This is a genomic window from Anatilimnocola floriformis (assembly GCF_024256385.1).
Lineage (GTDB): Bacteria > Planctomycetota > Planctomycetia > Pirellulales > Pirellulaceae > Anatilimnocola > Anatilimnocola floriformis.
In genome coordinates, this window is record NZ_JAMLFW010000001.1 from 864,227 (window position 1) to 1,786,972 (window position 922,746).

Here is a 922,746-nt window from a genome sequence, read left to right on the forward strand (position 1 = left end):
ATCGAGGAACACGACCCGGGCGACAGGAATCTCGCTGAGGAGTTCGCTCAGTTGCAGTTGGCTCGGGTCGAAGCGTTTGAACATCGACTCGACTTCAGCGGAGATCAGCGAACAAGGATCGAGATGGTCACGCGTGTTTCCCTTTCGGCCTGACAGTATTCGCTCACTCAAGATACGCCAATTGGCGGCATTAGTTCGGCAAACGGATCTGTCGAATCGAACTGCGATCCGGTCGCGCTATCCCAATATTCAAACTCCAAACCCGTTTGCCGAATAGTTGCTGTCCTCTGGGCGACGCATAGCCCGGAGAAGTCATGCCCGCAATCGCCAAGTGGCACTACTCTCCCGCTAGGATTTCCGCCAACGGCGGAAACGTCGTGACCAGCCCGCGGTGCATGGCAACGTGGTGTTCGTCAACCAACTTTCGCTGGGCGTCGATTTTGGCGAGCCCGTCCTTCAGTATGCCTGCGAGAATTTCCGGCGGGATCGTTTTGATGTCCGCAGCTTGCCGCGGCTTGGCGCTCGTCCCATTCTTATAGGAGTAAACAGCTACTTTGCCGTCTGCGAGTTTCTTGCGGAGGTTCGCTTCCCATTGATCGAACTCTGTCCGGGCCATGGTGCGGAAAGATTCTGGCGAAGCCCAGTACGCGCGGATCTCCTTCCGTAATAGACGCCTTGGCGTTGTGTCCGTCGGAGACCAACTGTTGACATTGAATTCGTAACCCAGGTCACCGTCGTCTTTCCGGTCGCCGTTGAAATAGCAACGTCCCACTCCCAAGTGCAGTCGCCCATCCGGCCCTCTATAACCGGGCTCAACGCGAGGCGCGTGCTGGGGATGTTCCAGAGTGAACTCGAACCGTTCATAGAGCCCGTTCAAGCCGTCATGCGTGCTGAAATTGATCGTCGCTCCCCAGTCGTCCCTTTGGCGGCGATATGCAGACAGTTCCAAGCTGTAGGCTTTGCCGCTGTTTTTGAAGATGTGAGTCGAGAGGCTGATCGTGTGATTTGGCGTGGTAAACGGCTTGTTGGGCGCGGCGGGCGGGAATTGTTCCCAGATGCCAACGTAATATTGCCAGTAGCCATCGGTGCCGGCATTCCACGTCAAATAGGGATAAGACTCGCCAGCTTGTTCGTACCAACTTGGCTCAGAAATCTTGCGGGCCGCGGCATCAAGCCGTAGGAACGCATTTGCATTCGCCACCGTTGCGAAATTAACAGCCGCTGGCGTGACAGACTCGGGCATGCCGTATTTCGTGGGCTGATCCGCCTTTCTTAGAGGCGCTTTCGCGGGAACTACCGCCGGTTCTGGAACTGACGGCGGAACAGCGACGACGAGAAAAGCGAGCCAGAACATACTAAAACCTCCGTTGATAGAGGTAATCGAAAGGCGGTTCTATGCCGCAAAATGCGACTCGCCCCGGAGGTCCCAGGGCGAGAGAGGTAGGAGAATGTCGAGCGAAAGGCGAGTTTAGTAACCCGCGTCCATGCCGAGCCGCATCCGGAGTTGTTCGAACTCGTCGAAGTACTTGTCGCTGCTGCTGTGGACGTGTTCGGCTTCAGTGATGAACTTGATGTCTTCCTTCAAGCCGATCCCGAACCGCTTGAAGATTCGTTCGTATTCGGCGAGCGGGTTGCCATAGATGATGAGCAGCTTGTGCTCGTCAAATTGCACTTCTTGCGGAATGCCCGGGTTCAACACGGCCAGGCCGGTGCAGCCGTCATTCATGATCAGGTCTTCGAAGTCCCAGAGCGTGCTCTTCAGCACCGGGACATCAATGTGTTCGCGGTACAGGTCTTCGTGACCGCCTTGGTCGCGGTGATGGCTCGTTTCGAGCACCACGTCGACTTCGTGGCCCAGCGGATCGATCAGTTCCATGAACAAATCGAAGACGATTTCCTTCGAAGCGGCGGCCATAATGACCGGCACCTTCGACTTGGCTTCTTCGTCGATGTATTGATCATGACGAAAGCCGGCCTGGGGCACGACCTTCAGGTCGTAGCTGGGCCGCACCGCGTCGGTGAGCATGAATTTGCCGTAGCGCTGTACGCCCAGGTGAGCTTCGAGTTCTTCTTCCGACAAGCGTTCAAAACTGCTGTGGGTCGGTACAGCAGGAGCGCCCTCGTGGAAGACACCTCGAAAAAACCGCTTCAGGAAGCCCATCGTAATCCTCAGTCAATAACGCGGCGGGTAATGGCTCTTGGATCGGCGTCCAAGAGCTTGGTCTCACCAATGTTAGGTTACGGAAACTGCCAGTCGGGGATCGTCTTTCCGCTGCGTGCGAACAATGCGGTCGACCGTCATCACAGGTGTTGCAATCGTCACAGGTGGACTACTCCGGAGGGCGAACATCGGCAATTTTTGCTGCGTCAGGGGTGCCAGGGGGCGAACTTGCGGATTACTCCGCGTGTCTGTCCCAACCATGGCGGGGGTGAAACTTCGCTGCAGTAGAAACAATTTTTTTCAAACCATCTCGAACGCAGGCTGAATAGCACAAACCGCGACTCGCAGTGGAGGAGCCCGCAACTCTACCCGTCGCTTGGCGGCAGGCCAGTCTTACGATGCTGGAAGGTAAGGAATTTCCGCCCCTGCGCGAGCAACGTAACAGTCGGCGAAAACAGGCCTTATAGGCAAAGTCTGCCGTGGGGCCGACGAGGCCTGACCTCGTGCGAGTCTCTTCTCGATATACTGATTTCACGCTGCCATGGTTCGCAGCGTGGCCAAATTTTGGTGATTCCCTCATGCGTCGAAAACTGCTGAACATCGCCGGTCTTTTATTGGTTCTGGCAGCAGTCGTTGGCTGCCAGAATTCGCCGCAGTCGGAACTGCCGGCAGCGACTACCGCCAGGCAGCCAGCGGTCCAACCGGTGGCGGGGCCTGTTGCCGGTCCGGTTGCGCCAGTGATCGCTGGCCCGGCGATTCGCGACGAGTGGTCGGCCATCAAGATGAAGGACCGCAAGATTGGCTGGTCCCACCTCGTCGTGCGGAAAGTGAAAGAGAACGGCCAGGAACTGCTGCACTCCGAAAACATTTCGGAACTCGCCATTCGCCGCGAAAAAGACTCGTTGCTGCAGCGCTTGCAACTGCAGACCTGGGAAACGCTCGCAGGGCAGGTTGTTCGCTTCGAATCGCGGATGTCGAGCGGCACGGGCGAAATCACCGCCGAAGGGCAAACCGCCAATGGCGGACTGATTGTGACGACCAACACGCACGGCAAGACCGTGAAGAACTTTACTGCCCTGCCGGAAAACTGCGGTGGCTTCTTTGCTGCCGAGCAATCGCTCTTGAAGAAACCACTCGTCGCGGGTGAAAAGCGAGTTGTGCATGGAATTGTGCCGATTTTCAGTCAGCCGGGCGAAGCTCAACTCACGGCAGGCGACGAAGAGGAAGTTTCGATCGATGGCTTGAAGCAGAAGCTCCTCAAAGTGACCAGCGAAGTGAAGATCGCCGGGCAGGCGGTGACGACGTTCAACTGGGCCAACGACAAAGGAGAAATTCTGCGAAGTTTTGATCCAACTTTTCAGCAAGAGACTTTTCTCACTTCGCGCGAGATCGCTCAATCGCGCGAAGACGTCGGCAAGATCGATCTCCTCGCCGAAACCACGGCTAAGCTGAAAGGCGAGCTTCCCGCAGTACGGCCGTTGCAGCAGGCCGTTTATTCCTTGCGACTAAAGGAATCGGCTGGACCGAAACAGAACATCGCCGATCAATTTGCCACCGATGAATTTCAGCAGTTCGCAGCCAAAGACGACGCCAGCGGCGAGCTGACGATCGCGCTGCTCGATCGGAGCAAACCCGTTGATGAGAAACTCCGCGGCCAAAAGCCGGGTGCGGAAGACTCGGCGGCGAACAGTTTGATTCAAAGCGATGATCGCGAAGTGATCCGCCTGGCGACCTCGATCGCACCCGAGGAAACCGATCCTTGGAAAGTTGCTGTCGCCCTCGAGCAAGGTGTCCGGCAGCACATCAACAAGCGTGGTTATGCGCAGGCCTTTGCGACGGCTGCCGAGGTGGTGCGTTCGCATGAAGGGGACTGCACTGAACACGCGGTTTTGCTGGCTGCGGTCTGCCGGGCGCGGCGAATTCCGGCACGCGTGGTTCTCGGCCTCGTTTATTACCCACCGCAGCAGGGCTTTGCGTATCATATGTGGAACGAAGTTTGGATCGGCGCGCGGTGGGTGCCGCTCGACGCGACGGTGGCCCAGGGCGCCGTTGGGGCCGATCACATCAAGCTGCGGCACTCGAACCTCCACGGCGAAAGTGCCTACGCGGTGATGCTGCCGCTCCTCGCGGTCGTTGGTCGATTGGAATTGGAAGTTGTTTCGGCTAAATAATCCGCAGCGCAGCGAGGAATAGGTGGCTCGCCGCGTGAGCGAGGGATGAAGCGGGTACCAACTACACATTGAAAACACGCCAGTGAATCAAGCAACTCTGTCGCAATACGTCGCTCCTCCCAAGCTCCAGCTTCCCGCGGTGCAGCCGTCGCTTCGCTCGAAGCGACTCCGCTTGCGGCCGTTCGATATGTCCGATTCGCTCGTCGTGCAACTTCTCGCCGGCGACAAAGAAGTCGCTTACAACACGCGGCTCATCCCGCACCCTTATCCCGACGGACTCGCCGCTGTTTGGATCAGCTCGCTGCCAACGCTCTATCAAGAAAGTCGCGGCGTATCTTTCGCCATTACCCTGCCCGCCGGCGACATCATCGGCAGCATCGGTCTATCGCTCTTTCCGGTCGATAACCACGCCGAGCTCGGCTACTGGGTCGGCCGGCCCTATTGGAATCAAGGCTTCTGCACCGAAGCCGCGGCCATCGTCCTCAGGTGGGGCTTTGAAAAACTGAAGCTCGAACGGGTCTATGCCCACTACCTGGCCCGCAACCCCGCCAGCGGCCGCGTACTCACCAAGCTGGGCATGCAGCAAGAAGGCTGCCTCCGCAGTCACCGCTACAAAGCGGGCGAATACGAAGACCTGATCGTCTGCGGCGTGCTGCGTGGGGAGTTTGGGAAGAAGTAGCCTGATTTCCATTCGCGACTTTGTCCGGCCAAGGTATTGCCGAACTACGTGAGGGTTGTTTACGGCAAGTTCCGCTCGCTTGCCCCGCCATGGACCGAACCTGGGGGGAGAACGTACACTCACTAGCTTATCGAAAGGCCATCGGACGAGCGGTCCGATCGAGTCGAGTTTAAGGGCCGTGCTAACTGCCCAGGCGTTTTTTCGGGAATGCGATTTACCATGGATATGGAAAAGCTGGTTTCGCTGTGCAAGAGGCGGGGGTTTCTCTTTCAATCGAGCGAAATCTACGGCGGGCTCAACGGCTTTTGGGATTACGGGCCTCTCGGCGTAGAGCTGAAGCGGAACATCAAGGAAGCCTGGTGGCGCGACATGGTCAGCGGCCATGATGACCTCGTCACGCTCGAAGGCGCTCCCGATGCCTATGAAATGGTCGGCCTCGACTGCTCGATCATCATGCACCCGCAGGTCTGGAAGGTGAGCGGCCACTACGATCTGTTCGTCGACAAAATGGTCGATTGCAAAGAATCGAAAGGTCGTTACCGCGCCGATCACATTCGTTGCTACCCCGTGGCCGTTGCTGAGCAAGTCGTCGGCTGGGTGGCTTCGACGAAGGAACCCGAAGAGTTCGAAAAGGGAATGTCGAACACCTTTGAGAAGAAGGTGACCAAACTGTTCGGTGGCAAAGAGATTGCCATTCAATATCAGAACCAGGTTTCTTATCTGACGATTCCATTGGCGGATCGCGTTAAGGTTCTCGCGCCCGATGCCAGCGAACTGAACACGCTGACCGATCCGCGCGACTTCAACCTGATGTTCAAGACCATCGTCGGTGCGCTCGGCACTGAGGAAGATGCTGCCTTCCTGCGGCCTGAGACGGCGCAGGGGATCTTTGTGAACTTTAAGAACGTTTGCGACAGCACTCGTGTCCGCGTGCCGTTCGGCATCGCGCAGATGGGGAAGAGCTTTCGCAACGAGATCACGCCGAAGAACTTCACCTTCCGATCGCGTGAGTTCGAGCAGATGGAAATTGAGTTCTTCTGCCATCCGAAGGAATCGCGCAAGTGGTACGAATACTGGCGCGATCGCCGCATGAAGTGGTACACCGACCTCGGGCTATCGAGCGAACGGTTGCAGTTGCGCGAGCATCACGAAGACGAACTGAGCCATTATTCGACCGGCACGGCTGACATCGAATACGCATTCCCCTTCCTGCCGCCAGGTGAGTTCGGCGAACTTGAAGGCATCGCCCACCGCGGCGACTTCGACCTCCGCAGTCACATGGAAGGCAAGCTCGATCCCAACTCCAAGCCGGAGCTGAAGGTCGAACTCAACGCCGAAGGCAAGCCGAAATGGCGCGGGTCGGGTAAGGATCTTTCCTACCGCGACGAACTCACGAACGAGCGGTTCACACCGCACGTCATCGAACCGTCGGCAGGCGCCGATCGCGGCACGCTCGCGTTCCTGTGCGAAGCGTACACCGAAGACGAAGCCCCCGATGAAAACGGCAAGATGCAGACCCGCGTCGTGATGAAGTTCCATCCCCGCATTGCACCGATCAAAGCGGCGATCTTCCCGCTCGTGAAGAAGGAAGGGATGCCGGAGCTCGCGCAGGACATCTATCGCAAGTTGAAGAAGCGCTGGAACGTATTTTACGACGAGAAGGGTGCCGTCGGCCGTCGTTATCGTCGCCAGGACGAAATCGGCACGCCGTTCTGCATCACCGTCGACGGCCAGACGCTGCAGGATGGCACCGTGACCGTTCGCGATCGGGATACGCTCGAACAGAAACGCGTTTATCAAGATCAGCTGATTGCTGAGTTAGAAACGCGGTTGTCGTAAAGAGGCGTAGGGTGGGTTGAGCGGTACTCCGCGAGGCCCACCATGTACCGCGGTTTTGGTGGGCCTCGCGGAGTACCGCTCGACCCACCCTACTTAAAACATTGCAATGCTCGCCACCATCAGCCAGGTTTGCTCCCTCAACAGTCCCTTCCTGCAGGATCTAGAGGACTACGCAGCCGGTCATTGCGGCAGCGTCGAACTCTGGCTGACGAAGTTCGAGACTTGGCTGCAGACGCATTCGCTCGACGACTTTCGTCGGCTGCGCGACAAGCTCGAGCTGCAAACGCCGGTCGCCAGTTTTCAAGGTGGTTTGCTCGCGACGCAAGGTGAACGACGCAAGGAAGCCTGGGATCTGCTCGATCGCCGTTTGGCCCTCTGTCAGCAAGCGGGCATCGGCACAATCATCGTTGCCTGCGATGTGCCACGAGTTGGCTTCGATCAAGAAATGCTCGAGCGTGTGGTTGTTTCGCTGCAAGACCTCGGCCAGCGTTGTGAACGGCACAACGTTCGCGCGGCGATCGAGTTCCAAGCCAATTCTGCCTTCGGCAACAATGTGAAGTCGCTGGCAATGCTGCTCGCCGACATCGGCCTGCCGAGCCTCGGCATTTGCTTCGATGCGTTTCACTACCACACCGGCTGCAGCAAGCCGGAGGATCTTGCGGTTCTCACGCCGCAGAATCTCTTTCACGTGCAGTTGTGCGACATCGCCGATCTACCGCGCGAGCTGGCCACCGACAGCGGTCGCATTTTGCCGGGCGAAGGCGACATTCATCTCGCGCCGCTTCTCGCGCAACTTCGCCGAATTAACTATCTGGGCTGCGTCTCGCTCGAGATCCTCAACCCGCAACTCTGGCTCGTCCCGCCGCTGCAAATGGGCGAGATCGGCATTACCTGTTTGCGAAAGTTGCTCGGCCAGGCGTCGATGTAACGCCGGCTGATTCGCTGCCGATTATGCGCTCACCGGGCTCACAAAGTCATCGGGCTTGATCGCTAGAATCGAGCCTTGCAACTGCGGCAGCACTTCCTCCGCTGTGTTGCCGAGCAGCGCGCCGGAAATGCCGGAGCGAGCGACCGTTCCCATCACGACCAGGTCGAACTGATTTGCATTTGCGAAGGCCGGGATCTCGCCATTCGGCAAGCCGCGGAGCAATTGCAGATTCAGTTCGTTGGGCTTTTCGGCCAGCCCTGCAGATAAAGCCTGCAGGCCCTTTTCGCCAAGTTCGCGCGTCGCCTTCTCGATGTCCTTGAATTCCGCCGCCGACATGTAATCGCGCACCAGCGTCTCGCCATAAATGGCCCAGCAGTGGATGGCCGTCAAGCTTGCGCCGACCTTCACGGCAATCTGTGCGGCCGCGGCAAAGATCTTTTTGTTGAGCGCGATATGCCGCGCGTCTTCAGCCGCGGCATCGAGCGAGACGAGAATCTTCTTCGGCACGGCGCCGCCCGGTTGCTGACCGAGCAGCAGCACATTGCTCGGGCATTTGCGAACGAGTTCCCACCCCGTATCGCCAATGCCGCCGGTCCGCCGGCTGTGCGGGCCCTTGGCTTGCAGCACGACGAGGTCGTGCTTGCCGGCGAGCACTTGCTTGATGACGGCGTGGCCGGTTTTGCCGCCAGCGACGACTGACTTAATCCGCAGTCCGCTCTTCTGAGCTTCCTCCAGCGCGAGCTTGTCGATCGCTAAGAGCTTTTCGCTCTGCAGCTTGTTCCGAATGTGCTCCGCCGTCTTGCCGAGCAAGTTCCACGTCCAACCCTGATCGGGCACGACGTCGATCAAAGTCAGCTCAGCAGATTTGTCGGAGAGAGCCTCGACGAGCTGCAACTCGGCAGGAGCAGGATGAAGAGCATCGACGAGGGCGAGCGGACGGACGTAGGCAGCCATGATGGATTTCAGCGAGAGGAAGAGTTGTCAGCGATCGCAACTATCATATCAAATCTGGCCAGTGCGGAACTCACGCTGCTTGCGCGATAGAATACGTCTATGCAAATCTGGATTGATGGCGATGCGTGTCCGGTCGATGTGAAGGAACTTCTCTTTCGAACGGCAGAGCGGCGGCAGGTGAAAATGACCGTCGTCGCCAATTCGTCGATCCGCATTCCGCGCTCGGAGTATCTTTCGTCGCTGTTGGTGCCCGATGGCGCCAACGTCGCCGATCGCAAAATCGTCGAGCTCCTCGCGCCTGGCGATTTGGTGGTGACGGCCGACGTGCCGCTAGCCGCCGATGTCATCGCCAAAGGTGGCACCGCGCTCGACCCGCGCGGCGAGCTCCACACCGAAGCCAACATCGGCCAACGTCTGGCGATGCGGAACCTGCTCGATCAGATGCGCGGGAGTGGCGAAATCCTCCGTGGCCCGCGTGGCTACTCCAGCAACGATCGACAAGCGTTTGCCAACTCGCTCGATCGCTGGCTGACGAAGGCGATTGCTGCGAATAAGGAAGCTGAGAAAGACGCGGAGTAAGAATCGCGAAGTTTACTTACCCGCTTGATCCAGCAGCAGTTTGTGGACGCGCGATCGCTTGGCGAACGCCTGTTGTTCCCGCGCGGATCCAATCAAAGTGACCTTGAGGTCGTTCGAGCCCGTTCCAAGCTGAGCCAGTTCGGGCGGCAAATTGCGATAGACGCTGGCGCGAAACACGTGGGGAAAGTCGGCAATGGCAGCTTGCAAGTCTGCCAGTTTGACTCTTGGCTTCGGCGGACGACCCGTTAACTCTGCCCTTGGATTGGGCATGGCAAAGCCGCACAACACATCCTCTTCCTCGATCAGCGATTCGCCGTCGCAACCGCAGATTGAGCTCCAGCTCCCTTTTTCTTTCTTCACCAAGATGATCAGCCGCTGATCGACTGCGTAATTAAATTGGCGCGCGGAACAGACGGGGCGGCTGTGCGGGATTTCGATCGCTTGACCAACTTTCAATTCAGCGGCAATGCCGTCGGCCAGCGGTCCTTTCGTGCCGAGCAACTGCACCTGTTCCAGTTTGAGTACGAAGGTGCCTTTGCGCAGCTCAGCGATCTGCCCGGTCACTGCCGCATCGGCGCCGGCGATCAGTTGTAGAAGGTTAGGCCGAGGGAACTTTTCCTCGGCCATTGCGGAGATTGCGAGCAGCACGCTGCAGGCGAAACCCAAAGTCAGCTTCCACCCATTGGTGATCATCGTTGCTCTCCAGCCCAGGAACTTGCGATCAACCATTCGTCGATCAGGGGCATTTTGATTCCCCAATCGTGAAACTTTTGGTTAGTCCGCTGCATCATCGGGCCATACACCCCGTTCGACGACGTCGGCGATGGCTTCTAAGAGAGCGTCAAACTCATATTCCTCGTTGAAGACATAATCTCCCGGCGGGTAGCTCTCGATCTGCACATCGAACCGACCGCTCGGCAACGTGCCATCAATTGTGAGCGCGCTGAAGACCGCGGGAACGCCCTGGAGACGGAAGCCGGTTCCATCTTCTTCCAGCGGCGACGTGCCATAAGAAATGAGGCGGTCGGCGTAGCGGCGTCGCAACTCAGTCAGCAGAGTCTCTATGGAAGGATCTGCCATGGCGGGAACGTTACCCCTTCGCCAACCGCTGCAGAACTTCCACCCCGCGCGCGAGCGTCGCATCGCTCGCCGCGTAGCTGATGCGGAAGTGGCTGTCGCGGCCGCTGAAGATGTTGCCCGGGATAATCAACAACTGGTTTTCGATGGCCTTGGCGACGAACTGCGCGCCACTGGCGATCGGGGCTTTTGGGAAGACGTAGAACGCGCCGCCGGGGGTGGTCAGTTCGTACTGATCCTTCAGGCCGTTGACGACGAAGTCCCGTTTCTTTTTGTAGGCGACGACGTGTTCGCTCATGTCGACGTCCATTGCCACCGCGCCGGCCCACTGGACGGGCTGCGGGGCGCAGACGAACGTGTATTGCTGCAACTTGATCATCGTATCGATGACTTCGGCGGGGCCGTGGACGTAACCGAGTCGCCAGCCGGTCATGCCGTGACTCTTGCTAAAGCCGTCGATCACCAGCGTGTTGGGGTTGTACTTGGCCGGGCTGACGAACGGCTGGTCGTAGCAGAAGCTGCGATAGATTTCGTCGCTCAGCAGGCAGATGTTGCGTTCGGCGGCGAGTTCGGCCAGGCCGCGGACTTCTTCTTCGCTGGCGATGACGCCGGTGGGATTGGCCGGGCTGTTGAGCAGGATCATCTTGGTGCGCGGCGTGATTGCGGCTTTCACCTTTTCCAGATCGATGCGGAAATCGGGATAGGTGTCGATGATCACTGGCTTGCCGCCGGCGAGTTGCGTGAGCGAGGTGTACATCACGAAGTAGGGATCGAAGACGATCACTTCGTCGCCCGGATTGATGAGCGACCACATGGCCAGGGCCAGGCCGCCGCTGGTACCGCTGGCGACAAAGACCTTGCGGTCGGCGTGGCCATATTCGGCGTCGATGCGGCCCTGCAGTTTGTCACGCAGGACAGGCATGCCCTGGGTCAACGCATAAGCATTCTTTCCCTTTTTGATCGCATCGATGCAGGCGTCTTTGATCGGCTCGGGGACATCGAAGTCGGGTTGGCCGATCGAGAGGTTGATCGGGTCCTTCATCTTGGCGGCGAGTTCAAAGACTTTGCGAATGCCGCTGCTATCGAAAGCGCGGGTGCGATCGGCGATCCAGGTCATGGTTGGTTGCTTGTCCAAGATTGGGGGGCGAGGCTCCCGCCGAGCCGCCGTGGATGGGCGGCCCAAGGCCAGCGGCTCGGCGGGAGCCTCGCCCTCCCGACATCCGCCGTCCCGAGCAAGTTCGGGACTCGAAAATTAGAACCGCGTAGTATCTCGCGCCAACGGAATACGGCAAGCGGGGGAGGAAAAATCCGGAAATTGGTTGTTGCGACTGGTTTTGGAAAGGCATTTGCATCGGTACAATCCACCCATCTTCCGCCTCTTAACAAGGAGAAGACCATGACACACACCATGAAGATGAATGCTTGTTTTATCGCTGTTTCGCTGCTGCTAGCGGCTTCCACTTCGGCCTCGTGGGCTCAAGAGGAAGATCCGTTTGCACCACAGCCCGCAAAGCCAACGCAGCCTGCGCCAGTTAAACCCGCCGCACCGCCCGCTGAGGTTGATCCTTTCGCTCCGATGCCAACGCCGACGCCGGCTCCCATGCCGAAGCCGGTTGTCCCACCAGCGGAAGTTGATCCTTTTGCACCCATGCCGACTCCCCAACCGCCAGTCGTCCCCGTGCCGACTCCGCCGGTTGGCCCGCCCGCCGTTCAACCCGTTCCCACGCCGCCGGTCGTTCCGCGCCAGCCGATTCCCGTTCCGGTGAATCCTGCGCCCGTGAACCCAGCCGCCGATGGCGACTACTTTGGCGTGCCGGCCGGCACGTCGGTGATCGTGGTCGCTTCGCCAGGAAGCCGGTATCCCTGGGGCAACACCAAGGGACAGTGGGTTCCGTTTTATTACAACAAACAGTGGCACCTCTACCGCAGCTGGTGCCCGTAACCGACCTGCCGGCCATCTTGGTGATGGCTGGAGTTTGCTTGAGGAGGCCAGGCAAGGTGCCTGGTCTGCATTTTTCCGTGGAGGGATTGGTAATGTCGAAGTTTGTGAAGTTTTTGGTCGTGGCCGCTGGTGTGGTTCTGCTGAGCTCGTCGTCGGCGATGGCTTTCGGTCATCGCAAGTGCTGCGCTCCGTCGTGCGCCCCAGCCTGCAACACCTGCGCGGTTCCGGCTCCTGCCCCGGCTCCGGTTTGCGCCGCTCCGACCTGTGACACTGGCTGCTGCAAGCAGAAGTGCAAGAAGTGCCGTCGCTGCCGCAAGTGCTGCGCTCCCGCTTGCTGCGGCTAGTTCCAGCGATGGAATTGGTTGGAAACTTAGGGAGCCGCGAGCAAGATGCTGGCGGCTTTCTTTATTTCTTGGCGGAGTTTTTTGCAGGTATTTCCGCTGAACTATGCCGGCAGGAAGGTCGACTTCGCCACAATCACCTCGGCTCCCTTGGGAAGAATCAACTCGTCCGTAGAGCGAGTAACGAAATTGATGCCGCGATAGGGCATCAGGTAGTTGTGGGGGCCGTAGCTGGTAAAGAGTACCCACTGCTTCGAGTAGACGAGGAGTGGATTTTCGACGCGATAGAGGAGCGATTGAAACTCATCGGCGTCGAGTCGAATCAAGCCGCCCGCAGCCGCCATCGCGCTCCTTACGGCGTCTGACCTATCGGCTAATGGTGCGACTTCGCTTGCCAGTTTCATGAAATACGCTGCATCTTCTGCGTACATAAGACACCCTGTGAGAGGCAGCGGGAATCTACACTGGCAGGTATAACGACTTCGCCACAATCACCTCGGCTCCCTTGGGAAGAATCAGCTCTTCAACGGAACGCGTCACGAAATTGACGCCGCGATACGGCATCAGATAATTGTGAGCTCCGTAGGTAAAAAGAACCCACTGATTCGAGTAGACCACGAGCGGGTCTTCGGCGCGATAGAGGAGCGACTGGAACTCTTCTGGCGCCAGTCGAATCAAGCCGCCCGCTGCGGCCACTGCGTTCATCACGGCAGCTGCCGCAGCGGCTGCTCCTGCACCTGCTCCGGCGGCCATGCAATCACCCTTTGCGTAGAAGAAGCGTCATTGAGATCAGCGTGTATTTCGCTGGCCGCTCGCCAATCTTGGCCGCTACTTGATCTTCATCCGCTGCGGCGGTGAGGAATCGGCTTCGCCGTCGGCTTCCTTGATCCGACCGTGCAGATTCTGCAAGGTCTTGTTGATGTCATCGCCGAAGTTCTGAAAGTCCTGTAGGATCCTCGCGGTCATGGCCTGGTTAGCCGGTTCCTTGATCGCGGCTGGATCGAACGAGGCAAACATGCCAATGGCAGTTTTCCCTTCGACGTCGTCATTGCTGAACGCGCGGTACGCGATGATCAACGCCACGGCCGGCGGAAACTCTTTGGGAGCGTAGGAATCACGTTTGCCGTCGAGCCGATATTCCATCTCGCCGTTTTCGAAGCTCGAGTATTCAAAAACAACGCCGCGGAAACGATAGCGCTCGCCGGGAACCATCCCTTTGGAAGCGGTCTCAGTTACGGCATCCCAAAAGATCTTGAGAAACTTGGCGATCTCTTTGAGTTGCTCGCCTTGTTGAGTGATCTGCGCCGCGTTGGCCCCTTTGTATTCGGCGAGCAGTGCATCGAGCTTTTCGGACTGCACTTTGAAGCCATCGTTATCGCGCTCTTGCAGCGCCTTGCGCGCTGCGTTCAGTACGGCGATGGGCTCTTCTTTCTTCGCAGGTGGTTGCGGCGCGACGGGGATGGTCGGTGGACTTCCGGGCGTTGCATTTCCCGGCACGGCGGGCGGTGTTTCGCCCATCGGCATCGGAGTTGTTGCCGGCGTTTCTGCTGGTGTGGTAGCCATGGGATCAGCAGCCGCCGGCGCGACCGGCATCGGCGGTGGCGCGACAGGTTCGACGGCAGGTTCGACGGCAGGTTCTTCCACCGGCGCGGCAGGCTTCTTGGCGATCTTCGGTTTTTCGGGCTCTTGGTTGAAAGAGTAGAGGACAGCACCGATGGCGACGACGCACAGCAGGGCCATGCCGCCTAACACCAAGACGAGCGGATTTTGTTTGCCCCCTTTGCCACCACCGCCGCGACGAGCCGGCGCAGCGCCGCGGCGCGAGCCGGCTGCCGGTGTGTGGACGGCGGCAGGAAACTGTCCGGTCTGCGCGGGAAACTGTCCGGCCATCTCTGGAAATTGACCAGCAGTTTCCGGAAACTGTCCGACGGGCGCGGATGCACCGAAATCGGGCCCGGGAACCGGAGCCGCAACGGAAATCGGCGCGTTCTTCTTCGCGCCAGGCGGTGGTGGCGGCTGAATCGGCTGCGTTTGCCGCGGCGTTGCCGATGGTGGCGGTGGAGGTGGAGGAGTGACCTGCTTCGCAGCGGGTTTGCCGGGCTGCACTGCTTTGCTGACGGGCACGCGTTTGCTGCCGCTGCCGGCGGGTGGCGGCGGTGGAGGAGTGGCCGGCTGCGCAAAGGGCTGCTGCGGGTAGTACTCGGGTTCTGGCGCGTAGGCTTGCGGAAAAATCGGCTGCTGCGGCGGATAGGGCCCCGGCTGTTGCGGCCAAGTTGGTTGCTGCGGCCACTCGGGTTGTTGTGGATAAGCCTGCGGCCAAGCGGGCTGTTGCTGTGGGAACGCGGGTTGTTGCGGGTACGCAGGCTCGGGCTGTGCGTATGGTGGCTCGGGCTGCGGAACTGCGGGGGCGGCCGCGGCGGCTGCAGCTTTTTTGGCGGCAACTTGGGCGGCCATTTTCTGCTGCAGCTGCTCGTCATAGACCTTTTTCTTGTCTCGCTGCAGCAACGTTACGCGGGCTGCATTCAGCTCGCCGAGTACCTTCTTCGAATAGGGGGCATACTCGCCCGAGTTGAAGGTCCGCACATAGGCGATCTGCCGCGCAGCCGAGTCTTCTATGACCTGCAGATCGTCTTCGAAGGTCGAAACCCCCAGCAGCCGATAGTAATTGGCTGGTTGGTCTTTGGGAGGAATGCCAAGCCACTTGCGATAGGGGTCAAATCCTGTCGACATTGTCGATCGCCTGATTTTTCGTGCGTGCCTGCTGATTGTCGAAAACGGATCTGGCTCAGCTCTATTGTAACTCAAGTTTACTGGGGGCTCACTCCCCTTTTTTCTCGGCTTTGGCGGGTGGTAACTGCCGGAACTGCAACTGCTTAGCGTCCCACTTCTGCTGTTCGGCCACTTGCTTCGGCCAGTCAAAGCCCGCGGCGTTTTGATAAATGGCGACGCGGGATTTTTCTGCCGCCAATGCGACGGCTTGTGGCAGGTCGAGCTTGCGTTGCACATTCAAGTAGTAAGGGCCGTCGCGATGCGACTTTGGCAACTCGTGCAGATCAAGTCGCGTGACGCCGGGTTGCATGATCGCGGCATAGAGCGCGTTGCCTGCCATCGTGCGATTTGCTTGCAACCAGAGATTGGCTTTGTCGAGCGGTTTGAGTGACTGGCAAGCTCGCATTGCCGCCGTGATATCGAACGTTTGCATGCCGTCGAGCGTTTGGCCGAGCAGATAAAATCGGCGGCGATTTTGAATCTGCTTCTTCTCACTTTGATCGAAGGCCATCGGCCCCACACCGCGCGGCGCGAAGTAGGTCATTGCCCATGGAAACTTCGTGAGCATCTGCTGCGTTGATTTCCAGGTCACTTCATCGTCGGCATTTGGCGGCGGCAGATCAAACTCCTTGGCAAAGCCGCCGCGCAGCAGCGACTGAAATTCCTCCCAGGCTTGGTCATCGAGCGCATTGAGGACATTCAACTCCGGCTGCGCGAGCTCGGCGCGCTTGATGACAAACAGATTCAGGCGAATCTGCTCTTGGCTCGTGAATTCGTACGTCGTCAACCGAACGCCATCTCGATCTGCTGTGGCGATCTCTTTCAGATCGAGCTCCGGCGGGGCATCAGGCCAGGCACGAAACGACCGGCTCTTGAGGAAGTCGATCGTCTCGCGCTTCCACGTGGTCCACTCCTCAGCGCTATTCGGCACCGGGATATTCTTCGCCTCTGGCACGAACGTTTCATGAATCGTCGTGTTCAACTGATCGGCAGGGAGCGTGGCAAAAACCTTCAGTTGTTCGGGCTCGAAGAATTTCTGCACAGTCTTATCAACTTGAATGTCGACGCCCTTGAGATGTTTCGCCAGCCAGCGGAACGCGTGCACCTGCAAGTCCTGCGTATCGTTATGGCCACCGAAGGTAATGTTCAAGCCGACATTGTCCTTCGCGCCGATCTTGGCATAGAGCGGGCGAACGTCGGCGAAGGTTCGATACACGCCGTCGAGCGGAAAGATCGGGTCGCGATCAGTATTGGCAATCAGCAGCGGTCGCGGCGCGACAAGCATGGCCACCTGCGGATAATCCCAGCGATAAGTGTTCACCATGAACATGCAATCGCAGTGGCCTTCGACAACACCATCGACCACGTGATTCTGCAGATCGGTGATTCCCGCCGTCGGCACTGCGGCTTTGATTCGTTCATCGAGCGCGGCGATCCACCAGCTGTAAGCACCGCCGCCACTGCGACCAGTCACGCCGAGCTTGTCGCTGTCGACTTCCTTGCGTGACTGCAAATAATCGAGCGCGCGAATGCAATTCCACGCCTCGACGCCGGCCGGCGTATAGCCGCGATTGAGCCACCACCAATAACCAAATTTGTAAGTGCCGTGGTGAATTCCTTCGATCTCGCCTAGCTGCAGCGTATCGATAGTTAGGCACACAAAACCGTTCCTCGCAAACCAAGCACCATGATGCTGATAGTGGGCCTTCGCGCCATACGCGATCCCATCCTTCTTCACCTGCCCATGGCCGCAAACATAGAGCACGGCCGGCAACGGCTTGTCGATTTTCTTCGGCAGATAGAGATTGCCGGTCACGTACAAACCGGGCCGCGATTGAAAGTGAATCTTCTCAACGGTGAACTCATCATGCTCAACCTTGCCGGTAATCACTGGCTTGAGATCCGTCCGCTCTGGCAACGGATCGAGCCCGAGCATCTCGTGCAACTGCTTGCTGAGCTCGATTCTTCGGTCATCCCAATCGGCGGCGTTCTGCAAGCAGTCGACACACTCTTTTTCCATCAACTTCGTCTCGCGACGGAAGTAATCGGTGAGCATCTTGTCGCCACGACTGGTGTCGAGCTTGCGCTTCGCCGCGTCTTGGCCGAAGAGCAGGGCAGGGAAGAGGAGTACCACGCTGACGAGAATCAATAGTCGTGAATTCATGGTTCGTCTCGAATGAATCGGCACCTTAAGAACCCTTCTTTGCCGCAGGCACCGGCGCTTCGATCGCTTCGGTCGAAACTTCGCCCTCTTTGCCGAGGAGATGCTTAGCAAAAAACTCCTGCACGCGCTCTTCCACCTTCGGCCCGCCGATGCCGTGGCCGCCGCCGGTGACTTTAACGAACAACGTTTTGGCGCCTGCCTTCTTTTGTGCTTCATGCAGCAACTCAGCCTGCCGTATGTCAACAGTTCGATCAGCAGTGCCGTGGACGATAAGAAACGGCGGATCATCGGCTGAGACAAACGTCACCGGCGACGCCGACTTGGCAACATCGAGCTTCTCCTTGATCGGCCCACCAAACAATTTATAAACCGAACCGGTCGACTCATTCATTTTCGGATGTTCGGTTCCCATCGCGAGAAAATCGCTCGGGCCGCAGAAATCGACCACGCAATTGACGCGGCTCGATACTCCCGGCGAACCATTCTTCCCTTCGAGTTCCGCCACGTCGCCACTCGTGCCGAGCATGCTCACCAGATGCCCACCCGCCGACGAACCCCACACCCCGATCTTTTCAGGATCGATGCCCAGCGTCTTTGCATTCGCGCGAATCCAGCGAATGGCCGCTTTGCAATCATGAATCTGCCCCGGCCAAGCTGCTTCGTCGGTCAAGCGATAGCCAACTGACACGCCGACATAATTGCCGGTTGCCACCAGATACGAAAGTCGCTGCGTGCCGCTACTCTTATTCCCATTCTGCCAACCGCCGCCATGAATCCATACGACACACGGTCGCGGCTTCTCACTCTTTTCCTTCGGCTGAATGACATCGAGCTTCAAGCTCCGCTCGCCAGCCTTGCCGTACTCGACATCGGATTGAACTTCGACCTTATCGCGCAGGGCTGTGCGCTGAGCGAAAAGAGGTGAGGTAACTAGAAGCAGCAGAGTCAAACAAACGCACAGGCGCATGATCATCCCCCAAACGCGATGTTGAATTCACCGCGATTATGGCCGGTGGAGATATCAGAAGAAAGTGCGTAGCACTTCGTGCTACGCTGCGGCCTTGATCGGCCCCTTTGGCGTGCGGAGGTTGAAGAGCCCGAAGATCTCGTTCTGATTCAAACCCGCGCTCGACGCGCCGCCGGTTTGGTCGATCACGGCAGAAAAGAGGTCGCGCTTGTGCTGCAGCACTTCGTTGATTCGCTCCTCGATCGTGTTTGTCGCGAGCATGCGCGTGACGGTCACAGCGCCCTTCGCGCCGATGCGGTGGGCGCGGTTGATGGCTTGGTCTTCGATGGCTGGGTTCCACCAGCGATCGAAGAGGAAGACGTACTCGCAGAACTGCAGGTTGAGCCCGACGCTGCCGGCGCCGTAGCTCATGATAATCATGTGGCGGTCTTTGTTCTCTTTGAATTCCTTGAGAATGCCATCACGCTTCGGCGAAGGAATCTTGCCGTGGTATTCCAGCGGATTGAAACGCGCGAGGGCCGGCTTCATCTGGTCGATCGTCTTCGTCCATTGGCTGAAGACGATGGCCTTCTTGCCGCTGGCCGCGACTTCTTCCATGTCGGCTTCAAGGCGTTCGAGTTTCGCACTGGCGCCAGTGAGGGGATCGAAGTTGCAGATCTGTTTGAGTCTGAGCACGAGCTCAAAGACGTTTTGCACGGTGATCTGATCACCCATGTTGTTTAGATTGATGATCCCTTCGTCCTCGGCCATTTTGTACGTGGCCCATTGCTCGGGTGTGAGATCGAGTTCCGCATCGCGAAACATCTTCGGCGGCATGTCGGTGAGGACCATGTCCTTCGTCCGCCGCAGGATGTGGTCTTTGACCAGCTCAGCGAGCTTCTTCGCGCTCAGACCGGTTTGCAGATAGCCGGGCGAGAGAAATTCGAAAATGCCGACGAGATCATCGGGCCGATTTTCGATCGGTGTGCCGGTGAGGGCCCAGCTGCGCGTGCGGCTGATCGAGCGGACGATTTCGCTCGTCGTGGCGCTGGTATTTTTGATCCGCTGCGCTTCGTCGAGCACTACCAGATCGAAGTGAATGCCGCTGTCGAGGATTTCGCGATCGCGCATCAGCAGTTCGTAATTGGCGATCGTCACGGGCGCGGTCGCTTCGGTCCACTGCCAGCGCCGTTTGTTCGAATCTCCTTCGACAATGTTGATGGGGATTTCCGGGGCCCAAGTGTTGAACTCCCGCCGCCAATTGGTAACGAGCGGCTTCGGGCATACGAGCAGGCAGTTGCGAATTTCGCCCGAACGGACCAGCATGCGAATCGTAGAGATGGCCTGCATCGTTTTGCCGAGGCCCATTTCGTCGGCGAGGACGCAGGTGTATCGCGGATACATGAACGCGATTCCCTGAAACTGATAGGGAAACGGCTCGAAGGGAAACGTCATGTCGCCGTTGGCGAGCAGGCTTTCGAGTGGCGGCTGAAGAACGTAGTAGAGCCGGTCCTCGAGCTTGACGATGTCGCCCGGCGGTTTGATGCGGGTCAGTTTCTTGGCCGGTTGTTCGCCCGCTTCACTGGAAGCCGTTTCTTCGTTGGCTACTTCAGCTTCCGCTGCGATTTTTGGAGGAGCAGGCTCCTTCGGCGGCGGCGTTTGAAAATACGACGGGCATTCTGGAAACGTGAAGCTGTAGACGCGCGGCAGCATGCGCGGCACTTTCAGCGAGATGGCTTTGGGAGCCGTGCCGCTGAAATCGAGCGTGGTGGTATCAATCTTCGGCGGCCGAGTGATCGCTCCCTGCCAGCCGAGGGCGAAGGTATCGACAGGGAGAGCCAGGTCGTTACCAGAGACCGTTTCAATTCTTTCGGGCGAAGCATCCATGCATCACACCGTTTCTTCTTTAGTCAGCTAACTATTGGCAACTGCTAGGCGGCGGCTGCCGGTCTCACACTCTTCTGGGCTTCTTCGAGCGCTTCCCGAATCCGTGCGAAGGGTTCGAGCAAATCAATTCCATCACTGAGCTGGGCATGAATCTCGCGAATCGAAGATTCATCACTTTCAAACTTTGCTGCCGTGGCGACTTCATTCTTGCCGAGCTTGAACCGCGACCCCAGCGCAAATTCGCTGTCCGCATCCTTCCCCAGAATAACCAGCAGCGGCCGTTCGCTGAACTCCCGAGCGGCCAGGCAGGCGGCAAGATCGGTGCAGACCATGGCCACTTCATTCTTGGCTTTGCTGATCAGCGTCTGGCCGATCTGCTCGCCAAAAAGATAAGGCCGCAGCGTCGGGCCGTACAAAATCTCCTGAGCTCGGTTGGGTTTGACCGGTGAGGTGCAGTGAAATTCCAGCGGTCGGCCGGCAGTATTTAAAACGAGGTAGCCGCCGAACAGGCCGAGCTCGGCATGTTCGGTGACGGTCAAAAAACCCAGGGCGGCAGGTGTCCGGCTCTTGGCGTCGGGCATCGCGTAATTGACTCGGGGTGGTTCAGCAGGTTGCTGTAATTTGGTGGCGGGTACGCAGGCGAGGCGGGACAGTCGACAAGTGCGTGACGACTGCTGTCATCGCTATTTATCGTCACGGGCAGGTGACACAGGTGACAGATTCACCATCGGCGTGCCCCGCAAACGTCTTGAACTTAACGCCGGCCAACTGTCAACTCGGTGGATTCCTGCGGTTTTTCCTAAAGTTTTCCATTTGCTCGACAGACAGCGCGAGCCGTGTATACTGAAATGACTCTCGCCAAGGAACTACTCCGCATGTCGCTCGATCCCCGCCAGTTTTCGGCCATGTTCAGCATCGACGTTTCCGCCGATCCCCGGACCGAAGCTGCCAATCAATCCAAGATTGATGCGAATGAGCTGATCGTCCAACTGCTGCGGCAAATGGTCGAAACGCAAAAGCGAGAAGTCACGCTGCTGGAAGAAATTTCGAACCATCTGAGCCAAGGCCAGAAGCAGCGCGTCGCCGAACTCAACCAGTGGAAAGAAGCCAACCCAAAGCTGGCCGAAGCTTGCCGGTACGCGACCGAGACACTGAGCAAGGTGCAAACGCAGTTCCTGCAAAACATCACGACCGAAGTCTTCGAAAACGAAGAATCGCTCAACGACAGCGACTTCATGCTCAACGAATTCGTCGATCGCTTCGGCCCTCGCTTGGCCCATCTCAATGGCGTGCTGCAAGTTCTCTCGCAGCTCAGCGCCGCTCCGCCGCAACAGCCGGCGAATACCAACCCGCAGTAGCCATAAACTTGCGGAGCGCCGCGAGTCGCTTGCGAGTTTCCCAGCAGAAGATGGCATTCACTAGCGGTTCGATCAGCCAGCGCAGCACTCTCGGCCACGCGGTGAACTGCCAAGCGTAGGTAATTCGCGAGCGCCCATCGCCCAGATCTGCATGCTTGATCGAAGCGGCCCAGCGCTCGAAGAGCCATGGCCCGCGTGTCATCTTCACGGCTGCGAGGCGGCCGGGCGAGAATGACACATACTTGGTCGTAAGCGCAACCTTTCCCAAGGCGGCTCGGCCGATGCAGGTGGAAATTGCGCCCCGATCGGCCGCGGAAAAACCTTCGTGCAGATAAGCAGCCGAGAGCAACGTATCCCACTCCAGTCGCCGGCCGTAGTCGTGCAGCACGGCAAACACGGCAGCGCTCGTGGCAGGAATAATCTCGCTAACAATGCCGTGGGCCATAACGGCTTACCCGCAGTTCGTGCGGTGAGTTAACCCCAAACCGCCGAACTCCTGCGAGGTTGATGACTACGCTTGCTCTTCGGCCGTTTCGACTCGCACTACGCGCGGCGGCTGCATTGCGCGGATAGCGCCATAGATGGCAGCCACGAGTGCGATGACGAGCGCGATTACAACCGCGACGAAGAGGGTTAGCAACCTCAGGTTGTTGCGGCGAAGTATTTGATTGTGGTCAAGGCTGCCTTCTTTGCGAGTCTGTATCACCGCAGGATCGGAGCTGTAGAGTTTCGCGAACTCAGCATCAACGTCGACGCCAGCCTTAATCCAGCCGAGTTCGCGCTCTCTTAATTTCGCGTACCATTCACTAGCATCGGCTAGCTCGCGGCGCAATTCGCCTTCCGCCATTTCGAGAGGCACATCGGTCTGTCGATGGATCGTTTTCTCGGCCAGCTCTCGCCATTTGCGGGCTTGCTCTTCATCTTTCGTAAGAGAAGCGGCTTTCAGATAGGCGCGAGTCGCCAGTGCTTTAGCGTCGTTTTCGGGCAGCTCGTATCTTCCATAATCCAGTAGACTTGCCAGCGCTGCGAGCACTTTGGGATTGTCGTGGTTGCCAAACCGCATGATTCCCAGCACGCCTTTAACGGCTGCCTGTTGATCGGCGAGCGCGAGGTAGTCTGGAGTTTTCTGCACGAGAAAATCAGCAAAGCCCAGGTCGGCAGGGTTTTCGAGCGAGTACTCGATGAGCAGGATTTGATACTTCTCGCGGCCGAAGTGAGCATCGGGATTGATCTCAATGGCCTTCCGTAAATACGGAAGTGCTTCCTCCAATCGACCCGCGTGCGCGTGGAACGTGCCATGATTGGCCGCTGTTTCATACAGGCCTGGCTTGATCTTTTCTTTCCGCTCCATCAACTCGATGGCCAGGTCCTGCTGACCAAGCTTGTCGTAGGCAACGGCCAGATCATCGAGCCAGGCGAGATTTTCTGGATCTTTCTCCAGCTTCTTCAGGCGATCTTGAACGCGCCACTCATAAAACTCGGGGCTATGCCGGATGAATTTTCCGGTAATGAGTTCGAGCGTCGTCGGAAAACGAGCTCGCTCGGCGAGCAAGGTGTCTTGATCCCACAAGCAAGCGATGGCCAGCGTGGGTAGCAGCAGAAAGAGGGCCGCGATCAGCAACGAGGAGAGTGTGCGTCGCATAGTGCAGTTCGCGAGAGATGAGAACCGATGAGATGTTCTTCAGTCTCACTCCGCGGATTGGCAAAAGCAACCGCCAAGAAAAGCGTTAGGCCGGCTGCTTTCGTAGGAAAGCGACCGGCCTTTCTCGTTGTGATCAGAAGTGCGTTGCGATTAGGTTCGTTCTTTTAGCGCCTCTAGTGCTAAAGGAACTCACCAGGAAGCAACTCGTGCGGGTGTACTCGCAAGGCGAGTACAGCGGACTACTTCTTGCCCACAGCCTTCTTCGGCGACTTCTTAGCAACGGCCTTCTTGGTGGCCGGCTTCTTGGTCGACTTGGCGGGGGTCTTCTTGGTGGTGGTCTTTTTGGCAGCTGCCATGGTAAGGCTCCTTCCGTGGGTGTCCTCGTATGAAGCGAGACGATCCCCTGGGGACACCCTGAGGGAACGCCGCGTGATGCGTGCATTTGCAACGCGCACCAGTCAGACAAACCGATTACACAATCGCTTCATCTTTCCTGACACGCGTATTCAACCAACATGCGTGCTATTTCGTCAAGGCGAATTGGTGAACTTCAGTAAAATTTGCCGACGCGGGACAATGAACCGAAAAAAACGGTTCCGTAATCCAGGCGGGCCGCAGCGAAGGCGCGGAGCAAAGACGACTACACTACAATCGCGAGGAACGGAGATTTTGCGATGAATCATTTTCTCTCTCGGCGCGATTGGCTGATCGCTGCGAGCTCAACAGCACTCGTTACTGCCGTGCGTTGCGCCCGCGCCGACGCCAAGAAACGACGATTGCCGCTGCCGGGCTTCAGTCTGTACGGCATGAAGACGCTCACACTCAGCGAAGGTCTGGTGCAGTGCGCCGAGATCGGTTATCGCTGCGTGGAGCTTCCCGTACTGGCCGATTGGCCGGGTGATAGCGCGAAGTTTTCTGCCGTGGACCAAAAAGAATTTCGCGACGGACTGGCGAAAAATAATCTGCGTCTGACCGCGCTGATGGATAACTTACCGATTCTCGGCGACGAGGCGAAGCATCGTGGCAATCTGGAGCGGTTGCAAGCAGCGGCCGAAATCTCGCGCTCGATGAGCGAAAAAGATCCGCCGCTGGTCGAAACCGTCCTCGGCGGCAAGCCCACCGAGTGGGAAGCGGTGAAGCAGCAGTTTGTCGACCGCCTGGGCGAATGGGCCCGCGTCATGCAACAAGCCGAGGTGCCGCTAGCGATCAAGGCGCACATCGCCAATGCCATTCAGCGGCCCGAGCAACTCGCCTGGGTGCTGCGGCAGGTGAACAATCCCTGGCTGACGGCTGCTTATGACTTCAGCCATTTCGAACTGCAAAAAATGGACTGCCGCGACACCATCAAAGTGCTCGCTGAGCACACCAGGTTTGTCCATGTGAAAGATGCTCAAGGTGAGCCGGGCAAATTTCAATTCCTGCTCCCCGGTGAAGGAACGATCGACTACGCGCAGCTGTTTCAAGCACTTAACCAAAGCGGTTACAGCGGCGATATTGTCGTCGAGGTCAGCGGCCAGGTTTTCTCGAAGGCCGGTTACGATCCCATCGCCGCGGCGAAGAAGTCGTACGCGGCCCTCGCTCCGGCGATGAAGCATTTTGGCGGTGAAACGCCATGAAAGCGCGAGTATTTGTCCTCTGGTTGCTGGCTGGACTGCTCGTCGGCGGCATTGTGACGCTGATGGTTATGCGCAATCGAGTCGCCGATCCATTGCCGGAACTCAAACCGGCCGATTTCTACGCCGCCCGCGCGAAGTGGGAAAAGAACGAACTGCCGAACTACGACATTGAAGTGCAGGTCACCGGCACTCAAGGCGCGACGTATCGCGTGCAAGTTCGCGAAGGAAAAGCGATCGCGGCCTGGCGAAATGACAAGCCGCTGCTGCAAGAACGAACCTTCAGCACCTGGAGCGTCCGCGGCATGTTCGGCACGATTAGCCGCGACATCGATCACCTCGAACGCCGCGCGGCGGGGAAGTCCGAGCAATCGACGCCGCGGCTTACACTGCGCGGCGAGTTTGACGCGAAAACCGGTTATCCCGCTCGTTATCGTCGCATCGAATGGGGCTCGTCCGTCGAGGTTTCGTGGAAAGTTACCCAGTTCGAAACCGCTAAATCTGCCAAGGCTGCCGCCGAACAATCACCGCCGCAGACTTCGCCCGAGTAGCGCATTCGCCAACGCAGTCCATTTTCTAACGGGGCAGGGCAGGGGCCGCCGATACGCGCTCTTGCTAGCAGTTGGTTTCGCCCTTGCTGGCGGATAGAGCAATCGCTACGATCCCGCCCGCTGACCGAACCCCTCGGTTTATTTAGATCACACATGCAACTTCGCTTCACTCAGCCGCGACGTCTCGCTGCCGCACTCTTTCTGTGCGGATCGGCTGCGTGCGCGCTGACGGGTTGCAAACAGGGCGCCTTCTCGGCGGCTCCTACCGCGCCAGGAGCGCAAGGCATTGCCGCGACTCCCAATCAGCAGATGGTTGCCCAGCAGCAGGCATCGCAGCAGCTGGAGGCGATGAAAAACGTCTGGACTCAGCAACAGCAAACGCTGACTTCGACGGTGCAAGATCTGACCAAGCGGACCTCGCAACTCGATCTGAACAACAGCAATCTGACTCGCGAACTGGCTCAAGCCCAGCAACAGCAGCAGAAGTATCTCGAGCAGATCGATCTGCTGAAGAAGCAACTCGGAGATACGGCCGGCATGCTGAAGAATGAACAGCTGGCCAGCCAGGATGCTTCGAAAAAGCTGCAAGCCCTGCAAGCCTCGACGACTTTCCGTGGCGGCGCGAGCATCACGGCGAACAACAGCGTGAAGCAGTCGCTGCAAACGATCACCCTCCCCGGCCTGGAAGTGAAGCAGGACGGCGAAATGGTGCGGATCGAAATCCCCGCCGACAAACTGTTCACGCCCGGCAGCGCGCAGCTGACGCCCGAAGCCAGCCGCATCATGGACGAAGTCGCTTCCGCGATCGCTCGTTCCTACCCACGGCAACGCGTGATCGTCGAAGGTCACGCCGACAACACGCCCGGCACGGCGGTTAATGCGCACCTGCTGACGAACGCCCAGGCCCAACTCGTCTATCAGCACTTCGTGACGAAGAACAATCTCCCGTCACGGCAACTCTCGATTCTCGCCATGGGCGAAAATCATCCGCTCGCTTCCAACGCGACGCCGCAAGGCCAGTCCAAGAACCGCCGCATCGAAGTGGTGGTCTATCCGGATACGATTGACTGAGGAAGGGACGGGAGATCAGGCGCGAGAGTCGAGATTAGTACAATCGCCTCGAACTAAGCGGTTTCTGCATCCGCGACGGTACAAACCTTCCCGCAGAGGCATTTGGCTGATGCGAAGAATGATCCGTAGCTGTCAGCCCACTGAACTTTCGTCAGTTCCAGGCCGTCTTCGGAATCATATATCGCCGAAGCGATGACAGCGAACCGCTGTCCGCCGCAGTCGCACACGACCGGCTGTAATACGGTCCGATTTTGAGCTACATATTCGGCGGGGAGGTACGAGCGTTCGTTGCAGACGACCGCGTTGTAGCCGTGAAGGCCATCATCGAAGAGCACAAACTCGAATCCGCAACTGTCACAATGCGCATCGCAGCGTTGTGTGCCGCCATAGGGAGTTCCAGAGATCCAGCCAGACGATCGCTTGCTGCCTGTGCGAAGCGCAAAGCTATCTGTCTGGCCGCAGCGACAGCGAATCAAACCTCTCCATTCCGTCGATCCGGGTTCGTCAGTTCGAGACAACCAATCGGCCCCGGCGGAAATCCAAACTTGCCGCAAGTCCGCGGTTAGTTCCGCTAAAAGCCCCCACAACTGCGGAGGACCATCATCACCAGGGCGATTGTTGGTTGGCATGGAACACATTTGCGCGGCTTATCCCGTATTGCCCTCGTCCCTCGCCTCCCGTCCCTCGCCCCTCTCCTACTCATGCCGTAGCGCTTCGATCGGATCCATCTTCGCCGCGCGGATCGCGGGGTAGATGCCGAAGACCACGCCTACCAGCACCGAGATGCCGAAGGCCAGTGGCAGTGAGAGCAGCACGATCTGTGGCTGCAGACGTTGCACCACTTCTGGTACGTCCGCCATCACGCTGGGGGCGTAGGCCAGGAGTAGATCGCGCGTCCCGGTAATCACGATCGGACAGAGCAAGCCGACCAGAATGCCGGTGATGCCGCCGACGACCGAGAGGGACGTTGTTTCGACCAGAAACTGCGTAACGATGTGCGCCTGCGTGGCACCGAGGGCTCGGCGGATGCCGATCTCGCGCGTTCGTTCGGTGACTGTCGCGAGCATGATGTTCATGATGCCGATGCCGCCGACGAGGAGCGAGATCGCCGCGATCAGGCCCATGAAGAGCATGAACATGAGTCGCGTGACGCGGGCTTGCTCGAGCAGCTCTTCCGGCACGATCACCGCCACATCGCGGCGGATTGGCGCTGCGTTTTCCTCTTCGGTGACGATTTTCTTCAGGCCGTTTTTGGCGGCTCGCGAATCATCCTTCACGTGCAGAATTGAACGGACCAGGTCGGCTGTCTCCGGCACATTCTCCACTGAGTCGATGCGCAGCGTGATTTGATTGAGTTCGACGATTTCCGTCGTCATCGAGCTGCCGCGCCGAGTCGTCACGAAATCTCCTACCCGCTGCCGGAGCGTCGAGATCGGCACGTAAATGTCGGCGCCAAAATCCTGAGCGTCGAGCGAACCGCCGATTGCCGCTGTCGGTGTGCGATACTTGAGCACGCCCACCACCTGGTAGTAGTCCTTGCTCTCGGCAAAATAGACGCGCCGGCCGATCGGATCCTCGTAGGGAAACAATTCCTCGGCCATCGTCGAGGCCAGCACGCACAGATTGGCGGTATTGTTCAGATCGGCTTCGGTCAGCAAGCGGCCGCGCTCAAGTTCGAGCCGTGTCACATCGAAATATTCTGGCGTGCAGCCCACCAGGCGGCCGTCGACGTCGCGGCCGTTGAAACTCGCCGTGCGCCGAACCTCGCGAATCGGCAGCGCCGATTTCAGCGTCGGGATCGTCATTTGCAGCTTATCGAATTCGTCCCGTTTCAAACCGTATGGCACGGGCCCCGAAAACCCCGCCGTCGCTTCGGCGGGCGGTTTCACGCTACGGACGATGATGTTGTCGGCGCCGAGACCTTCGATCTGCCGCTGCGCTTCCTGACTGATTCCTTCACCAATCGCGAGGAGCCAAATGACGCTCACCACGCCGATGAAAATGCCCAGCACGGTCAACAGCGACCGCATCGGATGCAGCAGCAGGCTCTTGAGACCGAGTTGGAAAGTGCGAAGGAAAAACATGGCTTCATCTGTAGCTGAATCCGCCAGAATTCAGAGGGAGTCGCGATTGATCGTCGATTTCTGAATTCTGGCGAATTCAGCTACTTGGTTCATTTTGAGTTCAATGACTCACTACCGTGGCCGCATTGGCATCGACTCCGCCGACCGCAACGGGCGCGGTGCGCGGCCGAGCGAGGACCCGGTTAGTGTTTTGCTTATCGACTTGCACGACTCCGTCTTTCAGCCGGATGATCCGTTTCGCGTGCTGCGACACATCGTCTTCGTGGGTCACGAGGATGATCGTCTTGCCGGCATCGTTTAGTTGTTGAAAGAGAAACAGGATCTCTTCTGTCGTCACGCTGTCGAGGTTACCGGTCGCTTCGTCGGCGAGGATGAAGTACGGATCGTTCACCAGGCTGCGAGCAATCGCCACACGCTGCTGTTGACCACCCGATAATTGCGACGGCCGATGGCCGAGGCGTTCGCCGAGGCCCACCATATCGGCGAGTTCGCGACAACGCTTACGCGAGGCTGCGTTCACTCGGCCTTGGTAGTACAACGGCACTTCGATGTTTTCGACGACCGTCAGCTGTTGAATCAGGTTGTACGACTGAAAGACGAAGCCGATGCGCGAAGCCCGCGTGTGCGACAATTGGTTGTCGTTCATCTTGGCGACATCGTCTTCGCCGAGGAAAAAGTTGCCTGCCGAAGGCTTGTCGAGGCAGCCGAGCAAGTTGAGCAGGGTACTCTTGCCTGAGCCCGAAGGGCCCATGATCGCGACGTAATCCCCTTCGGGAACGTCGAACGTCACACCTCGCAAGGCTCGTACGGTTTCGCTTTTCAGGACATAGTCTTTGCGAACGTCGATCAGCCTCGCCGCATAACTCACTGGCCGCCTCCCGTGCCCGAGATGCCGCCTTGCTTCGATTGAGCTTTAATCGCCGCAACTCGCGCTGCCATCACGGGCAACAACTCATCGCGATCGAGAAAGCCATCGCCATTCTTGTCGGCGCCGGCCAGGAAGGGACGCATCCGCTCACTCACATTTTCGACTTCGCCCGCAGAGAGCTTGCCGTCTTTGTCTTGGTCCGATTCAAGAGTCCGTTCGAGCATGCTGGCGACAGTTGGTGCACCACCACCGAACCCACCAGGGCCTTTCTTCTTGGACTCTCCATCGCCGCCGGGGCCTTTCGCATTCACTGGCGCCGCGGCAATTGCGACAACTTTGACCGGCGAAGCATCGGGCAGATTTGGCAAGTCGAGTGCTGCTTCGCGGCGGGGATTCAGGACCACCGTATCGCTTACGGCCAGCCCCTTTTCGATCACGGCGACTTTGTCGTTCGTGGAACCGACCGTCACTTCGCGAGTCTCGAGCTTCTCACCGTTCTGCACGAGCACAAAGAAATGGCCTTTGTGATCGACCAGCGCCTGCACGGGAACTTGGAGTGCATCGGGCCGGCGTTCAATGTGAATGCGGGCTTCGGCGTTCATGCCGGTGCGAAGGGCAGGGGGTGGACTCAAAATCTTGATGTATGCAGCGTATTTCTTCACGCTGCCGCTCGACCAACTGCTGGGCTCGGCGTATTGATTGACTTTGATGACTTCGCCCTGCATCAATTCATCCTTGAGCGCGTCGACGCGGATCGTCACCGGCAGGCCGGGCCGCACCTTGGTCACGCGGGCTTCATTGATGAGCGCTTTGACCTGCATGTTGTGCGGATCGGGCAACCGGATAATGGGCTGCTGTTCACGCACCATCGAGCCGGCTTCGACGACGAACTCTGCGCTGCTGCCGCTGCGGCCGCCGGAGTTATATTTGTTGGCATAAACCACTTGGCCAGGCTGCGTGGCTTTAATCACGCACTTTGCGATCTGTTCTTCAATGTCTTTGAGCTTATCTCGTTCCAACTGATTGCTGCTCTCTTCGGCTCGCACCTTGGCATCGGCAGTCGCAATGTCGCTGTCGAACTGCTTGAGCATCTTCTCGCGGGTGTATTTGCGGAGAACTTCGACCTTGGTCTGAGCCCCGTCGAGCTGATTGCGGGCGTTATCGACGCCGTACTTGGCCCCTTCGAGTTGCAGTGGGCTGAGGATGCCTTTGCCGGCCAAGCGCTGAGCCGAGTCGAACGATAGTTGCGCGCTTCGCAAGTTCTGCTCGGCGACAAAGACCTCACCGAGGTACAGTTTCTCTTCCTGCTTGAACGTCCCTTCGAGATACTCTTTGCGCGAGATCAGGGCCGCGTCGAGCGTGTTCTTGGCTTGCACAACCAGAGCTTCGCTGGTGTTGACAACAATCTTTTGCTGCAGCCGTTCTTGTTCCAGCGCGCTTGAATCGAGGCGAACGAGCAGGTCACCTTCCTTGACTTGTGCCCCTTCGGGCATCACTTCGAGAATGGTGATGCCGCCGCCGTTGCGGCCTTTCACTTCGCAGCGGATTTCGATGTTGCTGCTGCTCTCGATTTCGCCCTGCTCGAGCACGACCGATTCGTAGGCCCCTTGCGAGACCTGCTTGACCATCGGGCCGGGGCCTTTGTCCTCTTTGCCGCGGAACATCGTCCAGTACACCGCGCCACCCACGCCCACGCCGATAACGACCAAGGCGAGGATCGTTACGATGGCATTGCCACGGCGGGAACGGCGGACGAGCAGGTCGCGCGTGCGACACTTCGCCGGAGCCAAAACGAAACCAACTGCTGGGAGAGTCATTTTCATACGTGGGCCCTCATCCGAGGTTGTTTGGGGCCAATCTGGCGGCTGCAATGGCGGGAATCTAACCAGGCGTCCCAGTCAAAACCGGCGGTCAAAACGCCCACAAGGCAGGTCCCCTGATAGACCATCGAGTCTTCAGAGGATCCATCTGTATCGATTCTATACCGCCTCGCAACCGCTGTCACTCAGTTTTCGCGCCCAAATCCAGTCCAATCCTGCGTTTACGTGCGCGAGCCCGCAGCGGTTGCCGGCGACGATACTTCCTATTAAACCTGTTCGAACAGCATTTGTTTCGCATGCTGTCGATGATGTCACACCACCGCCCGGGAATAATCCGCGGCCGCCGTGGCTCCCAGATCTAATCCTCCTCCGGCCCTCTCTTCAGGAGCCCTCAGATGTCTCCGTTTTCTTTCCGGCGGTACTCGGCCGCCTGTTTGTTCCTGCTCGCCATGATCTATCCCGCCTGGGCCTGCTGCCCAGCGCCGCGCTACGGCAACTGGGCGGTCAACGCCGACCAGACCGTCATCATGCTCTGGGATCCTGTCGCCAAGATGCAGCACTTCATTCGCAAGGCGTCGTTCCAAGCCGATGACAAGGATTTTGGCTTTATCATTCCCAGTCCTGCCCAACCCGAGCTGGCTGAGTCGGGCAACGCGGCCTTCGACGTGCTGAAGAATGCCACCAAGCCAGCCGAGATTCATCAGCCGCGCAATCAGGGCGGTGGAGGTTGCGGCTGCAGCAGTGACATGGCAAACGTCAAATTTGCCGCCAAGGCCACTGGCGAAGCTCGCGTGCTCGAGGAAAAGCTCGTCGCCGGTTTCAACGCCACCGTCCTCGAAGCCGACGACGCCGAAGCGCTCACCGCTTGGCTCAAGGACCACGACTACGCTTACTCACCTGCCGTGGCTGAATGGGCCAAGCCTTATATCGAAAAAGGTTGGAAGTTCACTGCGCTCAAGGTCGCTCCCGAAAAACCTGCAGAAGGCGCGCCGCCAGAATCGGCAGCTCTGAAGACCGTGAACGCCAGCGCCTTGCGCTTGTCGTTTGCCACCGACAAGCCTCTATTTCCCTACCGCGAACCCGACTACGAAAAAGTCGCCGGCGCAAACGCGGATCAAAAACAACAATTGACGGCAGCGCAGCGTCTCTTGCGGATCTACTTCATTTCGAATGCCCGCTACCAGGGCGACCTCACCTTCGAACAGCCTTGGACAGGCAAAGTCGCTTGGTCGGGCAAAGTGGAATCAGCCCTCCGCACGCAGTTGCTCGCGGAATTGAATCTGCCGGAAACAACCGGCCCGGCCGAGTTTCATCTCACCGAATTCGAAGACGCCTGGCCGTACAAAGTTGCACCGGCCGATGTCTACTTCGCAGAGGCGAAAACGCAGGACGATGTTCGTCGTCCGCCCGTTTATGTGAGCTACGAGCGCGGCGGCGATCTTTCGCTGGCCCTGCTCATTGCCGCGGCGTGTGGATTACTCGTGATTCGCCGCAAAAGTGGTGCATAACGCGAGCAGTGACTAGTTCGGATACTTCGCCCGCACCATCGCGCGATCGGCTGCCGAAAGCTTATCGAGCGGCATGGTCACGATCTTTCCATCAGGCCGTTGCAGCCTGACCTGCCCATTTTCGAGCGCGATGAATGTCGCTTCGAGTTTGTGCGCGCCCGTTGAATCCACCCATGTCCGCATGGTCTTCAAAGGATCTGCCGTGGCGGATACCGGTGGAGGAGTTGGCCTCGGCGGTTCCATGACCGGCGGAGGATTGAACGTCGGCGGCGAAATGGGAGGCGGCGTGAAGCTTGGTGGCGTGCGAGTCTCGGATCCAGCCGACAGGACTGCATCGGGCGACAACTCGGGGAAGAGCTTGACGTAAGCCTGGTCTTCGTCCGAAAGCGAGGACAGCGGAAATGAGTTCGACACATGATTTCCGCCTCCGCCACTCATCAAGCGGACGCCGCGGCCGAAGTTTCCATAGAGATATCCGCGAAAGATGACGTTACCTGACCGATCGCGCCAATTTCGAGTCACGGTGTCTTGCGCAGGAACAGCACTGTTGAAGGGAGCCCTGAAATCTCCGCCTGGCTCGGCTGATCTCGGCGTGCTCGATTGCGCGACGGAGTTATTTCGATATTTGGGGTCAGTGACCGACATCCGCCGCAAACGATCGACACCCACGAACTCATCATCTGAGTCGGAATAGTTGTCGTAATGCACCTTGGCCTGGGTATCCGTCTTACTGATCACCGTAGCTGGATACCACGCGCCACCCCAAAGCACATGCACGCGCGCGTTGACATTCACTGCCGAGAGACTCGTAAACGACGTGCCCGGCTTCTTCGAAAACTCGCTGGGCGAACTACTGCTGCGCGGCGGCGATGGAATGGTGGCCGGAGGCATCGGCGGCCAGGCTGGCGGTTGCTGCTGGCGGGCCAGGTCTTCGCGCTGCATTTGTGCCGCCCGCTCGACGAGCGCACGGCGGTTCATTTCGTTCGAGTATCGCGAAAATAACGCCCCATAACCCATCGCGAGATAGCCGACCACGACAACCACGAGCTCTACCAGGCTCAGCGCGCAGACGCCCATCGTGACCAAAACCACGGTTCCACTAGAACCACCGGCAGCGGGTTGAGGAGCGTAACTCATGGCTCCCATCTTATTCGGATTTGGCGTGAAACGTCAATTTTTCTGCGAACGCGGCGAGAGAACACTTATCTGAATTCCCCCGCCTCTCGTCTCTCGCCTCCCGCCCCCGAATTTAGTACGTTCGCGGCGTCGTTCGGCCCTGTACCCGTCCCGGCAGACCTTGAATGCGCAAGAACCCTTCTGCATCGGTTTGGTTGTACGAGCCGCCACCTTCCATCGTGGCGATACCTTCGTCGTACAGATTGTTCGGGCTGCTGCGTCCCGCAACTTGGATGTTCCCCTTGTAGAGGTTGAGCGTCACTTCGCCAGTCACGTGCTTTTGGGCGTCCTTGATGAAGGCGAGGAGCGCGTCCATCTTGGCGTGATACCAAAAGCCGTAGTACACCATTTCGGCGACCTGCGGGGCGAGCGAATCGCGGAGGTGCATCAGGTCGCGGTCCATCGTGAGTTGTTCGATCACGCGATGGCCCGTGTAGAGAATCGTCATGCCAGGAGCTTCGTACACGCCGCGGCTCTTCATACCGACGAAGCGGTTTTCGACCATGTCGATCTGACCGATGCCGTTGCGGCCGCCGATTTCGTTTAGCGTCTTCACGACTTGCAGCGGGCTGAGCGTCTTGCCGTTCACGCTGGTCGGCACACCCTTGTCGAAGGTGATTTTCACTTGCTCGACTTTGTCCGGCGCTTTTTGAGGCGTGATGCTCATGCCGAACTCGACGGTCTCGACGCCGTTGACGTTCAGGTCTTCGAGCTTGCCCGCTTCGTAGCTGATGTGCAGACAGTTCTCATCGCTGCTGTAAGGCTTGCTGACGCTGGCCTTCACCGGAATGTTGTGCTTCTCACAGTACGCGATCATTTCGGTCCGGCCGGGGAACGCTTTGCGGAACTTCTCGATCCGCCAAGGGGCGATGATCTTCACTGCGGGATTGAGGGCTTCGGCTGCGAGTTGGAAACGGCACTGATCGTTCCCCTTGCCCGTTGCGCCGTGAGCATAGGCGTCGGCGCCGACTTCGCGGGCCACTTCGAGGCACACTTTGCTGATGAGCGGCCGAGCGATCGACGTGCCGAGCAGATACCAACCTTCGTATTTGGCTTGCCATTGCAGCACCGGAAACGCGAAGTCGCGGCAGAGTTCTTCCTGCACGTCGACGATGCGGCTGCTCTTCGCGCCGCAATCGAGGGCCTTCTTTTTGGTGGCCGCGCGGTCTTCGCAGGGCTGGCCAAGATCGACGTACACGGCATGCACGTCGTAGCCTTCTTCCATCAGCCAACCGAGAATGACCGAAGTATCGAGACCGCCGGAATAAGCCAACACGCAACTAGGCATGACGAGCAACTCACATCAAGATTGGATTCAGGGAAGCCACGTATTTTCGTCACTCCGCGTACCCCTGACAAGGCCGTCATTGGCGTTAATCAGTCCTCCAACTTCAGCTGCACCCCGATCGGCAGTTCGGTTTTCCGCTCGCTCCGGGATGCGTAGTAAATGAGGAACGGCGGCCAAAACACTTGCTTGAAGCGAAAAGTGCCAAAGTTGCCGTAGCTCGCGAACTCGGACAGCTTCACCTTCAATCGCTTGGCCCGCTCATATACCTTGCCGTACTCCCAACTCTCGAGCGCAGGATGGATGATCGCTGGGGGCGGCATTTCAAAAGCCTTCTTCGGCATTCTCACGGCACCATTACGAGTGATCCGCGCAATCCCCTTGGCGGCAAGTAACCCAGCCGCCCAGAGCACTTGCAGACTATGTTCGTCGTCGTCGCTCAGGTGAAGATCATGCACAAACAGGCCGTTGCCCATCGAATACAAATTCGAACTGACTTCCTCTATCGCAAAGGGGAATTTACTCAGGGGAGTGCTGCGTTTGAGCCGGCGGAGCTTCCGCCAAACCTCTTCGACAGACTTCGCTTTCATGATCCTACCTTGCATCGTTTCTAATCGTAGCGGCGCAGCACGACCGCTAATCTTCATTACCCATCGAATCGCAAGCAAGGCCGAGATAAACTCGCTGTTCTATGAACCAAGACGAACTAAAACTGATGACGGCCCGGCTGCTGGCGGGGGAACTGGCTCACGAAGACTTCCTGGCCGGCATGTCGGCTGCACTCGAAGCTGCCGCCAATCCTCCGGCAGTGACACTCGATTTCGACCGCCAGCGCCGTTGCGGGTTTCCCGAGGTGGTCTACGGCGAGGGCAAATCGGCCACGACCATCGCAGCCATCATCGACAAGCTGCTGGCGAGTGGGGTTCGCGCCTACGCCACGCGGATTTCGCCAGAGAAGGGAGAATTTCTGCTGAAGCATCTCTCCTCGCGAAATGACACCGCGCGCTACAACGAACTGGCTCAGGTTTTTCGGGCCGATCCGCCTTCGCTGAAAGCAGCCGAACCGAAAGGCAAAGTGGCAATCATCACGGCGGGCACTAGCGACTTGCCGGTCGCCGAGGAAGCTCGCGAAACGGTCGAATGGATGGGCGTCGGCTGCGTGATGATCCACGACGTCGGCGTCGCCGGTCCCCATCGCCTGCCACTGCGGCTGCCAGAGTTCATCGACAGCGACGCGGTCGTCTGCGTGGCCGGAATGGAAGCTGCGCTGCCGAGCATCGTCGGCGGCTATGTTCCCTGCCCGGTCATCGGCGTCCCCACCAGCGTCGGCTATGGCGCCAACTTCGGCGGGGTTGCGGCGCTGCTTTCGATGCTCAACAGCTGCGCGGCGAACGTGACGGTGGTGAATATCAACGCGGGATTTAAGGGTGGTTACCTGGCCGGATTGATTGCGAGCAGGGCAGGGGAGAAGCTTGCTGCTCGAGAAGCTGGTGACGATAATTGAGTTGGAAACATTCATTTAGCGAGCACTTTATGTCCACCGATTTTGCTTCCAGCTCTCTACCAGTCGACGTGAAGACCGCCGCTCACCAACTTATCGATTCGCTCCCTGCTGACGCGAATTGGGATGACGTGATCTATCACGCTTACGTGCGAAAGTGCATCGAAGCCGGGCTCGCTGACGCTGATGTTGGTCGCGGAAGAGACGTGAATGATGTGAGAAAAGAATTCGGGCTCGGCCCATGCGAGTAATCTGGACTCCCGCTGCTAAACGCCAATTGGCGGAAATTCACAATGTTGCCGCCAATCTAGCTTCGGCAATGATGGCGATTTCACCGCCAGCCCTTCAGCCAACCCAGTCCATCCTCTGTACGCCCTTTCGGTCGGTACTCACAGCCAACCCAGCCGTCGTATTTCAGTTCGTCGAGCAGCTTGAATAAATACTCGTAGCGAATCTCACCGACGTCGGGTTCGTGGCGTCCCGGCACTCCGGCGATCTGTACGTGGCCGATGCCCGCTTGGTATTTGCGAAAGTTCATCGCCAAATCGCCGTCGACGATTTGAGTGTGATAGACGTCGAAGAGGACTTTCAAGTTTTGCAGGCCCAGTTGCTCGCGAATTGCGTGGGCTTCGTGCTGCGAGTTGAGAAAGAAGCCAGGGATGTCGCGCGGGTTGATCGGTTCGATGAGCAACGTCAAGCCGCGCTCGGCGAGCAACTTGGAGGCGACTTCCAGATTGCGCAGATAGACATCGAGATGACGGCTGCGCTCGGCGTCGGCAGGCAAAATTCCAGCGAGCACATGCATCCGCGGCGTGCCGAGAACCAGTGCGTACTCCATGGCCAACTGCACGCTGTCGCGAAACTCGGCTTCACGCCCGGGAAGCGACGCCAAGCCCCGCTCGCCAGCGGCAAAGTCACCCGGCGGCATGTTGAAGAGGACGCATTCCAGCGCCTGATCATCCAGCCAACGCTTGATGTCTTGCGGCGCGTGATCGTAACCGAACTGAAACTCGACGGCTTGGAATCCCGCGCGGGCCGCGGCTGCGAACCGCTGAGGGAACGGCACCTCGGTGAACATCAGACTCAAGTTGGCAGCAAATCGCATATCGGCAACGCAGGCAGGTGATCGCAGAATGAATAGCAGATCCAGATTCTACTGCACCCGCAGCCAGCAAAGTGATGAGCCTCACTCGCTAACGAGAACCTGCCACATTTGCTCCGCGTCACGATAGTCCGCAAACACCGCTAAGGCTCCGGCATCGACAAGTCGCTGGCGTTTCGCATCGTCACGAGCGATGCCGATGAAACGATAGCCGAGCTGCCGCGCAGCGCGAGCGTCCCAAATGCCGTCGCCGATGTAGGTGCAGCGCGTGAAATGCGGGACACCGAACTGGCTTTTCGCTCGCGCGAGCGCCGACTGCATGATCGCCTCCCGGCTATGACCATCGTCGGCGAAAGCAGCGGGAATCTCTCGGCAATCGAGTTTCGCACTTGCCAGCTTCAATCGCGCCGAGCGCTCCCAACCGCCACTCGCTAGAGCCACGCGATAGCCAGGCTCTGCGGCCAGTTTCGCCATAAACTCTGCAGCCCCAGCGATCATTCGAAGCGGCGCAGCTTCCGCTGACCTACCAATCAGCTCGACAAAGCAATTCCGCACCGCAGCGATTTCTTCTGTTCGCGGCGGCCGCTGCAGTCGAGTTTGAAACAAGTGCGCGAGAATTCCTTCGTCGGTGCAATGCGGGTATTGCGACCAATCGCCATCGACGTCGGTGAAGCCCAAAACTTCGGCGAGCGCCTGCAGATAGCTGGCGTCATCGACAGTATTTGATTCCGTGAGCGTGCCGTCGATATCGAACATCACCAGTTGCACCGCGTCGCAACTCACTTGATGTCATCGATCAGCGATGTTCCGTGGCGATATTCCTTCACCACCATTTGAATGAAGTGCATCTTTTTCAGAACCGGCCGCGACATCACGAAGGGATAAAAGTCGTGCTGTCCCATGCTGCGGGCGAGTTCGTTGAGCACCGTTGTCAGTTGAATCCAGGAGTTGACTAGCTTGACGACACGATCGGCATCGGGCGCATTCGGGTCGTACAAATCTTCGACCGTAAACGGCTCGACTTCGGCTTCGACATCTTCGCCGCGCAAGCCAAAGCCCAGCGCCGTGTCGAGGCTGTCGACGACGTGCAGATAGTGAGCCCAGGTTTCGGCCCAATCTTCCCAAGGGTGTACCGAAGCGTAAGAGCTGATGTGCTGATCGCGCCAATCCGGCGGCGGCCCCTGATCGTAGTTCTTGCGAAGAGCGGCGGCGTAGTCGGCACGCTCATCGCCAAAGAGTTTGCGGAATTTATCGAGCCAAGGCGTGTCCCAAATCAGCCGATCCCAATAGTAATGTCCGACTTCGTGGCGAAAATGGCCGAGCAAGGTGCGATAGGGCTCGCGCATTTCGTGGCGGGCTTTTTCGCGGATCGAATCGTTGGCTTCTTCGACATTGAGCGTGATCAGGCCGCTGGCGTGGCCTGTCAACACCCGCGGTCCTTTTTCGGGCGAGCGGAGAAAATCAAACATCAAGCCGTTCGTGGTGTCCTCACTCACCTTCGACTGCACCGGCAGGCCCAGGCTGAGAAGCTGGGCCACGAGCCGCCGCTTGGCATTTTCGATTAGCCGCCAGTAACGGGCATTGTCGGCATTGTTCAGGTCGGGAATGGTGTTGTTCAACCGGCACGAACGACAGAGCGGCTCTTCTTCGAGCGCGGGGACCAGCCAATTGCAACCAGCGGGCGAATCGAAATTGCCACACCGCTTCCAGAGCGGCTTGTCTTCTTTTTGGCCGAAAGCTTTGAACGTCCGAGCCGTAGGGCCTGGCTCCAGCGGAATGATCTTCAACTCTTCCGGATCGAATCCGAGCGGCGTCTTGCAGGCGAGACAAATGCTGTTGCGAAAGAAAACCGGCCGCCCACATTGGCAGCGATACGCCTGCCCGCGGCCTGAAGGCTCCTGAGTTCGCCAGGCATCCGCCAGTCGTTTGCTGATCGATTCAAAAATACTGAGCATGGAGTTTTGTTGAAAGTGAATTGGTCGGAGAGGCAGCGAGGTAAAGATCATTGGAATCCGCCCCAGACACAGCGCACGGAAGTTGGCTGAGAAACTTCGCGTGGGCGTGGTTGCAAGTCGCGTACCTTGCCGAATTCCTTTTCGGCGAGACCGTTTTCTTGCAGGGGTTCGTGGCCGGCTCGTTTCTTGGGGAGGTTGTTGCGCCGCCACGATGAACGATCGGCTTCCAGTTACCGCAGCCAGTATCGGGTGCTGCGGAAAATTGGTCAATGATTCGCCGCCGCAGACAGGAGTCGGCTCTAAGAAAATGAGGTGAACCTCGCTGACGGCGTGTATGATCAGCCGAGCCTCGCGGCGCGTTTCGACGAATCATCCCCTCCCTGGTGAAGTCCGATGTTACCTGCCAATCTACTCGCCGAGCACGGCTTTAGCGGCTTGGATGGGCTCTACGCCATGGTGGTCATGGTCGTCCTGTTTGTGATCTTGCTGATTGCCGGAATCGCTGTTTTCTCGCTGGTTGGAACCTGGTGGTTGGCCCGAATGAATGCTGGCGGTTACGACAGCAAGCTCACCAGCTCGCGCCTGCGCCGCGTCGCTCTCGCCTTGGCCATTTTCAGCCAGGCCCTGGGGGCTTTCGGCGTCATCTCGCTGCTGTCGACCAAGTACGAACCGGGCGGCATTGCCAACTTGGTGCTGCCAATCCGCGATCCCGAGGAAAAAAACATCGAGGTCGCGACCAATGACGCCATCTCGACTGCCAGCGGTGCAGCCGAACTGTTCTTCGCGGTGGTTCTGCTGGCCTGTGCGGCCTTCGCCTTTTCTCGATCGCTGCGAGATCGGATCGAAAATCACAGGAGGTAAGCCGCACGTGCTGGAGACGCGAGCGCAGGCTCCGTTCAGCTACCGCGGCTTGACCTTGCCCGGCGCAATTTCCGCCTGCCATTCGCTGAGCAGTTTAAGCGCTGCCATCGGCGAGAGCTCGTTGGTATCGAGCTGGCGGATCTTTTCGATCAGCGGGTGTTCTTCGGGCGCGAAAAGCGTCAGCTGCAAATCGCCTTTGCGTTTGGTTTTTGGTTTGACGAGCTTCGATTGACCGTTGCTGCCGACGTGATCTTGCTCGAGCTGCGCGAGAATCTGCTTGGCTCGTTCGTTCACACTCCGCGGCACACCGGCCAGGCGGGCGACGTGAATGCCGTAGCTCTTGTCGGCGGCGCCAGGAAGGATCTTGTGTAGGAAGATGACCTGCTCTTCCCATTCTTTCACGGCGACGTTGAGGTTCCGCACACCCGCCATCGTGCCGGCGAGGTCGGTCAGCTCGTGGTAGTGCGTGGCGAAGAATGTGCGACAACCGACCGTATCGTGCAGGTGTTCGACGATCGCCCAGGCCAGCGAAATGCCGTCGTACGTGCTCGTGCCGCGACCGATTTCGTCGAGCACGACCAGACTGCGCGTTGTCGCCGTGTTCAAGATGCGGGCCGTCTCGGTCATCTCAACCATGAACGTGCTCTGCCCGCGCGATAGCTCATCACTGGCCCCGACCCGTGCGAAAACGCGATCGGCGATCCCAATCGTCGCCATCTTCGCGGGCACGAAGCTGCCGATCTGAGCCATCACTGTTAGGAGTGCGACCTGGCGAATGTACGTGCTCTTACCGGCCATGTTCGGGCCGGTGATGAGCAGCACAAAACCGTCGTCGCCACCGCAGTGAGCATCGTTGGGAACGAACGAGCCTTGCGTTTCGATCACATCGAGCACCGGATGCCGACCATCGACGATTCGCAGCTCCGGTTCATTCGTCATCGCCGGCCGACAGTAATTTCGCTGACAGGCGAGTTGTGCGAGCGAGGTGAGCACATCGAGTTGCGCGAGGGCTGCCGCTGTCGCTTGCAGCCGCCGCGTCATCGCCTGCACTGCATCGCGGAGCTTCAGAAAAATCTCGTACTCGAGTTCCTTGGCTTTGTCGTCGGCGCTCAGGACCTGCTCTTCGTATTCCTTCAGCTCGGGCGTGACGTAGCGTTCGCTATTGGTCGTCGTTTGTTTGCGATGATAATTGGGCGGCGTTTTGTCTTTGTGGCTGTTGGTGATCTCGATGTAGTAGCCGAAAACTTTGTTGAAGGCGACCTTGAGATTTGGAATGCCGGTGCGGGCCGCTTCGTCGGCCTGGTACTTGGCGATCCATTGCTTGCCGCCGGCGGCCAGGTCGCGGAGCTTGTCGAGATTGCTGTGATAACCACCGCGAATGATCCCGCCGTCGCGCGGTTGCAACGGGCAATCGTCGACAAGGGCCGATTCGAGCTGTGCACGAATCTCAGGGCAGAGATCAATGGCTTGTTCGAGTTCACCGAGCAGCTTTGCCGTTCGCGCGGTTAGTTTTGCTTTCAGCTTCGGCAGCGCGGCGAGCGTTCTACCGACAAACGACAGGTCTCGCGGGCTGGCGCGACCCGTGGCGACACGCGCGAGCAATCGCTGCAAATCGTACACGCCGCGGAGTTGCTCTCGGAGTTCATCGCGCAGTGCGGAGTCTTTTGCCAGTTCCGCGACGGCATTGAGGCGGCCTTCGATTTGCTCGAGATCGGTGAGCGGACTCGCCAGCCAATCGGCGAGCAAACGGCCACCCATGGGCGTGCAGGTTTTATCGATCGCGGCGAGGAGTGAACCAGCGCGGGAACCAGTTCGCAGCGTGCGCGTCAGTTCCAAGCTGCGGCGAGTCGCTTCGTCGATCTCGAGCGACTGACCGCTGCGGTAAGGGAGCAGACGATCGATGTGCTGCAGATTGGTCTTCTGCGTTTCCTGGAGATAGTCGAGCACCGCGCCGGCCGCTCGCAGGGCAGGGGTGTCTTCGTCGGTGAACCCAAAGCCATCGAGGCTGAATGTTTGAAAATGCCGCGCGAGCGAATTCACGCCCGTGTCGTGTGCAAACGCCCAGGTTGGGCGCTTGGTCAGGATGCTTTTGGCCGGCAGATGCAACTTGAACTCCGCATCGTCGGCGAGCAGGCACTCGACCGGACCAATCCGTGCGATCTCATCATTCAAGCGAGCCAGCGGCACCACGGCGGCGAAGAATCGGCCCGTCGACAGATCGCACCAGGCAACACCGGCCGCGTCACTATCACCCACGGGCAGCGCGATAATTGCTCTCCAGCGGATCGAGCAGCGCATCGTCGGTGAGCGTGCCCGAACTGACGACGCGAGTGATTTCGCGCTTGACGATTCCCTTGGCTTGCTTGGGATCCTCAACCTGTTCGCAGACCGCGGCTCGCAGGCCGGTGGCGATTAACTTGGCGAGATAACTCTCGAGCTGATGGTACGGAAAGCCCGCCATCGGAATCGGGTTCTCGCCCTTGTCGCGACTGGTGAGCGTGAGCCCCAGAATCCGCGATGCCGTCTTCGCATCCTCGAAAAACAGCTCGTAAAAATCTCCCATCCGAAACAACAACAGCGCATCGCCGCACGCCTGCTTGGCGTCGTGATATTGCTGCATCATGGGAGTGGGGGCGGCGGCCATCGGCGGATTTTACGCGAGTGGAAAAAATCCGCGAGGGGAGGGTGGAGGGAATGCAGAAGGAAGAAGGCGGAATGCAGGAGTGGAGACGAACGGTTGGGCAGTTTATTCGGTCACTTGATCGAGCACCGGCGTGTTGTTGGATCGTTGTTTGACCACGTAGTTCACAGCCTTCGTCACCGGCTTCGTAGGATCGCTATTGTCGGTGATCAACTGGCCATCGGCGGTGAACTCTTCTTTTTTGTCGCCGCGGGTTCGCGTCCAGCCGACGAGCTTGTCCCCTTCGTAGTGATATTCGTCTTTCCAGCTCTTCGGAATATCGAAGGCCGGATCGACGTAGTTTCCTTTCTCATTCGCGCCAGTGTAAGTCACGCTCTTGATGCGGCCCTGGTCATCGTATTCGCGGGCTTCGTTGTCGAGCGTGTTCACACAGAAGAACGCTGGCGGCGAATAGTGTTCGCCGTTGAAGGCAAACAAGCCGATATCAATGCGGTTCGATTCCATCTTCGAATCGGGCGCGATCGGCGCACGGGGTTGCCAGGTGAGGGTAATTTCGGCAGTCACGCCGGCCGGCGAAGGTTTGATTTCAATCTTGCTGGCGTCGCCGCGGAGAACCTTCCAGTGATAGGTGAGCGGCTTGCCGTTGAACTCCATTCCTTTTGCTGAGAGCGTGTAAGTTCGCTTTTGCTGCGTGCTCCGCCAGATGCGTGCGGCGACGAACGGCGTATCGAAGAGATTTTCGCGTTCGCCGCTGTCGAAGTAGTCTACGCCTAGCTTCGGCTTGTCTTCCTTGTCAACTTTGAGCAACGCGAGCGGCGGCAGCGACTTAGGGGTGAACGAATGGGCCAGTTCGATCATTCGCATGACGTCGAGATTCGCGCTGTCGAACACCGTAGGATGCGCCACGCCACTCAAGTAATCTTCGTCGGTCTTCACCGGTTTGTTCGAACGGCGAAAGACGTACTGCACAGCCGGCATGAGCATCTTTTTCTCGACAAGCTTGGCCTTCACCTCCGGATGAAACGCTGCGAGCGTGCAAGCAATGGCATCCATGAACGCCCGATCGCTGCCAGAGGAACCTTGACTGGTGATGACGTACGGCAGGTTGGCAGCGTAGACATCGCCATAACCGTCACCTTCGCCGTTGTGGCCGGGGTCGTGATCGCGATGCTCGGGATAGAAGTAGAGGTGATTGTTGACGTACTGCGCGAGTAGCGACTCGATGCCGCCAGGCCGTGTGTAGGCGATGCGCGGGTTGCTCCGCCAGCCTGGGCCAGCGGTTTGGGCCGTTGACGAATTACCGATGACGCAGGTCATTCCTGAGGCGTGAAACAAGTTGGTTAGCTGCACGCCATAGCCAGTTTCCTTGCTCACGGATTCGTCGTATTCGATCCGTGTCATTTGTAAGAAACTGCCGTAATCCATATTGGAATGGTCGCGGTCGCAGTTGTCGTAGATGTCACCCAAGTTTCCGGCTGCAGTGCCTTCGTCGATCCACTGATTCAAAAGTTTGCCGACTTCACCGTGCGCCTTCACACGCAGATCGGCGGAGTTCCAAGCACTGATCACAGGACCACCGAGCAAGACACGCACCTGATTGAGCTGAGGATCGTAGATTGCACTCCCGCTTTTCACTTTCACAACGCCATCTACAAAGTCGCCTGGGCTGATTCTGAAATGCATTGGATTCGCAACGAGTTTACTAGCCGTTTCTACGAGTTTGGCAAACTTCGGATCGTCACGCAGGCTTGCCAGGTCTTCGTCTTGCTGCATGTGCGCCACGTTGCCGAAGCCCGCCAGGATCGCTTTCTCGAGATTTGCGAGGGCATCTTGCTTCTTTCCCTGCAACGCTTGAAAACAAGCGAGGTTGTAAGACGTCAACGGAAAGAACGGCGCGATCTGCTGGGCTCGCGCGGTGATTGCTTCCCCTTCGGCATATTTCTTCTGCTGGCCTGCCTGGGCTCCTGCGGCCATCAGGTTGCCGGCCGCGATCACTCGCTGTGGTTTTTGAAAGACGGAAATCTCGTCCACAGGTTCTTGCGCCAATACCTGACAGCAAAAAACGAAAGAAATAACAGCGGTAATGATCTTCATTTTATCTCTTGCGCCAAATTCCGTAGGCGGACTTGCAGTTTGTCGAAAAGAACCGTTCTTGATCTTTGGCCGGGCGATTCGCCAGGTATTGTCGCACAATATCCAGCACGGTTTCGTAGGAAGCTGCTCGAGTGCTGACCGGCCAATTGCTACCGTACAACAGTCGGTCCGATCCCCAGATCGACCACAAGGCATCGAGAACTGGGCGATAAAAATCCACATTGCGCGGAGCATCGCCCTCGCGTTTGCCGGTCGACTCGACGAGCGCGGAGACCTTGCAGTAAACGTTGGGGTACTCCGCCGCGGCCTTCATCCCTTCCAGCCATTTCGCCGGTGGCGGGCCGCCGTCGATCTTCAGATTGCCGCAGTGGTTGATGCAAAAGCGAGGGCGATTCATCGGCCGCAGAGCTTTGTTCAGCGCGGCAACTTCGCCGGGCGTTTCGGGGCCGCCGTTGACCTCCACGATGCGATCGGCCTGATGAACCGCGAACATGTGATTCAAAAATTGGCCGTCGGAAATTCCTTCGACCACGGCCCCAGTATTGATCCGGAATCCGCAAAAGAGTTGGCTTTGACAGAAGCGTTTTAAGTCGTTCGCAAAACGATCCGTCCCAGGCTTCAGGTTGCCGATGACGCCGAGGATGCTTTTGTTTTCCTGGGCAAGATCAAGCAGCCACTGATTATCTTCGACCCACGGACTCGCTTCGACGACGATGGTGCCCAGCACACCGAGCGGCTGCGTGAGCTTTTCAAACTCCGCCGGCAGCACGGGGCGATAGAGAACCTTGTCGTCCTTCCCCGGCCACGGCACTCCTTCTTTCCGCTCGGGATCGTAGAAGTGCGTATGCGTGTCGACGATCGAGAGGTCCTTTGCCGGATCTGCATGGACTTCATTAGCGAACGACAAAGCAGCCACGGCTGCTGTTGATTGCAGCAAGATGCGTCGCGAGAGAGGGCAGGGGAAAGGAGACATGGCTTGGGGCTTTCACGGATCTTTTTCAGCCTCGAATTTACGCACGGAAGCGATCACCCGAAGCGCGGTTTGCGTGTTCACTTTGTCTACGATTTCATCCTTCAGGAATTCTGCCATCGTGACTTCTTTTTCGAGCGGGAGCGCGACGCTCGTAGTAAAACTGGTCTCGTCAGTGGGCGAGTTAACTGCTGGCGGATCAAGTGGTGGGGCGGGCTGTGAATGAAAATAGCGAATCTTGAGATAAAAATCACCTTTTTCATTCCGTCGCAATTCGCCGGAAATCTTTTGCGTCTCGGTCGCCGCCTTATCGTGATAGAAGAACGGAGTATCGAGCCGAGCCAGAATTTCGAAGCGATGGGTTCGCTTTTCGATCGGCTTATCCGTTTTGGGGCTGTCGATGGAGACGACGGTATCGAGGCGGAGCAAGAAATCTTCGGCGTGGGCTGTTAAGGAACAAAGACAACAAGCCAATCCAGCCAGCCAAGCAAATTGATTCACAGCGAGTCTCCTTTCTCACTCTTCCAAGTAGATCGCCGCGAGCTTCGGCAAACGGGCATGCACTTCTTCGGTGTTATCGTAGTCCCAATTTTCGCCCTTCGGCCGTTTGGGCCACTTTAACTTGGAGCGAGGAATCTCTTTGCCGACTGCCTCTTCATAGAGTCGTGGTGCAAGATAACCGAGTTCTTCCAACTCGTACTCATCGTTATCGGGGTCTGCCAGACGCGACAATGAATCGGGCTGGGCGACCGCGGCTTCGAACTTTTTCTGCCCGCGAGAAATCAGCCAGAGACAAAAATAATGAAACCCGTCGTCCGAGCAGCCGCCGTTGAGCAGATAGGCGGCCCCCCACAAATCGACCGTGTAGGCCTCGACCATCCGCTCGTCGAGCAGCGTCTGAAAGGATACGAGATCTTCCGGCGAGCACTTGGCGAGTTTTTCTTCAATCGCCTGCAGCTTCTCATCCGGATCGTCTTGGGCTTCTCTGCCGCCGGCAGCGATAATTTTCCAGAACTTGGAGAGGTCCACGATTACTCCCTGTAGTCTTTGTGTTCGTCGCGTTCTTTTACTTCATTCCGAGTTCGTTCGCCAAAAACGCCAATACATCCGCCGAAGCATCGATCAACTTGCTCGTCGGCGTTCCTGCGCCGTGGCCGGCGCGAGTTTCGATGCGGATGAGGGCCGGTTTGTCGCCAGCGTTGGCAGCTTGCAGCGCGGCGGCAAATTTGAAACTATGGGCCGGCACAACGCGGTCGTCGTGATCGCCGGTAGTTACGAGCGTGGCCGGATATTTCGTCCCCGGCTTCAAGTTGTGCAGCGGCGAATAAGCATGCAGCACTTTGAAAAGGTCCGCGTCATCGGCAGAACCGTATTCTGGCGCCCAGGCCCAACCGATGGTGAACTTGTGGTAACGGAGCATATCCATCACACCGACGGCGGGAACCGCGGCGGCAAACAGATCGGGCCGTTGCGTCATCGCGGCACCGACGAGCAAGCCGCCGTTACTGCCGCCGCGGATGGCGAGCTTTTGCGACGACGTATACTTGTTATCGATCAACCACTGGGCCGCGGCGAGGTAGTCGTCGAAGACGTTCTGCTTCTTTTCCTTCATCCCCGCTTCATGCCAGGCTCGGCCATACTCGCCGCCGCCGCGCAAGTTCGGCACGGCATACACGCCGCCTTGCTCCAGCCAGGCGATGTTGCTCACCGAGAAGCCGGGCGTGAGCGAAACGTTGAAGCCGCCGTATGCATACAGGATCGTCGGATTCGAGCCGTCGAGCTTCAGCCCCTTTTGGTAGACGAGGATCATCGGCACCTGCGTGCCATCTTTGCTCTTGTAGAAAACCTGCTTCGACTCAAAGCGATTTTCATCGAACTTCACCTTCGGCTCGCGGAAGACTTCGCTCTTGCCGGTTGCGACGTCGTAGCGATAGATCGCGCCGGGAACCGTGTAGCTCGTGAAAGTGTAGAACGTTTCGTTCTCAGCGAACCGGCCCCCAAAACCGCCGGCTGAACCGAGGCCAGGGAAGTTGATGTCACGCACAAATTTGCCGCTAGGATCAAAGATCTTCACGGCGGAGCAGGCATCGTGCAAATACTCGGCGATCAGATGGCCACCGACCGCGCCGACGCCCTGCAACGTGTCCTTCGATTCGGGAATCAGCGTCTTCCAGTTGGCGCGCTCTGGCTTCGTAATGTCGATCTCGACGACGCGCTTGCACGGCGCATCGAGATCGGTCTTGAACCAGAACCGCGTGCCGATGTTGCCGATGAAATCGTAGTCGGCTTCCCACTCGCTGATTAACTCGTGCGTCGTATTTTTCGAATCAGGGCCATCGCTGGCTTGCAGGTCTTGATAGAAGATCAGATTCTTCTGCTCGGTGCCACGCCAGACGGTGATGATCACGTAGCGGCCGTCTTCGGTCACGCTACCGCTGAAGCCCCACTCCTTTTGATCGGCGCGCTCATAGATGAGCTTGTCCTTCGACTGCTCATCGCCCACTTTGTGGTAGTAGAGCTTTTGATAGTAGTTCGCGCCGGTGTACTTCTCGCCCGCTTTGGGTTCGTCGTATCGGCTGTAGAAAAAGCCGGCGTTGTCGTTGGTCCACGATGCGCCGCTGAACTTGACCCACTTCAGCACATCGCTGTTGTTCTCGCCGGTGGCGACATTCAGCACTCGCCAGTCGTTCCAATCAGAACCTGCCGAGGCCAGGCTGTAGGCGATCCATTTGCCGTCGTCGCTTACTACCCAGCTATTGAGGGCAACGGTGCCATCTTGCGACAGCTTGTTGGGATCGAGCAGCACCCGCGGCTCGCCGTGCAATCCATCGGCGACGTACAGTACGCTCTGATTCTGCAAGCCATCGTTGCGGCTGTAAAAGTACTTTCCATTCCGCGCCCGCGGCAGGCCGAAGCGTTCGTAGTTCCAAAGTTCCTCGAGACGATCGCGAAACTTCTTTCGCAGCGGCAGGTTTTCCAGATAGCCGAATGTCACTTTGTTCTGCGCGGCGACCCATTCCTTGGTCGCATCGCTATCGAGTTCTTCCAGCCAGCGATAAGGATCGGCGATCGACGTGCCGTGATAGTCATCCACTTGAGAACCGCGTGCGGTGGCTGGGTATGCAAACTTCATCGGGGCTCTTTTGCTAACGGACGATGCCTCGCCTTCGCCGGCGCAGACAACGGAAGGTGCGGACATTGCGCACAATGCCGACAAGGCGAACAAACTGGCAAGTTTCACGGCGGTTGTGCTCCCAAAAACGGAAAAGTCCAACGGGACCCTTGCAATATCGCCATCCATGATCCGAGTGGCAATGGCCTGTTGGTGGAGCGAATAGATGTCTTACCACGCTGCTAGCGCGACGTTACCGGCGCGGGAGAAATGCAAGTAGCGCTCGCTGGAGAATTTACGCTTGCTGCAATCGCTCGCGCTACTCGTCAGTTCGAAACGTCAGCGCCGGCAAACCTGCTTTGTTATAAAGATTCACCAGCGGATTCCACGCCCAGCCGTAGCGCACAATTTTCGGCTCGGGAATGTCAGGCGATGAAACAACGATCGTATCGCCATCGATCGTTGCCGTTCCCCACACGAATTGCTTGTCTTCACCAGCGATCGCAAAGCCGGTCAGCTTTTCCTCGCCCGCTTTGATTGCGAGGCCGCCGTGCAAATGCTTGAACGTCAGGCGGATCTTGTTTCCTTCGATTTTCATGCTTTCGTATTGTGGGCCGGAGTAAACAAGTTCCTTTTCGCCATAGAGTAAATGTCGTGCCGAGAGGGCTAAACGCCGGCCGACTTCTTGTTTGTTCGGCGGATGAATGTTGCCGTCGCCGGTGTCGATGGTGTTGGCCAGTCCGGTGCGCGGATCATTGCGCACGGTTCGCCACTGCGACTCGCGGATCTCGGCCCAACCGGGCTCGACCGGCTTGACTTGCTTCGGGTTGTAGTTGGGAAGCGAAACGATGAAGAACGGCAGTTCGTCGTTGCGAAAATGCTCGCGCCAGTCCGCGATCAAAGTTGGCAGCAAGCGGCGATACTGCAACCATCGCGGGCCGTTGGCTTCGCCTTGATACCACAGCGCGCCTTTCAGCGCGAACGGCTCGAGCGGCGCGATCATGCCGTTGTACATACCGGTGATCGTCTTGTAGTGTCCAACTTTCGGCTCCGGAAAAGGTTCGCTAATCTCACTCGCCGCTTTCGATTTCTTGGCTCGCCATTTTCCTGCTGGGCGAACTGGCTTTTCACCCTGCTTGCTGACCGGCCGCAGGGCCATGTTACTTGCCGCCGAGCAGAAACCGCCGGGGCCGGTTTGATTGAAGATCGCGGCTGACAACAAGTTTTTCCCTGGCTTCACACGCGAAGCTTCGATGGTGTAGTTACGCGTCGCACCTTTGATTTGGCTCGAGCCCAACAGTTGCCCATTGAACCACACGACGTCGCAGTCGTTCACAATCGAAAGTTGCAGCAGCAGATTCTCACCTTGCCACTCGGCGGGAATCTCGAGCTCGTGCCGGTACCAAACCAAGCCGTCGAAATCGCCGATCGTCGTTTCTTCCCACGGCTTGGGAACATCCACTTCGAGCCAATCGCTCGTGTCTAGGTCGGCCGCGGTTGCGTATTTCAGGCGGGCACTCTCGGGATCGACTTTGGCCAGCCACTTTTCGAGTTCGGCAAAGTGATCGTAGTCCGCCGTGGTCGCGCCGACTTGCTCCTTGAGTTCGGCGAGTTCTTTCGGAAAGTCTTCCGGCATGAGCTTCGCGAGCGACGGTCCGCTGACCCAGGCTTCGGCAGCCGTCGCACCAACGGAACTGTGGATGATGCCGACGGGTACTTTTTGCGTTTGATTGATCTCGCGAGCAAAGAAGTAGCCGACGCCCGAAAAGTTCTTCGCAAACTCCGGCGTGCATTGTTCCCAGCGGGCCGCGGGCGGCAAACGGAGCGGTACGAGCGACGGATAGAAGTTGACGGTGAACGAGCGAATCTGCGGGTGGTTCGCTTGCTTGATTTCCTCTTCGGCATTCGTCGATAGTCGCACCGGCCAGTTCATGTTCGACTGACCCGAGCAGAGAAAGACATCGCCGCAGAGGACATTCGTCAGCACTACTTCCTGCTCACCGGCGGTGATTTTCAGCGTGTGTGGTCCGCCGGCCGGGTAAGGGCCGATTTTGGTTTCCCACTTGCCAGTCGCATCGGCGGTCGCCTTGCCCGCGGCTTGGTCATCGAACCGGATCGCAATCTCTTCGCCCGGTTTGCTCCAGCCCCAGATCGGCGCCTTCACATCACGCTGCAGAACCATGTCGGTCGAGAAGAGCGGATGTACCAACGGCAACGCCCGCGGCTGCGTCGGCCACCACGGCTGCGGCCCTTTTGGTTGGGCAATCGCAGTGCTGCAAGAGATCAGTAAGAACGCAAAGAGCAGGGTAGGGGAGAGTAATCTCATCGGCGGGCTCACAAGGCAGGAAGCGAGATGATGAAATACCGCAGAAGCGCGACTTAATTCTCATCCCCGCCGCTGATCAACTTCTCCTCGACCCGATCGGCTTGCCAGGCGATGGAAGTGACGATGCGTGAGACGTCGAGCGGTGTGACCGTGCTCGCGAGTTGGCTGTGGCGAACAACGACGACTTCACCGGAAGCGGTCTCTTCGATCGCGAACGCGCCGTCGACCATTTGCGTGTTGTACTTCAGCAGCGCCATCGCGTTTTCGGGCGAGCAGGGGCCGCAGGTTGATGAATAGGCAATCACCGAATTGCCGCCACGATCTTTTTCGAATTTGATCGCCACCGATTGCTTGCGCAACGCGCCGACAGGAATGGTAACTTGCCACGGCTCGGCAGTTTCATTGAGTTGCCAGCCAGCCGATTGAGCGACGTTGCGGATGATCGTCTTTGGATCGACCGAGCCAGCCGCAGGGCGCATGGGCGTGATGGTGCTCAAGTCGGGACCAACCGGCATGCCGCCAGGAATGGCTTGCTGTGGAGCCGATGTCGCTGCCGCTGGCGGTTGGAATTGATTGGGGTTCACTTGCGGCCGATTGGCCATCGCGTTTTGAATCATACCAGGCAACATCACGCCGTAACCGGCGCCCATGCCCATGCCGACCACGCTGCCGGCCTGGCCGTTCGGGTTGTCGGCGATTTTGCCGAGGCTGTTGGCCGCTTGATAAACGGTGTAGGCCTGCAAGTCGCCAAGCACACCCATGCTGCTGCGTGCGTCGATGGCTTTCTGTACTTCTTCGGGGGGCGTGATGGCATTGATAAAGAACTCGGTGAGTTCCAAGCCGTAACGCGTAAAGTCTTGGCCGATCTTCGAAGTGGCTCCCGCGCCGATTTCGTCGAACTGCGCTGGCAGATCGAGCAGGCTCGTTTGCGAAGTGGCGAGCAGATCGGTCAAGCGCGAAACAATCAGGTCCTTCAGATACGACTGAATTTCGTCCGTCGTGTATTTCCCCTGCGTGCCGACCAGGTCATCGAGAAACTTCGTCGAGTCGATGACGCGAAACGCAAACTTGCCGTTGGCCCGCAGCCGCACGATGCCGAAATCTTTGTCGCGAACCGTGATCGGCTGGCGCGTGCCCCATTTTTGATCGAGGAAGATCTGTTTGCCGACGAAATAAACCTGGGCTTGAAACGGCGACTTCTCCCACGGAATGGTCAGCAACCGCGTGAGGATCGGCACGTTGAAGGTATACAACGTGTGCTGGCCCGGGCCGAATTTATCGAGCGCTTTGCCGCTGCGAACAAAAACCGCTTCCTGGTTCGGCTGGACGATCAACTGCGCGCCGAGCTTGATGTCGGCGGATCCCTCCTGCGGCTCGCGATGCACGATGGTGCGATTGGTTTGATCGAAAAACTGAATGACTTCAAGTTGCAGACCCATCGCAGACTCCAGCGACGAAAGAAAACGGAGGAGATGCACTCCGTTGTATCGAGCGGCTTGGGCGATTGAAAGAAGGCTGTACTGTTCGCACAAGAATGCAGCAACTGGGTGGCATGGGTTCTAGCCATGAACTGCAGATCGAACTCAAACCATTCTGAGGTAACTCCGCGCGTCACTGGCTAGGTGAGGCTCGAGCAGTAATCCGCGAGAGTTCGCAAAGAAAATTGATCCGGCGCCGCGGCTTTACGAAAAACGGCTGCATCGGTCGATGCAGCCGCAACGTGAGATCAGAATGGCCGAGGGTTGCGAGTCACGGAGTGACTTCGCCTACGATTTACTCTTCGACGGCTTCCTTGACCTTGGCCACGAAGTGCGGGTTCTTGCCGCCGGTCGAGAGTTCGGCAGCCTTGGCTTCGGCTTGCTTCTTTTGGGTGAAGTCGTACTTGGCGATCCGCTTCGAGGCTTGGTTGAACACACCCCAGAAGAGCTTCAAGCGGGCCGGCTCGGTGCTCTTCGCGCGGCTCTTACGCTTGGTGGCGGCTTTCTTCTTTTTTTTGCCACCAGTGGCTTCGCCTTCTTCACCGGCTTCAACTTCGGCTTCTTCTCCAGCGCCACGGGCTTCGGCGGCGTCCGATTGTTCACGCAACTCGCGACGATTGATAACTTTACGTGCCATGATGAGTTCTAGCTTGGAGAGCGGTGGAATGTTGCGAAACGGAGATTTTAGCGAGTTTTGTGGGGAGACGGAAGAAGGCAGGAGAAGGCCTTTCCTGCTGCATTTTGCCTGCTTACTCCTCTTCCACCGGCGTGGCCCCCGGCGGAGGTTTGCCGCCGCCGGCGTTCACGTAGCGGGATCGCATTTTGGCGTATTCGCCAGCATCCGGAAAATCGATTGCCGTCTCGCCGCGAAGAACGGCTTGCTCAAAGAGCCGCTCCAGATACGGCCGACACCAACCGCAGCCGGTCCCTGCGCCAAAGCAATCGGCCAGTTGGGCGGGACGCTTCGGTTTCTCGACGCGGATGTAATTGACCACCTTCCGCCGTGTGACGTGAAAGCAAAGGCAGAGTTCTTCGTCGAGGTTCATTTTGTTTGCCCCCACTGTCGCCTTTCGCTCCGCGAAAGGACGCGTGTTCAAACGGTGAAGTTTTCCTGATCGCCGGTTTCCGCTGCTCATCTAGTACCGACGCAGCGTGCGGAAAACGCGTGCTTTCACGGAGTGAAAGCCGACTAAGCCGTTGCCAGGTGCAGCGCTATCCGGCACGCATCGCGATACATCTTCAAATCCAACATCTCACTCGTCATGTGAACATTCATCTGCCCGCAACCAAGCGTGACCGTGGGGATGCCGTGCAGGTTCGTCCAATTCGCATCGACTCCGCCATTGCTGATCGCCTGCAATGGTTCGCGGCCGACAGCGCGAACTGCCTCTTCGGCCAGTTGTACGCAGGGGGAATCCGATTCGAGCTTGAACGACTCATAATCGAGCCGGCCGTCGATCGTCACGCTGCCTCGTTTCCCTTCGCTGTTCTTGATTTCCTTGGCCGCGCTTTTGAAGGCCTTTTCAATTTCGCCGATCAGTTTGGCGCGGAACTTCGGATCGTGACTACGGGCTTCAGCTTTGATCGTTACGGCGTCCGTCACAACGTTGGTCGCTTCGCCGCCGTGGATGAAACCGACGTTGCTCGTGCCGCGGCTCTTGCCTTTCTCGACCAGACCATGCCAACCGCCGCGCTGCAGATCGGCGATGGCAAGCGCAGCAATGCCAATCGCGCTGATGCCGCGTTCCGGCGCCACGCCCGCATGACTCGCCTGGCCGGCGATCTTGATATCCATCCGATAACCGCCCGTCGCGCCGACGGTCAGTTTGTTCGCAGCACCGCCGTCCCAATTGAACGCCATCGCTGGCTTGCCCAGCAGCGGCACCTGCAGGTTGCGAGCGCCCTGCAAACCGATCTCTTCTTGAGTGAACCAGCAGAACGTCAGCGGCGGATGCGGCAGCTTATTGCGGAGAATCTCGAGAGCGGCCGTGAGGATGGTCGCCGCGCCGGCTCGGTCGTCGCCACCGAGGCCCGTCGCGGGATTAGCCGAGCGAATAAACTCGCCGTCGCGCTTCGGCTCGCACCCAACGCAGATCGGCACGGTATCCATGTGGGCCGACAACATCCGCCGCGGCGCCTTCTTCGTTCCCGGCAATTTGAAAATCAGATTGCCGACTTCCCCCTTGAGAATCGACTTGGTGTGGGCGTTGTCGGTAATAATCGCCTCGGCGGGCGCGCCTGCGGCGAGCAACTGCTCCTTGATAAACGCGACGACCTTACCTTCCTCGCCGCTCTTGCCGGGAATCGGCAGCAAATCGAGGATCAGCTGCTCGGCCTTCTTCAGGTCAGGCTCATGTTGCAGGGAGGGGACGGCGTTTTTTTTGGCCATTGTCTTAGGTAGCCCGTAGCGTTAGCGAGGGCGATTCTCTTGTTCAAGTGCGAAGCGAAGCGGGCATCGTCGATTCCCATGGACTCCCTCGCTTAACGCTCAGGGCTTTCTTGGAAAGGCGACTGTAGCGGCTATTATAGACATCCCGTTCTTCTTTGGTCACAGGAGTCCTTCGTGCGTATCTTTCTCGCGGGCATCATGCAGGGTTCGCATCTCGGCGCGGTGATGCACTACCAGGGCTATCGAGAGCAATTGCGCGAACTGCTGCAGCAACATTTGCCCGAGGTTGAGGTCTACGATCCGCTGGCCGATCATCAGTTGTCGCTCGATTACACCGATGAAATGGCGCGCGAAGTCTTTCTAAACCACAACCGGATGTGCGGCCAGGTCGACGTGCTGATCGCCTTTGTGCCGGAAGCATCGATGGGCACGGCCATTGAAATGTGGGAAGCCTGGCGAGCAAACCGCGTGGTCATCGCTATCAGCCCGCTGACACTCAATTGGACGATTAAGTACTGCAGCCATCTGGTCTACGTCGATCTCGTGAGTTTTCAAGCCGACCTCGCCAGTGGAGATCTGGCTGCGAAAATTGCGGCGATTCAAGCCCGTTTTGGCACTGGGACAAATTGAGGCGGCATGGCAGAATGGAGCGATGAATTCACTCCTCGATCCGAACCCCGCCCCACTCAAAGATTGGCTGACCGCTCACGGTTATCCGGCGTACCGCACTGCGCAAATTCGCAAATGGCTGTACGAGCGGCGGGCGAAAGACATCGGCGAGATGAACGATCTGCCGAAGAAGCTCCGCGAGGAGTTGGCCGCGGAATGGCAACTGTGGACGGCGAACGTCGTCAAACATCAGAAGTCTACCGACGGCACCGAGAAGTTGCTCCTCGAACTCCCCGGTGGTGGACGCATCGAATGTGTGTTGCTGCGCGATGGCGACCGCCGCAGCATTTGTATCAGCAGCCAGGTCGGGTGCGCGATGGGCTGCGTTTTCTGCGCAAGCGGACTCGACGGCGTCGATCGCAACCTGACGTCGGCTGAGATCATCGAGCAGATGTTGCTGCTGCAACGGCTGCTCCCTGCCGAAGAGCGGTTGAGCCATATCGTCGTCATGGGGATGGGCGAACCGCTGGCCAATCTCGATAACGTCCTCGCCGCGCTCGATGTGGCTTCGGATGACAACGGCCTGGGAATCAGCCACCGGCGGATCACGATTTCGACGGTCGGTTTGCCGAAGCAACTCGATCAACTGAGCGAACGGAATGCCCGCTATCACCTGGCCGTGTCGCTGCACGCGCCGAACGACGAACTCCGGAACCAGATCGTTCCCGTCAACAAGAGCATCGGCCTAGCCGACATCATCGCCGCGGCCGATCGCTATTTCGAAGTTTCTGGCCGCCGTTTGACATTCGAATATGTTCTCCTCGCCGGCGTGAACGATCAGCCGCAACACGCGAAGCAACTCGTATCGCTGCTCGCGAAGCGAACTGCGCTGCTGAACGTCATTCCGTATAACCCAGTCGCTGGACTGCCGTATCAAACACCTTCGGCCTCAGCCGTCAATCGCTTTCGTGATATTTTGCTCGAAGGCGGCATCAATATTAAGTTCCGCCAGCGCAAAGGCGCCGAAATTGACGCGGCCTGCGGACAATTGCGGCGCTCGACGCCGCCACTGCTCTCGCTCGGCAATTAATCAGTGTAGTCCTCACGCTCCGCGTGGGGCTATTCCGGTGACTTACTCGCAGGCCCCCCACGCGGAGTGTGAGGACTACACTAGGAAAACCCGCAAGCAAGTTGCGGGGAATTCTTCCCGAATTACGATGGAGTCATGCACGAACGGTATCTCAACACGCGGACTTTCGGCTCGCTCGATGGCCTGCGTTGCTTGAGCATTCTCGCCGTTGTCTTTCATCATTCGACCGAAGGCTTCGAGAGCAGTCTCTTTGCTCCGTTCACCCGCGGCGATTTGGGTGTGCAGCTGTTCTTTGTGATCAGCGGCTTCTTAATCACGACGCTGCTGCTCCGCGAACGGCGGAAGTGTGGCGATGTCGACCTGACGAAGTTCTACATTCGTCGGTCGCTGCGGATTTTTCCGCTCTACTACGTGGTGCTACTGCTGTATCTCGCCCTCGTGCTAGTCATGGGGCAGTTGAGGCCGGAGAAGTTCGCCGCCACTCGCGACCTCTTCCTGAGTAACCTACCTGCGTTCGTGACGTACACCAGCGACTGGTTTGTGCTGCCGTACGCCGATTTGTATCGTGCACGCGGCGTGGGCGTGGTGTTTGTGTTGTCGTGGTCGCTGGCGGTTGAAGAGCAGTTTTATCTGGTTTGGCCGTCGATCGAGCGCATCGGTTGGCGGTGGTTGTCAATCGTCGTAGCGGGCCTGCTGATCGCCACTGATATCACGGTCACCTGGCTACGGCCGGCAGGAGTCGATCCGGGGCCGCTGGTGTGGATCATCCTGCGGAGCATTTCGACCGCCATCATCTGCGGCGTGCTGCTCGCCCATTTGCTCGATTCGCCGAAGACCTATGCCTTCGCCTATCGCTGGCTGGGCAATCCTTTCGCACTGATTGCTGCGGCTGCTGCCGCGCTAGCGGTGCCGACTTTCCTGAATCCCGACACGGCTTGGTACGAGCCGGCGGCCGCAGTGGCGTTTACGCTGTTGCTGGGAACGTGTGTGGTGCGCGAAGACAACCTCGTCGCGCCGTTTTTACGATGGAAGCCCGTGGCTGCCATCGGCACGGTGAGCTACTCAATGTACCTACTCAACTTGTTGGTGCTGGATGTGGTATCGCCAGTCTTGCGGAAAGTCGGGCTCGATTATTTGATGATCCGCTTCGTGGTCGCTTCGGCTGCAACCGTGGCCGCAGCCTTCGTCACGTATTACACCATCGAGGCTCCGTTCCTGCGTTGGAAGGAGCGTTTCTCGCGACTCGGACCCAGCAAGCCGGAAACTGCAGCGGCCGAGAAGAAACCTGCCGAGCAATTACTCCCGGCAGATTAGCAATTGCTGATCTCCACCAATTCGGCCGTGGCCGATGGCGTCGAGCAGCAGGCGATAGTCGGCGGGAATCGCTGGCATGCGGAACGTAATCGTCAGCAAACCATCCTCGCCAACCGAGGAGAGCGGTCGCCAATAGAGCGAATCGGGGGGCACGCCATTGTCACCAGCTGGCAGGCTGTCCTGTTCTCCTGCGAGCTTCGACATTTTTTCCTGGGGTGCACTGGCCGCGAGCGCCGCCGATGGTTTGTCGGCAGCCGCAAAGCCACCCGGCTTCGCGGGCATGACCGCCGGCTGCCGCGAGGAACCACTGCCATCGGAGCCAGATGCTTCGGCGCCATACACGCGCTTGAGATTCTCCCCTTCGGCAGTTGGCGCTGCAGGTGAAGCGGGGAGCCGGTTGAGCTGAGTCTCCTGCGGCGCGGGAGCTTCCAGTGCAGGATCAATCGGCGTTACCACAGGCGGCGCTGCAGGTGCATTTTCCACGACAGGCTCGTTGGCTGTTTTGAGCGCCGGCAGGGCGCCGGTGGTCGTCACCCTCGCGAGATCCCATCCGGCGGGTTGCGCGGGGACGAACCAGGCGAGGCCGAGCGCCAAAGTAATTGTCGCCAAGCCAACGGCGGGAACCCACGCGATTGGTTTGATCGGCAGACGGGTGATGAGGAGCAGACCGACGAGCAACATCAGCCCGGCGCCGCCCCAGACGAGAATGCGACCGATGGCTTGCACTCGCTCGATCTGCTGCGATCGGCTCGCGGCCACGGCGGTTTGATATTCCTGCTCGACGAGCACGCGATTGTCGGCCATCACGGTTTGATTGGCTGCCGACACTTCGGCGGAGTCGAAAGTGGCGATGGGTTGCTGGCCGGCTGATGACTCCAGATTTTCCTTTTCAGAAGTCGGGGCTGCAGCTGCCTGCGGCGCGACGTTGCCAGGACCGGCCGCGGCGTTGATTGCTGGAGCGGGCATCTCACCGGGCTTCGCATTCACAGCGGCTGCATTCGCTGCCCTGCTCTTGGCAGACTCTTGTTCCGCCTTGCGCAGCGGCGCGGCGGCCAACTCTTCGATTCGTGAACTCAAATGACGTGCCTGGCCGGCTTCGGCTTGTTCGCTCCGGGCGAACGAATCGACCAGCAGGAGCGGTGAGCTCGTCGACTTGGCCGCGACGTCATTCCACACCCGCACACCAACGGCGGCAGGGACGGGTCGGCCTTGTTCATCGCGAACGCGAACTTGTAACGTTACCGTTTCGCCGGGTTTGTATTGATCCTTGATTCCTTCGACATCGAACCGCAGCGAACGAGCCGCGGCTCGCACAATTTGCTGACTGTAGGCCGGTTTTTGAAGTTCGTCCGCGCGATAGAGCTCGATGTCGACGAGGCCATCGACTTCCGGCGGCAGATCGAGCAAATCCGCTTCGCGGAAAGGAGAAAACTCACGACGCGAGAGAAGTCGGCCGTCGCGGCGAGCCAGCACAACCAGGTCCTTCCCCAGCAACTCCTCGGGTACGCTCAATTTGGCAACGTCCTTCAGCGCTGCACCTTTGGCCGAGGGCGATTGTGCGCCGGCTTTCACATCAGGTGCGGCGGGGGCGTTTTCAGGAACCGCTCGCGCCAGGCGATAACCAGCGTCACCTTCGCCAGCTTTGTTCTCAGCAGTCTTGAGATCGGCGGGTCCACCTTGGGCCTTCATCCGCAAATCTTTGCGCTCGGCAGCCGACGGAGGACTGCTGACGCCAGGGGCCGCGCCGGGTTGGCGCGCGGGATGTTTCTCCTCCAGCAGTTTGTCGTGAACCTCTTGGCGCTGCTGATCAGGAAGTTGCTTGGGAAGCTGGCTGCGATTCAACTGCGCACCGAGCGGTGCATCGCTGGGTTCGATCACCGCGCCAGGAGCTGGTTGAATAGGGGCGGGAACTGGATCCACAGCGGCAGGGGACGGATCAACCGGGGTCGGAGCAGTCGGCGCGGCTGCAATTCCTTGAGGAGCTCGCACCACAGGAGCCGGTGGAACCGGAGATGGCGCGAGAGGAGCGGGCGGAGCAGGAGCGACTTGAATCGCATCGGCTCCTACTGCTGGCGAACCTTTCTTCGCAGCCCCGCCAAAAGCGCGGCCGTCGCCGGCTTCGCGCTTCGCGCTGCTGTCTCCGCCACCCGGCGAGCCGCCGCGCTGCAATTGATTCACAATGCCGCCGCCACCGGCACCGCCGCCAGCCATCGAGCCGTTGGAGCTGCGCGGCTCCGTCGACCGATCGAGCATCAGAGCCTGACGCTGAACCTGCTCGCCAGTTGGGCGGGCTTCGTCGGCAGCCGGGAGCTGACGTTCGACTTGATCTTGTTTTCTGGCGTCCTGTTGTTTGGCGGGAGCTTCTTTTGCCATCGCCCGGCGACGCATCTTGAGCTGCTCGACTTCGACCTCAGGATCGCGTGGCAACGAGAACTGGCCCGTGATGACGCCTGTCTGCGGATCGGTTTGCCACATGGGCTCGACAACATCTCCGCCTCGGCGATTTTCAACCATCAGCTCGCTCGTCGGCGGCGTGGTCGTTTGCTTCGAGAACTGCTTCAAGTCGACCATCGAAAAACCGACTTGATCGCCGGGCTTCGCCGTCGGCTTTTCCAGGAGCATGAGCGTGCGCGATTGTTCGGACGCGACTTGCAACTTCGTCGAGACCACGCCTCGCTCGCCGGCGGGAACTGCTTCCACTCGCAGCCCGCTGCGAACCAGCTCGCCGGGCAGCTGAGCTTCGCCGCGGCCGTTGCTGTTTGTCTTCACCTGTTGGCGGAAGATTTCGCGGCCCGCTTCATCGACCAGGCGAACCGCAACTTCCGCAGCCCGGCCGTTGTTGTCGATTCCCGTGGTCTCGATCCCGACAGTTTGCGAAACACCTTCGGGCGTATTTGCCGGTGCGGTGATGGTTGTGAAGTAGTAGTCCACCTGCGCGACGGACGTCGTCAGGCCTTGCGGTTGATACAAACCAAACGCCACGAGCAGGAGCAGCGCAACCGTGCCGGCGATGGCCAACCAGTTGCCACTCGCGCCGCGACGTTCTTTTTGTTTCCAGGACTTGTCGCTCTTGGCAGGAGAAGAGCGCGTGGCGCCTTTGCCAACCTTCGCCTCGGGACCAGCAGAAATCTGCAGCGAGGTATCTTCGACGCGGGCGGCCCGGCCAACCAGCTCGGCTTGCAGGCGAACCTCGGAATACAAACGAGCGATGGCGGGATCCGACTTGATCCGCGTGCGCAGCGCCGCTTCTTCGTCGGCGTCGAGCAGACCGTAGGACAACTCCCACAACTGCTGCCGCAGCAGTGCTTGTTGCTCTTCAGCGTAGTTCGGTTTGTCGGGTTGGTTCTTCATCGGACGATCATCGCTCATCAGTCTTCGTTCCCGCCGCCTGAGCACTCTTCCGTGAGCTACCCGGCAGGCTTGCAGTTTCCCTTGCTAGTTCTTCGGCAATCCTCTGGTCGTCTATCCCTCTCCCAATACTTCGCGCAGCCGCGTCAGTGCCAGCCGCATCCGCGTCTTCACCGTCCCCGAGGGAATCGCCAAGGTCTCGGCGATTTCTTCGTAGGTCAATTCGCCGTTCTGCCGCAGCAGAAAGACTTCCTTTTCTTCGTCGCGCAATTGCCCCAGCGCACCGCGCAGCCGTTGCAATCGCTCGTCGTGTTCCACAATTTCATCCGGTCGTTGTTCGTTGCCCGCCAGCGAGGTTTCGTCCTCGGGCAAGCCTTGTCGCTTCCGTCGCCACGCGGTCTCCCGCAGGTCGCGACCTGTGTTCAGAGCAATTCGAAAAATCCAAGCCTTTAGGTTTTGAACCCCGGCGACCTGGTCCTGATGCTTCCAACACTTCAGGAAGGCTTCTTGCAAGGCATCGCGGGCATCCTCCAAATTCCCCACCAGGTAGTACAGCGTGCCGAGCAATTCGGACTGGTGAAGCGCAAACGCGTCCTCCAACGACCGAGCCGGGCGCGTAGCCGGCTGGACCGCGGTATCGCTGACTGCTTTGCGGGAGGGGGATGCCACACTCATGCCTTCTTAACAGTAGACGACGCGCTCACCGGTTTTGATTTGTCGCTGCTGGCATTCAGAAGGTTTTCTAGCAGAAACCGGGCGGGGGGAGGAATGCAGAAGGGAGAAGGCAGAACGCAGAAGTAGGCCAGCCGACGGCTGGTCGTCGACGTAAGTCGCCATAATTCCATGGCTTACGTCAATTGGCAAAGGGGCCGCTACGATCGTAGGGCGGACCATTGGTCCGCCCTGGATGTGGGTACGACGCCAAGAAACGCAACTCGCCGCACCGAGATGGACCAATGGTCCGTCCTACGGATTCCGAATTACCGCCACTTCTTCTCGCGGCTCAGCACTTCATCGAGGGCCGCCAGTTGCATCGCGTCGGCGGTCGCGCCGGTGCTTGGCGTGGCCGACGAACTCCGCAGCGATTGCAAGGTGCTGGTTCGCTTCGACAGGGTCGAAGCAATCGTCGACTTCACGGCAGAACTCGTCGACGTTGTTGACTTCGTTGTGGTGGATTTTGCCGCAGAAGTTTTCGATGTTGATGTCTTTGCCGTGCTCGTGCTGGTGTTAGCTGCGGCTGCCTGTTGCTGAGTCGCAACGACCGGCGAATCATCTTCGATGGCCTCGCCCGCCGCGCTCGTGTTCGTAGCCGCGAGTGGAGCAACGTCTTCGCCTGCCGAAGAAGAATCATCGGCGACGAATTCCGCCGCGGCGGCGTTGTTGTTCGCAGCGGCTGCGGCAGCATTGGCGTTGTTGCCGGCCGACACCACCGACGGCACTGTGGCATTGAAGATCGAATCGGCCAGAGTTTGGTTGCCCGCGAGTTCGGCGGCCCGGCCGTTGATCACTCGCAGCGTTTGCGCGAAGGCTGGTGTGGAAGCGAGGAACAACCGCTTGGTGACGAACTGCGGCAGCAAGCCGAGCTCGCCAAAGTTGTTGCCCGTGCCGGCCTCGGCAGCGTCGAGAGTGATGGCGCTGATTTTGTCGTTCGCCAGCGTGCCGCCTTGAGTGCCGACGACGTCGGTGCCGTCGAACATCGTCGTCGGCTGCGTCTCGGTGATCGCATAAGTCCCGCTGAGTAAGTTCGTGAACGAGTAACTGCCGTCGTCAGCCGACATCGCGGTGAGCGTGATCGCGCTGCCGCCGGTCGGTGTGCCCGTGAGGGTGATCGTCACGCCCGGGATGCCCACTTCGCCGGCATCCTTCACACCGTTGTTGTTGCCATCGACATAAGCGAAGCCGCTGAGCGTAGCCGTGCCTGGATCTTCGGTGATTGTGCCCGTGCCAACTGAGCTGGCGGCGGGAATCGTCACGTTCCGCGCACCACCGCCAGTGAAGGTCGGGTTGCTGAGCGTAACGGTGAACGTTTCATTTGGTTCATCGATCGCGTCAGAAGCGACATTGAAGCTGAGCGGCGTATCGGGAGAGGTCTTGCCGGCGGGAATGACGACCGTGCCGGTCTTCGTGAGTGTGCCAAAGTCGGGATCGGTCGTCGAGCCGTTAGTGAAGGTATAGGTCACCGTCACATCGACATCGGCAGGCTGCGTCATCGTGATCGGCAGCGTGATCGTCTTGGTTCCCGACGACGGCTCGATCACCGTCGCGTTGCCAATGCTGATCGTCGCCGAGTCATCGTTGGTCACGGTTCCCGTCGCGATTTTTTCCGTTGCCGACAGCACCACGCTGCTGCGATCGGGCGTGCCGAGCGTCACGGTGAACGTCTCATCGGCTTCGACCGTGGTATCGCCGAGCACAAGGAAGGCGGGAATCTTGACCGATGTCGAACCGGCGGGAATCGTCACGTTGCCGGACTTGGTCAACGTGCCGCTGAAGTCGTTGTCCTTTGTGGTGACGTTGGCAAAGGTCCAAGGAATGGTGACGTCGACCGCAGCCGCTTTGTCGATGGTGACCGTGAACTCGAAGTTCGTATTGCCGCTATTCCCTTCGGCTTGCGTGACCGCCTTGATGCTGGCCGTCGCCGTGTCGTCGTTCTGCACGGTGCCGGTGCCGATCTTGGCGGTGGAGGAGAGGACCACTCCCGCCGTTTCCGGCGTGCCGAGCGTCACCGTGAAGGTTTCGTCAAGCTCGACCAGTGTGTCGCCGTTGACGAGGAATGAGGGAATGGTGGCCTTGGTTTGACCGGCGGGGATTGTGACCTTGCCGCTCTTCGTCAGGCTGGCGGCGAAGTCGCTATCAGCCGTAGTGACGTTGGTGAAGGTCCAGGGAATGACAACATCGACAGAGGAAACCTGATCGATCGATACTTCGAAATCGAAGTTCGTCGTGCCACTATTTCCTTCGGCTTTCGTCACGGCGTTGATGCTCGCCGTGATCGTGTCATCATTCTGAATCGTGCCGGTGCCGACCTTGGCGGTGGCACTCAGTGTCGCACCAGCAGTCTCGGGCGTACTGAGCGTGACGGTGAACGTTTCGTCGGCTTCAAAGGCGGTGTCGCCGACCACGGCAAACGTTGGCGAGATCTTCACCGAGGTCTGGCCTGCGGGAATCGTCACCTTGCCAGTTTTCGTCAAGTTTGAAAAATCAGCATCGCTGGTCGTGACGTTAGCGAATGTGTAGGGCACCACCACATCGACGCCGGCAGCTTTGTCGATCGAAACAGTGAAGTCAAAATTCTTCGTGCCGCTGTTCCCTTCGGTTTGCTGCACCTTGTCAGTGATGCTCACGACTACCGCGTCGTCGTTGGTGATCGTCCCCGTGCCCACCTTTGCATTGTCGTTGACAATCGCAGTTGCTGTCTCCGGCGTGCCGAGCGTGACCGTGAATGTCTCGTTCGCTTCAAGCGTAGTGTCGCCATTGACCGGGAAAGAGGGCGTGATCTTGGCCGAGAGTTGGCCAGCAGGAATGGTGACCTTACCGCTCTTCGTCAGCCCAGCGCCAAAGTCGGCGTCGTTGGTCGTGACGTTGGTGAAGGTCCACGGAATGACCACGTCGACTGACGAAACCTTATCGAGCGTGACGGTGAAATCGAAATTGGTCGTGCCGCTATTACCTTCGTTCAGCGTCTTGCTGTCGATGCTTGCGACGACCGTGGTCACATCGTTGATGGTGCCCGTGCCGACAGTGTTGGCGGCGGCGAGCACTGCACCCGTTGTTTCCGGCGCTGCGAGCGTGACCGTAAACGTCTCCGGCGTTTCGCTGATCAAATCCCCCGCGACCGGAAACGCGCCGGTGATCTTGGCCGAAGTCGCACCGGCTGGAATCGTGACCTTGCCGCTCTTTGTCAGCCCTGCGCCGAAGTCGGCATCGCTGGAAGTGACGTTCGTGAACGTCCACGGCACGACGACATCGATATCAGCGGCAGCGCTCAGCGTGACGGTGAAATCAAAGTTCTTCGTGTTGCCGTTGGCTGGCTCGACGTCATTCACACTGTTAATCGTGACGGTCACCTGGTCGTCGTTGTTGATCGTGCCGGTGCCCGTCTTCGCATTCGCATTCACGCTGGCATTGGCTGTTTCGGGCGTGCCGAGCGTGACGGTGAAGTTCTCGTTCGCTTCGAGCACCGTGTCGCCCACGACATTGAAGCTGATTTTGCCAGTGGTCGCGCCGGCGAGAATCGTCACCTTGCCGGTGGTCGCCAAGCCGCTGAAATCGGTATTTGCCGTCGTGCCGTTGGCAAAAGTCCACGGAATGACAACGTCGACGGGGGAAGCCTTGTCGAGCGTGACGGTGAAGTCGAACGCCGTCGTGCCAGAATTTCCTTCGGCTTGCGCTTTGTCTGTGATACTCGCAACGACCGCAGCCGCTTGATCGATGATCGTTCCCGTGCCGATCTTTTCCGCGTTAGCCAACACCGCGCCGGATGTTTCCGGCGTGCCGAGCGTGACCGTGAACGTCTCGTTGTTTTCAGCAAGCAAGTCGCCAGCCACTGGAAACGCGCCGGCGATCTTCGCCGATGTCGAACCGGCTGGAATCGTAACCTTGCCGCTCTTCGTCAAGCCAGCGCCGAAGTCCGCATCCACCGTGGTGATGTTAGTGAACGTCCACGGCACGACGACATCGATATCAGCGGCTGCACTGAGCGTGACGGTGAAATCAAAGTTCTTCGTATTGCCGTTCGTCGGCTCGGTGTCGGTGACGTTATTGATGCTGACAATTACAGAATCGTCGTTGCTGATCGTCCCCGTGGCTGTCTTGGCGTTGCCATTCACACTGGCGTTGGGAGTTTCGGGCGTGCCGAGCGTGACAGTGAAGGTCTCATCCCCTTCGAGCACCGTATCGCCGATGACATTGAAGCTGATCTTGCCGGTGGTCGCGCCGGCTGCGATCGTCACTTTGCCGGTGGTCGCCAGGCCGCTGAAATCGGTATTTGCCGTCGTGCCGTTGGCGAAGGTCCATGGAATGACCACATCGACGGGCGAAGCCTTGTCGAGCGTAACGGTGAAGTCGAACGCGGTGTTTCCCGAGTTGCCTTCGGCCAGCGTTTTGTTGGCGATGCTCGCGACTACCGCAGTGCTGGCATCGAGAACGGTGCCCGTGCCAACCTTCGAGGCGTCATTCAACACCGCGCCAGTCGTCTCCGGCGTGCCGAGCGTCACCGAGAAGGTCTCGTTGGTTTCGGTCAACAAATCGCCGGCGACCGGAAAGACGCCGGTAATTTGTGCCGACGTCGCACCGGCTGGAATTGTGACCTTGCCGCTCTTCGTCAGCCCGGCGCCGAAATCCGCATCGACGGTCGTGACATTGGTGAAGGTCCACGGCACGACGACATCGACCTCGGCGGCAGCACTCAGCGTGACCGTGAAATCGAAGTTCTTCGTATTGCCGTTGGCCGGTTCGGTATCGGTGACATTGTTGATGCTGACCGTCACCTGGTCGTCGTTGGTGATCGTGCCGGTGCCGACCTTGCTCTGGGCGAGTGTGACTTCGGTTTGCTCGGGCGTGCCGAGGGTTACCGAGAACGTTTCGTTCTTCTCGAGCGTGGTGTCGCCATTCACTGGAAAGCTGGGAGTGATCTTGGCAGAAGTCGAGCCGGCAGGAATCGTGACCTTGCCGGTCTTTGTTAACGCCGCGCCAAAATCAGCGTCGTTCGTATCGATATGGCTGAACGACCAGGGAATGACCACGTCGAATGCAGCCGGGTGATCGATCGTCACTGTGAAATCGAAGTTCGTCGTGCCAGCGTTCCCTTCGACCTGCGTGACCGAATCGATGCTGGCCAGCGCAGTGTCGTCGTTGGTGATCGTGCCAATGGCTTCGCCATCGCGAATGATCGCGTTGCCATCGATCTTGGTGATCGAGAGCTTGAAGGTCTCGTCTTTCTCGACGAGCGTGTCGCCGTTGAGCTTCACGGTAACGGTCTGCGACGTCGTGTCCTTAGCAATCGTCACCACCTGGTTCGTGAACGCCGTGTAATCAACACCTGCGAGCGCAGTGACGTCTTGCGTCGAAACTTCGAGTACTACGTCGGCCAGCGGATTGGACTTGTCGAGCGTGATCGTAAAGACCAGCAGCGTTTCGCCAGCGTTCCCTTCGAGAATCGCGACGTCGCCGATGCTCGCCGCTGGCAGGTCGTTGTCGTCATCGAGAATCGTGCCGACGACGGGATTTCCCGCCGTCACATTGCGGCCAGCGGCTTGCACGTTACTCAGCGCAGCCGTGAACGATTCATCGGGCTCGACCGTTGTATCGCCAACAATCGGCACGCTGATGGTCTGCGTCAGCGGCCCACCGGCGGTGAAGGTGATAATTTGATTGTTGGTCGCCGTGTAATCGTTGTTGGCCACCGTCGCGGTGCCATCAGCTGTATCGAAGACGACCGTCACGTTCACATCGACCGGATTGCTCAGCGTCGCCGTGAAGACCATGTTCGAAGTGCCGGCGTCACCTTCGTTTTGCGAGACCGGCGCGAGCGTGATCGTCGCCGAATCGTCGTTGGTGATCGTTCCGGTGATGGGACCGGCCGGAAGCGTGACGGTGAACGGCCCCGAATTCAAATTGCTGAGGAGGACGTTGAAGACTTCATCGAGTTCAACGGTATTGTCGCCGTTGATTGGCACTTCGAAATCGATCGGGCCGACGCTGTTGGCGGTGAAGGTAATCGTCTTGCTGGTCGCCGTGTAGTCGCTCCCCGCCGTGGCCGTGCCATCCTGCGTGTCGACTTGCAGCGAAACTTCGCCGGGTACCGGATTCGTCAGACCGATGCTGAACTTCAGATTCTTGGTGCCGGCGTTGCCTTCTTCGATCGAGACCGACGTGATCGTGATGGCCGATGTATCGTCATCGTCGATGGTGGCGAGAGCGCTGTTTGTTTCGATCGTCACGTTGCGCGCAGGTGCACCGGCAACCAAGCCATCGATCTGCACGACGAAAGACTCGTCCCCTTCGATGTTAGTGTCGCCAAGAATATTGACCGGAATCTTGATGGCGCTCGTGCTGCCCGCGTTGAACGTGATCGTGCCAGAGGTCGGGGTATAGTCGTTGCCCGCCACCGTCGCCGTGTCGTCTTTGGTTTGATAGTTGACCGACACCGGCACATCGACCGGCGCCGAGAGCGTGACGGTGAACTCCACCGGCGTGTTGCCGGCGTTCCCTTCCGCCGTCGAAGCTGGGCCCGTGATGACGATGATCGCCGAGTCGTCGTTGGTGATCGTGCCCGTGCCGACGTTCTCGACCGACAGTCCCACGCCGGCAGTTTCTGGCGTGCCGAGCGTGACCGTGAAGGTTTCATCGCGTTCGACCGTCAGATCACCCAGCACGGCAAACGCCGGAATCACTGCCGAGAGTTGCCCGGCAGGGATGGTAACTTTGCCAGCCTTCGTCAGCCCCGCATCAAAATCGGCGTCGGTAGTTTCGCCGTGGGCAAAGGTCCAGGGAATGACAACATCGGTGGCGGCTGCGGCGTCGAGCGTGACGGTGAAGCTGTAGTTCGTTGTCCCCGCGTTCCCTTCGGCTTGCGTCACATCTTCGGTGATGCTGGCCTGAATGCCATCGGTAACCGTGATCGTTTGCTGCTCGATCGTCGCGCTATCGAGACTCGAGCCATCGGCAAACGCGGCGCTGCCGGTACCGATGGTGATATTCAGCGGGCTGTTGACGACGGCCGATTCGGCGTTGAACTTCAGCAGGGCGAAACGCTCAAAACCAGCGACGCCGATTTCCTTGCCGTTGCCGTTGTTCGGCAAGGCCGCGCCACTCAGTTCATCAATGGTTCCCGCCGTGTTGTCGAGCGTGCCGTCGCGGAAAATCGGGAAATCGGCCGTGATGATCGTCGGCGAGTTGACCGGATCAAAGGGATTATCGATCTCTTCGAAATTGGCTGCGCTGAAACCGATATCTAAGGACAGGTCGATCAGCCCCGAGGGAACTGCCGAAGTATCTTGCGCTTTGATCTCGACCCAAAAGTCCTGTCCGGCCGTGACCGTGTCATTGGCAATCAGTGCGCCCGGCACGCCGCCGTTGTCGGCATACAGATTGACTTGCAGCGCGAGGGTCGCGAGCAGGCTGCGGTTCTCGAGCGACTCGAGCAGGAGCTTCCGCCGCGCGAGTTTTTGGCGGCGCTCACGCTCGGCAACAGCAACAGGCAAACGGTGGCGGGACGAAGAGGAACGACGGTCCGCAAACTTCACGGCAAACCTCAATTCAGGAAATCATCAGTACCACCGCGGCCAACAATGACGCGGCGCGTTTCATCCCTGAAAGCAGGTCGTTCGCCCCCGCAGTTCATTGCAGGGGAGCGGCCGGCGAGTTCTTCCCGCCGGCGATTCCCGGTCTGGAACCGGGTAAAAGTTCTTATCGTAGTTGGAACGGCCCGAATTGTTATCCCGCTAGGTCACCATTTGGCCTCGCAAAGACGCTTCGAGCAGCAACTATTCCAGCCATGCCGACAGTGGCGAATAAACCGCCGCGACCTCCCGTCGCGCTGGATATTTTGCACGTTTTGGCATGTTTCAAGGCCCCAAACCCATCAACGGCAACCGTTCGCACGGGAACAGTCTGCCGGTTCGACGCGGCCGGCAGCCTGCGCGTTCCCGCCGGCTGGAAATTGGTGAGCACTTCTTCAGAATGTTCAGAAATCTTAACAACCGCCGGCCTCGTTGAAAGATTGGGCGGAGTTCGCCCATCTGGATGGTGGGGATCGCGAAGGAAAAAGAGTACCCACAAACCTGGGAGCCATCTAGACTGACGGCAGTTTGAACCGCGGCAGGGCAGGGGAGGGGAGTGATGCATCGCCGGATTTGGATTTGGGGACTCGGTTGCCTGGCGCTGTTCGCTGCGCGCGTCACCGCCGCCGAGCTCGATGCTCCCACCACTGCGTTTCTCAAGCAGCACTGCGTGCGCTGCCACAACGACAAGAAGACCGAAGGCGAACTGCGGCTCGATCAACTCGGCGATGACCTGGCCGATGGCCGAACCTTTGAACAATGGCAAGCCGTTGTCGCGCGATTGCGCGCGGGAGACATGCCGCCCAAGGATCAGCCGAAACCGCCGGCTGCCGATGTCGCCACGGTCTTGCGGCGAGTTTCCAGTCGGCTCGATGCTGCCGCCCTCGCGCGGCGGGCCGAAGGGCGGACCACGTTGCGACGTTTGAATCGCACCGAGTATGAAAACACGGTCCGCGATCTGTTCGCTGTCGAAGTTGCCGTGAAAGAACTCTTGCCCGAAGACACCATCGCCTTCGGCTTCGATAACGTTGGCTCGGCCCTTTCGGTTTCCCCGGTGCTCATCGAGCAATATCTGGAAGCTGCCGACGCGGTCATCACGGCTGCCCTCGCGCCGCTGGCCAAAGGCGCCTCCACGCAGGAGACGCATCTGCTGAAAGATACGATCCCCGAATACTTCAAGGGATGTCATTTCATCGGCGACGAAACGTATCTCTTCCGCTCCGATGCCAATCCCACCCACCTCAGCAAGTGGCGAGCGAAAGAACCCGGGCTGTATCGCTTCAAGGTTCACACGCGGGCGCATCAGTCAACGGTGCCCCTCACGCTCGCTGTGCTCGCGGGCAATTTCAACGGTGCTGCCGGCAGTGCCCGGCGGGTTGGTTACTACGATGTGCTCCCCGGCAAGCCCGAGCCAATTGAAATCGTCATTCGCCTGGCAACGCGGGAAACATTCAAAGTCGAACCTACTGCGTTACCCAAGATCTATCTAAAGACCGAGGCTTTCGACGAGTACCCGGGGCCGATGGTTGTTGTCGGCGCGATCGATATCGAAGGACCGCTGCCGGAAGTCTGGCCGACCGAAAGCTACCTGCGCGTGATGGGCGAAGCCGATCCCAAGAAAGGGACTCTGGAAGATGCCAAGACCATCCTCGGCAAGCTCCTGCCGAAAGCCTTTCGCCGGCCAACGACCGAAGAAGATCTGCAGCCGTATTTGAAACTCGTAAGCGACTCGCTGGAGAACAAGAAGCCGTTCGATGAATCGCTGCGTGTCGGCTTGAAGGCGATTCTCTGTTCGCCGCGGTTTCTGTATCTGAAAGAACCGGCCGGCGCGCTCGATGATTTCGCGCTTGCCTCGCGACTCTCCTATTTCCTCTGGAGCAGCATGCCGGACCGGCAGTTGTTTCAAGCGGCATTCAAAGGTGAATTGAAACAGCCCGCTGTGCTCCGTGCGCAGACCGAACGGATGTTGCAGGATCCCAAAGCGCAACGCTTCGTCGAGAACTTCACCGGCCAATGGCTCGGCTTGCGCGACATCGATTTCACCACGCCCGACCCGCAGTTGTATCCCGAGTTCGACGACTCGCTGAAGTGGTCGATGGTCCGCGAGACGCAACTCTTTTTCGAAGAACTGCTGAAGAACGATCTCTCGACGCATAACTTCGTCGATTCCGATTTCACGATCGTCAACGACCGTCTGGCCAAGCACTACGGCATTCCCAATATCACCGGCATCACACATCGCAAAGTACAACTGCTGCCCGAGTATCATCGTGGCGGCGTGCTCGCCCACGGCAGCGTTTTGAAAGTGACCGCCAACGGCACGACGACCTCACCAGTGCTCCGCGGCGTGTGGGTGCTCGACCGCATCATGGGCGCCGCAGCCAAACCACCGCCGGCAAGCGTCCCTGCGATCGAACCCGACATTCGCGGCGCGGTGACAATCCGCGATCAACTGGCCAAGCACCGGCAAATCGAAAGTTGCGCGGCCTGCCATGCCGACATCGACCCGCCCGGCTTTGCGCTCGAAAGCTACGACGTGATCGGCGGCTATCGCGAAAAATACCGTGCCGTCGGCACCCGTGAGAAAGTCCGCGTCCCTGACAGCAATATCCTGAAATACCTGGCCCGCCCCAACTACGGCTGGGGACCCACTGTCGAAGCCGGCGATCAACTAAAGGACGGCCGCAAATTTGCGGACCTCGCCGAGTTCAAAAAACTCCTGCTCACCGATGCCGATCAGGTGCCACGCTGCGTAGCGCAAAAACTAATGGTCTACGCCACCGGCAGTCCGATACAATACGGCGACACGGCAGAGATCGAGAAGATTGTTTCGCAAATCAAAAACAAAAACTACGGCCTACGTTCGACCGTGCATGCGGTGGTGGCGAGTCCGTTGTTTCAGAGCAAGTAGTGTCCGTCATAGCCCGTGGCGTCAGCCAGGGGGAAGCTGTACCGATGAAGACATCTCAATCACGTCGACTCTTTCTTCGCGGCACTGGTGTCGCGCTCGCGCTGCCGCTGCTCGAGCAGTTTGCCTTCCGCAAGCCGTTGTTGTCGGCGGAGGAGAAGAAAGCCGAACCGCCGCGGCGGATGCTCTGCATTAACACCACGCTCGGCATTCACACCGAAAACCTGTTTCCAAAACAGACCGGCAAGGATTACGAAAACTCGCCATACCTCGAAGTCATCAAGCAGTTCCGCGACGACTTCACGGTCTTCTCGGGGCTGTCGCATCCCGATGTCGATGGTGGCCACTCAGCCGAGGCTTCGTATCTAACCGCCGCACCGCATCCGCGGGCCGATAGTTTTAAGAACACAATTTCGCTCGATCAATTTGCCGTCGAGCGGCTCGCGCCGGATACGCGGTTTGCCTCGCTCTGTTTGTCTTCCTCGTCGAGTCGCGGTTTGTCTTACACGCGCAGCGGCGTGGCGATTCCCGCGCAAGAACGGCCGTCGGCGGTCTTCAAAAAGATGTTCGTCGAAGGCACACCGGCTCAAGTTCGCACGCAAGTCGAGCGGCTTTCGCAGGGCGAGAGCATCATGGACACAATCCACTCCGAAGCGAAATCGCTCGAGCGCGACCTGGGCAAGCGCGACCGCGAAAAGCTCGCCGAATATTTCTCCGCCGTGCGCGAAGTCGAACAGCGACTGCAGAAAGCGCAGAGCTGGGCGAAGTTGCCCAAGCCCGTGGTCAATGCCAAGGTCCCCGCCGACATCGCCGACGGCAAGGAAGTCGCCGCTCGCGTGCGACTCATGACCGACTTGATGCACCTCGCATTTCAGACCGACTCGACGCGATTCATCACCTTTGCTTTTTCAGGCATGAACGCGGTGCCGAAGATCGAAGGTGTGTCGCAGGATTGGCACAACCTGTCGCACCACGGTCAGGATCCGGCGAAGCTCGCTGAGCTGAAAATCATCGAGCTTGAGCAGTTTAAGCTCTTCGGCGAACTGCTGGCGAAATTGAAGAGCACCAATGAAAACGGTCGCAGCTTGCTCGATCAAACGATCGTGATGTTTGGCAGCAACCTGGGCAACGCGAGCAGCCACAGCAACAGCAACATGCCGATCGTGGTCGCCGGCGGTGGTTTCCGCCACGGCCAGCATCTGGCGTTCGATCCGAAGAAGAATCCGCCGCTGAGCAACCTTTACGTGCAGTTCCTGCAGCGACTCGGCCTCGACATCGACACCTTCGGCAGCAGCACCGGCACGATGCCAGGATTTTCGCTCGCCTAGCTCACGCCGCGCGCGTACGAACTGGTTTTTCTGCGAACGACGCTTCGATTCGTTCGCGCTCGGCAGGCGTGATTTCATACAGCTGATAAATCAGTTCGTCGAGCTGTTGATCGAGCGCAGCCGAGTGGCGTTGATGCAACTGCTGCGCGAGGTCGCTGATCGTTCGCTGCAATTTCTCGTTCCGATCACCAGCCATCGCAATCGGCAATTGCGCGAGCTGCCCTTTGTTGATCGCGAGATACCCACTGGCTAGTCGCTTGGCAGCAAACCGTTCGCGGAAGAGATAACTCAGCAATTTCGAATTGAGCGCGCCGAGCAGATAAAACGGATCGCACTTCATTTCCGCCGCGGCATACACTTGCACGCCCAGTGCGCAGCCTTGTTCGTCGTAAGCCGCTTCGAGTCGCTGGCACATGCCGCTGAGGACGACCTTGGGTTCGCGATAGAGTTTTCGTTTGAGCGCGTTGAGTTGTGGAGAATCGAAGGTGAGAACCGGTCGCTGCCAGCTGCGATTTAAAAAGCGAACATTCCCAACCTGAATCTTATAGCGGTCGATGTTGCCACTCACGATGAAATCGGCAGCTTCGCAGGGCGTCGCACGAGCTTCTTGTAAAGCATCGCTCAGCTTCGTTGCGGAGTAGCCGGACGCGCCACTGTGTAGCTTAGCGACAGCGTCGAAGGGAACCGTTGCGACGCGGTTTTCGACGTCGATCTCTTCTCCGAAAACGAAGGCACCGGGTTGCAGGTCAGCTTGCTGCACTTCGCGGCGAATCGAAGTCGTGTCGATTCCTTGCGCAATCCAAAACCGCTGATTGTTTGCTGCGGCCTTGCGTTGTAGCACGATGATTTGCGGATAAGTTCCCGCCTGCGGAAACACCCGCAGCGCCGACAGATCGACGACTTGCTCGACCGACGTTTCCGCAAGCAACAGTTCGCGTAGCGCACGGGCGTAGTCAAGCGTTGCCCATTTATTCGGCACGATGAAACCCAGACGCCCGCCAGGCTGCAGCCATTGCAAGGCGCGCTCGATGAACAACACGTACAAATCAAAATTACCTCGAGCAGTACGAAAGCGTTGCCGCAGTTCGGCGACTTGCTCCGGTGTGTGACTCTTGGCCAGTTCGCGAATGCTCACGTATGGCGGATTGCCGACGACGACGGCGAATTCGTTTGCGGCAGCGACTGTCAAAGAATTGGCGCAAGTAATGTTTGCCGAGGATAGCTGCGTGTGTTCGCGCGCGATCAGCACCGACGCCGGATCGATATCGATGCCGTGAATGCCATGCTCGACCGCGGCCACAGGATCAATTTGCAATTCGTGGCAACGAGCCTCGAGCGCTCGTCGCGCGGCGAGCAAGAATACTCCCGCGCCACAGGCGGGGTCGAGCAACCGCGGCGGCGGAGCGTGGCCATTCCACTCGGCCAGCGCTGGGCCGTAGGTTTGCGCGACGATCCACTCCGCAATTTCCACCGGCGTATAGAACACGCCCCGCGCGCGGCGCTGTTCGCGCGCGAGGGCCGGTTCGTGCAGTGGATCGGAAAAAGGTCGCGGCATGGTGCGACTTGTAGGGGTTTGCTGGCAACGACAGCAAGACAAACTGGGCAAACTGGCGGCAAAGAATCGGCGAGTTCTCGGTTTTTCTTCACTCCCTCTGCCAGCAACGTCGATATTTTTGGCATGACGTCTCCTCTCTATTTCTTGCCTGTCGCGACGGCCGCTGTAACTGCGGGCGCGAGCATCTTGCAAGAAGCGGTCGGCAGCGCTGCGTCGGCTGGCTCCGCGTTTGCCGACATGCTCGCCGGCAAAACCGAGGAAGAGGACGACGACAAGAAGAAGATTGACGACAACGTCGACAAGCCGGGCGATCCTTCGGCGATTCTCAATCTCGTCGATCAAATCCAGAACGGCATCCAAGCCAAGTTGCAGTCGATGGGCCTCAACCTCGACAGCGATCTCACCCTGTCGATCGACAACGACGGCAAAGTGCAAATCGCCGGCGACTCCGACTCGGCTGCAATGCTCGAGCAGATCATCAATTCCGATCCGAAGCTCCAAAGCAAAATGGCTTCGCTCAAACGGGCCGCCAAAGGTTCCGGCCAGGCCGATCAGCTCGAAGCGAAACTCAAATACGAGCAAGGCCGCGTTCAGTTGCAGGTGCAACAGCCGGCCGATGACAACGCAGCGGCGGGCGCGAATGCAGCGAGCGCTGCAGGATCAGCCGGTGCTTTGCTCGCCGCCTAACAAAGAGCCACGCACGTAGTAATTGAGCTGCTCTCGACCGCTTTTTCTCAGGTCAACACACAGCCCTACGGCTGCTTCTTCTGTTCGACCTTCTCACCCGCCACGTTGATTTCGTAGAAACCTGTTTCGGCTCCATTTCGTTCAATGATCCGCGTTCCCGCAATCAGCGGAAGCTTGAACTTCTCGGCAGGAATCGTCTCGGCATACCTCACCGTTCCAAATTGGTGAGTGGTGTTATAGCTGAGACTCCCTTCGCCGTTGAATTGATCGCAGCTCCAGCTCTTGGGAAATCGCGGATGTGTGGGATGGCCATACTCGGCGACAATCCGTTCTCCGAGAATCATTCCCTCGCTATAGGTTTCCATTTGCAAGACATCTGCCGTCTTCGAATCGATCCAGATGATGCGGCAATTCCGCCGCTTCAACTCCGGGGGTGGTGACTCCGTGAGCTTGAGGCACTTTGTCTTCAGGCGGGGCAGCACTTCTTCCACGATTTTGACTTGCACTGCCTCGCCAGTTGTCAGCACGCACGAGTTCGGTCGTAGTGCCCAGGCGAGCGGCAAGTCGTCGGACATGATTGGTTGAGAAGGTAGCGGCGCCGTAATGACCGCGATGAAAACTTCGGCCGGATCTGCAGTTCGGTCGATGGTGACATAACGCGTGCCATCGAAAAACCTTGTGGCGTCTTTCCCTAGGGGAATTAGGATCGACTTCAAATATTCGCCCGTTTCGTATCGCCACATTTTCTCTCCATCCAATAACAGCGTACGCGTGCGCGGCAACGCTTTTGGCTTGAACGCCGCGTCGAGCAATTCGATGTCGGGATCGCAAAGTGTGCTTGTCCCTTTCCACTGAATTTCTACTTGCTGGCCAGCCTTTTCACGCTCGTCCCACAGTTTGCGGATGTGGGGCGGCAATTCGTCAGCGCAGAGATTGGCAGACAAGAGCATCACAACAAGAAAGCTGTTCCAACGGACCATCGCACTACCCTTGAGAAAAGGCTGGAGAGAAGTAGGGCCGATGTTTGGAACATAAAACCTGCGCTGGGCAATTGCAATCAACTGAATTGCAGCATTTCGTTGAAACTTGCTGATGCACTCCGTAGAATCGACCCGCGTTGCCTCACACATCTTCGCGGAGTCTCGCCCTCATGTCCCGCCGCTGGTTTCTCTTGTTGTTGGCTGTTGTTTCACCCTCGTTCGCGCAGGAGTTGCCCGATCCGGCCGCGACCAAGACGGTCGAGCTATTCAAGGTGCCGAAGTATTGCGAAGGCGTGTGCTTTGATCACGACGGCAAGGGTTACATCAGCTGGGGCGAGACGATCACGCAATTCACGCTCGACGGCAAACATCAGCCGTGGGCCAAGACCGGTGCGCCGAATGGTCACAAGATTCTCGCCGATGGCACGCACTTGGTTTGTGATGCCAGCCAGCACGCGGTGCTGCATCTGGCCGCCGATGGCAAGTTGCTGCCGCACGCTTCGAAGGAGTGCGACGGCAAGACACTGCGTGGGCCAAATGATCTGACGCTCGACACGGCGAATGGCGGCTTTTATTTCAGCGATCCCGGCGGCAGCAGCGTCGATAAGCCGATCGGCACGATTCATTACGTCGACAAGGCCGGCAAGACAACGCTGCTCGACGACGGCTTGGCCTTTCCCAATGGCATCGTCCTCGCACACGACGGCAAGCATCTCTATCTCGCCGAGAGCCAGAAGAATTGCGTTCACATTTACGAAGTGACCGGCCCGGGCAAACTAAGCAAACGCAAACTCTTCGCCGAACTGCCCCGCAAAAAAGAAGGGACGCCGCAGATCGACAACCAGCCCGACGGCATGTGCCTCGACGCAGCAGGCAATCTCTACGTCGCGCACTACGGCATGAAGCAAGTGCAAGTCCTCAGCCCCGAAGGCAAACTCATTCGCCAATTTGACGGCGGCAACGTCACCACCAGCAACGTCGCCTTCAGCGGTCCGAAGATGGACCAGCTCTTCATCACCGGCGGCATCGGCGCCGAGGCAGGGGAGGGAGGATTGTTTCGAATTGATTTGGGTGTGAAAGGGCTGGTGATATTGCCGGCGAAGAAGTAGTTCGTTAGTTCCACGACGCACTTAGGTAGCGATCCATGATCACTCGACTCACTTTCTGGGTATTGATCGGCCTCGGGCATGTCGCACTGTTCTGCGCGGCTGCCTCAGCCCAAGAGGAAGCAGCCGATTATCAAAAAGTCTTCGATAAAGTTGCGCAGCACAACGCGCAGATCAAGACCGGCGTATTTCATGCGCACGGTGAATTGAAAGGGAATCCCGCCTCGCCTTATCCACCGATTGCAAAGCTGGAGTTCTTTTGCGCGTTCGACTTCCACGCAAATAAGCTGCGGTTTGATCGACGGCTCGAAAGCGGCGAGACGCTTAAGATCGCGGAGTACGGTGGTGGCCAATATGTGCGAACGCCCGGACAGACCATCACTTTTCCCAGCTATTTGAGCGACATTCGGCTTGATCTCGCCAGCCGCAAGCCGCCAAGTTGGATCAAGATCATCGATATCCGCGCGCTGGGGCTTTGCGGGGAAGGCGATATCATGCAATCCGCATCGTTCGATGATGTACTAATCAATTATCGCAAGATGGAGCGGCACTCGATCCGCGAACTGGGCGACGGACTTCTACAACTCGAGTGGATTCACGGCCGTTCAGTTCGTGTCGCGACGCTGGACAAGAACAAGTCGTACGCGGTGGTCCGCCACACACTCATGGAAGGGAAGAAGGTAGAAGAAGACCACCGCATCACTGTGGAAAAGAGGAACGATACGTGGGTTCCGGTTGGCTGGCACTCAGTCGATTCCACGGGTGAACACAGCGCGAAAATCGATTGGAAATCACTCAATGAAGAGGTCGATTCCAAGCATTTCACCTGGGAGGATTTTGAGATCAAGCGCGCTCATCGCGTGATTGATTCGAGTCTTCCTCAACCAGTCGTTGTGAAGGAGTTCGCAACGGAGACGAAGTGATGGTGGGCGACGTTTGTAGGCAGGGGCCAAGCTAGTCACTTGTTGCAACTGCGAAGGTACTCCCAATAGGCCCGCTGCTGCTCTTCCATTTCCACTCCAGCCTTCTGCTGCGCAGTTTGAATTCGCCGTTCCCAGAGTGATCGTTCACTCGGCGTAAAATCGGAACTAGCGGCCAGCAAGCTTGCGAGGGAACGCAGACGGTTGTCTCGCATAATTAGAGACTCTCGTTCAGTCCGGCGCAATTCGGCTTCCAAGTAGCGGTGTGGTCTCGTCCGTTGCCATTCATTTCGCCAACGCATGGCCATGCCCGTTCCAGCGCCGAGCATGGCAACGAGGATGAGGCATCTCGCCAACGAGATTCGCAACGATGAGCGCAGCATGTTGGTGTTCATTTCCACTAAAGGAAACGGCTGATGCGGGTGTACCTTCCAGCTTCACCTACTACGAACCTGTTACCAAGGTAGGTGTGCTCAGGTTGGCGATGCAATTCCACTGACCTATTGTGATCCGACGATCAACGCAATCTAGCCGGGCGATGCGAAGGCTCGCAAGCGACGCTGGATTGCTGTGCAACCGTCTTAAAAGCCAGGAACGAATAAGGGGAAAAGATTGCCAACTGCGTACCCGCTTCTCCCTCGCTGACGCGTCGGGCTACCTTTTTGTCGCTGCGCTCTGCCTATTCTGGCGGTTTTGTTGCTGTGGAAGTGGCTTTAATCGCTGCGATTTGTCCTTGGCGGGCCAAGTCTGCCGCCTCAGCGAGAACGCGGGCCGCTTCTTGTGGGGCATGAAAGCCCATACTGTTTTCGGCAGCGATGAAGTCGAGACGCCATTGGGCCTGGCGTTGGAGTTCGAGGGAGTCTTTTAGTTGCTCCGCCGTCGCGCCGTTCTTTTTGGCAGCGGTGATGGCATCGAGTTGGTCCATGAGGGCGGCGGCGCCGCGTTGCAGCAGATCGAAGTTGCGTTGCTGGATGGCGTCGACGCGCGACTTCATTTCTTCTTCGGGGAAGTGATGGCAGGTTTGGCAGGCGCGGTTGATGTTCAGCAGCGGACTGCGGACCCAGTGATCGGAGACCTTGGTCGCGCCGTCGCGCTGGTAGGGCATGTGGCAGTCGGCACACGAGACACCGGACCGGGCGTGAATGCCCTGGCTCCAGAGTTCGAACTCAGGGTGCTGAGCCTTCAAGATTTCTGCGCCGGTTTCGGCGTGTTTGTAATCGTAGAAACGCTCGCCTTCGGGGAACTTCGTGTTGTTCCAGTGCTCTTCTATTTGCTGGACCTTCAGGCCTTTGCTCCAAGGGAACTCGAGCGGCATTTTGCTCGAGCAGTAGTACTCGACGTGGCATTGGCCGCAGACGAACGAACCCATCTCGGTGCGCGAGGCGAGTTGGTTCGGTTGATAGTCTTCCTTTTTGTCGGTCTTCCGCCAACGTTCGACGGACGGTAGGTGCGGTGTCGGCTCTTCACTTTTTGCCAAGGCTTGAATGCCTTTGATGAAACCGGGGCGCGTCACGCGCAGGGCCATCGTCGCGGGCTCGTGGCAATCGACGCACGAGACCGGATGAGCGTGTCCCATGTCGTGTACCATTTTGTCGAGTTCCTGATACGACATCTGGTGCGTCTTTTCGAAGCCGGCCATGGCGTTGCCGTCGCCGAGCTTGCGATAGACGGGCATGATCGAAGCGTGGCAATGGAGGCACGAACCGGATTGCGGTTTCGTGAGTCGCTTGGTCATCTCCTGATCGTCGAGCATGTAGGCATGGCCGCGGCGGTCACGATAGTCGATCGAAAAGGCATAGCCGGCGAACATTCGCTTCAGCCAAGGATCGCGCTCGATCTTCTCCTCGGGCAAAGCTTCGCTGCCGCCGTGTCCGCCGAAGCGGGTGCGCGTGGTTTGCGCGGTGAGCTTGTACGAATCGAATTGGCGCGGCCAATTGGTGCCCCATTTCGCGGGATCGGTGTCGTCTTCGCCGACCTCGACGAGGCGGATGAACGGTTTGCGGGCCTCGTCTTTGCGTTCGAAGATATTCACCAGCAACGCCGTGGCGAGCACCGCTACGGCTGCCGAGGCCAAGGCGACGAGCACATAGCCCCAGTTCAGTTTCCAGCGGTTATTCATGTGGTCCCCACGTTTTTTGGAGTTGCACGGAGAGAGGTTCGTAGCGGCCCATGCCCACCGAATCGCCATGGCCGACGGTGCGATGGCAGTGCGTGCAATTCAGTTCGCCTTGCTGATCGGGCACGCTCAAAATGTCGTGCACAAAATCGGCGTGGCAATGCAAACAGCTGTGATGCAAGATTCGGCGACTCACGTCGCGCATCACGATGGGCTCAGGAAAATCCTGCAGCGTGAAACCCTTGGAGTGCCAAAAGCCGTTCTCGGCTTTGGTGTAGTACTTGCCGATCAGGTCATGCGGCAGATGGCAATCGATGCACTTGGCCACATTGTGATGGCTCCCCTTTTGCCAGCCGTCGTACTGCGGCTGCATGATGTGACAGTTGATGCAAGCCTTGGGATCGGAACTCAGATAGGACAGGCCTTCGGCATAGCGAAACGTGTAGGCCGATTGGCCGAGTGCGACACCGACGAGTGCAGCGAGCAACATGCCGGCGACGGACATTCCGCGCCAGCGATGTTGCCACCAGCGGGGCAGGGGAGTTGCGGATTGTGCAGGATCCGATGTCATGATTTGTTGGCAAGTGGGAAGTGGAGTAATGACACTTTGATCCCAGTTTCGCTGCGCTGATTAGAGAGGTTTTTGTGAGCACGGGATAGCTGTGACAAGAAACGCCAAAGCCCACGAGTTTGAGCTCGTGGGCTGAGGGTTGTCGGTGGGGACGTTTGTTGCTTGCTTACCGCCGGATGGTGCCTTCTTCGGCATCGGGCATAGGCGAGGGAATGTTGGCGACCTTGGCAGAGTTCAAGTTTGACTTCTGCGCGACTTTGCCGTCTTCCTTCCACCACTGCCATTTGCCAACAGCGACGCCGTCGTGATAGTCGCCGCTGATCTGCTTGATGCCGTTCTGGTGCCACCAGGTCCAGTTGCCTTCTTGCTTGCCGTCGACGTAAGTGCCTTCCATCTGCTTTTGGCCGTTGGCATAGAACCAGCTGGCTTTGCCGACGGGCAGGTTGTAGCGGAATTCGCCTTGGCGGGCGAGTTGGCCGTTGGCGTGCCAGACGCGGAAGGCGCCGAACTTTTCGTCCTGGCCCCGCTGTTCAAACGTGGCCAGCGTGGCGGCGTGGAAGTTATCCGGAGTCTTCACCACCATCGGGGCGTGGAGGTAGAAGATTTCCGAACGCTTGTGCTCGGCATCGTAGAAGTCGACCTTCGGCGCGAGCTTGCGGCCGTGTGTGTACGACTCCTTGCCGAGCAGCGAGGCGTCGGGGCCCCACTTCATCACGTCGCCGTGCACACGGCCACGATCGTACGTAGCTTGCGACAACAGCGTGCCGTTGGGATAGAACCAGGCAGCTTTGCCGTGGCGCTGTCCGTTGACGAATTCGATCTCGCTGATCTTCCGATTCTTGGCGTCGAAGATCGTCCACTTGCCGTCGATCTGGCCGTCGGAGAAATTCGCCTGGCTGATGTAGGGGCCTTGGAAATCCTTGTAAGGAGCCGTGCCGAACAGCGGGGCCGAGGTGGCGCTGTAGTAGCGCTTCCAAATGCCGTCGGGCTGACCTTGTTCGTTTACGCCTTCGCAAATCAGCGCGCCACGTTCATCGAACTGGCGATACACGCCGTGCAACACAAAGTTGCCGTCGCGGTCCTGGGCCACTTCGCGTTCGACCTTGATCGTGCCGTTGGGGTAGCGCTCCTTGACGAGCTCGGTCACCACGTCGGTGGCCTTCGGTTCCGACGTAGCCGTTTGTTCCTTGGGCTCTTCGGCCGCTTCGTCGGTGATCCGCACTTTCGAGAGGCGGCTGGAGGTCGACGGCGGCGCGGCCAGCGGCGGTGCTAGTTCCACGGCTTGCAGAGGTTCAGCTGCAGTTGGCTCCGCCGCAGTTGGATCCGCCACCGGAATGACGGCTTCCACGGCGGGAACCGGCACGGGTACGACAATCGGCTCTTCGGCCGACAAGTGCTGCGCGAGGGAACCGGCAGCGAGGCAAGACAGCAGCGCGTAACGCCGCCAAGGTGAGGTGACTTTCATGAGGCACTCCTTTGCCAAACGTGTATGGCGGGAATAGCGGTGGCCGGACCGACAGGTGACCGGCAACTGGCTTCGCAAATCGGCGGGATCAACCAAGCGAGCAGGTGGGCTTTGACAGCATTCTCGGAACAGACAGCACTTCAGGTGCAGCCCCGAGAATCCATACTCCCGTATTCGACGGTCGCCGTAGAACAATCAAGACTTTTGCGACTTACCGGCAGGAGCGGAACGAGCGGCACAGTTTGCCACGCTAGCGGGGAACTTTGAGAAGTTTGGCGCGAGGTCGCCGGAGAAAAACTGGGGCGGGAGGTGAGAGACGAGGGTGGGAGAAAAACTGTAGGCCGGAACAAGCTGTACTCAGCGCAGTTCCCGCGGGATTGGCGAACCAACGTCGCGCTGCCAATCCTGCCGGAACGGCGCAGGGCTTGTTCCGGCCTACATCAAGATCGTGATTAGCTGCTTACCAGCCCATGACCATGTTCGACTCGATCACCTTGCGGGCATGTTCCAGGTCGGTGCCCGTTTCGTGCATGTAGAGGCGAATGGCGTGAACCTTGTCGCCCGAGCTCTTCGAGAGGCAATCGCGGGCCGTGGCGCAGACGTCGACCTTCTTGGCCGACAAGCCGAGCGCGCCCTTGCTGATGACCCACGTATCGCGAGGCCGCTTGGTCATGCGAATGACCCGATCACCTGGGTAGGCCTCGCGTACGACGTTCCCAGCGGAACTCTCGTCAGCAGCCCAAGTGATGATGATGTGTGCGTCCGTCTCAATCTCAAACAGTGGCATGACAATCTCCTTCCCTTCACAAAGAACGCCGGGAAGTGTCGCCCCGTTGGCCCACGTCATTTTGGAAACGCGCGAGCCAATCAGAGTCAGGCACCCAAATGCAGGCCTTTTCGAATCGGTTGCAACTGCTGAACGTCGGCAGGCAACAACCGGGATTCTACCACATTCAACCGGTTGGGCGGCAAGACAGTGTCGCGTTGCTCGCCCATCATTCGCCAAGATTGGCTGATAAAGAGTTCGTTTTCAAGACCCTGTGCGAAAATAGGAAATGGCCGTCCTCCGCGAACGAGCTGTTTGCTTTTGCTAACTGCAAGGTGCAAAATCCAACATTCGTTGCTACAACCGCCGGGGAAAGTTTTCATGACCGCGCAGCCAGTAAGTCATCCACAGGCTTGGCGGTGGTGGTTGCAATTCAACTTGCGGACGTTGTTGCTGTTGACGACGGCAATCGCCGTTGGTCTGGCTTGGTGGTACCGAATTCGGGAACGCATGCAGGTCCGCGAAGCCGCAGTCGCACAGCTTGTGTCGCTCGGATTTCGCTTTGAATATGACCCGAAGCAACGTCCTTCTGATTTGGTCCGCATACTGACTGGCGATCGACTGCGCGGTGAGCCAGTGGCCACCGTGAGAGTTAGGGGCGAGCGAGCGGTCAATAATGAGCACCTGGCCCTGCTCGCTAACTTTCCAAAACTGCAACACTTGCATCTTGATTCTGCCCAGCTACCCAATGACTTGCGCATTCCCACTGTGCAACTCCGCTGGCTAGTTCTGAATTGCGACGGATTGAACGATGAAGGACTACGTTGCTTGCAGCAGATGCCGGAATTGGAAACGCTGGTGCTCATAAGCCGCCAGCTGAACGGCGATGGGCTGCGGTATGTGTCGGAGTGCAAAAAACTGCGCAGTCTGCAGTTGCATTTTCCCATTGGGAACGGTCCGCTCAAACATTTACAGTCGCTCCCCGCTCTGGAGCATCTCAGTCTCTACCTCAGCAATGTTGATGACGATGGCTTGTCGCAAGTCGCGAAAATGACGAATCTTCGCGAGTTGTATTTGAATGGATTGGATATCAGCAACGAGGGGATTGCCCAACTCCTGCCGCTGGGAAAGCTCACCGTGCTATCGATTACCGAGTGCCCACGAATCACAGATGAGGTGATGCCGCATCTCGAGCAATTTGAGCGCCTGGAGCATTTGGGACTTGCTCCCTATATCACGGACGACTCAATCCTTGCATTGAGCCGAATCAGCACACTGCAAAGTCTGCATCTACCGAATTCGGCCATTACACCGAAAGGACGCGCTGAACTCAAATCACTACGGCCCAAGCTTTTTTTCACGCGGTAGCAGGAATACAGGAGCCGCATGGCATTTTCCGCTCGGTTACGTTTCTCGGATGTGCCGTAACAATGGTGGTCAGATCACGGTGGGGTCGGACTATTGGTTTCTGCATCCCATCTTTGATGACAGCGACCGTGCGCGACTGAAGCGAACTTGCAACGATATCGTCCGCGAGACCGCTGCGGCCCGCGACCGGCCAGACTTCCCTGCCGCGGCGCTCACCATTGGCAATAACGGCTGCGGTGACGAATTGATTCTGCTGCCCGACGATGACTCCGGCCGCTATGCCGAAGTGGTGTATTGGTGGGATCACGAAACGGGCGAGCTTGAGAAAGTCGCCGATGCTTTCGATGAGCTAACGCAGTAGCCTGCGAGTCGCGGAGTGACTTGGCGCGTAGGACGGACCACTGGTCCGTTCAGGGCGGCGAGTTTCGCCAACCGAGCTTGATACCCGCTTCGAGACGGACCATTGGTCCGTCCTACGACCTGCTGCCTTTCCCCCCCGCCCCAGATCCCAACTCCTAGTTCCCAGCCCCCACCCCAAATTCCTCCCAATGCAATACAGCGCCTCATTCGACCTGAGCAACATCTTGCCATCCGCCACGGCGGGGCTGCCGTTGCTGGTGGTGCGATCGAGCGGCGGATTGTGCGCAACCAGCTGAAACTGCGGCTTGGCGGCGACGACATACGTGCCGTTGTTGCGGCTCACGTAATAGATGTTGCCGCCGGCGAGAACAGGCGAGGCATAGATCGTGTCGGGGCGCGGCTCGAGGCGTTGCTCGTAAACGATTTCGCCAGTCTTGGCATCGGCGCAATAGGCCACGCCGCGGCTCTCATGGGTCCAGTACAAATAGCCTTCGTGAAAAACGGGCGAGCAAACGTTCGAGCCCTTTTTCATTTCCCAGATTGGTTGCACCTCGCCGCGGCCGCCGGCTTTAACTGCCACACCCATTCCGGAGCGAGCGCCGATGGCATACACAATTCCATCGTGAGCAATCACGCTGGGGCACACATAATCTTGAATCCCCGGCGCTCGCCACAGCGGCTTGCCGGTGTCGGGATCGTAGCCTTGCAGTTCACCCTGGCTGCTCAGCACCAGCTCGACTTTATTCCCCGGCGCCTTCACCAGGATCGGCGAGTTCCACGCCTCGCGCACGCCGCGCTGCGACCAGGCCTTGCTGCCGTTCCGTTTGTTGAGCGCGACGAGTTCGCCACTCTCGACGCTGGCATTCACGATCACGGTGTTCTTGTAGAGGACCGGCGAGGTCGCCGAGCCCCAGCTGTGCGTCTTGTCGCCGACTTTTTGTCCCCAGCGCGGCTTCCCCTTCAAATCCATGCAGCCGACGCCCGACTTGCCGAAGAAAACGTACACCGAGTCGTTGTCGAGGCAGGGCGTGCTCGATGCGTAACCGTGCAAGGCTTGAAAACCCTGGAACCGCTCCTCGGGAACGAGGGCTTTGGCCGGAAACGACCACTGCTGCTTGCCGGTTTTCAAATCGAAACACAGAACATGCCGCGACAACTCGCTTTGCTCGGCGTTGTCACCCTCGCGCAGGCCGTAGCCCGAGTAACACGTGAGATAAACCTTGCCAGCCGCAATCACCGGGCTGCTGCCGCCAGGCCCGGGCAAGTCGACCTTCCACAGCAGGTTCTCACTCGCGCTCCAGCGCGTCGGCAGCGCCGTCGCTGGCGAGCTGCCATCCTGAGCAATGCCGCGAAATTGCGGCCAGTCCTCGGCCTGCAGAGCAGGGCAGGGGAGGGCGGTAAGGATCAAGACCAGCGACAGTTTTCCGAGACGATTCATAGAAGCTACCCGCGGCGAACAAACTCAGTGCGCAATCTCACCCCATATTGAATGGACGTGAAGCGGCAATATCTTTCAAGCTTTTGTCAGATTTTTGGCGCCGACCGGTTTCGAGCTTGATCGGCGACCGAGTTCCGCTCCCAATCACTGCCGGGCGCGAATGATGAACACCGGAACTTTCATCACCTCCGACGATTCGGCATCTTCTACAACCTCAACACCCTCGCCGAACAACTGCTCATAGGCCTCCTTGGCAGTGTCAGCTTGGATCGACTTGGTGACTTTGGTCCCGCTGTTGAGCCCCAGCGGCTTCAGGCTCGGCCAATCGACTTTCGCTTGTGCGCCGTATCGGAAATAAGTAAAGAAACTCGCTTCGTCCAGGTTGGCGTTGAGGAAGTGGAGCGGTTGCTCAACCCCAGCCAGCTCGCGGATTTCACCGGCCAGCAAACTTTGCAGCCGCCATTCCCAGCCGAGCCAGCCCAACAGAAATAGAGCGATGATCAGCCACAGGGCATCGCGTATATCGAGCTTCTTTTTCATGGCTGCTCCTTTTGAGCGGCTCGCTTCTGGCGATCTGCTTCCTGCATCTTCAGAAAGTGTGGACTTCGCCGATAATCCCAGGGCTGGTTGGCGGGACCATCGCGTTCGATGTTGCGGGCCCGGACGCGAATTCCCCGGTCGGTCCCTTCGGCAATCGCCATGTTGAAAAACAGACGCTCGACCGCATGGACGAGCGAACCATCGACCAGATTTTGAGTCACGGGCATGCGCGGAGTCAGCTCAGTCACCTTGGTGACGCTGGGCCAATCGACCTCGATTTTCACGCCATGAGCCTGTTCGAGCGTGGCGATCGCGTCCTCCAGCGGCATGTCGATCAGCGCAATGGGCGGAGCGATAGAGTGATAATAGCGAGCTTCGCTGGCCAACCGCTGCGTGCGCGTCCGTTCCCGCCACAGCAGGCACGCGAGCCCGACGATCAAGATCAACCAAAAGACGTCGCGCAGTCGAAACGTCATGCGCCTTTCTCCCAGCCCCGCGGCACATCTTGGCATGCAGCGATTGGAATCTCAATCAGTGATTTTTGCCGTGACGTCCTGAATGAAACTCATTTGACGAAATAGTGTTCAATTGTACAATTCACGTTCGCGACGACGCAAGCCTTGATCCTTGGCAAACTGGTGGACATTGAACGACGGCAAGGGAGTCGTGCGCGCTTCGCCGTGGGTGAAATGACTCGGCAGCGAGTCATTGCGAGGTTATATGGTGTTATACGGGAGTTATCGGGCTGTTATATCCGACTGGGAGCGAATTAAGGGTTTGCGGTGCGGCCGGCTGCGGCAAGGTGTTAGCCTTGAGTGTCTTGCGGCGACGGAGAGTTGCGCAACATCTGAAAACGACACGGTGAGTCAGTGGTTATAAAGTGTTATATTGGTTTGTCGTGTGTTTTTCGTAAGTGCTGACGTAGTTGGCGTTTTCAGTCGATTCGCAAATCACGCGCGCTGTTATAAACCTCGTGAGCGAAGCGTTTCCAAGGGAAGATCACCGCGAACTTGCGGCGGAGAATAGCTCACCGAATGAGCTACGAAGAAGATGCCATCCGCTTCAGCTGATCCGGCAAAGTGTCGAGTGGATGCAGCACGAAGCTGAATTCGCGGCTGCCGAGGATCTTGGCCGTGTGCAGATCGCGCTCGCGATCCTTCAGTTCGTCACGGAGACGGATTTCGACATCGGTGAGAAGCAGTTGCAACTGGCGGTTGAGATCGTCAAGCGCCCGGAACTGTTCGGGCGCCGCGCCGCGAAAATGGAATTGATGCTGCCGGAGGAGTTCGGCTTTTTTGCTCGCAAACTCGGTAGCCGCGGTCCGCAGGGCAGGGGAGGCATCGCCGGCGAACTTCTCTGGGTGGAATCGGATCTCGCGAATCAGTTGCTTCGCATTCAGCACATCGGCGGCAGAAACATCGGGCCGAGGAATCGGTAACTTCACGGTGCCCGTGACGGTCATGTACGTCGGCGGCTCGCTGTCAAAGTAGCGCCGAATGATCGCATCGGTCAGCTCATCGTACTTGGCCCCGCCGATGCCGTGGATGAAGAGATCGCTGAGGTAGAGGCGGGCGTACATCGTGGTGATGAGGGCCCGCGGGCGGATCTTGATGCCGCGAGATTCCAAGTCTTGCAGTTGCTCGACCAGTGTTTCTGGATCGTACAAGCTGCAGTGCAAATCGAAATTCGTCGCAGCCCGATCCGTGAACTGCAAAAAGAGGTCGCCACTCGCTACGAAGACGTTGCGCACGAACAGACGTCTGCGAAACGGACCCTCTTTCGTCCAGATCCAAAATGGCGCCTCGAGCCAATCTCCTTCGGCAACTAGTTCGGGTACGGGATGGCTAGCACTCCGGATTTTATTGACCGCGCGATACTCGGCGAGCGAGCGGTTGTAGATTTCCTGAAAGTGAGGCAGCTGCGAAAAGATATCGAGGGCGAACTTGCGAAAGCTTTCGGTCTGAGCAACATGACTGAGTGGCAACTCCAGCGTCTGCAGCCCGAGCTCTGCTTCGAGACGATGCCGGGTTTGAGCCAGCAGCAATCCCAGCGGCAGCGACTTGTGGAGGATCTTCTCTGCCTCGTGGTTGTGCCAAAGCTTCTCAACCAGGAGCGAGGTATCGCGCTGAAACCATTTGCGGGAGTCGAATGCCTTGCGCAGGCGACTGTCGAAAGAGTTCAGCACATCCGGCGAAGCGATTTGTCGTTCTTCGAAGGGAATTGCTGGCGCCGGCGCATCAATGGCTAATTCTTCGGTGAGTGGCCGATGCAAATCTCCGGTGGGAATACGAATCGACGTATGGAGCGCAACGTCGTTGTCGATTACCAAGTTGATAGTGGTAGCTTGGTGCTCGGTTTGATTAGGAATCTCTCGGCAGCGGTCCAGCACAAAGTTCTTCAACCAGACACCTGGGTGAAACAGCTCTGGCTGATGGCCTGCCAAGACGATCGGAGTCTCACTGGAAAAGTCGAGCGAGCTCGGGGAGAAATCGCGGTAGCTTCGCGAATATTCGTTGGCCGCTTTGAGGAATTCGTAACGAGTGAAGTTGTAGGCAGCCCCGCGGCGGTTGCGGTTGGCTTCAAGCGTTGGGTGGGCGCTGGCCAGCGGTGGCGTGATTAGAGTTTCGCCATCGCCGCGCGGTGCGCGGATGTGATGGCGGCGGATGGGGACTTCGGCGGGAAGCGGATTCGATGGCTGAGTCATTTTGCGGGGTTGGCCCCTCACCCCAACCCTCTCCCCGGTGTTGCTACTCGGAGAGTACCGGGGCGAGGGAGTTGTCATCTCGCTGAAGCAAGATCTGCAGAAGAAGCAGACTACATCAAGCACTCACCCGACAGCATCTGATCGCGGGCCAGTTCCAGTGCTTCGGCAGCGGCGATGGCGCGGTTCATGGTCAGGTGGTAATACTGCAGCCGCACGTCGCCGTCGTCGAGGTTGCCGCCGAACGAGCGTTTTTCGTCGAGATAGATCAGCGGCACCGGCATCTCTTTGATCCGCAGTCGAGCGTAGGCCGCTTGCACCCAAAACTCGAGCGGCATCGAGTAGCCGGTTTCGGTGATGGCTAGTTTCTTCAGGGCGCTCACGCGGTAGCACTTGAAGCCGCAGAAAGCGTCGGTCAGTTCCAGACCGAGCCGTTGATTCACTTCAGCGGTAATCGTTTCATTAATCCGGCGGCGGGTTTCCGGCGGCAGGCTGTCGCCCGAAAACTGCCGCAGGTAACGGCTGCCCGAGACGATGTCGATGTCGGGCGTACACTGCTCGAAGAAGAGCGGAATCCGCTTCGGCTCGTGCTGGCCATCGCAATCGATGGTCACCAGCTTGTCGAAGTGATGAACGCGGGCGTAATTGAATGCCGAGATCAAGCCGCCGCCGTAACCCCGGTTTTGCGGATGGGTCAGGACGCGGACATCTTTGCGGCGGGCGAGGACCTCGGCAGTGCCGTCGCTCGAACCATCGTCGACGACGAGTACCTCTTTACAGTACTTCAGCACTTCATCGAGGACCCCATCGACGTGTTTCACCTCGTTAAAAACGGGCAAGGCAACCAACCAACGTTCCGACATGTGAGGGCCTTTGGCGTAAGGGGTGAAGCAGCCGCCTGTTGCATTCTAAGTACACACGTACAGCAGTCAATGTTCCGCAGCCGCCAGGTGTCCGCAACCCGCCAATCTGTCGCCAGTTGTGACGATAGGGCGGAGATTGTGAACTAGGTTTGATTGCAGGCTGCTCGGGCGAGCAGAATCGGGACATCAGGAAATACCGGCGACAATCGGCGGTCTTACAGCTTTTTTGCGAAATGCTTTGGGCAAGCTGCGTAAGCCCGCAGAAGTAGCATTTTGCTGAACCTGTTTGTTCCGTTTGTATCCTTTTCAACCAGAGTGCTTGTTGGCGCGATTTGGACGGATGAGTCCGCCCAACCTGCGTATCATTCCAGAAGTTGGCCCCTCAAGAAAAGCCGCTGAAAAGCGACTTACTCGCTGGGCTGTGAAGAGTTACGGCAATTCCCAAAGGACTTTGGCCCAAATATTGCAAAGACGTCAGCTCACCGCCGAGGAATGATCGAGGCTAGCAAATATGCTGGCGACGACTTTCCTCGAACAGCGATGGGCAACCAAGGAAACAGAGAAGAGGAGAGTTCACATGCCGAAGCAATTTCACGTGCAGCTGATCGAAACCCCGGTCGACGGCGACAACTATACGGCTAATGAGCTCCTTCCCTGGGCCGATCCCTACATCGCCCAGCTGATGGGTCAGCTCGAGCACGAAGACGAGACTTGGGATTTCGAAGGAAAAGACGACGAAGCCGAGGACGGCTTCCTCAACGACGAGCTGCCGGAAGACTGGCACCTCGATCGCGAAGCCCGTTTTCCGCCGGTGTATGGCGGTTGGCCGCTACTGAACGACTTGACCCCGGAGGGTCGTCATGAAGTCGCCTAACGCTGCTGTTCTGTCGCAAACTGCCGTTGTTCGCGCTCGCCATGCGGGCGCTGCCGCGAAGAGGGACTGCCGGCCGGTTGATTTTCATATCACGGCCGAAGAAATCCAAAACCGCCAAACCGTCGACTACGCGGCGGGCGGCGTGGTGGTGATGTTCAAGTCGCATCATCCCATTAGCGTGCAACAAGCCGTGACCAAGTCGTAGTTCTTACCAGAACTTCCACCACGGCTTTTTTGGTTTACGCGCCGCACGAGACTCTTCGATCATCTTATTGAGGACTTCCCACGCAGCGTCCATCGTCTGCTGGCCGGTCTCGCGGTCTGGAATGATCAGTGGGAATAACTGCAACCGACTTAGGTCGACCTGATCTCCTTCTTTTTCCAGCACCTGCGCCAGCGCATGCGATTCTGCGTTGTAGAGCGCCAAGGCTTGAAAATCTTCGAGCGGCATCGCGCTACCAATCTGCGGAATGAGAGCCCGCGCTCGAGTGTAAGCCGGGATCGTCATCAACGGCACATCGGTCTCCACGCGGCCATCACGGCGAGCACGGATCACGGTTGCGGGATAGGCTGCACCCAACGGTCCGAACAGCGCGCGACCGAAGGCGATGGTGGAAAATGATTCGACCTCGTGTAACAGATCAGGATCAAAGCCGGCTTGTTCCAGGGCGACTATCATTTCGTCGACTTGGTCATACTTCCCATAGTTTGCGGCGAAGTGCAGGATCGTCCGCTCGAGTTCTTTCCTGCGCGCGATCTCGCGCGAGTTGCGGGGAAATTCAAATACAGCGAACCGCGTGATGTAGCCAACATCCGGAGGCGCGATTCCCGCCGGCCAGTTGGAATCGCTGTACGAAACGTCGTGGCCATCGACCTCCATTTCGCGACGCCAGCCTTGCCCTGGCTCATGCAGGATGATCACTTTCACAAGGTGGACATGTCGCGGTGCCGCCGATTCAGCCGCATAACGAAACCACGGCTTGTGATCGTTGAGCGCCGCCATGAAACAACTGTCGTCAAAGCCGCGGACAATCGCCGGCCCGACAAAAGCTCGCAATCCCGGCAAGCCGTAGTCCCCCTCGGAATATCCTTGCGATTGATCGCCGCCCATCACGCCGGCCTGACAACTCATGCAGACGGGCCTGTTGTCAAGAAACGAACGGATCGGCCCGGCGACGCTGGTCATCCAAATCACCGCGGCCTGCTGCAAGCCCTCGTCGCGGTTGTTTCCCAAACCGAACAGACAAGCGTCGAGCACTTCATCGTCGTGCTCATGCAGTGTGGTCAGCACATGGGCATGCACAAATCCGGGCTGCGCGTTCGAACCGGCTTCGTTCTCGGTAATGCTCGCGCGCAGCGTCACCCGGCCATCGAACAACTGCAGCGTGTCGCCGTCGCGCCGCGTCCAGCCGCCAAGATCACCACCGTGCTCGGCGATGCCGTCTTCAATCAGTTCGAGTAGATGTTCGGCTTCCGCTTCGGACATGGCAGGACCTGCGGCAGGCTAGGGCTTGGTCGGAAAGTAAGGCTGCAGTTCTGGCTCGGCTTTAAGCAACTCGGCGACAACCAGCGGCGCGATGGCTGCGGCGCCTTCGTCGTTCAAGTGCGTGCCGTCGAACTTACCGGCCTGCGTTGGATGCGGAGGGCCAAACCGTTGCGATTTCTCGACGCCCAGTTTCTCCGCGAGCTCCTTACTGCGTTCGTGCAGATCAATGACGGGCGTTTTCGTTTCGGCGGCAACGGCTTTCACAGCTTCGGCGTACGGAGTAAGACTGGAGTTGATCTTGCCGTCGGCAGTGAAGATTCTGCGCACCAGCGAAGTGACCAAGATCGGTTTAGCGCCGGCAGCACGGGCTTCGCTGATGTACTTCTTCAGTTGATCGCGATACGTGTTGGCCGGATCGGTTTCGCGCTCCGGCCCTTTGCCAGGCTGATCGTTGTGGCCGAACTGAATCAGCACGTACGTCGGCTTCGCAGCGAGTGCACGCTTCCACAATCCGCTGTCGTAATAACTCTTCGAACTCGCGCCGCCCTTCGCATGGTTCACGCACTCCGCATTCGGGCCGACGAGTTTTATGAACGCCGCGCCCCAGCCTGCTTTGTCGGTGACCGTCGAATCGCCAACGAGGGTGATCTTCACCGTCGCTGGTTTGGGCTCTTCGGCGATGGAAGTGATTGTGCTGCAGCAAACGAGCGCAACACAGAAGACGAAACGAAGCAACGTTGACATGGAGATGGTCCCTGCAAAGAGTTCATTGCAGGAACTATCTTATCACCGCCGTTTACTCATTTGCTCGCTGAGCAAATCAAGTTGCCCCTTGAGATCGGCGAGGAGCAGATTCGGACTGGCTCCTTCGGCGAGGTGCAGATAGAAAGACTGCGCCGGGTTGCTGCGGCTGTTGGTGAGGAGCGTTGTGGAATGCCGGAGCTCGTGGATTTCGCCGTCGAGGTTTTGCAGCGTTTGCGAAGTGGCTCGGTTGGTTTGCCAGAGCGTTTCGAGTTGCAGTACGAGACCGACGATCAAGCCGGCCTGGCCCGCGAGAGTGAGCGGCAAACCGAGCGACCACAGATCCTGGCGACCGGCGAGTGCGGACCAGCCTAAGAGAACACCGCCGCAGACAAACGCCATCACACCCAGCGACAACGACGCCCAAGCCAGTCCGGCGAAGCGCGGTTTATTGGCGATCTGCTCAGTGCTTGGCGTTTCACGAACTCGGTCGTTCGCGGTGACTTCGTGCGATTCCTCACCAGCTGACAGCGCGAACGAATCTTTCAGAGGTGGCGCTTCTCGCCAGGCCGCCGCGAGTCGTTCGACATACCGCAGTTCGGCTTCGAGTTGCCAGTCTTCCTGCGGCATGGGCGGCAGCTGAGTGGCAACCGGCTGCGATTTCAACGCCTCCAGCAATTCGCTATCGGCCGGTGCGGTGGGTTCCGCTGGTTCGGGCTTTGGCTCTTCGCCGCGCGCCAGCACATGCTGACAGCGAACGCACTGCAGCATCGCGGGCCGATCGCCCGGTACGGCAGGAACATCTTGCTGGCAGCGCGAGCACCACATGAAGGCGATTTACCAAGAAGGCCGGGGGAATGGAGTTCTCTCCGTTCATCGGCGTTCTGGCTGTGAAACTCTAACGATTTTGCGGCTCAAGTAGGATAGGCTTCCAGCCTGTCCGTCAAAAGTGATTGTTCTATCTCGCATGGTTTCGCATACTGCTACCAACCATTTTCTCCTGTGAGAAGTCGCCATGAACGGTTTCTTTCGTCGCCGGCATCTGCCTCATTGGGACGTTGAGGATGCCCCTTACTTCATTACCTTCTGTCTTGATGGCAGCATTCCGGCAAATGGCATGCGTGAGTTGGTCAAGTACGGCGATCACTTAAAGTTAAGACCTAAGCCGCAAGGAATCTCGCTGGCCGAATGGGAACGCAGGCTACATAAACTTTGGTTTGCGCGAATGGATGAAATGCTCGACTTCCAGCCAGCCGTCCGTCATTTTGAGCAAGCAGACATCGCCAAAATTGTGATGGATTCGCTCTCTCATTTCGCTGACGTGCGATACCTATCGATCGCGTGGGTCGTGATGCCCAGCCACGTGCACTGGCTCTTTCAGCCTTTGCCTGAATTTAGCGCAACCGTTCCCCAAGGAAAGTCGCCGTGTGAAGTGATCATGCACAGCTTGAAGAGCTTTACGGCCAATGAATGCAACAAGGCTCTTGAACTCGAAGGACAATTCTGGCAGCAGGAGTCCTACGACCATTGGATTCGCGATGACGACGAATTGGAACGCGTGATCGCGTATATCTTGCACAACCCCGTTCGTGCAGGACTCGCCGCCGCCCCGGAGAAATACCGTTATTCATCTGCTTACGCAGGATAGGCTTCCAGCCTGTCCATGCTTGCTCCCGAAATAAGATGACGGACAGGCTGGAAGCCTATCCTACGAAAAGCTCCGTACGTGCTTTCCCCTTGCCGTCTTCCGTCGCATAGAACGGTCGATTTTCAACGTCGAATGCTGTCGCAGGGCTGATGCCCATCGCGTTGAAGATCGTGGCGTGGAGGTCCATCACGCTGAGCGGATCTTTGGTCGCGAGGAACGGTCGAGCCTTCGCGGTCTCACCGTAGAGTTGCCCTTTCCGCACGCCGCCGCCCCACAGCATGACGCACGAGCCGCCGGTGAAGTGCCGATGCTGGCCGTAGTGCTTCAGCTCTTTCATCACGTCGACTTTTTCGGTGGCTTGGTCACCGGCGTTGCTGCCGGGGCGGCCTTCCATGAGCATGTCGCGGCTGAACTCACTGGCGAGAATCACCAGAGTGCGGTCGAGCAAACCGCGCGACTCCAGATCGAGAATCAGCTGCGCGATTGGTAGATCGATCTGCTTCTTCATGTCGCGCAGCGTCGTGTGACCATTCGCGTGCGTATCCCAATTGAGAAATGGCACGTACTCGGTCGTGACTTCAACGAACCGCGCGCCGGATTCCACAAGCCGCCGAGCGAGCAAACAGCCACGGCCAAATCGGCCCGTGTCGTACTTCTCGTAACTCTCTTTTGGCTCGAGCGAAATATCAAACGCCGAACGCTCTTTCGCGCTGAGCAGACGATGAGCGTTGTCGAGCGAACGAAGCATCGACTGCTGCTGATAATCGGAAACGAAATCCTTTCGCGGCGATTCCTTGATCAATTTTTGCAGCAGTCGATTGCGACTTTCAAACCGATCGCCGGCCATTCCTTTCGGCGGCCGCACCGATTGCGCGGCGTCTTCGGGATGCGGCAAGTTCATCGGGCCGAATTCGCTACCGAAGAACCCTGCCGTGGTGAAGGCTTTCAGCTCTTCCTGCTCGCCGACCCCTTCAAGACGCTGGCCGATGTTGATGAAGGCGGGGATGACCGGATTCTTCGGGCCCAGGACCTTGGCGATCCACGCGCCGATATGAGGGCAAGCGACCGTCTGCGGCGGCACGTAACCGGTGTGCCAATGATATTGATGCCGCGAATGCAGAATGTGGCCGAGGTCAGGCAGCACATGCGAACGCACGAGTGTGCCGCGATCCATCACCCGAGCGATGTTCTCCAGGCCCTGCGTGATCTTGATGTTGTCGACGACTGTGTCGATGGCTGGAAAGGTGCTCTCGATATCGGCAACCTTCACGCCCGGCTCGAACGCGACGTACTTCTTCGGATCAAACGTATCCGGCGCCGCCATGCCGCCACCCATCCACAGCAGGATGACAGAATCGGCCGTGGCCTTCGGCTGCACGATTTTCTTTTCGTCAGCCCACAACCGGCGCGGTTCACCGCTGAGCATGGCAGCGGTAGACATCGCAGCGAGGGACTGAAGGAAACGCCGGCGTTCGAGTTGTTCGTTTTGCATTTGTTTGTTCCTGTGCCCTCTCCTCGGTACTCCAGGGAGAGGGTTCTCTTCGTACTGTCCTACCGTACCAACTGAAACTCCGGCAACATCAACACGCTCCACAACGCATCTTCAATCCCTTGGGGTGTGATCTTTGCTCCCAGTTCTTCTTTCATCGTAGCCAGTTCCGCCGGCGAAGGCTCGCGCGCGAGAGTGCTGCGGAATAACCATTGCGAAAATGTATCGGGAGTCCACCCGCGAGCCGCCAGTTTCACACTGCCGCGCTGTAAGCTATCAGCGAGTGACTGACCGTTGGCGAGATCAATCGCTTCGAGCGTGGTCAGGCTATCGGGACGCACCGTCACGATTTGATCGCGATTCGGCCGGCCGAGAGCCCGCATCAGGAAGTCGCTCTTCACGAGCGAGGCCCGCACTTTCAGCCCCACCGATTGCCCGCCGGCACTGAGTGCCGCCAGCAACTGCGGATGCACACCTTGCCACACGGCGGCGCCTTTGACTGCGGCGGCTGCTTGCCAATCGGTGGGTTCGGTTTTGAATTTGCCTTTGCCGTCGGGCAGAGTCTTGGTCCATTGCCACGATTCGTCTGTGGCGATCGTGGTCGCGCTCTTGTCCGCCTGCCAGGCAACAATCTCGCAGAAGAGGCCAGCCGGGTTCGGACCGCTGCCGCCGTTCTTGGCGACGATTACGATTTCATTTTCGCCGGCCTTCAACTTGCCTGTGAGAATGACCGCGTCGGGGGCTTCCCAATTTTCACCAGACTGCAACTTCTGGCCGTTGGCGTAGAGCGAGTAGCTGTTGTCGCAAGTAATCGCAGCGATGGCTTGGACCGGCGTGGCTTTTAGATCGAATTTCTTCCGCACGACAACCGTTTCACCGGCGGCAGCATTTGACGAATCGGCACTCGACCAGATCCACTTGCCGGTGAGTTCTTTCGGTCCAGTCGCGGGAGATTTTGCTGACGAAGAGCCGGCGCGAATCACCGGCGCGTCGAACTTGCCCGGCGCGGTGTCGGTCAGTTGCCAAACGGCATCGATGAACTGTTCCGCCGTCAGTCGCCGAGCACGCGGGCCGCGATAGGTATAGCCCGCGTCATCGGTGTTCTTGTCGACGACTTCCATCTGGCTCTGATAAGCGGCCGAAGTCGTGATGAGCGACAGAGTGCGTTTCAGATCGAAGCCATGCTGAGCAAAATCTTCGGCGAGGAAGTCGAGCAGGTCGGCGTTCCACGGCTCGGTTTGCATTGCATCGGGCGGATGAACGATGCCGCGGCCCATGGTGCGATGCCACAGCCGGTTGACAATCGTTCGCGTGAAGCGGCCGTTGTCGCGATGCGTGACGAGCGCGGCGAGTTGCTTCAATCGCTCCGGCTGAGCGGCCTTGGCGTCGACTTGGCCGAGTTCAGGAAAGAGCCACGACGCCGCGGCTTGCTGATTGATCGGCTTGTCGCAGCGATGGATCTCGAGAGGCCGCTTGGAGTAGATCGCTGCCAGGCCGTACGACTCTTGCAGCGTCCAGCGATCGATGAAACTATCGTGGCACGACGCACACTTCAGATTGATGCCTAGCAGCGCCTGACCAACACTCTGCGCAAACTGAATTTCGACGGTTTGCCCTGCGCTCACATCGCCGCGCCACAGAATGCCGTCGATGAAACCCGCGCTGTCTTGATTCGGCGGCGAGATCAACTCGCGGGCCATCACGTCATAAGGCTTGTTCGTCGCTAGCGATTGATACAACCATTTTGAAATCTGCTTGCGACCACCAGTGATGAAACCGGTGCCACTGTAATCGTTCCGCAGCAGATCATTCCAAAACGTCAGCCAGTGTTCGGCGTAGTCAACATCGCGGGCGAGGAGCTTTTCGACGTAGCGCTGCCGCTTGTCGCTGCTCTTGTCGTTCAACAGCGAGTCGAGTTCTTCGACCGTCGGCAGCAGACCGATGAGATCGAGCGACGCGCGGCGGGCGAAGGTGGCATCATCAACGGCTGCCGGCGTGGCGAGCTTTTTCTGCGCGAGATACTCATCCAGAATGCGATCGACCGGATTCTCGCGACCGTTGCGCGGAGAGGGCAGGGCAGGGGAGCGCGGTTTCAGCGGTGGTTCGTAACTGCTCTTGGCGAATTGAAAGCCTTCTTCCCACCTTGCCCCTTCGTCGATCCAGCGCGCGAGCTTCGCGATTTGCTCGGCTGGCACGCGCGGTCCCTCGGGTGGCATGCGCAATTCTTTGTCAGTCGATTTCAAGCGTTCGATGAGATCGCTAGCCGCCGACTTGCCGGGCGAGACTACTTTGCCGGAGTCGCCGCCGACGAACAGAGCTTCGCGGGTGTTCAGCGACAGCCCCCCTTTTTTCTGCTCACCGAGGTGGCACTTGCCGCAGTGCTGCTTGAGCAGCGGCGCGACCTCGTGGGCGAAATCGATCTCGGCGGCCAGGGCAGGGGAAGCGCAGAGGAGTAGCAGTGAGAAGGAGAGAAACTTCATCGCGCATGAGACCTGTGAGAGCGGGGAATCCTGGGCAGGTCACCTTATTCTAATGCGCCGCCGCGGCAATTACTTCCAAATGCCTATTTCCCAATGCAAAAGCGGCTGAACACTCGATCGAGAATATCATCGGTGTAGACCGCGCCGATCACCTGGCCGAGCTCGTCGAGGGCGAGGCGAAGTTCAGCGGCAATCCATTCGTCGCTGGCACCATTGGTCGTCAGATCGGCGGCCGAGGCGAGAGCGGTGGCGGCGGCTTGTAGGCTGGCTGTGCAACGCAAGGCTGTCGTGGCGACGACGGGGATTTCGCCAGTCGACTTGCGCAAGGCAGTGATGATTGCGCCGCGGAGTTCGTCGAGACCATGGCCGGTGACAACGCTGGTGAGCAGGGCAGGGGAGGGGAGGTCAAATGAATGGCCGCCCGTTTGATCGAACTTTGTTCCGATGATGAGTCGGGGAGTCAGCGAATTTCGTTGCAGCTCGGCGTGCGACCACGGCGACATCGGCTGCGAGGAATCAATGCAGAGGAGTTGCAGGTCAGCTTGTTGGTGTTGCGATTGACCAAGTGACTGCGCATCGGCAGCGATCGCGTTGGTACTCGAAACTTCTTCCACGCCGGCCGTGTCGATCAGTTGCAGCTGTTGATTGTCGATGGTCACGAGTCGCACCAGATAGTCACGCGTGGTGCCGGCAACGGGCGAAACAATCGCGGCAGCCGTTCCGGCGAGGGCATTCAAGAGACTGCTCTTTCCCGCGTTAGGTTCGCCGTAAAGAACAACTCGCGGTGCTGACGTGCTGGTTTCGCTGCGCGAGTTCAACTGATCGGCGATCGATTGCACTTTCGTCGCCGCGGCGGTTACTTGCTGCTGTAGTTCGGCTCGGCTGATGAACTCAATGTCTTCGTCAACGAAGTCGAGCCCTGCCTCGAGATGGGCGAGAAGATCGAGCAACTGATTCCGCAAGCTGGCTAGCGGATGCGACAAACCGCCCGAGAGCTGCGTGAGCGCCGACTGCAGCGACGCGGCGTCTTGCGCATCGATCACCCCCAGAACTGCTTCGGCCTGCGTTAGATCGAGTCGCCCGGCCAGAAACGCCCGCAACGTGAATTCCCCCGGCCCGGCCAATCTTGCACCGCATTTGCACAGGGAGCGAATCGCCAAATCGAGCAGCGGCGGCGAACCGGGAAGATAGATTTCCGCCAGTGGTTGCCGCGTGTAACTGCGCGAGGTCGGCCAAAGATAGACCAGCGCTGGAAGGTGAACTTCCTGAGCTCGCGTGTCGCTCGCGAGACGCAAGCGACCGTTCAAAACGAGCGGGCGTTTGGATTGCAAATCGCCTGAACCAGTCTCGCCGTCGAAGATCTTTTTCAAGACTTCGACAACCGCCGGCCCACTGACACGAATGATCCCTTCGTAGCTGCCGCCGGCAGCCGACGCGAGGGCGACGATCGTGTCGTCGATGGCCAGCGACATTGCTTAGCGCTTCTTCTTTTCGCGCCGCGCGGTGCGAGCGGACATTTTCTCTTTGTTCTCGGCCACGACCTTACTGTCAATCGTGTTCGGATCGACAGGCTTCGACTTCGGCAGCAAGGTCCGTTCGGCGACGCTCCACAGGCTCGACGTGATGAAGTACAAGCAGAGGCCGGCGGGCACCTTGTAGAAGAAGACGCCCATCATAAGGCTCATCATGAACATCATTTGCTGCTGCATTTCTTGCTGCTCATCGGTCGGTGGCGGCGTGAAGAGCTTTTGCTGCAGAATGAAGAGCGCGATGGTGATCAGCGGGAAGACGTTGAAGAACGGTCCCAGCCAACCATCGGCAGGATCGGCGATGAACGACGGCATGCTGTTCTGCCAATAGAACAACTTGTCAGGGCCGGCGAGGTTCGAAGCCCACTCCCACGTCGAGAAGAGGTTCGCATCGCGGAGGTTGATATCGACGCTCAAGCAGCGATACAAACCGACGAACACTGGCAGCTGAAAGAAGACCAGCAAGCAACCCGCCATGGGGTTCGGCATGCCGTGCTTCTTCATCAGCTCGCTGGTGGCTTGATGTTGCTTGAGGGGATCGTCTTTGTATTTTTCCTTCAGAGCGTTGAGCTCTGGCTTGAGCTTTGCTGAAATCTCTTGCATCAGCTTGGCAGAGCGAGCCTGGCGGATGCTGAATGGCAACATGCAGGTTCGCACGAGAACCGTCAGCAGCACAATCGACACGCCGTAGTTGCCGGTGATGGCATACAGCCAATGCAACAGACCGGCGAGCATCTTGGCGGGATAGGCGGCGTATTGCCAGCCGTACTCGATGATCGACTCGAGGCCGTAGGGCTTGAGAATCTCTGGATCTTTCGGCCCGAGAAAAACCTGATAGTGATGTTTGAGCGATTGGCCGGCATCGACGCTTTCGCGCGCTGTCACGAGCCGGACGCTGGTGTTCGTGGTGCGGATCCGCGTCTTGGTGAGTTGCTCGACATTGTGCATCGGCAGTGCGGCAGCACGAGCAAAATGGATCGGCTTGTCGCTGGGCGCTTCACCGGTTCCCTTGGGAATGATCATGGCCGCGAAGAACTGTGCATCGACGCCGGTGAAGGTCATCGGCTCGGTGTTGGCTTGATCGATCAGCGGATACTCGATCGACGTTTTGCCTTTGATCGCTTTCTTGGCGTGATCGTAAATCAACGGCGTGCCGACGAGGTGATGTGGTTGCTTGCCGAGCTGAAAGAGCACGTCGCGGGCACCAGCGCCCTTGAACATGTCGCGGTGCATCTTCGTGCTGTACCACCAACCTTCGAGCGGAATGCCGTTTGGTCCGTCGAGGCGATAGGCCACGGCGAGTTGCTCGTCGCCGGTGTTTTCCACGCCGACCGCAAGGTCGAGGTGATACTTCTGCGCCGGCGTCTTCGTGCCTTCAGCTGCTTGCGGCACGGAATAACGCTTGGTCACTTTCAGCGAACCGGTGCGGCCGATCTTTTTCAGGTCGTCTGCCGTCAGTGTCTTGGTAAAGACGACGCTGCTCTCGCTTTGTTCGCCGAGTTCCCAGTTGCTTTCGTGGAACGACGGCAGGCCGCGAATTTCGTCCTGATTGCCCTTCACCGTCACTCCCTGCAGCGTCTCGAGCGAGAGCAGGAACGACAGTGGGTCGGTGACTTGCGATTTGTTGACCGTGGTCCGTGTTTCGGGGCGGATCATTTCGAGCGGGCGGCGGATCAGCGAGAGCTTGTAAACCAGCGACTCCACTTTGCCGGCGTTGACGCGGTCGACCGTCACTTCGACGGATTGGCCCGGCTTGGTTTTGTCGTGCAGCCATTTTTCAAACTGCTCGCCGCGCTCGATCGGCGTGCCGTTGGCATCGCGAATGACATCGCCGGGCTTCAAGCCGACCGGCTTGGTGCTATCGACCGGCACCGCGCTAGCCGCCGGTGTGCCCGGGCCGACGGTTTGAATGACGTTGTCCTTGGTGCTGCGGCCGATCACTTCAAAGCCGAGATGACCGCAATAACCGCCGAGGTCTTCGATGTCTTTGTAGCGGGGGTCGGTCAGTTCGACCCGTTCGACCGCGGCACCCTGGCTATCGAGCGTGACGAGCATGCCGTACGGGCTCTTGGGATCGAGCGAACCGATCATCACGCGCTGGCGTGGAATGATGGCGGGGCGCGGCTCGGTATCGGCGGGGGCGACCTTAGGATCGCTCGGATTCTCGGTCGCTGGCGGATCGGTGGGCGTTTTCTCCGGCGCAGTTTTCTCTGGATCGCCAATTTTGGCGTCAGGATCGGCGGGTTTCTCGGCCGGATCATCGGCTGGCTGGACGGCTTTGGGCTGATTTTTGGCGATGGGCTTAGGCGGGGCAAACATTTGTTTGCCGGCCAAAAACGCCGTCCAAATCAGGAAGGTGACGACCAGAAAAGTAACAAAACGTCGATCCACAGGGAAAAACCCTCTCGCGGCGGGCAACAACGGGCGAATCGCCCCCGCCCCGAAAGGGGAGGCCGGCGGCTAATTATAAGGCACAACCGCCAAGACAGTATTCTCGGTTTGGGGGCGTTTCTTGCAAGGGGAAACGGGGGAGGGGAGGCGGGAGGCGGGAGACGGGATGCGAGGGAGGCAGTTCTGAGTTCTGAGTATTTAGTTCCGAGACAGCAGGGCAAACTCCTTATCAGTGGGCTCTATCGTGCTCGTCTGCCAAAAAATTCGCTAGGACTTCGGAGGCTTCTTCGGCAATCAGGGGCGACCACATCTCGAAGGTTCTGTTTTCCCAGTCTGCGGCGAGACTTTCGATACGATTCAAATTTGCAAACGACATGAGGCCCTCAACTTCCACTCACGACTCCAAGCTACTTCTTCACATCCCTGTCTCAGAACTCAAAACTCAGAACTCAAAACTTCTTCCTCCCGCCTCTCGTCCCTCGCCTCCCGCCTCCGTCTCACTTCCTTCCCGCATACGTCCGCCCCAAGTAATCCACCACCGCCCGTTTCACCGTCAGCGGTTCCAGCGGGCCCGCTTTGCGGTAAATCACTTTGCCGCCGGGGGCGATCAGCAGCGTGAAGGGCACCGGGCCTTGCCATTCTTTGTCGAGGAGGTCGGCGAATTTGTCTTTGCTGCCGACGGCGGAGATGTAGTTGGTCGTGGCGACCTTTTTCTCGGTGAGAACTTTTTGGGCCGCGGCTTTGTTCTCGGGCTCGTCGAGGCTGATGGTGATCATTTGAAAATCGCGTTTGCGATACATGCGATTGATGGTGACCAGCTCGGGCAACTCAGCGACGCACGGGCCGCACCAAGTGGCCCAGACGTTGACGACGAGTAATTTGTCGGTGTCGTTCTTGGCGAGTTTGGTGAGAGCCGCTTCGTCGAGTTCGGTGAGCTTCACTTCTTCGGCTTCGGCTTTTTCGAGCCACTTGCGGGCTTCTTCGCGCTTGTCGGACCATTTGGTCGAGCAGCCGAAGACCCGCGTCGTCTCAACCGGTACCGGTTTGCCAGCGAGCAGAGCATCGAGCGCGTTGCGCGTGTCGTGGCTGGTCACGGTCTTCACATCGGAGTCATCGATTCGCCCGACGTACCGCAGCTTGCGCTCGGCATCAAAGATCAACACCTGCGGCGTAGCGAGCACGCCATAGGCTCGCGACACATCCTGCTTCTCGCCGTCGTAGAGATAGGGAAATTGAAAGTCGCGTTCCTTGGCCCGTAACTTCATATCGGCGAGTGAATCGCTGACATCGGTGTAGCCCAGCTCGTCGAGGCGCACGGCGGCGTCGTCGTTGGGCGAGATGGCGACCAGCGTCACGCCTTTGTCTTTGTAGTCCTTGTGCAGATCGATAATTCGCTGCTCATAAGCCTGCGCAGTAGGGCAGTGATTGCAGGTGAACACCACCAGCAACCACTTCGCCGATTTGAAATCGGCCAGCGTGTGCGTCTTGCCATCGACGCCGGGCAACGCAAAATCCGGCGCGGGCGTGCCGATGGCGAGGAGCTTGGTGGGATTGTCGGCGGCTGGCGAGAGAGCGACCAGCGACGAACTCACTAGAGCCAAGCCAACTGCTTGCAATAAATAGGAACGAATCATGTCTCACCCGGAGAGGTGTTCGTGGAAAATACAACTCGCCGCCAGTGTAGGCCTGCCAGGCAAGCGGCCACAACAGCCAGTGCCGGAAACTACAGTTGTTGTCTCGATGTTCACAACAGTTGTTTTCGTTTTTTAAATCTAGTTAACTCATTTATCCGCATTGCTTTAGGTTAATTCGTCTGCAGTTTATCACAACATTTCACAACAGATTACAACGATTTCACAATAGTCTGACCACGATTCGCACACCACTTGATCACCGATGGGTCACAACAAACAACGGAATCAGCCCTTTGCATTTCTACTTGCTGGCGAACTTCGTCGGGGGACCGCGAAGCAGCGACCGGCTCCCGATGAGAAGCCATCGAAGGGGTGCGAACATTATTAGTGTTCAATTGTATATTATGTGCTTCTGTCTGTCAAGCACCGCGATTTCTGATAGGCCCCTGCGTAGGTCGGACCACTGGTCCGCCCAGACAGCGCGAGTTGAGTTGGTTGGCTCGTTCACGCTTGCAGGAGCGGACCAATGGTCCGTCCTACGTGTTGAGGATGGCAGATTGCAGATTGGAAGACAGGTAGAATGTTGTAGGTACGTGGGACTGCCGTAGCGAGCGAGAGACTACTTTCACTTCGCCCTCGTACGCATCAACCGTGGTACTGGCGCGTAAATCTAATGGCCGAGAAAGCCGGAAAGACTCACAGGGGCGAACGCTGAAGAAAATTCAAGAATCACAAGCGAGTGGATAATTTACTCGCCGCGACGGCCCCTCACCCCGACCCTCTCCCCTGAGTACAGGGGCGAGGGAGCAAGACTTCCAAATTCAAGCTTCCAATCCCTAACCTCTAACCTCTTCCTCTCTTCATCCTTTGCTTACCGCACCCGGCAGCGGAAGCGAATAATGCCGCCTTGGCCGACTTCGAGCGGGTCGGTGATTTCCCAGCGGAGGACCAAGGTCTCGGGGTTTTCTTGGATCTTGAATTCGGCTTTCACAGTCGAGGACTGGCTTTCCTTCACGTATTCGAGGCGGGGCGTGAGGTGGTCGATGACGGTCACGTTGCCGATCTTTTGATCGCCTGTGTTGTCGAAGCGGAGCGTGAACTCGACGATGTCGCCAGGCACTGCGTCGCAGTTGCTTGCCACCTTGCAGATGCGGAGGCGCGGCTTGCCTTGCAGTTCGTACGTGTAGATCATCTCTGGCTTGTCGGTCCCCTTCGACTCGTGAGCCATTTGGCCGTCGATGATCGCTTGAACCATTTGATTGCTCTGCCAGATCACAGCAGCTTGCGTCCGTTCGGCGAGGACGGCCTTTTCGCGGGCGTCGTATTCGCCGCGCTGAATCATCTTCAGATTCTCATGCAGCATCGTGCCGCGGCGGGCCAGCACCATTTGATTGACGTTGTCGACACCGATGCCGCGAGTCTGTTCGCGGAATGTCGAAGCCGGATCGAGATGGAGTTCCGACGCGACCTTCTCAGGCTGAATGGCTGCCGTGGGCAAACCGAGATCGAGGTGCTGATTGACGCGCGTCGGCTTTTCAACGCCGGCCATCCGTTCATGACCTTCGTACAAAATCGGGTTGATCACTTTCCGCACGGCAGCGAACCGCGGAGCGTAGATGCAGACTTTGTTGCTTTCAGTGACTTCGGTTTTGCCATCGAGCGTATCGAAGTGAGCGACGGTATCTTCGGGGTCGAGACCGACAACGTCCCAGTTGGCTTTCACGCGCACGTTGCCGTCGAGATCGCCGCCGTCGCAAATGTATTCATCCGCGGGCCAAGGCTTCTTGATGCCGTCGGGCATCCAGCCGCCGTAGGGATCGGGATTCACGGCCGTGCCGTCCTGCGTGAAGCGAAAGGCTTCGCGATTGCCGCCGCAGCAAGGGCAACCAGTGCCGTGGCCTGGTTGATGACCTATCGGCTGACCGGTGTAAGCGTTATCGGGCAACGTCATCGCCGGCGAGTTTACGCCGGGATAGTAACCGACTGGCTGCACAAGTCGCGGCGGTTTGTAGGCAGCTGGCCCACGAACAGCGATTTCAGCTTCTTGGATTTTGGTCGGCGCGAGCGGCGCGCTCGTCACCGGGGCAGGGGAGGGGGCCGACTTCGCCGTCGTATTCGACGCGGCAGTGGCCGGCGTCTCGCCTGCCGGCAAGAGCGAGCGGAACGGCACGTGCATGGATTTGCACGAGCAGAATGTCAGCAGCGGCAGCGCGAGGAGCGACAGGAGTGCGCGATGGATGTTGGTTTTCATGAGGACCTCTGTCGGGCGCTGACTCTGATTTGGTGGTGACCGCGAAGACGAGGCCTTTCGCGGAGCGAAAGGCGACAATGGAGTTAATCGCGGATTTGATTCGCTGGCAGACGCGGGATGATGTAGTTCTTTTTCGGAGCTTCATCTTTCTTGGCCGGCAGCGGATGCCATTCGATTGGCGGCTCGAGGCCGTCGCGACGATGAACGCGCGGCGGCGGTTCTTCGTATTTCACATACGGCGGATTCAAGTAGACGAACTTGCCATCGACCACTTCCGGCGTCGCGGTGCGCGAGCCCATGCGGAGAATCGCCACCGGCCGGCCGAGGCGATCGGCTTCGTGCAGCGGATCATCGCCTGGAGCCACTTCGTAGTAACGCTGCGCCGGTTCTTCGCGGCGGGGCAGGGCGGTCTTCGGCTCTTCGATATAGATGACGCGCGTGACGTATTTCCCGGTGAGCGCCATTTCGAGTTCTTCGGCCGTCAGTTCGACGGGAATGGGAAATCGCGGCGCTTGTCCCGGCGGTGGATAGAGGCGATCGATGACTTCCACCGAGGGGAAGACTTCTTCACCCTGATGAAACTCAATGCCCGTCACTTTCAGGCGATAGACCTGGCCGATCAGCATACCGGCCATCGCGACGTTCTTGGTGGTGACCGGAAAGCCGCCGTCTTCGGCGAGCGCGACCGAACTTCCCTTCGGCCCCATGACTTTCACCGGCTGATAGTAGCCAGGCCGAGGACCGCCGCGTTGCAATTGCATCTGCCCGATCCACCCGGGCGGCGCATCGCCGTTGTCCATGAAGTGCGGCGTGTTATTGAGCGGCTGATTCTGTGCCAACGAATGGCTACAGATCAGCAGCGTCGCGACAAGCGCGAGGACGGTGGAAGTACTTCGCATGGTTGAGCAGCCGATGCTAGGTGATTGTGTTGATTCGCAAAAATGCCGGAACATCGCGAAGGATGTTCCGGCTGTTTTTTTTGATCTGAGTCTTTTTAAGTGTCAGCCCCTCACCCCAACCCTCTCCCCTGAATACAGGGGCGAGGGAGTGAGGAAGAGAACTTACTGGCCAGGAGTGGCACCAGGCGGGCAGTAGGCGCCACCACCGTACGGTGTGCTGGCGTCGTTGTAGTAAGCACCGCTGCCAGGGCCGCCACCAGGAATCCGTTCGTGCTTGTCGTAGTGCGGTTGGCCGAACTGATAAGCAGCGTGGATGTTCTGTTCGCGGATGTTCACCCGATTGACCGGCTTCGGATAGCTGAAGCCAGGTTGCTGGCGAACGTTAATCTTGAAGTGTTCGGTCGGACCAGGGATCGCGTAGTGCGTGTGGTTCTTGATGGTGTGCGTTTGCAAACCAGCCGGACCACCCAGCGGAATGTGCGGCGGGCCAGGCAAGCCAATCGGCGTGCCGCTCGTCGTCATGCCGTACTGCGGAGCAGTCACGCCAGCGACATAGTTCGGCGGCAAGCTGCCAGGGAAACCACCCATGCCCGGCGGGCAATAAGCACCCATGTCGCCACCACCCATGCCGTAACCGAATTCCGGACCAGCGATGCTGCCCGGCATTTCGATGTCCTTGTTACCGACGCGGATCACGGCGAGGATCGCACCACGGCGATCGGCTTCGACGATGGGATCCACACCCGGATCAAGCCGCGTGCTGACGAGGGTTTCGACACCCGCGAGAGCCAGCTCTTGGAACTCCGGATCCGGCAGGTAGATGACCTTGGTCACAAAGTTGCCGGCGAGGACTTGATCGAAGTCTTCTTCGGTGAACTGAATCGGAATCGCGTTGTGGGCGAGGAAGGCTTCGCTCCGTGGCGTGGTCGGAGCGAGCTCGACCGACGGATAAAGTTCCACACCTTCGCGACCACCGATGTTGGTGATCTTCAAACGGTAGATGCCGTCCTGCGGAAAGTTCTGGCGGCCCGGCACCGTGAGAGGTGTCGAGTCGAAGGCATTCTGACCGCTCACATCCCACCGCACTTGCATCCCCTCGGGTTTAGCGAAGAGAAGCTGCACGGTCGGCATGGTGACGGGAATCATCGCCGGCGGCAACGAGGGAGGCAGCACGCCTGGCCCTGGTCCACCGACACCCGGCCCCGGTTCGAGCAATGTCGAAGCCGGCGGCAAGTTATGCGCCTTGGGGAATACACACCCCGTAGCCGTGATCGCCACGGCCAGCGACATGATGCAAAGCAACAGACGGATTTTCATGGTGTCCCCCCTGACATTCGCTACTGGCAGCAGACGTCCTCGTCTGTCCCGGCGGCGTTCTCATCCGTGATTCGTTAGTGCTAGCAACGGCTTAGCCCAAGCCATTGCCAGCGAAACTGGGTGCTCCCAGCTGAAACACTGCCGTGGACCCGGACGAAGCATTCGGCCTATCATCCGTGCAGAAAACTCCGACCAATCTTCGGAGCCTTCTCTGAATCGCACGTATAAACCGAGGCAACGTCCGCACGCGGCGTGTCCCTAGGTAGTTGTTCGGCGCGGCACAGAACGAATCTTTGGCAAAATCCGCACGACTCTCCAATGACGTATAAATTGCCCCGCTTACTAAGTGGCCTGTTGCTGATGCTGGCAGTCGCCGGCATCGGTTATTTCAGCGGCAGCCGCGGCGCGGGAATGTTCGCGCGAGCGCTGGCCCAAGCTGGGTACGGCCAGCCGGGCTATGGCCAAAACGTTTCGGGCCCGCCTGGCAATGGTCAGCCTGGTTATCGCGAGGTCGTGCCGTTTAGCGGGGCAGGGCAGGGGAGAGGCGCGCCGGCGCCGTATGCTCCGCCGCTCAATCCAGCTCAGTTGCCGCAGCCTCAAGCCCAATTGCCGCAAACGCCGCTGAACTATCGCGAGGATCGCGTTGCCAGCAATCCGCCCAGCCAGCCTCTTGCGAGCGTCGACGGCAATGCGCTCGTCGCGCAAGCCGCCCGGCGCGTGCAGACAGAGTCCTCGGTTCAAGCCGCGATTCGTTTTCGCATTGATGTCGCCGGCCAGAATCTCGTCGGCAATGGCCAGTACGTACAGCTCGGCGATGGCCCGGAGAAATTGCTCCGTTTCGATCTCAAACTACAAGTCGGCCAACGCGTCGCCGCGCTGCAGCAGATCAGCGGACAGCAGTACTATTGGATTCGGCGCGATCTGCCGCCGGCGAATTTCAAAGTCTCGCGCGTCAACTTACTCTCCATCCGCAACGCCGTCGCGAAGCGCCACCTTGCTGCTGACCGCGACTCCGATATGCACGGCGTGACTTCCCCCGCCGACGACGCCTGGCTGTTGCTTGGTGGTTTGCCGGCGCTGCTCGAATCGCTGTCGCAAGATTTTGAATTTGGCGAAGCTCGCCAAGGAGAAATCGAACTCCCCGGCGGCAACTCGCTTCCCACGCGTGTGCCCGTGTGGGCCGTGAGCGGCACTTGGAAAAAAGAACGTTGGAAAGAGCTGACGACCGTCACTGGCAAAAAGAAAAAAGATGCCCCGCCGCCGCTGCTGCCCAAGCGGGTCGATCTCGTGCTCAATCGCTCGGAGCGCGCCTTCGGACTCTTCCCTTATCGCGTGCTGTACTACGCCGCCGCCGATGACGGCAGGGGAGGGCAGGGGACCTCGATCAGCATGCGCCCCGTCGTGAGCATGGAACTCTTCAACCTTGCCACGGCAGCCAACCTCGACCCGCGCGACTTCGACTACAACCCGGGTGAACAAGAAGTCGAAGATCTAACCGCCGTGTATCTGCAGCGACTGGGCTTGGGAAAGTAACTCGCCATTCGCTCCGACTCTGAAAGCTTTCACTTGATGTGCCAGGTCGAATTAATCGTCCGCACATTCATCACGCCGTCTTGCCACACGAGCACATTCACGCAGCAGTTGTCTTGCGCCAGACCGCGATAGTCTCGCAGCGGAATGCCGAGCAACCGCGCGAAATAAGATCGCAGCAAAATATTGTGCGCGACGACGATGATCGTCTTTCCCAAATTCTGCTCCGCCAAGGATTCAAAAATCGGCTGCACGCGATTGGCAACAGCGGTGATGGTCTCACCCTCGGGATAACCATAGGTTGCCGCATCGTCGATGAACTGCTGATGCGCTTCCACGTCGTTGAAGCGAACGTCGTCGTAGTCGCGACCTTCCCAGCGACCCACATCGACCTCGTGCAGCCCGGCGATCTGCGTTACCTCATCGTCGCCGTTCGCTCCATGAGCGGCTGATGGTCGGCGGAGTAAAAGGCGACTCCGAATCTTCTCCGCCGTTTCGACAGCGCGCTTCAACTGACTGCTGAACAGGGCAGGGGAGGGGCGGTCGACAAACAACTCACCCAAAAACTCCGCCACTTGCTCGGCTTGCTTCACGCCGATCTCGCACAGGCTCAAATCCAAACCGCAACCTTGCAACACATGTGGCACGGCGAGGTTCGCCGCCGTAGCGCCATGTCGCACGAGCACCAGCACACAAGTATTCGGGGCAGGGGAGGGGAGCATGGTTGAGCGAATGAGAGGCTGGGGCGGCAGCAGTACATTAGTGGAGTGTGTCGACGATCGCCGATCATAAGCGAATGGCCGCAATTCACGAAGATGGCACTCATGCACCCTTGTCTCCCGCCTCCCGTCCCGCGCCTCCTCGTCCTAAACTACTCCCTAGCCTCGAATCCCTCGCCCCTGGCCCCTTACCTCCCGTGGTTCGCATCTTCATCGTTCTCGCTTGTCTCGCCTGGCTGTCCCTCGTCGCCAATTTCGCAGCCGGTCTGTGGATCGGAGATTTCAACGCCGTCGCGAAGACGTATCGCGAAGCCTACAACAAAGACCTGATCGCAGGCCGTGACCATTCGCTGAGCGATGAACAAAAGCAAACAGCGCGAGCCGAATACACCCAAGCGTCAAAAGATCTCGTCGCGCCGCGCAAGCGGATGACCATCCACTTTTATCTCGGCGTGGCCGCCTGCATCCTGGTAATTCTCGTCAACAGCATCACCGTGACCTACTTCGTCGGCACGAGTCGCTGGTGCAAAGAAGTTGGCGAGACCTACGATCTCTCGAATGAGTTGCAGTTGCGCAGCACGGCGATCAAGCGTCGCACATTCCCCTGGGCGTTCGCGGGCATGCTCGCGATGGTCGGCCTCGCGCTCCTCGGCGGTCTGTCTGATCCTTCGATCCCCATCAACCAGGCCCAGCCCGAACGCAGCGCTGGCATGGTCATGTGGCACTACATGGCCGCGATGACAGCGCTCGCCTTCATCGCGCTGACGTTCACCATTCAAGCCATCCGCATGTCGGAGAATTTTCAAGCGATCCAAGACATCCTCGCCGAGGTCCATCGCATCCGCGTCGAGAAGGGTTTGCCGACGAAAGAGGAAGTGGTCTAACGAGAGGGCAGGGGAGGGGAGTCGCTATGAGAGCCGTCCTGCAACGAGTCACTCGCGCGCAAGTTTCCGTCGCTGGCGAAATCGTCGGCCAAATCGGCGCGGGACTGCTCGTGCTACTGGGCGTGGAAAACGACGACACCGAACAAGATGCTCGCACACTCGCCGAGCGCACGATTGGCCTCCGCATCTTCGACGATCCCGACGGCAAGATGAACCTCAGCGTCCGCGACATCGGCGGCAGCGTGCTGGTCGTCAGCCAGTTCACGCTCCTGGGCGATTGTCGCAAAGGTCGCCGCCCCAGCTTCATCGACGCGGCGCCGCCCGAGCACGCCGATGAACTCTACAAACTTTACGTCGCCGCGATCGCCGCCGAGAACATTCCAACCGCGACCGGTCGCTTTCGCACGACGATGGCCGTCGAACTCGTCAACGATGGACCTGTGACGTTACTACTGGATAGTCGAAAGCGTTTTTAGCTCGGAAAGATTTGCATGCCTCCCTATTGGAAGTCGTTCATCGAGAAGCACAGCCTGGTTGGTCGCGAGTTCTCCATCCCCGATGATCGCGATGCGTCCGGCGTCGGCGCGGTTCTCGAGATCCTCGATGAGCAAAGTAGCGAGTCGGAGGAGACGGACGTTTATCCGGGCATCGCGGTCCGCAAGGATGGCTTCGTTCCGGTTGGCAGCTGTTGCTTGGGGAGTGGCGATCCCTACTTCATCTGTGAGCGCGACGGTGAAGGCGGGCCACTCTACCGCATCTACCACGACCAGGTCAGCGAAGCCGGCTACGAAGCCAGTCGCGCCATTGCGATCGTCTTGAATGACTATCGAGACCTGCTAAGGTTCGCCGACTGACAGGGCAGGGCAGGGGTTTAGGTCGCCACGTTGCTGCCAGACAGTCCGTTACCAATAGTTCGTATTCGTATAGAGCTGAAAATCTACGAGCGAGTCGGTGAGAGAATAAATCTCAGTGGTCTTCATGCGTTCGATCCAGCCATCTTGAAATGCAAAGTTAAATATTGCCAGGTGATAGTCGAGATCTTGCGGATCAAGAGAATCGACGGAACTTGTCACGACAAACCAGAGATACCGATAAGCGGGCACCTTAAGTTCGGAGGGCGTCGCGTGAAGCAGGCGCTCAAAGCCTCGTTCAACATTCATCACGTGACATGCAGTGGCGCAGCGATGCCAAAGGTCATTTGCTGCGGGGCTTTGTTGGAGTGCGGCAACCGCTGATCGATAGGCAATGTAGTGATCGAAATAAGTTTCAGACTTGATCGGCTCGAACCTTCCCATGTAGGTCAGGCCAAACCACACCCCGAATATCGACAGAACGATATTCGCTTCCTCGGAGTCTCGAATCTTATCGACGTAGTCAATCGCTCGTTGTGAAATGTTTCCGCCGAATGATGTATTGGCCATCGACTTAGAATAACCGCAATTCACCGCTGATACGGATACACCGGTTGCTGTTGCTGCGGCGCGTAGCCGGGATTGGCATAGTTGTTCGGATCGCCGTACCCCTGCTGCGGATACGCCGGTTGCTGATAGCCGGGCGGCGGCTGTGTGTTGTTGTAACCCGGCTGGTTATACGTGGGGTTGCCACCATCGAGATGCGATTGCCCCAGACGTCGCGCTTCTTCTTCGATCGCTCGTTCCGTGATTTGTTCGGCTTGGATCACGCGCTGGTTGGTGTTGCGAATCACGCCTTGCACAACCTGGTTGCCGAAGTAGGTATCCTGGCCGAAGAATCGCATCAGCATCGGATCGCCGACGGCGAAGAGCGACAGGATGACGAGCTTGCCGTAGACGCTGAAGTTGCCCCAGCTATCCTTGCCGAAGAATTTGATCGCCGTACCGGACGACTTCTTCACGTTCAGCCGGCCGGAGCGAACGCTGAGACTCCAGACCTCGTCGAGAAACAGGTGTGAGAAGAAACCCAGCATCACGGCGGCCGCTTTGAAGAATCGCACTTCCAGATGGTTGTCGGCCACGATCAAGAACGTGATGAGCCCGCAGACCACGCACGCGGGAATGCTGTGCCACATGCCGCGGTGCACGGTGTAACGTTTGAAAACCTCGACCACGCCAAAGCGGATGATGCAGTACATGACCGCCGCCATCAGCACCATCATCTCGTGGCAGCACGCAAAGGCTTCGAACCGCGGCAGCATGAGCATCGGAATGACCGATGCCGCAAACGTCGACATTTCGCGGACGGGTGTTCCCGAGTCGCTATCGAGATCGGGCAACATGCCGCTGACGCTGCACAAACCGAAACCGAGCAAGCTCGTTTCGATCGGCATGTTGAAATAGAAATGACCAGCCACGCCGTAGACAACACCGAGTCCGGTGCTGAAGGTGATGTGAGTTTTGAAATCCGCCATGATTTCCTCTCGACTACGCTAGCAGCGCGCGCACCGCCCTACCCTTGCCTGCCGCGCGCGAACTCTACCGAGTTCATGCAATCACTCCAAGATCAAATCAGCTGGAACTGCTCTTCGGGTTTCTCGCGGGCCTCCGCTATACTCTCGCGGCGATAATTTTTTCGCCGAATCGAAGACGCGTGCTTTCGCGGAGCGAAAGACGCACTGCCGGACTGAGGTGCAAGGATGCAAGGCTACGACTTTGTGATGATCGGTGTGCTGATCGGCGCCGTGGCTTGGGGCGCGTGGAAAGGCTTTGCCTGGCAAGTCGCTTCGACGGCTTCGATGGTCCTCAGCTACTTCGTGGCTCTCAACTTTCGCACGCCGCTGTCGCAAGCGATCAAGACCGATCCACCATGGAATGTCTTCGTCGCCATGCTCATTCTCTTTCTGGGCACGTCGCTCGTCGTGTGGCTCTGCTTCAACTTCGTCAGCCAAGCCATCGAGCGGATGAAGCTCAAGGAGTTCGATCGTCAGGTCGGCGCGCTCCTCGGCCTCGCCAAGGGCGTGATCCTGTGCGTCATCATCACGCTCTTTGCGATGAGCTTGCTCGATCAAGCGCGTCGCCAGGCCATCATCAACAGCCGCAGCGGCTACTACATCTCGCAGCTCCTCGCCAAAGCCGACGCCATCATGCCGCGCGAGCTCCGACAAGTGCTGGCGCCGTATGTCGACGGCCTGGAACAAAACATGCAGACCAGCGGCTACTACGCGCCGCCGCCTGGTTACCAGAACAACCGCTTGCCCGGTTTGATCAACAACGCCATCAACGCCGTGGAGCAACAGTTCGAAAACATGCAGGGGCAAAACCCGAACCAAGGGAGCTACTACGGTGGCCAGGCCGGTTACAACAACCAGCCCAACAACGGCTACAACACTCAGCCGAACAACGGTGGCTACAACCAGCCCGCCATGAATCCTGGTTACAACAACGGCCAGCAACCGTACATCGATCCGCAGATGGCCGACCGCTATCGTCAGCCAACACAACCTCAGCGGCCGCTGAACAACGGCAACTACTAAGAGGTCAGGCGATGAGGTTCATGAGCACCTTAGTCCGCAGTTGCCTGACGATGCTAGTGACCGTCTTTTGTCTGGTCTGTCTTTGTCAATTCGCGGGAATGGCTATGTGGTGGTACGCCCCTCCATTTGGCAACCGTGTGGTCCCAGGCCAGGCCAACATGCGAGCAGGCAACCCCAATCTGGGACCGTACGAGCATTGGGCTTGGGAGATGGAAAACTCGGATCGTGACGAGCCGCGTCCAGTTCCCCAGATCCACTTCGTCGAGCAGGATCCCAACCGTTCATCGCCATTCGCGCGAGTCTTGGAACTGGCGGAACCACCGCAACCGAAACGCTAAGCAACAGAGGCTGCAGGTCCACATGCGCTGCCTGTTCTGGTTGATCCAAGAGACCGTATTTTGCCTCCAGGTCAGCTCGAAAAATGAGCCCGAATGAGCCGGTCGAACAGCCGGGTAATTAGGCTGGCTTAGAGCAACTTTGGACGCGATTTTTTGGCGCCAAATTCGGTCGCCAAATCAGACGCTGAAAAACCAGAAATGAACCTCCGAAACGCAGCTCGTTTTTTTGTTCGGTAGAGCAGGGGAGAACGGCAGGTTTTTCGATCGAAATTCGGCGTCGTTTTTTTTCACGCGACGGCGACGAATCGGCAAGAGATCGAAGGCAAAGCGGCACCAGAATCAGCCGTGCCAAAAGGGGCCAAAACGCAACGTCCAAACCCGCCGCAGCGAAAACGCGAATATGCGTATTTCTAGCGGAAAACGACCATCTCAACCGAACATAACAAACATTATCGGACGTTGGGCACAGGGTAAAACGATAGGATAAACGGACCTCGTTGGCCCTGCTTGGCGGCTGGTTGTTCCAGCATTTCGGCACGCTCGATTTGCCTCAGAAATCGCTGGCGATTCGAGCTGCTGCGAAGCTCAGAAATCAGTCGCTGTTGCGACCGAGAATCGGGCTGAAAATCAGCGCCAAAAATCGCGCTGATTCTGACTCAGAATTGGGCGGTCCAAACTCCTTGTTTTGAACACGCCCTGCCCTCACGCTCCGGGCAATCTTTAGGCTGCTTTGGCCGGCGACGAATCGCCTTGCGGCAAGTCATCGTCGATGACCGTTTTGGTCGCGCTGCTAGTCGCTCCGACGACCGCTTCGGCCTTCGCGCCGTCGGCCTTGGTCCAGGCCCGCGGTAAGACCACGTCCTTGGCCAAACCGAGTCGCACCAGGATCCTGATCACGGCGTACGTGGCATCGAATTCCCACCACTTGTGACCGTGGGCGGCCGACCGCTGATCGGCGTGATGGTTGTTGTGCCAACCCTCGCCGTGAGCCCAGATGGCGACCGGCCAGTAGTTGCGACTCTTGTCCTTGGTGTCGTAATTGCGATAGCCGAAGACATGGGTCAGCGAGTTCACGCTCCAGCTGCCATTCCACACAATGATGGTCCGGACGAAGACACCCCAGACGACGATGCTGGAACCAAACTGCACAGCGCCCATCACGTCGCGAGTCATCACATAGCCAGCCGCGAAGCCGACCAGGTAATAGGCAACCACGTGCGCGGCATAGACCCAGAACCAGGCCAGCTTGCGTTCGAGCCAAAGGTAGTAGGGGTCTCGCAGAATGTCGCGAGCATATTTCTCATAGAAGAAGATCGTGCTGTGCTCGCGATGTTCGATCAGCAACCAGCCGATGTGCGACCACCAGAAGTTGACCAGTGGCGTGTGGGGATCGTCGCGCTCATCAGAATGCTTGTGATGCATCCGGTGAATGGCGACCCAACGGGCCGGGGTGTCTTCAAGGCACAGCACCCCCAACGTGGCGAAGATTCGCTCGAGCCACTTGGGCACGACGAGACCTTGGTGCGTGAGCAACCGATGGTAGCCCAGCGTGATGCCAAACAGCCCGTAGGTGAGAACGCCAACAAAGCCGACGACAACGCCGGTCCAGCTGAAGTACCACGGGTTGAAAGCAAGGAGGCTGAGCAGATGAATCGATGTAATGCTGATCAGATAGCCCCAGGCAATTCTGACTGGCAACACCGGCTCGGGTACGGCGAGGCGCGCATCAGCGCGTCGACCAAAAAGTCGTTGAAAAATTGTCATACAACCTCGCTTCCGTGCGCAGGATGCAGTGGCCTGGCAAAGTGATTAAGCAGTGGATTCTTCCAAGAACATGCCCATCCGTCGGAATTTATCATACCGTGCATCGGTAAGCTGTGCGCCGTTCTTGCTAGCGAGTTCGCGTAACGAACGGAGCAAATATTGTTTCACTCGGGCTGCGGTCTGCACGTGATCGCGATGCGCGCCACCGAGTGGTTCCTCGATCACATGATCGATGACACCCAGGCGATGCAGATCGCTCGACGTGAACTTCAGCGCGGTCGCGGCCTTCTCGGCGAACTGGTGGCTCTTCCAGAGAATGCCGGCGCAACCTTCAGGACTGATGACAGAGTAATAGGAGTACTGCAGCATTGCTACTCGATCGCCCACCCCAATACCAAGGGCGCCGCCGCTGCCGCCTTCGCCGATCACGATGCAGACGATCGGGGTGTTGAGACGGCTCATCTCATACATGTTTTCGGCGATGGCTTGCGATTGGCCCCGTTCTTCGGCGCCGATGCCCGGATAAGCCCCGGGAGTATCGATCAAGCAAACGATCGGAATGCCGTATTTCTCGGCCATCTTCATCTTCAGCAGGGCTTTGCGATAACCCTCGGGATGGGCGCAGCCGAAGTAGCATGCGCTGCGTTCTTTGTAGGTGCGGCCTTTCTGATGGCCGACGACGAGCACTTTGTGTTGATCGAGCCGGGCGAAACCGGTCAGCAGCGCGCGGTCGTCGCCAAAGCGGCGGTCGCCGTGGAGCTCTACGAAATCTTCGAAAACGAGCGACACATAATCGGCCGTGTACGGGCGATCTTTGTGGCGCGACACTTGGACAATCTGCCAGGGAGTGAGCGTGCTGTAGATCTGCCGGGTGACATCGTTCACCTCGCGGCGGACCCGGCGGAGTTCTTCTTCTTGCTCGGGAGTGCGCGCCGGCGTTTGCTCGAGCGAGCGCAGTTGCGCCTCGAGCGTCAGGATCGGTTGTTCAAAGTCGAGGCCGGCCGGCGTGGCGCTGCTGGCGCCATTGGTGGAACCATTCGCTGCGCCGTTGCTCGAGCCATTGGCTGCCGTGGTTGTCGTATCGCTCATTGTCTATCACTCATCATTCAAAAACGAAGTCAGAAATCAGCCAGCTGATGGCAGCAGCAGCTGGCGGTAGCAACACCAGCACTACACAAATCCCTTGCGGTCATCACTTAGCTTGGGCGGGACCGTTGGCGGTTTGGGCACAACCTTGAACGCCCGCATCGCCTTGTACTCTTTCAAAAAATCCCACAGGGTTGGCGGACGATCTTCCTTGCGTTTCGCCATCATCCGTCGAATAAGATCACTGAATTCTTGCGAGACGTTCTGATTGAATACCAGCACTGATGGCACGGCGGCATTCAAATGCTTGTTGAGCAGATCGTCGGCGTTGTCGCCGGTGTAGGGAGGTTTGCCGCTGATCAGTTCGAACAGCACGCACCCGAAGCTATAGATATCGGCTCGCGCGTCGAGGTTTTGTTTGCGAATCTGCTCGGGCGACATGTAGCTGCGAGTGCCAGCAACGGTTCGGCCGCCGCCAAACATGCCACCGAGCAGGGCCGAGAAGCCGGATTTCATCTTTTCGGAGATGGCGAAGTCGATCAGTTTGACGTGAGCTTCGTTGCTGATCAAAAAGTTGTCGGGCTTTACGTCGCGATGCACCCAGCCCTTGGTGTGCAAGTGAAACAGTGCGTTGGCGCCTTGCTCGACGAAGTTCGGAGCAAAGTAGGCAATTTGCTGAGGACCGCCGCGGAGCCACAGCTTGAGGTTGGGGTGCTCGAAATATTCCATCACCAGAAACGGCGTTTCACCCTCGGTGGTGAATTCGTGGATCTGAATGATGTTGCGGTGACCTTTGCAATCGGCGCCGACCTCCTGCTCCCGCTTGAGTTCGTTGATGATCGAACGGTCCTTGCGCTTCTCCGGAACCGGCACTTTTAGCGCATAGCGCGTGGTGTCGTCCGATTTGGCGGCTTCCCAGATCTGGCAGGTCTGGCCGACGCGAATCAGCCGCACCAGGCGGTAAGGACCAAGAAAATCGCGGGCGCGTGTCAAAGGGGGAGCTCGCTTGCAAGGAGGGGCTGCGTATTCGCAGACGCTAGACTGTAGCTATTGTAACGGTTTTGCCGGTTTTGCGGCTAAACCTTGCCTTAGTGTAATTGGCCCCCCCAAACGGCAAAAGCCCAGCCGGACGGCATCTGCGACGTGTTCCCCTCCCCTGCCCCGCCTTTCCCGTAGATCGGACCATGGTCCGGCTGGCACTGTTAAGTGACTCTCTTGGCTCGGTACCCCGCTTCTTGCCCGGACCAATGGTCCGGTCCTACGCAAAAGACGACTACTGTCCTTGCCCACGCGACAGATAGCCGACCAGGTCGCGTACTTCTTCGTCGCTCAGCCGTTGAAAAATCCCTTCGGGCATCATCGAGAGCTTCGACTGTTTGCGCTCGTCGATGGTGGCCAGCGGAATGGTGAGGAGTTCGTTCGGCGTTTGCACGTTCACGGCTTGGGCCGTTTCGCGAAGGATGATGCCTTGCACCACGCGGCCGTTGTCGAGGAGGAACGTAGTCACTTGATATTCGCGGGGGACAACAGCGGAGGGGTCGAGCGCGTTCTCGAGGATGTAGTCGAGATTGGCTCGCTGCGAGCCAGTGAGATCGGGGCCCATCTTGCCACCTTCGCCGAAGAGGCGATGGCAACTCGCGCAGTTTTTCGTGAACACTCCCCTGCCCTTCCCTAGATCGGCTTTGGCGAGCGTGTCGGCCGTCAGCATCGCTTTGTATTTGGCGGCGAGCTCCTTCTTGTCTTCGGCGGCAGGACGAATGGTGCCCCAGATCGCATCGAGCTGTTTGGCGACTTGCGGATTGCTGAGCGCTTGCAACTGTCGCAGCATGCCGGCTGAGATGTCGCTGCGAGGGACGGTTTTTGCTTCCACTGCGTTCAGCAACGAAACGGCGTAGCTGACGCGCGAGGCCAGAGTCTGAATGACATCGGCCCGCTCTTCCGGTGAGAGTTTGTCATAGATATGCAGCAAGGCGGCCGGCGTTTCGTGGTGCTGATACGCGGCAAGCGCTTTGATCGCGACGGCTCGCATCTTGGGTTCATTCAAAAGCGGAAACAACGCCGGCGGCAAATCGGCGGGTTGCTTGGTGAGAAGCAATTGCAGTGCTCGCTCGCGCGTCGGCACATCCTGGCCGACGTTGCCGAGTTGCTCGCGCAGCCTGGCGATGATTTTTGCATCGTCAAATTTCACCGCAAGCGCGATGGCTTGGTCCTGCACATCCAAGCTGCGACTGGCGCTGAGTGTTTTGAAGATCGCGTTCCAGTTTGCCGGCGGTGGAACACTTCGGCGACCTTCGAGCGCGAGGAGAATGCCGCGGCAGAGATCGAGTTGCACTTCGGCATCGCGGGCGGCGCCGAGCGAGTCGAGTACGGTCGTTAGTTTCTTCTCGCCAGGGTCAGACTCGAGGTAGCAGCGCACCAGATGCTGGCGAACTAGAGGGATGCGGCAGTCTGTCAGCAACTTGGCCGCATCGGCTGGTTGCTGATCGACGAGCGGCTCGATGCCGTACCAAATCATCAGCGGAATGTGATGATCTTCGGCATCTTCCTCGTGCGCGACCAGCCGCTGCGCGACCGCGAGTCGTTCCTTCAGCGATAACCGCTGCAGCGCACAGGCGAGCGCCAGCCGAACTTGCGGCGCGCGATCTTCCGCGGCGAGTCGCAACAGTGCATCGAGGTGAACGTTCTTCGGTTTGATCGAATCGACGGTGAGTGTTACTCCCCACGCGCGGACATGCTCGCTCGGATCACGAAGCGCGGCCCGCAGATCGGTGTCGGTGATCATCTTGGCGGCTTGCAGTGTCCAGAGTGCTCGCAGGCGAGCGTGTTCTGCTTCACCCGTCACCAACGTCGTGACCAGCGTTTCGCGGGCAGCGACGGCGTCGAGTTTTTCGGTGAAGGCCAGCTCTTGGATCTTCCGCCGAGCATGGCGCGACAGCCATTCGTTGTTGCTGCCGACGAGCTTGAGGAGTTCTGGTTGCGAGAGCTTCACCAGATCAACGGCTGGCGACTTTTTTTCGCCATGAGTCACTTTGAAGATGCGGCCGTTGTCGCGCTCGACGTCGACGTAGTCATGGCATTCACCGGTGTCGCACCAATCGGTGACGTAGACACTCCCGTCGGGACCTTGCTTCACGGCAAGACCGCGGAACCAGCTGTCATTGGCAAACAGAAAGTCCGGCTCGTGCTTGGCGACGTAACCGCTGCCGTGCGGTTCGAGGCGATCTTGATTCACGCGACCGCCGTGAATGTTGCAGGCATAGACGCGGTTGCGAAACTGCTCTGGCAGGCCTTCGCCTTGATAAATCAGGCAGCCGCTGTGAGCATGACCGCCGCCGGCTTCGCTGTGGACCCCCTGCCCTCCCCTGCTGTTCGTCCAGTGACCGCCGCCCCAGTGAAGATGGTCCGCACAACTTTGAATAAGACCATACGACCGCGGCATGAGATCCTGGCCGAACATCCGCTCGTAGTGGCCGCCGGGGACAACGTGGAAGAGATGCTTGATCACGCAGTTGGTGATGAACAGCTGGCCGTGTTCGTTCCAATCGATGCCCCACGGATTTGTCGTGCCGTAAGCGAACGGCTCGAACTCATGCGTTTGCGGATGCACGCGCCACACGCCGCAGTTGATTGGCTTGCGGTCTTCGGGTTTGCAGCCCGGCTTGCCGACCTTGCTGTTCGAGAGAATGCCGTTCAGGCCGTAGAGGTAACCGTCGGGGCCCCAAGCGAGACCGTTGACGACGTTGTGCTTCGCGGCCAGATCCCAACCGTCGAGAATGACAACCGGTTCGCCGTCGGGTTGGTCATCACCATCGCGATCGGGAATGAAAATGAGATTCGGTACAGCCGTGAGCCACACGCCGCCATGGCCCCATTCAATGCCGGAGAGATTCACGCCCTTGTTGTAGAAAACCTTCTTCTCATCGAACTTACCGTCGCCGTCGCGATCCTCCAGGATCGTCACGCGGTCACTCCCCTGCCCTGCCTTGTTCCACTCGGGATACGACAAACATTCGACCACCCACAGTCGGCCGCGATCGTCGAAGGTGAACGCGATCGGTTGCACGATATCGGGTTCGCCGGCGAAGAGCGAGACTTTGAAACCCTTAGGGAGTTTCATCGCCGCTGGTGCGTCCTTCGGCGGGATCGGCGCAGGGGCATCGGCGGCGAAGATGGTTGTGGATAGAAGAGCGAGGAAGAGGAAGTATCGTTTCATGATTGGATTCTCGTTTGATTCTGGTTCCCTCGCCTCGGTACCTCGGGGAGAGGATTAGGTAGAGAGGCTGAAGCGGAATGAAAGATCCGCTCGCAGATCGCCCACTCACTCCCCTGCCCTGCCCTGCTTAGTTGTGTCTCGATGCCATCAAGTGCTCGATCTCATCTGCTTCTACCGGCGTGCCTGCCATTAAGTCGATCGGTCCGCTCTCAGTGACGACGATATCGTTTTCGAGTCGCACGCCAAAGCCTTCGTCGGGAATGTAAATGCCCGGCTCGACAGTCAGCACCCAACCCGGCGCAAAGGCTTCGCTCAAATGGCCGACGTCGTGCACGTCGAGCCCGAGTGGATGGCCCAAGCCGTGCATGAAGTACTTGCGGCAGGCGAGCTCGTCGTCGGTTTGCTTGTCGATATCTTCCTGCTTGATCAAGCCGAGCTTCAGTAATTCTTCATTCATGTGCAGCTGCGATTCCTTGGTCCAGTCGCGGTGCTTCTTGCCGACGACGGCACCCTTGATGCTCGCGCGCATGACGCGGAGCACGGCGTCGTAGACATCGCGCTGTCGCGGCGTGAAGCGGCCGCTGATCGGAATGGTTCGTGTCAGATCGGCGTTGTAATTGGCGTACGACGCGGCGACGTCGAGCAGCAGCAGGTCGCCGTCGTTGCAGGGCAAGTCGTTGGAGTTGTAATGCAGAATGCAACTGTTCTTGCCGGCTGCAATGATTGGGTTGTACGCAAACTTTCCGCGCTGACGAATGAACTCGTGCGCGAACTCGGCTTCCACTTCGTTTTCGTAAACACCCGGCTTGGTGAATGACAACACGCGCAGAAAGCCGGCCTTGGTGATCTCGACCGCCTTCTTCAGCAGCTCGATTTCGGTCGGTGTCTTGATCACGCGCAAGTGATGCAGCAGTGGCGCCAGGCGGCGATAGTCGTGCAGCGGATATTTATCGCGAGTCGATTTCACGAATCGTTCATCGCGTGAAGGAACGGCCAACGACGCGGCTCGGTGTTCGTTCGTATTCAAATAGACATGCTCTACCTCAACCATCAGCCGATGGAAGATGCCGCGAAATTCGCTCAGCCATTTGATGGTCTTCACGCCGCTGATTTCGGTCCCCTGCTCTTTCGTGTGTTTGTGCCCCTCCCACACTTTCAAATGGTCGTTGGGCTCGCGCAGAAACAGGATCTCGCGTTGCTTCTCGTCATCGGCATCGGGAAAGATCAGCAGGATGCTCTCTTCCTGTTCGATGCCGCTGAGGAAGAAGAGGTCGGAGTTGGGATGAATTAGAAACGAGCCGTCGGCGTTCGTCGGCAGTACGTCGTTGGCCTGTACGATGGCCAGCGATTTTGGCGGCAGCAGCGCGCGGAGCCGATCGCGGTTTTCGGTGAAGAGTTTCGAGTCGATCGCTTCGTGACGCATTCCTGTTCCCTTGCAGCCATTCAATCCTGAAATGAATGGCTGTATGGTAGCGGGTGAAGCAGTGGGCCGGAACACGCGACGGGGCGTGACTCCGGCAAGTCGCAGCGAGGAGGACAACATGGGCGCTTGGGGAGCGGGTTTGTATGCCAATGATCTCGCTATGGATTTGAAGGCGACGATCGCGTCGGTGGTCCGTCTGCCGTTGGGAACCGATGAGCTCATCAAACTACTAGAGGACACGTACAGCGAGGTCATTGAGGACGAAGACGACGACTCCTATACGTCATTCTGGCTGGTCACTGCCGATCAGTTTCACAAACGAGGTATTCCCTCCGCGCGGCTCTTTCAACGAGCGTTCGAGATTGTCGACAGCGGCCTGGATTTAAAGATTCTTGAAGAGCTGGAGATGTCGCCAGGCGATCTCCGCAAGCGGGGTAAAGTGTTGCAGGAATTGCGGACGAGGCTGGCTGAGCCCGTGGCTGAGAAGAAACGCAAGACGCTGAAGAAGCCAGAGTCATTCGTGGTGCAAGCCGGCGACGTGTTCTTGATTCCGCTGTTTGCCCACAATAACTGCATCAATCCCTACTTTGCTGAGTGGAGCGAACCGCAAGAGCAATGGGGAGCGGCCTGCATTGTGAAGAGCACGCACATCTTTGATTACCTCGCTGTCTATCAACCGCTGCTGCTCACCACGAACTTCCCCTTGAAGAAGAAACCCGGGTTCGACGAAGTTCTGCAGGCGACCCCGTGGGGGCTGCAGCGGCCGGGGACTTGCTCGAAGACTCACTTCGCGCGCATGAAGTTTGAGAAGATCGGGCAAATCAAAGTGGACGAGGTAAAACTTGCCAAGGCCTTTCCGGAGATGGACGACGGGCGTAGCGAAGCCATTAGCGATGTCTCGATCGCCAATGCGTTTGGCCACAGCACGAATCGAGGGACGCTGAACGAACTGACGAACATTGTGGCGAAGACGAAGTGAAGATGGCGGAACGTCCCCGCGCAGTCTCGGCCTACGATTTCAGCTTCGTCATCTCAAACAAGTTTGTCGCCTGCGGTCCGAGGAAACCTTCAAAGCGAACTCGCTTGCCAGTTGCGGCGTCGGTGATTTCATTGCGCTCGGCGAGTTCGAAATAGGCGTACGACCAAGGCATGGTCGAGTCTTGTTCGCCGTCGCGCACGTTGACGTCGATCTTCACCGCTTCGGTGGCACTTTGGCGAAGCTTGCTGCCGCGCTCTCCTTCGATCTCGGGTTTGATCGGCACGCCCGCGGCTGTGAGGGCGGTCATCGTCTTTTCGAGATCGTTCAGCTGGGGCACGCCGTGTGAGTTCACCAGCGAGGTGAAGTGGTTGACGTTATAGCCATGCACGAGCGTCCACGCGCCGTATTGGCTGGTCTTGTTGAGTTCAAGCACGTCATGTTTCTGCGGTGGTTGCCAGGGCAGCGTTTGAAAATGAGCCACGACTTCGGCGAGCAGTTCGGTCGTGTTCAAAGCGGGATTCGAATCGAGCCCGGCGAGTGTGGCGAGTGGCTCTGCGCGAAACGCGGGCCGGTGATTGACCAACGTTTGCTCGATCATTCGTCGGGCGCTCGTGGGGAGTTCCCAGGTTTTTAGTTCCGAGACAAATAGCTTGGGGAACTGCGGATTGGTGTGCTGAAAGTGAATCGCGCTCAGCTGCTTGTCTTCGAAGTGGTAACTGCCGGCGGCCCGGTAACCGAGGGCTTCGAAGACTCGCGAGACGCTAGCAATGCCGGCCTGCGGCTGCTGCACCGCGAGCGTGCGGAAGGCGATATGATCGTTGAAAAACGTCGCTCCCGCGGCGGCTACCATTTTTTCGTAGTCCCGCACGTACGACACGCGCGAGCGATAGCCATCCCAGAGAGCATCGAAAACGGCGGCCAAAAACTGCTCGCGACGAGAGTCGGTCGCCAACCGCTGGTGCGGACCCAAAATGGCAGTCATGGTAAGATCCGGAGAGAAGGCAGAACGAAGAAGGCAGAAGTAATGCCTCTTCAATTATACGTCGTGCACCGATTTGGAAATCCGTGTATTTTCCCCTCGCTCCCAGTTCTTAGCCCCTAGCCCCCTGCTCCTCCCATGAAAATTGCCATGATCGGCGCTGGTTACGTTGGCCTTGTCTCCGGCACTTGCCTGGCGGACAGCGGCAACGACGTGGTGTGCGTCGACATCGATCAAGCCAAAGTCGAACGCCTCGAACAGGGGCAGATTCCGATCTACGAGCCCGGACTCTCGGAACTGGTGGTGCGAAACGCCGCGAACGGCCGATTGCGGTTCACCACCGACACTGCCGAGGCGGTGCGCAATGCTCACTTGGTCTTCATCGCGGTCGGCACGCCGAGCTCAGAAGATGGCTCAGCCAACCTGTCGTACATCTGGCAGGCTGTGGAGAAGTTTGCCCAGCACCTGCGGCCCGATGCCGTCGTGGTCGTGAAGAGCACCGCGCCGGTGGGCACCAACAAAGCGATCGCCGAGATGCTGAAGAAGCTGACGCACCGCGACTGCGATGTCGCCAGCAATCCGGAGTTCCTCAAAGAGGGCGCCGCGCTCAACGACTTCCAATATCCCGATCGAGTTGTCGTCGGCGTGCGTTCGCAGTATGCCGAAGAACGGCTGCGCGAACTGTACGGTCCTTACCTGCGCACCGACAAGCCGTTCCTATCGATGACACCGGAAAGTGCCGAGCTGACGAAGTACGTAGCCAACGCACTTCTCTCGACGAAGATCAGCTTCATCAATGAGATGGCCAATCTATGTGAGCGTCTCGGCGGCGACATCAACGACGTTCGCCGCGGCATCGGCCATGATCGGCGGATCGGTTTTCAGTTTCTCTTTCCCGGTGTCGGTTACGGCGGCAGTTGCTTTCCGAAAGACGTGCGGGCTCTTGCCGAAATGGCGCGCAAGGTGGGTGTCGAACCGCGTATGCTCGACGCCGTCGATGAAGTGAACAATCAGCAGAAGCACGTGCTGATCAATAAGCTGCAGCAGCAATTCGGCGATAAGCTCTCGGGCCTGACGCTGGCCGTGTGGGGACTCGCCTTCAAGCCGCGGACCGACGACATTCGCGAGGCCCCTGCCCTGGTGCTGATCGATCACATGCTCGCGGCGGGTTGCCAGCTGCAGGTGCACGATCCTGAAGCGATGAAAAACGTGCAAGCCATTTATGGCGACAAGCTCCGCTATGCCAACACGCCCGTCGACGCACTCGAAGGGGCCGATGCTCTCTGCATCAACACCGAGTGGGGCGACTTCCGGAATCCCGATTTCGACGAAATGAAGGGCCGTATGCGGCTGCCGATTATTTTCGACGGCCGGAATCTCTACGAACCCGAAACGCTGCGGAGCTACGGTTTTGTCTATCACAGCATCGGCCGGGTGCCAGTGACGTAGTCAAATCGAACGCCGCTGTGTTTCCGCCAGGTAAACTCTGCCCGAAAATGCGATTTTCGCGTGATCGCAGCCATTTACCCGCCGGTTGAATCGGAGATACTTCTAGGAAGCCCCTTCTTTTCAGCCGCGGATTGTCATGCGTTATCAGCACGTTTGTCTGGAAGCCTTCGGTTACTCGTTGCCCGACGAAGTGCTGTCCAGCGAAGAGATCGAAGCCCGTCTTGCCCCCCTCTATCAGCGGCTGCGCTTGCCCGAGGGACGGCTGGAATTGATCAGCGGCATTCGTGAGCGCCGGCTGTGGCCGCGCGGCATGCGACCGAGCGAACAAAGCATCGTCAGTGGTCGCCGAGCCATCGAAACGGCTGGGATCGATCCGGAACGAATCGGCGCGCTGATCCACGCCAGCGTTTGCCGTGATTATCTCGAGCCGGCGACAGCTTGCCGAGTGCATCATCACTTGGGATTGCCCGAACGGTGTCAGACCTACGATGTGTCGAACGCTTGTCTCGGTTTGCTCAGCGGCGTGGTGCAGATCGCGAATCTGATCGAGCTCGGTCAGATCGAGGCCGGCCTGGTCGTTGGCACCGAAGACAGCCGGCATCTGCTCGAAAGCACCATCGCGGCGCTGAATGCGGATCTGTCGCTGACGCGCGAAACCGTGAAGTCGGCGATCGCTTCGCTGACGATCGGTTCGGCCAGCGCTGCCATTCTTCTTACGCACAAAAAAATCAGCCGGACGCAAAATCGTTTGACGGCTGCTTCGGTCCGTTCGCACTCGCAACACTATCAGTTGTGCGAAGGTGGTATTCAGGACCAAGGTGGTAGCTCAGCGCTGTTGATGCAAACCGATTCCGAAAAGCTGCTTGCCGGTGGTCTCGAGACCGGCAAGGCGACGTATCTCGACTTCATGGCCGAGAGTGGTTGGACCAGCGACGACATTCAACGTTCGATTTGCCATCAGGTCGGCGGCACGCATCGCAAATTGATGCTCCAATCGCTCGAGCTCTCGCCCGAGCGCGACTTCTTCACTTTCCCTTGGCTCGGCAACACCGGCAGCGTGGCGCTTCCCATCACGACGGCCCTCGCCGTCGAACGTGGTTTCATTCAACCGCGCGATCACGTCGCTATGCTCGGCATCGGCAGCGGCATCAACTGCGTGATGTTGGCCGTCGATTGGCAGAAATCACTCGTGGCGAACGACGTCGCGCAGCCGACCAGCGAAGCCCTCGCGGCAACAGTCTAATCGCCAGGATTTTCTTAGCCGTTCTGCAGCAAGAACAAAACCTGCTTCTTCAGCTGATCGCCCGTGATCGACACATGGCGGAGCATGTCGGGAACCTTACCGCCTCCGGTGAAGGCCAGGCCGAGCACTAGATGCTCGGTGCAGATGTAGTTGCGATTGAGCGGTGCTCTTTCTTGATCGCCGCGATCGACGGCGGCATCGGTGGCGGGGCTCCATGGCAGCGGCGTGGTGGGCAAGGTTGGCAACGGTTGCGGCGGAGGAGGCAGGACCGACAACAACGCTTCGTGCGTCGCACCCAAGCGGCGCAAAGCCACACCGCCGACGCCGGCTTCTTCGCTGATCGCGCCGAGCAGAACGTGTTCGGGTTCGACCGTCGCCGAGCCGAACTGGCGGGCTCGTTTTTCGGCGAGGCGAAAGACCAGCTTCGCGCGGTCGGTCATGTTTTCAGTGCGCATCGTCGTACTCTTTCGTTCCCTCGTTCGCGGCTCGGTCTCGAGCCACGCCATCGTCCGCCATCGCCTGATTGGCTTGGGCGAACAACCATTCCGGTAAGCATACCGTTACGATGGGCGGTTCGCCGATCTCTGCTTCGAAGAATTTCCAGTACCAGAGGACCGTCTTCTGCCGTGGCCGGTAAAACTCGCTCCACGGTATGAGGAGCGGCGGATGCCCAGGCCGAAAAGCCGGAAAAATCGCTATACCCAGCCCCTGCTCGGCCACAATCATCGTCAAGCAGTTGCCGTAATTGCAAGGCAGCCCGCCCTTGGAAAAGGCCGCTGACTGCAGGTGGTACTTCTTGCCCGGCGGTAGTTGTCGCACGCCAAAGCGCTTGGCCAGCGCCCGCCAGCCGCCGATGAAGGAGATCACCCAAATGATGAAGCACCACCAGAGGGCGAAGGCCAGGAAGACCGCAGGGATGAGCAGGTTCTGCACGGCAGTTGTCTCAGCAGTAGCCACGCACGCAGGAAGTGGAACAGACGCGGCCATTCTACTCCCCATGGCCGCGCACCGAATCTAGCAGGCCATCCCCCAAAATCGCCGCTTCAGGCTACAATCCAAGCCATTCCTCTCTCCATCATTCCAGCGAAAATGCGGTTGCAGGGCGACATCATGCTGATTAACTTTCATCGATTCGCGGTGCTTGGTTTTGCGGGCTCGCTGTTGGTCGCGGCGGCCTGTGGATTTGCAGCGACCGGCTGTTCGGGTCAGGAGAACACCAAGGCTCCACCGCCAGGGAAGGTGATTCAGGATCAGATTGCTCAAGCCAAAGACGGTGCAACGCCGAAATCGACATCTGCTGCCACGAAGGACTCCCCTGCCCTGCTGACGGCTGACGAACTGAAAGATGGCTGGATCTCGCTCTTCGATGGCGAGACCCTCTTTGGCTGGAAGCCACACAGCAAAGCGGATTGGAAAGTTCACAACGGCGCGATCGTGGTGGCCGGTGGCGAGAAAGGGTTGCTCTGCACGCACGTGCAATTTTCGGACTTTGAACTAAAGGTCGATTTTCGCGCGGCGCTAGGCACGAACAGCGGCGTGTTTCTCCGAACGTCGCCGGTCGTCGGCATGGAGGATGTCACCACGAAGTGCTACGAACTCAACATCGCTCCTCCTGACAATCCATTTCCCACCGGCGGCTTCGTTGGTCGTAAGAAGGGCGTTGAGGTTCCCGATAGCCGCGAATGGCAATCGTTTCATGTGACGCTCGTTGGCGGTCAGGCCAAGGTCGAACTCAACGGCAAGACCGTGCTCGAATACACAGACGAAAAACCAATTGGCCGCGGCTACATCGGCTTGCAGTATCGCGAGGGACAAGTCGAATTCAAAAACATCAAGCTCAAGCCGCTCGGTCTGACGCCGCTGAACAACGGCAAGGACCTTGCCGGCTGGAAAGATACCGAAGGCTCGAAGAGCAAGTTCGTCGCCGAGAACGGCGAGATCAATGTGAAGGACGGCCGCGGCAGCCTCGAGAGCGAAGCAAAGTTCGGCGACTTCGTGCTGCAATGGGAATGCATCAGCCATGCCAAGGAACTGAACAGCGGCATTTTCTTCCGCTGCATTCCGGGCGAGATCACCAACGGTTATGAGTGTCAGATTCACAACGGTTACAAGGATGGCGACCGTTCGAAGCCCAAAGACTTCGGCACGGGCGGCATCTACCGGCGGATCGCAGCTCGCAAGGTGATGGCCGATGACCTGGTGTGGTTTAATCAAACGCTGGTTGCCGATGGCGCTAATATCGAATGCTGGGTGAATGGATACCCCGTGACTGCCTGGACTGACGAACGCAAACCGAACAACAATCCGCGTGAAGGTCTGCGCGTGGAAGCCGGTACGCTGCAGTTGCAGGGGCATGATCCAACGACGAATCTGTCGTTTCGGAACTTGCAGGCAGTGGAACTGGCGAAGTAGTTTCCCGCGAGGGCAAGGCTCCTGCCGAGCCGAGGGCCGCAGCTCGAATAGGATAGTAGAAAGTAGTGAGCGGAAAGTAGATTGATCGATGCCGAAGGATTTTCTCAAAGGGGCGAATGACGAGTACGACGTAGTCGTCATTGGCAGCGGTCTGGCCGGAATGACGGCGGCGAATATTCTCGGCCGCGCGGGTTATCGCGTGCTGCTCGCCGAACAGCACTACAAACTGGGCGGCATGGCCACCTGGTTCAAGCGGCCCGGCGGGCACATCTTCGACGTTTCGCTGCACGGCTTTCCGTTCGGCATGATCAAGAGTTGCCGGCGCTACTGGACGGCAGAGATCGCCGATTCGATCGTGCCGCTGCAAGCAGTGCGTTTCGACAACCCGATGTTTTCGTTGACGACGACCTACAACCGCGAGGATTTCACGAAGCTGCTGACCGACAAGTTCGGCATCGCACCGGAGACGATCAAGGCGTTCTTCGATACCGCTCGCGGTATGAACTTCTACGACGATCAAAAGCTGACGACCGGTGAACTCTTCGAAAAGTTCTTCCCCGGCCGGCAAGATGTCGTGCGGCTGCTGATGGAGCCAATCGTCTACGCCAACGGCAGCACGCTCGAAGACCCGGCGATCACTTACGGTATTGTGTTTTCGAACTTCATGTCGAAAGGCGTGTACACCTTCGAAGGCGGCACCGATCGCCTGGTGCAATTGATGCACGACGACCTGAAGGCCAGCGGCGTCGATGTGCGGATCAATTGCGATGTGGAAAAAATCCAGATCGAGCAAGAGCGCGTCACCGGCGTAACGATCAACGGTCGGCAGATTCGCTGTCGCGCGGTGGTGAGCAACGCCAATCTAAAGTTCACGATCTTGAAGCTCGCTGGCCGCGAACATTTTGATGCCAAGTTCGTCGAAGATACTGAAGGCGTGCGACTGAACAACAGCAGCACGCAGGTATACATCGGGCTCAAGCCTGAAGAACGTGTTGACGAGAGCATGGGAGATTTGTTCTTCACCAGTACATCGCGCGAGTTCCGCACCGATCTGCTGCTGAGCAAAAACGTCACCAGCCGAACTTACTCGTTCTACTATCCGCGCACGCGACCGCAGGGCCGGCCACGATGCTTGATAGTTTCGAGCACGAATGCTCATTTCGAAGACTGGGCGAATCTGCCGCCGGAAGAGTACGAGGCCAGCAAGCAGGAACTGATCGAGGGAACGCTCGATCATCTCGATGGTTACTTGCCAAACATTCGCGAGCGGATCGATCACATCGAAGCGGCCACGCCGAAGACTTTTCAGCACTACACGCAGCACGTCGCCGGCGCGAGCTTCGGCACGAAGTTCGAGGGGCTGGGCGTGAGTCGAGCGCTGCCGGAGCAAGTGAAGGGGCTGTATCACGCCGGCAGCGTCGGCATCATCATGTCGGGCTGGCTCGGCGCGATTAACTATGGCGTGATCGTGGCGAACGATGTCGATGCGTTGCTGATGAAAGCGCCGCCGCCAGTCGCTGATTTAGAGTAGGGACACTACGACTTTTCGTTCCGAAAAAACTTCTGCAGTACCGGCGCCATATTGCGCGGAATATTATCGTCCCACGCGCCGCCGTCGACCCAGCGGCCCGTCGGCTTTCCTGCGTCGTCCAGTTCATGAAAGGCGGGAATGCCTTGCAGAGCAAAGCCGGCCGCCTTGAGTTGCTGCTCGTTGTAGTCGTCGGTGTTGATTTGGATGATGGAAGTGTTCGCAAAGGCTTCGACCATGAGCGGATCGTTCATGCTCGCCTTCAGTTCGCGGCAGGGACCACACCAGGCCGCGGTGAACTGCACAAACGGTTTGCGATTTTCGAGCTTCGCCGCCGCGGCAAACGCTTGCAACTGTGCGTTCAATTCGCTGGCTATCTTCAGTGTCTTCGCCGAATTGTCGCGATCCGGCGTTGGCGCGTTGGCGACGGGAGTAGGCGTCGACGGCGATGTTCCGCAGCCTCCCAGACCGGCCATGAGTCCGGCAACGATGCAGACAAATTTGAGCTCTATGTTCATAGCTTCCCCCGATGATTAAACAAAGGTCGTCCGGGCCACCGCTGCAGCATACACGCTCGCGGCACCGGCGCGTTTAAGCTCGCGGGCAATCGCGCTGCACGTCGCGCCGGTGGTGATCACATCGTCGACGAGTAGTACATTTGCACCTTTGATGTCAAATCCCCAGCCGATTGCATAAGCGTTTCGCACGTTGTCCCACCGCTGACCAGCCGGCAGGTGAGATTGCTTGGCGTTAAATCGTTTGCAGCGGATGAGGTCCGATATACAAGGCAAACGCAATTCGCGGGCAATCGTTTGCGCCAAATTCTCCGCCGGGCTCGTTCCGCGCCACAGTCGCTTGATCCAATGCATGGGGACCGGCGCGATAATATCCGGCGCTGGGTCGAACGATTCACTGCGCAGCTTTTCGGCCAGCAGCTTGCCGAGTTGCATCGTCAGCGGCTCGAACGCTGCATGCTTGATCTGCAGCACGGCCTGGCGAGTTCCAAATTGATACAGCCCAAGCGTCTTCGCCGCATCGAAGTGCGGCTTGTTCGCGCGGCACTCGGCGCAGTCGCCTGTCGGGTTCGGTAAATCAGGATAAGGGAGTGCGCACTTCGGACAAAACGACGCCTGTCGCGGCTTGAGTTGATCGCAGCAGGTCGGACAAATCAGCGGGCCGCGAATCTCCGCCACCTCAGCCCCGCACAACAAACACGCCGGCGGAAATAGCAACCCGCCCGCAGTAATTGCGGCATCGGTCAGGCGAGTTTGCAGCCAAGCGAAGGTGTTCATCGTTCCTCACGTTTCGACACATCGTAGCGAACCGCCGTGAAATTTGCGAAACTCACCCCTCTCTCGACCATTTCCTTCAAGGAGACTCACCCATGTTTCGCCTTCCATCAACCTTCCTCGCCGGCCTCGTTCTGCTGGGGCTCGGTGTCGTTTCGACTCTTTCCGCAACTGCCCAGGAGAAAGCCGTGGCTGCTCGAGTTTATGAACTTCGTACTTACACTACGCATCCCGGCCGGTTGCCTGCGCTGAACAAGCGTTTCGCCGATCACACAATGAAGCTGTTTGAAAAGCACGGCATGAAGAACGAAATGTACTGGGTGCCGACCGATCCGAAGCTGGCCGACAACACGCTGATCTACATCATCTCGCACGAGAGCGAAGAAGCCGCGAAGAAATCTTGGGATGCCTTCCGCGCCGATCCCGACTGGGTGAAGGCCCGCGACGCCTCGGAAGCCGACGGCAAGATCGTGCTGAAGGTCGAGTCGGTGTTTATGAAGAAGACGGATTACTCGAAGTAGTTGATTCCCGCGGTTCCCTCTCCTCGGTACTCCGGGGAGAGGTTTAGGGTGAGGGGGGTGAAGCTCAATTGACTCTCCTCTTCGGTTGGCCTACTTCGCAAGAACTCGCCAATACAACTCGCGTATCTGCCGCGTCATCGTTTCATGCCGGAACTGATCGGCGAACCTCCCCTGCCCTGCCCTGCCGAGCTTGGTTCGCAACTCGGCGTCGCCCGCGAGCGCGATGATCGATTGCGCTAAGCCCGCAACGTCGCGCGGCTTCACAAGGAAGCCTGTTTCCGGCAACGTCACTTCGCGAGCACCGTCGACGTCGTAGCTAACAACTGGCTTGCCGGCGATGAGTGCCTGCGGAAGCGCACGGGCCAAGCCTTCACGCAGGCTGGCGTGGACCAGCAGGTCCATCGCGCCGACGTACCGCGGAATCGTCGTCGGTGGCACGAGACCGGTGAACACGAAATGCCGCTGCAGATTTGCGGCGGTGATTTGCTCTTCGAGTGACTTGCGCAAAACGCCGTCGCCGATGAAGACAAACTTCACGCGCGGGTTAGCAGCGACGACTGTTTTGGCAGCGGCGATGACATCGTTGTGACCTTTGAGTTCAAACAGGCGGGCAATCTTGCCGACGACGATGTCTTCGTCAGCGAATCCCAACTCGTGACGAACTTGTGGGCGAGTTTCATTCGCCTTGAGAAACGGCTCCACGTCCATGCCGCTGCTGATTGTGGTGAATTTCTCCCGCGGCGCGACACCCGCGGCGACGAGTTGATCGGTCATGGCATCAGCAACACTAATCAGCGCGTGACAACGCGCGGCCGCAAATTTTTCGCAAGCGCGATAGAACGTTCGCGTTAGCCACGGCTGATAAGGGTAGAACGGCGCGCCGTGAACAGTGTGAACGATCGCCGGTACCTTGAGGGACCAGGCAGCGAGGCGACCGAGGATGCCGGCCTTCGCGCTGTGCGTGTGGACGACGTCGGGTTGAAATTCTGCGAGCACACGGCGAATGGAAAAGTAACTGGCCCAATCTCGCCGTGGATCAATCGCGCGGCAGAGCGAAGGGATCTCCTTCACGGGAACATTGCTGTGCTGTTGTTGCAGCAAATCTCCTTCCGGCCCCAGCGACGGCCCGGTGATCAGCAGCACGTCGTCGCCGTAAAGTTCGATCAGATCGCGGCAGTTGAAGAGCGTGTTCTCTTGTGCGCCGCCGACGATCATGCGGGTGATGATGTGTGCGACTCGCATTTATTCGTCCAGCTGTTCAGCCGCCGCGAGTTCTTCCGGCGTGTGTGTGGGATGAACGACATTCGGATCATCGGCGCCGTCGTATTCGACACCGATAAGAAACAGTCCTTGCGGCGGCGCGGTCATGCCGGCTGCTCGCCGATCTCGGGCTGCGAGGGCCTCGGCAGTGAAACTGATCGGCGCCAGGCCTTTGCCGATCTGCACGAGCGTGCCGACGATATTGCGGACCATGTTGTAGAGAAAACCGTTGGCTTCGACCTCGATCACCACGCGGCTGGTGAGTTCGGCTTCGCGGCGTTCAACGAGCAGATCATAAATGGTTCGCTCGGTCGTCAACCGCATCGAGCCCGTCGACTGGTAGCTTTTGAAATCATGCGTGCCGACAAGTGACTTGGCAGCTTCGGCCATCACGGCGTCATCGAGCGCTTGCCGCACGTGCCAGACAAAGCCGCGAGCGAAAATATCGCGCAGCCGACCATCTTGCACGACATAGCGATAACGCTTGCGGGCCGCATCGCGAATCGCGTGAAAGTCATCCGGAGCGTGTTGCATTTGGCAGACGATAATATCGTCGGGCAATTCCGCGTTGATTCCCTTCCGCAGCACTTCGCACGACAGCTGCGTGTCGATCTTCACACTCACGACCTGGCCGAGCGCATGCACGCCAGCATCGGTTCGGCCGCTCGCAGTGCAGCGAACTTTTTGCTGCGTGATCCTCTCGATCGCTTTCTCGAGCTCGGCTTGGATCGTGCGTGAGTTGGGTTGCCACTGCCAACCACCAAAGTCCGTGCCGTCGTAGGCGATGGTGAGTTTGAAGTTGGGCATCGTGGAAGGAGTCGGGAGCTTAGGGGACAGGATTCAGGCCAAGCAGTGCTATTCTATCGTGGAAAATCAAAATTATGATCGACGCATTACAATCTTTCGCCGCGGCGAGCGAATACCGAGCGAACTGACACTTCTTTTTTGCGAGGACTGCCATGGGCTGGTGGAAAATCGACGCCCGAACCGGTCAGCCGCTTGGCAGTGGATCGCAACTGAGCACGCCCGAGGTGACGTTGCTCAACGCTGTCCCTGGCGTTGACGCTGGAACCGATGTTTCTTACTTGGGCGACGTGTCGGGAGATTTTGCCCTCGAAATGGCCCGGCAGTTGTCGGGAATCGTGAAGGGGCAGACCCTGACTGCGGCAGAGATTCGCGAGCTATTTCTGCTGGCGATTGCTCCGGCTACTTGGTCAGACGCACTTGCCGGTGAAGTCTTCCAGGCCGTTGACTTATTTTGGCGCGATGTCGACAGCGCTTACGACGACGACTGGTCGCGGCCTGCGAATGCTGCGGAGAAGCATTGGACGACGGAATACGTGGTGATGCATTGGGAGCGGTTGTCGCAATCTGCAGTTGCGAAAGAGAAGCCGAAGGCCGCGGCCAAGGTTCCGCCAATCAAATTTCCGATCGGCTCGCGAGTTTGGGCCTGGTGGAATGCGCCGCAAGATGACTATTACATCGGCACGGTGCTTGAACCCGGTTGGATCTTGCGCGACGCGGATGGCAAGTTGCAGGAAGAAGTTTTCTACATCGTGCAGTTCGACGATGGCGACGAAATGGATGTGCCGCCGGAGCGGTTATTTGCTTTGGCGTTGCCGGCAGGGTTGCAAGTGGAATTTCGGTCGGCGAGTGAGAACCGATACCTGCCGGCGAGTGTGGCTGGTGCATCCGCCGATTCGGTGACAGTGCGGACGTCGGATGGCAGAGACGTAAGTGTGCCGTTGTCGGCGCTGAGGATTGAGGGACGCTTACTCCCGAAGTAGCAAGCGAGCACTAGCCCATCTTCAAGAATTGTCCGGCGCGTGCTCGAATTGAATCGTCCGCATGATTCTGCAGTTCTAAGAGAACTGCAGTGCGTTTGGTCGCATCGTCGGCAAGACCCCGCCAAACGAAATTTAGAACTTCTCCGGATGTGATTAACCCGAATTCGTAGAGTTCCAAATATCCAGCAGGAGAAGCTTCGATCTGCAATTGAACTTCAGCAGCTTTTACGGCTGCTCGAAATTGTGATCGAAGCTCGGCCTCGCGCGGATGCATGCACTCCCCTGGTGATTACTTCCCGACGATGATCCGCAGCATGCGGCGCAGCGGTTCGGCAGCACCCCAGAGGAGCTGATCGCCGCAGGTGAAGGCCGAGAGGTAACGGCCCTTTGCGCCGGGTTCGAGTTCCAGCTTGCGGAGGCGGCCAACCGGCACATTCAGCGTGCCGCTGATCGTGGCGGGAGTCAGTTCGCGAATCGAGCGTTCGCGTTCGTTCGGCACGACCTTGGCCCATTGGTTGGCCGCGGCGAGCATTCCTTCGATTTCGTTCACCGGTGCGTCTTTGGTGAGCTTGATCGTGAGGGCCTGGCTGTGGCAACGCATCGCGCTGATGCGAACGCACAGGCCTTCGACAGGAATCACCTTCTCGCCAGTCAAACCAAGGATCTTGTTCGTTTCGGCTTGGCCCTTCCATTCTTCTTTGCTTTGACCGTTGCCGAGATCTTTGTCGATCCAAGGAATGAGGCTGCCAGCGAGCGGCACGCCGAAGTTCTTCGTGGGGTATTCGCCACTGCGGATCACTTCGCTCACTCGGCGATCAATTTCCAGAATGCTCGAAGCCGGATCGGCGAGGAGTTCTTTCACGCTGCCGCTGGCAACGGCCATTTGATTGAGGAGCTCGCGCATGTTCTGCGCACCAGCGCCCGATGCGGCTTGATACGTCATGCTGGTGATCCACTCGACCAGCCCGGCTTTGAACAAGCCCTGCAAACCCATCAGCATCAGGCTGACGGTGCAGTTGCCACCGACGTAGTTCTTCACGCCCTTCGCCATCGCGTCTTTGATGACGTGATCGTTGACGGGATCGAGAATGATGACTGCATCGTCCTTCATGCGGAGGGCCGAGGCGGCATCGATCCAGTAGCCGTTCCAGCCGGCGGCTTTTAGTTGCGGATAGATTTCGTTCGTCCAGTCGCCACCCTGGCAGGTGATGATGACGTCCATTTTCTTGAGAGCGTCGATGCTGCTGGCGCTCTGCAGCGGGCCCGTCTCTTTGCCGCCCACCTTCGGACCCGCTCCGCCCGCTGCCGACGTGCTGAAAAACACCGGCTCAACTTCGGCAAAATCCTTTTCGTCCTGCATCCGCTGCATCAGGACCGAACCTACCATACCCCGCCAACCGACCATCCCGACAACGCGTTTCACGACTGCAAACTCACTATAAAAGCGACATCTTCTCAAGGGAAAGGCAAACCATCAGCCTAGTTCACCGCAGGGAGGCTGACAATTGCAAATAGGTTCGCGCGGTTTGCCGCTTAAAGCTGGCTCGCTATCAGAATCCAACCCTGCGCCCTGGCAATCTTGCCCAACTCAGTCAAACTTTTCACAAAGCCAGTCGTTTGCCGGCGAGTGTGACTGTCGGTGGGGTAGCCGGTCGTCTCTCGCTATTGGTCGGCCAATTTCGCCGCATCGTTGGCTCTTAGCGACGCGAATCCGAGCACGAAATTCGCGGGCAGCGGAATCAGTTTCACCGGATCCATTCCGGCGGGTTCGATTTCGCCAACGACCTTCAACTTCTTAGCCGCTGCGGCTGCCGTTGTGTCCGTGACAATTGCGCATAGCTCTGCGAACAATGGCACGCCGATTTCCGGTAGTTCAACGAAATCTTCGGCTTCGAGCGGGTTCTCGCCGTTGTCGATGGCATCTTTGGGCACCGCGGAGACAACCAGGAAATCCTTTTCCACCAACTCCATGCGTTCCCAGCGAAAGAGCTTCAGCCACTTGCTGTCACCGGCAGCGTAAGCAACAAAGGCGGCAATCACGGTGGCGAGCTCATGAGGTGAGTCGGCCGCATCGTAGTGCTCGTCGGTCGAGTTGACTTGATACTCAACAATCCAACCCTGCTTCGGATCATTCAGCGTCTGGATGTAATTCAACTCGTCAGCGAACAGGATCGCGAATTGATCAGCTTCGAGCGCCGCAAGTTCCTTTCGGATCACCTCGCCGATGGGTTGCGAATCGTTCGTTCGTGGCAGATGTTTAGGTCCATGCTTCCCGCCTGCAGCTAGTGGGAAAAATTTGCTTGGTCGACACCTTACAATATTTCTGCTGCGACGGCGAATTGACTGTTTAGTGTTTTTCACCCCTTCAACCGAAAGACTCTTGCCCGCATGAACCAAGTCTCTGCCAAGCCCACTCCGATCTACATCGGCCCCAGCAACACGCACTCCGTCGCCGTCGGCTATCTTTGCTGGCTGTTTGGTTTTCTCGGCATGCACCGCTTCTATTACGGCAAGCGGTGGACGGGCACGCTCTGGTTTTTCACGCTAGGGTTGCTCGGGGTCGGTTGGCTCATCGACCTGTTTCTGATTCCTTCGATGGATCGTCAGGCCGACCGCAAATACGTCGAAGGGCCGCTCGATTACAACGTGGCCTGGTTGCTGCTGGTATTTTTCGGCGCGCTGGGCATTCATCGCTTCTACATGGGCAAATGGCTGACGGGCCTGCTGTGGATGTGCACCGGCGGCTTGCTCCTCGTCGGCTGGCTGTACGACCTGTGGACGCTGAATGAGCAAGTGAGTAAGCGGAATGGGGAGATGGTGCGATAGCGCGCAATTTCCTCGTTGTCGAAAATTAAATGTCGATTTCATCGTGTGACAACAGCGGTTGGCCCGGCCTCGAATACGGAGTAGGCGGACCTCGTCTTCGGCAAGCATGAACGCTGTCGAGGCCAGTGACGGAATGGGCCAACAATTTGGAGCAACCTGCCCCCTTTCATACCCCCAGAATATAACAGGTGATGCAAAAAGTTATTTCATTCACAAGTCATTATCAGGCCAGACTTAAGAACAAAAACTGGCTGCAATATCGGGTCTCCAATATCACACTTTATCACCATCAAACGGCGCGGTCGCAACGGAGTTTGAACAGGTGGACCTACCGGCCAGCCAGATAAAGACACACCAGCGCGGACAACTTAGGTCCGGCATCAATCGCTGTAAATCGCAACGAACGAGTTCGCTTTCGGGAGCTAACGCGTAGCGAGTTGGGTTGTCCAGGACGTTGTTAGCTGCATTCTGAAACACGTCGAACCAAGGGTCTGCGCCACTCGGCCATTTGATTGCTCGCTGGGTGACGCAACCGATTTTTAGCATCCAGATCGCTTCTGGGGCAAAGAAGTTTGGCCGGCCGATCTACCTCCCCGTGATTCGCCATGTCTGCAAATCCAACTCCGCTACCAAGTCGAACTTGTCAATTTGCGCTGCGAGGTCGATGTCGTTTTCGTGGCCAATCTCGATCAGGTTGCGGCCGCCGCGCGAGGCGCGAAGGGCCTGGCTGAGGATGGAAGAGCCGGTCATTTGACCGATGGCGGAACGCCAGGCATCGGCGGCGATGTCGGCCTGATCGTTGGTTTTCAACGGAAGATCGGTTGCGCGGGAGAGGTCGTCGACAATCGCACCGGCGAGCAGGGTATCTTCGCGCGTCACGTGGCCGTCGGTTCCGGCGCAGACGATTTCAATTTCGTGTTCGCTCGCCAATTCTCGGCAAACGGCAGAGAGATTGACGAAGGCCGCGACCAGCACGCGCTTCGCTAGTTTGCAACGCATCATCGCCCGCGTGCCGTTGGTGGTGGTGAAAATCACCGAGCGATCGCGCACGGTGCGGGCGTCATACTCGGCAGGCGAATTGCCGAGCTGAAACCCTTCGATCTTCAACCCGCTCCTTTCACCACCGAGGAGCGGGTTTTCGGCGGCGGCCGCTTTTGCGCGGGCGTCGGCGATTTCCAGACACGGCAGAACTTCGCGCGCGCCGGAATCAAGCGCGGTTACGATCGTCGTTGTCGCACGGAGCACATCAATGACGACGGCTGTTTTGCCGGCCAGTTGCTGCGGCTCGACGAGATCAGGAAGTAGATGGACAGAAACGGAGCGAACGTTGACAGGCATAAGTGCTACGCTTGGGCGGTGACAGCTGGGTTGGTCGGCCCCACAATGACAGGGAGCCGTGCTGGATGAATCGTAGCCGTTAACTCGCTCGCGCTAAACTCCTGTCCGTCGACAGCCCAGGCCATTGTTTTCTCCGAGCGGACTGTCAGTCGTCGGACGCGGCGTGCGACGATCAGCTCGTGCTCGCGCGGATCACCGACCACGTAAGTGAGCGCCAGCTGTGCAAGTTGCACTGCGGTTCCCTCGAGAACCACCACTACATCGAGCCAGCCGTCGTTGAGAAGTGCATTGGGCGCGACGGGCAAGCCTGCACCGGCACAGCGGCCATTGGCTACGAAAAGATTGAGCGCGTTGACCTGGAGCGGCGGCCCGTCATCGAACTGCAATTCAAGCGGAAAGACCTCGAGGTTCTGAAGTACTCCGAAGGCACCGCGAAGAAAGCAGAAGGCGCCCCACTGCTGCTTCACTTCGTCGGTGAGTTGCCGGGTGTATTCACCTGTGTTGCCGCCAGCGAGCATGTTCACGCCGAACCGCGACAGGTCTGGATTTCCTTGCAGCTCAAAAACGTCGAGCGTCGCCGGTGAATCTGTAATCGCGCTGCTCATGACTTCGACAGGCGACAACGGCAGACCGAGCGAGCGCGCGTAATCGTTGCCGGTTCCGGATGGCAGAACGGCCAGCGTTACATCAGGACGATTCGCCCGGAGGATCGCATCGGCAACGACGTTGATCACGCCATCGCCGCCGGCTGCAGCGATTCGGCGGGCGCCTTGCTCAATCAACTGCTTCGTGAGTTGCGCCGAATGCTCTTCTGAATCGGTGACATGCACGCACACTTGCTCGCCGTGCTCACTCTTGATTTGTGCAAGCGAGGCGGCGTTGCGTTCTTGGGGGCCGGCTTTAGGGTTCCACAGGATCTGCAGTTTGTCGACGGATTGAGTCATCTGCTTCCGTGCTCCGGGATTGACGAAATCAGCGCCCGCATCCTGCAAAGGCCGTGCCGCTTACATGCCAGTGGCGTTGACCAGCGGTCGGGCTTCGGCGGCAGGTTCCTTCGCATCAAGGAAAATGTCCATCTGCTGACCGACGAACAGCGTTTGCTCCGACTTGCCGATTTCGTAGATCACTTGCAACACGCGCGTATCGACTCGCTCGGTGTTATCGCCAGTGAGTGACCGCTTGGGAACCACGTAGGGTTCGACGCGAACAAACTGCAGCGGGATGGCTTTCGCGTTGTTGCCGCGGGCATAAGCTTGGGCCGGCATGCCCGAGGAGAAACGCGGGATATCCTGTTCATCGATCTCGACTCGCACACGCAGTCGCGTGAGATCGCCGAGGACGATCAACGATTTATCGGGCGGGGCAGAAACGTATTCGCCGGGACGAATGCTGACCTGCAGAATCTGGCCATCGACCGGAGCTCGCACGAGGCAGCGATCGATTTCGGTCTGCGTGATCGCGAGCTGAGCCTTGGCTTGTTCGATGGCAGCGCGCGCGATTTGCTTGTCGGGTTCCCAGGCGCCGGCTTTGAGCTCGGCCAGTTCGGCGGCGGCAGTCATCGCTTGAGCTTGCGCTTCGTCGTACTGGCTGACCTTTGTGCGATACTCCTCTTCTTGCACGGCGTTCGCGGCATAGAGCTTCTTCGCGCGGTTCGCCTGGTCAAGCCACAGCCGCGCCTTGGCTTCAGCAGCTTGCACGCGAGCTTCGGCGGGTGGCAGATCTTCTTTGCGCGGCATGGCCGCGAGCTTGGCAAGTTGCGACTCGGCTGCTTGCAGACTGGCCTGTTGCCAGGCGTATTGTGCCTTGAGCTGACGATCGTCAACGCGGAAGAGAGGAGTTCCCTTCGTCACTTGCTGACCGACTTTATCGGACGGAATGAAGACATCAAGCAATACGCCGGACAGTGGCGAACCGATCGAAATGTTTTCCGACTGCGGCTCGACCAGGCCCGAGGCGGCAATCGAATTGCCGTACGGATTGCGGGCCGGTGTGTGCGGCGGTTTGGTTTTCGGCAGTTGCTGCTCGGCGCTGATGATATGAATCATGCCGAAGACCAGCATCGACAGCGCAATGACGGGAACGATGATCAGGATGAATTTGCGAGTCATGATTTTCTCCCTTGTCGCCTTTCGGTCCGCGAAAGGCGGCTATCTAGCCACTAACGCCGGCGGTTTCGAGCCGGCCTTCGGGTTGTTTGCCAACTTCAATTTTCTCGACGCGGCCATCCACCATTTGCACAATGCGATCGCCGTAGCGATAGACGCGGCTGTCGTGTGTGACGACCACCACCGCGCGATCGGGCTGCACGGCTACTCGTGTGATCAGTTGCATGACGGTTTGCCCCGATTGTGCATCGAGAGCCGCCGTTGGTTCATCGCACACAAGCAAGCGAGGCTGATGAATCAGCGCTCGCGCGATGGCGACACGCTGTTGCTGCCCGCCGGAGAGTTGCGAAGGAAGGGCCGCTGCGCGGCTCGCCAGGCCGACTTCATCGAGCACCTCGTTCGCTCGCTTGATTGCCGTGTGACGATATTCGCCGTTGATGATCAACGGCACGGCGGCGTTCTCCGCGGCGCTTAGCGCCGGGAGCAAATTGTATTGCTGAAACACAAAGCCGATGTTCTTCGCGCGGAAGTTCACCAATCGACCACCGCGCAGGTCTTTCAGATTCTGGCCCAGCAGCGAAACTTCGCCGTCGCTTGGGTTGAGCAAGCCGGCGATGATCGAAATCAACGTCGTTTTGCCGCAGCCCGACGGCCCGACGAGCAGCGTCATCTCGCCGTAGTTCACCTGCAGGTCAACTCCGCGGAGCGCGAACACGCGAGTATCTCCGGTGCCGAATTCCTTCGTCACGCGGCGGCAGTTTACAGCGACGTTGTCTGCGTTCGACATACTAACCTCGAAACACCACAGCAGGTTCCAGTACGAGCACCTTCGTCATCGCCACGAGGCTCGTCAGCACAATGATCAGCAGCACGGCCACACCGCAGCCGCCGGCGGCGAGCGGCGTGAGATTCAAGCCGGCGAGATGCGTAACGCCGCTCGTCGATACAAAAAATGCCGCCGTCAAACCAATTCCAATGCCATAACCGAGCAGGCCGACGACAATCGCTTGTAGCAGGATCATGCCGATCAAACGAAAGTTGCTCACGCCCATGGCTTTGAGTGCGCCGAACTGCCGGAGATTTTCAATCGTGAACAGATAAAACGTCTGGCCGGTGATCGCAGCGCCGACAATAAAACCGAGCGTGATCGTGATGCCGAAGTTCACCGGAATGCCGGTGGAACCGAGGAAGTAAAACACGGTCTTCCAAAAGAACTGATCCTGCGTCAAAGCCATCAAGCCGGTTTGGCGTTCGATCCGCTTACAGACTTCCTCCGGATTCTGCGACGGCTCGTGCTGCACCAGCACAAAGCTCATCAAGTTGCGCCGATGTGGCACGAACTCCACGGCCTGGCTGTAGCGCGAGTAAAGCACCGGCAACGTCACAAACGGCGGCGAGGCCTTGCACACACCAACGAGGACTGCGCGGCGGTCGTTCAGTTCAAACGACCGGCCGATTTTGTATTCCTCGCCGGGCCACATGTATTCGTAGCCAGCTTTGTCGATGATCACGGCATCGGGCTGCCGCAGGTCATCGAGCTTGCCGACAATCATCTGCTGCGGCGCGGCCACCATCGTTTCATCATCAACACCGTAAAGCAGCAAGTTGCGAAAATTGCCGTCTTCGAGTCGGGCCCGATTCTGACCGTAGTACAACCGCACGGCCCACTCGACCCCTTCGACGCCGCGCACGCGATAGACATCGGTATCCGGAAGCGCCGGCACTTCGTCGATGTAGCGAGCCTTCTCATCCATGACCCAAATGCTGCAGTCGCGCACGTCGGTGATCTGACTCGCCGTGCGGCGAATGATCCCCATGAAAATGCTTACCTGCTGCGACATCAGCAGTGTGGCAAAGGCCACGCCGAAGATCAGACCAAAATACTTGGCCCGATCCCCCATCAACATCCGGAGCGCGATCCAATTCATGCCAGTTTCTCCGAGGTGTTTTTGGCGTCGGAATTTTTTGCGTCGAGAATCGTGATCCCACGAATCAGGGCATCGATCATCTGCCTCGCTGTTTCATTCACCGGCTTCCACGGCACCCACGGATCCTTGCCGCGGGCGAGATGCAGCGAGACAACTCCATGCGTGCTCGAAAAGAACAGCTGCGCGATTTGATCGGGATCGTTCAGTTCCGGGCGAAAACGGCCCGCGGCCAATCCTTCCACCACGGTTGCTCGCAGATAGGCATAGCAGTCTTGCGCGGGATTGCCGTGCTCGATCAAGCCGATCTTGGGGAAACACTCGATCTGTGTGTTCATAAACAGAAACTTGTACGCCGCCGGCTGTTCCAGGCCGAAGTCGACGTAGATCATCCCCATCTGCCGCAGTCGCTCGATGGGATCGGTGCCGGGTTGCCCGGCCTGGTCAAAGCCGCGGCGGAACTTGATGAACTCGCGCTCGACGAGTTCGCCAAGCAGAGCCTCTTTGTCCGGGAAGTGAAAATAAATCGCCGTGGCCGAGAAGCCGATTTTCGCGGCGAGCTTGCGCATACTCAAACCGTGAAAGCCTTCACTGAGCAGCAGTTCTCGCAGGGCTTCGAGAATCTTCTCGCGCGTTTCCTGTTTCTGTTGTGTCCGCCGTTTGGTTGCCGTCATGTTCGCACGTGGCGTGGAGGTGCCAGGGAGAGGTACTTAACGCTGTTATGTTACCTAACGGCGTTAAGTCGGCAAGCCCGATTTTTCGTAATGAACTCTAAGTGGCTGTCATTAATAGACTTGAGAACGGCCGGCTACGGGACATTCCAGCCCAGATCACGCAGTACTTTGGCGACCAATGCTAGCGGCAGGCCGGTTATCGCTGTGTGGTCGGCCGAAGTGATCGACTCGAACAAGCTAATTCCGAGACACTCCAGCTTGTAACTGCCGGCACAATCGAGCGGCTGATCGGCGGCCACGTAACGCTCGATTTCGCCCTGCGTAAGCGGCCTCATTTTCAACTCGGTCACGTCGCGCAGCTGCTCTATCTCATTACCGCTGATAACGCACACGGCTGTGATCAACCGATGCGTCTTGCCAGCTAGGAATTGCAACTGCTCGATCGCTAGTTCCGCGGTCCCTGGCTTACCTAGGATCTGCCCATCGCAGGTGCAAACCTGATCGCTGCCAATCACCGCCGCGCTGGGATATCGCGCAGCAACCTCTTCAGCCTTCGCTCGCGCCAACTCGCGCGCGATTTGTTCCGGTTCGGCGCTTGGCAACTTCGCCTGCAACGCACGCTCGTCGACATTCGGTGCCACACACTCAAACGGCACGCGCAGCCGCTCGAGCAGTTGGCGCCGATACTTCGAAGTGCTGGCCAGGATGAGTTGAGTTGTCATCGGCCCGATGCTACTCCATTTGGCGACGGCCGGGTGCCTGCCTTTCGCCCTCAGCGGGCAATTGTTACGTTTGGGAGCTAGTCCAGAATGTTCCGTAACTTCGTTTTGATTGTCGCACAGCCATGAATAAAGTTCTGCGTCTTCCCGATCGTAAAAGCGTCAAGACTGCTGATACCTGGGATTTGTCGACTCTGTGCAAGGACGAACAAGACTGGGAAGTGCAGTTCAAGAAGCTCGAGAAGCTGATCAGCGGCTTTGAGAAATTCCGCGGCAAGCTGGGCGATGGCCCAAAAGTGCTCGCGGCGTGTTTGAAGTTCGACGCCGATTTCGATCGTATCGCTGAGAATGTTGGCGGGTATGCTTCGCTGCGCTCGACAGAGGATCAAACCGAAAACTCTGCTCAGGCAATGATAGCGCGGTTTCACAACCTGGCCACGAAGGCTTCACAGGCAGCGGCTTACATTCGGCCTGAGTTGCTGGGATTGCCGGAAGCGAAGTTGCAGGAATATCTCGCCGCGAAAGAGCTGAAGGCCTGGAAACTGGTGCTGGAGCGGATCATTCGCTACAAGCCACACACGCTCACGCCGCACGAGGAAGAGATTCTGGCTATGCAGGGCGAAATGGCCGGCGCTGCGAACGCGGCGTTTCGTCAGTTGCTCGATGCCGATCTCAAGTTCGGCACGCTGAAGGATGAGAAGGGACAGGAAGTCGAACTGTCGAATTCGACGTTTAGCAAGTTCCTCGTCTCGCCCGATCGCAAAGTTCGCAAAGCGGCCTTTCATCAATACTACGAGCAGTTCAAAGGCCACGAGAATACCCTCGCTGCGACGCTTAACGGCTCGATCCAAAAGGACGTTTACTACGCCAAGGTCCGCGGCTATTCGAGCGCTCGCACCGGCGCAATGTTTCCCGACAATGTGCCCGCGAGCGTCTACGATAATCTGATCTCTTCCGTCCGCAAGAACCTGCCGGCCGTGCATCATTACTACGATGTGCGCCGTCGCAAGATGAAGCTCAAGGACATTCATCACTACGACACCTACGTGCCGATCCTCAGCGATCTGGAAGTAAAACGCACCTGGAACCAGGCCGTCAAACTGGTGATGGAATCGCTGCGGCCCCTCGGCAGCGAATACTGCAGCGTGCTGGAGGAGGGATTGCTCGGCCGCTGGTGTGATCGCTATCCGAACAAGGGCAAGAACAGCGGCGCGTTCAGCAGCGGCAGCTACGAAGGCTGGCCGTACATTTTGATGAACTACAAGGAAGATGTCTTCAACGACGTCTTCACCCTGACGCACGAAGCCGGCCACTCGATGCACACTTGGCACTCGGCCAAGCATCAGCCCTATCAGTACTACGGCTACGTGATCTTCGTTGCCGAAGTCGCGAGCACGTTTAACGAAATGCTGCTGAGTCATCACCTCATTCAACAAGCCAAGGACGATCGGCAACGAGCCTACTTGATCAATCGCGAGATCGACGACATTCGCGGCACGGTGATTCGCCAGACGATGTTCGCCGAGTTCGAAAAGATCACGCACGAAATGGCCGAAGCGGGCGAACCCCTCACGGTGAAATCATTCCGCGCGACCTATCGCGAACTGCTCGATGCCTACTTCGGACCGAACTTTGCGATCGACGAAGAATTGTCGCTCGAATGCTTCCGCATTCCGCACTTCTACCGCGCGTTCTATGTCTACAAATACGCCACCGGCCTCAGCGCCGCGGTCGCCCTCAGCCGCAAAGTCCTCAACGGTGGCCCTGCCGATCTGGCCGCGTATTTGAACTTCCTCAAGGGAGGTTGCTCGAAGGATCCGCTCGATTTGCTGCGCGATGCGGGCGTCGATATGGAGAAGCCAGAGCCGGTTGCGACGACGCTGGCGCACTTCAACAAGTTGGTCGAGGAGTTGGATGAGTTGCTCTAAGAAACTCCCTCTCCCCGGTATTCCGGGGGGAGGGTTGGGGTAAGGGGCCAGAAGCCGGTACAAACTCGATGCAGCAAAACTCCATCGCCCTCAAAGAATGGGCCGTCATTTGTCGAGCCCTGGAAACTGGTCGGCAGACGCTGTTGCTCCGCAAAGGGGGCATCGCCGAAGGGCCGGGTGGCTTTCGCGCGGAGCATGAGCGGTTCTGGCTGTATCCGACTCAGTTTCATCAAGGGGCTGAACAGTTACAGCCTGAGTTCGCACCACTGCTCGGCGATGTGGGGCAACTGCAAGGGGCGAACGGGCAGATTGTAGTGCGGGCTTTTGCGGAGGTGAAACGAGTTGAGTATTTGACTTCACTCAAGCAAGTCCTCGCGCTGAGTGGTTTGCATGGCTGGACCGATGATGTGGTGCGACAGCGATTCGATTACAAGCGGCCTGGGTTGTATCTGTTCGTGCTGCGGATTTTTCTTGCGCGCCAGGCAACTCTGGTGACCGAATCGGTGACGATGGCAGGTTGCAAGTCGTGGGTGGAGTTGCCGCAGCCGATCGCAACGAGCGATTTGCAGCCGGTGCTTGATGAGGTGGAGTTTCAGGTCGCGACGGCGAACATCGACGCCGCCTCGCGACTTAGCTAGAGCCAGCGCGCGGCAGCGTTTATAGTGAGTGCTCGCTAGTTCGCTCTCTCCGCCGCCACGCAAGGATCGCCTGCATGCGAGCCTGGTTGCTACTGACTCTCGTTTTCTCGCTCGGCGTTTCGCGCGCCCACGCTGCAGAGCCAGCCATCGATTTCGATCGCCAGATCGCGACGCTCCTCGCCAGCCGTTGCCTCGATTGTCACAGCGGTGCGGAGCCGAAAGGAAAGCTCGATCTTTCGACCGCTGCCGGCGCACTGCGTGGCGGCGAGTCGGGGCCGGCCATTGTTCCTGGCAAACTGACCGACAGTCAACTTTGGGAACGAATCGCTGCCGGCGATATGCCGCCGAAGAAGCCGTTGCCGGAGAAAGAAAAAGAACTGCTGAAGGCCTGGCTCACGGCTGGCGGAAAATGGGGTAGCGATCCGATCGATCCGTATCGCTTCAGCACGACAGCCCGCGCCGGACAGGATTGGTGGTCGCTGCAACCCCTGCGAGTTGCTCGCGAACTGTCTCGCGAAAGTGCGATCGATGCAATGTTGCAACAAAAGCTGAAGGAACAGCAACTCGATTTTTCTTCCGCCGCCGACCGTCGTACTCTCATTCGCCGATTGAGTTTTGATCTCGCTGGTTTGCCACCGACGCCTGAGGAAATCGAATCGTTCACCAAAGATGATTCGCCGCAGGCCTACGAAAAACTCGTGCAGCGATTACTCGATTCGCCACATTATGGCGAACGCTGGGCTCGTCACTGGCTCGACGTGGCGCACTTCGGCGAGAGCGATGGATTTGAGTTCGACAAGATGCGGCCGAATGCCTGGCGGTATCGCGATTGGGTGATCGACTCGCTGAACCGCGATATGCCCTACGACGAGTTTGCGAAGCTGCAGATTGCTGGCGATGTACTGCGGCCGAGCGATCCGCAGGCGGTCATCGCGACGGGCTTTCTCGTCGGCGGTGCGTTCGATAGTTTGCTGCCGGCCGGTGATGCGATGCGGCAGATCATGCGGCAGGATGAACTCGAGGATATCGTTGGTCTCGTGGGGCAATCGTTCCTCGGCCTGACGGTGCACTGCGCTCGCTGTCACGATCATAAGTTTGATCCCATTCGCGCCGCCGATTACTACAACCTAGCCGCCTCGCTGGCCGGCGTTCGTCGCGGCGAACGGAGTTTGCCGGCGAATCCACCGCCGAGCGAATTGCTCGAACGGCAGCAGAAACTCGTCAAGCAATTGAAGGGATTAGAAGAGCCTGCCCGCACGACGATCCTGGCGAAACGTAAGCAGGCAATCGAAAGCAACAACGCGAAACTCCCTGAACCCTTCGCGGCTTGGGAATTTGATGAGGATGTGAAAGACTCGCAGGGGCAACTGCATGGCCAGTTGCAAGGCAAAGCTCGCGTTGAAAACGGCGCGCTCGTGCTCGATGGCGCCTCGTACGTGACGACCTCCCCCCTGCCCCGCCGCATCAAGGAAAAGACGTTTGAAGTCTGGGTGAAGCTCGCCAATTTGCAGCAACGTGGCGGCGGTGTGATGACGCTGCAGACGCTCGATGGCAGTATTTTCGACTCGCTCGTTTATGCCGAACGCAATGCCGGGCATTGGCTGGCCGGCAGTAACTTTTTTCAGCGGACCAAAGACCTGCAAGGCACGGCAGAGACCGAAGCCGACAAACAGTTCGTGCACATCGCCCTGGTCTACCACGGCGATGGCCGCATCGCCGCCTATCGCAACGGCCAGCCGTACGGCAGCGAGTATCCGTCGGGCGCCGCGGTCTCTTTCGATGCTGACAAATCGCAAATCGTCTTCGGCCTGCGGCATGGGCCAGCCGGTGAAGGCAAGCTGCTGAAGGGGCTGATCGATCGCGCTCGGCTGTATGCTCGCGCCCTCACGCCGGACGAGATCGCTGCTTCAGCGGGCGTTGCTTCGTCGTATGTCGCCGAAGCAGAACTGGTTGCACAGCTCAGCGCTGACCAGCAGAAACAACGCGAGACGATTAAGGGTGAATTGGCCGCGCTGACGAATCAAGTCGATTCGGTACGTGAGCCGAAAACGTTCGCCGTCACGCCGCAACAGCCCGATGTTTCTTACTTGCTGATTCGCGGCAATCCAACGCAGAAAGGTCCCGAGGCAAAGCCAGCCGGCATTCGTTCGCTCACGCCGAACCATTTTGATTTTGAATTGGCCGCTAACGCTCCTGAGCCGGATCGCCGCCGCAAGCTGGCCGAGTGGATTGCCAGCGAAAAGAATCCTCTCTTCGCGCGCACGCTCGTCAACCGCGTCTGGCAGTATCACTTCGGTCAGGGACTGGTCCTCACGCCGAACGACTTGGGCTATAGCGGCGGTCAACCGTCGCATCCCGAGTTGCTCGACTGCCTCGCCGCAAAGTTCATTGAGAACAAGTGGAGCCTGAAAGAACTGCATCGGCTCATCGTTACCAGTCGCGCCTATCAGCAGTCGTCGTTGCCGCGCGAAGCAGCGATGAAGGTCGACAGCCAGAACCGCCTGCTGTGGCGGTTCTCACCGCGGCGACTCGAAGCGGAGTCGGTGCGCGATGCGATGCTGATGGCCGCTGGTGAACTGAACCCCGCCCGCGGAGGCGTGAGCTTCAAGGACTTCGAGCCGTTCAATCGCGGCGGCACGCAGTTCTACAGACCCATCGACGTGAGCGGACCGGAATTCAATCGCCGCAGCATTTATCGCATGTGGGCCCGTGGCGGCAAGAATCCGCTGCTCGATACCTTCGACTGTCCCGATCCTTCGACCACCACGCCAACCCGCGGCAGTACGACCACACCGCTGCAGGCTCTGTCGCTTCTCAATCATTCCTTCACGTTGCGAATGGCCGATAGTTTTGCCGAGCGACTCAAGCGTGAAGAAAAAGAAAACGAAGCCGAGCAGATCCGTCTGGCCTTTGTGCTTACCACCGGTTCAACTCCCGCCGATGAGCAGCTGGCCGCGAGCCGGGCGTTTGTGCAGAAGCATGGCTTGTCGCCGTTCTGCCGCGTGTTGTTGAACTCGAACGCGTTCCTGTATGTCGATTAGTCCGGACCTTGCTGAGCAAAGTGCTATGACCACTAACCGCCGCGATTTTTTGTCGTTTGCCGCTCAAGGCATCGGCGCGACTGCGCTCACGTCGCTGCTGATGAACGAGCGGACCGCGCGGGCGGAAAAGATTCCCGGCCAGGCCAACGATCCGCCGCCACATCATCCGGCCAAGGCCAAGCGGGTTATTCATATCTGCTGCTGCGGCGCTTTTAGCCAGCTCGATACGTTCGACTACAAACCAGAACTCGCGAAGCGCCACGGCCAGCCGCTCGGCGGCAGCGAGAAACCCGATGTTTTCTTCGGCAAGGTCGGCTTGCTGCGGCAGAACGATTTTGAGTTTCAGCAGCGCGGCAAGAACGGCTTGTGGGTTTCCGATTTACTGCCGAACATCGCCGGTGTCGCCGATGAGCTGACGGTCATTCGCTCGATGGTCGCCGAGTCGTCGAGTCACACGCCGGCCACGCTGCACGAGAACAGCGGGTTTCGGTTGAATGGTTTTCCCACACTCGGTTCGTGGCTGTCGTATGGCCTCGGCTGCGAAACCGATGAGTTGCCGACGTACGTCGTGCTCCCCGATGCTCGCGGCCTGCCGGCCGGCGGCACCAGCAATTGGTCGCAAGGCTTTTTGCCGGCGCAGCATCAAGGGGTAATGTTTCAAAGCAAAGGAGCCGTCATCAACGACTTGTTCCCCGCTCGCGAGTTTGCGGATGAACTCGAGCGCGACAGTCGCGAGCTACATAGCTTTCTAAATAAGACCGACCGCGACCGCCGAGGCAATAGCGATGAACTGCTCGCGCGGATGCGGGCCTATGAACTCGCCGCGAAGATGCAACTCGCCGTGCCGCGCGTGACAGATCTTTCGCAGGAGACGGCCGCGACGAAAACGGATTACGGATTTGATCGCGAAGAGACACGCGACTTCGGCCGGAGTTGCTTGCTGGCCCGGCGGCTCATCGAACAAGGCGTGCGGTTTGTGCAACTGTTTTCGGGCGGCTCGTTTGGCAATCCACGCATCAACTGGGATGGCCATGAAGACACCAAGGCTAATCACACCCAAGAAGCGGTCCGCATCGACCAACCGGTGGCCGCGCTGGTCAAGGATCTGCGGCAGCGTGGATTGTTCGACGATACGCTGCTCCTCTTCACCACCGAATTTGGCCGCACGCCGTTCGCGCAGGCCGATGCAGGTGTGCTAGGCAAAGGTCGCGATCACAACCAGTACGGCTTTTCGATCTGGGCCGCCGGCGCGGGACTAAAACCGGGCATGGCTTACGGCGCGACGGACGACATCGGTTGGAAGGCCGTCGAGAATCCCGTCGCCTGGCATGATTTTCACGCGACGGTGTTGCATCTGCTCGGCATTGATCACGAGCGGCTGACGATTTATCACAACGGCATTCAGCGTCGCCTGACCAACGTGCATGGGCACGTGGTCAAGGGAATTCTCGCGTGATGCCTGCCTGACGATTACTTCCGCAGCGACTTCACAGGCCGCTGCATCCCTTCGATATTGAACGAAGCGGGCGTGGCCGGCGACTTATCTGAGTAATAAGCTGCAGGATCAAGCTGTGGACCGATGACCGGCAGCGGCGTGGCCGGATCGATGACTTTGGTTTCCTGCGGAACGGGTTGAGGCTCCGCCTTCGGCCGAACTGACCGCGGTGCGGGAGTCGGCTGCGGTGTTGGCAACTGTGGCGCGTCGTTTTTCGGCGTGGCGTGATGCGGAGCCGCTTTCGCGGGCTGAGGGGACGGTGTTGGGATCTGTTCATTTGGCACGAGATACGGCTCGCCCATGAACTCGCCGTTTTGCGATTCAAATTGCGGATAGGGAGCTACCGGAATCTCGGTCGCGCCGTCGTAGCAAGCCTGCGGTTGTTCGGGGCAACGCCACAGCCACGGATCGTAAGTGCCGTAGTCTTCTTTGATGGCGCCCGGATCCATCCACAGCCCTTCGCTATCGAGTTGCAACGTGCCGAGATCGAAATCGAGTGAACGGCGGAGAGCTTCGTAGTTGACCCACACGCTCATGAAGTTGTTCTGAGCATCGAGCAAGTCCGACAACGCCGAGACCGAGTCGCGGGCCGCAGTGGCCCCCGAGGCCTGGTTCGTCAATTCCTGATCGATGCGAATGTCTTCGTTACGATCGATCTGCCGGGCTGCTTCGAGCACGGCGAGGCGCTGCAGTTCGAAGTTAATCTGATTCGTAAGAACGGTTCGCATCGTGGTTCGCAAACCGCGAGCGACGGTGTCTTCGAAGTTGTAGTAATTGCGGCGAGCCTGTTGATATTCGATCAGGGCCTGGCGGTAGACGTTGCGTTCCGACAACCGCGTCAACGGCGCGTCGAAGGCGATGCCAAGTCGCAACCGGCCGGTGGCGCTGCGCAGGCGGAACGGATTGTCAGTGACGTTTTGCACGTCGCCGCTGAAGAAGACGTCGAGCGAGCCTTCGAGGTTGTCGGCGTTGAACTCGATAAGTCGCCAGGCATCGACGAGGCCGGCACGAGCGTTCATCCAGTCGCGGCGATACTTGCGGGCGACTTCCACGGCTTGCTCCCACTTGAGGTCGATCGGCGTCAGCTCGATTCCCTCGGCGCGGGCTCGGGCCTGCACCAATTGTAGCGCCAGAATGTCGGCTGGCAGCACAACGAGGATGTCGGTGACGTCTTCGCCGGCCGGCACGGCTCGCATCGGCTGCTGTTCGCCTTGCTTGGGATACAAAATGCCGTGGTACAGCGAGGCGAAGAGCTGATCGGGCTTGAGTGTTTCGCCCGTTTCGAGCAGATTTTTTAGGCGCGAGTCTCGTTCGTCGAGGTGAGCGAGATAATCATTTTGAACTTTATTCTTGAGCGATTCAAATTGCACCATCACTTCGCGGCGCGAATCCTCAAGCCGTTGCAGCCGAAAGATTTCTTCGTTGAGCGTGGGAATCGGCAGAATCGCACAACCCTCAGCCCGCAGTTCTTCGATGGTCTTCTTGAGCTTGGTGAGCCATTCGCGGCGATGCTTCAGTGAAGTCTGAAACGCGGCCAGATCGGTGGCGGTTCGCGGCAAGTAATCGGTCAGCAGCCGTTCGCGCACTTCACGCACCGGTTTGAGTGTTTGCTGCAGCTCACGCAGATGATCCGGCAGTTCGGGGTACCAGTTCAGAGTGTTCACGACGATCGTCCGCGTTGCGTCGTTCGGATCGGGCGCGGGACGACTTTCGATGTGAGCCGTGATCTTGGAACGAACCGTGCTGAACTCCTCCACAAGGTTCTCGATCGTGTCTTGTTCTTGCAACGTGGCCCGATCAATCAGCTGAAACTGATCGAGCGTGTTGTCGTTCACTTCCATGCAAATCGTCGGCGGCAACCCCAAAGTTCCTTTGAAGTTATCCAAGGTCGCCTGATAGTCATTGCGCGAGTTGATCAACCGGCTTTCCGAATTGAAGAGCGCCTGGCGAGCCTGGGCGACTTGCAAATCCTGCCGAAGGATGTTGTTGACGAGGCCCACTTCGCCGGAACGCGTCTTGAGCTCGTCGAGAAATTCTTCCAAGCGATACAGGTTGTTGCGGAGGCGTTTGACGTTGTCTTCTTGGTTGCGAATGTTTTGCTGAGTTTGCAGCAATCCCAGGTAACCGCCAACCGCGCCGGCACCGGCGCCTTGGCCGCCACCGCCGGCCTGTACAGTCGTCGCACCAGTGGTGCTCACGCGGCCGAAGCCGCCGCCGCCGACACCGGTGAAGCCTTCAAAACCAGAGCCGCCGAACACACCACCGCGACGTTGCGGGCCCTGACCTGGATCGCGGCCAGTCATCACCTGCACGTAGAAGCCCTGGCGGTATTGTTCCATCGAACGGACGTTGTAGAGCAGCGAGCGCTCGGCCACCGTCAAGCGTTCCATGATGCGATCTCGGCCTGCATTGCGCAAGAGCGGTTGCACCAAGGCGAAGTCGATAAGCGTATTGCCGCGGTAATCGTCTGGTCCCGAAAACTGCCACATCAGGGAGTTTGCCAGGCCCACGACCAGCGTGCTGCCGGTTGTAAATGCCTTGCGCACCGCGATCGGCCGAGGACCATTCGACGAAGTAGCGAGCAGAAAATCGCTGCGCGAATTGCCGCCGGCGTTGAGCAGCCGCGCGGGATCGTTGCGCAACCGACCATCGGCCGTGTATTGTCCTGAATAGCCAGCGAAGTATTGCGAATCGAAGAGGAAGCGTTCGAAACTAACGTCTAGCGCCGAAAGATACAGTTCTTCGAGCTCTTGCTGATAAGCACGCGAGTGAAGCAACCCGAGCCGCACTGCATCGTCGGCGCGCACCTTCATCACACCTTCGGGCGTGAACTCGAGATACTCAGGCCAGGCCGGATTCTCGACGTAGGGAGTTTCGCCGTTGTCGTGCCAGCCGGGATAACCGCGCTTGTGATCGACGCAATGCATCAGTTCGTGCGCATACGGATCGTCTGGTGGCAGCGGCGGACAGTCAGGGCAACTCGGATCGAATAGACGCGAACGCGGATCAGGCGAGATGCTGATGTTCGGCAAAGCCCAGTGCGGATGGTCACCCTTCTGGCGAATCAAGTCATAGGCTTCATTGTCGGCTTGCCGGCGATAATACGAGCGATGACAGCCCGTCGCGGCAAACAGCATTGCAATCAACACAACAAAAGTTAGGCGGCGCATGACGAAGGGCCTCCTTGGTCAGGCGTGCTCTGAGCGGTGGGCAACCATTGATCGAGCAGTTGGCGGAGTTGCTCGAGTTCGGCGGTGTTCAGGCTGCCGTGCAACTTGCCACCGGGGCTGGCGAGTAATTGGCAGACATCGGCGAGCAGCGATTCGCCGGCGCTCGTCAGCTGCCAGACCTGACGGCGGCGATCGTTGCCGCAGCGTTCAAACTTCAGCAGATCGCGAGTGCGGAGTCGTTCGACCAGGCCGCTCATCTGCGCGGGAGAAACTCCGACCGCTTCGGCCAGTTCGCCTTGCCCGCGATGCGCGACACCTGCGTCGTCGCACAGCCAGAGAACGAGAAATTCCTGCTCGCTCAGTTCGCTCGAGGCGATTTGTCCGGCGAGTTGGCGGCGGACCGTGCGAGCCGTTGCGCCCACTTGCAGGACCAACTGTAGCCAGGCCTGGAGTGCGGCGCTTTCGCCCACGTTGTGCTCGGTAGTCGCAACGCGCGGAGCGTGACGACCTGCGTCCATTGCTGCAACTATGCAGTCAGGCGAATTGTCTCTGGCAGCCATGCCGTCTCCCGGTCGTTCAGTCCTGAACGATTAAAGAAAAAACGGTTTCGCCCACCAACGATTCGAAACGAAACATTTCCGGGCAGAACGTTTTCCCAGGACAAAGATTCGGGAATAAACCGTTCAGACTTGAACGAATGCGCCAGAAGTGCCGGTTGCAGCGGCAGAAGTTGCGGGCTGTACGGCCGTAAGATGCGGCGGGGATTCGGTTTGCGTCATGGCAGTCGCAGACCGCAAAACTTGACACCCCAAACTACCCCATTTATTATCGACCTATGGCTTTTCCGTCCGCCGGGCGGGCTCCATTCAGCCCGTTCTTTTCCGCAGGCGAATTCAATGTCTGATAACGCGATTGTTTTTCAGGTCGTCGGCGTCGTGCTGGTCCTGTTTTTTGGGTTCATTACCTACATGAACACCAAGACTTGGCGCTGGCTGCACGTCACGATCCTGTTCTTCGTCTTCGCGATGGTACCCACGTTCTGGGTCTACGCTGCCATGGTGATGAAGACGCGCGCTGCCTGGATGACGCTGCACGATAAGCTAGATGCCGCCGTCAAGGAAAATGCGGCTCGAGTCAAGTTGCTGCAGCGTGGTGAAGAAAACGACATTAAGAATGAGAAAGATTCGGTCTATGCCGTTAAGGAACAGCTGACCCGCATGATCATGGACCGCGGCCGTGTTTGGCGTGGCTGCGTTCCTGGGCAAGTTGCTGGTGGCGCCATCACCTTGACCATGCAGATTGCCGCGCCTCCGCCGCCACCGCCCATGGCACCCATGCCGATGCCTGCCGATCCTGCAGCGCCAATGCCGGCTGATCCTGCGGCCCAACCCATGCCGATGCCAATGCCCATGCCGGAACCACCAGCGGCTCCGGTGAGCGGGCACAACATCGTCGAGAAGATGGTGGTGTACGCCTTCCAGGAAGCGGAAGACGCTCAGCGCGGTTTCAAGGTCCCCAACTTTTATCTCGGCGAATTCCTGGTGACTGCCGTCACCCCGACGACCGTTTCGCTGGCCCCTACCCTGCAGCTCTCGCCTGAACAGCTTTCACAGGTCAACAACGGCCAGCAAACGTGGATGCTGTTCGAAACTTGCCCGATCGACACTTACGAAATCTTCGCCGGCCTCAACGCCGCCGCCATGTCGCAATTGATTCCGCAGGCCGATACCGGTCTCGATCAGCAGGCCTACGCCGATCTCATCAACACCTATGTGATGGACGGCCAAACTGCTCCCGAAAACACACCACCCGACAACCTGTGGGTGGAAGTTGAATTCACGAAGGTTCACAAGGAAGAGGTCGACGCTAATATGGCGAACGACGCTCCCGATCAAATCCCCTTCGACAACACTGGTCTCGCCCAGCCCGGTCGGTTGCGCCGCCGCGAGTCGGATATTTCCGAATTCAAGCCAGGCGATATTGCAGTCCTGCCCAAAGAAAAAGCCGACGAGTTGGTCGCAGCCGATGTCGCCAAGATCATCAAAAATGTTTACCGCCGCAGCCTGATCGAATTTTCGGCCCGGCTCCGCACGATTCAGCGCCGCCGTTTGGAAATCGACCTGCTGACGGTCGAAATTCGCCGCGACATTGCCACGCTCGACGCCACCACGGCCAAAGCCAACGAGCAAATTGAACTCGAAACCGAGCACAAGCGAATGCTCGACGAAGATCTTGCCAAGGTCACCTACGAGCGCGACAGCGTAGCGAAGTACGGCAGCGCCCTATTCGCCGAACTGACGAAGACTAACAACGACATCCGCAACTTCTACGCCTCGAACCGCGCCCTCAATCTGGAACTGCGGCAACTGACGGCCAAGCTGACCGAAGAAGCTGATAAGCGGACCCGCGAAGCCACGGCAGGCAAGTAGTTGTACTGAAGCGTGATCAAGGAGGAGGGGCAGATGGTTTTGCAGCAAACACTCGCGGTCACGCACGCCGCGAAGGAAATCTACAACACCCGCTTGCGAGCGCAGCTCGAGGCCGCTCACCCGAATGCTTTTGTAGCAATCGAACCAACCTCGGGTGATTATTTTGTCGGCACAACACTATCACAGGCCGTGCAAGCAGCGCGGACGGCACATCCTGATCGGATTTCTTTCGCGTTGCGAGTCGGCCACGAAACGGCGATCCATCTGGGAGTGCTGTCGACGTGAATGGTGAAGTAGATGAGGCGGGCCGCGCTCTTCTGAAATTGCAGGTGCGGCACAAAGATCAGGGCGTTCGCGAACTCCTCGTTTGGATTGATACGGCGTTTGATGGCGAGCTGGTGATTTCTCGCCAAATGATTCGGGAATTGGGGCTCGCACGCACAGTCAGCGGCGGTCGAAGCAACGTTGGCGGATGGCACCAAGGTCGTTCTGGAAACGTTTGAGTGCGCCTTGGAGTGGTTCGGAAAGACACAACTTGTAGAAGTCGTCGCAAACGAAGGACGATTGCCCTTGCTTGGTATTGGGCTTTTGAAAGATCGCAAGTTGACAGTCGACTACCGACGTCGCAAGTTGGATTTGGACTAGAGTATTTGAAGCTGGCTGCTGACGGCGAGTTTCCAGCTCGCACTGCTGTTTTTTCAGTGCAGGCCGCCATTCCGATTGCTATCCTTGGCAGATCGTCTTTCCCCGCCAAGATCTCTCCCCAGGCCCTGCCATGAAACTTCGCGCGCACCACCAGTTTCTTTTCGGTTTGCTCCTCACACTCTTCACCGCTACCGGTTCGCTGGCCGCGGAGCCTTTGACGCCGGGCGTGTGGAAGAACATCACGCCGCCGGCAGCGCAAACAAGTTTTGCAGATCATATTTTCTGCCAGGGGATGACGGTCGACCCACAAAATCCGCGTACGATTTACGTCTGCATTTGCGCGTATGATGCGGCCAAGGGAGGCCTCTTCAAGTCGAACGATTCGGGCGGCACTTGGCAGAAATGTGGTGATCTCGATGAGCCGTTGCACGTCGCGGTGAATCCTCGCGATTCCAAACACTTGTATTGCGTCGATGGTGTACGCGGCAAGACGTTGGGCTTTTGGACGTCGCGCGATGGCGGCGACACTTGGACGATGCCCGAGGGATTTAAGAAAGCGACTGAGAAGCCTGTCGGCACGCGCGATTTGTATTCGATCGCCGTTGACCCGACCGATTTCAAACACCTCTTGGTCAGCTTTCATTCTCCTTGGGCCGGGAAGAATTGCGGCGTGCTTGAGAGCAATGATGGCGGCGAATCATGGGTCGCCCACGACCCGCCGTCGACACTCAAGGGTGGCTATGGCATGGCCATTTTCTTTTTGTTCGATCCCGCTAAGAAGATCGGCGACCGCGACACTTGGCTCTTCACCGCGCAGGAAGGAGGCTTCTTTAAGACGACCGATGGCGGCAAGAGTTGGAGCAACGTCTACAAGTTTTCGATGACCCACGGCGGCAATCAACTGTATCGCGCAGCCGATGGCACGCTCTACAGCGGCGGCTATCAATATCCAGCCCGCAGCACTGACAACGGCAGCAGTTGGGAACAAATCAAGACTGGCCTGCCATACAGTTGGTATATGGGCATCATCGGTGACGGCGAGCGGATCTACACCGCCAGCACTAGCAAGAATCAACCGTTCTTTGTGTCATCCGAAAAAGATGGTTTGAAATGGCAAGCATTAAATGAGCAGAAATTTTCAGCCGTGCCTTTTACGATGGGTTTTGATCCCATCAACAAGATCTTGTACTCAGCGAGTTGGGAAGAAGGGCTATTGGCGCTGAAGTTGAAAGACTAGCCAAAACAGACAATGACAAGTTCTGTCACTGACTTGAACTTTGGCATGGATTGCTATTCCCAGTAGGTGCGCCATTTCCTACCTAATGCGGCAGTGGAGAATCGACAAGTTGGAGGACGATGCACTGCAATGTTAAGAGAACCAGATCAGGAGGCTGACATGGTTGACATCCTAGGCCGTTACCGCTGGGAACGGTCTGACTTCGCCGACCGAGTCGAACTAATCGACCGGGCCACTTCTCTCCGCGTAGGCTTCGCCGTCCGCGATCTACTGGGCCAGTGTTACTGGCGTGTCGATAGCGTTCTCGGTTCGTGCGAAAATCTAGACGAAGCCAAGCATTGTGTGGAACTGGCGGTCGAAGATGCAAATGACAAGCGTCTGCAGGCAGCCTTGGATTCGTTTGCGATTAACTAGCGCGTTCAGGTTTTTGCGGCAAAGCAAACTGAACGCGAAGATCTTTTCAAAGCCCGCAATGTCGGCAGCGACATCTTGTCAGGATTCGCTTTCAGGAATTGCGGGCAGAAGGCTTCAGATCGACGTTGAGTCGACGGCCTTTGGGGCTTGGCTTTGCGATGCCAGACGCCATTGGTATCAGGCCCGCACTTGCCGAACGATTCTTAGAACGCTCGTTCCAAGCCAAACGTCACGCCTTGAGCCCAGAAGCTCGTTTGGCGGTCGTGGAACTTCGGCACGCCGGCGCCGGTCAGCGGGCCAGGCGGCAGTTGCGAGGTGTTGACGTTGAGGTCGATCAAGTCGCCGCCGCGGCCAACCGAACTCCACAGCAACACGCTGTAGCCGACCGAGGCTCGCCAGGGACCAAAGTCGCGGTTGATCTTGCCGCCGAGTTCGATAAGCGTCGAGAACTCGTCGAGCTTCCGTTGTCCTTCGTTCGTCGGCAACGCGAGGAAGCCGTCATTCGTCGTGGCCGTCTGGCCGTTGGCCGTGGTGGTCGTGCTGCCGCTGATGTTCGATTTCGTCCGCGTGTTGCCGAGCGAAGTCTTCAGCCAAAAATCTGCCAGGCCGAGGAACGTATCGCGTTGACCGGCGATGCCGATCTCCACGCCGTTGAAATAATTCGCGGCGTCGAAGTCGTCATGCACGACGATGGTCGTTCCCGGAACAACTCCACTCTGCTGGCTGATCGAGGTGAGCTTCTCGCGAATGTTGATTTTGTCGCGCAGGTAAGCGAAGCGATAACCGGCCATCAGATCGACGCGCCGATTGTTGTCGCGGCCCACGTTCCATCGCACCGCGAGATCGCCGGTGCTGAAGAACGATTCGGCATTGATCGACAGGTTGCCAGTGAGCAATCCCGGATAAGCTACGAGTTCAGCGTCGTTCAAGCCGGTCTCGGCATTGAAGAAGGGCCGGGCGATAACCGGCAGCTGATTGCTATTGACCGAGAAATTTGTGTCGTCGCCGGGCAGAAAGGTGTAGCTCGCTTCCAAGCCCCAGTTCTGCATCGGATCGAACCACATGTTGCCAAAGAACCGACCACCGGCGCGAGCGTTGTCATTCAACTGCGTGCCGAGGAGCGCGTTGGTGCCAGGCTCGCCGAGCACACCGGCTTCACCCACGGCCACATTGGCCGGCGATGAAGTGGCAAGAACCGGCGTATTCATGGCGCTGGTCCACCAATAAAGAACTTCGCCACGGATCGACAGGCTCATGCCACCGAGCATCGGCATCATCGGCCGGGCCCACATGTTTGGATACATGCCGCCATCGAAACCGCCGCCGTACCCTTCGTCGAACATCATGCCGTCGTCGTACATCACAGGCGGACCGGCCGACGGATTATTGAGCGACGGGCTGATGTTCGCGGGTGCCGCTGCGCCATCGCCTTGCAGAATGGCGGCGGGCGGCGTTCGCAGCGCGGGATCGCCAGGAGGAAGTGTTTCTTGTCGCACCACGCGGGCCATGGCCGTCGGTGGCTGACTGATCGAACGGGCTGCCACGGGCATGGGCCGCTGAATGTTCGGATTGCTGCGGACGGCCACGCGCTGCTGCTGAGCATTCGCAGGGACCGCGAAAGCGACGAGCGCGAGAAGAGTGCAGGCCGACGTGAGCTTGCTGAGGTTCGCAAACATGCGGGGGCTTCCGTGAAGTGGCCAGCAGGTGCTAGCCGAACATCGCGCGCCCCCCAGCGCAAAGATGAACCGTTACGCAGCCTATTTTCGGCTGCTGAAACGGAAAGGATGAATCCTTTTCCCAATCGGCAGAAGTTTTCTGATCAGAAAATCTTCGCACAGGGTGCTAGCTACGACGCATCTCGCGCGGTGCGAACCCATTGCTGTTGTCGCTTCCACAGAAACGCTACGTACAGCGGCACTTTCCACAGAGCATACAGCGGCGCGAGGAGCAACGCTCGCAGCGGAATCTGCTGGCGGCAATAAGCAGCCCAGCCAAGCAACACGCAGCCAGCGATCGACAGCAGGGCGCTGCCAGCGATGATGGCAGGAACTGCACTGCTGCCGCATAGCCATGCGATGAGCGCGAGTAAACAGAACGCCACGTTCCCCATCACCAGTAGCGACAGCGGCGGAATGGCGAGGTCGAGCGCGAGGATCAGCAGAAACGGTCGTCGAGTGGCGAACGCGCGTAGAGCGAGCTTTGGCACTTGCGTGAGCAGCGTGCGGAGATGGCCATGCTCCCAGCGAGTCCGCTGCGTCGTTGCCGCCGAGCGTTGTTGTGGCAGCGGACTGTTGACGTGAGCTGCTGGAATGAACTTTGTGCGATAGCCGCTCAAGGCCAGATCGATGCCGAGCTGCATGTCTTCGACGACGTTGCTGCTGGCGACCTGCGCCCGGTTCACGAGAGCCCACGGCAATGCCATGCCCGTGCCGGTGAGATGTGTCATGCCGACCAGGCGTGTGAGTCCCAGTGGACGCACTAGATTTTTGAAACGAAACGCTAGGCCGGAAATCATCTGCAGCACGCCGCCGCGCGGATCGGGATCGCACAGGTTTAAGCCTTGCACCGGACAACCCGATTGATGAGCCGTCGCTGCCAGGGTCGACGCAGTTTGCTCATCGACCCGGCAATCAGCGTCGAGAAACACCACTACATCCGGCGGATTATCAGCAAGGTAGCTGATGCCGAAGTCGAGCGCGAAACCTTTGCCGCGGCGCGAAGTGTCGGTTCTCTCGATGGCAGTAGCGCCGCACCGCTGCGCAATCTCAGCTGTGTTGTCTGAGCAATTGTCGGCGACAACGATCACGCGGTTACCTGCCGAAATCGTCGGCAGCAAAATCTGCAGCGTTTTTTGGATCACCGCTTGCTCGTTGTGCGCTGGAATCAGCACTGCGTACGACAGCGATGTGGTTTGCTCGGGCGACTTCTGCTTTCGCTCTCCCCAGACCACGGCCAGCAGCACTTCGCCGCAGAACATCGCCGCGGGAATCGCGATCACGACGGCCGTGCTGATCAGGAGCAGATTGAGGATGAACATCGGAGCCTCCGCGCTTCGCCAGCGATGGGTTTACTTGTAGGCCAGCCACTGCCGGATCGGTTGCAGCAACTTGCCCGAGACTGGCGACTTGTCGAGCCAGGCCCGCGTCGTCCGCCAACCGCTACGCAGCCAGGTGGCCATCGTCGGTCGCGAGACGCTTCCTTCCATTAGCTCTTGGCTGTCGGTAGCCAGGTTCCACTTGAAGCGTTCGTCTCCCTTGCCGAGTTCGAACCGCGTGATGCCGACCTGCGGCCAGGCTTCGGTCATCTGCAAAAACATCACGAGGCCCGGCGAATAGGCGGACAGCTCGCGATCGTAGGCGGTGAACCAGGCGTGCATCACATGCCGGCTACGAATCGAATAGCAAATGGCAACGATCTTTTGTCCTGCTCGCAGCACCGACATCCAGCCGCCGAACTCGCCACCAGTCGGAGCTTGCAGCTGTTCGATCAGCGAGCGAGTCCAAGGAAACGAGAACACATCGGCCAGGCCGGTGAGCTGATATTGAGCCGATTTCCAAGCGAGCAATGTTTCGAACACTTCGGCCGAAGTGCTTTGTAGTTCCAGCGACAGTTCACCCTGTTCGCGGGCCAGTTTGCGAACTTTTTGCATCGTTTTGCTGACGACTTGCGAACCTTGTTCGCGACGTTGCTCGCACCAACCGGCATAGCCATTCTTTAGCTCAAGGCCTGGAGCTTGATCGCGCTTGCCAGCAAACGGAGCAAAGCTGGTTTGTGCGGCCGGCACGTGTTCGAAGTCCCACGTTGCGAGGCGAGCGCCGGCTAGCACTTGGCGAGGATCGAATTGAAGATCCGCCGGTCCAATGCAACCGTGGAAGTCGCACAACTTGCCGCCGACTGGTTTGCCGATGTTCAGCTGACCGCGCTGGAACGGCAAAAATCCCGTTGTCTGGCCGGCGCGCTGCAGCACGGCGATTTCGACGTCTTCTCGCACGCGGCTGACAGCCTGCGTGAACTCGGGTCGAAAGTACGGGCTCGAGAGCGCTGGGTTTTCCTGTTGCCAAGTATTCCACAACGCCCAATCCGTCGTGGTCAGTTGCGCAGGACGCAGCACTTTCACATCGACAGCAGCGATCTTCGCTTCGGCAGGATTTTCAACAGTCATCGGTGTTCTCAAAACAGTTCTACTGAAACTTGAACCAATCGCGCACCCGCTTTAGCAGGCGATAAGGAATGCGAGCTCCGGCGCGGAGCGGCGAATTGCGAACCCACTCGCGGGCAGCACGCCAACCGCGGCGGAGCATCAAGCGCGTGCGCACCACATCGACGCATCCTTCAGCGACCTGATCGACGCCGGTGGAGATGCGAAATTTGTATTCTTCGTCGCCTTTGCCGAGTTCGATTCGGTTGATGCCGAATTGATTGGCTTGCTGGGCCATCGTGTACAGTAGCGCGAGGCCCGGTGAATAACGGCCCATCTCGCGGTCGTACGCCGGGAACCACCAGTGGAGCACGTTGCGAGATGCCATGCCCAGGTGACCGGCCACCAGGCGATCGCCGGCATAGAGACAAGTCAGCTTGCCGTTTAGCTCGGGCGAAGTCTGCTGAAGCAAGTTGTCGAACAGCTTGCGGATCCAATCGAAAGAAAACAGATCGACGTTGCCGGTGCGAATGTACTGCTCGCCCTTCCATTGCTGGAGCGTTCGCAAGGCTGTCTCGTCTTTGCAGTCCCAATCGAGTCGCAGTGGTCCCACTTCGCGGGCCAACTTGCCGACCTTGCGTTTGGTGGTGGCGAGTTCGGAATTTGCCGCGCGACGATCGGCTTCGTAATGCGCGAAGCCCTGCGACAGATCGAGATACGGCGACGGCGAGCACTTGAAGATGTACGGCTGAAAACAGTCGCTGGCCGCGAGCAAGTGATCGAACCGCCAGGAACGAAGTCCGCACTGCTTCAGCAATTGCTGCGGATCCATCTGAAAATCAGGCGAAGCAATCCAGTTGTGAAAATCGGACAAGCGTCCGGCGACGGGCTGTGCTGCTCCCATCGAACCACGTTGAAACGGCAAGAATGCCTGCGGCACGTCGTGCTCTTCGACGACGGCGACTTCGACATCATCGCGCACGGCGGCGACGGTTTGGGTGAATTCCGGCGTGAAATAGGGGCTTTGCAGCGCAGGATTGCCTCGCTGCAAATCTCGCCAGCGCTGCGCGAGCTCAGCGGTGAGTTGCTTGGCTGGTAACGCGCGCACGCGTGTCGAAGTCGTCATGGGAACGCCTGACTCGCGAGTGGGGGCGGCATCGAAATCGGATTTCAGTTCAATCGATGTCATCAAGGGAACAGTACTCAACTTCTAGGCGAGAGGACGACTGGCGAGCGCTGCTTTGCGAGGCTGACGAAATGCCGCCAGCGATTGCGTGAGCCGCGACCAGCCTTGCAGGAAATGTCCGGTGGAGAGCGACAGCTTGCAGCGCGCGCCGAGTTCGGCTTCGCTGCGGCCCAGCACACTAGCCAGCAATTTCTGCGGCCAATAGATGCCGGCTGCACGGCCTGCCTTGGCGACCCAGGTCGCTGCGGCGACGATGGTGCTGCGGGTGTTCCATTCATGAATGGCCAGCAGTTCACCCATGTTGCGCGAGAGCTTCAGCACATAGGAATCTTCCAACCGCTCGTTCGGCGTCATGTGATGAATGATCGCGGCCGGCAGATACCAGGCAACCAATCCAGCAGCGCGCGTGCGGCGATAGAGATCGGTGTCTTCGCCACGGCGGAGAGCTTCGTTGAACAGGCCGACCTCGTCGAAGATCGATTTTTCAACCATCAAGTTCCCGGCGCCGGGATTGAGTTTGTGGTTGTACGGAATCGGCTCATCGGCCAATTTCGATTCGCCGAGAAGCATGCGGCAGAACGGATCGAGATTGCGTTCGCAGTGTTCCGGCAGCAGCAGGTGTACTGCCCCACCGACGATGCGGCAATCTTTTTCGAGCACGCCGCGGCGCAGTTCATATAGCCAATCGGCATCGGCGATTTGATCGTCGTCGAAGAAGGCGATCCATTCGCCATGGGCTTCACGCACGCCGCGGTTGCGAGCAGCGGCGACGCCCGGTTTTGTTTCGCGCACGCCGCGCAAAGTGGCGCGCGATTCGCGCCGGCATTCCTCGATCACCGCCGGTGTATCGTCGGGAGAGTTGTTGTCGACGACGAGAATTTCGTAGCTGAATTCGCCGGCCGTGCGCAGATCATACAAGCTGCGGAGCGCATCGCGCAACATCGACGAGCGATTGTACGTGCAGACGACGATGGTGATGTTCGCGACGTTCATCAGGATACTTTCGGCGTTGCTGGTTGGTTGCTCGCGTCCTCTTCGGCGCCTCCAAAGGCGAGGTGCGCGACGCCTGCCCACGCCACCAGCGTGACGAAGAACAGGCCAAACATCGTCGATTCGAAACACGCGCTCAGCAGCGAATAGATGAGCACCGAAGTGATCAATCCGCAGCTGGCGTCGCCTCGTTGCCACAACGCGCGAGCCGCAGCTGCAATGCCGGCAAACACGGCCAGCAAATGCAAACCGAGGCCGATCCGACCGGTGCTGAGTTGCACCTCCAGATAGCCGTTGTGCGCTTCCATGACAGGAAACTGTAGCTCGTCGGCGACGTACTGCACGTGATCGGCCGTCCAAAAGGATTCAAAGCCATAACCGAACCACGGCCTTTGGTCGATGAAGTGCTGTGCCAGTGGCCAAATGAAATTTCGTCCGCTGAGCGTGTCGGAAGCTTCCTTACGACCCATCAATGCGGCCTCGCCCAACTCGCGCAACGCGTCGATCTGGAGCAACCAGACCGCGAGCACCACAATTCCCATCAGCCAGCTGCCGCTCAAACCAGCAAACAGTTTGAACCGCAAGGTCGTTTGCAACAGCAGAACCGCGCCAAACGTAATGACCAGAGCAGCCGTTGCACTGCGCGACTTCGTCAGCACGAGCAGCATGACCGCAGCGAGCGCGATGCCGATGAGAATCGCGCGATATTTCTTTTCGCCCCAAGCCAGCGAGACCGCGGCGAAGCAACAGGCGGCGAGATACATGCCTTCGGGATTTGGATGCTGCGTACCGCTGAAGCGGTAATCGCCCGACCACGGTCGGAAACGACGGAGGCCAAGTTCGGCGAGCACGCCGATGCCGATGGAACCACCGAGAATAAACAGGGCCAGCCAGCAAATCTGTTTGAGCGTGAACAGACGGCCGATGCCGACGCAGGCCAGCGCAGAGCAAGTGCGGACGGTCAAACGGCGGATGCAGAGACTGCTCTCGGTCGACCAGAGCAAACTGATCCAGCCCCAAGCGAGCGGCGCTATGAAAGTAAGTGCGAGGAGCGGCTTGATCTTCCACTCGATTTTGTTCGCAACGAACAGAAGCGTGAGGCCGACGCCACCCATCCAGAAAAATGTCAAACGGCGAATGATGTTGCCACCGCCGGTGCTCGATACGATGCTGGCTTCGCCGTGAGCGAAGTCTTCGTAAGTCGAATACCACAGGTCGTGCTCGCTGAAGAACACGCCGAGGAAGAGGGCGATCGCCGCATACCAAAAATGCCGCGGAAAACCGCCGATCAGTGCCGATGCTTCCGTTCGGCAAGTATCGGCCGGCAGAAAGTTTGCGAGTTGCGAATGGGTTAGCGTGGGAGAACTCATGCGTTGCTCCCGCTGATCGGTTTCGGTGTGAATTCCGCCAAAGTCCGCCGCAACGTGAAGCCGCGAATGACGGCATCGCTGGCGGTGCCCGTGAATTGAGCGAGCGCAGCGCCGATCGGCCCAAAAGTTGGCACCAATGTGGCGGTGGCAATGATCACGACGAACATCGAACACATGTCAGCAAAGAAGCTAGCGCTCGGCCGTTCGAGAGCCCACAAGCCATTGCCAGCCGTTACTCCGAGACTGTTGGCGAGAACGGCGAGAGACAAGATGCCGATGATCCAGCGAGTTTCGATGAACTCAGGCCCGTACACCGCGGCGGCCACATGATGACCGGCGAGAAAGGCGAAAACCGAAATCGAGCCAAGGCCGACAACGAACATCGTCGCCGTTTGCCAGAGAACTCGTTTTAGTTCGCCGATACCATGTTCGGCATAGGCCCGCGCAGCCTTGGGGCTTAAGTAATTAGCCAGACCGATGAGGAGCATGTTCGACAGACCAACGAGTGTCGCGCAAGCGCCGAGTGTGCCGGTTTCGCGTTCACCATGCGTGGCAGCCACGACCCACGGCAGAATGTAAGGCGACGAACAAGCGAGCACATGGCTGGCGAGCGCCCAACGGCTGAAAGTCCAGTTGCGGCACCAGTCATTCCAGGCCGCGGACCATTGCAAGTTGAATTTCTGCCGGCCGCTCGCGAGCCACGCCACACTGGCCAGACCGCAGCAAATGCCCATGACGCCGAGCGTCGAGAGCACGTTCAGTTCACCGAGCCAGGCGAGGTAAGCGAGCGAACCGAGCTGCGTCAGCGTGATGGTGAAGTCAGTGACAATCGCGGCCCGTACATCCAGATGAGCAAACGACATTTGCCGCACGAATTCCCGCATCCATAGCAATGGCGCCGCACACAAGAGCAACAGTAGCGAACTACGAATTCCAGCCGGTCCCCAGCCAAGCCAGGCAACCACGGCCAAACCAATGACGGCGACGATCGATAGCAGGCATTGATGCAGCAGCGCGCTGGCTGCGTAGCGAGATTGTTCGCTCTTCACCTGCCGACCGCAGTAGATCATGTAAGGAGCAGAAACGAGTTGTTCCTGCAATCCGCGAACGAACAGCACGATACTCAGCGCGAGATAGTAGAGCCCGAGATCTTCGCGACCCGTGCAACGGCCGAGGATGACGCTGGTGACGAAACTCGTTCCGCTAACGAGGGCTTGGTCGATGATCGACAGGCCGCTGCTGTGCAATAAGCGACTGGTGGCGAGCTTTTTTCCCAAGGAGAAAATGCGCGCAACAAGTCCTGTGGAGGCATGAGTGGTCGCGGTTGGAATATTCGTCGGGCTCATGCGTGTGGCGTTGAGCGCGTTGGGCAACGCGGCTAACGTTTTTGTCTCATCAGGAAGTGTTTGAGTTTCTTCGCGATACTGATCCAGCCGCCAAGTTTCGCGGCGAGCGTCGTCGACGTATCGATGTCTTCTGCGACGAGACGACCCCAATCAAAGGGATCAGTCGTCGTCGTCACCAGTTCGGCTTCGGTCGTCAGGCTGCAACGCAAATCGGAATGGCGAGCAGCTTCCACGAGATCGGCGCCGGCAAACCCGTTGCGTTTGGTTCCATAGGGAAACGCAAACGTCGGCCGCTCGATATTGAACTTGTCTCGTAAGACCGCACAGCACTGCTGCAAATCGGTCCGCAGATAGTCTGGTTTGCCGCGATAGTCGTCGTGCGAATGCGTATGCGCGCCGAGCTCGATCAAGCCCGACTGCAGCAGCTGATGGCATTCGTCGGTCGTTAGCGGTTGCCAGGCTTCGGGCGAAACACCTGCAGTGCCGGAAGCCAACCAATCGTCGCTGGGAAACGGTTCGTTTGAATCGAGATAACGCGTGGCGAGAAAAATCGTCGCCGGCACGCGAAGTTTTTGCAGGATGGGCAGCGCGCGAGTGAAGTTGTTCTGATAGCCGTCGTCGAAGGTGACGACAAAGACGCGGCGCGGAATGGTCCAGCCTTTTTCGTGATGCTCGAGCACGCGCTGCAATGGCCAAGGATCGAAGCCGCGCTTCAGCAAGCCGCTGAGTTGCTCTTCGAATTGCGCGGGCGAGACGTTCCACGTCGGCTGCGGCTGACCAGGGATGGGATCGATCACGCGGTGATACATCAAGATGCCAAAGGCAGTGCGGTTGTACGGCCCCCAGATTTCATTGAGCGCCACGGCCACCCCGCGGGCTGCTTGCTCTTTGAAGTCCGCCTTGCGCGCGGGCTTTCGCTCCACCGGCACGATGGGCGCGGGATTGAACGATCGAAAACTGTCGTTGGCAGACATCGCAATAGAGGGAACAGCACTCACACGGCACCTCGAGGAACGGCCGTAGGAAAAACCTACATCGGCACGGTAAAAGATAGGTCACAACTAATCCGACAGCGGTTCGCCGTAGGCGAACTGCTCCTATCGATTATGCACGTTGTGTCGATCTTCTCCAGGACTCCATTACCGCACACGCGTTACCTGACAGCGACCACACCCATCACCGGCAACTGCAACTGCCGCTGAATCAAATCGGCGTTGATCAGCACTGGATTGAACCAGGCCAGGCCCAAGGCCAGAATCAGGCCCGCTCCCACAGCAACGAAGGCGCCGAGCGCCACGATCATCAACTTCCGCGGCCCTTGCGGATTTGTTGCATACGACGCCGGCTGCACGATGCTCAAGCTGCTGATCCGCTCTTCGTCGAGCGAGCGGTTGATGCGGGCTTGTTCGAGCTTCTCGGCATAGCTCTTGTAGCGAACTTCGGCCAGGTCGACGTCGCGCTGCAAATTTGCCAGCCGCACTTCGGCCGAGTTGAGCGACGCCAACGCGACGTAGTGCTCGGCTTGTTGCGAACGCAACGACTTGATGCGACCTTGCAGCGAATCGACCGTCGATTGTTCCTTCAGCAGGTCGAGTTCCAGCGTCTGCCGCGCAGGATTGATGACGTGCGTTTGAGCAACGCTGTCGACTTCTTGGCCTTCGAGGATTTCACGCAGGTCTTCCACTTGATGCTTCACGGCGAGGACCATCGGATGATCATCGGTCATTTTGGCGAGCAATTCCTGCTCTTTGCCTTGCAGCTGAAACAGTGTTTGCTTCATCCCTTCCATGGCCACGCTAGGCTGCTTCACTTTTTGCGAGGCGATGAATTCCGGCAACAGGCGAATCGATTCCTTCAGCGAAATGATGCGGGCTTCGGACGAAGTCACTTCCGATTCCGCGGCGAACAGTCGTTGTTCCAAATCGCTGATCAGGGCCTGCAGTTGCGTACGTTTGCCATCTACAGTCACGATCTTGTTCTTCGTCTTGAACAGTTGCAACTGATCCGCGGCCGCGTGCCATTGCGATTGGAAGGCCGTTGTCTGGCTTTCGAAAAATTCGAACGAGCCCGGTGTGCGGTGAACGCGGACGTGCTCATCGAGATAAACTTCAACCAACTTGGAAACAATTAGCTGAGCCAGTTCAGGACGTTTGGCCCGAGCGCGAATGTCGATGATCGTGGTCTTACGCGGCGAGGCAACTTCCAAGTCCTTTTCCAGTTTGCGCACCGCCAATTGATGGAGCTGCGAAGGAATGCCGGCGTTGGTTGCGGTCGACGAAACCGAAGTGGTTAGCACTTCAGGGCCGTGGTCGGTTCCGTCAAGGATGTACGACGGACCAAGCAGCGTGACGACCCGATCGAGCATCGCCCGGCTGCGAAGAATTTCCTGCAGCGAGTTGATTTCGCTTTCGCGGGTTTCGCTGATCGAAATCGACTGGCCGTTCGAAGCGGTTGGATCGAGCTGATTTTCGCGGCCGAAACGCACGAAGACCTTGGCTTCCGAAATATACGACTTGGGCATGAACCACACGCCGGCCGTGATGGCGAGCGAGAGGAGGACTGTGACGCTCGCGGCGACGACGCGGTGCCGCCAAAGGGCGCTCTTCACAAAATCCAGGGTCTGCCAGATTACCTGAGGTTCGATCATCGGCGGGTTCGCTTGCGGAGGGAAGGGGCGGGACCGGCGTGAACGAATCGCGCGTTGCGATTTCGCCACAGCTTTGCCGGCTACAATGCCTAGGTCATAAACCGTAGCCGAGCAAATGAAGTCGCCAGCCCCAGCCGCTACAACCTGATCGCGCGGTATAATCCGACTTTTTGGCCATTTCCACCGCCGCGTTATGCCCCTGATTACGGTTCGAGATCTGAAGATTGGTTTCCGCGGCCCCCTGCTGCTCGATGGCGTGTCGTGCCAGATCGACCCCGGCGAGCGGATCGGTTTGCTCGGCCGAAATGGCGCCGGCAAAACGACGTTCATGCGGATTATCAGCGGCGAAGTGCAGCCCGACGCGGGCGATGTCACGTTCGCCCCCGGCTCGAAGATGTCGCTCCTGCCGCAAGATGTACCGCCCGAAATTAGTGGGTTGGTTCATGATGTCATTGCTGGCGGCGTGTCGCACACGAGCGACGATCACGAGCCGTCGTGGCAAATCGAGCAGCGAATCGAACAACTGATCGCCGAAATGGATTTGCCGGCGAAAGCGGAGTTTTTAACTCTTTCGACTGGGCTGAAACGCCGCGTGTTGCTCGCGCGGGCATTGGCCAGCAAGCCCGATCTGCTCTTGCTCGACGAACCGACGAACCACCTCGACGTGACGTCTATCACCTGGCTCGAAGAGTTTCTGCTCCGCTGGAATGCCACGCTGATTTTCGTAACGCACGATCGGATGTTTCTCCGCAAGCTGGCCACGCGCATTCTCGAAGTCGACCGAGGCCGGCTGTTCGACTGGACGTGCGATTACGACACGTTTTTGAAACGCAAAGAACTGGCGCTCGCGGCCGAGGAAAAACAGAACGCGCTGTTTGATAAAAAACTCGCTGAAGAAGAAGTCTGGATTCGGACGGGCATTAAGGCGCGGCGAACTCGCAATGAAGGCCGTGTGCGGGCCCTGAAGGCACTACGGTTGGTTCGCAGCGAACGGCAAGAAGTGACCGGTAAGGTGCAACTCGTCATTCAAGAATCCGAACGGAGCGGCGCGCTGGTCTGCGACACCGAGGACGTCACCTTTTCCTATGGCGACAAGTCGGTCTTTCGCGATTTCTCCACGACCATCATGCGGGGCGACAAAATCGGCGTGATCGGTCCGAACGGCGCTGGCAAGACGACCTTGCTTCGCGTGCTGCTCGGCCAATTGCAGCCACAATCGGGCAGCGTGCGACTTGGCACGAACCTGCAGATTGCCTATTTCGATCAGTTGCGGAATCAGCTGCGCGAAGACGAGACCGTGCAGGAAGCCGTCGGCGACGGCAACGATACAATTCGCTTTCAAGGTGGTAGCCGGCACATCATCGGCTACTTGCAGGATTTTCTCTTCAGCCCCGATCGCTCGCGCACGCTCGTAAAATTCCTTTCCGGCGGTGAGCGCAATCGTGTGCTGCTGGCCAAGCTATTCACGAAGCCGGCGAATGTGATCGTGCTCGACGAACCGACGAATGATCTCGACGCCGAGACGCTGGAACTGCTCGAGGAGCGACTGGTCGAATTCAACGGGACGGTTTTGCTCGTGAGCCACGATCGTGAATTTCTAAACAATGTCGTCGGCAGCAGCATCGTGTTCGAAGATGGCGGCGTGAAGGAATACGTCGGCGGTTACGATGATTGGCAACGGCAGCGTGCGACTCGATTGGCTGCTGAAGCGGCGAAGGCAGCGCCGAAAGTGGTGCAAGAAACGAAGTCGGCCGCAGTAGCGCCTGCGAAGAAAAAGCTCAGCTACAAAGAGCAGAAGGAACTCGACGGGCTGCCCGCGCTGATTGAATCGCTCGAAGCGCAGATCGCGGAATTGCACACGGTCATGGCGGCGCCGGAGTTTTATCGGCAGGGCGGTGACAGGATCGCCGCGGAGCAAGCGAAGTTGACCGCGCTTGAAACTTCGCTGACGACGGCCTACTCGCGGTGGGAAGAACTCGAAGCCAAGTAACTCACATCTCGCGCCGCGGCTTGATGCGGATGTTGCGGAACCACACCTCTTCGCTGTGGTTCTGCAAGCCGAGGTACCCGGTGCTCAGCCGTTCGGCCAAGCCGGGAAATTCTGTTACGCCTGCATCGACGATCAGCACGCCGTTGTGGGTGATGCGGTAACGTCGCGCCGAACATTCAATCTGCAGCGAGTTCCACTCACCCACTTCACGGCCGACATGCTCTTTGGCGGGAGCGAAGTCATACACGCTGCCCGTGTATTGCCAATCCTTCAGTGTTTTGTACTTCGGCGAGAAGTCGTCGAGGATCTGAATCTCCACGCCTGCATCCTTGCCGTGGTGATTGCCGTTTTCGGGAACGTGCACGTAGACGCCTGAATTTCCTGCAGCACGGATCTTATATTCGAGTCGCAAATCGAAATCGGAGTATTGCTGTTTGCTCCGCAGCCAAGGGCCTTTTTTGCCCGTGCACAGCAGCACGCCATCTTCCACTTGCCAACAAGCGCTGGCCTCCTCCCCTGCCCCTTGCCAGCCGGCTAAGTCTTTGCCATTGAACAGACTTTCGTAGCCGACTTCCGTGACCTGGATATTCTTGAATTCAAATTGGCCACCCGCGGGCACCTCTACCTGAATGCCGAGGTAGCCCTCTTCGGCTTCGATGCCGTCGGTGGCCCAGGCTTCTTTGCCGTTGATCTCGCAGGCAGCCCGGTCGCCGATGACGGTCAGCTTCACATGGTTCCAATCGCCGGCCTTCACGAGTCCCGTGCTGCGTGCCTGCGGATACTTGATCAGGTTGAGTTCGTCCCCCTGCTTTAGATTGACCTGATAGCGACTAGGAGACGCCTTGCCCGCCGCGGGCTCTTCGCAGCGAAAGTAAATGCCACTGTCGTACATCGCTTCTTTGCGCGGCTTGTAGTCGAGATCGAGCACGAAGTTGCGGTAGCGACTTTCCGAACGCAACAAGCCATCGCCGCCCGTGATCACCAGCTTGCCATCCTCCACGGTGGCTTCGCACTTGAGAGCCTTCCAGCCTTGCAAGTTCTTGCCGTTGAAAAGCGGGTACGTCACACCTTTGGCATTCGACCGCAGCGTGGAGTGAAGAGTTGCCGCGTCTTGGCCTACAGCTGTAAAGCAGTAACCGACAAAAAGCAGGCCGATGCAGCAGGTAAGTAGTCGTCGGCAAAGCATGGCGAAACTCCGAACGGCGGAAGTTGGTGAGCGGGTCATCATCGAGCGAGGCGGGTCGGGATGCAAGAACGCGGGAAGCTCGACAAAGCGGAAACCCGCCGGGATTATATTGCGGGCACGAAGAATCCCTGCTTTCGGGTTGTTGTTGCCCGTTTATGTGAAGTAATCCGCGAAGGCGTACGCGGACATGCGGAACTAGAGCCGCTTAAAATCTCAGCAGTACCTTGACGAAATCAACAAGCGACCCTCTAATCGAAAACGCAATTGAGACTCAGTCTTATTAAGTTGCGGTCGCGTAACTAAATTCGACCCGCCAGGCTCTAACCAGCATCGGGCCAATTACTTCGTTTGCGAAGTTCTTGCGCCACTCGCCAGCGATGTGCCTCCATCCACCGGCCTTGTCTCTGCCGGTTCATTTCTGCACCGCGCCGCGCTTCGAGTGAAGCCGGCCCCGCAAATTGGAGGATTCTTCATGTCCGCACGGAATCGAATTTCTCGCCCTTCTCGCCCTGCTTTTACGCTGGTCGAACTGCTCGTCGTCATCGCCATCATTGGCGTGCTCGTGGCTCTCTTGTTGCCCGCAGTTCAGGCTGCTCGCGAAGCAGCTCGCCGGATGTCGTGCAGCAACAAGCTGAAGCAGATTGCTTTGGCCACGCACAATTTTCATGACACCTATCAAGTGCTGCCATACGCGACGCGTTCGCGCTTGGCCGGCGAAGGTGTTGATTCCTATGTGACCGGCTTCATTCAAATCCTGCCGTTCATGGAAGGCGACGCCATTGCCCGCCGGTGGGATCCAAAGCTGCCGCGCAACAGCACCGTCGACAGTGATGGCGACGGCTACACCAATGCCCAATTGCAGCAGATGAAGATCCCCACCTTCACCTGCCCCACGATGACGCCGCCCAGCGCTCAGTTGTCGGAGAATCGCGGTCCGTGCAGCTATTTGTTCTCCAGCGGTTCGGTTGACGTGCAATCGTTCCACTATGTTTCGCCCGATCCCGAATACGATGGCGTGATTGTTCCTTACAAGGACATTGCCACCATGGGAGGTGACGTTTCGCCCAACAAGCTCGAAACCAAGCTGCGTGACATCATCGACGGCACGAGCAATACGCTGCTCGCCGGCGAAACCGATTTCGCTCCCCGCGGTCAGCCGTCGGCGATGTACGGCGGCGTGTGGGCCTACGGTTACATTGGCTATTCGTGGGGTTCGACCTTCATCAAGTTCAACCGCCACGATAACACTACGACCGTTTATGGTGCTTATCGCAGCCAACACCCTGCCGGCGCCAACTTCGCAATCAGCGATGGTTCGGTGCGCTTCGTCAACACCAGCATTGACGATGTGATCTACAAAGCTTCGTCGACTCGCAACGGCGGTGAGATCTCGCAGCTGCCGTAGTGCGATCGGCTGAACCTGCCGCCAAGTAACGCTGCTCTTCTCCACTTCGATGGGAGAAGAGCACTTCTTCCACCCGAAACACTTTCGATTCCAATGCGTACTTTCCTGCTCATTTCGCTCCTGTCGCTTTCGGCTGCTCTGCTGACTGGCTGCGGCGGCACTCCTCCACCACCTCCGCTCCCGGACGCGCCGACTCCTCTCAAGTTGGAAGAGTGGCGTGTGTTGCCGATCGAAGTCAAATACGACGGCGCAACGTTCGAACGGCTGCGAATGGCCGAACCGCAGTTGCAAAACGATCGGGCCTGGCAGGTGTGGTTTAATCAAAACGTGATCCCCGAGCGGAAGAAAGACATTCCGACTCCCCCTGGTCAACAACCTCCATAGTGATGTTGGCAACGTCGTCGATCATCGCGGCGGGCGCGCTTCCAGCATGGCCCGCCGCCATTCTTTTTCAAAATCTGGCAGTCGCTTGCCGGTGAATTTTTCAAAGCGTTCGATCGGTGATAGTTCGGCCGCAGCCGGCGCGACGAACTGATCGAGCGCCGCGCCGCTTAGCTTTTGCTCGTGAAATGCGAGATACCAGGCTAGACCCCAAGCGTAGGCATAGGTTCGCTCCGCGGCTTTGCTGTCGCGGGCATGGCCTTCGAGAAACGGCGCGTTTTCGTTGTTTAGCAGTTCGGCCAGCGGCCACGGTTCGCGCTTCAAATCGGCTTGCAGCGTGGCTAATCGCGTCGGCGATGGTGCGTCGAGTCGCAGCGACTGCCCATCAAGCCGGCCACTTTCAAAAACCTGTGCCAGCCCTTCGTTAAGCCACCGTGGCACGTTCTTGCGCGACTTGGCATACACAAAATTGTCGAGCCAGGCGTGAAAGGCTTCGTGATACAACTGCGCGAACATCTGCGCCGTGACTTCTGCAAACTTGCCGTCGTTGCGGCGATCGATTTCGACTAGCTGCGCATATTTGGCCGCGAGTTGCTCCCGCCAGCGCGCCTTGCGCAAGTTCATTTCGTCGTTGATCTCATTTTGTGTAAAGCCGGCCGCCTTCAACTTCGCCACTTCCTCGGGCAGATGCTTGTGGAACTCCGTATCGCGCTGTTCCCATTCTTTGCGGGCTTGCTCGTGATCGTGACGAATCTCGGTGAGGTGCCGCGAATAGGTATCGAGATCGGTGCCGGCGAGAATCGTCCGCTCGCGTGAGGAATAAAACGCCGGGTTCGAAATATTCAGCTTGAGTCGCCGGAGTTCATCGCGGTATTGATCGAGCGAGCCATACAGCCGAATCCGAAGCAGTTCCTGCGGCCGCCCCTTCGGCGGCAAGATCATACGATAGGCTTGAAAGATCTGCTCGATCCGCACCACGCACCGCCGTGTCGTCTCCTCATCGGTCGTGCTGTCGACGCGAAACCAAGGGCCGTCGTACAAATGATGCGTCTGCGCGCCATGCTCTTCGGTTCGCAGCAGCAAGTCTTCCATCTTGCCGGCTTCGATCACCGTACGCAGCCGAAACTGCTCGAACCGTTTGAGGAGTTGCTCATGCTCTTCATCGGGCAGCTTCGTCAGTGTGAGGATCTCCCGCTTCCGCACCCAGCGCAGCACCGCATACATGGGCTTCCCCATCGGCTGCACGATCTCGGCGAAATCGAGGTCATGCTCGCGCTCGTCCTGCACCAGCCCTTTGAAAAACTTTCCCTCTTTGGTGCGCAGCTCCTCAAGCTTCCAAGTACCGAGCGAGTCGGTCAGCGGCTGAGCGAGCACTTGGCTGCTGCCGAACAGTGCGATCAAACAACCAAGCCACGCGGCAGTTCGTGCGCACGACTGCCCAGCGGCGTTCGCCAGCCCGGCTGTGTCCATTCCACTTCCTGCGTGCGTGGCTCTGTTCATGAAAACCACCTTCCCACGGCGACATGGCGGCGTCAATTCATTGCCGTTATTGCAATTTCGACGGAGTCGCAACCACTCGCGTTATAGGATGTGAACTAATGTTCATATTCAAAATTGAGTGGCGGTTTGTCAAGAGAAAGGCCGCTGGCTATGGTGCGTACCGAGGCCGAGCCATTGGGTCGAAATCGAACTCGCTCGCACGAGCATGTGGGTTCGTGCGAGCGATCCAGCAGAGCGAGTGAACGGAATAGCGAATGAACCCTTACGATTCACCTCAAGAGCCACCCGAGAAGCCGCCGCAATCGTCGCTTCGCACCGTAGAGATAGCTGTGGTGTTGGTGGTGATTGCGGTCCTGGTTTTGCTGCTCATCCCTACGTTCATGTACGTTCACAGGTAAACGAAAAAGGCCCGATCGACTGATCGGACCTTTGTTTGGTTCTCTTACCAATCGCAGGACACGCTCACACGAACCTAGAGGTTCGTGCTACGCGATCCTTTTACTTACCGCTCCCAGTAAAGCGAAAGTGTGCGTGCGGGAAATGCTCGTTGTCGTCGATTTCGGGTTCGCTGAAATCCTGCAAGTCGAAGAAGGCAGCCGCGCGGCGTTTGGCCTCGGTTGCGGTGATTGATTTTTCGCCCACGACGGCCAACTCAGTGAAAGGGATTTCGGCGAAGACCCAAACTGGGCTATGTTCGTCCTCGGATTCTCCCGCGTCGCAATGCCAGTCGATCAAAAAACGATTGCCGTTGCGCTTCACGAATTTGATGCGGTGGTCGTTGGGAGCCGCGTGCCAGCCGACGTAAATATTGCTGGGATTGTCCGGCAAGATTGGATGCAGCGCTTCAGGGTCGAACTTGATCTTCAGCGTTTCGCCCGCCAGATCCTTCCACGATTTCTGCGACTGGATTGGCGGGCCTTCCAAGTGCGCGGGTTGCATGTGATCGGGGACGTACTTGTCCGTGCACTGGATGTCTAGTTGCCAGTAAAGCTTCTTGCCACTGGGATCGATGAGCGCCATCAGTTTGGAATCGTCCGTATCCACTTCGAAATCCATGCCGGAATAGCGGAGCAGGTTTTCGGTCCGCACTACATTCAGCAGTTGGCCGTGACGGACGTTCACTCCCGCGGCTTGCAAGCGTTCCAGCGTGGCGACGGAAATCTGCTCCGATCCAAAGTTCACTTCTTTAAGAGCCGGAAGCTTCAGCAAGTCGGCGAGGCAATTGTCGGTTGCCTTCGTTTCGCCCAACTGCAAATCATTTAGCGCCGGCAGGGTAGCTAAAGCTTTTACTCCCGTGTCTGTGACCTGCGTGCGATAGAGCGACAGTCGCTCGAGTTTGTGGCAGGCTTGCAAGTGCTTCAGACCGGCATCGCTGATCGCCGTACCCCACAGGTCGAGCGATTTAACCTGCGTGCAGCGGGCAATGCGTTTCAGCCCTTCGTCGTCAATCGGCGAGTCCGTGAAGTCGAGCCAAGTTAGTCGCTCGGGATGAGGTAGATCGAGTCCTCGGCCTGTGACTTGCGATTTGCTGAGGTGCAAAATGGTCAGATTGGGAACATGCTGCAAATGACGCAGGCAGCCGTCAGTCAGGCTCTTCGAACCGAGCATCAGGCTGGTGAGTTGCGGCATTTTCTCAAGAGCCGCGAGGCCGTCATCCGTGAGCTTCACATCGCACAGATAAATTCCATCTAGCGTCGGAATCTGCGCGAGGAGCGCGAAGTCGGCATCGCTGAACTTGCCGTCGAACTTAGCGTAGATAACACGCGTGATTCGCTGTTGCTCGTCGAGTTCCACTTCGAGTCCGATGGACTCCAGCGCCTTAGCAAAATCTCCGGCATGCTGTTTCAGTGCAGCAGCCAGGCCCATTGGGCGTTTCATGGCAGAGTCTTCCTCGTTGGTAGATGCCCGCAGCGGTGGTGGCGATGGGCTTGGCGTGGGAGCTCGATCGCAGGCAGCAATTACTGCTAAGAAAAGGATGGTCGCGTGATGAAGTGGCTTCATGGGTGCAGGATATCGCTGCCGAAGCCGGATTCCTACCGGGATGCGCTTTGCAACGAAAAAGGCCCGATCGAGCGATCGGGCCTTTTGTTTGGTTCTCTTGCCAATCGCAGGACACGCTCACACGAACCTAGAGGTTCGTGCTACGCGGCTTGCAATTCGTGCTGGAAGACTAAACTTCCTTGGCGTTGATCCAAGCCATCAGCTTGCGGAGACGGCGGCCCACGTCTTCCAGTTGGCTGGTCTTTTCGCGGCGGCGGGTGGCTTTGAAGCCAGGGGCACCGGCTTTGTTTTCGAGGATCCATTCGCGGGCGAATTGGCCGGTTTGGATTTCGGTGAGGATCTTCTTCATTTCCTTGCGGGTCTCGTCGGTGATGATCCGCGGGCCGCGGGTGTAATCGCCGTACTCGGCCGTGTTGCTGATGCTGTAACGCATGTAGCTGAGGCCACCCTGATAGAGCAGGTCGACGATCAACTTCAGTTCGTGCATGCATTCGAAGTAAGCCATTTCCGGTTGGTAGCCGGCTTCGACCAGCGTTTGGAAACCGGCCTTCACCAGCTCGCTCACGCCGCCGCAGAGGACGACTTGTTCGCCGAAGAGATCCGTTTCGGTTTCTTCTGCGATGGTCGTTTGAATCACGCCACCACGGGTGCCACCAATGCCCTTGGCATAGGCGAGGCCGACCTTGGTGGTTTCCGGCTTGGCGCCAGGACCAACGGCGATCAAGCAAGGCACGCCGCCGCCCTTTTCGAATTCGCTGCGGACGAGATGGCCCGGGCCCTTCGGCGCGACGAGCAACGTGTCGACGCCCGGCGGCGGTTCGACCTGGCCGAAGTGCAGGTTGAAGCCGTGCGAGCACATCAGGATGGCGCCGGGCTTCAGGTTCGGCTTGATCTCTTGGCGATAGACATCGCCTTGCAGTTCATCGGGCAGCAGGATGTTGACGACGTCGGCTTGCTTGGTGGCGTCGGCAGCGCTCATCGGCTTGAAGCCGTGCTTGATAGCGAGGTCGTAGTTCGGGCCGCCCGGGCGTTGGCCGATGATGACGTTCACGCCGCTGTCGCGCAGGTTCTGAGCCTGAGCATGGCCTTGCGAACCGTAGCCGATGATGGCGACGGTCTTACCCTTGAGTGTGCTGAGGTCGGCGTCGTTGTCGTAGAAGATGGTGGCGGGCATTTGGGTTTCCTGTGAACGAGAGGTGTATGAGTTTTAAAGTCGTCTTTCGCTCCGCGAAAGAACGCGTCTGCGAAAGGTGGAGTTTGATTTGAAAACGGCGGAGGCAAAAGACGCGGCCTTTCACGGAGTGAAAGGCGACTTTTACAGATTGTCGTGCGTGGCGACTTCCCGGTTCGGGATGTCTTCGGGCAGCGAGATGTCTTCTTCCTTGGGCGTGGTCTTCGGCAAGCCGCGGACCATGGCAATGCGGCCCGTGCGGACGAGCTCGACGATGCCGTACGGACGCATGCGATCGATGAAGGCCATGATCTTTTGTTCGCGGCCCGAGATTTCGATCATCACTTCTTCGGGACCAACATCGACGATGCGGCCGCGGAAGATTTCGACCAGCTCGCGAACTTCGGTGCGCTTTGATCCCGGCGGGGCCGTGACCTTGAGGAGCATCAGGTCGCGCTCGACATAGTCGGTGGCGCTGATGTCGTCGACATGCACGACGGTGACGACCTTGCTCAGCTGCTTGCGGACCTGCTCGAGAACTCGGTCGTCACCCATGACGACAAAAGTCATCCGCGACAGAGATTTGTCTTCGGTCTCGCCGACGGCGAGCGAATCGATGTTGTAGCCGCGCGAAGCGAGCATGCCGGAAATGTGTGCGAGCACACCCGGAACGTTTTGCACGACGGCAGAAAGAACGTGACGCATGAGCGAGACTCGTTTGTTGCCGGGTGGTACCCGGGGCGGAAATTTGGCCCTGCGCGGGCCGATTTTGAGAAAACCAGTATGTTAGTTGCGACGATGCAAACCAACAAGGTGCCGGAACAACCGGCACTAAAACGACAAACGCGAGACACTAGTCTCGCGTTCGAGGTTCAGACGGTAATTACCGCAAGCGGTAAGTGTCGTAGTGGCTTAGGCTTTGGTGTCGGCCGGATCGGCCGGGCCGGGAGCCGGCGGGGCCAGTGGATCGGCCGAGGGAGCCTCGTTCGGATCCGGAATCGGCGGGCCATTGAGCGGGCCCTGGAAGGCCGGCTTTTGCTGCAGCGAAGGCTTCTTATCGGCCGGAGTCACTGGTTCAGCGGCTTGGGCCGGACGTTGCACTTGGCCTTGAGCACCAGCGGCGGCAGCTGGGGCCCCCGCTTCCACTCGACGCGGCGTGCCGTAGCGAACCGTCGGTGGCAAGGTCGGAGCGGCAGCGGCCGGGGCTGCGGGAGCGTAGTAGGTCGAGGTGCCGCCGAGCGAGGCATCGTCGTAGCTGCCGACTGGCACGCGCATCACCACGGTCTTCGGCACCATGCGATAGGCTTGGTACGGAACCCACTTGCTTTCGGTCTTCGGCACCTGAATCTTGCGGACTTCGGTGCGGTACTGCTGCACTTGCACCTGGTAGTCTTCGACGACTTCCTCGGTGACCATCTTCTGCGTCGTGTAGGTCACCGGGCGGACGTATTCTTCCCGCTCGTAGCGGATCGATTCGACCGGAATCTTCTTCACCATCCGCGTGACAACCGGCTTTTGCACGGTCACCGGCGTTTGGCGAATTTCTTCCTGCTGTTCCATGCGGGTGTATTGCACCGGCACTTGCTGCGTGATGAGCTCATCGACGTAACGAGTGACGTTCACGGGAATCTTTTGCGTCACGACCTGCGGCTGATAGCTGGTGACCGGCACTTGCTGGGTCACGTAGTTCGGCATGTAAGTCGTGGTCGGCTGCAACACGCCGGGGGCCTGATAAGGAACCCAGCGGAGACCGGCGCGGTTGTAGGTGGCCGCGCCGTAAGGATTCACGCTGTAGCCGCCCGGCACCCAAGTGAGGCGGTTGCGGACGTTGCCTGGCTGATAGGCCAGTTGATTGACGTAGCCGCCGGCATCGACGGTTTGGTTGTAATAGCTGGTGACCGGCGAATAAGTGGTGTAAGCCTGGTCTTGGTAGACCGTTTCTTGCACTGGCCGGCGGACTGTGTATTGCTGCTGCTGCATCGAGGTCTCGACCACGGGCCGATTGACGACGATGCGGTCTTCACGCATCTGCGTTTCGGTCTCGTAGGTGACCTGATCGTATTCCTCTTCGCGGAACGAAGTCTCGCGCACGGGCTTGAGCACTGTGTAGCGTTCTTCCCGCGTCGCGGTTTCTTGAACGGGCTTGGCCACCGTGTACCGGCGCTGGCGGGTTTCGCTGACCCATTCCGGCACTTGGACGGTAACTTCCTGCTCTTCCAGGATTTGCGAAGTCTCGAGCTTATAGGCCTGAACCGGCTGTTGCTCGTAAATCGTCTTGTAAACGACTCGCTGGGTCACCACGGGGGTGCCACAGCAATTGCCCTGGGCAAAGAGTGATTGGCCTGCGAGCAGCAAGGGCCCGCCGACGGCAATCAGGCTGAAAAATCGAATGGTGCGCTTCATGGTCGCTGTTTCCCGCGCCCCTAACCGTTCCAAGCGGAAAAGCAGGGATAAAAGTCGTCAAGCACCGAGTCTGGCAGTTCCTCCCTATTGCCACTCTGGAGCTAGAAAATTCGCGCAATCTGTTACGCGAACCGCTGTATCGCAAGTGTGGGGGATGCTGGGTCTAAAGGCAAATGGAATTTTTTCAAGCTGTAACGCGCAGGCTTGTTAAGTTTCTTGAACACAAGGCTTTACGATTTCGAAATTTGCCTGAAGTTTTTTCAAGTCGCAGCCGACGACGATAACTGCTTGCATGCCAGTGCTTTACGAATACTTTTCCCAGCCAGCACAAGCCGCGTAATCGGCATAAGTTGCGGTGGATCTGCCTGCCCTCGTTCGTGTCAGCCACTTCTCCACTGGCCGATCGCGTTGCTGCTGGTCGCTCGATACTTTGAACACCCCTCTTTCGTACCCCCAGGATATTGCAGGTGATATGAAATTCGTTTTGCGACGCAAGTCATTCTATGGATGGGCTTAATGACAGAAAATCGCAGCAATATTGCCCTTGGAATATCGCACTTTATTGCCACTAAAACGGGTGGTTTGAATTGGCGGTGAGCAGGTATCGAATCTGTTGCCGTCGACGCTTTATAAGGCACGCCAGCGCGGACAACTCAGGTCACGGGAGGGCGAGGCTCCCGCCGAGCCGCGCCGGTCAAAAGCAGTCGCCGGCAGCCTTCGCAATTCCACCGCCGGCGGCTCGGCAGGAGCTTCGCCCTTCCGACGTTCGCCGCGTCATCCAATTTCCCCGTCCCCTTCGCCTTGCAAGCAATTGTAAAATTGCTATCTTGAGTCGTTTCCACCAAAAGGTTCCCGCGGACGGATTACGGCGACGCAGGCTGAGAAATAGGATCTGAGCGATGGCTTACAAGTGCGAATATTGCGACAAGGGCAAGTCCAAGGGAAATCAGATCGAGACCCGCGGTAAGGCCAAGTACCTGGGCGGCGTCGGTACCAAGATCACCGGCATCACCCGCCGCGAATTCAAGCCGAACTTGCAACAGGTCCGCATCACCACCCCAGGCGGCACGAACCTGACCGTTCGCGTTTGCACCCGCTGCCTCAAGAAGGGCGTGGTTCGCAAGGCCGTCAAGCAAGCTCCATTCAAGCTGCCCGTGTCGGCCGTGAAGGCTGCGGTTCCTGCCGCTGCTGCACCGGCTGCCAAGCCAGCCGCGCCGGCGAAGCCCGCCGCGCCCGCCAAGAAGAAGTAAGTCCTGTAGAAAAGGGCTTGGAACATCATGTCGCTCTCGCGCGAAGATGTCGAAAAAGTGTCGCTCCTCGGCCGGTTGCGTTTGACCGATGCCGAGTTGGATACGATGACTTCTCAGCTCGGCCGCATCGTCGGCTACATCGAGACGCTCAGCCCGCTGAAGACCGACGACGTGCAGCCAATGGCCCACGCGTTCGACCTGAACAACGTCTTCGCGGAAGACATCCAAGGCGAACATCTGCCGCGACCCGCGGCGCTCGCGAATGCACCGAAGCGCGATGACGAATGCTATCGCGTGCCGGCTGTGCTGGGCGACTAGCTGCTATTTGGTTTCGTAACTTCGCACGACTTGCCCAGTCTGTTCGTCAATGACGAAGGCGACGTCACGATTGTTCATGATGAACACCGCTGTCAGCTCGCTGCCGACGTAGTAAGCGTCGTAGAAGCCCACTCCTGTCGCATACTCGGGAGGAATCTCAATCGTGCAGCGTATCTTTCCATTCGAATCAACGATTCTCGCATTCGAACGAGCGGGTTGATTCATCGGCATCACGACCAGCGCCCCGCTCCCATCGGCGAGCTTGGTAAAGATGAACTCTCGTCCGCCCGCTTCCGCGTGAAGCGCTTCGCGCAACTGATGCTCCCAGTTGTTAGCGGCCGGCAATAGTGGCGTTTGGTCCGGTTGCATTGCGCTGCAAAAAGTTGCTTCGTAAATCGCCCCCGCATTGTCAGTTTGCGGCGATTCCGTCATTCTAGCGAGTGCTCTGCGCTTTACTTGAAGACGCAGCTCGAAGATTGTCGCTCGAAGACTGAAGATAGCCATGTCATTGTCCAACAACTCCATTCTCAATTCCACTGCGGCCGATCTGATTGAGTCGCTGCGGTCCAAGAAGGTCTCGTCGGTCGAACTGACGACGGCCTATCTCGACCAGATCAAATCGCACGACGGCCAGATTCAAGCGTTCTTGCATGTCGATCGCGACGCTGCTCTCGCCGCGGCGAAAGCCATCGATGACAAGCGGGCCGCGGGCAAGCCGGTGGGCAAACTCGCTGGCCTGCCGGTCGCGATCAAAGATGTGATTTGCACCGAAGGTGTGCGGACGACTTGTGCGAGCAAGATGCTGGAGAATTTTGTCCCGCCGTACGACGCGACGGTGACGAAAAAACTCAAGCAAGCCGATGCCGTGCTGATCGGCAAAACGAACATGGATGAGTTCGCGATGGGCGGCTCGACCGAGAACAGCGCGTTTCATCCGACGCGCAATCCCTGGGATGTCGCTCGCGTGCCCGGCGGTAGCAGCGGCGGCGCGGCCGCGTGTCTGGCAGCTTCGATGGCGCCGCTGTCGATCGGCACCGATACCGGCGGTTCCATCCGTCAGCCGGCGGCCTTTTGCGGCGTGAGCGGATTGAAGCCGACCTACGGCCGGGTGAGTCGCTACGGCTTGGTGGCGTTTGCCAGTTCGCTCGATCAGATCGGGCCGATGGGACACACCGCGCAAGACTGCGCGATCCTTTTGGAAGTTCTCGCCGGCCATTGCAAGAACGATTCGACCAGCGCCGACCTTCCCGCGCCGGCCTACAGCGACGAAATCAACAAGCCGCTCGCCGGCTTGAAAATCGGCATCGTGAAAGAACATTTCGGCAGCGGCTTGAACAGCGAAATCGGTGCCGCCGTGCAAGCCGCCGTAAAGGTCTACGAATCGCTCGGCGCGAAGACGAAAGAAGTCTCGCTGCCACACAGCCAGTTCGGCATCGCGACTTATTACATCATTGCCCCTTGCGAAGCGAGCAGTAATCTCGCCCGCTACGACGGCGTGCATTACGGCTATCGTTGCGATGAGAAGTCGATGCTCGCCGAGCTCGCCGCCGAGAAAGCGGCGCTCGAAAAGAAGAACGACAAGGAAGGACTGCGTAAGCTCGACAATGCCTTGATCCGCCTTTATCGCCAGAGTCGCTCGGAAGGTTTCGGCCCGGAAGTGAAACGCCGCATCATGCTCGGCACGTTTGCCCTGAGCGCGGGCTACAGCGACAAGTTCTACGTGAAGGCTTTGCAGGTCCGCCGCCTGATCCGCGGCGACTACGACGCCGCCTTCAAAGACGTCGACTTCATCCTCGGCCCAACCACGCCCTCGCCCGCCTTCAAGCTCGGCGAAAAGACCGACGATCCGCTGGCCATGTACCTGGAAGACCTGTACACGGTCACCACCAACCTCGCCGGCATCCCCGGCATGAGCATCCCCTGCGGCTTCACCAGCGCCGGTCTGCCGATCGGCCTGCAACTGCAAGGACGGCCCTTCGAGGAAGAATGCCTGCTCCGCGCCGCGCACGGTTTTCAACAAGCCACCGATTGGCACAACCGGCGACCAGCTTTGGTTAAGTAATGGAGTTTCAGCAATGACCAAAATCGAAGTCGAGCTCCCTGACGAACTATACCGGTCGGTATTAACACTCGCCGCTCAAACCGGCCGAGATCCTTCTGATGTGGTTCGTGCTGCCATTCAAAATTATGAAGAAGTTAGTCAGCCAAAAGCTAAGCGGATGAGCATCAAAGACATTCCGCCGGGCCGGTCCTTGGGCAAAATTCTGAAGCCCTCCACGACACGCGAGGAGTTGCTGGAGGATTTTTTTGATGATCGGCATTGATACGAATATCCTGATCGCCTGCGAAGTTCCGGAGCATCCAGCCTTTCACCAAGTCCATGCTTTCTTTGATCGAGAGATCGACGCTGGAATTGGCTTCGCGATCGCACCGCAGGTGATTGCAGAGTTTATTCACGCCGTGACCGACCCGAAACGATTCGCACAGCCCTTGTCGGTTTTGGAGGCTGTGGAACGAGCCGAGATTTGGCAGAACTCATTAGAAACAACGATTGTCGGAGTTGATGTACGCGCGTTCGAGCTGTTTTTTGAATGGATGCGAGTCCACCGGTTAGGGCGGAAACGAGTTCTCGATACCATGCTCGCAGCGACTTATTCCGCCCACGGTATTGCCCGAATCGCGACCCTCAACTGTAGCGACTTTCAAGTATTCGATGCATTTGAATTTGCTCTTTGAGTAGAAGTTTTAGAGAAATGTCTGAATACAAATACGATTTGATCATCGGCCTCGAAACGCACGTTCAGCTGCAGACGAAGACCAAGCTCTTCTGCCGCTGCAGCACGAAGTTTGGCGCCGATCCGAATACGCAGACTTGCCCCGTGTGCATCGGTATGCCGGGGAGTTTGCCGGTGATGAATCGCGAAGCCTTTCAGCTTGCGCTGAAGACTGCGATCGCACTGAACTGCGAGATCCCCGAGTTCACCAAGTGGGACCGCAAGAACTATTACTATCCCGACTTGCCGAAGGGTTATCAGATCAGTCAGTTCGATCTGCCGATGTCGCAAAACGGTTGGCTGGATATTCAGGACTCGAAGGGCGAGTTCGAGCCGAAGCGAGTCGGCATCATTCGCGCTCACTTGGAAGAAGACGCCGGCAAGAGCTTGCATGACGAAGCTCACGGCAAGAGCGACACGCGCATCGATCTCAACCGCACCGGTACGCCGCTGCTCGAGATCGTCAGCCATCCTGACATGCGCAGCCCCAAGGAAGCGCGGGCTTATCTGACGGAATTGAAGCTGATGCTCACGTATCTCGGCACGAGTGACTGCAACATGCAGGAAGGCTCGCTGCGCGTCGATGCCAACGTGAACATTCACATTCACCTGCCCGACGGCTCGAAGATCGCCACGCCGATCGTCGAGATCAAGAATCTCAACAGCTTCCGCTTCATCGAACGGGCGCTGGCTTACGAAGGACAACGGCAGTACAAGGCGTGGCAAGAAACGAAGCAGACGATCAAAGACGCGCCAAAGCGAACCGTCGGTTGGGATGATGCTCGCGGCATCACACTCTCACAGCGCGAAAAAGAAGACTCGGCCGACTATCGCTACTTCCCCGATCCCGACTTGGCTCCCGTCATCACGCCGAAGGCCGAGACGGAAAAGGTCCGCTCGTCGCTGTGCGAGCTCCCCGCCGCGATCCGCAAACGGCTCGAAGGAACCTACGGCGTGACGGCCTACGACAGCGACGTCATCGTCATTCAAGGCCGACCGCTGGTCGATTACTTCGAAGAGGTCGCCAAGGCATCGGCTGACGGCAAGAAGTCGGCCAACTGGGTCACGCAAGAAGTCCTCCGCGTGCTGAACGAACAAGGCGGCGACATCCAGTCGTTCCGCCTCCGCCCCCCTGCCCTGGCCGAACTCGTGAAGCTCGTCATCAGCGGCGACATCGAAATCACCCGCGCGAAAGAAGTCTTCAACGACATGGTCGCCAACGACCGCACCGCGCCGCAATCGATGCAGGTCCTCGGCATTCAAAAGGTTGACCTCAGCGAACTCGAAGCCATCTGCAAAGAACTCGTTGCCGCGAATCCCAAGATCGTCGCCGACGTAAAGGGGGGCAAAGCCCAAGCCGTCGGTTCCCTCCTCGGCCAGGCGAAGAAACGGAATCCGAACGCGAACCCGAACGACGTGCGGCGAATTTGCCTGGAGATCATTGAGAAGATGTAGTTGCTGAGTGGTAGAATGGCGCTGAGTCGGAGAGTAGAAAATGTCCAGCGCACCGCAGCGAAAATTTACCATCGCCGAGTATCTCGCCCGCGAAGAGCGGTCGGAGATCAAGCATGAATATTCTCGCGGCGAAATCTTCGCGATGTCCGGCGGCAGTCATGAGCACGCGGTGATTGCGGGGAATATCTTCTTTCATTTACGACAAGCACTTGCAGGCAAGGGTTGCCGCCCATTTTCTAGCGAGCAAAGAGTTTTTGTTTCTGCCGATGACCTCGACACCTACCCCGACACATCGGTGGTCTGCGGCGAAATACAGTTCGCTGAACTAGACCCGAATGCGATTATCAATCCACTCGCGATTGTTGAAGTTCTGTCACCTTCAACGGCAAACTACGATCGCGGCCAAAAATTCGAATCCTATCGACGGCTGGAAAGCTTACGAGAGTATCTCACTGTTGATCAATTCGCGGCGCGGGTGGAATGTTTCTCGCGAGACTCCGCAGGCAATTGGAAGTTCAATCCCGTTTCCGGGATCGACGGCGAGATCGCGCTTCCCGCTTTAGGCTGCTCGCTCAAGCTCAAAGATATCTACGAAAACATCAAATTCCCGCAGAAACAAATTCGCGGTAGCATCACATCCGAATGACTGACACTCCTTTGAACGAACGACTCACCGCTCTCCTCTCCGATCTGCGCAGCGGCGCGGAGCTTTCGCCGCAGGATGCTGCGCGCAGCATGAAACGCGCCGGTTGGCTCGCTGAAGAACCGCGCGAGCAGTGGCCTGCTTTTTTTCAAGCGGTTTGCGAACTGGAACTGCCGCTGCCAGCACACACCGATCGGTTGCTGAGCGGCGCGATTGCGGCGCTCGTGCAACAGCGGCGGCAGGCCCTTTCGAGCGGCACCAAGTTGGAATGTCTCGATGCCGATCCGATTTTGCTAAAAGTGCTGCAGCAACTTTATTTGCAGTTGCCGAATCGGAGCGGGGCGAAGGCGCCAATCCTCACCTGGCTGGCGGCGAGCGGCGAGGAGAACCAGCTGGAGTTACTTGTCACGTTGCTCTTGGACGATCCGCCGGATGACGAACAGCAGGTTGCCCTCGCGCTCAGTCCGTTGTTTTTGAAACGGGCGTTGCCGGCGAATGCGATCTTTCCACGGCTGTTTGCAGCCATCGACAAGCCGCAACTCGCGGCCGCGGTGATTGACCTGGCGAACTTTTTGTTCCGCGAGCAACTCGTTGACGAGCATCCAGGTAAGGCGATGGCGGGGTTGCTCATTCAACTGCTCGGTTCGCTCACGCATTCGCTCGGAGTGCTCGAAGAACGTCCCGAAGAATTCGCCGAAACGCCGCAGCAACTCGGCAAGCGTGTGGCGCACAGTGTTTCGCTCGCTGTTTCGCTCTGCGATGCGCTGGCGCTGATCGGCGACACAGATGCGATTCCCAAATTGCATCAAGCGCTCAGTCTGTCGCATCGTCGCGTGCGAACCGAAGCCGCCGCAGCGCTCGTGCGCTTCGGCGAGAAAGCCGGTGAAGATGCGCTGATCGAACTCGCCGCCGAACCTGTCGCGCGATTGCGGGTGCTCGCCTATGGCGACGAATTGAAACTTACCGCCAAGATTCCACCGCAGCATCGCACGCCCGCCGCGCGGGCGGAGTCGGAACTTGTGGTATGGCTGGCCGAGCCGACGCAGTTCGGTGTGCCGCCGACTCAACTCGAGCTCGTCGATCACCGCCGACAACATTGGCCTGGATATACGGGCGAGATCGACTGTTATCTCTTTCGCTTCTCCTACCATCTCACGCTTGAGGACGGCAAGCAGCGATCGTACAGCAACGTCGGCATCGCCGGCCCGCTCGCGCATGCCTTCACGGCCGATCTGGCCGATTTGCCGCCGGACGACATTTACGCAGCCTTCGCCGGTTGGCAAGCGGAGCACGAAGACATCAAGCAATACGACGTGGCCCGTTTGAGCAAAGCCGAGCAACTCGAAGTCGTCCGTCTGCAGCGACGATTGCATGATGCGGGATACACCGATATCGAGCCCCAGCAGATGGGCTATTTCTTCGGCGAGAAGGCGTTGCTGGCCACGGCTACGCGCGACGGCGCTGCGGGTGTTGCCGTCGCCGACTTTGAGGACATTTCGTTTTATCCCGCCCGCCAGCCGCGCCGTTCGCTCGGCATCGAAGAGGCTTATGCCATTTATAAGGGGCGCAAACTACTGCGGGCGTTTAATCAGCCGCCGCACCCTGCCCCGCCGGTTTGACGGACCTGAAATCGTGTCCTGCGGTTACGTGGGCTTGTAATGCGCCCACACGCTCCTGCGTCTTTCGCTCCGCGAAAGAACGTCTCCGCGGCCAAGGAACTCGTCATGTCGATCGGCACCTCACTCGAAGCACCTCCGGCTCCGGCAGCACCGTTCATCGATCGCCGCCAGAACAACGGCGACTCAGCGGTGGCAGGCCGCGAACGTCGCCAGTTCACTAACAGCCACGATGAACTTTCGCCCGACGCTCGTGACCTGGCCAATGCAATCGACGGCTACAAGCTGATGCATCGCCGCCGGTTCATCACGTTCGAAGAAATGCTGAACGTGGTGAAATCGTTGGGCTATCACAAATAAGTGTAGTCAGTGTAGTCGCCACACTCCGTGTGGCGTTCCCACGCGGCGCGTGAAGACTACACTTCGCGCAGCATCTGCCGAATCGCACCCAGGTGATATGCCGTGTGCGCCGCGCTGGCGAAGGTTCCCGTCAGCATCATCTCGTTCCACTCGGTATATCGCGGCGCTCGCTCCAAAATCTCGGCCGCATTCTTCTCGAGTTTGCCGAGCAACTCTTGCCACTCCGCATCATTGACGCGTTCTAGTTTCCACGCCGCGTTCCAATCGGCGCCGGCAAACGAGTTTTCCCCCTGCAGCGCTCGATTCAGCAATTCCCAGCCGAACAGCACGTGATTGGCGTGCGACACAATCGGCTTGCGCCCAGGCCCGGGCGGTTTCGAAGCTTGTTCCGCGCTCAATTCCTGCAGCGTAGCCACCATCCCCGGCTCACCGCCATTCAGCAGAAAGCCGCCATGCTTTTCTGCGTGGAACATCGTCTCCTTGAGGAGTGTCCGTAGGCTTTGCGATACCAGAGTTGCTAATTCCACGGTCTCTCCTCAGGATCAATCCAGGATCGAAGGCTTTGTCAGTCGCCTGATTTTTTGAGCGATAGGCGCAGATGTCAACTTGAGGGGCGGCGCTTCCACTTGCATTTCGCGCAGCGCGAACAACACGCCTTCTTGCAGGAGGCTCGCCGGCTCAATTTTTAGATTGAGGTTCTGCTGCTTGCGAGCCTGCTGCAACGCGATTTCTTCGGGAGTTGCCCGCCGTTCGCGCAAGATGTAATCAAACCGTTGTTCAGCCGGCCAATTTCCCGGATTGGTTACGGGTTGCATCACCGAAAAATCTTGGCGCAGGTAAGTGATGTCGGCCCGCACCAAGAGGCCGGCAGAATTGTCGTAATAGACGAACTCGGGAATTTTCTTGCCGGGAGTCGGCACCGACCTGCGGAACGGGTCGTTGTGCGAATAAGAAGGAGCATGACAAAGGACGCAGTTGCGGAAGTGATTGACTTTGACGAGTTCCTTGACGAAATGTCCACTCGATCCGCCCTCAACCTTCTCGATCGGGAGCGAGGGGTCGGGTTCGCGTAACAGTGCGGTGAGTTCCGGCCCCAATTCTTTCAGTTTCAAGGCTGCGATCGCTTCCGCAGCATGATCTACGACGGGCTTCCACGGCCATTGCAGTCCCCCCAGCAAAACGTCTTGATACTCGTTTGCCGGGCGAGTCGCGAGCGCGGCCAGAGCGTTTTCGCGGACTTGCGGAGCGAGATCAAAAACCGCACGTTTCGCGAGCGCCTGGCTGGACTCCTTGCCTGGGATCTCCGCCAGTTTCTCCACAAGCAACAAGCGGATCGGAGTGGCTTCTACCTGCAACATCTGTACGAGCGCAGGAACGCAGTCAGGTTGCTGCCAGTCGGCCTCGGTCTGCCGGATTTTCGATTTGGCGTTGAGTCGGTCCCTGACAAACTTAACGTCAACAACTCCGTCTCGTTTCTGGTTCAAATAACTTCGCAACTCGATTGAAGCGGCCGCCATCAAGACCGCTTGTGGCTTCTCCAGGTACACATTCAAACCGTGCTGCCAGGGTAAGGCAGTCAACTGCGGCTTGTTCAGACGCACTGCAGTTTGTTGCAGAATCTGGAAGCCGACGTCATTCGATACCTGAATGCCGGCGACCTGGTCGACACTTTCCAGCTTCCCCTTGATCCGCAAGGCTTCGCTGCGATCGAAGCCCAATTCGGGAACCAGCTGCAATTCTGTGCGCAGATCCTCTTCCGAGGATGTGTCTCGCCGCTTGATGGATGGCGCTGCCGCAGGAGCGGCCTGAGCTGCGCTATCGGCTTTGTTTTGTGCCCTCAACGACGAACGAAACGTAGGTGCGTAAAAGGCAACTACCAAAGCCATGCTGAAGCGAAAGACACTGCGTACCCGAAGCAAAAAGTTCGGCATCGTACCGCTCCTCTGTCGTAGCCCCTTCGGCAATGATAAGGCTCGCAACCGACTCGCACCAGTTTTTTTCGCTTGGCCCGATCGGTTGTTATGAGACGCCGATCGCTCACCATTCATCAATCCAGAAGCGAAGACTTGGTGAACCGCTTGAATTTTTGACCCGCGGGACGAGCTACAGCCAAGCTCGGCATATCGGAGCCAAGCTCGCGGATCGCGAACAGCACCGCCTCGCGCTGATCGTTCGCCGGCTCAGAAGTATTCTGCAGCGTTTCATGCAATTTGACTTCTTCCGGCGTCGCCAGTCGTTCGCGCAGGATGTAGTCAAATCGTTGCTTGACCGGCCAACGATCTGGACTCTGGACGTTTTGCATCACGGAAAAATCTTGCCGCAGGTAGGTCGTGTCGGCCCGAATGAATTGCACCTTTCTCACCCCGTTGTAGTAGGCGTTATCCAGTGGGATCGTCCGACCGGGAACTGCAATCGCTCCGCGCACATGATCGTTGAGCTCGAAGGAGGGAGCATGACAGAGCAGGCAATTGCGAAAGTGATTGACTTTGACTAGCTCCTTCACGAAGTAGCCCTCAATACCCCCCTGCTCTTTTTTGACGAGCGATGCGGGATCAGGTTGTTGCAAGAGTGCACCAAGATTGGCCCCCAGATCCTTCAGTTGCAGCGCTGCAATGGCCTCGGCTGCGTGATCGACTACGGGCTGCCATGGCCATTGCATTCCCGCCAGCAAAACTCCTTGAAACTCTGTGGCCGGGCGAACTGCGAGCGCTCCGACTGCTTGTTCGCGCACTTGTGGCGAGAGATCAAAAATTGCTCGCTGAGCTAACGCCTGGCTGGCCTCTTTGCCGGGAATTCTGCTGAGCGTTTCCACGAGGACCGCTCGCACCGGTGTGCGCTCGACTTGCAACAACTGGGTCAACGCGCGAACACTATACGGCTGACGCCAATCAAGTCTGCTCGGCGACGACTCTACTTTTTCCTCGAGCAACTGCCGCAGCTTGGCTGCATCGGCATCGCCCTTAATTTTTGTGACGGTCAGATTATTTCGCAACTCGATCGAAGTCCGTTGCAACCAAGTCGCCACCGGGTCGTCCAAACGATTCACCGTGTTACTCTGCCACGGGAGCGCGGTTGCCTGCGATTTGTTGAGACGCTGCGCATGCTGAAAATACACCTGCATGCCGATGTCTGGCGCAACCTGCTTCGCTGCTTCCGCATCCAACTTCTCGAGGCTGGCGTCAAGCTTTAACGTAGCGGCCCGATCGAAGCCCAGTTCGGGCACTTCCTGCAACTCCCGCTGCAAATCCTCTTCCGAGGAAAGATCGAGCCGTTTGAAAGACGTCTCTTCAGCTTGCGATGAAGCAACGTGAACTGCGGGAATGAAGAGAACCGCCCAAGCCGCACAGAATCGAAAGACATTCGCCATTGTGCCTCTCCCTGTAACTGCCCCACGCAGAAGATGTAAGGATAAAGCTTCCAGACGCAATGCACCAGATTTTTTTCCTCAAGCCAGATTCAATTGCCAGGACACGCCGAAGCGGTCGCTCACCCAGGCAAATTTGCGACTAAAGCCGTAATTATTCGGCGGCATGAGCACGCCGCCGTCGCTCGAAATTTTTGCAAAGGCGGCATCGAGCTCCGCTTCGCTTTCGCATTCCACAAACAGCGACATGCTGGGCGTGAACGTGAACGCATGCACCGGTGGGCTGTCGAAGCACATCAGATCGAAGCCGGCAACCTGAATCAGCCCGCGCTTGATGGTCCCTTCGGCGCCGTGCTCGCCGGCCCCAAAGCGTTCGAGTTGCTTGATCGAAGAATTGGGAAACAGCGAAACATAAAAGTTCATCGCCTCTTCGCAGCGGCCGGTGAACATCAGAAAAGTAGTGAGTTTATTTGCCATGCCGACGTTATAGCTTGGCCTGCGCGCCGCGTTCAACGGGCCTCATCACTCTTGGCCAACCACGGCCGCGACCCAGTACATCTGCTTATGCCCGCGAGCTTCGTACATGGCAACTTGGCATCGCGCGTCGCGCTCGCTCGTCGGTTCGCCGACGGTGAAGACGTTGCCGTTGTCGTCGATTCGCCAGACTTGAAAGGCGTGGAGGTTGGCGATCTCGGCCAGGCGATGAGGATAATACTTGGCGATAAGACTGAAATCATCATGGCCATCCGGGTTGTGAGGCCGAATTAAGTCCTGCTCGTGAAACGGCAGATGCCTGCGCGTATGTTCCCACTCCGGTGAATCAGGCGAGATGAGCGAAGCAACTCGCAGATGACCCGGATGCCAAGCCCGGATCAAAATTTGCAAACCACAGGGATACTCCCAAGCCCAAACGTCTACGTCTCCGATGCCGTCGTCCCAGCAGGTCAGCATTGGCGGTCCAACGATTTCCGCAATCTCCAGTCGTGAAAGCTTGCAACCGATCGGGGGACAAACATCTGCATCGAATGAGACTGGGAGCTTCAACTGCTTGGCCCCCCTCAGTTCACTGAATCCCGGCTCGCGAGGTCGATAGGCCATGGAAATGTTCCCTGTCGTGAATTGGAATCACGGGTAAATGTTTCCCGGCCGTTTCAGAGTGACCGACCTCGGCTGAAAGCCAAACCTCGCATAAAACCGCACGGCGTCTTCGTTACATGCGAGGGCCTCGATCGCAATGTCATCCACCGCGCGCTCGGCAAACCACGCGAGCGAAGATTGCATCAGCGCGTCGCCGATGCCTTGCTTGCGAAATTCCGCTTCGACAAAGAGCGAATCGATCTCACCACGGCCATTGGCTTCGATCGTGCAGATGCTGTAGCCCACGTCGCGATCGTCGACACTTGCCAAGGCGATGAAGTGGCCGTGCGTTCCTTTGGCAATCAGCGCTACCCGCCGATCAGTAAATTCCCAAGTCAGTCCCTTGCGCCACTGCGGCGCCAGTTGAAAATGAAAATCCCGCGTCTGATTCCACAGTGGTTCGACGCGATCGAGCAATTCCCAGCCACCTTGAATGAGTGTGGCATCGCTTCGAACCGTTCGGATGGTTTGCTCTTCGGCAGGCATGCTCGTCGGTCCTCCGCGATGCTACTCAGTGCTCGTCTATAAGCATGACATTTCGTAGCCACGTTGGTTCGCGGCAATCCACAGGCAATACCAGACCCAGCCGCTGAAAACCAACATGAGGAGGCCGGCGAAAATAAATCCACGCGGCGATTGCGAGCCCTTTTCCATCGAACTCAGGGCAAGGTCTGGCCGCAAAAAACAAACGCAAGCTTTGAGAATGAGCAGCCAGCCAAACGTCGTGACGATGGATCCTGGCCAACTCCACGAACCGTGCCCAGCGATGATCGCGCCGGGAATCAAGCTCAGTCCGCCATTAATGAACGCGCCCGACCGACCACAGCGATGCAACTGTCGGAATGTTTCACACCAATCATGCGGCCGGAGCAAATGCGACAAGCCAATGACGAGAGAGGTGATGGCCAGGAATGACTCGATGGCGTGTTCGAGCGATGGAGTCATGCTCGATCGGCCGCCTGCGCGAGTTGTCCAGAGACCGGAGGGACCATGATGTAAACGATCCATTCGACGAGTTCGGCCTTGATGTGCTTCGGCGCGAGATGATACCGCTGCTCGAATTCATCACGACTCAAGCGATCGCCCGATTGCAGTGGCGGCATCGGAGGCGAATCTGGAGTGAACAGCACGGAAGTTTGTGGAGATGTGACGGACATGACAGCACTCGACTGTATGGTGGCCTTAGGTGAACTCGGCGACGAGCCAAATTCAGACTGAGTACGTCGTTTTTGATCTGCGAGATTCAGGAGCTATTTCCTAGGTTATCTATTCGATTGCCTTGATCGCATCTCTCGCCGCAGTCCGCACACCTTCAGACGAATGATTCAACATTCCTTCCAGAGCGGTCTTCGCGGATCTGGAATTCTGTCCCAGTGCCCCAAGGATATTCGCACAGGACTCAGCAATCGATGGCGTTTCTGTCAGTCCGCCAATAAGCAACGAAACCACGGACGTCGCATTGCTAATTCCGAGCGTAATAAGTTTTCGCTCGCCCATCCACGCTAGTTTATCTTCTGAGTGCATTGCAATTCGATAAACCGTCACCGCATTGCTACTGTTCAAGCCTTCGATGAACTCAATCGCCGCTCGGGCATCGGATTCTCTCGACGCAACGGCTCCCAACGCTGTTGTCGAACCCAACGCCCACAGTGCAAGGTATTTCAATGCGCGACAAATCTTGCCACGCACGTGAACGTCTTCTTCAATCGTGAGTCGACTTGCCAGGGCATCTACTGCAATTGGCGCTGTATTATTCAATTCTCGTTCAAGAATCGCATAGGCCTCGCGGTCCTTGCGTATCTTTGCTTTGAAAATGGCAACGATTGCCAAGTCGCCAAGGTGAAATGCTACGTTGCCGCGAAAGTTCGCATCCGATTCATCAAGAAGCCGACTAACCGCTTCCATCGCGGCGGGTATTTGCCGCGCTATCGTCAGACCACGTTTGAGGGCAAGTTTACGAACTTCGGTACTCGTGCTTTCCAACAGCAATTTTAGAAGCCCGGCGCCCGCAGTCCCATTTTCCAAGAGCTTGTCGAGTGCCGAATCTATTACGAATTCCTGCGTCGCGAAATTGCCTTCTTCCTGCGGAAGCTGTGCGAACAATTGGGAGTCATTTGCCGCCAACTGTTCAATTATGAGGAGCACATGCTCCGGAACAGCGGACTGCTCCAAGTGAACGCATGCCATCGCAGCCGTGAGGCGAACGAGCGCCGTTGGTTCGTGTACCGACAATTCGGCGAAAAATGCCTTGTCTTCAATTCGATTGAGAACCGCCAGTAACAGCGCCATAGCAGCGCGGTCATGTGCAACTGGCTCAGCGGCAATTTGATTTCGCAGCACCGACGCCACTTGATCGCGGCGACTGAAGCACAAAGTCAAAAGTCGCGCTGCTCTGCGTCGTACGACGCTATCGGGATCGTTTAGGAGCGGCAGGTAAACATCAAATCCATCGTCCATGGATTGCCGTGTTGGAATCTCGAACGGCGGCGCTCGCTTTGGATGCGATGAGTAGTACGGCATCCAATTTTCAAAGTCTGGTGAGTACCGGAATAGCTGTTTCAGAAACTCCGCTTTGTCGGGCAGAGAATCGCATTTCAGCAACTCAATAAGAAACGGTACGACTTCGGGAGTTGCGTCGTAGATCGTTCCCTGATGTCGAACGCTATTGAATAAATTCTCCCATGCCTGATTGCGAATCGTGGCTTGTGGTGAAGCCAGTGCGCGAATCATATCCGGCACGTCAGACGCATCTCCATACGCATGGCTGAGGCTTTGCCAATCGACTTCCGCTAACCGTTCGAGCATCGGGACGAGCCTATTTCGAATTTACGTTCCTTCCGGCGTCGCGATGCGAATCCACAACTCCCGCAGCTGCTTTGTATCGACTTCATTAGGCGTTCCCGTCATCAATTCCGCGGCCATCTGCGTTTTCGGGAACGCGATCTCGTCGCAGACTACCTTCGCTATTTGCGGGTTAGCGTAGCTACAAATTCCTGATGTTCAGCAGCGGCCAGTCCTTGTTGCAGAATTTGCAGGACGCGCGCTTGATTGCCACTCAACAAGGCCGTGGGGTCGAGCCAAAGTCCGGGAAAGGTACTGCTTTTCAGCAGGCCTTCAGAATCTGGCGACTGCCGCACAAATTGGCCGTCTTTCAATTGAAACCAATCGATCATCCGATCCCAGGTTCTCCACACGACATACTCCCGCACGCCGCAGCGGCGGTAGGCGTCGAGCTTGTCGTGCAAATCGTAGCTCGCACTGGAGGCCGCGATTTCGGCCACGAATTCCGGCGCACCTTCGACGAAGTCGTCCTGGCTGGTTCGAGACTGACCTCCATGCTGCGGCAGGATGCGGAGGAGAGCGTCAGGTTGTGGTTCGCTATCGGCGTCAAGCCGAACCGTGCCGTTGTCTCCAGCGACGACGCCGGGCGTATAGGCTGCATACACGCCGAGCCACGTGACGAAGCGGACATGTGGCTGTGAATGCCCTTCATCCGAAACCGGTGGCGGCGTCACGTAGACGACTCCCTTAATCAGTTCGCATTTGACCTTGGCTGACATCGCCTTGTAACGCCGTTCGAACTCATCGCGCGAGAGTCGGTCTCCGGACTGTAAGGGTGGAACCCGCGCTGCGGCGGGTACCAGTCCCGACAAATTTACTGAGGTACCGGTAACGGTCGACATGACGTTAACTTTGTCGGGGAAGGGAGTGTCCAACAAGTGCATTCTAAGCTGGCCTGGAATGAATGGCCAACTTCACACGATCGCCAGTCAACAATGTCGCGCAATTGCGATTGCTACTTCACCTCGCTCGTCGCAATGCGAATTCCCAACTCCCGCAGCTGCTTCAGATCCACTTCATTCGGCGCTTCGGTCATCATGTCCGCGGCTTTTTGCGTTTTGGGGAATGCAATCACTTCGCGGATGTTGTCGAGGCCGCCGAAGAGCATGATGCAGCGGTCGATGCCCAGCGCGATACCGCCGTGGGGCGGTGCGCCCATTTGCAGGGCGTCGAGGAGGAAGCCAAAACGGTTCTTGGCCGTTTCGGCGTCGATGCCGAGCAGGCCGAAAACTTTGCTCTGCGTGGCGCTGTCGTGGATTCGGATCGTGCCGCCGCCGGCTTCGCTGCCGTTGATGACCAGGTCGTAGGCCACCGCGCGGGCTTTGCCGGGATCGGTTTCCAGCATCGGAATGTCCTGCGGCCGCGGCGCGGTGAAGGGATGGTGCATGCTGTTCCAGCGCTTCTCTTCGTTGTCGAATTCGAACATCGGAAACTCGACGATCCACGAAAAGCTGTAGCTCTTCGGGTCGTAGAGCTTCAGATCGACCCCCACCTTCTTGCGAATGTTGTGCAGGGCCTTGCAGCTGACGGCCCAGGTGTCGGCGACGAAGAACATAATGTCGCCCGGCTTGGCGCCCATGCGTTCCTTGATCGCGGTCAGTTGCTCTTCCGTAAAATTCTTGGCGATCGGCGAGAAGAGCTTGCCGTCTGGTTCGACGCGGAACCAAGCGAGCCCCTTGGCTTCGAACTGCTTGACGAACTCTGTCAGTTCATCGATCAGCTTGCGCGAATAAAACGCAGCGCCGCCGGGAGCGTTAATGCCTCGGACCTTCTTGCCGGCATCGGCAGTTTCTTTGAAGACGCGGAAATCGCACTTGGCGGCGATGTCGGTGCAGTCGATCAGTTCGCAGCCGTAGCGAAGGTCGGGCGCATCATGGCCGAAGCGTTCCATGGCTTCGTCCCAAGTCATGTGCGGCAACGGCAATTTCAGATCCATGCCAAGGAATTTCTTGGCCAGCCGCAACATGAGGCCGTCGATCATGTTGATGACGTCGTGATGCGTGACGAACGACATTTCGAGGTCGAGCTGCGTGAACTCCGGTTGGCGGTCGGCGCGCAGGTCTTCGTCGCGGAAGCAGCGGGCTACTTGCACGTAGCGGTCGTAACCAGCGACCATCAAGATCTGCTTGTAGAGCTGCGGTGATTGCGGCAGCGCATAGAACATGCCGTTGTGGACGCGACTCGGCACGAGATAATCGCGAGCGCCTTCGGGGGTGCTGCGGCCGAGGATCGGCGTTTCCACATCCAGAAAATCGTTCTCGGCGAAATAGTTCCGCATCTCGAGAATGATGTCGTTACGGAGTTTCAAAGCCGTTTGCATCTCTGGCCGGCGGAGATCGAGATAGCGATACTTCAGCCGCAGGTCTTCACCCGGCAAATCTTTTTGCGTCGGGCTGAACGGTGCGTTGTTCGATTTATTCAGCAATTCGAACTTCGTCACGCGGAGTTCGATTTCGCCAGTGCCGATCTTGGCATTGATCGTTCCCTCGGGCCGCTTGGCAACTTTGCCGGTGACCTTGATCACGTCCTCGCCGCGGATCTTGCGCGATTCCTCGAGCTGGGCCGCGCCACCTTCGGGAGCGAACACCACCTGGGTCTTGCCGTAGCGGTCGCGGAGATCGATGAAGAGCGTGCCGCCGTGGTCGCGATTGGTATCGACCCAACCGCAGAGGGTAACTTCCTGCCCCACCTGTTCCGCCCGCAACTGCCCGCAAGTATGAGTCCGCAACAAAGGAACCTCCGTCCGTAAAACGAATATCGCCGTGCTTTTAAGTGCTGTACTTTTGCTGAAAAGTGAACCCGACAGTTTAAACGGAATGGCAGCGGGCGCAAAGGTTCACTTCACGCGGCCAAAATAGCCCATTTTGAACCAAACTGGGCGCTTTGATCGACCGAAACGGCCGGCCGCCACCAACGATTCACTCCGGATCGATGTGGCACGGCCGGTAGCGGCGTAGCCGTTCTCGAAAGGCTTTCAGCAGGCGGCTTTGAAAGCGATACGGATTCCAGACGACCGCGATCGTCCGCTTCGGCTTGCGGCCAGCGATCGAACGATAAACCCGGCGATCGCTGTGATCGAGCTGCCGGGTCATGGCCGGGATCATCGACACGCCGTGTGACAACGAAACAAGCTCCTGCACCATCGCAAGCTGACTGGTTCGCTCCACCGCCACCGGCTGGAAGGAACGCTGGCGGCAGAACGACACAATGTTGTCCGACAGGCAATGGGCTTCATCGAGCAGCACAAAAGGAAACTGCTCCAAATCGCCTAGGCGAATTTTCTCTTGGCTGACGAGCGGATGATCGGTGGGGAGAACAAGGAGCAATTCTTCCTCGAACAGTTCCTCGACGTGCAGATATTTGGAAGGCACCGGCAGCGCCAGGATGGCGAGATCGACCTCGCCCTGCGCACAACTCTTCACCAACGCGTCGGTCGTGTTTTCCTGCACGATCAAGCTCGCGCGAGGAAACTCGCGCGAGAACGAACGGAGGACTTCCGGTAAAAAGTAAGGGGCGATGGTCGGGATCGCGCCGACCCGCAGCCGACCGCTTTGACCGTCGTCGGTGATCTCGGCTTTGGTCTCTTCCAGAATGGTCAGCACTTGCTGGGCTCGGCCTTGCAACAAAGTTCCCGCGTCGGTCAATGAAACGGAACGCGTTTTGCGTTCAAAGACGGGCTGGCCAAGTTCCTCTTCCAGTTTTTGAATGGACCTACTGAGTGCAGGCTGCGAGATGCCGAGTTCCTCGGCGGCTCGGGTGAAGTTTTGCCGCTCGGCCACGCGGAGGAAATAACGCAACTGATCAAGGTCCATCAGGGGACTCGCGGTGAGGCAAATACAGTCATGCAAAAAATGCATGGATCCTAGAATTGGAATGCATTGGAAATATACTTCCCGCCCTGCAAAAATGCAGGCTCACTTTGAAACCTCTCTTGAAAGGAAACCACGATGCTTTGGAAACTCGTTGGAGGCTGCCTGTGCGCGGCGGCGCTCTGTGCGTCGGCGGGATGCACGGTCCAGGATGTTGCCGTGGCGGCAGAGCCCGAACAAGTGGCTCAGAAAGCGAACACGGAAACAGCCGCTGCCGCCAAGCCAGGCGAAGTGCCGGCCAAGTGTCCGGTCATGGGCGATGTAGCGCCGCCGTCGGCACGAAACACGGCAGCGGGTGCGCTCTCGAATCGCGACTGGTGGCCGAATCAGCTGAACCTCGCAGTTCTGCACCAGAACTCGCGCAAGAGTAATCCGATGCCGGAGGATTTCGATTACGCCACAGAGTTCAAGAAGCTCGACCTCGAGGCGGTGAAGAAGGATCTGCGGGCGCTCATGACCGACTCACAGGACTGGTGGCCTGCCGACTACGGCCACTACGGTCCGTTCTTCATTCGCATGGCCTGGCACAGTGCGGGGACCTATCGCGTGACCGATGGTCGCGGCGGCGCCGGTTACGGCACGCAACGTTTCGCGCCGCTCAACAGTTGGCCGGATAACGCAAACCTCGACAAGGCCCGCCGCCTGTTGTGGCCCATCAAGCAAAAGTACGGCAACAAGATTTCTTGGGCCGATCTGATGGTCCTCACCGGCAATGTCTCGCTGGAATCGATGGGAGTGAAAACGTTTGGTTTCGCGGGCGGCCGCGAAGATGTGTGGGAACCGCAGGAAGATATTTTCTGGGGACCGGAAACCGAATGGCTCGGCGACAAGCGTTACCACAGTGATCGAAAATTGGAGAATCCGCTCGCCGCCGTGCAAATGGGTTTGATCTACGTCAATCCGGAAGGGCCCAACGGCAAGGCCGATCCTCTCGCCGCGGCGAAGGACATTCGCGAGACCTTCAGCCGCATGGCGATGAACGATGAAGAGACCGTCGCACTGATTGCTGGTGGTCACACCTTCGGCAAGGCCCACGGCGCTGCGCCGGCGAGCAATGTTGGCAAAGATCCCGAAGCCGCCACCATCGAGGAACAAGGCTTGGGTTGGAAGAATAAGTTCGGCAAGGGGAAAGGTGGCGACACCATCACCAGCGGCTTGGAAGGAGCCTGGACATCGACCCCGACGAAGTGGTCGAACACTTACTTCGACAATCTCTTCGGCTACGAGTGGGAGGAGACGAAGAGTCCCGCCGGCGCGAAGCAATGGGTTCCCAAGGATCCGAAGGCCAAGGGAACGGTGCCTGACGCGCACGATCCCAAAAAGTCGCACGCACCGATCATGTTCACGACCGACCTCGCGCTGCGTATGGATCCGGCCTATCACAAAATCTCCAAGCGGTTCCACGAGAACCCGAAGGAGTTCGAAGCCGCGTTCTCGAAGACCTGGTACAAGCTGACGCATCGCGACATGGGCCCGATCGATCGATTGCTCGGCCCAGAAGTCGCCAAGCCGCAGCTGTGGCAGGACCCAGTTCCAAAGGCCGATTACGCAACTGTTGATGCGAAGGACATCGCGGCCCTGAAGAAAAAGTTGCTCGAGTCCGACCTGTCGATCGGCGAACTCGTGAAGACCGCTTGGGCGTCGGCCGCAACCTTCCGCGGCAGCGATAAACGTGGCGGCGCGAACGGCGCTCGCATTCGCTTGGCGCCGCAAAAGGATTGGGCCGTGAATGAACCGGCGCAACTCGCCAAGGCTTTGACGGTCTACGAGAAGATTCAGAAAGAATTCAACGCCGGGGCTGGCGCGAAGAAAATTTCCTTGGCCGATCTGATCGTGCTGGGTGGATGCGCTGGCGTCGAGTCGGCTGCGAAGAAGGCCGGTCAGGACGTGACAGTTCCGTTCTCGCCAGGCCGGACCGATGCCTCACCCGAAATGACTGACGTCGAGTCGTTCTCGTACTTGGAGCCGAAGTCGGATGGCTTTCGCAACTACCAGGCGCGCGAAATCGATCGGCCTGCGGAGGAGTTGCTTGTCGATCGGGCTCAACTGCTGACGCTCACCGCGCCGGAGATGACCGTGCTCATCGGTGGTTTGCGGGTGCTCGACACCAACGCCGGCGAAGGGCCGATGGCACAGCTGGGAGTCTTCACGAAGAACCCGGAAACGTTGACGAATGATTTCTTCGTTCAACTGCTCGACATGAACACCGTGTGGAGCAAGTCGCCGATCTGCGAGCATTTCTTCGAGGGGCGCGATCGGGCGACCAACAAAGTGAAGTGGACCGCGACGCGCGTGGATCTGGTGTTCGGTTCCAACTCGCAACTGCGGGCGATTGCCGAGGTCTACGCCAGCGACGATGCCAAGGCCAAGTTCGTGAACGACTTTGTGTCGGCTTGGACCAAGGTGATGAACTTGGACCGCTTCGACCTCGATCGAGCGACTCGCAGCGGCTCGCAGGCGGTTGCGGCTGCAAGACCGTAGGCCACTTCGGATCTGATTGGCGAAACGTCACAGGCCCTGCGGAAGTAAAACTCCGCAGGGCATTTTTGTTGGAGGACTTAAAGCCAACCGAAACGATCGAAAACGGCTTGTTTCTGCTCGGCTGGGAGCCGAAAATGGTGACATGGCACCGACGCAGGAATTGATCGACGATATCTACAGGGAGCGCGTCGAACGCGCGCGGAGTGCGACTTTCGACGAAAAGTTGCTGGGTGGACTAGAACTCTTTGATGCTGCCTGCGAATGGAGTCGAATGGGACTGAGGGCACGATTTCCTGATGACTCGGACGAGCAAATCGAGAATCGTCTCAGCGAACAATTGGCACGCTTGGAGTCACTAGAGCCGCAAGCATGGACTATTATCCCATCGTCCGAAGCGTCTTGGATGCTATAGACGCTGCGCAGGTTACGTACATGATCGTTGGGGCATTGTCTGCCAATATTCATGGCGTGATGCGCGCAACCAACGACGCCGATATCGTTGTTGAACTAGCGGATCGGCGCGTTTCCGAAATCACCCGACATCTCGGGCCAGAGTTTGTTCTGGATCCTCAGATTGCGTTCGATTCTGTTACCGGAAGCTACCGGCACATCCTCACGCTCAGGAATTCGCATTTCAAGGTTGAATTGTTTAGGTTGAGCAAAGATGCTCACGACCTTGAACGGTTCGAGCGGCGAAAGACGCAATTTAATGGGCCTTTGGGGCGGCTGGCTTCTTATCCGACGGCTGAGGACGTAATCATCATGAAATTGCGGTGGGCCGAATGCTTGAATCGCAACAAGGACAAGGAAGACGTGCGAGACATCATTGCAATCCAGCAAGAGTCACTCGACTGGAGCTACATTGAGGGTTGGGTGGGCAAGCATGGAACGCAAAAGTTGCTGAACGAGATTCGGGCCACGATTCCGAGGCAGTAACTCAACATTTCCCGCAGCATTTTCCCGCGCCGCCTGCTACCATAAAAGTCTCCCCCCTACCCTTCCCTCCCGTCCTCAGGACTGAGGATTTTCGCCGATGCATTGGCTGCGATGGATCACTGTTGGCTGCGCTTGGCTCGTGGTTTGCGCAGCCGTTGCGGCGGGCGAAGAGAGTGGCCGGTTTTCGCTGGCGTTTCGGGGCAGCGATAAGCTCGCTGTTGACGACTTGCCGGGCTGGCCGATTCCGTCGGCGGCGGAGGTCGAACCGATCAATGGCCGCGATGTTTTTAAGAACGACACTCCGGTTCGGTTGATTCACGATCGGTTGGTCAAAGTCGAACGCAAAGTTCCCCTAGTGGTGCTCGCTAACGGTGATGTGCTGAATGGGTTGCCGCGACAACTGGCCGCCAGCGACGGTCGTCAGGGACAAGCCCAGCGGGTGCGCGTGCAACTCGAAACGCCGCTCATGCCCGTCGATGGCGTGGGTGTGAATGTGCGAACCGACCGCGTGCAGCGGATCATCGGCTTGGACTCTCGGTTGCGAAAGCCCGCGCCAGAACCAGGCACGGTGCTGTTGCTCGACGGCCGCGAGCTGAAAGGCTCGAGCATTCGTTGGAGGGAATATGGACTGTCAATTTTGACTAACGACGGCATCGTGCAAGCCGCGTTCACTGAACTTGCCGATGTTGTTTTTCCGCAGGTCGATCAGCTGGCTGCCGCCGTCGAAGATAGCTTTGCCGCAGGGAGTCTCACGGGACCGGCCATCATGCGGCTTGCCTTGCGCAGTGGCGCGGTGTTGACGACGTCGCGGGCTTCGCGCGAGGTCGAGCGTTCGCGCTCGCGCGGCCGTGCCGTGGTCGAGGTGATGTATTACGTTCAGCCGGCCTGGTGTTCGAATCCGATTGCGATCCCCGAAGGAGAAATTGCCTGGGTTGGTTATCGCCGCACCGACGAAGTGCCGCTGTCGTTGCTGCCGGCTGAGACGCACATGAATTCGCGTCTGATCGGCGAGCCGCTCGCCTGGCTGCGAAATCGCTCGCAAGGAAGTTCGCTGGTGGCGACCAGCCGCGAAGAGAGCGACCTGGGCCTCGCCACGCACGCCGATAGTCAGATTGTTTTTCAACTTCCGGCGGGCACTGTTTCCTTTTCCACCGTTGTGGGACTCGACCGCGTAGCCGGTGACGGTGGCTGTGTACGCTGTCGCATTGCCGAGTGGAATCCAACCACGAAGCAAGCTGGCAAAACTCTGTGGGACAGCGGCGTGTTGCTCGGCAGCATGCCACCGAAAGCGAGTGGCGCCGTGGAAGTGCGGTCTCTGAAACACGTCGTGCTGATCACTGACAACGCTCACGAAGGCAGGCCGAGCGGCGCTGATCCGCTCGATATTCGCGACGATGTTTGTTGGCTGTCGCCGCTGGTCGTCATCAATGCCAACGGTACCGAGCAATCCGGCCCGGCCCAGGCGCTGCCGGGGCTCGACAAGTGGGACCGCGTTGGCGACGGCTGGAAACAAGCGCGCGTCGGCCATCGCTGGAATGAAGCCGCCGATCGCTGGGAGTCTGTGCTGACGATTGCCGCCAATTCCAATTTGCAACTTCGCCGCGCCGCGACCATCGACGCAACTTGCGATGTGCTCGAACTCGTGACGGCGATCTCGCAGAACTACAGCGAGCAGCAACTCGAGCTGAAGGTCAACGGTCAGCCGCTTGGCTGGAACACCAGCGAAGATCGCGCCAACATGGCCACGCGACACCAGAAATACATTGAACCTCTCATGCGCCGCAACAGCCGAGTGAGCGAAGGCCGCGAGGATTTGCTTTCCGACATGCTCGCTTATTGGTGGGATCTGCAGCGCTTTCGCGGACAGGAAGTGCAGCTCGAACTGACCATCACCGGCGGCAATGGCTACAGCCTCGTGTGGGCCGATACCTCGCTCCGTTCCGCCATCGGCAATCTGCCGTCGGCAGGACTGCCGAAAGTCGACGTGCGACTCACCGACCTGCCGATTGTCGATGCCAGCGATGTGCGCGGCCGCGGCGAAGCGGTGAAAGATATGCTGCCGTACACCGCGAAGTATCGCGAGCCGATCCGCTTCCTCGGCCAGGTGCACACCGGTGGTTACGGCATGATCCGCAACACGTTTTACTCGGTCGAACTCAAACCGGAGTACAAGAAGTTCGTCGCCGTCGTCGGCGGCGTGAAGCTCAGCGCTGGGCCCATGCGAGTCCTCGTCGACGACCAAGTGATTTGGGAAAAGGCGAAGGTCAGCGCGCTCGCGCCTGCCGAACTCATCGAACTCGCGCTCCCATCTGGCGGCAAACGCCTCACGCTGCAATGCGGCAGCGAAGCGAGTTATGACAGCGCTGCGGCATGGAGCGATGCGGGGTTTGTGAAGTGATTTTGAGGCCTCTGCCGTTCCGCGTAGAATGAAAGCACCGTCCATCAATCTCACGGATTCGTGAAATGTCGACAGCTTCAGCGCATTCCTCAGTCGCCTCGCTGCTCCCACAGCTCGAGTTCATTCCGCCGCTGCAAACCGGCGATCGTTTGTCGCGCGATGAGTTCGAACGTCGTTATCACGCGATGCCGCAGAAGTACAAAGCCGAACTCATCGAAGGAATCGTGTACGTCATAGGACCACCGGTTTCCGATCCAGGCCATTCTCATCCCCATTTTCGTTTCATCGGTTGGCTCGGTCAGTACGAAGCCCAGACGCCCGGCACTGCTGGCGGCGACAATGGCACGATTCGATTAGATCTCGACAATGAACCGCAGCCGGATACTTTTCTGCGCATCCTGCCGGCTTGTGGCGGACAAACTCGCGACACTGCCGACCGCTACGTCGAAGGTGCGCCGGAACTGGTCGCGGAGATCGCGGCTTCGAGCGTGAGCTACGACCTGCACGAAAAGCTCAAGGCCTATCGCCGCAATGGCGTGAAGGAATACATCGTCTGGCGCGTGCTGGACAAGTCGCTCGATTGGTTCAAGTTGCAAAGCGGCGAATTCGTGCTGCAACAGCCCAACGCGCAAGGCATTTACAAGAGCACGACGTTTCCCGGATTGTGGCTCGATGCTGCGGCGTTGCTCGGTGGCCAACCGGCGCGAGTGCTCGCGGTTGCCCAGCAAGGAATCGCGACACCGGAGCATGCGGCGTTTGTGGAGAAACTGCGGGCGGCGGAACACGGCCAAGCCTGAGCGAAAGTTGCTGCCGCGATGAAATTGCAGATGCTCAAGTTCGGCTGTGCAGCTTCGCTCGCCGCGATTGTGCTCGTGCTGCTCATTCCCGCCATCGGCTTGTGGGCATTCAGCTATTGGCGGACCGATGATGTGATGTTTCATCAGTCGCAGCGTTTCTCGCGGTTCAAATCCAGCGGCGGCGGCGTGTGGCTCGAAAATCGCTCCCCGCCGCTCGACCCAAACCCGCACATCGACTGGCAGCGGTTCGACGTCGCGCGCTACCCGTTTGCTAGAGGCGAAAATGCCTCGATATTCGAACGCTGCGGATTTCTGTTTTCCGCGCAGGGTTCCAACTTCACGCTCGTCGTTCCTTACTGGTTCGTCGTCGTCGGCTTGACCGGACTGTTGTTCTTGTGCGTGGTGGTGATCTGCAAACTGCCGACTCGCGGCGAGGATCCTTGAGTGGTCAATCCGTATGAATCGCCGAGCGTACCCCCGGAGACAGGGCAATCGTCTTATACCCGCGATCGGGTCATGCGAGTGGCGTTTTGCTTGTTTAATTTTGTCGCCGCGGTGTTGATTGTTCTTTCGGGAATAGACGCAATTACGGCCGATGTCGAACGAGGTTCTTTCGCCGCACTGCTGACGATTGCCTTTTTCATGCCCTACGCGGGCTTCGAATTATTGGCGTTATTTATGCTAGTGGTCGAAAGAGTTCTCGGCTTTGGGAATCTTATCGGGGGCGCCCTGATGTTCATTGGCGCGATGGTGGGGATTTGCGAGGCAATCGCGCACCAGCCGGTCGATCTCTCCTTCTTTGTTGTTTTGTTTGTCCTCTGCAGCATTGCCGTTTATTTGCTGTTTTGCGGATGGGTTCGCGTGCGCGAAAAACTACCAATCGGTGAGAGGAACTGAGTGCTCAATCCGTACGAATCACCGACCGTGGAGTCGGAGGCGGACAGCGAACGTCCGCGCTCGCCGTGGCGTGGCTTGCGGTTGGCGTTTTGCGTGATCAATTTTGCCGTGGCCACGCTCTTCACGCTTTCGACCGCATCGCAATTGCTCGCTTTCACCGAAGCTGCCGACATAGTGTCGGTCCTGGTCTCGCTGCTGCTGGCATCGCCGTTTGCAATCTATGCAGCTCTAGAACTGGTCGCAGTCTTTATGCCCGCCGTCGAATGGATTCTGGGCTATGCCAATCTGATTTGTGCGAGCTTGCTGTGTATCGGCGTCTTGCTCGCCACACTGGCTGCATCCACTCATCCGCGCGGCGAGTGGAACTTCATCACGATCGTCCTGCCGATCTGGGTCGCGGTGCTGAGCTATTTGTTTACTTGCGGTGTGATGCGGTTGAGACACTCGCGGCAGAAAACGGTTGTGGAGCGAGTGGAAGTAGAGCCTGATTTGCCAACAAAAAAGCCAGGCTGAAAATAGCCTGGCTCAAAGACTCGCACGGTTTTAACAAGCCGAGTTCGCTTGTGGTTCGGCCCCTCACCCCGACCCTCTCCCCGGAGTACCGGGGAGAGGGAGTTTTCGATTGATGTGATGTTGCGGCTTACTTATTCTTCTTGCCGACCAAGTTGGCTTTTTCTTTTTGTTCGGCGGTCAGCACTTCATTGACGGCCTTGGTGAAGGCTGTCGTGCAATCCTTCAGTTCCGTTTCGGCTTCGGTGAGAGCCTTCTCTTGTTCGGGCGTGAGCTTCAGCGCTTCCTTGACCGAGGCTGCTAGTTCCTTCCCCTTCTTGCCGTCAGCCTTGGCGGCTGCCGTGGCTTCGCGGCGGGCTTTCATTTGTTCGGGAGTGAGGGCCTTGGCGACCTTTTCGGTGGCGGCCTTCAGCTTTGGACCGTGCTCGGCTTTGATGGCGTCGATCTTGGTCTTTTGTTCGGCAGTCAGTTCGATGGCTTCGAGCTTCTTGCTGACGGCGGCGGTCGGATCAGGAGCCTTCTTGCCTTTCTTCTCTTCGTTTTGAGCGCTGGCAGTGAGCGCGAGCAACGCGAAGCAAGTGAGACCGAGAGCGATGACGCATTTGGCGGCGAACGATTTCATGGGAACTCCAGGGGAAGAGAAAAGTGAGTAGGCCGGAACGAGCGGTACTCCGCGCTGTTCCGGCATGACATGCAAGTGAAAGACCGAATCAATACCGCTTCGGCCCCTCAACCCTGCCCTCTCCCCTGAGTACAGGGGCGAGGGAGTAATCTAATTCAATGCTACGACAACGCTTTGCGAATGACATGGCCGTCGCGCACGATCATGATCGGGCGGCCGGTGTTGGTGTGGTATTCGCGCGTGTGGTCGATGCCCAGCGTGTGGTAGAAGGTCGCGGCCACGTCGTCGGGCGTGATCGCTTCGTTCTTCGGCATGGCGGCTTTTTCGTCGCTTTCGCCGATGACCTGGCCACCTTTCACGCCGCCGCCAGCGAGCAGCATGAACATGCAGCGCGGGTAGTGGTCGCGACCGCCTTCTTCGCTGCGGCTGTTGATTTTTGGCGTGCGGCCGAATTCGCCGGTCACAAAGACCGCGGTTGAATCGAGCAGACCTTTCTGATGCAAGCCGTTGAGCAGCGCGGCGACGCCGGTGTCGAGCTGCGGCAACTGCTTGGTCTTCAGATTGGTGAAGTTGTTCTGGTGCGTATCCCAACCGCCGAGCGTGAGCGTGACGAAGCGGACGCCCGATTCGATCAGCCGCGTCGCAAGCAAGCAGCTCATACCAAAGGTATCGCCACCGAACGGTTCGGCAAACTTCGGCGATTCCTTGCTCACGTCAAACGCATCGCGGGCTCGCTTCGAGGTGATGATTGAGTGAGCTTGTTCCGAGAAGCGATCGAGGCCGGTCAGCAACTGGCTGTCCTTCTCGACCTTGGCAAACGTGCGATCGAGATCCGAAAGCAAATTCTGGCGGCGTTCAACTTCTTCAATGGTCAAACCATTGCCCAGCGAAATGCCGCGCACGCCGTATTGCTGACCCGGCTTAGGAGCGGCCGTGGTGTTTAGCGGGGCGTATTGCACGCCGAGGAAGCCGGTCCGCTGGTTGCTGTTGGGAATGGCGACGAACGGCGGCAGATCTTTTGGTCCGCCGAGTTCCTTGGTCACGACCGCGCCGTAGCCGGGATACTCGAGCGACTGAATCGGCCGGTTGCCGGTGTTCACGTATTCGGTGCCTAATTGGTGAGCGCCCAATGTGTGCGACACGCCGCGGAGCACGCAGAACTTATCGGCCTGGGCGGCGAGCTTCGGCAGGTGTTCCGAAATCTCCACGCCAGAAGCAACCGTCTTAATCGGGTTGAACGTGCCGCGATATTCGGCCGGCGCATCGGGCTTGAGATCGAAGGTGTCCATGTGCGACGGACCACCGGTGAGATTGATGAAGATCGCACTCTTGGCGGTTGCCTTGGCAACTTCGCCGGCGGCAGACAGGCGGAGAAAGCCGGAAAGATTCAGGCCGAGCGCTCCCATGCCGAGAGCACCGACGCGGAGAAAGTCGCGACGCTGAACGCCATCACAGGTTCGAGAAGCAGCCATGGGGACATTCCTTGATTGGGAGGTTGGTGGTTCGATGTTCTTAGTTCGTGGTTCTTAGTTCTTTGTCTTCAATCTGCGATCCGCAATCGCTTAATGATTGACAATAAATTCCTTGGTGTTGATCAGCGTCCAAAGCAAACCCTTGGCGCCTTCGAGGGGTGAGGTCGAGTCGGCGAGGAATTGCTGGCAGCGGGTCATTTCGTCGTCGGTGGGATAACGGCTGACGGTTCGCAGATAGATTTGCTTTACCAGCGTGGCCGGATCGACATTCACTCCCTCGGGCGTGGCAGCGACGGCGGCTTTTTCTTTTTCTGATCGCTTCAGCTCGGCGAGACGTTCTTCGATTCGCTTGGCTTGCTCTTCGTCTTTTTCCTTCTTGGCCCGTTGCAGGCGAACCGTCAACTTGGCGAGTTCTTTATTGAGATCTTCGCTCCGTACGTCCTTGCCATCCTTCGGCTTTTTCGCGCTGAGTTTGATCTGATCGATCCAAGTGTCGCGACCGCCGCTGACGGCTTGCAGCACTTGGCTGTCGTTCTGCAGGAAGACGGTTTGCAGCAGGCTGGCGTCCATCGAGCGATCGCAATCGCAATTGCTCTCGCGAGTCGAACGGCCAAAGACTTGCAGGCCGAATGCGGCGTTACCGGCCGAGTTGCCTTGGGCGCGAGCGCTCGAGCTGGCGATGGCAATCGCGCGGCCCTTAAGTTCGTTGCGCGACTGAGCGGCCTTGGCGTCGGAAGCCGTCGCGACGGTGATCGCATCGTAAGCGACTTCGGCGGGCAAGCGGCGAGGAATGGCGCGGGCGAAGTTGCGTTCGTCCTTGCCGTTGGTTTCGTTCGGCTGCCAGCTGCGCTGGTAGGTGGCACTGGCGATGATCTCGCGATGGAGCCACTTCATGTCGAACTCGTGGTCGAGGAAGCCTTGCGCGAGATAGTCGAGCAACGGCCGATTGCTCGGCGGGTTCGCCAGGCTCATATCATCTGGCGGTTCGACAATGCCGACGTTGAAGTAGTTGGCCCAGACGCGATTGACAAAAGCCTTGGCGAAGAACGGGTTGTCCTTGCTCCGCATCCAGTCCATCAGCGGCACGCGGGCATCGGCCACGCCGTTGAGATCGATCGTTTCACCGCCAAGGACGCGGGCAGAAGCGCCAGCGGCTGGCGCCCGATTCTTGCCGTTGTCTTTGTCCTTGTTATTGTTGCGAGCCGGAGCGGTCGGCTTGACCACAAAGACTTCGCCAAAGGGAATGGTCTTCCCTTCCTTGAGGATGTCAGGCAACTTGCGGCGGAGGTCGTTCCCCTTCAGCGTTTTGTCGTCGAGGCCGGTACCGGCCATGATTTCTTTGTATTGTTCCTGGGTTTCTTTATCGCGGGCACCGGCCTGATTGAACTGCACGCGGGTGAAGAACGTCTTGAAGGCGTCGAAGTCGGCTTTCGACCATTGATCGAACGGGTGCTTGTGGCACTGGGCACATTGAATGCGAATGCCGAGGAAGGTGTAAGCCATGCCGATGGCCCGCTCCTCCGGTTGGCGGTAGTTGTTGCGAGCCCAGTAGTAGGGCATGGTGGGGCGTTCGGCAAAGGTCTCTTTCGAGTCACCCTTGTACATCACGCTCAGCTCTTCGCAGTAGGTCTTGTAGTCTTGACCCGGCTTGCGACTCTGGCCGAGGACGATCCCTTCGGCGATTTGATCGTAGGGGGTGTTCTCGACCACTCGCTTGTAAATCCAGTCGTACCATTCTTGCGATGGAGCGGCGCGAACGGGCGAGACGTTGTTGAGTTGCGTTTCGTTGTTGCCGGTGAAGTCGCAGAGCTTGGTCGTCCACCAGGCCGCATAGGCCGGCGAGGCGAGGAGCTCTTCGACTTTTTCGGCACGCTTGTTGGGCGATTTGTCGCCGAGGAAAGCTTCTACTTCGGCAGCCGTGGGCAGCGTGCCGGTCAGATCGAGGCTCACGCGGCGGAGATATTCGGCATCGCCGGCTACTTCCGAGGGAACAACGCCGAGCTTCTGCAGTTTTTCGACAACGAGCTTGTCGATCTGCGTAGGCGTCGAAACTTTCGGATAGTGCTTGCCAGCCAGCGGCGAAACGGGGCGGATCACGGGAATCGGCACCACGGCGTTGTCGTAGCTGATGACGACGTGGGTGTCGCCGGCTTCGGTCGCCGTGACTTTGCCGTTTTCGTTGATCTTCGCGACTTGCTCGTTGTTCGTCACAAAGCGGCACAGCGGCGTGACGTCTTCGCGAACGCCATTTGGCCACACGGCGACAGCTCGCAGCTGGGCGACATCGCCGGCTTTGGTGAATTGAATCTCTTTCGGCGAGACTTCGAGCTGAACGAGCTTCTGCACATCCTTGGCGCTGTACTTCGCGCCGCCGGCGATCCAGCGACGAAGGACGTGATGTTGCCAACTTCCCTTTTTGTACCGCTCGCCACCTTCGTGGAAATCGGCGTCGGTTGGCTTGGCGAGGATCAGGCTCTCGTCGATCTTCTCGGTGTTCACGCGTGGGCGTTTGGCATCGAGCAGCGCGTCGTGATCGGCTTTGAAGTCGTAGCCGAAGAGGGAAAGGCGGAAATCACCGCGCCCCTGGAACGAGCCGTGGCACGAGCGGCCGTTGCAGCCGAGGCGGCCGAAGAGCGGGCTGACGTGCTTTTGGAAATCGGGGACCTCATCGCCATCTGCTTCAGCAGTTGCGGCTTTTTGAAAGCGCTCGCTGATCGGCTGTTGCACTTCTTCGGCAGCAGTGGCCAATGAGGCGCCGAACAGCATTGCGCTGATCGCGAGCGGCCGAGCTGTGGTGAGCCAGCTGACGAATCGCATGGGGAGTCTCCGTTCCAAGGTGGGGAGGAATGTTCGGGGAGTGCCGCTCGTTCGAAGCATGGCTTCGAACTACGCGACCTTGCTAACTGGTTGGCTTGGGTTTTTTGTCGGCCGGAGCTTTATCGCTTGGCGCTCGTTCGGCTGGCTTCTTCTCGAGCGGTTTGTTCTTCGGCCGGTTGGCGTTGACCTGATTCATCAGGGTTTGCACGTGGCCGTCGATTACCTTTTCGCGATCTTGTTCAAACTTGCCGATGTCTTGATTCAGCCGGTCGAGGCGAGCGGTGGTTCGTTCGCGCTCGAGCTTCATCACTTCGATTCGGGCGGCTAGTTGTTCGCTGAGAATCTCGCGGAGCTGCGACTTCATCTCTTCGGTGTTCGCCGATTCGGGGTCAGTCATTTTCAAGCGAGCGACCAGCAACTGCGCTCGCGACTGCGCCTTCCAAGCCTTGAGTTCGAGATTGTATTGGCCGTCTTCGCGATCCTTCACCATCGCGAGCTTCTCGGTCACGCGGAACAAATCGCGAACAGCCCGTTCGTATTCCTTGGGCTGGCTCGTTTTCAAATGCGTGAGGAGCGCGGCGAGCTCGGCGTGGTTCTTTTCGACGAACTCCATTACTGCGGCTTCGCGCTCGGGAGTGATCGGGATGAGCTTGGCTTTGGGCTGCTCTTTTGGATTGGGCGTTTCCTTAACCGGTTCCTTCGGCGAGTCCTTCTTCACTGACTCTTTGACTTCGGGCTTGGCTGCGACCTTCTCGGGCCGCTGCGCAGCGGCAGTCAGCGACCAGGCCGAGCCGAGAGTCAACAGAGTTAGGAGGAGCCGTGAAGTCATGGAATTAATTCTCCTGCGACACCGCTTCTTGGGAATCGAGCGTCTGTTTGCCGGCGAGGCTCAGCACGGCAGCCGTCATCCACGAGGGAGCTTCGGTCGACATCACGAGGTCATCTTCAGCCAGGGCCAAATCGGCTTCGGTGAGAGCAGCACTTGTCGAGACCGACGGCGTTGGCTGTTCGTCGCTGGCAAAATCGGCCCGCACGGCCGACCAGGCGTTGGCCAGGGCAGCATCCTGCGAGCGATTGGTGGCGGAGTTCAAATTCAAAGTGACGACCAAGAGAACTGCCGCGGCGAGTGCGATGACAGCGCGCCAGACGATGGCTGAGGACCATGCCGGTTTGGTTGCCATGGCAGGCTGCAGCGTCTCGGCCGCACAAACGGTATGAAACAGCGCGACGGCTTCGGCGACTGCTTCGCGGGCCCCTTGATCGGTGGCCAAGCGGAGTTCGAACTCTTCCGTGGCAGCGACAGAAAGATCGCCCGCGACGTATTGAAACGCCAGCCAGGCGAGTTCTTCGTTTTGGTCAGGCTTATTCATCGATCTACCTCGGCTCATTCCCGTCCGTACTATTCTTATCCAGCTGAGTGTCACTCAATCGCGCTCGCAACTTGATGAGCGCCGACCGCATTCTTCCCAAAGCTGTGCCTAGCGGAATCTGCAGCTCTTGCGAAATCACCGCGAACGTTTTCTCTTCGTAAATTCTCATCCGTACAATTTGTCGCTGGTCCGCGGGCAACTGCTCGAGTGCCTCGCGAACCTGTTCGACCGACTCGTGCCGGACGAGTGAATCTTCTGTCTCGCTTCGCCCCGAACCGCCATCGGGACCAGCGTCCTCGGCGATTCGCTTGACGATCTTGTCCCCCACCTTGTCCCGGCGGCGGATGGCCATGGCTTCGTGATAAGCCACCCGGAAGAGCCACGCCTTGCGGGTTTCTTCCTGGGTATCGCCACCTCGCTGGACCGCTTTGACAAAGGTCGCTTGGAGGACGTCGGCCGCCAACTGTGGATCCCGCAGCAGGCCCACCAAAAAACACCGAAGCTCTTCGCTGTGCTGGAGATACAGCGCAGCGACCTGCTCGGGGTTGAGTGGGGAGGGCGGGTTCACGGGTTGCGGCTTTCCAGTAAGATGCTTGCCAGCCAGCATTTATTGTCCGTGCACGAAAAAAATCGAGCCCCCTGCCCTGCAGAATCGGCAGTTATAATCTCACGCACGCCAGCGTTGCCTTTCCCCAGCCCTTAGTTCCTCAGCCCCAGCCCCACACGTGCTCCTCGGTCCGATCTTCTCCCGCGAACTTGCCCTCACGCCTCGGCGGTGGCAGCACTACGTTTATCGCGTGCTCTACCCCGCCGCGCTCGCAGTGCTGATGTCGACGGCTTGGTTCATCGTGGTTGGCACGCAAGAGATTCGCAACACCGGCGACATGGCCCGCTTCGGCAGCATCTTGTTGCAGGTCCTCGCGCCGCTGCAACTCGCCGTGATGACGTTCCTCGCCGCGCTGGCTTGCGTCAGCAGCATCGCGCAGGAAAAAGATCGTAAGACGATGGTGCTGCTCCTCCTCACGCGCCTCTCCGATCACGAAGTGGTCCTCGGCAAACTCGTGAGTAGTTTGCTGCCGGTCTTTTCGATGCTGCTCGCCTCGTTTCCGATCGTGGGACTCATCACGCTCTTCGGCGGCGCATCGTGGCCACAGATTCTGGTGATGTATGCGATCGCCTTTGCGGCGATCTTCGCGGCGGGAAGTCTTGGCACGCTGTTCGCGCTCTGGCGGGAGAAAACTTTTCAAGCGCTGACGATGACGGCGATTGTGATCAGCCTGTGGGTCGGATTGTGGGAAGCCGCGGCGCTGGTGGCAGGTGAAACTCAAGTTGTCAGCGGAACGACCATCAGCGAAATCACGACTGCAGTCAGTCCGTTTCGCGCGACTTGGTCGACGCTCGTAAATCCTTCGGTCACCGGAGTGTTGCCGCAGCAACTTCTCTTCGTTGCCGTGGCGCTTGGCATTTCACTGGTGCTCAATGCCATTTCGACGTTGCGTCTGCGGGCCTGGAACACGGGCCGCGATGCAATGCCGCGGAATGAAAACGCCGAGGACGAAGCTAAGACCGAAGAGCAAGCCCGCGCGGGACACGTCGATGCTCGCGTGCGCAAGGTCGATCAAAACAGCCGGCCGGTGTGGGACAATCCGGTGCTGTGGCGGGAAATGTGCACTTGGGCCTACGGCCGAAAAGTGCTGGTCATGCGCGTCGCGTATGTCCTGCTCTTCGCCGCTGCCGCGGCGGGCATGTGGTTTACTCCGCGGCAAGTTCATGGCGCGGAGCAGGCCATCGTACCGTCCGCTGCCCGCACACTCGCGCCGTTTCTCGTCGTGAGCCTCGTGATCGTCAATGCACTCGCAGTCACCTCGATCACCAACGAGCGCGACGGCGGTGCGCTCGACTTGCTACTGGTCACCGATCTCACGCCGAAGGAATTTGTCTTCGGCAAACTCGGCGGCGTGGCTTACGTTGCCAAGGAAATGATCGCGTTGCCGATTGTGCTGGCGATTCTCGCCTTCGCCCTCGGCGATATGACCTTCATCAACCTCGCGATGCTGTTGCTCGGCTTGGGGGTGATGAATGTTTTCGTCATCATGCTCGGTCTGCACTGCGGCTTGCATTACGCCAACTCGCGGCATGCGATTGGCGTGAGCATGGGGAATGTCTTTTTCCTCTGCCTCGGTGTCGTCACGCTTATGCTGCTGATGATTTCGTTCAGCGGCAAATTCCAAGGCCAGATCGGCCCGTTCCTGGCCTTCATCGTCGGCGGTGGCGTGGGGATCTTCGTGTCACTCGGCATTCGCAATCCGTCGTCGGCCATCGGCGTCACGGCAACGGTGTTGCCCTTCGCCACGTTCTTTGCCGTGACATCGTTCCTCATCGGTCACTGGTCAGATGTCTTCCTGGTCACTTGCGGCGCTTATGGCTTCGCGATCGCCGCCATGCTCATCCCCGCGATCAGCGGCTTCGATGTCGCGCTTGGGCGCTCACGCGGTGCGAACGAGGAATAGGTGGCAGTTTGCCGCGCCGGATTGGCCGCAGGGTTTCGTGTTCGGCAAGTTCGATATTTCCAGTAACGGCCGAATCTCAATCGTGCCGAATCTGGCCCCCGGTTGCTGCGCAGCGACGGCGATGGCTTCGTCCAGGTTATCGACGTCGATTAAATAAAAGCCGCCGAGCACTTCTCTCGTCTCCGCAAACGGCCCATCCGTAACGAACTGCTGGCCCTCACGAACTCGCACGCTGGTGGCCGCCGAGACCGGCGGAAGTGGCGAGGAAAGGATGTACTGCCCTTTGGCGTGCAGTTTTTGCATCGATTCGACCGATTCCTGTATCGCCCGATCAATCGCATCCTGCCCGATCTCGGCGAACGACTTCTCTTCGTGGTAGCAAAGCAGCATGTATTTCATGGGTCGCTCGGGTGCAAAGTGTAAGGATGATTTTAGGAGTAGCGCGCGCCGTTCCTAATATCGTTTAGTCGAATGACTGACGGAAGAATCGACTGGGAACGAGAAATTCTTTGGTACCCGACAGAAAGCGTCCCTGCCGAAAATGGCGCACTTGACATTAGTGGTCAAATGTATACAATCGGTTTTGGCAGGTTCAGCTTCGACTCTTTGGCATTCTGGTAGACCGAGAGATATGGCAGCGATCCGCGGGATCGGGCTGCCTGATGGCGTTTCTTGCCGACCGAATCAGCGAGAGCGCCGGTGTTAAAGACGGCGCGAGATGTTGTTGGGCCCGCGGCGACCTGTTGTGAAACTGTTGTAAATCGCTGTTATTTGTTGTGCGATTTACGGGGTTGTTTTCCGTAAGTCGATTAGCAACAACGAATTAACTGGTTTCAGAAAACTGAAACAAGTGTTGTGCAAATCCGGTGGCGTTGATGGGTCAACTCCGCTGAATTCGTCGCGTTAGCGGTTCCACATCAGGCCCACGAACGGACCGTGGTAGACCACTTCGCCGTTGTCGACGAGTTGGCCCGGGCCGAGGCGGAGCTGGTTGTTGTCGCTTTGGATGTTGTCGGCGGCGAGTGCGACGCCGTTGATGAAGACGGCCTGGTAGCCCAGCCGCAGGACGAGGCCCGGGTGGAACTGAATGTTGTAGGCGGCAGACAGGTCGCCCATCCAAGCGGTCCGTTGGCCGGCAGCGTTGGTATTGAAGGGAGTCGGCACACCGCCAACGGTTTGCGTGTAGAGCGAGTTTTGGCTGGCATCGTTGCTGAACATGGCGCCCTTGGCATCGAACTCGAGCCAAGTGTGAGCGCTTTGCAGCCAGGAGACTTGGAAGCCGAGCTGACCGCCCCACATATCGTTGTTGGCACGAACGGCTAGATCGTTGTTGGCCACGAGCGGCGCACCCGATTCGGTGTGGAGGGCAAGTTGTTCCCGTGTGATGACGTGACGGGCACCGAACGTGAGCGAGACATCGAAGGGACCGGGCGGCATGTCGAGCCAGTAGCGAATGTTCGCTTCGGCGCTGTTGAAGGCGCTAAACTGACCGAGGCTGACAAAGTTGTTACGGGCGAGCCCGGGAGTATCGGCGAAGTTGGACAGGATGTTTGTGATATTACCGAGACCGCCGCCCAGGTTGAGCGTCTGATCGCGAACGGCGTCGGTGTTCTGGAAGCTATAAGTGCCGAAGTAAGTGCCTTCGATGCGGACGCACGGTGAATAGACGTAGCCGATGGTCAGCTTCGAGCCGGCATCGAACTGATTCCCAAAATCTCCAGCATTCAGCAAGGTTGCTCCGCCTGTTCCCAGGCGGGCAATTTCGGTGCTGTGATTGATGTCATAGGTCAGCGGCGCGAAATCGGCGATCGCATACACGCCGTTGGGCCGGTGCGCGACAAAGGCCGAGACGCAGCTGTTGTTGCCAGGTGCGCAGCTGTCGCAATCGGCACACGGATCTTCGCCTTGCGCGTACGGGACGAACGGATCGAACTGCCAGGCCAACGGATGCGGCCGGCAGTTGGACCAGCGGGCCCAGTTGGGAAAGTCGAAGTAAGGCTGCGCGATGGGGCGACCTTCGAGCTGCGCCGAGGCGACGCTATTCAGCAGCAGAGGCAGCGCGAGGGCAGCCAGGCCGAACAGGAATCGCAGGACGTTTTTTCGGGATGCAAGCATGATGGCTTTCACAATGCTAATCGCGCTTCAATTCGCGTTTTGGAGCGTGGACCGTCGTCGCCGACGGCACAACCCGCAAGGGCGCTCCCACACCATTGCTTCGACCAATACAGGCGGAATCCACAGCAACATTGGCAGATCGAGCAGAGTCGACCGAGGTTCGCCAGATTAACGGGGCGAGTTGCTAGCGAAGAGAACGGAAAAGTTATTCGGCGTCGAAAGAGACGGGACGGTGAATGTGGCAGAGAGGCAAACGCTGAGAAGGGAAACCCAGGGGCTATTTTTTCTTCCCGACCATCAGCAGAGACATCCCTGGAACCGGCAGAATCCAGTCCAGTATTTTGGCGAGCGGAAGCAGACGATCAAACCAAATCATCTGCCCGGGCCGAATGTCCCGGCGGCGCAACACTCTTCCAGAAAACAGCCAGCCGAGCGAGCCGAGTTTATTGAACTGCTCCGTGTGCACGACTTCGAAACCGGCCGCTTCCATCTTCTCTCGAAGTTCCTGCTGGGAATAGCGGCGATAATGACCGAGTGCAGCATCCACACCGGTAAAAAGCCCCTGGCAGGCCGGTACCACAATCACGCAATGGCCGCCTGGCTCCAGTGTTTCGTGAAACTGGTCGAGGACGTGTTGATCGTCACGAATATGCTCTAGCACGTTCGAACTAAAGATCGTGTCGAGCGAGTCCCCGGCAAAATCATCGGCGAAGTCGTCGCTCGTGAGATCAGCCGGCTCGATGCGCACGTGGTCCAGATGTCCAAAACGCTGTTGCAGCCGGGCGACGTACAGCGGCTCGTAGTCGATGAGCGTCAGATGTTCTCGCTGCAGGAGCAGATTGCTGATGTTGCCGATACCCGCGCCGGCTTCGAGCAGGCGTTCGCCCAGGTAGGGCGCGGCTTTTTTCAGAATCCACTTGTTGTATTTATTGGCCTTGGCGACCGAGGTCAGAATGTAGAAGCCGCTATGGTTCGTAAACTTACGGTCCCACAATCCCGACCGCAGAATTTCCCAGACTGCGCTGATTCCATCCCGCGCTTTGATCTTCTTCCCCTCGGCGTAGGTTCGTCCCGAATAACTGATGGGAACTTCGAAAATGGGGCCGCCCCATTGGGCCAGTCGCGCGGTCAACTCGGGTTCGATATCAAACGAGTTACACGAGAGACGGAGGTTTTTTAACGTGTCTGCGCGGACAACCTTATAACAGGTTTCCATATCGGTCAGGTTCAGATCGTTCACCGCGTTCGATAGTCCCGTGAGCAACCAGTTGGCCAGACTGTGCCAGAAGAACAGCACGCGACGGGTCTCGCCACTGAACCGCGACCCGTACACGGCGTCGGCCTGGCCCGACAAAATTGGTTCCAGCAACCGCGGATATTCGCGCGGGTCATATTCGAGGTCGGCATCTTGAAAGATAACCACGTCCCCGGTCATCTGCGAAATTGCAGTGCGGATCGCGGCGCCTTTGCCGCGATTGCGCTCATGCCGGATGGCGATCACTCGCGAGTCCCAATCGGCCAGATCGCTAAGTATGTCCCACGAGCCATCCTGCGAACCGTCATCAACGGCAATGATTTCCAAATCCAGATCAACGGGCGCCTTGAGCACGCGCTCGACCAGGCGGCGCAGCGTGTATCGCTCGTTGTATACCGGAATCAGGACCGACAGCTTCTTCAGCTGGGTGGTCGCTTTGTGGCCGATCTGGAAGGTTGGCTCAAAATCAACTTCCACAGTCATAGCGAGCGTCTCGACTAGGTGGTTTGAAGAATGACAGGAGACTGGACACTGCGGGTTGCCGGCGCTTCGGCCATGACTTCTGCAGGCGATTTGACAGCCAGGGCAAACGCCAATAAGGCTAATGGCCAAAGCTGCAGGGCCAGTCGATCGACTGAATTGATGACGTGCCACCGCAGGTCATACGGAGTCACGATGTAGGCGGCATAATAAAAGCCAGACATCAGCAGCAAGACCGCCAGCACCCAGCGAACGGCGAGTGTTTGCGATTTGGATTTGCCCCAGAAGATGAATGCCAGAGGCATGACCAGCAGCAGCAGGAAGGCGTGGCTGATGATCTGCTGCCAGATTCCGGCGACGACGATTTGATGTCGGCTCCAGTCGCTCAACTTCTGCAATGTGCTCAGATCTTGCTCCGCCAGCAAATGCGTCGATGGCGCGAGGCTGAGCTTGAACCAGGCCAGTACCGATAAGCCAGCCGCGGCGCCTAACAGGGCAATCGAGATTTTGCTGGCCGCGGTTCGCAGTCCAGCCTGCTGCAATAAGATCACGCCGCTGGTGATGAAGTAGACAGCGACAAAGACTAGCCCCTCATTTTTCAGGCAGGCCGACAAGCTGGCAAAAGTGCCGCTTAGAAAGATCCACCCAAATTCAATTTCCCGATGAGGCGTTTCTCGCCAGCTGAAGAGCAGGCAGATGACAGCTGCCAGCATGCAACCGGCCAGAGGCAAATCGGCGTACTGCGATGAACTCCAAAACGAAAGATTGTCCCAGCCAAGGAAGAGAAGCAGAGCCAGCAGACCTTGGTTGGCGCTGCGCACGATGCCCACGGCGCCGGTGAGTGTTGTAGCAATCCCGACCGTGAAAATGATGCTCGTCAGACACGACACCCAGCGTTGATCGCTGCCTTGCCAGGTCCAAATGCGCGCATTTGCCATGGGGAGCAAGGGCGGATAGTCGGGCAGTTCAAAGTGATCGGAGGTTACCTTTTCCCAGTTCGCCGGATCGCGATAAATGTACCGAGCTTTACTGTTCCAATTGTCCCACGCATCCCAGCCGCCATCAGGATTGGCCGCGCAGAAATTATAGACCGTGAGCCCAACCACGACGGCGAGAATGGCCGTGCAGCCTGCGAGCAGTAACGAAGGTTTCGAGGCTGCGGTGATTGTTGTCGCAGCAGGCAGTCCGGTTCGCCATGAATAGATGGCTAAGCTCGCTGCGAGGAGGAGATTGATGCCGACCTCGGTGATGAAATAGGCCGTCGTTGGTGCGCCGAAAACCGTCAGCCAGCCCCAAAAGAAGGCGGCCGAAACTCCCAGCGACAACAGGCAGGAAAGACCAATCTGCAACAACCGCCGTTGAAGCGTGGCGACTTCGCCGCGCAGCAACCAACCAGTCGTCGCATAAGCGACCAGGAACGGCGGCAGGATGGCAAACAGATACAGAATCATGGGCCTGCGGCCTCTCGGCGACGAAAAACTTTCAGGCCATCTTGCAGATCGGCCACCAGAAGCAAATTTTCAGCGAGTGGCCCCTCCGGCGCGGCCGACGGTCGATCGCTGTCAAAGATGATGTACGGAGCCTCGACTGACTGCGTTAGCAGACGAGGAACTAATGCATAACGAAGCAGCCCAAAACGTGCTTCCGGATGGATGCTCTTACCCGGGGCTTTCGCGTCGGGCAAGTAACCGATGGTCCCAGTGGCTGGCAAGACAGCGGCTAAATTGTCGTACCGCTGTAGCAGAGCTTCCTTGGCGTTCGGGACGCGCGCGGCCTTTTGACTGGCGATAAGTTGCTGACCGGCCGCGTAGAAACTACCACCAATCGCCAGCACGAATACCAGCAGCACAGAGGTCTGCAGTGACGACACTGGACTTTGCGGCGGAAGGCTGGTTTCAGTGCGAGTATTCAAGGTGTTACGGATTGAAACCGGAGGTAACGAAGACAGCCCGATGCGACTCCCCGAAGTGCGGGTTATTTGCAACCGTACTGCAAGCTCTACGAGCTTCAAGCGTTCTCCCGGACCTGGGAACAACAAACTACCACCCAGAGTCCACGTGCACCGTCTATGCGGTCTTTGCGGCCTCGGTGTTTTCCTGGAGGGAATGGAGACAGCACCGCGTCTTGTCGCAATAGCGAGGCGTTTCACTAGCCCAACGAGGAGAACGCGGGTAACCGTTCAGCGATTGCAAAGGTGCATTACTTGCGAAGCTCCCTCGCTTACGCGCTCTGAAGTTGCACATGTGACTAGCGATTCGATCTCACCGTCGAGATCTGCGATTGATGAAATGAAATCGCGGGCTTTCATTCCCACAGCCTGTTCTTCCTATTAGCACTCGCCAGTTCGCGCTACTCCGTCAGCAAGATCCGCGTTTCCCCTTCATCGCGCCGTTCCCATTCGCGGCGGACTTCGCCGAGGCCGAAGGCGCACATTTCGAAGCGATCGCTGAGGAGTTGTAGCACTTCGTCGGGCGTGTCGTCCTGGCGATCGGTCTTGATGGTGCTGGCGATGTGGTAGGCCTTTTTGCCCTGAGCGAGATAGTCGACGAAGTGATCCTTCTTGTTGGTCGACTGCATTTCGCGGAGCGATTCGGGGTAGATGCCTGTCCAGAAGAGCGTGACGTCGCCGATGTGGCGGTGGACTTCGCGCTTGGCGAGGCCGATGCGGTTGTCGGCTTCGGCGAGCATGTCGACGACTTCGACCGCGGGGCGACCCGACAGGTTGCGGATCCGTTGCATGGTTTCGGTGCGGACAAAGCGAATCAAAAGTTCGCTGAGATAGTCGATCAGCGGCGGATCGGCGACACCGAGCCGCGTTTGAAACGTCGACTCACAAATACCAGCGAAGTAACGCGAGATGGTCGAACGAGGAGCGAACGCCGTCATGGAGAAACACCCTTTCCGGTCGGCATTGCTGCCGCTGAGGATCCGCATCAGCCGAAGCTGAACGGCCACTCGCATGGCGGAGAGGGTGGAACGATCGCCCGGTTTCGTTCCAGACGCCACGTGGGGTCGCCCGCAGCCGCGGCTGTCGCGACTGATGAAACCTATCTTCCTGACTCTAATTTCGGCAGCTTCGAGACGTCAAGGTTGAAAAATCGGGCAGCATTGCTCGAAATTGCCGGAGTTTAGAGCCGGGCCAGCACCAGAGTAAGCAAGACTCGTGCCGCAGATTTATTCTAGCGCGGACAAGAGAGAAGTCACGTATTGGCCAACGTCTTTGAGAACCTCGGCGCGATCACGCGTAGCCGCTTCGGCCACGCGGCGGACGATTGCCGAGCCCACGATCAAGCCATCGGCGACGGGCTTCAGGAGGTTCACATGCTCCGGCTGACTAATGCCGAAGCCGATGCAGATCGGCAGTTTGGTCTGCGATTTGAGCCAGCTGACGTTGTCAACCAGATCGGCGGGGAGCTGCGTTCGTTCGCCAGTGATGCCGGCGATCGACACGTAATAAAGAAACCCGCTGCTGGAATTGGCAATGCGAATGGCCCGTTCGCGCGGCGTGGTGGGTGTGACGAGCTGAATCAGATTGAAATCGGCTGCCTTGCAGATGGCCGAAAATTTTTCGGCTTCTTCGACCAGCAAGTCCGGCACGATGGCGCCGCTCACGCCGGCAGCTTTCGCATCTTGAACAAAACGTTCCAAACCGTAACGGTGGATGATTGCAAAACTGATCATCGTGACCAGCGGCATCTTCACCTCGCCGCTGACCTTGGCGAGCATGGCCAGGATCTCTTTGACCTTGATCTTGTGCTCAAGCGCCCGCGTGTAAGACGCCTGAATCACTGGGCCATCGGCGATCGGGTCGCTATAGGGAATGCCCACTTCGCACATCGTGCAGCCGCGGCGATCGAGCTCGCGAATCACTTCGGCAGTGAATTGCAGATCGGGATCCCCCGCCGTCACAAACGGCATGAGGGCCTTCTTCTTGGAAGTGGCGAGTTGAGCGAAGAGAGTATCGATGTTGGTCATGTGCAGGCAGAATCAAGATGGAGTGCCACTGGGCTCTGCCAGTGCGGAACTGAAGCGAAACACTAACCACGCAGCCGAGTAATCTCCGCCGCGTCTTTATCGCCGCGGCCGGAAAGGCAAACGACGAGCGTTTGTTCCTTCTTCATCGTGGCCGCGACTTTCATCGCATGAGCAACCGCGTGCGAACTTTCGAGCGCGGGCAGAATCCCTTCGCACTGCGCCAGTGCATCGAAGCCGCGGAGGGCATCGTCGTCTTCGCAAGCGGTGTAGCTCACTCGGCCGGCGTCTTTCCAATAGCTGTGCTCGGGGCCAACGCCCGGATAATCGAGCCCTGCCGAGATCGAATGGACGTCGCAAGTCTGGCCATCTTCATCCTGCATGACGTAGCTGAAGCTGCCGTGCAGAATTCCGGGTGTGCCGTAACTCAACGGCGACGCGTGATCGCCAGGGCGGCTGCTGCGGCCGCCGGCTTCGACGCCGATCAGTTTGACGCTGGTGTCGCCAACGAACGGATAGAACATGCCGGCTGCATTGCTGCCGCCGCCAACGCAGGCGACCACGCAATCGGGCAACCGGCCGATACGTGTGAGCGATTGGGCCCGCGTCTCACGGCCGATGACAGATTGGAAGTCACGGACGATCCGAGGGAAAGGATGCGGGCCGACGACGGAACCAAGGATGTAATGAGTCGTTTCGACCGACGACATCCAGTCGCGCATGGCTTCGTTGATCGCATCACGGAGCGTCCGCGAGCCGCTCGTCACGGGCCGCACCTCTGCGCCGAGCAGCTTCATGCTGTTCACATTCGGAGCCTGGCGGCGAATGTCTTCTTCGCCCATGTACACAACGCAGGGAATGCCGAAGTGTGCACACGCGGTTGCCGTGGCCACGCCGTGCTGGCCGGCGCCCGTTTCGGCGATCACCCGCTTCTTCTTCATTCGCAGCGTGAGCAGGGCTTGGCCGAGGGTGTTGTTGATCTTGTGCGCGCCGGTGTGGTTCAGGTCTTCGCGTTTCAGCCAGATCTGAGCTCCGCCGCAACGTTCCGTCAGCCGTCGGGCGAAATACAGCGGCGAAGGCCGGCCGACGAAGTTCTGAAACAGGTCGTCGAGTTCGGCTTGGAACTGCGGATCCTGCTGGGCCTTGGCATATTCGGCCGTCAACTCATCGAGCGCGCGGGTCAGCGTCTCGGGCACATACCGGCCGCCAAACGAACCAAACCGCCCGGCAGCATCGGGGACGGATTGCGAAGCAGAAGCATTGCTCATGTGGAAAGTCGAGAACGCGGAATCTTATCGGGGAAACCACTCATTGTCATTGCGAGGGGCAATGGTGACAAGGTGAGGAAACGGCTGCAATCAGCTATTGCCTCGACTGATAGAATAACGACATCTATTCGCCTGCACCCCTTCTTGATTCATTCCATGCCTGAATTGCCTGAAGTTGAAACGATGCGCCGCGGCATACTCGGGATCGTTGGCGGCAAGGTGAAAACCGCCACTCCCCTGCCCTCCCCTCGCAAGCCGATTCGGTTGGAGCCGGCCACCGAGGCGATGAATGCGGCGATTGTGGGCAAGAAGATTTTGGCCGTTGACCGCTTGGGCAAGCGAGTTGTCGTGCGAATTGCGGGGGATCAATCGCTGGTCTTTGAACCGCGGATGACTGGCCTGGTTTTGCTCGCCGATCCGCCGTCGGAGGAGCATTTGCGGTTCAGGCTTGATCTCACCGGCTGCGCAGTGAAGTCGATCTTCTATTGGGATCGCCGCGGCCTTGGCAGCGTACGGTTGCTCAGCAACGAACGACTCGCCGCTGAGTTGAACAACAACAAGCTTGGTCCCGATGCACTGGTCATCTCAGCCGTCGAACTGCAAGAGCGTTTGGGCACCAGCCAACGAGCCATCAAAGTTGCGCTGCTCGATCAAAAAGCCGTCGCCGGCGTGGGCAACTTATATGCGTCCGAAATCCTGCATCTCGCCGGCATTCATCCCGCGAAAGCCTGTAAAAAGCTCAAAGCCGCCGATTGGCAGGAGATTCATCGGCGACTGTTGGAAGTGCTCCACCTCGCGATCGAGCACGAGGGCTCGACCCTTTCCGACGGCACCTATCGCAACGCCCTCAACCAGGAGGGCGGCTATCAAAATCAGCATCGCGTGTACGATCGCGCGGGGGAAGTCTGTCGTCTTTGTGCGAAGCACGAGATTGTCCGCATTGTGCAAGCACAGCGAGCAACGTTTTTCTGCCCGAATTGTCAGCGTGGCCGAGTGCCTAAGAAAAACGCGTAGGTCGCGAACCAGCCTCGCACTCCCCTCCCCTGCCCTTTCGCTTCAGCACGATCTCCCGGAGAATTACCTCATACCCGCGCTGAATCCCTAACCCAACTTCTCCATGTCGCTCGCCGAAATCCTCGCTGCCATTCCACATCGCCCGCCGATGCTGTTGCTCGACGAAATCGTGTCGCGATCGGAGAAGACCATCACCTGCCGCAAAACTTTTCGGCCGGATGAGTTCTTCTTCCAAGGGCACTACCCCGAGTTCGCACTCGTGCCGGGTGTGATCTTGTGCGAAGCAGCCATGCAAGCCGGCGCGATCATCCTGAGCGGTGTCGCCAAGGGCGACTCGTTGCCAGTGGTGGGCCGCTTGAGCGATGTGAAGTTCAAATCGATGATTCGCCCCGGCGATATGATCGATATCGAAGCCACTCTCGATGAACGCGTCAGCGCCGCGTATTTCCTTTCCGGCAAGATCACACACCAAGGCAAAGTAGCCTGCACACTGAAGTTCGTGGTCACCCTCGCTCCCAAACAATAGTCGTCGATTTTTCAATGCCCAAATCTCACTCATCCAGGCCCCCGGCGAAGAAGCATCTTTACCTGAAGAAGGCCAACAACGATCTGGTTAGTCATTGCACGTGCGAAGATGCGCCGATTACGTTTCCGCCGCAAATGGACTGTCCGTGGTGCGGTTGCGGCTGGCTCTTTTGCTGCGCGAACTGCCGCAAGGCGTTTACGTTTGCGGTGGCCGTTGAAGTGAATGAAACGTGGGAAGCGACCGCGCGGCGCGACCTCTCCAATCGCTCGCCTGATTTCAAAGCAACCGATGAAGACATCGCGGCTTGGATCGAAGCGATGCAGGAACTCTGCGGCGAACTCGAAGTCGGCCAGGACTACGTTTACCTCGACGGCTGGTTTATTCCTTGCGATACCGAAGAAATCTCGATCGAAGGGATGCACTCCTATCACGAACTCGCTTGCGTGCCGCAGGTGGTGGCTCTGCAGGACAAAACCATTCTCGAGGAAGTGCTCGGCAACCAAGATTATTGGACCGAAAACGAAGTCCCCCAGGACGAAGACGAAGAGCACGATGAGTTTGCAGACGACGATGAAGAAGACGAAGAGGATGAGGATCGCTGATGCCTGCAGGATCGAACGACTATCTGGGATTAGCCGGCAAACGCTTTGTCGTTTTGGGCGTCGCGAATAAAAAGAGCGTGGCCTGGCATGTGGCTTCGGGCTTAGAAAGCTGCGGCGCGACGGTTGTTTATGTCGTCCGGAGCGAAGAACGCAAGGCGAGCCTCGCGAAGTTGCTCGCCGGCCGGACGATCTTTGTGTGCGATGTCGAGTTCGAAGAGCAGATCCAAAAGCTGCGGGACGATTTGACCGCCACGGGCGAGAAGTTCGACGGGCTGCTGCATTCCATCGCCTTCGCCGATTACAGCGACGGGATGAAGCCGTTTCACGAAACGCCGAAGCGGGCGTTTTTGCGAGCGATGGATATTTCCTGCTATTCGCTGATGGCCGTCAGCAACGCGCTGAAGGATCTACTCACGCCCACCGCGAGCGTGGTCGCAGTCTCAATCTCGACGACCCGCATGGCCAGCGAAAACTACGGCTACATGGCGCCGATCAAGGCGGCCCTCGAATCATCGCTGGCGTTTCTCGCGAAGTCGTTCAGCCGATTTTCGCAGATCCGCTTCAATGCCGTCGGGCCGTCGCTGCTGAAGACGAGCGCCTCGGCGGGCATTCCGGGCTACATCGATTCGTACCTCTACGCCGAGCAAGTCATTCCGCGCAAAGAAGCCTTGCAGACCGAAGAAGCTGCGAGCGCCATCGTGTTTTTGCTCAGTCCGCGTTCGTCGGGCATTCAGGCTCAAAATCTGATCGTCGATGCCGGCATGAGCATCAATTATTTCGACGCCGAGATCGTTCAGCGCGCGATGAAACCCGCATAACCAAAAATCATCGAGAAGACACACCATGAAGATTCAGCCTTTTCTCGAACACCACGGCATCGCCCGCAATCCGTTTGCCGAGGAAGATGCTCAGACCGATCCGGTCTTCAAAGAGCATTGCATCGACAGTACCTACCATCCCACTTGGGACAAGGTGTATGGCGATCCGCACGAACCGGCCAGTTCGATCGTCTTCGGCGAAAAGGGCTCCGGCAAAACGGCGATGCGTTTGCAACTCGCTCGGCACCTGGAAGCCTTCAACGATCAATCGCCTGCGCGGCGGTTGTTTGTCGTTCACTACGACGACTTCAATCCCTTCCTCGATCGCTTTCGCGATCGCCTCGGCAGCCGCAATCGCCGGCCCGACAAAGTGCTGCAGAATTGGAAGCTGTGGGATCACATGGATGCGATCCTCACCCTCAGCATCACCGGCCTCGTCGATCGCATTTTGGAAGTTCGTCAGCCAACGACAAGCGTCATCTGCAAGATCGAGCAGAGCAAAGTCGATGACCTCGACCGACATCAAGCTCGCGACTTGCTCGTTCTCACGGCTTGCTACGACCAGGCCACGGGCGAGAATTTTAAAGATCGCTGGAATCGCCTGCGGAAGCGGCTGAAGTTCAATACGTGGAAGAGTTACTGGCAACTCGCGGCTGGTATCACCACGATGGTTGCGATGATCGCGCTTTGGATCACGATTTATGTGAACGGCGGATTCGGCTGGTTACCGCCGTGGTGGATCTGTTTGCCGTTGGTCTTTGTCGGTTGGATTCCGTGGCTGGTGAAGGCTTGGAAGAATTTCTGGCTGGCCCGCGGCATTCTCAGCCGCATGCGGGTCGGCATTCGTCAGACGAACGATCTGCGCAAGGTCTTTATGCAGTTCACGCCGGCCGAGCTCGCCTCGCAGCCGCTGCCGAACAAAGACAGCACCGACGACCGTTACGAGCTGCTGATGAAGCTGCAGGCAATTCTGCAAACGCTCGGTTATCCCGGCATCGTTGTGCTGGTCGATCGCGTCGATGAACCACACCTGATCAACGGCCAAGCCGAGCTGATGAAGGCCCTCGTTTGGCCGGTGCTCGACAACAAATTCCTCAAGCACCCGGGCCTGGGCATCAAACTGATGTTGCCCGTCGAATTGTGGCGGTTTACGGAGCGGGAAGAACGCGATTTCTATCAGCGCGCTCGCCTCGACAAACAGAACGTCATCCCGTCTTTCGAATGGACCGGCGAAGCACTCTACGACGTTGCCAACGCCCGCGTGAAGGCTTGCGCTGTCGATGGCGGGAAGACTCCTAATCTAAAATCTCTCTTCGAGCCAGCGATCTCCGAGCAACGCTTGATCGAGGCCTTTCGCAACCTCCGCGTGCCGCGGCGGCTCTTCAAATTCCTCTACAAACTGCTTGTCTCGCATTGCAACGCTCACACCGACGAAACGCCGGTCTGGCAAGTGAGCAGCTCGCGGTTTGAATCGGAACTGGCACTGAGCATGCGCGATCAGGATGCCTTCGATCGCGGCGTGGGAGCCGGTTAAGATTGCGTAGCACGAACCCTTAGGTTCGTGCGAGCAGCCGTGCGCGAAATTAGCTGGCGCCAACTTCCGAAAACATCGACGCGATGACTTCCTCAAGCGGTGGATCTTCAACCACAACGTCTTCGATGGTCCGCTGAGCCAGGATCGCAGCGAGAGCGCGAGGGACTTCGGCGCGAGGGATGCGGATTTTGACTTTCGGCAGATCGACACTCACAATCTGACCGAATTGCTCGAGTCCCTTTTCGGATTCTTCGCCAGCAAGTTGCAGCGTGATCAGTTTCTGCCCGCTGAAGCGATCGACGATGCCGCTGAGGCTGCCGTCGTATTTGATTTCACCCTGAGCGATGATCACGACGCGCTTGCAAAGTGCAGCGACGTCCTTCATGTAATGGCTGGTGAGGAGAACGGTGATTTGACGCTCTTCCTGATACGTTTTCAGGAACTGCTGAATGCGATGTTGGGCGACGACGTCGAGGCCGATCGTCGGTTCGTCCAGAAAGAGAACTTCCGGCGAGTGAAGGAGCGCAGCGGTTAGCTCCATTTTCATCCGCTCGCCGAGCGAGAGTTCGCGGACGGGCTGTTTGAGGAGTCGGCCGATGTCGAGCAGTTCGCAAAGTTCGTCGAGCGTCTTTTGATACTCGGTGGGTTCGATGCGATAGATCTGCTGATGCAGGCGGAACGACTCGCCGGCAGGTAGATCCCACCAGAGCTGATTTTTTTGCCCCATGACCAACGCAAAACGGCGACGGTATTCCAGCTTTCTTTCCCACGGCACGAAGCCCATCACCTGGGCTTCGCCCGCCGATGGATAGATCACGCCGGACAGCAATTTGAGCGTAGTGGTTTTGCCAGCGCCATTGGGCCCGAGGAAGGCGACGAACTCGCCGCGCTCGACTTGCAGGCTGACGTCTTTCACGGCTTGTACTTCGCGGTACTCGCGATGAAACAGCCCCTTTACCGACGCCATCAGCCCTTCGGCTTTTTGATAAACGCGATAGGACTTGGCGAGGGACTTAACAGAGATGACGGGCATGGGGAAATGCAGAAATCAGAATGCAGAACGCAGAAGTAAGGAGTGATTTTAGAGGAACCTGCCCGGCAAGTGTGGCCGAATCGCTGATTTTTCATTCTGCATTCTGCGTTCTACATTCTGCATTTGCGACTCGTTAGAATAAGCGTCTCGTCAATTGGCGGAAGCGGAAACAGTTCATGTACGTCATCGAAAATCCTGTCTTGCAGCGCGAGTTGCTCGTCAACTTGCGCATGGTGCGGGCGTTCGTACTGTTGTTTGTTTATCAGGCGCTGCTGGGACTGGTGGTATATTTCGCCTGGCCGCAGGATACGCACCTCGATCTGACCGCCAACAGCGAAAACGCCCGGCAGACGCGGGCACTCGTCGATTTGTTTTTCATCGGCCAATACGTGATTGCCTCGATGATGGCGCCGACCTTTGCCGCCGAATCGATCGCGGGCGAAAAAGAACGGCATACGTATGAAATGCTGCTGGCCAGTCCGCTGCGTCCCGCGGCGATCGTGCTCGGCAAGTTGATAGCGGCCCTCACGCACCTGGCCGTGCTGATCTTTTCATCGCTGCCGATCGTCATGCTCTGCCTGCCGCTCGGCGGCGTGCATATTTCGGAATTGCTCGCTGCTTATCTCGGTTTGATTCTGTCGGTCATTACCTTCGGTATGCTGAGCGTGGCTTGCAGCGCGTTTTTTCAGCGGACTAGTGCAGCCCTCGTCGTTTCTTATCTGCTTATTCTCCCGCTCGTGATTCTCGGCGCGCTCTTCTGGCTGAAGATGGCTCCGTATGGCGAGTTTCGGTTGTGGCTGATTGTCTTCGTGCTGCCGGCCGTTGCGGCTGCGGCTTGCCTGGCGCTGTTCTTTAATACGAGCGCACTGCTGTTGCATCCGCCGGACGTCGGCAGCGAAGGGAAAGACGTCGTCGATCTCGAACAAGAGGCCCAGCAAGCGGTCGGCCTCGTCATTCAGCGCGATCAGTTCCCCGACAAGCTATTTGCGCCGCCGAAGCGCGATGACTTGATGGAGGACGACGCTAATCCGGTTTATGAGAAGGAAATCCGCAGCGAAATTTTCAGCCAAGGTACGCTGATGCTGCGCCTGGTCATTCAGGTGAGCATGGTGCTGGCGATTCCGTTTATGGCATTTTGTTTGTACATCTATCCCCGCTACGCCGCTTGGTACATCAGTTACGTGGTGGTGTTCAACATGCTGGTCGGGCCGGTGTTCTCGGCGGGGAGCGTAACGAGCGAGCGCGAACGCGAAACGCTCGATCTGTTGCTGACGACCATCATCACGCCGTGGCAGATTTTGTGGGGCAAGTTGATCGCGGGGCTGCGCGTGTCGAGCGTGCTCACGCTGTTTCTGGTTTGGCCCGTGCTGCTCGCCTGTGCGATGGTCAAGGATTACTGGACCAACCTTCCCGCCGTCGGCGCGTTCCTGTCGATCATTCTGCTGACCTGTTTGACGACCGCGATGATTGCCCTGTTTTGCTCGGTGATGTTTCGGACGACGTCGATGAGCCTGATGACCACTTACATCATCATCATCGTGTTGTTCTGTGCGCCGCTGGCGATCAACTACTTTGCCCAAACCTTTTTTGCCACGCATCCCAACACCCTGCGGATCGCCTGGCTGGGAGTGACGAGCCCCTTTGCCGCGGCCCACGAGATCCCGCTCGATATCACACTGGGCACCGATACGTCGCCGGCTTTGGTCGGCAATTGGCCGATGTACGCGCTGTACGTCATCTTCACGCTCGGGCTGAACGGCTTTCTGTTGCTCGTCATGATGTGGCAGTTCAGCACGCGCTGGCGGGTCGCTTCGGCGTAGATTACGACTGGCAGCTGTGGCTGTAAGAAGTTCTCCAAGGGCCGGTATTCCTCTTCAACAGGCAGCTCTGCCTGCGAAAAGATGCTGAAATTTCGTACAAAGGGTTGCTGCCATGGCTGGAAAACTTGCTGGTAAAGTCGCGGTTGTTACAGGGGCTTCCAAGGGAATCGGCGCTGCTATCGCCTTGGATCTGGCGAAAGCTGGCGCTGCGGTGGTGGTGAATTATTCGTCTAGCAAAGCCGGGGCCGACCGGGTTGTGGCAGACATCGTCAAAGCCGGTGGCAAGGCAGTTGCCGTGCAAGCCAATCTGGCGAAGCAGGCCGATGTGCAACGTTTATTCGCCGAGACCAAGCAGCAGTTCGACCGGCTCGACATTCTGGTCAACAACGCCGGCATTTATGATTTTCAGCCGTTGGAAAACATCACGGCAGAACATTTTCACAAGCAGTTTGATCTGAACGTGCTGGGTTTGCTGTTCGCAACGCAAGAAGCCGCGAAGCTCTTCGGCAACAACGGCGGCGCGGTTATCAATATCAGTTCCGTGGCGGCGACGAACGCCCCGCCCGGCGGCTCGGTTTACAGCGCGACGAAAGGCGCCGTGAATACGATCACTCGGTCGCTGGCTCAGGAACTCGGGCCTCGCAAGATTCGCGTGAACGCTATTAACCCCGGTATGGTAGAGACCGAGGGTTTTCACGCCACTGGTCTGGCTGAGAGCGACTTCCGTAAGCAGATCGAAGCGCAAACGCCCCTCGGCCGCATCGGCCAGCCGCAAGACATTGGGCCAGCCGCAGTGTTTCTCGCCTCAGACGATGCGTCGTGGATCACCGGCGAAACGCTCTACATCAGCGGCGGCATGCGGTGATTACGGCAAGCGGAACACATGCAGCGCGCTGCGTCCGGCAGCCGCGGCATGCTTGTTGTCGGGCGAAGTCGCGAGCGATTGAATGTAACCGCTGTTGGGAATGGCTTGCACGTGAACTCGCTTTTGTTGCTTCACGTTCCAGATGTTGACCTTGTCGCTGCCGCCGCTGAGCAACCGAATGCCATCGGGCATAAATTGCATGGTCCACTGGATTTCGTCACTCTCAAGCACATCGAGTTCCTTGCCGGTCGCCAAGTTGAACAGCCGAATCTTGTAGCTGTCGCCGACGGCTGCCGTTTGGCCATCAGGCGAAAATGCAGCGGCCTGCCCAGACGCCCAAGACCGTGTGAACTCGCGCTCGCGCTTCACCTTCATGTTGGGAGCCAGATCAAACTCGATCCACTTAGCGCCGTCCGTCGCCATGCCGACGCGGCCTGATTTCGAAATGTGGACGGCTTTGATTTTTCCTTCGAAGCCGCTGATCAGGCCAATCTCTTGTCCCTTTTCAACGTCCCACAGACGGGCCTTTTTCTCGGTGCTGTCCGACAAGGCCAGCTTGCCATCGGGCGAGACGGTGATGCAGGTAATCTCCTTGGAATGGCCAGCAAACTGGCCAACGTCGGCCAATTGTCCTTCTTTGGATGCCGAGAAAATGCTGATGTGCCCGCGTTGACCGCCGGCGAGCAGCCGCGAACCGTTGGGAGTGAAGATCACTTGTTCGACGGAGCTGAGGAGATCGAGCTTGCCGAGCGTGGAGCTTTGCGCTTGGTTGAAAACGTCGAAGACTCTGATTTCGCGATCTGGTTTGCCGGCAACCAGCATCGTGCCGTTGGGATGAAACGCCAGGGACTTCACGCCCCAGGTGAGGTCGTTAAAGCGAGCCACTTCGGCCGGCTTGTCGCCAGGGCGTCCGGGCGTCGACGGCGTGATCGGGCGCGCCGGCGACGGACTGGTTGCCGCTACGCTGGGCGAGCCGCCGATGTTGACGCGGGCTTCGATCGTGATCTTCAGTTCGACGGTGGCTTCACCAAAGCCGACGGCGAAGACATCGCGCTTGAGCACACCGCCGGGTGTGCGCAGCGCCGCAAACCGTCGCGACATGAGGGGCGACTCATCCAGCCGCTTGAAAAAGTCGTCCTGCTTCAAGCCGAACTCCGCTGCGGCCAACTGCGGATCGAGCTCGAGTTCGAAGCGAGCTGCCATCGCCGAAATTGGTTCACCGCTGCGGCTCAAACTGCTAACGCCGAGCTTTTGCATAGCGCCAGCGAAGCGCTTGGCATCTTCCGTCAGCACGCGATTCAGGTCGGCTGGTTCACGATAAAGGGCGAGAATGTCCTTCGAGTTTTCATAAGCCTTGGCGTTGGCGCGCACAGCGGGGCCGACTTCGTCGACCTTCGGAATCACGCCCGTGTAATGGCACGACATGCACGATACGCCGTTGGTAACTGCCTTGTCGGGCCGCTTCGGATCGCTGACGATCGCGGTGGGGCCCTGATCGATCCGTTTGCCATTTTCGTCAACCAGCAGATAACCCTGCAATCCGTTGGGGAGCGTGAAAATCAGCTCGCCACCGTCGTGCTTAAACATGCCTTCCGTCGTGCCTGGGCCGAGCGGATATTCAAACAGGTTCTGCCTGCCGGTGTTGCGGCCAAAGTCGTAGCTCTTCCAGTAGCTGCCGTATGGCGACTTGTGCCATTCGATAAGGCGGTTGTTTTGCGACACCCCCGAACGATTGAAGGCGGCGCGAATCGCTTGTTCCTGATCGATGTTGGCTTGCACGTTCACGCGTAGCAGATTCTCGAGTTCCGCGTCCGTTTCGGGCAAGCCAAGCAGCACGTGATACAGCGGCGGTTTGCTGGCGGCGAAGACGAACCAGTCGATGCGGACGTAGGGCATTTCGCACTGCGTCAATTCGCAAGCGAGTTTGGCGTCCGGAGTTTGCAGATTCAGGAAGTATGGATTGGCCTGCTGAATTCGCTCCCACATCGCGACATTCCAATGCAGCTCGCGCATGTCGATGCGATACACGGTGCGGGCGGGATCGAGTGCATGCGGCACCAGCAGACTGGTGTTCCACGACAGGCTGTTGATCAGCTTGGAAAACGCATTGCGATAGGTTTGCAGTTCGTCTTCGGAAACGCCGGCGTTGTACAAATGCGTCAGCGTGAAGTAACGCAGGAAGCGGCGCGAACGCTCGCTGTAGGCTTGCGCGTCGGCGGCGATCAGTTTCACTACCGATTCATTGGTGACGAACTCGCGCGGCTTCTCGGTGCTGATGGCCGGTGAGCCGGCTTCAATCCAAGCCTTGATCACGGCGATGTCTTGCGGCGACGGCCGCGGCGATTCGCCGACCGGCGGCATCACGCTGTCGTCGGTTGTCGTCAAGCGTTGATACAGCACCGACGCCGATGCATTCTTGCCGTTGACCAAGGTCTTGGCGACTTTGGCGAGGTTGAGCGCGAAGTTGAAACCACCTTCGCTGGCCCCGTCTTCGCCGTGGCAGCGGTAGCATGTCGACTTCAAAACGGCGTGAGCTTTTTCGGCGAGCTCCTTGCCCTGGGCAGTGACCGGTGTGGGTGCCACTGGTTGCGGCCCAACCCCTGGCGGCATGGGCGTCGGAATCGCCGGCGCAGGCGAGGGTGCGGGGTTTTTCAGGTCGGCGAGATACTTCTGATCGGCGGCGCTTAGTTTCTCGAGCGGCACGCTAATGATCGCGCCGTCGGCCTTCTCCAAAACCACCTTGCCGCCGCGGACCGCGACCAGCTCGGCTTCGATTTTGAAGGAGCCGGTCGCATCGGACCATTCACGAGCGAGAGCGACGGAATTCCATCCCGAAACAATGATCGCCAGTAGGCAGAAAGCCCAACGCATGAGCAGATCCCTCAGCAGTAGACAACTCACCAACAAGGCTTCACATATTACGCCAAATGTGGGGAAGATACCAGAAAAGAAATGTTGAAGCCCGTTGGCGAGAAATGGCTATCCGCTGCTGTCCACCAAGTTAAAACCGTGGCGTAGCCCCGCCATCATCCCGAACAGCCAGTTTTTGCAGCACGTCCAGCGCGGTATCCGAAGTCAGCAAAACGACATGGCCGTCGACAAAGCCGACCATCGCGCCGTTGCCATGTGCCGAACTCAGTGGGTTGTTGAAACCACAACGTCCCACGCCGCCGCTGCCCCAATTTGGTGCCTGGTCGGCAGCAGCGCCACGGTTATTGGCATTTACCGGATGAGCCAAAGAAATCAGATTCAAGCATTGATCTGCGGCGATGCTCTTGGGCATGACTTCCTTCAGGTTCGTGCCTGCCAGCCAACCTGCTTCGGGCTTCGCTCCATCACCTGCATCCGAGATGCTCAGTGCCGTGTGCCGCTTGGTGCCTTTGTCGTCGTAATACCAATTCGAAACTTCACCCACAATAATCGTGTTGGCCGTGCCGTCGGTGCAAGCGGCAAACGTCAGGCTGTCATTGGGTATGAGCATGCCGTTGAGGCCCGCGGTGCCGCCGTAGGGGCCGTCCACGATGCGTTGGTCCATCGGCAGGTTCGCCCCCATAATGCCGGCGTAACTGGGTACATCCAGTTTGGCTTGGCCCATCGTTTGCGATTTTGGCATCGGCGTATTGGGGCAGATGAAATAGGTCGTGGGCTTGTGCGGGACGGCGGCGGCGAGCATGGTCGGGCTGATGTAGTCGTTCGCCGGATCGGCAATGTCGGTGCCATACAATTTGTCGAACATCGGTCGTTGTTCACAAAATCCAAGCGTGGCGACCAGCCAGGAACTTCCCCAGCTCACGTTCTTCGGGTCATTGGCAGGCGTGCGATTGCGGGCGCCGTAAGGCAAATACAGAAACGTGTCATGATAGTTCTGCAGGCCCAGCGCCAGCTGCTTGAGGTTGTTACCGCATTGCTGGCGATTGTCGGCCAGTTTCCCACAACCGGTGGCGAGCACGACGAGCGTAAAGAGGACTGTCAGGCACGTCAGCGTGACCAGCAATTCAGAGACAGTAATGCCGCGACGAGACATAGCGGGGCTCCTAACAAGAGTAGTACGCAACAATGCGCCGCATTGTAACTACTGCTTTGTGCGAGCTGCCACTAGTCAATATGAGGGAAAAAAGACCAAGGATAAATTCGTAGCTATTGCTACTAAATCATATTCATCCGGCTGCGACTCCGCCGTTTCGCCTGGGCGCATTCCTGGCACACGCCGGTGATGATAAAGCGGTGGCTGGCGACGCGGAACTGATGTTGTTTGCCGAGCTCGTCACGTAGCTGGATCAGTTCGGGGCAGGTGAATTCCAACAGCTTGTTGCATTCGGTGCAGTGGAAGTGGTCGTGCTGCGGATAGCCATAGTCGTGCTCATACACGGCCCGGCCGTTGAGCGTGAACCGCCGCAGCAGCCCCGCATCGACGAATTCGTTCAGTGTGCGATAGACGGTCGGCCGGCTTACGTGGTTCGCGTCGCCCGATGCCGGCAGTTGTTCCATGAGCTGATCGGCGTCGAAGTGCTCATGCCGGCTGAAAACGTGGTCGACCAGGCTCAGCCGTTGCTGGGTTACACGCATCCCCTTGCTCTGCAGGAATTCGACAAAACGGTCGCGCGGCGAAAGGGCGACGGGAACGCGTTCTAATGGGTCGTGGTCGGGCATGACTTGGGCTGGCTGCGGCTGGCAAAGATGAGGGAAGAATTTATCTATTGAGACTCGCGAAAGAGGCGTTCCTGCGAAATTCGCAGATCGAGGCCGCCCGTAGTCTCAATAAGTAATCTTAGGCCGAACCTGTCCGCAGGGGAAGCCGTGTCCCCCAAGCCTGACGCGCCAGCGAAGGAACGCAGTCGGCCACCAAGTTGCAGGCTGCGTTCCTTCGCTGGCGCGTCAGGCTTGTGATCGCGTGTGACTCACCAACCAAACCAACCCTTTTTCTTGGGCGGCGCATCGTATTCGAGCCGCATGACCTGTCCCTCGTGGCCGAAGGCGGATTTGGCATAGACGACGCGGATTCGTTCGTTCGCATCCTCGCCGATGGTGTCGCCGTTGCGGATGACCGGGCCGTTTTCGACGACGTAATTGGCCAGGCCGAAGAGTCGTTCTTTCAATTCACCGGGCGATTCCGATGAGCTTTCGGTTTCGAACTCCATGTGACCGAGCGCCGTCAGTCCTGTAGTGAAGCCGCTGGACTTGCCGTTACCAGAAGGGCCGACGCGGAAGTCGACCCAGAGGTACAGGGGCGGAGCATCGGGCAGGAACTTGACCGCGAAATCGCGGAAGATGTCACCGCGAATCAATTGAGTGGCGTTCGACCAGAATACGCCCGGCGCCTGTGGGCAACTGCCGACGATCGCGGCACACACTTGGGTCAACAGGCCGGCCTGGGCCACTGGTCCTTCTTTGCTGAGCAAGGTGATGATCAGATGGCCGACATGACTTCGCAGCACCGGTTCGGCGTCTGGCCAAAGGAAGGCAGTTTGGCACGGTCCGTCCAGATCGGTCCACGGAATCGGCGCCCGCATGAACGCAATGATCACGTCGCTGGAGCCGATGCGAAAAGAGATTTGATCAGTTTCGCCTTTGACCGGTTCGGGCTTCGGCAACTGCGGCCAATTGGCGACGAGATCGGCGCGAATGGCAGAGGACGAAAGCTGCGCCTTGGGCAACAGCGGAATGAATGCCAGTGAAAGTGACATCAGTTGCTCCTCCATCGTCGGTCGCAGCGCGGCAGAAAATCTAGCTGCGAACGCGATGATCTGTGGAGGATTGTAATCGCTGGTTCAGACGAATACTTAGTAGGAGGACAGTTCGATCGCTGGCTAAAGCCGAGAACTGTTGAGAACCTGAGTCCACCAACTGAAGCTGGTTGCTGATGCAGAAAATTCGCGATCGACTCAGCGAATAATCCACAGCGCCGAAATTCTCGGCGCGAGGAAGATGCGTCCTTTCGCGGAGCGAAAGGCGACCGTCACTAGCCAATTTCATCGAGCAGGCGGCTCAACGCCATGTCGAGCTTTTCGTCGGTGTCGTACGTGCCGTTCTTAATCTGGGCACGAATGTCGGCTACGCGATCCTGGCGGACGTCGGGCAGGTTATGCACCTGGCTGAGCATTTCGGCTTCGGGCGAAATGTCCAATTGATCGACTCCCGACGCACCACGAGACTGCGAGCCCTGGGCCTGTTGCACGCCGCCGAACTTGTGCGGGGCGCTGATGGGCTGGGCGGAATGAACGTTCGAGCTACCGTAAATATACATTGTGTTTTCTCCCTCAAGCGGCCGGCTGGATCCCGAGCGGGGTTGACGAGGTTTTCCGGCCACAAAATGTTCCTGCGCTGGTTTTAAACGGAAGGGGAAAACGGGCTGCTCCTCATTGAGCAGGCGGCCGATCAGCGCGGGCTGAACAGGCGGCAGAAATCCCCAACACGTCACTTCAATCAGCAGGCGTCGCGCTTTCCGTGTCGGGGAGACGAATCCGTGTCAGGCGAGAAGACTTGGCGAACGCTAGCACGTTTTTGACACCCCAACTTTATCGGCGAAGGTACGACAGCCCTTCGATCTTTGTTTCGCAAACCTCCTGTAGCGAATGCAAGCTTCCTGAACGGCTGGGCGACCTGTGTAGGTCGGCCTGATTGCGGGACGGTTCGTGAAAGAACTCGCCGGCAAGTGCCGTTTCATCAGTTACTACGGCGGTGGGACCTGACGGGTTCGGTGGAGAATAACGAAATCTCCGCCGGGTGCGCGTACGGTTCCACAGCCGGTGGGAAGTTTAGCCAGATGCGAAAAACTCAACAAGATCGATCAAACTGGCGACCTGGCGAAATTGGGCGGATATACTGCGGCGCGGAACCGAACCGCCAGCATCGTGTTTAGAGCGAGTGGATGAAACGGGCAACTTTCAGCGGAGACAGGCAGATGCGCAAGTACTTGTGGAGTCTTTTGGTCGCGGGTGTGGCTGGCGGAATCTCGCCGGCCTGGGGACAAGAGGGCGAGCTGTTCGACCGGCTCGATGCCAACAAGGACGGCGTGGTGACGGCCGACGAAGTGCCCGATGACAAGCAATCGCTCTTCGAACGCTTAGTTCGGACCGGCGATGCGAACGGTGACAAGAAGCTCAGCAAAGAAGAGTTCATCGCCGGTTTGAAGAAGACCAGCACTGCGGCCGAAGGAGCGCCTGCTGCCCGGCCTGATGGTCCACCCGCTGGCGGTCTGGGAAATATCTCGGCCAAGGACATCTTCAATCGGCTCGATAAGGATGGCAACGGAAAGATCGAGAAAGACGAAATTCCCGAGCGGATGAAAGAGAACATGGGCCGCGTCGATAGCAATAGCGACGGCGCCGTGGACCTCGCTGAGTTTGAAAAGGTCGCGCAGTTCTTCGCCGGCATGGCCGGTCGTCGTCCCGATGCTGCACCCGCGGGCGCACCCGAAGGCCGCCCCGCTGGTGGCCCGCCGCCGATGGGGCCGATTCTGCGTGCTCTCGACACCGACGGCGATGGCGAACTCTCGGCGAGTGAAATCGCCGATGCTGCGAAGTCCCTCGCCAAGCTCGACCGCAATGGCGATGGCAAATTGACTCGCGACGAGATCGGTCCGCCGCCGAGCGCAGCAGGCCGTCCTGATCGCCCTGCGGATCGACCCGCGAGTGAGCGCCCGGCCGTCTTGGGCGGAGAGTTCATGAAGCGGATCATCGCCGCGGATACGAACGGCGACAAGAAGCTGAGCAAGGAAGAAGCTCCCGATCGGCTCAAGGAAAACTTCGAGCGCCTCGACACGAACAAAGACGGTCAGCTTGATGAAGCCGAACTCCGCGCCGCGTTTCAATCTCTCCGCGAAGGAGTCGAGCGGAAGAAGGAATAAGACTTTTCCCAGTAGGCCGGAACAGCGCTGAATACAGCTAGTTCCGGCCTACGTGGCTACTTTCGCCTATCTCGCATCAGCCGGCTGTATTGTTCCAGCGTCTTGCGTTCTTTGGCGGTGAGGCTGGCATCTCCGTGCGTAGAGATTTTCGCCAAGATGCGATCTCCTTCCGCTTCAAGTTGATCGTCTTCGTCCTGATACACCTGCTCGGAATGCACTCGTAAATTCGGGCGCGACCTGAACAGGTTTTTTAGGCTCCGCAGCCAACCGCCGGAAAAGCTCAGCCAAGTCATGCGGCCGAAATCGATCTTCAGCGCCCAGACTGCCAGCGCAAATGCTGCTCCGACCAAGTGCACGTCGAAGGCCGTTCGCGGCACGCCTGGCTCGGCAGGTCCAAAGTCCATGCCGGCAACGTTGCTCGCGATGATGATTAATCCTGCTACCCAGGCGGGCATGGGAAAGATCAGCAAGAACACGCGGGCCTGCGGATAGAGCAGGCAGAACATGATGATGCACGCAGTCACGCCGCCCGACGCGCCGATCAGCGCTCCGTTAGTCGCACCCATGGCGAAATTGCGAATCCACCAAACCAGCCCGCAAATCACAATCGAAACCAGATAAAATCGGAGCAACCCAAGGCCGCCCCAGCGCTGTTCCAGATTCTGGCCAAAGAACCAGAGGCCAACCATGTTGAACAGGATGTGGTTGATTTTCAGCGGATCGTGAGTGAAGCCGTAGGTCAACAGCTGATAGATCTGCCATGGCGATTTCCACCAATCGACATGCAGCATTAGATGGCCGGTGACCGTGTGCTTGTCGCCACCGAAGAACATGTCGACGAGATAGACAATCACCGTCACGATGATGATCTTCGTCGTCATCGACAGCGACCGGAGCCCCAGCGGGTCATCCGTTCCCTCTTCCCGATAGTAATCGCGTTCCTGGTATCCCATGGGCGTATTTTAGCAGGCTGCCGACATCAGCGTAGCCCAGCGTTGATCATCCGGGCTCATCACCGTCACAACCGGCCCGTTCAGCAGCATCGGTGCTTGCTGTCTTCTCGGCAGATTGACCCTTCGTATTGGCGGGAGTGACCTAGACTTGGGCAACGCATGCATTGTTCCCCGAGTTGAAAGTTCTCCCATGACGGCTGTCGCTACTCCTCCTCCCCAGGGCAATTTGCTGGCTTCGATTCTTTCAGAAGACAGCTTTCGCCCCGCCGAGCCTCGCAAGATCGAGGAGACCGGGCTGACGGCCGCGCTGGTGGAAACCCTGATTCTCAAGTACCTGACGTTGCTCGGCTCGGCCAGCGGCCGGCAGATTGCCGATCAGGTATGCATCAATTATCTGATCCTCGAACCGATCTTCAATTCGCTGCGGCAACGTCAGCTGGTGATTCACGGCGGTGCGGCTCAGTTGAATGACTACGTCTACACACTGACCGATCAAGGTCGCGCGCGAGCCAAGGCAGCCATGGAGCAGAACGCCTACATCGGCGCTGCGCCAGTGCCGCTCGAGGACTACATCGTTTCGGTGGAAGCTCAGACCATTCGCGCCGAAGCACCGCAAAAGCGGCAACTGCAAAAAGCCTTCTCCGATATCACCGTCGAACAGCAGATGCTCGACATGCTCGGCCCTGCAGTGAATAGCGGCGCCGGCTTGTTCCTTTACGGCGCACCCGGCAACGGCAAAACGACGCTCGCCAAGCGGATCACGGCTTGCTACGGACAGACGATTTGGATTCCCAAAGCGATCACCGAGGATGGTCAGTACATCAAGCTCTACGATGCGGCCTTTCATGAGCCGATCGAGCAAGCCGGGAACACGCTCCTCAAGACCGCCGACTATGATCGTCGGTGGATCAAGATTCGCCGGCCGACGGTGGTGGTCGGTGGTGAGTTGACGATGGACGCCCTCGAAATCCGCCACGATCCCCGGAGCAACGTCAGCGAAGCCTCGCTGCAAATGAAGAGCAACTGTGGCAGCCTGCTGATCGACGACTTCGGCCGGCAGCGCATGGCGCCGATCGAATTGCTCAATCGCTGGATCGTGCCGCTCGAAAATCGCATCGACTTTCTCACGCTCGCGACCGGCAAGAAGATCCAAGTGCCGTTTGAACAGCTGATCATCTTCAGCACCAACCTGCAGCCGAAGGATCTTGCCGACGAAGCGTTCCTCCGCCGTATTCCGTACAAGATCGAAGTGAAGGACCCGGGCCGCGAAGAGTTCCACCTCCTCTTCAAGATCGGCTGCAAGGGTGCCAGCTGCGAATTCAAGCCGGAAGTAGTCGATCACCTGATCGAAAAGCACTACAAGCCAGCCCGTCGCCCGCTGCGTCGCTGCCAGCCGCGCGACTTGCTCAACCAGGTCCGCAACTACTGCGTCTACAACGGCATTCCGGTGGAAATGAGGCCGGAGTATTTCGATCGCGTCGTGCCGAGCTACTTCACGGTGGTTTCGGGCGGTTAGAGCGGGGTGATAGAATCGCCGCCATGCTCACTCGCACTCTTATCTGCTCGTTGCTATTCGCTGCCGTCATCTTTAGCGGCTGCTCTGCGCAAAATCAAAAAATCACGGCGCTGACAGACGCAGATCAAACGCGTTTGAAGGAGCAGCGCGCCGTTGTGGAGCAACACCTCCGCGATGAAGAAGCCCAAGAGAAATACAAAACCTCAGCCGGTAAGTTGGAGGCCATTCGCACGATTGTGCAGGACAAAATCTATAAGCCTGATCAGACGTACGAACTGCAGTGTTTAGGCATCGTGCTCGGGGATGCGTTCGTGCAGGATTTCGGGTTGGAATGGGTGATGGTCGAGGATGAATACGGCCGCGATCCTGCAGTGCGAAAGCCCGATACCACATTGGTACTTTATCCCCTGACGATGATTTCAAAGCGAATCGAGCGTGGTGAACAAGTTGACGTGTTCGACCTGCACCGCCGCACGGCGGCGCAAGTTGCGAAGTTTAAAGAAAAAGCGAAGTAGCTGAGCCCAGGCAGCTACATTCGACGCTGCGCGGCGCGATACACTAAGTATCGCCGCCACACACTTTCTTTAGGGCGCGAGCAAACCACGCGGAGCGTGATGACTGCACTGGAGCTGAACGATGCAACGTATTTTCTGCGCATCTCTGGTCGTTCTAGTTAGCTTGGTCGCGAATTCATTCGCACAAGAATTCACACCGCCACCCAAAGCCGAGCGCGATTATCTCGCGGCCCTCTCCAAAGTCGGTGGCCGAGCGCAGGTTGATAGCGATTATCGAATCACGGAGGTCAATCTCGGCGCGGATTGCACCAACGAACAGCTGAAGACCATCGCCGCTTGCGAGCGGCTGACGACGCTGAGCATCAACAGCCGTCTGATCACCGACGAAGGTTTGGCTCATCTGCACAAGTTGAACAAACTGACCACGGTGACGATCATCGGCTCGAGCGCGACCAGCGAAGGCGTGGCGGCGTTGCGAGCCTCGCTGCCCGACGCAACTATTACGAGTCCTCGCAACGCCACCACTCGTCCTGCTGCACAGGCTGGCGGCGGAGCGCGGGATTCGGTTGCGCGTAGTTCTGGTTTCAACGGAGCGGGCGGCTTTGGTGGCATGGTCAGTCGAGCCACAATCCTGCTGCGCAATCCTGCCATTCAAGACGATCTGAAACTGACGCCCGAGCAGAGGACGCAGATCGGCGAAGCGACGAACTCCAATGCCTTTAATGCAGTCATCAAGCTGATCGAAGACAAGGCGCAGGCCCTGCTGACAGCGGAGCAAAGAGCGCGATTACAGCAGCTGGAGTTGCAACAAGGTGGCGCGCTCGCGGTCATTCGGGCCGAAATTATTCCACAGCTGAAGATCACGGAAGATCAGGTCGCCGCCATTCAAAAACTGAATGACGAGCTCGGCGAAGAATCTCGCGAGATCATGCGGCAAGCACTTACGCAGCGCGGCGCGGAGGAGAGCTCCGATGAGCTCGCGAAGAGACTGCGCGATAAGATTGCCGAGTTCAATAAGAAGCGAGAAGAGAAGATTCTCGCCTTGCTCAGTGACGATCAACGCAAGGCTTGGTCAGCGCTCATTGGTCCCAAAGGACCGGAAGTGAGTGCATCGGCCAGCTTCTTTAGCAACGGCCCAGGAACGGCGGGAGGTCGCGAGCGGCGTGGTATGGAACCAACGGCGTTTGCGAAAGGCCTGTTCACACAACTCGATGCCGACAAGGATGGCATGCTGACCGAGGTCGAGTTCCCTGCGACGAATCGAACGCGCGTGGGAATGACGAACGCTGGCATCACGCTCGTCTATCCAGTGAACAGAGAAGTCTTTGTGGAGAACTATCTCAAGTACATGCGCAGCCGCTGAGCGCTGCTTACGCTGCGAAGCGTTCTTTACGCTTTGCCGACCAAGTCACTTTTGGTGACTTGGGTGATCGAACGCGCCGGCGGATCGCTAGCTGGGAATGATTCTTCGAGTGCTTCTTGTACGACGTCCTTGGTGCCTGAGGCATCGGGCACGGCTCGTTGCTGCAAAAATTCTCGTTCGGCATCGAGCCAGAAATCATGTCCGTCGCCGATGGGGCTCCCAGCAGCTTCCCATTTGTAATAGGCCGCGTCACGGATGTGGGCCAGAGCTTCCTGTTCGATGACAGCGGTGTTCGCGTCGAAGCAAGGAGGGGTTGGTGTTTCAGCGGGCAGGACGGTTGGTTTTTGACTGGTCTGCGGGCCGTGATCGGCCTGAGTGTTCCGTTTCATTGGTATCACCCTCCCCAATTTGCCGCGAATTTACGCGGCAATTGAGCATTAGAGCTAGAATTGCGTAGCGGCAGGCCGCCAAATTGTTCGCAGCAGTCGCTCGGCCGGCAAGGAGGAAAACAGACGAGCGAATTTCTAGCAGCGAATGTTAAAATCAGGATGGTGCTGCGGTACAAAACGTGCAACAGCCCAACGTGCATCCTTGACGACCTCTTCTCGTTTCAGTCAGGAGATTTTCATGCTCGTTCAGATCAAGACCGACAATCACATCGAAGGAAGTGCCCGCTTGCAGGATTGGGTTCGTGACGAAGTGACCGACTCGCTCGAGCGGTTCACGCCTCAGTTAACTCGGGCCGAAGTTTTTCTGTCTGATCTCAATAGTCACAAGAACGGCGCGATCGATAAACAGTGCACGGTAGAAGTGCATGTCGCCCGGCTCGATCCAATCGCCGTGACCAAAGACGCCGGTTCGCTCGAAGCAGCGCTCAATGCCGCCCTGAGTGCGATCACGATCACACTCGATAGCCGTGTGGAAAAAATGCACGCCAAGAAGGGCCGCACGCCGATGGGCGGCGTGCCGGAATAGACTTGCTTTTCGCTGCTGCGAAAGAATGCATCTCTCGGTAAGACGGACCATTGGTCCGTCTCGTGGCGTGAGACAAGTAATTCAAATCAAACCGCTTCGCAGACGGACCAATGGTCCGCCCTAGGTGGAAGTCGGCAGTAGTTTCTCCTTGCGCACCGGCCTATATTGAACTCGCCAGAGTTACATAGGTAGAGCTGGAGCGTTCAGCTCGACTCAAAATGCTGCAAGGAGTTTGTCATGACTGCTGACTCTCGTACCTCCCTCCCCTGCCCTGACTGCGACCCACAGCCTGCGGCGCAAACTGCGGCTCCCGGTCTGGCCCGGCGTGACTTCCTCCGTGTGACCAGCGCTGGTGTGGCTGCTGTCGCGCTCGGCGGCGGTCGTCTGTTTGCTGACGACAAACCGGCGAGCACTTCTTCGTCGGGCAAGGAAACGCCCGAAACGCTGACCAAGAAACTCTATGACTCGATGAACAAGGACCAGCGGAAGGAAGTTTGCTTCCCTTGGGATTACAAAGATCCGCAGCTTGGTCTGCTCCGCACGCGCATCTCGAACAACTGGCACATTACGTCGCCCGCGATCCTCAGCGATTACTACACCAGCGATCAAAAGGAAATCGTGCGCGCGATTTACGAAGGTATCATCAGCCCCGAGTGGAAAGACCGCGTCGACAAGCAGCTGAAGGACGACAACAACGGCAAAACGTGGGGCAACGATCAGAACATCGCGATCTTCGGCACGCCGGGCGACGGCAAGTTTGAACTCGTGATGACCGGCCGGCACATGACCATTCGCTGCGACGGCAATAGCACCGACCACATGGCCTTCGGCGGTCCGATTTTCTACGGTCACGCAGCCAGTGGCTTCACCGAAAAGGAAGGGCATCCCGGCAACGTGTATTGGGAACAAGCACTCGAAGCCAACAAGGTCTACGAGATGCTCGATGGCAAACAGCGCGGCAAAGCCGAAGTCTCGAAGACATGGCCTGAGAGCCAGGTGCAGTTCCAGGGTGAAAAGGGAACGTTCGCCGGCATTCCGATCGCCGATCTGACGTCCGATCAGAAAGAACAGATGCAGAAAGTGCTGCAGAAGCTGATCGAACCTTATCGCCAGAGCGATCGCGACGAAGTGCTCGCCTGCCTCAAGACGCAGGGTGGTCTCGACAAGTGCTCGCTGGCGTTCTTCACCGATGCCGACTTGGGCAAAGACAAGGTGTGGGACAACTGGCGTTTGGAAGGCCCGTCGTTCGTTTGGAATTTCCGCAGCGTGCCGCACGTACACTGCTGGGTCAACATCGCCGATAGCGCCGATGTGAAACTCAACTCCTGATTTTTTCGGCAAAGTCGTAGGCCCACCCCATCGCCCGTTTTTTGGTGGGCCTCTCGAGTACGTTCGATCCACCCTACATGTAATAAAAATGCTCTCTCGCCGCGCCTATCTAAAAACTCTCACCGCGGCGGGAGGTCTCGCTGCCTGCGGTCTGCCTGTCATGGCTGCTGATCCAAATCGCCTGTGGGAGAAAGGTGTCGTCGCCTCGGTCCAACCGGTGGCTACGCAGGCCGGCGTTGCTGCGCTCGCGCGCGGTGGTAATGCGGTCGACGCCGCGATTGCAGCCGCAGTCACGCTCGGCATTGTCGATCAGCACAACAGCGGCATTGGCGGTGGTTGTTTCATTTTGATTCGCCGAGCGAACGGCCAATTGCTCGCCATCGATGGCCGCGAAACAGCACCGGCCCGCGCTTCGCGCGATATGTATCTGCGCGATGGCAAACCCCAGCCCGAATTGAGCCAGACCGGGGCGCTCGCCGTCGGCACGCCGGGAGCGATCGCCGCTTACGATCTCGCGCTGCAGCACGCGGGCAAGCTCATGCTCGCCGACATCTTTCGTCCCGCCGCGGAAGTCGCTGAGAAGGGTTTCGCGGTCGATACGAATTTCGCGCGCAAGTTGAAAAGCACAGCGGCAAAGCTCGCGCAGTTTCTTGGCTCCGCCAAAGCACTGCTCAAGCCCGATGGTTCGGCCTACGATGCCGGCGAAGTGCTGAAGCAGCCTGATCTCGCGGCGACGTATCGCAATATTGCCGAGCGCGGGCCCGATTGGTTCTATCGCGGCGAGTTCGCGGAAAAAGTCGCGGCCTGGATGAAGGACAACGGCGGTTTGCTCACGGCGGAGGACTTTGCCGCATACAAACCGATTCGTCGCGAACCGCTGCAGACGAAGTACCGGCAGTGTCAGATCATCGGCTTTCCGCCGCCGAGTTCCGGTGGCGTGCATGTGGCACAGATGCTCAACATGTTGGAGAGTTTCGATCTTACTCTGCTGGCCAGCAAAAAAGATGGAACCTTCGAGCATCTTCTCGCCGAGGTGATGAACTTGGCCTTCGCCGATCGGGCTTATTGGCTGGGGGATCCGAGCTTTGCTCAAGTGCCGCGCGGGCTGATCGATGCCGAGTATGCTCGCACGCTGGCGGCCAAGATCGATTTGAGCAAGGCGACCGCCGTGCCGAGCTACGGGCGTCCGCCGCGGGCGACGGAAAATATCTTTTCCGGGAAGGAATACGATCCCGCCGAGAGCAAGCACACCACGCACATTGCCGCCGCCGACGCCGAAGGAAATTGGGTGGCGATTACACAAACCGTCAATACAACGTTTGGTTCCAAAGTGATCGTGCCGGGAACCGGCGTGGTGCTGAACAACGAGATGGACGATTTCTCGATCAGCCCTGGTCAGCCGAATGCCTTTGGACTGATCGGTGCCGAGGCCAACGCCGTAGCGCCGGGCAAACGGCCGTTGTCGAGCATGAGTCCGACGATTGTCCTCCGCGATGGCCAGCCGATACTTGCCGTGGGGGCGGCAGGTGGTCCGACGATCATCACGCAGGTGCTGCAGGTGCTGTTGCGCGTGCTCGATCTGCAGCAACCATTAGATACCGCTGTCGCCGCTCCGCGAGTTCATCATCAATGGCGGCCTGATGAATTGCGGGTCGAGAAGTCGCTCGCTCCGGCGATTTGTAAATCACTGGAAGAGCGGGGACACAAACTGGCCCAGACCGATGGCATTGGCGTCTGTCAGGCGGTCGGCCTCGAGCCTGGATCGAAGAAGCTCATTGGCGTGCATGACCCGCGCGTGCCCGGTTCGGCCGCGGGGTTGTAGTTTTCCAATCCCCGCAGCCTCTGTAGCGTCCAAAATTCCTAGGCGCCTGGATCAACCGGCGCTAGGATGCTTTCGAACTGCAGTTCCAGTTCCGACAGCGCATCGACACCTGTAACCAAACGGCCGTCGGTTCCAGCGCCACCCCAGAAGAAGGCGATGACCGAATCGACGCCATCCACCCGCAGCTGGTCGTCGCCCGCATCGAGATAGATGTAGATCGCGAGGGTCGAAGTGAGATTGGTCGCGGTCACCACATCAGCGCCGTCGCCGGTCGAGATCGTGGTGTAACCAGGGAGATCCGGCAAGTATTGAATCAGGTCGGCCAGGTCGAACGGCAGAATCGAAAGATCGATGCCGAAGCTCGAAACGACCAGGTTCAGCAGGTTCTGATAATCGGCCTGCGTCAGACCGGATTGTACGTTGTTGAGTCCCACCACATCGGCGCCGCCGTACGTCGACAGCGTCAGCGACAACCCCGCCAGTGTGTCGTCGATCTCGACGTCGTCCACGCCGTTGCTGCCATCGATTTTCAGCAAACCGAATAGCCCGGTGTCCAGCGTCAGGTTGTTGCCACTGTTGTTCTTACCCAAATCGATCTTGGCCGTGGCAGCCGTGACCGTGGTGAGATCGACAATATCGAGATCCGAAACTCCGGTGGGCAACGTGGCCGGACCAGCTTCGACCGTCAGCGTGACTGCGATCACATTGTTCAAATCGACGACGTCGTCACCCACGCCAGTTTTCACCGATACCGAAGCGGCCGAGCTGTTCAGGACGACGACGCTGTCGCGCTGCGTCGATTCGTTGTTGGTAATTGCTTCACCGCCGTCGATCTTGATCGACAGTGCCGGCAGCACGAACGTGCCGGCTTGCATGCCGACGATGCTCACCACGATGTCATCGCTGCCATCACCGGCATTGATGGTCGTATTGCCGAGCACTTCTGCCGGCAGCACGGTTTCGGCGCCTTCGATCGGCTGCGCGGCGATCGTGAGCGAATCGTCACCCGCGCCAAGATTGACGACAATATTGCGGGCAAGGATGTCTTCGGTAGGCCCGGTAAAGACTTCTTCGTTGAGACCGGCAATCGTGAACCGGCCGTCGGCCTGTTGATAGATCGTGATCTCATTCGAGCCGGCGTCGCCGGTTACCGTCAGCGTGCCGTCGTTGAGCGAGACCAGCACATTGCCGGCGAGGAGTTCGCGGCGTTCGAGAGATTCAAACAAAAAGCGGCGGCGAGCGGCGAGAGCAGAACTTCGTTTCATGGGTGCAAAGCCTTAGAGCGGATTGAGACGCCGGTTCATCCGGAAAAATCCACGAACTTCCCTGCTGATGTCGCCATTAGTGTGTCCGCCCAATAAGACGTCGTCAACTGGCAATTAATGTTGAGAAATTCACCCCACGACTACGGCAGGACCGCCGGCGCTAGCGGGGGAAGTGCTGACTCGAAGAGTATGGACCAGGTCAGCCCATCAATCCCCGAGCTGTACTCGCCGTCGTTCCCCAGGCCGCCATTGAAGAGCGAATAGAACGCGTCGATATCGGTGGCATACAGCTTGTCGTTGCCGCCGTCGAGCGACACCGAAATGCTTAACGTCGAATGCAGGTCGGCAAGTTCGACGACGTCGTCTCCATCGCCCGTCGAGACTGTTAAAAGTCCTGGCAGGCTCGGCAAGTACTGAGTCAACTGAAACAGATTGAACGGCAACTGCGGCAGGGTGATTCCATACTGCGCAAAAATAGCCGGTGCGTCGCTGGTCAGGCCGATTTGCAGATCATGCAAGTTAACCGTGTCTGCTCCCGCGCCGGTATTCAACAACAAGCTGGTTCCGATCACGCTGTTGTTGATTCGCACGTTGTCTGCGCCGGCTCCCGTCGTAGCCGAGAGGTTGCCAAACAGGCTGCGTGTACCGCTCACCGAGTTATTGCCGCCGCCGCCCGACAACGAAGCATTGAGTGCCACCACGTCGCCGAACTCAATTAGATCATTATCCGCAATGCCCGCCGCCGTCTTGGCTGGCCCTGTATCAACATTCAGGTTCAATGTCTGCGTATTGTAGATTTCGGCAACATCATTGCCGCCGCCGGTTTTCATCGATATCGACAGCGCCGAGCTGAACCCGACTAGCACATCGTCGTCACGGATGTTGCTCGCACCATCTGCCGCCACGGTGGGCGAGGTATCGACATTGATAGCGCGTGCCGGCAACACATAACCGCCAGCTTCGCCGCCGTTGACCAACACGACGACCAGTTTGCCACCGGCGCCGCTGTTCACCGTCGTTGTTCCCAGAATCTGCGCGGGAAGCCCCGGCAACGACACAACCGATTGCTTGCCAATTCCCAGCGTATCCTGGCCGGCGCCCAAATTGACGGTCAGGTTGCGAATCAGCAGGTTTGTCGTCGGTCCTGTAAATACTTCCCCATTAAAGCCGACGACGTTGAATCGACCGTTGGGTTGCTGAAAGATCGAGATATTATTAGCCGCGTCGTCAGCCGTCACCTGTGACGTTGCCGCGATCGTATTGAATGGTCACGTTGCCAGCGAGCAACTCGCGCCGCTCGAGATTTTCAACCGTCAGCCGCCTTGAACGTGTCATGAGCAAATACCTTGAGAGGTGCCTTTATCAACCCGGTGCCAGTCTGCTTAGAGCAACAGGCGACGTCAAATTGAATCTACCAATGTCCCTGCACACCATTTGCGTGTGCAGGGAATACCTTGTGATTAATTGGCAAGGCAAAGAACTTCCTTAGAACAAGGGCGGCAGTACCGTTTCGAACTGCAATTCCAGCAGCAACAGCGAATCGACATTCTGTACCCAACGTCCATCGGTCCCTGAGCCACCCAGCAGCGTCGCGATCGTGATATCGCTGTCGTAGGCATACAAGGTGTCGTCGCCACCGCCGAGGTTGACATGCAGCAGACCGGCTTCGACGCGGGCGATTTCCACCGTGTCGTCCGAGCCACCGGTGGAGATCGTGATCGCGTCGACGGTGTTATCGTGGACGTTCATCGAATCAACCGCGTCGCCGCCCTGGATGTTTAGCACTCCGATGGAGGAATTGTAGACATTCGCAAAATTGAAGCTGTTAGCCTCGGGGTCGGGCGATTGATTGCCCGTGCCAAGGCGAACATTGATTGTTTGTGCAGTGAGGGAACCCAACTGCACAGCGTCGTTGTCTGTTTCTCCCTCGCCGAGCGTATTGACGCCCGTGTCGATGTCGATATTGCGGATCGATGAATTGGAAACAACGACGGCATCGTCTCCGACCCCCGCTTCGATACTGACTGACTTGACCGCAGAAAAGAGCACGAGCGACGTGTCGTTGCCATCGCCTCCCTTGACGCTGATCGACTGCGATTCTTCTCCGTTGGCGCCCGCTGCCACCGCCATGAAGGCGTTGTCATTGCCCGCACCCAAGTCGATTTTGACTTTCCCCGGAATGAACGCGGGATTATTAAGCCCTGTGCTTACATCACCGGCCACAATCAGAAAGTCGTTGCCGCCGAGCAGGTTCACGGTCAGATTGCGAATTTCCAGATCGGTCGTCGGCCCGGTGAACACGTCGTCGCCGACCTGCGAAGTGATGTTGAACCGGCCATTCAGTTGCATCGCGATGATAAGGCCGTTGTTATCACCATCGCCAGTAATCTTCACATTGCCGTTGTGACTTTCCACCAGCACATTGCCCGCGAGTAACTCGCGGCGTTCCAAGCCTTCTACCAACAGAGGACGCGGGAGAGGTTGCTTCTTCATCACTGGTTCCTTATGTGTCTGTTCCTATCGAAACCGAAAGCGAGCAAAAGCTTGAGGATCCTAACAATCAACGTCAATAAAATCTGGTATGTCTCCTGCAAGAATTAACAGTAGAGTTGTCGTACTCGGTCAAATTGTCGGAGGCTGTTTCGGTTGCTCCCGACGAACAGCGGGTACTCCCAAGGAAAAAACAGATTCTGTACATTCGCAGCTACCGATCCTTGGTTCACCTCGTCCCTGGTTAACTCGTCACGACAAGAGCAACTCTCCGGATATTCTCATGAAAGCCGCCTTCTTCACGCAAACCGGTGCCCCCGAAGTCATTCAGTACGGCGACTTGCCCGATCCGCAGATCGGCCCCGGCCAGGCACTCGTCAAGATCCGTGCGGTGTCGGTCAATCCGATCGATACCTACATCCGCAACGGCGCCCCCTATTGGCCGCTGCCGAATCCTTTCATCATCGGCGCCGACTTCGCTGGCGAAGTGGTGCAGGTCGGCGCTGATGTGACAGATGTGAAGCCCGGCGATCGCGTTTGGGGCAGCAACCAAGGGTTGCTCGGCCGGCAAGGAAGTTTTGCCGAACTGGCCGCGATCGATGCTCATTGGCTCTATCCCACACCGAAGGACGTGACCGACGAAGCGGCAGCTGCGAGCGCGCTCGTCGGTATCACGGCGCATCTCGGCCTGTTTCAACGAGCCCAACTCAAAGCGGGCGAAACGATCTTCGTCAACGGCGGTAGTGGCGGCGTGGGTTCGGTTGTCGTGCAAATGGCGAAGGCCAGTGGTGCGAAAGTGATCGCGACTGCCGGCTGCGCCGAAAAAGTTGCTGCGGTGAAAGCGCTCGGAGCCGACCTGGTTCTCAACTACAAGACCGACGACATCGCTGCCGCCGTGAAAGCGTTCGCGCCGGAAGGTGTGAACGTCTATTGGGAAACGGTCCGCGAGCCGGAGTTCGAAAAGATCGTGCCACTCCTCGCCGAGCGTGGCCGCATCATTCTCATGGCCGGTCGCGACGCGAAACCCACCTTCCCGGTCGGTCCGTTCTACGTCAAAGGGTGTTCGCTCCTCGGCGTGGTGATGTTCAAAGCCACTCCGGAAGAACAACGCATCTGCGCCGGCGACATCAGCCGCTGGCTGTCGAACGGCATGCTGAAACCCCACATCGGCAAAGTCCTGCCCCTCTCGCAAGCCGCGGAGGCACACAAGCTGCAAGAGGAAAACACGCTGCGAAAGAGCAACACACTCTGCGGCAAGATCGTCTTGAAGCCATAGACGTCGCCAACTTCCCAACTCCCCTGCCCTCTCCTCGGCGCGCCGGGGCGAGGGCCGCTGCTGCGAAAACCCACAGGGGGTTATTATAACCCGTTATGAAAATTTTCGAAAAGTCGCAAGCTATTGTCGTGCAAAGTATTGCGCTGAAAATCATCGGTTATATGCCCTGTTATGTATAACCTTTTATAACCCCTTCAAAAGTCCAGCCGATCGCTGCGTGATGGCTGGTCCGGCAATGCTCCCTCGCCGAAAGGCAGACCCCGCGGCAGCTGAATAGACACGCCAGAGTTGACAACTCGGGTCAACCGGCCCAAAAATCTGTGAGCGCATCATCGGGAGGGCGAGGCTCCTGCCGAGCCGCCAAGGTGAATTCGCAAAGGCTGCCGGTGTCTGCATTCAACCGCCCACGGCTCGGCGGGAGCCTCGCCCTCCCGGAAATTGCCCATGGCTTCCGCTGCTCCATTGCGAATTTGGCGAATCCAATTCACCCTTCGCACGCTCCTCGTGATGCTAACGTGCATCGGTGCTGGGCTGGCGATCTATCGTTGGCCTTGGGTGGAGACGTACGAATCTCCCGGGCCGGGCAGCTTGCAGCTCAACGCTCATGCCTCGTTGAAGTTTGCGCGCGGCGCCTGGCGTTGTGAATTGTCGGGTTCGATCCTGCTGCCTCGCTTTGTGTCGGAAGGCGTCACCAATTTTCGCGTCACTACTACCAGGCGTCGCGGTTGGAATGGTCGAGCACTGCGGCACGGCCCGGCCGAATACTGGCGCCTGCCCGATGTCGGTCCGCCAGAGCTCTTTTTGCGGTGCGACTATTCTGACGACGAACGAACTTGCCTTACTTGGTTTGAACACGGCGAAGTCGTGTATACCGAGTCGCATCGTGACGGCAAGTTGCACGGTGCCAATTTCGATCGCGATTCTTTCTTATCAAGCCACGGAAACTACGAACGTGGCCAGCGTGTCGGTGCGTGGAAAGAAACTCGCCACTACGGAACCGACGAGACCGGGCCGTTCCCGTTGGAACTGACACACTCGTTTCGCGACGGCTTGTTTGATGGCGATTGGATTTGGAAATCCTCACGCAGCGGCGTGCTACAGACGGCGAAGTACGACTCCGGACAACTGATTGAATGGAACGGTAAGCCAGTTCGCCGGGCGATGGAAGATCTTTTGACGCCGCTGAACCTCTCTGCGGAAGATCGCCAACGGCTCCTCGCGCCGGCGAGCCTCGTCAAGTTCGACCGGCTGCCGCAAACTCCAGATTCGACCATTCACGAATGGCAAGGCATCATTGACGGTCAGCGGACCGGCTTGGTGATTCGGCAGACCCCCGAGCAGTTTAGGGGAATGTACTTTTTTCTGTTTGTCGACGAGATCGAATTCCATGAGCATTCGGAAACCTCGCCGCTGCAGATCGTCCTCGAACACGCTCTGGTGCATCATGACACCTTGATTATTCGCGAAGGGAAGTTGATCGTGGAGCGGATTCACCACTTGGAAACCGAAGAACAGCGGCCTTGAGACGAAGGTTCGGAGAAAGTCGGAACTCCGTCGCCAGCAAGGGTGGCCGCAAAATCTTACAATCGTTTCATGCTACCTTCCCGCCCACCTCGTACCTGGCGACTGCAATTCAGCCTTCGCGCTCTGCTCGTCTTGATGACTTGCATCGGTATTGGGCTGACGGTCTATCGCTGGCCGTGGGTGGAGACCACCGCGGCTAACGACCCAATGCTCCGGTCGGTCATTCTTAGCCGATTCGAATTCATCGGCGGCGCTTGGCAGGCCGAATCGCTGCCCTCCTTTTCACGCCCGCGTTCAGGCACGGCGTCGGGCTATCGCATCACGACTTATCGTCGTGGCTGGACGGGCAAACCGCTGCGGCACGGGCCGTCAGAATGCTGGCGATCAGCTGATACCGGCCCAGAGTGGCTAGTCTGGCGTCAGGAGTTCATCGACGACGAACTGATCTGCCAGTTCTGCTATGACGAAGAAGGCATCCTGACTCACTCCGAACATTTTCAGGGTGGTGTGCTGCATGGCCCTTACTTGGACCGCAATGTCCTAAGGACAGTCAAAGGGAACTATGTTCGTGGCCAATGCGACGGAACTTGGGAGGAGATCCAGGAACATGCCATCATCGACGATTTAGTTTTTTATGTTTACGTGACTCGGTCCTTTCGGGATGGAGTGTTTCACGGAGATTGGGTTTGGAAGACGTCACCTGACGGTGTGTTGCAGTCGGCGAAGTACGACTCTGGGCGGCTCGTCGAATGGAATGGAAAGCCTCTCCGGCAAGCCATGGAGGAACTGATTACTCCCTGTGAATTGCGAGACGAAAAAATGCGTGAGCTCCTTCTTTCGCCCGCGAGCGACGCTCGTTTTCAGCGAACTACTACCGACTTCTGGACGGATGAATGCGTCATCGGTGGTCAATTAACCGGACTAACCATCACGCGGCCTCAAGGTTCGTATTTGAGCGGTAACTGGCACGATACATTCGGCAAATTGAACTTGGCAGAGCATCAACCAAAAGCGCCGTTGGCCGTGGCGATCGAACATGCGCTCGCGCGATCGCAAACGCTGATTTGGCGCGACGGCGGGTTGCATTTGGTCCGGATTGAACATCTGCGGGAGAAGAAGTGAGTCACTAGAATTTCAAACATGGCCATTTCATCCTTAGTTCGCACTTGGCGAATGCAATTCAGCCTGCGCGCTCTGCTCGTCTTGATGACCTGCATTGGTATCGGGCTGACGGTCTATCGCTGGCCGTGGGTGGAGACAAGGGAAAGCAGGCTCCCCGACATAGAACTGCTGGCCCAGGGCAGATTCTTGTTTAGCGACGAAGCCTGGAGGTGCGATTCGATTGACATCATGATTCTGCCTTACATCGGTGAAGAAAATCATCGCCTGACGACCACATTGCGTCGTAGTTGGAATGGCCGGCCGCTGCGGCATGGGGTGGCAGAGTGCTGGAGGTTGGACAATGGCGATTCCCCCTGTTTGTTCGTGCGGCGGGAATACTTTGACGATGAATTGAACCGTGTGGCGCACTTCGATGATCAGGGCGAAGTCGTGCACGCGGAACAACACCTCGACGGTAAGTTGCATGGCGCCTACTTACAGCGTCATTCGTCTGTCACGGTACAAGGGACCTACGATCGTGGTCTGCGGGTTGGAGTTTGGAAGGAGAGGCGAATACACCGCAATGGCATCGGGCAAACCACAGAAGTGGAGTTCACAAGTTCGTTCGACCGGGGAGTTTTTCAGGGAACATGGAGTTGGAAATTAGCGAATGGCGGAGTGTTGCAAACTGCGAAGTATGAAGCTGGCCGGTTGATCGAGTGGAATGGCAAGCCGATTCGGCAGGCGCTGGAGGAGTTGATCACCCCTCTTCACTTGCCGGCGGAAAAACGCGCGCGGGGCCTTTTGCCCGTACTCGACGTGAAGTTTGCATGGCGGTTCATTTTTCTTCATTCCGGAATTCAGGAATGGGCCTGCGTGATCGATGGCCAAGAGACTGGCCTGGTCATTTGGAAAACGTCGGCGAACTTCAACGAATTCGACTCTGACCTTCAGGTCAATGAAATCGACTTCAGTGCGCACCCAGGAGTGTCGCCGCTGCAGATCGTCACGGAGCACGCCCTGGCACACTCCGAAACGCTCATCTGGCGCGATGGCAATCTGCGATTGCAGCCTATTTATCGCTTGAAGACGGTACTGCCGCAGCCTTGAAATCAACGTGGACTCTGCCGCGATTTTGCTTGGTGTCTTGCTTTCTCCGTCCAATCACTGGGCAAATGATCAACCTCCTGCAAGCCCACGCCTGGCTGGTCCTCGATGGCGAAGAAGCTCAGCAGTGACCGCCTCGCGCGACCAAATCGCGGCCCGCTCTAATCACTGCTGTGAATACTTACGAATCAATCAATCCCCTTCACCCTTAACCACTCCCCTACCCTATCGGCTAGTAACTGTTGCACGCCGGAGTAGAAGTGATCGGCGCCGTCGATGGTGAGGACTTCGCGCGGGGCGTGAGCGGGCAATTTGCCGATGGCTTCGGGCATGCCGGCGAAGGCGATGCCTCCTTGAGCGAGTTCTTTGCTGCCGTAGGTGAACAGCGTCTGGCAATGGAGCTGCGACGTGAACTCGAGCAGGTTGTAGCGCTCGGCGGGGCCGTATTTGTCGATGTAGCTGTCGGCAGTGATCAGCAGCGGGAAGGGGAACTTCGCCGTGAAGAGTTCGTCGCCGGCCCCTTCCTTGGCGAGGTCGCGGGCGATGCTCATCGACTCAAAGAAGAGGCTGCTTTCGGGAGAATTCATGAACGCGGTGTACGACAGCCGCGGCGGGCTGATGGCGACCACCGCGACGACGTTCGTATGGCGGTCGTTGGCTTGTGCGTAAACAGCTTTGATCGCGCCGAGGCTGTGGCCGAGTAGAATGACTCGCTCGTGATTTCGACTCGCGAGGAACTTGATCCAGGCTGCAATGTCGGCGCGGCATTCGTCGACGATTTCGTAGGCAGCGCCGAGACGCTTGCGAACGTTGCCGAGTTGCGTGCCGAAAACGCTGTCATGGCCGCGGGTGTTGACCGTCAGGGTCGGATAGCCGGCTGCGTGCAACGCGGGAAGCAGCGGCTCGAACGTGCTCGATTGATAGAAGTTGCCGCCGACACCATGCATCACGATGACGGTCGGTTGCCGACGAACCTGCCCTTCGCCGGCGGCGCGGAACGCGCCGTCGAGTCGCAAGCCATCCGCTGTCGTGGTGCGTACCAGTTCAACGAGCATGATTTACTTCACTCGCATTTCAGGTAGCCCGAGGCGTGAGCCGAAGGTTTTGGCGCGTGGACGCGGTTATCGGCAACGTGCGGCAGCACAACGGAAGCGAGTTGGATTCGGCGATCGGCGAAAACATTCTCTCGCTATTTTGTGCTATCGCACGCTGCCAATAACCACGTTCACTCGCTGCTCCCCCTCGCTCACGCGTCGGGCTACCTTTTTGGGCGAACAGTCACTAGGAAAATTGCACGCCGCAGCCCTTCAGGCGGCTTTCGGCTTCGGCCATCAGGGCGTCTTCGGCCGCTTCGGTCGCGGCTTCATACGTGACGCTGAACCGCAGGAACGAACCAGCGTCATCCCATGGCACGGTGACGATCGAGAGTTGCGTAATCAGATATTGGCTGGCTTCTTCCGCGTTCTTGAAAACCGTGCCGTCCTTCAAACCAGTCGGCGACTTCGTGTAGAGGAAGTAGGTGCCGCCTGGCATCTTGCATTGAAAACCACAGCGACTCAGCATCGCAACGAGCTTTTCCAAACGTCGCTTGTACTTCGTCCGCGTGTGAGCATGAATGCCATCGTCATCGAGCGCGGCGGCGGCAGCATTTTGAATCGCGCCGAACTGACCGCTGTCGCTGTTGTCCTTGACGTCGGCGAAGGCTTGCACCATCCGCTCGGCGCCGCAGACCCAGCCGATCCGCCAGCCGATCATGTCGAAGCCCTTCGACAGCGAGTGGACTTCCACGCCCACGTCCATCGCACCGGGCACCGAGAGGAAACTGCTCGGGGCCTGGTCGTAGCTCAGCAGGCTGTGCGCGGCGTCTTGCACGACGACGAATTTCTTTTCGTTGGCGAGGTCGATGACCTGCTTGTAGAAATCGGTCGTCGCCGTTTTGCCGGTGGGGCTATTCGGATAGTTGATGACGAGCAGCTTGACCTTGGTCCAGATGTCGGCAGGGATCGATTTGAAATCGGGATAGAAATTGTTCTCGGCGAGGAGCGGCAGGCGGAAAACATTGCCACCGTAATACTTGGTGTGCGTGCCGGCGACCGGATAGCCCGGCACCGTCATCAGCGTGACATCGCCGGGGTTAATGAAGCACGCCGGAATCATCGCGAGTGCCGGCTTGCTGCCGATGCTGTGATTGACCTGCGTGGCCGGATTCAGCGTCACGCCGAAGTTCCGCTGCATGAAGCGAGCAACGGCTTCCTTGAAATTCGTATTGCCGTTGTCCATGTAGCCGCGGTTCTGCGGCAGATTGGCTTCGGCGTTCAGCTTTTGGCGGATGTGCTCCGGAGCCATCGAGTCATTTTCGCCGATGCCAAAATCGACGAGCGAACGATTCGGAAAATCGGCGAGGGCCTTCCGTTTGGCGCGCTTGATCTTTTCGAACTTATAGATCTCGGTTCCCTTGCCGTAATTCACACCGCCGATGCGTTCGGCAAAAAGCTGCTGAAAATAGGGGTCGCTCATGATGGTTTCTAAATCGAAGGGCGAGGGAACAAAGGGGAATGAACTAGCCAGCGTACCGCAGCCAAAATGGGCGAAAAGGGGGCTGCAAGGGAAAATAAGACGGCGGCGCTCAGGCCTCCTCAAGAAACCAAACCGCGGGCAGTCGGAATCCTCCGAATGCCCGCGGGTGGAGAGGTTGAGCTGGTGCCGACCGTGCGAGCGAAGTCGCAGAAGTGCACGTGGAAAAGAAAAGTGCTGGTCGTTGTTGACGCCATCATACTTGTGAATGGGAGGGCCCGCAAACGAAAGAATGTTCATCCCGCCGGCTTGTTCCCAATGAACCGCCGGACAAGCTGTCGGGATTTCAAAACCGCGGACCAAGGACTTTCCTGGAAAAAATCGTATCTCCTGGATTTACGTTTCCGCAGTCGATATGATCGGTGCTTCCCAATGGATCGTAGGTTCCCTCTCCACAAAATTTGCGTTAACGCTAGGAGTTGCCTCTATGACTAAGCTTTCAGTTCGTCGCGACTTTTTGAAGACGACCGCCGCCGTTGGCGTCGGCTATTTCGTGGGCGGTGCCCTCGACCTGCGTGGTCAAGAACGTTCGGCTAACGAACAACTGAACGTCGCCAGCTTCGGCGTCGGCGGCAAGGGTGGTAGCGACTCGGCCAACGCCGCAACGTTTGGCAACGTGGTCGCGATTTGCGACGTCGATCGCAACACGCTCGATGGCAAGGGAAAATCGAAGGGCTTCGAGAAGGCCGAGAAGTTCACCGACTACCGTGAGTTGCTGGCCAAGTACGGCAAGAATATCGACATTGCGACGATCAGCACGCCCGACCACATGCACGGGCCAATCACACTGGCTGCCATGCGGCTCGGCATTAGCTGCTACACGCAAAAGCCGTTGACCCGCACCATCTACGAAGCCCGGAAGCTCGCTCAAGTGGCGAAGGAAACCGGTGTTTGCACCCAGATGGGTAACCAAGGCACCGCGCTCGATTCGTCCCGCGAAGCCATCGCTCAGATCCAATCGGGTGTCCTCGGCACGCTGCAAGCCGTTTACGCCTGGTCCAATCGTCCGGTTTGGGCCCAGGGCCCGGGTCGCCGGATGACGATGGAAAAGTTCTCGGCTCAGGCCAAGAAGGATGATGCCGAAAACGCCGACAAGATCATCGCCAAGAAGAAGGAAGAAATCGCCAAGTCACTGGAACGCGTCGATTGGCCGAACTGGCTGGGTGTTGCCCCGCCGCGTGAGTTCTGGCCCGGTCTGTATCACACCTTCCAACACCGCGGCTGGTGGGATTTCGGTTCGGGCGCCCTCGGTGACATGGCTTGCCATCAGTTGACCGTGCCGTTTGCCTCGTGCGAACTGCGCGATCCAATCTCGGTGGTCGCCAAGTCGACCGGTCACGATTTCGACAGCTTCCCGGCCAGCTCAATCATCAAGTTCGAGTTCCCCGAGACCAAGAATCGGCCGGCAATTCCGTTCTGGTGGTACGACCGCAAGGGCAACAAGCCGCCAATGGAAGTCTTCACGAAGCACGGCATTGAAAAGGTCGCGGACAGCGGCGTGCTGATCGTGGGCGAAAAGGGCGCCTTCTATAGCTCGGATGATTACTGCGGCGTTTACTCGCTGCACGGCGTCGATAAGGCGAAGGTTGATTTCGAGAAGGCCGAAAACAAGGGCAACAACGATCTCAACAACATGTACGAGTTGTTCCGGGCGAAGCGCGCTGGCGATCCGATGATTGCCAAGTCGAACTTCATCAACCGGGCCGGTCCGCTCACCGAAACGATCCTCCTCGGCAACCTCGCCGTGTGGGCTGCTGCCAAGGGTGGCGATGCCGGCGCGATGGGCGAATGGGGCGAGAAGGTCGAGTGGGATGCCAAGGACCTCAAGGTCACCAACCTGTCGGACCTCAAGACGCCGAAGGTGGCCGATCTGATCAAGCCGAACTACGCCGAAGGCCACAAGCTGGACTAGTATCCATCAAGTGCCGATCAGGAATTTTGCATGATAAGGGGCGTCCTACTGGAGGACGCCCCTGTTTTTAGGCATTCGCCTGTGGCGAAGTCGCCTTCTTTAGGTTCTTCAGGCCGGACGAGAATTATGAGAGCTCTACATTCGCCACGCGTCTTCGTTGTCGCTCGGTTGGTTTTGGTCGGTGTGCTAATTTTCGCGGCCGGCTGCGACAAATCGAAGGATGACAGCGGAAACAAGCCTGCGACTCCTGCGGAAAAAAACAACGAAAAGGCCGTCAATGCCACGGCTGACCCGCTCGATGTCAAACTGGCCCGCGAGCGGATCAAGTTGCTCGGCGAACGCGCCAAGGGCGTGCCCGCCACCGGTGACCTGCTCACGGAAATCGTGATCCAAGACGGTTCGAACCTGACTCCCGAAGATCTCATCCTCTTCGGCAAGCTGACCGATTTGAAAAAGTTGCAGATTCTCAATTTCCGCCAGCTGAACGATGAAATGGCCGCACACTTGTCGGGCTTGAAGAAGCTCACCAGTCTGGCACTGACCAACACGGTGATCAGCGATGCGACCGTTGAAATGATTGTCCGTGAATTTCCTGACCTCGTCGAACTCGATCTGTCCTCGAATGTGAATTTGACGAACGCGGCGGTGAAGCAAATCGCTCAGATTAGCAAATTGCAACGCTTGACGATGGTGCAGACCCGCGTCAACGACATTGGCGCGCAGCGATTCTCGACGCTCAAGGAACTTCGCGCACTCGACCTGCGCGGCAACATGGAAGCCGGCGACATGGCGCTCGAGGTAGTGGGCGAATTGCCGAAGCTGGTCGCCTTCAAGCACCGCAGCACGGCGGTCACCGACACGGGTGTGGAAGCCTTGAGCAAAAATCAAACGTTGGACTCGATCCTGTTTCAGGACTTCGCAATCACCGATCAATCGGGACCGCACCTGGCCAAGCTCGGCAAGCTGACGCAGCTCGAGATTTTCCGTTGCCAGGGGTTCGGTTCCGAAGGCGTCCTCGCACTGAAGGGCATGGGGCTGACGCGATTGAAGCTCCGCGACCTGCCGAATGTCGACGACCGAGCGATGGAAGTGCTGGATGAGTTGCCGAAGCTCCGCAAGCTTTACCTGCAAGAGCTGCCAACGATCGGCGACTCGGGCCTGCAACATCTGGCGAAGTTGTCCACGCTCGAGCTCCTCGATATCTGGACCGTGCCGCAAATGACCGACGCCACCGTCGCCGAGATCGCCAAGTTGCCGAATTTGAAGGAGTTGTCGATCCGCACCACCGGTGTCACCGACGCGGCCATCGATACGCTCCTCTCGATGAAGAATTTGCAGACGTTGACGTTCAAAGAAAACGGCTCGGTCACTCCCGATGGCCTGAAGAAGCTGCAGGCACGAAAGTGGACGAAACTCGACATCGGCGGCGGAGCGTCCGATAGCGACGAGTAAACTCGCTGATCGCTGGCTTTGGCAAGTTACGGCAGCGCGGCCAGCATGCCATCCCACAGCGCGAGCCGCGCTTCGAGCGATTGAACCGCGGCTTGTTCGGCCCGTTGCCAGTTCCCCTCATCGTCGCCGCAGATTGTCGTCGTCAGCCGAATCGACAGCGGGCCGTGGTGATCGCCGTCGAGTTCGATGTGCCGGGCCAGATAATATTGAAACCGGCTCAGCCCGCCGCTGGTTTGCATGTGAAGTCGATCGACGATCTTTTGAAAAACAGCCGGCAGCAAGTCCTCGCGTCCGAATGTAAAAGCAGCCGCGATGGCCGGCAGATCGTTGCTCAGGGCGATCGCGAAAGTCTGCCCCACGAATTGCTGAACGCTAGCCGGCACGGCTGAGTTGGCCAGCGCCGCTGAAATCGGCGAGCCAGTTTTCAGGGATTGCAGAAAGCCGCCGATCAGCCCAGTATCCGCGCCGCATTCCCGCATCGCGCGGTGATATAGCTCAAAGTGGCTGGCGTGCCCCCCTGCCCCGTCCTCGTCACTTTCCTCGCCCAACACAATCTCGTTGATAAACCGCGCGAGCACGCCATCGGCTGGCGGCAGCCAGGGCACGCTCACGCAACAGATCTGCCGCTGCAACGCTTTCAGCAGCGACATGAAATCCCAAACCGCGAAGACGTGATGCTGCATGAACAACCGCAGCCCCGGCAACTCATCGATTCGTTCATAAATTGGATGAGCCAGCAGCGCAGCCCGCAATGGTGCGATACGCAGCTGGATCTTTTCAAATCGTGCAGACACTCGGCGCTCCGCTGGCAAAACAAAAAAGGCCCGGCGGATTTTTCAAAATCCGCCGGGCCACAATCTTACTCAATTATCGCGAGCGCGAGTTCCGCTTAGGGGAACGAGATCAGCGTCGGGGCGAGAGCAAAGACGTTGAACGCGCTGGGCAGGAGCGTATCAGTGCCAAGTCCGCCATTGACGATTACGCGACTGTTGAACCGCACGAAGTCGTTAGCATCAACGCCGATATCGAGCGTATCGCTGCCAGCGCCGAGATCCATCGAAACGATGGAGTCGAACTGAGTGCCAATACCATCATTTTGATTGCCGTTTTCGACGTTCACGCGATCGTTACCACCAGCGGTAGAAACCGTCACGACGCTACGGAATCGTGAGTTGTCGAGTTGGATCAGGTCGTCCCCTTCGCCCGTGCTCACCACCACACCACCGAAAACATTCAGGCCGAAACCGGTGATTTCATCGGCTCCACCCAGCGTGGCGATCGTCAGGCTGCTGCGAATGGTGGTGGCCCCTTCGTTCATCAACACTTCGTTATCGCCAGCGCCCAGCGACAGCGAAATTGCGTACACATCGAACGTCAATGTATCGAAATCAAAAGTATCGATACCACTGCCACCCGTCACGGAGATCAGACCAGTTACGTCGACGTTGTCCGAAGCAAACTCAATGAAGTTCGTGCCATTGCCCAATGAGGCGACAATCGAACCGTTAACGGTCAACTGCGGATTGAAGCCGAAGTCGCCAGGTTCGAAGTTGTCTGGTCCCGAACCGCCGATGACGGTAATGCCGCCATTGATGGTGGTGTTGCCATCGATGAAGAAGTCGTTGTCGCCGTCGCCACTGTTTACTGTGATATAGCCGGTGTTGACCAGCGTATCGCCGAGATCGATGAAGTCGCTGCCGCTGCCACCCGTGATCGAAACCAGGCCGAGCGTGAGCGAGACAGTGGGATCAAGGTCGGTCACGTTGTTGCCGTCACCATTCAAAGCGACGAACGATTGACGTGCGGTGAAGCTGCCGTCGTCAACGTTGATCGCGTCGTTGCCAGCGCCCATGGTGGCCGCAACGCTGCCAAACGAGTTTGAGTCGCCGTTGTCTTCGCCGAACGTCAAGCTGTCGTTGCCGTTACTGCCATTAAAACGGAGCATGCCCGTGATGTTCGTCAGCACGAATGTCGCCGAGTCATCGCCGTTGCCCATTTCCATAAAAATGTTTTGAATGCCCTTCGGCACGATCTGGCCATTGGCAATGCCGTTGACTGAGGTTCCCACGCCGGTCACTTCGACCGTGCCCGCCACAACACCCTCGATTCGCACTTCGTTGCTGAGGTTGTCGCCGTAGATGTACAGATTCGGGCCCAGTGCATAGGCCAGCACGTTGCCGGCCAGATTCAGGCGAGATTCGAGCGACTCACAAGTCGGACGGAAATTCCGGCTTTTCAGTTTGGGTGCGGCCTTCTTGGATGCAGACTTCTTTTTAGGCAGGCTCATTAGCAAACAGCTCCCTGAATTTGGGTGGAATACACCAGTAATTGGCCAGAGTTTATCGCCGCGAGCTAGCAAATACAAGCGTTAAGGTGGGGTGTTTGCGAGAAATTTACAGGCATGCAGAAGGCTGTTTCTCCGCGGAACAAATGACATTTCTAAATTCGTGAGAATGTCTGCAGATTCTCTTTCCGAATAGCTTTTTTCACCCGGTCCGTGAGGGAGTGGTTGGGGTTGAACCTCTGGGGTAGTCGGTTTGTACTTTGGGTGCGCGCGGAACGAAGGAGTGGACGATGGGGCTTCGCAGTTGGGCGGTGCTGGGTGTGTTGGCGGCAGGTGGATGGCTGCCGGCAGCGGCGGTGGAGAATTGGCCGCAGTTCCGCGGACCGGCCGCCACCGGTCTCGCCGAGCAAAAGTTGCCGACCGAATGGGGCAACGACAAAAACATCGCCTGGAAAGTGGAACTCCCCGGCGCGGCCTGGTCGCAACCGGTGGTGTGGGGCGACAAGATCTTTCTCACCACGGCAGTCACCGAGAATCAGCCGAAGCCGAAAGCGGGCATGGGTGGCGGCGGCGGTGGTCGCCCCGGTGGTGGCGGTTTTGGAGGCAGGCCAGGCGGTGGGCAGCCGGGTGGCGCTCCGCGCGCGCCCGATGACGACGACGATCGTCCGGCCCGCCCTGGTGCTGGTTCGGGCCGCCCACCGGGTGGCGGCTTTGGAGGTGGACGAGGCGGCGGCAGTGCTCCGAACGCGGTCTATCGCTGGAAAGTGATTTGCCTCGATCGCGCCACGGGCAAAGTGTTGTGGGAGAACCTCGCCAAGGAAGCCAAGCCCACCATCTCGATTCATAGCACGAACACCTATGCTTCCGAAACGCCGATCATCGACGGCGAACGTCTTTACGTTTACTTCGGCATGACCGGTTTGTATTGCTACGATCTCGAAGGCAAGCCGATCTGGAGTAAGGATCTCGGCTCGTTCAACATGATGAACGGTTGGGGCGCGGGGAGCTCGCCGGCCTTCGATGGCGAGCGAATCTACGTGCAATGCGACAACGAACAAAAGTCGTTCATCGCGGCCTTCGATAAGAAGACCGGTGAGGAACTGTGGCGGAAGTCGCGCGACGAACGCTCGAACTGGTCCACGCCGTTTGTCTGGAAGAATAAGGTCCGCACCGAGATTGTGACCGGCGGCGGCACGAAGATGCGTTCGTACGATCCCAAAACGGGCGACCTGTTGTGGGAACTCGGCGGCAGTGTGAGCCGTTGCTCGGCTACGCCGGTTGGCGACGACTCGCTGCTGTATGTCGGCAGCGGCGGCGGCATGGGTGGCAACGGTCCGCTCTTCGCGGTGAAAGCCGGCGCCAAAGGAGACATCACTCCTAAGGGCTCATCCGACACGAGCGAGGGCGTGGCCTGGACCGTCGATCGGGCCGGTCCGCCGATGGCATCTCCGCTACTCTACCGCGGCAACTTGTACGTGCTCGATCAACGCGGCGGCGTGCTGAGCTGTTTCGACGCCAAGACGGGCGAGCAGCACTACAAGCAGCGGATCAACGGTGCGAAGGGCTTTACCTCTTCGCCGTGGGCCGGCGATGGCAAGATCTTTTGCCTCGATGAAAATGGCCAGACATTTGTGATCGAAGCAGGCAACGAATTGAAAGTACTCGCCACGAACAAGCTCGACGACATGTTCTGGTCGTCGGCAGCGCTCGCGGGCGATCAACTGCTGCTCCGCGGCATCGATCGTCTCTACTGCATCAAGCCGTAACAGTCGTCGATTCGCTCCGCGATCGATGAATGGAGATCAAGAGTCAGTGGGCCGCCGATGGGCTCGCTGAATTGTCGGCGTACGTTCATCGATCGCGGGAGCGATCGACGACTATTGGCGCCGATCCACAAACCGCTGTCCTTTCCCTTCAAACCGGGGCAGCGTGCCCAGCGGCACGAGTTGCACTTCGATCTTGAGTCCCAAGCGAAGCTGCAATTCGCGGGCGATCCGTTCGGGCTGCGCGAGTCGGTCTTCGACTTCTACCGACAGGCTATCCATCGCGCCAGCTTTGCTCGCCGTGACGCGGAACTCGACGACCTCGGGAAAACCTCGCAGGATGTGTTCGATGGAACTGGGAAACACATTCACGCCGCGGACCACCAGCATGTGGTCGGCCCGGCCGAGCACGCCGCCGACGAGCAGCACGAACCTGCTATCGCCGCTGGCTTCGAACTGCGGCCGCACGAGATCGCCCGTGCGGTAACGAATGAGCGGACTTCCGCGGCGGCCGAGCGATGTGAGGACCAGCTCGGACAATTCTCCATCTACGGCGGGCTCACCGGTCGCGACGGAGAGAAACTCGGCGATGAATTCGCTTTCGATCACATGCAGGCCCCGCTCATCGCGGCTGTAACCCCAAGGGCCAACTTCCGAAGCGCCAGCATGATCGATCACACGGGCGTCGAAGGCTTGTTCGATGCGCTGCCGAGTCGACGGCACGGAGCCGCCCGGCTCACCCGCGACAATCACATGGCGAATGCTGAGTGAGCGCGGATCGATCTGATTGTCGTGCGCAACCTCGGCCAGGTGCAGTGCGTAGCTGGGCGTGCAAAACAAAAGTGTCGCCTGGCAACTGCGCATCATTTCCAGTCGACCGCGACTATTCATGCCGCCCGTAGGAATGACCAGCAAGCCGCGCTCGATGCAGGCATCGCTGGCGCTCCAGAAACCGATGAACGGCCCGAAGGAAAACGCCATCAGGGCCCGATCGTCGCTGCGGACCTCGGCAGCATCGAGAATGTATTGCCAGGTCTCGACCCACCACTGCCAATCCTCCGCCGTATCGAGCACCGGCATCGGCCTGCCGCGCGTTCCCGATGTGTGGTGATAACGCACGTAGCGATCGAGTGGATAAGTCAGGTTCGCCGCAAACTCACCCGCCGCCGGCGCGGTGACCAGCTCATCCTTGAAGGTGAACGGCAGATCGGCGAGCTGATCGAGCGAGGTCATCGGCTTGACGAGTTTGCCGAGCTTCTCGACGTAGAACTTGTTGTGCGGAATGACCTCGATCAACAGTTTGTTGAGTCGTTCGAGCTGCCAAGCGCGCAGCGACTCACGCGAGAGTTGTTGTCGTTGCCAACGGTCAGAAGCAGAGGTGCGAAGCATAGATTTATTTTAGTTCATCCGGATCACGGTGCGGAGACGGGGAGTGTGGATCATGGCAGATTGCAGATCGAAGATTGCAGATTTTAAAGACGTAAAGCAGCAAGCCCAGCGAATCATCGCTGGGCTTGTCGTCTTTCAATCTGCAATTTGAAATCTGCAATCTGCAATTTCCTACGGCAGTCGGCCAGTCGCGACCTTCGGGAACGGTCCCGTCAACGCGTTCATATATTCGACCAGATCCTTTTTGTCCTGCGCGGTGAGGTCGAGCTTCTTCACCTTATCGCTCAGGTGCGGATTGGCGTGGCCACCCTTGGCGTACCACTCGACGACTTCTTCCAGCGTTTTCTGGCTGCCGTCGTGCATGTAGGGGGCAGTTTGGGCCACGTTGCGAACGGTTGGCGTTTTGAATGCGCCGCGGTCGGCTTCGGTCTTGGTCACTTCAAACCGACCGAAATCGGGTTTCGCGACTTCCATGCCGACGCCCAGGTTGTGATACTTCTCGTCGCTGAAATTGGCGCCGGCGTGGCAAGCGGTGCAATTTGCTTTGCCAAAAAAGAGCTCGCGGCCGCGCTTGGCCGAATCCGAAATCGGGTGAGCCTTGCTTTCGGCTTTCATCTTTTCGTACTTGGCAAACTCAGCCGGGCTGTCGGCTTTGAACGAATCCAGATCGGCCAGTTCGTCCTTGAAAATCTTTTCGAACGAATAGAGCGGTTCGTAGTAATCGGCCGGCGACGGGCCGGTGACAACTGCGCGTTCGAACGAAGCGATCGCCTTGCCAACGGTTTTGATGTTGATCCCTTCGCCGGGAAAAATCTTTTCAAACTGAATGACGTAGCCCGGGAGTTTCTTCAGGGCGCCAACGCACTCTTCGTGCGTGAAGCCCATCTCGATCGGATTGGCGATCGGGCCGACGGCTTGATCCTCGAGCGTGGCGGCGCGGCCGTCCCAGAATTGATTGCTGCTTACGATGCGGTTGTAACTGACGGGCGAATTGCGATTGCCGGTCAAACCCTTAATGCCGACGCCGAACTGCGTGGCCTTGGCCCAGCCACTGTCGGGAGCATGGCAAGTCGCGCAGCTGACTTTTTGATCGACTGACAAACGAGGATCGAAATAAAGCTGCCGGCCGAGTTCGATCTTGGCGCGGGTCAGTGGATTGTCTTTAGGAATAGAAATTTGATTTGCACCGGCATTCAGCCCCAGCGGCAACTCGACGGTGAGCGTCTCGTGATTCTTTTCGTTCGCGAGCCACGATTTGATCTGTTCAAGCGTGAGAGGGCCTTGGCCCGGAATGCCGGCGGTCAGTTCATCGCCGCCGAGCAGAATGGTGGCGGGGTCCGCAGCGAAACAGGCAGTCGAAATCGTCAACGTCAGCAGCAGGGCTAGCGCTTTGCTCATGATCTTCCTTAGGCGAGAACAGGTGGGCGAGATAACGGTGGGTAATAAAGCGGCGTTTATTCTATTCGGCGACGAGCGATGGGGCAGCTTGCGTGAGGCCGCAAATTCACAGTCACCTTTCGCTTCGCGAAAGAGTGCGTCTGCGTAGGATGGACCAGTGGTCCGTCCACGAAGCGGGTACCAAGCCAAAATGGTTGCAGTTACAGTCCCGGACGGACCACTGGTCCGGCCTACGGGAAGACGCGTCCTTTCACGGAGTGAAAGGCGACTGTCAAACCCGATCTGGCAGATTTCCCGCCGCGTCGAATGGCATCGGTCGCGGATCGGTGAGGATCGTCAAGTCGGTTCGGCTTTTGGCTTCATTCCAATACGCGGCCGAGCATTCCACTTCGGCAACTTCCAGCGTGTTGTGAATCCACTGCAGAGAAATATTCTCCGGATCGACCAAGCCGCAGGTCGGAAAGGCTGTGTCGAGCATCAGCTGATCGGTCGCGTAGTCGAGCGGCATCATCGCCGCTGTCGGATGGCCGCCGGTGAGGCAGTTAATGCGTGTGATTTTCACGTCGATTTTTTCAATCACGCGCGTCAGGCAGAACTCGCTCATGCCGATGCCGGTCGCGTTGCCGTGGGTCGCGTCGGTCAAGTCGCGCACACAAATCCGTTTCACCTTCGGCCATTCGTCTTCCATGGCGACGTGATCGTTAAACTTGCGGCCGATGACGTTCGTATCCATCCCCGCGCCGCTGATGTTCTTGCCGATCTGATCGACGAGCAGAACGTGCGCCATGTTAAACGGCAGCCGTGGGATCCATTGCTTGGCGAGAATCAGCAGTTCTTTTTCGCGAGCTTCGAATTCATGTGGCGCGACGGCTTGGATCTTGGCCGTTTGATCGTAGGCGTTCTCGACAATCCCGACGCCGGCGACGATGCGACACTTGGCCAGCACTTCGCGAGCCACGCTGCGGAGGATTTGTCCGAAGTTGTAGTCAATGATCGCGCGATGATAGATCTTGGCCCCTTCGTGCTTGCCGAGGCCGATCAACATCATCTTCATCAAGCCGCTTTCGATGTCGCCGACGAAGTTGGTGTGCGGCTTCACTCGGCCGACGACGCACACATGATCGGCGCCGAAGGCATGCTTATCGAAATGCACCGGAAAGCCTTCTTGAGCCTGGCAGACGATGACCGTTTCCATGCTCGCCCGAATCGGGCAACCCATGGCGTGCTCCGTAATGCCATAACCCTCGATCAGCCCGCGCTGCCCTTCAGCCGTGCCGCCGCCGTGCGAACCCATCGCGGGGACGATGAACGGCTGCGCGCCGAGCTTTTTAAAATGATGAACAACCGCGTGAATGATCTTGGCGATGTTTGCAATGCCGCGGCTGCCGGCCGTGATGGCGACTGTCTGACCCGGCAACACTTTATTGCCGAGTTCGAGTCGCGCGAGTTCGTTCTCGACCGTCGTGGGAATGTCCTCGACGGTTTGCGAGTCGAACTTCTGGCGAACGCGAAAGATGTTTGGATAGGTAGACATGGAGAGACCTTACTTCTTGGCGAGCGACTGCTGCACTTCTTGTTTTAACTTCTGGAAACAGCCATCCGCCAGACTTTGCAGGCGGTCCTGATACGGCCCATCGGGTAGCAACCGTAGCGAGTCGAGCAGCGTCCATTTTCGGCTAGAAGGAGGCAAAACATCGATCGCGGCAAACACTCGTTCGATCTGTTCGCTGGTCACTTCGCGCGTAATCGGTTGTCCGAGGCCCATGATGACTTTGGCTCGCTGCAGATCGGCGAACTTGCCGGGGTCGTCCTGCATGGCTGCGAAGACGTGCGAGACGACGGCCTGTGTTTGCTGCACTTCGTCCCACTCGTTGCGAATTGAATCGAGCAGCAGGCTGAAATACGACACCGAGGCAAACGACATAGCGCCGCTCGTAAAACCGCAGCGCTGCCGCCGCGTGATGTCGTGGCGTGGGCCATCTTGCAGTGCGCGAGCCAGGTGCGGATCCCAGCCTTGCACGATTTTCAAATGCGCGAGCCGTGGATCATCGAGAAATCGCAGCGTGCTGTTCTCGTAATTGGCTTCGGTAACTTTGATGGCAACTACATTGTCGCCCCCCTGCCCTCCCACCAACTCGGCAGTCGCTTCGGGATTCATCGGACAGCCGCTGACATCGGAGATGGAATACAGACCAACGGCCAAGCCGCGCTCGGCGGCGCCTGCCACGATCGGTCGCATGTTTTCGGCGACTTGCTGATCGGTGGGATTGCTTCCCAGGTTATTGCCGGGGCGAGCGAAGACGACCGCGTATTGCAAACGTGCGAGCTGATCGAGCAACCGCGCGTTGGCGGCCTCGCCGTCTTCAGGTCGCAGCAGCGCGACCTTGTAGACGTCTTTCCAATCCATGTCGGCGGCGACTTGGAACCACTCTTCCAGTTCAGCCGCTGTCCGCAAGTGCGCCTGGCCGGTCGATGCGCCAATCAACAACGCCGAGCGACCGGCGCCAGGATAGGGATAGTCGAACGTTGCAAAGCGGCCCGCGACGCCAATCAGGGCCTGCAAAAACTGCTTCGTCCGCGCGTGATCAAGTCTTCGCCGCGGCAGCTCGCCGGTCGTGGGATCGAAACACGCCACCGTCGCGGCAGGATAGTTGGCAATCGGATCCTGAATGAGCGATTTTACGAGCGGAGAGATGTAATTGGTCACAGGCTGGCCTTCGTCGCGTCATGAGAGAGATGCGACGAAGTTTAATGCAGGCGATGCACTGCCGCGAGATGCGGAGGCGAGATGCCAGCCCAGCGCGAAGCCGTGCTAGTTCGACGCCGTGCGCGGGGCCTTGGCCAGATACTCTTTGATCCAGGCTTGGTCGGCGTCCGAAAGTTTTTCCAGAGGGATGGTCGTATTCACGCCCGTGGTGCGTTGCAGCTTGACCGTTTTTCCATCAATGCCGACAAACTTTGCTTCGGCTGTGTACTTGCCACTAGTCCAGGTACGATTGGCATCGGCAACATCCACGGTGACCTTGGGCAACACGGCTGGCTTGCTCGGAGCGCTGACCGGCCGCAGCACTTGCACCACTTCGGCTAGATCCGGCGCGGGAATTTCAACCTTGGCGACGCGCCAATGGCCGATCTTGTGCATGTGCAACGTTTGCCGGCCGATGACCGTCGGAATCTTATCGGTGAATTCGGCCGAGCCCAGCGTGCGAGCGACGGCTGAGATCGTAAGCGCCAGTTTGTTCGTTTCGGCTTGCTTCGCCAGCAGGTCGATGCCCGTCGCGATGGGTTCGCCGATGAAGGTGTCGTGGACCCACACTTCGACTGGTGCATTGTGGGGATTGTTCGGATCGTACTTGGGCAGCTCGAGCGGCGGGCCGCTGTCGCTGAAGCTTGTGGCGATTTGAAAGTAGTGCGGAGTCGTGCAGCAGGAATACTTGATATCCATCGGGCTATGGCTGTGACCCGTAGCCGAGGCCAGCGACCGGACGTCGGCCACTTCGTTGAGCTTGGCCAGCCGATGGGCTGCTGTCTTTTCAAACGCCAGTTGAATTCGCCGTTCGGCTCGCTGAGCGGCAATCTGTTCAAACTGCCCATGTTGACCGGCTTCGATCGCAGCTGCCCGGCGGCGAACAATTCGACCAATAATTCCGCCGCGGGTTGAATCGATGTTCTCGATCGTGGTTTGCGTCGTTGCATTTACCTTGGCAGGCTGACCATAAAAACCACGGGTTGGTTCAAAAACGACCAGCTTCGTGGCCGTAAATTTCGTCGTTGAGCGGCTCGTGACGATCGCCGGTCCGTTGTAACCGGTGGTGTGCGAGACTGCCGTTCCTTCGAGAATGATTTGAAATTTCGCACTGTCGCCACTCTCGATCAACTTGACGACCGGAGTGCCGGTGACCTTGGCTTTGCCGATTACGGTGGTTCCAAGCATCTGCTCTTGCACATCGGATTCGCGATTAACGAGATCCTTACCGTCCATCGATGAGTTCAGCATCGCGCTGGAAACTCGCAGCACAATACGATGATCCGGCTTCGGATCGGCTGCAAACGCCGTGAGCGTCGCGCCCCACAATAAGAGTGCGGCTACAAAGATTTCCGACTTGCGCTCGCGCCAGCTGGTATTCACGGCCATGCCCTCATCTTCGCCCAAGTTGTTCCGACCACGCGTTCCTTGCAGATGCCGTGCCACCATTTTAGTTCAAGGCCGTGGCGATTGCGACTATCGTCACCGTTAGCTCCGCAGTTCGTTATTTTTCGCCGAAACTGCCGTTTTTTACCGCCGCGAATAGTTCGTCGCCTCGGGCGATACGCATTACGAATGACTCAGCCCGTTTGTTCGCTGGCAGGCCATCGACGAAAGGCGTGAAGTTGCCCGCCGTAGCCGTTAAGATGTGCGGGCAACGGTACCCTGCCTCTTCTTTAAAAACATCGCTTATGGCGACTGGCATCGATTATACCTATCGCTATCCCTTCGCCTCTTATCTGGGAGACGTGGACAGCGCGCCTGGACTGTATCTATCGACCTGCAGCGTGCGGCAGCAACATCCGCATTTCTTTTGCGGGCGGCTTCGCGAGCCCAAGTTGGTAGGCGATATGCTGCTGGCGCTGAGCGATGTCGTTCGCACGCATTACTTTTTGCCGCGCCCTGCCAATCTCGATCCCGTGGTCACGAGCTCGCCCGAGATGCTTCGCTTCGAAGGCTTCTCGGGTTGCTGCGGCGTGTATGCGCGCGTGGATTTGCCAGCGGCGGCCTTTGATCGCGATATTCAACGCAGCGGCACGACCAACGTCGACTTTAATACGGCCATGCGGAATTCATTGGCTCGCCTGCGTAACAGTCGCGAAGCGTCGCTGAGTGTCGGCCGCGAAGGAGTTGAGCTCACGCACGCGGGCGAAACCGTCGTCGAGAAAAAAGTAAAGTTGCCGATTCGCTGGCTGAAAGGCTTTAGCGAAGTGCAGGCCTATCAAGCTGGCTTGCAGCTGCGCGTGGAAGTGCCCGGCGCCGAAGCGCGACGATTTGTCCGCAGCCTGCCGACCGGCGTGGGACCAAAAAACATTTCGTACGTCGTGGCCAGTGGCGCTTCTTTGCGGCTGTCGCAGGTCTCGCGGCCCAGCGCGGTTCCGGTGCAAGGGATGAACCGCATTCGCGCGATCGAACCGTTGCTTACGACGGCCAAGACTCTGCGCATCTGGTCCGACGACGCCGGCGTGAGTGGTTGGGAAGTGATCTTTCCCACCGGCCGATTCTTTCTGCTGATGAGTCCCGAACTGCAACGCGGTTTCAGTGGCGAAGGGCAAGTCCTCGCGCAACTCGCCGCCGGAAATTGGCAAGAGGCGCTTCCTTACGTGCAATCCAATCTCGCCGGTCAATCGCAAATCGATGCTGCCGCGCTCGCCAGCAAAGTTGGCTTGCCAGAAAAAGAAGTCGCCGCTGCCCTCGCCGTACTTGGTACGCGCGGGCTCGCCGGTTTTGATGTCGCAACTGGAAAATTCTTTCATCGTGAGTTGCCGTTTGAACTCGCCCAGGTCGAAGCACTGCAGCCCCGTTTGAAAGAAGCCCGCAAGTTGCTCGCGGAAAAGGAATTGAAAGTCCTCGCCACCCCTGCCGAGCGAGCGTGGGACGTCGGCGTGCCGGGCACCAGTGTCGAACACCACGTGCGACTGCGACCGACGGGCGATCGCTGCACTTGTCAGTGGTACAGCAAACATCAGGGTGAGCGCGGGCCCTGCAAACACATGCTCGCGGCGCGGATGTTCGTCGAACGCGATGATGAAGATGGCGAGGATAAAGTATGACGGCCGAGGCCTTTCTGGAATGTTTGGACCGCAAGGGGCGTCAACAATGCACGCTCGACGATGCCATGCAGTTGGCGGAGATTGTGGCGACTTGGACCGAAGCCCAGCGGCGAAAGCTGTCGAAGACCGTCGTCGAGATGACGCGGGTTGGCCGTGATGTCGGTTTCTATTCCAGCAGTGCCTACCACATGTTGCATCTGGCAGTGCTCGCCGTGGGCCCTCTCGCAGCCGCGAAACGCGTTGATTCTTTTTATCACTTCGAAACGGCTGCCATCAAAATTCTCAGCGACCGCCGGCCTGATTGGCTCGATCAGTGGGTTGCTCTGCAAATGTCCAAGAAGTATCCGGCCATCAGCTGGTGGATGTTTCGCGAACTACTTCGCAACGGCACCTGCAGCAAGCCGAGTTCAGACGACTACATTCGCTTTCTCGTGAGTTTGAGCGGAGACGTTGACCCCTATCGCCCCGGCCCCCGCGACGTGCCTCGCGGTAGCTTCCGCCGCAGTGAATACCTGCAGCAGAATCCGGAGTTCATCGAAGACCTGTGGCGGTTTTTCGAAATCGAAACATCGATCTTCCTCACTTATTTTCAGCCTGAGGTACTCACCACGAATGCAGCCGACGGCAATGCGCCGGAAGGTTGGTGTGCGACGCTGATTCGCCTCGGCGAACTGGGGCTGATGGATCGACAACGATTGCTCACTGCCACCTTGCGCGCTCTCGGATCAAGTTTCTCAGCCAATGCTCTTACCAGTTTCGCGCGGTTTTTCGAAAGCCTGAACGCCACGCCCGAAGAACTCGCTGCCGCGCAAACGGTGTTCGGCGAATTGCTTGCTAATCGTGCGTCGCACGTGGTGAAGTTCTCCTTGGAGCAATTGACCAACTTGCAAAAGCTCGGCTTGCTCGATGGCCCCGCGTTTCTCGCCGCTGCGCCCGCCGTGTTCGCGGTGAAGCCCAAGGGGCAGCCACTAATGGTGCTGGCGATTGCGACGAAACTCGCCAAGGATCAGCCCGACCTGGTGCCAGAAATTGCCAATCTCGCCATCGAAGCCTTATCGCACGATTCAAGCGATGTGCAGGCCTCAGCGCTGAAGATGCTCGCCGGTTGGCAGGCGCGGTTGCACCGCGATCACGCCAGCGAACTACAGGCGAAATTGCCGGGAATAGCCGCAAGCGTTCGCCCCCGCGGCGAAGCGCTGATTGCTGCGCTCGGCGTGACGGCCGAAGATGATTCGCTCCCCTCCCCTGCCCCGTCGATTTCGCTCGAGGAGTTTCAATCGCGCGCCAGTGCCGTTCCTGAGCGCTGGCTGAGCGCGAGCGGATTCAACGCAGCGCTCACCGCAGCCACAAGCGATTCCTGCTTCACCGGCGCATCGTTCAACGTCAGCGAGATCTCGGTTCTCACTTCTTGCGCACCCATCGTGCCGATCGAAACGGTCGATGAGTTGCTCGATGCCGTCGCGCATGCGCTGGAAGAACTCGATTCGGGAGATGAACTCGAACGGATTCTCGACGGTATCAGTCGTTTGGGCAGCGAGCGGCCGGCTGACTTTGAGTTGCGCGCCAAGCCGCTCGTGCAACGACTCGTAGCCAATCGCCGCGACAACTGGCGAGGCCTGCTGGGCTTGGGCATGCATCCCAAGTTGCCGCAACTCTTGTTGCGCTGGTTGGGTTCGCCTGAGGTGGTTCAATACAAACAGATGGAAGATCCGCGCGCCTTGCCGAAGTTTATTGAGCGCCGCCTGCGCGAAATCGAAGCGCGCCTCGCCGCCGGGCGATCGCGGTCGTTGCTCTGCGCGCCGACGCATCAACACGGTTGGCTCGATCCACTCGTCTTCGTCGCTCGACTGCAAGCCACCACCACGCCGCGGACCGCAGATCTGCTGCAAGCACTCATTCGGCTCGCTCCCGATCATCGCGCGGCTGCGCTGGAGAGCGCCCGTGATTTGCCGGATGATTGGGGCGCTGCCGTGCGCTATGCGCTCGGTGGTCCGCCGCCGACGGAGTTTATCGAAAGCGATGAACGATTCTCGCTATGGCTCGCGGCTGGCAGATCGCGACAAGCTTTCGGACCGCTCACTGACCTCGCGCTTGCCGGAGGTCCGTCGCGCGAGACCATTATCGCCGAGCCGACGTTTGCCTGGCAGGCCATCGACCGCAATCCCGCGTCTCGTTGGTCCTCGACGATGACCCTCAAGCTGAGCATCAATCCCGGCCTTCCTCGCGCCGAAGAGAACGCGCTCCGCCCGACGCTGGCGATTCGCGAAGACAATCTTCATAACTGGGCCAACTTCGGCGTCGAATGGAGCAAGGCCTGGCTCATTCCACTTTGGCCGGCGAACCTCGACGCCGTACTAGCCGAGGGTGTGCGTCAACTGCGTGTCCGCATCGACGAACCGGCTTCAACGTTCGAACCGAACTACGTTTATCTGCAACCGCTCCTGCGGCCCGATGTTTCTTGGAGCGAGCTCAGTTGGTTGGCGATTTGGCTCGCACTGCTCAGCAAGGACTCTAGTTCGCGCGGCATGGCCATCGATGTGTTGATCACCGGTATCGAAGATGGCCGGGCTCAACTGCAGTTCGATGTCTTAGCAAAACTTGCCACTGGCGAATGGTTCAAACTCAACCGCCTCGCCGACGCAGGCCGCGAAGTGGCCCGCGTCTCGCCGAGGCACGCCTGGTGGTGGGCCGAACTGCTGCAACGCTTCCTCGCGCAGCTGGCCACTTGGCCCACCGAAGCCCATCACCTGCTGACACTCCTTCTCGAACTACTCTCAGAATTGCAACTCAGCCTGAACGCGGAATTTCGATCGACGTTCGAGTCGCGCACCGTCACCGGCAAAAGTGCGAAGGTGCTGAAGAGCATCCTGGCGCTGCAGGCCAAACCCAACTCCGCCGCGCGACAGCAAGCCCATTCGCTCGCGCTCGAAACTGCGTTGTCCCGCGCTGAGCGCTGGGCTGCGGGCAGTCTCTAATCTGCCTTTAAGGTTCGCTTCCTACCATTCGAGTGTGTGAGTTGGCCTTCAAGACGGCCGGCTGTGCCTCGGCCAACTCGAACTATCGTATTGGAGAAAATGTCATGTCTCATTCCCTGATTTGGTTTGCAGCCGTGGTGGCGTCGATTATCGGCATGCAAGGTGCAATGCCGTCGGCGAAAGCGCAATCGGCCAAGGAACCCGCCAGCAAGTCGGCTCTCGACGAACGCTCGGGCAAGATCGAAAAACTGCTGCGAAACGACCATCGCGACGTCGATGGAGCCATGCTCGACGACGGCACGCGGTTGCATTTTCCGCCGCACGCCGCCCAGCAGTTCGCCAGCATTCTGGAGGAAGGGAAACGCATCGTGGTGTACGGACAAAAGGAAAAGACGCCGCGCGGCGAGGAGGTTTTCGAAGTGAAGAAATTCAAAGTCGGTGACGAAGCCGTTGAAATCGCACCACCGCGCAAGCCCAAGCCGCCAGGCCCAAAAAACGAAGAGCGCGAGATGACCGCCGACGGCGAAGTGAAGGGGTATGAAAAAAATCCGAAGGGCGAAATCGACGGCTTGGTTCTCACCAACGGCACCGTGGTGAAGATGCCTCCCCACCGCGCCGTAGGACTGAAAGACAATTTCCCCGTTGGCTCGCAGGTGCATATCGAAGGTCGCCGGCACGTCACGCCCGCTGGCGATGTTCATCTGCATGCGGACAAAATCACGGCCGCCGATGATCGAGCCGACGCCGTCAGCGACAAGGCGACCATGGTGGAAGTGCTGCGCGAGCTGCGGGCCATTCGCGCTCTGCTCGAAGAGTCACGCAAGTAACGAGTAGAAACGAAGTGCACGACCGGCAGTTCGCTTGAGCTGCCGGTCTGCGATGGAGATAACGATGCGAGCCCTCGTCATTGAAGATCAAAACGACTTGAGACGCCTGATTCAGGAGATGCTGGAAGACGATGGCTACTGTGTGGATACGGCCCCCGATGGCGCCGAGGGATTGCTGAGAGCTCGCACGGTTTCGTACGACATCGTGCTGCTCGATATCATGCTGCCCAAATTGGATGGCTGGGAAGTGCTGGAGCAACTGCGCGAGACACGTCACACGCCGGTGCTGGTCCTCTCGGCTCGCGACGCGGTTTCCGATCGCGTGCTCGGTCTCGATCTGGGAGCCGACGACTATTTACCCAAACCGTTTGAGCGCTCCGAACTATTGGCTCGCGTGCGAGCGCTCATCAGGCGCTCTGCGGGGCAAACGAAATCGACGCTGCAAATTGCCGATATCGAAATCGATCTGACTTCCTGCGAAGTCCGGCAAGCCGGCGAATTGGTTTCGCTCACTGCCCGCGAGTTCAACCTGCTGAAATATCTTGCCGTGCATCGCGGCAAGGTCATCAGCCGCTTGGAACTCTACGATCACTTGTTCGCCGAGAACGACGATGCCGCCTCGAACGTGCTCGATGTTTACGTTTCCTACCTGCGCAAGAAACTTGGAGCCGATCTGATTCAGACCAAGCGAGGATTAGGTTATGTCATCCCCTAAGAAAGCTGCCTCGCCAACGCAGCAAGCGACACGAGTGCCGCGAGCCTACAGCCTGCGAAACGTGTTGCTGGCTTCGCACCTCGGACTGCTCGCGGCTGGCATGCTGATCTGCGGTATCGCGTTCTCGGCGTTGATGCTGTGGACGACTTATCGGCAAGCGGAAGCCGATCTGCTGGGCGCGGCACAAGTGATGATTCGCGATGCCAACGGTCGGGGAGAATCGATGTCGATTCCTCCCACCTACTTTCATCGCTTCGGCCCCGCGCCCCGCGATCAAGCCTACTTCGCTCTCTGGGATAGCAACGGCAAGTTGGTAGCTCAGTCCAAAAATCTGCCGGCGAATATCGAGCCGACCTCGCAGCACCTCCCCGATCACGGCCCGCGGCCTTACGTGAGTCGAGCCTACGGCCGAAATTTGGAAATCATGGTCGCCACACCCGAGCAAGGGCAGCTGTTGATTGGGCGGCCTCTGGCGAAAGAGTTCGATTTGTTTTGGTGGATGCTGGCCAGATTCGCTGCCATCGTCACGACGGGGCTGATTGCCGGAGCGGTGGCCGCGTGGGGACTTTCCCGCTGGATCGCGCGACCGGTGGCGACGATTGCGAGTCGAGCCGAATCGATCTCTGAAAATAATCTCGAACAGCGGATCGAAGTTTCTCACGGCACGCTCGAAGTGGTTGCACTCGCCGACGTGCTGAATCGGATGCTGGCTAAGTTGCACGCAGCTTTCGCGCGGCAGTCACAATTTACGGCCGATGCAGCGCACGAACTTCGCACGCCGATCACCATCATCCTCGCGCAGGCCGAACAAACCTTGGCCCGCGAACGATCGACGGCCGACTATCAGCAGGCGCTGCAAACCTGCCAGCGTACGGCCCGGCAAATGAAGAGCCTGGTCGACAATCTGATGCTGCTGGCCAAGGCCGATGCTGGTCAGCCAGGCGCGCGAACAGAAATCGTCGATCTGTCGCAAGCCGTACGCGAATCAGCCGACGAACTGGCCCTGCTGGTGAAAGAACGGGGCGTGCAGTTGCACGTGCACGCCACGGCCGCGCTGGTCCAAGGCGATTTTCAGCAGCTGAGGCAAGTCGCTGCCAATCTGCTGAGCAACGCCATCAAACACAACGTGCCGCAGGGCGAAGTCTGGATCGACGTGAGTGCCAACGGCAACCAAGCCACCCTGCGTGTGCGCGACAACGGCCCGGGAATCGCCGCCGAGCACCACGCCCAACTGTTCGACCGTTTCTATCGCGTCGATCGATCCCGAACACACGGCGCCGAAGTTAGCTCTGGAATCGGGCTCAGCATCGTGCGGGAAATCGTCACCGCTCACGGAGGAACAGTGCAGCTAGACTCGTCGCCGGGAGCGGGCGCTACGTTCCTCGTTACGCTGCCGCTAGCGAGCGCAAGGGCCTGACGCGCGAACACGCGTCAAGGAACAAAAAAAGCGACGAGCTAAACTCGTCGCCAGTTGACCTCCATGGATTTGAACCATGACTAAATGATCCAGAATCATTCGTGCTACCGTTACACCAGAGGTCAATACTGCTGTTACGCAGGGTGTCTCTGTAAGTTACGACGAGCCGCAGAAAGGGTCAAGGGCAGTGTTTGTCTTGGTTGGTGAGCAGACTCGCAAGCAGAAAGGCTAGCCACAGCTGTCTCAACCAAGGCAGCAACCTTTGAGTCAAAGTGTTGGCAGCAGACCTTGGGCTTCGATCGGTCACCGACCCATCTCTAATTTGACGACCGTTACGCGCGCGGACTATACTCTCCGCACTTGCCGTCCCCCTGAATGGGTCGTTGCCGGCTTGCGGTTTGCTCTGTGCCACAAAACGTTGAACGCGCTCTGCGCGTTGATAATCGACAAACGAATAAGTTGGAGACCTGCCATGCGAAGTTGCTGTGCGGCCTTGTTGCTGGCGTCGGTTTTCTTGTGCACGGCGGTGGGGCAACAGGCCAAGCCGAATGAAGTTAAACCAATCGAGGTCAAACCAGGAGAGCGATATCACGTCGAATGGCTGAGTGTCACGAAAGATAAGCAGCGGATCAACGATTGGGACAACAACAAGATTGATGTGGTCAAGATGCTTCAAATTCGCGAAGAGCAATTTGAACGATTGAAATCGGGGACGCTGCTGGAAATTATTAGAATCGAGCCAAGGTCGGCAGACTTCCCCGTCGGTTACGTCGAGTGTAAGCGAACTAATTTTCGCGGCCCGCCAGAAACGGTGTATGCGCTTCCATCGCACCTAAGACCCGATTCGGTTAGGTTAACGCAAGCCAGTCAACCCGATCCACCGCTGGCTCCCGGTCAGCCGTTCTACCGCAGCTGGAAGTCTGCCGATGGGAGCTTTGAAGTCTCGGCAGAATTGTTGGAGTACGACGCCATGAAGGTCGTCCTGAAACGGGAGAAGGACGGCAAAGAACTTCAGCTGACGCCTGACAAACTTTCCGCAGCCGATCGCCAGTGGCTGGCGGATCTAGCGTCGCTGGAGGGTGTTTGGCTATGTGTTTCGATTGAACACATGGGGATGGTGATGCCAGATCCGCGTCCCGAATGGCTGGCGATTTTTCATCGCGGCAGATTCGGCCTGATGTATGGTGCGAACCTGAACGTGCATGGAGAACTTGCCCTGAATTCTAAGGCGAATCCCAAGACCCTTGATATCATCAACCCGATCAGTAAACAGAAGGTGCTGGGCATCTATCAAGTCGATAAGGATAGTCTCAAACTGGCGCTTGCCGCGCAAGAAAAAGATCCTCGCCCCGCCGCATTGAAAGGCGCCAAAGCGGGCACGATGATTTTCAAGCGGGAAAAGAATTAGTTGCTTCGCCGATCTTGCCCTTCCGAATCGCCGCCAGAATCGCGCGCAGCCGTTGGCGGTAGTACTTCAGCCCCGGAAAGAAGAAGCACGCCGCGGCGACCACGCCGAAGATGAAGTGCCCGTAGTCGGGGAAGTAAGCCATGGCGGCTGCGGTGGCGAAGAGGGCAAAGGCTTGCACGTAGAACGCGCCGGTGAGCATGCCCGCTTTGATCAGAAACGCCATGCCATTGATGATGCCGAGCATGGGCGAGAGTTCGAGCACGCCGAGGCCCAGCCAGTACTCCAGCGGAAAGAGCAAGCCGATGCTGATCATGCTGCCGGCCCACACGTGCGCGATTTGCCGTTCGACGAACGTCACCGGTCCCATGCGGCGACGCAGCGCCCAGAAGACCGCTGCCCACGTGCCGAGGCCCGCGGTCCACAGCAGAAAGTAAATCAAGCGATCTTCCGGCTTGCGATAGCCCCACAAGAACAGCACGTTCGTCAGGCTGCAAACGGAGAACAGCACCAGGCTGTGCCACATCCAGAGCAGGCCCCAGTTTTCGAGCACGGCGGCGTTGTGCGTTTCGCGCATCCAGCCAGCAAGGACCTGCGCAAATCGCCCGCTGCGGGCGCTGATGCTTTCGTCGTTGAGGAACGCGTCGAGATCGCGCGCGAGGCCGGCTGCGGTTGCATAACGCAGATCGGTGGGCTTTTGCAGGCAGCGGAGGCAGATCATTTCCAGATCGCGATCGGCGTGCTGATTGAGCATCCGCGGCGGCACCGGATCCTGCTCGAGCACCATCAACACCGTCTCGACCGGCGACGCTCCTTGAAAGGGCGGCCGGCCGGTGAGCATGTGATAAAGGACCACGCCGAGGCTATAGACATCACTTTGCGGGCCGACCTGGCCGCGGTTGCCGGCCGCTTGTTCGGGCGCCATGTAGGCCGGTGTGCCGAGGATTGCGCCCGTCTTGGTCAGGCTCGGTTCATCGCTGATTTGTTTGGCCAGGCCGAAGTCGGTGACGTGCGGTTGGCCTTGCTCATCGATCAGAATGTTCGAGGGTTTCAGGTCGCGATGGAGCACGCCCTTTTCATGCGCGAAATGAATAGCCCGCGCCACGGTCACGAGCAGTTTGGCTGCTTCGCGTGAAGGCATTGGTCCTTCGGCGAGTCGCTGCGCGAGCGTGGTGCCGCGAATGAACTTCATGCTGAAGTAGGGCCGACCGTTGATCTCGCCCACTTCGTACACCGGCACGATGCCCGGATGATCAAGCTTGGCGGCGGCCTGGGCTTCGGCTTGAAAGCGTTCGCGTTCGGCTTGCCGGGCAAGTTCGCCCCGGAGGATCATCTTGATGGCGACTTCGCGGCCGAGGCTCTCTTGCCGCGCGCGAAAGACCACGCCCATGCCGCCGCGGCCTAGTTCTTCTTGCAAAACATAGTCGCCGAGATGCATCGGCAGTTCGAGCGAACCACTCGCGGTATCACTGGTGACTGGCGGCAACGTATCGGCGATGCTGCTGCTCTTGCCGGCGACCTGCGCGACCATGATCGCGCCCCACAGCTCGCGCAGATCGGCAGCAAACTGCGGATGGCTACGGCACTGCTCTTCGAGATTGACGTGCTCGCCCCGCTGCGCCCGATCTGCGAGATCGCTGACGAGCAGAGCGAGTTGCTCTTCGTGCTGACTCGCGGCATCGGGAGAAGGTTGAATCATTGTGGATGGTCACAGCCCGCGGCGTAAGCCAGGGAAGCGAATGGCAAAGTAGCTGAATTCGCCAGAATTCAGATGGTTGCGTTTAACCAGTGCGTCTGAATTCTGGCGAACTCAGCTACTAGGAAGAATCAGCTCCCTCATTCAGCAGCGCTCGCAGTCGTTTGATCGCCCGCAGGTACCGCATGCTTGCCGCAGGTTCGGTCAGGCCGAGGGCCTGCGCGATTTCCTGATTCGAGAGCTGCTCGAAGTGCCGCATGATGATGATTTCGCAGTCGACGTCGTCGAGCTTGGTGATCGCCAGTTCCACGGCTTGCACCATTTCTTTTTGGGTGGCCGCCGCGCCGGGCGTCATCTGCGGATCGCACAGCTGCGCGGCGAGTTGCATCGTGCTGTGATCGTCGGCGCCGGCGACGAGCATCGGCTGTTCTCTGTCGACGCTCCGCTTGGCCGAACCGCGGTGCCGGCGATGGGCATCGATGATGCGGTCCTGGGCGATCTGCCGCAGCCACAGATGGAACGGCATCACCGGATTGGCGATGTAATCCTGCAGCCGACGATTGGCTTCGACGAGCACATCCTGCACGACGTCGCTCACGTCGACGCGCCGCTGCACCTTGTGATCGAGGCGCATCTGCACCATCCGCCGCAGCGAATCCCGATGGCGGTCCATCAGGTTATTCACGGCAGCGGAATCGCCCTGCTTAGCGCCGGCGAGAAGTTCTTGCGTTGGTTCGGATTGTGGCCACATGGGTGACTATTATCATCTGCAACCGTGCTGGGCGAAAGTCCGATGCTAGGCCTCGCTGATTAACGTCTCCACGTGCTTAATTTCCTCGGCCAGACATTTCCGTTCTGACTTACTCAATTTCAACCCGACAACTCTCTCCAGCGATTCCTCGGCGACCTTTTTTCGGTTCAATCGCACGGCCAGTTCGGCGTGATAAAGCAGCGCGCGAGCGATCTCCATCGGCTCGGCAGCCGGATATTTTTTCAGTCCCGATTCCAATGTTCGAATCGCTTTTTTCTCATCGCCAGCGGCATCTGCCAGGCGGGCGGCGACGTTGATGAAATGCGTCAGGCCGTCGACTTCGCTCGACTCTTCAGCCTCCGCTGCCTCGTCGGTTGCTCCTAGTTTGTAGATCCGCAGCCAGTTGCCGCCGACGTCGACCACGCTGAAGCCGGACACCGTGCCGAACTTTTTTCGCGGCCGCAGGATGCGTGGAATGCCGGCAGCAGGCAACTTGCCGAACTTGGCACGCAGGCCGGCGACGAATGCCTGATACAAGGCATCTGGATCAGGAACGACGACGATCACACTGCCGTACGAATCGGCGGGATTGAAATTGGGCATGCCGAACAAATGCATTTGCCAGTCCTCGCGCTGAATGACTGCGCAAGGATTTGGCCGCAGCTGGCGGTAGGTCTTTTTAAAACCCAACGCTTCGTAGAAGGCGATCGCTTCGTCGATATCGCCACAAGGAAGCATGGGATAAGTGAGTTCGTTAGCCATGGTGGTTTCGTAGTTTAGTGCGGTGGGTACATGCCTTCGTATTCCCAGTGCATTACCTTACGCAGTTGATCGAGGATCTGCTGCCAATCGTTGCCTTTGAGTCCCTCGACGTACTCGCGAAGCGTGCGCTCGACGACTTCTGCAGTGAACTGTTCGACGAGGATGCCGCGGAAATAGCGAGCCTTGCCACGAGCCCGACCGGCTGCAGCTGATGTCGACACATTCACGTCAAAAAGGTCGGCGCCTAGTGAGCCCTCGGAGCCAATTCTCAAGGTAAACGAGCCGTGAGCATCCCACGGGTCAACACTAGGGTTGTCGACAAACGATTGCCAATCGCCGCGCGTCGTGTGTGGTTCGATGCTGTGAAGGATCGCTTTCATGTTCTCAGAATTGTAATCTTCTCGCCGGGCCCTTATCTTCACCCCATCGGCGAGCCTGCCCGTTGATTCGCTGCTCTGGTTTTCTCTCGGCTGCTAGGACCTGCCATGACTTTGGAATCGGATCTGTTCAAAAACAGTGACTCGCTCAAGGCTTGCGAAATTAAAGACAGCGCGCACATTGTCGCCGACGAACCGCCCAATCGGCGTGGCGTGAACAATCGCGGCCCGCACATCGCGCTCATCCAGAAAGCGCTGCGACGACTGATGTCGAGTCCCAAGTTCGGCCTCGAAGAAGCCAACGAGGAATATGGCCCGAAGACCGCCGAAGTGGTGCGGCAGTTCAAGCTCGGGCCGCCGATGATTCTCAATACCGAATTGCGGCAGACGACTCCCGACAACATTGTCGGCAGAAGGACGATCAAAGCTCTCGACACCGCGCTCGTTCGCCAGAAAGGAAGAGAGATTCCGCCGAACGATCTGCCGATTCCGCCGCTCGATCCCTTCGGGCCGTTTCAGGTGGTCGTCTTTAATGAGAAAGACTCGTTTCCCATCTCGCGGCAGGATCACAACCGCAACGAAGACGATCTCGACAACACGCGGCGTGAACCGATCAACCTGACGAAGCCGCTGCCGCTGCTCGCGCAAGGATTGTTGCTCAAAGCGCGCACGATGGAAGCGAGCGAGTTGCAACTCGCGATGAAGATCGAACTGGGTGGCGCGGGTCGCGGCCTGGGGCTCGACATGGCCAACCGCTTCTTCAATAACCAGGCAGTTCAAGACAAGTTCTTCCCTCCCAACGATAAGATTACTCAGGCCCTGGTGGCGTCGGATTCATTCAAGAGGCAGCTGCAGGATTTGGAGTCGCAGATTTCCAACGTGCTGCAGGCGGGCATTCGCACTCGCAAGGTGTGCGATTATCACGACTTGGCCGTTGCCAAAAAGTCGGTTCAATTCGAATTGCCGTCGTTTCCCTTCACGGCAGAGGAAATGAATCTGAAGGCCGTGATCGGCGGCATGAAGGGTGGCTTCGTTTCGCTGAAGGAATTTGACGCGAACGCCGACACCCGCCGCTGGCGGGCCACGCTCAGCTTTCTGCTGGTCGATCACTTCGGCATCAACGACGAAGACCTGCGTCCCGGCGGCGGCCACGGCACGTTCGGCCAGGTTAGCATGTGGGTGCTGCAGCACGAACACCGGCCCGGCAACTGCCCGTTCATCAGCAAGTTTGTCTTCGACGCGCCCGCCTCGGGCCCGCTGTAAGTAGGACGGACGATTGGTCCGTCCCGAGCAGCGAGAGTTGCGCTTTGGCAGTTGGAATGAAGAAGTGGGCTTGGTACCTGCTTCTGGCACGGACCAATGGTCCGTCCTACTTGTTGACTCAATTAGCCGCGCCGCATTTTGCCGAAGGCTTCGGCCATCGCGTCGTGCATCATCGCCGATTCGCTGGCGTAGACGACCAGGCGGGCGCCCTGTTTGAGTGTCCGCTGTTGCTGTTCCACTTTGCCGAACCAACTGCCGGCGGCGATGTGATGACGGGCGCCGGTGTCGATGATGCGCTGCATTATTTTGATGAAATCGGGATGGTCATACTCATTGGGAATTCCCATGTTCGTGGTCATGTCGTTCGGGCCGACGAACAGCGCGTTCACGCCGGGGATGGAGCAGATGGCTTCGAGATTTTCCACGGCTTGCACCGATTCGATCATCGGGATGAACAGCGTGTCGGCGCAGCGCTCCTCGAAGCAATACTTCTTCGTCTTCTCGCTCGGCCATTTGTTTTCTTTGAGCACACGCTCGAGCGCGACGCCTTTCAAAGGCCGATAGACCGCGGCTGCCGCGAGCCGCTTGGCATGTTCGACGTCTTCGACATAAGGCACCACCACGCCGTCGAAACTGTCGCAGACTTTCGAGACATCGTCGGGCTCGCGACTGTGTGTGCGCGCGAGGCAGGCAATTCCTTTCGCCGCGAGGGCGTATCGCAGCGGCAGAAAATCGGCGAGGTCGAGCGCGTTGTGCTCTGCCGTGCAAATGACGAAGTCGAGCGAGTTCGGTGGAATGAGATCGACGATGCCGGGATTCGTCGCGTGCTGAATCATCGTGCCGTAGACGGTGTCGCCACGGAGGAGTTTGTCCTTGAGCGTGCGGGCATTCATGGGCGGCTCGCTAGAGAGAGTTGCGGGTTACAGTAGCGGCACTGTAGCAGATTGTCGGCTTTCGCTCCCGCGAGCGGGTGTGTCTTTTTGAAGACGCATGAGGCGTGGCGGGTGCGCGCCGAAGCCGGAACTTCGCAGGGCTCGTTCCTGCGGTGTTGGTTGATCGCGTCCGTTTAACTTTCGCGGAGCGAAAGTCGACAATGGGTCGACAATAGGGCTATTTGAAGCGGAGCGAGCGAATGATGGTTTCTACTATCTGCAGTTCGTTGGCGAAGGTCGCGTTTTTTTCGCAGGTGTAGGTAATGAACGCGAGTTGATCGGGTTCGGAGACATACCACACGCGCAGAAAATCGTCGTTCCACACAAAGTTGGCAGCGAGCAGCGACCGCGGCGTTTCGGCCGAGGACAAGTTGTTCGGCGAGCCCAGGTCGTGCCCCTTGGCAAACTCGTTGAGCATGCCGCGGAGTTGTTCAGGGGTGAATTGCACGCCCTTGCCGCCGGGGATCTTTTCGATGCTCACTTGCAGTTCGCCGAGGCCGTCATCGGCCATGAACGTCGGCGGCGAGCCCGGGTCGAGGTCGGCAGTGACGTCGAACCAATCTTCCGGAGTTTCGAGGACAAAATTGGGGAAATCAAAGTTCTTCATGAACGTTCCAATTACGCACTTGGTTCATACATCTGATTAAACGGATTGCGATTGCGCGGCATCCACAAGCACATCGCAATGCCCAAAACATAAAGTCCGCACAACGGGATGGCCATGAGGAGCATGCTCACCGGATCGGCGGGCGTGAGGACCATCGCCACGACGAAGATAATGAGAATCGCCATTCGCCATTGCTGCAGATATAGCTCGACGCTCACCAGACCGATGCGGTTGATGAAGAGCATCACCAGCGGCAACTGAAAGCTGATGCCGAAACCGAGCGGCAGGATGAGCACAAAGCTCAACCACTCGCCGATGCGGGGATCGAACTCGGCATTCAAGCCTTGATTGAATTGGAACAGGAAGTTCAACACCGGCTGAAACACAAAGCCGAAGGCGAGCGACGCGCCGGCGAAGAAGAGCAACAAACTGATCGGCAGATAAATGAACACCTGGTTCTTCTCGTGCGGATACAAACCGGCGGCGACGAAGATCCAGACCTGATAAAAGATCCAAGGCGCGGCGATCACAACGCCGGTGATCATTGCGGCTTTGAGGTAGATCATGAACGCTTCTTGAGCGTTGAGGACCTGAAAGCGGACTTTCACCGGTTTCCAGTTGTAGAACTGCACGAGGTTGACGCGCGGCGTGCGGAGGTAACTGTTGAAGGCTTCGGTGACGAGCATTTTGTTGAGGCGGCGCGTGGCTTCTGCGTCGGGCCCCTTCTTCAACTGCTCGCGTAGCGCGACGACGGCTGCGTGGTTGGTGCCCGAGAGCGCGGCGAACTCGGCCGACTGATGCAACTCGGGCTTGGCCAGCAACTCGTTGAAGATGGCCGTGAGTTTCACATCGGCCAGCTTCTCGGCTTTGGCTTCCGCGATTTTTTGGATGGCCGCGTGATCGTCGTCGCTGAGCATTTGCCATACGCGCCGCGCTGGCGAGGGAGTTGTTTTCTTCTCCTGGCCGCTGAGTAGCGTGGCAAACGCGATGTCTTTTCCTTCCGCGGCAAAGTCATCGCGGATGAAAGCGCTGGGAGACAACGGCGAATCGCCGAGGAGCCCTGGATACGACAGTCGCAGTGCGCTGGCGATTTGGGCGGGTTCGACATTTACCTTTTCCGGAACGAGCTTGCCTTGCAGGATTGTCTGCTCGTATTCATAGGGCACATTGCCATTGAAGTCGCCAGCGACATCGACCAGCGCCCGCGCCAGGTAATGTTCGGTGAGGGCGGTTTCGAGCGGCTGTTCGAAAAATCGGACCACGCGCTCGGCTGCATACAAACCGATTAAGCAGCCAATGACCACGCCGAAGAGCGACCGAAACAGACAGACGCGCAGTTCTTCGAGGTGTTCCCCGAAGGACATGCTGCCTCCTTCGAACAGATCATCTTGAGGCTGCTTGGCCATGGTCGGCTCCGAATGGTGGGCGCTGTGGTGAGTGGAAGGTGTGCGGCGAAATGGATGGGTCGAGCCTTCCCCAAGTCCGGTCCAAAATCCGGCGGGAAGGTCGCCGCGGTGCATCGCTGGCGTGCTCATCGCAGCACGCACGACCACAGGCGGGAGAACTTCGTCCCGAAGGACGGCGACGGAACTGCTCCGTCGGTTGATTGGCGGGTGAAGCACCTGGGCATCCCCCGCCGAATCGATTTTCTATAATACTTGGCCGAACAAATTGTCACAACTGCCGAAAAGAGCCACCCGATTAGTAAGTTCGCGACCACCGGCCTTGTGCCGGTGGGGCGATCACTGCTCAGCTACTTGTGAGGGCAAGGTAGTCTGCCAGTGAGCGCTCCACTGGGGCAAGCCCAGTGGTCGCGGTAACTTTATGAATGGGGCATTTTCGGATAGGAAGTTAAGTCGATGACTCCTCTATATCCTTTTCGTTTTGAGCCTCTTTACAAGCGTTATTTGTGGGGCGGACGACGACTGGCCGACGTGCTGGGAAAGCAGCTTCCGCCCGGCGACGACTATGCCGAGAGCTGGGAAGTCGCCGACCATGCCTCGGGGCAAAGTGTGGTGGCGGCGGGACCGCTGGCGGGAACCACGCTGCACCAACTGGTGACCGAGCGCGGCGCGGAACTGCTGGGCCGGCATGCTCCGCAGCCGGGTTCGCCGCAGGCACGCTTTCCGCTGCTCTTTAAACTGCTGGATGCGCAAAAAGTACTCAGCGTGCAGGTGCATCCCGATGATGCCGGTGGTGCGAAACTCACGCCGCCCGACCTGGGCAAGACCGAAGCCTGGGTCGTGCTGCATGCCGAACCCGGGAGCGTGGTCTATGCCGGACTGAAGCGCGGCTTCGATCGACCTGCGCTCGAACGCGAAGTGATTCGCGGTACGAGTGAACTGTGTCTGCACAAGATCGAACCCAAAGTCGGCGATTGCATTTTCATTCCCGCCGGCGTCGTGCACGCGCTCGGCGCGGGCATCGTCATTGCCGAAATCCAGCAAGCCAGCGACACGACCTTTCGCCTGTATGATTGGAAGCGTGTTGGCGCCGACGGTAAGGAACGGCCGCTTCACATTCAGCAAAGCCTGGATGCCATCGATTATCAAATCGGGCCGGTCAATCCGCAACGGCCTCGGGTGGTGGAGGAATCTGGCGTTCGCAAAGAAGAGTTGGTCCGTTGCGACAAATTCGAGCTCTCGCGCTGGCAGCTGTCGCAACCCCAAGCGATCGGTGGCGATGGCCGGTGCTATTTGATTTGCGTGCTTGAGGGGGAAGTTGCGATCGAAGGTGATGCAGCGGGTGCTCCGTTGAAGCGTGGCCAAACGATCCTCGTGCCGGCGAGTGTGGCGACCAATCTTTCGCCGAGCGGTTCGGCGACTGTTTTGATTTCGGCCCTCCCTTCCTAACCCGCGGCGTCAGCCAGGCTGTGCTGCACTGCGACCACGTTCTGCGTTGAATGGGAGAGCGCTGGCCTTGACGGTAATGGTCGATTAAATGGACCTGCGAAAAACGGTTAAATTGCTTCGCCCGGGCTCGTCAAGTTTGGTAGGGTGTCGTGACATGAACCCCCAATTCCTCACCGGCCAAACGTTCCTAGTCCACGAGCTGCCGCAGCTGCCAGAGAGCGGGAGTAGACGATGCGAACCTCTCCGCACGAATTAGCCATCGCAATTATTGCTGGGGAATTCGACGATCCAAGCACATGGCCAACTCCTGAGTGGGGGCCTATCAATGCCGAAGACGAGCGTGCTTTTCTTGTGAAGCTCACCGGCGAGGATTTCGGGACGGACGCAGCGCGCTGGCGCGAGTGGTTCGCCAAGTGCGACGCAGAATTGCTTAGTTTGCTGTATGACCCAGATGGTACGATGGCAAGGCGCGCGGCAAGGGAGCTGAGCTGGGACGAATTTCTTCTGCGATTGAAAGCGCGCGGGGAGTCGCTTTGACCATGAAACGCGAATCTCGCGCATCCCTGGTCGTCACCATCGTGCTACTCCTGCCGGCGCTGTACGTGGGGAGCTATCTGGCGCTGGTCGAGCCGAACCCCAAAGGGATTCCATATTGGGGACTCAACTCTGGCTCGGGCCACTATGGCTATCGTGGGGCTTTGGTCGATCGATTTTTCTGGCCACTGGAGCAAGTTGATCGAATGGTGCGGCCGAAAGCGTGGCCGAATGAGACAGAGGTTCAGCAGATTTATTAGGCACTTCCCATGCCAATCGAAAACAGGTCCACTTTGTCGACCACCACCGCCTTGACAAATAGTGGACAAATGAATATTATTGCAGTCGCTCTTTGGCAGCTTGGTTGTTGGAAAAACGCCTGACGGTTGGCGGCAGGTGTTGATTGGCTATTTCTTGCGACGGTATTCGACTGACGGTGAACAGGTCGTGTGAGTAGTTCACTTTCCAATGGTGATGGCCGCGCGATTCATGCAATAAAGTGCAATACGATTTTGGTCCTCAAATCGCGCAACTCCTTATGCTGCAAAGGGCTGCGAGATTTCAAAATCGGTATTGCTTGCAATGTTGAGATCCTCTGAAGGGGGGGGCTTGCGGGGCTGCTGGGCTCAGCATCTGAACAGCGGTTTCGAGCGTGGCAAGGGCGAGTTGGGCGAACTGATTTCGGGGTGGTTGCGTACTGCCGGCACTTACCCAGGCTGAATTCTGGCGATGCATTCAAGGCCCCGCGCCAGCGGGGCCGATGCTATCAGCGACGACTTCCAATCTGCCTTGGGTGGAATTCGGTGGTTCCCTATAATCCGCCGCCCGCCTGGCACTGAATGAAGGAACGAAACATGCGTTGGCCTTATGTGTTGATGTTGCTTGCCGTGTTGCTGCTGCCGAGCGTCGGCTGCGCGGGGAACCGCTGGGCTGCCTCGAAGTGGAACTTTTTTCACCCCGGTCCGAGCATGGAACAGCGGGTGCGGGCCAGCGTGCACGACCCTTACTCCGATCGCGACATGGGTCCCGAAGTGGTCGGTGGCCGGCCGCGGGAATTTATGAATCAATATCCCGAAGCCGTTCGGGCTCGGTTCTATTCCGATACGCACGCGCCGCGGTAGATGGAGTAGGGCGGACCACTGGTCCGACCTGGAACTGCCACTGCGGCAGTTTGGCGTGGTAACTGCTTCTTGAGGCGGACCGATGGTCCGTCTTACGCGAGGGCGTTGCGCTTCTGATTGACTCTCGGTGTAAACTGACGAGCTGTCTCCGGTTCGTCACTGTTCATCACACCAGCGCCGAGATCGCTCCATGACTGACATCGTTGATACGGCAATCGCCTCGAAGTCCACTCGTCGCCGTTGGCTCGCGCAAGCCGCGGCGGTTGGTTCGGCTGCTTATCTGGGCAGCAATCTTCTCGCTCAAGAGAAGAAACCTGCCGAGCCCCCGCCGCCACTCATCGTGCGGCAGGAAGCCCCCTTCAACGCCGAGCCGGAGATGGCCGAGCTCGTGAAGTCGTATGTCACGCCGGTCGAGCAGTTCTATGTGCGCAGCCACGGTGCGGTGCCAAAGGTCGATGCCGATTCTTTTCGCGTGAAGATCTCGGGCCTGGTCAATCGCGAACTTGAGTTCAGCGTCGCCGAGCTCAAGGACAAGTTTGATACGCACAAGATCGGCGCGACGTTGACCTGCGCCGGCAATCGTCGGCAGGAACTGAGCGCGATCAAAAAGGTCGCCGGCGTGCAGTGGGACGCCGGCGCGATCGGCCATGCCAACTGGATGGGCGCTCTCCTGTCTGAAGTGCTCGCCGCGGCAGAACTGCAACCCGGCGCGAAGCACATCTGGCTCGAAGGGCTCGACCCGATCAAGGAAAAGGATGGCAGCGAAGCTCCCTTCGGCGGCTCGATTCCGCTCGAAAAGGCCCTCGCTAAGAACGGCGACAACCTGCCGTCGCTCCTCACGCACACGATGAACGACAAGCCGCTAACACCTGAGCATGGGGCTCCGCTGCGGCTCATCGTGCCGGGTTACATCGGTGCTCGCAGCGTGAAATGGCTCGCCAAGATCATCGTCAGCGATAAGCCTTCGCCCAATCACTACTTGGCCGAGGCGTACAAAGTTATTCAGACCGACGACAAAGAAGAAGCGGCCAAGGCCAATCCGATTTATGAGTTTCCATTCAACGTGGCGATCGGCCTGGCGAACGGCGCGAAATTGAAGCCTGGGTTTCAATACATCCGCGGCTATGCCCTGCCGCAAGGCGTCGTCAAAGGCGGCATCGCTGCCGTGGAAGTCTCAGCGAACAACGGCCGCACCTGGACCTTCGCCGAAATCAGCAGCCCGATCAACAGCATGAGCTGGCGGCTGTGGGGCGCAGCCGTGAACATCCTCCCCGGCAAACAAACGCTCCTCGCCCGCGTTCGGCCGTTGATCAACGGCCTCGAAAGTTCCCCCGCCGAGCAAGGCCAGTGGAATCTCAAAGGCTATCTCTACAACGGCTGGCACCGAGTGCGTGTGGAAGGGATTTGATCGCCGTCCTACGATCGAGTGACTTACTCAATCTCATAGCGCTGCCGCGACCGACGGCGGGGTTGCAATCGACAAACGACAACCGTCGTATCGTCCCAATATTCGCCCGAGGGAAGTCGCACGAGCTCGATCAGCCGGCGCGGGATCTCGTAGAAATCGGCCTGCGAAATCGTTCGAGTCAGCACGTCTCGTTTCAGATAGTTACCCAAACCATCACTCGCGACAATCAGCATGCCATCGAGTGATGAATGCTCAAAGCCTTGCGGCTGGGCTTCACCACTTCCCAGCAACGGTTTGCGGATTTGGTCCTGCGTTAGCTCGCGCAGTTCATCGTCTTGCCATAGCCAGGCCACGCTGTCGCCGACGCTGGCTCCGCAGATGCCGTCCTGTCGAATGTCGACGACAACTGCTGTGGATTCGCCGGCGCCGAGTCGATAATCGATCTGCGTGAGCAGCTGGTCCCAATCGGCCGACGTGGTGAGCTGGCGATAGTGCTCGCGCACCTCTGCGATCACACGCTCTGCGGCCCGCTCACCACTGCCACTCCCCCCTGCCCCGTCGGCGACGACGATAACTGTTCGCGATTCATCATGAATGATCGCGCACCGATCTTCGTTGTGGCTGCGATAGGCTACGGAGAGATGGTTGGCTTCGTAGCTTGGCATGGGGATTCTTCTTAGCGAGGTTCGTTTGGGATATCGATCCACCGGCGTTCGGCGTGCGATTGCAGCGTGGCATCGGCGATGACCTGAGCGGCTAAGCCGTCGTAGAAGCTCGGGACGGCTTCGCGCTTGTTGACGATGGCGTCGACGAATTCCCAGACGAGGTCGTAGCGGAAGACCGTGGCCGGTTCCCCTTCGTTCGCCTTGCGCGGGCTGCCGGCGGGAACGAGGAACTCGGCGGGGACATCGACGGGAGCCAGGTCCTGGCCGGTTTTGCCCATCATCAGTTGGTTCGGCATGTGGAGGCGATAAACGACGGAGTACTCGCTGCCGTTGATTTCGGCCCATTCGTGGCCGAAGCCCTTGAAGCCGTAGCCCTTGGCGAGCGTCGTCCCTTCCCACACGCCGGTCGCGCCGCTGGCGAATTCGCCGAGGATGCACGACCAGTCATCGACTTCCGACGGCGCACAGTCTTTGCCATCGACGGTCTTGGTGCGAGGGACAAAGCGAGCAACGGCGCCGCTGAGCGTCTTCACCGGGCCGAGCAGGTCGAGGGCGAAGTCGATGCGGTGGATCGTCATATCGAAGAGATCGCCAGCGCCGGCGCGAGCTTTGTATTGCCGCCAGCCCCAACTCGTTTCCGGCCAGTCGAGAAATCGTTGGCTACGAAAGTGCCGGAGTTCGCCGAGCTTGCCGCTGGCGGCGAGATGCTTCATGTACCGCATCGAGGGAGCGAAGCGATAAGTGAACGCCGTCATGTGTACTACTTTGGCGTCGCGGCAGGCATGATACATGTCGCGCACTTCCTGGGCGGTGAGGCCCAGCGGCTTTTCGCACATCACATGCTTGCCATGCTTGGCCGCAGCCAGGGTGATCGCCCGGTGAGTATCGTTCGGCGTGGCAATGATGATGGCATCGACGCCCGGATCGGCGCAGAGGGCTTCGAAGTCGGTGGTTACTTTTTCGATGCCCCAGTCCTTCTTCCGTTTCTCAAGGAGCTCGGTGCTGGCGTCGCAAACGGCAACGAGTTTGGCGCGCGGATCGATCCGAATGCCAGGGACGTGGTGGTAGTCGCTCACGGCCCCTGCGCCGACGATCGCAATTTTGACAGGGTTTGCCGCAGAGAAGTCAGCCATGGAAAATCCTTCAACTCAAGGGAGAGGTGCTGCGTAGAATAAGCAGAGTTCGGTTGGGTAAATTTGCAGCCCTAAATTTGACGTGAGCCACGCTGGCGTCAATTCGGGGTACCCCGAGTTCCGGATTCAGGGCGGTGGGAAACTTGTCGAATCAGTTCGCCATTTGACTAAGTTTCCCAGAACCCAATTGCACTTACCCATGTCTTTCTAAATGGAATGTAAACCACGCTGAAGGACAGTTTGTCGTGCCGAACTTCCCACCCTAAGCGTCATCAGCCGTCGTGATTCGATCGCTGCAAGTGATTGACGTAAATAGCCTTACACTAGACTGGAGCTGCCTAGCGAAGCCCTTCCTCTCTCGCCTTGAGGTGTTCACCGCCGATTTGCCCGGTTGTGAATCTTTTCTCGATCATCACCCGTTAGAGGGTGTCCTTTTGATCCGTGAGCCGTTACATTAGCAACGACGGAAACGGAACCAGTAGCCCGACGTGGAATGGTCACTGGGAAACGCAACCCACATATGGATAAAGACTTATGTGTCTGCTCGCTATTCAATACCGCTCGGTACCGGAGGCGCCCATTTTGGTCGCCGCGAACCGAGAGGAAGCATACGACCGACCCTCGCTGGTCCCGGCAATTCAGCCCGGCAAGCCGCGAGTGTTGTCGGGCGTAGACGCTCGTCACGGTGGCACGTGGCTGGGTGTGAATCAGAACGGCCTGTTTGTCGGTGCTTGCAACCGACCGAAGGCTCTTGCCACCTTAGGCCCGCGCTCCCGCGGCCTGCTCTGCAAAGAACTTCTCCGCGTGAACTCGGCCCGTCAGGCTGTCGACCTCGCGATGGAAGAACTTCTCTCCGGTAAATACGAAGGGGTCAACTTTGTCATCGCCGACGCCGAATCTGGCTGGGTGGTACACGGTAGTGAAGACCCGGAAGTGGATGAACTGCAAGAAGGTCTGAACATCATCTCGAGCTACGATGTGAACGATCCGCGCGACGAACGCCAAAAGCTCGCTCGCCGGCTCCTCACTCTTCAGACGCTCGACTCGGCGGTGAAGTTCCTGGCGGTTGCCAGCAAAGCCTTTGCCCGTCCCCCAGCCAGCCCTGATCGGCCCGGCATGGTGGTGGCAGGCAAGGAACGCGGCACGGTCAGCTCGACCTTGATTGCCCTCGGCAAAAAGCCGCGCGACGCCATCTTCCAATACGCGGCCGGTTCGCCCGAAACGGCCCGCTACGAAGATTACTCGCCGCTGCTCCGCGACATCCTCAGCCGCGGTCTGCGTGAGTCACGCACCCGAGCCAAGGCCTAGTCGTCGATCCGCTCCGCGGTCGATGAATGGACGTTCCAGTTAGAAAAACCTAAGACGCTCGCGATTTCGGTCGCGAGCGTTTTTTTTTAACCACCAGTACAATGTCCGCATGGATCCATTTGCGGAACAACTCGGCTTTACGCCTGCTTGGTTTGCAGCGGGCGTAGTCAATGACGAAATCCTCGCCCGCATCAAAACTGTTTGGGAAGAAAGCGACGATCGCAACACCGAGCACTATCGCTGGGGTGCCTTCTGCGACTTCGTGAAATCGCGCCCGACTTTGACGCCGGAGTTGGCGAACGAACTATATTCCCTCGGCAACAACGACCCGAATCCGTCCATGGGCGGTTGCCTGATGGCGCGCGTGTTGGGGATGCCGGGAAGTCCGCGCTCGTTGATCGACGCGGCGCGAAAATCCAATCGGCCCCACGTCGCAAAAATCGCCGAGCGGCTGCGGTTGTATTACTATGTCGGGCCCGCCGATCTCGCCCGCCTCGCAACGGCGGAGTCGCCCCGCCAGTCGCTCGGTTCGGCTGCGAGCGCGCTGCAACTCTGGCGACAATACTTTCCGTCCTTCAAACCGGGACGGCACAACGCAGGCTCGGCGGATTCGCTGACCGTCACCTTTGTCGTTCAGGGGGCTGCAATCCTAGTCGCTGATCGCCACAGCGAGCACATCGCCTGTGCGCGAGGTGAGCCGGTGAATTCGGCAGGAGAATTGACGCTCGCACTGAACAAGCATGGCCAACCGCTGGTGATCACCGAAATCTCGAACCAATCCACCGGCTTTTGTCCTGAACCTGCCTCTTGGTTCGCAGTCCAACACGCCCTGCAAAGCACCGGCATCCAGCATCCGCAGAACTTCACGAATGCGCTCATCTTCCGACGTTGCCCCAGTTGCCGCGCGACGAACGTCGTGAAAGATCATTGGCTGCATTGTGAGGTCTGCGGGGCAGAACTGCCAGCCGAGTGGAACTTTGCGGACTAAGAAGCTTTTGACTTGCGAGTCCTGGTCTTGCGAACCTTGCGCGGCAGCGGTGACCGCACCAGTTCATACGTCAGCGCATTACCGATTTTGCCGACCATGTTTGCGCCGCCGGTCTTACGCAAGCAGTAAGCAATTCGCTGCGCGATCCAGCGTTGAATCTGCATTGCCTGAGCGAGATCGCCCGTGTGAAATGGTTGCGGCAGATCGTTTGGCAAGAGCGCGAGCAGGTCGCCGTTGGTTTGAAAGATATGCGTGCTGACGACGTCGACCATGCTCAGGTCGTAGGTGACGTGATCGTCTCGCCGCCAGCGACGCCGCTTGCCGTGGCCGGGAATACGGCGTTCTTCGACGGTGACGAGCGGCACTTCAAGCGTCAGCCGCGGGTGCGGAAAGACCGAGCCGAAATAAACCAGCTCGTGAAACAGATCGAGAACGGTCGCGCGCTTGGGGCTGAGTCGCCGGCTGATTTCGCCGCCGTCCTCGCCTTCGAGTTTGATCAGCGTCTTGCGGGCGATCAGCGGCTTCACCACGCGGACCGGATGCTTTTCCAGCAGCTTGGCCACTTTGTTCCGAATGGCGCCGAGCGAGCCGTGCTGAATCTCGACGAGTTCGTCGCCACGAACGACATCGATTCGATAGCCCGCGAACTTCCGCGACTCTTGCTCACTCGCGGCGTGCTCGCCGGCGTAAAGAGCTTTCAGTTGGCGGTGTAATGAAGTTTCCATACTTCCCTACAAAAATCTACTTTCTACTCACCCCTCTCTACCCTCCTTTTTCTCCAGCCATCCCAGGGAAAGGAAAGTAGAGAGGAGTGCGTAGAAAGTAGCAGGAGAATAGCGGACGCCACTGGATTCGCCCACTGCACTTGAATTGGCCGTTGCTAGCAATTTTGCCCTAGACCGTTTCGTTGCGGCCAACGATACTCCGCGCCTGCGCCCGGTTTGCGAGCCGAATTGTTGGGATAGATCAAAATGTCCGATCTGCGAAAAGCTGCTGTTCTGCTGATGAGTCTCCCCGAGGAAGACGCCGCTGCGCTCCTCGCCAAGCTCACGCCCAAGCAAGTCGAAGTGGTCTCGATCGAAATCGCCAAGCTCGGCAGACTGTCGGGGACCGAGCAGGAAACCGTCATTCAAGAATTTGCCGGCGTGAACCCCGCCGCGCTCGGTGTGGCCGGCGGCGGTCTCGAGTTTGCTTCGCAGCTCGTCTCCAAAGCCCTCGGCGACCAGGCCGGCAAGACGCTCGAAAATGTGCGTCAGTCAATTCAGTCATTACCGTTCGGCTTTCTGAAAAAAGTCGACCCGCAGAACTTGCTCACGTTCATCATGGACGAGCATCCACAGACCATCGCCCTTATCCTCTCGCACCTGCCGAGCGCGTATGGCGCGGAAATTCTCAAAGGCTTGCCCGCCGAACGGCAGCTGTCAGTCATTCGCCGCATTGCCCACATGGGGCAAACAAATCCGGAAGTGATCTCCGAAGTCGAACGCGGCCTCGAGAGCCGAATGGCGAACTTGATGAATCAATCGTTCGAAAAAGCGGGCGGCGTAAATAGCGTGGCCGAGATCTTGAACGTTACCGATCGCGCGACCGAACGTTCGCTCCTCGAAAGCCTCTCGCAAGAAGATCCCGAGCTCGTCGATGAGATCCGCCGCTTGATGTTTGTCTTCGACGACATCGGCAAGCTCACCGACAAGGACATTCAATCGGTCCTCAAGAACGTCGAAACTTCGCAATGGGCTATGGCCCTCAAGGGTGCCAGCCCCGAGCTCAAACAAAAAGTCCTCGGCAACCTGTCCACGCGCGCTGCTCAAACGCTCAAGGAAGAAATCGAATACCTGGGCGCGAAAAAGCTCTCTGAAGTGGAAGCCGTGCAGCAACAGATTGTCGACGTTGTGCGGAAGCTCGAGGACGCCGGCCAGATTACCGTCCATGCAGCCGAAGAGAACGAACAGCTGGTGCAGTAGAATGGCTGGATGACGAAAGCGAAATTAAATTCCGCGCCGCACTGGTTTGATCCGCGCAGCGGCGCGCCTGCCATTTCGATTCAGCAGCATTCGGTTCGTGAGCGGAATTTTGAACCGCCGCGGACCAATTGCTTTCGCATCTGGTCGATCGAAGGCGGCGAAGGAAAGTTCGCCGTCAGTTCTGGCAGTTATGAGTTTGCCGCTGGTCAGTTGCTGTTCTTCGTCCCTTATCAGCAACTGAAGTTTGCTGCACGGAGTGCGTGGGAGGCGACGGAGATTCAGTTTCACGCTAATTTTCTCTGCGTCGAAACCTTTCATGCCGAGACCGGTTGCAGTGGCGCGCTGTTCAACGATTTGTATGGTCCGCCGTTGGTTGCTTTGAACGAAACCGCTCGTCCGCAGGTTGCTGACTTGCTCCGGCAACTCGCTCAGGAACAGCGAGAGCAAGCGACCGCCTATGAAGACGCATCCTTGTCGTTGCTAAAGCTCTTGCTGATTGCCGCTACGCGGCAGAAGACGCAGCAGTCGCTCGCTTGTTCTCCTGACGATCGCGGTTTTCGGCATCCGCTGATTGCGCAGCTGCGCGAGTTGATCGAGCAACATTACTGCACGTTGCATACGCCCAAGGATTACGCCGAGCTGTTGCACGTCACGCCGAAAACTCTTGGCCGGTGCGTGAGCGAGCAGCTTGGCAAGACGTTGACCGATTTGATTCGCGAGCGATTATTGACGCATGCCAAATGGCAGCTGCTTCACACCCTGCGGCCGGTAAAGGAAATCGCGCGCGAGACCGGCTTTAAGGACGAGTTTTATTTCAGCCGATTGTTCAAGCAGGAAACGGGCGTCTCGCCGAAGTTCTTTCGGGAGTTTGAGACGGAAATTCGCGGCGGGAGCAATTTGTCCATGAGATTCGCCCCTCCGTCCATTCGCGAATGACGGGGCCGCGCCGATACTTCCTTTGTCAAACAGAACCACCGAAGACAAAGGAAATCTCCCATGTTCATTCGCCGCATTTTCGAAGCTGCCGCCCGTCTCGATCGCATCGGCCTGACCGTCACCCGCATCGGCTTGATGGTGGTACTGCTTTGGATCGGTGGTTTGAAAGCTTTTCGCTACGAAGCCGACGGCATTATCCCTTTCGTCGCCAACAGCCCGTTCATGAGCTTCTTGTTGAAAGATCCGGCGAATTACAAATCGCACAAGAATCCGGAGGGGGCTCTCGTGCCCGCCAATCGGGAGTGGCACGAACAGAATGGCACGTACGTGTTTGCTTACGGCTTGGGCTCGGTCATCGTGATCTATGGCTTGCTGATCGGCACGAACCCATGGCTGCCACAAGTAGCGGCAGTTGGAAGCTTTTTGGTCTTCACCATGTCGTTTGTCACCCTCTCATTCTTGATCACGACGCCCGAATGCTGGGTGCCGGCTCTCGGTGACGCCCAGCATGGTTTTCCGTATCTGAGTGGCGCCGGTCGACTGGTGATCAAGGATGCCATCATGATGGGGGCGGCCTTGGTGACGATGGCTGATTCGGCGAAGACGTATCTGCAGCGAACCGCGGCTTGAGCCGGGCAAAACGCGGCCGGAACGCCCTCCCGGACCTAGCGGCTGGCCGGTATAATAGGTCCGTCGTTCAGGAAATCCGTGTCGCGGGAAGAGCCCATGTCGCAAGCCGAAATGCTGGAGTTGTTTGCCGAGTTGCAGCCCGGGGACCGGGTGCAGTGCGACCACGAAGTGAAGGTCGGCTTTCGCAAGTGGCACACCACCACGATCGGCAAGGTCGTGCGTAAGGAACGCCGCCGCCATAGCTTGCACTTCCGCCGCAACACCGACGATAAGGTCTTCAGCGACGTGCTGGTGATCGAACGCGAAGGGGGCGAATTGACGACCGTGACGCTGGATGAGTTTTCGCAGTTGAAGAAGCTTTAATTTTCTTGTTCCCTCTCCTCGGTATTCCGGTGAGAGGGTTAGGGTGAGGGGCTGGGCTGCGACTGGAGTCAACTCCGCTTCAGCCCCTCACCCCGCCCCTCTCCCCGGCGTACCGAGGAGAGGGAGTAAGACACAAACATGACCCTCGACGTCTTACACACGCAGCACCAACGTCACTTCGCGTCGAGCAAGTTCGTCTATCCCGTGCTGAGCCGCCGGAGCGGCGGGATTTCGCTGGGGGTGAACCTTAACCCCGACAAGGTTTGCAACTTCGACTGCATTTATTGCCAGGTCGATCGGACCACGACGAGCGATACGCAGTTCGTTGAACTGCCGCAACTGCTGAGCGAGCTCGACTATTTTCTGTCGCTCGTCACCAGCGGCGAACTGTATGAAACGGAAAAGTTTCGCCACACGCCGCCGCAGCTGCGCCGGCTGAATGACATTGCTTTCTCAGGTGATGGCGAACCGACGACGCATCGCAATTTTGCCGACATCATCGAACAAGTCGCCGCGCTAAAACGCAAGCACAATCTGCCGCAGGTGAAGCTGGTGCTGATCACCAATGCCAGCATGTTTCATCGCCCGCATGTGCAGCGCGGGCTCGAACTGCTCGATCAAAACAACGGCGAGATTTGGGCCAAGCTGGAAGCGGGAACGGCCGAGTATTTTAAAAAGATCGATCGGACGACGATTCACTTTGAGCAGATCCTGCAGAACATTACTGCGGCAGCGCGAGTGCGACCGCTCGTGATTCAGTCGCTGTTCATGCGCGTGGCTGGTGAGCCGCCGCCGGCAGCGGAGATCGAAGCCTTTTGCGATCGGCTGAATGAAGTTACGACGGCTGGCGGCAAGTTGAGTTTGATTCAGATTTACACGGTGGCCCGCAAGCCGACCGAAAGTTACGTCACTCCGCTGAGCGATGCCGAAGTCGATGCCATCGTGCAGCGCGTGCGCGAGCGAACAGGACTGACGGCTGCGGCTTTTTACGGCGCGAATACGGACGCGATCGAACCTGCCGGGTCCGCGGCGAAAGATGACTCCCATGAATGAAGTGAAGCCCGCGAACTTTCTCCGCCAGTGGATCCACTGGATCATGCTGGGCCTGATCGCCTGGGGCGTGTTTCTCGGATTTGGCGCGTATCTCTACGGCGGCAAATACGCCGGGCTGAAAGCAGTGATCATCGCCGTCTGCGCGATCGTGTTCGTCGAGTTCTGGTGGCTGATGTTGATCGCTCGCGAACGGCGGATGGCGAGGTTGGCTGAGAAAAAAGGTAGTTGAGCAACTCGCGTTTCCGCCCCCTCTCCCCTGCCCTCTTTCCGAAGTTCCGAGGCGAGGGAGTAAGAGAGGTTACTTCTTCTTGCAATTCAGCTTCTCATCCGGAATGAGCAGATCCGGAATGATGCGGCCGCCGACGATCGTTTCTTCGACGATGCGCGGCACGTCTTTGACTCGCACACCGCCGTACCAGATGGCTTGCGGGTAGATGACGATGACCGGGCCGAGTTCGCACTGGTCGAGGCAACCGGCTTCGTTGGCGCGGACCTGGGGTTTCAGGCCACGCTTTTCGAGCTCTTTTTTGAAAGCCGATTTCAGCGCTTCATCCCCATCGGGATCACACGAAGCGCGGGAATCTTTTTTGCGTTGATTGCAACAGACGAAAATGTGATGCGTGAAGTGTGCCATGCGGCCATTTTACGCACGGGCTTCGTCCTTAGCGACCACGCTTCTTTTCCTTGTCCTGGTTGCCGCTGTTGTTGTTTTCCTTGGGAGTAGTGGTCCGCGGAGCCGGCGTCGAGTTGCGGGGCTGCAGATTCTGGATGTTGTTCTGCCGCGACGGTTGGGTCCGTTCCACATTCGGCTTGGGAACGTTGAACGGCTTGGTCTCCTTGTTGCCGCCGAGATTGATCCCACCGTTGCCGCCAGGGTTCATGCCACTGCCACCGAGGTTGCGCGGTGGATTGGCCTCGCGCTTCGGCACTTCGAACTTCGGCGTGCGATCGACCTTGGGAGTCGTATCCACTTTCTGAGTCAAATCCACCTTGGGCGTGTTTACTTTGGGAGTTTCAATCGTGCGCGTCGGATTGCCGCCGAGATCAGGACGAGGCTGACGTGCCTTGTTGATCGCGTCCTGCTGTTGCTGTTTCAGGGCGTCGATCTTTTGCTGCAGCGCATTGTTCGTGGGATTCGCAGCACCGCCGAGGTCCGGCTTCCGCGGCTCGCGGTTCGTCAGCGGTTTGTCGTTTGGCTTGTCAGTAGGCTTCGTCAACGGAGTGTCGAGGCCGGTGTTTGCCGGCTTATCGACGGAGGGGACGAGGCCCGGCGGAAGGATGCCGTTGTTCCGGCCTGGCAATCGCGTGGGATCTTTACCATCCGGCTTGTTGCCGTTCACCAGCGGCTTGTCGCCGACGTTCGTTTTGTCGCCAGGAATACGGTCGATAGGTTTCCGATCCAGCGGATTGCGGTCGCCAGGATTTCGCTCGCCAGGATTGAGATCCAGCGGATTACGATCGATCGGCCGGGAAACAACGTTCCGGTCGGGCTTTTCTGGCGCTTCGATCTTCGGTTTGTTGGGCGAAAGGTTCGCCGTCGGCGCCTTCGGCAAACGGAACTTGCTCGTAAGCACGTCCTGTGTCGCGGCGATTTTGTCGGCGGGAGTGTCGTTGCCCGGTTTGCCCGGAAGTTTCACGTCAGGTCCCTTGCCCGGATCACCGATGGCAGGGCCGCGGTTGGGACGATCGCTCGGATCGCGGTCTGGCCGATCGTTGCCGCGGCCTGGCTGATCACGTCCTCCTGGCACGAAGCTGACGTGCTCTTCCTTGAGTCGCATGTTGTGCAACTCTTTGACTTGCTCGATGGCTTTCTTGTTGTAGTCCTTCGAGACGAGATCTTGCTTGGTCCAACGATATTCCGGCTTGCGGACGATGTCCTTCAGGTCTTCGCCGAGCGAAGCCGGGCGCACCTGCGGTCCGCCGTTGGGATTGCGAATGTCGCGGTGATCGTGCTGATGAGCGATCTGATCGCGCCAGGTATTCGCCGGGCGTTGATCGACGTGGCTCACATAGTGGTTGTGCCAGCCTTGCATCCGCTGGGCGTAGTTAATGCCCTGGCGGTGATAGTGGACGTTGCAATACGAGAAGAGTGGATCGTGGCAATGCGGCCGCGCATTGTAATTGCACCAGGGCGTGAAGCTGCGGTTCACATAGGTCGGCCCATAGTAATTGCCGAAGTAGTAGTGGCAGTACGAGTCGCGGACCCACAGGTGGACGAACAGGTTGCTGGTGTTGATCACGCAGCGCGGCGTGTAGTAGTAAGTTGGCCGAGCGTAGACGACTGGCTGCATGTAGACCGGCGCGAAGATCTGGCCGCGACGTGGCAACCGCCAGTCCCAATAGCCGGCGATGTAGACATAGCCGCGCGGAGTCCAGACCCAGTGCGGTTGCACGTAGATCCAGTCTTCGCGATAGGGAGCGTAGTAGCCGGCCGACCAAACATAGTCGTTGTTCACATAGTTCCAGCTGCCCGGAATATAGAAGTAGTCATCGCCCGGCGAAGCAACCGACGGACCTTGCTCGAGCGAAACCGGCGGCGCGGGCCGATATTGCATCTCTTCGATTTGATCGTTGATCCAAAAACCAGAGACCCACTGAAAGCCACCCGGCACTTCGGCCCAGTAGCCCGGCACCCAGCGTTGGCCCGGCGGCGGATCGCGCCAAGCACCGCTGATCCAGATGTAGTCGTCGCGGTCTTCATCCCAGGCCCAGTAGCCCGGGAACCACTGCACGTTTTGGCCTTCGGGTTGATACTCGGGCGGCTGTTCGCGAATGTCAGCCGGCGGCGGCTTGGGCACCGTGAGCCCCGGCTTGGCATCGGCAACAGCGGGGGCGGCGAACGCTTCGTGCACGGGACCACGGGTCAACGTTTGCACGCCGTCGGAATCGATCTCCGGCGGCAACTCCTCCTGTGCGGCCGCGAACGCGCCGCCAAGGAGAACCAAGAATGCGAACCAAAAACCGCGCACTGACGGATGAACAGTCATGTCATCCCCCTTTTCGAGAACCCGAGCCACAGCCGACATTCGACCACTCTTGCGAGATTAAAGCAACTTCAATGCCTAGTAAGGCCACAGGGCGAGTCCAGATCCGCGTCAAGTAATCACCAGCCACAATCAAACCGCGTTGCCGATTGAACTTAAGGATGCTGAGGAGATGCCGGCAGGGTCCCCTATAATTCTTCGACAGCTTTGCTGGGAGGAGTTCAATCGAAGCCCTATTCGAAGAATATTGCTATCAAGTTGACGACAGACTGTGGCGCATATGATTTACAGTCTTGAGCGGTAAAATCGGCGGGTTGCGACGCAGAAGCACGCCGCAGGACCTATGGAGGCGAAACTTCGGGCCGTTGCCGAGGGTTGAATGGGTATCTCAGACCGAGAGGAACAGCCATGAAGAATCATCTCACCCGCCGCCACTTCGGCTTGGGCGTTGTCGCCGGTTTCGTTGCCATGAATAGCAAGTTTGCCTCGGCTGCGGACGAACCCGCAGTCGACCTCGCCAATCCGAAGCACCACAAGTTGGCCGCCGAATACAGCGCGTCGTGCAAGGGCATTAGCATGCTGGTGCGGGTCGACGACAAGGAGCTCTTTTCCGATTATCCGAACAGCGGGAAAAAGGACCGGGCCCATGAACTGGCGAGCGGCACGAAGAGCTTTTGCGGCGTGCTGGTAGCGGCTGCCATTCAGGACAAGTTGATTTCGTCGTGGGATGAAAAGGTCAGCGACACGCTCAGCGAATGGAAAGAAGACACGAAGAAGAAAACAGTCACGCTGCGGCAACTTCTCAGCCTGACGAGCGGTATGGCGGGCGGCGGCATCGGCCGGGTGCCGACCTATGCCGATGCGATGGCGAGTGAGTTCAAGTTCGATCCTGGTCAGCGCTTTCAATACGGCCCGGCGCCGTTTCAAACCTTTGGCGAAGTGCTCCGCCGCAAACTCGAACCGAAAAAGGAATCGCCCTACGACTATCTGCAGCGGCGAATCCTCAAGCCGATCGGTTTGCAGGTTGGCTCGTGGAGAAAAGGAGCCGATGGTCAGATTCATTTGCCGTCGGGGGCCGCGCTCACGGCCACCGAGTGGGCCAAGTTCGGCGAGTTCGTTCGCGCCGGCGGCGTGCATGAGGGCAAAGAACTCCTTTCGTCCGCTGCGCTCGACGAATGCTTCGTACCTGGCAAAATCAATCCTTCGTACGGCCTGAGCTTTTGGCTGGCGAGCGGCGCGGGGAACACGCGCGAAGCACTCGCGCCAGGCTTGGCTCGCTTCCGCGGTGGCGGAGAGAAGAAAGACGATCTGCGCGTCCCCGACCTGGTCTTCGCGGCTGGCGCCGGCAATCAGCGACTCTTCATCAGCCGCAAACTGAAACTGATCGCCATCCGCCAAGCCGATGGCATTCTGGCTGCCCTTGGAGGAAATGATTCGACCGGTTGGAACGACCGAGAGTTTCTTTCGCGGCTGATGTACGGGACTGATGCGGCGGGCAAGAAGCTGTAGACCTATTTTTGACGATGTGCACGACGCAACCTCTCTAACCGAGCACGGAGTGGGGCCCAGTAGACGCGGTCTGCTTCTCGCTCCGCATCTTCCTCGCTTCTTAGAGCAGCGATTATTGCTGGATGGTTTGCGCTTTTTGCTGCAATTACGGCTGGGCGAGTTGCATCCCGCGACTCCGCTGGAAAGCGTTCGACGAGGGCAATAAGCACTTCTGGAGTTCTGCTTTCAGCCAGCCAAAATTCGATCTGACGTAGTGTCGGTGTTTGAAAATTGACTTTGTAATTCCAATCAACCAGCCGGGTGACCATTGGCCAGTCTTTATCGCGCTGGGTTTTCTTGGCTTGCACCAAGTCGCTGATCCCCATCACTTCAACTGGCGTTCCGTCTGCCAGTTCTGCGGTTGTTCGCCGATTCCACACTTCTTCGAACTCGGCGACGCCACGCATTCGCGACATGACATCCACGCGCATGTCATCTGCTTCGGGATGGCGGCAGCGAAAGTGAACGGCAAGACCTTCGTCGAGATACTGAAGTTCAAACGGAGGCACGGCGATTACTTCGGCCTGCAACTCCTGTAGGGCGGTCTGCAGCCGAGATAAGTTCGACTGTTCCGCAAGAATGGCAAAATCGATGTCGCGACTAAAGATCGCGGACCCGTATACAACGCAGGCCTGTCCCCCCATCAACAGGGCGCGAACCTGATGCTTCTGGATCGTAGAAAGGACTTTGCAGATCTGGTTCGGGAGCAAGCGAACCTCCTAACGCCAGATAATTTGCCAGCTGTTTTCCGCATTCCTCAATTCGCTGCGCAGGAGTCTGCTCGCTGGCCGCGAACCACTCTGGGCCGTACTGGATTTCCCAGGCTTCAATGACTGCCGAAGGAATGGCAACTAGATTGGGTGAACTCGGTTCCATATCAATAATATAGCTCCAATCCACGAGCATTCCGAGATCATGTTGAGTCACCGGTGCGAGCACCGAAAACAACTTTTCGCCAGATCCGCGCCGCCCAAGTGAACCCTCGTACGAACTGCCAAATGCTCCAGCAGCACAGCCAAAACGCGAACTGAAAGGCCGAGACGAAAAACCAAACGATTGGCGTGATGAGGAATTCGCCGATGAGACTTAAAAGCAGTTCCATCACAGTTACTTCGCCGGCCAGTTCAAATGCTTGTGCAGGAAAGCAAATGTCCCTTTGCCGTTGATCGTGTGCGGGCCGTCGAAGATTTCCATTTCGCAGCGGTCGCCGATTTTCAGGCGATGGCTGTAGTTGTAAAAGACCTTGGCGTATTCGTGGGCGACCCATTCGTCGGTTGACACGCCGTCGGTGTGACCGCGTTCGACCATGAAGGGGCGCGGGCAGATCAGCGCGGCCATCTCGCTGTAGTTGAACGTGCTGCCGAGGTCGAACTCGAAAATTTCGTACTCTCCGGTCCAGATGTAGCTGAACGGCAGCTTCGTCGAGGCGTTCTTCGCCACCCATTCGTTGAAATCCGCCGAGCAGATCGACAGGCAGTAATCGGGCACCAGAGGTGGGATGCGCATCGCACTCTTGCCGCCGTACGACAGGCCATAAAAAGCGATGCGATCCTTGTCGACCATCGGCAGCGTCTTTAGCCAGTTACAAATCTGTTGATGCTGCGGCACCATCACCGAGAACAGCGTCTTGCCGAGGGGATTGAGTTTTCGTTGTAGCGTGCGGAACTTGTCCTTGCCGATGTAGATGTTCTGCGGCGCGAAGATGATGAAACCTTGCTCGCACAACTTCGCCGCGAAGTCGTGATAGGCGTAGTGATCGCCTTGAAACGTATCGGTCGGTCGACCTTCGAGGCCATGCTGACAAACGACCACGGGCCGTTTCTCGCCCGGCTTTAGATCCTTCGGCACGAGCAGCACGCCGTAGGCGAAGACGTCGGGAAAAACGTCGAGCAGCACTTCGTAGCCGGTCCATTTCTCTTGGTCGTAGGTTTTTCGTGAACGCGGATCGGCGCGAAGCAGTTTGTGATCGAACCGGCCGATGGCCTCGGTGGCGAATTGCTCGCGAACTGTTTCGACGTTGACTTTGTACTCGTCGATATTCTTTGAGGCATATAGCGGCTTCATGAACTCACTGCGAACTTGCGGCGAACTCTGCAGCAACGTTTGCGTGTCGTCGATCAGTTGCTTCACCAACCGCGCCTGACGTGCGGCAGCATCGGGCAACTGCGCCGTTCGCTCCGGCTTGACTTCCGCCGTGTTCAACCCCGCGTCGTTGCCGATGAGTTTCACGAGAAATCCCATTCGGATCTTTTCGTCACAGAAAGGTTTGGCCGTTTCGCTGTTAAAGCCCAGTTTTCGTGCGGCAAAGCCCTTCGGCTCGAGCGGCACTTTGGCGGCGATCTCTTCCAAGCGATTCCATTCGTCATCGATCGCTGCTGACGACGGATATTGGTAGTCGGCAGGCCCGCCCCCTTCGCTGGGCAACTTGATGCTGGGCCCAGCAGCGCCATCGACCACCAGCGACCGCGGCAGGATCAGACTCGCCACTTCCGCATCGCCGAAAGTGACGACCAAGCCCTGCACATTGCGATCGAGTGGTTCCTGCCAAAGATTCTCACGCGGGCCGAAGTAGCCGCTGACGCAGGCGGCGTCGATGCGTTGATCGAGGGCGGCTGCGTAGAGCGCGATCTGTCCGCCGTCGCCGTAACCGATCACGCCGATCCGCGGATTGCCGCCGCCGGCTTCGCGCGCGAACCAATCGACGCCGGCGAGAACTTGCTGCACTTCGTAGCCGAGAATGTGCCGCCCCATTTCGAAGGCAGGCCGATACACGAACTCGCGATCGGTGAGATTTGGGCCGCGATCGCCGCCACCGAAGGAACGCTTTTGCATCCGCCGGCTGATCGTAGTGGGAATCAGCACGCGACAGCCACTCTGCGCAAGAAACCGCGGATATTGCGACTCGGCGGCGATCCCTTCCGCTAGGCCAACCAGTTGCTCCGGCGTTTGCTCAGCCGAGGGAATCGCCACGACATCGGCGACAATCCGGTTGTCCCCTTTCGGCAGCAGCAACAGCCCTTCGGCTTGGACATCACGAACGACCGGCCAGCGTACGGCGAAGATTTCAAAGTCCTTTCCCTTGCCAATCAGTGCGCTGTGCAAAGTGGTGGCGATTAACTCGGGCGATTCAAATTCCACACGAGCATCGCGTACTCCCAGAATGTGTGCGAGCCTCTTTCGCTGCGGCTCGATCGATTTCACATAGGCGGCTGAACTGCTGAAATCGCGCTGCCACTCCCCTGCCCTCTTTGCCGGCGCTGCAGCGAGTTCCTTCAGCAGAAACTGATCGATCCCTGCGACCATCGTGGCCGCGATGTCGCCTTGCAGTTCAAGTGGCTTGGTTCCCTCGAGGACAGCGGGTTCGGCAGCAACAACTTCGATTGTCAGCAAACTCAAACCGACCAACAGAGCGCAACGCAACATGGCAAATCAACTCCTCGGAGAGGCGATCAGGAACGGCGCGGCGCGAGCGTTGCGCCGATGACAGGCTCTTCCTTAGGAGAGCGTGGGGTATCGGCATCGTGGAACGCTCGCCAACTCAGCGCGACGATTGCGAGCAAGTAGAGCGGGATCGTCACGAGCAAGCCGATCAATACGCAAACGAGCGACGATGCGCCACCCTCGGCGATGTGCCAGGTTTGAATCTTCGTATCGCTAATCGAAATCACCGCGAAGCTGCGGATGATGGAATCGGTGGCACTTGCGAAGCCATAGAGCAACGGGAGCGGCACGACAGCGAGCAGCACCGCTGTGAGATAGGTTGTTTTGAATCTGGCGATCGCAATTGCGGCGAGTGTCAGAGCCAGTGCAAAGACAAAGAGCAGCAACACGACAGTGCGCAGCCCTAACGACCCAATGACAAATTGAGAAAGGTGAAGTGTCGCTGGTAGGTCAGCGTGTTCGTGCATCTCCATCGTCACTCTCCTTTAACTCTTCGTTTGGTTGCGAAACCCCAGTACCATCAGCAGCACGAGCGACAGGATTAGTACCGGGCAAAAGCAACTCGTGGCCTGCATGGCCGACGTCAGAGCATACGACAAGGACTCTGACGAAACCTGCTCGCCAGCTGCCAAGCCCATTTGGTGGAGATAGTGAATCGTGCCCGCCAAAAAACAGACGAGGCCGACCACGAGCGGCAGCGGCATGATGAATACGATCGCCGTGGGCACGGCGGGACCACGGCCTCGCCGAAAGAGCGTGACAATCAACACCAGGGCCAGCAGCATCGCCCCGAAGAGAACGAGCAGAGTCGGTACACCGGTGCTGTCGAGATACCATCGCAAGTACGACTTGGCGACGATCGGCATTTCATCGTGATCGTGCATGGCTGCGTCGGTACGAGAGTGAGAGGCGACAACAACGCGTTGTAGGTTGCAAGCAAGTAGCGGGTCAAGTAGCGTGCACATTGCAAACCGCTCGATCCTTACCGAAGCCATTATGAAATCCAGCAACTCGCGTCCCCCGTTCAACCAACCGCCAACGGTCATGCCGCGGTTGATTCGCCTGGTAATCGGCTTGGTGATCATGTTGGTGGGGATGTACCTCGCCTGGCAGAAGGCGCAGAACCAGCCGCCGCAGCAACCCGACGATTCGGTGCCGGTGGTGATTGCGCCGGAAGTGAAGTTGCCGCCAGACGAGTGGCAGAATGAGCCGTCAACTTCGCCCGTGAAAGAGAAGACCGCGCCGGAGGAACGCCCGCCGAGCGTGCGCGCGGAGACAGAGCGGGCTGTTAAATCGCAGATAAAAAACGCCAAGATTCGGAATCAGGACGGCCGTGTTGTTTTCGAAGGCACCATCGACCTGCGCGACACGCTCGCGCGCATCGAGCGGGGCCAGCGCGGCAGCCATGCCAACGACGGCACGGTTTTTCAAAACCGCGAGAAGCGACTGCCGCAGAAGCCGAGCGGCTACTATCACGAATGGGTTCACCCCACGCCCAATCAGCGCGGCCCCGGTCCGCAGCGAGTCGTGACCGGCGAGAACGGCGAGATCTATTACACGCCCGATCACTACAAGACGTTTGAACGGCTGGACCAAAAGCAGAAGTGAGAAGGCTGAAGGCAAAATGAAGACGGAAGATGGATTTGTGGGCGTTGCTGATCCACATGTTGCAGCGGTTGAAGCGCGCGGTAGTGGCAAGCTGGTGGTGTGGATTCCTCGCAGCGTACGCAGCAAGGAAAAGTTGTTGGCCGTGTTATCGCAGGGCTTGCGTTTTCCCAGGTACTTCGGTGGGAACTGGGATGCGCTGGAAGAGTGTTTGCGAGATCTCTCGTGGCTGCCGGAGAAAGCGTCGATTGCGATTGTGCATGAACAACTGCCGTTTGGCGATGGCGAGAACCGGCGGACTTACTTCGAGATTCTGCAGGCGGCCGGTCAGCGTAAAGACGGGAGGATGCTGCAAGTGATCGTTCCTGAGTAAGGTGCGCCGAGAACGCATTCGTCAGTGCCGATGTGCGTTATCTGGCCTACAGAAACTGCTTATTGCCAAACCAGCGATTACGGCGAATGATTGAGCTTCATTCGCTCCCCTCACCTGCCGGTCGCTGGAGCCCACCGTGATTGTTATCGCTCAGTCGGAGCTGTCCGACTTCGTTTTCTTCTTGCGCATGAAGTGCAAGGTTCAGCAGCTACTTCAGTTTGCGCCACCGAACGCGACAGGCGAGGTTTTTCGCGCTCAGTCTGGTGAGCATCTGATTTTCGGTTGCCAGACCGAGTCGGGCGAAATCCAGATTTCGTCGGACGAGTTTTTTGAGGCCCAGGTGTCAAGCTTGTGGCGAGCATTTCGCGAAGGCTGATCGGCGTGGACCTCGATCTGGCTCAAACCTTCGCAGCCACTGCGTACATATTGTCGCTCGTCGGATTGTGATCGAGCCAGTTCATGCGCGCGACTTTCAAGCCAGCCGTTTCGAGCGTTAGCCGCAGCGTTTTCGGCGTGAAGTAGTTCACATGGTCGGGCCAGCGAAAGCCGCACCAGCGATGGCCTCGCAAATAGCGACTCGCGCAATCGAAATTCGGCACCTTGATGACGATTCGGCCGTGCGGACGAAGCGCCTCGCGGCAGTGGCGGAGCGTGGGAAGTGGGTTTGCTTCATGCTCGAGATAGGAACTGAGAATGATGGCGTCGATCGATTGTGCCCCGAGATTCTCGAGCCCGTGCAGCGCGTTGTCGAAGTAGCAGGTCCCGCCAAAAGGCCGCAATGCTTGGGTTGTCGTGGTCGCCAGCTTCTTGGAGATCTCAATGCCGACGGGAGTGCAGCGGCTGGCCACTTGGGGCGGCAGCAACTGCATCACGTTCACCAGATTCACACCGTCGCCACAACCTAGTTCCAGTAGGGTCAGCTGTTGCGAGGGCGAAGCCTGCAACGCATTGGCCGTGAGGGCACCAACCTTGTCTCGTGAGAGATATCGTGTGCGAAAACGCTTCCAACGGCTTCGCAGAGCGTAAGAGATTGGTTCGACTTGCGACCGGCGTTCCGATTCCAGCCGTTTGGTGACTTCCCAGGCAAAGTTCTCTTCTAACTGCTCGTACTCGGGTGGATTCTCGAGATAAACCAGCCCAGTTTCGAGGCACTTGCGGAGCACCCAAGGTGCTGGAGCATAGTTCAACTGAATGGTCTTGGTCGACCGTTCCAGGATGGGACTGACCCGACGCGTCAGTGCCAGTGAATTTAGGAAAGCGGTGTCTTGGAGGCAAGGAATGGCGATTGACATCGATTTACTTCCTGGAAGGGCCACGCTACTCGGGTGGGTTATCTATCGAGATTTTCCTGTGATTTGTGCAGCAATTCGCTCATCGAACGAGTGTCAGCTGGGCATGACAGCAGAGGGGTACTCCCGTGGAATAGCCCGCTGCGGCATAATACGGGGCTAACCATTTCTTGTTGGGAGAGCATCGATGGAAGACCGCATCGGCAGGCAGGGGATTACTTTCGACGACGTGTTGCTCGAACCGCGCTACAGCGACGCCGTGCCAGCTGATGTCAATGTTTCCACGATGCTCACGCGGCGGATTGCGCTGAACATTCCCCTCCTCAGCTCCCCCATGGATACGGTGACCGAGCACCAGATGGCCATCGCTCTGGCGAAAGAGGGTGGTCTGGGCATTATCCACAAGAACCTTTCGATCGAGCAGCAATCGGAAGAGGTCGTAAAGGTCAAGCGCTCGGCCAACGGCATCATTCTCGATCCGGTCACGCTCCGGCCCGATCAGCCGGTGAGCGAAGCCCAGGCCTTGATGAAGCAGAAGAACGTCAGCGGCTTTCCTATTACCAATGAAAACGGCAAGCTGGTCGGCATTTTGACCCGCCGCGACCTGCGGTTTCTCGAGAACAGCAGCCAGCCAATCAGTGAGGTAATGACTGCTGCCAATCTGGTGACAGCAAAGGGAAATGTAACGCTTGAGGAAGCTGAGCAGATTTTGACGGCAAAAAAGGTCGAGAAGCTGCTGCTGGTTGACGATACATATTGCCTAACCGGAATGATCACCATCCGCGACATCGACATGATGAAGCGGTTTCCCAATGCTTGCAAAGACAAGCTAGGGCGACTGCGAGTCGGCGCCGCGGTGGGAGTTTTCGATTACGACCGCGCTCAAACCCTCATCACTGCGGGTGTGGACGTGCTGGTGGTCGACAGCGCTCACGGGCATAGCCTGAACGTGATCGAGTCGGTGAAAGAAATCAAGAAGCGTTGGGATATTGATGTCGTCGCGGGGAATGTGGCCACCCGCGAAGGCTGCCGCGACTTGATCGCGGCCGGTGCAGACGCCGTGAAGGTGGGCATCGGTCCGGGATCGATTTGCACGACGCGAGTGATTAGCGGAGTGGGCGTTCCGCAGATCACGGCCATCATGGAAGCTGCCCAAGTTGCGAAGAGCAGCGGCACACCGATCATCGCTGATGGTGGTGTCCGTTTCTCGGGCGACATAACGAAAGCAATCGCTGCCGGCGCTCATGTTTGCATGATCGGCGGGTTGTTTGCGGGCCTGGCCGAAAGTCCGGGCAAAACCATCCTGTACCAGGGTCGAACCTTCAAAGCCTATCGAGGCATGGGTTCGATGGGTGCGATGGTGAAAGGTTCGAGCGAGCGATATCGCCAGACCGGATCCAATGGGGGGACCGGCAAGCTGGTGCCCGAAGGGGTTGAGGGACGCGTCCCGTTTAAGGGCGCACTCAGCGACTTCGTGTATCAACTCGTCGGAGGCTTGCGGGCCGGCATGGGATATTGCGGAACGAAAACGATTGAAGAACTGCGAACGGAAGCTCGGTTCATCCAGGTCTCGGCCGCTAGCGTACGAGAAAGCCATCCCCATGACATTGCCATCACGCAGGAAGCACCCAACTACAGCCCTGATTACTCGTCCGGCAAAGAAACGGATTAGTTTTCTGCTCGGCTGTGCACTTGTCGCCGGAAATGTTCTTTCCGGCCCGCTCTCCTTCTTATCGGCTCAAGAGTTCGAATCGCCGCCGCCGGTCAGCAATCTGCCGCGACCTGTTCAACTAGGCGGCGCTGCCGAGCAACCACTTCGCTGGAAAGCGAAGCCCATCGCTGTCGCCAATAACAACGGCGAAATCCAACAAGCCACCGGCATCTCGCCCATCGGTGGTTCCGCCATCGGCAGCGGAGTCGTTCACGCCAGCAGCACGGAAGAAGTGAGTCCAGCAAAAACTACTTCGGCCAGCGGCTGGAACAAGATGCGGATCGATACCTACGTCACTCCGGCGCAGGCCACGCAAGCCCTGCAACCGCCGAAGCCCGATCCGTTTCAGGATCCCTTCAACGATCGTCGCGCCACGCAAGCCGCTGCCAATCTCCAGTTGCAACCGCCGGGCGTGAATCAGCCGAACACCAATCAGCCGGGCTTCAACCCTGCTGCTCCCTCGTTCAATCCTGCGGTGCCGCCGGCTCCCGCGCCGAACTTTCAGCCGTTCCAACCGGCCCCCGGTCCGGCTCCGATGCCGATTCCAAATCCCGCGCCGCCGGCGAACACGCAACCGTTCGAAGCCGAGCCGTTTCCACAAACGCAGCCGCGCACGCCGATGTCGAATCCAATGCCCATGCCGCCGCCGAAGGAGCAAGATCCGACGCCGCGCAGCAACTCCGATCGCCCCGGGGACAACGGCCGCCGCAGCGGTGATGTTCCTTGTGCCGAACGGACCTACGGAACGCTCGGTCTCAACTGCTGCGACTCCGACGACAAGTGCCGGGCATTCATCGAACGCCTGATGACTGACAAGCTCAACACCATTTCGCTCGACATCTCGCCCCGTCTTGAACCCGAAGAAGACGAAGCCGAGAACAAGACTCGTCGAGCCGACATGACACGTCTCTCCGGCCTGCGTGATTGGCATCGCCGCGGCGTGAAGTTTGCCGATCGCACCACCGACAACCGCATCGCTCGTGGTCGCCTGTCGAACCTGCAGAACGGCCGCGCCATCATCACCGAAGAAAACGGCAACAGCCGGCAGATTGCTCTCAATCAATTGAGCGAGGACGATCTCTGCTTCATCTCGGGTTGGTGGAATCTGCCGCCCGAGTGCGCCATCGCTGGTCATCGCGAAGTCGACATCGACAACCGTAACTGGATGCCGTCGACCGTCGCCTGGCATGCCTCGGCTTTGTGCCACAAGCCCTTGTACTTCGAACAAGTTCAGCACGAACGCTACGGCCACTCGGCTGGTCCGTTCCGCCAACCGTGGATCGATGGTGCCCACTTCTTCGGCAGTGCAGTCCTGCTGCCTTACAAGATGGCCCTCGATGCACCTTGGGAATGCGAATACGCCCTGGGTTACTATCGCCCCGGCAGCTGTGCTCCTTACCAAATCCCACCCTTCCCGTTCAGCCCGCGTGCCGCCATGGCCCAGGCCGGATTTGTGGTCGGTGGCATCTATGTGATCCCGTAAGCATGATCGCGTAACACTGCTCGCATGAGCCAGTCGGCGTTCGGCCTGCAGCGAGCCTGACTTTATCTTTCCGACGGAGTCCGCCACCTGGCGGTACTCCCACCGCATTTGAAGCCTCCCACTAGCGAAACATCACGAGTCTCGCGGGAGCGATTGGCGTCCAGACGGCGAGTACTTCAATGTACTTGCCGTTTGGCGTTTCTTGACCGCGAAGCCGAGCTACTCTTCGCAACCGTAGCAGTCTTGAGCCGGCGCGATGGAATATATAACGGGTTATCAAATTTCATGCGATTCTGGCAATGTCCTGGTAGTTAACGACTTGCGGCAAAATCGCGCTGTTATATCGGGCCCGGGCTATAACCTTTTTATAACCAGCGCCGATCCTTCGGACACAAATCGATCGCCTCCCCGGCAACGCTCCATTTGACATCCTCCGGCCACTCTCAGCGCGCACCGGTAGCGCAGCGACGACTGTCATTTTCAAAAACATCAACCGAATTGAGAAAGATCACTACTCAATTAAATGCAAATGTGGTGACAACTTAGGTCAGAGAAGTGCACAAAAAGGGTAGCCGTTCACGCTGGCGCTGATTTCGGGAGGGCGAGGCTCCCGCCGAGCCGCGCCGGTCGAAAGCAGCCGCCAACGGCCTTTGCAATTTCACCTCGGCGGCTCGGCAGGAGCCTCGCCCTCCCGTCGCTCGCCGCGACAGCGACACTGGCGTGAGGTAACATGCCCGGCTCTGAAATTTGAAGGCTCGCGGTTTCCGCGGTATCTTGGGCGAACCAGCGAGTTAGAAAAGGTTCCCATGAACGCCCAACCCAATGACGATGAAATCTTGATCGCCGCGGAACTTGCGAGCGGGCCGCCGCCAGCGAAGGTCATCCCGATTGACCAAGATCGCTGGTGGGTCATGCGGCTGGATGGGAATCGCTTCGGGCCGTTCAGTTGGAAGGAACTGACTCGCTGCGTGACTGCACACATGTTCGGGCCAGACGACCTGGTGCAAGGCGAACAGAATCCGCGGCGCAGACTGCGCGAGCTGTTTCCCAAGTTCTTCGCCGTGGCCCCGCCGCCGTCGATCGAGATCAGACCCATCGCCTCGCCGATGGAGCAACTGGCCAGCAATCCCGTCGGCGTGATGCTGCGGGGTTATGAGATGCGTCCGTATGAGAGAACCGATCCGCAAGGCAAGAACACCAGGCGGAACCTCGTCATTCTGGCAATCCTCGCCAGCGTGTGGGGCGTGGGCATGATTGGGCTGATGATCACGGCCGCGGTTGGTGGCGGCATGTTCGTTCAACACGCCGTCTTCGGCATCGTGGTTACTTCGTTCTTCTATGGGCTCGGCTATCTGACCTTTGCCGGCGCGCTGTTTGAGTGGGAGATCCTGTTCACCACGAGGCGGGCCAAGAGCTGGCGGTATTGGTTCGGCGATCGCGCAGCCCGCAAGATTTTCCTCGGCATGGGCGCACTGTTCATGCTCGCCGGTTGCGGGGCCTTCGGCATGTCTTGCTATGAAATGCTGAAGTTGACTACTCACCCATGATCGGCAGCGGGAACTGATGGGCGTAGCCGAGCGGCAGGGTCACGCCGGTGATCCAGCGGGCATCTTGGCTGGCGAGAAAGCAGATCGCGCTCGCACAATCGGCAGCCGTGCCGACGCCGAGTGGATGGCAGGCTTCGAGTTGAGCGCGGACGGCGGGCGTGAGCTTGTCGATGTGCTTGGTTGCCATCGGCGTGAAGACCAGGCCCGGCGCCACCGCGACCACGCGAATGCCGTCACCGCCAACTTCCCAGGCCAGCGACTGCGTAAAGCCGATCATGCCGGCTTTACTCGCGCTGTAGACGCTGAAACCGACGCAACCGGCCAGGCCCAGGGCAGAGGCAACGTTCACAATCACGCCGCCCGGTTTCTTCAGATGGGGCAACGCTTCTTTCGACAGCGCGATGCAGCCGTTGAGGTTGACGTCGAGCAGTTGTCGCCATTCCTCGTCGCTCGAATCGACCAACCGGGCCGAAACCTCGACGCCGGCGTTGTTCACTAGAATATCGAGCCGTCCGAACTGCTCAACGGCGGTCGCGACGATTTTTTGCACGTTTTCGCGAACCGTGATATCGAGTTCCAAAAAGACGTGCGGCGTGCCGAGGCGGTCCAACTTTTTCAGCAGCCGCTCGGGCGTGTGCCGCGCGACCAGCACCAGCGAAGCCCCTTCTTCGGCCATGCGGATGGCGGTCGCGCCGCCAATGCCACGATCGCTGCTACCAGTGATGATGGCGACCTTATCGGCGAACCTCGGCGGGGGAATGGTGTCAGACATATCGGCTGTTTGTGCGGAAGGTGGAGGCAATCCAATACTGTAACGAAAACAGCCGCCGATTGCTCCAAAAAGTCACCCTTCCCAGCCGTAAACGACGAATGGAGCCAGAAAATTGCGGCCGCGGGGCTTCCTCGGCAGTAGCGCGATTCGATGGCTATGTCCGCTGGGCAATGCGGGGCTGGCTGCCTACAATGTGGGACTCAATTGGAGAAGCAATTCACCAGTTGTGGTCGAGACCGTAGCTCAGTTGGTAGAGCACGGCACTTTTAATGCTGGGGTCGCGGGTTCGAGTCCCGCCGGTCTCATTTCAAACCCCTTAGTTAGCACAACTTGCGAGCCTTCCGAATCGGCGGTCGGCTCCGGTTGTTTGGAAGTGTTACCTGTTTTGTGACTTTCTTGGAGGTTCAACTCATCATGGCTGACACGCAAACGAGGTTACGCGCGGTGATTGTTCATGGCGATGGCACCGTCACTACCGCAGTTGGCGGAAACAGAACAGGGTATAACCTGGACGACGCTATTCAGAAGGGCGCAAGGATCATTCAGATTACACCGATTGGGACTGGCACTTCGATTATGCTTCTTGTTGAAGAGCCGAAGAGCTAATCTTTTCAGCAGTGTTACTTGGAATGTTACTTCAGTCGATCATTCCACCTGAATTGTAGCAAATGCTCCTTAGAGACTATCGCGGTGTTTTTCAATAACGGGACAACTTCGGGAAACCTTCGGAACAACTCGTTCTGACTTTTAATGCTGGGGTCGCGGGTTCGAGTCCCGCCGGTCTCATTTCAAACCCCTGTGGTTCCAACACCTGGCGAGTCTGGCGAATTTATCGCCGGCTCGCTTTTTTTGTGGCTTGCTGGGTTGGCTGCGAACCAGGTTGCTCATTCTTGAGCGGGTGGCGGAGGATTTCCGATGCGCACGAGTCGCAAGGATGCGGCGTCGAACCAGGCACGGCCACCACTGGCGCGCAACTCCAGCACGAGTTGCACGTGGCGCTGATCTTCGCGAATGGTGAACTCCTCCGTGAGCGGTTTCCAGGCATTCGTGCCGCGGAGGTGGTTCGTTCGTTCCACGCCCGAGATCCCCGCACCAGCGCCGCCACTTTCGTTGCCATCTGGACTAATTACGCGGTTGGTGCGGACCAGCGCGCGGAGTTCGTACTTGCCGGGACCAAGCAGCACGTCGCGCCGCCAGGAAGCGACGCAGGGCACTGTTTTGCCGCAAGCGATGGAATAGGTCTCTTTTCGTTCGAGCTTGGGACGCTCGAGCTTGGCATCTTCTGTCTCTAGCTGTTCGTACCAGTCGGGGAGCAACTCTTCGCTTTTTTTGTTGGCGAACGCCAGCACTTCGGGATCTGGCTCGGCAAGTTGTGCTCTCAAGTTTTCTGCCCGCGCGACCAGACGCTCTTTGTATTCCTTGACGCGCTCCACATGCTCGCTGGCGGCCTCCTTGCCGATCGCTTCTAAGGCGGGCTTCAAGCGCTTTTGAATCTCATCCACGCGGCGGATCAGGCCATCGGCGGGTGAGAACAGCGGCAACAACTTGGCGACTCGTTCGCGGTAGCGCTGTCGCCATTCGTTGTTCTGCATGACGGCTGCAGAGATCATGGGCTTGGTGTGATCGAAGAGACCCATGCCTGGATCGCCGAACATCTGATCCATGCCATGCGGAAAGAAGCAGGCCTTGCTGGTGGTGGGATCGAAGTAGACCCGATAGTTGTTCATGTTGTTGGCGTAGCCGTCCCAGTGGCAGGTCATCCGTTCGAGCGCCATGAACGTGAGAAACGCATCGATGTCGACGAGCGTCGCCAGTTTTCGCCAGCGCGCGGCAGGATCCTCCACAGCCAAAGCCTCGGTGATGGCTCGCAAATCGCTGTGATCGACCGGACCCGCCCCGGCGTCTTTTTCTAGATCGGCATCGAGATCTTGCAGAAAGCCGCCGTCGTAGAGATTGCCCGTCGGGTCGGCGAAATGCCGTTTGAGAAAGCGCTCGTCGAAACCTTCTTTCAGTACATACAAGCCGACATCGCGACCGTTGAGCCAGACGCGAGCATGCGTAACTCGCGCCGCAGGAACTCCGGCCTGGCGAAACAGCTCCGAGCAAATCAACTCGCTGAGATACGAGTCATCTTGCACGGAGTTGTTCAGATGGAATTTTACGAGCTCGTGAAATTTGCCTTGCTTGTTGAACTTCGTCATGTTCAACGTCAGTGCCGGCCGGTCATCCCAGTCGCGATAGCTGCCGGCTGCCCCTTTGAGCTTGAGAGCGACTCCCTGGTACTTCGTTTGGCCGTTCTCTTCGAGCGCAGCCTTTACATACGACCTCGGCTCGGCTTGTAGTTTGTCGAGATCCTTCTTCTCCACGGTGATTCGCAGTTGCGGGATTTCACTCTGCTGGAAGAACGTGTCGCTCGCGTCACTGACGCGCGGTGGCGCGGCTTGAGCTGTTGCGCCCGCTACCAGCGAGAGAGACAACAACCCAGCGACCAGGGCCCAGCCAGTATTCATTGGAGCACTCGGCAACGAGGAGGAACCACAGGCTACTTGCCCGAAAATTGTTTCGCCCATTGTTCCGCGGCAGCGCGGTTGGGAAAGATGCGGACGTTGCTGTCGGCGCGAGAGCGAGCGGCTTCGGGCAGCTGGTCGACCGTGTCGCGGATCCACTTTTCGGCGAGTGACGTCGAGTGGAACGTGTTCACCATGCGGATCGGGCGTTTGGCGTCGCCAGCTTGGACGGTGGCGACGTAGTGCGGCTGCTGGGCGAAAGGATCGTTGTAGTTTTGCTTTTTCAGATGCAAGACGAGGCGGTTTTCGAGCTCGGTCAGGTTTTCGCCGAATTGCATTTGGAAGGTCACGAGGTTTTCGCGCACGAGGCCTGGCTGCACGATGGGGCCGGAGGTTTCGAGCGGGCCGAGCTGGCTCATCTTTTTGACGTACTCGTTGAACTCGGCGCGTTTGTTCTTGGCCAAGTAGTGCGTCAGGGCCCAGGCCGAGGCGTAGCCGGTGCTGGTCAGGCGGGCGGCTTGCGTGGTGTGTTCGATCAGTTGGCCGTCGGGCTTTTCGGTGGCGCGACTTTTTACGTATTGCTCTAGCTCGAACATGCGTAGATCGTTGACCTGGCCGGCTCCTTTCCAGCGGAGTCGCTCGCCGGCTTGCGTCGGGGCAAAGTATTCGGCCATTCCTTCGCTGAGCCACATCGGCCACAGACTCAAGCGTTGCTGCACGCCGATGTTGTGCAGGATTTGGTGCGCTCCTTCGTGAGCAATCGTGGCCAGAGCTTGTTGTACGGCTAGATCGGGCCGGACGTCGGCCAGCCGCGATTGCTCGTACATGAAGACGCGGTTCGACAGCGTTTGATAGTAAGCCACCACGCCAGGCGGCATCCGTTGGTATTGCTGAAACTCTGCCTCAGACTTGAACATCACCACGACGAGCGGCAACTGCGGATCTTTGACGTCGATCTGCATGGCCTTACCGTGCAGGATTACGCCCGGAAGCATCGTTTCGAGGATGCGGCTCGTGGCGAGGGCGAAATCCTCGCTGGTGTCATAGATATAGAGATAGTGGTTCGTTTGCTTCGTCTTGAAGCCCGGAAACTCCTCGCGGACGAGCTGCTCGGCCAGGACCTTTTTATCGGCGGGCTCGAACTTCCGATCGGTCGGCGCAAACTCCCCTTTTTTGCGCGCCACGATCTGGCCATCGGGGAGCAAGATGAGGGCGCCGGTGCCGATGGCTACATACAGTCGGCCCACGACGGGTTGGGAGTTTTTGTCGTGGGTGGTGACGGCTTCGCCCTTGCCCTTGGTCATGGGACCGGCGGCCAGCTCGATGCCCATCGATTCGGGCGCGATGCGGACGGGGGCTGGCCAATCGGTGGCGGCACAACCGGCACAAAAGGTGCGGCCCTCCCCTGCCCCGCTGACGACCAACAGCATGACGGCAGCGACAGCTGTCCACGGGCGCGGAGTCATCAGCGGCCTCGAATCCTGCGAATTGCCGATAGTTCGAAGAGGAGTAGGTTCTGGCTGGCGGTCAGGAACCGTCTCTATCGTATCCTGCTGGCCGTGGCCCGGAAAGCATTCGGGCAAATTCGCTGGAACGGTGGCAAATTTTTAAGTACTCTGGAGAGAAGAGTTTATTGCGGCTGCGTTAACTTTTCCGCCCACCTGCTGGCAGCCGCGTCCCGCCGATCGAAACCCCGCAACCTGCTTGGGGTTAGATTAGCTAACGGATGATTCCGCGGATCGCGAAGACCCTCCATTTGCCGGATTTGCACTATGGCCCTTTCTACCCGTCTTGCCTCGTTTGCTTTGGCCAGCTGGGTCCTCAGTTGCTCGCTTCTCACGGCTGCTGCCGCCGACCCGGCGTTTGTCGGTGTCCTGGCGCTGGCCAGTGAGCCGGCCGTGGCCAAGGAACTGGGGCTGAGTGAGGACTCGCTCAAACAGCTGAACGATCTGATCGGCAAGCGCGAGGACGAGGTCGGCGCCCTGGTGCTGGAACTGCCGAAGGACCTGTCGCAGGCTGACAAGGACGCCAAGCTGGCCGATTTCGTCGCCGAGTCGGAAAAGCTGGGCCTGAAACTCCTGACCGCCGAACAGCAAACCAAGCTGCAGCAAATCCGCATCCGCCGCGTTGGCCCCGTGGCCCTGCTCGAAAAGGGCGTGGGCGAACAGTTGGTCATCACCGAGCGGCAGCGCGGTCAGCTGAATACGTATCAACAGATGTTCGAGCAGGAAAACGCCGCTGCTCCCGAAGCGGCCAAGGCGAAAGCTAAAGTCGAACTGCAAAAGAAGATGCTCGAGATCCTCACGCCGGAACAAAAGGCGAAGTGGGAAGCTCTGGAAGGTCGCGGTGGTGGTGAAGTCGCCGTGGCCGATCCCTCCGACAAGCCGATGAAAACTGCTCCGGTTACCCCAGACGGCAGTGTGCCGCCGGGTAGCTTGGTACCGGCGGGACGAAATCCGCCGAGCCGCGGCCCAGGTGGTCGCACTCCCGGAGCAGGCGGTGCTCCCACAGGCAGCACTCCCGCCGGCAACGCCGCCGCAGGCACCACCACAATCAAGCCAGCCCGCGAACCGCTGAAAGCTGTCGATCCCAATGCCCAGCTGAAGTTCCAGTTCGCCTACACGCCCTGGAAAGATGTCATTCAATGGTTCGCCGAGCAGGCCGGTTTCTCGCTCGTCACCGATAGCAACTTTCCGCCCGGAACCTTTAATTACAGCGACAACACTCGCACTTACTCGCCCGCACAGGCGCTCGACCTGCTCAACAAGGTGCTGATCACCAAGGGTTTTCGCCTCTACCGCAGCGAACGAATGTTGTTCCTGTTGTCGGCGGACGATGAATTGCCCGATACGTTCGCCACCCGCATTGCCGAAGCCGACCTCGACAAGCCGCACGGCGATTTCGAAATCGCGCAGTGCCAGTTCCAGCTCAGCAAGATCACCGCCGAAGAAGCCGAAGCCGAAATTAAGAGGCTCCTCGGCCGTGAAGGCAAAGTCATCATTCTTTCGAAGGCTCGCCAACTGGTGGTGACCGACACCGTCGGTTCGCTCAAGCAAGTTCGCAACGCGATCAAGGCCATCGAAAATCCAGACACGCCAAAGGAAGACAACCTCACGATCATCAAGCTGGAGTACGTTCGCCCCAGCGAGTTCATGAACATCGCTCGCGAGCTCGCCGGCATTCCCGGCACGCTCAACGCACTTCCCGATGGTTCGCTCCGGATTTCGCCCGACGAATTGGGCATGCGCCTGATCGTCACCGGCAAGCCGGAAAAGATCGAGCTGATCGAAAAGCTGAAATCGAAGATCGACGTCGGTTCCGCGACGACCACTGGTAACGCGGTCATCGAACAACCGCAGCTGGAAGTTTACAGCGTGAACAACGCCGACCCCGCCGCCGCATTGGCGGTGCTGCAGGCCTTGCTCGCGGGCATTCCTGATGTTCGCATTCAGCTCGATCCCAAGAGCGGCAACATCATCGCTCATTGCCGACCGGCCCAGCATGCGACGATTGTGGCTTTGCTCGAACAGATGCAAAAAGACGCAACCAAGTTCACCGTCTTCAAGTTGCACAAGAACGATCCGCAAGCGGTCGCCCTACATATCAATGAGCTTTTTGGCGCCGACAAGGGTGTGCTCAACGCTCCGAAGGTCGTTTCGGATGCCACGAACATGCAGATTGCCGTGCGGGCCAGTCCAGCGCAGCTCGCGCAGATCGAAGGCCTGCTGAAGGACATGGGCGAACTCGGAGGTGCGGGAGGCGCGATCAATCCTGCTCAGCGCGAACACGTCCGCATCATCAGCAACGGCACGGGCCGCTCGGCTCTCGCCGCGGTGGAACAGATCGAACAGATGTGGAAGGCCAGCTCACGGGCCAACAATCTGATCATTCATGCCCGCAAAAAGAGCGTGCCGGGACAGCTGCAAAATAACCTGGCTCCCGGCGCTGGTTCACCAACCGGCGCTGACAACGGACGTCTGAAGCCACTGGGTGAAAAAGAACGGCTCGAGCCGTACGAACGTCAGCTGCAAGAAGAGTTTGGTGTCGACCCGCGCGAGCTGCGTGGCGCACCGCCGCGGGCGCCGGCTGCTCCTGCGCCTCCTCCCGCAGCACAACCGCACGTCAATCCAAAGGCTCCGGCCAATCAAACCGAGCCCACTTCGATCAAGACGCGAACCGAATTCATCAGCCGACAGCTTGGTGCTAATTCGCAGGAATCCGCCGAAAAAAAAGCGGAGCCGGCCCCAGCGCCGGCTGGCTCGAAGGGAACTGAAGCGAACGCCGCCGAAGCTCCTGCTGAAGGCGAAGTCGCCGGCGCTAAGTCGATTCCTGGCGCAGATGTGATCGTTTCGCTCGGCCCGGCCGGCATCATTTTGCAATCCGATGACCTCGACGCCCTCGACGATATGGAGCGGCAGCTGCGAGCGATCATCGACGCCACGAATTCCAAGGGGCGTGAGTTCCACATTCTGTATCTGCATCACGCCAAGGCTCAGGTCGTGGCGGCGTTGCTGCAAGAGCTCCTCAGCGGCGCCTCGAGCAGCAGCGAACCGAGCGGTGGTGGCGGCGGCAGCCTGATGGGCGATCTCGCCGCAGGGATGATGGGCGACATGTTCGGCGGTTTGCTCGGCGGCATGGGTGGTGGCGGCGGCGGTGGCGCTGCAGTGTCGGCTGGCTCGGCGCAGATCACTGCCGATATTCGGTTGAATGCTCTCTACGTTCGTGCGAATGTTCGCGACTTGGAATTGATTGAAGACTTCATTGAAGTGATCGATCAGCCGGAAAACCCGGAAGGGGTCGCGATGCAGCCCAAGCCGCGGTTCATTCCCGTGAAGCACACCACGGCCGATGCCATTGCCACGGTGGTTCGCCAGGTTTACTCGGGCCGCTTGACAGCCGATGCCAACGGCGGCGCTCAGCGTCAGCCTTCGCCGCAAGAGTTCATTCAAGCTCTGCGTGGCGGTGGTCGCGGTGGCCAGCAACAGCAAAACAAAGGTGAAGAAATCAAGATGACGGTCGGCGTCGATACGCGTACCAACTCGCTGATCGTCGCGGCTCCGGATTATCTCTACAACGAGGTGAAAGCCCTCGTTGAACAACTCGACGTGTCGGAACTGGCCTCCGATCAAATCGTGCGGGTCTACTCGCTCAAGTCTTCGAACGCCGACCTGCTGACTCGCTCGGTGCAATCGCTGTATGGCGATAAAGTGACCGTCAGCAAGACTTCGACTGCGGGCACAACTTCGACGACGCGTCCCGGTGGTGCCCAAGGTGCGCGTCCTCCAGGCGGCAATCAAGGTCAGCCGCAGCAGCAACGCCCGGGTGGCCAGCAAGGTGGCCCGGTCGTTCAAGGCGCGCCGCAAATGAACATGCAGGACCTCATCAACGCGGCGCAACGTGGCGGCGGTGGAATGGGTGGTCGTGGTGGCGGCGGCACTGGCGGTTTTGGAGGTGGCGGAGCCGGTGGCTTTGGCGGCGGTGGCCGAGGCGGCGGCGGAACCGGTGGTTTCGGCGGCGGTGGTCGCGGCGGCCGTTAGTTCCTAACGGCATTCAAATATTTTCCGCTGTACACACCCCCATCCCTCACTACAATAAGCCTCGCCTGATAGGAGCCGTTCTGCTCCTTCCTGCTCAGCCACTTTCCACTCCCCCCTCTAATCCCTGGGAGACTGAAAGATGCGCCCCACAAGGCTCGCGCGCGGTTTTACGCTAGTTGAATTGCTCGTCGTGATTGCCATCATCGGTGTGTTGGTGGCGCTACTTCTTCCCGCCGTGCAGGCCGCTCGCGAAGCCGCCCGCCGCACGCAATGTTCGAACAATATGAAGCAGCAAGTCCTGGCGCTGCACAACTGCCATGACACCCATCTCTACATGCCGCAGTTCGGCTACTCCTGGCCGCGCGGCAGCACCACGCTGACTTCTTCCTCAACGTTCTGGTCGATGCTCCCCTACCTGGAACAGAAAAACCTGTATGAAAAACTGCAGGGCCTGTCGACTGTCAGTTCGTTCTTCAATAGTTCGACGTCGACCAACTCCATGGTCACCAAAGTTCCCGCCTACGTTTGTCCTTCGGACAACACCGCTAAGGGAAACGCGACCGGAACTTCGAATGCCTACAACCTGAATAGCTACAACGTCAACGGCGAGGTCTTTGTCACGGGTGAGTATCCCCGCTTGGCTGACATGACCGATGGCACCTCGAGCACGGTGATGCTCATCGAGCACATCGCCCTCTGCCGCAGTTCGGCGGGTGGCAATAGCGCGACCGATGGTCGCTCGGTGTGGCCGGCGACGAACCTGACCACCGGCGATCCGATTTCTTATTGGCCAAATGAAGCAGTCAGCACCACTCTGCCGGCTGGATATCCGTCCGGTGGTTTTGCCACGCAATATTCCACGGCCAAGATCCCCGACCCTGCTAACGGCAACGTGCAAAGCTGGCGCGTGCCGCAAGCCGCGCCAACGCTGGGCTCGGCAGGAACGTGTTCCCCGCTGAACGCGAGCTCGTTGCATCCGGGTGTGGTGATTGTGGGCCTCGGCGATGGCAGCGTGCGCGGCATTACGGGCAACATCACGCTCAAGACGTGGAACTCAGCGCTCACTCAGTCCGACGGTCAGCCCATGGGTGGCGATTGGTAAAACTCATGAAGCGGTTTCTCTTCGGTTTGTGCTTAGCGGCAATTCTTTGTACCGGCTGCCGACCGTCGGCAGTCACGCTCGGCGGCACCGTGACGGTCAACGGTCAACCGGTCGAAAAAGGCGTGATCGACTTCGCGTCGCTCGACAGCGCGCCAGTCAGTCCCTCGCTCGAAATCGTCGGCGGTCGCTACCGCGGCAAGATTTCCGTCGGCATGAAACGGGTTAGCATCTCGGCACCCGTCGTCACCGAACGTCGCCCCGAACACAACGGCCCCGGGGCTCCGATGCTGGAAGTCACCAAGGAAAGCCTGCCGGCAAAATACAACGCGTCGACGGAACTGACGCTGGAAGTCACGCCGGCGTTGCGAGAGAAGAACTATGACCTGACCGTGCCGTAAAAAGTATCCTTCCGCTCCGCGAGCCAACGATTCCGCTTTGGCTTCCTGATTCGCTGAGCATCGCGCTCGACTTGGAATCGAGCTATGAAGAAACCTGTCGTGTGCTGCGACTGGTGAAGTAGCGCGACACTTTCAGGTTGCGAACGGCGCCCTACTGATTCATCTCCAGCGCCTCTTCCCAGTGCTCATACAGCTTCGGCAGTTTTTCTTCCAGTTCGCTGAGCTCACTTTGAATCTGCTTCACCCGGCCGCCGTCGCGGAGGATGTCGGGATCGGAATACAGGCCGAGCAGCTCTTGCTGTCGCGCTTCCCGCTGATGGATTTCTGTTTCGATTTCGCCCGGTTTGCGATAGGGGAACTTCCGTTTGCGGCGGCCTTCCTTTTCCGTGCGCTGGGCAACAGCGCCGGCTGATTCTTCTTTCTTCTTCTCGGCCGCGACACCAGCGCGGGCGTCGAGGGCAAAGCCCTGCTTCACCAGGTGCTGATAGGTGTCGTAGTTCCCCTCGATTACGCGAAAGCGATCTGGCTGCACGATGAGGAGCTTCGTGGCGACCTGATTAAGAAAGTAGCGGTCGTGGCTGACGAAGATCACCGTTCCATCGAAGGCTTTCAAGGCTTGTTCGAGGGCATCGCGGGCCCACAAGTCGAGGTGGTTCGTCGGTTCGTCGAGCAGCAGCACGTTGGCATCGAGCGCCGCTAGCCGCGCGAGGGCAGTTCGGTTGCGCTCGCCGCCACTGAGGCTCGATACTTTCTGCAGCACTGTTTCGCCGATGAGGCCGAAGCGTGCGAGCAGGTCGCGGCGGGCTTGGATCATGAATTCCTTGTGATCGGGCCGCACCGCATCGGCGACTTCGGCGTTCGGATCGACACTGCTCAGGTGCTGATCGAAGTAGCCGAGCTTCACGCCGCTGCCGATCACGGATCTTCCCGCGTCAGCTGTCGTCTCGCCGACGATGCAGCGGAGCAGCGTCGTTTTGCCGGTGCCGTTCGGTCCGAGGATGCCCCATTTTTCGCCGCGGAGCACATCGAACGTCAGATTTTTGAACAGCTGCCGGTCGTACGCTTTGCTGAGGCCTTCGACGCGGAGCACGATGTCGCCCGTGCGCGACGCAGCCGGAAAGCCCATCGGCGGCGACTTAATCTCTCGCGGCGGCGGCACGCGCTCGATCCGTTCGAGCTTCTTGCGGCGATCTTCGGCCTGCGTGGCGAGCACGCCGTAGTGGTTCTTGCGGATGAAATCTTCCATCCGCGCGATTTCTTCCTGCTGCTTCTCGTAGGTCTTCCGCTGAACCTCAAGCCGCTCACTCTTCAGTCGTTTGTACTGCGTGAAATTGCCCGGATACGACTCGACGGTTCCTTGATAAAGCTCCAGCGTGCGGTTCGTCACGCGATCGAGAAAGTAGCGGTCGTGACTGACCACGAGCATGGCCTGATCGGTCGCCGTGAGATAGTTTTCGAGCCACTCGGTCGCATCAATGTCGAGATGGTTCGACGGTTCATCGAGCAACAGCAAATCGGGATCGGCCAGTAGCAGTTTGGCGAGGATCAGTCGATTTTGCTGACCGCCCGAAAGTTGCTCGACGGGCTTTTGCCAGGTCGCCTCGCCAAAGCCAAGCCCTTCCAAAATCTGCTCGATCCGCCGATCGGCTTGATACACGTCGTGGCGATGGAGTTGATGTTGAATGAAATCGAACTGCTGCTCGAGCTTCTTGCGCGCCGACGCATCCTGCTCGGTCGCCATCGCCGCGGCAATCCGTTCGGCTTCGACGGAAAGCTGCAGCAGTTCTTCGAGCCCGCTGCTCGCTTCCTGCCAAACCGTCCGCCCCGCGGCGAACTCGGGTTGCTGTTCCAAATAGCCAATGCGGGCGCGCGAATGAATTTCGACTCGCCCCGAGTGCGGCTCACTTTGCCCCGCAATGATTTGCATCAGCGTGGTCTTGCCCGCGCCATTCGGTCCCACGAGCGCAGCCCGTTCGCCAGGCCGTAAATCAAACGTCACGCCGTCGAGCACGGGTTCAGGGCCATAGTGCTTCACGATGTCTTGTACGGAGAGCAGAATCATGCGGACAAAATCAAATTGCTGTGCCAGGAATTCTCATCATTAGCAAGCAATTGTATCATTCAACCTTCGACTTCGGACAACAGAACCACAATCCAATCTCCATCGTGTTGAATCTTCAATCCACCACTCCCGACCGCTGGCTGCATCAGGTCGAAGCCAATCTCGAGGAGTTGCTGATCGACCACGCTCATTGCGAGCGGAAAGCGGCCGCCTGCGCGCTGAGCCTCATCGGCTACTACGTAGAAGATGTCGAACTGGCCGCCGAGATGACGGAGATCGTGCGCGAGGAGCTCGAGCACTATCACCTGGTGATCAAATTGCTCGAACGCCGCGGCATGAAGTTCCGGCGGATTCACCCCAGCACTTACGGCAACAAGTTGCACGCGCTGGTCAGTCGCCAGGAACCGCAGCGGGCCGTCGATCGGTTGATCGTCGCTGGTTTGATCGAAGCTCGTTCCTGCGAACGCTTCGGCTTGCTGCGCGATCGACTTGCCGATCGCGAATTGGCCGAGTTTTATGGCAGCCTGTTTGAATCGGAAGCCCGGCACCACAGCACCTATGTGCAACTGGCCCGCCGATACACGGATGAAGTATCGCTCCGGCAACGGCTGCACGAACTGGCCGCAGCCGAAGCGGCGATCCTCGTCGATGGTGATGATTTTCCCCGCATGCACAGCTGAGCGTTCACCATGGCCGACATCCAGTGGCTCGATGCGGTTGATCACGACGCTCCCGCGCCGCGCGGCAAACCGTGCGAAGCCTGCGGCACTCCGATCGAACCGCTCGACAAATTCTGCCCCGCATGCGGCACTCCCAATCCAGACTATCAAGCGCCGGTCGCTCCCGCGGCAAAGCAGGCGTCACCGGAAGTTGTCGATGCGCAAGTCGTCGACCAATCGCATACGGAACAACCCGAGCAAAAGCACTTCCGCTGCGAAACCTGTGGCGCCGAAGTGGCAACCGATCCGGATCAGCGCAGTTACACCTGCCCGTTTTGCGATTCGACGTATGTGATCGAACTGCCGCAGCGCGACACCGGCCGGCAGCAACCCGAGTTCGTCATCGGCTTTGCGATTACGCCCGAAGATGCCCAAGCGAAGTTCAAAGCTTGGCTCGCCGATAACGGTTGGTATCGGCCCGGCGATCTGAAGACTTCTGCTGTCGTCGACAAGATGAAAGGCGTGTATCTGCCGTTCTGGTCGTTCTCGATGCGGGCCGACAGCAACTGGCAAGCGAGCATCGGCGAGCATTGGTATCGGACCGAGACTTACACCACGACCGATTCCAAGGGAAACACCACCACGCATACGCGGCAGGTGCAAGAGACCGAGTGGTATCCGCTCGCCGGCCGGCATCATCATTACTACAGCGGCTATCTCGTTAGTGGCAGCAAAGGTTTGCCGCAGGATCAAGCTCTGCGCGTGCAGCCCTATCAACTGCCGGCGCTCAAGCGCTACGCCCCGTGGTTTCTGGCCGGTTGGTTTGCGGAAGAGTATTCGGTCTCGCGCGACCGGGCTCTCGAGATTTCGCAACAAGAGTTTTACAACCGCGAGCAAAGCAACGTCGCTGCGTTCCTCCCGGGCGACACGCATCGCAGCTTGAGCGTGAGCACCAACTTCAGCCAGGTGAATTCCGATCTCTGTCTGCTGCCGATGTACATTGCCAGCTATAAGTATCAGGACAAGCTCTACCGCTTTCTGCTGAATGGCCAGACGGGACGCATGGCCGGAGATAAGCCGGTGTCGTGGCAGCGAATTGCGATCCTGGTCGGTGTAATTGTCGCGGTGTTGCTTGTTCTCTTCCTGATCATCGCGGCAATGAACGCGCGGTAACGAGCAACCATGAGCGAAGTTCTCGAAAAATGCGCCGTTTGCCAGGCCTTGCTCGACGAGGAGGATCTGTTCTGCGCAAACTGCGGCACCGAAGCGCCGCAGCGAGAGAATACAGGTGGCTCGAATGAGTCGATGATCTCGACACACAACTTTCGCTGCGACGGCTGTGGCGCGTCGATGAGCTACGACGCCAAGGTGCAGAACCTGCGCTGTCCTTTCTGCGGCGGTGAAAAGCTGCAAGCCGAGAAAGATGTCAAAACACTCGCGCCGAAATTCGTGGTGCCGTTTCGCATCGAACAGCACGATGCCGTCGCGCGGCTGAAGGCCTGGATGGGGAGCAGCTTTTGGCGTCCCGGCGATCTGGCGACGTTGTCGATCGTGACGAAGCTAACCGCCGTGTACGTGCCGTACTGGGTCTTCAGCGCGAAAACATTTACGTACTGGACGGCCGACAGTAGCGAAACACCGTGGGGCGCGAGTGCCAGTTGGTGTCCGGTTTCGGGAGAGCATCATGGCTCGTACGACGGTCTGTTGATCGGCGCGAGTAGCTCGCTGTCGCCGGCCGAAACCAGTTCGATCTGTCCGTACGATTTGAGCCAGGCCATTCCCACGGAACGAGCCGATCTGGAAAACGCGCTCTTCGAACAGTTTCAAGTCCAGCGCAAATACGCCCGGCCTCTCGCGCAGCAAGGGCTCGAAGAATATGAACGTCAGGCCTGTGAAACGCTCGTGCCAGGCCGAGCGCGCAACGTGAATGTCAACGTCCGCGTCGAAGGTCTGTCGGCCGAACCGGTGCTGTTGCCAGTTTGGATCATGGCGTATTCGTACCGCGAGCAGACTTTTCGCTTCTTGCTGAATGGTCAGACGGGGCGCTGCACGGGAACGGCGCCGACGTCGTATTTAAAGATTGCTGGTGTCGTCGCGGCGGTGATTGGGGCGATTGTGTTGCTGGTAATCTGCGGCGGGATTATCGCTGCGATTGCAGGATCGCGATGAGAAGTGAACGATCCATGTTACGAGGTTGAAATGGAACCGGACGAAGAGCTGCAACGGCTGAAACGCGAACTCACCGTCTACCTCAGGTACGATATCAACCTGCCGCTCCCGGATCACGCCATTCTAGAATTATTGTCGATCATCCGGCGTACGAGCGCTCACAATTCGCTGGAGAAATGGAAACACTCTCTCATTTCCATGGGCATCGTTTGCCTCGGCAACCGTATGCGTCCCACACAGTCCGGAGCGCTGACGGCAGCCCAATCAGAAGCTCTCTTTGCGCTCAACGAATATTCAACTAGTTCGATCCCTGATATTGCAGGCGCGGCAGCACATTCTCTCGGTATGTTGAAACGGCGTGAAGGGATTCCAGCAATCCTACGAGTCATCGAAAACGATAGCTTCGTCGACGACCAATCACATCTTATTACCGTGCGCGGGATCGCCTTTCGAGCTCTGCTGCGAATCGAACCACAGCTAGCTCGTGAAGCCATTCGTGCCCGCGCCCGTCAAGAATATCTGTGGGCGTCGAAAACTGGCGACGTACAGCCTCCGCAGATTTTCTCCGTGAACTGGACGAAGAGTTTGCTTTGCTCCATGAGGGGTTGGAGCTAGAGGGTTAACCTAGACCTTCAGTTCCGCACTCAATTGCGCCTGGTTCGCATAGCGTGCTCGCAGTGGTTCAATCACTTCGGCGATGAATTCATCGACCTGCTCGGGCGCACGACCGACGTATTGCGCGGGATCGAGTGCCGCTTGCAGATCGACGCCGGCGAAATCGGCTTCACTGGCGAGGCGCTCGAGTAGGTCGTTTGGCTTGCCTTGTTGCTTCACCACGGCGGCTGCTTCGTGACTGCGCTTGCGGATCACTTCGTGCAGATTCTGCCGATCGCCGCCACGCTCGACGGCGGCCATCAGCAGATTTTCGGTCGCCATAAACGGCAACTCTTCTTGCAGGTTCTTCGCAACAACTAGCGGATAAACCACCAGACCAGCGCTAATGTTCTGCAGCAGTACCAGGATCGCATCGATCGCGAGGAACGATTGTGGCAAGACCAGCCGGCGATTGGCCGAGTCATCGAGCGTGCGTTCCATCCACTGCGTGGCCACGGTGTTGGCAGCACTCGACTGCAGCGAAATTACGAACCGAGACAGCGCGCAAACGCGTTCGCTCTTCATCGGATTCCGCTTGTAAGCCATCGCGCTGCTTCCAATCTGATCTTCTCCGAACGGCTCTTCCATTTCCTTGCGCGAAGCAAGTAACCTGACATCCGTCGCCAGCTTATGGGCCGACTGGGCGATGCCAGAGAGGACGTCGACGATTTGCGAATCGACCTTGCGGGTATAAGTCTGGCCGGTCACCGAGTAGCTGTCGTCGAAGCCGATTTTCTTGGCCACGAGCTTTTCCAGTTCGCGCACCTTGGCGTGATCGCCGTGAAAGAGGGCAAGGAAGCTGGCCTGCGTGCCGGTCGTTCCTTTCACGCTGCGAGCCCGCATCTCGGCGATGCGATGTTCGACTTCGTATAGATCGAGCACGAGATCGTAGGCCCACAAGCAAGCACGCTTGCCAACGGTCGTCGGCTGCGCGGGCTGCAAGTGAGTGAAGCCCAAACAAGCAAGGCTCCGCTGCTGCGCCGCGAACTTAGAAAGCTGATCGATCACGCCCATCAACCGCCGCGCGACTAGTTGCAGCCCTTCGCGGAGCAGCAACAGGTCGGCGTTGTCGGTTACGTAACAACTGGTCGCGCCGAGGTGAATGATGCCACGCGCGGTCGGGCAGACATCGCCGTAGGTATGGACGTGAGCCATCACGTCGTGCCGCAGTTTCTTTTCGTACTTCGCCGCCGCGGCAAAATCGATGTTGTCGACCTGACCGCGGAGTTCCGCAATCTGCTCCTCAGTGACCGGCAGCCCCATCTGCCGTTCGGCCTCGGCCAGAATCACCCACAGCCGTCGCCAAGTGCCAAACTTCCGCTGCTCGCTCCAAAGCGACGACATTTCGGTAGAAGCGTAACGCGAGATAAGCGGATTTTCGTAACGATCGTGCGACATGAATCAGCACTTTCCGAGGCGTTGGAGCGGCGAGGCGGAAAGTGATTGATTTTAGCAAAACGAGAGAATTTGCCGATGGGCCGTGCTCATTCCTGCGCCTGATAGTTCAGTTTCTTGACGAAGGCAGTGTGTTCGTGAGAATCGATGCCATTCTTGAGCGCTTGCGTGACCTTTTTCAGCGAGCCTGCGACCAATGCCGCAGCGTCGAGCCACAGACCTGGAAAAACGTGGCTTTTGTAAATTCCTTGTGCATCTGTCTTCAGCGGCACGAATTGATTGTTTTCGAGAATGAACCAATCGATCTCCCGATCCAGGACCCGCCAAACGATGTATTCACGAACGCCGCAACGTCGATAGACGTCTTTTTTGGTATTCAAATCGAAGCTCACCGTGCTGGATGAAACTTCAGCAACCAATTCGGGCGCGTTCTCGATATAGTCGTCTTCACTGATTTGGCAGTTGCCGCCACACTCGGGCAGTATCAACAGCATGGCGTCTGGTTGCGGCATGTTGTCCAAATCGAGTCGAGCTGATGTATCATTGCCGCAATCAACACCTGGCGTTTCTTCCACGTAGTCGCCAATCCAATGCGTGAGGTAGCTATGAGGTCGGCCGTGATTAGAGTACCGAACTGTAGCAGGCATGTAGACCACTCCTTCAATCAGTTCGGCTTTCTTTAAGTTCGGCATCGCGCGGTATCGCCGCTCGAACTCGTCGCGCGTAAGACGGTCGCCGTTCTCAAGCGGTGGAACCGCAAACGGAATCGGGCCTCGTGGCGGATTGACTGTCGACATGTCGTTTCTCCTGCCGTACCCATCGCAAATTGAGCGATCAACGACTACCTCTGCACCCTGCCACTCGCGTTGCCGCCAAGCAGCGCCTTCACTTCATCCACACTAACATAGTTAAAATCTCCCTGCACCGAATGCTTCAGGCAGCTTGCCGCGACGGCGAAGGCGATCGCTTTGTCGGGTGACGCCAGGTCGGGCGTGTTGAGTGCGTAGAGCAATCCGGCGCCGAAGGAGTCCCCTGCCCCGACGCGATCGACAATGTTGCGAATCTCGTAGGGCACGTAGTTACCAGCCGCGTCGGTTGGTGCGAAGCACGCTTTGTCGGTGGCGACATCGAGCAGCATGGCGCCCCAGTTGTTGTGATCGGCCGAGATGCTTTCGCGCAGCGTGATTGCGACTCGCTTCACGCTGGGGAACTGCGCTGCGATCTGGCGGGCAACATCTTCGTAGGCCGCAGCGGCGATGTGTCCCTGCAAGACATCGGTTTCGCCGGCGTGAATGCCGAGGACATCGGCGGCATCTTCTTCGTTGGCGATGACCAGATCGACATGCCGCAGCAAGCGACTCATCGTTTCTTTCGCCAGGTCTTTCGGTTTCGTTCCGGGCCGCCAGTTCCAAAGCTTCTTGCGGAAGTTGAGATCGCAGGAAACGGTCACGCCGCGAGCATGTGCCAGTTCGACCAGCCTTTGATTTGCCAGCGCTGCTGCTTCGCTGATGGCTGGCGTGATGCCGGTGACGTGCAGCCAATGAACGTCTTGCAGCGCTCGTTCGAAATCATATTCATCGGCGGCGGCCAGGCTGATGGCGCTGTAGCTGCGATCGTAGAGAACCGTGCTGCCGCGCTGGTTGGCGCCGACTTCGACAAAATAGAGTCCGAGTCGCCCTTCCTTACGCCAATAGATCTGCGAAACATCGACGCCCAGTCCACGTAGCGATGTCACCAGCGATTCCGCGACCGGCTGCTTCGGCAGCGCGGTGAGATAACGTGCCGGCAACCCGAACATGGCTAGCGATGCCGCGACGTTCGCTTCGCCGCCGCCCCAAGTGACTTGAACGGAACCAGGCAGCGACTGCGGCCAACGCAAATGCCCAGGAGGAGCGATCCGGGCCATGACTTCGCCAAAAGTGAGAAACATGCGCTGCAAAACTCGCTGATGATTGTTGTGGTGCGGCAGACTGTAAACGCCGCAGACAATCTACCAACGCTGCCCTGCGCATCAAGTTGCCGGCGGGGTCGTGAGTGGCTGAGTGGCCAGAATCTTCGAATAGCGAATCGTCGCCTCGAGCAGATAGTAGTCGCCAAAGACCAGGCTCACGTTATTTCCCGGATAGTTGCGCGCGCCGTGCAATAGCAGGCCGGGGTGGTCACTCCCCGCCGAGAAATAATCGGGCGAGGTGAGCGACTCCAAAATCCTACCCGCCGCAGTGAAATATTTCTGCTGGCGAATCGGATCGGTCTCGAGCGTGCTGAGTTCCAGCAAGCCAGACGCCGCGATCGCCGCTGCCGAAGAATCTTTGTGTGCGATGTCGGTATAGGTCGAGCTGAAATCGGCCTGCGGCACCATGTCTTCGGGCAGGTGCGAGATGAACCAGTCTGCCGTTTTGCGGGCAGTCTCCAGGAATTTCACATCGCCCGTTTCGCGATACGTCATCGTGAAGCCATACACCGACCATGCTTGGCCGCGGGCCCAAGTCGTCTCGGTGCTGATGCCGCCGGCGTTCGATTTCGACAGCGGTTTGCCGGTCGCCGTGTTGTAGGTCACCACGTGATAAGTGCTGCCGTCGGGGCGCACGTGATTCAACATCGCCTGCGTCGCATGACTCGCGGCCATGTTGTAAAGGTCTTGCGAGGTTCCACCCTTGGAGGTCGTGCCGCCGTGCTTCGCGGCGTTGAAGAGCAACTCGACGTTCATCATCGAATCGATGATCACGCGATTGCTCCCCCAGGAATCGAGCGCGCCATACTTGGGGTTGAAGCGTGCGCTCAGCGAACGCGCCGCGGCGTTCACGACGGCTTGATACGTCGCATTGCCGGTCAGTCGCGCACCTTGGCCAAAGCTATCCAGAATCATGAACCCTAGGTCGTGATTGCCAGTGTCGTTCTTTTGACCCTCAATGCCTGCCTGCCACGCTTTGGCTCGCGTGGCCCAAACGGCGTCGCCGGTCGCTTCGTACATTTCCCACAGCATGCCGGGATAGAAACCGCTGACCCAGTTTGCGGCGTTGGTCGTGGTCCAAGTCGTTGCACTAGCTCCGGCGTCGTTCGGATAGGCAGTCTTGACTACCGAGCGAGCATCGTAGGCCGCCAACTTTGTTGCCGCGGCCGACAGCACGCCGGCCACGTCAACGACCGGCGGACCCGGAATGACGATCGATGGCGCGGGAGCATATTCGCCGTCTCCAATGATTTCGAAGCCGTCGAGGTTGTGCGCGGCGAGCCCGATCACACTGCCGTCGAGGAATAGCTTGGGGGCGTAAGTGTTCGTGGTCGTGTTGAACTCAAACACATCTTCGTCGTCGCCTGCAGCCGTACCGACTTTGAAGGCGCCACTCGTCGACATGTAAAGTTTATCACCTTGCAGATCGATAGCATCGATTTGCTCGGTATAGGTATCGAGCAGGCGCGCGCTGCCGTCAAAATACAGTCCCCACGAACCGGCCGTTTGTGGACCGAGACCGCCGGGCGACGGCCGGAATAGCAGAATGTCTTCGCCCCAAAAGAATGCGCTGAAATTCGGCACGTTGGCGAAGCCGCTGGTCGACAAAATCAAATTGCCGTTCGGTAAAACCGAAACAGCGTCGATGTTCTCGCTGTCCATCGTCAGCCCGACATCGCTGCCGTCGAAATACAGCGACCATGTCCCTTGAGTCTTGGTGCCGTAGCCGTTCGCGGCTGGCGTGAAACGGAGCAGGTCCTGTTTGTCGGCGGTCACTCCCGGAACGACTGCCGTGCCGGTGGTCGAAATCACCAGGCTGCCGTCGGGAAGAATGTCGAGCGCGTCGATATCTTCGGCGTCGGTATCGAGTCCCACGTCGCTGCCGTCGAACAGCATCTGATAACGGTACGATGTAATCGCACCGGTTGCGTTGCGTTCGATGTCGAGTCTGATTACGTCGGAGTCATCGAAATCGACCCGCACGCCGTCGCTGCCTGTCACGCTGCCGGCAGCGGCTGTCGAGAAATAACTGATCTCGGCGGCGAGCACGGTACGCGCTTCGAGATTCTCAATCTGCAATCGGCGGGGTTGTGTCGACATGGCTCATCATGGTGCGAGTAACAAGGGAGGGCACCAGTATAATTGGGGTAGAGAATCAGGCTGCCGTTGCTAACGATTTTTCCAGGAATTCCGCTTTCATGCTGATTACGCTCACTACCGACTTCGGCGTGTCGAGCCCTTACGTCGCCGCGATGAAGGGCTCGCTGTTGTCGACCAATGCCCACGCGCGAATCGTTGACCTTACTCACAGCATCGCGCCGCAGAACATTCGCCAGGCCGCGGTCGTGCTCGCCGATGTTACGCCGTTTTTTCCGCAGGGTACTCTGCATCTCGTCGTCGTCGATCCGGGCGTCGGCACCGAGCGTGAAATCATCTATGCCGAATTCGGTGAGCAGCGGTATCTCGCGCCGGACAACGGTGTGCTCAGTTACTTGGTGCGTTACTCGCGTCCGAATTTTCTATTGAAGGTCACGGAGTCGCGCTATTGGCGAACGGCGGTTAGCAATACCTTTCATGGTCGCGATATTTTTGCTCCTGTCGCCGGCCACTTGTTGGCCGATACTTCGCCGAATGAAATGGGCCGAGTGACGAACCAGATGATCTGGCTCGATTGGCCCGAACCACATCTGGGGACCGATTCGGCAACGGCCGAAGTTTTGTATATCGATTCTTTCGGCAATGTGATCACCAATCTGACAACGGCCATGCTGCGCGGTTGGCTGAGTAGCGCCGAGCCGTTGATTCGCATCGCCGGACGCGAAATCACTGGCCTGCAAACCACCTATGGCCAGCGCGGGGCCGGCGAGCTGATTGCGCTGGGCGATTCGCAGGGAAGGCTCGAAATTGCCGTGGTCAACGGCAACGCGGCAGCGCAGCTCGGCGTCGAGGCTGGCGACTCCGTGCAAATCACCCGAAAAAGTCTTTAGGAAACGAACGGCCTGCATATCTTGAAAATGTCCTGAGAACCACGGCAGGCCGCTTGGCTCCCCGCTAGCGGCATTTTAGAATGCTGCCACGCGAGTACGCATTCTGCAGCTTCTCGCGACTCACTTCAGGGCGGAGTGCAAGAGTGCCGGGCAAGATCGAAGGCAAAGTCGTTTCGTACAGCGAGGCCGGCAACCTCGTTACCGACATTCCCGTGGAGCGACTCCGCACGGTGCCGCACGATCCGTCGGTTTCGGTCATCTGCGACGAGCATCAAACCGTCGGTCTCTACAAACCCGATCACAAAGAGCCCGAAATGACACTGCTCGCCCTGCTGAGCGACAGCGGCTTTTTGGAGCTGGTGATTGTTGGCGACAGCGCAAAGATCATGCTCGGCGTGCGCGCGGGCCAGCCCGTCACGGTGCAATGGTAAAGCCGGATCCGCCGACAGCCGAACAACTGGCCGCCTGGGACCGCGAATTGGTCTGGCATGCCTTCACGCAGATGGCCGAGCACGAGCCGCTGCTGATCGAACGAGCCGAAGGTTGCACCCTCTACGATGTCGATGGCCGGGCCCTGCTCGATGGCGTGAGCAGTCTGTGGTGCAATGTGCATGGCCATCGCCATCCGCATATTGATGCCGCGATCCGCGCGCAACTCGACAAGGTCGCGCACGTCACCCTCCTCGGCATGGCCCATCCGACGACGGTGCAACTCGCACGAAAACTCGTCGATATCGCGCCGGCCGGTTTGCAGCACGTCTTCTTCAGCGATAGCGGTGCGAGCGCGGTCGAAGTCGCGCTGAAGATGGCCTTTCAATATTGGCAGCAATGTGCCGACTCGAATTTAACCGGGCCGCAGCCGAAGAAAACGAAGTACCTCGCCTTCGACAACGCCTACCACGGCGACACGCTCGGCAGCGTGAGTGTCGGCGGCGTGGCGCGGTTTCATGAAATGTTCAGGCCGCTGCTGTTCGAAGTCTTGCGCATCCCCACGCCGAGACTCTTTCGGTTGGCCGCCGGCGTGACGCGCGAAACGGCGGCTCGCTATTTTCTGGAGTGCGTCGAACTCCTGCTGCAAGAACGTCACGAGGAAATCGCCGCAATCGTGATCGAGCCGCTCATGCAATGTGCAGCCGGCATGATCCTGCATCCGCCCGGATTTTTGCGTGGCGTGCGTGAGTTGGCGACAAAGTACAACGTGCTGCTGATCGCCGATGAAGTCGCCGTCGGTATGGGGCGCACGGGCAAGATGTTTGCCTGCGAAAATGAAGGCGTCGAGCCCGATCTCCTCTGCCTGGCCAAAGGCTTGACCGGCGGCTATCTGCCACTCGCTGCAACGCTCGCGACCGATCGCATCTGGCAGGCGTTTCTCGGCAGCTACGAATCGTCGCGGACTTTTTTCCACGGACATACTTACGGCGGCAATCCTCTGGGTGCTGCTGCCGCTGTTGCGACGCTCGAAGTTTTCGAAAACGAACAAACGCTCGCCAACTTGCAGCCGAAAATCGCTCGGTTGACAGAGCACCTGCAGCGCATCGCCCAACTGCCGCACGTCGGCGACATCCGGCAGCTTGGTTTCATCGCCGGCATCGAACTCGTACGTAGCCGCACGACGAACGAAGCCTTCCCTTGGAGTGAGCGTCGCGGTCAGCAAGTTTGCAATCACGCCCTGACTCGAGGCGTGTGGTTACGGCCCCTCGGCAACGTCGTGGTGATCCTGCCACCGTTGAGCGTGACACTCGCAGAGCTCGACCAGATTTGCTTGGCCGTGGAAGAAGGGATCCGGCAAATCAATTAGCCTGCCGTCGGCAATCAGTTTTATTTTTCCCAGTGGCCATTCGAGATCCACTGCCAGCTTCCTTTGCCGTCGAAGTCGGCTTTGCCAGATTTCAATAGCCGCATCTTGTGTTTGCGTTCGACACAAAAAAGCTCCACATACTTTTCGTTCCGATCAACTTCGACGTAGTTCAATGTTACTTTGCCGGTCGTATGCGAAGTCTCGACCCAGCTCCTGCCGACCTTGCGGATTGTGGTTTTATACGTCTCGTTGATCCAAACATTCGAGAAGCCGAAATCTCGCTCCTTCACGGCCGCTGCGACGTTCGGCGCTGGCGAGTCGGTCGCATCGGGCAGACTCTTCAGCCGGCTCTCGACTTTCGCCTTTGTCAAACCACTGAGCATCGGAATCGCGCGGCGGTACCAACTTGCCGCGTGCATCTGCGTTCGTTGTTTGCCGAGGTCTTCGAGCGATTCGGAGACCTTCCACCAGGCGTCGCCAACCTTTAGTGAGTCCGGCTTGGCTTCGAGCTCGAGTATCGCTGCTGCCTTGAAATCGTTGTCTGACCCGAGCGCGAGCATCGACACGCCCCGTGGCCAATCGCCTTTGACACAGCAGAGAAATTTTCCGACCGCCTGGTTCGCTTCGGGATCGGTTGGCTTGGCGTCGAGCGTTTCGCGAGCTTGCTGCACTGCGAGGAAAGCTGCCGCGATATCGTCGACCTCCTTGGCCTTGAGCGTGGCACGCTTGATCAGCTCGACGCTTTCGGCTCCTCGCGCACAAACGACGGCTAGTTCGGCGATTGACTTAGCGTGGGGGTATTGATCGGCGGCGACTGTTTCGTTGACCAGCGACAGGAGTTGCTCCGCGCAAGCCAGCTGGGCTTTCGCAGGCTTCGACGCCTTGGCTGCCGCCGTAGCGGCATCGACCTTTAGTTGCATGGCATCGACTGTGAATTCGGCGGTGATGCAGCGGACTGCTTCGAGCGCACCTGGCAGATCACCCTGCTGCGAGTAGATGTCGCGCGCGATGCGAAACAGCACATACTGGCCGGGCGGGTCGTCCTTAGTCGCCACGCCTTCCGTCAGCAGCTTCTTGGCCAACTCTACTTTCGCGGCGGGCGTTTTGGCCTTTTCGTAATCGGCCTTGTAGACCTCGGCCACAACTCGCGCTGACTCAGCTAGGGCCGCTTCGCTCGGCACTGGTAACTTCGCGCGCGGCTCTTGCGCCCAGGCGGTGGGGTGAAAGAATAGGACTGCGAAGAGCAGGTAACGCATCGCATGCCTCGAAGTACTGGCGGGACTTTTGCACGACGATTCGAAGTTTAACACCGCCGAGCTGCAATATCGACGGCGGCGATTGCTGCGAGTGAGGTGTGGCTTTTTGCGGAACATTCTTAAACACACTCGCCCTACTCTCATAACAATTCGATCAAATATTTTTTATTTGTGGCGGCGATCTTGATTTCGTATGTTGACCCAATCGCGGTTGGCTTTGATTCTTGGGTCCTTCTTCCCTGCCCCTGCCCTCCTGTCAGGATCGATCCGTTCAGGTTGCCGCGAGCTCATCTTTTTCGGGACAGGTTTCATTCGGAACAGGTTTGTGGGAGGCGTACGATGTGTACACGCTGGAGGCGGAAGGGGTTTTCGTTATTATTGATCATGGTGGGAATCGGCGGGATTTTGTTCCTGCCGGCTTACACGATTCAGGCAGTCGAGCGGAGCGGCTCGACTAAAGAGTCGTTGCAAAAGTCCGAGAAGCAAGCGACCGAAGCGGTTCGTGAAGCTCTGCAACGCGAAGTCTATGGTCTGATGGAAGATCGTGAAAAGCTGCTGTCGGAGGCAGCTCTCGCGGCGCCCGACAATCGAGCGGTGCGCTGGCAGCTGGGTTATGTTCGCACGGCTGAAGGCGAATGGCTGAACTCTCAAGACCATCCCAGCAAACGGCGTGAAGCGCAGCTCCGTGCTTACGACCAACGGCGGAATAAGGCGGGGGAGAACGCGCAGGGACAGTTCGAACTAGCCGACTGGTGTGCCAAGCAAGGACTTCGCGATCAGGAGCGGGTTCATCTGCAACGAGTCTGCGAGCTCGAGCCAAATCATGCCCAGGCCTGGGGACGTCTCGGTTTCGTCCGCGTCGGCAATCGCTGGGTGAGTGGTGCAGAAATCGCTCGCCAGCAGACCGCGGCCAGCGAATCGCAAAAGGCGCTCGCTTGGTGGACTCCGCGATTGGAAAAGATCGCGGCGAATCTGGCGGCCAACGATGCCGAGCAACGGGCCGCGGCAGTCGCGCAAATTCGGGAAATCAAGACCGTCGAAGCGCTGCCCGCTTTGCAACGAGTGATTGCCAGTCGCGGCGAGCAGGCGGAATTGCTCGTCGTCGAAGTGACGGCTGCGATGACCGATCCTGCTGCAGTCGCGGCGCTCGCCCGGCATGCGGTGTTCTCGCCTTCGCTCACCGTTCGTAAGGCAGCCGTTGCCAAATTGCAAACCTGCAGCCGCGAACAATTTGTGCCGCTGCTCGCTTCTTCGATGTTCACTCCTGTCCGTTCACGCATCGAAGAGATGTCGCTACCGAACGGCCGAATGGGCTATCGTCATGCCTTCATTCGCGAAGGAGCGGAAGCGCACGAACTGATGGTGCTCGACACGCAGTATCGTCGCATTGCCGCGCCGAACGCCGATCCGGCGGATTCATATCGACGGATGGCGCGCGACGCCCAGAGCACCGCGCTCGCCATGGAGCAGGCCGCGGCTGCCCAGAATGCCGCGACCACCGCCCTCAACGACCGCATCGGTTGGGTGCTGAATCAGGCGACGGCGGCCAACTTGCCCGCCGTTCCTGACGAGTGGTGGTCTTGGTGGCTGAAGGAAAATGAGGTCTACGTCGCTACGGCGAAGAGCGTGGCGACCATTCAGCATTCGCGCACGGTCTACATCGTCGAACGCGATCCGACGGCAACCGGAGGCGGCGGAAGCGCGCCCGCTGCGCCCGGTCCGCGGCGCGACGGCCCGATGTTTCCTGCGCATGGTTTTGATTGCCTCGTGGCCGGCACTCCGGTTTGGACGGAACGTGGCGAACTTGCCATCGAAAAAATCCGGCCCGGCGATCTGGTTCTCTCGCGCGACGTCGACTCCGGTGAACTCGCCTACAAGCCGGTGCTGCGCACCACGGTTCGCCCCGAAGGCTTGCTGGTGAAGATCTCGGTCGGCAAGGAAGTGTTCGAAACCAGCAGCGGCCATCCCTTCTGGGTTTCGGGCCAAGGTTGGCGCAAGGCGCGCGAACTAGAAGCCGGCATGGTTCTGAACGGCGCATTCGGTCCTCTCAGCGTCGTGGAAGTCGGCCAATCGCCAGCGGCGCCGACCTACAACTTGATCGTGGCCGATTTCAACACCTACTTCGTCGGCCACCAGAGACTTCTCTCGCATGACAACACTATGCGGCAACCAACCAAGGCGATCGTGCCGGGGTTGTTGGCTGAGTAGGAGCGTGATTGTTGTGGGCGAGTTTCACGCTTCGGCCCCTCACCCTATCCCTCTCCCCGGAGTACCGGGGCGAGGGGACCGGATAGCGCGGCAGCTCTCTGCGAATGGCAGAGCCCTAGGGGGTGAACCTACGGCCGACGCACGAAGCGCTCGCGATGCGGCCGAAAGAACTCGCGATACCAAAAAGGATAGCCTGCGTGACGCCGAGGTTGCTCTGGAAGATTGCATAAAGAAAAAGCGGCTATGGAACAGTAATCTCTAAGCCAGCCACAACTGAAAGACAAGGGAGAGGCAATTAACGAGTCGATTATCACTAATGCCACTGTATTGCGATATCTATTGAAATGTGCAATTGATGTTCGCTGTGCGCGCCTCTGAGATTTGCGCTCGGTTGGAGGTAGACTAAATGGCGTCAAGTCCAAAAGAACCCGATTCCATATGTCGATCTGCACCCATTCCTTCGGTTTTTGAAGTGAGCCAAGGAAGGTTGCGCCTCTTCGGAAACATACTTTTTGTATTAGCGTTTGTTCCAAATGTAATTATTTTCTACGAACTGCTGCGGTTGAATGATGAAACTGACCTTGCTAGTTTGTGGTCGCGATTTCGCTTTTATGCGATCACCGGTTTATGTTTGGGTGCCGTTTCAGCGATCCTTATCGGCATAACAAAATACAGACTGCTAAGGCGAGCGGCTAGTAAGCAAGATTAGAACTAAACGCGGAATAACGGCGGCATTTGGAGGGAGCTTCGATTTCCAGATGGAGCCGTTTCTAGCAGGTCTGCGTTGAACTGCACCGCTCCGATCCCCGTCACCCCTATCCCTCTCCCCGGAGTTCTGAGGAGAGGGGATCAGGCAACGCGGCAGCTACATTAAGATTGCTGTCACCTCCCCTCAGCAAATCGTCGCTTGGCCGTTATCCTGTGTGGTTCCCCTTTTCCGAAAGCGGACCACGCATGACTCTTGCTATTGAATGCCGCCAGCTGAAGAAGACATATCCGGGCAAGCCGCCGGTTGAGGCGGTGCGCGGGCTTGATCTTGAGGTGAAGCAGGGTGAGTGCTTTGGCTTGCTGGGGCCGAATGGGGCGGGGAAGACCACCACGCTCGAGATTATCGAAGGGCTGCTCGATGCGACGAGTGGCGATGTGAGCGTGCTGGGGTTTGATTGGAATAAACAGCCGAATGAGATCCGGCAGCGGATCGGGATTTCGCTGCAGGAAACGCGGTTCAGCGACAAGCTGAGTGTGCGCGAGACCGTGGTACTGATGCGCAGCTTTTATGCGACGGGGTTGTCGCCCGATGATGCGTTGTCGCGCGTTTCGCTGGAAGAGAAGGAAAACGCCTGGGTCAGCAAACTTTCGGGCGGGCAAAAACAACGGCTTGCCGTGGCGTGTGCGATTGTCGGTGATCCGCAATTACTTTTTCTCGACGAGCCAACGACGGGGCTCGATCCGGCGTCGCGGCGGCAGCTGTGGGATGTCATTCGCACAATTCGCGCGAGTGGCCGAACGGTGATGCTGACGACGCATTACATGGATGAAGCCGAGCGGCTGTGCGATCGAGTGGCGATTGTCGATCACGGCAAGGTGATTGCCCTCGATACGCCAGCGCGGCTCATTGCACAGCTGGGTGGCGAGCACATCATTGATTTCAGTTTGACAGACAATTCACCTCCGCTCGTCGATTCGGCCCTCAGTCAGTTGCCATCGGTGCGGACCGTGCGACACAGCGCCGGCACGGTTAGCTTGGCCGTCGATCAACCGCACATCGCGCTGCCGGCGCTGCTGAACTTGCAACAACAACAAGGGGCGAGCCTGGCGAATCTGACGACGCGGCACGCGACGCTGGAAGACGTTTTTGTCGCGCTCACGGGACGACACTTGGAGGAGGCAGCCAATGGCCAGTCCTGAAGCAGGCGAGAATAAGGTGGGACGTTTTACGGCCCTCGGTCAATTGATCCTCACGCGTATTCGCTTGTTCCTGCGCGAACCGGCCGCGATCTTTTGGGTCTACGGGTTTCCGATCTTGATGCTCGTGGCGCTCGGCATTGCATTTCGCGACAATCCTCGCGAGTCAATCGTGGTCGACCTTGTCGGCGAAGGCAAAGTCGCTGAGTGGAAGGAATCGCTGGCGGCGGATAAACGTTTCGAAGTGAAGCTCGATACGGCTGATTGGCAAAAGCGGTTGCAATCGGGCAAGACAGACCTGGTGATCGAGTTGGGAGAAAAGCTGCCGAACGGTTTTCAGCTGTGGGAAGAGCCGCGCCGCGCGGAAAGTCGCTATGCCCGCAGCGCCGTGGAAAATGCGATGCTGCGGCGCGAACAGCCGTCGTCGGCCGCGCCGGCAGTGAAACAACTGCAACAGGCCGGCTCGCGGTATATCGATTTTCTCCTCCCAGGCATGATCGGTATGGGGTTGATGGGTGGCGGCATGTGGGGCGTCGGCTTTGTCGTCGTCGACATGCGCGTTCGCAAACTACTGAAGCTCTATCTGGCCACACCAATGCGGCGGAGCGATTTTCTCGTCGCCCTGCTCTGCAGCCGGTTGCTGTTCACGCTGGCCGATGTGATTGTGCTGCTGGTCTTCGGCTACTTCGTCTTTGGTGTCGCTTGCCAGGGGAGCTATCTCGATCTGACGATTGCCACGCTGATTGGCGGCGCGGCGTTTGGCGGCATTGGTTTGCTAGTGGCGAGCCGCGCTCAGACGCTCGAGACGGTGTCAGGCTTGATGAACCTGGTCATCCTGCCGATGTGGGTGTTCAGCGGCGTGTTCTTTTCCTCGGAACGTTTTCCCGAGGTCGTGCAGCCGATTATTAACTTGCTGCCGCTCACCGCGCTGAATCAATTGCTGCGCGGCATCATGTTGGAAGATAAATCGCTGGCGATTCTCTGGCCGCAGACATTGCTGCTGTCGGCCTATGCGATTATTTGCTTCGGCGTGGCGCTGAAGGTGTTTCGCTGGAAGTAAGCGTGAGGCGAACTCCCCTCCCCTGCCCTGCTAGTCGGCCAGGCGGAAGGTGCCGTTCTTGGTCTTGCCCGATCGGGGTTTGCTCATGAAGAGGTCGCCGCTCGAATCGGCCATGTCGCTAAACATATTGCTGGTGTCTTCGGTAACGATCAGCCGATCGCCCGAGAGCAAGCCGTAGTCGACTTCGGCAGGGACGCGATGAATGCCGCGGTCATACTCGATCGGCATGCGATGCCAACCGCCGGTCGGCAACGGCCGGATAAGCTCGATCTTGATGCGATTGAATTTCTTGATCGCGCCGGCTTGTTGCAAAGCATCGTGCACGCAGATCGGACCGGAGAGGGTGTATTCGCTCGAGGTCGATTTGCCCTTCGAGTTGCGAATTTCGATGACGTACTTGCCAGCCGGCGCCGCATTGGCAAGCTGACCTTCCTTCACCACTTCGGCGCTCTTGCCGACGAGTGAGCTTTTGCCCCAACCGAGGTTGGTGTTCGGCAAAGAGGGGAACGAGGCACATCCCGTTGCTGCCGAGGCCACTGCCAGCAAGCAGGTGACAGCAGTCAGGTTTCGCAGTTGCCGGGCGTCCATGCCAAAGCTCCTCAATCAGTCTTGCTAGCGTCGTCAAACTCTTCCCAGGCCGCCAGGTCGCGGCGTCTGGGGAGGTTATCGGCGCTGGCAGTACGGTCCTTGAGCAAAAATCGACGAAATGCAGAACGAAGAACGCAGAATGCATTTCATTCTGCATTCTGCCTTCTTACTTCTGCATTTCCATTACCCCATCCCTCCCACTTCGGTCGCCCGTTGCACTCGCCGGATAGCGATCATGTAGGCCGCGGTGCGCAGGCTCACTTTGTGCTGGCGGGCTTCGGCCCAGACGTCTTCGAAGGCGCGGGTCATGACGGCCTCGAGTTCCTGGCGGACGCGGTTGAGTCCCCACTTGTAGAACTGCAGGTTTTGCACCCATTCGAAATAGCTGACCGTCACGCCGCCGGCGTTGGCGAGAATGTCGGGCAGAATGGTCGTTCCCTTGGCGTGCAGGATTTCATCGGCATCGGGCTCGATCGGAGCATTAGCGGCTTCGATGATCAGCGGTGCTTTGATCTTGGCAGCGTTCTGCGAAGTAATCACGCCGCCGAGCGCGGCAGGAATGAGCAAATCGACGTCGAGCTCCAGCAACTGATCGTGGCCGATCTTTTCGGCGTCGGGATAGCCTTGCAGCGTTCCCTTGTTGGCCAGGGTGTACTTCAGCATCTTGGGAATATCGAGGCCGGTCGGCGAATAGAACGAAGCCGTGTGATCGCCGACGGCGACTACTTTGTACTCCGATTCGTAGAGATACTTCGCGGCGTGCGAACCGACGTTACCAAAGCCCTGCAGCGCGACACGCGTTTGCTGTGGCTTGCGGCTGAGATTGCCGAGCATCTTGTAAGCGAGAATGCCCACGCCGCGGCCTGTTGCTTCTTCGCGACCCACCGCGCCGTAATCTTCTGCCGGCTTGCCGGTGACGACGGCTGGAGCAAAGCCGTGGTACTTTTCGAACTGGTTGCGAAACCAGGCCATCTCGCGAGCGCCGGTTCCCATGTCGGGGGCGGGAATATCTTTGTGCGGCCCGATGACATCGTGAATCTGATCGACAAACTTCCGCGTGACGCGCTCGAGTTCTTTGACGCTCATCTTGCGCGGATCGATCGCGATGCCGCCTTTGGCTCCGCCGTAAGGCAGATCGACGACGGCGGTCTTCCAGGTCATGAGCGTCGCGAGGGCCCGCACTTCGTCGAGATCTACGTCGTGGTGGTAACGCAAACCACCTTTCATCGGTCCGCGCGAACAGTCGTGCTGCACGCGATAGCCGATGAAGGTCTCCAGCCGACCATCGTCCATTTCGACGGCGATTTGCACCTGCACTTCGCGTTCGGGCGTGAGGAGCAACTTGCGGAGCGACTCGGGCAATTTCAAGATGTCGGCAGCTCGTTCGAAGTACAGCCGAGTCGATTCGAAGGCTTTCATGGGAACTCCGGGAGAGGGCGATTCTGTCTTCTGGAGGAATTCTAGCATTCTGGGAAACGGAGAATGCAGAAGGCAGAACACAGAAGGGAAAACGGCGGGATTTTGTTGCTGTCAGGCAGGCAGTTCGCTACTTTCAAACCGATCCTTTCCTTCCTTGATTTTCGAGTCGCCCATGCGTAGTTCTCTCCCGTTCGATCTGCGGTGTGGATTTCTCGTTCTTTCGCTGCTCGCCTTGGCCGGATGCGGCGGTCAGCGAACCTGGCCCGTAAATGGCACGGCGAAACTAAAAAACGGCGGCGATGTCGGCCAGCTAAAGGGGCACACGGTCAGCTTTGAACAAACGGCGCCTGGCCCGGATGGCAAGACCTCGAGTGCCACCGGAGAAATCGACGCCGATGGCAAGTTTCAGCTGAGTACCAACGCGACGAACGACGGGGCTTTCCCCGGCAAGTATCGCGTTGCTGTCACGCCGCCGATCGGTCCGGTCGATGGCCCCAAGGCCGCCGCGGTCATCCATCCCAAACACCAGCAATTGGGGACTTCGGGAATAGAAATCACGATCGAGCCGAAGAGTAATGCTGTGGTGATCGAACTCGAACCGGCTCGGCCGTGACTTTTGGTCCGCCGAATCGGTCCAGACCCCTGCCCTACCCCGGCATTTGCTAGTCATTCGGCCGCCTCTCAGGTACATTTGAACGGTAGGGGCAGCGGGGCGATGGAACTGAGGTAGGGGAGCATTTCGGACATGTCGATTCCGATTCCGGGCTTTTGGACACTCTTGCGCGACAGCCGCTTGCTGGCCCCGGAGCAATGCCAACGGCTGGCGGCCGATTTTGCCAAAGTGAAGGGCGCCGGCGAGCAAAGCAATTCTCGCACGCTGGCCGAATGGCTCGTTGCGCGGAACGTCCTCAGCCGCTACCAGACGCTGATTCTCTGCGCCGGTCGAACCGGGCCGTTCTTCTACGGCGATTACAAGATTTACGACCGCGTCGAAAAAGGTCGCCACGCTGGTTGGTTCCGCGCGTTGCATGGCCCGACGGGGCATCCCGTGCTGCTGCAGTTCCTTACTGGCGAAGCAATTCACAATCCCACCACTTGGGCCGAAGCGGTTCACAACACGCTCTCGGCGTGTACGGTGCAGTCGCCGCATGTGCAGCGGTATTTCGAACCGGTCGATCTCACCACGTATCGCTTTGTCGTTTCGGAAGATCTGCAGGGCGTGACGCTCGACGACCGCTTGGGAATGGGCCGTTATCCGCCGGCTGAAGCTTGCCGCCTGGCGCGGATGGCAGCGATCGGTTTGGCTCAGTTGCATCAAACGGGTCGGCCTCACGGCGACGTTCGACCAGCGAATTTGTTTCTCGATACTTCGGTGCCGGGACACCCGGGCGACCTCAAAGTTTTGTTTGAACCGCATGTGGTTCCCGGGCCGATCGATTTCACGCAGGGCGAAACTCCGAAGCTCGTCGCGATGGCCGATTATCTGGCGCCGGAGCTGATGCATGCCGGTCATGTGCCCGATGCGGTGACCGATGTTTACTCGCTGGGTTGCACGCTCTACCACATGCTCTCGGGCAATCCGCCGTTTGCGGGTGGCACGGTGATGCAGAAAATGTCTCGGCACGCGAGCGAAGGGATCCGCCCGCTCGAACCGCTGGGTGTGCCGCCGCCGCTCGCTCAACTCGTCACCTACATGCTGGCGAAAAATCCGCAGGTCCGTTATCAATCGCCGGCGATCGTTGCCGAACATCTGGCCCCGTACATCGATCCCGCGCAGCTCTACGCCCCTGCCCCGCAACCCTTGCCCACGCAGGCAGCGTACGAACACAGCGTGCAGCAACGGCAAGCCGCGATCGCAGCGGCGGCGCAACCGCAGCCAGCACAGCTCGGCGTCGGCCCGGCCGGCTCCGGCAAGCCTGCCGATGGCATTCCCGGCGTGGCATTGAACACGGCGGCGAATGCTCCTGGCCCCGCTCGCTTTGTGACGCCTGCTCCGAAGAAAGGTGGCATCAATCAATCGCACCTGGTGCTCGGTGGTCTGGTGGCGCTGGGTGTGGTTGTGATCTCGCTCCTCTTCGTCGTGATGTCGATGAAGAATGATGATCCCAAGCCCGGCCCGGCGGTAGCGGTGAAAACACCAGATCAACCGGCGCAAACATCGCTGGAAGAACTCAAACGCCAGGCCGAGCTGAAGAAGAAAAACGAAGTGCCGGTGAAGCCGGTCAACAACCTTCCCAACCAGGGAACGAACAACTCCGGTAACTCGACGACCAAACCGCCGGTCATTCCCGGCAAGACTCCGACGCCCCCCGCCGGCGGGCAAGAAGAAGGCCAGCAAATCGTTCCCGACGATGGCCAGCTGTTGTGGGCCTCGCCGACTGCCGGCACCACCGCTGTCGATCTGAAGTTCGTGCCGCCGGAAGGGAACATCTTTTACATCGTTCGTCCCGCCGAAATGCTCCGCAACCCGGAAGGGAGCAAAGTCCTCGAGGCTCTCGGCCCGCAGTTCACCGCGGGCAAGACTGCCTGGGAAGAAGCCGCCGGCGTGAAGCTGGCCGAGATCGATCAGCTCGTCATCACGATGCACAGCAACGAAGGAAAATTTCCTCGGCTGTCGTACGTGGTGCATTCGAAAGACAAGCTCAATCTCAAGGACCTGCTGATGCGCTGGGGCAATCCCACGCCCGGCAAGGAAGGGGATAAGACGATCTATCAGGGGCAGGCGTATGCTTATTACCCGCAGGTCGCCGAAGATGGCACGAAGCAGTTCGTGATGGGTGAAGCGAACGACATCAAGGAAGTTGCGAAAGCTGATGGCGCTCCGCCGCTGCTGGCCCGCGACATGGTGCGGCTCCTCAAATCGATCGATGGCGATCGCCATTTCAATTTGTTGTTCAATCCGGGTTACTTCGACAGCGATGGCGATCAGCTCTTCAAGGGAACGTACGCCAAGCTGAGGCAGCCGATTAAATCGCTGCTCGGTGAAGAACTCGCCGCTGGTCTCGTCTCGATGCACTTCGGCCCGGCGTTCTATCTCGAAGCTCGGCTGCAAGGACAACTGAACAAAGACCGCCAAACGATGGTCGGCGATTTCCGCACGCGACTCAACCAGTTGCCCGATTCGATCGAGCAGTTGCTGATTACGGTCGATGCGCCGGCTTACTGGAAGAAAGTTCACAATCGCTACCGCGGCATGATCGTCGATCTGCAAAGTGCGATCCGCGTCGGCGTCGAAGGTGATCAAGCCGTCATCAACGCTTACCTGCCAGGCAACGCCGCCCACAACCTGGTGCTCGGGGGCGAACTGCTAGTTTCTTCCACGCCCGGCGCGAGCGCTGGTCCGACCACGGCAGTTGGTCCCACCGCGCCGAAGGGGCCGCAGACGATCGACGAAGTTCTCGCGCTCAAAACCAAAATGGAATTTGCCGCTCAGTCGCTCGAATTCGTGATGGCCGACGTGGTGAAAGATGCTCACGAAATCGCGCGTGGTTCGGCCTTCGGCGCCGGTGGCCCGCAGGAATTCGCGATCAAGATTCTGGGCGAAGATCTGCAGCTCGACGGCATCACCCGCAACCAAACGGTGCGCGACTTCAACAAAGCCGGCACGCTCGCGGAAGTTCTCACCGCCATTGTGGTGACGGCCAACTCGAAGAAGCCGCCAGACGACCCCGATCAAAAGCTGATTTGGGTGATCTCGTCGGACCCCGAGAATCCGGCCAAGAAGATGATTCTCATCACTACCAAAGCGGCGGCCGCGAAGAAGAAGTACACCGTTCCGGCCGTCTTCCAGAAGAAGTAGCCGTTCCGAATTCCAGAAGAAGTAGCCGTTCCGAAAGAAATAGGCTTAACGATTCTGCGGCGCGATTAAACGTAAGCTAGAGTTGGTAAATAGCGGAGTCCACTCGGATTCCGCGAGACCTTCATTCTGCGGAATTTCGGAAGAGAGTCGTCCGCTCGTGGAATCCTTTACCCTCACCTGCACGACCTGCAAATCGCGGCTCAAGGTGCGCGATACCGGCGTCGTCGGCCAGATCATGGCCTGCCCCAAGTGCGGCGGCATGGTGTTGATCAAGCCCGACCCACAGGTTGCTCCCGGCCAATCGTCCGCGCCGCAAAATGCTCGGTCGAATGAAACCGGCGAGACCAAGCCGGACCTCTCCAACTCACTCCGCTCTCTACCGCCGATCGACACCGCCGCGCCGCTGAAGGCCGATGCCTTTGATGATGTCGATGTGCTGCTCGGCGATGTGCCAGCACGCTCGATGGTTCCCACGCCCACCGTTCGACCCGGCGCTGGTCCGGCGGGACACGCGCACGCAGCGCCGCTGCCACCGCCCAAGGGTTCGACGCCTGCGACGACGCAGTCCTTCATTCGGCCCGCAGATCAAAATAAATCACCCGACTCGCAAGCGGCAACGCTGTCGCAAAACGATATTCCGACCGCGACTAACTCGCAGCAAGCGCCTGCGGCCAAGTCGGTTGTCAAAATCAATTCCGCAGCGCCAACGGCTGCCAACACCAAACAGCCCGAACCACAACGCGTTGCCGCAGCAGCCATGGTCGCGGCGACTCTGCCGCAACCCGCCGTTACTGCGGCGACGGTTCCCACGCCCGCCGCCGCAGAGTCACCACCAGTTTCCGCCGGCAGCCCCTGGCAATACTGGGCGATGGTTTCCGCCTCCGGTTTGCTCGGCGTGTTGCTCGCCGTCGGCGTCGTGGCGTTTACCATCTCGTGGTTCAGCAATGGGAGCGAACCACTGCCGGCTCCTCTCGCGCAAAACACTACTCCCGAAAAACCGGCAGCGCCTGAAGTCCCCGCGTCTCCCGAAAATCCCGCCGCTCCGGTCGGCCCAGTCGCCATTGTTCCGGCAAATCCCGATAAGCCCATTGATCCCGTCGTGCCGCCGCCGATGCCGACAGATCCGGCGCCAGTGCCGGTGCAGCCTGTTCCAGCGCCACCGATGCCGTCCACCGAGCGCGATCCGCTGGGCATCACCGATCCAGCGAAGCCCGCACCCGAAAAACCAACACCCGAAAAGCCCGGCCTCGCAGCCAACGATCCGTTCAACAAGTTCGGCGACATTCTGAACGGTGGTCCTGCCGATCCCGTGCCGCCGCCGGCCAAGCCTGCCGCTGCTCCACCGGTGATTCCGCCACCGGAAGAAGAGCCCAATCAATCGCCGACGGCTGCCAAGTTGCCCAAGCCGCAGCCCCGGCACATCGATATCGCGGCTCGTCTCGCCGAGTCGCTCCCGGCCATCGAAGCTCAGAATTCGCCCCTCATCGACTTCCTGCAAGTCATGCAAGAGATGAGCACGGTGCCGATCACGCTGCGGCCCGACGGCCTGGCCATGGTTCGCATCACCCCCTTCACCGCCGACACGCCCGTCAATTGGAAGGGCGCGTCGACCACGGTGATCGAGGCCATTCAAGGTGGTCTGCAGCCGCTCGGCCTCGAAGCTAAAGTGGAAGCTGATCAACTGATTGTCGATGTCGCCAATTCGCAACTCGTCACCACGAAGCTGCCGGTCAAGGATCTGACCGACAGCGATGAGCGGCGCGCCAACGATCTCGCGGCAGCCCTGATGACCTTTGTCGCACCAGATAGCTGGAGCGATGAAGACAACCAGCCATCCCTCGTCGCGACCAAGGATGAACTGACCATTCGGCAAACCCGCCCTGCCCTCGCCGAGTGCGTGGTGCTCATCGAAAAGCTCCGCGTCGCTCGCGGTCTGCGTCCGCTCACCAAGTTCGACGCCCGGCTGTTCGAACTCGCCACGCGCAATGAACGAGCCGCTGCCGCTCTCGCGACGCCGCTCACGCTCAACTACAGCATTCCTACGCCTCTCACGCGCGTGACCGATCGCCTGGGGAAGGAAGCCAAAGTTCGCATCCTCTTCGACTGGCAATCGCTGTCCGCGGCTGGTTGGAATCCCGACGCGGAAGTTACTCTCACCATCGAGAAGCAAACTTTGGCTGCCGCGCTGAATGATCTCACGCAGCGCATGGATCTCACCTGGCGGGCCGTTGATGCAAAGACCATCCAAATCCTCTCGCCGCAAACACAGGCCGACCGTACCGAACTCGAGCTCTACGCTGTCGGCGATGTCGCCAAAGACACAACTGCTGGCGCCGCGCTCGTCGCCAAGATCCGCAACACCCTCGGCGGCCAGGCCTTCCGCGACGCCGGCGGCCGCGGCGAAGTTCGCTTCGATGCCACGGGCAAATGCTTGATCGTTGCCCTGACTCAGCCGCAGCAACAACAAGTAGCCACGCTGCTGAAGACACTTCGCGCCGGTGCACCTGCCGGCAAGTAGACCCATTGTCGTCTTTCGCTCCGCGAAAGGCTGATTCGTTCTTCGGAAGTTGAAGGCGGTCCAATTGCCGAGCGCTCACGGCCCTCCTCGCCGTCTGCGGCGTTTGACTCAAGTCAGCAACTGGGAGCCACCCAATGCAGCGGTTTGCAATTACGCACGCCTGTTGTCGCCAGGAGCACTAACTGATTGAGCATTTCCGGAACGACGGCTCGATTAGGTGCAGGATCGAAATCGCGGAAGACCGGTTCCCACCTTCCCACTACCGCTTCGAAATCCTTCTCATTCAATTGGGCAAGCGTCTGCTTCACCTCGTCTGGGAAGCGGAACAGCCACCCGCCGTGCAATTCATCGTAGGTGTAGAGCAATTGGTGATCACGAAGAATGGTGGGGTCGACAGCACCTGGATCAAAATCTTTTTGCCGCAATGCGTAGCACAGCGCCGCAATTGTTTGGTCGTCCACGCCATACAGTCTCGCCCCAGCGAGTCCATCTGCGGGGACTGCGAGTGCCCCTGTCGCAGCCTCTTCGGGTGACGCTAGAAACACATTGGGGATTGGATGAGAAATCATTTTTGGAAGCAAGCACAACTACTACATGGTACCGCCGTTTGCGGCAGCACCCGGCTCGGCGTGTTCGCGCAGGCCTGTAGACCTTCTACCGTGAGTTGAGGGCGACCGACGGGGTATGAATTCCAATTGATTTTTTGCGAATTCGCATCCCCAAAACTTCTGATGATCGATGGCGAGTCGATTGGTAGCCATGCGTATTAGGAATTCGACGAGCGAAAGTTTTACCACCTCGTGATGATCCTTAGAATTAAGGCAGACGATCGACCACTCCTCTGGTGGGCCCTGGGTGAGCCACAAGAATGTGTTTCCGTTGCCATCGATTGCGAATGGGTAAAGTCCGCCCGATTCCGGGAACACAGGAAAAATCTGTTTCGACTCTCGCAAGGTTTTGAATTCTCGCTCGACGGACGCTGCGTCAGCAGGTTCAAGTGGATTATTCACCCGGAGTTCGCCGGCAAGAAAGCTGCCCGAGCCGTAGGTGTATATCACGACGAAGTAGTCTCGCGGAAACCACAGGCCGACGTTCTGCTGGAACTCGTTCCACTCGTTTTCTGAGCCACGATTCAGCGGTTCCGCTGGAGGCGGCATCATACGTATGAGATCGTCGATTGTCCCCATGCGGTATTTCAAACTCCAACGGTGCCTATGAATTCGAATGTCTACAGTTAGTTAAGTACGTTCTGCCTCAAGCGTCAATTGCTATCAAGCAATCTCGCCAACAACCATTTAAAAGCTGTACGGAAGCGGCGTGGCCAGCGAATTCACGCGCGTCAGCGTGAACCCTTTCTGCTATTTTGCCTCTTGCTCTTCACACGATCACATCCGTGCGGAACAGGCAAAGCAAAATCTATGCTCGAAATCGATGGCTCCCGGGGCGAAGGGGGCGGACAGATCATTCGCTCGTCGCTGGCGCTGTCGCTGCTCACTGGCACGCCGGTGAAGCTCACGAATATTCGCGCCAAGCGAAAGAACTCCGGCCTGGCTCGGCAGCACTTGGTCGCTGTGCAAGCAGTTGCGCAGCTCAGCGATGCGAAAGTCAACGGCGCCGCCCTCGGCTCGTCGCAGCTGGCGTTTGAACCTGGCGCAGTGAAGCCCGGCGCGTATGAGTTTCGCATCGGCACTGCCGGCAGCGCGTCGCTCGTGTTGCAGACGATTCTGCCGCCGCTGTTGCTGGCGACGGGCCCATCGACGCTCGTGATCGAGGGTGGCACGCACAACCCGATGGCGCCGCCGGTTGATTTCATCATCCGCAGTTACGCGCCGCTGATCGAGCGCCTTGGCCCGCGGCTGCAAGTGCAACTCGATCGCCATGGTTTCTTTCCGGGCGGCGGTGGCCGAGTCGTTGTGCATATCGAGCCGGTGGCGAAGTTCAGCGGCCTGAAGCTGCGCGAGCGCGGCGGGATTTTGAGCAAGCAGGTGCGCGCCCTGGTCGCCAACCTACCGAAGAAAATCGCCGAGCGCGAATGCCACGAAATCCGCCGCTTGTCGGGGTGGGAGAAAAACAGTTTTCACGCTTTGGAAGTTCCTGCGCACGGCTGCGGCAATGCGGTGCTGATCGAGATTGCCAGCGAGCACGTCACCGAAGTCTTCGTCGGCTTTGGCGAGCGCGGCGTATCGGCCGAGCGCGTCGCGGCCAGCACGTGGCAAGAAGCCGACGAATACTTGCAAGCCGAAGTTCCCGTCGGTCCGCACTTGGCCGATCAGTTGATCCTGCCGCTCGCGATCGCTGCGAGTCATGGCGAGTACAGTTCGTTTCGCACGCTCGCGCTTACAGGCCATTCGCTCACGCATCTCGAGATCGTGCAACGGTTCCTGCCGGTGCAACTCACGACGAACGAGGTGTCGAAGGGAATCGTCGAAGTACTCTTCGCGCCGCAACACGACTCCGAATCTCCCGCGACAATTTGACGCCCGCCCTGCCACAGTATTACGATGCCGTAACATCTGTTTTCGGCAGCGCAGGCTGAGCCAAACCTGAGGCGGAGTTCGGGCGATGACAAACGGACAGCGGAATCGTGGTTTCACGCTCGTGGAATTGCTCGTCGTGATCGCCATCATCGGCGTGTTGGTTGCGTTGCTGCTCCCTGCCGTGCAGGCCGCACGCGAAGCAGCGCGGCGGACGCAATGCGTCAACCATCTCAAGCAGATGGGCCTCGCCGTGCAGAACTTTCACGACACGTATCAGACCATTCCGTATACGCGACTCGATACGCGCGAGACGACGTTCCTCATCATCCTGCCGTTTCTCGAGCAGCGAAATCATTATGAAAAATGGGACATGACCAAGATGTTCTATGACCAGACGGCAGCCGTGCGGGAGACTTCGTTCAAGTTTTACTTGTGTCCGTCGCGCGAGAGGTCGAAACCACTTTATTGCACGGTCGATGTCCAACAAGGGACTTCGAATCCACCTGTTTCTGGAGGAGTCGCCGATTACGCGACGAATGTAGGCACGCCGGTTGGGCAGGGTGACTATTACATCGGCATGGGTTCGCCAACTCCGGTGACTGAGCCCAATCAAGCGAATGGCCCATTCTGGTACAAGGGACCGCCGATGTTGCGTTTCGCGAGTGTGAGCGACGGTTTGAGCAATGTGGTATTCATTGGCGAGAAGCACGTTAAGCGTCCCGCGACGAACACTGAAGGCTCGGTTTGGAATGGAGACCACGGCGGGTCGTTCAAGCAGTTGGGGACAGGCGCCCCGATCGCTCGTGACCTCAACGCTTCCAGCGGACAATTCGGAAGCTGGCATCCCAGCGTCTGCCAATTCGTCTTCGGCGACGGCTCGGTGAAAGCCCTGCAAGTTTCGACCGATCTCACCACGCTCGACCGCATCGCCAATCGTCACGATGGCGAACCCGTGACATTGCCTTAGATCGGCGAGTGCCCCCATTGTCGTCTTTCGCTCCGCGAAAGACCAACCAAGGTGAACGACCAAATAACGTTGAGCTGGCAAGCGTTAGCAAGTCGGGCTCATTTCGGCCTCCAAGATACAACAGTTGTTCCACCGCAATTTGTCTTTCGCGGAGCGAAAGACGACAATGAGGCCCGACGCCGATTTACCCAAGCGAAACTTCAAACATGCTCGGTGAGTGCTTTGATCCGCAAGCGGGTTTGCTAATACATCAGCATCTACGGCCTCATTGGTCACAAGCTGGCGCGGTTGTCTTCATTACCTTTCGGACTGCCGATTCCATTCCTGCAGAGGTGGTGTTGCGGTGGGAGGCAGAAAAGCAGGATTGGCTCGCGAGGCGAGGTTTTGCGACCGGCGCGAAGTCCTCCGTTATCGTGTCCAAACTTAACTCAAAAGATCAGGCCGATTTTCAGCGAACCTTTAATCGTTGCCGTGAAGAGTATTTAGATACTTGCCAGGGAGCATGCGTTCTCAAACGCCCAGAGTTAGCACGGGCGGTTTCCGACTCGTTGCTGCATTTTGACGGACAAAGATACAAGATGGGCGACTTTGTCATCATGCCCAACCATGTGCATTTGCTGGCCGTTTTTCCGACCGAACAAGCGATGTTCGATCAATGCGATTCCTGGATGCACTTTACTGCGGTGCAAATCAACCGCGCACTTGGTTCTCAGGGCAAATTCTGGCAGAGCGAGCCTTTCGATCACTTAGTTCGCACCGCGGAGCAATACGAGTACTTGCGGCAATATATTGCCGATAATCCGTTGAAAGCGCAACTTTTGCCAGGTGAGTACATTTATCGCCGATATCCTGGCTGACAACCTAGCGCCACTGTAAGGGTCGACTTCGATTGGCCTTTCGCGGGAGCGAAAGGCGACAATGGGTTCACGCCAACGGGCAATGCGCTAGCGCTTCATACGTCGGGCCGCTGCGGCCGAGGAAGCTGGCGAAGATCACGGCTTCGTCGACGACGGATAGATCTGCGTCGTAGCTCATGTGCTCGGCGAGTTTCGCGGCGAGCTCGGCCATTCCTTCATCGCTGCCGCCTTTCACGCGGCCGATGGTCAGGTGCGGGGTGAAGCCGCGGGCTTCCTTGGCAAAGCCCATTTCCTTTTTCAGAGCGTTGTCGATCGCGGCTTGCAGCTCGCGCAGCTCTTCGTTCCCCTGCTCGATGCCCAGCCACAGTGTGCGGGCGTCGGCAGAACTGGGAAAACCACCGAGGCCGCGGCAAATGATTTCGAACGGCTCGACGCTGGCCGCGGCTTCGCTCACGACGCGGCAGATTTCGGGGATATCGGCGTCGGTTACGTTGCCGAGAAACTTCAGCGTGAGATGCATCTGCTGCGGATCGACCCAGTTCACATCGACGCCGGGAGTCTTCAGTTTTTCGATGAGCGCCCGAGCCCGCTTGGTAACACTGCTGGCAATTTCGACGGCGATAAAGGAACGGATACGTTGCATGAGGAGGGGCTGGGATCTGGGGGATGATTTTCTCTGTGAGCCTTCATGTTCGCACTGCCCCGTCGATTTGGACAGTGCCCTGCTCCTGCCTTTCCCCAGCTCCCAGTTCCTAGCCCCCAGCCCCCATCCTCGCAATCGCATCTCGATTCAATTTAATCCCCAGCCCCGGGCCGCTCGGCACTTGCAACATTCCTTCGGCGTCGAGCTTGAACGGCTCTTCGAGAATGTCTTCGATATAGGGCACGCCCGTTTGATATTCGACCCAGCGAGCCACGGGCATCGCTGCCGAAAGAGCAAGGTCGGCCGCCACACCGACGGCAGTGTTCCAACCGTGCGGCACGAGGAGCACGCCCTGATCGTAGGCCAGCCAGGCGAGTTTGCGACCTTCGCTCAAGCCGCCACACTTCGTCAGGTCGGGCTGAATGATGTCGACGGCCCGCTTCAAAAGAAACGGCTGAAAGGCCTGCCGCCGCGTGAGGACTTCGCCGGTCGAGATCAGTACCGGCGAAGTGGCTTGCAACTGCGCAAAGCCCTCGACGTCGTCCGGCTTGAGTGCTTCCTCAAACCAAGTGATGTTGTAATCGCCGAGCATCTTCGCCGTTTCGCGAGCCCAATTCACACTGTGCGGCCAGAATTGTTCGCTGCCGCCGGCATCGACCATCAGCTCGACGTCTTCGCCGACCGTCTCGCGCGCGGTGCGAATCAGCAACTCATCAAGCTGACGACTGACGCGCCCGAACGGCCGCCAACCCATTTTGATCGCGCGAAAGCCGCGCTCCTTTTGCACGAGCAGCGCGTCGCGCAGCGGCTCAGGTTGATCGAACAAGATCGAAGCGTACGGCTTGATGCGGTCGCGATAATTGCCGCCGAGCAATTTGGAAACGGGTTGCTGCAGTGCCTGTCCCCATAAATCCCATAGCGCGATATCAATGCCGCTGATCGCATGTTCGACGCTGCCGCCGCGGCCGAGCCAGAACATGCTCTGCCGCAACTTCTCACTCACCCGATCCGGCTGATCGGCAGGCTCGCCAATCAAATGGGGCCGGAGCAACTCGAGCGCACCTTCGACGAGTGCCCGCGTCGTGTAGCAACTGCCGAGCCCGGTGATCCCTTCATCGCTGATCACTTCGACCAGCGTGTTGTATTGCACGTTCGGATCGGTGCCGCCGGGCCAACCGTGATCGTGCGTAGCGCCACCGAGCGGAATGGTTTTGACTGCGGCGATTTTCATGAGGCTTCCTGTCGGCAAGGACGTCGTTCAGCAGATGGCTGAATTTACCGCGCAGCGATGTCGCCATCAGCAGTAATATCGACATACGACAATTCGCCGACGCAGCCGAAGAGCGTTGGGCCCGCGCGATAGCGCCAATCGCGATGATGATGGCCGAATAGCCACAGGCGCGGCTGATGAATGGCGAGAAGCTGTTCGAGAAATGTGTTCGTACGTGAAGGAGCGAAGACTTCGCCGCGACGAAGTGGCTGCGGCGTTTGCTCCCACACGGCTTGTGCGATTTCGGTCGGCGCGTCGTGAGTCAGCATGATCGTTGGGCGAGCTGCGGTGTAAACTGCTGCCGCACTCTGCATTTGTTCGATAGACAATTCTTCCTCCGCGAACCACAGCGTGCGGCCTAATTCGCGGCCTACGCGGAGAAGCTTTTCGCGATCGGTTGAAGCTGCGCCGCGAATGAAGAAGAATTCCACTCCGCCCAGCGCAACCGGCCCGAAATCCCCCAGCGAGTGCGGCGGCAAGCAATGGTAGTGATCGTGATTGCCGGGAAAGAATCGATGCCGCGTTGAATCAACTCCGGCGATAAGTTGCTCGTAAGCAATCCCATCTCCCATGTCGCCGATCTGCACCGAGTGCTCCACCTCGGCGATCAGTTCGAGATACGGTTGCGCGCCGTGCTTCAGCAAATCGTCTGTGCCGATCTGTGCGTGAACGTCACCGATGATACGGAGCATTTTCAATGCAGTTTCTCGCTGCTAATGCCCCACGCTTGTTTCGCCTGCGCCAAAATCCTTGCCATGCCGGGCCAACAAGACCAGCACCAGCAAGCCGAGCACCATCAAGCCGAGGGCCACTTCGTAGGGTGCGACGGACGAGACACCCTTGAAGAGCGGAATGGCGAACAGCGGACCGGCGATGCGAGCCAGCGCGCTCACGCCCTGGCTGACACCCATGATGCCGCCCTGCCGCGCGGGATCGCTCCGCCGGCTGATGAGCGCGCTGAGCGACGGCGTGGTGAAGGCAAACCCGCCGACGGAAACTGCGGTGGCCACCAGCAGCAGATTCCAGCTGTGCGATTGCGTGGCAAAGATGATTAGCAGAAAACCAGTCGCGGTGAGCGTGAAGCCGATGGCTGCCATCGTCACTTCGTTGAGCCGCGTCGACAGGCGGCGGACAATGCCGCCTTGAACCAGGCTGAGCGTAATGCCGATGAAGGCAAAGAACAGCGGCACCTGGCCGAACTGCAGGTTGAACCCTTGCTTCTCATCTTTGAGCAACAGCGCCGCTGTGGTCTCGAAGCCGCCGAAGGCAGTCACGCTGAGAAACGAAGTGAGCAGCAACGCCCCAATGGTTGGCGTGGAAACGGAGTCCTTGAGCGCGCGGACATCGAACATGCCCATGTGCGTGTGAGAAGTTCCCGGCTTCAAACTTTCGGGCAACAGAAATACGGCGAGCATCAGCGCGACGAGCGACAAACCAGCAGCGACGAATCCGGGCAAGGGGCTCGTGGCAACGTGGTCATATTCGCGGAGCTTGGCTTTCTCTTTTTCGGCGGGCGTCTTCGTTTCATCCGCAAGCGTTGTCGCATTCGCTACGGCGGCAACTTCCGGCGCCTTGTCGGGATTTGGAATTGGCGTGGTCTTCGCCGAAAGAAGCGCAGCCCAAGCGAGCAACGGCCCGAACGTAAAGCCGAGCCCGAACGAGACGCCGATCAGCGCCATGCCCTTGGCCCGCTTTTCCTTGGTCGTTACATCGGCGATGTACGCTGCCGCCGTCGAGATGGTCGCGCCGGCAATGCCCGCGCCGAGTCGGCTAAGGAACAGCAGTTCCCAACTCTCTTGAATCGCGGCGATGCCGAACAGTCCGTAACAAACTACCGAGCCAATGAGCCCAACAATGATCACCGGTCGACGCCCGATTCGATCCGAAACCCGCCCCCACAGCGGCGAGAAGACAAACTGCATCATCGAAAAAATGGCCATCAGCAGCCCGAGCTGCCAACCATGCTCGGCCAAGCCGAATTTCTCGGCGTAGAGCGGCAGCAAAGGCAACACCATGCCAAAGCCGAGCAGGTCGATGAAGACCGTCAAAAAGATGACGAGGAGCGAACCCTTGCTGGCAGTGGGCTCGATTTTTTCAACAGGTGAGGACATTTTTGATGGATCGGCGGGAGTGGAAGTGGCAAGGTGATTCTACCTAGCAGGTATCAACTTGTGGGCGGGTACAGGCGATTTAAGCTGGTTGCGTCGTCCGCAGTTTCCAAAGTTGCTCTCCCAGTGACAGCAAATAAGACCGTCCTTGCGAGTGTTCTTCCAGGCATCCCCAAAGTCGTTGGGGTACGCCTTCTAGACCTAACCGCGCGCCAACTAAGCCACCTGTCATTTCGGCCAACGTGTCGACATCGTCGCCCCGACCGATCGCGCGAGAAATGGCTTGCTCGTAATTATTTGGTGAATCGGCAAAACACATGATCGAGGTCATGACGGAACGATGCGCCTCGAGCGAATTTCCGAACGAGCGCAAGGATTGAAATGGCTCGAGTTGCAGAGCCAAATCTATCTGCCACTGAAACTCCTCCGTCAGTGCGACATCACGCAGTTGCTGAAGGAAGAAGGTGCGATCAAATGTCTTGCCAGCACTACGCGTCGCCAGAGCAGCCGCGACGGCAAGTAAGCGGGCGCTATCGATGCCGATCGGATGTTGATGCGTAACTTCAGCGCTGCGCTCGGCCTGCTTCGTGACCTGAGTGAGGTCTGCGGCGAAATAGACACCGATGGGGGCGACTCGCATTGCGGCGCCATTGCCGAGCGAACCTTGACCGCCGAACATTGCCGCAGCAGCAACTCGCCAATCTGCGCCTGCGGCAATTTCGTTGATGAGTGCTCGCGCGCCCTGGCCATAGCCGCGGTCAGGGTGATAGTTGGCCACGAACCGATCGGCCAACACATCACCATCAACGGCTCCACACTTCACAAGTGTTTCGACGATCCCCATCGTCATTTGGGTGTCGTCGGTGTAATAGATCGTCTCGCCAGATTCGTGCTGGACAATACGGTCGGCCGGCCCCATTTCGAAAATCAGCTCCGCAGTCAAGCCTTCCCAGGGAGCGCCTAGAGCGTCGGCAGTCGCGGCGCCTAGCAGGCAACCTTGGAACTGCGAAAGAGAAGCGGTGAACGTCATGGTAGTTTTTGTGACGAGCGAACAGCGGGTTGAGCAATCAACTCAGGAAGCTGCGCTGCGCTTCTTCGTCGGTATTCGCGTTCAGTAGAGATGGAATATCACTCCATTCTACTTCCCATCCCGCAGTCGTTCGCCCAGAAACGGATCCAGCTCCGGCACCGCTTTGATCTTCTCGATCGTCTTTTCAAGCGGATATGGCACGCGACGGAATTCGACCTGCGTGTCGGTTTGAATGACGTACGAGGCGCGCGGGTCTCCGTCGCGCGGTTGGCCGACGCTGCCGACGTTGAACATGGCTTTCGTGCCGGCGAGCGTGTACTTGTTGCCGATTTCGGAAGTGCTCAGAAACTTGCCGTCCTCGGTAAAGACGCCGGGGACGTGCGTGTGACCCTGAAAGCAGAACCGTTCGATCAGGGCAAAGATCCGTTCGAGCTTGCGCGGGTTGTAGATGTCTTCGGGGAAGACGTATTCGCTGAGTGGGTTGCGGGCCGAGCCGTGGACGAACATCAGTCGGCCGTCGCGTTTCACGCGCGGCAGTTCGCTGAGAAACTCCCAGCGCTTGGCCACGAGGTCGCGATCCTCCTCGGCGTTTTCGAGCTGATCGCGGGTCCAAAAGATCGCCCGCTCGGCGCCGCTACTAAAGCCTTCCGGATCGTAGAGCGCCCCTTGGTCGTGATTGCCGAGCACCGACCAGGCGAACGTCATCACCTTGTCGACGCACTGCCGCGGATTGGGCCCGTAGCCCACGATGTCGCCCAGGCAGGCGATTTCGTCGACACCCTGGGTCTGCACATCGGCTAGCACGGCATCGAGCGCTTCGAGGTTGCCGTGAATATCGCTAAGAATCGCCCGCCGCACGCGCTCACTCGCTAGAGGAGATGGAAAATGTTGGCTGTATCTTCATGCCTGCATGCACGTTTGGCAAGCGGAGCCAGCCAGCAGCCAATTCGATCTTGTGAAGTTGCGACACCCCGTGTAGTTAATCGGCATCCGATACTATTCAGGAGAATCTCATGCTGCGCATTTTTACTTTGGCCCTGTTACTTGCCATCCCCACGCTCGCCATGGCCGTCGAGCCCAAATTCAATGCCGATGTCGATGCGAAGATCAAAGCTGGCGGCGAAACAACGGAAATGCGTGCCAAGCTAACCGGCGAAATGGGGAAGCCGCTCAGCATTCAGATTAACGACGAAACCGATACCAAGATCGAAGCCACCTTCACGCCAGTGCCGGCTGCGCCGACGCAATACAAAGCCGAAATACGGATATCGCGCAACGGCAAGGTCGTCTCCCAGCCAATGCTGACGTCGATTTATGGCCGTAGCTGCGAAGTGCAGGTTGGGGCCGGCGAAGATGAGATTCGGCTGGCCCTGACGCTCAGCCCGCGAAAGCGATAATTCTTCTCCGTTGAGTCCCGCGACGTTATACTTCAGGCATGTCAGCCGCCACTATCTTCGATCGCGTTTTCGACCCTTTGCGCTCTGTACTCACCATCGAGTCTGCGCAGCGGATGGCGGCTTGGCGCGCTGATGACGAAATCCAGCGGCAACTTGATGAGTTAGGCGAAAAGGCCAACGAAGGAACCTTGACCGCAGCCGAACGCGAGGATTACGAAGCCTACGTTCGAGCCATCGATTTCATTGGCATCCTGCAGGCCAAGGCCCGCGCCGTGCTCAAGCACCATGGCTCTTAACCATGGAAGAAGCAGTCAGGCAGTTGGTACGACTTCGCGCTGACAATCGGTGCGAATACTGCCACCTTCCGCAAGACGCCTTGCCGTGGGCCAGGTTTCAAATCGAGCACATCCGCGCGAAGCAGCATCGCGGAAACGACGAACCAGAGAATCTGGCAGTCGCTTGCCGAAAGTGCAATTTGCACAAAGGGCCGAATTTATCGTCGATTGATCCAGAAACGGACGAACTGGTTCCGTTGTTCAATCCCCGCCTGGATTCCTGGAGTGAGCACTTCAGGCTCGTCGAAAATCAAATCGTTGGACTGACAGCCATCGGTCGAGCAACTTCAGTGTTGCTGGAAATGAATGACCAGGACCGCATTCAACTGCGAGCCGAATTGACCTCGCAGGGCATGGATTTGTCTTAGCTCGCGGACCAGCAGCATCGTCCACGGACGTCGTTAATCGCGATGCAAAATCAGTGACTACCGCCCCGTCACTAACCGATCACCCAGCATGTTATCCAGCTGCGGAATGTCGTAGATCTTGCCGCGGGTTGTTTGCACGTCATATTGCAGGCGGCGATACGTGATCAGCGTATCGTCCAATATCACGTAGCAGGCTCGCGGGTCGCCGTCGCGCGGTTGGCCGACGCTGCCGACGTTGATCATCGCTTTGTCACTGGCCAGGCGGAATTGATAGCCGCATTCCTCGGGCGTGATGAAGCGATAGTCGGGCGTGAAGACTCCCGGCAAGTGCGTGTGCCCTTGCAGGCAGTATTTTTGGATGCGGTTGAATAGCGCGTCCATCTTCCGCTGGTTGTAGATGTCTTCGGGGAAGACGTATTCGTTCGTGGGTTCGCGGGGCGAACCATGCACAAACAGAAAGTCGCCGTCCGACAAGGTGCGGTGCAGTTCGCCGAGAAAATCCCACCGACGGTTGCGCTGCGCGGGCGTGCCGGGGCCGTCCTCGAGCATCTCGCGCGTCCAATAAATGGCTCGCTGAGCGACCGGATTAAAGCCATCCGGATCAAAGAGCGTGGCCTGGTCGTGATTGCCGAGGATGGTGGCTTCGCAATTTTCGATGATTTCGTCGAGGCATTCGCAGGGATTCGGGCCGTAGCCCACGATGTCGCCCAGGCAAAAGATCTGGGCCACGCCTTGCTCGCGGATATCCGCCAGGACGACACGGAGTGCCTCCAAATTGCCGTGGATATCGCTAATCAGAGCACGCTTCACGCGCGAACCTTTCCCAATCAAGTTATTTCAAGCCAGGACGCATTCGCCCGCGTTACCGCCGTGCTGCCTCACGTGTCAGCAAGTCTAAGGCTCAACAGGCCTTTATTCAATATCGGCAAGGGGTTGCTACAATCAGGGCAGACTGCTCTGTATTCCCATTATCGCTTGCGGCTCGCGGCCAGTTGCCAGTTTTCCTGCCGATTTCCCGGAAAGTGCCTCCGAATGCCTGCGTGGACCGTAGCGATTGAAACCGTGGCAACGGCTGGCTCGGTCGCGCTGGTCGCCCCTGACGGTTCCGTAAACGAACTGGTCCTCCCTGCCGAATCCCGTTCGGCCCGCACCCTGGCCGCGGCCATCCAAAAAATCTGGCAAGACGCCGGCCGTCCGCCGATCGAGCTAGTTGCGGTTGCCCACGGCCCGGGCTCGTTCACCGGCCTGCGAGTTGGTGTGATCACCGCCAAAGCCCTGGCGTATGCCTGGCGGGCGAAGCTCATCGGTGTGAACACGCTCGACGCCATCGCCGCGCAAATCGATTCGCTCCCCGGCCAGCAACTCCACGTCATTCTCGAAGCCCAACGCCAGGAGCTATTCGTCGCCAAATTCCGAGCCTTGGAAAATGGCCACTGGGAAAGAACCGCCGCCGACGAAATCATCGCCGTGCCGCAATGGCTAACCGACCTCCAGACTGCTGAGGAGACCATTGTCGCTGGTCCCGCCCTCAAGAAACTGCGCGAAAAAATCCCGCTGACAGTTTCCGTCGCCGAAGAAGCCACCTGGCAAGCGCGAGCTGCCACGGTTGGTCGTCTCGGCAGAGCTCAAAATGAAGCCGGCGCTGCCGATGAACTCTGGACCCTCCTGCCCCACTATCTCCGCGTGAGTTACGCCGAAGAAAAGAAAAAAAACTAACTGCGCATCCTCGGCTCTCTCCATTAGCCAGCCGCCTCATCCTTGCCCGCCTATGCTAAACTGCATGGGTAACTCCACTCCACCCGGATCAGCCGTCATGCCTGTTCAGATGCAGTTGTCGCGGATCATCATCAGCGAAATCAACGAGCAGCAGTTCATTTACCTGAAAGAGGTCGACGGCGAACGGCAGTTTCCGATTCTCATCGGCCTGTTCGAAGCCCAAGCCATCAACAGTGGCGTGAAGCGAATCCAATCGCCGCGTCCCCGCTCGCACGAACTCCTGGTCAACGCCATCGAAGCCATGGGGGGCGAACTCGACAGCATCGCCATCAGCGAGCTGCGCGACCACATCTACTACGCCCGCATCCGCGTCCGCCGCGAAGGTGAACTGATCGAAATCGACTCCCGCCCCAGCGACGCCATCGCCGTGGCCTTCGCCTGCGACCCAGCCCTGCCGATCTATGTGTCGGAAGAAGTGCTCGAAGAAAGCACCGGCGGCTGAGCCGCGAGTTCCGCTCTGATGCGCCGGAGCACCGTCGACTTAGCAAAGTAGCTGAATTCGCCAGAATTCAGATGGTGACCTCTAATGAGTTGCTGGCATCTGAATTCTGGCGAATTCAGCTACTCAACGAAAAAAGCCCCGCCAAAAATTGGCGGGGCTTTCTTGTTTAATTAGCTCAGCGAAACGACGAACGCGTTAGATCTCATTCGCCGGCAAGCGAGCCAGCATGGGTGGCGGCTCGGGAGCAGGAGATGTGGCGCGGGCCGGCGCTGTGCGAACTGCCGGAGCAAACGCAGTGATGTGCGTCGCGACGCCGGTGTTCACTTCGGCCGCTTTGGCGAAAAACTTTTCGGCGCGCTGGGCTTCGCCGCTGTATCGCATCGTGAAGCCGAGCAGGAAGTAGGCGTTGGGCGAATCGCTTTCGAGCGCGGCGCTGGCCAAGCGTTCGAGGTGCGATTGCTTGGCCATTCCCATCGTGCCGTACAGTTGATCGAGCGAGAAACCGTTGCGAGAAATATCGGGGCTGGCCGCCAGAGCGCGATTGATGGCGTTCACGGCGAGATCATTTTCGCCCATGGCCACCAGCGTGTGTGCATACCGCCAATTGGCTTCGGCCAGATCGGGCGCCATGCTCGCAGCGGCCCGATATTGCTGAGCCGCAGCAGCGTAACGCTGTTCACGGAACATCGTATCGCCTTGCGTCATGTACGCGCGAGCTTTGCTGCGGGCGTCAGGATTCGCATAACGCACGGTGACCGTGTTCGCATTCACCTGCTGATTTTGAATCACGCCGCCGACGATGTTTTGCACCACGCCGCGGAGCCGACCGTTGGCCACGCCCGTGTTGCCGACAATACCACCGTCGAGCACTCGCCCGCCGTTCGCGCCATTGGCCAAACGCTGATTGCGAATCGAATCGGCCAGTTGCGCGATCGCCGTACCGGCAGTCAGTTGCGTGCTCAAGCCGCCGTTTTGCACGCCCGAGTAGTAGTTGAACAGCGGGTTCGGCGCGTACTGCGTGTCGTAGTAAATCGGCGAGCTGTAGGTTTGATAAACGGGGGCGCAGCCGTTGTAGTAATTCGAATAGCCGTAGCTCGGATAGTAGCCGTAGTTAATCGTGGGATAGAACGAATTGTAGCCGTAGCCACCATACCCGCCGTAATAGCCACCGAAACCAGGATAGCCAAAGCCCCGGTAACCGTACCCGCGATAGCCAATGCCGCGGTAGCCGTAACCGTAGTACGGGCGATAGATCGGCCGGTAAACGTAACCGCGGCCAAAGCCCCAGTTGCGATGCACGCCGTAGCCGCCACCCCAGCCGCCATAATAACGATGGCCGCCCCAACCCCAGCCGCCGCCACCCCAGTGATGGTGATAGGCCTCGGCCGCGGGTGGCGCTGCCGAGTAAACGGCGGTAATGCCGAGAAGCAGAGCGAGAAGCAGAACGAACCGACGCATGGCATGGGCCTCCCTGAATTCGCGATGGAGGTTCGGGTAGTCCCAAGGAACTACCTCCACGTAAATTGGAACCTCCATCCCGGATTATCTGCCTGTTCCACCCTTCCGGCAAGCGCAGCGAGAGATGTCCAGGGATTTTCTAGAATTTGTAATGCAGGCTGGCAAACGGGGGATCAAGATGAACTTTGCGGCCTCCTTGCGCCACCAAGGGACAGATTTGGATTGCCGACGTTGCCGACAATGTCGATAATTCCTCGGACAGTTGGATTGAGTTCCTCCGGAAAGACTGCCATGCCAGATGGCCAGATGCATTCCGCTGCTGATTCGTTCACGCGCCGCCAGGCCTTGCTCGCCCTGGCCGGAGCGGCGGGATCGACGTTGCTACCCGCCCAGCGAGCTCAGGCCGCCAAACGCGATCCCAAATGGGAAGCTGCCATCGATCGCGGGCTGAAGTGGGTCGCCAAAAATCAATCGACGCAGGGGCACTGGACCGCCGGTGGCTATCCCACCGCGATGACCGCGCTGGCGGGCACCGCTCTGATCGGCTCGGGCTCGACGACCACGCAGGGCCCGTATGCTCGCAACATTCGCAAAGCGGTCGACTTCCTCCTGAGCAAGCTCCGCGACAACGGCCTGATCGGCGATCGCAACAACGACAACCGTTACACCTACGGCCATGGTTTTTCGATGCTCTTCCTCTCGCAGGTGCTGGGCGAAGAGCAGGACGAAGAAGTCCGCGAAGAAATTGTGAACGCCTGCACGAAGTCAGTCCAGTTCAGCGTCCGCGCTCAAGCGCCGACTGGCGGCTGGGGTTACGTGAGCACACAGGATCAACCCGACTTCGACGAAGGCTCGACCACGATCACGCAGGTGCAAGGCCTGCGCGGCTGTCGCAATGCGGGCATCGTCGTGCCGGGTGAGTCGATCGACAAGGCCCGCGAATACATCTATCAATGCCGCAATGCCGACGGCGGCATTAGCTATTCGAGTCGTAACCGCGGCAGCAGCCGACCGGCAATCACGGCTGCGGCACTCGCTACGCTCTACAACGCCGGCGCGTACGACGACAAGCACGTGCCGCCGATGCTTGAATACTGCAAAAAGAACTTGCAGAACTTATCCGAAGGTCCGAACTCCTTTGGCCATTGGCACTACACCTATCTGTATTACTCGCAGGTGATTTATCGCCAAGGTGAAACCGAATGGGCGCCGTTTCGCGACAAACTTTATAACAAGATCGTCGGCGAACAAACGCCCGATGGCAGCTGGACCGGTAACATCGGCCCGATCTACGTCACCGCCTGCAACCTGATCATGTTGCAACTCGACAAAGCCTACCTGCCGATCTATCAGCGCTAGTCGTCGACCGCTCCGCGGTCGATGCATGGAAGTCACTCTTCGCGCGCCGCCGAAAGAGCAAGTAGAAGTAGGCCGGAACAAGCTGTACCCGGCGCAGTTCTGGCACGAACTGTAGAACGACTGCCCTTGCCCAAAGCCGGAATATCGCTGGCACTCATTCCTGGGCTCGTCGTTGTTCAAGCTCCATTCATCGACCGCGGAGCGTTCGACGACTATTCCGGCGGAATCGGCCTGCCGTGCGGATCGAGCGGTTGGCCGGCAAGTTCTTCGGCGAGACGCTTTTGCAGTTCGGCGCTAAGAAAATGTTCCATTCGTTCGGCCGGCGCGTGCAAGTGATCCGACGGCAGATCGAAGTGAGTGGCCAGATACGTTTCCCACAAGCGATGCGCTCGCACGATGCTGCGAGCGTGCTGCCGGCCGCGATCGGTGAGCTGCAGTTTTCCTTCTTGCCTCGCCAGCCAACCTTTTCGCCACACGCGAAAGCGAGCGAGCGCGGCGACCAACCAAGTGACACTCGCATCGGCGGCAGGTACGGCGGTTCCTCGCTCTTCGGCGCGATAACGACGCGCGACAATATCTTCCGCCGCAATCTGCGCCGCGAGGAACAAGTTCCGCAGCCAACGACTCGCCACACCATGCCGCGGCGAAAAGAGCGCGGCCAGCGCGAGTTCGCCGCCAACCACGGCAGCCATCATCCCCGCCGTGCTCGTGTTCCAAGCCAGTGCGGCCAGATAGCCCAGCACCGCCGCCAGCGCGGCAGCAATCGCGGCGATGAGGAGCGTCGTCGACAAGCGATCGACGAGCAGGCGGGCCGTCGCCGCGGGCGCGACGAGCATCGGCACGACCAAGATCGAGCCGACCGATTCGAACGACGCGACCGTGACCATCGCCACGACGCCCATCAGCGCGAGGTGAATCAAAAAAGCCGGATAACCCATCGCCCGCGCGAGGGCTTTGTCGAACGACACGAGGAGCAACTCTTTCCAGGCGATGGCGATGAACACGCAAACAATGCCCAGCACTGGCAGGAGTTTCCACAGCGCCGGCGGCAACGCGATGCCGCCGAAACGCACCGGCGGCGCGAGGGCTGTGTTCTCGATCGCGCCATAGAGCACGCAGTCGACGTCCAAGTGCCCATGCGGCGCCCAGATCTGCAACATGATCACGCCCAGCGCGAAGAGCGAGGTGTAAACGACGCCGAGGCTCGAGTCTTCGCTCACCTGGCCGAAGCCCTGCAGTCCTTGCGCGAGCATCGCCGTAAGCACGCCCACCACCATCGCGCCGGCCAGGATGTGCCAGCCGTCGACTCGGCCGGTGAAGATCACCGCGATCGCAATTCCCGGCAGCACCGCATGGCTAATCGCATCGCCGAGGAGGCTCATTCGTCGCAGTACGAGATAAGTGCCGACTAGCGCGCAGCTGACGTTGGCCACCACTCCGACGGCGATCGTGCGTAGCGCGCTGGCGCGACTGACCGGCGGCACGATCAACAAAAATAGCCAGGTAACCGCAGCCGCGATCAGCACACATCCGAGCGCAGCAAACAGCCAGGTCCACGGCGAACGACGACGAATCTCCGGCGCGCGAGCGATCATGCGCGATTCTCCGCCGTCGGCCAATCGCCCCGCTGCTCCAATCGCTGCCGCATCCGCTCGATTAATTCGGGCTGCACTTGTTCGCTGAGCGGCGCTGTGAGATCGCTGATGGCCGCGGCTTGCTCGGGGTGTTCCTGCAGCAGTTCGCGCCAGATCAAATGCGTGCGCGTGATCTCGATCGCAGCGGCTTCGCCCTTGGTGGAGAGGCGAAAACCGGGGGGCTGCGGTGTGAGTTCCCCCGCATGAAAGGCCGTGATCAGCGTGTTGTTCAAATGACGCGGCGGCCACGATTGCAGTTGCCGCAGATCGGCCGATTGGACCGCCCCTCCCCTGCCCTGCTGCAATTCCCACACACCTTCGAGCAATCGTCGTCGGCTGATTTCGGCGTGGAACTTTTTCGACTGCAAATGACGCGCGATCACACCCCGCCGCCAACCGCCGAGCAATGAAATCAAAAAGATGCAAGCGCCAGCAAGCACGATCGTCGGACCAGCCGGCAGCGCGCGGTTGTAAGCGCTGAGGAGCGTGCCGATGAAACCCATCGCGCCGCCGAAGAGTGTGGCGAGCGCAATCAGCCGGCCGAAGCGGTCGGTCCAGAACCGCGCCGACGCTCCGGGAATAATCACCATCGCCGCCGTCAATACCACGCCGACCGCAGGCAAGCCGATGACCACGGTCACCGCGAGGAGCGACATGAGTGCGAGGTCCAACCGCCGCACCGGCCAACCGAGCGTGCGACCGAAGTCCGAATCGAACGAGATGAGTTTGAATTGTTTGTAGAGGAGCAAGATCGCGATCAGGCAACCCGCCGCGATTACGGAGATCCATACCACATCGCCAAATCGCATGCTCGCGGCTTTGCCGAACAGAAACGAATCGAGCCCCGCGCGACTGCCGCCGCCGGGCAACTGCGAAATCCGCTTCGAGAGTGCGATGCCGATGCCGAAGAAGACGCCGAGCACGCTGCCGATGGCGGCGTCTTCGCGGATGCGGGTGCGCGTCGTCAGCAGATTGATCGTGATGATGCCAAGCACACCGCTGGCGAGCGCGCCGAGCAGAAACATCGGCAGCGAGCGCTCGCCGACGATTAAATAGGCGATACAAACGCCCGGCAACGAGGCGTGCGACAGCGCGTCGCCGGTAAGCGATCGTTTGCGGAGCACGGCGAACGAGCCGACGAGCCCGGCCAGCGCGCCCAGCAACGTCGCGCCGGAAAGGACCACGGCGGTGTTGTAGTGCAGCGTCATGAATCGGCCTTTTCGAGGCCGGCCAGCGCTTCGGCTGCGTCGTCGAGCAGCGCGAGTCTTCCGCCGTAAGTCTTTCGCAGATTTTCCGGCGTGAACGTCGTCCCGACCGGACCGCTCGCGACCAGCCGCACATTCAGCAGTGCGACAAAATCGAAATACAACGGCACGGTGCGGAGGTCGTGATGGACGACGATGATCGTCTTGCCTTGCTTCCTCAGTTCCGTGAGCAGGTCGAAGATCACCCGCTCGGTCAGCGCATCGACGCCAGCCAACGGTTCATCCATGAAGTAAATATCTGCCTGCTGCGCGAGGGCACGGGCCAGAAACACACGCTGCTGCTGCCCACCCGAGAGTTGCCCGATTTGTCGCGACGTGTAATCGGCCAGACCGACGCGGGCCAGGCATTCGCGCGCTTCGTCGCGCTCTTTCACGCCCGGACGGCGGAACCAACCAAGGCGGCCGTAAGTTCCCATCAGCACGACGTCGAGCACGGTGACCGGAAAATCCCAATCGACGCTTTCGCGCTGCGGCACGTAACCGATGCGTTGCCGAACCCGCGGCACGGGTTGGCCGAAGATCGTCACCGCGCCGCTGGCCAGCGGCGTGAGACCGAGTACGGCTTTGATGAGCGTGCTCTTGCCAGCGCCGTTCGGGCCGACGACCGCGGCCAGGCAGGGCTGACGAATCGTAAGATCGACGTCCCACAGCACCGGCTTGCGGTGGTAGGCCACGGTGACGTCGTGAATATCGAGGATCGAAGGAATTTCGGCGGACATGCAAACAAACTCGCTGCCGATTAGTGCAGCGCTTTCACAATCGTATTCACGTTATGGCGAATCATTCCTTCGTAAGTTCCTGCCGGCGTTCCATCGTCGCCCATCGCATCCGAAAACAGCTCGCCGCCGATCACCACTTGATGACCGTTTGCTTTGCAGCCTTCGAGTAGCGATTTCACATTCTGTTCCGAAACACTGGTTTCGACAAAGATCGCTTTGATCTTCCGCTCGACGAGAAATTGCACGAGCTCGTTAATTTGTTTCACGCCGGCTTCGCTGTCGGTGCTCACGCCTTGAATGCCGCGCACCTCGATATTGTAAGCCCGGCCAAAATAGCGAAAGGCATCGTGAGCCGTGACCAGCACGCGGCGTTCGGCAGGAATCTTTTCGAGTTCGGTTTTGCAGAACTGATCGAGTTCGGTCAGCCGCGCGGTGAACTCGCCGTGGCGCTTCTTGTATTCGTCGGCGTGACTGGGATCGAACTTCGCGAGTGTCTCCAGCACTTGCTCGCCCGCCCGCGACCACAGTGAGACATCGAACCAGACGTGCGGATCATGCAAGCCGCCGTCCTCGAGAAGTTTTTCGTGCGGAATGATCTCGGCCACCGGCACCACCGGTTTCGTCGTCGCCAGTTGCTCGAAGTCGTGAGTCATTTTCCCTTCGAGATGCAGACCCGAATAGAAAACAACGTCGGCGCCGGCGAGGGCCCCGATGTCTCCCGGCGACGACTTATAAAGATGCGGGTCGACGCCCGCTCCCATCAGATGCGTGACCTTGGCCCGCTCGCCGGCGATGTTCTTCACCAGATCGGCGACCATGCCCGTGGTGCAAACCACGTTCAGCGGGCCTTTGCCCTGGTACGTTTGGTTCGCGGTTGACGGCGAAGTGACGGACGTTTCACAGCCCACCAAAGCGGCCACGGCAATGATGACCGCGAGCGCGCAAGCAAAGCATTTCATAGAGCGAACCAAACGAAAACAGGCAGGAAGATGACTCTCACTGCGATGTTTTATCGACAAAAAGTGTTTTTTAGATCAATCGAAATCTCTGTTTAGTATTGTTGGCCAAGGGGTTTCGGTCAAGTGCTATCGACCCGCCTGTGAGGTAAAGGCTTGCCGGCGGTCGAGGTAGACTTTCTGCGCCCTCTGACAACAATGAATGTTGAACAAACCTTCGCCAGATTTGCGGAGGATCTATGGGCAACGAAAGTGAACCGGCTCGCGAGGTTTCTCGGCGGGCTTTCAACACAACCATGTCGGCGGCGATGGTGGGCGCGGCCTGCAGTCCGCCGGCCGATTTGTATTCGGCCGAAGCCGATCGAGCGGTGACCAGCGGCTTGGCCCGGCTCGTTAGTCGGCAGAATGAAGATGGCTCGTTCGGCACGAGTTCGACGCGCGGCAACGTCGGCGTGTGTGCGCTGGCCGGCCTGGCGTTTCTCGCGGCAGGAAGTTCGCCGAGCCGAGGGACCTATCGGCGGAACATCGATAAGTGCCTGGAGTACATCATCGCCCAAGGGGCCGCGAGTGGTTTGATCGACGGGCCCGACCATGCAATGCACGGCACGATGTTCAAGCATGGGTTTGCGACGCTGTTTCTCGCCGAGTGCTATGGCATGACGTCGCGCAAGCAGCTGCGCGAGACCTTGACCAAAGCGGTGCACCTGATCGTCAGCACGCAAAACCCCGCCGAGGGTGGCTGGCGATATGAACCGCGCAACGACGATGGCGCCGATATGACGGTCACGACCTGCCAGGCCGTCGCGCTGCGGGCGGCGAAGAATGCCGGCATTTTCGTTCCCAAGAATTCCGTCGATGCGGCGGCTGACTACATCAAGCGCGGCCAGAATGCCGACGGCGGATTTATGTACATGATCATCGGCAGCGACTCGGCCGAAGATCCGCGGGCCAGCAAGTTCCCACGCTCGGCCGCGGCGATGACGGCGCTGTACGCGCTGGGCATTCACGAGGGCCCTGAGATCGCCAAGGGGCTCGATTATCTCGCGGCCTTTCTGCCGCCGGCCACGGTGAAGGCCTATTACTACTACGGCCATTTCCACGCTGCGCTCGCCTTGTGGCAGGCCGGCGGCGACCGCTTCGATCGCTGGTACTCGGCAATGCGCGACGACCTCATCGCGCGACAGCTGGCCGACGGTAGTTGGCCCTCGACCGGCGAAGGAGAAGATTGCGCCACCGCCATGGCTTGCATCGCGCTGCAAGTGCCGAATGATTGCCTGCCGATTCAACAGCGGTGAGCCTTGCGAGAAAAAGTAGCTGAATTCGCCAGAATTCAGGTGGTCGAGTCTGTTTCGACGTTCTCTGAATTCTGGCGAATTCAGCTACTTGAAATCAGCCCGCCCATCATCTCGATCAATGGTTGCCAACCGCCGGGCAAGTTACCATGCGTTGCTGGTTTGCTGGAAACTCGCTTGGAACGCCAACTCGCCTCGGACTCGATCATGCCATTGTTTAAATCTCCCGCCTGGGCTTCGGCCATTCTCCTCTGCCTCTTTGCCGCTGGTGCTGATGCCGGTGAACTCAAAACTAAAAACGTCGTGCTGATCACTACCGATGGTCTGCGCTGGCAGGAGGTTTTCACCGGCGCCGAAAAAGAGTTGATCAATAAACCGCACGGCGGCGTCACGAATGTGAAAGAGATCGAAGAGAAGTTCTGGCGCGAGATGCCCGAAGAACGTCGCGCCGCGCTGCTGCCGTTCTTCTGGGAAAAGTTCGGCAAGGAAGGTCAGATCTACGGCAATCGGACGAAGGGGAGTTCATCGCAGATCACCAACACGATGAAGTTTTCGTACCCGGGCTACAACGAGATTCTGGCCGGCTTTGCCGATCCGCTGATAGATAGCAATGCGAAGAAGCCGAACCAGAATTTCACGGTGCTCGAATGGCTGCACCGCAAACCGGCGTTCGGCGGCAAGGTGGCCGCGTACAGCGCGTGGGACGTCACGCCGTTCATCATCAACCGCGAGCGCTGCGGTTTTCCGGTGATGGGCGGTTGGGAACCGGTGCCGGATACCGAGCCGAACGCAAAGCAGCAACTCCTCAACGACTTGATCGCCGACACCACGCGCCCGAATGCTGCCGAGGTGATCGATTCGTTTCTTTACCAGGCCGCTCGCGAACACCTGCTCCGCCACAAGCCGCGAGTGATGTTCATCGGCTTTCTCGAAACCGACGCCTGGGGCCACGCCGGCCGTTACGACAACCTGCTCACGTCAGCCAATGCGGTCGATCGTTACGTTCAGCGCCTGTGGGAAACGATGCAGTCGATGGAGCAATACAAAGACAAAACGACCTTCATCATTTCAACCGATCATGGCCGCGGCTCGGGCCTGACGAACTGGAAAAACCACGGAGCAAAAATCGAAGGCGCCGAAGACATGTGGATGGCCTTCCTCGGTCCAGACACGCCCGCCCTCGGCGAACGAACCGATTGCGACCGCGTGACGCAAAGTCAAATCGCAGCGACCCTCGCGGCGCTGCTCGGCGAAGACTATCACGCCGCCGTGCCGCATTCGGGCGAAGCAATCAAGGCGGTGCTGCCGGTGGAGAAGTAAATCTCTTGTAGATCAGTTCAGGTAGCCCGAGCCGTGAGGCGATGGAGAAGTGCGAAAGGACTTTCGGTTTACCAACGTGCGGAAGCACAAGAATTGGCGAGTTTGACGCAGATCACAGCGTTCGCGACCACGATGGTGCTACCGCACGTTGCCGATGGCGTCTCTGTTCGCACTCCCCCCTTCCGCTCACGCGTCGGGCTTCCTTTTCAAGAGCGCAGAGTAATGCGTTTGACTCGGCGTTTTCGAAAAGTAGCTGAATTCGCCAGAATTCAGTCTTGGCAGTTGCAGGCCACTAACTGAATTCTGGCGAATTCAGCTACTTCGGTCACTTCAGTTCACTAACCTGCGGCAGCACTAATGTTGAATCCATACGAGTCGCCGACAGCAAGCAATGAAGCAGCGCAGCGACGACGATCGTGGCTGCTCTTGCCGGCGTTGCTCTTAATGCCGGAATACTCCCACGTGCGGCAGCCGATTGAATATCTACTCTGGCTGATCTGGGCGGGAGCTGGAGCATTGCCACTTGTGACACCACATGCGCAAGGCTCCTATGGCCTGCGCTTCGCGTGAGGTTCCTATGACGGTTGCATTTCCGTTTTCCGATCTTCATTCATTCAAGGATTACGTCGGGTTCGTGAAGCTGTGTTCGCCGGACGAATTCTCGCTGCGCGATGGCGTTGGTCCAGACGATCAATGGACACTGGATCTGGCGTTCGAGGGCTTGCGACTGGGCCTGCGTATGGCCGCTGAAGAGAAGGGCCTGCGCGATGAGTTCGCGCAGGGCGAGTTGTTGGTCGAGGAGGCTTTTGCCGCGTACCGCGACGGACGAATACACGACGGTTTCTTCAGGTTGGAAGAGTTGCAGGAACTCCTGAAGAAGATTCCTTCACGCTAAGACGTAGGTCAGGTCGGTACTGAATTTGATCTGACTGAGAGGCTGAGGAAATTGCCATGCCCGAGTACACGCACACGCTGATTCCTGATCGAGTTGATTTCGTGCCGGAGCCGACGCAGGTCGGCGAATTTCTGACTGCCCTCGTTGCACTTGGCGCGACGCCGCTCAAGTCGATCATCAGCTTTGCAAAAGCGGCAGGTGCGGCGCGAGCGGTGCTGAATCCCTTCACCGGCGTGACCGATCGCTTCATCACTCGCAAAGGAAAAAAGCTGAAGGATCTGGCCGCGGTTACGAAGGCAATCGACGGCGCGGATGACTTTGAAGTGACGCTCGAGGGGAAAGGGCCACCCCCGCTGCCGGCATTGGAGTTCGATTTCGAGGGAGCTTATGAATTTCAGGTGAAGTGCGCGCTGCGGGCGGAGGTAGTTTCTACTTCCGACTGGCATGACGAGATGCCGATCAAGCAGCAGGTCGAGTTTTTCGATCGGCCGTGCAGTCCGAAAAATCGGCTCGGCATTTTTCATCATCCGGAAACGTTGCAGGTCATCCAAGTGCCGAAGGCCGGCTGCGCGCGATTTTGGATTGAGTTCGAATATGGCAAAATGCTGTTTCCAGCGATTAAGGATCGACTTGATCTGCTCGAACCAAAAATCGTGGCGGCGGCAGTCAAAGCTTTTGGTGTGAAGTTTGTTCAAGGCTGTCGCTGGTGTGCGTAGAACTGTGTGCGTAACGGGAGTTGAACTCAATGCGATCTATCTTTCTGACCCTGGGTCTGATCACACTCGTTGCCAATCTCGCCTGGTCAACTGAGGGGGACGATGTTCTCGCGGTTCTCAAGTCGAAGGACTTCTACGAAGCGGCCGGCAAACAAGGAGGGCGCGTGTGGAGCGAAGAAGATCTGAAGCAACTCGCCGCGCTGAAGTCGGCTATCGATGCCGAGCCGATGTTGCGATTGCGGGCCAACAAGGTGCTGGTCGACGTCGCCGCCAAGGCTCGGCTGAACACGGGGCCCGCCGATGAGCACATCGTCGTCGCGGGCTTTCGGCATCTCGAAACCAACCTGAAGCAAGCCAAGGTCAAGGAACTGCTCGACGGCGGCTTTACGCACTACCACATCAGTCGCCGCGACGACGACGGCCGGTTGCTATTCCTCATCGAACGCGTCGGCAAGACACCCAGCGGCGGGTTGAACCTCGAGTGGGATCCGGTGAAGAAGGAAATCATCAAAATGACCGGTTGGGGAATCTTGAAGTAGTCGCGGTCGACATTTGCTTCGTTGCGCAGCAACGAAAGGTAGCCCGACGCGTGAGCGAGGGGTTGGGCGCGAGGACATCCGGTCCGGCAAAGTGTCAGAACACGATGAATGCATCATTGTCATAAGTTCACCGAGAGTCGCAAAAACGCTGGTCATCGCGTTTTTCACCTTGAGCAGTCACTCCAAATTTGCATTTCACTCGCTATCTCAAGATCGTCAGGGCGTAGCACCAGCCTAACCTGCTAGTCTCAAGGAACTGTCTAAATGAGTAATCTTTCAGGCACTGATGCAAAGCTCCTGATTTGTTCAGGTTACGGGGACATGTGTGGGTGGGACGTATTTGACGGCGAGAATTTATTGTGTTCACTGCTGTATCACTCCGAGGATGATATGTTCTGGACCAGGTATTGCATCTATTCAGTAGATCCAATCAGTTCGGATATCTGCAATGATAGATTCTGGGTAACGAGTCAATTCAGCTATCGATCAAGGGCTGTTGAGTCGTTTGTGCTATCTGATGTAATTTGTCGATATAACGAACGCGACAAATTGATATCTGCCCGCGGATTGCACATTCAAATTCCAGTAGGCCTAACGACGCGCGCTCACTTGATATACCGGGCTTTGCGTGGATAGAGGAAGTAGAGGGTAGGTCGGTGTTCTGTCCTGGGCTTCATTCTCAAGATCGTCAGGGTGGAGCACCGCTGTTGATGAACCAACCCTACGAGGATCTTCCTATTACTTTTGCCTGCGGCCGTATTTCTTATTAAAAAAATCAAACTCGCCAAGTGCATCGTATCGATCGCCCATGTAACCTTGGAATCGGCCGTGTAATGTTACCTGTCCGTTTTTTTCGCGTTTCAGCGGCCACAGCAGGTTAACTTGGTCTGACTTCTGTGGAACGCCGAGCCAGCCGCCAAAGTACTCTACTTTTTTGGAAGACTCATATTCAGGTATGTCGAAGTAATACCGAAGCAGTACATAGATTCGTCCGCGCGATTCAATCTTATCAATGACAGACTCTTTGGCGACCGCAGAGTCCTCAAGCATCTTCACCGCCTGTCGCGCCTGCTCGGGCGTGAGATTGCAGAATTCTGCGCCAAGCAGGTCATACTCGGCGGCTTGCTTAAGGTCATCATCATTCCTGGTCTTGGTCGTCCACGAACTCGCCGACTGGACTCGCGTCACAAACTCAGCGGTCGGATCTGGCTTATTGTCGGCAAAAGCAAAGGAACCAAGACACATGAGCTGCACGAGCGATAGTAGCAGCGTGTCACGATACCTCATTTTACTTCCTCCTTCGTAAATGTGGTTTTGGTCGGTGGATTGGATGTGCCGCCCCAATAACCGCCTTCGAGCTCTTAGGCGTTCAGATTCACAGGGTAGAGCAAGTCGAATGAAGGCCGCTAGCCCCGGGGGCTGTCGCCGGCTTCCATCTCAAGATCGTCCAGGCGTGTCGACCTGACGTACAACTGCCGTGATTGGCACTAAGGTAGCCCGACGCGTGAGCGAGGGGTTGGGCGCGAGGACGTCTGGTCCGGCATCGTGCGGCAGCACCATCGGAGGTGCTGTCGCACGTTGGTTTTGGCCAACTCCACTCGCCCAAGCCCTCGCTCACGCGTCGGGCTACCTTTCCCTCGCTGACGTTTGGGGGTTTCAGCACTGCTGGCTGTCGAGACTGGCGGGTTTGCGGCAGACCTGAGTTGTCGGTGCGGGCGTGTCTGATAGTTGGCCGGCTGGTCGGCTCGGCGGGTAGGGGCGTTGCGATTTGCTGAGTGGTTTTTGCACTGTTCAGAGGCAATTGCGCACCACCCGTTTAGGTTGCAATAAAGTGCGATATGATCGTTGCTTGATAACACCGGAATATTGACTTAACAGATGTTGCAGAAATGGTTTGCATGAAATTCACAAAACCACATCACCTGTTATATATCGCTCCGCTCAAAGAGGGGTGTTCACGCAGCCGTGTGGGTTCGGGCGGCCCAGCGGGTGAGCAGCTCCCCTGCCCTGCCGCTGTCGATGGCTTCTTGGGCGCGGGCGGCGGATTCAGGATGCGATATGCCGGGCGTCGCGACCCAGATGGCGGCGGCGGCGTTGAGGACGACCATGTCGCGCGGCGGGCCCTGTTCGCCGGCGAAGATGCGGCGGATGAGGGCAGCGCTCGCGGCGGCGCTGTCGATCAGCATTGTCTCGGTGCTGGCGGTTGCCAGGCCGAAGTCGGCGGGGGACCAGGTGGCTGCTTGTTGCGAGGTTGCCGACAATTCGATGACTTCGGTCGCGCCGGCGATGGTCAGTTCGCCGCAGGCTTCTTGTCCGGCAGCGCCGCCGACGATGATGGCTCGCGCGGGGTCGAGTTGCTGCAGAGCGCTCGCCATTTTGGGACGGAGTTCAGGCCGGGCTACGCCCATCACCTGGTATTTCGCGCCGGCGGGATTACAGAGCGGGCCGAGGAGATTGAAGATCGTTTGCGTGCCAAGCCGCGCGCGAACTTCTTTCACATGCCGCATAGCGGGATGGAACAGCTGGGCAAAGCAAAAGCACAGACCGAACTCCTCCAAACAAGCGGCGACGACCGTGGGCGCCGCCACTACGTTCACGCCCAGCGCGGTGAGGACATCGGACGAGCCGCTGACGCTGGTAACACTGCGGTTGCCATGCTTGGCCACAGCCACGCCGGCGGCGGCCGTGACGATGGCGGCGGCGGTGCTGACGTTGAAAATCTTCGAGCCGGTGCCCCCCGTGCCGCAGGTATCGACGACGACGGTTCGGCTGGTCGGCAGGCGAGTCATATGACTGCGCATCGCTTCGGCGGCGCCGGCAATTTCTTCGGCCGTTTCGCCTTTGTGGTGGAGCGCGGTCAGAAACTGCGCGAGTTGCGACGACTCCGGCTCGGCTGCGGCCTGGCCGGTCATGATGAGTTCGAAGAGGGCGCGGATTTCAGCGCGGGGAAGATTTTGGCCGGAGCGGACTTTTTCCAGAGAATCAGAAAGAATTGACATGAGCGACAAAGTAGCCGAATTCGCCAGAATTCGGAGCGTTCAAAGTGGTGTCGACCGTCTGAATTCTGGCGAATTCAGCTGCAAGGAGAGCGGTACGTCGCCTTGTGAAGGGCGGCCTGCAGCGCTAAAATCCGCGCTAGGCGTTCTTCGTGAGTAAAGCACCAGTTTCCAGGCTGCCGACATGCCCCGCAAGGTGATTATTGACTGCGACCCCGGCATCGACGATGCCATCGCCCTGACGATGGCGCTGTTCGATCCCCGGCTTGAGGTGCTCGCGGTGACCGCGGTGGCGGGAAATGTTTCCGCCGAGCAGGCCACTCGCAATGTGCAGGCGATCATCGAGCAGCTCGATCCGCCGCGTTATCCGCGACTCGGGGCGGCGTCGGAAGGCCTGGCGATGGTCGACAACCGCCAGCTGTTTGGCGAGGACGGCCTCGGCAACGCGGGGTTCGTCAGTTCGCAGCTCGCGCGGCAGCATCCAGCCGAAAAACTGATCTGCGACGAAGTGCGGGCAGCTCCCGGCGAAGTGACGCTGGTTTGCCTCGGACCATTGACGAACATTGCCGCTGCACTGGCCCGCGAACCGCAACTCATTTCGATGCTCGGCCGCCTGGTGATTATGGGTGGCTCGGTGAACGGCGTGGGGAACGTAACGTCTGCGGCGGAATACAATATTTACTTTGATCCGCACAGCGCTCGGCAAGTCTTTCGTTCGCCGACAACGAAGACTCTCATTCCGCTCGATGTGACGACGCAAGTGACGTGGTCGCTCGATCTGCTCGATCAGCTGCCAGCCGAAACGACGCGGGCGGGAAATCTGCTGCGGAAAACATTGCCGTTTTTGTTCCGAACCTATCGCCGCGAAATGGGTCTGGAAGGTATTCACCTGCACGACGCCGTGGCGATGGCCGCCGTGGTGCATCCCGAGTTGTTTACAACGCGCGACATGACTGGCGACGTGGAAACGGCGGGCGAGTTGACGCTCGGTGCGACCGTCTTTGATCGCCGCGGCATCGCCCACAACCGAGGCGATATGGAAGTGGCGATGGAAGTGGATGCGGCTGGCGTTTCGGACTGCGTGGTGCGAGCCCTGCAGGATGCTGGACGCCAGACGTAGTTGCGGGCCGACGATTACGACGTTTAAGACAGCTTGGCTTTGTGCTGACGGGTGAAATCTTCGTCGCCTTGCAGCGAGCGGTTCTTTTCGGCGAGCCGTTGGCGGATGCGCTGCACCGTGCGGCGGACCGGCGCGGTGAGGACCTTCACAATCTCTTCCTGCGAGAGTCGCACGAGATCGGCGACGGTATCGACGCGGAGAAACTCGAAGACCTGACGGGCTTCGTAGTCGTCGTGGAAGAGCATGTAGAGCTTTTCTTCTTGCGTGACGAGCGGCCGGCCGAGAGTTACTTCAGGCGGTGACGACGACTTCGGCGATGCGGCCGATTTGGTTGGCGTGGCTTTGGCGGCTGCCTTTGCAGTCGTAGCTTTGCCTTTGGCAGCTGCTTTTTTCGGTGGCGATTTCTTGGTCGGTTTGGTCGCGACTGATTTCGCCGCGGCCGGTTTCTTGGCGGTCGGCTTTACCTTCTTGACGGGAACTTTCTTCTTGGCCATCGCAGTGCCTTGTTGCTGAAAACAGTAGTTCGAATCGTTCCCATCCTGAGGCCCTATTCCTGTCAGACTAAGTCACGCCGATCAGGCGATGATTTGCTTCACGACGTTGCCATGCACATCGGTCAGCCGATAGTCGCGACCTTGAAAGCGATACGACAGCCGCGTGTGATCGAAACCGAGGAGTTGCAGCAGCGTGGCTTGCAGGTCGTGAATGTGGACCTTGTCGCTGGCGATGCTAAAGCCGAGTTCGTCTGATTCGCCGTGCGTATAGCCACCCTTCACGCCGCCGCCGGCCAGCCACATGCTGTAGCAATCGGGGAAGTGATCGCGACCGAGGTTCGGGCCGCCCGCGGTGCGGCCTTCGCGGAAAGGAGTTCGACCGAACTCTCCGCCGCAGATGATGAGCGTATCTTTCAGCAGGTCGCGCTGCTTCAGATCCTTCAGCAACGCGGCGACCGGCTTGTCCATGGTCGCACATTTTTTCGTGAGGCCATCGCCGATGCTTTCGCCCGGTCCCGTGCCGTGGAAGTCCCAGCCCCAATCGAAGAGCTGCACGTAACGCACGCCTTGCTCGACGAGCCGTCGCGCGAGAAGGCAGTTGTTGGCGAAGCTCGCGCCGCCCGGCTGAGCGCCGTAAGCGTCGAGCGTTTCCTTGGTTTCCTTGGTGATGTCCATCACCTCGGGCACGGCGGTTTGCATGCGGAAGGCCAGCTCGTACTGCGCGATGCGTGTGGCTGTTTCGGGATGGCCCAGCTCCTTGCCTTGGATTTCGTTGAGATCGCGCAGGGCGTCGAGCGTGTCGCGACGAAGCTCGCGATCCATGCCGGCGGGATCGGAGGCGTAGAGCACCGGATCGCCCTTCGAGCGACATTGCACGCCCTGAAAGACCGAAGGCAGAAAGCCGCTGCCGAAGGAGTTCTTGCCGCCGTTGGGTTGCACGCCGCTGGAAATGAGAACGACGAAGCCCGGCAAGTTTTCGTTCTCGCTGCCGAGACCATACGTGACCCACGAGCCAAGCGACGGCCGGCCCGAGCGGGGCGAACCAGTGTAGAGCAGCAGTTCGGCGGGCGCGTGATTGAACTGCTCGGTGAACATGCTGCGGATCATGCACATGTCGTCGGCGTGGGCATGGAAGTTCGGCACGGCATCTGACAGCCACATGCCCCCTTGCCCATGCTGCGAAAACTTTCGCGGCGTGCCCATGAGCTTCGGCGTGCCCGACGTAAACGCGAACCGCTTCCCTTTCACGAACTCATCGGGACAAGCTTGCCCGTCGCGCTTCACCAGCTCCGGCTTGTAGTCGTACATATCGAGATGCGGCGGCGAACCGGTGAGGTGCAAATAGATCACCCGCTTGGCCTTCGCGGCAAAGTGCGGCTGCCGCGGCGCGAGGGGATTGATCTCGTTGGCTGGATTTGCGGCTGGAGCCGCAACACCATCGCGTTGCAGCAAGGCGTTTAAAGCCATCGCGCCGAGGCCAACGCCGGAGGCTTCGAGAAAGTGACGGCGGGTTTGAGCGTGAATTTGAACTGCTGTCTTCATCGTATGATTCCAGTTCAGATCGTCCAATCTTCGATTTTGAGATTGGGGACCTTGGCAAAGTCTACTGTGTTTCGAGTGAGGACTGTCCAATTACGTGCTAATGCGATGGATGCGATTCTCAAGTCCATGGTGCCAATTCTTACGCCTTGGGAACGAAGAAAATTGAAGAGACCTACTGCCGCGGCATCGAAACCCGCGATTTCTGCTTCGGAAAAATCGTGGAGAATCGCCGCGAAACGTTCGTAGGCTTTCGTGGTCTGTTCGGGCGTCCGTTTTTGATTTAGGTATGCTGCCCATCCCGTAACTTGCTCGTGAAATGCAATGATTGGCACATAGATCTCGTCTTCAACATGCTCAGCAAGTTTCTTCTCCATTCGATAAAACTCAGGGCCCGATCGTTGCTGGAGAATTCCGAAGTGATCGGTATCCAAAAGGTACATAACTTATCTACTCGGTGTGGTAACTCTGCCGAAATTCGCGACCCAAGCGTAGAACCTCTGCGAATTCAGGATCATCTTTCATCGAGCCCTTTACATTGTCGAGCCAGCGAGATCCTTTGGGTTTTTCTCTCTTGAGCTTGGCAACCTCACTTTCAAGAGCGGTGACGCGCAGCAGAATTTCAGCGATGTCGGTGTTAGTTGTGGGTTGGTTGGACGACGTGAGACTCATGTGACTTACTCCTATTCTTCAATCCTACCGCTTCATCAACGCCTCATCCAAGTTCAGCAGCACGTTTCCCACAACCGTCCAAGCCGCGAGTTCGGCGGTCGTGGCGTCTTTCGGCAATGGGCCGATGGGCTCGGTGGCGAGCTTTTTGGCAGCTTCGGGCTGTTGTTCGAATTTGGAACGGGAGTTCTCGAAGAGTTTGACTAAGCGTGATTGTTCGTCAGCGGTTGGCGGGCGGGTGAGGACGAGGCGAAATGCGTAGTGCATCCGCTCGTCAGGAGTTGCACCACCTTCGGTGACCACTTTGCGGCCAAGTGCCTGAGCGGCTTCGATGTAGACCGGGTCATTGAGCGTGACCAGCGCCTGCAGCGGGGTGTTGGTGCGGCCGCGGCGGACGGTGCAGACCTCGCGATTCGGCGCGTCGAACGTGGCCATCGACGGATAGGGATTTGACCGTCGCCAAGTGGTGTAAAGTGCCCGGCGATGCCGATCCACGCCGTCGCTGGTTTGCCAATCGATGCCGCTGCCGAAGGCGGCCGAGAGGCCCATGGAGGGCTGCATCGGCTTGACCGGCGGGCCGTACATCTTGTTGCTGAGCAAGCCGCCGACGGCCAGCGTTTGATCGCGGACCATTTCGGCCGACAGGCGGAAGCGTGGGCCGCGAGCGAGCAGGCGGTTGTCGGGATCGCGACTTTGGAGATCAGGTGTGACACGCGACGACTGCCGATAGGCGGCCGATGTGACGAGCTTTTTCACGAAGGCTTTCAGATCCCACTTGTTTGCTGTGAGATCCGTCGCCAGCCAATCGAGCAGTTCGGGATGAAACGGCAGTTCGCCTTGCGAGCCGAATTCTTCGCTCGTGGCCACAATGCCAGTGCCGAAGATTTGTTCCCAATAGCGATTGGCCACCACACGAGCGGTGAGCGGATTGGCGGGATCGACGAGCCAATTGGCGAGCGCGAGGCGCTGCGGCAAATCCTTCTGCAGCGGCGGGAAAATTGCCGGCGTGCCGGGCTTCACGACTTCGCCCAGGTCGAGATAGTTGCCACGATGTTGCAGCTTCGTCTCGCGACCGGCGCCGGCCATTTCTTTCATGATCGGCACGGTATCGGGCTTGAGATCGGCGATTTGCTTCTTGAGTGCTGCCTGCTTCGCGCGCACGTCTTTGAGCTCTGGAGCGATGCTCACGAAATGCTTGCTCAAGACCTCTTTCTGCGCCACGGTTCGTTGATCGGCGGCGACTTGCATCGCGGCGAGCACATCGGCGGGCGTTTCGGTCCAGCGTTGCACTTGATCATCGGCCGTTGCGCTGAGGCGGAACTTGCCGAGCGTGTGCTGCTTGTGATTTGATTGCTGCTCGATGGTGACGAGCAGTTTGCTGCCTTCGGCGACCTCGACGGCTTGCTTCGCGACGAGCGTCAACGCGTGCGACTCGCCGAGCTTACCGCCGACGGCCCAACCTTTTTGCTTGTCCTTAGTACTGATGGCGTTTGCGGCCTCGAACTGCGGTTGCGAGAAATCGGCGAGGGCGACTGCAAACTCAATGGCACGGCGACCTGAGAGGGAATACTCAGCGGATGGGTCGGGATGTTTTGCCGCCTTCTGTTCCCAGACGACTTCCTTCTTGTCATTCAGCACGCTGATCTTGAAATCGGCCAGGCGGTTGCCGACGTTGCCGTCGGTGCGGTTCCAGAGGACGATGCGATCGATGGCTTGCGAACTCTTGAGATCGACTTCCCACCACGGATTATCCGAAGCGGCCGTGTGCGTGACGCTCTTCTTTTGGTAGTCGCCGTCGGTGTTGCCATCAATGGCGTACTTCGCGGGACCATCGTAGTCGGTGCTACTTTGCGTGGCTTCGCCGCTCTTCGCCAGGTTGTCGTTGCCGGAAAAGACTTGCACTTCGGCGAGCGAAAGCATTTTGTTCTTGCCGGGGATTTCGACGCGAACGAAGCGACCACTGAGCGACTTTCCCTGCGGTGGTTCGATTACGGCGTCGATGTTGGTGATCACGAAGTTGCCGCCCGCATGGCCGGGGCCTTTACCGGGTAATTTGTCATCGGCGAGCGTTTCGAGTTTGATCGCCCGGATTTTTCCAGCAGCGAGCGGCAATTCCAGCGTGTAGTTGTCGTTGGCCGATGCTTCGGCGACCGTCACCGTGCCATCATCGGCGATCTCGCCTTTGAGTTTGGCTTGCGATGAAAACGAAGCCGGTTTCAACGTGCTCCAAATCAGCGAGCGCGGGAAGTTCTCTTCCCATTTCGTTTGTGCAGCGACTAACTCCGGCGTGCTGGCTTGCAACGAGCGCTCGACGGTAACCAGTTCTGCTTCGAGCTTACCTTTGCGTTCGAGCTGATCGGGCGAGTAACGCGTCAGCAGCGGCGATTCGTCGCGGCGGTCGGCGTCTTCGCTGTTGTTGAAGATCGCAAACAGCCCGAAAAATTCTTTCTGCGACAGCGGATCGTATTTGTGTGTGTGGCACTGCGCGCAGGCGATTGTCGTTCCCATCCACACTGCCATCGTGGTGTTCACGCGATCGACAACGGCGACGTTGCGGAACTCTTCGTCATTCGTGCCGCCTTCGTTGTTCGTTAGCGTGTTGCGATGAAAGGCCGTCGCGGTCAATTGCTCGTCGGTGGGATTCGGCAGCAGGTCGCCAGCGATCTGCTCAATCGTGAATTGATCGAAGGGCTTGTTCGCGTTGAACGAACGAATGACGTAATCGCGATACAGCCAGATGACGCGCGATGGGTCGTCGGCATAGCCAGCCGAGTCGGCGTAGCGGGCGAGGTCTAGCCATTGATGGGCCCAGTGTTCGCCGTAGGCTTCTTTCGCGAGGAGCCGATCAACGAGCTTTTCGTAGGCCTGCGGGTCGCTGTCTTTGACGAAGGCATCGACCTCGGCAATAGTCGGCGGCAAGCCGGTGAGATCGAGAGACAAACGGCGGATGAGCGTGTAGCGATCGGCTTCGGGCTGCGGCTGCAAACCTTCGGCTTCCATCCGGGCAAGCAGGAAGCGATCGATCTCGTTCTTCGGCCAGGCAGCGTTCTTAGTCGCCGGCAGGACGGGACGAACCGGCGGCGAATAAGACCAGTGCTGCGCGTAGTGCGCGCCTTGCTTGATCCACTCGCGCAGTAGTTCGACATCTTTCGCCGCCAGCTTCTTACCGGTCTTCGCCGGCGGCATCATTTCATCAGGATCGGTCGAAGCAATCCGCTTCAGCAGATCACTCTTCTCGGGCTGACCCGGAACAATCGCGAAGTTGCCGCTGCCGAGATCGACCTTGGCCCCTTCGAGCGTATCGAGACGCAAGCCATCGACGCCGCCTTTCCGCTCGGCCGGATCCGGGCCGTGGCAGAAATAGCAGTTGTTCGAGAGGATTGGCTTGATGTCGCGATTGAAGTCGATCTTGCGCGCGGGCTCGGCAAGTGAACCGCGCGATACGCAAGCAACCGCGACAAATAGTGCAGTCCAAGAAGACAAGCAGCGAAGCATCGTGCGAACCGCCTCGAAGTGCAGGGAGGGAAAGGGCGCCGGGCAACTATTCAGGTGGGAGTCGCGCAAGCTAAGTCGCGGCGACAAGCCCCCATTATATGTGCACCCTTACTCCCGATGCTATCAATCTGCGGCTGCAATTCGGGCTATTTCGTGCCGTGGTCATGCCCGGCGTGGGCGACCATTTCCTTGCAGGTCTTTTCGCACTTGCGGCATTCGGCGGCGCATTCCTTCATGTGCTTGTCGTCCGGAAACTTCTCACATTCCTTGCCGCACATCGCGCAGGCGTCGACACAGGCCTTGCAAATAAGGGCGGAGAACGGACCGCCGCGGGCGACTATCGAGGCCGCAGTGGCGCAGAAGGCGGCGCAATCCAAACAAGTGGCCAGCGTGGTGGCGTGGTCCTTTTTGCCGGATTCCAGCTGATCGGCGCAGTGGGCTGCGCAGCTTTCGCACTCTCGCTGACAGTCGGAGCAGGCCTTAGCGCAGGCATCCGACATCTCCCCATGCTCGTGGCCGCCGGCGCTCTTCGCAGCCGGCACCTGGCCGGATGCTCCCTGCTGCCAGGCTCCGAGCGCGACTGCTGTCAAACCCGCCACCGTGAACGCTCGTCGTCCGACCATGATTCCACTCCTTGCAGTGAGGATTGATTTGGTAACTCGAGCCGAGGCTGGTGCAGGTTCTGGACCGTTCGGGATTTTTCAGATGACGAATGCGTTTGCGAACAATCGCGCTGGTTATTGGCAAATTCTCTTGAAACGGTTAGGTCGCGCGCGTTAGAAAACGTTTACTTATCCATTGCTCCCCGTTTCTCATCTGCGAGGGGAGGTGTTCATGATGTAACCGCACCCTTTGGCGGCGCGACTTGATTCGCCGTACAAGCGGGTTTTCTGTCAGCCACTCACGACTGGTCTCATTTATTTATTCCGCGGTCGGCTTTCGATTGAAGGCAGCGCCGCACCTTTCTTTCTGCGGCTGCAGATCGCTTTGCTTGTTCTCGCAATCTCTTCGCTGACCGCGGCCCTGATCAATCTAGCCGCCGAGTGATTTTCGCAATCACGTTGCGGCTGCGCTCGCGTTGCGCGCATGGGCAACGAGCACTCATTCGATTCTTCATACAGACATTTCATTCAATAACACTGGAGGCTGTCATGAACTCATCTGCCTCATCCATAAAAGGCATTTCGCACTTTTTGTACTCACAGAATCCGTTCTATTTGATCGGCACGCTGGTGATTTTATTTGGGCTGCAGCAATGCCTGGGAAAGGAGCCGCAGTTAGCGGCGTCGGGCATGCTCTCGACAATGCTCGCCGGATACACGCTGCTACTGGCCGGTGTGGCGATCGTCATCGTGCGGTGGGGGAATTTGTGGGACGATGTGCGCACCATTCTGCTGGTGGTCGTGCTGCTGTTTTACATGCTGTCGGTAAGTCTCGACGTGCAAGTGCTGGAGCAGCCCGAGTCGGGGTCGTTCTTGCTCGGCGCGGGATTGCTGTTCTCGCTCGTGCTGAGTGAGTTTCTGTTTCGACAGCTGCGCTTGCAGTTGCCGCTGGCTTATCGACTGGCGTTTTATTTGTCGCTGGCTGTGTTGTTTTTGTATCCCATCGCGCTGGCTTGGATCAGCTTTTATCGTTGGTATCAACTGCGGACCTGGGCGCTGGGCAGCTTCAGCATCGTCGCGGCTTGGCCGTTGTTGGCGCTCGTGCCGGCGGTGCGAAGTCGCGCGCCAGTACCGATGCCGTGCCGGGCGACGTGGAAGGCTCCGTACTATCCCTGGTCGCTGTTTGTGTTTCTTACGATCGGCATGGGGATGCGGGCCTGGTGGCTGACGATCTCGTTCGACCCGACGAAAGGGGCCGGCAATTGCTTTCAGCCGTATTTTCTCATTCCCCTCGTACTCGTTTGGGCGATCATCTTGATTGAAGGGGGCGTGGTGCAACATTCACGCTGGGCCCTGCGCGCGGGACTGCTCCTGCCGTGGCTTGCACTCGCGCTGGGATATGCAGGATCGGGAAACAGCACGGCCGACGCGCTGTTCGTCGGTGAGTTACGGAGAACAATCGGGACGCCGCCGCAACTCGCGGCGTGGAGTGTGCTGGCCTTCCAAGGTTGGGCATTCTGGCGGACGAGCCATCTTGTGGGCGTACATCGTTGGCAGGAATTGGCGTTTACGGTGCTGGCGGTTCTCGCTTGCTTTACGGGCGAACGGACCATCTATTGGCGATCGCTGGCCATGCCAAATTCGGCGGGGCTGGCGATTGTCGCGGCGGGCTGGATCGCCAACGCCTGGCGATTGAACTGCAGTTATCGCGCGTTGCTGGCGGCGGTGTTCGGCGGTTTGTACTTGTCGACATCGGGTGCGATCGGACAGCTCAGTGATCCGCAAGGTTTCTGGCGACTGCACGCGCCAGTGCTGATCGTGCTGGCCCTCGTGGCTGTGTTTCAAGATCGTCTTGCCCAGCGCTTGCGCAGGCTAATGCTTTCGACCGTGCCGACGCTCGCGCTCGCGGCGGCGATTGTCTATCCGTGGTGGTTCGGCGATGTGCCTGCCGTCGTTCTCGCCGCCTGGCTCGGTTACCTCTTGCTGATTGCAGTTCGTTTTTGGCAGCTCGATCGTTATGTACCGCAGCTCACGGCAGCACTCCTCACGCTGGCGAGCAACGGCGCATTATGGATCTGGCCGGCTGGCGCTTGGCTATCGACATCGTGGTTGGCTGCTGGCTTGCCGTATCTGACGGCGGGGCTGCTTGTCGTTGCGGCGGGACTGGCCATCAGTCTGCTGAAGATGGGCATCGTCGAGCATGGTCGCAATTGGCTGCGGATCTTTAACGAGCATCTGCAATGGTCGCAAGTGGAAAGCAGTTGAAGCCACTACGCAAAAAAAGACTTCGGCAAAAAAAAGACCCCGGCAACAAGCCGGGGTCTACGGGGATTCGCTGATTGGCCAGTCGCGACTAACCAAGTGGCAGGCCCAGACGCGATGTGAACGCGCCGTTCAGGTTGCCGTTGACGTTCGTGTTCAAACTGCCGGGCGTTAAGTCGTTGGCGCCCAGGCTGCCGAGAATTGCGGCGTTATTGCTCGAATTGATTCCGGCTTGAGCGTTCACATCGCTCTGACTATTGAGGTTGGCAAAGAAACTATCGACGTTGTTGCCGGCCACGCCGAAGTTATTGGCGTTGGCGAGAGCAATCTGCGCGGCCAGATTTGTATCGATGTCGGCGAGACTCGCATTGTTGAATAGCCCGACTTCGTCGAACAAGTTGTCGCCTGTGATGTTGAGCGCGGCAGCGCCACCGATCGAGCCGTTGAGGTTCTGATCAGTATTCAGCAGAGCACTCGGGCCGATGTTGGCCGAGCTATTCAGCGCTGAACTCAAAGCCAGGTTGGCGGTCATTACGGTATCAATGTCAGCGTTTGTGCCAATGCCGCTAGCCGTTGATTGGCCGACGTCATCGATGGCGGCAGTCACATCAGCTTCGACTGCAGCGTCAACATTGACGTCTTCGCCGGCGCTAGAACTGTTGCTGCTCAGAGTGCGGAAGTTACTCGCATTCCCGTCACTGTTCGTATTCGGGTCCAGGTGGTCGCCGAGATCACTGTCGTCGGGCAGGTAGTAACCGCCATCGCCGCTACCACCACCACCGCCGGGGTTATTCGGATCGAGATGATCGCCTTGGCCACTTTCATCGGGCAGGTAGCCGTCGTTGGTCCCGCCGGCAAGATTGCTGGGCGATGAGCTATCGGCGGCCGTTGAGTTGACCGAGATATTGTCATCGGTTGTGCTGCCAAGGAGATGGAGATTGGCCTCGTTGGCCACTTTCGCGCTTACTGTGTCTGCGCCGCTACCAGTCTGAATTAGCAGTTGTTGGTTGGCATTCGCAGTCGTCGAGGCGCTAGCTTGACCATCAACCGTCAGGTTGTCGTTGCCGTTACCGAGCGCGACTCGTGTAAGAAATTGAACATCGCTCGCTACAAATGGTGCGCTGCTGCCGTTGATGGTCGTCGCACTGCCGCCAGCGTTCACACCGCTCAACTGCACGCTACCGTCGCTCATCGTCTGCAGATGAAGGCCATTGTCGGCGGCATCACCTTGAATCATCAAGTTGCCACCGATTGCCGCGGCCCACACATTGCCCGCGAGCACCGCTCGGCCTTCAAGGCCTTCTAGAAAGAGGCTTCGGTGTTTCACCGAGGCTTGTTGCTGAGTTGAGCGACGCTTGGCTGTAACGAGCGTATTCATGAGAGGAGACCAATATTCCTGAAGGGATGCAAAGGCGAATTCGCTGCACTCCTTTGCGGTTCAAACTTTCCTAGCAGCGATGAATACGGCTAAACGCAACAGGAATGCCAAATGTTTTCTGGTTCGATGGTGTTGTCTCATTGCCCCGCTCGTGGGGTTTTTGCATTCGCGTTCGCAAGTGCGATGCCGGCAAAGGCCCGTTTGATTGCAGCCACTGTGAACGATTTGCGACGCCTACCGCCGAGCAGTACCATGCGGCGACCTACCTGATCGATTTCCCTCCAACGCAAAGGCCTCTTCCATGCGCAGCTATTGGTTAGGACTCGCCGTGATCGTCTTTTGTTCGCCGTTATTTTCCGCGACGTTATTCGCCGCCGATGAACTGAGCGACCAAGAGAAGAAGGATGGCTATGTATCTCTCTTCAACGGCCAGGATCTGACGAACTGGCGGTTCGACGAAGAGTCGCCGCCGACAAAGCTGCCTGAGAATTGGAAAGTGGAAGAGGGCGTAATCAAAGTTACCGGCGGTGGCAGCCCGCACTTGGCATCGGCCAAGGAGTATGTTGACTTCGAGTTTCGTTTTGAGTGGCGAGGCATGAAACCGAAGTACAACAGCGGCTTGTTCATTCGCAGCGGCAAGAAGGTCGGCGCTCATCAGATTAATCTCGCCAGCGGCGGAGAAGGGAACTTTCTCAACGGCAAGCTGACCGGCGGCAAGCCCGTGCCGATGCTGCAAAAGCCAGCGGGCGAGTGGAACGAATGGCAAGTGCGCTGCGTGGGTGACAAAGTCACGTTTCACTGCAACGGCCAACTCGCCTGGGAAGGAACCGGCCTCGCTGCGAAGAGCGGCTATCTCGGTTTGCAGGCCGAAGGGGCGCCGCTGGAGTTTCGCAAGCTGCGGATTCTGGAAATCAAATAGCCGACAGATTGGCAGACTGCGTGGCCGCGGCAACAGCACTGCGTACCGATTGTGACGATCGCAGCGACTGCTGTGGTGGAATCTGCCGTACACCGCCGAACTCCTCGGCGCTTCACAAGGCACATGACCTACGGTTGATGGGGCAGAAAATTTCAATGGACACGCGCGCCGCCTGCGCTTCACGCGGGCCGCTGCGCAAGCGTGCGCCATTCGATCAGCATGCCCAGTTTCGACCTGAAGTTCACTGGTGCATCGTTCGTCATGGCGACTCGTCCTGTTTTGACCTGGCTCGTACTCATCGTTGGCGAGGCGCTGCTCGCTTCGGTCGCGATCGGGGCGTTCTGGTTTCAGGAATGGCAATACGCGCTGCCCACGCCGCGGCCCGCAGCGCTCCAGCAACCGGTTGTCGGTGATGTGATTCACCTCGCTGAACTGCAACCAACGACCAAGCCGATCTGGTTGCACTTCTTCAATCCCGCTTGTCCTTGTTCTCGCTTTAATATCGATCACGTGCGCGATTTGATTGCCCGGTTCGGCGATCAGGTGCAAATTGTCGCCGTGCTCGAAGCCGATGACGATTCGCTCGCACAATTCAAGCAACTCAATCTCAAGTGTGCCGCGTTTGTCGATCACCACGGCGAGTTTGCCAGGCGAACGGGCGTCTATTCCACGCCGCAGGGTGTGGTCTTGGATGAGCACTGCCAGTTGGTTTATCGCGGCAACTACAACCTCGGCCGATATTGCACCTCCGCAGAAACCGAATTCGTCCGCCGAGCGCTCGAAAACTGTCTGGCCCATCGGCCACCGCTGACGTTTCCCGCCGCGGCCACTGTCGCCATCGGCTGCGAATTGCCGGTCAATCGAGTGGAGGTCAGCGAGCGATGAAAACGCCGGCTGCCATCATCGATCTGAAAGACTTGGGCATTTCTCAAACGCTCAGCGCTGACGAAATGCAGCGCGCGCTCGAGGAACATCGCGCGCTCGGCCATCGGCTGATCATGCGCGTGCTGCTCGTCCATTTGGTAATCGCGCTGGCACTCGGCTTCGTCTATTCGACCTGGCTGATCACGCTGTTGGTTTCGTCGTGCGGCCTGGCCATGTACATGCTCAGCGCCAAGCTTTCGCCACAGTCGTTCTTCACGCGCTGCATGGCCGGCATCGCGCTGCAGGTGTTCGTCGCGCTGCACATTTATCAAATGCACGGTCTGCCGGAGATGCATTTCTTTTTTTTCACGGCCTTCACGGCGATGATCGCTTATTGCGATTGGAAAGCGATGTGGCCGGGAGCACTGCTGATCATCGGGCAACACATTATGTTTGCCCTGCTGACCAACTCCGGCTTGAACATGTATTTCTTTCCCGAGTCGTTTGTCAGCTTTACCAAGTTGTTCTTCCACTTCGGCATCGCGTTGTCGCACGTCGGCATTTGCGGCACGTGGGCGGGCATTCGGCAGAACCAGATTCTGAGCGATGCTCGCCATCGACGGATCCTGCGGCGATCGCTCGAAACCGCTGCCGTCGCGCAGGCTCAGCTCGAAGAACAATCGATTCAACTTCATTTTCAAAATGACGAACTGGCCGTGGCCCGCAGCCGAGCCGAAGCGGCCACACAGGCCAAAAGCGAATTCCTGGCCAACATGAGCCATGAAATTCGCACGCCGATGACGGCGATTCTCGGCTACTGCGATATTCTCCTGCTCGAAGCCGATCAAGATCAGCACATGCAGCGGCATCGTTCGTCGCTGCAAACGATTCGTCAGAACGGCGACTTCTTGCTCGGTTTGCTCAACGATATTCTCGATCTCTCGAAGATCGAAGCCGGCAAGCTCGAAGTGGAAAAGATCTCGTTTCCGATCGAGAACCTTGTCCTCGACATCAAGACCCTCTTTCAAATGCGGGCCGCGACGAAACAGCTCGCGCTTAACGTTACGTTCGAAGGTGAACTCCCGGCCTTCGTCATTTCCGATCCCACTCGCATTCGCCAAATCCTGCTGAACCTCGTCAGCAATGCGATCAAGTTCACGGCGACGGGTTCGGTGACGATTGTGGTGCGCATGGTTCGTGAAGAATCGCGGCTGCAGTTCGAAGTGATCGATTCCGGCATCGGCATGTCGGCCGAAGTCGCCGAGAAATTGTTCAGGCCGTTCACGCAGGCCGATGCTTCGACCACGCGCAAGTTCGGCGGCACCGGACTCGGCCTGTCGATCAGCCAGCGCCTGGCTCACATGCTGGGCGGGGGAATCACCGTACACAGCGAAGCAGGCATCGGCAGTCGCTTTTGCCTGACGCTCGCCGTGGATATTCCCGCCGGCACTGCGTGGTTGCAACCGCAAGCGAATTCGCGAACGGCAGCGAGTGCCGGGACCAAGTCGACAGCCAGCATCCAATTGCCTAAGGGTTGTCGCGTGCTGCTGGTCGAAGACGGCCCGGACAATCAGCGTTTGATCTCGCACTTCATGAAGAAAGCCGGCGCCGAAATCGCCATCGCCGAAAACGGCGCGCTCGGTGTGCAGGCAGCCTGGCAAAGCATCGCCGAAGGTCGGCCGTTCGACCTCATCCTCATGGATATGCAAATGCCAGTGCTCGACGGCTACAAAGCCACGACCCAACTCCGCCAGTCCGGCTACACCGCGCCGATCATCGCCCTCACCGCGCATGCTATGAGTGGTGACCGCCAAAAGTGCCTCGACGCCGGCTGCGACGACTACGCCATGAAGCCCATCGAACGGGCCATGCTGCTGGAAATGATTGCCCGCTACTTGCGCCAGCCAGCCGCCGAAAAGCAGTCTGCCGCCGCGCCGAACTGAACAGCTTCGCCCTCTCATGAACATGCCTCTTTCGGGTTGCCGGAATATAACAGGTTATGCAATCTTTCGCGTCGTCTATAAATCTTTAAGTAACAACTACTTAATCCAAAAATCAGTGGTTATATCGGCTCTTGTGTATAACCTTTTATAATGCTCAATTCGGGTGGGTCGAATCGCCGCTGAACAGTCTGCAAAACATCTCATCGCGACTCTTCGCAACGCCGCTCGATTTCCCCGCCAACCGCCCATCCGGCAAAAACCAGTAGACACCGCCGCTCAGACAACTCAGGTCTGAGCATTTCGGCAAAGTAGCCATTCACGCCAGTGACGCTGTCATCGGCCTTTTCTCTCTCCCCTCGCCCCGTTTCGGGGAGAGGGGTCGGGGGTGAGGGGATAATGCGCGAGTTTGACTCAATTTTCTGGCGAACTGTTCGGCAATCCATAGTGCGTGCTCATTAGCACACTCTCGCTTCGGTTCACCCCTCACCCCCAGCCCCTCTCCCCGAAGCGGGGCGAGGGGAGCAGGAAAGGATGCTGCCTGCCGAGCGCTCACGATGCATGCATTGCCAGCGTGAACGGTTACTCAGCAAAACCGTGGTCGCGACAATGTTGTCGCTCGTCTCTGCAAAGTCGAATCTGCCCCGCGTTCTCTCGACGGCAACGTATTCGGCCGTGGGATTGGCAATCATCGCTTTGGGCGCGCTTCCTCTTCTATTTTTGACGATGTTGCTCGCAAATGGCGCCGAATCCGATCCGTTGGTGTGGGCGGCCACCCTCCTCGTGGGTTCCTTCGAACTCTTGGGGGCGATGCTCATCGCCTATGGTTGGGGCCGGTCGCGAGCCACGTGGCACGTCGTGATATTCCTTGGGGTACTATGGGCAGGCTTGATCGCCACTTACTTCGGCTGGTGGGTCTTGGCGGGCATCACACACTAGAACGCGCTGGACTGCGTATGCATCCCGATAAAATCAAAAACGTCCTCGCAAAAGATGCGCGCGGCAGATACGACTACTTTGTGAGTAAGGTTGCGGACTTCGAGACAGTGTGGGGACTGAAACTCGATAAGTGGGTCATGGTGGCCGACGGCGGAGGACGTCCCGCTGCACCATTTTGGCCCGAAGAAGAATTCGCGAAGTTGTGCGCCACAGATTCGTTCGCTGGCGCGGTGGCTGCGAGCATTCCGCTGGATCAGTTCCTGGAGCGTTGGCTTCCCGGACTTGAGCGCGATGGTTACTTGGTCGCCATATTTCCGAAGCCGAATAACCAAGGTACGTTGCGTTTGCCGTCGCAATTGCGAACGGATATTAAGTGCGAACTCGAACTCTACGATTAACTCGCAGTTTGGTCGCGGCGCCACTTCTATTCACAGGCCCGAAAGGTCTAACCTAAAGCAGCCCTGGGTTTTCTCGACCTTACGGGGTTCAGCACCACTGCCATCGAACAGGTCGAGCGGCATTTGCGATCACTTACTCAAGGACAGAACGACAAAATTATTCGAATAGGATTTTAATGATTATTTTTGGACAAGCCGACGAGCTGAAATATAGCATGCAATCATGGGGGGTTTACCTACTGCTTGAAGATGCACTTTACTGCTCTTCGTCTGACATAAAGGTTAGCAGAGCACTGCAGATGGGAATAGACATCTGCGGCCTGGACGTTGAATTATTGGATCGCGATTTAGGGCTCCGCGTAGCCGATGCGATCAGAATAGTAGCCCGCGCAACCGCAGACGGGAAACCACTTCCCGGCATGCGATGGCAAGAAAAGTTAATTCCAGAGAAACATGAGCTTTATCAACGCAGAGCAAAAGAAATCGCAGATGCTGCAGAAAGGTTTTTGCAGAATCGTGCAGCTACTAAATAGACCGACTGGCGCACGACGCATCTAAATTTAGATTGACTGCGCTGCTTCCGTTGTGCTTAGCGCGCAAGGGTACTCATACACTGGAGACCAGGTGCGCTTGTCGCGGTACCTTCCCGCAATCGACTCTCGACAGTCGCCTGGGGCTAGTCGATTACAGCCGTCCCTGTAGGGCTTCGAAATTCTATCGGCTGGGAACGCAAGTGGCGCTGCGCGGTCTCACGCCACTGCGTTCTGCAGGACTGCATGGCAACTTGGTTGGCGCTGTCACATACTCCGAGTTCACAGGTAGAGACATTAGAGCTTGTGAGAAGTCCGTCAGGGCGGTTACCGACCCGGCCCTACTTGCGTGACGAACTCCGCCCGCGTTGACAATCTCGCTCACCCCGACCGAAAATTTTCAGTGCGCCGTTCCGTTTGTCGAACGCACTTTGGAGTCTGTGATGACTGATCGTTTTCGATGCCTGCTAGTTTCCCTGCTTACACTGGCGATGAGCAGCACGGCGTTGTTCGCCCAGACGCTGGACGTGGACGACGTCGAGTTGGCGACGCAACTTTCGCGCAATTATGAGGAACTCACGCGCCGGGGGCGGTACGACGAAGCCGTCGCCGCTGCCGAGCAATATGCGAAGTTATTGCTCTCCCGCTATCCCAAGGATGACCATTTCAAAGCCTCGCTCTTTCTGGCGGAGGGTTATGGCTACCAGGGGAAGTACAAAGAAGCGATCGAGCAATGGGACCTCACCATGGCTCGGTTGCGGGCTTCGCGGCCTCGTGATGAAGCGCACCGGCAGTTGTTTGTCGTGGTGTATGGCGATGCCATACGCGGCACGGGAGTGTGCTATGACCGGCTGGGCGACAAGCAGCAAGCACTGAAGCAATACGAGTTGTACGTTGCGTATTGGGAGCAAGCCGATCATCCGAACGCCCGCATGTTTCTCGCGCAGGCCAAGGTCGCCATCGCCGATAGTTATCGAATGCGCGGCGAGTCGAAGCGCGGCTTGACGCCGATTGCCGAGGCCTTGCAAGTGCTCGTGCCGCTTGGTCGGGCCGAACCGCCAACGGGAGAAGCGAATCGCATTCTCTCCGAAGCTGCACATCGGCGGCACGCTCGATTTGGATCTGGATCGTTTCGATTTGGCTGAAGCGAAGTATCGCGCCGCGCTGCAACTGCGCATCGCACGTCACGGTTTGACACACATCGACACGGCGACCGTTCTCGACAGCATCGTTCGTTTGTATGCAGCGCAAGGGCGCTGGCAAGAAGCGGAAACCTTTTGTCGCTATGAGCTCGCCGCCTATGAGAAGAGCGCCGGCAAGGATCACATTGAAACCACCAAGGCCACATTGCGGATGGCGAACGTACTGACTGGGCTAGGGCGCGCCTCCGAAGCCGAGGTGCTGGCGCGGCAAGTGGTCGACCGCCTTACCAAGGAGTTCGGCGCCGACAACTCTAACTTGACCCAGCCCCGACACGAATTGTGCAAAGCGCTTTTTCAACAAGAAAAATTTGCAGAGCTCGAGCCGCTGTTGCGGCAGAACATCGCCGCGCAGGAAAAGTCCTTGGCGCCCAACAGCGCGAATCTGGTCGCTGGAATCACGATGTTGTCGTATGCAGTATTGAACCAAGGACGAAGCCAGGAAGCGCTCGATTTGCTGAATCGACTAGCGGAAGTTCATGAGCGCAGCCCACTGTCGCCGCAGAGCCTGGAAAATCTGCTCGGCACTCGGGCTGCGGCGCTGTGGATGTTGGGACAAAAGGAAGCGGCGGTCGCCGAACTCGCCAGGTCTCAGGATCAAACCGAGTTGCTGCAAACTTTTTCGCCGGGGGCCGAGCGCGAACGGGCGGAAATGTTTCTCAGCCGCTCGACCGGTTACGAGTTAGCCATCGATTGGCAAGCGCAACTAAAAAACATTCCCCAATTGTTTGCTGCCATGGAACGAGCTAAGGCCCGCACCTTTTTGGATGAATTGAAACTGAAAAATATCGACTTGCTGGCCGGTATATCGCCACAGGACCGGCAGTTGTTAACACAGCAGGAAGAAAAGTTGCGCCGCGAACTGACCGCAGTCGAGACACGCTTCAATGAACTCCCCGAGCTACCACCCATCGCGCCGGCTGCCGAAATGCAGAAGCGAAAGGATGCTGCGGCCGAAGTGCTCGCCGCCAGAGACGCGTTGTATCAGCATTTTGCTCGGCTTCGTTCGGCGAGCCCGGTCTATCGCGAATTAATCCAGAGTAAGACGGGGAACGTGACGCTCGAGCAGGTGCAGGGGCGACTCGGCGAAGGAGAGCTCTTGTTGAGTTACTCGGTCGGCGAGAACCAATCGTACGTTGTCTGCGTGCGAAAGGATTCCGCGCAATTCCATCGCCTGGAACTCGACGAAGCAACGGCGAAGACGTTGGGAGCGAGAGCCGGAGATTTAAACGACGAAACCTTAGTCACTACCCTGCTCGACAAAACAGCCGGCGTGCTCGGCATGATTTCGAATCCAAAACGCAAGAGTGAAGATGCCAGCGGCAAGCTCGCCGCGCTCTGGACTGCGCTGATTCCGGCGGCAGAAAAAGCTCAAATCACCAGCGGCGAGGTAAAGCGGCTCGTTATCATTCCCGACGGCGCGCTGGCGCTGCTGCCGTTTGAAACATTGGTTGTCGAGAACGACACCAAGCCGCAGTACTTGCTCGATGTTGGTCCGCCGATCGCTTACGCTCCGTCCGCAGCGGTGCTGCTGAACCTGGTTGATCGGCCTGTGGTTTCGGCGACGGATCTGAAACTGTTTACGCTGGGCGATCCCACTTACGCGCCGCCAGTTGCCGCCGATCCGCTCGATCGCACGCTGGCTGCTGTACGCACGATCGATCGGTTTCGGGCCGGACTCTCGCGCCTGCCGTTCACCGCGCAGGAATCGAGTTGGGTGCGGCAACACCTGGAAAAGATCGGCTTTTCCACGGTAAGAGTCACCGAAGCCAAGGCCACCGAAGCGGCCATTCGTCAGCACGCACCTGGCAAGCAGATCATTCACTTCGCCTGCCACGGCATGGCCGATCAGAGCTACGGCAACTTCTTCGGCTCATTGGCTATCGCGCCAGGCCGCGCAGGAGATTCACGCGACGACGGCTTTTTGTCGATGGCGGAAATCTACGATCTCGATCTCACCGGCTGCGAACTGGCGATCCTCAGCGCTTGCGAAACCAACTACGGTCCCCAACAAAAAGGGGAAGGCGTATGGGCTCTCTCACGCGGCTTTCTCGTAGCCGGCAGCCGCCGCGTGGTCGCCAGCAACTGGGTCGTCGACGATCGCGCCGGCGCGACCCTCATCAGCCTCTTCGCCGGCCACCTGGCCCTCGCCGGCAAAGATTCAACCGCCCGCGACTACGCCACCGCTCTGCATAAGGCGAAGAAAGAAGTCCGTAAGGATGAACGCTGGCAACAGCCGTTTTATTGGAGCAGCTTGGTGCTGGTAGGGCCGAAGTAGGGCGCGGAAGCAGGGAGTTGCCACGTGAGCTTTGAGAACGAATCGCAAGAGCTTTTTAATAATCGGCTTTATGAGATGTTGCCTCGAGCCGCGAAATGGCTTGACGATGAACTGCGGCTTGTTGCCGACCCGAGGGAGATTGTCGGCGTCTGGAAAGGGACAACATTTCGCAACGCTCGCGATGCTGGGAAGTTCACCATCCGTGCTGGTGGCGTCATGGAGCGAGTGTTCTTTTCCACGCGCGAGTGGCGAGTGCAGTTCGAGTGGCGATTAGTCTCGCCGGGGACTGTAGTTGTGTTCGATACCGCGATGCCGAAAGTGCTTCATCCTGGCGAATTTCTCGGCGCAATATTCCCCTTTGTGTTCATCGGGAGAAAGGGGCATTGCATTCTGATGCACGAAGACACGAGCATGTTCTACGTTTTGGCGCGCGAGTGACATTCATCTATTTACTGAACGCGACTGAAGGAGTAGCGATGAACACACTATTGTTGCATACATTTGCCGTGTGGCTTTGCATTGGCATCTGGTACTCTGGGGCGTCTGCCATGCCTCCAAAGATTAAAATATCACTATCGGTCCCATTTGATACGGAAGTGGGGGCCTGCTTGGGTATTTTCGTGGACATAACGAACGATGGCGATGAAGCCATCACCATTTTCGACCGCAAGTTCATCGGCATGAATGGCTTTGAGTCAGCCCATTTGTTGATTTATGACCTCGACGGGAAACTTTTGGGCAACTCAACGATGTCTCATGCAGGTGGTTCTTTCGCAAATCCGGATAAGCACTGGTGGGAACATCTGGGACCCGGGAAGACAGTCCGATCTTCTATCACCGGGCCGACAGCACAACTGGGGAAATTTCGCGGCGATATTAAGGATCGAGTTGACCTGAAGCCGGGCTTCTACGAAGCCGAGGTGGTGCTGCTCGACCGCTTTTTCAGTAATCCGCCAGATTTTTCAGCAGCCAACGATTCCCTTCGAACTCGAACCTTCGAGGGATGGCACTCTCAATTCAGCGAAGCGGTAGTTGTCCGCTCGGACCGCGCTAAGTTCAAAATCGTACCGAGGAAGGACAAATAGAAAAGGTCGGTCAGGTCGCCTGATCGAGTTGGATCGCTTGAGAGTTCATTGCCCCAATTAGTCACGGCTACAGGAACTAGACAACATGCTAAAACATATGGTGGCCGGCTTTGCTTTAACGCTGTTGTTTTTGGCCAACAGCACGAATGCAGCGCCGCCGGTAGTGATTAAAATCGCCTGCGCCAATCCTGAAGTTAATTTGGGCGCCGCACTCGGAGTGACTGCTAAGATAACCAACGAGAGCCAAAAAGATATCATGGTCTTCGATTCGGCGTTCGTTGGGATTCACGGCTTTGAATCGGCGCACTTGCTGATTTATGGCAAGGATGGGAAATACGTCGGCAATTCCACGCTATCCAAAGAAGGTGGTTCGTTTGCCTATCCTGGCGCCAATTGGTGGACAAAATTGCCTGCTGGGGCGTCCTGCAGCGGGGCTATCGCGGGGCCAACTCTGGTTATATACAAGGATCGCATGTGGAACAAATCGATACTAGCTCCAGGCGAATACCAAGCCGAGGTGGTGCTGTTGGATCGTTTTTTTAGCGATGTTCCTTCGGACATTCCAGATGCAGGCGACCATGCCAAAATGCAAGAAGTAATGCTGGAGTGGTGCAAGGGCTTTAAAGAAAAGGTCGTCGTGCGTTCTAATCGAATTTCGTTCAAGTTGGTTGCACCACAAGCTACGAGCGAGGAACTCGCACCAGTGATCCCCGGCTTCGACTAACAAGAGCCAAGGTAGGGTCGGTACTCCGCCCTGTCCGCCGTCGCCTGTGACAGTCCGATCACGGATTTCGCCTGGTCGTTGGTTGTGGGACCAATCGCGAATATTGCTGACGTAGTAAAGAAGTGCTCAAGAAGAAAGGCGAAACGATTATGTTGCAGTTAGAGCCGACTGCGCTCCCGATCCGCAACAATACGACGTATTCGGGCAATCGACAATTTACGCTGACCGCTACTGGCGCCGCTCCGCCGCCGGGTGCAACAAATAATGTCAGTGTTTCGCCGACCAATGGCACGGCGACGATCACTATTTACGAAGATGAATGGTGGTTGGAGTAATCATGGCCCGCGCACTTACGTTAGCTTTCCTGGCTTCGATTGTCCTGGTATGCACGATAAGTACTGCGCATGCGCAGCCCAGGATCGCAGCGCTCGTGCCGCGTGCGGGCGGCGACAATGCGCTCAACTCGCACGGGTGGGCGCTCGAGCGTGATCCTGACCGAATCGTGCTGATGAGCCCGTCCAAGATTTCGCTGCACGCGAGGGCAAAAGGTGGATTACTTGAAACCGGCGAATCAGTCGTGGCGAACGAGCATGAGCTTTCTTATTTCACCATCGCAAACTTGGGAAACGCCCGATTTTTTCTACCCGACACCAATGGAACATCGTTCGCGGTTTTCGAGGCCAAACGGGAGCCAAATCCGCACCTCGAGCGTCTCAAGGACCTCACGTTTTCGCGGAAGTTCCGGCAAACCAATGGACTGTCGAATGGAGCGTCTGTCATCCTTACACTCCCGTCCGGTCCGCTGGCAGTTTTTCGCAGGGTTCATGAAGTTTCTTCGGTGCAATGGAATGCAGAGGCGCGAACCATCGAATCCGGTGGGAAGGCATGGGACGGCGATCAAAAGTGGCATACTTCACCCCTTCCTTCATTGAGTGCGCTTTGCACACTAGGGGATGGAGAGGCGCTCGTCGCCGCGCAACGTCTGGACTCTTCTGAAACTGGACGTTTGACCATCTTCCAAGCCTTTCCCGACAGGCTAGAGCCGCTCACTGTGACTACTGAAAAGCAGCACAATGAAAAAGTTCGCCAGGGACTTCTCCTCTTGATGTCGCTCGCGTCGTCGCGAGATGGAAAGCTTGTCGTGGGCTGCGGCGGGGAGCAGGCAACTCTCTTTGAGTGCAATGAGAAGAAGGAGTTGACTCATCGCGGGCTTTATTGTTCTGCTATTGATAAAGACAACCACGGCTGGGCAACCGGCATTGAAGGTTTGGTTCGCCCACGACTGTGCGCGGTGGGCGATACCTGCGAAAGGATTGCTTTTGTCGATGAACTCGGCGGCGGTGTGTCGCTCTGTCGATATGACTTGACTACACGAAAATTGGTCCTCGTGCAGGCGGTTGATTTGAGCAAGTTGTTGTCGGATAAAGCGGGGACTCCCATCGCTGTAACATTTGCAGGGGAATATCTGCGAATTTCAACAACTCGCTACCAGCTGATCGAACTCGATTTTGAGAAGCGATAATACCTATGTCGAGTACGCTTCAGCGACTGCAGGTGAGAGTAAGGTGTCAGGCATCTTTTCAGTTGCCCTTCGCTTGCTGGTTGGGTATTTTTCCGCTTCATGGGAAGGCCGCGTCGGATGATGCTAGGTGCGTGGTGTACCGAGTTGTACCTGTCTACCCAATCACGTTCTGACTTAAAGATTCCCAAGAATTAGCCGAGGTAGGTCAGTTTGGTACTCCGCGCTGACTCAAAACCGGTCGTCTTTGAACTTTGAGTCCGACGAAGTTGGACTATTCGGGCAACGTCGTCCCCGTCAGCTTTTGCAGCGCTTCAAGATACTTCGCGCGAGTTTGTTGTGCCACTTCATCCGGCAAATGCGGTGGTGGGCTGTTTTTGTCCCAGGTGGTCGTTTCGAGCCATTCGCGGAGGAATTGTTTGTCGAAGGAGGGTTGCGGGCCGCCGGGGTGGTAGCGGTCGGCGGGCCAGAAGCGGCTGCTGTCGGGGGTGAGGACTTCGTCGCAGAGGATCAGCTTGCCTTCGTACCAGCACCATTCGAGTTTAGTGTCGGCGATGATCACGCCGTGGGCCAGCGCGTGGGCGGCGGCGCGGGTGTAGACGTCGAGCGTGAGGCGTTTTAGTTCGGCGGCTGTTTCTTGGCCGATGAGGTTAGCCATCTCGGCAAACGAGATGTTGATGTCGTGGCCGCTTTCTTCCTTGGTCGCGGGTGTGAAGATCGGCTCGGGGAGTTTGTCGCACTGCTTCAAGCCGGGGGGCAGGGCCACGCCGCAGACGGCCTGGTTTTGGCGGTATTCTTTCCAGCCGCTCCCTTCGAGGTAGCCGCGGACGACGCACTCGATGGGGACGATTCGGGCTTTGCGGCAGATCATCGAGCGGCCTCGCAGCGGCTGATACCGCGCCATTCTTTTGACCTGATAAAGATTGCCGATGGAATGCTAGAATTGCACAATCTTCACGGCGAGAATCATAGGCTTGTGTCATTCGATAATTTGTTTAAGCAGATTTCCGGTGTCGATGCGCAGTAGGGAGCGACCAAATGAATTGTTTTCGTGCCCGAAATTGCATGGCTCCCTTTACAGGCACTGCGTTCATCACTTTGGCTGTTGTCTTCTCTGCTTGGCCCGACGAGCCAGATTCTCCTCGGTTCAATTTCGCTGGCACGGCGGGTTTTCCTCCGGGTAGGCAAATCGACAATGTGCATGCGCGAATTTCAATCGCCATGAATCGCGCCGGAGTTAGATTTGTAGATATTGACGTCTTCATCGGGAAGATAGCTCCCGACAATCTCAAGCCGCCAGCGATTAATGAAGAATTTGAGCTGACCTACCCACTCTTGAAGAAAGGAGAGGAACTACCTCTAGGTAACCGTGTTCTCACTATCTCCAACATTGCCCCCACTACAGCACGCGGGGGAGAGTTGGTTCAGTTTGAAGATTCGGTGCAATACGTGGAATCGGGCAACTTTATCGATTACTTTGCCCTATTGGAATCTACCAATGAGGCTGGCCTACGATGCAAATCTGGCAGTGTCTGTGTTCGAAAGATCGCTGGTTCCGTTAAGGAGAGCGGTAGGCAGGCAAAGCATGCCGAGGTCCAAATTACGGTGGCCGGGAAAACAGAAGATCGGACCTTGTTTATCGGTGATAAATTCAACCTGGGGAAACTTAGATTTAAGATCGGTGAGATCGTTTCTACGAGTGACACAGGCCGTCGCTACGGCTGGGTCATCTTGGAACGGTATTAAACGCTTCGGGTAAGCAAAGCTTGTTCAGCGCCTCTAAATACATTTCCCGTGATTGCTGCGGAGGTGTTACCGGGGTGGTTGCGGTCAGTGGGCCAGAAGCGGCTGCTGTCGGGGGTGAGGACCCCAGGTGCGATCTTTGCTGGTGTGGGGCTAGGAAATTGGTACGACATTTAATGGAGTGATGTATGCGATTTATTTCCTCCAGTGTGTTCAGTGTGCTGAGTTTTGTGGTGCTCTTCGTTGTACCCGCCTTCGCCATTGGACCGGTTCAGATTGATGAACTTTCTCCTGAGAGTAAGGTCCTATGGGACAACACGGTGGTTGTGACCGCAGTTGTCAAAGAGATTGCCAAGGAAGAGAAGACTTGGCGCGTCGTCAGCCTGGCACCCATTAGCGTACTCAACGGCGAATTGGACCCAGGAAAGAAGGCGCTTATCCGCATCGGCTACGCGGATTCGGGTTTTCTCGCAATTCCGCATATCCAAGAAGGGGATCGCGTCATCGCAATCTGTCGTCGTCGAGGCGCCGGAGAAATACCTGAGTTCGAGTGGGCAAAGGATTGCAATCCAGGAGATCATGCGCTGCGAGTCGGATTTGTTGGAGCGGGAGATGTGGTGATCTGCGGGTTCTGTGTTCTCTCGCGACCAGGCGAGATTTCCGATCTCGAAAAGGCGGCGTTGCGTGTGGAGGGGCTCGTGGAAAAAATTCGCGAGATCCGAACTCAGCCCAAGTAGGTCACTCGGGCAGCGAGTTACTCGTCAGCTTTTGAAGCGCTTCCAAATACTTAGCCCGAGATTGCTGCACTACTTCTTCGGGCAAATGCGGTGGTGGGCTGTTTTTGTCCCAGGTGGTGGTTTCGAGCCATTCCCGGAGGAATTGCTTGTCGAAGGAGGGTTGCGGGCCGCCGGGTTGGTAGCGGTCGGCGGGCCAGAAGCGGCTGCTGTCGGGGGTGAGGACTTCGTCGCAGAGGATCAGCTTGCCTTCGTACCAGCCCCATTCGAGCTTGGTGTCGGCGATGATCACGCCGTGGGCCAGCGCGTGGGCAGCGGCGCGGGTGTAGACGTCGAGCGTGAGGCGTTTTAGTTCGGCGGCTGTCTCCTGGCCGATGAGGTTGGCCATCTCGGCAAACGAGATGTTGATGTCGTGGCCGCTTTCTTCCTTGGTCGCCGGCGTGAAGATCGGCTCGGGCAGTTTGTCGCACTGCTTCAGACCCGGCGGCAGGGCGACCCCGCAGACGGCCTGATTCTGGCGGTATTCTTTCCAGCCGCTCCCTTCGAGGTAGCCGCGGACGACGCACTCGATGGGAACGATTTGGGCTTTGCGGCAGATCATCGAGCGGCCGCGGAGTGGCGCGCGATCGATATTGACGGGAAGTTTTAATTGGTCGACATCTTGCGAGAGCAAGTGATGCGGTACCTGCAGCAAGTCGAACCAAAACGCCGACAGCTGCGTGAGGATCCGCCCTTTGTCGGGAATGCCGTTGGGCATGACCCAGTCGAAGGCGCTAATGCGGTCGGACGCCACCAGCAGCAGTTGATCGCCCAGGTCGAAGACGTCTCGCACCTTGCCGCGGCGGACAGGAACGCCAGGAATTTCGGTCTGCAACCAGGGAGTGGAGGTGGTCATCGTAATGAAGTCGCCGCGACGGGTAGAGACGCAGAGGAAAACCGCAAGTTTACCGCTTGTGACGCCTTCTGCCATCGCGGTTGCTGCCGGCTGGGCGTTACGATAAACTCGCGAAGCGCCAGGCTGTGCACCTTTTCACCCGGCGCGCCTGCTTTTCGTTCGAGAATCCAAGCACTCCATGGGCCAGCTGCGTTTTATCGTTCCCGCTCCCGAGCGGCTGGCTCAACACGGCCGGGAACTGGCCTACGTCGCCGGAGCCGACGGCATTCCTTGGGAAGGCCGAGCCAAGCTCGACGGCAAACTGCTGACGATCGACCGCGACCAGCGTGAGTCGGGTTGGACGTATGTTCCCTGGCACGTGCCGAAGCGCGGCGTGCTGATGCTCTGCACCGGCAGTTTGATGGAACGGCAACAGGCTTATTCGCTGCCGATCGAACTGGCTCGCGGCACGATCACGCGGTTGCGAAACCAGGCCGCGGCCTGGCAACAAGCGGGCATGAATTTGCCGCCGGCGTTTGTCAATTCTTCGCGACTGGCCACGGCCAAGCTCATCGCCGCGATCACCGAACGCAAAGAAGAAGCAGCGGCTGCCCTCGCCGACGAGAGTCTGCTGCACGGACTCGACGCTGCCGATCACTTGGCCGTTTCTTACACGCAGCAGGTGCTCGATATTCGCCGCGGGCAGCACAGCGTGTTGCCGACGCTGCTCGGTGCTCGGTTGGAAAAGGCGCCGGCGAAAGAGATTGCCGACGAATTGGCGGCCGCGTCAAACACTTCGCTCATTTCGCCGCGCTGGCCGATCGTCGAACCGGAGCCCGGCCAATTTGCTTGGGAAAACACCGACGGCGCATTGCAGTGGGCTCGCGAACGTGGCCAGCGAGTCTGCCTCGGTCCGCTCGTGCAACTCGATCGCGCGAGCCTGCCCGATTGGCTGTTCTTGATGGCCGACGACTTCGATGAAGTGCTGGAATATGTCCTGCAATATCTTGAAGCCGTGGTGCAGCGTTATCGCGGCCGTGTTCATCTTTGGCATGTCGCCGCGCGGATGAACCTGCCGACCGGCATCGCCATGGATGAAGAGCAGCGGCTGAAGCTCACTGTCGAAGCCATCGACCGCGTTCGCACGCTCGATCCGCGCACGCCGATGGTGGTGAGTTTCGATCGGCCCTGGGCGGAATACATCGCTGCGGAAGATCAAGAACTCACGCCGCTCCACTTTGCCGATACGCTGGTCCGCGGCGGTTTGGGCCTGGCCGGAGTTGGGCTTGAGCTGAACCTTGGTTACTGGCCGGGCGGCAGCGCGATGCGTGATTTGCTCGAGATCAGCCGGCTGATCGATCGTTGGAGCCAACTCGGCGTGCCGCTGGTCCTGCAACTGACGATGCCCAGCAACGACGCGCCCGATCCACTCGCGCGGCATCACGAAAAGCCACATTATTGTCAACCATTCGGGCCGTTCACGCCGACCGAGCAAGCGGCCGTGATGAAAAAGCTCGGCATGCTGTTACTGGCCAAGCAGCCGGTGCAGGCTGTGTTCTGGAATCAGGTGCGCGACGACTCGCCGCACGACTATCCGCTCGGCGGCCTGGTCGACATGGGGGGCAAACTCAAGCCGCTCGTTCCCGTACTGGCGAAGCTCCGGGCCGACCTGCTGAGCTGATCGCCCTCTGGCGAGCGTGGCTACAACCGATCGTGCTGGTTGTACTTTCTGTAAGGTGGCCGGTTCGGCAGGTCTGCCACTTGCATTTGCCCCCGCGCCCGATCACCCTAAGCGGGCAAAGTACATTTGCTTACGGCAAAAATGCTGGCAATTTCATCTTGAGATAGCAACGGCGATGTGTGGAGTGCGTGCAATGAGGCGGTTGGTATTCACTTGTTTGTTGTTCAGCGCGTTTGCTGGTTTGATTTCAGCCGTCGCCGGTGCGGCGGATCCACCGAAGGACAAAGCGAAGCAGACGTTTCTCAATGCCAAGGAAGCGGGCCTCGATTACCAACTGCAAGGCGAGTGGTACGGCAGCGCGCGAGTCGCGGCTTGGGGCTGGATGAACTGCGGTTTGCAAGTCGTCTCGTACGGCGGTGGAAAGTTCGAAGCGGTGCTGTACCGCGGCGGTTTGCCGGGCGCTGGTTGGGATCAGCAGACGAAGCTGAAATTGAAAGGTCAGAGTAACGAGCAAAAAATTCTGTGGCTCGAAACCGAAGGTTTCAAAATCGCCGTGACGACCGGCAACGCCACGGTCTACGATGCTTACGGTATTGCGGGAACGCTCTACAAACAAAATCGCGTCAGCCCGACGATGGGCTTGCAGCCGCCATCGAATGCGGTGGTCCTCTTCAATGGTACGAAGTCGGATGAGTTAAAAGGGGCGAAGCTGACCGAGGACAAGTTGTTGCTTGCCGGTGTGTTGACGAAGATGCCGGTCGGCGATTTCCGGCTGCACATCGAATTCCGCACGCCATTCATGCCCAATGCGAAGGGCCAAGCTCGCGGCAACAGCGGCGTGTACATTCAGCAGCGATACGAGGTGCAGATCCTCGATTCGTTCGGCCTCGACGGTGTCGCCAACGAATGCGGCGCTTTGTACACGCAGCAAAAACCCCTCGTGAATATGGCCCTGCCGCCACTGACCTGGCAGACCTACGACATCTGGTTCTCGCAACCAAAGTGGTCGGCCGAAGATCCCAAGAAGAAAATGGAGAACGCGCATATTACCGTCATGCACAACGGCGTGGCGGTCCAATCGCATTACAGCATCAAGAACAAAACCGGCGGCGGCAAAGTGGAAGGGATCGAGACCTTTCCGATCAACCTGCAAGACCACGGCAACCCCGTGACCTTCCGCAACATCTGGATCGTGCCTAGCCAGGGCGACACGATGCCGACGGCCACGGCGGCTACGACGTATCAGAGCTGCTGCGGCCGGCGCCGCTGCCGGTAAGGGCGCGTAGCACGAACCCCTAGGTTCGTGCGAGCGGGCGACTCACACGAACTTAGGGGTTCGTGCTACGTCGCTGGCGAGCGCCCATTTCTCGCTACGCGTACTCTTCCAAAATTCGCCGACTATAGCTGTCGAGCTTGCGGAAGTCAGGAACGAGATACCGCTGGCCGACGGCGTCGACGATCAAAAGTTTGCCGGGGGCGAGGGTGCGGATGTCGTCTTCGCTTTTGAGGACAAAGTGAGTCGGGCCGCGGCTGGTTTGCACTTCCCAGGCGCTCGGTTCGGTGTCGCCGCTGCAGTGTACGACGCGTTCGATGACCGGCAGGAACTCCAGATCGGCGAGTTCGTCTTCCAGGATCTTGCGCAGGTTGCTGGGGAGCGCGAGCAGGTCTTCGATCAGTAGCAGTTCTTTGTTGTCCGGCCCCGTGAGCGAGATCCAGTGCTCGCGATCGGAGAACGGAAACATTCGGAGCGGCGTCACGCCGACGAAGCGTTCGCCGTCGGCGTTGATCAGCGTCAAACGGCCGAAGGCATCGCGGGCGAGGCCGAAGGTGCCGTTGGGGGCCAGTTCGTTTTTCATCGGCTGGGTCATGGCGCGACTCCTTGCGTCAGTTCGTACTGCGCCTGATGGAGCTTCGCGTAGGCACCGTTCTTATCGAGCAGTTCGCCGTGAGCGCCGACTTCCATCACCCTCCCCTGCTCCATCACCACGATGCGGCTTGCATTGCGGAGCGTACTGAGGCGGTGAGCAATCGCGATCGTGGTGCGACCCTTGGTCAGCACATCGAGTGCTTCTTGAATCTCGCGCTCGGTTTCGGTGTCGACCGAAGACGTTGCTTCGTCGAGGATCAGAATTCGCGGGTCGGTGAGGAGCGCGCGAGCGATCGAAATGCGTTGCCGTTCACCGCCGGAGAGCGATTGACCTCGTTCGCCGACGATCGAATCGTAGCCGTCGGGCAAACGCAAAATAAAATCGTGAGCCTTGGCTGCTTTCGCGGCGGCGATGATCTGGCCGCGAGTCGCCTCGGGCTTGGCGTAGGCGATATTCTCGGCAATCGAGCCGAAGAATAAGAACGGTTCTTGCAGCACGATGCCGATGTTGCGTCGATATTCTTCGACCGGGAACGAGCGAATATCGACGCCGTCGACGGTGATGGAGCCGCTGGCCACATCGTAGAAACGGCAGACAAGATTGACGAGCGTGCTTTTGCCGGCGCCGCTCGCCCCGACCAAGCCGATCATTTCGCCGGGCGCGATCGACAGGCTGACGTCATTGATGACTTGCCGCGTGCCGTACGAGAAACGAATGTCTTTGATTTCGATCCGGCCTTCGACGCGCCCAGGCGTGACGGGCTTCACCGGCTCGGCAACGCTCGGAATGCGATCGAGAATTTCAAAAATGCGATGCGCCGCCGCTGCAGCACGCTGCGAGTTCGTAAACATTCGGCTGAGTGCATCGAGCCGCGTGTAAAAGCGGCCGATGTAGGCAAGGAACCCAATCAGTACGCCGACCTTCAAGCCGTGATAAGCAATCAGATACACGCCAAAGGCCCAGATCACTAGCATGCCGCTGTCGGTCAGCAGGCTCACCATCGGGCCGAAGAACGCCCAGACGCGGTTGACGCGGTCGTTCGATTCCAGCACGTGGTCGTTGGCATGTTTGAAACGCTCAACTTCGCGGCGTTCTTGAGCAAAGGCCTTCACCACGCGAATGCCGGGGATCGTATCCGAGAGAACGCTGATCATATTGGACCAGGTGCGATTCTCTTGATTGAAACCATGCCGCATGGTTTTGCGGAGCTGCGAGATCATCCAAGCGATGATCGGAAACGGCACGAGGGTGGCGATGGCTAGTCGCCAATCGATCGAAAGCAAAATGATCGCCGTGCCGAAGATCATCAGCAGGTCGCTGGCGAACTCGAGCAAGTAAATCGAGAGGAACGTGCAGATTTTATCGGTGTCGCTGCCGACGCGCGAAATGAGATCGCCGGTCCGCTTGCCACCGAAAAACTCCAGCGACAGTCGTTGCAAATGCGTGTACATCGCATTCCGCAAGTCGGCGGCGATGCGCGAGCTGAGCCGCGCGACAATCCAGGTCTTGGCCCAGCCGAGCCACCAACTGAGTACGGCGGCTGCGAGCAATCCGGCGAGATAATAAGGAACGAGTTCCAAGCCGCGAGCGCGTTCTTCGGGGGTGCCCGCCGCGATCGGCGTGAGCACGTCATCGACGAGGGGAATGGTCAGGTAAGGCGGAATCAGCGTCGCCGCCGTGGCGGCGATCGTGAAAAAGAGCCCAAAGCCCAGCAACATGCCGCGGGCCTGAGCAAACGGCAGGACTCGCAGCAGCGACTTCGACGGCGGCAACTGCGCCATCGGCGCACAGTTCTGGCAGGTGACGTCTTCGGGACCGAGCGTCGTGCCACAGGAAGGGCAGACAGTAATCGTGTCTTTTTCGGCGAGCGTTTCGTGCCGCAGCGCTGCGGTCACCCGCTGAGCAAAGCGATGGGCCGCCGTGGTGTGGCGGGTTGTGAATCGCCACACGGCGAGGCGAGCATCGGCTGATTGGATCTCAATCGAGCCGAGGCCGAACTGATCGTCGGAGCGGATCGAGACTATATCTTCCCGCGGCCAAGCTTCGACCTTTTGTTTTTGGCCGGCTGCTGCATTTCCGGCCGAAATCGCGACAAAACGTCGTTCGGTGAGGAGCAGCAGGCTCTTGCCGTAGTTCAATTGGCGGTCGAGGTCGACCTCCAACCAGCAGATCGAAGTTTCGCCATCCTGGAGCGCTGCGGCCATCGCTGCCCCCCATTCTGGAGGAGCGGCGGAGGCAGAAATGGTAGGCAATGTTGCGGTCACGGTCCGGAGAGCTGGCGGGGAACAGCAAACTTCAAATAATTCTTTGGTCGTCCGGTAACGGGGCGTAACCGGTATGCCCATAGTTTATTCCAGAGACCCCAAAAAATGGTCTCTCGCGGTTCAGTTGGCTAAATCTTAGGAATCCTGCAGCGATCTAGCTAGCCGAAACCTCGGCAACGAGCATAATAATCGTCACAAATTACCGGTGGTAAACCGGGGAAGAAGAGAAGTCTGGTGCGATTGGCGAGGGACGTCGCCTCGGGCGTCGCGGGTGTTCGGTAGCGAACATTGCGGCGCATCAGTACTGGCTGTTGTTGATGGTTCAGACACGGAGGTGCCTGGCGATCAAGAATGGCTGTCTTCTTTTGCGGAGCAGTTGATAAGGTCGGCCACTCGCAGTCTGAAACGCCTACGTGAGCGCCAGGTTGCCGCCGCCTCCAAAGTCAATTGACCTGTTCGATGCATAGCAGCACACAAGTGCCGCTCCTAACGTTAGCGCAAACTCTATCGCCGTGGAACTCACGTCGACATTTCACAGAGTGGGCTACAACTGCGCGCCGCGCCTGTCGATATAGGATAGGACCCGGCGGGACCAATTTGCGCAACTGCGACGAAAGTGCGGACTGCGTAAACGGGCCACCAGTTTTCGGCTCGAAAGCGCCGATTGTCGCGAAACAATATTGCCGCGGCGAACATCAAGTCCTTGGGTTGCGTAAGAGATCACGGCTTTCCCCAAAGCCGATAGGAATCACACCTGACTCTGTCAGGCTGGAGTCGGATTCTCCTTCGCAGCATCAATCGCCGCCTGGCCTGCTGGCAACATCGCAGGACGCGGCGATTACACAGGCTGGAGTTCGTTTTTTGCGACATTTTTCGCTCGCTCAACCTTATTTCTGATCACAGTCGCATCAGAATTGCATGGCAGGAAGCCACACTGCGTGTTCGCAGTAACCTTGACCTCTCCTCCCTACTTTCTGCCTTAACCCTTCACCGCCAGTCATGTAAATCGATCAAACCCCAACGTTCGCGCACGATCCCCTGAGGGTGCTGATTGCATCGCTGGTGCGGATTGCCGCGACACAGCCAGTCCGCACAACCTCTCCCCAACTTACAACCGCATCTTTCAGTAGGCTTGAATCACAGTCATGGAATTCCGTAAAGTTCTCGCGCTGCGTGGACCTAACTATTGGGCCAACTTTCCCGTCCTTGAGGCCTGGGTCGATCTGGGTGAATGGAAAGATCATTCCTCGGAAATGATTCCCGGATTCAACGAACGGTTGATGTCGTGGTTGCCCACGATGATCGAACACCGCTGCTCGGTCGGTGAACGGGGCGGATTCTTCGAACGCCTCCGCCGCGGCACGTACCAGGCTCACATCCTGGAACACGTGTGCCTCGAGCTGCAGTCGCTCGCCGGCACCGAGGTCGGCTTTGGCCGGGCTCGCGAAACGTCGGAAGAAGGCGTTTATAAGGTGGCGATCGAATACACCGAAGAAACGCTGGCCCGCGCCTGCCTCGAAAAGGCTCGCGAACTGGTAATGGCTGCCTGGTTGGATCAGCCCTTCGACGTCGCTGCCGAAGTGCAACGGCTGAAGGAACTGGCTTATGACTCGTGCCTAGGGCCGAGCACGGCTGCCATCGTCGATGCTGCTGTCGCCCGTGGCATTCCCTACCGCCGCCTGAATACCGGTAGCCTGGTCGTGCTCGGTCACGGTCACAAGCAACGCCGCATTCTGGCCGCCGAAACCGATCGGACCGGCGCGATTGCCGAATCGATCGCGCAAGATAAGGACCTGACCCGCGCTCTGCTCAGCAGCGTCGGCGTACCAGTTCCCGAAGGCCGGCCGGTGAAAGATGCCGAAGACGCCTGGGAAGCAGCTCAAGAGATCGATGCGCCCGTCGTGGTCAAGCCGCAGTTCGGCAACCATGGCCGCGGTGTTGCCACGAACCTGACGACTCGCGAACAAGTGATCGCCGGTTTCGAAGCCGCGATCAAAGAAGGCAAGGACATCATCGTCGAGAAGTTTGCCCCTGGCGCCGATCACCGGCTGCTGGTGGTGGGCAACAAGGTGATCGCCGCTGCTCGCCGCGATCCACCCACGGTGGTTGGCGATGGCAAGTCGACCGTCGCTCAACTCGTGGCCGAGGTCAACAAGGATCCGCGCCGCAGCGATGGTCACGGCACGGTGATGAGCTTTGTGAAGCTCGACACAATTGCTTGTGCAGTGCTCGCCGATCAAGGTCTGTCGCCCGATGCGATTCCTGCCGCGGGTCAGCCTGTGCTCATTCGCCGCAATGCGAACCTCAGCACCGGTGGTACCGCGATCGACGTGACCGACGAAGTTCATCCGACTGTCGCCGAGCAAGCCGTGGATGCCGCTCGCGTCATCGGTCTTGATATCGCCGGCGTCGACATCATCTGCCAAGACATTCGTCAGCCGCTGAACGAACAAGGTGGCATCGTGTGCGAAGTGAACGCCGGCCCCGGCCTGCGGATGCACTTGCAACCTGCTGCTGGTCAGCCAAAGCCGGTCGGCGAAAAGATCGTCGACCTGATGTTCCCGAATGGCGAAAACGGCCGCGTGCCGATCGTCGCCATCACCGGTGTGAACGGCAAGACGACCACGACGCGCCTCATCGCTCATATTCTGAGCGTGACCGGTCGCACGGTCGGCCTGACCTGCACCGATGGCATTTACATCGGCAACCGTCGCCTCGATACGGGCGACTGCAGCGGTCCGAAGAGTGCTCGCGCGGTACTCATCAACCCCACGGTCGAAGCTGCCGTGTTGGAAACAGCTCGCGGCGGTATCCTCCGCGAAGGTCTGGCCTTTGATCAATGCGATGTCGCCGTCGTGACCAACATCGGCGAAGGCGATCACCTCGGCCTGGCCGATATCAACGATCTCGAAAAGCTCGCTCGCGTAAAACGCGTGATCGTCGACGCTGTGGCGCCGACTGGTTACGCAGTGCTCAACGCTGCCGATCCGCTCGTCGTCGGCATGGCCGAGAAGTGCCCCGGTGGTGTCGTGTTCTTTGCGATCGACGAGAACAATCCGGTGCTGCAAGAACATCGCGCTGCCAACGGCCGCGTGGTGTTTGTACGCGACAACAGCGTAGTACTCGCCGACGGCTTGTCGGAATTCTCGCTCCTGTCGCTCGAGCGGATTCCGCTCACGCACGGCGGCCGAGTTTCCTTTCAAGTCGAAAACGTCCTCTCCGCCTCGGCTGCGGTGTGGGCTCTCGGTGTGCCCGCCGAACAGATCCGGGCTGGTCTCGAATCGTTCCACGCCAGCGTGGGCAAGTCGCCAGGCCGCTTCAACCTGTTCTCGTTCAACGGTGCGACGATCATTGTCGACTACGGCCACAATCCGTCGTCGCTCCTCGCCCTGATGGATGTGATCCAGCAGTTCCCGCATCAGCATCGCTTCGCGGTTTACTCTGCGGCTGGCGATCGCCGCGATGTCGACTTGATCCGCCAGGGCGAAATCCTCGGTGAACACTTCGACCGCGTGATCGTGTACGAAGATCACTACCTCCGCGGCCGCCAACCGGGCGAAATCTCGGCTCGCTTCCGCGAAGGTCTCGAGAAGGGCAAACGGGTCAAGGAGATTCAGGAAATCACCGGTTGGAAGATTGCCTGCGAAAAAGCGCTGGCCAACGTCCGCCCCGGCGAACTGATGCTCCTGCAAGCCGACGTCGTCGATGAAACGGTCGACTATCTCAAGTCGCTCGTCGCCGCCGACATGGCTATCCGTCAGATCGACCTGCAAGAAGCCCTCGCCCAGCCGAAGCCCAGCGACACGCCGCACTCCAGCCGCGTGCCGTTGAAATAAGGGAACATGATGCGAAGCCTGCCATCGCTGCTCGCTGTTGTCCTATTCCTCTTGCCGCTGTCATTTGCCACCGCGCAAATCGTCGGTGGCTGGAAGAAGTTAGACGTCAAAGAGCCCGCGGTGATCGAAGCCGCGGACTTCGCCATCAAAGCTCAGCAAGCGGCTCAAAAAAAGCTGGCAAAGACGAAACGCTCGCGCTGCAGAAAATCGTGGCAGCCGAGCAGTAGGTCGTTGCCGGAATCAACTGCAAGCTTACCTTGCTCGTGAAATCGGTTCATGCGATTGTCTGGACGCGCGCCTGGCTCAAACTCGAAGAACGATCGCAACTCACTTCGTGGAAGCTGCTCGACAATAAAGAGTAGCAATACATGAGTAACCGCACCTGGGTCTGCCTGAAATGCTGCAAGTCGCAGCGGCGGCCCCAAGCGCTTACCGAGCTCAAGTGCCCGCATTGCCAGGAACCTTGCGAACCGCTGAACTGGAAAATTCGCATTCCTTCGCCCAAAAACAAGCGGGAGTGGAAGGCTTTTTGGGAGCAGATCCTCGCCGAGAAGGCCTTGCTGGCCGAATTTGAGCGGAACCCGAGCATCAAGGAGCTCAAACTGGACCTTCCCCGGCGGATTTATCGCCGCGATTAGGCCAGCCAGGGATTACGCTCCCTTCTCCATCCGCACTTGCAAGAAACGGCCCTAACCCGAGAATACTGTCTTTGCGGCTGTTTGCTGTAGTGCCGTCTGGTGCCTCCCCTTTCGAAGCGGGGGCGAACCGCCCGTAATTGCCCGCCGCGAGAGGGTTTCTCCCTGTGGATCGACGTTTTGTTACCCTTCTGGTCGTTACCTTCCTGATTTGGACGGCTTTCTTGGCCGGCAAGCAAATCTTTGCCCCGCCCAAGCCCGTTGCCAAAAATCAGCCCAAAGCCGTCCAACCGGGTGAAATCTCGGCCCGCTTCCGCGAAGGTCTCGAGAAGGGCAAACGGGTCAAGGAGATTCAGGAAATCACCGGCTGGAAGATTGCCTGCGAAAAAGCGCTGGCCAACGTCCGCCCCGGCGAACTGATGCTCCTGCAAGCCGACGTCGTCGATGAAACGGTCGACTATCTCAAGTCGCTCGTCGCCGCCGACATGGCTATCCGTCAGATCGACCTGCAAGAAGCCCTCGCCCAGCCGAAGCCCAGCGACACGCCGCACTCGCGCGTGCCGCTGAAGTAAAGGATTGCGATGCGCCCGCTGTTCGCCATTGTCGTCCTGATGATGTTGCCGTTATCTTTCGCCGCCGCGCAAGTCGTTGGCGGCTGGAAGAAAGCGGATGTGAAAGATCCCGCGGTAATCGAAGCCGCGGACTTCGCCGTCAAAGCGCAGCAAGCCGCGCTGAAAAAAGCCGGTAAGGATGAGACGCTCGCGCTGCAAAAAATCGTTGCAGCCGAGCAGCAAGTGGTCTCTGGCATGAATCGCAAGCTTACGCTCCAAGTGAAGTCGGGCGACCAAATCCAATCGATCGAGACCATTGTCTGGACCCGCGCTTGGCTCAAGTCCGAAGAGCGTTCGCAACTTTCTGCGTGGAAAGTCCTCGAAACGAAAGAGTGATTTCCACTCCTCCGCAGTTTTCCAACCGCCGGTGGTTCCGCGCGCAGGACAGCGACGTATTTCTGCCATTTTGTGAAAATGGGCTATTTGGGGATTGTGCATAGCGATTCTGTGCATTTATCATATCCCCGTCTGAGGTATTAAACCCTCCGGAAGAGCGTGGCTCCACTCTCCTAGGCCGCAAACTTCCTCCATCTCGCCCATTCCAACAGAGGAAATTCTCCATGGCTTTGACCCACCGTACCCCTGCGCGCCGCCGGAAATTGACACAGGGAGCTGCCAAGAAACGTCAGTCGCGTTTTTTTGAGCAACTCGAAGAACGCACGGTGATGGCCGTGACTTGGGGAGTGCAATCGGATTTCTTTGGTACGCAGGACGTAATCAGTCAACCGCGCAGTCTCCGCGGCCTGGCGTTGTCGAGCGATGATCAACATCTCTATGCCGGCTTTATCAACGGCTCATCCACCTCGGCGATCCGAGAGGTCTCGTCCGGCATCAACACCGGACTCATTGGCAACGGCGTGCCCGGCCCGACGTACGGTGCGAATTCGGCTTATTCCGCTGGCGTTGAGGCGTCACTCTCGACGACCAGCCAGCAGCCGCGCGGCCTGGCCACCGACGATCGTGGCAATGTTTATTCGACACTCAGCTCCGGCTCGAATTCGCTGACTCAAATCTGGGGAGTCTTTCCCAGCAATCTCTCCGCTCCGCTGTCATCCAAGTCATCGACCAACAACATTGCGACGTCGCAAATCAGTGGCATGGCAACGGCCAAACTGGGCGGAAACTACTACACGTATGTCGGTTGGAAAAACGGTCTGATCGAACGGTGGAACGTGAACGATCCGGCCAATCCAACGCTTGACACCAGTTGGGGCGCGGCTGGCACGCCGGGCAAGATCAGCCTGAAGTCGATCACGGCAAATGCCTATTTGAATAATCTAGAGATCGATACGGACGGCACAATTTTTGTCGCTGGTGGTTTGCTGGGGACCACGTCGTTTGGTGACGCGTTGATCAAGATTCCCGCGGCGGCAGCAGCCAGCGGCAATCTGGCGACAGCGACATCGGTGGCCGTGAGCGGCGGTGCCAACGATACGGCTGGTGTGTATGGCGCCATGGATGTCGCGCTCTATGCCGGCAAGGCTTACGTGACTCAATATCTGCAAACCAATTCGACGATCTCGTCGTTCTACACTCTCGACCTGACGAGTGCGGGAAAGATCACACCGAACATCACTACGCTGGCCGGGCCCTCGGGCAAAGTCAGCACGTACAACAACGGAACGGATTCAGGCTTCTCCGGAATCGAAATCAGCTCGGACGGCAAGATTTACTTGGCCGAGCAGGTCTACAGCATGGTCGCGGCTGCCAGTAGCTACACGCCTCCCGGCGGAGCGGCGATGACCGGGACGCGGATTCTTTTTGATCGGGTGCTGGTCTCTTCGGCACTCGATGTCGCTGGCCCGGTGACGAGCGCTGTGGTTGCCACACCCAATCCGATTGTCGCCGGTGCGCTGAACTCGGTGACGGTGACAGCGACCATCAGCGATGCGACGACAAATGCCTCGCCAATCGCGAGCGCGGAGTATCGAGTCAACGGCGGCGACTGGTTGCCGATGGCTGCCGTGGATGGTGTTTTTGATGAAGTGCCCGAGGACGTGACGGCCACGTTCACGCTGGGCGCTGCCGGAATCACTGTCCCAGGCAATTACTCGATCGATGTCCGCGGCAAGGATTCGGCAAATCAAATCGGCGCGTCGGCTTCAGTGACGCTGGAAGTGCTCGGCAGTGCGCCAGATATCACCAGCGATAACAGTGCCACCTTCACAGTCGGCTCGTTCAGCACTTTTAATGTCACGGTCGATGGTGTGCCGACGCCGGAACTCGATATCACTGGCCAACTGCCGAGCGGTGTGTCGTTTGTCGATAACGGCAATGGCACGGCGACCCTCAGCGGTACGCCGGATGTCGGCGAAGGGGGCGTGTACACGTTCACGATCATGGCGAGCAACGGCATTCTGCCGATGGACTCGCAGGAATTTACGCTGACGGTCAACGAAGCGCCGACCTTTGCCAGCGCGAATGCGACCACGTTCACCGTGGCTGTGCTTGGTTCATTTACCATCACCACAAACGACTTCTATCCTTCGCCAGCTACGATTACCTATACCGGCAGTCTGCCGAACGGCGTGAGCCTGGTCGACAATGGCGACGGCACGGCGACTCTCTCGGGCACTCCTGCCGGCGGAACGCAAGGGAGCTATGAGATCGCACTGACGGCGAGCAACGGCGTTGCTCCAAACGGCACGCAATCATTCACGCTGACGGTCAATCCGCCGCCGATCGATTACGGCGATGCTCCTGATACCTACGGCACGCTGCTGGCCTCGAATGGCGCTCGCCACGGACTGCAAGGACCGACGTTGGGGGCGACGCGCGATGCCGAAGCCAATGGTCAACCGAACCTAACCGCGACCGGGGACGGCGCTGATGAAGATGGCGTCGTGCTGCCGGCCAATTTGTATGCTCGTCTTGGAGCCAAGATCACTGTCACTGCTTCGGCGGCCGGACGTCTCGATGCCTGGATCGATTTCAATCGCAACGGCGTGTTCGATGCCAGCGAGAAGATCGCCGATGGCGTGAATGTGGTGACTGGCAGTAACACACTAGCGATCAACGTGCCGACCAACACGGTCGCAGGCGCGAGCTATGCTCGCTTCCGTTTGAGTTCGACCGGCGGATTGTCTCCCACCGGTGCAGCCGCTGATGGCGAAGTGGAAGACTACGCAGTCAATCTCGTTTCGCCGGCGCTTGGTTCGATCGCGGTGATCGATGACCCAGAAAATCCGGGCCACGGCTTGCTCGTGGTGCGCGGTACCAATTACTTCTATGAAACGATCACCGTTGCGCCGACCGCTGGTCAGCCCGGCAAGGTGACCGCCAGCATTTCTCCCGGCGTGTCTGTACCGGGCATCGACCTGGCGAGCTTCGATCGAATTGCCATCTTCGGTGAAGCCGGTTTTGATCAGATCACCATCAACAGCGCCATCACCAAGCCGAGCGTGATCTACGGCGATGCGGGTTTCGACACGATCAACGGCGGTGGCGGCAACGACGTGATCTACGGCGGCGCCGATTACGATTCGCTCAACGGCAACGGTGGTGACGACACGTTCGTCAACGAAGGTGGCGCCGATAGCGTGAATGGCGGCGCGGGGACCGACACGATCATCAAGATCGGCTCGGGGACGTTCAACCTGTCGAACGGCTCGGTGTCGGATGGTTCCGGCTCGGCTTCGCTCAGCAGTATCGAAAAAGCCAGGCTTATCGGTGGTGCCGCCGCGGATACGTTCAATGTGGCGGGCTGGAGCGGCATCTCTGCCGAAATCGAAGGTGGCGGCGGTGCGAATTTGATCGCCGATAGCGCCGATGGCAACTTCGTGCTGCAGCCGAATCAATTGGTCCGAACCGTCGGCAGCACAACCACGACCATTCAGTTCACCAACATTCAAACCGCGCGACTGACGGGGGGCTTTGGCAACAACAACTTCGATCTCTCGGGTTGGACGCAAGCTGCGATTCTCGATGGCGGATATTTCGGTACTGACTCAGTAACCGTGGCTGGCGATGTGAGCTACTTGTTGTCGGACACGATGCTTCTTCGTCCATCGTTCGGTCAGATTCGGCTCGCCGGATTTGAAAACGCGGTGCTGAATGGCGGCGCGTCGAACAATTCGTTCGACCTGATCAACTGGAAGAGCGCCGCAACGGTGAACGGCCTCGGGGGCACTGACAAGATCATCGCCGCTGGCAATGTGAACTTCACGCTGACGAATACGACGCTCACGCGGAGCACCGGCGGCGCAATCGCGCTGGCGAGCATCGAGCAAGCTGAACTCAGCGGTGGCGCTGGCGCTAACACGATCAACGCGTCGGGATTCTCCGGCAACGTGAAGCTCGACGGCGCTGACGGCAACGACACGCTCACCGCTGGCAGTGGCTTGGCGATTCTGTTGGGTGGCGCTGGCAACGACATTCTCAACGCCGGCACGGGGCGCGCCGTGATGATCGGCGGCTTGGGTGTCGACACGTTGAACGGCGGCAGCAACGACGACTTGCTCGTTGACGGCACGACAGTGCACGACAGCAGCAGCGCGGCCCTCGCGCTGATCCTCGCTGAATGGGCGTCGGCCAGCAGCTACAACGATCGCGTCGCGCACCTCACCGGCACGCCGGGCGGGGTGAATGGCAGCACGCACCTCGGCGGCAGCAACGTGATCCACGATACCGCGGTCGACTCACTGTTCGGCAACGCGGGCGATGATCTGTTCTTCGCGAAGCTCACCGCGCCGAATCAGGACAACGTGACCAAGACGAGTGGTGAAACGGCACAGTAGTGCTCGCCGTGAAATCAAACGCCCCTGCCCTGACAGGGGCTTGTGAGATTGATTCGTGTGCCACTGGCTCTGGCCAGTGGCACACGGAACTTCGTTCCCAGAGCCATTCAACTGCAACTTACTCAGCACTCGAGCGCGAGCCGTCGGGCGATGCGCCGATGGGATGGCCGGGCGGCAACGGGCGGCCGGCGGATAAGAAGCCGAGTTTGAAGAGTTCTTGTTTGACGACGCGGAAGTCGTCGAAGCTGTCGGGATAAACCCAGAGCGTGACGGTGGCACCCTTCGACGTGGGAGCTGCGAGTCGGCTGCGGAATTGCGAGCCTTGGCTGAGGGCCTGGTCGATGGTTTCGCCGATCGGGTCGTCGACTTGTACGAAGAAGAATCGCTCCAAGCCGACGCGCGTTTGCCGCGAGACGGCCATCTTGGTTTGCACGTCGACGTCGAATCGCCGCATGATGTACTTGCCCGCGAAGCCGTTCATTACCGGCAACGAAAATTCGGCCCGCGGCGTGTCGGCGAGCTTCGGCGCCTTCTGCGGCAGATCGGCTTTGAGGAGTTCGATCATTTCATCCCACGGCAGATACACGATCTTGCCACCGAGCATGCGGAAGTGGAGTTCCTTGCCGAAGACGGTCTTGGCCATCGGCGTGGGTAAGTGCGGAATGACGTTGACCGGTTTTGAATGATCGACGGCAAGGGCTTCGATGTCGAGCTGCTCGAGTTCCTTGAGCGAAGCGACGCGCTGCGCCTCGAGGTCGAATTTTTCCTTCTCCTCGGCGCTAAGCTGATCGCGATGTTTGGCCATTGCCTGTTCGGCGATCGTGACCAGCAACTGCAAACGAGCTCGCTCCTGAGCCTTCATCTGCAGCTCTAGATTTTGATCCGCAAGACTTCGCTTCATTTCGTAAACACTGCGTTCCGCATCGTCGGCAGCAGCCGTAGCAGCGTCGACATCAGGCAGAGAAGCGATCTCGGCGGTGGGGATTTTTGCGAGCGCATCGGCAGTGAAATTGCGTTTTGCTTCGATGGCGAAGACCAACACCAGGATGATGATGATGCCGACGAGGATGGCCACGACGTCGAGAAACGAGTCGGTGCTCGGAGCTTCGACGTGTTCGGCCCGTTTGTGTCCTTTCACTGCGCGGCCTTTCTTTGCAATTCGAAGCCGCTCCCTTGCAGCAGGTTTTGCAATGAATCGAAGTGAGACTCGGCGCCGCGCGTGACTTCGAACTGCAAGGACGGTTTCCAATAACCGTGCGTCATCGCTGGGCCCCAGGAGTTGAGTTGCTTTTGCACGCCTTTGACAAAGGCTTCGGCTTCCGCTGGCTGCAGTTCGGGCGAAACCGGAACAATGGTCGCCGGACGATCGTCACCCTTTTCGGGCACGATCACCAATTTGTCGGGAAGGGCGACAACGCGCACTGGCCGAGTGACTGCCGTGGTGCGACCTTGAGCGCCAGGCAAACCCCAGTTGGCCCCAGCGCGCGTGGCCGCGTGCGAACGAGGACTGCGCTTCGGCGGTGGATCGCCGCCTGGTGGCGGCGTTGTCGAAGTGCCGCCCGGAACGCCGCCGGGACCGCCACCTGGAGAACCGCTGTCGCTATTGCCGCCCGGTGATTGATTGCCTGCCATTCGAGCATTCGTGGGATCGGACGATTGTTGTTGTTGTCCGCCGCTCATGCCGCCACCGCCGAGCGGCGTCATGCCGTTCATCGCAGTCATGCCCGCCATGCCGCCAGCGCTGCCCTGCGCGCCACCTTGTGAACCGCCGGCGCTGCCATTGTTGGCTGTGGAACCGGAGGCATTCGTGCCGCCGACGACACCACCCTGATATTGAGTTGTGTTGCCGCCGCCCCCCTGCCCTGCTGCTCCACCGGCGTAATTTCCTGAGCCGTTGCCGTTTCCTTGGCCGGTGCCGCCGCCTGCGTATCCACCACCCGTGCCGCCGGATCCATTTCCGCCACCGCCAGCAGTTCCGCCTGGACCGCCTGTTCCACCATTTGGATATTGACCGCCGCCGTTGCCGGTAGCGCCGCCTTGTTGGCCGCCGTTCGCGGCTTGCATCGCATAAGGGCCAGTTCCGCCGCCACCGGCGACACTGTTGCGTGGCACTCCGCCCTGCGCGGGCAGACCACCGACACCACCGCCGCCAGTTCCACCGGGCACACCGCCAGGAACTCCGGAACCCGTGCCGCCAGATCCGGGAACACCAGAACCATTTCCACTGCCCGTTCCGCCATTGCCACCCGAGCCGGTGCCGCCATAACCGCCGCCGCCGTTGCCAGGTTTTCCACCAGGAAAGCCTAACGAGCCGCCGCTACCACCGCCGCCGATGAGCGCGCTGCTAATGCCAGGCATGCCATTGCCGCCAGAGCTACCGCTGGCCGCTAAGAATTGAACGGGTGCGCGACCTTGGCCATTGCCTGCGGGAGCGCCGCCCTGTTGACCACCTGCGACTCCGCCGGGCGCTCCACCAGCGCCGCCGGGTCCGCCCGCGCGACGAGTTGCCGCGGTCGTATTTTCGCCGTTGCCATTGGCCACACCGCCGGAACCGCGCGAGGCATCGACGGCCGATTGAAATTCTTCTTGATCCTCGGGCGCGAACGAGACCAGCGATTCTTCGCTGCCGAATTTGCGCGGCATCGCAGCGGCCAGCATCATCTGACGTTGGCGGGCTTTGATCACGATATCTTCGAGCACACGCTGCATCGCGGCGCTCGGTTTGCCGAACTCGAGATTCTTGTTTTCGGAAACGAGTTCGTAGCCGAACTCGTCGTCCCAACCTTTCAGCGCTGACCGCGCGGCTTGGTATGCGACGATGCCGCTCGGTCGCACGACGAGCAGCGGATACGGCTCACCTGGTTCGCCAGATCGTTTGAAAGCTTCACGCATGCAACGGAGCGCGGCGTCGAGCGGATTGCCGGGACCGAGCGGGCCGTTGAAATCGTCAGGGCCGAAGACGAGACCTTCGGGATGGAGCACGACACCTTCCACGCGGCACTCGATGTAGATCGGCCGTCGCTTCGTGCCGTTCGGGCCGTCGTAGGGAACGAGTGCGTACGAACTTTCCTTCGAGGCAGCCGCTTTCTTTTTTTCACCGAGATCTTTTTTGCGTTGCTCGATGGCTTCTTTGATTTTCGCCAGTTCGGCCTGGCTGAGGGCGAGCTGGTTCGGTTTCCCTTTTTTGCCGCGATCGATTTCCTCGGCGCGGCTCATCAGCGTGCGGGCATCGATTTGCAAACGGCGGATGTGATCGTCGAGATGCGAAGCCTTCAGGCGGGCATCAGCGAGTTCGTCGACCTGCTGCTGACGTTGTTTCTCATGGATATTCTGTCGCCATTGTTCGTCTTCGATCTTTTCGTGCGCGGCTTTGCGCTCGGCAGAGACAGTCTCCGCCTGTGGTCCAGCAGCGGCGCGCGCAGCGACCTGGCCAGCGTCGAGCCGGGCTTGTTGCATGAACAAGACCAGCACGACAATCAGCGCGCCCATGGTGCAGATCAAAACGGCTAGGAACGGAAAGAGCGCGACCCCCGGTCCCCGCCGCGGCTTTCGACTCATGCCGCGCGGCTCCGAGATTGTGAATTAAGGTCCAGATGAGCAGCATCGCTGCGGCCCAGACGGCTGTTGAGCAGGTGAATGGCCGCGGCCAGGCTCATGACGGTTTCTTCGAAGTTCTTCGCCCCGGCCAGCGCACCCAGGTTGCTGTTGAGCGCTCGTTCGAGCTGCACAACTTCGCCGGAAGCGCGAATGGCTTGCGTCATCAGTTCTCCCTGGCGCGACATCTCTTGTTGCTGCGCGTAGAGGAGCTTGGCGTTTTCCGAGAGCGTTCCTTGCCACTGCTCCCAGCGACGCTGAACTTGTTCGGTCGACGATTGTTCGATGTGAGCCATGTTCACGGCGTGTTGCTGCAGCACTTCGCCCAGCGATGCCGTGAGCGCGGCTTGCAGTTGCGCACCGGTTTGCTGCTGCACTTGTTGCCAACTGTTGTGTGCAGCCGTGATCGATTGTTGCCAGAGTTCGGCTTGGCGGAGGACGAGTTGTTCGGTGCCAGCGACGACGAGTTGAGTCATGCGGTGAATGGCTTGGAGTTGTGGATCGCTCGAAGCGCCGACCATTTCAAAGCGGCCGACGAGTTCTTGCGAAGCCCGCGAGTCGACCTGAGCAAGCAATTCGATTTCGAAATAATCGATGCCCCATTGAATGAAGACGAGGAAGATCGAGAAGCAGAGCGCGATCGCGGTGCTGTCGAACTTCACGTACAAGCCGGAGAGCAACCCCTGCATGGCTGCCTCCATGCCGTTGCCGCCGTCAGCGTGATTTCCCAGGCTGCCACCGAGGTGGCTGAGGGCGTCGGTGATACCGGTCACCGTACCGAGAAACCCGAGCATCGGAATGGCCCAGATCACGATCCGAATCAGCGAGAAACTTTCTTGCTGACGGTTGCTGTCCATGTCGGACAGGTATTTCAATTCTTCTTCGAGCCGATCGGCCGAGCCGTTGCGCTCGACGATCTCGAGCCCCTGGCACAAGCGGCGCCCGAGATAAGACTCTTGCACTTTCTTCGGCAGGGCGGCGAGTTTGTCGAGCAATTCGCCAACGACGCTAACCGGCTGTGGGCCAGCTTGTTCGCCAAGCGTTACGCCGCCGAGCGAGCTTTGTTGCCGCAGCACGTCGAGCGCTTTGAGCACCAAGCCAGCGATACCCACGCAGAAGAGCGTGGTCTCGATCATGTTGATCGGGTGACCGGCGAAATAACGCACGAGGGCGGGATGATGCAACGGCCCTTTGAGCAGCAGTGCATAAAACACCGCAGACATCCCGAGGCCAAACATGAGGGGCCAACCAACGCCGCTGATCAACGACCAGAGAGCGTTTTGCTTGTGGGCTGGTTGCGACACGACTGCATCCTTTCTCAAGTGCTTCACAGACCCTCGTGCGCGGTGCGGATTGCTAGCAAAACACTCCGCGCAGAGTTGCGAAGAAGCTAGTACAAGAAACGGCGAGACACGCCAAGAGCGACTCTGTCGCCCGGAGTTGCCTTTCACTCCCACGAAAGAGCGTGTGTCCTTTCGTAGGACGGAACAGTGGTCCGTCCTGGGTGGCGAGTGCAGAGCATGTGCTCATTACCCGCTTCTGGAACGGACCAATGGTCCGTCCTACGGGCGACAATTCCGCCTGCGAATCAAAACCGGCAAAGTTTGCCAAAGTCGCAGGGGTTGCCTGACCGATTCTATAAGTATCACCGGCACATGCGGTAAGAGCCGCCACGACAGCCGGTTGCAACACGATCAATCAGCGACGCGAGCCAGATCACACGATCAGCCGCTGTCGCACATCGATAATCCCGGGGGGGACGACGGTCCGGCGCCCTTTGCCAAAAGCAAAGGGCCCGGACTTTTTCATTTCTTGCCAGTCATTGCTGACTGACCCCCCTGCCGTCCTGCTTAGAAGCCGATCCGCAGGCCGAAATTGCGGTTCTGCAGGTAAATGCCATTCGGCTGCTGATACGCTGGGTAGGGCTGATAGTAGTACGGCATCGGCGGCGGATAGTACGCAGCCCGCGGCGGGCCGTAGTAACCTTGGTTCCAGCCACCGCCGTTGTAATGGTTGTGGTTGTGGTGGTGATGGTGTGGGTGATAAGGGCCGTTCGCGCTCGCGGTGGCGGTGAACAGGCCGCCCAGCGACAGAGCAGATACGGCAACCAGGGTATAGATGAAATTCTTCATAACCAAACTCCTCAGGATCGAATCAGGGGGGCCGGGCGATGTTGCCGCGGCAACGGAGGAGTTAAAAAGCAGCAGCCGTGCCAGAATTCCTCGATTTGCTGTAAGTGATTGTATCTTATTGACTTACGGGAGATGTTGTTTTCCCGGCTTTGACCAGAGCTGTCAGCAGTGACATCGTTGTGACGTCACCCTGTTGTCGATTTGATGAACCCAAGAAACGCTCGCAGGCCGTCGCTGATAGCAAACGGCCTGCAGGTAAATCCGTAGGTCGGACCATTGGTCCGACCAAGAATCTGTTACCACCTCAATTCCACTACCACCGGTAACACGGCTGCACGTAGCACGGCGGCCGATAGCAAGGCGGGCTGTAGCACTGCGGATAATAAACCGGTGGGCGATAGCACTGAACCGGCGGCCGGTAACAGCCACCGTAACCTCCGCCATAGCCACCACCGTATCCGCATCCACCATTGCCCCAACCACTGCCGCCGTTGCCAGCTTGGGCCGATGAAGTGAAGACACCGCCGAGCGACAGAACTGCGACGACGAGCAGAGAGTAAATGAGCGACTTCATGAGACACATCCCTTGCATGTGAGAATTGATATTAAGCACTGAGTTCAGCGACTGCTGACTTCGTTGCATAAGATCAGAAGCGAGGGATTCGCCGCTTTGTTACGAAGCGGCTGCCAAGAATATGCGTTCGAGCAACGAGTGCCCACGCGCAAAAAAAGCGGGAAGTTGCCCGCCATGTCTATTCGGCACGGCTCGCGACAACTTCCCGTAAATGAAACCCTCCGCACCGTACATCGCTGCGAAGGGCTGATAACATCTTCAACTGCTACTGACTAAAACCGAACGCCCACGCGGGCCGGCCCAACGCCCACACCAATGCCGCGGCCGTAGTAACCACCACCGTAGTAGCCGCCGCGATAACCACCATAGTACGGACGGGCGTTGTAATAACCGCCGCCGTAATACGGGTTGCCTCTATAGTACGTGCGATAAGGCGCGACGTATCGCGGCCCGTAGTTATAGTTGTAGCGCGGTGCGTAGTAACCACCGCGGCCGTAGCGCACGTATGTCTGCGCGTCGGCGCTCGATGTGAAAGCGCCGCTGACGGTCAACAATGTCGCGGCTACGACTGAGAGAAGAATCGATTTCATGGCTTATTCTCCGGAGGGTTGGAAAGTACTTGTCAAAGTCCCGCTTCGTTAGGAATTATTTGCACTCGACATGCCAGGGAACGCCAATTTCGCTCGAAGATGCGCAAGGCCGCAGAAAGTCGCAATTTCGCCCTGTTTTTCACGCTCTTTTTCGGCTGCTCTCCTGGGCCAATTTGCTGCTGTGCGTTAGTTTGATTGGTCGCTTGTCGCTCAATTCCCTTTGAGAACGCTCATGCCCTCCCCTGCCCTTCCCCGCTCGCTTTATCCCGTCGAACCGCCACGACCGGCCGAGCAGTTGCTCATCGACTACTTACCGAAACTGAAAGGTGAGCGGGTCCTCTGCACCACGCTGGGGCGCGGGCAATTTGCCACGGCTGTTGCCGATCGAAATGCCAACGCGCGTGTGGTTTGTTGGTTTCTCGATCTCTTTGCCCAGCAGCAAAGCGCGCAACAAATCGGCGCCCGCTCCGATCAATTCCAACTCCTCTGCCAGCCCAATCCGCCGGACGAAAAGTTCGACCTCGCTGCCCTCCCCTTTCAACGTCAAGGAGAAGTCGAACTCGTCCGCGATCAATTGCAACTCGCGCACGAACGACTCGACATCGGCGGCACGCTCGTCGCGTCGACCGACAATGCGACCGACAGTTGGTTGAATGAACAACTGCAAGCGCTGTTCGACAAAGTCTCGCGCCATGCCGTGACTGGCGGCGTGATCTATGTCGCCGTGAAAAATAAGCCGTTGAAGAAGATGAAGAACTTTGCCTGCGAATTTGCCTTTCGCGACAACGAGCGTTTGATTCACCTCCGCAGCCGACCCGGCGTCTTTAGCCATCGTAGCCTCGACACCGGCGCCCGCGCGCTGATGGAATCGATGCACTTAACGCCGGGTGTGCGCGTGCTCGACATCGGCTGCGGCAGCGGCGCGGTGGCGATGGCGGCTGCACTTCGCGGCGAAGGGATCACCGCCCACGGCATCGACAGCAATCCCCGCGCGGTCGAAGCTTTGCAATGGGCTGCCGCTCGCAACGAGACCAGCGCCGTCACCGCTTCCGTTGATTGCGATGGCAGCACACTCGAACCGGGCACGTTCGATCTCGCCGTCGGCAACCCACCCTATTACAGCAATTTCCGCCTGGCCGAAATTTTCATCGAAGTCGCGCGCAAGGCTCTCAAGCCCGATGGCGAATTGTTGCTCGTCACCAAGATGCCTGATTGGTACGAGCGAAATCTTTCACGCTGGTTCAGTTACTTCGAGCCGGCGGTCGCCCGGCAGTTCCACGTCTTTCATTGCGGCAACCTCGTCTCTGGAGCCCCGGACGCGACGCCCGCGCCGGATGCTCAATCGTCCGAGTGAGCAATCGTCAGCAGCAGATAAAAACCGGGGAAGAAATTGACTTCGCCGACGCTCTCGCTGGTGACGGACTTGTCTTTTCCTTTTTCGAATAGATAGAAATTGCCATCCTGCAAGTTGTGGCCGTGGTACTTGTCGTACGGCAACAAGACCTGGTTGCCGCGCGAGATAAAACCGGGCGGCCGATACAAGAGTCCTGCGGGGCTGAATGCCAGGTTGTTCGTCCAAGTTACGGTCTCGCCATTCGCGAGGCGTTGGTGCATTTGCGCACCAATGATGCGCGCCACTCCTTCGCGTAGCCGGTCGAGGTCGTCGTCGTTGCCTTGCACATTGGAACTGTGCGTGATCTTGCGGCCACAACCGGCGCGGGGCATGAATTGCAAGTACAAAGCCGTTCCCGTGTAAGCGCCGTTCACATAATTGCGCGTCGCGCGGTACGTGAATGATTCGATATCGCGATACAACAACTGCCGACGCCCCAGCAGGCCGCGCTGCATCACGCCCCACTCGTGGCAGGTCATTTCTGCAAAAGCAAAATGCACTGCCAAGACGCACAGCAGGGCGCCGACTCCTAACAGCACCACAAACACGAAGGCGTCTTGCACTCCTTGCGACAGGCCAATGACCCCGGCAATGCCGAGAGCGGCTGCGATCAAGAATAGTGCGATCACCACTGCGATGCTCGCCCGTCGGCGGAAAATGATGCGGCCCAGTCCTTCGCGCGGCGGCTCATTTTCTTCGGGCATCTTCGCCATGTAGGGCTCGATCAGATCGGCGAGCAGCCAGGCATTGCGACCAGTGGGCAGTAGCTTGACTGCCGGCAGTTCTTCGTCGCGCAGCCAGACACCGAGCATCCCCTCAGTGTCTTGAATGGCTGCGATCTTCGCGAGTTCCAGCGGCCGCTCGCGACCTGCCACGCCGCAATACAGCATGGTGTTCGACAGCCTCCACCCTTCGCCACGCACTTCCACGCCGTGCGCCAGCGCTTGGGCAAAACCTTCCTTGAGCGTCTCCGCAATTCGTTGAATGAAACTTCCCAGCGGATCGGCTTCGCCGTTGGCGTATTTGTTTTTTAGCTCGAGCACCCGCTCGTCGGCCGTCCACAATCGGCAGGTGCGCAAGTAACCATTCGGGTGCCCGTTGGAATACTGCGGCGTGATGGCGAACGCCAGCGACACGATTTCGTAATCCTGAATCTCGCGTTCGCCTTGGCGATCGCTGTACTTCATTCCGGCCGGCAAGACTTCGATCCACGCGCGTTGCCCGCGCACCAGGGCTGCATGCGTTTCGACAACGCCGGCCAGCACCGCCGTGCCAACCAGCAAGAGGATGCCCAGCGGAATGATTCCGCCAACCAATGCGGCCACCGCGCCAATGACCAACAGGCCGACCAGAATTCGTACCAGCAATAGCCAACTCGCCGGATGGCCCGCGATTTGATGTCGCATGGAAAACTCGCCCGATAGATTTACTGCAAATTAGGCAGGTGAAATGGTACCTGCGAAAAGCCTGAGCTCGCAAGAATGTTCCTACTACATTGCGAGTCCGCAGTCCGCGGATTTAGGATATCGCCCAGTGGAAACGCGGCGACATCAAGGAGGCTGATATGCGTCTTGCATGGGGAATGGCAGGATTCGTTTTTCTGGCCGTTTCAGTGCCCCTCGTCGCTGAAGAATCGATTCCGCAGAAACCTTCGGCGGAGCAAATCAAGGCGTGGCGAAAGGAAGGGCCGGCGGCAGTTGATCGGTTGATGCAGGAGCGGGAGAAGTTAGCTGCAACCAATCAGGACAGGACTGCGATCGATGACACGATCGACGCCGTAGCCGCTGCTCGCTACGCGCACGAATCGGGATTGTATTGGTACACCGACGAAGCAGAAGCGAATCGTGTTGCGAAGGAGCAAGGAAAGCCCATCCTCGCGCTGCGGCTGCTCGGCAAGCTCGACGAGGAACTCAGCTGCGCAAACAGCCGTTACTTTCGCATCTTGCTCTACCCCGACGACAAGGTCCGCCAACTACTGCATGACCGATTTGTTCTCACTTGGACTTCTGTGCGTCCCGTGCCGAAGATCACGATCGATCTTGGCGACGGCAGAAAAGTCGAGCGGACGATCACGGGCAACAGCGTCCACTATGTGGTGCTCCCGACTGGCGAGGTCGTTGATGTCTTTCCAGGTTTGTATGGCCCCATCCCCTTCGTTACGCGTTTGCTCAAAGCGGAAGCGTCCGCTCAAAGGTCGATGCGGTCTAAAGATGCGAAAGCGGAGATTACGAAGTATCAACTGCAACAAATAGAAGACTTGCAGACGGCTTGGAAGGCAGACCTCGTCAAGTATCAGGAGGTGTTGCGAGAAATTAGTAAAGCCGACGCACCGCCCGAGAGCATCGGGTACGTGCCGCCACCACCGCCCAGTTTCTGGGAAGCGGTGGCCTCGTTTCATCCAGAGTACTCTGAGTTGAGCAAGGCGAGCCGAACCTTGGTGAAGCGAGAAGCCATAGTAGCCGAGCGCTACGGTCGGGAAAGAACGCGTCCCACCGGCAATTCTCAACCCACGGCCGATTTAGATTACGCGTTCAGCAAGGGAGGGGACGAACGGGCGATGCACACGTTGCTCGCTTGCATACAACCTGCTTTGCAGGCTGACACGATCTACAACGAGTACTGCGGCCGTTACGCGGCGCTGCGACACATGAATCCCATTCGCGATCCGAATGCTTCGGTCTTTGACGACGACTACAAGCAGTTTGCAGTTGGTGGACCTCAGCCGACGCAGTTAATGCTGCTGAACGACTTCGTTTATTCGCAGATTTTCAACTATGACCCTAAAGATCCGTGGATCGGCCTCGCCCGGCTCGATAGCCTCACGGCGTTGCCGAAGGATCGCGGGTTGAAGCAGGCGAGGTCAAAGGAGTAAGAAACGATGCGCGTAGTAACTCGGGGGGAACGGCGGTTCGGCGTTGAGTTCGGGCGATTCGAAGTCGGGTTTGATTGAGCTTCGGCCCCTCACCCCGGCCCTCTCCCCGGAGTACCGGGGCGAGGGAGTGAGGGCAGCGTTATTGCATAACGCCTTTTTGAAACTGTTACTTCGCACCCAAGCCCGGTCGAGTTGCACTACGTTGCAGCGGCGCGGTGGCGGCGTAGAGCGCAGGGTCATCGATGATCCATGGCGACGAGAGCGAGCGGCCGTCGTCGCGGTTCATGATGTTGAAGAAGTAAGCCAGGAAGGTGTGGGCTCGCCAGTTGTAGCTGTACCAGCTGCCGAAGTGATCTTTGATGGTGAGGTCTTCGACGCCTCCCTTGCAAAAGAAGTGGCAGCGGCCATCGGGCGTGAAGCTCATGCCCATTGTGATCCAGCTTTCGCATTCGTACGCTGGGCCGGGAAGGTCGCGGCCCCATTCGTCGCCGCGGATGCGAGCACGGACGAAGGAGTGCTTCTCGCCATTCTTCAAATCGAACTGCTGTTCGAGAAAGATGCCCGGCCAGAATTCATCGCTCTTCCCTTTCGGCGTTTGGCCCATCAAGCCCGCGCGAAAGCCGAAGCTGTAGTCGTAGCGCATTTCCCATTTGTCGGCTGGCGGCACCCAGACTCGCACGGTGCAGTTCGGCGTCCACGACACGGGGATATCGCTGCCGAATCGCCCTTTCACGTCTTGCAGCAGGTCGTCTTGCTGATCGGCGTTGCTCAGGCGGCCTGGTACGCCGCTGTAGAGCGTTTGCATCATCAGCGCGCCTTTGCTTCCCGGGATGCCGCCCGGCGGAGTGGGAACGCGCTTGACGACGTCGGGCGTGCCGCGCTTGGCTGCCTCGACCCATTTGCCGTTCTTGCTCATGCCGCCGGGAGCGCGGATTTGTTCGTCGATGTTGTAGCTGCTCTTGGGATGTTGCGGCCAATAGATCCACTCGGCGTCTTCGAAATCATCGCCGGTGTTCGGCACGCGCTGGCCGCTGCCAGGAACCACGACGCCTTGCGTCGACTGCTTCGGCAGTTCGGTGCCGACGGGGACGCGCGGTTCGGCCAGCACCTGGCTCCCGGCAAGACTTCCCGCGGCAATGGCTGCGGCAGAACCCAACAGAAAACGACGGCGCGAGACGGGCATGGGCGTCCATCCTGGTAAGGCGACGAACAAGGTGGGCGGTTGCCGTTTGCAGTGAGGCGGTGCAATGGCAAGCCGAGCCGGCGGGACTGCATATTCGCAGCATCTAGTACTGCGACGGAACGATCGGCAGCACACGATTCATCGGTACAACCAGCGACCCGGCTTGTGGCAATTGAAATCCGCCCGCAGGGCTTAGCAGGGTGCTTTACATTTCTGAAACCGAACTGCTGAAAGCCACGCCAGCAAACCGCAAACCCCCTGACCGCTAGCTCTGTCGTTAAGTAAACTAGTAGTTTGCCGTCTGCGCTTCCGCAGCCGTTATTCCTGCACATTCGCAGCGATAAATCTGCGTATTCGCAGTGAGAACCTGCGTAATCGCAGCGAGAAGTAGTACTGTCATGACACGCCAGCGTCGCCACAAATCCTCCAAGTCATCTGGTTCATCACGCGCGGGGCAACAGTCCGACGCCGGTCGTGGAGAGTCGGGGAGCGAACGCCTGCAGAAAGTGCTGGCAGCGGCAGGAGTCGCTAGCCGCCGTGACTGCGAAGAATTGATCCGCGAAGGTCGCGTCGAGGTCGACCGCAAAGTGGTCACCGAGCTCGGCACTCGGGTCGATCCGGTCGCCCAAGAAATTCGTGTCGATGGCGAAGCGCTCAAGCAGCCGAAGCGCGTCTATTACGCGCTCAATAAGCCGATGGACGTCGTCTGCACAAACTTCGACCCCTCGGGCCGGACGCGGGTGATCGATCTGGTTCCCGATAACGAGCGGGTCTTCGCCGTGGGCCGCCTCGATCGCGCGAGCGAAGGTTTGATCCTGCTCACCAACGACGGCAATTTTTCGAACCACATCACGCATCCTCGCTACGGTGTCGAGAAGACCTACATCGTGCGCGTCGCTGGTCGGCCTGGTCCCGAGGAACTTGCCAAGCTCCGCCGCGGCGTGCACCTGGCCGAAGGTTTTTGCAAGGTTGAATCGGTCACGGTTAAAAGCCGACACAAACAAAGCGCCGATTTGCTGATCGTGCTCGATGAAGGCCGTAACCGCGAAATCCGTCGCGTTCTCGCCAAGGTTGGCCACAAGGTCATCCGCCTGAAACGTATCGCCGTCGGCGATCTCAAGCTCGGCGCATTGGAAGAAGGCGAATGGCGGAAGCTGACTCAAGGCGAGATCGATGGTCTGCTGGCCATCACTCGCAAGAAGCGCAAGGACAAAAAGAAGCCACCGCCGCGTGAAGCCGAAGCTGCTCCGCAAGAAGAAGCTGCCGAGGAAGTCCGCGTAGCACGGCCAAAAAAGGTGGCTCCGGCGAAGAACGCCGCAGCTCCCGCAAAGAGTGGAGCGACTCCTGCGAAGATCGCAGCTGACCCAACTAAGCCGAAACCTTTGACGGCGAAAGAAATTGCCGATCGAGTTCTGGCCGGCGAAGACTTCGAGGACATGGAAGATGACTTCGAAGAACTGCTCAACGGCGAAGACGAAGACGGCGACCTGGAGGAAGAGGATCTGGGGGAAGACGATGACCTCGATGATGACGACTTCGGCGATGACGATGAAGATCTGATCGAGCAGACTTACATCCGCGAAGAGATCAAGGACGACGGCCGGCCGCCTCGTTCTGGTCCGGCTCCGCGCGGCGATGTGCTCGATTTCGATGAAGAAGGTCCACCGCCGCTGCAGTCGCGCAAAGTGCGCGAGCAGCGCTCGTCATTCAAGCCACCCGCTTCGAAGCCCCAAGGCCCGAAGTCACCCGCTGGTCGAGCTCCCGCCAGCCGGGCCCCTGCCGGTCGCGGGCCTGCAGGCAGAGCACCTGCTGCCAAGGGCGATCGCCCTCTCCGCGCCGAACCACGCACCAGCCATCGCCGTCGCGGTGAAGAGCAAACTGGAGTCGGCCAATCGTTCCGCCGTGGCCAAAAGCATCGCATGACGCACGAGGAGCGAATCGAAGCTGGCAACCGCCGCGCCGAAGAACGTCGCAGTGCCGAAGGTCGCGGCGGTGAAGGCCGTGGCCGCGGTCGCGATGAACGAGGCCGTGACGAACGTGATCCACGCGATTCGCAAACCGGCAAGCCTCGTCGTCCCGGCAAGCTCGTGCCGAATCGTCCGCAGGAAGATCGTGGCGCACGGGGTAAATATCCGGGCAAGAGTTTTGGCAAAGGTAAGAAGTTCGAAGGTGGCGGTGGTGGCGGCCGCGGCGCGAAGACCATCTTCGGCAAACGGATTAAGAAGAAAGGCCGCGGTTAATAATGAGTTCGGCGCACGCACCGTATCTCGCCGACCAGGCGGTTTCTGCAGCGGCAGAGATCATCGAGAATGTCGAACTCGCGCGAGATACCTGGCGGGTTCGGTTTCGCTTTCCAGAGCTTGCGCGCCGCGTCACGCCGGGCCAGTTCGTCATGCTGCGACTCGCCGGATACAACGATCCGCTCCTCGGTCGACCGCTGGCCGTGTACGACGTGACCGCCGGCACCGATGGTCAGCCGCGCGACGTCGATGTCGTTTATCTCGTCAAAGGCAAGCTGACTTCGCGGCTGTGCAATTTTCTGCCGGGGCAAACGTTGGAAGTTTGGGGCCCGCTCGGCAATGGCTTTCTTCCCACGCCCACCGATCATCTCATCATGGTCGCTGGCGGCATCGGACAAACGCCATTTCTCGCATTGGCCAAAGAGTACTTGGGCAAAACTCGGTACGGTCTCGCGCAGCGGGCGGTGCCGCGGGCCAATCGCGTCACCTTTTGCTACGGAGCGCGGACGAAGGACTATTTTGCCGGTGTTGACGATTTTGTCGGCTTGGGAGTGGATGTCCGCCTGGCGACCGATGACGGCAGCCACGGCAGGAAGGGCTTTGTGACGGATTTGTTACGTGACGTGCTGAAAGAAAATTCCGGCACGCCGCGGATCGTTTGTTGCGGCCCCGAACCGATGATGGAAGCCGTGGCCCACATCGCCGCGGAACATCAGGTTCCCTGTCAGGTTTCATTAGAAACACCGATGGCCTGCGGCGTGGGAATCTGCTTTACCTGCGTGGCCCGGATCAAGGAAGAAGATGGCACGAGTGACTATCGCCGTACCTGCGTTGAGGGACCTGTCTTCGACGCAGCTTGCATCGAATGGTAAGGGAGCGAACAGATTCTGCCGCAATGACAGCAAAAAAGCTTGCAGAAATGTGTTCCGATGAAACAGAATCAGAGGTTGCGACCAATTACACTAGGTTGATCAGAGTTCGCGACGAAAAGACGCACCCCCTTAGCAGCCAGAAGAAAGCCCACCGAGGTGACAATGCACGGGAACGCGGAGCCAGCGCGGAGTGAAGACCGCCATGGCGGCAAGGATGCACAGCGCGATGCAGCGGCAAACTCGATGCCGACGCCCGTTCGCCGGGCTGACCATCGGTTTGGACAATACGAGATCAAATTCCTGCTGGGTGAGGCCACGGCCGAACTCGTAAAGGACTGGGCTCGTGTCCACATGTCGCGCGACCCAGTTGCTGCGTGCGACGAGCGCGAGCTCTATCCCGTACACAGCGTGTACCTCGATACACCCGCCCTCGGCGTTTTTGGGCGGGCCGGAGCGCTCCGCACGCGGAAGTATCGTCTGCGCCGTTATGGCAACGAAGACACCATCTGGCTCGAACGTAAAGCCAAGGTCCGCGGCCGCGTGAAAAAACGCCGCACCGCGATCAGCGAAAGTGAGCTGGCCTGCGTCTATCAATCGGCGCCGCCGGAGCACTGGTCGGGACATTGGTTCCGCCGCCGCGTGGCATTGCGCCAACTGCAGCCCGTCTGCTCGGTCACTTACGAACGCTTTGCCCGCGTCGGCCTCACGCCCGAAGGGCCGATTCGCATGACGCTCGACCGCGCCATTGGCGGTTGTGGCCTGCGCGATCTGGATGTGAATACCTGGGACGTGCCCCGTGGTTCGCTAGAGGGCCTGCAACGGCTCAGCGGCCTGTGCATTCTCGAGTTGAAGTATCCCACGTCACTTCCCTCGCTCTTCAAGGGAATCATGAGCGACTTCGCGCTGGAGCCTCTCAAGGTCAGCAAGTTTCGCACTTGCATGCAAACCTGGGTGGTGCCGGGCGGACAGGAAGAAGCGTCGTCAGAAGATGGCGATTCCCGGGCCGTGGCCTGATTTCTAAAACGTCTGGATTGGAAATCATTGCTCCATGGGAACCTGGCTGCACCACGCATTATTCGCCGAAGAGTCGAAGAATCTCCTCCCGTGGGATTCGATCCTCGCGCGACTCGTTCTCGCCTTTCTCGCCGGCTGGTTGGTGGCCGTGGCGTATGCCTGGGGCCGGCGCAATTCGCTCACGGGCACGACGTTTCCCGGCACGCTAGTGCTGATGACCATTCTTATCGCCATGGTCACGCAAGTGATCGGCGATAATGCAGCCCGTGCGTTCGGACTCGTTGGCGCGCTTTCCATCGTCCGCTTTCGCACGGTGATGCAGGACACGCAGGATGTGGCCTACGTCATCTTTGCTGTGGCCGTTGGCATGGCCGTGGGCGCTGGGCAACCGATTGTCGCTGCCATGTGCTGGCTGGGCGTGTCAGTCGCTGCGACCATCTTTCGCTACTTCCCATCCGTGAATGTGACGACGGGAGTCGCCGTGCTGCACATTCGCCTCGGCCTCGGTCGCAACCCCGAAACTTCGCTCGAACCGGTCATCGCCGAAGTGACCACGAAGCGGGAAATGACGAGCGTCGAAACAGCCAAGCAAGGCGCCGCCGTCGACGTCGAATATCGTTTGCAGATGCGGCCTGATGTCTCGCCGGCAACGCTGGTGACGAAGCTAAACCAAGTGGAAGGTGTGCAGCAGGTGCAGTTCCGCAAGCACGTCCGCGACGACTAATTTTGCGCAGTCGCTTGCCGCAGCCGTTTGCGATATGCTGCCTCTGGTTCCACCGGCCGACAACAGGCCATCACCAGAGAAGACCATGACGAAGCCCGCCCAGCAGCCCCTTCTCGATCCCGATGTGCAAACCCTGCCCCGCGTCCTCGGGCGGTTCGATGCCATTACGGTGGTCATCGGTTCGATCATCGGCAGCGGTATTTTTCTCAAGGCCCAGCCCGTCGCTGCTCAGCTCGGCAGCTTTGGGCCGATCATGGCGATCTGGATTATCGTCGGCCTGGTTACTCTTTGCGGCGCGTTGGCGCTAGCGGAACTCGCCGCCATGCTGCCGCAAGCCGGCGGCCCTTATGTTTATCTGCGCGAAGCCTATGGTCGCTTGCCGGCGTTCCTTTGGGGCTGGACGGAGTTCTGGATCATTCGCACCGGCTCGCTCGGCGCGCTGGCGTGTGCGACGGTCCTCTATGGCGATGAACTGCTGAATTCGCTGAAGCTCAGCGACTATCTGCCTGATTGGCTCGCAGTCCACGTGCCGTTGTCGCACGGCATGCAAGCGATGTGCGCGCTGCTGCTGACCTTCATCGTCTCGATCATCAATGTCATCGGCACGCGCTGGGCTGCCTGGGTGCAAAACGTGACCAGCGTCGTGAAGGTAGCTTTTCTGATCTTCCTGATCGTCGCGCCGTTTGTGCTGCTGAAAGCCGATGTGAAAAACCTCGAGCCGATCATGCCCGCGAATGTGTCGCTGAACTTCTGGCGGGCGATGGGCGTGGCGATGATCCTCGTCTTCTGGCCGTACGACGGCTGGATCAACATCGGCCCGGTGGCGGAAGAAGTTCGCGAGCCGCAAAAGAACGTCCCGATCGCGCTCACTGTCGGCGTAATGATCGTGATCATCGTTTACCTCGGAGCGAACGCCTGTTATCACCTCGTGCTGCCGATGTCCGCCGTCGCGGCGAAGGACACGAAGGTTGCGTCAGAAGTCTCGTTTCAACTGCTCGGCACGGGCGGCCGCTGGCTCGCTTCGGCGTGCGTGATGATCTCAGCCTTCGGGGCGCTCAATTCCAATCTGCTCGCGGGACCGCGAATCTATTTTGCGATGGCCCGCGACAAGCTCTTCCCTGCCGCGATTCGAAAAGTGCATCCTCGCTTTCAAACGCCGGCGAATGCAGTCCTCGCGCAAATGGCCTGGTCCTTGGTGCTCATCATCGGCGCTTATGCGTGGACCGCGCCGTCAGCGACTCCGGCTGAACCCGTTGTCACTACTGCTGTCGACGAGGCAGCGCCCACAGAACCGCCGACATTCAGCCTAACGAACTGGTTTAAAGCTGCCTTCATTCCTAAGAACAAAGGCCCAGCCGAAGCGTTCGATGCACTCACCGCGTTCGTGATCTTCGGCGGGCAGATTTTTTACGCGATGGCGGTTGGCGCGGTCTTTGTCTTGCGGCGCAAGATGCCAGATCGCCCGCGTCCGTACAAAACGTGGGGCTATCCGATCACGCCGGCGTTCTACTTGCTGGTCTTCGCTGCGGCGCTAGTCAGTTTGCTCCTCGATTACCTGCCGCAAACCGCTGCCGGCAGTCTGCTGATTCTCGCGGGCGTGGTGGTTTACTTTCTCGTAGCCAAGCCGGAAACGAGCACGGCGCCATGAAGAAGAAAGCCGCACCCAAATCGGCGAAGCCAGCCAAAGAAGAATCGGCTGCTGCGATCGTCGAAGAGCTGCGCAAACTCGGCGATCCAAAGATAAAGAGTGTCCTGCTGAAGCACGGCGCGCAGGAACCGTTCTTCGGCACTCGCATTTCGGACATGAAGCCGATCCAAAAGCGGATCAAGAAGAACTACGAGCTGGCGAATGAGTTGTACGCCACCGGCATTTCCGATGCGATGTATCTCGCGGGTCTGATTGCTGATGAATCGCAGATGACGAAAACCGATCTGCAAAAGTGGCTCGATGCAGCGTCGTGGTCGATGCTCAGCGAATTCACCGTGCCGTGGGTCGCCGCGGATGGTCCACATGGCTGGGAACTGGCGCAGAAGTGGATCGATAAAAAGGACGAGAAGACCGCGGCATGCGGCTGGACCACACTCAGCAACCTCGTCGCCGTGAAGGCCGATGAAGAACTCGATTTCGATGCATTGCAAACGTTGCTCGAGCGGGTGCAGAAAACCATCCATCGGCAGCCAAACCGCGTGCGTAGCGCGATGAATAACTTCGTCATCGCCTGTGGTAGTTACCTGCGGCCGCTAACCGCAACGGCGCAAAAAGTGGCGAAGGAGATTGGCGTCGTCGAGGTCGACATGGGCGATACTTCTTGCCAAGTGCCGTTCGCGCCCGAATACATCGCTAAAATGCACGCCCGGGGAACGCTTGGAAAAAAGAAGAAGACGTGCAGGTGCTAATGACCACGATCGCCGACATTAGTGATTTTCTGGAAACCTTCGCGCCGCGGCGACTCGCGGCGGAGTGGGATAACGTCGGTCTGCTCGCTGGCGATCCGCAGCAGCCGGTCACAAAAATCATGACCTGCCTCACGATCACTCCGGCCAGCGCTGCCGAAGCGATTCGTGAGCGGGCTGAGCTGATTGTGACTCATCATCCCCTCCCCTTTCATGCGCTCAAACGCCTGACGACCGAACAAACACCCACTCGCCTGTTATGGCAATTGGTCCGCGCGGGCGTGGCGATCTACAGCCCGCACACGGCCTTCGACTCCGCGGCGGCGGGCATCAATCAGCAGCTCGCCGAAGGGTTGGGGCTGCAGCAAATCCAACCGCTAGTCGCGGCCAAGAACGATCCCGCTGGTTTGGGATCGGGCCGTTATGGCAAGTTGCCGGCAGCGATTCCGTTGCGCGAGCTAGCCGCAAAGTTGCGGAGTTTTTTGAAGATCCAAGGTCTGCATGCCGTTGGCGCCGATGACGCGCGCGTGCAAACCATCGCCGTTGCTTGCGGCAGCGCGGGGAGTTTTTTGGCCGATGCCGCGCGGGCCGGTTGCGATACGCTCGTTACTGGTGAGACGCAGTTTCATACTTGTCTCGAAGCGGAGGCGACCAGCATGAATTTGCTCCTGCCAGGTCACTTTGCCAGTGAACGTTTTGCCTGTGAACGCCTGGCCGAAGTATTGAGCAAACCGTTTCCAAATTTGACGATCTGGCCGAGCAAGGCGGAGGCCGATCCGCTGCGATGGATCGGCTAACCCTCTCGCGGAAGTGCGAGCGGGCGGAAATAATCGTGGAAGCTAAGTTACGAGTCGCCAAGGATGCCGTCGATGAACCGTTGGGTGGAAATTTCGTTTGATTGCCTGCCGCTGCGGACGATTACGCGGCTCGATATTCCGATCGATGCCTCGCCCGTCTATCAGCGGCGGTGCGAACTTATCAAGCAAGCCATCGATAAACACGGCTCGCACAACTCGTATTACCTGTACAACGCCGAGTGCAAGTTTCACCTGACCAATCGCGAAAACCTCGGCACGATCGAGTTTCGTTGGTTGGGAACGCTGCTGACGGACGCCAAAGACGAGCGGGCCGCGCAAGCCGATCTGCAGATCGAACTCATCCGCGAGACCTGCGATTGGCTCACGGCTCCGGTCGTGAAATGGTTTGAGCAATGCGTCAAGCCAGCCGTCCTCGTCGAGTTTGATCGCTACATCGAAGCAGGCGATCTGCAGAAAGCGAAAGATCGGATCGCCAAGTTGCAGGCTCAGAGCGATGAGCAGGGCGGGTTTTTGGGGATGTATTTGTAAGCTGCCGCCGGCCTGCAATCGTCACAAACCGCATGATTGCACCGATCGCTTTCCTGAGTGCAAGCTAGGTTTCTAAAGAGGAACCGATGCGCGCACTAACCTTTATCTTGCTGCTCACTTTTGTCTGCGGCGCTGCTGCGCAGGAACCGTTGTTCCGGTTGTCGATCGATGGCTTGGAGTTCGAAGGAACTCCGTTGCGCTACAACGCGAAGCAAGTATTCTTTCTCACTCGCAGCGGCCGATTGCTTGAGTTCGCGCCCGATCAAGCCAATGACTACGCGGCGGCGGAAGGAAAATTTCGCAGCTTCACCGCGGCGGAGATGCGTGGCCAATTGCTGCGAGAATTTGGCAGCCGCTTTGAAGTTTCCGGCGGTGGCAAGTTTCTCGTGGTACACCCTGCCGGTCAGCAGGATGTGTGGGCGCCGCGCTTCGAAGCGCTGCAGCGATCGTTCTCGCATTATTTTGCCGCCCGCGGCCTGAAGACGCCGGAACCTCGCTTTCCGCTGGTGGCAATCGTCTTCGCTACGCAGAACGATTTCGCCCGCTATGCCACGACCGAAGGCAACCACGCGTCGGCGGGCATGCTGGGTTATTATTCGCCGGCCACCAATCGCATCGCCATGTACGACATTACCGCAGGGCGAAGCAATGTCGATTGGACGACCAACGCCGAGACGATCATTCACGAAGCCCTGCACCAAGCCGCGTTCAACGGCGGCTTGCACAACCGCTTCGGTCAAACGCCGCGCTGGGTTGCCGAGGGGCTTGGCACGCTGTTCGAAGCCCGCGGCGTGTGGAACTCGCGACAGTTCACTGCGGTGGCCGATCGCGTGAATCGCGGCCAACTCGAATCATTCCGCCGTTACTTGCCACGGCGAAAAAGCTCCGCACTGCCGGAACTGGTCTCGTCTGATCGGGCCTTTTATGGCGATGTGCAAGGCGCATATGCCGAGGCTTGGGCTCTGACTTTTTTCCTCAGCGAGACCGAGCCGAAGAAGTATTTTCAATACCTGCAGAAGACGGCGGCGGTGAAGTCGTTCGAAGACTATTCGCAGCCGCAGCGCGTGCGTGATTTCACCGAGATCTTTGGCAACAACTGGGAAATGCTCAACGTGCGACTGCTGCGGCACATCGCGGCAATTAAATAAGCTACGGCAGATTGAGTGGATTACCGTCGGCCCGATTGCCAAAGCGATCCCACATGATGGGATCGATTGTGTAAACCACAACCCGTACCGAGCCATCCGCCAGGAGTGCGTTCACGCCGCCAGGGTGCGCCGAACCGAACATGTAACCCACTTCGCTTGGTCCGCCGTTGGACACCCGCTTGTCGGGACCGAGCGCCGAACCCGTGCAACGAATCACATCGGGGTCCCAACCATCGCTCCAGCCGCGGTCGTCATGCCAGTCGCCCGTTTGATAGTTCTCGGGCTTGAGTCGTTTCTCGCTGATCATCAGGGTGCTGCTCGTACCGTCTTCGATACCGCGAAAACCCATCGCTTTCATTGAGCCAGGATCGGCATTGCCGAACCAACTTGAGCGGATGATCACTCCCAGCCACTCTTTGCTGCCCGGCACCGACCACGTGCCCGACGTTTGGTTTTGCCAGAGAGAATCGACATCGCTGAGTCCGGGAACTAGCGGCGTGGAAGCAGCATAGTCGCCCAGATAACGCTGCGTGCCCGTGTAGAAAGCCTTCGGCCGGCGTGACGGGCAAAAGTATTCCTTGACGAACGCGTTATCGATTTCGCCTTGTGTGCGCATTCGATAGATGGCGTCCTTCTCGAGGAAGGGAAGGATTTGATAACCCCAGCCCATGCCCTGCTTGTCGGGGCCATAGGGTGCGCCGCTGCCGCCGTTGGAGAAATAGTCGCTCACGACGGGCCAGGGAGTGTTGCCGCCGGTCGGAAACACACCGAAGGTATCGACGTGGTTGTGCACCGCGAGGCCGACCTGCTTCAGGTTATTGATGCACTGAGTTCGCCGTGCGGATTCGCGCCGCCTGTACGGCAGGGAGCAAGAGCGCGACTAACACGCCGATAATCGCAATCACAACGAGCAGTTCGACGAGAGTAAAGGCTGAACGCTTCATGGGAGAGGTCGATCGAGGTTAGTGAGTTAGGGTGTTGAAATCGGATTGGGGACGAGTTCGCGAAAGCGGGCGTCGTCGACTTCCTCGACATTGCCGAGCGAAGTGCCGACAAACCGCCGACCGCCGGCGCCAGCTTTCTCGTAGATCACGACCGGGCCTGACGGCCCCGAGGGATTGCTGGCCGCGCCATACGTCACGACATACGGCTGGCCGTCGCGGGCCGATGTCCAAAGCTTGGTTGGATCCGAGCAACCTTGCGCCGCCAGTTCTGCCGCCGGAACCTTTTCCACAAACGCTTTGAATTCGGCTTCGTTCGCTGGCGGTTTGCCTTGATGTGTCTGGAAGAAGCGGCCGTACTGAATCGTCAGGGCCTTGATCGAGACTTCATCGGGGGGCGCCGTGCGCTGCCCGCTGCAACCGAGCAGCAAAGCCAAACTGATGGACAGAACCCAAGCTTGGAACTGCGGACTCACAGACAACTCCCGGTGCGGAACGACGGTGCTAACGTGTTCCCCAGTGTACGCGGGAGTGTCAAATAAAGAATAGCTAAAAGTGTGCGAAAAACAGAATTGTCGCATTCTGCAGCGGTCAGACCGCGAGGCTCGTGGCCCTCGAAGCGAATGATTTAGTCCAATACCTCGCCGCGTAGCCACTTGGCGAGCAACGTGATCTCGGGCTTCGACAGCAGCGCCGGTTTGACGCCTGGTCCACTCTTGGCGAACCGCGGCATCCGGTCGTTGTTGTCGCCATAGAGATCGGCATGGCCCGGATCGGCGATGAACCGCTCCAGCCATTCTTGCGAAGCCCAGCCGGTGAGATCAGGAGCAGCGCCGACGTCCCCCTTGTCGTGGAACTTGTGGCAGTCGACGCACGAGGACGAGGCAAAGCTGGTCGCAAATGCGGTTCGGCCACGCATGATCGAGCCATCGTCGGTCGCGGCCTTGTCGGCGGCAGCTTGGGCCGGCAGGTTCGCTTCGGCGGACAGCGTGGCGATGATGTCGGTGACTGCTTTCTTGCCTTCTTCATCGAGTTCGGAGAAGTTGTCGCGGACGAAGTTCACCATGTCGCCTTGCTTGTGCTTCGTTTTGCCGAAGTACCGATCGCTGGCTATCTGCTTAGGATCTAACAAACCGGTCAGCCATTCGCGCGAACCAAAGGCCTGCAAGTTTGGCGCGGTTGGCCGTTTGGCGACGATGCCGCCGCCCGTGGCATCGCTGCGGCTGTGGCACTGCGAGCAATTGGCAACGAACAGCTGTCGGGCTTGATCGTCTGACGTTGCTTTGAGGCGTTCAGCACCGACGATGGTGAGCTCGCGACTCTTTTCACCCAGCATCGACTCACGAACGACGCGGCGGGCATACTCTTCCGTTGGCGGCAACCGCGGCTGTGTGTCGGCGGGATCGTAATAATCGCCGCGCAACCAAGCCACGATCAACGACAACTCGCGAATGCTGACGCTGTTCTTGTGCGGTTCGTCAATGTTCTTGGCGAACTGTGGCATGCGGTCGTTCTGATTTTGATAGAACCGCTCATGCGTCGGATCGGCGACAAAGCCGAGCATCCATTCGTACGAACCGTAGTGAGTCAAATCCGGCGCGAGGCCCAATTGGCCGTGATCGCCGAAGCGGTGGCATTCGTTGGTGCAGTATTGCTGCACGAGCTTGACACCGTGGCCAATCAGTTCTTTGTCCTTCTCATCCGCTGCGGTCTGGCTGCGGAGTTGTGCTTGGGCGGAAAGAGCGGCGACGATTGCCTCAATCTCGGTGTTCGGCGTTTCTTTGCCGTCCGGTCCTTTAATCTTTTCGTTCAACTCACCCGCATGCTTCTTCAGCCAATCGACCATTCGTCCTTCGCGGTGATTGGTATGGCCGAAATAATCGGCGATGATCGGCTTCAGGTGGTTGTCTGGGTTTTCTTCGTCGGCCGCGACTTTTTTGTTCGCTGACGGGACGGCTTCATCGACGCGCACAGCGGTCAGCTTCTCGGGAGTCAAGAAACCCTTGATCCACTCACGCGATGCAAATCCATACAAATTGGGAGCCCCGGCGTAGGGCAACTCCGTTGGATATTGGACTTTGCCGGCGGCATCGCGGACGACTCTGAGCGCCTTCTTCTTTTCCCCTGTCTCATGATTGACTTCGTTGGTTTCACCTTCTTTTGTGAGAGGGCTCAGCTTTTGATTCGCCAAGCGAATCGCTGCGGCCTGGTGTTCGTGGCCGTGCCCTTCTTCACCGGCAGTTGGTTTTGCATCGGCGGCTGGACCTCGGTAGTCATGGCAGCTCGCGCAGTGCTGACTAAACAGTCGCGGCCCTTGAGTGAGCGGATCATTACGGAGCAAATCGACAGCGCCGGAGCGTTGGATGAAACGTTTGTCGCTGAGATTGCTAGTCTGCCATTCACGGCGATTGATCAAATCGTACGTTCGCTGTGCATTGTGCTCCGCGAGCACTCGTGCTTTTTGAAAATCAGCATTTCCGGCGTCTTCGCGCAGCGCGAGCACCGTGAGCACCCCCGCACCCGCGATCAAGAACAGAATGAACGCGATATTGAATTTGTGTCCGAGCTTGCTGATGCCGATGAACGGCGCGAGCGCGAGCACGGTCATCACAATGCCGGGAATCACCAGCGCGCCGATGACTTCCTGCGTGCCATGGAAGTACTTCAGCAATTGGAACAGGAACAAGTAGTACCATTCCGGCCGGGCAGCATCGTAAGGTTCCGAAGGATCGGCAGGCGCGCCGAGTTCGGCGCCTTGATGGGCGAGCGGCAACGTGCCTTTCGCCGCGTTCGGTAGATCCCAGTGAATCACGCACAGTAGCACGATGGTAAGGAGCACTAAGCAACCGACAGCATCGAAGAGCACCTGCTTCGGCCAGAAGTACTCATTCTTATCGCCCGGGCGCGGATGCGTCGTAATGCCGTGCTTCCGAAAGACGGCGATGTGCGCGGCTAGAAAGATCACGAGCAGCGCCGGCAGCACGCCGGTGTGCATCGCGAAGAATCGCGTCAACGTGTGATGGCCATATTCACTGCCGCCGACAGCGAGCAGTTGCAGATCTTTGCCGACGACAGGAACCAGAGTCGCCAGGTTGGTCGCGACATTCGTAGCCCAGTAGCCCTTTTGATCCCAGGGCAACAAATAGCCCGTGAGTCCGAGGCCCATCACGATTTGCATCAGCACCAGGCCGAGCCAGTAGTTCACCTCGCGCGGTGCACGGTACGCGCCGTCGACAATCACTTGCAGCAAGTGAATGCCCATCACCACCACCATGGCTTGGGCCATGAAGTGATGCAGACCGCGGAGCAGCCAGCCGCCAGTCATTTCGTGCTGGATGTAATAGACGCTTTCGTACGCCGTCTGACTGCTGGGGCTATACGCCATCCACAGAAAGATGCCGGTGATCGCCTGCACGCTGAAGGCAAACACCAGCATGCTGCCGGTGATGTAACGCCAGCGAGCGCCGCCGGGAATTGGTTCGTACAGAGCATCGGCCAACATCTGGTTGTAACCGATGCGGCGGTCAAGCCATTGGCTCATTTGCCGAATCATGCTTTCCGCTCCATGTGGTCTTTGCCGGGATAGTAATTGGCGAACGCGACCCAGACTTCGCCATCCTTCACTTCGACGGCGAGCGGATCCATGTTGCGTGGGCTAGGGGACGGCATGATGCGAGCACCGTCCGTGGTGAACGCGCTCGTATGACACGGGCACTGATAACACTTGCGATCGGTCGAGTAAGCGACGAAGCAACCCGCGTGCGGGCAAATGGCATTGAAGCACTCGATGACCGGCAGGCCTTTGTCATCCTTCTTGCCGCTGTTGCGGAGATATACCGCGCCGACTGGTTGATCGGGCTCAACGGTCCAAATGTCTTTGAGATCGGCGATGACCGGCACTTGCACCGGCGTGCCATCGGCGGGAACCGTGACGAGCGAGGCGACGCGCCGCAGCGCGGGACCCGTGGTAGAACCAGAGGCCGCAGCTTGACGGCGTTTCTTGATGGCTGGATCGAGAAACAAAGCGAGGCCGGCGAGCGCGGGAAACATGCCCACGAGGCCGCCGATAACTGTAGCCAGGATGGCATAGACGACGTTTCGCCGTTTGGCCTGATCGTCGATGATTACCGTGCAATGCGGCGGATGCGGTTCTTTTTCAGAACCGGAACTAGGAGAGGTCATGGCTGGAGTTCCTTCCGAAGCCGAAATGCCGCAGCGGCGAAAGGCCGTGGCGGCAACGCAAACTTTAGGTGGGAAATGGTCAGGCGGGAAGATCGGGCGGAATTTTACCGCAATCGGTCTCTAGTGTCAGGCTATAAAGCCTTGCGGACAGCGTCAAGAACTTTCGGTTGCACTTCGGCGAGCGATCCAGGCAGGAACGCGCCAGCCGCGGCCTTGTGGCCGCCGCCGCCCCACTGCTCGGCGATCTTGCTGCAATCGGCCGCGCAGCGGCTGCGGAAGCTCAGCTTGAAGCCGCCGGTCTGCTGCTCGACGAAGATCACGGCAAACTGAGTCCCGGCGATTCCGAGCGCCATGTTGATGACGTCTTCGGTGTCGCTCGGCAGGGCGCCGGTTTTCGTAAAGTCTTCTTTGAGCACGTGCGTGTAAACGAGTCGGCCGTTCAACTCCGATTTGATCTGCGACAGGATGATGCCCCGCAGCAGCACGCGGCCGAGCGTATCTTGTTCGTAGAGCGAGTTGTAAATCTTCGAAGGGCTCGCGCCGGCTTCGATCAAGCGGGCGGCCATGCGATAGGTGTAAGCACTCGCCGAGCCGAAGCGATACCAACCGGTGTCGGTGGCGATGGCGGCGTACAACGGCGTGGCGATCTCGGGCGTGAGAGCCACGCCGAGCGCATCGGCCGCTTCCACAACGAGCCGGCCCGCTGCTTCAGCCGTGGTGTTCTTAAAGTTTTCGGCTCCCAGGTCGTCCTCGCTGACGTGATGGTCGAGGACCATCTTTTTCGCCGAGTGGGCGCGAATAACATCGGCCATGGCCCCCAGTTGTTGCCAGGCGCTAGTATCGACAATCAGAATCGCATCGCGATCGGCTAGATCGGCGGCTTGAATGGTCTGCCCGATGACGCCGATTTTTTTGTCCGGATCGATGAAGGCCAAGTTCGGCGGCGTGGCCATGCCATTGACGATCTTCACGTCCTTGCCGAGCGCCGTGAGAATGCCAGCCATCCCGAGCTCGCTGCCGAGCGCGTCACAATCGGGGCGGATATGGCTGACGAGCAGGAACTTTTTGTGGGCTTTGATCAGTTCAACGAACCGAGTCCAGTCGATCGACATGAGAGGTTGTTTTCCTAACCGTAGGGTGGGTCGAGCGGTACTCCGCGAGGCCCACCGTGAACTGCAACACGAAGTCAAACTTGGTGGGCCTCATGAGTACATTCGACCCACCCTACGCTATGCGTCTTCATTGAAATATTTCAACACCGTTTGTACATCAGCGGCCAGCTGTTGTGTAAGGGCGGCAACCGACTCGAACGGCCTCGTTTCCCGCACGCGGGCGAGAAATTCGACTTCCAGCGGCTGGCCATACAGCGAACCGCTGAAGCCCGGCAAGTGAGCTTCGAACTTGAAGGCCCCTTCGCCAAACGTGGGATTGGGGCCGATGTTGATCGCGGCGGGCCAGATGCCCTGCTGAGTGAATGCGCGACCTGCGTAAACACCGATGGTTGGTACGAGCGTATCAATGCCGGCCAGGTTTGCGGTCGGAAAGCCGATTTTTGAACCCCGCTGCGCTCCATGAGTAACGAGACCGCGCAGCCGATACGGCCGAGTGAGCATTTGCCGCGCGGCGGCGACATCACCATGCTGAATGCTCTCGCGCACGCGGCTGCTCGAAACCAACTCGCCGCCGGTCGCGATCGGCTCGACAACTTCTAAGGCCAGGCCGTTGGTGTCGCACAGTTTTTTCAGCAGCTCGACGTTTCCTTGCCGCTGGCGACCGAATTGAAAGTTTGGGCCTTCGACGATGGCTTGCGCTTGCAACCCATCGCGGAGAACGTGGTTAAAAAACTCCTCGGCGGATAACTTCAGCAACGCTTCATCGGTGGGATACGACCAAACGGCAGTCACACCGAGTTCAGCGAGCAATTCGGCTTTGCGTTCCGTCCATGTCAGCGGCGGCGGCGCGAGTTCGGGCCGCAGAATACGCACCGGATGCGGATCAAACGTCAACACCACGGCTGGCCCGCCCACTTCGCGCGCTCGGGCCAGCAACCGCTCGATTAACTTCGCATGGCCACGATGCACTCCATCGAAGTTTCCCACGGCAACAGCGCCGCGAAGAAAATCGGCAGGAAGAGGCGAGGTTTGGCGGAAAAGACGCATGCGCGGAAGTTCTGAGTTGGGAGTTTTGAGTTCTGAGACAAGAATACTCCATTCAGTATTGGTCTGCTCGTACTTCCTGTCTCAGAACTTGGAACTCAGAACTCAGAACTCTCGAGACTTCGAAACGCGTCTGGCAGGAACCTGTTAATGTCCGTCGCAATCAATGACACCTGCCCCATCTCCCCCGCCGCCAGATCTCCCGCCAAACCATGCACATGACAACCCAGCACTGCGGCGTCGAACGGCGACAGTCGCTGACAAACGAGCGCGGTGATGATTCCCGTCAGCACATCGCCGCTGCCGCCGGTGGCCATGCCGGGGTTGCCGGTTTGATTTATCTCGTGCTGCGTGCCGTCGGTGATGAGAGTGTGTTGTCCCTTGAGCACGAGGACCACATTCCATTCCTTGGCGAATACTTTAGCTGCGGCGATCTGTTCGTCGCGTGAGTCGAACTTGCGATTGGCCAGGCGGCTGAACTCTCCCGGGTGCGGCGTGAAGATTCTTGGCCCCGCCGCTATGGGCGGTCTCCCGTTTCGCTGGGCAATCTCCGCCAGCGCGTTCAATCCATCGGCATCGACGACGAGCGGCTGCGTCAGCCGTTCGTACAGGTGCTGCACGATCCGCGTGCGAACTTCCGATCTGCCCAGGCCCGGACCGATCGCCACGCAGGTTGCATTTTCGGTCAGCGGCAACAACTCATCGATCACAGCGGGCATGGCGAACTCGCCCGTATCGTCGCAATTCAGCGGTGTCGTCATGTAGCAAGGGTCGTACGCCGCGACCATCGGCAGCGTCTTGTTCGCCACTGCCAGCCGAACCAGGCCAGCGCCGCTGCGCAAGCAAGCCATGCCGGAGAGACTGATTGCGCCGGCCATGCCGTAAGAACCGCCGATGAGCAGCGCTCGGCCGAAATCGCCTTTGTGGGAGTCTGGTTTTCGCGGTTGCAACTGTGGGAGTGTCATAAACCAATCTTCGCGGGTTGCCGCCAAATATCAACTGCTATCCCATTCGTACCTTTCCGGCTATAACTGGACTGCGCTTCGCTTGCGTGCCGATGCCCCGATTTCGTTGAGAAGTCGCCGAGACGCATTGACCCAGCGAACGCAGACGCAGGCGTGCCAGTGATTGGCGGAGCCGGACCTTTGCCATTGAGGGCGTTGCGCTGGTGCATCTCTTATCCTCGGAACAGGCATGACAACTTCCGTTTCTCGCAACGATCTGGCCCTGCCGGCCGCCGAGACTTCGTACCATCCTCCGCTCTGGACCCTCACCGGGGTGCAGGTGTTGGGCGTCGGCGCCTATGTGCCGCCGCGCGTGGTGCCGAACGAGGAGTTGGCGTCGCTAGGCTGCGATGCCGACTGGATCGTGCAGCGAACCGGCATTCGCGAACGCCGCCAGGCCGATGATTCGCAGGCTGCCAGCGATCTGGCCTACGAAGCGGCCGTGAAGTGCCTGAAACATGCCGAGGTTTCGGCCAAGGATGTCGACCTGATCATCGTCGCCACGATGACCCCCGATAGCCCAGCGCCGTCGACGGCTTGCCGCGTGCAACGCCGCCTCGGCGCTAGCGCGCCGTCGTTCGATGTGAGCGCTGCCTGTGCCGGCTTTATGTACGCCCTGTCGACCGGCATGCAATATGTCAAAACCGGCAATGCCCGTCGCGCGCTGGTCATTGGCAGCGACGTGATGACTCGCACGGTGAACCCGGCCGATAAGAAAACCTACCCACTCTTCGGCGACGGCGCTGGCGCTGTGTTGCTGGGAGCCGGCGAGAGCGAACAAGGCCTGGTTGCCTACACCCTCGGCGCCGATGGTAACGGTGTCGAGTCGCTGCACATTCCTGCAGGCGGCAGTCGCGAGCCGCTGACGGCAGAAGCGATGGCGGCCGGCAGACAATATCTGAAGATGGATGGCAAAGCCGTTTTCAAATGGGCGGTTCGACTGGTTGCTGATTCTTGCCGCGAGGTGCTCGGTCACGCCGGTTTGACGACGGGCGATGTCACTTGGATGGTATTGCACCAGGCAAACAAACGGATCCTCGAAGCCGCCGCCGCCGATCTGGGTATGCCGCTCGAGCGCGTCGTGATGAATCTCGACCGGTACGGCAACACATCGGCAGGGAGCATTCCGCTGGTGCTCGACGAACTCAACCAGCAAGGCAAACTCCGCCGCGGCGACCGCATTCTGATGAGCGGCTTCGGTGCCGGCCTGGCGTGGGGAACGGGGTTGTTTCGCTGGTAAGGGCGTCGTCTACAGTCGCGATTTCCAGGCCGATTCATCGCGACTCCCATGGACTACCGCGAAGACTTCGATTCGGTTGCTGTGAGCACGGTAGTAGACGATGAAAGGGAACTTCGGAACCCTCATCGCGCGAACATGGCGATAGATTGTCGCAAATAGCTTGGGATGATTGGCGACGAGCAGCAGACGGCCCTTAACCAGTTCGAAGAAACGCTGCCCCAAACCAGCCGTCACAGAGTCGTAGTGCGCGACGATATCAGAGATGTCGCTAGACGCTGCCGGCCGAAAGATGACGGGCAAGCTCATGGTAGTTTCTTGAAGAGCTTCGCCTCCAACTCATCCAGGGTAATTACGTTATCCGGGTTCGCATCGGCTTCGGCGATTCGCTCGTCAAGTAATCGTAAATGCCAATCGGGCGGTGAGAACGTGGCATCGTCCGGAAGGCTATCCCAGAGCAACGAAATCAACTCCAAACGTTGCTCGTTGCTCAGTCGGTCAATTCCGAATTGTTCTAAGGTTAGCGACATAGTTGAACTCGGTTGGTGAGACTAACTCAAGACTAGCTTTAGCGTTCAACAGAAGCAATCCGCTCCGCCGCCAACTCGCCGCTCCGCACACAAAACGGCACGCCCACGCCGTGATAAGCGTTGCCGGCCAGGGCAAAGTGCTCGATCGATTCGGCGAGCGTATCGATCTTGGCGACAAGTTCGAGATGCCCGACGTGATATTGCGGCATCACTCCCAGCCAGCGGTTGATCTGGCAAAAATCTGGTTCGCCACTGACGCCGATGAGCTCTCGCAGTTCGCCGCGGACCAGCCGTTCGAGACCGGCGTCGTCGAGTTCGTTCAGTTCTGGTTGCAGGGCTCCGCCGACGAAAACGCGGAACAAAACTCTTCCATCCGGCGCGCGGCCGTCGAATTTCACGCTCGCCATGCTGCCGGCGATGATCTTCCGCCGTTCTACTCGCGGCGCGACGAAACCAAAGCCGTCGAGCGGATGTTTGATCTGCTCGCGCGGATAACCGAGCACGACCACGCTACAGCCGGCATGCGGGATCGACTTCACCAGGCCGGCGAGTTGCGGCGAAATCCGCTCGAGCAACGGCGGACAAGCATACGCCGGCGCGGCGATGATCAGATCATCGAACACCAGCGGCGCGGGCGAACCTGCGAGAAACAAACACCAATTGGCGGCCGCGTCTGTCGTCGTTCGTTCGATGCGCTCGACGCGCGTGTTCAACTGAATCGATCCCGGCGGCAAACGAGCTGCGATCGCATTTACCAACTGGCTCATCCCCAGCTTCGGCGCGAGGAACTGGCCGTAGCGCGCGCCGCTCTCCTTGCTCTTGCCTTTCGCCTTCGTCGGCGTTGTTCGCACCGCGCGAATCAAGCTGCCGTGCTTCTTTTCGAATTGCACAAACTGCTGCAGCGTTGCTTGCATGCTGAGCAAATCGGGATCGGCCGTATAAATGCCGCCGATCAGCGGTTGGATTAAACGCTCAAACGCTTCGCGACCAAAACGGCGGAGAGCAAACGAACTCAGGCTTTCGTCGGCATCGTCTTTCTTGCCGGGAACGAAGTACTCCCAAGCCAGCCGCAATTTGCCGAGCGGGCTGAGGAGTGGTGTGCGGAGGACCGGCCAGACCTTGGCCGGCGACATCAACGTAAAACCTTCCGGCACCGGTACGAGGCGGCCATGATGCACGATGAACGCGCGACGGTAGCGCGGATCGGTGTTGATCAGTTCATCGGCCAGGCCGATCCGCTGGCACAGGTCGAGCGCCCACGGCTCGCGCGTTGTGAACATATCGGCTGAACGCTCGATCAAGTAGCCGTTGCGTTCAACTGTTTGCAGCACGCCGCCCAAATGATCGCTGGCTTCGAAGAGCGTGACTTGCGCACTCGGCAGCAGTTCGCGCAGCCGATGCGCAGCCGCCAATCCAGAGATGCCGCCGCCGATCACGGCAATTCGTCGTTGGGCAGAGGAAGTCATTCGGTGGGAATTTCAGGAAGGTAGCCTGTAGCGTTAGCGAGGGCGTCTGCCGGAGGCATTACTCCCTCGCTAACGCTACGGGCTACCTACAGCAAATCGAGTGGATCTACATCGAGCACCCATTGTACTTCCGCATGCGGTTCTAGCGCAGCGGCCACCAGGCCGACGCGCTGGCGAAGTTGCGGACCATCGATACTGCTCAGCAGCGAATGAAACCGATACTTGCCGCGTAGTCGTGCGAGCGGGCAAGGCGCCGGTCCCAGGATGCGATGCGGAATTTTCTGCTGTTCGAGTGCTGCCCGGAATCTTTCGGTCGCTTGCTCGGCAAATGCTTCGGTAATGGCCTCTTCATCACCGCGGACGATCAAACGCACCAGGCTCGTATGCGGCGGATAGCCGTGATCGAGCCGTACCGGCAATTCTTTTTGGGCGAAGAGCACGTAGTCGTGTTGTAGCGCGGCTTGAATGGCGAAATGCTCAGGGCTGAAAGTCTGTACGAGCACACGGCCACCTTTGTCGCCGCGGCCCGTTCGGCCGGCGACTTGCGTGACGAGTTGAAAGGTTCGTTCAGCCGCGCGAAAGTCGGGAAAGTGGAGCGCGGTATCGGCGTTCACCACGCCAACGAGCGTGACGTTCGGAAAGTCGAGACCTTTGGCGATCATCTGCGTGCCGAGCAGGATCTTGATTTCGCCGGCGCGAAATTTTGCGAGAGCTTGTTCATGACTGCCTGGCTTTTGCATCGTGTCACTGTCCATTCGCAGCACTGGCACTTGCTGAAAACGGGCTTTCACTTCGGCTTCGAGGCGTTCGGTGCCGAGTCCGCTGTAGCGAATGCCGTCGAAGCGGCAGTCGGGGCATTTTGCCGGAGCCTGCTCCTGATGATCGCAGTAGTGGCAGACGATTCGCTCCCCTTCGCGATGATGCGTCAGCGCGATGCTGCAATGCGGACAGTTCGCGACATACCCGCAACTGGGACACTGAATGTGCGTGCTGTAGCCGCGGCGGTTGAGCAGCAGAATCACCTGGCCGTCTTCGGCAATCGCTTGTTCGATGGCGTTATGCAATGGCCGACTGATGGCGCCGCGGCTGCGGCGGTCTTGAAACTCTGTTCGCAAATCGATGGTCGCCACATCGGGGAGCGGCCGATTGCTGACGCGGGTTGGCATTTCGATGAGTTGAAATTCTCCGCGAGCGGCGGCTTGCCACGATTCCAGCGCCGGCGTCGCGCTGCCGAGAACTAGCGGCACGTTCTCGGCTTTTGCTCGCTGCACGGCCACATCGCGGGCGTGGTAGCGCGGTGATTCTCCTTGCTTGAAGGAATGATCGTGCTCTTCGTCAATCACAATCAGTCCGAGTTGCGGCGTCGGAGCAAAGATCGCACTCCGTGCCCCGATGACAACTTGCACTTCACCTTTGGCGATTCGCTGCCAATGCCAATGGCGTTCGGCGTCGCTCAAGTGCGAATGGAGCACCGCGACGCTGCCGAAGCGCGAAGCGAAGCGTTGCTTCGTTTGCGGCGTGAGGCTGATTTCGGGAACCAGCACGATTGCCTGGCGACCGAAGCGGAGAACTTCGTCGATCGCCCGAATGTAGACTTCCGTCTTGCCGCTGCCGGTCACGCCGTGCATCAGAACCGCACGATGTTGACGCTTGGATAACGATTCGATGATCACATCGAGCGCGGACTGCTGATCTTTGTTGAGGTTGAGGTGCTCTTCGCGAGCGATCACCGATTCCACAACGTCGACATTTTGAATTCGCTGCACCGTTCCCTTGATCAGCTTCTTCTTGCGCAGTTCGCTGATCGGCCCAAGCGTGCATTTCGCCGCGGCTGCGAGTTCCGGCGGCGTGAGCGGCCGGGGCGCTGCCGCGAGAGTTTTTAACGCTTCAAGTTGCTTCAGCGGCAGCTGAAGTGAATTCAGCTGCGCGAGAACATTGGCAGGCACGCTAAGGAAAGTCATTTCGCGCGTGCCGGCCTGGCCGCGAACGCCGGCGGGAAGCACTGCATGCAACACCTGCCCGAGTGGACAGAGGTAGTAGCTCGATATCCACTCGGCCAGTCGCAGCATCGCCGGCGATAGCAGCGGCGCGGGATCGACAACGGCGAGGACTTCTTTGAGCGGTCTGCTGCCGACGGCTTTTAGTTCGACGCGTAAGCAGTAACCGATAACGCCACGATTTCCTTTTCCCAGTGGCACTTGCACGCGCTGCCCGGCGACCAGTGGCGCACGCAATGTCTCCGGCACCTTGTAGGAAAAGGGGCCATGCGGCGGATCGGCGAAGGCGATTTCGGCAACGCGTTGTTCACTCGCGGAATCGAGCGTCCACGGATCGGGCTCGGTTTCGAACAGCGAACGTTGAGAGGCTTTATCCATGACCGCAGGGCCGTCCTTGCACTGAATTTGCGGATCGCGCCAGCTTGGTTATTATACGCATGTACAGTATATGGCGGCAAGGGTTTTGCCGGTGGCAGGGCGATGACAGAAGGCGTCAGTCAGGCAGCGCTGCAAATTTCATTTGCCACCAGCTTTCGATTGTAGCACCTAAACCCTTCGACTAAGCTTGAGCCCGGTGGTGGCCCCTCTTGCACGCTCTCCCGCCAGATTTCTATGAACCTCGCTTCTCGCTCTCGCGACCGCCGAGCTGCCTTCACGCTCGTCGAACTGCTGGTTGTCATCGCGATTATTGGCGTGCTCGTGGCGCTGTTGCTCCCCGCCGTGCAAGCTGCGCGCGAAGCTGCCCGGCGGATGAGCTGTCAGAACAATCTGAAGCAGCTCGGCTTGGCCGTGCACAATTACGAATCGACGCACAAGATCTTGCCGCCCGGCGGCATGCCATCGCCGCGAAATGTGGTGGGAAATTACGGCGTGTCGTGGTTCGCAGTCATTCTGCCGTACATGGAAAACGGCGCGCTCTATGACAAGTTTGATTTTGCCGCGACTACTTCGGCGCAGACGGGCGTTGTTTACTACAACGGTTTCGGCAACGCCTACAACGGCAATCTGGTCCGCGGCAAATTCATTCAGCCGTTTTGGTGCCCCAGTTCGCCGCTCGGTAAATTCGTCATGAAGACGATCGATCCACCAGGCCCCGAGGGCGTGATGTCGCCGACTTACGCGGGCATCAGCGGTGCGGCGACGCACCCGGTGGGTGGTAGCATCGTCAATGTCGACAGTCAGTCGAACCCGCACGATGCGACAGGCATTCTGTCGAAATCGGGCGTCCTTACTTCGTCCGCTTACGTCAAGCTCGGCGAGATTACCGACGGGACGAGCAACACGCTGATGGCCGGCGAGCAGTCGGGCTTTTGCATTACGGCTGCCGGCGCGAAGGTGGATTGCCGCAGCGACTTCGGCCACGGTTTTCCGATGGGACCGGAAAGTTACGTCAACAACAAACGGGATTGGAACATCACCACCGTTCGCTACGGCATCAACACTCGCGCCTGGGAACTGAAGGGGATCGGCGACGTTTACTACGGCAACAATCGACCGATCCAATCGGCGCATCCTGGCGGCGCGAATGTGCTGCATGCGGATGGCGCGGTTCGGTTTCTCGTCGAAAGCACCTCGCTGCAAGCTCTTTCGGATCTCTGTAATCGCGACGACGGCAACGTTATCCAGTAACGTTCCAGCCTGCTCTCTTATCTCAGTGGATGACGATGAACTCCTTCGCCAGAATTGCCTTATTGATTGCGCTCGCTTTGTGCCTCGGCTGCAAACCGGCTGGTCCGCCCGTTGCCGTTGTCAAAGGCCGCGTCACTGCCGGCAACAAGCCGTTGACCTCCGGCGTGATGATTTTCCAAGCCGAAAACGGACCGCTGGCGCTCACTACCGAGATCAACGCTCAGGGGGAGTATCAAATCAAAACCTACGACTCGGCTGGCTTGCCGCCGGGTAAATACAAAGTGGCGATCAAGCCTGCAGTACCGGCGAGGCCTGAGGGTGCGCCTGTTTTGGCAGGCGAAGCCATGAACGCTCAACCCCTGGCGGACTCGAGCATTCCCAAGAAGTACCATGACATCTCGACGAGTGGTTTGAGCGCCGACGTGACGCTGGAGACGAAGGCGTACGATTTTGAACTAACGCCATAAAGCCGGAACTCCAGCGTTGAGACCACACTGAGCTCAAGGTATTTTAAATCACTTCTCTCGAGGGGCTCAGGGAGTGTCTGCGATGAATTGCCGCCTGGTTGGTTTCGTTGTCTTCGCCTTTGCATTCACTGCTCAACTTTCGGCGCAGCAGCCCGTGCGGCCTGCGTCGACTTCGACGGTGAACATCAAGAATAAAGATGGGGCGTGGCAGCAGCGGCTCGAAGCGTCGCTGGCGCACAAGGTTTCGCTTGATGCGAAAGATGTTCCGCTGAAGGAGGTGATCAAGGACCTCGCCGATCAGGCCGATTTTCCGTTTCACCTGAGTAAAAAGATCGAAGATGCAGGTGTGCAATCCGATACACCGGTCACGGGAACGTTTGCCGAGCTAACGCTCCTCTCGGTCTTGAATCAGCTGCTGGAAGATTACAATCTCACGTTCCGGCTTAGCAATGAAATGATCGTGATCACGACGATCGAAGATGCGCAAAATCCGGAGCATGTGATCAGCCGCGTCTATCCAGTGAAGGACCTGCTCGAAGCTCGCACGATTGCGGAAAAGGGAGAAGCACAATACGACTTCACTCCGCTGCAGGAATTGATTCGCGGTGCGATCGAGCCCGACAGTTGGGGCGAAGGGAACCAGACCGGTTCGTTGCAAGGCTTTTCCAAATCGGGCGCGATTGTGGTTACTCATCGCTGGAGCGTGCAACAACGCGTTGCGCAATTGCTGGTCGATCTGCGGCGAGCGCAGGCCGAACAGAATCTTGACGGCAAAGACGCCGCGGCTCAGAAGCAATAAGTTGGCTGAGGCCGGAACCCCAACTTATTTTCCAAATTTCACGAGCTGCTTCAGCGTCCGCACATACACGCCATCGGCGCTCACAGCGGGGGTGGCCCACATGCCGTTTTCGATTTCGAGATCGAGTTCGCTCAGCTTTTTGAATTTCTTGCCGGTGGCGATCGTGATGATCAATCCCTGTTCGCTGCAGAGGACGATACGATCGCCGAGCAGCAGCGGCGAAGCGCTGTAATCGCCACCGAGTCGTTGGGAGAAGGCCGGCTTGCCGGTCTCGGCGTCGAGGCAGGTGATAATGCCATCGTCGTTTAGTACGTAGAGCAAGCCCTCGTGATAAAGGGGCGATGGCACGTAAGACATTGCCCGCTTGTTGGTCCACAGTACGTGGGTGTCATCGACGTCGCCGGTGCCATCGGCGCGGATGCCCATGGCGATGTACGGTTTCGGATAGCCGCCGGTGACATAGACAGTGTCCTTGAAGAACGCGGCGGTGTTCGATGTCGTTTCTTCGGTCGGGCCTTTGCACTTCCAGAGGATTTTGCCAGTGGCCGGATCGTAGCTCATCATGTAACCGCCGCCGCCGAGCAGCAGTTGATCGCGGCCCGCGAGATTGACGACGATCGGCGTGCCGTAGGTATCGATGTGCGGCCGTTTGACTCGCCAGACGATTTCACCGGTCTGCCGATGGAGCGCCGCAAGGAACGCGCCGGGGCGATCGTTGTCGCCGCAGACAAAGACGAGCGGTCCCCACAAACAGGGCGCCATGCCAAAGCCATAGATCGAATCAAAATCGCCGGCCCGCGTTTGCCAGGCGATTTTCCCTTTTTCATCGACGGCCGAAACCCACAAGCCACCATGATTGATGAACACCGTGAAGTAATGCTGGCCATCAAAGGCCGGCGTCGCCGACGCACGACTGTTGTTGCGATGCGAGTCTTTTTGAAAACCGCCACGGTGAATTTCTGTTTGCCAGACGAGTTCACCGGTCGTTCGTTTGCGCGCGAGCAGCGATTGCGTTTGATTGGCATCGTCGGCCGTCGCGAGAACGACATGCTCGCCAACGAGGATCGGCGAAGCGTGCCCTTTGCCCGGGATTTCGACTCGATAGCGAATATTCGCTGCCGTGAGTTCGGGATACTCGCTGTTCGAGGGCGAATGGTTATCGAGCGTCGGGCCGCGCCACCAAGGCCAATCCCCATTGCGCGCGACAACTGCCGGCAGCGCCGGAAATTCGCTGAGCGGTTTGGCAACTTCCTGAACCTTGGAGGTCTTCGTCTCCTGCGCAGCCGCAAGCTGCGCAATGAGCAAGAGAGATGGCAGGAAGAGAGAAAGACGCATACGTCTATTTTACCCGTTGAATCGCCGTGTTTCGATTCATTTTTGCGGCCATACGCTCGCTACAGACCTTACACCCGCCCCTGGTTTGCTGGCGGTCGCGCGATACAATGCGGCTGTCGCTGGGGAATCGTCCCCGCACAACATCGATCATTGACATCTGAGCGGATTGTCCTTGCTGTCCCGGAAAACCGGACCCGACGGCTGGGATACGCTTTTGCGCCGGTGGACGGTCACTTTGTCCAACCATCGTGCCAGGGAACCTGAAATGAGTGTTGCGCTAAGAGAAACACCTTTGCACGCCTGGCACGCCGCGCATGGAGGGCGTCTGGTCGACTTCGCGGGCTGGTCAATGCCGGTGCAATACGGCTCGATTATCGACGAGCACACCGCCACTCGCACCGCCGCCGGATTGTTCGACGTCTCTCACATGGGCCGCCTCCGCATCGATGGCCCAGGAAGCACCGTTCTGCTCGATCGGCTGCTCACTCGCAAAGTTGCAGGGCTCGGCATCGGCAAGATTCGTTACTCGCTCGTCTGTCAGGAAGACGGCGGCATTCTCGACGACGTGCTCATCTATCATCTGCAGCAGCCGCAAGGCGATCTCTATCACCATCTGGTGGTGAATGCGAGCAATCGCGAAAAGATCGTGGCTTGGATCCAAAAGCACATTCAGCCTGGCGATGAAGTTCGCCTGACCGATCAAACGTTCGAGACGTCGATGATTGCGGTGCAAGGGCCGGCCGCCCTGCGTTTGCTGGAGCCGCTCGTCGGTGCTGATCTCGGTGGTCTCGAATATTACTCGGGCTGCGAAACTTCGATCTGTGGTCAGCGCGGCATCGTCAGCCGCACGGGATACACCGGTGAAGATGGCTGCGAACTGATTGTGCCTGCCGACAAGGCCGTGGAAGTGTGGACGCGCGTGCTCGAAGCGGGCAAAGAAAGTGGCGCTCGGGCCGTGGGCCTCGCCGCTCGCGATACGTTGCGGCTTGAAGCGGCGATGCCGCTGTATGGCCACGAATTGAACGAAAAGCTCGATCCGCTGACGGCTGACTTGGCCTTTGCGGTGAATCTGACCGGGCGCGATTTTATCGGTCGCACAGCGCTGCTGAAAATCAAAGACAAAAAAGATCGGCCACGGCGAGTTGGTTTGGAACTCGCCGGTCGCCGCATTCCGCGCGAGCATTATCCGGTGGTCGCCAACGGACAAAACGTCGGCGAAGTCACCAGCGGAACGTTTTCGCCCACGCTGCAAAAATCGATTGCCATGGCGTATGTCCAGCCGCAATTTGCCGAGCCGGGAACAGAACTGGCCATCGATATTCGCGGCGCTGCCGAACCGTGCCGCGTCGTGAAGTTGCCGTTTTACACGCGGTCCAAATCCTGATTCGAATTCGTCCTGCTTTCAATCTGCAATCTGACATCTGCAATCTTCAATTGAATATCCCGATCCTTCTACATCGACGAGGTCGCGCATGAAGCCCGAAGAACTGTTGTACGCCGAAACGCATGAATGGGTCGGCGTCTCGACCGAAGGTGGCCGTAAGGTCGGCACCATCGGCATCACGGCGTTTGCCATCGAGCAACTCACCGACCTGGTACACATGGTGCTGCCGAAGCTCGGCGCGAAGGCCACGGCCGGCAAAGAATTCGGCGAAGTCGAATCGGTGAAAGCCGTCAGCTCGCTCTATAGCCCAGTGAGCGGCGAGATCATCGCGGTGAACGATCAACTGCCCGGCCGTCTCGAACACCTCGGTGACGATCCTTACATCACCGGCTGGATGATCAAGGTCGCGATCGCCGACGAAGCCGATCTGACGAAGCTAATGGACTACGCCGCCTATCAAAAGCAGTGCGCGTCGGAGTAGTTGTCGCCTTTCACTCCGTGAAAGGACGCGTCTTCGTATTTCCCTGGCCCCTGGCCTCCAATCTCTGACCCCTTCCCGAAATGCCCTACACCTACAACACGCCCGACGATGAACGGGCCATGCTGCAATCGATCGGCGTCGCCTCGGTGCAGGAACTGTTTCAATCCGTGCCGGAAGAATTTCGCCTGCAGCGGCCACTCGATCTGCCGCCGGCCCTCGGCGAGCTCGAACTGACGCAGCACATCTCGGCTCTCGCGGCGAAGAACGCTAACGCTCAGCAGAAGGCCTGCTTCCTTGGCGGCGGCAGCTACGATCACTTCGTCCCCGCCGTGGTCGATGCTCTCGCCTCGCGCGGTGAGTTCTACACTAGCTACACCCCTTATCAGCCCGAAGTGAGCCAGGGGAATCTGCAGGTGATGTTTGAGTATCAGTCGCTCATCTGTCAGCTGACGGGCATGGATGTGAGCAACGCCAGCCTGTACGACGGCGGCAGCGCCGTGGCTGAAGCAGTGCTCCTCGCGATGAGTGTGACGGGCCGCAATCGCGTTGTCGTGCCGGCGAGCATGCATCCCGAGTATCGGCAGATTCTGCAAACGTATTTCGCTTGCATCGGCGGTGAACTCGTAACGGTTCCTACTCCTTCGGGAGTGGTTTCGGTGGCCGATGTCGCTGCTGTAGTGAATGGCGAAACGGCTTGCGTCGTCGTGCAACATCCAAATTTCTTCGGCGGTTTAGAAGATGTCGCCGCGCTCTCGCAAGTGGCCCACGATGCCGGCGCGCTATTGATTCATTCGTTCGATCCTATCAGCCTCGGTGTGCTCAAACGGCCTGGTGATCTCGGCGCCGATGTCGCCGTGGCCGAAGGTCAAAGCCTCGGCACACCGATGCTCTTCGGCGGACCGTACCTGGGAATCATGGCTTGCAAGGAGCAATTCGTACGGCGGATGCCGGGCCGTATTGCTGGCCAAACCGTCGATCGCCGCGGCCGCCGTTGCTGGGTTCTCACGCTGCAGACGCGCGAGCAACACATTCGCCGTGAAAAAGCCACGAGTAACATTTGCACGAATCAAGGCTTGTTCGCACTGCGAGCCGCGATCTATCTCACCGAGATGGGACCGCAAGGTTTGCGCGAGGTCGCCGAATTGTGCGTTCGCAAGGCGCATTACGCTCGTGAGCAAATCACTTCGCATCCGCGCTTCACTTCGGCTTTCGAGGGGCCGACGTTCAAGGAATTCGTCGTTCGCGATACGCAGGGCCGCGTTGGTGAATTGATTGAACAAGCGGCGGACGCGGGTTATCTCGCCGGCGTGCCGTTGGCTCCGTGGTATCCCGATTTGGCCGATTGCTTCCTGGTGGCTGTGACGGAGAAGCGGACCAAGCCAGAAATCGACGGCTTGGTGCAAACGCTGGCGACGACGCTCCGCAATGCAGCGCCGCGTCCGCATGGGGCCGTTCTGGCTCGGACGTAAATCTTCTGTAGCTGAATTCGCCAGAATTCAGACTGCACCTCGTTGATCTCCGAATTCAGGCGAATTCGGCTACTTTAGAAACACTCCAATGCGAAATCTCAAAACCAGCACATTGATTTTCGAACTCTCAAAGCCAGGCCGTCGCGGCGCGAAGTTGCCGGCCTGCGATGTTCCCTCGCCGGAAATCAATCAGCTGCTGCCAGCCGCTGCCCTCGCGGCTGCTCCGCCGCCGTTGCCGGAAGTCGCCGAGCCCGAAGTGGTGCGGCACTTCACCAATCTGTCGACGCTCAACATGTCGGTCGATACGCACTTCTATCCGCTCGGCAGTTGCACGATGAAGTACAACAGCAAGCGCAACGAACGCCTCGCCGGGCTCCCCGGGCTCGCCGAGCTTCATCCCTATCAGCCCGAGAGTTCGTTGCAAGGCATTTTGCAGATCTTCTACGAACTGCAGCAGTTCTTCGGCGAGATCTCCGGCCTGCCCGCGGTTTCGTTGCAACCTGCCGCCGGTGCGCATGGCGAATTGACGGCGCTGATGGTGGCGGCTGCGCACTTCCGCACGATCGGGCAAAAACGCACCAAGATTCTCGCGCCTGATAGCGCCCACGGCACGAACCCCGCCAGTGCCAAGATGGCTGGCTTTGAGTTCGTGACGATTAAGAGCACGCCGCAAGGTAATGTCGATATGGACGACTTGCGCGCCAAACTCGACGACACGGTCGCGGTGTTCATGATTACGAATCCGAACACGCTCGGCATGTTCGACAAGCAAGTCGGAGAAATTTGCAAATTAGTTCACGACCATGGTGGGCTGATCTATCTCGACGGCGCGAACATGAACGCGATCCTCGGCATCGCTCGTCCGGGCGATTTTGGCGCCGACATGATGCACTACAACCCGCATAAGACCTTCAGCGGGCCGCACGGCGGCGGTGGTCCTGGCGCGGGGCCGATCTGCGTGACCGAAACACTTCGGCCATACCTCCCCTGCCCTGTCGTCGAGAAAAATGACGATGGCTATTGTCTGGTTTACGACAACCCTACGACGATCGGTCGCGTGCGCAGTTTCTTCGGCAACGTCGGCGTGCTCATTCGCGCCTATTGCTACATCAGCACGCACGGCCCCGATGGTTTGAAGCGAGTTTCGGAAACGGCCGTGCTCAACGCGAACTATCTCCTCAGCAAGGTGAAGCACTTCCTGCCCGTGCCGCAAGGAGCGCGATGCATGCACGAATTCGTCGCCAGCGGCGCCGCGCTGAAGAAGGCCAAGGGCATCTCGGCCATGGATGTCGCCAAGCGGCTGTTGGACTACGGCTTTCACGCGCCAACGGTTTATTTTCCGCTGACGGTGGCCGAAGCCATGATGATCGAACCGACCGAAACCGAGAGCAAGGAAACGCTCGATTCGTTTGCCGAAGTTCTCTTCCGCATCACCGAAGAGTCTGGCGACCTGCTGCACGAAGCGCCCCACAGCACACCCATCAGCCGGCCTGACGAAGTCCGCGCCGCACGGCAGCCGATCATCAAGTGGACTCCAGCAACTGCGTAGCCTCGGTGCCTGATGGTCGATTTCGACAGCCCCTGGAAAGAAGCACTCGACGGCTATTTGCAGTCGTTCATTGCCCTCTTCTTTCCTGTGATGCATGACGAAATCGACTGGTCACGCGGTTACGAAACGCTCGACAAAGAGTTGCAGCAAATTACGCCGGATGCCGAAGATGGCCGGCGGTACGTTGACAAGTTGGTGCAAGTCTGGCGATTGAGCGGTGAGCCCGAGTGGGTGCTGATCCACGTTGAAGTCCAAGGCCAGGAAGAGGCAGCCTTTGCCCAGCGGATGTTTGTCTACAACTGCCGGCTGGTTGAGAGGTATAATAAACCGGTCGTCAGCTTGGCCGTGCTCGCCGATGAGAATCCCAACTGGGCGCCGGCGGTTTTCCGGCGAGAACTGTGGGGGTTGTTCGACCGAGTTTCGCTTTCCGATTGTGAAGTTGCTTCGCGAGGCAACGCGGGCGGACGAACTTGAACGGAGTGACAATCCGTTCGCTTGGTTCGTACTGGCTCATATCAAAGCAGTCGAGAACAAACGGGATGACCAGTCGCGCTACAATTGGAAAGTGCGGTTGGTGCGGAATTTGTTCGAGCGCGGATTATCGGCAGATGCGATCCGCTCCTTGTTTCGTTTGATTGATTGGGTGATTGAACTGCCGCCGGAATTGGCTCGGCCATTCCAGCACCAAGTATTTGAGATTCAGGAGACCAAACAAATGCCCTACGTCACGAGCATTGAACGGCTGGCGAAAGAAGATGGACGTGCCGAAGGGCTGATCCTTGGGCTCGCGCAAGGCCGCGAAGAGGGCCGTGAAGAGGGCCGTGAAGAGGGCCGTGAAGAGGGCCGCGAAGAGGGCCGCGAAGAAGGTCGTGAATTTCTGAAACGTGGCATTCTTCGACTATTGCAAGTTCGTTTCGGCGACGCTGCGAACGGCCTGTTGCCGGAAATCGATGCCCTCGCAGACACCGCCTTGCTGGAGAAGGTTCTCGATCAAGCCGCTGTTGTCGCAACTGCCGCTGACTTGCGAAAACTCTGGAATTAGTCGCATCCAAGCGTACAGGGCTTTTGATACGTGCTCCGTCTCATCATCTCCCCGCCCGCTGCGGGGGCCTGGAATATGGCCGTCGACGAAGCTTTGCTCATCGGCGACAACAGCGCTGACATAACACTCCGCTTTTATGAGTGGCAGGAGCCGACGCTCTCGCTGGGCTATTTTCAAACTCTGGCTGATCGATCTCGACACAGTGCGAGCCAGGATTGCACAGTGGTTCGCCGCGCGAGTGGCGGCGGCGCGATCTTGCATGATCACGAATTGACATACAGCCTGGTAGCGCCGGTGGGACAGCGTTTTGGCGCGTCGGCAGCCGAACTTTACGACGTCGCGCATCAAAGCCTGATTGAGGTGTTAAGCGATTGGAACATCGCCGCGCATCTGTGTGCCGGCGAAGAGTTGCTCGGGCTTGGCGCAATTGAGCCGTTTCTCTGCTTCCAACGGCGCAGCCGAGGAGATGTCCTGCTCGGCGCGCACAAGATTTGCGGCAGTGCGCAGCGGCGGCATCAGTCGCGTGTATTGCAGCATGGGAGTGTTCTGCTCGGTACGTCGTCTGTCGCCCCCGAGCTTTCGGGTATCCGCGAATTGGCGTCGGGCTCCCCCGAACTGAGCGACCTCCGTTCGGCATGGCTGGGACGCCTGGCGCACCGTTTGCAACTCACGGTGGGCGAATCTGTTCTGCAACCCGCCGAGCTGGAGGTTGCGGCACAGATTCGCGAAGGGAAGTTCGGCTGCCCTAAATGGACGGCGAAACGTTGACGCCTTCGTGACAGTTTGACTTTTTCGTGAACTTTGCAAGAAATTCACTGGGTTTAGCAGTTGCAATTCGGGGTACTTGGTGACGATAATCCCCAGTGTGCAACGAACACGGGGGCCATAACTTACGTTAGCGGCGACCCGCGAAATTGGCCCAGGCAGGGTTTGTACAACCAAATTCGCTGTGGAAGGCGGCAAGTGCTTTACGCTCTTGATCTTCGTACAGCGAACGCGGCGGATGCTAGCGAGTTGCAACGTTGGTTTGCGGTTTTGGCGCACTTCTCACAGTGAGTCACTGCTCGGCAAGCCGCGCAGAAAGGCGATTTATGCAGGTCAAGTTCAAGCTGTTGAAGGGATCTCACGCGGGCAAGGAAGTTAAGCTTCCGGCTCCGAAATGCTTGATCGGTCGCAACGACGACTGTCATTTGAAGCCGCAAAGCGAAGCCGTCAGTCGGCGGCATTGCGTGATTCTCACGACCGATTCGGAAGTCGTCATTCGCGATCTGAACAGCCGCAACGGCACGTTCGTGAATGGCGAAAAAATCACGGGCGATACCGTGCTGCTCAATGGCGACATGGTGAAGGTTGGGCCGCTTGAGTTCGAAATGCTGATCGAGCACACAGCAGCTCGTATCAAGAAGGCCAAAGTTTCGGACATCAAAGATGCGGCCACGCGGATCGTGCAATCGACCGCCTCGGCCTCGAGCAGCGATCTCAGCGATGTTACGGCTTGGCTGGACGAAGCCGATGTAAAAGCTCGCACCGAAACTCGCCAGTTTCGCGTCGACGATACGGCCACCGGCACGGTCGCCGATATTGTGGGTGAGCAAGCGGCGCAGGCGACCGAAAAGGAGTCGCCCGATAAAAATCAAGAGACCACCGAGCTGAAGGCGGACGAAACCAAGCGGCCCGATAAGAAGTCGCCGGGCAAGCTGCCGCCACGGGCAGTCGCACAGGCCAAGGATTCTCGTGAAGCAGCTTCGGACATGCTTAAAAAGCTGTTCAACCGCCGGTAAGCAAGCTCGCGGTTTCTCAGCGATCACCCAGGGCCGGCCACAGCCGGCCCATCGCATTTCTTGGGCAATTTTGGCGTGTTGACGGCAACTATCGGCAAGATTGGGGCTTTCGACTAGAATACCCGTCAGTTGCCCACAGTATTTTCTTAACCTGCGGCCATAGCCAGGGACGGCTCGTGAAACTCTTTTCCCCCTGGCGGAGTATCACTGCATGACGAAGCCTCCGCCGGTCAGCCTTCGACCGCTGCCAGACGAGCTCCGGCCGCTTGTCGCCCTTTGTTTGCGGGGCGACCAGCACGCCATGCTCGCTTTGATCGACCGCTTTCGTGGGCAAGTCTTTGGACTTTGCCTCCGCATGCTCAATCAACGCCAGGACGCCGAAGATGCCGCGCAGGAGACCTTCGTTCGGGTGCTGAAGAATTTGCATCGTTGGGATCCAGGCCGAGACTTCGAACCTTGGCTTTTGGCGATTGCCGGCAACCGCTGCCGCACGGCCCTTGCCACTCGCAAGCGTCGTCCGGCCGGCGAAGTTTTGCCCGAGCAGGTCGCCGACAGCCGGCCTGAACAGCAGAGCGCTCAGCACCTGGCTGAGGAAGTGTCGCTGGCCCTCGAGCACATCCGCGAGGACTATCGGCAGGCCTTTGTTTTGTTTCACGAACATCAAATGAGTTACGACCAGATCGCCGAGGCGATGGAGGTGCCGCTGGGCACCGTCAAAACCTGGGTACACCGGGCTCGCCGCGGCCTGGTCGATCGACTGCGGCAACGGGGCATCGTCGAAGGAGCATCTCATGAAGTGCACTGATTTCGAAGATCGCTTGAACGACATCCTCGACGAGCGCCGCTCGCCGCACACCGATGCTGCGCTCACTTCGCACGCGGCCACTTGTGCCGACTGCCGCGAATTGCTCGCTGATCATGAGAGCCTCTTTCGTGGCCTCGCTGTTTTGAGCCATCGCACAGCGTCCTCGCTGCAGGAGACTCTGTCGCCGGAACTCGGTACTCGCGTGCTCAGCGAATACAACACGCCGGTCATCGTCCCGCCCCTCCCCCCTGCCCCGCGTCGCAGTTGGTTTCCGCTCGTCGCCACGGCCGCCGCCGTGCTGATCGTCGTCGGCATCGGCGTGTTGATTGCGAATCGCGGCGGCCGACAGCCAATCGCCCGCGATCCAGCCCCGCGCAACAAGGGCAATGGCAACGGCCTCGCGATCGCTAATCCCAACCGAGCGACGATCCCCGCCGAATCGCCGAAGAAGGCGCCTCCAGCCATCGTCGTTCATCCCGAGCGCCTTCCCCCGCGCACGCCACCCACGGCCGAAGAAGCGGAAGCCCTCCGGCAGATGGCTTCGATCGCCACTTGGTCGAATACCGCCCAGTGGCCCCAGGTCGACACGCTGAACGTCGGTCAGGTCGAACAATACGCCCCCGGTATCCGTCCCATCCGCGAATCGTTCGAAGTCGCCCTCGACGCGCTACTGCGGACGATTCCCTCGGGCAAGAAAGATACTCGCAACACCCCGCCCCAGGCGATTCAGCCTTACGGCGAGATGCTCGATCTCGCCTAGTGTTGACGCTAGATTCTCCGTGCGATGCCACCATGGCAGCGCCAACGCTCTAGTTCTTTGCGCACTCACGAGCTTTCTTGCTCCCCAGTTGTAGCGCCTGCGGCAGTTTGCTCGTTATCTTGTTATCGGATAACTGCTTCGCGCCGCATCTCAAGCTACTCGCTATGAAACAACTCCTCGGTTGGCCGCTGCTCCTCTTCGCGGTACTCGCTCTAGCGCTCTGGAACCGGTGGGAAACGGTGCGAATCGCGCAGGAAGCGACTTCGCTGCACGACCAAAGTAAGCAGACCGAGCAGGCTGTTGCGGAACTGCGACAACTTACAAATCAGCTGCAGACAGAACAAGCGCGCGTGAACCAAAGTCTGCGGGAAATGCTCGTCAGTGAAACACCCTGGACGACAAGCGCCGACGGTCAGGTGCAAGTGAAGCTCACCGCAGCGACGAACGTCAACCGCCCCGGTGAACCGATGACAGTCACCCTGGCCGTGCGGAACAATCACGATCAGCCGCTGACCGTCGATTCTTCCTCGCTCCTCATGCCCTGGGATACTCACCTGACTCTCGACGGCCAGCGTGTACGCTACGCCGGCCCCATACCTTCTCCCTTGCCGCCAACTCCCACGCCCCTGCAACCGGGCGCGATTGCCCGATTCGATTTGCAGTTGGATGTGATGCAGTTTCCCGACCTTGCGAATCGCGGCGTATTTGAAGTGACATTCACGTATGTTTCCAACTCGCCAGATTGCTGGCAGGGAAGTGTCGGGCCAGTGAAGGCCCGCTGGGAAAATCAGTAAATCACCACTCAAATGGCTTGGTATTTTCCGTGGCCTGCTCATGACCCTCGCGCATGCGAATCACGAGCACGCCGTTTTCTAGTTCGCACTTGCGATCCGATTGATAGAGTAAATAAGCCAGCGCATCGCGGCGGCTCCGTCGGAAGAGCACTGAGCCCAAGACAAGGTCGGGGCGCACAACGGTGGGATCATCGGTTCGATCTTGATACACAATCGCGGTACCGGCGAGCAATTGAGCGATGCAAGTTTGGGGAGTCTCTGAGTTCTTCTGCACGTCAATGACCGCACGCCAGTCCTGTGCGGCCTGGCTCCCCATCGGAAACTCGATCTGCAGCACACCCGTTGGATCGATAAACGGCGGCGATGGATCGATCTCGCGCGGCACCATCCAGAGTCCGCCGTAGCGGTAGTCAAAACCACAACCTTGATTGGCGGCTAGCTCACACAGACTTGCCGCGAGCGAGCCGCGCCTTTCGAGGGTCTGGTTAACACGCACGCCATCGACAGCAATTCTCAGCGCGAGTGAGGAGTGATCAATGTCGAAGGTCAGCCGGTTGTAGGGTGGCTGCTGTTGCCAGGTTCCTGCGGTCGCGGCAGCAAACTGACTGACGAGCGTTGGATCGTTCAAAGTCCCCAGCCACTCCAGAAATTGCGCCACAATCGGTTGGCCGTTCCAGGCAACGAGGTTGTCATCGGCATACTCAGCCGTGTTCAGCAGTTCGCCCTCCAGTGTTCGCCATAGCGTTTTGCCATGAAGTTTGCCTTGGCGATAGTTGGTGACGGTCTCCATAGGGCGGAGCGGTGGGCCGAGGAGAAAGATGTGCGAATCAAGTTCAGGCAAGCCAGCCTCACTCATAAACATTTCAATGGGCGGGACCAGGGGTGACGCTCCGTGGGTAACCACTCCGCGCCATTCGCCGTCCCACTTTCCGGCATCGTATCGACCTTCAAAGGGCCACAAGCCAAACGTTCGGTATGGTCCGTGCAACACGCCAGCGCGATAGTTTGCTTCAACCGCGACCTCGCCGTTCCAATCCCAGACTCGCCGCGGTCCATGCAACACGCCATCGTAGTAGTGAGCTTCTTGCCATAGCTCGCCATTACGAAAACTTTGCTCCAAACCATGCTTCACGGCCTGGCCGCGCCAATCGCGCCGATAGACGTTGCGGCGAACGATCTCATAATCCTTGCTACCGGGCAGGAATTTGCCTTCCGCACTGCGCGCCCAGCCCTCTGCTTTGCCCAGAGAAGTTTCCGCCGTCCATGGCCAGCGATAGACCATCAAGCCAATGCCAATCACTGCCGTGATGATCAGCAGCAATCGCAGAGTGAATTGCGGACGACAGTTGCGATTCGGAGACGTAGGATTGGTCATAGGATTGTTTGATAAGTACTCTGCCCGTTACTCACTCTAGCGAATCCGCATAAGCGGGAGAATCATCGTTTCGGCGGCCGCGGGCGAGCCTCTGTGTTACAACCCCTACCACCCGCACCCCTTCAACCGTAGCCCTTCGCCAGCCGCCATACGCCCTACTATCCGGCATCTTCAGCCTGACCGAACATTTTCACTGACCGGTCTATTTTGCCAGGCCGTCAGGACGAAATCTTCTTTTGTTCCTGCCACGCTGCCTTAACCCTCAAGGCTGCAGCCACTCGAACCCTTCCCCGTCTCCCTTCGCGTCAGGTGATACTGTGCCCAAGACCAATACTGCTGAAGTCGAAATGAACCGCCGCTCTAGCGACCGCCGGACCAAGGAAGACCGCCGTAAAGAGAGCACTCCCGTCGCCGTCGAACGCCGCGCCGCCACTCCCACCGAACGCCGCAAGGCTCCGCGCCGCCGCCAAATCGACCCCACCACCTGCGAACGCGACTACTCGGGCGAAGAAATCGAATTCATGCAAGCCATGGACGCCTACAAGCGAGCCAACGGCCGCATGTTCCCCACCTGCAGCGAGATTCTCGAAGTCATCCGCGCCATGGGCTATGTCCGCGTCACGCCGACGCAAGTTGCCGAAGGGACGATCGAAGCCCCGGCTGCTGAAGTTGCTCCTGCCGAAGCCACCAACTAGTCGTCATCGAATCAAAGTAAGTCAGACCCACGCCGTCGTCGCAGGACTGGTGCGTAAGCATCAGCCCTGTGGCGTTTCTTGAGCGAGTTATTCTCCGGTCCCGGTCCAATCCTTTGGCAGTTCCAGCGACCAAACCTCGCTGCTCAGCGGCTGCGCATGGCCACCAGCGATCCACAATTTGTCCTGAAACACAAAAGCGCTGTGCTCGTGGCGTTCCTTCCACTTCGTTTCGGTTTTGAGCTCTTTCCACTCCTTGCCATCCGCCGAGTACCACACATCGTTCCAATTCTTCGCGGGATTGTTCGACCAGCCGCCGATGACCCAGATCTTGTTGCGATAGACCGCCGTTGAAAACCACAGCCGGGCCGACCACGGCGCTGCGGCGGTTTCTTGCTGCCAATGCACGCCGTCGTCCGACGACCAGACGTCGTTCACGGCTTGATACTTGGGCACATAGCTGCCGCCGCCAAAAATATAAATCTTGTTGCCAAGCACCGCGGCTTGGTGATAAGCACGCGGCGACCAGCCCGCATCGGCCGTCGCTTGCTTCCACGCTTTGCCGTCAGCGGAATACCAGACGTCGTTCTTCAAACTCTTGTCGTCGCCGAAGTAGTAGTTCTCGGTGCCGCCGAGAACCCACATTTTATTTTGAAACACGACGGACCCAGCGGCGATCCGCGGCGTCCAACCAGCCGTCGCGGTCGCTTGTTCCCACTTGTTGCCATCCGCCGAGGACCAGACTTCGCTACTTGCCGAATGTCCCGGCAAGCGGCCCTTATACCAGCCTCCCATGAACCACATGCGGTCATTGAAGACCAGCGTCATCGGCAGGTCGCTGTGTTTCCACGGCGCGTCTTTCTCCACGAGCTTCCACGCTTTGCCGTCGGTCGAGCTCCACACATCGCGCGGCGGCTCGTGGAAGGAATCGAACCAACCGCCGAAGATCCAGAGCTGATCCTTGAAGACAACCTCGCCCTGCGAATCGCGCGGCTGCCAACCGGCGTCGGCGGTGACCTTCTGCCAATTCAGCGGTTCCGCAGCAGAGAGCGATGTTGTCGCCAGGAAAATCAACCATAGAAAACGCCACATCATCTCTCTCCGAGTTTTATTGAGCGATCGCAGCGAGTCGCTCCATCCAACCTTGCACCTGCATCGCATCGGCAAAGGTGGCTCCGGCAGGAACCGCCTGTTCGCCGCGCACTACTCGGCAAAAACAACGCAGCTCCTCGGCCATCATTCCCGTCGCACTCCCCTGCCCTGCTCGAATCTCGAGAGCCAGCGGCCAAGAAGCGCGCTCGTCCCACACTTCGATTGGCCGCGGATTCGGCGAGATCCGCGCCGACCAACCTGCGCCGAAAACCTCCATCCGGTCGAAGCCACGCGGCGGCATGCCAGACGGCGTGAGATAAGAAGCCGCGAACGAAGCAATCGGGCCGTCGGCCCAAGTTAGTTGCGCGAGCGCCAGATCGATCTCGCAGCGCGAAGTGCGATGATACTGCGAGCTGAATCGCGCCGGCTCTGAGTTACCGAGCAAAGCTTGCACCGCGTACAGATCGTGAACCATCGTGGCGAACAGTGGATTCTCGCCGGGAAACTTCATGACCGTCTCAGCCGGCCGATGGCGGACGCAGTCGATGAAATGAATCGGGCCGCGAGTGGCCGCCACTTCACGCAGTTGCTGAAACTCGCTGTTGAAAAGAACGATGTGGCCGAGCATCAGGTTGCTGGAATCGGCTTTCACCAGCGAAGAGAGTTGCTGAGCGTCCGCCAGATTATCGGCAATCGGCTTTTCCAGCAGCACGCATTTGCCGGCCCGTAACAGCGCACTCGTCACGGCCACATGCTCTGCCGTCGAGCAGGCGACAACCCACGCTTCGGCATCGGATTCGGCAATCGCGCGCGATAGATCGGTCCAGCCGCGCACGCCGGGCAACTCATTCGCCACTGCGGCCAGGCTTTCCTGCCGCCGCGCGACGAGGCCGACGAGTTCCGCTTCGGCCAACTTCGCCAACGTCAACGCATGCAGTCGCCCGAAACGCCCGAGACCGACGACGCCGATTTTGACAGGCTGCATGCGAGGAATCGACTGTAGCTGAATTCGCCAGAATTCAGCTGGTGACGATCCGTTGCCCGGTTCTGAATTCTGGCGAATTCAGCTACGTTGTCGTCGTGCTACGCGATCTTAATGAGCGTGATCGTGCTGATGGCCACCAGCGCCAAACAGCGGGTGCTGTTTGTTGCCGCGGGCATGCACGAACGCGATCAGGTCGAGAATTTCTTCCTTGGTTAGTTTGTCGAGCAAGCCCTTCGGCATGATCGAGACCTTCGATAGTTGCCGTTCCTCGATCTCGCTCTTCTTGATCGTGATCGGCTCGGCTTTCGCCAGCGGGTTCTCGATCAACTTCAGCGAGTCGGGCGTTTCCTCCAGCACAAGGCCCGTCTTGGCCTGGCCGTTCGTGAGGAGCAGTTGCACCGTCTGGAATTTCTCGTTGATCTTGGCCGATGGATCGAGGACTTCCTTGAGCACGTCGAGTTGCGTCAGCTTCGCGTCGAGCTTCGTCAGATCCGGACCAAATGCATTGCCGACGTTGTCGACCTTGTGACAGGCAATGCAATTTGCCACCGTGAACATCTGCTTGCCGGTCGCGAACGAACGGCCTTTCATCTGTTCGACGGAGGGACCGAGATCGGCCAGCTTCCATTCGGTGCGCGGGCGATTGCTGGCCAGCAGAGGATCGCTGGGCTCGATCTTGTTCGCCGCGAGATAACCTTCCGGATCGGCCTGATAAGCGTCGAGATCTTCGACGACGTACAGCGCGCCGTACATCCGTCGCCAGTGACCGGGATACGTGCAAACGTACGGATAAACGCCCGGCTTCTTCGGCGCCGTGAAGCTCAACCGTTGAGTCGCTCGCGGCTGCAGCAAGTTGCTGCCGAGCAGCACGAGCGGCGAATTCGGCACGAACTGCCGGGCCGCGAACTCGGGCTTCTGCGAATTAGCTTCGGCTTGCAAGCCGATCTCTTCGAGTTTGCCGGGCTGCAGAATGACGAAGTTGTGCGGCATGAGGTCGGAGTTTTCGAGCACGAACTCCACCGGTTTGCCGGCGCGAACGACGAGCACATCTTTATCGAACGACATCTTTTCAAAGACCGTGCCGAGGCGAATCACCCGCACGCCGAGCTCGCTGAGTTCGGCGCGAGACTTCTTCGCCGCGTCGGCAGGCAGGAGCGAAGCGAGCGCGTCGGCGAATTCGAGCGCGTCGAGCGCCGCCGGCGAAGTGCGGTTCGCGGCCGGTACGCTCTTCACATACGTCACTACTTCTTGCAGCAACTCCGGCGCACTTTCCTTCGGCCAAGCCGAGCGCGGCAAACGTTGCAGCGCACGGATGGCCGCAGTGCGATCATCGGCCGATTTGAGGAACGGCGCGAGGAGTCCAAACGTTTTTGCTTCCTGACCGCGGATCTGCGCGAGAGCCTGCATGGCTGCATGGCGGATCACGCCTTCCGGGCCTCCGCCGCCGAGTTCAAAACGGCTGCTGAGCTTCGGCGCCGCGATCTTCTCTTGCTTCCACACATCGTTCCGTTGCGCGTCGAGCACTCGCAGCGTGAAGCCTTCGAGCCGGCTACTCAGTTCATCGGCCCGGTTGAAGACCGCGATGCTATCGATCGGATATTCATCACCGAGATCGACTTCCCACCAGGGCGAATCGCCATTTTCCTGGGTGTGGGTTTGCGTACCGCTGCCGTAGCTGGAGTCAGTTTTGCCGTCGATGGCCCGCGGGGCATCGCCGCCGTAGGCTGTGTTCTTTTGCGATGCTTTGCCCTGACGTGCGATGTTTTGATCGCCCGAATAAACTTCCACTTCGGCCAGCGTCAGCGTGCCGCGGCGGGGAAGTTCGACGCGAATGTAACGGCCGAAGGTTCCCTTGCCGGCATGCTTCGGATCGGCGAGGTTCGCCGGCAAGCCCTTGAGCAGCGGCTCGATCTGAGCATACAAACTGGCTTTCAAATTCGGATCGGAAACGAGCGGCACGGCAGCGACAAAATCCTGCAGCCGTTTCACATCACCGCTGGCTAGCTTCCAAGCCTTGGTCGTTTCGTCGTCGACTTGGATCAGCGCGACGTAACCGATTTGGCGGAGCAGTGGTTGCTTCGCTTTGATCGCGAGCCCTTCGAGCTCCGCGCGAACCGGCGCGAGTTCCGCAGCGCTGCGACTGGTGAGCAAGCGGATCAGATCGAAAATCACACTGGTATCGACATTCGCGCCGCGGCGATCGATTTCGGCGATGCCGTCCATCACGACTCGCAGTTGCGGCTTCTTCTCCATGTTCGAAAGACCAACGACGGCTTCTTGTCGCTGTTCGTCGCGCAGACCCGGGCGATAAAGCAACTCGGTGAAGACTTCTCGCGTGCGCGGTTCTTTCAGCAGTGCTTCGTTCGAAAGATTACGCAGAAAGTAGCGAGCGCCGGCCGGAGTCTTGAAAGTGATCTTCTGCCCCGCGGCTGCGGCAGCATCGACGATCGGCTTCAAGGTTTTCATCGTTTCGCTCTGCACGTAGGTCAGCTTGTCATCCGTGGGTAGCTCGGCAGCGATCAGAGCAATTTCGGCCGCTTCGGGCACCGTAAAGAAGCTCGCTGCACGAACGGCTTCGAGGCGGACCTTCGGATGTTCGTCGCCAGCCGCGGTAAACAGCAACGGCAGCGCTTCATCGACTCGATCGCGCCAATAGCAGAGAACGCGAACGGCGGCAGCCCGCGCGCGGAACTCGGGCGAAGCGAGCTCGCGCCTCAGCAGCGGCAGATCGACGATGTTGTGGTGCTGATGCAGCCACAGTGCTTCCAGCATGTGGTGTTCGTAGCTCACATCTTTCTTATCGAGTGACAGGTACCACTGATTGGCGGCGGGAATCACATCGGTGGTCGGCCGCGCGCTCAGTTCGAGGCGAGCGCGATAACGAACGCGATCGTCGGGGTGCTTCAGCACTTCGAGCAACTGCGGAATGGTCTGCTTGGCGTCGATTCGTGGGGCTTCTACCAGTTGGCGACCCTTGTGCGTGACGCGATAGACACGGCCATACGTGCGATTGCGATTGGGATCGCGCAAGTTGTGCTGCATGTGGCCGATGATCGGGTTGTGCCAATCGGTGAAATAGATGGCGCCATCCGGGCCAACTTCGATATCGGCGGGGCGGAAGTTGGGATCGCTGCTGGACACGATCGGCTCGACTTCGGTGGCCGTCAGGCTCGAACCGGTGTCGTCGACCTTGTACTGTAGAATCCCTTGAAAACCGATGACGTTCGGCACGAGCAGGTTGCCGCGAAACTCTTCAGGAAAATGACTGCTGGAGAGAATCTCGAGTCCCGAGCAGGGGCGCGTTCGCTGTTGATAAACATGCGGCGGGCCGGCGTGCTTGTTGGGATAGTTGACGTGGCCCGAGAAGAGGGCGCCGTGCGTGGGAACCGCGCCCGTGCCGTCGATCACAACGTCTTCGCCCCATTTGTCGAAGACGTGACCGTGCGGATTGGCGAAGCCGTGCGAAACGTAAACGTCGAACTTCTGAGCCCGCGGTTCGTAGCGAAAGACCGCGCCATTGGCGACGCGCCGCGGCGCACCCCAGGGAGTCTCGACCTGCGTGTGATGGAACGTCCCTTCTTGAAAATAAAGCGCGCCGCCCGGATCGAGCGTGAAGCTGTTCGAGGTGTGATGCGTATCGGCAGTGTCGAGGCCGTGCAGCAGCGAGATGCGCACGTCGGCCTTATCGTCGCCGTCGGTGTCTTTGAGAAAGAGAATGTCCGGCGCCATCGCCACGATCACGCCGCCGTTCCAGAATTCAAAGCCGGTCGGGTTATGAATGTCGCTGACGAAGGGCGTGCATTTGTCGGCCCGGCCATCGCCGTTGGTGTCTTCCAGAATGAGGAGCTTGTCGTTCATCGGCTCCGTCGGTTTCCAGTGCGGATAGGTCGGCCAGACCGCGACCCACAACCGGCCGCGTGGATCAAAGGCCATCTGCACCGGGCTGGCCAGCTCTGGAAAATCGGCTTCCGAGGCAAAGAGCTCAACCTTCAGATCTTTGTGCACCGTCATCCGCGAAATGGCATCTTCGCCGTCGAGGAACAAGTGCTTGCCGCCCGGCAGCGGACCGGGCTTGTTGCTGACGACCGGAATGAACGGCGGGAGATTGGTCTCGGCCAGTTCGACTTTCTTTCCCTGAGCGATTTCCCACACTCGGCTGTCGCGGTTCGCTGTCTGCACGTCGAGCACTTCGAGCTCGCGCTGACCGACTTCGTAGTTCGATTGACCGCCCGTGAAACGCAGGAACGCGCGATCGCCGTAGACCGAAAAGCCGTCGGTCGTGCGATAGCGATGGAACCAGTAGAAGTTCTTGTCGACGACTGCTTTGCGCAGCGGCTCGAGCGCCTTGGGATCTTGCACGGCAGTGGTGCGGCCAGGAAAGAGGGCAGCATCGGCAGCGGCAGCGATGTAGAAATCGCCGAGGTCGTTCAAGTGAATGCCGTTGATGGTGAGCGGCTCTTTGTTGGCAGCGTAGGCTTGTTGCGACGGCGCGAAGAGATCAACAAAGACGATCTCTTTGGCTGTGGCGACTTCGGCCATCGCCTTCGTGTACAGCGCCAGGCGGACGTTGTTCTCCTTGCCATCGGGCAAGTTGCGATCTTCGAGATCTTCGTGTGCGATCGGTGAGAAGAGCACGATCTGCGGCGCGCTCTTGCCGTTGTATTTTTGTGCTCGCCAATGATCGATCTGATCGGCGAGTTGCTTCTTAAAAGCTTCGAGCCCCCCCTGCCCTGCGAACGATTCGTTGTAGCCGAAGAACGCGAAGATGACGTCAGCTTTGGTGTTCGTCAGCTCGAAGCGGTTCTGGCGGACCGGGGCATCTTTGTTGAGCTTATCGGGCTGCGGGATTTTTGCTTCGCCGCGGAGCCATTCATCGGGCGTGCCGAAGTCTTTGGAGCGGAGCCGCGTAGTGAGCTCATCGGCAGAGTAACCGAGATTGCGAAAGACCAGCTGATGCTGCGGGTAGCGGGCATGCAGCCGAGTCTCGAGCCAGCCGACGTGTTGCATCCGCTCGGCGAGCGTGTTGCCGACGATGCAGATGTGATCGCCCGGTTTCAGTTCGAGCTGCTGAGCACTGGCGATGCCGCCGAGCAGAAATACGAACGCGATGGCGAGAAGCGAACGAACAGTCGTGAGCATGCCAACAGGCTCCAGCAGGAGTTGCACAAGCGTAGGAGGGGATCGGCGAGTTATTGCCGGGAGTATCCGGGTTATCACCGGGAGTATCCGGGTTATCACCGGGAGTACCCGGGGCCGCCGCGGGAAGGTGTGATTATGGGCTGCCGGTGCGGGTGAATTCCAGTACGTAAGCGGCCCGCGAATCCCACTCCGTTGCGACTCTGGTTTCCGTCGCTGATCTCGGGAGGGCGAGGCTCCCGCCGAGCCGCGGCGGTTGAAAGCAGGCGCTGGCGGCCCTCACAGTTCCACCTTAGCGGCTCGGCAGGAGCCTCGCCCTCCCGTCGCTCGCCAACAGCGTCCCTAGTTAACTTGGTGCCACCCAAAAGAGTGGCAATAAAGTGCGATATTTGGAACGCCATATTGCAGGCGGTTCTTGTCGCTAAGTATTTCTAAGTAATGATTTGCGCAAGAAACAGCTTTTTGTATGGCTTGTTATATTCCGGGGGTATGAAAGGGGGGCGTCACCGGAAACCGCCAGACTCCCTCGCCCCGCTCGGGGAGAGGGGCTGATCTGAGTTTGAACTCAATTTTCTGGGGAACTGGTTGGCAGTGCGCAGCGCGTGCTCATTAGCAGAGCACGGGCTCTCGCTTCGGTTTAACCCCTCACCCCCAGCCCCTCTCCCCGAAGCGGGGCGAGGGGAGCAGGATTATTAAAGGGATCTGCCTCGCCCTCCCAAATGAGCGCTGGCGTGAACGGTTACGATTGCGCTCAGCGGCGGACCTAAGTTGGAAGTTCACAACTATATGATGAAGTGTGTTGGTTTATTTGAGGATGTGTTGGCGATGACTTGTTCAGTTGAGCAATAATCTCCCTCAAGGTCGGTTGCCGAGCAAAGTTCCCGCCTTTCGGCCTTGATTTGATCGCTGGACGAAACCTAAGTTGAGCGGCTGAGGTTATATCGCTAGGAATCGGACGGCGGCGACGGATCGATCTTTTCGCAGGGGTAATTGGAAATGCTTCGAATGAATCGAGTTCTGAGAATGATGGCAGGCCTGTGCGTGGCCGTGCTGGGTGCTGGGAACTGCCTCGCCGCGGATGCCGCACCCGCTGGCAAACCTGTGAAAGAGTTCTCGCTGCAGGATTTTCGCGGCAAGAGTTGGTCGTTTGCCGATGCGAAGGAGCAAAAGGTCCTGGTGCTGGCGTTCCTTGGTTGTGAATGCCCCCTCGCTGGGCAATATGCCGAGACGCTGCGGACCATTGCCGAAAAGCAAGGGAAAGACGTCGCCGTGTGGGGCATCTTTGCGAATCAGCAAGATGCACTGTCGGAAATGGCTGCGTTTGCAAAGGACCATCGCATTGAATATCCGCTGCTGAAGGATGCCGGCAACGTGGTCGCCGATCAACTGAAGGCCACCCGCACGCCGGAAATTGTGGTGCTCGATCAACAGCGGATTGTCCGTTATCAGGGCCGCATCGACGATCAATTCACCTATGGCAAAGCTCGACCGAAGGCTGAGCATGATTACCTGGGCGATGCGATTGCCGCGCTCCTCGCCGGCAAGAATCCTGAGATCTCGCACGCCGAGCCGGTCGGCTGTTTGATTGGCAAGAAGCTGAAGCCGGATGAAAAGAGCCCGGTGACTTATACGCAGCACATCGCGAAGATTCTCAACGACCGCTGCGTGAACTGCCATCGCGCGGGCGAGATCGGGCCGTTTTCGCTCACCAGCTATGACGAAGCGGTCGGCTGGGCGGAAATGATTGCCGAAGTTACGGCCGACAATCGCATGCCGCCGTGGCACGCCAATCCGGCGCACGGCAAGTTTCGCAACGACGCCCGCCTGAGCGATCAAGAGAAGCAACTCATCAAGCAATGGGTCGACCACGGCGCTCCGCAGGGTGATGTCGCTCTGCTGCCGACGCCGCCGAAGTTCACCGAGGGTTGGCAAATCGGCGAGCCCGACTTGGTCGTTTATATGTCGGACAAGCCGGCAAATATTCCCGCCAAGGGAGAGGTGAAGTATCAGTATTTTCAAGTCGATCCCGGTTTCACCGAAGACAAATGGGTGACGGCAGCCGAGTGCCGACCGGGCAACCGAGCGATCGTGCATCACATCATTCTTGGCATCGCGCAGATGAACGGCAAAGGCCGCAACGTGGGCGATGTCCATTCCGAATGGCTGACCGCGACCGCGCCGGGTGCTCGGCCGCTGGTGCTGAATGACGGCCATGCGAAGCTGATTCCCGCCGGTTCGAAGCTGGTCTTTCAGATGCACTACACCCCCAACGGTGTGCCGCAGACCGACCGTAGCTGCGTTGGCCTGAAGTTCACCGATGCGAAGAACGTTCGTCATCAAGTAGGAACCGATCAGGCCGGCAACCGCGGCCTGCGAATTCCCGCTGGTGAGGCGAATTACAAGATCGATGCGATTCATCCTTTCAGCAGCGATATGAAATTACTCGCCCTCTTTCCGCACATGCATCTACGCGGCAAAAGCTTTCGCTACACGGCCGTGTATGCCGATGGCAAGGAAGAGATTTTGCTCGATATTCCCCGCTACGACTTCGCCTGGCAGAACGGCTATGAATTTGCCGAGCCGATTTTGATGCCGCGCGGATCGCGACTGCGCTGCGAAGCGATGTATGACAACTCGAAGGAAAACCTGGCCAATCCTGATCCGACGTCCGTCGTTCGCTGGGGCGATCAGACCTGGGAAGAGATGATGATCGGTTACTTCGATGCCACACCGGCTGAGGAAACCAAGGTCGTCAGCAAGCCGTCTCGCGCGATGGAATTTGCCGCGGCCGCCGCGAAGCAGCCGCCGCATTTGTCGCCGGAACTGAAGTCGCTGGCCAAGGAAGCGCTGAACTCGGATGAAAAGCTGATGGCCTTCGGCTTGGAACTGCGCAAGACCGTGCCGCAACTCGATCGTGTGTGCTGGACGGCGATTGAAGGCGATAAGTTGAATATTGCTCGCGTCGCGCAAGATCCGCAGATCACCAAAGTGATCGGCGGCTCGGGGAAGAAGATCAGCACCAGCGTTACCGCGATCAGCAACTACGTGAAGCAGAAAGAGCCGATCGTGATCAAGAATCTCGCCGAGCAAAAGTCGCTCGACATGCAGTTCATGTCGCGCGTCTACGGCAGCAGCGTTCACGTGCCAGCGACGATCGGCGAGTCGACCGGCACCGTGAACTTCTGGAGCATGGAGTCAGCCGCATTTCCGCCCGAAGCGGTCGCGCTTCTCAAAGAAGCGGCTGAGCTCTTAAAGAAGTAGGTCAATCGTTGGAGCCCTGGGTGTGGAACGGAGTCCTAAATCAACCGTCGTCCCGGGTTCCGATACAAAATCTCCGCCAGCAGTTCTGGTGAACCTTGTTCGCCATTCCGCTCGGCGTGCCACTCGCGGTGCGTTGGCACGAACTCGGGATGGTAAGGCCAGGGATCGAATGGTTCGTAGCCGATGGCGGTGGCCAGGCGGCTGCTGTTCATGCTGACGTCGCCCGCGCGCGGCGGCAGCGGGCCGGCTTCGATGCGGTTGCAGCCCATGAGGTCTTCCGGCCGATAGCCGCCGACGCGGTTCACGACCTGGGCGATTTCATACAGGCTGAGCGAGAGAGGACCGCCGGCGTGATACAGGCCGGTCAGCTCCCGTCGTGCGAGGACGTCGAGCAAGAGCGGACTGAGACAATCGGTGTAGGTTGGCGTGCGGCGCTCATCGAAATAAAGCGTCGCGGGCTTTTGTTTTTTGAAACGGGATTGAATCCAATCGATGGCCCCCGCATGGCCGTTGAAGCTCACGCCCATCGGTAGCGAGATCCGCAGCATCGCAGCGCTCGGTCGTTCACGGGCAATCAGCTCTTCGGCTTCGACCATCGTCTTGCCGTAGATGGTCACGGGATCGGTTGCATCATCCTCAAGATGATTGCCGCCGCGAGTGCCGGAGAATACGAGATCGATCGAGAGATGCACGAGTCGCACATCGCTGGCCGCAATCGTTTCTAGCAGCACTTCCATACTGCGAACGTTGATCCGCCGCGCCATCACCGGATCGAGCTCGCACGACTTCAGCTTGCAAGTTCCCTCGCAATGCAACACGCCGGCGAACTGATGCTCGTCGAACAACCGCCGCATTGCATCGCGGTCATCCATGTTGCAGGGGATAATGCCGGGGCCAGAGAGAGGCCAATAGTCGGTACGGCGAATGGCGAGCACCTGCGAACCAAAGCGGGCGCGCAGGAATTGAAACGCGTTATAGCCGGCAACTCCAGCGAGGCCGGTGACGAGCAGCGGCAGTGGTGGAGTCGCATCCTTCGGTCGATTCGCCGGCGGAGAAATATCGCTAAAGCTATTCATCAATTCTGCTCAAACAAACTATTCACTAGGTTCCCGCCGAAAATCATCCAAGCCACCGAACTCTTCGTACTCGTCGATCGACCAGCCCAGCAATCGCCAACCGCTTTCACCTTGGAAGTTGTTCATTTCCCAGTCATCGTCTGCTGCATCCGCCTTCGCGTATCGCATGAAGATGTGATTTCGGCCATCTACCGTTGTCGCTACGCGGCGGCCCGCGACATATAGATAGAGCCAGCCTTGCACGCCGACGTACTGCCCGTTTTCACCTTCATAATTCGAGGCTCCGAACACTCCCCGAACTTGAAAGTCTAAGGGCTGACCAACGGGAAGCACGGACCAAAATTCCGCGCAAAAACCGTGTGACTTTCCTTCGCCGACCAGTGCGTTTTCAGCGCGAGTCAGCTTTCGATTGAGGCACTCGGCAAGCCGATCCAAAAGATGGTCGATGACGCCTTGCCACTCGGCGGGCGTTAAGCCGCCGCGCTGTGGCGATGTCCATAGCAGGTCGTTAGGACTCATCTTTTTTGGGTTGTTTGTCGTGCAAATACTTATCCAAAAACGGCCCAAACTTGGCGTAGTACGCTTTGTGATCGCCACCGTGATCGGCGGCGGGCATGATCACGACTTCATGCGGACCTTGCAGCTGGTTGATCGTGGCAAAGATTCCTTCGGCAGGACAAACCGGATCGACCAGGCCGAGACCGATCAGGCCGGGGCACTTTGCTCGCGTGGCAAAGTTCATCGCATCGAAGTAGCGCGATGTCGTCAGCATTTTTTGTTCGTCTTTCTTCTGCCAAACACGGCTGGCCCAGTTTGGCCAACCGGGCAAACGGCCGGCTTGTTTGCCGGTGTGATCGCAACCAGCGGGCACGTTCGCGGCAAAGGCGGTCACGGCGGGATGAATGCCAGCGGTCACGATGGCTTGGTAACCACCCTGGCTGCCGCCTTGCACGAGCAGATGCTTGCCATCCCAATCGGGCCGTTGCGTGATGAAATCGACCGCGCGGCGGCAAGAGAGAAACATCGGCAAGAAGTAGCTCGTCTCACGGTCCTCGTTGCCGATGCCGGGATAGTCGTTCAGTTCCTTGGCGGCTTTTTCTTTGTAGAAGTCGGCCGATTCATCAATGGGCAAATCGTGCGCGATGATGTTGAACGCCAGGCGACCTTGCTTCGCATGATCGACGACCCAGCCACGATTAAGCGGATAAACCCCGGCCCATTGCACCGTCAGCACTGCCGGCAGCTTCTCGCCACCAACCGGCTTTGCCAGTTGGCCGTAGATTTTCTTACCCTTGATGTTGTCCATCGTCACTTTGTAATACTCGACCTTCTTATCGCCGATGTCGACCGGCTCGAGTTTCACGTTCATCGGAATGGCGTCGAGTTCGGCGATCTTGGCTTTCCAAAAGGCATCGAAGTCATCCGGCGGCGGTGAAGAAGCGGCGATCTTCTCGGGAGCAAAAACCGCAGCGGCAACACCCTTCACTTCCTTGCCTTCCTCGGGCTTGAACTTTACATCCAGCAAAATCAAGCCGGGCGTCTTCTGCGCAGCGTCCTTATCTTGATGAGTGATGGTAATCGCTTCGGCACCTGGCTTCGTCATCCCCTTGGTGACTTCGATCAAACCTCCACGGCGGATGGAATACGTGGCCGCGCCAAAAACCGGCTTGTCGCCATCCTTGACCTCGATAGTCCAAACCACTTCATCGCCGGGCTGATAAACGCCGGTCGCTTGGTTGGCCAAAATCGTCAACTTCGGCTCGGCCGTGGTGACGGCAGGAATCAAACACGCGACCAGGCACGTCGCGAAACAGAGCAAGCGGCGGTTGAGCATGGGAGGGACCTCAGAGGGTGGGATTTGACAAGCACCAATGATAACCCAGAGTTATCGTTGCGAGTACGCTGGTTGTCGCTGCGGGTACGCAGGAGGCAGCCGTTGTCAAGCAAAGTGCGTACAAACCGCAACCGTCCCCCGGCGGGATGCACAACTTGCCCCATGGTGGATAGAATGTCCTGCGGAACCGCACAGACCCGCTGACGGGTCTGCTTACCATGGAACGACGAACAATCTCAACTTGAGCTTAGGTGTTATGGAGAAGTACGAACAGGAAGATGGCGACGGCGAAAACCGGCGAGGAACGCCGCGCACCGCAGGGCTGGGGCTGATGCTCTTGCTGGGCATCATGCTGATGGTGGGCACGATCTTTTTCGTGCAACAAAAGCGCGACGTCACCATGATTCCGGTCAGCTTTCTGGAAGAGCAGCTGACGGCGCAAAATGTCTTGCAGGTCACCATGGGCCAAACCAAGGCCGAAGGTATCTTCAAGGAACCGCCGCTGCTGCCGCCGCAGTTGAACCAAAAGGGTCAACTCGAGCAGCAACTAAACGCCGATAAAACGCCCAAAAAGGCGACTCGCAAGTTCGCTGTCTTTCTCGATCCCAATTGGAGCAAGGACACCGCCTTTGCCGAGTTGCTCCGCAAGAGCGGCGCTCAAGTCGAGGCCGAGCCCTACAGCGATCCGACCTACACCCTTTATTTCATGGTGATGGCCGTTTCCATCATCTTGTTTGTGATCGTGATGTGGTTCATGCGCCGCACGCAATCGCAAATGATGGGTGGCGGCTTCTTCTCGGGCTTCGGCCGCAGCCCGGCCAAACGCTACGAAGCCTCTCGCCAGGCGATCACTTTCAAAGATGTCGCCGGCGTCGAAGGCGTGAAAGCCGATCTGCAAGAGATCGTCGAGTTCTTGAAAACGCCGAAGAAATTTCAACGCCTGGGTGGCCGCGTGCCAAAGGGTGTGCTGCTGAACGGCCCACCGGGAACGGGCAAAACGCTGCTGGCTCGCGCTGTCGCGGGCGAAGCCGGCGTGCCGTTCTACTCGGTCAACGGTTCCGAATTTATCCAGATGTTCGTCGGCGTGGGCGCGAGTCGCGTCCGCGACTTGTTCCGCAATGCCAAAGAAAATTCGCCGGCCATCATCTTCATCGATGAAATCGATGCCGTCGGTCGGCAGCGTGGCGCCGGCCTTGGCGGCGGTCACGACGAGCGCGAGCAGACGCTGAATCAAATCCTCAGCGAAATGGATGGTTTTAATCAGACCGATTTCGTTATCGTGATGGGCGCGACCAACCGGCCCGACGTTCTCGATCCCGCCTTGCTGCGGCCAGGCCGATTCGACCGTCACGTCACCGTCGGCAAGCCGACACAAAAGGCCCGCGTCGACATTTTCAAAGTTCACACCCGCGACGTGCCGCTCGGCGATGATGTCGATCTCAATGTCCTCGCCTCGCTGACCATTGGTCTGACTGGCGCCGACATTCGCAACATCGTCAACGAAGCGGCCCTCTGGGCTGCCCGTCTCGATAAGAACAAGGTCGAGATGTCGGACTTCGAATACGCTCGCGACAAGGTTCTGATCGGGCCGAAGCGGGAAGAAGTCTTGCAAGCCAAGGAAAAGGAAAAGACGGCGTATCACGAAGCGGGTCACACGATTCTCGCGTGGGTACTGCCCGGCGCGCATCGCGTTCACAAAGTGACGATTGTTCCTCGCGGTCAAACGCTCGGCACGACGCAAATGCTGCCGTCCGAGGAGCGGATGAGCATGAGCGAAAGCGAACTCCGCGATCAGTTGGTCGTGCTACTCGCCGGTCGGGCTGCCGAACTGATTATGTACGGCGAAGGAACGATCGGTGCGCAGAACGACCTCGAGCGGGCCACGGCCATCGCTCGGCGAATGGTCACCAGTTGGGGCATGAGCAAGCAGATCGGGCCGGTCGCTTTCAAAATGAGCGATGATGATCCGTTCCTCGGCCGCGAAATGCACCAGCAGCGGACCTTCAGCGAACACACGATGGAGCGAATCGACGAAGAGATCGGCCGCATCCTGCGCGAAGCCGCCGAACGGGCCAACAAAATCCTCACCGACAACCGCGAGAAGCTCGACAAGCTCTCGTTCCGGCTGATCGAAAAGGAAGAGCTCGACGACGAAGACATCACGCTCGTCCTCGGCCCCTCGGTGCAATCGCGCAGCGGTTCGCCCGATCGGCAAACGGTCGAAGTGCCGCGGAATACGCCGTAATGGGCTACTACGTCCGGGCGTTTTGCAAAGCGTCGCAGCTCCCCTCGCCAGCTGTGCTTACGGAATGGCTGGCCGGGCGCGCGCCCGAAGTGCACTTGGATGTGGAAGATCCCGCCGCATCCGATTGGTCGCATTTGGAGTTGGTCTACCATCCTGATCGCCAGCCGATCGTGGTGGAGTTGAGTGGCGATGAGATGGTGAGCGACGAAGTCGAAGAGTTCATCGAACTCATCGGCAAGCCGGGAAAATCAGCGCACAAACGCCACGTCCTCGACCATCTTGCCCAAACCAAAATGGTCGTCGCCTGCCAACTACTCGGCGACATCGACGATGCTGGCTACGAAGCTAACTATCAGTTCCTGAGCTACTTCGTCGAACACTGCGACGCTCTGATCCAAGCCGACGGCGAAGGCTTTTACGACGGCGATAAGGTGATCGTTCGGATCGATTGAGATGCCGCGGCGAGCTAGTTACTCGCCAGCGCATCACTCTGCTTCACGAACGCATCGCCGTGCCATTCGGTGTCCTTCGTGACCACACCGCTGGTCTTCGCCTTGGCAGCGGCGCGGGCTTCAGCTTGCCGCTTTACCAGGTCTGAGTGAGTCGTGAAGTACTGCAGGCTGTGCCCCTTGAAGTCGCTGATCGTTTCAAACTTGTGCTTGTCCATGAAGGCCAGCAAGTCGTCCTTCATCTTCTTCACGCAGTCGTAACCGACCTTCATCACGCCGGTACAAACCTGCACCGTGTCGGCGCCAAGGAGAATGAACTGGGCTGCATCCGCGCCGGTTTCGATTCCACCGATGCCGCTCAGGCTGCGATCGGGATAGTGCGCGCGAATCGCTTCGGCGCATTCCTTCACCATCCGCAGCGCGATCGGTTTCACGGCTACACAGCTATAACCGCCGGGCGTGCTGTACCCTTCCACACACGGTTCAGGCCGTAGCGTGTCGAGATCGACGCTCGTCACGGACAAAATTGTGTTGATCGCGCTTACTCCCTGGCAACCGCCGCGGAGAGCTGCGATGGCGGTTTCGTCGATGTGCGTGATATTCGGCGTGAGCTTGGCCCAGACGGGAATTTTCGCGACGCTCATCACCCAGCGACAAACTTCTTCCATCAGCGCACAATCCTGGCCCATCGCGGAGCCCATTTTGCGCTCGGGCAATCCGTGCGGGCATGAGAAGTTGAGTTCGAACGCAGCCACGCCAGTGGCTTGCACGCGCTCGACGATTTCGCACCAACGGTCCTTGTTGTATTCCTCCATGATCGAAGCAATGACGCAGCCGTCGGGATACTTATCTTTCAGGCGTTTGAACTCGTCGATCCAAACGTCGAACGACCTATCAGAAATCAGTTCGATATTCTGCCAACCGATAATTTGACCACTATCGGATCGCAGGCGGGCATACCGCGGCTGGACGTTGATGACCTTCGAGGCATCGAGCGAGATCGTCTTGGCGATCACCGCGCCCCAGCCTTCGTCAAACGCTTTGCCGATGACGTTGCCGTTCGTACCCGGCGGTCCGCTGCCGATCACAAAGGGGTTGGGGAGTTTCAAACCATCGACGGTGGTGGCGAGCGTAGGCATGACGATCAACGCGCGAGCGCGTTACCTCTCTTCAAGATCGGCGGCGACGCTCGGATGACCGAGCATCAGCAGCCAGTACAACACAAAACCAAGCCCAAACGTGACAAACCAAGCGTATTGATAAATTACCTTGAGAAATTCCGGCGGAGCGATTTTTCCGTGGGTCGCCGCATGCAGAAATCCCGGCAAGCAAGGCGCAATCCCGAGAACCAACGCGGCAATTGCCCGCCAATTCACACCGCCGGAAAAAGAGTATCTGCCTTTGGGTTCGAAGAGTTCTTTCAAATTCAGTTGCTGTCGTCGCAGCACCCAGTAATCGCAAATCATGATCCCGCCGATCGCTCCCATCAGGCCGGAGTAACCCACCAGCCACACGCCGATGAAATAATCTCCCATCAACTTCCACGGCATCATCAGCATGCCGATGACAGCTGTGATCAGGCCGCCCGTCATATAGCTGATGAGTCGCGGATTGAGATTGGAAAAATCGTTGCTCGGTGAAACCACGTTCGCGGCTAGATTGGTCGTCAGCTGCGCGAGAAAGATAATCAGCGTGGCGAAGAGGACGATGGCGATGCTGTTGAACTTCGCCATGAGATCGACGGGGCTCGGAATCGGATAGCCGTAAATGATGACCGTCGCGCTCGTCACCGCGATGCCGATAAAGGCGAACAGCGTCATCGTCGTCGGCAAGCCAAGTGCCTGGCCGAGCATCTGTGATTTTTGCGAACGAGCATAGCGCGTAAAGTCGGGAATGTTCGTGGAGAGTGTGGCCCAATAGCCCACCGCACCGGTTAATGACAGCGGAAAGATCGCCCAGAAGTTGTGTTGCTCTTTTTGCAGCTTCACTGAGCCTTCAAGGACGGGGCCGATGCCACCTGCTTTCCACACGCACCAACCGAGCAGCGCCAATCCGCCGATGAGCAATAGCGGCGAGCCCCAACTTTCCAGATGCTTGATTTGCTCGAGGCCCGCGATGATGAAATAAACTTCCACGCCCCAAAACAGCAGCAGCGCCAGCCAAGTATGCAGCTGCAGACCGATGAGCTCCGTCGTCAGTGTTTTCCAGCCGGGAAACATCATGCCGATGAGGACGTCCATGGCTTCGCCGCCGATCCAGGTTTGAATGCCGAACCAGCCGCAAGCGACAATGGCCCGCAGCATGGCTGGAACATTCGCGCCGACGGTGCCGAACGACGAACGGAGCAAAACCGGAAACGACACGCCGTACTTCGTCCCCGCGTGCGCATTGAGGCACATCGGAATCAGCACGATCGTGTTGCCGAGCAGAATAGTGATCAGCGCCTGCCACCAGGTCATCCCCGCGCTGATCATGCCGCCGGCCAGTTGATAGGTGGTGATGACCACGCTCATGCCGATCCACAGCGCGGCGATGTGCCAGGTGCTCCAGGTGCGCTGAGCCAGCGTCGTCGGCGCGAGATCGGCGTTCCACAGCGGCGAATGCGAAACGTCTTCGTGCAGTTCGACAAAATCAGCGTGGTGAATCGTGGGCGCAGCTGCCGTGGTCGTGGTTGATTTCATGCTTCCATTTTTACGTAAGGTGGGTCGAGCGGTACTCCACGAGGCCCACCATGAACTACATCTGAGCGCAAGGGCCACGGCGGATAAACCGACCATCACCGGCCCGCCCCGTGTACTTGCCGTGATCGACAATCACCTTGCCGCGAGAGAGAACAACGTCGGGATTTCCCTTGATTTTCCACCCTTCGAACAAGCTGTAGTCGCAATTCATGTGGTGCGTCTTCGCGCTCAGCGTCCTCTCGACGTTCGGATCGAAGAGGACAATGTCCGCATCGCTGCCGACAGCGATCGTTCCCTTCTTGGGGAACATGCCGAACATTTTTGCGCTGGCGGTCGAAGTGATTTCGACCCATTTGTTCAAACTGAAGCCGCGTTTCATCGCGCCGTCGTACACGAGCGACAAACGATCTTCGACGCCGGGCCCGCCGTTGGGGATCTTCGTGAAATCGCCACGGCCTAGTTCTTTTTGACCTTTGAAATTGAACGGACAATGGTCGGTCGACACTTCCTGCAAATAGCCGAGCTTGAGCCCCTTCCATAGTGGCTCGATGTTTTCGCGGCCGACAAGTGGAGGCGTGAAGACGTACTTGGCCCCTTCGAAGTCCGGCTTGTCGTAATACGTCTCATCGAGAAACAAATACTGCGTACAGGTTTCGCCGTACGCCGGAAAGCCTTCGTCGCGCGAGCGCTGCAGTTCTTTCATCGCCGCTTCGCAGCTCACATGCACGATGAAAACTGGTGCCTTCGCTACTTCGGCCACACGCACCGCGCGAGCCACGCCATCGGCTTGCATGCTCGGCGGCCGCGACTGCGCGTGATACTTCGGCTCGACTTTGCCTTCGGCAAGCAGATTGTTAATCAGTTGCGTGATCGCATCGCCGTTCTCAGCATGCACGAGGGTCATGCCGCCAGCTTCGCCTGCAGACTGCATGACGCGGAACATCGTCTGATCGTCGATCATGAAGACGCCGGGATACGCCATGAAGAGTTTGAACGTGGTGATGCCGGCGTCGATGATCTTTTTGAATTCGGGTTTGTGCCGGGACTCGTACTCGGTGATGGCCAGGTGATAGCTATAGTCGATCGCGCACTTTCCTTCGCTCTTGGCATTCCAATCGTCGATCGTCTCGGCGAACGTTTTGCCATGATATTGAATGGCGAAATCGATAATCGATGTCGTACCACCAAACGCCGCGGCCCGCGTGCCACTTTCAAAATCATCGCTCGACACGGTGCCGCCAAACGGCAACTGCATGTGAACGTGCGGATCGATGCTGCCCGGAATGACGAGCTTGCCCGTCGCATCGATCGTCTTATCGGCGGGCACCGGCAAATTCTTGCCGATCATGCTGACCGTTTCGCCGTCGATCAGCACATCGGCAAAGTAGTCGTCGGTGGCGGTGATGATCCGGCCGTTTTTAATGAGTGTTTTCATGGTATCTCCAGGTAGCCCGACGCGTTAGCGAGGAAGCGGCGGGTACCAACTCGGATTCTTAACTCCACTTGCTCAATTCCTCGCTTACGCGTCGGGCTACCTTTTCAACCCTTCGCCGCTACGGTCAAACCTGCATCGATCGCCTCGACCAGTTCATCCACCTGCGACTTCCCCGCGTTCAGCATCAAACCAGTGCGAATGACGTTGCCATACACGCCGCCCTTGCCGAGCAGTACGCCCCGCTTCTTGCACTCTTCGAACACCGCGATGACCGCTTGCGGCGCGGGGGTCTTCGTCTTGCGATCCAAAACAAGTTCCAGCGCCTGCATCATGCCGAGGCCGCGAGCGTCGCCGATCAGCGGATGCTTTTCCTTCAGCTCTTTGAATCGTTCACCGAGATAAGCGCCGGTGACTTTGCAATTCTCGAGCAGGTTGTTGTCCTCAATAACGGACAGCGTCGCGCGACAAGCTTCCATCGAAACCGGATTGCCGCCGAACGTCGCGAACGTGATACCGGGGAATTTATCGGCAACAGCAGGCGTGGCGATGGTCATGGCGACCGGCGCACCGTTGCCCATCCCTTTCGCGCTACACATGATGTCGGGCTTCGCGTTCCAGTGTTCGATGCCCCACCAGTGCTGACCGGTGCGGCCCCACGCCGTTTGCACTTCGTCGGCGATGAACAGCCCGCCGTACTTTTTCGCGATGGCAGTGGCTCGTTCAAAATATCCCGGCGGCGGCACGATGAAACCGCCCGAGCCGATGATCGTCTCGGCCATGAAGGCCGCGATCTCGCCGCAGGTTTCCGTTTGAATCAGCTCTTCGATGTCGTTCGCACATTCGAGGCTGCAGTTGCTGTTGTCCTTCGCACCGAACGGACAGCGATAACAGTACGGCGCGTGAGCGTGCTTGATCCCCGCGACCGGCAGCGGAATTTTCTTCCAGCCGCTCTGCCCGCAACCGGCCAGCGTTTGCAAACTGCGGCCCGAATAGCTGTGCCGCAGCGTGATGATGTCGAGCCGGCCGGTCGCCGTGCGGGCGGCGTTCATCGCCGTTTCGTTGGCTTCGGTACCGCTGCTGGTGAAGAACGTTTTCTTCAAGTCGGCTGGTGCGATCGAGGCCAGCTTTTCGGCCAGGTTCGACTGCGGCGCGCTTGCATACAGGGTCGACGTGTGGCTTATTTGTTTCACCTGATTGACGATGGCTTCGACCACCTTCGGGTTGGCATGGCCGACGCTCACCGTCAGCACGCCGCCGAACGCATCGAGGTAACGTTTGCCGGTGCTATCCCAGACGTAGTTCCCTTCACCACGCACGAGCTCAATCGGCTCCTGGTAGTACATGGCCACGGCGGGAAAGAGAAACTCGCGGTGCTTGCGGACGGCGTCGCTCATAGCGGCTCGCTTCAAAGCGGTCTTAGGAGGCGGCCGAGAATTTTGTTCGCAAACATCGTCAAGGTGTTCGACCAACACCAGAGGAGAAGTGACGACTGGATTCGCGCGAGCGCCTCCCTGTTGGCGCCACTCCACGAGGTTTAACATAACTACAGCCAATTCAAATTTAAAGGGCCTTCTCATGTCAACTGCCGCGCCCCCTGCTGCTCCTCCGACCATCCCCATTCTTTCCGGCGGCAAGTGGACGCAGTCGAAGTCGACGCGGACCTCCGACGTCTTCAATCCCTCGACGGGACAGGTCATCGCGAAGGTGCCGTTGTGCTCGAAGAGCGAAGCCGACGATGTGGTAAAAGCAGCCGCCGATGCCGGACCGGCCTGGGCAGCGACACCGGTGGTCGAACGTGCTCGAGTGTTATTCAAATTTCGTGAACTGCTGATGCAGCGGTTCGATGAAGTCGCGCGGCTGGTGACGCGCGAACATGGCAAGACTTTGGCCGAGGCGCGGGCCAGTGTGCAACGCGGCGTCGAGGTCGTCGAGTTCGCCTGCGGCATTCCGAGCTTGCTGATGGGACAGACGCTGCCTGATGTCGCGCGCAACGTCGATTGCGAAACAGTGCGCCACCCGCTCGGCGTGTGCGTCGGCATCACGCCGTTCAATTTTCCCGCCATGGTGCCGATGTGGATGTTTCCCGTCGCCATCTGCTGCGGCAACACGTTTGTCTTGAAGCCGAGCGAAAAAGTGCCGCTGTCGGCAAATTTCATGGGGGAGCTGCTGACGGAAGCCGGTTTGCCGCCGGGTGTGTTCAACATCGTGCATGGCGACAAAGAAGTCGTCGATGCGCTGCTGACGCATGAGCTCGTCCGCGCGGTTTCGTTTGTTGGTTCGACAGGTATCGCGAAGTACGTTTATGAAATGGGAACGAAGCACGGCAAACGCGTGCAATCGGCCGGCGGCGCCAAGAATCATCTCATCATCATGCCCGACGCCGATCTCGACCAGGCCGTTGCCGCGCTGCAAGCATCGGCCTTCGGCTGCGCCGGTGAACGTTGCATGGCCGGTTCGATTGCGGTTCCCGTTGGTGACGTTGCGGGCCGGTTTGTCGATCGCCTCTGCGAAAAAGCCAGCAAGATGACAGTTGGCCCGACTGACACTGGCGCCGAGGTCGACATGGGGCCGCTGATCACGGCAGCCCATCGCGACCGGGTGGCTGGTTATCTCGATGTCGCGCAAAAAGAAGGAGCGACCGTCGCGCTCGACGGTCGCAAAGATCTGCCGACGAGTGGCTTTTTTGTGCGGCCTTCCGTCGTCGACATGGTTCAGCCCGAGATGCAACTGGCTCGCGACGAAATATTTGGACCGGTACTTTCCGTCGTCCGCGCGAACTCGCTCGAACAAGCGCTGGCCGTCGGCAAGAAATGTCCCTTCGGCAATGGCGCGTCGATTTTCACGAATAGTGGTTACGCTGCGCGGCAGTTCAAGCAGCATTTCAATGCCGGCATGATCGGCATCAACGTCGGCGTCCCTGCGCCGATGGCTTGGTTTCCGTTCACCGGTTGGAATCAATCCTTCTTCGGCGACCTGCATGTACAAGGGCTTGAGGGGATTCAGTTTTATACGCAAGGGAAGACCATCACGACGCGGTGGTTTGCGACCGCAGCGGAGTCGCATGCCGATCCGATTTGGCGATCAAAGTGATGTTCCGCCCCAGTCGTCGATTCGCTCCGCGATCGATGAGTGGACTCTACGGCGTAACCGAAGCCGGGTCTGATTCAATTCCACCTCCATTCATCGATCGCGGAGCGAATCGACGACTATCATGCTCAACCCCGCTCGCACCGTCGTTGAACTCAAAGAACTCCGCGCACTGACTGGTGATGAAAACGGCGCGCAGCGCGTGGCATTCACCGAGACTTGGGTCAAAGCGCGAAATTGGTTTAAAGAGAAGCTGAAGGAATTGCCCGTTGAGGTGCATCAAGATGCAGCGGGTAATCTCTGGGCGACGCTGAAAGGCAAATCGTCGAAGGAATTATTGATCGGGGGCCATATCGATTCGGTGCCGAACGGCGGTTGGCTCGATGGTTGTTTGAATGTCGTCGCCGGACTCGAAGTGCTGCGGCGGATTGCTGCCGAAGGCGTGCCGCCGGTGACGATTCGCCTGGTCGATTGGTGCGATGAAGAAGGAGCGAGATTCGGCCGCAGCTTGTTCGGCTCTAGTGCAGCGAGTGGTGCTCTCGTGCCCGATGACGTTCGCAATCTAACCGATCGGCAAGGTGTGAAGCTCGTCGATGCGGTCGCGCCGCATGGCATCGATCTCGATCGCGCGCTCGATGCCCAACAGGAACTGAAGAACGCCGCCGCTTATCTGGAACTCCACATCGAACAAGGTCCGGTCCTTGAAAGCCTCGACCTGCCGATGGGCGTCGTCCTTGGCACGTTCGGCGTCGAGCGGCACACCATTACCTTCAAGGGCCAGGCCGCGCACTCCGGTTCCACGCCGATGACGCATCGGCGCGATGCGCTCGGTGGCGTTTCGAAACTGCATCTGGCGATTCGTGAGATTGCCATCGAGCACGGCGGCGTGTGTACGGTCGGCAAAGTAACCACCGAACCAGGCATCGTGACGGCCGTTGTCGGCGAAGCGACGATGACGCTCGATCAGCGGCATCTGGATGCGGCTGCGCTTGAAAAGATGTATGTCGCAGCCAAGGCAGCCAGCGAGCGAATCGCCCAGGATGAGAAAATCGAAGTCAACTGGAAAACACTGTGGCGGATTCAGCCGTTTCCGTTTCATCCTCGCTTGATTGAGCTGTGCGACGCGGCGATCCAAGAAACTTGCGGCACGGTCCATCGCCTGCCGAGCGGGCCGCTGCACGATGCTGCGGAAGTCTGCCGCGCCGGCGTGCCGACGATCATGCTCTTCGTGCAAAGCCTTCGCGGCATCAGCCACAACAAAATCGAAGACACCCGCGAAGAGCATCTCGAACTATCGGTCGCGGCCCTCGACCGGCTGGCAACGAAAACGATCGCCTGGCTCAGCCAGTGAGCGATCGACGTACACTCCAGCAATAATGTCTAGCAACAATCCACAACTCGTGGATAAACTGTTGGGAGTCGGCCACCGCTCTTTCTCTTCTCGCCTGCATTCTCAGGGCAGATTTTCGGAGGCATCGCATGTCGGTCGTCACAGCATTTCAATCTGATTTGCGTTTACGCATCTCGCTCCAATTGCTGCTGGCCGTGTTCTTCGCCAGCGAGTTCGGAGTTAAATTCGCGGTCGCCCAAGTTGCTGATCCGTTTGTTCCAGCACCGGCAGCTCCTTCTGCTGCGGCGCTGCGCGCTTTGAATCCGCCGCCTGTGTGGCGAGGAAAAATCCCGCGGACTAAACCAGCGTTGGAAGTAAAGTCTCTGGATTTAAGTGACTCCGATTTCAGGGACCTATGGGAGCTCGCTGACTTTCCCAATCTGACAGACCTGTACTTGCGGAAGGCAGAGTTGCAGAGTCTCGCAGGAATTGAGCAATTCAAGCACTTAAGGCACCTCGTCATCGACGAGACCGCCATTGAGGACATTGGGCCTCTCCGCGCTTGCCGAGAACTGCAATCACTCCACATGCAAAAGTGTCCGGTTCGTGACCTTTCTGTTCTCTCCGGGCTGAAGCTGACGTTTCTCGACATTGACAACTCCGATGCTGTAGAACTGCCGACGATCGAAACTCTTGGAGCAATCTCATTTAATAACACGAAAGTTGCTGATCTTACGCCAGTGTCAATGTCCACGAACTTGACGATGGTCACTGGAAAAAATTCGCGAGTGTCTGACCTTTCGCCACTGTCGAAGTGCACCAAGATCGATTGGCTGGATCTAGGATCTACGTCGGTTTCCGACATCTCTCCAGCGGCCAATTTTCGCAATCTGAAGCATTTGTATCTAGAACATACGCCCGTGGGGAGTTTGGATCCGCTCACAAAAACCACCAAGCTGACCGACGTCGATATTTCCGCGACAAAAGTAGTCGACTTGACGCCGTTGGCGGGGCATCGCTCACTGCGAATATTCGTGATGAACGATACGGGCATCAGTGACCTCACGCCGCTCAAAAACTGCAAAGGAATGTCGTTGTTCAACTGTAGCCGAACAGCTGTTTCTGACATTTCTGTCTTCGCGAATTTTCGCAGTTTGAGGCTCTTTCGTTTTGAGGGCAAAGACCGCGAGAAACCTCCCACCATCAGCTTAAAACCACTTTCTTCCTGTACGTACCTCACTGAACTCCAGCTCTGTAAGGCCGTGGTCTATGACACGGAGCCGCTCGCGAAATGCGAGTATTTGAGGAGTCTGGGTTTCGAAGACGTCCCTATTAAGAACCTGGTTCCCCTGGCCAAACTGCAGCGTCTGGTAACACTGCGCATCAAGAATGGCGAGGTTGCGAACCTGACGCCTCTCGAATCGTGCTCTCAATTGTCTACATTGGAAATCGACAGAATTCCGGTCACGGATCTGTCTCCGTTACTGCGGATGAAACTGTTGAAGAGTTTGAAGATTTGCAATATTCCCGTCGAGCAACCGTTTTACAAAGAGCTGAAGGCTCAGGTTGCAGCCGTATATTTACTCGGGGCTGCTCAGAAATGGGACGTACGGGGTCGCCTGCCGCAAGATGCTGACGACCTCACTTTGCCCCTTTCAAATGCGCGGATACCTCTGCCGTAAATCGTTTCTTCGCGGCGGCCGCTGTTTACTCGCAGGAATGACCCGACCACGATCGCGAATATGCCGGGGAATTGCGATTTTTTGGCTACTGACGCCCGGGTGTTTATCGATTGATTGGATCAGCCTGCCTCTTTGAAAGGATTCAATGATGATTCGTGTTTGCCTGCCGCTGCTGCTGATCATGGGCCTGACGACCTTGGCGCCGGCCGCCGCGCCACATCCACTTACTCCGCTCACTGCAGACGAAATCACGCAAGCCGTGGCCATCATCCGCCGCGAACAGCAACCGGCTGGTGATTTTCGTTTTCCCGTGCTCAATCTCCACGAGCCAACGAAGGATGAGTTGCAGCGCTTCGCCACTGGTGAAAAAGTGCCGCGGCGTGTCTTTGCTGTCGTGCTCGACCGAAACACGCAACGCAGCTTCGAAGCCACCGTCGATCTGACCTCGCAGAAGCTCGTTCAATGGAACGCCCTGCCGAATGTTCATCCGCTGGTGCTGTCGGCCGAATACATCGAGGTTGCCGACATCGTGCGGGCTGATCCGCAATGGCTGGCGGCGATGAAGAAGCGGGGCATCGATACGGAGAAGGAAATTGAAGAGGTCAATCTCGATTGTTGGGCGCCGGGCGTGCTTGAGGTGAAGGGCTCCGAAGGGGCTCGGCTGATGCGGGTGATTTCGTTTCAGCGGGCCGGCGGGATTAATGCCTATGGCCGACCGATCGAGGGCGTTGTCGTTGCCGTCGACATCGACAAAAAGAAGGTCGTCCAGTTCATCGACACCGGCGTCGTGCCGATCTCGGCAGATGGCGGCACCGATTTTTTTCAGGAGGAAGAAGTCAGCGAACGGCCACAACCGAAGCGGCTTGTTGTTTCTCAGCCAGACGGAGTCGACTTCACCGTGAATGGCAACGAAGTTCGTTGGCAGAAGTGGCGATTCCGTTTTCAGATGCACGCCCGCGAAGGGCTCGTGCTGCACACGGTTGGTTATGAAGACGGACTCGACGAACAGCGGCAACCGAAAGTTCGCTCGATACTGCATCGCGCATCGATTGCCGAAATGGTCGTTCCGTATGGCGACGCATCGGCAGCCTGGAACTGGCGAAGTGCCTTCGATCAGGGAGAGTATGGCCTGGGGAAGACTTGCAATCGTTTGAGTAAAGGGCACGATGTGCCGGCCAACGCCCAGCTATTCGACGCGGTGTTTGCCGATGATTTGGGCAAGCCGGACGTCAGAGAGCGCGCGGTCGCCATCTACGAGCAGGATGGCGGCATTTTGTGGAAGCACTACGACGAGACTTCGAGCAAGGTCGAAACGCGTCGGGCGCGACAGCTGGCCGTCACCTCGGTCACCACCGTTGGCAACTACGACTATTGTGTGAACTGGATCTTTCATCAGGATGGCACCCTCGAAGCCCGCGTCGATCTCACGGGTATCTTGCTGGCGAAGGGTGTCACGCCGCAGTTGTGTGAAAAATGTGCAGCCGCTGCGGCGGGCAAGATCGCGGTGGCGACAGGCGATCAGAGATATGGCACGCTGGTGAGCAAGAGCATCGTTGCGCCGAATCATCAGCACATTTTTAGCTTCCGCCTCGATTTCGATGTTGATGGCCGCGAAAACAGCGTGGTGGAGACCAGCGTGAAGCCGGCGCCGGTAGGCGAAGCAAATCCAGCGAGCAACGCCTTCATCCATATCGAAACGCCGCTGAAAACCGAAGCGATAGCACGGCGCGATCTCAACTTACTGGAACATCGCCGCTGGAAAATCTTTAACAGCAGCAAGCCGAATTCGCTTGGCCATTTCGCCGGCTATCTGCTCGAACCGGGCGCGAACTGCGTTCCCAAGGTCAGCGAGAAATCCACCACGGGGCAGCGGGCCGGCTACATCAATCATCACTTCTGGGCGACTCGTCACAAGGACAATGAATTGCACTCAGCCGGCGACTATCCTCGCCAGCGCGGAACCAGCGACGGCTTGCCGCTGTGGAGCGGCGACGAATCGCTCGAGCAGCAGGATGTGGTAGCGTGGTACACAATGACCGTCACGCACGTGCCGCGGGCCGAGGAATGGCCTGTGATGTCGGCCACGCGGGCCGGGTTCTCGCTCGTGCCGAGCGGGTTCTTCACTCGCAATCCGGCGCTCGATGTCCCTGCCGAAACCGCGCCGCGGGCTGCGGAAGAATAGCTGAGGGAGGTGAGCGACGCCCTCGCATTTTCGCACCAGATCATCGACAATACGCCGAGCCGCTCCAACTCCCTTCGGACTCCCGCCATGAAACTCCATCATCTCTGCTGCTTGCTGATCGTTGGTGGTCAGCTGGCCCAAGCCGAAGACTGGCTGCAGTTTCGCGGCGCAAACTCCACCGGTCTGGCTCCCGCGGGCGCCGCGCTGCCAAGTGAAGTCGGGCCTGAGAAAAATGTCGTCTGGAAGGTGCCGCTGCCGCCAGGACATTCTTCGCCGGTGCTGGTGAAGAATCGGATCTACGTAACAGGTGTGCGCGACAAGACGAAGTTGCTGACGATCGCGCTCGATCGCGCGACGGGGCAGATTGTGTGGGAACAGGAAGCGCCGCACAAAGAACTCGAAAAAGTTCACAGCATCGGCAACCACGCGCAGTCGAGCCCCGCGGCCGATGGCGAACGAGTTGTCAGCTTTTTTGGTTCGAGTGGCTTGTTTTGCTACGATCACGCGGGCAAGTTGCTCTGGCAAAAGCCGATGGGGCCGTTCAACAACGATTTCGGCGCCGGCAGTTCGCCGATCATCGTGGGCAATCGCGTCATCTTGTGTCAGGATCACGATCAAGGCGCGTTCGTCGCCGCGTACGACAAGACGACCGGCGAGCAACTCTGGCATGTCGATCGCCAAGCCGATTACTCGCGCAACTGGTGTACGCCGGTGATTTGGAATGTCGCGGGCAAACAGCAAATGGTGCTCGCCGGCACTCTGAAGGTGGCCGGTTACGATATCGAGACCGGCAAGCAAATCTGGACCGTTCGCGGCGTATCGCGGGTCGTCTGCACGACGCCGGTGATTGGCGACGATCAGAATTTGTACGTGGCTGGGTGGTCGGCGGGCGCTGATCCGGGCGAGCGGATTGTACTCGATGAATTCGAAAAGGTCGCGCTGGAATTCGACAAGAATAAGGACGGCGTGTTTGAGGAAGACGAACTGCCGAAGGGCGCGCTCAAGCAGCGATTCTCGCAGTGCGATCGTGACAAGGATGGCAAGATCACGAAGACCGAATACGACGAATTCCGGATGCTGTTTGATCAATCGCAGAACGTGATGATCTCGATCGCGCCCGGCGGCGTGGGCGATTGCACCGAAACGCATGTCCGCTGGCGGGTGGAGAAGTTCATCCCGTTTTGTGCCTCGCCGCTGTACTACAACGGCAGAGTTTTCATGATGAAGGACGGCGGGATTTTTTCGAGCGTCGATGCGGAGACCGGCAAGCTGAAGAGAACCGCCCGTGTGCCGGGGACCGGCGATTTTTATTGTTCGCCCGTTGGTGGCGACGGCAAGATCTTTCTGATCAGCGATGATGGCAAATTGACGGTCACCTCGGCCGAGGATCAGTGGAAAGTGCTGAGCACCGCCGATCTGGAAGAGCCGGCCTTTGCCACGCCGGCGATCGCCGATAGTAAGTTGTACATTCGCACGGTCGGACATTTGTATTGTTTTGGAAACAAGTAACCTCTCTTAGGATTGGCTTCGATGAATCGCAGAATCACCTTATTCGCCCTTGTTGGCTTGTCGCTCATGACCTCATTACTCACGGCTCAGGAAAAGCAGCGTGTCTATCTCGGCACGTATACGGGATCGAAGCCGGAGCAGAGCAAGGGGATTTACCTGTGCGATTTCGACGCCGAGACGGGCAAGTTGGGCGAACCGAAGCTCGTTGCCGAGACCGAGAATCCCACTTTTCTCGCGCTTCATCCCGATGGCAAGCATCTGTACTGCATCAACGAAGTGGGCAAGTTTCTCGGTAAGGATGCCGGCGGCATCACGGCGTTTGTGATCGATGAGAAAACTGGTGGGTTGAAGCAACTCAATCAGCAACACTCCGGCGGTCCGGGACCGTGCCATCTGGTGGTCGACCGCGAGGGGAAATGCGTTCTCGCCGCGAATTACGGCGGCGGCAGTTGCTGTGCGGTGGTGCTGAAAGCGGACGGCAGTCTCGGCGATGTGACTTCGTTCTTCCAACACGAAGCCAAGCCGGTAGCGGCTGGCGCGAAGGTCCGTGCGCCGCGTGGACACTCGATCAACGTCTCGCCCGACAATAAACTGGCGCTGTGCGCCGATCTCGGTCGCGATGAAGTGGTGATTTACAATCTCGATGCCGCGGCGGGAAAGTTGACCACGCATGATCCAGCCGCTGGCCACACGCCTGAAGGGGCCGGCCCGCGACACTTTGCGTTTCATCCGAACGGCAAGATCGGCTACGCGATCAATGAGCAAGCGCGGACGATGACTGTCTTTGCGTTTGATGCGGCCAAGGGTTCGCTCACCGAACTGCAAACCATTTCGACCGTGCCGGAAGGTTTCGCCAAGGGGAGCACCGCAGAAGTGGTCGTTCATCCGAGCGGCAAGTTTGTCTACGGCAGCAATCGCGGCCACGACAGCATCGCTGTGTTTCAAGTCGATGCCGCGACCGGCAAGTTGACCGCGTCGGGTCATCAAGGCGAAGGGATCAAGACGCCGAGGAATTTCAACATCGATCTCACCGGCAAATGGCTCCTCGTCGGCAGCCAGGACGGCCGCAACGTGGCCGTTTTCAAGATCGATCAAGCGACCGGCGCCCTCACGCCGACCGGCAACAAGATCGAAGTCTCGGCGCCGGTCTGCATCAAGTTTGCGAAGCAGTAACTGCCGATGTTGACGCGTGATCAATGGGCGCTAGCGGCGGCGGGTTTGCTGCTGCTGGCAAATATCGTGGTGCCGACGGTGATCGGGGATTTGTATCCCTTCACCTCGGGTCCCATGTTTCGCGATGCGCCGACGCGGTACTGCAACTACCGCGTTTACGGCCCGAACGGCCAACTACTCGATGCCGAGGTGTTCCTCGCCCATCGCATCTATGATGGCAATCCCGTTGGCTATGGTGTGGGCATCAAACCCCCGGCCGTGCTCGAAGAGTTTGGTAGCGAGCGCGACGAAACTTTCTGCCGTCAGCACATGGTGGAGCGACTCGCCGAAGAAGTGAATCGCGGCTATCCGTTTGTCGAAATCGAACAAGAAGTGGTCGGGGCAGTCGATGGCCAGCGCGTGGGAGTGATTCGAAGTGATCGCTGGCGGGTGGAGAATCCGCATTATCGGGGTGAGCGATAATGACGGTATCGTGCTAAAATACGAATCGTGCCAATACAGTAGTGATTGAGGGACGTGCGATGACTGCGAAAGACGCCTTGCTCGATATTGCCCAGAAACTTCCGGACGATGCATCGTTCGAGGGAGTCATGGAAGAGTTGCTGCTGCGTAAAAAGGTTGAAGATGGACGTAAAGACCTCAAGGAAGGAAACACGCTGACCCAAGAGCAGGTCCGTCAAGAGTTGCAGCGATGGGTAAAATAGTTTGGTCTCGTCGCGCCGCAACTGCTATCGCATCATGTATGAAGTTCATCGCGATGCGATTCTCCTCGTCACTATCATTCACGGTGCACGTAACCTTCCAGCCACGAGAGTAGAGCTGAATTCCTAATCGCCAATGCTCCTGACTCCCTCCTGGCAAGACCAACTCACTCGCCGTTCGCTGCCGCAGTTTGGTCAGTTGATTAACTGGGCGCTGCTCGCCACGGCGGCGGCGTTGCTCTTTTTGTCGTTCGAAGTGCGCGAGGGAACTCGGCAGTCGCCTTCGACGATCCTGTCTATTCTGCCGCACGCGTGGATCGTCTCGCCGGCATTGCTTTGGGGAAGTCGCGCGGCGCTCGCGATCGGCGGCGTGCTCTGGGCGCTGAATCGCGGCCTGCCTTGGTCGTGCTGGCTGACGACGGCGGGATTCACCGCGCTCTGGTCGATCCATGTCGAGACGACGTACAACACAGCGCACATTTTCAACTTGCCGAACATGCTGCTGGTGATTCAGTCGCTGTGGATCACGTTCGAATCGCCAGAGATGCGAGCCGCGATCAAGGCCGGCAAGTTTTATAAAACGCCGCTGCTGCCGCGGTGGGTGGTGCTGACCGGCATCGCTTACGTCGGACTGTTTCACACTGCAGCTGGACTGACGAAGCTGATGTACAGCGGGCCAGGCTGGGCAAACGGTATTTCGCTCCAGCTGTGGACGCATCTGTGGGGCCATTCGTGGGCGCCGTCGACGTGGATCATTCTTTCGAGTCGCACATTCACGCAGATCTTGCAGGGGGCCACGCTGGTCATCGAAACGGCCGGCGTGCTCGCGGTGTTTCCGCGCCTGCGGACGTGGATCGGCCTGGGCATCATCGGCTTTTATGCGGGTGTGTTGCTGACGTTTGATTATGGGTTTCATTTCAACGCGTTGTTCACTGCGCTCTATTTGCTGCCGATCGAACCTTGGTTGACGGCGCGAGCGGAACGTCAACTCGCTCGACAAGTATGACGCACGACGATCCTAGTACCGAGCCAGTCGAGAGCGCGCTGCAGGCGAGCGCCGCACTCACCAGTGCTACGCGCCGCGGCGCACCGCTGGTGCTGATTGGGCATCTGGCTTCGCAGCTTATCGGCCTGGGAACGCTCGCCATTCTCTTTCGCTTGCTGGGACCGGCGGAATTCGGCTTGCTCGCCGCGGTGCTGCCTGCGGTGATGTTGCCGCGGATGGCGGCGACGCTGGGGCCGGGCATTGCGGTGATGCAGCGGCGGGATCTGTCGCAGATGCAGCTCAGCGTTCTCTTCTGGCTGCAGGTGTTTGCGGGGATTGCGGCGACGGCGACGACCGTCGTCATCTGCTGGTTGCAGGCCCGTTACTACCACGAGCCGGCGCTGTTCGCCGTGGGCGTCGTTCTCGCCGGCGGGACTTTGTTCGCCGCGCTCGGCAATCAGCATCAGGCATTGCTCGAAAGAGATTTGCGCTTCGGCGCCGCGAGTTTGTTGCGCCTGGTCGCGCAGTTGATCGCGTGCATCGCGGCAATCGGCTGGGCCGTGTATCGTCCCGATGTTTGGGCGCTTGTGATTCAGCATGTGCTGGAGCTCGCCGTGCTGTTCGTCGGCAGTTGGCTGCTGCTGAAATGGTGGCCGGCCTGGCCGAAGCGTCCGTGGCACGTGCGCGAGTTGCTGAACTTCAGCGTCGCTTATTCGGTCAGTTCGCTGGTCCATTTTCTCGCACAGAATCTGGAGAAGATTCTGTTGCCGTTCTTTTTTGGCGTCACCGGCAATCGCGCGCTCGGTTTGTATTCGCAGGCTTTCGGGCTCATGATCAAGCCGGTCTATCTCCTCACGTCGCCGCTCACCGGCGTGATGGTTTCGTCGCTGGCCAAGGCGGAACCAGGCAGCGAGTTGTATTCGCGCCTGACCGCGCGCTTCTTTCGCATGTCGGCCCTTGGGTTATTTCCGTGCGCGATCGGTTTATCGCTGGTGAGCAACGACCTCATGCTGCTCGTCGGTGGCGGCGCATGGCGCGACGGCGGCGAGTTGCTCGGTTGGCTGGCTCCTGCGATCATCTCGATCGGTTTGCAGAATCTGGCCATCTTTGTGCTTGCTTCCCGCGGCCGTGGGCGGGAGTTGCTGATCGCGTCGTTCTGGCTGCTCGCTCTGCTGTTGCAAGGGGCTGCCATCGGCATGTATGTCGGCGGGCACAATGCGGGAAACGAATCGCTGAATGCGAGCCTGGGACTGGCCATCGCGTTCACGCTCGTGCATCTTTTTGTCTGGTGCTTGCCGTTTTTGTGGTTCGCGCTGCAGATTGTGCAGGTTTCGCCGTGGCAAATCGCGCGGCAGTTATGGCCCGCGGCGCGCTCGGCGGCGGTGATGGGACTGGTGGTGATCGTCACGCGCGAACTGGTGTTTAAGCAAGATAATTACTCGCCGAGCGTGCGACTGGCGACGCTCGTGCTGACGGGCGTTGTCACCTATCTGCTGATCGCGGCGCGTGAAATTTTGCAGCTGCGGCGGGAATGGGCCAACTGATTGGAGATATTTTCAGCTTGAAATTAACTCCACGGCGGCTATGTTAAGCGGAATCCAGATTAGCTCTCTCCTGAATTCATCGAGGCGACGATGTCTTCACGCAATCGCGGTTTCACGCTCGTCGAACTGCTCGTGGTCATTGCGATCATTGGCATCTTGGTCGCACTGTTGCTACCCGCAGTGCAAGCGGCGCGCGAAGCGGCCCGGCGAATGCGTTGTACGAACAACGTCAAGCAGCTGACGCTTGCCTGCCACAATTTCGAAGACACATTCAAGACGCTTCCCTACGGCCGCAAGTACGATTTTTGGGATACGTACACCTGGACGCAGCTGACTCTGCCGTACATCGAACAGCGGGCAGTGCATGAAAACTATTGGACGCTGACGCAGACGCCGAACACCGGTTCTTATCCCGGGCCGAATGGTCCGATTGGTGATGACGCCCGCCTGCGACTCGCGCGACACACGGTGATCCCCACCTGGAACTGCCCGACCGATCTGGGCGTGAAGCAGAATGAAATCGGCACGGCCGCGTATGGTTTCATTCGTGGCAACTATCGCGGCTGTGTCGGCAGCGGCGATATGTATGGATTGGCTCCGTCGAACGTCACGGGAACTGGCTGGTCGATGGGCGCATTCGGCGTCAAGTCAGGCCAAAGCAGCGATCCCGGCGCTACCGTGCAAACGATGGGTTGCAAGCTGGCCGAGATCACCGATGGCACGGCAAACACGCTCTTGATTTCCGAAGGGATCTCGAACTCGGTGACGCCCGGTTGGGGCGGCCCGATCGGCGAGATCATTTATGGAAACATCGGCGGAGCATTGTTCAACTCGACCCTCACGCCGAATTCGACGATTGCCGATCAGGTGTATGGGCCCTGCCCTGCCGCGGCGGGCGACACACGTTATCGCGCGCCGTGCGCGACGCTTGGCGGCAGCGCCTGGTTTCAACCTTCCGCGCAAGGCGCGCACGCGGCAGCGCGAAGTTTTCATCCAGCCGGAGTCGTCGTCAGCCTGGCCGACGGCTCGACGCGGTTTGTGATGGATAGCGTCGACGTGCTCATCTGGCGGGCGGCTGGCACGCGCGACGGCGGCGAATCACTGGCTTTGCCGTAGGCGAACAGCGAACGAAAGTCCTCTTCATGCAATTCAGATTCTTCGGCGTCTTCGTCGCGCTCGTGATGGCGGCAGCTTTCGTTGGTTGCGGCAATTCACAAGGCACGGTATCTGGCAGCGTGACGATCTCTGGTCAGCCGCTTGCCAAGGGGCAGATTCAATTCACCCCGCCCACTGGCGGCACACCCGTGGGTGCGGCGATTGTGGCGGGCAAATACACGGCGGTGAACGTCGTGCCGGGTGACAAGCAAGTCCTCATCACCGAGGAAGTCGAACAAGCGGTCGCTCTGACGCACGAAGAGATGCAAAAGCAAATGGCGTCCGGCGCTCGCCCGGCGCCACCGCTGAAGAGTCGCATCTCGCCGACGACCAAAGGGAACGGCAAAACGGTCACGATCAAAGTCGGCTCGCAAACGCAAGATTTTCTGCTCGAGCCGTAACGCTCAACGGATGAGCGCGATCGCGCCGATGCCGACCAAGACTGCGAGCAGGATCACCATTCCGAAACAGCCGCGACCGCCGCTGCCACCACCAGCAGCCGGCTGTTGTGTGAGCGCGGCTTCGAGCGCCTCGACTTCTTGCTTGGCCTCCAGCAGGCTGCAACCGGCTTGCTGGCGATAGATCTTGATCGCTTCCAGCTTTTGCCCCTGACGGACTAGTTGCTCGATCTGCTGCCGATCGATCACTGGCGACGGCTGCGCTAAAATCTGCACTGGCTCGATCGCTTGTCGATTAGCCAGCTGTTCCACAGCGAGACGATCGACAATTTGCTTGGCATCGAGCAGCGACAGGCCGGTGGCATCCTTGACGACCTTAATCGCTTCCATCTTGTGTCCGCGGCCGATGATCACGAGTACTTCATCTAGCAAGGCATCGCTGAGCGGACCACGGCTTTGGTTGTGTCCGACAGGCTGCGGCTGCCCGACCTGCGCCGGCTGCGATGCGCCGCAGTAAGCGCAAACCGGCGTGGCTACAGGAAGTTCGCGAAGGCAGTGAATGCAGGAGGGCATAAGAGTTCTCACCAATCTAGCGGAGCTAACTGCCCGAACGGACACGCGAAGGGAACGCAGGGTTCGCTGTACGATGCGAAGTGGCTACTAACGACGCCAGCGTATCGCGCAGCTAGAATGCCGAGAATCCTGCTACCGACTCGTCGGTCTTACCGAATGTCGCCACCATGAAACGCGAATCTCGTGCTCCAGTAATTTTCGCCATTGCGTTGCTGCTCTTACCAGTGCTGTATGTGGCGAGTTATTTCGCCCTGGTACACCACTCGGTGAAAACAATTACGCTGGAAATCAGCAGCAGTGGTGGCACGCCGGGAAGTCCGCCACCGCAGGACTGGCACATGGCGAGACACTATCGCTTTGAAGCTGACGGGTGGGCCAGCCAATTTTATTGGCCGTTGGAACAAGTCGATCGCCTGCTGAGGCCGCATGTGTGGGCCGAACCTCACAACAGCGTATCCGGGGTAAACACGTTTCTCGCTCGGTGATTGCCCGAACACGCCGCGGGCGAAACGCAGATCAATGACGCGGCCGCTCGACCCCTTCGTGGCCGGCAACGGTTGACATGGCTTCGATGTCGGCAGCCGAGGTGTTGTCAGGTAGGAATCGGACCTCGCCATCGGCGAAGAGGACATTGGCGCCGTTGCTGTGATTGCCCCCCAGGTCGCCGCCGATTTGAAAGTCGATCTGGTTCCCGACGAGGTCGACGGGCTCCATCCAACTCTTGCCGTTGCTTTCAACTTCGACGACCAGCAGCGTAGACGCAGGATCGTCCTTGATGTCGGTCATGTTTCGCGACGCGGCATCGGGAAACATGGTCTTCGGCCCGGTGATGACAACGTAGTTGCTTTCGTGCAGCGTGCGGGCGTTTTGATCGAGAGGCGAAGCGAAGAGCCGCGGCATTTGTGCAGCCAGGGAGAGATTTTGCGGCGCGTCCCAAGGCTCGTTGAGATTGATCTGTTGATGCAGCAACTGCCCCTCGGAGCCGAGATAGGGCAGGATCAGCACTCGCCAGCTGTGCAGCGGTTTGCCAGCCGCATCGACTGAGTAGGCCGGCGGAAAGTTGCCATTGTTAGCGGCTTGGTAGGCGAGAATGGCCTGGCCGATCTTGCGCAGGTTGTTGGCACAGGTGCGCTTGGCTGCGGCCTGATTGGCGGCGAGGAGCGCAGGTTTGCCGACGGCTTGATAGAAGGCAAAGAAGGCGATGCCGAAACCGATCACGAGCAAACCACCAATGATCGCGAGCTGATAGTTGCCGCGGCGAACTCCCTGCACGGCTGCGCGAAACGAATAGCCGGCCCGCGCCGAAGGTACGGTGACCAGCCGGCCACAGTTGACGCAGGGGCCGGTGTGGCCGGCGAATGGATCGTCGACCAGCGTGGTTTCGCCACAGTAGGGACAGGAGAAGTGGATGGGCATGGCCGTTACTTGGAGCGAAAGTCCTTCACCAGTTGCTGATACTGTTTCGCCAGGTTTTCGATTTTCTTGAGATCGCCGGCGGCAACAACTTTGGGATCGACCAGCGAACTGCCAACGCCCAGCGCACACGCGCCGGCTTTAAGAAAATCGGTCGCGGTTTCCAAATTCACGCCGCCGGTCGGCATGAGACGGATGTGCGGCAGCGGGCCATGCAGGGCCTTCAGATACTTAGGGCCGGTGATTTCGGACGGGAAGATTTTGACGATGTCGGCCCCGGCTTGCCACGCGGTGACAACTTCGGTCGGTGTGAACGCGCCGGGCATGATCGGCTTGCTGTAGCGCTTGCACATTTCGATAACTTGCACGTTCACGGCGGGCGACACGATGAACTCGGCGCCGGCGAGCAATGCGGCCCGGCAGGTCTCCGGATCGAGCACGGTCCCCGCGCCGAGCAGCACGCGCTTGCCGAGCTTGTCGGCCACTTTTTCCAAAACCTGCACGGCCTTCGGAACCGTAAAAGTCACCTCCATCACATCAACGCCGCCAGCCAGCAAGGCTTCGGCGACGTCGACGAGCAGCTCGCCACTTTCAGCGCGAATGACGGCGACAATGCAGGAATCGAGAACACGGGCGAGGGAACTGGGCACTGCGGGAACTCCTGGGGGTGATGCGGGAGTGCATTGTAATGCAGGCGGGGGAGAGAAGAAGTATGAGGGTTTGAGCGTGTGGGAGTGAGGGCGTATGGGCGAGAGTGAGCCAGTGAGTAAATGTGATTCGCGCAGCGAATCGTCGCTCCCTCGCCCCGCTTCGGGGAGAGGGTGGGGTGAGGGGTTTGAAGCTCACTTCAACTTTCCTTCACGCGCCTTAACAACAGGCCAACGCGATAGCCAAGGCAACTCGCAGCACCGGCCCCTCACCCTAACCCTCTCCCCTGAGTACAGGGGCGAGGGAACAGGAGTTTTTGAGCGAACCATCGTGGCACTCCCGCCGTACAGATTCCCAGCGAGGGAAGACTCCTCGCTTTCTAGGCTCATGACGGCCGCCAATCGCAAAAACGCCATTTTGTCGCTGTTTCGTCGTCCGCGGCTCCAACTCGGGTTCCCCCCCGATCGGCTTTCCAAGGCCGGAAAACTGGACTACCTCCGCCGTATGTGCATAATATCCAGCAGGTAACGGATGCACCGGGTACGCCCGCAAGCTACCCAACGGCGGAATTCCATGAAGCAACTCTCGCCGGAGACGTTTGCCCAGTTGTTGATCTGGGGGAGCGTGCTCCTAGGTTTGATCGCCATCGCGGCGCTATTTTTGGGAAAGTTGCGCGGAAGCGCGCAGCAATCCGAAGATTCAGCCAGCCAACTGCTATCGAACTTGCAAGATTTGCGACAGGAGGGTGACATCAGCGACACCGAATACCGAACTATAAAAGCGGTGCTAGGAGCTCAGCTCCAGCAACGAGCAAAGGACGATCCCGACAAGGCTTAAGAACGAGACTCCTCAGGTCGCAACGGCTGATCCAGCCGGGCAAAGTGTGCGGCGGAGAAGGTTTGTTCGCAGTCTGGAAAATGAACGTTCTTTACTGGTTGATCCGGCCTGGGAGGTCGGTTGCACTGACAACGATTGACTGTCGAATTGCTCGAACTTCAAGCGGACAAGGATGCCCCCTTCCCGCTGCTGGCAATTTTCCCTGGCTTCGGCCTGGTCGAGTTGCGAGTGGCGATCGAGCTTTGCACCTGTGAGGGCTGGACGCGCTTTTGTGGCCAGCTGAAATCCGCTGAAAGGAGTGTTTGAAGTTATGCCGGCAGGTAAGGACATGACTGGGGGGCGGCGAAGCGCCAGCACCACAAAGAAAAACGCCTACTGTTCGTTCTGTCGCAAGAGCTATCGCGACGTCGGACCGCTCGTCGAAGGGCCTGGCGACGTATATATCTGCGGTGAGTGCATCGAACTCTGCCAGTCGATCCTCGACCAAGAACAGCGCCGTCGCGGCGCTACAAAACCTCTCTTCAACCGCATTCCCACGCCGCGGGAATTGGTCGCTTCGCTCGACCAATATGTCGTCGGCCAGACCTTCCCCAAGAAGGTGCTGTCGGTGGCGGTTCACAACCACTACAAGCGGTTGCAACTCGGTGTTGAAGGTGGCGACGTCGAAGTCGAGAAGTCGAACATCCTGCTGCTCGGCCCGACGGGCTCTGGCAAGACGTTGCTCGCTCGCACGCTGGCCCGCGTGCTGAACGTGCCGTTCGCCATCGGCGATGCGACCACGCTCACCGAAGCGGGTTACGTCGGTGAAGACGTCGAAAACCTGCTGCTGAAATTGCTTCACGCCGCGGACTTCGATCTCGAAGCTGCCCAGCGCGGCGTTTTGTACATCGACGAAATCGACAAGATTGGCAAGACCAGCCAGAACGTGTCGATCACTCGTGACGTCAGCGGCGAGGGCGTGCAACAAGCCCTGCTGAAGATGCTCGAAGGCACTGTCGCCAATGTTCCGCCGCAAGGGGGCCGCAAGCACCCTGAGCAGCAGTACATTCAGATGGATACGACGAACATTCTCTTCATCTGCGGCGGCACGTTCGTCGGCATCGAAGACATCGTTCGCAAACGCCTCGGCAAGAAGGCCCTCGGCTTCGGCCAGCAGTCTTCGAACCAACGGCAAGACATCGAAACGGCTGAAGCGCTGTCGATGGTGCAAACCGAAGACATCCTCGAGTTCGGCATGATCCCCGAATTGATCGGCCGCTTGCCGGTGATCGCTTCGCTCTGCCCGCTCGATCACGCCGGCCTGGTGAAGGTGCTGACCGAACCGAAGAACGCTCTGCTCCGTCAGTATCAGACCCTCTTCCAAATGGAAGACTGCACGCTCGAGTTCGCCGAATCGGCTCTCAACGCCATCGCTCACAAAGCCGTGGTCAAGGGAACCGGTGCCCGCGGCCTCCGCAGCATCGTCGAACAGACCATGCTCGAAGTGATGTATGAACTCCCCGACCAACCGAAGGGAAGCAAGTTCGTCATCGACGCCGACATCGTCGAAGGCCGCCGCAAAATGTTCCCAGTGCAGCCGCAAGCCAAGAGTGCGTAAGACGCACCCACAGTCGCCTTTCGCTCCGCGAAAGAGTGCGTCTTCCGTAGGCCGGACCATTGGTCCGGCCTGACGCCGCGAGTGCAGCAAATTCGGCTCGGTACCCACACCCTGGACGGACCAATGGTCCGTCCTACGAATGCAATACAACGGCCACGCGAAAGCGTGGCCGTTTTTCGTTTTCTTGCAACTTCACTACTGTTGCTGATCTTGTCGCTTTATCAGTTGCGCTGCATGCTGGGCATCTAGCAGCGAACATCCCATGACTTGCTTGGTGACCTTCACACCCCACAACTCTCCCTGGGAAAATGCTTGGCAAATCTCTTGTCGCTGCTCTTCACTTAGGGCATCGACCGTTTGTTGGATTTTGCAACTCGCGCACAACGCCACGGGGTCGGCAGTTTTTAAAGTCATCCGCATGAGCCCGCAGCGCTCGCAAGCGTAAACCTCGTATTTGGCGAAGCACTCTTCGCAAATTGGCCGGGCACCCAACCCTGCGCTCGCGGGACTAAAGCAGACCTGGCACTTCGGCCCGGCACGCTCGGCCTCTGTCCAGCCCGCTGTGCGCAATTCTTGCTCTTCCAGCGAATGACAGTGATGACAAACGCCTCGCCACGGACAAGAGTCCGGCTGCAGCAGAAGCGTCGTGCATCGCTGGCATGGCTGTCCTTTGTCTCGCTCAATCCAGCGCGGGCAAGCATCCTCCGGATGAACGGGCGACGGAAAGTAAAACTCTGCGCGGAAGAGGGCGGCGACTTCTTGCCCCAATTCAGTTGCGGTCGCTGCTTCAGGCCAAGGCGGAACCTGGCCGTTAAACAGCCTGAGATCGCCGCCATGCCTGATCGCTGTTAAACAGTGCGTCTGCAAGTCAGCGGTGATCGCCGAGAAACGAACGAACCACCCCGTCGTGTCTCCATCCCAAAGTGCTTCAAAAGCGATGGGCTGTAAGCCGCGTGCGTTAATTTCAGCCAGGATTTCATCGCGAGTCATCCACCTCTCCTAGCTGCTTCAAGGTGTCTGCAGGACGGGCAGTTGACCCATTCTACGTTCAAACCAACGACAATGACTTGACGCTTCTTGAGAACGGTGAGACTTGCACACAAAATAGGTGCAGGAGAAAACGATCAGCAATGAATACAACTCTCTGCGAATGGTTTTACGCCGAGGCGCAAGAAGTGTACGTCGCATCGAGCAGATTCCCCGCCAAACTAGCCGCTCAGATCGACGGGCTACTAGATAAAGGCCTTGCACAAGCGGGAGAAGACTATCTTGCCAAAGCGACCATGCACATTTTCGCCACTGAGGTGAAGCTGATGTCTACATTGGTTGGCGGTGCCAGCCAGGAGATGTTACTCGCCTTCTGTGCTATGAAAGATTGTGGTTTTCGTAATCTCCGAACGAAGATCACCCTCACAATTTTCTATTTCAAAAAAATGCTCTCCGTCGATCCAACGATCTCGTTGGAAGATCTCCTGCTCCTCAAGGAAGAGGTTCTCTCCTACCGGGGAATGTTTGCGGAGTCACTGCCTCAAATTGAGGAACTCCTTTCTCCGCCGGCTGGACCGGCGGGGAGTTTTAAGTGAGAGGCGAGTTCTCTTAGCGGAATGGAGGATGGCGCATCTACGCCGGACCATAGTTGCCCGCGCTGCCGTGTCGTTGTTGAGCCGGATGGCCTGTCAGCGTGATCGCCTCAGGCGACGTAAAGCGAAATGAGCGAGCGATTTTTCGCTCACCAGAAGCTCGCTTGCGATCACCCGAAATAGTGGCAATATAGTGCGATATTTGGGGCGCGATATTGCAGGCAGTTTTCGTCCCTAAGTCTTTCCCAGCAAAGACTTGCAGATGAAACCGTATTCTGCATCACCTGTTATAATCTGGGGGTATGAAAGGGGGGCGGCGTGTTGCTGTGTTTCGCGGCTACCCTTCGTCCCGCGGTCGAAGTATTACTGCGGGTTCTCAGCAATTCTTTGCGCGATCGGACCTAAGTTGGACAGGTCCGAGCATCTAATAGTGAGTAGTTGATTGACAATTTGGTTGTCACATTCATCCGTTCGCAAAGAGCGATACGGTGCTACTTGCTCGCAGCCGGCCGGCCCTTCATCTTCTCCGCCAAGCCCGGTACCTGGTCGGTGCCGCTGGGGACGCTGAAGTCGGCGCCTTGGAAGGCTTCGCCGATGGGTTCGAAGCGGCCGCCGAGATGTTCGGCGAGGAAGGCTTCTTCCACGGCGTAGAAGGCGAAACGATTTTCGGGGCGCGAGAAGCCGTGGCCTTCGTCGTGGAAGAGGACGTAGGTGACCGGGATTTTCTTCTCGTTCATCGCCTTCACGATCTGATCGGCTTCGGGTTGCTTCACGCGCGGGTCGTTGGCGCCTTGGCCGATGAGGAGCGGCTTCTTGATCTTCTCGACGTAGTTGAGCGGCGAGCGCGAGTTGAGGAACTTGATTCCCTCTTCGCTCTTGTGATCGCCGACGCGGACCTTCATGACGGGCATGAAGGGCATCCAGTAGGGCGGCGGGTTACTGAGGAGCGTGATCAGGCTCGACGGGCCGACGACGTCGACGCCGCAGGCGAAGACATCGGGCGTGAACGTCAGGCCGACCAGCGTGGCATAGCCGCCGTAGCTGCCGCCGGTGATGGCGACCTTGTCCTTGCGAGCGATCTTCTGTTCGACGGCCCAGTTCACGGCGTCGATCAGGTCGTCGTGCATCTTGCCGGCCCATTGCTTATCGGCGGCGTTGATAAAGTCCTTGCCGAAGCCGGTCGAGCCGCGGTAGTTGACCGAGAGGACCGCGTAGCCACGGTTGGCGAGCAACTGATGCTCGGGATCGTAACCCCAGTCGTCGCGTGCCCAGGGCCCACCGTGCACGTTCAGCACCATCGGCAGCGGCTCGTTTGGCCGGCCGTTGCCATCTGGATCGCTGTTCTTCGGCAACGTGAGATAGCTCACCAGATCAAGGCCGTCGCGGCTCTTGATCACCTGTGGATGCATCTTCACCAGCGGCAGCTTTTCGAGCTCAGGATTGCTGCTGAAGAGGTACGTCACCTTTCGCTCGGGAGCCCGATCGTAGATGTAAAACCGCACCGGGCCGTTGTCCATCAAGTAGGCGATGGTCCAGCGTTTGTCATCCAGCGTGCGGCCGGTGATCTGCAGTTCGCCGTCGGCAACAGTCTTCAAATAATCGAAGTCAGGCTGAATGGCAGGATCGAGAATCTTCCATTGCGTCCGCGTGTAGGTGTAGCTAACGGCTTGCACGGTCTTTTGAATCGGATGAGCGATCGCGCCGCTGATATCGGCCCGCGGATCTTCGGCGAGCAATTCTTCCTTACCCGACTTGATGTCCATCAGCTTCAGCGCCGCCGTGTTGCGGTTGCGGCTGTCGAGCATGTAGAGCTTGTCGCCCTCTTTATTGAAGCCGGCCGGCGAAGTCGTCATGCTGTCGAGCACGCCGATTTCGAGGTAGGGCTTCCAGTCGTCTTCGCCCGGGTTGTCCTTGGTCGGCTGCAGAAAAATCTGGCCGCCGGTCTGCGTGAAGTTCATCGCCAGGCGCACGCGATAGTCATCGTCGGTCATGAAGCCGGCGAAACCGGGATTCTCTTGCACCAGCTTCTTCGCGCCGGTCGTGATATTGATCCGCCAGATGTCGTGGTAATGTCGCTCGCCGCGGTCGTTGATGCCGACCAGGATTTCCTCAGGAAACTTCTCGCTAAAGCCTTCGATCTGAGCGGCGATCTTTTCGATCGGCGTGAGGTCGGTGGTCTTGCCGCTCGCGAGGTCGATGACATAAACGTGATTGTCTTCGTCGCCGTTTTTATCCTGCGTATACAGGATGTGCTTGTTCGTGTAAGCCCACATGTACTGCGTGATGCCGCGATGCTTGTCGAACGTGATCGCCTTGGCGTTGGCAGCCGTGTCGTCGCTGCTCACGTACACATTGAGCACCCCTTCGACGGGCGCAACGTAAGCGAGTCGCTTACCGTCGTGGCTCAAACGAGCACGGGCCTTTTCGGGATTGCCGAAGAACTTTGCTCGCGGAATGAGCGGAACTTCTTGGGCCGCTGCGAAAGAATTGGCGAACAAAGTCGCGAGCAAAAGAAATACAAACAGCCGCAATCGCTGTATCGACATGCCAGAGCCTCCGTGTTTGGTTGCAGATTTCAGTCAGTCAATCTGCACGCCAGCATAGCCCTCAAGGCCCAGATCGAAAACGAGGGGCGATATACCCGCAGCTACTTTTTATCCTTTACTTCGCCGTCATTTTTGGTTGGCGGCGGCGTGAAAGACCACACTTGCAGGCCGTTGTGACCGGCGGCGAGCAACTGCTCTGCCTGACGATCAAAGACGAAATGCTGAATGTGGCTTTTCGGTTTTGCTTTGAAGAGAGGTGCTTCGGCTGCTTGTTTCCAGAGCGATTCATTCCAGAAAGCGATGATCGGCCCGCCGTCGCCACCACCGGCAGCGATGAGAAGTTTTTCCTCGGGGAGATATTCCAGGTGATTGAAAATGGCTTGATGTTTGTCCGTGCCGATGGCAACGCGCTTGCCCGTTTGCCAATCCCAAACTTCGACGCGACAGGGCCCCACGAAACCATCGACATTGCTCACCTGGCCGATGCCGCCGAGGGCGAGCAAGCCGTTGGGCAAGAAGGCAAGCGAACGAATGCCGCCGATCGCTCGCGCGCGTTTCTCGGCATCGAAAGTGTAAAAGGTCTTCGCTTCGAATTGCACAAGATGCTCGCCGGTCGCGACGTGCCACACATGAACAACGCCGCTTCGATCGGCGGCGGCAATCACCTGGCCGTCGGCGGAAGCAGCGAGTGCATAGAGTGCATTCAAATAGCCTTCGGGGGTTTGCTTCTCATGGCCCGCGCAGTTGTGCAGCAGCTTGCCGTCGCTGCGATTCCAGAGCTTGACCAGCATGTCGTCGCTCGCAGTGGCAAGACGATCTTCGCCCACGAGAATGACTTTCCGCACCCAACCTTCGTGCGCGGCGACTTCGCGTAACTTTTCGCCGCTGTCCGCTTTGGTCCAAACGAGCCGCTGATCGTAGCCCGTTGAAATCACTACGCCATCGTGCCAGGCGAGACCGGCGACATAGTTGTCGTGATGTCGCCAGAGTTTCTCGGCCGTTCCTTTCTCCTGAAGTTGTTCGCCGCGAGTCGCGACTCGATAGACATAACCATCGGCGCCGCCGGCATAGTAATGGCCGGTCGCCGGATCGAGACAACCGCCATAGAGAATGCCCGGCGCTTCGGCCGTGTGAACCAAGCGGGCGAGTTTCACGTCGATACTCATGAGAGCACCGCCTTGATCGGCGAAGAATCTTCCTTCGCCAGCGGCACGGGTCGTTGTCCGACTTGATAGTGCTTCTGCGGATCAATGCCGACGGCGGCAAAGATCGTGGCGGCAACGTCGGCCGCCGAGGCTTCGCCCGATTTCACGGCCGTGCCGTCGTCGTTCGTTTCGCCATGAATCACGCCGCCGCGAATTCCGCAACCGGCAAACGCACATGACCAGGCATCGGCAAAGTGATCGCGGCCGACGTCTTGATTGATTTTCGGCGTGCGGCCGAATTCGGAAAGAACGATCACCAGTGTGGAAGAGAGCAAGCCGCGCTCGTCGAGATCATCGAGCAGCACGCTGAGGACGTTGTCGAAGTCGGGAACGAGCTCGCGGTGACTTTCGAAGTTGTCATGATGACTGTCCCAAAAACCGCGGGCCACTTTCACGACCGGCACGCCCGCTTCGAGCAACCGCCGAGCGAGCAAGCAATGCCGGCCAAAGGGCGTGCGGCCATAGCGCTCACGTACCACCGTCGGTTCTTTTTCCAAATCAAAGAGTTCATCGGAGCTCATCAAACCGCGCACGCGCGAGTAGGCTTCGTTGTAACCTTGAACCAGATCATCGCCGACCCGCTGCTGCGCAAAGTCGAGCGAGATCGCTGCGCGCAACTTGTCCCGCTCCAGGTGCTGCGCGTCACTCAAGCCTGCCGGAAGTTCGATGTTGCTCGGCCGGAGCGAACCTTCGAGCAGCAGCGGCGCGTGACGACGACTGAGAAAGCCCGGGCTCGGCCGACGACGACCTTCGGAGGTCGTGAAGAGCGAAACATAGTCAGGAAGCTTGCTCCCTTGCAGCGCGAGTTCCTTGGCGAGGACGACACCGATCTCGGGATGTTCGAGGGCGGCTTCCTTCGGCCAGCCGCTGCTCATCAGATCGGCGGCTTGAAAATGCTCGGAGATTTTCGTGTTCAGCGAACGGACCACGGCGAGCTTGTTCATCCGGGTGGCCAGCCGCGGCATGAGTTCGCAAACCTGGTAGCCGCTCACCGCCGTCTGAATCGCGCGAAAAGGGCCGCCGGTTTCGCGGCCCGGTTTGGGGTCCCACATTTCGAACTGACTCGAGCCGCCGGCCAGCCACAAAAAAAGGACGCGTTTCTGCTGCTTCTTCAGTTGCTCCGCGGCTGGCAGATCCGCAGCCAAGGAAACACCTGGGAGCGACAGCGAAGCCGCACCGCCGCTCAGTAAACCGCCGAGGAATCTCCGGCGATGGAGCACGTGTTCGGTTGGTATGCAAAGATGCTTCATGGTTGTCTCAATGCTTGAACCGAAACTCTGCCGCAGTACACAAGACCCACACGAGTTGTTCGCACGTTCGCTGCCGCGATGTTTTCTGCGAGTTGATCCACTCGGCGAGGTGTTCGACTTCGGCGCTATCAGCGGCCCGGCCATACACGGCGCGAATGGCTGCAGTGGCGAGTTCCTTGCTATCTGCCACTCCGGCCAATTTCGCGGCGAGTGTATTCGCTTCCACGGCAAACAATTTCTGCACGGCAGGATTGTTCGAAAGGAAGAGAGCCTCGGCTGCACTCGTCTGCCCATCCTCCTTCGGATCGAGTTGAGACAGCAATTCGGCCGCCTGTTGCTCAACGGCCAGGTACTGCGTGATCCGCTTGTTGGCGCTATCGCCCGCCAGTCGTTCGGCGCGTTGCTCCAGCGCGTTCGCCGGTGAGTAATCGGCCCGGCCCGTCGCGACGAGCAGTGAAAACGCATACTGCCGCGGCGTGAGATGTTGCAACCGCGCGACGGCGAAGTCGCCTTCGTCGGGAATTGTCGATGCGTGTTCCCAACGACTCGATAGTTGATAAGCACGACTACTCACGATCGCGCCGGTGAGTCGCTTGAAGTCATAACCGTTCGCCACAAAGTCTTCGGCGAGCCATTCAAGCAGACCGGGAACTGACGGCGGATTGCCGGAGTGAATCTGATCGACCGGATGAACCAAGCCGCGGCCGAAGTATTGCTGCCAAAGTCGATTGACGAGCGCGCGACTCAGAAACTTTTGTTCGCCGAGGGCGATTGTCACCAGTTGCTCGCGGCGACTAACCTTCGGTTTCTTACCATCGACGTCGGGAGGATCAACAGCGATCTGACCAGAGAGAAACATCACACGGGCAGCTTGCTGCGTGCCGCCGGCCCCTTTGAAGGTGACATCGCCTTCGGTCTTCTCTCCGATCGAGCCTTTGCCGCCAGTGGTGCGATGAAAGAACGACGCCATGCCGTAGTAGTGGTCCTGCTTCCAGTCGTCGACGAGGGGATGATCGTGGCAGCGAGCGCACGAGACATCGACGCCGAAAAAGACGCGTGTGGCGTCGGTAGTCAGCTTGTCGAGATCTTTGGCACGCACATCGAGAAACCTCGCCGCCGGTTTTCGCTCCGGTGTGTCCCAAGGGCCGACCAACAACTCACGAAAGAGCTGGTCCCACGGTTTTCCCTCACGCAAGCTGCGGCGCAGATAGTCGGTGAACTCAGCATTGCCTGCCGCAGTGCCTTGCAACATTTCGTCGAGCATTGCGCCTTGGTGGAGCGCGAACTCGGAGCTGTCGAGCAACTCGGCTACGATGGCCGAATAACGTTCGGCCAGCGGCTTGCCGCTCGGCAGGCGTGCTTCGTACTCGGCCTGTGTCGGCACTCGGCCGATCAGATCGAGCGACACTCGCTTCAGCAGCGTTTCGTCCGACGCGGCTTCGGCCGGCGTGATGTTTTTGTGTTGCCAATGCTCGGCCAGGCGGCGATCGATCTCGGCAGCGGATTTTTGAAACGGTTCGTCAGCGAAGGCCGTTGTGGATAAGAGTACGAACAAGAGGGCGATTAGTCGCGCGATGTCCGTGGTTGTTGGCATGGGAAGGCTTATCACGGCGGTGATCAGGAGGAGCCGGAGGCTAGCGCCTGGCGGCTGATTTCGAGCAAGCTAACTTCCGCGATTTTATTCAGCATCGCCCGGCGGAAGCAACTTTTGTTCGATTTACAAATGAATGGGGAATCGAAACGGTACGGGCGGGAGTGCTGCCGCACGTTGGTGGTAGCTAACTCTACGCGTCCAATCCTTCGCCCACGCGTCGGGCTACCTCGCGCCTTGCTGACGCTGCGGAGGAAATGTTCAGCGGTTAGGGCAAGAAACGAAAAAGGGGCGAGTCCGATTGGACTCGCCCCGGCGATCGTCTGTTCTTGATGAGCGTCAAATCTGTGCGATCGAATCGCGTCAGTTGGGCCTGAGTTTTCGAAGGCCTCGAAAGCTGACTATTTGAGGCTCCAGGGAACATAACGATTGATGGTCTTCCGCGCACTCTTCGCATCGTCGGCGGTCGGTGTCGGCACGTCTTTGGCAGGAGTCGGCACGACTTCGGGAGCGTTGCCCGCTCCGCCGTCGATCATTCCACCGCCAATGCCGTCACTGCAACCGCAAGACATGCCGCCGTCGCAGGCGTTACATAAGTTGCCAAACCAACTACGGCACTTGTGGCCGAAGTGACCAAGGCCGTAACCGGTGTTGCAGCTGCTGCAAACCGGAGCCGGAGCAGCACAGGTCGAGCAGCTCGAGCAACCGCCGAAACCAATCGGGTTGTTGAAGTACCGCGTACCATGCAACCGGCAACCGTGACACCCGCCAAAGCTCACGCCGCCGCCGCAACCGCAGCCACTATCGCCACTGGAAATCGCCGCCCCGCCGCCACAAGTCGAGCAGCCATTGGTCGCTACGCCGCAGCACCGATGAAGATGATGACCGAGATTACAACGGTGCGGTCGTTGGCAGTAGCCATCCCAAAGGTGATTTACGCAGGGAGGAGTGTGATCGCAAGCACCTGGCGAATAGACATAGCCAGCGTACTGATGCTCGGGGTTCCAAGCAGTTTCGGCGATCATCGGTCCGCCTCGTTCCTCGACGTGGCCGATGCTGTTGTTGCCAGCAATGGCAGGTCGTAGGGCAGGCGCGGGAGCAGCCGCGTCTTGACGCATGCTGCTGGCCCACGCATAGGCGGTGGGGAAAATCTTTGTTCGCGGGGCAGCTTCCCGCTGGGGTTCGACAGCACTCGCCGGCGGCGAGTACACCGTCAAACCCGCGACCGCGACCAGCGCAGTCGTCGTAGCCAGAATCCAATCTTTCATATCCATACTCCTATTGCGAGGAACTGTCCGGCGGCTGCAGGTGGGATTGGGTGGCGATTCGAGGTTCTGGGAGGACCCAGGTTTTTGCTGGGATGCCAGTTGGTCGAATCGCGGCAGCGCGGCGGACAGCAAGACTCCACACCTCAACAGTGCGCGTCGAACCGCTGCGCTGCAAATCGGCGGCGGGTGTTTCTTGGAGAAATTCGCGGCGGGGGTGAGTGGCGTGCGGAGAGCGTAAACTTTGCGTGCAATTGGGCTATACTCGACAGGCTGTCAGGCACCGAATTGCGTGACCCATGAGGCGATGACCGAGCTTTTCTCCAACCCAGCGACGGTGACTTTAACGCTGACGGCAACTTTGCTGGCCGGCGTCATTTTGCTGCGCTACTATCGCCGGGCCGTGGAGACCATGCTCTTCATTCCGTGGGCGTGGGCGGTGGGAACGTTTGCCGTGGTCGCGGCGGCCAACATCTTTGGCGAGTTTGCCGAGCAGAACCGCTTTGGGCTGTTTCTTGGTAACTATGGGGCACTCCATTTCGTCGCGGCCTCGGGAACGCTTTGTCCGTTCGTCGCCTTGATCGGGGCCAAACGGCCACAGCATTCGGCGTGGAGCTTTGTCGTCCTGGCGCTGTGGGGCATGATCGCGCTGCCAGCCGCCGAAGTGCTACTGCTGAATCCCGGCCAGGATTTGGAGTTCAACTCGATTCGGAGTTGGTTTCTGCTGGCGCTGATCCTGGGCGGGATGTGCAACTTTCTGCTGACCCGCTATTTCCTCGGCAGCTTCTTGCTGGGCATGGGGCAGTTGTTCTGGTTGGGTCGATGGCTGCCCTGGAGTTTTCAGCCATACCTGGCGTCACGCGAATGGGCGGGCCTGTTTTGCGTTTCGACGGCAGTGATCGCGGCCTGGTGGGTATCGCGCAGTCCAACGCGGGCGCCCAACGATTACGACCGTCTTTGGTTTGATTTCCGCGATACCTTCGGGCTCTTTTGGTCGCTCCGTTTAATCGAACGGGTGAATGACGCTGCCCGGCAAGCGGGTTGGGATTTTGACCTCGGCTGGGGCGGTTTCCGCACGAAGAGCAGTTTCGAACCACTGGGAAAACTCGAGCCGGAGACGGCCGAGGCGCTGCGCAATTGCTTGCAAGGATCGCTGCGGCGGTTCGTATCGAACGAGTGGATGGCCGAGCGGTTGCCATCGCAGCAGTGACAGCAAACGAAGGTTGTTAAACCTTGCGGCCTGCCGCGACGATAACGATTACGTGATCTGCAGCGCACATGAATCCTGCTGCGCGGATTTCTCGGAATCGTGGCAAGAGTGACAAGATGACCGACGGCTCGCTCCCTTCCTATTCCGTGGTCGTCGAGATGGAGAATGCCCAGCGCATCGATTGGCAAGAAATCACCATCATGCTGCAAACGCTCGCCGAGCAAGTTCGCGAGAATCGGCCGACGGATGGCACACGACCGCAGGTGATTTTGTCGCAAGCGGGTGTGCCGGCTGACAACGACACGTTGCTCGCTGCCGTGCAGAAGCATGTTCCCACGCTGGTCGAAGTGGCGGACTTCGAATGCGTGAACGTACCCAACGGTCGCTACTACCAACTGAAGAACGCCGGACTGCAGCGCGCGAAAAACGACCTCGTGGTGCTGCTCGATGCCGATCTGCTGCCGGAGCCTGGTTGGCTGGCGCAGTTGCTCAAACCGTTCCAGCAGAGCACGACGCTCGCGACCAATGGCCTGACGTATCTTGGTCATCGCAGTTTTCTATCGCGGACACTCGCGCTGATTTGGATCTTTCCACTCCGCGAGCGGGACGATCGCGCCGCGAATCGCCGGCCGCTGAATGCGAACAACTGCGCCTTTCGCGCCGACTGGCTGCGGGCCAATCCGTTTCCGATCGACAACGGTTTCAAGGTGAGCTGCACGAAGCTCACGCAACAGCTGCGTAGCAACGGCGGCGACATCTTGCGAGTCCCTGCCTACGCCAAGCATGCGCCTCTGCAGGGTTGGCGATTCCTACTGTGGCGAGCGCTGGTTACCGGCCGCGATGCTGATCGCAAATTTGCCGACATGAAATCAACCTCGCGGTCGCGGCGGTTGCTGAACGCTTTGAAATTCTGGTTCAAGAGTGAAAGCCGAGTCCTCAAACGGATCGCCACGAAAGCACGAACCGTGGCCATGCCGCTGTGGGAAGTTCCCGGCGCGATGTTCCTCGGCTGCTTGTTTTATTCGCTGGCCCTGCTGGGCCAAATGGCGGCCGCGGTTGGTTTGACGCGTGACGTTCCCGAGCAAATTCCTGCCTACGTAGAAAATCACTAATCATGTCAACGCCTGCCATTTCGATCATCACGCCGACGTTCAATCGCCATGCCGTGCTGCCGCGGGCCATCGCCAGTGTGCGGCGGCAATCGATGCAGGACTACGAACATCTGATCGTCGACGATGGCTCCACTGACGATAGCGAAGGCTACATGCGCGGGCTGAGCGATCCACGGGTCCGCTACATTCGCCTGCCGCGCTGGTCCGGCGCGAATGTCGCGCGGAACATCGGCATCGAAGAGGCCCGCAGTCCCTGGCTGACGTTTCTCGATTCCGACGATGAATTTCTGCCCGAGCGACTCACCAAGACCGTGCGTCGCTGCGACTCGGCTCACGCACCGGAGCTCTGGTTGAGCTCCTTTCAAACGCAGAAAGGCGTCAAGCTATGCGATTCGGCCAACCCTACTGTCTACTTGTCTGGCGATGAGCTTGAACAAGCCCTGATGCGATATAGCATCTGCATCGCTGGTACTAGCATCACGGCGCGGCGAGAGTTGCTGCAGCGAGTCGGTGGCTTCGCGCCGGCAATTCGTCGCATGCAGGATCGCGAGTTGCTGCTGCGATTGTCTCGGCACTCAGGAGTGCAATTGCTCGCGGATGTCGACTGGATCAAGCATCCGTCAGCCGATTCGATCTCAGCGCCGCGGGCCGGCTATGTGGCTGCCTTCGGCGCGCTGCTCAATGAACATCCGCAGGTCGCCAGCCGCTATCGCGAACTGATCAGTTATCACATCGCCCGCCACTTGCTGACCGATGTGCTTCGTGGCCGCTGGGCGCAGGCCTGGGCGTCGCTGTGCGACAACCGCAACTTCTCCTCGCTCAACTTCTCGCTCAGCGAACTGACCAGTGGTTATCGCCAATGCTCGGCGAATCGCCGCAGCTGGCGGAGTGATTTGCAACCGGAGAGAATCGTCCGCAAAGTAGCTGAATTCGCCAGGATTCAGCGCGGGCAATTGGACGCAACCATCTGAATTCTGGCGAATTCAGCTACAGTTGCTTAGAACACTTTCACACCGTTGCCGCGCAGCGAATCGCGCCGCAGGCGGAAGTACGAAATCATATTCGGCGCAATGCGGAAGCCTTCGCACTCGTTCATTTCCAGCGCCTGTAGCCATTCCACATCGTGGTACTGTCGGCCGTGGCCTTCGATGGTCTGGGCAAGTTCTTCCTCACCAATTTGTCGCGCTAGTTGGGCACACGCTGCCACGCGCGATTCCACGGAGCGGCCGTACTTCGGCGCGAGCGCAAAGCCAGCATCGGCCATATCGTCGACCTCGTGCGTCAGCGCCATAAAGAGAATCTCGCGCTGCTCGGCAGGGACACCGCTGGTTGCATGGGCCTCGGGCTTGCCAGGGCCGAAGTGCATCTGCTGATAGTCGTACGCGAGTTGCTCGGCTGCTTCGCCGATTTCGTTGCGCAGCCATTTGCGATGCTCGGGCGAGTAACCAATCTTGCCGTCGGGAAATTGCCCGCTGTCGTAAGCGGCGTGCATCATGGCGGCGATGATCATGTCGACCCGCGGGCTGAAATGAGTGAGCGCCGAAGCTGCCCCAACCGCATGACAAATGAACGCCCGTTCGGTCTTCCGAAAGCGACCGTTGAACAGACTGCAGGCGATGCGATAGGCATGCCGCACTCGCAAAATGTCTTCGGCAGAGTGTCCAGCCACGTGCAGTTGGCAGTACAAGCCGGTGTTCGATTGCTTGGGATAAAACAGTGTTGCGCTGCTGACGCTCATCCGAATTTCTCCGATTTGCGGCGAAGCATACGCGGAGGTCGCGATTCGAGCCAGACTGAAATTGCTAGCGGAATATCCTGCCACGATCATGTCGCGCGACGGCATGATCATACATCTCTGCGCAGCGTCCTCGGCTTGGTTGCTTCTGGCACAGCCACCCGCAATAATCACCCGCGCTGTGAACCCGTGCGGGTGATCAAACTCTCCAACGAGTGCCGCGGCACGATCTGCGAACCCTTCGCGTCTTACAAGGAATCTTTCCAATGACACCCAGCACGAATACTCCGGAACGCTCCTCACGGGATGTTGCGTCCCGAGATACGGCGGGAGGTTTCAGTCGGCGGGCGTTTTTGCATGGCAGCGGCGCCGTTGCAGCGGCAGCTACGTTGCAAACGTCGGCCACAGCTTTTGCTCAAGCGGCTGGCGGCGGCACGAGCATCGTCAGTGGTGAAACCACGATCGAGCTTTCGGTCAACGGCAAGACGCACAGCGTGAAAGCGGAGCCGCGGACCACGCTGCTCGAAGTGCTGCGGTATCAACTCGACCTGACCGGCGCCAAGCCAGTGTGCAACGATGGCAGCAGCGGCGCGGCGACGATTCTCGTCGACGGCAAGCCGATGCAAGCCAACACGCTATTTGCGATTGCGATGGTCGGCAAGCAGATCGAAACGGTCGAAAGCCTCGCGAAAGACAAAGTGCCCGCAGCGTTCACTGCCTGCGATGCGCAGCAGTGCGGCTTCTGCACGCCCGGCTTTGTCGTCGCGGTGAAGGCCTTTCTCGATAAGAAACCGAAAGCGACGGAAACAGAAATTCGCGAAGGTCTGAACGGCAATATCTGCCGCTGCGGCACTTATGTGAACATCGTTCAAGCGGCGGTCAAGCTGGTGAAAGGAGACGCATAGTTATGGCTGTTGAATATTCCTGGCCGAGCAAAGAGAAGGCTACGCAGATCGGCAAGCGGCACACGCGGCTCGATGGTTTGGAGAAATCGACCGGCGCGGCTAAGTACACGTACGACATCAACTTGAAGAATCAGTTGATCGCCCGCGCGCTCGGCTGCCCGCACGCTCACTGCAAGATCAAGTCGATCGACACCACGGCTGCCCAAGCCGTCAAGGGTGTCGTTCATATCGAACCGCTCCGCAAAGTGGACGATGAAATCGAATGGCAGGGAGAAATGATCCTGGTCGTCGCCGCCGAAAGCGAAGCGGCCGCTGCCGAAGGGTGCGAGAAGGTCAAAATCGAATACGAGATGCTGCCGTCGTTTACCAGCGAAGAAGATATCGCTGCCGCCAAAGCCGCCAAACGAACGATCAAGGGGGGCGGCAAAGCCGTGACGGTGAAAGAGCCCGGCGATGATGACGATGAAGACGAATTCGTCACCAAGGAGATCGAACGGCTGCTGAAAGAAGCGGCTTATACCGTCGATGGTTACTACGGCATCGACGCGATCACTCACAGCTGCCTCGAGCCACACGGTTCGACGGTGGAGTGGCAAGGCAACAAGTTGATGGTGCATCTGTCGACACAAAACGTCAGCGGCACGGACGAAGGTTTTGCCAAGGACCTCAACATCACGTCGGACGACGTCGAGGTGCACTGCGATTTCATCGGCGGCGGCTTTGGCAGCAAGTTTGCTCCTGATTATTGGGGCATCGCCGCCGCTCGCATCAGCAAAGCGACCGGCCGGCCGGTGAAGTTCATGCTCACGCGTGCGCAGGAACAACAACTCGGCGGCAATCGTCCCAGCGGCTACATGAAGGTGAAGCTCGGCGCCAACAAGGATGGGATCATCACGGTTTGGGATTCGGAACATTGGGGCAGCGCCGGCGCGATTCCGGGCGGCGTGAGCCACACGGTTGTGCCGTACGTCTTCACGCCGCCGAACTATCGCCGGCTGCAGACCAATCTGAAGACCAACACCGCGCAGTCGCGAGCCTGGCGGGCGCCGAATCATCCTCAAGCCAGCGCGATGACTCAAACGGCGATCGACGATCTCGCTGCCAAGATGCAGGCCAACAGCCTCGACGTCTTCCTGAAGAATCTCGGCACCGACGAGAAGCCACTCATCAGCGGCGCGAAACCTTCGGTCTACAAAGCCGAAATCGAACTCGCCGCCAAATTGATGGACTGGAATGCCAAGTGGCATCCGCACGGCAAAGGTGACAAGAAGGGTTCGATCGTCGAAGGCCTGGGGATGGCGCTGCACACCTGGGGCGGCGGCGCGAATAGCTCGAACTGCCTGCTGAAGATTTATCCCGACGGCGGCGTCGAGACGACTTGCGGTACGCAGGATCTGGGCGTTGGCACGCGCACTGTGCTCGCGGTTGTTCTCGCCGAAACGTTTGGTTTGACGCCTGACAAGATCAAGGTCAATATCGGTTCGTCGCGAATGCCAGTGAGTGGACCATCGGGTGGCAGCACCACGGTCGGCGGCATTTGCGAATCGCATCGCCGCGCGGGGCAGGATGCGTTTGCCTCGATCGCCGAACTCGTCGGCAAGAAGCTGGGCGTCGATCCCACGAAGCTGGAAGCCGTTGGTGGCCGTGTGCAAGTCATCGGCGATGCTTCAAAGGGTGTGTCTTGGAAGGAAGCCTGCACGCTGATCGGCATGCGACCGCTGGAAGTGAACGGCTCCTATAAAAGTGGCGTCGACAGCCCGCTGAGCAGCAAGCAGGTCGGCGGTGTGCAGATGGCGCATGTGGCCATCGATCGCGACACCGGCATCATCAAGATGCGGAAGTTCGTCGCGGTGCAAGACATCGGTCTGGTGGTTTGCCGTCAGCAGGCCGAGAGCCAGGTTTACGGCGCGGTGATCATGGGGATTGCCGCGGCGCTATTCGAGCAGCGGATCACCGATCCCAAGACGGGCTCGTTCGTCAACGCCGAGTTGTCGAACTATAAGCTCGCCCGCCTCGGCGACATTGGCGAAGTCGTGGTCGAGTTCTACGAACCCGAATCGGAACGAAGTCGCGGCGTGATCGGCATCGGCGAACCGCCCGCCATTTCGCCGATTGCAGCCATCAGCAATGCGGTATGCAACGCCCTCGGCGTGCGCGTGCCGGTCGTGCCACTCACGCCGCAGCGCGTCTTGGCCGCACTCAAAGCCAAGGCCTAACTGTTTAGATCATCGCCCCCGGCCCTGTGCTGGGTTCACCGGTTTTTGCACTACTCCGCAAACCTGCAAACAAACTACGAGTCAAAACCATGAAAAACTTCGAATACGCCGCCCCTCGCAGCGAAGCCGAGGTGCTAACGCTCCTCCACTCACGGTCGGGTCACACCGAAATCCTCGCCGGCGGCACGGACCTCGTCGGTCTGATGCAGGCCAACATTGTGCGGCCCGAGCGCGTCGTCAATATTCTGGAAGTTCCCTCGCTGCAGACCATCGAGCAACTCGACAACGGCGTACTCGCCGTCGGTTCGACCGTCACGCTCGATGTGCTGCTCGATCATCCTTATCTCACGCCTTACCCGGCCCTCCGGCAAGCGATCGAGGGGATCGCCAGCATGCAGTTGCAGTGTCAAGGAACGCTCGGCGGCGAAGTGCTGCAGCGGCCGCAGTGCTGGTTCTTCCGCAGTGGCCGCGGCTTGCTCGCAGGCGGCGGCAAACTGCCGACCGAAGGCGACAACCGCTTTCACGCAATCTTCGGCAACCATGGCCCGGCGAAGTTTGTGAGCACTTCGCGCCTCGCGCCGGCCCTCGTCGCACTGAATGCTCAAGTGCGAGTCATTGGTCCTGGCGAGACGGACGAAAATTTCGTTTCGGTCGAATCCCTGTTCCGCACACCACGACACGAAGCCGAGCGCGAGCACACGCTGCTGCCGAATCAGTTGCTGACTCACCTGATGATTCCGGCTGCGACGGGCTTCAATGCCACGTACGAAGTTCGCCACGGCGCGGGGCCTGATTATCCGCTGGCTTCCGCAGCTGCCGCGCTCGAAATCGAAGGGGGCGTGGTTCGCGAGGCTCGCATCGTTCTCGGTCACGTCGCGCCGACACCCTGGTTGTCGCACGAAGCAGCCGCGGCGATCGTCGGCCAACCTGTGAACGAAGAAACAGGCGCGGCTGCCGGCGCTGCAGCCATCGTCAGCGCTTCGCCGCTATCGAACAACGACTACAAAGTGCAACTCGCTCAGGTCGCCGTCAAGCGCGCGATCTTGCGAGCGGCGGGGCAGGAAACCGGCGGCTTCTAAATTCAATCCATTCCAATTAGCGATAGGGGAACAGTCATGCCCTTTGAAAAGATCTACGAAGGCGAAGCCAAGGTTCTCACGCCCCCGTGCGTTTATCTGCGCAATAAGGCGATGTATGTCCGCGGCACGGTTGGCGACGCCGAAAACTATCCCGACGAAACGGGCGCTGGTTACTGCTGGTGCAACATGACCCAGCACGTTCTCGGCCCTGATAGCCAGCATGTGACCCGCAACCTGTGCGTGCCCGAACGCGACTGCTATCGCGAGACATACTAAAAGTAGGACGGACCATTGTTCCGTCTTCGAAGCGGGTTCCAAGCATCCACCTCGCGAAAGTAGATGCTCCAACTGGACGGACCAATGGTCCATCCCACTTCGACGACGACTATTCAACTGTCTACATCTCCGCTCCCGTAGCCGCCGTTACGCCTTGCGTAACCACTTCTCTTGGCGGTTCCGCGCCCAAAGTGTCCACCGTGAGCGCACTGACGCTGCCCGAAAGTGACCTTGGTGAGTATAATTTGCTGAAGTCGGAGAGGTTGCGGCTGGGGAGTCCGGTCGTCGCCGCCGTGGAACAATCGGTTCAGCTATGGCACGAAAAGAGAACATTGACCGCCTTCTGCGCGAATGGCCGTATGATCCGCAAGGGATCAGCGTCCGCAAGAAAAAGGGAGACGACGGTCGCGAAGTGCTGCAAATGCGGCTCGATCTGGGCCTGCTGCAACTGGAAATCTCAGGCCGCCCCGACGGCACGCAACCCGAGGGACAAGAGACCTACTTCGCCCACTTGCAAAAAAAAGCCGAAGCCGAGGGCGAGACTTTCCAGATGAGCGAAGAAGAGTGCGAGGAATCGGACCGCGAGTTCGTGCAGTACTATCACCGCCGAGTCTGCTGGCTGGCCCTCCGCGACTTCGACAAGGCTGTTGCCGATGCCGACCATACGCTGGCCCTGATGGATTTCTGCAAGGAATATTCACCCGACGATCAGTGGACGTTGTCGCACGAGCAATATCGGCCGTTCGTTCTCTTCCACCGCACGCAGGCCGCGGCGCTCAATGCCCTGGGCGATTCTGGCGCTGAGGCTGCCGTGGAACAACTGAACCAGGGACTCGAGACGATCAAACGTGTCTTCGCCGACTACGAAGCCGAGGAAGAATATGACGAGGATGAACTCGTCACGCGGCTGATCGAACTCCGCGAATCGCTCCGCAAGCACTTCGACGTGGGTCAAACGCTGCAGGAACGCCTCGAAGAGGCGGTGGCTTCGGAGAAGTACGAACTGGCTGCCGAAATCCGCGATCAGATGGCCAAGCGGACGAATGCGCGCTAAGTTTCGCGCAGGCCGGTTGCCACAGCGGAACATGGACGCCGGTAAATGGTTTAGTAGGGATCATGAATCCCTACGAGTCTCCGCGCGAAGTTAATACGGACGCTTCGCGCCCATCGCGATACAGAGATCCATCTTTTTGGGCTCTCGTAAGTCGCGTTGGTGTTTTGTCTTTCATCTTGGGCATCGTCAGTCTTTTTGCCCCCATAATTCTCCTAGGAAAATTAGGACGCCAGGAAACCTCCTCGATTGAGTACTTGGTGCGCAGTGCTGTGGGCATACTGGGAGTGGTCAGCGTTTATGGCGGTCTGCTCGCCATGGTCGGTGGCGCTATTGCGAGAGTACTGGTCAAGCCGCAGTAGTTAATCTTTGCCTCCAGTCGCGGTTGAGTCCGCATGAGATTTCTCAAACCGTCCGCTACCGAAATCGCTTCGACTTTGAAGAGGTTGCACACTGCGCCGTTGTCGTATGACTTCGCCGGCCTCTCGCACAACATTCCCGCCCCGCAAACGCCGGCCGGTTTCGTCCTCGATCAGCGGCGCGAAATCATCGGCCAAGGCGATGAAGCCTGGCAACGCGCGAAGCAGGCAATCCGCGAGTGGATCATGTTTGCCAACGGCTGGACCGCGTTGCATGCGCCGGAGGGACCGCCGCGCGTCGGCAACGTCGTTGGCATGCTCATGTGGATCGGTGGCTTTTGGTGGCTGAATCCCAGCCGCGTGCTCTACGAGATCGACGAAGAGTCACCAATGCTGAAGCGGTTTGGCTTCGGCTATGGCACGCTCGCCGAGCATGCCGAGTGCGGTGAAGAGCGGTTTCTCGTCGAGCAAAATCAATCGGGCGAAGTTTTCTACGACCTGGCCGCGTTCTCGCGGCCACGGCATCCGCTCGTCCGCCTCTGCAGTCCACTTGCGCGGCTAATCCAGCTCCGCTTCGGCCGTGATTCGATGCAAGCCATGCGGCGCTTTGTTGCGGAAAGTGCTAAGTAAGAACAACGCCGCTTATACCCACTCGCCACGGCTCATCGTTCGCCGAATGACGAGCTTCGTTGTTTCAGCGGTTGGTTCATCAAACAGCACCAGGTTCGCTGGACAGCCCACATCGAGCCGGTGATCGTGACGTCCGATCAAGGCTGCAGGTTGCGTGCTCGCCATTTCGATGGCGGTCGTCAGGCTCACGCCAGCGAAACGCATGACCTGCGCAACGCAGGTATCCATCAACAGCGAGGCGCCAGCGAGAATATCGCGCTGGCCCGCGATCACCAGCTTGCCGTTGTCGAGAACTTCGAGATCGCCGAGGCCCGTCGCGTAGCGACCGGCTGGCATGCCGCCGAGCGAAGTAACATCGCTGACCAGCACGCAACGGCTGGTTCCCTTTGCGCGGATCATCGCCTTCACCACGTTGGCCGGCAAATGATGACCGTCGACGATCAGGCTCGCGGTCAGGCGGTCATCGGCGAGCTGATCCCAAATGTAGTTGGGGTGTCGCCTGATCTGCGGATGGGCGCCATTTCCCAGATGCGTGCTCATCGTCGCGCCGGCGTCGATGGCAGCGGTGATTTGCTCGCTAGTCGCAGCAGTGTGTCCGATGGCAATTATCACGCCCTGTTTCACCGCGGCCCGAATCACCGGAATTGCTTCGTCGAACTCGGGTGAAATCGTCAGCAGCTTGATTCGCCCACAGGCCGCGTCTTGCAACCGCAGGAACTCCTCCACGGTCGGCACCCGCACATGCTGTTTGGGATGTGCACCCCGCGGACCGTCGATGGACGAAATGAACGGCCCTTCGCAGTGAAAGCCAGGAATGCGCGCAGCGACTTCTGGTAGTTCCTCGATTGTCCGAGCCAGCACGGCGAAAGAATTGGCGAGCACTTCATAACTATCGGTCGTGCAGGTCGCCAGAAAACTCGTGCAGCCGCTGGCATCCATGGCAAGCGCGACGTGGCGGACCTTTTCCGCCGTTAGTTGCGGATCGTTGAACTCGCGGCCTTGATAGCCGTTGATCTGCAGATCGACAAATCCCGGCGCGACAACGGGCAGCGAACCTGCGCCGGTCAAGCCGTCTCCTATCCGAGCAGGAGTGATTCGCGCGATGCGCCCACTCGCGATTAAGACTTCGACAGGTCGCAGCGTGTCGTAACGGCGGGCAACGAAGGAAAACATATTCATCCCGGAACCGAGGGAAACATTCCGCGGAAAAAACCGCCCGGCGGCGGTGCTTTCAGCGGCAGACTCGCATAGCATCGAAACGCTGGCTGCGCCATAATAGCGAGGAGCGGGGGCTGTTGCACTTCCCTCCCCGGGCCTTGCCAGCATGGCAAGCGAGTTGCAATCTCGCCTCCCACCGCCGCGCGAAAATTTGGAGTTCAAGCTATGCGTATTCTTGCTTCCTTCCTTTTGTTTTCATTTCTGGCTGTTCCCGCGATCGGATTCGCCGCCAACGAAGGGCAGGCCGATCTCGACAAAGCTCTCGAACTGCAGCTGACGGCCAGATCGTTTGGTGATCTGGAAAAGATCATCGAACTGGCCGAGAACTCCCTCACCAAGGGGCTCGATAAGGACAACACCGAGTTTGCCAAACAGTTGCTCGGGGCCACGCTGTTTCAGCACGCCAAGCAATTGAGCGATGCCATCTTCGAAGAAAACCCGCCGAGCCCACGCTGGGCTTTCATTCGCAAAAAGGCCCTGGAAGATCTCGAACGTGCCCGCAAGCACGATCCGAAGCTGCCGGACACTTTCCTCCTGATCGCCCGCCTGCAAGCGGAATTGCCCGATGGCGACGACAAAGCCGCCAGCGAGGCAATCGACGAAGCCGTCAAGATTCTTAAGGCCGGCAACGACAACAAGCGGCTGTCAAAAGCTCTTGTTTTGCGGGCCAAGATGAACAAGGACGAAGACGCCAAGTTCGCCGATTTCGATGCGGCAGCCAAGGCAGATTCGACCAACTTCGACGCGCTGCAAGCTCGGGCCATTCTGTACATCGAAAAGGGTGACAACGAAAAAGCCACGGCAGATCTCAAAGCAGCCGTTGAATTGCAAAAGGACAACCATCGCGCGCTGGGCGCTCTCGCCGAGGTGATGACCAACTTGAAGAAGTACGACGAAGCACTCAAGCTGTGCGACGACGTCATCAAGCTCGCGCCCAAGGACACGCTGGGTTACAACCTGCGGGCTCGCGTGAAGGTTCTCAAGGATGACCTCAAGGGAGGCATCGCCGACCTGAACGAAGCGCTGAAGATCGATAGCACGGATGTCGCTTCGCTTCTGATGCGCAGTGGCCTGCTCGCCGCCGATGGCAAGCCGGAAGAAGCCCGCGCCGATGTGGAAAAAGCCTTGCGTCTCCGCCCCGATGTGCCGCAAGTCATTTTGATGCGTAGCCGCCTGGCCGCCCAACAAGGCCGCATGAACGATGCCATCAGCGACATTCAGCTGCTGCTCCGTTCGGATCCGAAGAATCGCGATTTCCGGCTGCAACTGGCCATGTACATGCAAGTCGACAAGCGGCCCCGCCGGGCGATTGAGATTCTCAACGGCTTGATCGAAGACGATCCGAGCGACGCCGATATGCTCCGCACGCGCGGCGATGCTCTGCTGAGCATCAACAAGCACGCCGAAGCCATCGCCGATTACGAAGCAGCCCTCAAGCTCGATCCGGAAGATACCGGCGTGCTCAACAACCTCGCCTGGGTTCTGGCCACTTCCGAAACCAAGGAAGTTCGCGACGCTGATCGTTCGATCAAGCTCGGCACGAAGGCCTGCGAACTGACGAAGTACGAAAAGCCGCATATCCTCAGCACGCTCGCCTCGGCCTACGCCGAAAAGGGCGACTTCGAAACGGCCATCAAGTGGTCGACGAAGGCCGTTGAACTCGGCGAAGGGGAAGTGAAGGAGCAACTGGGCAAGGAGCTCGAAGGCTACAAGATGAAGAAGCCGTGGCGTGAAGCCCAGAACGTCGAAGAGAATCCCAAGCCGCTCGACGGCAAACCCAACAACGATTTGGAGACCTAGTTCATGTCGGGCGGAAATCCCGCGGTGCTCACTCGAGGAGAACAAGGCTCGGGTAGCACCGCCGTCGATGAAACCAACCTGGATTCGGGCCTCGAGGCGCGCGTCCGGTCGCTCCGGCTTTCATCCATTCCGCAAGGAAGCGATTGGTTCCGGTCACTCGTGCTGCTGGTCGTGGGCGTCGGCTTTCTCGGCTTGCTCTACTATCTGGTTCGCGAATCGCTCGACTCTTCCAAGGCTGCCGCTGCCGCGAAGGCAGCCCTGGCCAGTGAGGATGCCGCGCCGCCACCCGAAGATGGCAAGAATGGTGGCGACCAAGGACAAGTGGCGACCAACAAGCCAATCGTCGCCAGCGGCCGCGCGAGCAACACGGCTCACGAGGCGCAGGGCTACATCATTCCGGCCCATCAGATTCTGGTCAGCCCGCAGGTGAATGGCCGGATCGTCGAACTGCACATTGAGGAAGGCCGCCGTGTCGAAAAAGGCGCCATCCTGGCCAAACTCGAAGACACCGAATACCAGGCGGAAGTCGATCGTGCTTCGGCAGCCGTCAAGGCCTGCGAATCCAAGTCCGCCGAGCTCGATACAGGCAATCGCACCGAAGAAAAGAAAGCCGCCCGAGCCGAATTGGGCGAATCGCAAGCCCAGCTCTCGCAACTGCGAACCCAATGGGAACGCAATCTGGAATTGCGCCGCACGAATGCTGTCACGCAGCAAGAGCTGGAAGAAGTTGAAGCCAAGTATCGCGCGATGGAACAACGCGTGTTGCGGCTGAAGTACGTTTCCGAACTGATGGACATCGGCTTCCGGCAGGAGCACAAAGACAATGCGAAGGCGATGCTCGAACAATCCAAAGCCGAACTCGTGAAGGCCAATTGGCGGCTGAGCAACTGCGTCATTCGCGCGCCGATCAGCGGCACCATTCTGAAGAAGAACGCTGAGGAAGGTAACATCGTCAATCCGATCGCCTTCAACGGTTCGTTCAGCTTGTGCGACATGGCCGACTTGTCGGATCTCGAAGTCGACCTCAATGTGCAAGAGCGCGACATTTCCACGATCTTCAAAGGCCAGAAGTGCAAGGTCCGCGCGATCGCTTATCCCGAGCGGATCTACGATGGCTATGTTTCGCGGCTCATGCCGATTGCCGATCGCGGCAAGGGCGCCGTGCCGGTTCGCGTGAAGCTGTCGATTCCCGCCGAAGAAGAAGGCGTCTATCTGAAGCCGGAAATGGGCGTGACGGTGACGTTCCTCAAGCGCGAAGCCGCCAGCGCGGAAAATAAGCCAGCCGCTCCGCCGGCGACGACGGGCTTGTAGAATGGTCGCGTAGGGTGGGTCGAGCGGTACTCCGCGAGGCCCACCATTCTCTGCGGTGGGCCTCACGAGTACGTTTGGCCCACCCTACACCGCTTGTCTCAGCGCAGAATTCAACTATGAAGTCCGGTCCGCCGATTGTCGCCGTGCAAGGCGTGCACAAGTTTTTCACCCGCGGCAGCGAGCGCGTCGATGTGCTCAATGGGCTGAACCTGAATGTTTCGCAGGGCGATTTCCTCGCGCTGATGGGCCCCAGCGGCAGCGGCAAAACCACGCTCCTCAATCTCATCGCCGGGCTCGACACTCCCAGCGAAGGCCAGGTTTGGGTCGGCGGCAACTGCATCTCGTCGCTGTCCGAGAGTCAGCTCGCCACGTGGCGTACCCGGCACATCGGCTTCATTTTTCAGTTCTATCACCTGCTGCCGGTGCTGACCGCCTATGAAAACATCGAGCTGCCGCTGCTCCTCTTGCCGCTCAGCTCTGCCGCGCGTCGCCAACAGGTGAATACCGCTCTCGAGCTCGTCGGCTTGTCGAACCGCAAGAGTCACCGCCCGGGTCAACTCTCCGGCGGCCAGCAACAACGCGTTGGCATCGCGCGGGCGATTGTGACCGATCCCACGCTGATCGTTGCCGACGAACCGACGGGCGATCTCGACGCCAAGGCAGCCGATGAAATTCTCAGCCTGTTGCAAGTGCTGCAGAACGTGCTGAATAAGACCATCATCATGGTTACGCACGACCCACGCGCGGCCGAGCGCGCCTCGCACATTCAGCATCTGGAAAAGGGCCGCCTGGTGGGAACCGCTGCGGCCCCGGTGCATTAAGGTCCAAGGCTTGCGATCGATGCGTATCTGCCTAGCGCCAATCACGGCTACTCCAGCACCTCACACGCCGCCCAGTTCGGTCCGGTCTTCACATCCACCTTCAGCGGCACGCTGAGCTGCGCTGCCGTCGACATTTCCTCGCCCACCAGCTTCGCCAGGCGTTCTTGTTCGTCGGGCGGGAACTCGAAAACCAGTTCGTCGTGGATTTGCAGCAGGAGTTTTGATTGCAGCCCTTCTCGCTTTAGGCGGCGATGAACGTTGAGCATCGCTTGCTTGATGATGTCGGCCGCCGAGCCTTGAATGACAGTGTTGATCGCGATTCGTTCTGGCAGATTGCGTTGCCGTTTGTTGCGAAGCGTTTTGGGATCGCGCACGCCTTGGACGGGTCGCCGACGGCTGAGAATGGTGCTGACGAAGCCGTCGCGGCGGCAGTCGAGCAGAACTTGCTGCATGAATGTTTCGACGCCGGGAAGCCGGGCGAAATAAGCCTCAATAAAGGACGCCGCTTCGCTTTGATTGATGTCGAGAGCCTTTGATAAGCCGAACGGGCTTTGGCCGTAGATGATGCCGAAGTTGATCGCCTTCGCGCTGCTGCGCATCTCACGCGTGACTTCTTCCAGCGGCAGGTTGTACACTCCGGCCGCGACTTGCGTGTGAATATCGCGGTCGTTGAGAAAGGCTTCGCGGAGCGTTTCGTCGTTGGAGAAATGAGCCAGCACGCGGAGTTCAATCTGCGAATAGTCCGCCGTCATCAGCTGCCAACCGGCGGGGCCTGGCAGGAACGCGGAACGAATCGCGCGACCCGCTTCGGTGCGGACCGGAATGTTTTGCAAGTTTGGATCCTGTGAACTCAGCCGGCCAGTCGCGGCGACATCTTGTTTGAACGACGTGTGCACTCGGCCTGTCGTGGGATTGACCAGTTGCTGCAGAGCGACGACGTAGGTGCTCTGCAACTTGGCGTATTGCCGATACTCGATGATCTTCGCCGGCAGCGGATGAAGTCGCGCGAGCTCCTCCAGCACATCGACATCGGTGCTCGGGCCGGTTTTCGTCCGCTTGACGATCGGCAGTTTGCAGTCTTCGAAGAGGAGCTTCGCGAGTTGATTGCGCGAGTCGATGTTGAATTCGCCACCGGCAATCTCGTAGATGTCCTTTTGCAGTTGATCGATCTGAGCAGTGAACTTTTCGTCGAGCTCCTTGAGACGAGCAGGGTCGATCCGCACGCCGTTGAACTCCATTTCGGCGAGAACTTCGATCAGCGGCATTTCGAGATCGCGAAACAGCGGTGTGAGCTGTTGTGACTCCAGCCGCGGCTCAAGAAGTGCCTTCAATCGCAACGGCACATCTGCATCTTCGGAGGCGTAGTCGCTGATTTTCTGAACCGGCACTTCATCCATTCGCTTCTGCCCTTTGCCAGAACCGATGAGCGAAGTGATGGTGATGTTCTGATGCGAGAGGTGCCGCAGCGCTAGATCATCAAGGTTGTGACTTCGTTCGCCTGGATCGAGCAGATAATCGGCGACCATCGTGTCGAACGCAGCGCCGCGGAGCGTCACGCCCAGCGAACGGAGGATCAGCAGATCGTACTTGATGTTCTGGCCGATCTTCAGAATTCGTTCGTCTTCGAGAATCGGTCGCAGCTTTTCGAGAACGAGTTTTTCATCGAGCTGAGGTTCGCCCTCGGGTGCGCGAACCGGCACGTAGTAGGCCTCACCAGACTGCCAGGCGAATGAGTAACCAACCATGTCGGCCTGCCGCGGCCGGAGCGACGTCGTTTCTGTGTCAAAAGAAATCAGCGGCTGCTGCTTCATTTGCTCGATGGCCCGATCGAGATCTTCGACCGTAGCGATCGTGCGATAGGTTGCCTTCCAGTTGGGATCGTCGAGACCCATCGGCAACTCGGCCGATTCGGCAATACCAAGCTCCTCGGCAACATCTTCGAGGTCATCGGCTTCGACTTTCTTCTTTCGAGCAGTCTTTGCTGCCGGATATTTGGCTGCGATCTTTTCCATGCGCTGGGCGAGTTGCCGAAAGCCTGCCGCGCGATTTAGTTCGGCGAGTGCCGAGCCTTGCATGTTGCCGATCGTGGCCGCGGCCCAGTTGAACTCCAGCGGAATGTCGTTCTTCAGCCGTACAAGTTCGCGACTGCTGAACGCCGCTTCGTGACCCGTTTCAATTCGCTCCTTCAACTTCCCCTTCAACTCGGCGACGTGTGCGAAGACGCCTTCGAGCGTTTCATACTTCACCAGCAGATCGGTCGCGGTCTTCGGACCAATGCCAGCGATGCCCGGCACGTTGTCGACCTTGTCGCCGACGAGCGCCTGAAAATCGACCACCTGATCAGGCCGAATGCCCCAATCGGCGAGCAGCGCTTCTTTGTCGAGAGGCGCATTCTTGCGAATGCTGTACATCTTCACGCGGTCGGTGATCAGCTGACGGCAGTCTTTATCACTGGTCACGATGAAGCAGTCGCCGCCGGCTTCATCCACCTGGCGGGCGAGCGTTGCGAGGAGGTCGTCGGCTTCGAAACCGGCGATCGAGACGGCAGGGATGCCGAGCGCTTCCATGTATTGATGGATGAGTGGAATCTGCGGCTGCAGATCGGCGGGCATCTCGGTCCGCTGGGCTTTGTATTCGGGATAGAGTTCGTGACGAAATGTATCGCCCGGATGATCGAACGCAACGACCAGCACTTCGGCGCCTCGGCCTTCGATCAAATCGAGCATGTCGCGCACGAAACCAAATGCCGCGCCGACCGGTTGCCCCGACGGCCCCGTCATTTCGGGCATGACGTGAAAGACCTGGTAAATCAGCGAGTAAGCATCGACGAGAAAGACCTTCTTTCCCGTGAGTGTGAAAGCCGCTTCGCTGGCTGGCGAAACTTCATCGGGATCAACAGTCACCACCGCTTCGGCGGCGGTATTGAGCGGCGTGACGGTCGCTTCGGGCGCGGGATCGTCGAAGCCGGCGAACAGCGGCTGTGACGCGGATTTGGTAGATTTCTTTGCCATAGACTGCAGCGTAACAAAAGTCGCCGACCCATGGATGCGGGGTCGCGGCTGTAGCTGAATTCGCCAGAATTCAGATCATGAACTTGCGCACGAAGGTCTGAATTCTGGCGAATTCAGCTACTTATCGTTTGGTCGAATAGAAAGTGAAGCATGCAACCCGTCGCTCTCATCACCGGCAGTGGCAAACAACGTGTCGGCTGGCATGTTGCCGAAGCGCTGGGTCAGCGCGGTTACGCGCTCGCCATTCACTACCGCAGCTCGCAGGTAGAAGCAGAAGAGACTGTCGCACAGTTTTCTGCGCGCGGCATGACAGCGAAGGCCTTTCGCGCGGAATTGACTGACGAAACCGAAGTCAAACAGCTCGTCGCTGACGTGCAGCAACATTTCGGCCAACTCGATGCGCTCGTTCACACGGCTGCCATCTGGCAACCAAAACCACTCGAAAAGATCACCGCTGCCGATGTGCGGAATTATCTGGAAGTGAACACGCTGGCGGCATTCCTTTGCTGTCAGCACGCCGGCCTGGCGATGGTGAAGCAACCAAACGGCGGCAGCATCGTGACGTTTGGCGATTGGGCGGTCGCACGGCCGTATCTCAATTACGCGGCATATTTTCCCTCGAAAGGTGCGATCCCCACGCTCACACGCACGTTTGCCGTGGAACTCGCTTCCCGCAATCCGCGCGTGAGGGTGAATTGCCTCGAGCCCGGGCCGGTAATGTTGCCGCCAGATCTTTCCGCGGAAGAACGCGAGGAAGCGGTTGCCGGGACGCTCGTCAAGCGCGAAGGCTCGCCGCAGCACATTGCGCGGGCGGTGATTCACTTGCTCGAAAACGACTTCATCACCGGCACTTGCTTGCCGGTTGATGGTGGAAGGACCATTGCCTCGTAACCACCACCACCCTTGCGGCGGTGGCGAGAAGCTACGAAGTCAACTTCAGCACAATGTCGTACGCGGCCCAAATGCTAAAAAAGCCGAAGAAAATAATTGTCCAGCCGAGGATTGCCATCCGCCAAACTGGAATGCGAATGTCTGCCGGCAGCCGCTGACGATTCATGTAAAACAGCAGGATGGCGTACAGCAGCATTACCACGCCGTTGAGCGCGGCGGTTACTTGAAACTTCACCAGCGGCTCGATCTTCAGCCCGGCCCATTCCAACAGCAGGATGCTGATCGCCAGAAAAATCTCGCCCCACAGAAACCAGAAGTAGAGACGTCCTTCGCTCCAATTCGGGTTGTCGCGCAGCCAGGCTACTTTGACCAGGTCCGTTGAAATGCGGCTGCAGGCATCGAGCACGCCGAACTCGGTCGTGAAAAGAATTGCCACGCCCATAATCAAGAACGCGTAAAACGAGAACGGCCCAATCATTTGCGCCAAGCGTTCGGCTTCGGCGTAGACAAAACCGAGGCCCTCTTTGTGCAGCCTCGGATCTACCTGCAAGTTGCCGGCGGCGTCGTAAAACACGATGTAACTAATGAGCGTCAGCAGCGCGAGGCACACGATGCAGGTCAGCAGGAAAGATGTGAAATGTTCCCAGCAAGCCGCCCGCCACCAACGCTGCCAGCGCGACATGTTTTCGGCCGTGTGCGGAAAGTGATAGCCGGTTTCGCTCACGGCTTCTTCGTTGCCGGTGAAGGGATTCGTCAGGCGGCCGATGTGCACGCCCATGCCGTAGCCCTTGTCCTTGATGTAATTCGCCTGGGCCAGATTCATCGTGCCGCCAGCTCCAGCGAAGGCCAGCGCGCCGAGCAACGCCATCGGCGTGAGCGACTCATCGAACTTCGGCAGGAACTGCGGATATCCCAGCGTGAACACTGCCGTCCATTGCGTGATCACCGCATCGGGCCGCAGCACGGCCAGCCATACCGCCAAAGCGACGACAATGATCAAGATCAGCGCTACGAGCGCGAGTTGAACTTTTTCCACCGTTTCATAAATCACTGGACCGGCCGTTAGCACAAAACCGCACATCAGCAACGTGGCAATCGAAATCCAATTGTCATAATGCCCGGCGATGATCGCACCGTTGCCATCACGATTGGGCCCGAAGATCAGCCAGCCCAGTACTTGCGAGCAACCTTGCGCCCAGGCTGGCAGCATCCAGGGAATGATATTGAGCGCGAGTAGAAACGGTGCGATCGAGCGGCTGAGTCGTTGAAAACCAATCAGCGTTGTTTCTCCCGTGGCGAGCGTCCAACGCATGATTTCGAGGTTGAGAAAATACTGAGTGATGACTGCGATCAGACACGCCCAGAAGAAGACGAACTGGCTTTTGAACGTGATGAACGGCCAAAGAATGTATTCGCCGCTGCCAAGGGCTAGTCCGGCAAGGATCACGCTGGGCCCGATCATTTGCAGCATCGGCACCGGCGGCGGCATGTCGCGCCAACGCAACGGCGGCAACGCTCCGGGGGGAATCACATCGCTGGGGACGACTTCGCTTGGGTTGTTCATGCAGCACGTGCGGGGAGGGCATAATTTTCGTGGCGACGCATTGTAAGCAGAAACTCGCGAAAACTTAATGCTCCCGGCGAAGCGGATTGTTATCATGTCGGCAATTCGGTGCTGTCCCGCCTATCGCTTGTTTGGAGCACTTTCATGTCCGATCTATCCCGCCGCGATCTTCTCAAAACTGGCGCTGCCTGGGCCCTTTCGCCCGCCCTCGTTGCTTTCGGCCAGGACGCAGCCCCCAAGAATGAAGCGAAAACTCAACCAAAAACCGAGCCGAAGGCCGAAGCCAAGCCGAAGGCTGATCCCTACGCCGACGCCGTGCTGGTGAAGGGCGAACCAGCCAAGCCCGCGAAAGGTTCGTTCACGATCGCGGTCCTTCCCGATACGCAGCACTACAGCGAAAAGTATCCGCAGAACTTTCTCGCGCAAACTCAGTGGCTCGTCGAGAATCAAGAAGAACGGAACATCGCCGCCGTGCTCCACCTGGGCGACGTTACAAATCGCAACACCAAGCCCGAATGGGAGAACGCAGTAAAGGCCATGGATCAGCTCAACGGCAAGTTGCCGTATGCGATGGTCCTCGGCAACCACGATTACAGCGCCGGCGGCGGCTGCAAGGATCGCACCACGCTCTTCAACGATTACTTCCCCATTGCCAAGCTAAAGTCGCTCGGTTCGCTCGATTGTGTTTACGACAAAGAGCCCGATCGCATGGAAAACAGCGCGCACCTGTTTTCAGCCGGCGGCATCGACTTCGTGGTGATCGGCCTTGAGTTTGGGCCGCGGAAAGATGTCGTTCGCTGGGCCAACGAGGTCGCGACCAAGCACAAGAATCGCGCAGCGATTCTGATCACACATGCTTACATGTACTACGACGAGACTCGCTACGACTGGAAGAAGTACAACACCAAGCAAACCTGGAACCCGCACAACTACCCCGTCGCTGCGGCCACCAACGACGACGTGAGCGATGGCGAAGAGCTGTGGAACAACTTGATCAGCAAGCACGAGAATTTTCTCTGCACGCTGAATGGCCACGTGCTGAACGACGGCCTCGGCCGCATGTCGAGCAAGACGCCGGGCGGTCGCGACATTGCCCAGATGTTGGTCAATTTCCAAATGAAGCCCAACGGCGGCGACGGCTGGCTGCGACTGATGGAAATCAACCCGAGCGATCTGCAGGTCAAGATCTGCGACTATTCGCCGACCCGCGGCGAGCGGAACGAATCGAAGCAGAATAAATTTGATCTGCAATTTGCCGCCGTGAAGAGCTAGTTGCGGCGAGCAGTAATTACCGCCGGCCAGGCCGATCGCAGCGGCTGCCGGCGAGGAGGGCAACGCACCTAAGTGGTTTGGTGCGCGACGATTAGCGAGTTCCCGCCGGACTTACGGGGTTACCCGGCAACGGCGGGCTGCGAATAATTCTTGAGGCGTTCTGCCTGCAAAAACCGCAACTTCGGCAAATTCCAAATTGCCCTTGACGTAGTCGCGACCCCCGCGACCGCTGCGAGAAGTACGACTGACGGGATTTTGTGAAGTTAGGTTCGCCTTTGTTACGAAAGAAACATTCGGAAGACGTGTGTTGCACGGCTCAGCCGCGACCAATTGCGAATTTCGCAAGTGTTCGCCAAGAGCCAAACAACGCATGGCTTCTCAGGGGGAATCTGCTATCGGCTGCAACGTTTCGGCGCTTCGTGCGTCGCGACCTGTGGCCTTCAAATGCCTGCACGTCTGTCCCAGACCCAATGGACAGCGAGTGAGCTGCATTTTCTCTCTGCCGGTTGAACCTTTGCCGCACAACGGCGCAGGTCGCCCGGATGGCCCCACGCGAAATGCCTTTGCCGGTATTTGCGATTTTGGGGATTTCCGCCGCGTTCCGGAGGTCCTGATTGCCGATGGTTATGAAGTGGCCGTAACGGAGGGAACCGCTTACGACCGCCGAAAAAACCCAGAAACGCCCCGACCCAGATTCGAATGACAGGCCATTTCCCACAGCTGGCGAGATGGATCGAGACCAGGCCTGGCAAACGAAATAGGGGCAAATACGTGAAGTTCAGCGGCATCGCTCACCGTCTGTGCTTCACACCCAACGAGTCAAACGAGAGAGTAATGGAGAGCCTGCAATGAAGGTCTTCACTACTGGACAGGTCGCTAAGATCTGTAAAGTGGCCCCGCGTACGGTTTCCAAGTGGTTCGATTCTGGTCGCCTTAAGGGTTACCGGATCCCCGGATCGCAAGACCGTCGTATCCCGCGTGAATATTTGATCAAGTTCCTCAAAGAACACGGCATGCCGTTGGGCGACCTCGAAGACGAGGCCATGGCAAAAGTGCTCATTGTGGCGCAAGACCAAGTGCTCATTGAAAACTTGAAGCGCGAATTGCCCACGGAAAAGTCGTTTAAGGTTGCTGTCGCCGCCAGCGGATTTGAAGCTGGCATCCAGGCGGAAAGCTTCCACCCCGACTGCATCATCGTGGACTTCTCGATCGGCAAGGTCGAAGCTCTGCAAATTTGCCAGAATCTGCGCAAAAATGTGGACTTCTCCGAAACGATCTTGATCGCCTTGCTGCCCGATGACGGCAGCCCGCTGAGCTTCGACCGCTCGGCGATCAACGAAACCTTTAAGAAACCTTTCGATGCCAAACTTTTGGCCGAACGGCTTCGCACCCTGATCGGCGCCCGGAAGGAACTGGTCTAACAAGACCGGTCCACCTCTCGCCAGCGACGACTTCGGGAAAGGGGATTCGCCGTCCCCACCTGTCAGTCACTGCCTGCCCGCAGCTAGACACTGCGTGCTCGCGGCATCCTGCGTACTCGCAGCTAAACCTGCGTGCTCGTAGCAATCATCAATAGCCTTACCCGGCATGGGCTTGACCCGCTCGTGCCGGTTTACATAGAGGCGGAGAATCAGGGGAGTCGAATGAGTCGACTCTAAAAGCGCCGAATTCCCGGTTCGGCGTCTTTCCCTATTTTTTGCCCACCAAAAGCAACGGAACTAAGAACGCCGAGCTGCAAAGCTCGGCGTTTTTTCGTTTTGCTGAATGGCTGACATGTGCCTGTTACGTGCGCGAAGTCCGCGCTACTTCGCTCCTGCCTGCGCGTGCGCTATGGCAAAATCAACGAGTTCCTGGCACTGGAAGAAGCCTTCCCAAAAGTTGTGCCCCTGCCCCTTTGCGACCACGAGCTGCACCAGGCTCTCGGCGCCGGCAGTTTTGTAGTGCTCGGCCAACGTCGCTGAGTTTTCTTTCAACGGCACGACCTTGTCGTCGTCGCCGTGAATGATGAACACCGGGATCTTGGCCTTGGCGAGTACCGGTACGCGGTTGATCGGGTTCAGCTCGGCGGCTCGGGCTTCTAGTTCTTCCGGCTTCAGGCCATATGCGGGGGCAGCCCGCTGAATGCCCGGGTAGGTTTTGAAATCGAAGACCGGATAAATGCCGGCCAGACCGGTGACCTTGTCGATATTTTCTGCCGCCCAACTCGTCACCCACAAACCACCGCGACTCCGGCCGAGCACACAGCACTTCGCCGCGAAGCCGCGGTTCTTCGTCAGCTCGTTATAGAGCGCCGTGAACTGCTCGCGCCCCTTGGGACTGCCGAAGGCTTCGCCAATGTCGACGCCAGCCACTGCGATGCCCGCATTCAGGAACTTTTCGTGCATCCACTTCTCCGCCGCATCGGGATACGGCGGCAACGTCGGCGCGTACATGATCCACGGCTGGGGCTTGGCCCGCTTCTCTTCCGGCGGCAACATGACAAACGCCGGCCGATCGCCCACCATGAACAACTCGCCGGGCAACGGCAACTTTTTCGCCGGAGGCTCGGCGGCCGATGCTGCGGTGACTAGCAGAAAAAGAGTAATCACCGCCGTGAACAAGGAGAGTCGGATCATGTGAGAAGCCCCGCTGACGAAACGATCGTATGACAGCGAGGATTCTAGCTTCTCCGTACACGAGATCAACAAAGACGCAGGTGGGAGTCGAACCCACTTGAAGTTGCTCTGCAGGCAACCGCCTGGCCGTCCAGCCCCCGCGCCTTATCTACTTGCCGCTCATTATTCTGGCGAACAATGATTGAATGCCCTCGCTGGGAATCGAACCCAAGTCTTCGACCTTCGCAGGGTCGCGTGCTGATCCGGTACACTTCGAGGACAGAAAATCTACTCTCTACTCACTCCTGTCTACTCTCCTTGTTCTTAGCGACTCCATAGTCATCTAGTGACTTGATTAGTCCGTTCAGCATTTTCGAAATCTCTTCCAACCTCGCCTTGAGACTTTGCTGCTCATCCATCGGCAGTAGTTTTCGTCGGCCAGCCAGTTCCAGCAAAGGAACGCACTCATGAACGGATCCACGTGCGATGCCGAAAAAGTGCTTGCGATCCGGCACGGTGAATCGCCCATTTCCTTCTGCAATGTTCGTGGAGATGGAAAGCGCAGCCCGATTCAATTGGCTACTGATAAAGCCGTATCCGCGAGTGAATTGTGCTGTTCGCTCGCAAACGTCATCGACGAAATCGACCGCATGCTGATACACGAGCAGCTTCTCGAAAGCAAATGGCATGTCGTGCCCCAAAGGATAATAGAGAGGAGTGAGTAGAAAGTAGAAACATATTGTCACCCCATTCCTCGCTGCAACCTTTGTTTTGATTTTCACCTCTCAGCGGAAGGCATGGGATTCGAACCCACATGACGACTGAACTTCGCGCGGTTTAGCAAACCGGCCCAGCGAACCGTATCTGGCTACCTTCCTCGATCTCTTTCTGATTCAAACAAAGTGGACCTCATGGGAGTCGAACCCATCGCACCGATCTTGCAAGGATCAGTCGCCTCCAACGGCATGGAAGCCCACAACCCAAAGTGACCGAGGTGGGAATCGAACCCACAGACACGAGACCCTCGATCTCGCCGCTAAACCTGTTCGCGTACCCGGTCAAAAATCTACTCACTACTCACTACTTTCTCGTCTCTACTTTCCTCCTCTCCTGCCGTTCTCGCAGCAGAAGTGAGTCGAAAGTAGATCCTTAGCGGAAGCCGTGAGACTTGAACTCACAAGCGTTTTATCGCCACCTGTTTTCGAGACAGGGTCCTCATCCAGCCGGATGACTTCCGTACAAGCAAAACCAGTTCCGGGGGTTGGAATCGAACCAACGAACTTCTGGTTCAGAGCCAGATGCCACTACCAACAGCAGCTGCCCCGGAATGATGAATCTTCAGTGAGCGCACAAAAAAAAGCCCGGTGTCTTGCGACACCGGGCAAATAGCCTGCATGAAGGGCTATTGGCGATGTCAACAAGAAGAACGAAGCTGGCGTAGCGAACTCGCGGCGCGCTGCGATGCGCACTGGGCCGAGGACTGGCTACGTCGCTGAGAGCTGGCAGAGGATGAAAAACAGGCAAACATGAGAATCGTCTCAAACGGAGCGGATTGAACTCGATGCAGATATTGACGGGGCACGGCCGAAAAGGTTCGCAAAATTATCTGCCGTAATTGCGATCCGCCTACGGGTTCGCTTATTCCCGTAATTTTCAAACTCGATTCGCCCGCAGTTCGGCGAGCGAGTAGTGCGTATCTCGCCAGCGGATGCCGTTGCGGTAGTAGGTGAGGAACATCGACCGCCATTGGATATAAGTGAAGAGCGCGACCGTCAGCGGAAAGGCGAGCGCGGTCGTGAGCGGCAGTCGCATGGAACGGGCAAAACCAGCTGCGGTAAACAACTGCAGAATCACTGCCGTCAAGTACAGCCAGCGCGCCGGCCCCGGCACGATCCACACGGCCAAGTATGGCCAGACGTTGAACGCGAGGGAGAACAGTGACGAGAAAATAGTGAGTCCCACGCGATAGTCGACGCCGGAGAAAGCGTTCTTCTCTAGCCCAACGATGACTTCGCGCAGCGACGAGTACCACTCGACCGCAATCATCCCCACGCCGTAGACCACATCCTGGCGAAAGCCGTTTTTCTTCACGATCTTGCCGAGTTTCAGATCGTCGTCGGGCCGCATGCGGATCGGTTCGTGACGGCCGATCTTTTGGTAGACATCGGCGCGAATGAGATTGAACGCGCCGATGCCAATGTGCTCGGGCCGGCGCGGATCACGTACGCGCCAAGGTTTGACGAACAGCGTGAAGTAAATCGAAAACGTCACGACGAAGGCATGCAACAGCCAGGATTTCATCTGCACGTCGGGCGTGGAGGCGAGATGATCGATCTGATGCTCAAGCGCGTAACCGATCGCGCGGCGCAGCGCAGATCGCTCGAAAATGATGTCGGCATCGGTGAACAAAAGCCATTCGCCGCGCGAGTGCTCGGCGCCGAGTTGCAACGCATGATTCTTCCCCAGCCAACCGGCCGGCAGCTCCGTGACAGTCACCACATTCAACTGCGGAAACTCCGCGGCCAGGCGCGCGAGGATCTCGCCGGTTCGATCGCGCGAGCGATCGTTGACGAGCGTAATCTGCAACTCGGGATAATCGATAGCCACGAGCGACCGGACGGCCTGCTCGATGTTCCGCTCTTCATCCTTGGCCGCCGCGATGAGTGAGATCCGCGGCAGCGCTTCACCCTGTGGCAACGGCGCGTCGGCCAGTCGCTTGATCGATCGATCGGAGTGCGAAAGAACGACTGCCACGGCCAACGACAGGCAGGCGGCTGCCACCGAGTGAATCAGCAGAATCCATTGCACGACTGGCCAAATCTGGGCCCATTCCATCAGGCGATTCCTAGCAGCTTGCGAGCATTCGTGCGGAAGATCTTCGCGGCGACCTCTTCCGGCAGTTTCAGCTTCTCTTTCTCTTCGAACAATTCAAACTGCGGCACGACTTGAGCCGGCGCGAGAAAGTCGGTGCCAAACATGATGCGGTCTTGTCGACGAAGCAAAAACTCTCGACCGAACTCCAGATCGCGGCTGATCGCGCCGGCGCCGCTCCCCGCCGAAAGATCGCCGTAGAGATTCGGAAACTTCTCCATCAGTGCATCAATGGCGCCGCCAGGGGCAACTTTCGTTTTCGGATAGCCACCCAAATCGAGTTGCTGTGTGCCGCCCGAAATTGATGCCCACCAGCCAGGGCCATGGCCGATGAACTGACAGTTCGGATGATCGCCAATCGCCTTCGCGAGACCGGGGAGTCCAGGCTTGTCGAGGTTGCGCTCGTTGTCGAGATGAAACAGCAACGGCCATTTCAGTTCATCGCATGCGGCATAGAGCGCCATGTTCTTCGGATCGTCGATGGCCACGCCGGGCTTGTGTTCGCCGAAACCTCGCGCGCCGGCGTCGCGGTATTTTTCGAGCATCTTCAGCAGTCCCTTCGCGCCGCCGTTGTAGCTGGTGCGCGGGTCGACGCAGCAGAAGGGAATCAACCGATCGCGAAACGGTGCTGTTTGCTGCAAGACAAAATCGGGAGTCACCAGATAGCTCGACGACTCCGGCGACACCAGCGGCAGGACCACCGCCTGCGCGATGCGATGGGCATCCATCCACCGCAACAACTCCTCCGCGGTCAGCGGTTGCGTGGTGTTCCACGTCTGGCCGAGATGCGTATGCATATCGACATAGTCGCCGGCGGGGGCCTTTTTCTCTTCCGCAACACAAGCCCGCTGAGCGATGAGGACCGCGCTGGCGGCGAGAAACGCACGGCGAGTAAAAGCAGGTCGCATGAGGAGAGGCTCCAGGTTTTGCCACATCATACTCGATTCTTTGCGAGTGAACCGGCATAATCGCACGATGCTCGACCCGCAGCCGACCGCCGCTCGCTATCGCGCCATCGCTCTCCTCTTCGCGATGATCTATCCCACGTGCCTGACGTGGATTTATTTCACCGCGCTCAAGGATTCACCAGGTTCCTGGCAACAGACAGCGTTCAGCATTGGCAAGCTGATTCAGTTCGGCTTTCCGGCGTTTTGGATTTTCGTCATCGAGCGCCGCCAGTTTTCTGGACACTCATTTACCACTAGCGGCCTGGGACTAGCGCTCGCGCTCGGCGTGTTCGAAATCGTCGCGGGACTTGGACTTTATTTCGTCGTGCTCAAACCGGCCGGTATCTTTGCCGGACCGCTGCAAGAGATGCTGCTGAAACTACGTGGCTTTGGGCTCGATTCATTCGGTGCCTACATCGCGCTAGGCGTTGGCTATTCGCTGGTTCATTCTTGGATGGAGGAATACTACTGGCGGTGGTTTGTGTTTCGAGAATTGGCCGACAAAAACTTCGATAACGCAAAACTGCCGGTTCGCGCGCTCGTCATTTCGAGCCTCGCTTTTGCGGCCCACCATGTCGTTGTTCTCGCCGGTTATTTCGAATGGAGTTCGCCCTGGACCTACATCCTTTCGGCGATTGTCGCCATCGGCGGCGGGCTCTTTGCTTGGATCTACTGGAGTAGCCGTTCGCTGTACGCCGCCTGGCTTGCGCATGCGTTTGCCGATGCGGCGATCTTTCTCATTGGGTATGACCTGGTGAAAGCGTCACTTCACTGATTCTGTCGCCAGGCTCGCGCAGACCAGTTCTTTGTCATTGCGAGCAAAGATGTGCTTATTCGCAAACCCCGGATGCGACCAGCACACGCCGCCACGCTGTCGAAGTTGATCGAGCGTTGGCTCCAGCATTTTCGCCCGGCTGATTTCTTCGTAGCCCTTCGGCGAGAGTTTCGCGATGATCAGTTCGCCGCGCTCATTGAAGAGAAAGAAGCGATCGCCGTTTTTCACGAAGTGAATCGTGCTCCAGCGAGCTCGCGGCACGGCGGAATCGTTTTCCCACACGCGGTCACCGGTTTTGGCATCGAGACAGCGCAGTTCACCGTAACTATCCACGCCGTAGATGTAACCATTTTCGAAAACAGGCGTGCTGATGATCGAATGCAGCGCATCGGTGTCTTGCTCATTACGTCCGACAACGTGCCAGAGTTTTTCAAATGCGGTTCGCTCCTGATCGAGCTTCAGCAGCAGCGAACCGTCGTAAAACGACGTGAAGAAAACCTCATTCCCGGCCTTCACCGGCGTCGCCACGCCGATCGGCATGTTGCGTGGTTTCCACGGCTGGCTCCAGAGCTTTTCGCCTGTCTTCACGGCGAGTCCCGTCACACTATCGCCTGTCCAGCAAATGGCGACGCGCTGGCCCGCCTGATCGACGATAAGTGGTGTGGAATATTGGCCGCGGTCATCGAGCGCCTTCCAAGCATCGACGCCGGTTTGCTTGTTCACGGCGATGATGCACGCACCCTCCCGGCCACCAATCTGCATGAGCAGCAAATCTCCTTCGACCACTGGCGAAGCCGAAACGCCCCAAATCGGCATGGCGATTTTGTGTTCGGTTTCGAGATCGCGCTTCCAAACCAACTTTCCTGAATCTGCATCGAGGCAATGCAACCGGCCCGTCGCGCCAATCGCGTAGGCTTTGTCGCCGTCAATCGTCACGCAAGCCCGCGGACCAGCGGGATAACCCACTCGGCCGTATTCACAGCCATACTCGACAACCCACTTCTCCTCACCGGTTATTTCATCGAAGCAAATAATCCGTTCGCGCGGATTGCCACGCTCGGCGATGCGGTCCATCAAGTAGACTTTGCCCGCCGCGATCGTCGGCCCGGTATAGCCCGCGTTGATCTTCGCCCGCCATTTAATCGGCAATTCCGCGGCAGAGAATTTTTCGACGATGCCCGTCTCTCGCCACACGCCATCGCGCGTCGGACCACGCCACTCGGGCCAATCTTCTCCCTGCGAGGAGGACTCGCCACACAAAAAAAGGATCGCCATTAAAATCAGGTATCGCTTCATTTCTTACTACTCCGTTCGTCGTTCGGCCAAAGCAGTCCCAGCGCCAGGCAACCGATGAGCGGCACTTGCCCGGCCCAGAAGAGCCCCGTCGCGAACGAGTGGGTCACGTCGATACTCTTGCCGACGTATTTTTGCATGTACGACGTGATGATCCAGGTCGTCGCGCCAAACAGGCCCGTTACGAGGCCTTGTCGCCGAGTGGACAGTTCCTGCGCGAGCGAATAATAAACCGGAAATAGCCCGAGTGTGCCGCAGCCGATGAGCAGGAACGTGTAGAGGAGCAACGCACCGTGCGGCAGGTTCGCCGCCACTGCTGTGTACATGGCGAGCAGCGTGCAGACCGTGAACACTAGCAGCCTGGCGCGATTGAGTGAGAAACGTTCACCGGTCAACCACTTCACGGCGCCTCCCGCCGCGAGACAACCGAGGTCGGCAACCAAATAAAAGGCCATCATGAACCAGAACATAAAGTTCTCCGAGTATTTATGTTCCTCCTGCAGCAGCAGCGGCATCCACGCCCGCAGATACTGCCAGGTCATGTTGATGGCGACGACGATCGACATCAGAACGATAATTTTCCGCAGCACGGACCACGTCCATAATGCCGGCCTGCTCCCGTTCTTTTTCAACGGCGATTCCGCCGGCAGTTTCAAATCGGCTTCACGAATGAAAAACAGCCAGGGAATCACCCAACTCATTCCCACAATGCCGATGACAATAAACGGCTGTCGCCAACTGCTCTCTTCATTCGTGCGCATCGCCATCACCGCGAGCGGCGTGATGATGGAACCAACCGAAGCGCCACTTTGCAGAATGCTGTTGCCGAGCAAACGATCCGGGCCGGTGAGTAGTCGCTGCGTGGTGATCAGCGCGCAAGGCCAATGCCCCGCTTCGAAATAACCGAGCACCACCCGGCAGAAAAAGAGCCCGAGATAACCGGCGGCGTTTGATTCGCTGTTCATCCCTAGCCACGCATGCTGTGAACCAACGATGGGCAACAGCGCGTCGCCGATCTGCTGGCTCCACACCGTAGCGACACCGGCCGAAGACCAGCCGAGCAACATCAGCGGATACAGCCAGCGAACGCTCACGCGGTCGGCGAGCAAGCCGTTGATGATCGCACCGGCTGCGAACGCCAGGCCGAAGCCCCACTCGAGTGTGCCGTACTGTTCGTGCGTGAGTTGAAACTCGGTCTTGATGGGCTTCGACATGAGCGACAGCGTTTGGCGGTCCATGTACATGATCATGGTGGCCAGAAAGAGCAAGCCGCAGATGGACCACTTCCATCTCGCCGATCGACCGTCGCTGCTATCGAAACTCAGCCGCTCCATGAGAAGCCATCCCACGCCAGCATGCGATTGATGTAGCTCACGACATCGGCAGTGAAGACGCGAAACAGCGTCTCCCCTTTTTCCGCCGTCGCGTTGGTCGGATAACCGATGTGCCCGGTCGGCGTGCGCTCTTTCGTGATCCAGCCGCGGCTACCGGGCTCAAAAGGATTGCCCCACTCGACGCGCGCGGTCTGCTTCAGATCGCCGACCAGGTCCGGCCGGATCCGCAGCATCATCGACGTTTCCCACTCACAGGCGTGACCCATGCGGTTTTGTTCCAGCGACGAATCGACTTCATTCGGCTTGCCGCCGAGCAACCAATACGTCGCCGATAACAGCAGCAGATCGTTCCGCTGCCGATACTTTTGCCGCAGCTCAAACACCACCTGCTGCCCCGGCACGTGATTGCCACCGTGGCCGTTGATCAGCAGGATCCGCTGAAAGCCGTGCGCGATCATGTTCTCAATCAGGTTCGTCAGCAGGTCGAGATACACCCGCGGCGCCGCCGTCATCGTCCCCGGAAAATCCATGTGGTGCTCGCTGTTGCCTAGCCACATCAGCGGCGTGAAGAGGACCTTGTCTTTCAGTTCGGCCTCGGCTCGGCGGGCGACTTCGCCCATCAGCAGGCTGTCGGTAAAGACTGGCATGTGATGGCCATGCTGCTCGAGTGCAGCGATGGGAATGACAACCGGTGTCGACTTGGGCAGCGCGGCCACCGCGGGCCAGTTCATTTCGGCCAAAAGCACAGGCAGGAACTCCAGGTAAGGAAGTTGGTTCAGGAAGGCACGGGCAGCTTAGCGGATGGGCCAGCGCGGGACAACAATTTCAACCGTCGGCGAACTCACACTCAGACTGCCGCGGCCACCCATTTTGCCAAGGAATAGGACTGGAATAATATAACGGTTATTGCGTTTTTGCATTTCGGTTAACTCGTGTGTGGCAAACAAGTTGTGCAATTTACATGCACTATGTCCATAACCTTTTATAACCATTTTATAACCACTCACACACGACGTTATAACGCCGTGCTGATCATCTCGCTGTCAGTTAGTCGCGACTCATATCTCTGCTGGCAAGCCGTCGATTGCTGACGTCGAGCGCGCAGCAGCGATCGGATGCACGGCGTAGACATTTCGCCGGCATTTGAGCCGCTCGTGGCGGTGAGACAGTGATCGACAGTGAATGGTCAAGCAAGCGTGGCGGGTTCGCAAGCCTCGCCCAGAATTTTCCAGCCGTGTTTCGCTGTGGTATGCTGCGGCACTTCCCGCCCGGTCTCTCCCAACTCCTGCCTCGCCAAAGCGGAAACCTCTCATGCGTCGCTACCTGCTGAGTCTACTGGTCTGCACGTGTTTCGCGACTCTTCTCACCGCCGAGGAACCGACCGGTGAACTCGCTGACAAATTGAAGGGCGTGACCTTCGAGCAATACTCAACCGCGCCGGGTTACTCCGAAGGGCCGACGTGGCGGAACGGCGAAGTGTTGTTTTGCAGCGGCGCACTGATGCGGGTCGACAACAAACGCGAGCTGCACAAGTTTCTCGAGATCAATCCGGCCGGCACTTATCTGAACGGCAACGAAGGGCACGTGCTGATTGCCGACAATAAGACGAAGGCGATTCTCGAGCTGCAGCCGAATAACGAAGTACACGTGCTAGCCGAACTGTACGACAATCAAACGCTGCGTGGGTTGAACGATCTGACCGTCGATGCGGCCGGCAACATTTATTGGACCGATCCCGAGGGTTCGTCGCTCGATAAGCCGATCGGCAACCTCTATCGCCTGAACAAGGCGGGGCGCGTCGATCTGATCGCCGGCGGCTTGGCCTTTCCGAATGGCCTCGAGGTTGATCCGGCGAGCAAGTTTCTGTACGTGATCGAATCGCAGTCGAAGAAGATCCTCCGTTACGGGCTCGTCGCCGATCACCGGCAACTCGGCAAGCCCGAGGTCTTCTACGATCTCGGCGGCAGCGGCGGCGACGGTTGTGCTTTCGACGCAGCGGGCAATCTGTGGGTGACTGATTTTCATCGGCCAGAGACCGGGAAGGGACGGATCACGGTGCTCAGTCCGGAAGCCAAGGTACTCGCGTATCTGCCACTGCCGAGCAAGGTCGTCAGCAACATTACCTTTGGTGGCGAGAATCGCGATGAGATCTTCTGCACGACGGGCGATCCGCCGGGAGTATTTCGGGCGAAGGTCGGCGTGAAGGGATTTGCGGGGCATGTGGCGCGGAAGCATGTGCCGGTGCGGAAGCTGAATGTTGTATCGATCGACCCCAAGCCGGACAGCGGCGTGGTGAGCAAACTCGACAAGCTCTTTGCCGCCGCGAAAATTGATGGCGGAAAACTCAATGACAACACCATTGAGTCAGCCTTTGAGATGGTCGCGTTAATCGGCAATCCTGGACGCCAAGACGAAATCAACAAGATCCTGCCGGCTTGGAAGAAAAACGTGTTGCAGCAAGCCAGCGATCGCGAACTCTTGGCCGAAGTCAAACGCCTCGGCGGCAAAGTGACGAGCGAAGTCGTCGCACCAGATTGGCTTCGCAGTCTTGCCGGCGACGAAGCGTTAACGACCTTCAGCCGCATCGTCGAAATCGATTGGAACGAGCGCACTGACGGCCACAAAGAACCGACGCCGAAGAAGATCACGGATCGCGTGAACGACGACACGCTGAAGTTACTCGCCGGCCAGGATCATTTGCGTAGCCTGCAACTGTCGGGCACGGCGGTGACGAGCGCCGGCCTAGTTCATTTGAAAGATTTGAAAAGCCTCGAGCGCTTGAATGTTTGTCTGACCAACTGCACCGACGAAGGTTTTGAGCAGCTTGCCGGCCTGACGAACATGAAGCGGATGACGGTGTGTGCTTCGAAGATTACTGGCAGCGGCTTTCAGCACCTTGGCGGGATGAAGCAACTCGAATCGATCAATCTCCACTCCTCGCCCGCGAGCGACGACGGCCTAGCCGCGATCGGCAAGTTGCCGAGTTTGCGCCGGCTGGAAATTGTTCACACGCACGTGACGGACGCCGGCCTCGCGCACCTCGTGAGCTTGGAGCATCTCCGGCAGCTACACATTCACGGCCCGCAAACAACCGAAGCGGCGCTGCCGTTTGTTGGCAAGCTGACGAGGTTGTATGAGCTCGATGTTTATGACCGCGCGGCCAGCGATGCGACGTGTGCACAGATCGCCAAATTGCCGAAACTGCGAAAACTGATGCTCGTGACCGGCGTCTTCACCGATGCCGGGGTGAGGGAACTGGCGAGCATGACGACACTGGAGAACGTCACGCTCGATTCGGCACACATGACTGATGCGTCGCTAGAAGCGTTGGCGAAGTTGCCGAATTTGCGAACGTTGAGTTTGAATCGCGGGAAATTTTCGGCGGAAGCGAAGGAGACTTTTGCGAAAAAGTTGCCGGAGGTGGTGGTGAAGTTTTAGTCGTCGACCGCTCCGCGGTCGATGATTGGACGCGGCAATTAAGTTGTGGCCGGAGTGCCAAGAGCCACAACATTCGTGCGAGTATTCGGCTCCATTCATCGAGCACGGAGTGCTCGACGACTATTGGAACGTCTCCAGCACCCCCCGAACCAGCGCCCGCACTTTCGGTTGCACATGCTGCGCAACTTTCACAACGTGTTCGGCATCGACTTCTTCATTCGCGGGTGAATCAGGCTTTGCGATATTCGTAACCGTGCTGATGCCGAAGACCCGCATGCCGCATTCGGCGGCGACGAGGACTTCCGGCACGGTCGACATGCCGACGACATCACCCAGTTTGCGGAACATCCGATATTCGGCCCGCGTTTCATAACTCGGGCCGGTTACGGCAACGTACACGCCTCGCTGACACACAAAGCCGCCGGCGCGGGCAGCTTGCAAGCCGACCTCGATCAATTCGAGATCATACAGCCGAGCCGAAACTCGCGGCATGCGATCGGTTTGTCCGGGTTGAAATTTAGCGAGCCCCGGCAGGAACATCAGTTGAATGTGATCCTCAATCAGCATCACATCGCCGACGGCGAACTGCGGATTCACACCGCCGGCCGCGTTCGACACGATCAGCGTCTTTGCGCCCAGGCCGTTCATCACGCGCACGCCGAGCGTCGCTTGCTCGACGTCGTAGCCTTCGTACAAATGGCAACGCCCTTGCATGGCCACGACGGGGACTCCCTGCAGCGTTCCGCAAATGAGGTTACCTTTGTGCGCGAGCGCGGTCGAATGCGGCAGGTGCGGGATTTCGCGGTATGGGATGATTTGTTCCGCCGTAATCTCATCGGCTAGATCGCCCAAGCCGGTGCCGAGGACGATGGCGACCTGCGGCGTGCAACTCCAGCGAGACCGGACGGCGGCGAGGGCTTCGGCGAGCATTTGCTCGCGTGGTGGGTTGGTTGCGTTCATGTTCTTTCGCTGGCTGGCTTTGTCGTCATCACGCTCCGCGTGGTGATGCGCCACGCGGAGCGTGACGACTACACTCTCGCTCGCGCCGAACCACCGGAGCGAGGGAGCAGGTTCCACAGGGCCGAAAAATCTGCACTCGTCAAGAATGTAGACCAGCCGACGAGCATGATCCAGTGGAACAAAAACAAGCACATCGCGTATTCATTGCTGAGATGAAACAGCACGATCAGCAGCAAAGCCCAGCGGCGCGTTTCGCGGAACCAAACGAGCAGCGGCGCGAAGAGTTCTACGGCGACAACGGTCCATGTCATCAAGCGCACGAGAATCGGCATTTCAAACGGCCAGGCCGGGATGCTGAAGCGGCCGAACGTGTCGTCCAAGCGAATGACATACGACAGCGCACTCCCATCCCACCAAGGCGTACCACCCAGTTTGAAGAGGGCTGCCGAGACGAAGATCACGACCATCTGCAGTTGCAACAACCGCAACGGCCAAGCTGGCGCGAGAGGACAGGTTTCATTTGCGTTGCGATTCCAGAGCAAGCGATCGACCGACCAAGCGCGGCCGCTCGGCATGAGTAGCAGAAAAAAACCGACGAGGCAAAACACGCTATCCTCGGCATCGAGAATGAGCGGATTGCGGTGTTGCCAGCTGACGAGGAGTACGTACACGATCAGCGCGTTCACGCGCGAGCAAAAGCCCACGAGCAACATCAGCGTGCAGGCGATGTGGATCCAGAAGATGTTTTGCATCCATTCGCTGGCTTCATTGGGATCGGTTGGCAACCAGCGAAGCACGGACCATTGCTGCGGCAGTCGAGCTGCTTCATCCACATCGGGCGGATACAACCCGGTCGGGCCATACCAGGTTTCCAGATCGGGATAGAGCACGGCCAGGTAAATCAAAATCACCAGCGCAAAGCCGATGCGGACGAGCGCGAAGCGGCGCGCGTCGATTGGCGCATTGAGGAACTGCGTCCAGCTGGTGGAGAGCTTTCCCCAGAATTGCGCGAGCGAAATGCCGTCGTTACTCATTCGGGATTTCCCGCTGACGGCGGTGGCGGTAAATCCAGCAATGGTTCATTCGAAAGCACCCAGCGATCGTCATAGCCTTCGGGCGCGCCGGGCTTCGGCCAGCGATTGCCCGTTGGCGCTGGCAGCGTTTTTGTTTCGGCGATCAGCTTGACGAATTTGGGGGGCGCTTCGCCCCCTGGCGGCAGCTTCGCTGTGTTCACAATGTGCTGCGCGAGGGCCGGCCAGCAGCGGTTGTTGCTGTTCATCCAGACGTTGTCGTAATATTCGGCCCAGCGATGCTTGCGAAATCGCGTCGCCGACGAATGCTCGGGCCAATGCGGCATCGACCACTTGGCCAGCACGTGATCATCGCTATCCATGATCTCGGCCGAGATGCGATGATTCTGTGCGTCGGGTGTGGGCGCAAACATGCTCCAGCCGTAATGTCCTGCGCCCATCCAATCGGCAAGCCAACGGGCTGCGTAGGAGGCCGCGTTGATGTTCAGCGGTGCGCCTTGGAGCACCATCAAGGCGACCAAAAATACGACCAGGCCGCACACGCCGCGGCGGCGCAGCCTGAGCCAGCGCTGGGCAGTTTGGGATGGTTCTGCCGTCATGATCGTTACGTTCGTTACGGGCCGCTGAAAATCGCTGCAGCTGAGTGCTGCAGGCGTTGTCCTAATATAGAGCGCTCGCCGGCTGCAACCTAAGTTTGCTTAGCAGTCCTCATCTTCCGTTGGCAATGTCTGCCGAGTTCGTCCTATGCTCAAACCAATTCTCGTGACCGTTCTGGTGGCCGTTGTCATTCTCACCGAATGTGCGCTGGCCTACATGCTCATTCCCAGTTCCGCCGAAGTGGCGGCCAAGCTCGATGAGCACGGCGAAGCAACCGCAGCCAAGACCGACGAACACGGCGCGAAGGATGAGCACGGCAAGAAGGAAGATGCTCACGGAAAGAAAGACGACGCCCACGGCAAAAAAGACGACGCCCACGGCAAAAAAGACGCACACGGCGCTGCCAAGAAAGATGCTCACGCGAAGCCCGCTCATGGCGGCGGTCACGACCCGGCCGGAGGCGGCAAAGTTCCCGCCGGTTCCGGCACCGGCGGCGAAGTCGAAGTGGAAATGGGCAAGTTCAACCTGATGGTGCACGAGACTGCTAGCAATGTCACGCTGCGTGTGAATTTTCATCTGGTCGGCACCGTGGAAGACGCCGACAGCGACGAAGTCACGCGTTTGATCGAGAAAAACCAGCACCGCTTGCGTGATCAAGTCATCTTTGAAATCCGCAATGCGCAGATGAGCGACCTCTCGGAAGCCGGTTTGGGCTTGATTAAAAGACGCATTTTGGCGAAAAGTAACGATCTGCTCGGGCAGCCCTTGCTGCAGAATGTCGTGTTCAGCGAGTTCTCGTACCTCGAACAGTAACGAGTTGAACAGTCTGGTCGCCATGGATGGGCGATCGGCCGACAGGAAAGGATTCCGATGGCTGACGGCGAAAAAATCTCGCAGGATGAAATCGAACAACTGCTGATGCAAGCGCAGCAGGTGGCCGGTCACAAGCCGCCCCCCATCGCGCCCGCAGCACCCGCAACCGGCGGAGCCGTCGGTCAATCGGAAATCGAAAACCTGCTGAAGCAAGCTCCCGCCGCTCGATCTGCGGCCGCCCCTCAAACACAAACTGCCACTGCAGTCGCTCCGCCTCGCGCCGCCGCTCCGGCCGCGGTCAAACCGAGCAAAGTCGGCGACGATATCCAATTCCTGCTCAACCAGGCCGAACAAGCGATCGCCTCGGTCGATCAGCCGATCGATCCCGCCATCGCCGGCATTCAGCCCTTCGAATTTCGCGACTTCGGCGGCAGTCCCGCGTCGGGCGACAAAGCCACGCTGGAACTTCTCCGCGATGTCGATCTGCAAGTCCGCATCGAGCTCGGCCGAACGCAGATGTATCTCGAAGATGTGCTCAAACTCAAACGCGGCGCGGTCGTGCCGCTCGACAAACTTGCCGGCGATCCCGTCGACGTTTACGTCAACGGCCGCTTGATCGCCCGCGGTGAAGTGCTGGTGCTGAACGACAACTTCTGCGTTCGCGTAGCGGAACTTTTAACAAGCGATGATGTGTAACGAGAGTGAGAAAAGCACTCCCTCGTCCCGGTACTCCGGGGAGAGCGTTGGGGTGAGGGGTTGAAGCGGAAAGATTGCAAATTGGGTGGAACGGATGCCACAGAGTTTCAAAATCTCGATTGCAATGTTGATCCTCCTCGGATCATCGTTGTCGGCGTTTGCCCAACAACAACTCCCCAGCGGCGCCGTTCGTTCGCACTACGCCAAACAAGGCGCCATCCCCGCCGTTCGCGAACAAACACCTGTGTATGCTCCTGCTGCTCCCGCCTCGAGTCATCAGCCGATCGCTCCCGTCGCGCACGAAACGCACATTCCCGAGCCCGGTCCGTTGCCGACTCGCGGTCCCGCACCGGCTCCCATTCTGATCACGCCCCGAGGTTCGACCAGTCCCAAAGCTCTCGTCCGCACGCCAACGTCGGGTTGGGGCGCACTCAGCAGCGTTGGCGCTAGTCTCGGCCTCGTGCTCGGCGCGTTCCTCTGCGTCGCGATGCTTTCAAAACGCTACCTGCCGAAGGCCGCGGGCCCGCTGCCCAAGGAAGTTGTCGAGCAACTCGGTTGGGCGCCGCTCGTCGGCCGTCAGCAAATGCAGCTTGTCCGTCTCGGCAACAAGCTGTTGCTGATCTCGGTCACGCCCGGCAGCAGCGCCGAACCGCTGGCCGAAGTTACCGATCCCGCCGAAGTGGAACGCCTCAGTGCAATGTGCCGGCGAGCCAAACCCGAAAGCTCGACGCAAACATTTCGCGACGTCATCAGCGACCTCGAACGCCAGCCGACTCGCGGTTTTGTCGAAACGCAACCGCGCCCGGTGACCCCGCGTCCAGCTACGACGACAACGCCGATTAGCACCACCACTCCACAGCGCCCCGTGATTGCGAGGCCCCTCAATGGTTAAGTGGTCGCTGATCTTCTGCACCTTCGCCGTGTTGACTTGCAACGCACTCACCGCGACTGCCCAAATCGTCGGCGATGCGCGCAGCCGCGCAATCGCCGCCGAAGGACTTCCCGCGGACGAAATTACTCCCGCTAGTCTCCCTGCCACCGATGCGGTCACAGAACTCCTCCGCAACGGCCCCGAATCGTTGACGAGCCCGAAGAAGCTGAGCGGTTCGCTGCAGATCATGTTGCTGCTGACCGTCATCAGTCTCGCGCCGGCGATTCTGTTGATGACGACTAGCTTTGTGCGGATCGTCGTCGTACTCGGTTTGCTGCGGCAGGCCCTCGGCACGCAGCAACTTCCGCCCAGCCAAGTGATGACCGCACTCGCGCTCTTCATGACGCTGCTCGTCATGACGCCGACATGGAATGAAGTTTATCAGCAGAGCGTGCGGCCTTACTCCGAAGGCCGAATCGCCAATCCTGAAGATGCTTTCAACCTGGGCGTGCTGCCGGTCAAACGCTTTATGAGTCGGCAAATCGAAATGGCCGGCAACAGCGACGACGTCTGGATGTTTTACGACTATCTGCCCGAAGCCCAACGCCGCAGCACACCGCCGCAATCGTACGACGAAGTGCCGCTCCCCGCGCTCCTCCCCGCCTTCATGCTCAGCGAACTCAAAGTCGCCTTTCTCATCGGCTTTCAGATTTACTTGCCGTTTTTGATCCTCGACATGGTCGTTTCCAGCGTCACGATCTCGATGGGCATGATGATGTTGCCGCCGGTGATCGTGTCGTTGCCCCTCAAGCTGCTCCTGTTCGTGCTCGTCGATGGCTGGACGCTAGTCGTCGGCATGTTGATGAACAGCTTTGGTCCTGCCGGATAATTTCCTCACGTTTTGATCGAGATCCACGAGAACTCTTTGCTCACCTTCCTGTTCCTGACTGCCGCCACGCGTTACGTCCTTCGCTACTGGCGAGGCAAACCATGATGACCCCCGAAGATGCCGTGACCCTCGCGCAGCAAGCGCTGCTCATGTCGCTGCTCCTTTCTGCGCCGCTGCTAATCGTCGGCATGGTCGTCGGTTTACTGATTGGTCTGACGCAGGCCCTCACGCAAGTGCAGGATCAAACCGTCGCCTTCGTGCCGAAGCTCGTCGCGATGGTCGTCTGCCTGCTGCTGTGCTTGCCGTGGCTGGTGCAGAAGCTGATGGAGTACAGCGAGACGCTGATCACGGAAATTCCGAAATCGATGCTCGGCGGATGATTTTGTGTTGCCCCCTCGCCTCGGTACTCCGGGGAGAGGGTTGGGGTGAGGGGCCGAAGCGGTGTGACAGCTACGATTCATGACAATCCTTTCCCCCCTACTCACGCTTTACCTCAATCAGTTCCTGATTTTCGTTCTGGTACTGACGCGAATCGGCGCGCTCATCATGACGCTGCCGGTACTCGGCGGCAGCAATATTCCAGTGCAAATTCGCGCGCTGCTCGCCGTTTCCGTTGCGATGCTGATTGCTCCGCTGCACTGGGGCATGACGTTGCCGGGAATCGACAATCTCGCCGCGCTCGGCATGCTGATGGCGCGCGAAGCCCTGCTCGGACTGGCCCTTGGCACTTCGGTGATGATCCTCCTCAGCGGCATGCAACTCGCTGGCCAGGTGACGAGTCAAATGAGCGGCCTGTCGCTCGCCGATGTTGCCAACCCTACGTTCGACACCACTGTGCCGATCATCGCTCAGTTGCTCGAATCGCTGGCGATCGCGCTCTTCTTTTTGCTCGGCGGCCATCGCCTGGTCATTACTGCCCTGCTCGATAGCTTTCAGTGGTTACCGCCTGGCGCCGCGACGTTGCCCGAAGATTTGGTGCAAGTTCTGGTACAAGTTACCGCGCACAGCTTTCACGTCGGCATTCGCGCTAGTGCGCCGGTGATGGTCGCGATGTTTCTCGCGGTGCTCGTGGTGGGCCTCATCAGCCGGACGCTGCCGCAGCTCAATGCGATGGCGGTCGGTCTGAATTTCAATGCAATCTTGCTGCCGTTGATCGTTGCCGTGTCGATCGGCTCCGCCGCGATCACTTTTCAGAATGAGCTGGCCGGTGTGCTGGAGCAGGTTCGTGCGGCGCTTACTCCCGGCGCGGAAATGCGGGCGGAGTAACAGCGCATGGCCGACGAAGATGCAGGAGAAAAGTCGCACGAAGCATCGCCGCATCGTCGCGAGCAGGCGCGCGAGGAAGGCAACGTCGTCAAGAGCCAGGACCTCGGTTCGGCCGCGATGCTCGTCATCGGTTTGCTCACGCTCTGGTACATGGGCAATAGCCTCGCCCTCGCGTTTGGCCGCATCACTCGTGAACATCTCGGCGGCGAAGCCTGGCTGCGAATGGATCTGCCCGACATTCTGCAGCAACTCGTCCACATCGGCGCCGACGTTGGTCTGGCGGTGCTGCCGATTCTCGGCACGCTGGTCCTCACCGGTGTACTGGTCAACCTCGGCCAGGTCGGCTTTTTGTTTCTGCCGCAGAAGCTGGCCATGGATTGGCAACGGATCAATCCTCTTTCAAACGCCGGCCGAATTTTTTCCACCACCTCGGCCGTGCAACTCGGCTTCGGCATGGGCAAAGTCGTTCTCGTCGCCACGATCGCCGCCATCAACTTGTGGGGCGAACGCGAACAACTACTGATTCTTTGCGATCAAGAAGCGGGCGAGATCGGCGTCTATCTCTTCAGCATTTCGTTCTGGACTAGCCTCAAGATCGGCATCGCGCTGCTGATCCTGGCCGTCTTCGACTATGGCTATTCCTACTGGAAGCACGAGCAAGACTTGATGATGAGCCATCAGGAAATGCGCGAGGAAATGAAGCAGCAGCAGGGCGATCCACACGTGGCCTCGCGCCGCAAACAGGTGCAGCGCGAACTCGCGAAGGGGCGTCTCAAAGAAGTGATTCCCAAAGCCGATGTGATCGTGACCAATCCCACGGAACTCGCCATCGCGCTGCAGTACGATCCCGACACAATGCCCGCGCCGGTCGTGCTCGCGAAAGGCGCCGGCGTACTCGCGCAACAAATCCGCCGCCTCGCTCTAGAAAACGCCATCGCTGTTGTCGAGCGCAAAGAACTAGCCCGCGCGCTTTACGCCAACGTCGATGTCAACTCCGCCGTCCCCGCCGAACAGTACGCCGCCGTCGCCGAGGTCATTCGCTACGTCTACCAACTCAAGGGCAAGAAGCTGCCCGGCCAACAAGCGGCTTAGCCGTAGGCTTCGCGCAGCACTTTGAGACTCTTCGGAATCGCCGTCAGCGGATCTTCTCTTCCCTCGAACTCCAGCGAAACCCAGCCGCGATAATTCACATCGCGAAAGATCTTGGCAATCCGCGGGTTGTCGAGCTCGAGCGTGTACCACAGCCCGCCGCCGAAGTACGTTTTCGATTGCACCAGAATCGTTTTCGGCGCCATCAGCTTCAGGCGGTCGTAGGGATCTTCCAAAAAATTGCCAGTGTCGGACGTCACCTGCAGCCAAGGACTCTTGATCGCATCGACAATCCGCAACACACCTTCCGGCGTGCGACCGAGTCCCCAGTGATTTTCGAGCCCGAGCAACACGCCGCACTTCTCCGCGGCAGGAAGGCATTTTTCCAGGCTATCGATCACCCACTTGTAGCCGTCATCGTCGGTATAGCGTTCGATCGTCGGCTCGATGCCGCGGTTCTTCATCAGCTCGTCGAAGTCTTTGCTCGTCCCCCAACTGCCAGTGTTCACTCGCATCGTGGGAATGCCCATTTGATAGGCGAGCTCGATGCAATGAATCGTGTGATCGATGTTCTTCTGCCGCTTGGCTGCATCGGGCGACAGAAACCCTTGATGCGTGCTAAAGCCGCACAGCGACAAGCCGTTGACGAAGGCTCGCTTCTTGAGTTTCTGCAAATAACCGGGTTCTTCGCTGGTCATCTGCCGATGCAAGATTTCCACACCATCGAAACCCCACTCGGCCGAGAGATCGATGCACTTCTCCAAATCGCGGAGGGCTTCGTTCTTGAACTGCCAGAAGGAGTAAGTCGACACGCCGATGTGCTGACGAGGCGTTGCCATGCGCGGTTCTTCGGCGAGGGCAGACGAAGTGCTAAAGCCCGGCAGAGAAAGTGTCGCAGCGGCAGCGACTGCGCCTTTTAAAAGTTGACGGCGGTTGGTGGACATCGTCTCTGACCTCCTTTTAGCCACCGGCTTCAGCCGGTGGTAACTCGCGCAAAAAAATCTCCGGCTTTAGCCATTCGAAGATCGATGGCTAAAGCCGGAACGCTATCTCGATCAATCCACCAGCTAAAGCTGGTGGCTAATGGATGCAATCGAAAAACTACTTCCCAATCTTGTCTTTCCCCACCCACATCCGCAGCTTCTCGGGAATCGCGATGCTTCCATCCGCTTGCTGATAATTCTCCAGCACGGCGATCAAAGCGCGGCTGATCGCCACGGCCGTGCCGTTGAGCGTGTGGACGAACTGCGTTCCCTTCTCGGCCTTCTTCTTGTAACGCACATCAAGGCGGCGGGCCTGGTAATCGGTGCAGTTGCTGGTGCTGGTCACTTCGCCCCATTCACCCTTGCCGTCGTTGCGGCCGGGCATCCACGCTTCCAGGTCGTACTTGCGATAAGCGGGACCGCCGAGATCGCCCGAAGCCGTGTCGATCACACGATACGGAATTCCCAGGCCATCGAAAATCTCGCATTCGATCGCGCGGATCTCTTCCAGCGTCGCGTCGCTCTGCTCGGGCGCGGTGAAGGCGAACATCTCGACCTTGGTGAATTGATGCACGCGATAAATACCGCGCGTCGCCTTGCCGTGCGCGCCGGCTTCGGTGCGGAAGCAGTGGCTGATTCCGCAGAGCTTGATCGGCAACTGCTCTTCGCCGACCGTCTGCTTCGCATACATGCCGCCGAGCGTGATTTCGGCCGTGCCGACGAGGCTCAGGTCGCTGTTCTCGATCGAATAGATCTGCGTTTCGCCGCTGCCGCGGGGATTGAAACCGATGCCGATCAGAATCTCGTCGCGGGCCAGATCGGGCGTGGTCGTGATCGTGAAACCGCGAGCCATCAAGACATCGAGAGCGTAGCGCTGCAGCGCCATCTCGAGCAGCACGGCTTCGTTTTTCAAAAAGTAAAAGCCGTGGCCCGTCGTGCGCGAGCCGGCTTCGAAGTCGATCAAGTCATGCTTGGCCGCGAGTTCGACGTGATCGAGCGGTTTGAAATCGAATTTTTTGATCTCGGTTTTGCCGCGAGCCACTTCGGCCGCATCGTGCTCACCGCCGATCGGGGCGCTCGGGTGCGTCAAGTTCGGAATGAGCAACTGCAACGCGTGAGCCTGCGTTTCGAGCCGATCATGTTCAGCTTGCGCAGCATCCTTCTGATCGCGGAGCTTGCGGCCTTCTTCTTTCAGCCGTTCGCGCGTTTCCGGATCGGCTTTGCCGATTTGCTTAGCGGTGTCGTTGGCCTGGCGATTGAGTTCTTCGACTCGCAGCAGGCATTGCCGCCGCGCGGTTTCGAGCTCGACGAGCTTGGGAACGTCGCAGGTCACGCCGCGGTTCTTGCAGTTGACGATGACTTGTTCAGCGTTATCGACGATGTATTTGCGATCGAGCATTGGCGGAAGGGGGCCAGGGGCCAGAGGTTAGGGACTAGGAGTCTGAATGCAGTGGTGAATACAAAATTAGCGTTTGATTTTGGCGATCTCTTCCCACAGGGCAGCGCTCGCGCAAATGCCGCGGTGGAAATCGCCGAGGTTAAATTTTTCGTTCGGGCTGTGCGTGTTGTCGTCGTCGAGACCCCAGCCGAGCAGGAGCGTATCGACGCCGAGTTGCTGCTTGAAATTGGTAACGATCGGAATGGAACCGCCTTCGCGAATGAACACTGGCCGTTTACCGAAGCCCGTTTCAATCGCCTGTTCAGCCGCGGCCATGAAGGGACTTTCAAGCGGCACGACGCAACCTTGCGCGCCACTCATGTAAATCAGTTCCATCGTGATGCCCGGCGGCAATCGCTCTTTCAAAAACGTCTCCAGCGACGCGGCGATCTTTTTGGGATCTTGATTCGGCACCAGGCGGAAGCTGAATTTCGCGCCAGCCTTCGCGGGGAGCACCGTCTTGCCACCTTCGCCTTGATAGCCACCCCACAGGCCATGCACATCAAAGGTCGGCCGAGCCCAGCGGCGCTCAAGGGTCGAAAAATCTTTTTCGCCGTAGAGACCCGCCACGCCGAGCTGTTCCTTAAACGACTCATCGCTGAACGGCAGCGCGGCGAACTGTTTTCGTTCGCGATCCGACAGCGCGAGCACGTCGTCATAAAAGCCCGGCACCTGCACGCGACCGTTAGCATCGCGCAGGGCGTGCAATAAGGACGCGAGCGCGTTGAGCGGGTTCGTCACCGCGCCGCCAAACGTGCCGCTGTGCAGATCCTGCTTCGGCCCGGTCAGGCGGATCTCGAAATAAGCGATGCCGCGCAAGCCGTATGTAATCGCCGGTTGGCCGGGGGCGAATTGCGACGTGTCGCTGATCACCACGATGTCCGACTTCAGTTTGTCGGTCACGCCGGGCTGCTTCAGATAGTCGTAGATTCCCTTGCTGCCGACTTCTTCTTCACCTTCGATGACAAACTTCAGTTGCACGGGCAGCTTGCCGCGGGTCTTCAGCCAGGCCCGCGTGCTGAGAACGTGAGTCAGCATTTGGCCTTTGTCGTCGGTCGCGCCGCGGGCATAGACATTGCCGTTGCGGATGGTCGGTTCAAACGGCGGCGTGACCCATTCATTGAGCGGATCGGCGGGCTGCACATCGTAGTGACCGTAAACGAGCACCGTGGGTGCACCGGGAATCGCCGGGCTTTCGGCATAAATCAACGGCTGACCGATCGTTTCGATCTTCTCGGTCTTCAGCCCCATCGCCTGAAACTGCCCGGCAACCCAATCTGCCGCCCGGCGCACATCGGGATGGTACTTCGAATCGGCCGCCACGCTGGGAATGGCCAGCAACTGGCACAGATCCCGCTCAAACGTGCCCCGTTCGGCGTCCAGATATTTCCGAATATCTTCCATGATTTTGATGCTCTCCCTCGTCTCCCGCCTCTCGACTCTCGCCTCACCCAAGATCGGGCAATATAATACGAGCGGTTCGCCTCGCCTATTCCCGGTGCTGGGCTGCGGCAGCGAACCTGAGTCTATGCAGTGTCGCAGGAGGCCCCGAGTGTCCGAGCAAAAATCTGCCGCCGTTGCCGAACCCGATGTGGAAGCCGATCAATCGGCCCAGCGAAAACCGCCCAAGCGGCAGCCTCGCTACAACGTCATTCTGTGGAACGACGACGATCACACCTACGACTACGTGATCACCATGCTCAAGGAACTCTTCGGCCATAAGGAAGAACGCGGCTTTAAAATTGCCACCGAAGTCGACAAGACCGGCCGCGGCATCTGCCTGACCACCACCATGGAACACGCCGAACTCAAACGCGACCAGATCAAAGCCTACGGCGCGGAAAAGGGAAATCCGAAGAGCAAGGGCAGCATGTCGGCGACGATTGAGCCAGCGCCGGAGTAGTGTTCGTTGCTACGCGGTTGCTCCCTCGCCTCGGTACTCCGGGGAGAGGGGTGGGGTGAGGGGCCGAACAGCGAGTTCACTCAGCCAGTTGTGCTCGTTATTTCGCATCTCCAAACACTTTCTCCCCAGCCGCATTCATCCGCACTCCCTGTGCTTGATCAAACAGCATCACCCCAAGCTGTTGTTCATCTGCCAGCGCAATTGCGTCCGGCAAGCCAACCGCCAGCAGCGCAGTTCCCCAGCCGTCGGCGTCTAGGGCGGTGGGAGCCAGGACCGCGCAGAGCGTCGTGGTAGTGACATACGGCTTGCCGGTTTGCGGCGAGATGAGGTGATGCACCTTGGGATCCGCGCCGGGCTTGGTGCGATACAAGCCGCTGGTGGCGAGGGCGGAATCTTTCAACTGGAAGACACGCAGCATCTGCTGCGGATTGCGCGGATCTTCGATGCCGACGCGCCAGCTGCCGCGGGCGAGGAGTTCGCCGCCGACGTCGACTAGGCATTCCTGCACGCCGGCCTGCTCGAGAATTTTCTGCGCCTGATCGGCAGCGTAACCCTGCAAGATGGAACCGAGATCGATCTGCAACTGCGGATTGCTTTTGCGGAGCGTTTTCGCGGCGAGATCGACCGTGAGTTTTTCATAGCCGACGCGCTCACGCAATTCTTTTAGTTCCTCTTCGCTCGGCGCCGGTCGTTCGCCCGGCGGTCCATATCCCCAAGCGGCCACGAGCGGCGCGACGGTGATGTCGTAGCGGCCGTTCGACAGGCGACTCAGTTCCTGCGCGCGAGCGACGAGCTTGAGCAGTTCTTCAGGCTGTTCGGTCTCGAAGGTCGTTTCGCTCGCATTGAACTGCGCAGTCGCCGAATCCTGCCGCCAGTGTGAGAGACTGCTTTCGATTCGCTCGAGTTCCTTCGTCACCGCTTCTTGCAGCGGCGCAATCTGATGGTCGCCGCGGATTTTCACCGACCACGAAGTGCCAAAGGCTTTGCCGCCGATTTCGACGAACTTCGGCTCGCCAGCAATTTTTGGTTCTGATGCTGCCGGTTGAACTTTTGCCCACAACTGCGGGCCGAATAAACCGAGGGCCACGCAACCGACAAGCGCCGCCGCCAGCCAATCGCGGCGTTGAATCCGGTCGTGGTCGCCACCGCTCTTCACCAGACGAAGTAGTTCTCCTGTCGGACAGCCATAGCGACAGAATCCGTACGGCACGATGGTGGACGCGAACAAACCGACGAGCGCAATCGTGGCCGAGATTCCCGCCGCGCCGCCCAAGACCCACGCATCGAATGGTTCAATCTTCGCCAGGTCAAACCGCAGCACGAACGTCGCGAGGACTACGCAGGCACCGAGCAACAGCGCGGGAATGATCGCGAGTCGCCGTTGCCAGGCAGCCGATATTTTCAAGTGAAGTCGTTTGAAGTGGGCGAACAAACCTTGCGCCGCGCCATGCGGACAAAGTTGCTGGCAATAAACCTGCCGCCGCGAAACCCACGGCATGATGAGCGCGACGGCTGCGAGCAACATCACCGCCGGCGCGGTTCGCCACGGCAAGCCATGACGCGACCAACCGACAAAGAGCGCGATCGACAGCAAATCGCCCAACCAGTAGAGAAACGCCACGACGAGCACGACCTGCCACACCAGGCGAATTCGCCGATTCGATTTCAGCGAAGTGAACGCCATTGCCAGGCCGCCCGCGATCACCACGAGCAAGCCGGGCTGCCAATTCCAGGTCGGTTCTTTCTTCGGCACGACCTTGGTGTCGGCCAGGAATCGCCGGCGCACTCCATCGGCCACGGCAAAGCTCGTTTGCGTCGCGCCGGACACGCCTTCGATGCCTGCCGTTTTGAAATCGATCTTGGCCCACTCGTCGATGGTGCGGCCTTTCAAACTATCGCGAAACTCATCCGACGGACTCACGCGCTCGACATACAACTCGGTGTCGTAGCTCTTGCGAATGATGACATCGATCACACTCACGCCGTTGGCAGCCACCGCGATGAGCGACTCCGTCGGCCCTTGATAGCCGCGGGCGTTGTCGGAATAAGGCGAGGTGCGGACGACGTAACCGAGATGCTTTCCTTCTTCGTCGAAGGCCTTGTACCAACCAAGCCGCGGCGTGTCGGCTTCGAACTTGCGGGCCGCTTTGAAGAGTTTTTTGATGTCGCGCAGCTTGACCGGTTCGGGGAAGCGGAGCGAAACACTCGTGCCGCGCAGCCGCCGCTCGATCGCTTCGGCGAAAGCGAAACTTGTCAGGGTCGAGCCACCCACGCCGTCGATTTTTTCGCGGTGCGTCGTTTGATCGGCGCCGAGAAACTGCGGCCAGAATGTTCCACTCGCGCGGACTTGCTCGGCGTGGCTGGGCGTATCACCGCTGGAGAGCACGCGCACGCCTATGATGGTTTGCTGGGCATCGAGCACGATCAGCAGGTTGCTGGGGCCGCTGTAACCGATGATGTCGTCGGTCCGCGGTGAAGTGGTCAGCAGCAAGCCGAGCGGCTTCCCTTTGTCATCCAGCACGGCTTGACCGCCGAGTCGGGCGTCGCCGGCTGCGAACTTCACGGCCGTGGGAAAATACTCCTTCGCCGTGGCGAGTGAGATTTCATCGGCCGGTGGTGGTTGCCGGCCAGCTACAAATAAAATCGCAGCGACGGCAGCCAGCAAACCGAGACGAAAGGCCCGCGGCAGAATGGCGGCAGTAATCCACTGCCGCCAGCTTCGGCGAGCCTTCTCTTTTTTTACTTTCGGCGGTGGCGACGGTTCGCTCTCCATGCGACCGCCCTACTTCTTCAGCAGTTGAACCGCATCGGCGTGAATGAAACCGTCGGCCCCTTCGTTCGACAGGATGATCGCGGCTTTCCCTGCCGGAAACTCGAACGCGCCGAGCGAATGGAAGGCCTGCGGATCGGTCGAGTTCTCTTGCTGATTGAGTTTCAGCTTGAGTGGCTTTTGACCTTCGCGTTCGATGATGCAGAGAGCCTTCTTCGCGCGATTCTCATGCCCCACCCACGACAGCCGCACTTCATACTTGCCGGCTTCGGGCACGGTGAGTTCGAAGCGAGCCTCGGCTGCATCGTTGATCGAAGCATACCGATAGCCATTGCCCACGTAGGGGCTCAGGCCGGAACCTGCACCCCAGTTGCCGGTGAACTTCGCGGTAGCATCATCGACCGCAATGCCGCTGAGCGACTTCAACTCGATTCCGGGCGGCCCGGACGGTTTCGGCGCTTGATTCGGCACACCAGAGACTTTGTCCGCAGCCTTCGACAGGTACGGCGCGACGGCAATCACTTCCTTATCGGGATAGAGTTCGCCGCTGAGCGTATCGCGGCGCATCGCGCCGGGCTGCTTGAAGAGATCAATCAAATCGGGCAGGTAGCTTTCGTAAACATTCCGCGGCGAGGTGTTGTGCAGCCGGCACAGATAAGCGGCCTTGCCGACCACTTCGCCCATCATGCCGCAAGTGCGCATCACGCGCACCGTGCCGAGGGCTTCGTGATTCACGCTGATGCACCGGCCGGCCATGAACAGGTTTGGCACATTCTTCGAATAGAAGCAGCGATACGGAACCGGATATCCGTTCTTGCGATCGACGCCGGCGCCGAATTCAGCCCGTGAAATGAACGGATTGTCCGGGAATTTTTTGGCGTATTGTTCCTTGGGATAATGCAGGTCGATATCCCACGTCGTCGGCACGCAGCCGTCGGGAAATTCCTTCTGGCTGACGATGTCGTTGCGCGTGAGCACCACGTCACCCTCGATCAGCCGCGATTCGCGCGGGCCACCGACATAAGCAACCCACTTGAGGGCCGCCTTGGTGTGGGCGTCTTTTTCCTTGCCATGCTTCAGCGCGCTGAACGCGCCATACACAGCACGCAGGTTCCAGTCGCGAATGAACTCCAGGTCGTTGATCGAATCCTTGTTGAAACCCGACTCCCAGAACCATTCACCTTTCATGAACGGCTTGTCGTCGATCTTCGAACGGCTGGCCACGGTTTTTGGAAAGTCGCTCACATCGAGCGCGAGCGCCCACGGAGTTTCCGGCCACTCTTGTTCGTTGGCTTCGTTTTGCCAGTACCACATGTTCGACATGCCCATGCGGCCCTGCGGTTCAATGCTGTGCTTCGCGCCGGCAAGAGCGCCAACTACGCCGTGGCCGGTGCAGTCGCAAAACAGTTTGCCGCGGAAGATTCGTTCCTTGCCGGTCTTCACTTCGAGCGCGGTGACTGACGTGACTTTCCCTTCCTTATCGGTGGCGGCCTTCATGGCGAAGTGGCCGAAGAAGAGCGAGATTGATTTCTCGCGGAGGACGAGTTTTTCTTTTCGTTCATCGACGAAATCGTCGCCAGCGCCGGGAGAATCGGGCGCGTGATCGGCAAACTCTTCGACAATCTCACCGAGGTGCGGATATTTGCCGCGGAGCGTGCCACCCTGAGCCCACACGCGAACTTCGCTGCTGCCGTTGCCCCCCAGGACGAAGCGGTCTTGAACGAGAGCCACCTTCAACGATTGGCGTGCCGCCGAAATTGCTGTCGCCGTGCCGGCATATCCGCCGCCGACGACGACCAGGTCGAACTCACCGGCGTCTTCTGGTTCTTTGCCAAAGCCGAGCCAATTGCGACGAGTTGCTGCCAGATCCGCATCGGCGGGCAGTTTGAAATCTTTGTCGGAGGTCAACAGGATCGCATCGCAGCGACCATCGAAGCCGGTCAAGTCATGCAGACCGAGGGTAGTTTCGCCCTTGGGAAGTTCTACCTCGCCACCAGCGTGCCAATGCCAATCGACACCTTGCGTGCCAAATGTGGTTTCGAGTGGTTTGCCATTGATGAGGAGTTGAAACCGGCCCGGCGTGCCGGGAGCTTTCCAATGAGCGACCCAATCTTTGGTGCGAACCCACACCTGATATTTGCCAGCTGCGGCGACCTCGACCTTTGTCGACGCATCTTTCACCGGCTGACCCAAACCGTGCGCCAGCAAGTAGGGCGAACCAACGATTTGCGTGAAGGCAGTGTCGAGCGACCAGCCGCCGACATCGTCGAACGACTCGGCTTCGACAAAAATCGTTTCCGCCCGAGCCGCACCTGAAAACGAAACCGCCAGCAACGCACAACCGAGAATCGCCCACAAGAAACGTCGCATCACAAGCCTCAATCAGCATGGAGAGTCATACGCGCCGGGTCACGGCGGGAAGTTCCGTATTATAGCCGAGAGCCCAGCGGAACTCACTCTGCCCAGTTTCCTGGCTGACACGAAAGTCACGAGTCCACCAGAATGCGTTTTCGGCGAGAGAAAGATTTTTACTGATGCGGCGGATCGATTCGAAACGAGTCAAATCCATAGCGAACGGCCGGCTTTTCACTGTTTTTGTTGAAGATTTGCACCACTGTGCAAATTTTCGGACGCAACGAGTCAGATCTGGCATACGATTTCAGTAAGAACTGGCCCTGATTCACCGCAACCAGACTGGTACAATGCCGATAACGAAAGAGCAGTCAGCCGTTCGTCGCCGCGGCACGCAGTGAGTTGTGCGGTTGATTGCCAGAGACGTACATTTGCGTAAACAGCCTTTGGTGTGCATTCTGACCGAGGGACCTATTTTTACGGGATGGCTCGAATCACCAAGGTGCAGGTGCAGTAGCACGCCCGATTCCGCCAATCTCCCAGCGACTCCATCGCTGTCGAAATCCTCCAAAGGTTTGTTCTAAAAACGCCGGGCTCCGCCGAAAAAGCGGAGCCCGGTTGTTTTTCTTGCTGATTGTCGCCTTTCGCTCCGCGAAAGAACGCGTCTTTTAAGCGTCGCAGCGCGAACCAATCAGGCAGCGGTTCGCACTCTTCCAAGAGGCGTGCTTTCGCGGAAGCGAAAGACGACCATGACCGCCTTGAACGTTCACGACAATTTGCTAAAATCTGTGCTTCCCGGATCCGTAGCTCAACTGGTCAGAGCATCTGACTCTTAATCAGAGGGTTCTCGGTTCGAGTCCGAGCGGGTCCACTATCCATCCGGGATGAAAGCTTGTGCAGCAATGCACAAGCTTTTTTTATGCGCCGTTTGGATCCTTTGCTTGCCGTTTCCAACGAAACCGTCACCATTGCCAGCCTAGCCGGCCTTCTTTTCGGCGCAATAATTCAAACGACGAGGTCTTCATGTCAGATTCCTGCCAAGGAGGACTGCCGTGTCTATCGTCGCAACGAAAACGGGTAGCATTCGCCAACAATGGCCTGCTGCTCCGGATTTTCACTCGCTGCCCACTCCCAAGACGCAGCACCCGGCCGTGCCGCTGGTCAAGCTCTGCTACACCATGGTTCACGCTGCCGATGCCGTGGGAATCCACGATCTGGCCGACGGCGAGTTCCTGCCGGCCGATTCGACGCTCGAACAAGGCATCGAGCGGCAGCTGAATTACTTGTTGAATCAAGTTGGCTGTTTGCGGCCTGGTTTTCGACTGCTTGAGATCGGCTGCGGCTATGGTCACTTGCTGCAAATGGCCCAGCAACGCGGCGCGCAGGTGATCGGCGTCAATATTTCGCCCGAACAAGCGGATTATTGCAACGAGCGCGGGCTGAAGGTGCATTGCTGCTCCTATCGCGATTTGTTGCACGAGGCGAGTTGGCACGGCCAGTTCGATGGCGTGATTGCCAACGGCTCGCTGGAGCATTGGGTGCAGCCCGAAGATGTGCAAGCCGGGCGGATGAACGATATTTATCACGAGTCGTTCGCCATCGCGCACAAACTGCTCGACCCTCAGGACCACGACGCGCGTTACGTCACCACGGCGATCCATGTCAAACGCGATGTGAAGCCCGAGTACCTGCTCGCATCCTGGCTCAACCAACCGCTCGGCTCCGACCGCCGGCATTTCAGCTTGCTGCATCACTGGATGGGCGGTTACTACCCGGTCGACGGCCAACTTGCCGAATGTGCCAAACCGTTCTTCACGCTCGAAAAAGAAGTCGACGGCACCTTGGGTTACAAGGTAGCCAACGACTATCGGATGGCGCGGATGCTGCGCGGGCTTTATACCAATCCGACATTGGTTTGGCGGCTCCTCAATTCGCTAGTCCATCATCCGTTCGTCGCGGCCACGATGCTGGAAAGCTTTTTCATCGAGCAATCGTGGGATTGGCAGTTCCGCGGCGACAATCCACCGATGAAACTACTGCGTCAAACCTGGCGGCGAACCGAGATCGGCTAAGGTAAGAGAGCTACGGCAATTCCCAGCGGCAAACCAAACCGTCCTCGGGATCCATCACCTCGCCGATGAGCTGAAAGCCGCATTTTGTCAGCACGCGAATCGACGCGTTATCATCGGGCATGGTGTGAGCCCGTACGAGCAGCACCTGACCGCTCGCTTTGGCAAAATCGATCAAGCCCTTGGTTGCCTCGGTGGCAAAGCCGCGGCACCGCTGAGCTTCGTCGATGCCGTAGGCCACTTCCACCATGCCGCTGCTGTCGGGCGGTCCCTTGAACGCACAATTGCCGACGGCGGTTCCGGTTGCGCGCTCGATCACCGTGTAAGAAAGTGCCCAGGGATCGCCGGGGGTGGTCTGCTTTACCCGAGCGATCCAGTCGGGCGAAACCTGCGCGAAGACCTCCGGCGGTAGCGCTGCGACCCAAGCCAAAACTTCCTCGGGCGTTTGCAGCACCAGATCGAGGTTGGTCGTTGCAATCGAAAATGCAGTCATGGGTGTGATTTTCCACCTCGTTCGACGGGCATTCAAGAACCAAAGACGTGAGGGATTTTCTTTTTGACAAAACCCCTGCGAAATGACTATGGTTGTGGGCGGCGGGGCCTTCTCTTCCCAGGTTCTTCGCCATTTTCTCGCCTGTTGCTCACTCTCCTGCGCGACAATCCACTCCTTAACTGACCGATTGCGAGAGGGGAATTGCACGATGATTTTGCAGGGATGTCGCCGACGCGGTTTTACGTTGGTCGAATTGCTGGTCGTGATTGCGATCATCGGTGTGTTGGTCGCCCTGCTGCTGCCAGCCGTGCAGGCCGCGCGCGAGGCCGCCCGGCGGATGCAATGCAGCAACAATCAAAAGCAGCTCGCCCTGGCGATTCATAATTACCACGATACGTATTTGACGCTTCCTTGGGCTGCGTCGCAGGGGTTCGGCTTCACCTACCACGCCCACGTTTATCCGTTCATGGAACAGCAGCCGCTGTACAACATCATTCAGTTTCAAGATTCCGGCGAGGGAAGCGATAGTTCGCCGAACAGCACCTTTTCGATCGTCGCCAAAACGGTGGTGAAGGGGCTGAAGTGCCCGTCCGAAAAAACAGCCAATGTCTGGGCGCCGGCGATCAATGGTTTGTCGAATCGGGCCGTCGGCAGCTATGTCGGCAATTGCGGCAGCGATGTGAGCCTCGATACACCGCAAGCTCAGGGGACGATCGACGTCCGCTGCGGCAACGGCCCGATGCTCGTCTTTCACGTCGCTTCGGCAGTCAATCGCACGGAAGTCAAATTCAAGAACATCACTGACGGCCTATCGAATACGCTCCTCGGCGGCGAATCGCCGTTCTCGGTGGTCGATCCCTGCACCATTTGCGACCGCATGTATGGCTACAGCTACGATGCCGATGCGGCGAATGCTGCATCGGGCGAGGGAGACTTTTCCGAGGTGGTCTGCTCGACTTACTACAAAATGAATCGTTCGATGCTGAAGACCGGTCCGACGGGTGATGAACGCGAAATGTCCTTCGGCAGCTACCATCCTGGCGGCTGCGTGATGCAGATGTGCGACGGCTCGATCCGCTACGTCACTGAATCGGTCGACATGGCCATTTGGAAAGCGGCCGGCTCGCGCGACGGCGGCGAAACTCTGCAACTTCCGTAAACCTTTTTGAAGAGAAGTCTCGAACAATGCGACTGATGATTGTGACCACATTTCTGGTAGCGCTAATCGGCTTGAGCAGTGGTTGCTCGAAGGGCAACCCCACCGTTGCGCCTGCCGATGCAGTGAAGGTTCCTGCCGATGCGCCAGTCGGTGAGGAAAAACCATCGAACGACGAAAAGTAAGACGCCGCGCGGCTAACTTCAATGCTTCGGCGTGACTCGTCCCACGCCGAACTGGTCGCCGGTGGCGATCGGCAGTTGGCCGCGGAAATGGATTTCGACCATTTTCTCGCTGTGCACTTCGCGCCGCTTTTCGTCGGAGAGGCGAGCCACGATTTCTTTCGTCGCTGTGTCGAAGACTTCGCCCGTCGATGGATACGCAAACTTGCCATCGAGGCTAAAGGTGATCCAGCCGGGTTGCTCGCGCACGGCGACGCTTTGTTTTTGCTTCGGCGGATCGACCGTGTTGTCGAAGATGTGTACGCGTTGATTGGCAGCGTCGACCACCCACACTTCGCGCTCGTCGGGCGTCAGGCCGATGCCATGACTGGGGCAGCCGTGGCGTTTTACCGTTCCTGGCTCGAAGCCTTGTACCTCAACACGGTGGAGCTTCTTTTCGGTAGTGAGATTGGCGATTTCGAAACCGAGCAGATCGTTGACGCAAATGTAGGCTCGCGTCGCAGCGCCATTCACGACAAACGGCCTGATGGCGCCGGCCATCGGCCCGACCTTGCCGACCAACTCGTTAGTCTTGGTATCGGCAACGAATAGAAATGGCGACTTGAGACCGCCGAGATACATCCGCCGGCCATCGCGACTGACGACCGTATTGTGCGCGCCGCTCTTGGTTTCGACGGCAGTGATCTGCTTGCCATCGGTCGCATCAATGACGTTCCAGGTGTCCCTTTCGAACGACGGCACGTACAGCAACCGACCGTCGGGCGTGATCGACATTCGATCGGTGCCGTTAGGCGGCGCGGTTTCCCATAATGTTTTGTCGGTCTCCAGATCGAGGCAATAGAGCTTCGATCGCGTGGTGAAATACAACCGCTTCGTCGCTGCGCACGCACACACGCCCTTGATATTGTCGGGCATCGGCTCGGCGCTGGCCGGTGTTTCGATACGACGGACAAACTTGTGTCCGTCGTCGATATCAAACACCAAAATCCCCGCGCCGCCGAACTCCAGATAGTTCCGAATGCCGGGCGTCACCACATACAAATAACGACGCGGCGTCGGTTCCTCACCCGCGACGAGCAGCGGCAGCGAAGCAATCCAGACCACGGCGAGCAGCAGGTTTCGCAGCTTCATCGGCGATACTTTCTTCAACGATTCTTACTTACGGCAGAGCGGGCGGAGTTGGCAGCGCCGGCTTTTCGGGCGGCGTGAGTTTCAGCTCGAGGCGTTTCACCGGATCATCGCCCGGCGGCAACGCCGGGGCGGCTTCGTTGGCCGGAGCGCGACCTTCGAGGCGATTGATTCGGTCTTCGAGCGAACGAATGGTCGCTTGGAGCAATTCCACCTGGCTCTTGAGGGCGTTCACTTCTTCGCCGAGTCCCACCGGCTGACCGCCAGCGGGGCGAGCGAGGCCATCGATCACTTCGCCGACGCGGCGCACGATCGGCCGATCGCCGCCAGCGCCACCGAGAATGCCGCCGAGGGCGCCTCCGCCAACTGCAACGTTTCCACCGGCTGGATTGCCTGCTGGCTGAGCTCGCGCGTCGAGCGCTGCCGGAGCGAGTCGCACCGTCTTCCGCGTGAGGGTCGCGCCGCGGTAATAGCTCAGTTCCATTTCCTGACCAGCGCGGGCGGCGGCGACGAGCTCGACCACTTCATCGGGCGTGTTCACTCGTTGGCCATCGACTGCGACGATCAAGCTGCCGACGGGAATGCCGGCGCGCTCGGCAGGGCCGCCCACTTTCACGGCTGCGACGAGCGCGCCGCGCGAGGCGGTGAGTCCATTGGCAGTGCGGGCCTGCTCGGTCAATTGAACGACCGAGATGCCCAGCGAACCGCGGGCATTGCCTACTTCGGGAACGGCGGGAGGAGCGGCCGGATTAAATCCAGGCGCGGCATCCGGCGGCGGACCGGGATCTTCTTGATTCGCCCGATTCACCGGCGGTGTTTGCCGCGCGACGAGTGTGGCGTTCAAGGTCAACGCTTGTTGCCCGCGCAGCACGGTGAACGTCGCCTTTTGACCAGCCGCGACCTGATTGAGCACGGCTTCAAAATCGTCGAGGTTTTTCACGGCCTGGCCGTTGATGGCCGAGACGAGATCACCCTTTTGCAACTTGGCCGCTTCGGCGGGGCTGCCGGGCTTCACGCCCAGCACGACGATTCCCTGCTGGCCGTCGGTTTCATCGGCGGTCATGCCGAGATAACCGGGCTGAGCCACCGGCGCGGGATTGGCCAGCGGATCGGCGGGTTGATTTAGCTTGTCGAGCGCGCCGCCGAGGCGTTGTTCGAGTTTTTTCAGCAATTGGGCCGACGCGAAAGGCTGGGCCAACGGCTGAATGAGAGCAGCTGCAAAAGCTGCCGCTAACAAGAGGTTCTGACGACGCATGACCGCACTCCTTCCGGATTTCAAGTGGCATTCGATTCAATTCCGATTATCCGTTATGCTCCAGCGAAATGAAACTGCCCGCCATCGCCGTTGCCCCTTTGGAACTCTCCCCGGGAGTTCCTTCTGCTGGACTGCGGCGCGGGGCCGAGGCCTGGCCGCCGAGCGAGCGAGCGTTGCAAATGGCCGCCGTGCTTGAGCACATTCGCCGCGTTCCCTCGCGCTTTATCGCCGTTGCCACCGTGGAGCCGCGCGAAGCGAATCAGCTGCCGCTAGGAGCGGTGTTGGTTGAATGTTTGCCCGGCCGCGCGGCAGTAGTGATGACGCCGCAGATCGATGCGTTGTTGCCGGTCAGCCAGCGCGACGAACTGGCCAGCGCTTTGCTCCTGGCACTCGATGGCGTTCTGCAGCAACAGAAAATTCTGCTCGCTCAAGCGTTGACCGAAAGACGCGAGCATCCCACGACGGCCATCTTTCAAGCCGCCGGCTATCGAGTGGCCAGCGACCTGTTGTATTTGGCCGCCGATCTGACGGGAGCGGCCAACCGGCGGATTCCGGGTTTTCCGATTCAACCGCTGGAGCTAGTAGCCGTTTCGCACGACGAAGACGCGCGCTGGATTCGGCTCATCGAGCAGACGTATGAAAAGACGCTCGACTGCCCCGCCGTCGATGGCTTGCGGCCGACGCGGCATGTGCTGCAAGAATATCGCGACATCGGCGTGCCGCGCACCGACTGGTGGTTCATCGCCCGCTACAACAGCGAAGACATCGGTTGCCTGATCCTCGCCGATCATCGCCCCGCCGCGCATGCGGAACTCGTTTATATGGGCCTGACTCCCGATATGCGCGGCCGCGGCTGGGGAGTTCACCTCGCGCACCAGGCCCAACTGATTGCCGCCACGAGCGGCGCCCAGCATCTGGTTCTGTCGGTCGATGCGGCCAATCTCCCCGCGCTCCGCCATTATCAAACGGCGGGATTTAAATTCCTGGAACAACGCACCGTGCTGGTGAAGGCGATTATCCCTACCCCGTAGGTCAGGCACTTCAGTGCCTGACCGTGCCTTACCCAGCAACGCTGCAATCGCGCCGGCCGTCTGCTAAATTCTGAATCAGTTTCCAGTTCTCCCCACTCTGCGAGTTTGCTGCTATGTCCCTCTCCCGCCTGTGTTGGTTGTTCGTTTTCACGTTAGCGACGGTTGCTCCCTTCGCCGTGCACGCCGCCGACGAGATTGCCAATGGCGATGTCGTGATCGGCCCTGAGTATTCGCTCGATCCCGATCTGAAAGACAAAGGAAATCCCAAGGGGAAGCAGTTCGAGTTCTCGCTGAAGCTCGCCGACAGCAAGATTTTTCCTGGCACCGACAAAACGCTCGACGCCAAGAAAGCCGTGCGTGAATCGCGCAAGGTCGTCGTCTACATTCCTGCCGCGTACAAAGACGGCGACAAGGCGCCGGTGCTGGTCACGCTCGATGGCCCGAGCAATTTGAACTATGTCCGCAATGCTCTCGACAATCTCACAATCTCGAAGGACGCCAATCGCAAGTTGCCGGCGTTCATCGTCGTCGCGGTCGAGAACGGCGGCAACGATGGCAAGGGAAGCGAACGCGGTCTCGAGTACGATACGATGTCGGACCGCTTTGCCCGCTTCATCAACGATGAAGTCCTTGTCGCCGTGCAGAACGACGAAAAAATCAAAGCGGCCTTTCCGAAGTTCGCCATCACCGCCGATCCCGATGGCCGCGGCATGATGGGCTGCAGCTCGGGCGGCGCTGCCGCTCTCACTGCGGGCTGGTTCCGGCCCGATCTGTTCCGCCGCTTGATCACGTACTCCGGCACGTTCGTCGATCAACAAGACGACGACGCTGCCGAAGAAAAGGAGTTCCCGCTCGGCGCTTGGGAATATCACTCCAGCAAGAAGCTGATTGAAACCAGCGAGAAGAAACCGCTGCGGATCTTCACGCACGTCTCGGAAAACGACAACCGCGCCAAGGACGCCGAAGAGACCTATCACAACTGGGTGATGGCCAACAACCGCACCGCGGCGGCGCTCAAGGCGAAGGGCTACGAATATCGCTACGTTTTCAGCAAAGCCACCGGCCATTGCGATGGCAAGGTGTTCCAGCAAACACTGGCCGACACGCTGGTTTGGGCCTGGAAGGGTTATGAAGCGAAGTAGTTAGTATCAGGCAGCGTAGGTCAGGCACTTAAGTGCCTGACCTACGGCGCTTGCGCCACCACATCATTGTGCCGGTTACGTACAGCACGGCCGGCATGAGGCCCACGATGAAGAACAGCGAGCGGCCGACGATGCCAAACGCGTCGCCGCTGTGCAGGGCGACTTGGATGCGAAAGAAAATATCGCTGGCCGTGTGCTTTCGCCAGTCGCGCATGGCCAGGATCTCGCCGCTGTATTGATCGATCCACACACGGCCCACGCCGCGGTTCTGGCCGATTTCGCCCGCTTGCCGCACGTAGATTTTGTACGTGGCGTCTTTCCCTTGCGGCAGTTCTATCGTCATCAAGCGGCAGTCTTTCATTTCCGCGCGGACGATCTCCACGGCTTCCTCGGCAGTGATCTTTTTTTGCCCCGCCGAAGTCGGCGGCTTCGAATTCACCTTGTTCGGAATCGGCGTGAGGGGCGATACATAGTTCGCCAGCGGTTTCAATTGCGGCGCAAAGATAATGATGATGCCAGTCGTCGTGATCAGCAGCAGGAAGATCGTCGACAGTCCGCCGATCGTTTTGTGCAGATCATAAATCCGCTTGCCGCGGCGAATGGCAAAAGCGTTTCGCACGCCGGACTTGAGCAGCGGCCACCACAGCATGACGCCGGAAATAATCGACGCGAACATCAGCACGCCCATCACGCCGAGAATGGTCGCGCCCGTTTTGCCGCCCAGCAGATTGGTGTGCATCTGGTTGACGATGGCCATGAAGCTCTCGGCGCGAACTCGCTTGCCGGTGACCTCGAGCGTGATTGGATCGACGAAAACTTCGGTGTCGATCACGCCGTCGTCGGTCTTCTGTTTGAAGCGAACCTTGCTGACGCTCCCTTGTTCGTGCGGCACTTCCAGGCTCACGGCTTTGCCCAGATCGGGATGAGCCTCGGCCGCGGCGGCAAAGATTTCGGTGAACGACCGCTGCGGGCCGGTACTCTCGGTGATCATCTGCGCTTCGTTCAAATGCTCATCGAGGTCGCGCTCGAAGACGAGCATGCTTCCCGTCACACCCATCGCGGCAAAGAGCAAGCCCACGGTCAGCCCGAGATACAGATGGACCTTCAGCCAGATTTTGCGGGCAATGAACACAGCGCGCACTCGTAGAAAAAACGATCACGAAAGGGTTCGCTGGCTGGTTTCGCAGCGCTCTGGCAACGCACGAACTGGCGGGCGGAATGAGTCGGTATTTTAGTCGCAGCCGCCGTTTTTCGCGAGACATCGGCGACGAGCACCTCGCCGCACTTTCAACAAGAAATCGTTGCAAGCAGCCGCGCGGTGATTTACATAGTTGTAAGTTTTGAGCAAATTCGTGATCCAGCCATGCAGCTGATGCGTGAAAATTAGCACTTATGAAAATCATTATTACCGGCCCGGCCGAGGCGTTTGATGACGATACCGAAGAGCCGGTCGACGATCCCCGCCGGTTAGCTCCGCTTGATGGTTTGGATTTCAGCACCGATAAGTGCTCGAATTATTTGGGTAAGGAACTGGACGAAATCGGCCTGCGGGGCGGCGTCATTCGTTTGGCCGTTGAGAAAAAGAAGCTCCGTGTTGTCACCGAGTTCGAATCGCCGCGGAAGCTGACGCCGGCAGAACTAGCCAAGCTGGTCGACGATACGCGCGGCCAATGGAGCGATGGCATCGGCGAAGGAGAATTTCGCCACGCGCAGAAGTACAAGTTGCAGATCGACGTTTCGCCGTTCGGCCTGGGACCGACAACCGCTAAGCAGATTGCTGACGGCAAGAAAGTTGCCACGCCGCGCGGCATGCCGCTGCACAAAGCCCTCGAAGAAAAGAAGGTGAAGCTCGCGCGCGAATTATTGGCCAGTGGCGTGAAGCTCGACGTGCGCGACAAGTATGGCCAAACGCCGCTGCACATTGCCTGCAGCGAAGGGCTGCTCGATCTTGCCGAGGAGTTCATTCAGGCCGGCGCCGATGTGCGGATCAAGAATAAGTCGGGAGCCACCGCGCTCGAGAGCCTGTGTGTCTGTCAAGAAAAGTGCATGCGCACTCCGCAGCCGCTCGCCGTGCTGAAGCTCTTGCTCAAAAAGGGCGTCGCCGTGGATGACGGCGACAAGCAAGGAGTCACGCCGCTGATGTGGGCTGTGAATCGTGGCCACCTCGAATTGGTGAAGGGCCTGATTAAAGCCGGCGCCAACGTGAACGCTCAGGATCGCGAGAAGGGAAACGAGAACCGAGTGCTGATGTACGCTTCCGACTTGGAGATCATCAAGCTATTGCTCAAGCACGGCGCCGATCCGCGCTTGAAGAATGCGTATGGCAACACGGCTTGGGATTCGGCCCTGCTGAACAGTCATCAGCGCGGCTACCGCCAGCGCGCCGAACTCCTGCAGAAGCATGGCGAGAAGTTGGATAAAAAAGAAAAAGACGACGAAGTAGGGAGGGCGAGGCTCCCGGGCCGTTAGTGCGAGCGGGCGACGACGAATTCCGCAATCATCAGCAGCACGTCCTTCGATGGCGATGGTGGCAGGCAATCGAGACGGCGGCGCGATTGGGCGGCGATGGCTTGGGCGCGATCGCGGGCGTAGTCGAGGCCGCCGTACTTTTGCAGATAAGGCGCGAGCGTGGCGGGAGTCGCTTGCTCGCTGCCGAGCAGTTCCAACAGTTGGGCGCGATCGGCGGGCGATGCTTCGCGCAATGTGTGAATGAGCGGCAGCGTCGGCTTTTGCTTTTCCAGATCCGTGCCCAGCGATTTGCCGGTGGCGTCTTCTTCGCCTTGCAGGTCGAGCAGGTCATCGGCGATTTGAAAGGCGATGCCCAGCTCGCGGCCGTAGAGATCGAGCTCTTCCACCTGGTCGGCGGGCAAGCCGGCGAAGAGTGCGCCGAGGCGGCAGCTGCAGGCCGTCAGTTCGGCCGTCTTGGCTTCGATGACTTGCAGGTATTCTTCCTCGGCGAGGTCGAATTGGCCGCGCGTTCCTTTTTGCCGTAGCTCCCCTTCGCAGACAATGTTCGTGGCATGGCCGATCAGGCGGCAGCCGAGGACGCTATCGATGGTGCTCGCCAGGTGAAAGGCGTGCGTGAAGAGATAGTCGCCGAGGAGCACGCTGGCTTCGTTATCCCAGCGAGCGTTAACGGTGGCGAGGTGGCGGCGCATTTGCGCATTGTCGAGCACATCGTCATGCACGAGCGTGGCGGTGTGCACCATTTCGACGACGGTGGCCAGCGTCAGGTGCTCCGGCACGATCTTGCCAGCGGCTTTCGCGGTGAGGAGCAGCAGGGCCGGTCGGAGCCGTTTGCCGCCCAGGAGGCAGCCGTAACGGACGAGCTCGTCGACGTAGGGATGCGGGTGGTGCATCTCGCGCCGGAAGATGGTCTCGACCTCGGCCAGTTCGGTGGCGATGGGTGCGTAGAGCGATTGCAGCGCCGGCGACAAAGCCGGCTCGGCGGTCAACGTAGACATGGGAACTGCATCCTGCCGCGTCATTTCGATTTGCCCAGCGAAGTTGCCAGGTTATTTACCGGAGTTGCCGGTTCTTCCTGGCTAATAACCGCAGCGGCGGTGGCGGCATCACGGACAAAATGCCCGCTTCGGCCACCCGACTTCTCGTCCAGCTGCACTCGTTCGATCACCAGGCCTCGATCGATGGCCTTGCACATATCGTAAACCGTGAGAGCCGCAGCAGATACGGCCACCAGAGCTTCCATTTCGACGCCCGTCTTGCCGGTCACGCGCGTGGTCGCCGAAATCGCCAGCGTCTGCTCGTCGACGTAGTCGAAAGCGAGCGATACGCCCTCGAGCGGCAATGTATGGCAGAGCGGAATCCACTCCGCCGTTCGCTTGGCGGCCATAATCCCTGCCAGGCGAGCAACTTCCAGCACGTTTCCCTTGGTCAGGGTCCCTTGCTTGATCCGTTCCAAAGTGGCCGGCTGCATCCGAATCTGCCCACTCGCCGTCGCCGAGCGCACGGTCACCGCCTTGGCCGAAACATCGACCATGCGGCTGGCGCCCTGCTCGTCGAAATGAGTGAAATCGTCAGGCACAGAGGAAAGGGGAGTGGTGGTTTGCGGCTCGTGCGGTTTAACCTAAGCACCAAGAATAACGCTCACCCCCCGGTGTGAACAGGCAGCCTGAACGCCCGACTGTCGCCTTTCACTCCCGTGAAAGGGGGCGTCTTGGGGCGGTTCCAAGTCGCTGCACGCTCCGCGATTAGAAGACGCGTGCTTTCACGGAGTGAAAGCCGACATTGCGGACAGTCTGCTTCTCTCCATGTTATAAGAACGCGCTAGACACGGCAGTATTCGCGGCACAAAATTTTGACGAGAATACCAAGCCTCTTCAGTAGCGCTCTTCCTATTCAGCAGTTCAACACGTGTTGTTAGCCGTTCGGCGAGGATGACAAGATGTTTATTCCAATTCCGGTTGTTGTGAGGCACGTCGTCAGAGTCAAAGGCGAAATGTTGAAGCTCATTACCTGTGAGCATTGCCAAACGGAATTTGGATTCGTAGTGCAACTAGAAGCGAGCGGAGAAGAGCACGACATCATCATGGCCGATGCAGGCGGCGCGAAACGCGCAACGAAGCGAGCCGAGCAAAACCTGCTGAAAAAAGGAAACAACGAAGTCCACCCGATTCCTTGTCCCCAGTGTGGGGCTTACCAGGAAGACATGGTGAAGTTGCTCAAGGAAGAAGGGACAAGCAACGCGCCGATGATTGCCGGACTAATTGTTGCGGTAATTTCGCTGATTCCCTTAGCCTGGCAAATGCCCGGCGCTTGGAAGTTGACGGCGGCAGGGCTCGTCATCGGGCTCGGAATGATGGGTTACAGCGATTTCGCCGCAGCCCTCTACAACCCCAATGCTGGTGACCCTGAACGCCGAAAAGCAACCGGCCGCAAACATACGGTGTGGGGACCAGAATTGGCAGAGTTGTTGAACGCCGGATCAGTGACCACCGAGCCGATTATGAAAATTGACGAATCGGATCCGGATGATGAGTAGCTGATGTTGGTTGTCAGGACGCCAGCCGTTCAAGCGAGGGCGAGGCGGGAGCCTCGTCCGCCTCGTCCTCCCCGCATGATTATAGTGTGCGGCGTGCATCGCGCGGCTTCTCACTCAGTTCATTGGACTAATCGTTCTCCAACGCAGCGATCAGCTTCTTGATTTCGTCAGCATTCAGATTCTGCGCCGTGCTGCGGAGCATGGACTCGAAATGGCGGATGCTGAGCGGATCGTATGGATAGCCGATGTTGCCTCGAGGGCCGACGCTAGTGGTGAGCAGTTTCGCGTCGGCATCCAAAATGGCGAACCAAGGAATCGAATCAACCCGTTTACCAAGACGGTCGATCGCTCGTCTTGAATTGGTCATGCGACCGTCGAGGACAACACAAACGTAGTCCTTTTGGACGAGTGTCTCCTGTTCACGCAGATACCGTTTGAGTTTGATGCAAGGAGCGCAGCCTGGGCCACTGATTTGCAACAGGACTCGCTTGCCGTCCCGTTTGGCTTGCGCGTAGGCCGCATCCAAAAGCTGCTCCGCATCTCGCTCGGCCATGTTTACGGCATGTTGCTCGAGAAACTTGGTGAGCCGCAGAACGTCAAACTTCTCCTCCGTTTGCAGGTCTGCTGTGGAAGTGGCCGCGACCAAGGTTCCTTGGTTGTCGAGCACCAGAAAGACCGCCTCTTTTTCGCCCGGTATTTTCACTTTGTGTTTTTCGAGCAGCGTTCGGCACTCATTGGCTTCGCTCGTGGTGTTGGCCCAAACAACACGGTATCCCGCCAGCGCGATCCCGAAAGATTGCACGCCATCCGGCGGGAGCTTGAAGCTGTCGGTGAAAAAATATCGCAGGGCAATCAATTGACGGGCGAGTTGAGATTCCGCATTCGTGGCGATAAGGAGCACACGCGTATCGGCCAGCGACGCGTCCTCTTGCCCTCGCTTCAAACGGCTGGCCAACTTGTGATCACGCAGGCCACTCTGATCGAACAATTCATCCAAGTTGCGCGGCCGATTGGGAAACTGCCGACCTTCCTGAGCCAATCTGCCGGCTTCGCGATCCAACTGACGCTGCTGCATCCCAAGCATTTGAATCTCGTCGGCCAAGACGATCTTCGCCTGACCGTCGGCGACGACATCATGTGCGGACCGCAGGACGCGTTGGCCCCGCTCCAGCGCCCCTCGCGCGGTGTCGTGGTAAGTCAGCAGCGTTTTGAGCGAGACGTCTGGCCCGTTGGGCCGATTTCGTTTGATTTCGGTCATCACCTTGGCAGCGTAGACATCGCTGGCCTCGATTGCGGCGGGATTGGCGGCGAGTCGCCGCTCGATGACTTCTAAGCTGGGCCAAACGCGACCGATCTGCTGGCGTGCGTTAGCAAGCGAACTACGAAAATCGGCGATCGCACTGACGACTTCCTTTGGCTCTTTGTCGCCCTGATCGAGGATCTGCTCTAGTTCTTCCAGTTTGGTGAGCGCGAGCTCTGGATTTGTTTCGCGAGCTTGCTCTGCCAGGTAAAAGGTCAACTCAGCGCGCTTCAGCAGTTCGCTACGGGCCACCGTTGAATTGCCGGATGGTTCCTGTGCCAGGCAAGGCCAAGCCAAGGTGAATGCCAACCAAGCCAAGACAAATTTCGATTGCATGAAATGACTCCGTGTCGCAAATCTTCGTGCCCCTGCCTCCTGTCCATGAATATAAGTTTAACGCCGAGTCATTTTCGAACGGAAGATGAGTCGAGCTGGTCAACTAGGTTCTGGCTACTGAATTGTCGTTTTTCGCTAAGGCCATGTTCACTCTGGCAGATCTTTTTCGGCAGCGTGTAGAATTACTCGCATAAAACCCACAGCCCGAGAATGGTTCTTCTTATGCTTTATTGCGTTGCTATGTAGCGGTTGGGTCTGGGATGGCCAGAGGCATCGGCAGCGGGAGGAATTCGCCGTCGACAACTTCTGCCGATTTACCGGTCATCGGGCAGAGGTTGCTCGCCTAGCCCTATTCACAGCAAAGCTGTATCCCATACCGACTGCTGGAGCTCAGCAAACAAATCCAACGGCAGTTAGCGGCCAGCCATGAAACGCGAATCGCGCGCACCCTTGATCGTCGCCGTTGTGCTAGTGCTCCTCCCGGTGCTGTATGTGGGGAGCTATTTGGCGCTGGTCGAGCCTGCCGATCGCCTAACCGTTATAGCGATAATTTTTATGAAGCGTCGGCCGCCATCGAACTACCGAACTCAAGGAGAATGGGAATCGGTCTTCTTCTGGCCGCTGGAGTAGATCGACCGGAAGCTGAGGCCGAGAGCTTGGCAGAGCGACTGGGACGGTGCTGCAGACGAATGGTATTCAGGCCCAAAATATTAAGGCCTCAAGCTGTGCAGAAATTGGGCGAGCCAAGTCCAACGATAAATCGCCACGTTAATTCCCAATGCTAGACTCTCGGCTGCGACTAGGGCCATCACGAATTGCATACTGAACTGCCCGAACCTCTGGGCGGAAATCCCCTGGTAAACGATCATGAGCGCCGGCAGCCAGACCGGAGAGGTCGTGATGGCGAGGACGATCGCAATCGCAGTCCAGAACTGAGCGCTGATCAGCAAGTCATTGGCCATTACTTTCTCCCACACAACCGTACTTGATCGCCCAACAACCGCCGCGGCGAAAGCGAAAGGCATGGCTCTTTAGGCTACGCAATCTCGGCACAATCGCAAGCATTTCGATCAAAAGGCTCGGCTAAGGTGCTGCTCTGGTAGTTCTGTTTTAAGGAGTTGGTCGAACATGGCCTATTGACTTAACAAGTGATCTTTTGTATATTATAAGGATTGTGGGTGCTGGGCGATTAAGTGGACCCGTTTTCGATTGGCACGGGAAGTGCCTAGGGCGGCGGCTCACTTCGCAATTTGTCTTGCCAGTTTGGCGCATCGCCCCACGTCTCAGGCCGGACTCGCCGGTCGAGGAATTCCAGCGGCCAGAAGAACCGATCGGTCTTTGGATAGCCAAATCGGTAGTTAGACCACGTCCAGGACGGTTCTAGCGTTTGTTGGTCCACATAATTCGGTCGAACAACGCTGCGGCCACTTGGCACGACCAGCGCCAAATAGCTCCCCACATACACCACCGGCAAGAGCAGCAGCACGATAGCGACGATCAGCGGTGCGCGGGATTCGCGTTTCATGTTATTTCGGCGCACCCTCCACAGGATCAGCTGCCAGGAGCGAGGGCGGCTGTACGAGCGCTGCCTCAAACATCTTAAGCGTGTTGACCAAGGTGTCGAATTCAAGCTTCGTGAGCTTTGACGGAACATTCAGCCATGCGACCTTGAGCGATGGCATCGTGATGGGCAAGTTAACGGTTTCGGCGACCACCCCCATGCTCGGCATGATCGGGTTTGTCGGCAAGTGATAAGTCGTTGTCGTCATTTGATTTGGAAGCGGAGCTTGGTTTCGCCCCGCCGTATTTGGGTATGACGTTGCTGAGTCGCTCGATTCATGCGAGTCCAGATCGTCATCATCGTCTTCAATTGTATCTGGTTCCGCGACGCGAGCATAGGCAACAGTTTGAGACAACTGCCGTATGAACTTATCAACATGGGCATCATTGAACTCCATTTCGCGGATCAGAAACGCAGATAGCGAAGCATTTGACGGCAGGTGTCCACCGTACTTTTCCCAGATCTTTCGATGTAGCGGGGGTGAAAGGGCAGCTGTCTTGATGGCCTTAAGCCGTTCCGGAGAAGACTCGTTTTCGGCAATCAGAATATCTAACGCGAGATTTGACAGTCGCACCTGACGCGACTCAGTTCCGCCGTCTTCCTCGACCAAAAGGCCAAATTGCTTCAGCGCAGCAACTGCACGAAGTCCGCCGCTGCTTGCAGCCGTTTCGTAGCCGAAATGCTCGCAGACTACAACATCCACTGGGACTGCATGCCGTTTCTCGTGGCGGTAAATGACCGAAGCCTTTTCGATTGCCTCTTGCAGATTGATTGATGGGTATGCTGGGCTGCGCAGTCGCTGTTTTTTCCGGTCGTCGGCCATAAATAGATCCTGGTTGAGTTCCTGTCTGATCGGTATCTGAGCCATATCATTGCAGACAAAACAGATTTGTCAAGAAACATCGCAGACAGGGGCTAGACTCGTGCCTCGACGACGGGTAAGATTTGGAAGTCGCAGCAATGGAAAGGATGGTGCGCGATGGCTAGAAGGGAACGCAGGATCAGCCAGTTGGTTGTCGCTGGTTGATCTGCCGCAGGCTCAGAAATGAGCGAGTCAGAAGAGGGGCCGGGACCGCAAATCGAGGCTACCCAAATCTGGCGAGATGACCTTTTTCAAGATCGTTAGAGTGGTGAATCGTTAATCCTGGTGCTGGTCGTGTCACCGACCAGATGACCGTCCAAAGGATCAGGACGGAGCTTCCAAAACTTCGCGATTCACCGCTCGCTTTTGCTTGCTAGTGCAAACATGGCTTTTCACTATCATATACAGCCTCGCTTTTCGAGGCTATGGCGTCTCCGCTGATTTTGTGGAGACCGGCCCGCGTCTTGGTGGCGCAGCAGATTTATAAACTGCCGAAGGGTACGGCGTCGCCGTTGGGATCGTAACCCCCGCTCTCCGCTCAGCCCTTCTTGCTAAGCAATTCGCGAATGGCAATTGTGACCGCCTGTGAGCGGTTCCAACCCTCTTTCTCGCGTAGCTCATCGAGTTGTGCCACTACGTCACTCGGCACTGTAACGGCCACCAGAACGGCCTTTGCGTCAGGGTCAATTGGCTTCCGGCCAGCGCCCTTCCGTTTGCCGCCGTGCGCCTTTTTCTTCCCTATTTTCCACTCCTTGAAAGAAATATAATCGAATCATGTTGACGGCGAACATGATTCTAATATAATAGAAATCAACGCGGGCCGGCAAGCCCACGAAAAAAGCCCAGTCCAACCCGGCAAGGTCGAACTGGGCCAGCAAAGAAAACCAGGCTGTTCGCCCGATTCCCCAGCGTAGTAACTGGAATCATAAGCGAGGCAGCCGCAACTTTGAAGGCTGTCCCTATGATCGGTCTCCCAGAATGCAATCACCCCCGGAGCAAGAAGAGCGGGATGACGAAGTGCGGAACGCAGCGCTACAAGTGCTTGGAATGCGGTAAGCGGTTCACGCACAGCACGAAGGTGCTCAGCGGCATGAGGCTTGGAGTTGAGAAGTCGGCGCAGGTCATCAGCATGCTTTGCGAAGGGTTGAGCATCCGTGCTACTTCGCGTTTGTCGGGTGTCTGCAAAGACACGATTCTCGAATTGCTGCTGACCGTTGGCCAGCGCTGCAAGACATTCCTCGAAAACGTGATCGTCGGCCAGCCAGTGAAGGACGTGAGCGTCGACGAACTTTGGAGCTTCTGCATGATGAAGGAGCGGACCCGCAAGATTAACAGCCTGCCGGTTGGCAGCTGCGGTGACAACTACTGCTATGTCGGCTTCGAGCGCAACACGCGGCTCATCCTCGCTTGGCATTCAGGCGAGCGGACTCACCAGAACGGTTTGGAGTTCGTGCAGAAGCTCCAGCGGGCTTGCGAGAAAGGCCGCTGCCAGATCAGCAGCGACGGTTGGAAGCCCTACAAGCACCTGATCCCGAATCACTTCCCGAACGCCGACTACGGCATGGTCATCAAGATATTCGCGAGCGCTGGCGATCAGACCCGCTACAGCCCCGCGAAGATAGTCGAAATGAAACTGCGGACTATCGCTGGCAAGCCAGACGAGAGCCGCATGAACACCAGCCACAGCGAACGTTTCAATCTGACGATTCGCATGGGCATGCGTCGGTTCACTCGGTTGACGAACGGCTTCAGCAAGTCGCACGAGCACCACGAAGCGGCCTTGGCTTTGTTCTTCATGCACTACAACTACGTCGCGATGCACGGCACGATTAAGTCGACGCCAGCACAAGCGGCAGGTCTGGCAGATCGGCAGTGGACGATTGCCGAAATGATCGAAGCGGTTGGCACCTACGTGAAGCCTGAACCAAAGCGACCATCGATCATCGAAGCGATCGAGCGGATAGGCGACAACTAGTCGCCAGTCGGCCCCGTCAGAAATGGCGGGGCTTTTTCATTTCTTGTGGTAAAATTATTTTCAGATTTTTCGCAGGTCCACTTAGTCGACCACTACCGGATTGTGTTTCCCAGGCGTGCAAGGTTAACCGCCCTTTTAGCCACCAGCTTTAGCTGGTGGTCCGAGCGCGCAGGGTGTCCGGCTTTAGCCATCAAGTCCTGCGGGACCCGTAGGAATGGCTAAAGCCGGGTGCCTTGGTTTGCTGACCACCAGCTAAAGCTGGTGGCTAAGTGGAAAGAAGGCCACCACTGGTGGATAGTGGTTGCGGCAAGATGAGGGTTGTGAAACTCTCCTGCGACCGCGAGTTCGTTGTTGTGAGTTCCCTAAAAAACTGTTGTAGAACTGCCTCAGAACTGTTGTGAAAGATTTCTGCAGAAAATAAAGGTTGCGCCGGCGGCGTTCGCCGCAAGTAGTTGGCCGGAAATGGTTTTCGGCGGCAGTAAAGTGCGCAAGAGTCGAAATCGAGTTGCTGCGAAAGTGTTGTGAAAAAATTGCCGTACAAGTCAGCAGTTTGTGCTTAAATGCTGGCGGTTTCAGGCCTTGCGCAGAATGCGATTTTCGCGCAGAAGTGTTGTATAACCGGCCGCGGATGAGAGCTTATGGCGGCGACCTTAGGCAGCGCGGCGGAAGCTGGCGACGGGGAGCAGCGTCGAGACGACGTGGGTCAGTTTGCCGTCGGCGTCGTAGAACTTGAGTTGGTTCTCTTCGACAAACCAGATGGCGTGGCCGCCTTCGCCGGTGAAGCGGCGGCCGCAGTAGTTGCCACCCTTGATGAGAATGCTCTCGCTGAATTCGCTGGGTTGCGGCATGCCCGCGCGGGCGAAGGCTTCGGCCACGAGGAGGCGCACGTGCTGAGTCATTTCCGCGTGAGGCATTTCGGTCACCGACTGAACGAGCATCCACAAACGACCCAAGCTGAACGTGGCAAAGGTCGCTGCCATCAATATCGGCGCAATCGCAGCGGCACATTCCGTTTTCGTTATCTGTTCCTTAACGTCCGCCCAGCTTACGCAGTCGGCCGATGTCTGCGAAACGCAAGCGATATGCTGGCAATGGTCGATGAAGAGAAATGACACCTGAGATTCAGCAATTTGCGGAGTTTTTCTCATGTCTGACGAAGCCCAACCAATTCGCCTGGCCGATCTGCACCCCGATGAGATTCAGGAGTTGCTGGAAGAGGCGGGAATCGAAGCGACCGAAGAGCAAGTGAAAATGATCTCGGCTTTTGTGGCCAGCGTTGGTGGTTTGGAAAACGCCCAAGGGCTGTTTGACGAGTTGAAGGAATTGCGGCCGGCCGCGTAGCGCTTGCGGCCTACCTGTTCGCCGCAGTTGTCGCGGAGTACTCTTTCCTGCTGCAAGCGGCGGCGGTTGTCTTTTTCTTGGGCTTGGACGAGCGGCCCGCGCTGTCGCGTGTCAACTTGTTGCGACTGGGTGCGACGGTGTCTTCTACCGAGAAACTTCGAGCTCAATATCTCGCACTCCTCGCCATCGTGGCGGCGGTTTGCTGCAGCGGTTGTCCCTCGCCAGAACCGAAGCGGTCCGGCTCGGCTGATCCAACTAAACCGCAATCGCCGAGCGCCTCGGCCAAAGATGACGCTGCTGCGATCGCTGCGCTCCAGGCCAAGGGCGTGACATTGAATCGCGACAAAGCCGGCAACATCGGTGAAGTGATTCTGTCTGCCGATTGCACCAACGACGATCTGAAGCACGTCGCCGCACTGCCGCACTGCACGACTCTCTCGGCCGCAGCGTCTGGCATTTCCGGCGCAGGTCTGGCCCATCTCAAGTGGCACCCTGGCCTGAAGATTTTACGTCTCGAGCAAAGCAGCATTCAAAACGAAGATGCTCAGCAACTGCTGGAGATTCCGAAGCTGGATGATCTCGATCTGAGGAAAACCGCCTTCACCACGCCCGCTTTTGTGACATTGGCCAAGCATAAGGCGCTTCGCAAGATTCGCGCGCCGCAAACCAAGTTTGATAACGAATCGCTGAAAGCGATTGCGCCGATGAAGCAACTCGTGGCGCTCGACCTGAGCGATTGCGAACTCTTGACGGCTGTGGGATGTGCCGCGCTGGGCGACTTGCCAAACCTGGAAATGCTGAAGCTCTCGGGTAGCGGCATCGACGACGGGACGCTTGATTTCATCGTCCCGCTGAAGAAGCTCAAGGTGCTCGGCCTGGCTCAATCGTCGGTGACGAAAGTCGGGCTCGACAAACTGGAACAGCATCCAGCTTTGAAAAAGCTCGACCTGTATGGTTGCCCGAATGTGAATTCGGCGGCTCTCGAAAAGCTCGGTACGATTCCGAACCTCGAAACGCTCGTGCTGCGGAAGACGACCGTGGCGAATGACGGTATGACGTTTCTCGCGGGGCTGAAGAACCTGAGAGAGCTCGACCTATCGGAAACCAGCATCGGCACGGGTGCTGATTTTGCCGCGATCACGGCAGTGCAGAGCCTCGTCGATTTTAACGTCTGGTCAACCGGCTTCGGTGATGCTGATATGCCTGCGGTCGGCCAGCTGAAGAATCTGGAGAGGTTGAATCTCGACAAGACCAAGGTCACCGACGTCGGCCTGGAAAGCGTTCAGGGGCTGGAAAAGCTCGAGTACATTCACCTCGGCAAAACGACGATAACCGACCAAGGCCTGGCTCATTTGCAGGGGCTGAAAAAGTTGGAGACGGTGATCGTGACCGTCGTCCCGGGTGTGACCGACGATGGAGCGGCGGCGTTGAAAAAGGCGATTCCGGGTGTGAACGTGAAGCGTTGAGATGGTGGAGCATGGGTGATGGGGACTCACCAACATCTTGGAGTGCCAGCGACATCGCCCGGCGCATTGCTGCGCGAGAAATCAGCGCTCGCGAAGTGTGCGAGGCTTACATCTCCCGCTGCGAGCAGACGCACAAAGCACTCAACGCTCTCGTCTGGAACCGCTTCGATGCGGCGCGCCAGGAAGCAACTGCCGTCGACGAAAAAATAGCTCGCGGCGAAAAGCTCGGTCCGCTCGCCGGCGTGCCGATGACGATCAAGGAGAGCATGTATCTGCAGGGCTCGCCGACGTGCATCGGCTTGACGAATCTGCGGGACAATATCGTTGGTGAAACGGGTGTGCTGGTCGCGCGATTGCAGCGCGCCGGCGCGATCATTCTCGGCAAGACCAACGTGCCGCAGTTGATGTTTTGGCACGAGTGCGATAACCCGGTCTACGGCCGGACGAATAATCCGTGGGACCTCGCTCGCACTTCGGGAGGCAGCACTGGCGGCGAAGGAGCCATCATCGCTGCCGGCGGCTCGCCACTGGGCTTGGGTACCGATCTCGGCGGGAGCATTCGAGTTCCGTCAGCGTGGTGCGGCATTCATGGCTTGAAGCCGACATCGCGTCGGCTTCCTACGTCTGGCGCGCTTCGTACTTTTCGCGGCCTCGAAGCGATTCAAGTCGTTGCCGGTCCGATGGCGCGGCATGTCGAGGATTTGGAACTCGCGCTGCAGGTTCTTGCCGATCACAGTGATGGGCTGTCGCTGAACGAAATTGAACCCTGGCCTTTGCGAGCGTCGCGCGAAGTCGATATTCGTAAGCTCAAGGTTGGTTTGTGGCTGAGCGATGATTGGGTACCTCCCTCGCCAGCGATTCGCCGCGCGGTGCTCGATGCTGCCGAGGTGCTGTGCTCGGAATACGACGTTGAAATTGCTGTGCTCGATGATGTGGTGAAAGCAGCAGAGCCACGCTTCACGAATGGTAAAGAGATCTTGGAGCTCTACTGCCAATTGCTGGAAGCCGACGGCAACGCTGATGTGCGGAAATTGGCCAAGGGAAGTCGGCTTGATTCGCGCGTGTCAAAGATGCTGCTGCTCGGTGGATTACGAAGTCCCGTGCGTGCGGTGGTCCGAAGTTTCTGCTGGCTGCTGGGCCAACGGCTGATGTATCAACTGATCGGCGCGAGTCGGCCGCAATCGACGGCCGAGCATTGGGAACGAGTCTACGAGCAACAGCAATTCATCCGCGGTTTTGCCGCACTGCTGGATGAGCAGCAAATCGATGTCATCTTGTCTCCGGCCTTCGGCGTTCCTGCGGCGCAGCACGGCAAGCCGTTCGATTTGCTTCCCGCGGCGAGCTATACCTTTCTGCCGAACTTGCTCGGTTGGCCGGCAGGTGTGGTGTCGCTGTCGACGGTTCGTGAAGACGAGCAAGTGGGCCGTGCGCCGACTCGCGATATGGTGCTGAAACAAGCAGCCGCCGTCGATGCCGGCAGTGCGGGTTTGCCAGTGAGTGTGCAAGTGATCGCGCGGCCGTGGCGAGAAGATATTGTCCTGGCAGTGATGGCGGCGCTGGAACGCGCGCTGCCACGTCCGCAGTTGTCCGCGGCGCATTTGGCTGCGATGGGTGCGCGGTCTTCTTAGTCTTCCGCGCTGGCGGAAGAGTTGATCAAGATTTGCCACTTTCTAGCTGGCGAATTGAAAATATTTCCCGCAAATCGTGCTGGCATTGTCTCCATCGAAAGGTGTATAACTCTGAGTGGCCAATAGGTCGACGAAGTCGTGCGTAGCGTTTGGTTCTGTAGAATCGGTCGTTGCTCCCCTCGCCTGTTCCGTTTGGCGGACCTAGAGCGGTCCCTTTCATCGGCCCTGAAAGTGAGTACGAGGGCCGGAGTTTTTTGTCAGGAGTTGTGCGGTGGCAATGAAGTTGTATGTCGGGAACCTGAGCTACGGGGTGACCAACGAGAAGCTGGAAGAACTGTTTTCGCAGTTCGGCCAGGTTCGTAGCGCTCAAGTGATTCAGGACCGCGACACCGGTCGCAGCAAGGGTTTCGGCTTTGTCGAAATGGCTGACGACAATGCCGCCCGTGAGGCCATCAAGGGCCTGCACGAGCAGCAGCACGACGGTCGCCCGCTGACGGTCAACGAAGCTCGCCCACGTGAAGATCGTGGCGGCGGCGGTGGCGGTGGTGGTGGCCGAGGTGGCGGTGGCGGCTACGGTGGTGGCCGAGGCGGCGGTGGCGGCGGTTACGGCGGCCGTCGTTAATCCAGCGCGCGGGCGATGTCCGCGAAGATTGTCCAACGAATAGAGTCTTCGAAGTTCGAACCTGCTAATCGTATATTTTGCGGCGGTGATTGCTTTTGGCGATCACCGCCGTTTTTGTTTCTTGTCGGTCTACTGCGATTCGATCTTTCGCTATTTCGAAAGAGCGGCGTTTAACGCTTTACCGTCGGCGCTGGGGAACTCAATCCCCAAGAGCTTGGCAATCGTCGGCGCGACGTCGATGTTTTCGACGCTCTTCAGCGTTTCGCCCGTGCGAACGCCGTTACCGCTGAGGACCAGCGGGGCATTCATCTTGTCGAGCGACGAAATGAAACCGTGCGAGCCGAGCGCGGTTTTGGATTCAGTGTTGGCGACAACGAACTCTTCGCCGATCGGCGTGCCGGCCACTGCGTAACCGTCCTTGGCAACTAGCACCGCGTCGGGTGATTGGTTGTATTCGCGCGGATGAGGAATGCCGAGTTCGGTAAAGCGGTCGGGGAAAATAACCTCGGCGACTCCTTCTTTGTCTTTCATCAGGTCGCGGAACTTTTCGCGATCGGCGGCGGCCGTCGCCGGGTTGGTGCAATACACCAGGCCGATGCCACCCTCGGGAAAGACGTGGATCTTGGCGTCCGACATTTTTCCCGCCGTTACGGTGAGCAACTCATTCTGCCGCAGCAACACGTTCGGGCAGATCGCTTTCGGCGTGGAAGTGAAGCCGTGATCGGCGAGGATGATGAACGTCGTCTTGTCGAAGATGCCGGCTTCCTTCGTCGCCGCGACCATCTTGGCTACGCACGAATCGGCGTAAGCATTGGCCGTGTAACCGGCCGGCGTTTGCGCGCCGAGCAAGTGATGCGTGGCGTCGCAGTTGAGCAGATGCACAAACAGCAAGTTCGGCTTGCGCTGGCGAATCAGATGGCAAGCAGCTTCGGTCCAGATGAGATCCTTGCCGACAACGCTGTTGGCCGCGAACGACGGTTGCGTTTCATCAGCGAGAATACCATCGATCACCAACTCCTGCCGCAGTCGCGGCGTCATGTGAATGACTTGCTCGGGGACATCGGGAAAACTGTCGTCGAGCGATTTGGAACCGCGCATGCAGGGCCAGTTGATTTCGGCCGTTGCCAAGCCCACTTCGTGAGCGGCATCGATGATCGTTTTTACGCGGATCAAATCCTGCTGATCCCGTTTGGGATCGACCACCGTCGGCACATCGATGGCGCCTCGCACCAACACGCCATTCGCGAGCACGCCGTGCTTCTCCGGCCGCACGCCAGTAATGACCGACGAATGATTCGGCCAGGTGACGCTAGGATTCGAAACCTTCATTCCTCCTTCAGCGACACTTCCCGCTTTGGCCAGCTTGCGAATCGTGGGCAGCGGCGCTTTCGGATCATTTAGCAGATACGCAGCCAAGCCGTCGACGCTGACGACGATGATGTGCTGGTCGCGATTCGCGGCAAAGGACTGAGTTGGCAACAGCAACGCAACGACAAACGCGAGCAAACAGAAGGAGCGCATAAACAACTCAAGGCGGAGACATTTTGGAGGGCTGCGAGTTCGCAGCTTGAAGCACAAAGTCACCGCATTGTAGCCCGGCTCGCTGCGATTGGGGCGGCGGCTACTTCGGCGCCGAGAGGCCGTACTTTTTCAGCAGCGCTTCGATATCTGCTTTCAGCAGATTTTCTTGCGGCAGGCGGCTGTAGTTGCTGAGGAGCGAAGGGAGCCGTTCCTTGACTTCATCGGGTTGCTCTTGCCGATCGAGCACGACTGCCTCTCCGGCCAGTCCGAGAGCACGAAACTCCCGCTCGGTTTGTTCGAGATTCGCGAGTTCGTGATAAATGGCATAGGCGTCGGTTAGCCGATTCTGTTGCAAGTACCAGAAGCCGAGATGCGACTTGGCGATGCGGGTGATGCGCAGCGCTTCGGGGCTGTTGCCCGGCGGAAAATATTCCCAGACCGCTTTCAGAGCCTGCTCGCGGTTCTGCTGGGCAAGCAGCGCGGCGAAAAGCTGCTCGTCGATCGTTTCATACTTTTTCATCGTCGCCTTGGGAATGTTGCTGGCGACCAGCAACGGCGGCGGCATGAGCGACCAGGCAATCATGCCGCCCACAGGAAAGGCCACAATCAGCAGCACAATGCCGATGAGCCATGCCCAGCTTTTTTGCCGCGTGAGAGCCTGCTTGAGCATGGCTCGCGAGAGTTGCTGCGTGGCTTCGTTGAGTCCCGTTCCGATAAAGGTGGCAGTCAAACCCCAGGCCGGCAGATCAGCGGCCCAATCGTCTTCGAGCCCTTCGATCTTGAGAGACCGCAACTCCTTGAGCAGTTCCACGGGCCGTTGATAACGATCATCGGCGCGTTTGGCGAGCAAGCGATGCACGATGCGACACAATCCGGACGGCACATCGGGCCGGATGGTTTCGAGCCGCGGCGGATCATTTTTCAAATGCTGCACCGCCACCGCGAGCGCGCTCTCGCCGTCGAACGGGGGCCGGCCAGCGAGAATGTGATAGGCCGTCACGCCCAGCGAATAAAGATCGCTGCGTGGGTCGACGACCTTTCCCTCTACTTGCTCGGGACTCATGTACAGCGGCGTGCCCATGGTCATGCCGATCTGCGTCAGATCGAGCTTGTCGCCGCCTTGGGCGATGCGGGCCAGGCCGAAGTCGGCGACCTTTACTTCGCCGGAACTCGACAGCATGATGTTTTCGGGCTTGATGTCGCGATGAATGATTCCTTCATCGGCGGCACGCTGCAGAGCGCCAGCCACCTGGCGCAGAATGAGTGAAACCTGCGGCGCATCGAACGGCCTGCCGCGATGGGCGAGCAACTGTTTCAGGTTCCGCCCTGGCACGTATTCCTGAACGATGTAGTGCACGCCTTCGGCCTGTCCCACTTCGTGTATCTGCACGATGTTGGCGTGGGTCAGCTTGGCAGCCGCTTGAGCTTCGTGATGAAAGCGGCGGACATAGGTTTCGTTCGCGGCCAGGCTTTGGCGGAGAACTTTGAACGCCACCTGCCGCTCGAGCGACATTTGCTGCGCGAGATAAACCTCGGCCATACCGCCGCGGCCGAGGCGACGGAGCAGCTGATAATCGCCCAGCCGCCGACCCACCAGGTCTGGCTCGCTCGCGACATCGCCGGGCAGTTCGGTCATGAAAGATCAGGAGGGAATTCAGGGGAGGGATCTGGCTAGAATCCAGTATGGGTTGCCCAGCGCCATTCGGCAACCTCGTCTGGATGAGTCTCCTAACGGCGGCCGATGGTTCATATTGCGGCAACAACAAATAGTCATCCCCGCGATTGAGCTACCCAATACAACGACGGAACGGCAATCATCTGGCCAGCCCGCGCCAGCAGCAGCCGAGCCAGCGACTTTAGCTTGCCGAACGGCCCGCGATTGCGAAAAGGCACAAAGGCCGTGCGGCGCAATTCGCGGACGGCGAACTGATGCTCCAGTTGCGTTCGCAAGCTGGCCACCGTAAAGGTCTGCTGATGGCCCCAGCGATGAAAGAGTGTGCCGCAGCAAGGACAAATGACGTCACCCGCTTTGAGGTTCTCGTTGTAAGGCACCGTGCCGAGAAACCAACCGCCGGGCTTGAGCACGCGAGAGATTTCCTGCAGGCCGGCGGCTCGCTGAGCATCGTGCAGATGCTCGAGCACTTCGGAGGCAACGACCGCATCAAATTGCTTGTCGGCGAGCGACATCTGCTCGATGTAACCAACATGCCCGGTCACGCCCGCCGTGGCTAACCGCTCGATGGCGACGGCATCGGGATCGAGCGAATGAACCTCAAAGCCACGAGCGAGTGCCGTTTGCTCGAAATGCCCGCTGCCGACACCGATGTTGAGAACCTTTGGTTTCGGCGACTTCACTCGACGGGAAATCGAGCGCACGATGTATTCGAGCCGCGGCTTCGCGGCAGCGAACGACTCTGGATCGGCATTTTGAAAATGCGACCAGATTTTGTCTTGCGAATGGAGGTGATCGCTCACTCCGGGTACTCCCGGCGACTCATCTCGTGGCGACCGTTTCGCTGGCATCGCGCGGAGTAAAGCGAAAGCTCTGACTCTGGCTGAAGAACTGCAGCGGATTTTCGTACACGATTTTGCGGATGAGACTTTCCGGATGTTTGCGGCGGCGCATTTCCATGATGAAGTCGGGCACAGCCGTCGGTTTGCTCGGGCCCCAATCGCCGGCCGAGTTCACCATCAGACGCTCCGAGCCGTACATTTCGATCATGTCGACCGCGCGAGCGGGCGTGCACTTGCTCACGGGATAGAGCGTCATGCCGGCCCAGAAACCTTCTTCCAGAACGTGGCGGATGGTGTGCTCCTCGACGTGATCGACGAGCACGCGATTGCGCTCGATGCGCGAGTCGCCGGTGAGCATATCGAGAATCATCCGCGTCCCTTGGTATTTGTCTTCCAGGTGCGGAGTGTGAATGAGGATTTGCTGTTCGTACTTGATCGCCAGTTCCATGTGCTCGAGAAACACGATGGCTTCGTTGCGAGTATTTTTATTGAGCCCGATCTCTCCGATGCCGAGCACGTTCGGCTTGTTGATGAACTCAGGAATCATCGCGATCACTTCGCGCGACAGGCTGACGTTCTCGGCTTCCTTGGCGTTGATGCAGAGCCAGCAGTAATGCTGAATGCCGTATTGCGCGGCCCGCTTCGGTTCGACTTCGGTCAGCTGCCGGAAGTAATCACGAAAGCCGTGAACCGTGCCACGATCAAAACCGGCCCAGAACGCCGGTTCGCTGAGTGCGACGCAACCCATGCGCGCGAGCGTCTCGTAGTCGTCGGTAATCCGCGAAACCATGTGAATATGCGGGTCGAAGTAATCCATATGCTTTCAATCTGTGGAGAGTTGTGCTGGCTGCTCTTTGCTATGCGTCGTTATCGCGGCTTGACCTTCAGCGTTTGCAGCCACGCTTCGTCATAGGGGCGCGAGAACGTCAGTTGCACTTGCTCGGCGCGGTCTTCGCGGACTTTTTTTAGTACGTCGAGGGCTTCGTGTACGCGCTTCAAGCGCGGATCATCGACGACGTTGTCATCCGAGCGTTCCAGGCGATCGAGCATCGCGGCGAGATCGAGAATGCGGCAGCGAATTTCCAGAAACTCGCGATTGAGCGTTTCCAAAGCGGTAAGCGACATGGCCATCACTTGCTAAGCACGGCTGAAACAGCCTGGCGGGTAGAACAGGTGGGTGATTGTGTTCGGCGGCGCGAAACTGGCAGAACGCGCGAAGGCCGACACTTCTCCCTAGTTTCCTGCCAAGGGCTGAGAAAATCAAGTTGCGGTGCGAGTGGAAATCTGGCAGGCGAATGTCGAAGAGGCCGCCCGAATGTTATTCCGGCCGTACTTCTTTCGGCTCGCCTTTCGGTGGAGGTGGCGGAGGCGGTGTCGGAGCATCGCTTCGTTCGCCTTCGGGCCGTTTGGGGCGATCGCCGCCTGGACCACGTCCGCCTGGGCCGCGACCACCAGGGCCGTTGCCTGGTTCACGTTCACCGGGGCCGGGACCAGGACCTTCGCCTTTGCCGCCGGGGCCGCGTCCACCTGGACCGCCACCTCCCGGACCACCGCGCCAACCACCTTCGCGGCCAGGCCATTGCTTCCAGTGAAATCGCCAGGTGAGTTCGCGCTTGAGCTCTTCGGGAGATTTGCGTTCCAGGCGTTCGCGCTGATCGGGCGGCAATTCGCTGAAGACCTTCTTGAGGTCTTCTTCGCTCGCGGCGGGCAAGACCTTACTGATCATCGCGCTGAAGATCCATTGCCGGGCGAGTTGCTGTTTTTCTTCTGGCGTTTTCGCCGAGTCGAGCGCGGCCCGCGTGGCACCGGACAGTTTTGGCAACAGTCGTTCGAAATCCTCACGCAGCGGCATCGGAAAATCATTCCGTGGCCCGCGCATGATGATCCCGCGCATCAGGCTGCGACGACGGCTGACTTCTTCTTGATCGAGAATCCGTTTGCGCACGTCGTCGGGCAAACGCTCGAGGTATTTGTCCTCGTGCTGCTTCATGTACTCGTCGAGCCAACCAAATATGGCATCAATGTCATCCTCTGGAAGTTGCTTGCCGCCGAGGTCGCGCAGTCGGGCTCGCTCCTGTTCTTGCATCAGTTCCTTGATCCGCTCGACGCGCTGTTCGGCTGGCAGCCCCAATAGATCGGCCCGCTGCTTGGTCGTCAGCGATTTCAACCATTCGTGATAACGGTCGAGCGTGCGATGCAGTTGATCGCCATGTTCCGAAGACGTGATCGAGGTGTTTAGCGCGCGTAGCCGATCTTGCTCTTCTTTCGCGAGTGCGTCGAAGCGTTCTTTCTTTTGCAGCAGCGCAGCTTTTTCTTCCGGCGACAAAGCCCTGAGGTCTTCACGCGAGGGAGGCTCGGCGAAAGCAGTTGCGGCGCTGATCGCCAGGCAAGCGGTGAAGAAATAGGAGACGAAGTTAGATCGCATCTTCACCTTCTCCTGCAAACAAACCTTCCCGGCGCAAGCGTTCCAAAAAGTCGACGCTCTCGGCATAACGAAGTTCATCGACCCGCTGAATCACCGGCAGGTCCTGTAGCAGCTGACGTTCGGGAGCATTGAGTTGGTAGCTGGCGAGCATGAACCCGGCCACGAGTGACGCGGCAATCGCCACACCGCCACCGGCGAACATCAGCCATTTGGTGCGGTGGGCATTGACCTGCAGTTGCTCGACTTCTTTCTCTTGCTGGATCGCGACCATCTCGACCGTCGAGCGGGCGAACTCGGCATCGGGCTCGGCCTTCGAGAGCATGTCGAGCAGGTCCCAAGCCTTTTGCAGCTGGGCCAGTTTGCGCTGGCAAGCCGCATCGCTAGCCAGTCGCTTCTCGATGCGCGCCCGCTCAGCATCGGGCAATTCGCCGTCGAGATAGGCGACCAGTTCCTCTTCGAGGATGCCGGAGTCGTTGGGTGTATTTCGTTCGTTCATAACATTCACCGCTATCGCTCAACCAACATTCCAACTCGTTAAACCCAGTTACTCAAACAATGTCTTCGGCATCGGCGGCGGCAAGTTCGCCAGGACGAACGCCGTTTTCGAAATACGGAGCCAAAATCACGCGCAAGTTTTCGCGCGCCCGCGACAACAGCGATTTGGTGGCTTGCACCGACATCTCCATCGACGCGGCAATATCCTGGTAACTCATCTCTTCGAACTTGCTCAGCAGCAGCGCCATCCGTTGACGCGGATTGAGCGACTCCAGCGCGAGCCGAACGACTTCCGCGGTTTCTGCTTTATCCAAAGCGCGGGTCGGCATCTGTCCGCTGGCCGCCAGCGCCATTTGATCGAGTTGCATCGGCGTAGAGTCGCTCCCCACGCGATCGGGCACACCGACTTCTTTGCGCCGTGACTTCGAACGAAGCGAGTTGCTCGCCACATTGTTGGCAATCGTGAACAACCAAGTACTGAACTTGGCCCCCGGCTCGTAGCGTTCGCGAGCCCGATAGACCCGCAGAAAAACTTCCTGGGCTAAGTCTTCAGCTTGCTCACGATTGTTGACCAGGTGTTCCAAAACGGTCAGCAGTCGGGCCTGATAACGCAGCACCAATTCCTCAAACGCGGCCGCGCTCCCCGCGCGCACCTGCAGCATCAGCCGGACGTCGGGATCGGCCTGTTCGTATGAAATAGGCAGATCGGCGCCGTTGGCCGCGGAATTGGGCGGATTCTTGGGTGGCAATGGACCTGGCGACAAGGCTGCTCCCTGATTCCTACAGTGGATTGGTCCGGAGGATTTTGCGTTGGCAGTTCCAGCCGATGGCGGCAGGTCACTGCACTCATGCAGCTTCCAGTTTACCGCAGTTGCAGGCCGAAAGTGCAACGAAGTCACCCTCCTCTCATTAAACCCCGGGCTCGAATGGGGGTTTCTTTTGGCGAATATTCGCTCCAGTCCTTGCAAAACGGGGGGAAGTTTGGAAGAATTTCGGCGGTTTGTGTACAAATGCTATTGAATCTGTACGGCTGTATATTACGATTCATCATAGTAGCCGACTAATTCAGCAAACTTCGTTTATCAGGCCACCCACAAGGACGCAAAATCATGGCGATGACAGATTCACTCACCAAGCGGCAGCTTGCCGTTTTCGAATTCATTCGCGAGCAAGTGCAGACTCGTGGCTACGGCCCCACGGTCCGCGAAATCGGCGCGCATTTCGAAATCAGCTCGCCCAACGGCGTGATGTGCCATCTCCGCGCTTTGGAAAAGAAGGGGATGCTGCAACGCGTCCGCAAGCAAGATCGCGCCGTAGCCCGGGCCATCGAACTGGCTCCCGAGTGGATCGAAGAAACGAAGGGGCTGCCGATGGTCGGCATGGTCGCCGCTGGCCCCACCACTCTCTCGTGGGAACAAGCCGAGCGCGTCGACTTCGGCGAGATGTTTCAGCGAAAGAATGTGTTCGTGCTGAAGGTCCGCGGCGACTCGATGATCGAGGCCCAAATTTCCGACGGTGACTACGTCGTTTGCAAAAAGACCAAGAACGCCCAGACCGGCCAGATGGTCGTCGCCCAGACCGGCGAAGACGAAGCCACGCTCAAGTTCTGGCACCCGGAAGCAAATCGCATCCGCCTGCAGCCCGCCAATTCGTCGATGTCGCCGATCTATGTGCAGAGCGCGACGGTGCTAGGAGTCGTGATTGGCGTTGTTCGTAATATGAACTAACGCTTGGTCGCTTCTCGGTTGAGGTCACAGCCTTGGCAAACGCAGATCGTTTCGTTTGCCAATAAACAGAATTCGCGCCCGCGGCAGCATCTTCATCTTCGCCGCGGTTTCGCCTGTCGCTCCACGATGCAAGCGTGCGGAGCGTTAGTCGTTCTGCTCGCGGACCATTGGTTCGAGAACCTTGGTGTTCCGCTCGACGGCGATTACAACGGTCCGTTGTTCGACGCCATCGGCACTACTCGAAACGATTGGCAGAACCTGCCGCTTGTCGGGCATGCTGAGGCGGATGGTGAACGAGCCGTCGCCGCGTAGTTTGACTGGTTCGCCGGCGAGCGTAACGCGGGCATCGGGCTTGGTCGCGCCGAAGACGATCATTTCGGCGTCGACGTTGAAGCGGAAGTCGCGATGCTTGTTCACGACGCGGTCGGCGCCAGCGCCGAACTGATTTCCCGAGGGTGAAACCATCGGCCGTTGCAGGCGTTCTTCGAAGAGTTCTTGCAGATCGCCGCTGGAGCTTTCTTCTGCATAGCCGCCGCTCATCGCGTAGATCTTTTCGTAGTTCTCGGCGATGTCGGTCCAGTTTTCATCGATGGCATCGGCAGTATCCGGGGCCGGCGTTGAAACCGAGTTGCTGCGGGCGATGGAGAAGAATTTGCCATTGGCGGCAATGTATCCCAGATCAGCGCGGTAGCTGTGCGGTGGGTTCGGCACGTCGATGTACCAGTTGGTCACGCCGCCGTGGACGTCGATCTCGCGGACCACACGCTCGGCCGTGCTGGTGGTCGCGCCGCCGTCGACTTCCATCAGGCGAAGGATTGGCCGGGCTGTGTGCCAGTGTTCGGCGAGGGCGGCTTCGGCCCGCTTGACGCTGGTCCGAGTCACTTGCCACGAAACCTGCAGCCAATAAGGATCGCGGACCATCAGGACGATGCGGTCCTTGTCGCTCCCCTTCTTATTGGCAATTGATCCGGCCTTGGTGTAAGCCGTCGACAGATCTTTCAGGCGTTCACGCACAGCGTAGGAGGCGTGGATCTTTTGGCTGATCTTGTCTTGCGCCTTGGTCGCGGCGGTCGGCTTTTCGGGCTTGGCCTTGGCATGTGGCTTGGTGTGGCTGCCGTTGGTGTGCGGAGCGTGAACCTTCGCAGCTGCCGGCGCCGGAGCGGGGCGAGCGGCTGGACGGGCTGGTGCCTTGACCACCGGCTTGGCTTTGGCGGCGGGTTTGCTGGCTGGCTTGGCGACTGCCTTGGGCGCAACTGCTTTGGCAGGAGCGGGTTTCGGCTTGGCTTTTTTCGGCTTGCTGACGCGCAGCAGGGCCTTTACCAGGTCATCCTTGCGCATGGAATTGCCGACGTTGACGCCGTTCTTCTTGGCCAGGCGGGTGAGGTCTTTGAGAGATTGCCCCTTCAATGAAGAAGCAGTCAACGACGAAGCTGTAGTAATCATGACGCTCACCTAGATCCACGAACGATGACACCCAAGCCGCGCACGGCCGATGTCTGGATTTGGTATCAGCGCCCTCCATGACTCATTTTGATCGCCCCAACACCGCGCAAAGGCAGACGTGCCATGCACTAAGGTTGACAACCGGCAGCTTGCCGAGATCCATCGACGGCAACTGTTGTTGTAACGATTAGTGTAATTAATGAGAGTCGCGACTGCAATCTCCCGCCCTCGAAGGAACGGCTTTGGGGCGGATAAAGCTCCCTCGGGGGCGGTTTAGTAGGATGAAAGCGACATTTCATCCCTCACTTTGAAAATTTCGAGATCTGGCCAGACTCTTTCAATGGCTTTTCGAATCGAGGGCGTTTTTTGGACATTTTGACCCCTGATCGTGAACCTTTGGGCTGCTCAAAAGTCCTTACTATTGCGATGGTTACGCGTCTGGACTCAGACATTGTGAAAAAAAGCACGAATTTTGAGCCCACTCGATTGACCGTGGCTGACAGCATCGTTACATTTACCCTCTTTCCCAGCGCTAACGGAATTGTTATTCCCAGGCCTTTTATCCCAGTTTTGCTCTGCTGAGAACGTTTCGGTCGCCCCTTTCCACCCAGCGATCCCCTCTCTCCTTGCGGTGTTCTGTGCGTCGTGGCGATGCCCAAAACTCGTATGGCGAGCTGATGCAGTTGGCCGTCTCGGCCAGTTCCATCGTCGGGGGCATGGTTCTTCCCGGATTGCTCGGCGCCTATCTCGATTCTCGGCTCGGGACGAATTTTTGCGTCCTGATCGGCATTGGACTCGGGGTGGTGGCGGGGACCGTCCAGCTGCTGGCGTTAGCTCGTCGCGGTGCGAAGTCCGGTAACAAGCCGGATGATTCCAACGACGACAATGAGGATTCAGGTCGTGACTCAGGCACGTGAAGTTGCTCCCCAGCCAATCTCGCCGCTGCGAGGTTGGGGCAGCGCGTGCGCCATTTTTGTCACGGTTGTCTTAGTCGCTCTCGCCGCTACCTGTGGCATCGCCTGGCAAATGGGTGGTCAGCGATTTCTTCCCTCGGCCCTCACCGCTTGGGCCTTGGTTTGGGGCGCTGCTCTGATCTCGCTCGTGATGGTTTTTCTCGGCAAGCAGATCGGCCAAGGGCTCGGTTTTGTGTTGCTGGGAATGGGTGTGCGAATGGGGCTGCCGCTGATGGCAGCCATGTTTCTCGATAGTCAATCGCCCGTTTGGGGCGAAACGAAATTGATGCTGTTTCTGTTGGGCAACTACTTTGTGGCCCTGGTTGCAGAAACTGGTCTCGCGGTGCAATTGCTCGGAAGCAACTCTGTCTCTGGCCTGGCCAAACCGGCGGCCTCGACGGATGCCCCTTCCAAAGCTTAACTCTAGCATCCAAGCAAAATAAACAATGGCTGACCCCGTACTCCATATCAAAGACGCCTACTTCTTCGAGATCCCGAAGAAGCTCTGGCCTCGCGCCTTCAACACGAAGCAGCAGGTTGCCGACGTCAGCAAGGTTTGGGTCGAGCTCGACGATCAATTTCAAGACTACGAGTTTCACAAGCAGTACCACGCCCTTGAAGGCTTGGGAGTGAAACTCCCTTCCGAAGACGAGGCTCACGACGCTTGGCACAACTGGGTGCATCCGCACGATGCTCATGGACACGGCGATCACCACGCTGCCGGGCATCACGGGCCAAACTTCGGCAAGCCCTTTGATGAGTTTCTCAACTCGAAGGTGGCAGTTCGGAAGACTGAGTTTGCAACCTGGAAGAGCCAGAAAGTTCAAGCCGCGTCAAAACTGCGATCCGAAGATATTCGGGACGCGAACGACCTGAAGTACGGCGACTATCAAAAGGCCGATGGCTTCAAAACCGACGCTTTCGATCCGTTCGTCGATAAAATGCTGACGGATGCTGAGTTTCCCGCTAAGTGGGAAGAAGCCAAGGTCGCCGCAGCCGATGTCGCCGGCTTCGTGAAAGACGAATCCGCAGAAACTAAGTGGAGCGACCAGAAGCTCGCCGATTACAGCGAACATCTCTCTGGCAAGATACTCATTCCTCAACCCTTCGGCCGGTTGCGAAACCTGCACGAACCGGAAGCCGGACAACTCACGATCACGAAATACATGATCGTGGAAGTTGCCGTCGCGCTGCTGATCGCGATCTTTTTTAGCTGGCTCGCCCGGCGCGTGATCAGTGGTGCTGCTCCCAAGGGGCGGATGTGGAACTTCCTCGAAGTGTTCGTGGTCTTCATTCGCGATCAAATCGCTGTCCCCGCCATCGGCGACGGGCATCATGATGAACACCCTAACGATCACCATCACTCCGGCGATGCAGCGAGCGTCGACGCGGGTGGTCATGCGATTGCCGCTGCTGCTAATGCAGGTCCGGGTCTGGGTGGCAATGGTCATGATCATGGCCATGCAGGTCACGGTCACGGCAAGAAGGATCATGCTCATGTCAGCCCGGCGAAGAAGTTTACGCCGCTGCTGTGCACGATTTTCTTCTTTGTGCTCGGCTGCAATCTGGCTGGTATGTTGCCCTGGATTGGTGCTCCGACTTCGACTTGGGGTGTGACGCTGGCGTTGGCTTTAGTGACGTTTTCCGCCGTGGTTATCTCCGGCATGGCCCAGTTTGGATTTTTGGGATTCTTTGCGAATCAAATCCCTTCGATGGACATGCCTTGGTACATGGCCATTGTTCTGAAGCCCGCGATTTTCTTAATCGAGTTTGGTGGTCTGCTGATCAAGCACGCCGTGTTGTCGGTGCGTCTGTTGGCCAATATGGTGGCCGGCCACTTGGTGTTGCTCGCCATCATGGCGCTCGCCTTCGGCGCTGAAGCTGCCAGCCAGTTCACCGTTGATGGATCCGTCAGTCCGATGTGGTGGGTCGCTGCAGGTGCTTCCATCCTTGGCTGCACGTTGCTGAGCTTGCTCGAATTGTTCGTCGCCTTTTTGCAGGCTTATGTGTTTACGTTGTTGTCGGCGCTCTTCATTGGCGCAGCAATTCATAAGCACTAAGTCATTCAATTGGTATATACGGGTTTTTGTATCGCACACTTTGGTTCCTTCCTGGAGATGTTGACCGTGAAGAAGTTCGCTTTTCTGACCCTGATGTTTTTCGCTCTCGTCCTTTGCGCCGCTCCGATCATGGCCCAGGATAAGGCTCCAGTTCCGCTCATCAGCTTTGACCGCTACATCGGCGCCGCCATCACGACGCTGGGCGCCGCCTTCGGCATCGGCAAGCTGGCCAGCAGCGCTCTGGAAAGCATGGCTCGTCAACCAGAAGTTGCCGGCAACATCCAAACAGCGATGATCATCGCGGCCGCTCTTATTGAAGGTTTCACGTTCTTCGCACTCGTCATTTGCTTCATGAAGTAATTGGCTTGTCGAAAGTACGTCGAGTTTCGCTAGAGACCGCTTGGAAGGTTCCGCCATGGTTCGTTTGCTCGGTTTGTTGTGCGTGGTCTGCGCGCTCTCCTTTGGGCCGACGGTTGCGTCTGCGCTTGCGCAGCACGAACCGGAAGCCAAGGCGGCAGCCAAGGGTGGTCCTGACTTGACGCATGCAAATGCGTCAGAAGGGCTCTCGCAGCCGCAGGAAATGCGGTTCGATCTGGCCATCGCCACCTTCATCATCTTTGTCCTCCTCGCCGGCATCCTTGCCAAGTTTGCTTGGGGCCCGATTGTCGATGGGCTCGACAAGCGTGAGCAAGGGATTGCCAAGATGATCGATGACGCGAAGCTCGCTCAGCAGCAAGCCGAGGCTCAGCTTCGTTCGTACGAAGTCAAGCTCGCTGCCGCCGCTGATGAAGCTCGCACCATGGTTGCTCAGGCTCGTCACGATGCCGAAGCGACTCGTGAGCGGGAACGGGCCGAAACCAAGGCCTTGCTGGAAAAGGATCGTCAGCAAGCCAAGGCCGAAATCGAAGCGGCGAAAAATGTTGCCCTGCAGCAGATCGCCGAAAAGAGCGTCAACACGGCGATCAGCCTGGCCAGCAGCATTGTCCGCCGGGAAATCAAGCCCGAAGATCACGATGCTCTCGTGACCGACGCGCTTGGCAAGTTCACGAAGCTCAACTAGTTCTGTTCCGATCCGCAACTCAGTCAGTAGCCACTCATGTCCGATACACAATCAGGCAAATTCGACGCAGGCCGGCAGCACCTAGGCACGGTCTATGCCAAGGCTTTGCTCGGCGCGGCGCAGGATGCCGGCAAAGTTGACGGCGTGCTGGAAGAGCTGAGTTCGCTCGAGAACGACGTCTTCAAAAAGTTGCCAGCCTTGCGGATGACCCTGGTGTCGCCGCGAGTTTCGGCCGATGAGAAGATCGCGCTGCTCGACAAGGCTTTCAAAGGGAAGATGAGCACTGTGCTCCTCAACTTTTTGAAGGTTACGGCTCAGCACGATCGCTTAAGCTGCTTGCCCGACGTGCTCCGCAGCTTCCGCGAACTGCTCAATGATGTCCAGGGAAAACTTGCGGTTACCGTGCGTTCGGCATACCCGCTGAACAACACGCTTCGCGATCGGATTGCGGCCAAATTGGGTGACGTGCTGAAGAAGCAAGTCACGATCAATGTCGAGGTCGATCCCGACCTACTTGGTGGTCTGGTCGTGCGAATCGGCGACACGGTTTATGACGGCAGCGTCGCGGCTTCTCTGCAAAAGATGAAGAGCGTCGCGCTGGAGCAAACATCGGCGGCCATTCGCGATTCGCTCAATCGGTTTACGGCTACCTAATTACTCAAATCACGTTCTGCGAACGAATCAGACAATAAAGACAACTCAGGTTTGTTATGAAATTCAACGCTGATGAAATTGCCTCGGTCATCCAAAGCGAGATCGAGCACTACGAGAGCCAGATCGATGTCCGCGAAGTGGGCACCGTGCTGGAAGTGGGCGACGGCATGGCCCGCGTCTACGGCCTGTCGAGCGCGATGAGCGGCGAAATGGTCGAGTTCCCCTCGGGCGTTCGCGGCGTGGTGTTCAACCTCGAAGAAAACAGCGTCAGCATCGCCGTTCTCGGCGATTACCTCGGCATCAACGAAGGTGACGAAGTCAAAGCTCTCGGCCGTTTGTTGTCGGTCCCGGTCGGCGAAGCGGTCATCGGCCGCGTGGTCGATCCGCTCGGTAACCCGCTCGACGGCAAGGGACCGATCGTCACCACTGAGTTCCGCAACGTCGAAGGTACTTCGCCGGGTGTGGCCGAACGTCAGCCGGTGAAGCAGCCGCTGCAAACGGGCATCAAGGCCATCGACGCGATGACGCCGATCGGCCGTGGTCAGCGCGAACTCATCATCGGTGACCGCAAGACCGGTAAGACGACGATCGCCATCGACACTATCCTCAACCAAAAGGGGAAGGGTGTTAAGTGTTTTTATGTGGCGATTGGTCAAAAAGAATCGTCCGTTGCCAACTCGGTCCGCGTCCTCGAAGAAAAGGGCGCGATGGAATACACCACCGTCGTCCTCGCCGGCGCCAGTGCTCCTGCCGCTTTGCAGGTGTATGCCGCTGCATCGGGCACCGCGATGGCTGAGTACTTCATGTACAAGGGCGAACACGCTCTGATCGTGTACGACGACTTGTCGAAGCAAGCTCAGGCTTATCGCCAGATTTCGCTCCTCGTCCGTCGTCCGCCAGGTCGCGAAGCCTATCCGGGTGACGTGTTCTACAATCACAGCCGTTTGCTCGAACGCTCGTCGAAGATGTCGGACGCCCTCGGCGGCGGTTCGCTCACTTCGTTGCCGATCATCGAAACGCTCGAAGGCGAAGTTTCGGCCTACATTCCGACCAACGTGATCTCGATCACCGACGGCCAGATTTACCTGCAGCCCGACTTGTTCTTCAAGGGTGTCCGCCCTGCCATGAACGTCGGTATCTCGGTGTCTCGCGTGGGTGGTTCGGCCCAGATCAAGGCCATGAAGGCTCGCGAAGTCGCCGGTGGTTTGCGTCTCGCTCTCGCTGCCTTCCGCGAATTGGAAGCGTTCGCTCAGCTCGGTACCGACCTCGACGCCGCCACTCAGGCCAAGCTCGACCGCGGTTACCGCATGGTGGAGCTCCTCAAGCAGCCGCAATATCAGCCGATGGACGTGATCGATCAGATCATCGTCATCTACACCGCCAACACTGGCGGTATGGACGATGTGCCGATCAATCAAGTTCGTCGCTTCGAGAACGAGCTCCTCGCCTACTTCAAGGACGTGAAGGGCGCTGCTCGCAACTTGCTGGCCGACAAGAAGGAACTGACTGCCGAGGTCAAGGACGCCCTCAACGCCGCCATCGGCGATTTTAAGAAGACGTTCAAGAAAGCTTAGTTCCCTCGCTTCACCCATTTGGAATCGATGAGCCATGGCCAAAGCGCGGGCACTTGATAAACGACGTAAGTCCATCCGCAATATCCGCAAGATTACGCGGACGATGGAATTGATCGCCACCGCGCGCTTCAAGAAAGCAATGGATCGCGCGACGGCGGCTACGGCGTATACGAAGAAGATCACCGAAGTAGTCGCCGGCCTAGCCAAGGCCGGTTTGCAGGTCAGCCATCCGCTCCTCGAATCGCATCCCGAAACGAAGAACGCGACGCTCCTGATTTTGACGGCCAATCGCGGTCTCTGCGGCGGTTACAACGGCAGCGTGCTTCGCGCTGGTCTCGCTCGCCTCGAAGAGTTGAAGCGGACCGTGCCGAACGTGCGGGTCGAAGTCTCCGGCAAACGCGGTCTCTCGGCTTTCAAGTTCCGTAAGCTCGCCGTGGACGAGAGCTATACGAAGTTTGAGGATCAACCGAAGTTCGAAGAAGTCGAAGCCATCGCCAATCGCTTCCTCGAGATGTACATCACCGGCAAGCTCGATCGACTCGACGTGGCTTACGTCAAGTTCATCAGCAGCAGCCGCCAGGTTGCCACGGTCGAAACACTGCTGCCGCTCGATTCCATCGGCGGAGCCGAGACCGGCACGGCCGCCAAGGGTGGCGATGTGATGTACGAATTCATGCCCTCGGCAGCGAGCATTCTGGAAGAAGTCGTGCCGGCCAGTTTCCGGGCGAAGCTCTTCAAGTGCTTCCTCGATGCTGCGGTGAGCGAACAGATCGCACGGATGGTTGCCATGAAGAGCGCCACCGAAAACGCGTCGGACATGATCAAGTCGCTGTCGACCACGTACAACCGCGCTCGCCAGTCGCAGATCACCGGCGAAATCATGGAAATCATCGGCGGCGTCGAAGCACTCAATAAATAACGCTGCTAATAACGCCTTCAATCCAAACACCAACAACTCAAACCATTCGTTAGTCAGAGTTCAGCTATGCCCACTGCTACCGCTCAAAACGTCGGTAAGATCACCCAAGTCGTCGGTGCTACGTTCGACGTCGAATTTCCCGAAGACCAAATGCCGGCGATCTTCAACGCCGTCACGGTGACCTCGAAGCACAAAGGCCTCGACATCGACCTCGCCGGTGAAGTACAGCAGCAGATTGGCGGCGGCCGCGTTCGCTGCGTCGCTCTCGGCTCGACCGAAGGTTTGTTCCGCGGCATGGACGTGATCGACACCGGTGGTCCGGTGAAGGTTCCCGTCGGCGAAGCAACGCTCGGCCGCGTGTTCAACCTCCTCGGCAAGCCGATCGATGGCCGTGGTCCAGTTGCGGCCAAAGAAAGCTGGGCCATTCACCGCGACGCTCCGAAGCTGGAAGACCTGTCGTCGAGCACCGAGCTCTTCGAAACGGGCATCAAGGTTATTGACCTCCTCACGCCGTTCGTCCGCGGTGGTAAGGCCGGTTTGTTCGGTGGTGCCGGTCTCGGTAAGACGGTTATTCTCACCGAGCTCATCGCTCGTATCGCCAGCAAGCACGGTGGTTACTCGGTGTTTGCCGGTGTGGGTGAACGCACCCGCGAAGGTACCGACCTCTGGCTCGAAATGCAGGAAACCGAAATCGGTTCGACCGGCCGCAAGGTTATCGAACAAACCTGCATGGTGTTCGGCCAAATGAACGAACCACCAGGTGCCCGTCTCCGCGTCGCTCTTTCGGCCCTCACCATGGCCGAATACTTTCGCGATGCGACTGGTAAGGACACGCTGCTGTTTGTCGACAACATCTTCCGCTTCTCGCAAGCCGGTTCGGAAGTGTCCGCGCTCCTCGGCCGTATGCCTTCAGCGGTGGGTTACCAACCGACCCTCGCCACGGAAATGGGTGCGTTGCAAGAACGAATCGCGTCGACCAAGAAGGGTGCCATCACCTCGGTGCAAGCCGTGTACGTTCCTGCTGACGATCCGACCGACCCTGCCCCGGCCACCGCGTTCGGTCAGCTCGATGCGTTCCTCTATCTCGAACGTTCGATCTCGGAAAAGGGTATTTACCCTGCAGTGGATCCGCTCGCTTCGTCGAGCCGTATTCTCGATCCGCAGGTCGTGGGCGAAAAGCACTACGCCGTCGCTCGCCGCGTGCAAACGATTCTGCAACGGTACCGCGAACTGCAAGACATCATTGCGATTCTCGGTATCGACGAATTGAGCGAAGAAGACAAACTCGTCGTGCATCGTGCTCGCCGTATCGAACGCTTCCTGTCGCAGCCGTTCTTCGTGGCCGAAGTCTTCACCGGTAAGGCTGGTGAATACACGAGCATTGCCGACACCATCCGCAGCTTCGACGAGCTCTGCTCGGGCAAGTGGGATCACCTGCCGGAAGACGCCTTCATGTACGTCGGCCCGATCGAACAGGCCGCCGCTCAAGCCGAAGAGCAAGCCAAGAAAGCCGCGAAGAAGTAGAGTTGACCAGTAGCTGGATTCACCAGAATTCAGAAGCCCCGCGAAAAGATCCGTTATGGCCAAGCCCCTGCAAGTCGTTGTCGTCACGCCCGAAGCTACGATCCTCGAACAAGAGGCGGAGTTCGTCGCGCTGCCGTTGTATGACGGCGAGATCGGCATCGCGCCGCTCCACAGCCCGCTCATCGGCCGGCTGGGTTATGGCGAAATGCGGATCAAGACCGCGGCCAAGACGCTGCACTACTACATCGACGGCGGCTTCGTGCAAGTCGTCGATGATGTGGTCTCGGTTCTCACCAACAAGGCCGTCCTGGCCAGCAAGCTCGACATCGCCGTCGCGCAGGCTCAACTCAACTCGGCGATGACCAAGCCGGTCAACACGCCGGAACTTCTCGCCATCCGCGATCGCATCGTCGCTCAAGCCCGTGCCCAGATTCATGTGGCCAAGGTGGCGAGCAAGGCATAGTCGTTAATTGCTGGTCAGCTCCAACCTGACCGACTTCTCTTTCATCGGCACTTCCACCAGCAGTGGTGTCTGATCAGGCCGAGTGTATTTTTGCGGAAATGTTGACGGCGGTGGCGGCTGCGGCCGGGCCGCTGCTTTCATCGCTTCATCGGCGGAAGCGAACTTTTGCAGCGGCGCAGTCGAACGTGGCGTGATCACGACTTTGTACTTCCCCGCCTTCACGCCGTCGCGCGGTTCGTTAGTCGAGATCGCGAAATTTCCCTGCGCATCGGTAGCGCCAGTCGCATCCTGACCGGCTTCCTGCGGCACGAATTGCAGCGCGGCATTGGCCACTGGTTGGCCGTCGAGCAGGACGACACCTGTTACCGGATGAAGGCCGGAGCGGCTGCAACCGGTGATCAGCACACAGCCGAGGGCGATGAACAGGAAACGCAAGGTCAACCTCTCGATCTATGTCGGTGCGACTCGCACTAAGGAACGGTCACGGCCTGGCCATCGTTGCGGCAACCCAAGTACTGATACGTTCGCATGTCGATATTTTGCGTGATGAACCGTACCGAGCCGTCGACGTGCGCAAAGTTCACGCCGCTAGGGTGGTTCGATTTGAATCCCCAGGTCACCGCCCAGTTCATAATGCAGCGAGCCGGATCGCCGGACGGGTTCGTACCCGCGTCGCAACCGCACGAGGTAAACACGCCGGGATCGGCTGCCATCCGGTCAATCTTCCAATTGATCGGCTGAATGGTTTGCCCTTGGGCGATGAAGTTGTCGCCGCCGGCCCAACCATAACTGTTTCCGTTGTAGCGCATGAATTCGCAGAACTCGGGCAGCGTCTCGCCGAGCAGAATCGTATTCGAGGTCCCATCGGTAACATCGGCGAGGCGAATGAGGGCACCCATCCGCGTAAACATGCCGACACTCTCCTCTGTCACCGCCGTCCCGCCCCACGACATGCTCGGTTGAAAGCCCGGATGCGTCAAAGGACTCAGCGGCGAAGGAATCGTATTGCCGCTGCCGATCTGGCCGTTGCAATGAATCTGAAACGGCGCGGGACAGCCCGACGGCGGGTTGTTGCAAGTTGGGCCGGTGCTCGCGACGTAGCTAGAGTATTTGGAGCTCTTCGGATCAAAGACGTCGCTCGGACAGCGGAGCATGGGGAATCGCGCGGGCAAAATTCCTTGCGTGGCTGCGTTGACGAGGCTGCCCGCGCCAACGACTCGGTCATACAGGTTCCGCTGTTCCATGAAGCCGAGCGTGACAAACATCCAACTGGTGTTGCCACCCTGTGGGAATGTCCCCGTCGAATAATTTCCCTTGGGAACGTGGTTATAAGTCGACTCGAAATTGTGAATGCCGAGGGCGTATTGCTTGACGTGGTTCAAACACTGCGAGCGACGCGCCGCTCCGCGGGCGGCCTGCACGGCAGGGAGTAGTAAGGCGACGAGCACCCCAATAATTGCGATCACCACGAGAAGTTCGACCAGCGTGAAACCGCCGCGATACTTGCTGGGCATAAGTCACCGGGTGGGAAGACCAGTTCGCCGGGATCGAGAGGATAATTCATTTGGTAATGGTCGGCGAAACCAATGTCAAACTCAAACTGCCGCGGATGGTATGATGGAGTGATTCTGAAGTAACCGCTGCCGCCCAGTCGCTCTCATGCCTCGCGAACATCTGCACTTTGTCACCGGCCGCCTGGCGGAGTTCGCCTTGCGAGCGGTCGTGACGAAGGTGGCTGCCGAGCGCGGCTTCGACTTTACGATCGACGTGCTGCCGATCACCGTCGCGGCCCTCATGTCGCCAGCGTGGATTGCCCGGCACATTCAGGCGAATGCAAACGCGACCAAAATTATTCTGCCCGGTTACTGCCACGGCGATTTAGCTCCCCTCGCGGCAGTCGTGAACGCGCCGATTCAAACCGGCCCGCGCGATCTGCAGCAGCTCCCCGAGTTTCTCGGCGGCAAAGGGGAACGGCCTGCGGAGTACGGCCGTTATGACATTCAAATCATCGCCGAGATCAATCACGCGCCGCGGCAGTCACTGGCGGACATCATTCGCCAGGCCAAAACGCTGGCAGCCGATGGCGCCGATCTGATCGATGTCGGCTGCGATCCCGGCGGGCCGTGGCTTGGGGTGGCCGATTGCGTGAAGGCTCTGCGCGACGAAGGGCTGCGCGTTTCGATCGACAGCCTCGATCCGCGCGAGATCGCGCCCGCGGTAAGAGCCGGCGCGGAACTTGTGCTCTCGGTGAACAGCAGCAACCGCGCTGCCGCCTGCGACTGGGGCTGCGAGGTGGTCGTCATTCCTGATGATTTTCCCACGCTCGTCGGCCTCGAAGGAACGATCGAGCTACTCGCCGAAGCCAAGGTGCCGCTGCGAGTCGATGCGGTGCTCGAGCCGATCGGTTTCGGTTTTGCCGCGAGCCTCGGCCGTTATCTCGAAGTTCGCCGACGTTACCCCGATGTTGAAATGATGATGGGCATCGGCAACCTCACGGAGCTGACCGACAGCGATTCGGCCGGCGTGAACACGCTGCTGCTCGGCTTTTGTCAGGAAGTGGGCATTCGCAGCGTGCTCACCACTCAAGTCATCAACTGGGCGCGCACGAGCGTGCGCGAGTGCGATCTCGCGCGGCGACTTGTTTATCACGCAGTTCAAAATCGCGTGCCGCCGAAAAGGCTCGAGCCGCGACTGGTCACGCTCCGCGATGCAAAGTTGCACGAAACGGCCGACGAAACACTGCGGCAACTCGCCGGCGCGATCAAAGACAACAATTACCGCATCTTCGCCGAACGCGGTGAAGTACACATCGTCAGCGCAAATCTACATCTCTCGTCCCCCGATCCGTTCCTGCTGATGGAACGCCTGCTGCATCCCGGCTTCGGCGGCGCGAGCGATACTCATGCTCCGGCTCAGCTCGATGCATCGCATGCGTTTTACTTGGGATACGAAATGTGCAAAGCCGCGACCGCCGTCGCGCTCGGCAAGCAATATCGCCAGGACGAGGCGCTCGATTGGGGTTATCTCACGATCGAGGAAGAGAGTCATCGCCTGAAGAAGAGCAACGTGAAAGCGGCCGGCAAACAAGGAGCCGGCGAATGAATCTGCCGATCGTCAGCGAATGGATTTCGCCGCTCCCTGCCGAAGAAGCCTTCGCGCGCTTGGCTGCGTTGCCGCATGTGCTGTTTCTCGATTCGGCGATGCGTCACGACACGCTCGGCAGGTATTCGTTTATCGCGGCCGATCCGTTCGAGATGTTGAAATTGCCCGCCGATGGCAGCGATGGCTTGGCGCTGTTGCAAAAAAAGTTGCAGCCGTTCGCCGCGACGACCGTCGCCGATTTGCCGCCCTTTCAAGGTGGCGCGGCGGGGCTCTTGAGCTATGACTTGGGCCGGAGTTTGGAACGAGTACCGCTGCCGCAGCACGACGAGTTCGAGTTTCCCTCGCTCGCAATCGGCTTGTATGACATCGTCCTCGCCTACGATCACTGGCAACGGCGAGCATGGTTCATTTCGCACGGCTATTCAGAGACTGCGCCGCCGGAACGAGCCAATCGCGCCCAGCAGCGGATTGAGCAGCTTCAACGCATCCTGGCCGCGCCGGCGAAGGTTGTTGTCAAAGAAACCAAGAAGATTGGTTCACTAGCGCCGAATTATCCTGTGCCTGGTCATCCTGGTTTGCTCAGTAATTTTTCCGCAGATCAATATCTGCAAGCCGTTGGTCGTGCGATCGAGTACATCCACGCGGGAGATGTTTTTCAAGTCAATCTCGCGCAGCGGTTGCTGTATCCCGCCGAGAGCGATTCGCTGTCGCTCTATCTGCGGTTGCGGCAGCGCAATCCCGCGACGTTTGCCGCGTATTTTGATTTTGGCGAAGGGCAAATCATCAGCGCGTCGCCAGAGCGTTTTCTGCAGGTGAAAGATCGCCGCGTCGAAGCGCGGCCGATCAAGGGAACGCGGCGGCGAACCGCGCGGGCAGAGGCCGATCTGTTTGCGGGGGATGAATTGCAGGAGAGCGAAAAAGATCGGGCCGAGAATGTGATGATCGTTGATTTGCTGCGGAATGATTTGTCACGAGTCTGCCGGCCTGAGTCGGTGCGGGCGACGCAACTCTGCGGCTTGGAAACGTACCAGTACGTGCAGCATTTGGTCTCCGTTGTCGAGGGCGAACTCGAAGCCGATTGCACGCCGCTCGATCTCGCGCGGGCTGCGTTTCCGGGCGGTTCGATTACCGGCGCACCCAAAGTGCGAGCGATGGAGATCATCAGCGAGCTCGAGCCGACGGCCCGCGGTCCTTATTGTGGCGGCATCGGCTATCTTGGGTTCGATGGCACGCTCGATTTCAACATTCTGATTCGCACGATCACGGCCAGCCGAGGCTGGTGGCAGTTCCCCGTCGGCGGCGGCATTGTGGCGCAGTCTTCGCCGCAGCGCGAGTACGAAGAGACCTGGCACAAAGCGGCGGGTCTGTTGAAAGCACTCAAGGAGTAACGGCAGCGCGTGATTTTGCTCATCGACAACTACGACAGCTTTGTGCACAACCTGGCGCGGTACTTCCGCCGCCTCGGGGCCGTCACGCAAGTCGTGCGCAACGATGCCATTGATGTGGCCGCGATTCGGCAACTCCGGCCGCAGGCGATTGTTTTATCGCCCGGGCCCTGCACGCCGACCGAAGCGGGTTGCTCGCTCGCGGTGGTGCGCGAACTCGGCGGCGAAGTACCGCTGCTCGGTGTTTGTCTCGGTCATCAAGCCATCGGCTCGGCGCTCGGCGGCAGCGTCATTCGCGCCTCGCAACCGATGCATGGCAGGACGAGCGAGATCCGCCATTCGCAGCGGCAGCTGTTCGAAAACTTGCCGTCGCCGCTGACCGTCGGCCGATATCATTCGCTCGTGATCGATCCACAGTCGCTGCCCGCCGAGCTGGAAGTCACGGCTACGACTGCCGATGGCACGATTATGGCCGTGGCTCATCGGCGCCTGCCGATGTGGGGCGTGCAGTTTCACCCGGAGTCGATTCTCACCGAAGGTGGTTACACGTTGCTCGCCAATTTCCTGCGTCTGGCAGGGATCGAGCCGACCGCGCCGTTGCCGCAAACGGCGGAAGAACGGCCGATTGAACCGGATGATTACGTCGTTCCCTCGCGGCCGGTCACTTTTTAGAAATCGAGCGATGAAAGAAAACTGCGATCGCCTGATTGTCGAAGGGCTGATGGTGACTACCGGCGCAGATGGCCGGCCGCACTTCGCGCCGATGGGGCCGCTTGTCGATCGCGAACTTCGGGCCTTCACGCTCCGTCCGTTCTGCACATCGACGACGTTCGCCAATCTGCAGCGCACGGGTACTGCCGTGTTTCATCTCATCGACGACGTGGAGTTGCTCGCGCGGGCCGCGATCGGCCGCATCGAAACACCGCCGGCAGTCGTGCAGATTGCCGGCAGCGTAAACTATCGTCTCGTCGACTGCTGCCGGTGGTTTGAGTTGCGCGTCGCAACCGCCGAAGTGGAACCGCCGCGAGCGACGTTTCACTGCGAAGTGTTGCAGAGCGGCAGCGTGCACGATTGGTTCGGATTCAATCGCGCGAAACATGCGGTAGTCGAAGCGGCGATTCTGGCGACTCGCATCGGCATCTTGCCGGCAGCGGACATTCGGGCGGAGATGGCGCGCCTGGCGATTCCAGTGCAGAAGACCGCGGGTGAGCAGGAACGACGGGCATGGGAGTTGTTGCAGACTCACATCAACGAGCGACTTGGTTCTTAGTCGCCGGCAGCCACCACAACACTTGCGGCTTGAGCGGTGTCCAAAGTCCCGTTTTCACGCCTGCCCGCGACAAGCCGCGGCCCGTCCACTGGTTGCAGGTGTTGAAGATGTGATAGTTGCCCGTCGATTGATAGAACCGATCGTACGCATCGTAACTCTTCTCACTCGCCATTCGAGCGCAGCCATTGTCATCGGCAACCACCGAAGCAGCGATGTAGTTCGTTAGCTGTTCGTATTGCTGAGCAGTGATCGAGACCTCGCGCCAATCAGTTGCTGGCGTGGTGTTCGGCAAGTACTCAACATGGAGAACGGATTCGCTGGGCCAGAATAGTGCGCCGATTGCCGTGCTCACTTTGAAATCTGCCCAAGTCGGCGTGTCGATGTAGAACGAGCGGTTACCCCAACCGACGGCCAGGTATTCGCAATCGCGTACATTGCCGCGAAAGTTCTGCACTGGAAATGTCCGCCGCCAATCGCGCGATGGCTGCACCACAGGCACCACTAGATCCGTGTGAATCTCGTTGCTGCGAACATAAATCAGCACGTGGTCGTTGCCGGTTGCCGGCTCAAAGTCGCCGTTGATCGGCACGCAGCCGAGCGCGAGAAAGCTGCCGTAGAACAGGCATGCGGCAAACAACATTCGCGCGGTCCAGCGGAATGCGAACCAGAAAGCGGCTTTGAGTTTGGCAGGGCTGGCGGCAGGCATGAAGAGGTTCCTTCTCTTCGTGGGAGCCCGTGGCGAGGTGATTTATTCCCTCACCCAGGCGATTCAGCGAATTCGCTTACTCATCCCCCTGCAACCCATACTGATCCATTTTCTTTCGCAGCGTCGTGCGATGCATGCCGAGCCAGCGCGAGGCGCCGAGGCATTCGCCCTTGCTCTTTTCCAGCGCGGCCGCGAGGAGCGGCGGTTCGATTTGTTGCAGCAGTTCGTCGTAGAGCGTTTGCGGTTCTTGGTCGCTGCGTAGCCGTTGCGTGGCCCATTCACGAATGAGTTTGCGGAGGCGCACTTCCACTGGCTCGTCGCTGGTGCTCCCTTTCGCGATCGGCTGCATCGGCGGCGGCCAGTGTTCGGAGAGAATCGGTCCCTGCCGCGCGACGATCAGGGCATGTTCGACCGCGTTGCGCAGTTCGCGAACGTTGCCGTGCCAGGGTCGGTCTTGCGCGGTGTTGATCGCGTCGGCGGTGAAGTTTCCTTGCGATGCGCCGGATGACAACAGGTGATAGAAGTGCGAAATGAGAAACGGAATGTCCGCTTTCCGTTCGCGGAGCGGCGGCAGGTTGATTTGAAAGGTGCAGAGGCGGAAGTAGAGGTCGTGACGAAAGCCACTTTCGCGGACCTTGGTCAGCAGGTCTTGGTGCGTCGCCGAAACGAGGCGGAAGTTGGTGCGCACCGGCTTGCTCGAGCCGACCGGCATCACTTCGCCGTGCTCGAGCGCGCGGAGGAGTTTGACTTGCAGCGGCAATGGGATATCGGCCACTTCGTCGAGAAACAGCGTGCCGCCATCGGCATCGACGAGCAGGCCCGAGCGATGTTGTTCGGCGCCGGTGAACGCGCCGCGCACATGGCCGAAGAGTTCGCTTTCGGCCAGCGTGGGGCTGAGGGCAGCGACGTTGACGGCGACGAAGGGCGACGCAGCACGCCCGCTGTATTGATGAATGGCTCGCGCGACGAGTTCTTTGCCGGAACCGCTTTCGCCGAGGATGAAGACGCAGGCGTCGCTGGCCGAGACGAGCGCGATCCGCTTGAAGACTTCCTGCATGGCCGGCGTCTTGCCGATCATCAGGTTCGAATCTTTGGCTTTACCGGTGGTCGGCGGAGCCGTGGAAACTTCGGCCCGCGTCAGCGCTCGCTCGATGACGCGTTCGATGGTGCGGGTGTCGAACGGTTTAACGATGTATTCAAACGCGCCTTGGCGAACGGCGTCGACGGCGGTGCTGAGGTCGCCGTGCGCGGTCATGATTACGATCTTGGCCGCAGGGAGCAACTGCTTGAACTGGGCCATCGCGGCCAGGCCGTCGATGCCGGGAAGGCGCACGTCGAGCAGGATTACATCGGCTGCAAAAGTCCGCGCGAGTGTAAACGCTTGCTCCGCCGACGAAGCCGTCTGCGATTGATGCCCCAGTTGTTTTGCCAGTTCGGCGAGTCCCCAACAGATGGTCGGTTCGTCGTCAACGATGAGAATCCCAGCCATGCCAGTTCGCCAGCTCCACCCAAAAGCACGTCAGGCCGTTCTCGCGCCGCCAGCGGACATCGCCGCCATGCTGCCGAGCAGTCTGCCGGGCCACGCTCAGGCCCAGGCCCGTGCCGCCGGGTTTATCGGAAATAAAAGGTTGAAACAGCTTCTCGGCCACGCGGTCTGGCAACCCGGGCCCATTATCGAAAATCGATATAGTCAGCGTAGTTGCTGTGAGCGTTGCTTCCAAGGTCACCAGCGGTGGGGAATCGGAGAACTTGCTCACCGCCTGGCCAACTGCTTGCGGCGACGTGGCCTGAATGGCGTTGATGAGCAGGTTGACGAGCATCTGCTCGAGCGCTTCGCCGTCTCCCTCACCGGCTGCGTTCGGCCAATCGGCGGGCGTTTGCAAACTCACGCCCAAGTGGGCCGCGGTCGGCTGCACTAGTTCGAGCGTATCGTCGAGTAGCGCGCCGAGCTCCAGTCGTTCACGGACCGGAGCCGCGGGCTTGGCGAGCGAAATTAGCCGCTGCACGTAGGTTTCGATCAGGGTCAGCTGCCGCTTGGCGACGTGCAGACGTTCGTCGGGCTTCGCGCCGCTGTGCGCCATGTCGCGCTCGTGCAGATCAATGGCGATGCGGCAGCCGGTGGCGGCGTTGCGCACCTGATGGGCAATGCCGCTGCCGAGGTTGGCCAGCGTTCGCAAGCGTTCGTTGCCGCGGACTTCGTCTTCGTATTGTGACAACCGCTGCGCGAGTTGATTGACAGTGGCGGCCAGGTCGCGAACTTCGTCGTCGCGTTGCGGCAGATCGATCGCCTCGTAATCGCGGTTCATGAGCTTGCCGACTTGATCTTGCAGCCGATGCACAGGTCGCGTGACCGACAGCGCCACGAGCCAAGCGGCGACACTGACCAGCGCGAGCGCCACCATGCCGATGAGAATCGGCCCCCAAGCCGCCTGACGAACGGCGGCTTGCACGGTGCGCTCGGGATAAAAAATGTGCAGACCAACAACCTGCCCGCCGACCTGACGACGATCGAGTTTCACGTCGGCTTGCAGATAAGCCACGGCGCCCAAGGTGACCGAGTCATGCAGCCGCAGTTCTTTCCAATCGGTGGGCTCGGCGAAGATGGCTGGATCTTGAAAGAGAGTGGCAGACAAACTGCTGGCGAGAATTTCCTTCCGTCCGTTGACGACGACGAGCTCCGCGCCGCACAGCGCGCTGGTGGTGCGAAGGACATTTGACTCAAGCGGAAAATTGGTCGACTCGAGGGTCTTGGCGACATCGCGCAGTTGCGCTTCGACATCGGCCCGGACGCGAGTCGCGGCTAGCCAAGCATTGAGCGCGCTAACGCAACCCACTGTGATCAGCAGGATGATCGCCATCGGCGTCAAGATTTGCAGCCGAAGTGGCCAACGCATTGCGGGTTGTCGAAAGGAGACAGGGTTCGAAAGGAGCTGAGAGGTAGCGAGTTGGTTTCTGTTCGATTCTAACTCAAGGCGCTCACGGACTGGCAAAAGAGCGTCCGCAAATTGGCCACGCCGCGACAGATTGGCAAACGCTCTCATCGTTGCGATCGCTGCTAGCGGCGCAGCAGGCAAATTTGCTTCAAGCCGTGTTCGCGGGCAGGCCGATACGATATTTATAAAAATGCCGGGAGGACGGCATGGCCCTCGGGTCATGACGTTTCAGGATAGAGGTCGTGATACGGCGATGGAGCGGCGTATCACGACCTTTTTTCGTTTCTTGGTCGCATCTCTGCGGCCTGTTTCGCCTGCGACAGCGGCTACCTTTCTCAGTCAAATCGGGCTGCTGCTTCGTCGCGAAGTAGTTGCAATGCCCCCCTTAGTGATGGAGAATTTCTGGCGACACAGACCAACTCATGTGATCGCCAGTCGGGGGTAATGCGTGTCTACCGCTTTAGATTCCTGTCATCGACGAAGAGTGTTCTCGATTTCGATCTTACGAACCGTCGCGAGCCTGCTCACCGTGATCTGCGGCGGCTTGCTGGCCGTTGCTCAGGAAGGCGCCACTGCGGCGAAGAAAGCGCCAATCCCCGCCAAGGATGTGCGCGACAAGCGACTCAAGGAAGTGGTGGAGATCTTTCGCTTTGGCGAGGCCCGAACCGCGAAAGAAAAAGCGGATCTGATTGCCCAAGTCATCACCACGGCCCGCGACACCAAGGATGACGTCGGCGCTCAGTTTGCGATGCTCAATCTGGCCCGCGAACAAGCGGCGCTGAGCGGGCAAATCGAATTGGCTTTTGAGGCCATCGAGGAATTGGATCGAGTCTTTGAGTTCGACGTTGTGGCGCTGCGCATCAACTCGCTCGAACAGGCCAGCAAGTTTGCAACTACGCCTGAAGCCAAGCGCAAGGTGGTAGACGTCAGCCTGGAAACGATCGAGGACCTCGTCGAGGCGGATAAGTTCGAGCGCGCTACCGCGCTCAGCACGTTAGCTTCGACGCTCGCGTTGGGACTGCGTGATCCGGCCCTGTCCAAGTCAATCGTCGAGCAGCGCAAAGCGCTTGAGAGTACTGCCGTCAAATTCGAAAAGTCCAAAGGGGCTTTTGAAAAGCTGGCGACATCTCCTGTCGATCCACATGCCAATCTCGTTGCGGGAATCTACCTGGCATTTGCCAAACGCAATTGGGATCAAAGCATGAACCATCTCGCACTCGGGAGCGATCCGCTGCTTGCCGCCGCTGCAAAAGCCGAACTCGCGGCGCCGGATTCCGCCGAGGGTCAGGAACAAGTTGCCGAGGCCTGGTGGCAGGCCGGCGAAGGGCTGAAGGATGTCGAAGAGAAAAAACTCTGCTTCGCCCGCAGCGGTTATTGGTACAGCCAAGCCGTCGACAAGCTGACGGGATTGGCCAAGGCCAAGGCCCAGCGGCGAATCAAGGACGCTGGAGACGTTTCAGCTGCCGCCAGCACCGTGCGAACGGCAGCTAACGACAAGCCCAAGGGCGACAAGCCGGAAACAACCACCAAGAAAAGACCAGCCAAGGTCCCTCCTCGAAATGTGGTCGTGGTCGCCTCGGGCAACAATTCCAACGTCTTTTGTTTAAATGGCGTGGAAATCATGCGCGACATCGGCCGAAACAAAGCGACCGTCGGCGCCTGCGTCTTGAAGCCAGGCGACGTAATTACGGTGCGAGTCATCAATCGCTTCGACATCATGAGCCATTGGATGATGTTCCTGACGGAGAAGGGCGAGCGTCTGATTGAGACCTCGGATCGCTGGGAAGCCTATCTGCCAGTCGATCAAAACCGCTGGTGGGATGTTTCCAGCAAAGACACGAAACACGAACCGGCACAAATTGCGGATGACAAGCGCGAGTACGTCGACCTCATCAAGGCGTCGGCTGCCAGAGTGCTGCCGAATCAAAAGATCGGGCAGCCCATCTACAGTCGGCTGAAATATGACGCCGACAAGGACAGCACGTTCCTGCTGTACGTGGTGACCGCCGAGGATCTGGCGGTCAGCAAGTAGCGATCCGCCAACTACTTCTTGATCACTTCGCAGTTATTAAACTGCGGGCCGCCGGCTTGTCGAATGCTACTCCACAAGAGCGACAGAGAAAGTCACAAACCGGCACGCCGTCTTGTTTCAGAGCCGTTGCTAACTCGATGCCCTGTAGCAGTTCTTATAAGAACGCCTATGAATGCTGTCAGTGAAGTCGCACAGATCATTGCCATTGCATGGAAACCATCATCGCATGCCATGGCGCAGACCACGCCAAAACCAACTGCAGTCGCCAGCAAAGTAGCACATCGCTTCCAGTTTGACATAAACAGCAAAAAAACAGCTGCATAGTTAAATGTGACTAGCATGACAAAGTTAGCCACTTCGCCGAACAGGTGGCTCGACCAAAACATGAGAGGAGGTTCGGGAATCGACAATACGAAAATCACGCATGCTGCACATGTCGTAACCACGAAACAATCTGCGAGCGAAACATGAAATCTGCCAGTAAGCTTAAATGCCCGCCGAAGTCGCTCAACTGCAATGACTGCGGGTAGGCAAACTCCTGCACTGGTCACGACAAATTGCGACTGTTCCATTGCCGAGGAGGCAACAACGAAGAGGGCAAGACCAAGTATGCACCAGCGCGCCCTGTGATCGCCGAAGATGACTACCGCTCCAACCAGCCAGCACGCAATCAGCCCGGTCGCATCACGAAGAACTTCGAGGGCGATGAATTCGATTGACAAGTAGGACGCCGCGGGCCTCGTTTCGAAGGTCAGCGCAAGGCAAGCAGCCGCGGACAGTGCGCCGGCGGCCATTACAGCCGGCAATTTATCTTTGTCCGGGCAAGATGCAGTCATTGCTTAACGGCTAGCAAGTGATGCTGCTCCGCCAACTACTTCTTGATCACTTCGCAGTTATTAAACTGCGGGCCGCCTGGGGCGCGGGATTGGAAGTCGCAGGCGACGACTACTTCGCCGCTCTTGGCGAGGGCGCGGGCATCGGCAGCATTGGCGAAGGCGAGAATCACCTTCACTGACTTGCCGTCCTTCATCGCTGCTACCTTCAGGAAAACGTTGGAGTCGACGACTGAGTCGACGTTCCCTTTGATCCAGAAACTCTCTCCCTTGTGCTTTGCTTCGAAGGCCGCGTTGTCGAGCTGGAGAGCTTCGTTGCCGATGGCTTCGGCAGTGATTTCGTCGGTGCCGAGCGGCGGACGATCGGGAGCTTTGCCGGCCGGCTTCTTTCCATTGGCCGGAGGCGGCGCGGGGTTATTCAGGTTGAGTTGCGGCACGTTGTTGATGGCGTTCTTGTCGTTGGCCGGTTTGCCGCCCGCTGGTGCATTGCCTTGGCCGGCCGCAGAAGCTTCGGTCGTGTAAAGTTCGACCTTGGCATCATCGGCGGCGGCATAGATGCGATAGCGAATCCGTCCCTTGTCTAGCGACTTGGCCAGGTTGATCATCTGCTCGAACGTGGCATAGGCCTTTTGGGCCGGCTCGAACGTCATGTTCGCGGCCTGGGTCATTTTCTGTTTTTCTTTGGCGTCTTTCTGACCCTGCGCGGCCTGAATCATGGCTTGGCCGCTTTGCATGGCATTTTTGATTTGCCCCTCGACGTGCGCCACTTCCTTCTTGGAGAAGATAGTGGGTTTGGGAGCGACGGGTTCGAGCTTGAAATGCGGGATGACATTCACTTGCACGGTCTTGCCAGAATTGATGACCGAGGTATCGATTTTGACGCACACGGGCGTTTCGGTTTCGACGTTGCCGACCCAGAAAAAGGTCGTGTCTTTGTCGGCGATGAGTTCCTTGTTGTCGAACTTCACCTTGGGAACTTCGGCTTCGACGGAGACGAGTTCAAACATTAACTGCTTTTGCTCGGGGGGCATATCGATGTTGAACTTGACCGTCGGCGTGCGCTTTTCGATGCCGATGAGAATCGCTTCGGCGGCGGCTGGTTCGCGGAGAGCGAAGTCGACCTTGCCGCTGCCGGCACTCAGCGAGATGAGGCAGTTGCAGAGATAAGGAGCGGCTCCATTCTTGGCCCCTTCGGCAGTCCACTGAAACTGCAGCTGGTCATTCTTGATCGACATCGTGGCGATCGTGATGGTGTTGCCGACGCCGGTGTTGAGTTTGAAATCCCAATCGCGCAGCGACGTGCCGTTGTTGCCGGGCTCCATGCTGAACTGCATCTTGCCCTTGGCGTAGGCGGTGGCGCCCCCTTTGAGCATCGAGCTGATGACGGTGTTTTCGTCGGGGATCTTGCAAGGACCAAGCGTGATCGGCGCGAGCATTTCGGGCGTGGGCTCGGTCATACCGACCGGCAACTTCGGCAAGGAAACGCTGGTGCGGAAACCGACGAATGGATCGGGCGCCTTGGGTGGCGGAGCCGGCTTGGTTTCGGGTTTGGGCTTGGGTTCAGCCTTCGGCTTCTCGGGTTTCGGCTCGGGCTTGGTCTCCGGCATCGGCGGAGCAACGGGCGTTTCGGGCTTGGGTGGTTCGGTGGCTTCCGGTTTCGCCGGATCGGCCGGCATGGCTTCGGGCGCGGCGGGATTGGCTTCGGGGGCAGGCGTTTCTGGATTGGCCTCTTCGGCAGGAGCAGGATTGGCTTCTGCGGGGTCGGCGGGAGCCTCGGCCGGTTGTTCGACGGGGGCTTCGACGACGGCGGGCGCTTCTTCCTTCTTGGCGATTTGCTTGGGGTTGCCGCCACTCATCATGTACATGACGAGTGCGATGATGCCGCCGAGCACGAGCACGCCAGCGCCAATGCCGCCGCCGATGATGAGCGGCATTTGTGCCTTGGTGATCCCCTTTGAACTCTTTTTGCCTTTCTTGGCTGGTTCTGGTTTGGCGTCGGCTGCGGTGTCTTTCTTCGCAGCGTCTTTGGCGGGTTCTTTCTTCGCCGGTTCCTTTTTGGTCGGCGCTTTAGCGGCCGGGGCTTTGGCAGCGGGTGTTTTTGAAGCAGTGCCGCGACGCGTCGCCGGCTGAAAAGCCAAGCCCGCGAACGGATTGTCGTCGGCTGCGGCTTCTTCGGTCGGCGTTTCTGAAGGTGTCGGTTCCACCTCGGTATCAGCGGCGGCGATCACCGGCACCGCTTGCGAATCGCCCGGCAGCGCCTTGGCGACTGGTGGCTTTTTCGCTTTGGGAGGTGCGGCCTTGGCGGCGGGCTCCTCGGCTTTGGCTTTGGCGGCGGGTGCCTTTGCCGCAGGGGCCTTGGCCGCCGGTGCAGCTGTTTTCGTCGCACTCGCTTTGGCTGCAGGCTTGGCCGCGGGCGCCGCCGGGGCTTGAGCTGCATCGATGGCGGCGATGAGGGCCTGATCATCGTGAGGCCGATCGGCCGGTTTGGCCGACATCAACTGGCCGCACAATTGTGCGATGCCGGCCGGTGTTTCCGGAGCCAACTTGCTCAGTTGAGCAGCCGAGGCTGGGCCTTCGAGCGGCGCCTTGCCGGTGAGCAGAAAGTAGAGCGTCGCGCCCAGCGAATAAACATCGGCGGCGCGATCCGCAGGGCCTGTCTTCAATTCAGGCGCTCGATAAAGCTTCGCGGTGATCGCGGCCTGCTCGACGGAATCGTTTTTATCCGGCTCAACAGCGCTGGCCAATTGCCCAAGCGCGAAGTCGAGAATCTTGACGTTGCCGTTTTTATCGAGCAGCAGATTCGACGGCTTCAAACCGCCGTGGACGATGCCCTTGGCATGCGCATAGGCGAGCCCTTCGGCGGCCTGGCGAATGATGTTCCACGCTTGAGCGGCGGGGAGTTTGCCGCTGGTTTGCACCTGCCGCTGCAGGTCCTGCGCTTCAACGTATTCGAGCACGATGAAGTAGCGGTCGCCGTCCTGATTCACATCGTGAATGTGGCTGACATTGGGATGCTCGATGCTGGCGACACGGCGGGCTTCGGTCAAAATTCGCCGCAGGATTTGCGGCTGCGCGGTGTACTTGCGCGCGAGAACCTTGAGAGCCGCCTTTCGCTGCATCTGCATGTGTTCGGCGAGATAGACCCGGCCGAGTTCGCCGACGCCCAGTTGATCGAGCAGCTTGTAATTTCCAACCACCAGCGCGGTGAAATTGTGCAGCAGCTGACCGGCCTGCCACTTGGTGATCTTCCCCTCTTTGATCAGGTCGCGGGCCACGGCTTTGGGATCTTCAGCCGCGGCGTGCTGTTCGCGGATCTTGGCGATGCTCTCGGGATTCAGAATTTGGCTAGTCGCCAGCGCATCTAAAAATGCTTGAGCGGCGTTCGCGGGCATCACGTTGGCCATGGTGGACCTAAGGCATGCGGTCGGAAGGGAACCAGCTATGATTTTGCCTGCAAAGATTACGATTGGCAACTGTTTTCGCTTTGGGCGCGGGTTATTTTTGCATCCCAAGTCGAGCTTGGATCGACATTTACCGCGGTTCGTGTCGCTTGATTCGACAGAGCGCCACAGCGGCCGCCATTCGTTCCTGTTTTCGGGCTAGATGGCCGGGCCTCGCGGCATCTCACGTTGCTTTCTACGATGATGCTCAGGAGAACAGCATGCGAGCAGAAATCATTTCCATCGGCGACGAACTCACCAGTGGCCAGCGGGTCGACACCAACAGCGCGTGGGTCTCGCAGCGGCTGGGCGAATTGGGCGTGCCGGTCGCTTTTCATACGACCGTTGCCGATCACTTGCCCGACAATATCCAGGCATTTCGCCTCGCCTGCGAACGGGCCGATCTGGTGATCGCAACCGGCGGTCTGGGGCCGACGGCCGATGATCTCACGCGGCAGGCCGTGGCCGAGATGGCGGGAGTTGACCTGGTGGAAGATGCCGGCGCGCTCGAGCACATTCGCGCCCTCTTCGCCCGCCGTAAACGCGAGATGCCGCCGAATAATCTCGTCCAAGCACTCTTTCCGCGCGGTAGCCGCGTGGTTCCCAATCCGCACGGCAGCGCGCCGGGGATCGATTTTGAATTACCTCGGCCCGGCAAATCGCTGGCGCGAATCTTCTGCTTGCCGGGCGTCCCTGCTGAGATGCAGGAGATGTGGCAAGGCACCGTGGCCCCCGCCGTGGCGACGATGCTTGGTGCGCCGCGAGTTATTCACCATTACCGCGTGAAGTGCTTCGGCGTCGGCGAAAGCGATCTCGAAGCCATGTTGCCCGATCTCATCCGCCGCGGCCGCGTGCCGAGCGTCGGCATCACGGTGAGCAAAGCGACCATCACGCTCCGCATCACCGCCGAGGGGCCCACCATTCCGCTTGCCCGCGAATCGATGCAGCCGACGGTCGACGTCATCCATCAGTGCCTGGGCAATCTCGTCTATGGTTATGAAGACGACGAAATGCAGCACGCCGTGCTGCGATTGCTGCGCGAACGGCAGCAAACCCTCGCCGTCGTCGAATGGGGCACGGCCGGCCTCGTGCAGCATTGGTTGGGCGAATGTGCCGACGCGGCTGCCGCTTTTCGCGGCGGTCTCGTCCTGCGCGATGCGGCCGGCGTCGAGATTCTCTCCGGCCTGGCCGCCGAACTCGCTGGTGTCATGGGCCTCGCCAGCGCGCCCGCTATGAGCGTCGTCGCGCAGGCCGCGCGCGAACGATTCGCGACTGACTTCGCCCTCGCAATCGGTCCGCTGCCCGAAGTTGGTCAGAATCTGCAAATCGCCATCGCTGGTCCGCCGGGAGTTGTCACCCGCGAGATTCCCTACACGGGCCATCCCGATATTTTGAAGCCGCGGGCTGCCAAGCAGGCGCTGAATCTTGTTCGGCTGGCGATCTTAAACAATCCGCAGTAAGTGGCCGTTACAAATAGGGCGTCGCCAACCGCGCGATGCCATCTCGAATGCGGATGAGCAGTGGTCGCGAGTCGACGTCCTTCAGCGTGATCTTTTTCGCCGTGCTCAGCTTCGTGCGGATCAGGCCGTTCAGATTTGCGGCCAGATCGAGGTCGTAGCATTCGACGTTGAATTCAAAATTGAGTCGCAAGCTGCGAGCGTCCCAGTTGGCCGAGCCGACGAAGGACCAGGCGTCGTCGACGAGGACGATCTTCGTATGATCGAACGGCGGCTTGGTGAGATAGACCTCGCAGCCGCGCTCCAGCACTTGCCACAACTGCGCGGTCGATGCCCATTGCACGAGGGCCAGGTTGTTTTTCTCCGGCAGCAAAATGCTCACATGCACGCCGCGCATCGCGGCGACATTCAGCGCGGTGATGATCGTCAAATCGGGCAAAAAGTACGGCGTGACGACCGTCAGCGATCGCTGCGCCGAATTGATCGCGGCCAATAGTGTGAAGCGAATCAAATCGCGGCGGGAATCGGGACCGTCGGGAATGCCGCGGCAGAGCGCCGGGCCGTGCGGATGAATCGCGGGGAACCAGAGCTTCCCTTCGAGCAACTCGCCGGTCGCGAATTCCCAATCGCCAACGAAACATTCTTGCAGCTGAGAAACGACCGGGCCGTGAAATTCAAAATGCAGGTCGCGCACCGGATGCTTGCTCGGCGGATCGAGCCGATGCCCCGCGCGAATATTCATGCCGCCGGTAAAACCGATCCTGCCGTCGACCACCAGAATCTTGCGGTGGTTTCGCAAATTGGTGTAATGCAACTGCCACGGCACGAGCGTCGGCAGAAACGTGTTGAACGGCACCTTCCCTTTTCGCAACTCACCCTTGATCGACGGCCAACTGTAACGCGTCCCCACATCGTCGATCAGCACCCGCACATCCACGCCGCGCGCCACGGCCCGGGCCAGCGCATCCGAAAACTCCCGCCCGGCTGCATCGTTGTCGAAGATATAGGTGCACAGCGTAATCGAATGTTGCGCCGCTTCGATCGACGCCAGCATGCGTGCGTACGCTTCATCGCCGCAGTGCAGCGGCGTGACGGTATTGCCCGGCAACAGCGGCGAACCACTCAGGCCAAAGACAAACTCATTCAGCGACATCAAATGCAAGGCATCTTCTTCCAGCACCTGCTGCAATTCATGCGTGGCAGCCTGCTCGATTTGCAGCCGCTGATGCTTCGACTCTTTTCGCCGCAGCTTGCGAGCCTTGCGACGAATCCGGTTGATGCCAAAGGTGAAATACAAAATCGAACCGATGATCGGCGCCAACCAAATCACGCCGATCCAGCCGAGCGCAGCGCGATTGTCACGCTTGGTCAGCACCACATGCGCCGAAGCCATGATGACAATGGCCAGATCGAGGCCGGCGAGAAAAAACGGCCAGGCCCATTTGAGAAGATTCCAAAGCTCGTCGAACATTCGGGAGATTCAGTTCGTCAGACGAAAAGCAGATAAGTGTGCCGCACTGCAAGTATAGCTTGTAGAATCGTTTCCCGTGGCGAAGGTTATCGCGAGGCTGAAGATTCACCTGCTTCAGCCTATCTCTTCTGTGCGGTACCAGTCGAATTGATGTTCTGCGGCTGCCATCTTCAGCGGCCCGGCCAGCCACGAGATGTGGGGCATCAGATTTTCGTCGAAACTGAAGACTACCCCATCACGGCGAGTGACTGAATAGAAAGCCGCTGTCCTTGTCGGCATCAACCGCTTGGCCGGTCCCTTTACAATGGGTAGATGCTCGTGAACGATCGCTTCTTGGACCTTCAATATTTCGTCGTAGGCAAAAATCGTTTCCTCGCCTTGATCGAGCACCGCGAACCCCAACTTATAGATGCGCACTCGGAAGGAGAACAAAGTCATGATTCGCCAGAGCATGTAGGTGCCGCCAAGGGCGATAAGCACGCCGAACACGACCGATACCACTGCTCCGATCCAGTTGCCGATTCCATCAGGCCGATTGCCAGCCGGATGAAACAGCTGCACCAGCATGAAAACTGCGATGACTATTCCACCCAGGATTAAGAGTATCGCAATGATAATTCCTGCGATCAGATTTTCTCGGCCGGGGCGAGATTCGAGATGGAGCGCTCCCAGCGAATCGGCAGTGCGAGTCGAGGGAGCGAATTGAATTTCTTCGTTAGGCATCTAAACAAAGAATTCCCGAATCGGTTCACCATAAGGCAACAGCCGAATCGGCCGGCCGCTGTCGTTCAGATAGTTGCGCGCCGTGTCGATGCCGAGATGATCGTAGATTGTGGCGAGCACATCGTGCGGCGGTTTTGGGTTGTCTTTCGGAAAAGCTCCCTTGGCATCGGACGAGCCGACGACGCGGCCACCTTTCACTTTGCCGCCGGCGAGAGCGGCGCTGAAGACGTTCGGATAATGATCGCGGCCCGCGTTGTTGTTCACCCGCGGCGTGCGGCCGAATTCGCCCCAAGCCACGACCAGTGTCGTTTCGAGCAAGCCGCGCTCCTGCAGGTCGTTGATCAGCGCGGTGTAGGCCTGGTCCCAGCGCGGCAGAAATCCGCGGCGGAGCGAATCGAAGCCTTGCACGTGCGTATCCCACCAGCGGAGATCGACGGTCACCAGTCGCACGCCGGCTTCGACGAGTCGTCGCGCGAGCAACATCCGTTGGCTCCACGCCGGAGCGCCGCAGCGTGTCGGATCGCCCGGATCAAAGGCCGGCGCAAAGCCATACTTCTCGCGGAGTGCTGCCGGTTCTGAATCGAGATCAAAAGCCTTTTGTGCCTCGGGCGAGAGGAGCATATCGACGGCCTTCTGACCGAACCGATCGACGCCGTCCATCCGGCCGCTGGCATCGACGCCCCTCTTCAGCGTATCGAGCCCGGTTAGCAGTTGCCGCCGCGAATCGAGTCGCTCGACCGACAAGCCCTCGGCCAGCACAAAATTCTGCACCTGAAACGGCCCGGTCTGCGCCGGATCGGCGCCGGTTTCGAACGGCTTGTTGGCCACGCCCAAATAGGCCGAGCCCGTGCCTGGCACCATCTTGGGAATCATCACATACGCGGGCACCTTGGGATTGAGCCCGCCCAGTTGCTCGGCCACATACGCGCCGCAACTCGGATGCTTGTTCTCATCTGGATTGAGCCCCGGCCCGTAACCGGTAAAGCACATCTGGTCGCCAGTGCTGTGCCCCGCGTCGAGATGATTCAAGCTGCGGATGATCGACCACTTGTCCATGATCTTGGCAGTCATGGGGAGCATGTCGGTCACTTGAATGCCCGGCACGTTGGTATTGATCGTGCCGAACTCGCCGCGAAATTCCTCGGGCGCGTCCGGCTTGGGGTCCCACATATCAATATGGCTGGGCCCGCCGCGCATCCAGAGAATGATGACGTTGTTCTTTTGCTTGGTGCGGGCCTGATGACCACTTTTGGGATCGGCCTTCTGCTCGGCCGCTGCGGCTTCGCTCCGCAACAGATTGGCCAGCGACAAACCCGCCGTGCCGAGCACGCCTGCATGCACAAAACCCCGCCGCGTGAGCGACCGTTCGCTCGTCGTTTGCTCGCGCAGTTCCGAACACGCTCGCGCCAGACTCATCCGTTGCCATTCGCGGTGTGACAGCATTTGCAGGCTCGCTCCGGGTGGGAAGGAATAAGCGAGAAAGGTGGGGTGCATCCAACCTCTTTTATTTATCGGTTGGCGGGCTGAATTGCAACGTAATTTTCTGCGGCCAGCCGCAAAGAGTTTGCCGTAAGTCCTTTCAGGGGTGCCACTGGCCAGAGCCAGTGCTGGATTGGCGAGGGAACGTCGGCAGCTCGGCTCAACGGCGACACTGGCCGTTTTGGCAAGAGGTTATCTGGCGAACCAACGGTCGTTTTCAGATGGTCGTTGCCGAACAACCGTTGGATGACGAGATCACCTCGTGCCAAAATTCGCGAGGTTTACGTTGGCTCAAGAGAGCCCCTCCCCCTCGCCAATCGGCACTGGCCAACGAGCCAGTGGCACACGAAAAATATCGTCAAAAAACTAGTGGACAACCAGCCACTACTCTCCTCTAGTGGGACGTCGCGTCGTGGATTTTCAGTTTCCAAAACGAGGGGCAGAGTCATGGCCGAGGATCGAAAAATCGAAGGGCAGAAACCTGACAGCAAGCCAAAAAAGGAAAAGGACATCCTCAAGCCGATGCACGTGAGCGAGCGCGATAAGAGGATTTTTCACGAGGTGCGTGTCGACGGCCGATCGCAGACGGAGGTCGGCAGTAAGTACGGCCTCACGCAGCCGCGGGTGAGCAAAATTATCACGCGCGTCGAGCTTTGGTTGTCGCAGCCCGTCGCGAAGGATTTCGCAGAGTTGCCACGGGCCGATCGGCTGCGCGCCGTCTCGCGGCTCCACAAAATGCGACTCGACAAGATGTACGAAGAGGCCCTCTCGGCGTGGGAGGCTTCGCGCAAACCGCGAACCATTCGCAAGACGAAGATGGTCAAGGGCGAGTCGGTTCCCGACCCCGAAGTGCAATCGCAAAACGGCGACGCTCGGCTGTGGAAGTGCGTCATCATCGCGATGAAAGAGCTGTCGGCGTTCGAGGGTTTCAACGGCCGCGGCGAGGTCGATGCCTCGACGGCGGGCCGCGTGTGGGAACCGGTGCTGAAAGACGAAGCCGTCAATCGCGAAGTGAAACGCCGCACGATGCTGGGCATGTTCGACACGCCCGGCGACGAAGGAATTCCGGGGGCGTGGGGGAATGAGATGGCAGCGCGCAACGCGCAGCTTGCTGCCGATGGAGCCAATCAACCGGATGTCGGGAGGGCGACGCTCCCGCGGAGCCGCGCCGGTGAACCGGCTGACGCCGGTGGAGCCAATCAATCGACGGCGAACGATGATCGCGCGGAGGAATATCAATCGGCCTGCGACCACGGCTCGGCGGGAGCCTCGCCCTCCCTGAGCGAAGACTGTGCAGAAGTTTGCGACCCACCCGTTAGTGGCTGTTATAAAAGGTTATACGAAAACGGAAGTGAATCGTCTCAAGATGTTGAACAACAGTGTGTTACGACAAAAGAAAAACGTGATAACCTGTTATATATAACAGGGTCAATCCCCGGGAGGGCGACGCTCCCGCGGAGCCGCGCCGGTGAACCAGCCGCCGCCAGTGAAACCAATCCATCGAATGAGAACAGCAATCGAGCGGAAGGAAATCAACCGGCCTCCGACCACGGCTCGGCAGGAGCCTCGCCCTCCCGAGAAGCGCCCTCCCGAGAAACGCCCCAGGGAACGCCGTTCCGGCAATTCCCCTCGCCGGAATTCATGGCGCGAAATACCGGCATGCCGATCGTCACCGTTCGCCAAATGACGCCACCCTCGAAACGAGAATTCGGCATGCCGTATCCATCGTCCCCTAGTGAAACGTCCGGCTGACGTCGTCGACGGGGGCCGACGCGTGGTTCTTTGGCGGCTTCCCGACTAAGATGAAACGGCTGTACTTTTCTCGGCTGTGCGTTCCGATCGTGCATTCCACTTGTGCTCTCGCCGTTAATTGATTTATGCCCATTAAAGCAACCTGTGCCTGTGGTGCCTCCTTCGCCGCGAAGGATGAACTAGCCGGCCGAACCGTGGCTTGTCCGAAGTGCAAGCAGCCCCTCACCATTCCACGGCCGCAAGCGCCGGCGGCCCCCGCCGTGCCGCACGAAAATGCCGACTTATTCGATGGTTTGGGTCTGAAGGCGCGCGACGAGAGTCAGGGCCGCTGCCCCAGTTGTTCGGCGCCGATGGCGCCCAATGCGGTCATTTGCGTGAAGTGCGGCTTCAACACCAAGCTCGGCAAGCGAATGCAAACCATCAGCATGAGCAACGAGGCTCCAGCCGCCACCGGTGGCGGACACGGAGGCCATGGCGGCGACGCCACGGGCATGCTCATGGCGCGGGCCCGGGCCGCTGCCGAAGAAGATGCGATTGCCGAACGGGCCAAGACGCAAGAAGGTACGCCCGTGTGGATATTGGGCGCGGGCTTGGGAGCGGCCATTCTGTTCGGCCTGGTGATGTCGCTCATTCCGCAGCACGTCGCGCTCAAAGGGACGGGCACGGTCTTGGTGGTCGCCAACTTTCTGTTGGTGGCGTTTGCCGCCGTCGGGGTTTTTGTACAAGTGATTCCGAAGAACCCCGCGATGGCCATCGGCGCGCTCGTCGGCGATGTCATCATCAGTGCCATCGCTATCTGGCTGATCTTTTTTATCAGCGAAGAGACCATGCCCAAAGGCGCGACTCGTTTCTCGCTCATGCTGGTTGGCGTGTGCACCACGGGTATTGCGTACACCGATCCCGAGGGTTGCGCGAAATTTGCGTTCTATCTGCAGGTTGCCTATGCTCTGCGATTCGTCGGCTTGATCCTGCTGGTGGTTGCTTCTCTGGTGGTTCCCGCTGCAGGAGAACCGAAAATTAACCGCCTGCCTGATTTTCAGTCGCCGGTAGCGGTTTGCGTTTCTACCAAACATTCGTATCACGAGGCCAAGCTATGTTTCGTTCCTGCTTGTTCCTGATCGTTGCCGCGGCGGCGTGCGGTGCGGCTGTGCGTGCCGAAGAACCCGCTGCCGGTAAGCAAGTCGCGCAGCAGTTCACCACCAAGGATGACGCCGGCGAAGAGACCACGCTCCATTACTGGTTGTATCTGCCGAAGAACCACGATGGCAAAACGAAGTTGCCCGTGATGCTGTTTATGCATGGTTCGGGCGAGCGCGGTGATGATCTCGAAGTGGTCAAGAAACATGGCCCGCCGAAAGTGTGTACGACCAACGAAGATTGGCAGTTCATCACCATTTCGCCGCAATGCCCGAGCAACAAACGCTGGGATGCCGCCGTGCTGACGAAGCTGGTCGATCAAGTCGCCGCGGCGCAGCAGGGTGATGAGAAGCGGTTGTATGTGACCGGCCTCAGCATGGGAGGCAGCGGTACATGGGCGATGATCGCCGCGAATCCCGGCAAGTTTGCCGCCGCCGTGCCCATGTGCGGCCGAGGCAACGAAACGGCTGCCGACAAACTGGTGTCGCTGCCGATCTGGGTTTTTCACGGCGCGAAGGACACGGGTTCGCCGGTCGCGCTAAGCCAAACGATGGTCGATGCCATCAAGAAAGCGGGCGGCGAAAAAGTGAAGCTCACGATCGATCCCGATGCGGGCCACGATTGCTGGACGAAAGCGTATGGCGATCTAGCGCTGTATAAGTGGTTGCTAGAACAGAAGAAGAATTAATCCACTAGATAGCCGCGGGCCACGGCGGTAAATGACTCTACCTGGTCGCGCTGCCAGTCTTGGTCCTTGCGAAGTTCGCTGGCCAGCAGTTCCGCCACCGGAGCAGCCATGGCGATGGCAGCGCGGGCATTGAGAAACAAGGCCCGCGTTCGCCGCGCGAGGATGTCTTCAACCGTGCGGGCCATTTCGTGCCGCGCGGCCCAGACGACTTCGGCGGCGACAATCGGCAGATCGGGATGGAGTTGCCGGCCGAGTTTCTCGTCTTGCTGGATCAGCTTTTCAATCGCCGCTGCATCGGCGCCATACACCGCCAAGCGCGCTGGCTTGCTCGTTACTTCCAGCCAGCCGTGAATGTGCAGTTCTTTGGTAGCGCACTCCCGTGCCGGCAAACCAGCGAGCGCGGCGGCGCGGTTGACGCAGTCCTCGGCCATGTTGCGATAGGTGGTCCACTTGCCGCCGGTGATCGTCAGCAGGTTCGAGTCGTCGATGTGAATCGTGTGGTCGCGCGAGAGGGCGGCGGTGTTCTTGCCTCCGCCACTTTTCACCAGCGGCCGAATGCCGGCAAAGATGCTGAGAATGTCGGTCCGCGTCGGCGCCCGTTCCAAGTAACGGCCGGCCGTTTCGAGAATGAAGTCGATCTCGGCCTCGGTGGCCAGCGGTTCAAGCGGCGTGTCGTTGATCGGCACATCGGTCGTGCCGACCAGCGTGTGGCCATGCCAGGGAATGGCGAACAGCACGCGGCCGTCGGGCGTATCGGGCACCATGATCGCGTGGTCGCTGGGCAGGAACGAGCCGGCGAAAACCAGATGCACGCCCTGACTGGGCGAGACGATGTTCGTGGCCGCAGAATCCGCCAGCCGGCGAACACCATCGCAGAATGGGCCGGTCGCGTTGATGACGGCGCGAGCAGTGATCGATTTTCGTTCCCCAGACTCGAGGTCTTCGAAGTCAACACCGTTCGCCTTGCCGTTGCTATCCTTGTGAATCGCGGTGACGCGTGCATAGTTGAGCAACGTCGCACCTTGCTCCACTGCCGTCGCGGCGAGATTGATCAGCAGCCGCGCGTCGTCGAACTGGCCATCGGAATAAACCACGCCGCCGCGGAGGCCCGCCGTTTTGAGGTTCGGATTTTTCGCGAGCGCCGCGGCCCGCGACAGTGTATACGTGCGATTGAAGCCGAGGCTCCCGGCCAGCCAGTCGTACACCGTCAGCCCAAGGCCGTAGTACGACTTTTCCCACCAAGAATAGCTCGGCACGATGAAGGGGAGATCGTGCACGATGTGCGGCGCGTTCTGCCGCAGGCGGCCTCGCTCGCGCAACGCTTCGCGCACGAGCGAGACATTTCCTTGTCGCAAATACCGCACGCCGCCATGCACCAGCTTGGTGCTGCGCGTGGATGTTCCCTTGCCGAAGTCGTGTTGCTCAAGCAGTAGCGTGCGATAACCGCGCGCCGCCGAGTCGACGGCCGTGCCGACGCCCGTCGCGCCGCCGCCGATGATGACAAGGTCCCACGGCTCGGCGGAATCAAAAACCTCTCGGCGCATCGAGTCACGATTCATGCTTCGTCACCGGTGTTCCACTGCTTGCTGCGCTCCACGGCTCGCTGCCACTGCTTCCGCAAGGCCGCGGCCTGTTCGCGCGGCATCTGCGGTTCGTAACGGCGGTCGATTTTTTGCGCTGCCACGAGCTCGTCGGTTCCTGCCCACAGCCCGACTGCGAGGCCAGCCAGATATGCGGCTCCGAGCGCCGTCGTTTCGGTTTCCGCCGGCCGCACGAGGGGCACGCCGAGCAGGTCGGCCTGAAATTGCATCAGCAGGTCGTCCTTCGAGGCTCCGCCGTCGACCCGCATCTCCGGCAGCGCGAGTCCCGAATCGGCCTGCATCGCCGCAACCAGATCAGCCACTTGAAAGGCGATCGACTCGACCGCGGCTCGCGCGATGTGGGCCTTGGTGTTGCCGCGCGTCAGGCCGATCATTAGGCCGCGCGCATCCGAATCCCAGTGCGGAGCCCCCAGCCCGGCAAAAGCTGGCACCAGGAACACGCCGCCGCTATCGGGGACCGACGCCGCGAGTTGCGATACATCGCTACTCTTGCGGATGATCTCCAAGCCATCGCGCAGCCATTGCACGACAGCGCCGCCGATGAAAACGCTTCCCTCGAGAGCGTATGTCGTCTGCTCGTTTCGCCGACAAGCGACCGTTGTGAGCAAACGATTGTGCGACGGCAGGACTTTTTCGCCCGTGCTCTGCAGCATGAAACAGCCGGTGCCATACGTCGTCTTGGTTTGCCCCGGCTGCAGACACAGCTGGCCGAAGAGAGCCGCCTGTTGATCGCCGGCGATTCCCGCGATCGGCGTCGCCTGCGAGCCGAGCAAACCGCTGGCCACTTCGCCGTAGATTTCACTCGATGAACGAACCTCGGGCAACAAGCTCGCCGGAATGCCGAAGAGCTGGAGCAGCTCCGCATCCCACTGGCCGGTGTGAATGTTGTAGAGCATGGTCCGCGACGCGTTGGTCACGTCGGTCACATGCTGTTTGCCATGCGTCAGCTTCCAGACCAGCCAGGTATCGATCGTGCCGAAGGCGAGTTCGCCTTTCTCGGCGCGCTCGCGGGCGCCCGGAACATTTTGCAACAGCCAGGCGATCTTGGTGGCGGAAAAATAAGCGTCAATCAAGAGGCCGGTCCGCTCTTGAATGAGTTGCTCTTTGCCCTGCGATTTTAATTGATCGCACAGCGGCGAAGTGCGTCGGTCCTGCCAGACAATCGCATGGTGAATCGGCTGGCCGGTCGCGCGATCCCAGATAACGGTGGTTTCCCGCTGATTGGTGATGCCGATGGCTTGCACATCGCCGGCTTTCAGGCGGGCCTGCGCGATGGCTTCGGCAGCGACGCCGATTTGCGTCGACCAGATTTCGAGCGCATCGTGCTCGACCCAGCCGGGCTTGGGAAAATGCTGAGCGAATTCCTTTTGAGCAACGGCAATGATGCTCCCTTGCTTGTCAAAAACGATCGCCCGGCAGCTGGTAGTGCCCGCATCGAGAGCGAGGATGTGCGGCATGGAGAGGTTCCGCGTGATAGTGCTAAGAGTGGATCAGCACGTTTTAACATGCGGCGGTGACTGGGGACATGCGCCGATTACGGCCGCGTCGCGAGTGAAATGCCGCGGTTCAGCAAATCCTTCGCCCACGCGATCACGCGGTGACTCTGCACAATGGCGATGACGAAGAACATCAATGGGACTAAGGCGGCGGGTGCGAAGGACGCGATGCCGACGACCGCGAACAATATGAGGGCCAAGTAACTTCCCACAAGTCCTAGATAAACAGCCCAGAGTTGCTTGAAAATCGTCATCAGCCCGGCAACAAACCACAGTCCAGCGCAAATCAATAGGATCAGGCCAACTACTTCGAATTGAAGTAAGGTGTCGCCACGGGTAAAGAGCTGACCGCTTAGGAGAGGAAAGCTGATTGCCGAAACAACGACTCCGACCAACATCCAAAGCCCCCCAGCCCATGTATCTGCGAACGAAATTGCTGCAACAACGCGCGAGTATCACCGCTAGTCTCCAGCGGCAATCGGTCATCGACGACCGCCGGTGACGCGTATGGATTCACATCGGATGGATCATTTGAAAGAGTCATGAGAACTCAAATCCACGCTGTGACAATCCTTCACCAGCTGCCGTTGCCAAATTGCACGCCGATCAGAATCACCAGCACGATCACCGCGGGAATGAGCAAGACGACTGAGAACGCAGTGACCACAAGATAGAGCGTGTCGAGCCAGACGGGCCGCGGTTCGGCGACGACTTCGGGCGGTGGTTCGGCCGGCTGCGGCGACTCGTAAGGGTTCACGATCATGTTCGCTGCAATCCATTCAACGAATGCTAAAATCGATCGAGACCATCCAGCCAACGGAACAACTGGGCGTCGTCGTTGGCGTCGAACGAACGGACTGCGTCACCCAGACTGTGCTCGGTGACTGGGAACTTAGATTCTTTTAGTTTGGCCGCGGCAGCGTCGAGCACGCCTTTGTGTGGCGACTTGGCTGCGGCGGCCAGGAAGACCGCCAGGCGGTTGACGGGATCGGTCTCCGGCGCTTTCATGCGGGCGGGAGGGCTCCCCTCGGCGACGGCGACACCGCGAAACTTGTCGCGGTGCTCGGCTGCCGTGAGAAACGCCATCGTGCCACCGGCTTCGGCACCGAAGCTGGCCACACGCGTCGGGTCGATCGTATAGTGCGCACTGAGATCCTCGAGCGCCTTGCGAATGAAGCCGCTTTCCGTGGGATCCCACTTTTTCGGATCGGCTGATTGCGGCACGAGGACGATGACCTGATTTTTCTCCGCGAGCGATTTGAATCGCAGCGAGAGTTTCTCCTTGTCGGATGGTCCCGGCGGCGGCAGATACACCAGCACTCCCTGAGGCACTTGCGGATGATAGTTTTCGGGAACGAGCGCGAGGCAGTTGTTCTTTTCCTCGGGCAATTTGATTTCCACGATTCCGGTCGCCGCTTTTTCGGCCGGCTGGGGCAAGTCGCCGCTGACTGCCGATGGCAAATCCTGAGGTACATCGGCGTTGAATTTGGCGAGCTTCAGTTCGCCATTCTTCTCTTCGTCGCCGCGCAGCCATTTCACCTCGAGCTTGCTGCCGAGCTCTCGGCTGCTGATGAATTGCTGCGTCGCCGCGACATTCTCGACATCGAGTCCGGCGAGCGCAACGATGCGATCGCCAGCGTTCAGCCCCATCTCCGCAGCGGGTGAACCTGGAAAGACATACCGCACGCCGATCCCTTTCGCCCCGCCGCCGCGCATCGGCAGCACGCCGAAGAACGGATGCTCGTAGGGAATCAACTCGTCGGTCAGTTCGGCTTCGAAGTCGAGTTGCTTGTGGTCGTTATCGATTTTGCGCGTGACGGTCAGCTTGACCTTTTCGCCCGCGTATTTGGGGCCGAACGCATGTTTCAGCTGAGCCTGACGAACGATCGGTTGGCCGTCGATCGAAGTGATCACATCGCCGGCCTTCAGGCCTGCTTTTGCAGCAGGAGAATTCGGCGGCACCGCGACGATCTCGGCGGGGAGAACGTAGATGTCGCCCGGCTTGAGCGAAATGCCGATGAGGCCAGGATACAAATCCTTGCCACTCTTGAGCGTCGACAGGTGCCGCTGAATGTCGACGAGCGGCACCGCGAAGCCGATGCCGGAGTCGTACCATTCGGCGCCGCCGAGTTCGCCGCCACCACCTTGCGGCGACAGCGGCGCGAGAACGCCGAGCACGCGGCCTTGAATATCGACGAGCGGTCCGCCGTAGTTCGTCGGCGAGATCTTGGCATCGGTTTGAATGGCCTTGCTCCAGATCCGCTCCTTCGCACTCAGGATGCCCGCCGACATGCTCAGCTGCGTCGCATCGAATGTGCGACCGACAGCGATGGTCCATTGACCGACCAGCATTTCACTCCGCGGCACGGCGGTGGGCGTGGGGAGTTTTTCGTTCGTGGTCACCTTTAGCAGCACGAGCATGCGCGCGTGATCGCGGGCCACGATCGTGGCCGCGGCGCGGCTACCGCTGGGCAGTGTTACGAGGATTGACGTCGGCTTTTGGACGAAGCTGTAGGCGCTCGAAATAATGTAGCCGTCGGCATCGACGATCAGGCCGGTTGTCGGGCCGCTGGCGACGAACACCTTGCCGACTTTTTCCAAGCCGCCGACCGTTTCGATTCGCACCACGCAAGACGCGACTTTTTGCGCTGCGGCCGTGATGGCCTTTTCTTCCTGCTCGAACGGATCGTCTTGTGCACCGGCGGTGGCGGAAAACCATCCCAGCAGCAGACCAGCAAACAGCGGCAATAATTGGCGAACAGTCATGCGTCGGCTTTGCAGTTCTGCTTTATGGTTCGAGGGTCAATTGCACTTCGAGCAGTTCCTGCCCGCGCTGAATGGTCAGCCGCACCGGATCGACGCGATCGACAAAGGTCAACTCTTCAACCACTTGCTTATGCGAAGGGACGAGGTGCTCGTTGACGAACAGAATGAGATCGTCGGTTCGAATATCGGCCTTCGCGGCCGGCGACATCGGCTTGACCGATTCCACAAACGGCGGCGTCTTCGGCAGGAAATCGGGAACCAAACGAATGCCGAACTGCGCGAGCGTGTGAGACTCTTTCGGCTTCTTCGCGGTCTCGTTGCGACTGGCTGCGCGAAGTTTGCCGGCGCGGATGTCGACAACGGCCTGGGCGAGCTCGCCGATCGGAATCGCGAAGTTGAGCCAGGTGTTGGTCTGCGAATTGCGCAGTTCCTTGCCGATCAAACCGGCCAGGCGGCCCTTGCTATCGGTGAGTGCGCCGCCGGCGGCGCCTGGATTGTTCGTCATGGCGTCGACGACATACACCTTGCCGCGATAATTGGTCTCGAATGCTCCGCGCCGCGCAGCCAGATCGGCCTTCGCCGAAACGATGCCGCGCAGGACGCTCGTCGGCTCATTGCCTGTCGCCACGCCATACAGGTTGCTGAAGGCCAGCACACGCTGCCCTGCTTCCAGCGTAATGGCTTCGTCGAGGTTGAAATGCGGCAGATCCTGAGCATCGACCTTGAGCACCGCGATTTCCAGGCGAGGATCCATGCCCACCATCTCGGCGGTGAGCTTGCGTCCGTCGTCGAGAGTGGCAGTGATCACATCGGCATCGAGCACATAACTCCAAGCCGTGAGAATGTGCCCTTCGTTGCTGATCAGGAACGCACTTTGATAGGCTTCGAGCCCTTGCACGCCGCCCGCGCCGTAGAGCTTCACCATCCGCGGCTGGACCGTGGAGATGACTTTAGCGAGCGATTGCTGGGCCTGTGCGTTGGGCGTGAACCCGAGCAGTATCAAAGCGAGGAATGTGAAGTAGCGAATCATTTTTGGACCCCTTCCGCCAATTGCAGGTCGTTCCACGTCAGGGTGCCGTACACAAATTCGCCGCGGCTGACGATCATGCGGTGTGGCAGTTGCCGGCCGTTCACTTCGCGGTAATCGCCAAAGCGAACAACGCACGGATCTTCGGCGGGATCAGAAACCATTTCGAGAACGTGCAGATGGCCCGTCTTCGTATCGAAGGCCATCCGCATCTCTACCACGTTTCGTGTGGCCATCAGCACGTCGTACTCGGCTAGCTGCTCGCCGTTGCCGGTGAGATAAGGAGCCGTGCCGTAGTAATAGACATCGCCGAATTTCTCCGGCCCTTCGACGAGGAGTTGTCGCCATAGATGAAGTGCAACGAGCAAGCCGCCGCTGCCGGAGGGCGAGAGCTGATTGTCGAGATCTTTCTTCAGGTCGAGCGATGCCTTTTCGGCTGGGAAAGTGCCCGAGACCTGATCGTTGGCCAGCGTGACTTCGATGGCGGCCTTACCGCGCGAGTGCTCACCCTTGAGTATCCACGCGCCGGTCAGTTTCGAATAATCGGCGCCGCCGGTTGCGCCTTTCCAGACGCGATCGCGATTCAGCCGATTGAAGTAATAGTTCGCGTACCCTCGCCGCGGCTCGATCAGTTTCGCCACACCGGGCGGCGGAGGTTCAGCCTTCGGCCCTTCAGCGTGAGGGTCTGCCTTCGGCTCTGGCATCGGCGACTTGGGCCGTTCAATCTTCGGCTTGTCGCCGGGGATCTTTTCAGGATCGGGTTTGCCGGGTTGCGGCTTCGGGGCAGGCGCGGCTTTTGGTTTTCGCTGCACCAGCTCGAGCAACTCTTCCTCCGCATGCACACCGGTCAGCCGCACTCGGGTGGTGACTTCCTTGCCGTCGTACTTAAACGTCAGCGGCACTCGCCAGCCCTTGGGATAAATACCCAGCACGTTCTTGAACGTGTTGGTGGTATCGATCGCGCGGCCGCCGAACGAGACGACCTCAGCATCGTAACGCAGGCCGCGGCGGTAAGCGTCGCTGTCTTCGAGAATGTTCGAGACCAACACCTTGCCGTTGTCGCTCGTTGACACGCTAAAACCTGCCGTGGCGTGATCGACGATCCGGCCGCTCTTCAGGCAGCCGAGGAAGTGCTTGATCTGATTGATCGAAATCGCATAACCCACGCCGACGTTCACGCGGCCGCGCTTCTCGAACGAGCCGCGGCCGTTCACGCCAATCAAGTCGCCGTTGGCATCGTACAGGGGGCCACCGCTGTTACCCGGATTGATCGCAGCGTCGGTCTGAATGCAATCGGCATATTCCAGCAACGTGCCGGCTGGATACTGATAACGATGCGTCCCCGAGACAATGCCATACGTTACCGTCGGCTGAAAGTCGGTCGCCAGCAAAAACGGATTGCCGACCGCAAAGCACCAATCGCCAACCTTCACCTGATCGCTATCGGCGAGCGTAGCCACGGGAAAGTCCTCGCGGCCGAGCAGCTTGATGACGGCAACGTCGCCTGTCGCATCGATGCCGACGATCACCGCGTCGTACAGGCGGCCATCATTCATGCTGCATTTCATGAAGCTGCCGGCCGGCTGCACCACGTGAAAGTTTGTGAGCGCGTAACCATCGGGAGTCACCATCACGCCGGAACCACCGCCGTTGCCGCCGTTGGCAAACACCGCCACGGCAGATTTGCTGGCCTTGGCAATGGCGGCAATGCGTTGTTGTTCGGCGGAAAGAACCGATGATGGCACTTCCTGCGAACTTGCGAACGAAATCAGTCCCAGACAAAAACAAAAACTGAGGAGCGCTGTTCTCATTTCGTGAACCTCGCTTCTTGGAAATCGACGAGCGCGCCGAGTCCTTGCGATTCCGAATTGGCCTGCAGCGTCAGGCGTTTGACCTTGGAGACGTCGATATCGAGCGGCAACGGCTTGCGCTCACCGGTTGCGAGCAGCCGATGCGTGATCAAAGGCTTGCCGTCGCCGAGCACCACAATTTCCACGTCGCTGCCAGTGCCCGCTTTGCTGACCAGCAGCACATCCGCGCAGAACTTCTTGAAGCCCTCGGGGACGCGGTAAGTGACGGAGCTAGCGCCGGTCAGATTTACGTTCGTCGCGGCGACCGTTGTCTCGCGAGCCGTTACGCCAGGGCGTTTGCCTGCCGTGGGTGTGAACCATTCGGCGGCGGCAGGCGACAGACTCTTCGGCAGGAGAGCGACCGAAGCGACACTATTTTCCATCGGCAGTTCGGCGAGCATGGCTTCGTTGCCTGCCGAGAAATCGAGGCGACGGATCTGAGCGAGCGGAATGCGCAACATCACGCCGGCAGGAGTGGTGGCTACGAACTCTTCGCCTTGCAGTTCGAGCGAGCGAAGGTGCCAGTCGCTGTCGGCGCGATCTTTCATGCGGACCGCTGCCGGCGGCAGTTCGCGTTTTACGGGTTGAAAGAAAATGATCCCTTCCAACTTCTCGACCTTCACGTCGACTTTGTCGCCGTCAAAATTAAACTTCACGCTGTCGGGAGCGATGCCCAGGACCGACCCTTCGAGCTCATCGAGAGTCAGGGTTTGCACGATCTTCGGAGCGCCGGTTTCTTCGATTTCGCGGGTGACGCTTTTTCTCAGGACGAGCACGTCGCCCGACCGCGTGCCGCGGAGAATCTCTTTCCATTGATCGGTCAGCGCGGGATTGTTGTTGCCGAAGCGGACGGCGCGAATGGCGCGGGCGGGAATCTCGGGCAACTTGTCGCCGCCGACGAGTTCGATCACTGCCTTACCAGCCGCCAGTGATACGCCAGCCGCAGCGATCTGGCTGCCGTCGATCAGTTCCAGCCAAAGACCAATTTTTTCGAGCTCGTTGTTGGTGCGGGCAAATTCGACCGAGCGCAGCTGAGTTGCCGGAATGGTCTGTTCGCCAGTCGAGCTCTTCAGCGTGAGCTTTTCTGCCGATGCGGCAACCAGGTGGCCGCCGACATCGCTGCCGCGGAGCAATTTGACCTGCACATCGGCGGCGGGTGTGGCCGTGGCGAGCGCCAGGACTGCGTAAACGGAAATGATCCCCATGAGCGGCTACTATCCCTTACTTGACGCCGTCCTGGGCGAGGCGCTTGAAATATTCTTCGATGGTTTCACGGAAATGGGCTGGCAAGTCGCGGCCGATCTGTTGGAGCACTTCCTGCCGTTCTTTCGGCGGCAAGTTGCCCCAGCCGTCCTTCTTACCGATCGCGCGGTTGTCGCTTTTGCCTTCACCTTTTAGTTCGGCGGCTTTGCTGTCTTGCATCGCGTTGGCTGGCTTGGGCGCACCTTGGCTACCGGACGATTGCTGCTGCTGTTGTTGCTGTTGCTGCTGCTGTTCCATGTCCTCGATCATTTTTTGCAGCTTGGCGATGACCGCGTCTTCCTCGTCTCGAACCTTCTTTCCCGCACGGCCCAGATCGAGGCGGCGGCGAATATCGTCCATCAGGCGCGCCACTTCATCGAGCGAGTCCACCTTCAGTGGCTTGATGTCGGCTTCCATCAGGCGAGCGATGGTCGCGTAACGGCGGGGAATGGTTGATTCGTTTTCGAGCAGCAGCGAGACCTGCTTCAAGCACTTTTCTTTTTCCAGCAGCCGATGATGACCGAGCGCCTGATAGAAGAGGAGTGAAGCCGGATCGACAACGTCGGCGGGCTTGAGGTCGGCGACCATTTCAAGCGCTTCGTCGACGTGTTCGTGCTGCGTCAGCCAACGGGCGATTTGCAGTTTGAGATTGCCGCGGATGAAGACCGGCACGTTTTCGTCGGTGAGGATCGTGAAAGCAGGAACCTTTACCGCGCTGGCTGGCTGCTGAGTCAGTTCGTAGATGGCTGCCGCATCGGGTTCGAGGACGGCAAGCGAGGCGGCGACCCGTTCGAGTACGTCGCTCGGATCGATATCCATTTGACCTTCTGGCCAGAGGAGCGAGATCTTCAACTTCTGCGCTTCGTCGGCCGAGCGGGCCGTAAGCAGATCGTCGAGCTGCGACTTTACCTCAGCGGCTGAAGGCGGCGCCCAACTGGCCTTTTTCTGGAGTTCATCCGCGGGACCATCGGCGCCAAAGCATAGCGTCGTGACAAACAGCCCGGCCGTCATGACCACTGCCGTGAGGAGGCAATTGCTGCGTTGCATGGAATGCTTTCCCAAAAGGAATGAACTCAAACCCGAAAAGGGGCTACTACTTATTCTTCTCAAGGATGATGTCGCGGGTAATGCCGAAAATCTCTTTTTGGCGTTCACCGAGCGATTTCAAAGCGATTTTGAGGTCTTCGCTGCTGGCTTGGCCGACGGGATCCTGATCGTCGTCGAGCAGGCGGGCATAGCGGCTGGTCCGCTTGTTCACCCTTTCCTGCAGCGACTTGATCATCTTTAGCTCGGCGATCTTGTCGACCAGCGGCTGTTCTTGTTTTTGTTGATCCTGCTGTTGCTGTTGTTGCTGCTTTTGTTTTTTCTGGTCGGCATCTTGCTGGGCCTTCTCGAGGGCGGCGATCATTTCTTCGAGCGAAGCAATGATGTCCTCTTCCAGGCCGACCGTGATGTCGTCGACCTTGGTTTCGGCGAGGCGATTGGCAACGTCGAGCATGTCTTCTTCCATCTGCTCGACCGTGGCGGGAAAGGCAATGCTGGACCCTTCTTCCTGGAGCAGTGCGAGAGCCTTGCGAGCCTCGACGGCGATCTTCTGTTCGTCGAAACCGAGTTTGCCGGATTCGACGACGAACTGATCGCCCCGATTGGCCGCGGCGACCTGATCGAGCGTGCGGGTCTTTTCGTAAACCTTGAGTTGCATTTCGAGCATCTTACGGAAGCGGGCTTCGAGGGCCGCGAGCGTGCGCTGGACTTCTTCTTCGCGCAACTGCCGCAGAATCTGCTCGAGCTCGGCTTTAGCCTTTTCGAGTTCTTCCTTGGCCTGCCGTTGTTCCTCAGCCGATTCTTTCCGCTTGGCTTCGGCGAGTTTCTTCTGCGCGTCGCGCATCTTTTGCTCGGCTTGCTCTAAACGCTTGCGAGCAGGGTTGTCCTGCTTCTTTTGATCCTGTTGCTGCTGCTGTTGTTGCTGATCACCTGGCTGACCAGGCTTTTGTTCGCCCGATTCACTTGGCTTTTGCTCACTCGGTTTCTGATCGCTTGGCTTTTGATCGCTTGGCTTTTGATCGCTTGGCTTTTGATCGCCCGGTTTCTGATCGCCCGGTTTCTGATCGCCCGGTTTCTGCTCGCCCGGTTTCTGCTCTCCGGGTTTCTGCTCTCCGGGTTTCTGCTCTCCGGGTTTTTTGTCTTCCGGCTTCTGTTCACCGGGCTTTTGTTCGCTTGGCTTCTTATCTTCGGGCTTTTGATCGCCAGGCTTTGTGTCTTCTGGTTTCTGTTCTCCAGGCTTTTGCTCTCCTGGCTTCTCATCGCCCGGTTTCTGCTCCCCGGGCTTTTGTTCGCCGGGCTTCCCTTCACTTGGCTTTTGATCCCCGGGCTTCTGCTCTCCAGGCTTTTCTTCACCCGGTTTTTGATCACTAGGTTTCTGTTCGCCAGGTTTCTGCTCTCCCGGCTTCTGTTCACCGGGGTTCTCCTCACCTTCCTTGGGATCTGCCGGCTTCGCGCCACCTTCTTCTTGCTGCTGAATCTTCTTGGCGAGTTCGTCGGTACGTTCGGTCAGGTTCTTTTGCTCCTTGGCGACGCGCTCCAACTCGGCGCCCCCTTCGGTCTGACCTTCCAGCGACTTTTGCAGGCGGATCAGTCGTTCGACTTCCTTGATGTATTCCTTGATCCGCTGCTGCTCGCTCTTCAGGCGGTCGCTGCGGTCTTCGCTCATGAGCAGATCGAGGAGCGACTTCAGATCGGTCTGCACCGTGGTTTGGCCATCGATAGCCCGCTTGAGTTGCTTCTGACCGAGGAGCTTTACGACCGATTCGAGCTGGGTCTTGGTCAGTTTTTCTTTCGATTGCTCAACGGCCCGCAGCAGCAGCGCTGCGCGGCGCGGATTGGTCGCCCCTTCGATCGACGACATCTTGAGAAGGAGCTCTTCGAGCCGGGCATACTTACTGGCGAGCCGCTCTTGCTCGAGGGACAGATCATTAGCAATGGTGGGGGCACCAGGCGAAGCCGGTTGCGGCACGTCCTGCGCAACGATGGGAGCAGCCACCTGCCACACAGCCAGCAACGCTACGAAGGCCCCGGCCAGCGAGGCGGGGATGCAGTTGCGGGGGGCGATTTGTGCGACCATGGTCCACCGATCCTTATTCCACCGATCCCGATTGATCCGAGCCTTCGTTGTAGCCGCTTTTTTCAAGGGCCGCCAATTGATTATGGCTAAAACGAATAGTCCGGGTCATCAGCATTATTTATTGAGTTCTTCCAACGCTTGTCGTTTCCGCTCGGCTTTGGTCCGGTCGATCAGCTTTTCCTGATCTCCCAGCAAATCGCGTACGATATCAAGCAATTCGTTAAAAGTTTCCAAATCGAGCATCTTCTGCAGCACCGCGTCGAGTTCGGCGATGGTATCGGTGGCCTGAGTCAGGGCATCGTCTGCCAGGTTTTCGGGCGGGTTGCCGGCAGCTAGCTTCTCCAGGGCTTCGTCGAGGGCCTTCAGCTGGTTATCGAGGGCCGGGAACGACGTCGCGCAAATCGTCTTCAGCGGATCGGCGATTTGCTCCTTCAGTCGCTTTTTGCGGTCTTCGGTATCAACGCGATTGTTGATTAGCTCTTCACGAATGGTTTCAAAGCCAAGGGCCACGCCGAGCGTTTCTTGGCCGGACTTTTCACTCTGGTTAATCGCTTGCGTCACGCGACTCCGGCGGAGAGCGATCTTAGCCCGCAAAACGTCTTCGGGACTCTTCGCGCCTTCGCCCTCGTCAGCTGCCGCAGGTTCTTTGCCTGCTGCCATGGGCGAGAGGCTGGCCTTGAAGCGCAGGAGCGAATCGCGGAGTTGATTCATCTCTTCGACGACTTGCTCCATTCGCCGTCGCAGGCCGATCTCGCGAACTTCGAGTTGCGCTAGCAGTTCTTCCGGCGTGACGACATCGAGCGTGTAGATTTGACTCGCGCCTTCGTGCGGTTCGCTTCCTTTGAGGTTGAAGCGATCGCGTGCGCGAACATTGAGAATCAGTTTGCCTTTGGGTTGCAATTCGAGCGCTCGATCCTGCGAACGGAGCGCGCGGAAGTCGAAATCTTCTTCGACCTCGCCGGCTTTCTTCAGATTGAATGGCAGCGACTTGGGATCGACTCGATCAGCTGTTTGAATTTGCAGGCGGGCGACGGAAACGGCCTGGTCCTTTTCGCCCTTCTGCTCGATGCCGTAGTCGTCGGCAATTTTGCCGCGGAGCGGAATGAGGACGTTCGGTGTGACCGAACTGCCGATGCCTTTGAGGGTGACGTCGACCTGCGGTGGCTGATCATCGATGATCGAGAGGAAGACGCGATGCGGCTGTTCGGTGGTCACGCCGTCGGTGTCGATCAGCGAAACTTCAAGTGCGATATTTTTCGCCAGATTGCCCAGGTCACAGTGGAACCGCGACGGATCGGCTTGATCCATCACCATGGCATACTTCCAAACAACTTCGCGGGCCTTCGCAACCTGCACAGGATCTTTGGATTGCGCCTGTTCATCGGCTTCTCTTTTCGCCTCGGGATCGATGATCGTCGCTTCTCGAATCGGTTTGCTCGCGCGGAATTTTAGCGAAACATGCGTTCCCGCCGGTTGGAATTCACCCGACGGGAGATACTCCTTGTCGAGCTTCGGCAGGTAGCTGCTGGTCGCCTCGTCGACGATGTACGTCGGATAAACTAGGTCAAGCTTCGTCTCGACAACGGCTGGGCTTTCGACGACTTCGATGCGATAGTCGCGCACGCGGTGATCGTAGCCGACGACATCGAACGACAGCGTCGAGAGAATTCCCTTAAACGGTTTTTCTTCCAGCCAGAAGTTGCGGGCGCTCGCTTGATCGCGAAACAGCGTCATCGCAACGCGGCCTCGTTCGCTGCGAATCCCTTCGCGACCTTGGCTGTTGTAGTAAACGGTGCAGTTTTCCGGTGCTATTTTGGCGTCGGGTGGCAACTTGGCTTGCACGCGGAGCGTGACGTTGGCGCCTTTGGCGACTTTCACCTTGCGGTTTTCGTCGAACGGCAGCGACAACGGCCGCGGCGCGGGATCATCGGTCGTGGCCGGGCGTTGCACTTCAATGCCGACAATGCTGATCGACGCTTGGCGCGGCCAGGCTTGATCTTGCAGCAGGACAATCCGTTCGATGCCTTTGCGGAGCGTATTGGGGTTCGTCACGCCGAAAGCCGCAATCGAGCCGATCAGTCCAAACGCGAGAAACATGAATAGTACGAGGCGGCCGATGTTGAACACGCTGCCGTAGCGGATCTTCGGCAGCAAGTCGCGCGCAAGGGCCGACGTGCGGGCGAACATCTCTTCGTTGAACTCCATGTCTTCGGGCCGGCGCTGGCTTAGTTCGACGGAGGTCATCAGCGTATCGTTGAAATCGGTAAATCGGCGTTCCAGCAACATGGCCATGCTGCGGTCGCTGAGGGGCGCTGACAATCGCTCGAATACCCAGCGATAGAGGATGTAGCCAAAGCCGCCGGCCATCACCAGCAGCAGAATCGCCCGCGTCCACTGCGGCATTTCGCTCGCGCCGACGAGAACCGGCAAATAGTCGAGACCCAGGGCGATCCAGAACGTCGCTCCCAGCCAAATCACGGCGAGGGAGAGCCCCTCGAGCCACAAATAGGCCTGGATCCGCCAGCGCAAACCGGCCAGCACCGAGCGGACGTCGGCGGCGAGCGCCGAGTCTGCGGTGCGAGGCACGATGTTGGCTGTGGTTGACATATGCGTTAGTCCCCTCGTCGGGGAGATGGTTCATTGTGAAAAATCACGCCAGTTTGCTCAATCGCCGGATGAGCCATTCCAAACAGAGCCCACCGCAGATCAATCCCATCAGCCAAGTCATCAGCAGGCGATCAAAGTTGCGGTCGGGAGTCCCCGGCAGCACGTTGCGCTGATCTTGCGGCTTGATGAATTGGACGAGCGACTGGTTCGGTTCGTTTTTCTCCTGGCCGATCCATTTCCCTTGCAGCGCCGCGTCGAGGCCGACAAAGTACTTGCCGCCGGCGCGGTCGGTGAGGTCGATCAGCAGCTTGTCGTTCCGCTCGGGCCGTTCGGTTTCGAGTGCCGGCATGCGAACGCGGACGCTGCGCAGCAGAATCTGATCGGCCGCTGCGGGGTGCTGCAGTTCGATCTGGTAATCACCTTCTTGCAGCGCGATAAATTGCTCGCTGAAGGTGCCTTGGCGTTCGGCATCCTTTGTCTTTTTCATGACGAGCGGAATCCGCGTGCTATCGGGCTGAATAACCGTCGCGGCGACTTGTTCGGCGTGCAGCGGTTTGAACTGTGCATCTTGCAGCACTGCGCGAACGGCAATCGCGTCGCCGAGGAGGGCGCGGTCTTTATCCGTTAGCAGCACGCCGCGGCTGGAATCGCGGAGGCGACGCCCTTCGGAAGCCCAACGGATCAAACGGGTATAAAACGATTCGAAGTAAGTGTCTTCCACCGAGCGGACCCGCCACATCTCGCCGCTCGCCATGAAGAAGACTCGGCCCGAACCATAAAATTGGCCGGCGAAGTAAATCGGAAGCTCGTTATCGAGCGCAGTATCGGGGTCGCTGAAGCGGGCATACACGCGGGCCCCTGGCTTCGGATCTTTCACCGCGTAGTAACCAAACACGCCGTCGAACTGCGACCAGGCGCGCTTGCTGGCTTCGGCAGAATCATCGATCCAAAGGAACTCGGCTTCCTCGCCTTCGCGGCTGAAGTTGAGTGGCCAAGGCTTATCGGAACCAAACCGGCCAAGGCTGAGCGTGGCCGATCCTTGGAAGTAAAACGCGACGGGATAGAGGTTGCGAATCGTGTCGATCCGCGGATCACCCTTGCGGCGACTAGACCACTGCGGCGTGAAGACGGGACCGGCAACGACGATCAGACCGCCACCTTTTTCGGCTACGAATTTTTCGAGCAACTCGACTTGTTCATCATCGAGCGCTTCCCAGTCAGGATCGAAGGCAATCACCGCGTCGTAAGTGAACAGTTCATCGGGTTCCTTGGGGAACTCGGTCAGAATCTCGTGCGCGTCTTGCGAAATACCCGGCCTAGCCGATTGCAGTATGACATCGACGGTCGATTCCTTGTCGCGGAAGAGTTGATTCCGCAAAAAGATGAAATCGCGCGTCGGGCCGCCGGCGAGGAGCAGGACTTTCGTCTTGCGGTCGACGATCTCGACCTTGGTGATTTTCTCGTTGTCCCGCTTTTCGATCTCGCGGGCATCGGGCTTGATGCGGAGCTTGAACAGCCGCACGCCTTGCTCTTCGGGCTTCAGTTCGAACTCAACTGGCACGATCTGACCAGTCGTGCCGATGTTGACGGTCTTCTCGTCCTCAAGTTTCTCGCCTTGGCCTTGGGCATCGGTCGATACGAGCTCGGCGGTGAGCGCGGGCGAATTCAAGCCGACGCCTTGGACGTAGCCCTTGATGGTGAACTTGTCGCCGGGGAAGACTTTTTCGGGGGCTTCGACATCGACGACGCGGATGTTGGCCGGTCGCTTGTCGCTGCCGAGGCCGACGCTGTAGATCTGCACGAGCGAATCGGCGGCGACGGTAGCTGCAACGGTGGGATCGAGGCCGGCGTTGTTGCCGCCATCCGAAAAGACGACGATCGCCGCGATCGGCCCACCGCGTTCCTTGTCGATGAGTGCCTTTAGATTGTCGCCGAGGCGAGTTTCCACGCCGCGCGGCAACAGCGAAGCCGTCCAATCGATCGGTGGGAGTTCGGCGGGCTTCTCTTCTTTTTCAACCGAGCGAGCCGACGGCTTCGACAGGCCGAGGATCGCGCCGAAGCCGATTTCGGGATGGAGGAGATTCGCCGTACCGAAGATCACCGCGGCGACGATCAAGCAGACCACGCTCACCAGCAGCGAATAGGATTGCTGTTCCGCGCCGGCCCGCATGGTTTCTTTCGTGCGAAGCTTCTGCCCGCGGCCTTGCAGCAAATAGATCAAGCCGGCAATCGCAGCAGCTCCGACCACACCGGCGGCAATCATCGCGAGTCGCCGTGCTCCAGCGAGTGAATTATCGAGCTCTTGCTGCGGCGTCCGATTTTCGGCTTCAGCGTCTGCGGAGGGAAGTTTTGGTAACGAAGCGACCTCGACCGGTGCTTCGGCCTGGTCAAAGCGATAGACAACGACATCGTGCTGCTTGCGCAGTTCGGGCAGCAGCTTGCCGCTCTTGAGTTCGAGGACTAGTTGCTCGACGCGACTCGGCATTGCGGGGACCGACGTCGAGTCAGTATCGCGCAGCCCCATGCTTTGACTGGTATCGACGAGCAGCAAGGCCCGCGAGTTTTTCACTAGCGTTTTTTGCGTTCGCTTTTCGAGCTGCAAAAAGAACAGCAGGATGCCGAGGAGGGCGAACAGCCGCAGACCGCCGAGCAGGATTGCCGTGCCGGTGGCCAACTCAAAGCTGTCCTTGCGGTACATCCAAATGACGTACGAAACGATCGCAATGATTACGCCCAGCAGCAGCAACCAATGCCACCACTCGGAGAATGACTCCTGCCGCGCCAGCTGATAATAAACTGCTCCAGGATTCATCCTCGACCTCCGGCCGCAACCTGCGTCGCAGCAACAGAGGGGCGAAGAGGATGGTAACTGGTCGAGTAGGCCAAGGCTTGTTCGCCGATGAGCAACGCGACGAGAATTCCCATCACGAGCATGCTCAAGTTGTATCCAGAGGCCACCGCTTCGCCTTGCTGATATTGTTCGGCGATGTGATGTTGAGCACGAACTGGTACGATTTTCTTCAGCACTTCATCGGCAGTGAGGCGGGCGAGGTTGCCTTCGTCAGGATCGACATTCAGAGCCCAGCGGCGCAGATCGATATCCCCCTTCAGCAGCTGCGGCCAGGCCTCGTAGATGCCGGTGCGGTCGGTTTCGGTGTTGCGCCGGCCTTCGAGCAAGCCGATGCCGACATGCGCGGAGAGGAGATCATTTTCCTTCTCGGCATTACGGGCCACTTTGAAGCGGATGCCCTCTTTTTGACCCGGGAGGACGAAGTTCATCTCGCTGCGATATTGCGCGGCGGGAACTTGCACTTCGAGCGGGGTGCCGACGAGGCGCGGATCATCAAGACGCCGCGGCGAGGCAAGATGCGATTGCATTTTGAGCGCGAGCACCACGAAGCTGGGATTTTTCGCCCAGTCGTTCCAAATCGGCGCCGCGGTCGTCGTGCAGAGGAGCACTTTCCCCTTGCCGAACTGCTTCTCGATGAAGAGCGGGCTCTTATCACGCAGCCGGCCGATGATCGCGGTGCCGCTTTCGGGCGCGGGTTCCCACTTTGGCGGCAGGCGGCGGAATTTGCGAACGGTCACACCGCGGAGCAGCGGATTGGCTTCGGCAAGGAAGAAATCAAAGATCGGATGCTTTTCGAGATCGAGGTCCGGCGTCGAGCCGTCGATGTCGTCGATCAAATCGGCTTCGTCGGCGAGTGGCGCCGGCAGCAAACCCTGGCCGCCGCGATAGAGACTGTTGTTGTAATAGTCGGTCAGCGTGTTCGGGCCGACGAAGATCGCCAGGCCGCCGCCACCGCGGACGTAGGCTTCGAGCGATTCGGCGGCGCGACCATCGAGTCGCGGCACGTCGAGTAGGTAGATCGTTGAATATTGATTGAGCATCTCCGGCTTGGCGTCGCGGAGGAACGCCACCGGCTGATTGTCGGGCTGAATGCCCGTGTTCGACTTCTGCAACGGCCGAAAGCCGATCTGTAGATAGTAGGAGTGCAACTGCTCGGTCGTGCCGTCGATGACGAGTGTCTTTTCGCCGGTGGGAAAATTGATCACGCACCACCGGCGGTTGTCGGCTTCGATCGGATCTTCGGGCAAAACGGCTTCGACAACATGCTTGCCGGGCTGTGTGTAAAAGACCTGCACTCGGCGAGTGATGGTTTCGCCCGGGCCGATTTCGTCGATCAGCAGCGTCGCGATTTCTTCAGTTGTGCTGCCGAGTTGCTCTGGGCTTGCTCCGCCAGCGGCGGCTTCTTCGTAAACCGTCGAGCGAACTTTCACTTGTACTTTGCTGGCCGATTTTGTGCCGTGGTTGCGCACGCTGACGAAGACAAACAACGGCACACCGGCTGCCCGGGTTTCGTCGGCGGGGACGATGTCGACAATGCCGAGATTGGCAGCCGCCGAACGAGCACAGTCGACCAAGTGAATCTCGGCGCCGAGCTCTTGAATGTCGATAAAGGCCTGGCGGAGTTCCTGCGGACTTTCCCAATCTTTCTGCCGGAAGTCGGACAGCAAATAGACGATGCTCGTCTCGTCGCGTCCCTGACTCATCAGCTGTTTCACCGCGGTGAGCGAATCGCCAGGCGTGAGAGCGAGCGAAGTGGCTTCGAAGAGTCGTTGCTTTTGTTCGAGCGTTTCGTCGAACTTCGCATTCAGCGTTTCGGCATTGAAATCGGCTTGCGCGGCGGCGGAAACTTTTTCACTGCCGCCCTCTGCGGCGGGTTTGACTTGTGAGAAGCGAATGAGCGTCAGTTTGTGCTGACCGTCTTGCTGGCCGGCTTTGGTGACAATCGAACGCGTCGCCAGCCGGGCCATGTCGAGTGCACTCGCGCCGGCAATCCGGTCGGACATTGAGTAGCTATCGTCGACGACCACATAGTGATGCGTCACCTTGCCGCCGAAGAGTGCGAGCCATTGATCCTTGGTCTTCAGCTGCGCGAGCATGGCGACGATCAGCGCGATGATCGCCATCCGCGACAGCAGTAACAACAGTTGCTTCAGCCAAACCCAGGTCCGGTGCTTTTTGTAACTGGCCAGCAAGAACTCCATGGCGGCCCATTGGACGCGCTTGTGGCGCATCATGTTGATCAAATGGATCAACACTGGCAGGATTGCCAGCAAAAAGCCGCCGATGAGTGCTTGATGGACGAATTGCACGGGGGGAAGTTCTGAGTTCTAAGTTTTGAGTTTTGAGACAGGAACGTTTTCAATCTGCGATTTGCAATCTGACATCTGCAATTCCTCAGTGCCGGTTCATGACGGCGAGTCGTTTGCTTAAGTAAGTTGCTAGGACCGCATCCATGTGATCGCTGGTACGAACGAGGGCGTAGTCGCAGGCGGCTTTGGCGCATTCCCGGCGGACTTCGTCGAGAAAGGCTTGCAGCGCGGCGAGGTAACCTTCGCGGAGAGCTCGCGGATTGCAGTTCAAAAAGTCGTCGCTCTCGAGGCCGTCGAAACGCATCGGGCCGTTGAACGGAAAGTCGAGTTCGTCATCGTCCATCACATGGAAAACCAGAACGTCGTGCCCACGCTGCCGCAGCATCCGCAGACCTTTGATCAAACCAGGCCGATCGGCGAGCAGGTCGGAAACGAGCACCACCATGCCGCGCCGCGGCAAGGTTTCGGCTGCGGCCCGCAGCACGGCATACATGTCGGTCTTATCAGTTTGCGGCTGGGCGCCCAGGGCGGCGGTGATCGACAGAATGTGATTGTGCTGCGAACGATTCGGCACGGTCATGCGGACGCGATCGTCGAACGTGACGCAGCCGACAGAATCCTGCTGCCGCAGAATGAGATAGCCAAGCGTGGCAGCGAGCGTCGCCGCATATTCGAACTTGTTAAACACGCCGTTGCCGTAGGTCATGCTCTTCGAGATATCGACGAGCAGGTTGCAGCGGAGGTTTGTTTCTTCTTCAAACTGCTTAATGTAGAGACGGTCTTGCCGCGCCCAGACTTTCCAGTCGACGTGGCGGAGATCGTCGCCGATCACGTATTCGCGATGCTGCAGAAACTCGACCGATTGCCCAAAGTAAGGACTGCGGTGCATACCCGAAAGAAATCCTTCGACGATGTGCCGCGCCCGTACTTCCAACCGAGAGATCCGCTTGATCGCCTCAGGATGCAAATATTTTTTTGAATCGGGCATCGTTGGTCAGTTCGTCTTCTTTCGTGGGCGTCACCGAAACCAGCTTGTCGATGATGTTGTCGGCCGAAATGCCATCGCTCTGAGCGGCGAAGTTCACCGTCAAGCGATGTCGCAACACCGGCTTGGCCAGCGCGGCAATGTCGTCGGTCGTCACATGCGTCCGGCCTCGCAACAGTGCACGAGCTTTGCCGCCGAGAATCAAAAATTGCACGGCACGCGGTCCAGCGCCCCAGCCGAGTTGATCGTTGACGAAATCAGGAATGCCCGCGCTTCCCACACGTGTTTGTCGCACGAGTGAAAGTGCATAACGAATGACGTGATCGCTGGCCGGCACCTCGCGTACGACTTTCTGCAACGCGATGATCTCATCACCCGAGAGCACCGGCTGAATGCGATCGATCTGAATCGCCGTGGTTCGCCGCGCGACTTCGAACTCTTCCATGAAGCTCGGATAGTGGACGAAGACCTTGAACATGAAGCGGTCCTGCTGCGCTTCGGGCAGCGGGTACGTTCCTTCTTGTTCGATCGGGTTTTGCGTCGCGAGCACAAAGAACGGATCGGTAAGCGGATGCCGCGTGCGGCCGACCGTCACCTGGCGTTCTTGCATCGCTTCGAGGAGCGCAGCCTGCGTCTTCGGCGGTGTGCGGTTGATTTCGTCCGCCAGGATCATGTTCGAGAACAACGGCCCTTCGAGGAAGCGGCGTTCGCGAGCACCGGTCGAGCGGTTCTCTTCGATGATGTCGGTGCCGGTGATATCGGCCGGCATCAAGTCGGGTGTGAACTGCACGCGGCTGAACGTGAGGTTCAGCGAGCGAGCCAGCGTGCTGATGAGCAGCGTCTTGGCGAGACCGGGAACACCTTCGAGCAGGCAGTGACCGCGAGCGAAAAGGGAGATCAACAGTTCGTCGATCACCGCGGTCTGGCCGACGATGACTTGCGATAGCTGTTCGACGATCTTGTCGCGCGCTTCGCTCAAACGGCGGATCGCCGTGGCATCGGCCGCAGTAACACCGGCGGCCGCGGTTTGGTCAGCACTCATGGAATCTGGCTATCCGTAATAAGGGCAGGCTGATGTCGGTCGGGAGCAGGTCGTCGGCAGCCGCAGGCGAGAGAGGGCGAGCGGTGCTGCTGATCTAAGCCTAATTCCCGGAATGTGTTGTGGAAGTTTGCTGGGAGGAGATTACCGGTTATGCAGGTGGTTGGAGTGTGGGATTTGCCGGGACATACCCTGTCCCTGGGTTAGTGTAGCCGGATCGCCCGAAAGTTCATCCTAATTTAACACGTTTACCGATTGCGCGGTTCCGCGTTGTGGCCGGTGCCGGGCGATTATCGTTTCGCGCCAAAGCGGAAGCCGCCGTTGAGGTCGATGACCTGACCGGTGATGAAGTCGGCCGCGGGAGAGGCGAGAAAAGTGACGGCTGCGGCGACATCGGCGGGGGTTCCCCAGCGCTCGCGCAGAGATTCTAGTTTGGCCCGCTCCTGCCAGTAGTCGGAGCTCTGCTCGCCCCAAGCCGTACGGATCCAGCCGAGCGCGAGGCAATTCACGCGCACTTGCGGAGCCAGGGATTGAGCCAAGCTTCGCGTGAACGCGATCACGGCGCCTTTGATCGTGCCGAACATTTCGCCGGCGTCGCCGGCCATGCCTCGCTCGGCCTGATCCCAGCCGATGTTGAGAATCGAGCCGCTGCCGCGCTCGCGCATTCGTGGTCCGAGCAAACGAGATAAAGTCACGCAGCCGAGCACATCGACCTGCCACAGCTGCGCGAGTTTCTTTTCAAACGACCATTTCGCGGCATCGCCGGTCAGCACATCCGCGCCGGCGTTGTTCACCAGCAAATCGAGCTTTCCCTGCCACTGCCAGGCCGCGGCGGCAAGCTTTTCGATCGCTGCCGCATCGGCGAGATCGGCCTTAAGAATCGAAGCTTTTAGACCTAGTTGTTGGATTTCCGCGGCTAACTTTTCCAGCGATTCGAGATTGCGACATCCATGAACAATGACATCCGCGCCAGCCGTTGCCAAAGACAGCGCGATTGCTCGGCCGATGCCGCCGCTTGCGCCGGTGACGAGGGCTGTCTGGCCAGAAAGGTCAAGGGACGTCATAGCAGGCGACTTGTTTGCCATTGCGAATGAGCAGGCGGTTGCCGGCCAGGCAGAGGTTGTTCCAGGTGATTCCGGGGAGCGCTTCAATCTTGCCGAGCTCGCGGAATTTCTTGGGGTCGGCAGCGACGAGCATCAGTTCACCGTCCTCGCCCAACACCAGCAGTTTGTCTCCCGCCCCCAGCATCTGTCCATGGCCATAACGCCCGCCGCGCCATTTTTGTTTGCCGGTTTCCAAATCAACGCATTCCAAAATGCCATCGCTCAATGCATAAGCAAAACCATCGATCACTACCGCGTTGGTGAACTTGGTCTTGAGCACGCGGCGACTTTCCCAAATCGGCTCGGCCGAGCAACTCCCTTCCTCGCACTTGATTTGCAGCAGCGCGCCACCCGTGCCGTAGCTCTTGCTCACCAGCACGCGATCGCCCGGCAGCCGAATGCTCTGCGAGCAATTAGCATCGACGTTGCTGTGGCTGGGCCAATCGTGCTGCCACAATTCTTTGCCAGACGTCACGTCGTAGCCGGCGACTTTTTTCTCACTGACATACAATATCTGCTCTTCGCCGCCGAGCGTGGCGAGCACGGGAGACGCATAACTAACCTGATCATTGCCGGCTTCCCAGGCAACTTCGCCGGTTCGCTTGTGATAGGCAATCAGCGTACGCACGTTGCTGCCTTTGCCGCCTGCGGGAACGATCAGCAGGTCGCCGACAATGAGAGGCGAACCCGCTCGACCCCATTTCACCGCGGCTTCGCTGAGCGATTGCGACAGGCCGTAGCGCTCCAGTAAATCATCCTGCCAGACGAGTTTTCCCGTCGCGCCGTCGATACAACGCACCAGCCCGGTCGCTCCTTGCGCGAAGACCAGGCCGCCATCGATGACCGGGGTCGAGCGCGGGCCGAGTCCACCGATGGTCTCTTCGTGACGACCCGGCGCGGAGTGGTGCCACATCAGCTCACCATCCGCGAGCGAATAGCACGTGACCCATTCGTCGCTGCCGCGCTGTTCGAGCGTCACCGCAAAGCCATTGCGGCAAGCGAATCCAGACCAACCAGGACCGATGTCGCGCCGCCAGATTTCCTTCGGCGGCGAGTCGTTCCAATCGTCCGCTAGTTTAGCGTCGGGCAAATAATTGGTCCGCTGCGGACCCAGGAACTGCGGAAAGTCGTTCGCCGTTTCGGTACGCAGATCAACGGTCGGCACTGCGGGAACAGCAGCGGCCGTTCCTTCCTTTTCCGCGCCTGCTGGCTGGGGCGCTTTCGCGGCAACCGGTTTGCCCGCGAGGGCAGCTTCATGCGCTCGACGCCAGCGAGGAACGAACGTCGGCTTCATGTAGCCATCGACGCCTTCGTAACGAAACGTGGCCACGCCGATGATCGGCAGCAGCAGCGGAATGATGAAGCCAATACGCCGCGCCTGGAACGAAAAGCCGCTGAACCAGCAAAACCAAACGTACAAACTGAAAGCAGCGATGCCGCACGAAAAGACAGTGCCGACATTGATGACCGCGCCGTCGAAAAAAGGAATCGTTTCGCCGATGGCAGTGGCGTCGAGTTGCAGGTAAATGGCCAGGGCCGTGAAGGACGCGGCAATCCCGCCGGCAATCAGTAGCGAGCGTCGCGGACGCCTGCTCGCGATCGGCGGAATGGTTGAATTGGAAGCAACGGACATCGGACGATTCCTGGCAAACGCGGGACCCAAGTTCCCAGCGGCATCCCGCCTGGTATGTTTCAACCGCAACGGTCGAGGCAGGATAACAGGCGGCTATTTCTTCGCTTCCATCCGCCGATACGCTTCCGCGGCGAGGTTCTTCACCTTGCTGCGATCGGATTTAATTCCCGTCGTTGGATCATCCAAAGGCGCCTCGGCCAGCTTCTTGAGTGCGGCGATAATCGGCGCCTTATCGGCTTGCGGATTTTGCTCGGTCAGCGTCACTGCGCCTTGAATGCCGGCCACGAGAACGGCGACGCGCTTGCGATCTTTGTCGGCGGCGTAGCGTTCGTCTTTGTCCGCATGAGGATTCACGGGCGAGAGCATTTCCTTCAGCACACGTAGCGCCGTTTCGTCACCTTGGCGACAAAGGCCCGTTGCCGCGTTGTAGCGAGCGGCCGCATAGCCGTCGCTGAGCATGATCGTCAGCCGCCGTTTGGCTTCTTCGCCGCCGATTACGCCGAGCGTGAAGGCAGCCACCGCTCGCACTTCGGACCGCGGACGGTACTCGCTTTCTTTGTCGGCAGGTCGCGACGTGGCAGTGTCGTCAGTCGAGCGCGAGGCCTCGAGGACGGCTTGCACCACTTTTTCATCTTTCCGCAATACTGCAGGCCCCACGTTTCGCGCGAGCGTGGCGAGACCTTCGAGGGCGGCCAGTCGGACTTCGACTTCCATGGGATCGTGTTCTTCGTTCGCGAGCTTGGCCAACAACGGCGCGGCATCAGGAATCGTGAAAGCCCCCAGCGCGCGGCAGAGAAACATCCGGCGTTCGATGCGGGCGCGATCCCCTTTGTCGCCACCACCTTTGAGCGGTTGCTTCAGATCGGCTTCGACGAGCGAAACGAGTTCGGACACGAGTTTGTCATCGCGGCGGAGTTCGTCGTACCGCGGATCAGGGCTGCGGAGGAGCTCAGCGAGCGTGTAGGCGCTTTGCCAGCTCACATCGGTGCCGCGGCAGAGTTCGTCAACTAGTTTCTTGGGATCGTCACGCCCCGCCTGCGCGAGCCAACTAAACGACAGCCAGAGGAGCACAACGATCGAGACAATGGCCACCGGAATGAGGAACAGCTGCATGATGAACGCGCCGGTGGGCGCTTCTACCGGTGGCAGATGCGGCTCGTAGGGGCGTTTGGCTTCGACCGGCTTCGGGTCAGCAGCATCGGGCGAAGACATGCAAAGAACTCCAGCACAAACTCCGGGATCACAGCCATTTACAACGAGCGTCCCTTCAGTTTAGGCTCGCAGGCAGTTTTCTTGTAGGGGCCCATTGATCCAATGCAACTGCTCGATCTAACCTTGCCAACCGCGGCCGAGAACCTGGCCCTCGACGAAGCGCTGCTGGAATCGGTCGACGACCAGCCCGGCGCTGCCGAATTGCTGCGGGTGTGGGAATGCCCGCAATGGGCCGTGGTGCTGGGACGATCGGGAAAAGTGGCCGAAGAGGTGTTTGAGTCGCGTGCGGGTGACGTGCCGATCTTGCGACGTACTTCGGGCGGTGGCACGGTGCTACTCGGGCCGGGCTGTTTGATGTATTCGCTGCGGCTGAGTTACGAGCGTCGGCCTCATTTGCGGGCGCTCGATCAGGCTCATCATGAGGTTCTTACCACCCTCGCCGCCGCGCTGAACCGCAAACTGCCGGACGCGAATGTTCGCCCACGCGGCACCAGCGACCTGGCCATCGGCGAACGAAAATTTTCCGGCAACAGCCTTCGCTGCAAACGGAATTTTTTGCTCTATCACGGCACGCTGCTGTATGACTTTGACCTGAGTCGCATCGAATCTTTGTTGCGACCGCCGCCACGGCAACCGGAGTATCGCGAGGAGCGACCGCACCGTGATTTTGTGATGAACCTGGCGTTGTCGGCGGGCGAACTGCGACAAGCCTTGATCGCGGCCTGGCAGGCGAATGAAATCCTTCAAGATTGGCCGCGGGAATTGACCGAGCGCTTGCTGCGGGAACGGTACGAGCAGCCGGCGTGGAACTTCGAGCGGTGATCGCCTATATTTGCCCCTTTCCACTCGTCTCCCGAACTATTAGACGCACCATGAGCGACGCCATCGATCTGAAGAGCTTCATTCGCGACATTCCCGATTTTCCCAAGCCGGGCATCATGTTTCGCGACATCACGCCGCTGCTCGCAGCGCCGGCGGCCTTTCGTTCGGCGATCGAAACGCTGGCCAAGAAGTTTGCCTCTGAGCGCATCGATGTAATCGTCGCCGCCGAAGCGCGCGGTTTCATTTTCGCGGCCCCGCTCGCGGTCGCCCTGGGCGCCGGCTTCGTGCCGATCCGCAAGCCGGGAAAGCTGCCGTTCAATCGGCATACGTTCAACTACGACCTCGAGTACGGCAGCGATACGCTGGAAATGCACGTCGATGGTCTGCAAGCCGGCCAACGCGTTCTCGTAATCGATGACCTGCTCGCCACCGGCGGAACGGTTCGCGCTTGTGCCCAGCTCGTGGAAAAGTGCGGCGGCACGATCGTCGCCTGTGCGTTCGCAATCGAACTACTCGCGCTGAACGGCCGGAAGATCATCGAGCCGTACGATGTGTACAGCTTGGTGCAGTACTAGTTAGCTCTGCGCGTGGGTTACCGCGCGCAATTCGCTATGACGTTTTGAGAGAGTGCTTCGGCGAACACGGCAACAGCGCGTTCCCTTGGCGATCGAAAAAGCCTTCTTGGAAGACTTGAATCAGGCCGTCCGAATCTGCAGCAATTTGACCGCAAATCTGCTCGCAAATTCTGGCCAGCCGCCTGTTCGCTCTGCTTAGTGGCAGCGGAGTAATCGTCGTCAATTGCACCGATTGCCGAACGTGGGCGATGACATGCTCGACATGGGGGCCGCCCCATGCAATCAGCTGCGACTCCCAAATGCTTCCCTTGCAGGGGTACTCTTCGTCATCTGCAAAAATTCGCCGCACCAATACGATCGGAGTTGCGTCTATGAGCAGGCGCAACCGGCCATCGGCCGTGTGGAAATCATGAGTTAGCCCAGCGACTCTTGGCTGAATGCATTGCACAATCGCGGCCGGGTTCGGCACGGAAATTTGCTTGCCATGAACGGCATACCACGAGCGAAGTTTCACGTGGCTGTCTCCAAATACAATTTTGCTCGCCCTGTTTCTAGGACTCGGCCGAACGGGAAAGCAGTAGTCGGATCAGTTCGCCGCACGCGGCAACGATCTTCTCAAACGATCCCGGCGCCACGACCGCGATCGATTCCTGATACAAACCGCGACCGTAGGTTTCCTGCGGTACAACATACGACGGCCCCCAGCCATCGACCAACGTCAACACGATGATCGGCGTGCCCGGAAATCGGCTGCGCAGCTCCGTTTGCAACTGGCTGTAGAGTTCGCCGCGCACGCCGAGCCAGATGGCATCGCCGAGTCGCCAGGCGTGAATGACGTACGGATACTGCCCTGGCGGCAACTCATCCATACGCCGCAGCATCCGCGTTTGCCGCTCAATTAACGCATGAGCGTCGCGAGCCGTTGCGTCGTCGCCAGCAGCGATGGCGGCTTCTTTGCGTTGGATCTGCTGCTCAAGAATCGCAGATGCTTCCGCGCGCGATGGCCGATCCTGGCGATACTCGAGTTGCAGAACTTCCTGCCGTAGGCCGCTTGCTCGCAATTGCTCGAGTCGCTCCGTTCGCTGCTCATGCTCCCAAACTCCTAGTGTCGCGCCAGAAACCTTCGGACCGCGATAGACCAGGCTCGACAATGGCGGCGGCATGGCAGTGAGCGTTTCGAGAGCCGCGTAGCCGAGTTGCTTACCATTGCGATCGGCGACGGCGGGATCGCCAACAAAGCCATCGCGGGGCCCGAGCTCGGCGGAGGCTCCTTGCAAAAAGATGCAGGGCGGTGGCGACTCTCCAACGGCTGTTGTTTCTCGCTCGATAACTTCCCGTAGCGCGCCGAGGTAGTCAGGGCTGATGAGTTGATTGTCCCAGGCGAGCGTCGTGGGATGGCAAGCGTAGTTGACGATCGTGGCCAGCAGTCGGTCATGTTCCGTAACGCTGGTAATGCGAGCGACCAGCAGCGTGTCATCGGCGGGCACGCTTGGATTGAAGCCGCAGACAAACTGTTTTCGTTCCTCATCCCAAAAGTCGCGATTCGTCGCGAGGGAACAGCGGCCATAGCGGTACGTGATCGTTGCCATGGTCAGATTGAACATGGCTTCATTCACCAGGTCCGCGCACTTGCCAGCCAAGTCGCGCAGATACGGCTCGATCAATTCGCCCCCGGGCAACTCAGCGCGATCGAGGCTCATCAATCCCGCGCCGTGGGTATGCGTGAAGGTGATGAGAAGCTGATGCAGCGGTTCTCGCGCGCGACTGAGAATCGTTTCGCGCAGCAGTTTGATTTCGGTTTCGCCGAAGAGACAATGATCGAGCGAAAGAATGACGAGCGGTTGGGGTTCGTCGTCGCTGGCTTGCTTGGTTGGCAACAGGAAGAGCGCTGTCGCCGTCAGCGGCCGATGAATGCCGGCAGCACGGTCGTGAGTCGCCGCGCCCCACATGCGGTGATAAATGCCGACCGGCGGCGTGATGTCGCAACGAGCCACGCCGACGGTGAGCAGTGACTGGGGAGTTTCGTGAATCATCCCCAGAGGATACACAAGCCTGAATCGCAAGCGAAGGAGCGTTTGCGATTCCTTCACTTGCCCTTCAGGCTTGCGAATTTACGACTAATCCCAGCTAAGCGTCGAAGCGCTTTGGTATTCCGTCACGCGGGTCTCGAAGAAGTTCTTTTCCTTCGAAAGGTCGATCGTCTCGCTCATCCACGGGAACGGGTTGCTGCTGCCGTATTGCACCGGCAGGCCGATCCGCTCCAAGCGGCGATCGGCGATGAACTGCACGTAGTCGCGGAATGAATCGGCGTTGAGGCCGAGAATGCCGCGCGGCAGCACATCGCGAGCGTAGGCGATTTCGAGTTCGACGGCAGCGCGAATGCGAGTGATCATCGCTTGCTGGAACTCGGGCGTCCAGAGTTGCGGATTCTCGTTGCGGATGCCGTTGATCAGGTCGATGCCGAAATTGAGGTGGATCGTTTCGTCGCGCAGGATGTATTGGAACTGCTCGCCGATGCCGGTCATCAAGTTGCGGCGATGGAACGAGAGTACCATCACAAAGCCGGTGTAGAAGAAGATCCCTTCCATGATCAGGTAATACCCGATCAGGTTCTTCAAAAAGGCTTGGGCACCTTCGAAGGTGTCGGTCGTGAAACCTTCCTGGAGGATTTCGTTCGTCAGTTCCATTTCGAAATCGTCTTTGGCGGCGATCGCGGGAACCTCGTGATACATGTTGAAGACTTCGCCTTCGTTCAAGCCGAGGCTCTCGACGACGTACAGGAACGTGTGCGTGTGCACGGCTTCTTCAAAGGCTTGCCGGAGCAGGTATTGCCGGCACTCGGCGTTGGTGACGTGCCGGAAAATCGCCAGCACCAGGTTGTTGCCAACGAGGCTTTCGGCTGTGGCGAAAAAGCCGAGGTTGCGAAGAATCACGCGGCGTTCATCGGCAGTCAGCTTGCTCGAACGCCAGGTTTCGATGTCTTTATTCATCGCCACTTCGGTGGGCATCCAGTGATTGGCGCAGGCATTGACGTAATGCTCCCAGGCCCAGCTGTACTTCAGCGGCATCAATTGATTGACGTCGACCTGATGGCAGTTGATGAGCCGCTTTTCGCGAGCATCGATGCGGGATGGAGGATTGGCGATCGTGTTATTGAAATCAACTTGATTGGCGGTGGTCATGAGTTTTGCTTTGAAGATTTTGAATTTCAGATTGTCGCCACCGGCTGAAGCCGGTGGCTAAGACGCATCCTTTCGCGGAGCGAAAGGGGACAGAGTTTACTGGCAAGCTTCGCAGGTGGGATCGTTGATCAAGCATGCCTTCGGTTCGCTGGCGAGCGGCTCGCGAGTGACTTCGACATCGCTCGACGAGCTCTTGTTCTTCATCCACTTGGGCTGAATACCGAAGCGGTTGACGTCCAGCGTCGACTTCTCGACCTGCGTTGCGGCGAGCGTGCGGAGGTAATAAGTCGTCTTCAAGCCCTTCGACCAGGCGAGCAAGTACATGTCGTGCAACTTGCGGCCGCTTGGTTCGGCGAGGTAAAGATTGAGCGACTGACCTTGGTCGATCCACTTCTGGCGGCGGGCGGCGCATTCGATGAGCCATTGCGGTTCAATTTCGAACGACGTGAAGAACCGCCGGCGCAGATCGAGCGGAATGCGACCGATGTTCTGCAGCGAGCCGTCGTAGTACTTCAGCTCTTCCAACATCTGCGCGTCCCACAGGCCGCGGCGTTTCAGTTCGCTGACGAGAACTTCGTTCACCTGCGTGAACTCACCGGACAGGTTGCTCTTCACATAGAGGAGCTTGTATTCCGGTTCGATCGATTGCGTCACACCGATCAGCGTCGAGATCGTCGCCGTCGGGGCGATGGCGAGTACATTGCTGTTCCGCATGCCGTGCTTTGCGATCAGGTCACGAACCGGTTGCCAATCGAGTTTGCAGCTGCGATCGACGGGAATCGCTTCGCCGCGCTCTTGCTCCAACACATCGACGGTGTCGATCGGCAACAAACCGCGATCCCACTTCGAGCCGGCGTAGGTCGGATACGAACCGCGTTCGGCAGCAAGTTCAGCCGAGGCTTGCAGGGCGAAGTACGAAATCGCTTCCATGCTTTCGTCAGCAAAAGCGACGGCGGCTTCGCTCGCGTAGCACAGGCCCTGCGCGTGCAATGCATCTTGAAAGCCCATGATTCCCAGGCCGATCGGCCGATGACGCCGATTCGAGCGTTCGGCTTCGGGCGTGGGATAGTAGTTGATGTCGATCACGTTATCGAGCATCCGCACCGCGGTCTTCACCGTGATCGCGAGCTTGTCGAGATCGAGCTTTCCGTCACGAACGTGTTCGCCGAGGTTGACGCTGCCGAGATTGCAAACGGCAGTTTCTTCGGGCGACGTGTTGAGCAAAATCTCGGTGCAGAGATTGCTGCTATGCACCACGCCGACGTGATCCTGCGGCGAGCGGACGTTCGACGGATCCTTGAACGTGATCCACGGGTGGCCCGTTTCGAACAGCCGCGTCAGCATCTTCCGCCACAGATCGGCGGCAGGAATGCGGCGGAAGAGTTGCACTTCGCCGCTGTCGGCCATCCGTTCGTATTCTTCGTAGCGTTCTTCGAAAGCCCGTCCGAATAGATCGTGCAGATCGCTCACTTCATCAGGGCTGAAGAGAGTCCACTCGGCGTTTTGCTTGACCCGCTTGAGGAACAGATCGGGAATCCAGTTCGCCGTGTGCATGTCGTGCGTACGGCGGCGATCGTCGCCGGTGTTCTTGCGCAGATCGAGGAATTCCTCGATATCGAGATGCCATGTTTCGAGATACGAACAAACGGCGCCCTTCCGCTTGCCGCCTTGATTCACGGCGACGGCAGCGTCGTTGACGACTTTGAGGAACGGAATCACGCCCTGGCTCTTGCCGTTCGTGCCGCTGATGTGGGCGTTCGTCGCCCGCACGTTCGTCCAGTCGTTGCCAAGACCGCCGGCCCATTTCGAAAGCATCGCGTTGTCGCTGACGGCTTTGAAAATGTGAGCCAGGTCGTCCTTCACCGTGCTGAGGTAGCACGAGCTGAGCTGCGGATGCGGCGTGCCTGAGTTAAACAGCGTCGGCGTAGCCGAAGTGAAATGGAACTGCGACAGCGTTTCATAGAATTGAATCGCCCGCTCTTCGCGGTTGGCTTCCTGCAGCGCCAAGCCCATCGCAACTCGCATCCAGAAGTACTGCGGCGTTTCGATCCGGCGGCCATCGATGTGCAGCAAGTAGCGATCGTAAATCGCTTGCGCACCGAGATAGCGGAACTGGCCATCGCGCTCCGGCTTCATCGCAGCGGCGAGCTTCGTGAGATCGAACTCACGCAGTTCCGTCGACAACCGACCAGCACGAATGCCGTCGATGATGTAGTGCTCGAACTGATTTTCATGGATCCGCGCCAGCGACTTCGGATCGGGGGTTTCGCCGAAGGCTTCGCGATAGATGACGTTGAGCGTCAAACGCGAAGCAACCACGTCGAAGGCCGGATCGCGTTCGATACGCGAACGGGCCGCCAGGATCTGCGCGCGATAAACTTCTGCCACGCTAATGCCGTCGAAAACCGAACGCATGACTTCTTCGAGCAAGTCATCGACGCTGACGAGGTCTTCCAGGCCGCGGGCCGCTTCGGCCAGACGCTTGCGAGCACGGCGCGGATCGAAGGGAACTCGCGTGCCGTCGTCGAGAACGACATGAATGGAGGGCGTTGGTTCGACGAGGGGCTCATCGATCCGCAGGGCGCGAATCTTGGCATGTTCGGCGCGATACAGGATGTAACAACGGGCCACGCGATAGTGACCGCGGTTCATCAATTCCATTTCGACGAGGTCTTGAATGCGCTCGACATCGACGCCGTTCCCTTGACCAGCCAGGGGAGCCACATCGTCGGCCACCGCTCGCGCGACACCGGCGATGTCTTCCAGCACGTCGCTTTCCAGCGGCTGACCGTCGGCCAAGCGCAGTTCGGCGCGAAAGGCATTGGCGATGGCGTTTTGGATTCGGCCCAGATCGAAGGGAATGACGCGAGCATCACGTTTGCGAACCAACCACTCATGCGGCGCGAGCAACATTCAAAGACTCCTCCGCTTCTCGATTCTGCGAATGAGAAGCAATGCGCGACCCACGCCGAATTCAAGGTGGTGGCGGCAGAGGTGATGGGTGCGCGCACGGGCTCACCAGGCATGAGCAGGCGCGCGGAAATACCATCGAGCGATGCGGCTGACTTTTCAACCGCGAGCGCTGTCCTCGACCGACCTTCCCCTAGAAGGCCCGGCGGATGAAACACGCGGCCTGACAGCAACCGGCTGTCAATGGACAAGCTGCATGCTTCGTTGCTGGCAGGTCTTCGGACTCATGGACGCTGCGGGTCTCAACGGTTGATTGAGGCCGCAATCTACTAGCCGTCGCTTCCCAAGAAAAATGCAAATATCCCGATGCGCGCAGCATTACCTGGCACAGTCTCAGACGGGGATTTTCGCAAGCTTCCTCAGTGCGATTTGACGGCGGTCGTTTCCACTTACCGCTGCGGGGCAGTCCCGGTTTTTCACCGGCGTTCCCTCTTGGCGAGGCTCTGAGCGTTCAGAGCCAACCAGCAACGCGACCCATCATATCGTGCAATCATAGTGAGTCAACCACAACTGGTAGGTTTCGCGAAGGCTCGATGAAGAAACGGCGCAAGCCCAAGTGGGGCATCGATTTGCCAGGAAAAGATTTCGCTTGGTAACGGTGAACGTTAGAATTGGCCACCAGTTCAAGCAGAGCTAGCGTGATGTTCGGTTTCTCTTTTTGGAGCGGGCAAATGAGCCGTTTTCCGTGGCGAAGCTTGTTGGTTGGCGGCTGCGTTCTTTCGGCAACACTCGGAGCTGGTTGCACGCAATCGGTGTCGAATTCTTCGCTGCAACGGACGGCAGATTCCCGACCAGCGCCAGACTCAACCGAAGCGGTAGAGTCGATCGAGCAAACGATTCCGGCCGAGCCTGGCCTCGTCACACCGCCGACGCCGGTGCAGCTCACTTCGTTCAAAGCTCCCGAGCAAGAAGCGATCTGGTCGAGCTTTCGCGGTCCGACGGGGATGGGAACTTCTGAGACGAAAGGATTCCCGCTCGCGTGGAGCCTGACCGAGAACATCGCCTGGCGGGCCGATTTGCCGGGGCCTGGCGCGTCGAGCCCGATTGTCTTTGGCGACCGGATTTATATCACCGCCTATTCCGGATTTTTTGTTCCGGGCGAGGAAGGGAGCAAAGAAAACCTCACGCGGCATTTGATCGCCCTGAAGCGCGCCGATGGCAGTCTGATCTGGGAACAAAAAGTAAAAGCCAGGCTCCCCGAAGAAGACCGCATTCGCGATCACGGCTTTGCAGCGAGCACGCCTGCCGCCGATGCCGACGGCGTGGTGGTGTTCTTTGGCAAGACCGGCGTGATCGCTTTCAATCACGCGGGAAACGAAGTCTGGCGGCGCGAAGTGGGCGACAAGACGCACGGTTGGGGTTCGTCGGCTTCGCCGGTGTTTTATAAGGACCTTGTCTTCATCAACGCCAGTGTCGAGAGCGAATCGCTGTTTGCCCTCGATCGTAAGACTGGTGAAGTCAAATGGCAGCAGAAGAAGATTCGTGAAGCCTGGAATACTCCCGTGCTGGTGCGTGCCGAATCGGGGCGACTCGAACTGGTTGTTGCCACGCAGGGAAAAATTCTGGCCTTCAATCCGGATACGGGAGAGCCGCTGTGGAACTGCGATACCGATATCACGTGGTACATGGTGCCGAGCGTCGTGGCCGCCGATGGCGTGGTGTTTTCGCTCGGCGGTCGATCGGGCATTGCGGGCCTGGCAGTGCGGGCGGGTGGCAGTGGTGATGTGACCGATGCCAATCGCCTGTGGACCAGCAAGAAGGGTTGCAATGTTCCTTCGCCCATTTATCTCGACAAGCATCTGTACTGGATGCATCAGGATTTGGGAGTGGCCTACTGTGCGAAGGCCGATACCGGCGAGATCGTGTATGAAGAGCGCATCGCACGCAGTCAGGTCTACGCCTCGGCGCTGCTCGCCGATGGGAAGATTTATTACCTGACGCGCGACGGCAAGACCTATGTCGTGGCCGCCAAGCCGAAGTTCGAACAACTCGCCTTGAACGACATGAGCGACCGCAACGACCGCAACAATATTTTCAACGCTAGCCCCGCGGTCGATGGCTCTCGGCTCCTCATTCGCAACGATAAGCACCTATACTGCATTGGTAAGTAAGCCTCTACGGAAACCCACGTAAGAGAAAGCACTGCCATGCGGATCGGAATTATCGCGCTGCTGCAGGAATCGAACACGTTCATCGCGCAGCCGACGCAGCTCTCCCACTTCGAACAAGACATGCTGGTGACCGGCGATGCCATGCGGGAACGCTTGCAGGGCACGCATCATGAAGTCGGCGGCATGTTTCACGCGCTCGAGGATTTGAGCGTTACGCCGGTGCCGATCTTTGCCGCGCGGGCTTTTCCGTTTGCTTCCATCGAACGTTTGGCGGCCGAAGAGCTGCTGCGGCGAATGTTCGCAGCGCTGGACGAGGCCGGAAGAATCGACGGCTTGCTGGTCGCGCCGCACGGCGCGACCGTGAGCGAGCCCTGGCCCGATTTCGATGGCTATTGGCTGACGGAACTGCGAAAAAAACTCGGCCCCGATCTGCCGATCATCGGCACGCTCGATCCGCATGGCAACTTGTCGCCAGCGATGGTCGCGGCTTGCAACGCCCTAATTGCCTACCGCACCAATCCCCATCTCGATCAGCGAGCCCGCGGCGTCGATGCAGCCCGGCTGATCGTGAAGACGGTACGCGGCGATCTCAAGCCCACGATGGCGGTGGCCTATCCGCCGCTGACGATCAACATTGAACGTCAATGCACGCACGATGAGCCTTGCCACTCGCTGTACAAGTTTGCCGACGAACAGTTGAACGACGACAGCGTTCTCAGCAACAGCATCATGCTCGGCTTTCCGTACGCCGATGTGGCGGAGATGGGAACGTCGCTGATTGCCGTAACCAACAACGATCTGGACCTTGCTCAGCGATTGGCCAATCAATTGGCCAACTACTTGTGGCAGCATCGCCAGGATTTTGAAGGTCACTTGCTCAGTGTCGATCAAGCGCTCGACCAGGCGAGTCATCTCACTGCGCCTCTTTGCCTGCTCGATATGGGCGACAACGTCGGCGGCGGTTCTCCCGGTGATGGCACTTGGCTGGCGAATGCGATTTCCGAACGTGGCCTGCATGACGCTTTCGTCTGCTTATACGACCCGGCTGCTGTGGAACAATGCGTCGCGGCGGGCGTTGGCGGCAAACTCCGTTTGGAAATGGGTGGCAAGACCGACAATCTGCACGGCCCGCCGCTCGTTGATGAAGTCGAAGTTCTCGGGCTCTACGACGGCCAGTTCGAAGAGACCCAGGCCCGGCATGGCGGGTTTACGAAGATGGATCAAGGGCCGACCGCAGTGGTCCTCACCAGTCGCGGCTTGACGGTAATGCTCACTACCCGCCGAGCCATGCCGTATAGCTTGAAGCAGATCACCACGTTTGGCATCGAGCCGGCGAAGTTCAAAGTGCTCGTCGCCAAAGGCGTGAACGCGCCCCTCGCGGCGTACAAAGAGGCCTGCAAGAGTTTCCTCAAAGTGAACACCGCCGGTTGCACGAGTGCCGACCTGACGCAGTTCGCCTATCACCGCCGCCGCCAGCCGCTCTACCCGCTGGAACGCGATTTCGAGTGGGCCGCTTCGTAGCGACAAGCTGCCAAGGCGATATCGCCGCCCGAAGTTGTCCACACCACAACAGCGTTTCAGAAATCTGAAACTGGCCTTAACTCCTCGCGGGGTAACACGTTCTTGCGAAAACAAACGGTTGTAGCGTCGTTATTTTACAACAACTACTTTGGGTGGTGCGCTCAATAACTGCAGTGCATGTCTTCCATTGATGCTGCACAACATTCGCAGCAGTCGCGCTTAATGTCTACCACACTGTCAAAGAACTTCTACCATCCTTTAGACAACATCGCGCGGACAACTCTGGTCCGTGGCTGGAAAGAAAGTAGCCGTTCACGCTGGCGCTGATTTCGGGAGGGCGAGGCTCCCGCCGAGCCGCGCCGGTCGAAAGCTGTCGCCTACGGCCTTCGCAATTCCACCTCGGCGGCTCGGCAGGAGCCTCGCCCTCCCGTCGCACGTCGCGACAACGTCGCTGGCGCGGAAAAATAGTATCCGTGCTCGTCCGCAGCGCATCCACAACTAGCAGACTCGTCGCAGTGAGTCGGGGATGAGGACTGTTTCCGCCTGGCGCGGCAGGTTAGGCTCGATGGAGCAACCTACTCTTCCGCCGAGGAATCTCGCCCCATGCCTTCCCCGCTTGGCAGCCTGCCGTCGATCAACGAACTGCTCGAAAGTCCGCCGCTCAAGGCGCTCGTCGACCGCGTCAATCCGGCCCGTGTGATGACCAGCGTCCGCTCGTTCGTCGATGGCATGCGGCTGGAACTGCAAACTGCAGTCGCTCAGCGACAAATCCCTTCACCACTCGCCCTGGCCGAGCAGATCGCTAATTGGATTGTGCGGCAGGATCAGGCCGGCGTCCGCAATGTGCTCAATGGCACGGGTATTCTGCTCCATCCGGAGCTGGGCGGTGCACCGCTCGCCGATGAAGCGCTCGCGGCGTTACGGAGTGCGGCTGCCAGTTATTCACGAATTCCCACGGCAGGAGCCAAACCGACGCGCGTCGAACAACTGCTGCAGGAACTCACGGGCTGCGAAACCGCGGTCGTCACGCCGAACGCCGCGCTGGCGATTGGCCTGTTGACCAAGGCGCTGGCTTACGGCAAGGAAGTGCTCATTCCTCGCTGCCAATTGCTGACCGCCGCCGATGGCTCGCGTGGGTATGAGTTGCTCACCGCAGCTGGGGCCAAACTGCAAGAGGTGGGGGCCGCCAACGAACTGACGATCAACGATCTGTCGCGCGCTGGCGACTCCGCTTTTCTCTTTTGGCAGCACGATCTCCCTTCGACTGCAACTCAGCCATCGCTCGCTGAAGTTGGGACTTGGGCGCAGCGCCATTCCGTGTCCCTCATCGTCGACCTGGGGAGCGGCGGATTGAACGATGGCGCTGCTTTCGGAATTGCAGCGCAACCGACGGCGGCTGCCGCGATCCAAGCCGGCGCTACGGCGGTCATTGTCCGCGGCGATGGCTTGCTCGGCGGACCAGGCTGCGCGATCATCGCCGGCAAGAGTTCGCTCATCAGCAAGCTCCTGGCCGATCCGTTGGCCCGGACCGCCAACACCGATAAGGCGACACTTGCCGCGCTCGAGGCGACCCTGGAGCTCTATCGCCCCGCTGCCGACCCGGCGAGCAATCACATCGAGCGCTCGATTCCGCTCCTCGGCCTACTTGCGGCATCGGCCGATAATTTGAAGCACCGCTGCGAACGGTTGTCGCCGCAGCTCGCTGCCTCGCCGGCGCTCGCCGCCGTCGAACCCCGGGCCGATTTTGCCTGGCTAACGGCGGCCAAGCTCGATAGCCAAAAACTGCCGACCTGGGGCCTGACGCTGCAGCCCGCACAGGGCACGGCTGCCGATCTGTTGGCGGCCCTGAGCAACACAACTCCTGCGGTCATCGGCAGTTTGGCCGGCGATCGCGTCTGGATCGATCTCCGCGCCATCTCGCCGCGCGAGGACCAGCAATTGGTCAACGCCGTGAATCAGCTGGCCGCCAAGTAACTGCGTGTCACTTGCTTGAGCGCCGGTGTCGGGGATCGCGACGCAGCTATCCCGGCAAAAGTATCGATTCTAACTGTCGTGAAAGCTAATCACGGCGAAAACGCGATTCTACGCGTTTTTTGAGCTCTGGCACATCGATTGCTTTTCAGTGCTCCGTCCTCAACGAGAAATCTGGCGAGGGCGCTGTTCGATGCCGTGGTGACACTACTCGGACAGCGCCCTTTTTGAAAATCTGGCGAGGGCGCTGTTTGATGCGGTGGTGACACTGCCCAAGCAGCGCCCTTTTTCGAAAAATCTGGCGAGGGCGCTGTCCGGTTCAATGGCAACATTGGCCGGACAGCGCTCTTTTTTCAAGCCAACTTACGACGACCGAAATCTGGCGAGAGCATGGTGCGAATTGGTGGTGACACCAAACGCCCCATGCTCTTTTTTTTGCGCCGTTGCCAACTAGCGCGACGACGCCACCGATTGCGGCAAGCGCACCTGATCTGCGACGGTTTCGGTCATGTGCTGTAGCGGCATGCCGTTGTCGCGGTCGTTTTCATCGCGGGGATTTTCTTCGCTCTTCTTGGCAAAGAGCAACTGCTGCAACTCGATCATCACGCTAAGGAGCGCGGGAACGAAGACCAGCGTGACCACCGTTGAAATGATCAGGCCGCCGAGGAGCACCGCGCCGATGCCGCGATAAAGTTCGCTGCCGGCGCCCGGTGCGAGCACCAGCGGCAAGAGACCCACGAGACCACCGAGCGTGGTCATGAAGATCGGGCGGATACGGGTGCGAACGGCCTCGATCACGGCATCGCCGATACTCATGCCGTCTTCTTTGAAGTGAATGAGTGACTGTTCGACGATGAGAATCGGGTTATTCACCACCGTACCGACGAGCATGATGAAGCCGAGCATCGTGAGCACATCGAGCGGTTGCAGCACCCACATATTGAGTAGCCACAGACCGGCGAAGCCGCCGACCGCACCCAGCGGCACCGTCATGATGACCACGAACGGATAGACCCACGATTCGAAGGTGGCGGCCATCAGCAGGTAAGTGATGACGACGGCGAGGAGCAGATTCGAACGGAGCGAAAACCAGGTGCTGCGAAGTTTGTCTGCCGTACCTTCCAGGCTGATGCGATAACCGCCCGTTAATCGTCCGCTGGCTTGCAACGGCTTGATCACATCCTTGGTGATCATGTCCATCGCCAGTTCGAGCGGCATATCCGGCGGAGGACTCACTTCGAGCGTAATGGCTCGCTGACGAGTGCGGTGATTCACCTGTTCCGGACCGGGTTCCAGGCGAATGTTGGCGATGGCTTCGAGCGGTACGAGCTGACCGGCAGGAGTAGCAATCGGCACCGTCTGCAAACTCTGTTCGCTGTTGGCATAGCGATCTTCGCCGACGATGCGGAGGTCGATCTTGTCGCCACCCTTGTAGTAATCGGCGGCGTACGCGCCGTCGACGAGGGCATCGACCGCGTAGCCGAGCTCTTGGGCCGTCATCCGCAGATCGGCAGCTTGCTCGAACTTCGGATAAATCCGCATTTCGGGATTCGCCAAGTCGAGGCTCGGCGTGGGGCGGATTTGCGCGGCGGGAATCAAACCGGGCATTTCAGGAGAGCCCTTCAACCGACCGAAAATCTCACCGCCGAACGCAACGAGCTTGTTGATATCAGGGCCGGTGATTTCGATATCCACCGTACGACCGCCCGTGAGACCTTGCTCGAACAAGCTCGCCTGCTTGGCGATCAAGAACGTTCCTGGCAGTTTGTCGCCGATCCTTTGAATGACAGGCACAAGATCCTTGGCCCGCGCGGGATCGAGCGAACGAGCGCCGATGAAGACTTGCCGGTTACGAGCGACGAAGAAGAAGTCGTTGATCACCAGCTTCTTGCCGTTGACCACTTCGGGGTCGTCGAGCTCCACATCCCAGAACGGCCGGAGCTCTTCTTCGACGAGGTTGCCCATCTTCAGCAGATGGTCGAGGTTGTAACCCGGCGGCGGAATGACGATGCCGAACACGAGGTTTCGGTCGCCGCTCGGCAGATACTCCACCTTCGGCAGCAGCATCCAAGTGAGGACGCACGAACCGGCGATCACCGCGCAGACGACGATGATGCGCGGGAACAAGCTGATCTGCAAACCGCGATTGAATCCGATTAGCAGATTGACCATCCAGTCGGCGATTTTGTCGGAAATTTTCAGGATGAAGTTAATCGGCAACATCAGCCAATTCACAAAACCCCAGAACCCCGTGCGGCGTTCTTTCTGCGGCTCGGCTTCGGGAAGAATCACGTTGCCGTGGCGATCTTTTTTGTGCGGCTTCAAAATCCGCATCGCAGCCGTCGGCACCACGGCCACGGCGACGAGCATCGAGAGAGCTACCGCCGCCGAAATGGAAATGGCGATGTCGCGAAACAATTGTCCGGCCTCTTCTTTGATGAAGAGGACCGGCAAAAACACGGCTAGGTTGGCGAGCGTGGCATTGAGCAGAGCGCCCCACACTTCACCGGCGCCGTTGACGGCTGCATCTTCGGGAGATTCACCCTTTTGGTGCCGGCGATAAATGTTTTCGAGCATCACGATCGCGTTGTCGACGAGCATGCCGACCGCGAATGCCAGACCGCCGAGCGCGAGCACGTTGAGCGAGCGGCCGAGCACGGCCATCACCAGAAACGCGCCGACGGTGCTGATGATGATGTGGGCAAAAATGATGAGCGTCGGCCAACCGTTGCGAAGGAAGACGAGCAACGTGAGGAACGTGAAAATACTTCCCCAAAACAAGTTGTCGCTCACCAGATTCATGGCCGAATAGATGTATTCGGTTTCGTCATAGACCTGTACCAGTTGCAGGTTTTGGTTCTTCAGAATGTCGGCGTTCAGATCGATCATCGTGCCGCGCACGCCTTTCATGACGTCGAGCACGTTTTCGCCGACGCCGCGCTGCACGTTGATGGCGATGCTGGTCGTGCCGAACCGCTTCACGATGCCGTCGGGCTTCTTGTAGCCTTCGACGACCTTGGCAATGTCGCGGACATAAACGGGCACGCCGTCGCGGCGAGCGACGATCGCATTTTCGACTTGCTCGGGAGAGCGGAATTGGCCCAGCGTCCGCACGACGTAACGGCGCTTCCCTTCCCAGTAGTCGCCAGCCGACGTGTCTTCGTTCTGACCGCGGAGAGCCACGCGAATGTCGTTGATGGTCAGACCGCGGGCGGCCAGATGCTCAGGATTGACGACGACTTGCAGCTCTTCTTCGCGACCACCGAGCACGTTGGCGTTCGAAACACCTTCGACGCGCTCCAGCGCCGACTCGATGTAGTCTTCGGCAAATTTGCGGAGTGTGGTCACATCGCGATCGGGTGGCAACCAGGCTTTGATCCGCGGTTCGGTGACCGCCAGATCCTTCAGCCGGTGCATCGTCAAGCCTTCGTTGTTCGAGTTGTAGGCCTTGTCGAGCGTGGCTTTCAGGTCGGGATGCTTGGCGGTGAACTCATCCTTTTCCTCGACCGTCGGCACGCGTTCGCCGAGGATCAACCAGGCGATCGGGCGATTGGCGGCGTTCGAAGTATTGATGACCGGTTCGTCCACGTCTTCCGGATAGCTCGGCACTTGAGCGAGCTTGGTGTTGACCTTGAGCAGCGCTTCGCTGACATCGATGCCGACCGGAAACTCGAGCGTGATGCGGCCCATCGAGTCCATGCTTTCGGAAGTCATTTTCCGCACGCCTTCGACGCTCTTAAGCTGTTCCTCCTGCTCGTGAATGATCTGCTTTTCGACTTCTTCGGGACTAGCGCCCGGCCACATCGTTTCGATGGTCAGCGTCGGCACTTCCACTTCGGGCGTGAGCTGCATCGGCATCGTGAAGAGCGACAAGATGCCGAACATCAACAGCAGGATCACGCCGACGGTGACCTTGACGGGATTGTTGACGAAGGTGGTGATCAAATTCATGTTCGGGTCTCGTCACTGCGAAGCAATGAAGGAGGGCAATTGGCGAGGATGCGGAGCAGGCAGGACGTTGAGCAACGGCAGACAAAAAGGACGACTAGGGGAAGCTGATGTTGATCGCTTCAGCCCGCACATCTTGGCCGGGGCGGAGCCGTTCGTTCCCTTCGACGACGAGCACGTCGCCGGCTTTGATTTCGCCCACGCCGACGCTGACCCATTGGCCTTGCGCGACGCCGAGCGTAACCGGAACCGGCCGAACGCTGCTCTTGCCGGCGGTAGTGTCAACGACATAGACCACCGGAGATCGACCGCCGATCGCGATCGCATCTTTGGGTACAAACGGCAAGGGCTTGGCTTCGCCGACGGGGAGCGTGACGCGAGCGAACATGCCGGCCTTCAGCAGCGGGCCACGTTCATCGACGACGTTCTCGACGCGGACTTTGACCGGAAAGGTGCGAGCACGAGCATCGGCTTGCGGATTGATGATGGCCACTTTGCCGACGAAGCGCTGACCACGGAGCGCGGTGATTTCGACATTCCCCATCACGCCGGGCGTGAGCTTGGTCGCGTAGTCTTCGAGCACGGCGATTTCGACATCGACGTTGCCGAGCTCAGCGATCTCGGCGGCGTGATCGCCTTGCATCATCCACTGGCCCACTTCGGTGAACTCGGCAGTGACCCAGCCATCGAACGGAGCAAACATCGTGTGCCGTTGAAACTGTTCGCTCAAGCGTTCGACTTCGGCTTCTTGCACCGCGATGCGGGCCTTCCACTGTTCGTGCTTCTGCTCCCAGGTGTTGCCCGTGAGGAGTCGCAGCACAGCGGCGGCGTTGTTGCGGGTCGCTTCGGCTTGCTGCTCGTGACTGACAGCTTCTTCGAGCGCTTCCTTGGTAATCGCATTCAGCAATTGCTTGGCCCGTTCGGCGCGGCCGTGCTGAAAGGTTTGGTTGGCTTCGGCGATGGCGAGTTGGGCTCGGGCTTGGGCGATTTCGTCTGCCCGCGAATTCTCCATTTCCAGCAGCGCGGCCTTGCGAACTTCCAGCTCGGCTTCGGCGGCTTTCTTTTCGGCGCCGATGATGCCGCGGCGCAGATGAGCGATGGGCGCGCCCTTCTTCACGAAGTCGCCTTCGTTGACCAGATATTCCTCGACGCGGCCTGAAGCGGCGCTGCCGACGACGCTCTTGCGGAGCGGGGTGACCGTGCCGACGAAGCTCTTTGGTTCATCGAGTGTCTCGATGCGCGCGGTGGCGACAAAGACGCGCGGCGGTGGCGGAGCGGCCGCGGGCGGACCCTTGGGAGCTTGCGCGAACGACGAGGCCGCCAGGGTGAGCAGAAGTGTGAAAGCAACGTTGCGTGTCATTTAGACGGCCTTTAAGGCGGAGAGTTCTTGATCGAGGTTTTTGCGAACGCGGGTGAGAAGTCGTTTGAGCGTGGCGAGCTCGCTGGCTTTCATGCCTTCGGTGGCCCGCGCGCGAACGCGTTTGACGCAGGCCACGATCTTGGTCCAAACAGGTTTGGCCGAGGGTTGCGGATGAATCAACTTGCGGCGGCGGTCGGTAGTGCACGGCAGGCGTTTGATCCAGCCGTCGCGCTCCATCCGATCGAGAATGCCGACCAGCGTGGCAGGTTCCAAATGCATCCGTTCGGCGAGCTCAGCCTGCGCGAGGGGCCCTTCGAGGGCGAGAAACCCCAGGACCTGACATTGCCGGTAGGTAATGCCCGTCGGCGCGAGTTCTTCGTTGATCGCCCGCTGGTACTCGTGCGACGTGGTCATGATCCAGAAGCCGGCGCTGTTTTCGAAATCGTATTCGAGCACGGCAATGGTTTCCGTATAAATGATTTGCGCCCTAACGAATAATTTATCTTAAAAGTAGCGGGTTAGGGATGCAAGTTTGACTTGCGCGCAAAGCAACCCCGCCAGGGGTTAGTAGCAATACCGGCATAGAACCGGGTTCTTACAGCAGATGGGGAATTCGCGCAGATTTTTTTAGCTGCCGAGCACATTCCCTTGCTCTGAATGGCTTTACGGCAACTCAGCCAGCAAATCGGTGAGGCTGCGGATGTGCTCTCCGGTGGATTCTGCGGAATTCCGCACCAGCCAACGTGCTAGCCAACCGCAGCGGTGAGGCGCCGCGACGTCATTTTCGAAGTCGTCGCCGACCATCAGGATGCGTGCGGGTTCGAGTTGGGTTGCCTGCTGGATGGCCCCGTAGAATCCGTCGGCTGGTTTGACCCAGCCGACACGCGAACTAACGAACTGATCCTCATCCGAAATCTGATCGAGCGGCCACAGCTCTTTGCAAATCCCGATCAGCCGCGAATCGAAATTCGACGCCACGCCGATGCGGTACCCGCGGCGGCGTAACTCGGTGAGCGTTGGAGCAATGTCGTCGAACAACTGCCAATGCGCCGCCTCGGCAAAATGTTGCCACAATCGCTGAAACGCGGCTTCGATGTTCTCTGTCGGAACGCCCGCCAATACTTGCGTGACAACGGCTCGCCAGAAATCGACTTCGGCCGCTTCGCTGGTTTGGCCGTCTTGTTCCAACCGGCGAAAAGATCTGGCGTTCGTCATCGCCGAACCAAACCGTGCGCCGAGCTCGTTGCGTGAGATTCTCAAGCCGAATTCTGCCGCGATTCGTTGATACACCGCAGCGACAGAGGGCTCGGGAAAGATCAGCGTGCCCACTGCATCGAACAAGATTAACCCAGGCCGGTTCACTTCGGCGTTTCCGGCATCGGCAAAACGCCGGAGCGTTTGGCATCGAAGGGATTGCCGAGTGGATCGAGCAGAGCTTCGGTGATGCGGCGGCGACGAACTTTGCGGACCTGGGCCCACACGCCGTCGACGATCACCGTATCGCCACCCTTGAGATTGTCTTCACGACCTGCATTAAGCCAGTCGTTGAGCGTCATCGTATCGGGGCTGTCGCCGCCGAGCTCGGGCCGATTCAACTGCGTGCGCAGCTGAGCAAGCGATACGCCGCCGCCGATCACCAGTTGTTGGCCAGCGGGGCTGATGTGTCGCGGCAGACGATCGAACTCATCCTGAATATCGCCGATCAGCTCTTCGAAAATATCTTCCTGCGTGATCATGCCGACGATTCGGCCGCCTTCGCCGCGGACGAGCGCCAAGTGCTGATGCTCGGTCGTCATTCGCTTGAGAGCTTCGCTGAGAGTCATGTTTTCCGACAGGCTGCTAATCTGCCGAACGATCTCGCGAATCACTGGGTTGCCCGGATGCGTCTTGGCGAGCAGCACCATGTCTTTGAACGTGACGTAGCCGATGATTTTTTGCGGATCGCCACGCTGCACGGTCACCGGAAACCGGGTGTGCAAGTCCATGTGGGCGATGATCAGGTTCTCGCTCAACGTAGCGTCGGCCACCACCATGACGATGTCTTCTTCGGGCAGCATGATCTCGGCGACCTTCATCGCCGACAGGCGACTCGCCTGCAGAATGATCCGTTCCTCTTGCATGCCGATGGCTTGGCTGGCGCGGAGCAAGTTCACCTGCGCTCGCAACTCATGCAAACCCACCGCTCGATGATCCTCTTTCTGCCGCATAAACGGCAGCCGTTCGACAATCGCGACAAATTGCGTGGTAATGGCTTCGAACAACCAAACGGCGGGGAAAAAGACGATGGAAAAGACCCACATCGCCGGGCTGAGGAGCAGGCAGACGAGCTCGGCGTTCTTTAGGGCGAAGACCTTGGGAATGAGTTCGCCGACGACGATCGTAAACGCCGAGATGGGGATCACCACGCAGGCTATGGCGAAAAAATCGGCCCAATCTTTATGAATGCCGACCGAGGCGAGGACTTTTTCAAAATAAGGTGCGAGACTTTCCTCGGCGGAAGCACCACCCATCGCAGCGGCAATTGCGCCCACGAGCGTAATGCCGAGCTGCACGGCGGCGAGGCTTGCTTCCATCCGCCCTTTCATCAGCAGCGACACGCTCGCGCCAGAGCGTTTTTGTTCGGCCAGGAGTCGCAGGCGGTCGGTCCGAACAGAGGCGAGCGCTAATTCATACGCGGCAAACAAGCCGTTGATAAACAGCAAGAAGCCGATGATCAGGATGACCGATAGACTCATTCCGCAAAAATTCCTGAGATAGCGCAGGCGAACCGAGTGCTCCCGGCAGCAGACCGCCTAGGCAAGCAGGATAATCGATAGAGCGAACAGAGATAAGGCGGCACGCATAACGGAGCGGCAATCTTTGTGGCGACAGCTGAGCGACAATGTGGCAGACGAAAGCGCCCTGCGGCCTGCCGCTCAGCGCAGGCAAGATCAACACATTGCCTTGTTCATCGGCCGCGCGATGTTAGAATAGTGTGAAGCTGTGGCAACGCAGCCTGTGATGGTCATTTTCCTTTGCGACGACCGTTTGCGGGATTCACGTCCCTAGTGCCGCCGAAATGAGCGAAATCCACCACGAATGCGGCATTGCCGCCATCTATCACTTGCCTGGCGACCTGCATCACTTGGTCCCTGGTGAGGGGCTAGAGGAAACAGCGCGGCTGCTCCCTCGCATGCTCCAGGACATTCAGAATCGCGGGCAACTCGCCGCAGGCATGACCTCCTACTGGCCGGGCAAGCCGCAACTGCTGACCACGCACAAAGAAATCGGCATGGTTAGCGAAGCCTTCAAGCTGAACCAGCGCGAAGAAGCCGAAGCGATCATGAATCGCCTCCTAGGTGTCGCCTCGATCGGCCATGTGCGCTACGCCACTTGCGGCGCCGACGATCGCAACTACGCCCAGCCGTTCGAGCGGAGCCACATCGAAAAAAGGAAGTGGTTCAGCTTCGCTTTCAACGGCCAACTGGCGAATGTGCAAGAGCTGAAAGACAAGCTGCTGTCGGATAAGTCGCATCACTTGACGCGCGACAACGACACCGAAGTGATCATGCACGAGATCGGTCGCGAAATGTCCGGCGATCGCCGGCCGACGCTGATCGAACTGATGACCAATCTCAGCCGCAAATTCGATGGCGCCTACAGCATCGTCCTGCTGAACGCCGAGGGGGACATGCTCGTCGCCCGCGACCCGCTCGGCATCAAGCCATTGTGCTACGCGAAAGAGGGCAACCTCTTCGCCGCTGCCAGCGAGAGCGTGCCACTGCTGAACCTCGGTTTTCAGCCCGAAGACATCAAGTCGCTGCCCCCTGGCTACGCGATCACCATTGTCGACGGCAAGTTCGACATCCAGCAATTCGCCGATCAAACCGGTCGGGCTCACTGCTACTTCGAATGGGTTTACTTTGCCAACGTGGCGAGCACGCTCGATGACCGCAGCGTCTATCTGTCGCGCACCGCGCTCGGCGAAGAACTCGCCCGCCTCGAGCTGCTCGACGGCAGCGTGGTGATCGACGAAAACACCATCGTCGTCCCCGTGCCGGACACCAGTAAAGCGGCCGCCGATGCCATGGCCCACCGCCTGCGTGTGCCGTCGCGCGAAGGGCTGATTCGCAATCGCTACTCGGGCCGAACCTTCATCGAAGGTGGCGGCAGCCGCAAGAAAAAAGCCGAGACCAAGTACACGCCGCTGCGTGAAGTGCTGCAAGGGAAGCGAGTCTTCCTCGTCGAGGATTCGATCGTCCGCAGCACCACGATGCGTGTGCTCCTCAATCGCATTCGCAAGTTGGGCGGCGCGAAAGAAATTCACGTCCGCGTCGCTTGTCCACCGATTGTCGCGCCTTGCTTCTACGGCATCGACATGTCGACCATCGACGAGCTCTTTGCTCCGAAGTTTATGAACGGCGGCGAATTGACCCCGGCCATCGAAGCCGAAATGGCCGCCGCCCTCGGGGCCGATTCGCTCCGTTATTTGCCGGTCGATTCGATTGCCAAAGCGGTCCGCTTTCCCAGCAGCAGCCTCTGCCAGGCCTGCATCACCGGCAGCTATCCGACGGCATCCGGCCAAAAGCTCTATCAAATCGCCCGCGAAAACATCGGCAAGTCCGCCGGCGATTCGCGGACCTACGAAACGCAGCAATCGCTGACGTTTGCTGAGTAGCACAGACGGGCTTGGTCAAGTTTTGGCGGCTGCGTGCGGCGAAAGTCTAGTTCAAGATGCAGCGCATCATCGAGCTTGCCTTAACGATCGTCATCTTGATTGGCGCGGTCTTCCTGTGGCGATCGACATCGACGCGCAGCGAACTCACACGCGAGCACGATCGGCTGGCCAACAAAGTCGGCCGGTTGCAAATCAAGGATCCCACGAAGATCCATCTCTTGGCGATCAACACCGACGATCCGCAGCACTTTGCTTGGCGCGCCTATTTTCCGCCCAACTATCATTACGCGTATTCTTGCAGCAGCGGCGGCGGTTCGGGCTCGAACAGTTCGGCGTGGGAAGGGATCTTGCGAGTGCGGGTTCGAGAAGTCAACGGAAAGACACTCCTTTCTCATGCTCTGCTGAATGGCAGTGGTCTGCGCAGCATCGGTTCTGAGCCGTTGACGAAGGTTCTCAAGGAACAGCCAGGAATGACGCCACGGCTGCAAGCCGAACAACTGGGCACGAAAGGACTGGTAATGTTCGATACCAGCGAAGTGTTGACCTTGGTCAAGTTGTCCCTCTCTGACGAAGCACTCGCCGATGCGAAACAGCATTTGAATGAGTGGGAACTGAAACAACTCACGCCGCACCTCGAACGGATCCGCATCGGGCCGCCCGGTTTTCCAGAGCGTGAACGCGACGGCAAGTAAGTATTGTCGCAGTAACAGCAGCACGAGCTATGCAAACGCCGACCGCGGAAATCAAATCGACGCCATCCCCGGTGAAGCGACCTCGTTGGCAGTTCACCCTCCGGACGATCTTGCTCCTCACTGCTGCCGTCGGAGTGTGGACGGCAGTGATCGTCAATCGACGAGAGATTCCACAGCTGGAGCAGCGAATCAAGGCGATGCGGTTGCTGGCGCGCGAACTGGATATCAAAGATCCGAATAAGATCGCCGTCGTGAAATGCCAGGAGCTGTGGTACGACGACAACGAATGGAAAATTTATCTGCCGGAAGGAAAATTTCAGGTTTCGCTGGCAACCCAAGAGGTCGACGCGCAAGATCTGGCCCCGCCAAGCAAATCTGCGCCGCTGCCGGCAGGAACTTTTCGGCTGTCCATCGCGCAAGAAAAACAGGGCAAGGATTGGCGAATTCGTGTTCTAAAGAACGGCCAGGAGTTCATTACCGTCGATGAACCGGCGACCTGGCATCCAGGGCATGGCTCTTCCGGCGGTGGCGCCTATTCGACGACCGAGCAAATGAATTCGAGCGAGCCCTTAGTCCTCTTCCGCCGGCGGTTCATGCAACCCGTGTCGGCGACTTCGAGCCAGACTCCGAACGGTCCTTGCGCCGGGGTTTTGCTCTGGATCGAGCCAGTGAAGTGAACGCCGCAAACTCGCGACTTGCAGGAAATTGCGCGCCAACTCCGTCAGAGGGGCGGACTTGCGCTCCGTAACACCAAGCGGAGTTGCGAGTCATTCTGCTAGGGATTCCCGGCGACCGGTGGCGACCAAAACCATTTCCCTGGTTGGTTCGTCTTAATGACAACCTGCTCTCGAAAAATGCAGGCATTGCTGGCTGCCGCCGGGTCGCACCATTCACCGTCGTCCCCAACTAAACTATTCCGGGCGGCTTGGTCCAGCGCAAGTGCAGGCGATCTCATCACTTGGCAAAACGTTTGCCCACAGGAAAATGACAATGCGTCAGACTTTTTGGCGGTTGGTTTCGACGTCCTCAACAAGGGTTGGCCGTTTGATGGCTGCGGCGACCTTAGGAGTGGGTTTGCTGATGGGGAACTGGCGAGCGACCGGTGGTGAGATCGATTTTCGCGAGGATTTTTCCCTGGCCCGCGACCGGACCAAGCCCCTCGCGCAGCTCATCCCCGGCACGGAAGACTATTACTACTATCACGCGCTGCATTACTTGGCGACCGAGCAGTATGAAAAGGTCGGCCAGCTCATGCCGCTGTGGGTTCAGCGGCATGGCGAGACCAGCCGCGTGTTTGAAATCCGCACTCGCCAGGCATTGCAAACGTATGAAAAGAGCCCGGAGAAGACTCTCGCTTACCTGCGGAATCGCCTCGGTTTGCACTATCCCTTCGAGCGCGAGATTCTAGGCGCCGAACCAAATCTGCCGACGGCGCTCGATCCAGCCATGATTTCGCGCGAGCAGTTTGCCAATCGCGCGGCTCCGTATTCCAACGACAACCTCGAACAGTACGAAGAATCGGCCTTCGATTGGCTGATCAAGCAAGCGCTCAATCCGCTGCAACGCCGCAGCCTGCTCGCACGGTTAGGCCGCCCCGATCATGCAAATCTGCCGAAGCTGATCGTCGACGATTTGAATCACGAACACTCCGGCGGCTTCGGTTCGCTGGCCATTCACAATCAGTTGCTCCTCACGCAGCTTGAGGAAATTCTCAAGCTCAAGCCCGATCTGCTGAACAATCAGAATTTCGTTGTTGCTTATCTCGTGCGTTTGCAGCCGACGGCCGATGAGGATCCGCGTCACGATCAACAAGTGCTCGCCGCGCTGCTCGATCGCCAAGCAAAGTTTGCCGATCGCCTGTCGCCAGCGCACAACAGCTTGAAGGCCCACGTTCTTTACAACCAACTCCTTCTCGATCGGCAAAAGGGCATCTACGACAAGGAGAAGTTCCTCGCCTATCTGAAGCTGCCGCGACACGTGGGTTATGTCTCGCGAGCGATGCAAGAATCGCAGCCGTATCGGCAGTTCCCGGTTGATCTGAATCAGAACTACGGCGGAGCGACGCTACTGCCGCCGATTGGTCAGGATGAGCCGCTGGTGCGGACATTCTTGCTCCACTTCCTGCGTGATGCAGCCGACATCAAGGAATTTGAGCCCTACGTCAACGACACTTACCTCAAGCATCTGCTGGCCGAAGTTAAGATCGTCAACGGCTTGGGGGATGCCGAGAAATGGGCCTCGCTCCTGCCGCCGGAGCAGTACAAGCAGCTGAAAGAGCGAGTCGACATCGACTTTGCCTTCACCAACAAAACCAGCTACAGCGCCGATGAAGCAGTCGCTCTCGACCTGCACATCAAGAACGCCGGCACGCTGATCGTGAAAGTGTTTGAGCTCAACACGAAGAACTTCTATCGCTCGAATCTGCGCGAGGTCGACACCGACATCAACCTCGATGGCCTCGTACCGAACTACGAACAGACGCATCAATTCACCGATGCGCCGGTGCGCCGCGTGCCGAAGAAATTTGAGTTTCCGCAGCTGTCGCGCCCTGGCATTTATGTGATTGATTTCATCGGCAACGGCCGCAGCAGCCGAGCGCTCGTTCGCAAGGGCGGCTTGAAGCAACTCGTTCGCACTTCCGCCGCCGGCCAGGTCTTCACGGTGCTCGACGACAAGCAACAGGTGGTGAAGAACGCCTCGATCTATCTCGGTGGTCACGAATACACGGCTGAGAAGGACGGCACGGTGATCGTTCCGTTCAGCACGAATCCCAACCGGGCAACCATCGTGATTTCCGCTCCGACGACGAACGAAAAGGGAGTGAAGAGCGAATACTCATCGCTCGGCAACTTTTTGCACGAAGCCGAAAGCTACGGCTTGTCGGCTGGTTTCTACGTCGATCGCGAATCGCTCCTGAAGCGAAAAACGGCCAAGGTGCTGATCCGCTCCAGCCTCAATATCAATGGCACGCCGGTGACGCTCGGTCTGCTGGAAGAAGTGAAGCTCCTCATCACGTCGACCGATCTCGATGGTGTGGCCGCGACGCAAGAGATTCCGAACCTCAAGCTGTTCGAAGACCGCGAGACGGTTCATGAATTCCAGGTGCCGCAGCGCTTGGCTGCGATTAACTTCCAGCTGACCGCTCAGGTAAAGCAAGTCAGCAACGGCAGTCAGAAGGTCAACCTGTCGGCGGGCGGCGTGTTTACGCTGAACGAAATCGACCGGACCGATAAGATCGAAGATTTGCACCTGATGCAAACCGCCAGCGGTTACATCGTCGAACTGCGTGGCAAAACCGGCGAGAGCAAAGTCTCGCGCCCAGTGAACTTCGTCATCAAGCATCGCAACTTCCGTCAGCCGCTGAATGTGACGCTGAAGTCGGACCCCAGCGGCCGGATCAATCTTGGTCAACTCATCGACATCGCGAATGTCACTGCGACTGGCCCGGAAGGCACGTCGCACAACTGGCAGCTCCGCATTGATGCTCACACCTACCCTTGGACATTGCACGGCAAAGTCGGCGATGTTCTGACGCTGCCATACTTGCCCCGCGACGGCAAACTCGCTGCCGCTGACGACGATGTGAGCAAAGATCAGCTGCGGCAAGAACTCTCGCTGCTCGAAGTGCGCGAAGAAAAGTTCGTCGCCGATCGCTTCGATCATCTGTCGATTAAGAACGGCTTGATCACGTTCGAAAAACTCCCGGCCGGCGATTACGACCTGTTCCTCAAGTCGCATCACCGCCACGTGAAAATCCGCGTCACTGCTGGCGAGCAAGCTGGCCGTTACGCCCTTGGCAAGTGGCGACAGCTCGAAACGCAGCCGATCGCCGCGCTGCAAATCAATGCGGTGAAGTTCACCGAAGTTCCTGCGAAGGACAAAGAACCCGCTGGCGAGAAACTGGTAATCGAACTGAAGAACGCCACGAAATACTCGCGCGTCCACGTCTTCGCCACGCGGTTTGTGCCGGAGTACAGCGCGTTCGATCAGTTGGCTCGCGTGCATGCCGCCGAACCGTATGTCTTCCGCTTTGCTCCCGCCGAATCGGCTTATCTGACTGGCCGCAACATCGGCGATGAGTATCGCTACATCATCGACCGCAAGTACGCGCCGAAGTTCCCCGGCAACTTGCTCGATCGGCCGTCGCTGCTGCTCAATCCCTGGGCCGTTCGTGCGACGCAAACCGGCGAACAAGTCGCGCAAGGGGGCGACGCCTTCCGCGCCCGCGGCGATGGGGCCAAATCGCAAATGGGCCGCACTTCGGAAGAAAAACCCGGTCAAAGCCAGGCCGGAGGCAACTTTGCCGATATCGATTTCCTCTCGCAAACCTCGGCAGTGCTCGTGAACCTGGCCGCCGATGAGAAGGGGATCGTCGAAATCGATCGCGTCGCCCTTGGCAGCCATCAGCAACTGCACATTGTGGCCGTCGATCCGTCGAGCACGACCTACCGCAGCCTCGAACTGCCCGAAGTCAAAATGGATTTCGTTGATCTGCGCTTGATCAACGGCCTCGATCCAAAGCTGCACTTCACGCAGCAAAAGCAGATCACCATCGTCCCGGCCGGCAAGACCTTTACGCTCAACGACATCACGACGAGCAAATTCGAAGCCTACGACAGCCTGGCCCGCGTCTATTCGCTGTATGCCACGTTGAGCAATGATCCCAAGCTCGCCGAGTTTGCGTTCATTCTCAACTGGCCGAAATTAAAGGCCGAAGAAAAGAAGACGCTCTACAGCAAGTATGCCAGTCACGAACTGAGCTTCTTCCTCTTCAAGAAGGATCCGCAGTTCTTCAAGGAAGTGATCGTTCCTTACCTGGCCAACAAGAAGGACAAGACGTTTGTCGATAACTTCCTCCTCGAGAAGAACCTCGACGAATACTTGAAGCCTTGGAACTACGGTCAGCTGAACACGGTCGAGCGGATTCTGCTCGCGCAGCGGTTGAAGGACGAACGGCTGAATACCAGCCGCTTTGTAAACGAATCCTATTCGCTGTTGCCGCCGAATATCGACAACTTCATTCGCTTGTTCGATACCGCCGTTCGCGGTGGTTCGATGGATACGAACGATGCGCTCGGCCTCGTCGCTGCGACGGGTCAGGCCATGAATGCCAACGGCTCGGCGCGATTCTTCGATGCCCGTGGTGGCGGATTTGGCGGCGGCTTGCCCGGCGCTCCACCACCTGTGGTGAATGCCCCGTCGCCCCTTGATCCAGCCGCCCCAGCAGCAGCAGCCGACATGCCTGCCTTGCAACGCAAAGCCGGCGAAATGGACAAGCTGATGGAGAAGCAGGAAGCAGCCGCGAAGAAGGGAGCCGCGAAGGACGGTCGCGCCAAGCGCGACATGGCTGAGCGGGAAGTCGAGGAACTCCGCGCGGAGTTGAAGGACGTCGATCTCTTCTACGATGCCGACGGCGGCGAAAAGCTCCGTCGCAGTCAGATGCGTCAGCTCTTCCGTCAGCTCGAAAAGACGATGGAATGGGCCGAAAATAACTACCATCACCTGACCATTGATCAGCAGAACACGCACTTGATCTCGGTCAACGCGTTCTGGAAAGACTTCGCCGAACACGATCCGGCCACTGCGTTCTATACGCGTAACGCTGCCGAGGGTGCGCGGAACTTCCCAGAAATGATGTTCGCTCTATCGGTGCTCGATCTGCCGTTCGAATCGCCGAAGCACGAAACGAAATTCGATGGCGCTAAGATGACGCTCGTTCCCGGTGGCCCGCTCGTGGTCTTCCACGAAGAGATCCGCCCGGCCCCTGCCGCCGATGGCGCCACCAAGGTGCTCGTCAGCCAGAACTTCTATCGCCAAGGCGATCGCCATCGCCAGGAAAACGGCGAACAGGTTGATAAGTTCGTCACGGAAGAGTTCCTGGTTCACACTGTCTACGGTTGCCAGGTCGTTGTCACCAACCCGACGTCTGCCCGGCAGAAGCTGAACCTGCTGCTACAAATTCCCGTCGGCGCCATCCCGGTTCTCAACAGCCAGGCGACGAAGACGGTGCATATCCAACTCGAGCCCTATCACACGCAAACGCTCGATTACCACTTCTACTTCCCGACTGCTGGCAAGTACGTTCACTTCCCGGTGCACGTCGCGAAGAACGAAACACTGATCGCTTCTCCCGAGCCATTTATCTTCAGCGTCGTCGACAAGCCGACGAAGGTTGATACCCAATCGTGGGATTACATTTCGCAGAACGGCACGAACGATCAAGTGCTCGAGTTCTTGCGGAAGAACAACATCCAGAGTGTGAATCTCGTTCGTATTGCCTGGCGGATGAAGGATGCGAAATTCTTCACTGCGGTGACCGAGCTACTCGCCAAGCACCACATCTACAACGAACACATCTGGTCGTATTCGCTGCTGCACAACGTGCCCGCGGCGGCTCGTGAATACCTGCAGTACAACGACCGCATCGTGAACGAATGCGGCGGCCGGCTCACGAGCGCGCTGTTGGTGATCGATCCGATCGTTCGCCGTCAGCTGGAACATCTCGAGTACAAGCCGCTGGTAAACGCCCGCGCTCACGCCCTCGGCAAGCGGCGGCACATCGTCAACGACCGCTTCTTCGAGCAGTATCACCGCTTTCTCAAAGATCTGTCGTATCAGCGTGAGCTGACCGACGAAGATTTGCTCGCGGTGACTTACTACGAGTTGCTGCAAGATCGGATCGAAGAAGCGCTCGCGACCTACGACCGAGTGAATCCTGCCAATCTGGAAATGAAACTGCAGTACGACTACTGCACGGCTTATCTCGATTTCTTCACCGGCGAACACGCGGAAGCCCGCGCGATTGCCATGAAGCATGCGAACCATCCCGTCGATCGTTGGCGGAATACTTTTGGCACGATCATCCAACAGCTCGATGAAGCCGAAGGAAAGGGTTCGAAGGCAATCGATCCAGAAAATCGGAACGAGACGCAAGGTCAACTGGCCTCGACTGAGCCGAGCTTCGAGTTCCTAGTCGAAGCCAAGCAAGTGAAGCTCGATTATCAGAACGTGAAAACCATCCGCGTAAACTACTACGAGATGGATGTTGAGTTGCTCTTCAGCCGCAACCCGTTCCAGCAGGTCAGCGGCCAGTTCAACAGCATCAAGCCGAACCTGTCGCAGGAAATTGAAGTTCCCGCCGACAAGAAGAGCATCGCGCTCAACCTGCCGCCGGAACTCGCCAATCGCAACGTGCTGGTCGAGATCGTCGCCGGCGGCGTGACGAAGACTCAGGCTTATTACGCTCACTCGCTCACACTGCAAGTGATCGAGAACTACGGCCAGGTCAAAGTCACCCAGCAAGCCAGCGGCAAGCCTGTGCCGAAGGCCTACGTCAAGGTCTACGCGACCATGGGCAACGGCGAAGTGAAGTTCTACAAGGATGGCTACACCGACATCCGCGGCCGCTTCGACTACGCGTCGCTGAGCACCAACGATCTCGACGGCGCGCAGAAGTTTTCGCTCCTCGTGCTCAGCGATGACTACGGCGCGATGGTGCGAGAAGCGACTCCGCCGCAGCGGTAGTCGGCGTGGTGCAACTTAGTGGGAGAGCTCAGGTACTGCGGCACAGCGTAACGCTGCTGCCGCAATCAGGCTCAACCCCACCGCGACCGCGAGGGGGTGCGACAGCCCGAGCAAGTGCTCGGCTGTCGGGCTAAGAATCGCGGGCGCGATTGGTGCGCTGCCAGAAAGATCGAGTTGCTCAGGCGGAAGATTCCAATCGCGGATGTTCTCCCAGCCGAATTTCGTCCGCCGCCAGCCATCGTCGATGGCGGCTGCTTCGGCGCCGGTCTGTCCTGCCGCGAAGGATTGAGCCGCCAAAAGCAGGCACAGTCCGATCATGCCGACAATGCTGCGTTTGCCGAACAAGCGGCGCACAAGGGCGATGTCGATTTGGGTTGCAGCAGCGGTTCGCATGACTGCAGACATCGCAGCGCTCGTGCCTCGGCTCGGCGCTCTCTTCGCTGCTGTGCGCAACCGTCGCACTGCCAGCGACTTGCACAATCGCGGCAATTTTCGCAGTGCGTCGCGCGTGGCGATTCTGCCTCATGCTGCGTTTATGGCTGGCAACGCGTCACTCTGTCGGACTAAGGCAAATCCCTATGCTTGAGCGGCATTCTCATTTGACGCACGGCTGCCACGGACTAGGTTTCATCGAGCGGTGACGAGTAATGCGCGGCCTTAAATTGCGGACGATTCTGCTGAACGGCGCTCACTTCGTCAGAACAAATTTGCTGCCCCTGCCGTGAACGGAACACACATGCCGAATGCTACGCCTGGTCTGAAGGAACTGCTCGGGAACGCCCAACTGCCGGCCCTGCCGCAGAGCGCGATCCGCCTGCTCGAACTATCGCAAAACCCCGACAATGGCCCGGCCGAATTTGCCGTGCCGATCGAAGCCGACCCCGGCCTGACCGGCCAGGTGCTGAAGTTCGTCAACTCGTCGTACTTCGGTTTCTCGCGCGAGATCTCGAGCGTCAAGCTGGCGATTACGCTCGTCGGCATTCGCACGATCAAGAACTTCGCGCTGTGGAGCGCGGTCTTCAGTCTCATGCCGAATCCGAAGTGCGGGCCGTTCGACCTGAAGAGCCTCTGGCAGGATTCGCTCCGCCGCGGCTTGTTCGCTCGCGCCTTCGGCAAGCTCAAGGGCCTCAAGGATGCTGAAGATCTCTTCGCCGCCGCCTTGCTGCAAGACATGGCCGTGCCGTTGCTCGCCAAGGAACTGCCGACGCAATACGTCGAACTGCTGCAAGGCCGCAACAACGGCGAAGTCCGCCTGAGCACGCTCGAACAAGCCAAGTTTGGTTGGACGCACGCGACGGCCGCTGGCGTGATGGCTCGCAGCTGGAGCCTGCCGGAAGAGTTCGCCCGCCTGATTGAAAAGCATTGCGACTTGAACCAACTCGTCGATAGCGGCAGCAAAGACATCGGCGCCGTTTCAGTCGCCCTCTCTGCTTCGCTCCCCGCTGCCAGTGACAAAGTGTGGTGCGAACGTGAAACGTTCCTCGCCGCCTTTACGAAGGTCGCTGGGCCGGGCGTCAATCCGAAAGAAGCCCTCGCCAAGGTCGATCAAGAATTCACCGAGTTCGGCCCCGTGCTGAAGCTCGCCGCGCCGGCCAAGTCGCTGGTGGCTTACTTGGAAGAACAGACCGTGCCTGCTTAGCGGCTGGGCTCGTTACAATATCGAGAGAATGAAGCCAACGCGAACTCAGGTTCGCAGTTGGCTTCTTCTTTTTCTTGGCTGACGCATTTGTCGGCATGTCTCAGAGCTAGTCTCGAGTTGCACTTGCCAGATTTTCCGAACGGAGGTATTACACCCACGCGAAAAATCCGCTGACCTCTGTGAGTCGTTCGAACCATGCCGCGCCTGATCGATTGTTTCAGGATCGCCGCGTTGGCGGTGGTGATCGGCATCTTTTGGGCTGGGCCCTGCGCCGCGCAGCAGAATCTCTTTAACGTCCCTTCGGCGAGAATCACTCCACCAGAGGACGTCTTTTTTCAGCAGCAATTCAATTTCTTGCAAGACGGCGCGTCGAACACCACGATCGAATTTGGACTTTGGGAGGGATTCGAAGCCGGCTTCAACATCCTGGATGTGCCGCTTTATCTCGGAGGCGGCATCGCCGACCTCGACTCCAATAACACCGCCGATTTCCTGGTCAATTTGCAGAAGGGAATTCCGCTGAGCGAGCTGGTGCATCTGGGAATTGGCACGCAGTTGGGAGTTACTCAACTGGGGACCGCCCTGGATGCACAGCGGCCTACGGCGCTGGTCAACTTCGATTGGATCGTAGTGGAATCGGAAATTCCCGACGTGGGATTTTTTTACGGCGGTGCCTACTACGGCAACAAACCTTATCTCGGCAAGGGAAACACTCTGGGCCTGATGCTGGGAACGGAAGTGCCGATTGTTGAAGACAAATTTTCGTTCATGGCCGACGTCCTCATGGGTAGCAACGACATTAGCGTGGCCGTGATCGGCGGCGTGTACACCTTTCCTGGCACCCGCTGGCAGCTATCGCTGGGCGCCCAACTTCCCTTCCCCGGCAGTCACAACGACTTCGGCGCCGTGCTCGAGATCACGCGCGTGGCGGGCAATCCTAAGAGAGAATTGGGCCCGCTCGGCACTCTGCCCTAACGCAATGCTGAAGAGAGACTTGGCTGATGGCCAGCAACCGCCGTTGGCCAAAACCGCGGTTCGCGCTAGAATACTCCTGCCATGACGGCAACATTGCCCGCGATAGCTACAGCTGCCGAAAACCTTCGGCTGCTGCCCGATGCGCTTCGGCGTTATGAGGGCTTTGCCGAAGCGGTGGCGGCCCTGGCTGCAGGTCAACCCGCCACGTTCGACGGAGTCTGGGGCTCGAGCTGCGCGCTGCTGGCGGCCGCCCTGGCCAAGTCGCACGGTCGGCCGCTGCTAATTGCCACCGCGCACGACCGCGAAGCCGACGATCTCGTCGCCGACATGCCTCTCTTCGGCGTCACGCAGGCGGAAGTTTTTCCGGCTTGGGATCCAGCGTCTGAAGAGCGCGGCCTGCGCGATGAAAGCTACGGCGATCGAATCCGGCTGCTGAAGAAGCTGGTCGCTCCGGCTGCCGCTGGCAATCCGCCGATTCTGGTCGCGAGCATCGGCGCTCTGATGCAACCGGTGCCGAGCGCGGAACAGGTACGCAAGTCGACACGCACCATCCGCCGCGGCGAACGGATCGATGTCGAATCCTTGCTGCGGTGGTTTGTCGAAAGTGGATTTCACGCCACGAGCGCCGTAGAATTGCCTGGTGAGTTTTCTCATCGCGGGGGTATCCTCGATATTCTGGCTCCCGATTGGCTCGAACCAGTTCGTCTCGAGCTATTCGACGACGAAATCGAGTCCCTCCGCTCGTTTGATATCGCCTCGCAGCGCAGCTTGGAAGTTCTCGATCAAATCGAAGTCACCGTTCTACCCAAGGACGTACCGCCGACCGCACACCTGGCCGATTATTTTCCGGCAAACGCCTGGGCATTCCTGATCGAGCCGCAGGTGCTGAGCGATGAGGGAAAAAATGTCCTCACGCGAGCAGCCGATACCTCGCTGCATCATTCCGTGGCCAGCGTGCTCGCCAGCGTTGCTCGCCTGGCGGTGGCCACTTCGGCCCATCTGGCAGCCGGCACGCTCGGCGCGAGTTGTCATTTGCCGATCGAGTCGGTCGAGCGCTTCAGCGGCGATTTGCAGCGCGTGCGCGAAGAACTCGATCACGTCGCCGTCGACAACAATGTGTATCTGATCGTCGCTACCGATGCCGAGACGGAGCGTCTCCGCGAATTGCTCCGCGAAACAAAGCTGATGGCCACCGGCCGGCTGTTTTTCGTGATCGGCAGTTTGCGTGAAGGATTTCGCCTGCCGCGCGACAACTCGCTCATCATCACTGGCGGCGAATTATTTCATCGCGGCGAACTGCGGCGCATTCCCCGGCGGCACCTTGGCAAAGCGATCGACAGCTTTCTTGATCTGCGCGATGGCGATCTGGTGGTACATCTTGCGCACGGCATCGGTCGTTATCGTGGGCTGAAGCAGATCAGCAAGAACGGTCAATTTGAAGAGCATCTCGAAATCGAGTTCGACGGCGGCACGCGGATTTACGTGCCGGCCATCAAGATCGATCTGGTGCAGAAGTACGTCGGCGGTTCGAAAACGCGACCGACGCTCGCCAAAATCGGCGGCAAAACGTGGGTCAAACAAAAAGAAGCGGCAGAGGCAGCTGTCAAAGACCTCGCGGTCGAGATGCTCGAGGTGCAGGCCATGCGCAGCACTCGCCCCGGCATTTCGTTCACCGTTGATAGCGAATGGCAGCGCGAGTTCGACGCGTCGTTTCCTTATCGCGAAACGGTCGATCAGCTCACTTCGATTCGCGCGATCAAGTCCGATATGCAAAAGCCGCGGCCGATGGACCGCTTGCTCTGCGGCGACGTTGGTTTTGGCAAAACTGAAGTTGCGATGCGAGCCGCGTTCAAGGCGGTCGACAACGGCTATCAGGTGGCCGTGCTCGTGCCGACGACGATTCTCTGCGAACAGCATTACCACAGCTTTTGCGAACGAATGGCCGAGTTTCCGTTCGACATCGCCAAGCTCAGCCGGTTCTGCACGCCGCAGGAAATGCGCGAGACGGTGAAAGGAATCAAGAGCGGCAAGGTCGACATCGCCATCGGCACGCATCGCATTGCATCGCAGGATATCGAGTTTCACAACCTGGGCCTGGTGATCATCGACGAAGAGCAGCGCTTCGGCGTCGATGTAAAAGAACGGCTCAAGTTGCTTCGCGCGACGGTTGACGTCCTCACGCTCTCAGCGACGCCGATTCCGCGAACATTGCACATGTCGCTCGTCGGTGTGCGCGATATTTCGAATCTCGAATCGCCTCCGGAAGATCGCGTTGCGGTCGAAACCCGCGTCACGCGCTGGGACAACGAGCTGATCAAGCACGCGATCAATCGCGAGTTGACTCGCGGTGGCCAGGTTTATTTCGTGCATAACCGCGTGAACGACATCGAGCAGATCGCCCAGCGGCTGCGCGACATCGTCCCTGCCGCCCGCGTGCAGATCGGTCATGCTCAAATGGCCGATGACGAACTCGAGCAGGTGATGATCGATTTCGTGGCGCACGAGTTCGATATTCTGGTGGCTACGACCATCGTCGAAAGCGGTTTGGATATTCCCAACGCCAACACGATTTTCATCGACGAAGCTGATCGCTACGGTCTGGCCGATTTGCATCAGCTGCGCGGCCGCGTCGGCCGGTACAAGCATCGGGCCTATTGCTATCTGTTGACCGATCCCAACAAGCACATCTCGCCGAATGCTTCGCGGCGATTGCGAGCCATCGAAGAGTTCAGTGAAATGGGCGCCGGGTTCGCCATTTCGATGCGCGACTTGGAAATTCGCGGCGCCGGCAACTTGCTCGGCACGCAGCAAAGCGGCCACATCGCTACAGTCGGTTACGAGCTGTATTGCCAGCTGCTCGAAAATGCCGTGCGGGCCCTGCAAAACAGCACGCCACGGCTGAAACTCGATGTCGATATCAATCTGCCGTGCGAAGCCTATTTGCCCGACGATTACGTTCCCGATATTCGCCTGAAGATCGATCTCTATCGCCGACTGACGCGAATCAACGCGTTTCAAGAGCTGGCCGATTTGCGTTCCGAGTTCGTCGATCGCTTCGGTCCGCCGCCGCGCCCCGTCGAACGTTTGATGGAACTGATCGAGCTAAAGATGGACGCGACCCTGTGGTTTATTTCGGCTATTCATCGCGAAGACAAGTTCATGGTCTTTCAATATCGCGATCAAGCTCGCATCGAGCAGCTAGCACGGAAGCATAAGGGATTGCGGATCGTCGACGACAAAGCAGCGTACCTGCCGCTGCCAGCACTCAACCTGACCGGCGATCAAATGTTTGAACTCGTCAAATCTGTCTTGCGGGTCACAAAATGAACTGCTAAGAATTGACCGCCCGAATGCGCCAGGAAGTTGCGCGCTCGGATCGCGTACTCTCAATCACATCGCCACGGAAGGCCCACGCGTGAAACTGCGGCAGCTACTGCTGACGACAACTCCTGTCTGGTTGCTCACCTTGCAACCGGCGGTGGCCTGGCAGTATCAGCCGGGGCCGCGGCCCGATCCTTACGCTCAGCCGCCTGTGCAGAACACGAACTCGCCCTTTCAGTTCGCGCCCGATCCCAACGCGCCGATGCAGCCGGTCGGCCCGCCGATGTTTGTGCCTCCTCAGCCACAACCGCAACCGCAACCACAATTCGGGCCACCTCAGCAGTTCGCGCCGCCCCAGTTTCAGCCCGGTCAGTTTGCTCCACCGCAATTCGCACCACCTGGTCAGCCTGTTGGTCCGCCACCGCAGTTTCAGCAGCCGCAGTTTCAACCGCCGATGGCTGGCGCGCCGATGGGACCGCCTCCTGGCCAACCGCCAGCGAATAGTGCTTCGCAAACGCCGCTGATTCCCGGCTTCGATCCCACGGCTGAAAACGTCAATCCCGAGATCGCGCGCACGCTGTTCCAACCGAGTCAGATCGTGGCCACGGTTGGTAATCAATACATTCTGTATGGCGACGTCGAGCCGACGGTCAATCAGATGATCGAACCGGCGCTCAAGGCGAATCCTGGTCAGCGCGATCAGATCGAAGCGATGAAGCCGAAGTTGATCCAGCAGATCACGCGGCAACAAGTCGAATCGAAGCTGATGTATCTCGATTTTGAACGCGAAATCGAAGCTAAAGCCGGTCGCGATAAGATGAACGAGATTCGCACCGAAATGTCGAAGAAGATGCGCGACAATTTCGAGAAGCAGCTGACCGGCATGCGCGAAAAGATGGCCAAGTCGACGCCGGAAGAAATTCAAGAACTCGCCAAGCGCGATCCGATCGTCGCGCGACTCGCACTACTGATGAAGGAACATAATCTCGAGACGCTGGGCGATCTCGACCGAGTGCTGAGGCAGGGCGGCTCGACGCTGGAGAAACAACAGCGGTCCTTTTTAGAAACCTATCTCGGTCGCGACAACATTCAGCAGAAATTGAAGGTGAAGACCGAAGTCTCGCATCTCGAGATGATTAACTACTACCACGAACATGCGGAAGACTTTGCGGTGAAAGCCCGCGCCCGCTTTGAGATTCTGTCGGTCAAGTTCGCCAATTTTCCTGACAAGCGCGCCGCCGAACAGCAAATGGTGCAGATGGGCAACGACGTGATCTTCGGCACACCCTTCGCTGCTGTTGCCAAGCGTGGTTCGCAGGACATCAATGCCGCGAACGGCGGTGTTTATGATTGGACGAACGAAAAGAGCCTGGCCTCGGATCAAATCGACCAGGCCATCTTCAGCCAAGAGGTCGGCAAGTTGAGCCCGATCATCGAAGACCCTAAAGGCTTGCACATTGTGCGCGTGACCGAACGGCAACCAGCCGGCTACATTCCATTCACCGATGCTCAGGTGAAGATCAAGGAATTGATCAACCAGCAACGCCGCGATGCGGCCATCAAAGTCATCCTCGAAGGGATCCGGACAAAAACCGTCGTCTGGACCATCTACGACGCCGATGCGACGAACGTTGCGGCGCAACCGGCGGCGAATCCCAAACGCTAACGGGGTTGGAATTGACGATCGCCGAACGCGGCGGGATCGAGACCAATGCCACGGCGCTTCAACTCCGGATTCGTCGCAAAGAACGAATCAAAATCGAGCTTGAGTGCCGAATCCATCATGCGATCGGGCGAAAAGCCTGCTTTGTCGGCGGGATTTCCTTTCACTCCTGGATCGCCGGCAAACAGCGGATCGGCAAAGACAGGCTCGCTGACGTGCTTGCTCAACTGGCCGATCGTTTGGTTGCCTAGCAAGGCCCGTTGCTCCTGAGGAATGCAATCGCGCAGCATGAAGCAACTGCTCGGGCACCGATAGCTATCGACCGCGCCGTCGCAGCACAGCAGGGCTAGATTCAGGCGGGCTTTCTTGTCGAGCATGTCGGTGAAAATACAATTCTCCATCGTGGCCGCCTGATCCTTTTCGTTTCGTAGCACAAATGCCATGATCATCGGCTCCGCAAAAACGGTGTTCTCGATTCTCAGGTTCGGGCAGCGCCAAAAATACATGCCGCCGAACTTGTAGGTGTTCACGCAGTTTTTGATCAGCAGATCTTCGACAAACCAGGCCGCCACCGGACTAGCCGAATAACCGCCTCGCCCCTCAGAGAAGCAACGCGTGATCTGAATGTCCTTTCCCTGGTACAAGTGAAACTCGCCACTATTCAGCAGGCTCCAGCTGTCGTTGGGAAACAAGTTGAAGCTGACGAAATAAAAGCCGTCGAACCGTAGATGGCTCTTGCCGGCGGCAACAAAGGCGCTGTTGAGCGTCATGCCGTTGCCGTTGAGCTCGACGCGCTCGCCGGGCGCAGCGCGAAAAGTGATCGGGCTGTCGACGTCTCCAGTCGCGCGAATGCGGGCTCGTTCGAGATATTTGCCGCCAGCGATCTGCACCGTATCGCCGACGTTGACGTGGGCCGCGGCGTAACGAATGGACCGCCAAGCTTGCTCGCGCGAGAGCCCTGAGTTGGTGTCATTGCCGTCCGTCGCCACGTGGTAAATGCGAGGTTCGGCATTCTTCGTCAATGTCGTAAACATGATCGGCTCGTCAGCAAGCTCGACCGACTGTTTCAGATCCGTCTTCGGCAAAATGTCGTGAGGCGTTTCAAGCTTGGTGATACGAAAGTAGTACGTCTGACCTGGCTTGAGGCCGGTGAGGCTGTAAGTACCGAAACAATTGACGTTGAACGGTAGCGACTTTTCGCAAGCTGGCGTCTCGCCCCACGCCAACTGACAAGTGGCCGGCAGCGAAGTCACCCATTCCAGATTGGCGGTCGTCGCGCTAACGGAATGCACCGACGGTTTGGTGACGAGCCGTAGATCTTTGGTTCGGGCCGTGTTGCGGTAGGGACCGATCGGTTTTCCAAGAGCTCCACAAGCCGCGAGTTGCGGCGAGAAGGCCTCGAGAACGCTGGCAGATTCGCGTTTGATTATCTGCGACTGCTGATCGCGGGTGCGTTGAACCTCGGCCAGCGACCAGGGTTCACTGCCGATCAGCCAGACTTTCTTGTCGCTGGTGTAGCCGTTGTAGTTTGCATAGCGAATCGCGCTTTCATTGGAAAGTTGCACGGCAGGTGCTGCAGTGTTTTGAAATGCATTGCCGCGGAGGTCGACTCGTTCACAGCCGCGCAGATTTGCCGCCGGTTGCGCGGAGCGAGCAAACAGGCACTGCGAAATCGCGATCGTTCTGACCTGCAGCGCGTTCAACGGCGCATCGCTCGAGGCAAATTCACAATGCTCAAAAGCCAGGTTGATCCCATCAGTGACATTAGCATTCGCAGCGAAGGTCAGACGCGACAGCCGCACGTAGTGGCAGGTATGCAAACTAGCGCCATCGACTATTACCTTGCCAGTTCCACGACCACGAATGAAGATTGGCGCAGCCGGCTTGGCACGAACGCTAAGGGACAATTTGGGATACTTACCCGGCTCGAGAAACAGGGTGTCGCCTGGTTTCAGATCGCGCACCGCTCGCGGCAGCGTCTTCCAAGCCTTACCGGCTGACAGCCCATCGGCGTCGTCGTCGCCAGTGGCTGCGTTGACATAGAAAACGTTGGGTGCGTAAGGAATGGCTCCCTGATCAGCGCCATCTGGACCAGCACCGCGGAATCTCGACGTCCCCTGCAAGCGATAGTCGTGATGATCAGGATCGGCAAATTCGGCGCGCAGGTCGAGGTTGGCGATATCTTGTAGTCGAATGTTTTGTTCGGCAGACGCTGTTTTGCTGGCCGTGGAACGCCCTATCGTCCCCTGCGTGACATTGCTCACGCTCCACAGTCCGGGCGAGATGCAATTGCGCGCGACGTGAAAATATTCATAGCCGGTTTTGATTTTGATATCGGCCGTGCCATTTCCCCAGGATAGGTTCCCTTCGAGCAGACTCTTGTTCTTCTCGTCATTGCCGCCGTCATCGACACCGGGTGGCGCGCCGCCGGTGCCATAAATATTCACGCCATACATGCCATTCGCGTAGGCGGTTGAGTTGCGCACGACATCGCGACGAGCGGCCAGCAATGTGATGCCTCCCAGGTCGCCATTTGCGAATGGCGATTTATTTCCCCAGGCTTCGCAGCGCTCGACGAGATTGTCGCCACTGGCTGGCGCACTGCAGTTCAAACCAATCCCCCAGGCATTCAAGTAAGCCTTGCAATCGCGAATTACGCACTGCTTGCCGTGGACCAGAAAGATGCCCCACACGCCGCCCGCAGTTTCTTCTCGATAGTGCAGCAGTTCCATCGCGTGGAAACCGGTGAATGCGAGACCTTCGATCGTCACACGTTGCGGCCGGATCAAGTGCAGGCCATGCGTGGGAATCACCGAGACGCTGTAGCGATGCACGTCGGCGGGCTGCATGTCGGAAGTCGATAGATAAAGTTTGCCGGCCGCTGCATCGTGACAAAAAGTGCCGGGAATAAACTCGAGCTCGTCGTTGTTCGGCATGCGTTTGAGAATGGTCAACGTATCGATCTCGTTGACGGCGGGGATCGGTCCCGCGAACTTGAAATCGGCGACATAAACGAAGCGTTGCCCAGGCAACGGCCGAAACTCTGGCGCGGGAAGGTCGCCGCGCAGTGTCACCGTTCCCGGCAACTCGGCGCGAATGATCGTATCGTGCGCCAAGTCACCGAGCCCCGTTCGTTTGACGGCTTCAAAGTACTCTCCCGGCGCAATCGTCAGCACATCGCCGGGCTCCAAGGCATCGACTCCCTTTTGCACCGTGAGGAATGATTCCGCCGACGACTTTCCGTTATTGGTGTCGGCGCCGCGCTTGCTCACGAAGTATTCCGTGGCTATGGCTGCAGGCAATCCAACTAGCTGACAGAAAAGTACGGCAACGATGAAGGCGATTGGCAGGCGCATGTGGCGTTGACCTCACTTCAGGAGCGGCTTGGGAACCCAGGTGAAATCATCCCACGGCCAGACGGGGTGGGTGATTTGCTGAAACGGCAGATTCCAAAAATCGGCCGGCGCGGCGCCGGGAGAGCGTACGTTCAGAATTCGGGCGGCAGCCTCGCGATACGCAGCGCGAAAGCCGCAGGGACTTTTGGCGACCAGCAATTGGGCCGCGAAGGGCTCAAGTCCTGCTGCGCGAAACAACTCGGGCGCAAAGTGAGGGCCACTGCGTGTGGTCACCACGAGGCACACGTTGCCGTGGCGGAGAAGGACGCTGGTTCCCAGATCGATCTTCAAATTGCTGCCGAGATGGCCTGAGAGAGTGAATGCCGTCGGGAAAATCTTGTCGACCTGCATCGTCGCGGTGAGAGGCTGTACGAAGTCCGTTTGCGGCTGCGTGCCGAAAGTAAATTCACGTGAGACGCCAACTCCGGCGGCAACGGCTTGTTCGACGATGTGCGGCGCAAACATGGCGAGCAGCGCGGGCCGCGGCCAATCGTGCTTGAGTACTTCCGCGAGAAATGCCGTGCCGTTGCCGATCGAACCCGAGGTGGTGGCATCGGCGCTGTCGCTCAATACGGTCAAGCCTTCACCATGCAGCGCGACCTGAACAGCGGCAGGGAGTTCGGTGAGTTGCGGCAGGTATTGCTCGCGAGCCTGCCAAAGATCGGCGGCGAGTTCCTGACAAATCTCGCTCGCCAGTTTCTGGTCATTGTCGGTAACCACGACCACAGCCGAACCTAGCTGCGGCACATCGAGCCAAGGCTGCACCGTGGCAACGCCGGCCGAAAGGACTCCGGGCTGCTGTTCCCAAAATTGCAAGCGCGCTTTGCGAAGGGCTGCGATATTGCCTGGCTCTTCGGAGTTCGCCACTTCGGCTGGCAGAACGACCGGCACCGGTTGCCAGGCGACTGTCGGTCGCGCGCCATCGAGCAGCATTCGTCGGAGCAACTCGGCGCCGCGCCGGCCGGTGCTTTGCACATCGACATGCGGAATCGTGTGAAACAGCACCTGGGCATCGGCGGCTGCGATCATTGCGGGCGTGACGTGAGCATGCAAATCGAGCGTCGCGACGAGCGGCGTCGACTTGCCGATGACTTCGCGCACGGCTTGCAGGATTTCTCCTTCGACATCGGCATGCTCCTCGCTGACGAGTGAGCCGTGCAGCGCGAGGAGGACCGCATCGATCTTGCCAGCAGCCTGCACACTCTCGACAATTTCCTGCTTGATCCAATCGAAAGTCTCGGCAGTGAGCGTCCCTGCTGGCCAAGCGGGAAGGCGCACGAGGCCAACGAGTTCGGGGGGCGACGGCCAAGCGCGAAGCGACTGAATCATGCCGCCGAGTTCATTGGTCTCGGCCATTTCTCGCAGTATGGCATCGCCGCGCAGCACACCGAAGGCTTCGAAGTTCGCCCGCGTGGTGCGGAGCGGGTTGAAGGTATTCGATTCCTGCCAAAGTTGACCGAGCGCGATTCGCATCGTTATTCACCATTCTGCATTTGTACGAGTGCTCGCTCGAGTCGGCTGAGGATCTCAGCAACATCAGCCCGCGTCGTTGCCGCACAAAAGCCGTGATGGCAGGCCGCGCCGCCGTAGTCGTGAAAGTAAACTCCTTCGGCGATTGCGACAGCAATGAACTTCAACATCTTAGTGCGATCATGCGTTAGTGCGCCGCGATAGTCATGAATGCCTGGCTGCGCGAAATAAACGCCGAAGCGAGCTCCCAGGCCGCGAACATGCGCTGGCACGTGGTGCTTTTCGAACAATTGATTCAGCCCCGAGAACAATTGCTCGCCGACAAGGCGAATGTGCTCATAAAAACCAGGCTCTAGATAGGCTCGCACTGCGGCGAGCGCGGCGGCAACGACCAATGGATGGCCGTTGTACGTGCCACTGTGCTGGCAATCGCCCTGCGGCATGAGCCGGGCCATGATGTCGGTGCGGCCACCGAAGGCGCTGAGGGGATAGCCGCCACCCACTGCTTTGCCGAGCGTGCAGAGATCGGGCGTGATCTTTAGATACTCCTGCGCGCCGCCAGGTCCCATGCGAAACGCAGAGAGAACTTCATCGAAGATCAAGAGCACGCCGTGCTTCGTGGTCAGTTCGCGCAGCGCGGTGGCAAACTCAGCAGTTGGAATAATGCAGCCGGCGTTGTAATAGATTGGTTCGCAAATCACGGCAGCCAGTTCATGCGCGTGCTTGGCGAGTGCGGCTGCGAGCAGTTCGACGTTGTTGTAGGGAACCAGCACCAGCTGATCGGCGAGCGCGGCTGGCATTCCCTGTGAAGCAGGAAAGGCCGTTGGCGACGTTTCGGCGCCGAGCTTGTCGGCCGGCGTGTTGATGCTGAACATCACCTGATCGTGATAGCCGTGAAAATTTCCTTCGAGCTTGAGAATTTTCGTTTTGCCGGTGAAGGCCCGCGCGAGGCGCAAACAATGCATCGTCGCTTCGCTGCCTGAGCAGGTGTAACGGACCTTTTCTAAACAAGGGACGACCTCGCAGAGTGTGGCTGCGAGCGCCGCGTGATCTGCGTTTTCGTAGGAGCAGGGCGCGCCGTTGTCGAGTGACTTTTCGATCGCGCGGCGGATTCGCTCATCGCCATGGCCGAGCAACGTTGCGCCGTGGCTGCAGCAGAGGTCGAGGTACTCGCGGCCATCCAGATCCCACAATCGGCAACCGGCAGCCCGCTCGAAGTAGAGCGGATGGCCGAGGGCTTTGTTGACGCGTGTGGAGGACGCCACGCCGCCGGCCAGCGATTGGCGGGCGAGTTCGAACTGCTGCTGGCTGCGGTGGTGAAGCATGCGAAATTTTCGGGTGAGAAGGTGGCGGGCGGAGGCGCGGAATTCCGCTACGATAGCGCATCACGGAACGGCCCCTTTCTCCTCTCAGGGCCCGAGAAGATGGTATCTCATCGGCAGGCGAAACAACAGCAACGGCGGCGCACGCGGCAACTGCGATGCGAACTGCTGGAACGGCGGCACTTGCTGACCGGTGGCCTGCCCATTGATCCGGCCACTGCCTGGCAAGCGCTGGCCGCGATTCCCCCTTCGCCGACGGGCGCTCCGTCTTATCTGTCGGTCGACAAATTTACGCCCTGGCAACTCGATACTGCATTGGTTCGCGCACAATTGGCGACAGCGCCGCTGGAGTTCACGGCCGCGTCCGATCAACGATTAACTTTTGCGGTGCCAGGGCCGACGGGTGAACTCGCTCACTTCGCCTTGGTCGAATCGCCGATCATGGAACCGGCGCTTGCAGCGCTCTTTCCCGAAATCAAAACCTACGCTGGCCAGGGAATCGATGATCCGGCTGCGACCATTCGTCTTGATCTCACGCCACAGGGTTTTCACGCACAGGTGTTGTCGCCGAGCGGCACGTTCTATGTCGATCCTTACTACCATCTCGAGGATCGCGTCTATGTCAGCTACTTTCGCAGCGATGTCGATGCAGCCGCGCGCCAGAACGAGCATGAGTTTGTGCTGGGGACCGAAGACCGCGTGACGATAGCGTCGGCGGTCGTCTACGGGCCGACGCCGCTCAGTGAAGTTACGGAACGAAGCGCCGCCATCGAAGAATCGGCAGAAGCGGCGCTGCTGGCTTCACGACAATTTGAAGCTGCACAGCGCACAGGATCTGCCGGAAGTGTCGCCAGCGCCGGCGAAGACGTTCCTGCCGCGCAACGTTCCGGCACGCAATTGCGAACGTATCGCGCCGCTGTTGCTGCTACGGCGGAGTACACCGCATTTCACGGCGGCACGGTAGCACTCGGCCAAGCCGCGGTGGTGACGGCGATGAATCGCGTGACCGGCGTTTATGAAAGCGAACTCTCGATCCGATTAACGCTGGTCGCTGGCAACGACCTGCTGATTTACACCGATGCCGCGAACGATCCCTACACCAACGACAATCCCAACTCACTCCTGACGCAAAATCAAGCCAACATCGATTCGCGGATCGGCACGGCGAACTACGACATCGGTCACGTCTTCAGCACCGGCGGCGGTGGCTTGGCGGCGTCGGGTGTGGGCGTCGCGAGCCGGAAAGCGCAAGGCGAAACGGGCTCGCCATCGCCAATCGGCGATTCGTTCTACATCGACTACGTCGTCCATGAGATCGGCCATCAGTTCGATGCCAATCATAGTTGGTCGGGGACCACCGGCGCTTGTTCGACCGATAACTTCGCGTACGAAACCGGCGCGGAACCAGGCAGCGGCACCACGATCATGTCGTATGCGGGAATCTGCGGTGTCGACAATATTGCCGCGCACGCCGATGCCAACTTTCATGCGATCAATTTCGACGAGATCATCAACTACGTCGACAACGTCATTCCCAGCGTCGGCACGCGCACCGCGACGGGCAACACCGTGCCGACGGCGAATGCGGGAAGCGACTACGTCATTCCCGCCAGCACGCCGTTTGTACTCACTGCAAGCGGCAGCGATGCCAATTCCGGCGATGTGCTGAGCTACTCATGGGAAGAAATGGACGCCGGTGCGCAGAAACTGCTCGCGAGCACCGACAACGGCACGAGTGCGCTCTTCCGTTCGCGTCCGCCGACAGCGAGTCCCGTCCGTTACTTTCCGCCGCTGAGTAATGTGCTCGCGGGGACGAATGCAACTGGCGAAACGCTGCCGACGGGTGGGCGGACGCTCAATTTTCGTGTGACCGTGCGCGACAACCGCAGCGGCGGTGGCGGCGTGAATACTGACGATGCACGCGTGAAGGTCGTCAACACCGGCGCTGCGTTTCGAGTTACGTCGCCGAACACGGCTGTTCACTGGGCGGCGAAATCGACGCAACTAGTGACCTGGAACGTCGCGGGGACAAACGGGAATGGCATCAATGCCTTGCAGGTGAATATTCTGCTGTCGACGGACGGCGGCCTGACGTTTCCTACGGTGCTGGCGAGCGCGACGGCCAACGATGGGGCGCAGTTGGTGAATCTGCCGGCGCTGTCGACATCGTCGACTGCGCGAATTCGGATCGAACCGGTCGGCAATATTTTTTACGACGTCTCGGACATCAACTTCTTTATCGATGCGGCAGCCGCGGAGCAAACCGACTTTGGCGATGCGCCGAATTCGTATGGCACGTTGCTGGGAAGTAACGGGGCCCGGCATGCAATTGGAGGACCTCGGCTCGGCAATCTGATCGATGGAGAAGCCAATGGCGTGCCTGCGTCCACTGCGAGTGGCGACGGGAGCGATGACGATGGCGTGGCGATTTCGGCGCTGATCGCTGGGCAGGAAACGGCGATTCGCGTTTATTCTTCGACAGCGGGCGCGAAGCTGGACTACTTTTTCGACTTCGATGGCAACGGCGTCTTCGGCAATCAAGCGAATGAAGTGTTCGCGGCCACGCTGACGGCTGGTTCGCAGGTCATTGCCGTCGCGGTACCGCCTACTGCAACGGCGGGAAATACATTCGCCCGTTTCCGCATCAGCACGGCGGGGGCTTTGGGGCCAACGGGAACTGCCGCCGATGGCGAAGTCGAAGATTATGCAGTGACGATTTTTGCTGACGCGCCGGCGCTCGACTTCGGCGATGCACCGGTGAGCTATGCGACAACGAGCGGGAGTGTCGGCCCGAGTCATTTTCCCGTGGGGCCGCGACTTGGGTCCGTTGTCGATGCGGAAGCGGATGGAATCGCGACGTCGTTGAGCTCTGGTGATGGGGCGGATGAGGACGGCGTGAAGTTCACGCAATTGTTGGTTCCCGGCGCGAGTACGAGCATCAGCGTGACGGCATCGCAGGCGGGAATGCTCAACTACTTCTTTGACTTTGATGGCTCGGGAGTGTTCGGCGATAACCCGAACGAGAGTTTTCAAACGGCGGTAACGGCCGGCGTGAATACGTTGACCGTGGCCGTTCCGCCGGCTGCAATTATCGGTAACTTTGCAGCCAGGTTTCGCATCAGTACGGCGGGAAATCTGCTGCCGTATGGTTTTGCTGTTGATGGCGAAGTTGAGGACTATCAGGTTCGTACGATTACGACTGCAGTCGTCGCGGCGTTTCAGAATTTCGATAGCGTGACGACTCCGGCGTTGCCGGCGGGTTGGGTTAGTGCATCGACGGTGAGTGGCGGCGCTGCCAGGAACTGGACGACCATTAGCACCGGCAGCGATAGCGCGCCCAATCATGCATTTGTCGCCGGTGCTGCGTATGTTTCGACGAACTCGCTGACGTCGGCCCCCTTCGTGCTGACGACTGCCAATCAACAACTGCGTCTTCAACATTCCTACGGGTTTGAATATTTTTACGACGGCGGTGTGCTCGAGGTTTCGACGAACGGCACGACGTTCACCGATTTCGTCACGGCGGGTGGAACGTTTTTGTCGGGCGGTTACACTTCGACGCTCGGCAGCGGTTCGACGTTGGCAAGCCGCAACGCTTGGTCCGGTTTGTCGAGTGGTTATTTCGAAACGGTTCTGCAATTCCCCGCGTCGTTGCTGGGGCAGACGATCTATTTGCGGTGGATCGAAGGGACGGATAATCGAACGGCCGATTTCGGTTGGCGAGTCGACTCGATTCAAGCCGTACGTACGGCGCTGGCATTTGACTACGGCGATGCTCCGTCGCCCTATCCCACGTTGAGCGCGGCGAGTGGCGCTGCCCACGCGGAGGAGACTTCGCTGCGGCTGGGCGCGAATTTTGATAGTGAAGCCAACGGCGTGGCCAATGCGACTGCGGCTGGTGACGACAGCGGCGGCATCGATGATGAGGACGGAGTGACGTTTGCCGGGGTGATTCAGCAAGGTGGCATTGGCAGTGTGAGTGTCGTCGCCAGCGGCGCCGGGCTATTGCAAGGTTGGATCGACTTCAACGACGACGGCGATTGGAGCGATGCGGGTGAGCAGATCTTTTCGGACCAGGCCGTCGTCGCAGGGACGAACAACTTGACGTTTGCCGTCGGGGCCGGAGCGGTGGCAACGTCGCAAACCTTTGCTCGTTTCCGGCTCAGTTCGCAGGGTGGCTTGACCTTTACGGGGCAAGCGCCCGACGGCGAAGTGGAAGACTATCAGGTTGCCATCTTCACGCCGGCGACGTTTTTGGTGACTGGTGTCACGAGTACGACGACCGGAGTGATTGTTGATTTCAATCGAGACCTCGATCGACAAGTGCTCAATCTGTACGACGCGAATAGTTCGTATGGCGCGGCCGATCTCACGCTGGTGGGGGCAGCCAATGGTGCGGTGCGCGGCTCGATAGTGATCGATGCCAATAATCGGCGATTGACGTTTGTTGCGAGCAACGGCCGGTTGCCGCCAGATAATTACACGCTCACATTGCGGAGCGCGGCGAATAGTTTTCGCGACTATACGTTCATCATGCTCGATGGCGATTTGAACGGTTCGCCGGGTGGCGATTTTGTTTCGACCTTCACGGTAAATGTTCCCGCCGCCAATACTGTGACGATTGGTCTGCCCGATTTCGCCCGCGGACCACAGCAAGCGGTCAATTTGCCGGCCAACAGTTCGAGCGGGATTCCAATTTCGCTCAGCAATGGCGACGGCGTTACCTCGGCGACCTTCGAACTCCGTTACAACCCGGCGCTGCTCACCATCACCAGCGCCGCAGTGGCTCCAGGCCTGCCTGTGGGCGCCAGTGTGAGTGTAAACACCAGCACGTCGGGCGTTGCCGTTTTTAGTTTCACTTCACCCACTCCACTGCTGGCGGGAACGACGCGGTTTGTCGATGTGCAAGCTAGTGTGCCGGCGACTGCGACTTACAAGACAAAGCAGTTGCTGGATCTGACGAATGTCGTTCTCAACGGCGGGGCCATTCCCGCGCTCGACGATGATGCGCTGCAGGTCGTCGCCTACTTCGGCGATGTCACCGCCAACGGCGACTACACCGGCACCGATGCTTCATACATCGCCCGCAACGCGGTTTCGATCGATACCGGTTTCGCTGCGTTTCCGCTGCTCGATCCGCTCATCATCGGCGATCTGACAGGCAAGAGCGGGATCTCGGCGCAAGATACTTCGCTGGCCATGCAGCTTGCCGTGGTTATTCCTGTGGCCGAAGTTCCGGCCCTGCCGTCGCCCGGAATCTCGCTCGCGTTTGGGGGGCCCGATCCCAAGTTGAGCATTCCCGCGACACTCACTGCTCGCGCTGGTGACGCGATCGATATTCCAGTGAACCTCGACAGCATCGTCGATCTCACTGGCAATGGGCTCCGTTCGGCGGAACTGGTGATCTACTACGATGCCAGTTTGCTCGATGTGCAGGATGTCGTGCTCGGCAAGTTGGTCAGCGGAAGGAGTGATTGGTTTGTCGCGGCGCGGATCGATCAAGCTGCCGGCCGCGTGTTCATTTCGGTGGCCGGACAAACTCCGCTCGATGGCAGATTCGCCGGAGAGCTGGTGCAATTGCAAGCGCGCGTCAAAGCCGAGAGTCCGTCCGGGGCGACTCCACTCAACATCGCTGCCTGGGCACGCACGCCGACGTTTCGAACGCAACTCAACGAAGGCTATTTGACGTTGATCCCCGCGCCGACCGATCGACCAGACGACGTCGGCGTCGATGGCGTGCTCACAATCGTTTCCCCGGCAAGCACTGCAACAGCGCTGCTGGTGAATGGTCGGTTACAAGTTGCCGGCACCAACCAATCCGACCGCATTTATCTCAGTGAGAGCGGCGGGCTGATTCGCGTCCGCGTAAACAATCGTTGGTTGGGTGATTTTGCCATGCCGCAATCGATTGTGATTCGCGGTGGCGCGGGGCAGGACTATATCGTGGCGGCGATTGCCGTACCGACGGAATTTGACTCAACGGGCGATGAATTCGCTGCTAGCGACCTCGTTTTTGCTAGCGATCTATTGCGGGATGCCCTCGGTTTGTAGCGCGAATCGCCGATCTTCTGCGTCCTCGCAAACTTCCCTTGACCCAGTTGCCAGCGGTTTCTATAGTCCCGCCGCTTGCATCGCGGCAGGTTCGCAGGATTTCTTGAGTCAAAGTCGCGATTCAGCCCCATTCAAGCAGATTTTTCGGCAGGCAGCATTTTTGGAGAATGACCCGATGACAGGTACGGAAGCCCAACGCCGGCTGGTTCGCGAAGCACGCCGTCAATTTTTCGCCGTGGCGACATCGGCTGGCCTGTTCGCTGCTGGCCTGCTGAATCTCTCGCCCGCGGTTGCCCAAACCACTCGCGCAGTGGCCCCCGCCGCCCGCCCGCAACCGGCTGCTGCCGGTCAGGCCCCGCGCGGCAATGCTCCGGTCGTGCAAGCTCAAGGCGTGCCGCTCAATCAAGTCACGCCGCGCGTGACCAACGCTCCGGCGCAAACGGCCGCGATCAAGCCCAACCCCACGCAGCTGCAAGTGATGGCCGTCGTCAACGGCGATCAAATCAGCCAGGCCGATCTCGGCCGCGAATGCTTGTGGCGCTTCGGCAAGGAAGTGCTCGAAGGGATGATCAACCGCCAGTTGATCGCTGAGGCTTGCTCGCAGAAGAAGATCACGATCACCGCGCAAGACATCGAACAAGAGATCGAGCGAATCGCGCAGAAGTTCGGTTTGCCCAAGGACAAGTGGATGCAGTTGCTCCGCGACGAACGGGGCTTCAGCGAATCGCAATACAAGCGCGAAGTGGTGTGGCCGATGCTCGCTCTGCGTCGCTTGTCGGCTGACAAGACGCAGGTCACACAGGAAGAAATGCAAAAGGCGTATGAGTCGGAGTTCGGTCCCAAGGTGCGGGCCCTGCTCATCGTTCACAGCCAGAAGCAAATGGCTGAACGGTTGCTGGCCGAAGCGAATGCCAATCCGGCAACGTTCCGCGACTTGTCGAAGCAATACAGCGACGACCCGGGTGTGGCGTCGGCTTATGGCGTGATCCCGCCGATCCGGATGCACATGGGCGATGCGAATCTCGAACGGATCGCCTTCAGCTTGAAGCCCAATCAAGTCTCGCCGGTGATTCAGGTCGCCGACAAGTACTACATCCTGAAGTGCGAAGAACAGATCGAAGGTCGCATGTTGCCGGCCGATCAGATGACTGCCTACCAGGCCAAGCTGCAGGAACGTCTGAAGGAAGGAAAACTCCGCGGCGTGGCGGCGAATTTCTTCGAAGAAATGAACAAGAGTTCGCAGATCGTTAACTACTACTCGACGACCGAAGAACTGCGCAAGTCGCTGCCGCCGGGAACGGTCGCCACGGTGAATAACCGCCCGATCACCACGCAGGCTCTCACCGAAGAATGCCTCAGCCGTTACGGCCAGGAAGTGCTCGAAGGCGAAATCAGCCGCAAGGTTCTCTCGCAGGAATTGGCCAAGAAGAAGCTGGAAATCACCCAGCAAGATCTCGACGAAGAAGTGGCCCGCGCTGCCGAGATGTACGGCGTGACCGACAAGGACGGCAAGCCGGACGTTAAGCGTTGGCTCGAACAAATCACTGAACAAGAGAAGGCGCCGAAGGAACTTTATATTCGCGACGCCGTGTGGCCGTCGGTCGCGCTGAAGAAGATCGTCGGCAACCAGGTGATCATCACCGAAGAAGATCTGCAGAAGGCCTACGAATCGAATTACGGCGAACGAGTTGAAGTGCTGGCGATCGTCTGCGGCGATCAGCGGCAGGCTCAGCGCGTGTGGGACATGGCTCGCAACAATCCGAAGGATTCGTTCTTCGCCGAGTTGGCCGAGCAATACTCGGTCGAGCCCTCGTCGCGGAGCAACGGCGGCAAGGTTCCGCCGATCCAGCGGCACAGCGGGTCGCCCGAAATGGAAAAGGAAGCCTTCTCGCTGAAGGCCGGACAGATCTCCGGCATCGTGGCGGTCAACGGCCAGTTCATCATCATGCGTTGCCTCGGTCGCACGACGCCCGTCAGCGTCGATCAAGCCGTCGCTCGCAAGGCGTTGCACAAGGACCTCGAAGAGCGCAAGCTGCGAGCCAACATGAGCCGCGAGTTCGATCGCTTGTTGCAGACGTCGCAGATCGACAACTACATCGCCGGCACCTCGCAAAGTGGCAAGGAACGTGCGAACGGCAAGTCGCCGTTCACCAACGGTGCTGTTGCTCCGGCCGGTGGTGCTTCTGCCCCGCGAACCGCCGGTGGCGTGGCTCCGGTTTCGAACAACGTGCCGCGCTCGATGGGCACGATGAAGAAGTAATGCTTCTTCGGAAAATTCGACCGGCGAACTCCGCGCCGGTCGAAGGCTGTCGCTCTGGGCAACATATTTAGCTTGCCCGAGCGTTAGTCCTTAGCACGCCGGCCATATTTGTCGTTGAGATATTTGAACTCAGCGAGCGGATTGTATTCGGGGCCTTTGTAGGCCAGACAATGATGCTTCAAGTAAACGCCTGAATCGGCGTCACGGGCTAATGGCCAGAGGGTATTAATCTTCTTGCCGTCGCTGGGAATTCCGACCCAGCCCCCAGATACTTTGGCGTCTGCCGAATCTTCAAATTCCGGCACGTCGAAGTAGTAACGCAGCAATACATAGATATTGCCAAATGAGGCATCCGGCTCGGTTGCTCCCTGCTTGGCGAGAGCACTGTCGCGCAGGCTCATGACAATGCTCTTGGCATCCTGCGTCGAGAACTTTTGGAACTCCTTGCCGAGCCGGTCGAAAGAATCTCGATGCTTCGGGAGCTCCGCGGCAGGTATGGATTCCCACACGCGGAGTGTGTCTGCCGATTTCACGAACTCCGCAATGCTGCACGTCGGCTCGACCGAGATTGCTACTCGGCAGATAAACAATGCCAAGGCAATTGTGATCGATAGCATCCTTGTCATTGGCTAACCCCGGTTTGGATACCTGGCTTCAATCGTCCGTAGCTCGGCAATGATCGGCGGCAAGTAGGGCTGATCGAACCCGAACGTAAGCTGACAACCATCGACCATACGATCGCAGGCGTTTCCCTGAACCGCAATCCGACCGCACATGTTGCCGCTACTGATCAGTTCCAGCTGACCTTTTCCTATATGGAGCGAGGCGGTTCACCCGTCCGGCAAAATTCGGAGGGAGTAATCGTAATGAATGAGCAGGAACTGTTCGCGACGATTGGCTCCTCTCATTTGCCGCTGTTATGCTGAACGCGGTTGGTAAGAATCCGTTGCTGCGAGCTGTCGCGTGTCACTCATGAAGTCGCCTTTCACAAAACGCAGTGCGATTCACGTAAGCAGATCGCAGCTAGCGCACTGGTTGTTGTTTTATCTCGCATGCCTCGGTTCGCTGGTGACGGCGGCGGAGCCGAACCCTTGGCGGATCGCTCCGCCAATTCTACGCAAGCTTTCTGCCGACCACGAAGCGGCGCGCGATGAACTCTACACACTGATCGACAAATATCAGGATCAGTACTTCCGCGAGCGATACGTCGTGGATATTCCGTTCCGAACCAGCGGGATTCCTCAGGACTACTATTTGCTCATCTACGGCGGCTATGCAAGTTTTGCGAACGAAGCACAGCGGATTGAAGTGCACGTGAAGGATGGTCGGGCCAAGATTGAGCTGTGCGATCACGAGGGCATCTTTCGACTTGAGCGGCCGGCTGACGAGATCGATCGACTGGCCAGGCAACTCGCCTATGCATTCCACTCGACGCAGCGCACGATTAAGGACGATGGGCATTTTCGCGGGCGGGGGATTGGCAGCCATATGCCCCACCTCACCATCGAGATCTATTCGAACGACGACGATGCGCCCTGCCATCTGAAAACACCCGCGTGGCAAGCAACTAGCCACAGCGTTGAGAGTGGCGATGGCTTGAGTGGCTTCATGCATACTCGCCTCGCTGAACGGTTGCACCTGCTCGCGTGGCAGGAAGGAACATTGATCCCTGCGGACGTTGAGAAGCGAGATATCCTAGCTCGATTGAGTAAGGTGCCTGCGCTCAAAACTGACGAAGGTTTCATTCACCGAGTGGATTTGCCGGCGATCGAAACCATCATCTACGGCGAGTTGGCAATCAGCCGACGGCTATCCACGGCTGGCGCTGATCTGCAGCGACTTGGCTGTGCCAACTTGGCGACACATCTGGAGATTGCCACGCTCGACGATCCAGGACCGCGTATTCGGCAAGCGGTGCTGGAAAAGAAGCAGGACAGCTATTTGGCACATTGGGCGATTAAGTTCGCCCAAGATCCTCGTCGCCCCGAATTGCTGCAATCGCTGCTCGATTTGTTGCCCCTGGATGTGGATCACTACGACGTTAAATCGATACTCGCATGCGCCGCAGAGCGAAAACTGACTTCCGGCCAATTGGCACAGATCGAGCGATTTTATCGACAGACTCGCGACGAGCAAGCCAAGATGAGAGCTGCTCATGCCCTGTTGCAGTTGACGCACGACGAAGAGTACTTCGACTATCTCGAGACTCTGGCGCGAGCTCTGCCGCGCGGCGAACAGAACGACTTCGACCGTCCTAGTCGCGTGGCGGCAGCGCAACTGCTCGAATATGCGAGCCAGTCCGGCCACCATCGCAAGCGAGCTTACGCGCTGCTGAAGTTCTTGATCACGGAGTTGGAGAAGGATCAAAAGCCAGAGTGGTCGCAACTGACCGGTTATGCAAGCGCGACCGGTCAACTTGGGTCGCAGGCTGATTTGCCATTCCTGGAGAAGGTTGCCCGCGACGAATCGCCCTACAATGCAGGAGTCGGCATTCGAGCGATGGCGAAAATCGATCCGAAACTAGCGCTCACGCACTTACATCGGCGAATCGAGCAGAACTGTCGCGCGGAGGATGAGAATTATCGCTGGGAGGTCTCGGCCAACTACGATCTCATCCTCGCCGAGCGCGACCGGGCTGCCGTTCCGCTCTTGCAACAAGCCTGGCAGCGTCATCTGCGGGACGTGCCCCAACATGCTGACTCGGAGTCCTTCGGCCCCAAGTTTGTGATTGCCTACTTGCAAGCAGAAACGGTTGACCAACGTGTGGTGGCTGCGGTCGAAGTGGCCCAGAAGTGTTTTGAGTTGAGTACCGAAGTGCGAAAACGACTGGCCGATCAGTTGATCGCCGAAGGGGGCGATCCGGCTCGTTGTCGCGAAATAATTCAGTCCGACATCCGGCTACGTCCAGCGCGAGGCCGCTGAGATCCATTTTCGCTCATCGCAATTTCATGAAAATGTCACCTCACATCACCGCACCTCTTCGCCGTCGGGATTTTGTCTCGGCGGGCGCGGCGGGATTGCTGGGGTTGTCGCTGCCGCAGTTGATGGCAGCGAAAGATCTTGCCAAACAAGCTGCGCCACCGGCGAAGGCCAAGGCAGTGATCTTGCTGTTTATGTGGGGTGGGCCGGCGCAGCAGGAGACTTGGGATCTCAAGCCGAATGCACCGGCTGAGATTCGGGGCGAGTTCAAGCCGATCAGCACCAACGTGCCTGGGATTCAGGTCAGCGAGCACTTTCCGCTGCTGGCGCAGCGATGCGATAAGCTCGCGATCATCCGCTCGATGACGCACGGCGATGTGAACCACACGACGGCGACGCATCATTTGCTGACAGGTTTTCCTTATCGGCAAGGTGCTGACTTTCGCGCCGATTGGCCGCACATGGGGGCGGTGCTCGCCAAGCTCGGACGCGGCAAAGATCCGCTGCCGCCGTTTGTGCAGATGCGGCCGAAGATGCCTGGCGACGTGCCGCGGTTCGTCGAAGAGAGTCACGGCCAATTCGCCGGCTGGTTGGGATCGACCTGGGATCCGCTGACCATCGACGCTCGGCCTGATCTGCCCGATTACCGCGTCGGCGATTTTCAACTGCAGGAAGGCTGGTCGGCCGAACGTCTGCAAGGTCGTAAGTCGCTCCTCGGTAATCTCGAAGATCGGCTCACTCAACTCGAGAACCGCGGTTCGCTCGGCGCTCGGGCACGTCACTACAGTCGGGCGTTCGATTTGCTGGCGAGTGGCGCCGGGCAGAATGCTTTCGACCTCACGCAGGAGCCCGACAAGATTCGCGATCAGTACGGCCGCAATCCGCACGGCCAATCAGTGCTGCAAGCGCGCCGGCTCATCGAGCGCGGCGTGCCACTGGTGACGGTATTCTGGCCCAACGATGGAATTAAGAATGTGAGCGTCTATTGGGATACGCACAGCCGCAATTTCATTGATCACAAAGAGCGCTTGATGCCGCCAGCCGATCGGGCTTTCAGCGCGCTGCTAGATGATCTGAAAGAGCGCGGCCTCTTCGACGAAACACTCGTTGTGTGGACCGGAGAGTTCGGCCGCACCCCAAAGATTGGTCAGCGGAACAGCGATGCCGGCGCTGGCGCCGACGGCCGCGATCATTGGCCCAATTGCTTCACCAGCGTGCTTGCCGGCGGCGGCATCCACGGCGGGCAGGTCTATGGCGCGTCGGATCGTCACGCGGCCTATCCGGTCGACAATCCGGTGAACCCCGTCGACCTCGTCGCGACCATCTACCATCAACTCGGTGTGCCAGCCGATTTAGAATTGCCCGACACGCTCGGCCGGCCGCTGGTGATTTGCCCAGGGCGGCCGATTCAGCAACTCATTTCCTAAACAACCTCTCCGCCGCCGGATACCTGCAACCCGGGAGAAGCTTTGTGAATTCCTCAATCGCTCACTGGCTGCTGCTCGGCGGCCTCTTCTTGTTGCCGAATGTTTCGCAGGCTCGCGAATGGCAAGACGCCACCGGTGCGTTCAAGGTTGAGGCCGATTTGCTCGGCGTCGTCGAGGATCGCGTCAAACTGCAAAAACCAGACGGCAGCACGATCGAGGTGCCGCTGGCGAAGCTCAGCGCCAAGGATCAAACCTTTGTGAAGGAATGGCAAACCGCCAAGCCACAAGTCGCGCTCATCGCCAAGCTGTCGGACAAGGAGGAGAAAATGCGGCGCAAGGTGCTGTACGATCTCATGGAATTGAAACTGCCTGTGGCCGAAACGTTGCCGCATTTGATTAGGGCCGCGGAAGACTCAGACCTTAATCTGGCCGACCCAGCCATGCATTACCTGAGCGAAATGGGAACCGTGGCTCGGCCTGCATTACCCGCGCTGGAGCGAATCGCGGCGCGGCCGGACAAGAACGGCTTCACCATGGCAGCGGAATGGGCGATTTTCAACATTCGCTATCGGCTGCAACACTTTGGGGCTTCAGGCGCCGAAATGCATGGGATGGCCGTGCTGCCAGACGGAAAATCCGTCATCGCTTCCGGCACGGGTCGCGGCGAATCATCGCTCAACCATTGGGATCTAACCACCGGCAAGCTCATCCGCGAGTTCAAGCTGCCCGACGATTCCGTTGGCGAGATCGCTCTCACGGGCGACGGCAAACAGTTGGCCGTGGCCAACGATGACAAAATTCAGATCCTCGATCCCAGCACCGGTAACGTGATTCGCACGCTCACCGACCATGCCCACACGGTGGGCGATCTGGCTTGGAATCGTGATCAAACGTTGCTCGCCAGTACCGACGACGACAAGCAAGTGTTGATTCATGATGCCGAGGGCAAACTGGTCAAGAAGATCGCGGGGCATCGCGACACGGTCACGAGCCTGATCTTCATGCCCGGGGGAAAACGCGTCGTCACCGCGAGTGTCGACGGCAGCGTTATCAGTTGGGAGATTGCGACCGGTAAACCGTTTAAGGAATTTAAGGGCTACACCGGAACCGTGGGCTCGCTCGCGGTTCGCCCCGACACGAAGTGGCTGGCCGCTGGTAGCTCGGATGGCAGCGTGACCATTTGGGAGAGCTTTTCCGGCAAGCTCCTGAAAAAATGGCAAGCCGCGCACGAGGACTCGGTCTCAGCCGTCATCTTCAGTCCCGACAATCAATGGCTGCTGACGAGCGGAGAAAATTCAGTCGCCAAAGTTTGGGACGCGAGCACCGGCAAGTTGATCACCGATTTGGCAACAATAGGCCACGTTCAGTCGTGGTCGTTCGACAACAGCGGCGACCGCTTGTTCTGTGGCGCGATGGGATATGTCAGTGTTCTCGACTGGAAAGAGTTGAAAACACTGGCTACGAAAAAATAGCAAAGGCAGCGGCCGCGATTAATCAAACATCCCGTAACGCACGATGCACCACAGTGCATTGAAGAGATCCTTCACGCCGATCTTTTTGCCTTCGGCGTAGCTGCGGGCGTTGTAGCTGATTGGCACTTCAGTGAAGCGGACCTTGCGGCGACCGAGCTTGGCAGTGACTTCCGGTTCGAAGCCGAAGCGGTTCTGCTGGATTTCGAATTTCGTCAGCACTTCGCGCTTGAAGGCTTTGTAGCAAGTTTCCATGTCGGTCAACTTGAGGCCGGTGGTGACATTCGAGGCGAACGTCAGGGCCCAGTTGCCGAAGCGGTGGATCAGCGATTTGTCGTGCGGTTTCTCATGCAAGAATCGCGAGCCGTACACCACGTCGGCTTCGCCAGCGAGGATCGGCTTGAGGAGCGGCAGGATGTCGCGCGGGTCGTATTCGAGATCGGCGTCTTGCACGATCACAATGTCGCCCGTCGCGTGCTTGAAGCCGGTGCGGAGGGCAGCGCCTTTCCCTTCGTTCTGTTGCTTGAAGATCGCGTGCAGGTCGCCGGCGGCGTCGAGCTCTTGCAGGATCGAACGCGTTTGATCGCGGCTGCAATCGTCGACGACGATGATTTCCTTCGGCACGGGGAGGGCGGCAACGCGCGCGAGAATCTCGCAGATGGTCCGCTCTTCGTTGTAGGCCGGAATCACCACCGACAGCTTGAAACCGGCTGGCAGCGTGTAGTCGAGCGGCGGAATGTCGTAATTGGTCGGCTTGGGCAGCATGTCGCTCAGTGGGGTGCAAGACGACCGATTGTCGCCGCCGGGGCGCGATTCGTCCACGCCACTAGGGACGTTATTCGGCACGGGATGACCGCCAATCGTCAAGGGAGTTACGGTTGTGTAAATCGTCGAAGCAAAGAGGTCGGACATGGAAATCACTCGTTGGTTGCTGCGGGTGTGCAGGCGGCCGTTTGAACTTGGGTTGGTTGATTGACGTTGTAGGCGGGGAGCGCTGGCCAAGAGACATAGCCCTCGGGCGTTTCGGTGGTCAGCGGTCGATTGCGAACGAAATCGGGATTCGACGGATCGTCGTAACGGCTGCGGCGACCATAGAGGACCGATTGGCCATCCATGAAGAGCACGCACCATTCTTCTTCATTGCGGCGCATCACATCGCAGCCTGGCTGTTGAGCTCGCGACAGCAGGATGAGATCGGGCCGGTGATTTCGCAGGGCTTTTTCGGGATCAAACGCATTGCGCGGATCGCGGTAGCGATTGTCGGGCGACTGCTCGCCCAAAATGAAATCAAAATGCTCGTCGAGCATCGCTTGCGAGTAACTCGTGCGGCAACGGCCATCGACATGCACCAGCAAACCTTGCTCAAGCGGAGTCTTCGGACCGAACGCCGCAAGTGCGTATTGTGCCCAATTGAACGTGACCAGCATTTTGCCGTTCAGCTTCTCGCGGGCGATGTATTCCATGGCATCGACCGGGAAATTTTTGTGTTCGACTTTGAGTTGGCTCAACCGCGAAGCGAGTTTGCCGCCGGTGAGCAAGCAAGCCAGCAGGATCAAGCCGGCAAACACCGGAGCCATTCGTGGCGACAAACCGCTGGCCAGCGAGGAGTCGCACGACGTCGCGCCGACGCGTTCCAAAATCGACTGCCAATGCCGCGGCAACCAAAAGCCGCAAGCGATGGCGAAGAACGCGATGTGCCGCAGGTGAGTCATCGACTGCCAGCAGAGGAGCGCGAGAATTACGGTCTGCGTGAAGTCGTGACGCTTCTTGCTGAAGAGCAACGTGCTGACCCAACCGCAGAGCAAAATGACAAACGGCAAGGTCTCGAGGCTGAAGAAGTCCGGGGCGCGCCATTCGACGATTTCGGGCCGCGGCACTTTCAGATCGTCAAACAACCAAACTAGAAACTCGCTGCCGTAGGGGTTAATCAACGTGGCCGCGGCGGCCACGACGATCATTAGCGTGAAGCGTCGCAACATGCCCCAGCTGTCGCTGCCGCGGTGAGCGACGAACTCCACGCCGCGAAGGCACAGATAAGCAATCAGCACGCACAGACCGGCAAGGAATCCGCCGTGGGCGTTCGTCCACAGCACCATCAGCGGCACCATCAGCCACAGAGCCTTCAAGCGGCCACGCCCGTAGTTCAATTCATTTTCGCAGCCGGTTTGTTCGCAATAAGTCACGCGCTCGAGCAGCCTCGATAGTCCCAGGCGGCTGCAAGTGCTGCGCAGCCAGCTGCCGTTCAGCCGGTTATCCCCTTCCCAGCCGCGAAAGGCAAAGCCGAGGATCGCGAGTTCCAAAGTGAAGCAGGTGTACGAAGCGAGCTGCGGCCGCAAGCTCCAGTGATTGCCGAGCGTCACGGCGACGAGCAGCGCAGTGCCGCCGATGGTGATCAGGCTCGCGCCTTGTTTCTTGGCCGAGTACGCAATCAGGCCGATCACGAGAAAGCCGAGCAGCGCTTTCATCACGAGCAGGCCGCGGCCGCCAAAGTTGTCGTTTACCGCGAACAATACGAACTCGGCGACGAGCTCGTGGTTGATCCAGCGATAACCCTCGGCGATGTACGAATAAGTGGTCGTCGCCGGCAAGCCTTGTTGCCAGCAATCGCGGCCGTATTGAATGTGACCCCACAAATCCGGATCGGCGACATTCAGCGACAACGAGCAACCGCAAGCGAGCAGCACGGCCAGCAAAATGCCCCGATCAATCCACGTCGGCAGGTGGAAGCGAGTGCGAATGGCTGGCAGCATGCGAAAAATCCTTGCGTCGAAAGGGAACGGCAGCACCGCGAGTACGCAATGCCGCCCGGCAACTATAGAACGCTCTGCCGGCGCGGAATTGTGCGAACTGGGCTGCACAACGTGCCCGGCGGAACATCTCGTGCGGTCCTACCGCTTGGAGCGGTTATGCGGCGCGGCTAAAGTTTGACTGTCGGCTTTCGCGGGAGCAAAAGGCGACTGTTAACACAGGAAGTACACATGCAGCGCGAAGTAACGATCGACAACATCCATCTCCACCTTAGCCATCCGCACGACGCCACCGGCGAGTGGATCGGCCAGCGCGAGATCCTGCAGCAGCTGATGGCCTGCTGGTTGGTCGTCGACGAACGCGACCTGCCTCTCACGCCGCGGCTGGTCGGGCCGCCGGGCATCGGCAAGACTGCCCTCGGCATGGCCGGCGCGCAGCTGCGCAAGCAAGAGCTTTACATCTATCAATGCACGGCCGATACGCGGCCGGAAGATTTGCTCGTCACGCCGGTGCTCGCCGAGAGCGGCAAGATTGCGTACCACGCCTCGCCGCTGGTCAGCGCAGTGCTGCGCGGCGGCATTTGCATTCTCGACGAAGGAAACCGGATGAACGAAAAGTCGTGGGCCAGCCTGGCCCCGCTCTTCGATCAGCGGCGTTACGTCGAATCAATCGTCGCCGGCATCACGATTCAGGCTCATCCGAACTTCCGCTGCTGTGTGACGATGAATCAGGATGAATCGACGTTCGAAATCCCCGACTACATCCTGAGTCGCCTGCAACCGACGCTGCAGCTCGGTTTTCCGCAGCGGCAGGACGAGCTCGCCATTCTGCAATATCACTTGCCGTTTGCCGCGGCGGAGATGCTGTCGCTCACGGTCGACTTCTTGCAAAGCGCGCACGAGTTGAAGCTCGACTACTCCCCGCGCGACGGCATCAATATGTTGCGCTACGCGATGAAGCGACTCGCGCAGGATCCCAAGCATCCGCTGTCGAAAGACGCCGCCTGGCGCGAAGCCCTGGAAAAATGCCTCGGCGATGAAGCGCTCGACCTGCATGCTCTCGCGCAGCGCAAGCGTCGTTCGCTGGGCGATGCCAACGTGCCGCTCGGCTTGGGCGACTTCTTTTTCTCGCCCGATGATCCGCTGCATCCGGATCGCGAAGACGAGGATGAAGACGAAGATATTTAAGCGCAAGCAAATTCGTAGGGTGGGTCGAGCGGTACTCCGCGAGGCCCACCAGATGCGCCGAATTGCGTGAATTTCGGTGGGCCTCGCGGAGTACCGCTCGACCCACCCTACGGCCGTTAAGCAATCAGCTGCTTTTGCACGGTGCCGCTCACATCGGTCAGCCGATAATCTCGCCCCATCACGCGATAAGTCAGCCGCGTGTGATCAAGGCCGAGTAGGTGCAGGCAAGTGGCGTGCAGATCGGGAACGGAAACCGGATTGGCGGCGACGTTGTAGCCGAACTCATCGGTCTCGCCCCAGGTGGTCCCCCCTTTCACACCGCCGCCGGCCAGCCACATGGTAAATGCTTTGGCGTGATGGTCGCGCCCCTTGCCATCTTCGGCGAACGGTGTGCGGCCGAACTCGCCGCCCCATACGATCAGGGTCGAGTCGAGCAAGCCGCGGCGCTTCAGATCTTGAATCAGTCCGGCAATCGGCAGGTCGGTTTCGCCACAATGCAGGTCGTGATTCTTTTTCAAATCATCGTGAGCGTCCCAGGCCTTCGGCCCTTCGTTTCCGCCGCTGTAGAGTTGCACGAATCGCACGCCGCGTTCGACGAGTCGCCGGGCAAGCAAGCAGTTGCGGCCGAAGTGCTCGGTGACCTTATTATCGAGGCCGTACATCTTGCGGATGTATTCCGGTTCTTCAGCGATGTCGACGGCCGCCGCTGCTTCGGATTGCATGCGGTAGGCGAGTTCGTATGAAGCGATCCTAGCTGCGAGCGCGGTTTCGTTTGGGTTCTCGGCCAGATGCTGACCGTTCCACTTAGCGAGCAAGTCGAGGCGAGCCCGCTGTTGCTCGCGTGACGTTCCCGCTGGTGGACTGAGATAGGCAATCGGATCGCCGGTCGGCCGAAACGGCACGCCTTGATAAGCGGCCGGCATGAAACCGTTGCCCCAGTTGAGCGCCCCGTTCACGGGCGCACCGTCGCGATCCATCATCACCACAAAGCCCGGCAGATTTTCGTTCTCGCTCCCCAGGCCGTAGTTTACCCACGAACCCATGCTCGGCCGGCCCGACAGGCGGTCGCCTGTTTGCATTTGAAACAGCGCGGGCGCGTGATTGTTGCTCTCGGCATGCATCGATCGAATCACGCACAGCTCATCGCTGAGCTTGGCGAGGTGCGGAAACGGCGAAGCGATCTCCATGCCCGATTCGCCGTGCTTCGCAAACTTATATGGGCTCGGCAGCGCAGCGTTTTTGCTTCCCTTGCGGAAAACGTCGTTCTGATCAAAGACCGGAATCGGCTGGCCGCTCCACTTCTGCAGTTGCGGCTTGGGATCAAACAGATCGATGTGGCTCGGTCCGCCGTACATGAACAAAAAGATGACGGCCTTGGCCTTCGCCGCAAAGTGCGCCGGACGAGCCGCGAGAGGATTCTGCACGAGCGGCGCTTCGCCGGCGCGCAGAGCATCCTGTTCGAGCATGCCGCGGAGCGCGAGCGTGCCGAAGCCTGCGCCCAAGCTGGCGAGCATTTCACGACGGCTGAATCCTGGCATGATGATCTTCCCCACTTGGCTTTCTGCGACTTGGCTAGTCGACGTACAACAGTTCGTTGCAATTGAGCAGCACATGGCACAAATCGGCGACGGCCGCTTCGGTAGCTTCGGCGGCTTGTCGGCCGGAGTTTTGATAATCTGACTTCTGGGCCTGCAAAAAGTCCGCCGCTTCGGCGATGCGCGTGGCCGAGGGATCGCGACTCAGCGCGAAACGCAAAGCGACGCGCGCCTGATCATCGGCGGAACCTTCTTTGACGGAACTCAACACTCGCCGAGCGAACCAGCGGGCTTGTTCTTGCGTGAACTCATCGTTCATCAGCACGAGCGCCTGTGTGGGAATGGTGCTGTCCTGCCGGCGGTCGCAGGTGTTCGCGGTGCTCGGCACATCGAATAGCTCGAGTAGTGGAAACGGCATCTGACGTTTGACGTAGATGTAAACGCTCCGGCGCCAATGCTCGGGGCCTTCGTTCTTTACGACGGGCCATTTGTTGCGTTGGCTGGCGGCGAGCAACTCGGCGGGAATGCGCGGCTTCACGCCCGGGCCACCCTCGCGCGCGTTGAGCGTGCCGGCGATGGCGAGCACGTTGTCGCGAATCGCTTCGGCTTCGAGCCGGCGTTTGTTCATCCGCCAGAGGAGCAAATTCTGCGGATCGCTTTCGTTGCCGCGGCCGTTGCCTTGCGAGGCTTGCCGATAAGTGGCCGAGGTCATCAGTTGCCGGTGCATTGTCTTCCACTGGCCGCCGGTCGCGGCCATTTCGATCGCCAGATAATCGAGCAACTCCGGATGCGTCGGCAAGCTGCCCGTCACGCCGAAGTTGCTGGGCGTCGCCACGATGCCGCGGCCGAAGTGATGATGCCAGAGGCGATTGGCAATCACGCGCCAGGCAATGGGATTCTCCGGCGCGACAATCCAATCGGCGAGGGCCAGTCGTTGGCCAGTGCTTCGTTCTGACTTCGCGGGCGCGAAGTGCGCGGTGGGCGAAAAGATCCGCGGCACGCCGGCCTGCACTTGCGGGCCTTTGTTGTTCAGGTCGCCACGAAAGAGGACGAAGGTTTCGCGCGGCTTGTTGCTCGCATCGACGATCGCCATGACGGCCGGCTTTCCTTTCTCGGCCGACTTCTGTCCAAACTGCGGCGCGCCTTGGTCATCGAGCGGCACGTCCTTGCGGGTCACATTGTTGAAGACGGCCAGCAGTTGGTAATAGTCCGATTGCGGCAGTGGATCGAACTTGTGATCGTGGCAGCGCGCACAGCCGACCGTCAAACCGAGATAAACCGACGACGTCGTCGAGATCACATCGTCGAGCAAGTCGAGCCGATACTTCTCGCGATCCATCGCGTTGTTGCCCATGTTGTCGTCATTCGTCGGACCGTTGCGGCAGAAAGCGGTCGCCGCGAGCGAGTCTGCGTTGCTGCCCGGCAACTCGTCGCCGGCGAGTTGCTCGCGCACAAACTGCGTGTACGGCTTGTCTTCGTTCAAGCTCCGAATCACATAGTCGCGATACTTCCAGGCAAACGGCCGGTCGATGTCTTCATGGAAGCCGCCGCTATCGGCATAGCGTGCCAGGTCGAGCCAATGTCGGCCCCAGCGTTCGCCATAGGCGGGCGAGGCGAGCAGCCGATCGAGTTGTTGTTCGTAAGCATCCGGCGCGCGATCGGCGAGGAACTCTTCCACGTCCGCTGGCGACGGCGGCAGACCGATGAGATCGATGCAGGCCCGGCGCAGGAGCAACTCGCGGGAGACTTCCGGCGATGGCTCCAGCCCAGCCGTCTTCAACTTGGCTGCGATGAAAAGATCGACTGGATTCGCCGACCAGGCTTGCATTTTTTCATCAACCTCTGGCAACTTCGGCTTCGTCGGCGCTTTAAAAGCCCAGTGGTCTTTCCCTTTTGCCAACTGAGGCCGATCCGGGAGCGAGTCTTTTGGCAGCCCACCGATCCAACTGCTGATTGCAGCGATTTCGTCGGCCGAGAGTTGCCCTTCCGGCGGCATGTGCGGCTTCGAACCTTTGGCGAGCAACTGCGTGAGCAAGCTGGCGTCGGCTTTGCCCGGCGTGACGACGTAACCCGAGCGCGCACCGCGCAGCAGTCCATCGGCCGTCGTCAGATTCAGTTCGGCTTCGGGCTCTTCGCTGCCATGACAATCGCTACAGTGCTTTTGCAGGATCGGCAGGATCTGCTCAAACTTCGGCGTCTCGGCCCAGCAGTTCGCAGCGGAAGCAATGCCCAAACCCAGCACGGCCAGCGACCAAGCCGCGAGATTTCGCCAACGAATAGAGGCGAGAAGCATGGGAGGGGATTGCCTGGGGAGAGTTGCAAGGGGAAGGCTGCCGTCCGGACCACTACATTCTAACCGCGCGGGCTGCAAAATTGCACATCGTTTCTTCGCCGCCCGGGGCCGGTCCGGCGTTGCCGCTGCCGCTCGCGACACCTATAGTTCGAGCATGTCGAAACCTATTCTGACGGTCGATGATTTGCACGTTTCGTTTCGCACCGACGACGGCGCCGTCCGCGCGGTGAACGGCGTGTCGTTCGATCTCCATCCGGGCGAAACCCTCGGCATTGTCGGCGAATCGGGCTCGGGCAAGAGCGTGACGAATCTCGCCATGCTCGGCCTCATTCCCAAGCCGCCCGGCGTGATCGAGCGCGGCCGGGCGATGTTTGGCAATCAAGATTTGCTCAAGCTGAGCCTGGCCGAGCTCTCGGCGATTCGCGGCAAGCGGATTGCGATGATCTTTCAAGATCCGATGACCGCGCTGAATCCTTACCTGTCGGTCGCCGAGCAATTGATGGAGGTCACTGAGCTCCATCTCAAGCACACTCCCGCGCAGGCTCGCAAACACGCCATCGAAATGCTCGAAAAGGTCGGCATTCCCGCGGCAGCCGAGCGAATCGATGATTTTCCGCACCAGTTTTCGGGCGGCATGCGGCAGCGAGTGATGATTGCGATGGCGCTGGCCTGTCAGCCAGAAGTTTTGATCGCCGATGAACCGACGACCGCGCTCGATGTGACGATCCAGGCGCAAATGCTGGAGCTCATCGCCGAACTGCAAAAGAAAAACGGCACGGCGGTGATCTTGATCACTCACGCGCTGGGTGTGATCGCCAGCGTTTGTCACCGCGTGCTGGTGATGTACGCCGGCAAGATCGTGGAGCAGGCGGGCGTGTTTGAGTTGTTCGACAAGCCGCAGCATCCTTACACGCTGGGCTTGCTGAAATCGATTCCGCGGTGGGATGAGTCGCACACCGACAAGCTTTCTGCCATTGAGGGCCAACCGCCCGATATGTTGCGGCCGCCAACGGGTTGTCCGTTTCATCCTCGCTGCGAGTTTGTGATGGAACGCTGCAAACAAGAAATGCCGCCGCTCGAAAAAGCGATTCACGGCGGATTAAAGGCTTGCTTTGCCGATCTCACGAATATCACCTCGCCGACCAAAGCGGCCCGCGCCGCGGGAGCCCACGCATGAGCACCGCGACCATCGCTGAACCTGTTACGTCGAAAGCCAAAGTCGGCAAGCCGTTGCTGGAAGTGAAGAACCTGAAGGTCCACTTTCCCACGCGCAAAGGTGGCTGGTTTGGTAAGCCCGGTTTGCTGCGCGCCGTCGATGGCGTGTCGTTCACGATTCACGAGGGAGAAACGCTGGGCCTGGTCGGTGAATCGGGCTGCGGCAAAACGACAACCGCCCGCGCTGCGATTCATCTGCAAAAACCGACGAGCGGCGAAATCTGGCTCGGCGGCACGCGGATCGATTCGCTGTCGGCTGGCCAGATGCAGCCGCATCGCAAGCAGATCCAGATGATCTTTCAGGATCCGTTCGCCTCACTCAACCCGCGGATGACCGTCGGCCGCATCATTCAAGAACCGATGGAGATCTTCGGCCTGCACGGCAACCATCGCAAGCTCGAAGCCATGCGGCTGATGGATCTGGTGGGCCTGAATCCGCGTTTTCTCAATCGCTATCCGCACGAGTTCTCGGGCGGTCAGCGCCAACGCATCGGCATCGCCCGCGCGCTGGCCGTGCAACCCAAGCTGATCGTGTGCGACGAACCGGTTTCAGCGCTCGATGTGTCGATTCAAGCGCAGGTGATCAACCTGCTGATGGATTTGCAACGGCAACTGGGTCTCGCTTATCTCTTCATCTCGCACGACCTCTCCGTCGTGCGACATATCTCACATCGCATCGGCGTGATGTACCTCGGCCGCATCGTGGAACTGGCGACGGCCGACGCGCTTCATGCCCGGCCGCGACATCCGTATACACAGGCCCTGCTATCGGCAGCGCCGATTCCCGATCCGGTGCTGCAGCGCGAACGCAAACGCATCATCTTGCAGGGCGAAGTCCCCTCGGCAGATCGCGTTTACCCCGGTTGTCCTTTTGCCGATCGTTGCCCGATTGCCGAAGGCCGTTGCCGCGAAGTCGTGCCGTTGCTGGAAGGACGGCAGCACTTGGTGGCGTGTATTAAGGCACCGGCAGAGTAGCGGGGCGATTTGCCCAAAGAGCAGGCATTTCGGCAGGATCCCGTAGTTCGTAGCCATGCTTCGAACGAGGGCTGCAGAAGCTCGGGTGTGACGATTGGCGACTCGTCCGAAGCATGGCTTCGGACTACGTTTTGCTTGCCCAGGGAGGAACTGTATCTGGCGCTCTGACGCATGACGCACTCACGCCTGACCCAAGTTGTCTGCGGCCGGTGTCTATTGGGTTGCCGGACGGTCGGCTGGCGCGTCGACGGCGCGATGAGTGGAGATTTTTCGCCCTGTTCATTCCCACCGGCACCCACCCGAATAGGTTGCAATATCGTGTGATATTCCGGAGGCAATATCTCACCGAAAGCCGAACCTAACCTGATTACCCGAAATGAGTTATTGAAAATTCAATCTTTCGCATCATCTGCAATATTGCGGCCGCCCTTATTGGGGGATCGCTGTGTCCCAGGTGATGGTTTGCTGGCTGCCTGGCAGCGGCATACAATCCAAGCCCATCAGCAGAAAGGAACTTACCAATGCCCACCGTCGCCATTCTCGGCGCCAGCACCGATCGCTCGAAATACGGCAACAAGTCGGTCCGCGCCCATCAGGCCAAAGGCTTCACGGTTTATCCGATCAATCCCAAGGCCGACGAGATCGAGGGGATCAAAGCCTTTGCTTCGATCGCCGATGTGCCGGCGGGTACGATCGATCGCGTGAGCGTTTATTTGCCGCCGGCGATCGGCATGAAAGTGTTGCCCGATATCGCGGCTCGCGGTTGCGGCGAACTCTGGCTGAATCCGGGCAGCGAGAGCGATGAATTGGTCGCCGAGGCCGAACGACTGGGGCTGAACGTCGTGCAGGCTTGCAGTATCGTGGATGTCGGTTTGTCGCCGCGCGAATTGCCGTAGCGTTGGAATCATGAGCATGCACATCGTCAACGTCGGCGAAGCCGAGCCGTTCGTCACCAAGGATGGCTCGGAGATCCGCGAGTTGCTCGCGCACCGCAACTCGTGCATTCAAAAGCAGAGCCTGGCCGAGGCCCGCGTATCGCCGGGGCAAACCACACAGCCGCATTATCATCCGCAAACCGAAGAGATCTATTACATCTTGCAGGGCTGCGGCCGGATGTGGGTCGGCAAGGACATTCGCGATGTTGGCCCCGGCGATGCGATTGCCATTCCGCCGGGCGAGCCGCATCAAATCAAAAATACCGGTACGGCGACGCTCCTCTTCTTGTGCTGCTGTGCACCGGGCTACGAACATACGGATACGGTGCTTTTGGAAACGATGCCCACTTAGAAAGATGTCATGACCTCTCCCGCCAGCAAGTATTTCGTCACCAAGCCCGATTGTTCGCGGCACCAGATTTTTCCCGGCGTGATGATCAACACGGTCGCCGGCGAAAAGACCATGATCTCGATTGTCGAGCTCGAGCCGCGCTCCGAAGTCAAACCGCATCAACACCCGCACGAACAAATGGGCTACCTCGTCAGCGGCGAACTGACCTTCACCATCGGTGACGAAACTCGCGTGGTGAAGCCCGGCGAAATGTGGCGGATTCCCGGCGGCGTAGTGCACGGCTGCGTGGCGGGAAGCGAACCGACGCTTGCGATCGATGTGTTTAATCCGATTCGGGAAGACTACCGATGATGATCCGCAATTGGCTGCGCGTGCTCTCCACGGTTGCTTGCTGCGTGACTTGGATGAGCGTGTGCGCAGACGCGCGGGCTCAGGGCGACAAAAAGATCGAGCCGCGCGTCACTTTTGCGACGCAGACCGAATTGATCCGCTCGCTGGCGTTCACTAGTGACGGCAAACAGCTGGTGGTTTCGCCACAGGAAAACGATTGCTTGGTCTACGACGCGACCAGCGGCGAAAAGTCGGCGACCGAACTCAAGTCGGTTCGCGGCCCGACGGTTTTCTTGATGCCAGGAAAGACGCCGGGGACGATCTATTGCATCGAGAAACTCGTCAACCGCCTTGTTGATCTCAAGACCGGCAAAGACCTCGCCCAGCATGGCGTGGCAGTGAATTTCTCTCCCTGCGGCGGCTGGAATCGGAAATACGATCGCTTGTTCTTCGGCACCGAGCATGGCGGGATTGGGTTCCTCGCATCGAACCTCGCAGAGTCCGTCGGCGGGTTTTCGCCCACCGAGGCGCCGAATCTGGCGGCGCAAATTCGGGCCTGCGCAGTGGCCTACTCCGCCGATGGCAAACTAGCGGCCAGCGCTCGGCCGAATGGTCGCGTCTATTTGTGGACGGCGAACAATCTGGAAGAAACCGGTGCAGTGGGAGTTTCTGCGCATCGCGATATCGTCGATGCCCTCGAGTTCACTCCAACGGGATTGCTTTCGCTCGGGCTCGACGGTTACATCAAACGGTGGAACACCACTGGCGATGAAATCGGTACGTACTCGCTCGACAAGAATCTCGATCGCGGCTGGCTGCTCGCCGGCGGTCAGATTGCAGCCGTGGTGAAGAAGCCGCTGACCGGGCAGCTCGAGTTCTATCAGGTGCCTGCAAAGGACGGCGAACTGAAGCTGGTTGCTTCGCTGCCGGTCGGCGATCTGCTGGCTAACTTTCCCACGCATGTACCCGACTTCACCGTCCCCGCCATTGCCATTTCGCCCGACGGCCAGCGTTTGGCAGTCACAGTGAAAATGGTGGCCCGCGATTTGACGATTAACCGCGGCGGCATTTACGACGTCTCCAGCTTCATGCCGAAGATGCCAGCCGTGGAACCACCGCCGCGCGAAGTCGCCAGCGGCAAGCCGATGACCACCAAGCAACCGCCTGTCACTCCTGCCAAAGTGGAACGTGAGTTTCGCAACTGGAAGACCGCCGACGGCGCGTCGACGGTCGAAGCTCAATTCCTCGGCAAGATCGGCGACAACGTTCGCCTGAAGCGTAAGGACAACGAAAAGGTGATTACGATCCCGCTCGCTAAACTGAGCGCGGAAGATCAAACCTACGTCCGCGGTTTGCGCTAAGCCAAATCGACGGTGAAGCGCGAGGCCTGTCCCTGCTTGAGTCCATCATAGACGACGAGAATCTCCCAACGTTTTCCTTCATCTTTTAGCACCGCGAGCCCTTCGGCCTTGGCAGCGGTTTGCACGACGCCCGTGCTGGAAACCGGCGGCGGCAAATCGCCGATCAACCGCAGGCCAGTTTTTTTCGCCGGTGAACCGACGCCCGGCACGTGATCTTCACCGTCCCACCAGTAGAGGCGATAACTCCCCGGGCCATCCCCCATCGGCCCGGCGAGAATCACCACGCCGTTGCTAACATGCGCCAGATCGCGCACTCCGCGCCCACCCAAATCGACAAACAGCACTTCTGGTTTGGTGATTTTCTTTCCCACTTTGCAACGCATCACCGGCGTGAAGTTCCCACGCAAGATTGGGCCGCGAAAGCCGACGTAGACGTGCTCCCGGAAGAACGCGAGCCCTTCGACATCAACACCGTTCTCCTTGCTCGCCATCTTGCTGAATTGCTTGAACGGCTCGAGCTTGTGCAGAATGCCGCGCAAGCTAAACCGCGCGATTGTCCCAGCCTCACCATCGCCACTCAATGTGAATCGCAGCAGCACGTCGCGCGTCGGCTCGGCGGACGGCTGAGAAAACAATGCCGCGCGGTTCCTGGCGTAGGGCTTCGTCGGATCAACCCTCTTCCGCTTCGCTGAATGCGAACCGATAACGTAGATGTCGTTGCCCGCCACGGCGATCCCTTCCAGATCCATCTCCTCATCGCCGCCCCGCGGCTTATCGAGCACCACGGTGCCGCTGGGAACAGCGCGATAGTCGGTGCCATCGGCTTCGAAGATCTGCAGCACGTTGCCGCGGTCGGTCACTTCGTCGGAAACGATTAGCGCCTTGCCGTTCCAAAAGCCCACGGCACTTGCATCCTTGCCGCCCAGAATACCCTTTAGCTTGACGACGCCGCTGAACGTGATTTTTGCCATGACAGGTTGAGCTCCTAGACTTGAGGCAGGTAGGTAGGATCGCGAGATCAACATATCGAACCGCAATTGCTGGTTCAATCATTTGTGCGGTGTTAATTACTGGTGCTTTCAGCGGTTGAGATAAGTGCCTCGAATGCTGCGTGCCTGCCAAATCCGCAGCGTCTTCGCTGGCGCACGCTTTGCACTTATTCCACATGGCATAGTGCGCGCATCGACCATCGCCTTCACCTACCGGCTATTACTCGCATGCCTCGACGTTCAACCACCCACGAATCGCTGGCCACGTTTCATCCTCCCGTGCGCGAGTGGTTTCAGGAGAGTTTTCCTGAACCCACCGGCGCCCAGCAGCAAGCCTGGCGGCAAATCGAACAAGGTGAACACACGCTGCTGCTTGCTCCCACTGGCTCAGGCAAAACGCTGGCTGCTTTTCTAGTGGCCATTAATCGAATCATGTTTGCCGAGCGGCCGAAGGAGGCGGCTCGCGGCGTGAAGGTTCTCTATATTTCGCCGTTGAAAGCACTGGGGGCGGATGTCGAACGGAATCTGCGCGCGCCGATCGCGGGCGTGCGGGCCGTTGCCGAACGCAGCGGCACCGAGCATCACGTGCCGACGGTGGCCGTCCGCAGCGGTGACACATCGACGGCTGACCGCACGGAGATGGTGAAGCGGCCTCCGGATATTCTGATCACGACGCCGGAGTCGCTCTATCTGCTACTGACGTCGCGCTCGCGCGACATCCTCACTAGCATCGACACGATCATCATCGACGAAATTCACTCGTTGGTTCCGGGCAAACGCGGCGCGCATCTGGCGACGTCGCTCGAACGCTTGGAAGATCTCCGGCGGAAGACTGATCCCTCGCGTTCGCCCGCGCAGAGGATCGGCCTGTCGGCCACGCAGCGGCCCCTCGATGAAGTTGCACGGTTCCTGGCAGGCGCCGAAATCGATGAAGCGAACGGCGAAGTGACTCCGCGGCGCGTCAGCATCGTCGAAGCAGGCCGCAGTAAGCAATTGCAACTGCGCATCGAAGTTCCCGTCGAAGACATGACAAAGCTGGGCGTCGAGGAAGAACGCTTCTCCGGCCCGGCATCGGGTGGGCCGGTGCGAACTTCCATCTGGCCATCGATTCATCCGCGGCTAGTCGAGTTGATTCGTCAGCACCGCAGCACGATGATCTTCGTCAACAGCCGGCGATTGGCCGAGCGCCTGGCGGGAGCCGTCAATGAGCTTGCCGGCGAAGAAATCGCGCTCGCCCATCACGGCTCGATTGCCAAAGATACTCGCCTAGCCATTGAAGATCGCCTCAAGCTCGGCAACTTGCCGGCGATCGTGGCCACGTCGTCGCTGGAACTCGGCATCGACATGGGCGCGGTCGATCTGGTCATTCAGATCGAAGCCCCGCCGTCGATCGCCTCCGGCATTCAACGCATCGGCCGGGCGGGACATCAGGTCGGTGCTCCATCGAGCGGCGTGATTTTTCCGAAGTATCGCGGCGATTTGCTGGCCTGCAGTGCCGCGGCCGAACGGATGGTTCGCGGCGAGGTCGAGGAGACTCGCTACCCGCGCAATCCGCTCGACGTGCTCGCTCAGCAGATTGTGGCGATGGTCGCGCTCGAGCCGGTGAACGTCGAAGCCATTTACAACACGGTCCGCCGCGCGGCTCCGTATGCTCAACTGCCGCGTGCCAGTTTCGAAGGGGTGCTCGATTTGCTCGCGGGCCGTTATCCATCGCATGAATTTGCCGAGCTGCGGCCGCGCGTGAATTGGGATCGCCTGGCGGGCACGGTTTCGCCGCGGAAAGGATCGCAACGGCTGGCGATCTTGAACGCCGGTACCATTCCCGACCGCGGCACTTATGGAGTGTTCCTAGCCGGCGGAGAAGGGAAGACGAGTCGCGTGGGCGAGCTCGACGAAGAAATGGTTTTTGAAACGCGGCCCGGCGACATATTTCTGCTCGGCGCTTCTTCGTGGCGGGTGCTGGAGATCACTAAGGATCAAGTGCTCGTGGTGCCAGCTCCCGGCGAGTCGGGGAAGATGCCGTTCTGGCGCGGCGATGGTCCCGGCAGGCCGCTGGAGTTTGGACGCGCGATCGGTTCACTCGCGCGGCGACTCGTTCGCATGGATCGCGAAGTGGCGCAGAAACGGCTGACGACAGAACACGCGCTCGATGAACGGGCGGCGACGAACCTGCTGAACTATCTGCACGATCAGGCGGCTGCCACCGACGAACCGCCGAGCGATAAAACGATCATCGTCGAATGCCTCGTCGACGAAGTGGGCGACTGGCGAGTCTGCATCTTGTCGCCGTTCGGCAGTCGCGTGCATGCTCCCTGGGCGATGGCGGTTGCCGCTCGGCTCCGCAGCGAGACCACCGGCGAGGTCGATCTGATGTGGTCCGACGATGGCATCGTGCTGCGTTTGCCCGAAGCCGATGAGCCGCCGCCGCTCGAGAAGCTGTTGCCGCTATCCAGCGAGATCGAAGACGAAGTCGTTGAGCAGGTCGGCTCGACCGCGCTATTCGCGGCCCGCTTTCGCGAGAATGCAGCCCGCGCGCTGTTGCTGCCGCGACGCTTGCCAGGAAAACGAACGCCGCTGTGGCTGCAGCGCCGCAAAGCTGCCGATCTGTTGTCGGTCGCCGCGCGTTATTCGCAGTTTCCGATTCTGCTCGAGACATACCGTGAATGCCTGCGCGATGTGTTCGATATCGCCGGACTGCGGTCGATTCTGCAAGAGGTTGAGAAGCGGACGATTCGCGTGAAGCAAGTGGTTTCGAAGACGGCTTCGCCGTTTGCTTCGTCGCTGATGTTCAACTACGTGAGCAACTTCCTCTACGACGGCGATGCGCCGCTGGCGGAGCGGCGCGCGGCGACGCTGGCCCTCGATCAGGCACAGCTGCGGGAGTTGCTGGGAACGGCGGAGCTGCGGGAATTGCTCGATGCCGATGTCATCGGTGAACTCGGGCTCGAGCTGCAAATGCTCGAACGACGTTATCCGATCGGCGATGCGGATGGCGTGCATGATTTGCTGCTGCAGCTGGGTGATTTGAGTCGCGCGGAGGTTTTTTCGAGATTGGGCATCCCGCGAGACGATGCAGAATCACTTCTCGCCACTTGGCTGGATTCGCTGACAACGAACCGTCGCGTTGTGGAGTGTCGCATTGGTGGCGAAAGTCGCTTCATCGCCGCCGAAGATGCAGGCCGTTATCGCGATGCGCTCGGCGTGGCGCCGCCGCGCGGTTTGCCCGATGCTTTTCTGCAGCCGGTGCAGGCTCCGCTAATCGATCTCGTCGGCCGATACGCGCGGCGACATACACCCTTTCGACTGGAGGAAGTCGCTCAGCGTTTGGGCGCGAGCACTTCGCAGGTCGAAACGACCCTCAAGGAGTTGGCTAGCGATGGCCGCGTGCTGGAAGGCGAATTCCTCCCCGGCCGGCGCGATCGCGAATGGTGCGATGCGGAGGTGCTTCGCCAATTGAAGCGCCGTTCGCTCGCTCGGCTGCGAGAGCAGGTCGAACCGGTGGAACAGGCGGCCCTTGCGCGGTTCCTTATCAATTGGCAGGGAATCGCGCAGCCGCGGCGTGGGCTCGATGGCTTGCTCGATGTCATCGAGCAATTGCAAGGCGTCGCGCTGCCGGCGTCAGACTGGGAACGTCAGATCCTGCCCGCCCGTAGCATTGATTTTCGTGCGAGCGACCTCGATGAATTGTGCGCCTCGGGCGAAGTGCTCTGGCAGGGAGCGGGAGGCATCGGCTCGGAAGATGGTCGCGTGGCGTTTTATCTGACCGATCATTTCGCGCGACTCGCCGAACCGGTGACTCCCGTCGAGGGAAAAATCGAAGATCAGATTCGCGCCGCGCTCACGCGCCGCAATGCGATCTTTTTCGATGAACTGGCCCGCGACATCGGCGGTTTCAAAACGGATCTGGCCGACGCGCTGTGGCGGATGGTGTGGGCCGGTGAAGTGACCAACGATACGCTCATGCCTCTCCGTTCATTGCGCCGGCAAAAGCAGGCCGCGAAAAAGTCACACCGTGGCGGGAGGGGATTTCGTTCGCGGCGAACCACGCTTCAACCCGGTACGGAAGGCCGCTGGTCGCTACTGAGCGAATCGCTACGTAGCCCCGTGACTGCAACTGAACAGCAAACGGCGCGAGCGACACAGCTCATCGAGCGATATGGAATCGTCACGCGCGAGATGGTGGGTTCCGAGGGGCTCGCCGGCGGTTTTTCAGCGATTTATCCAGTCTTCAAAGCGATGGAAGAATCAGGCCGAATTCGCCGCGGTTATTTCGTGGCCGGCCTGGGTGCCGCTCAATTTGCTGCGCCGGGGGCTGACGATCGCGTGCGTGAACAAGCCGACGAAGATCCTGCCAATCCGCCGCCGGCAATTGTGCTGGCCGCGACTGATCCGGCGAATCCCTACGGCGCAGCACTTCCCTGGCCAGAGCGAACCGACGAAGCGCGTCCCGCGCGAGCCGCTGGCGCTCGCGTCATTTTGCACAACGGCCATTTGATCGGATATTTGAACCGATCGAGCGAACAACTGCTCACGTTCCTCCCTGCCGACGAACCGCAGCGTTCGAAAGCGCAGGCCGCGCTCGTCGATGCGATTGGCAAGCTCGCCACCGACCGCACACCGGCGTTCCTTAGCATGATCGATCGCCTCGCACCGGAGGCAACAGCCATGGCCAAGCCGCTGCAAGCGGCCGGCTTCGTGGCGACGAGTCGGGGACTGCTGCATCGGCGGCGAGGAGCGTAAGGATGCCCGAAGGAGATACGATTCATCGCGCGGCGACGCGACTGAGAGCGGTGCTCGATGGCCAGCTCATCGAACGGGCCGAATCGCGCTGGCTCGGCGCGGTGGCGGCGTCGTTCCCGGGCCGCAAGATTCAAAGCATCGAAGCTCGTGGCAAGCATTTGCTGATCGCGCTCGACGATGATCGCGTGATCCATTCGCACATGGGCATGACCGGTTCGTGGCATATCTATCGTCCGGGCGAGCCTTGGTTCAAGCCGCCGCAGCGGGCCGCCATTTCGCTCGACTGTCCCGCAGTCTGCGTCGTTTGCTTCACGCCGAAGCTGCTAGAGGTGCTGACCGCAACAGCTTTGCGGAGGCATGACTATCTCAACCGCCTCGGTCCGGACTTGCTGGCGAAGCCGCCCTCCGATGAGGAAGTGATCGCGCGTTTTCGGCAGGGCAACAACTTGCCGATCGGCCAGGCGGTGATGAATCAAACCATCGTGAGTGGCATCGGTAATGTCTACAAGTCGGAGTTGCTGTTTTCGTTGCGGCTCCATCCGCTGTTGCTCGTCAGCGATATGTCGGATGAGCAACTACTGGAACTTACGACTCTGGCGAGTGAGTTGATGTCCCAAAATCTAAGTGGCCGGCCGCGAACGACGCGTCATTCGCTCGATGGCGGCCGCTTCTATGCTTACGGCCGCAGCGGCAAAGCGTGCTACACCTGTAGCACGCCGATTGAAGTGATCCGGCAAGGCGACGCCGGTCGTACGACGTATTTTTGTCCGCACTGTCAGGCTCTCGCGCTCCATTCCCCCTAGAATGGAGGCATGGCGAAGAAAAAGTCAGCAGCGGCGGCGACGGAAGCCTGCACCGAGCGAGTCGAGGTGGCCGGCCATATTATCGACAGCCTGATCTTGCCGAAAATTCTCGACATCATCACGGCGAGCGGCGGTGCGTTCAAAATCGAACGCATCACCATCGGTCAGGCGCGCAAAGATCCGAGCTATGCCTTGCTCGAGGTTACCGCGCCCAGCGAAGAACGACTCCAGCAGATATTGGCCATCATCGCCGATCATGGCGCGGTGGCGGTGTCGCAGGCCGATTGTCGATTGGTGGCAGCTGATATGGACGGCGCTTTTCCGGAAGGCTTTTACAGCAGCACCAATCAGCGGACTGAAGTTCGCCTCAACGGCGAATGGGTTGAAGTGCAGCTGCAAGAGATGGATATGGGAGTTGTCGTAGATCCGGCCGCACAAACGGCGACTTGTCGCGCGATGACCGAAGTGAAGCAAGGTGATCTGTATGTCGTGGGTCATGCTGGTACGCGCGTGCATCCGCCGGAACGACAGGAGCAGAAGCACGGCTTCGAATTCATGAACAGCGCGGTTTCGACCGAAAAGCCGAAGGGCGTGGCTATTCGGCAGGTTGCGACTGAGATGGTGCAAACCAAACAGCGCGGCGGCAAGACGCTGCTCGTCGGCGGGCCGGCGATTGTGCACACCGGCAGCGACGAACACGTGTGTGAACTCATTCGCCGCGGCTATATCAATAGCCTGTTCGCGGGCAATGCGCTTGCCACGCACGACATCGAGCAGTCGCTCTTCGGCACGAGTCTGGGCGTGCGACTCGATTGCGGCGACATCGTCGAAGCCGGTCACGAACATCATCTGCGGGCGATCAACCGCGTCCGCCGCTGGGGCGGCATTCGGCCGGCGGTGGAAAAAGGAGAACTGAAAAGCGGCATCATGTACGAGTGTGTGAAGCACGACGTGCCGTACTTGCTGGCCGGCAGCATTCGCGACGACGGCCCGCTGACCGATGTCATCACCGACTCGCTCGATGCCCAGCGGCAAATGCGTGAAGGGATTCGCGACATCACGTTCTGCCTGATGGTGGCCACCACGCTGCACTCGATCGCTGTCGGCAATCTGTTGCCGGCGTGGGTCAAGGTAGTGTGCGTCGACATCAACCCCTCGACGGTCATCAAGCTCAACGATCGCGGTTCGTTTCAAACAGTAGGTTTGGTGACCGACGTCGAGCCGTTTTTTCGGTCGCTGCTGGCGGAAATCGATCGGTTGGAAAAAGCAACATCATGAAACACGTCGATCGCATCCTCGAAACCTGTCTCTGCGTCGAGAATCTCGCAGCAGCGCGGAAGTTTTACACCAAAGTGCTCGGCTTGACGGTTTTCGCCGAGCAGAATGATCGCCATTTGTTTTTCCGCGTCGGCAATCAAATGCTGCTGCTGTTCGATCCCAAGGAAAGTAGCAAGCCGCTGGGAACGATTCCCGCGCATGGCACGCACGGCGCCGGGCATGTTTGTTTTGCGACGACTGACGCCGAACTCGCCGAATGGCAGCAGCAATTGGAAGCACACGGCGTGGCCATCGAGAGCATCCACGTGTGGCCCGAGGGACATCGGTCGCTTTACTTTCGCGATCCGTTTGGGAACTCGCTCGAGCTGACGACGCCGAAGATTTGGGGCATTGAGAATTAAAACGCAGTGTAGGCCGGAACAAGCGTACTCCGCAGTTCCGGCATGAATCGGCAACGACGTTGATCTGCAAGTCTGCCGGAACTACGCGGGGTACCGCTTGTTCCGGCCTACGACCATTACGATACGGCCGGCTGCTTGTCGGGGTGCAAGTAGATGAAGCTTTTACCGAGGCGACCGTTGTAGTTGCCGGCGGAGATGCGGAGCAGGCCCGGTGTGTTGACCGAGGCGGTGATCGCGGCTTGGGTGGCGTTGATGATCGACTGCAAGTCGCGGCCGTTGATGATGATTTCCATCACCGACTTCACGCCAGGCGGCAACTGTGAGTTGGCGGCAGGATCGTTCACCAGTTCGGGGCAATACTTTTCGTAAGTGCTTGCAAACATAAACTTGTATTTGCTACCGGCCTTCGAACCGCTGCCGGCGATGCCGCCCGGAAACGGCATGATCACGCCGGGACAATTCGCCACCGCGGCCACGCCTGCCTCGGCGGCAGCAACGGCAGCATCGACGGTTTCGCCGAAGTACCAAATGTTGCCCCCCATCAAACCATCGGCGAATCCAAACCGGCGATCGAGAATGAACTCACCGCCGAGAATCGGTATCCACCACATCTTCCGGCCGTGGCGGACGATTCGCTTTTGAAAGCCGTCGCCAAAGAACGCGATCTTGCGACCGAGTTTGAAGTATTCCGGCGAGTCGATCAGATTGAAGCAAGCCGTCGTCGGACAGGTGAGCACATTCTGGCTGATCCGCACTAGGGCGACGCGCTCGAGGGCAGTCAGGCGGTCTTTGCGAAACCGTGGCACGTGCAATTGCACAATCGCGCCGGGCCGACCATCGGGAGTGACGAACGATTCGTCGCCGCCAGAGCCAGGACCGACATAGCGATCGACGCCCGCTTCGCAGTCGCAAAGGATGGTGCTCGACGCATTGCCGGTTGCGGCGTTCACCGCGTGCTCAACCCATCGCCGATCGCGAGCCGTGATCAGAAACTCGGCGTAGATGCTGCGAAAGGCTTCGGCGTAGGTGTCGTCGATGATGGCAGGCATTAGTATCTCTCGCTCCCTCTCCTCGGTACTCCGGGGAGAGGGTTGAAGCGGCTTCACGCTTGGTAAATCGTTAGACAAAAGGCGTCGGCGAGTTTGATCGCAAAGTGAGTTGGGTACCCGCTCCGGGCCCCTCACCCTAACCCTCTCCCCGGATTACCGAGGCGAGGGGATCGGAGAAAAACTACTTCCGGCCTTGGCCTTCGTACACGGCAGCTTCGGTCACAACCTTATCCATGAAGACGTCGTGCTCGCTGACGATCAGGTTGTCGAATAGTTGACTCTCGTAGCAGAGGGCGACCAACGGGCAGTTGACTCGCACCAGCGGTAGAAGCCGATCGTAGTAGCCTTGGCCATTCCCCATGCGGCCGCCGACGCGGTTGAAGCCGACGCCGGGGACAATCACCAAGTCGAGCTCATCGGGGCGGATTTCCTTGCCCGGTTCGCCCCAGCGATCGTGTGGCGGCTCGAGAATGTTCCACTTGCCGACGATCAGTTCTTCCATGCTCTGCAGCCACCACAGGCCGAGCTTGTTGGCGCCGGCTTCGTCGACCGTGCAGTACGGGACAACAATCCGCTTGCCGCTGGCGATCGCAGCGGGCAGGGCCTGCTTGGTGCGGAGCTCGCTGCGGCAGTCGATATACCACAGCACCGTTTGGGCTCGCTCATATTCGGGCAGGCTCAAGAGCGTGGCGACCGCGGCCTCGCTTATTTTGTCTTTGTTCTTTTGAGCGGCGCGGGCGTCGTAAGCAGCCCGCCGCAGCGCGCCCTTGGCTTCCATCAGTTGGCTCATGGTCTCGCTCAACGGTGATCCCTCCAGAGATTGGCAAAATCCGCTACTAGCATCCGCAAACCGCTCCTTAAATATCGCGAACGCTCGGCGGCTGACAAGGGGCAGATTTTCCGACCGGGGATTTCCTGCCAACTGCGCGGGCTAGAGAAAGTCTGCGGCCCGAGCGACTAGCAGAGGTGCTGCGCAATTGGGCACGCCGCTTTTCTGCAATCGCCTTGTGCTTGGTGGCATCGTTCCCGCAATGGAGGTAGAAGTGCGCCGTAACTACCGCAAATGTCTTCATAATTCTTGCGCAACTTACTAGCTGAATTTGTGTGGCACATCTGTTGCTTTGTTGCTGTTGTTCGCTGTGGCCTGGCTAGTGCGCTGGGTTCTCTCCTCGCAGCGGAGAGTAACCTTTTGAGAGGATGTGAGCGATGTTGCGCGCTGCAGCAGGACAATCGGTGCGTCGGTCTGGTTTCACGTTGGTCGAGTTGTTGGTCGTCATCGCGATCATCGGAGTTCTGGTCGCACTCTTGTTGCCCGCCGTGCAAGCCGCGCGAGAAGCAGCGCGACGCAGCTCTTGCTCGAACAACCTCAAGCAGCTCGGCATCTCGCTGCACAACTATCACGATACGGTGCAACGCTTTCCTTACGGCTACATGGAAAGTGGCGGTTTGCATTTGCGCAATTGCTGGATGCAGCAATTGCTGCCGTACTTTGAACAGCGGGCCATGTACGACCAATTTGCCACGACCAACGTGCAATGGATCATGGATATTCCCGCGGCCATCAAAGATGTGCCGATCAAAACGATGGTTTGCCCCTCCGATCCCACGGGCGCGGGCGCTCAAGGCGCGAACGGCGGACGCCGGCCCGATGGTTATGGCACGCAAGGCAATTACGTGGGCTGCACGGGCGATGGCTTCATGTTGGGCTACTCAGAGCTGAAGGGTTTGTTCTTCTATCAATCGTCGAATCACTTTGGTTCGATCACCGACGGCAGCTCCAACACGCTGGCCTTTGGTGAGACGATCATTCGCGGCAAAACCGGCACGGGCTGGGGCGATGGCGGCTCGTATTGGGGCGGCGCTCGCTGGGGCGGCTATGGCTTCACGGCGATGGAATCGCCGAACACGACGGTCGCCGATCAGGTTTATCAATGCAAGTCGACGACGTGGAAAGGCGCGCCCTGCACTTCTATCAGCTCGTCCGAGACGCAGCGCAATTCGCTCCGCAGCCTGCATCCAGGCGGCGTGCAAGTGGGACTCGCCGATGGCAGCGTGCGGTTCCTGACGAACAACGTCGACATCAACACGTATCGCGCGCTGGCGACGATCGCAGGCGGCGAGACGTTCTCGGATTTCTAAAGATCCTCGCAGCCGAGTGATCTGTTTCTCGAATTCAATCAGAGGTGTTTGCGATGCGTTTGTGTATGCGTGATCTGAGTGGGATGTTGCTAGGCGCCGCTTTGTTGCTCACCGGTTGTGGAGCCAGCGATGGCACGGTGAAGGTCACCGGCCAGGTGATGTTTCAGGATCAGCCGATTCCCGAAGGCGAGATCTTGTTCACGCCTGCCGACGGCAAGACGGCCAGCGTGGCCGCGAAGATTGAGCAAGGCAAATTCATTTGCGAAGTGCCGACTGGCCCTGTGCAGGTGAGTGTCACTGCGTTTCGCGCAGTTCCCGGCAAGTTCGATTTGTCGAACCCGGGACAACAGAATCCGCTGCTCGAAATGTATATCCCGCCGCAGTTCAATTCGAAAACACAGCTGCGAGCCGAGATCAGTTCGGCGAACAAGGATTTGGAATTCAAGCTGTAGCCAAATCACTCACCGCCAGATTATTCAACGCTGCGCATGTACTTCAGAAAATCGTTCTCGAGCTCTTCCAGGCTTTTGCCGAAGAGCTTGAGGAATTGTTCCTGGCGAGCGGCTGGCTCTTGCATGACCAGCGGCGTTTGAGCGCTGAGAACCTTGAGATACTTTGCGTAAGTTTCGCCGTGGGTGTTGATCAGGTAATAGTTGAGCGCCCAGGCTTCGGCATAGGCATCGGCCTGAGTGGCCGGATCGCGGAAACGCTTGTCGTCGGAGAGTAGCTTCGACAGCGCGCCGGGCTCGCGGTTGCGCAGGTACTTCTTGAAGTTGATCAGGTTGTAACGATTGACCGCGCCGATTTTCTTCCATCCCTTGGCGTTGTCGAGGTCGGGCGTTTCAAAATAAACGGCCAGGCCTTCGCTGACCCAGAACGGCGTATCGGTGAAGCGCTGTTGCAGGCCGCTGTTGAAGGCCAGTTGGTGCGTCGCTTCGTGTACGATGGTCGCGACGTTTCGCTCGGCATTGGGCTGCGACAGAATTCGGCTGATGCGGGCCTGTGATTCTTCTTGCCCGGTCAGGTCGTACATGGTGACCATGTTCGTCGGTAGGCTGTAATAGCCCATGATGGTCGCCGTCGAGGCGCCGAGCTCGGTGCGAGCATATTGTTCGTACGAGGCGCGCGTATCGAACACGATCGCAGCGAGCGGGAACTCCGGCTCTTTCAGTTCAGCGCCCTTACTGGGCCAATAAACATAGAAGGCAGAATAAAGTCGTTCGTACAGCGCGCCCACCCACTGGGCATAGCCGAGCGAAGTGTTGTAAGCGATGGAGTAATGCTTCGTTTGATGAATCTTGAAACCTTGCGGCAGACCGGCGAGCAGTTGCTTGTTGAACTCCGCCTTGGTCAGCGGCTGAAATAGCTTCGCATCGCTGGAGCGGCTCAGAATTTCTTCCTTCGGCAGCGGCCACAACCTGCCGTCCTGCGTGAGGAGCAGCACACCGCCATCTTCGGCTTCGACCAGGATCTTGCCCTTGAGAATGCGAGTGAGGCCCGCTTGTTTGACCGTAACTTGCTCGATGGCAGCGACGGGCGCGAGGCACGCCAGGCAGATTAGCGCGGCGAGATGCCAAGATAACGTGGAACGAATCATAGTTCGCATGGGAGCAGACCCTCAGGAAGCATGCACAGCCCCTGTGCTCGCAGAACTAGTATAGTCTACCCCGCAAAGGCTGCGCGGCAGGTTGGGCCGCGGCGCGAGGCGGTTGGTAGCCTGGTGGATAGCCCGACGGAGGATACGCAGGCTGAGGATTCGGCTGCTGATAACCCGGCGGAGCCGCTTGTTGCTGCGGATAGCCAACGGGTTGCATGCCGGGCTGCATCGGCGGCGGATAACCGGGCGATGAGTATTGTGCCGGCGGTTGCTGTCCCGGTGGCAGGAAGTTGGGATCGGCGATGTCGACCATTCGGTGCTGAGCTAGTTGCTCGCGCGGGAAAGCGAAGGTCGCTTCGCCATTGGGGAACGGCTGATTGATGCCATAGCGCGGCACACGCAGTGTCACTCGCATGTCGCCCGAAGGAATGTGCAAATCAATCTCGTGCGGCAACGTCACGCCATCGAGTTGGTAGTGACGTTGCTGCGACAGGCGAGCATTCACCACCGGCCGACCAGCGGCATCGGTGATGCGCTGCTCGAGCAAGTAACCCTGCTTGTTGTGAATGAGAAGTGTGCGCGTCAGATCGCCGCCCGGCGTGTGCTGGCGACAAACCAGTTGCAACCGATCTTTGCCGGCCGTGGTCGGTTCGCCGATGACTTGTTCGGGCTTGAGATCGAGCAGGCCGAAGGCTTCGGTGATCATGCTGGGATCAATGGCCAGGCGTTGACGCAGCGGGCTCATCGCAAGGCGATCGTGACGGGCGAAGAAGACGTCGGGCGGACTTCCTTGCGAGGTCCAGAACCACAGCATCTCGTCATTCGAACCCATGTCGACGAGTTGTCCCATGAAACTCGAAGAGGCTTTGAAGCGGAAGCGGCCTGGCTGTTGCAGCGAGATATCGGCGCCGATATTGGGAATGCCCGAAACCGAGATCGTAGCCCCTTGCGTCTGCAACGCTTGAACTTTGCTGTACGGAACGTTGAGCGCCGCGATCAGTTCTTCCTTGGCGGGAATCGCGCTGAAGAGGACCGGCGGCGCATCGGGCTTCGCGGCCCAGGGCGAGTTGAATCCCGGCCAACTACGACAGCCGGGCGCAACGGCTGCGGTGAGAAGGGCAATGATGATAAAGGTGCGATTCAACGTTGCGTCCTTGCAACTTTGGTTTCGTGCGCGATCAGGTTTTGTCGCTAGTTTTTTCGCCGGGTGAGCCCGGCTGTTGCAATAGCTGCGCGAGTTGTGCTTGCAATTCGACGGCTCGTTCGGGTTCGGGCAAAACAACGGCCACGCGATACTGCGCTTCCTTGCGCGAGCAATCGAGGACCTGAATGGTTCGGCCTTGCGCGTCTTTCTCTTCCGCTTCGAGTCGCAACACGCGACGGCGAACGAGGAGCAGCGCCAGGACGTATCGCAAATCTTCCCGCGTCGGATCGCTTTCGAGTCCTTCGAAGAACTCGAGCATCACTTCGTGCGGCGCCCATTGCGGCTTGCGACTGGCATCGGCCATCGTTCCCTTCCACCAACCGATCGCATTTTCCGGCGGGCCTTTCCATTCGGCGGCCGAAAAGTCCTGCCTAACGACGTGGCCACCTTGCGGGATGAGGACCGAGAAAAACGCCTCCCCAGGCTGCAATTCGCGATCGGTCGCGGCGCAGCGGCGGGTGCAGCGAGATACTTCGAAGTCGATCATCAGTAGAATGATAGGTGTGAGCAGAACTTGGGGCGCGGGATAATAGGGGAATCGCAGGCTTTCAGCAAGACAGACTGATCCGTGTTGCTAGCATCGCACTTTCCACACGCAAATTTCGATTAGCAGATTGAGTGGAGTTTTCAGTCCAACCTTTGACAGGATGCCTCCTTCCGCTGCGCGGCATCGATTGCTGAAGCAATCGATGCTATCTGAATTCATTGAGGGCGATTCATGAGCATAACTCCTCACATCCTGATGTGCCCGCCCGATTTCTATGGGATCGAATACGAAATCAATCCCTGGATGAGCCGCAGCCGCCAGGCCGATCGCGAACTCGCCAAGCAGCAATGGTCCGATCTGAAATCGCTGCTCGAACAACTCGGCGCGAAGGTTTCGTTGCTCGCACCGGTCGCCGGTTTGCCCGACCTGGTCTTCACGGCCAACGCCGCGATGATCTATCGCCAGCAAGCAATCCTCGCGCACTTTCGCCACGAACAGCGACAGGGCGAAGAGCCACTGTGCGATCGCTGGCTGAGTGAAAACGGTTTCAACGTGCAGCGATTGCCTGACGGTCGTTATTTCGAAGGGGCCGGCGATGCCCTCTTCTGCGGCGAGACACTCCTCGCTGGCTATCGCATCCGCAGCGACATCCACAGCCAACAACTCGTCGGCAAACTGGTCGACAGCCGAGTCATCCCGCTCGAACTCGTCGACACGCATTACTACCACCTCGACACCTGCTGCTGCCCGTTAGCTCCTGGCGTCGCCATCTACTTTCCCGGCGCCTTCGACGACTACGGCCGCGCTGCGTTGCGCGAAGTCGTGCCGAAACTCATCGAAGTCTCCGCCGACGAAGCCCACAGCTTTGCTTGTAACGCCGTCGTGGTCGGCACGCACGTCGTCACCAACAGCGGTTGCCCCCAACTCCACCGCGACCTAACGGCCGCCGGTTACACACCGCATGCGACGCCGCTTAGTGAATTTGTCAAAGCCGGCGGGAGTGCGAAGTGTTTGACGTTGAGACTCGATGGGGAAGAAGCGGCGGGGTGGAAAGGCAATTAGGTAGCCCGCCGCGTTAGCAAGGCATTGGGCGCGGAGACTCCAGATCTGGCAACGTGCGACAGCACCACTGGAAGCTGGTTTGACTAAATTCTGCAGGCGAGTTCGCTGCTCAGCCCCTCACCCCGGCCCTCTCCCCGGAGTACCGGGGCGAGGGAGTGAGTACTGCGTCTTACTTCGCTTTCCCTTCCGCGTCGAACATACCTTCGAACAGGATCGAGCTGAGGTAGCGTTCGCCGGAGTCGGGGAGGATGACGACGATGGTCTTGCCGGCGTTCTCGGGCTTTTTGGCGAGGCGGCAGGCGGCGGCGACGGCAGCGCCGCAGCTGATGCCGGCGAGGATTCCTTCTTCGCGGGTTAGGCGGCGGGCGTATTCGACCGATTCTTCGTTGGTGACTTGTTCCACATCATCGATGAGCGACATATCGAGAATGTCTGGCACGAAGCCGGCGCCGATGCCTTGGATTTTGTGCGGGCCGGGCTTGAGGGGTTCGCCAGCGCGCTTTTGCGTGAGGACCGGGCTGGCAGTCGGTTCGACCGCGACCGTTTTGATGGCTTTGTGTTTGGTGTTCTTGAGGTAGCGCGACACGCCGGTGATAGTGCCGCCCGTGCCCACACCTGCGACGAAGATGTCGACAGCGCCATCGGTGTCTTGCCAGATTTCAGGGCCGGTCGTTTGTTCGTGAATGGCGGGATTGGCCGGGTTCTTGAATTGTTGCAGCAAGACGTACTTGCCGGGCTCCGAAGCGACGATCTCTTCGGCTTTGGCGATGGCGCCTGGCATGCCGCGGGGGCCTTCGGTCAGCACGAGCTTCGCGCCGAAGGCGACGAGCAACTTGCGGCGCTCGAGGCTCATCGTTTCGGGCATGGTGAGCGTCAGCGGAATATTGCGGGCGGCGGCGACGAAGGCCAGCGCGATGCCGGTGTTGCCGCTCGTTGGTTCGACCAGTTCTTTACCGGGGCCGAGCAGGCCACGTTTTTCAGCATCCCAGATCATGGCGGCGCCGATGCGGCACTTCACCGAGTAGGCCGGGTTGCGACCTTCGATTTTGGCGAGAACCGTGGCTCCCGCGCCGTCGGTGACGCGATTCAATTTGACCAGGGGCGTGCGACCGATCGACTGCGAATTGTCCGAGTGGAAATGCGACATGAAAGACTCCTTTGCCTGGCCGCTGCCTGGGCAGCCACTCCAAAAAAGAAAAACCAGCGGCCAAGATTGGCACCGCTGGCTTCCGGTCGTCCGGTCAGCTCTTAGATTGCGTGCAGAGTACTGGCGACTTGCGCATATTGTCAAGCAGACTCGCGGATCGAGACTATCGGCTGCCAAATCGCAATGTTAGACTGGTGGGCTTCCCTGATTCAGGAGTTGAGTCAGGAGTTTTGGCACGCGGCGGAGGGGTTTCTGCCGGCGGGTCAAAGTGCAACGGATGGTAAACCCGTTTTTGTTCCCTTGATTGACCATGTCTACGGCCCCTGACTCTCCTCAATCTGTATCGACCGAAAACACAACGCCCGCGGCTGCCGCCAACGAAGCGACGGCAGACGCCCAAGGCGATGCTGCCAAGCGCGGCCCCATCCGCGTGGGCCGCACCAGTGGAGGAACTGCTCAGCCCGGCGGCGGCGGAAGTGGTGGTGGTGGCGGAGGCGGCGGACAACGTCGCGATCGTGGACCGCGCCCACCCAAGCCGCAGCGCCCACGCCGCGAAGGCGAAGGTGGTGAAGGACAAACGGCCAACCAGCGCGAAGATCAAGAAGAAGCAGCCCTCGACGCCGCTGCCGATCGTCAACGCAATGTTCCGCGCGGCCGCGTGGAAGTTCCCAATCGTCGCGCACCACTGTCGGACGATCTGGAAGCCGAACTGCAAGCCGCGCTCGGCGGACTGTCGCTCGATGAAGTCGTTGGCGGCAATGCAAAGCCGACGGCAGGCCGTTTGGAAAATGAAACCCGCCTGCGTGCTCAGGTGATCGAGGTTCACGGCGACAATGTGTTCGTCAACCTCGGCGGCAAGAATCAGGGTGTCGTTTCGGTTCGCAACTTCGAAACGCCTCCCACGCCCGGTGACATGCTGGAAGTGATCGTCACCGGCTTCAACGCCGAAGACGATCTGCACGAAGTGAACGTTCCTGGCGGCAAGGTCGTCAGCGGCGATTGGCTGAACCTGGTCGAAGGTTCGCTCGTCGAAGCCAAGGTTACTGCCGCGAATACCGGTGGTCTGGAATGCACCGTCGGCGGCACGCGTGGGTTTATTCCCGCTAGCCAGGTTTCGATGTTCCGCGCTGAGAACCTCGCCGATTACGTCGATCAGAAGTTCTTGTGCGTGGTCACGGAAGCCAACGAACAGCGCGGCAATCTGGTTCTCAGCCGTCGCGCGGTTCTCGAACGCGAAAAGGAAGAAGCCAAGAAGAAGACCATGGCCGAACTCGAGCCGGGTCAGATTCGCGAAGGTGTGGTCCGTCGCATTCAAGACTTCGGCGCCTTCGTCGATATCGGTGGTGTCGATGGTTTGATCCACATCAGCCAGCTGAGCTGGGAACGAGTGAAGCACCCGAGCGAGATCCTCAAGGAAGGCCAGAAGATTCGCGTCCGCGTCGAGCGGATCGATCCCGAGACCGGCAAGATCGGTTTGTCGCTGAAGAACCCCGAGGAACATCCCTGGGCTGGCATCGAGCAGAAGTTCCCCGTCGGCACGATCATTCACGGCCCGGTCACGCGACTGGCTGCGTTTGGCGTGTTTGTGAAGATCGCCCCCGGCGTCGAGGGCATGGTTCACATCAGCGAGATGGCCCATCATCGCGTGCATGCAGTGACGAACATCGTGAAGGAAGGTCAGGAAGTCGAAGCCAAGATTCTCTCGATCGACGCCGATGCGCAGCGCATTGCTCTTTCGATGAAGGCTACGATCCAGCCGCCGCAGAAGGAAAACACCAAGAAGGAAGAAGCTCCCGTGGTCGATGAACCGCCGCGAGCTCCAGTCGTGCCCAAGCGGACCGGCGAACTCAAGGGTGGCACGCGGAATAAGTCCGGCGGCGATAAATTCGGGCTCAACTGGTAGCAGCCATTTTTCGCATTGCATTTACGCAATCTCTCAGGTAATTACCCGGACCTTGTCAATGATTGACACGGTCCGGTTTCTTTTCTTGCTTGCAGAGAGTGCGCTCATGCCTTCACGTCGTCGCCAGCAGTTTCAATCCACCTTTCGTCACCTGCTCGCTCTCGAATCTCTCGAAACTCGCGCCATGATGGCTGGCAACGTGACTGCCACCGTCAGCAAGGGGACGCTCCTGATCAAGGGCGATGCCGAGGCCAACGAGATCATCATCAGCCAGACTTCGTCGGCGGCGGGCAAGTACTCGATCACGCCGATCTCGGGCAGCAATACGACCATCAACGGTGGCACGGCCGTCGTTAATCTGGAAAACGTAGTCCGCATCACGATCAAGATGGATGCCGGCAACGACAAGGTCGGCATCGGCAACGATGTGGAACTGGTCAACGAGATCTTTGACGCCATGGCTGATCTGGGTGATGAAGAGCAAGGTTCATCGCAAGCATCGGCCGAGGAAGCCGATCCTGAAGAGGATCCGGAAGTTTCGATTTGGGACTTCTTCGGTGGCGACGACGACGATGACGACGGCTTTAATATTGAGGATCCCGATTTCACGCCGCAGCAGCTGGCTCAGTTGCCCACGCGCGTCACGGGGCAGACCATCGTCGATCTGGGCGACGGCGACGATACATTCCTTGCGATCATTCGCTCAAACAGCAATCTGAACGTCGATGGCGGCAAGGGCTCCGATGCCATCCTCAGCATGCTTTCGAACGTCGGCAACATGGGCATTACGGCCGATCCCTCCAAGGGAACGGGCATGGCCAGCGATGTGGTCGCGGTGGTGCTGACGACCGTGCGCGGCGATCTGGGCATCACCACCGAAGGTGGCGACGATGCCGTGCTGGTGCTCGGCACGAAGGTGACCAACTTTGGCGTGAACGCCGGCGGCCCCGCAACGAGCGCGCTGACCGACAACGACTTTGTGGTGATCTCGAGCCTCTATGCTGCCGACAATGTGGGCGTGCAGACCGAAGTGGGCGACGACAGCATTTTTGTCGACGATATCGTCGCCGACACGTTCAAAATCGTGGCGGGCGATGGCGACGATCAGGTTGAAATCTCGGGAGCAGCCCTTCTCAATCTGGGAATTGATACGGGAGTTGGCGAAGACTGGGTCTCGCTCACCTCGGGCGAAGGCTACGACCCGAACATTATTCGTCGCAACTTGACGATCAACACTGGCGCCGATGACGATCAGGTGGAAATCGAAGGTGGCCTGCTCGGCATGTACGTCGGCGGCACGATGGACGTGAAGACCGGCGCCGGCAACGACTCGTTCCTGCTCTACAACGTAGCCGTTGGTAAGAGTGTCGCAATCGACATGGATACGGGTAACGACACGGCAGTCATCGACAGCTTCGATGTTCGCAACGACCTGACTATCACGATGGGTGCGGGGAACGACATCTTGTCGGTTCACAATCTCGATGCCGATCGCTACTTCGTGAAGGGCGGCACCGGCAACGACACGCTTCACAACCTGGCGAACCACCAGGGTGAGTTCAAACACACGCTGTTCGAGAACGTCGACGACGGTGCGGCTTAAGCCGTCATCGCACGCACAGCCGTTACATTCGTCAAACATCGCGCCCGCGCACTGCGCGCGGGCTTCTTTTTGCGCAATCCGCCGATCAGGTGGCAAGTCTTGACTGTCGCGGTTTGACACCGGGTCGGGGCGACGTAGCTCTACCATGGACAATGCATGTGGGCAGATGCTGCGCACGTGCCGGTCTGTCGTAGACACCCTGTAAGGAAAGCTTGCCGCTCGATGGTGCTGTGGATTGTCATTGCTGTGGTCGCTGGCGTGCTGCTGACGGGCATTGGGCTCGTGGGATGGCGGCTGCGCGGCGCGTTCACGGCCGATCTGCCAGCCGTTGATCCACAAGAAACGCTCGGCAAACTACGAGAACTGGCGGGAAGAGTTGCTCAGCAGGTCGATGAGCATTCCCACAAGGTCGAAGAAATCAGCGACGAGCTCGCCGCGCTCGATAAGCCGGGCGAAGAAGACGTACTGGTTAGCGTCAATAAGCTGATCAACGTCAACGAGCAGATGAAGCAGCAGCTGCAGGCGGCCGAAGACCGTTTGCAGGCGCAGGCCCGGCAGATCGAATCGCATGCCGTCGAAGCCCGCACCGATCCGTTGACGCTGGTTGCCAATCGTCGCGCGCTGGAGGATGAACTGCGTCGCTGCGTCGATGAGTATGTTCGCAATGGTCACCCGGTCACGGTGATGATCGTCGACGTCGATAACTTCAAACGCTTCAACGATACGCATGGCCACCAGGCCGGCGATGAAGTCCTGCGTGGCGTGGCCCGCGTGCTGCGCAAGAACATTTTAGAAACGAACCTCGTGGCCCGTTATGGCGGCGAAGAGTTCGCGGTCGTCTTTCCGAATTCCACGCTGGCTGGCTGCCGCGAGATTGCCGAGAAGGCTCGCCTGGCAATTGCCTCGGCTCGCTTTCGCTACGAAGGTCGCGAGCTGAGAGTGACATCGAGCGGTGGCCTCGCGGAACTCGCCGTGGGCGAAACCGAAGCGGCCTTTGTGAAACGGGCCGATGAAGCGCTCTACGCTTCGAAGCATGCCGGCCGCAACTGCGCTCACTACAACGACGGCTTTGCCAATCACGTCATCAAGCTCGATAACGCGAAACCAGCGCCCAAGCCAGCCGCCTCAAGCAAGCCGGTGGTCGGCGACGAATGGCTGTACGATGCGGCTGCCGAAGAAATTTCGGAGAACGATCCCGCCGCGCAGGTTTCGAGCAAGCCGGAATTTTTCGACGGCCTGATCAAACGACTGGCAATGATCAAGCACTTGCCGAAGACCAAACTATCGATCCTGCTTGCGCAGATCGACGACCTGGAACGGATTCGCAACGAGCACGGCGACTCAGCTGCTTCGATCGTCGTGCGTGTCGCAGCGCAGATCTTTAAAGCTCACCTGCACGACATCGATCAGGTGTCGCGACTCGAGGACAACACCTTTTCGCTCCTGTTGCCCGGCGTGCAAGCCATCGATGCCTTGCAAACCGCTCAGCGAATTCAAACGGCCATCAGTCGCTATCCGCTGCCGAAGCGGGCTGGTGTGCCGCGCGTCACCGTCGCCCTCGGCGTAGCCGAAGCCGGCGCCAAGGACGATATGCAAACCATTCTCCGGCGCTCGCGTCGAGCTTTGGAATTTGCCGTTACCAATCAAGGGCCTCGGCTGGCAGCGCTGAATGCTCGCGATGAAGCAGTCCTACTGAAATCTGCCGACGAGTAATTCTTACCCTGGAAGTGCTCATTCCGGAATCTGGCCGAGCAGTCGCACCATCTGCAGCGCCGCTTCGGCACACTCGATTCCCTTATTGCCAACGTTGCCGCCAGCGCGATTGATGGCTTGCTCGAGCGAGTTGACCGTCAGCACGCCGAACGCAATCGGAATGCCCGTGACCAGCGAGATCTCGCCCAAGCTCAGGCTCACCTGACGGTTGATGTGCTCGTCGTGCGTGGTCTCGCCTTTGATCACCGCGCCCAGCGTGAGCACCGCCGCAAACCGGCCGCTCTCGGCCAGTCGCTGAGCGACAAGCGGAATCTCCCAAGCGCCAGGAACCCACGCGACGTCGATGTCCTCATCGGCGATGCCGGCCTGCGTGAGCGTTTCGATAGCTCCTTGCAGCAGCTTGCCCGTGATCGTGGCATTGTAGCGCGAAACGACAATCGCAAACCGGCCCGCAACAGGCCCCGTCGCGCCGTCAAAATATCGTGGCATGAGAACCGAGGGAAAAAGGAAATCGAAACGCGAAACCAAGTCAACAAATTACCACAGAGGACGTGAATCGTCAGTTCCCCCTCACTCGCGGAGGTGCAAACTTCAACTCCAAGTCGTCGCTGTATTCGAAGATGACAAACCGGCAAAGAAACTTGCTGCAAATTAGTTCGCTCCCTAAGGTAACGCGGCAATTCCCAGCCACTTGAGCGAGGTTTTCCCATGCCGATCAGCGTTGTGTGCGGTGCCTGCAAGGCGAAGCTGAATATTCCCGACAACCTCGCAGGCAAGCGGGCGAAATGCCCCAAATGTCAGACTCCATTTCAAATTCCTGCGGCAGATGCTCCGGCTGTCGTTACGCCGGCAACTCTTTCGCCGTCGCCGGCACCAACAGTTCCAGTCAAACAACCACCAGCAGCCACCCCAGTGTCGGTCGTCGCCAACGCAACTCCCGCGGAAGCGAAGAAGACCAGCGTGAATCCAATGATTCTCGCTGCGGCAGGCGGTGGTGGTTTGCTAATGCTCATCGGCATCGTTGTCGTCGCGCTCTGGCTAGCCAGCAGCGGTGGACAGGCAAAGCAGAGCAAGCTCGCGCAGGGAAATCCTGCTCATAGCGTCACGCCAGCTGAATCGCCATTGCCACCAGGGCCGCCGGTTGCCACTCCTGTAACAACTCCTCCCACCGAATCCACACCGGCTGTCAGCGAGTCGCCAGCTGTCGCAGCGAATGAACCATCGCAGGCAGCGAACAGTGTTGCTCCCGCAGGTTGGATCGACTTCGCGGATGAGGCGATGGGCTTTCGCGTCGCCTTCCCATCTCAGCCTAGCGACGACGAAACCGCGACACCCGATGACAAGGACGATGACCTCGCGGCTTCGTTCAAACGCGACATGCTGAAATCGCTGAAGGAGAAAGGGGCGCTGCGAATGTTGCGCGCGACGCATCAACAGCGAGTTTATTCGGCGCAAGCCACGCGACTGCCGCTCGTCGGTATGTCGCCCGATCAGTATTTCGACCGCCTGGAAATGAGCATCAGCACGATGCATCCCGGTTTTGAATTGGTCGGCAAGTCGCAGCGCGGTAAGCAAGACGGGCATCGCTACTGTGACTTCAAATTGCAGCAGACCACCGACCCGAAAGACTCCCAGAAGCTAGTGCGCATGATTCCCGCCAGCGGCATCATTTACGGCGTGGTCGTGGAAGGGAAAAAAGTCGAACCAACCGATCAGGACGTCAGTCGCTTCTTCACTTCCCTGAAACTCTCCGCGCCGAAGAAGGAGTCGGCGGTAACGGTCATCGCGAATCCAGATCCGACGAACGACAAGCAACCGAATCCTGAAGGTGACCCTGCAGCGCCAGCCAATCCCAAGCGGCCGACGCGTGCGCCGGAAAAAACCATCGAACTCCCGCCGCCCCTCGGCCCTCCGTTCGCTGGTAAGAAAACGGATTTCACTATCTGCTTTCCCGAAAAAGCCACGGTCAAAACCGTCGACACTTTCAAAGCGATCTCCGATGCCAAGCGTCGCAACGAAACGAAGAACCGTTGGTTGGATGACAAAGCGTTCTACGAGTCGTTGACTGCCGAGGTCGGGGGACGGACCTATCTGATCACGGCCTGGCGCGATCGCAAGCTGACCGGCAACGATGCCACCAATGCGCAACTGCGGCGGATCAAAGACCTGCTGGCCGATCAGGTAAAGGGAAACTCGCGACCGTCGATCGTGAATTCCGACTTGGCCAAGAAGGTGTCGGGGCGCTCCCTCTATACGCGTCGCTATCGGGCAGATGACAAGCTCATCGTCTATCAGGAGGTTCGTGAGGGGACCTTCTCCTGTGTGGTTCAAGTCGAAAGCCCGCGCGATGTCGATGAGCGAACCGATCCGCAGATCTGGGCCTTCTTCAATAGCTTGGAAGTGTCGCCGTAAGTTGCTTCGCCACGTAAAACCGCGCGAATCAAAACTGCGCAACAAAAAAAGACCGAGGTAAGTGAGCTTACCTCGGTCTCTAATTTTTTATCGAGCTGACTGCAGTAGTCGCTTAGTAGCGATCGCCACCGCGACCACCACCACCGTAGCCGCCGCCATCGCGACCGCCGCGGCCACCACCACCGCCGCCGTAGCCGCCGCCATCACGGCCACCGCGACCGCCACCGCCGCCGCCGTAACCACCACCACCTCCTCCGCCGCCACCATATCCACCGCGGCCGCCGCCGTAACCACCACCGCCGCCTCCGCCGCCGCCGTAACCGCCGCCACCACCGTAACCGCCGCCGCCGCCACCGCCACTGCGGGGAGCGCGTTCACGAGCTTCGTTCACCACCAGTGGGCGACCGTTGCAGTCCTGGCCATTCAAGCCTTCGATCGCTGGTTCGCAATCAGCGTCGTTCGACATCTGCACAAATCCAAACCCGCGCGAGCGTCCGGTCTCGCGATCCATCACCACTTCTGCCGCCGCAACTTGGCCGAACTCCGAAAACATGTTCTGCAGATCCGCAGAAGAGTACGACCAGGGCAGGTTGCCCACATAAATCCGCTTCATACACCAAGTCCTGTAACAAAAACCAAAACACAACTGCCGGCAAACCGTATCCGCTTCTCCAGACTGCCTTTCAAAAGACGGGCAACTGCTCCGGCAAGGGGGGAATATAACCGCTAGCGAAACTGATCAAAAGAGCAAGTAACCGAAAATTGCCGCCCTGCCAAGCCTGAAACAAACCACCCCGTTTTGCGCGTAGTATGATTGCAAAAACCCCCCGTCCTACGACACCTGGATGACGATCCAAATGACGCGCATTTACTCACTTGTTCTCCTTTTTGGTCTGACCGCCGTGCTGTTCCCAGCGATCGCCCTGGGGCAGGCGAAAACCAAACCCGCGCCGGCCATTCCAGGTCTGCCGGAGCTTCCTCCCGGAGTCGAACTGCCGCCGGAAGTCGAAGCTCAACTGAAGAAGGCACTGCAAGACGCGAAGGCGATGCAAGACGCTGCCAAAGCCAAGCAGCCAACGAAACCCGTTGCGCCCCCGCAGCCAGCTCCAAAGCCGACAGCACCCAAGGCAACTCCGCCGGTGGCTCCTGCACCGACGACGCCCAAAACCGCGTCACCAAAAAACTCGTCACCGAAAACGACTCCACCCAAAGTCACCGCGCCAGCCACTCCTGCCGCGACCACGTTCAAACGCAACGCTCAAGAAAAGTCGCTCGCCAAGATTGGCGACGTCAACTTCGGTAAGCGCGATGCAAAGAAGCCGCATTTCTGGATCAGTTCCAACGGCCGTCGCGTGGCCTGGTTGCTGCCGAAGGGAATCGCCGTTGATGACAAAACCTACGAATACCCGAACTTCATCCGTCAGCAGAGTCAGTACGTGATGAACTTCCGTTTCAGCCCCGATGGTCAGCGCACTTCGTGGGTCATTCGCCAGGACGGAACTCAAGGCGCCGCGCAGGGCGAAACGCTGGTCGTCGATGGCGTGCCCGAAAAGATTGGCTGGAACTTCATCGCCACGCACGATGGCGGCACGTTCAGCAACGACAGCAAGCACGTGGCCTACACCGCGCGACGTTACGCCAAGGGCGACGTCGAGTATGTGCTGATCATCAATGGTCAGGAGCGCGAGATCTTTCCCAAATCGTCGTCGTGGAAACTCACTTTCTCACCCGACAATCAGCGCGTGATCTGGGCCGAGGATACTGGCGACCACTACGAAGTTCGCGAGTCGAGCATCGATGGTAGCCAACCTCGCATCGAGCGGAAGTTTGGTCCGGCTCAGCTGACGATGAACTTCTTCTATGGTCCCGCCGGCGAGTTGGGCTATGTCGCCAGTCACAAAGGGGCCGAGAAGTTTCTGGTGTATGACGGCAAGGAACTGAAGCCGTCATTTAAAGAACTAAAGGGTCTGAAGCTGAGTCGCGACGGACACCTGGCCTTTGTCGCTGAACCAGAAAACTTTCGCGACGTGGTCGTGATCGACGGCAGGGCGAGCCCGCTCTATGGCGGCCTCGAACCCGATTACGTCGACAACAGCCTCGCCCTCAGTCCGCTGGGCGGTCGCTCGGCGTATGCGATTGAAAAGAGTCGCCGCCAAACTCCCGTGATCGATGGCAAGGAAGGCAAGGCCTACGCCCGCGTCGCGCAGTTCACCTTCAGTCCCGATGGCCAACGCCTGGCCTACTGGGCCGCGCAGAACAACAAACTGCACATGGTTCTCGACGGCAAGGAATCGGCCGCTTACGACGAGCTCGGCCTGCCGGTCTTCAGCCCCGACGGCAAATCGTTCGCTCACAGCGGCGGCGTCGGCCCGAAGCAGTGGGTTGTTCTCAATGGCCAACCGCAAAAGGCGTATGCCTCGGTCGGCGAACCAGAATTCACGCCAGACAGCAAACGTCTCGTCTACCTCGCCGATCTTTCGGACGACGGCCCCATGCTGGTCGTCGACGGCGGCAAAGAGGGCAAAGCCTACGACGCCATTCAAGAACAGCTCTATCTCAGCCCGGCTGGTCGCGTCGCCATGGTCGCCCACGAAGGAGAGCAACAGCTGGTGGTCGTCGATGGCGTTGAAGGAAATCGCTACGATCGCGTGCTCACACTCGGTGGCGGCAAGGTTACCTTCACCGACGAAAACCACTGGCACTATCTGGCCGTGAAAAACGGCGAACTGCTGCTGGTAGAAGAATCGAATGCGGAATAGCTCTTCGGCGAGAGCGGCTCGAGCGAATCCGCATCACCAAGAAACACACCGCCCCCGGTTACCTTGCGATAACCGGGGGCGTTTTTGTCCGGGGAGGTCGTCAGGATGTCGCGGGGACGAAAATGCGAGCGGTGTGTCGTTTCCCAAACCGTCTGGCGGAGCTGCTGAGCTTGCTTCTTATTTTTGTTGATCAGTTCAAACCTGGTGGGCCTCAGGATCACCTGCGACCCACCCTACGGTTCGTTCAGGTTTCTTAGAACCGGAACTCACCACCGATGTAGGCACCGTGCAGGAGCAACATGCCGTCCGATTCAATCTTCTTAGCGTAGTAGCTGTCGTTGAAGTCGGTCGGAATGTTGTGTTCGTACAGAGCCACACCGCTGGCACCCATGATGCGGTAACCGGCGTTGATCGAGAAGTGGCAGTTGATGTTCCAGCGAGCACCGAGGTCGAGCTGACCGATGCAAGCCAGGCGGTTCGCACCGTTGTTGATGTTGATGTCCGTGCCGTCGCCGAACTGGCCGATACCACCAGCACCGTGCAACGACATGTTCTGGCTGATCGAGTTGTTGTAGATACCAGCCTTGGCGAGACCGTACAGCTGGAAGCAATCAAACACGCTGTAGTTCACACCACCACCCAACTGGAAACCCCACAGGCGGTTTTGCAGGTTGACGTGGAAGCACAATTCGTTGGCGTCGTCGCTCCACACTTCGTCAGCACCGTCAGCATTGAAGCTGAAGCCGTTGTTGAACTGGAAGTAACGCACACCCATCATCCAGCCGCAGCCCCAACGCGGGCCACAGTAACCCGGGCCGCAAGAGCCATTCGCACAGCTGCCACCCTGGCACGAAGCCATGTTGCCGCCGATGAAACCGTTGCCGAAGCATTGGCCGAGCAGGTTGCCTTCGAAGTTGTTGTACGACTGACGGACGATGCCTTGTTGCATGAACCCGCCGACGGTCAAGTCGGTGCAAGGGTTGCCTGCGTAGGTAGCGCCCGTGAAGTCGATGCCCGAGACCAGCTGATTACCCAAGGTCGACGAGTAAGCAGTCGTGTCGCAGTTCGATGGGTACAAGCCCCAGTAAGTGAACTGAATCGCGTTGTTACCGCAGTTGAAGGTGCGGCCGATCGTTGCTTCCACGCCCGTCGTCCAACCCATGTCGAGCTGGCACGAGCACAACAGCCGCGTGCCGGCTGTGTCGCTAGTGATCAGGAAGCTGTTCTGCTGAGCCCGCGTCATGATCAATGCGCCAGCCGAACCATACCAGTAGTTCTGGCAAGGCGTGCCGCCGATGCCGCAAGCGGCGCCGTCGTCGTACACAACGTTGTCGCCGCCGTAGCTTCCCTTGGCAGCCTTCTGGAAGTCGCCGTTCAGCACGCTCTGGTCAGGCGTGGCCATCGGCGGAGCAGGCAGAATCGAAGGAGCATCGCTGGGGCTGGCTTGCGGAGCTTTGTCGTCCCACAGATCGTTGTGAGCAACGGGCGAGATCGGATATTGCTGAGCCGGCATCGGCAACAGCGAAGGTTGATAATACTGTTGAGCCTGGGCAGAACTGCCGAACCAACCGAGGCCAAGGGCGAGCGCAATAGCATGCGCAAAAGAAATCTTCATTAAGCGTACTCCTTACGGGTGCGAATTGATCGTGTTCACGGACACGCCACTCCAATGTGCGTGTTCCGGGATCAACTCGAAGTCGTCCTGGACAGGGACTCCATGTCCCGCAAGGGTATCCATTCCAAGGTCGCCACTTCATGTGGCTGCCAGCGACGTTGTCCATCGTCGCGTACTTACTGAATCGTCTTGTGCTGGCATCTGGTGCGCAAAAAAGCCAGCGGTCCGTCCTGTTTTTTCTCATGCATTTCGGCCGCGCGAAGTTGCAGACGTTACGCGTGGACTCTTGCTTGCAGCCGGACTTGCGGGCTGTGCATGACGTGCGCAAAAGACCGGCACAATGCCCGAACGAACCGCACCAGCGGTATAATGCGACCCGAAAATCAGGCCTCTTCCCACCCGTGAGACAACACGCCATGCCCTCTCGCACTCGTCAGTTGTGGGTTCTTCTCCTGTTGGCAGTCCTGTGCCCGCCCTTCAGTGTGCCATTCGCTGCGGCACAATCCGCGCCGGCGATACCACCGATCAAACGCGTCCTGCCACCCGAAGGAATCGCCATTCCGGCAGACGTGGAAAAACGCCTCCGCAGCGAACTCGACGCCGCGACCAAAGCCTACGAACCGCTGCAGAAGCATGAACTAGCCCCCGACATCGAAGTCTTCCTCAAAGCCGTCCGCTACGCCCTCGACCTGCACGAGTTCTACACCGACAAAGACTTCGCCAAGGCCGACACGCTGCTGAAGGAAGCCAATAACCGCATCAAGCAGCTCGCCGACGGCAAACATCCCTGGACAACGGCAACGGGAACGGTTGTCCGCGGTTATCGCAGCAAGATCGACGATTCAGCCCAGCCGTACGGCATGGTCATTCCGAAAGACTTCGATTTTAAGAAGTCGCTGCCGCTCTACACTTGGCTGCATGGCCGCGGCGATAAGGCGACGGACATTCACTTCATCACCGAGCGGATGAAGAGCGCTGGTGAGATCGCTCCACCAAACACCATCGTCGTGCACGCCTTCGGCCGGCAGTGTGTGGGTTACTTAAATGCTGGCGAAGTCGATGTAATTGATGTCACGATGAAGGCCGAAGAGCAATACGGCACGGATCCAGCCAAGCGAGTCCTCATCGGCTTCTCGATGGGTGGCGCCGGGGCCTGGCACGTCGGCGCGCACTACGCACATCTATTCCGTGTCATCGCACCCGGCGCCGGCTTTGCGGAAACCGCCAAGTATCAAAAGCTGAAGCCTGAAGACTATCCGCCGTGGTACGAACAAAAGCTGTGGGGACAAAACGACGCGCCGGACTACGTTCGCAATTTATTCAACACAACCGTCATCGCCTACAGCGGTGAACTCGACCGGCAGATTCAAGCGGCCCGCGTGATGGAAGAGGCCTATCAGAGTGAAGGAAGAACACTTACTCATCTGATCGGGCCTAAAACGGAACACAAATATGAACCGCAGACCAAAGCGGAATTGTTGAAGCGGATCGAGGAGGCACTTAGCGCTCCACTGGTAGAACCGCAACCACACGTTTCCTTGCAAACTCGCACACTCGCCTACTCGCGCCAAAAATGGTTACAGGTGCTGCAATTCAAGGAGCATTGGCAAGACACTCGCGCTGACGGTGCGATCGTAGGCCAGCGTTTTGAAATCACCACGAAAAACGTCGCGCGACTTGGATTGATCTTGCGCCCAGCTTTGCATGACGAGGCAGGAAGGGTGCAAATTAAAATAAACGATGCGGAAGTCAATTACACACGACAGAAGCGTAGCGAAATTGAATTCTGCGTGCTTGCTCGCTCAGGCGACAAATGGGCACCTGAAAGTGCTGATGATGGTTTCAAGCAAACCCAACGATTGCTGAAGCGTGTGGGCCTGCAAGGGTCGATTGACGATGCCTTTTGCCGGCGGTTTCTCGTCGTCACTCCAACGGGCAAAAGCAGCAATTCTCGTTTTCAAGCCTGGCAGGAGTACGAACTGTCCCACTTCCGCGAGCGGTGGAAGGCTCTCATGCGCGGCGACTTGCGTGAGAAAAAAGACTTCGAGGTCAACGCCGACGACATCCGTGAGAGCAATCTGATTTTGTGGGGGGATGAAGCTTCGAATTTGATAATCAAACGAATTGCGCTTGACATTCCGATCAAACGCAGCGGTGACCATTGGCTCGTGGGTGAAACAAAATTCACCACGGCCGATCATGCGCCGCAGCTGATTTTTCCCAATCCCCTCGACCCGAATGCATTTGCTGCGAGATACATCGTCCTCAACAGCGGCCTCACGTTCCGTGAAGGTCACGATCGGACCAATTCGCTGCAGAACCCCAAACTGCCCGATTGGGCGATGATCGACATCACGCAGAATCCCGACGCCAACTCGCCGGGAAAAGTCGTGAACGCTGGCTTCTTCGATGAAGAATGGAAACTCAAGCCGGCGGGAAAATAAGTTCTGAGTTCTGAGTTTTGAGACAGGAAGAGATCTTGTCTCAGAACTCAAAACTCCTCAACTCAGAACTACCTTCCCTACCGTCGTCGACGCAGCGTACCGCCGTTCAACGCGCCCGCTTCATGATCCGCCGTCCATTGATCAAGCAAGTGCATGATCGCCAGGTCATTCGCCGACGGCTGCTGATTGCCACTGGTCAGGCCAGCGGGGATTGAGCGCGAGTCGATCAGTTCGGCATTGTCGCCAGTGAAGATCTGATCTTCCGGCCGCTCGTCGTTGCCCACGGTCGCAATCAGTGTGGCCGGTGAACGAGGATCGACATACACCAGGTCGTTGCCGCTCAGTGCATCAATGGCGATGGCCGACGGCATGTCGAACGTTTGCAAGCGATTGTTGAGCCGCACCAGCAACTGCGATCCATCGGCCGATGGACGAACAAACACGCGGTCGTCAGCCGTGGTGCCTGTAATCAGCAGCCGGCCATCGATTACTTGAGCAGTTGGAGCAACCGGCGGAGCAGTGATCGTCAACACGCCATCGATTGGGTCGTTCGCAGCGTCAGTCGGCGCGGGGATGAGCGTGAGGAAGCCTTCGTTGAGCTGCGTCTGCCGGAAACGTGAGTTGGCGGCCAGGTTGATCGCCATGGCGCCGGCGGGGGCGTTTTCGCGTACGGTCGCGTGCACCTGCACAAACTCGCCACGGAACTTCCCTTCGAGCGGCCGCGTGCCGGAGAGCGAGATATCGATGCGTCCCGCGAGCGGATCGATCTTGGCAGAAATCATCCAGCCGCCGCGATTGGCGACCAGGCTACCGAGCGCAACATCGCTCACATCGAGCACAGCAGGATCGTAATAGATCACCAGGTCGCCCGAGGCCAGGCCGTTGCCGGTGAGGTTGACGATGCTGTCGATATCGACGGGAATGCTCAAGTCTTGGCCAGGCGTCGCAGTCAGGCTTTGCGAAATGCTCAGCTTCGGATCGGGACCGCCGGAAACGAGCGAACCGGTCGGCAGCGGCGAAGGAATTTGTGCGACCGGAATGTTGACCGCGGCTTGCAACATCAGCGAAGTATCTTGCGCGGTGATGTCACCATTGCCGGTGATGTCGGCGATGATGTACGGGTCCAGCATCTTGTATTTTTCGAGACCCGTATCGATGCCAACTGCCAAGCGAGCGATGAGCGAAGCATCTTGCCCGGTGTAACCGCCGTTGCCCGTTACATCGGCGAAGAAGGCGGTGACGGCGACGCCATCGTCGTCGATGGCTTGGCGGTTGTCGCTGAGCGTGATGTTGCGAATGTCGAGGATTTGCTTGGTGCCATAAGGCGCCGTGGCTGGAATGCTAGCCGGCAGGTCGATGAAGCGCGTCGTTCCTGGCGCGAGCGGTTCAGGGCTGTTGAAGATCACTTCCAGCACGCCCGCTTCGAACGAAAACGCCGACACGGAACTGCCGACCGGCAAGCCAGGGGCCACGGTTGGATCGCCGAACGTGATCAGCGTTGGATCGAACAGAATCTGGAACGACGCCGAAACGATTCCGCCGCCATCGCTGAACGAAATCGGAATGCCGGTGGAGGCAGTCGCCGGCAGATTGACGCTTTGCCGCGGACCGCGAGCGAAGTTCGGAATGCTGATGACGACTGGCCCGCTTTGCGAAACATTGAACGACTGCGTGTAGTCGCCGCCGGGAACGCTGTCGCCGTTGCCATCGAGAACGGTCCCCAGCGTATCGACAATGCCGTTGGTTGCGGCTCGCAGAGTGAGGTTGTAGTCGCCATCCGGCAGTACGCCCGAAGTGGCGATGAAGGTCAGCTTCTTCAGCGTGGGATCGAGGACGAGCGAACCTCGCACCGGCAGCGGCGAACCAACTCGTTGCAGTACAACATCGGGCGCACCGAACGGCGAGCCTTGCATGTCGTACAGGCTAAGCGCGCTGGCTTGCAGTTGGCGGTTGAACTCGGCGACGAAGCCCGTCGACGTCATCGACACCGATACGACCCGCAGCGTCAGTTCCGGCCCCACGGTAATCACAAATGTCTTCGGCAGGCTGGTGTCGAGTCCGCCCAAAGCCGTTCCGCCGGAGTCCTGCGCGACGACTGTGATCGTCGAGCTTCCCGACATTCCCGGAGCCGGCGTGTAGGTCAGCGTGCCATCGCTCGCCACGGCTGGCGCGACCTGGAACAAACCTGGATTGGAGTTGTCGGTGACGTTGAAGCTGACGGTCTGCGTCGACTCGTTGCTGGGCCCCGGCGAAATCGAATTCGCCCAGCCAGTGACAGTTTGCGCCGGAGAGTTGAACACCACGCCTTGATCGCCGAGCGTGTTGAACGTCGGCCGGTCGTTCACTTGATTGACGATGACTTGGAAAGTGGTTGTGGTAATCGCATCGTCTGCGTTGAAGAAAAAGCCGTCGTTCCCTGCGTCGCGCACGGTGATGGTGATGGTCGCAGTACCAACCGCGTCGGCGACAGGGGTGAACTGCAACGTGCCGGTGGCATTCGGCGAAGTGTAGGTTACCGTAGGATTCGGAATGAGCGACGGCAGATTGCTGACAGCCGTCACCTGCAGCGATTGCACTTCGATCCCGGCCGAAATGCCCGTCAGACTCACGGACTGCTGGAGGGAGTCTTCGTTGATCGAAAGATTGGGCAGCGCGTCGATCGTCGGCGACGAGTTGCCGGCCAGCAGCACCACGTCATTACCATCGCCGCCAATGTAAGTCAGCCGCTTGGCGAGGCCATTCACATCGACCATCGTTCCTTCCGGCAGACCGTCAAAAGTGCCGATCACTGCATCCGTGCCGTCGTTCGAGACGACGATAAAGCCTTCGCCGAGTTGCGGCATGGTGCCACTCAGCACAAGTTGCAGACCCGTGAGATCGACCTGACCGGCGATGTTCAGCTGATTATATTGCGAGTCGACCGTCGGGCCGCCGATATTCAGCGTCAAGCGGTCTCCCGTCCCAAAGCTCACGATGCCGTTCGGGCCGGCGCTCACATCCAGACCAGCAGTCGTCGGCACGAGGTTCGTACCGGCGTTGAGATGCACGTTGCCGCCGCCGGAGCTGAGCGAGCCACCAGTAAAGTTGATCGCGCCGGCAGAATCAACGTTCACAATCGTCGCCGCGGCCCGCGTGATCGGCGTCGAGAATGTGATCGGTCCCGCATTGGCATCGCCGATCTGCAAAGTGCCCGCAGAGATTCGATCGAGTTCGGGATCCGAAAGCTCGAGCGTGTTGGTCGAGGTATCTGCCGTCGAGCCGAGATTGATTGCGCGACCCGCGCTCGTCCCCACGAACGTCACGCTTCCCAGCGTCGCCGTAATGGTCGCCGTGGAGGCGATCGCCACCGAATCGGCAGCGATATCGATCCGACCCGTGCCGGTATGCGAAATCGCAGTGGTCGTGCTCGGATCGCCAATAACCAGCGCCAGAGCGCCTGTCGTCGCCGCCCCTTGCAGCCGGAGCACACTGGTGCTGCCAACCATGATGGTTGCCTGATCGATGCGAATGCCCGTCGAGGTCGTCCCTTCGCCGCCCGTGCCGATGATTGTTGCGTTCTTATCCGACGAGCTGACCCGCCCTTGAATCAGCACGCCAATATTCGCGCCGGTTGTGCCTTGTCCGCCGGTGCCGGTGATGGTCAGCGGATTTAGAGTCGGCGCGATGATTTCACCACCCGCCGCCACGAGCACACCAACATTCCAGCCAGCCGCTCCGTTGCCGCCCGTGCCGAGCACTTGAACCGCGCCACCGCCGGAAGTGATCTTGCCCGTTACTGCTTCGGCTGACTCAACCAGCACGCCGTAGTTCAAGCCATCTGGGCTGGTGCCACCCAAGCCCGAAACCGTCACGCTGCCGCCGCCAGTGCCCGAAGTGATTGTGCCGCGGTCAACCCACACGCCGTACGCGCCGCTCGTCGCACCGTTGCCACCTTGTCCCGTGACTTGCACCGTACCCGTCGTCGAAGTGATCAAGCCATTCACGCCGGCCACACGCACACCGGCCGAGTTGCGTGTGTTGGCAGCCGTGCCTTGCACCACCACGTTGCCCGCGCCGCCGGCGGTGATGGCCGCCGCACTTGGGCCGTTCGATTCGACATCCACGCCGCGATTGCCAGTGGTCGCCGCGCCAGCGCCGCCGCCACTGCCAACCACCTGCACGTTGGCTCCTTGCGAGGTAATGATCGAGCCCGCGCCGATCACACGCACGCCATGATTGTCGTTGGCGGTGCTCGCGCCGCCGACGCCTTGCACGAACGTTCCACCCGTGGTGCCACCGCGAATCGCACCGCCGTTCGATACCAGCACACCCATTTGCAAACCGGCGTTGCCGTTGCCGCCACGGCCACGAACCGTCACCAGGCCCGTGCCTGTCGCTTGCAGCATGCCGCCGTTGACTTCCACGCCCGAGAAATCGCCCGTGCTCGCTGTCGCTTGCTGATTTCCTTCGACGAGCAACGGACCATTGGCCGTGACCACGCTCGAGCCCGGGAACAACAACACGTTGCGGCTGGCCTTGAGCGTCGCCGCGCCGCTGCCGCTCAAGATCAGATTGGCGTTCACACCGATATTGATGCTGTCGGTCCCCGGCGTCGCATCGTCGTTCTGCAGGTCAAGATCCAGGTTCACGTTCGGCGCAAACGTGATGTCCGCATTCAGATTGACCGTGTCATTGCCAACACCGCCGACAACCGTGAGGGCCGCATTGAAGGGGCCCTCAGCATCGAGCGAATTGAAGCTGATCGTGTCATCGCCACTCGCTGCGTCGATCATCAAGCTGGCGGTGGGATTGGCAAAGGTGATTGCATGTCCGAAAGTCGAAGTCAGCGTATTGAACGCGCCTGCTGCGTCGGTAACGGTGATCGTTTCGCTGCCGCCGTTGAGGAAAAAGTTGCGGTTGGCAACCAGCATGCCATCGAAAATCGGCTCGACGCCCGTAAACGAAATCGTGCCGGCTAACGTCCCGCCGAGTGTAATGCTCCCCGAGCTGGCGTCACTAATGAGATGATCGATCGAGGAAGTCGTCCCGCCCGTCAGCGACAGCGAGTCATTGTTTCCGGCGCCGCCGGAATACTGCACGCCGCCCGCTGGTATGAAATTGCCACCCGAGAAATTGAGCGTGACCGAGTCATTGCCACCCAGCGTGTCGATTACTAGGCCGCCCGTGACCAGCGCAATCGGCACGTCGATCGTATGGATATCGACAAAGATCGCGCCCCCTTGCGCGGCCAGGATGTGATTGGGGTCAGTCACGCGAATGTTCGCGCCATTGCGTGTGAGCGTCAGCGTGTCGTCGGTATCGCCCCCCAGAACATCGGTGATGAGCATGTTGCCATCGGTCACATCCACCATCGTGGTGCCCGGCGGATTGCCGATGATGATCACCACGTCGTTGCCGGTACCGCCGGTGTAGCTGATGCTGGCCGAGAGACCGCTATTGAGGAAGTTTGCGCCCAGACTTGCGCCCTGCGGCAGGCCATTGAACGTTCCTACCACGGCATCGGTGCCGTCGTTGTTGATGATCGTGATCACTTCGCCACCACTGACAACCAGGTTGCCCGTGGTCGTGAGATCGGCGCCCGAGAGATTCACCGCGCCCACAACATTCAGCTGTTGGTACTGCGTGTCGGCAATCAGACCGGTGATGTTCACACTCAGGTCGTCGCCGCTGCCAAAGCTGACCGTACCGGTCCCGGCATTGATGTCGACCCCCGTCGTCGCCGGCGTGAGCAGCGAATTAGGATTCAGCAACACGTTGCCATTCGCGGTCGATAGCGACCCGCCGTTGAACGTGATATTGCCACCCGAGTTGAGCGACATGTTCGTCGCCGCAGCGCGGGTAATAGCTTGCCCAACAGTCATCGCGCCACTGGCGTTATCGCCGATATTGAGCGTGCCTGCTGTGATGGTATCAAGCTTGGCATCGGTCAGCGCGAGCAGCCCGGCAGCATCTGCGGCTCCCAGATTGATCGGCGTGCCTGCAGTTGCGGGTTTGATCGTGACCGCATTGCTACCTGCACTAATGGTGACCCCCGAATCAATTTGCACGCCATTCGCCGTCAGCGTTAGACCGCCGTTTGCGCCTGTTGCTTTGATTCGCGAGCTATCGAAGATTTTAAGTGGCGCAGGATTCGAAGCGTCGGCTACGGCTGTGACGTTGATACTGCCGCTGGCGACCTCCATTCCGTAGATCGTGTCAGGCATAACAGAAATCAATACGCCCGAACTGAAGCTAGCGCCAGCTGCACCACCCGTGCCATTCACATTCACAGAGCCGGTCCCGGTCACTCGAATCCACAGGGGAGCCAGCGACACCCCGGTGTTACTACCGGTCGCCGGTCCGCCGCCACCAACGCCCGTGATTGACAAATTGCCGCTTGTCTTGAGGCCAGTTTCACCATAAACGGCCACGCCCGCATTGCTGCCGCCCGTGCCCGTTAGATTGCCGCCAAAACCACTCAACGTTACCGAAGTGGCATCGAAACCACTTTGGATATTAATGCCATGGTTCTGCATGCTGCCGAGAGCGCCGCCGCCCGTGCCGGTTAGACTGATGTTGCCGCCGATCAGGGTGCCGAGCGAAACCCCATAGTTGTTGTTTCCGCCGCCCAGCAACCCACCGCCGTAACCGATTGCAGTGAGATTTCCCACATTCGGCGCAGACGTGCTCACAACGCCGTAGTTGTTGCCGCCAGTGCCACCCCCACCTCGGCCTGTCACTGTTGAATTGCCCGTCAAAACAGCGCCGCTTCCGAATACCACGCCGTGGTTATTCGCGCCCGAGCCAGTCGTGTTACCACCCTGGCCATTAATGAACGCACCACCGGCACCCACAGTCACCGTCCCCTGCAGGTTCACTCCGTAATTGCCGGCTGATGTTCCTGAGCCGCCACCCGTACCATTCAAGCGAATCGCACCAGCCGAACCAATACTTGCGCTGCTGGACGAGGTGAAAAGCGAGACCCCAATCCCTCCCTGAGCGCCGGCGCGACCATTAACTACGATCTCGCCGCTGCCGGACTGTAGCCGCCCGTTAATATCCACACCATTGAACGATGCTGCGGTTGAAACCGCTTGCTGATTGGCATTCAGCACCAGGTTGCCGCTGCCGGTAGAGATCTGCCCCCCATTGATGATGATGTTCTGCGGCGTAGTGATATTGATCGTACCTGTGCCGCTCGTATTCAGGTTCGAATTAATCGAGGAGACGCGAACCGTGCCAGCTACATCTGCCGTGAAATTTTTATCGAGCGCCATTGCAAACGCGCCCACCGACAACTCACCGCCCGTTTTCAAGTAAATGTTGTTCGGGCTGGTGATCGCGCTGCTCCCCGCGGAAATATTGCCGCTGGCCGAGTTACCGATCTGAACTAGGTTTGCCGTCAAGCGATCCAACTCAGCATCATCCAACCCGAGCGCCGTGGTCGTGTCGCTGCCGCCGATGTCGATCTGTTTCCCCGCCGTCTTCTGCCGCAGGATGATTGTGCTCGAAGCAGCCGTAACAGTCGAAGTGATCCGTATCCGGTCAGCAATCACATCTACCAGGCCACCTGTTGCAACTGAAACAGCAGCGTTAGCACCGAAATCAACACCCATTGAAGGCGTGTTCGGACCCGGAGTTCCTTGAATCGTCAATCCACCGGTGCCAGCGTTCAACTGCGTTCCACTATCCATGATGAGCACACCAGGGCTGTTGCCGCTGCTGGTCGAGGTGCCGCCGGTGCCCGTGATGCTGATCGCCGCCGCAGCCAGCGACGAAATCGTCGCGCCGCTCTGTAATCGCACACCACTGTCGCCGGTGCTGGTCGAGCCGCCGCCACCGGTGCCTGTGATCGAAATGTTGCCGCCGCCCGAGGTCACCTTGGCGCCAGTGCCGCTGATCACCACGCCATGATTTGAGTTGCCCGTGCCGCTGAGATTGCGACCCGTACCGTTGATCGTCACCGAGCCGCCGGTGCCCGAATTAATTGCCGCGCCGGTCTCGACAAACACGCCGTAGTTCGTCGTGGCTGTCGTCGCACCGCCGCCGGTGCCCGTCACCGAAACATTGCCGGCCGACGAAGAAATGATCGACGAAGCGCCGGTCACATACACGCCATGGCTGCTTGACCCAGTTCCATTGCTCGTGCCGTTCACGGTCACGTTGCCAGCGCCACCGGCGAGAATGTTTCCTGCCGTGTTCACATACACGCCCGGCGCGAGAGTACCACCGCCAGTTGCGGTACCTGTGACACTCACGGCGCCGCCATTCGAAGTGATCGCCGAACCAGATGACGAGACGACGACGCCTGCATTCGCGCCCGACGCATTCGCGCTGCCACTTCCCGTGACCGAGACCGTGCCCGCGCTGCCAGCCGTGATCACACCGCGCCCTTCGACGCTCACGCCCGTGTTATCGGTGCTCGATCCCGTGCCGCCACCGGTGCCGGTCACCACGACATTGCCGCCACCGGACGTGATGAGCGAACTCACGCCCGAGACTTGCACGCCGTTGTTGCTGTTGCCGCTGCTCGCACCGCCGGTTCCTTGAACCGTTACCAGGCCCGTGGTCCCCGTGCCGATTTCCGCGCCGCTTAATACTCGCACGCCGTACTGAAGCCCGGCGACATCGCTACCGCCACGGCCTCGCACCGATACCGCGCCGCTCGCGCTGACCAGCTTGGCGTTGTTCAATTGCACGCCGCTGAAGTTGCCCGTCGTCGCGATCGGCTGTTGATTCGCCTCTAGCGTCAAGCTGCCCGAAGCCGTCGTGATCGTCGAACCGCTCACCATGTTGATGTCGCGGGCTGTCGACAGCAGCATCGTTCCCGTGCCGCTCAGCGTGAGCTTGCTGTTCGTTGTCGAAAGATTGATAGTTCCCGAAGCAAACGCCGCGATGTTCTTATTCGCGGCCAAGGTCAGCGACCCGGCAAACGTCACGCCCGCAAACGGAAAGACCGCGGTGCCAAGCACGATGCCTGCGTTGAAGTCGGGCATCTGATTGAATGTCAGCGTGTCGCTCGTGGTACCGTAGTTGACCGTCATGACTCCCGCAGGAGTCGGGAAATCGGACGTCAGAATCGTGGTCCCCGACATCCGCGAACGGCCGTTTCCATTCGCCGTGTCTTCGCTGAAGACAACTGGGTTGGTACTCGCGGTGGGCAAATTCACCACCAGGTCGGTGATGGTGCCCGAATTCACCATGGGCTGTTCGAGGCCCGTGTAATTGATCGTGCCGAAGTTCGCGAGCGCGATATTGCCGTCGCTCGCGCTCAAGTGGTTGTACGTGACATTCCCCTGCACACCGCCGACGATCGTGAGCTTATCGGCAGTTCCACTCGTCGGCGCGCCGCCGTTGTAGAACAGGTTGCCATTCGGCACCACGTCGCCGGTGGTCAGGTCCAAAATCAGCGAATCGTTGCCGCCGAGCAGCGAGATCGTCAGCGAACCGGTGATCACGCTGGCCGGCACGCGCAGCGTGTGGTTGTTATTAGTCACCACGCTCGGCGGAGAGGTGATCGGCGCCGTCGTGAAACCTTCCACGGGATCGACGAACTGATAATAGTCAACGCCGCTGACGTTGACTCGGCTGACGGTGAGCGTGTTGTCCTTGCCGGTGCTATCGGCATCGGCGATCGTCAGGTTCGGCCCTGAAAACGCTGCGGTCAACGTCCCGGCAACGGGAAAATCGAAACCGGCCGATTGCGAACCAACGCGGATCGTGCCGCTCCCTTCATCAATGAAGCGGGCGTAAAACGTTCCGTTCGTCGCGTCCAGCGAAATCGACTTCAGCCCCGTGGCAGCGGCTAAACCCTTCGTGTGATTGGCGGTCGGCGCATTGATCACGCCGGTGAGCCCCGTCGTGCCGATGGCCCACGACACTGCGCCTGCATTCTGCAACGCGCCCGAATCATACGAGGCCGAGCTGACAACGTAGTTGCCGTTGCTCAGCGGAGTGATTCCGTTCTGTCCCACTTGATCGCCGGTCGAACTGCCGACCAGACTGTTGGTCGCACTCACCGCGCCGGCCCGGCCCGATGCGCCGTTTACCCAGGTCACTGCGCCAGCGCTCGTCGCCGCGCCGTTGTTCCAGCTCGTGCTGACCACCACAAAGTTGTTGTTGGTCAGAGTGACGATGCCATTGTTGCCAACCTTATCGTTCGCCGTGGTTCCCACCAGGCTATTCGTCGCGTTGATCGTTCCCGCAATGCCTGCCGTACCGCTCGCCCACGTGACTGCGCCCGCGTCGGCAGCGCCGGTATTGTCCCAATCGGAACTGAGCACCACGTAGTTGCCGTTCGGCAGCGCTTTCATGCTACCGATATCGCCCAGATGGTCGCCGGCCGTGCTTCCCACGAGGCTATTGCTGGCCGACACCGCGCCGCTGCTCGCCGTGCTGCCGGTCCGCCAAGTGACAGCGCCGACCGCTGCCACGCCGTTGCTCCAGGCCGCCGAGCCAAAGATGTAATTACCATTGCTTGCCAGCGCCACCGCGCCCGCATAGCCGACCAGATCATTGCTCCGGCTGCCGTACGTGCTGTTCGAAGTGCTCACCACTCCCGAGGTGCCCGTCGAACCGTTGCCCCAGGTCACAGCGCCGGCATCGGCCGCCACGCCGTTGTCCCAGTAGGCACTCGCCACCACATAGTTGCCGTTCGAAAGTGCGGTAATGCCTTGAAAGCCGACGAAGTCGTTGCTGCCCGCACCAACTAGGCTGTTGGAGCTGCTCGGGTTCCCTGTCACACCGCTCGTACCGTTGCCCCAGGTGACGGCGCCCACGCTGTTATTCGTGCCGAGACTGACCCCCGGGCTGTTCACCACGTAGTTGCCATTGGTGAGCGCCACGACACCGCTGACGCTTACCTTGTCATTCGAGCGGGCGCCGACCAACGCGTTGGCCGTGCTGATGGTTCCCTTCACACCCGACGTTCCATTTCCAAACACGGCAGCGCCCGCATCGGATAGACCGCCATCGAAATCGGGAACGCTGAGAACGTAGTTTCCGTTGGTGAGCGCCGCGTTCGTGCCGGCGCCGACGTTGTCATTCGCCGATGAACCCACCAGGCTGTTGGCGGCGCTCAACGTTCCGCTGAGCCCGGTCGTGCCATTTACCCACGTCGCTGCACCGACATTTTGAATCCCGCCATTATCCCAGTTCGGGCTCATGACCACGTAATTGCCGTTGGTCAGTTGCAGAATGCCACGGCCACCCACTTCGTCGTTGGCTGTGCTTCCCACCAGGCTGTTGGTTGCCGAAACGGTTCCGGTGAGGGCAACCGAGCCACTGGCCCACGTCACCGCACCGGCGGATGAACTCCAGAAGGTGCTCATCACCACATAACTGCCGTTCGACAGGACTTTCGCCCCGTTGCTGCCGATTCGGTCGCCGGTGGTGGTGCCAATCAAACTGTTTCCGGAACCAATCGTTCCAAGCACACCCGTCGTGCCGCTGCCCCAAGTGATCGCGCCCACATCCGTGTTCGAACCGTTGTCCCACGAAGAAGTGAGTGCCACGTAGTTGCCGTTCGGCAAAGCCACAACGCTGCCCGTCGCACCGACGGCATCGCCGGCCGAACTGCCGATCAAACTATTCGCGGCGCTCACCACGCCATTCACACCCGTCGTGCCGTTGCCGAACGTCACGGCGCCAACGGCATTCAAGCCGATGTGCCAGCTCGAGGAATTGATCACGAAGTTGCCGCTGGCCAGCGCGGTGATCCCTTCGCGGCCAATCACGTCGAAATCGTTCGAGCCGCGGAGCGTGCTGATCAGATCGCCCGTTGCGCCGTTGAACAGATACACGGCCCCGGCGTTCAAGCCACCCGCGTCGTCAAACGGCGAAGTCACGACGACGTTGCCCGTACTGAGGGCAACCACCGAATGGCCAAACTGGTTGTTGGGAGCCGGATTCGGGTCAATAAATGTCACCGCCATCACGCGGCGATCTTCGAGCGGTTCGAACAGAAATCGCCGCCGCGTGCGCGCACTGCTCCCCAGTCGTTTTTCGGCGGCGCGCTCATGTTCCTCGCCGTTGTGCGCTGAGGCGCGGCGAAGGAGACGATTCCAGAGCTTCCGTAGTTGACTGGGCATGCGAAATGACCGGGGCGGCGAAGATCCAAAAACGGTATCGAAAAGAGGGCAGCAATCAGCGGTACGTCGGCCTGAGCCAACGACTTAGGTCAATCTGCGCGCGGCACTCCTTCGCAAGGCAAAAAGGGGCAAGGCGCAGAATAAGGTGGCGACATGTAAATAACAATCAGCGCGCTGCAATTTCGCCGTCTGAGAGGTCGTGATTGCCGGGAGAGGCGAGCAAACCGCGAGCGCAAGCCTCGGTCCATTGTAATCACGCCCGCCAAAACCGCTCGCTTCTGGCGCGTCCTACCCCAGACTTTTTCCGCTCGCGCAACCCCCAAATCACGTCAAATTGCCGCGACATGCTAGGAGAAGAAGGGCGTTTGGGATAGATACGCCGATTTTGCCGCGCGAGGCTTTGGAGGCAGAAGTGCGTCGGTTTTGTGATGCGGCGATTATGGAGGTGTTATAGAGCCCGTTATAGCGCTGTTATAACCGTTATTGGACGGTTGTCAGAATGTCGTTCGTAACTCGTGTCCAGATAAGATCTTGCAATGATTTTTAGATGAGTCGAAAAGTAAGGTGAGGGGTTATAGAAAACTCCGTCGTTTTCTCGCAAGTCGCCTCACAGAAACACTTTACACGAAACTAAAACTGTCAAAAGGGTTATAAATTATAACCCCACTACCGGACCGGTGGTTCGGCGGGTGTTTCAGTGGATTGCCGTGGCGACGATGGGCTGTTTCCACCGCCGCCAAATCCGAATGACGACGATCAAGCCGCAGCCTAGCAACACGCCGAACAGCACCGCCCAAGGGGCGATGGCAGCGGCAGCGACGACAATCGCCTCGCCCAATTGCCGGAGGGCTCGCAGCGAACCAAACCAGGCCGCCGCGACCCGATTGCCAAACGTCGGAGCCTTCGGCGGCTGATAGTCTTCGGGCTCGAACGCGTAAATCGAGACGGTGGAAAGATCGACTTGGCTGGCGAGCAGGCGGAGACGCCCTTCGATCCGCTCGATGTCCTCGCGAACGCGGGCCAGTTCGTGTTCGACCGTGACGACGTCTTTCAGTTCGCCGGCCTTTTCGTCGAGTAGTTTGAGAATGCGGCTTTCGAGTTGGCGTTTGTTTTTGAGGCGGGCCTCGATATCGACAAATTCCTCGGTCACGTCGGCCGTGGTCACTTCGTGCAATTCGGCCTTCCCCAGATCGGCCACCTGCTTGACGAATGAATGAAACTTGCCGGGCGGAATCCGTACCTTCCAAGTTGCCGCGCGGCGATTTTCCGCGGTTCGCTCTTCACGAAACTCGGCCAACTGCCCATCGGCGACTTCGAGCAGCCGCTGCAGTTCCTGCTCGGTCGTCGCCAACGATTTCACTGCCAGCCGCAGTTTGCCGGTGTAAATGAGTTTGCGATCGCCGGGAGCTTTCGTTTCCTTCAGATCCGCGGCAGCCACCTTCGTCAGGGCATTGATGTCTTGCCGAACGGACGGCGGCATTTCTTGCGCGGCGCAGCCAGCAATGATCATGAGGCAGACCGAGGTAAGAAACGAATACGAGCGCGCCGCTGCTATTGGCTTGGCCATCGCAGTCCCTCGAAAAGAAGTGGTGGAAGTAAGAGAAGTGCGGAAGAGTTGCGTTCCGCCAGTTGAGAGACAACGGCCGGCGAGAATATTCCACTGGCCGTTAGATTTCTCCAGACGACGACGTTTTTTGGCCAGGGTCTCGTCTGCTGTTGTCCGCAAAAGATTGCTATAATCGTTGCCGACCCGGGCGATACCGCGTCCTTCTTTTGATTGCCAGGTAAGCACACCGCACCCACCCCGCGCAGAAGCACTTCACAGGCCATGACCACCACTGTTTTCGATCCGTTTGGCGCCCGCGACACTTTCGACACCGGCCACGGCGAAGCCGGCATCTACCGCCTCAGCAAGCTTGAACAACTCGGCTTGGGCGCGGTTAGCAAGTTGCCTTTTTCGATTCGCGTGCTGCTCGAAGCCGCCCTGCGAAATTGCGACGGCTACATCGTGACCGAAGACGATGTGAAAGCCCTCGCCAGCTGGAACGCCGCCGAACCGGCCAAACGCGAAATCCCCTTCATGCCGGCCCGCGTGGTGCTGCAAGACTTCACCGGTGTGCCCTGCGTCGTCGATCTCGCCGCAATGCGTTCGGCCATGGAACGCCTCGGCGGCGATCCGAAGAAAATCAATCCGCTCATCCCTGTCGACCTCGTGATCGATCACAGCGTGCAGGTCGATTTCTTCGGCACTTCGACTTCGCTCGGTCAAAACGTTGAACTCGAGTTTCAACGCAACCGCGAACGTTACGAATTCCTCCGCTGGGGACAGCGAGCCTTCAATAACTTCCGCGTCGTGCCGCCAGACGTCGGCATCGTCCACCAGGTGAATCTCGAATATCTCGCCAAGGGCGTGTTCATTCGCAGCGATAAGAAGGGCCCGGTCGCGTTGCCCGATTCGCTCGTCGGCACCGACAGCCATACGACAATGATCAACGGCTTGGGCGTGCTCGGCTGGGGCGTCGGCGGCATCGAAGCCGAAGCCGTGATGCTCGGCCAACCGCTGTACATGCTGTTGCCCGAAGTGATCGGGTTCGAATTGACCGGCGAACTACCGGCCGGCGTGACCGCGACCGATCTGGTGCTGACCGTGACGCAGCAATTGCGCAAGGTCGGCGTCGTCGATAAGTTCGTCGAGTTCTACGGCCCGGGCGTACGGAAGATGTCGCTCGCTGATCGTGCGACGATCGCCAACATGGCCCCTGAATACGGCGCGACGATGGGCTTCTTCCCCATCGATGATGAAACGCTCAACTTCCTCCGCCGCACCGGCCGGACCGAACAAGAGGTTTCGCTGGTCGAAAAATACTGCAAGGCGCAAGGCCTCTTCAGCACGGCCGATTCGCCGGAGCTCAATTACACGAAGAAGGTTTCGCTCGATCTGAGCACCATCGAGCCTTCGCTGGCCGGGCCAAAACGGCCGCAAGATCGCGTGCCGCTGTCGTCGATGAAATCGACCTGGCAGAAAGCTCTGAAAGCGCCGGTTGCCGAGCGCGGCTTTCAACTCGACGATGCTGCCCTCAAACGCAAAGGCACCGTGCAAAGCAACGGCCACAGCGAGACGATCGGCCATGGCGCCGTGGTGATCGCTGCCATCACGAGTTGCACAAACACCAGCAATCCGTCGGTCATGCTCGCGGCCGGTTTGCTCGCGAAGAAAGCGGTCGCCAAGGGACTGAAAGTTCCCGCCTACGTGAAGACCAGCCTCGCGCCTGGATCGCGCGTCGTTACCGATTACTTCGATCGCGCCGGTGTTTCGGCGGCGCTCGATACGCTCGGCTTTCAAACCGTCGGCTATGGTTGCACCACCTGCATCGGCAACAGCGGTCCGCTGCCGGATAACGTCGCTGCGGCAGTCACGGAAGGTGATCTCGTCGCCTCCGCCGTCATCAGTGGCAACCGCAATTTCGAAGGCCGCGTCAATCCGCTCGTGAAGGCCAACTTCCTGGCCAGTCCGCCGCTGGTTGTCGCTTACGCTCTCGCTGGCACCACCGACATCGATCTGGTGAACGAACCAATCGGCCAAGGCGATGCCGGGCCGGTGATGCTGAAGGACATCTGGCCGACGCACGCCGAAGTGCAGCACGCGATCAACGAATTCGTGCAAGCCGACATGTTCAGCAGCCGCTATTCGCTTGCCTTCGACGGCAACCAAACGTGGAATCAAATCAAAGTCGCTGAAGGTGCGCTCTTCAACTGGAACGAAGCGAGCACCTACATCCAGGAACCACCGTTCCTGGCTGACTTCAGTGCCAATGCCAACGCGGTGCGTCCGATTCGCGGCGCTCGCGTCCTGGCGATGCTCGGCGACAGCGTAACGACCGATCACATTTCGCCCGCGGGCAACATTGCCAAGAAGAGCCCGGCAGGTGAGTTCTTGATGGCGAACGGCGTGCAGCCGGTCGACTTCAACAGCTACGGCGCCCGTCGCGGCAACGACCGCGTGATGGTTCGCGGCACCTTTGCCAACGTCCGCATCCGCAACTTCCTCGCCCCCGGCACCGAAGGTGGCGTGACGAAGTACCTCGGCGCGGGGCACGTCGCCGGCAAGCCGCCGGTCGCTGACAACGACGCCGGCCAAGTGATGCCGATCTACGATGCTGCGATGAAGTACAAAGCTGCCGGCACGCCGACGATCATTCTCGCCGGAGTGGAATACGGCACGGGTTCGTCGCGCGACTGGGCCGCCAAGGGCACTAGCCTGCTCGGCGTGCGAGCTGTGATCGCGGCCAGCTACGAGCGGATTCACCGCAGCAACCTGGTGAACATGGGCGTACTGCCGCTGCAATTCCTCGACGGCCAAACCTGGAAATCGCTCGGCCTGAACGGCGACGAAACCTTCGAAATCCTTGGCCTTGATGAAAGCCTCGCCCCCCGGACGCAAATCAGCGTGCAAGCCACCTCACCCGACGGCACGAGCAAAACCTTCGCCGCCGCCGTCCGCATCGACACGCCCGTCGAACTCGACTACTACCGCAATGGTGGGATTCTGCAGACGGTGGTGAAGAAGCTGATGGTAGAATAAGTATGTGAGGTATGCTTTAGTCATAGGCTGTCCGAAGTGCGGAGATTGTGTCCATGACGTTCGATATCCAAGCACTCGGGTTGGATCAGTTGTCGGCGGCTGAAAAGTACCAATTGGTTGAGGTGATCCTCGGCACGCTTCCAGAATACGTGGATCCCGGCGAACTTTCGCCGGAGCAATTGGCGGAAGTCGTCAAGCGACGTCAGGCAGCCGATCAAAATCCCGGCGTTGGCCGACATTGGCGTGACGTAATTGCGGATTTGCGTAAACAACCATGAGCCGCAAGTTCATCGTTCGGCCCGACGTTGACGAGCAGGTCCAGTCGATTCACGCCTACTTGAATGCGGCTCGCCCCAACAAAGGCGTTGAGTTCGTCGACGAACTGGAAGCGCTGTTCGAACGCATCGACGCTAACCCGTTTCTCTATGCGATCGTAGCGCATGATATCCGGGCAGCTCGCATCCAGAGAACTTCGTATGTGCTGCACTATTTCGTTACAGATGATGTAGTCGAAGTCTTCTCCATCATGCACGGTGCGCAACATCCACTCACCTGGCGGTCGCGGCGCTGATTCATTCATTTTCCACATAAACTGCCACCGTCGTCTCACTCACCGCCGGCCATTTGCCATCCTGCATGGCAGTCGCGCGGATCGTGGCGAGATGTAATCCCGGCTTCGCGTCGGCCGCGATCTTGAGTTTCAGCAGGTGCTGATTGGTGGCGGGCGGCAGCTGAACCGCATCAGCCGTGAAAATCGAATGCTTGTCGGTAACTAGCACCAAATCGGCGGTAACTGGCAGCTTCACCGTGCGGGAAACCTTCAGCGGGATATCGATCGTGCTGCCCGGCGCGGCGACGTATTCCTGCTGTTCGTGCGTGAGCTTCAGCAATGCCCCCTCGAGCGACATCACTATGAAGCCGTCCATAATGCCGGTGACATGGCGGATGTTTCCCTTAGGATCGGCGATCGGTGTGACGCCGATGACGTTCATCCGCGCGGTTAGGCTCGTCTCGAGCCACTCAGGCATGAAGATCGGATACTGCACCTGCTCGACGCCGGCTGGCACCGTCATTTCGCCGCCACGAATGCCGCGACGCTGCCGTTGTTGCGATGCAGCCATTTGCAGAATGACTGGTCCCTCGTAACCATCCAGTCGTTCGACGATCACATCGGCAGGATAAGTCGTGCCGCGATTCACGATGCGGCCACCGTCCTGCACGGTCGATTTCACTTTGACGCGGGTCTTGATCGTCGAAGAAACGAGAATCGGCGGGCTCTTCTTTTCGATCTTTTTACCGTCGACTTCCGTAGTCGCGATGATCGTGACGAGCGCGGCAGCCGCGGCGGAATCAGCCGCAGCATTGAGCGTCAAGTTGTGCGCCGGCTTGTCGGCAGGAATCTGATTCGCTACCGCCGGGGCCATCACATCGGCCGGTGTGACGCCCTCGGGTAAGCCATGCAATTGCAAGTTAATCGGCACTTTCCACGTGCCGATGCGATTGATCTTGATAGCCAGATCGGCTTTGCCACCGAGGGGAATATCGAGGCGCTCAGGAAACTGCAATTCGAAATCGGCCAGCGTGGCGACGTCGTCGATGGTGAGGCGATAAACGCTGGCCAGCGAAGTCGCCAGGCCGCTGACATCGCTCACGCCCAACTCAAATTCGCCATCGGCCGGTGCGGTGAATTGAATCACGGCATCGCTTGCGCCGGGAGCGTCGTCGTTGCGCAGCAGTTCTTTTCCTTCGAGCGAACTAACGATGAGTTGCGGATCGACAGGCGATTGAAAGCGATCGACCTCGGCAACGATCCGCAGCACTTGCCCCTTCTTGGCCGTGAAGCGATAGCGGTCGATGGCGAGGCCGCTGGTGGCGTCCATCTTGTCGAACGTCGCCGAGATGGCGGCAGGGATGGTCACTTGCCGTTGGGCAGGATCTTCGTTGCCGGGTTCGAGCGCATCGGTTGCGGCGGCCGAAAAAATCTTCGCCGCTGTTTTTCCATTCGGCAGATCGACGGCGATCGTTTCCTCGGCAGCAGCAGGCGCAGCGACATCATGCTGAGCGGCAGAAAGAACCGCGGGTTTGTCTAACCCCCAGCCGATGATTTTAAGCGAGTGCTTGTCGCCGGCTTTTACTACGAGCGGCAATGTCGCGACGATTTCGGGCGAGTTACGAATCGCCAGGCGATAAACATAACCTCGGTCGCCGGCGAACTCGATGTCACGGATCGTTGCGGTGTATGTCATGCCGGCTTGCGAGGCAAAGCGGAGCGTCACGCCAGTCCCCGCTGTGTCGGCGCCGTCGGCTAAGATCTTCCCCGTAGTGTCTTTGATGGTCAGAGCGCCGGAAAATGGCTGACCGAGCCGATCTTCGAGTCGGCAAGTGATTTGGGCAGCAGTTGGCGTCGTGAAGCGATATTCGTCGCTCTCGGTAATTCGCGAAATGCGCCCGCTGACGGCAGCCGGAATGCTGGGCAGTTCGATTGCATCCTTGCGATCTTCGGGCTCAATCGTTTCCGTCAGATCGCTGACCACAAACTTGCCAATGTTCGAACCGCCGTTGGCATTCGCCACTTGCCAGCGAATTTCACCTGGCGGCACATCGGCCGGGATAGTGATCTTCGCCGGCACTTCGCGCGGCAACGGCGGCTGGGCCTGGCCCGCTTTGTTGCCGAACCAATAGGGTGGCGGCGTGAGAATGGGTTCGCCAGCCGGGCCGGTGATTTCGATTTTCACCCGCGGATCATGCGGCAGGATCTGCATGTCGGGCGTCCAGTCGTACGTACCGAGGCGGACCTCGATCGTCGTGCCGGGATTCGCGGCGGGCGGATAGACGTAGCCGATCTGCGGCCGGATGTTGGCGGCGGCGACTTGGCCGACCGCTGAGAGCATCAGGAGATAGGTCAGCATGTTACACCAATCCAGGAATCACTCGCCCGCCGTTCACGATCGGCACGGGGCGGCCGAGGGGCGTGTAATAGGTCTTGCCGGTGTCGATACCCATTTGATGGAAGATGGTGCAGATCACATCTTCCACGCCGTATGGTTCGGTCGTGGGATACATGCAGCTCTTGTCGGTCGCGCCAATGACTTGCCCCTGCTTCACGCCGCCGCCCGCCCACAAGATTGTTTGCGTCATCGACCAGTGATCGCGCCCCGCGCGGGTGTTGATCTGCGGCGTGCGGCCCATTTCGCCCATCATGATCACGAGCGTGCTGTCGAGCAGGCCGCGCTCATCGAGATCGGTCACCAGTGCACTGAACGCGCGATCGGCTGAGGGAATCAGGTCTTCTTTGAGCGAAGGGAACTGCGAGAAGTGCGTGTCCCAGCTGCCGTTGTCGACGCCGACGAAGCGTGACCCGGCTTCGACGAGCCGCCGCGCGAGAAGCGCACATTGACCCAGCGAGGTGAGGCCGTAGCGTTCGCGAGTCTTATCACTTTCGGCCGCGATATCAAAGGCCTTTCGCGCGTCGGGCGCGGTGATCATGTTGTAGGCCTTTTCATAATACGTGTTCATCACGTTCGGCCGGCCGGCGATTTGAGCTTTGTTTTCCTGCTCGACGGCGGCGAGCATCTTGCGGCGCCGCTCCAAACGATCCGCTGACACACCTGGAGCGAGTCGCAAATCACGGACTTCGAAATCAGGCTGCACCGGATCGGTCTCGAGCACGAACGGCGCGTGAGCAGGACCATAAAAGCCCGGGCCGCCCGATTCCATGGGATCCGGCAGGTTCACATAAACAGGAATGTTGCCGCGCGGACCGAGCTCGCGCGAGACGATCGAGCCGAGCGACGGAAAGAGTAAGTTGTTCGGCGTTCCGCCAGCTTGGCCGTCGGCGAAGGCGGCTTTGTAGCCCGTCATGCAGTAGTGATAGCCCGTGTTGTGGCCGTTGTCCTTGTGACTGTGCGAGCGGACCATCGTGAACTTGTCCGCAATGCCGGCGATCAGCGGGCAGTGCTCGCCGACGAAGGTGCCGGGGACTTTCGTCGAGATCGGCTGATAGGGGCCGCGAATTTCGGCGGGGCCTTCGGGCTTCAGATCGAACATGTCGATCGTGCTCGGTCCGCCTTCGAGGAAGAGAAAGATCACGCTCTTCGCTTTGGCTTCGCGACCATTCGCCGCGACAGCTTCGAGCTCGAGCAGCCGCGGCAACGTGAGGCCGCCGATTAAACCGACCGAGCCGATGCGCAGTGCTTGCCGGCGGGAGATGCCGTCGCAGAAGGAGCGTCGCATGGTTTCTTCCTTGGTCCGACTTGGTTGGGACGGACCAATGGTCCGTCCTACGACTTAGTGGTTGTACAAAAACTCTTTGCTATTCAGCAGCACCCAAACGATATCTTCGCAAACTGCACGGCGATCAGTTTCCGCAGCAAACGCCGGCAGCAGTTGTTCTTTCTCTGTCGCCCGCGGATAGCGAGCGAGCACGGTCAGATACAGTTGATCGAGCGTCTCGGTCGGCGGCAAAGCTTGCTTCGCCGTGACCGCAGCATGGCCGGTGCGCGAACGAATCTTCGCCATGATCTCGGGCGAGTTCATCAGGTGCAGGGCCTGCGAAATACTCGGCTCGTTGCTCCGCTCGCACTCGCATACGGTCGCCCGCACGGGCCGGCCGAAGATGCGGAAGAAATAGTGCGGCAGCTTGTTGTCCCAAATCTGCACTGCTCGATAACCTTCCGGCCAGCCGTTGAAAACTTCCGGCGTGCCGGTCGCCTGGCCGATGCTGTCGAGCAGCACTTCGGCGGGCATTGCTTTGTAGGAGGCGTGCGAAAAGTTCTGCTCGTCGGCTGCGTTGCTGGCGGTCGTGCTGGACGACAGTTGATACAAACGGCTGTTGAGGAGCGTGCGGGTGAAGGCTTTGATGTCGTACTTCGAATCACGCAGATGTTTGGCAATCGCGTGGAACAGCGGCTCGTTCGATGCGGGGTTCGTCAGCCGCAGATCGTCGATCGGTTCGACCAAGCCGCGGCCGAAGTAATGCGCCCAGAGACGATTGGCCATCGTCGCCGCGAAGTAAGGATTCTCCGGCGCGATCATCCAGTCGGCGAGTTCCACGCGCGGATCGATCGCATCGGAAACGGCCGAGTCTGGCACAAAATTCTTCGGCACGGGCTTCGGCTTGGCTGGTGGTTTAGCTTTGCTTCCTGGCGGCGGCATTGGTGGCGCCGGAGGCTCTTCGACGACGCGCGGTTTGGCAGCCACACCGAGCGGCCGCATTTGCACGAACTCGTTCGTCCGCGGATGCTTCAGATCTTTCGCCACGACCGGCACCACGGCTTCGCCACCATCGGGAGTTCGTTTGCGACTCACGCCGCTGAACATCCCCGCGAGAGCAAAGTAATCTTCCTGCCCCCAGCGATCGCTCGGATGATGATGACATTGCGCACATTCGAGGCGAATGCCGAGAAAGACCTGGCTGAGGTTGCGAGCGGCGATTTCGGGCGTATCGAGCGCCTTGTAAAGTGCCGCAGGTCCTTCGGCTTTCACATTCCCTTTGGCCGTGATCAACTCGCGGACGAACACATCGTACGGCCGGTTCTCACTGAATTGCTTGTGCAGCCAGCGCGTGATCGCAACGGAGCCTTGCGGGGTGATTTTGGTTTGATCGACACGCAGCAAATCGCTGAACCGCATCGTCCAGTAGTCGGCGTACTCAGGCCGTTCAAGCAACTTGTCGACGAGCAGCGCTCGCTTGTTCGGCGTGGCATCGGCAAGAAATGCTTTCGCCTCAGCAGCAGTGGGCAGCATGCCGATGACGTCCAGATAAACGCGCCGCAAGAACGTCGCGTCGTCGCAGACGTCGCTCGGCTCGATGCCCAAACGCTGCAGTTTGTCCCAGGCCAACTTGTCGATGAAATTGTGCTCCGGCGGCCGGGCGAATTTTACGCCGGGCTGCGGAATCGTCACGCGGCTGACCGTCACCTGGCCGAGATAGCGCGCCAGGATCGCGGCCTCACCGGCGATCTCCGTCGCTTGAATAAAACCACGACCATCGACAGCGGCGATCGGCGACGCATTTGATTCGTATTCGGCTTCGGTGGTTACATCGCGGCGAGCACCGTCGCTATCGACGGCCCACACCCGCAGTTGTTGCGTTCCCTTGGCGAGCAGTACTTGCTCGGTCGGCTCGATTTCAATCTTCACCAGCTGCGGCGCTTCATCGGTGCCATACGGCGCTCCTTCGCGAATCCACCGCGCGAGCCGCCGATGACGAATGCTTCCTTCCTCAATCCGCAAACCGCCGCCATGCGGATCGCTGGCTAGGCCTTTGCGGAGGAGCAAACTATGATCGGGCGCGGCCAGTGAAATCCGCCGGCCACGACCTTCCTTCACGATGGCATCGTGATCGGCCTTCGGGTCGAAACCAAATACGGTCAGTTTGAAACCGTTCTGCCCTTCGGCTTTGCCGTGGCAGCCACCCATGTTGCAGCCGGCCTTGGTCAGAATGGGAATGACATCGCGCGAAAACGACAACAACTCGGGCTCTTTGATTCCTTTGATCGTGATTGCGACCCGCGTTTGCCCGCCCGTGTGCTCGACAATCACACCCGTCTCACCATCGGCCACCGGCGTCACCAAGCCGAACTCATCGACGCGAGCAATCGCAGCGTTTTCACTTCGATATTTTGCCTGCCGAGTCAGATCGACCGTGCGACCTTCTTCAGCCGCCTGACCGACGAGCAATTGCAAGCTCGCCTCGGGCTGATCGAGCGTCGCCATCAGAGGTGAAACGATAAACTTCTCCGCCGCGAATAACGAGCCCGAAAAACCGCCGCAGACGTTCAAGAACAGCCCGAAAACAACCGCAAATTGCAGCCAACATCGCGACGGCAGCGAGCGCAGATGCATGAAACAATCGTCCGTGGCGGGTGAGGGAGGACGAGGCGGGTTGGTCTCCAAAACCAGCCATGGGTTGGGTTCTGAGGACAAGCATCAATCTAGCACGATGGATCGGCCGGCTCAAGAAATATCGGCAGGTTTTGCGAAGGGCGTGAGGGGCGATTTGACAGTAACAACCCCGTCACTTCTGGTCCTTAATCACCGGCTTGATCACCGTCCCATCCATCAGGACCACCAACCGTAAGTGCGGTGGCATGCCGGTCGAACCACCTTGGAAGATCGCTTCGTAGGTGACCAGCCAATACCATTTTCCCGGTCTGTCAAAAGTCGGCGTCAACTCGGCCGACTTCAATTGCCACTTGAAATTGTCCTGGTCTTTGACGAGGGAGTTTTTCATCGCCAGCGCGAGTTGCAGCGCCTTCCGCGCGGAGATCGGCGGGTTCTCGGCGTCATCGCTCCAGGCCGGAGATCGTTCGACATCTTCGGCAGAAATCGTCACGAGATAGACTTTGGAAAATGCGTAACTCGCCAACGTTGTTTCAGCCCTTGAAAGGGAAGGGAAAATCACAAAGGCTGCAGCAATCAAGCAGGTACGGGACAGCATCCGCAGTTCTCCATTCGGTGAGGATCGCACGTTCTTGTATTCATTTTTTCAACCGCCAGTTCGCCGGCCGCAGTTTTCGATCCAGTCGCTCCACCGGCCAATACACTTGAGACATTAGCGGTGCATTCCAGCAATAGTAATCGTTGCGCGCGCGTATCGAGCAGCGAGAGCAAGCGAACTGCCTGCTTTTCCTTAATATCCTCACTCAATCTCAAATCTTGTGAATGCAGAGAATGAGAATTGACCGTGCGCATGCAGATAAGCAGCTGCCTTGGTCGCCACCGTGGCATTTCGTTGCTTGAGTACTTCCGAAAGGATGTCCGTATCAAGGAGGGCTGCATCCATAGGATTAATTGAAGGAACGACCGCCGGAAGTACGGACAATCGACGCTTCGATCTGGGCGATTTCCTCGTCCGTCATCCCCTCATAGATGTTGCACCACGCCGGCAGTGGCGGAGTCGCAGTCACCTAGTCCGGCGAGTTGGCGACGGGGCCAACGGGTTGAATATTGACGACGCTGATGATCACCTGCTGGTCCGTAGACAAGTGTTGGCCGATGACATGCTCCAGCGCTTGCCGGTCGGCTGGATCAATTTCGTTCACGTTGCGAGTGATGCTTTCCACGGTGTCATTCTACGTCAAATAGAAACGGTCCAGCAACGAAGAATCGATTTGCCGATTCAACACCGTCGTTCAAATCGCCCCCCTTGGCTCAATTTGCCGAAGTTTTTTCGCCTTCAACTGTTCATAAATCTCCGTCAGATCGAACTTAGCGAGCGCGTTCGGCACGAACGATGACAGCGGCCAGTCGTAGCCTTCGCTGGTGGCGATAGCTTCGTAGCTGGTGAGGTTTTTCTTGAGCGTCACGCGGCTGACGTGCGGCGAGAGGAAGGCCGCGAAGGCAGCGGGGATGGCTCCCCAGTGGAGCGCGGCGAGGTGGACCTCGGTGTAACCGTGCGCAGCGAGCCAATCGAGGACGGCGAGGACGTCGTGGGTTTTTTGGCCGACGTAGGGCTGGTCGAGCATCAGCGAATGAATCGCGTAGAAATAGTCGCTGCCGTAGGGGACCAGGAACTGATCTTTGCCGGCGGTGTTGGGACGCGACTCGCCGATGCCACGGACGTCGCAGGCGAAGAACGGCGTGCCGTCGTTGTCCTTGATGAGTTCGGCGACGAGTGGTTCGTCGCGCAGTTCGGCGTCGGCGCTGTGATGCGAAATGTAGAGGATGGCTGGGCCTTTACCGCGCGGTGGGCGTGACACGTGCGAAGCATCGCCGAGCCGCGTGACGAGCGCGAAGACATCGGGTTCGGTTTCCACCGCGTAAGTGGTCGCGGCCGCGGCGGGGTAGTTTCGTTTGCCGATCGGCCGGAGGATGCGATAGTCGGGCGGGCCTTGGCGTTCGGGGAGTTTTAACGTTGCTGCGATGGCAGCAGCCAGCGAAGTCGCGTCGTTCATTTTGCGCGCGGCGACTTGAGCGATCGCTTTGTCCTGCGTGAAGATGAAAAGTGACTTCGAGCGCAGACCGGCGACCTGGCCATGCGGCGTGCATTGCAGTACGTCGTCTTTTTCGATCGTCAGCGCCGGCTCTTCTTGCGCATCGCTCACGCCGGTTTGCTTGTTGAACCAACGATACATGGCCGTTCGATTTTCCTGCGAGTAACCATGTTCGGTCGGTCCGACGAAGAGCGAAATGTTTTCCGGTTTGCCGAGGGCGGTGTAGAGATGCTTCAGTCGTTCGTAGGCGAGCGTCGCGCCGCGGACATCGAAGTAGTCGCGCTCCTTGGCGAGGATGATCACCGGCTTCGGGGCCATCGCGGCCAGAAAGTCATCGTGATCGAGTCCGGCTGCGAGCACGCCGGGTGGGCATTGCTCGGTGTCGGCGGGGAGTTCGTTTTCGAGATTGCGGCGAAAAGTGGTGACGAAGCAACTCGGCGCAGCCATCGTCCAGCGCGACTCGACGCCGCAGAGCCAGGTCGTCATCGTGCCACCGCCGCTGTTGCCCGTGATGCCGACGTGCTTCGGATCGACTTCCTCGCGACTCAGCAGATAGTCGAGCGCGCGAATGCCATCCCAGGCCCGCCACGCGCCGAAGAACTCACCCACGAGGAACTGCTGATTGCCGGCGTAGAGATGTTCGCTCACGCCGTTGCCGCGGCGCGGTTTCAAATTGGCATCGACATATTGGAGCCGTTCGCCCTGGCCGATGGGATCGAAGATCAGCGTGACATAGCCTTGTCGAGCCAGGCCTTGCGCGAAACTCTGATAAGCATCGATTGCTTTCCCGGTCGCCGAATGGCCGCAGGAGCCGACGACACCCGGCAGCGGGAATTTTCTATTTTTAGGAACATACAAATTGGCTGTGACCAAGAACTGCGGTCGGCTTTCGAAGATGACTTTTTCGATGCGATAGGCATCGCGTTCGATGACGTCTGTGACGTTCGCATTCAGCGGCGTCTTTTCCTTCGGCAGATTGAACACCGTGGCGATGCGCTGCCGCACATCCTTCACGTAAGCTTCGGCGTCGGCTTGAGTTTTCACCGCTTGCTTCAGAGCGTTCCCTTTCGCTTCGGCTGCGCGGACTTGCCTGACGAAGTAGTCCTGCATCATGCGAGGAAAGCGATTGAGCGGTTCTAGTGACGGCGATTCCTTTTTCTCTTGGGCAAACGCCAACGAAGATTCATCGATGTTTGGCAACAGCGGCAGGCCTGCGGCGAGCGCGGCAGAAGCGAAGAAGTCACGGCGGCGTAACATGGCGGGCCCTCGCGGTTGGTGGGAGAGAGGCCGGTAGTATAAGCCTCTTCCCCGGCTAAATGCCAAACATCGCCGCAGGCATCTTGATAAAGATTTGATACGTCTGGCGTCGCTCTTGACGCCCTTTTTATGCGACTTCCGATTTAATTCACTCGATGGTGATCGAAGAGAAATCACATCGAGGAGAAATCAACCATGGACATCGTTTGGCTGGTAGCCGGCGCGGCTTTTTTCATTGGAACGGGCGGCCTGGTGCACTTCATCGGCAGCTTGCGAGCGGAGGACTGAGCGTGGACTGGACACTTGTCTTTGCGTCAATGGTCGTCGCTTTTTTGGTCGTGTATCTCACGGCCGCGTTGCTTGTTCCGGAGAAGTTTTCATGACCGTCAACGGTCTTTTGCAACTGGCACTCTTTCTGGGAGTGCTGCTGGCGTGCGTAAAACCGCTGGGCCTTTACATGGCCAGGGTGTATTCCGGCTCGGCGCCGATTCTGGAGCGAGTCTTTTCGCCGTTCGAGCGATTGCTGTACCGGCTATGCGGTGTTGATCGCGCCGAAGAAATGACCTGGCAGCGCTACGCGACGGCAGCGCTGATGTTCAGCTTTGTCAGCTTCGTGGCTGTCTATGCGTTGCAGCGCGCACAGAGTGTACTGCCGCTGAATCCGGAGTCGTTGTCGGCCGTTTCGACCGATTCGTCGTTCAACACCGCAGTCAGCTTTGCGACGAATACCAACTGGCAAGGCTACGGCGGCGAGAGCACGATGAGCTATTGCACACAGATGTTCGCGCTCACCGTGCAGAACTTTGTCTCTGCCGCGGTCGGCATGGCTGTACTGATTGCATTGATTCGCGGTTTCACTCGCCACGTGACCGACACGATCGGCAACTTTTGGGTCGACCTGGTGCGCGGCACGTTGTACATCCTGTTGCCTTTGTCGCTGCTGCTTGCCATCGCGCTCGTTTCGCAAGGCGTAGTGCAGACCTTTCGTTCGTATCACGAAGCGAAGCTGATGGACGCGACCGTGGATGCCAACGGCAACGCGGTGACGACGCAAAAGATCGCCGTCGGTCCGGCAGCTTCGCAGATTGCCATTAAGCAACTTGGCACGAATGGCGGTGGCTTCTTTAATGCGAACTCGGCGCATCCGCTCGAGAATCCGACGCCGCTGTCGAACTTCCTGCAAGTCGTTGCCATCCTGCTGATTCCCGCGGCGCTGTGTTACACGTTCGGCGAAATGGTTGGAGACCGACGACAAGGTCTGGCGATGCTGGCCGCGATGTCGCTGGTGTTTGTTCCGCTGTTGGTTCTGAACACCATCGCCGAACAGCAGGGGAATCCGGTTCTGAACGAGTTGTCAGTTGATCAAGCTGTCTCCAACCGGCAGCCGGGCGGCAACATGGAAGGGAAGGAAACTCGGTTCGGCATTGTGAATTCCACGCTATGGGCCGTGACAACCACGGCGGCGTCGAACGGTTCGGTGAATTCGATGCACGATTCGTACACACCACTCGGCGGTCTGGTGCCGATGTGGCTGATGCAACTCGGTGAAGTGATCTTCGGCGGCGTGGGATCTGGTTTGTATGGCATGTTGATGTTCGCGATTGTCGCGGTGTTTATCTCGGGACTGATGGTCGGGCGCACGCCGGAGTATCTCGGCAAAAAGATCGGCGCGTTCGAGATGAAGATGGCCACGCTGGCGATTCTGTTTCCGTGCGCGATGGTTCTGATTGGAACTGCAATCGCTGTGGTCACGCCTGCCGGCAAGGCCACGATTTTCAATCCGGGGCCGCATGGCTTTAGCGAAGTGCTGTACGCGTTTGCCTCGACGGCGAACAACAACGGTAGCGCGTTTGCGGGGTTGGGAGCCAACACGCCGTTTTACAACGGCCTGTTTGGCTTGGCAATGTTCATCGGCCGCTTTTGGGTAATGGTGCCAGCGCTGGCGATTGCCGGCTCGCTCGCTCACAAGAAAACTGTTCCCGCCGGAGCAGGCACGCTGCCGACGCACACACCGCTGTTCGTGGTGTTGCTAATCGCCGTCGTGATCGTGGTGGGAGCACTCAGCTATTTTCCGGCGCTCGCTTTGGGACCCATCGTGGAACACCTGCAGCTGCCGAAGCACTAGGAGAAATACACGCAATGACTAAAACATCTACACATCTGTTTGATAAGAAGATCTTCGGCCAGGCCGTTGTCGCTTCATTCGCGAAGCTCGATCCGCGCGTTCAACTGCGCAATCCAGTGATGTTTGCCGTTTATCTCGGCAGCATTTTGACGACGGCGCTTTGGCTCAACTCGTTTGTCTCGGCAGCGGGCGAATCGTCGGTCTTCGTGCTCGGCGTGGCGATTTGGCTCTGGTTCACCGTGCTATTCGCCAACTTTGCCGAAGCCATCGCCGAGGGGCACGGCCGCGCCCAAGCGGCGGCGCTGAAGAAGAGTCGCTCTGAAGTTGGCTCGAAGCGTTTTTGTTTGCCGCTCGCGCATTCTGGCAAACGGCGATCGACGAAGGAATTGCTAGTCGACGGTGATATCGAAATTCGCCAGGCCGACGAACTTCGCGTCGGTGATCTGATCTTTGCCGAAGCGGGCGATGCCATCGCAGCCGATGGCGAAGTTGTCGAAGGGGTTGCCTCGGTCGACGAGAGTGCGATCACTGGCGAGAGCGCACCGGTGGTGCGCGAAAGTGGTGGCGATCGCAGCTCGGTCACTGGCGGAACGCGAGTAATTTCCGACTGGCTGATCATTCAAGTCAAAGCAGCGCCGGGCCAGAGTTTTCTGGACCGCATGATTGCGATGGTGGAAGGCGCCAAGCGGCAGAAGACGCCGAACGAAATCGCGCTGGCGATTCTGCTCGCCGCGCTCACGTTGATCTTTTTGCTCGTGGTGGCGACGCTCCTTCCTTACTCGATGTTCAGCGTCGCGGTCTCCGGCCAAGGCAAAGTCATCAGCTTGACGGTGCTCGTGGCCCTGTTCGTCTGTCTGGCGCCAACAACCATTGGCGCGCTGCTGTCTGCCATCGGCATCGCCGGGATGAATCGACTCAGCCAGGCTAATGTCGTTGCCATGTCGGGTCGCGCCGTGGAAGCCGCCGGTGATGTCGATGTGCTGCTGCTTGACAAGACGGGCACCATCACGCTGGGCAATCGTCAGGCAACGCAGTTCATTCCTGCGGTGAGCACGAAAGAGCAAGAATTGGCCGAAGCGGCTCAGTTGGCTTCGCTCGCCGATGAAACGGCCGAGGGACGCAGCATTGTAGTACTCGCCAAGAAGCGCTTCGGGCTGCGTGCTCGCGACCTCGAACAAATCCAGCCTCATTTCGTGCCGTTTTCGGCCCGCACGCGGATGAGCGGCGTTACGCTCGACGGCCAGGAGATTCGTAAAGGTGCGGCCGAAGCTGTCGAAACCCATGTCCGCAGTCTCGGTGGTTTTTTGCCGGACGACGTGCGCGCCGCCGTACAACAAATTGCCAAAGCCGGGGGTACGCCGCTGGTAGTTAGTCGCAACGCACAGGTACTCGGCGCGATCGAGCTGAAAGACATCGTCAAAGGCGGCATCAAGGAGCGTTTTGCCGAGTTGCGACAGATGGGGATCAAGACGGTGATGATCACCGGCGACAATCCGCTCACAGCCGCTGCGATCGCCGCCGAAGCCGGCGTCGACGACTTCCTCGCCGAGGCCACGCCTGAGGCCAAGCTGTCGCTCATTCGCGAATATCAAAAAGGTGGCCGCCTGGTTGCCATGACGGGCGATGGCACGAACGACGCGCCGGCGCTTGCCCAAGCCGATGTCGCCGTGGCGATGAACAGCGGCACGCAGGCGGCAAAGGAAGCCGGCAATATGGTCGATCTCGATTCGAATCCGACAAAGCTGATCGAGATCGTCAACATCGGCAAGCAATTGCTGATGACCCGCGGCTCGCTCACAACGTTCAGCATTGCCAACGACGTTGCGAAGTACTTCGCGATCCTGCCGGCAGCCTTTGCGGCAACGTATCCAGCGCTGAAAGCACTCGACTTGATGCGACTCACCTCGCCATCGAGTGCGATCCTGTCGGCAGTCATCTTCAATGCTCTGATCATCATCGCCCTCGTTCCGCTGGCCCTCAAAGGCGTGTCGTATCGTCCCGTCGGCGCGGCTCAGCTCTTACGAAACAACTTGCTCATTTACGGCCTCGGCGGCCTGATCGTGCCGTTCGTTGGCATCAAAGCCATCGACCTGTTGCTGTCCGCCGTGGGCCTTGCATAAGGAATCGTCCGATGTTTCGACAATTACGCATTGCCACGTTGCTGCTCGTCGCGCTCACCATGCTGACCGGTGGCGTGTATCCTTTGATCGTCACGGCGGTTGCCCAGCTGGCTTTTCCACAACAGGCCAATGGCAGCTTGTTGAAAAAGGCAGATCAAACCATTGGTTCGTCGCTGATCGGCCAGCAATTCACCAAGCCGGAATACTTTTGGGGCCGACTCTCGGCGACGGCTCCGTATGCTTACAACGCCACGGCCTCGAGCGGATCGAATTATGGGCCGTTGCATCCCGATCTAAAAAAAGCAGCCGAAGCTCGCATAGAATTACTCACGGCGAGCGGATCGTCGAAGACAAACATTCCGGCCGACCTGGTAACCGCCTCCGGCAGTGGACTTGATCCGCAGATTTCACTCGCGGCGGCGGAATTTCAAGTCGCGCGAGTCGCCGCTGTAAGGAAAATGAAAGAGGAATCCGTGCGAGAATTAGTCCGACAAAACACCGAGGGGCGACAACTGGGTGTGCTCGGCGAACCTCGCGTAAATGTGCTCGCCCTCAATCTGGCCCTCGATCATTCGCAGAAAAAAGACTAACGCCGCATGCCGGAAGTTCGCCCCAATCCCGACGCCCTGCTGGCACAAGTCCAGGCCGACGAAGCCGAAGCGAAACGCGGTTCGCTGAAGGTCTTCTTCGGCTATGCGGCCGGCGTTGGCAAAACGTACGCGATGCTGGAGAACGCTCGCCGGGCAAAGGTCGAGGGCCGCGAAGTCGTCGTCGGCTATGTCGAGCCGCACGGCCGGCGCGAAACGGAAGCGCTGCTTGCGGGCTTCGAAACGATTCCGTTGCAGGAGTTGGATTATCGCGGCGTGACGCTCCGCGAGTTCAATGTCGATGCTGCGCTCGCGCGGCATCCCGATTTATTGCTCGTCGATGAGCTCGCACACACCAACGCGGCCGGCTGCCGCCATGAGAAGCGTTGGCAAGATGTGAAGGAACTGCTCGCCGCCGGTATCGATGTTTGGACGACGCTCAATGTGCAGCACATCGAGAGCCTCAACGATGTGATTGGCCAAATCACCGGCGTGGTTGTGCGCGAACTCGTTCCCGATCGCGTCTTCGATCTGGCCGACGATCTCGAACTGATCGATATCACCCCCGAAGAGCTTCTCGTTCGTCTCAAGGCTGGCAAGGTTTATCTCCCCGAGCAAGCACATCGCGCGATTCAAAGTTTCTTTCAGAAACCAAACTTGAATGCCCTGCGCGAGCTTTCGCTTCGGCAAGCAGCACGACGGATTCACACCGATGTGGAATCGGCCCGCCGCGAAAAGTCGATCAGCCAACCCTGGGCGACTTCGGAACGATTGCTCGTTTGCGTCGGGCCGAGTCCGACCACGGCCCGCGTCATTCGCACGGCCCGGCGAATGGCCGCGGCGCTCGATGCGCCGTGGCTCGCGGTTTCAGTCGATCTGACGGGTGAATCGAACAACAGTCCTGAGCAGCAGCAAGTCGCTCAACATTTTCGGATCGCGGAACGATTGGGAGCCGAAACGGTAACCATTGCCGGGCAGAACGTGACCGCCACGATTCTGAGCTACGCTCGTTCGCGCAACGTCACTAAGATTCTGATCGGCAAAACCAATCAGCCGCGGTGGAAGCGACTTCTCTTTGGTTCCGTCGTCGACGAACTGCTAGAGCAGAGTGCCGAGATCGATGTCTATGTGATTCACGGCGAGGAAGAGCCGAAGCAATCGACTGGCGTTCGCGGGCCGGTGGCTGCATTCGATATTCTTCCTTATCTCAAATCTTCGTTGCTGATCGCCCTGACCGGCGTCGCGGCTTACGCGCTGCAATCGTTGCACTTCGCCGATGGTGAGGCCAACACAGTTATGCTTTTTTTGGCCGCCGTGGCTTGGTCCGCATTTCGCTACGGCCGTGGTCCGGCGATTCTGGCGAGCGCTCTGGCGGTTCTGGCCTTCGACTATTTCTTTGTGCCGCCGGTTCACAGTTTCAATGTTTCGGATGTTCAGTACGTCGTCACGTTCGCGGTCATGCTCGCGATCGGCCTGGCCGTGAGCACGTTGACGTCGCGATTGCGGGCTCAGGTGCAGAGTACGCGTGAGCGCGAGCGGCGCACTGCAGGCCTGTATGAATTAGGCAAGAAACTGAGTTCACTCTATGGCAATCTGTTTCTGGTCAGCGCGGCCGGCCGCACCATGGCCGAGATGGTTGGGGGAGAAGTTGCTATTTATCTGCAAGGGCGATCGTCGACGCCGGAGCTCGCCTTCGGTCAGGATTCGACCATCGCCGGGCATGCGCTGAGTTTGCCGGTCGCGCGATGGGTGGTCGAGCATGATCAGATTGCCGGCGCCGCAACGAATACACTACCTAGCGCTGCGGCGCTGTTTCTTCCTCTCGTTGGCTCGCAGCGAACTCACGGTGCGATCGCAATCCGCGTTGATGATGCGCAGCGTTTGCTGGAGCCCGATGTGCGACGGCTGTTAGAAGCTTGCGCCAATCTGCTCGCGCTGGCTTTGGAGCGCGATCAGTTGGCCATCGACGCCGCCGAAGCCCGCATTCAGGCCGAGGCCGAGCAAGTGCGCAGCAGCCTGCTCAGCAGCGTTTCGCACGATCTAAAGACGCCGCTGGCCGCTATCGCCGGCGCTAGCAGCAGCCTGCTCGAGAGCGAGTCGATCGACGATCGTACGCGCCGGCAGCTGCTTGAGACCGTGAGCGATGAAGCGATTCGTCTCAACCGACTGCTCGAAAACATTCTGCAGATGTCGAAACTGGATGCCGGCGCCGCGACTCCCAGCCAGCAGTGGCATGTGCTGGAAGAGATCGTTGGCTCGGCGCTTCATCGCACCGCGCGACTGTTGCAGAATCATCCGGTCAAGGTGAACCTGCCGCTCGATTTGCCGTTAGTCTTCATCGATGGCTTGCTGATGGAGCAGGTCTTCGTCAACCTGCTCGAGAACGCGGCCCGCTACACGCCGGCCGGCACGCACGTGACGATCGCCGCCGCCGTTGATAACGCAAGCTTGCGCATCGCCGTTTCCGACAACGGCCCGGGGCTGCCCAGCGGCGCGGAAGAACGAGTTTTCGAAAAATTCTACCGAGCCTCACAAGCTGCCGATGGCGGACGCGGCAGCGGATTGGGCTTGGCCATTTGCCGGGCCATCGCCAAAGCTCACGGCGGCAACATTACGGCTGCTAATCTTCCCAGCGGCGGCGCGGAGTTCTTGCTGCGCTTGCCACTGGCAAAAGACGCGCCGCAGGTCGTGATAGAATAGTCATATGTCAGGCGATCATCACATTCTCGTCATCGAAGACGAACAGCCGATCCGGCGGTTCTTGCAAGCGGCCCTTACCAATGAAGGGTATAGCCTCAGCGAAGCCGTTTCCGGCGAGGATGGTTTGCGCAAGGCAACCAGCCAGCCGCCGGATTTAATCATTCTCGATCTGGGCTTGCCCGATATGGATGGCCAGGATGTGTTGCAGCGGCTGCGCGAATGGTATCAAGCTCCGATTATTATTCTATCGGCTCGCGATCAAGAACCGCAAAAGATCAAAGCGCTCGATCGCGGCGCCGATGATTACATCACCAAGCCTTTTGGTATTGGTGAACTCCTCGCTCGTATTCGCACTGCGCTCCGGCACGCCAATCGAGGCGAAACGGAAGTGACGAAGGTCGCGATCGGTGATCTGCAAATCGACCTGGCAGCCCGCATCGTCCATCGCCAAGGCCAGGAAGTTCATTTCACGCCGCTCGAATACAAGCTGCTAGTGACGATGCTCAAGCATGCGGGCAAAGTGTTGACGCACCGCTTCTTATTGCGAGAAGTTTGGGGGCCGCAGGATTCTCAGGAAAATCACTACCTGCGTGTGTTCGTTGCCAGCTTGCGACGAAAACTAGAAGCAGATCCCGCGCGGCCGCGATATATACTCACCGAGCAGGGGGTGGGATATCGTTTTGCGGCTGACTAGCGACCGGCAAGCACGATCGCAGATGCGCTATGACCGCTGCTAATAAATATTACTTTCATAGCAATATTTATTATTTGGCGTGAAATCGCTAATTGACGCTCTCGTTACAGAGCACTACTGTTAATTGGAGGGAATCTTATACCTTCTGCCAATGGAGTCTGGTGATGGCGCGCAAATCAAGATCTGGTGTAAACAAATCTGCCGCAATTCGCTCCTATAAGGCTGCGAACCCGACCGCCAGCCCCAAAGAAATTGCCGATGCTTTGAAGAAAGAGGGTACGATCACCAGTGCCCAGTTCGTGAGCACGGTCCTTTCGAACGCCAGAAAAAAAGACGCCAAGGTCGGCAAACGCGGTCGCCAAGCCGGGCGGCCAGTCGTGACGGATCTGCAGCAGCTAATTCAGGTGAAGAAGTTCGTCGACAAAATGGGCGGATTGGCCGCGGCCCGGTCAGCAGTCGATGCACTCGCCCAAATCTTGGGCTGAACCTGATTGCGATTGTTATTCGCGCGGCAAGCGTTTCGCAGCCCACACAGCGAGCTGTTCCCGAAAAATCTTGGCGTTGTGACGGATATCAACCGGCAACGCAGGATTAATGAAAAAAGTCTCAATCTCGCGTGTGTGCTCATAAGCGGCGGCTAGTTCGCTGAGTTCGCCGATCAGTTTGCGAGCAGCAATTCGATCCTTCGGCAGATGTTCGGGCCAAGGCTCGACGATGATGACGGGCCGTTGCTTTCCGCGCGGTCCAACACCGACGAGCGCGCTGCGGTAGACGTGCGGATGCTGATTGAAGATTGCCTCGCAAGGCTCGGTGAACAATGTTTGCCGCGCGGTGGTGACGCGGTGAGCTTTGCGTCCGCAGAACCAGAACCGCTCGCCTCGCGGATTGTCGGCTGGAGCCTGCTCGAGATAACCCACGTCTCCCATCCGATGCCAGAACGTTTCGCCGTCGGCCACTTTGTGGAGCGGGTTACAGTCGGTGCGGGTGACATACTCGCTGGTGACGACCGGACCGCGCACGAGGAGTTCGCCGATTTCGCCGCGGGGTAATTCGCGAGTCTGTTCGATGTTCGTGAGCGGCCCATCGTCGATAGCGATCACTTTCCATTCGATGCCCGGGAATCGTCGGCCGACACAAGTTCCCGCGCCGGTCGCGGTTTTGGCTGCTGTTTCGCGCAGCACCTCGCTCGCGGCGATCGAGGCGACCGGCAACGCTTCGGTCGCGCCGTACGGAGTGTGAATGTCGCCGTCGGGATGAATTGCATGCTTCATCCGCTTTAGCACATGCGGCGGCACGGGCGCACCGGCGGACATAATGCGTTTGAGCGATGGCAAGGTGATATTGTTTTTCTCGCAATGCTGGCCGACGACATTCCACAGCGCTGGCGAACCAAAGGCCTGCGTCACCTGCCAGTCGTTGACTGCTTCAATGATGTTTTGCGGATTCACTTTCGCCGGGCGCGTGGGATCCATATCGGGAATGACGGTGGAGACGCCCATTGCGCAGTTGAACAGCGCGAAGAGCGGAAAGCCCGGCAGATCGATTTCGCCGGGCTGAATGTGGTAAAAGTCGCGGATCTCATCGGCCTGGCGATTGAAGTTGCCGTGACGATAGAGCACTCCCTTCGGCGGACCGGTGCTGCCGGTGGTGAAGATGATCGCGGCGGGGTCTGCCGGCTTGGTGATCGGCGGCGTGAGTGGAGCATTCATCTCGCGCAGTTGCTGCAGCGTCTTGCCGCCCCAGAACCAGCGGCGGCCGACGGTGACGTTGAACTTGGCTTTTGGAAATCTGCCGCGCAGGAAAACCCGCACGGCTTGCGCGAGCGGGATGCCGATGAAACCATCGGGCTGACTGTCGCTCAGGCAGCGAATCAAGTTGCCGCGACCCATGCCGGGATCGATCAGCACCTGCACGACGCCCGATTTGAAGAGTGCGAAGACGAGCGCAATGAAATCGATGCTCGGCGGCACCATGAGCACCAGCTTCATGCCGGGCTGCACGCCCATTGCGTGCAATCCGGCAGCGATGCGGTTGGTGTCGTCGTCGAGCTCACGGAACGTCAGCGATTCGTATTTTCGTTTGCCGGCTGCATCGCGACCGCGCGGCATGGCGATGGCCATGCCGTTTGGATTATGGCGGGCCGTTTCGCTGAGACGGAAGCCGACGTTGTTCAGGGCTGCCGGGAGAGATTCAGAATTCATCCTCAGCAGTATCGGCCGAACTGTTTCCGGCGCGAAGGTGGCTGCCTAACGACTCGCGGCAGGCTTCTCCGCCGGCGTGCTTTTTTCTTCACCAAGCCGGGCAATCTTCACCAGCAACGGTTCGAGCTCGGCGAGGTAGTCTGCCTCCGAGAGCATTTCTTTTCGCTGCCGCAGCTCTGACAGTTGGCGCTCGAGCGCTGCCCGTTGTTCGACGAAAGCCGCGGGAAGTTTTGCCTCGCGCTCGCTGCGAACCAGCACAAACTGCCGCGCCAGTTCGCCATCGGCGGCAGCGCCGGCTTTCGATCTTTTCACCACACGCAGACCCTGAAACCAATCGGCCGGCGTGCCTTGCTTGTCGCCGTTGTCATCGAGCAGTGCATGCTCGGTCGCGAGGCGGCCATCCTTTTTGTAGAACTCGCGCAGTCGGGAACTGGCGAGCAAATAAGCTTCCAGCAGCGACGTCTGCTCGTCCTTGTCTAGATCGCCGACCGGGTCGGCGATGGCCGCCGATAGGTATTCTCCCAGGTGCGCAAAGTTATATTCGTGGCCACTCTGAGCCGCGGTAATCACCACGCGCTGCGGAGCGGCGATCTCGGCCAGAAACGGCCCGCTGCTGGAAGTGCAGTTGATCACCGCGAGCTGTCCTTCGATCGGCTGCAGCATTTCTTTAAGTTCCGCGGAGGAAACATCCGGGCCCTGCAAATTGAACCTCGCAACTTTGCCATCGAACGTGCCGTGGCCAATGAGCACCAGCCAGATCGGCTGCTGCGAGTCGGCATGTTGCTTGAACCAGGTTTGCAATTGCGTTTTCGGTTCGATGCCATCCTTGGCAGCTGCGATCTTCGTGAAGCCAGCGTTTCCTTTTTTCGCCGCCGCTTCCCAGCGATCGGCCCAGGTTTGAAACGGCTTTTCAAACTCTTCGCTGCCGGTTGCTCCCACGACAACGACGACTTGCTGCCGCTGCTCTTGTGCAAGAGCAATCGCCGGCAGGAGTGCGAACAAAAAAGCAAGCCGCAACATCAGGCCAGTCCTTTCCAACGCCGCAAACCCCATTCGCCGACCAGGCAACCGATGGCGAGCACCAATACCTGCCATTGATGCCAGAGCGGATACGACCAGGTTTCGACCTGCGGAATTTTTCGATTCGGCAGGCTGCTGACAAATCGATCGAGACCGTCGAGCGTGAGCACTTCGCCGCCAGAATCTTTCGCAAGTCGTTCCAATAACCCGTGATTGCCCGTGAGCTCGCGGAATTCTTCGGTCTCGGGCTCTGCCGCCCAGCCTGTCTCGCGACTCCCCACATCGCTGCCATCGGGAGCAACGACCGAGACCGTTGCTCGATACGCTCCCGCCACGCGCGGCACGAACAGCGCGCGATATTCGCCCGCCGCGGCCGAACTACTGTCGGCGGCGAGTTTGATTTCGTTGCCATCGGGTGTATTCACCACGATGGTCACGGTCGCATTGTCGAGTGGCAGGAATTTCTTATCGCGGGCACGGATGATGATTTCACGGGCTGGCAAACCGGTACCGGTCTTCACCTGAGTTTCCACTTCTACGGCCTGCGGCACGTCGGCAATCAGCCAGCGGATGGTCTGCCGCCAGGCTTTTTCTAAATCGCTGGTCGCTGCATCTTCGCGGCGCAGATCCCACCGCCACATATCGCCCAGCAGCAGCGCCGCCGTTCTACCGCGGCCGAATGGTTGGACCGCTAGCGCGGGGCGCGATTCACTCGAGGCCGTTTCGACTTCGGCCAGCACCGAGGCCCCGGGCTTGATTGCTTCGACGCGATTGAGCGATCGGAAGGCCGGCATCGAAACGAGGCGAGCTTCTTCGTCCTGCTCGTTGGCCCGCACGCGAATCCACGGTTGCAGCCAACCTTCGCGTGTCAGCTTGAGATGCAACGGCTGGGTGTTGACCTCACCGCGACTTCGGTCGAGATAGACCGGAAGCATTTCCGCAATCGGCGTGCGAGCATAGCCCCCTTCGCCGAACGAATTCTTACCACCCATCATCAGCAGACCGCCGCCGCGCTGGCTGACGAATTGCTGCAGCAACGACAGTTGATCCTGCGTGAAGAAGCCGGCTTCGATGTCGTCGAGAATCACCGCCTGGTAACGAAACAAATCCTCGGCATCTTTAGGAAATCCCTTCAGAAGTTCGTCCTTGTTCTCCGTCCCGAGTCGCAGAATCACCGGCTCGTTGTATTGCTCAGCCGTCTCGTCGTTTTTGTTGCCGAAACCGCGGAAGAGCGGATTCGTCTTTTCATCAGTGCGACTGAGGAAGTTGAACTTCGGCTCTTTCTTGGCGATCCGCACGAGGCCAACCAAGTCGACTTCGTCGTCCTTGGCGACAGCTCGCCGCAGGAATTTAAATTCCCAGTTCGGCAGACCAGAAACATAGAGCACGCGATAAGGGCCGCTGCCGCGATCGACCGTCGCGAAGCGAGTGTTGTTGGCCAGCGTCGCCTCGGCAGAATTGGTGGCGTCGGCTTTTAGATTTTCTTCGCCGGCGAGGGCCGCCTGTACGCGATAAAAACTCACGCCGGGTTTTTCCGGCTTGATCAGGAACCGCTGCGAGAGTGACTCCCCCTCCTTGCTGACGGCGAGCGTTTGCTTCTCGAGCTCTTTGCCTTCTTCATCCATCACCCGCACGACGATTTTCTTGCCCGCCAGCGCTGCCGTTTCGACTTCGGCGACGAGCGTGACCGGCGCGGCTTCGAAATTCGTCTGGCTCACCGCGACGTGGGCGAGCGATAGATCGGCTGCCGGTTTGCGACCAGCGAGCGCGACGGGAAACAGCGGCGGCGAATTGCTGATGCGCAGTTCTGAGGCTAGATCGGTGGCGTTGCCGTCCGTCAGCAGCAAAATGCCGGCGACAGGCTGGCCGCGATAGCGATCAATAAGCTGCTGAACCGTTTGCGACAGCGCCGAGGCCTCGCCGGTGAACTCCAGCTGCGAAAAATCTTGCGTCGGCTGCAGCTGCGTATCGAACGTGTATTTGCGAACATCGAAATCAACGGCCAAGCGAGTGAGCCAACCTTCCTTCTCAACCAGACTTTCCTTCACCGCGCTGCCGCGCGATTGCCGAGCGCCGGGATCAGCGAGCTGCAAGCTACGACTATTGTCGGCGACGACGAGAAACAGATTGCTCCCGGGCCTGGGTCGCTGGCCGACATAAAGCGGATCGATCAGGCAAACCGCGAGCAGCACGATAGCGATGGCCTTCAAGCCGAAGCAGGTCGTCTTCAGCCAGGAAGTGCTGCTGGTTTGTCGATAGGTCCAGACGAGCAGCGCGAGCGCAGCGATCGTGAGGACCGCGGCCAATCCGAGCCATTGTCGCCCGCCGAGAATAATTTCGGCGAGAACCTGCGATGGAGCGAGCAATTCGCTCATTTGCCGCTCCCGAGGCGTTCGTAGTACTTGCGAGTCTTCTCGGAATATTCCGGCGGAACCGGGTCGCGATCGAGAGGCACGAGAGCCTGCTTCGAGGTGCGCTTGAGGACTTCTTCGCTGACTCGTTTTTCGAGTTCATTGAGTGGATTCAATAGCTGATCGCGAACGAGATCCCAATTCGGCGCCGCCGAATGTCGTTTGGCTTCCGCGCGGACGGCGCGGGCTCGCTCGCGGATTCTAGCTGCATCGGCCCGCAGTTGCGGATCGCCGACCATTTCTTCCACATCGCGCAAACGATCGGACCATTCGCGAAATCGTTCGCCGGTGAGTGGACCGGAGGTTTGCTCTTGTTCGTCGTTTTCGTACGGACCAGCAGCGCCGCCACGCGGATTGCCGTTGGCCTGCTGCTGACCGCCACGTTGGCCTGGCTGATTGCCTTGACCTTGTCCCTGGCCCGGTTGTTGACCTTGCTGACCCTGACCGGGTTGCTGACCGCGCTCACCTGGCTGTTGTCCCTGACCTTGCCCCTGTCCCGGTTGTTGACCTTGGCCTGGCTGCTGTCCTTCGCCGGGTCGTTGTCCCTGGCCTTGTCCAGGCTGTTGACCTTGCTCACCCGGTTGTTGTCCCTGCCCGGGGCGTTGTCCTTCGCCGGGCTGCTGCCCCTGACCCATCGGCTGCTGACCTTGTTGACCACCTTGTCCAGGCTGCTGTTGACTCTTCTGTTGTTGGCCGCCCTTTTGCTGTTGGCCACTGGACGGTTGCTGTCCGCGCTGCTGATTACCTTGTTGGCTCTGACCTGGTCGCTGCCCCTGCTGTTCGTCTTCTCCTTCGCGCGGCGCATTGCGATTTACTTCGTTGTTCAGTTCCTGCGCCAGCTGTTGCAGATCGCCACGAGCACGACGCAGAGCTTCGGTTTCATCACCGAGTACCCCTTCAGCGGCTTTTTCGATTCCCTCGCGTAGCTGCTTGAGACCTTCGCCGGCAACGGCCTCTTGTTTTTCCGCGTCTTGTGGCAGACCCTGGCGAACGGATCGCTCGGCCGATTGCAGGGCCTTGTCGATCTTCTGATCGCGCAGATTGCGGGCTGTTTCGTACAAACGTTGCGACAAGATCGGCTCGGTTTCTTCGGCCCGTTCGATTGTCTCACGCATTTGATTCTGAACTCCCTCGAGCCGTTTCCGCTGGTCGGTCAGCTCTTGGGCAATCGACTCACGGTCATTATTCTCCTCGCGCAGTGACGGCGTTTTCGACTTGTCGTTCGGCTTCGACTCTTGTTCGCCGCGGATTTGTTCGGCGATCTTTTGTTCTTTCTGTTCGAGCTCGCGAGCCGCTTCGCGCAGCTGCTGAACTTCTTCGCCAAAGCGATTGGCAGCCCGGCGGCGAAACTCTTCGCGGAGGTCATCAAATTGCTGTTCCGCTCGTGTTCCCGCAGCGGCCGCCTGACCGACGCGTTCTTGCTGCAGGGCTTCCGAGGCTCGGCGGACCTGGTCGCGCGTTTCGTCGAGCTGTTGTTGCTGCTCGGTCATTCGCTGCTGGTTCTCTGGCCGATCGAGTCGCGATTGCAGCTCGTCGGTGTCCTGCAGAATCTGCCGTTCCTCGTCTTGCAGCCGTTGCAGCTGGCGGCGAATGTCTTCTTTTTCCTTCGGCGTTTCGGCCGCTTCGAGGGCAGACTGCAGTTCCTTCAAACGGTCGTTCAAATCGTGTTGTCTCTGAGCGAGTTCACGCAGGCGATTCAGCACTTGTCGGTTCTCGCGATCGGCGGCCGATTCTTCCTGCCGTTCCTGCGCGGTCCGTTCCGTTTCGTAACGACTCTCTTCCTGCTTCAGATCCAACTGTTGCAACTGCTGTTGTTGCTGCTGCGAACGGGATTGGCTTTGCTGCTGACTTTGTTGGCCCTGCTGTTGTTGCTGTTGCTGGCGAACAACTTCATGCTCTCGTGCACGCAACTTGAGCAGGCCTTGATAAGCGGCCTGCTCGGCAGCGAGGGCTGACTGCAACGTATCGCGAGTCGGGCCATCGTGGGCTTGTTGTAATTCAGCAATTGCCCGATCCATTTGCTTGAGAATTTCTTCTGCATGGCCGAGTGATTTCTCGTCCTGCAACCTTTCGGCCAGCGACGACGCCTGCTCGCGAGCGGCGGATTGCGACAGGCGAACCTGCTCGGTGTCATCAACAAACGCCGGAGAAACAGCCGGCGCGATCTCGCGGCGGATGAGCTTCCACGTCGCATTCATGATGTCTTTTTGGAGCTTGGCCAATTGCTGGGCATCTTGGGCGTTCTGCCCTTGGCCTTGCTGTTGCTGCTGTTGTTGACGCTGCTGCTGAGCACCGCCGGGCGGCTGTTCTCCCTGGCGGAAGATTTCTTCGAAGGGCCGGACTTCGGCGAAGTACATATCCGACTGCGTGCGACGGATCTGGCCGGCGGCGTCGATGTCTTCAGCCCACCAGTAATAGGAAAGCAATTGATCGGGCTCGGCGGCGAGTTTTTCCAGATCGATCTGCTGGGCGAACTCGTGCTTCTGCTTGGGAGCGGCTTTCGTAGCGAGCGTTACATCGACCGGCGGCTGACCGGCGAGTGAGTAACTGAGGCCGACACGCTCGACGCCGAAGTCGTCGGTGACGCTGACCCGCGTGTGGAGTTCTTCGAGCGCCGAAACTTCGAGATCGCGCGCGGGAAAAAGCGGCTTTAAGACCGGCGGCTGATTCGGCAGCACATTGATAGTGAACTGATCTTGCTTCTGATTCTTCCGGCCCATGTCGTCGACCAGTTCGAGCTTCAGCCGGCGGGATTCCGTGAGCGTGATCGTTACTTCGTAGCGCGACGCGTCCGCTGAATCGGCAGTCAGTTCCAACGGCGGGGCGGTTGCTTCAGTGCGTGTGTTGGTGAGGGTGGCCGAAGTGACTGGCTTGTTCAGCAGGCAGCGAATTGTCAGCTGCGTGCCGGCGACGGCGGAGACCGTGCGGACGTCTTGAATGGTCCGCTCTTCGAGGCCCGTGTACTTCGGATAAACCAACGTCGCATCGGCGCGGACGAGCTTGGGATACTCAAACACCTTCATGCTGTACTTCGGCGACTGCTGGCCATCCGCGGTAACGAAATATTCGAGCGGTTCGTCAACGATCGGAATGCGGCCGCTGAAGACGGGATCGGCGAGACTCGGCGGCATCGCAAGAACTACTTCCTCGCCGCTCACCGATTGATAATGGAGCGTTGCTTCGCCGGGCATTTGCCCCTGAATGCGTGCGAGAACCAGCAAACTGGTGCCGCGTTCGACTTCGGTACTCCCCGGCTCGACGGTCATCACGAACTTCTGACCCGCCGGCAAAACCAGCGCAGCCGCGGCTTGTTGAATGGGACCATTGGGCGAACCGACGGCGATGAGGGCTCCGACGAGCGCGACTGCAAAGATGGCGAATAGTACCGCGTTGGCGATCCCCTGGAGCAGGAGTTGCCGCTGCGAGATGACGTTGGCCCACGGGTTTTTATAGGAGTGTTGCAGCGCTTCGCGCATCACGCTCGTTTGCAAATAGCCGAATTCACCGATGGTGGGATCGGGACGTTGTTCGATCGAGGCGAGGAGCGTGGTGCGAAGTTCGGGAAAAGCTCGTTCGACCTGACCGGCGAGCCACGTGTAATTTTGCCGGTGCGAAATGACTCGCCAGATCACGGCGGCCGCGAGCAGCGCGGTGAGCAGGACCAACAAAATGGCCGGGGCGGTGGTCGCCGTGAGCGTTTGTCGTCCCCAGGCCCAGAGCAGACCGCCGGCAACGGCAGCCACGATCCAGACGAGCGAGAGAAACTGAAGCAGCCGCAGCCAGCGCTCGCGGTTGGCGAGGCGGTCGAGTTGCGCGAGCAGGAGTTGCTGAATCATGCGACAACCTCCGTGGACAGTCGGGCGTCACTCGCGGTCGCAGCACCAAGGCTCGATGCGCGCGACGCCCACCAGGTTTCCAAAATCAAAATCGAGAGGCAACCAACCACCAGCCAGCGCCAGAATTGCTGGCGACTTTCGAGTTCGGTATCGCGGCGTTGCCGCTCGCGGTTCAGGCGTTCGGCAGCTGTGACGGATTGACCGATTTTCAAACCAAGTTGTTCGAGTTGCTCGACGGGGAGTGGCGTCGTATCGCTTTCGCTGGCAGCGATGTTCACGGCAAAGCGAAATTCCTGTTGACCGGCGCCGGCCTGATAAATGCCCGGCTCGTTCGTCTCGCGAAACTCTGTGGCAGCGGTTGGTATCGATTCCTTTTCACCGGATGGCGACTGAACAATCAACTCCGCCGTGCGATCGCGCGGCAACGCAACCGGCGCATTGACGACGCCCGATGCCAGCGCCCGCGAAGCGCCGCAGGCTTGATCGAGCAGGCTCCCAACGAGCGGCAGGAATTTGCTGGAAACGGCGAGCTGACTGTCGTCCGGCTGCCAACCGCTGGTCATCGCCCAGACTCGACCTTTGCCGAGTGAAGTTTCGAGCAGCCAGGGATCGCCATTGTCGAAGCGAGCGAGGACGCGCGTGTTTGTTTCGGCGGGCAACTTCACCGCGCGATGCTGCCAGAAATGGATGCGAGTGAAATCGTTGTAGCGAGGATTGGCGAACGGCTGAAAGATCGGATCGGAGAAGTTGATTTCGCCGAGGAGTTGAAATTCATTTTCCTTGCGCTCAGTGTTCGCTGGGAGCAACTCTGCGCCAGAGAACAAATTCGTGAGCGGACTGGCCGCGGCTTGATCCTTCGGCACGAAGAGGAGCACGCCCCCTTGTTCCACGTACTTTTGCAACGATTGCTGCGTGCTGCTGGAGACGCTTGTGGCCACGACCAATTGCGGCGCGACCGACGGCAGCGACGCATCGCTCTTGAGCGCGGTGAATGTCACCTGCCGCAGCGGATCGTCAGCTGTGGCGAGACGCAGATAGTACTGCAGGCCGGCGGGATCATCGGCTGTATCGTCGCCGAAATAGGTGAGCGCAATCTGCTGCTGCCGTGGCGGCACGACATAAAACGTGTTGTCGAACTCCTGCGAGTCGCCGCGGAGGATGAGCCGATCGGCGGTGAGGTTGTTTGGTTGTCGCGGCAGGCGAATGACACGGCTCTGGCCCGGCGGCACGTAGACAGGAACTTCGCCAGCCGTGCCGTTCGGATCTTTCGGATCCAGCCAGCGAACGAAGAGCTGATCGGCGGTCGAATCGGCTGCATTCGAGACACGCACCCGCGGCTCCTCATCCGCGGTGCCTGCTTCCGGCGGCAGGAACTGCAGCGTGGCGTTGCTGGTTTGCTTCAGTGCGAGTTGCCGCGGGACGACACGCACGTCCTTCGGCCATTCGAATCCTTGCAGCGATTCAATCCGATTGCCGCGCTGAAAATCGCTGATGACGACGAGTTGCGGAATGGCCTGCGACTGCGCGACGTCGTTGGCCGCGGCCAACTCGGCTGCGAGCGTCGTGATCGCGGAGCCCATGTCGCCGGCGGACCAGGTAAGTTCGATTTGTTTCAGAGCCTGACGAACCACGTCGGCGGGAGGGGCGGAAACTACTTTGCCATCGGTAGGAAAACCGACGATGTTCTGCACGCGGTCGGCAAAGGTATAGAGCGCAACTTCGTCTTGCGGCGCGAGGCCGTCGAGTTCTTTTTCGGCAGCGGCGATGGCTTGCTTCCATAAATCGCCGCGGCGCATGCTGGCACTGGTGTCAACGAGCAGCGCGACGCGCCGTTGCTGCAGATCGGTGACCGCGAGCAAGCTGTTTTCTCGCAGGAACGGCCTGGCGAAAGCGAACGCCAGGAGCGCGAGGGCGGCGAGTCGCATGAGGAGCAACAGCACCTGATCGAGTCGGCTACGACGGGTGAGACGCGGCGGCGTCGGGCTGAGAAACATCAACGAGCTGAACTGCTGCTTACCCTTTGGCGTGCGGCGGACCAGGTGCAGAATCAGCGGCAGGGCGAGCCCGCCGAGGGCGACGAGAAACAGCGGCGCGAGGATGCTCATCGGCTTCCTCCCGAGTGCCGAGCGATCAACCGGCCGCGACGCATCCGCGCGTGCAATAGATCGAAGAGGGCCAGCTCCAGCGGTTTGTTCGTCGGCAGATCGTAGAGGTCAACGCCGAGTCGCTGACAGATTTGCTTCAGCGCGTTCGCATGGGCGGTGAATTTCTCCTGGTACTGCTGTCGGGCGAGTTGCGGATCGACATACAACTCGCGGCCTGTTTCTACGTCGAGAAACATCGCCGCTTCGTTAAAGGGAAAATCGATCTCGGCGGGATCGAGAATTCGCAGAACGGCCACTTCGTGCCCCTGCGTTCGCAAATAGCCGAGCTCCTTTTCGAGCGTCTCTGGCGGCGCGAGAAGATCAGACAGAAGCACGACGAGGCCACGGCGACGCGCGGTTTTGGCGACTTGCTCGAGTGGTGCTTTTAGATCAGTGGCCGTTCCCGCCGTGGAGCGCTCGAGCGCGAGGAACAGCCGATGCAAATGTCCGGGGCGAAAGCGCGCGGGGAGGTACTCGCGAATCTTGTCGTCGAAAGTCACCAGGCCGGCTGCATCGCGCTGCAGCGACAGGAAGTAGGCGATCGTCGCGGCGGCTGTCTTGGCATATTCCGCTTTGTCGTAGGCCAGCGAGCCATAGCCCATCGAGCGGCTGAGATCGACGAGCAAATAGCAGCGAAGATTGGTTTCGTCTTCAAAACGTTTTAGATAGTAGCGATCGCTGCGAGCATACAAGCGCCAGTCGAGATAGCGCGGATCGTCGCCGGGCGTGTATTGGCGATACTCGGTGAACTCGACGGAAAATCCGTGATAAGGGCTCCGGTGCAACCCGCTGAGAAAACCATGCACCACCTGCCGCGCCCGCAGTTCCAGATTCTTGATCCGCATCAGAGTGGCGGGATCGAGATACGACGCGCGCGGGCCGGCGTTGCCGGATTGGTTGGTTTTCGAAATCAGCGGAGCGCGGGGCATGAGCGAGCAGTCTAGTTGCGAGTGCGCAAGCGAAACTTAGGTGGGCTTCGGCAACGGAACGTGATCGAGCAGGCGAGCAATGACCTGATCGACCGTCACCCCTTCGGCTTCGGCGCGGTAGCTGACCAGCACGCGGTGCCGCAGCACGGGATGAACCATCGCACGGACGTCTTCCGCCGTGGCGAGGTTGCGGCCGGCGAGGAGAGCGCGGGCCTTGGCGCCGAGGACCATGTATTGCGCAGCGCGAGTTCCAGCCCCCCAGCTGACCCAATCTTTCACAAAGCTGGGCGAATGTTCCTGGCCGGGGCGGCTGGCAGCGGAGAGACGGACCGCGTAACGAATGACATCTTCGGCGATCGGCACACGCTTGACGACTTCGTGGAAATTGCGGACGTCTTCGCCAGTGAAGAGAGCTTGAATTGGTTCGGGTTTGCGCGAGGTGGTTTGTTTCACCACGGCGACTTCGTCGTTTTCGGGCAAGTAATCAATCAGCACGTTGAACATGAAGCGATCGAGCTGCGCTTCCGGCAACGGGTAGGTCCCTTCCATTTCGATCGGGTTCTGCGTCGCGAGGACGAAGAACGGCTCGTCGAGCACGTACCGCTGACCGGCAACCGTGACTTGATGTTCCTGCATCGCTTCCAGCAGCGCGGCCTGCGTCTTCGGCGGCGTGCGGTTGATTTCGTCGGCGAGAATCACGTTGCCGAAGATCGGACCTTTGACGAACTGCATTCGCCGATGGCCGTCGCTGGCTTGCTCGAGGATTTCGGTGCCGGTAATGTCGGCGGGCATCAGGTCGGGAGTGAACTGAATACGCTGAAACTGCAAGTGAAACACTTGCGCGATCGAGCGGACGAGCAGGGTCTTTGCCAAGCCTGGCGCACCGGTGATCAAGCAATGGCCGCCGGCGAACAAGCTAATGAGCAACTGCTCGACGACTTCGGCCTGGCCGACGATGACTTTCGACAGTTCGCGATCGATGAGCGCGCGGCTGCCGCGGATCTGCTCGACCACTTTTTGTTCTAACTGAAACGCATCCAAATCGCTGGTCACATGGGCCTCGTTATTTAGTGAGTCATGGCGTAGGTCACGATGTTGATTCCCATCGGATACGAATATTTCTCCGACATCTCTTTGAAATATTGCGGATCCATTCCCTCTCGCTCCCAGCCGTCTCCGAGATCGGTGTTGTGGCAAATAATGACCATCATCCGCCCCTGATCGTCGAAAATGCCTCGGTAGTGCGGCTCTTGAGCGTCGGCTCGTTCGGTGGTCATGCCGTTGTACCAAGCGTGAATGCTCGGCACTTGCGGCTTCTTCTTCAGGTCATACACGCAGTGAAAAATCTCATGCTCCAGTGGCAGCTCCACGGGCTCTCGCGTAGGGAAGACGCGCTTCATGTTCTCGTACAAATTGGCGTATTCCTCTTCGCCCCAAAAATCGTCGACCATCAGAAAGCCGCCGTTGAGGAGATACTTTCGGAGCGCGGTGACCTCGGCATCGTTGAGATACATTCGGCCGGGTTCGATGAGGTAGATGAACGGGTAGTCGAAGAGGGCGTCGTCGGTGAGTTCGATGATCTTGCCGTTGGGATCGACTTCGAGCGAGGTGAGTTCATGCAGGCGGTACGAGAAATTGAGATCGCTGTCGGGATAATCGGTGGCCCAGTTGCCGCCACCGCGACCATAGCCGCTCATCGACTGATAGCGGATGCGAACGAACGTGAAGACGTCGCTCTTGAAATGCTCGTCGTTCTTCCACTCCGGCACGCCGTTGCGATCGACTAATTCCGGGCGAACTTCGCGACTCCAACGGCCACGCTGGGCGATGCCGAGGGCGGTGAGCGCGAAGAACGCGATCAGCGACGTGAGCAGGATGGTGGTGCGGCGAGACATAGGTTTATTTCCGAGGTGAATCGGCGGGTGCTTTGGTTGCCGGGGGCGGTGTTGTCGGAACCGCCGTGACGAGTTCGAGGAGCAGCTGCTGCGCGGCACGGTAGCGGGGCGTTTCTTCGAGCGCGCGAAGGGCGAATAACTTGGCTTCCGGTAGTTTGCCTTGCTTTTGCAGCGCGGTCGCGAGCTGAAAATTCAATTCCGCCGTATCGAAAGGTTCGAGCAAGAGCAGTGCACGATAGCTGTCGGCAGCGAGCGCGTAGTTCTTCGCTTGTTCCGCGGACCGAGCGGCCTGACGATGAACGGCGGGGAGGAGCGGATTCACGGCGATAGCGCGCAGAGCGTATTTTTCCGTCTCTTTCCATTCTCCGGCATCGGCGGTCAATTCGCATAGCCGCAGCAGACCATCGAGATCATTGGCCGAGAGAGAAGCGAGCTTGATGAGTGCTGCCTTTTCCGCTGCAGCGTCTTTCTCTTCTTTGTAGATATGTGCAAGGGCTGCATAGGGGCCACCGCTGCTGGCATCTTCGTGAAATAGCTCGAGCATCTTCTTGAGCGTCGTTTTTGCAGCGGCGAAGTCCTTCGTGGTCGCTTGCGTGACGGCCAAACGCTGCAACGCGGCGTAGTTGTTCGGATGATCTTTCAGATACGCGGTGATCACCTCTGCCGTTGCGCGGCGGGGAAGTTCTGGAGTGGCCCAATCGGCTTTCGGGGCCATCGCGTTGGCATACTCGCGGGCGTACTTGGCGAATTCCGCGTCAAAGGTTGCCAGCGAACCGGTGTAGCGGTTGAGCGATTCGTTGATCGGCATGCCGACGCTCAGATCGACGAGGACGTGCTCGAGTTTGTCTCGACCATACTTCTCGACGAAGAACTTGATGACGAGAGCGGATTCGAAATAGGCGAACTGCAAGTGCGCCGCTGAGGGTGGACTTAGAAATGCGCCGCTCAATTTGCTCACGGGGGTGAGATCGTCACCGAGGAGCATTTCTCGGTACTTTGGATTAATGGCTTGCCCCCAGGTCGCATCGGCGAGGCCTTCTTCGTAAACGGAAATTCCTTCGCTAAGCCAGCGCGGCATTTTGTTCTTCGTTTTTGTCAGCGTGACGACGTGACAGAACTCGTGCCAAAGGGTCGCTTCCCAGAAGGCGGGCGTGGTCGTTTGTGAGGCGGGACTTGGCGCCGTGATGACCGTGCCGAAGCACACGCCGAGGAAACCGGCCCCGCCGGGCATGCCGAAGGTGCGGATGGCAAAGTCTTGTTGCCGCGGAAACATCTCGACGATCACCGGCTGATCGAGCGTGATTTTGTATTTCGCGCAGAGATCTTTTTTGGCCCGCGAAAGTAACTCCAACACGCGCTGGCCATAGATGTCGGCTTCGCGAGCATCCATCCGCACTTGAAAGCCATCTGCTTCGAGTGTGCGGAACTTCGCCAGGTGTTCCTGTAGCGTCACTAGATTGTGTGCCAACACGTTGTAGCCGTCGGAGGCGTTTACTTCTTCGGCGAGTTTTAGACCCTCTTCTTCCTTGCCGAGGCGGAGTAAGTCTTGCGCGAGTTGCGTTTTGGCGACCAGATACTTTTCATCGAACTTCAAGGACTGTCGCTGATAAGCACTCCCTTCGGTGAAGCGGTACTTCTGCGACAATTTCCGGCCGATGAGATGATCGACTTCCGGATTGGTCGGCCAGCTCTTGAGGGCCGCGGCACGCAGCTGTTTTTCGACCGCGAGTTTGTTCTGCAGATGGGCAATCACCGCGCGATAAGCCAGACCGCGAGGATGTTGCGGATTGATCGCTGCGACTTGCAGCAGTACTTTGTCGGCATCGTCGTAGCGTTCCGAGTCGATGTGTTCGTTGGCGATAAACAGCAGGCTTTTCACGTGCTGTGTGTTGATGTCGAGCGCCTTCAGCACGGCCGCTTCGGCTTTTTTCGAATCGCTCGGAGCAAACGCCTGCGAGACGCCGAAGTGAGCCTCGGCGCTGGTGGCATCGAGCTTCACCGCTTGTTGAAAGGCTTCGCCGGCGAGCTGATAGTCGTACTTGTCGAGCGCCAAATCGCCGATGGCGAGCCAGATGTCAACGTTGCTCGGCATCCGCTTTTTGGCATCGTTGTAGATTTTCGTCAGCACTTGCTTCGGATCGGTCCGCTGGCTGAGCATCCAGCGGCCGACAATCAGCTGGCTGGCAATGTCGGAGTATCGCCAGGGCGATTGCACGAGCAGGGCTTTGATTTCTTCGTCGAACTTTTCGACCCGCTCGAGTTGCTGCGTGTGACGGCAAACATCGCGGCCAACCCAGCGCAGTTGTACGCTGTAGGTAAGCTTGGCGAGGGCCGCATCGAGCGACTTCGCCGCGTCGGCGTATTTGCCGGTTTCCATCTCTGCTTGGATCTTCAGCATCCAAGCCGGTTCGTGATATTCATTCTGCGCGACGAGCTCGCTGGCCGACGCGATGCACTCCGCATAGTTACCGGTGCGAAACGATTGGGCCGCTTCGGCCAAATCAGCCGCGGTAGCAGACGCAGCGAAAGAACTGGCGAAGAAAAGGAGAAGAGGTCCCGCAATAGAAAGAAGTTCGCCATGGCCGCGAGTAAAGCGGCTGAGAACGTTTCCCAAACGTTGCCAAGCGAGCATGCAGTTTCATCCTCGTTGCCGCCTCTGGCTAGACGGTGAAGCATCAAGTCTATTTCATGGAACCCCGGCAGACTACAGGCGGACTGGGCGTGCTTGGAAATTTCGGCTGAATGATTCGCGAGCGAATGAAGCGGGGGCTGGGGTAGGAAGATGGCGGGAATCAATCCTTATGAGTCGCCGCAGATCCCGATTGAGTCTGAAGCAGACCGGCCGCAGCCCTGGCTGCTTGCTTATCTGCAAATCATCGCAACGGGGGCTCTCATCTTCATTGCCGTTGGAGTGTTGGCGAACGGTGAGCACGCGCGGGATTGCCCAGAGTATTTTCGCATTGTGAAGAACTGGGAAGGTGATGATTGGGGCATTTGGATCCATGCCATCTTTCAAGGGGCGCTGGAATCTTTGGTCGTGGGGGTTTTGCTCTCAACATTGTTCATCGCCGTTGCTGGACGAATGACTCGCGTACCGATGACGTACGAGAAGGCAGCGATCAGAATACTCTGGATAGCTATTGGAGGAGCGTCTATCAGCTTCATGGCGGGGCTTATTGCCTCCATGTTCAGTGACGGGTTTCCCGATCTTTCGCGTAAGGTATTCTCGCAGGCTCCTACTGAACCTCGGCAGTTACTAAAATTTGCTCGGGTCAGCGTAAGCGTTTGCAGTCTGCAGCTGAGCACCGTTTTTTTTGCCGTGGTTCATCTGGTTCAGATGTATAGAGAAATCCGCCGAACGCCCGCACAACCCGCTGATTTACCGGCGAACTAGCGGCAAAGCTGCAATCAACATGCCGATGCAAAAATTCCCCTCGCCGATTAAGATGAGGTTCTCGGCAATGCGTTAAGTCCGGTGTTGAAGAACGGCGAGCGAAGGGCTCGGAACGGAAGTGAGCGGCGATGACGGCGGTAACTTTGACCTGCCCCTTTTGTGCGGGCAATATTCAAGTCGATGCGAGCATGGGTGGCCAGCAGGTCGCTTGTCCCCTTTGTCACAATGTGCTCGTGCTGCCGCCGCCGGAGGTGCTCGCCCCGCATCTCGCGCCCCAATATCAACAGCCTCAGTTCCAGCAACCGCAGTATCAGCCCCAGCCGAATTATCCGCAGCAGGGCTATCAACCGCAGCCGTCGTTTCCGCAGTTCCACCAGCAGCCGCAGCCATCGATGCCGCCAGGCTTCGGCCCGCAGCCCGGCTATGGCCAGCAGAACTTTCCGCAACAGAACTTCGGTCAGCCCGGATATCAGCAACCGGGCTACCAACAACCTGGGTTCGCACCGCAACAGAATTTTCCTCAGCAACCCGCACCGCAAGAGCAACTGATCACGCTCGGTTGCCCGGCCTGCCACAATCCGCTGCAAGTCACGGCCGCGATGAGCAACCAGCAAGTCGCTTGTCCCTACTGTTCGACTCCGATCCTCGTGCCGCCGCTGCAATCGCAGCCGGCGGTGCCAACTCCAGAACCGCTGGGCGAACTCGCGCCACTCCCGCCGGCGCCAACGGAACCCGCGCCGAAAGCGCCGACGCCGCCCGCCAAACCAACATCGAAATCGCGCGAGCCAGCGCGAGAACCAGCGGGCGACGAACGCATGCCGCCTTCGCGCTCGGCGCCAAAGCGTGAAGCCGACCCGCAATCGAGCGCACCATCAACGCGGCCGCGACCGTCAACACCGCGCGATGAGCGTTCACCTCCGACGCGCGACGAACGCTCGCCACCCACGCGCAGCGATCGTTCCGCACCAACTCGCGACGACCGCGCGCCGCCGCGCAAGGAACCAGAACGCTCGGCCCCGAAAACCGAGTCAACTCAAAAGGAAGTCCGCCGCCCCAGCGAGGAACGGGCACCAAAAAGTGAAGATCGCGCGCAACCGACACCGCAGCGCCGCGCACCAGAACAACCCACCGAACGTCGTCCGCAACCGACACAGCAAAAGTTGGAAGCCAAATCCGAGCCGCAAGAACCAACCCTCTCGGTCGACGAGTTGTTGCCCCCGACGGTGCTCCCGGGCATGAAACGCGAAATGGGAAAACGGGGTTAGCCAGCGACGAGCGGTTTCAAAGAAGTTCGCCGATTCGCGTTTCGTGTACGCACTGCGATCCCTTCCACCGTCTTCTCTTCCTCCCGCCTCTCGTCTCTACCCAACCTCACTCATACCCAAACCGTTCAAAATACCCCGCCCAGCGGCGACGAATTTCGCTGGCCGTTTCCTCATCCATGGTCGGGTGCTTGTTCTTCTTAAAGTCTTTTTCCTTCTCCATGTGCTGGATGATTTTTTCCCGCACCGGTTCGAAGTTGTTGAGCTGCAACTTCTGATAAATCTTCTCGCATTCGCCGACCGGGTCTTTCACCAGGTCTTCGTACTTCAATTCGTACAAGTCGCCGGGCGGGATTTCATTCCGTTGCTTTTCATAGCCGCGATACATTCGCTCGAAGCAGTCAAAAACATACTCGCGGTTGTTCTTATGATTCGCGACTTGCAAGCCTTGCACGTCGTCGAGCGATTCCCATAGTCGCATTGTTGACGGGAAGAGCGAAAAGGGATGCCGCGCGATGTGCACGAACTTCGCGCCGGGAAACCATCGCGAAAAATGGCCGATTCGGCCGGTGTGCGGCGGCGATTTCAGCAGCAGCTGTTTGTGCTTGGTGGTGAGCGTGATGAGCTTGGTGAAGTACATCAGCGCTGCTTTGAAACGCTCCAGATGCTCGGGCGAGCATTCGTCGAGGTTCAGCGAATCGGAATAATCCGGCGGCGTGTCGTTGGGAAACGCCATGCGCGCGTAAGGCGTGGGGGCGCCGAGCGCGAGGATCGCAAATTCGTCTTCCTGAGGCCGATCGAAACCTGCGGCCATGTTGTCCATCGGCCGTTGCTTGGGAACGAGCCAGGTCATTCGCTTGCCGACGAGCCACTCGGTGAGATAGGTGTGGTGCGGCGCCATGCACTGATACGTATTCGGCGTGGCGAACCGCGAATCGTTGCTCAGCAGTTCGTGCAGCAACGTCGTGCCGCTCCGCCAATGGCCGACGATAAAGACCGGCGGCGTTTCGATCCGCGTGCGCTCAATGTAACCGCCGAACCAAATGCGCTGAGCCAGCGCACAGATTGAATTGAACGGCGTGGTGGCGGTGATGATGGCCGCCATCGGCATGCGGAGCGGATGAATGCGAAAGCCGTGACGAGCGAGCAGGCTGAACCAATCGCTGATCCGCAGCGCGTGCCAAAAGCGTGGGCTGTACCACGGATAGGTGTTCATCTTCGACTTCTCCAAAGAAGCCGATTTCACATTGGCTGGCGTGTCGCCCATCGATTCCCTCGTTAAACGCTGGCCGTGTCGGCGAGCGAAGCGACTGCTTGGGACTGCGCACTTGCAGCATCAGCAAGGTCGCGCGCGTGATAACTGCTGCGGACAAACGGCCCGCTCGCCACTTCGGCAAATCCCATCTTGCGGGCTGCATTGCCGAGAAAATCAAACTCTTCCGGCGGCACGTAACGAACCACCGGCAAGTAATGGTCGGCTGCGGTGGCGCTCGGCATCAGATACTGACCGAGCGTGAGCAGATCGCAATTCACGCTCCGCAGATCGGCGAGGACTTCAAAAATCTCTTCCGTCGTTTCGCCGAGGCCGAGCATCAAGCCGCTCTTCGTCTTGATCGTCGGATCGAGTTCCTTGATCCGCTTGAGCAAATGGAGCGTCCAGCGATAGTCCGACTTCGGCCCGCGCACTTTGCGATAAAGTCGCGGCACCGTTTCGGTGTTGTGATTGAAGACTTCAGGCCGGGCCGCAACCACGCGGGCGAGAGCGGCTTCGTTGTTGATGAAATCGGGCGTGAGAACTTCCACGGCAGCGCCGGTCTTTTCGCGGACCGCGAGCACGCACTGATAGAAATGTTCCGCGCCGCCGTCGGCGAGATCATCGCGCGTGACGGAAGTAATCACCACGTGTTTCAAACCCAGTCGCAACGAGGCTTCGGCCAGGCGGGCCGGTTCGTCGCTTTCGACTTGCTGCGTCTTGCCGCGAGCGACTGCGCAGAAGCCGCAGGGCCGGGTGCAGACGTTGCCGAGGATCATGAACGTGGCCGTTTTTTGCGAATAGCACTCCATGCGATTGGGGCACTTCGCGTTATCGCACACGGTCTCGAGCTTCAGCTCTTCGAGCAAGCTTTGCGTCTGATGGTTGAAGTTCCCCTTGGGCACTTCCCGCTTCAGCCAGCGCGGCAAGCGGCGGTCGGCGAGTTGTTCTGGTTGTGGTGCAGCAACCGATCCGCAACCACCCGACGTGCAGTCGTTGGTCGGTTCGCGATAGAGAGGCAATTCACGCAACAGATTCACGAGATGCTGTTCCAGGAAATTCGGGGGCAATTTCAGGTAGGAGCGGATGGCTGGTATGCAGCTGATAGTTGCCGCAGTCGAACGCGGCAGCCAGCTGGGCCACCACGGCGGCTCGGACAGCATCCATTTTAACCGGGATTGCCGTCTCGGACAGGAGAGACGACGGCACCGGCCGGGTGGGGAATTCGAGGGAGTTTTTAGCAGCGGGCTGAGTAGCCGTCAGGTCGCGGTATTCCGCAGCGGGGACAGCTTCGATGCGGCGCATGCTCCGCAGGTCGGGGTCGACATTCAAAAATGCCCCATGCGTCGACACGCCGAACTTGACGGCCACGCCCAGCGCGGCGAGCAAGCCGCTCTTGCCCCACAGACCGAAATGTTTCGGCAGGGTCTGGGTTTGCACATTCAGCGTCTGAAGTGCATCGGCCAAACCGTTTTGCCACCGCCGCAGAAAATCGCCCACGCTCCAGCGATGCCAGCCGAGCTGTGTAATGACATAAATGGCTAGTTGCCCCGGCGCGTGCAACAAACAACCGCCGCCACGAGCGACATAGCGGACCGTCAGCTCGCGCTCGGCGAGCTCAGCGCCGGTGAGTTGCAATTGATCGCGCGAACCGCGGCGACCGATGGTGATCACATTCGGATGTTCGCACATCAGCACCGTCATGCGGCCATCGCCGCGGGTGACGGCGTCATAAGCCAGCCGCTTTTGAGCGGTCAGGCAGTCTTCGTAGTCGACCAATCCCAGGGAGAAAAAATGGGTGGCAAACGGCGGCAGTGCGGGCGCGCGACGCGACATAAGTAGAACATCTGGCGACGGGTAGATAAGCCGAACGAGGAGGGGCGGAGATTAGCAGAGCGTTAAGAATCGAGCGAGGTCAAGAAAGATGGGTTCGCTAGCGTCAGGTCCTTTGCAGAAGGACCCATTGTCGACTTTCGCTCCCGCGAAAGTCCAACGCAGGCGGGGTCGGTTACTGTCGTGTTTGGCAATCGCATGAGTTCTAGGAGAGCGACCTTCCACCGCTACTCTCCGAGGTCCGGAACATCGCGGAGCTCGTTCCTTGGCGCGCGTTGTCCTTCCTCCGTTTAACTTTCGCGGAGCGAAAGTCGACGATGGGTCGTTACCGAAGTGAGCAAAAATTGAACGAGGGGCAGCGATTGACAGCATGTGAACAAACGTATAAAATTGAGCGCCGACGACTATGCCGCGCTCTTTGAAAAGTTGGTGTTATTTGTGACTCGAGCCTCTCGCTTGCAGAAACCAATCGATCGCCGGTTGATGGTCTCCGGCTTTGAATGGTTACTTGTAGTAAGTGGTGCGAGGTGTTGTGAAAGTGTTGTGAGAACTGACTCGCTTTCAGCTCGACTTAATTGCGGCAAGTTGTTTCCAGCCTTGAGTTAGCAGTCTTGAATGTCAAAATTGACCGAAAACGCGCTGTTGTGAAAAACTTGCCTTCGGACAGCCATTTGTGGACGCAACCTTCGGCTGCATCGATGTTTAGGAAGGTTCTCGCTGCGGTGAAAAGGTGTTGTAAAACTTGTACCGTTGTGCGAGCGGCCGCTTTTTGCCCAGAAGCAAGATCCGGCGGGCAGCGGTAACATTGGTTTTGGTACCGCACATCAGCTGCTGCCCCGGCCAAGCAGGATACCCGCCTGTTGGAAACGACCCTGTCTGCGATCGACTGGCAAGCCGCGCTCACGCTCCACGACCGGTGGCTGCGCACGGTGATCCTTGCGCGGTTGCAAGAGCCGCAGGCCGTGGATGATGTGATGCAGGAAGTGGCTTTGGCGGCGGTTCGGCAGGCGGCACCGCTGGCCGATGTGGCGAAGCTGGCGCCGTGGCTGTATCAGCTCGCCGTGCGGCAGTCGCTGTTGTATCGGCGGAAGTGTGGTCGGCGGCGAAAGTTGGTGCAGCGGGCGATGGAGCTCACGCCGGTCGAGACGCGCGAGACGCCGGCTCAGCCGCTGGGTTGGTTGCTGGCGAGTGAACGGCGGGATTTAGTGCGGCGGGCGCTCGATCTGTTGCCCGCGCGCGATGCCCAGATCCTGCTTTTGAAATACACCGAGGATTGGAACTATCACCAGATTGCGGCGCATCTGGGTTGCAGCCATGCTGCCGTGGAAACGCGGCTGCATCGTGCCCGGCAACGGATGCGCGACGCACTGACGAGATTGAATGCGGAGGTGGAATCGTGAACGAACCAAAACCGAACGCAGAAGACATTGACGACGTGGTGCTCGATCGCCTGGTGGATGGCGAGTTGTCGCCAGCCGAATATCGGCGGGTGCTCCTCTCGCTCGAACAACAGCCGGCGGCCTGGCGGAAGTGCGCGCAAGCGTTTCTGCAAGCGCAGGCCTGGCGAGCGGAAATGAACAGTGTGCGGGCCGCGGCAGAAATCAAACCTGTTGCTCCGCCGCAGGCAGAACCCGCGCCGCAAAAGAACATCGCCGGCGATTGGTTGCGAATGTTTCTCGTCGCCGCGGCGAGCTTCCTGGCGGCGTACTTCGTGGTGCAGCAATCCTGGAAAGTTGTCGAACGAACTCAACCGGCGAACAACGTGCCAATTGCGAAAGCGCCGGTCGAACCGACTGCCCCGACACAAGCCGCCGCTCACAACAATCAGCCGCTCGGCAAGGTGCAGCTCGCTGTGAATCGCAACGGTAGTGAAGAGCCGCAGATGATGGATGTAGCCGTTTATGATCCAGAAACGGCGACCGAGATTTATAAATCATCGCGACCAGCTTTGCCCGATGATTTGTTGCAGGCCCTCACTGCCGAAGGTCACCGCATCGACCGTCAACCGCGACTCATGCCGATCCAACTTGACGACGGCCGGCAAATGATGGTGCCAGTCGAAGGTTATCGTATCGTGCCGGTGAACCGGCCTAGCTATTAGTCGGTTCGGTACTAAAACGCATCGTCGAGTTGTTCCTGCAGCGAGAACCACCGCTGTTCGGTGTCGGCGAGTTGCGTCGTCAGGTTGGCGACTTCGTTGTGCAGGCGGAGAGCTTCCTTCGGATCGGTGGCTTGCATCAGCTGAGCGTTGATGGCTTTTTTCTCGCCATCAAGCTTGGCGATGGCTCGTTCCAGCGTGCTCATTTCTTTGCGGATTTCGCGCTCGCTGCGCTGTGGCGGAGCGGCTGGTTTTGCCGGGGCTTTATCTGCCGTTTTAGCCGCGGCGCTCGCGCCTTTGGCGAGCGACTTGGCTTCCTTCAGCTCGCGTTCGCCGGCTTCGATCTCCTTGTTGACGTAGTAGACGTAAGCGTCGTAATCGCCGCGGTAGTTCACCACGTGGCCGTCGCGGACTTCGATGATGCAGGTCGCGATGCGGCTCATGAAGTGCCGATCGTGGCTCGTGAAAATCACCGTGCCCTTGTAATCGATCAGGGCCTGCGCGAGGGCTTCGATCGTATCGACGTCCAAGTGGTTGCCCGGTTCGTCGAGAATCAGAATGTTGTGCTGACTGAGGAGCAGCCCCGCCATGCAGAGGCGGGCTCGTTCGCCACCAGAGAGGACCGAGACTTTCTTCTTGACCGCTTCGCCGCGGAAGAGCATGGCGCCGGCCATGTCGAGGATTTGCTGAATCTTGGTTCCCGACGCGGCCTGGTATTCGAGATAGTCGAGCACCGTTTGCTTCTCGGGCAAGTTCGTATAAACGTGCTGAGCATAAATGCCGACCTGGCAGCCATGGCCCCACTTCACTTCGCCGGCGAGCGGCGAGAGCGAATCGACCAGCGTGCGGAGGAACGTCGTCTTACCCTGGCCGTTGTCGCCGACGATCGCAGCCCGGCTGCCGTGCTCAATTTCGACGTCAATGCCGCTGGCGATTTCGCGATCGGGATAACCGATCGACAAATTGCGGCAACGCACGGCAGGCCCCTTGCGCGGCTCGACTTGCGGAGCGCGGATGAGCGCGGTCGGTTCGTCGCTGGCGATGTCGATGACTTCGAGCTTCTCGAGTTGCTTGCTCTTTGACTTCGCACGGGTCGCGGTGCTCGCGCGGGCTTTGTTTTTGGCGATGAACTCTTCGAGCTGCTTCCGCTTCGTCAGCACGGCTGCATTGGTTCGCTCTTCGTGCTCACGCTGCTCGACTTGATAGGCCAGAAAGTCATCGATCTTGCCGGGATACAACGTCAACGCGCCGCGCGCCAGATCGAGGGTGTGACCGCAGGTCGCTTTGAGGAATGCTCGGTCGTGCGAGACGATCAGACAGGCTTCGCGGAAGTCCTTGAGAAAGTGCTCGAGCAGAATCTGCGTGCGCAGATCGAGAAAGTTCGTCGGTTCGTCGAGCAGCAGCAGATTCGGTTCATGTAGCAGGAGCGCCGCGAGCTTCACGCGCGTCTGCCAACCGCCCGAAAGTTTCGCGACAGGTCCTTCGAGGTAAGCGCCTTTGAGTTCGAACTGCCCAGCGACTTCGCCGCACTTCCAATCGGGCTGGCCGCTGTCGCGCATCAGAAATTGCAGCGCCGACTCGCCCGGTTCAAACGGATCATGCTGGCGCAGGTAGCCGATGCGAAGTCGCGGGTGGCGAATGATTTCGCCGCTGTCGAGTTCTTCTTCGCCGAGGATCACGCGGAGCAGCGTGCTTTTGCCCGCGCCGTTGCGGCCGACGAAACCGACCTTTTCGTCGTCGGTGATCGTGGCCTCGGCCTTATCCATGAGGATCTGATCGCCATAGCGTTTCGACGCATTCCGAATCTGCAGCAGCACAGCCATCGCGAACCAACCCTCTTCCCGAACTTCCCAAGCAAAAGTCAAAAACCCATCGTACGTAAGGGGTTAAAATTGGTAAAGGCGGTTCAGCCGGGCAGTTGGCGGGTGGGAGCACCGGTTGCGGTTACTCCGGGGCGGCGTTTGCGGTATACAATTCAGCAGCCACTGTGGATTCGCAGCGGCGACACTGGAAAAAACATGACCACCGCGACCCAACCCACTCCCGCCGTCAAACCTGCGACCAACGTTCGCTTGCCCAAGCCGGCCGAACTGCCCGATGCCCCCGTCGTCATTTACGACGGCCATTGCAAGTTTTGCACGGGGCAGGTGAAGAATCTGGCCCGCTGGGATGGCAAGGGCCGAGTCGCGTTCATTTCGCTCCACGACGCCGAAGTCGCTCGCCGTTGGCCTGACCTGACTCACGAGATGCTGATGGATCAGATGTACGTGGTCGATCCACAAGGGAACCGCTACGGCGGGGCCGCGGCGTTTCGCTATCTATCGCGAGTGCTGCCGAAGCTGTGGATTCTCGCGCCGATCATGCACATTCCCTTCACGCTGCCGATCTGGCAATTCTGTTATCGCCAAGTGGCCAAACGCCGTTACCTGATGGGGAAGACGACGGAAGAAGCCTGCGATGATGGCGGGTGCAAGGTGCATTTTAAGTAGAGTGTAGGGTGGGTCGAGCGGTACTCCGCGAGGCCCACCATCAACCTCGGTGGGCCTCGCGGAGTACCGCTCGACCCACCCTACTTTGGTTACTTCCTCGCATCGAGCAGCGCCGGAATGTTGGTTGCCATCCAAGGCGAGGCAGTCGGCGATCGCTCGAGTATTCCCGCCGCAGCTTGGATCGTTTTTTCGGCAAGGTCGAGCCATTCGGGTTTCTTCGCCTGCTGGGCGAGATAGATCAAATTTCCCGCCGCGAGCGAATTGCCGGCCGGGCTCGCGCTGTCGATGGGATCTTTGCCGCGGGCCAGCAAGGCTTCGTGATCGGTCGAGGTGAAGTAGAAACCGCCGCCACGCGGGTCGGCAAAGAGTTCGATTTGCTTTTGCGTCAGCTTCTCTGCTTCCTTCAGCCAACGTTCTTCGCCAGTCGCGCGATGCAAGGCGATCAGGCCGTATGTGAGAAACGCGTAGTCGTCCAAATAGGCGTTGAACTTCGCCGCGCCGCTCGCATAGCTCCGCTGCAACCGGCCATCCTTCGTCAGCATGTTGGTCAAGACAAAATCGGCGGCCTTTTTGGCAGCGTCAATGTACTTCGGTTGCTTTAGCACACGGCCGGTGTCGGCCAGTCCGGCGATCATCAGGCCGTTGTCGGCGGCGAGGATTTTGATGTCCGTCAGTGGTTTCTTGCGAGTGTCACGGGCCTTGAGCAGCTTCTCGCGCAGCACACCCCAGGTGTTCACAACTTTATCTTCGGACCACTTCTTTTCTGCAGCGAGCTCGCTGTGAGATTGCGCGAGATTGAGGACGTAATACTTCTCTTCGAAGTTCGGATCTTTTTGCAAAGCGAACAATTCGCTGAGGATTTCGAACTGCGGATTCGTCAGCGAGGACTTCAGTTCTTCCTTGGTCCAGCGCTGGAACTTTCCTTCTTCGCTTTCCGACTCCGCGTCGAGGGCTGCATAAAAACCGCCGGTTGTGTCGGTCATTTCGCGGAGGACGAAATCGCACGTTTCATCGGCCACGCGGGCGAAGTCGGGCCGCTTGAGCAGTTGCGACGCTTCGGCATAGATCGTCGCCAGTTGGCCGTTGTCGTAGAGCATCTTTTCGAAGTGCGGAATCCGCCAGAGTCGATCGGTGCTGTAGCGATGAAAGCCGCCGCCGACATGATCGTAGATGCCGCCCCGCATCATCTTTTCGAGCGTGAATGTGAGGAGTTCTTTGCTGCGGGCATTGTCGGTGCGGCGTATGTGATCGAGCAGATAGATGAGATTGGCGGGCTCGGGAAACTTCGGCCGGCGCCACTGAATTTCGTCGTAACCAAAGCCGCCCCATTTTGCATCGAACTGCTCATCGAGCGCCGGTTGCACGGCGTTGTAGAGCTTGATGTCGATCGGCGTGAGCGACAACGCTCGGCGGCTTTCGAGTTCTGCCTTGACGATGTCCGTCAACGTCTGGGCATCTTCTTTCACGCGTTCGGGCTGCTTCTCCCAGGCAGCTTGAATGCGCTGTGCCACGCCAAAAAAGCCGGATACCCCTTCGCGATCGCCGTCGCGGGCCGGCAAGTAACTGACCCCGACGAACGGTTTGGTTTCCGGCGTGAGAAAGATCGTCATCGGCCAACCACCACCGCGGCGGCCCGTCGTGGCTTGCGTGTAGGCCTGCAGCGCTGCCATGTAAATCGCATCGAGGTCGGGCCGTTCCTCACGATCGACTTTGATGCAGACGAAGTTTTCATTGAGGTACGCTGCGATCTCGTCATCGAGAAACGACTCGCGCTCCATCACGTGGCACCAGTGGCAACTGGAATAGCCGACCGACAGAAAGATCAGCTTGCCTTCTTTCTTTGCCTTGGCGAGAGCTTCATCGCCCCAGGGATACCAGTCGACCGGATTGTGGGCGTGCAACAGCAGATAGGGGCTGGTTTCTTTGGCGAGGCGATTGGCAGGGTGTTTCCCTTCGCCGGGCTTCTTCGGTTCCTCGGCGTGGGCGAGCAAGAATGCCGCGAAAAACAAACAGGCCGTCAGGAGAATGCAGTTGCGCATTGATCGCCTCGAGAGGTTGATGAAGAGCACGCAATATACAGGACGCTACTGCAGCTGAATCAACCGAAATTCCCCACGCGGCAGTTCACTCTTGGGTTGCAGCCGCTCGTCGAACTGAGTTCCTTGCCAACCTTGGTCGCGGGCCTCGCGCAAGAACAGCTCGGCCATTCCGCCGCGGCCCGGATCGCACAGCCAAACCTGGCCGCTGGGACGAAGTCGGGCGCGCAGCGTATTCAGCAACGGCACATGCAACTCAGGATCGTAAAGGCATTCGCAAACGATAATTCTTTCGAAAGCGTGATCCGCGGTCGGACGCCACCAGTCGGTAACTTCTCCCGTGACGTTTTCGTAGCCATTGCCTCGTGCATTGGCGAGCGAGAGTTCCACGGCGAAGGGGACGTAGTCGCTGAATGTCACCGGCCAACCGCGGGCCGCGGCTGCAAGCCCCACAAAGCCGTTGCCGCAGCCAAGTTCCAGGACTTTCGTCTCGGCGGGCCATGGCTGCGCGAGCAAGATTGCTGCCATGGTCTTGGCGGCGGGCCAGAGCTCGGCCCAAAACGGGTCGGGCCATTCTTCCATGGCCGGCCCATCCTTCAAAAAGGCATCGGCATCGGCGGGCAAGAGCAGTCGCCACGAATGATCGGCGATGGTGACATTTTCCCATTTCCAGCCGCCGGGAATCGACAGTTCGGCGATTTGTTCTTGAGTTCGCGATTTCATGCCCAGATTGTCTTCATCGCGGCCCGGCCGGCAATTGCCCCGCCTCGCGGAAAACGTCCCTAATTGCTAATCTTTTAGGTCTCAACAGGAACATTTCAAACTGAGGGGTTGCCATGGCCGTCACCGCCGAACGTGCTTTCCGTCTTTGTCAGTTACTCAAGGGTGTCGCCACGCGGGAGCATCTGTCGCTGGCCGAGTATTTGAGCTCGATTCCTAAGCTCGATTCACTGAACGACCTGCCGGCCGGCACGACGGTGCTGATCCGCGGCGATGTCGACGCCAAGGTCGGCGCCGAAGTGGGCCAAGGCGATATCCGTCTCCGCTCGATGGTCGAAACATTGCAGTTCGGCCAGCAAAAGGGCTTCAAGCAAATCATCTTCGGCCATCTCGGTCGCAAGGAAAAAGACAAGCCGATCGGCTCGCTGGCCAAGGTTGCTGCCCGCCTCGGCAAATTGCTGAACTGCGAGGTGCCGCTGATCGAAGATTGGCTGGATGAAGCGACGAACACGGTGAAGGACCACGTGCAAGAGACGATTGCCAAGGCGCCGAACGGCAGCGTGTTTGTGCTGCAAAACGTTCGCGGCTACGACATCGAAACGGCCCTGTGGAAGGCCAAGCCCGATATGCTCTCGGCCGTTGCCGCCAAGCAAGCGACGTTTGCCGATTCGCTCAGCGAAAAAGTCGCCGAAGTCTACGTCAACGAAGCCCTGTCGGCTGGCAGCCTCGATGCGTCGAGCACCATCGTGCCGTTGGCGATGAGCCGCGTCGCGCTGGGCAAATATCTGACCCGCGAGTTTGAAGGGGCCATGATGGAATGCCTCAACGCTCAGTTCGTGGTTTTCAGCGGCATCAAGATCGACAAGCTCGACGATCTCGAAGCGATGATCAACCGCGGCAAGATCAAGACGATCATCTCGGCTGGCTCGCTGGCCATGGCATTGAAGAAGGCCGACGCGTTGCTGGCCGGTCAGACCTTTAACCTGGGTGTGACCGAAGACCCGGCTCACGCCGACAAGGCGTACTACATTCCGCCAGACCGCATCGAACAAGCCCGCCGCATGTTGCAAGCAGGCCGCAAGCAAGGGATCGAATTCGTCCTGCCGTGCGACTTCGTTCTCGGCGATGCCCGCGTGGTCGAAACGCTGCAGCCCGGCGATCAGCAATTCGACATCGGTCCGAAGACGATTGCCCTCTTCACCGACACCATCACCAAGTTCATCGCCAGCAAGAAGGGTGTCGAAGCTCAAACGGCTGCCTTCCACAACGGCGTGTTCGGCATGTTCGAAGACCCTCGCTTCGAAGCCGGCACGAAGGCTTTCATTGGTCAGCTCAAGCGGTTGACCGACGCCGGCATCAAGGTCTACGTCGGCGGCGGCGAAGGTGGCACGGCTCTCGAACGTTACGGCCAACCGAACTGGGTCACGCACTGCTTCACGGCCGGTGGTACCGTGCTGAATGCCCTCGGCAGCGAACCGGTGCCGTACCTGGTCGCCCTCCGCATGGCCGCGCAGGACGCATAACGTCTGAACGCACATTTTCGGATTGCCAAAACAGCCGCCAGGCGCTAGCCTCCGGCTTGGAACGGCCGTAGGCGATCTCGCTACGGCTGATTTCGATTGCTTCGATTGCAAGCAGGCTGAGTCGAATGAAGGATTGGTCCCTCACCCGCCCCTCTTCTCCAAAATGCGAGCAGAGGATGTTTAGGAAAATGGAATGCTTTTCAACGCCACCAAGAACCTGATCGCTACCGCCCAGAATCCCCACAAAGCCCCGAAAGACGTCGATCGCGCTCGAGATCAACTGTTCGAAGCGACTGCCAGTGCCACGAAGCTCGAACTAACCGAACAGATGACCGAAATCGCCAAGCACTTCGGCTTGAGCGATGTTTATCGAGGCGCGTTCCTGGCGCTAATCTGCGGCGCGCTCGTCGAGCAAGGTTGCGACCCGCAGCCGATGGCAGGGCCGCTGCGCACGCAATTAAAAACCATCCTCGAAGCCTGCGGTCGGCTGGCTGAAGCCTGCAAGGCGAAGATGCCGGCCACGACCGAAAAAGACAAAGACGAGGAAGCCGAGGACGACGAAGAGCAGGACGCGCACGATGCTGCCTTTGAGGAAGCTCGCCGGCAGGTCGCGCCGAAAATGCAGGCCGAAAACAACGCTTGGGAATCGCTGCACACGTGGTGGCGGCCCGCCGTCGCGGTCTACTCGGCAAGCGAAATGGCTCGCATGGCGGCCAGCAGCCTGCGCCCGCTCGCACAGCAGTGTGCGCCCTTTCACCAAGGCGCCCATTGGCTGAACGTCATGCTCGGCATCATGCACGAAGAGCCGATCCTGGTGCTGGAGCCGCAAACCGGCATCGGCATTGTCGGTCGCATCTCGGGCGTCGCCGATAACTTTCAGCTGCACACGCTGTTGATGGAATCGTTCCCCAGCAGCGGCATTGCGGCCGGCTCGCGAGTGCCGCGGTCCATCGCTGAAGTTGCTCGCGGCGCCGGCCCGCAACAAACCGAAGAGACGGTCACCGGCTTTTGGAATCTCTACAATTGGCACGCCGTGCAGGCCAACGGTCAGTTGCCACCCGCCGACGATTTCACCCACAGCAGCGTGTGGCTGTGGAATGAAGCCTACCCAGTCGATATTCCGCAGTTCGAAGGTCAGCGCGTCGTCCTCCTCGGCCCGCCGTCGATCGAACGGACTTGGAATGCGCTCCGCATTTTTGAGCACGTGCCGGCTTCGCTGAAGATCGAAAAGACGCTCAGCAGTGATGAAGTGCGCGGGTTGGTGCAGAAGATGGCTGCGGCGAAAAGCTAAGTCGCAATGCAAGCGAGGGTGGTTTGCGAGGAGACGTAACCGATACAATCAGGTTATGGATACGTCTCTCAATTTCCACGGCCAACTTCTCGCCATCGGCGTTGCACCTAAAGCCAAGGCGCCGCTGGAGGCCATCGAAACCGCGGTGATCACCGACAAGGGCATCGCGGGCGATCGTTACTCGGCGGGCAAAGGAGCCGGCCAACGTGGCCGTGTTAAGGATGAGCAGCACGTCACGCTGATCTCCGAAGAAGCTATCGTGGCGGCTTGCGAGGAATCAGGGCTGCCGATCACGCATTTGCTCACGCGGCGAAACTTGCTGGTTCGCGGCGTTCCGTTGGCCGATTTGCTCTCGAAGTACTTTCGCGTTGGCGAGGTGGTGCTCTTCGGCTTCGAAGACTGCGCACCCTGCGGCTATCTCGAAAAGATGACGTTCCCGTTCATGAAACAGTCGCTGAAGAACCGCGGCGGAATTCGGGCCGTGGTGGTCAACGGCGGCACGATTCGCGTCGGCGATGAAGTGAAATGGGTTACGAATGAGGAACGGCTGGCCGACCTCGCGAAGAGCTGAACGATCAAGAGCTAAGCGCCTACTGCTACAGCCAGGCCGAGAGAATCTCCTCGACTTCTTCTCCTTCGAGCGTATCGTGCGCCAGCAGATGATCGACAACGGCGGCCAGCGCGGCCCAGTAATCATCGCGACTCAACTGCCGATGCAGTCGCAGCGAAACTTGCTCTAGATAGCGCAGCCGCTGTACTTCATCGGCGAAGAACGGCGCGGCTGCTTCCCAGGCTACTTGCCAATCGTTGGCCCATTCGGCGACGAATCCTGGATGAAACGGATCGCCCGTGTGAATCATCTCCGCCACCGGCCCGGCGAGCGCGACCTGCACGTCCTTTTCGGCCTGCTCACGAGCCGGCCAACGCCCCCGGGGCCAGAGGATTTGCGTATCGCCATAGCGCTCCGGCCCGTCATCTCGATCGGGCTCGATCGTCACCGAGCGTACGCGTCCGCCGAGCAGCACTGCCAGCAAGACATGACCAGCTTCGTGATAAGCGACGAGTTCCGACATCCGCTTAATTCCGCTCCAGCAAAGTTGCTAAAATGCCTTCTCCGATGGATCGCATTTTATCAACTTGTCGCGCTCCCTCGTTCACCGGAGGATTCGTCGATGTCGCCCAAAAAGCAACGGAGTAACCACGTGACTGCCAAGCCTTCTCCTCAAAATTCCGCGCCCGCCAAAGAAACCGCTCCTGTTGCCAAGCCGGCCGCTGCTGCGCCCGAAGCCGCGCCAGTCAGTGCACCTGCCGATGGCACGCCGCTGTTGGCCGAAGTGCAATCGTTCATTCAGCGCCGCGAAGAGCTCGCTCGCAAACTGTCAGATGAGATCACTTCAACCGAGGAACGCCTCGCCGAACTCAAGCGAACCGCGGCTGCCCTCTTCCCGGAAAACAACCGCCCAGCACCGGTCGCCAATAAGGATAAAAAGGTCAAGAAACTGCCGAAGGCCAAACCGCTGCCGGCTAAAACCGAAGGCGCTGCGTCCGAGGAAACAAGCGCCGCAGCCGAACCAGCCGCCACCGATGGGGCAGCTAGTTAGTTACGAACGCAGTAGTTTATAAACCGCGAGCGCGGCAATCGCGCCCGCGAAGGGACCAACGACCGGCACCCACGAGTAAGCCCAATCGGAGCCACCTTTGCCCGCGATCGGCAACAAGGCATGAGCCAACCGCGGGCCGAGATCGCGAGCGGGATTGATGGCATAGCCCGTCGTCCCGCCCAGCGAGAGACCGATAGCCCAGACAATCAAGCCGACGAGCGGCGGCTTCATGCCATCGACCAGCATTGTGTCGCCCACGGCAGAAGCGATGAAGATCAGGGCAAACGTGCCGAGGAACTCGCTGAAGAAGTTCCATGGATAGTTGCGAATCGCCGGCGCCGTGCAAAACACGCCAAGCTTAGCCGCCTGGTCTTTCGTCTCCGCCCAATGCGGCAAGTAATGAAGCCAAACCAGGATCGCGCCGAAGAACGCGCCGCAAAACTGACCAGCGACCATCTCCAGAGTTTTTTGCCACGGCCCGTGATTGAGGATCGCGTCGGCGATCGGTCCAGCAGGATTCAAAGCTCCTTCGCCGCCGAGCGCCTTCGACACAAAGATGCCGCAGACCACGGCAAAGCACCAGCCGGCAGAGACGACAATCCAGCCGCCATTGTTCGCTTTCGATTTCGCGAGCAGCACGCCAGCGACAACGCCGTCTCCCAGCAGGATCAACGTCGCCGTGCCACAAAATTCGCCGATGAAGGGTGAGGACACGGCAGAGATTCCCGAGAGGAGAGAGGATTTGCGCGAGCCAATTTTACAACAAAAAAAGCCGCAACAAGCGATCGCTCGTTCCGGCTTCGATTTTTATTCAACGACGCACGTAGCGCCATTTGGCAAGCACTACTTCGCGTGCTTGATCGCCGCTTGAGCGGCAGCCAAACGGGCGATTGGCACGCGGAACGGCGAGCAGCTGACGTAGTTCAAGCCAGCGCGGTGGCAGAAGTCCACCGAGGCCGGGTCGCCGCCGTGTTCGCCGCAGATGCCGACCTTCAGATCCTTGTTGGTCTTGCGGCCCTTCTGCACGCCCATTTCGACGAGCTGACCAACGCCCGATTGATCGAGCGTTTGGAAGGGATCGGCCGTGAGCAGATCCTTCTTCAGGTAGTCGGGCAAGAAGCTATTGATGTCGTCGCGGCTGAAGCCAAACGTCATTTGCGTCAGGTCATTCGTGCCGAAGCTGAAGAACTGGGCATGCTCGGCGATTTGGTCGGCCGTGAGAGCAGCGCGAGGAATCTCGATCATCGTGCCGATGAGCGTGTCGAGCGATCCCTTGAACTTCTTCTCGGCGATGACTTCGTCGATCGTCTTCTGCGTCAGGTCCTTCAGATACTTCAGTTCGACCGCGGTGCCGACGAGCGGAATCATGATTTCCGGCTTGGCGTCGATCTTCTTCCCCTTGCAGATGATGGCCGCTTCGATGATCGCGCGAACCTGCATCTCGAGGATTTCAGGATAGGTAACGCTGAGGCGGCAACCACGATGGCCGAGCATCGGGTTCGCTTCGTGCAGTTGAGCGACGCGAGCCTTGATGAAGGCCGGCTTTACGCCCATCTGCTTGGCGAGTTCGTCCTGCGTCTTGGCTTCGTGCGGGAGGAATTCGTGCAGCGGCGGATCCAAGAGGCGGATCGTCACTGGCAAGCCCTTCATCGCCGTGAAGATGCCAACGAAGTCTTCGCGTTGGAACGGCAGCAGCTTGGCCAGAGCGGCCTTGCGAGCGTCCAATTCGGTCGCGAGGATCATCTCACGCATTGCAGCAATGCGGTCGTCGCCGAAGAACATGTGTTCCGTACGGCAGAGACCAATGCCTTCGGCGCCGAAGTCGCGAGCACGCTGCGAATCTTCCGGCGAATCGGCGTTCGTGCGAATGCCCAGCGTGCGGTACTTATCGGCCCACTTCATCACAGTGGCAAAGTCGCCGCCGAGCTTGGGTTCCATCGTGGCCATCGTCCCGGCGAACACTTCGCCCGTCGTGCCGTTGATGGTGATGACATCGTTACCACCATAGGTCTTACCCTTGATGGTCATCTTCTTGCCCTTTTCGTCGATCGACATTTCGCCGGCGCCGACGACGCAGCAACGACCCCAACCGCGAGCGACCACCGCCGCGTGGCTGGTCATGCCGCCCGTGCTGGTCAAAATACCGGCGGCCGAGTGCATACCGGCCACGTCTTCGGGGCTGGTTTCGCTACGGCACAGAATGACGCGTTCGCCAGCAGCGGCACGTTCGACCGCTTCTTCGGCGGTGAAGGCGAGCTTGCCCACGGCAGCGCCCGGCGAAGCCGGCAAGCCGGTCGTCAGCACGAGCTTCTTCTCGCGAGCATCTTCCAAAGCCTTGGTATCAAGGCTCGGCAGCAACAGCTGCGAAAGGTCACCGGCCGGAATGCGGCGGATGGCTTCCTTTTCGTCGATCAGCTTTTCCTTGACCATGTCGACGGCCATCTTCACGGCAGCGGTGCCGGTCCGTTTGCCGTTGCGGGTCTGCAGCATGAAGAGCACCTTCTTTTCGATGGTGAACTCGATGTCCTGCATGTCCTTGTAGTGCTTCTCGAGAATGTCCTTGATCTCGAGCAGTTGCTTGTGGATGGCCTTGTTCCACTTCGGCATTTCGGCGACAGGCTGCGGCGTGCGGATACCAGCGACGACGTCTTCGCCTTGGGCGTTGACCAGGAACTCGCCGAAGAATTCGTTCTTGCCGGTGTTCGGATCGCGGGTGAAAGCGACACCCGTGCCGCTGTCGTCACCCATGTTGCCGTACACCATCGATTGCACGTTCACCGCCGTGCCGAGCAAACCGCGAATGTTTTCGACTTCGCGATACGTAACGGCCTTGGCGCCCATCCAGCTCTTGAACACCGCTTCGATCGAAGCTTCGAGCTGGGTGTAAGGATCCTGCGGGAAGTCCTTACCGGTGTGCTTCTTATAAACTTCCTTGTAAGCGACGCACAATTCCTTCAGGCCTTCGGCCGGCACGTCGGTATCGGCAGTGACCTTGTACTTCTTCTTGATCTTGTCGAACGCGTGTTCGTAATGTTCGTGGCCGACGTCCATCACTACGTCGCCGAACATGTTGATCAAGCGGCGATAGGCGTCATACGCAAAGCGTTCGTTGCCCGTGGCCTTGGCCAAGCCTTCGGTCGAAACGTCGTTCAGACCGAGGTTCAAAATGGTGTTCATCATGCCCGGCATCGAGAGGGCGGCGCCGGAGCGAACCGACACGAGCAGCGGGCTCTTGTCGTCGCCAAACTTCTTGCCGAGTTCCTTTTCCAGAGCGGCGATGTTCTTCCGCACTTCGTCCATCAAACCGGCGGGCAACTTCTTGCCGCTCTTGTAGTAGCCGTCGCAAACTTCCGTGGTGATCGTAAAGCCCGGCGGCACCGGCAGACCAATGCTCGTCATTTCGGCGAGATTCAAACCCTTTCCGCCCAGCAGCTGCTTGCTCAGCCCCTTGCCTTCGGTCTTGGTCTTGCTGAAGTAATAGGTCATTTTGCCGTTGGATGCGGCGGCTGCAGGACGAGCTTTGGCCATGAAAATGCTTCCCAAATCGAAAAATCGAGCCTAAATCGCGATTCAAACGCGGTTCCCCGCAAGCCCACGCTCGCGGTACGAGTCAAAGCCCATCAAATCGGCAAAAACTCGCTAGAAATGAAGCGAAAAATGTACCAGTGAGGGACGATAGCGTCAATGAAGGGGTCGTAGGGCTGCGTGCTAGCGAGCCCGCCATCCGTCATACTGCACGGCATGACCCCATCGATCGTCCTCGCCGAGTCGCACCACTTGGTCGCCGTTCGCGCGCTGTTTCTGGAATATGTCGACTCGCTCGGCATCGATCTCGGCTTTCAAAACGTCGCCCAAGAGTTGGCCGAACTCCCCGGCAAGTACTCGCCGCCTGGCGGTTGCCTGCTGCTCGCACTTGTTGACGATCAGCCGGCCGGTTGTGTGGCCGTTCGTTCCCTTGAGCCCGGCATCGGTGAAGTAAAGCGGTTGTACGTCCGGCCGCAATTTCGTGGCCTCGGCTTAGGACCCGCGCTTGGCGAACGCATCATCGCCGAGGCTCGCCGTCTGGGTTACCAACGCCTCCGGCTCGATACGCTCAGTCCGCAAATGCAGCCGGCCATCGATCTCTATCGCCGGCTTGGCTTTCAACCGATTGCTCCTTACTACAGCAATCCGCTGCCGGGAGCATTCTTCATGGAGCTCGAGCTCGGCTGTGCCAAATAACTCACAACCAGATTTTCAAAGAACCTTGTGAACTTCATTGTGGATTCGGCAGCGACAACTTAGGTCATCGCACATCGAGTGAACGCGCGAACCGCATTTACTTCCACAGCCCTTCCACCTGCGCTCGCAACTTCACCAAATCCACCGACTCCCCAGCCTTGGGAAATGGATGCTGCAGCACGAACCAATGCTCGGTGAACGCCGCCGATTGCTGCGGCTGCAATACCTCGCGCGGGCCGATTGGTTCGAGCTCGATCCGCGCGCCAGCCGGATACCACACCGATAGCGTCAGCCCCGCCGCTTCGTTGTAAACGCGGTTCGGCTGCACCGACCAACGCTTCACAAACAGAACGTCGCCGGGCATGACATACGCCAGCCAACCCGCATAAGAATCGAAGCCGAGCTTCGGCTTCCGCGGCGGCGACAGGATTTCGAGGAAGCCGTCGCGCTCGCGGATTTTTTCGTCCTGGTTGCGAACGTTGATGATCGCCGAGTCTTCGTACATCGCGTACTTGCTCGGGAACTTGCTCTGACCCACTAGCGGAATGAGGCAGATGCCGCCGCCCGGCGAAAACGATCGGCCCCAATGGCAGACCTCTTTCGTATCGGCCGAAATATTCGTCATCAACTGTTTGCACGACAGGCCGCCGTTTTCGTTCAGCGTAAAGTATCGCCGCAGCTGCATGCCGCTTGCTTCGTCTTTCTCGCTCGTCAGCATCGCCGACGCTTCGCCGGTGATCTCCAGTTTCCAATCACCCGCCCACAATTTCGGATGGGCTGCAATCGTCAACTCCGGGCCGATGTCAAACCGCCCCGCACTCATCGGCCGTTGCTTCCCCGCTGGCACGCTCTTTTCGGTTTCATCGAACCACAGCGCCTGCTTGCCGCCGACCGAAAACTCCAGCACTCGTCCGCCGGCTGGACTCAAGATCGCCCGCGATTCGCCTCGCACCAGCTCCACGCCTTTGGCGTCGCCATGCGAACTGACAAACCGCGCCGCCGGTTCAGCTGCCAGGCAGACAGCTGCGACGCCAATGAACAACAAAGCGAGGAGGTATTTCATGGAGCGACTCAATCGAGAGGTTGATCAGCGCCAGGCGACTCAGAATGCCCAGCCGTCAGGGGGTTATAATATAACCAGTTATAACAATTCGTGAGCGACGGAAGCTCTTGGCGGTTCATCACTTGCGCAAAATAGACTGCGCAAGTCCATAACCTTTTATAACCACTCGCTAAGGATCTGCTAACCAGATAACTCCGATTTCATAACTGCATTTTTCTGGGGATTCGGCCGCAGCATCGGGCTCCTGGCTTTTTGCTAGAATCCGCCGATCAACCCAGGAAATGCGATATGTCGATCAACGTCAAAAAAAATGTCCCTTCCGGCACCATCATTCTCAGTCGCCCGGAAAAGCGGAACGCCCTCAAGCGGCAGATGATTCGCGATCTGTCGCAAGCCTTCACCGATCTTCACGGCGAGAAGCAGGTTCGCGCTGTCATTCTCATTGGCAGCGGTTCTGTCTTTTGTGCCGGCATGGATCTGGGCGAAATGCAACAAACGGCGGCCGAGCCGGATGCTCAGCAGCAGTGGTATGAAGACAGCGAGCTCTATCGTGAGCTGATCGAGCAAATGCTGCGGTTTCCGAAGCCGATTATCGCCGCAGTAAACGGCCCCGCCTTCGCCGGCGGCGCGGGGTTGTTGCTGGCCAGCGATATTGTTCTCGCTACGCGAGAGGCCAAGTTCGCGCTGCCAGAACCCAAACGTGGAATCGTGGCGGGAATGGTCTCGCCGTTGTTGGCGTTTCGCGCGGGTGGCGGCGCAGCGACGCATCTACTGCTCCGCGCGCAAACGATCACGGCCGCGGAAGCCCATCGCCTGGGCATTTACCACGAGATTGTGGCCGAAGATTTGATTTGGGCGCACGCTCACGAGATCGCCAAGGAAATCGCCGAATCGGCGCCGGAGGCGATTCAACTCACCAAGCGCATGCTCTACGAAAACATCGGCGAGCAAGTCTTCACGCACCTGGCTGCCGGCGCGGCCGTAAGCGCCACGGCTCGCACCACCGAAGCGGCCACCGAAGGCCTGGCGGCGTTTTTTGAAAAACGGCCGCCGAAGTGGAAATAGCCAGCGCAGCCCACGCTCGGGCGAGCGTGGCTACAACGGCTTAGGCATTCGGGCCAAACCGCTGATCACCGACGCCGAAGTCGGACGGGGCAATGCCCGGAGCGACGTCAACCGCTTCCCAGCAGAAGTTATCGTTGCCAGCGCCGCCGCTCAGTTGATCGGCCACATGGTCGTGCGTGATCGCACCCAGTGCAGACGAATCGTTGCTCGTGGCCCATTGAGCCAGCAGCGTCAGCAGCGCGGCATCGTTATCCGTGCCGTTGGTGTAGTTGGCCGGGCTGAAGGTCATGGTGTTGGCAGCGCTCGTGCGACTGCTCGTTTCACCAGCCACCATGCCGCCCACCAGCAGATCGTTGCCGTCGCTGCCGTCGAGCGTGTCCATGCCATCGCCACCGATGATCACGTCCGAACCGGTGCCGCCATACAGCTTGTCGTTGCCAGCGCCGCCGCTGATCAAGTCGTTGCCGTTCTGGCCGCCGATCACGTCGTTGCCCGCGCCACCGTACAGCCGATCGTCGCCGTCGTTGCCATCCAGCGAGTCATCGCCCGCGCCGCCACTGGCGTAGTCGTTGCCAGCGCCGCCGCTGACGATGTCGTTGCCGCCGCTGCCGTAGAAGACGTCGTTGCCGCCGAGACCGCTCAGCGTATCGTTGCCGCCGGTCAAGGCATCCTGCGGGTTCGGGTCGCTAGTCGTCGGAGCATTGTCACCCCAGATGATGTTGTCGCCACCGCTGCCGTTGATGCGGTCGTTGTCGGCGCCGCCCACCAGCCAGTCGTTGTTCATCGCGCCAGTGAGATAATCGTCGCCAGCCTCGCCGTAGAACTCGGCGGGAATGGTGAGATTGCTCTGCGAGAGGGTGTCGTTCCCCGCTCCGCCGTAGATGATCGTCTTGTTCGACGCGCTGTAGTTGCCGATCGTGGTCGTCATACGGAGCCGAACCTGGTTCGGATTCGCCGTGGTCGGATTTGCCGTCATCTGAATCAGGTCGGCGCCCGGAGTCGCCCGCGCGAACAAGTCGCCCATCTGCACGTTGGTCAGCAAGCCTTGATCGACCAGGTTGATGTCTTCAATCTGCGTCCAAGTCAGCGGCTGAATGCCACTCGCAACCACGGTGCCCGGCGAGAACGTCGAGACAACCACAGGCGTGGCATTCGTCAGTGCGCTGATATCGACATTGATGACATCACCGGCCACGTCCCCTTGCGGCGAAACCAGACCACTCGGCTGACCACCGTCAATCGCGATGGTCGTGCTCGTGCTCGGCCGAATCATCCGCGTCGTGCTCGGCGTTGCCAGACCGACGTTGTTGGCGCCCGTGCCACTGATGCCGACCGGGCTTTGGCCGAAGGTATCACCGCCGTCGGCGAGATTCGGATTGCCTGGAGCATCGCCGTACAGATTGACGTTGTTCACGCCGCTGGCCACGCCGGTCGGCGTGTTGTTGGCGCCCGTGCCACCGGCTTGATCCGAGGTATAGAGCAGGAATTGATCGGCGCCGGTCCAACCGCTGAGGTTGAGGGTGTTCAAGTCGTGCTGAGTCGGAGTCGTGTTCACGAGCCGAGCGTCGATCGAATCATTGAACGTCGTGCCGGTGTAGTTCAGCACGTCGATGTTGCGGAAGACCACGTCGGTGCTGACGGCAGTCGTCACGCCATCAATGAAGTAATCCTGCGATGAGCCCGGAGCAACCGCGCCAATGATCGCCGCGTCGGCATTGCTGCTGCCGGTGTTCACAATGGTCAGCGTGTCGGTGTTGCCACCGAGGTTGCCATCCGTGCCGTCGATGGTCACGTTGCCCGCAATGTTGTCGACCGAGTTGCCGGCGTCGAAGAGTTGGAAGTTGTCGCTGCCAGCGTTGCCGCGCAGCAAAGCCGCGACGGTCGCAGGGAGCGAGCTGATCCGCAGCGTATCGGCCGAGGCGTCGCCACCGGCGATACCGAGCAGATCGTTGGTATTGCCGCCGAGCACCGTCAGATTGGTGAGCGTGGCATTGTCGACGCTGACGACGTTGATCGACTCAGCGCCGCCGCCGCCAACCAGCGTTGCCGATTGATAGCCCGCGAACGTGGTCGGAGCAAAGCCGCCGTCACCGGCAATCGTCGTGGCCGGACCGCTGTCGGTCACGGTGAGATTGGCAGTTGCAGCCGTGCCGGTGGCATCGGCCAGCAGCGCGCCGCCAGCGCCATTCAGATTCACCGGTTCGACATTGGCAAACGACAGGAGCAGCGTTGGCGTCGTGAGCGTCGGGAAGGTACCAGCCGACGTCAACAGGTTGCCGCTATTGCCGGCATCGTTCGTATCGCTGAAGAGACCCGTGGTGTTGGTCGTCGTGTAATTCACGGTGAGCGAGTCGCTGCCACCCACACCGCCGTCGAAGTGAACCGTGGCATCATCGGCATCCCAGGGCGTGCCAGCCGGCAGTAGAGTCTCGAGCAACAGATCGGCAGCCGAGCCCAAGTGCGAGCCAGCGCTCACGCCGCCGCCAATGCCGCTGTTGTTCACGGCTGGTGCGGCACTCTTGAACTTCGGCAGCCCACCCGCCGTTTCCTGAATGGTGAACGAGTCGTTGTCGGTCGAACCGATGACCGTCAGCGATTGAATGCCGCTGGCAGCGCCGGTGAACACGTTGCCGCCGTTCACATCGAGCAGCAGATCGGTTCCTGCCGGATTCAGTCGGGCGTTGATCGTATCGGCCACGCCGTTCTGGTAACCCGAGAACCGCATGTCGAGCACGAGATGAAACGCCAAAGCGGCCGGATCGGTCACAACGCTCTCGATATCGCTATAGGTCAGCGAAGCTGCCAAAGCGCCGAAGTTGAACGAACCGCTGCGAGCCGCGCCCAGCGTCAACGTCGGAATGCCCAGCCCGATGATATCGGCAATCAGGCGATCGCCCACCGGATAAACACCCGTGATCGGGGCCAGGCCGTTCACTTGAATCGGCGTGAGGACATCACCCGCATCTTGATCGGGGCGCACATCGAACGAATCGCCGTTGGTATCGCCAGCCCCGTTGAACACCGCATTCAGTGCGTCGATGTCGCCATCAAATACCAGCGAGCCACCCACACCCGGATCGGCATTGCCGGCGTCGATGTTGACGGTCACGGTGCCAGCGGCAGCGAGTCGCGTGCCAGTGGGAATCGTCACATTGTCACCAGCCGACAGCGTGATCACGCCGCCAGCCGTGATGTTGGCATTCACGGCAATGTCTTGACCGGCAGCCGCGGCATCGGTTGCCGTCAACAGCACGTCGCTACCCACACCACTCGCTGCGATCACTTCGGGAATGCTAATGCTACCCGTCGTCGTGATCACCAGGTCGTCGCCACCCGAAACGCCGATCAAGGCCGAGATGCCGCCGAGCGTCAGATTGCCAGTGTTGCTAATGAACACGCCGCCAGTGCCACCAGCCGCTTCGAGCGCGCTGAGCGTTGTCTCGAGCGGATCAGCCACCGAACCCACGCCTGCGGTCGAATTCAGCACGATGCCGGTGCCGGTGATATTCATCGCGGCTGCGTTGTTATCGACAATCGCGCCGGCCGACGCATTGATGCGGCCATTGGCGGTCGTCACATTGCCGACGGGCACGTTGCCGGTCAGCACAGTCAACGCATTGCCTGCCAAGGCCAGCGTGCTGGTCGCGGCGCCACTGAAGGCCGAGATCGATTCACTCGCATCGAGTTGCAGCGTGGCAGCGTTGGCAACCGAGACAGCGCCGGCTGTGTTCAAAATTGCGTTGCCGCCTTGCAGCACCAACGTGCCCACGTTCACGCCCGTCGTGCCACCGTAGGTATTGGTGCCCGCCAGCGTAAGCGTGCCGGCTCCCACCTTCGTCAGATTGGCGGTCGCTCCCGAAACGGTGCCAGTCAAAGCCAGGCTGGCTCCGCCCGAAACGTCGTAGGTCGTGTTGGTGAGCATATTCACGCCGCCGCTCACGGTGTTCGCGCCAGCGGTTGCAAAGATGCCAGCAGCGCCATTCGCAGTGATCGATTCCGGCGAGGTGATGCCGCCCGTCACGGTCAGCGAAGTGCCCGGTTCGAGTTGCGTGTTCGACGCGCCATAAACCACGCCCTGACGGTTGAGCCGAATGTAGTCGAACTGGACGTGCGTGCCCGTTCCAGCGCCCGTGGTGCGGGTGATGGTCACCACATTGTCGCCCGTCGTCATCCCCACCGATGCACCCGTGAAGACAGGCGTGGTGACGAGACCATCGGCCGAGATCGTCGCCGCATGAACCGTCACGCCGTTCACTTGCACTTGAATCGGAATGTTGCCGCCGGTGAAGTTGCTCGCCACGATGTCGATGAGCAACTGATAGTTGTCGTCCCCTTCGACGGCTGCGGCGTTGAAGTGAATGCGGCGGGTCGGATCAGCGTTCGTGATCGCCCGTTCAAAATTCGTGAGCGGTTCGTCAGCTGCCACCACGCCGATCGGCGCCGGATAAGTACCGGCGAAATACCAGTCGTCATCCTTCACCGTGGCGCTACCAGGCGCGGCATTGATCGTGCCACCTTCCACGGCGAACTCACTATTGGCATTGTTATCGATGCCGACTTGCCATTGCTGAGCAAGAGCGCCAATCGTCACGTCGGACGTTACCGGAGTCGACGCACCCAGCGCGTTGTTCGAGTCGACGGTCAGCGTCCCTTGATGCACGAGCGTCACGCCGGTGTAGCTGTTATTGCCCGAGAGATTCAAATTGCCTGCGCCAGTCTTGACGACTTGGCTCGACGACACCGGCGGAGCGGCAGGATTCACGACCGGTAACGTCGTGCCATCGGTGACACCGAATTGGCCCGGTGAACCGATGCGGCCAGTGAAGGATTCGCCGCCCGTGTTTTCGCGATGCACATACAGCAAGGTGTAAGTGCCGGGAGTCAGAGTGCGCGTGGCCACCGTCGTATTGCTATTGCCAGGAACGGCTGCGTACAGCTGGTCGCCCGCGCCGAACGCCGCGTTGGCGCTTGGCTTGAGCCAGATCTGCACGCCGTCGTCGTTGTTGGTGCCGGCAAAGGTGTAGGTGCCTGGAGTGGTGACGGTCAGAGTGGCTTCGTACGTGTCGGTGAAGTTATCACCCAGCGTAATCGCCGTCGTGTAGATCGCGCTGAAGGCTGCCGCGTTGGCAAATTGCAGCGGGCCGTTGTAGGCGTTGGAGCGAGTCGGAACGGTGGTTCCATTGATGAAGTTCGTCGCGACCGTCGGGCTCAGCAAGTCCGGAGCAGCACCGGTAAAGACACGAGCAGTGAACGGCGACAGCGTGTAGTAGTCTTGGCTGATGTCGCCGTTGATATCGAAGTTGCCGGGGCCGGCGAGCAACAGATCGCTGTTGACCCCCGGATTCACCGCGCCGTTGAGCGTCAGCGTCCGCGCTGCCGTGTTGCTGGAAATCGTCGAATCTGTCGCCAATGCGATCGGGCCACTCAGGGTTACATCGTTCCCCATGCTTTGCAGCGCGCCGCCGTTGTTCAAGCCCAGGCCGTTCAGCAGCAGTGGTTCCGCCGCTGCCGTAATCGCACCAGCCGTCGCGTCGTAGCGCAACGATGCGTTGATGGCAACGCTCGTCCCTGCCGTCGTCGCACCCAGCGCGTTCGGCTGAGTAACGACCAACATGCCGGCGTTCACTGCCGTCGTGCCAGCGTAGTTATTGGTGTTGTTGGTGAGTGTGAGCACACCGGCCGACGTGTTTTTATTGAAGCCACCCGTGCCTGTGACCTGCCCCGTGAACGTTGTATCGCGCACCAGGTTCATGTTCGCATTGCCGTTGCCACTGAGAGTCAGCGACCCCGTAAAAACTGGGCCTGGTCCGAGGGCGCTACCCGATGAGCTGGTTGTAAAATTGGCGCCAGGCACCAAAGCGATATTGACGCTGTGCGTTTGCGGCGTAGCTCCGTAAACATCGAGAGTTGCTCCGGTTGCCACGCTGATGGTACCGGTGCCGTTGTACGCCGTCGTACCTTCCAGGCGGAAGATATTGGCGTTCACATTCACGCTGCCAGGATTCAGAATCGTGCCGTTGACGATGCACAGTTCCGCTCCGCCGACCTTCGTCAGCGTAAAGCCGTTCATATCGAACGTCACGGGATCAGCAGCGTCGTCACGAATATCCCAGCGACTGTTTGAGCTGAACGTGGCGTTGCCACTCAGCGACAAGGTGCGAATCACAGCCAGATTTGCCGCGGTGCGCGTATTGATGATCGCACCATTGCCACCCACGCCGGTTCCTTCGGCAGTGATCGGTTCGTTGCCGTCAGGACCGATGCGGAAGCCGTGAATATCGAGCGTGCCGGTACCGTTGATCGTCGTACCGCCCGCGATCGTACCGAGCGCGTTCTGATTGCCGACTCGCAACGTCCCTGCCGTGATGGCAGTCACGCCTCCGTAGGTGTTCGTGCCGTGCAGCGTGAGTACATTCGTGCCGGCCTTGGTGAAGTTGGCTGCCACGGTTTGGCTGACCACGCCTTGAACCGCAGCCTGCGCGGTGTTGGTGTTGATATTGAACGCGCCGGCGAGCACCGCCGAGCCGAAGGTCAAGGTCGTGTTCGCGCCGGTTCCCGTGCCGTTCACGTTCAGCGTGCTGCCGGCAGCTGCATTGAGCGAGGTGAAGGCAAAGTTGGGAACTTGAATCTCGATCGCAGCCGTGCCGTTGAGATTGACCACGTTGTTGAACGCGCCACCGGTCGTCGGTGCATAAGCAGAGAACGTTCCCACGCCGCTGCCGGTGCCCGGATTGATGTTGGTCCAAGCCACGGTCGGCGCACCGACGGTTCGCTGCACATTGGCAATCAAATTCGAACCGCCCGTGCCTTCGCGAAACGCGATGGCAATCGGATAGGCCACGCCGGCCGTCAGATTAACCGCCGCTCCGGCGTCGTTGCCCACAGCGCCGATATAGGCCACGCGTTCACCAGCCGTCTGATCGAACGTGCCGTTCAAGCTGGTATCGAGATAAATGGCGGCTTCGTCATCGATGCTCGCACCACCGGCCTGATTGCCGACACCGAACTGATAAGTACCCGTAACCGACGGAGTGAAATAACCCCGTTGCAAGGTCATAAAGTTGTCGGTGGCCGTCATCGCAGCGCCGGTCAGCGGCGCTGAGTTCGCTGCCGCAAACGCGGCATCGTTACCAAAATTGACGGCGCTAGTCAGCATTTTGCTGCCCTGCGCGGCCACTCCCAGCAAACCACCTGTGGTGGTGTTATTGCCGATGCCGGTGATCAACGCCGTCGCTGCGCCGGTGTTGTACCAGCTCAGCGAGAGCGAATTTTGCAAGCCCACGTTGGTGGCCGAGCTCTGCGAAACGACTACGTTGGCGCCGTTATTCACGGTCAGCGCGCCGCTGCCCAGCGGATTGATGTTGCCGAGCCCCGCTGCGCCGGTCTGCAGATTGAGCGTCCCCAAGTTCACGGTGGCGCCACCGTTGAACGTGTTGTTGTTCGAGAGAATCAGCGTCCCCGCGCCACTCTTCGACAAGCTCGTGCCGCCAACCACGCCGCTTGCCGTGAGGTTCGCAGTGACGTTGAAATCAGTCGCTGCCACGGTCAACGGCATGCTGATCGTCGCGCCGGTACCTACGCTCACCGCGCTCGTCAGAGTTCCCGACAGACCAACAGCCGCACCGCTGAGGGTGAAGTCCGACGCTCCGCCGTCAGTGATGTTGATTGTCAGGTTGTTCAGACCCGCGATGTCGTTATTCGGTGTGTAACCCTGGGCCGCACCCGTATTGAAATTGACCGTCGCGGTGGCGAAGTTCAGCGTGTCGCCGCTCGTCACTGCCACTGCCGGTGCGGTATCAACGGCTGGATTCGTCGTCCAGTTGGCCAGGTTGCTCCAAGCGTTGCTGACATCCCCCTGCCAATACAGAACGGCCATCATCGAACGATCTTCGAGGCTTTCGAAGAAGGACTTCCGCTGTTGTTTCTTACGTGTGCGAACTTCAACCGAATCCCGGACTCGAGAAATACGACCTGACATGTAGATAATGCTCCGCAAACGCCAACAAGGTGGAGGGGGTTAATCGGGGATGGGCGACAGCCGTCGCGCTCAAGAGGCTCTTCCCGTTCGGCTCGGCCAAACTCGCAATGATCGGCACCGTGGAGAGGTGCGGTTCCTAGCTAAATCACTGCAGGAAGTAGACCCCGATGGGGTGGGGCCTGAGGGCGAATCCGTTCGTCCTTCGACGCTGAAAACATTACTTGGGTACTCAAGCGAGCCTAAATGTCCAGCGCAGTCCTGTGGATTCGATCATACTGAAGACCGAGGATTTTTCCAGGGATTGGGGGCGAGGGGTGTTAAGATTTGCCGCATTTTTTTCGCTTGCTAAGTTTTCTTTACGTCCTTTTGTCGCACCACAATCCTCCCAGATTACGCAGCCCTTCTACCCGAAACCTTCGATTCAAGTCATCCGACACGAACCACCGATAGGTTTTTACAGCGGCTCTAGCGGAGAGCCCGCATCCGGGGGGAATTCGAGTATCCGCAATGCGACCGTTGCTGGTCTACGGTGTGGCGCTGTCGGCGTGCCTTTGTGGCATGATGCCGGCTCACGCCCAGACTGCGCGACCAGCAGCGAAACCTCAGGCCCCGCAATACATCACCGCACAGTCCGACGTCATCATTCCGTTCACGGTTCGCGCCACCGATGCTCAAGGCCGAGCGCCGTCGCTCGTGCGGATCTATGTCTCGCTCGATCAGGGCCAAGGTTGGCAGCTGTATCAAGAAGTGAAGCCGGCCGAAAAGTCGTTCCGCTTCCGTGCCAAGCGCGATGCCGAGTTCTGGTTCGCGACGCAAACCGTCAATGCCGATGGTACGGGCGATCGCGGTGATCAGCGGGCGGTGCAACTCCGCCTGATCGTCGATACCACCAAGCCGCAGCTGCAAATCATTCCCAAGCTCGAAGCTTCCGGCAAAGTTACGGTTCACTGGACTGCTACCGATCCGTTTCTCGCGGCGAATACCATCCGCCTCGAATGGCAAGCCGCCGGCGCCGATGGCTGGCAGGAGATCACGGCAGAAAAGCCGCAATCGACGCGCGGTCAATTCACTGCGAACGCCAGTTTCCAGCCGCCGGCAGGAACGACGCAAATGATTCTCCGCGGCGAAGCTGCCGATACGGCTGGCAACAAAACGATCGTCTCGCAATCGTTCGCGCTGCAACCTGGCGGCGAAGAAGGCCAGGCCGCGCTCGTGCCCGCTAAGCCTGGCAACGCCGCGCTGTCGCAGCGTTGGACGCCCGAACAAAACGATCCTTACGCGCGCCTGCCGCAGCGAAGTGTCGATGGTCCGCTCCGCCCACAGCCGAACACGGCGCTCGCGCGCGTCGGTCCGCAAAACACCTTGCCGCCGCCGCGCGAAGAAGCCGGCGAACAACCTGCTTCACCGCAACTAGTGCGCAATCCGTACTCGTCCGCGGCCGAAACTTCGGCGCGACCGGCGAACACCGGCGAACTGTTGCCGCCACCACCCGGCAATGGCACGAGCGACGGCAACTTCCGTCCGTTCGAACCCGAGCAACAACAGCCGGCCTTCAATGCGCCGGCCAACGAAAGGCCACCGAGCGATTTGCCGCGGCCGGAAACGATTCGCTCTGAACCAGCGATTCGCCCGGAATCGATCAATGGCGCTGCGCCGCGGCGCGTCGAAGCGATTCCCGCACCCAGCGGCGCACGACCGCGGATGACGGCCAACAAACGCTTCAGCCTCGACTACGACGTCGAATCGATTGGCCCCGAAGGCGTCGCCGATGTCGAACTGTGGGGCACTGCCGATCAAGGTAGGACGTGGATGAAGTGGGGCTCCGATCCCGATCGCGTCACACCCTTCGAAGTCGAAGTCAGCAATGAGGCCGTCTATGGCTTTCGCATTGTGATCGTGGGTCGCAACGGCCTGGCGAGTAACACGCCGCAAGCCGGCGACGCCGCGGATATTTGGATCGGCGTCGATGTGAACAAACCGCGCGCACGACTCACCGGTGCTTCGCTCGCCGGCGGCGAACACGCGGGCAAACTCGAGATTCGTTGGGATGCTCACGACGATCACTTCGGCTCGCGGCCCATCACGCTCGCGGTTTCTGATCGTGCGGCGGGACCTTTCACACCGATCGCAGCCGGCTTGCCGAACACCGGCAATTATTTTTGGGAGTTCGATCCGCGGATCCGCCGGCAGTTGTTCATTCGCCTCGAAGCGCAAGACGAAGCCGGCAATCTCAGCGTCGATCAGTTGACCGATCCGATTCAGATCGAAGGCCTCGCGCCCCGCGGCCGCATTCGCGATCTCGCGCCGCAATCTTCACCACCGCCGCAAGCCTTCCGCTCACCGCTGTTCCGCTAACAAGTCGCGTCTTCGCTATGTAGGCCGCAACAAGCGGTACTCCGCGCAGTTCCGGCACGAACTGCGAGTGAACGTTGCATTGCAGCACTCTGCCGGAACTGCGCGAGTACGCTTGTTCCGGCCGACGTGTTCCGCCCCGCTTTTTCTATAAGCAACCCAAATCGAAAAGCAGCGCAGCGTGAGGAAAGACGCGTCTTTCGCGGAGTGAAAAGCAACGTCGCTCGACAAAAAGTCGCGGTTTTTAGTGAACAAACCGCCACCACGGCGCGTGATAGCACTAGGGTGCTAGCCCACAATGTTGCGATAGCGTTAAGGCCGGTACGCAAGATCAACGAATTGAATTGCCGTTGTGCGCGAGATTCTTACACTCTGAAAACATCGATCACAGGTTTATCGCTGCGAGGACGCAGAGAAGTTGTGATCGAGCATCAGCCTACGGATTGGCTGAGGTCACTCGATAAGGAGATCGCAGGGCGCCGCTTCTGGACGAACGGTGCAAAAGATCAACAGGCTCGCCCTATCTATGGGGCGAATGTCAGGGACTGACTGGGTGCGCTCCTCTCCCACCGCACCGGGTTTCTCACGACAACAAGACATCGCTGCGTGGCGATGCGCCGGTTGCCTTTTGTTCGTCTTGGGTGCTGATTCACGTTTGTTGAGTTAGTCGAGCGGCGTGAGAGATTTCGCATGGTTGCGGAATTGTTGCCTCATGGAATCTGAGGCGTGTCTACCGAAAGGAACTCGTCCATGTCGAAGAAGCCCGTCATTGGTCTGAATGCCGATTACCGCCCCGTTCAAAAGGCCGGCCCCGCGCTGACCTACGTCCCGGCCGGTTACTACAACGCCATTCAAGCGGCTGGAGGCATTCCGTTCATTCTGCCCCCGATGGAAGACGAAGACGACATTGCCGCTGCTCTCGAGCGACTCGATGGCTTTGTGCTCGTCGGTGGTGGCGATCTCGATCCTCGTCGCGATGGCTATCAACTGCACAGCAGCGTGAAGCTCATGGATCAACGCCGCGAAGAATTTGACCGCATGTTGGTCAAAGCCATCGCCGACATTCACTTGCCCGTGTTTGGCATTGGCGCCGGCATGCAGCTGCTGAATGTCTCGCAAGGCGGCAATCTTTATCTGCACATTCCCGAAGAACTTCCCGATGCCCTGCCGCACCGCGATCCGCTCGATCCGGAACACCGCCACGGCCTCAACATCGTGTTCGGCACGTTGATGGAACGTGTCTACGGCGACGGCGAAATCCGCGTCAACAGCACGCACCACATGTGCATCGACGAAGTTGCCAAGGGCTTCAACGTCACGGCTCGTTGCCCAGACGGCGTGATCGAAGCCATCGAAAGCTGCAACGAAGACTGGTTCGCCCTCGGCACCCAGTTCCATCCCGAAGCCGACTCGGCCACCGCGCTCGATGTCCGGATCTTCGAAGAATTCATCACCGGCGTTACCGCTCGGAAGAAGCTGCTGAAGATGGCTGCTGCTTAGTTTGCTCAGTGGTGAAACGATTCTGCACTAGATTCGCCATCGATACAAAACATCCATAAAAAAACATCCGCGACGATCGTTCGCCGCGGATGTCTTCATGGCCCGCTGCTGCCACTCAGCGGGTCTGCTTGAGGATCGACTAACGCGCTATTTATTGCGCGGGAACAAGCCTGGCCGAGCCGGTGGGCTGTTGCCGGGGGCCGATGGCGGCGTGACGGTCGGCGGAGCAACAGCTGGCGGAGCAACCGGAGCCGGTGTCACCGCGGGAGCGGTGTTGTTCGGCAACCGGGGAGCTTCCTCTCGGCGTTCGCGACGGTCATCAATTCGGTCGTCGCGACGATCGATGCGATCTTCACGACGTTCGACAGCATTGTCAAAGTTCGGCCGCAGAGCAGCGCGTCGTTCGGTGCGATTCACAAACTTCGGCACATCGACGTGTAGCGTGCGATTGGCTTGGCCGCGAGTAATCGTTACCGGCACTTCGCCCGCGTCGGCGCCCGTCAACCGTTGCACCAGGCCGGCGATGTTCGCCAGGCGTTGGCCGTTGAAGCCCGTAATCACATCGCCGCTACGCAGGCCAGCATAGTAAGCAGGCGAGCGAGGCACGACACGCAGAACCACGATGCGGTCGGTGTAGCGATCGTCGATGATCACGCCGAAAGTTTCGAGCGGATCGTGCTCGACGTACGAAAGTTCATCGACGAAGACGGCTGGTTCAACGATGATGACCTCTTCTTTGCCGTCGCGCATCACGATGACCTTGATCTTGTCGTTGCGGACGTCGTCGGCGAAGAGATAATTAATGAACTCATCCTGGCGGACTACATTGTTGCCGTTCACCGAGATGATGCGGTCTCCTTCGCGGAAGCCCAGCTTGGCGATCGCGCCTTTCGTAGCTACATCGCTGATGATGAGGCCCTTGTCGGCCGAATCGCGTTCGAACCATAGGCCGATGTCGGCAGCGCGAGTTCCTTGAGCATTGAAGCGAACGTTGGCGCCAATGCCGTGCTCCTGGCGGTTTTCGCGGCGTTCTTCACGGAGCGGTTGTTTCAGATTTTCGGGATCGCGAGCGTCGCGTGATAGGTCGCGGGCGGGATCCTTCGGATCGCGTGGATCGCGGACTTTGTCGCGAGTGTCGCGGATTTCTTCGCGCGATTCCTGACGGGTGTCACGAACATTTTCGCGGCCTTCGCGAACGGTATCACGAGCGTCACGCTGAGTGTCGCGGACTTCTTTCTTCGCGTCACGCACTTCGTCCTTGGCTTCTTTGGCCGCGGCGGGCGGATCTTTCGGCGGAGCATTTTGCGCCAGGCTCGGCGAGACGAGCAGAGCGCTGAGAGTTGCAGTCGGAACGGCGACGGCCAACGACCGCAGCCACTGAGATAAAGGGGCAGACATTTCGGATCTCCATCAATTCACAAACAAGATTGCCGCGAACATCCTGCGGCTGTGAGCGTGGATGGGCGGATTGCACACGTTGTGCCTGAAGCGGGCTGCCGCACGGCTGATGGCAAATCTTCACGCGAAATAGTCGCAAAAACGCCGCAGAAAATAACTCCTTCGAGCGGCGAAAGATTCGCAACGAACCAGTATGGCCCTGCCGCTTGGATGAACTTCAAGCAGTTTGAACGGCGGTTGGCCAACGAACGGAACCGATTTGACCCGCCGACGTTCAGCGCCGAGAATGCTGGCGCTGCAGCCGATGGAAATTTCAAATTCAGCGGAGAGTAATCGAGATGCTTGCTGTGTGCCGTTTGCTGGTGGTTGTGTGCGTGCTGTCAACGATCAGAGTCGTCGTCGCTGCCGATCAGCCGACCAAGCCCAACGTTGTCATCATTCTCTCCGACGATCAGGCGTGGACCGATTACAGCTTTGCGGGGCATCCGCACATTCGCACGCCGCATCTCGATCAGCTGGCCAAAGAGGGCCAGCTCTTTCTGCGCGGCTATGTCCCTTCGAGTCTCTGCAGGCCGAGCCTGATGACGCTCATCACCGGGCAATACGCTCATCAGCACGGCATCACGGGCAACGATCCGCCGAAGGGTGTCGATCGGCGCGAAATGCTCAAGCATGTTCGGAGCGCGCAAACGTTGCCGAAGCTGCTCGCGACCAAAGGCTACAGCAGCTTTCAATGCGGCAAATGGTGGGAAGGAAATCACGCCGAGGGCGGCTTCACTGCAGGCATGACCCACGGCGATCCAGCGAAGGGTGGCCGTCACGGCGATCTCGGCTTGAAGATCGGCCGCGAGGGTTTGCAGCCGGTCGCCGATTTTCTCGACAAGAACGGCGCGCAGCCGTTCTTTCTCTGGTATGCGCCGATGTTGCCGCATTCACCGCACAATCCGCCACAGCGGTTGCTCGACAAGTATCGGCCCCTGACGGATTCCATTCACGTTGCCCGCTACTGGGCGATGTGCGAATGGTGGGACGAAAGCGTCGGCGAATTGCTCGGGCTGCTCGATAAACGCGACCTGACGAAAAACACGCTCGTGGTTTATCTCGCCGACAACGGCTGGCTGCAGGACCCGGAATCGGCGAAGTACGCACCGCGGAGCAAACGCTCGCCGAACGAAGGTGGCATTCGCACGCCGATCATCGTTCGCTGGCCAGCCGGCGTCAAACCGCTGCGCGACGATACAACACCGGTCAGCAGCCTCGATCTGGCTCCGACGATTCTCTCCGCTTGCGGCGTGGAAGTTCCGAAAGAGTTGCCGGGCATTAGTCTGCTGGCGACGGAAAAGATCAAGCAGCGGCAATTTCTCTTCGGTGAGATCTTTGAGCACGATGTCGTCGACATCGACAAGCCGGCTGCATGCTTGATGTATCGCTGGTGCCTCGACATTCGTGACCCAGCGAAATCGCTGTCGAAGTTGATCTTGCCGGCCGATGGGAAGACGGCGGAGCTTTACGACGTGAAGGTCGATCCGCAGGAAGAACGCGATCTATCAACAAAACAGCCGGAGCGAGTTGAATCGCTCCGGCTGGAGTTAGATCGTTGGTGGAAACCGTAAGAGTGGTTTCAACTATTTCTTCGGTTCGCGTACTTGCAGCGTGCCGACAATCCACCAGCCGTTGTCTTCCGACTGGGTGAAGAGGCCGGTCGGGCCGAGGTACTTTGTGATCTTTTCGTAGGCCGGCAGTTTCGTGCCGTCGATTTCGTTCTTGCGAACGCCATCGTCTGGATCTTGGTCGAGCATCGCGTTCAGGATGCGAGCGAACATCGTTTCGGCTTGCGGCAACTTGTTGACCCGCAGCATTTCGTACGTGGCGCGGTACGATTCTTCGGTCTTGGCAAAGTAGCGGAAGCTGTCGTTGCCTTGGCCCAGTTCGACCAACCGCTTGTTGACTCGCTTGAAGTCATCCAGGTCGGCCAGGCTCGGGGCGCCCTTCTTCTTCGCGTTCTTGATCAGGTCCATCACGTAATCGGTGTGCGTGCCGACCACGAGGTGGCCTTCGAACACGGTCACGGCCATGTTCGGAAGCTTCTTACGGCCTTCTTCTTCGTCTTCGCCCTTCTTATCGGCGGCAACAAAGTCGGTCCCTTCGATCGAGAGCATCGGGCCGTCGTCGGCAGCCGTTTGTTCGTTCTGGATTTCCCAGATTTCCTGGCCTTCGAAAACCTTGCGAACGGCAGTCGGATCACCCTTGAAGAACTTGTTGACAGTCTCGGCAACGATTTTCGGATTGCTGACTTCGATCGCCACGAGCATCCGCTCGCTCCGTTCGTCGACGGGCTGCAGCACGTCGGAGAGGAGCGTGGCTCGTTCACCGAGGTGATTCACCAGGCCGGTGAAGATGTCGATCTTCGGCCCGTGCGGATCATTCTTGAGGCTGGCCCACATATCGTCGAACACGCCCGGCTCACCAGCGACCGAGTCAACCAGCGTTTCGGCGTAACCGAACGCATCCTTCATCTTCCAGTTCCAAGTCAGGTAAGTGCCGAGTTCCGGCATCGTCCAGGCCTGCGGCGTGAGCTTGTCTTTGGTGTTCGGGAAATCCAGCATGCGGGCCGCCTTGGCGAATTTATTGCCAGGAGCAGCCTTCTTGTCAGCTGGTGCATAGACATAGGTGCGGTGCAGCACTTCGTCGTTCGGCGTATCGAGGAACACATAGCCGCCGATGCCTTGAATCGCATTGAAGCCTTCAGCCTGCAGAATCTTCAGCAGGTCCGGGCCCTTCTTGGCTTCGCGACGGTTAGCAGCCCGCGAGGCTTCCATATAACCAAAGGGCTCGATGAACCAGCGAACGTGGTGGCTCAGGTTATCCTTCGCGCCCACTTCTGCATTGCGTTGCATCGTGAACTTGAAAGCTTCTACGCTGGCCAGGCTGTCGGCCGCGTCCTTCACACCAATCCGCTTGGCCATGCCGACCGCGGTTTGATACCAGTCGGTGGCGACCAGGAAGTTGTCTTTGATGAAGTAGTAGTCCTTCTCCGGACGGGGCACGCCCGGGCGGACTTTTTGCACATATTCCACGCCGTTCAGGCCGTCCATGATTTTGACTTCACGGCGGGTGGCGCCTTCCAGCTTTTGCTGGGCGTCGATCTTCTTGAGCAGCGTATCGGCTTTTTCGCGTTTGCCAGTGATATCTACGATCACGGCCATCGCGAACGAGTTCTTGTCTTTGGGGTCGGGCTGAATGCGGGCGATGACAGCTTCGCCGCCGTACAAGCCTTCCATATCATCCCAGCTGATGCCCATGGCGTTGCCAGCGGCGGCCATCTTTTTGCTGATCTGTTTTTTCAGATCTTCGATGAAGGGCGCCATCAACGGATCGGCGCTCAACTCGCCCAACTGCGTCGCTTGAAACTTGCGACGGGTTTCATCCACATCGGGTGTAGAAACAAACAGCTTGGTGGTGGCCGGGAGAATCGACTCCGCCGGTTGTGCAGCCACTGCCAGACGAGGGACAACACATAAAGCAGCGACGGCGAACAATCGAGGCAGCCAGGCAAAACGCGCCACTAGTAAACTCCTTCGCAAGAATCCCTCCACGGGGGAGAGGGGACCCAGAAGCGGCATCAAAACAGACACCAGCGTCCTGGCAGGCATGTTCATCATCGGCGGAACAAGCCGGCAAAAGTACGCGGAGCGTCTTTCATCCTTTATTGCGAAGCAACGGTATAACTTCGCAACCGACATCATAGCGAAGCTTTGACACGTGGCAAAGCTGGTGAAAGTCTGCGGCCGCGGCGGAACACACAGACACTACCTGCGCATTGGTGCTGGCAGTCGCGATCACACCATTTCTACGATCATTGCCACCGCGCCGCCGCCGCCGAGGCACAGCGATGCCAGGCCACGTTTCTCGCGTCGCTGATGCAAGGCATGCAGCAGCGTGACGAGCACGCGCGCACCACTGCAGCCGATGGGATGGCCCAGCGCGATGGCTCCGCCGCGGATGTTGGTCTTCTCCGGCGGTAGCTTTAATTCGCCGATGCAGGCCAGACATTGGGAAGCAAAGGCTTCGTTGAGTTCAAAAAGATCGATATCGCTCACCGATAGTTGAGCCTTGCCGAGCACGCTGCGGACGGCCGCAATCGGCGCGAGAAACAAATCCTTCGGAGCGAGGCTGCTGGCAGCTGCGGCGACGATGCGGGCTTTGAAAGGCGTGGCTTGAGCCTGGGCGAATTTTTCATCCACGACAACGACGGCCGCGGCCCCATCGCTGATCTGCGATGCATTTCCTGCCGTGGCGGTTCCCTCGCTGCCGAAGGCTGGCCGCAACTTCGCCAGGTCGGCGAGCGTTACGCCTGGGCGCGGCCCTTCGTCGCGGTCGACCACTTGTTCCGTTTTGCCGACTTTCACTTTGATGGGAGTAATTTCCGCACGAAAGGCGCCGGCCTCGGTCGCCGTGGCGGCCCGTTCCTGACTGGCGAGCGCGAAAGCATCTTGATCGGCGCGACTGATCGATTTACCGAGCGCGGTGTCGTCGGCGAGACAACCCATGGCCCGCTGCTCGGTCGCACACCACAGGCCGTCGTGAACCATCGCGTCGAGCGCGGTTTGATTACCAAACTTCCAACCGCTCCGCACACCCGGGAGCAAATGCGGCGCGAGACTCATGCTCTCCATTCCCCCGGCTATGATCGCCCGCGCATCGCCGGCGCGTATGGCTTGATCGGCGAGCATTACCGCTTTTAAACCACTGCCGCAAACCTTGTTGACCGTGACCGCGGAAATGTTCTCCGGCAAACCCGCCGCCAGCAATGCTTGCCGCGCCGGCGCCTGGCCAACGCCCGCTTGCAGCACGTTGCCCAGGATCACTTCATCGATCTGATCGGCCGCGAGACCACTGTCGGCGAGCGCCGCGCGAATCGCCGCCGCGCCGAGTTGCGGCGCCGGCAACGTCGACAACTGGCCGAGCATTTTTCCGATCGGCGTGCGCCGGGCGGCGATGAGGTAGGAAGAGGTCATGAGAGGTCTCCGTGTATTTGTTGATCCGATATATTGTATGCATTGTATGAACCCCCTCTCCTCGGTACTCCGGGGAGAGGGACGGGGTGAGGGGCTGAAGCGGAACAAACTTGGTTCGCAGCCTCGACCCCTCACCCTAACCCTCTCCCCGGAGTACCGAGGGGAGGGAACGATATTGTCACGACATTTCCAATGCCTCAGCTCAATCGTCCTCTCGGCAATTCCGGTCTGCTCGTTTCGCCCGTGGCCCTCGGCTGCTGGCCGATTGCGGGGATGACGAGTCTCGACGTTACCGAGCGCGACAGCCAGGCGACCATCGAAGCCGCCATCGCCGCGGGCATCAACTTCCTGGACACTGCCTGGTGCTATGGCAGCGATGGCGACAGCGAACGACTGATCGGCCGTACGATCCAAGGCCGCCGCGAACAACTGGTGATCGCCACGAAGTGCGGCATTCATTGGGGGCCGCAGGGAGAACGCATCTTCGATGCCTCGCGCGCTCGGATCCATCGCGAATGCCGCGAGAGCCTGCAACGGTTGCAAATCGAGCAGATCGATCTCTACTATCTGCACGCCCCTGACCCAAACATTCCGCTGGCTGAATCTGCTGCCGCGATTGCCGAACTGCATGCTCAAGGATTGATTCGCGCTGCCGCCGTTTCGAACGTCACCGTTGCTCAGTTGCAAGAATTTCAAGCGGTTTGCCCGGTCGCCGCGGTGCAGCCGCCGTACAACATGCTGCAACGGCAGATCGAAACCGATCTCGTGCCGTACTGCCGCGAGCACAACATTGCCCTCTGCATTTACTGGCCGCTGCTGAAGGGCTTGCTCGCGGGAAAACTGCCGCGGGATCATGTCTTTCGCCTTGGCGACGGCCGGCCGAAGTATCCGATGTTTCAAGGCGAAGAGTGGCAACGCAATCAAGATCTACTCGATGACCTGCGCGCGATCGCCGCTGATTCGAACAAGACCGTTGCTCAACTCGTCGTCCAATGGACGCTCGCGCAGCCGGGCATAACAGCTGCGCTCTGCGGCGCGAAACGCCCCGAGCAGATCATTGAATCCGCCGCCGCTTTGGCCGATGATTTCACCACTGCCGAACTAACCAAGATCAACGCCGCGCTGGCCCGTCGCGGCCCAGCCGTCACGCGCAGCGCGGTCTAATCTCTTCATCCCTTCCACCCTTCATCCCTGCTCCGCCCCATGAAATTCGCCATCTGCAACGAAACGTTTCTCGATTGGCCGTTCGAAAAGGCTTTTGCTTTTGCCCGCGACGTCGGCTACACCGGCCTTGAGATCGCGCCGTTCACGATTGCCACGAACGTCTTCGACATCTCTCCGGCCCGCCGCGCGGAAGTTCGCCGGCAAGCCGAAGACGCCGATCTGCAAGTGATCGGTTTGCACTGGCTGCTGGCTAAGACGAACGGCTTTTATCTGACGACGCCCGACGACGCCGTGCGGCAGAAGACGAGCGAATATTTTCAAGAGCTGGCCCGCCTCTGCCGCGATCTCGGCGGCAAAGTAATGGTGCTCGGTTCACCGCTGCAGCGCAACCTGCTTCCCGGCGTGACGCACGACCAGGCTCTCGACCTCGCCGCCGATTGCTTGAAGCGAGCGCTGCCGACGATTGAAGAGTGCGACGTCACCATCGCCATCGAACCCCTCGGCCCAGCCGAAGGCGACTTCCTCAATACGGCAGCCCTCGGCGTGGAACTGATCGAGCGCATCGGCTCGCCGCATGTTCGGTTGCACCTCGATTGCAAAGCCATGTCGAGCGAAAGCAAATCGATTCCCGAGCTTCTCCGCGAGAACCGGCAGGTCCTCGAGCACTTCCACGCCAACGACCCCAACCGCCGCGGCCCTGGCATGGGCGAACTCGACTTCGTGCCGATCTTTCAAACGCTCGCCGAAATCGACTACCGCGGCTGGGTCAGCGTCGAAGTCTTCGACTACGAACCGGGCGTAGAAGTCCTCGCCCGCGAGAGCATGGAGTACATGCAAGGCGTGCTCGCGGAGTTGCAATCCTAGAAAGAGCCACGCACGCAGTAAGTGGAATGGACTCGACTGCACTCACAAAGGTTCTGCTATGCATTTGCTTAGCCGCCAGCTTTAGCTGGTGGCAGCAAATCAAGCAGTTCCGGCTTTAGCCATTCCATTGGCTCGCGCGGGAACGACGGCTAAAGCCTGGCACTCGTGGCGTCTCTACCACCAGCTAAAGCTGGTGGCTAAGAGAGCGCGGGCCAAGTTTCACGCGCCTAACCCTTGGCTGACGCCGCGGGCTGTGACGCTGGCAACGCACTGAGCACCTCAGGAACGTGCTGTTCGCGTCCACCGGCGCACCACAGCCGGAAGCGGTCGAGGTAGAGATAAACGACGGGCGTCGTGTAGAGCGTCAGCATTTGGCTGAAGATCAAACCGCCCACGATGGCGATGCCCAACGGCTGACGGAGTTCGGCGCCATTGCCCACGCCGAGCGCCAACGGCAAGCCGGCGAAGAGGGCTGCCATGGTGGTCATCGTGATCGGCCGGAACCGCAGGATACAGGCTTCGAAGATCGCCTTTTCGGGCGTCATGCCGTGAGTGCGTTCTGCTTCGAGCGCAAAGTCGATCATCATGATCGCGTTCTTCTTGACGATGCCGATCAGCAGCAAAATGCCGATGAGCGCCATCACGTTCAGCTCGACGCCGCAGATCATGAGTGCGAGCAACGCACCCACGCCAGCCGAAGGCAAGGTCGAGAGAATCGTGAGGGGATGGATGTAGCTCTCATAGAGCATGCCGAGCACGATGTAGACCGTGACGAGCGCTGCCAGAATCAAAATGGGTTGCGTGCTGAGCGAATCTTGAAAGGCCTGCGCGGTGCCGGAGAATTTTCCCTGAATGCTTTCGGGCATGCCAAGATCGCGCGCGGCCTGCTCGATCTTCGGCACGACCTCGCCCAGCGAGGTTCCCTTGGAGAGGTTGAACGAAATGGTGGTCGATGGAAATTGACCGGAGTGATTGGCCGAGAGTGCCGAGTTGGTCACCGTTTGCCGATACAGTGTCTTCAGCGGAATCTGCGAGTCGCCCGGTCCGCGAATGAAGATGTACTTCAGAGCTTCCGGACTTTCGGCGAACTCGTCCTCGACTTGCATCACGACGTGATATTGATTCTGCGATTCGTACATCGTGGCCACCTGCCGTTGCCCGAAAGCGTCGTACAGCGTGTTGTCGATCGTCGCCAGCGTGATCCCCAGCCGAGCGGCCATGTCGCGATCGATCTGCAGCCGCGACTGCAAACCTTTGTTCTGCTGATCGGTGTTGACGTCGACCAGACCTTCGATTTTCCGCATTTCGCGGAGCAGCTTGGGGTTCCAGTCGTTCAGTTCCTTCAAGCTGTCGCCGCGCAGGTTGTATTGATATTGCGCGCTGCTCACGCGACCGCCGACGCGCAAGTCCTGCACGGGCAACAGCACCAGCGTCGCGCCGGGCAACTTCGAGGACTTCTCACGAATGCGCTTGATCACATCATCGACCGAAGCTTTTCGCTCGTTGAGGGGCTTGAGCGCAATGAACATGCGGCCGGAGTTGGTCGCGCCACCCATGCCGCCGCTGCCGCCGGTTTGAGCAGTCACTCCGTCGACCGCGGGATCGGCACTGACGAGCGCGGCAAATTGTTCAAGCAGCCGCGACATCGATTTGAAAGACGTGTCTTGATCGGCCATCAAGCTGCCGGTCAAACGGCCTGTGTCTTGCTGCGGAAAAAATCCCTTCGGCACGATCACGTACAAATAAACGGTGAGCACGAGCGTCGACAGCGTCACGAGCAGCGTGGCAAATGGATGCCGCAAGACAAAACGGAGCGATCGTTCGTACACGCCGAGAATCCATTCGAAAATCCGCTCGCTGAATTCATAAATACGGCCATGCTTGCGCTCGTGCTGATTCTTCAGCAAATAGGCGCACATCATGGGCGTGGTAGTCAGCGAAACGACCAGCGACACGGCAATGGCGACCGTTAGGGTCACTGCAAACTCGCGAAACAGCCGACCGACGATGCCACCCATCAGCAAGATGGGAATGAACACGGCCACGAGTGAAATGCTAATCGATAAAACCGTAAAGCCGATTTCCTGCGCCCCTTTGATCGAGGCTTGCATCGGCGTCATCCCTTTTTCGATGTGCCGGGCGATGTTTTCGATCACCACGATTGCATCATCGACGACGAAGCCCGTGGCAATGGTCAGCGCCATGAGCGAAAGATTGTCGAGGCTGTAGTCGGCCAAGTACATCATGCCGAACGTACTGATGAGCGACACGGGAACGGCCACGCTGGGAATGAGCGTCGCGCGCCAGTCGCGCAGAAAAATGAACACCACCAAAATCACCAGGCCCACCGAGAGCGCCAGCGTGAACTGCACGTCTTCGAGCGAAGCGCGAATGGTCGCCGTGCGATCGAGCGCCACGTGCAGGTCCATGGCAGCGGGAATTTGCGCGTCAAGCTGCGGCAGCAATTCGCGGACGCGATCGACCGTGCCGATGATGTTGGCATTCGGCTGCCGAAAAACGATCAGCAGGATCGACGGTTTGCCTTCGTAAATACCAAAGGCCCGCGTATCCTCGACCGCATCCGTCACTTTCGCGACGTCTTGCAAGCGAACCGGCGAACCATTGCGATAAACGACGATCAGCGGCGCGTATTCCTTAGCCGTCAGAAGTTGATCGGTGGCATTCAAAGCCCAAGTCGTTTCGCCGTTGGAAATACTCCCCTTCGGCCGATTGGCGTTGGCCGTGCCGAGCGCGGCGCGCACGTCTTCCAAACCCAGGCCGAGAAAGTTGAGGATTGTGGGATTCACATCGACGCGGACCGCGGGCGCCGAACCACCGGCGACGCTTACCTGACCAACCCCGTCCACCTGCGAGAGCTTTTGCTGCAAGATCGTCGCAGCAACGTCGTACAGCTTGTCCTTGGTGTAGTTGTCCGACGTGAGCGCGAGAATCATGATCGGCGAATCGGCGGGATTCACCTTGCGATAGGACGGGTTATTCGGCAAGTTGGTCGGCAACTGGCCGCGAGCCGCATTGATCGCGGCCTGCACATCGCGCGCAGCCGCGTTGATGTTGCGATCGAGATCGAATTGCAGCGTGATGCTCGTCGCGCCCAGCGAACTTGCCGAGGTCATCTCGGTCACACCGGCGATGCGGCCGAACTGCCGTTCGAGCGGAGTCGCCACGGCGGTGGCCATTGTTTCTGGACTAGCGCCGGGCAAGTTCGCGCTGACTTGAATCGTGGGAAATTCGACCTGCGGCAACGGCGACACCGGCAGCAAGACATAACCCAGCGCGCCGGCGAGCGTGACGGCGATGGTTAGCAGCGTCGTGCCGACGGGCCGCCGAATGAACGGAGTCGACAGGCTCATGCCTCGCCTCCGTGCGTCGCATGTGCCACCGCATGTCCTGGCAAATCGTTCTCAGGAACCGACGTGGTCTGCACTCGAATCCCGAACCAAGTGCCGAGGCGATCGAACCAGAGGTAAATCACCGGCGTGGTATAGAGCGTGAGCAGCTGGCTGAAGATCAAACCGCCGATAATCGTGATGCCGAGCGGGCTGCGCAGTTCGGAGCCGGTACCAGTGCCAATCGCGAGCGGCACGGCGCCCAGTAACGCCGCCATCGTCGTCATCATGATCGGCCGAAAACGCAACAGGCAGGCTTCGAAAATGGCTTCGTACGGTTCCTTGTTCTGATTGCGCTGCGCATCGAGCGCAAAGTCGATCATCATGATCGCGTTCTTTTTCACGATGCCGATCAGCAGGATGATGCCGATCAAACCGATCACGCTCAAATCGGAACGGCAGAGGAGCAGCGCGACGAGAGCGCCCACGCCCGCCGACGGCAACGTCGAGAGAATCGTGATCGGATGAATGTAGCTTTCGTAGAGAACGCCCAGCACGATATAGACGGTCACCAGCGCGGCAAGAATGAGCAGCGGAGTGTTCTTGAGCGACGCCAGAAATGCTTCGGCCGTCCCTTGGTAGCTGCCGACAATGCTCGGCGGCATGTCGAGTTCGGTCTTCGCCAGGTCGATTGCTTCGACGGCTTGTCCCAGCGAAACGCCTGGGGCCAGGTTGAACGAGACAGTCACCACGGGAAACTGCCCCTGATGATTGATCGTCAGCGGCGCGGTGGTTTCTTCGATCCGCGTGAACGTGCTCAGCGGCACGGCTTTGCCGTTCGGCGGGCGGATATAGATTTCGCTGAGATCGCCGGGCGAATCGCGAAACTCCGGCTGTACTTCCAAAATCAGGCGGTACTGATTCAGCTGCGTGAACATGATCGAAATTTGCCGCTGCCCGAAGGCATCGTACAGCGCGTCGTCGATCATCTGCGGCGTGATTCCCAGTCGCGACGAAATATCGCGATCGATGACGACCCGAGTTTGCAGCCCGGAGTTCTGCTGATCGCTGGCCACGTCGCGCAGCTGCGGCAGTTCGCGCAGCTTGGCGACGAACTTCGGCGCCCATTCGTCGAGCTCTTTGGAATCGGGATCTTCCAAGCTGTATTGATATTGCGTGCGGCTGACGCGAGTTTCGACCGTCAAGTCCTGCACTGGTTGCATGAAGAGGCGAATCCCCTTCACATCATTCACCAGCTCTTGCAAGCGGTGAATGATTTCGGTGGCAGATTCGTGGCGCTCTTCATGCGGCTTGAGATTGATTTGAATGCGGCCGCTGTTGGCCGTGGTGTTCGTCCCGTCGATGCCGATGAAGCTCGACAAGCTGTCGACGGCGGGATCCTTGAGAATCGCCTTATTCAACGCGAGTTGCCGGCGCGACATGGCTTCGAACGAAGTGCTCTGCGGCGCCTCGGAGATGCCCAGAATCACGCCCGTATCTTGCACGGGAAAGAAGCCCTTCGGCACTATCACATACAGGCCGATGGTGGCGAGCAGCGTGGCGAGCGAGACAAACATCGTGGCCGTTTGATGTCGCAGAACCCAACGCAAGGTCACGCCATAAACGCGAATGACCCATTCAAAGGCCGCCTCGGACATGTGGAACAACCGGCCATGTTTGTTCGGGTCGACGTGCTTGAGGAGCTTGGCGCACATCATGGGTGTGAGCGTGAGCGAGACCACGGCCGACATGAGAATGGTCACGCTGAGGGTCACGGCAAACTCGCGGAACAACCGCCCCACGATATCGCCCATGAAGAGGAGCGGAATGAGGACCGCGATGAGCGACACGCTGAGCGAAACAATCGTAAAGCCGATCTGCTCGGCGCCCTTGAGTGCGGCGTCGAGCGGCGATTCGCCTTCTTCGATGTAGCGCATGATGTTTTCGATCATCACGATCGCATCGTCGACAACAAAGCCCGTCGAAATCGTGAGGGCCATCAGCGTGAGATTGTTCAAGCTGTAATCGAGCAAGTACATCACCGCGAACGTACCGATCAGCGACAGGGGAACGGCGACGCTGGGGATGATCGTGGCGTAGAAGTTGCGCAGGAAGACGAAGATCACAAACACCACCAGTGCGATGGTGAAGAGGAGTTCGATCTGCACGTCTTCGACCGACGCACGAATGGTGACAGTACGGTCGGTGAGAATCTTGATCGACACCGCGGCTGGTAGCGCGTCTTTGAGTTGCGGCAGCAGATCCTTCACGCGGTTGACCACTTCGATGGTGTTCGCGCCTGGCTGGCGCTGGATATTCAAAATCACCGCCGGCGTGTCGTTCATCCAGGCGGCTTGGCGTTGATTTTCAACGTCGTCGATGACATCGGCGACGTCTGACATCAACACCGGTGCGCCGTTGCGATAGGTGACAATCAGCTTGCGATACTGCTCGCTGGTAAAGATCTGATCGTTGGCGCCAATGGTGAAAGCCTGGCGCGCACCGTCGAAACTCCCCTTGGCCTGGTTCACGTTGGCGGCGGCGATCGTGGCCCGCACGTCCGAGAGATTCAGGCCCAGCGCCGAGAGGGCGGTCGGGTTGACTTGAATGCGGATCGCTGGCTTTTGGCCGCCGCTGATGCTCACCATGCCCACGCCGCTGAGCTGCGAGATTTTTTGCGCGAGTCGCGTATCGGCGAGATCTTCGACCTTCGAGAGCGGCAGCGTTTCCGAGGAAATCGCCAGCGTCAGGATCGGCGTATCGGCGGGATTGGTCTTCAAATAGATCGGTGGATTCGGCAGATCGCGCGGCAGGAAGGTCGAAGCCACGTTGATCGACGATTGCACCTGCTGGGCCGCGACGTCGATATCGAGCTCGAGCGAAAAGCGAAGCGTGATGATCGAACAGCCATCCGAGCTGGTTGAGGTCATCTGCGTGAGGCCGGGAACCTGACCGAACTGCCGCTCGAGCGGTGCGGTGACCGACGACGCCATCACGTCGGGACCGGCGCCGGGATAATACGTTACGACTTGTATCGTCGGATAGTCGACCTGCGGCAACGCCGACACTGGCAGCAAGCGATAGGCGATGATGCCCGCGAGCGTAATCGCAGTCATCAGCAATACGGTCGCGACCGGCCGTAGAATAAATGGGCGAGAGACATTCATCGGGCGTTACTTCGCGGCGGGCACCGGCTCACCAGGCTTTTTTCCGGCTGGCGAATCGGACTTGGGCTCGCGCTTCCCTTTTTCCTGAGCAGCATCTTTGCCGCCAGCTTTCGCGTCACCGGACTTCGCATCGCGAGTCGTAACCTTGGCTTTGGGCTGCAGCTTGTCGAGCCCTTCGGTCACCACCACTTCGCCTTCTTTCAATCCTTTTTCGATCGACGTTTCGGTTCCTTCCACCGGCCCAGGAATCACATCGCGCAGTTCGACCGTGCTATCGGCTTGCACCACATACACAAAATTGGAAGTGGGGCCGCGTTGCACGGCAGCCGAAGGAACGATCGTGGCGTTGTGCTTGGTATCGACGAGCAACCGCGTGTTCACAAACTGATTGGGAAACAGCGCGCCAGCGTCTTTGTCAACAATCGCTTTCAGACGCAACGTGCCAGTGGTGGCATCGACCTGGTTGTCGGTGGCCAACAATGTTCCCGTCGCCAGTTTGTTCTTGAAGTCGCGATCATAGGCTTCGACTTGCAGGTCGTCCCCCTTCAGCAAGCGAGCTTGCACGCGGGGGATTTCGTCCTGAGAAATCGTGAACGTGATTGCAATCGGTTCGAGCTGATTCATCACGGCCAGACCGCTCGGATCATTGGCCCGCACAATGTTGCCGACGTCGACCAAGCGCAGACCGATGCGACCTTTGAAAGGCGAGATGATCCGGCAGTAAGTGATTTGCAGTTCGGCATTGGCTACCATCGCGCGATCGCTTTTCACCATCCCTTCGGTCTGATGTACGAGCGACTCTTGGTTCTCGAGCTCTTGCTTCGAGATGCCTTTGCTCTTGAAGAGGTCGTAGTAACGCTCTAGCGTGTTCTTGGCCGTCTTCAGCGTGGCTTCGTCGCGGGCCAGTTGGCCGGCGGCCTGGTCGCGCTGCACTTCGAAGGGGCGCGAGTCGATCTGGGCCAGCAAGGTTCCCTTTTCGACGATCTCGCCTTCTTCAAACGGCACGCTGATCAACTCGCCATCGACGCGGCTGCGGATGGTGGCCGTCTTCAACGCGGTGACGGTTCCCAGGCCGTTGAGATACAAATCGAAGTCGCGAGTTGTTGCCGTGGCGGTGACGACGGGCACCACGCGGGGGCCCTTGGGGGCCTCGACCTTAGCGGCAAAATATACCGAAACCTTCGGCCACCATTGGGCGCGATAATACCAACCGGCCCCCGCGCCGATGGCGAGCACCGCTAGAGTGATCCAGGTGCCGAGGCGAGACTGCTTAGGCTCGCGCGCGGCTTCACGAGCGATCGGCGAGTGTTGGGTCGACGGCTCCGCGGGCAATGGCTGTTGAGCCGGAGGCGGCAGGGTTTCTTCCTGCGTGCGTTCCGGGGCTCGGCGCTCGGCTGCGGGCCGGCTTTTCGCCTCGGAGGGCGGAGCGGAAACGGGCGCGTTCCTGATCATCGTATGGTGCCCGAAATTACTCGGGCCAGGCAAAGGCGGGAAGTTTGGAGAGGCTATCGATCTACACTTATCATTGAACGCCACAGCGGGCTGCTGGGGTATCTGCCGTTAGGCATATGACAAGCTGGCTGCAGTAATGGAAGTTTAGAACCCCTGGCTGGTTCTCGACTTGGCGTCACTGGTTGGCTGGTGGAAAATCGATTTTAATCGAAATAACGGCGCGGTTGCGCCTGATTTCCGGAATTTCCTTACATGACATTTCCGCATGCCCGATCGACCCCGGCAGTGTCCAGCAACCGCTGGTTACTTGCCGCCGGTTTGTTGGTGCTCGGAACTGTGTTTTTTTCAACCGCCGCTCATGGGCTCGATCCGCAGCGGCCACTCTCGCAAGCCCTGCTTCGCATCTGGCAAACGCCCCAAGGGCTGCCGCGGGTCGTGATCTATTCCATCTTTCAGACCAAGGATGGCTATCTGTGGTTGGGCACTCAGGCCGGTTTGTTTCGGTTCGATGGCGTGCGGTTTGTGCCGATGTTTGCCGATCACGAGCAGTTGGCAAAATGCTGGATTCGGGACCTGTGCGAGGACAACGACCAGAACCTGTGGATCGCCACCGAAGACGCTGGCCTGATTCGCTGGCGGGCCGGTCGCGTCACTTCGTTTGGGCAGGCCGAGGGGCTTCCTTCGAATCATGTTCGTTGTTTGCAAGTTGATCGCCGCGGCGATCTGTGGATCGGCACCGATCGGGGCCTGGCCTGTCTGCGCGATGGCAAAGTGGCGGCGGTGAATCAGGAAAATCTCCGCTCGCTGCCGATTCACGCGCTCGATGAAGCAGCCGACGGAACGCTCTGGATTGCTACTGCCGGTCCCGCCGTTTGGACTTCAAATGGAACCGCGTTCACCAAGCAGAGTTTTAAAGCGCTGCCAGCCGAGAGCACGATCAACGCGATTCATGCTGGGCCTGGCGACACCGTTTGGCTCGGAACATCGGCTGGGCTACTGCGCCGCAGTGGCGAAACCGAGCGACTCTTTACGGTCGCCGGCGGGCTGGGAAGCGACGAAGTGCTTTGCCTGGCAACTGCCCGAGAAGCGGGGCTCTGGATCGGTACCAAAGACGGCTACTGCCGAGTGCAGGGAGATCGGCTCGAGAGTTTTCAATCGCGCGACGGCTTGTCGCAGAGCACGGCGCTCGCGCTCTGTGAAGATCACGAAGGGAGCCTGTGGGTCGGCACGAAGTATGGTCTGAATCAGTTCGTCGATCGCCGCACGCTCTTGCCGTTTACGACGAGCGAAGGCTTGCCCAGCAACGACACGGGGCCCGTGCTGCAAACCGAGCAGGGAGATATTTGGGTCGGCACGCTCGATGCGGGACTGGCGAAGTTTGCCGGGCGGGAGTTTGCCCTCGCGGCGACCTTGCAAGCCGAGCTCCCCAGCCAACGCATTCTGTCGCTCGCTGGTGATGCCGGCGATCTGTGGATCGGCACCGATGCCGGCCTGTGTCGTGAACATGCGGGGCAAATCGTCGAGCAGTTCACCACAGCCGAGGGATTGCCGGCGAATAAAATTCTGGCTCTCTGCCGCGATCAAGCTGGCGCGCTTTGGATCGGCACTTCAGGTGGAATCGTCAAACTGCACGCCGGGAAACTGGTCAAGCCACCAGGCCTGGATATGACGCGGCCGATTCAAGCGTTGGTCGCTCATCCCGGCGGATATTTAATCGCTGCCGTCGAAGGCGGTGAGCTATATCGCATCGCCGATGGCGAGGTGACTCTCTTCGACGAGCAACTTACCGGCTGGCGCGACGTGGTTGCCTTTCATGTCGATGCGCAACGCCACTTGTGGGTCGCCTTCCGCGACGGCGGCCTCGGGCTGATCGATGGCGACAAGCACTTCCGCTTTCGCGCGAAAGATGGACTCTACGATGACGACATCGTGGGGATCGCCAGCGATGACCGAGGCCGACTATGGGTGGCCTGCAGTCGCGGCATTTTTTCGGTACTAGCCGAAGAACTGCAGCAATTCTCGGCAGGGCGCATCAGCCAAATCAACTGCACGCCGTTCAGCCCGACCGATGCTTCGCGGACCATCGAATGCCGCCGCGGCGTGCAGCCCGCCGTTTGGAAAATGGAGGATGGCCGCATTTGGTTCTCGACGATTCGCGGCATTCTCGTCGTCGATCCGCAGCGTTCGACGCGCACGCTGCCGCCGCCGTCGGTCGTGATCGAAGAAATCAATGTGAATGGCCAAAGCACTTCGGCCAAACAATTGGCCACGCTGCCGCCGGGGCGGACCAATTTTGATTTTCACTACACGGCGCTCAGCTTCGCTTCGCCGACGCGGATTACGTTTCGCTATCAACTTGCCGGGTTCGATGCCGATTGGATCAACGCCGGTTCGCGGCGCGAAGCGTTCTACACCAATCTGGCCCCCGGCAGTTATCGCTTTCGCGTGCTCGCCTTGAATTCCGACGGCGTGGAGACAGAATCCACGCCCCTCGAGTTCACGGTCCGGCCGCACTTTTATGAAACCTGGGCGTTTTTGCTCTGCGTCGTCTTTGCGATCGTCGCCGCGGCCTGGATTGCTTTTCGTCTGCGTATGCAGCGCGTCAAAGAACGTTTGCAAGTGGTGCTCGGCGAGCGTAACCGCATTGCTCGCGAACTGCACGACACGCTCATTCAAGGTTTCTCGGGTGTGACCATGCAAATGCAAGCGCTCGCCGCGCGCTTGAAAAAGCCGGATGATCTGGCGACGCTCAGCGAGATCATTAGCGACGCCGGCAACTGTCTGAGCGAAGCCCGCCGCTCTGTCGCCGGCCTGCGCAATCCCGAGAATGCTGAATCGGGGCTCACTGCCGCCATCACGCAATCGGCCCGCCAACTGACCGAAGGGAGCGACCTGCGGTTGCAGCTGCAACTTGGCCCACTCGCGGGAAAATTCAATCCCGATGTCGAATACAACGTGCTGCGGATCGTGCAGGAAGCGATCAGCAACACCATCAAGCACGCGCAGGCCAGCGCTGTCGAAGTTCGTTTGAAATCCAACGCCCACGAAGTGGCCATCACGGTTCACGACGACGGCCAGGGTTTTGATGTGGCGCGGCATCTCGAGCAGGCCCAGCCGGGCCATTACGGCCTCATCGGCATGCGCGAGCGCGCGAGCCAGATCGGCGCCACCGTGCAGTGGCGCAGTCAGCCGCGGCAAGGAACGACCGTTCTGCTCAGCCTGCCGCTGTCATCCGCCGCTGCCTTGAAACGATAATTGGAACCGGTGAAATCATGACCGACGAAGCAGCGCCACAAATTATTCGCGTTCTGTGCGCCGACGATCATCCGCTCGTCCGCAAAGGGATCGTCGCCATCCTCTCGAACGAAGCCGATATCGAACTCGTCGCCGAAGCGGCCAACGGCCGCCTGGCCGTCGAACTCTATCGCAAACATCAGCCCGATGTGGTGTTGATGGATCTACGCATGCCCGATCTCGACGGCATTTCGGCCATTAAACAAATTCGGGACGAGTTTCCCGATGCCAAAATCATCGCGCTCACCAGCTTCGATGGCGATCAAGACATTTATCGCGCGCTCGAAGCGGGCGTGCGCGGCTATCTGCTCAAAGAAATGGTTCACACCGAAGTTCTCAATGCCGTGCGCAAAGTGTTTGCCGGCCAAAAGCTGATGTCGCGTGAAGTGGCTGATCGCGTGGCGGGCTACTTTCCGCAAAACGCCCTCACGCCGCGCGAAACCGAAGTCCTGAGCCTGGTCGCGCAAGGCAAAGCCAACAAAGAAATCGCCGCATACCTGGGCGCCGCCAGCGGCACCGTAAAGATTCATGTGCAAAACATCTTGGCCAAGCTGAATGCTTCCGATCGCACGCAAGCCGTCACCATTGCCCTGCAGCGGGGCATCATTCATCTAAAATAATTCTAAATGGCAATCCTTATGCCGAATGGCATATGACAATTTTCGCCCCGATTGGCACACTGTTGGTGCAAACCTAACCATGATTGTGCCAGATGAAATTGTTCTATGTTTTCAACCGCGCCGGCCAATTAGTCGGTCCGCTCCCGACGGCCGATTGGGATCTGCCCGAAGAAAAATGGCGAGCGCTGCTGTCTCCCGATCAGTTTCGTCTGCTCCGTCGGCAAGATACGGAGGTCGCCTTTTGCGGCATGCTCCTCGACAACAAGCAGCAGGGCGTTTATTTCTGCGCGGGTTGCGGACTGCCGGTATTTTCTTCGGATGCGAAGTTTGATTCGGGAAGCGGCTGGCCTAGTTTCTATCAGCCCTTGGCTGCCGCCAACATCATCCTGCGTCCCGACCAGCGCAATGGTTTGCAACGCTTGGAAGTCAGCTGTGCCCGCTGCGCCGGCCACCTCGGTCATGTCTTCGCTGATGGTCCGCACCCCAGCGGTCAGCGTTTCAATCTGAATTCGGCATCACTGCTGTTCGCCCCCAGCAACCAGGTGGCGCGCTTGGCCGATCCGGCTGCCGATTAACATTGTCGTCGTTTTCTCCGAAAACGATGGGCTGAGGTAAAACGACCGCGCGCTGCCGAAAGAGCGTCAGCGATTTTCGGCCGGTGGCGAGGGAAGGTTGGCGCGCGGTCTCGCAGCGCCTTGGCCGATGGAGTAAAAGCCGCCACCGAGTCCACTCGCCAAAACCGGAACTTCGCGGAGCTCGTTCCTGCGGCCGTGATAGGGTTACCTCAACCCATCGATTTCGGAGAAATCGACGACATTGTCGTCGTTCACTCCGTGAACGATGGGCTGAGGCTAACCAACCGCGCGCCGCCGAAAGAGCTCCGCGACTTTCGGCGTGTTTGGCAAGTGGAGATTAGAGCCCGATCGGTCGGCGAGCGGAACGCGGAAGCAAAAACCGCCGCCGAGTCCACGCGCCAAATCCAGAACTTCGCGGAGCTCGTTCCTGCGGTCGTGATAGGGTTACTTCAACCCATCGATTTCGGAGAAATCGACGACATTGTCGTCGTTCACTCCGTGAACGATGGGCTGAGGCTAACCAACCGCGCGCCGCCGAAAGAGCTCCGCGACTTTCGGCGTGTTTGGCAAGTGGAGGTTGGAGCCCGATCGGTCGGCGAGCGGAACGCGGAAGTAAAAGCCGCCGCCGAGTCCACGCGCCAAATCCGGAACTTCGCGGGGCTCGTTCCTCGGCGCGCGACAAGTTCAACTCAACCCACCGAATACAGAGTATTCGGCGACATTGTCGTCGTTCACTCCGTGAACGATGGGTTGAGGTAAAACGGCCGCGCGCTGCCGAAAGAGCGTCAGCGATTTTCGGCCGGCGGCGAGGGAAGGTTGGCGCGCGGTCTCTCAGTGTGTTGGCCGATGGAGTAAAGACGCCGCCGAGTCCACTCGCCAAAACCGGAACTTCGCGGGGCTCGTTCCTCGGCGCGCGATAAGTTCACCTCAACCCACCGAATACAGAGTATTCGGCGACATTTTCCTAACGCTCTTGTTCAAACTTCACCACTTCGCGCCCTTGAGCATCGAGTGCTCGTACGCGCAATTGTTTCTCGCTGGCGGTGAAGAACGTCACGGTGGCTTCAGGCAGACTCGGGCCGCCGCCGATCACGGTGGCGAATGGCGGCGTGTGGCGGATCGTCGTTTCGTCGGGTTTGGTTTTGTCGACAACGTGGACAATCTCTTTGTCCTTGGCGATCAGATCGTACTTGTGAATGTGTCCGGAAATGCAGAGGTCGATCTTCGCGCCGCGCAGCACCGGCTCCCACAAGTCGCGCGAGTGGGCTGCATCCCAAAAGCCGCGATAGTAGAGCGGTATGTGCGTCAGCAAAATCCGCCACGTCGCCGAACGCTCGCTGCTATTGGCGAAGAGCCCCGTCAGCCATTCTGTTTGCTGCTGGCGATAAGGTTGAAAGAGTTCCATTTTCTTCGAGCCGTCTTCGCCAGAGTCGGGGGCGATAAACCAACAGGGCCCGAGGAGAAAATCGAAATACGCCTTTTGTTCGGCAAACGGCGCGGCCGGATCACTGCCGGGAAAATCGACCAGGTGCGACAACTGCCCGGCAAACGAACCGCGCACGTCGTGGTTGCCGCGGATAAACAGCATCGGCTTGTTCGAACCATCGAAGAGACGGACATACGCTTCGAGATTGACGAGCGCTTGCCGCGCGTTGTTGGCCACACTCGGATCGTTCCACATATCGCCGAGCAAAATCGAAAACTCGAAGTCGCTTGGCTTGACGAGCTTCACCAGCGCCTCAGCCGTCGCGATGCGATCGTGCACGTCGTTGTAAATAACCGCCCGCACTTCTTTCCCCTGCGGATCGAAGGGCGTGAAGGTGTAGATCTCCGACGAACGCTCCTCGCCGTTCTCGCGATAGTCGACGCGGTAGTAATACGTCTGCGCGGCGTTCAGTTTTTCGAGTCGCGCCTTCCAAACTCGCCAGGTAACTTTGGGAATCGCCGAACTCGTGAGGCGCGCCGTTTCTGTCAGCGCGGTTTTGTCTTTACCCCAGCGCACACGCACGTCGTCGGCAGCGAGCGCGGCGAAACAAATCGTCATCGCGTCTGCCGTAGGGTTCTGCAGGTACGGCTGGATGTAAAGCTTGGCGTCTGCGGGCGCGTCAGTGGTTTGCGCAGCGGTTTCACTCACCAACAACGGTGTGAGGGTCGCTGCCGCCGTGCCCACCAAAAAGTCACGGCGAGTCGCAGAGTTCAGAACGTCGTCCATTGCAATTTGGCCCTTGCGGGATTTAGTCACAGCTTGCCCGAACCGACAGCCTGCGGGCTTCCAAATTTCGATCGACGCTCGTTGACTTGGCAATTGCATACATGTACAATATAACACTAAATTGACTCGGCTGAATCTTCGGCCTGGCGGGGGTGGTTACTGCTGCGCGGAAGCCAGTTATGCGGGCGAAGGAATGCTTGGTTGGTCGGTGATCGTGCGACACCCAGATTAGTGGTTGTGAAGTGTTGTGAGCTTTTTGGGGTGGTTTGATCTAAGGCGATAAGAGTGTGCGACTTACGAGGTTCAAAAAGTGCAACAATCTGTTGTGAAAAGTGTTGTGCGAACGACGCGAGCCGGTTGAGGTTTTTCTCGCAAGAGAGGACGGGCTGCGGCAACTATTCATGGCGTAGCAGCTGCGGAACATTGATTACACGGATGCTCATCGCCTTTCCCCCAGCAGGAGATTTTCACATGAAATGGACCAAGATGTTTTCCGCCAGCTGCCTGGCAGCGGCGCTCGCCACGACCACTACGTTTGGCCAGGACCAACCTGTGGAGGTTCGCGTCCGCGCGATCGCCGGACCTGATGGCAAGGTGTTGCAAGTGCTCGAAGAACGGGTTCTCGGCAAGGACGACGAGAAAGCCGAGAAGAAGGAAGAGGGCAAAACCGACGGCCAACCGTTGCGGGCCCGCATCTTCCGCCGCGCTCAAGAACTGGGCGAAAAAATTGCCGAAGCAGCTGAAGGCGCCACGGTTGAGATTGCCAACGAAGACTTCTGGGGTGAAATGCCGCAGTCGGATTATTGGATCGGTGTGCAGATTGCGCCCGTTTCGGCTGAAGTTCGCAAGCACATCCCAGTGAAGCACGGCGTGTTGGTGCAGCAAGTCTATCCCGACAGCCCGGCCATCAAAGCCGAACTGCAAGCCGACGACATTCTGCTGCAAGCTGGCGACGCGAAGATCGAAACCGGTCCCGACCTGGTGAAAGCCATCGACGCTGCCAAGACCACGGAGGTGCCGTTCCTCGTCCTACGCGGCGGCAAGGAGATCAAGCTCAAGATCACGCCCACCAAGCGCGAGAACGAGAATGAAAGACTGCCCGTGCTCACCGCTCCCGCCGTTCGGCTCGAACGGTTGCACGCCGCTCAAAAGCAGTTCGAGAAAGCCCTCGAAACGTTGCGAGCCGAAACGCAGCCTGAGCAGGGAAAAGTCGACCTCATGCTGGTCCGTCCCGGCGCCTTCATCATGCAGAGCGACGTTGCGAAGTTGCCCGACGATGTGACGGTGCAGATCACAAAAGAAGGAAACAAGCCGGCGAAGATTCAGGTCAAGAAGGGTGACAAGAGTTGGGATGCGACGAGCGATAAACTCGACGCCCTGCCAAAAGAACTTCGCCCCGCCATCGAACAGATGCTGCATGGAAACGGCCCGCCCTTTGTGACGACGTTTACCAATCCGTATATGAACGTGACTCCGCACACCGCCCGAGTGCAAATTCCCGGCGGCAACGGTCCTACGGTGACGACGATCGCCCCCAGCGCGACCGTTCCTTATGGCGTTGCTCCGGTTCCCGCGCTGCCAACCGTGCCGGGCATGCCGGCTACTCCGCCCGTCGTAGCCAAAGCGGCCACGGCGTGGGCTCACGCAATCGGCCCGAACAATTCCGACGCCAAGCTCGATCAGATCTTGAAGAAGCTCGACTCGCTGGCCAGCCCCGATCTGGAAGCGATGAAGGCCGAACTAAAGGCCCTGCGCAAGGAAGTCGACGAACTGCGAAAGAAGGCTGATAAGTAGTGGTTTGTTGTGGGCCGCAACTGCGTTAGGCGATGACGGCATGCACCACGCGGCCGTGCACATCGGTCAGACGAAAATCGCGACCAGCATGTCGATAGACCAGCCGTTCGTGATCGAGTCCTAACAGATGCAAAACGGTCGCGTGCAGATCGTGAATGTGAACTTTGTCGTCGACCGCGCGAAAGCCGAAATCATCGGTCGCGCCGTGTGCATAACCGCCGCGCACGCCACCGCCGGCTAACCACATCGTAAAGCCGTAGTGATTGTGGTCGCGGCCGTCCCCCGCTTCGGAAGTGCTGGTGCGGCCGAACTCGCCGCCCCACACGACGAGGGTATCTTCCAGCAACCCGCGCTGCTTCAAATCGGCCAATAGCGAGGCGGTCGGTTGATCGATGTCTTTGCACAGCCGGCGGACTTGCTCGTTGTGATTGTTGTGCGTGTCCCACGGCTGACCGTTGCCGTAATAGACCTGCACAAAACGCACGCCGCGCTCGACAAGTCGCCGCGCGAGCAAGCAGGCGTTTGCATAATGAGACTTGCCATACTGAGCCCGCGTTGCTGCCGATTCGCGGTTGATGTCAAAAGCATCGGTCGCGGCAAACTGCATGCGGTACGCGGTTTCCATGGATCGGATCCGCGCGTCGAAGCGGGCATCGCCGCCGCGCTCGTCGGCATGTTGCTCGTTGAGCTGTTGCAGCAACGAGAGTTGTCGCTGCTGATCGGCGGGCGCCAACTTGTGGCGGACGTTGGGGATCATCGTGGCCGGATCGATCTGACTGCTGTTGATATACAGCCCCTGATGTTCGCCGGGCAAAAAGCCGCTGGTCCAGAGCTCCGCGAACCGCACCGGTCGACCGGGGCAGAGCACGACGTAGCCCGGCAGATCACTGTTCTCGGTGCCGAGGCCGTAGGTGAACCACGCTCCCATGCTCGGCCGGATGGGCGCCATCGTGCCGTTGTTCATCAGGAACAGCGCGGGGCCATGGTTCGGATTGTCGGTGTGGCAGCTGCGGATGACGCACAAATCATCGGCCCGCTGCTGCAGATTCGGCAGTAGTTCGCAAATCGGCAAACCACCTTCGCCGCAGTTCTGAAACTTGAACGGCACGGCCATCAATCCGGCGGTCTCGCGCTCGGTGCGGAGTTGCACTTCGGCGGGGCGCTGCCCGGCAAACTTATTGAGCGCCGGCTTGGGATCAAACAGATCGGCCTGAAATGGCCCGCCATTCATAAAGAGTTGAATAACCCGCTTGGCCCGCGGCGCGAAATGCGTCTGCGACGGTGCTACTTCTGCCGCGGCAGTTTCAGCGGGCATCATGCCCGCGAGGGCAATACTGCCGAGTCCACCACCGAGCGCTTGCACGCATTGGCGGCGTGAGAAAGGCGGCAAGTTTTTCATGGGTTTGCCTCGCTAGTCTACAAACAGGAATTCGTTGCTCGCCAGCAGCACATGAGCATACTGTCGCCAGGCTTCGCTTTCACTCGCGCCGCCGCTGCGAAGTTGCCGCACAAACTGACTGCCGAGTTCCACTTCGCGAAGTGATGCCTCGCGCTGAAACAAGCGGCGATAAACCACTTGCAGCCGACCCGTTTCGCTTTGCGAGCCAGTGAGAACTTTCTCCACGAGCTGCCGCGACTGTATTTCGAAGAACGGGCTGTTGAGCACAAACAGCTGCTGCAGCGGCGTGATGGTTGGCTCGCGCTGCGCGCTCGATGCCACCGGATCGGGAAAGTCGAATAGCCGCAGCAGCTCGCTTAATTCGCGGCGTCGTACGAGGCCATAAACCGTGCGGCGATGATTCGTCGCCTGATCGAGTTCCAGCGGCGGGCCACCGACGTTTTCATTCAACTCGCCTGCGACGAGCAGCAGCGAATCCCGCCATGACTCCACATCGAGCCGCCGCGGCGTCATTCGCCACAGCCATTGATTGTCGGGATCGATTGCGAACTGCGCGGGATCACGACGACTCGACTGCTGGTAGGCAGCCGAGGTCATGATTTCGCGATGCAACCACTTCAGTGACCAGCCGTGAGCGACAAAGCGCGCGGCGAGATCGTCGAGCAATTCCGGATGCGACGGCGGCGAGCCTTGCAGGCCAAAGTTGCTCGGCGTCTCGACCAGGCCGCGGCCGAAATGATGCTTCCACACGCGATTGACCATCACGCGGGCCGCGAGACCGCCGCCTTCGTTGGTGATGGATTGCGCCAACTCGAGTCGACCACTGCCTTGGCGAAAGGGCTGCGAAGATTCATTCGAAAGAACCGTCAGAAACCGCCGCGGCACGACGGCAGCCGTGCGTGCGGGGTTGCCGCGGATGTGCAGCGCGACATCCTGCGCCACGCCTGGTTTGTAATCGAGTCGCGTGGCGTTCTGGCCATTGGGCAACACATGCAACGCCGCATCGACCACTCCGCAAGCAATGGCCAGATCGAAGTGCGGCGTTTGTTTTGCAGTCGCGAGTTCGGCTTGCAACTTCGCCAGTTCGGCCTGTTCTTCGTCGGTCGGTTTGGATTTTGCCGCGAGCGGCTTGATCTTCGCCTCAAGTGTCTTAGCTTGTGAGCGAGCAGCCAGCGCAGGAGCGGCCTGATCAGCAGCCAGCAACGGACGATCGGCTTCGCGGATGCTCGCGAGCACGCCAGCGAGTGCGTAGTAGTCGTTCGTCGTGATCGGGTCGAACTTGTGATCGTGGCAACGAGCGCAGGCGATGGTCAGCCCCAGAAACGTGCTGCCGATGGCATCGAGCTTTTCTTCCCATTCCTCGGCGACGACTTGCTTGATGACCTGATGATCGAGCTTCAGCTCTTTCCAATATGAGGGACTCAAACCCAAAAAGCCGAGCCCGGCAAAGTCGGCTGGCTGAGCATCGGGCAACAGATCGGCAGCCAATTGCTGCTGCACGAATCGATCGTAGGGCGTGTCGCGATTCAGCGAATGAACGACCCAGTCGCGATATCGCCACGGTTGACCTTCCCCCTCGCGCCACTGCTCCATGATGTCGGCATAACGCGTGAGGTCGAGCCAATAACGGCCCCAGCGTTCGCCGTAATGCGGCGAGGCCAGGAGTTGGTCGAGATACTCTGCGTACTGAACGTCGAAAGGCTTACCATCAGGGATTTGCTTGAGATCAGCTTCCGCAGACGGCAAGCCGAGTAAATCGAAGGAAGCGCGGCGGAACAGCGTGCGTGCGTCTGCAGCGGGCGAAGCCTTCAAGCCATGCTGCTCACGTTTAGCATTCAAGAACCAGTCGATTCGATTGCCGCCGGCGAGTTGCGTCTCATCCGGGATGGAGTGTTCGCGCAGCGGGTGAAAAGCCCAATGCTGCCGTCCCTTCGCGAGGTCGATTTCCTTCTTCGCCGTTTTCGTAGCAGCCGCCGTGGGATGCGGTAGGCCGAGCTTTACCCATTCGGCGAGCGTGGCGATTTCGCTTGCGGGCAGCTTGCCGGTCGGCGGCATTTGAAAGCCGGCAGGATCGTAGCGGACGGCTTCTATCAGCAGGCTTTTGTCTGGTTCGCCCGGTGTGGCTGCAGCGCCGCTGTCACCGCCAGTGAGGATCGCGGCTCGGTCATCGAGCAACAGGCCGCCTTGTTTTTTTGCCTTGGCTGTTGAATGGCATTCGTAACAACGGTTCGCCAAAATTGGCCTGACCCGTTTTTCGAAGAACTCGATCTGCTCCGGAGCGAATTCCGTTTCCGCGGCATCCACGCGCAACGACGTCAGCCAGGCCGTGACGAAGAACAGCAACAGGCGGATGGATATGGACATAGCAGTTACGCGCGGCGGGCGGGAAGGGGTAACTGGTTTATAGTCCGCTTGTCTCACACCAGCAAATCGTGAATGACTTCGCCATGAACATCGGTCAGGCGGAAATCGCGGCCCGCGTATCGGTAGGTCAGTTGTTCGTGATCGATTCCCAGCACGTGCAGCAGCGTTGCGTGGAGGTCGTGGATGGAGACGCGATTCTCAATCGCCCGAAAACCGAGTTCATCGGTCGCACCGTAACACAGACCGCCTTTGAAACCGCCACCGGCCATGAACATCGTGAAGCCGTAAGGATTGTGATCGCGGCCGTCGCTACTTTCGGAAACGGGAGTGCGGCCGAACTCGCCGCCCCAGACCACGGCAGTTTCTTCAAGCAGGCCGCGGCGTTTCAGGTCTCGAATCAACGCAGCCGACGCCTGATCCATGTCCGGACAGCGGCCTCGCAGATTTTTGTTGATGCGGCTGTGATCATCCCAAGGCTGACCGGGGCCGTAGTAAACATGCACCGAACGGACGCCCCGCTCGACCAATCGCCGAGCGAGTAAGCAGCCGTTGGCGAACGGTGTGTTGCCATACTCCTGGCGAATCGATTCGGGCTCTTTGCGAATGTCGAACGCGTCGGTCGCTTCCGACTGCATGCGATAAGCGGTCTCGAGCGCCTGAATGCGGCCTTCCAAAAACTCGTCGTGGCCGAATGAACTGAGATGCTCGCGGTTCAACTCTTGCACCAGATCGAGTTGCCGGCGTTGCTCAGGCGCGGCGAGTTGCTTGTTTTGTAAATAGCGGATCATCTTCTCCGGTTCGGTTTGCGAACAATCGAAGCCGATCCCCTGATGCTTGGCCGGCAGGAAGCCGCTGCGGGCATTCGCGCCGGCGCCACCGCCCGGACTGAGCACGACGAAGCCCGGAAGGTTTTGATTGTCCGAGCCGAGGCCGTAATCGAGCCACGAACCCAGCGTCGGCCGCGTGGCCGAGATGTTGCCCGAGTGCATCAGACTGCGAGCCGGATTGTGCGTGGGGTTAAAGGTGTACATCGAGCGGACGACGCAAATGTCGTCGATCACCTCGGCCAATTTCGGCAGCAACTCGCTGACCTCAATGCCCGACTCGCCATGCTTCTTAAATGCAAACGGCGACGGCAGCAGACCGCCGGTCGTGCGCTCAGTACGAAGGTTCGCTTCCGGAGGCCGCTGCCCGGCGTACTTTTCGAGCGCCGGTTTGGGATCGAACAGATCCATCTGCGAAGGGCCGCCTTGCATGAAGAGCACGATGTTGTGCTTGGCCTTCGCGCGCGGAGCTACGACCGCCGCGCCGGCGCTCGGCTGCGCCAACATGCTCGCCAGCGCGACCGATCCCAGGCCGGCCGACAGCGACTGCACAAACTCGCGGCGCGAAGTGTTGTAGAGCGACGATTGCGGAATCAGGGCCAAAAGATCACCTCGTTCGAAGCGATGAGGGCTTGGGCGTATTGCGTGAGTGTGGCTGATTTCAAAAATCTATCGGCCAATTGCTGTTCTTGCTCGGTAGGTTCACGCGAAAGCAATCGGCGATACAGGCCGTTGATTTTGGCACTGGTATCGGGCTCCTGCTCGACAAGCCGAGCCAGGGCTTCGGCGCGTTCTTGCACAAAGGCGCTGTTCATGACAAACAGCTGCTGCAGCGGCGATGTGGTGGCCTCGCGCTGCGGACTGTGCATGGTGGCCGCGGGGAAATCATAAAGTTGCAACATCGTGCTCAACCGGTCGCGACTGATCCGGCCGTAGACCGTGCGCCGCACGCCGCCTGGTTGATCGAGATCGAACGACGGCCCTGCCAGGCGTTCGTCGAGATTGCCGCTGGCCTGCAGCAAGCAATCGCGATAGGCCTCGATATCGAGCCGCCGCGGATTCATCCGCCACAACAATCGATTCGCTGGATCGATCTGAGCCGCGCTCTCGCGCGTTTGACTGGCCTGGCAATAAGTGGCCGACAACATGATTTCGCGATGCAACCATTTGAGCGAATAGCCGTTCTCGATAAAGCGGGCCGACAGATCATCGAGCAACTGCGGATGCGTCGGCTTATCGCCTTGAGCGCCGAAGTCGCTCGGCGTTGCCACCAACGGCTTGCCAAAGTGCCAGGCCCACACGCGGTTGACCATGACCCGCGCGGAGAGGGCGGCCGCATCACCGAAGATTCGCTCCGCAAGTTCACGCCGGCCTGATCCTTGGTGAAACTTCGGATCGCCCTTCGCGAGCACGCTTAAAAAACCGCGCGGCGCTACGGCGCCGGGCTTCGAAACATTGCCGCCGGGGAGCACGTGCAAATCGCGCGGCTCGCCGGGCCGAATCTCGAGCATCGTCAAATCAGGATCCGCGCCGTCGACAAAAAAGCCGGCGTCGTAAACCGCGTGAAAGAGCGGATCGGTGTTCGCATTGCGCCGCCCGCGGCCGCGATCTGCCTGCTGTGGCGTTTGATTCTTTGGTTCATCCGGATAAGGATTCGGCCGCTTCGCGAGTTGCGCCAGATGGGCATACATCTCGGGATGCTTGTCGCGCAAGCCCGCGTTATCGTCGCGCATCTGCTCCATTTCGGCGGTGTAGCGAACGACCTTCTTGCGGGCTTCGCCGACCTTGGAGCCAGGATCGTCACGCATCAGATTGGCGACATAACTGCGATAAAAAATACGCTGTGTGTCAACCATGAAGCGAGTTTCCGCGGCTGGGTCGATTTCGGCGAGCGGTCGGGGCGCTTGCACGGTCGACGCGAAGACACCAGCCAGGCTGTAGTAATCAGCCGTGGGAATCGGATCAAACTTGTGATCGTGGCAGCGAGCGCACGACACGGTCAGCCCCAGCAAGCCGCGCGTTACGGTATCGACGCGCTCGTCCCAGTCATCGGTGTAAAGCGTCTCGACCACATCTTTCGACAGCCGGCCGTCTTTGTGATAGCCGGGCGATGTTCCCAGAAAACCGAGCGCGACCAGATCCTGCCGCGAGGTTCCCGGCATCAAGTCAGCGGCGAGCTGCAGTTTGACGAAGCGATCGTAGGGAACATCGGCGTTGATGGCCGTGATTACCCAATCGCGATAACGCCAGGCAAAAGGATATGGCGGCGTGGTGGCTTCGCCGGTGAAGTTGGTCTCGCCGTAGCGAACGACGTCGAGCCAGTAACGGCCCCAGCGCTGACCATAGTGGGGCGAAGCGAGTAACTCTTCGATCACGCGGGCGTACGCACCGGGAGAGTCATCTTTGGCAAACGCTTCGACCTGATCAAACGTCGGCCGCAAACCGGTCAGATCCAAGTAAGCCCGCCGGATCAACGTGCGGCGATCTGCGATTGGCGACGGCTGCAGTTGATTCTCTTGCAACTTGGCGAGCACAAAGCGATCGATCTTTTTCTTGGTCCAGCCGGCTTCATCTTTCAACTCGATATCACTGGCCGTGACCGGCTGAAACGCCCACCAGCGACGGCCTTGTTCGAGATCGATCTTCTTCGCCGTCGTAGCCGCTTTGACATCACCGCTGCGTGGATCTGGCGCACCCATCTTCACCCACCGCTCGAGCGCGGCGATCTGCGCCGCCGTGAGCTTTTCCGTCGGCGGCATTTGAATGTCGGACTCGGTCCAGCGCACGGCTTGGATCAGACGACTTTGGTCAGGATCACGCCCCGAAATGACATCGCCACTCTCACCGCCGGCGGCAATTCCCGCGCGCGAATCAAGCAGCAGGTTTCCCTTCAGCTTCTTAGCCTCCGCCGAATGACAGCTGTAGCACTTATCGACCAGAATGGGCCGGATGCTCTTCTCGAAGAACTCAATCTCTTCAGCAGTGGGCTTGGTATCTGGTTTGGCGGTAGTTTGATTCGTGCTCTGCGCGCAGGCCTTTCCCATCGCGACGAAAAGCGCGCACAAGAAAACTCCGGCAACAAGAGATTGCTTCATCCACGCGATCATAATCGGTATTCTGGGCCCTTGTCTCGCTTTGCGACGACGCCAGGTGGCAAAATTCGAGACTTCGACCACCACCGCCCGATGTACGCCGCTATCCTAAGCAGCACGCATTGACTCTTGGGCAGAACTCTCCTTAGCGCAGGTATAACATGAGAATCCTTTCCTCTTCCTTTTGCAGTTTGCTGCTTTGCAGCCTCGTTTCGGCGCAAGTGATTGCGGCCGACGATTCTGCTGCCTACAAACCCATCGAGCCTAAGCCCTTGATTGCCGGGCATGTCGTGGTGCCGCTTTTTCCACCCGGTCATCCTGCGCTCAAGGCCGGGCCGGGCTCTGATCAAGAGGAGAAGTTCAACATCAACAACGGCAAGGTCGGCGCCGTTACGAATATCCATAATCCGTCGATCGAGGTGTATCTGGCCGATCCTGCGAAGGCGAATGGAACTTCGGTGGTCATTGCCGCTGGTGGTGGCAACAACACTTGCAATGTTGGTGGCGAAGGAACCGACATTGCCGCTTGGTTCAATTCCCTCGGCGTCTCGTGCTTCGTGCATCGGTATCGCTTGAAGCCGTATGTATCGGCCGTCGACGCTTTGCTCGATACTCAGCGGGCCATGCGTACTGTTCGGGCTCGCGCCGAGGAATGGAAGATCGATCCGAATAAGATCGGCCACATTGGGTTCTCGGCGGGTGGCGAGCAAACCGCTCGACTTGCACTCACGTTCGATGAAGGCAAATCCGACTCGGCCGATCCGGTTGAGCGGGTCAGTTCGCGCCCCGATTGGATCGTGCTCGTTTATCCCGGCTGGGTTCCCGGTTCATTGAGCCTGGAAAAGGTGCCGACCAACTTGCCGCCGACGTTTCTGGTGTGCCCTGGCACGGGCGACGTTTTTCACGCCCAACAAACCGTGGAGTTCTACAACGCCCTCTTCGAAACCGGTCGGACGATGAAACCCAAGCCGCTGAATATCGAAATGCATATTTACGGCGAAGGAAAGCACGGCGGCGCGATCTCGGCGCGACAGGGCATTCCGTACGGCAAATGGCAGCTTCGACTCGCCGAGTGGGCCACCGATTTGAAGTTGCTTCCGGAGGCGAAGTAGTTCCCTACCAAGCCACTGCTTTAAGCTTCGGCCGCAGAGCATCTTGCCTGCGGCCAAAATCAAGCGACGGTCGACTGCGACCCTTCTACCAGCGTTTTTTCGCTGATTCGCGACTATTTCGCCCTGCGCTCCGGGCGGCAGTAGCGCTTTTTTGAATATTCGCTGCGAAGTGCTTGACACTAGTTTGCGGCCTTTTATACTCGACCGTAACTGAGATCGACTCTCAATATCAACGGAAGCCAGCCCACCTTTCGGCTCGCCAGCTTCTCCGGCGCGGGATTCTCCTCCCCAGCATTACGTCGGCTTGATCTCAGCAGTTTTGACTCCTTGGTGGCCCATCAAGTGGGGCGGTTTCGGTTGGTGTTGGCGAGTTAGCGGGATGTACCTGCGCGCACAGCGACGACCAGCAGGGCAATCATCTTTTGCTGGCCGGGCCCATCCCGGGAAAGGTTTCTATGTTGAAGTCGTGGAATGTGCGACGTCGTCGCGAGTCTGGTTTTACGCTGCTCGAACTCATCATCGTCCTCGTGGTGCTCGTCGCCCTCGCGGCGCTCGTTGTGCCGCTGCTGGGCTGGGTCCGCAAGCAGGCCGAATACGCCACCGGCGCCGCCGGTGCTGCCGAAGCGATGAACAATCTGGAAATCTTCCGGTCATCGACCGGCCGGTATCCCGACCGCTTTGATTCGCTGGTGACGACCACCGGTACGCTGTACCTGACCACGTCGACCGGCGCGTCGGTTTGGCCGTCTTCGGAAATCCCGTTGAGCACGATTGCCAATGTCGCTACCGCCAGCGATATGACCATTCTCAACTACTACCTGACGAATGACGGGGCTTTGACCTCGTTCGTCAATCACAACCTGACCGCGAGCTCGACCTACAGCGGTCCGAATACCAGCACGGAAGGTAGCACGGTTTACACGGTTGGCGGCACGATCACTCCCGCTGTGACTGCGGTTGCCGCCAGCGATGGACCGGACGGTCTACCAGGTACTTCCGACGACGTTGCCGCAGTGACCGGCGTGCCCGCCGTGTTGCAAAACGTGGCGATCGTCAAGAACGTCACCACTACCTCGACGACTGGTACGTTGGCCCGACTCATTCGCGCCGCCTACCCCAACCAGGCAAATGCCACGATCCCCGTCATCCCGACTGGTCGTTATTTGGTCGCTGTAGGTATCGGTGGCCGCAATAGCGCCGTCGGCACCACGATGAGCAGCCCGCCCCAGTACAGCGGTGCTGCCGCTGGCAAATATGGTCGCTTCATTGCCTTCTTCGACGTTGGCCCGGGTGCCACTGGCCGTGGTCAAGTGCAGCTGAAGTGCGTCACCGACCCGACCTTCACCACCATTGCTCAGACCACCGACCGCTATAAGGGTTCGGGGCCGACCGAGTAGTACGAGCGGTCTGCAAAGTTCCGCCGGCAAAGCAAATGGATGGGCATTGTCTGAAAGTTCGCGGGCCATCAGCAGCAAGATGTGAATGCTGATGGCTTTTTTTTGCACTGCAATGGTTGACTGGGCGAACACCGCATGAAAACGCATCCCGCAAGCACGAGAAACGGTCTGACACTGCTCGAAATGATGGTGGTGCTGGTCATTTTGCTCGCTCTGAGCACGTTGATAATTCCTGTGATCAGTTGGATCGGCCAACGCTCGCAACTCGTGGCCACTCGCGAGACGTGCAATCGGCTCCGCGAGGTCCTGGTGAATCAATACATGCCCGACATGGGCGAGTTGCCCCGGCCGCGGGCTGCCCTGACGACCGGTATGTCGGCCACGCGGCAACGGGGGCCGCAGTTGGTTTATTTGTTCGTCAATCCCGATACGCACGAAGATGGCGATACGACCAACGACTTTCTCACGCCCACGAACATGCTGAGTGGGCGTCGCTGGCAGGGTCCGTATCCGCTCCACTCTGGTTCAGAGTATTTCGTCACCGATACCGATACCTCGCTGACAACGGGCACTAACTTTACGAATCGCTACGGCGTTGGTGACGCGACGACATGCATTGGTGATCCCACGATCATCGACGCCTGGGGCAACCCCATCGTCATTCAAGAGCCCGACTTTAACAGCAACAACATCACGGACGAAATCGATCGTCAGCACACGCGCTTGGTTTCGGCCGGCCGCAACGGCATTATCGACACGCCGCCCGATGTGTTGATGCCAACGGTGGCGCAGCGCGTGGACGACGTGGTGGTGTTTCTCTTTCGTCACGATGAATTCGGCGACGCTCATCTGAACATGCAGCCGTAGTTGCCAGATCTCCATTTCACGCTCTTTCGAGAATCAGGTTCACGCGACCACATGTGCATCGTGCCGCAACGCTCGAAACACTTCACCGGCTTGACGCTGTTTGAAATGGTCGTCGTTTTGACCATTTTGATGGCGCTGTCGGCGATTGTGGTTCCCGCGCTCTCGCGACGAATGGGTGACGCAAGGTTGACGGTTACGCAGCACAGCCTGCAATCGGTTCGCGATGCCGTCGCGAACGGTTATTACCAGGATCAATTCGAGCGTTTGCCGCTGACCCTGGATGCCAGCCGAGTGTTTCATCCGCAGTTGGTTTATTTGTTCGTGAATCCCAGTACCTACGGCTCGGTTGCCATTGGTGGCGGCTTGCCGACGCTTGGATTTGATCCGTTTACCAAGCGTGGTTGGAATGGCCCCTACCTGCAGGCCGGAGTGGGAACGCCGAAATATGCGGTTGATACGTCGCGCGGTTTCACGCGGTTGTACGGCGAAGATGGCGATGCCACGGCCGTCGATGGCTGGGGTCAGCCGATCGTGCTGCAGCAACCGATTTCGTTGACGGATGCGAGCTACTCGACTGATCTGCGAGTGACTCGCGTCGTCTCGGCAGGACCAAACGGCGTGCTCGAAACGCCGCCGGACGTGCTGTATCCCTCGGCAGCGCAAATTGGCGATGATGTCATTTTGCTGGTCGGAGCCAGCTTATGAATCAGCGCAATAACCTCGGCGCCATTCAGCGAGTCGGTCTGTCGCTGATGGAACTAGTTGTGGTGCTGGCGATCCTGGCTGCCATGGCGACGGCTGCCACGGTGGCCACTGACAAGTTTCTAGCGCAACGACGCTTCGAAAAAACACAAACCGGATTGGACGCCTTACGTCTGGCTGTGCTGGGCCGTCACGAAACCGCGACGGAGCAAGCACCGAGCGTCACCGAGGGCTTTGTGGCTGACCTGGGCCGCCTACCGATGGCCATCGGTGATGATCCTGCGTTGCAAGGCGCAGAACTCTGGTTGAATCCGAACAATTTGCAGGCTTACGGTCTGAAGCAGTCGACGCTTGATTCGGAAGTGTGGCTGGCCTGCGGTTGGCGAGGTCCTTATTTGCGGCAGCCGACCGGCGCGGTGCGCTACAACGATGGTTGGGGCCGTCCGTTTCGGATGCTTTCGCTCGATTCCGGTGGTGCCGTCGTTCCAGCCGCAGCGGGGCAGCCGATCACCGGTGTGGCCAGCTTCGGCGCCGACGGCACTTTGGGCGCTGCGCCCACGAACACTGCTGCCTGGAATCAGGATATGAGCGTGCTATTTCACGATCCCATGACTCCCGCCGCGCAGCATTCGAGCGTCAGCATTCAAGTCACCGTTTGGCAACGCGATGGCTACGGCGAATTGCAAGTTCCGGTCGATCCGACCAATGCCACGGCGGCCACTTCGGTAGAGGTGCGTCTCTTTGGCCCCGACGGCCTGGGTGGCCTGGGAGTGATGCAGCAGGTTCGCACTGGTCCTTTCACGACCGAACCGCCGCGCGTGGCATTCACGAATGTGCCGATCGGCCCCAAAGTGTTGCGGGCTTATTGGACAGAAACCGCGGGCCTGCGCAAGACGGTGCCGATGCCGATTGAATTGACCCGCACTGGCAAAACCGAATGGTCGCTGATCCTGCCTGCGACGATCAGTGTGCCGGCCACACCACCGAGCACACCTTAACTCTGCGGCGCGAACTCGCGTTGCAGGAAAGCTGATTTTTCATGTTTGGATCGAGCGAAAACCTGGTGATCGTAACTGGCTCGCACGTGGCAATCGCCACGACGCGGGGCAGAGCGGTTCGCTCGTTCGCGTCCCAACAGCGCGAACCGAATGCCGACGTCGTCATGGCGGTGGAAGCTGCGCTGTCGCTGGCTCCCTCGCGGTTGGGCAAGATTTGGCTGCTCGTGACCGATGTCTGGAGCCAGCCGATCACCATTGCCGCCGATGTGGCGCGGCGGATTCCGGCGGGCCGCCTGGCTCAGTTTGTGTGCTTTGAGGTAGAGCCGCTCTCGGGCATTGCGCCGCCGCAGGGTGCTGCCGGCGTGGTGTCGCTCCCCACCACGGGTCGCGATCCCTCGTTCTGGGTCACTGAAATCGATCGAACGCTGCTCGAGCAACTCTCGAGTCTGATCGAATCGCGCGGCGGCAAGCTCGCTGGCTTGCTGCATCCCGCTGGTGCTCCGCAGCCGATCCTGCAACCGACGCAGGGTCAGCGGCAATGGCAGCGCATCGAGCTGTGGCCCGACGCGGTCGTGTGCTTGGCCGGCACGATTGGTCGCGCCGCATCGCGGCGAGTATTTTCACTCAACGAGCTCGATTGGGAACGGGACGCTGGAACTTGGTTTGGCGTGCAATTGGCCGCGCACTCGCGCGGCGATGCCGCCTCAGAACCGTCACTAGAAGTTTTGACCGCGGGCTTCGGCCAACTGCCGACAATCGCCCAAGGACCACGCGCCACGGTCGTCTCGCTCGACGACGCAGCGCAACTGCAGGCTTGGGCGGGGGCGTGGGCAGGGCAACTGACCGTCAAAGATGTCGTCCCCATTGTCACGTTGCCCAAGCCGCCGATGTCGGCGCGCTCGAAAACCTTCGCCACCGCTGGGCTCGCCGCTGCCCTGCTGGCGATCTGTGTTTCACATTATCAATTTGCAAGCCAATCGAATCGCCAGACCGTCAGCAAAGCGCAAACCGAAACGGACCTCCTGACCGAGCGTCAAACTCGCATGCAAGAGACCGTGAAAGAGGTCAACGAATTGCGAGCGGACCAGGCGAAGTTGCAAGCGTCGCAGGCCAAGCTGGTCGAAGAGGTGGCGCTCTTCAAGGCAGCGACGGCTGATCAAAAGAAGCGGATTCCTGAGTTGCTGAAGACGCTGGCCGAGGCGTGTTCGGAACAAGTGCTCGTCCACAAGATTGAGTCGGATGGTCGAAACATTCGCGTTCGCGGGCGTTGTGTCGCCGGACAGCAAGCCGATCAATTGGCCGAAGCGATCGCCCGCAAATTCGCCCCCTACGGTTTGGCGGTATCTCTGCCCGACAAACAAGCGCTGAAAGCCCAATCGGACGGCGGTCCGCACGAATTCACATTTATCATTTCCGAAGCGCCCGCGAGAAATGCTCCCTAACCGCCTGTGGCGGACACTCGCGAGCAAGCTCGCGCGGAAAGGTTCCTCATGTCTGATCCAACTCGCAAAACCGGCTCCAGTGATTGGTCGCTAATTCTGCCCGGCCTCTTGGTGGGCGTGACCTATGGTGTTTGGGCGTTGATCTGGCCACCTTACCACGCGCAGCTGAAGGAAGCGCAAACCAAGCTGCAGGTGGCCCGCGCTGGCCAGGTGAGCGACGCATTGCTTGAGCAAAAGCAACAAGAGAAGCTACAATTGCAGAAGCAAATCGCCGACCTGCGCAAAGCAATCAACACCAGCCGCGAGAAGGCCGAGTTTTTGAGCGGCAAGGAGGAAAACCGCATCGGGAAGATCTCGCTCTTGCAAGATGTGCGCGACCGATTCGAGGAGCACGGCTTGGTAGTGACCGTCGACAAACCGCGTGAGAGCCAGCAGGTCGATTTGACCGAGACCTTTCGCCGGGCTCAGTCGAGATTTCTGACCACGATTGCCGAAACCGCCCGTGCCACCAAACCACCAGAGCCGGTAGTCATCAATCCGCAGATGTTTCCTGACGGCATTCCGCCGGAGTTGCGGGCCGGCGGAACGATTGCGGCTGCCCCTGTCGCGCCAGTCGTTGCTCCGCCTGTCGAGCTGCGTGAGCTTGAGGTGTGGGGCAGCTACAACGATATGCAAGCCGCCCTCGCCAAGATCTCGCAGGAGTGCGGCGAATCGATGATCGTCACGGTCAGTTTCGAACGGCATGTGACCGGCAAAGATAGGGTGCATCTGCAGTGGCAAGTGCTTTGCAACCTGCGCCCCGCCGTCGATGCCCCCGAAAAATTCGATCCCAACAATCTCGCCGCCAACGCACCTTAGTTATCCGGTTTTTTCAGTCGCATGCCACGTTTCGTTTTTGCAGCTCACGACCGCGGAGGACGCACCCAAACCGGCGTGCTCGAACTGCCGTCGTACGATGCTGCGGTCGATATGCTGCGGCAACGGCAATGGATTGTGCTCGACATGCAAATCGAGCAAGAGGCCACGGTGGGCGCCGGCTTTTCGTTGGAAAAAGTCTGGCAGTTGTTTCCCGTTCGCCTGGGCGACATCGAACTGAGTTTGCGGCAACTCGCGGTGATGCTGCGCAGCGGTCTCACCCTGCTCGAATCGCTTCGGCTGTTGACGGAGAACTCGAATCGCGCGTCGATGCGTCTCACCTGGACGAAAGTCGCCGATGAAATTCTGAACGGCGAGTCGCTCGGCAATGCCATGACGAAGCATGCCTGCTTTCCTGCCGCGGTGGTGCAACTGACGCGCGTGGGTGAGCAGACCGGCGAACTCGATGTCGTCTTGACCCGCTCGGCAGAATCGATCGAAGCGTGGCGGCGACTGCGTTCGCAGATTCTCACCGCGATGGCTTATCCGTTGCTGGTGTTCATCGCGGCTTGCGGCGTGTCGGCGTTC

734 protein-coding genes, 8 tRNA genes, 2 pseudogenes and 1 riboswitch (2 of these 745 only partly in view) are annotated in these 922,746 nt (G+C 58.8%); of the genes and pseudogenes, 356 read left to right on the top strand and 388 right to left on the bottom strand.

Annotated features, from left to right (window positions below; translation table 11 throughout):
• From M9Q49_RS03515 to M9Q49_RS03525, 3 genes are all read right to left on the bottom strand, one after another.
• A protein-coding gene (locus tag M9Q49_RS03515; RefSeq protein WP_254507268.1) for a hypothetical protein crosses the window boundary here: on the bottom strand, positions 1-84 show its 5' end (the start). Its footprint begins 351 nt before the window's first position; only the first 84 of its 435 coding nucleotides appear in the window; the start codon lies at positions 82-84; its stop codon lies beyond the left edge, outside the window.
• Positions 85-337: 253 nt separating this feature from the next.
• The gene (locus tag M9Q49_RS03520) at positions 338-1,243 is read right to left on the bottom strand and encodes a hypothetical protein (RefSeq protein WP_254507269.1); all 906 of its coding nucleotides are present in this window, start codon (positions 1,241-1,243) and stop codon (positions 338-340) included.
• A 225-nt stretch (positions 1,244-1,468) separates the two neighbouring features.
• Positions 1,469-2,161 (bottom strand): hypothetical protein, encoded by a 693-nt coding sequence (locus tag M9Q49_RS03525; RefSeq protein ID WP_254507270.1) that lies wholly within the window; start codon positions 2,159-2,161, stop codon positions 1,469-1,471.
• A 578-nt stretch (positions 2,162-2,739) separates the two neighbouring features.
• Between M9Q49_RS03525 and M9Q49_RS03530 the strand changes: the two genes are divergently transcribed.
• From M9Q49_RS03530 to M9Q49_RS03545, 4 genes are all read left to right on the top strand, one after another.
• A complete protein-coding gene (locus M9Q49_RS03530; RefSeq protein ID WP_254507271.1) occupies positions 2,740-4,332 on the top strand; it encodes a transglutaminase-like domain-containing protein in 1,593 nt (530 codons plus the stop codon).
• An 82-nt stretch (positions 4,333-4,414) separates the two neighbouring features.
• Entirely contained in the window at positions 4,415-5,011 is a 597-nt protein-coding gene (locus M9Q49_RS03535; RefSeq protein WP_254507272.1) for a GNAT family N-acetyltransferase, read from the top strand.
• A gap of 225 nt (positions 5,012-5,236) precedes the next feature.
• On the top strand, positions 5,237-6,850 hold the full coding sequence (locus M9Q49_RS03540; protein WP_254511816.1) for a glycine--tRNA ligase: 1,614 nt from the start codon (positions 5,237-5,239) through the stop codon (positions 6,848-6,850).
• Positions 6,851-6,956: 106 nt separating this feature from the next.
• Entirely contained in the window at positions 6,957-7,778 is an 822-nt protein-coding gene (locus M9Q49_RS03545; RefSeq protein WP_254507273.1) for a sugar phosphate isomerase/epimerase family protein, read from the top strand.
• A 21-nt stretch (positions 7,779-7,799) separates the two neighbouring features.
• Here M9Q49_RS03545 and M9Q49_RS03550 read toward each other — a convergent pair whose 3' ends face one another.
• Entirely contained in the window at positions 7,800-8,732 is a 933-nt protein-coding gene (locus M9Q49_RS03550; RefSeq protein ID WP_254507274.1) for a universal stress protein, read from the bottom strand.
• A 99-nt stretch (positions 8,733-8,831) separates the two neighbouring features.
• On the opposite strand from M9Q49_RS03550, the gene M9Q49_RS03555 reads away from it, so the two are divergent.
• A complete protein-coding gene (locus tag M9Q49_RS03555) occupies positions 8,832-9,311 on the top strand; it encodes a YaiI/YqxD family protein (RefSeq protein WP_254507275.1) in 480 nt (159 codons plus the stop codon).
• A 12-nt stretch (positions 9,312-9,323) separates the two neighbouring features.
• On the opposite strand, the gene M9Q49_RS03560 is transcribed toward M9Q49_RS03555, so the two are convergent.
• The 3 genes from M9Q49_RS03560 to M9Q49_RS03570 all read right to left on the bottom strand — a co-directional run bounded on the left by M9Q49_RS03560 (position 9,324) and on the right by M9Q49_RS03570 (position 11,505).
• Positions 9,324-10,004, bottom strand: a complete 681-nt coding sequence (locus M9Q49_RS03560) for a hypothetical protein (RefSeq protein ID WP_254507276.1) — start codon at positions 10,002-10,004, stop codon at positions 9,324-9,326.
• Between the two features lie 81 nt (positions 10,005-10,085).
• Positions 10,086-10,391 (bottom strand): hypothetical protein, encoded by a 306-nt coding sequence (locus M9Q49_RS03565; RefSeq protein ID WP_254507277.1) that lies wholly within the window; start codon positions 10,389-10,391, stop codon positions 10,086-10,088.
• Positions 10,392-10,401: 10 nt separating this feature from the next.
• Positions 10,402-11,505, bottom strand: coding sequence for a pyridoxal phosphate-dependent aminotransferase (locus M9Q49_RS03570; RefSeq protein WP_254507278.1), 1,104 nt, complete (start codon positions 11,503-11,505; stop codon positions 10,402-10,404).
• 279 nt (positions 11,506-11,784) lie between these two features.
• On the opposite strand from M9Q49_RS03570, the gene M9Q49_RS03575 reads away from it, so the two are divergent.
• On the top strand, positions 11,785-12,330 hold the full coding sequence (locus M9Q49_RS03575; protein ID WP_254507279.1) for a hypothetical protein: 546 nt from the start codon (positions 11,785-11,787) through the stop codon (positions 12,328-12,330).
• A gap of 445 nt (positions 12,331-12,775) precedes the next feature.
• Here the strand turns inward: M9Q49_RS03575 and M9Q49_RS03580 are convergent, their stop codons facing one another.
• The 7 genes from M9Q49_RS03580 to M9Q49_RS03610 form a co-directional block, all read right to left on the bottom strand.
• Positions 12,776-13,102 carry a hypothetical protein gene (locus M9Q49_RS03580; RefSeq protein ID WP_254507280.1) on the bottom strand — a complete coding sequence of 109 codons (327 nt, stop codon included), beginning with the start codon at positions 13,100-13,102 and terminating at the stop codon, positions 12,776-12,778.
• Positions 13,103-13,130: 28 nt separating this feature from the next.
• On the bottom strand, positions 13,131-13,424 hold the full coding sequence (locus M9Q49_RS03585; RefSeq protein WP_254507281.1) for a hypothetical protein: 294 nt from the start codon (positions 13,422-13,424) through the stop codon (positions 13,131-13,133).
• A 75-nt stretch (positions 13,425-13,499) separates the two neighbouring features.
• The gene (locus M9Q49_RS03590) at positions 13,500-15,401 is read right to left on the bottom strand and encodes a hypothetical protein (RefSeq protein ID WP_254507282.1); all 1,902 of its coding nucleotides are present in this window, start codon (positions 15,399-15,401) and stop codon (positions 13,500-13,502) included.
• An 88-nt stretch (positions 15,402-15,489) separates the two neighbouring features.
• A complete protein-coding gene (locus tag M9Q49_RS03595) occupies positions 15,490-17,604 on the bottom strand; it encodes an alpha/beta hydrolase family protein (protein WP_254507283.1) in 2,115 nt (704 codons plus the stop codon).
• A gap of 25 nt (positions 17,605-17,629) precedes the next feature.
• Positions 17,630-18,571 carry an alpha/beta hydrolase gene (locus M9Q49_RS03600; RefSeq protein ID WP_254507284.1) on the bottom strand — a complete coding sequence of 314 codons (942 nt, stop codon included), beginning with the start codon at positions 18,569-18,571 and terminating at the stop codon, positions 17,630-17,632.
• A gap of 81 nt (positions 18,572-18,652) precedes the next feature.
• Positions 18,653-20,437 carry a DEAD/DEAH box helicase gene (locus tag M9Q49_RS03605; protein WP_254507285.1) on the bottom strand — a complete coding sequence of 595 codons (1,785 nt, stop codon included), beginning with the start codon at positions 20,435-20,437 and terminating at the stop codon, positions 18,653-18,655.
• Between the two features lie 44 nt (positions 20,438-20,481).
• A complete protein-coding gene (locus tag M9Q49_RS03610; RefSeq protein WP_254507286.1) occupies positions 20,482-21,018 on the bottom strand; it encodes a hypothetical protein in 537 nt (178 codons plus the stop codon).
• Positions 21,019-21,273: 255 nt separating this feature from the next.
• Here M9Q49_RS03610 and M9Q49_RS03615 point away from each other — a divergent pair, with 255 nt between their 5' ends.
• The gene (locus M9Q49_RS03615; protein ID WP_254507287.1) at positions 21,274-21,795 is read left to right on the top strand and encodes a hypothetical protein; all 522 of its coding nucleotides are present in this window, start codon (positions 21,274-21,276) and stop codon (positions 21,793-21,795) included.
• Here the strand turns inward: M9Q49_RS03615 and M9Q49_RS03620 are convergent.
• Both M9Q49_RS03620 and M9Q49_RS03625 read right to left on the bottom strand, forming a co-directional pair.
• Positions 21,749-22,240 carry an SRPBCC family protein gene (locus M9Q49_RS03620; protein ID WP_254507288.1) on the bottom strand — a complete coding sequence of 164 codons (492 nt, stop codon included), beginning with the start codon at positions 22,238-22,240 and terminating at the stop codon, positions 21,749-21,751. The two genes, M9Q49_RS03615 and M9Q49_RS03620, sit on opposite strands and share 47 nt — an antisense overlap.
• Before the next feature lie 66 nt (positions 22,241-22,306).
• A complete protein-coding gene (locus M9Q49_RS03625; RefSeq protein WP_254507289.1) occupies positions 22,307-23,437 on the bottom strand; it encodes a tetratricopeptide repeat protein in 1,131 nt (376 codons plus the stop codon).
• Between the two features lie 674 nt (positions 23,438-24,111).
• Here M9Q49_RS03625 and M9Q49_RS03630 point away from each other — a divergent pair.
• The 3 genes from M9Q49_RS03630 to M9Q49_RS03640 all read left to right on the top strand — a co-directional run bounded on the left by M9Q49_RS03630 (position 24,112) and on the right by M9Q49_RS03640 (position 26,672).
• Positions 24,112-25,053, top strand: a complete 942-nt coding sequence (locus M9Q49_RS03630) for a sugar phosphate isomerase/epimerase family protein (RefSeq protein ID WP_254507290.1) — start codon at positions 24,112-24,114, stop codon at positions 25,051-25,053.
• Positions 25,050-25,601: a DUF6174 domain-containing protein gene (locus tag M9Q49_RS03635; RefSeq protein ID WP_254507291.1), complete on the top strand. Its 552-nt coding sequence runs from the start codon at positions 25,050-25,052 to the stop codon at positions 25,599-25,601. The genes M9Q49_RS03630 and M9Q49_RS03635 overlap by 4 nt, the downstream gene beginning before the upstream one ends.
• Positions 25,602-25,754: 153 nt before the next feature.
• Entirely contained in the window at positions 25,755-26,672 is a 918-nt protein-coding gene (locus tag M9Q49_RS03640) for an OmpA/MotB family protein (protein WP_254507292.1), read from the top strand.
• A 695-nt stretch (positions 26,673-27,367) separates the two neighbouring features.
• Here M9Q49_RS03640 and M9Q49_RS03645 read toward each other — a convergent pair.
• The 3 genes from M9Q49_RS03645 to M9Q49_RS03655 form a co-directional block, all read right to left on the bottom strand.
• The gene (locus M9Q49_RS03645; RefSeq protein WP_254507293.1) at positions 27,368-28,756 is read right to left on the bottom strand and encodes an ABC transporter permease; all 1,389 of its coding nucleotides are present in this window, start codon (positions 28,754-28,756) and stop codon (positions 27,368-27,370) included.
• Positions 28,757-28,856: 100 nt separating this feature from the next.
• Positions 28,857-29,624 carry an ABC transporter ATP-binding protein gene (locus tag M9Q49_RS03650; protein ID WP_254507294.1) on the bottom strand — a complete coding sequence of 256 codons (768 nt, stop codon included), beginning with the start codon at positions 29,622-29,624 and terminating at the stop codon, positions 28,857-28,859.
• Entirely contained in the window at positions 29,621-31,447 is a 1,827-nt protein-coding gene (locus M9Q49_RS03655; protein ID WP_254507295.1) for an HlyD family efflux transporter periplasmic adaptor subunit, read from the bottom strand. Before M9Q49_RS03655 ends, M9Q49_RS03650 begins: the two co-directional genes overlap by 4 nt.
• 392 nt (positions 31,448-31,839) lie before the next feature.
• On the opposite strand from M9Q49_RS03655, the gene M9Q49_RS03660 reads away from it, so the two are divergent.
• Positions 31,840-32,952 carry a DUF2330 domain-containing protein gene (locus M9Q49_RS03660; RefSeq protein ID WP_254507296.1) on the top strand — a complete coding sequence of 371 codons (1,113 nt, stop codon included), beginning with the start codon at positions 31,840-31,842 and terminating at the stop codon, positions 32,950-32,952.
• Between the two features lie 12 nt (positions 32,953-32,964).
• On the opposite strand, the gene M9Q49_RS03665 is transcribed toward M9Q49_RS03660, so the two are convergent.
• The 3 genes from M9Q49_RS03665 to M9Q49_RS03675 all read right to left on the bottom strand — a co-directional run bounded on the left by M9Q49_RS03665 (position 32,965) and on the right by M9Q49_RS03675 (position 36,003).
• Complete coding sequence (locus M9Q49_RS03665; protein WP_254507297.1) at positions 32,965-34,089, bottom strand: SHD1 domain-containing protein; 1,125 nt, start codon at positions 34,087-34,089, stop codon at positions 32,965-32,967.
• Positions 34,090-34,201: 112 nt separating this feature from the next.
• Positions 34,202-35,416 (bottom strand): argininosuccinate synthase, encoded by a 1,215-nt coding sequence (locus M9Q49_RS03670; RefSeq protein WP_254507298.1) that lies wholly within the window; start codon positions 35,414-35,416, stop codon positions 34,202-34,204.
• 89 nt (positions 35,417-35,505) lie between these two features.
• A complete protein-coding gene (locus tag M9Q49_RS03675) occupies positions 35,506-36,003 on the bottom strand; it encodes a hypothetical protein (RefSeq protein WP_254507299.1) in 498 nt (165 codons plus the stop codon).
• Positions 36,004-36,104: 101 nt separating this feature from the next.
• On the opposite strand from M9Q49_RS03675, the gene larB reads away from it, so the two are divergent.
• Positions 36,105-36,917: a nickel pincer cofactor biosynthesis protein LarB gene (larB, locus tag M9Q49_RS03680; protein ID WP_254507300.1), complete on the top strand. Its 813-nt coding sequence runs from the start codon at positions 36,105-36,107 to the stop codon at positions 36,915-36,917.
• Positions 36,918-36,946: 29 nt separating this feature from the next.
• Positions 36,947-37,165, top strand: a complete 219-nt coding sequence (locus M9Q49_RS03685) for a hypothetical protein (protein ID WP_254507301.1) — start codon at positions 36,947-36,949, stop codon at positions 37,163-37,165.
• Positions 37,166-37,245: 80 nt separating this feature from the next.
• On the opposite strand, the gene otnI is transcribed toward M9Q49_RS03685, so the two are convergent.
• The 3 genes from otnI to M9Q49_RS03700 form a co-directional block, all read right to left on the bottom strand.
• Positions 37,246-38,019 carry a 2-oxo-tetronate isomerase gene (gene otnI / locus M9Q49_RS03690; RefSeq protein ID WP_254507302.1) on the bottom strand — a complete coding sequence of 258 codons (774 nt, stop codon included), beginning with the start codon at positions 38,017-38,019 and terminating at the stop codon, positions 37,246-37,248.
• An 81-nt stretch (positions 38,020-38,100) separates the two neighbouring features.
• Complete coding sequence (locus tag M9Q49_RS03695; protein ID WP_254507303.1) at positions 38,101-38,799, bottom strand: HAD family hydrolase; 699 nt, start codon at positions 38,797-38,799, stop codon at positions 38,101-38,103.
• Positions 38,796-39,971 (bottom strand): zinc-binding metallopeptidase family protein, encoded by a 1,176-nt coding sequence (locus tag M9Q49_RS03700; RefSeq protein WP_254507304.1) that lies wholly within the window; start codon positions 39,969-39,971, stop codon positions 38,796-38,798. The genes M9Q49_RS03695 and M9Q49_RS03700 overlap by 4 nt, the downstream gene beginning before the upstream one ends.
• 393 nt (positions 39,972-40,364) lie before the next feature.
• Here M9Q49_RS03700 and M9Q49_RS03705 point away from each other — a divergent pair, with 393 nt between their 5' ends.
• Positions 40,365-40,832 (top strand): hypothetical protein, encoded by a 468-nt coding sequence (locus M9Q49_RS03705; protein WP_254507305.1) that lies wholly within the window; start codon positions 40,365-40,367, stop codon positions 40,830-40,832.
• A 39-nt stretch (positions 40,833-40,871) separates the two neighbouring features.
• On the opposite strand, the pseudogene mutS reads toward M9Q49_RS03705, so the two are convergent.
• The 11 genes and pseudogenes from mutS to M9Q49_RS03760 all read right to left on the bottom strand — a co-directional run bounded on the left by mutS (position 40,872) and on the right by M9Q49_RS03760 (position 55,842).
• A pseudogene (gene mutS, locus M9Q49_RS03710) lies at positions 40,872-43,476 on the bottom strand (DNA mismatch repair protein MutS).
• A gap of 102 nt (positions 43,477-43,578) precedes the next feature.
• A complete protein-coding gene (locus M9Q49_RS03715) occupies positions 43,579-45,504 on the bottom strand; it encodes a tetratricopeptide repeat protein (RefSeq protein WP_254507306.1) in 1,926 nt (641 codons plus the stop codon).
• Positions 45,505-45,568: 64 nt separating this feature from the next.
• Positions 45,569-46,540 carry an amidohydrolase family protein gene (locus tag M9Q49_RS03720; RefSeq protein WP_254507307.1) on the bottom strand — a complete coding sequence of 324 codons (972 nt, stop codon included), beginning with the start codon at positions 46,538-46,540 and terminating at the stop codon, positions 45,569-45,571.
• A gap of 12 nt (positions 46,541-46,552) precedes the next feature.
• Positions 46,553-47,038, bottom strand: a complete 486-nt coding sequence (locus M9Q49_RS03725; protein WP_254507308.1) for a hypothetical protein — start codon at positions 47,036-47,038, stop codon at positions 46,553-46,555.
• A 15-nt stretch (positions 47,039-47,053) separates the two neighbouring features.
• Complete coding sequence (locus M9Q49_RS03730; protein ID WP_254507309.1) at positions 47,054-47,566, bottom strand: DUF4240 domain-containing protein; 513 nt, start codon at positions 47,564-47,566, stop codon at positions 47,054-47,056.
• Between the two features lie 37 nt (positions 47,567-47,603).
• Positions 47,604-49,670: a prolyl oligopeptidase family serine peptidase gene (locus tag M9Q49_RS03735; RefSeq protein WP_254507310.1), complete on the bottom strand. Its 2,067-nt coding sequence runs from the start codon at positions 49,668-49,670 to the stop codon at positions 47,604-47,606.
• Positions 49,671-49,968: 298 nt separating this feature from the next.
• Positions 49,969-51,975, bottom strand: a complete 2,007-nt coding sequence (locus M9Q49_RS03740) for a sialate O-acetylesterase (protein ID WP_254507311.1) — start codon at positions 51,973-51,975, stop codon at positions 49,969-49,971.
• Between the two features lie 53 nt (positions 51,976-52,028).
• Positions 52,029-53,414 carry an SPFH domain-containing protein gene (locus M9Q49_RS03745; protein ID WP_254507312.1) on the bottom strand — a complete coding sequence of 462 codons (1,386 nt, stop codon included), beginning with the start codon at positions 53,412-53,414 and terminating at the stop codon, positions 52,029-52,031.
• Positions 53,415-53,748: 334 nt separating this feature from the next.
• A complete protein-coding gene (locus M9Q49_RS03750) occupies positions 53,749-54,090 on the bottom strand; it encodes a hypothetical protein (protein WP_254507313.1) in 342 nt (113 codons plus the stop codon).
• 112 nt (positions 54,091-54,202) lie between these two features.
• A complete protein-coding gene (locus M9Q49_RS03755; protein ID WP_254507314.1) occupies positions 54,203-54,499 on the bottom strand; it encodes a (2Fe-2S)-binding protein in 297 nt (98 codons plus the stop codon).
• A 143-nt stretch (positions 54,500-54,642) separates the two neighbouring features.
• Positions 54,643-55,842, bottom strand: a complete 1,200-nt coding sequence (locus tag M9Q49_RS03760) for a M20/M25/M40 family metallo-hydrolase (protein ID WP_254507315.1) — start codon at positions 55,840-55,842, stop codon at positions 54,643-54,645.
• Between the two features lie 174 nt (positions 55,843-56,016).
• Between M9Q49_RS03760 and M9Q49_RS03765 the strand changes: the two genes are divergently transcribed.
• The 3 genes from M9Q49_RS03765 (at position 56,017) to M9Q49_RS03775 (ending at position 58,855) form a co-directional block, all read left to right on the top strand.
• Positions 56,017-56,472, top strand: coding sequence for a hypothetical protein (locus tag M9Q49_RS03765; protein WP_254507316.1), 456 nt, complete (start codon positions 56,017-56,019; stop codon positions 56,470-56,472).
• 22 nt (positions 56,473-56,494) lie between these two features.
• Positions 56,495-57,541 (top strand): 23S rRNA (adenine(2503)-C(2))-methyltransferase RlmN, encoded by a 1,047-nt coding sequence (gene rlmN / locus M9Q49_RS03770; RefSeq protein ID WP_254507317.1) that lies wholly within the window; start codon positions 56,495-56,497, stop codon positions 57,539-57,541.
• A 135-nt stretch (positions 57,542-57,676) separates the two neighbouring features.
• Positions 57,677-58,855, top strand: coding sequence for an acyltransferase family protein (locus tag M9Q49_RS03775; RefSeq protein ID WP_254507318.1), 1,179 nt, complete (start codon positions 57,677-57,679; stop codon positions 58,853-58,855).
• Here the strand turns inward: M9Q49_RS03775 and M9Q49_RS03780 are convergent.
• The 3 genes from M9Q49_RS03780 to M9Q49_RS03790 form a co-directional block, all read right to left on the bottom strand.
• Positions 58,838-62,206: a hypothetical protein gene (locus M9Q49_RS03780; RefSeq protein ID WP_254507319.1), complete on the bottom strand. Its 3,369-nt coding sequence runs from the start codon at positions 62,204-62,206 to the stop codon at positions 58,838-58,840. The two genes, M9Q49_RS03775 and M9Q49_RS03780, sit on opposite strands and share 18 nt — an antisense overlap.
• Before the next feature lie 111 nt (positions 62,207-62,317).
• Positions 62,318-62,878 carry an RNA polymerase sigma factor gene (locus tag M9Q49_RS03785; RefSeq protein ID WP_254507320.1) on the bottom strand — a complete coding sequence of 187 codons (561 nt, stop codon included), beginning with the start codon at positions 62,876-62,878 and terminating at the stop codon, positions 62,318-62,320.
• Between the two features lie 305 nt (positions 62,879-63,183).
• Positions 63,184-70,449, bottom strand: coding sequence for a Calx-beta domain-containing protein (locus M9Q49_RS03790; RefSeq protein WP_254507321.1), 7,266 nt, complete (start codon positions 70,447-70,449; stop codon positions 63,184-63,186).
• A 595-nt stretch (positions 70,450-71,044) separates the two neighbouring features.
• On the opposite strand from M9Q49_RS03790, the gene M9Q49_RS03795 reads away from it, so the two are divergent.
• Positions 71,045-73,396 carry a DUF1592 domain-containing protein gene (locus tag M9Q49_RS03795; protein ID WP_254507322.1) on the top strand — a complete coding sequence of 784 codons (2,352 nt, stop codon included), beginning with the start codon at positions 71,045-71,047 and terminating at the stop codon, positions 73,394-73,396.
• Between the two features lie 44 nt (positions 73,397-73,440).
• Positions 73,441-74,721 carry a DUF1552 domain-containing protein gene (locus M9Q49_RS03800; protein ID WP_254507323.1) on the top strand — a complete coding sequence of 427 codons (1,281 nt, stop codon included), beginning with the start codon at positions 73,441-73,443 and terminating at the stop codon, positions 74,719-74,721.
• Position 74,722: 1 nt separating this feature from the next.
• On the opposite strand, the gene M9Q49_RS03805 is transcribed toward M9Q49_RS03800, so the two are convergent.
• Complete coding sequence (locus M9Q49_RS03805; protein WP_254507324.1) at positions 74,723-76,276, bottom strand: Eco57I restriction-modification methylase domain-containing protein; 1,554 nt, start codon at positions 76,274-76,276, stop codon at positions 74,723-74,725.
• Between the two features lie 123 nt (positions 76,277-76,399).
• On the opposite strand from M9Q49_RS03805, the gene M9Q49_RS03810 reads away from it, so the two are divergent.
• Complete coding sequence (locus tag M9Q49_RS03810) at positions 76,400-76,963, top strand: hypothetical protein (protein WP_254507325.1); 564 nt, start codon at positions 76,400-76,402, stop codon at positions 76,961-76,963.
• Between the two features lie 65 nt (positions 76,964-77,028).
• Here M9Q49_RS03810 and M9Q49_RS03815 read toward each other — a convergent pair whose 3' ends face one another.
• On the bottom strand, positions 77,029-77,943 hold the full coding sequence (locus M9Q49_RS03815) for a hypothetical protein (RefSeq protein ID WP_254507326.1): 915 nt from the start codon (positions 77,941-77,943) through the stop codon (positions 77,029-77,031).
• 170 nt (positions 77,944-78,113) lie between these two features.
• Here M9Q49_RS03815 and M9Q49_RS03820 point away from each other — a divergent pair, with 170 nt between their 5' ends.
• Together M9Q49_RS03820 and M9Q49_RS03825 are read left to right on the top strand one after the other, a co-directional pair.
• Positions 78,114-79,052, top strand: a complete 939-nt coding sequence (locus M9Q49_RS03820) for an SMP-30/gluconolactonase/LRE family protein (protein ID WP_254507327.1) — start codon at positions 78,114-78,116, stop codon at positions 79,050-79,052.
• A 35-nt stretch (positions 79,053-79,087) separates the two neighbouring features.
• Entirely contained in the window at positions 79,088-79,972 is an 885-nt protein-coding gene (locus M9Q49_RS03825) for a hypothetical protein (RefSeq protein ID WP_254507328.1), read from the top strand.
• 676 nt (positions 79,973-80,648) lie between these two features.
• On the opposite strand, the gene M9Q49_RS03830 is transcribed toward M9Q49_RS03825, so the two are convergent.
• The 6 genes from M9Q49_RS03830 to M9Q49_RS03855 form a co-directional block, all read right to left on the bottom strand.
• Positions 80,649-82,088, bottom strand: a complete 1,440-nt coding sequence (locus M9Q49_RS03830) for an ammonia-forming cytochrome c nitrite reductase subunit c552 (RefSeq protein WP_254507329.1) — start codon at positions 82,086-82,088, stop codon at positions 80,649-80,651.
• Positions 82,081-82,656: a cytochrome c nitrite reductase small subunit gene (nrfH, locus tag M9Q49_RS03835; protein ID WP_254507330.1), complete on the bottom strand. Its 576-nt coding sequence runs from the start codon at positions 82,654-82,656 to the stop codon at positions 82,081-82,083. The genes M9Q49_RS03830 and nrfH overlap by 8 nt, the downstream gene beginning before the upstream one ends.
• 166 nt (positions 82,657-82,822) lie before the next feature.
• Entirely contained in the window at positions 82,823-84,121 is a 1,299-nt protein-coding gene (locus M9Q49_RS03840; protein ID WP_254507331.1) for a toxin-antitoxin system YwqK family antitoxin, read from the bottom strand.
• 460 nt (positions 84,122-84,581) lie between these two features.
• Positions 84,582-84,908, bottom strand: coding sequence for a DUF6793 family protein (locus M9Q49_RS03845; protein WP_254507332.1), 327 nt, complete (start codon positions 84,906-84,908; stop codon positions 84,582-84,584).
• Between the two features lie 86 nt (positions 84,909-84,994).
• Positions 84,995-85,270: a hypothetical protein gene (locus tag M9Q49_RS03850; RefSeq protein WP_254507333.1), complete on the bottom strand. Its 276-nt coding sequence runs from the start codon at positions 85,268-85,270 to the stop codon at positions 84,995-84,997.
• Entirely contained in the window at positions 85,245-85,613 is a 369-nt protein-coding gene (locus tag M9Q49_RS03855; protein ID WP_254507334.1) for a hypothetical protein, read from the bottom strand. Before M9Q49_RS03855 ends, M9Q49_RS03850 begins: the two co-directional genes overlap by 26 nt.
• Before the next feature lie 102 nt (positions 85,614-85,715).
• Between M9Q49_RS03855 and M9Q49_RS03860 the strand changes: the two genes are divergently transcribed.
• Positions 85,716-86,255 (top strand): hypothetical protein, encoded by a 540-nt coding sequence (locus M9Q49_RS03860; protein WP_254507335.1) that lies wholly within the window; start codon positions 85,716-85,718, stop codon positions 86,253-86,255.
• A complete protein-coding gene (locus M9Q49_RS03865) occupies positions 86,212-86,616 on the top strand; it encodes an SMI1/KNR4 family protein (protein WP_390844794.1) in 405 nt (134 codons plus the stop codon). The genes M9Q49_RS03860 and M9Q49_RS03865 overlap by 44 nt, the downstream gene beginning before the upstream one ends.
• On the opposite strand, the gene M9Q49_RS03870 is transcribed toward M9Q49_RS03865, so the two are convergent.
• The 5 genes from M9Q49_RS03870 to M9Q49_RS03890 form a co-directional block, all read right to left on the bottom strand.
• Positions 86,605-88,053, bottom strand: coding sequence for an outer membrane protein assembly factor BamB family protein (locus M9Q49_RS03870; protein WP_254507337.1), 1,449 nt, complete (start codon positions 88,051-88,053; stop codon positions 86,605-86,607). The genes M9Q49_RS03865 and M9Q49_RS03870 overlap by 12 nt on opposite strands.
• 144 nt (positions 88,054-88,197) lie before the next feature.
• Positions 88,198-88,593 carry a hypothetical protein gene (locus M9Q49_RS03875; protein ID WP_254507338.1) on the bottom strand — a complete coding sequence of 132 codons (396 nt, stop codon included), beginning with the start codon at positions 88,591-88,593 and terminating at the stop codon, positions 88,198-88,200.
• Positions 88,590-89,069, bottom strand: a complete 480-nt coding sequence (locus M9Q49_RS03880) for a hypothetical protein (protein WP_254507339.1) — start codon at positions 89,067-89,069, stop codon at positions 88,590-88,592. The genes M9Q49_RS03875 and M9Q49_RS03880 overlap by 4 nt, the downstream gene beginning before the upstream one ends.
• Before the next feature lie 563 nt (positions 89,070-89,632).
• A complete protein-coding gene (locus tag M9Q49_RS03885; RefSeq protein WP_254507340.1) occupies positions 89,633-91,297 on the bottom strand; it encodes a hypothetical protein in 1,665 nt (554 codons plus the stop codon).
• 110 nt (positions 91,298-91,407) lie between these two features.
• Positions 91,408-92,157, bottom strand: coding sequence for a glycosyltransferase family 2 protein (locus M9Q49_RS03890; protein ID WP_254507341.1), 750 nt, complete (start codon positions 92,155-92,157; stop codon positions 91,408-91,410).
• A 577-nt stretch (positions 92,158-92,734) separates the two neighbouring features.
• Here M9Q49_RS03890 and M9Q49_RS03895 point away from each other — a divergent pair.
• Both M9Q49_RS03895 and M9Q49_RS03900 read left to right on the top strand, forming a co-directional pair.
• Positions 92,735-93,031 carry a hypothetical protein gene (locus tag M9Q49_RS03895; RefSeq protein WP_254507342.1) on the top strand — a complete coding sequence of 99 codons (297 nt, stop codon included), beginning with the start codon at positions 92,735-92,737 and terminating at the stop codon, positions 93,029-93,031.
• Complete coding sequence (locus M9Q49_RS03900) at positions 93,018-93,236, top strand: hypothetical protein (protein ID WP_254507343.1); 219 nt, start codon at positions 93,018-93,020, stop codon at positions 93,234-93,236. Before M9Q49_RS03895 ends, M9Q49_RS03900 begins: the two co-directional genes overlap by 14 nt.
• 3 nt (positions 93,237-93,239) lie before the next feature.
• Here the strand turns inward: M9Q49_RS03900 and M9Q49_RS03905 are convergent, their stop codons facing one another.
• Genes M9Q49_RS03905 through M9Q49_RS03915 form a run of 3 tightly spaced genes read right to left on the bottom strand, consistent with a single transcriptional unit; the run spans position 93,240 to position 96,086 of the window.
• Positions 93,240-94,517, bottom strand: a complete 1,278-nt coding sequence (locus M9Q49_RS03905; RefSeq protein WP_254507344.1) for a DUF6348 family protein — start codon at positions 94,515-94,517, stop codon at positions 93,240-93,242.
• An 18-nt stretch (positions 94,518-94,535) separates the two neighbouring features.
• Positions 94,536-95,261, bottom strand: a complete 726-nt coding sequence (locus tag M9Q49_RS03910; protein ID WP_254507345.1) for a rhamnogalacturonan acetylesterase — start codon at positions 95,259-95,261, stop codon at positions 94,536-94,538.
• Between the two features lie 42 nt (positions 95,262-95,303).
• Positions 95,304-96,086, bottom strand: coding sequence for a hypothetical protein (locus tag M9Q49_RS03915; protein WP_254507346.1), 783 nt, complete (start codon positions 96,084-96,086; stop codon positions 95,304-95,306).
• 187 nt (positions 96,087-96,273) lie between these two features.
• On the opposite strand from M9Q49_RS03915, the gene M9Q49_RS03920 reads away from it, so the two are divergent.
• A complete protein-coding gene (locus M9Q49_RS03920) occupies positions 96,274-96,906 on the top strand; it encodes an REP-associated tyrosine transposase (protein WP_254507347.1) in 633 nt (210 codons plus the stop codon).
• Positions 96,907-96,961: 55 nt separating this feature from the next.
• On the opposite strand, the gene M9Q49_RS03925 is transcribed toward M9Q49_RS03920, so the two are convergent.
• From M9Q49_RS03925 to M9Q49_RS03960, 8 genes are all read right to left on the bottom strand, one after another.
• Positions 96,962-98,347, bottom strand: coding sequence for a DUF1501 domain-containing protein (locus M9Q49_RS03925; protein ID WP_254507348.1), 1,386 nt, complete (start codon positions 98,345-98,347; stop codon positions 96,962-96,964).
• Positions 98,348-98,457: 110 nt separating this feature from the next.
• Positions 98,458-100,875 (bottom strand): DUF1549 domain-containing protein, encoded by a 2,418-nt coding sequence (locus M9Q49_RS03930; protein WP_254507349.1) that lies wholly within the window; start codon positions 100,873-100,875, stop codon positions 98,458-98,460.
• Positions 100,876-100,958: 83 nt separating this feature from the next.
• On the bottom strand, positions 100,959-102,347 hold the full coding sequence (locus tag M9Q49_RS03935; protein ID WP_254507350.1) for a tRNA modification GTPase: 1,389 nt from the start codon (positions 102,345-102,347) through the stop codon (positions 100,959-100,961).
• Positions 102,348-102,350: 3 nt separating this feature from the next.
• Positions 102,351-104,795 (bottom strand): YidC/Oxa1 family insertase periplasmic-domain containing protein, encoded by a 2,445-nt coding sequence (locus M9Q49_RS03940; protein ID WP_254507351.1) that lies wholly within the window; start codon positions 104,793-104,795, stop codon positions 102,351-102,353.
• Between the two features lie 497 nt (positions 104,796-105,292).
• The gene (locus tag M9Q49_RS03945; protein ID WP_254507352.1) at positions 105,293-106,429 is read right to left on the bottom strand and encodes a redoxin domain-containing protein; all 1,137 of its coding nucleotides are present in this window, start codon (positions 106,427-106,429) and stop codon (positions 105,293-105,295) included.
• A gap of 871 nt (positions 106,430-107,300) precedes the next feature.
• Complete coding sequence (locus M9Q49_RS03950; RefSeq protein WP_254507353.1) at positions 107,301-108,680, bottom strand: DUF11 domain-containing protein; 1,380 nt, start codon at positions 108,678-108,680, stop codon at positions 107,301-107,303.
• Positions 108,681-108,763: 83 nt separating this feature from the next.
• Positions 108,764-109,579, bottom strand: coding sequence for a hypothetical protein (locus M9Q49_RS03955; protein WP_254507354.1), 816 nt, complete (start codon positions 109,577-109,579; stop codon positions 108,764-108,766).
• 162 nt (positions 109,580-109,741) lie between these two features.
• Positions 109,742-110,896 carry a hypothetical protein gene (locus tag M9Q49_RS03960; protein ID WP_254507355.1) on the bottom strand — a complete coding sequence of 385 codons (1,155 nt, stop codon included), beginning with the start codon at positions 110,894-110,896 and terminating at the stop codon, positions 109,742-109,744.
• Between the two features lie 318 nt (positions 110,897-111,214).
• On the opposite strand from M9Q49_RS03960, the gene M9Q49_RS03965 reads away from it, so the two are divergent.
• The gene (locus tag M9Q49_RS03965; RefSeq protein WP_254507356.1) at positions 111,215-112,429 is read left to right on the top strand and encodes a hypothetical protein; all 1,215 of its coding nucleotides are present in this window, start codon (positions 111,215-111,217) and stop codon (positions 112,427-112,429) included.
• 29 nt (positions 112,430-112,458) lie between these two features.
• On the opposite strand, the gene M9Q49_RS03970 is transcribed toward M9Q49_RS03965, so the two are convergent.
• Positions 112,459-113,148 (bottom strand): histidine phosphatase family protein, encoded by a 690-nt coding sequence (locus M9Q49_RS03970; protein WP_254507357.1) that lies wholly within the window; start codon positions 113,146-113,148, stop codon positions 112,459-112,461.
• Positions 113,149-113,342: 194 nt separating this feature from the next.
• On the opposite strand from M9Q49_RS03970, the gene M9Q49_RS03975 reads away from it, so the two are divergent.
• From M9Q49_RS03975 to M9Q49_RS03985, 3 genes are read left to right on the top strand one after another with little or no spacing between them, the layout of a single operon-like run.
• Positions 113,343-114,029, top strand: a complete 687-nt coding sequence (locus M9Q49_RS03975; RefSeq protein ID WP_254507358.1) for a hypothetical protein — start codon at positions 113,343-113,345, stop codon at positions 114,027-114,029.
• A gap of 26 nt (positions 114,030-114,055) precedes the next feature.
• Complete coding sequence (dtd, locus tag M9Q49_RS03980; protein WP_254507359.1) at positions 114,056-114,505, top strand: D-aminoacyl-tRNA deacylase; 450 nt, start codon at positions 114,056-114,058, stop codon at positions 114,503-114,505.
• A 15-nt stretch (positions 114,506-114,520) separates the two neighbouring features.
• Positions 114,521-114,883 carry a hypothetical protein gene (locus M9Q49_RS03985; RefSeq protein ID WP_254507360.1) on the top strand — a complete coding sequence of 121 codons (363 nt, stop codon included), beginning with the start codon at positions 114,521-114,523 and terminating at the stop codon, positions 114,881-114,883.
• A gap of 48 nt (positions 114,884-114,931) precedes the next feature.
• Here the strand turns inward: M9Q49_RS03985 and M9Q49_RS03990 are convergent, their stop codons facing one another.
• Entirely contained in the window at positions 114,932-115,450 is a 519-nt protein-coding gene (locus tag M9Q49_RS03990; protein WP_254507361.1) for a hypothetical protein, read from the bottom strand.
• A 20-nt stretch (positions 115,451-115,470) separates the two neighbouring features.
• The gene (locus tag M9Q49_RS03995) at positions 115,471-116,415 is read right to left on the bottom strand and encodes a metal-dependent hydrolase (protein ID WP_254507362.1); all 945 of its coding nucleotides are present in this window, start codon (positions 116,413-116,415) and stop codon (positions 115,471-115,473) included.
• Positions 116,416-116,640: 225 nt separating this feature from the next.
• Between M9Q49_RS03995 and M9Q49_RS04000 the strand changes: the two genes are divergently transcribed.
• Both M9Q49_RS04000 and M9Q49_RS04005 read left to right on the top strand, forming a co-directional pair.
• Positions 116,641-117,477 carry a CvpA family protein gene (locus M9Q49_RS04000; protein ID WP_254507363.1) on the top strand — a complete coding sequence of 279 codons (837 nt, stop codon included), beginning with the start codon at positions 116,641-116,643 and terminating at the stop codon, positions 117,475-117,477.
• Positions 117,478-118,312: 835 nt separating this feature from the next.
• Positions 118,313-118,504: a hypothetical protein gene (locus tag M9Q49_RS04005; RefSeq protein ID WP_254507364.1), complete on the top strand. Its 192-nt coding sequence runs from the start codon at positions 118,313-118,315 to the stop codon at positions 118,502-118,504.
• Positions 118,505-118,535: 31 nt separating this feature from the next.
• Here M9Q49_RS04005 and M9Q49_RS04010 read toward each other — a convergent pair whose 3' ends face one another.
• The 5 genes from M9Q49_RS04010 to M9Q49_RS04030 form a co-directional block, all read right to left on the bottom strand.
• Positions 118,536-119,579 (bottom strand): acyl-CoA desaturase, encoded by a 1,044-nt coding sequence (locus tag M9Q49_RS04010; protein ID WP_254507365.1) that lies wholly within the window; start codon positions 119,577-119,579, stop codon positions 118,536-118,538.
• A 45-nt stretch (positions 119,580-119,624) separates the two neighbouring features.
• Entirely contained in the window at positions 119,625-120,668 is a 1,044-nt protein-coding gene (locus tag M9Q49_RS04015) for an acetyl-CoA carboxylase carboxyltransferase subunit alpha (RefSeq protein WP_254507366.1), read from the bottom strand.
• Between the two features lie 81 nt (positions 120,669-120,749).
• On the bottom strand, positions 120,750-121,658 hold the full coding sequence (locus M9Q49_RS04020) for a serine/threonine-protein kinase (RefSeq protein WP_254507367.1): 909 nt from the start codon (positions 121,656-121,658) through the stop codon (positions 120,750-120,752).
• A 280-nt stretch (positions 121,659-121,938) separates the two neighbouring features.
• The gene (locus M9Q49_RS04025; RefSeq protein WP_254507368.1) at positions 121,939-124,878 is read right to left on the bottom strand and encodes a PVC-type heme-binding CxxCH protein; all 2,940 of its coding nucleotides are present in this window, start codon (positions 124,876-124,878) and stop codon (positions 121,939-121,941) included.
• 127 nt (positions 124,879-125,005) lie between these two features.
• Entirely contained in the window at positions 125,006-126,301 is a 1,296-nt protein-coding gene (locus M9Q49_RS04030) for an aminopeptidase P N-terminal domain-containing protein (protein ID WP_254507369.1), read from the bottom strand.
• Between the two features lie 118 nt (positions 126,302-126,419).
• Here M9Q49_RS04030 and M9Q49_RS04035 point away from each other — a divergent pair, with 118 nt between their 5' ends.
• Positions 126,420-127,280 (top strand): hypothetical protein, encoded by an 861-nt coding sequence (locus M9Q49_RS04035; RefSeq protein ID WP_254507370.1) that lies wholly within the window; start codon positions 126,420-126,422, stop codon positions 127,278-127,280.
• Positions 127,281-127,311: 31 nt separating this feature from the next.
• Here the strand turns inward: M9Q49_RS04035 and M9Q49_RS04040 are convergent, their stop codons facing one another.
• Positions 127,312-128,262: a DUF1338 domain-containing protein gene (locus tag M9Q49_RS04040; protein WP_254507371.1), complete on the bottom strand. Its 951-nt coding sequence runs from the start codon at positions 128,260-128,262 to the stop codon at positions 127,312-127,314.
• A gap of 135 nt (positions 128,263-128,397) precedes the next feature.
• Between M9Q49_RS04040 and M9Q49_RS04045 the strand changes: the two genes are divergently transcribed.
• Complete coding sequence (locus tag M9Q49_RS04045; protein WP_254507372.1) at positions 128,398-129,708, top strand: UDP-glucose dehydrogenase family protein; 1,311 nt, start codon at positions 128,398-128,400, stop codon at positions 129,706-129,708.
• A 136-nt stretch (positions 129,709-129,844) separates the two neighbouring features.
• Positions 129,845-130,951 (top strand): 3-oxoacyl-ACP synthase III, encoded by a 1,107-nt coding sequence (locus M9Q49_RS04050; RefSeq protein WP_254507373.1) that lies wholly within the window; start codon positions 129,845-129,847, stop codon positions 130,949-130,951.
• 14 nt (positions 130,952-130,965) lie between these two features.
• Here M9Q49_RS04050 and M9Q49_RS04055 read toward each other — a convergent pair whose 3' ends face one another.
• Both M9Q49_RS04055 and M9Q49_RS04060 read right to left on the bottom strand, forming a co-directional pair.
• Positions 130,966-131,406, bottom strand: coding sequence for a Clp protease N-terminal domain-containing protein (locus M9Q49_RS04055; protein ID WP_254507374.1), 441 nt, complete (start codon positions 131,404-131,406; stop codon positions 130,966-130,968).
• Positions 131,396-131,884 (bottom strand): hypothetical protein, encoded by a 489-nt coding sequence (locus M9Q49_RS04060; RefSeq protein ID WP_254507375.1) that lies wholly within the window; start codon positions 131,882-131,884, stop codon positions 131,396-131,398. Before M9Q49_RS04060 ends, M9Q49_RS04055 begins: the two co-directional genes overlap by 11 nt.
• Positions 131,885-132,040: 156 nt before the next feature.
• Here M9Q49_RS04060 and M9Q49_RS04065 point away from each other — a divergent pair, with 156 nt between their 5' ends.
• A complete protein-coding gene (locus M9Q49_RS04065) occupies positions 132,041-133,363 on the top strand; it encodes a 3-keto-disaccharide hydrolase (RefSeq protein WP_254507376.1) in 1,323 nt (440 codons plus the stop codon).
• Positions 133,364-133,451: 88 nt separating this feature from the next.
• Positions 133,452-134,894: a phytoene desaturase family protein gene (locus M9Q49_RS04070; protein WP_254507377.1), complete on the top strand. Its 1,443-nt coding sequence runs from the start codon at positions 133,452-133,454 to the stop codon at positions 134,892-134,894.
• 5 nt (positions 134,895-134,899) lie between these two features.
• On the opposite strand, the gene M9Q49_RS04075 is transcribed toward M9Q49_RS04070, so the two are convergent.
• Positions 134,900-135,409: a thioredoxin family protein gene (locus M9Q49_RS04075; protein WP_254507378.1), complete on the bottom strand. Its 510-nt coding sequence runs from the start codon at positions 135,407-135,409 to the stop codon at positions 134,900-134,902.
• A 15-nt stretch (positions 135,410-135,424) separates the two neighbouring features.
• Positions 135,425-136,183, bottom strand: coding sequence for a double zinc ribbon domain-containing protein (locus tag M9Q49_RS04080; protein WP_254507379.1), 759 nt, complete (start codon positions 136,181-136,183; stop codon positions 135,425-135,427).
• Positions 136,184-136,275: 92 nt separating this feature from the next.
• Here M9Q49_RS04080 and M9Q49_RS04085 point away from each other — a divergent pair, with 92 nt between their 5' ends.
• Positions 136,276-136,701, top strand: a complete 426-nt coding sequence (locus tag M9Q49_RS04085) for an NIPSNAP family protein (protein ID WP_254507380.1) — start codon at positions 136,276-136,278, stop codon at positions 136,699-136,701.
• 90 nt (positions 136,702-136,791) lie between these two features.
• On the opposite strand, the gene M9Q49_RS04090 is transcribed toward M9Q49_RS04085, so the two are convergent.
• Together M9Q49_RS04090 and truA are read right to left on the bottom strand one after the other, a co-directional pair.
• Positions 136,792-137,943: a glycosyltransferase family 4 protein gene (locus M9Q49_RS04090; RefSeq protein ID WP_254507381.1), complete on the bottom strand. Its 1,152-nt coding sequence runs from the start codon at positions 137,941-137,943 to the stop codon at positions 136,792-136,794.
• Complete coding sequence (truA, locus tag M9Q49_RS04095) at positions 137,944-138,768, bottom strand: tRNA pseudouridine(38-40) synthase TruA (protein ID WP_254507382.1); 825 nt, start codon at positions 138,766-138,768, stop codon at positions 137,944-137,946.
• A gap of 152 nt (positions 138,769-138,920) precedes the next feature.
• On the opposite strand from truA, the gene M9Q49_RS04100 reads away from it, so the two are divergent.
• A complete protein-coding gene (locus tag M9Q49_RS04100; RefSeq protein WP_254507383.1) occupies positions 138,921-139,748 on the top strand; it encodes a hypothetical protein in 828 nt (275 codons plus the stop codon).
• 10 nt (positions 139,749-139,758) lie between these two features.
• Here M9Q49_RS04100 and M9Q49_RS04105 read toward each other — a convergent pair whose 3' ends face one another.
• From M9Q49_RS04105 to M9Q49_RS04115, 3 genes are all read right to left on the bottom strand, one after another.
• Positions 139,759-140,022, bottom strand: a complete 264-nt coding sequence (locus M9Q49_RS04105; RefSeq protein WP_254507384.1) for a hypothetical protein — start codon at positions 140,020-140,022, stop codon at positions 139,759-139,761.
• A gap of 15 nt (positions 140,023-140,037) precedes the next feature.
• Positions 140,038-141,171, bottom strand: a complete 1,134-nt coding sequence (gene asd, locus M9Q49_RS04110) for an aspartate-semialdehyde dehydrogenase (RefSeq protein ID WP_254507385.1) — start codon at positions 141,169-141,171, stop codon at positions 140,038-140,040.
• A gap of 239 nt (positions 141,172-141,410) precedes the next feature.
• Positions 141,411-142,145 (bottom strand): hypothetical protein, encoded by a 735-nt coding sequence (locus tag M9Q49_RS04115; RefSeq protein ID WP_254507386.1) that lies wholly within the window; start codon positions 142,143-142,145, stop codon positions 141,411-141,413.
• Here M9Q49_RS04115 and M9Q49_RS04120 point away from each other — a divergent pair.
• Positions 142,137-142,574: an NINE protein gene (locus tag M9Q49_RS04120; protein WP_254507387.1), complete on the top strand. Its 438-nt coding sequence runs from the start codon at positions 142,137-142,139 to the stop codon at positions 142,572-142,574. The genes M9Q49_RS04115 and M9Q49_RS04120 overlap by 9 nt on opposite strands.
• Positions 142,575-143,159: 585 nt before the next feature.
• On the opposite strand, the gene M9Q49_RS04125 is transcribed toward M9Q49_RS04120, so the two are convergent.
• The 7 genes from M9Q49_RS04125 to M9Q49_RS04155 form a co-directional block, all read right to left on the bottom strand.
• Positions 143,160-143,912: a 2-phosphosulfolactate phosphatase gene (locus tag M9Q49_RS04125; protein ID WP_254507388.1), complete on the bottom strand. Its 753-nt coding sequence runs from the start codon at positions 143,910-143,912 to the stop codon at positions 143,160-143,162.
• Positions 143,913-143,917: 5 nt separating this feature from the next.
• A complete protein-coding gene (locus M9Q49_RS04130; RefSeq protein WP_254507389.1) occupies positions 143,918-144,856 on the bottom strand; it encodes a diacylglycerol/lipid kinase family protein in 939 nt (312 codons plus the stop codon).
• Positions 144,857-144,916: 60 nt separating this feature from the next.
• The gene (locus M9Q49_RS04135) at positions 144,917-146,020 is read right to left on the bottom strand and encodes an HlyD family secretion protein (protein WP_254507390.1); all 1,104 of its coding nucleotides are present in this window, start codon (positions 146,018-146,020) and stop codon (positions 144,917-144,919) included.
• Positions 146,021-146,063: 43 nt separating this feature from the next.
• Complete coding sequence (locus M9Q49_RS04140) at positions 146,064-146,804, bottom strand: ABC transporter ATP-binding protein (RefSeq protein ID WP_254507391.1); 741 nt, start codon at positions 146,802-146,804, stop codon at positions 146,064-146,066.
• A gap of 1 nt (position 146,805) precedes the next feature.
• Positions 146,806-147,945, bottom strand: a complete 1,140-nt coding sequence (locus tag M9Q49_RS04145; protein WP_254507392.1) for an ABC transporter permease — start codon at positions 147,943-147,945, stop codon at positions 146,806-146,808.
• Positions 147,942-148,616, bottom strand: coding sequence for a TetR/AcrR family transcriptional regulator (locus tag M9Q49_RS04150; RefSeq protein WP_254507393.1), 675 nt, complete (start codon positions 148,614-148,616; stop codon positions 147,942-147,944). Before M9Q49_RS04150 ends, M9Q49_RS04145 begins: the two co-directional genes overlap by 4 nt.
• A 134-nt stretch (positions 148,617-148,750) precedes the next feature.
• Positions 148,751-149,338 (bottom strand): Maf family protein, encoded by a 588-nt coding sequence (locus M9Q49_RS04155; protein ID WP_254507394.1) that lies wholly within the window; start codon positions 149,336-149,338, stop codon positions 148,751-148,753.
• A gap of 122 nt (positions 149,339-149,460) precedes the next feature.
• On the opposite strand from M9Q49_RS04155, the gene pepF reads away from it, so the two are divergent.
• From pepF to M9Q49_RS04175, 4 genes are all read left to right on the top strand, one after another.
• Positions 149,461-151,263 carry an oligoendopeptidase F gene (gene pepF / locus M9Q49_RS04160; RefSeq protein WP_254507395.1) on the top strand — a complete coding sequence of 601 codons (1,803 nt, stop codon included), beginning with the start codon at positions 149,461-149,463 and terminating at the stop codon, positions 151,261-151,263.
• 68 nt (positions 151,264-151,331) lie between these two features.
• On the top strand, positions 151,332-151,901 hold the full coding sequence (locus M9Q49_RS04165; RefSeq protein WP_254507396.1) for a DUF1802 family protein: 570 nt from the start codon (positions 151,332-151,334) through the stop codon (positions 151,899-151,901).
• Positions 151,902-151,975: 74 nt separating this feature from the next.
• Positions 151,976-154,942: a DUF1553 domain-containing protein gene (locus M9Q49_RS04170; RefSeq protein WP_254507397.1), complete on the top strand. Its 2,967-nt coding sequence runs from the start codon at positions 151,976-151,978 to the stop codon at positions 154,940-154,942.
• Between the two features lie 25 nt (positions 154,943-154,967).
• Positions 154,968-156,398 carry a DUF1501 domain-containing protein gene (locus tag M9Q49_RS04175; RefSeq protein WP_254507398.1) on the top strand — a complete coding sequence of 477 codons (1,431 nt, stop codon included), beginning with the start codon at positions 154,968-154,970 and terminating at the stop codon, positions 156,396-156,398.
• Between the two features lie 14 nt (positions 156,399-156,412).
• Here the strand turns inward: M9Q49_RS04175 and M9Q49_RS04180 are convergent, their stop codons facing one another.
• Together M9Q49_RS04180 and M9Q49_RS04185 are read right to left on the bottom strand one after the other, a co-directional pair.
• The gene (locus tag M9Q49_RS04180; protein ID WP_254507399.1) at positions 156,413-159,607 is read right to left on the bottom strand and encodes a hypothetical protein; all 3,195 of its coding nucleotides are present in this window, start codon (positions 159,605-159,607) and stop codon (positions 156,413-156,415) included.
• Entirely contained in the window at positions 159,595-160,125 is a 531-nt protein-coding gene (locus tag M9Q49_RS04185) for a MarR family winged helix-turn-helix transcriptional regulator (protein ID WP_254507400.1), read from the bottom strand. The genes M9Q49_RS04180 and M9Q49_RS04185 overlap by 13 nt, the downstream gene beginning before the upstream one ends.
• A gap of 378 nt (positions 160,126-160,503) precedes the next feature.
• Here M9Q49_RS04185 and M9Q49_RS04190 point away from each other — a divergent pair, with 378 nt between their 5' ends.
• The 4 genes from M9Q49_RS04190 to M9Q49_RS04205 all read left to right on the top strand — a co-directional run bounded on the left by M9Q49_RS04190 (position 160,504) and on the right by M9Q49_RS04205 (position 164,332).
• On the top strand, positions 160,504-162,036 hold the full coding sequence (locus M9Q49_RS04190) for a hypothetical protein (RefSeq protein WP_254507401.1): 1,533 nt from the start codon (positions 160,504-160,506) through the stop codon (positions 162,034-162,036).
• Between the two features lie 33 nt (positions 162,037-162,069).
• Positions 162,070-162,321, top strand: coding sequence for a hypothetical protein (locus tag M9Q49_RS04195; protein ID WP_254507402.1), 252 nt, complete (start codon positions 162,070-162,072; stop codon positions 162,319-162,321).
• A gap of 490 nt (positions 162,322-162,811) precedes the next feature.
• A complete protein-coding gene (locus M9Q49_RS04200) occupies positions 162,812-163,918 on the top strand; it encodes a WD40/YVTN/BNR-like repeat-containing protein (RefSeq protein WP_254507403.1) in 1,107 nt (368 codons plus the stop codon).
• A gap of 159 nt (positions 163,919-164,077) precedes the next feature.
• Positions 164,078-164,332: a hypothetical protein gene (locus M9Q49_RS04205; protein WP_254507404.1), complete on the top strand. Its 255-nt coding sequence runs from the start codon at positions 164,078-164,080 to the stop codon at positions 164,330-164,332.
• Between the two features lie 203 nt (positions 164,333-164,535).
• Here the strand turns inward: M9Q49_RS04205 and M9Q49_RS04210 are convergent, their stop codons facing one another.
• The 9 genes from M9Q49_RS04210 to M9Q49_RS04250 form a co-directional block, all read right to left on the bottom strand.
• Positions 164,536-166,008 (bottom strand): BBP7 family outer membrane beta-barrel protein, encoded by a 1,473-nt coding sequence (locus tag M9Q49_RS04210; protein ID WP_254507405.1) that lies wholly within the window; start codon positions 166,006-166,008, stop codon positions 164,536-164,538.
• Positions 166,009-166,178: 170 nt separating this feature from the next.
• On the bottom strand, positions 166,179-167,369 hold the full coding sequence (locus M9Q49_RS04215; protein ID WP_254507406.1) for a glycosyltransferase family 2 protein: 1,191 nt from the start codon (positions 167,367-167,369) through the stop codon (positions 166,179-166,181).
• 30 nt (positions 167,370-167,399) lie between these two features.
• Complete coding sequence (locus tag M9Q49_RS04220) at positions 167,400-168,494, bottom strand: GNAT family N-acetyltransferase (RefSeq protein WP_254507407.1); 1,095 nt, start codon at positions 168,492-168,494, stop codon at positions 167,400-167,402.
• 19 nt (positions 168,495-168,513) lie between these two features.
• Positions 168,514-169,596, bottom strand: a complete 1,083-nt coding sequence (locus M9Q49_RS04225) for a GNAT family N-acetyltransferase (RefSeq protein WP_254507408.1) — start codon at positions 169,594-169,596, stop codon at positions 168,514-168,516.
• A gap of 84 nt (positions 169,597-169,680) precedes the next feature.
• Positions 169,681-170,649: a glycosyltransferase gene (locus M9Q49_RS04230; RefSeq protein WP_254507409.1), complete on the bottom strand. Its 969-nt coding sequence runs from the start codon at positions 170,647-170,649 to the stop codon at positions 169,681-169,683.
• Complete coding sequence (locus tag M9Q49_RS04235; RefSeq protein WP_254507410.1) at positions 170,649-172,016, bottom strand: O-antigen ligase family protein; 1,368 nt, start codon at positions 172,014-172,016, stop codon at positions 170,649-170,651. The genes M9Q49_RS04230 and M9Q49_RS04235 overlap by 1 nt, the downstream gene beginning before the upstream one ends.
• Positions 172,013-173,362, bottom strand: coding sequence for a lipopolysaccharide biosynthesis protein (locus M9Q49_RS04240; RefSeq protein WP_254507411.1), 1,350 nt, complete (start codon positions 173,360-173,362; stop codon positions 172,013-172,015). The genes M9Q49_RS04235 and M9Q49_RS04240 overlap by 4 nt, the downstream gene beginning before the upstream one ends.
• A gap of 32 nt (positions 173,363-173,394) precedes the next feature.
• Positions 173,395-174,336 carry a polysaccharide deacetylase family protein gene (locus M9Q49_RS04245; protein WP_254507412.1) on the bottom strand — a complete coding sequence of 314 codons (942 nt, stop codon included), beginning with the start codon at positions 174,334-174,336 and terminating at the stop codon, positions 173,395-173,397.
• A 179-nt stretch (positions 174,337-174,515) separates the two neighbouring features.
• The gene (locus tag M9Q49_RS04250; RefSeq protein ID WP_254507413.1) at positions 174,516-176,009 is read right to left on the bottom strand and encodes a GumC family protein; all 1,494 of its coding nucleotides are present in this window, start codon (positions 176,007-176,009) and stop codon (positions 174,516-174,518) included.
• Positions 176,010-176,202: 193 nt separating this feature from the next.
• Between M9Q49_RS04250 and M9Q49_RS04255 the strand changes: the two genes are divergently transcribed.
• On the top strand, positions 176,203-177,999 hold the full coding sequence (locus tag M9Q49_RS04255; RefSeq protein WP_390843316.1) for an ATP-binding cassette domain-containing protein: 1,797 nt from the start codon (positions 176,203-176,205) through the stop codon (positions 177,997-177,999).
• Position 178,000: 1 nt separating this feature from the next.
• Here M9Q49_RS04255 and M9Q49_RS04260 read toward each other — a convergent pair whose 3' ends face one another.
• Positions 178,001-179,185, bottom strand: coding sequence for a 3-keto-disaccharide hydrolase (locus M9Q49_RS04260; RefSeq protein WP_254507414.1), 1,185 nt, complete (start codon positions 179,183-179,185; stop codon positions 178,001-178,003).
• Between the two features lie 472 nt (positions 179,186-179,657).
• On the opposite strand from M9Q49_RS04260, the gene M9Q49_RS04265 reads away from it, so the two are divergent.
• Both M9Q49_RS04265 and M9Q49_RS04270 read left to right on the top strand, forming a co-directional pair.
• Positions 179,658-180,590 carry a DUF1559 family PulG-like putative transporter gene (locus M9Q49_RS04265; RefSeq protein WP_254507415.1) on the top strand — a complete coding sequence of 311 codons (933 nt, stop codon included), beginning with the start codon at positions 179,658-179,660 and terminating at the stop codon, positions 180,588-180,590.
• A gap of 93 nt (positions 180,591-180,683) precedes the next feature.
• On the top strand, positions 180,684-180,974 hold the full coding sequence (locus M9Q49_RS04270) for a hypothetical protein (RefSeq protein WP_254507416.1): 291 nt from the start codon (positions 180,684-180,686) through the stop codon (positions 180,972-180,974).
• A 21-nt stretch (positions 180,975-180,995) separates the two neighbouring features.
• Here M9Q49_RS04270 and M9Q49_RS04275 read toward each other — a convergent pair whose 3' ends face one another.
• The 5 genes from M9Q49_RS04275 to M9Q49_RS04295 form a co-directional block, all read right to left on the bottom strand.
• On the bottom strand, positions 180,996-182,441 hold the full coding sequence (locus M9Q49_RS04275; protein ID WP_254507417.1) for a DUF1570 domain-containing protein: 1,446 nt from the start codon (positions 182,439-182,441) through the stop codon (positions 180,996-180,998).
• 528 nt (positions 182,442-182,969) lie between these two features.
• Positions 182,970-184,349: a leucine-rich repeat domain-containing protein gene (locus M9Q49_RS04280; protein WP_254507418.1), complete on the bottom strand. Its 1,380-nt coding sequence runs from the start codon at positions 184,347-184,349 to the stop codon at positions 182,970-182,972.
• Positions 184,350-184,641: 292 nt separating this feature from the next.
• On the bottom strand, positions 184,642-185,646 hold the full coding sequence (ilvC, locus tag M9Q49_RS04285) for a ketol-acid reductoisomerase (protein ID WP_254507419.1): 1,005 nt from the start codon (positions 185,644-185,646) through the stop codon (positions 184,642-184,644).
• A 141-nt stretch (positions 185,647-185,787) separates the two neighbouring features.
• Positions 185,788-186,348: an acetolactate synthase small subunit gene (gene ilvN, locus M9Q49_RS04290; protein WP_254507420.1), complete on the bottom strand. Its 561-nt coding sequence runs from the start codon at positions 186,346-186,348 to the stop codon at positions 185,788-185,790.
• Positions 186,349-186,555: 207 nt separating this feature from the next.
• Complete coding sequence (locus M9Q49_RS04295) at positions 186,556-188,046, bottom strand: hypothetical protein (protein WP_254507421.1); 1,491 nt, start codon at positions 188,044-188,046, stop codon at positions 186,556-186,558.
• Between the two features lie 899 nt (positions 188,047-188,945).
• Between M9Q49_RS04295 and rpmB the strand changes: the two genes are divergently transcribed.
• Together rpmB and gatC are read left to right on the top strand one after the other, a co-directional pair.
• Positions 188,946-189,296, top strand: a complete 351-nt coding sequence (rpmB, locus tag M9Q49_RS04300) for a 50S ribosomal protein L28 (RefSeq protein ID WP_254507422.1) — start codon at positions 188,946-188,948, stop codon at positions 189,294-189,296.
• Positions 189,297-189,323: 27 nt separating this feature from the next.
• A complete protein-coding gene (gatC, locus tag M9Q49_RS04305; protein ID WP_254507423.1) occupies positions 189,324-189,614 on the top strand; it encodes an Asp-tRNA(Asn)/Glu-tRNA(Gln) amidotransferase subunit GatC in 291 nt (96 codons plus the stop codon).
• A gap of 3 nt (positions 189,615-189,617) precedes the next feature.
• Here the strand turns inward: gatC and M9Q49_RS04310 are convergent, their stop codons facing one another.
• Positions 189,618-190,130 (bottom strand): hypothetical protein, encoded by a 513-nt coding sequence (locus M9Q49_RS04310; protein ID WP_254507424.1) that lies wholly within the window; start codon positions 190,128-190,130, stop codon positions 189,618-189,620.
• Between M9Q49_RS04310 and gatA the strand changes: the two genes are divergently transcribed.
• The 7 genes from gatA (at position 190,117) to M9Q49_RS04345 (ending at position 196,462) form a co-directional block, all read left to right on the top strand.
• On the top strand, positions 190,117-191,676 hold the full coding sequence (gatA, locus tag M9Q49_RS04315; protein ID WP_254507425.1) for an Asp-tRNA(Asn)/Glu-tRNA(Gln) amidotransferase subunit GatA: 1,560 nt from the start codon (positions 190,117-190,119) through the stop codon (positions 191,674-191,676). The two genes, M9Q49_RS04310 and gatA, sit on opposite strands and share 14 nt — an antisense overlap.
• 13 nt (positions 191,677-191,689) lie before the next feature.
• Positions 191,690-191,938: a ribbon-helix-helix protein, CopG family gene (locus M9Q49_RS04320; protein WP_254507426.1), complete on the top strand. Its 249-nt coding sequence runs from the start codon at positions 191,690-191,692 to the stop codon at positions 191,936-191,938.
• Positions 191,925-192,350, top strand: a complete 426-nt coding sequence (locus M9Q49_RS04325) for a type II toxin-antitoxin system VapC family toxin (protein WP_254507427.1) — start codon at positions 191,925-191,927, stop codon at positions 192,348-192,350. Before M9Q49_RS04320 ends, M9Q49_RS04325 begins: the two co-directional genes overlap by 14 nt.
• Positions 192,351-192,367: 17 nt before the next feature.
• Positions 192,368-193,843, top strand: a complete 1,476-nt coding sequence (gene gatB / locus M9Q49_RS04330; protein WP_254507428.1) for an Asp-tRNA(Asn)/Glu-tRNA(Gln) amidotransferase subunit GatB — start codon at positions 192,368-192,370, stop codon at positions 193,841-193,843.
• Positions 193,844-193,883: 40 nt separating this feature from the next.
• Positions 193,884-194,489 (top strand): Uma2 family endonuclease, encoded by a 606-nt coding sequence (locus M9Q49_RS04335; protein ID WP_254507429.1) that lies wholly within the window; start codon positions 193,884-193,886, stop codon positions 194,487-194,489.
• The gene (locus M9Q49_RS04340; RefSeq protein ID WP_254507430.1) at positions 194,486-196,105 is read left to right on the top strand and encodes a HEAT repeat domain-containing protein; all 1,620 of its coding nucleotides are present in this window, start codon (positions 194,486-194,488) and stop codon (positions 196,103-196,105) included. The genes M9Q49_RS04335 and M9Q49_RS04340 overlap by 4 nt, the downstream gene beginning before the upstream one ends.
• Positions 196,106-196,210: 105 nt before the next feature.
• On the top strand, positions 196,211-196,462 hold the full coding sequence (locus tag M9Q49_RS04345; protein ID WP_254507431.1) for a hypothetical protein: 252 nt from the start codon (positions 196,211-196,213) through the stop codon (positions 196,460-196,462).
• A gap of 56 nt (positions 196,463-196,518) precedes the next feature.
• Here M9Q49_RS04345 and M9Q49_RS04350 read toward each other — a convergent pair whose 3' ends face one another.
• The 12 genes from M9Q49_RS04350 to M9Q49_RS04405 all read right to left on the bottom strand — a co-directional run bounded on the left by M9Q49_RS04350 (position 196,519) and on the right by M9Q49_RS04405 (position 207,616).
• Entirely contained in the window at positions 196,519-196,989 is a 471-nt protein-coding gene (locus M9Q49_RS04350; RefSeq protein ID WP_254507432.1) for a DinB family protein, read from the bottom strand.
• A gap of 15 nt (positions 196,990-197,004) precedes the next feature.
• Entirely contained in the window at positions 197,005-198,393 is a 1,389-nt protein-coding gene (locus tag M9Q49_RS04355) for a HEAT repeat domain-containing protein (protein ID WP_254507433.1), read from the bottom strand.
• 116 nt (positions 198,394-198,509) lie between these two features.
• Positions 198,510-199,829, bottom strand: coding sequence for a HEAT repeat domain-containing protein (locus M9Q49_RS04360; RefSeq protein ID WP_254507434.1), 1,320 nt, complete (start codon positions 199,827-199,829; stop codon positions 198,510-198,512).
• 78 nt (positions 199,830-199,907) lie between these two features.
• The gene (locus M9Q49_RS04365; RefSeq protein WP_254507435.1) at positions 199,908-200,303 is read right to left on the bottom strand and encodes a VOC family protein; all 396 of its coding nucleotides are present in this window, start codon (positions 200,301-200,303) and stop codon (positions 199,908-199,910) included.
• A gap of 45 nt (positions 200,304-200,348) precedes the next feature.
• Positions 200,349-200,777 carry a hypothetical protein gene (locus tag M9Q49_RS04370; RefSeq protein WP_254507436.1) on the bottom strand — a complete coding sequence of 143 codons (429 nt, stop codon included), beginning with the start codon at positions 200,775-200,777 and terminating at the stop codon, positions 200,349-200,351.
• A 174-nt stretch (positions 200,778-200,951) separates the two neighbouring features.
• The gene (locus M9Q49_RS04375; RefSeq protein WP_254507437.1) at positions 200,952-201,449 is read right to left on the bottom strand and encodes a GNAT family N-acetyltransferase; all 498 of its coding nucleotides are present in this window, start codon (positions 201,447-201,449) and stop codon (positions 200,952-200,954) included.
• A 36-nt stretch (positions 201,450-201,485) separates the two neighbouring features.
• Positions 201,486-201,908, bottom strand: a complete 423-nt coding sequence (locus tag M9Q49_RS04380; RefSeq protein WP_254507438.1) for a hypothetical protein — start codon at positions 201,906-201,908, stop codon at positions 201,486-201,488.
• Entirely contained in the window at positions 201,905-202,120 is a 216-nt protein-coding gene (locus tag M9Q49_RS04385) for a hypothetical protein (RefSeq protein ID WP_254507439.1), read from the bottom strand. The genes M9Q49_RS04380 and M9Q49_RS04385 overlap by 4 nt, the downstream gene beginning before the upstream one ends.
• 109 nt (positions 202,121-202,229) lie before the next feature.
• On the bottom strand, positions 202,230-203,768 hold the full coding sequence (locus M9Q49_RS04390) for a hypothetical protein (RefSeq protein ID WP_254507440.1): 1,539 nt from the start codon (positions 203,766-203,768) through the stop codon (positions 202,230-202,232).
• Positions 203,769-203,926: 158 nt separating this feature from the next.
• Positions 203,927-204,646, bottom strand: coding sequence for a Uma2 family endonuclease (locus tag M9Q49_RS04395; RefSeq protein WP_254507441.1), 720 nt, complete (start codon positions 204,644-204,646; stop codon positions 203,927-203,929).
• A gap of 113 nt (positions 204,647-204,759) precedes the next feature.
• A complete protein-coding gene (gene aspS, locus M9Q49_RS04400) occupies positions 204,760-206,535 on the bottom strand; it encodes an aspartate--tRNA ligase (protein ID WP_254507442.1) in 1,776 nt (591 codons plus the stop codon).
• Between the two features lie 187 nt (positions 206,536-206,722).
• Positions 206,723-207,616 (bottom strand): LysR family transcriptional regulator, encoded by an 894-nt coding sequence (locus M9Q49_RS04405; RefSeq protein WP_254507443.1) that lies wholly within the window; start codon positions 207,614-207,616, stop codon positions 206,723-206,725.
• A gap of 135 nt (positions 207,617-207,751) precedes the next feature.
• On the opposite strand from M9Q49_RS04405, the gene katG reads away from it, so the two are divergent.
• The 8 genes from katG (at position 207,752) to M9Q49_RS04440 (ending at position 215,695) form a co-directional block, all read left to right on the top strand.
• Positions 207,752-210,154 carry a catalase/peroxidase HPI gene (gene katG, locus M9Q49_RS04410; RefSeq protein ID WP_315861162.1) on the top strand — a complete coding sequence of 801 codons (2,403 nt, stop codon included), beginning with the start codon at positions 207,752-207,754 and terminating at the stop codon, positions 210,152-210,154.
• A 142-nt stretch (positions 210,155-210,296) separates the two neighbouring features.
• Positions 210,297-210,566, top strand: a complete 270-nt coding sequence (locus tag M9Q49_RS35920) for a hypothetical protein (RefSeq protein WP_390844796.1) — start codon at positions 210,297-210,299, stop codon at positions 210,564-210,566.
• The gene (locus M9Q49_RS04415) at positions 210,524-211,090 is read left to right on the top strand and encodes a hypothetical protein (RefSeq protein WP_254507444.1); all 567 of its coding nucleotides are present in this window, start codon (positions 210,524-210,526) and stop codon (positions 211,088-211,090) included. The genes M9Q49_RS35920 and M9Q49_RS04415 overlap by 43 nt, the downstream gene beginning before the upstream one ends.
• A 97-nt stretch (positions 211,091-211,187) precedes the next feature.
• Complete coding sequence (locus M9Q49_RS04420) at positions 211,188-213,488, top strand: NPCBM/NEW2 domain-containing protein (protein ID WP_254507445.1); 2,301 nt, start codon at positions 211,188-211,190, stop codon at positions 213,486-213,488.
• A gap of 65 nt (positions 213,489-213,553) precedes the next feature.
• Entirely contained in the window at positions 213,554-214,285 is a 732-nt protein-coding gene (locus M9Q49_RS04425) for a Uma2 family endonuclease (RefSeq protein WP_254507446.1), read from the top strand.
• An 18-nt stretch (positions 214,286-214,303) separates the two neighbouring features.
• Entirely contained in the window at positions 214,304-214,729 is a 426-nt protein-coding gene (locus tag M9Q49_RS04430; protein WP_254507447.1) for a hypothetical protein, read from the top strand.
• A gap of 72 nt (positions 214,730-214,801) precedes the next feature.
• Entirely contained in the window at positions 214,802-215,182 is a 381-nt protein-coding gene (locus tag M9Q49_RS04435; protein ID WP_254507448.1) for a hypothetical protein, read from the top strand.
• A complete protein-coding gene (locus M9Q49_RS04440; protein WP_254507449.1) occupies positions 215,183-215,695 on the top strand; it encodes a hypothetical protein in 513 nt (170 codons plus the stop codon). It begins immediately after the preceding gene.
• A 127-nt stretch (positions 215,696-215,822) separates the two neighbouring features.
• Here M9Q49_RS04440 and M9Q49_RS04445 read toward each other — a convergent pair whose 3' ends face one another.
• From M9Q49_RS04445 to M9Q49_RS04470, 6 genes are all read right to left on the bottom strand, one after another.
• Positions 215,823-216,314 carry a hypothetical protein gene (locus M9Q49_RS04445; protein ID WP_254507450.1) on the bottom strand — a complete coding sequence of 164 codons (492 nt, stop codon included), beginning with the start codon at positions 216,312-216,314 and terminating at the stop codon, positions 215,823-215,825.
• Positions 216,315-216,475: 161 nt separating this feature from the next.
• Positions 216,476-217,786: a DUF1501 domain-containing protein gene (locus M9Q49_RS04450; protein ID WP_254507451.1), complete on the bottom strand. Its 1,311-nt coding sequence runs from the start codon at positions 217,784-217,786 to the stop codon at positions 216,476-216,478.
• 90 nt (positions 217,787-217,876) lie between these two features.
• The gene (locus M9Q49_RS04455; protein ID WP_254507452.1) at positions 217,877-220,603 is read right to left on the bottom strand and encodes a DUF1549 and DUF1553 domain-containing protein; all 2,727 of its coding nucleotides are present in this window, start codon (positions 220,601-220,603) and stop codon (positions 217,877-217,879) included.
• Positions 220,604-220,685: 82 nt separating this feature from the next.
• The gene (locus M9Q49_RS04460; protein WP_254507453.1) at positions 220,686-221,432 is read right to left on the bottom strand and encodes a hypothetical protein; all 747 of its coding nucleotides are present in this window, start codon (positions 221,430-221,432) and stop codon (positions 220,686-220,688) included.
• 4 nt (positions 221,433-221,436) lie between these two features.
• On the bottom strand, positions 221,437-221,973 hold the full coding sequence (locus tag M9Q49_RS04465; protein ID WP_254507454.1) for a hypothetical protein: 537 nt from the start codon (positions 221,971-221,973) through the stop codon (positions 221,437-221,439).
• A 4-nt stretch (positions 221,974-221,977) separates the two neighbouring features.
• On the bottom strand, positions 221,978-222,580 hold the full coding sequence (locus tag M9Q49_RS04470; protein WP_254507455.1) for an RNA polymerase sigma factor: 603 nt from the start codon (positions 222,578-222,580) through the stop codon (positions 221,978-221,980).
• A gap of 118 nt (positions 222,581-222,698) precedes the next feature.
• On the opposite strand from M9Q49_RS04470, the gene M9Q49_RS04475 reads away from it, so the two are divergent.
• Positions 222,699-224,483: an ABC transporter permease gene (locus M9Q49_RS04475; RefSeq protein ID WP_254507456.1), complete on the top strand. Its 1,785-nt coding sequence runs from the start codon at positions 222,699-222,701 to the stop codon at positions 224,481-224,483.
• Here M9Q49_RS04475 and M9Q49_RS04480 read toward each other — a convergent pair.
• From M9Q49_RS04480 to trpB, 8 genes are all read right to left on the bottom strand, one after another.
• The gene (locus M9Q49_RS04480; protein WP_254507457.1) at positions 224,460-224,882 is read right to left on the bottom strand and encodes a YciI family protein; all 423 of its coding nucleotides are present in this window, start codon (positions 224,880-224,882) and stop codon (positions 224,460-224,462) included. The two genes, M9Q49_RS04475 and M9Q49_RS04480, sit on opposite strands and share 24 nt — an antisense overlap.
• 504 nt (positions 224,883-225,386) lie before the next feature.
• Entirely contained in the window at positions 225,387-226,598 is a 1,212-nt protein-coding gene (locus tag M9Q49_RS04485; RefSeq protein WP_254507458.1) for a hypothetical protein, read from the bottom strand.
• Between the two features lie 277 nt (positions 226,599-226,875).
• Complete coding sequence (locus M9Q49_RS04490) at positions 226,876-228,336, bottom strand: bifunctional glycosyltransferase/class I SAM-dependent methyltransferase (RefSeq protein WP_254511820.1); 1,461 nt, start codon at positions 228,334-228,336, stop codon at positions 226,876-226,878.
• A gap of 14 nt (positions 228,337-228,350) precedes the next feature.
• Positions 228,351-229,784, bottom strand: coding sequence for a hypothetical protein (locus M9Q49_RS04495; protein ID WP_254507459.1), 1,434 nt, complete (start codon positions 229,782-229,784; stop codon positions 228,351-228,353).
• Positions 229,781-230,344: a hypothetical protein gene (locus M9Q49_RS04500; protein WP_254507460.1), complete on the bottom strand. Its 564-nt coding sequence runs from the start codon at positions 230,342-230,344 to the stop codon at positions 229,781-229,783. Before M9Q49_RS04500 ends, M9Q49_RS04495 begins: the two co-directional genes overlap by 4 nt.
• A gap of 338 nt (positions 230,345-230,682) precedes the next feature.
• A complete protein-coding gene (locus tag M9Q49_RS04505) occupies positions 230,683-231,294 on the bottom strand; it encodes a hypothetical protein (RefSeq protein ID WP_254507461.1) in 612 nt (203 codons plus the stop codon).
• A gap of 213 nt (positions 231,295-231,507) precedes the next feature.
• Entirely contained in the window at positions 231,508-232,308 is an 801-nt protein-coding gene (gene trpA / locus M9Q49_RS04510; RefSeq protein WP_254507462.1) for a tryptophan synthase subunit alpha, read from the bottom strand.
• A 62-nt stretch (positions 232,309-232,370) separates the two neighbouring features.
• Entirely contained in the window at positions 232,371-233,573 is a 1,203-nt protein-coding gene (trpB, locus tag M9Q49_RS04515) for a tryptophan synthase subunit beta (RefSeq protein WP_254507463.1), read from the bottom strand.
• A gap of 156 nt (positions 233,574-233,729) precedes the next feature.
• On the opposite strand from trpB, the gene mutM reads away from it, so the two are divergent.
• The 5 genes from mutM to M9Q49_RS04540 all read left to right on the top strand — a co-directional run bounded on the left by mutM (position 233,730) and on the right by M9Q49_RS04540 (position 238,067).
• Positions 233,730-234,587, top strand: a complete 858-nt coding sequence (gene mutM / locus M9Q49_RS04520) for a DNA-formamidopyrimidine glycosylase (protein ID WP_254507464.1) — start codon at positions 233,730-233,732, stop codon at positions 234,585-234,587.
• A 103-nt stretch (positions 234,588-234,690) separates the two neighbouring features.
• On the top strand, positions 234,691-235,113 hold the full coding sequence (locus tag M9Q49_RS04525; RefSeq protein WP_254507465.1) for a 3-hydroxyacyl-ACP dehydratase FabZ family protein: 423 nt from the start codon (positions 234,691-234,693) through the stop codon (positions 235,111-235,113).
• Between the two features lie 14 nt (positions 235,114-235,127).
• A complete protein-coding gene (locus M9Q49_RS04530; protein WP_254507466.1) occupies positions 235,128-235,715 on the top strand; it encodes a hypothetical protein in 588 nt (195 codons plus the stop codon).
• A complete protein-coding gene (locus M9Q49_RS04535) occupies positions 235,715-236,533 on the top strand; it encodes an enoyl-ACP reductase FabI (protein ID WP_254507467.1) in 819 nt (272 codons plus the stop codon). Before M9Q49_RS04530 ends, M9Q49_RS04535 begins: the two co-directional genes overlap by 1 nt.
• A gap of 25 nt (positions 236,534-236,558) precedes the next feature.
• Positions 236,559-238,067, top strand: coding sequence for a hypothetical protein (locus M9Q49_RS04540; RefSeq protein WP_254507468.1), 1,509 nt, complete (start codon positions 236,559-236,561; stop codon positions 238,065-238,067).
• A 49-nt stretch (positions 238,068-238,116) separates the two neighbouring features.
• Here M9Q49_RS04540 and M9Q49_RS04545 read toward each other — a convergent pair whose 3' ends face one another.
• Positions 238,117-239,100: an ABC transporter ATP-binding protein gene (locus M9Q49_RS04545; RefSeq protein ID WP_254507469.1), complete on the bottom strand. Its 984-nt coding sequence runs from the start codon at positions 239,098-239,100 to the stop codon at positions 238,117-238,119.
• 176 nt (positions 239,101-239,276) lie between these two features.
• Here M9Q49_RS04545 and M9Q49_RS04550 point away from each other — a divergent pair, with 176 nt between their 5' ends.
• The gene (locus tag M9Q49_RS04550) at positions 239,277-240,920 is read left to right on the top strand and encodes an ABC transporter permease (protein ID WP_254507470.1); all 1,644 of its coding nucleotides are present in this window, start codon (positions 239,277-239,279) and stop codon (positions 240,918-240,920) included.
• 112 nt (positions 240,921-241,032) lie between these two features.
• Positions 241,033-241,785, top strand: coding sequence for an SDR family NAD(P)-dependent oxidoreductase (locus M9Q49_RS04555; RefSeq protein WP_254507471.1), 753 nt, complete (start codon positions 241,033-241,035; stop codon positions 241,783-241,785).
• Here the strand turns inward: M9Q49_RS04555 and M9Q49_RS04560 are convergent, their stop codons facing one another.
• The 5 genes from M9Q49_RS04560 to M9Q49_RS04580 form a co-directional block, all read right to left on the bottom strand.
• Positions 241,786-244,656 carry an SHD1 domain-containing protein gene (locus M9Q49_RS04560; RefSeq protein WP_254507472.1) on the bottom strand — a complete coding sequence of 957 codons (2,871 nt, stop codon included), beginning with the start codon at positions 244,654-244,656 and terminating at the stop codon, positions 241,786-241,788.
• A gap of 130 nt (positions 244,657-244,786) precedes the next feature.
• Entirely contained in the window at positions 244,787-245,809 is a 1,023-nt protein-coding gene (locus M9Q49_RS04565; protein ID WP_254507473.1) for a DUF1559 family PulG-like putative transporter, read from the bottom strand.
• Between the two features lie 122 nt (positions 245,810-245,931).
• On the bottom strand, positions 245,932-246,435 hold the full coding sequence (locus tag M9Q49_RS04570) for a Fur family transcriptional regulator (protein WP_254507474.1): 504 nt from the start codon (positions 246,433-246,435) through the stop codon (positions 245,932-245,934).
• Positions 246,436-246,683: 248 nt separating this feature from the next.
• On the bottom strand, positions 246,684-247,469 hold the full coding sequence (locus M9Q49_RS04575; RefSeq protein WP_254507475.1) for a DUF4261 domain-containing protein: 786 nt from the start codon (positions 247,467-247,469) through the stop codon (positions 246,684-246,686).
• A 275-nt stretch (positions 247,470-247,744) separates the two neighbouring features.
• The gene (locus M9Q49_RS04580; RefSeq protein ID WP_254507476.1) at positions 247,745-248,029 is read right to left on the bottom strand and encodes a flagellar biosynthesis anti-sigma factor FlgM; all 285 of its coding nucleotides are present in this window, start codon (positions 248,027-248,029) and stop codon (positions 247,745-247,747) included.
• A gap of 657 nt (positions 248,030-248,686) precedes the next feature.
• On the opposite strand from M9Q49_RS04580, the gene M9Q49_RS04585 reads away from it, so the two are divergent.
• Positions 248,687-249,631 (top strand): hypothetical protein, encoded by a 945-nt coding sequence (locus M9Q49_RS04585; RefSeq protein ID WP_254507477.1) that lies wholly within the window; start codon positions 248,687-248,689, stop codon positions 249,629-249,631.
• Positions 249,632-249,687: 56 nt separating this feature from the next.
• On the opposite strand, the gene M9Q49_RS04590 is transcribed toward M9Q49_RS04585, so the two are convergent.
• Positions 249,688-250,584 (bottom strand): rhomboid family intramembrane serine protease, encoded by an 897-nt coding sequence (locus M9Q49_RS04590; RefSeq protein WP_254507478.1) that lies wholly within the window; start codon positions 250,582-250,584, stop codon positions 249,688-249,690.
• A 190-nt stretch (positions 250,585-250,774) separates the two neighbouring features.
• Here M9Q49_RS04590 and M9Q49_RS04595 point away from each other — a divergent pair, with 190 nt between their 5' ends.
• From M9Q49_RS04595 to M9Q49_RS04605, 3 genes are all read left to right on the top strand, one after another.
• Complete coding sequence (locus tag M9Q49_RS04595) at positions 250,775-252,100, top strand: AAA family ATPase (RefSeq protein WP_254507479.1); 1,326 nt, start codon at positions 250,775-250,777, stop codon at positions 252,098-252,100.
• A gap of 23 nt (positions 252,101-252,123) precedes the next feature.
• Positions 252,124-252,615, top strand: coding sequence for a DUF3806 domain-containing protein (locus tag M9Q49_RS04600; RefSeq protein WP_254507480.1), 492 nt, complete (start codon positions 252,124-252,126; stop codon positions 252,613-252,615).
• A 121-nt stretch (positions 252,616-252,736) separates the two neighbouring features.
• The gene (locus M9Q49_RS04605; RefSeq protein ID WP_254507481.1) at positions 252,737-253,978 is read left to right on the top strand and encodes a hypothetical protein; all 1,242 of its coding nucleotides are present in this window, start codon (positions 252,737-252,739) and stop codon (positions 253,976-253,978) included.
• 26 nt (positions 253,979-254,004) lie between these two features.
• On the opposite strand, the gene M9Q49_RS04610 is transcribed toward M9Q49_RS04605, so the two are convergent.
• On the bottom strand, positions 254,005-254,367 hold the full coding sequence (locus tag M9Q49_RS04610; protein ID WP_254507482.1) for a DUF2934 domain-containing protein: 363 nt from the start codon (positions 254,365-254,367) through the stop codon (positions 254,005-254,007).
• Positions 254,368-254,605: 238 nt separating this feature from the next.
• Here M9Q49_RS04610 and M9Q49_RS04615 point away from each other — a divergent pair, with 238 nt between their 5' ends.
• The 3 genes from M9Q49_RS04615 to ggt all read left to right on the top strand — a co-directional run bounded on the left by M9Q49_RS04615 (position 254,606) and on the right by ggt (position 258,104).
• The gene (locus tag M9Q49_RS04615) at positions 254,606-254,953 is read left to right on the top strand and encodes an HPF/RaiA family ribosome-associated protein (RefSeq protein WP_254507483.1); all 348 of its coding nucleotides are present in this window, start codon (positions 254,606-254,608) and stop codon (positions 254,951-254,953) included.
• Between the two features lie 237 nt (positions 254,954-255,190).
• Positions 255,191-256,282, top strand: a complete 1,092-nt coding sequence (locus M9Q49_RS04620) for a DUF3500 domain-containing protein (RefSeq protein ID WP_254507484.1) — start codon at positions 255,191-255,193, stop codon at positions 256,280-256,282.
• 88 nt (positions 256,283-256,370) lie between these two features.
• Positions 256,371-258,104 carry a gamma-glutamyltransferase gene (ggt, locus tag M9Q49_RS04625; protein ID WP_254507485.1) on the top strand — a complete coding sequence of 578 codons (1,734 nt, stop codon included), beginning with the start codon at positions 256,371-256,373 and terminating at the stop codon, positions 258,102-258,104.
• Positions 258,105-258,142: 38 nt separating this feature from the next.
• Here ggt and M9Q49_RS04630 read toward each other — a convergent pair whose 3' ends face one another.
• The 3 genes from M9Q49_RS04630 to M9Q49_RS04640 all read right to left on the bottom strand — a co-directional run bounded on the left by M9Q49_RS04630 (position 258,143) and on the right by M9Q49_RS04640 (position 261,862).
• Positions 258,143-259,369, bottom strand: coding sequence for a hypothetical protein (locus M9Q49_RS04630; RefSeq protein WP_254507486.1), 1,227 nt, complete (start codon positions 259,367-259,369; stop codon positions 258,143-258,145).
• Between the two features lie 140 nt (positions 259,370-259,509).
• Positions 259,510-260,607 (bottom strand): hypothetical protein, encoded by a 1,098-nt coding sequence (locus M9Q49_RS04635; RefSeq protein WP_254507487.1) that lies wholly within the window; start codon positions 260,605-260,607, stop codon positions 259,510-259,512.
• A gap of 247 nt (positions 260,608-260,854) precedes the next feature.
• Entirely contained in the window at positions 260,855-261,862 is a 1,008-nt protein-coding gene (locus tag M9Q49_RS04640) for a hypothetical protein (RefSeq protein ID WP_254507488.1), read from the bottom strand.
• A gap of 280 nt (positions 261,863-262,142) precedes the next feature.
• On the opposite strand from M9Q49_RS04640, the gene M9Q49_RS04645 reads away from it, so the two are divergent.
• The 4 genes from M9Q49_RS04645 (at position 262,143) to M9Q49_RS04660 (ending at position 266,870) form a co-directional block, all read left to right on the top strand.
• Positions 262,143-263,135, top strand: a complete 993-nt coding sequence (locus tag M9Q49_RS04645; protein ID WP_254507489.1) for an NADPH:quinone reductase — start codon at positions 262,143-262,145, stop codon at positions 263,133-263,135.
• 444 nt (positions 263,136-263,579) lie between these two features.
• Positions 263,580-264,659 (top strand): toxin-antitoxin system YwqK family antitoxin, encoded by a 1,080-nt coding sequence (locus M9Q49_RS04650; RefSeq protein WP_254507490.1) that lies wholly within the window; start codon positions 263,580-263,582, stop codon positions 264,657-264,659.
• A gap of 135 nt (positions 264,660-264,794) precedes the next feature.
• Positions 264,795-265,781 carry a hypothetical protein gene (locus M9Q49_RS04655; RefSeq protein ID WP_254507491.1) on the top strand — a complete coding sequence of 329 codons (987 nt, stop codon included), beginning with the start codon at positions 264,795-264,797 and terminating at the stop codon, positions 265,779-265,781.
• A gap of 51 nt (positions 265,782-265,832) precedes the next feature.
• Complete coding sequence (locus tag M9Q49_RS04660) at positions 265,833-266,870, top strand: toxin-antitoxin system YwqK family antitoxin (RefSeq protein WP_254507492.1); 1,038 nt, start codon at positions 265,833-265,835, stop codon at positions 266,868-266,870.
• 185 nt (positions 266,871-267,055) lie between these two features.
• Here the strand turns inward: M9Q49_RS04660 and M9Q49_RS04665 are convergent, their stop codons facing one another.
• Both M9Q49_RS04665 and M9Q49_RS04670 read right to left on the bottom strand, forming a co-directional pair.
• Positions 267,056-267,922: an alpha/beta hydrolase gene (locus tag M9Q49_RS04665; RefSeq protein ID WP_254507493.1), complete on the bottom strand. Its 867-nt coding sequence runs from the start codon at positions 267,920-267,922 to the stop codon at positions 267,056-267,058.
• A 226-nt stretch (positions 267,923-268,148) separates the two neighbouring features.
• Positions 268,149-269,384, bottom strand: coding sequence for an LL-diaminopimelate aminotransferase (locus M9Q49_RS04670; protein WP_254507494.1), 1,236 nt, complete (start codon positions 269,382-269,384; stop codon positions 268,149-268,151).
• 484 nt (positions 269,385-269,868) lie between these two features.
• Here M9Q49_RS04670 and M9Q49_RS04675 point away from each other — a divergent pair, with 484 nt between their 5' ends.
• Positions 269,869-271,353, top strand: a complete 1,485-nt coding sequence (locus M9Q49_RS04675) for a Gfo/Idh/MocA family protein (protein ID WP_254507495.1) — start codon at positions 269,869-269,871, stop codon at positions 271,351-271,353.
• A 126-nt stretch (positions 271,354-271,479) separates the two neighbouring features.
• Entirely contained in the window at positions 271,480-272,805 is a 1,326-nt protein-coding gene (locus M9Q49_RS04680; RefSeq protein ID WP_254507496.1) for a hypothetical protein, read from the top strand.
• A gap of 26 nt (positions 272,806-272,831) precedes the next feature.
• Here the strand turns inward: M9Q49_RS04680 and M9Q49_RS04685 are convergent, their stop codons facing one another.
• Positions 272,832-273,599: a DUF3050 domain-containing protein gene (locus M9Q49_RS04685; RefSeq protein WP_254507497.1), complete on the bottom strand. Its 768-nt coding sequence runs from the start codon at positions 273,597-273,599 to the stop codon at positions 272,832-272,834.
• Positions 273,600-273,694: 95 nt separating this feature from the next.
• The gene (locus M9Q49_RS04690; protein WP_254507498.1) at positions 273,695-275,092 is read right to left on the bottom strand and encodes a hypothetical protein; all 1,398 of its coding nucleotides are present in this window, start codon (positions 275,090-275,092) and stop codon (positions 273,695-273,697) included.
• Between the two features lie 287 nt (positions 275,093-275,379).
• Between M9Q49_RS04690 and M9Q49_RS04695 the strand changes: the two genes are divergently transcribed.
• Positions 275,380-276,855 (top strand): PQQ-binding-like beta-propeller repeat protein, encoded by a 1,476-nt coding sequence (locus M9Q49_RS04695; protein ID WP_254507499.1) that lies wholly within the window; start codon positions 275,380-275,382, stop codon positions 276,853-276,855.
• Positions 276,856-276,966: 111 nt separating this feature from the next.
• On the opposite strand, the gene M9Q49_RS04700 is transcribed toward M9Q49_RS04695, so the two are convergent.
• The 5 genes from M9Q49_RS04700 to M9Q49_RS35705 all read right to left on the bottom strand — a co-directional run bounded on the left by M9Q49_RS04700 (position 276,967) and on the right by M9Q49_RS35705 (position 283,768).
• Positions 276,967-278,241, bottom strand: a complete 1,275-nt coding sequence (locus tag M9Q49_RS04700; RefSeq protein WP_254507500.1) for a phenylacetate--CoA ligase family protein — start codon at positions 278,239-278,241, stop codon at positions 276,967-276,969.
• Between the two features lie 171 nt (positions 278,242-278,412).
• Positions 278,413-279,639: a cytochrome-c peroxidase gene (locus M9Q49_RS04705; protein WP_254507501.1), complete on the bottom strand. Its 1,227-nt coding sequence runs from the start codon at positions 279,637-279,639 to the stop codon at positions 278,413-278,415.
• 271 nt (positions 279,640-279,910) lie between these two features.
• Positions 279,911-281,173 carry a lactate racemase domain-containing protein gene (locus tag M9Q49_RS04710; RefSeq protein ID WP_254507502.1) on the bottom strand — a complete coding sequence of 421 codons (1,263 nt, stop codon included), beginning with the start codon at positions 281,171-281,173 and terminating at the stop codon, positions 279,911-279,913.
• Between the two features lie 9 nt (positions 281,174-281,182).
• Positions 281,183-282,346, bottom strand: a complete 1,164-nt coding sequence (locus M9Q49_RS04715) for a hypothetical protein (protein ID WP_254507503.1) — start codon at positions 282,344-282,346, stop codon at positions 281,183-281,185.
• A gap of 105 nt (positions 282,347-282,451) precedes the next feature.
• Positions 282,452-283,768, bottom strand: coding sequence for an SHD1 domain-containing protein (locus M9Q49_RS35705; RefSeq protein WP_254507504.1), 1,317 nt, complete (start codon positions 283,766-283,768; stop codon positions 282,452-282,454).
• A gap of 308 nt (positions 283,769-284,076) precedes the next feature.
• On the opposite strand from M9Q49_RS35705, the gene M9Q49_RS04725 reads away from it, so the two are divergent.
• The 6 genes from M9Q49_RS04725 to M9Q49_RS04750 all read left to right on the top strand — a co-directional run bounded on the left by M9Q49_RS04725 (position 284,077) and on the right by M9Q49_RS04750 (position 292,780).
• Positions 284,077-285,438, top strand: coding sequence for an SWIM zinc finger family protein (locus M9Q49_RS04725; protein WP_254507505.1), 1,362 nt, complete (start codon positions 284,077-284,079; stop codon positions 285,436-285,438).
• The gene (locus M9Q49_RS04730; protein WP_254507506.1) at positions 285,435-288,413 is read left to right on the top strand and encodes a DUF6493 family protein; all 2,979 of its coding nucleotides are present in this window, start codon (positions 285,435-285,437) and stop codon (positions 288,411-288,413) included. The genes M9Q49_RS04725 and M9Q49_RS04730 overlap by 4 nt, the downstream gene beginning before the upstream one ends.
• Before the next feature lie 104 nt (positions 288,414-288,517).
• Positions 288,518-289,240 (top strand): hypothetical protein, encoded by a 723-nt coding sequence (locus M9Q49_RS04735; protein ID WP_254507507.1) that lies wholly within the window; start codon positions 288,518-288,520, stop codon positions 289,238-289,240.
• A 64-nt stretch (positions 289,241-289,304) separates the two neighbouring features.
• On the top strand, positions 289,305-289,955 hold the full coding sequence (locus M9Q49_RS04740) for a response regulator transcription factor (protein ID WP_254507508.1): 651 nt from the start codon (positions 289,305-289,307) through the stop codon (positions 289,953-289,955).
• Complete coding sequence (locus M9Q49_RS04745) at positions 289,942-291,372, top strand: sensor histidine kinase (RefSeq protein WP_254507509.1); 1,431 nt, start codon at positions 289,942-289,944, stop codon at positions 291,370-291,372. The genes M9Q49_RS04740 and M9Q49_RS04745 overlap by 14 nt, the downstream gene beginning before the upstream one ends.
• A gap of 472 nt (positions 291,373-291,844) precedes the next feature.
• Positions 291,845-292,780 carry a TIGR03067 domain-containing protein gene (locus M9Q49_RS04750; RefSeq protein ID WP_254507510.1) on the top strand — a complete coding sequence of 312 codons (936 nt, stop codon included), beginning with the start codon at positions 291,845-291,847 and terminating at the stop codon, positions 292,778-292,780.
• Here the strand turns inward: M9Q49_RS04750 and M9Q49_RS04755 are convergent.
• From M9Q49_RS04755 to M9Q49_RS04770, 4 genes are all read right to left on the bottom strand, one after another.
• On the bottom strand, positions 292,761-294,476 hold the full coding sequence (locus tag M9Q49_RS04755) for a serine/threonine-protein kinase (RefSeq protein ID WP_254507511.1): 1,716 nt from the start codon (positions 294,474-294,476) through the stop codon (positions 292,761-292,763). The genes M9Q49_RS04750 and M9Q49_RS04755 overlap by 20 nt on opposite strands.
• 118 nt (positions 294,477-294,594) lie before the next feature.
• Positions 294,595-295,224 (bottom strand): sigma-70 family RNA polymerase sigma factor, encoded by a 630-nt coding sequence (locus M9Q49_RS04760; RefSeq protein ID WP_254507512.1) that lies wholly within the window; start codon positions 295,222-295,224, stop codon positions 294,595-294,597.
• 45 nt (positions 295,225-295,269) lie between these two features.
• A complete protein-coding gene (locus M9Q49_RS04765; protein WP_254507513.1) occupies positions 295,270-295,986 on the bottom strand; it encodes a bleomycin resistance protein in 717 nt (238 codons plus the stop codon).
• A 14-nt stretch (positions 295,987-296,000) separates the two neighbouring features.
• On the bottom strand, positions 296,001-296,366 hold the full coding sequence (locus tag M9Q49_RS04770) for an Imm8 family immunity protein (protein ID WP_254507514.1): 366 nt from the start codon (positions 296,364-296,366) through the stop codon (positions 296,001-296,003).
• Between the two features lie 105 nt (positions 296,367-296,471).
• On the opposite strand from M9Q49_RS04770, the gene M9Q49_RS04775 reads away from it, so the two are divergent.
• The gene (locus M9Q49_RS04775; RefSeq protein WP_254507515.1) at positions 296,472-297,626 is read left to right on the top strand and encodes a peptidoglycan-binding domain-containing protein; all 1,155 of its coding nucleotides are present in this window, start codon (positions 296,472-296,474) and stop codon (positions 297,624-297,626) included.
• A 122-nt stretch (positions 297,627-297,748) separates the two neighbouring features.
• On the opposite strand, the gene M9Q49_RS04780 is transcribed toward M9Q49_RS04775, so the two are convergent.
• From M9Q49_RS04780 to tatC, 3 genes are all read right to left on the bottom strand, one after another.
• Complete coding sequence (locus M9Q49_RS04780; RefSeq protein WP_254507516.1) at positions 297,749-298,519, bottom strand: HpcH/HpaI aldolase family protein; 771 nt, start codon at positions 298,517-298,519, stop codon at positions 297,749-297,751.
• A 217-nt stretch (positions 298,520-298,736) separates the two neighbouring features.
• Positions 298,737-299,165 (bottom strand): hypothetical protein, encoded by a 429-nt coding sequence (locus M9Q49_RS04785; protein ID WP_254507517.1) that lies wholly within the window; start codon positions 299,163-299,165, stop codon positions 298,737-298,739.
• 11 nt (positions 299,166-299,176) lie between these two features.
• Positions 299,177-300,571 (bottom strand): twin-arginine translocase subunit TatC, encoded by a 1,395-nt coding sequence (gene tatC, locus M9Q49_RS04790; protein WP_254507518.1) that lies wholly within the window; start codon positions 300,569-300,571, stop codon positions 299,177-299,179.
• 453 nt (positions 300,572-301,024) lie between these two features.
• On the opposite strand from tatC, the gene M9Q49_RS04795 reads away from it, so the two are divergent.
• From M9Q49_RS04795 to M9Q49_RS04815, 5 genes are all read left to right on the top strand, one after another.
• Positions 301,025-302,017: a type I phosphomannose isomerase catalytic subunit gene (locus M9Q49_RS04795; protein WP_254507519.1), complete on the top strand. Its 993-nt coding sequence runs from the start codon at positions 301,025-301,027 to the stop codon at positions 302,015-302,017.
• A 231-nt stretch (positions 302,018-302,248) separates the two neighbouring features.
• Positions 302,249-302,554 (top strand): hypothetical protein, encoded by a 306-nt coding sequence (locus tag M9Q49_RS04800; protein ID WP_254507520.1) that lies wholly within the window; start codon positions 302,249-302,251, stop codon positions 302,552-302,554.
• Positions 302,555-302,556: 2 nt separating this feature from the next.
• On the top strand, positions 302,557-302,811 hold the full coding sequence (locus M9Q49_RS04805; RefSeq protein ID WP_254507521.1) for a hypothetical protein: 255 nt from the start codon (positions 302,557-302,559) through the stop codon (positions 302,809-302,811).
• Positions 302,812-303,405: 594 nt separating this feature from the next.
• A complete protein-coding gene (locus M9Q49_RS04810) occupies positions 303,406-303,672 on the top strand; it encodes a hypothetical protein (RefSeq protein WP_254507523.1) in 267 nt (88 codons plus the stop codon).
• A 190-nt stretch (positions 303,673-303,862) separates the two neighbouring features.
• Positions 303,863-305,080 (top strand): molybdopterin-dependent oxidoreductase, encoded by a 1,218-nt coding sequence (locus tag M9Q49_RS04815; protein ID WP_254507524.1) that lies wholly within the window; start codon positions 303,863-303,865, stop codon positions 305,078-305,080.
• Between the two features lie 23 nt (positions 305,081-305,103).
• Here M9Q49_RS04815 and M9Q49_RS04820 read toward each other — a convergent pair whose 3' ends face one another.
• Both M9Q49_RS04820 and M9Q49_RS04825 read right to left on the bottom strand, forming a co-directional pair.
• The gene (locus tag M9Q49_RS04820; RefSeq protein ID WP_254507526.1) at positions 305,104-305,745 is read right to left on the bottom strand and encodes a protein phosphatase 2C domain-containing protein; all 642 of its coding nucleotides are present in this window, start codon (positions 305,743-305,745) and stop codon (positions 305,104-305,106) included.
• Positions 305,746-305,756: 11 nt separating this feature from the next.
• The gene (locus M9Q49_RS04825; RefSeq protein ID WP_254507527.1) at positions 305,757-306,878 is read right to left on the bottom strand and encodes a Gfo/Idh/MocA family protein; all 1,122 of its coding nucleotides are present in this window, start codon (positions 306,876-306,878) and stop codon (positions 305,757-305,759) included.
• 534 nt (positions 306,879-307,412) lie between these two features.
• Between M9Q49_RS04825 and M9Q49_RS04830 the strand changes: the two genes are divergently transcribed.
• Together M9Q49_RS04830 and M9Q49_RS04835 are read left to right on the top strand one after the other, a co-directional pair.
• Entirely contained in the window at positions 307,413-308,186 is a 774-nt protein-coding gene (locus M9Q49_RS04830) for an NRDE family protein (RefSeq protein WP_254507528.1), read from the top strand.
• A gap of 109 nt (positions 308,187-308,295) precedes the next feature.
• The gene (locus M9Q49_RS04835) at positions 308,296-309,174 is read left to right on the top strand and encodes a hypothetical protein (protein ID WP_254507530.1); all 879 of its coding nucleotides are present in this window, start codon (positions 308,296-308,298) and stop codon (positions 309,172-309,174) included.
• On the opposite strand, the gene M9Q49_RS04840 is transcribed toward M9Q49_RS04835, so the two are convergent.
• Positions 309,171-309,899 carry a hypothetical protein gene (locus M9Q49_RS04840; RefSeq protein WP_254507531.1) on the bottom strand — a complete coding sequence of 243 codons (729 nt, stop codon included), beginning with the start codon at positions 309,897-309,899 and terminating at the stop codon, positions 309,171-309,173. The genes M9Q49_RS04835 and M9Q49_RS04840 overlap by 4 nt on opposite strands.
• A 246-nt stretch (positions 309,900-310,145) precedes the next feature.
• Between M9Q49_RS04840 and fliG the strand changes: the two genes are divergently transcribed.
• From fliG to M9Q49_RS04870, 6 genes are all read left to right on the top strand, one after another.
• Positions 310,146-311,138, top strand: coding sequence for a flagellar motor switch protein FliG (fliG, locus tag M9Q49_RS04845; protein WP_254507532.1), 993 nt, complete (start codon positions 310,146-310,148; stop codon positions 311,136-311,138).
• A 9-nt stretch (positions 311,139-311,147) separates the two neighbouring features.
• Entirely contained in the window at positions 311,148-312,074 is a 927-nt protein-coding gene (locus tag M9Q49_RS04850) for an AraC family transcriptional regulator (RefSeq protein WP_254507534.1), read from the top strand.
• A 60-nt stretch (positions 312,075-312,134) separates the two neighbouring features.
• Positions 312,135-312,704: a DUF417 family protein gene (locus tag M9Q49_RS04855; protein ID WP_254507535.1), complete on the top strand. Its 570-nt coding sequence runs from the start codon at positions 312,135-312,137 to the stop codon at positions 312,702-312,704.
• 96 nt (positions 312,705-312,800) lie between these two features.
• Positions 312,801-313,067, top strand: coding sequence for a hypothetical protein (locus tag M9Q49_RS04860; protein WP_254507536.1), 267 nt, complete (start codon positions 312,801-312,803; stop codon positions 313,065-313,067).
• 138 nt (positions 313,068-313,205) lie between these two features.
• Positions 313,206-314,120, top strand: a complete 915-nt coding sequence (locus M9Q49_RS04865) for a radical SAM protein (RefSeq protein ID WP_254507537.1) — start codon at positions 313,206-313,208, stop codon at positions 314,118-314,120.
• Positions 314,113-314,349: a hypothetical protein gene (locus M9Q49_RS04870; RefSeq protein ID WP_254507538.1), complete on the top strand. Its 237-nt coding sequence runs from the start codon at positions 314,113-314,115 to the stop codon at positions 314,347-314,349. The genes M9Q49_RS04865 and M9Q49_RS04870 overlap by 8 nt, the downstream gene beginning before the upstream one ends.
• Positions 314,350-314,418: 69 nt before the next feature.
• On the opposite strand, the gene M9Q49_RS04875 is transcribed toward M9Q49_RS04870, so the two are convergent.
• Entirely contained in the window at positions 314,419-314,754 is a 336-nt protein-coding gene (locus M9Q49_RS04875; RefSeq protein WP_254507539.1) for a (2Fe-2S) ferredoxin domain-containing protein, read from the bottom strand.
• Positions 314,755-314,782: 28 nt separating this feature from the next.
• The gene (locus M9Q49_RS04880; RefSeq protein WP_254507540.1) at positions 314,783-317,146 is read right to left on the bottom strand and encodes a hypothetical protein; all 2,364 of its coding nucleotides are present in this window, start codon (positions 317,144-317,146) and stop codon (positions 314,783-314,785) included.
• Between the two features lie 366 nt (positions 317,147-317,512).
• Here M9Q49_RS04880 and M9Q49_RS04885 point away from each other — a divergent pair, with 366 nt between their 5' ends.
• Positions 317,513-318,613, top strand: a complete 1,101-nt coding sequence (locus M9Q49_RS04885) for a serine hydrolase domain-containing protein (RefSeq protein ID WP_254507541.1) — start codon at positions 317,513-317,515, stop codon at positions 318,611-318,613.
• A 2-nt stretch (positions 318,614-318,615) separates the two neighbouring features.
• Here the strand turns inward: M9Q49_RS04885 and M9Q49_RS04890 are convergent, their stop codons facing one another.
• The 4 genes from M9Q49_RS04890 to M9Q49_RS04905 all read right to left on the bottom strand — a co-directional run bounded on the left by M9Q49_RS04890 (position 318,616) and on the right by M9Q49_RS04905 (position 322,977).
• Complete coding sequence (locus M9Q49_RS04890; RefSeq protein ID WP_254507542.1) at positions 318,616-319,362, bottom strand: hypothetical protein; 747 nt, start codon at positions 319,360-319,362, stop codon at positions 318,616-318,618.
• A gap of 397 nt (positions 319,363-319,759) precedes the next feature.
• Entirely contained in the window at positions 319,760-322,075 is a 2,316-nt protein-coding gene (locus tag M9Q49_RS04895) for an alpha/beta hydrolase family protein (RefSeq protein WP_254507543.1), read from the bottom strand.
• A gap of 26 nt (positions 322,076-322,101) precedes the next feature.
• A complete protein-coding gene (locus M9Q49_RS04900) occupies positions 322,102-322,566 on the bottom strand; it encodes a hypothetical protein (protein ID WP_254507545.1) in 465 nt (154 codons plus the stop codon).
• Between the two features lie 12 nt (positions 322,567-322,578).
• Positions 322,579-322,977 (bottom strand): hypothetical protein, encoded by a 399-nt coding sequence (locus tag M9Q49_RS04905; protein ID WP_254507547.1) that lies wholly within the window; start codon positions 322,975-322,977, stop codon positions 322,579-322,581.
• Between the two features lie 112 nt (positions 322,978-323,089).
• On the opposite strand from M9Q49_RS04905, the gene M9Q49_RS04910 reads away from it, so the two are divergent.
• Positions 323,090-323,701, top strand: a complete 612-nt coding sequence (locus tag M9Q49_RS04910; protein WP_254507549.1) for a ribonuclease domain-containing protein — start codon at positions 323,090-323,092, stop codon at positions 323,699-323,701.
• Positions 323,673-324,071, top strand: coding sequence for a barstar family protein (locus tag M9Q49_RS04915; RefSeq protein WP_254507550.1), 399 nt, complete (start codon positions 323,673-323,675; stop codon positions 324,069-324,071). Before M9Q49_RS04910 ends, M9Q49_RS04915 begins: the two co-directional genes overlap by 29 nt.
• A gap of 398 nt (positions 324,072-324,469) precedes the next feature.
• On the opposite strand, the gene M9Q49_RS04920 is transcribed toward M9Q49_RS04915, so the two are convergent.
• On the bottom strand, positions 324,470-325,363 hold the full coding sequence (locus M9Q49_RS04920) for a class I SAM-dependent methyltransferase (protein ID WP_254507551.1): 894 nt from the start codon (positions 325,361-325,363) through the stop codon (positions 324,470-324,472).
• 184 nt (positions 325,364-325,547) lie between these two features.
• Between M9Q49_RS04920 and guaB the strand changes: the two genes are divergently transcribed.
• The 3 genes from guaB (at position 325,548) to M9Q49_RS04935 (ending at position 330,101) form a co-directional block, all read left to right on the top strand.
• On the top strand, positions 325,548-327,032 hold the full coding sequence (gene guaB, locus M9Q49_RS04925; RefSeq protein ID WP_254507552.1) for an IMP dehydrogenase: 1,485 nt from the start codon (positions 325,548-325,550) through the stop codon (positions 327,030-327,032).
• Positions 326,962-328,554 carry a hypothetical protein gene (locus M9Q49_RS04930; RefSeq protein WP_254507553.1) on the top strand — a complete coding sequence of 531 codons (1,593 nt, stop codon included), beginning with the start codon at positions 326,962-326,964 and terminating at the stop codon, positions 328,552-328,554. The genes guaB and M9Q49_RS04930 overlap by 71 nt, the downstream gene beginning before the upstream one ends.
• A gap of 806 nt (positions 328,555-329,360) precedes the next feature.
• Positions 329,361-330,101, top strand: a complete 741-nt coding sequence (locus M9Q49_RS04935; RefSeq protein WP_254507554.1) for an immunity 17 family protein — start codon at positions 329,361-329,363, stop codon at positions 330,099-330,101.
• Here M9Q49_RS04935 and M9Q49_RS04940 read toward each other — a convergent pair.
• Positions 330,088-330,873, bottom strand: coding sequence for an SDR family NAD(P)-dependent oxidoreductase (locus tag M9Q49_RS04940; protein ID WP_254507556.1), 786 nt, complete (start codon positions 330,871-330,873; stop codon positions 330,088-330,090). The two genes, M9Q49_RS04935 and M9Q49_RS04940, sit on opposite strands and share 14 nt — an antisense overlap.
• Positions 330,874-331,105: 232 nt before the next feature.
• On the opposite strand from M9Q49_RS04940, the gene M9Q49_RS04945 reads away from it, so the two are divergent.
• Both M9Q49_RS04945 and M9Q49_RS04950 read left to right on the top strand, forming a co-directional pair.
• Positions 331,106-331,178 (top strand) — tRNA-Lys (locus M9Q49_RS04945).
• A 109-nt stretch (positions 331,179-331,287) separates the two neighbouring features.
• Positions 331,288-331,479, top strand: a complete 192-nt coding sequence (locus M9Q49_RS04950; RefSeq protein ID WP_254507557.1) for a hypothetical protein — start codon at positions 331,288-331,290, stop codon at positions 331,477-331,479.
• 278 nt (positions 331,480-331,757) lie between these two features.
• Here the strand turns inward: M9Q49_RS04950 and M9Q49_RS04955 are convergent, their stop codons facing one another.
• Both M9Q49_RS04955 and M9Q49_RS04960 read right to left on the bottom strand, forming a co-directional pair.
• Entirely contained in the window at positions 331,758-333,383 is a 1,626-nt protein-coding gene (locus M9Q49_RS04955) for a CotH kinase family protein (protein ID WP_254507558.1), read from the bottom strand.
• A gap of 32 nt (positions 333,384-333,415) precedes the next feature.
• Complete coding sequence (locus M9Q49_RS04960) at positions 333,416-334,846, bottom strand: DUF1570 domain-containing protein (RefSeq protein WP_254507559.1); 1,431 nt, start codon at positions 334,844-334,846, stop codon at positions 333,416-333,418.
• 306 nt (positions 334,847-335,152) lie between these two features.
• Between M9Q49_RS04960 and M9Q49_RS04965 the strand changes: the two genes are divergently transcribed.
• The 3 genes from M9Q49_RS04965 (at position 335,153) to M9Q49_RS04975 (ending at position 340,417) form a co-directional block, all read left to right on the top strand.
• Positions 335,153-338,917, top strand: coding sequence for a secretin N-terminal domain-containing protein (locus M9Q49_RS04965; RefSeq protein ID WP_254507560.1), 3,765 nt, complete (start codon positions 335,153-335,155; stop codon positions 338,915-338,917).
• 139 nt (positions 338,918-339,056) lie between these two features.
• Positions 339,057-340,019 (top strand): DUF1559 family PulG-like putative transporter, encoded by a 963-nt coding sequence (locus M9Q49_RS04970; RefSeq protein WP_254507562.1) that lies wholly within the window; start codon positions 339,057-339,059, stop codon positions 340,017-340,019.
• Between the two features lie 5 nt (positions 340,020-340,024).
• Positions 340,025-340,417: a hypothetical protein gene (locus M9Q49_RS04975; RefSeq protein ID WP_254507563.1), complete on the top strand. Its 393-nt coding sequence runs from the start codon at positions 340,025-340,027 to the stop codon at positions 340,415-340,417.
• Positions 340,418-340,568: 151 nt separating this feature from the next.
• On the opposite strand, the gene M9Q49_RS04980 is transcribed toward M9Q49_RS04975, so the two are convergent.
• Positions 340,569-342,479, bottom strand: a complete 1,911-nt coding sequence (locus tag M9Q49_RS04980) for an ABC-F family ATP-binding cassette domain-containing protein (RefSeq protein WP_254507564.1) — start codon at positions 342,477-342,479, stop codon at positions 340,569-340,571.
• 104 nt (positions 342,480-342,583) lie between these two features.
• On the opposite strand from M9Q49_RS04980, the gene miaE reads away from it, so the two are divergent.
• The 4 genes from miaE to M9Q49_RS05000 are packed head-to-tail and all read left to right on the top strand — an operon-like array spanning position 342,584 to position 345,922.
• Positions 342,584-343,159: a tRNA-(ms[2]io[6]A)-hydroxylase gene (miaE, locus tag M9Q49_RS04985; protein ID WP_254507566.1), complete on the top strand. Its 576-nt coding sequence runs from the start codon at positions 342,584-342,586 to the stop codon at positions 343,157-343,159.
• Between the two features lie 9 nt (positions 343,160-343,168).
• The gene (locus M9Q49_RS04990) at positions 343,169-344,311 is read left to right on the top strand and encodes a zinc ribbon domain-containing protein (protein ID WP_254507568.1); all 1,143 of its coding nucleotides are present in this window, start codon (positions 343,169-343,171) and stop codon (positions 344,309-344,311) included.
• Positions 344,312-344,320: 9 nt separating this feature from the next.
• Positions 344,321-345,307 carry a hypothetical protein gene (locus M9Q49_RS04995; RefSeq protein WP_254507570.1) on the top strand — a complete coding sequence of 329 codons (987 nt, stop codon included), beginning with the start codon at positions 344,321-344,323 and terminating at the stop codon, positions 345,305-345,307.
• A 30-nt stretch (positions 345,308-345,337) separates the two neighbouring features.
• Entirely contained in the window at positions 345,338-345,922 is a 585-nt protein-coding gene (locus M9Q49_RS05000) for a hypothetical protein (protein ID WP_254507571.1), read from the top strand.
• A 9-nt stretch (positions 345,923-345,931) separates the two neighbouring features.
• Here M9Q49_RS05000 and purB read toward each other — a convergent pair whose 3' ends face one another.
• The 4 genes from purB to M9Q49_RS05020 form a co-directional block, all read right to left on the bottom strand.
• Positions 345,932-347,359, bottom strand: a complete 1,428-nt coding sequence (gene purB / locus M9Q49_RS05005) for an adenylosuccinate lyase (RefSeq protein WP_254507572.1) — start codon at positions 347,357-347,359, stop codon at positions 345,932-345,934.
• A gap of 86 nt (positions 347,360-347,445) precedes the next feature.
• A complete protein-coding gene (locus tag M9Q49_RS05010; RefSeq protein WP_254507573.1) occupies positions 347,446-348,153 on the bottom strand; it encodes a Uma2 family endonuclease in 708 nt (235 codons plus the stop codon).
• Between the two features lie 44 nt (positions 348,154-348,197).
• The gene (locus M9Q49_RS05015) at positions 348,198-349,286 is read right to left on the bottom strand and encodes a sugar kinase (protein ID WP_254507575.1); all 1,089 of its coding nucleotides are present in this window, start codon (positions 349,284-349,286) and stop codon (positions 348,198-348,200) included.
• Positions 349,287-349,367: 81 nt separating this feature from the next.
• A complete protein-coding gene (locus M9Q49_RS05020; protein WP_254507576.1) occupies positions 349,368-351,407 on the bottom strand; it encodes a hypothetical protein in 2,040 nt (679 codons plus the stop codon).
• 98 nt (positions 351,408-351,505) lie between these two features.
• Between M9Q49_RS05020 and M9Q49_RS05025 the strand changes: the two genes are divergently transcribed.
• The 3 genes from M9Q49_RS05025 to bioA all read left to right on the top strand — a co-directional run bounded on the left by M9Q49_RS05025 (position 351,506) and on the right by bioA (position 354,092).
• Entirely contained in the window at positions 351,506-352,294 is a 789-nt protein-coding gene (locus tag M9Q49_RS05025) for an SAM hydrolase/SAM-dependent halogenase family protein (RefSeq protein ID WP_254507578.1), read from the top strand.
• A gap of 143 nt (positions 352,295-352,437) precedes the next feature.
• Entirely contained in the window at positions 352,438-352,725 is a 288-nt protein-coding gene (locus M9Q49_RS05030; RefSeq protein ID WP_254507579.1) for an SAM hydroxide adenosyltransferase, read from the top strand.
• Positions 352,719-354,092 carry an adenosylmethionine--8-amino-7-oxononanoate transaminase gene (bioA, locus tag M9Q49_RS05035; RefSeq protein WP_254507581.1) on the top strand — a complete coding sequence of 458 codons (1,374 nt, stop codon included), beginning with the start codon at positions 352,719-352,721 and terminating at the stop codon, positions 354,090-354,092. Before M9Q49_RS05030 ends, bioA begins: the two co-directional genes overlap by 7 nt.
• Positions 354,093-354,112: 20 nt before the next feature.
• Here the strand turns inward: bioA and M9Q49_RS05040 are convergent, their stop codons facing one another.
• Positions 354,113-355,348 (bottom strand): hypothetical protein, encoded by a 1,236-nt coding sequence (locus tag M9Q49_RS05040; protein WP_254507582.1) that lies wholly within the window; start codon positions 355,346-355,348, stop codon positions 354,113-354,115.
• 339 nt (positions 355,349-355,687) lie between these two features.
• Between M9Q49_RS05040 and M9Q49_RS05045 the strand changes: the two genes are divergently transcribed.
• The 3 genes from M9Q49_RS05045 (at position 355,688) to M9Q49_RS05055 (ending at position 360,521) form a co-directional block, all read left to right on the top strand.
• Positions 355,688-357,556: a polymorphic toxin-type HINT domain-containing protein gene (locus tag M9Q49_RS05045; protein ID WP_254507584.1), complete on the top strand. Its 1,869-nt coding sequence runs from the start codon at positions 355,688-355,690 to the stop codon at positions 357,554-357,556.
• Between the two features lie 954 nt (positions 357,557-358,510).
• Positions 358,511-359,464: an ABC transporter ATP-binding protein gene (locus M9Q49_RS05050; protein ID WP_254507585.1), complete on the top strand. Its 954-nt coding sequence runs from the start codon at positions 358,511-358,513 to the stop codon at positions 359,462-359,464.
• Entirely contained in the window at positions 359,451-360,521 is a 1,071-nt protein-coding gene (locus tag M9Q49_RS05055) for an ABC transporter permease (RefSeq protein WP_254507586.1), read from the top strand. Before M9Q49_RS05050 ends, M9Q49_RS05055 begins: the two co-directional genes overlap by 14 nt.
• 30 nt (positions 360,522-360,551) lie before the next feature.
• Here M9Q49_RS05055 and M9Q49_RS05060 read toward each other — a convergent pair whose 3' ends face one another.
• Together M9Q49_RS05060 and M9Q49_RS05065 are read right to left on the bottom strand one after the other, a co-directional pair.
• Positions 360,552-361,109 (bottom strand): hypothetical protein, encoded by a 558-nt coding sequence (locus M9Q49_RS05060; protein WP_254507587.1) that lies wholly within the window; start codon positions 361,107-361,109, stop codon positions 360,552-360,554.
• 183 nt (positions 361,110-361,292) lie between these two features.
• A complete protein-coding gene (locus M9Q49_RS05065) occupies positions 361,293-362,528 on the bottom strand; it encodes a Glu/Leu/Phe/Val family dehydrogenase (RefSeq protein ID WP_254507588.1) in 1,236 nt (411 codons plus the stop codon).
• 172 nt (positions 362,529-362,700) lie between these two features.
• Here M9Q49_RS05065 and M9Q49_RS05070 point away from each other — a divergent pair, with 172 nt between their 5' ends.
• From M9Q49_RS05070 to M9Q49_RS05080, 3 genes are all read left to right on the top strand, one after another.
• Positions 362,701-363,141, top strand: a complete 441-nt coding sequence (locus M9Q49_RS05070; protein ID WP_254507589.1) for a hypothetical protein — start codon at positions 362,701-362,703, stop codon at positions 363,139-363,141.
• 132 nt (positions 363,142-363,273) lie between these two features.
• On the top strand, positions 363,274-366,327 hold the full coding sequence (locus tag M9Q49_RS05075) for a serine/threonine protein kinase (RefSeq protein WP_254507590.1): 3,054 nt from the start codon (positions 363,274-363,276) through the stop codon (positions 366,325-366,327).
• A 157-nt stretch (positions 366,328-366,484) separates the two neighbouring features.
• Complete coding sequence (locus M9Q49_RS05080; protein WP_254507591.1) at positions 366,485-368,845, top strand: hypothetical protein; 2,361 nt, start codon at positions 366,485-366,487, stop codon at positions 368,843-368,845.
• A 113-nt stretch (positions 368,846-368,958) separates the two neighbouring features.
• On the opposite strand, the gene M9Q49_RS05085 is transcribed toward M9Q49_RS05080, so the two are convergent.
• Together M9Q49_RS05085 and M9Q49_RS05090 are read right to left on the bottom strand one after the other, a co-directional pair.
• Positions 368,959-369,306, bottom strand: a complete 348-nt coding sequence (locus M9Q49_RS05085) for a hypothetical protein (protein ID WP_254507592.1) — start codon at positions 369,304-369,306, stop codon at positions 368,959-368,961.
• Between the two features lie 129 nt (positions 369,307-369,435).
• Entirely contained in the window at positions 369,436-370,032 is a 597-nt protein-coding gene (locus M9Q49_RS05090; RefSeq protein ID WP_254507593.1) for an SMI1/KNR4 family protein, read from the bottom strand.
• A 231-nt stretch (positions 370,033-370,263) separates the two neighbouring features.
• Between M9Q49_RS05090 and rtcA the strand changes: the two genes are divergently transcribed.
• The 3 genes from rtcA to M9Q49_RS05105 all read left to right on the top strand — a co-directional run bounded on the left by rtcA (position 370,264) and on the right by M9Q49_RS05105 (position 373,146).
• Positions 370,264-371,322, top strand: a complete 1,059-nt coding sequence (gene rtcA / locus M9Q49_RS05095; protein ID WP_254507595.1) for an RNA 3'-terminal phosphate cyclase — start codon at positions 370,264-370,266, stop codon at positions 371,320-371,322.
• Positions 371,323-371,407: 85 nt separating this feature from the next.
• Positions 371,408-372,289: a DUF1559 domain-containing protein gene (locus M9Q49_RS05100; protein WP_254507596.1), complete on the top strand. Its 882-nt coding sequence runs from the start codon at positions 371,408-371,410 to the stop codon at positions 372,287-372,289.
• Between the two features lie 206 nt (positions 372,290-372,495).
• Positions 372,496-373,146, top strand: a complete 651-nt coding sequence (locus M9Q49_RS05105; protein ID WP_254507597.1) for a transposase — start codon at positions 372,496-372,498, stop codon at positions 373,144-373,146.
• Between the two features lie 67 nt (positions 373,147-373,213).
• Here M9Q49_RS05105 and thpR read toward each other — a convergent pair whose 3' ends face one another.
• The 6 genes from thpR to M9Q49_RS05135 all read right to left on the bottom strand — a co-directional run bounded on the left by thpR (position 373,214) and on the right by M9Q49_RS05135 (position 379,055).
• On the bottom strand, positions 373,214-373,789 hold the full coding sequence (gene thpR, locus M9Q49_RS05110; protein WP_254507599.1) for an RNA 2',3'-cyclic phosphodiesterase: 576 nt from the start codon (positions 373,787-373,789) through the stop codon (positions 373,214-373,216).
• Between the two features lie 109 nt (positions 373,790-373,898).
• Positions 373,899-375,020: a mandelate racemase/muconate lactonizing enzyme family protein gene (locus M9Q49_RS05115; protein WP_254507600.1), complete on the bottom strand. Its 1,122-nt coding sequence runs from the start codon at positions 375,018-375,020 to the stop codon at positions 373,899-373,901.
• Positions 375,021-375,064: 44 nt separating this feature from the next.
• Complete coding sequence (locus M9Q49_RS05120) at positions 375,065-375,751, bottom strand: metallophosphoesterase (RefSeq protein WP_254507601.1); 687 nt, start codon at positions 375,749-375,751, stop codon at positions 375,065-375,067.
• A 21-nt stretch (positions 375,752-375,772) separates the two neighbouring features.
• Positions 375,773-377,170 (bottom strand): MFS transporter, encoded by a 1,398-nt coding sequence (locus M9Q49_RS05125; protein ID WP_254507602.1) that lies wholly within the window; start codon positions 377,168-377,170, stop codon positions 375,773-375,775.
• Positions 377,171-377,249: 79 nt separating this feature from the next.
• Positions 377,250-378,197 carry an ADP-ribosylglycohydrolase family protein gene (locus M9Q49_RS05130; protein ID WP_254507603.1) on the bottom strand — a complete coding sequence of 316 codons (948 nt, stop codon included), beginning with the start codon at positions 378,195-378,197 and terminating at the stop codon, positions 377,250-377,252.
• Positions 378,198-378,305: 108 nt separating this feature from the next.
• Complete coding sequence (locus M9Q49_RS05135) at positions 378,306-379,055, bottom strand: metallophosphoesterase family protein (protein ID WP_254507604.1); 750 nt, start codon at positions 379,053-379,055, stop codon at positions 378,306-378,308.
• A 155-nt stretch (positions 379,056-379,210) separates the two neighbouring features.
• Between M9Q49_RS05135 and M9Q49_RS05140 the strand changes: the two genes are divergently transcribed.
• From M9Q49_RS05140 to M9Q49_RS35925, 3 genes are read left to right on the top strand one after another with little or no spacing between them, the layout of a single operon-like run.
• Positions 379,211-379,594 carry a hypothetical protein gene (locus tag M9Q49_RS05140; RefSeq protein WP_254507605.1) on the top strand — a complete coding sequence of 128 codons (384 nt, stop codon included), beginning with the start codon at positions 379,211-379,213 and terminating at the stop codon, positions 379,592-379,594.
• A gap of 38 nt (positions 379,595-379,632) precedes the next feature.
• A complete protein-coding gene (locus M9Q49_RS05145; RefSeq protein WP_254507606.1) occupies positions 379,633-379,890 on the top strand; it encodes a hypothetical protein in 258 nt (85 codons plus the stop codon).
• 2 nt (positions 379,891-379,892) lie between these two features.
• On the top strand, positions 379,893-380,297 hold the full coding sequence (locus tag M9Q49_RS35925; protein WP_390843382.1) for an HNH endonuclease: 405 nt from the start codon (positions 379,893-379,895) through the stop codon (positions 380,295-380,297).
• A gap of 57 nt (positions 380,298-380,354) precedes the next feature.
• On the opposite strand, the gene M9Q49_RS05150 is transcribed toward M9Q49_RS35925, so the two are convergent.
• Positions 380,355-381,107 (bottom strand): metallophosphoesterase family protein, encoded by a 753-nt coding sequence (locus tag M9Q49_RS05150; RefSeq protein ID WP_254507608.1) that lies wholly within the window; start codon positions 381,105-381,107, stop codon positions 380,355-380,357.
• 222 nt (positions 381,108-381,329) lie between these two features.
• Between M9Q49_RS05150 and tsaB the strand changes: the two genes are divergently transcribed.
• Positions 381,330-382,013, top strand: coding sequence for a tRNA (adenosine(37)-N6)-threonylcarbamoyltransferase complex dimerization subunit type 1 TsaB (gene tsaB / locus M9Q49_RS05155; RefSeq protein ID WP_254507609.1), 684 nt, complete (start codon positions 381,330-381,332; stop codon positions 382,011-382,013).
• 97 nt (positions 382,014-382,110) lie between these two features.
• Positions 382,111-382,515 (top strand): bifunctional nuclease family protein, encoded by a 405-nt coding sequence (locus M9Q49_RS05160; protein ID WP_254507610.1) that lies wholly within the window; start codon positions 382,111-382,113, stop codon positions 382,513-382,515.
• A gap of 195 nt (positions 382,516-382,710) precedes the next feature.
• On the opposite strand, the gene M9Q49_RS05165 is transcribed toward M9Q49_RS05160, so the two are convergent.
• Entirely contained in the window at positions 382,711-383,973 is a 1,263-nt protein-coding gene (locus M9Q49_RS05165; protein ID WP_254507612.1) for a tetratricopeptide repeat protein, read from the bottom strand.
• Positions 383,974-384,264: 291 nt separating this feature from the next.
• Here M9Q49_RS05165 and M9Q49_RS05170 point away from each other — a divergent pair, with 291 nt between their 5' ends.
• Positions 384,265-385,332 carry a prenyltransferase/squalene oxidase repeat-containing protein gene (locus M9Q49_RS05170; protein ID WP_254507613.1) on the top strand — a complete coding sequence of 356 codons (1,068 nt, stop codon included), beginning with the start codon at positions 384,265-384,267 and terminating at the stop codon, positions 385,330-385,332.
• A gap of 212 nt (positions 385,333-385,544) precedes the next feature.
• On the opposite strand, the gene M9Q49_RS05175 is transcribed toward M9Q49_RS05170, so the two are convergent.
• The 4 genes from M9Q49_RS05175 to M9Q49_RS05190 are packed head-to-tail and all read right to left on the bottom strand — an operon-like array spanning position 385,545 to position 389,909.
• The gene (locus tag M9Q49_RS05175; protein WP_254507614.1) at positions 385,545-386,927 is read right to left on the bottom strand and encodes a metal ABC transporter permease; all 1,383 of its coding nucleotides are present in this window, start codon (positions 386,925-386,927) and stop codon (positions 385,545-385,547) included.
• On the bottom strand, positions 386,924-388,174 hold the full coding sequence (locus M9Q49_RS05180; RefSeq protein ID WP_254507615.1) for a metal ABC transporter permease: 1,251 nt from the start codon (positions 388,172-388,174) through the stop codon (positions 386,924-386,926). The genes M9Q49_RS05175 and M9Q49_RS05180 overlap by 4 nt, the downstream gene beginning before the upstream one ends.
• Positions 388,171-388,950 (bottom strand): metal ABC transporter ATP-binding protein, encoded by a 780-nt coding sequence (locus tag M9Q49_RS05185; protein ID WP_254507616.1) that lies wholly within the window; start codon positions 388,948-388,950, stop codon positions 388,171-388,173. The genes M9Q49_RS05180 and M9Q49_RS05185 overlap by 4 nt, the downstream gene beginning before the upstream one ends.
• Positions 388,951-388,970: 20 nt before the next feature.
• A complete protein-coding gene (locus M9Q49_RS05190; RefSeq protein ID WP_254507618.1) occupies positions 388,971-389,909 on the bottom strand; it encodes a metal ABC transporter solute-binding protein, Zn/Mn family in 939 nt (312 codons plus the stop codon).
• A gap of 236 nt (positions 389,910-390,145) precedes the next feature.
• Here M9Q49_RS05190 and M9Q49_RS05195 point away from each other — a divergent pair, with 236 nt between their 5' ends.
• From M9Q49_RS05195 to M9Q49_RS05215, 5 genes are all read left to right on the top strand, one after another.
• Complete coding sequence (locus tag M9Q49_RS05195; protein WP_254507619.1) at positions 390,146-391,201, top strand: prenyltransferase/squalene oxidase repeat-containing protein; 1,056 nt, start codon at positions 390,146-390,148, stop codon at positions 391,199-391,201.
• Between the two features lie 204 nt (positions 391,202-391,405).
• On the top strand, positions 391,406-392,518 hold the full coding sequence (locus M9Q49_RS05200) for an alkaline phosphatase family protein (RefSeq protein WP_254507621.1): 1,113 nt from the start codon (positions 391,406-391,408) through the stop codon (positions 392,516-392,518).
• A gap of 577 nt (positions 392,519-393,095) precedes the next feature.
• Positions 393,096-393,413 carry a hypothetical protein gene (locus tag M9Q49_RS05205; RefSeq protein ID WP_254507622.1) on the top strand — a complete coding sequence of 106 codons (318 nt, stop codon included), beginning with the start codon at positions 393,096-393,098 and terminating at the stop codon, positions 393,411-393,413.
• Between the two features lie 56 nt (positions 393,414-393,469).
• A complete protein-coding gene (locus M9Q49_RS05210) occupies positions 393,470-394,129 on the top strand; it encodes a hypothetical protein (protein WP_254507623.1) in 660 nt (219 codons plus the stop codon).
• Between the two features lie 29 nt (positions 394,130-394,158).
• Complete coding sequence (locus M9Q49_RS05215) at positions 394,159-394,668, top strand: hypothetical protein (RefSeq protein WP_254507625.1); 510 nt, start codon at positions 394,159-394,161, stop codon at positions 394,666-394,668.
• Between the two features lie 738 nt (positions 394,669-395,406).
• On the opposite strand, the gene M9Q49_RS05220 is transcribed toward M9Q49_RS05215, so the two are convergent.
• Complete coding sequence (locus M9Q49_RS05220) at positions 395,407-395,955, bottom strand: hypothetical protein (RefSeq protein WP_254507626.1); 549 nt, start codon at positions 395,953-395,955, stop codon at positions 395,407-395,409.
• Positions 395,956-396,623: 668 nt separating this feature from the next.
• Positions 396,624-397,667, bottom strand: coding sequence for an anthranilate phosphoribosyltransferase (trpD, locus tag M9Q49_RS05225; protein WP_254507628.1), 1,044 nt, complete (start codon positions 397,665-397,667; stop codon positions 396,624-396,626).
• Positions 397,668-397,848: 181 nt separating this feature from the next.
• Between trpD and M9Q49_RS05230 the strand changes: the two genes are divergently transcribed.
• Positions 397,849-398,784, top strand: a complete 936-nt coding sequence (locus tag M9Q49_RS05230; RefSeq protein ID WP_254507629.1) for a nucleoside hydrolase — start codon at positions 397,849-397,851, stop codon at positions 398,782-398,784.
• Positions 398,785-398,807: 23 nt separating this feature from the next.
• Here the strand turns inward: M9Q49_RS05230 and M9Q49_RS05235 are convergent, their stop codons facing one another.
• The 6 genes from M9Q49_RS05235 to M9Q49_RS05260 all read right to left on the bottom strand — a co-directional run bounded on the left by M9Q49_RS05235 (position 398,808) and on the right by M9Q49_RS05260 (position 405,604).
• Positions 398,808-399,278, bottom strand: coding sequence for a hypothetical protein (locus M9Q49_RS05235; RefSeq protein WP_254507630.1), 471 nt, complete (start codon positions 399,276-399,278; stop codon positions 398,808-398,810).
• Between the two features lie 81 nt (positions 399,279-399,359).
• Complete coding sequence (locus tag M9Q49_RS05240; protein ID WP_254507632.1) at positions 399,360-400,820, bottom strand: DUF1501 domain-containing protein; 1,461 nt, start codon at positions 400,818-400,820, stop codon at positions 399,360-399,362.
• A 14-nt stretch (positions 400,821-400,834) separates the two neighbouring features.
• Positions 400,835-401,194, bottom strand: coding sequence for a type II toxin-antitoxin system VapC family toxin (locus M9Q49_RS05245; RefSeq protein WP_254507633.1), 360 nt, complete (start codon positions 401,192-401,194; stop codon positions 400,835-400,837).
• Positions 401,195-401,267: 73 nt separating this feature from the next.
• Positions 401,268-401,489 carry a hypothetical protein gene (locus M9Q49_RS05250; protein WP_254507634.1) on the bottom strand — a complete coding sequence of 74 codons (222 nt, stop codon included), beginning with the start codon at positions 401,487-401,489 and terminating at the stop codon, positions 401,268-401,270.
• A gap of 24 nt (positions 401,490-401,513) precedes the next feature.
• Positions 401,514-404,981, bottom strand: coding sequence for a DUF1553 domain-containing protein (locus M9Q49_RS05255; RefSeq protein WP_254507636.1), 3,468 nt, complete (start codon positions 404,979-404,981; stop codon positions 401,514-401,516).
• 146 nt (positions 404,982-405,127) lie between these two features.
• Complete coding sequence (locus M9Q49_RS05260; protein ID WP_254507637.1) at positions 405,128-405,604, bottom strand: four-helix bundle copper-binding protein; 477 nt, start codon at positions 405,602-405,604, stop codon at positions 405,128-405,130.
• A gap of 528 nt (positions 405,605-406,132) precedes the next feature.
• Between M9Q49_RS05260 and M9Q49_RS05265 the strand changes: the two genes are divergently transcribed.
• A complete protein-coding gene (locus M9Q49_RS05265) occupies positions 406,133-407,848 on the top strand; it encodes a hypothetical protein (RefSeq protein ID WP_254507639.1) in 1,716 nt (571 codons plus the stop codon).
• Between the two features lie 88 nt (positions 407,849-407,936).
• Here M9Q49_RS05265 and M9Q49_RS05270 read toward each other — a convergent pair whose 3' ends face one another.
• Positions 407,937-409,223: a hypothetical protein gene (locus M9Q49_RS05270; RefSeq protein WP_254507641.1), complete on the bottom strand. Its 1,287-nt coding sequence runs from the start codon at positions 409,221-409,223 to the stop codon at positions 407,937-407,939.
• A gap of 301 nt (positions 409,224-409,524) precedes the next feature.
• Between M9Q49_RS05270 and M9Q49_RS05275 the strand changes: the two genes are divergently transcribed.
• From M9Q49_RS05275 to M9Q49_RS05335, 13 genes are all read left to right on the top strand, one after another.
• Positions 409,525-410,142, top strand: coding sequence for a 3-keto-disaccharide hydrolase (locus M9Q49_RS05275; RefSeq protein WP_254507643.1), 618 nt, complete (start codon positions 409,525-409,527; stop codon positions 410,140-410,142).
• 219 nt (positions 410,143-410,361) lie between these two features.
• A complete protein-coding gene (locus M9Q49_RS05280; protein ID WP_254507644.1) occupies positions 410,362-411,027 on the top strand; it encodes a DUF6436 domain-containing protein in 666 nt (221 codons plus the stop codon).
• Positions 411,024-412,949 (top strand): ATP-binding protein, encoded by a 1,926-nt coding sequence (locus M9Q49_RS05285; protein ID WP_254507645.1) that lies wholly within the window; start codon positions 411,024-411,026, stop codon positions 412,947-412,949. The genes M9Q49_RS05280 and M9Q49_RS05285 overlap by 4 nt, the downstream gene beginning before the upstream one ends.
• Positions 412,950-413,480: 531 nt before the next feature.
• A complete protein-coding gene (locus M9Q49_RS05290; RefSeq protein ID WP_254507647.1) occupies positions 413,481-413,885 on the top strand; it encodes a hypothetical protein in 405 nt (134 codons plus the stop codon).
• 17 nt (positions 413,886-413,902) lie between these two features.
• Positions 413,903-414,283, top strand: coding sequence for a DUF2750 domain-containing protein (locus M9Q49_RS05295; protein WP_254507648.1), 381 nt, complete (start codon positions 413,903-413,905; stop codon positions 414,281-414,283).
• Between the two features lie 176 nt (positions 414,284-414,459).
• Complete coding sequence (locus M9Q49_RS05300) at positions 414,460-414,816, top strand: hypothetical protein (RefSeq protein WP_254507650.1); 357 nt, start codon at positions 414,460-414,462, stop codon at positions 414,814-414,816.
• A gap of 440 nt (positions 414,817-415,256) precedes the next feature.
• Positions 415,257-415,958, top strand: a complete 702-nt coding sequence (locus tag M9Q49_RS05305) for a tetratricopeptide repeat protein (RefSeq protein WP_254507652.1) — start codon at positions 415,257-415,259, stop codon at positions 415,956-415,958.
• Positions 415,951-418,290: a CHAT domain-containing protein gene (locus tag M9Q49_RS05310; protein WP_254507653.1), complete on the top strand. Its 2,340-nt coding sequence runs from the start codon at positions 415,951-415,953 to the stop codon at positions 418,288-418,290. Before M9Q49_RS05305 ends, M9Q49_RS05310 begins: the two co-directional genes overlap by 8 nt.
• A 24-nt stretch (positions 418,291-418,314) precedes the next feature.
• The gene (locus M9Q49_RS05315; protein WP_254507654.1) at positions 418,315-418,728 is read left to right on the top strand and encodes a hypothetical protein; all 414 of its coding nucleotides are present in this window, start codon (positions 418,315-418,317) and stop codon (positions 418,726-418,728) included.
• Between the two features lie 38 nt (positions 418,729-418,766).
• Positions 418,767-419,375 (top strand): hypothetical protein, encoded by a 609-nt coding sequence (locus M9Q49_RS05320; protein WP_254507656.1) that lies wholly within the window; start codon positions 418,767-418,769, stop codon positions 419,373-419,375.
• An 85-nt stretch (positions 419,376-419,460) separates the two neighbouring features.
• The gene (locus tag M9Q49_RS05325; protein WP_254507658.1) at positions 419,461-420,099 is read left to right on the top strand and encodes a hypothetical protein; all 639 of its coding nucleotides are present in this window, start codon (positions 419,461-419,463) and stop codon (positions 420,097-420,099) included.
• 122 nt (positions 420,100-420,221) lie between these two features.
• A complete protein-coding gene (locus M9Q49_RS05330; RefSeq protein ID WP_254507660.1) occupies positions 420,222-420,434 on the top strand; it encodes a hypothetical protein in 213 nt (70 codons plus the stop codon).
• A 2-nt stretch (positions 420,435-420,436) separates the two neighbouring features.
• On the top strand, positions 420,437-421,621 hold the full coding sequence (locus tag M9Q49_RS05335) for a hypothetical protein (RefSeq protein WP_254507661.1): 1,185 nt from the start codon (positions 420,437-420,439) through the stop codon (positions 421,619-421,621).
• A 271-nt stretch (positions 421,622-421,892) separates the two neighbouring features.
• On the opposite strand, the gene M9Q49_RS05340 is transcribed toward M9Q49_RS05335, so the two are convergent.
• Positions 421,893-422,522: a phosphoribosylaminoimidazolesuccinocarboxamide synthase gene (locus M9Q49_RS05340; protein ID WP_254507662.1), complete on the bottom strand. Its 630-nt coding sequence runs from the start codon at positions 422,520-422,522 to the stop codon at positions 421,893-421,895.
• Between the two features lie 134 nt (positions 422,523-422,656).
• Here M9Q49_RS05340 and M9Q49_RS05345 point away from each other — a divergent pair, with 134 nt between their 5' ends.
• Positions 422,657-423,364 (top strand): hypothetical protein, encoded by a 708-nt coding sequence (locus M9Q49_RS05345; protein ID WP_254507663.1) that lies wholly within the window; start codon positions 422,657-422,659, stop codon positions 423,362-423,364.
• Between the two features lie 185 nt (positions 423,365-423,549).
• Positions 423,550-424,098 carry a hypothetical protein gene (locus M9Q49_RS05350; protein ID WP_254507664.1) on the top strand — a complete coding sequence of 183 codons (549 nt, stop codon included), beginning with the start codon at positions 423,550-423,552 and terminating at the stop codon, positions 424,096-424,098.
• A gap of 1 nt (position 424,099) precedes the next feature.
• On the opposite strand, the gene M9Q49_RS05355 is transcribed toward M9Q49_RS05350, so the two are convergent.
• Positions 424,100-424,990 carry a phosphoribosylaminoimidazolesuccinocarboxamide synthase gene (locus tag M9Q49_RS05355; RefSeq protein WP_254507666.1) on the bottom strand — a complete coding sequence of 297 codons (891 nt, stop codon included), beginning with the start codon at positions 424,988-424,990 and terminating at the stop codon, positions 424,100-424,102.
• A gap of 178 nt (positions 424,991-425,168) precedes the next feature.
• Here M9Q49_RS05355 and M9Q49_RS05360 point away from each other — a divergent pair, with 178 nt between their 5' ends.
• A complete protein-coding gene (locus tag M9Q49_RS05360) occupies positions 425,169-426,650 on the top strand; it encodes an endo-1,4-beta-xylanase (protein WP_254507667.1) in 1,482 nt (493 codons plus the stop codon).
• A gap of 193 nt (positions 426,651-426,843) precedes the next feature.
• Positions 426,844-427,926, top strand: coding sequence for a 3-keto-disaccharide hydrolase (locus tag M9Q49_RS05365; protein ID WP_254507668.1), 1,083 nt, complete (start codon positions 426,844-426,846; stop codon positions 427,924-427,926).
• A gap of 94 nt (positions 427,927-428,020) precedes the next feature.
• Here M9Q49_RS05365 and M9Q49_RS05370 read toward each other — a convergent pair whose 3' ends face one another.
• Together M9Q49_RS05370 and M9Q49_RS05375 are read right to left on the bottom strand one after the other, a co-directional pair.
• The gene (locus M9Q49_RS05370) at positions 428,021-428,518 is read right to left on the bottom strand and encodes a cyanophycin metabolism-associated DUF1854 family protein (RefSeq protein ID WP_254507669.1); all 498 of its coding nucleotides are present in this window, start codon (positions 428,516-428,518) and stop codon (positions 428,021-428,023) included.
• Complete coding sequence (locus M9Q49_RS05375) at positions 428,515-430,863, bottom strand: cyanophycin metabolism-associated ABC transporter (protein ID WP_449224114.1); 2,349 nt, start codon at positions 430,861-430,863, stop codon at positions 428,515-428,517. Before M9Q49_RS05375 ends, M9Q49_RS05370 begins: the two co-directional genes overlap by 4 nt.
• 1,064 nt (positions 430,864-431,927) lie before the next feature.
• Here M9Q49_RS05375 and cphA point away from each other — a divergent pair.
• The 6 genes from cphA (at position 431,928) to M9Q49_RS05405 (ending at position 440,600) form a co-directional block, all read left to right on the top strand.
• The gene (gene cphA, locus M9Q49_RS05380; protein ID WP_254507673.1) at positions 431,928-434,618 is read left to right on the top strand and encodes a cyanophycin synthetase; all 2,691 of its coding nucleotides are present in this window, start codon (positions 431,928-431,930) and stop codon (positions 434,616-434,618) included.
• Positions 434,619-434,627: 9 nt separating this feature from the next.
• A complete protein-coding gene (locus M9Q49_RS05385) occupies positions 434,628-434,885 on the top strand; it encodes a hypothetical protein (protein WP_254507674.1) in 258 nt (85 codons plus the stop codon).
• A 101-nt stretch (positions 434,886-434,986) separates the two neighbouring features.
• Positions 434,987-435,256: a hypothetical protein gene (locus tag M9Q49_RS05390; protein WP_254507676.1), complete on the top strand. Its 270-nt coding sequence runs from the start codon at positions 434,987-434,989 to the stop codon at positions 435,254-435,256.
• A 164-nt stretch (positions 435,257-435,420) separates the two neighbouring features.
• Positions 435,421-435,825, top strand: coding sequence for a hypothetical protein (locus M9Q49_RS05395; RefSeq protein WP_254507678.1), 405 nt, complete (start codon positions 435,421-435,423; stop codon positions 435,823-435,825).
• A 9-nt stretch (positions 435,826-435,834) separates the two neighbouring features.
• A complete protein-coding gene (locus tag M9Q49_RS05400; RefSeq protein WP_254507679.1) occupies positions 435,835-436,200 on the top strand; it encodes a cystatin domain-containing protein in 366 nt (121 codons plus the stop codon).
• 224 nt (positions 436,201-436,424) lie between these two features.
• Positions 436,425-440,600, top strand: a complete 4,176-nt coding sequence (locus M9Q49_RS05405) for a beta strand repeat-containing protein (RefSeq protein ID WP_254507681.1) — start codon at positions 436,425-436,427, stop codon at positions 440,598-440,600.
• Positions 440,601-440,718: 118 nt separating this feature from the next.
• Here M9Q49_RS05405 and M9Q49_RS05410 read toward each other — a convergent pair whose 3' ends face one another.
• The 6 genes from M9Q49_RS05410 to M9Q49_RS05435 all read right to left on the bottom strand — a co-directional run bounded on the left by M9Q49_RS05410 (position 440,719) and on the right by M9Q49_RS05435 (position 447,490).
• Complete coding sequence (locus tag M9Q49_RS05410) at positions 440,719-441,738, bottom strand: hypothetical protein (RefSeq protein ID WP_254507683.1); 1,020 nt, start codon at positions 441,736-441,738, stop codon at positions 440,719-440,721.
• Positions 441,735-444,158 carry a hypothetical protein gene (locus tag M9Q49_RS05415; RefSeq protein WP_254507684.1) on the bottom strand — a complete coding sequence of 808 codons (2,424 nt, stop codon included), beginning with the start codon at positions 444,156-444,158 and terminating at the stop codon, positions 441,735-441,737. Before M9Q49_RS05415 ends, M9Q49_RS05410 begins: the two co-directional genes overlap by 4 nt.
• Positions 444,155-445,498, bottom strand: coding sequence for a MotA/TolQ/ExbB proton channel family protein (locus M9Q49_RS05420; protein WP_254507686.1), 1,344 nt, complete (start codon positions 445,496-445,498; stop codon positions 444,155-444,157). Before M9Q49_RS05420 ends, M9Q49_RS05415 begins: the two co-directional genes overlap by 4 nt.
• Positions 445,499-446,044: 546 nt before the next feature.
• The gene (locus M9Q49_RS05425) at positions 446,045-446,326 is read right to left on the bottom strand and encodes a hypothetical protein (RefSeq protein WP_254507687.1); all 282 of its coding nucleotides are present in this window, start codon (positions 446,324-446,326) and stop codon (positions 446,045-446,047) included.
• A 313-nt stretch (positions 446,327-446,639) separates the two neighbouring features.
• Positions 446,640-446,900, bottom strand: a complete 261-nt coding sequence (locus tag M9Q49_RS05430) for a hypothetical protein (protein WP_254507688.1) — start codon at positions 446,898-446,900, stop codon at positions 446,640-446,642.
• Positions 446,901-447,172: 272 nt separating this feature from the next.
• Positions 447,173-447,490 carry a hypothetical protein gene (locus M9Q49_RS05435; protein ID WP_254507689.1) on the bottom strand — a complete coding sequence of 106 codons (318 nt, stop codon included), beginning with the start codon at positions 447,488-447,490 and terminating at the stop codon, positions 447,173-447,175.
• A 232-nt stretch (positions 447,491-447,722) separates the two neighbouring features.
• Between M9Q49_RS05435 and M9Q49_RS05440 the strand changes: the two genes are divergently transcribed.
• Positions 447,723-448,844: a methyltransferase gene (locus tag M9Q49_RS05440; protein WP_254507690.1), complete on the top strand. Its 1,122-nt coding sequence runs from the start codon at positions 447,723-447,725 to the stop codon at positions 448,842-448,844.
• Here the strand turns inward: M9Q49_RS05440 and M9Q49_RS05445 are convergent.
• Positions 448,829-450,289, bottom strand: coding sequence for a hypothetical protein (locus M9Q49_RS05445; protein ID WP_254507691.1), 1,461 nt, complete (start codon positions 450,287-450,289; stop codon positions 448,829-448,831). The genes M9Q49_RS05440 and M9Q49_RS05445 overlap by 16 nt on opposite strands.
• Before the next feature lie 158 nt (positions 450,290-450,447).
• Between M9Q49_RS05445 and M9Q49_RS05450 the strand changes: the two genes are divergently transcribed.
• Positions 450,448-451,755: a hypothetical protein gene (locus M9Q49_RS05450; RefSeq protein ID WP_254507692.1), complete on the top strand. Its 1,308-nt coding sequence runs from the start codon at positions 450,448-450,450 to the stop codon at positions 451,753-451,755.
• Between the two features lie 166 nt (positions 451,756-451,921).
• Here the strand turns inward: M9Q49_RS05450 and M9Q49_RS05455 are convergent, their stop codons facing one another.
• Positions 451,922-452,938 carry a hypothetical protein gene (locus tag M9Q49_RS05455; protein ID WP_254507693.1) on the bottom strand — a complete coding sequence of 339 codons (1,017 nt, stop codon included), beginning with the start codon at positions 452,936-452,938 and terminating at the stop codon, positions 451,922-451,924.
• 398 nt (positions 452,939-453,336) lie between these two features.
• Here M9Q49_RS05455 and M9Q49_RS05460 point away from each other — a divergent pair, with 398 nt between their 5' ends.
• The 9 genes from M9Q49_RS05460 (at position 453,337) to M9Q49_RS05500 (ending at position 462,676) form a co-directional block, all read left to right on the top strand.
• Positions 453,337-455,178: a pseudouridine synthase gene (locus M9Q49_RS05460; RefSeq protein WP_254507694.1), complete on the top strand. Its 1,842-nt coding sequence runs from the start codon at positions 453,337-453,339 to the stop codon at positions 455,176-455,178.
• A 2-nt stretch (positions 455,179-455,180) separates the two neighbouring features.
• Positions 455,181-456,050, top strand: a complete 870-nt coding sequence (locus tag M9Q49_RS05465) for a dihydroorotate dehydrogenase electron transfer subunit (protein ID WP_254507695.1) — start codon at positions 455,181-455,183, stop codon at positions 456,048-456,050.
• Between the two features lie 162 nt (positions 456,051-456,212).
• Positions 456,213-457,064, top strand: a complete 852-nt coding sequence (locus tag M9Q49_RS05470) for a polyphosphate polymerase domain-containing protein (protein WP_254507696.1) — start codon at positions 456,213-456,215, stop codon at positions 457,062-457,064.
• Between the two features lie 34 nt (positions 457,065-457,098).
• Complete coding sequence (locus M9Q49_RS05475; protein WP_254507697.1) at positions 457,099-457,788, top strand: DUF4956 domain-containing protein; 690 nt, start codon at positions 457,099-457,101, stop codon at positions 457,786-457,788.
• Positions 457,789-457,873: 85 nt separating this feature from the next.
• Positions 457,874-459,436 (top strand): APC family permease, encoded by a 1,563-nt coding sequence (locus tag M9Q49_RS05480; RefSeq protein WP_254507698.1) that lies wholly within the window; start codon positions 457,874-457,876, stop codon positions 459,434-459,436.
• Positions 459,433-460,185, top strand: a complete 753-nt coding sequence (locus M9Q49_RS05485; RefSeq protein WP_254507699.1) for a DNA alkylation repair protein — start codon at positions 459,433-459,435, stop codon at positions 460,183-460,185. The genes M9Q49_RS05480 and M9Q49_RS05485 overlap by 4 nt, the downstream gene beginning before the upstream one ends.
• Positions 460,185-460,979, top strand: coding sequence for a Nif3-like dinuclear metal center hexameric protein (locus tag M9Q49_RS05490; protein WP_254507700.1), 795 nt, complete (start codon positions 460,185-460,187; stop codon positions 460,977-460,979). The genes M9Q49_RS05485 and M9Q49_RS05490 overlap by 1 nt, the downstream gene beginning before the upstream one ends.
• Positions 460,980-461,051: 72 nt before the next feature.
• Positions 461,052-461,528, top strand: coding sequence for a hypothetical protein (locus M9Q49_RS05495; RefSeq protein WP_254507701.1), 477 nt, complete (start codon positions 461,052-461,054; stop codon positions 461,526-461,528).
• A gap of 86 nt (positions 461,529-461,614) precedes the next feature.
• Positions 461,615-462,676, top strand: coding sequence for a DUF1570 domain-containing protein (locus M9Q49_RS05500; RefSeq protein WP_254507702.1), 1,062 nt, complete (start codon positions 461,615-461,617; stop codon positions 462,674-462,676).
• Between the two features lies 1 nt (position 462,677).
• On the opposite strand, the pseudogene M9Q49_RS05505 reads toward M9Q49_RS05500, so the two are convergent.
• The 7 genes and pseudogenes from M9Q49_RS05505 to M9Q49_RS05535 form a co-directional block, all read right to left on the bottom strand.
• Positions 462,678-463,620: pseudogene (locus tag M9Q49_RS05505) on the bottom strand (DUF1559 family PulG-like putative transporter).
• A gap of 26 nt (positions 463,621-463,646) precedes the next feature.
• The gene (locus tag M9Q49_RS05510) at positions 463,647-464,093 is read right to left on the bottom strand and encodes a hypothetical protein (RefSeq protein WP_254507703.1); all 447 of its coding nucleotides are present in this window, start codon (positions 464,091-464,093) and stop codon (positions 463,647-463,649) included.
• Positions 464,094-464,245: 152 nt separating this feature from the next.
• On the bottom strand, positions 464,246-467,170 hold the full coding sequence (locus M9Q49_RS05515; RefSeq protein WP_254507704.1) for a cytochrome b N-terminal domain-containing protein: 2,925 nt from the start codon (positions 467,168-467,170) through the stop codon (positions 464,246-464,248).
• Complete coding sequence (locus M9Q49_RS05520; protein ID WP_254507705.1) at positions 467,167-467,799, bottom strand: QcrA and Rieske domain-containing protein; 633 nt, start codon at positions 467,797-467,799, stop codon at positions 467,167-467,169. The genes M9Q49_RS05515 and M9Q49_RS05520 overlap by 4 nt, the downstream gene beginning before the upstream one ends.
• A gap of 131 nt (positions 467,800-467,930) precedes the next feature.
• Positions 467,931-468,911, bottom strand: coding sequence for a DHH family phosphoesterase (locus M9Q49_RS05525; RefSeq protein ID WP_254507706.1), 981 nt, complete (start codon positions 468,909-468,911; stop codon positions 467,931-467,933).
• 117 nt (positions 468,912-469,028) lie between these two features.
• Positions 469,029-469,958, bottom strand: coding sequence for a bifunctional riboflavin kinase/FAD synthetase (locus M9Q49_RS05530; RefSeq protein ID WP_254507707.1), 930 nt, complete (start codon positions 469,956-469,958; stop codon positions 469,029-469,031).
• 95 nt (positions 469,959-470,053) lie between these two features.
• The gene (locus M9Q49_RS05535; RefSeq protein WP_254507709.1) at positions 470,054-470,920 is read right to left on the bottom strand and encodes an NAD(P)H-hydrate dehydratase; all 867 of its coding nucleotides are present in this window, start codon (positions 470,918-470,920) and stop codon (positions 470,054-470,056) included.
• Between the two features lie 229 nt (positions 470,921-471,149).
• Here M9Q49_RS05535 and M9Q49_RS05540 point away from each other — a divergent pair, with 229 nt between their 5' ends.
• Entirely contained in the window at positions 471,150-472,199 is a 1,050-nt protein-coding gene (locus M9Q49_RS05540) for a beta-ketoacyl-ACP synthase III (protein WP_254507710.1), read from the top strand.
• Positions 472,200-472,208: 9 nt separating this feature from the next.
• Here M9Q49_RS05540 and M9Q49_RS05545 read toward each other — a convergent pair whose 3' ends face one another.
• The 4 genes from M9Q49_RS05545 to priA form a co-directional block, all read right to left on the bottom strand.
• Positions 472,209-472,505, bottom strand: a complete 297-nt coding sequence (locus M9Q49_RS05545; RefSeq protein ID WP_254507711.1) for a type II toxin-antitoxin system RelE/ParE family toxin — start codon at positions 472,503-472,505, stop codon at positions 472,209-472,211.
• Positions 472,502-472,726, bottom strand: coding sequence for an addiction module protein (locus tag M9Q49_RS05550; RefSeq protein ID WP_254507712.1), 225 nt, complete (start codon positions 472,724-472,726; stop codon positions 472,502-472,504). Before M9Q49_RS05550 ends, M9Q49_RS05545 begins: the two co-directional genes overlap by 4 nt.
• Before the next feature lie 38 nt (positions 472,727-472,764).
• Positions 472,765-474,192, bottom strand: a complete 1,428-nt coding sequence (gene hemG / locus M9Q49_RS05555) for a protoporphyrinogen oxidase (protein ID WP_254507713.1) — start codon at positions 474,190-474,192, stop codon at positions 472,765-472,767.
• Between the two features lie 86 nt (positions 474,193-474,278).
• The gene (priA, locus tag M9Q49_RS05560) at positions 474,279-476,567 is read right to left on the bottom strand and encodes a replication restart helicase PriA (RefSeq protein ID WP_254507714.1); all 2,289 of its coding nucleotides are present in this window, start codon (positions 476,565-476,567) and stop codon (positions 474,279-474,281) included.
• A 234-nt stretch (positions 476,568-476,801) separates the two neighbouring features.
• Here priA and M9Q49_RS05565 point away from each other — a divergent pair, with 234 nt between their 5' ends.
• From M9Q49_RS05565 to M9Q49_RS05575, 3 genes are all read left to right on the top strand, one after another.
• Positions 476,802-477,818, top strand: coding sequence for a DUF1559 domain-containing protein (locus tag M9Q49_RS05565; RefSeq protein WP_254507715.1), 1,017 nt, complete (start codon positions 476,802-476,804; stop codon positions 477,816-477,818).
• Positions 477,819-477,853: 35 nt separating this feature from the next.
• On the top strand, positions 477,854-478,285 hold the full coding sequence (locus M9Q49_RS05570) for a hypothetical protein (protein WP_254507716.1): 432 nt from the start codon (positions 477,854-477,856) through the stop codon (positions 478,283-478,285).
• 82 nt (positions 478,286-478,367) lie between these two features.
• The gene (locus M9Q49_RS05575; protein WP_254507717.1) at positions 478,368-479,084 is read left to right on the top strand and encodes a hypothetical protein; all 717 of its coding nucleotides are present in this window, start codon (positions 478,368-478,370) and stop codon (positions 479,082-479,084) included.
• Positions 479,085-479,108: 24 nt separating this feature from the next.
• On the opposite strand, the gene M9Q49_RS05580 is transcribed toward M9Q49_RS05575, so the two are convergent.
• Positions 479,109-480,419: an outer membrane protein assembly factor BamB family protein gene (locus tag M9Q49_RS05580; protein ID WP_254507718.1), complete on the bottom strand. Its 1,311-nt coding sequence runs from the start codon at positions 480,417-480,419 to the stop codon at positions 479,109-479,111.
• 265 nt (positions 480,420-480,684) lie between these two features.
• Here M9Q49_RS05580 and gcvT point away from each other — a divergent pair, with 265 nt between their 5' ends.
• The 11 genes from gcvT (at position 480,685) to M9Q49_RS05635 (ending at position 490,484) form a co-directional block, all read left to right on the top strand.
• Positions 480,685-481,803, top strand: a complete 1,119-nt coding sequence (gene gcvT, locus M9Q49_RS05585) for a glycine cleavage system aminomethyltransferase GcvT (protein ID WP_254507719.1) — start codon at positions 480,685-480,687, stop codon at positions 481,801-481,803.
• Positions 481,804-481,891: 88 nt separating this feature from the next.
• Positions 481,892-482,284 (top strand): glycine cleavage system protein GcvH, encoded by a 393-nt coding sequence (gene gcvH / locus M9Q49_RS05590; RefSeq protein ID WP_254507720.1) that lies wholly within the window; start codon positions 481,892-481,894, stop codon positions 482,282-482,284.
• Between the two features lie 80 nt (positions 482,285-482,364).
• Entirely contained in the window at positions 482,365-483,753 is a 1,389-nt protein-coding gene (gene gcvPA, locus M9Q49_RS05595) for an aminomethyl-transferring glycine dehydrogenase subunit GcvPA (protein WP_254507721.1), read from the top strand.
• Positions 483,754-483,841: 88 nt separating this feature from the next.
• Entirely contained in the window at positions 483,842-485,302 is a 1,461-nt protein-coding gene (gene gcvPB / locus M9Q49_RS05600) for an aminomethyl-transferring glycine dehydrogenase subunit GcvPB (RefSeq protein ID WP_254507722.1), read from the top strand.
• A 12-nt stretch (positions 485,303-485,314) separates the two neighbouring features.
• On the top strand, positions 485,315-485,776 hold the full coding sequence (locus M9Q49_RS05605) for a hypothetical protein (RefSeq protein WP_254507723.1): 462 nt from the start codon (positions 485,315-485,317) through the stop codon (positions 485,774-485,776).
• Between the two features lie 148 nt (positions 485,777-485,924).
• Positions 485,925-486,344 carry a hypothetical protein gene (locus M9Q49_RS05610; RefSeq protein WP_254507724.1) on the top strand — a complete coding sequence of 140 codons (420 nt, stop codon included), beginning with the start codon at positions 485,925-485,927 and terminating at the stop codon, positions 486,342-486,344.
• Positions 486,345-486,374: 30 nt separating this feature from the next.
• Positions 486,375-487,112 carry a lipoate--protein ligase family protein gene (locus tag M9Q49_RS05615; RefSeq protein ID WP_254507725.1) on the top strand — a complete coding sequence of 246 codons (738 nt, stop codon included), beginning with the start codon at positions 486,375-486,377 and terminating at the stop codon, positions 487,110-487,112.
• A 323-nt stretch (positions 487,113-487,435) separates the two neighbouring features.
• Positions 487,436-488,125: an FHA domain-containing protein gene (locus M9Q49_RS05620; RefSeq protein ID WP_254507726.1), complete on the top strand. Its 690-nt coding sequence runs from the start codon at positions 487,436-487,438 to the stop codon at positions 488,123-488,125.
• 211 nt (positions 488,126-488,336) lie between these two features.
• Positions 488,337-488,930: an RNA polymerase sigma factor gene (locus M9Q49_RS05625; protein WP_254507727.1), complete on the top strand. Its 594-nt coding sequence runs from the start codon at positions 488,337-488,339 to the stop codon at positions 488,928-488,930.
• Positions 488,917-489,690 carry an anti-sigma factor family protein gene (locus M9Q49_RS05630; protein WP_254507728.1) on the top strand — a complete coding sequence of 258 codons (774 nt, stop codon included), beginning with the start codon at positions 488,917-488,919 and terminating at the stop codon, positions 489,688-489,690. Before M9Q49_RS05625 ends, M9Q49_RS05630 begins: the two co-directional genes overlap by 14 nt.
• Before the next feature lie 164 nt (positions 489,691-489,854).
• Complete coding sequence (locus M9Q49_RS05635) at positions 489,855-490,484, top strand: hypothetical protein (RefSeq protein WP_254507729.1); 630 nt, start codon at positions 489,855-489,857, stop codon at positions 490,482-490,484.
• 1 nt (position 490,485) lies between these two features.
• Here M9Q49_RS05635 and M9Q49_RS05640 read toward each other — a convergent pair whose 3' ends face one another.
• Positions 490,486-491,859 (bottom strand): toxin-antitoxin system YwqK family antitoxin, encoded by a 1,374-nt coding sequence (locus M9Q49_RS05640; protein ID WP_254507730.1) that lies wholly within the window; start codon positions 491,857-491,859, stop codon positions 490,486-490,488.
• 347 nt (positions 491,860-492,206) lie between these two features.
• Between M9Q49_RS05640 and M9Q49_RS05645 the strand changes: the two genes are divergently transcribed.
• On the top strand, positions 492,207-492,554 hold the full coding sequence (locus tag M9Q49_RS05645; RefSeq protein WP_254507731.1) for a hypothetical protein: 348 nt from the start codon (positions 492,207-492,209) through the stop codon (positions 492,552-492,554).
• Positions 492,555-492,641: 87 nt separating this feature from the next.
• Here M9Q49_RS05645 and M9Q49_RS05650 read toward each other — a convergent pair whose 3' ends face one another.
• From M9Q49_RS05650 to M9Q49_RS05660, 3 genes are all read right to left on the bottom strand, one after another.
• Positions 492,642-493,643: a Kelch repeat-containing protein gene (locus tag M9Q49_RS05650; protein ID WP_254507732.1), complete on the bottom strand. Its 1,002-nt coding sequence runs from the start codon at positions 493,641-493,643 to the stop codon at positions 492,642-492,644.
• Between the two features lie 16 nt (positions 493,644-493,659).
• Complete coding sequence (locus M9Q49_RS05655; RefSeq protein ID WP_254507733.1) at positions 493,660-494,628, bottom strand: Gfo/Idh/MocA family protein; 969 nt, start codon at positions 494,626-494,628, stop codon at positions 493,660-493,662.
• A gap of 108 nt (positions 494,629-494,736) precedes the next feature.
• Complete coding sequence (locus tag M9Q49_RS05660) at positions 494,737-499,767, bottom strand: PVC-type heme-binding CxxCH protein (RefSeq protein ID WP_254507734.1); 5,031 nt, start codon at positions 499,765-499,767, stop codon at positions 494,737-494,739.
• Between the two features lie 1,002 nt (positions 499,768-500,769).
• On the opposite strand from M9Q49_RS05660, the gene M9Q49_RS05665 reads away from it, so the two are divergent.
• Positions 500,770-503,025, top strand: a complete 2,256-nt coding sequence (locus M9Q49_RS05665; RefSeq protein ID WP_254507735.1) for a redoxin domain-containing protein — start codon at positions 500,770-500,772, stop codon at positions 503,023-503,025.
• A 35-nt stretch (positions 503,026-503,060) separates the two neighbouring features.
• Here the strand turns inward: M9Q49_RS05665 and M9Q49_RS05670 are convergent, their stop codons facing one another.
• The 3 genes from M9Q49_RS05670 to M9Q49_RS05680 are packed head-to-tail and all read right to left on the bottom strand — an operon-like array spanning position 503,061 to position 505,935.
• Entirely contained in the window at positions 503,061-504,101 is a 1,041-nt protein-coding gene (locus M9Q49_RS05670; RefSeq protein ID WP_254507736.1) for an SDR family oxidoreductase, read from the bottom strand.
• An 18-nt stretch (positions 504,102-504,119) separates the two neighbouring features.
• On the bottom strand, positions 504,120-504,620 hold the full coding sequence (locus M9Q49_RS05675) for a hypothetical protein (RefSeq protein WP_254507737.1): 501 nt from the start codon (positions 504,618-504,620) through the stop codon (positions 504,120-504,122).
• Entirely contained in the window at positions 504,610-505,935 is a 1,326-nt protein-coding gene (locus M9Q49_RS05680; protein WP_254507738.1) for an acetylxylan esterase, read from the bottom strand. The genes M9Q49_RS05675 and M9Q49_RS05680 overlap by 11 nt, the downstream gene beginning before the upstream one ends.
• A gap of 256 nt (positions 505,936-506,191) precedes the next feature.
• Between M9Q49_RS05680 and ftsH the strand changes: the two genes are divergently transcribed.
• A complete protein-coding gene (gene ftsH, locus M9Q49_RS05685; RefSeq protein WP_254507739.1) occupies positions 506,192-508,180 on the top strand; it encodes an ATP-dependent zinc metalloprotease FtsH in 1,989 nt (662 codons plus the stop codon).
• Positions 508,180-508,632: a hypothetical protein gene (locus tag M9Q49_RS05690; protein ID WP_254507740.1), complete on the top strand. Its 453-nt coding sequence runs from the start codon at positions 508,180-508,182 to the stop codon at positions 508,630-508,632. The genes ftsH and M9Q49_RS05690 overlap by 1 nt, the downstream gene beginning before the upstream one ends.
• Positions 508,633-508,646: 14 nt before the next feature.
• Here the strand turns inward: M9Q49_RS05690 and preA are convergent, their stop codons facing one another.
• The 4 genes from preA to M9Q49_RS05710 form a co-directional block, all read right to left on the bottom strand.
• The gene (gene preA / locus M9Q49_RS05695) at positions 508,647-509,768 is read right to left on the bottom strand and encodes an NAD-dependent dihydropyrimidine dehydrogenase subunit PreA (RefSeq protein WP_254507741.1); all 1,122 of its coding nucleotides are present in this window, start codon (positions 509,766-509,768) and stop codon (positions 508,647-508,649) included.
• A gap of 21 nt (positions 509,769-509,789) precedes the next feature.
• The gene (locus tag M9Q49_RS05700; protein ID WP_254507742.1) at positions 509,790-511,310 is read right to left on the bottom strand and encodes an NCS1 family nucleobase:cation symporter-1; all 1,521 of its coding nucleotides are present in this window, start codon (positions 511,308-511,310) and stop codon (positions 509,790-509,792) included.
• Between the two features lie 55 nt (positions 511,311-511,365).
• Positions 511,366-512,745 carry a dihydropyrimidinase gene (gene hydA / locus M9Q49_RS05705; protein WP_254507743.1) on the bottom strand — a complete coding sequence of 460 codons (1,380 nt, stop codon included), beginning with the start codon at positions 512,743-512,745 and terminating at the stop codon, positions 511,366-511,368.
• 104 nt (positions 512,746-512,849) lie between these two features.
• The gene (locus M9Q49_RS05710; RefSeq protein ID WP_254507744.1) at positions 512,850-514,139 is read right to left on the bottom strand and encodes an aspartate aminotransferase family protein; all 1,290 of its coding nucleotides are present in this window, start codon (positions 514,137-514,139) and stop codon (positions 512,850-512,852) included.
• Between the two features lie 181 nt (positions 514,140-514,320).
• Between M9Q49_RS05710 and M9Q49_RS05715 the strand changes: the two genes are divergently transcribed.
• From M9Q49_RS05715 to M9Q49_RS05770, 12 genes are all read left to right on the top strand, one after another.
• A complete protein-coding gene (locus tag M9Q49_RS05715; protein WP_254507745.1) occupies positions 514,321-515,835 on the top strand; it encodes a CoA-acylating methylmalonate-semialdehyde dehydrogenase in 1,515 nt (504 codons plus the stop codon).
• Positions 515,836-515,956: 121 nt separating this feature from the next.
• Positions 515,957-517,183 carry a Zn-dependent hydrolase gene (locus tag M9Q49_RS05720; RefSeq protein WP_254507746.1) on the top strand — a complete coding sequence of 409 codons (1,227 nt, stop codon included), beginning with the start codon at positions 515,957-515,959 and terminating at the stop codon, positions 517,181-517,183.
• A 128-nt stretch (positions 517,184-517,311) separates the two neighbouring features.
• The gene (locus M9Q49_RS05725) at positions 517,312-518,844 is read left to right on the top strand and encodes a hypothetical protein (protein WP_254507747.1); all 1,533 of its coding nucleotides are present in this window, start codon (positions 517,312-517,314) and stop codon (positions 518,842-518,844) included.
• A 148-nt stretch (positions 518,845-518,992) separates the two neighbouring features.
• The gene (locus M9Q49_RS05730) at positions 518,993-521,026 is read left to right on the top strand and encodes a primary-amine oxidase (protein ID WP_254507748.1); all 2,034 of its coding nucleotides are present in this window, start codon (positions 518,993-518,995) and stop codon (positions 521,024-521,026) included.
• A gap of 87 nt (positions 521,027-521,113) precedes the next feature.
• Entirely contained in the window at positions 521,114-522,535 is a 1,422-nt protein-coding gene (locus M9Q49_RS05735; RefSeq protein ID WP_254507749.1) for an outer membrane protein assembly factor BamB family protein, read from the top strand.
• Between the two features lie 21 nt (positions 522,536-522,556).
• Positions 522,557-523,708: a lactonase family protein gene (locus M9Q49_RS05740; protein WP_254507750.1), complete on the top strand. Its 1,152-nt coding sequence runs from the start codon at positions 522,557-522,559 to the stop codon at positions 523,706-523,708.
• A 6-nt stretch (positions 523,709-523,714) separates the two neighbouring features.
• On the top strand, positions 523,715-524,170 hold the full coding sequence (locus M9Q49_RS05745) for a hypothetical protein (RefSeq protein ID WP_254507751.1): 456 nt from the start codon (positions 523,715-523,717) through the stop codon (positions 524,168-524,170).
• Positions 524,171-524,229: 59 nt separating this feature from the next.
• A complete protein-coding gene (locus M9Q49_RS05750) occupies positions 524,230-524,412 on the top strand; it encodes a hypothetical protein (protein WP_254507752.1) in 183 nt (60 codons plus the stop codon).
• A 133-nt stretch (positions 524,413-524,545) separates the two neighbouring features.
• Entirely contained in the window at positions 524,546-525,415 is an 870-nt protein-coding gene (locus M9Q49_RS05755) for a hypothetical protein (RefSeq protein ID WP_254507753.1), read from the top strand.
• Positions 525,412-526,938 (top strand): oligosaccharide flippase family protein, encoded by a 1,527-nt coding sequence (locus M9Q49_RS05760; protein WP_254507754.1) that lies wholly within the window; start codon positions 525,412-525,414, stop codon positions 526,936-526,938. Before M9Q49_RS05755 ends, M9Q49_RS05760 begins: the two co-directional genes overlap by 4 nt.
• A 90-nt stretch (positions 526,939-527,028) precedes the next feature.
• A complete protein-coding gene (locus M9Q49_RS05765; protein WP_254507755.1) occupies positions 527,029-528,054 on the top strand; it encodes a DUF1559 family PulG-like putative transporter in 1,026 nt (341 codons plus the stop codon).
• 26 nt (positions 528,055-528,080) lie between these two features.
• Positions 528,081-528,494 (top strand): hypothetical protein, encoded by a 414-nt coding sequence (locus M9Q49_RS05770; protein ID WP_254507756.1) that lies wholly within the window; start codon positions 528,081-528,083, stop codon positions 528,492-528,494.
• A gap of 3 nt (positions 528,495-528,497) precedes the next feature.
• Here the strand turns inward: M9Q49_RS05770 and M9Q49_RS05775 are convergent, their stop codons facing one another.
• Positions 528,498-529,064: a ribosomal protein L7/L12 gene (locus tag M9Q49_RS05775; protein WP_254507758.1), complete on the bottom strand. Its 567-nt coding sequence runs from the start codon at positions 529,062-529,064 to the stop codon at positions 528,498-528,500.
• A gap of 167 nt (positions 529,065-529,231) precedes the next feature.
• On the opposite strand from M9Q49_RS05775, the gene M9Q49_RS05780 reads away from it, so the two are divergent.
• Positions 529,232-529,549: a hypothetical protein gene (locus M9Q49_RS05780; protein WP_254507759.1), complete on the top strand. Its 318-nt coding sequence runs from the start codon at positions 529,232-529,234 to the stop codon at positions 529,547-529,549.
• A gap of 31 nt (positions 529,550-529,580) precedes the next feature.
• Here the strand turns inward: M9Q49_RS05780 and M9Q49_RS05785 are convergent, their stop codons facing one another.
• Positions 529,581-530,480, bottom strand: a complete 900-nt coding sequence (locus M9Q49_RS05785) for a DUF1559 family PulG-like putative transporter (RefSeq protein ID WP_254507761.1) — start codon at positions 530,478-530,480, stop codon at positions 529,581-529,583.
• 5 nt (positions 530,481-530,485) lie between these two features.
• A complete protein-coding gene (locus M9Q49_RS05790; protein WP_254507763.1) occupies positions 530,486-531,127 on the bottom strand; it encodes a bifunctional 4-hydroxy-2-oxoglutarate aldolase/2-dehydro-3-deoxy-phosphogluconate aldolase in 642 nt (213 codons plus the stop codon).
• A gap of 571 nt (positions 531,128-531,698) precedes the next feature.
• Between M9Q49_RS05790 and M9Q49_RS05795 the strand changes: the two genes are divergently transcribed.
• Positions 531,699-531,962 carry a hypothetical protein gene (locus M9Q49_RS05795; protein ID WP_254507764.1) on the top strand — a complete coding sequence of 88 codons (264 nt, stop codon included), beginning with the start codon at positions 531,699-531,701 and terminating at the stop codon, positions 531,960-531,962.
• Between the two features lie 310 nt (positions 531,963-532,272).
• The gene (gene clpX, locus M9Q49_RS05800; RefSeq protein WP_315861163.1) at positions 532,273-533,559 is read left to right on the top strand and encodes an ATP-dependent Clp protease ATP-binding subunit ClpX; all 1,287 of its coding nucleotides are present in this window, start codon (positions 532,273-532,275) and stop codon (positions 533,557-533,559) included.
• A 195-nt stretch (positions 533,560-533,754) separates the two neighbouring features.
• Here clpX and M9Q49_RS05805 read toward each other — a convergent pair whose 3' ends face one another.
• On the bottom strand, positions 533,755-534,549 hold the full coding sequence (locus M9Q49_RS05805) for a hypothetical protein (RefSeq protein ID WP_254507765.1): 795 nt from the start codon (positions 534,547-534,549) through the stop codon (positions 533,755-533,757).
• Between the two features lie 140 nt (positions 534,550-534,689).
• On the opposite strand from M9Q49_RS05805, the gene M9Q49_RS05810 reads away from it, so the two are divergent.
• Complete coding sequence (locus M9Q49_RS05810; protein ID WP_254507766.1) at positions 534,690-535,142, top strand: hypothetical protein; 453 nt, start codon at positions 534,690-534,692, stop codon at positions 535,140-535,142.
• A 488-nt stretch (positions 535,143-535,630) separates the two neighbouring features.
• On the opposite strand, the gene M9Q49_RS05815 is transcribed toward M9Q49_RS05810, so the two are convergent.
• The 5 genes from M9Q49_RS05815 to M9Q49_RS05835 form a co-directional block, all read right to left on the bottom strand.
• Complete coding sequence (locus M9Q49_RS05815) at positions 535,631-537,685, bottom strand: alpha/beta hydrolase family protein (RefSeq protein ID WP_254507768.1); 2,055 nt, start codon at positions 537,683-537,685, stop codon at positions 535,631-535,633.
• Between the two features lie 101 nt (positions 537,686-537,786).
• Positions 537,787-538,851 (bottom strand): WD40 repeat domain-containing protein, encoded by a 1,065-nt coding sequence (locus tag M9Q49_RS05820; protein WP_254507769.1) that lies wholly within the window; start codon positions 538,849-538,851, stop codon positions 537,787-537,789.
• A complete protein-coding gene (locus M9Q49_RS05825) occupies positions 538,848-540,140 on the bottom strand; it encodes a DUF1501 domain-containing protein (RefSeq protein ID WP_254507770.1) in 1,293 nt (430 codons plus the stop codon). Before M9Q49_RS05825 ends, M9Q49_RS05820 begins: the two co-directional genes overlap by 4 nt.
• A 7-nt stretch (positions 540,141-540,147) precedes the next feature.
• Entirely contained in the window at positions 540,148-541,734 is a 1,587-nt protein-coding gene (locus M9Q49_RS05830; RefSeq protein WP_254507771.1) for a DUF1549 domain-containing protein, read from the bottom strand.
• Between the two features lie 398 nt (positions 541,735-542,132).
• Entirely contained in the window at positions 542,133-542,999 is an 867-nt protein-coding gene (locus M9Q49_RS05835; protein WP_254507772.1) for a hypothetical protein, read from the bottom strand.
• A gap of 304 nt (positions 543,000-543,303) precedes the next feature.
• On the opposite strand from M9Q49_RS05835, the gene M9Q49_RS05840 reads away from it, so the two are divergent.
• The 3 genes from M9Q49_RS05840 to M9Q49_RS05850 all read left to right on the top strand — a co-directional run bounded on the left by M9Q49_RS05840 (position 543,304) and on the right by M9Q49_RS05850 (position 546,289).
• A complete protein-coding gene (locus M9Q49_RS05840) occupies positions 543,304-544,206 on the top strand; it encodes a hypothetical protein (RefSeq protein WP_254507773.1) in 903 nt (300 codons plus the stop codon).
• A 116-nt stretch (positions 544,207-544,322) separates the two neighbouring features.
• Positions 544,323-545,318 carry a glycosyltransferase gene (locus M9Q49_RS05845; protein WP_254507774.1) on the top strand — a complete coding sequence of 332 codons (996 nt, stop codon included), beginning with the start codon at positions 544,323-544,325 and terminating at the stop codon, positions 545,316-545,318.
• 2 nt (positions 545,319-545,320) lie between these two features.
• Positions 545,321-546,289: a glycosyltransferase family 2 protein gene (locus M9Q49_RS05850; protein ID WP_254507775.1), complete on the top strand. Its 969-nt coding sequence runs from the start codon at positions 545,321-545,323 to the stop codon at positions 546,287-546,289.
• Positions 546,290-546,315: 26 nt separating this feature from the next.
• On the opposite strand, the gene M9Q49_RS05855 is transcribed toward M9Q49_RS05850, so the two are convergent.
• Positions 546,316-547,056 (bottom strand): DUF6817 domain-containing protein, encoded by a 741-nt coding sequence (locus M9Q49_RS05855; protein WP_254507776.1) that lies wholly within the window; start codon positions 547,054-547,056, stop codon positions 546,316-546,318.
• Between the two features lie 263 nt (positions 547,057-547,319).
• Here M9Q49_RS05855 and M9Q49_RS05860 point away from each other — a divergent pair, with 263 nt between their 5' ends.
• The 6 genes from M9Q49_RS05860 to M9Q49_RS05885 all read left to right on the top strand — a co-directional run bounded on the left by M9Q49_RS05860 (position 547,320) and on the right by M9Q49_RS05885 (position 553,569).
• Positions 547,320-547,958, top strand: coding sequence for a (2Fe-2S)-binding protein (locus M9Q49_RS05860; RefSeq protein ID WP_254507777.1), 639 nt, complete (start codon positions 547,320-547,322; stop codon positions 547,956-547,958).
• Between the two features lie 2 nt (positions 547,959-547,960).
• Positions 547,961-550,174: a xanthine dehydrogenase family protein molybdopterin-binding subunit gene (locus M9Q49_RS05865; RefSeq protein ID WP_254507778.1), complete on the top strand. Its 2,214-nt coding sequence runs from the start codon at positions 547,961-547,963 to the stop codon at positions 550,172-550,174.
• 89 nt (positions 550,175-550,263) lie between these two features.
• Positions 550,264-551,253 carry an FAD binding domain-containing protein gene (locus tag M9Q49_RS05870; protein WP_254507779.1) on the top strand — a complete coding sequence of 330 codons (990 nt, stop codon included), beginning with the start codon at positions 550,264-550,266 and terminating at the stop codon, positions 551,251-551,253.
• A gap of 36 nt (positions 551,254-551,289) precedes the next feature.
• Positions 551,290-551,529 (top strand): hypothetical protein, encoded by a 240-nt coding sequence (locus M9Q49_RS05875; protein WP_254507780.1) that lies wholly within the window; start codon positions 551,290-551,292, stop codon positions 551,527-551,529.
• A gap of 313 nt (positions 551,530-551,842) precedes the next feature.
• Positions 551,843-552,583: a UvrB/UvrC motif-containing protein gene (locus M9Q49_RS05880; protein WP_254507781.1), complete on the top strand. Its 741-nt coding sequence runs from the start codon at positions 551,843-551,845 to the stop codon at positions 552,581-552,583.
• 392 nt (positions 552,584-552,975) lie between these two features.
• A complete protein-coding gene (locus M9Q49_RS05885) occupies positions 552,976-553,569 on the top strand; it encodes a DUF1990 family protein (protein ID WP_254507783.1) in 594 nt (197 codons plus the stop codon).
• 12 nt (positions 553,570-553,581) lie between these two features.
• Here M9Q49_RS05885 and M9Q49_RS05890 read toward each other — a convergent pair whose 3' ends face one another.
• Positions 553,582-554,742, bottom strand: a complete 1,161-nt coding sequence (locus tag M9Q49_RS05890; protein WP_254507784.1) for an N-acetylglucosamine-6-phosphate deacetylase — start codon at positions 554,740-554,742, stop codon at positions 553,582-553,584.
• Positions 554,743-554,952: 210 nt separating this feature from the next.
• Between M9Q49_RS05890 and M9Q49_RS05895 the strand changes: the two genes are divergently transcribed.
• The 3 genes from M9Q49_RS05895 (at position 554,953) to M9Q49_RS05905 (ending at position 558,719) form a co-directional block, all read left to right on the top strand.
• Entirely contained in the window at positions 554,953-556,587 is a 1,635-nt protein-coding gene (locus M9Q49_RS05895) for a tetratricopeptide repeat protein (RefSeq protein ID WP_254507785.1), read from the top strand.
• A gap of 3 nt (positions 556,588-556,590) precedes the next feature.
• Positions 556,591-557,898 (top strand): HlyD family secretion protein, encoded by a 1,308-nt coding sequence (locus M9Q49_RS05900; RefSeq protein ID WP_254507789.1) that lies wholly within the window; start codon positions 556,591-556,593, stop codon positions 557,896-557,898.
• Between the two features lie 116 nt (positions 557,899-558,014).
• Positions 558,015-558,719: an ABC transporter ATP-binding protein gene (locus M9Q49_RS05905; RefSeq protein WP_254507790.1), complete on the top strand. Its 705-nt coding sequence runs from the start codon at positions 558,015-558,017 to the stop codon at positions 558,717-558,719.
• A gap of 47 nt (positions 558,720-558,766) precedes the next feature.
• Here M9Q49_RS05905 and polA read toward each other — a convergent pair whose 3' ends face one another.
• Positions 558,767-561,730, bottom strand: coding sequence for a DNA polymerase I (polA, locus tag M9Q49_RS05910; RefSeq protein ID WP_254507791.1), 2,964 nt, complete (start codon positions 561,728-561,730; stop codon positions 558,767-558,769).
• Positions 561,731-561,880: 150 nt separating this feature from the next.
• On the opposite strand from polA, the gene M9Q49_RS05915 reads away from it, so the two are divergent.
• On the top strand, positions 561,881-562,621 hold the full coding sequence (locus M9Q49_RS05915) for an SDR family NAD(P)-dependent oxidoreductase (protein ID WP_254507792.1): 741 nt from the start codon (positions 561,881-561,883) through the stop codon (positions 562,619-562,621).
• 31 nt (positions 562,622-562,652) lie between these two features.
• Here the strand turns inward: M9Q49_RS05915 and M9Q49_RS05920 are convergent, their stop codons facing one another.
• On the bottom strand, positions 562,653-564,185 hold the full coding sequence (locus M9Q49_RS05920) for an Nramp family divalent metal transporter (RefSeq protein ID WP_254507793.1): 1,533 nt from the start codon (positions 564,183-564,185) through the stop codon (positions 562,653-562,655).
• Positions 564,186-564,329: 144 nt separating this feature from the next.
• Between M9Q49_RS05920 and M9Q49_RS05925 the strand changes: the two genes are divergently transcribed.
• Both M9Q49_RS05925 and M9Q49_RS05930 read left to right on the top strand, forming a co-directional pair.
• Positions 564,330-565,457 (top strand): metallophosphoesterase, encoded by a 1,128-nt coding sequence (locus M9Q49_RS05925; protein WP_254507794.1) that lies wholly within the window; start codon positions 564,330-564,332, stop codon positions 565,455-565,457.
• Between the two features lie 848 nt (positions 565,458-566,305).
• Positions 566,306-566,878, top strand: a complete 573-nt coding sequence (locus M9Q49_RS05930; RefSeq protein WP_254507795.1) for a helix-turn-helix domain-containing protein — start codon at positions 566,306-566,308, stop codon at positions 566,876-566,878.
• A 381-nt stretch (positions 566,879-567,259) separates the two neighbouring features.
• Here M9Q49_RS05930 and M9Q49_RS05935 read toward each other — a convergent pair whose 3' ends face one another.
• The 10 genes from M9Q49_RS05935 to M9Q49_RS05980 all read right to left on the bottom strand — a co-directional run bounded on the left by M9Q49_RS05935 (position 567,260) and on the right by M9Q49_RS05980 (position 571,830).
• Positions 567,260-568,072: an alpha/beta hydrolase family protein gene (locus tag M9Q49_RS05935; RefSeq protein WP_254507796.1), complete on the bottom strand. Its 813-nt coding sequence runs from the start codon at positions 568,070-568,072 to the stop codon at positions 567,260-567,262.
• A gap of 72 nt (positions 568,073-568,144) precedes the next feature.
• A tRNA-Cys gene (locus tag M9Q49_RS05940) sits at positions 568,145-568,216 on the bottom strand.
• 42 nt (positions 568,217-568,258) lie between these two features.
• A tRNA-Arg gene (locus M9Q49_RS05945) sits at positions 568,259-568,332 on the bottom strand.
• An 18-nt stretch (positions 568,333-568,350) separates the two neighbouring features.
• The gene (locus M9Q49_RS05950) at positions 568,351-568,740 is read right to left on the bottom strand and encodes a four helix bundle protein (protein ID WP_254507797.1); all 390 of its coding nucleotides are present in this window, start codon (positions 568,738-568,740) and stop codon (positions 568,351-568,353) included.
• Positions 568,741-568,840: 100 nt separating this feature from the next.
• Positions 568,841-568,928, bottom strand: a tRNA-Ser gene (locus M9Q49_RS05955).
• A 109-nt stretch (positions 568,929-569,037) separates the two neighbouring features.
• Positions 569,038-569,111, bottom strand: a tRNA-Leu gene (locus tag M9Q49_RS05960).
• A 93-nt stretch (positions 569,112-569,204) separates the two neighbouring features.
• Positions 569,205-569,287 (bottom strand) — tRNA-Ser (locus M9Q49_RS05965).
• A 16-nt stretch (positions 569,288-569,303) separates the two neighbouring features.
• Positions 569,304-569,378, bottom strand: a tRNA-Gln gene (locus M9Q49_RS05970).
• Between the two features lie 326 nt (positions 569,379-569,704).
• Positions 569,705-570,886: a glycosyltransferase gene (locus M9Q49_RS05975; protein WP_254507798.1), complete on the bottom strand. Its 1,182-nt coding sequence runs from the start codon at positions 570,884-570,886 to the stop codon at positions 569,705-569,707.
• Positions 570,886-571,830: an amidohydrolase family protein gene (locus tag M9Q49_RS05980; RefSeq protein ID WP_254507799.1), complete on the bottom strand. Its 945-nt coding sequence runs from the start codon at positions 571,828-571,830 to the stop codon at positions 570,886-570,888. Before M9Q49_RS05980 ends, M9Q49_RS05975 begins: the two co-directional genes overlap by 1 nt.
• 67 nt (positions 571,831-571,897) lie before the next feature.
• Here M9Q49_RS05980 and M9Q49_RS05985 point away from each other — a divergent pair, with 67 nt between their 5' ends.
• Positions 571,898-572,644 (top strand): CPBP family intramembrane glutamic endopeptidase, encoded by a 747-nt coding sequence (locus M9Q49_RS05985; protein WP_254507800.1) that lies wholly within the window; start codon positions 571,898-571,900, stop codon positions 572,642-572,644.
• Here the strand turns inward: M9Q49_RS05985 and M9Q49_RS05990 are convergent.
• From M9Q49_RS05990 to M9Q49_RS06000, 3 genes are read right to left on the bottom strand one after another with little or no spacing between them, the layout of a single operon-like run.
• Positions 572,633-573,940: a PQQ-binding-like beta-propeller repeat protein gene (locus M9Q49_RS05990; protein WP_254507801.1), complete on the bottom strand. Its 1,308-nt coding sequence runs from the start codon at positions 573,938-573,940 to the stop codon at positions 572,633-572,635. The genes M9Q49_RS05985 and M9Q49_RS05990 overlap by 12 nt on opposite strands.
• Positions 573,937-575,271: an MFS transporter gene (locus tag M9Q49_RS05995; protein ID WP_254507802.1), complete on the bottom strand. Its 1,335-nt coding sequence runs from the start codon at positions 575,269-575,271 to the stop codon at positions 573,937-573,939. The genes M9Q49_RS05990 and M9Q49_RS05995 overlap by 4 nt, the downstream gene beginning before the upstream one ends.
• Positions 575,259-576,002 (bottom strand): creatininase family protein, encoded by a 744-nt coding sequence (locus tag M9Q49_RS06000; protein ID WP_254507803.1) that lies wholly within the window; start codon positions 576,000-576,002, stop codon positions 575,259-575,261. The genes M9Q49_RS05995 and M9Q49_RS06000 overlap by 13 nt, the downstream gene beginning before the upstream one ends.
• 580 nt (positions 576,003-576,582) lie before the next feature.
• Between M9Q49_RS06000 and M9Q49_RS06005 the strand changes: the two genes are divergently transcribed.
• Positions 576,583-578,709, top strand: a complete 2,127-nt coding sequence (locus M9Q49_RS06005) for an SMP-30/gluconolactonase/LRE family protein (protein WP_254507804.1) — start codon at positions 576,583-576,585, stop codon at positions 578,707-578,709.
• A gap of 120 nt (positions 578,710-578,829) precedes the next feature.
• Here the strand turns inward: M9Q49_RS06005 and M9Q49_RS06010 are convergent, their stop codons facing one another.
• From M9Q49_RS06010 to M9Q49_RS06020, 3 genes are read right to left on the bottom strand one after another with little or no spacing between them, the layout of a single operon-like run.
• Positions 578,830-579,786, bottom strand: coding sequence for a purine-nucleoside phosphorylase (locus tag M9Q49_RS06010; protein WP_254507805.1), 957 nt, complete (start codon positions 579,784-579,786; stop codon positions 578,830-578,832).
• On the bottom strand, positions 579,738-580,703 hold the full coding sequence (locus tag M9Q49_RS06015) for an HTTM domain-containing protein (protein ID WP_254507806.1): 966 nt from the start codon (positions 580,701-580,703) through the stop codon (positions 579,738-579,740). The genes M9Q49_RS06010 and M9Q49_RS06015 overlap by 49 nt, the downstream gene beginning before the upstream one ends.
• Positions 580,700-581,299 (bottom strand): hypothetical protein, encoded by a 600-nt coding sequence (locus tag M9Q49_RS06020; RefSeq protein ID WP_254507807.1) that lies wholly within the window; start codon positions 581,297-581,299, stop codon positions 580,700-580,702. Before M9Q49_RS06020 ends, M9Q49_RS06015 begins: the two co-directional genes overlap by 4 nt.
• 145 nt (positions 581,300-581,444) lie before the next feature.
• Between M9Q49_RS06020 and M9Q49_RS06025 the strand changes: the two genes are divergently transcribed.
• The 7 genes from M9Q49_RS06025 to M9Q49_RS06055 all read left to right on the top strand — a co-directional run bounded on the left by M9Q49_RS06025 (position 581,445) and on the right by M9Q49_RS06055 (position 586,924).
• Positions 581,445-582,110: a flagellar basal body-associated FliL family protein gene (locus M9Q49_RS06025; RefSeq protein WP_254507808.1), complete on the top strand. Its 666-nt coding sequence runs from the start codon at positions 581,445-581,447 to the stop codon at positions 582,108-582,110.
• 57 nt (positions 582,111-582,167) lie between these two features.
• Positions 582,168-582,806, top strand: coding sequence for a flagellar motor switch protein FliN (fliN, locus tag M9Q49_RS06030; RefSeq protein ID WP_254507809.1), 639 nt, complete (start codon positions 582,168-582,170; stop codon positions 582,804-582,806).
• A 124-nt stretch (positions 582,807-582,930) separates the two neighbouring features.
• Complete coding sequence (locus M9Q49_RS06035) at positions 582,931-583,698, top strand: FliO/MopB family protein (RefSeq protein ID WP_254507810.1); 768 nt, start codon at positions 582,931-582,933, stop codon at positions 583,696-583,698.
• Positions 583,691-584,566, top strand: a complete 876-nt coding sequence (gene fliP, locus M9Q49_RS06040) for a flagellar type III secretion system pore protein FliP (protein WP_254507811.1) — start codon at positions 583,691-583,693, stop codon at positions 584,564-584,566. The genes M9Q49_RS06035 and fliP overlap by 8 nt, the downstream gene beginning before the upstream one ends.
• 101 nt (positions 584,567-584,667) lie before the next feature.
• The gene (fliQ, locus tag M9Q49_RS06045; RefSeq protein WP_254507812.1) at positions 584,668-584,946 is read left to right on the top strand and encodes a flagellar biosynthesis protein FliQ; all 279 of its coding nucleotides are present in this window, start codon (positions 584,668-584,670) and stop codon (positions 584,944-584,946) included.
• 79 nt (positions 584,947-585,025) lie between these two features.
• Positions 585,026-585,832 carry a flagellar biosynthetic protein FliR gene (locus tag M9Q49_RS06050; protein WP_254507813.1) on the top strand — a complete coding sequence of 269 codons (807 nt, stop codon included), beginning with the start codon at positions 585,026-585,028 and terminating at the stop codon, positions 585,830-585,832.
• 6 nt (positions 585,833-585,838) lie between these two features.
• A complete protein-coding gene (locus M9Q49_RS06055; protein WP_254507814.1) occupies positions 585,839-586,924 on the top strand; it encodes an EscU/YscU/HrcU family type III secretion system export apparatus switch protein in 1,086 nt (361 codons plus the stop codon).
• Here M9Q49_RS06055 and M9Q49_RS06060 read toward each other — a convergent pair.
• The 3 genes from M9Q49_RS06060 to M9Q49_RS06070 form a co-directional block, all read right to left on the bottom strand.
• Positions 586,921-587,865 (bottom strand): TIM barrel protein, encoded by a 945-nt coding sequence (locus M9Q49_RS06060; RefSeq protein WP_254507815.1) that lies wholly within the window; start codon positions 587,863-587,865, stop codon positions 586,921-586,923. The two genes, M9Q49_RS06055 and M9Q49_RS06060, sit on opposite strands and share 4 nt — an antisense overlap.
• Positions 587,866-588,022: 157 nt before the next feature.
• Entirely contained in the window at positions 588,023-589,303 is a 1,281-nt protein-coding gene (gene serS / locus M9Q49_RS06065) for a serine--tRNA ligase (RefSeq protein ID WP_254507816.1), read from the bottom strand.
• A gap of 66 nt (positions 589,304-589,369) precedes the next feature.
• The gene (locus M9Q49_RS06070) at positions 589,370-590,746 is read right to left on the bottom strand and encodes a dipeptidase (protein ID WP_254507817.1); all 1,377 of its coding nucleotides are present in this window, start codon (positions 590,744-590,746) and stop codon (positions 589,370-589,372) included.
• 148 nt (positions 590,747-590,894) lie between these two features.
• Here M9Q49_RS06070 and M9Q49_RS06075 point away from each other — a divergent pair, with 148 nt between their 5' ends.
• On the top strand, positions 590,895-591,245 hold the full coding sequence (locus M9Q49_RS06075) for an ATP-dependent Clp protease adaptor ClpS (protein ID WP_254507818.1): 351 nt from the start codon (positions 590,895-590,897) through the stop codon (positions 591,243-591,245).
• A 97-nt stretch (positions 591,246-591,342) separates the two neighbouring features.
• On the opposite strand, the gene M9Q49_RS06080 is transcribed toward M9Q49_RS06075, so the two are convergent.
• The 3 genes from M9Q49_RS06080 to M9Q49_RS06090 are packed head-to-tail and all read right to left on the bottom strand — an operon-like array spanning position 591,343 to position 596,668.
• Positions 591,343-594,018 carry an FAD:protein FMN transferase gene (locus M9Q49_RS06080; RefSeq protein WP_254507819.1) on the bottom strand — a complete coding sequence of 892 codons (2,676 nt, stop codon included), beginning with the start codon at positions 594,016-594,018 and terminating at the stop codon, positions 591,343-591,345.
• Positions 594,019-594,027: 9 nt separating this feature from the next.
• Positions 594,028-596,385 (bottom strand): FAD-dependent oxidoreductase, encoded by a 2,358-nt coding sequence (locus tag M9Q49_RS06085; RefSeq protein ID WP_254507820.1) that lies wholly within the window; start codon positions 596,383-596,385, stop codon positions 594,028-594,030.
• Between the two features lie 25 nt (positions 596,386-596,410).
• Complete coding sequence (locus M9Q49_RS06090; RefSeq protein WP_254507821.1) at positions 596,411-596,668, bottom strand: hypothetical protein; 258 nt, start codon at positions 596,666-596,668, stop codon at positions 596,411-596,413.
• 496 nt (positions 596,669-597,164) lie between these two features.
• Between M9Q49_RS06090 and M9Q49_RS06095 the strand changes: the two genes are divergently transcribed.
• Positions 597,165-597,238: transfer RNA gene (locus tag M9Q49_RS06095), tRNA-Lys, on the top strand.
• A gap of 181 nt (positions 597,239-597,419) precedes the next feature.
• On the top strand, positions 597,420-598,439 hold the full coding sequence (locus tag M9Q49_RS06100) for an SAM-dependent methyltransferase (RefSeq protein ID WP_254507822.1): 1,020 nt from the start codon (positions 597,420-597,422) through the stop codon (positions 598,437-598,439).
• A 10-nt stretch (positions 598,440-598,449) separates the two neighbouring features.
• Here M9Q49_RS06100 and M9Q49_RS06105 read toward each other — a convergent pair whose 3' ends face one another.
• The gene (locus M9Q49_RS06105) at positions 598,450-598,929 is read right to left on the bottom strand and encodes a GNAT family N-acetyltransferase (RefSeq protein WP_254507823.1); all 480 of its coding nucleotides are present in this window, start codon (positions 598,927-598,929) and stop codon (positions 598,450-598,452) included.
• 208 nt (positions 598,930-599,137) lie between these two features.
• Here M9Q49_RS06105 and M9Q49_RS06110 point away from each other — a divergent pair, with 208 nt between their 5' ends.
• Complete coding sequence (locus tag M9Q49_RS06110; RefSeq protein ID WP_254507824.1) at positions 599,138-600,088, top strand: DUF1559 domain-containing protein; 951 nt, start codon at positions 599,138-599,140, stop codon at positions 600,086-600,088.
• A 26-nt stretch (positions 600,089-600,114) separates the two neighbouring features.
• Positions 600,115-600,270 carry a hypothetical protein gene (locus tag M9Q49_RS06115; RefSeq protein ID WP_254507825.1) on the top strand — a complete coding sequence of 52 codons (156 nt, stop codon included), beginning with the start codon at positions 600,115-600,117 and terminating at the stop codon, positions 600,268-600,270.
• A gap of 18 nt (positions 600,271-600,288) precedes the next feature.
• Here M9Q49_RS06115 and M9Q49_RS06120 read toward each other — a convergent pair whose 3' ends face one another.
• Complete coding sequence (locus M9Q49_RS06120; protein WP_254507826.1) at positions 600,289-601,398, bottom strand: hypothetical protein; 1,110 nt, start codon at positions 601,396-601,398, stop codon at positions 600,289-600,291.
• A 28-nt stretch (positions 601,399-601,426) separates the two neighbouring features.
• Positions 601,427-602,650, bottom strand: a complete 1,224-nt coding sequence (locus M9Q49_RS06125; protein WP_254507827.1) for a PDZ domain-containing protein — start codon at positions 602,648-602,650, stop codon at positions 601,427-601,429.
• A gap of 179 nt (positions 602,651-602,829) precedes the next feature.
• On the opposite strand from M9Q49_RS06125, the gene M9Q49_RS06130 reads away from it, so the two are divergent.
• Together M9Q49_RS06130 and M9Q49_RS06135 are read left to right on the top strand one after the other, a co-directional pair.
• Positions 602,830-603,681, top strand: a complete 852-nt coding sequence (locus M9Q49_RS06130) for a GNAT family N-acetyltransferase (RefSeq protein WP_254507828.1) — start codon at positions 602,830-602,832, stop codon at positions 603,679-603,681.
• 113 nt (positions 603,682-603,794) lie between these two features.
• Positions 603,795-604,823 (top strand): alpha/beta hydrolase, encoded by a 1,029-nt coding sequence (locus M9Q49_RS06135; RefSeq protein ID WP_254507829.1) that lies wholly within the window; start codon positions 603,795-603,797, stop codon positions 604,821-604,823.
• A 28-nt stretch (positions 604,824-604,851) separates the two neighbouring features.
• Here M9Q49_RS06135 and M9Q49_RS06140 read toward each other — a convergent pair whose 3' ends face one another.
• Positions 604,852-605,955, bottom strand: coding sequence for a PepSY-associated TM helix domain-containing protein (locus tag M9Q49_RS06140; RefSeq protein ID WP_254507830.1), 1,104 nt, complete (start codon positions 605,953-605,955; stop codon positions 604,852-604,854).
• A gap of 260 nt (positions 605,956-606,215) precedes the next feature.
• Here M9Q49_RS06140 and M9Q49_RS06145 point away from each other — a divergent pair, with 260 nt between their 5' ends.
• Positions 606,216-607,292 (top strand): ankyrin repeat domain-containing protein, encoded by a 1,077-nt coding sequence (locus M9Q49_RS06145; RefSeq protein ID WP_254507831.1) that lies wholly within the window; start codon positions 606,216-606,218, stop codon positions 607,290-607,292.
• On the opposite strand, the gene M9Q49_RS06150 is transcribed toward M9Q49_RS06145, so the two are convergent.
• Together M9Q49_RS06150 and moaC are read right to left on the bottom strand one after the other, a co-directional pair.
• Positions 607,289-608,287 (bottom strand): polyprenyl synthetase family protein, encoded by a 999-nt coding sequence (locus M9Q49_RS06150; protein ID WP_254507832.1) that lies wholly within the window; start codon positions 608,285-608,287, stop codon positions 607,289-607,291. The two genes, M9Q49_RS06145 and M9Q49_RS06150, sit on opposite strands and share 4 nt — an antisense overlap.
• Before the next feature lie 20 nt (positions 608,288-608,307).
• On the bottom strand, positions 608,308-608,868 hold the full coding sequence (moaC, locus tag M9Q49_RS06155; protein ID WP_315861164.1) for a cyclic pyranopterin monophosphate synthase MoaC: 561 nt from the start codon (positions 608,866-608,868) through the stop codon (positions 608,308-608,310).
• 360 nt (positions 608,869-609,228) lie between these two features.
• Here moaC and M9Q49_RS06160 point away from each other — a divergent pair, with 360 nt between their 5' ends.
• Positions 609,229-609,825, top strand: a complete 597-nt coding sequence (locus M9Q49_RS06160) for a hypothetical protein (RefSeq protein WP_254507833.1) — start codon at positions 609,229-609,231, stop codon at positions 609,823-609,825.
• A gap of 127 nt (positions 609,826-609,952) precedes the next feature.
• Here M9Q49_RS06160 and M9Q49_RS06165 read toward each other — a convergent pair whose 3' ends face one another.
• A complete protein-coding gene (locus tag M9Q49_RS06165; protein ID WP_254507834.1) occupies positions 609,953-611,461 on the bottom strand; it encodes a thioredoxin family protein in 1,509 nt (502 codons plus the stop codon).
• A 426-nt stretch (positions 611,462-611,887) separates the two neighbouring features.
• Here M9Q49_RS06165 and M9Q49_RS06170 point away from each other — a divergent pair, with 426 nt between their 5' ends.
• Positions 611,888-612,091 carry a hypothetical protein gene (locus M9Q49_RS06170; protein ID WP_254507835.1) on the top strand — a complete coding sequence of 68 codons (204 nt, stop codon included), beginning with the start codon at positions 611,888-611,890 and terminating at the stop codon, positions 612,089-612,091.
• Positions 612,092-612,171: 80 nt separating this feature from the next.
• Here M9Q49_RS06170 and M9Q49_RS06175 read toward each other — a convergent pair whose 3' ends face one another.
• The 4 genes from M9Q49_RS06175 to M9Q49_RS35935 form a co-directional block, all read right to left on the bottom strand.
• A complete protein-coding gene (locus M9Q49_RS06175) occupies positions 612,172-612,423 on the bottom strand; it encodes a hypothetical protein (protein ID WP_254507836.1) in 252 nt (83 codons plus the stop codon).
• Between the two features lie 263 nt (positions 612,424-612,686).
• Entirely contained in the window at positions 612,687-612,986 is a 300-nt protein-coding gene (locus tag M9Q49_RS06180; RefSeq protein WP_254507837.1) for a hypothetical protein, read from the bottom strand.
• 1 nt (position 612,987) lies between these two features.
• Positions 612,988-613,845 (bottom strand): hypothetical protein, encoded by an 858-nt coding sequence (locus M9Q49_RS06185; protein WP_254507838.1) that lies wholly within the window; start codon positions 613,843-613,845, stop codon positions 612,988-612,990.
• 577 nt (positions 613,846-614,422) lie between these two features.
• The gene (locus tag M9Q49_RS35935) at positions 614,423-614,545 is read right to left on the bottom strand and encodes a ribbon-helix-helix domain-containing protein (protein WP_390843458.1); all 123 of its coding nucleotides are present in this window, start codon (positions 614,543-614,545) and stop codon (positions 614,423-614,425) included.
• A 300-nt stretch (positions 614,546-614,845) separates the two neighbouring features.
• Here M9Q49_RS35935 and M9Q49_RS06190 point away from each other — a divergent pair, with 300 nt between their 5' ends.
• Positions 614,846-615,859 (top strand): IS1/IS1595 family N-terminal zinc-binding domain-containing protein, encoded by a 1,014-nt coding sequence (locus M9Q49_RS06190; RefSeq protein ID WP_449224115.1) that lies wholly within the window; start codon positions 614,846-614,848, stop codon positions 615,857-615,859.
• A gap of 650 nt (positions 615,860-616,509) precedes the next feature.
• On the opposite strand, the gene M9Q49_RS06195 is transcribed toward M9Q49_RS06190, so the two are convergent.
• Positions 616,510-616,839: a hypothetical protein gene (locus tag M9Q49_RS06195; RefSeq protein WP_254507840.1), complete on the bottom strand. Its 330-nt coding sequence runs from the start codon at positions 616,837-616,839 to the stop codon at positions 616,510-616,512.
• 166 nt (positions 616,840-617,005) lie between these two features.
• Here M9Q49_RS06195 and M9Q49_RS06200 point away from each other — a divergent pair, with 166 nt between their 5' ends.
• The 4 genes from M9Q49_RS06200 to M9Q49_RS35355 all read left to right on the top strand — a co-directional run bounded on the left by M9Q49_RS06200 (position 617,006) and on the right by M9Q49_RS35355 (position 620,916).
• Positions 617,006-617,200 (top strand): hypothetical protein, encoded by a 195-nt coding sequence (locus M9Q49_RS06200; protein ID WP_254507841.1) that lies wholly within the window; start codon positions 617,006-617,008, stop codon positions 617,198-617,200.
• A 137-nt stretch (positions 617,201-617,337) separates the two neighbouring features.
• Positions 617,338-618,666 (top strand): leucine-rich repeat domain-containing protein, encoded by a 1,329-nt coding sequence (locus tag M9Q49_RS06205; protein WP_254507842.1) that lies wholly within the window; start codon positions 617,338-617,340, stop codon positions 618,664-618,666.
• An 11-nt stretch (positions 618,667-618,677) separates the two neighbouring features.
• Complete coding sequence (locus M9Q49_RS06210; RefSeq protein ID WP_254507843.1) at positions 618,678-620,294, top strand: amidase; 1,617 nt, start codon at positions 618,678-618,680, stop codon at positions 620,292-620,294.
• Between the two features lie 277 nt (positions 620,295-620,571).
• Positions 620,572-620,916, top strand: a complete 345-nt coding sequence (locus tag M9Q49_RS35355) for an RNA recognition motif domain-containing protein (protein WP_261365143.1) — start codon at positions 620,572-620,574, stop codon at positions 620,914-620,916.
• A 150-nt stretch (positions 620,917-621,066) separates the two neighbouring features.
• Here M9Q49_RS35355 and M9Q49_RS06220 read toward each other — a convergent pair whose 3' ends face one another.
• The 8 genes from M9Q49_RS06220 to M9Q49_RS06255 all read right to left on the bottom strand — a co-directional run bounded on the left by M9Q49_RS06220 (position 621,067) and on the right by M9Q49_RS06255 (position 628,635).
• Positions 621,067-622,437, bottom strand: coding sequence for an alkaline phosphatase family protein (locus M9Q49_RS06220; RefSeq protein WP_254507844.1), 1,371 nt, complete (start codon positions 622,435-622,437; stop codon positions 621,067-621,069).
• A gap of 100 nt (positions 622,438-622,537) precedes the next feature.
• On the bottom strand, positions 622,538-624,073 hold the full coding sequence (locus M9Q49_RS06225) for a serine/threonine-protein kinase (protein WP_254507845.1): 1,536 nt from the start codon (positions 624,071-624,073) through the stop codon (positions 622,538-622,540).
• A gap of 134 nt (positions 624,074-624,207) precedes the next feature.
• Complete coding sequence (locus M9Q49_RS06230) at positions 624,208-624,912, bottom strand: class I SAM-dependent methyltransferase (RefSeq protein WP_254507846.1); 705 nt, start codon at positions 624,910-624,912, stop codon at positions 624,208-624,210.
• Between the two features lie 19 nt (positions 624,913-624,931).
• Positions 624,932-625,768, bottom strand: a complete 837-nt coding sequence (locus M9Q49_RS06235) for a TatD family hydrolase (protein WP_254507847.1) — start codon at positions 625,766-625,768, stop codon at positions 624,932-624,934.
• A 50-nt stretch (positions 625,769-625,818) separates the two neighbouring features.
• Positions 625,819-626,076 (bottom strand): hypothetical protein, encoded by a 258-nt coding sequence (locus M9Q49_RS06240; RefSeq protein WP_254507848.1) that lies wholly within the window; start codon positions 626,074-626,076, stop codon positions 625,819-625,821.
• Between the two features lie 193 nt (positions 626,077-626,269).
• A complete protein-coding gene (locus M9Q49_RS06245; protein ID WP_254507849.1) occupies positions 626,270-627,376 on the bottom strand; it encodes a hypothetical protein in 1,107 nt (368 codons plus the stop codon).
• Complete coding sequence (locus tag M9Q49_RS06250) at positions 627,366-627,872, bottom strand: anti-sigma factor (RefSeq protein WP_254507850.1); 507 nt, start codon at positions 627,870-627,872, stop codon at positions 627,366-627,368. The genes M9Q49_RS06245 and M9Q49_RS06250 overlap by 11 nt, the downstream gene beginning before the upstream one ends.
• A 52-nt stretch (positions 627,873-627,924) precedes the next feature.
• Positions 627,925-628,635 carry an RNA polymerase sigma factor gene (locus M9Q49_RS06255; RefSeq protein WP_254507851.1) on the bottom strand — a complete coding sequence of 237 codons (711 nt, stop codon included), beginning with the start codon at positions 628,633-628,635 and terminating at the stop codon, positions 627,925-627,927.
• Positions 628,636-628,986: 351 nt separating this feature from the next.
• Between M9Q49_RS06255 and lexA the strand changes: the two genes are divergently transcribed.
• Positions 628,987-629,598, top strand: coding sequence for a transcriptional repressor LexA (lexA, locus tag M9Q49_RS06260; protein WP_254507852.1), 612 nt, complete (start codon positions 628,987-628,989; stop codon positions 629,596-629,598).
• Positions 629,599-629,742: 144 nt separating this feature from the next.
• On the opposite strand, the gene M9Q49_RS06265 is transcribed toward lexA, so the two are convergent.
• Complete coding sequence (locus M9Q49_RS06265; RefSeq protein WP_254507853.1) at positions 629,743-631,041, bottom strand: DUF4912 domain-containing protein; 1,299 nt, start codon at positions 631,039-631,041, stop codon at positions 629,743-629,745.
• Positions 631,042-631,679: 638 nt separating this feature from the next.
• Between M9Q49_RS06265 and M9Q49_RS06270 the strand changes: the two genes are divergently transcribed.
• The 10 genes from M9Q49_RS06270 to atpC all read left to right on the top strand — a co-directional run bounded on the left by M9Q49_RS06270 (position 631,680) and on the right by atpC (position 640,248).
• Positions 631,680-631,958, top strand: coding sequence for an AtpZ/AtpI family protein (locus M9Q49_RS06270; protein WP_254507854.1), 279 nt, complete (start codon positions 631,680-631,682; stop codon positions 631,956-631,958).
• Complete coding sequence (locus M9Q49_RS06275; RefSeq protein ID WP_254507855.1) at positions 631,942-632,415, top strand: hypothetical protein; 474 nt, start codon at positions 631,942-631,944, stop codon at positions 632,413-632,415. Before M9Q49_RS06270 ends, M9Q49_RS06275 begins: the two co-directional genes overlap by 17 nt.
• A gap of 25 nt (positions 632,416-632,440) precedes the next feature.
• Positions 632,441-634,054, top strand: a complete 1,614-nt coding sequence (locus M9Q49_RS06280) for a F0F1 ATP synthase subunit A (RefSeq protein ID WP_254507856.1) — start codon at positions 632,441-632,443, stop codon at positions 634,052-634,054.
• 66 nt (positions 634,055-634,120) lie between these two features.
• Positions 634,121-634,414: an ATP synthase F0 subunit C gene (gene atpE, locus M9Q49_RS06285; RefSeq protein ID WP_254507857.1), complete on the top strand. Its 294-nt coding sequence runs from the start codon at positions 634,121-634,123 to the stop codon at positions 634,412-634,414.
• A gap of 55 nt (positions 634,415-634,469) precedes the next feature.
• On the top strand, positions 634,470-635,114 hold the full coding sequence (gene atpF, locus M9Q49_RS06290) for a F0F1 ATP synthase subunit B (RefSeq protein ID WP_254507858.1): 645 nt from the start codon (positions 634,470-634,472) through the stop codon (positions 635,112-635,114).
• Positions 635,115-635,150: 36 nt separating this feature from the next.
• Positions 635,151-635,768, top strand: coding sequence for an ATP synthase F1 subunit delta (gene atpH, locus M9Q49_RS06295; RefSeq protein ID WP_254507859.1), 618 nt, complete (start codon positions 635,151-635,153; stop codon positions 635,766-635,768).
• A 56-nt stretch (positions 635,769-635,824) separates the two neighbouring features.
• On the top strand, positions 635,825-637,342 hold the full coding sequence (atpA, locus tag M9Q49_RS06300) for a F0F1 ATP synthase subunit alpha (RefSeq protein ID WP_254507860.1): 1,518 nt from the start codon (positions 635,825-635,827) through the stop codon (positions 637,340-637,342).
• A 34-nt stretch (positions 637,343-637,376) separates the two neighbouring features.
• Positions 637,377-638,261, top strand: coding sequence for an ATP synthase F1 subunit gamma (gene atpG, locus M9Q49_RS06305; protein ID WP_254507861.1), 885 nt, complete (start codon positions 637,377-637,379; stop codon positions 638,259-638,261).
• Positions 638,262-638,327: 66 nt separating this feature from the next.
• Positions 638,328-639,785, top strand: a complete 1,458-nt coding sequence (atpD, locus tag M9Q49_RS06310) for a F0F1 ATP synthase subunit beta (protein WP_254507862.1) — start codon at positions 638,328-638,330, stop codon at positions 639,783-639,785.
• Positions 639,786-639,840: 55 nt separating this feature from the next.
• Positions 639,841-640,248 (top strand): ATP synthase F1 subunit epsilon, encoded by a 408-nt coding sequence (gene atpC / locus M9Q49_RS06315; RefSeq protein WP_254507863.1) that lies wholly within the window; start codon positions 639,841-639,843, stop codon positions 640,246-640,248.
• Between the two features lie 3 nt (positions 640,249-640,251).
• Here the strand turns inward: atpC and M9Q49_RS06320 are convergent, their stop codons facing one another.
• Positions 640,252-640,683, bottom strand: a complete 432-nt coding sequence (locus M9Q49_RS06320; RefSeq protein WP_254507864.1) for a carboxypeptidase-like regulatory domain-containing protein — start codon at positions 640,681-640,683, stop codon at positions 640,252-640,254.
• Between the two features lie 35 nt (positions 640,684-640,718).
• The gene (locus M9Q49_RS06325) at positions 640,719-641,762 is read right to left on the bottom strand and encodes a DUF1559 family PulG-like putative transporter (protein WP_254507865.1); all 1,044 of its coding nucleotides are present in this window, start codon (positions 641,760-641,762) and stop codon (positions 640,719-640,721) included.
• Between the two features lie 145 nt (positions 641,763-641,907).
• Here M9Q49_RS06325 and M9Q49_RS06330 point away from each other — a divergent pair, with 145 nt between their 5' ends.
• The 4 genes from M9Q49_RS06330 to M9Q49_RS06345 are packed head-to-tail and all read left to right on the top strand — an operon-like array spanning position 641,908 to position 646,005.
• A complete protein-coding gene (locus tag M9Q49_RS06330; protein ID WP_254507866.1) occupies positions 641,908-643,350 on the top strand; it encodes a DUF6513 domain-containing protein in 1,443 nt (480 codons plus the stop codon).
• Positions 643,347-644,738: an aminodeoxychorismate synthase component I gene (gene pabB, locus M9Q49_RS06335; protein ID WP_254507867.1), complete on the top strand. Its 1,392-nt coding sequence runs from the start codon at positions 643,347-643,349 to the stop codon at positions 644,736-644,738. The genes M9Q49_RS06330 and pabB overlap by 4 nt, the downstream gene beginning before the upstream one ends.
• A 9-nt stretch (positions 644,739-644,747) precedes the next feature.
• Entirely contained in the window at positions 644,748-645,407 is a 660-nt protein-coding gene (locus M9Q49_RS06340; protein ID WP_254507868.1) for an anthranilate synthase component II, read from the top strand.
• A 10-nt stretch (positions 645,408-645,417) separates the two neighbouring features.
• Positions 645,418-646,005 (top strand): DUF447 domain-containing protein, encoded by a 588-nt coding sequence (locus tag M9Q49_RS06345; RefSeq protein ID WP_254507869.1) that lies wholly within the window; start codon positions 645,418-645,420, stop codon positions 646,003-646,005.
• On the opposite strand, the gene M9Q49_RS06350 is transcribed toward M9Q49_RS06345, so the two are convergent.
• The 3 genes from M9Q49_RS06350 to M9Q49_RS06360 form a co-directional block, all read right to left on the bottom strand.
• Positions 645,983-646,711 (bottom strand): TIGR02117 family protein, encoded by a 729-nt coding sequence (locus M9Q49_RS06350; RefSeq protein ID WP_254507870.1) that lies wholly within the window; start codon positions 646,709-646,711, stop codon positions 645,983-645,985. The genes M9Q49_RS06345 and M9Q49_RS06350 overlap by 23 nt on opposite strands.
• Positions 646,712-646,787: 76 nt before the next feature.
• Positions 646,788-648,200, bottom strand: a complete 1,413-nt coding sequence (locus M9Q49_RS06355; protein ID WP_254507871.1) for a sigma-54-dependent transcriptional regulator — start codon at positions 648,198-648,200, stop codon at positions 646,788-646,790.
• The gene (locus M9Q49_RS06360) at positions 648,178-649,605 is read right to left on the bottom strand and encodes a sensor histidine kinase (RefSeq protein WP_254507872.1); all 1,428 of its coding nucleotides are present in this window, start codon (positions 649,603-649,605) and stop codon (positions 648,178-648,180) included. The genes M9Q49_RS06355 and M9Q49_RS06360 overlap by 23 nt, the downstream gene beginning before the upstream one ends.
• 523 nt (positions 649,606-650,128) lie before the next feature.
• Here M9Q49_RS06360 and M9Q49_RS06365 point away from each other — a divergent pair.
• On the top strand, positions 650,129-651,676 hold the full coding sequence (locus M9Q49_RS06365; protein WP_254507873.1) for a hypothetical protein: 1,548 nt from the start codon (positions 650,129-650,131) through the stop codon (positions 651,674-651,676).
• A 92-nt stretch (positions 651,677-651,768) separates the two neighbouring features.
• Here the strand turns inward: M9Q49_RS06365 and M9Q49_RS06370 are convergent, their stop codons facing one another.
• Both M9Q49_RS06370 and M9Q49_RS06375 read right to left on the bottom strand, forming a co-directional pair.
• Positions 651,769-652,512: a hypothetical protein gene (locus M9Q49_RS06370; RefSeq protein ID WP_254507874.1), complete on the bottom strand. Its 744-nt coding sequence runs from the start codon at positions 652,510-652,512 to the stop codon at positions 651,769-651,771.
• Positions 652,513-652,547: 35 nt separating this feature from the next.
• The gene (locus M9Q49_RS06375) at positions 652,548-655,913 is read right to left on the bottom strand and encodes a serine/threonine protein kinase (protein ID WP_254507875.1); all 3,366 of its coding nucleotides are present in this window, start codon (positions 655,911-655,913) and stop codon (positions 652,548-652,550) included.
• A gap of 257 nt (positions 655,914-656,170) precedes the next feature.
• Here M9Q49_RS06375 and M9Q49_RS06380 point away from each other — a divergent pair, with 257 nt between their 5' ends.
• Positions 656,171-657,409, top strand: coding sequence for a CinA family nicotinamide mononucleotide deamidase-related protein (locus M9Q49_RS06380; RefSeq protein ID WP_254507876.1), 1,239 nt, complete (start codon positions 656,171-656,173; stop codon positions 657,407-657,409).
• A 7-nt stretch (positions 657,410-657,416) separates the two neighbouring features.
• On the opposite strand, the gene cls is transcribed toward M9Q49_RS06380, so the two are convergent.
• From cls to M9Q49_RS06395, 3 genes are all read right to left on the bottom strand, one after another.
• Positions 657,417-658,877, bottom strand: coding sequence for a cardiolipin synthase (gene cls, locus M9Q49_RS06385; protein ID WP_254507877.1), 1,461 nt, complete (start codon positions 658,875-658,877; stop codon positions 657,417-657,419).
• Between the two features lie 114 nt (positions 658,878-658,991).
• Complete coding sequence (locus tag M9Q49_RS06390) at positions 658,992-659,444, bottom strand: hypothetical protein (protein WP_254507878.1); 453 nt, start codon at positions 659,442-659,444, stop codon at positions 658,992-658,994.
• A 156-nt stretch (positions 659,445-659,600) separates the two neighbouring features.
• The gene (locus M9Q49_RS06395; RefSeq protein WP_254507879.1) at positions 659,601-661,043 is read right to left on the bottom strand and encodes a DUF1501 domain-containing protein; all 1,443 of its coding nucleotides are present in this window, start codon (positions 661,041-661,043) and stop codon (positions 659,601-659,603) included.
• Between the two features lie 483 nt (positions 661,044-661,526).
• Here M9Q49_RS06395 and M9Q49_RS06400 point away from each other — a divergent pair, with 483 nt between their 5' ends.
• The 3 genes from M9Q49_RS06400 to M9Q49_RS06410 all read left to right on the top strand — a co-directional run bounded on the left by M9Q49_RS06400 (position 661,527) and on the right by M9Q49_RS06410 (position 664,656).
• Positions 661,527-662,831, top strand: coding sequence for a hypothetical protein (locus M9Q49_RS06400; RefSeq protein WP_254507880.1), 1,305 nt, complete (start codon positions 661,527-661,529; stop codon positions 662,829-662,831).
• 125 nt (positions 662,832-662,956) lie between these two features.
• A complete protein-coding gene (locus M9Q49_RS06405; protein WP_254507881.1) occupies positions 662,957-663,949 on the top strand; it encodes a hypothetical protein in 993 nt (330 codons plus the stop codon).
• Positions 663,925-664,656, top strand: coding sequence for a carboxylesterase family protein (locus tag M9Q49_RS06410; RefSeq protein ID WP_254507882.1), 732 nt, complete (start codon positions 663,925-663,927; stop codon positions 664,654-664,656). The genes M9Q49_RS06405 and M9Q49_RS06410 overlap by 25 nt, the downstream gene beginning before the upstream one ends.
• Here the strand turns inward: M9Q49_RS06410 and M9Q49_RS06415 are convergent.
• The 18 genes from M9Q49_RS06415 to M9Q49_RS06500 form a co-directional block, all read right to left on the bottom strand.
• Complete coding sequence (locus tag M9Q49_RS06415; RefSeq protein ID WP_254507883.1) at positions 664,653-666,215, bottom strand: glycerol-3-phosphate dehydrogenase/oxidase; 1,563 nt, start codon at positions 666,213-666,215, stop codon at positions 664,653-664,655. The two genes, M9Q49_RS06410 and M9Q49_RS06415, sit on opposite strands and share 4 nt — an antisense overlap.
• Entirely contained in the window at positions 666,212-667,714 is a 1,503-nt protein-coding gene (gene glpK, locus M9Q49_RS06420) for a glycerol kinase GlpK (RefSeq protein WP_254507884.1), read from the bottom strand. The genes M9Q49_RS06415 and glpK overlap by 4 nt, the downstream gene beginning before the upstream one ends.
• A 77-nt stretch (positions 667,715-667,791) precedes the next feature.
• Complete coding sequence (locus M9Q49_RS06425; protein WP_254507885.1) at positions 667,792-668,151, bottom strand: hypothetical protein; 360 nt, start codon at positions 668,149-668,151, stop codon at positions 667,792-667,794.
• Between the two features lie 176 nt (positions 668,152-668,327).
• Positions 668,328-668,516, bottom strand: coding sequence for a hypothetical protein (locus M9Q49_RS06430; protein ID WP_254507886.1), 189 nt, complete (start codon positions 668,514-668,516; stop codon positions 668,328-668,330).
• Positions 668,517-668,542: 26 nt separating this feature from the next.
• Positions 668,543-670,519, bottom strand: a complete 1,977-nt coding sequence (locus tag M9Q49_RS06435; protein ID WP_254507887.1) for a PDZ domain-containing protein — start codon at positions 670,517-670,519, stop codon at positions 668,543-668,545.
• A 22-nt stretch (positions 670,520-670,541) separates the two neighbouring features.
• Positions 670,542-671,549: a S1C family serine protease gene (locus M9Q49_RS06440; protein WP_254507888.1), complete on the bottom strand. Its 1,008-nt coding sequence runs from the start codon at positions 671,547-671,549 to the stop codon at positions 670,542-670,544.
• Positions 671,546-673,357 carry a S1C family serine protease gene (locus M9Q49_RS06445; protein ID WP_254507889.1) on the bottom strand — a complete coding sequence of 604 codons (1,812 nt, stop codon included), beginning with the start codon at positions 673,355-673,357 and terminating at the stop codon, positions 671,546-671,548. Before M9Q49_RS06445 ends, M9Q49_RS06440 begins: the two co-directional genes overlap by 4 nt.
• Entirely contained in the window at positions 673,354-674,601 is a 1,248-nt protein-coding gene (locus tag M9Q49_RS06450) for an NPCBM/NEW2 domain-containing protein (protein ID WP_254507890.1), read from the bottom strand. The genes M9Q49_RS06445 and M9Q49_RS06450 overlap by 4 nt, the downstream gene beginning before the upstream one ends.
• 16 nt (positions 674,602-674,617) lie before the next feature.
• Positions 674,618-675,685, bottom strand: coding sequence for a hypothetical protein (locus M9Q49_RS06455; protein ID WP_254507891.1), 1,068 nt, complete (start codon positions 675,683-675,685; stop codon positions 674,618-674,620).
• Positions 675,686-675,731: 46 nt separating this feature from the next.
• Positions 675,732-677,759, bottom strand: a complete 2,028-nt coding sequence (locus M9Q49_RS06460; protein WP_254507892.1) for a hypothetical protein — start codon at positions 677,757-677,759, stop codon at positions 675,732-675,734.
• 114 nt (positions 677,760-677,873) lie between these two features.
• The gene (locus M9Q49_RS06465) at positions 677,874-680,366 is read right to left on the bottom strand and encodes a hypothetical protein (RefSeq protein ID WP_254507893.1); all 2,493 of its coding nucleotides are present in this window, start codon (positions 680,364-680,366) and stop codon (positions 677,874-677,876) included.
• A gap of 43 nt (positions 680,367-680,409) precedes the next feature.
• Positions 680,410-683,178 carry a hypothetical protein gene (locus tag M9Q49_RS06470; RefSeq protein ID WP_254507894.1) on the bottom strand — a complete coding sequence of 923 codons (2,769 nt, stop codon included), beginning with the start codon at positions 683,176-683,178 and terminating at the stop codon, positions 680,410-680,412.
• Positions 683,175-685,526 carry a BatA domain-containing protein gene (locus tag M9Q49_RS06475; protein WP_254507895.1) on the bottom strand — a complete coding sequence of 784 codons (2,352 nt, stop codon included), beginning with the start codon at positions 685,524-685,526 and terminating at the stop codon, positions 683,175-683,177. The genes M9Q49_RS06470 and M9Q49_RS06475 overlap by 4 nt, the downstream gene beginning before the upstream one ends.
• 85 nt (positions 685,527-685,611) lie before the next feature.
• Positions 685,612-686,514: a DUF58 domain-containing protein gene (locus M9Q49_RS06480; RefSeq protein WP_254507896.1), complete on the bottom strand. Its 903-nt coding sequence runs from the start codon at positions 686,512-686,514 to the stop codon at positions 685,612-685,614.
• Positions 686,483-687,553 carry an AAA family ATPase gene (locus M9Q49_RS06485; protein WP_254507897.1) on the bottom strand — a complete coding sequence of 357 codons (1,071 nt, stop codon included), beginning with the start codon at positions 687,551-687,553 and terminating at the stop codon, positions 686,483-686,485. The genes M9Q49_RS06480 and M9Q49_RS06485 overlap by 32 nt, the downstream gene beginning before the upstream one ends.
• A 287-nt stretch (positions 687,554-687,840) precedes the next feature.
• Positions 687,841-688,614: an SDR family NAD(P)-dependent oxidoreductase gene (locus tag M9Q49_RS06490; RefSeq protein ID WP_254507898.1), complete on the bottom strand. Its 774-nt coding sequence runs from the start codon at positions 688,612-688,614 to the stop codon at positions 687,841-687,843.
• Positions 688,601-690,286, bottom strand: coding sequence for a PQQ-binding-like beta-propeller repeat protein (locus tag M9Q49_RS06495; RefSeq protein ID WP_254507899.1), 1,686 nt, complete (start codon positions 690,284-690,286; stop codon positions 688,601-688,603). The genes M9Q49_RS06490 and M9Q49_RS06495 overlap by 14 nt, the downstream gene beginning before the upstream one ends.
• 93 nt (positions 690,287-690,379) lie before the next feature.
• The gene (locus M9Q49_RS06500; protein WP_254507900.1) at positions 690,380-691,498 is read right to left on the bottom strand and encodes a HEAT repeat domain-containing protein; all 1,119 of its coding nucleotides are present in this window, start codon (positions 691,496-691,498) and stop codon (positions 690,380-690,382) included.
• Positions 691,499-691,600: 102 nt separating this feature from the next.
• Here M9Q49_RS06500 and M9Q49_RS06505 point away from each other — a divergent pair, with 102 nt between their 5' ends.
• The gene (locus M9Q49_RS06505; protein WP_254507901.1) at positions 691,601-692,320 is read left to right on the top strand and encodes a lipoate--protein ligase family protein; all 720 of its coding nucleotides are present in this window, start codon (positions 691,601-691,603) and stop codon (positions 692,318-692,320) included.
• 50 nt (positions 692,321-692,370) lie between these two features.
• A complete protein-coding gene (locus M9Q49_RS06510; protein ID WP_261365025.1) occupies positions 692,371-692,895 on the top strand; it encodes an adenine phosphoribosyltransferase in 525 nt (174 codons plus the stop codon).
• A gap of 551 nt (positions 692,896-693,446) precedes the next feature.
• Here M9Q49_RS06510 and M9Q49_RS06515 read toward each other — a convergent pair.
• The 3 genes from M9Q49_RS06515 to M9Q49_RS06525 form a co-directional block, all read right to left on the bottom strand.
• Positions 693,447-694,928: a hypothetical protein gene (locus tag M9Q49_RS06515; RefSeq protein WP_254507902.1), complete on the bottom strand. Its 1,482-nt coding sequence runs from the start codon at positions 694,926-694,928 to the stop codon at positions 693,447-693,449.
• 84 nt (positions 694,929-695,012) lie between these two features.
• Complete coding sequence (locus tag M9Q49_RS06520) at positions 695,013-696,077, bottom strand: ribonucleotide-diphosphate reductase subunit beta (protein ID WP_254507903.1); 1,065 nt, start codon at positions 696,075-696,077, stop codon at positions 695,013-695,015.
• Between the two features lie 96 nt (positions 696,078-696,173).
• Positions 696,174-698,990 (bottom strand): ribonucleoside-diphosphate reductase subunit alpha, encoded by a 2,817-nt coding sequence (locus M9Q49_RS06525; protein ID WP_254507904.1) that lies wholly within the window; start codon positions 698,988-698,990, stop codon positions 696,174-696,176.
• Between the two features lie 249 nt (positions 698,991-699,239).
• Positions 699,240-699,528: riboswitch (cobalamin riboswitch) on the bottom strand.
• Positions 699,529-699,718: 190 nt separating this feature from the next.
• On the opposite strand from M9Q49_RS06525, the gene M9Q49_RS06530 reads away from it, so the two are divergent.
• The 3 genes from M9Q49_RS06530 to M9Q49_RS06540 all read left to right on the top strand — a co-directional run bounded on the left by M9Q49_RS06530 (position 699,719) and on the right by M9Q49_RS06540 (position 704,653).
• A complete protein-coding gene (locus tag M9Q49_RS06530) occupies positions 699,719-701,158 on the top strand; it encodes a PQQ-binding-like beta-propeller repeat protein (protein ID WP_254507905.1) in 1,440 nt (479 codons plus the stop codon).
• 36 nt (positions 701,159-701,194) lie between these two features.
• Entirely contained in the window at positions 701,195-702,679 is a 1,485-nt protein-coding gene (locus M9Q49_RS06535) for a M81 family metallopeptidase (RefSeq protein ID WP_254507906.1), read from the top strand.
• A 603-nt stretch (positions 702,680-703,282) separates the two neighbouring features.
• Positions 703,283-704,653, top strand: a complete 1,371-nt coding sequence (locus M9Q49_RS06540) for a hypothetical protein (protein ID WP_254507907.1) — start codon at positions 703,283-703,285, stop codon at positions 704,651-704,653.
• Between the two features lie 447 nt (positions 704,654-705,100).
• Here M9Q49_RS06540 and M9Q49_RS06545 read toward each other — a convergent pair whose 3' ends face one another.
• From M9Q49_RS06545 to M9Q49_RS06565, 5 genes are all read right to left on the bottom strand, one after another.
• Entirely contained in the window at positions 705,101-708,601 is a 3,501-nt protein-coding gene (locus M9Q49_RS06545; RefSeq protein ID WP_254507908.1) for an efflux RND transporter permease subunit, read from the bottom strand.
• Positions 708,602-708,695: 94 nt separating this feature from the next.
• The gene (locus M9Q49_RS06550; protein ID WP_254507909.1) at positions 708,696-709,958 is read right to left on the bottom strand and encodes an efflux RND transporter periplasmic adaptor subunit; all 1,263 of its coding nucleotides are present in this window, start codon (positions 709,956-709,958) and stop codon (positions 708,696-708,698) included.
• Positions 709,959-710,414: a MarR family winged helix-turn-helix transcriptional regulator gene (locus M9Q49_RS06555; RefSeq protein ID WP_254507910.1), complete on the bottom strand. Its 456-nt coding sequence runs from the start codon at positions 710,412-710,414 to the stop codon at positions 709,959-709,961. It abuts the gene before it with no gap.
• 207 nt (positions 710,415-710,621) lie between these two features.
• On the bottom strand, positions 710,622-711,299 hold the full coding sequence (locus M9Q49_RS06560; protein ID WP_254507911.1) for an HAD-IA family hydrolase: 678 nt from the start codon (positions 711,297-711,299) through the stop codon (positions 710,622-710,624).
• 17 nt (positions 711,300-711,316) lie between these two features.
• The gene (locus tag M9Q49_RS06565; protein WP_254507912.1) at positions 711,317-712,693 is read right to left on the bottom strand and encodes a hemolysin family protein; all 1,377 of its coding nucleotides are present in this window, start codon (positions 712,691-712,693) and stop codon (positions 711,317-711,319) included.
• A gap of 323 nt (positions 712,694-713,016) precedes the next feature.
• Here M9Q49_RS06565 and M9Q49_RS06570 point away from each other — a divergent pair, with 323 nt between their 5' ends.
• The 4 genes from M9Q49_RS06570 (at position 713,017) to M9Q49_RS06585 (ending at position 722,831) form a co-directional block, all read left to right on the top strand.
• Positions 713,017-714,615 carry an amidophosphoribosyltransferase gene (locus tag M9Q49_RS06570; protein WP_254507913.1) on the top strand — a complete coding sequence of 533 codons (1,599 nt, stop codon included), beginning with the start codon at positions 713,017-713,019 and terminating at the stop codon, positions 714,613-714,615.
• A 56-nt stretch (positions 714,616-714,671) separates the two neighbouring features.
• Entirely contained in the window at positions 714,672-715,307 is a 636-nt protein-coding gene (locus M9Q49_RS06575) for a hypothetical protein (protein WP_254507914.1), read from the top strand.
• Between the two features lie 71 nt (positions 715,308-715,378).
• Positions 715,379-715,984 carry a hypothetical protein gene (locus M9Q49_RS06580; protein WP_254507915.1) on the top strand — a complete coding sequence of 202 codons (606 nt, stop codon included), beginning with the start codon at positions 715,379-715,381 and terminating at the stop codon, positions 715,982-715,984.
• 313 nt (positions 715,985-716,297) lie between these two features.
• Complete coding sequence (locus M9Q49_RS06585) at positions 716,298-722,831, top strand: hypothetical protein (protein ID WP_254507916.1); 6,534 nt, start codon at positions 716,298-716,300, stop codon at positions 722,829-722,831.
• 15 nt (positions 722,832-722,846) lie between these two features.
• On the opposite strand, the gene M9Q49_RS06590 is transcribed toward M9Q49_RS06585, so the two are convergent.
• Positions 722,847-723,236 (bottom strand): hypothetical protein, encoded by a 390-nt coding sequence (locus M9Q49_RS06590; protein WP_254507917.1) that lies wholly within the window; start codon positions 723,234-723,236, stop codon positions 722,847-722,849.
• On the opposite strand from M9Q49_RS06590, the gene M9Q49_RS06595 reads away from it, so the two are divergent.
• The 5 genes from M9Q49_RS06595 (at position 723,223) to M9Q49_RS06615 (ending at position 730,432) form a co-directional block, all read left to right on the top strand.
• Positions 723,223-723,417 (top strand): hypothetical protein, encoded by a 195-nt coding sequence (locus M9Q49_RS06595; protein ID WP_254507918.1) that lies wholly within the window; start codon positions 723,223-723,225, stop codon positions 723,415-723,417. The genes M9Q49_RS06590 and M9Q49_RS06595 overlap by 14 nt on opposite strands.
• 150 nt (positions 723,418-723,567) lie before the next feature.
• Complete coding sequence (locus tag M9Q49_RS06600; RefSeq protein WP_254507919.1) at positions 723,568-724,470, top strand: HDOD domain-containing protein; 903 nt, start codon at positions 723,568-723,570, stop codon at positions 724,468-724,470.
• Positions 724,471-724,665: 195 nt separating this feature from the next.
• Positions 724,666-725,445: a hypothetical protein gene (locus M9Q49_RS06605; protein ID WP_254507920.1), complete on the top strand. Its 780-nt coding sequence runs from the start codon at positions 724,666-724,668 to the stop codon at positions 725,443-725,445.
• 81 nt (positions 725,446-725,526) lie between these two features.
• Entirely contained in the window at positions 725,527-728,772 is a 3,246-nt protein-coding gene (gene mfd / locus M9Q49_RS06610) for a transcription-repair coupling factor (protein WP_254507921.1), read from the top strand.
• Positions 728,773-728,860: 88 nt separating this feature from the next.
• A complete protein-coding gene (locus M9Q49_RS06615) occupies positions 728,861-730,432 on the top strand; it encodes a peptidylprolyl isomerase (protein WP_254507922.1) in 1,572 nt (523 codons plus the stop codon).
• On the opposite strand, the gene M9Q49_RS06620 is transcribed toward M9Q49_RS06615, so the two are convergent.
• From M9Q49_RS06620 to M9Q49_RS06630, 3 genes are all read right to left on the bottom strand, one after another.
• A complete protein-coding gene (locus tag M9Q49_RS06620) occupies positions 730,429-733,701 on the bottom strand; it encodes a hypothetical protein (protein ID WP_254507923.1) in 3,273 nt (1,090 codons plus the stop codon). The genes M9Q49_RS06615 and M9Q49_RS06620 overlap by 4 nt on opposite strands.
• Positions 733,702-733,797: 96 nt before the next feature.
• Entirely contained in the window at positions 733,798-735,297 is a 1,500-nt protein-coding gene (locus M9Q49_RS06625) for a M81 family metallopeptidase (RefSeq protein WP_254507924.1), read from the bottom strand.
• Between the two features lie 2 nt (positions 735,298-735,299).
• Entirely contained in the window at positions 735,300-736,619 is a 1,320-nt protein-coding gene (locus M9Q49_RS06630; protein WP_254507925.1) for an aspartate aminotransferase family protein, read from the bottom strand.
• Between the two features lie 99 nt (positions 736,620-736,718).
• Here M9Q49_RS06630 and M9Q49_RS06635 point away from each other — a divergent pair, with 99 nt between their 5' ends.
• Positions 736,719-742,667: a GEVED domain-containing protein gene (locus tag M9Q49_RS06635; RefSeq protein WP_254507926.1), complete on the top strand. Its 5,949-nt coding sequence runs from the start codon at positions 736,719-736,721 to the stop codon at positions 742,665-742,667.
• A gap of 175 nt (positions 742,668-742,842) precedes the next feature.
• The gene (locus M9Q49_RS06640) at positions 742,843-744,927 is read left to right on the top strand and encodes a peptidylprolyl isomerase (protein ID WP_254507927.1); all 2,085 of its coding nucleotides are present in this window, start codon (positions 742,843-742,845) and stop codon (positions 744,925-744,927) included.
• 83 nt (positions 744,928-745,010) lie between these two features.
• On the opposite strand, the gene M9Q49_RS06645 is transcribed toward M9Q49_RS06640, so the two are convergent.
• Positions 745,011-745,553: a hypothetical protein gene (locus M9Q49_RS06645; protein ID WP_254507928.1), complete on the bottom strand. Its 543-nt coding sequence runs from the start codon at positions 745,551-745,553 to the stop codon at positions 745,011-745,013.
• A 346-nt stretch (positions 745,554-745,899) separates the two neighbouring features.
• Between M9Q49_RS06645 and M9Q49_RS06650 the strand changes: the two genes are divergently transcribed.
• From M9Q49_RS06650 to M9Q49_RS06660, 3 genes are read left to right on the top strand one after another with little or no spacing between them, the layout of a single operon-like run.
• Positions 745,900-747,849 (top strand): hypothetical protein, encoded by a 1,950-nt coding sequence (locus M9Q49_RS06650; RefSeq protein ID WP_254507929.1) that lies wholly within the window; start codon positions 745,900-745,902, stop codon positions 747,847-747,849.
• 26 nt (positions 747,850-747,875) lie between these two features.
• Complete coding sequence (locus M9Q49_RS06655) at positions 747,876-749,273, top strand: DUF1501 domain-containing protein (RefSeq protein WP_254507930.1); 1,398 nt, start codon at positions 747,876-747,878, stop codon at positions 749,271-749,273.
• A gap of 44 nt (positions 749,274-749,317) precedes the next feature.
• The gene (locus M9Q49_RS06660; RefSeq protein WP_254507931.1) at positions 749,318-750,745 is read left to right on the top strand and encodes a WD40 domain-containing protein; all 1,428 of its coding nucleotides are present in this window, start codon (positions 749,318-749,320) and stop codon (positions 750,743-750,745) included.
• An 18-nt stretch (positions 750,746-750,763) separates the two neighbouring features.
• Here M9Q49_RS06660 and M9Q49_RS06665 read toward each other — a convergent pair whose 3' ends face one another.
• Complete coding sequence (locus tag M9Q49_RS06665; RefSeq protein ID WP_254507932.1) at positions 750,764-751,654, bottom strand: glycosyltransferase family 2 protein; 891 nt, start codon at positions 751,652-751,654, stop codon at positions 750,764-750,766.
• 5 nt (positions 751,655-751,659) lie between these two features.
• A complete protein-coding gene (locus M9Q49_RS06670; RefSeq protein ID WP_254507933.1) occupies positions 751,660-753,492 on the bottom strand; it encodes a hypothetical protein in 1,833 nt (610 codons plus the stop codon).
• Between the two features lie 228 nt (positions 753,493-753,720).
• Between M9Q49_RS06670 and M9Q49_RS06675 the strand changes: the two genes are divergently transcribed.
• Positions 753,721-754,677, top strand: a complete 957-nt coding sequence (locus tag M9Q49_RS06675; protein ID WP_254507934.1) for an AAA family ATPase — start codon at positions 753,721-753,723, stop codon at positions 754,675-754,677.
• Between the two features lie 116 nt (positions 754,678-754,793).
• Here M9Q49_RS06675 and M9Q49_RS06680 read toward each other — a convergent pair whose 3' ends face one another.
• On the bottom strand, positions 754,794-756,215 hold the full coding sequence (locus M9Q49_RS06680; RefSeq protein WP_254507935.1) for a DUF1501 domain-containing protein: 1,422 nt from the start codon (positions 756,213-756,215) through the stop codon (positions 754,794-754,796).
• A gap of 34 nt (positions 756,216-756,249) precedes the next feature.
• On the bottom strand, positions 756,250-758,505 hold the full coding sequence (locus tag M9Q49_RS06685) for a PSD1 and planctomycete cytochrome C domain-containing protein (protein ID WP_254507936.1): 2,256 nt from the start codon (positions 758,503-758,505) through the stop codon (positions 756,250-756,252).
• Between the two features lie 154 nt (positions 758,506-758,659).
• On the opposite strand from M9Q49_RS06685, the gene M9Q49_RS06690 reads away from it, so the two are divergent.
• The 6 genes from M9Q49_RS06690 (at position 758,660) to M9Q49_RS06715 (ending at position 763,673) form a co-directional block, all read left to right on the top strand.
• Entirely contained in the window at positions 758,660-759,682 is a 1,023-nt protein-coding gene (locus M9Q49_RS06690; RefSeq protein ID WP_254507937.1) for an ABC transporter ATP-binding protein, read from the top strand.
• Positions 759,679-760,695 carry an ABC transporter ATP-binding protein gene (locus M9Q49_RS06695; RefSeq protein WP_254507938.1) on the top strand — a complete coding sequence of 339 codons (1,017 nt, stop codon included), beginning with the start codon at positions 759,679-759,681 and terminating at the stop codon, positions 760,693-760,695. Before M9Q49_RS06690 ends, M9Q49_RS06695 begins: the two co-directional genes overlap by 4 nt.
• 521 nt (positions 760,696-761,216) lie before the next feature.
• Positions 761,217-761,591: a CoA-binding protein gene (locus M9Q49_RS06700; RefSeq protein WP_254507939.1), complete on the top strand. Its 375-nt coding sequence runs from the start codon at positions 761,217-761,219 to the stop codon at positions 761,589-761,591.
• 10 nt (positions 761,592-761,601) lie between these two features.
• Positions 761,602-761,982 (top strand): cupin domain-containing protein, encoded by a 381-nt coding sequence (locus M9Q49_RS06705; protein ID WP_254507940.1) that lies wholly within the window; start codon positions 761,602-761,604, stop codon positions 761,980-761,982.
• 9 nt (positions 761,983-761,991) lie between these two features.
• Positions 761,992-762,333 carry a cupin domain-containing protein gene (locus tag M9Q49_RS06710; RefSeq protein ID WP_254507941.1) on the top strand — a complete coding sequence of 114 codons (342 nt, stop codon included), beginning with the start codon at positions 761,992-761,994 and terminating at the stop codon, positions 762,331-762,333.
• A complete protein-coding gene (locus M9Q49_RS06715; RefSeq protein ID WP_254507942.1) occupies positions 762,330-763,673 on the top strand; it encodes an SHD1 domain-containing protein in 1,344 nt (447 codons plus the stop codon). Before M9Q49_RS06710 ends, M9Q49_RS06715 begins: the two co-directional genes overlap by 4 nt.
• Here M9Q49_RS06715 and M9Q49_RS06720 read toward each other — a convergent pair.
• Positions 763,670-764,644 (bottom strand): DUF3616 domain-containing protein, encoded by a 975-nt coding sequence (locus M9Q49_RS06720; RefSeq protein WP_254507943.1) that lies wholly within the window; start codon positions 764,642-764,644, stop codon positions 763,670-763,672. The genes M9Q49_RS06715 and M9Q49_RS06720 overlap by 4 nt on opposite strands.
• A 246-nt stretch (positions 764,645-764,890) precedes the next feature.
• On the opposite strand from M9Q49_RS06720, the gene M9Q49_RS06725 reads away from it, so the two are divergent.
• The 4 genes from M9Q49_RS06725 to M9Q49_RS06740 are packed head-to-tail and all read left to right on the top strand — an operon-like array spanning position 764,891 to position 771,884.
• Positions 764,891-769,402, top strand: coding sequence for an Lhr family helicase (locus M9Q49_RS06725; protein ID WP_254507944.1), 4,512 nt, complete (start codon positions 764,891-764,893; stop codon positions 769,400-769,402).
• A 2-nt stretch (positions 769,403-769,404) separates the two neighbouring features.
• Positions 769,405-770,205 (top strand): Fpg/Nei family DNA glycosylase, encoded by an 801-nt coding sequence (locus M9Q49_RS06730; RefSeq protein WP_254507945.1) that lies wholly within the window; start codon positions 769,405-769,407, stop codon positions 770,203-770,205.
• Positions 770,206-770,214: 9 nt separating this feature from the next.
• Positions 770,215-771,483: an ornithine cyclodeaminase gene (locus tag M9Q49_RS06735; protein WP_254507946.1), complete on the top strand. Its 1,269-nt coding sequence runs from the start codon at positions 770,215-770,217 to the stop codon at positions 771,481-771,483.
• Positions 771,480-771,884 carry a VOC family protein gene (locus tag M9Q49_RS06740; protein WP_254507947.1) on the top strand — a complete coding sequence of 135 codons (405 nt, stop codon included), beginning with the start codon at positions 771,480-771,482 and terminating at the stop codon, positions 771,882-771,884. The genes M9Q49_RS06735 and M9Q49_RS06740 overlap by 4 nt, the downstream gene beginning before the upstream one ends.
• Positions 771,885-772,000: 116 nt before the next feature.
• Here M9Q49_RS06740 and fhcD read toward each other — a convergent pair whose 3' ends face one another.
• A complete protein-coding gene (gene fhcD, locus M9Q49_RS06745) occupies positions 772,001-772,933 on the bottom strand; it encodes a formylmethanofuran--tetrahydromethanopterin N-formyltransferase (protein ID WP_254507948.1) in 933 nt (310 codons plus the stop codon).
• A gap of 181 nt (positions 772,934-773,114) precedes the next feature.
• Entirely contained in the window at positions 773,115-773,735 is a 621-nt protein-coding gene (locus tag M9Q49_RS06750) for a 5-formyltetrahydrofolate cyclo-ligase (protein ID WP_254507949.1), read from the bottom strand.
• A gap of 404 nt (positions 773,736-774,139) precedes the next feature.
• Here M9Q49_RS06750 and M9Q49_RS06755 point away from each other — a divergent pair, with 404 nt between their 5' ends.
• Both M9Q49_RS06755 and M9Q49_RS06760 read left to right on the top strand, forming a co-directional pair.
• The gene (locus tag M9Q49_RS06755) at positions 774,140-775,072 is read left to right on the top strand and encodes a DUF1559 domain-containing protein (RefSeq protein ID WP_254507950.1); all 933 of its coding nucleotides are present in this window, start codon (positions 774,140-774,142) and stop codon (positions 775,070-775,072) included.
• 53 nt (positions 775,073-775,125) lie between these two features.
• Complete coding sequence (locus M9Q49_RS06760; protein ID WP_254507951.1) at positions 775,126-775,524, top strand: hypothetical protein; 399 nt, start codon at positions 775,126-775,128, stop codon at positions 775,522-775,524.
• Between the two features lie 20 nt (positions 775,525-775,544).
• Here the strand turns inward: M9Q49_RS06760 and M9Q49_RS06765 are convergent, their stop codons facing one another.
• From M9Q49_RS06765 to M9Q49_RS06775, 3 genes are read right to left on the bottom strand one after another with little or no spacing between them, the layout of a single operon-like run.
• Complete coding sequence (locus M9Q49_RS06765) at positions 775,545-776,678, bottom strand: DUF1570 domain-containing protein (protein ID WP_254507952.1); 1,134 nt, start codon at positions 776,676-776,678, stop codon at positions 775,545-775,547.
• A 46-nt stretch (positions 776,679-776,724) separates the two neighbouring features.
• Positions 776,725-777,813: a hypothetical protein gene (locus tag M9Q49_RS06770; protein WP_254507953.1), complete on the bottom strand. Its 1,089-nt coding sequence runs from the start codon at positions 777,811-777,813 to the stop codon at positions 776,725-776,727.
• A 34-nt stretch (positions 777,814-777,847) separates the two neighbouring features.
• Complete coding sequence (locus M9Q49_RS06775) at positions 777,848-778,360, bottom strand: hypothetical protein (protein ID WP_254507954.1); 513 nt, start codon at positions 778,358-778,360, stop codon at positions 777,848-777,850.
• Positions 778,361-778,591: 231 nt separating this feature from the next.
• Here M9Q49_RS06775 and M9Q49_RS06780 point away from each other — a divergent pair, with 231 nt between their 5' ends.
• The gene (locus tag M9Q49_RS06780; protein ID WP_254507955.1) at positions 778,592-779,422 is read left to right on the top strand and encodes a dimethylarginine dimethylaminohydrolase family protein; all 831 of its coding nucleotides are present in this window, start codon (positions 778,592-778,594) and stop codon (positions 779,420-779,422) included.
• Between the two features lie 169 nt (positions 779,423-779,591).
• On the opposite strand, the gene cysK is transcribed toward M9Q49_RS06780, so the two are convergent.
• Positions 779,592-780,569: a cysteine synthase A gene (gene cysK / locus M9Q49_RS06785; RefSeq protein WP_254507956.1), complete on the bottom strand. Its 978-nt coding sequence runs from the start codon at positions 780,567-780,569 to the stop codon at positions 779,592-779,594.
• Positions 780,570-780,879: 310 nt separating this feature from the next.
• Between cysK and M9Q49_RS06790 the strand changes: the two genes are divergently transcribed.
• The 3 genes from M9Q49_RS06790 to M9Q49_RS06800 all read left to right on the top strand — a co-directional run bounded on the left by M9Q49_RS06790 (position 780,880) and on the right by M9Q49_RS06800 (position 785,788).
• Entirely contained in the window at positions 780,880-782,472 is a 1,593-nt protein-coding gene (locus M9Q49_RS06790) for a 30S ribosomal protein S1 (RefSeq protein ID WP_254507957.1), read from the top strand.
• A gap of 106 nt (positions 782,473-782,578) precedes the next feature.
• A complete protein-coding gene (locus M9Q49_RS06795) occupies positions 782,579-784,075 on the top strand; it encodes a hypothetical protein (protein WP_254507958.1) in 1,497 nt (498 codons plus the stop codon).
• A 222-nt stretch (positions 784,076-784,297) separates the two neighbouring features.
• Positions 784,298-785,788 carry a GGDEF domain-containing protein gene (locus M9Q49_RS06800; RefSeq protein ID WP_254507959.1) on the top strand — a complete coding sequence of 497 codons (1,491 nt, stop codon included), beginning with the start codon at positions 784,298-784,300 and terminating at the stop codon, positions 785,786-785,788.
• An 18-nt stretch (positions 785,789-785,806) separates the two neighbouring features.
• On the opposite strand, the gene ribH is transcribed toward M9Q49_RS06800, so the two are convergent.
• Positions 785,807-786,277, bottom strand: coding sequence for a 6,7-dimethyl-8-ribityllumazine synthase (gene ribH / locus M9Q49_RS06805; protein WP_254507960.1), 471 nt, complete (start codon positions 786,275-786,277; stop codon positions 785,807-785,809).
• A gap of 219 nt (positions 786,278-786,496) precedes the next feature.
• Here ribH and M9Q49_RS06810 point away from each other — a divergent pair, with 219 nt between their 5' ends.
• On the top strand, positions 786,497-788,200 hold the full coding sequence (locus tag M9Q49_RS06810; protein WP_254507961.1) for a hypothetical protein: 1,704 nt from the start codon (positions 786,497-786,499) through the stop codon (positions 788,198-788,200).
• 112 nt (positions 788,201-788,312) lie between these two features.
• Here the strand turns inward: M9Q49_RS06810 and M9Q49_RS35360 are convergent, their stop codons facing one another.
• Entirely contained in the window at positions 788,313-788,813 is a 501-nt protein-coding gene (locus tag M9Q49_RS35360) for an RNA recognition motif domain-containing protein (RefSeq protein WP_261365026.1), read from the bottom strand.
• A gap of 244 nt (positions 788,814-789,057) precedes the next feature.
• On the opposite strand from M9Q49_RS35360, the gene M9Q49_RS06820 reads away from it, so the two are divergent.
• Entirely contained in the window at positions 789,058-790,959 is a 1,902-nt protein-coding gene (locus M9Q49_RS06820) for a hypothetical protein (protein ID WP_254507962.1), read from the top strand.
• Positions 790,960-791,212: 253 nt separating this feature from the next.
• Here the strand turns inward: M9Q49_RS06820 and M9Q49_RS06825 are convergent, their stop codons facing one another.
• Positions 791,213-792,574: a hypothetical protein gene (locus M9Q49_RS06825; RefSeq protein ID WP_254507963.1), complete on the bottom strand. Its 1,362-nt coding sequence runs from the start codon at positions 792,572-792,574 to the stop codon at positions 791,213-791,215.
• Positions 792,575-792,990: 416 nt separating this feature from the next.
• Between M9Q49_RS06825 and M9Q49_RS06830 the strand changes: the two genes are divergently transcribed.
• Positions 792,991-795,018: an alpha/beta hydrolase-fold protein gene (locus M9Q49_RS06830; protein ID WP_254507964.1), complete on the top strand. Its 2,028-nt coding sequence runs from the start codon at positions 792,991-792,993 to the stop codon at positions 795,016-795,018.
• Between the two features lie 77 nt (positions 795,019-795,095).
• On the opposite strand, the gene M9Q49_RS06835 is transcribed toward M9Q49_RS06830, so the two are convergent.
• Positions 795,096-807,086: a hypothetical protein gene (locus M9Q49_RS06835; RefSeq protein WP_254507965.1), complete on the bottom strand. Its 11,991-nt coding sequence runs from the start codon at positions 807,084-807,086 to the stop codon at positions 795,096-795,098.
• 694 nt (positions 807,087-807,780) lie between these two features.
• Positions 807,781-808,653 carry a DUF4349 domain-containing protein gene (locus M9Q49_RS06840; RefSeq protein WP_254507966.1) on the bottom strand — a complete coding sequence of 291 codons (873 nt, stop codon included), beginning with the start codon at positions 808,651-808,653 and terminating at the stop codon, positions 807,781-807,783.
• A gap of 261 nt (positions 808,654-808,914) precedes the next feature.
• On the opposite strand from M9Q49_RS06840, the gene acnA reads away from it, so the two are divergent.
• Genes acnA through M9Q49_RS06855 form a run of 3 tightly spaced genes read left to right on the top strand, consistent with a single transcriptional unit; the run spans position 808,915 to position 812,239 of the window.
• On the top strand, positions 808,915-811,668 hold the full coding sequence (gene acnA / locus M9Q49_RS06845; protein WP_254507967.1) for an aconitate hydratase AcnA: 2,754 nt from the start codon (positions 808,915-808,917) through the stop codon (positions 811,666-811,668).
• Positions 811,669-811,721: 53 nt separating this feature from the next.
• A complete protein-coding gene (locus M9Q49_RS06850; RefSeq protein WP_254507968.1) occupies positions 811,722-811,946 on the top strand; it encodes an addiction module protein in 225 nt (74 codons plus the stop codon).
• Positions 811,943-812,239 (top strand): type II toxin-antitoxin system RelE/ParE family toxin, encoded by a 297-nt coding sequence (locus M9Q49_RS06855; RefSeq protein ID WP_254507969.1) that lies wholly within the window; start codon positions 811,943-811,945, stop codon positions 812,237-812,239. The genes M9Q49_RS06850 and M9Q49_RS06855 overlap by 4 nt, the downstream gene beginning before the upstream one ends.
• A gap of 1 nt (position 812,240) precedes the next feature.
• Here M9Q49_RS06855 and M9Q49_RS06860 read toward each other — a convergent pair whose 3' ends face one another.
• The 6 genes from M9Q49_RS06860 to M9Q49_RS06885 all read right to left on the bottom strand — a co-directional run bounded on the left by M9Q49_RS06860 (position 812,241) and on the right by M9Q49_RS06885 (position 821,861).
• On the bottom strand, positions 812,241-814,577 hold the full coding sequence (locus tag M9Q49_RS06860) for a PPC domain-containing protein (protein WP_254507970.1): 2,337 nt from the start codon (positions 814,575-814,577) through the stop codon (positions 812,241-812,243).
• Between the two features lies 1 nt (position 814,578).
• Positions 814,579-815,901, bottom strand: coding sequence for a DUF1501 domain-containing protein (locus tag M9Q49_RS06865; protein ID WP_254507971.1), 1,323 nt, complete (start codon positions 815,899-815,901; stop codon positions 814,579-814,581).
• A gap of 54 nt (positions 815,902-815,955) precedes the next feature.
• On the bottom strand, positions 815,956-818,514 hold the full coding sequence (locus M9Q49_RS06870) for a DUF1549 and DUF1553 domain-containing protein (RefSeq protein ID WP_254507972.1): 2,559 nt from the start codon (positions 818,512-818,514) through the stop codon (positions 815,956-815,958).
• A gap of 172 nt (positions 818,515-818,686) precedes the next feature.
• A complete protein-coding gene (locus M9Q49_RS06875; RefSeq protein ID WP_254507973.1) occupies positions 818,687-819,037 on the bottom strand; it encodes a hypothetical protein in 351 nt (116 codons plus the stop codon).
• A 541-nt stretch (positions 819,038-819,578) separates the two neighbouring features.
• The gene (locus M9Q49_RS06880; RefSeq protein ID WP_254507974.1) at positions 819,579-819,734 is read right to left on the bottom strand and encodes a hypothetical protein; all 156 of its coding nucleotides are present in this window, start codon (positions 819,732-819,734) and stop codon (positions 819,579-819,581) included.
• A 69-nt stretch (positions 819,735-819,803) separates the two neighbouring features.
• Entirely contained in the window at positions 819,804-821,861 is a 2,058-nt protein-coding gene (locus M9Q49_RS06885; protein WP_254507975.1) for an alpha/beta hydrolase family protein, read from the bottom strand.
• 379 nt (positions 821,862-822,240) lie between these two features.
• Between M9Q49_RS06885 and kdpA the strand changes: the two genes are divergently transcribed.
• From kdpA to M9Q49_RS06915, 6 genes are all read left to right on the top strand, one after another.
• Entirely contained in the window at positions 822,241-823,986 is a 1,746-nt protein-coding gene (gene kdpA / locus M9Q49_RS06890; RefSeq protein WP_254507976.1) for a potassium-transporting ATPase subunit KdpA, read from the top strand.
• A gap of 14 nt (positions 823,987-824,000) precedes the next feature.
• A complete protein-coding gene (gene kdpB / locus M9Q49_RS06895) occupies positions 824,001-826,106 on the top strand; it encodes a potassium-transporting ATPase subunit KdpB (protein ID WP_254507977.1) in 2,106 nt (701 codons plus the stop codon).
• Between the two features lie 11 nt (positions 826,107-826,117).
• Positions 826,118-826,696, top strand: a complete 579-nt coding sequence (kdpC, locus tag M9Q49_RS06900) for a potassium-transporting ATPase subunit KdpC (protein WP_254507978.1) — start codon at positions 826,118-826,120, stop codon at positions 826,694-826,696.
• Positions 826,697-826,702: 6 nt separating this feature from the next.
• Positions 826,703-829,393 (top strand): sensor histidine kinase, encoded by a 2,691-nt coding sequence (locus M9Q49_RS06905; RefSeq protein ID WP_254507979.1) that lies wholly within the window; start codon positions 826,703-826,705, stop codon positions 829,391-829,393.
• A gap of 4 nt (positions 829,394-829,397) precedes the next feature.
• Positions 829,398-830,087 (top strand): response regulator, encoded by a 690-nt coding sequence (locus M9Q49_RS06910; protein ID WP_254507980.1) that lies wholly within the window; start codon positions 829,398-829,400, stop codon positions 830,085-830,087.
• Between the two features lie 92 nt (positions 830,088-830,179).
• Positions 830,180-830,572 carry a hypothetical protein gene (locus M9Q49_RS06915; protein WP_254507981.1) on the top strand — a complete coding sequence of 131 codons (393 nt, stop codon included), beginning with the start codon at positions 830,180-830,182 and terminating at the stop codon, positions 830,570-830,572.
• A gap of 15 nt (positions 830,573-830,587) precedes the next feature.
• Here the strand turns inward: M9Q49_RS06915 and M9Q49_RS06920 are convergent, their stop codons facing one another.
• From M9Q49_RS06920 to M9Q49_RS06960, 9 genes are read right to left on the bottom strand one after another with little or no spacing between them, the layout of a single operon-like run.
• On the bottom strand, positions 830,588-832,288 hold the full coding sequence (locus M9Q49_RS06920) for a fatty acid CoA ligase family protein (RefSeq protein WP_254507982.1): 1,701 nt from the start codon (positions 832,286-832,288) through the stop codon (positions 830,588-830,590).
• A gap of 45 nt (positions 832,289-832,333) precedes the next feature.
• Positions 832,334-833,308, bottom strand: a complete 975-nt coding sequence (locus tag M9Q49_RS06925) for a hypothetical protein (RefSeq protein ID WP_254507983.1) — start codon at positions 833,306-833,308, stop codon at positions 832,334-832,336.
• The gene (locus M9Q49_RS06930) at positions 833,308-835,683 is read right to left on the bottom strand and encodes a glutamine amidotransferase (protein WP_254507984.1); all 2,376 of its coding nucleotides are present in this window, start codon (positions 835,681-835,683) and stop codon (positions 833,308-833,310) included. Before M9Q49_RS06930 ends, M9Q49_RS06925 begins: the two co-directional genes overlap by 1 nt.
• Entirely contained in the window at positions 835,680-839,555 is a 3,876-nt protein-coding gene (locus M9Q49_RS06935) for a DUF4175 family protein (RefSeq protein WP_254507985.1), read from the bottom strand. The genes M9Q49_RS06930 and M9Q49_RS06935 overlap by 4 nt, the downstream gene beginning before the upstream one ends.
• Positions 839,552-841,660 carry a BatA domain-containing protein gene (locus M9Q49_RS06940; protein ID WP_254507986.1) on the bottom strand — a complete coding sequence of 703 codons (2,109 nt, stop codon included), beginning with the start codon at positions 841,658-841,660 and terminating at the stop codon, positions 839,552-839,554. The genes M9Q49_RS06935 and M9Q49_RS06940 overlap by 4 nt, the downstream gene beginning before the upstream one ends.
• Positions 841,657-842,628, bottom strand: coding sequence for a DUF58 domain-containing protein (locus M9Q49_RS06945; protein WP_254507987.1), 972 nt, complete (start codon positions 842,626-842,628; stop codon positions 841,657-841,659). Before M9Q49_RS06945 ends, M9Q49_RS06940 begins: the two co-directional genes overlap by 4 nt.
• 36 nt (positions 842,629-842,664) lie before the next feature.
• The gene (locus M9Q49_RS06950; protein ID WP_254507988.1) at positions 842,665-843,681 is read right to left on the bottom strand and encodes an AAA family ATPase; all 1,017 of its coding nucleotides are present in this window, start codon (positions 843,679-843,681) and stop codon (positions 842,665-842,667) included.
• 14 nt (positions 843,682-843,695) lie between these two features.
• The gene (locus M9Q49_RS06955) at positions 843,696-844,523 is read right to left on the bottom strand and encodes a DUF4159 domain-containing protein (protein WP_254507989.1); all 828 of its coding nucleotides are present in this window, start codon (positions 844,521-844,523) and stop codon (positions 843,696-843,698) included.
• Positions 844,524-844,527: 4 nt separating this feature from the next.
• Entirely contained in the window at positions 844,528-847,155 is a 2,628-nt protein-coding gene (locus M9Q49_RS06960) for a tetratricopeptide repeat protein (RefSeq protein ID WP_254507990.1), read from the bottom strand.
• A 150-nt stretch (positions 847,156-847,305) separates the two neighbouring features.
• Here M9Q49_RS06960 and M9Q49_RS06965 point away from each other — a divergent pair, with 150 nt between their 5' ends.
• Entirely contained in the window at positions 847,306-847,917 is a 612-nt protein-coding gene (locus M9Q49_RS06965; protein WP_254507991.1) for a hypothetical protein, read from the top strand.
• 128 nt (positions 847,918-848,045) lie between these two features.
• Complete coding sequence (locus M9Q49_RS35365; RefSeq protein ID WP_261365027.1) at positions 848,046-849,182, top strand: hypothetical protein; 1,137 nt, start codon at positions 848,046-848,048, stop codon at positions 849,180-849,182.
• A gap of 106 nt (positions 849,183-849,288) precedes the next feature.
• Here the strand turns inward: M9Q49_RS35365 and M9Q49_RS06975 are convergent, their stop codons facing one another.
• Genes M9Q49_RS06975 through M9Q49_RS06985 form a run of 3 tightly spaced genes read right to left on the bottom strand, consistent with a single transcriptional unit; the run spans position 849,289 to position 852,267 of the window.
• On the bottom strand, positions 849,289-850,446 hold the full coding sequence (locus tag M9Q49_RS06975; RefSeq protein ID WP_254507992.1) for a sulfotransferase family protein: 1,158 nt from the start codon (positions 850,444-850,446) through the stop codon (positions 849,289-849,291).
• A gap of 11 nt (positions 850,447-850,457) precedes the next feature.
• Positions 850,458-851,471 carry a lipoyl synthase gene (gene lipA / locus M9Q49_RS06980; RefSeq protein ID WP_254507993.1) on the bottom strand — a complete coding sequence of 338 codons (1,014 nt, stop codon included), beginning with the start codon at positions 851,469-851,471 and terminating at the stop codon, positions 850,458-850,460.
• Entirely contained in the window at positions 851,455-852,267 is an 813-nt protein-coding gene (locus tag M9Q49_RS06985; RefSeq protein ID WP_254507994.1) for a lipoyl(octanoyl) transferase LipB, read from the bottom strand. The genes lipA and M9Q49_RS06985 overlap by 17 nt, the downstream gene beginning before the upstream one ends.
• 857 nt (positions 852,268-853,124) lie before the next feature.
• On the opposite strand from M9Q49_RS06985, the gene M9Q49_RS06990 reads away from it, so the two are divergent.
• Complete coding sequence (locus tag M9Q49_RS06990; protein ID WP_254507995.1) at positions 853,125-853,664, top strand: RNA polymerase sigma factor; 540 nt, start codon at positions 853,125-853,127, stop codon at positions 853,662-853,664.
• Entirely contained in the window at positions 853,661-854,365 is a 705-nt protein-coding gene (locus tag M9Q49_RS06995) for an anti-sigma factor family protein (protein WP_254507996.1), read from the top strand. The genes M9Q49_RS06990 and M9Q49_RS06995 overlap by 4 nt, the downstream gene beginning before the upstream one ends.
• Before the next feature lie 11 nt (positions 854,366-854,376).
• On the opposite strand, the gene M9Q49_RS07000 is transcribed toward M9Q49_RS06995, so the two are convergent.
• On the bottom strand, positions 854,377-856,185 hold the full coding sequence (locus tag M9Q49_RS07000; RefSeq protein ID WP_254507997.1) for an ABC-F family ATP-binding cassette domain-containing protein: 1,809 nt from the start codon (positions 856,183-856,185) through the stop codon (positions 854,377-854,379).
• A 195-nt stretch (positions 856,186-856,380) separates the two neighbouring features.
• Here M9Q49_RS07000 and M9Q49_RS07005 point away from each other — a divergent pair, with 195 nt between their 5' ends.
• A complete protein-coding gene (locus tag M9Q49_RS07005; RefSeq protein WP_254507998.1) occupies positions 856,381-856,851 on the top strand; it encodes a thiol-disulfide oxidoreductase DCC family protein in 471 nt (156 codons plus the stop codon).
• An 89-nt stretch (positions 856,852-856,940) separates the two neighbouring features.
• Here M9Q49_RS07005 and M9Q49_RS07010 read toward each other — a convergent pair whose 3' ends face one another.
• Entirely contained in the window at positions 856,941-858,890 is a 1,950-nt protein-coding gene (locus tag M9Q49_RS07010; protein ID WP_254507999.1) for a thioredoxin domain-containing protein, read from the bottom strand.
• A 45-nt stretch (positions 858,891-858,935) separates the two neighbouring features.
• Complete coding sequence (locus tag M9Q49_RS07015) at positions 858,936-859,610, bottom strand: class I SAM-dependent methyltransferase (RefSeq protein WP_254508000.1); 675 nt, start codon at positions 859,608-859,610, stop codon at positions 858,936-858,938.
• Between the two features lie 113 nt (positions 859,611-859,723).
• Between M9Q49_RS07015 and pgk the strand changes: the two genes are divergently transcribed.
• The 3 genes from pgk (at position 859,724) to M9Q49_RS07030 (ending at position 862,992) form a co-directional block, all read left to right on the top strand.
• Positions 859,724-861,130, top strand: coding sequence for a phosphoglycerate kinase (gene pgk / locus M9Q49_RS07020; RefSeq protein WP_254508001.1), 1,407 nt, complete (start codon positions 859,724-859,726; stop codon positions 861,128-861,130).
• Between the two features lie 193 nt (positions 861,131-861,323).
• Positions 861,324-862,421: a hypothetical protein gene (locus tag M9Q49_RS07025; protein WP_254508002.1), complete on the top strand. Its 1,098-nt coding sequence runs from the start codon at positions 861,324-861,326 to the stop codon at positions 862,419-862,421.
• A gap of 55 nt (positions 862,422-862,476) precedes the next feature.
• A complete protein-coding gene (locus M9Q49_RS07030) occupies positions 862,477-862,992 on the top strand; it encodes an MOSC domain-containing protein (protein ID WP_254508003.1) in 516 nt (171 codons plus the stop codon).
• 25 nt (positions 862,993-863,017) lie between these two features.
• On the opposite strand, the gene M9Q49_RS07035 is transcribed toward M9Q49_RS07030, so the two are convergent.
• A complete protein-coding gene (locus M9Q49_RS07035; protein ID WP_254508004.1) occupies positions 863,018-863,494 on the bottom strand; it encodes a hypothetical protein in 477 nt (158 codons plus the stop codon).
• A gap of 99 nt (positions 863,495-863,593) precedes the next feature.
• On the opposite strand from M9Q49_RS07035, the gene M9Q49_RS07040 reads away from it, so the two are divergent.
• Complete coding sequence (locus tag M9Q49_RS07040) at positions 863,594-864,022, top strand: hypothetical protein (protein WP_254508005.1); 429 nt, start codon at positions 863,594-863,596, stop codon at positions 864,020-864,022.
• Here the strand turns inward: M9Q49_RS07040 and M9Q49_RS07045 are convergent, their stop codons facing one another.
• Both M9Q49_RS07045 and ppdK read right to left on the bottom strand, forming a co-directional pair.
• Positions 864,023-864,736 (bottom strand): MIP/aquaporin family protein, encoded by a 714-nt coding sequence (locus tag M9Q49_RS07045; RefSeq protein ID WP_254508006.1) that lies wholly within the window; start codon positions 864,734-864,736, stop codon positions 864,023-864,025. It abuts the gene before it with no gap.
• A gap of 129 nt (positions 864,737-864,865) precedes the next feature.
• Complete coding sequence (gene ppdK / locus M9Q49_RS07050; protein ID WP_254508007.1) at positions 864,866-867,550, bottom strand: pyruvate, phosphate dikinase; 2,685 nt, start codon at positions 867,548-867,550, stop codon at positions 864,866-864,868.
• Positions 867,551-867,763: 213 nt separating this feature from the next.
• On the opposite strand from ppdK, the gene M9Q49_RS07055 reads away from it, so the two are divergent.
• On the top strand, positions 867,764-868,243 hold the full coding sequence (locus tag M9Q49_RS07055; protein WP_254508008.1) for a GNAT family N-acetyltransferase: 480 nt from the start codon (positions 867,764-867,766) through the stop codon (positions 868,241-868,243).
• A 97-nt stretch (positions 868,244-868,340) separates the two neighbouring features.
• Here the strand turns inward: M9Q49_RS07055 and M9Q49_RS07060 are convergent, their stop codons facing one another.
• Positions 868,341-869,306 (bottom strand): hypothetical protein, encoded by a 966-nt coding sequence (locus tag M9Q49_RS07060; RefSeq protein WP_254508009.1) that lies wholly within the window; start codon positions 869,304-869,306, stop codon positions 868,341-868,343.
• Positions 869,307-869,594: 288 nt separating this feature from the next.
• On the opposite strand from M9Q49_RS07060, the gene M9Q49_RS07065 reads away from it, so the two are divergent.
• On the top strand, positions 869,595-870,371 hold the full coding sequence (locus M9Q49_RS07065; RefSeq protein ID WP_254508010.1) for an enoyl-CoA hydratase/isomerase family protein: 777 nt from the start codon (positions 869,595-869,597) through the stop codon (positions 870,369-870,371).
• A gap of 40 nt (positions 870,372-870,411) precedes the next feature.
• On the opposite strand, the gene M9Q49_RS07070 is transcribed toward M9Q49_RS07065, so the two are convergent.
• Positions 870,412-878,250 (bottom strand): beta strand repeat-containing protein, encoded by a 7,839-nt coding sequence (locus M9Q49_RS07070; RefSeq protein WP_254508011.1) that lies wholly within the window; start codon positions 878,248-878,250, stop codon positions 870,412-870,414.
• A gap of 606 nt (positions 878,251-878,856) precedes the next feature.
• On the opposite strand from M9Q49_RS07070, the gene M9Q49_RS07075 reads away from it, so the two are divergent.
• Together M9Q49_RS07075 and M9Q49_RS07080 are read left to right on the top strand one after the other, a co-directional pair.
• Complete coding sequence (locus M9Q49_RS07075; RefSeq protein WP_254508012.1) at positions 878,857-880,704, top strand: hypothetical protein; 1,848 nt, start codon at positions 878,857-878,859, stop codon at positions 880,702-880,704.
• Between the two features lie 747 nt (positions 880,705-881,451).
• Positions 881,452-882,201 (top strand): gamma-glutamyl-gamma-aminobutyrate hydrolase family protein, encoded by a 750-nt coding sequence (locus tag M9Q49_RS07080; RefSeq protein WP_254508013.1) that lies wholly within the window; start codon positions 881,452-881,454, stop codon positions 882,199-882,201.
• Positions 882,202-882,348: 147 nt separating this feature from the next.
• On the opposite strand, the gene M9Q49_RS07085 is transcribed toward M9Q49_RS07080, so the two are convergent.
• Positions 882,349-883,599, bottom strand: a complete 1,251-nt coding sequence (locus M9Q49_RS07085; RefSeq protein ID WP_254508014.1) for a PDZ domain-containing protein — start codon at positions 883,597-883,599, stop codon at positions 882,349-882,351.
• 338 nt (positions 883,600-883,937) lie between these two features.
• Here M9Q49_RS07085 and M9Q49_RS07090 point away from each other — a divergent pair, with 338 nt between their 5' ends.
• The gene (locus tag M9Q49_RS07090) at positions 883,938-885,212 is read left to right on the top strand and encodes a sulfatase family protein (RefSeq protein ID WP_254508015.1); all 1,275 of its coding nucleotides are present in this window, start codon (positions 883,938-883,940) and stop codon (positions 885,210-885,212) included.
• Positions 885,213-885,224: 12 nt separating this feature from the next.
• Here the strand turns inward: M9Q49_RS07090 and M9Q49_RS07095 are convergent, their stop codons facing one another.
• Both M9Q49_RS07095 and M9Q49_RS07100 read right to left on the bottom strand, forming a co-directional pair.
• Positions 885,225-887,165 carry a hypothetical protein gene (locus tag M9Q49_RS07095; RefSeq protein WP_254508016.1) on the bottom strand — a complete coding sequence of 647 codons (1,941 nt, stop codon included), beginning with the start codon at positions 887,163-887,165 and terminating at the stop codon, positions 885,225-885,227.
• A gap of 273 nt (positions 887,166-887,438) precedes the next feature.
• Positions 887,439-888,617, bottom strand: a complete 1,179-nt coding sequence (locus tag M9Q49_RS07100; RefSeq protein WP_254508017.1) for a thiolase family protein — start codon at positions 888,615-888,617, stop codon at positions 887,439-887,441.
• A 192-nt stretch (positions 888,618-888,809) separates the two neighbouring features.
• Between M9Q49_RS07100 and M9Q49_RS07105 the strand changes: the two genes are divergently transcribed.
• Complete coding sequence (locus tag M9Q49_RS07105) at positions 888,810-889,781, top strand: aldo/keto reductase (RefSeq protein WP_254508018.1); 972 nt, start codon at positions 888,810-888,812, stop codon at positions 889,779-889,781.
• 39 nt (positions 889,782-889,820) lie between these two features.
• A complete protein-coding gene (locus M9Q49_RS07110) occupies positions 889,821-890,645 on the top strand; it encodes a sugar phosphate isomerase/epimerase family protein (RefSeq protein ID WP_254508019.1) in 825 nt (274 codons plus the stop codon).
• A 227-nt stretch (positions 890,646-890,872) separates the two neighbouring features.
• Here the strand turns inward: M9Q49_RS07110 and M9Q49_RS07115 are convergent, their stop codons facing one another.
• Genes M9Q49_RS07115 through M9Q49_RS07125 form a run of 3 tightly spaced genes read right to left on the bottom strand, consistent with a single transcriptional unit; the run spans position 890,873 to position 898,611 of the window.
• Positions 890,873-894,016 carry a multidrug efflux RND transporter permease subunit gene (locus M9Q49_RS07115; RefSeq protein WP_254508020.1) on the bottom strand — a complete coding sequence of 1,048 codons (3,144 nt, stop codon included), beginning with the start codon at positions 894,014-894,016 and terminating at the stop codon, positions 890,873-890,875.
• Positions 894,013-897,159: a multidrug efflux RND transporter permease subunit gene (locus M9Q49_RS07120; protein ID WP_254508021.1), complete on the bottom strand. Its 3,147-nt coding sequence runs from the start codon at positions 897,157-897,159 to the stop codon at positions 894,013-894,015. The genes M9Q49_RS07115 and M9Q49_RS07120 overlap by 4 nt, the downstream gene beginning before the upstream one ends.
• A 6-nt stretch (positions 897,160-897,165) precedes the next feature.
• Positions 897,166-898,611: an efflux RND transporter periplasmic adaptor subunit gene (locus M9Q49_RS07125; RefSeq protein WP_254508022.1), complete on the bottom strand. Its 1,446-nt coding sequence runs from the start codon at positions 898,609-898,611 to the stop codon at positions 897,166-897,168.
• A 285-nt stretch (positions 898,612-898,896) separates the two neighbouring features.
• Between M9Q49_RS07125 and M9Q49_RS07130 the strand changes: the two genes are divergently transcribed.
• The 4 genes from M9Q49_RS07130 (at position 898,897) to M9Q49_RS07145 (ending at position 903,859) form a co-directional block, all read left to right on the top strand.
• Complete coding sequence (locus M9Q49_RS07130; RefSeq protein ID WP_254508023.1) at positions 898,897-901,866, top strand: sensor histidine kinase; 2,970 nt, start codon at positions 898,897-898,899, stop codon at positions 901,864-901,866.
• A 17-nt stretch (positions 901,867-901,883) separates the two neighbouring features.
• Positions 901,884-902,525: a response regulator gene (locus M9Q49_RS07135; RefSeq protein ID WP_254508024.1), complete on the top strand. Its 642-nt coding sequence runs from the start codon at positions 901,884-901,886 to the stop codon at positions 902,523-902,525.
• A 92-nt stretch (positions 902,526-902,617) separates the two neighbouring features.
• Complete coding sequence (gene msrB, locus M9Q49_RS07140) at positions 902,618-903,100, top strand: peptide-methionine (R)-S-oxide reductase MsrB (protein WP_254508025.1); 483 nt, start codon at positions 902,618-902,620, stop codon at positions 903,098-903,100.
• A 120-nt stretch (positions 903,101-903,220) separates the two neighbouring features.
• Complete coding sequence (locus M9Q49_RS07145; protein ID WP_254508026.1) at positions 903,221-903,859, top strand: hypothetical protein; 639 nt, start codon at positions 903,221-903,223, stop codon at positions 903,857-903,859.
• A 205-nt stretch (positions 903,860-904,064) separates the two neighbouring features.
• Here M9Q49_RS07145 and M9Q49_RS07150 read toward each other — a convergent pair whose 3' ends face one another.
• Complete coding sequence (locus M9Q49_RS07150) at positions 904,065-905,312, bottom strand: FN3 domain-containing metallophosphoesterase family protein (protein WP_254508027.1); 1,248 nt, start codon at positions 905,310-905,312, stop codon at positions 904,065-904,067.
• A gap of 471 nt (positions 905,313-905,783) precedes the next feature.
• On the opposite strand from M9Q49_RS07150, the gene M9Q49_RS07155 reads away from it, so the two are divergent.
• Positions 905,784-907,106 (top strand): PDZ domain-containing protein, encoded by a 1,323-nt coding sequence (locus tag M9Q49_RS07155; RefSeq protein WP_254508028.1) that lies wholly within the window; start codon positions 905,784-905,786, stop codon positions 907,104-907,106.
• A gap of 25 nt (positions 907,107-907,131) precedes the next feature.
• Here the strand turns inward: M9Q49_RS07155 and M9Q49_RS07160 are convergent, their stop codons facing one another.
• From M9Q49_RS07160 to M9Q49_RS07175, 4 genes are read right to left on the bottom strand one after another with little or no spacing between them, the layout of a single operon-like run.
• Positions 907,132-908,505, bottom strand: a complete 1,374-nt coding sequence (locus tag M9Q49_RS07160) for a DUF1501 domain-containing protein (RefSeq protein WP_254508029.1) — start codon at positions 908,503-908,505, stop codon at positions 907,132-907,134.
• A gap of 12 nt (positions 908,506-908,517) precedes the next feature.
• The gene (locus M9Q49_RS07165) at positions 908,518-910,869 is read right to left on the bottom strand and encodes a PSD1 and planctomycete cytochrome C domain-containing protein (protein WP_254508030.1); all 2,352 of its coding nucleotides are present in this window, start codon (positions 910,867-910,869) and stop codon (positions 908,518-908,520) included.
• Positions 910,870-910,922: 53 nt separating this feature from the next.
• Positions 910,923-912,296: a DUF1501 domain-containing protein gene (locus M9Q49_RS07170; protein WP_254508031.1), complete on the bottom strand. Its 1,374-nt coding sequence runs from the start codon at positions 912,294-912,296 to the stop codon at positions 910,923-910,925.
• Positions 912,287-914,788, bottom strand: a complete 2,502-nt coding sequence (locus M9Q49_RS07175; RefSeq protein WP_254508032.1) for a PSD1 and planctomycete cytochrome C domain-containing protein — start codon at positions 914,786-914,788, stop codon at positions 912,287-912,289. The genes M9Q49_RS07170 and M9Q49_RS07175 overlap by 10 nt, the downstream gene beginning before the upstream one ends.
• Before the next feature lie 158 nt (positions 914,789-914,946).
• Between M9Q49_RS07175 and M9Q49_RS07180 the strand changes: the two genes are divergently transcribed.
• The 8 genes from M9Q49_RS07180 to M9Q49_RS07215 all read left to right on the top strand — a co-directional run.
• The gene (locus M9Q49_RS07180) at positions 914,947-915,897 is read left to right on the top strand and encodes an alpha/beta hydrolase (RefSeq protein WP_254508033.1); all 951 of its coding nucleotides are present in this window, start codon (positions 914,947-914,949) and stop codon (positions 915,895-915,897) included.
• A 455-nt stretch (positions 915,898-916,352) separates the two neighbouring features.
• A complete protein-coding gene (locus tag M9Q49_RS07185) occupies positions 916,353-917,294 on the top strand; it encodes a prepilin-type N-terminal cleavage/methylation domain-containing protein (protein ID WP_254508034.1) in 942 nt (313 codons plus the stop codon).
• A gap of 135 nt (positions 917,295-917,429) precedes the next feature.
• Positions 917,430-918,161 carry a type II secretion system protein gene (locus M9Q49_RS07190; RefSeq protein ID WP_254508035.1) on the top strand — a complete coding sequence of 244 codons (732 nt, stop codon included), beginning with the start codon at positions 917,430-917,432 and terminating at the stop codon, positions 918,159-918,161.
• Positions 918,162-918,866: a type II secretion system protein gene (locus M9Q49_RS07195; protein ID WP_254508036.1), complete on the top strand. Its 705-nt coding sequence runs from the start codon at positions 918,162-918,164 to the stop codon at positions 918,864-918,866. It begins immediately after the preceding gene.
• Positions 918,863-919,861 (top strand): type II secretion system protein GspG, encoded by a 999-nt coding sequence (locus M9Q49_RS07200; RefSeq protein WP_254508037.1) that lies wholly within the window; start codon positions 918,863-918,865, stop codon positions 919,859-919,861. The genes M9Q49_RS07195 and M9Q49_RS07200 overlap by 4 nt, the downstream gene beginning before the upstream one ends.
• A 41-nt stretch (positions 919,862-919,902) precedes the next feature.
• Positions 919,903-921,303 carry a hypothetical protein gene (locus tag M9Q49_RS07205; protein WP_254508038.1) on the top strand — a complete coding sequence of 467 codons (1,401 nt, stop codon included), beginning with the start codon at positions 919,903-919,905 and terminating at the stop codon, positions 921,301-921,303.
• 48 nt (positions 921,304-921,351) lie between these two features.
• Positions 921,352-922,161 (top strand): hypothetical protein, encoded by an 810-nt coding sequence (locus M9Q49_RS07210; RefSeq protein ID WP_254508039.1) that lies wholly within the window; start codon positions 921,352-921,354, stop codon positions 922,159-922,161.
• 21 nt (positions 922,162-922,182) lie between these two features.
• Positions 922,183-922,746, top strand: partial view of a type II secretion system F family protein gene (locus M9Q49_RS07215; protein ID WP_254508040.1) — the 5' end (the start) only. 648 nt of this gene lie beyond the right edge of the window; the window shows 564 of its 1,212 coding nt (coding positions 1-564); the start codon lies at positions 922,183-922,185; its stop codon lies beyond the right edge, outside the window.

Excerpts from the sequence above, each read along its gene's own strand:
- M9Q49_RS03760 (WP_254507315.1), bottom strand. The coding sequence starts at position 55,842 with ATGGCCAAAAAAAACGCCGTCCCCTCCCTGCAACATGAGCCTGACCTG.
- M9Q49_RS05075 (WP_254507590.1), top strand. The coding sequence starts at position 363,274 with ATGTCGATTCCGATTCCGGGCTTTTGGACACTCTTGCGCGACAGCCGC.
- M9Q49_RS03585 (WP_254507281.1), bottom strand. The coding sequence starts at position 13,424 with ATGGCCGCCGGAGCAGGTGCAGGAGCAGCCGCTGCGGCAGCTGCCGTG.
- M9Q49_RS06250 (WP_254507850.1), bottom strand. The coding sequence starts at position 627,872 with ATGAACGAACGAAATACACCCAACGACTCCGGCATCCTCGAAGAGGAA.
- M9Q49_RS06080 (WP_254507819.1), bottom strand. The coding sequence starts at position 594,018 with ATGGAGAGCGAACCGTCGCCACCGCCGAAAGTAAAAAAAGAGAAGGCT.
- M9Q49_RS06690 (WP_254507937.1), top strand. The coding sequence starts at position 758,660 with ATGTCGAAACCTATTCTGACGGTCGATGATTTGCACGTTTCGTTTCGC.
- M9Q49_RS06350 (WP_254507870.1), bottom strand. The coding sequence starts at position 646,711 with ATGCCTGCCGCCAGCCCTGCCAAACTCAAAGCCGCTTTCTGGTTCGCA.
- M9Q49_RS05360 (WP_254507667.1), top strand. The coding sequence starts at position 425,169 with ATGGGCCAGCTGCGTTTTATCGTTCCCGCTCCCGAGCGGCTGGCTCAA.
- M9Q49_RS04580 (WP_254507476.1), bottom strand. The coding sequence starts at position 248,029 with ATGTATATTTACGGTAGCTCGAACGTTCATTCCGCCCAGCCCATCAGC.
- M9Q49_RS04120 (WP_254507387.1), top strand. The coding sequence starts at position 142,137 with ATGAACCAAGTCTCTGCCAAGCCCACTCCGATCTACATCGGCCCCAGC.
- M9Q49_RS05755 (WP_254507753.1), top strand. The coding sequence starts at position 524,546 with ATGCTCCTGACTCCCTCCTGGCAAGACCAACTCACTCGCCGTTCGCTG.
- M9Q49_RS05630 (WP_254507728.1), top strand. The coding sequence starts at position 488,917 with ATGAAGTGCACTGATTTCGAAGATCGCTTGAACGACATCCTCGACGAG.
- M9Q49_RS07160 (WP_254508029.1), bottom strand. The coding sequence starts at position 908,505 with ATGAAAAACTTGCCGCCTTTCTCACGCCGCCAATGCGTGCAAGCGCTC.
- M9Q49_RS35360 (WP_261365026.1), bottom strand. The coding sequence starts at position 788,813 with ATGAAGCGGATTTATGTGGGCAACCTGCCCTGGTCGTACTCTTCTGCG.
- M9Q49_RS05125 (WP_254507602.1), bottom strand. The coding sequence starts at position 377,170 with ATGTCCTCACCTGTTGAAAAAATCGAGCCCACTGCCAGCAAGGGTTCG.
- M9Q49_RS06480 (WP_254507896.1), bottom strand. The coding sequence starts at position 686,514 with ATGCCCGATTCAAAAAAATATTTGCATCCTGAGGCGATCAAGCGGATC.
- M9Q49_RS03740 (WP_254507311.1), bottom strand. The coding sequence starts at position 51,975 with ATGAGATTACTCTCCCCTACCCTGCTCTTTGCGTTCTTACTGATCTCT.
- M9Q49_RS03545 (WP_254507273.1), top strand. The coding sequence starts at position 6,957 with ATGCTCGCCACCATCAGCCAGGTTTGCTCCCTCAACAGTCCCTTCCTG.
- M9Q49_RS04250 (WP_254507413.1), bottom strand. The coding sequence starts at position 176,009 with ATGATCGAACCTCAGGTAATCTGGCAGACCCTGGATTTTGTGAAGAGC.
- M9Q49_RS35920 (WP_390844796.1), top strand. The coding sequence starts at position 210,297 with ATGGCACCGACGCAGGAATTGATCGACGATATCTACAGGGAGCGCGTC.
- M9Q49_RS04370 (WP_254507436.1), bottom strand. The coding sequence starts at position 200,777 with ATGCTGACCTGCTGGGACGACGGCATCGGAGACGTAGACGTTTGGGCT.
- M9Q49_RS06585 (WP_254507916.1), top strand. The coding sequence starts at position 716,298 with ATGCGTCAGACTTTTTGGCGGTTGGTTTCGACGTCCTCAACAAGGGTT.
- M9Q49_RS04105 (WP_254507384.1), bottom strand. The coding sequence starts at position 140,022 with ATGCATCCGCGCGAGGCCGAGCTTCGATCACAATTTCGAGCAGCCGTA.
- M9Q49_RS03555 (WP_254507275.1), top strand. The coding sequence starts at position 8,832 with ATGCAAATCTGGATTGATGGCGATGCGTGTCCGGTCGATGTGAAGGAA.
- M9Q49_RS06175 (WP_254507836.1), bottom strand. The coding sequence starts at position 612,423 with ATGGCCAATGACTTGCTGATCAGCGCTCAGTTCTGGACTGCGATTGCG.
- M9Q49_RS04805 (WP_254507521.1), top strand. The coding sequence starts at position 302,557 with ATGAAACGCGAATCTCGCGCATCCCTGGTCGTCACCATCGTGCTACTC.
- M9Q49_RS06145 (WP_254507831.1), top strand. The coding sequence starts at position 606,216 with ATGAAAATCATTATTACCGGCCCGGCCGAGGCGTTTGATGACGATACC.
- M9Q49_RS03925 (WP_254507348.1), bottom strand. The coding sequence starts at position 98,347 with ATGTCTACCGCTGCCATGCTCAGCGGTGAACCGCGCCGGTTGTGGGCT.
- M9Q49_RS06445 (WP_254507889.1), bottom strand. The coding sequence starts at position 673,357 with ATGAGAACAGCGCTCCTCAGTTTTTGTTTTTGTCTGGGACTGATTTCG.
- M9Q49_RS05680 (WP_254507738.1), bottom strand. The coding sequence starts at position 505,935 with ATGCTCAACCGCCGCTTGCTCTGTTTCGCGACGTGCCTGGTCGCGTGT.
- M9Q49_RS06200 (WP_254507841.1), top strand. The coding sequence starts at position 617,006 with ATGTCTGACGAAGCCCAACCAATTCGCCTGGCCGATCTGCACCCCGAT.
- M9Q49_RS07180 (WP_254508033.1), top strand. The coding sequence starts at position 914,947 with ATGAGAATCCTTTCCTCTTCCTTTTGCAGTTTGCTGCTTTGCAGCCTC.
- M9Q49_RS05365 (WP_254507668.1), top strand. The coding sequence starts at position 426,844 with ATGAGGCGGTTGGTATTCACTTGTTTGTTGTTCAGCGCGTTTGCTGGT.
- M9Q49_RS05795 (WP_254507764.1), top strand. The coding sequence starts at position 531,699 with ATGAAGCAACTCTCGCCGGAGACGTTTGCCCAGTTGTTGATCTGGGGG.
- M9Q49_RS06110 (WP_254507824.1), top strand. The coding sequence starts at position 599,138 with ATGATTTTGCAGGGATGTCGCCGACGCGGTTTTACGTTGGTCGAATTG.
- M9Q49_RS05625 (WP_254507727.1), top strand. The coding sequence starts at position 488,337 with ATGACGAAGCCTCCGCCGGTCAGCCTTCGACCGCTGCCAGACGAGCTC.
- M9Q49_RS06515 (WP_254507902.1), bottom strand. The coding sequence starts at position 694,928 with ATGATTCACGAAACTCCCCAGTCACTGCTCACCGTCGGCGTGGCTCGT.
- M9Q49_RS04895 (WP_254507543.1), bottom strand. The coding sequence starts at position 322,075 with ATGTTGCGTTGCGCTCTGTTGGTCGGTTTGAGTTTGCTGACAATCGAA.
- M9Q49_RS04215 (WP_254507406.1), bottom strand. The coding sequence starts at position 167,369 with ATGTTCATCCTCAATCTGCTCCTGATCAGCACGGCCGTCGTGATCGCG.
- M9Q49_RS06375 (WP_254507875.1), bottom strand. The coding sequence starts at position 655,913 with ATGGCCAACGTGATGCCCGCGAACGCCGCTCAAGCATTTTTAGATGCG.
- M9Q49_RS06940 (WP_254507986.1), bottom strand. The coding sequence starts at position 841,660 with ATGAGCATCCTCGCGCCGCTGTTTCTCGTCGCCCTCGGCGGGCTCGCC.
- M9Q49_RS05250 (WP_254507634.1), bottom strand. The coding sequence starts at position 401,489 with ATGAGTCTCACGTCGTCCAACCAACCCACAACTAACACCGACATCGCT.
- M9Q49_RS06405 (WP_254507881.1), top strand. The coding sequence starts at position 662,957 with ATGCCCATTAAAGCAACCTGTGCCTGTGGTGCCTCCTTCGCCGCGAAG.
- M9Q49_RS03620 (WP_254507288.1), bottom strand. The coding sequence starts at position 22,240 with ATGGCCCACGGCATTGTTAGCGAGATTATTCCTGCCACGAGCGCTGCC.
- M9Q49_RS04640 (WP_254507488.1), bottom strand. The coding sequence starts at position 261,862 with ATGAAGAAGCAACCTCTCCCGCGTCCTCTGTTGGTAGAAGGCTTGGAA.
- M9Q49_RS06870 (WP_254507972.1), bottom strand. The coding sequence starts at position 818,514 with ATGCATCTGCGCTCGCTGCCGTCGCGATGTTGGCTGCAATTTGCGGTT.
- M9Q49_RS04010 (WP_254507365.1), bottom strand. The coding sequence starts at position 119,579 with ATGACAATTTTTCAACGACTTTTTGGTCGACGCGCTGATGCGCGCCTC.
- M9Q49_RS03945 (WP_254507352.1), bottom strand. The coding sequence starts at position 106,429 with ATGATTCGTTCCTATTTATTGCAAGCAGTTGGCTTGGCTCTAGTGAGT.
- M9Q49_RS04090 (WP_254507381.1), bottom strand. The coding sequence starts at position 137,943 with ATGCGAGTCGCACACATCATCACCCGCATGATCGTCGGCGGCGCACAA.
- M9Q49_RS04265 (WP_254507415.1), top strand. The coding sequence starts at position 179,658 with ATGTCCGCACGGAATCGAATTTCTCGCCCTTCTCGCCCTGCTTTTACG.
- M9Q49_RS03705 (WP_254507305.1), top strand. The coding sequence starts at position 40,365 with ATGTTACCTGCCAATCTACTCGCCGAGCACGGCTTTAGCGGCTTGGAT.
- guaB (WP_254507552.1), top strand. The coding sequence starts at position 325,548 with ATGGAAGACCGCATCGGCAGGCAGGGGATTACTTTCGACGACGTGTTG.
- M9Q49_RS07205 (WP_254508038.1), top strand. The coding sequence starts at position 919,903 with ATGTTTGGATCGAGCGAAAACCTGGTGATCGTAACTGGCTCGCACGTG.
- M9Q49_RS04615 (WP_254507483.1), top strand. The coding sequence starts at position 254,606 with ATGCTCGTTCAGATCAAGACCGACAATCACATCGAAGGAAGTGCCCGC.
- M9Q49_RS06710 (WP_254507941.1), top strand. The coding sequence starts at position 761,992 with ATGACCTCTCCCGCCAGCAAGTATTTCGTCACCAAGCCCGATTGTTCG.
- M9Q49_RS06330 (WP_254507866.1), top strand. The coding sequence starts at position 641,908 with ATGCCTCGCGAACATCTGCACTTTGTCACCGGCCGCCTGGCGGAGTTC.
- M9Q49_RS03890 (WP_254507341.1), bottom strand. The coding sequence starts at position 92,157 with ATGTCGGAACGTTGGTTGGTTGCCTTGCCCGTTTTTAACGAGGTGAAA.
- M9Q49_RS04600 (WP_254507480.1), top strand. The coding sequence starts at position 252,124 with ATGCTCACTCGCACTCTTATCTGCTCGTTGCTATTCGCTGCCGTCATC.
- M9Q49_RS04730 (WP_254507506.1), top strand. The coding sequence starts at position 285,435 with ATGACGGCCGAGGCCTTTCTGGAATGTTTGGACCGCAAGGGGCGTCAA.
- M9Q49_RS03930 (WP_254507349.1), bottom strand. The coding sequence starts at position 100,875 with ATGAAGTTTCTCTCCTTCTCACTGCTACTCCTCTGCGCTTCCCCTGCC.
- M9Q49_RS04940 (WP_254507556.1), bottom strand. The coding sequence starts at position 330,873 with ATGTCTGACACCATTCCCCCGCCGAGGTTCGCCGATAAGGTCGCCATC.
- M9Q49_RS06640 (WP_254507927.1), top strand. The coding sequence starts at position 742,843 with ATGACAGGTACGGAAGCCCAACGCCGGCTGGTTCGCGAAGCACGCCGT.
- M9Q49_RS04825 (WP_254507527.1), bottom strand. The coding sequence starts at position 306,878 with ATGGCTGACTTCTCTGCGGCAAACCCTGTCAAAATTGCGATCGTCGGC.
- M9Q49_RS04355 (WP_254507433.1), bottom strand. The coding sequence starts at position 198,393 with ATGCCGAACTTTTTGCTTCGGGTACGCAGTGTCTTTCGCTTCAGCATG.
- M9Q49_RS04030 (WP_254507369.1), bottom strand. The coding sequence starts at position 126,301 with ATGCGTCACGAAGCGATCGACTCGAAACTCTTCACCGAAAACCGCGAT.
- M9Q49_RS04395 (WP_254507441.1), bottom strand. The coding sequence starts at position 204,646 with ATGTCGACCGTTACCGGTACCTCAGTAAATTTGTCGGGACTGGTACCC.
- M9Q49_RS04795 (WP_254507519.1), top strand. The coding sequence starts at position 301,025 with ATGACTCCTCTATATCCTTTTCGTTTTGAGCCTCTTTACAAGCGTTAT.
- M9Q49_RS05830 (WP_254507771.1), bottom strand. The coding sequence starts at position 541,734 with ATGCCAACAACCACGGACATCGCGCGACTAATCGCCCTCTTGTTCGTA.
- M9Q49_RS03850 (WP_254507333.1), bottom strand. The coding sequence starts at position 85,270 with ATGAAAACTTTCCCCGGCGGTTGTAGCAACGAATGTTGGATTTTGCAC.
- M9Q49_RS04665 (WP_254507493.1), bottom strand. The coding sequence starts at position 267,922 with ATGCTCGTTGAACTGGTACGCACCACGACAGCGGATGGCTTGCGACTC.
- M9Q49_RS04690 (WP_254507498.1), bottom strand. The coding sequence starts at position 275,092 with ATGAGCCTGCCTAAAAAGAAGTCTGCATCCAAGAAGGCCGCACCCAAA.
- M9Q49_RS04530 (WP_254507466.1), top strand. The coding sequence starts at position 235,128 with ATGCCCAAATCTCACTCATCCAGGCCCCCGGCGAAGAAGCATCTTTAC.
- M9Q49_RS05210 (WP_254507623.1), top strand. The coding sequence starts at position 393,470 with ATGCCCGAGTACACGCACACGCTGATTCCTGATCGAGTTGATTTCGTG.
- M9Q49_RS07005 (WP_254507998.1), top strand. The coding sequence starts at position 856,381 with ATGACCACCGCGACCCAACCCACTCCCGCCGTCAAACCTGCGACCAAC.
- M9Q49_RS04605 (WP_254507481.1), top strand. The coding sequence starts at position 252,737 with ATGCAACGTATTTTCTGCGCATCTCTGGTCGTTCTAGTTAGCTTGGTC.
- M9Q49_RS03900 (WP_254507343.1), top strand. The coding sequence starts at position 93,018 with ATGAAGTCGCCTAACGCTGCTGTTCTGTCGCAAACTGCCGTTGTTCGC.
- M9Q49_RS05245 (WP_254507633.1), bottom strand. The coding sequence starts at position 401,194 with ATGGAGAAGAAACTTGCTGAGCATGTTGAAGACGAGATCTATGTGCCA.
- M9Q49_RS05810 (WP_254507766.1), top strand. The coding sequence starts at position 534,690 with ATGAATACAACTCTCTGCGAATGGTTTTACGCCGAGGCGCAAGAAGTG.
- M9Q49_RS04340 (WP_254507430.1), top strand. The coding sequence starts at position 194,486 with ATGACTGACACTCCTTTGAACGAACGACTCACCGCTCTCCTCTCCGAT.
- M9Q49_RS05430 (WP_254507688.1), bottom strand. The coding sequence starts at position 446,900 with ATGAAGTCGCTCATTTACTCTCTGCTCGTCGTCGCAGTTCTGTCGCTC.
- M9Q49_RS05455 (WP_254507693.1), bottom strand. The coding sequence starts at position 452,938 with ATGCCCGTCTCGCGCCGTCGTTTTCTGTTGGGTTCTGCCGCAGCCATT.
- kdpA (WP_254507976.1), top strand. The coding sequence starts at position 822,241 with ATGACCGTCAACGGTCTTTTGCAACTGGCACTCTTTCTGGGAGTGCTG.
- M9Q49_RS04175 (WP_254507398.1), top strand. The coding sequence starts at position 154,968 with ATGACCACTAACCGCCGCGATTTTTTGTCGTTTGCCGCTCAAGGCATC.
- otnI (WP_254507302.1), bottom strand. The coding sequence starts at position 38,019 with ATGCGATTTGCTGCCAACTTGAGTCTGATGTTCACCGAGGTGCCGTTC.
- M9Q49_RS04990 (WP_254507568.1), top strand. The coding sequence starts at position 343,169 with ATGGCCGACATCCAGTGGCTCGATGCGGTTGATCACGACGCTCCCGCG.
- M9Q49_RS06360 (WP_254507872.1), bottom strand. The coding sequence starts at position 649,605 with ATGCGTTGGCCACTTCGGCTGCAAATCTTGACGCCGATGGCGATCATC.
- M9Q49_RS04650 (WP_254507490.1), top strand. The coding sequence starts at position 263,580 with ATGGCTTCCGCTGCTCCATTGCGAATTTGGCGAATCCAATTCACCCTT.
- M9Q49_RS06780 (WP_254507955.1), top strand. The coding sequence starts at position 778,592 with ATGAGCATAACTCCTCACATCCTGATGTGCCCGCCCGATTTCTATGGG.
- M9Q49_RS05200 (WP_254507621.1), top strand. The coding sequence starts at position 391,406 with ATGCCATTGTTTAAATCTCCCGCCTGGGCTTCGGCCATTCTCCTCTGC.
- M9Q49_RS04425 (WP_254507446.1), top strand. The coding sequence starts at position 213,554 with ATGTCGACAGCTTCAGCGCATTCCTCAGTCGCCTCGCTGCTCCCACAG.
- M9Q49_RS04165 (WP_254507396.1), top strand. The coding sequence starts at position 151,332 with ATGCAGCAAAACTCCATCGCCCTCAAAGAATGGGCCGTCATTTGTCGA.
- M9Q49_RS03910 (WP_254507345.1), bottom strand. The coding sequence starts at position 95,261 with ATGTCAACGTTGCTTCGTTTCGTCTTCTGTGTTGCGCTCGTTTGCTGC.
- M9Q49_RS05850 (WP_254507775.1), top strand. The coding sequence starts at position 545,321 with ATGTCAACGCCTGCCATTTCGATCATCACGCCGACGTTCAATCGCCAT.
- M9Q49_RS05340 (WP_254507662.1), bottom strand. The coding sequence starts at position 422,522 with ATGGCGCGGTATCAGCCGCTGCGAGGCCGCTCGATGATCTGCCGCAAA.
- M9Q49_RS06020 (WP_254507807.1), bottom strand. The coding sequence starts at position 581,299 with ATGACGGCAGAACCATCCCAAACTGCCCAGCGCTGGCTCAGGCTGCGC.
- cls (WP_254507877.1), bottom strand. The coding sequence starts at position 658,877 with ATGTTCGACGAGCTTTGGAATCTTCTCAAATGGGCCTGGCCGTTTTTT.
- serS (WP_254507816.1), bottom strand. The coding sequence starts at position 589,303 with ATGCTCGATCGCAAATACATCGTCGATAACGCTGAACAAGTCATCGTC.
- M9Q49_RS04740 (WP_254507508.1), top strand. The coding sequence starts at position 289,305 with ATGCGAGCCCTCGTCATTGAAGATCAAAACGACTTGAGACGCCTGATT.
- M9Q49_RS06170 (WP_254507835.1), top strand. The coding sequence starts at position 611,888 with ATGAAACGCGAATCGCGCGCACCCTTGATCGTCGCCGTTGTGCTAGTG.
- M9Q49_RS07100 (WP_254508017.1), bottom strand. The coding sequence starts at position 888,617 with ATGACCTCTTCCTACCTCATCGCCGCCCGGCGCACGCCGATCGGAAAA.
- M9Q49_RS04525 (WP_254507465.1), top strand. The coding sequence starts at position 234,691 with ATGTCGCTCGCCGAAATCCTCGCTGCCATTCCACATCGCCCGCCGATG.
- M9Q49_RS07200 (WP_254508037.1), top strand. The coding sequence starts at position 918,863 with ATGAATCAGCGCAATAACCTCGGCGCCATTCAGCGAGTCGGTCTGTCG.
- M9Q49_RS03595 (WP_254507283.1), bottom strand. The coding sequence starts at position 17,604 with ATGAATTCACGACTATTGATTCTCGTCAGCGTGGTACTCCTCTTCCCT.
- M9Q49_RS06755 (WP_254507950.1), top strand. The coding sequence starts at position 774,140 with ATGTTGCGCGCTGCAGCAGGACAATCGGTGCGTCGGTCTGGTTTCACG.
- M9Q49_RS06085 (WP_254507820.1), bottom strand. The coding sequence starts at position 596,385 with ATGCGACGTTTCTTGTGGGCGATTCTCGGTTGTGCGTTGCTGGCGGTT.
- M9Q49_RS04480 (WP_254507457.1), bottom strand. The coding sequence starts at position 224,882 with ATGAAATACATGCTGCTTTGCTACCACGAAGAGAAGTCGTTCGCCGAG.
- M9Q49_RS04490 (WP_254511820.1), bottom strand. The coding sequence starts at position 228,336 with ATGACTGTGGAAGTTGATTTTGAGCCAACCTTCCAGATCGGCCACAAA.
- M9Q49_RS07090 (WP_254508015.1), top strand. The coding sequence starts at position 883,938 with ATGCTTGCTGTGTGCCGTTTGCTGGTGGTTGTGTGCGTGCTGTCAACG.
- M9Q49_RS05415 (WP_254507684.1), bottom strand. The coding sequence starts at position 444,158 with ATGAGTCGAAAGCCGCGGCGGGGACCGGGGGTCGCGCTCTTTCCGTTC.
- M9Q49_RS06740 (WP_254507947.1), top strand. The coding sequence starts at position 771,480 with ATGAAACACGTCGATCGCATCCTCGAAACCTGTCTCTGCGTCGAGAAT.
- M9Q49_RS04660 (WP_254507492.1), top strand. The coding sequence starts at position 265,833 with ATGCAATTCAGCCTGCGCGCTCTGCTCGTCTTGATGACCTGCATTGGT.
- priA (WP_254507714.1), bottom strand. The coding sequence starts at position 476,567 with ATGGATAAAGCCTCTCAACGTTCGCTGTTCGAAACCGAGCCCGATCCG.
- M9Q49_RS06495 (WP_254507899.1), bottom strand. The coding sequence starts at position 690,286 with ATGTCCGTTGCTTCCAATTCAACCATTCCGCCGATCGCGAGCAGGCGT.
- M9Q49_RS04335 (WP_254507429.1), top strand. The coding sequence starts at position 193,884 with ATGTCCAGCGCACCGCAGCGAAAATTTACCATCGCCGAGTATCTCGCC.
- M9Q49_RS04975 (WP_254507563.1), top strand. The coding sequence starts at position 340,025 with ATGAAGCGGTTTCTCTTCGGTTTGTGCTTAGCGGCAATTCTTTGTACC.
- M9Q49_RS06575 (WP_254507914.1), top strand. The coding sequence starts at position 714,672 with ATGCAGCGCATCATCGAGCTTGCCTTAACGATCGTCATCTTGATTGGC.
- M9Q49_RS06635 (WP_254507926.1), top strand. The coding sequence starts at position 736,719 with ATGGTATCTCATCGGCAGGCGAAACAACAGCAACGGCGGCGCACGCGG.
- M9Q49_RS04700 (WP_254507500.1), bottom strand. The coding sequence starts at position 278,241 with ATGCTTCGCACCTCTGCTTCTGACCGTTGGCAACGACAACAACTCTCG.
- M9Q49_RS04875 (WP_254507539.1), bottom strand. The coding sequence starts at position 314,754 with ATGGCACACTTCACGCATCACATTTTCGTCTGTTGCAATCAACGCAAA.
- M9Q49_RS06955 (WP_254507989.1), bottom strand. The coding sequence starts at position 844,523 with ATGTCTCGCCGCACCACCATCCTGCTCACGTCGCTGATCGCGTTCTTC.
- M9Q49_RS06840 (WP_254507966.1), bottom strand. The coding sequence starts at position 808,653 with ATGGCCAAGCCAATAGCAGCGGCGCGCTCGTATTCGTTTCTTACCTCG.
- M9Q49_RS03875 (WP_254507338.1), bottom strand. The coding sequence starts at position 88,593 with ATGAAAAAGAAGCTCGATATACGCGATGCCCTGTGGCTGATCATCGCT.
- M9Q49_RS04935 (WP_254507554.1), top strand. The coding sequence starts at position 329,361 with ATGAACGCCCAACCCAATGACGATGAAATCTTGATCGCCGCGGAACTT.
- M9Q49_RS06130 (WP_254507828.1), top strand. The coding sequence starts at position 602,830 with ATGGCCGCCGTGCTTGAGCACATTCGCCGCGTTCCCTCGCGCTTTATC.
- gcvPA (WP_254507721.1), top strand. The coding sequence starts at position 482,365 with ATGCCCTACACCTACAACACGCCCGACGATGAACGGGCCATGCTGCAA.
- M9Q49_RS05405 (WP_254507681.1), top strand. The coding sequence starts at position 436,425 with ATGGCTTTGACCCACCGTACCCCTGCGCGCCGCCGGAAATTGACACAG.
- M9Q49_RS04450 (WP_254507451.1), bottom strand. The coding sequence starts at position 217,786 with ATGGCTGCTTCTCGAACCTGTGATGGCGTTCAGCGTCGCGACTTTCTC.
- M9Q49_RS07165 (WP_254508030.1), bottom strand. The coding sequence starts at position 910,869 with ATGTCCATATCCATCCGCCTGTTGCTGTTCTTCGTCACGGCCTGGCTG.
- M9Q49_RS05490 (WP_254507700.1), top strand. The coding sequence starts at position 460,185 with ATGACCACGATCGCCGACATTAGTGATTTTCTGGAAACCTTCGCGCCG.
- M9Q49_RS05805 (WP_254507765.1), bottom strand. The coding sequence starts at position 534,549 with ATGACTCGCGATGAAATCCTGGCTGAAATTAACGCACGCGGCTTACAG.
- M9Q49_RS05840 (WP_254507773.1), top strand. The coding sequence starts at position 543,304 with ATGACCGAGCTTTTCTCCAACCCAGCGACGGTGACTTTAACGCTGACG.
- M9Q49_RS05440 (WP_254507690.1), top strand. The coding sequence starts at position 447,723 with ATGCCCTCCCCTGCCCTTCCCCGCTCGCTTTATCCCGTCGAACCGCCA.
- M9Q49_RS03720 (WP_254507307.1), bottom strand. The coding sequence starts at position 46,540 with ATGTCTCCTTTCCCCTGCCCTCTCTCGCGACGCATCTTGCTGCAATCA.
- M9Q49_RS06345 (WP_254507869.1), top strand. The coding sequence starts at position 645,418 with ATGAAAGAAAACTGCGATCGCCTGATTGTCGAAGGGCTGATGGTGACT.
- M9Q49_RS05905 (WP_254507790.1), top strand. The coding sequence starts at position 558,015 with ATGAAGTCCGGTCCGCCGATTGTCGCCGTGCAAGGCGTGCACAAGTTT.
- M9Q49_RS05820 (WP_254507769.1), bottom strand. The coding sequence starts at position 538,851 with ATGAGTATCGACGTGAAACTCGCCCGCTTGGTTCACACGGCCGAAGCG.
- M9Q49_RS03855 (WP_254507334.1), bottom strand. The coding sequence starts at position 85,613 with ATGCAAGTGTTGCAGTTTTGGAAAGTTAGCGAGCAGGGCCAGGTGCTC.
- tatC (WP_254507518.1), bottom strand. The coding sequence starts at position 300,571 with ATGGCCAAGCAGCCTCAAGATGATCTGTTCGAAGGAGGCAGCATGTCC.
- M9Q49_RS06910 (WP_254507980.1), top strand. The coding sequence starts at position 829,398 with ATGTCAGGCGATCATCACATTCTCGTCATCGAAGACGAACAGCCGATC.
- M9Q49_RS05385 (WP_254507674.1), top strand. The coding sequence starts at position 434,628 with ATGCGAAGCCTGCCATCGCTGCTCGCTGTTGTCCTATTCCTCTTGCCG.
- M9Q49_RS06720 (WP_254507943.1), bottom strand. The coding sequence starts at position 764,644 with ATGGCAAAAATCACGTTCAGCGGCGTCGTCAAGCTAAAGGGTATTCTG.
- M9Q49_RS06975 (WP_254507992.1), bottom strand. The coding sequence starts at position 850,446 with ATGGGCGACACGCCAGCCAATGTGAAATCGGCTTCTTTGGAGAAGTCG.
- M9Q49_RS06180 (WP_254507837.1), bottom strand. The coding sequence starts at position 612,986 with ATGAAACGCGAATCCCGCGCACCGCTGATCGTCGCTATCGTGCTGCTG.
- M9Q49_RS05745 (WP_254507751.1), top strand. The coding sequence starts at position 523,715 with ATGTTGACGCGTGATCAATGGGCGCTAGCGGCGGCGGGTTTGCTGCTG.
- M9Q49_RS35355 (WP_261365143.1), top strand. The coding sequence starts at position 620,572 with ATGAAGTTGTATGTCGGGAACCTGAGCTACGGGGTGACCAACGAGAAG.
- M9Q49_RS05220 (WP_254507626.1), bottom strand. The coding sequence starts at position 395,955 with ATGAGGTATCGTGACACGCTGCTACTATCGCTCGTGCAGCTCATGTGT.
- M9Q49_RS04585 (WP_254507477.1), top strand. The coding sequence starts at position 248,687 with ATGCGCAAGTACTTGTGGAGTCTTTTGGTCGCGGGTGTGGCTGGCGGA.
- M9Q49_RS05540 (WP_254507710.1), top strand. The coding sequence starts at position 471,150 with ATGACAACTTCCGTTTCTCGCAACGATCTGGCCCTGCCGGCCGCCGAG.
- M9Q49_RS06765 (WP_254507952.1), bottom strand. The coding sequence starts at position 776,678 with ATGCGAACTATGATTCGTTCCACGTTATCTTGGCATCTCGCCGCGCTA.
- fliN (WP_254507809.1), top strand. The coding sequence starts at position 582,168 with ATGGCTGACGGCGAAAAAATCTCGCAGGATGAAATCGAACAACTGCTG.
- M9Q49_RS04505 (WP_254507461.1), bottom strand. The coding sequence starts at position 231,294 with ATGCGAGTGGCCGTTCAGCTTCGGCTGATGCGGATCCTCAGCGGCAGC.
- M9Q49_RS04675 (WP_254507495.1), top strand. The coding sequence starts at position 269,869 with ATGACTAAGCTTTCAGTTCGTCGCGACTTTTTGAAGACGACCGCCGCC.
- M9Q49_RS05390 (WP_254507676.1), top strand. The coding sequence starts at position 434,987 with ATGAGTAACCGCACCTGGGTCTGCCTGAAATGCTGCAAGTCGCAGCGG.
- M9Q49_RS04745 (WP_254507509.1), top strand. The coding sequence starts at position 289,942 with ATGTCATCCCCTAAGAAAGCTGCCTCGCCAACGCAGCAAGCGACACGA.
- M9Q49_RS04170 (WP_254507397.1), top strand. The coding sequence starts at position 151,976 with ATGCGAGCCTGGTTGCTACTGACTCTCGTTTTCTCGCTCGGCGTTTCG.
- M9Q49_RS06125 (WP_254507827.1), bottom strand. The coding sequence starts at position 602,650 with ATGCGTCGTCAGAACCTCTTGTTAGCGGCAGCTTTTGCAGCTGCTCTC.
- atpF (WP_254507858.1), top strand. The coding sequence starts at position 634,470 with ATGGTTCGTTTGCTCGGTTTGTTGTGCGTGGTCTGCGCGCTCTCCTTT.
- M9Q49_RS04255 (WP_390843316.1), top strand. The coding sequence starts at position 176,203 with ATGCCCCTGATTACGGTTCGAGATCTGAAGATTGGTTTCCGCGGCCCC.
- M9Q49_RS04465 (WP_254507454.1), bottom strand. The coding sequence starts at position 221,973 with ATGAATAAGCCTGACCAAAACGAAGAACTCGCCTGGCTGGCGTTTCAA.
- mfd (WP_254507921.1), top strand. The coding sequence starts at position 725,527 with ATGACGGCAACATTGCCCGCGATAGCTACAGCTGCCGAAAACCTTCGG.
- M9Q49_RS04390 (WP_254507440.1), bottom strand. The coding sequence starts at position 203,768 with ATGCTCGAACGGTTAGCGGAAGTCGATTGGCAAAGCCTCAGCCATGCG.
- M9Q49_RS03840 (WP_254507331.1), bottom strand. The coding sequence starts at position 84,121 with ATGAAAGTCACCTCACCTTGGCGGCGTTACGCGCTGCTGTCTTGCCTC.
- M9Q49_RS06775 (WP_254507954.1), bottom strand. The coding sequence starts at position 778,360 with ATGATCGACTTCGAAGTATCTCGCTGCACCCGCCGCTGCGCCGCGACC.
- cysK (WP_254507956.1), bottom strand. The coding sequence starts at position 780,569 with ATGTCGCATTTCCACTCGGACAATTCGCAGTCGATCGGTCGCACGCCC.
- M9Q49_RS06465 (WP_254507893.1), bottom strand. The coding sequence starts at position 680,366 with ATGTCAACCACAGCCAACATCGTGCCTCGCACCGCAGACTCGGCGCTC.
- M9Q49_RS35365 (WP_261365027.1), top strand. The coding sequence starts at position 848,046 with ATGACGGCGGTAACTTTGACCTGCCCCTTTTGTGCGGGCAATATTCAA.
- M9Q49_RS06790 (WP_254507957.1), top strand. The coding sequence starts at position 780,880 with ATGTCTACGGCCCCTGACTCTCCTCAATCTGTATCGACCGAAAACACA.
- M9Q49_RS04920 (WP_254507551.1), bottom strand. The coding sequence starts at position 325,363 with ATGTCAATCGCCATTCCTTGCCTCCAAGACACCGCTTTCCTAAATTCA.
- M9Q49_RS03800 (WP_254507323.1), top strand. The coding sequence starts at position 73,441 with ATGAAGACATCTCAATCACGTCGACTCTTTCTTCGCGGCACTGGTGTC.
- M9Q49_RS03560 (WP_254507276.1), bottom strand. The coding sequence starts at position 10,004 with ATGATCACCAATGGGTGGAAGCTGACTTTGGGTTTCGCCTGCAGCGTG.
- M9Q49_RS05530 (WP_254507707.1), bottom strand. The coding sequence starts at position 469,958 with ATGCGTCTTTTCCGCCAAACCTCGCCTCTTCCTGCCGATTTTCTTCGC.
- M9Q49_RS05480 (WP_254507698.1), top strand. The coding sequence starts at position 457,874 with ATGACGAAGCCCGCCCAGCAGCCCCTTCTCGATCCCGATGTGCAAACC.
- M9Q49_RS04270 (WP_254507416.1), top strand. The coding sequence starts at position 180,684 with ATGCGTACTTTCCTGCTCATTTCGCTCCTGTCGCTTTCGGCTGCTCTG.
- dtd (WP_254507359.1), top strand. The coding sequence starts at position 114,056 with ATGAGAGCCGTCCTGCAACGAGTCACTCGCGCGCAAGTTTCCGTCGCT.
- M9Q49_RS04550 (WP_254507470.1), top strand. The coding sequence starts at position 239,277 with ATGTACGTCATCGAAAATCCTGTCTTGCAGCGCGAGTTGCTCGTCAAC.
- M9Q49_RS06120 (WP_254507826.1), bottom strand. The coding sequence starts at position 601,398 with ATGAAGCTGCGAAACCTGCTGCTCGCCGTGGTCTGGATTGCTTCGCTG.
- M9Q49_RS07185 (WP_254508034.1), top strand. The coding sequence starts at position 916,353 with ATGTTGAAGTCGTGGAATGTGCGACGTCGTCGCGAGTCTGGTTTTACG.
- M9Q49_RS05260 (WP_254507637.1), bottom strand. The coding sequence starts at position 405,604 with ATGGTCGGACGACGAGCGTTCACGGTGGCGGGTTTGACAGCAGTCGCG.
- M9Q49_RS05995 (WP_254507802.1), bottom strand. The coding sequence starts at position 575,271 with ATGGAGCGGCTGAGTTTCGATAGCAGCGACGGTCGATCGGCGAGATGG.
- M9Q49_RS04725 (WP_254507505.1), top strand. The coding sequence starts at position 284,077 with ATGGCGACTGGCATCGATTATACCTATCGCTATCCCTTCGCCTCTTAT.
- M9Q49_RS04280 (WP_254507418.1), bottom strand. The coding sequence starts at position 184,349 with ATGAAACGCCCAATGGGCCTGGCTGCTGCACTGAAACAGCATGCCGGA.
- M9Q49_RS04420 (WP_254507445.1), top strand. The coding sequence starts at position 211,188 with ATGCATTGGCTGCGATGGATCACTGTTGGCTGCGCTTGGCTCGTGGTT.
- M9Q49_RS03750 (WP_254507313.1), bottom strand. The coding sequence starts at position 54,090 with ATGGCACGTAAAGTTATCAATCGTCGCGAGTTGCGTGAACAATCGGAC.
- M9Q49_RS04150 (WP_254507393.1), bottom strand. The coding sequence starts at position 148,616 with ATGACGGCAACCAAACGGCGGACACAACAGAAACAGGAAACGCGCGAG.
- M9Q49_RS03935 (WP_254507350.1), bottom strand. The coding sequence starts at position 102,347 with ATGTCGCTGGCCATCGACGACACGATCGTCGCCCTCGCGTCGGCTGCC.
- M9Q49_RS05895 (WP_254507785.1), top strand. The coding sequence starts at position 554,953 with ATGCGTATTCTTGCTTCCTTCCTTTTGTTTTCATTTCTGGCTGTTCCC.
- M9Q49_RS05050 (WP_254507585.1), top strand. The coding sequence starts at position 358,511 with ATGACTCTTGCTATTGAATGCCGCCAGCTGAAGAAGACATATCCGGGC.
- M9Q49_RS05060 (WP_254507587.1), bottom strand. The coding sequence starts at position 361,109 with ATGGACGCCCGGCAACTGCGAAACCTGACTGCTGTCACCTGCTTGCTG.
- M9Q49_RS03675 (WP_254507299.1), bottom strand. The coding sequence starts at position 36,003 with ATGAAAGCGAAGTCTGTCGAAGAGGTTTGGCGGAAGCTCCGCCGGCTC.
- M9Q49_RS06055 (WP_254507814.1), top strand. The coding sequence starts at position 585,839 with ATGGCCGACGAAGATGCAGGAGAAAAGTCGCACGAAGCATCGCCGCAT.
- M9Q49_RS07055 (WP_254508008.1), top strand. The coding sequence starts at position 867,764 with ATGACCCCATCGATCGTCCTCGCCGAGTCGCACCACTTGGTCGCCGTT.
- M9Q49_RS06500 (WP_254507900.1), bottom strand. The coding sequence starts at position 691,498 with ATGTCTTCGCCCGATGCTGCTGACCCGAAGCCGGTCGAAGCCAAACGC.
- M9Q49_RS04980 (WP_254507564.1), bottom strand. The coding sequence starts at position 342,479 with ATGATTCTGCTCTCCGTACAAGACATCGTGAAGCACTATGGCCCTGAA.
- M9Q49_RS04495 (WP_254507459.1), bottom strand. The coding sequence starts at position 229,784 with ATGATTCTGTATCTGTTTGCCATCCTGCCGCCGTTCCTGGTCGCTTAT.
- M9Q49_RS05450 (WP_254507692.1), top strand. The coding sequence starts at position 450,448 with ATGCGTCTTGCATGGGGAATGGCAGGATTCGTTTTTCTGGCCGTTTCA.
- M9Q49_RS05740 (WP_254507750.1), top strand. The coding sequence starts at position 522,557 with ATGAATCGCAGAATCACCTTATTCGCCCTTGTTGGCTTGTCGCTCATG.
- M9Q49_RS07030 (WP_254508003.1), top strand. The coding sequence starts at position 862,477 with ATGGATACGTCTCTCAATTTCCACGGCCAACTTCTCGCCATCGGCGTT.
- M9Q49_RS05445 (WP_254507691.1), bottom strand. The coding sequence starts at position 450,289 with ATGCGACATCAAATCGCGGGCCATCCGGCGAGTTGGCTATTGCTGGTA.
- M9Q49_RS05130 (WP_254507603.1), bottom strand. The coding sequence starts at position 378,197 with ATGACGTTCACCGCTTCTCTTTCGCAGTTCCAAGGTTGCCTGCTAGGC.
- M9Q49_RS05295 (WP_254507648.1), top strand. The coding sequence starts at position 413,903 with ATGCATCCCGATAAAATCAAAAACGTCCTCGCAAAAGATGCGCGCGGC.
- M9Q49_RS05190 (WP_254507618.1), bottom strand. The coding sequence starts at position 389,909 with ATGAAATGCTTTGCTTGCGCGCTCGCGGTCATCATTGCCGTGGCCGCT.
- M9Q49_RS05750 (WP_254507752.1), top strand. The coding sequence starts at position 524,230 with ATGACTGCGAAAGACGCCTTGCTCGATATTGCCCAGAAACTTCCGGAC.
- M9Q49_RS06425 (WP_254507885.1), bottom strand. The coding sequence starts at position 668,151 with ATGTTGGTCGGAGTCGTTGTTTCGGCAATCAGCTTTCCTCTCCTAAGC.
- M9Q49_RS05235 (WP_254507630.1), bottom strand. The coding sequence starts at position 399,278 with ATGGCCAAGAAGAAAGTTCCCGTCAAGAAGGTAAAGCCGACCGCCAAG.
- M9Q49_RS03805 (WP_254507324.1), bottom strand. The coding sequence starts at position 76,276 with ATGCCGCGACCTTTTTCCGATCCACTGCACGAACCGGCCCTCGCGCGC.
- M9Q49_RS03970 (WP_254507357.1), bottom strand. The coding sequence starts at position 113,148 with ATGCTCCCCTCCCCTGCCCCGAATACTTGTGTGCTGGTGCTCGTGCGA.
- M9Q49_RS04705 (WP_254507501.1), bottom strand. The coding sequence starts at position 279,639 with ATGAGCAAAGCGCTAGCCCTGCTGCTGACGTTGACGATTTCGACTGCC.
- M9Q49_RS05115 (WP_254507600.1), bottom strand. The coding sequence starts at position 375,020 with ATGAAAATCGCCGCAGTCAAAACCATTCCGCTCGGTGGCGCTACGCAC.
- M9Q49_RS05570 (WP_254507716.1), top strand. The coding sequence starts at position 477,854 with ATGAACTCCTTCGCCAGAATTGCCTTATTGATTGCGCTCGCTTTGTGC.
- M9Q49_RS03685 (WP_254507301.1), top strand. The coding sequence starts at position 36,947 with ATGTCCACCGATTTTGCTTCCAGCTCTCTACCAGTCGACGTGAAGACC.
- M9Q49_RS05320 (WP_254507656.1), top strand. The coding sequence starts at position 418,767 with ATGAACACACTATTGTTGCATACATTTGCCGTGTGGCTTTGCATTGGC.
- M9Q49_RS04855 (WP_254507535.1), top strand. The coding sequence starts at position 312,135 with ATGTTCATTCGCCGCATTTTCGAAGCTGCCGCCCGTCTCGATCGCATC.
- atpC (WP_254507863.1), top strand. The coding sequence starts at position 639,841 with ATGGCCAAGCCCCTGCAAGTCGTTGTCGTCACGCCCGAAGCTACGATC.
- M9Q49_RS06380 (WP_254507876.1), top strand. The coding sequence starts at position 656,171 with ATGCGAGCAGAAATCATTTCCATCGGCGACGAACTCACCAGTGGCCAG.
- M9Q49_RS05670 (WP_254507736.1), bottom strand. The coding sequence starts at position 504,101 with ATGAATAGCTTTAGCGATATTTCTCCGCCGGCGAATCGACCGAAGGAT.
- M9Q49_RS05765 (WP_254507755.1), top strand. The coding sequence starts at position 527,029 with ATGTCTTCACGCAATCGCGGTTTCACGCTCGTCGAACTGCTCGTGGTC.
- M9Q49_RS04955 (WP_254507558.1), bottom strand. The coding sequence starts at position 333,383 with ATGAATACTGGCTGGGCCCTGGTCGCTGGGTTGTTGTCTCTCTCGCTG.
- M9Q49_RS06985 (WP_254507994.1), bottom strand. The coding sequence starts at position 852,267 with ATGTCGCGTCGCGCGCCCGCACTGCCGCCGTTTGCCACCCATTTTTTC.
- M9Q49_RS04230 (WP_254507409.1), bottom strand. The coding sequence starts at position 170,649 with ATGAACGTCGCGAACATCACCATCGTCGTCTGCACGTACAATCGCTCG.
- M9Q49_RS06650 (WP_254507929.1), top strand. The coding sequence starts at position 745,900 with ATGAAGTCGCCTTTCACAAAACGCAGTGCGATTCACGTAAGCAGATCG.
- M9Q49_RS03600 (WP_254507284.1), bottom strand. The coding sequence starts at position 18,571 with ATGCGCCTGTGCGTTTGTTTGACTCTGCTGCTTCTAGTTACCTCACCT.
- M9Q49_RS06245 (WP_254507849.1), bottom strand. The coding sequence starts at position 627,376 with ATGCGATCTAACTTCGTCTCCTATTTCTTCACCGCTTGCCTGGCGATC.
- M9Q49_RS04775 (WP_254507515.1), top strand. The coding sequence starts at position 296,472 with ATGACTTTGGAATCGGATCTGTTCAAAAACAGTGACTCGCTCAAGGCT.
- M9Q49_RS04995 (WP_254507570.1), top strand. The coding sequence starts at position 344,321 with ATGAGCGAAGTTCTCGAAAAATGCGCCGTTTGCCAGGCCTTGCTCGAC.
- M9Q49_RS06060 (WP_254507815.1), bottom strand. The coding sequence starts at position 587,865 with ATGTCCACCAACCGCCGTCAACTTTTAAAAGGCGCAGTCGCTGCCGCT.
- M9Q49_RS05730 (WP_254507748.1), top strand. The coding sequence starts at position 518,993 with ATGATTCGTGTTTGCCTGCCGCTGCTGCTGATCATGGGCCTGACGACC.
- M9Q49_RS04670 (WP_254507494.1), bottom strand. The coding sequence starts at position 269,384 with ATGAGCGACCCCTATTTTCAGCAGCTTTTTGCCGAACGCATCGGCGGT.
- M9Q49_RS04620 (WP_254507484.1), top strand. The coding sequence starts at position 255,191 with ATGACTGCTGACTCTCGTACCTCCCTCCCCTGCCCTGACTGCGACCCA.
- M9Q49_RS06490 (WP_254507898.1), bottom strand. The coding sequence starts at position 688,614 with ATGACGTCCCTTGACCTTTCTGGCCAGACAGCCCTCGTCACCGGCGCA.
- M9Q49_RS04470 (WP_254507455.1), bottom strand. The coding sequence starts at position 222,580 with ATGCTGGCTGGCAAGCATCTTACTGGAAAGCCGCAACCCGTGAACCCG.
- M9Q49_RS05525 (WP_254507706.1), bottom strand. The coding sequence starts at position 468,911 with ATGTCGATCGACTGGACTCGGTTCGTTGAACTGATCAAAGCCCACAAA.
- M9Q49_RS06885 (WP_254507975.1), bottom strand. The coding sequence starts at position 821,861 with ATGTTACGCCGCCGTGACTTCTTCGCTTCTGCCGCGCTCGCCGCAGGC.
- M9Q49_RS05230 (WP_254507629.1), top strand. The coding sequence starts at position 397,849 with ATGCCCCGCAAGGTGATTATTGACTGCGACCCCGGCATCGACGATGCC.
- M9Q49_RS06715 (WP_254507942.1), top strand. The coding sequence starts at position 762,330 with ATGATGATCCGCAATTGGCTGCGCGTGCTCTCCACGGTTGCTTGCTGC.
- M9Q49_RS05470 (WP_254507696.1), top strand. The coding sequence starts at position 456,213 with ATGCACGGGAACGCGGAGCCAGCGCGGAGTGAAGACCGCCATGGCGGC.
- M9Q49_RS04860 (WP_254507536.1), top strand. The coding sequence starts at position 312,801 with ATGTCGCAAGCCGAAATGCTGGAGTTGTTTGCCGAGTTGCAGCCCGGG.
- M9Q49_RS05065 (WP_254507588.1), bottom strand. The coding sequence starts at position 362,528 with ATGAAAGCCTTCGAATCGACTCGGCTGTACTTCGAACGAGCTGCCGAC.
- M9Q49_RS07015 (WP_254508000.1), bottom strand. The coding sequence starts at position 859,610 with ATGAAATCGCGAACTCAAGAACAAATCGCCGAACTGTCGATTCCCGGC.
- M9Q49_RS03590 (WP_254507282.1), bottom strand. The coding sequence starts at position 15,401 with ATGTCGACAGGATTTGACCCCTATCGCAAGTGGCTTGGCATTCCTCCC.
- M9Q49_RS03845 (WP_254507332.1), bottom strand. The coding sequence starts at position 84,908 with ATGCCACTGTTTGAGATTGAGACGGACGCACACATCATCATCACTTGG.
- M9Q49_RS03775 (WP_254507318.1), top strand. The coding sequence starts at position 57,677 with ATGCACGAACGGTATCTCAACACGCGGACTTTCGGCTCGCTCGATGGC.
- M9Q49_RS06545 (WP_254507908.1), bottom strand. The coding sequence starts at position 708,601 with ATGAATTTGATCACCACCTTCGTCAACAATCCCGTCAAGGTCACCGTC.
- M9Q49_RS06945 (WP_254507987.1), bottom strand. The coding sequence starts at position 842,628 with ATGCCCCGCGCTCCGCTGATTTCGAAAACCAACCAATCCGGCAACGCC.
- M9Q49_RS05370 (WP_254507669.1), bottom strand. The coding sequence starts at position 428,518 with ATGACCCAGCCGATGAAAAACGAACTGGCCCCCAACGGCACCTTCGGC.
- M9Q49_RS03795 (WP_254507322.1), top strand. The coding sequence starts at position 71,045 with ATGCATCGCCGGATTTGGATTTGGGGACTCGGTTGCCTGGCGCTGTTC.
- M9Q49_RS05825 (WP_254507770.1), bottom strand. The coding sequence starts at position 540,140 with ATGAAGCATCTTTGCATACCAACCGAACACGTGCTCCATCGCCGGAGA.
- kdpC (WP_254507978.1), top strand. The coding sequence starts at position 826,118 with ATGTTTCGACAATTACGCATTGCCACGTTGCTGCTCGTCGCGCTCACC.
- M9Q49_RS06935 (WP_254507985.1), bottom strand. The coding sequence starts at position 839,555 with ATGATTCAGCAACTCCTGCTCGCGCAACTCGACCGCCTCGCCAACCGC.
- M9Q49_RS05985 (WP_254507800.1), top strand. The coding sequence starts at position 571,898 with ATGCTCGACCCGCAGCCGACCGCCGCTCGCTATCGCGCCATCGCTCTC.
- M9Q49_RS05645 (WP_254507731.1), top strand. The coding sequence starts at position 492,207 with ATGAACCGCCGCTCTAGCGACCGCCGGACCAAGGAAGACCGCCGTAAA.
- M9Q49_RS05025 (WP_254507578.1), top strand. The coding sequence starts at position 351,506 with ATGCTGATTACGCTCACTACCGACTTCGGCGTGTCGAGCCCTTACGTC.
- M9Q49_RS04610 (WP_254507482.1), bottom strand. The coding sequence starts at position 254,367 with ATGAAACGGAACACTCAGGCCGATCACGGCCCGCAGACCAGTCAAAAA.
- M9Q49_RS05710 (WP_254507744.1), bottom strand. The coding sequence starts at position 514,139 with ATGAGCGACGCCGTCCGCAAGCACCGCGAGTTTCTCTTTCCCGCCGTG.
- M9Q49_RS06015 (WP_254507806.1), bottom strand. The coding sequence starts at position 580,703 with ATGAGTAACGACGGCATTTCGCTCGCGCAATTCTGGGGAAAGCTCTCC.
- M9Q49_RS05975 (WP_254507798.1), bottom strand. The coding sequence starts at position 570,886 with ATGGAATGGGCCCAGATTTGGCCAGTCGTGCAATGGATTCTGCTGATT.
- M9Q49_RS05760 (WP_254507754.1), top strand. The coding sequence starts at position 525,412 with ATGACGCACGACGATCCTAGTACCGAGCCAGTCGAGAGCGCGCTGCAG.
- M9Q49_RS03985 (WP_254507360.1), top strand. The coding sequence starts at position 114,521 with ATGCCTCCCTATTGGAAGTCGTTCATCGAGAAGCACAGCCTGGTTGGT.
- M9Q49_RS07175 (WP_254508032.1), bottom strand. The coding sequence starts at position 914,788 with ATGAAGCAATCTCTTGTTGCCGGAGTTTTCTTGTGCGCGCTTTTCGTC.
- M9Q49_RS04850 (WP_254507534.1), top strand. The coding sequence starts at position 311,148 with ATGACGAAAGCGAAATTAAATTCCGCGCCGCACTGGTTTGATCCGCGC.
- M9Q49_RS05335 (WP_254507661.1), top strand. The coding sequence starts at position 420,437 with ATGGCCCGCGCACTTACGTTAGCTTTCCTGGCTTCGATTGTCCTGGTA.
- M9Q49_RS05485 (WP_254507699.1), top strand. The coding sequence starts at position 459,433 with ATGAAGAAGAAAGCCGCACCCAAATCGGCGAAGCCAGCCAAAGAAGAA.
- M9Q49_RS03530 (WP_254507271.1), top strand. The coding sequence starts at position 2,740 with ATGCGTCGAAAACTGCTGAACATCGCCGGTCTTTTATTGGTTCTGGCA.
- M9Q49_RS05355 (WP_254507666.1), bottom strand. The coding sequence starts at position 424,990 with ATGACCACCTCCACTCCCTGGTTGCAGACCGAAATTCCTGGCGTTCCT.
- M9Q49_RS04180 (WP_254507399.1), bottom strand. The coding sequence starts at position 159,607 with ATGCGCCGCCTAACTTTTGTTGTGTTGATTGCAATGCTGTTTGCCGCG.
- M9Q49_RS06535 (WP_254507906.1), top strand. The coding sequence starts at position 701,195 with ATGCGGATCGGAATTATCGCGCTGCTGCAGGAATCGAACACGTTCATC.
- lexA (WP_254507852.1), top strand. The coding sequence starts at position 628,987 with ATGACAGATTCACTCACCAAGCGGCAGCTTGCCGTTTTCGAATTCATT.
- M9Q49_RS03950 (WP_254507353.1), bottom strand. The coding sequence starts at position 108,680 with ATGAAAACCAACATCCATCGCGCACTCCTGTCGCTCCTCGCGCTGCCG.
- M9Q49_RS03610 (WP_254507286.1), bottom strand. The coding sequence starts at position 21,018 with ATGCCCGACGCCAAGAGCCGGACACCTGCCGCCCTGGGTTTTTTGACC.
- M9Q49_RS07025 (WP_254508002.1), top strand. The coding sequence starts at position 861,324 with ATGCTTTTCAACGCCACCAAGAACCTGATCGCTACCGCCCAGAATCCC.
- M9Q49_RS06820 (WP_254507962.1), top strand. The coding sequence starts at position 789,058 with ATGACGCGCATTTACTCACTTGTTCTCCTTTTTGGTCTGACCGCCGTG.
- M9Q49_RS06395 (WP_254507879.1), bottom strand. The coding sequence starts at position 661,043 with ATGCTGTCACACCGCGAATGGCAACGGATGAGTCTGGCGCGAGCGTGT.
- M9Q49_RS05045 (WP_254507584.1), top strand. The coding sequence starts at position 355,688 with ATGTGTACACGCTGGAGGCGGAAGGGGTTTTCGTTATTATTGATCATG.
- M9Q49_RS05640 (WP_254507730.1), bottom strand. The coding sequence starts at position 491,859 with ATGACCAATCCTACGTCTCCGAATCGCAACTGTCGTCCGCAATTCACT.
- trpD (WP_254507628.1), bottom strand. The coding sequence starts at position 397,667 with ATGTCAATTCTTTCTGATTCTCTGGAAAAAGTCCGCTCCGGCCAAAAT.
- M9Q49_RS04695 (WP_254507499.1), top strand. The coding sequence starts at position 275,380 with ATGGGGCTTCGCAGTTGGGCGGTGCTGGGTGTGTTGGCGGCAGGTGGA.
- M9Q49_RS05675 (WP_254507737.1), bottom strand. The coding sequence starts at position 504,620 with ATGAGTCCTAACGACCTGCTATGGACATCGCCACAGCGCGGCGGCTTA.
- M9Q49_RS06965 (WP_254507991.1), top strand. The coding sequence starts at position 847,306 with ATGGCGGGAATCAATCCTTATGAGTCGCCGCAGATCCCGATTGAGTCT.
- M9Q49_RS07135 (WP_254508024.1), top strand. The coding sequence starts at position 901,884 with ATGACCGACGAAGCAGCGCCACAAATTATTCGCGTTCTGTGCGCCGAC.
- M9Q49_RS06960 (WP_254507990.1), bottom strand. The coding sequence starts at position 847,155 with ATGCTCGCTTGGCAACGTTTGGGAAACGTTCTCAGCCGCTTTACTCGC.
- M9Q49_RS06235 (WP_254507847.1), bottom strand. The coding sequence starts at position 625,768 with ATGGATTACTTCGACCCGCATATTCACATGGTTTCGCGGATTACCGAC.
- M9Q49_RS04245 (WP_254507412.1), bottom strand. The coding sequence starts at position 174,336 with ATGTCTGCCAACGACAGTTTTCGATCGTTCAATCCCGCGCCCATCGTG.
- M9Q49_RS05100 (WP_254507596.1), top strand. The coding sequence starts at position 371,408 with ATGACAAACGGACAGCGGAATCGTGGTTTCACGCTCGTGGAATTGCTC.
- M9Q49_RS05215 (WP_254507625.1), top strand. The coding sequence starts at position 394,159 with ATGCGATCTATCTTTCTGACCCTGGGTCTGATCACACTCGTTGCCAAT.
- M9Q49_RS06435 (WP_254507887.1), bottom strand. The coding sequence starts at position 670,519 with ATGACTGTTCGCCAATTATTGCCGCTGTTTGCTGGTCTGCTGCTGGGA.
- M9Q49_RS05170 (WP_254507613.1), top strand. The coding sequence starts at position 384,265 with ATGCCAGATGGCCAGATGCATTCCGCTGCTGATTCGTTCACGCGCCGC.
- M9Q49_RS06855 (WP_254507969.1), top strand. The coding sequence starts at position 811,943 with ATGAGCCGCAAGTTCATCGTTCGGCCCGACGTTGACGAGCAGGTCCAG.
- M9Q49_RS05930 (WP_254507795.1), top strand. The coding sequence starts at position 566,306 with ATGAAGGTCTTCACTACTGGACAGGTCGCTAAGATCTGTAAAGTGGCC.
- M9Q49_RS04135 (WP_254507390.1), bottom strand. The coding sequence starts at position 146,020 with ATGACTCGCAAATTCATCCTGATCATCGTTCCCGTCATTGCGCTGTCG.
- M9Q49_RS04130 (WP_254507389.1), bottom strand. The coding sequence starts at position 144,856 with ATGACTCAATCCGTCGACAAACTGCAGATCCTGTGGAACCCTAAAGCC.
- M9Q49_RS04320 (WP_254507426.1), top strand. The coding sequence starts at position 191,690 with ATGACCAAAATCGAAGTCGAGCTCCCTGACGAACTATACCGGTCGGTA.
- M9Q49_RS06510 (WP_261365025.1), top strand. The coding sequence starts at position 692,371 with ATGAGCGACGCCATCGATCTGAAGAGCTTCATTCGCGACATTCCCGAT.
- M9Q49_RS05290 (WP_254507647.1), top strand. The coding sequence starts at position 413,481 with ATGCTGCCTGCCGAGCGCTCACGATGCATGCATTGCCAGCGTGAACGG.
- M9Q49_RS05515 (WP_254507704.1), bottom strand. The coding sequence starts at position 467,170 with ATGATTCGGCAAATGAGCCAATGGCTTGACCGCCGCATCGGTTACAAC.
- M9Q49_RS05520 (WP_254507705.1), bottom strand. The coding sequence starts at position 467,799 with ATGACCTCTCCTAGTTCCGGTTCTGAAAAAGAACCGCATCCGCCGCAT.
- M9Q49_RS05785 (WP_254507761.1), bottom strand. The coding sequence starts at position 530,480 with ATGCCCATCCACTTCTCCTGTCCCTACTGTGGCGAAACCACGCTGGTC.
- M9Q49_RS06705 (WP_254507940.1), top strand. The coding sequence starts at position 761,602 with ATGAGCATGCACATCGTCAACGTCGGCGAAGCCGAGCCGTTCGTCACC.
- M9Q49_RS03915 (WP_254507346.1), bottom strand. The coding sequence starts at position 96,086 with ATGTGGTGCTCGCGCTGCCAGCAAGATGTTCCTGCCGTACCGGGCGAT.
- M9Q49_RS04555 (WP_254507471.1), top strand. The coding sequence starts at position 241,033 with ATGGCTGGAAAACTTGCTGGTAAAGTCGCGGTTGTTACAGGGGCTTCC.
- M9Q49_RS05180 (WP_254507615.1), bottom strand. The coding sequence starts at position 388,174 with ATGACGCTGCACTACAACACCGCCGTGGTCCTTTCCGGCGCGACGTTG.
- M9Q49_RS05605 (WP_254507723.1), top strand. The coding sequence starts at position 485,315 with ATGGTCGATTTCGACAGCCCCTGGAAAGAAGCACTCGACGGCTATTTG.
- M9Q49_RS04360 (WP_254507434.1), bottom strand. The coding sequence starts at position 199,829 with ATGGCGAATGTCTTTCGATTCTGTGCGGCTTGGGCGGTTCTCTTCATT.
- pgk (WP_254508001.1), top strand. The coding sequence starts at position 859,724 with ATGGCCGTCACCGCCGAACGTGCTTTCCGTCTTTGTCAGTTACTCAAG.
- M9Q49_RS03895 (WP_254507342.1), top strand. The coding sequence starts at position 92,735 with ATGCCGAAGCAATTTCACGTGCAGCTGATCGAAACCCCGGTCGACGGC.
- M9Q49_RS06355 (WP_254507871.1), bottom strand. The coding sequence starts at position 648,200 with ATGGCTGGGATTCTCATCGTTGACGACGAACCGACCATCTGTTGGGGA.
- rtcA (WP_254507595.1), top strand. The coding sequence starts at position 370,264 with ATGCTCGAAATCGATGGCTCCCGGGGCGAAGGGGGCGGACAGATCATT.
- M9Q49_RS06680 (WP_254507935.1), bottom strand. The coding sequence starts at position 756,215 with ATGCCAGGATTCAGCCGTCGTGAAATGCTCGCCAGCTTGGGCGCAGGC.
- M9Q49_RS05865 (WP_254507778.1), top strand. The coding sequence starts at position 547,961 with ATGGCTGTTGAATATTCCTGGCCGAGCAAAGAGAAGGCTACGCAGATC.
- atpA (WP_254507860.1), top strand. The coding sequence starts at position 635,825 with ATGAAATTCAACGCTGATGAAATTGCCTCGGTCATCCAAAGCGAGATC.
- M9Q49_RS04820 (WP_254507526.1), bottom strand. The coding sequence starts at position 305,745 with ATGCCAAGCTACGAAGCCAACCATCTCTCCGTAGCCTATCGCAGCCAC.
- M9Q49_RS05650 (WP_254507732.1), bottom strand. The coding sequence starts at position 493,643 with ATGTGGCGTTTTCTATGGTTGATTTTCCTGGCGACAACATCGCTCTCT.
- M9Q49_RS07155 (WP_254508028.1), top strand. The coding sequence starts at position 905,784 with ATGAAATGGACCAAGATGTTTTCCGCCAGCTGCCTGGCAGCGGCGCTC.
- M9Q49_RS03640 (WP_254507292.1), top strand. The coding sequence starts at position 25,755 with ATGCAACTTCGCTTCACTCAGCCGCGACGTCTCGCTGCCGCACTCTTT.
- M9Q49_RS05010 (WP_254507573.1), bottom strand. The coding sequence starts at position 348,153 with ATGTCGACAGTCAATCCGCCACGAGGCCCGATTCCGTTTGCGGTTCCA.
- M9Q49_RS04405 (WP_254507443.1), bottom strand. The coding sequence starts at position 207,616 with ATGGACCTTGATCAGTTGCGTTATTTCCTCCGCGTGGCCGAGCGGCAA.
- M9Q49_RS05145 (WP_254507606.1), top strand. The coding sequence starts at position 379,633 with ATGTCAGCCGCCACTATCTTCGATCGCGTTTTCGACCCTTTGCGCTCT.
- bioA (WP_254507581.1), top strand. The coding sequence starts at position 352,719 with ATGGTAAAGCCGGATCCGCCGACAGCCGAACAACTGGCCGCCTGGGAC.
- M9Q49_RS05475 (WP_254507697.1), top strand. The coding sequence starts at position 457,099 with ATGGGAACCTGGCTGCACCACGCATTATTCGCCGAAGAGTCGAAGAAT.
- M9Q49_RS05350 (WP_254507664.1), top strand. The coding sequence starts at position 423,550 with ATGCGATTTATTTCCTCCAGTGTGTTCAGTGTGCTGAGTTTTGTGGTG.
- M9Q49_RS04055 (WP_254507374.1), bottom strand. The coding sequence starts at position 131,406 with ATGCGCACTGAAAACATGACCGACCGCGCGAAGCTGGTCTTTCGCCTC.
- M9Q49_RS05265 (WP_254507639.1), top strand. The coding sequence starts at position 406,133 with ATGAACTCATCTGCCTCATCCATAAAAGGCATTTCGCACTTTTTGTAC.
- M9Q49_RS04125 (WP_254507388.1), bottom strand. The coding sequence starts at position 143,912 with ATGCCTGTCAACGTTCGCTCCGTTTCTGTCCATCTACTTCCTGATCTC.
- M9Q49_RS05375 (WP_449224114.1), bottom strand. The coding sequence starts at position 430,863 with ATGGGCATACCGGTTACGCCCCGTTACCGGACGACCAAAGAATTATTT.
- M9Q49_RS04035 (WP_254507370.1), top strand. The coding sequence starts at position 126,420 with ATGGGCGCTTGGGGAGCGGGTTTGTATGCCAATGATCTCGCTATGGAT.
- M9Q49_RS04595 (WP_254507479.1), top strand. The coding sequence starts at position 250,775 with ATGACGGCTGTCGCTACTCCTCCTCCCCAGGGCAATTTGCTGGCTTCG.
- preA (WP_254507741.1), bottom strand. The coding sequence starts at position 509,768 with ATGCCTACGCTCGCCACCACCGTCGATGGTTTGAAACTCCCCAACCCC.
- M9Q49_RS03575 (WP_254507279.1), top strand. The coding sequence starts at position 11,785 with ATGACACACACCATGAAGATGAATGCTTGTTTTATCGCTGTTTCGCTG.
- M9Q49_RS03780 (WP_254507319.1), bottom strand. The coding sequence starts at position 62,206 with ATGAAGAACCAACCCGACAAACCGAACTACGCTGAAGAGCAACAAGCA.
- gcvT (WP_254507719.1), top strand. The coding sequence starts at position 480,685 with ATGAGTGTTGCGCTAAGAGAAACACCTTTGCACGCCTGGCACGCCGCG.
- M9Q49_RS05460 (WP_254507694.1), top strand. The coding sequence starts at position 453,337 with ATGACACGCCAGCGTCGCCACAAATCCTCCAAGTCATCTGGTTCATCA.
- M9Q49_RS05015 (WP_254507575.1), bottom strand. The coding sequence starts at position 349,286 with ATGTTTCTCACTTTTGGCGAAGTCATGGCCCGGATCGCTCCTCCTGGG.
- M9Q49_RS06920 (WP_254507982.1), bottom strand. The coding sequence starts at position 832,288 with ATGAATTCTGAATCTCTCCCGGCAGCCCTGAACAACGTCGGCTTCCGT.
- M9Q49_RS04485 (WP_254507458.1), bottom strand. The coding sequence starts at position 226,598 with ATGCTTGCATCCCGAAAAAACGTCCTGCGATTCCTGTTCGGCCTGGCT.
- M9Q49_RS35925 (WP_390843382.1), top strand. The coding sequence starts at position 379,893 with ATGGAAGAAGCAGTCAGGCAGTTGGTACGACTTCGCGCTGACAATCGG.
- polA (WP_254507791.1), bottom strand. The coding sequence starts at position 561,730 with ATGGCAAAGAAATCTACCAAATCCGCGTCACAGCCGCTGTTCGCCGGC.
- fhcD (WP_254507948.1), bottom strand. The coding sequence starts at position 772,933 with ATGCCTGCCATCATCGACGACACCTACGCCGAAGCCTTTCGCAGCATC.
- M9Q49_RS06825 (WP_254507963.1), bottom strand. The coding sequence starts at position 792,574 with ATGAAGATTTCTTTTGCGCATGCTATTGCGCTCGCCCTTGGCCTCGGT.
- M9Q49_RS04830 (WP_254507528.1), top strand. The coding sequence starts at position 307,413 with ATGTGTCTGCTCGCTATTCAATACCGCTCGGTACCGGAGGCGCCCATT.
- M9Q49_RS04680 (WP_254507496.1), top strand. The coding sequence starts at position 271,480 with ATGAGAGCTCTACATTCGCCACGCGTCTTCGTTGTCGCTCGGTTGGTT.
- M9Q49_RS04375 (WP_254507437.1), bottom strand. The coding sequence starts at position 201,449 with ATGCCTGCCGAAGAGCAAACCATCCGAACGGTTCGAAGCGATGCCACA.
- M9Q49_RS04445 (WP_254507450.1), bottom strand. The coding sequence starts at position 216,314 with ATGAAATCGTTCGCCGCCAAATGCGTCATCGCTCTCGGTCTCACTTGC.
- M9Q49_RS03820 (WP_254507327.1), top strand. The coding sequence starts at position 78,114 with ATGTCCCGCCGCTGGTTTCTCTTGTTGTTGGCTGTTGTTTCACCCTCG.
- M9Q49_RS04260 (WP_254507414.1), bottom strand. The coding sequence starts at position 179,185 with ATGCTTTGCCGACGACTACTTACCTGCTGCATCGGCCTGCTTTTTGTC.
- M9Q49_RS04070 (WP_254507377.1), top strand. The coding sequence starts at position 133,452 with ATGCCGAAGGATTTTCTCAAAGGGGCGAATGACGAGTACGACGTAGTC.
- M9Q49_RS04885 (WP_254507541.1), top strand. The coding sequence starts at position 317,513 with ATGAAGAATCATCTCACCCGCCGCCACTTCGGCTTGGGCGTTGTCGCC.
- M9Q49_RS05325 (WP_254507658.1), top strand. The coding sequence starts at position 419,461 with ATGCTAAAACATATGGTGGCCGGCTTTGCTTTAACGCTGTTGTTTTTG.
- M9Q49_RS03700 (WP_254507304.1), bottom strand. The coding sequence starts at position 39,971 with ATGCTCAGTATTTTTGAATCGATCAGCAAACGACTGGCGGATGCCTGG.
- gatA (WP_254507425.1), top strand. The coding sequence starts at position 190,117 with ATGTCATTGTCCAACAACTCCATTCTCAATTCCACTGCGGCCGATCTG.
- M9Q49_RS03625 (WP_254507289.1), bottom strand. The coding sequence starts at position 23,437 with ATGCGACGCACACTCTCCTCGTTGCTGATCGCGGCCCTCTTTCTGCTG.
- M9Q49_RS04045 (WP_254507372.1), top strand. The coding sequence starts at position 128,398 with ATGAAAATTGCCATGATCGGCGCTGGTTACGTTGGCCTTGTCTCCGGC.
- M9Q49_RS04225 (WP_254507408.1), bottom strand. The coding sequence starts at position 169,596 with ATGACGACTTCGACACGCGTGCGCGCGTTACCAGCCAAGCAACTCACC.
- M9Q49_RS05055 (WP_254507586.1), top strand. The coding sequence starts at position 359,451 with ATGGCCAGTCCTGAAGCAGGCGAGAATAAGGTGGGACGTTTTACGGCC.
- pabB (WP_254507867.1), top strand. The coding sequence starts at position 643,347 with ATGAATCTGCCGATCGTCAGCGAATGGATTTCGCCGCTCCCTGCCGAA.
- M9Q49_RS04415 (WP_254507444.1), top strand. The coding sequence starts at position 210,524 with ATGGACTATTATCCCATCGTCCGAAGCGTCTTGGATGCTATAGACGCT.
- M9Q49_RS05950 (WP_254507797.1), bottom strand. The coding sequence starts at position 568,740 with ATGCCATTTGCTTTCGAGAAGCTGCTCGTGTATCAGCATGCGGTCGAT.
- M9Q49_RS04015 (WP_254507366.1), bottom strand. The coding sequence starts at position 120,668 with ATGAGCGATACGACAACCACGGCAGCCAATGGCTCGAGCAACGGCGCA.
- M9Q49_RS07070 (WP_254508011.1), bottom strand. The coding sequence starts at position 878,250 with ATGATGGCCGTTCTGTATTGGCAGGGGGATGTCAGCAACGCTTGGAGC.
- M9Q49_RS04810 (WP_254507523.1), top strand. The coding sequence starts at position 303,406 with ATGCGTTGGCCTTATGTGTTGATGTTGCTTGCCGTGTTGCTGCTGCCG.
- M9Q49_RS07000 (WP_254507997.1), bottom strand. The coding sequence starts at position 856,185 with ATGGCTGTGCTGCTGCAGATTCGGAATGCGTCGAAACGCTATGGCGAT.
- M9Q49_RS07085 (WP_254508014.1), bottom strand. The coding sequence starts at position 883,599 with ATGTCTGCCCCTTTATCTCAGTGGCTGCGGTCGTTGGCCGTCGCCGTT.
- M9Q49_RS06810 (WP_254507961.1), top strand. The coding sequence starts at position 786,497 with ATGCCGATCAGCGTTGTGTGCGGTGCCTGCAAGGCGAAGCTGAATATT.
- M9Q49_RS04000 (WP_254507363.1), top strand. The coding sequence starts at position 116,641 with ATGCAAGGCTACGACTTTGTGATGATCGGTGTGCTGATCGGCGCCGTG.
- M9Q49_RS06325 (WP_254507865.1), bottom strand. The coding sequence starts at position 641,762 with ATGCCCAGCAAGTATCGCGGCGGTTTCACGCTGGTCGAACTTCTCGTG.
- M9Q49_RS06210 (WP_254507843.1), top strand. The coding sequence starts at position 618,678 with ATGGGTGATGGGGACTCACCAACATCTTGGAGTGCCAGCGACATCGCC.
- M9Q49_RS06570 (WP_254507913.1), top strand. The coding sequence starts at position 713,017 with ATGAGCGAAATCCACCACGAATGCGGCATTGCCGCCATCTATCACTTG.
- M9Q49_RS06455 (WP_254507891.1), bottom strand. The coding sequence starts at position 675,685 with ATGCAACGCAGCAATTGCCTCCTCACGGCAGTGGTCATGACGGCCGGG.
- M9Q49_RS05070 (WP_254507589.1), top strand. The coding sequence starts at position 362,701 with ATGCGTAGTTCTCTCCCGTTCGATCTGCGGTGTGGATTTCTCGTTCTT.
- M9Q49_RS06115 (WP_254507825.1), top strand. The coding sequence starts at position 600,115 with ATGCGACTGATGATTGTGACCACATTTCTGGTAGCGCTAATCGGCTTG.
- M9Q49_RS05205 (WP_254507622.1), top strand. The coding sequence starts at position 393,096 with ATGACGGTTGCATTTCCGTTTTCCGATCTTCATTCATTCAAGGATTAC.
- M9Q49_RS04710 (WP_254507502.1), bottom strand. The coding sequence starts at position 281,173 with ATGTCTACCTATCCAAACATCTTTCGCGTTCGCCAGAAGTTCGACTCG.
- M9Q49_RS07075 (WP_254508012.1), top strand. The coding sequence starts at position 878,857 with ATGCGACCGTTGCTGGTCTACGGTGTGGCGCTGTCGGCGTGCCTTTGT.
- M9Q49_RS05770 (WP_254507756.1), top strand. The coding sequence starts at position 528,081 with ATGCAATTCAGATTCTTCGGCGTCTTCGTCGCGCTCGTGATGGCGGCA.
- M9Q49_RS05775 (WP_254507758.1), bottom strand. The coding sequence starts at position 529,064 with ATGCCCTCCTGCATTCACTGCCTTCGCGAACTTCCTGTAGCCACGCCG.
- M9Q49_RS03580 (WP_254507280.1), bottom strand. The coding sequence starts at position 13,102 with ATGTACGCAGAAGATGCAGCGTATTTCATGAAACTGGCAAGCGAAGTC.
- M9Q49_RS03665 (WP_254507297.1), bottom strand. The coding sequence starts at position 34,089 with ATGAGTTACGCTCCTCAACCCGCTGCCGGTGGTTCTAGTGGAACCGTG.
- M9Q49_RS05920 (WP_254507793.1), bottom strand. The coding sequence starts at position 564,185 with ATGAACAACCCAAGCGAAGTCGTCCCCAGCGATGTGATTCCCCCCGGA.
- M9Q49_RS04385 (WP_254507439.1), bottom strand. The coding sequence starts at position 202,120 with ATGTCCGTCACATCTCCACAAACTTCCGTGCTGTTCACTCCAGATTCG.
- M9Q49_RS05195 (WP_254507619.1), top strand. The coding sequence starts at position 390,146 with ATGGGCAACGAAAGTGAACCGGCTCGCGAGGTTTCTCGGCGGGCTTTC.
- ggt (WP_254507485.1), top strand. The coding sequence starts at position 256,371 with ATGCTCTCTCGCCGCGCCTATCTAAAAACTCTCACCGCGGCGGGAGGT.
- M9Q49_RS06655 (WP_254507930.1), top strand. The coding sequence starts at position 747,876 with ATGAAAATGTCACCTCACATCACCGCACCTCTTCGCCGTCGGGATTTT.
- M9Q49_RS04220 (WP_254507407.1), bottom strand. The coding sequence starts at position 168,494 with ATGACTGTTGAAAATCCTGCCGAAGCGAAGATCGCTGCTGTCGATGTG.
- acnA (WP_254507967.1), top strand. The coding sequence starts at position 808,915 with ATGACCACCACTGTTTTCGATCCGTTTGGCGCCCGCGACACTTTCGAC.
- M9Q49_RS05860 (WP_254507777.1), top strand. The coding sequence starts at position 547,320 with ATGACACCCAGCACGAATACTCCGGAACGCTCCTCACGGGATGTTGCG.
- M9Q49_RS06025 (WP_254507808.1), top strand. The coding sequence starts at position 581,445 with ATGCTCAAACCAATTCTCGTGACCGTTCTGGTGGCCGTTGTCATTCTC.
- M9Q49_RS06265 (WP_254507853.1), bottom strand. The coding sequence starts at position 631,041 with ATGATTACTACAGCTTCGTCGTTGACTGCTTCTTCATTGAAGGGGCAA.
- M9Q49_RS05535 (WP_254507709.1), bottom strand. The coding sequence starts at position 470,920 with ATGACACTCCCACAGTTGCAACCGCGAAAACCAGACTCCCACAAAGGC.
- M9Q49_RS04785 (WP_254507517.1), bottom strand. The coding sequence starts at position 299,165 with ATGAAGAACTTTGATTTCCCCAATTTTGTCCTCGAAACTCCGGAAGAT.
- M9Q49_RS03965 (WP_254507356.1), top strand. The coding sequence starts at position 111,215 with ATGACGTATAAATTGCCCCGCTTACTAAGTGGCCTGTTGCTGATGCTG.
- M9Q49_RS06400 (WP_254507880.1), top strand. The coding sequence starts at position 661,527 with ATGGCCGAGGATCGAAAAATCGAAGGGCAGAAACCTGACAGCAAGCCA.
- M9Q49_RS06795 (WP_254507958.1), top strand. The coding sequence starts at position 782,579 with ATGCCTTCACGTCGTCGCCAGCAGTTTCAATCCACCTTTCGTCACCTG.
- M9Q49_RS05175 (WP_254507614.1), bottom strand. The coding sequence starts at position 386,927 with ATGATCGCTCGCGCGCCGGAGATTCGTCGTCGTTCGCCGTGGACCTGG.
- M9Q49_RS04380 (WP_254507438.1), bottom strand. The coding sequence starts at position 201,908 with ATGACTCCATCGCTCGAACACGCCATCGAGTCATTCCTGGCCATCACC.
- M9Q49_RS05120 (WP_254507601.1), bottom strand. The coding sequence starts at position 375,751 with ATGCTCCGTATCATCGGTGACGTTCACGCACAGATCGGCACAGACGAT.
- M9Q49_RS04065 (WP_254507376.1), top strand. The coding sequence starts at position 132,041 with ATGCGGTTGCAGGGCGACATCATGCTGATTAACTTTCATCGATTCGCG.
- cphA (WP_254507673.1), top strand. The coding sequence starts at position 431,928 with ATGGAATTCCGTAAAGTTCTCGCGCTGCGTGGACCTAACTATTGGGCC.
- M9Q49_RS03670 (WP_254507298.1), bottom strand. The coding sequence starts at position 35,416 with ATGCCTAGTTGCGTGTTGGCTTATTCCGGCGGTCTCGATACTTCGGTC.
- M9Q49_RS04870 (WP_254507538.1), top strand. The coding sequence starts at position 314,113 with ATGAATGAAGTGAAGCCCGCGAACTTTCTCCGCCAGTGGATCCACTGG.
- M9Q49_RS03660 (WP_254507296.1), top strand. The coding sequence starts at position 31,840 with ATGTCTCCGTTTTCTTTCCGGCGGTACTCGGCCGCCTGTTTGTTCCTG.
- M9Q49_RS03635 (WP_254507291.1), top strand. The coding sequence starts at position 25,050 with ATGAAAGCGCGAGTATTTGTCCTCTGGTTGCTGGCTGGACTGCTCGTC.
- M9Q49_RS05550 (WP_254507712.1), bottom strand. The coding sequence starts at position 472,726 with ATGTCGCTAACCTTAGAACAATTCGGAATTGACCGACTGAGCAACGAG.
- M9Q49_RS06450 (WP_254507890.1), bottom strand. The coding sequence starts at position 674,601 with ATGGGGATCATTTCCGTTTACGCAGTCCTGGCGCTCGCCACGGCCACA.
- ilvN (WP_254507420.1), bottom strand. The coding sequence starts at position 186,348 with ATGCGTCACGTTCTTTCTGCCGTCGTGCAAAACGTTCCGGGTGTGCTC.
- gatB (WP_254507428.1), top strand. The coding sequence starts at position 192,368 with ATGTCTGAATACAAATACGATTTGATCATCGGCCTCGAAACGCACGTT.
- M9Q49_RS06440 (WP_254507888.1), bottom strand. The coding sequence starts at position 671,549 with ATGATTCGCTACTTCACATTCCTCGCTTTGATACTGCTCGGGTTCACG.
- M9Q49_RS03960 (WP_254507355.1), bottom strand. The coding sequence starts at position 110,896 with ATGAAAATCCGTCTGTTGCTTTGCATCATGTCGCTGGCCGTGGCGATC.
- M9Q49_RS04205 (WP_254507404.1), top strand. The coding sequence starts at position 164,078 with ATGGTTGACATCCTAGGCCGTTACCGCTGGGAACGGTCTGACTTCGCC.
- M9Q49_RS06800 (WP_254507959.1), top strand. The coding sequence starts at position 784,298 with ATGGTGCTGTGGATTGTCATTGCTGTGGTCGCTGGCGTGCTGCTGACG.
- M9Q49_RS07035 (WP_254508004.1), bottom strand. The coding sequence starts at position 863,494 with ATGTCGGAACTCGTCGCTTATCACGAAGCTGGTCATGTCTTGCTGGCA.
- M9Q49_RS04545 (WP_254507469.1), bottom strand. The coding sequence starts at position 239,100 with ATGCCCGTCATCTCTGTTAAGTCCCTCGCCAAGTCCTATCGCGTTTAT.
- M9Q49_RS07040 (WP_254508005.1), top strand. The coding sequence starts at position 863,594 with ATGTCGCCCAAAAAGCAACGGAGTAACCACGTGACTGCCAAGCCTTCT.
- M9Q49_RS04960 (WP_254507559.1), bottom strand. The coding sequence starts at position 334,846 with ATGACTCCGCGCCCGTGGACAGCTGTCGCTGCCGTCATGCTGTTGGTC.
- M9Q49_RS04200 (WP_254507403.1), top strand. The coding sequence starts at position 162,812 with ATGAAACTTCGCGCGCACCACCAGTTTCTTTTCGGTTTGCTCCTCACA.
- fliQ (WP_254507812.1), top strand. The coding sequence starts at position 584,668 with ATGATGACCCCCGAAGATGCCGTGACCCTCGCGCAGCAAGCGCTGCTC.
- M9Q49_RS04865 (WP_254507537.1), top strand. The coding sequence starts at position 313,206 with ATGACCCTCGACGTCTTACACACGCAGCACCAACGTCACTTCGCGTCG.
- M9Q49_RS04900 (WP_254507545.1), bottom strand. The coding sequence starts at position 322,566 with ATGGAGATGCACGAACACGCTGACCTACCAGCGACACTTCACCTTTCT.
- M9Q49_RS06645 (WP_254507928.1), bottom strand. The coding sequence starts at position 745,553 with ATGACAAGGATGCTATCGATCACAATTGCCTTGGCATTGTTTATCTGC.
- M9Q49_RS05435 (WP_254507689.1), bottom strand. The coding sequence starts at position 447,490 with ATGAAATCGATTCTTCTCTCAGTCGTAGCCGCGACATTGTTGACCGTC.
- M9Q49_RS04235 (WP_254507410.1), bottom strand. The coding sequence starts at position 172,016 with ATGAGTTCTCCCACGCTAACCCATTCGCAACTCGCAAACTTTCTGCCG.
- M9Q49_RS06150 (WP_254507832.1), bottom strand. The coding sequence starts at position 608,287 with ATGTCTACGTTGACCGCCGAGCCGGCTTTGTCGCCGGCGCTGCAATCG.
- M9Q49_RS06035 (WP_254507810.1), top strand. The coding sequence starts at position 582,931 with ATGTTGATCCTCCTCGGATCATCGTTGTCGGCGTTTGCCCAACAACAA.
- tsaB (WP_254507609.1), top strand. The coding sequence starts at position 381,330 with ATGCCTGCGTGGACCGTAGCGATTGAAACCGTGGCAACGGCTGGCTCG.
- pepF (WP_254507395.1), top strand. The coding sequence starts at position 149,461 with ATGAATAAAGTTCTGCGTCTTCCCGATCGTAAAAGCGTCAAGACTGCT.
- M9Q49_RS03645 (WP_254507293.1), bottom strand. The coding sequence starts at position 28,756 with ATGTTTTTCCTTCGCACTTTCCAACTCGGTCTCAAGAGCCTGCTGCTG.
- M9Q49_RS03870 (WP_254507337.1), bottom strand. The coding sequence starts at position 88,053 with ATGAATCGTCTCGGAAAACTGTCGCTGGTCTTGATCCTTACCGCCCTC.
- M9Q49_RS06410 (WP_254507882.1), top strand. The coding sequence starts at position 663,925 with ATGTTTCGTTCCTGCTTGTTCCTGATCGTTGCCGCGGCGGCGTGCGGT.
- trpA (WP_254507462.1), bottom strand. The coding sequence starts at position 232,308 with ATGACCAACATCGATACTCTCTTCGCTCAACTCGCCACTTCCAAGAAG.
- M9Q49_RS06520 (WP_254507903.1), bottom strand. The coding sequence starts at position 696,077 with ATGACCACCGCCAATCAAGTTGATTTCAATAACACGATCGCCAATCCT.
- M9Q49_RS04560 (WP_254507472.1), bottom strand. The coding sequence starts at position 244,656 with ATGCGTTGGGCTTTCTGCCTACTGGCGATCATTGTTTCGGGATGGAAT.
- M9Q49_RS04455 (WP_254507452.1), bottom strand. The coding sequence starts at position 220,603 with ATGCGATTCGTCAGCTGGCTCACCACAGCTCGGCCGCTCGCGATCAGC.
- M9Q49_RS03565 (WP_254507277.1), bottom strand. The coding sequence starts at position 10,391 with ATGGCAGATCCTTCCATAGAGACTCTGCTGACTGAGTTGCGACGCCGC.
- M9Q49_RS03745 (WP_254507312.1), bottom strand. The coding sequence starts at position 53,414 with ATGGGTCTGCAACTTGAAGTCATTCAGTTTTTCGATCAAACCAATCGC.
- M9Q49_RS04880 (WP_254507540.1), bottom strand. The coding sequence starts at position 317,146 with ATGTCGGCTGTGGCTCGGGTTCTCGAAAAGGGGGATGACATGACTGTT.
- M9Q49_RS04075 (WP_254507378.1), bottom strand. The coding sequence starts at position 135,409 with ATGAACATAGAGCTCAAATTTGTCTGCATCGTTGCCGGACTCATGGCC.
- M9Q49_RS05855 (WP_254507776.1), bottom strand. The coding sequence starts at position 547,056 with ATGAGCGTCAGCAGCGCAACACTGTTTTATCCCAAGCAATCGAACACC.
- M9Q49_RS06685 (WP_254507936.1), bottom strand. The coding sequence starts at position 758,505 with ATGCTTCTCGCCTCTATTCGTTGGCGAAATCTCGCGGCTTGGTCGCTG.
- M9Q49_RS03570 (WP_254507278.1), bottom strand. The coding sequence starts at position 11,505 with ATGACCTGGATCGCCGATCGCACCCGCGCTTTCGATAGCAGCGGCATT.
- M9Q49_RS05255 (WP_254507636.1), bottom strand. The coding sequence starts at position 404,981 with ATGCTTCGCTGCTTGTCTTCTTGGACTGCACTATTTGTCGCGGTTGCT.
- M9Q49_RS04765 (WP_254507513.1), bottom strand. The coding sequence starts at position 295,986 with ATGGCTAACGAACTCACTTATCCCATGCTTCCTTGTGGCGATATCGAC.
- M9Q49_RS05185 (WP_254507616.1), bottom strand. The coding sequence starts at position 388,950 with ATGTCCGCCGAAATTCCTTCGATCCTCGATATTCACGACGTCACCGTG.
- trpB (WP_254507463.1), bottom strand. The coding sequence starts at position 233,573 with ATGAGCAATGCTTCTGCTTCGCAATCCGTCCCCGATGCTGCCGGGCGG.
- M9Q49_RS05815 (WP_254507768.1), bottom strand. The coding sequence starts at position 537,685 with ATGTCGATACAGCGATTGCGGCTGTTTGTATTTCTTTTGCTCGCGACT.
- M9Q49_RS04190 (WP_254507401.1), top strand. The coding sequence starts at position 160,504 with ATGTCTGATAACGCGATTGTTTTTCAGGTCGTCGGCGTCGTGCTGGTC.
- M9Q49_RS06835 (WP_254507965.1), bottom strand. The coding sequence starts at position 807,086 with ATGCCCAGTCAACTACGGAAGCTCTGGAATCGTCTCCTTCGCCGCGCC.
- M9Q49_RS04365 (WP_254507435.1), bottom strand. The coding sequence starts at position 200,303 with ATGGCAAATAAACTCACTACTTTTCTGATGTTCACCGGCCGCTGCGAA.
- atpG (WP_254507861.1), top strand. The coding sequence starts at position 637,377 with ATGGCCAAAGCGCGGGCACTTGATAAACGACGTAAGTCCATCCGCAAT.
- M9Q49_RS05990 (WP_254507801.1), bottom strand. The coding sequence starts at position 573,940 with ATGAAGCGATACCTGATTTTAATGGCGATCCTTTTTTTGTGTGGCGAG.
- M9Q49_RS06070 (WP_254507817.1), bottom strand. The coding sequence starts at position 590,746 with ATGGAAGATATTCGGAAATATCTGGACGCCGAACGGGGCACGTTTGAG.
- M9Q49_RS03990 (WP_254507361.1), bottom strand. The coding sequence starts at position 115,450 with ATGGCCAATACATCATTCGGCGGAAACATTTCACAACGAGCGATTGAC.
- M9Q49_RS03520 (WP_254507269.1), bottom strand. The coding sequence starts at position 1,243 with ATGCCCGAGTCTGTCACGCCAGCGGCTGTTAATTTCGCAACGGTGGCG.
- M9Q49_RS05725 (WP_254507747.1), top strand. The coding sequence starts at position 517,312 with ATGTCGGTCGTCACAGCATTTCAATCTGATTTGCGTTTACGCATCTCG.
- M9Q49_RS04185 (WP_254507400.1), bottom strand. The coding sequence starts at position 160,125 with ATGGACGCAGGTCGTCACGCTCCGCGCGTTGCGACTACCGAGCACAAC.
- M9Q49_RS04210 (WP_254507405.1), bottom strand. The coding sequence starts at position 166,008 with ATGTTTGCGAACCTCAGCAAGCTCACGTCGGCCTGCACTCTTCTCGCG.
- M9Q49_RS06160 (WP_254507833.1), top strand. The coding sequence starts at position 609,229 with ATGTTTATTCCAATTCCGGTTGTTGTGAGGCACGTCGTCAGAGTCAAA.
- M9Q49_RS05925 (WP_254507794.1), top strand. The coding sequence starts at position 564,330 with ATGTCCGATCTATCCCGCCGCGATCTTCTCAAAACTGGCGCTGCCTGG.
- M9Q49_RS06190 (WP_449224115.1), top strand. The coding sequence starts at position 614,846 with ATGATCGGTCTCCCAGAATGCAATCACCCCCGGAGCAAGAAGAGCGGG.
- M9Q49_RS06525 (WP_254507904.1), bottom strand. The coding sequence starts at position 698,990 with ATGTTGCTCGCGCCGCATGAGTGGTTGGTTCGCAAACGTGATGCTCGC.
- M9Q49_RS05300 (WP_254507650.1), top strand. The coding sequence starts at position 414,460 with ATGATTATTTTTGGACAAGCCGACGAGCTGAAATATAGCATGCAATCA.
- hemG (WP_254507713.1), bottom strand. The coding sequence starts at position 474,192 with ATGACTTCCTCTGCCCAACGACGAATTGCCGTGATCGGCGGCGGCATC.
- M9Q49_RS06050 (WP_254507813.1), top strand. The coding sequence starts at position 585,026 with ATGACAATCCTTTCCCCCCTACTCACGCTTTACCTCAATCAGTTCCTG.
- M9Q49_RS05565 (WP_254507715.1), top strand. The coding sequence starts at position 476,802 with ATGAACCTCGCTTCTCGCTCTCGCGACCGCCGAGCTGCCTTCACGCTC.
- M9Q49_RS06925 (WP_254507983.1), bottom strand. The coding sequence starts at position 833,308 with ATGTTGCGGCTTGCTTTTTTGTTCGCACTCCTGCCGGCGATTGCTCTT.
- M9Q49_RS04240 (WP_254507411.1), bottom strand. The coding sequence starts at position 173,362 with ATGAGCCCGACGAATATTCCAACCGCGACCACTCATGCCTCCACAGGA.
- M9Q49_RS05240 (WP_254507632.1), bottom strand. The coding sequence starts at position 400,820 with ATGAAGACAGCAGTTCAAATTCACGCTCAAACCCGCCGTCACTTTCTC.
- M9Q49_RS03655 (WP_254507295.1), bottom strand. The coding sequence starts at position 31,447 with ATGAAAATGACTCTCCCAGCAGTTGGTTTCGTTTTGGCTCCGGCGAAG.
- M9Q49_RS07125 (WP_254508022.1), bottom strand. The coding sequence starts at position 898,611 with ATGATCAGGAACGCGCCCGTTTCCGCTCCGCCCTCCGAGGCGAAAAGC.
- M9Q49_RS05400 (WP_254507679.1), top strand. The coding sequence starts at position 435,835 with ATGCGCCCGCTGTTCGCCATTGTCGTCCTGATGATGTTGCCGTTATCT.
- M9Q49_RS03810 (WP_254507325.1), top strand. The coding sequence starts at position 76,400 with ATGACGTCTCCTCTCTATTTCTTGCCTGTCGCGACGGCCGCTGTAACT.
- M9Q49_RS04645 (WP_254507489.1), top strand. The coding sequence starts at position 262,143 with ATGAAAGCCGCCTTCTTCACGCAAACCGGTGCCCCCGAAGTCATTCAG.
- M9Q49_RS04100 (WP_254507383.1), top strand. The coding sequence starts at position 138,921 with ATGGGCTGGTGGAAAATCGACGCCCGAACCGGTCAGCCGCTTGGCAGT.
- M9Q49_RS05000 (WP_254507571.1), top strand. The coding sequence starts at position 345,338 with ATGGAACCGGACGAAGAGCTGCAACGGCTGAAACGCGAACTCACCGTC.
- M9Q49_RS04540 (WP_254507468.1), top strand. The coding sequence starts at position 236,559 with ATGAAGATTCAGCCTTTTCTCGAACACCACGGCATCGCCCGCAATCCG.
- M9Q49_RS06860 (WP_254507970.1), bottom strand. The coding sequence starts at position 814,577 with ATGCTGACCTATCTCCTGATGCTCTCAGCGGTCGGCCAAGTCGCCGCC.
- M9Q49_RS05980 (WP_254507799.1), bottom strand. The coding sequence starts at position 571,830 with ATGCGACCTGCTTTTACTCGCCGTGCGTTTCTCGCCGCCAGCGCGGTC.
- M9Q49_RS05495 (WP_254507701.1), top strand. The coding sequence starts at position 461,052 with ATGAACCGTTGGGTGGAAATTTCGTTTGATTGCCTGCCGCTGCGGACG.
- M9Q49_RS05040 (WP_254507582.1), bottom strand. The coding sequence starts at position 355,348 with ATGCGTTACCTGCTCTTCGCAGTCCTATTCTTTCACCCCACCGCCTGG.
- M9Q49_RS04570 (WP_254507474.1), bottom strand. The coding sequence starts at position 246,435 with ATGCCCGACCACGACCCATTAGAACGCGTTCCCGTCGCCCTTTCGCCG.
- ftsH (WP_254507739.1), top strand. The coding sequence starts at position 506,192 with ATGGAGAAGTACGAACAGGAAGATGGCGACGGCGAAAACCGGCGAGGA.
- fliP (WP_254507811.1), top strand. The coding sequence starts at position 583,691 with ATGGTTAAGTGGTCGCTGATCTTCTGCACCTTCGCCGTGTTGACTTGC.
- M9Q49_RS03755 (WP_254507314.1), bottom strand. The coding sequence starts at position 54,499 with ATGAACCTCGACGAAGAACTCTGCCTTTGCTTTCACGTCACACGGCGG.
- kdpB (WP_254507977.1), top strand. The coding sequence starts at position 824,001 with ATGACTAAAACATCTACACATCTGTTTGATAAGAAGATCTTCGGCCAG.
- M9Q49_RS05575 (WP_254507717.1), top strand. The coding sequence starts at position 478,368 with ATGAATTGCCGCCTGGTTGGTTTCGTTGTCTTCGCCTTTGCATTCACT.
- M9Q49_RS03815 (WP_254507326.1), bottom strand. The coding sequence starts at position 77,943 with ATGGTCCGTTGGAACAGCTTTCTTGTTGTGATGCTCTTGTCTGCCAAT.
- M9Q49_RS03905 (WP_254507344.1), bottom strand. The coding sequence starts at position 94,517 with ATGTCCGAAGCGGAAGCCGAACATCTACTCGAACTGATTGAAGACGGC.
- M9Q49_RS05635 (WP_254507729.1), top strand. The coding sequence starts at position 489,855 with ATGAAACAACTCCTCGGTTGGCCGCTGCTCCTCTTCGCGGTACTCGCT.
- M9Q49_RS04815 (WP_254507524.1), top strand. The coding sequence starts at position 303,863 with ATGACTGACATCGTTGATACGGCAATCGCCTCGAAGTCCACTCGTCGC.
- M9Q49_RS04575 (WP_254507475.1), bottom strand. The coding sequence starts at position 247,469 with ATGTCACTTTCACTGGCATTCATTCCGCTGTTGCCCAAGGCGCAGCTT.
- M9Q49_RS05900 (WP_254507789.1), top strand. The coding sequence starts at position 556,591 with ATGTCGGGCGGAAATCCCGCGGTGCTCACTCGAGGAGAACAAGGCTCG.
- M9Q49_RS04140 (WP_254507391.1), bottom strand. The coding sequence starts at position 146,804 with ATGTCGAACGCAGACAACGTCGCTGTAAACTGCCGCCGCGTGACGAAG.
- M9Q49_RS06280 (WP_254507856.1), top strand. The coding sequence starts at position 632,441 with ATGGCTGACCCCGTACTCCATATCAAAGACGCCTACTTCTTCGAGATC.
- M9Q49_RS03735 (WP_254507310.1), bottom strand. The coding sequence starts at position 49,670 with ATGAAGTTTGCATACCCAGCCACCGCACGCGGTTCTCAAGTGGATGAC.
- M9Q49_RS06725 (WP_254507944.1), top strand. The coding sequence starts at position 764,891 with ATGCCTCGACGTTCAACCACCCACGAATCGCTGGCCACGTTTCATCCT.
- hydA (WP_254507743.1), bottom strand. The coding sequence starts at position 512,745 with ATGAAAACACTCATTAAAAACGGCCGGATCATCACCGCCACCGACGAC.
- M9Q49_RS06370 (WP_254507874.1), bottom strand. The coding sequence starts at position 652,512 with ATGACTGCATCTTGCCCGGACAAAGATAAATTGCCGGCTGTAATGGCC.
- M9Q49_RS07065 (WP_254508010.1), top strand. The coding sequence starts at position 869,595 with ATGTCGATCAACGTCAAAAAAAATGTCCCTTCCGGCACCATCATTCTC.
- M9Q49_RS03630 (WP_254507290.1), top strand. The coding sequence starts at position 24,112 with ATGAATCATTTTCTCTCTCGGCGCGATTGGCTGATCGCTGCGAGCTCA.
- M9Q49_RS05545 (WP_254507711.1), bottom strand. The coding sequence starts at position 472,505 with ATGAGCTTGCCCGTCATCTTTCGGCCGGCAGCGTCTAGCGACATCTCT.
- M9Q49_RS06195 (WP_254507840.1), bottom strand. The coding sequence starts at position 616,839 with ATGGCAGCGACCTTTGCCACGTTCAGCTTGGGTCGTTTGTGGATGCTC.
- M9Q49_RS05285 (WP_254507645.1), top strand. The coding sequence starts at position 411,024 with ATGAAAACGCCGGCTGCCATCATCGATCTGAAAGACTTGGGCATTTCT.
- ppdK (WP_254508007.1), bottom strand. The coding sequence starts at position 867,550 with ATGGCCAAAGCTCGTCCTGCAGCCGCCGCATCCAACGGCAAAATGACC.
- M9Q49_RS04325 (WP_254507427.1), top strand. The coding sequence starts at position 191,925 with ATGATCGGCATTGATACGAATATCCTGATCGCCTGCGAAGTTCCGGAG.
- M9Q49_RS04295 (WP_254507421.1), bottom strand. The coding sequence starts at position 188,046 with ATGAAGCGCACCATTCGATTTTTCAGCCTGATTGCCGTCGGCGGGCCC.
- msrB (WP_254508025.1), top strand. The coding sequence starts at position 902,618 with ATGAAATTGTTCTATGTTTTCAACCGCGCCGGCCAATTAGTCGGTCCG.
- M9Q49_RS05275 (WP_254507643.1), top strand. The coding sequence starts at position 409,525 with ATGCGCAGCTATTGGTTAGGACTCGCCGTGATCGTCTTTTGTTCGCCG.
- M9Q49_RS05690 (WP_254507740.1), top strand. The coding sequence starts at position 508,180 with ATGGGCTACTACGTCCGGGCGTTTTGCAAAGCGTCGCAGCTCCCCTCG.
- ribH (WP_254507960.1), bottom strand. The coding sequence starts at position 786,277 with ATGCCACGATATTTTGACGGCGCGACGGGGCCTGTTGCGGGCCGGTTT.
- M9Q49_RS05885 (WP_254507783.1), top strand. The coding sequence starts at position 552,976 with ATGAGATTTCTCAAACCGTCCGCTACCGAAATCGCTTCGACTTTGAAG.
- M9Q49_RS04755 (WP_254507511.1), bottom strand. The coding sequence starts at position 294,476 with ATGATTCAACCTTCTCCCGATGCCGCGAGTCAGCACGAAGAGCAACTC.
- M9Q49_RS06225 (WP_254507845.1), bottom strand. The coding sequence starts at position 624,073 with ATGACCGAACTGCCCGGCGATGTCGCGAGCGAGCCAGACCTGGTGGGT.
- M9Q49_RS04565 (WP_254507473.1), bottom strand. The coding sequence starts at position 245,809 with ATGTCTCGTCGCGGCATTACTGTCTCTGAATTGCTGGTCACGCTGACG.
- rpmB (WP_254507422.1), top strand. The coding sequence starts at position 188,946 with ATGGCTTACAAGTGCGAATATTGCGACAAGGGCAAGTCCAAGGGAAAT.
- M9Q49_RS03525 (WP_254507270.1), bottom strand. The coding sequence starts at position 2,161 with ATGGGCTTCCTGAAGCGGTTTTTTCGAGGTGTCTTCCACGAGGGCGCT.
- M9Q49_RS05305 (WP_254507652.1), top strand. The coding sequence starts at position 415,257 with ATGACTGATCGTTTTCGATGCCTGCTAGTTTCCCTGCTTACACTGGCG.
- M9Q49_RS07150 (WP_254508027.1), bottom strand. The coding sequence starts at position 905,312 with ATGGACGACGTTCTGAACTCTGCGACTCGCCGTGACTTTTTGGTGGGC.
- M9Q49_RS06565 (WP_254507912.1), bottom strand. The coding sequence starts at position 712,693 with ATGAGTCTATCGGTCATCCTGATCATCGGCTTCTTGCTGTTTATCAAC.
- M9Q49_RS04430 (WP_254507447.1), top strand. The coding sequence starts at position 214,304 with ATGAAATTGCAGATGCTCAAGTTCGGCTGTGCAGCTTCGCTCGCCGCG.
- M9Q49_RS03605 (WP_254507285.1), bottom strand. The coding sequence starts at position 20,437 with ATGGATGCTTCGCCCGAAAGAATTGAAACGGTCTCTGGTAACGACCTG.
- M9Q49_RS04590 (WP_254507478.1), bottom strand. The coding sequence starts at position 250,584 with ATGGGATACCAGGAACGCGATTACTATCGGGAAGAGGGAACGGATGAC.
- M9Q49_RS07120 (WP_254508021.1), bottom strand. The coding sequence starts at position 897,159 with ATGAATGTCTCTCGCCCATTTATTCTACGGCCGGTCGCGACCGTATTG.
- M9Q49_RS06000 (WP_254507803.1), bottom strand. The coding sequence starts at position 576,002 with ATGAACTGGCCCGCGGTGGCCGCGCTGCCCAAGTCGACACCGGTTGTC.
- M9Q49_RS03885 (WP_254507340.1), bottom strand. The coding sequence starts at position 91,297 with ATGACTCAGCCATCGAATCCGCTTCCCGCCGAAGTCCCCATCCGCCGC.
- M9Q49_RS06505 (WP_254507901.1), top strand. The coding sequence starts at position 691,601 with ATGCAACTGCTCGATCTAACCTTGCCAACCGCGGCCGAGAACCTGGCC.
- M9Q49_RS04770 (WP_254507514.1), bottom strand. The coding sequence starts at position 296,366 with ATGAAAGCGATCCTTCACAGCATCGAACCACACACGACGCGCGGCGAT.
- M9Q49_RS04800 (WP_254507520.1), top strand. The coding sequence starts at position 302,249 with ATGCGAACCTCTCCGCACGAATTAGCCATCGCAATTATTGCTGGGGAA.
- M9Q49_RS05160 (WP_254507610.1), top strand. The coding sequence starts at position 382,111 with ATGCCTGTTCAGATGCAGTTGTCGCGGATCATCATCAGCGAAATCAAC.
- thpR (WP_254507599.1), bottom strand. The coding sequence starts at position 373,789 with ATGCAACGTATCCGTTCCTTTATCGCCGTCGAAATTGCCAGCAGTGTT.
- M9Q49_RS07210 (WP_254508039.1), top strand. The coding sequence starts at position 921,352 with ATGTCTGATCCAACTCGCAAAACCGGCTCCAGTGATTGGTCGCTAATT.
- M9Q49_RS04835 (WP_254507530.1), top strand. The coding sequence starts at position 308,296 with ATGGATCCATTTGCGGAACAACTCGGCTTTACGCCTGCTTGGTTTGCA.
- M9Q49_RS05580 (WP_254507718.1), bottom strand. The coding sequence starts at position 480,419 with ATGCGTCTTTCTCTCTTCCTGCCATCTCTCTTGCTCATTGCGCAGCTT.
- atpD (WP_254507862.1), top strand. The coding sequence starts at position 638,328 with ATGCCCACTGCTACCGCTCAAAACGTCGGTAAGATCACCCAAGTCGTC.
- M9Q49_RS05345 (WP_254507663.1), top strand. The coding sequence starts at position 422,657 with ATGAATTGTTTTCGTGCCCGAAATTGCATGGCTCCCTTTACAGGCACT.
- M9Q49_RS06625 (WP_254507924.1), bottom strand. The coding sequence starts at position 735,297 with ATGCGAATCGCGCTCGGTCAACTTTGGCAGGAATCGAATACCTTCAAC.
- M9Q49_RS03540 (WP_254511816.1), top strand. The coding sequence starts at position 5,237 with ATGGAAAAGCTGGTTTCGCTGTGCAAGAGGCGGGGGTTTCTCTTTCAA.
- M9Q49_RS07080 (WP_254508013.1), top strand. The coding sequence starts at position 881,452 with ATGTCGAAGAAGCCCGTCATTGGTCTGAATGCCGATTACCGCCCCGTT.
- M9Q49_RS06185 (WP_254507838.1), bottom strand. The coding sequence starts at position 613,845 with ATGGCCGACGACCGGAAAAAACAGCGACTGCGCAGCCCAGCATACCCA.
- M9Q49_RS07060 (WP_254508009.1), bottom strand. The coding sequence starts at position 869,306 with ATGAAATACCTCCTCGCTTTGTTGTTCATTGGCGTCGCAGCTGTCTGC.
- M9Q49_RS04905 (WP_254507547.1), bottom strand. The coding sequence starts at position 322,977 with ATGCACGATCACGATGAAATGCCGATCGTCGCCAAGTCGTACTTGCGA.
- M9Q49_RS04750 (WP_254507510.1), top strand. The coding sequence starts at position 291,845 with ATGCGAAGTTGCTGTGCGGCCTTGTTGCTGGCGTCGGTTTTCTTGTGC.
- M9Q49_RS05655 (WP_254507733.1), bottom strand. The coding sequence starts at position 494,628 with ATGCAGCCTGTCAAAATCGGCGTCGTCGGTCTCGGGCGTTTCGGGCGA.
- M9Q49_RS04930 (WP_254507553.1), top strand. The coding sequence starts at position 326,962 with ATGACATTGCCATCACGCAGGAAGCACCCAACTACAGCCCTGATTACT.
- M9Q49_RS04950 (WP_254507557.1), top strand. The coding sequence starts at position 331,288 with ATGGCTGACACGCAAACGAGGTTACGCGCGGTGATTGTTCATGGCGAT.
- M9Q49_RS06830 (WP_254507964.1), top strand. The coding sequence starts at position 792,991 with ATGCCCTCTCGCACTCGTCAGTTGTGGGTTCTTCTCCTGTTGGCAGTC.
- M9Q49_RS04630 (WP_254507486.1), bottom strand. The coding sequence starts at position 259,369 with ATGAAACGAAGTTCTGCTCTCGCCGCTCGCCGCCGCTTTTTGTTTGAA.
- atpH (WP_254507859.1), top strand. The coding sequence starts at position 635,151 with ATGTCCGATACACAATCAGGCAAATTCGACGCAGGCCGGCAGCACCTA.
- M9Q49_RS05465 (WP_254507695.1), top strand. The coding sequence starts at position 455,181 with ATGAGTTCGGCGCACGCACCGTATCTCGCCGACCAGGCGGTTTCTGCA.
- M9Q49_RS06905 (WP_254507979.1), top strand. The coding sequence starts at position 826,703 with ATGCCGGAAGTTCGCCCCAATCCCGACGCCCTGCTGGCACAAGTCCAG.
- M9Q49_RS06590 (WP_254507917.1), bottom strand. The coding sequence starts at position 723,236 with ATGTCTGCAGTCATGCGAACCGCTGCTGCAACCCAAATCGACATCGCC.
- M9Q49_RS06530 (WP_254507905.1), top strand. The coding sequence starts at position 699,719 with ATGAGCCGTTTTCCGTGGCGAAGCTTGTTGGTTGGCGGCTGCGTTCTT.
- M9Q49_RS07110 (WP_254508019.1), top strand. The coding sequence starts at position 889,821 with ATGAAATTCGCCATCTGCAACGAAACGTTTCTCGATTGGCCGTTCGAA.
- larB (WP_254507300.1), top strand. The coding sequence starts at position 36,105 with ATGAACCAAGACGAACTAAAACTGATGACGGCCCGGCTGCTGGCGGGG.
- M9Q49_RS06220 (WP_254507844.1), bottom strand. The coding sequence starts at position 622,437 with ATGCGCTCCTTCTGTTTGCTCGCGTTTGTCGTTGCGTTGCTGTTGCCA.
- M9Q49_RS06850 (WP_254507968.1), top strand. The coding sequence starts at position 811,722 with ATGACGTTCGATATCCAAGCACTCGGGTTGGATCAGTTGTCGGCGGCT.
- M9Q49_RS04275 (WP_254507417.1), bottom strand. The coding sequence starts at position 182,441 with ATGGACACAGCCGGGCTGGCGAACGCCGCTGGGCAGTCGTGCGCACGA.
- M9Q49_RS06735 (WP_254507946.1), top strand. The coding sequence starts at position 770,215 with ATGGCGAAGAAAAAGTCAGCAGCGGCGGCGACGGAAGCCTGCACCGAG.
- M9Q49_RS04435 (WP_254507448.1), top strand. The coding sequence starts at position 214,802 with ATGCGAGTGGCGTTTTGCTTGTTTAATTTTGTCGCCGCGGTGTTGATT.
- M9Q49_RS05140 (WP_254507605.1), top strand. The coding sequence starts at position 379,211 with ATGCTGCGCATTTTTACTTTGGCCCTGTTACTTGCCATCCCCACGCTC.
- M9Q49_RS05105 (WP_254507597.1), top strand. The coding sequence starts at position 372,496 with ATGCTCGGTGAGTGCTTTGATCCGCAAGCGGGTTTGCTAATACATCAG.
- M9Q49_RS05915 (WP_254507792.1), top strand. The coding sequence starts at position 561,881 with ATGCAACCCGTCGCTCTCATCACCGGCAGTGGCAAACAACGTGTCGGC.
- M9Q49_RS03955 (WP_254507354.1), bottom strand. The coding sequence starts at position 109,579 with ATGCGAAGTACTTCCACCGTCCTCGCGCTTGTCGCGACGCTGCTGATC.
- M9Q49_RS05280 (WP_254507644.1), top strand. The coding sequence starts at position 410,362 with ATGCCCAGTTTCGACCTGAAGTTCACTGGTGCATCGTTCGTCATGGCG.
- M9Q49_RS06135 (WP_254507829.1), top strand. The coding sequence starts at position 603,795 with ATGTCCCTCTCCCGCCTGTGTTGGTTGTTCGTTTTCACGTTAGCGACG.
- M9Q49_RS06605 (WP_254507920.1), top strand. The coding sequence starts at position 724,666 with ATGCCGCGCCTGATCGATTGTTTCAGGATCGCCGCGTTGGCGGTGGTG.
- M9Q49_RS04080 (WP_254507379.1), bottom strand. The coding sequence starts at position 136,183 with ATGAACACCTTCGCTTGGCTGCAAACTCGCCTGACCGATGCCGCAATT.
- M9Q49_RS06485 (WP_254507897.1), bottom strand. The coding sequence starts at position 687,553 with ATGAGTGCTGACCAAACCGCGGCCGCCGGTGTTACTGCGGCCGATGCC.
- M9Q49_RS05720 (WP_254507746.1), top strand. The coding sequence starts at position 515,957 with ATGCTCAACCCCGCTCGCACCGTCGTTGAACTCAAAGAACTCCGCGCA.
- M9Q49_RS05735 (WP_254507749.1), top strand. The coding sequence starts at position 521,114 with ATGAAACTCCATCATCTCTGCTGCTTGCTGATCGTTGGTGGTCAGCTG.
- M9Q49_RS04040 (WP_254507371.1), bottom strand. The coding sequence starts at position 128,262 with ATGACTGCCATTTTGGGTCCGCACCAGCGGTTGGCGACCGACTCTCGT.
- M9Q49_RS04195 (WP_254507402.1), top strand. The coding sequence starts at position 162,070 with ATGGTTTTGCAGCAAACACTCGCGGTCACGCACGCCGCGAAGGAAATC.
- M9Q49_RS05090 (WP_254507593.1), bottom strand. The coding sequence starts at position 370,032 with ATGGGGACAATCGACGATCTCATACGTATGATGCCGCCTCCAGCGGAA.
- M9Q49_RS07105 (WP_254508018.1), top strand. The coding sequence starts at position 888,810 with ATGCCTCAGCTCAATCGTCCTCTCGGCAATTCCGGTCTGCTCGTTTCG.
- M9Q49_RS03825 (WP_254507328.1), top strand. The coding sequence starts at position 79,088 with ATGATCACTCGACTCACTTTCTGGGTATTGATCGGCCTCGGGCATGTC.
- M9Q49_RS05875 (WP_254507780.1), top strand. The coding sequence starts at position 551,290 with ATGCCCTTTGAAAAGATCTACGAAGGCGAAGCCAAGGTTCTCACGCCC.
- M9Q49_RS06675 (WP_254507934.1), top strand. The coding sequence starts at position 753,721 with ATGCAGCGCGAAGTAACGATCGACAACATCCATCTCCACCTTAGCCAT.
- M9Q49_RS03830 (WP_254507329.1), bottom strand. The coding sequence starts at position 82,088 with ATGAATAACCGCTGGAAACTGAACTGGGGCTATGTGCTCGTCGCCTTG.
- gcvH (WP_254507720.1), top strand. The coding sequence starts at position 481,892 with ATGAAGCCCGAAGAACTGTTGTACGCCGAAACGCATGAATGGGTCGGC.
- M9Q49_RS06105 (WP_254507823.1), bottom strand. The coding sequence starts at position 598,929 with ATGACTGCATTTTCGATTGCAACGACCAACCTCGATCTGGTGCTGCAA.
- M9Q49_RS06670 (WP_254507933.1), bottom strand. The coding sequence starts at position 753,492 with ATGCTGCCAGCCATTCGCACTCGCTTCCACCTGCCGACGTGGATTGAT.
- M9Q49_RS06730 (WP_254507945.1), top strand. The coding sequence starts at position 769,405 with ATGCCCGAAGGAGATACGATTCATCGCGCGGCGACGCGACTGAGAGCG.
- M9Q49_RS04460 (WP_254507453.1), bottom strand. The coding sequence starts at position 221,432 with ATGACTTCACGGCTCCTCCTAACTCTGTTGACTCTCGGCTCGGCCTGG.
- M9Q49_RS03920 (WP_254507347.1), top strand. The coding sequence starts at position 96,274 with ATGAACGGTTTCTTTCGTCGCCGGCATCTGCCTCATTGGGACGTTGAG.
- M9Q49_RS06165 (WP_254507834.1), bottom strand. The coding sequence starts at position 611,461 with ATGCAATCGAAATTTGTCTTGGCTTGGTTGGCATTCACCTTGGCTTGG.
- M9Q49_RS06390 (WP_254507878.1), bottom strand. The coding sequence starts at position 659,444 with ATGCTGGTGCAGCTGTTTCATCCGGCTGGCAATCGGCCTGATGGAATC.
- rlmN (WP_254507317.1), top strand. The coding sequence starts at position 56,495 with ATGAATTCACTCCTCGATCCGAACCCCGCCCCACTCAAAGATTGGCTG.
- M9Q49_RS04965 (WP_254507560.1), top strand. The coding sequence starts at position 335,153 with ATGGCCCTTTCTACCCGTCTTGCCTCGTTTGCTTTGGCCAGCTGGGTC.
- M9Q49_RS05270 (WP_254507641.1), bottom strand. The coding sequence starts at position 409,223 with ATGAATACGCTCGTTACAGCCAAGCGTCGCTCAACTCAGCAACAAGCC.
- M9Q49_RS05845 (WP_254507774.1), top strand. The coding sequence starts at position 544,323 with ATGACCGACGGCTCGCTCCCTTCCTATTCCGTGGTCGTCGAGATGGAG.
- M9Q49_RS04345 (WP_254507431.1), top strand. The coding sequence starts at position 196,211 with ATGTCGATCGGCACCTCACTCGAAGCACCTCCGGCTCCGGCAGCACCG.
- M9Q49_RS06700 (WP_254507939.1), top strand. The coding sequence starts at position 761,217 with ATGCCCACCGTCGCCATTCTCGGCGCCAGCACCGATCGCTCGAAATAC.
- glpK (WP_254507884.1), bottom strand. The coding sequence starts at position 667,714 with ATGCCGCACATCCTCGCTCTCGATGCGGGCACTACCAGCTGCCGGGCG.
- M9Q49_RS05835 (WP_254507772.1), bottom strand. The coding sequence starts at position 542,999 with ATGAAAGATTGGATTCTGGCTACGACGACTGCGCTGGTCGCGGTCGCG.
- M9Q49_RS06415 (WP_254507883.1), bottom strand. The coding sequence starts at position 666,215 with ATGAATCGTGACTCGATGCGCCGAGAGGTTTTTGATTCCGCCGAGCCG.
- ilvC (WP_254507419.1), bottom strand. The coding sequence starts at position 185,646 with ATGCCCGCCACCATCTTCTACGACAACGACGCCGACCTCAGCACACTC.
- M9Q49_RS03880 (WP_254507339.1), bottom strand. The coding sequence starts at position 89,069 with ATGACGTTTCGACTGCGCGACGTCTTTTGGTTGATCTTGATCGTCGGG.
- M9Q49_RS05870 (WP_254507779.1), top strand. The coding sequence starts at position 550,264 with ATGAAAAACTTCGAATACGCCGCCCCTCGCAGCGAAGCCGAGGTGCTA.
- M9Q49_RS04535 (WP_254507467.1), top strand. The coding sequence starts at position 235,715 with ATGCCTGCAGGATCGAACGACTATCTGGGATTAGCCGGCAAACGCTTT.
- M9Q49_RS06595 (WP_254507918.1), top strand. The coding sequence starts at position 723,223 with ATGACTGCAGACATCGCAGCGCTCGTGCCTCGGCTCGGCGCTCTCTTC.
- M9Q49_RS04085 (WP_254507380.1), top strand. The coding sequence starts at position 136,276 with ATGTTTCGCCTTCCATCAACCTTCCTCGCCGGCCTCGTTCTGCTGGGG.
- M9Q49_RS06460 (WP_254507892.1), bottom strand. The coding sequence starts at position 677,759 with ATGGTCGCACAAATCGCCCCCCGCAACTGCATCCCCGCCTCGCTGGCC.
- purB (WP_254507572.1), bottom strand. The coding sequence starts at position 347,359 with ATGTCGCACGATCGTTACGAAAATCCGCTTATCTCGCGTTACGCTTCT.
- truA (WP_254507382.1), bottom strand. The coding sequence starts at position 138,768 with ATGCCCAACTTCAAACTCACCATCGCCTACGACGGCACGGACTTTGGT.
- M9Q49_RS04970 (WP_254507562.1), top strand. The coding sequence starts at position 339,057 with ATGCGCCCCACAAGGCTCGCGCGCGGTTTTACGCTAGTTGAATTGCTC.
- M9Q49_RS04840 (WP_254507531.1), bottom strand. The coding sequence starts at position 309,899 with ATGGAAACTTCATTACACCGCCAACTGAAAGCTCTTTACGCCGGCGAG.
- M9Q49_RS06865 (WP_254507971.1), bottom strand. The coding sequence starts at position 815,901 with ATGCGACGCTCCTTCTGCGACGGCATCTCCCGCCGGCAAGCACTGCGC.
- gatC (WP_254507423.1), top strand. The coding sequence starts at position 189,324 with ATGTCGCTCTCGCGCGAAGATGTCGAAAAAGTGTCGCTCCTCGGCCGG.
- fliG (WP_254507532.1), top strand. The coding sequence starts at position 310,146 with ATGTCCGATCTGCGAAAAGCTGCTGTTCTGCTGATGAGTCTCCCCGAG.
- M9Q49_RS06760 (WP_254507951.1), top strand. The coding sequence starts at position 775,126 with ATGCGTTTGTGTATGCGTGATCTGAGTGGGATGTTGCTAGGCGCCGCT.
- gcvPB (WP_254507722.1), top strand. The coding sequence starts at position 483,842 with ATGCGAAATCTCAAAACCAGCACATTGATTTTCGAACTCTCAAAGCCA.
- M9Q49_RS05780 (WP_254507759.1), top strand. The coding sequence starts at position 529,232 with ATGAAACGCGAATCTCGTGCTCCAGTAATTTTCGCCATTGCGTTGCTG.
- M9Q49_RS03785 (WP_254507320.1), bottom strand. The coding sequence starts at position 62,878 with ATGAGTGTGGCATCCCCCTCCCGCAAAGCAGTCAGCGATACCGCGGTC.
- M9Q49_RS05020 (WP_254507576.1), bottom strand. The coding sequence starts at position 351,407 with ATGTCGACACAACCCCGCCGATTGCAGATTGAGAATCTCGAAGCGCGT.
- M9Q49_RS06550 (WP_254507909.1), bottom strand. The coding sequence starts at position 709,958 with ATGACACGCAACGTTGCTTTCACACTTCTGCTCACCCTGGCGGCCTCG.
- M9Q49_RS04145 (WP_254507392.1), bottom strand. The coding sequence starts at position 147,945 with ATGAATTGGATCGCGCTCCGGATGTTGATGGGGGATCGGGCCAAGTAT.
- M9Q49_RS07190 (WP_254508035.1), top strand. The coding sequence starts at position 917,430 with ATGAAAACGCATCCCGCAAGCACGAGAAACGGTCTGACACTGCTCGAA.
- M9Q49_RS04025 (WP_254507368.1), bottom strand. The coding sequence starts at position 124,878 with ATGAAACGATACTTCCTCTTCCTCGCTCTTCTATCCACAACCATCTTC.
- M9Q49_RS04780 (WP_254507516.1), bottom strand. The coding sequence starts at position 298,519 with ATGAATGCCCGCACGCTCAAGGACAAACTCCTCCGTGGCGACACCGTC.
- M9Q49_RS03550 (WP_254507274.1), bottom strand. The coding sequence starts at position 8,732 with ATGGCTGCCTACGTCCGTCCGCTCGCCCTCGTCGATGCTCTTCATCCT.
- M9Q49_RS06005 (WP_254507804.1), top strand. The coding sequence starts at position 576,583 with ATGCGTCGCTACCTGCTGAGTCTACTGGTCTGCACGTGTTTCGCGACT.
- M9Q49_RS05425 (WP_254507687.1), bottom strand. The coding sequence starts at position 446,326 with ATGAAGAATTTCATCTATACCCTGGTTGCCGTATCTGCTCTGTCGCTG.
- M9Q49_RS05715 (WP_254507745.1), top strand. The coding sequence starts at position 514,321 with ATGTCAACTGCCGCGCCCCCTGCTGCTCCTCCGACCATCCCCATTCTT.
- M9Q49_RS05665 (WP_254507735.1), top strand. The coding sequence starts at position 500,770 with ATGAATCGAGTTCTGAGAATGATGGCAGGCCTGTGCGTGGCCGTGCTG.
- M9Q49_RS05165 (WP_254507612.1), bottom strand. The coding sequence starts at position 383,973 with ATGCGTCGGTTCGTTCTGCTTCTCGCTCTGCTTCTCGGCATTACCGCC.
- M9Q49_RS06930 (WP_254507984.1), bottom strand. The coding sequence starts at position 835,683 with ATGAGCGAATTGCTCGCTCCATCGCAGGTTCTCGCCGAAATTATTCTC.
- M9Q49_RS05660 (WP_254507734.1), bottom strand. The coding sequence starts at position 499,767 with ATGCTCACGACTGTTCGTTCGCTTCTCGCCATCGCGTTCGTATTTCTG.
- M9Q49_RS06240 (WP_254507848.1), bottom strand. The coding sequence starts at position 626,076 with ATGTCGCTTACCGCTTTGGAAACGCTCAATCGCGAGTTTCTGGAAATT.
- nrfH (WP_254507330.1), bottom strand. The coding sequence starts at position 82,656 with ATGACATCGGATCCTGCACAATCCGCAACTCCCCTGCCCCGCTGGTGG.
- M9Q49_RS05880 (WP_254507781.1), top strand. The coding sequence starts at position 551,843 with ATGGCACGAAAAGAGAACATTGACCGCCTTCTGCGCGAATGGCCGTAT.
- M9Q49_RS06430 (WP_254507886.1), bottom strand. The coding sequence starts at position 668,516 with ATGATCGTGAACCCTTACGAGTCGCCGCAGCCGGCCGAACCACCGCCC.
- M9Q49_RS04050 (WP_254507373.1), top strand. The coding sequence starts at position 129,845 with ATGCGTTATCAGCACGTTTGTCTGGAAGCCTTCGGTTACTCGTTGCCC.
- M9Q49_RS07010 (WP_254507999.1), bottom strand. The coding sequence starts at position 858,890 with ATGCGCAACTGCATTCTCCTGACGGCCTGTTTGTTTTTCGCGGCATTC.
- M9Q49_RS05700 (WP_254507742.1), bottom strand. The coding sequence starts at position 511,310 with ATGAAATCAACCACGACCACGGCAGCTGCGCCCACGATTCACCACGCT.
- M9Q49_RS04735 (WP_254507507.1), top strand. The coding sequence starts at position 288,518 with ATGTCTCATTCCCTGATTTGGTTTGCAGCCGTGGTGGCGTCGATTATC.
- M9Q49_RS03995 (WP_254507362.1), bottom strand. The coding sequence starts at position 116,415 with ATGGCGGATTTCAAAACTCACATCACCTTCAGCACCGGACTCGGTGTT.
- M9Q49_RS05620 (WP_254507726.1), top strand. The coding sequence starts at position 487,436 with ATGCAGGTCAAGTTCAAGCTGTTGAAGGGATCTCACGCGGGCAAGGAA.
- katG (WP_315861162.1), top strand. The coding sequence starts at position 207,752 with ATGCTTTGGAAACTCGTTGGAGGCTGCCTGTGCGCGGCGGCGCTCTGT.
- M9Q49_RS05890 (WP_254507784.1), bottom strand. The coding sequence starts at position 554,742 with ATGTTTTCCTTCGTTGCCCGCCGTTACGACACGCTGCGACCTGTCGAA.
- M9Q49_RS06470 (WP_254507894.1), bottom strand. The coding sequence starts at position 683,178 with ATGAATCCTGGAGCAGTTTATTATCAGCTGGCGCGGCAGGAGTCATTC.
- M9Q49_RS06600 (WP_254507919.1), top strand. The coding sequence starts at position 723,568 with ATGCCGAATGCTACGCCTGGTCTGAAGGAACTGCTCGGGAACGCCCAA.
- M9Q49_RS04910 (WP_254507549.1), top strand. The coding sequence starts at position 323,090 with ATGAAATCCAGCAACTCGCGTCCCCCGTTCAACCAACCGCCAACGGTC.
- M9Q49_RS05500 (WP_254507702.1), top strand. The coding sequence starts at position 461,615 with ATGCGCGCACTAACCTTTATCTTGCTGCTCACTTTTGTCTGCGGCGCT.
- M9Q49_RS07115 (WP_254508020.1), bottom strand. The coding sequence starts at position 894,016 with ATGAGCCTGTCGACTCCGTTCATTCGGCGGCCCGTCGGCACGACGCTG.
- M9Q49_RS06090 (WP_254507821.1), bottom strand. The coding sequence starts at position 596,668 with ATGCCAGATCTGACTCGTTGCGTCCGAAAATTTGCACAGTGGTGCAAA.
- M9Q49_RS06665 (WP_254507932.1), bottom strand. The coding sequence starts at position 751,654 with ATGTCCGACCTCTTTGCTTCGACGATTTACACAACCGTAACTCCCTTG.
- M9Q49_RS04760 (WP_254507512.1), bottom strand. The coding sequence starts at position 295,224 with ATGTGGCCACAATCCGAACCAACGCAAGAACTTCTCGCCGGCGCTAAG.
- mutM (WP_254507464.1), top strand. The coding sequence starts at position 233,730 with ATGCCTGAATTGCCTGAAGTTGAAACGATGCGCCGCGGCATACTCGGG.
- M9Q49_RS06695 (WP_254507938.1), top strand. The coding sequence starts at position 759,679 with ATGAGCACCGCGACCATCGCTGAACCTGTTACGTCGAAAGCCAAAGTC.
- M9Q49_RS04655 (WP_254507491.1), top strand. The coding sequence starts at position 264,795 with ATGACTTGCATCGGTATTGGGCTGACGGTCTATCGCTGGCCGTGGGTG.
- M9Q49_RS04155 (WP_254507394.1), bottom strand. The coding sequence starts at position 149,338 with ATGACAACTCAACTCATCCTGGCCAGCACTTCGAAGTATCGGCGCCAA.
- clpX (WP_315861163.1), top strand. The coding sequence starts at position 532,273 with ATGCCGGCAGGTAAGGACATGACTGGGGGGCGGCGAAGCGCCAGCACC.
- M9Q49_RS05935 (WP_254507796.1), bottom strand. The coding sequence starts at position 568,072 with ATGATCCGACTCTCCTTGTTCACGGCGGTGATTACTCTTTTTCTGCTA.
- M9Q49_RS06630 (WP_254507925.1), bottom strand. The coding sequence starts at position 736,619 with ATGCTTCACCACCGCAGCCAGCAGCAGTTCGAACTCGCCCGCCAATCG.
- M9Q49_RS06540 (WP_254507907.1), top strand. The coding sequence starts at position 703,283 with ATGCCTTCCCCGCTTGGCAGCCTGCCGTCGATCAACGAACTGCTCGAA.